The 922,746-nt window shown below is 55.8% G+C and carries 833 protein-coding genes, 19 tRNA genes, 9 rRNA genes, 1 other RNA gene, 6 pseudogenes, 2 riboswitches and 2 other annotated features (2 of these 872 running past the window's edge); of the genes and pseudogenes, 513 read left to right on the forward strand and 355 right to left on the reverse strand.

Going from position 1 to position 922,746, the window contains the following annotated elements; all coding sequences use genetic code 11:
- The 3 genes in view from rfaC to rfaD are tightly spaced (at most 3 nt apart) and all read right to left on the reverse strand, a layout consistent with a single transcriptional unit that may run on beyond the window.
- Positions 1 to 156: the 5' end (the start) of a lipopolysaccharide heptosyltransferase RfaC gene (gene rfaC / locus F0320_RS00515; protein ID WP_126330445.1), read on the reverse strand. Its footprint begins 828 nt before the window's first position; the window shows 156 of its 984 coding nt (coding positions 1-156); it begins with the start codon at positions 154 to 156; its stop codon lies beyond the left edge, outside the window.
- 3 nt (positions 157 to 159) lie between these two features.
- Positions 160 to 1,206, reverse strand: coding sequence for an ADP-heptose--LPS heptosyltransferase RfaF (gene rfaF, locus F0320_RS00520; protein ID WP_032661897.1), 1,047 nt, complete (start codon positions 1,204 to 1,206; stop codon positions 160 to 162).
- A gap of 2 nt (positions 1,207 to 1,208) precedes the next feature.
- A complete protein-coding gene (rfaD, locus tag F0320_RS00525; RefSeq protein WP_008502707.1) occupies positions 1,209 to 2,141 on the reverse strand; it encodes an ADP-glyceromanno-heptose 6-epimerase in 933 nt (310 codons plus the stop codon).
- A gap of 215 nt (positions 2,142 to 2,356) precedes the next feature.
- On the opposite strand from rfaD, the gene kbl reads away from it, so the two are divergent.
- Together kbl and tdh are read left to right on the forward strand one after the other, a co-directional pair.
- Positions 2,357 to 3,553, forward strand: coding sequence for a glycine C-acetyltransferase (gene kbl, locus F0320_RS00530; protein WP_048996487.1), 1,197 nt, complete (start codon positions 2,357 to 2,359; stop codon positions 3,551 to 3,553).
- A 9-nt stretch (positions 3,554 to 3,562) separates the two neighbouring features.
- A complete protein-coding gene (gene tdh, locus F0320_RS00535) occupies positions 3,563 to 4,591 on the forward strand; it encodes an L-threonine 3-dehydrogenase (RefSeq protein WP_126330447.1) in 1,029 nt (342 codons plus the stop codon).
- A 27-nt stretch (positions 4,592 to 4,618) separates the two neighbouring features.
- On the opposite strand, the gene F0320_RS00540 is transcribed toward tdh, so the two are convergent.
- Complete coding sequence (locus F0320_RS00540; protein WP_126330449.1) at positions 4,619 to 5,533, reverse strand: hypothetical protein; 915 nt, start codon at positions 5,531 to 5,533, stop codon at positions 4,619 to 4,621.
- A gap of 15 nt (positions 5,534 to 5,548) precedes the next feature.
- On the reverse strand, positions 5,549 to 6,754 hold the full coding sequence (locus F0320_RS00545) for a glycosyltransferase (RefSeq protein ID WP_126330451.1): 1,206 nt from the start codon (positions 6,752 to 6,754) through the stop codon (positions 5,549 to 5,551).
- Positions 6,755 to 6,959: 205 nt separating this feature from the next.
- Here F0320_RS00545 and F0320_RS00550 point away from each other — a divergent pair, with 205 nt between their 5' ends.
- The gene (locus F0320_RS00550) at positions 6,960 to 7,760 is read left to right on the forward strand and encodes a glycosyltransferase family 2 protein (RefSeq protein WP_126330453.1); all 801 of its coding nucleotides are present in this window, start codon (positions 6,960 to 6,962) and stop codon (positions 7,758 to 7,760) included.
- A 3-nt stretch (positions 7,761 to 7,763) separates the two neighbouring features.
- Here the strand turns inward: F0320_RS00550 and F0320_RS00555 are convergent, their stop codons facing one another.
- The 3 genes from F0320_RS00555 to gpmM are packed head-to-tail and all read right to left on the reverse strand — an operon-like array spanning position 7,764 to position 11,537.
- A complete protein-coding gene (locus F0320_RS00555; protein WP_126330454.1) occupies positions 7,764 to 8,696 on the reverse strand; it encodes a divergent polysaccharide deacetylase family protein in 933 nt (310 codons plus the stop codon).
- 3 nt (positions 8,697 to 8,699) lie between these two features.
- Positions 8,700 to 9,959, reverse strand: coding sequence for a murein hydrolase activator EnvC (gene envC / locus F0320_RS00560; protein WP_233443245.1), 1,260 nt, complete (start codon positions 9,957 to 9,959; stop codon positions 8,700 to 8,702).
- A gap of 33 nt (positions 9,960 to 9,992) precedes the next feature.
- Positions 9,993 to 11,537, reverse strand: coding sequence for a 2,3-bisphosphoglycerate-independent phosphoglycerate mutase (gpmM, locus tag F0320_RS00565; RefSeq protein WP_047646700.1), 1,545 nt, complete (start codon positions 11,535 to 11,537; stop codon positions 9,993 to 9,995).
- Between the two features lie 247 nt (positions 11,538 to 11,784).
- Between gpmM and F0320_RS00570 the strand changes: the two genes are divergently transcribed.
- The 5 genes from F0320_RS00570 (at position 11,785) to cysE (ending at position 14,894) form a co-directional block, all read left to right on the forward strand.
- Complete coding sequence (locus F0320_RS00570) at positions 11,785 to 12,216, forward strand: rhodanese-like domain-containing protein (RefSeq protein WP_023309913.1); 432 nt, start codon at positions 11,785 to 11,787, stop codon at positions 12,214 to 12,216.
- 11 nt (positions 12,217 to 12,227) lie between these two features.
- Complete coding sequence (gene grxC / locus F0320_RS00575; protein ID WP_023309914.1) at positions 12,228 to 12,479, forward strand: glutaredoxin 3; 252 nt, start codon at positions 12,228 to 12,230, stop codon at positions 12,477 to 12,479.
- Positions 12,480 to 12,511: 32 nt separating this feature from the next.
- A complete protein-coding gene (gene secB, locus F0320_RS00580; protein WP_003860835.1) occupies positions 12,512 to 12,979 on the forward strand; it encodes a protein-export chaperone SecB in 468 nt (155 codons plus the stop codon).
- Positions 12,979 to 13,998 (forward strand): NAD(P)H-dependent glycerol-3-phosphate dehydrogenase, encoded by a 1,020-nt coding sequence (gene gpsA / locus F0320_RS00585; protein ID WP_126330459.1) that lies wholly within the window; start codon positions 12,979 to 12,981, stop codon positions 13,996 to 13,998. Before secB ends, gpsA begins: the two co-directional genes overlap by 1 nt.
- A 74-nt stretch (positions 13,999 to 14,072) precedes the next feature.
- Entirely contained in the window at positions 14,073 to 14,894 is an 822-nt protein-coding gene (cysE, locus tag F0320_RS00590) for a serine O-acetyltransferase (RefSeq protein ID WP_008502718.1), read from the forward strand.
- Here the strand turns inward: cysE and trmL are convergent.
- From trmL to F0320_RS00635, 9 genes are all read right to left on the reverse strand, one after another.
- Positions 14,891 to 15,364 (reverse strand): tRNA (uridine(34)/cytosine(34)/5-carboxymethylaminomethyluridine(34)-2'-O)-methyltransferase TrmL, encoded by a 474-nt coding sequence (gene trmL, locus F0320_RS00595; protein ID WP_126330461.1) that lies wholly within the window; start codon positions 15,362 to 15,364, stop codon positions 14,891 to 14,893. The two genes, cysE and trmL, sit on opposite strands and share 4 nt — an antisense overlap.
- A 45-nt stretch (positions 15,365 to 15,409) precedes the next feature.
- Positions 15,410 to 16,750, reverse strand: a complete 1,341-nt coding sequence (locus F0320_RS00600; protein WP_126330463.1) for an MFS transporter — start codon at positions 16,748 to 16,750, stop codon at positions 15,410 to 15,412.
- Between the two features lie 182 nt (positions 16,751 to 16,932).
- Positions 16,933 to 18,120 (reverse strand): FMN-dependent L-lactate dehydrogenase LldD, encoded by a 1,188-nt coding sequence (gene lldD, locus F0320_RS00605; RefSeq protein ID WP_047651772.1) that lies wholly within the window; start codon positions 18,118 to 18,120, stop codon positions 16,933 to 16,935.
- Positions 18,117 to 18,890 (reverse strand): transcriptional regulator LldR, encoded by a 774-nt coding sequence (gene lldR, locus F0320_RS00610; protein WP_023294814.1) that lies wholly within the window; start codon positions 18,888 to 18,890, stop codon positions 18,117 to 18,119. The genes lldD and lldR overlap by 4 nt, the downstream gene beginning before the upstream one ends.
- Entirely contained in the window at positions 18,887 to 20,542 is a 1,656-nt protein-coding gene (gene lldP, locus F0320_RS00615) for an L-lactate permease (protein WP_032650757.1), read from the reverse strand. Before lldP ends, lldR begins: the two co-directional genes overlap by 4 nt.
- Before the next feature lie 272 nt (positions 20,543 to 20,814).
- Positions 20,815 to 21,177 (reverse strand): YibL family ribosome-associated protein, encoded by a 363-nt coding sequence (locus F0320_RS00620; protein WP_126330465.1) that lies wholly within the window; start codon positions 21,175 to 21,177, stop codon positions 20,815 to 20,817.
- A 58-nt stretch (positions 21,178 to 21,235) separates the two neighbouring features.
- Positions 21,236 to 21,826, reverse strand: a complete 591-nt coding sequence (mtlR, locus tag F0320_RS00625; protein WP_126330467.1) for a mannitol operon repressor MtlR — start codon at positions 21,824 to 21,826, stop codon at positions 21,236 to 21,238.
- Positions 21,823 to 22,971, reverse strand: a complete 1,149-nt coding sequence (gene mtlD / locus F0320_RS00630; protein WP_126330470.1) for a mannitol-1-phosphate 5-dehydrogenase — start codon at positions 22,969 to 22,971, stop codon at positions 21,823 to 21,825. The genes mtlR and mtlD overlap by 4 nt, the downstream gene beginning before the upstream one ends.
- A gap of 99 nt (positions 22,972 to 23,070) precedes the next feature.
- Entirely contained in the window at positions 23,071 to 24,978 is a 1,908-nt protein-coding gene (locus tag F0320_RS00635; RefSeq protein ID WP_126330472.1) for a PTS mannitol transporter subunit IICBA, read from the reverse strand.
- A gap of 659 nt (positions 24,979 to 25,637) precedes the next feature.
- Here F0320_RS00635 and F0320_RS00640 point away from each other — a divergent pair.
- The 6 genes from F0320_RS00640 (at position 25,638) to aldB (ending at position 32,789) form a co-directional block, all read left to right on the forward strand.
- Positions 25,638 to 25,994 (forward strand): DUF3302 domain-containing protein, encoded by a 357-nt coding sequence (locus F0320_RS00640; RefSeq protein ID WP_023334046.1) that lies wholly within the window; start codon positions 25,638 to 25,640, stop codon positions 25,992 to 25,994.
- A 2-nt stretch (positions 25,995 to 25,996) separates the two neighbouring features.
- The gene (locus F0320_RS00645) at positions 25,997 to 27,133 is read left to right on the forward strand and encodes an HlyD family secretion protein (RefSeq protein ID WP_149323940.1); all 1,137 of its coding nucleotides are present in this window, start codon (positions 25,997 to 25,999) and stop codon (positions 27,131 to 27,133) included.
- A 90-nt stretch (positions 27,134 to 27,223) separates the two neighbouring features.
- Entirely contained in the window at positions 27,224 to 27,832 is a 609-nt protein-coding gene (locus F0320_RS00650) for a glutathione S-transferase (protein WP_047651767.1), read from the forward strand.
- A gap of 103 nt (positions 27,833 to 27,935) precedes the next feature.
- On the forward strand, positions 27,936 to 29,321 hold the full coding sequence (selA, locus tag F0320_RS00655; RefSeq protein ID WP_149323941.1) for an L-seryl-tRNA(Sec) selenium transferase: 1,386 nt from the start codon (positions 27,936 to 27,938) through the stop codon (positions 29,319 to 29,321).
- On the forward strand, positions 29,318 to 31,165 hold the full coding sequence (gene selB, locus F0320_RS00660; RefSeq protein ID WP_149323942.1) for a selenocysteine-specific translation elongation factor: 1,848 nt from the start codon (positions 29,318 to 29,320) through the stop codon (positions 31,163 to 31,165). Before selA ends, selB begins: the two co-directional genes overlap by 4 nt.
- A gap of 85 nt (positions 31,166 to 31,250) precedes the next feature.
- Positions 31,251 to 32,789 carry an aldehyde dehydrogenase AldB gene (gene aldB, locus F0320_RS00665; protein ID WP_149323943.1) on the forward strand — a complete coding sequence of 513 codons (1,539 nt, stop codon included), beginning with the start codon at positions 31,251 to 31,253 and terminating at the stop codon, positions 32,787 to 32,789.
- Here the strand turns inward: aldB and F0320_RS00670 are convergent.
- A complete protein-coding gene (locus tag F0320_RS00670; protein ID WP_149323944.1) occupies positions 32,786 to 33,748 on the reverse strand; it encodes a LysR family transcriptional regulator in 963 nt (320 codons plus the stop codon). The two genes, aldB and F0320_RS00670, sit on opposite strands and share 4 nt — an antisense overlap.
- Before the next feature lie 120 nt (positions 33,749 to 33,868).
- Between F0320_RS00670 and F0320_RS00675 the strand changes: the two genes are divergently transcribed.
- Positions 33,869 to 34,609 (forward strand): MipA/OmpV family protein, encoded by a 741-nt coding sequence (locus tag F0320_RS00675; RefSeq protein ID WP_149323945.1) that lies wholly within the window; start codon positions 33,869 to 33,871, stop codon positions 34,607 to 34,609.
- Positions 34,610 to 34,992: 383 nt separating this feature from the next.
- Positions 34,993 to 35,448: a 4Fe-4S dicluster domain-containing protein gene (locus F0320_RS00680; RefSeq protein ID WP_149323946.1), complete on the forward strand. Its 456-nt coding sequence runs from the start codon at positions 34,993 to 34,995 to the stop codon at positions 35,446 to 35,448.
- Positions 35,449 to 35,452: 4 nt separating this feature from the next.
- Here F0320_RS00680 and avtA read toward each other — a convergent pair whose 3' ends face one another.
- Positions 35,453 to 36,709 carry a valine--pyruvate transaminase gene (gene avtA, locus F0320_RS00685; protein WP_149323947.1) on the reverse strand — a complete coding sequence of 419 codons (1,257 nt, stop codon included), beginning with the start codon at positions 36,707 to 36,709 and terminating at the stop codon, positions 35,453 to 35,455.
- 190 nt (positions 36,710 to 36,899) lie between these two features.
- Positions 36,900 to 38,930: an alpha-amylase gene (locus tag F0320_RS00690; RefSeq protein WP_126330490.1), complete on the reverse strand. Its 2,031-nt coding sequence runs from the start codon at positions 38,928 to 38,930 to the stop codon at positions 36,900 to 36,902.
- A 313-nt stretch (positions 38,931 to 39,243) separates the two neighbouring features.
- On the opposite strand from F0320_RS00690, the gene F0320_RS00695 reads away from it, so the two are divergent.
- Positions 39,244 to 40,068: a protein bax gene (locus F0320_RS00695; RefSeq protein WP_032661838.1), complete on the forward strand. Its 825-nt coding sequence runs from the start codon at positions 39,244 to 39,246 to the stop codon at positions 40,066 to 40,068.
- A gap of 39 nt (positions 40,069 to 40,107) precedes the next feature.
- On the opposite strand, the gene xylR is transcribed toward F0320_RS00695, so the two are convergent.
- The 4 genes from xylR to xylF form a co-directional block, all read right to left on the reverse strand.
- Positions 40,108 to 41,286 (reverse strand): D-xylose utilization transcriptional activator XylR, encoded by a 1,179-nt coding sequence (xylR, locus tag F0320_RS00700; protein ID WP_149323948.1) that lies wholly within the window; start codon positions 41,284 to 41,286, stop codon positions 40,108 to 40,110.
- A gap of 33 nt (positions 41,287 to 41,319) precedes the next feature.
- Complete coding sequence (xylH, locus tag F0320_RS00705) at positions 41,320 to 42,501, reverse strand: xylose ABC transporter permease XylH (RefSeq protein ID WP_126330494.1); 1,182 nt, start codon at positions 42,499 to 42,501, stop codon at positions 41,320 to 41,322.
- Positions 42,479 to 44,020 (reverse strand): xylose ABC transporter ATP-binding protein, encoded by a 1,542-nt coding sequence (locus F0320_RS00710; RefSeq protein WP_126330496.1) that lies wholly within the window; start codon positions 44,018 to 44,020, stop codon positions 42,479 to 42,481. The genes xylH and F0320_RS00710 overlap by 23 nt, the downstream gene beginning before the upstream one ends.
- 72 nt (positions 44,021 to 44,092) lie before the next feature.
- Positions 44,093 to 45,085 (reverse strand): D-xylose ABC transporter substrate-binding protein, encoded by a 993-nt coding sequence (xylF, locus tag F0320_RS00715; protein ID WP_032650791.1) that lies wholly within the window; start codon positions 45,083 to 45,085, stop codon positions 44,093 to 44,095.
- A 371-nt stretch (positions 45,086 to 45,456) separates the two neighbouring features.
- Between xylF and xylA the strand changes: the two genes are divergently transcribed.
- From xylA to F0320_RS00735, 4 genes are all read left to right on the forward strand, one after another.
- Complete coding sequence (gene xylA / locus F0320_RS00720; RefSeq protein WP_087823749.1) at positions 45,457 to 46,779, forward strand: xylose isomerase; 1,323 nt, start codon at positions 45,457 to 45,459, stop codon at positions 46,777 to 46,779.
- A 72-nt stretch (positions 46,780 to 46,851) separates the two neighbouring features.
- Positions 46,852 to 48,306, forward strand: coding sequence for a xylulokinase (gene xylB, locus F0320_RS00725; protein WP_126330498.1), 1,455 nt, complete (start codon positions 46,852 to 46,854; stop codon positions 48,304 to 48,306).
- A gap of 103 nt (positions 48,307 to 48,409) precedes the next feature.
- The gene (locus tag F0320_RS00730) at positions 48,410 to 48,949 is read left to right on the forward strand and encodes an isochorismatase family protein (protein WP_126330500.1); all 540 of its coding nucleotides are present in this window, start codon (positions 48,410 to 48,412) and stop codon (positions 48,947 to 48,949) included.
- Positions 48,949 to 49,869 carry a GlxA family transcriptional regulator gene (locus F0320_RS00735; RefSeq protein WP_126330502.1) on the forward strand — a complete coding sequence of 307 codons (921 nt, stop codon included), beginning with the start codon at positions 48,949 to 48,951 and terminating at the stop codon, positions 49,867 to 49,869. The genes F0320_RS00730 and F0320_RS00735 overlap by 1 nt, the downstream gene beginning before the upstream one ends.
- On the opposite strand, the gene F0320_RS00740 is transcribed toward F0320_RS00735, so the two are convergent.
- Positions 49,862 to 50,857, reverse strand: coding sequence for an acyltransferase (locus F0320_RS00740; RefSeq protein ID WP_126330504.1), 996 nt, complete (start codon positions 50,855 to 50,857; stop codon positions 49,862 to 49,864). The two genes, F0320_RS00735 and F0320_RS00740, sit on opposite strands and share 8 nt — an antisense overlap.
- Positions 50,858 to 51,040: 183 nt before the next feature.
- Here F0320_RS00740 and F0320_RS00745 point away from each other — a divergent pair, with 183 nt between their 5' ends.
- From F0320_RS00745 to glyS, 3 genes are all read left to right on the forward strand, one after another.
- Entirely contained in the window at positions 51,041 to 51,346 is a 306-nt protein-coding gene (locus F0320_RS00745; RefSeq protein WP_047651750.1) for a YsaB family lipoprotein, read from the forward strand.
- 161 nt (positions 51,347 to 51,507) lie between these two features.
- Positions 51,508 to 52,443, forward strand: a complete 936-nt coding sequence (glyQ, locus tag F0320_RS00750) for a glycine--tRNA ligase subunit alpha (protein WP_126330506.1) — start codon at positions 51,508 to 51,510, stop codon at positions 52,441 to 52,443.
- Positions 52,444 to 52,452: 9 nt separating this feature from the next.
- A complete protein-coding gene (gene glyS, locus F0320_RS00755) occupies positions 52,453 to 54,522 on the forward strand; it encodes a glycine--tRNA ligase subunit beta (RefSeq protein WP_126330509.1) in 2,070 nt (689 codons plus the stop codon).
- Between the two features lie 72 nt (positions 54,523 to 54,594).
- Here glyS and F0320_RS00760 read toward each other — a convergent pair whose 3' ends face one another.
- Both F0320_RS00760 and F0320_RS00765 read right to left on the reverse strand, forming a co-directional pair.
- A complete protein-coding gene (locus F0320_RS00760) occupies positions 54,595 to 55,059 on the reverse strand; it encodes a hypothetical protein (RefSeq protein WP_047651748.1) in 465 nt (154 codons plus the stop codon).
- Positions 55,037 to 55,345: a polymorphic toxin type 44 domain-containing protein gene (locus F0320_RS00765; protein WP_235211332.1), complete on the reverse strand. Its 309-nt coding sequence runs from the start codon at positions 55,343 to 55,345 to the stop codon at positions 55,037 to 55,039. The genes F0320_RS00760 and F0320_RS00765 overlap by 23 nt, the downstream gene beginning before the upstream one ends.
- Before the next feature lie 299 nt (positions 55,346 to 55,644).
- On the opposite strand from F0320_RS00765, the gene F0320_RS00770 reads away from it, so the two are divergent.
- Together F0320_RS00770 and F0320_RS00775 are read left to right on the forward strand one after the other, a co-directional pair.
- Positions 55,645 to 56,136 (forward strand): Hcp family type VI secretion system effector, encoded by a 492-nt coding sequence (locus F0320_RS00770; protein ID WP_126330511.1) that lies wholly within the window; start codon positions 55,645 to 55,647, stop codon positions 56,134 to 56,136.
- 242 nt (positions 56,137 to 56,378) lie between these two features.
- Positions 56,379 to 57,998 carry an ABC-F family ATP-binding cassette domain-containing protein gene (locus tag F0320_RS00775; RefSeq protein ID WP_126330513.1) on the forward strand — a complete coding sequence of 540 codons (1,620 nt, stop codon included), beginning with the start codon at positions 56,379 to 56,381 and terminating at the stop codon, positions 57,996 to 57,998.
- 39 nt (positions 57,999 to 58,037) lie between these two features.
- Here the strand turns inward: F0320_RS00775 and F0320_RS00780 are convergent, their stop codons facing one another.
- Entirely contained in the window at positions 58,038 to 58,325 is a 288-nt protein-coding gene (locus tag F0320_RS00780) for an HTH-type transcriptional regulator (RefSeq protein WP_029740975.1), read from the reverse strand.
- Between the two features lie 331 nt (positions 58,326 to 58,656).
- Between F0320_RS00780 and F0320_RS00785 the strand changes: the two genes are divergently transcribed.
- Together F0320_RS00785 and cspE are read left to right on the forward strand one after the other, a co-directional pair.
- On the forward strand, positions 58,657 to 59,367 hold the full coding sequence (locus F0320_RS00785; RefSeq protein WP_023309949.1) for a DUF3053 domain-containing protein: 711 nt from the start codon (positions 58,657 to 58,659) through the stop codon (positions 59,365 to 59,367).
- 247 nt (positions 59,368 to 59,614) lie between these two features.
- On the forward strand, positions 59,615 to 59,827 hold the full coding sequence (gene cspE, locus F0320_RS00790) for a transcription antiterminator/RNA stability regulator CspE (RefSeq protein WP_003860775.1): 213 nt from the start codon (positions 59,615 to 59,617) through the stop codon (positions 59,825 to 59,827).
- A 58-nt stretch (positions 59,828 to 59,885) separates the two neighbouring features.
- On the opposite strand, the gene ghrB is transcribed toward cspE, so the two are convergent.
- The 6 genes from ghrB to F0320_RS00820 form a co-directional block, all read right to left on the reverse strand.
- A complete protein-coding gene (ghrB, locus tag F0320_RS00795) occupies positions 59,886 to 60,860 on the reverse strand; it encodes a glyoxylate/hydroxypyruvate reductase GhrB (protein WP_126330515.1) in 975 nt (324 codons plus the stop codon).
- A 26-nt stretch (positions 60,861 to 60,886) separates the two neighbouring features.
- The gene (locus tag F0320_RS00800; RefSeq protein ID WP_126330517.1) at positions 60,887 to 62,167 is read right to left on the reverse strand and encodes an MFS transporter; all 1,281 of its coding nucleotides are present in this window, start codon (positions 62,165 to 62,167) and stop codon (positions 60,887 to 60,889) included.
- A gap of 117 nt (positions 62,168 to 62,284) precedes the next feature.
- A complete protein-coding gene (locus F0320_RS00805; protein WP_126330519.1) occupies positions 62,285 to 63,223 on the reverse strand; it encodes a sugar kinase in 939 nt (312 codons plus the stop codon).
- Between the two features lie 3 nt (positions 63,224 to 63,226).
- Positions 63,227 to 63,976 carry a sugar phosphate isomerase/epimerase family protein gene (locus F0320_RS00810; RefSeq protein WP_126330521.1) on the reverse strand — a complete coding sequence of 250 codons (750 nt, stop codon included), beginning with the start codon at positions 63,974 to 63,976 and terminating at the stop codon, positions 63,227 to 63,229.
- A 103-nt stretch (positions 63,977 to 64,079) separates the two neighbouring features.
- Positions 64,080 to 65,096: a LacI family DNA-binding transcriptional regulator gene (locus F0320_RS00815; protein ID WP_039261180.1), complete on the reverse strand. Its 1,017-nt coding sequence runs from the start codon at positions 65,094 to 65,096 to the stop codon at positions 64,080 to 64,082.
- Positions 65,097 to 65,276: 180 nt separating this feature from the next.
- Complete coding sequence (locus F0320_RS00820; RefSeq protein ID WP_126330523.1) at positions 65,277 to 65,939, reverse strand: OmpA family lipoprotein; 663 nt, start codon at positions 65,937 to 65,939, stop codon at positions 65,277 to 65,279.
- Between the two features lie 211 nt (positions 65,940 to 66,150).
- Here F0320_RS00820 and F0320_RS00825 point away from each other — a divergent pair, with 211 nt between their 5' ends.
- Positions 66,151 to 68,430, forward strand: coding sequence for a molybdopterin guanine dinucleotide-containing S/N-oxide reductase (locus F0320_RS00825; protein ID WP_233443246.1), 2,280 nt, complete (start codon positions 66,151 to 66,153; stop codon positions 68,428 to 68,430).
- Here the strand turns inward: F0320_RS00825 and F0320_RS00830 are convergent.
- Both F0320_RS00830 and tag read right to left on the reverse strand, forming a co-directional pair.
- Positions 68,393 to 68,839 (reverse strand): N-acetyltransferase, encoded by a 447-nt coding sequence (locus F0320_RS00830; RefSeq protein ID WP_126330527.1) that lies wholly within the window; start codon positions 68,837 to 68,839, stop codon positions 68,393 to 68,395. The genes F0320_RS00825 and F0320_RS00830 overlap by 38 nt on opposite strands.
- Positions 68,817 to 69,398, reverse strand: a complete 582-nt coding sequence (gene tag, locus F0320_RS00835; protein ID WP_126330529.1) for a DNA-3-methyladenine glycosylase I — start codon at positions 69,396 to 69,398, stop codon at positions 68,817 to 68,819. Before tag ends, F0320_RS00830 begins: the two co-directional genes overlap by 23 nt.
- 153 nt (positions 69,399 to 69,551) lie before the next feature.
- On the opposite strand from tag, the gene F0320_RS00840 reads away from it, so the two are divergent.
- The 9 genes from F0320_RS00840 (at position 69,552) to dppF (ending at position 80,118) form a co-directional block, all read left to right on the forward strand.
- Complete coding sequence (locus F0320_RS00840) at positions 69,552 to 70,250, forward strand: autotransporter domain-containing protein (RefSeq protein ID WP_126330531.1); 699 nt, start codon at positions 69,552 to 69,554, stop codon at positions 70,248 to 70,250.
- Positions 70,251 to 70,488: 238 nt separating this feature from the next.
- Positions 70,489 to 71,691 carry an L-lactate MFS transporter gene (locus tag F0320_RS00845; protein ID WP_033146995.1) on the forward strand — a complete coding sequence of 401 codons (1,203 nt, stop codon included), beginning with the start codon at positions 70,489 to 70,491 and terminating at the stop codon, positions 71,689 to 71,691.
- A 239-nt stretch (positions 71,692 to 71,930) separates the two neighbouring features.
- Positions 71,931 to 73,625: a kdo(2)-lipid A phosphoethanolamine 7''-transferase gene (gene eptB / locus F0320_RS00850; protein ID WP_126330537.1), complete on the forward strand. Its 1,695-nt coding sequence runs from the start codon at positions 71,931 to 71,933 to the stop codon at positions 73,623 to 73,625.
- A gap of 91 nt (positions 73,626 to 73,716) precedes the next feature.
- A tRNA-Pro gene (locus F0320_RS00855) sits at positions 73,717 to 73,793 on the forward strand.
- A 620-nt stretch (positions 73,794 to 74,413) separates the two neighbouring features.
- Positions 74,414 to 76,021, forward strand: coding sequence for a dipeptide ABC transporter periplasmic-binding protein DppA (gene dppA / locus F0320_RS00860; RefSeq protein ID WP_029742038.1), 1,608 nt, complete (start codon positions 74,414 to 74,416; stop codon positions 76,019 to 76,021).
- Positions 76,022 to 76,182: 161 nt separating this feature from the next.
- Positions 76,183 to 77,202: a dipeptide ABC transporter permease DppB gene (gene dppB, locus F0320_RS00865; protein ID WP_023334097.1), complete on the forward strand. Its 1,020-nt coding sequence runs from the start codon at positions 76,183 to 76,185 to the stop codon at positions 77,200 to 77,202.
- 9 nt (positions 77,203 to 77,211) lie between these two features.
- A complete protein-coding gene (gene dppC / locus F0320_RS00870) occupies positions 77,212 to 78,114 on the forward strand; it encodes a dipeptide ABC transporter permease DppC (RefSeq protein WP_047651724.1) in 903 nt (300 codons plus the stop codon).
- A 10-nt stretch (positions 78,115 to 78,124) separates the two neighbouring features.
- The gene (dppD, locus tag F0320_RS00875; protein WP_008502772.1) at positions 78,125 to 79,108 is read left to right on the forward strand and encodes a dipeptide ABC transporter ATP-binding protein; all 984 of its coding nucleotides are present in this window, start codon (positions 78,125 to 78,127) and stop codon (positions 79,106 to 79,108) included.
- A complete protein-coding gene (gene dppF / locus F0320_RS00880; RefSeq protein ID WP_126330539.1) occupies positions 79,105 to 80,118 on the forward strand; it encodes a dipeptide ABC transporter ATP-binding subunit DppF in 1,014 nt (337 codons plus the stop codon). The genes dppD and dppF overlap by 4 nt, the downstream gene beginning before the upstream one ends.
- Before the next feature lie 43 nt (positions 80,119 to 80,161).
- Here the strand turns inward: dppF and coaA are convergent, their stop codons facing one another.
- Positions 80,162 to 81,112, reverse strand: a complete 951-nt coding sequence (gene coaA / locus F0320_RS00885; protein WP_032668002.1) for a type I pantothenate kinase — start codon at positions 81,110 to 81,112, stop codon at positions 80,162 to 80,164.
- Positions 81,113 to 81,429: 317 nt separating this feature from the next.
- Between coaA and F0320_RS00890 the strand changes: the two genes are divergently transcribed.
- From F0320_RS00890 to rpoC, 13 genes are all read left to right on the forward strand, one after another.
- Positions 81,430 to 81,505: transfer RNA gene (locus F0320_RS00890), tRNA-Thr, on the forward strand.
- A gap of 8 nt (positions 81,506 to 81,513) precedes the next feature.
- A tRNA-Tyr gene (locus F0320_RS00895) sits at positions 81,514 to 81,598 on the forward strand.
- A 117-nt stretch (positions 81,599 to 81,715) separates the two neighbouring features.
- Positions 81,716 to 81,790, forward strand: a tRNA-Gly gene (locus F0320_RS00900).
- A gap of 6 nt (positions 81,791 to 81,796) precedes the next feature.
- Positions 81,797 to 81,872 (forward strand) — tRNA-Thr (locus F0320_RS00905).
- A gap of 118 nt (positions 81,873 to 81,990) precedes the next feature.
- On the forward strand, positions 81,991 to 83,175 hold the full coding sequence (gene tuf, locus F0320_RS00910; protein ID WP_023309456.1) for an elongation factor Tu: 1,185 nt from the start codon (positions 81,991 to 81,993) through the stop codon (positions 83,173 to 83,175).
- A gap of 228 nt (positions 83,176 to 83,403) precedes the next feature.
- Complete coding sequence (gene secE, locus F0320_RS00915) at positions 83,404 to 83,787, forward strand: preprotein translocase subunit SecE (RefSeq protein ID WP_014068449.1); 384 nt, start codon at positions 83,404 to 83,406, stop codon at positions 83,785 to 83,787.
- 1 nt (position 83,788) lies between these two features.
- Positions 83,789 to 84,334, forward strand: coding sequence for a transcription termination/antitermination protein NusG (nusG, locus tag F0320_RS00920; protein ID WP_002438628.1), 546 nt, complete (start codon positions 83,789 to 83,791; stop codon positions 84,332 to 84,334).
- 156 nt (positions 84,335 to 84,490) lie between these two features.
- Positions 84,491 to 84,919 (forward strand): 50S ribosomal protein L11, encoded by a 429-nt coding sequence (rplK, locus tag F0320_RS00925; protein WP_008503452.1) that lies wholly within the window; start codon positions 84,491 to 84,493, stop codon positions 84,917 to 84,919.
- A 3-nt stretch (positions 84,920 to 84,922) separates the two neighbouring features.
- Positions 84,923 to 85,627: a 50S ribosomal protein L1 gene (gene rplA / locus F0320_RS00930; RefSeq protein ID WP_006810530.1), complete on the forward strand. Its 705-nt coding sequence runs from the start codon at positions 84,923 to 84,925 to the stop codon at positions 85,625 to 85,627.
- Positions 85,628 to 85,918: 291 nt separating this feature from the next.
- Positions 85,919 to 86,416, forward strand: coding sequence for a 50S ribosomal protein L10 (rplJ, locus tag F0320_RS00935; RefSeq protein WP_001207203.1), 498 nt, complete (start codon positions 85,919 to 85,921; stop codon positions 86,414 to 86,416).
- Positions 86,417 to 86,482: 66 nt separating this feature from the next.
- On the forward strand, positions 86,483 to 86,848 hold the full coding sequence (gene rplL / locus F0320_RS00940) for a 50S ribosomal protein L7/L12 (RefSeq protein ID WP_002445276.1): 366 nt from the start codon (positions 86,483 to 86,485) through the stop codon (positions 86,846 to 86,848).
- A 319-nt stretch (positions 86,849 to 87,167) separates the two neighbouring features.
- Complete coding sequence (rpoB, locus tag F0320_RS00945) at positions 87,168 to 91,196, forward strand: DNA-directed RNA polymerase subunit beta (RefSeq protein WP_023334099.1); 4,029 nt, start codon at positions 87,168 to 87,170, stop codon at positions 91,194 to 91,196.
- Between the two features lie 76 nt (positions 91,197 to 91,272).
- The gene (gene rpoC, locus F0320_RS00950) at positions 91,273 to 95,496 is read left to right on the forward strand and encodes a DNA-directed RNA polymerase subunit beta' (RefSeq protein ID WP_029741888.1); all 4,224 of its coding nucleotides are present in this window, start codon (positions 91,273 to 91,275) and stop codon (positions 95,494 to 95,496) included.
- Between the two features lie 57 nt (positions 95,497 to 95,553).
- On the opposite strand, the gene F0320_RS00955 is transcribed toward rpoC, so the two are convergent.
- The 10 genes from F0320_RS00955 to F0320_RS01000 form a co-directional block, all read right to left on the reverse strand.
- On the reverse strand, positions 95,554 to 95,871 hold the full coding sequence (locus F0320_RS00955) for a PTS lactose/cellobiose transporter subunit IIA (RefSeq protein WP_008503455.1): 318 nt from the start codon (positions 95,869 to 95,871) through the stop codon (positions 95,554 to 95,556).
- On the reverse strand, positions 95,871 to 96,179 hold the full coding sequence (locus tag F0320_RS00960) for a PTS sugar transporter subunit IIB (protein WP_010425948.1): 309 nt from the start codon (positions 96,177 to 96,179) through the stop codon (positions 95,871 to 95,873). The genes F0320_RS00955 and F0320_RS00960 overlap by 1 nt, the downstream gene beginning before the upstream one ends.
- A 181-nt stretch (positions 96,180 to 96,360) precedes the next feature.
- Positions 96,361 to 97,902, reverse strand: coding sequence for a sensor domain-containing diguanylate cyclase (locus tag F0320_RS00965; RefSeq protein ID WP_126331229.1), 1,542 nt, complete (start codon positions 97,900 to 97,902; stop codon positions 96,361 to 96,363).
- A 337-nt stretch (positions 97,903 to 98,239) separates the two neighbouring features.
- Positions 98,240 to 99,367 (reverse strand): 2-iminoacetate synthase ThiH, encoded by a 1,128-nt coding sequence (gene thiH / locus F0320_RS00970; protein ID WP_126331231.1) that lies wholly within the window; start codon positions 99,365 to 99,367, stop codon positions 98,240 to 98,242.
- Positions 99,364 to 100,134, reverse strand: a complete 771-nt coding sequence (gene thiG / locus F0320_RS00975; protein WP_047059535.1) for a thiazole synthase — start codon at positions 100,132 to 100,134, stop codon at positions 99,364 to 99,366. The genes thiH and thiG overlap by 4 nt, the downstream gene beginning before the upstream one ends.
- Position 100,135: 1 nt before the next feature.
- Positions 100,136 to 100,336 (reverse strand): sulfur carrier protein ThiS, encoded by a 201-nt coding sequence (gene thiS, locus F0320_RS00980; RefSeq protein WP_032644502.1) that lies wholly within the window; start codon positions 100,334 to 100,336, stop codon positions 100,136 to 100,138.
- On the reverse strand, positions 100,320 to 101,075 hold the full coding sequence (gene thiF / locus F0320_RS00985; RefSeq protein ID WP_126331233.1) for a thiazole biosynthesis adenylyltransferase ThiF: 756 nt from the start codon (positions 101,073 to 101,075) through the stop codon (positions 100,320 to 100,322). Before thiF ends, thiS begins: the two co-directional genes overlap by 17 nt.
- Positions 101,062 to 101,703, reverse strand: a complete 642-nt coding sequence (thiE, locus tag F0320_RS00990; RefSeq protein WP_047651715.1) for a thiamine phosphate synthase — start codon at positions 101,701 to 101,703, stop codon at positions 101,062 to 101,064. Before thiE ends, thiF begins: the two co-directional genes overlap by 14 nt.
- Positions 101,703 to 103,598: a phosphomethylpyrimidine synthase ThiC gene (gene thiC / locus F0320_RS00995; protein WP_126331235.1), complete on the reverse strand. Its 1,896-nt coding sequence runs from the start codon at positions 103,596 to 103,598 to the stop codon at positions 101,703 to 101,705. Before thiC ends, thiE begins: the two co-directional genes overlap by 1 nt.
- A gap of 78 nt (positions 103,599 to 103,676) precedes the next feature.
- Positions 103,677 to 103,788, reverse strand: a riboswitch (TPP riboswitch).
- 54 nt (positions 103,789 to 103,842) lie between these two features.
- Entirely contained in the window at positions 103,843 to 104,340 is a 498-nt protein-coding gene (locus F0320_RS01000; protein ID WP_032662962.1) for an Rsd/AlgQ family anti-sigma factor, read from the reverse strand.
- Between the two features lie 95 nt (positions 104,341 to 104,435).
- Here F0320_RS01000 and nudC point away from each other — a divergent pair, with 95 nt between their 5' ends.
- From nudC to F0320_RS01030, 6 genes are all read left to right on the forward strand, one after another.
- Entirely contained in the window at positions 104,436 to 105,209 is a 774-nt protein-coding gene (gene nudC, locus F0320_RS01005) for an NAD(+) diphosphatase (RefSeq protein WP_126331237.1), read from the forward strand.
- 38 nt (positions 105,210 to 105,247) lie between these two features.
- Positions 105,248 to 106,312 carry a uroporphyrinogen decarboxylase gene (gene hemE / locus F0320_RS01010; RefSeq protein WP_024908252.1) on the forward strand — a complete coding sequence of 355 codons (1,065 nt, stop codon included), beginning with the start codon at positions 105,248 to 105,250 and terminating at the stop codon, positions 106,310 to 106,312.
- 9 nt (positions 106,313 to 106,321) lie between these two features.
- A complete protein-coding gene (gene nfi, locus F0320_RS01015; RefSeq protein ID WP_023309979.1) occupies positions 106,322 to 106,993 on the forward strand; it encodes a deoxyribonuclease V in 672 nt (223 codons plus the stop codon).
- A gap of 41 nt (positions 106,994 to 107,034) precedes the next feature.
- On the forward strand, positions 107,035 to 107,625 hold the full coding sequence (locus tag F0320_RS01020) for a YjaG family protein (RefSeq protein ID WP_023309980.1): 591 nt from the start codon (positions 107,035 to 107,037) through the stop codon (positions 107,623 to 107,625).
- Between the two features lie 186 nt (positions 107,626 to 107,811).
- A complete protein-coding gene (hupA, locus tag F0320_RS01025) occupies positions 107,812 to 108,084 on the forward strand; it encodes a nucleoid-associated protein HU-alpha (RefSeq protein WP_002445246.1) in 273 nt (90 codons plus the stop codon).
- An 11-nt stretch (positions 108,085 to 108,095) separates the two neighbouring features.
- A complete protein-coding gene (locus F0320_RS01030; protein ID WP_047651713.1) occupies positions 108,096 to 108,788 on the forward strand; it encodes a DUF1481 domain-containing protein in 693 nt (230 codons plus the stop codon).
- Positions 108,789 to 108,837: 49 nt separating this feature from the next.
- Here the strand turns inward: F0320_RS01030 and purD are convergent, their stop codons facing one another.
- Positions 108,838 to 110,130 carry a phosphoribosylamine--glycine ligase gene (purD, locus tag F0320_RS01035; RefSeq protein WP_126331239.1) on the reverse strand — a complete coding sequence of 431 codons (1,293 nt, stop codon included), beginning with the start codon at positions 110,128 to 110,130 and terminating at the stop codon, positions 108,838 to 108,840.
- 15 nt (positions 110,131 to 110,145) lie between these two features.
- The gene (gene purH, locus F0320_RS01040) at positions 110,146 to 111,735 is read right to left on the reverse strand and encodes a bifunctional phosphoribosylaminoimidazolecarboxamide formyltransferase/IMP cyclohydrolase (protein WP_029742045.1); all 1,590 of its coding nucleotides are present in this window, start codon (positions 111,733 to 111,735) and stop codon (positions 110,146 to 110,148) included.
- A 560-nt stretch (positions 111,736 to 112,295) separates the two neighbouring features.
- On the opposite strand from purH, the gene F0320_RS01045 reads away from it, so the two are divergent.
- The 8 genes from F0320_RS01045 (at position 112,296) to aceK (ending at position 123,388) form a co-directional block, all read left to right on the forward strand.
- Positions 112,296 to 113,835, forward strand: a 16S ribosomal RNA gene (locus F0320_RS01045).
- 84 nt (positions 113,836 to 113,919) lie between these two features.
- Positions 113,920 to 113,995 (forward strand) — tRNA-Glu (locus F0320_RS01050).
- 182 nt (positions 113,996 to 114,177) lie between these two features.
- A 23S ribosomal RNA gene (locus F0320_RS01055) occupies positions 114,178 to 117,083 on the forward strand.
- 68 nt (positions 117,084 to 117,151) lie between these two features.
- Positions 117,152 to 117,267: ribosomal RNA gene (rrf, locus tag F0320_RS01060) — 5S ribosomal RNA — on the forward strand.
- Together the 16S, 23S and 5S rRNA genes with 1 tRNA gene alongside form the textbook arrangement of a ribosomal RNA operon.
- A gap of 180 nt (positions 117,268 to 117,447) precedes the next feature.
- On the forward strand, positions 117,448 to 118,377 hold the full coding sequence (gene metA, locus F0320_RS01065; protein ID WP_047650890.1) for a homoserine O-acetyltransferase MetA: 930 nt from the start codon (positions 117,448 to 117,450) through the stop codon (positions 118,375 to 118,377).
- A gap of 270 nt (positions 118,378 to 118,647) precedes the next feature.
- The gene (gene aceB / locus F0320_RS01070) at positions 118,648 to 120,249 is read left to right on the forward strand and encodes a malate synthase A (protein ID WP_126331112.1); all 1,602 of its coding nucleotides are present in this window, start codon (positions 118,648 to 118,650) and stop codon (positions 120,247 to 120,249) included.
- A gap of 31 nt (positions 120,250 to 120,280) precedes the next feature.
- Positions 120,281 to 121,585 (forward strand): isocitrate lyase, encoded by a 1,305-nt coding sequence (gene aceA, locus F0320_RS01075; RefSeq protein ID WP_126331114.1) that lies wholly within the window; start codon positions 120,281 to 120,283, stop codon positions 121,583 to 121,585.
- Positions 121,586 to 121,636: 51 nt separating this feature from the next.
- Positions 121,637 to 123,388, forward strand: a complete 1,752-nt coding sequence (gene aceK / locus F0320_RS01080) for a bifunctional isocitrate dehydrogenase kinase/phosphatase (RefSeq protein ID WP_126331116.1) — start codon at positions 121,637 to 121,639, stop codon at positions 123,386 to 123,388.
- Between the two features lie 21 nt (positions 123,389 to 123,409).
- On the opposite strand, the gene iclR is transcribed toward aceK, so the two are convergent.
- Positions 123,410 to 124,240 (reverse strand): glyoxylate bypass operon transcriptional repressor IclR, encoded by an 831-nt coding sequence (iclR, locus tag F0320_RS01085; protein ID WP_126331118.1) that lies wholly within the window; start codon positions 124,238 to 124,240, stop codon positions 123,410 to 123,412.
- A gap of 193 nt (positions 124,241 to 124,433) precedes the next feature.
- Here iclR and metH point away from each other — a divergent pair, with 193 nt between their 5' ends.
- A complete protein-coding gene (gene metH / locus F0320_RS01090; protein WP_126331120.1) occupies positions 124,434 to 128,117 on the forward strand; it encodes a methionine synthase in 3,684 nt (1,227 codons plus the stop codon).
- 116 nt (positions 128,118 to 128,233) lie between these two features.
- Positions 128,234 to 129,865, forward strand: coding sequence for a Na/Pi cotransporter family protein (locus F0320_RS01095; RefSeq protein WP_126331122.1), 1,632 nt, complete (start codon positions 128,234 to 128,236; stop codon positions 129,863 to 129,865).
- Here the strand turns inward: F0320_RS01095 and F0320_RS01100 are convergent.
- Together F0320_RS01100 and F0320_RS01105 are read right to left on the reverse strand one after the other, a co-directional pair.
- Positions 129,862 to 130,149 (reverse strand): addiction module antidote protein, encoded by a 288-nt coding sequence (locus F0320_RS01100; protein WP_045355285.1) that lies wholly within the window; start codon positions 130,147 to 130,149, stop codon positions 129,862 to 129,864. The genes F0320_RS01095 and F0320_RS01100 overlap by 4 nt on opposite strands.
- A gap of 6 nt (positions 130,150 to 130,155) precedes the next feature.
- Positions 130,156 to 130,458: a type II toxin-antitoxin system RelE/ParE family toxin gene (locus F0320_RS01105; RefSeq protein ID WP_039264167.1), complete on the reverse strand. Its 303-nt coding sequence runs from the start codon at positions 130,456 to 130,458 to the stop codon at positions 130,156 to 130,158.
- 197 nt (positions 130,459 to 130,655) lie between these two features.
- Between F0320_RS01105 and rluF the strand changes: the two genes are divergently transcribed.
- Complete coding sequence (gene rluF, locus F0320_RS01110; protein ID WP_126331124.1) at positions 130,656 to 131,528, forward strand: 23S rRNA pseudouridine(2604) synthase RluF; 873 nt, start codon at positions 130,656 to 130,658, stop codon at positions 131,526 to 131,528.
- Here the strand turns inward: rluF and F0320_RS01115 are convergent, their stop codons facing one another.
- The 3 genes from F0320_RS01115 to lysC all read right to left on the reverse strand — a co-directional run bounded on the left by F0320_RS01115 (position 131,529) and on the right by lysC (position 134,239).
- The gene (locus F0320_RS01115) at positions 131,529 to 131,801 is read right to left on the reverse strand and encodes a DUF3811 domain-containing protein (protein ID WP_023309994.1); all 273 of its coding nucleotides are present in this window, start codon (positions 131,799 to 131,801) and stop codon (positions 131,529 to 131,531) included.
- 50 nt (positions 131,802 to 131,851) lie between these two features.
- Positions 131,852 to 132,796, reverse strand: coding sequence for a ketopantoate/pantoate/pantothenate transporter PanS (gene panS / locus F0320_RS01120; RefSeq protein ID WP_126331126.1), 945 nt, complete (start codon positions 132,794 to 132,796; stop codon positions 131,852 to 131,854).
- Between the two features lie 93 nt (positions 132,797 to 132,889).
- Positions 132,890 to 134,239 (reverse strand): lysine-sensitive aspartokinase 3, encoded by a 1,350-nt coding sequence (gene lysC / locus F0320_RS01125; protein WP_126331128.1) that lies wholly within the window; start codon positions 134,237 to 134,239, stop codon positions 132,890 to 132,892.
- Positions 134,240 to 134,613: 374 nt separating this feature from the next.
- On the opposite strand from lysC, the gene pgi reads away from it, so the two are divergent.
- From pgi to psiE, 6 genes are all read left to right on the forward strand, one after another.
- On the forward strand, positions 134,614 to 136,263 hold the full coding sequence (gene pgi, locus F0320_RS01130) for a glucose-6-phosphate isomerase (protein WP_048977787.1): 1,650 nt from the start codon (positions 134,614 to 134,616) through the stop codon (positions 136,261 to 136,263).
- Between the two features lie 367 nt (positions 136,264 to 136,630).
- Positions 136,631 to 136,873 carry an exopolysaccharide production protein YjbE gene (yjbE, locus tag F0320_RS01135; protein ID WP_008503423.1) on the forward strand — a complete coding sequence of 81 codons (243 nt, stop codon included), beginning with the start codon at positions 136,631 to 136,633 and terminating at the stop codon, positions 136,871 to 136,873.
- A 63-nt stretch (positions 136,874 to 136,936) separates the two neighbouring features.
- Entirely contained in the window at positions 136,937 to 137,575 is a 639-nt protein-coding gene (locus tag F0320_RS01140; RefSeq protein WP_047059420.1) for a YjbF family lipoprotein, read from the forward strand.
- Complete coding sequence (locus F0320_RS01145) at positions 137,572 to 138,309, forward strand: capsule biosynthesis GfcC D2 domain-containing protein (RefSeq protein ID WP_149323975.1); 738 nt, start codon at positions 137,572 to 137,574, stop codon at positions 138,307 to 138,309. The genes F0320_RS01140 and F0320_RS01145 overlap by 4 nt, the downstream gene beginning before the upstream one ends.
- Entirely contained in the window at positions 138,309 to 140,405 is a 2,097-nt protein-coding gene (locus F0320_RS01150; protein ID WP_047650902.1) for a YjbH domain-containing protein, read from the forward strand. The genes F0320_RS01145 and F0320_RS01150 overlap by 1 nt, the downstream gene beginning before the upstream one ends.
- 128 nt (positions 140,406 to 140,533) lie before the next feature.
- Positions 140,534 to 140,944, forward strand: coding sequence for a phosphate-starvation-inducible protein PsiE (psiE, locus tag F0320_RS01155; RefSeq protein ID WP_000202963.1), 411 nt, complete (start codon positions 140,534 to 140,536; stop codon positions 140,942 to 140,944).
- 97 nt (positions 140,945 to 141,041) lie between these two features.
- Here the strand turns inward: psiE and malG are convergent, their stop codons facing one another.
- The 3 genes from malG to malE all read right to left on the reverse strand — a co-directional run bounded on the left by malG (position 141,042) and on the right by malE (position 144,751).
- Positions 141,042 to 141,932 carry a maltose ABC transporter permease MalG gene (gene malG, locus F0320_RS01160; protein ID WP_014830272.1) on the reverse strand — a complete coding sequence of 297 codons (891 nt, stop codon included), beginning with the start codon at positions 141,930 to 141,932 and terminating at the stop codon, positions 141,042 to 141,044.
- A 14-nt stretch (positions 141,933 to 141,946) separates the two neighbouring features.
- Positions 141,947 to 143,491, reverse strand: coding sequence for a maltose ABC transporter permease MalF (gene malF / locus F0320_RS01165; RefSeq protein WP_126331132.1), 1,545 nt, complete (start codon positions 143,489 to 143,491; stop codon positions 141,947 to 141,949).
- A gap of 69 nt (positions 143,492 to 143,560) precedes the next feature.
- Entirely contained in the window at positions 143,561 to 144,751 is a 1,191-nt protein-coding gene (gene malE, locus F0320_RS01170) for a maltose/maltodextrin ABC transporter substrate-binding protein MalE (protein WP_033144384.1), read from the reverse strand.
- 370 nt (positions 144,752 to 145,121) lie between these two features.
- Here malE and malK point away from each other — a divergent pair, with 370 nt between their 5' ends.
- From malK to ubiA, 5 genes are all read left to right on the forward strand, one after another.
- The gene (malK, locus tag F0320_RS01175) at positions 145,122 to 146,231 is read left to right on the forward strand and encodes a maltose/maltodextrin ABC transporter ATP-binding protein MalK (RefSeq protein WP_023310005.1); all 1,110 of its coding nucleotides are present in this window, start codon (positions 145,122 to 145,124) and stop codon (positions 146,229 to 146,231) included.
- A 71-nt stretch (positions 146,232 to 146,302) separates the two neighbouring features.
- Positions 146,303 to 147,640 carry a maltoporin gene (locus tag F0320_RS01180; RefSeq protein ID WP_121426216.1) on the forward strand — a complete coding sequence of 446 codons (1,338 nt, stop codon included), beginning with the start codon at positions 146,303 to 146,305 and terminating at the stop codon, positions 147,638 to 147,640.
- Between the two features lie 113 nt (positions 147,641 to 147,753).
- Positions 147,754 to 148,707, forward strand: a complete 954-nt coding sequence (gene malM, locus F0320_RS01185; protein WP_126331134.1) for a maltose operon protein MalM — start codon at positions 147,754 to 147,756, stop codon at positions 148,705 to 148,707.
- 180 nt (positions 148,708 to 148,887) lie between these two features.
- The gene (gene ubiC / locus F0320_RS01190) at positions 148,888 to 149,385 is read left to right on the forward strand and encodes a chorismate lyase (protein ID WP_023334136.1); all 498 of its coding nucleotides are present in this window, start codon (positions 148,888 to 148,890) and stop codon (positions 149,383 to 149,385) included.
- A 12-nt stretch (positions 149,386 to 149,397) separates the two neighbouring features.
- Positions 149,398 to 150,267: a 4-hydroxybenzoate octaprenyltransferase gene (ubiA, locus tag F0320_RS01195; RefSeq protein ID WP_126331136.1), complete on the forward strand. Its 870-nt coding sequence runs from the start codon at positions 149,398 to 149,400 to the stop codon at positions 150,265 to 150,267.
- A gap of 87 nt (positions 150,268 to 150,354) precedes the next feature.
- Here ubiA and zntA read toward each other — a convergent pair whose 3' ends face one another.
- Both zntA and F0320_RS01205 read right to left on the reverse strand, forming a co-directional pair.
- Positions 150,355 to 152,526, reverse strand: a complete 2,172-nt coding sequence (gene zntA, locus F0320_RS01200; RefSeq protein WP_126331138.1) for a Zn(II)/Cd(II)/Pb(II) translocating P-type ATPase ZntA — start codon at positions 152,524 to 152,526, stop codon at positions 150,355 to 150,357.
- A 76-nt stretch (positions 152,527 to 152,602) separates the two neighbouring features.
- Complete coding sequence (locus F0320_RS01205) at positions 152,603 to 153,229, reverse strand: lysoplasmalogenase (protein WP_029741976.1); 627 nt, start codon at positions 153,227 to 153,229, stop codon at positions 152,603 to 152,605.
- Positions 153,230 to 153,358: 129 nt separating this feature from the next.
- Here F0320_RS01205 and F0320_RS01210 point away from each other — a divergent pair, with 129 nt between their 5' ends.
- Positions 153,359 to 153,715 (forward strand): DUF2500 domain-containing protein, encoded by a 357-nt coding sequence (locus F0320_RS01210; RefSeq protein ID WP_126331140.1) that lies wholly within the window; start codon positions 153,359 to 153,361, stop codon positions 153,713 to 153,715.
- Between the two features lie 60 nt (positions 153,716 to 153,775).
- On the opposite strand, the gene F0320_RS01215 is transcribed toward F0320_RS01210, so the two are convergent.
- Positions 153,776 to 154,057, reverse strand: coding sequence for a DUF1145 family protein (locus F0320_RS01215; protein ID WP_010436509.1), 282 nt, complete (start codon positions 154,055 to 154,057; stop codon positions 153,776 to 153,778).
- Complete coding sequence (gene rsmD, locus F0320_RS01220; RefSeq protein ID WP_104949671.1) at positions 154,041 to 154,643, reverse strand: 16S rRNA (guanine(966)-N(2))-methyltransferase; 603 nt, start codon at positions 154,641 to 154,643, stop codon at positions 154,041 to 154,043. The genes F0320_RS01215 and rsmD overlap by 17 nt, the downstream gene beginning before the upstream one ends.
- Before the next feature lie 127 nt (positions 154,644 to 154,770).
- Between rsmD and ftsY the strand changes: the two genes are divergently transcribed.
- The 6 genes from ftsY (at position 154,771) to livJ (ending at position 161,756) form a co-directional block, all read left to right on the forward strand.
- A complete protein-coding gene (gene ftsY / locus F0320_RS01225) occupies positions 154,771 to 156,231 on the forward strand; it encodes a signal recognition particle-docking protein FtsY (protein WP_126331142.1) in 1,461 nt (486 codons plus the stop codon).
- Positions 156,232 to 156,233: 2 nt separating this feature from the next.
- On the forward strand, positions 156,234 to 156,899 hold the full coding sequence (ftsE, locus tag F0320_RS01230; protein ID WP_047650913.1) for a cell division ATP-binding protein FtsE: 666 nt from the start codon (positions 156,234 to 156,236) through the stop codon (positions 156,897 to 156,899).
- On the forward strand, positions 156,892 to 157,947 hold the full coding sequence (gene ftsX / locus F0320_RS01235; RefSeq protein WP_126331144.1) for a permease-like cell division protein FtsX: 1,056 nt from the start codon (positions 156,892 to 156,894) through the stop codon (positions 157,945 to 157,947). Before ftsE ends, ftsX begins: the two co-directional genes overlap by 8 nt.
- Before the next feature lie 251 nt (positions 157,948 to 158,198).
- Entirely contained in the window at positions 158,199 to 159,056 is an 858-nt protein-coding gene (gene rpoH, locus F0320_RS01240; RefSeq protein ID WP_024906692.1) for an RNA polymerase sigma factor RpoH, read from the forward strand.
- Between the two features lie 136 nt (positions 159,057 to 159,192).
- Positions 159,193 to 160,458 carry a 4-aminobutyrate--2-oxoglutarate transaminase gene (locus F0320_RS01245; RefSeq protein WP_126331146.1) on the forward strand — a complete coding sequence of 422 codons (1,266 nt, stop codon included), beginning with the start codon at positions 159,193 to 159,195 and terminating at the stop codon, positions 160,456 to 160,458.
- A 197-nt stretch (positions 160,459 to 160,655) separates the two neighbouring features.
- Positions 160,656 to 161,756, forward strand: a complete 1,101-nt coding sequence (gene livJ, locus F0320_RS01250; RefSeq protein WP_148103336.1) for a branched chain amino acid ABC transporter substrate-binding protein LivJ — start codon at positions 160,656 to 160,658, stop codon at positions 161,754 to 161,756.
- 90 nt (positions 161,757 to 161,846) lie between these two features.
- Here the strand turns inward: livJ and panM are convergent, their stop codons facing one another.
- The gene (gene panM, locus F0320_RS01255; protein ID WP_126331148.1) at positions 161,847 to 162,236 is read right to left on the reverse strand and encodes an aspartate 1-decarboxylase autocleavage activator PanM; all 390 of its coding nucleotides are present in this window, start codon (positions 162,234 to 162,236) and stop codon (positions 161,847 to 161,849) included.
- A 424-nt stretch (positions 162,237 to 162,660) separates the two neighbouring features.
- Here panM and livK point away from each other — a divergent pair, with 424 nt between their 5' ends.
- The 10 genes from livK (at position 162,661) to ugpQ (ending at position 172,718) form a co-directional block, all read left to right on the forward strand.
- Positions 162,661 to 163,770 (forward strand): high-affinity branched-chain amino acid ABC transporter substrate-binding protein LivK, encoded by a 1,110-nt coding sequence (gene livK, locus F0320_RS01260; protein ID WP_047653117.1) that lies wholly within the window; start codon positions 162,661 to 162,663, stop codon positions 163,768 to 163,770.
- A gap of 46 nt (positions 163,771 to 163,816) precedes the next feature.
- Complete coding sequence (livH, locus tag F0320_RS01265; RefSeq protein ID WP_013099131.1) at positions 163,817 to 164,743, forward strand: high-affinity branched-chain amino acid ABC transporter permease LivH; 927 nt, start codon at positions 163,817 to 163,819, stop codon at positions 164,741 to 164,743.
- On the forward strand, positions 164,740 to 166,017 hold the full coding sequence (locus F0320_RS01270; protein ID WP_126331150.1) for a high-affinity branched-chain amino acid ABC transporter permease LivM: 1,278 nt from the start codon (positions 164,740 to 164,742) through the stop codon (positions 166,015 to 166,017). Before livH ends, F0320_RS01270 begins: the two co-directional genes overlap by 4 nt.
- Entirely contained in the window at positions 166,014 to 166,781 is a 768-nt protein-coding gene (gene livG / locus F0320_RS01275; protein WP_023310024.1) for a high-affinity branched-chain amino acid ABC transporter ATP-binding protein LivG, read from the forward strand. The genes F0320_RS01270 and livG overlap by 4 nt, the downstream gene beginning before the upstream one ends.
- 1 nt (position 166,782) lies before the next feature.
- On the forward strand, positions 166,783 to 167,496 hold the full coding sequence (gene livF / locus F0320_RS01280; RefSeq protein WP_008500102.1) for a high-affinity branched-chain amino acid ABC transporter ATP-binding protein LivF: 714 nt from the start codon (positions 166,783 to 166,785) through the stop codon (positions 167,494 to 167,496).
- 240 nt (positions 167,497 to 167,736) lie between these two features.
- A complete protein-coding gene (gene ugpB / locus F0320_RS01285; RefSeq protein ID WP_059445326.1) occupies positions 167,737 to 169,053 on the forward strand; it encodes a sn-glycerol-3-phosphate ABC transporter substrate-binding protein UgpB in 1,317 nt (438 codons plus the stop codon).
- 120 nt (positions 169,054 to 169,173) lie between these two features.
- Positions 169,174 to 170,061: a sn-glycerol-3-phosphate ABC transporter permease UgpA gene (ugpA, locus tag F0320_RS01290; RefSeq protein ID WP_126331152.1), complete on the forward strand. Its 888-nt coding sequence runs from the start codon at positions 169,174 to 169,176 to the stop codon at positions 170,059 to 170,061.
- The gene (ugpE, locus tag F0320_RS01295) at positions 170,058 to 170,903 is read left to right on the forward strand and encodes a sn-glycerol-3-phosphate ABC transporter permease UgpE (protein ID WP_013099125.1); all 846 of its coding nucleotides are present in this window, start codon (positions 170,058 to 170,060) and stop codon (positions 170,901 to 170,903) included. The genes ugpA and ugpE overlap by 4 nt, the downstream gene beginning before the upstream one ends.
- 1 nt (position 170,904) lies before the next feature.
- Positions 170,905 to 171,975 carry a sn-glycerol-3-phosphate import ATP-binding protein UgpC gene (locus tag F0320_RS01300; protein ID WP_126331154.1) on the forward strand — a complete coding sequence of 357 codons (1,071 nt, stop codon included), beginning with the start codon at positions 170,905 to 170,907 and terminating at the stop codon, positions 171,973 to 171,975.
- Positions 171,972 to 172,718 (forward strand): glycerophosphodiester phosphodiesterase, encoded by a 747-nt coding sequence (gene ugpQ / locus F0320_RS01305; protein WP_045888354.1) that lies wholly within the window; start codon positions 171,972 to 171,974, stop codon positions 172,716 to 172,718. The genes F0320_RS01300 and ugpQ overlap by 4 nt, the downstream gene beginning before the upstream one ends.
- Here ugpQ and F0320_RS01310 read toward each other — a convergent pair.
- Complete coding sequence (locus F0320_RS01310; RefSeq protein WP_032650582.1) at positions 172,702 to 173,079, reverse strand: DUF2756 family protein; 378 nt, start codon at positions 173,077 to 173,079, stop codon at positions 172,702 to 172,704. The two genes, ugpQ and F0320_RS01310, sit on opposite strands and share 17 nt — an antisense overlap.
- A 123-nt stretch (positions 173,080 to 173,202) precedes the next feature.
- Between F0320_RS01310 and ggt the strand changes: the two genes are divergently transcribed.
- Positions 173,203 to 174,948, forward strand: a complete 1,746-nt coding sequence (ggt, locus tag F0320_RS01315) for a gamma-glutamyltransferase (RefSeq protein WP_185807274.1) — start codon at positions 173,203 to 173,205, stop codon at positions 174,946 to 174,948.
- 91 nt (positions 174,949 to 175,039) lie between these two features.
- On the opposite strand, the gene yhhY is transcribed toward ggt, so the two are convergent.
- A complete protein-coding gene (yhhY, locus tag F0320_RS01320) occupies positions 175,040 to 175,528 on the reverse strand; it encodes an N-acetyltransferase (protein ID WP_126331156.1) in 489 nt (162 codons plus the stop codon).
- A 256-nt stretch (positions 175,529 to 175,784) separates the two neighbouring features.
- Here yhhY and F0320_RS01325 point away from each other — a divergent pair, with 256 nt between their 5' ends.
- The 5 genes from F0320_RS01325 to gntU all read left to right on the forward strand — a co-directional run bounded on the left by F0320_RS01325 (position 175,785) and on the right by gntU (position 180,735).
- A complete protein-coding gene (locus F0320_RS01325) occupies positions 175,785 to 176,822 on the forward strand; it encodes an oxidoreductase (RefSeq protein WP_126331158.1) in 1,038 nt (345 codons plus the stop codon).
- Positions 176,823 to 176,944: 122 nt separating this feature from the next.
- Positions 176,945 to 177,640 carry a pirin family protein gene (locus F0320_RS01330; RefSeq protein ID WP_003861565.1) on the forward strand — a complete coding sequence of 232 codons (696 nt, stop codon included), beginning with the start codon at positions 176,945 to 176,947 and terminating at the stop codon, positions 177,638 to 177,640.
- A 101-nt stretch (positions 177,641 to 177,741) separates the two neighbouring features.
- The gene (gntR, locus tag F0320_RS01335) at positions 177,742 to 178,737 is read left to right on the forward strand and encodes a gluconate operon transcriptional repressor GntR (protein ID WP_024906706.1); all 996 of its coding nucleotides are present in this window, start codon (positions 177,742 to 177,744) and stop codon (positions 178,735 to 178,737) included.
- Positions 178,738 to 178,863: 126 nt separating this feature from the next.
- Complete coding sequence (gene gntK, locus F0320_RS01340; protein WP_008503362.1) at positions 178,864 to 179,391, forward strand: gluconokinase; 528 nt, start codon at positions 178,864 to 178,866, stop codon at positions 179,389 to 179,391.
- Positions 179,392 to 179,394: 3 nt separating this feature from the next.
- The gene (gene gntU, locus F0320_RS01345; protein WP_010436459.1) at positions 179,395 to 180,735 is read left to right on the forward strand and encodes a gluconate transporter; all 1,341 of its coding nucleotides are present in this window, start codon (positions 179,395 to 179,397) and stop codon (positions 180,733 to 180,735) included.
- Positions 180,736 to 180,853: 118 nt separating this feature from the next.
- On the opposite strand, the gene plsB is transcribed toward gntU, so the two are convergent.
- Entirely contained in the window at positions 180,854 to 183,274 is a 2,421-nt protein-coding gene (plsB, locus tag F0320_RS01350) for a glycerol-3-phosphate 1-O-acyltransferase PlsB (protein ID WP_033144402.1), read from the reverse strand.
- A 154-nt stretch (positions 183,275 to 183,428) separates the two neighbouring features.
- On the opposite strand from plsB, the gene F0320_RS01355 reads away from it, so the two are divergent.
- The 4 genes from F0320_RS01355 (at position 183,429) to F0320_RS01370 (ending at position 186,245) form a co-directional block, all read left to right on the forward strand.
- Positions 183,429 to 183,797: a diacylglycerol kinase gene (locus F0320_RS01355; RefSeq protein WP_111964212.1), complete on the forward strand. Its 369-nt coding sequence runs from the start codon at positions 183,429 to 183,431 to the stop codon at positions 183,795 to 183,797.
- Positions 183,798 to 183,905: 108 nt separating this feature from the next.
- Complete coding sequence (gene lexA / locus F0320_RS01360) at positions 183,906 to 184,514, forward strand: transcriptional repressor LexA (RefSeq protein ID WP_023310039.1); 609 nt, start codon at positions 183,906 to 183,908, stop codon at positions 184,512 to 184,514.
- A gap of 63 nt (positions 184,515 to 184,577) precedes the next feature.
- Positions 184,578 to 185,915 carry an MATE family efflux transporter DinF gene (dinF, locus tag F0320_RS01365; protein ID WP_126331160.1) on the forward strand — a complete coding sequence of 446 codons (1,338 nt, stop codon included), beginning with the start codon at positions 184,578 to 184,580 and terminating at the stop codon, positions 185,913 to 185,915.
- 120 nt (positions 185,916 to 186,035) lie between these two features.
- A complete protein-coding gene (locus tag F0320_RS01370) occupies positions 186,036 to 186,245 on the forward strand; it encodes a CsbD family protein (RefSeq protein WP_014830284.1) in 210 nt (69 codons plus the stop codon).
- A gap of 69 nt (positions 186,246 to 186,314) precedes the next feature.
- On the opposite strand, the gene zur is transcribed toward F0320_RS01370, so the two are convergent.
- Positions 186,315 to 186,827: a zinc uptake transcriptional repressor Zur gene (gene zur, locus F0320_RS01375; RefSeq protein ID WP_008503369.1), complete on the reverse strand. Its 513-nt coding sequence runs from the start codon at positions 186,825 to 186,827 to the stop codon at positions 186,315 to 186,317.
- Positions 186,828 to 186,942: 115 nt separating this feature from the next.
- Here zur and F0320_RS01380 point away from each other — a divergent pair, with 115 nt between their 5' ends.
- The 4 genes from F0320_RS01380 to pspG all read left to right on the forward strand — a co-directional run bounded on the left by F0320_RS01380 (position 186,943) and on the right by pspG (position 190,371).
- A complete protein-coding gene (locus F0320_RS01380; RefSeq protein WP_063440737.1) occupies positions 186,943 to 187,431 on the forward strand; it encodes a cupin domain-containing protein in 489 nt (162 codons plus the stop codon).
- Positions 187,432 to 187,654: 223 nt separating this feature from the next.
- The gene (locus F0320_RS01385) at positions 187,655 to 188,914 is read left to right on the forward strand and encodes a conjugal transfer protein TraF (RefSeq protein ID WP_126331171.1); all 1,260 of its coding nucleotides are present in this window, start codon (positions 187,655 to 187,657) and stop codon (positions 188,912 to 188,914) included.
- A gap of 82 nt (positions 188,915 to 188,996) precedes the next feature.
- A complete protein-coding gene (dusA, locus tag F0320_RS01390) occupies positions 188,997 to 189,992 on the forward strand; it encodes a tRNA dihydrouridine(20/20a) synthase DusA (RefSeq protein ID WP_126331162.1) in 996 nt (331 codons plus the stop codon).
- Positions 189,993 to 190,128: 136 nt separating this feature from the next.
- Positions 190,129 to 190,371, forward strand: a complete 243-nt coding sequence (gene pspG, locus F0320_RS01395; protein WP_023310044.1) for an envelope stress response protein PspG — start codon at positions 190,129 to 190,131, stop codon at positions 190,369 to 190,371.
- A 184-nt stretch (positions 190,372 to 190,555) separates the two neighbouring features.
- Here the strand turns inward: pspG and F0320_RS01400 are convergent, their stop codons facing one another.
- Positions 190,556 to 191,539 carry a quinone oxidoreductase gene (locus F0320_RS01400; RefSeq protein ID WP_149323976.1) on the reverse strand — a complete coding sequence of 328 codons (984 nt, stop codon included), beginning with the start codon at positions 191,537 to 191,539 and terminating at the stop codon, positions 190,556 to 190,558.
- Between the two features lie 66 nt (positions 191,540 to 191,605).
- On the opposite strand from F0320_RS01400, the gene dnaB reads away from it, so the two are divergent.
- The 5 genes from dnaB (at position 191,606) to tyrB (ending at position 196,970) form a co-directional block, all read left to right on the forward strand.
- Positions 191,606 to 193,018, forward strand: a complete 1,413-nt coding sequence (gene dnaB, locus F0320_RS01405; protein ID WP_023310046.1) for a replicative DNA helicase — start codon at positions 191,606 to 191,608, stop codon at positions 193,016 to 193,018.
- Between the two features lie 16 nt (positions 193,019 to 193,034).
- A complete protein-coding gene (gene alr / locus F0320_RS01410) occupies positions 193,035 to 194,114 on the forward strand; it encodes an alanine racemase (protein ID WP_032662599.1) in 1,080 nt (359 codons plus the stop codon).
- Between the two features lie 22 nt (positions 194,115 to 194,136).
- Positions 194,137 to 194,694, forward strand: a complete 558-nt coding sequence (gene pnuC, locus F0320_RS01415) for a nicotinamide riboside transporter PnuC (protein ID WP_126331166.1) — start codon at positions 194,137 to 194,139, stop codon at positions 194,692 to 194,694.
- Positions 194,691 to 195,701 (forward strand): AAA family ATPase, encoded by a 1,011-nt coding sequence (locus tag F0320_RS01420; RefSeq protein ID WP_126331167.1) that lies wholly within the window; start codon positions 194,691 to 194,693, stop codon positions 195,699 to 195,701. The genes pnuC and F0320_RS01420 overlap by 4 nt, the downstream gene beginning before the upstream one ends.
- A 75-nt stretch (positions 195,702 to 195,776) precedes the next feature.
- Positions 195,777 to 196,970: an aromatic amino acid transaminase gene (tyrB, locus tag F0320_RS01425; protein ID WP_047653102.1), complete on the forward strand. Its 1,194-nt coding sequence runs from the start codon at positions 195,777 to 195,779 to the stop codon at positions 196,968 to 196,970.
- A gap of 83 nt (positions 196,971 to 197,053) precedes the next feature.
- Here the strand turns inward: tyrB and F0320_RS01430 are convergent, their stop codons facing one another.
- Entirely contained in the window at positions 197,054 to 198,196 is a 1,143-nt protein-coding gene (locus F0320_RS01430) for an IS481 family transposase (RefSeq protein WP_431605437.1), read from the reverse strand.
- A gap of 281 nt (positions 198,197 to 198,477) precedes the next feature.
- Between F0320_RS01430 and aphA the strand changes: the two genes are divergently transcribed.
- From aphA to F0320_RS01445, 3 genes are all read left to right on the forward strand, one after another.
- Entirely contained in the window at positions 198,478 to 199,191 is a 714-nt protein-coding gene (aphA, locus tag F0320_RS01435; RefSeq protein ID WP_032662578.1) for an acid phosphatase AphA, read from the forward strand.
- A 113-nt stretch (positions 199,192 to 199,304) separates the two neighbouring features.
- Positions 199,305 to 199,721, forward strand: coding sequence for a secondary thiamine-phosphate synthase enzyme YjbQ (locus tag F0320_RS01440; RefSeq protein ID WP_023310052.1), 417 nt, complete (start codon positions 199,305 to 199,307; stop codon positions 199,719 to 199,721).
- 2 nt (positions 199,722 to 199,723) lie between these two features.
- Positions 199,724 to 200,077, forward strand: coding sequence for an MmcQ/YjbR family DNA-binding protein (locus F0320_RS01445; RefSeq protein WP_023310053.1), 354 nt, complete (start codon positions 199,724 to 199,726; stop codon positions 200,075 to 200,077).
- Positions 200,078 to 200,080: 3 nt separating this feature from the next.
- Here the strand turns inward: F0320_RS01445 and uvrA are convergent, their stop codons facing one another.
- On the reverse strand, positions 200,081 to 202,903 hold the full coding sequence (gene uvrA, locus F0320_RS01450; RefSeq protein WP_126331174.1) for an excinuclease ABC subunit UvrA: 2,823 nt from the start codon (positions 202,901 to 202,903) through the stop codon (positions 200,081 to 200,083).
- 250 nt (positions 202,904 to 203,153) lie between these two features.
- Between uvrA and ssb1 the strand changes: the two genes are divergently transcribed.
- The gene (gene ssb1, locus F0320_RS01455) at positions 203,154 to 203,684 is read left to right on the forward strand and encodes a single-stranded DNA-binding protein SSB1 (protein ID WP_023310055.1); all 531 of its coding nucleotides are present in this window, start codon (positions 203,154 to 203,156) and stop codon (positions 203,682 to 203,684) included.
- A 62-nt stretch (positions 203,685 to 203,746) separates the two neighbouring features.
- On the opposite strand, the gene F0320_RS01460 is transcribed toward ssb1, so the two are convergent.
- Positions 203,747 to 204,028, reverse strand: a complete 282-nt coding sequence (locus F0320_RS01460; protein ID WP_126331176.1) for a YjcB family protein — start codon at positions 204,026 to 204,028, stop codon at positions 203,747 to 203,749.
- Positions 204,029 to 204,674: 646 nt separating this feature from the next.
- On the opposite strand from F0320_RS01460, the gene F0320_RS01465 reads away from it, so the two are divergent.
- The gene (locus tag F0320_RS01465; RefSeq protein WP_047653098.1) at positions 204,675 to 206,240 is read left to right on the forward strand and encodes an EAL domain-containing protein; all 1,566 of its coding nucleotides are present in this window, start codon (positions 204,675 to 204,677) and stop codon (positions 206,238 to 206,240) included.
- A gap of 6 nt (positions 206,241 to 206,246) precedes the next feature.
- Here F0320_RS01465 and soxS read toward each other — a convergent pair whose 3' ends face one another.
- Entirely contained in the window at positions 206,247 to 206,573 is a 327-nt protein-coding gene (gene soxS, locus F0320_RS01470) for a superoxide response transcriptional regulator SoxS (RefSeq protein WP_008503387.1), read from the reverse strand.
- Positions 206,574 to 206,671: 98 nt separating this feature from the next.
- Between soxS and soxR the strand changes: the two genes are divergently transcribed.
- From soxR to F0320_RS01490, 4 genes are all read left to right on the forward strand, one after another.
- Positions 206,672 to 207,130: a redox-sensitive transcriptional activator SoxR gene (gene soxR / locus F0320_RS01475; protein ID WP_023310057.1), complete on the forward strand. Its 459-nt coding sequence runs from the start codon at positions 206,672 to 206,674 to the stop codon at positions 207,128 to 207,130.
- Positions 207,131 to 207,397: 267 nt separating this feature from the next.
- Entirely contained in the window at positions 207,398 to 208,069 is a 672-nt protein-coding gene (locus tag F0320_RS01480; RefSeq protein ID WP_126331178.1) for a glutathione S-transferase family protein, read from the forward strand.
- Between the two features lie 294 nt (positions 208,070 to 208,363).
- Positions 208,364 to 209,713, forward strand: a complete 1,350-nt coding sequence (gene ghxP, locus F0320_RS01485) for a guanine/hypoxanthine transporter GhxP (protein ID WP_126331180.1) — start codon at positions 208,364 to 208,366, stop codon at positions 209,711 to 209,713.
- Between the two features lie 150 nt (positions 209,714 to 209,863).
- On the forward strand, positions 209,864 to 211,510 hold the full coding sequence (locus F0320_RS01490; protein ID WP_126331182.1) for a Na+/H+ antiporter: 1,647 nt from the start codon (positions 209,864 to 209,866) through the stop codon (positions 211,508 to 211,510).
- A gap of 47 nt (positions 211,511 to 211,557) precedes the next feature.
- Here F0320_RS01490 and F0320_RS01495 read toward each other — a convergent pair whose 3' ends face one another.
- Positions 211,558 to 212,445: a LysR family transcriptional regulator gene (locus tag F0320_RS01495; RefSeq protein WP_023310061.1), complete on the reverse strand. Its 888-nt coding sequence runs from the start codon at positions 212,443 to 212,445 to the stop codon at positions 211,558 to 211,560.
- A 102-nt stretch (positions 212,446 to 212,547) separates the two neighbouring features.
- Here F0320_RS01495 and F0320_RS01500 point away from each other — a divergent pair, with 102 nt between their 5' ends.
- On the forward strand, positions 212,548 to 212,958 hold the full coding sequence (locus tag F0320_RS01500) for a CidA/LrgA family protein (protein WP_047653094.1): 411 nt from the start codon (positions 212,548 to 212,550) through the stop codon (positions 212,956 to 212,958).
- Complete coding sequence (locus F0320_RS01505) at positions 212,951 to 213,640, forward strand: LrgB family protein (RefSeq protein ID WP_047653092.1); 690 nt, start codon at positions 212,951 to 212,953, stop codon at positions 213,638 to 213,640. Before F0320_RS01500 ends, F0320_RS01505 begins: the two co-directional genes overlap by 8 nt.
- A gap of 32 nt (positions 213,641 to 213,672) precedes the next feature.
- Here the strand turns inward: F0320_RS01505 and actP are convergent, their stop codons facing one another.
- The 3 genes from actP to acs form a co-directional block, all read right to left on the reverse strand.
- The gene (actP, locus tag F0320_RS01510; protein WP_023334186.1) at positions 213,673 to 215,322 is read right to left on the reverse strand and encodes a cation/acetate symporter ActP; all 1,650 of its coding nucleotides are present in this window, start codon (positions 215,320 to 215,322) and stop codon (positions 213,673 to 213,675) included.
- Positions 215,319 to 215,633 (reverse strand): DUF485 domain-containing protein, encoded by a 315-nt coding sequence (locus F0320_RS01515; protein WP_023310065.1) that lies wholly within the window; start codon positions 215,631 to 215,633, stop codon positions 215,319 to 215,321. Before F0320_RS01515 ends, actP begins: the two co-directional genes overlap by 4 nt.
- Before the next feature lie 78 nt (positions 215,634 to 215,711).
- Complete coding sequence (gene acs, locus F0320_RS01520) at positions 215,712 to 217,670, reverse strand: acetate--CoA ligase (RefSeq protein ID WP_149323986.1); 1,959 nt, start codon at positions 217,668 to 217,670, stop codon at positions 215,712 to 215,714.
- A gap of 423 nt (positions 217,671 to 218,093) precedes the next feature.
- On the opposite strand from acs, the gene gltP reads away from it, so the two are divergent.
- Positions 218,094 to 219,407: a glutamate/aspartate:proton symporter GltP gene (gltP, locus tag F0320_RS01525; RefSeq protein ID WP_126331186.1), complete on the forward strand. Its 1,314-nt coding sequence runs from the start codon at positions 218,094 to 218,096 to the stop codon at positions 219,405 to 219,407.
- Positions 219,408 to 219,459: 52 nt separating this feature from the next.
- Here the strand turns inward: gltP and F0320_RS01530 are convergent, their stop codons facing one another.
- The 3 genes from F0320_RS01530 to fdhF all read right to left on the reverse strand — a co-directional run bounded on the left by F0320_RS01530 (position 219,460) and on the right by fdhF (position 222,879).
- Positions 219,460 to 220,134 (reverse strand): tetratricopeptide repeat protein, encoded by a 675-nt coding sequence (locus F0320_RS01530; RefSeq protein ID WP_126331188.1) that lies wholly within the window; start codon positions 220,132 to 220,134, stop codon positions 219,460 to 219,462.
- Positions 220,135 to 220,255: 121 nt separating this feature from the next.
- On the reverse strand, positions 220,256 to 220,408 hold the full coding sequence (locus tag F0320_RS01535; protein ID WP_032644722.1) for a Hok/Gef family protein: 153 nt from the start codon (positions 220,406 to 220,408) through the stop codon (positions 220,256 to 220,258).
- Between the two features lie 323 nt (positions 220,409 to 220,731).
- Positions 220,732 to 222,879, reverse strand: coding sequence for a formate dehydrogenase subunit alpha (gene fdhF / locus F0320_RS01540; RefSeq protein ID WP_126331190.1), 2,148 nt, complete (start codon positions 222,877 to 222,879; stop codon positions 220,732 to 220,734).
- A gap of 256 nt (positions 222,880 to 223,135) precedes the next feature.
- Here fdhF and F0320_RS01545 point away from each other — a divergent pair, with 256 nt between their 5' ends.
- Positions 223,136 to 223,867: a response regulator gene (locus F0320_RS01545; protein WP_029740750.1), complete on the forward strand. Its 732-nt coding sequence runs from the start codon at positions 223,136 to 223,138 to the stop codon at positions 223,865 to 223,867.
- Here the strand turns inward: F0320_RS01545 and F0320_RS01550 are convergent.
- The 6 genes from F0320_RS01550 to F0320_RS01575 are packed head-to-tail and all read right to left on the reverse strand — an operon-like array spanning position 223,864 to position 229,961.
- A complete protein-coding gene (locus F0320_RS01550) occupies positions 223,864 to 224,868 on the reverse strand; it encodes a carbohydrate kinase family protein (protein WP_126331192.1) in 1,005 nt (334 codons plus the stop codon). The genes F0320_RS01545 and F0320_RS01550 overlap by 4 nt on opposite strands.
- Entirely contained in the window at positions 224,868 to 225,728 is an 861-nt protein-coding gene (locus tag F0320_RS01555; protein WP_047653085.1) for a ketose 1,6-bisphosphate aldolase, read from the reverse strand. Before F0320_RS01555 ends, F0320_RS01550 begins: the two co-directional genes overlap by 1 nt.
- Before the next feature lie 10 nt (positions 225,729 to 225,738).
- Positions 225,739 to 226,425: a D-lyxose/D-mannose family sugar isomerase gene (locus F0320_RS01560; protein ID WP_047653084.1), complete on the reverse strand. Its 687-nt coding sequence runs from the start codon at positions 226,423 to 226,425 to the stop codon at positions 225,739 to 225,741.
- 49 nt (positions 226,426 to 226,474) lie between these two features.
- Complete coding sequence (locus F0320_RS01565) at positions 226,475 to 227,416, reverse strand: ABC transporter substrate-binding protein (protein WP_021242935.1); 942 nt, start codon at positions 227,414 to 227,416, stop codon at positions 226,475 to 226,477.
- A gap of 32 nt (positions 227,417 to 227,448) precedes the next feature.
- Positions 227,449 to 228,444: an ABC transporter permease subunit gene (locus tag F0320_RS01570; RefSeq protein WP_126331194.1), complete on the reverse strand. Its 996-nt coding sequence runs from the start codon at positions 228,442 to 228,444 to the stop codon at positions 227,449 to 227,451.
- Positions 228,441 to 229,961, reverse strand: a complete 1,521-nt coding sequence (locus F0320_RS01575) for a sugar ABC transporter ATP-binding protein (protein WP_126331196.1) — start codon at positions 229,959 to 229,961, stop codon at positions 228,441 to 228,443. The genes F0320_RS01570 and F0320_RS01575 overlap by 4 nt, the downstream gene beginning before the upstream one ends.
- Before the next feature lie 169 nt (positions 229,962 to 230,130).
- Here F0320_RS01575 and F0320_RS01580 point away from each other — a divergent pair, with 169 nt between their 5' ends.
- Both F0320_RS01580 and yjdP read left to right on the forward strand, forming a co-directional pair.
- Positions 230,131 to 232,413, forward strand: coding sequence for an ATP-binding protein (locus tag F0320_RS01580; protein ID WP_126331198.1), 2,283 nt, complete (start codon positions 230,131 to 230,133; stop codon positions 232,411 to 232,413).
- Positions 232,414 to 232,482: 69 nt separating this feature from the next.
- On the forward strand, positions 232,483 to 232,806 hold the full coding sequence (gene yjdP, locus F0320_RS01585) for a DDRRRQL repeat protein YjdP (RefSeq protein WP_039262386.1): 324 nt from the start codon (positions 232,483 to 232,485) through the stop codon (positions 232,804 to 232,806).
- A gap of 40 nt (positions 232,807 to 232,846) precedes the next feature.
- Here yjdP and phnP read toward each other — a convergent pair whose 3' ends face one another.
- From phnP to F0320_RS01665, 16 genes are all read right to left on the reverse strand, one after another.
- Complete coding sequence (phnP, locus tag F0320_RS01590) at positions 232,847 to 233,605, reverse strand: phosphonate metabolism protein PhnP (RefSeq protein WP_126331200.1); 759 nt, start codon at positions 233,603 to 233,605, stop codon at positions 232,847 to 232,849.
- A gap of 9 nt (positions 233,606 to 233,614) precedes the next feature.
- A complete protein-coding gene (gene phnO / locus F0320_RS01595) occupies positions 233,615 to 234,049 on the reverse strand; it encodes an aminoalkylphosphonate N-acetyltransferase (protein ID WP_126331202.1) in 435 nt (144 codons plus the stop codon).
- Positions 234,042 to 234,593 (reverse strand): ribose 1,5-bisphosphokinase, encoded by a 552-nt coding sequence (gene phnN, locus F0320_RS01600; protein WP_126331204.1) that lies wholly within the window; start codon positions 234,591 to 234,593, stop codon positions 234,042 to 234,044. Before phnN ends, phnO begins: the two co-directional genes overlap by 8 nt.
- Positions 234,590 to 235,726, reverse strand: coding sequence for an alpha-D-ribose 1-methylphosphonate 5-triphosphate diphosphatase (gene phnM, locus F0320_RS01605; RefSeq protein WP_126331206.1), 1,137 nt, complete (start codon positions 235,724 to 235,726; stop codon positions 234,590 to 234,592). The genes phnN and phnM overlap by 4 nt, the downstream gene beginning before the upstream one ends.
- Positions 235,723 to 236,403 (reverse strand): phosphonate C-P lyase system protein PhnL, encoded by a 681-nt coding sequence (gene phnL, locus F0320_RS01610; protein ID WP_126331208.1) that lies wholly within the window; start codon positions 236,401 to 236,403, stop codon positions 235,723 to 235,725. Before phnL ends, phnM begins: the two co-directional genes overlap by 4 nt.
- A 9-nt stretch (positions 236,404 to 236,412) precedes the next feature.
- Positions 236,413 to 237,168 carry a phosphonate C-P lyase system protein PhnK gene (gene phnK / locus F0320_RS01615; RefSeq protein ID WP_008500057.1) on the reverse strand — a complete coding sequence of 252 codons (756 nt, stop codon included), beginning with the start codon at positions 237,166 to 237,168 and terminating at the stop codon, positions 236,413 to 236,415.
- The gene (phnJ, locus tag F0320_RS01620; protein WP_033144435.1) at positions 237,165 to 238,010 is read right to left on the reverse strand and encodes an alpha-D-ribose 1-methylphosphonate 5-phosphate C-P-lyase PhnJ; all 846 of its coding nucleotides are present in this window, start codon (positions 238,008 to 238,010) and stop codon (positions 237,165 to 237,167) included. The genes phnK and phnJ overlap by 4 nt, the downstream gene beginning before the upstream one ends.
- Entirely contained in the window at positions 238,003 to 239,067 is a 1,065-nt protein-coding gene (locus F0320_RS01625; protein ID WP_126331210.1) for a carbon-phosphorus lyase complex subunit PhnI, read from the reverse strand. The genes phnJ and F0320_RS01625 overlap by 8 nt, the downstream gene beginning before the upstream one ends.
- Positions 239,067 to 239,651, reverse strand: coding sequence for a phosphonate C-P lyase system protein PhnH (phnH, locus tag F0320_RS01630; protein WP_047653070.1), 585 nt, complete (start codon positions 239,649 to 239,651; stop codon positions 239,067 to 239,069). Before phnH ends, F0320_RS01625 begins: the two co-directional genes overlap by 1 nt.
- Entirely contained in the window at positions 239,648 to 240,100 is a 453-nt protein-coding gene (phnG, locus tag F0320_RS01635; protein ID WP_126331212.1) for a phosphonate C-P lyase system protein PhnG, read from the reverse strand. Before phnG ends, phnH begins: the two co-directional genes overlap by 4 nt.
- The gene (gene phnF, locus F0320_RS01640; RefSeq protein WP_126331214.1) at positions 240,101 to 240,826 is read right to left on the reverse strand and encodes a phosphonate metabolism transcriptional regulator PhnF; all 726 of its coding nucleotides are present in this window, start codon (positions 240,824 to 240,826) and stop codon (positions 240,101 to 240,103) included.
- 20 nt (positions 240,827 to 240,846) lie between these two features.
- The gene (gene phnE / locus F0320_RS01645; protein ID WP_023334213.1) at positions 240,847 to 241,626 is read right to left on the reverse strand and encodes a phosphonate ABC transporter, permease protein PhnE; all 780 of its coding nucleotides are present in this window, start codon (positions 241,624 to 241,626) and stop codon (positions 240,847 to 240,849) included.
- A gap of 52 nt (positions 241,627 to 241,678) precedes the next feature.
- On the reverse strand, positions 241,679 to 242,695 hold the full coding sequence (gene phnD / locus F0320_RS01650) for a phosphonate ABC transporter substrate-binding protein (protein WP_126331216.1): 1,017 nt from the start codon (positions 242,693 to 242,695) through the stop codon (positions 241,679 to 241,681).
- A gap of 24 nt (positions 242,696 to 242,719) precedes the next feature.
- A complete protein-coding gene (phnC, locus tag F0320_RS01655; protein WP_023334215.1) occupies positions 242,720 to 243,508 on the reverse strand; it encodes a phosphonate ABC transporter ATP-binding protein in 789 nt (262 codons plus the stop codon).
- A 136-nt stretch (positions 243,509 to 243,644) separates the two neighbouring features.
- On the reverse strand, positions 243,645 to 244,082 hold the full coding sequence (gene yjdN / locus F0320_RS01660; protein ID WP_047653066.1) for a VOC family metalloprotein YjdN: 438 nt from the start codon (positions 244,080 to 244,082) through the stop codon (positions 243,645 to 243,647).
- An 80-nt stretch (positions 244,083 to 244,162) separates the two neighbouring features.
- Positions 244,163 to 244,498 (reverse strand): zinc ribbon domain-containing protein YjdM, encoded by a 336-nt coding sequence (locus tag F0320_RS01665; RefSeq protein WP_126331218.1) that lies wholly within the window; start codon positions 244,496 to 244,498, stop codon positions 244,163 to 244,165.
- Positions 244,499 to 245,093: 595 nt separating this feature from the next.
- On the opposite strand from F0320_RS01665, the gene crfC reads away from it, so the two are divergent.
- Both crfC and F0320_RS01675 read left to right on the forward strand, forming a co-directional pair.
- Positions 245,094 to 247,448: a clamp-binding protein CrfC gene (gene crfC, locus F0320_RS01670; protein WP_126331220.1), complete on the forward strand. Its 2,355-nt coding sequence runs from the start codon at positions 245,094 to 245,096 to the stop codon at positions 247,446 to 247,448.
- Complete coding sequence (locus tag F0320_RS01675) at positions 247,445 to 248,320, forward strand: diguanylate cyclase regulator RdcB family protein (RefSeq protein WP_126331222.1); 876 nt, start codon at positions 247,445 to 247,447, stop codon at positions 248,318 to 248,320. Before crfC ends, F0320_RS01675 begins: the two co-directional genes overlap by 4 nt.
- Before the next feature lie 44 nt (positions 248,321 to 248,364).
- Here the strand turns inward: F0320_RS01675 and kdgT are convergent, their stop codons facing one another.
- Entirely contained in the window at positions 248,365 to 249,357 is a 993-nt protein-coding gene (gene kdgT, locus F0320_RS01680; protein ID WP_126331224.1) for a 2-keto-3-deoxygluconate transporter, read from the reverse strand.
- Positions 249,358 to 250,005: 648 nt separating this feature from the next.
- On the opposite strand from kdgT, the gene proP reads away from it, so the two are divergent.
- A complete protein-coding gene (gene proP / locus F0320_RS01685; protein ID WP_047653062.1) occupies positions 250,006 to 251,508 on the forward strand; it encodes a glycine betaine/L-proline transporter ProP in 1,503 nt (500 codons plus the stop codon).
- 33 nt (positions 251,509 to 251,541) lie between these two features.
- On the opposite strand, the gene F0320_RS01690 is transcribed toward proP, so the two are convergent.
- Positions 251,542 to 252,495, reverse strand: coding sequence for a nickel/cobalt transporter (locus tag F0320_RS01690; protein ID WP_126331226.1), 954 nt, complete (start codon positions 252,493 to 252,495; stop codon positions 251,542 to 251,544).
- Between the two features lie 496 nt (positions 252,496 to 252,991).
- Between F0320_RS01690 and F0320_RS01695 the strand changes: the two genes are divergently transcribed.
- The 3 genes from F0320_RS01695 (at position 252,992) to rrf (F0320_RS01705) (ending at position 257,820) form a co-directional block, all read left to right on the forward strand.
- Positions 252,992 to 254,531 (forward strand): 16S ribosomal RNA (locus F0320_RS01695).
- A 199-nt stretch (positions 254,532 to 254,730) separates the two neighbouring features.
- Positions 254,731 to 257,636, forward strand: a 23S ribosomal RNA gene (locus F0320_RS01700).
- Positions 257,637 to 257,704: 68 nt separating this feature from the next.
- Positions 257,705 to 257,820: ribosomal RNA gene (gene rrf, locus F0320_RS01705) — 5S ribosomal RNA — on the forward strand.
- Positions 257,821 to 258,046: 226 nt separating this feature from the next.
- Here rrf (F0320_RS01705) and F0320_RS01710 read toward each other — a convergent pair.
- Positions 258,047 to 258,122 (reverse strand) — tRNA-Phe (locus F0320_RS01710).
- A 169-nt stretch (positions 258,123 to 258,291) separates the two neighbouring features.
- Here F0320_RS01710 and F0320_RS01715 point away from each other — a divergent pair.
- Together F0320_RS01715 and F0320_RS01720 are read left to right on the forward strand one after the other, a co-directional pair.
- Positions 258,292 to 259,137: an AraC family transcriptional regulator gene (locus F0320_RS01715; RefSeq protein ID WP_048975178.1), complete on the forward strand. Its 846-nt coding sequence runs from the start codon at positions 258,292 to 258,294 to the stop codon at positions 259,135 to 259,137.
- Between the two features lie 36 nt (positions 259,138 to 259,173).
- Positions 259,174 to 259,764 (forward strand): LysE family translocator, encoded by a 591-nt coding sequence (locus tag F0320_RS01720; RefSeq protein WP_126328991.1) that lies wholly within the window; start codon positions 259,174 to 259,176, stop codon positions 259,762 to 259,764.
- Here F0320_RS01720 and F0320_RS01725 read toward each other — a convergent pair.
- The 5 genes from F0320_RS01725 to aspA form a co-directional block, all read right to left on the reverse strand.
- Complete coding sequence (locus F0320_RS01725; protein ID WP_032643754.1) at positions 259,761 to 260,336, reverse strand: transcriptional regulator; 576 nt, start codon at positions 260,334 to 260,336, stop codon at positions 259,761 to 259,763. The genes F0320_RS01720 and F0320_RS01725 overlap by 4 nt on opposite strands.
- A 49-nt stretch (positions 260,337 to 260,385) precedes the next feature.
- Positions 260,386 to 262,077, reverse strand: a complete 1,692-nt coding sequence (locus F0320_RS01730; RefSeq protein ID WP_126328990.1) for a protein-disulfide reductase DsbD — start codon at positions 262,075 to 262,077, stop codon at positions 260,386 to 260,388.
- Entirely contained in the window at positions 262,053 to 262,376 is a 324-nt protein-coding gene (gene cutA, locus F0320_RS01735; protein ID WP_014168278.1) for a divalent cation tolerance protein CutA, read from the reverse strand. The genes F0320_RS01730 and cutA overlap by 25 nt, the downstream gene beginning before the upstream one ends.
- 113 nt (positions 262,377 to 262,489) lie before the next feature.
- Positions 262,490 to 263,791, reverse strand: a complete 1,302-nt coding sequence (locus F0320_RS01740; RefSeq protein ID WP_126328989.1) for an anaerobic C4-dicarboxylate transporter — start codon at positions 263,789 to 263,791, stop codon at positions 262,490 to 262,492.
- A 115-nt stretch (positions 263,792 to 263,906) separates the two neighbouring features.
- Complete coding sequence (aspA, locus tag F0320_RS01745; RefSeq protein WP_003855923.1) at positions 263,907 to 265,343, reverse strand: aspartate ammonia-lyase; 1,437 nt, start codon at positions 265,341 to 265,343, stop codon at positions 263,907 to 263,909.
- Between the two features lie 335 nt (positions 265,344 to 265,678).
- On the opposite strand from aspA, the gene F0320_RS01750 reads away from it, so the two are divergent.
- Positions 265,679 to 266,143 carry an FxsA family protein gene (locus F0320_RS01750; protein WP_023616652.1) on the forward strand — a complete coding sequence of 155 codons (465 nt, stop codon included), beginning with the start codon at positions 265,679 to 265,681 and terminating at the stop codon, positions 266,141 to 266,143.
- A 24-nt stretch (positions 266,144 to 266,167) separates the two neighbouring features.
- On the opposite strand, the gene yjeH is transcribed toward F0320_RS01750, so the two are convergent.
- Positions 266,168 to 267,418 (reverse strand): L-methionine/branched-chain amino acid transporter, encoded by a 1,251-nt coding sequence (gene yjeH / locus F0320_RS01755; protein WP_126328988.1) that lies wholly within the window; start codon positions 267,416 to 267,418, stop codon positions 266,168 to 266,170.
- Positions 267,419 to 267,597: 179 nt separating this feature from the next.
- On the opposite strand from yjeH, the gene F0320_RS01760 reads away from it, so the two are divergent.
- The 3 genes from F0320_RS01760 to F0320_RS01770 all read left to right on the forward strand — a co-directional run bounded on the left by F0320_RS01760 (position 267,598) and on the right by F0320_RS01770 (position 270,054).
- On the forward strand, positions 267,598 to 267,891 hold the full coding sequence (locus F0320_RS01760; RefSeq protein ID WP_003855929.1) for a co-chaperone GroES: 294 nt from the start codon (positions 267,598 to 267,600) through the stop codon (positions 267,889 to 267,891).
- Positions 267,892 to 267,922: 31 nt separating this feature from the next.
- Positions 267,923 to 269,566: a chaperonin GroEL gene (groL, locus tag F0320_RS01765; RefSeq protein ID WP_014882201.1), complete on the forward strand. Its 1,644-nt coding sequence runs from the start codon at positions 267,923 to 267,925 to the stop codon at positions 269,564 to 269,566.
- Positions 269,567 to 269,700: 134 nt separating this feature from the next.
- Positions 269,701 to 270,054: a DUF4156 domain-containing protein gene (locus tag F0320_RS01770; RefSeq protein WP_023310115.1), complete on the forward strand. Its 354-nt coding sequence runs from the start codon at positions 269,701 to 269,703 to the stop codon at positions 270,052 to 270,054.
- A 47-nt stretch (positions 270,055 to 270,101) separates the two neighbouring features.
- Here the strand turns inward: F0320_RS01770 and epmB are convergent, their stop codons facing one another.
- Positions 270,102 to 271,130, reverse strand: coding sequence for an EF-P beta-lysylation protein EpmB (gene epmB / locus F0320_RS01775; protein WP_126328987.1), 1,029 nt, complete (start codon positions 271,128 to 271,130; stop codon positions 270,102 to 270,104).
- Positions 271,131 to 271,170: 40 nt separating this feature from the next.
- Between epmB and efp the strand changes: the two genes are divergently transcribed.
- From efp to ecnB, 3 genes are all read left to right on the forward strand, one after another.
- The gene (gene efp / locus F0320_RS01780) at positions 271,171 to 271,737 is read left to right on the forward strand and encodes an elongation factor P (protein WP_010427766.1); all 567 of its coding nucleotides are present in this window, start codon (positions 271,171 to 271,173) and stop codon (positions 271,735 to 271,737) included.
- Between the two features lie 58 nt (positions 271,738 to 271,795).
- The gene (locus tag F0320_RS01785; RefSeq protein WP_024907352.1) at positions 271,796 to 271,927 is read left to right on the forward strand and encodes an entericidin A/B family lipoprotein; all 132 of its coding nucleotides are present in this window, start codon (positions 271,796 to 271,798) and stop codon (positions 271,925 to 271,927) included.
- Between the two features lie 108 nt (positions 271,928 to 272,035).
- Complete coding sequence (ecnB, locus tag F0320_RS01790; protein ID WP_003025482.1) at positions 272,036 to 272,182, forward strand: lipoprotein toxin entericidin B; 147 nt, start codon at positions 272,036 to 272,038, stop codon at positions 272,180 to 272,182.
- Positions 272,183 to 272,218: 36 nt separating this feature from the next.
- On the opposite strand, the gene F0320_RS01795 is transcribed toward ecnB, so the two are convergent.
- A complete protein-coding gene (locus F0320_RS01795; protein WP_126328986.1) occupies positions 272,219 to 272,818 on the reverse strand; it encodes a helix-turn-helix transcriptional regulator in 600 nt (199 codons plus the stop codon).
- A gap of 261 nt (positions 272,819 to 273,079) precedes the next feature.
- Here F0320_RS01795 and sugE point away from each other — a divergent pair, with 261 nt between their 5' ends.
- Complete coding sequence (gene sugE, locus F0320_RS01800; protein WP_006178944.1) at positions 273,080 to 273,397, forward strand: quaternary ammonium compound efflux SMR transporter SugE; 318 nt, start codon at positions 273,080 to 273,082, stop codon at positions 273,395 to 273,397.
- Here the strand turns inward: sugE and F0320_RS01805 are convergent.
- Positions 273,394 to 273,924: a lipocalin family protein gene (locus F0320_RS01805; RefSeq protein ID WP_126328985.1), complete on the reverse strand. Its 531-nt coding sequence runs from the start codon at positions 273,922 to 273,924 to the stop codon at positions 273,394 to 273,396. The two genes, sugE and F0320_RS01805, sit on opposite strands and share 4 nt — an antisense overlap.
- Positions 273,925 to 274,029: 105 nt before the next feature.
- Entirely contained in the window at positions 274,030 to 275,175 is a 1,146-nt protein-coding gene (blaACT, locus tag F0320_RS01810; RefSeq protein WP_126328984.1) for an ACT family cephalosporin-hydrolyzing class C beta-lactamase, read from the reverse strand.
- A 132-nt stretch (positions 275,176 to 275,307) separates the two neighbouring features.
- Here blaACT and ampR point away from each other — a divergent pair, with 132 nt between their 5' ends.
- Positions 275,308 to 276,183 carry a LysR family transcriptional regulator AmpR gene (ampR, locus tag F0320_RS01815; protein WP_029739889.1) on the forward strand — a complete coding sequence of 292 codons (876 nt, stop codon included), beginning with the start codon at positions 275,308 to 275,310 and terminating at the stop codon, positions 276,181 to 276,183.
- A 30-nt stretch (positions 276,184 to 276,213) separates the two neighbouring features.
- Here the strand turns inward: ampR and frdD are convergent, their stop codons facing one another.
- Genes frdD through frdA form a run of 4 tightly spaced genes read right to left on the reverse strand, consistent with a single transcriptional unit; the run spans position 276,214 to position 279,507 of the window.
- Positions 276,214 to 276,573 (reverse strand): fumarate reductase subunit FrdD, encoded by a 360-nt coding sequence (gene frdD / locus F0320_RS01820; RefSeq protein WP_032662398.1) that lies wholly within the window; start codon positions 276,571 to 276,573, stop codon positions 276,214 to 276,216.
- 10 nt (positions 276,574 to 276,583) lie between these two features.
- On the reverse strand, positions 276,584 to 276,979 hold the full coding sequence (frdC, locus tag F0320_RS01825) for a fumarate reductase subunit FrdC (protein WP_032662400.1): 396 nt from the start codon (positions 276,977 to 276,979) through the stop codon (positions 276,584 to 276,586).
- 10 nt (positions 276,980 to 276,989) lie between these two features.
- Positions 276,990 to 277,724: a succinate dehydrogenase/fumarate reductase iron-sulfur subunit gene (locus tag F0320_RS01830; RefSeq protein WP_023310124.1), complete on the reverse strand. Its 735-nt coding sequence runs from the start codon at positions 277,722 to 277,724 to the stop codon at positions 276,990 to 276,992.
- The gene (frdA, locus tag F0320_RS01835) at positions 277,717 to 279,507 is read right to left on the reverse strand and encodes a fumarate reductase (quinol) flavoprotein subunit (protein ID WP_126328983.1); all 1,791 of its coding nucleotides are present in this window, start codon (positions 279,505 to 279,507) and stop codon (positions 277,717 to 277,719) included. The genes F0320_RS01830 and frdA overlap by 8 nt, the downstream gene beginning before the upstream one ends.
- Before the next feature lie 310 nt (positions 279,508 to 279,817).
- Here frdA and epmA point away from each other — a divergent pair, with 310 nt between their 5' ends.
- On the forward strand, positions 279,818 to 280,795 hold the full coding sequence (gene epmA / locus F0320_RS01840; RefSeq protein WP_024907345.1) for an elongation factor P--(R)-beta-lysine ligase: 978 nt from the start codon (positions 279,818 to 279,820) through the stop codon (positions 280,793 to 280,795).
- A 44-nt stretch (positions 280,796 to 280,839) separates the two neighbouring features.
- On the opposite strand, the gene mscM is transcribed toward epmA, so the two are convergent.
- The 3 genes from mscM to rsgA form a co-directional block, all read right to left on the reverse strand.
- Positions 280,840 to 284,163: a miniconductance mechanosensitive channel MscM gene (mscM, locus tag F0320_RS01845; RefSeq protein ID WP_126328982.1), complete on the reverse strand. Its 3,324-nt coding sequence runs from the start codon at positions 284,161 to 284,163 to the stop codon at positions 280,840 to 280,842.
- A 19-nt stretch (positions 284,164 to 284,182) separates the two neighbouring features.
- Positions 284,183 to 285,151: an archaetidylserine decarboxylase gene (asd, locus tag F0320_RS01850; protein WP_029739893.1), complete on the reverse strand. Its 969-nt coding sequence runs from the start codon at positions 285,149 to 285,151 to the stop codon at positions 284,183 to 284,185.
- A gap of 97 nt (positions 285,152 to 285,248) precedes the next feature.
- Positions 285,249 to 286,301 (reverse strand): small ribosomal subunit biogenesis GTPase RsgA, encoded by a 1,053-nt coding sequence (gene rsgA / locus F0320_RS01855; RefSeq protein WP_023334242.1) that lies wholly within the window; start codon positions 286,299 to 286,301, stop codon positions 285,249 to 285,251.
- 107 nt (positions 286,302 to 286,408) lie between these two features.
- Here rsgA and orn point away from each other — a divergent pair, with 107 nt between their 5' ends.
- The 4 genes from orn (at position 286,409) to F0320_RS01875 (ending at position 287,450) form a co-directional block, all read left to right on the forward strand.
- Positions 286,409 to 286,954 (forward strand): oligoribonuclease, encoded by a 546-nt coding sequence (gene orn / locus F0320_RS01860; RefSeq protein ID WP_023310130.1) that lies wholly within the window; start codon positions 286,409 to 286,411, stop codon positions 286,952 to 286,954.
- A 196-nt stretch (positions 286,955 to 287,150) separates the two neighbouring features.
- Positions 287,151 to 287,226: transfer RNA gene (locus F0320_RS01865), tRNA-Gly, on the forward strand.
- Between the two features lie 36 nt (positions 287,227 to 287,262).
- A tRNA-Gly gene (locus tag F0320_RS01870) sits at positions 287,263 to 287,338 on the forward strand.
- Between the two features lie 36 nt (positions 287,339 to 287,374).
- Positions 287,375 to 287,450 (forward strand) — tRNA-Gly (locus F0320_RS01875).
- Positions 287,451 to 287,720: 270 nt separating this feature from the next.
- On the opposite strand, the gene queG is transcribed toward F0320_RS01875, so the two are convergent.
- Entirely contained in the window at positions 287,721 to 288,860 is a 1,140-nt protein-coding gene (gene queG, locus F0320_RS01880; protein WP_126328981.1) for a tRNA epoxyqueuosine(34) reductase QueG, read from the reverse strand.
- Here queG and nnr point away from each other — a divergent pair.
- From nnr to rlmB, 14 genes are all read left to right on the forward strand, one after another.
- The gene (gene nnr, locus F0320_RS01885) at positions 288,859 to 290,382 is read left to right on the forward strand and encodes a bifunctional ADP-dependent NAD(P)H-hydrate dehydratase/NAD(P)H-hydrate epimerase (protein ID WP_126328980.1); all 1,524 of its coding nucleotides are present in this window, start codon (positions 288,859 to 288,861) and stop codon (positions 290,380 to 290,382) included. The two genes, queG and nnr, sit on opposite strands and share 2 nt — an antisense overlap.
- Positions 290,375 to 290,836, forward strand: coding sequence for a tRNA (adenosine(37)-N6)-threonylcarbamoyltransferase complex ATPase subunit type 1 TsaE (tsaE, locus tag F0320_RS01890; protein WP_013095283.1), 462 nt, complete (start codon positions 290,375 to 290,377; stop codon positions 290,834 to 290,836). Before nnr ends, tsaE begins: the two co-directional genes overlap by 8 nt.
- A gap of 16 nt (positions 290,837 to 290,852) precedes the next feature.
- Positions 290,853 to 292,184 (forward strand): N-acetylmuramoyl-L-alanine amidase AmiB, encoded by a 1,332-nt coding sequence (gene amiB / locus F0320_RS01895; RefSeq protein WP_126328979.1) that lies wholly within the window; start codon positions 290,853 to 290,855, stop codon positions 292,182 to 292,184.
- 9 nt (positions 292,185 to 292,193) lie between these two features.
- Positions 292,194 to 294,038 (forward strand): DNA mismatch repair endonuclease MutL, encoded by a 1,845-nt coding sequence (gene mutL / locus F0320_RS01900; protein WP_126328978.1) that lies wholly within the window; start codon positions 292,194 to 292,196, stop codon positions 294,036 to 294,038.
- Positions 294,031 to 294,981 (forward strand): tRNA (adenosine(37)-N6)-dimethylallyltransferase MiaA, encoded by a 951-nt coding sequence (miaA, locus tag F0320_RS01905; protein WP_032662417.1) that lies wholly within the window; start codon positions 294,031 to 294,033, stop codon positions 294,979 to 294,981. The genes mutL and miaA overlap by 8 nt, the downstream gene beginning before the upstream one ends.
- A gap of 85 nt (positions 294,982 to 295,066) precedes the next feature.
- Positions 295,067 to 295,378, forward strand: a complete 312-nt coding sequence (gene hfq / locus F0320_RS01910; RefSeq protein ID WP_008502919.1) for an RNA chaperone Hfq — start codon at positions 295,067 to 295,069, stop codon at positions 295,376 to 295,378.
- 74 nt (positions 295,379 to 295,452) lie between these two features.
- Positions 295,453 to 296,733: a ribosome rescue GTPase HflX gene (gene hflX, locus F0320_RS01915; protein ID WP_023310136.1), complete on the forward strand. Its 1,281-nt coding sequence runs from the start codon at positions 295,453 to 295,455 to the stop codon at positions 296,731 to 296,733.
- A gap of 56 nt (positions 296,734 to 296,789) precedes the next feature.
- A complete protein-coding gene (hflK, locus tag F0320_RS01920) occupies positions 296,790 to 298,049 on the forward strand; it encodes an FtsH protease activity modulator HflK (RefSeq protein ID WP_045402256.1) in 1,260 nt (419 codons plus the stop codon).
- Positions 298,050 to 298,051: 2 nt separating this feature from the next.
- Positions 298,052 to 299,056, forward strand: coding sequence for a protease modulator HflC (hflC, locus tag F0320_RS01925; RefSeq protein ID WP_023334250.1), 1,005 nt, complete (start codon positions 298,052 to 298,054; stop codon positions 299,054 to 299,056).
- A gap of 70 nt (positions 299,057 to 299,126) precedes the next feature.
- Positions 299,127 to 299,324: a DUF2065 domain-containing protein gene (locus tag F0320_RS01930; protein WP_003855996.1), complete on the forward strand. Its 198-nt coding sequence runs from the start codon at positions 299,127 to 299,129 to the stop codon at positions 299,322 to 299,324.
- A gap of 104 nt (positions 299,325 to 299,428) precedes the next feature.
- On the forward strand, positions 299,429 to 300,727 hold the full coding sequence (locus tag F0320_RS01935) for an adenylosuccinate synthase (protein ID WP_024907332.1): 1,299 nt from the start codon (positions 299,429 to 299,431) through the stop codon (positions 300,725 to 300,727).
- Between the two features lie 192 nt (positions 300,728 to 300,919).
- Positions 300,920 to 301,345 (forward strand): nitric oxide-sensing transcriptional repressor NsrR, encoded by a 426-nt coding sequence (nsrR, locus tag F0320_RS01940; RefSeq protein WP_023334253.1) that lies wholly within the window; start codon positions 300,920 to 300,922, stop codon positions 301,343 to 301,345.
- 38 nt (positions 301,346 to 301,383) lie between these two features.
- Complete coding sequence (gene rnr / locus F0320_RS01945) at positions 301,384 to 303,828, forward strand: ribonuclease R (protein ID WP_126328977.1); 2,445 nt, start codon at positions 301,384 to 301,386, stop codon at positions 303,826 to 303,828.
- Positions 303,829 to 303,893: 65 nt separating this feature from the next.
- Positions 303,894 to 304,628, forward strand: a complete 735-nt coding sequence (gene rlmB / locus F0320_RS01950) for a 23S rRNA (guanosine(2251)-2'-O)-methyltransferase RlmB (RefSeq protein ID WP_126328976.1) — start codon at positions 303,894 to 303,896, stop codon at positions 304,626 to 304,628.
- 78 nt (positions 304,629 to 304,706) lie between these two features.
- On the opposite strand, the gene F0320_RS01955 is transcribed toward rlmB, so the two are convergent.
- Entirely contained in the window at positions 304,707 to 305,981 is a 1,275-nt protein-coding gene (locus F0320_RS01955; RefSeq protein WP_126328975.1) for an MFS transporter, read from the reverse strand.
- A 193-nt stretch (positions 305,982 to 306,174) separates the two neighbouring features.
- Between F0320_RS01955 and F0320_RS01960 the strand changes: the two genes are divergently transcribed.
- Positions 306,175 to 307,797, forward strand: coding sequence for an isovaleryl-CoA dehydrogenase (locus tag F0320_RS01960; protein WP_047652024.1), 1,623 nt, complete (start codon positions 306,175 to 306,177; stop codon positions 307,795 to 307,797).
- Here F0320_RS01960 and F0320_RS01965 read toward each other — a convergent pair.
- From F0320_RS01965 to bsmA, 3 genes are all read right to left on the reverse strand, one after another.
- Complete coding sequence (locus tag F0320_RS01965) at positions 307,794 to 309,725, reverse strand: methyl-accepting chemotaxis protein (RefSeq protein ID WP_047652026.1); 1,932 nt, start codon at positions 309,723 to 309,725, stop codon at positions 307,794 to 307,796. The two genes, F0320_RS01960 and F0320_RS01965, sit on opposite strands and share 4 nt — an antisense overlap.
- 172 nt (positions 309,726 to 309,897) lie before the next feature.
- Positions 309,898 to 310,185, reverse strand: a complete 288-nt coding sequence (gene yjfN / locus F0320_RS01970) for a DUF1471 family protease activator YjfN (RefSeq protein WP_032665074.1) — start codon at positions 310,183 to 310,185, stop codon at positions 309,898 to 309,900.
- 136 nt (positions 310,186 to 310,321) lie between these two features.
- Entirely contained in the window at positions 310,322 to 310,651 is a 330-nt protein-coding gene (gene bsmA, locus F0320_RS01975; RefSeq protein WP_029740376.1) for a biofilm peroxide resistance protein BsmA, read from the reverse strand.
- Between the two features lie 137 nt (positions 310,652 to 310,788).
- On the opposite strand from bsmA, the gene yjfP reads away from it, so the two are divergent.
- Positions 310,789 to 311,511: an esterase gene (gene yjfP, locus F0320_RS01980; RefSeq protein ID WP_126328974.1), complete on the forward strand. Its 723-nt coding sequence runs from the start codon at positions 310,789 to 310,791 to the stop codon at positions 311,509 to 311,511.
- A 167-nt stretch (positions 311,512 to 311,678) separates the two neighbouring features.
- Here yjfP and yjfY read toward each other — a convergent pair whose 3' ends face one another.
- Complete coding sequence (yjfY, locus tag F0320_RS01985; RefSeq protein WP_047652039.1) at positions 311,679 to 311,954, reverse strand: DUF1471 family protein YjfY; 276 nt, start codon at positions 311,952 to 311,954, stop codon at positions 311,679 to 311,681.
- A gap of 342 nt (positions 311,955 to 312,296) precedes the next feature.
- Between yjfY and rpsF the strand changes: the two genes are divergently transcribed.
- From rpsF to rplI, 4 genes are read left to right on the forward strand one after another with little or no spacing between them, the layout of a single operon-like run.
- Positions 312,297 to 312,692 (forward strand): 30S ribosomal protein S6, encoded by a 396-nt coding sequence (gene rpsF, locus F0320_RS01990; protein WP_014068637.1) that lies wholly within the window; start codon positions 312,297 to 312,299, stop codon positions 312,690 to 312,692.
- A gap of 6 nt (positions 312,693 to 312,698) precedes the next feature.
- Positions 312,699 to 313,013, forward strand: coding sequence for a primosomal replication protein N (priB, locus tag F0320_RS01995; RefSeq protein WP_008502895.1), 315 nt, complete (start codon positions 312,699 to 312,701; stop codon positions 313,011 to 313,013).
- 4 nt (positions 313,014 to 313,017) lie between these two features.
- Positions 313,018 to 313,245, forward strand: coding sequence for a 30S ribosomal protein S18 (gene rpsR, locus F0320_RS02000; protein ID WP_000135199.1), 228 nt, complete (start codon positions 313,018 to 313,020; stop codon positions 313,243 to 313,245).
- Positions 313,246 to 313,286: 41 nt separating this feature from the next.
- Positions 313,287 to 313,736: a 50S ribosomal protein L9 gene (rplI, locus tag F0320_RS02005; RefSeq protein ID WP_024907318.1), complete on the forward strand. Its 450-nt coding sequence runs from the start codon at positions 313,287 to 313,289 to the stop codon at positions 313,734 to 313,736.
- A gap of 67 nt (positions 313,737 to 313,803) precedes the next feature.
- On the opposite strand, the gene F0320_RS02010 is transcribed toward rplI, so the two are convergent.
- A complete protein-coding gene (locus F0320_RS02010) occupies positions 313,804 to 314,448 on the reverse strand; it encodes an OapA family protein (protein ID WP_126328973.1) in 645 nt (214 codons plus the stop codon).
- 233 nt (positions 314,449 to 314,681) lie between these two features.
- On the opposite strand from F0320_RS02010, the gene fklB reads away from it, so the two are divergent.
- A complete protein-coding gene (gene fklB / locus F0320_RS02015; RefSeq protein WP_008502892.1) occupies positions 314,682 to 315,302 on the forward strand; it encodes an FKBP-type peptidyl-prolyl cis-trans isomerase in 621 nt (206 codons plus the stop codon).
- Between the two features lie 311 nt (positions 315,303 to 315,613).
- The gene (gene cycA / locus F0320_RS02020) at positions 315,614 to 317,023 is read left to right on the forward strand and encodes a D-serine/D-alanine/glycine transporter (protein ID WP_126328972.1); all 1,410 of its coding nucleotides are present in this window, start codon (positions 315,614 to 315,616) and stop codon (positions 317,021 to 317,023) included.
- A 38-nt stretch (positions 317,024 to 317,061) separates the two neighbouring features.
- On the opposite strand, the gene ytfE is transcribed toward cycA, so the two are convergent.
- On the reverse strand, positions 317,062 to 317,724 hold the full coding sequence (ytfE, locus tag F0320_RS02025) for an iron-sulfur cluster repair protein YtfE (protein ID WP_126328971.1): 663 nt from the start codon (positions 317,722 to 317,724) through the stop codon (positions 317,062 to 317,064).
- 244 nt (positions 317,725 to 317,968) lie between these two features.
- Here ytfE and F0320_RS02030 point away from each other — a divergent pair, with 244 nt between their 5' ends.
- The gene (locus F0320_RS02030; protein ID WP_126328970.1) at positions 317,969 to 319,618 is read left to right on the forward strand and encodes a methyl-accepting chemotaxis protein; all 1,650 of its coding nucleotides are present in this window, start codon (positions 317,969 to 317,971) and stop codon (positions 319,616 to 319,618) included.
- On the opposite strand, the gene F0320_RS02035 is transcribed toward F0320_RS02030, so the two are convergent.
- The 3 genes from F0320_RS02035 to F0320_RS02045 form a co-directional block, all read right to left on the reverse strand.
- Positions 319,615 to 320,580: a DMT family transporter gene (locus F0320_RS02035; protein ID WP_126328969.1), complete on the reverse strand. Its 966-nt coding sequence runs from the start codon at positions 320,578 to 320,580 to the stop codon at positions 319,615 to 319,617. The genes F0320_RS02030 and F0320_RS02035 overlap by 4 nt on opposite strands.
- Positions 320,581 to 320,655: 75 nt before the next feature.
- Positions 320,656 to 321,480 carry an AraC family transcriptional regulator gene (locus F0320_RS02040; RefSeq protein WP_126328968.1) on the reverse strand — a complete coding sequence of 275 codons (825 nt, stop codon included), beginning with the start codon at positions 321,478 to 321,480 and terminating at the stop codon, positions 320,656 to 320,658.
- Between the two features lie 48 nt (positions 321,481 to 321,528).
- Positions 321,529 to 322,572: a GlxA family transcriptional regulator gene (locus F0320_RS02045; protein ID WP_228011646.1), complete on the reverse strand. Its 1,044-nt coding sequence runs from the start codon at positions 322,570 to 322,572 to the stop codon at positions 321,529 to 321,531.
- 176 nt (positions 322,573 to 322,748) lie between these two features.
- On the opposite strand from F0320_RS02045, the gene F0320_RS02050 reads away from it, so the two are divergent.
- From F0320_RS02050 to F0320_RS02085, 8 genes are all read left to right on the forward strand, one after another.
- Complete coding sequence (locus tag F0320_RS02050; RefSeq protein WP_126328967.1) at positions 322,749 to 324,647, forward strand: beta-ketoacyl synthase; 1,899 nt, start codon at positions 322,749 to 322,751, stop codon at positions 324,645 to 324,647.
- 91 nt (positions 324,648 to 324,738) lie between these two features.
- Positions 324,739 to 325,149, forward strand: coding sequence for a hypothetical protein (locus F0320_RS02055; RefSeq protein ID WP_149323802.1), 411 nt, complete (start codon positions 324,739 to 324,741; stop codon positions 325,147 to 325,149).
- A 25-nt stretch (positions 325,150 to 325,174) separates the two neighbouring features.
- On the forward strand, positions 325,175 to 326,002 hold the full coding sequence (locus F0320_RS02060) for a hypothetical protein (RefSeq protein ID WP_047652054.1): 828 nt from the start codon (positions 325,175 to 325,177) through the stop codon (positions 326,000 to 326,002).
- A 43-nt stretch (positions 326,003 to 326,045) separates the two neighbouring features.
- Positions 326,046 to 333,785: a type I polyketide synthase gene (locus F0320_RS02065; protein ID WP_126328995.1), complete on the forward strand. Its 7,740-nt coding sequence runs from the start codon at positions 326,046 to 326,048 to the stop codon at positions 333,783 to 333,785.
- Complete coding sequence (locus tag F0320_RS02070) at positions 333,782 to 334,798, forward strand: arylesterase (protein ID WP_126328966.1); 1,017 nt, start codon at positions 333,782 to 333,784, stop codon at positions 334,796 to 334,798. The genes F0320_RS02065 and F0320_RS02070 overlap by 4 nt, the downstream gene beginning before the upstream one ends.
- Before the next feature lies 1 nt (position 334,799).
- Entirely contained in the window at positions 334,800 to 335,855 is a 1,056-nt protein-coding gene (locus F0320_RS02075) for a 2Fe-2S iron-sulfur cluster binding domain-containing protein (RefSeq protein WP_149323803.1), read from the forward strand.
- Positions 335,849 to 337,018, forward strand: coding sequence for an alkane 1-monooxygenase (locus tag F0320_RS02080; RefSeq protein WP_126328964.1), 1,170 nt, complete (start codon positions 335,849 to 335,851; stop codon positions 337,016 to 337,018). Before F0320_RS02075 ends, F0320_RS02080 begins: the two co-directional genes overlap by 7 nt.
- A complete protein-coding gene (locus tag F0320_RS02085; protein ID WP_126328963.1) occupies positions 337,011 to 337,958 on the forward strand; it encodes an alpha/beta fold hydrolase in 948 nt (315 codons plus the stop codon). The genes F0320_RS02080 and F0320_RS02085 overlap by 8 nt, the downstream gene beginning before the upstream one ends.
- Here the strand turns inward: F0320_RS02085 and F0320_RS02090 are convergent.
- Both F0320_RS02090 and F0320_RS02095 read right to left on the reverse strand, forming a co-directional pair.
- Positions 337,926 to 338,639, reverse strand: a complete 714-nt coding sequence (locus F0320_RS02090; protein ID WP_047652061.1) for a 4'-phosphopantetheinyl transferase family protein — start codon at positions 338,637 to 338,639, stop codon at positions 337,926 to 337,928. The genes F0320_RS02085 and F0320_RS02090 overlap by 33 nt on opposite strands.
- Before the next feature lie 96 nt (positions 338,640 to 338,735).
- Complete coding sequence (locus F0320_RS02095) at positions 338,736 to 339,584, reverse strand: SDR family oxidoreductase (protein WP_126328962.1); 849 nt, start codon at positions 339,582 to 339,584, stop codon at positions 338,736 to 338,738.
- 84 nt (positions 339,585 to 339,668) lie between these two features.
- Between F0320_RS02095 and F0320_RS02100 the strand changes: the two genes are divergently transcribed.
- Positions 339,669 to 340,055: a winged helix-turn-helix transcriptional regulator gene (locus F0320_RS02100; protein ID WP_047073290.1), complete on the forward strand. Its 387-nt coding sequence runs from the start codon at positions 339,669 to 339,671 to the stop codon at positions 340,053 to 340,055.
- Between the two features lie 86 nt (positions 340,056 to 340,141).
- Here F0320_RS02100 and F0320_RS02105 read toward each other — a convergent pair whose 3' ends face one another.
- Positions 340,142 to 342,085: a bifunctional 2',3'-cyclic-nucleotide 2'-phosphodiesterase/3'-nucleotidase gene (locus F0320_RS02105; protein ID WP_126328961.1), complete on the reverse strand. Its 1,944-nt coding sequence runs from the start codon at positions 342,083 to 342,085 to the stop codon at positions 340,142 to 340,144.
- A gap of 190 nt (positions 342,086 to 342,275) precedes the next feature.
- On the opposite strand from F0320_RS02105, the gene cysQ reads away from it, so the two are divergent.
- Positions 342,276 to 343,016 carry a 3'(2'),5'-bisphosphate nucleotidase CysQ gene (cysQ, locus tag F0320_RS02110; RefSeq protein ID WP_047652070.1) on the forward strand — a complete coding sequence of 247 codons (741 nt, stop codon included), beginning with the start codon at positions 342,276 to 342,278 and terminating at the stop codon, positions 343,014 to 343,016.
- Here cysQ and F0320_RS02115 read toward each other — a convergent pair.
- On the reverse strand, positions 343,010 to 343,567 hold the full coding sequence (locus F0320_RS02115) for a YtfJ family protein (protein WP_047652071.1): 558 nt from the start codon (positions 343,565 to 343,567) through the stop codon (positions 343,010 to 343,012). The genes cysQ and F0320_RS02115 overlap by 7 nt on opposite strands.
- A 324-nt stretch (positions 343,568 to 343,891) precedes the next feature.
- Here F0320_RS02115 and F0320_RS02120 point away from each other — a divergent pair, with 324 nt between their 5' ends.
- On the forward strand, positions 343,892 to 344,098 hold the full coding sequence (locus F0320_RS02120) for a DUF1107 domain-containing protein (protein ID WP_008501430.1): 207 nt from the start codon (positions 343,892 to 343,894) through the stop codon (positions 344,096 to 344,098).
- Between the two features lie 71 nt (positions 344,099 to 344,169).
- On the opposite strand, the gene F0320_RS02125 is transcribed toward F0320_RS02120, so the two are convergent.
- The 6 genes from F0320_RS02125 to F0320_RS02150 form a co-directional block, all read right to left on the reverse strand.
- Complete coding sequence (locus F0320_RS02125) at positions 344,170 to 345,507, reverse strand: hemolysin family protein (protein ID WP_023310162.1); 1,338 nt, start codon at positions 345,505 to 345,507, stop codon at positions 344,170 to 344,172.
- 194 nt (positions 345,508 to 345,701) lie between these two features.
- A complete protein-coding gene (locus F0320_RS02130; protein WP_126328960.1) occupies positions 345,702 to 347,249 on the reverse strand; it encodes an MFS transporter in 1,548 nt (515 codons plus the stop codon).
- Positions 347,250 to 347,328: 79 nt separating this feature from the next.
- Positions 347,329 to 348,351, reverse strand: a complete 1,023-nt coding sequence (locus F0320_RS02135; RefSeq protein ID WP_126328959.1) for a Gfo/Idh/MocA family protein — start codon at positions 348,349 to 348,351, stop codon at positions 347,329 to 347,331.
- A gap of 12 nt (positions 348,352 to 348,363) precedes the next feature.
- A complete protein-coding gene (locus F0320_RS02140; RefSeq protein ID WP_126328958.1) occupies positions 348,364 to 349,431 on the reverse strand; it encodes a Gfo/Idh/MocA family protein in 1,068 nt (355 codons plus the stop codon).
- Between the two features lie 11 nt (positions 349,432 to 349,442).
- The gene (locus tag F0320_RS02145) at positions 349,443 to 350,612 is read right to left on the reverse strand and encodes a Gfo/Idh/MocA family protein (RefSeq protein WP_126328957.1); all 1,170 of its coding nucleotides are present in this window, start codon (positions 350,610 to 350,612) and stop codon (positions 349,443 to 349,445) included.
- Positions 350,613 to 350,628: 16 nt separating this feature from the next.
- The gene (locus F0320_RS02150; RefSeq protein ID WP_126328956.1) at positions 350,629 to 351,780 is read right to left on the reverse strand and encodes a Gfo/Idh/MocA family protein; all 1,152 of its coding nucleotides are present in this window, start codon (positions 351,778 to 351,780) and stop codon (positions 350,629 to 350,631) included.
- A 192-nt stretch (positions 351,781 to 351,972) separates the two neighbouring features.
- Between F0320_RS02150 and F0320_RS02155 the strand changes: the two genes are divergently transcribed.
- A complete protein-coding gene (locus F0320_RS02155; RefSeq protein WP_126328955.1) occupies positions 351,973 to 353,031 on the forward strand; it encodes a LacI family DNA-binding transcriptional regulator in 1,059 nt (352 codons plus the stop codon).
- Here F0320_RS02155 and msrA read toward each other — a convergent pair whose 3' ends face one another.
- On the reverse strand, positions 353,032 to 353,673 hold the full coding sequence (gene msrA, locus F0320_RS02160; protein WP_126328954.1) for a peptide-methionine (S)-S-oxide reductase MsrA: 642 nt from the start codon (positions 353,671 to 353,673) through the stop codon (positions 353,032 to 353,034).
- 224 nt (positions 353,674 to 353,897) lie between these two features.
- On the opposite strand from msrA, the gene tamA reads away from it, so the two are divergent.
- The 3 genes from tamA to F0320_RS02175 are packed head-to-tail and all read left to right on the forward strand — an operon-like array spanning position 353,898 to position 359,751.
- Positions 353,898 to 355,631 carry an autotransporter assembly complex protein TamA gene (gene tamA, locus F0320_RS02165; protein ID WP_047652080.1) on the forward strand — a complete coding sequence of 578 codons (1,734 nt, stop codon included), beginning with the start codon at positions 353,898 to 353,900 and terminating at the stop codon, positions 355,629 to 355,631.
- A complete protein-coding gene (gene tamB, locus F0320_RS02170) occupies positions 355,628 to 359,404 on the forward strand; it encodes an autotransporter assembly complex protein TamB (protein WP_126328953.1) in 3,777 nt (1,258 codons plus the stop codon). The genes tamA and tamB overlap by 4 nt, the downstream gene beginning before the upstream one ends.
- Before the next feature lie 2 nt (positions 359,405 to 359,406).
- Positions 359,407 to 359,751 (forward strand): gamma-glutamylcyclotransferase family protein, encoded by a 345-nt coding sequence (locus F0320_RS02175; RefSeq protein WP_014830431.1) that lies wholly within the window; start codon positions 359,407 to 359,409, stop codon positions 359,749 to 359,751.
- 465 nt (positions 359,752 to 360,216) lie between these two features.
- Here F0320_RS02175 and ppa read toward each other — a convergent pair whose 3' ends face one another.
- Positions 360,217 to 360,747, reverse strand: a complete 531-nt coding sequence (gene ppa / locus F0320_RS02180; protein WP_010427397.1) for an inorganic diphosphatase — start codon at positions 360,745 to 360,747, stop codon at positions 360,217 to 360,219.
- Between the two features lie 309 nt (positions 360,748 to 361,056).
- Between ppa and ytfQ the strand changes: the two genes are divergently transcribed.
- The 5 genes from ytfQ to F0320_RS02205 all read left to right on the forward strand — a co-directional run bounded on the left by ytfQ (position 361,057) and on the right by F0320_RS02205 (position 367,270).
- On the forward strand, positions 361,057 to 362,013 hold the full coding sequence (gene ytfQ / locus F0320_RS02185; protein ID WP_014882271.1) for a galactofuranose ABC transporter substrate-binding protein YtfQ: 957 nt from the start codon (positions 361,057 to 361,059) through the stop codon (positions 362,011 to 362,013).
- Positions 362,014 to 362,078: 65 nt separating this feature from the next.
- The gene (ytfR, locus tag F0320_RS02190) at positions 362,079 to 363,581 is read left to right on the forward strand and encodes a galactofuranose ABC transporter, ATP-binding protein YtfR (protein WP_047652084.1); all 1,503 of its coding nucleotides are present in this window, start codon (positions 362,079 to 362,081) and stop codon (positions 363,579 to 363,581) included.
- Between the two features lie 10 nt (positions 363,582 to 363,591).
- Positions 363,592 to 364,617, forward strand: coding sequence for a galactofuranose ABC transporter, ATP-binding protein YtfT (gene ytfT / locus F0320_RS02195; protein ID WP_185807247.1), 1,026 nt, complete (start codon positions 363,592 to 363,594; stop codon positions 364,615 to 364,617).
- Positions 364,604 to 365,605, forward strand: a complete 1,002-nt coding sequence (yjfF, locus tag F0320_RS02200) for a galactofuranose ABC transporter, permease protein YjfF (RefSeq protein WP_023293434.1) — start codon at positions 364,604 to 364,606, stop codon at positions 365,603 to 365,605. Before ytfT ends, yjfF begins: the two co-directional genes overlap by 14 nt.
- 93 nt (positions 365,606 to 365,698) lie before the next feature.
- Entirely contained in the window at positions 365,699 to 367,270 is a 1,572-nt protein-coding gene (locus tag F0320_RS02205) for a methyl-accepting chemotaxis protein (protein WP_126328951.1), read from the forward strand.
- Here F0320_RS02205 and F0320_RS02210 read toward each other — a convergent pair.
- Positions 367,242 to 367,598: a helix-turn-helix domain-containing protein gene (locus F0320_RS02210; RefSeq protein WP_126328950.1), complete on the reverse strand. Its 357-nt coding sequence runs from the start codon at positions 367,596 to 367,598 to the stop codon at positions 367,242 to 367,244. The two genes, F0320_RS02205 and F0320_RS02210, sit on opposite strands and share 29 nt — an antisense overlap.
- 150 nt (positions 367,599 to 367,748) lie before the next feature.
- Complete coding sequence (gene fbp / locus F0320_RS02215) at positions 367,749 to 368,747, reverse strand: class 1 fructose-bisphosphatase (RefSeq protein WP_023310178.1); 999 nt, start codon at positions 368,745 to 368,747, stop codon at positions 367,749 to 367,751.
- Between the two features lie 197 nt (positions 368,748 to 368,944).
- Here fbp and mpl point away from each other — a divergent pair, with 197 nt between their 5' ends.
- The gene (gene mpl / locus F0320_RS02220; protein ID WP_126328949.1) at positions 368,945 to 370,321 is read left to right on the forward strand and encodes a UDP-N-acetylmuramate:L-alanyl-gamma-D-glutamyl-meso-diaminopimelate ligase; all 1,377 of its coding nucleotides are present in this window, start codon (positions 368,945 to 368,947) and stop codon (positions 370,319 to 370,321) included.
- A 76-nt stretch (positions 370,322 to 370,397) separates the two neighbouring features.
- Here the strand turns inward: mpl and yjgA are convergent, their stop codons facing one another.
- Positions 370,398 to 370,949, reverse strand: a complete 552-nt coding sequence (gene yjgA, locus F0320_RS02225; RefSeq protein WP_042713463.1) for a ribosome biogenesis factor YjgA — start codon at positions 370,947 to 370,949, stop codon at positions 370,398 to 370,400.
- A 95-nt stretch (positions 370,950 to 371,044) separates the two neighbouring features.
- Between yjgA and pmbA the strand changes: the two genes are divergently transcribed.
- From pmbA to F0320_RS02285, 12 genes are all read left to right on the forward strand, one after another.
- A complete protein-coding gene (gene pmbA, locus F0320_RS02230) occupies positions 371,045 to 372,397 on the forward strand; it encodes a metalloprotease PmbA (RefSeq protein WP_047652092.1) in 1,353 nt (450 codons plus the stop codon).
- 41 nt (positions 372,398 to 372,438) lie between these two features.
- Complete coding sequence (gene cybC, locus F0320_RS02235) at positions 372,439 to 372,825, forward strand: cytochrome b562 (protein ID WP_008501412.1); 387 nt, start codon at positions 372,439 to 372,441, stop codon at positions 372,823 to 372,825.
- 315 nt (positions 372,826 to 373,140) lie between these two features.
- On the forward strand, positions 373,141 to 373,479 hold the full coding sequence (locus F0320_RS02240; protein WP_126328948.1) for a glycine dehydrogenase: 339 nt from the start codon (positions 373,141 to 373,143) through the stop codon (positions 373,477 to 373,479).
- A gap of 10 nt (positions 373,480 to 373,489) precedes the next feature.
- Entirely contained in the window at positions 373,490 to 373,852 is a 363-nt protein-coding gene (locus F0320_RS02245; protein ID WP_023293430.1) for an SFCGS family glycine-rich protein, read from the forward strand.
- Positions 373,853 to 373,854: 2 nt separating this feature from the next.
- Positions 373,855 to 374,154, forward strand: a complete 300-nt coding sequence (locus tag F0320_RS02250) for a DUF4312 family protein (RefSeq protein WP_006810338.1) — start codon at positions 373,855 to 373,857, stop codon at positions 374,152 to 374,154.
- A gap of 22 nt (positions 374,155 to 374,176) precedes the next feature.
- Positions 374,177 to 374,953, forward strand: coding sequence for a DUF4311 domain-containing protein (locus F0320_RS02255; RefSeq protein ID WP_023310182.1), 777 nt, complete (start codon positions 374,177 to 374,179; stop codon positions 374,951 to 374,953).
- A gap of 13 nt (positions 374,954 to 374,966) precedes the next feature.
- Complete coding sequence (locus tag F0320_RS02260; protein WP_023310183.1) at positions 374,967 to 375,608, forward strand: DUF4310 family protein; 642 nt, start codon at positions 374,967 to 374,969, stop codon at positions 375,606 to 375,608.
- A 42-nt stretch (positions 375,609 to 375,650) separates the two neighbouring features.
- On the forward strand, positions 375,651 to 376,784 hold the full coding sequence (locus F0320_RS02265) for an amidohydrolase/deacetylase family metallohydrolase (protein ID WP_047652093.1): 1,134 nt from the start codon (positions 375,651 to 375,653) through the stop codon (positions 376,782 to 376,784).
- Entirely contained in the window at positions 376,768 to 377,886 is a 1,119-nt protein-coding gene (locus tag F0320_RS02270; protein WP_126328947.1) for a DgaE family pyridoxal phosphate-dependent ammonia lyase, read from the forward strand. Before F0320_RS02265 ends, F0320_RS02270 begins: the two co-directional genes overlap by 17 nt.
- Entirely contained in the window at positions 377,883 to 378,623 is a 741-nt protein-coding gene (gene dagF / locus F0320_RS02275) for a 2-dehydro-3-deoxy-phosphogluconate aldolase (RefSeq protein ID WP_126328946.1), read from the forward strand. The genes F0320_RS02270 and dagF overlap by 4 nt, the downstream gene beginning before the upstream one ends.
- A gap of 34 nt (positions 378,624 to 378,657) precedes the next feature.
- The gene (locus tag F0320_RS02280) at positions 378,658 to 379,794 is read left to right on the forward strand and encodes a lactonase family protein (protein WP_126328945.1); all 1,137 of its coding nucleotides are present in this window, start codon (positions 378,658 to 378,660) and stop codon (positions 379,792 to 379,794) included.
- 19 nt (positions 379,795 to 379,813) lie between these two features.
- Positions 379,814 to 381,724 (forward strand): BglG family transcription antiterminator, encoded by a 1,911-nt coding sequence (locus F0320_RS02285; protein ID WP_126328944.1) that lies wholly within the window; start codon positions 379,814 to 379,816, stop codon positions 381,722 to 381,724.
- Between the two features lie 32 nt (positions 381,725 to 381,756).
- Here F0320_RS02285 and nrdG read toward each other — a convergent pair whose 3' ends face one another.
- From nrdG to treR, 5 genes are all read right to left on the reverse strand, one after another.
- Positions 381,757 to 382,221 carry an anaerobic ribonucleoside-triphosphate reductase-activating protein gene (nrdG, locus tag F0320_RS02290; protein ID WP_126328943.1) on the reverse strand — a complete coding sequence of 155 codons (465 nt, stop codon included), beginning with the start codon at positions 382,219 to 382,221 and terminating at the stop codon, positions 381,757 to 381,759.
- 141 nt (positions 382,222 to 382,362) lie between these two features.
- A complete protein-coding gene (gene nrdD, locus F0320_RS02295) occupies positions 382,363 to 384,501 on the reverse strand; it encodes an anaerobic ribonucleoside-triphosphate reductase (RefSeq protein WP_032662478.1) in 2,139 nt (712 codons plus the stop codon).
- Between the two features lie 376 nt (positions 384,502 to 384,877).
- Positions 384,878 to 386,521, reverse strand: coding sequence for an alpha,alpha-phosphotrehalase (treC, locus tag F0320_RS02300; RefSeq protein WP_126328942.1), 1,644 nt, complete (start codon positions 386,519 to 386,521; stop codon positions 384,878 to 384,880).
- A 51-nt stretch (positions 386,522 to 386,572) separates the two neighbouring features.
- Complete coding sequence (gene treB, locus F0320_RS02305; protein ID WP_029739268.1) at positions 386,573 to 387,991, reverse strand: PTS trehalose transporter subunit IIBC; 1,419 nt, start codon at positions 387,989 to 387,991, stop codon at positions 386,573 to 386,575.
- A gap of 129 nt (positions 387,992 to 388,120) precedes the next feature.
- On the reverse strand, positions 388,121 to 389,068 hold the full coding sequence (treR, locus tag F0320_RS02310) for a trehalose operon repressor TreR (protein ID WP_126328941.1): 948 nt from the start codon (positions 389,066 to 389,068) through the stop codon (positions 388,121 to 388,123).
- Positions 389,069 to 389,455: 387 nt separating this feature from the next.
- Here treR and mgtA point away from each other — a divergent pair, with 387 nt between their 5' ends.
- Both mgtA and F0320_RS02320 read left to right on the forward strand, forming a co-directional pair.
- The gene (gene mgtA / locus F0320_RS02315; RefSeq protein WP_126328940.1) at positions 389,456 to 392,164 is read left to right on the forward strand and encodes a magnesium-translocating P-type ATPase; all 2,709 of its coding nucleotides are present in this window, start codon (positions 389,456 to 389,458) and stop codon (positions 392,162 to 392,164) included.
- 140 nt (positions 392,165 to 392,304) lie between these two features.
- Positions 392,305 to 394,689 carry a beta-N-acetylhexosaminidase gene (locus F0320_RS02320; RefSeq protein ID WP_126328939.1) on the forward strand — a complete coding sequence of 795 codons (2,385 nt, stop codon included), beginning with the start codon at positions 392,305 to 392,307 and terminating at the stop codon, positions 394,687 to 394,689.
- Between the two features lie 50 nt (positions 394,690 to 394,739).
- Here the strand turns inward: F0320_RS02320 and ridA are convergent, their stop codons facing one another.
- From ridA to F0320_RS02340, 4 genes are all read right to left on the reverse strand, one after another.
- The gene (ridA, locus tag F0320_RS02325; protein ID WP_008501391.1) at positions 394,740 to 395,126 is read right to left on the reverse strand and encodes a 2-iminobutanoate/2-iminopropanoate deaminase; all 387 of its coding nucleotides are present in this window, start codon (positions 395,124 to 395,126) and stop codon (positions 394,740 to 394,742) included.
- 73 nt (positions 395,127 to 395,199) lie between these two features.
- Positions 395,200 to 395,661 carry an aspartate carbamoyltransferase regulatory subunit gene (gene pyrI / locus F0320_RS02330; protein WP_023310197.1) on the reverse strand — a complete coding sequence of 154 codons (462 nt, stop codon included), beginning with the start codon at positions 395,659 to 395,661 and terminating at the stop codon, positions 395,200 to 395,202.
- Positions 395,662 to 395,673: 12 nt separating this feature from the next.
- Complete coding sequence (gene pyrB, locus F0320_RS02335) at positions 395,674 to 396,606, reverse strand: aspartate carbamoyltransferase (protein ID WP_023310198.1); 933 nt, start codon at positions 396,604 to 396,606, stop codon at positions 395,674 to 395,676.
- A gap of 34 nt (positions 396,607 to 396,640) precedes the next feature.
- Positions 396,641 to 396,745, reverse strand: a complete 105-nt coding sequence (locus tag F0320_RS02340) for a pyrBI operon leader peptide (protein WP_022646880.1) — start codon at positions 396,743 to 396,745, stop codon at positions 396,641 to 396,643.
- On the opposite strand from F0320_RS02340, the pseudogene F0320_RS02345 reads away from it, so the two are divergent.
- Positions 396,725 to 396,842: pseudogene (locus tag F0320_RS02345) on the forward strand (hypothetical protein). The gene F0320_RS02340 and the pseudogene F0320_RS02345 sit on opposite strands and share 21 nt — an antisense overlap.
- A gap of 3 nt (positions 396,843 to 396,845) precedes the next feature.
- Here F0320_RS02345 and F0320_RS02350 read toward each other — a convergent pair.
- The 5 genes from F0320_RS02350 to arcA (F0320_RS02370) all read right to left on the reverse strand — a co-directional run bounded on the left by F0320_RS02350 (position 396,846) and on the right by arcA (F0320_RS02370) (position 402,028).
- Positions 396,846 to 397,325: an arginine repressor gene (locus tag F0320_RS02350; protein ID WP_029739272.1), complete on the reverse strand. Its 480-nt coding sequence runs from the start codon at positions 397,323 to 397,325 to the stop codon at positions 396,846 to 396,848.
- An 80-nt stretch (positions 397,326 to 397,405) separates the two neighbouring features.
- Positions 397,406 to 398,809: a YfcC family protein gene (locus tag F0320_RS02355; protein ID WP_149323804.1), complete on the reverse strand. Its 1,404-nt coding sequence runs from the start codon at positions 398,807 to 398,809 to the stop codon at positions 397,406 to 397,408.
- 47 nt (positions 398,810 to 398,856) lie between these two features.
- On the reverse strand, positions 398,857 to 399,861 hold the full coding sequence (gene argF, locus F0320_RS02360) for an ornithine carbamoyltransferase (RefSeq protein WP_032647051.1): 1,005 nt from the start codon (positions 399,859 to 399,861) through the stop codon (positions 398,857 to 398,859).
- A 24-nt stretch (positions 399,862 to 399,885) separates the two neighbouring features.
- Positions 399,886 to 400,797, reverse strand: a complete 912-nt coding sequence (gene arcC, locus F0320_RS02365; RefSeq protein ID WP_126328938.1) for a carbamate kinase — start codon at positions 400,795 to 400,797, stop codon at positions 399,886 to 399,888.
- Positions 400,798 to 400,807: 10 nt separating this feature from the next.
- The gene (gene arcA, locus F0320_RS02370) at positions 400,808 to 402,028 is read right to left on the reverse strand and encodes an arginine deiminase (protein ID WP_149323805.1); all 1,221 of its coding nucleotides are present in this window, start codon (positions 402,026 to 402,028) and stop codon (positions 400,808 to 400,810) included.
- A gap of 675 nt (positions 402,029 to 402,703) precedes the next feature.
- On the opposite strand from arcA (F0320_RS02370), the gene F0320_RS02375 reads away from it, so the two are divergent.
- From F0320_RS02375 to F0320_RS02395, 5 genes are all read left to right on the forward strand, one after another.
- Positions 402,704 to 403,156 carry a YhcH/YjgK/YiaL family protein gene (locus F0320_RS02375; RefSeq protein WP_126328936.1) on the forward strand — a complete coding sequence of 151 codons (453 nt, stop codon included), beginning with the start codon at positions 402,704 to 402,706 and terminating at the stop codon, positions 403,154 to 403,156.
- Between the two features lie 203 nt (positions 403,157 to 403,359).
- The gene (gene yagE / locus F0320_RS02380; protein WP_126328935.1) at positions 403,360 to 404,268 is read left to right on the forward strand and encodes a 2-keto-3-deoxygluconate aldolase; all 909 of its coding nucleotides are present in this window, start codon (positions 403,360 to 403,362) and stop codon (positions 404,266 to 404,268) included.
- Between the two features lie 14 nt (positions 404,269 to 404,282).
- Positions 404,283 to 406,250, forward strand: coding sequence for a xylonate dehydratase YagF (gene yagF / locus F0320_RS02385; protein WP_126328934.1), 1,968 nt, complete (start codon positions 404,283 to 404,285; stop codon positions 406,248 to 406,250).
- Between the two features lie 226 nt (positions 406,251 to 406,476).
- Positions 406,477 to 407,859 carry an MFS transporter gene (locus F0320_RS02390; protein ID WP_126328933.1) on the forward strand — a complete coding sequence of 461 codons (1,383 nt, stop codon included), beginning with the start codon at positions 406,477 to 406,479 and terminating at the stop codon, positions 407,857 to 407,859.
- 11 nt (positions 407,860 to 407,870) lie between these two features.
- Positions 407,871 to 409,481, forward strand: coding sequence for a glycoside hydrolase family 43 protein (locus F0320_RS02395; RefSeq protein ID WP_126328932.1), 1,611 nt, complete (start codon positions 407,871 to 407,873; stop codon positions 409,479 to 409,481).
- 4 nt (positions 409,482 to 409,485) lie between these two features.
- On the opposite strand, the gene xynR is transcribed toward F0320_RS02395, so the two are convergent.
- From xynR to argL, 3 genes are all read right to left on the reverse strand, one after another.
- Positions 409,486 to 410,244: a DNA-binding transcriptional repressor XynR gene (gene xynR / locus F0320_RS02400; RefSeq protein ID WP_126328931.1), complete on the reverse strand. Its 759-nt coding sequence runs from the start codon at positions 410,242 to 410,244 to the stop codon at positions 409,486 to 409,488.
- Between the two features lie 126 nt (positions 410,245 to 410,370).
- Positions 410,371 to 411,375: an ornithine carbamoyltransferase gene (gene argF / locus F0320_RS02405; protein ID WP_126328930.1), complete on the reverse strand. Its 1,005-nt coding sequence runs from the start codon at positions 411,373 to 411,375 to the stop codon at positions 410,371 to 410,373.
- A complete protein-coding gene (argL, locus tag F0320_RS02410) occupies positions 411,345 to 411,440 on the reverse strand; it encodes a putative translational regulatory protein ArgL (RefSeq protein ID WP_214516355.1) in 96 nt (31 codons plus the stop codon). The genes argF (F0320_RS02405) and argL overlap by 31 nt, the downstream gene beginning before the upstream one ends.
- 99 nt (positions 411,441 to 411,539) lie before the next feature.
- Between argL and rraB the strand changes: the two genes are divergently transcribed.
- The 5 genes and pseudogenes from rraB to F0320_RS02435 form a co-directional block, all read left to right on the forward strand.
- A complete protein-coding gene (gene rraB, locus F0320_RS02415) occupies positions 411,540 to 411,965 on the forward strand; it encodes a ribonuclease E inhibitor RraB (RefSeq protein ID WP_029739283.1) in 426 nt (141 codons plus the stop codon).
- 46 nt (positions 411,966 to 412,011) lie between these two features.
- A complete protein-coding gene (miaE, locus tag F0320_RS02420; RefSeq protein WP_126328929.1) occupies positions 412,012 to 412,770 on the forward strand; it encodes a tRNA isopentenyl-2-thiomethyl-A-37 hydroxylase MiaE in 759 nt (252 codons plus the stop codon).
- 30 nt (positions 412,771 to 412,800) lie between these two features.
- The gene (locus F0320_RS02425; protein WP_126328928.1) at positions 412,801 to 413,523 is read left to right on the forward strand and encodes a topoisomerase II; all 723 of its coding nucleotides are present in this window, start codon (positions 412,801 to 412,803) and stop codon (positions 413,521 to 413,523) included.
- A gap of 106 nt (positions 413,524 to 413,629) precedes the next feature.
- Positions 413,630 to 413,714 (forward strand) — tRNA-Leu (locus F0320_RS02430).
- 151 nt (positions 413,715 to 413,865) lie between these two features.
- Positions 413,866 to 414,202: pseudogene (locus F0320_RS02435) on the forward strand (Arm DNA-binding domain-containing protein); the annotation flags it as partial.
- Between the two features lie 1,035 nt (positions 414,203 to 415,237).
- On the opposite strand, the gene F0320_RS02440 reads toward F0320_RS02435, so the two are convergent.
- Complete coding sequence (locus tag F0320_RS02440; protein ID WP_126328922.1) at positions 415,238 to 416,506, reverse strand: DNA cytosine methyltransferase; 1,269 nt, start codon at positions 416,504 to 416,506, stop codon at positions 415,238 to 415,240.
- Positions 416,499 to 417,530, reverse strand: coding sequence for a DpnII family type II restriction endonuclease (locus tag F0320_RS02445; protein WP_126328921.1), 1,032 nt, complete (start codon positions 417,528 to 417,530; stop codon positions 416,499 to 416,501). Before F0320_RS02445 ends, F0320_RS02440 begins: the two co-directional genes overlap by 8 nt.
- Before the next feature lie 357 nt (positions 417,531 to 417,887).
- Here F0320_RS02445 and F0320_RS02450 point away from each other — a divergent pair, with 357 nt between their 5' ends.
- From F0320_RS02450 to F0320_RS02465, 4 genes are all read left to right on the forward strand, one after another.
- Entirely contained in the window at positions 417,888 to 418,355 is a 468-nt protein-coding gene (locus F0320_RS02450; RefSeq protein WP_095455102.1) for a SymE family type I addiction module toxin, read from the forward strand.
- A 164-nt stretch (positions 418,356 to 418,519) separates the two neighbouring features.
- Positions 418,520 to 419,050 (forward strand): DUF2778 domain-containing protein, encoded by a 531-nt coding sequence (locus F0320_RS02455; RefSeq protein WP_023295850.1) that lies wholly within the window; start codon positions 418,520 to 418,522, stop codon positions 419,048 to 419,050.
- Positions 419,025 to 419,288 carry a hypothetical protein gene (locus tag F0320_RS02460; RefSeq protein WP_047173258.1) on the forward strand — a complete coding sequence of 88 codons (264 nt, stop codon included), beginning with the start codon at positions 419,025 to 419,027 and terminating at the stop codon, positions 419,286 to 419,288. The genes F0320_RS02455 and F0320_RS02460 overlap by 26 nt, the downstream gene beginning before the upstream one ends.
- 21 nt (positions 419,289 to 419,309) lie before the next feature.
- Positions 419,310 to 419,765, forward strand: a complete 456-nt coding sequence (locus tag F0320_RS02465; RefSeq protein ID WP_126328920.1) for a hypothetical protein — start codon at positions 419,310 to 419,312, stop codon at positions 419,763 to 419,765.
- Between the two features lie 10 nt (positions 419,766 to 419,775).
- Here the strand turns inward: F0320_RS02465 and F0320_RS02470 are convergent, their stop codons facing one another.
- Together F0320_RS02470 and trpS are read right to left on the reverse strand one after the other, a co-directional pair.
- Positions 419,776 to 420,036 (reverse strand): hypothetical protein, encoded by a 261-nt coding sequence (locus F0320_RS02470; RefSeq protein WP_233443229.1) that lies wholly within the window; start codon positions 420,034 to 420,036, stop codon positions 419,776 to 419,778.
- 594 nt (positions 420,037 to 420,630) lie between these two features.
- A complete protein-coding gene (gene trpS, locus F0320_RS02475) occupies positions 420,631 to 421,635 on the reverse strand; it encodes a tryptophan--tRNA ligase (RefSeq protein WP_126328918.1) in 1,005 nt (334 codons plus the stop codon).
- A gap of 199 nt (positions 421,636 to 421,834) precedes the next feature.
- Between trpS and fosA the strand changes: the two genes are divergently transcribed.
- Complete coding sequence (gene fosA, locus F0320_RS02480) at positions 421,835 to 422,260, forward strand: FosA/FosA2 family fosfomycin resistance glutathione transferase (RefSeq protein WP_047718350.1); 426 nt, start codon at positions 421,835 to 421,837, stop codon at positions 422,258 to 422,260.
- Here the strand turns inward: fosA and F0320_RS02485 are convergent.
- Positions 422,246 to 423,253, reverse strand: a complete 1,008-nt coding sequence (locus F0320_RS02485) for a LacI family DNA-binding transcriptional regulator (protein WP_126328917.1) — start codon at positions 423,251 to 423,253, stop codon at positions 422,246 to 422,248. The genes fosA and F0320_RS02485 overlap by 15 nt on opposite strands.
- Positions 423,254 to 423,438: 185 nt before the next feature.
- Between F0320_RS02485 and F0320_RS02490 the strand changes: the two genes are divergently transcribed.
- Positions 423,439 to 424,515 carry a cellulase family glycosylhydrolase gene (locus F0320_RS02490; protein WP_126328916.1) on the forward strand — a complete coding sequence of 359 codons (1,077 nt, stop codon included), beginning with the start codon at positions 423,439 to 423,441 and terminating at the stop codon, positions 424,513 to 424,515.
- Between the two features lie 62 nt (positions 424,516 to 424,577).
- Positions 424,578 to 425,972, forward strand: coding sequence for an MFS transporter (locus F0320_RS02495; protein WP_126328915.1), 1,395 nt, complete (start codon positions 424,578 to 424,580; stop codon positions 425,970 to 425,972).
- A 41-nt stretch (positions 425,973 to 426,013) separates the two neighbouring features.
- Here F0320_RS02495 and F0320_RS02500 read toward each other — a convergent pair whose 3' ends face one another.
- Positions 426,014 to 427,261, reverse strand: coding sequence for a hypothetical protein (locus tag F0320_RS02500; RefSeq protein ID WP_233443228.1), 1,248 nt, complete (start codon positions 427,259 to 427,261; stop codon positions 426,014 to 426,016).
- Between the two features lie 124 nt (positions 427,262 to 427,385).
- Entirely contained in the window at positions 427,386 to 427,781 is a 396-nt protein-coding gene (locus F0320_RS02505; RefSeq protein WP_047651662.1) for a VOC family protein, read from the reverse strand.
- Between the two features lie 88 nt (positions 427,782 to 427,869).
- On the opposite strand from F0320_RS02505, the gene F0320_RS02510 reads away from it, so the two are divergent.
- On the forward strand, positions 427,870 to 428,472 hold the full coding sequence (locus F0320_RS02510) for an ATP-dependent Clp protease proteolytic subunit (RefSeq protein WP_024909504.1): 603 nt from the start codon (positions 427,870 to 427,872) through the stop codon (positions 428,470 to 428,472).
- A 135-nt stretch (positions 428,473 to 428,607) separates the two neighbouring features.
- Positions 428,608 to 429,729: a cupin domain-containing protein gene (locus tag F0320_RS02515; RefSeq protein ID WP_047651661.1), complete on the forward strand. Its 1,122-nt coding sequence runs from the start codon at positions 428,608 to 428,610 to the stop codon at positions 429,727 to 429,729.
- Positions 429,730 to 429,767: 38 nt separating this feature from the next.
- Here F0320_RS02515 and F0320_RS02520 read toward each other — a convergent pair whose 3' ends face one another.
- Complete coding sequence (locus F0320_RS02520; RefSeq protein ID WP_042717348.1) at positions 429,768 to 429,953, reverse strand: hypothetical protein; 186 nt, start codon at positions 429,951 to 429,953, stop codon at positions 429,768 to 429,770.
- Positions 429,954 to 430,211: 258 nt separating this feature from the next.
- Between F0320_RS02520 and F0320_RS02525 the strand changes: the two genes are divergently transcribed.
- Positions 430,212 to 431,165 (forward strand): helix-turn-helix transcriptional regulator, encoded by a 954-nt coding sequence (locus F0320_RS02525; protein WP_126328914.1) that lies wholly within the window; start codon positions 430,212 to 430,214, stop codon positions 431,163 to 431,165.
- Positions 431,166 to 431,304: 139 nt separating this feature from the next.
- The gene (gene foxA, locus F0320_RS02530) at positions 431,305 to 433,395 is read left to right on the forward strand and encodes a ferrioxamine B receptor FoxA (protein ID WP_126328913.1); all 2,091 of its coding nucleotides are present in this window, start codon (positions 431,305 to 431,307) and stop codon (positions 433,393 to 433,395) included.
- A 98-nt stretch (positions 433,396 to 433,493) separates the two neighbouring features.
- Here foxA and F0320_RS02535 read toward each other — a convergent pair whose 3' ends face one another.
- Positions 433,494 to 434,909: a PLP-dependent aminotransferase family protein gene (locus F0320_RS02535; RefSeq protein ID WP_126328912.1), complete on the reverse strand. Its 1,416-nt coding sequence runs from the start codon at positions 434,907 to 434,909 to the stop codon at positions 433,494 to 433,496.
- A 176-nt stretch (positions 434,910 to 435,085) separates the two neighbouring features.
- Here F0320_RS02535 and F0320_RS02540 point away from each other — a divergent pair, with 176 nt between their 5' ends.
- Positions 435,086 to 435,247: a DUF1127 domain-containing protein gene (locus tag F0320_RS02540; RefSeq protein ID WP_047651656.1), complete on the forward strand. Its 162-nt coding sequence runs from the start codon at positions 435,086 to 435,088 to the stop codon at positions 435,245 to 435,247.
- Between the two features lie 41 nt (positions 435,248 to 435,288).
- Here F0320_RS02540 and F0320_RS02545 read toward each other — a convergent pair whose 3' ends face one another.
- Positions 435,289 to 436,677: a PLP-dependent aminotransferase family protein gene (locus tag F0320_RS02545; protein WP_126328911.1), complete on the reverse strand. Its 1,389-nt coding sequence runs from the start codon at positions 436,675 to 436,677 to the stop codon at positions 435,289 to 435,291.
- 102 nt (positions 436,678 to 436,779) lie between these two features.
- Here F0320_RS02545 and F0320_RS02550 point away from each other — a divergent pair, with 102 nt between their 5' ends.
- Entirely contained in the window at positions 436,780 to 437,259 is a 480-nt protein-coding gene (locus F0320_RS02550) for a carboxymuconolactone decarboxylase family protein (RefSeq protein WP_126328910.1), read from the forward strand.
- Here the strand turns inward: F0320_RS02550 and F0320_RS02555 are convergent.
- Positions 437,246 to 438,148, reverse strand: a complete 903-nt coding sequence (locus tag F0320_RS02555) for a LysR family transcriptional regulator (protein ID WP_126328909.1) — start codon at positions 438,146 to 438,148, stop codon at positions 437,246 to 437,248. The two genes, F0320_RS02550 and F0320_RS02555, sit on opposite strands and share 14 nt — an antisense overlap.
- A 100-nt stretch (positions 438,149 to 438,248) precedes the next feature.
- On the opposite strand from F0320_RS02555, the gene F0320_RS02560 reads away from it, so the two are divergent.
- From F0320_RS02560 to F0320_RS02585, 6 genes and pseudogenes are all read left to right on the forward strand, one after another.
- Positions 438,249 to 439,664, forward strand: a complete 1,416-nt coding sequence (locus F0320_RS02560) for an aldehyde dehydrogenase family protein (RefSeq protein ID WP_126328908.1) — start codon at positions 438,249 to 438,251, stop codon at positions 439,662 to 439,664.
- Positions 439,665 to 439,739: 75 nt separating this feature from the next.
- Complete coding sequence (locus F0320_RS02565; RefSeq protein WP_048976405.1) at positions 439,740 to 440,063, forward strand: antibiotic biosynthesis monooxygenase family protein; 324 nt, start codon at positions 439,740 to 439,742, stop codon at positions 440,061 to 440,063.
- Positions 440,064 to 440,104: 41 nt separating this feature from the next.
- Positions 440,105 to 440,667, forward strand: a pseudogene (locus F0320_RS02570) (ArsR/SmtB family transcription factor).
- A 147-nt stretch (positions 440,668 to 440,814) separates the two neighbouring features.
- Positions 440,815 to 441,285, forward strand: coding sequence for a MarR family winged helix-turn-helix transcriptional regulator (locus F0320_RS02575; RefSeq protein ID WP_047651649.1), 471 nt, complete (start codon positions 440,815 to 440,817; stop codon positions 441,283 to 441,285).
- A complete protein-coding gene (locus F0320_RS02580; RefSeq protein ID WP_126328907.1) occupies positions 441,282 to 442,349 on the forward strand; it encodes an HlyD family secretion protein in 1,068 nt (355 codons plus the stop codon). Before F0320_RS02575 ends, F0320_RS02580 begins: the two co-directional genes overlap by 4 nt.
- Positions 442,339 to 443,415: a DUF2955 domain-containing protein gene (locus tag F0320_RS02585; RefSeq protein WP_047651646.1), complete on the forward strand. Its 1,077-nt coding sequence runs from the start codon at positions 442,339 to 442,341 to the stop codon at positions 443,413 to 443,415. Before F0320_RS02580 ends, F0320_RS02585 begins: the two co-directional genes overlap by 11 nt.
- On the opposite strand, the gene F0320_RS02590 is transcribed toward F0320_RS02585, so the two are convergent.
- The 3 genes from F0320_RS02590 to F0320_RS02600 are packed head-to-tail and all read right to left on the reverse strand — an operon-like array spanning position 443,412 to position 446,131.
- A complete protein-coding gene (locus F0320_RS02590; protein WP_126328905.1) occupies positions 443,412 to 444,683 on the reverse strand; it encodes a DUF445 domain-containing protein in 1,272 nt (423 codons plus the stop codon). The genes F0320_RS02585 and F0320_RS02590 overlap by 4 nt on opposite strands.
- 3 nt (positions 444,684 to 444,686) lie before the next feature.
- Positions 444,687 to 445,340 (reverse strand): LysE family translocator, encoded by a 654-nt coding sequence (locus F0320_RS02595; RefSeq protein WP_126328904.1) that lies wholly within the window; start codon positions 445,338 to 445,340, stop codon positions 444,687 to 444,689.
- Between the two features lie 47 nt (positions 445,341 to 445,387).
- Entirely contained in the window at positions 445,388 to 446,131 is a 744-nt protein-coding gene (locus tag F0320_RS02600) for a helix-turn-helix transcriptional regulator (RefSeq protein ID WP_126328903.1), read from the reverse strand.
- A gap of 151 nt (positions 446,132 to 446,282) precedes the next feature.
- On the opposite strand from F0320_RS02600, the gene F0320_RS02605 reads away from it, so the two are divergent.
- Positions 446,283 to 447,653 (forward strand): NAD-dependent succinate-semialdehyde dehydrogenase, encoded by a 1,371-nt coding sequence (locus F0320_RS02605; RefSeq protein ID WP_126328902.1) that lies wholly within the window; start codon positions 446,283 to 446,285, stop codon positions 447,651 to 447,653.
- 54 nt (positions 447,654 to 447,707) lie between these two features.
- Here the strand turns inward: F0320_RS02605 and F0320_RS02610 are convergent, their stop codons facing one another.
- Positions 447,708 to 448,253 carry a YfaZ family outer membrane protein gene (locus F0320_RS02610; RefSeq protein ID WP_047651642.1) on the reverse strand — a complete coding sequence of 182 codons (546 nt, stop codon included), beginning with the start codon at positions 448,251 to 448,253 and terminating at the stop codon, positions 447,708 to 447,710.
- 411 nt (positions 448,254 to 448,664) lie between these two features.
- Here F0320_RS02610 and F0320_RS02615 point away from each other — a divergent pair, with 411 nt between their 5' ends.
- On the forward strand, positions 448,665 to 450,023 hold the full coding sequence (locus F0320_RS02615) for an esterase-like activity of phytase family protein (protein WP_126328901.1): 1,359 nt from the start codon (positions 448,665 to 448,667) through the stop codon (positions 450,021 to 450,023).
- Between the two features lie 62 nt (positions 450,024 to 450,085).
- Here F0320_RS02615 and yjiA read toward each other — a convergent pair whose 3' ends face one another.
- The 14 genes from yjiA to hpaG all read right to left on the reverse strand — a co-directional run bounded on the left by yjiA (position 450,086) and on the right by hpaG (position 464,958).
- Positions 450,086 to 451,039, reverse strand: coding sequence for a GTPase (yjiA, locus tag F0320_RS02620; protein WP_126328900.1), 954 nt, complete (start codon positions 451,037 to 451,039; stop codon positions 450,086 to 450,088).
- Positions 451,040 to 451,049: 10 nt separating this feature from the next.
- Positions 451,050 to 451,253: a YbdD/YjiX family protein gene (locus F0320_RS02625; RefSeq protein WP_003856610.1), complete on the reverse strand. Its 204-nt coding sequence runs from the start codon at positions 451,251 to 451,253 to the stop codon at positions 451,050 to 451,052.
- Positions 451,254 to 451,318: 65 nt separating this feature from the next.
- Complete coding sequence (locus tag F0320_RS02630) at positions 451,319 to 453,472, reverse strand: carbon starvation CstA family protein (protein WP_023334384.1); 2,154 nt, start codon at positions 453,470 to 453,472, stop codon at positions 451,319 to 451,321.
- Between the two features lie 191 nt (positions 453,473 to 453,663).
- Entirely contained in the window at positions 453,664 to 454,581 is a 918-nt protein-coding gene (locus F0320_RS02635) for a helix-turn-helix transcriptional regulator (protein ID WP_126328899.1), read from the reverse strand.
- A 178-nt stretch (positions 454,582 to 454,759) separates the two neighbouring features.
- Positions 454,760 to 455,272, reverse strand: a complete 513-nt coding sequence (locus tag F0320_RS02640) for a 4-hydroxyphenylacetate 3-monooxygenase reductase subunit (protein ID WP_126328898.1) — start codon at positions 455,270 to 455,272, stop codon at positions 454,760 to 454,762.
- A gap of 17 nt (positions 455,273 to 455,289) precedes the next feature.
- On the reverse strand, positions 455,290 to 456,852 hold the full coding sequence (hpaB, locus tag F0320_RS02645; RefSeq protein WP_047651637.1) for a 4-hydroxyphenylacetate 3-monooxygenase, oxygenase component: 1,563 nt from the start codon (positions 456,850 to 456,852) through the stop codon (positions 455,290 to 455,292).
- Positions 456,853 to 457,029: 177 nt separating this feature from the next.
- Entirely contained in the window at positions 457,030 to 457,962 is a 933-nt protein-coding gene (hpaA, locus tag F0320_RS02650; RefSeq protein ID WP_126328897.1) for a 4-hydroxyphenylacetate catabolism regulatory protein HpaA, read from the reverse strand.
- A complete protein-coding gene (gene hpaX, locus F0320_RS02655; RefSeq protein ID WP_047651635.1) occupies positions 457,934 to 459,286 on the reverse strand; it encodes a 4-hydroxyphenylacetate permease in 1,353 nt (450 codons plus the stop codon). The genes hpaA and hpaX overlap by 29 nt, the downstream gene beginning before the upstream one ends.
- A 21-nt stretch (positions 459,287 to 459,307) precedes the next feature.
- Positions 459,308 to 460,105 carry a 4-hydroxy-2-oxoheptanedioate aldolase gene (gene hpaI, locus F0320_RS02660; protein WP_126328896.1) on the reverse strand — a complete coding sequence of 266 codons (798 nt, stop codon included), beginning with the start codon at positions 460,103 to 460,105 and terminating at the stop codon, positions 459,308 to 459,310.
- Between the two features lie 10 nt (positions 460,106 to 460,115).
- Positions 460,116 to 460,919 (reverse strand): 2-oxo-hept-4-ene-1,7-dioate hydratase, encoded by an 804-nt coding sequence (gene hpaH / locus F0320_RS02665; RefSeq protein WP_039262280.1) that lies wholly within the window; start codon positions 460,917 to 460,919, stop codon positions 460,116 to 460,118.
- Between the two features lie 54 nt (positions 460,920 to 460,973).
- A complete protein-coding gene (locus F0320_RS02670; RefSeq protein WP_047651633.1) occupies positions 460,974 to 461,354 on the reverse strand; it encodes a 5-carboxymethyl-2-hydroxymuconate Delta-isomerase in 381 nt (126 codons plus the stop codon).
- 9 nt (positions 461,355 to 461,363) lie between these two features.
- On the reverse strand, positions 461,364 to 462,215 hold the full coding sequence (hpaD, locus tag F0320_RS02675; protein WP_126328895.1) for a 3,4-dihydroxyphenylacetate 2,3-dioxygenase: 852 nt from the start codon (positions 462,213 to 462,215) through the stop codon (positions 461,364 to 461,366).
- Positions 462,216 to 462,217: 2 nt separating this feature from the next.
- Positions 462,218 to 463,684, reverse strand: a complete 1,467-nt coding sequence (gene hpaE / locus F0320_RS02680) for a 5-carboxymethyl-2-hydroxymuconate semialdehyde dehydrogenase (RefSeq protein WP_126328894.1) — start codon at positions 463,682 to 463,684, stop codon at positions 462,218 to 462,220.
- A complete protein-coding gene (gene hpaG, locus F0320_RS02685) occupies positions 463,681 to 464,958 on the reverse strand; it encodes a 4-hydroxyphenylacetate degradation bifunctional isomerase/decarboxylase (protein WP_126328893.1) in 1,278 nt (425 codons plus the stop codon). The genes hpaE and hpaG overlap by 4 nt, the downstream gene beginning before the upstream one ends.
- 271 nt (positions 464,959 to 465,229) lie before the next feature.
- Between hpaG and hpaR the strand changes: the two genes are divergently transcribed.
- Together hpaR and tsr are read left to right on the forward strand one after the other, a co-directional pair.
- The gene (gene hpaR / locus F0320_RS02690) at positions 465,230 to 465,670 is read left to right on the forward strand and encodes a homoprotocatechuate degradation operon regulator HpaR (protein ID WP_023334396.1); all 441 of its coding nucleotides are present in this window, start codon (positions 465,230 to 465,232) and stop codon (positions 465,668 to 465,670) included.
- An 83-nt stretch (positions 465,671 to 465,753) separates the two neighbouring features.
- Positions 465,754 to 467,418, forward strand: coding sequence for a methyl-accepting chemotaxis protein (gene tsr, locus F0320_RS02695; protein WP_047651681.1), 1,665 nt, complete (start codon positions 465,754 to 465,756; stop codon positions 467,416 to 467,418).
- A 43-nt stretch (positions 467,419 to 467,461) separates the two neighbouring features.
- On the opposite strand, the gene F0320_RS02700 is transcribed toward tsr, so the two are convergent.
- The 10 genes from F0320_RS02700 to F0320_RS02745 all read right to left on the reverse strand — a co-directional run bounded on the left by F0320_RS02700 (position 467,462) and on the right by F0320_RS02745 (position 475,488).
- Entirely contained in the window at positions 467,462 to 467,977 is a 516-nt protein-coding gene (locus tag F0320_RS02700; RefSeq protein ID WP_126328892.1) for a GNAT family N-acetyltransferase, read from the reverse strand.
- On the reverse strand, positions 467,977 to 470,268 hold the full coding sequence (opgB, locus tag F0320_RS02705; RefSeq protein ID WP_126328891.1) for a phosphatidylglycerol--membrane-oligosaccharide glycerophosphotransferase: 2,292 nt from the start codon (positions 470,266 to 470,268) through the stop codon (positions 467,977 to 467,979). The genes F0320_RS02700 and opgB overlap by 1 nt, the downstream gene beginning before the upstream one ends.
- Before the next feature lie 270 nt (positions 470,269 to 470,538).
- Positions 470,539 to 471,021 (reverse strand): DUF2501 domain-containing protein, encoded by a 483-nt coding sequence (locus tag F0320_RS02710; protein WP_126328994.1) that lies wholly within the window; start codon positions 471,019 to 471,021, stop codon positions 470,539 to 470,541.
- 83 nt (positions 471,022 to 471,104) lie between these two features.
- A complete protein-coding gene (gene dnaC, locus F0320_RS02715; RefSeq protein WP_013095461.1) occupies positions 471,105 to 471,842 on the reverse strand; it encodes a DNA replication protein DnaC in 738 nt (245 codons plus the stop codon).
- The gene (dnaT, locus tag F0320_RS02720; protein ID WP_047651619.1) at positions 471,839 to 472,384 is read right to left on the reverse strand and encodes a primosomal protein DnaT; all 546 of its coding nucleotides are present in this window, start codon (positions 472,382 to 472,384) and stop codon (positions 471,839 to 471,841) included. The genes dnaC and dnaT overlap by 4 nt, the downstream gene beginning before the upstream one ends.
- A 148-nt stretch (positions 472,385 to 472,532) precedes the next feature.
- Positions 472,533 to 472,961: an organic hydroperoxide resistance protein gene (locus tag F0320_RS02725; RefSeq protein ID WP_023310299.1), complete on the reverse strand. Its 429-nt coding sequence runs from the start codon at positions 472,959 to 472,961 to the stop codon at positions 472,533 to 472,535.
- Between the two features lie 83 nt (positions 472,962 to 473,044).
- The gene (locus tag F0320_RS02730; protein ID WP_126328890.1) at positions 473,045 to 473,497 is read right to left on the reverse strand and encodes a MarR family winged helix-turn-helix transcriptional regulator; all 453 of its coding nucleotides are present in this window, start codon (positions 473,495 to 473,497) and stop codon (positions 473,045 to 473,047) included.
- 41 nt (positions 473,498 to 473,538) lie between these two features.
- Positions 473,539 to 474,180, reverse strand: coding sequence for a TetR family transcriptional regulator (locus tag F0320_RS02735; protein WP_023310301.1), 642 nt, complete (start codon positions 474,178 to 474,180; stop codon positions 473,539 to 473,541).
- Positions 474,181 to 474,247: 67 nt separating this feature from the next.
- A complete protein-coding gene (locus tag F0320_RS02740; RefSeq protein ID WP_023310302.1) occupies positions 474,248 to 474,721 on the reverse strand; it encodes a threonine/serine exporter in 474 nt (157 codons plus the stop codon).
- Positions 474,712 to 475,488, reverse strand: coding sequence for a threonine/serine ThrE exporter family protein (locus F0320_RS02745; RefSeq protein WP_023310303.1), 777 nt, complete (start codon positions 475,486 to 475,488; stop codon positions 474,712 to 474,714). The genes F0320_RS02740 and F0320_RS02745 overlap by 10 nt, the downstream gene beginning before the upstream one ends.
- A gap of 409 nt (positions 475,489 to 475,897) precedes the next feature.
- Here F0320_RS02745 and F0320_RS02750 point away from each other — a divergent pair, with 409 nt between their 5' ends.
- Positions 475,898 to 476,635 (forward strand): helix-turn-helix transcriptional regulator, encoded by a 738-nt coding sequence (locus F0320_RS02750; protein WP_047651618.1) that lies wholly within the window; start codon positions 475,898 to 475,900, stop codon positions 476,633 to 476,635.
- Positions 476,632 to 477,267, forward strand: coding sequence for a DNA-binding transcriptional activator BglJ (gene bglJ / locus F0320_RS02755; RefSeq protein ID WP_047651617.1), 636 nt, complete (start codon positions 476,632 to 476,634; stop codon positions 477,265 to 477,267). The genes F0320_RS02750 and bglJ overlap by 4 nt, the downstream gene beginning before the upstream one ends.
- 38 nt (positions 477,268 to 477,305) lie before the next feature.
- Here the strand turns inward: bglJ and F0320_RS02760 are convergent, their stop codons facing one another.
- Complete coding sequence (locus F0320_RS02760; RefSeq protein ID WP_008502085.1) at positions 477,306 to 477,764, reverse strand: YbaK/EbsC family protein; 459 nt, start codon at positions 477,762 to 477,764, stop codon at positions 477,306 to 477,308.
- Positions 477,765 to 478,092: 328 nt separating this feature from the next.
- Here F0320_RS02760 and F0320_RS02765 point away from each other — a divergent pair, with 328 nt between their 5' ends.
- Complete coding sequence (locus F0320_RS02765) at positions 478,093 to 479,439, forward strand: PTS sugar transporter subunit IIC (RefSeq protein WP_126328889.1); 1,347 nt, start codon at positions 478,093 to 478,095, stop codon at positions 479,437 to 479,439.
- Between the two features lie 88 nt (positions 479,440 to 479,527).
- Here the strand turns inward: F0320_RS02765 and fhuF are convergent, their stop codons facing one another.
- Both fhuF and F0320_RS02775 read right to left on the reverse strand, forming a co-directional pair.
- Positions 479,528 to 480,316 carry a siderophore-iron reductase FhuF gene (fhuF, locus tag F0320_RS02770; RefSeq protein ID WP_126328888.1) on the reverse strand — a complete coding sequence of 263 codons (789 nt, stop codon included), beginning with the start codon at positions 480,314 to 480,316 and terminating at the stop codon, positions 479,528 to 479,530.
- 95 nt (positions 480,317 to 480,411) lie between these two features.
- Positions 480,412 to 481,476, reverse strand: a complete 1,065-nt coding sequence (locus F0320_RS02775) for a GGDEF domain-containing protein (RefSeq protein ID WP_047651612.1) — start codon at positions 481,474 to 481,476, stop codon at positions 480,412 to 480,414.
- 215 nt (positions 481,477 to 481,691) lie between these two features.
- On the opposite strand from F0320_RS02775, the gene F0320_RS02780 reads away from it, so the two are divergent.
- Entirely contained in the window at positions 481,692 to 481,961 is a 270-nt protein-coding gene (locus F0320_RS02780; RefSeq protein ID WP_047651610.1) for a DUF1435 domain-containing protein, read from the forward strand.
- A 42-nt stretch (positions 481,962 to 482,003) separates the two neighbouring features.
- Here the strand turns inward: F0320_RS02780 and F0320_RS02785 are convergent.
- The 4 genes from F0320_RS02785 to rsmC all read right to left on the reverse strand — a co-directional run bounded on the left by F0320_RS02785 (position 482,004) and on the right by rsmC (position 483,525).
- Positions 482,004 to 482,089 (reverse strand) — tRNA-Leu (locus F0320_RS02785).
- A gap of 33 nt (positions 482,090 to 482,122) precedes the next feature.
- Positions 482,123 to 482,209 (reverse strand) — tRNA-Leu (locus tag F0320_RS02790).
- A gap of 28 nt (positions 482,210 to 482,237) precedes the next feature.
- Positions 482,238 to 482,324 (reverse strand) — tRNA-Leu (locus F0320_RS02795).
- Positions 482,325 to 482,496: 172 nt separating this feature from the next.
- The gene (gene rsmC / locus F0320_RS02800) at positions 482,497 to 483,525 is read right to left on the reverse strand and encodes a 16S rRNA (guanine(1207)-N(2))-methyltransferase RsmC (RefSeq protein WP_126328887.1); all 1,029 of its coding nucleotides are present in this window, start codon (positions 483,523 to 483,525) and stop codon (positions 482,497 to 482,499) included.
- A 102-nt stretch (positions 483,526 to 483,627) separates the two neighbouring features.
- On the opposite strand from rsmC, the gene F0320_RS02805 reads away from it, so the two are divergent.
- The 8 genes from F0320_RS02805 (at position 483,628) to F0320_RS02840 (ending at position 489,991) form a co-directional block, all read left to right on the forward strand.
- Positions 483,628 to 484,041, forward strand: coding sequence for a DNA polymerase III subunit psi (locus F0320_RS02805; RefSeq protein WP_029740017.1), 414 nt, complete (start codon positions 483,628 to 483,630; stop codon positions 484,039 to 484,041).
- A complete protein-coding gene (gene rimI, locus F0320_RS02810; RefSeq protein ID WP_047742882.1) occupies positions 484,010 to 484,453 on the forward strand; it encodes a ribosomal protein S18-alanine N-acetyltransferase in 444 nt (147 codons plus the stop codon). Before F0320_RS02805 ends, rimI begins: the two co-directional genes overlap by 32 nt.
- A gap of 20 nt (positions 484,454 to 484,473) precedes the next feature.
- A complete protein-coding gene (gene yjjG, locus F0320_RS02815; protein ID WP_023310313.1) occupies positions 484,474 to 485,151 on the forward strand; it encodes a pyrimidine 5'-nucleotidase in 678 nt (225 codons plus the stop codon).
- Between the two features lie 91 nt (positions 485,152 to 485,242).
- Positions 485,243 to 486,832: a peptide chain release factor 3 gene (prfC, locus tag F0320_RS02820; RefSeq protein ID WP_028015433.1), complete on the forward strand. Its 1,590-nt coding sequence runs from the start codon at positions 485,243 to 485,245 to the stop codon at positions 486,830 to 486,832.
- A 299-nt stretch (positions 486,833 to 487,131) separates the two neighbouring features.
- Positions 487,132 to 487,749 (forward strand): molecular chaperone OsmY, encoded by a 618-nt coding sequence (gene osmY, locus F0320_RS02825; RefSeq protein WP_047651608.1) that lies wholly within the window; start codon positions 487,132 to 487,134, stop codon positions 487,747 to 487,749.
- Positions 487,750 to 487,876: 127 nt separating this feature from the next.
- Positions 487,877 to 488,038 carry a DUF1328 domain-containing protein gene (locus F0320_RS02830; protein WP_003856556.1) on the forward strand — a complete coding sequence of 54 codons (162 nt, stop codon included), beginning with the start codon at positions 487,877 to 487,879 and terminating at the stop codon, positions 488,036 to 488,038.
- 121 nt (positions 488,039 to 488,159) lie between these two features.
- The gene (locus F0320_RS02835) at positions 488,160 to 489,212 is read left to right on the forward strand and encodes a patatin-like phospholipase family protein (RefSeq protein ID WP_126328886.1); all 1,053 of its coding nucleotides are present in this window, start codon (positions 488,160 to 488,162) and stop codon (positions 489,210 to 489,212) included.
- Positions 489,209 to 489,991 (forward strand): TatD family hydrolase, encoded by a 783-nt coding sequence (locus tag F0320_RS02840; protein WP_126328885.1) that lies wholly within the window; start codon positions 489,209 to 489,211, stop codon positions 489,989 to 489,991. Before F0320_RS02835 ends, F0320_RS02840 begins: the two co-directional genes overlap by 4 nt.
- On the opposite strand, the gene F0320_RS02845 is transcribed toward F0320_RS02840, so the two are convergent.
- Entirely contained in the window at positions 489,986 to 490,846 is an 861-nt protein-coding gene (locus tag F0320_RS02845; RefSeq protein WP_126328884.1) for a YjjW family glycine radical enzyme activase, read from the reverse strand. The two genes, F0320_RS02840 and F0320_RS02845, sit on opposite strands and share 6 nt — an antisense overlap.
- A complete protein-coding gene (locus tag F0320_RS02850) occupies positions 490,821 to 492,368 on the reverse strand; it encodes a YjjI family glycine radical enzyme (protein ID WP_126328883.1) in 1,548 nt (515 codons plus the stop codon). The genes F0320_RS02845 and F0320_RS02850 overlap by 26 nt, the downstream gene beginning before the upstream one ends.
- 262 nt (positions 492,369 to 492,630) lie before the next feature.
- Between F0320_RS02850 and deoC the strand changes: the two genes are divergently transcribed.
- The 4 genes from deoC to deoD all read left to right on the forward strand — a co-directional run bounded on the left by deoC (position 492,631) and on the right by deoD (position 496,875).
- Complete coding sequence (gene deoC / locus F0320_RS02855; RefSeq protein ID WP_221765984.1) at positions 492,631 to 493,410, forward strand: deoxyribose-phosphate aldolase; 780 nt, start codon at positions 492,631 to 492,633, stop codon at positions 493,408 to 493,410.
- Positions 493,411 to 493,463: 53 nt separating this feature from the next.
- A complete protein-coding gene (gene deoA, locus F0320_RS02860) occupies positions 493,464 to 494,786 on the forward strand; it encodes a thymidine phosphorylase (RefSeq protein ID WP_047651601.1) in 1,323 nt (440 codons plus the stop codon).
- A 53-nt stretch (positions 494,787 to 494,839) separates the two neighbouring features.
- A complete protein-coding gene (gene deoB, locus F0320_RS02865) occupies positions 494,840 to 496,063 on the forward strand; it encodes a phosphopentomutase (RefSeq protein ID WP_033144579.1) in 1,224 nt (407 codons plus the stop codon).
- Between the two features lie 89 nt (positions 496,064 to 496,152).
- Positions 496,153 to 496,875: a purine-nucleoside phosphorylase gene (deoD, locus tag F0320_RS02870; RefSeq protein WP_010427122.1), complete on the forward strand. Its 723-nt coding sequence runs from the start codon at positions 496,153 to 496,155 to the stop codon at positions 496,873 to 496,875.
- Between the two features lie 49 nt (positions 496,876 to 496,924).
- Here the strand turns inward: deoD and lplA are convergent, their stop codons facing one another.
- Both lplA and F0320_RS02880 read right to left on the reverse strand, forming a co-directional pair.
- On the reverse strand, positions 496,925 to 497,941 hold the full coding sequence (gene lplA, locus F0320_RS02875) for a lipoate--protein ligase LplA (RefSeq protein ID WP_048979041.1): 1,017 nt from the start codon (positions 497,939 to 497,941) through the stop codon (positions 496,925 to 496,927).
- A 39-nt stretch (positions 497,942 to 497,980) separates the two neighbouring features.
- Entirely contained in the window at positions 497,981 to 498,625 is a 645-nt protein-coding gene (locus tag F0320_RS02880; RefSeq protein ID WP_023310324.1) for a YtjB family periplasmic protein, read from the reverse strand.
- A 117-nt stretch (positions 498,626 to 498,742) separates the two neighbouring features.
- Between F0320_RS02880 and serB the strand changes: the two genes are divergently transcribed.
- Genes serB through nadR form a run of 3 tightly spaced genes read left to right on the forward strand, consistent with a single transcriptional unit; the run spans position 498,743 to position 502,378 of the window.
- Positions 498,743 to 499,711 carry a phosphoserine phosphatase gene (gene serB / locus F0320_RS02885; protein WP_025757501.1) on the forward strand — a complete coding sequence of 323 codons (969 nt, stop codon included), beginning with the start codon at positions 498,743 to 498,745 and terminating at the stop codon, positions 499,709 to 499,711.
- Positions 499,712 to 499,722: 11 nt separating this feature from the next.
- Positions 499,723 to 501,108, forward strand: coding sequence for a DNA repair protein RadA (radA, locus tag F0320_RS02890; RefSeq protein WP_014068810.1), 1,386 nt, complete (start codon positions 499,723 to 499,725; stop codon positions 501,106 to 501,108).
- A gap of 37 nt (positions 501,109 to 501,145) precedes the next feature.
- Entirely contained in the window at positions 501,146 to 502,378 is a 1,233-nt protein-coding gene (nadR, locus tag F0320_RS02895) for a multifunctional transcriptional regulator/nicotinamide-nucleotide adenylyltransferase/ribosylnicotinamide kinase NadR (protein WP_006810194.1), read from the forward strand.
- 42 nt (positions 502,379 to 502,420) lie between these two features.
- Here nadR and F0320_RS02900 read toward each other — a convergent pair whose 3' ends face one another.
- On the reverse strand, positions 502,421 to 503,422 hold the full coding sequence (locus tag F0320_RS02900; RefSeq protein WP_126328881.1) for a zinc-binding alcohol dehydrogenase family protein: 1,002 nt from the start codon (positions 503,420 to 503,422) through the stop codon (positions 502,421 to 502,423).
- Positions 503,423 to 503,530: 108 nt separating this feature from the next.
- Here F0320_RS02900 and F0320_RS02905 point away from each other — a divergent pair, with 108 nt between their 5' ends.
- Positions 503,531 to 504,430: a LysR family transcriptional regulator gene (locus tag F0320_RS02905; protein WP_126328880.1), complete on the forward strand. Its 900-nt coding sequence runs from the start codon at positions 503,531 to 503,533 to the stop codon at positions 504,428 to 504,430.
- 73 nt (positions 504,431 to 504,503) lie between these two features.
- On the opposite strand, the gene ettA is transcribed toward F0320_RS02905, so the two are convergent.
- Positions 504,504 to 506,171 carry an energy-dependent translational throttle protein EttA gene (ettA, locus tag F0320_RS02910; protein WP_006810191.1) on the reverse strand — a complete coding sequence of 556 codons (1,668 nt, stop codon included), beginning with the start codon at positions 506,169 to 506,171 and terminating at the stop codon, positions 504,504 to 504,506.
- Positions 506,172 to 506,398: 227 nt separating this feature from the next.
- Here ettA and sltY point away from each other — a divergent pair, with 227 nt between their 5' ends.
- Entirely contained in the window at positions 506,399 to 508,336 is a 1,938-nt protein-coding gene (sltY, locus tag F0320_RS02915) for a murein transglycosylase (protein ID WP_126328879.1), read from the forward strand.
- Positions 508,337 to 508,391: 55 nt separating this feature from the next.
- On the forward strand, positions 508,392 to 508,721 hold the full coding sequence (gene trpR / locus F0320_RS02920) for a trp operon repressor (RefSeq protein WP_024907404.1): 330 nt from the start codon (positions 508,392 to 508,394) through the stop codon (positions 508,719 to 508,721).
- Here trpR and yjjX read toward each other — a convergent pair.
- Positions 508,712 to 509,227, reverse strand: a complete 516-nt coding sequence (gene yjjX, locus F0320_RS02925) for an inosine/xanthosine triphosphatase (RefSeq protein ID WP_126328878.1) — start codon at positions 509,225 to 509,227, stop codon at positions 508,712 to 508,714. The two genes, trpR and yjjX, sit on opposite strands and share 10 nt — an antisense overlap.
- A gap of 50 nt (positions 509,228 to 509,277) precedes the next feature.
- Here yjjX and gpmB point away from each other — a divergent pair, with 50 nt between their 5' ends.
- Entirely contained in the window at positions 509,278 to 509,925 is a 648-nt protein-coding gene (gpmB, locus tag F0320_RS02930) for a 2,3-diphosphoglycerate-dependent phosphoglycerate mutase GpmB (protein WP_023310332.1), read from the forward strand.
- Here the strand turns inward: gpmB and robA are convergent.
- On the reverse strand, positions 509,922 to 510,791 hold the full coding sequence (gene robA, locus F0320_RS02935; RefSeq protein WP_126328877.1) for an MDR efflux pump AcrAB transcriptional activator RobA: 870 nt from the start codon (positions 510,789 to 510,791) through the stop codon (positions 509,922 to 509,924). The genes gpmB and robA overlap by 4 nt on opposite strands.
- 211 nt (positions 510,792 to 511,002) lie before the next feature.
- Here robA and creA point away from each other — a divergent pair, with 211 nt between their 5' ends.
- The gene (creA, locus tag F0320_RS02940) at positions 511,003 to 511,476 is read left to right on the forward strand and encodes a protein CreA (RefSeq protein WP_032660778.1); all 474 of its coding nucleotides are present in this window, start codon (positions 511,003 to 511,005) and stop codon (positions 511,474 to 511,476) included.
- A 46-nt stretch (positions 511,477 to 511,522) separates the two neighbouring features.
- On the opposite strand, the gene arcA (F0320_RS02945) is transcribed toward creA, so the two are convergent.
- A complete protein-coding gene (gene arcA / locus F0320_RS02945; protein WP_003856501.1) occupies positions 511,523 to 512,239 on the reverse strand; it encodes a two-component system response regulator ArcA in 717 nt (238 codons plus the stop codon).
- Between the two features lie 95 nt (positions 512,240 to 512,334).
- Between arcA (F0320_RS02945) and yjjY the strand changes: the two genes are divergently transcribed.
- The 7 genes from yjjY (at position 512,335) to F0320_RS02980 (ending at position 519,108) form a co-directional block, all read left to right on the forward strand.
- Positions 512,335 to 512,475, forward strand: a complete 141-nt coding sequence (gene yjjY, locus F0320_RS02950; protein WP_085928893.1) for a protein YjjY — start codon at positions 512,335 to 512,337, stop codon at positions 512,473 to 512,475.
- Between the two features lie 399 nt (positions 512,476 to 512,874).
- Positions 512,875 to 513,561, forward strand: a complete 687-nt coding sequence (locus F0320_RS02955) for a tRNA/rRNA methyltransferase (RefSeq protein ID WP_126328876.1) — start codon at positions 512,875 to 512,877, stop codon at positions 513,559 to 513,561.
- 211 nt (positions 513,562 to 513,772) lie between these two features.
- Positions 513,773 to 513,841, forward strand: a complete 69-nt coding sequence (gene thrL, locus F0320_RS02960) for a thr operon leader peptide (protein WP_015572623.1) — start codon at positions 513,773 to 513,775, stop codon at positions 513,839 to 513,841.
- Positions 513,780 to 513,896 (forward strand) — a sequence feature (Thr leader region). Its footprint overlaps the gene before it by 62 nt.
- 24 nt (positions 513,897 to 513,920) lie before the next feature.
- Positions 513,921 to 516,383 carry a bifunctional aspartate kinase/homoserine dehydrogenase I gene (thrA, locus tag F0320_RS02965; RefSeq protein WP_126328875.1) on the forward strand — a complete coding sequence of 821 codons (2,463 nt, stop codon included), beginning with the start codon at positions 513,921 to 513,923 and terminating at the stop codon, positions 516,381 to 516,383.
- A 1-nt stretch (position 516,384) separates the two neighbouring features.
- On the forward strand, positions 516,385 to 517,314 hold the full coding sequence (thrB, locus tag F0320_RS02970; RefSeq protein WP_023310337.1) for a homoserine kinase: 930 nt from the start codon (positions 516,385 to 516,387) through the stop codon (positions 517,312 to 517,314).
- A gap of 3 nt (positions 517,315 to 517,317) precedes the next feature.
- Positions 517,318 to 518,604, forward strand: a complete 1,287-nt coding sequence (thrC, locus tag F0320_RS02975) for a threonine synthase (RefSeq protein ID WP_126328874.1) — start codon at positions 517,318 to 517,320, stop codon at positions 518,602 to 518,604.
- A gap of 201 nt (positions 518,605 to 518,805) precedes the next feature.
- On the forward strand, positions 518,806 to 519,108 hold the full coding sequence (locus F0320_RS02980; RefSeq protein WP_047651581.1) for a DUF2502 domain-containing protein: 303 nt from the start codon (positions 518,806 to 518,808) through the stop codon (positions 519,106 to 519,108).
- Between the two features lie 32 nt (positions 519,109 to 519,140).
- Here the strand turns inward: F0320_RS02980 and yaaA are convergent, their stop codons facing one another.
- A complete protein-coding gene (gene yaaA / locus F0320_RS02985) occupies positions 519,141 to 519,914 on the reverse strand; it encodes a peroxide stress protein YaaA (protein ID WP_039260860.1) in 774 nt (257 codons plus the stop codon).
- A gap of 66 nt (positions 519,915 to 519,980) precedes the next feature.
- Positions 519,981 to 521,411: an alanine/glycine:cation symporter family protein gene (locus tag F0320_RS02990; protein ID WP_126328873.1), complete on the reverse strand. Its 1,431-nt coding sequence runs from the start codon at positions 521,409 to 521,411 to the stop codon at positions 519,981 to 519,983.
- A gap of 262 nt (positions 521,412 to 521,673) precedes the next feature.
- Between F0320_RS02990 and tal the strand changes: the two genes are divergently transcribed.
- From tal to F0320_RS03005, 3 genes are all read left to right on the forward strand, one after another.
- On the forward strand, positions 521,674 to 522,627 hold the full coding sequence (tal, locus tag F0320_RS02995; protein ID WP_023310342.1) for a transaldolase: 954 nt from the start codon (positions 521,674 to 521,676) through the stop codon (positions 522,625 to 522,627).
- 110 nt (positions 522,628 to 522,737) lie between these two features.
- Positions 522,738 to 523,325 carry a molybdopterin adenylyltransferase gene (mog, locus tag F0320_RS03000; protein WP_023310343.1) on the forward strand — a complete coding sequence of 196 codons (588 nt, stop codon included), beginning with the start codon at positions 522,738 to 522,740 and terminating at the stop codon, positions 523,323 to 523,325.
- Between the two features lie 122 nt (positions 523,326 to 523,447).
- Positions 523,448 to 524,770, forward strand: a complete 1,323-nt coding sequence (locus tag F0320_RS03005) for an MFS transporter (RefSeq protein WP_126328872.1) — start codon at positions 523,448 to 523,450, stop codon at positions 524,768 to 524,770.
- Here F0320_RS03005 and satP read toward each other — a convergent pair.
- Complete coding sequence (satP, locus tag F0320_RS03010; protein ID WP_023334461.1) at positions 524,747 to 525,313, reverse strand: acetate uptake transporter; 567 nt, start codon at positions 525,311 to 525,313, stop codon at positions 524,747 to 524,749. The two genes, F0320_RS03005 and satP, sit on opposite strands and share 24 nt — an antisense overlap.
- Positions 525,314 to 525,609: 296 nt before the next feature.
- On the opposite strand from satP, the gene dnaK reads away from it, so the two are divergent.
- The 4 genes from dnaK (at position 525,610) to nhaR (ending at position 531,062) form a co-directional block, all read left to right on the forward strand.
- Positions 525,610 to 527,523: a molecular chaperone DnaK gene (gene dnaK, locus F0320_RS03015; RefSeq protein ID WP_023310346.1), complete on the forward strand. Its 1,914-nt coding sequence runs from the start codon at positions 525,610 to 525,612 to the stop codon at positions 527,521 to 527,523.
- An 87-nt stretch (positions 527,524 to 527,610) separates the two neighbouring features.
- On the forward strand, positions 527,611 to 528,756 hold the full coding sequence (dnaJ, locus tag F0320_RS03020; RefSeq protein WP_023310347.1) for a molecular chaperone DnaJ: 1,146 nt from the start codon (positions 527,611 to 527,613) through the stop codon (positions 528,754 to 528,756).
- Between the two features lie 172 nt (positions 528,757 to 528,928).
- Positions 528,929 to 530,104, forward strand: coding sequence for a Na+/H+ antiporter NhaA (nhaA, locus tag F0320_RS03025; RefSeq protein ID WP_126328871.1), 1,176 nt, complete (start codon positions 528,929 to 528,931; stop codon positions 530,102 to 530,104).
- A gap of 58 nt (positions 530,105 to 530,162) precedes the next feature.
- Positions 530,163 to 531,062, forward strand: coding sequence for a transcriptional activator NhaR (gene nhaR / locus F0320_RS03030; protein WP_032660752.1), 900 nt, complete (start codon positions 530,163 to 530,165; stop codon positions 531,060 to 531,062).
- Between the two features lie 57 nt (positions 531,063 to 531,119).
- Here nhaR and rpsT read toward each other — a convergent pair whose 3' ends face one another.
- Positions 531,120 to 531,383: a 30S ribosomal protein S20 gene (gene rpsT, locus F0320_RS03035; RefSeq protein WP_003856458.1), complete on the reverse strand. Its 264-nt coding sequence runs from the start codon at positions 531,381 to 531,383 to the stop codon at positions 531,120 to 531,122.
- Between the two features lie 101 nt (positions 531,384 to 531,484).
- Between rpsT and F0320_RS03040 the strand changes: the two are divergent.
- From F0320_RS03040 to folA, 13 genes and pseudogenes are all read left to right on the forward strand, one after another.
- Positions 531,485 to 531,703 (forward strand): annotated as a pseudogene (locus F0320_RS03040) (DUF2575 domain-containing protein).
- A 7-nt stretch (positions 531,704 to 531,710) separates the two neighbouring features.
- Positions 531,711 to 532,637, forward strand: a complete 927-nt coding sequence (ribF, locus tag F0320_RS03045; RefSeq protein ID WP_047651575.1) for a bifunctional riboflavin kinase/FAD synthetase — start codon at positions 531,711 to 531,713, stop codon at positions 532,635 to 532,637.
- A gap of 45 nt (positions 532,638 to 532,682) precedes the next feature.
- The gene (ileS, locus tag F0320_RS03050) at positions 532,683 to 535,499 is read left to right on the forward strand and encodes an isoleucine--tRNA ligase (protein ID WP_126328870.1); all 2,817 of its coding nucleotides are present in this window, start codon (positions 532,683 to 532,685) and stop codon (positions 535,497 to 535,499) included.
- Positions 535,499 to 535,999 (forward strand): signal peptidase II, encoded by a 501-nt coding sequence (gene lspA / locus F0320_RS03055; RefSeq protein ID WP_008502034.1) that lies wholly within the window; start codon positions 535,499 to 535,501, stop codon positions 535,997 to 535,999. Before ileS ends, lspA begins: the two co-directional genes overlap by 1 nt.
- Positions 536,000 to 536,051: 52 nt before the next feature.
- On the forward strand, positions 536,052 to 536,501 hold the full coding sequence (gene fkpB / locus F0320_RS03060) for an FKBP-type peptidyl-prolyl cis-trans isomerase (RefSeq protein WP_003856450.1): 450 nt from the start codon (positions 536,052 to 536,054) through the stop codon (positions 536,499 to 536,501).
- 1 nt (position 536,502) lies between these two features.
- The gene (gene ispH / locus F0320_RS03065; RefSeq protein WP_045888142.1) at positions 536,503 to 537,453 is read left to right on the forward strand and encodes a 4-hydroxy-3-methylbut-2-enyl diphosphate reductase; all 951 of its coding nucleotides are present in this window, start codon (positions 536,503 to 536,505) and stop codon (positions 537,451 to 537,453) included.
- A 205-nt stretch (positions 537,454 to 537,658) separates the two neighbouring features.
- Positions 537,659 to 538,480, forward strand: coding sequence for a 4-hydroxy-tetrahydrodipicolinate reductase (gene dapB, locus F0320_RS03070; RefSeq protein WP_126328869.1), 822 nt, complete (start codon positions 537,659 to 537,661; stop codon positions 538,478 to 538,480).
- 454 nt (positions 538,481 to 538,934) lie between these two features.
- A complete protein-coding gene (gene carA, locus F0320_RS03075; RefSeq protein ID WP_010427050.1) occupies positions 538,935 to 540,083 on the forward strand; it encodes a glutamine-hydrolyzing carbamoyl-phosphate synthase small subunit in 1,149 nt (382 codons plus the stop codon).
- 18 nt (positions 540,084 to 540,101) lie between these two features.
- Positions 540,102 to 543,326: a carbamoyl-phosphate synthase large subunit gene (gene carB, locus F0320_RS03080; RefSeq protein ID WP_039260850.1), complete on the forward strand. Its 3,225-nt coding sequence runs from the start codon at positions 540,102 to 540,104 to the stop codon at positions 543,324 to 543,326.
- A 138-nt stretch (positions 543,327 to 543,464) separates the two neighbouring features.
- Positions 543,465 to 543,698, forward strand: a complete 234-nt coding sequence (locus tag F0320_RS03085; protein WP_149323806.1) for a YgdI/YgdR family lipoprotein — start codon at positions 543,465 to 543,467, stop codon at positions 543,696 to 543,698.
- A gap of 103 nt (positions 543,699 to 543,801) precedes the next feature.
- Positions 543,802 to 544,332: a glutathione-regulated potassium-efflux system oxidoreductase KefF gene (kefF, locus tag F0320_RS03090; RefSeq protein WP_126328868.1), complete on the forward strand. Its 531-nt coding sequence runs from the start codon at positions 543,802 to 543,804 to the stop codon at positions 544,330 to 544,332.
- Entirely contained in the window at positions 544,325 to 546,190 is a 1,866-nt protein-coding gene (gene kefC / locus F0320_RS03095) for a glutathione-regulated potassium-efflux system protein KefC (protein ID WP_126328867.1), read from the forward strand. The genes kefF and kefC overlap by 8 nt, the downstream gene beginning before the upstream one ends.
- 114 nt (positions 546,191 to 546,304) lie before the next feature.
- Entirely contained in the window at positions 546,305 to 546,784 is a 480-nt protein-coding gene (gene folA, locus F0320_RS03100; protein WP_008502023.1) for a type 3 dihydrofolate reductase, read from the forward strand.
- A gap of 39 nt (positions 546,785 to 546,823) precedes the next feature.
- Here folA and apaH read toward each other — a convergent pair whose 3' ends face one another.
- From apaH to lptD, 6 genes are read right to left on the reverse strand one after another with little or no spacing between them, the layout of a single operon-like run.
- Positions 546,824 to 547,672, reverse strand: a complete 849-nt coding sequence (gene apaH / locus F0320_RS03105) for a bis(5'-nucleosyl)-tetraphosphatase (symmetrical) ApaH (protein ID WP_126328866.1) — start codon at positions 547,670 to 547,672, stop codon at positions 546,824 to 546,826.
- A gap of 4 nt (positions 547,673 to 547,676) precedes the next feature.
- A complete protein-coding gene (gene apaG, locus F0320_RS03110; RefSeq protein WP_023310361.1) occupies positions 547,677 to 548,054 on the reverse strand; it encodes a Co2+/Mg2+ efflux protein ApaG in 378 nt (125 codons plus the stop codon).
- Positions 548,055 to 548,057: 3 nt separating this feature from the next.
- On the reverse strand, positions 548,058 to 548,879 hold the full coding sequence (gene rsmA, locus F0320_RS03115) for a 16S rRNA (adenine(1518)-N(6)/adenine(1519)-N(6))-dimethyltransferase RsmA (protein ID WP_023310362.1): 822 nt from the start codon (positions 548,877 to 548,879) through the stop codon (positions 548,058 to 548,060).
- Positions 548,876 to 549,862 (reverse strand): 4-hydroxythreonine-4-phosphate dehydrogenase PdxA, encoded by a 987-nt coding sequence (gene pdxA / locus F0320_RS03120; RefSeq protein WP_029740873.1) that lies wholly within the window; start codon positions 549,860 to 549,862, stop codon positions 548,876 to 548,878. The genes rsmA and pdxA overlap by 4 nt, the downstream gene beginning before the upstream one ends.
- Positions 549,862 to 551,148 (reverse strand): peptidylprolyl isomerase SurA, encoded by a 1,287-nt coding sequence (surA, locus tag F0320_RS03125; protein ID WP_126328865.1) that lies wholly within the window; start codon positions 551,146 to 551,148, stop codon positions 549,862 to 549,864. The genes pdxA and surA overlap by 1 nt, the downstream gene beginning before the upstream one ends.
- 53 nt (positions 551,149 to 551,201) lie before the next feature.
- Positions 551,202 to 553,547, reverse strand: a complete 2,346-nt coding sequence (gene lptD, locus F0320_RS03130; RefSeq protein WP_126328864.1) for an LPS assembly protein LptD — start codon at positions 553,545 to 553,547, stop codon at positions 551,202 to 551,204.
- A 239-nt stretch (positions 553,548 to 553,786) separates the two neighbouring features.
- Between lptD and djlA the strand changes: the two genes are divergently transcribed.
- Entirely contained in the window at positions 553,787 to 554,602 is an 816-nt protein-coding gene (djlA, locus tag F0320_RS03135; protein ID WP_023310366.1) for a co-chaperone DjlA, read from the forward strand.
- 29 nt (positions 554,603 to 554,631) lie between these two features.
- On the opposite strand, the gene rluA is transcribed toward djlA, so the two are convergent.
- From rluA to araB, 6 genes are all read right to left on the reverse strand, one after another.
- Entirely contained in the window at positions 554,632 to 555,291 is a 660-nt protein-coding gene (rluA, locus tag F0320_RS03140; RefSeq protein ID WP_126328863.1) for a bifunctional tRNA pseudouridine(32) synthase/23S rRNA pseudouridine(746) synthase RluA, read from the reverse strand.
- Between the two features lie 12 nt (positions 555,292 to 555,303).
- Entirely contained in the window at positions 555,304 to 558,210 is a 2,907-nt protein-coding gene (gene rapA, locus F0320_RS03145) for an RNA polymerase-associated protein RapA (protein WP_126328862.1), read from the reverse strand.
- Between the two features lie 128 nt (positions 558,211 to 558,338).
- Complete coding sequence (gene polB, locus F0320_RS03150) at positions 558,339 to 560,696, reverse strand: DNA polymerase II (RefSeq protein WP_126328861.1); 2,358 nt, start codon at positions 560,694 to 560,696, stop codon at positions 558,339 to 558,341.
- Between the two features lie 74 nt (positions 560,697 to 560,770).
- Entirely contained in the window at positions 560,771 to 561,466 is a 696-nt protein-coding gene (araD, locus tag F0320_RS03155) for an L-ribulose-5-phosphate 4-epimerase (RefSeq protein ID WP_039260840.1), read from the reverse strand.
- A gap of 47 nt (positions 561,467 to 561,513) precedes the next feature.
- A complete protein-coding gene (gene araA / locus F0320_RS03160) occupies positions 561,514 to 563,016 on the reverse strand; it encodes an L-arabinose isomerase (RefSeq protein WP_029740879.1) in 1,503 nt (500 codons plus the stop codon).
- Positions 563,017 to 563,026: 10 nt separating this feature from the next.
- Complete coding sequence (araB, locus tag F0320_RS03165; RefSeq protein ID WP_126328860.1) at positions 563,027 to 564,736, reverse strand: ribulokinase; 1,710 nt, start codon at positions 564,734 to 564,736, stop codon at positions 563,027 to 563,029.
- Between the two features lie 337 nt (positions 564,737 to 565,073).
- On the opposite strand from araB, the gene araC reads away from it, so the two are divergent.
- A complete protein-coding gene (gene araC / locus F0320_RS03170) occupies positions 565,074 to 565,919 on the forward strand; it encodes an arabinose operon transcriptional regulator AraC (RefSeq protein ID WP_023310373.1) in 846 nt (281 codons plus the stop codon).
- Positions 565,920 to 566,047: 128 nt separating this feature from the next.
- Positions 566,048 to 566,815 carry a DedA family protein gene (locus F0320_RS03175; RefSeq protein ID WP_023310374.1) on the forward strand — a complete coding sequence of 256 codons (768 nt, stop codon included), beginning with the start codon at positions 566,048 to 566,050 and terminating at the stop codon, positions 566,813 to 566,815.
- Between the two features lie 43 nt (positions 566,816 to 566,858).
- Here the strand turns inward: F0320_RS03175 and thiQ are convergent, their stop codons facing one another.
- From thiQ to sgrR, 4 genes are all read right to left on the reverse strand, one after another.
- The gene (gene thiQ / locus F0320_RS03180; RefSeq protein WP_126328859.1) at positions 566,859 to 567,560 is read right to left on the reverse strand and encodes a thiamine ABC transporter ATP-binding protein ThiQ; all 702 of its coding nucleotides are present in this window, start codon (positions 567,558 to 567,560) and stop codon (positions 566,859 to 566,861) included.
- Positions 567,544 to 569,154 (reverse strand): thiamine/thiamine pyrophosphate ABC transporter permease ThiP, encoded by a 1,611-nt coding sequence (gene thiP / locus F0320_RS03185; RefSeq protein WP_126328858.1) that lies wholly within the window; start codon positions 569,152 to 569,154, stop codon positions 567,544 to 567,546. Before thiP ends, thiQ begins: the two co-directional genes overlap by 17 nt.
- Positions 569,130 to 570,113, reverse strand: a complete 984-nt coding sequence (thiB, locus tag F0320_RS03190) for a thiamine ABC transporter substrate binding subunit (RefSeq protein ID WP_126328857.1) — start codon at positions 570,111 to 570,113, stop codon at positions 569,130 to 569,132. The genes thiP and thiB overlap by 25 nt, the downstream gene beginning before the upstream one ends.
- Before the next feature lie 31 nt (positions 570,114 to 570,144).
- Positions 570,145 to 570,245: riboswitch (TPP riboswitch) on the reverse strand.
- A 36-nt stretch (positions 570,246 to 570,281) separates the two neighbouring features.
- Positions 570,282 to 571,937: an HTH-type transcriptional regulator SgrR gene (sgrR, locus tag F0320_RS03195; RefSeq protein ID WP_126328856.1), complete on the reverse strand. Its 1,656-nt coding sequence runs from the start codon at positions 571,935 to 571,937 to the stop codon at positions 570,282 to 570,284.
- 88 nt (positions 571,938 to 572,025) lie between these two features.
- Here sgrR and sgrT point away from each other — a divergent pair, with 88 nt between their 5' ends.
- Together sgrT and F0320_RS03205 are read left to right on the forward strand one after the other, a co-directional pair.
- The gene (gene sgrT, locus F0320_RS03200; RefSeq protein WP_023310379.1) at positions 572,026 to 572,178 is read left to right on the forward strand and encodes a glucose uptake inhibitor SgrT; all 153 of its coding nucleotides are present in this window, start codon (positions 572,026 to 572,028) and stop codon (positions 572,176 to 572,178) included.
- Between the two features lie 119 nt (positions 572,179 to 572,297).
- Positions 572,298 to 573,476, forward strand: coding sequence for a sugar efflux transporter (locus F0320_RS03205; RefSeq protein WP_126328855.1), 1,179 nt, complete (start codon positions 572,298 to 572,300; stop codon positions 573,474 to 573,476).
- Between the two features lie 83 nt (positions 573,477 to 573,559).
- Here the strand turns inward: F0320_RS03205 and leuD are convergent, their stop codons facing one another.
- From leuD to leuL, 5 genes are all read right to left on the reverse strand, one after another.
- Positions 573,560 to 574,165, reverse strand: a complete 606-nt coding sequence (gene leuD / locus F0320_RS03210; RefSeq protein ID WP_047651543.1) for a 3-isopropylmalate dehydratase small subunit — start codon at positions 574,163 to 574,165, stop codon at positions 573,560 to 573,562.
- 10 nt (positions 574,166 to 574,175) lie between these two features.
- Complete coding sequence (leuC, locus tag F0320_RS03215) at positions 574,176 to 575,576, reverse strand: 3-isopropylmalate dehydratase large subunit (protein WP_126328854.1); 1,401 nt, start codon at positions 575,574 to 575,576, stop codon at positions 574,176 to 574,178.
- Positions 575,577 to 575,578: 2 nt separating this feature from the next.
- Positions 575,579 to 576,670 carry a 3-isopropylmalate dehydrogenase gene (gene leuB, locus F0320_RS03220; protein WP_047060144.1) on the reverse strand — a complete coding sequence of 364 codons (1,092 nt, stop codon included), beginning with the start codon at positions 576,668 to 576,670 and terminating at the stop codon, positions 575,579 to 575,581.
- Positions 576,670 to 578,241 carry a 2-isopropylmalate synthase gene (gene leuA / locus F0320_RS03225; protein ID WP_126328853.1) on the reverse strand — a complete coding sequence of 524 codons (1,572 nt, stop codon included), beginning with the start codon at positions 578,239 to 578,241 and terminating at the stop codon, positions 576,670 to 576,672. The genes leuB and leuA overlap by 1 nt, the downstream gene beginning before the upstream one ends.
- A 91-nt stretch (positions 578,242 to 578,332) precedes the next feature.
- Positions 578,333 to 578,419 (reverse strand): leu operon leader peptide, encoded by an 87-nt coding sequence (gene leuL / locus F0320_RS21755; RefSeq protein ID WP_071786497.1) that lies wholly within the window; start codon positions 578,417 to 578,419, stop codon positions 578,333 to 578,335.
- A gap of 605 nt (positions 578,420 to 579,024) precedes the next feature.
- On the opposite strand from leuL, the gene leuO reads away from it, so the two are divergent.
- From leuO to mutT, 23 genes are all read left to right on the forward strand, one after another.
- The gene (leuO, locus tag F0320_RS03230; protein WP_047651540.1) at positions 579,025 to 579,969 is read left to right on the forward strand and encodes a transcriptional regulator LeuO; all 945 of its coding nucleotides are present in this window, start codon (positions 579,025 to 579,027) and stop codon (positions 579,967 to 579,969) included.
- 380 nt (positions 579,970 to 580,349) lie between these two features.
- A complete protein-coding gene (ilvI, locus tag F0320_RS03235; RefSeq protein ID WP_047651539.1) occupies positions 580,350 to 582,074 on the forward strand; it encodes an acetolactate synthase 3 large subunit in 1,725 nt (574 codons plus the stop codon).
- 1 nt (position 582,075) lies between these two features.
- Positions 582,076 to 582,567 (forward strand): acetolactate synthase small subunit, encoded by a 492-nt coding sequence (ilvN, locus tag F0320_RS03240; RefSeq protein ID WP_023310389.1) that lies wholly within the window; start codon positions 582,076 to 582,078, stop codon positions 582,565 to 582,567.
- Between the two features lie 179 nt (positions 582,568 to 582,746).
- The gene (cra, locus tag F0320_RS03245; RefSeq protein ID WP_126328852.1) at positions 582,747 to 583,754 is read left to right on the forward strand and encodes a catabolite repressor/activator; all 1,008 of its coding nucleotides are present in this window, start codon (positions 582,747 to 582,749) and stop codon (positions 583,752 to 583,754) included.
- Between the two features lie 599 nt (positions 583,755 to 584,353).
- On the forward strand, positions 584,354 to 584,812 hold the full coding sequence (gene mraZ, locus F0320_RS03250; RefSeq protein WP_021240528.1) for a division/cell wall cluster transcriptional repressor MraZ: 459 nt from the start codon (positions 584,354 to 584,356) through the stop codon (positions 584,810 to 584,812).
- Between the two features lie 2 nt (positions 584,813 to 584,814).
- Positions 584,815 to 585,756, forward strand: a complete 942-nt coding sequence (gene rsmH, locus F0320_RS03255; protein ID WP_021240527.1) for a 16S rRNA (cytosine(1402)-N(4))-methyltransferase RsmH — start codon at positions 584,815 to 584,817, stop codon at positions 585,754 to 585,756.
- The gene (ftsL, locus tag F0320_RS03260; RefSeq protein ID WP_008501989.1) at positions 585,753 to 586,118 is read left to right on the forward strand and encodes a cell division protein FtsL; all 366 of its coding nucleotides are present in this window, start codon (positions 585,753 to 585,755) and stop codon (positions 586,116 to 586,118) included. Before rsmH ends, ftsL begins: the two co-directional genes overlap by 4 nt.
- 15 nt (positions 586,119 to 586,133) lie before the next feature.
- A complete protein-coding gene (locus tag F0320_RS03265) occupies positions 586,134 to 587,900 on the forward strand; it encodes a peptidoglycan glycosyltransferase FtsI (RefSeq protein WP_047651534.1) in 1,767 nt (588 codons plus the stop codon).
- Complete coding sequence (murE, locus tag F0320_RS03270) at positions 587,887 to 589,374, forward strand: UDP-N-acetylmuramoyl-L-alanyl-D-glutamate--2,6-diaminopimelate ligase (protein WP_048979011.1); 1,488 nt, start codon at positions 587,887 to 587,889, stop codon at positions 589,372 to 589,374. The genes F0320_RS03265 and murE overlap by 14 nt, the downstream gene beginning before the upstream one ends.
- Positions 589,371 to 590,729, forward strand: a complete 1,359-nt coding sequence (gene murF / locus F0320_RS03275) for a UDP-N-acetylmuramoyl-tripeptide--D-alanyl-D-alanine ligase (RefSeq protein WP_126328851.1) — start codon at positions 589,371 to 589,373, stop codon at positions 590,727 to 590,729. The genes murE and murF overlap by 4 nt, the downstream gene beginning before the upstream one ends.
- A complete protein-coding gene (mraY, locus tag F0320_RS03280; protein ID WP_008501985.1) occupies positions 590,723 to 591,805 on the forward strand; it encodes a phospho-N-acetylmuramoyl-pentapeptide-transferase in 1,083 nt (360 codons plus the stop codon). Before murF ends, mraY begins: the two co-directional genes overlap by 7 nt.
- Positions 591,806 to 591,807: 2 nt before the next feature.
- Positions 591,808 to 593,124 (forward strand): UDP-N-acetylmuramoyl-L-alanine--D-glutamate ligase, encoded by a 1,317-nt coding sequence (gene murD, locus F0320_RS03285; RefSeq protein WP_045355138.1) that lies wholly within the window; start codon positions 591,808 to 591,810, stop codon positions 593,122 to 593,124.
- Positions 593,124 to 594,368 (forward strand): cell division protein FtsW, encoded by a 1,245-nt coding sequence (gene ftsW / locus F0320_RS03290; protein ID WP_126328850.1) that lies wholly within the window; start codon positions 593,124 to 593,126, stop codon positions 594,366 to 594,368. Before murD ends, ftsW begins: the two co-directional genes overlap by 1 nt.
- Positions 594,365 to 595,429 carry an undecaprenyldiphospho-muramoylpentapeptide beta-N-acetylglucosaminyltransferase gene (gene murG / locus F0320_RS03295; RefSeq protein WP_039260813.1) on the forward strand — a complete coding sequence of 355 codons (1,065 nt, stop codon included), beginning with the start codon at positions 594,365 to 594,367 and terminating at the stop codon, positions 595,427 to 595,429. The genes ftsW and murG overlap by 4 nt, the downstream gene beginning before the upstream one ends.
- 56 nt (positions 595,430 to 595,485) lie before the next feature.
- Positions 595,486 to 596,961 (forward strand): UDP-N-acetylmuramate--L-alanine ligase, encoded by a 1,476-nt coding sequence (murC, locus tag F0320_RS03300; RefSeq protein ID WP_047651530.1) that lies wholly within the window; start codon positions 595,486 to 595,488, stop codon positions 596,959 to 596,961.
- The gene (locus tag F0320_RS03305) at positions 596,954 to 597,874 is read left to right on the forward strand and encodes a D-alanine--D-alanine ligase (RefSeq protein ID WP_126328849.1); all 921 of its coding nucleotides are present in this window, start codon (positions 596,954 to 596,956) and stop codon (positions 597,872 to 597,874) included. Before murC ends, F0320_RS03305 begins: the two co-directional genes overlap by 8 nt.
- Position 597,875: 1 nt before the next feature.
- The gene (gene ftsQ, locus F0320_RS03310; RefSeq protein WP_023334507.1) at positions 597,876 to 598,718 is read left to right on the forward strand and encodes a cell division protein FtsQ; all 843 of its coding nucleotides are present in this window, start codon (positions 597,876 to 597,878) and stop codon (positions 598,716 to 598,718) included.
- Positions 598,715 to 599,971 carry a cell division protein FtsA gene (gene ftsA / locus F0320_RS03315; protein ID WP_023334508.1) on the forward strand — a complete coding sequence of 419 codons (1,257 nt, stop codon included), beginning with the start codon at positions 598,715 to 598,717 and terminating at the stop codon, positions 599,969 to 599,971. Before ftsQ ends, ftsA begins: the two co-directional genes overlap by 4 nt.
- A gap of 63 nt (positions 599,972 to 600,034) precedes the next feature.
- Positions 600,035 to 601,186 carry a cell division protein FtsZ gene (gene ftsZ / locus F0320_RS03320; protein ID WP_008501978.1) on the forward strand — a complete coding sequence of 384 codons (1,152 nt, stop codon included), beginning with the start codon at positions 600,035 to 600,037 and terminating at the stop codon, positions 601,184 to 601,186.
- A 101-nt stretch (positions 601,187 to 601,287) separates the two neighbouring features.
- The gene (gene lpxC / locus F0320_RS03325) at positions 601,288 to 602,205 is read left to right on the forward strand and encodes a UDP-3-O-acyl-N-acetylglucosamine deacetylase (protein WP_008501977.1); all 918 of its coding nucleotides are present in this window, start codon (positions 601,288 to 601,290) and stop codon (positions 602,203 to 602,205) included.
- Between the two features lie 279 nt (positions 602,206 to 602,484).
- The gene (gene secM / locus F0320_RS03330) at positions 602,485 to 602,988 is read left to right on the forward strand and encodes a secA translation cis-regulator SecM (RefSeq protein ID WP_161785592.1); all 504 of its coding nucleotides are present in this window, start codon (positions 602,485 to 602,487) and stop codon (positions 602,986 to 602,988) included.
- A 58-nt stretch (positions 602,989 to 603,046) separates the two neighbouring features.
- Positions 603,047 to 605,752 (forward strand): preprotein translocase subunit SecA, encoded by a 2,706-nt coding sequence (gene secA / locus F0320_RS03335; protein ID WP_023310402.1) that lies wholly within the window; start codon positions 603,047 to 603,049, stop codon positions 605,750 to 605,752.
- Positions 605,753 to 605,809: 57 nt separating this feature from the next.
- A complete protein-coding gene (gene mutT / locus F0320_RS03340) occupies positions 605,810 to 606,202 on the forward strand; it encodes an 8-oxo-dGTP diphosphatase MutT (RefSeq protein WP_126328848.1) in 393 nt (130 codons plus the stop codon).
- A gap of 34 nt (positions 606,203 to 606,236) precedes the next feature.
- Here mutT and yacG read toward each other — a convergent pair whose 3' ends face one another.
- The 3 genes from yacG to coaE are packed head-to-tail and all read right to left on the reverse strand — an operon-like array spanning position 606,237 to position 607,804.
- On the reverse strand, positions 606,237 to 606,431 hold the full coding sequence (gene yacG, locus F0320_RS03345) for a DNA gyrase inhibitor YacG (RefSeq protein WP_045401034.1): 195 nt from the start codon (positions 606,429 to 606,431) through the stop codon (positions 606,237 to 606,239).
- 9 nt (positions 606,432 to 606,440) lie between these two features.
- Complete coding sequence (zapD, locus tag F0320_RS03350) at positions 606,441 to 607,184, reverse strand: cell division protein ZapD (protein WP_023310405.1); 744 nt, start codon at positions 607,182 to 607,184, stop codon at positions 606,441 to 606,443.
- Complete coding sequence (gene coaE, locus F0320_RS03355; RefSeq protein ID WP_047651523.1) at positions 607,184 to 607,804, reverse strand: dephospho-CoA kinase; 621 nt, start codon at positions 607,802 to 607,804, stop codon at positions 607,184 to 607,186. Before coaE ends, zapD begins: the two co-directional genes overlap by 1 nt.
- A gap of 228 nt (positions 607,805 to 608,032) precedes the next feature.
- Between coaE and F0320_RS03360 the strand changes: the two genes are divergently transcribed.
- Complete coding sequence (locus F0320_RS03360) at positions 608,033 to 609,076, forward strand: GMP reductase (protein WP_023310407.1); 1,044 nt, start codon at positions 608,033 to 608,035, stop codon at positions 609,074 to 609,076.
- A 43-nt stretch (positions 609,077 to 609,119) separates the two neighbouring features.
- Here F0320_RS03360 and hofC read toward each other — a convergent pair whose 3' ends face one another.
- The 4 genes from hofC to nadC form a co-directional block, all read right to left on the reverse strand.
- Positions 609,120 to 610,304: a protein transport protein HofC gene (gene hofC / locus F0320_RS03365; RefSeq protein WP_126328847.1), complete on the reverse strand. Its 1,185-nt coding sequence runs from the start codon at positions 610,302 to 610,304 to the stop codon at positions 609,120 to 609,122.
- A complete protein-coding gene (gene gspE / locus F0320_RS03370; protein ID WP_126328846.1) occupies positions 610,294 to 611,676 on the reverse strand; it encodes a type II secretion system protein GspE in 1,383 nt (460 codons plus the stop codon). The genes hofC and gspE overlap by 11 nt, the downstream gene beginning before the upstream one ends.
- 10 nt (positions 611,677 to 611,686) lie before the next feature.
- Entirely contained in the window at positions 611,687 to 612,124 is a 438-nt protein-coding gene (gene ppdD, locus F0320_RS03375; RefSeq protein ID WP_126328845.1) for a prepilin peptidase-dependent pilin, read from the reverse strand.
- Between the two features lie 174 nt (positions 612,125 to 612,298).
- Complete coding sequence (gene nadC / locus F0320_RS03380) at positions 612,299 to 613,192, reverse strand: carboxylating nicotinate-nucleotide diphosphorylase (RefSeq protein WP_038417651.1); 894 nt, start codon at positions 613,190 to 613,192, stop codon at positions 612,299 to 612,301.
- 87 nt (positions 613,193 to 613,279) lie between these two features.
- Between nadC and ampD the strand changes: the two genes are divergently transcribed.
- Together ampD and ampE are read left to right on the forward strand one after the other, a co-directional pair.
- Positions 613,280 to 613,831, forward strand: coding sequence for a 1,6-anhydro-N-acetylmuramyl-L-alanine amidase AmpD (ampD, locus tag F0320_RS03385; RefSeq protein ID WP_126328844.1), 552 nt, complete (start codon positions 613,280 to 613,282; stop codon positions 613,829 to 613,831).
- Between the two features lie 9 nt (positions 613,832 to 613,840).
- Positions 613,841 to 614,695, forward strand: coding sequence for a beta-lactamase regulator AmpE (gene ampE, locus F0320_RS03390; protein WP_047651515.1), 855 nt, complete (start codon positions 613,841 to 613,843; stop codon positions 614,693 to 614,695).
- 18 nt (positions 614,696 to 614,713) lie between these two features.
- On the opposite strand, the gene F0320_RS03395 is transcribed toward ampE, so the two are convergent.
- The 4 genes from F0320_RS03395 to F0320_RS03410 all read right to left on the reverse strand — a co-directional run bounded on the left by F0320_RS03395 (position 614,714) and on the right by F0320_RS03410 (position 618,881).
- Positions 614,714 to 615,664 (reverse strand): glycoside hydrolase family 43 protein, encoded by a 951-nt coding sequence (locus F0320_RS03395; protein ID WP_126328843.1) that lies wholly within the window; start codon positions 615,662 to 615,664, stop codon positions 614,714 to 614,716.
- Positions 615,665 to 615,674: 10 nt separating this feature from the next.
- Positions 615,675 to 617,072 carry a glycoside-pentoside-hexuronide (GPH):cation symporter gene (locus F0320_RS03400; protein WP_126328842.1) on the reverse strand — a complete coding sequence of 466 codons (1,398 nt, stop codon included), beginning with the start codon at positions 617,070 to 617,072 and terminating at the stop codon, positions 615,675 to 615,677.
- A gap of 164 nt (positions 617,073 to 617,236) precedes the next feature.
- Entirely contained in the window at positions 617,237 to 618,607 is a 1,371-nt protein-coding gene (gene aroP, locus F0320_RS03405; protein ID WP_126328841.1) for an aromatic amino acid transporter AroP, read from the reverse strand.
- 46 nt (positions 618,608 to 618,653) lie between these two features.
- A complete protein-coding gene (locus F0320_RS03410) occupies positions 618,654 to 618,881 on the reverse strand; it encodes a hypothetical protein (protein ID WP_126328840.1) in 228 nt (75 codons plus the stop codon).
- 263 nt (positions 618,882 to 619,144) lie between these two features.
- Here F0320_RS03410 and pdhR point away from each other — a divergent pair, with 263 nt between their 5' ends.
- From pdhR to lpdA, 4 genes are all read left to right on the forward strand, one after another.
- Positions 619,145 to 619,909 (forward strand): pyruvate dehydrogenase complex transcriptional repressor PdhR, encoded by a 765-nt coding sequence (pdhR, locus tag F0320_RS03415; RefSeq protein WP_126328839.1) that lies wholly within the window; start codon positions 619,145 to 619,147, stop codon positions 619,907 to 619,909.
- A gap of 123 nt (positions 619,910 to 620,032) precedes the next feature.
- Positions 620,033 to 622,696: a pyruvate dehydrogenase (acetyl-transferring), homodimeric type gene (gene aceE, locus F0320_RS03420; RefSeq protein WP_023310418.1), complete on the forward strand. Its 2,664-nt coding sequence runs from the start codon at positions 620,033 to 620,035 to the stop codon at positions 622,694 to 622,696.
- A 14-nt stretch (positions 622,697 to 622,710) separates the two neighbouring features.
- Complete coding sequence (gene aceF, locus F0320_RS03425; RefSeq protein WP_149323807.1) at positions 622,711 to 624,606, forward strand: pyruvate dehydrogenase complex dihydrolipoyllysine-residue acetyltransferase; 1,896 nt, start codon at positions 622,711 to 622,713, stop codon at positions 624,604 to 624,606.
- A 175-nt stretch (positions 624,607 to 624,781) separates the two neighbouring features.
- Positions 624,782 to 626,206 (forward strand): dihydrolipoyl dehydrogenase, encoded by a 1,425-nt coding sequence (gene lpdA / locus F0320_RS03430; RefSeq protein ID WP_003856313.1) that lies wholly within the window; start codon positions 624,782 to 624,784, stop codon positions 626,204 to 626,206.
- A 53-nt stretch (positions 626,207 to 626,259) separates the two neighbouring features.
- Here the strand turns inward: lpdA and F0320_RS03435 are convergent, their stop codons facing one another.
- A complete protein-coding gene (locus F0320_RS03435; RefSeq protein ID WP_047651672.1) occupies positions 626,260 to 627,051 on the reverse strand; it encodes a DUF2950 family protein in 792 nt (263 codons plus the stop codon).
- Positions 627,052 to 627,061: 10 nt separating this feature from the next.
- Entirely contained in the window at positions 627,062 to 628,618 is a 1,557-nt protein-coding gene (locus F0320_RS03440; protein ID WP_047651509.1) for a DUF3300 domain-containing protein, read from the reverse strand.
- Positions 628,619 to 629,017: 399 nt separating this feature from the next.
- Between F0320_RS03440 and acnB the strand changes: the two genes are divergently transcribed.
- Together acnB and yacL are read left to right on the forward strand one after the other, a co-directional pair.
- The gene (gene acnB, locus F0320_RS03445; RefSeq protein ID WP_047651508.1) at positions 629,018 to 631,615 is read left to right on the forward strand and encodes a bifunctional aconitate hydratase 2/2-methylisocitrate dehydratase; all 2,598 of its coding nucleotides are present in this window, start codon (positions 629,018 to 629,020) and stop codon (positions 631,613 to 631,615) included.
- 190 nt (positions 631,616 to 631,805) lie between these two features.
- Positions 631,806 to 632,168 carry a protein YacL gene (yacL, locus tag F0320_RS03450; RefSeq protein ID WP_023310423.1) on the forward strand — a complete coding sequence of 121 codons (363 nt, stop codon included), beginning with the start codon at positions 631,806 to 631,808 and terminating at the stop codon, positions 632,166 to 632,168.
- A 31-nt stretch (positions 632,169 to 632,199) separates the two neighbouring features.
- Here the strand turns inward: yacL and speD are convergent, their stop codons facing one another.
- The 3 genes from speD to F0320_RS03465 all read right to left on the reverse strand — a co-directional run bounded on the left by speD (position 632,200) and on the right by F0320_RS03465 (position 634,325).
- Complete coding sequence (gene speD / locus F0320_RS03455; RefSeq protein ID WP_032649781.1) at positions 632,200 to 632,994, reverse strand: adenosylmethionine decarboxylase; 795 nt, start codon at positions 632,992 to 632,994, stop codon at positions 632,200 to 632,202.
- Positions 632,995 to 633,864 (reverse strand): polyamine aminopropyltransferase, encoded by an 870-nt coding sequence (speE, locus tag F0320_RS03460; protein ID WP_023310424.1) that lies wholly within the window; start codon positions 633,862 to 633,864, stop codon positions 632,995 to 632,997.
- 113 nt (positions 633,865 to 633,977) lie between these two features.
- Entirely contained in the window at positions 633,978 to 634,325 is a 348-nt protein-coding gene (locus tag F0320_RS03465; RefSeq protein WP_014882582.1) for a YacC family pilotin-like protein, read from the reverse strand.
- Between the two features lie 145 nt (positions 634,326 to 634,470).
- Between F0320_RS03465 and cueO the strand changes: the two genes are divergently transcribed.
- On the forward strand, positions 634,471 to 636,039 hold the full coding sequence (gene cueO / locus F0320_RS03470) for a multicopper oxidase CueO (RefSeq protein ID WP_126328838.1): 1,569 nt from the start codon (positions 634,471 to 634,473) through the stop codon (positions 636,037 to 636,039).
- Positions 636,040 to 636,077: 38 nt separating this feature from the next.
- Here cueO and F0320_RS03475 read toward each other — a convergent pair whose 3' ends face one another.
- The gene (locus tag F0320_RS03475) at positions 636,078 to 638,468 is read right to left on the reverse strand and encodes a glucose/quinate/shikimate family membrane-bound PQQ-dependent dehydrogenase (RefSeq protein WP_047651506.1); all 2,391 of its coding nucleotides are present in this window, start codon (positions 638,466 to 638,468) and stop codon (positions 636,078 to 636,080) included.
- Positions 638,469 to 638,676: 208 nt separating this feature from the next.
- On the opposite strand from F0320_RS03475, the gene hpt reads away from it, so the two are divergent.
- Positions 638,677 to 639,213 (forward strand): hypoxanthine phosphoribosyltransferase, encoded by a 537-nt coding sequence (hpt, locus tag F0320_RS03480; protein WP_032644098.1) that lies wholly within the window; start codon positions 638,677 to 638,679, stop codon positions 639,211 to 639,213.
- 60 nt (positions 639,214 to 639,273) lie between these two features.
- On the opposite strand, the gene can is transcribed toward hpt, so the two are convergent.
- Positions 639,274 to 639,936, reverse strand: a complete 663-nt coding sequence (can, locus tag F0320_RS03485; RefSeq protein ID WP_008501947.1) for a carbonate dehydratase — start codon at positions 639,934 to 639,936, stop codon at positions 639,274 to 639,276.
- A gap of 107 nt (positions 639,937 to 640,043) precedes the next feature.
- On the opposite strand from can, the gene F0320_RS03490 reads away from it, so the two are divergent.
- The 4 genes from F0320_RS03490 to F0320_RS03505 all read left to right on the forward strand — a co-directional run bounded on the left by F0320_RS03490 (position 640,044) and on the right by F0320_RS03505 (position 643,592).
- The gene (locus tag F0320_RS03490) at positions 640,044 to 640,970 is read left to right on the forward strand and encodes an ABC transporter ATP-binding protein (protein ID WP_032660633.1); all 927 of its coding nucleotides are present in this window, start codon (positions 640,044 to 640,046) and stop codon (positions 640,968 to 640,970) included.
- Complete coding sequence (locus F0320_RS03495) at positions 640,967 to 641,737, forward strand: ABC transporter permease (protein ID WP_023310428.1); 771 nt, start codon at positions 640,967 to 640,969, stop codon at positions 641,735 to 641,737. The genes F0320_RS03490 and F0320_RS03495 overlap by 4 nt, the downstream gene beginning before the upstream one ends.
- Before the next feature lie 104 nt (positions 641,738 to 641,841).
- On the forward strand, positions 641,842 to 642,282 hold the full coding sequence (locus F0320_RS03500) for a PTS sugar transporter subunit IIA (RefSeq protein WP_047651505.1): 441 nt from the start codon (positions 641,842 to 641,844) through the stop codon (positions 642,280 to 642,282).
- 62 nt (positions 642,283 to 642,344) lie between these two features.
- Entirely contained in the window at positions 642,345 to 643,592 is a 1,248-nt protein-coding gene (locus F0320_RS03505; RefSeq protein ID WP_126328837.1) for a polysaccharide deacetylase family protein, read from the forward strand.
- Positions 643,593 to 643,595: 3 nt separating this feature from the next.
- Here the strand turns inward: F0320_RS03505 and panD are convergent, their stop codons facing one another.
- From panD to thpR, 9 genes are all read right to left on the reverse strand, one after another.
- Complete coding sequence (gene panD / locus F0320_RS03510; protein ID WP_006810068.1) at positions 643,596 to 643,976, reverse strand: aspartate 1-decarboxylase; 381 nt, start codon at positions 643,974 to 643,976, stop codon at positions 643,596 to 643,598.
- 33 nt (positions 643,977 to 644,009) lie between these two features.
- The gene (panC, locus tag F0320_RS03515) at positions 644,010 to 644,861 is read right to left on the reverse strand and encodes a pantoate--beta-alanine ligase (RefSeq protein ID WP_047651502.1); all 852 of its coding nucleotides are present in this window, start codon (positions 644,859 to 644,861) and stop codon (positions 644,010 to 644,012) included.
- An 11-nt stretch (positions 644,862 to 644,872) separates the two neighbouring features.
- Positions 644,873 to 645,664 (reverse strand): 3-methyl-2-oxobutanoate hydroxymethyltransferase, encoded by a 792-nt coding sequence (gene panB, locus F0320_RS03520; protein WP_126328836.1) that lies wholly within the window; start codon positions 645,662 to 645,664, stop codon positions 644,873 to 644,875.
- A 123-nt stretch (positions 645,665 to 645,787) separates the two neighbouring features.
- Complete coding sequence (gene folK / locus F0320_RS03525; protein ID WP_126328835.1) at positions 645,788 to 646,267, reverse strand: 2-amino-4-hydroxy-6-hydroxymethyldihydropteridine diphosphokinase; 480 nt, start codon at positions 646,265 to 646,267, stop codon at positions 645,788 to 645,790.
- Positions 646,264 to 647,661: a polynucleotide adenylyltransferase PcnB gene (gene pcnB / locus F0320_RS03530; protein ID WP_072162357.1), complete on the reverse strand. Its 1,398-nt coding sequence runs from the start codon at positions 647,659 to 647,661 to the stop codon at positions 646,264 to 646,266. The genes folK and pcnB overlap by 4 nt, the downstream gene beginning before the upstream one ends.
- 42 nt (positions 647,662 to 647,703) lie before the next feature.
- Positions 647,704 to 648,594, reverse strand: coding sequence for a tRNA glutamyl-Q(34) synthetase GluQRS (gluQRS, locus tag F0320_RS03535; RefSeq protein ID WP_126328834.1), 891 nt, complete (start codon positions 648,592 to 648,594; stop codon positions 647,704 to 647,706).
- Between the two features lie 59 nt (positions 648,595 to 648,653).
- The gene (gene dksA, locus F0320_RS03540) at positions 648,654 to 649,109 is read right to left on the reverse strand and encodes an RNA polymerase-binding protein DksA (RefSeq protein WP_001155232.1); all 456 of its coding nucleotides are present in this window, start codon (positions 649,107 to 649,109) and stop codon (positions 648,654 to 648,656) included.
- A 176-nt stretch (positions 649,110 to 649,285) separates the two neighbouring features.
- Positions 649,286 to 649,990, reverse strand: coding sequence for a DNA/RNA nuclease SfsA (gene sfsA / locus F0320_RS03545; protein ID WP_047646650.1), 705 nt, complete (start codon positions 649,988 to 649,990; stop codon positions 649,286 to 649,288).
- A complete protein-coding gene (thpR, locus tag F0320_RS03550; protein WP_126328833.1) occupies positions 649,980 to 650,534 on the reverse strand; it encodes an RNA 2',3'-cyclic phosphodiesterase in 555 nt (184 codons plus the stop codon). The genes sfsA and thpR overlap by 11 nt, the downstream gene beginning before the upstream one ends.
- 73 nt (positions 650,535 to 650,607) lie before the next feature.
- On the opposite strand from thpR, the gene hrpB reads away from it, so the two are divergent.
- The 6 genes from hrpB to fhuB all read left to right on the forward strand — a co-directional run bounded on the left by hrpB (position 650,608) and on the right by fhuB (position 661,920).
- The gene (hrpB, locus tag F0320_RS03555) at positions 650,608 to 653,037 is read left to right on the forward strand and encodes an ATP-dependent helicase HrpB (protein ID WP_126328832.1); all 2,430 of its coding nucleotides are present in this window, start codon (positions 650,608 to 650,610) and stop codon (positions 653,035 to 653,037) included.
- A 155-nt stretch (positions 653,038 to 653,192) separates the two neighbouring features.
- Positions 653,193 to 655,718 carry a bifunctional glycosyl transferase/transpeptidase gene (gene mrcB, locus F0320_RS03560; protein WP_126328831.1) on the forward strand — a complete coding sequence of 842 codons (2,526 nt, stop codon included), beginning with the start codon at positions 653,193 to 653,195 and terminating at the stop codon, positions 655,716 to 655,718.
- 235 nt (positions 655,719 to 655,953) lie between these two features.
- Positions 655,954 to 658,203 carry a ferrichrome porin FhuA gene (gene fhuA, locus F0320_RS03565; RefSeq protein WP_126328830.1) on the forward strand — a complete coding sequence of 750 codons (2,250 nt, stop codon included), beginning with the start codon at positions 655,954 to 655,956 and terminating at the stop codon, positions 658,201 to 658,203.
- Positions 658,204 to 658,253: 50 nt separating this feature from the next.
- Positions 658,254 to 659,051 carry a Fe3+-hydroxamate ABC transporter ATP-binding protein FhuC gene (gene fhuC / locus F0320_RS03570; RefSeq protein ID WP_126328829.1) on the forward strand — a complete coding sequence of 266 codons (798 nt, stop codon included), beginning with the start codon at positions 658,254 to 658,256 and terminating at the stop codon, positions 659,049 to 659,051.
- Positions 659,051 to 659,941 (forward strand): Fe(3+)-hydroxamate ABC transporter substrate-binding protein FhuD, encoded by an 891-nt coding sequence (fhuD, locus tag F0320_RS03575; protein ID WP_126328828.1) that lies wholly within the window; start codon positions 659,051 to 659,053, stop codon positions 659,939 to 659,941. Before fhuC ends, fhuD begins: the two co-directional genes overlap by 1 nt.
- Positions 659,938 to 661,920 carry a Fe(3+)-hydroxamate ABC transporter permease FhuB gene (fhuB, locus tag F0320_RS03580; RefSeq protein ID WP_126328827.1) on the forward strand — a complete coding sequence of 661 codons (1,983 nt, stop codon included), beginning with the start codon at positions 659,938 to 659,940 and terminating at the stop codon, positions 661,918 to 661,920. Before fhuD ends, fhuB begins: the two co-directional genes overlap by 4 nt.
- A 92-nt stretch (positions 661,921 to 662,012) precedes the next feature.
- Here the strand turns inward: fhuB and hemL are convergent, their stop codons facing one another.
- The gene (hemL, locus tag F0320_RS03585) at positions 662,013 to 663,293 is read right to left on the reverse strand and encodes a glutamate-1-semialdehyde 2,1-aminomutase (RefSeq protein WP_126328826.1); all 1,281 of its coding nucleotides are present in this window, start codon (positions 663,291 to 663,293) and stop codon (positions 662,013 to 662,015) included.
- Between the two features lie 177 nt (positions 663,294 to 663,470).
- On the opposite strand from hemL, the gene clcA reads away from it, so the two are divergent.
- A complete protein-coding gene (gene clcA / locus F0320_RS03590) occupies positions 663,471 to 664,871 on the forward strand; it encodes a H(+)/Cl(-) exchange transporter ClcA (RefSeq protein ID WP_126328825.1) in 1,401 nt (466 codons plus the stop codon).
- Positions 664,872 to 664,950: 79 nt separating this feature from the next.
- Positions 664,951 to 665,298, forward strand: coding sequence for an iron-sulfur cluster insertion protein ErpA (erpA, locus tag F0320_RS03595; protein WP_047651481.1), 348 nt, complete (start codon positions 664,951 to 664,953; stop codon positions 665,296 to 665,298).
- A 38-nt stretch (positions 665,299 to 665,336) separates the two neighbouring features.
- Here the strand turns inward: erpA and F0320_RS03600 are convergent, their stop codons facing one another.
- The 3 genes from F0320_RS03600 to mtnN are packed head-to-tail and all read right to left on the reverse strand — an operon-like array spanning position 665,337 to position 667,479.
- The gene (locus F0320_RS03600) at positions 665,337 to 665,960 is read right to left on the reverse strand and encodes a TRIC cation channel family protein (protein ID WP_023310447.1); all 624 of its coding nucleotides are present in this window, start codon (positions 665,958 to 665,960) and stop codon (positions 665,337 to 665,339) included.
- Between the two features lie 27 nt (positions 665,961 to 665,987).
- Positions 665,988 to 666,788, reverse strand: a complete 801-nt coding sequence (gene btuF / locus F0320_RS03605) for a vitamin B12 ABC transporter substrate-binding protein BtuF (RefSeq protein ID WP_126328824.1) — start codon at positions 666,786 to 666,788, stop codon at positions 665,988 to 665,990.
- A complete protein-coding gene (gene mtnN / locus F0320_RS03610; protein ID WP_014882620.1) occupies positions 666,781 to 667,479 on the reverse strand; it encodes a 5'-methylthioadenosine/S-adenosylhomocysteine nucleosidase in 699 nt (232 codons plus the stop codon). Before mtnN ends, btuF begins: the two co-directional genes overlap by 8 nt.
- 82 nt (positions 667,480 to 667,561) lie before the next feature.
- Here mtnN and dgt point away from each other — a divergent pair, with 82 nt between their 5' ends.
- The 3 genes from dgt to cdaR all read left to right on the forward strand — a co-directional run bounded on the left by dgt (position 667,562) and on the right by cdaR (position 671,948).
- Positions 667,562 to 669,076, forward strand: a complete 1,515-nt coding sequence (gene dgt, locus F0320_RS03615) for a dGTPase (protein ID WP_126328823.1) — start codon at positions 667,562 to 667,564, stop codon at positions 669,074 to 669,076.
- Between the two features lie 131 nt (positions 669,077 to 669,207).
- Positions 669,208 to 670,644, forward strand: coding sequence for a serine endoprotease DegP (degP, locus tag F0320_RS03620; protein ID WP_126328822.1), 1,437 nt, complete (start codon positions 669,208 to 669,210; stop codon positions 670,642 to 670,644).
- A 146-nt stretch (positions 670,645 to 670,790) separates the two neighbouring features.
- Complete coding sequence (gene cdaR, locus F0320_RS03625; RefSeq protein WP_126328821.1) at positions 670,791 to 671,948, forward strand: DNA-binding transcriptional regulator CdaR; 1,158 nt, start codon at positions 670,791 to 670,793, stop codon at positions 671,946 to 671,948.
- Positions 671,949 to 672,040: 92 nt separating this feature from the next.
- Here the strand turns inward: cdaR and F0320_RS03630 are convergent, their stop codons facing one another.
- The 4 genes from F0320_RS03630 to map all read right to left on the reverse strand — a co-directional run bounded on the left by F0320_RS03630 (position 672,041) and on the right by map (position 676,929).
- Positions 672,041 to 672,427: a DUF3461 family protein gene (locus tag F0320_RS03630; RefSeq protein ID WP_014168696.1), complete on the reverse strand. Its 387-nt coding sequence runs from the start codon at positions 672,425 to 672,427 to the stop codon at positions 672,041 to 672,043.
- A gap of 111 nt (positions 672,428 to 672,538) precedes the next feature.
- Complete coding sequence (gene dapD, locus F0320_RS03635) at positions 672,539 to 673,363, reverse strand: 2,3,4,5-tetrahydropyridine-2,6-dicarboxylate N-succinyltransferase (RefSeq protein WP_008501915.1); 825 nt, start codon at positions 673,361 to 673,363, stop codon at positions 672,539 to 672,541.
- A gap of 32 nt (positions 673,364 to 673,395) precedes the next feature.
- Positions 673,396 to 676,071: a bifunctional uridylyltransferase/uridylyl-removing protein GlnD gene (gene glnD, locus F0320_RS03640; RefSeq protein WP_029741204.1), complete on the reverse strand. Its 2,676-nt coding sequence runs from the start codon at positions 676,069 to 676,071 to the stop codon at positions 673,396 to 673,398.
- 63 nt (positions 676,072 to 676,134) lie between these two features.
- Complete coding sequence (gene map, locus F0320_RS03645) at positions 676,135 to 676,929, reverse strand: type I methionyl aminopeptidase (RefSeq protein WP_023310454.1); 795 nt, start codon at positions 676,927 to 676,929, stop codon at positions 676,135 to 676,137.
- Positions 676,930 to 677,250: 321 nt separating this feature from the next.
- On the opposite strand from map, the gene rpsB reads away from it, so the two are divergent.
- The 20 genes from rpsB to tilS all read left to right on the forward strand — a co-directional run bounded on the left by rpsB (position 677,251) and on the right by tilS (position 700,733).
- Positions 677,251 to 677,976 carry a 30S ribosomal protein S2 gene (gene rpsB / locus F0320_RS03650; protein WP_003856207.1) on the forward strand — a complete coding sequence of 242 codons (726 nt, stop codon included), beginning with the start codon at positions 677,251 to 677,253 and terminating at the stop codon, positions 677,974 to 677,976.
- Between the two features lie 117 nt (positions 677,977 to 678,093).
- Positions 678,094 to 678,945 carry a translation elongation factor Ts gene (gene tsf / locus F0320_RS03655; protein ID WP_014882627.1) on the forward strand — a complete coding sequence of 284 codons (852 nt, stop codon included), beginning with the start codon at positions 678,094 to 678,096 and terminating at the stop codon, positions 678,943 to 678,945.
- Between the two features lie 150 nt (positions 678,946 to 679,095).
- On the forward strand, positions 679,096 to 679,821 hold the full coding sequence (pyrH, locus tag F0320_RS03660) for a UMP kinase (RefSeq protein ID WP_008501910.1): 726 nt from the start codon (positions 679,096 to 679,098) through the stop codon (positions 679,819 to 679,821).
- 167 nt (positions 679,822 to 679,988) lie between these two features.
- On the forward strand, positions 679,989 to 680,546 hold the full coding sequence (gene frr / locus F0320_RS03665) for a ribosome recycling factor (protein ID WP_003856180.1): 558 nt from the start codon (positions 679,989 to 679,991) through the stop codon (positions 680,544 to 680,546).
- Positions 680,547 to 680,641: 95 nt separating this feature from the next.
- A complete protein-coding gene (gene ispC / locus F0320_RS03670) occupies positions 680,642 to 681,841 on the forward strand; it encodes a 1-deoxy-D-xylulose-5-phosphate reductoisomerase (RefSeq protein ID WP_126328820.1) in 1,200 nt (399 codons plus the stop codon).
- A gap of 186 nt (positions 681,842 to 682,027) precedes the next feature.
- Positions 682,028 to 682,786, forward strand: coding sequence for a (2E,6E)-farnesyl-diphosphate-specific ditrans,polycis-undecaprenyl-diphosphate synthase (gene ispU / locus F0320_RS03675; protein WP_047651476.1), 759 nt, complete (start codon positions 682,028 to 682,030; stop codon positions 682,784 to 682,786).
- Between the two features lie 12 nt (positions 682,787 to 682,798).
- Positions 682,799 to 683,656, forward strand: coding sequence for a phosphatidate cytidylyltransferase (gene cdsA / locus F0320_RS03680; protein ID WP_023310457.1), 858 nt, complete (start codon positions 682,799 to 682,801; stop codon positions 683,654 to 683,656).
- Between the two features lie 11 nt (positions 683,657 to 683,667).
- A complete protein-coding gene (gene rseP, locus F0320_RS03685; RefSeq protein ID WP_126328819.1) occupies positions 683,668 to 685,020 on the forward strand; it encodes a sigma E protease regulator RseP in 1,353 nt (450 codons plus the stop codon).
- A 29-nt stretch (positions 685,021 to 685,049) separates the two neighbouring features.
- A complete protein-coding gene (bamA, locus tag F0320_RS03690) occupies positions 685,050 to 687,467 on the forward strand; it encodes an outer membrane protein assembly factor BamA (RefSeq protein WP_047651473.1) in 2,418 nt (805 codons plus the stop codon).
- Positions 687,468 to 687,589: 122 nt separating this feature from the next.
- Positions 687,590 to 688,084: a molecular chaperone Skp gene (skp, locus tag F0320_RS03695; RefSeq protein WP_045907838.1), complete on the forward strand. Its 495-nt coding sequence runs from the start codon at positions 687,590 to 687,592 to the stop codon at positions 688,082 to 688,084.
- A 3-nt stretch (positions 688,085 to 688,087) separates the two neighbouring features.
- Entirely contained in the window at positions 688,088 to 689,113 is a 1,026-nt protein-coding gene (gene lpxD / locus F0320_RS03700; RefSeq protein ID WP_047651471.1) for a UDP-3-O-(3-hydroxymyristoyl)glucosamine N-acyltransferase, read from the forward strand.
- Between the two features lie 102 nt (positions 689,114 to 689,215).
- Entirely contained in the window at positions 689,216 to 689,671 is a 456-nt protein-coding gene (gene fabZ / locus F0320_RS03705; RefSeq protein ID WP_010426706.1) for a 3-hydroxyacyl-ACP dehydratase FabZ, read from the forward strand.
- Between the two features lie 3 nt (positions 689,672 to 689,674).
- Entirely contained in the window at positions 689,675 to 690,463 is a 789-nt protein-coding gene (gene lpxA / locus F0320_RS03710) for an acyl-ACP--UDP-N-acetylglucosamine O-acyltransferase (RefSeq protein WP_023310462.1), read from the forward strand.
- The gene (gene lpxB, locus F0320_RS03715; protein WP_149323808.1) at positions 690,463 to 691,611 is read left to right on the forward strand and encodes a lipid-A-disaccharide synthase; all 1,149 of its coding nucleotides are present in this window, start codon (positions 690,463 to 690,465) and stop codon (positions 691,609 to 691,611) included. The genes lpxA and lpxB overlap by 1 nt, the downstream gene beginning before the upstream one ends.
- Entirely contained in the window at positions 691,608 to 692,204 is a 597-nt protein-coding gene (gene rnhB, locus F0320_RS03720) for a ribonuclease HII (RefSeq protein WP_126328818.1), read from the forward strand. The genes lpxB and rnhB overlap by 4 nt, the downstream gene beginning before the upstream one ends.
- A gap of 38 nt (positions 692,205 to 692,242) precedes the next feature.
- A complete protein-coding gene (dnaE, locus tag F0320_RS03725; RefSeq protein ID WP_126328817.1) occupies positions 692,243 to 695,725 on the forward strand; it encodes a DNA polymerase III subunit alpha in 3,483 nt (1,160 codons plus the stop codon).
- 12 nt (positions 695,726 to 695,737) lie between these two features.
- The gene (gene accA / locus F0320_RS03730; protein WP_008501895.1) at positions 695,738 to 696,697 is read left to right on the forward strand and encodes an acetyl-CoA carboxylase carboxyl transferase subunit alpha; all 960 of its coding nucleotides are present in this window, start codon (positions 695,738 to 695,740) and stop codon (positions 696,695 to 696,697) included.
- A gap of 100 nt (positions 696,698 to 696,797) precedes the next feature.
- Positions 696,798 to 698,930: a lysine decarboxylase LdcC gene (locus F0320_RS03735; protein ID WP_126328816.1), complete on the forward strand. Its 2,133-nt coding sequence runs from the start codon at positions 696,798 to 696,800 to the stop codon at positions 698,928 to 698,930.
- A gap of 65 nt (positions 698,931 to 698,995) precedes the next feature.
- Entirely contained in the window at positions 698,996 to 699,385 is a 390-nt protein-coding gene (locus F0320_RS03740; RefSeq protein WP_029741193.1) for a VOC family protein, read from the forward strand.
- A 58-nt stretch (positions 699,386 to 699,443) separates the two neighbouring features.
- Positions 699,444 to 700,733 (forward strand): tRNA lysidine(34) synthetase TilS, encoded by a 1,290-nt coding sequence (gene tilS / locus F0320_RS03745; protein WP_126328815.1) that lies wholly within the window; start codon positions 699,444 to 699,446, stop codon positions 700,731 to 700,733.
- A 28-nt stretch (positions 700,734 to 700,761) separates the two neighbouring features.
- On the opposite strand, the gene rof is transcribed toward tilS, so the two are convergent.
- Positions 700,762 to 701,022, reverse strand: a complete 261-nt coding sequence (gene rof / locus F0320_RS03750; protein ID WP_008501890.1) for a Rho-binding antiterminator — start codon at positions 701,020 to 701,022, stop codon at positions 700,762 to 700,764.
- Positions 701,009 to 701,209, reverse strand: a complete 201-nt coding sequence (locus F0320_RS03755; protein ID WP_008501889.1) for a YaeP family protein — start codon at positions 701,207 to 701,209, stop codon at positions 701,009 to 701,011. Before F0320_RS03755 ends, rof begins: the two co-directional genes overlap by 14 nt.
- Positions 701,210 to 701,405: 196 nt before the next feature.
- Here F0320_RS03755 and F0320_RS03760 point away from each other — a divergent pair, with 196 nt between their 5' ends.
- The 3 genes from F0320_RS03760 to nlpE are packed head-to-tail and all read left to right on the forward strand — an operon-like array spanning position 701,406 to position 703,103.
- On the forward strand, positions 701,406 to 701,951 hold the full coding sequence (locus tag F0320_RS03760) for a YaeQ family protein (RefSeq protein ID WP_126328814.1): 546 nt from the start codon (positions 701,406 to 701,408) through the stop codon (positions 701,949 to 701,951).
- Positions 701,948 to 702,370 (forward strand): alternative ribosome rescue aminoacyl-tRNA hydrolase ArfB, encoded by a 423-nt coding sequence (arfB, locus tag F0320_RS03765; protein WP_126328992.1) that lies wholly within the window; start codon positions 701,948 to 701,950, stop codon positions 702,368 to 702,370. The genes F0320_RS03760 and arfB overlap by 4 nt, the downstream gene beginning before the upstream one ends.
- A gap of 34 nt (positions 702,371 to 702,404) precedes the next feature.
- Positions 702,405 to 703,103: an envelope stress response activation lipoprotein NlpE gene (gene nlpE / locus F0320_RS03770; protein ID WP_126328813.1), complete on the forward strand. Its 699-nt coding sequence runs from the start codon at positions 702,405 to 702,407 to the stop codon at positions 703,101 to 703,103.
- Between the two features lie 47 nt (positions 703,104 to 703,150).
- On the opposite strand, the gene proS is transcribed toward nlpE, so the two are convergent.
- From proS to metN, 6 genes are all read right to left on the reverse strand, one after another.
- Positions 703,151 to 704,869 carry a proline--tRNA ligase gene (gene proS, locus F0320_RS03775; RefSeq protein ID WP_126328812.1) on the reverse strand — a complete coding sequence of 573 codons (1,719 nt, stop codon included), beginning with the start codon at positions 704,867 to 704,869 and terminating at the stop codon, positions 703,151 to 703,153.
- Between the two features lie 111 nt (positions 704,870 to 704,980).
- On the reverse strand, positions 704,981 to 705,688 hold the full coding sequence (tsaA, locus tag F0320_RS03780) for a tRNA (N6-threonylcarbamoyladenosine(37)-N6)-methyltransferase TrmO (RefSeq protein WP_126328811.1): 708 nt from the start codon (positions 705,686 to 705,688) through the stop codon (positions 704,981 to 704,983).
- Entirely contained in the window at positions 705,685 to 706,089 is a 405-nt protein-coding gene (gene rcsF, locus F0320_RS03785) for an Rcs stress response system protein RcsF (RefSeq protein WP_008501883.1), read from the reverse strand. The genes tsaA and rcsF overlap by 4 nt, the downstream gene beginning before the upstream one ends.
- 106 nt (positions 706,090 to 706,195) lie before the next feature.
- On the reverse strand, positions 706,196 to 707,011 hold the full coding sequence (metQ, locus tag F0320_RS03790) for a methionine ABC transporter substrate-binding lipoprotein MetQ (RefSeq protein ID WP_014168729.1): 816 nt from the start codon (positions 707,009 to 707,011) through the stop codon (positions 706,196 to 706,198).
- A gap of 40 nt (positions 707,012 to 707,051) precedes the next feature.
- Complete coding sequence (locus F0320_RS03795) at positions 707,052 to 707,705, reverse strand: methionine ABC transporter permease MetI (protein ID WP_014168730.1); 654 nt, start codon at positions 707,703 to 707,705, stop codon at positions 707,052 to 707,054.
- On the reverse strand, positions 707,698 to 708,729 hold the full coding sequence (metN, locus tag F0320_RS03800) for a methionine ABC transporter ATP-binding protein MetN (protein WP_047651461.1): 1,032 nt from the start codon (positions 708,727 to 708,729) through the stop codon (positions 707,698 to 707,700). Before metN ends, F0320_RS03795 begins: the two co-directional genes overlap by 8 nt.
- 188 nt (positions 708,730 to 708,917) lie before the next feature.
- Between metN and gmhB the strand changes: the two genes are divergently transcribed.
- The 8 genes from gmhB to dkgB all read left to right on the forward strand — a co-directional run bounded on the left by gmhB (position 708,918) and on the right by dkgB (position 716,011).
- Positions 708,918 to 709,484, forward strand: coding sequence for a D-glycero-beta-D-manno-heptose 1,7-bisphosphate 7-phosphatase (gmhB, locus tag F0320_RS03805; RefSeq protein WP_008501879.1), 567 nt, complete (start codon positions 708,918 to 708,920; stop codon positions 709,482 to 709,484).
- 368 nt (positions 709,485 to 709,852) lie between these two features.
- A 16S ribosomal RNA gene (locus F0320_RS03810) occupies positions 709,853 to 711,392 on the forward strand.
- Positions 711,393 to 711,461: 69 nt separating this feature from the next.
- Positions 711,462 to 711,538 (forward strand) — tRNA-Ile (locus tag F0320_RS03815).
- 42 nt (positions 711,539 to 711,580) lie between these two features.
- Positions 711,581 to 711,656 (forward strand) — tRNA-Ala (locus tag F0320_RS03820).
- Positions 711,657 to 711,826: 170 nt separating this feature from the next.
- Positions 711,827 to 714,732 (forward strand): 23S ribosomal RNA (locus F0320_RS03825).
- Positions 714,733 to 714,799: 67 nt separating this feature from the next.
- Positions 714,800 to 714,915 (forward strand): 5S ribosomal RNA (gene rrf, locus F0320_RS03830).
- A 55-nt stretch (positions 714,916 to 714,970) separates the two neighbouring features.
- Positions 714,971 to 715,047 (forward strand) — tRNA-Asp (locus F0320_RS03835).
- Positions 715,048 to 715,207: 160 nt separating this feature from the next.
- The gene (gene dkgB, locus F0320_RS03840) at positions 715,208 to 716,011 is read left to right on the forward strand and encodes a 2,5-didehydrogluconate reductase DkgB (RefSeq protein WP_126329158.1); all 804 of its coding nucleotides are present in this window, start codon (positions 715,208 to 715,210) and stop codon (positions 716,009 to 716,011) included.
- A gap of 29 nt (positions 716,012 to 716,040) precedes the next feature.
- On the opposite strand, the gene yafC is transcribed toward dkgB, so the two are convergent.
- Positions 716,041 to 716,946 (reverse strand): DNA-binding transcriptional regulator YafC, encoded by a 906-nt coding sequence (gene yafC / locus F0320_RS03845; RefSeq protein WP_126329157.1) that lies wholly within the window; start codon positions 716,944 to 716,946, stop codon positions 716,041 to 716,043.
- Between the two features lie 104 nt (positions 716,947 to 717,050).
- Here yafC and F0320_RS03850 point away from each other — a divergent pair, with 104 nt between their 5' ends.
- From F0320_RS03850 to F0320_RS03860, 3 genes are all read left to right on the forward strand, one after another.
- Positions 717,051 to 718,226: an MFS transporter gene (locus F0320_RS03850; protein WP_126329156.1), complete on the forward strand. Its 1,176-nt coding sequence runs from the start codon at positions 717,051 to 717,053 to the stop codon at positions 718,224 to 718,226.
- 136 nt (positions 718,227 to 718,362) lie between these two features.
- Entirely contained in the window at positions 718,363 to 719,163 is an 801-nt protein-coding gene (locus tag F0320_RS03855; protein WP_047653284.1) for an endonuclease/exonuclease/phosphatase family protein, read from the forward strand.
- A gap of 75 nt (positions 719,164 to 719,238) precedes the next feature.
- Positions 719,239 to 720,012 carry a class I SAM-dependent methyltransferase gene (locus tag F0320_RS03860; protein ID WP_126329155.1) on the forward strand — a complete coding sequence of 258 codons (774 nt, stop codon included), beginning with the start codon at positions 719,239 to 719,241 and terminating at the stop codon, positions 720,010 to 720,012.
- A gap of 52 nt (positions 720,013 to 720,064) precedes the next feature.
- Here the strand turns inward: F0320_RS03860 and mltD are convergent, their stop codons facing one another.
- Positions 720,065 to 721,429, reverse strand: coding sequence for a murein transglycosylase D (mltD, locus tag F0320_RS03865; RefSeq protein WP_032661729.1), 1,365 nt, complete (start codon positions 721,427 to 721,429; stop codon positions 720,065 to 720,067).
- 68 nt (positions 721,430 to 721,497) lie between these two features.
- Positions 721,498 to 722,256 (reverse strand): hydroxyacylglutathione hydrolase, encoded by a 759-nt coding sequence (gloB, locus tag F0320_RS03870; RefSeq protein WP_126329154.1) that lies wholly within the window; start codon positions 722,254 to 722,256, stop codon positions 721,498 to 721,500.
- 32 nt (positions 722,257 to 722,288) lie between these two features.
- Between gloB and F0320_RS03875 the strand changes: the two genes are divergently transcribed.
- The gene (locus F0320_RS03875; protein WP_023310484.1) at positions 722,289 to 723,008 is read left to right on the forward strand and encodes a class I SAM-dependent methyltransferase; all 720 of its coding nucleotides are present in this window, start codon (positions 722,289 to 722,291) and stop codon (positions 723,006 to 723,008) included.
- Here the strand turns inward: F0320_RS03875 and rnhA are convergent.
- On the reverse strand, positions 723,005 to 723,472 hold the full coding sequence (gene rnhA / locus F0320_RS03880; RefSeq protein WP_023334599.1) for a ribonuclease HI: 468 nt from the start codon (positions 723,470 to 723,472) through the stop codon (positions 723,005 to 723,007). The genes F0320_RS03875 and rnhA overlap by 4 nt on opposite strands.
- Positions 723,473 to 723,536: 64 nt before the next feature.
- Between rnhA and dnaQ the strand changes: the two genes are divergently transcribed.
- The 9 genes from dnaQ (at position 723,537) to F0320_RS03925 (ending at position 732,630) form a co-directional block, all read left to right on the forward strand.
- On the forward strand, positions 723,537 to 724,268 hold the full coding sequence (dnaQ, locus tag F0320_RS03885) for a DNA polymerase III subunit epsilon (protein ID WP_200882540.1): 732 nt from the start codon (positions 723,537 to 723,539) through the stop codon (positions 724,266 to 724,268).
- Between the two features lie 131 nt (positions 724,269 to 724,399).
- Positions 724,400 to 724,476 (forward strand) — tRNA-Asp (locus F0320_RS03890).
- 379 nt (positions 724,477 to 724,855) lie between these two features.
- On the forward strand, positions 724,856 to 725,575 hold the full coding sequence (locus F0320_RS03895; protein WP_126329153.1) for a FadR/GntR family transcriptional regulator: 720 nt from the start codon (positions 724,856 to 724,858) through the stop codon (positions 725,573 to 725,575).
- Positions 725,572 to 726,585 carry an ABC transporter ATP-binding protein gene (locus F0320_RS03900; RefSeq protein ID WP_149323977.1) on the forward strand — a complete coding sequence of 338 codons (1,014 nt, stop codon included), beginning with the start codon at positions 725,572 to 725,574 and terminating at the stop codon, positions 726,583 to 726,585. The genes F0320_RS03895 and F0320_RS03900 overlap by 4 nt, the downstream gene beginning before the upstream one ends.
- A complete protein-coding gene (locus F0320_RS03905; protein WP_039263859.1) occupies positions 726,582 to 727,664 on the forward strand; it encodes an ABC transporter ATP-binding protein in 1,083 nt (360 codons plus the stop codon). The genes F0320_RS03900 and F0320_RS03905 overlap by 4 nt, the downstream gene beginning before the upstream one ends.
- Before the next feature lie 2 nt (positions 727,665 to 727,666).
- Entirely contained in the window at positions 727,667 to 729,181 is a 1,515-nt protein-coding gene (locus F0320_RS03910) for an ABC transporter substrate-binding protein (protein ID WP_185807249.1), read from the forward strand.
- Between the two features lie 18 nt (positions 729,182 to 729,199).
- Positions 729,200 to 730,141, forward strand: a complete 942-nt coding sequence (locus F0320_RS03915) for an ABC transporter permease (RefSeq protein ID WP_008500268.1) — start codon at positions 729,200 to 729,202, stop codon at positions 730,139 to 730,141.
- Positions 730,142 to 730,143: 2 nt separating this feature from the next.
- Positions 730,144 to 731,019 carry an ABC transporter permease gene (locus F0320_RS03920; protein ID WP_126329150.1) on the forward strand — a complete coding sequence of 292 codons (876 nt, stop codon included), beginning with the start codon at positions 730,144 to 730,146 and terminating at the stop codon, positions 731,017 to 731,019.
- Between the two features lie 9 nt (positions 731,020 to 731,028).
- Positions 731,029 to 732,630, forward strand: coding sequence for a gamma-glutamyltransferase family protein (locus F0320_RS03925; RefSeq protein WP_126329167.1), 1,602 nt, complete (start codon positions 731,029 to 731,031; stop codon positions 732,628 to 732,630).
- 39 nt (positions 732,631 to 732,669) lie between these two features.
- Here F0320_RS03925 and F0320_RS03930 read toward each other — a convergent pair whose 3' ends face one another.
- Together F0320_RS03930 and fadE are read right to left on the reverse strand one after the other, a co-directional pair.
- Positions 732,670 to 733,440 carry an amidohydrolase gene (locus F0320_RS03930; protein WP_126329149.1) on the reverse strand — a complete coding sequence of 257 codons (771 nt, stop codon included), beginning with the start codon at positions 733,438 to 733,440 and terminating at the stop codon, positions 732,670 to 732,672.
- A gap of 108 nt (positions 733,441 to 733,548) precedes the next feature.
- The gene (gene fadE / locus F0320_RS03935) at positions 733,549 to 735,993 is read right to left on the reverse strand and encodes an acyl-CoA dehydrogenase FadE (RefSeq protein WP_126329148.1); all 2,445 of its coding nucleotides are present in this window, start codon (positions 735,991 to 735,993) and stop codon (positions 733,549 to 733,551) included.
- A gap of 239 nt (positions 735,994 to 736,232) precedes the next feature.
- Between fadE and lpcA the strand changes: the two genes are divergently transcribed.
- Together lpcA and F0320_RS03945 are read left to right on the forward strand one after the other, a co-directional pair.
- Entirely contained in the window at positions 736,233 to 736,811 is a 579-nt protein-coding gene (gene lpcA, locus F0320_RS03940; RefSeq protein ID WP_010427884.1) for a D-sedoheptulose 7-phosphate isomerase, read from the forward strand.
- A 48-nt stretch (positions 736,812 to 736,859) separates the two neighbouring features.
- Complete coding sequence (locus F0320_RS03945; protein WP_023310496.1) at positions 736,860 to 737,627, forward strand: class II glutamine amidotransferase; 768 nt, start codon at positions 736,860 to 736,862, stop codon at positions 737,625 to 737,627.
- Here the strand turns inward: F0320_RS03945 and dpaA are convergent.
- A complete protein-coding gene (gene dpaA, locus F0320_RS03950; protein ID WP_023334609.1) occupies positions 737,598 to 738,338 on the reverse strand; it encodes a peptidoglycan meso-diaminopimelic acid protein amidase in 741 nt (246 codons plus the stop codon). The two genes, F0320_RS03945 and dpaA, sit on opposite strands and share 30 nt — an antisense overlap.
- 298 nt (positions 738,339 to 738,636) lie before the next feature.
- Between dpaA and F0320_RS03955 the strand changes: the two genes are divergently transcribed.
- From F0320_RS03955 to dinB, 8 genes are all read left to right on the forward strand, one after another.
- A complete protein-coding gene (locus tag F0320_RS03955) occupies positions 738,637 to 739,980 on the forward strand; it encodes a Na(+)-translocating NADH-quinone reductase subunit A (protein WP_047653268.1) in 1,344 nt (447 codons plus the stop codon).
- Between the two features lie 3 nt (positions 739,981 to 739,983).
- Positions 739,984 to 741,219: an NADH:ubiquinone reductase (Na(+)-transporting) subunit B gene (locus tag F0320_RS03960; protein WP_047653269.1), complete on the forward strand. Its 1,236-nt coding sequence runs from the start codon at positions 739,984 to 739,986 to the stop codon at positions 741,217 to 741,219.
- Positions 741,212 to 742,006 carry a Na(+)-translocating NADH-quinone reductase subunit C gene (locus tag F0320_RS03965; RefSeq protein ID WP_126329147.1) on the forward strand — a complete coding sequence of 265 codons (795 nt, stop codon included), beginning with the start codon at positions 741,212 to 741,214 and terminating at the stop codon, positions 742,004 to 742,006. The genes F0320_RS03960 and F0320_RS03965 overlap by 8 nt, the downstream gene beginning before the upstream one ends.
- Positions 741,999 to 742,637 (forward strand): NADH:ubiquinone reductase (Na(+)-transporting) subunit D, encoded by a 639-nt coding sequence (locus F0320_RS03970; RefSeq protein WP_014882676.1) that lies wholly within the window; start codon positions 741,999 to 742,001, stop codon positions 742,635 to 742,637. The genes F0320_RS03965 and F0320_RS03970 overlap by 8 nt, the downstream gene beginning before the upstream one ends.
- Before the next feature lie 6 nt (positions 742,638 to 742,643).
- Complete coding sequence (nqrE, locus tag F0320_RS03975) at positions 742,644 to 743,240, forward strand: NADH:ubiquinone reductase (Na(+)-transporting) subunit E (protein ID WP_008500255.1); 597 nt, start codon at positions 742,644 to 742,646, stop codon at positions 743,238 to 743,240.
- A 10-nt stretch (positions 743,241 to 743,250) separates the two neighbouring features.
- Positions 743,251 to 744,474: an NADH:ubiquinone reductase (Na(+)-transporting) subunit F gene (gene nqrF / locus F0320_RS03980; protein WP_126329146.1), complete on the forward strand. Its 1,224-nt coding sequence runs from the start codon at positions 743,251 to 743,253 to the stop codon at positions 744,472 to 744,474.
- Positions 744,474 to 744,677, forward strand: a complete 204-nt coding sequence (gene nqrM, locus F0320_RS03985; RefSeq protein ID WP_126329145.1) for a (Na+)-NQR maturation NqrM — start codon at positions 744,474 to 744,476, stop codon at positions 744,675 to 744,677. The genes nqrF and nqrM overlap by 1 nt, the downstream gene beginning before the upstream one ends.
- 108 nt (positions 744,678 to 744,785) lie before the next feature.
- Complete coding sequence (gene dinB, locus F0320_RS03990; RefSeq protein ID WP_047653272.1) at positions 744,786 to 745,844, forward strand: DNA polymerase IV; 1,059 nt, start codon at positions 744,786 to 744,788, stop codon at positions 745,842 to 745,844.
- Positions 745,845 to 745,918: 74 nt separating this feature from the next.
- Here the strand turns inward: dinB and pepD are convergent, their stop codons facing one another.
- Positions 745,919 to 747,376 (reverse strand): cytosol nonspecific dipeptidase, encoded by a 1,458-nt coding sequence (pepD, locus tag F0320_RS03995; protein ID WP_149323978.1) that lies wholly within the window; start codon positions 747,374 to 747,376, stop codon positions 745,919 to 745,921.
- A gap of 260 nt (positions 747,377 to 747,636) precedes the next feature.
- Here pepD and gpt point away from each other — a divergent pair, with 260 nt between their 5' ends.
- The 3 genes from gpt to crl all read left to right on the forward strand — a co-directional run bounded on the left by gpt (position 747,637) and on the right by crl (position 749,903).
- A complete protein-coding gene (gene gpt / locus F0320_RS04000) occupies positions 747,637 to 748,095 on the forward strand; it encodes a xanthine phosphoribosyltransferase (RefSeq protein ID WP_010427903.1) in 459 nt (152 codons plus the stop codon).
- A gap of 104 nt (positions 748,096 to 748,199) precedes the next feature.
- On the forward strand, positions 748,200 to 749,444 hold the full coding sequence (gene frsA, locus F0320_RS04005; protein WP_149323979.1) for an esterase FrsA: 1,245 nt from the start codon (positions 748,200 to 748,202) through the stop codon (positions 749,442 to 749,444).
- 57 nt (positions 749,445 to 749,501) lie between these two features.
- Positions 749,502 to 749,903 (forward strand): sigma factor-binding protein Crl, encoded by a 402-nt coding sequence (crl, locus tag F0320_RS04010; RefSeq protein ID WP_023310506.1) that lies wholly within the window; start codon positions 749,502 to 749,504, stop codon positions 749,901 to 749,903.
- 98 nt (positions 749,904 to 750,001) lie between these two features.
- On the opposite strand, the gene phoE is transcribed toward crl, so the two are convergent.
- Complete coding sequence (gene phoE, locus F0320_RS04015) at positions 750,002 to 751,054, reverse strand: phosphoporin PhoE (protein ID WP_047653275.1); 1,053 nt, start codon at positions 751,052 to 751,054, stop codon at positions 750,002 to 750,004.
- A gap of 305 nt (positions 751,055 to 751,359) precedes the next feature.
- On the opposite strand from phoE, the gene proB reads away from it, so the two are divergent.
- The 11 genes from proB to F0320_RS04070 all read left to right on the forward strand — a co-directional run bounded on the left by proB (position 751,360) and on the right by F0320_RS04070 (position 762,057).
- Positions 751,360 to 752,463: a glutamate 5-kinase gene (gene proB, locus F0320_RS04020; RefSeq protein WP_047653276.1), complete on the forward strand. Its 1,104-nt coding sequence runs from the start codon at positions 751,360 to 751,362 to the stop codon at positions 752,461 to 752,463.
- Between the two features lie 11 nt (positions 752,464 to 752,474).
- Positions 752,475 to 753,728: a glutamate-5-semialdehyde dehydrogenase gene (gene proA / locus F0320_RS04025; protein WP_047653277.1), complete on the forward strand. Its 1,254-nt coding sequence runs from the start codon at positions 752,475 to 752,477 to the stop codon at positions 753,726 to 753,728.
- A 111-nt stretch (positions 753,729 to 753,839) separates the two neighbouring features.
- Positions 753,840 to 753,915, forward strand: a tRNA-Thr gene (locus F0320_RS04030).
- 175 nt (positions 753,916 to 754,090) lie between these two features.
- The gene (locus F0320_RS04035; protein ID WP_001412614.1) at positions 754,091 to 755,305 is read left to right on the forward strand and encodes a tyrosine-type recombinase/integrase; all 1,215 of its coding nucleotides are present in this window, start codon (positions 754,091 to 754,093) and stop codon (positions 755,303 to 755,305) included.
- 148 nt (positions 755,306 to 755,453) lie between these two features.
- Positions 755,454 to 756,311 carry a DUF6387 family protein gene (locus tag F0320_RS04040; protein WP_001412615.1) on the forward strand — a complete coding sequence of 286 codons (858 nt, stop codon included), beginning with the start codon at positions 755,454 to 755,456 and terminating at the stop codon, positions 756,309 to 756,311.
- A gap of 90 nt (positions 756,312 to 756,401) precedes the next feature.
- Positions 756,402 to 756,608, forward strand: coding sequence for a helix-turn-helix transcriptional regulator (locus F0320_RS04045; protein WP_001075424.1), 207 nt, complete (start codon positions 756,402 to 756,404; stop codon positions 756,606 to 756,608).
- A 385-nt stretch (positions 756,609 to 756,993) separates the two neighbouring features.
- Positions 756,994 to 758,199 (forward strand): tyrosine-type recombinase/integrase, encoded by a 1,206-nt coding sequence (locus F0320_RS04050; RefSeq protein WP_012542762.1) that lies wholly within the window; start codon positions 756,994 to 756,996, stop codon positions 758,197 to 758,199.
- Between the two features lies 1 nt (position 758,200).
- Positions 758,201 to 759,514 (forward strand): site-specific integrase, encoded by a 1,314-nt coding sequence (locus tag F0320_RS04055; protein WP_041165405.1) that lies wholly within the window; start codon positions 758,201 to 758,203, stop codon positions 759,512 to 759,514.
- Positions 759,511 to 761,142 (forward strand): DNA-binding protein, encoded by a 1,632-nt coding sequence (locus tag F0320_RS04060; RefSeq protein WP_087793746.1) that lies wholly within the window; start codon positions 759,511 to 759,513, stop codon positions 761,140 to 761,142. The genes F0320_RS04055 and F0320_RS04060 overlap by 4 nt, the downstream gene beginning before the upstream one ends.
- Positions 761,143 to 761,547, forward strand: coding sequence for a hypothetical protein (locus F0320_RS04065; RefSeq protein WP_012542759.1), 405 nt, complete (start codon positions 761,143 to 761,145; stop codon positions 761,545 to 761,547).
- Between the two features lie 96 nt (positions 761,548 to 761,643).
- Entirely contained in the window at positions 761,644 to 762,057 is a 414-nt protein-coding gene (locus F0320_RS04070; protein WP_039021687.1) for a hypothetical protein, read from the forward strand.
- Positions 762,058 to 762,114: 57 nt separating this feature from the next.
- Here the strand turns inward: F0320_RS04070 and F0320_RS04075 are convergent, their stop codons facing one another.
- From F0320_RS04075 to F0320_RS04090, 4 genes are all read right to left on the reverse strand, one after another.
- Complete coding sequence (locus F0320_RS04075) at positions 762,115 to 762,780, reverse strand: hypothetical protein (protein WP_012542757.1); 666 nt, start codon at positions 762,778 to 762,780, stop codon at positions 762,115 to 762,117.
- A 305-nt stretch (positions 762,781 to 763,085) separates the two neighbouring features.
- Complete coding sequence (locus F0320_RS04080; RefSeq protein WP_149323980.1) at positions 763,086 to 764,363, reverse strand: relaxase/mobilization nuclease domain-containing protein; 1,278 nt, start codon at positions 764,361 to 764,363, stop codon at positions 763,086 to 763,088.
- Complete coding sequence (locus tag F0320_RS04085; protein ID WP_012542755.1) at positions 764,360 to 764,773, reverse strand: hypothetical protein; 414 nt, start codon at positions 764,771 to 764,773, stop codon at positions 764,360 to 764,362. The genes F0320_RS04080 and F0320_RS04085 overlap by 4 nt, the downstream gene beginning before the upstream one ends.
- Positions 764,774 to 764,974: 201 nt before the next feature.
- A complete protein-coding gene (locus tag F0320_RS04090; RefSeq protein ID WP_012542754.1) occupies positions 764,975 to 765,484 on the reverse strand; it encodes a hypothetical protein in 510 nt (169 codons plus the stop codon).
- 130 nt (positions 765,485 to 765,614) lie between these two features.
- Here F0320_RS04090 and F0320_RS04095 point away from each other — a divergent pair, with 130 nt between their 5' ends.
- The 6 genes from F0320_RS04095 to F0320_RS04120 all read left to right on the forward strand — a co-directional run bounded on the left by F0320_RS04095 (position 765,615) and on the right by F0320_RS04120 (position 771,815).
- Positions 765,615 to 766,184: a hypothetical protein gene (locus F0320_RS04095; protein ID WP_001610847.1), complete on the forward strand. Its 570-nt coding sequence runs from the start codon at positions 765,615 to 765,617 to the stop codon at positions 766,182 to 766,184.
- A gap of 608 nt (positions 766,185 to 766,792) precedes the next feature.
- Complete coding sequence (gene hxsD / locus F0320_RS04100) at positions 766,793 to 767,065, forward strand: His-Xaa-Ser system protein HxsD (protein WP_041165406.1); 273 nt, start codon at positions 766,793 to 766,795, stop codon at positions 767,063 to 767,065.
- Positions 767,065 to 768,453 (forward strand): His-Xaa-Ser system radical SAM maturase HxsB, encoded by a 1,389-nt coding sequence (hxsB, locus tag F0320_RS04105; protein WP_001610844.1) that lies wholly within the window; start codon positions 767,065 to 767,067, stop codon positions 768,451 to 768,453. Before hxsD ends, hxsB begins: the two co-directional genes overlap by 1 nt.
- Positions 768,446 to 769,558: a His-Xaa-Ser system radical SAM maturase HxsC gene (gene hxsC / locus F0320_RS04110; RefSeq protein WP_012542764.1), complete on the forward strand. Its 1,113-nt coding sequence runs from the start codon at positions 768,446 to 768,448 to the stop codon at positions 769,556 to 769,558. Before hxsB ends, hxsC begins: the two co-directional genes overlap by 8 nt.
- On the forward strand, positions 769,555 to 770,190 hold the full coding sequence (hxsA, locus tag F0320_RS04115) for a His-Xaa-Ser repeat protein HxsA (RefSeq protein ID WP_012542765.1): 636 nt from the start codon (positions 769,555 to 769,557) through the stop codon (positions 770,188 to 770,190). The genes hxsC and hxsA overlap by 4 nt, the downstream gene beginning before the upstream one ends.
- A 20-nt stretch (positions 770,191 to 770,210) precedes the next feature.
- Positions 770,211 to 771,815 (forward strand): TIGR04141 family sporadically distributed protein, encoded by a 1,605-nt coding sequence (locus F0320_RS04120; RefSeq protein WP_012542766.1) that lies wholly within the window; start codon positions 770,211 to 770,213, stop codon positions 771,813 to 771,815.
- A 3-nt stretch (positions 771,816 to 771,818) separates the two neighbouring features.
- Here F0320_RS04120 and F0320_RS04125 read toward each other — a convergent pair whose 3' ends face one another.
- The 4 genes from F0320_RS04125 to F0320_RS04140 all read right to left on the reverse strand — a co-directional run bounded on the left by F0320_RS04125 (position 771,819) and on the right by F0320_RS04140 (position 777,005).
- Positions 771,819 to 772,691 (reverse strand): plasmid partitioning protein RepB C-terminal domain-containing protein, encoded by an 873-nt coding sequence (locus F0320_RS04125; protein WP_149323981.1) that lies wholly within the window; start codon positions 772,689 to 772,691, stop codon positions 771,819 to 771,821.
- 8 nt (positions 772,692 to 772,699) lie between these two features.
- Complete coding sequence (locus tag F0320_RS04130) at positions 772,700 to 773,572, reverse strand: ParB N-terminal domain-containing protein (RefSeq protein WP_012542769.1); 873 nt, start codon at positions 773,570 to 773,572, stop codon at positions 772,700 to 772,702.
- On the reverse strand, positions 773,573 to 775,108 hold the full coding sequence (locus F0320_RS04135; RefSeq protein WP_126502384.1) for a recombinase family protein: 1,536 nt from the start codon (positions 775,106 to 775,108) through the stop codon (positions 773,573 to 773,575).
- Between the two features lie 761 nt (positions 775,109 to 775,869).
- A protein-coding gene (locus F0320_RS04140) for an IS3 family transposase (RefSeq protein ID WP_221765986.1) occupies positions 775,870 to 777,005 on the reverse strand; the annotation gives its coding sequence in 2 pieces (ribosomal slippage) (positions 775,870 to 776,759 and positions 776,759 to 777,005; 1,137 coding nt in all).
- Between the two features lie 222 nt (positions 777,006 to 777,227).
- On the opposite strand from F0320_RS04140, the gene F0320_RS21760 reads away from it, so the two are divergent.
- From F0320_RS21760 to F0320_RS21765, 8 genes and pseudogenes are all read left to right on the forward strand, one after another.
- Positions 777,228 to 777,596, forward strand: coding sequence for a thermonuclease family protein (locus F0320_RS21760; protein ID WP_072015497.1), 369 nt, complete (start codon positions 777,228 to 777,230; stop codon positions 777,594 to 777,596).
- Complete coding sequence (locus F0320_RS04145) at positions 777,517 to 777,759, forward strand: hypothetical protein (protein WP_047650387.1); 243 nt, start codon at positions 777,517 to 777,519, stop codon at positions 777,757 to 777,759. The genes F0320_RS21760 and F0320_RS04145 overlap by 80 nt, the downstream gene beginning before the upstream one ends.
- A gap of 211 nt (positions 777,760 to 777,970) precedes the next feature.
- The gene (locus F0320_RS04150) at positions 777,971 to 778,549 is read left to right on the forward strand and encodes a DUF4236 domain-containing protein (RefSeq protein ID WP_233443233.1); all 579 of its coding nucleotides are present in this window, start codon (positions 777,971 to 777,973) and stop codon (positions 778,547 to 778,549) included.
- Positions 778,527 to 778,832 (forward strand): annotated as a pseudogene (locus tag F0320_RS04155) (integrase core domain-containing protein); the annotation flags it as partial. The gene F0320_RS04150 and the pseudogene F0320_RS04155, both read left to right, overlap by 23 nt.
- A gap of 954 nt (positions 778,833 to 779,786) precedes the next feature.
- The gene (locus F0320_RS04160) at positions 779,787 to 780,059 is read left to right on the forward strand and encodes a hypothetical protein (protein ID WP_047650388.1); all 273 of its coding nucleotides are present in this window, start codon (positions 779,787 to 779,789) and stop codon (positions 780,057 to 780,059) included.
- A gap of 60 nt (positions 780,060 to 780,119) precedes the next feature.
- Positions 780,120 to 780,749 carry a helix-turn-helix domain-containing protein gene (locus F0320_RS04165; RefSeq protein ID WP_072015498.1) on the forward strand — a complete coding sequence of 210 codons (630 nt, stop codon included), beginning with the start codon at positions 780,120 to 780,122 and terminating at the stop codon, positions 780,747 to 780,749.
- A 310-nt stretch (positions 780,750 to 781,059) separates the two neighbouring features.
- The gene (locus F0320_RS04170; protein WP_126329137.1) at positions 781,060 to 781,326 is read left to right on the forward strand and encodes a hypothetical protein; all 267 of its coding nucleotides are present in this window, start codon (positions 781,060 to 781,062) and stop codon (positions 781,324 to 781,326) included.
- Positions 781,327 to 781,373: 47 nt separating this feature from the next.
- Positions 781,374 to 781,568: a DUF1187 family protein gene (locus F0320_RS21765; RefSeq protein ID WP_072015499.1), complete on the forward strand. Its 195-nt coding sequence runs from the start codon at positions 781,374 to 781,376 to the stop codon at positions 781,566 to 781,568.
- A 138-nt stretch (positions 781,569 to 781,706) separates the two neighbouring features.
- Here the strand turns inward: F0320_RS21765 and catA are convergent, their stop codons facing one another.
- The 7 genes from catA to F0320_RS04205 form a co-directional block, all read right to left on the reverse strand.
- The gene (gene catA, locus F0320_RS04175; protein ID WP_047650389.1) at positions 781,707 to 782,384 is read right to left on the reverse strand and encodes a type A chloramphenicol O-acetyltransferase; all 678 of its coding nucleotides are present in this window, start codon (positions 782,382 to 782,384) and stop codon (positions 781,707 to 781,709) included.
- 63 nt (positions 782,385 to 782,447) lie between these two features.
- Positions 782,448 to 784,379: a putative bifunctional diguanylate cyclase/phosphodiesterase gene (locus F0320_RS04180; RefSeq protein ID WP_047650390.1), complete on the reverse strand. Its 1,932-nt coding sequence runs from the start codon at positions 784,377 to 784,379 to the stop codon at positions 782,448 to 782,450.
- Positions 784,380 to 784,396: 17 nt separating this feature from the next.
- Entirely contained in the window at positions 784,397 to 784,891 is a 495-nt protein-coding gene (locus F0320_RS04185) for a molybdopterin-dependent oxidoreductase (protein ID WP_047650391.1), read from the reverse strand.
- Between the two features lie 405 nt (positions 784,892 to 785,296).
- Positions 785,297 to 785,863: a cytochrome b gene (locus F0320_RS04190; protein WP_047650392.1), complete on the reverse strand. Its 567-nt coding sequence runs from the start codon at positions 785,861 to 785,863 to the stop codon at positions 785,297 to 785,299.
- On the reverse strand, positions 785,860 to 786,933 hold the full coding sequence (locus tag F0320_RS04195; RefSeq protein WP_047650393.1) for a catalase family peroxidase: 1,074 nt from the start codon (positions 786,931 to 786,933) through the stop codon (positions 785,860 to 785,862). The genes F0320_RS04190 and F0320_RS04195 overlap by 4 nt, the downstream gene beginning before the upstream one ends.
- Positions 786,934 to 787,336: 403 nt before the next feature.
- Complete coding sequence (locus F0320_RS04200; protein WP_126329136.1) at positions 787,337 to 789,121, reverse strand: diguanylate cyclase; 1,785 nt, start codon at positions 789,119 to 789,121, stop codon at positions 787,337 to 787,339.
- A 120-nt stretch (positions 789,122 to 789,241) separates the two neighbouring features.
- On the reverse strand, positions 789,242 to 790,351 hold the full coding sequence (locus F0320_RS04205; protein ID WP_047650395.1) for an AI-2E family transporter: 1,110 nt from the start codon (positions 790,349 to 790,351) through the stop codon (positions 789,242 to 789,244).
- A 341-nt stretch (positions 790,352 to 790,692) separates the two neighbouring features.
- Here F0320_RS04205 and mmuP point away from each other — a divergent pair, with 341 nt between their 5' ends.
- From mmuP to tauD, 6 genes are all read left to right on the forward strand, one after another.
- Complete coding sequence (mmuP, locus tag F0320_RS04210; RefSeq protein ID WP_047650396.1) at positions 790,693 to 792,093, forward strand: S-methylmethionine permease; 1,401 nt, start codon at positions 790,693 to 790,695, stop codon at positions 792,091 to 792,093.
- On the forward strand, positions 792,080 to 793,012 hold the full coding sequence (mmuM, locus tag F0320_RS04215) for a homocysteine S-methyltransferase (protein WP_047650397.1): 933 nt from the start codon (positions 792,080 to 792,082) through the stop codon (positions 793,010 to 793,012). The genes mmuP and mmuM overlap by 14 nt, the downstream gene beginning before the upstream one ends.
- 177 nt (positions 793,013 to 793,189) lie before the next feature.
- Positions 793,190 to 794,152: a taurine ABC transporter substrate-binding protein gene (gene tauA, locus F0320_RS04220; RefSeq protein WP_023293188.1), complete on the forward strand. Its 963-nt coding sequence runs from the start codon at positions 793,190 to 793,192 to the stop codon at positions 794,150 to 794,152.
- Between the two features lie 10 nt (positions 794,153 to 794,162).
- A complete protein-coding gene (gene tauB, locus F0320_RS04225; protein WP_047650398.1) occupies positions 794,163 to 794,930 on the forward strand; it encodes a taurine ABC transporter ATP-binding subunit in 768 nt (255 codons plus the stop codon).
- Positions 794,927 to 795,754 carry a taurine ABC transporter permease TauC gene (tauC, locus tag F0320_RS04230; protein WP_126329135.1) on the forward strand — a complete coding sequence of 276 codons (828 nt, stop codon included), beginning with the start codon at positions 794,927 to 794,929 and terminating at the stop codon, positions 795,752 to 795,754. The genes tauB and tauC overlap by 4 nt, the downstream gene beginning before the upstream one ends.
- A complete protein-coding gene (tauD, locus tag F0320_RS04235; RefSeq protein WP_047650400.1) occupies positions 795,751 to 796,599 on the forward strand; it encodes a taurine dioxygenase in 849 nt (282 codons plus the stop codon). Before tauC ends, tauD begins: the two co-directional genes overlap by 4 nt.
- Positions 796,600 to 796,662: 63 nt before the next feature.
- Here tauD and F0320_RS04240 read toward each other — a convergent pair whose 3' ends face one another.
- Positions 796,663 to 798,363: a lysophospholipid acyltransferase family protein gene (locus F0320_RS04240; RefSeq protein ID WP_047650401.1), complete on the reverse strand. Its 1,701-nt coding sequence runs from the start codon at positions 798,361 to 798,363 to the stop codon at positions 796,663 to 796,665.
- A gap of 72 nt (positions 798,364 to 798,435) precedes the next feature.
- A complete protein-coding gene (gene hemB / locus F0320_RS04245; protein WP_028017695.1) occupies positions 798,436 to 799,410 on the reverse strand; it encodes a porphobilinogen synthase in 975 nt (324 codons plus the stop codon).
- A gap of 450 nt (positions 799,411 to 799,860) precedes the next feature.
- Here hemB and F0320_RS04250 point away from each other — a divergent pair, with 450 nt between their 5' ends.
- Together F0320_RS04250 and F0320_RS04255 are read left to right on the forward strand one after the other, a co-directional pair.
- Positions 799,861 to 802,635, forward strand: a complete 2,775-nt coding sequence (locus tag F0320_RS04250; protein WP_149323818.1) for an autotransporter outer membrane beta-barrel domain-containing protein — start codon at positions 799,861 to 799,863, stop codon at positions 802,633 to 802,635.
- 94 nt (positions 802,636 to 802,729) lie between these two features.
- Positions 802,730 to 803,353, forward strand: a complete 624-nt coding sequence (locus tag F0320_RS04255) for a helix-turn-helix domain-containing protein (protein ID WP_047650403.1) — start codon at positions 802,730 to 802,732, stop codon at positions 803,351 to 803,353.
- Between the two features lie 2 nt (positions 803,354 to 803,355).
- On the opposite strand, the gene ampH is transcribed toward F0320_RS04255, so the two are convergent.
- On the reverse strand, positions 803,356 to 804,516 hold the full coding sequence (gene ampH, locus F0320_RS04260) for a D-alanyl-D-alanine-carboxypeptidase/endopeptidase AmpH (RefSeq protein WP_047650404.1): 1,161 nt from the start codon (positions 804,514 to 804,516) through the stop codon (positions 803,356 to 803,358).
- A 204-nt stretch (positions 804,517 to 804,720) separates the two neighbouring features.
- Between ampH and F0320_RS04265 the strand changes: the two genes are divergently transcribed.
- The 3 genes from F0320_RS04265 (at position 804,721) to F0320_RS04275 (ending at position 807,702) form a co-directional block, all read left to right on the forward strand.
- Positions 804,721 to 805,254, forward strand: a complete 534-nt coding sequence (locus F0320_RS04265; protein WP_126329133.1) for an isochorismatase family protein — start codon at positions 804,721 to 804,723, stop codon at positions 805,252 to 805,254.
- A gap of 115 nt (positions 805,255 to 805,369) precedes the next feature.
- Positions 805,370 to 806,590 (forward strand): peptide antibiotic transporter SbmA, encoded by a 1,221-nt coding sequence (gene sbmA / locus F0320_RS04270; protein WP_126329132.1) that lies wholly within the window; start codon positions 805,370 to 805,372, stop codon positions 806,588 to 806,590.
- 14 nt (positions 806,591 to 806,604) lie between these two features.
- Entirely contained in the window at positions 806,605 to 807,702 is a 1,098-nt protein-coding gene (locus F0320_RS04275) for a DUF1615 domain-containing protein (RefSeq protein WP_126329131.1), read from the forward strand.
- On the opposite strand, the gene F0320_RS04280 is transcribed toward F0320_RS04275, so the two are convergent.
- Positions 807,699 to 807,995, reverse strand: coding sequence for a DUF2755 family protein (locus F0320_RS04280; protein WP_126329130.1), 297 nt, complete (start codon positions 807,993 to 807,995; stop codon positions 807,699 to 807,701). The two genes, F0320_RS04275 and F0320_RS04280, sit on opposite strands and share 4 nt — an antisense overlap.
- Positions 807,996 to 808,243: 248 nt before the next feature.
- On the opposite strand from F0320_RS04280, the gene F0320_RS04285 reads away from it, so the two are divergent.
- Positions 808,244 to 808,471: a DUF2754 domain-containing protein gene (locus F0320_RS04285; protein ID WP_023310528.1), complete on the forward strand. Its 228-nt coding sequence runs from the start codon at positions 808,244 to 808,246 to the stop codon at positions 808,469 to 808,471.
- On the opposite strand, the gene ddlA is transcribed toward F0320_RS04285, so the two are convergent.
- Positions 808,468 to 809,568, reverse strand: a complete 1,101-nt coding sequence (gene ddlA / locus F0320_RS04290) for a D-alanine--D-alanine ligase (RefSeq protein ID WP_126329129.1) — start codon at positions 809,566 to 809,568, stop codon at positions 808,468 to 808,470. The two genes, F0320_RS04285 and ddlA, sit on opposite strands and share 4 nt — an antisense overlap.
- A 103-nt stretch (positions 809,569 to 809,671) precedes the next feature.
- On the opposite strand from ddlA, the gene F0320_RS04295 reads away from it, so the two are divergent.
- From F0320_RS04295 to adrA, 6 genes are all read left to right on the forward strand, one after another.
- Entirely contained in the window at positions 809,672 to 810,355 is a 684-nt protein-coding gene (locus tag F0320_RS04295) for an extensin family protein (RefSeq protein WP_126329128.1), read from the forward strand.
- Between the two features lie 168 nt (positions 810,356 to 810,523).
- Positions 810,524 to 811,735 (forward strand): multidrug efflux MFS transporter, encoded by a 1,212-nt coding sequence (locus tag F0320_RS04300; RefSeq protein ID WP_126329127.1) that lies wholly within the window; start codon positions 810,524 to 810,526, stop codon positions 811,733 to 811,735.
- Positions 811,736 to 811,948: 213 nt separating this feature from the next.
- Positions 811,949 to 812,209: an anti-adapter protein IraP gene (gene iraP / locus F0320_RS04305; protein WP_023293178.1), complete on the forward strand. Its 261-nt coding sequence runs from the start codon at positions 811,949 to 811,951 to the stop codon at positions 812,207 to 812,209.
- 99 nt (positions 812,210 to 812,308) lie between these two features.
- Positions 812,309 to 813,724, forward strand: coding sequence for an alkaline phosphatase (gene phoA, locus F0320_RS04310; protein ID WP_126329126.1), 1,416 nt, complete (start codon positions 812,309 to 812,311; stop codon positions 813,722 to 813,724).
- A 90-nt stretch (positions 813,725 to 813,814) separates the two neighbouring features.
- Positions 813,815 to 814,135: a phosphate starvation-inducible protein PsiF gene (gene psiF, locus F0320_RS04315; RefSeq protein ID WP_047650411.1), complete on the forward strand. Its 321-nt coding sequence runs from the start codon at positions 813,815 to 813,817 to the stop codon at positions 814,133 to 814,135.
- Positions 814,136 to 814,237: 102 nt separating this feature from the next.
- A complete protein-coding gene (adrA, locus tag F0320_RS04320; protein WP_126329125.1) occupies positions 814,238 to 815,341 on the forward strand; it encodes a diguanylate cyclase AdrA in 1,104 nt (367 codons plus the stop codon).
- A 14-nt stretch (positions 815,342 to 815,355) separates the two neighbouring features.
- Here the strand turns inward: adrA and proC are convergent, their stop codons facing one another.
- Positions 815,356 to 816,165 (reverse strand): pyrroline-5-carboxylate reductase, encoded by an 810-nt coding sequence (proC, locus tag F0320_RS04325; RefSeq protein WP_024906789.1) that lies wholly within the window; start codon positions 816,163 to 816,165, stop codon positions 815,356 to 815,358.
- Positions 816,166 to 816,262: 97 nt separating this feature from the next.
- On the opposite strand from proC, the gene F0320_RS04330 reads away from it, so the two are divergent.
- From F0320_RS04330 to ppnP, 5 genes are all read left to right on the forward strand, one after another.
- Entirely contained in the window at positions 816,263 to 816,721 is a 459-nt protein-coding gene (locus F0320_RS04330; protein ID WP_010428006.1) for a YaiI/YqxD family protein, read from the forward strand.
- Between the two features lie 143 nt (positions 816,722 to 816,864).
- Positions 816,865 to 817,389, forward strand: coding sequence for a shikimate kinase AroL (aroL, locus tag F0320_RS04335; RefSeq protein WP_047650413.1), 525 nt, complete (start codon positions 816,865 to 816,867; stop codon positions 817,387 to 817,389).
- A gap of 44 nt (positions 817,390 to 817,433) precedes the next feature.
- Positions 817,434 to 817,625 (forward strand): protein YaiA, encoded by a 192-nt coding sequence (gene yaiA, locus F0320_RS04340; protein ID WP_032638425.1) that lies wholly within the window; start codon positions 817,434 to 817,436, stop codon positions 817,623 to 817,625.
- Positions 817,626 to 817,862: 237 nt separating this feature from the next.
- Positions 817,863 to 818,540 (forward strand): AroM family protein, encoded by a 678-nt coding sequence (locus tag F0320_RS04345; protein WP_008503271.1) that lies wholly within the window; start codon positions 817,863 to 817,865, stop codon positions 818,538 to 818,540.
- A 71-nt stretch (positions 818,541 to 818,611) separates the two neighbouring features.
- A complete protein-coding gene (gene ppnP / locus F0320_RS04350; protein ID WP_008503270.1) occupies positions 818,612 to 818,899 on the forward strand; it encodes a pyrimidine/purine nucleoside phosphorylase in 288 nt (95 codons plus the stop codon).
- A gap of 49 nt (positions 818,900 to 818,948) precedes the next feature.
- On the opposite strand, the gene rdgC is transcribed toward ppnP, so the two are convergent.
- Entirely contained in the window at positions 818,949 to 819,863 is a 915-nt protein-coding gene (gene rdgC, locus F0320_RS04355; protein ID WP_023310540.1) for a recombination-associated protein RdgC, read from the reverse strand.
- A 123-nt stretch (positions 819,864 to 819,986) separates the two neighbouring features.
- On the opposite strand from rdgC, the gene mak reads away from it, so the two are divergent.
- Entirely contained in the window at positions 819,987 to 820,892 is a 906-nt protein-coding gene (gene mak / locus F0320_RS04360) for a fructokinase (protein WP_126329123.1), read from the forward strand.
- A 75-nt stretch (positions 820,893 to 820,967) separates the two neighbouring features.
- Here mak and sbcC read toward each other — a convergent pair whose 3' ends face one another.
- Positions 820,968 to 824,099, reverse strand: coding sequence for an exonuclease subunit SbcC (sbcC, locus tag F0320_RS04365; protein ID WP_126329122.1), 3,132 nt, complete (start codon positions 824,097 to 824,099; stop codon positions 820,968 to 820,970).
- Positions 824,096 to 825,301 (reverse strand): exonuclease subunit SbcD, encoded by a 1,206-nt coding sequence (gene sbcD, locus F0320_RS04370; RefSeq protein ID WP_126329121.1) that lies wholly within the window; start codon positions 825,299 to 825,301, stop codon positions 824,096 to 824,098. The genes sbcC and sbcD overlap by 4 nt, the downstream gene beginning before the upstream one ends.
- A gap of 187 nt (positions 825,302 to 825,488) precedes the next feature.
- Here sbcD and phoB point away from each other — a divergent pair, with 187 nt between their 5' ends.
- From phoB to F0320_RS04405, 7 genes are all read left to right on the forward strand, one after another.
- A complete protein-coding gene (gene phoB, locus F0320_RS04375) occupies positions 825,489 to 826,178 on the forward strand; it encodes a phosphate response regulator transcription factor PhoB (RefSeq protein WP_008503265.1) in 690 nt (229 codons plus the stop codon).
- A gap of 21 nt (positions 826,179 to 826,199) precedes the next feature.
- On the forward strand, positions 826,200 to 827,495 hold the full coding sequence (gene phoR / locus F0320_RS04380; RefSeq protein WP_126329120.1) for a phosphate regulon sensor histidine kinase PhoR: 1,296 nt from the start codon (positions 826,200 to 826,202) through the stop codon (positions 827,493 to 827,495).
- Positions 827,496 to 827,904: 409 nt separating this feature from the next.
- Positions 827,905 to 829,224, forward strand: a complete 1,320-nt coding sequence (brnQ, locus tag F0320_RS04385) for a branched-chain amino acid transporter carrier protein BrnQ (RefSeq protein WP_023310545.1) — start codon at positions 827,905 to 827,907, stop codon at positions 829,222 to 829,224.
- A gap of 81 nt (positions 829,225 to 829,305) precedes the next feature.
- On the forward strand, positions 829,306 to 830,679 hold the full coding sequence (gene proY, locus F0320_RS04390; protein ID WP_008503261.1) for a proline-specific permease ProY: 1,374 nt from the start codon (positions 829,306 to 829,308) through the stop codon (positions 830,677 to 830,679).
- 140 nt (positions 830,680 to 830,819) lie between these two features.
- A complete protein-coding gene (gene malZ, locus F0320_RS04395; protein WP_126329119.1) occupies positions 830,820 to 832,637 on the forward strand; it encodes a maltodextrin glucosidase in 1,818 nt (605 codons plus the stop codon).
- 88 nt (positions 832,638 to 832,725) lie between these two features.
- Positions 832,726 to 835,341 (forward strand): DUF2339 domain-containing protein, encoded by a 2,616-nt coding sequence (locus F0320_RS04400; RefSeq protein ID WP_126329118.1) that lies wholly within the window; start codon positions 832,726 to 832,728, stop codon positions 835,339 to 835,341.
- Positions 835,338 to 836,723, forward strand: a complete 1,386-nt coding sequence (locus tag F0320_RS04405; RefSeq protein WP_126329117.1) for a DUF3999 family protein — start codon at positions 835,338 to 835,340, stop codon at positions 836,721 to 836,723. Before F0320_RS04400 ends, F0320_RS04405 begins: the two co-directional genes overlap by 4 nt.
- A 43-nt stretch (positions 836,724 to 836,766) precedes the next feature.
- On the opposite strand, the gene F0320_RS04410 is transcribed toward F0320_RS04405, so the two are convergent.
- Positions 836,767 to 837,369 (reverse strand): peroxiredoxin, encoded by a 603-nt coding sequence (locus tag F0320_RS04410; protein ID WP_014168840.1) that lies wholly within the window; start codon positions 837,367 to 837,369, stop codon positions 836,767 to 836,769.
- Between the two features lie 127 nt (positions 837,370 to 837,496).
- Positions 837,497 to 838,078, reverse strand: a complete 582-nt coding sequence (gene acpH, locus F0320_RS04415) for an ACP phosphodiesterase (protein WP_126329116.1) — start codon at positions 838,076 to 838,078, stop codon at positions 837,497 to 837,499.
- A gap of 92 nt (positions 838,079 to 838,170) precedes the next feature.
- Between acpH and queA the strand changes: the two genes are divergently transcribed.
- From queA to F0320_RS04450, 7 genes are all read left to right on the forward strand, one after another.
- Positions 838,171 to 839,241: a tRNA preQ1(34) S-adenosylmethionine ribosyltransferase-isomerase QueA gene (gene queA / locus F0320_RS04420; protein ID WP_126329115.1), complete on the forward strand. Its 1,071-nt coding sequence runs from the start codon at positions 838,171 to 838,173 to the stop codon at positions 839,239 to 839,241.
- A gap of 53 nt (positions 839,242 to 839,294) precedes the next feature.
- Complete coding sequence (gene tgt / locus F0320_RS04425; protein WP_003859110.1) at positions 839,295 to 840,422, forward strand: tRNA guanosine(34) transglycosylase Tgt; 1,128 nt, start codon at positions 839,295 to 839,297, stop codon at positions 840,420 to 840,422.
- Positions 840,423 to 840,444: 22 nt separating this feature from the next.
- Positions 840,445 to 840,777, forward strand: coding sequence for a preprotein translocase subunit YajC (gene yajC / locus F0320_RS04430; protein ID WP_003859109.1), 333 nt, complete (start codon positions 840,445 to 840,447; stop codon positions 840,775 to 840,777).
- A 27-nt stretch (positions 840,778 to 840,804) separates the two neighbouring features.
- Complete coding sequence (gene secD / locus F0320_RS04435; RefSeq protein WP_071787442.1) at positions 840,805 to 842,652, forward strand: protein translocase subunit SecD; 1,848 nt, start codon at positions 840,805 to 840,807, stop codon at positions 842,650 to 842,652.
- A gap of 10 nt (positions 842,653 to 842,662) precedes the next feature.
- A complete protein-coding gene (gene secF, locus F0320_RS04440) occupies positions 842,663 to 843,634 on the forward strand; it encodes a protein translocase subunit SecF (protein WP_023310552.1) in 972 nt (323 codons plus the stop codon).
- Positions 843,635 to 843,776: 142 nt separating this feature from the next.
- On the forward strand, positions 843,777 to 844,142 hold the full coding sequence (locus F0320_RS04445) for a VOC family protein (RefSeq protein WP_126329114.1): 366 nt from the start codon (positions 843,777 to 843,779) through the stop codon (positions 844,140 to 844,142).
- Between the two features lie 14 nt (positions 844,143 to 844,156).
- Positions 844,157 to 844,837, forward strand: a complete 681-nt coding sequence (locus tag F0320_RS04450) for a helix-turn-helix transcriptional regulator (protein ID WP_126329113.1) — start codon at positions 844,157 to 844,159, stop codon at positions 844,835 to 844,837.
- Between the two features lie 119 nt (positions 844,838 to 844,956).
- Here F0320_RS04450 and F0320_RS04455 read toward each other — a convergent pair whose 3' ends face one another.
- Positions 844,957 to 845,835 carry a nucleoside-specific channel-forming protein Tsx gene (locus F0320_RS04455; protein WP_047650659.1) on the reverse strand — a complete coding sequence of 293 codons (879 nt, stop codon included), beginning with the start codon at positions 845,833 to 845,835 and terminating at the stop codon, positions 844,957 to 844,959.
- A gap of 267 nt (positions 845,836 to 846,102) precedes the next feature.
- Positions 846,103 to 846,642 (reverse strand): DUF3251 domain-containing protein, encoded by a 540-nt coding sequence (locus F0320_RS04460; protein WP_047650660.1) that lies wholly within the window; start codon positions 846,640 to 846,642, stop codon positions 846,103 to 846,105.
- 152 nt (positions 846,643 to 846,794) lie between these two features.
- Between F0320_RS04460 and nrdR the strand changes: the two genes are divergently transcribed.
- The 5 genes from nrdR (at position 846,795) to thiL (ending at position 850,400) form a co-directional block, all read left to right on the forward strand.
- Positions 846,795 to 847,244, forward strand: coding sequence for a transcriptional regulator NrdR (gene nrdR / locus F0320_RS04465; protein WP_008503337.1), 450 nt, complete (start codon positions 846,795 to 846,797; stop codon positions 847,242 to 847,244).
- Positions 847,245 to 847,248: 4 nt separating this feature from the next.
- Complete coding sequence (ribD, locus tag F0320_RS04470; protein WP_126329112.1) at positions 847,249 to 848,352, forward strand: bifunctional diaminohydroxyphosphoribosylaminopyrimidine deaminase/5-amino-6-(5-phosphoribosylamino)uracil reductase RibD; 1,104 nt, start codon at positions 847,249 to 847,251, stop codon at positions 848,350 to 848,352.
- An 87-nt stretch (positions 848,353 to 848,439) separates the two neighbouring features.
- Positions 848,440 to 848,910 carry a 6,7-dimethyl-8-ribityllumazine synthase gene (ribH, locus tag F0320_RS04475; protein ID WP_006176874.1) on the forward strand — a complete coding sequence of 157 codons (471 nt, stop codon included), beginning with the start codon at positions 848,440 to 848,442 and terminating at the stop codon, positions 848,908 to 848,910.
- 21 nt (positions 848,911 to 848,931) lie between these two features.
- Positions 848,932 to 849,351 carry a transcription antitermination factor NusB gene (gene nusB, locus F0320_RS04480; RefSeq protein ID WP_006809908.1) on the forward strand — a complete coding sequence of 140 codons (420 nt, stop codon included), beginning with the start codon at positions 848,932 to 848,934 and terminating at the stop codon, positions 849,349 to 849,351.
- A 77-nt stretch (positions 849,352 to 849,428) separates the two neighbouring features.
- Positions 849,429 to 850,400 carry a thiamine-phosphate kinase gene (thiL, locus tag F0320_RS04485; protein WP_033144764.1) on the forward strand — a complete coding sequence of 324 codons (972 nt, stop codon included), beginning with the start codon at positions 849,429 to 849,431 and terminating at the stop codon, positions 850,398 to 850,400.
- A gap of 60 nt (positions 850,401 to 850,460) precedes the next feature.
- Here the strand turns inward: thiL and F0320_RS04490 are convergent, their stop codons facing one another.
- The 4 genes from F0320_RS04490 to xseB all read right to left on the reverse strand — a co-directional run bounded on the left by F0320_RS04490 (position 850,461) and on the right by xseB (position 854,529).
- Positions 850,461 to 851,435: an aldo/keto reductase gene (locus tag F0320_RS04490; protein ID WP_126329111.1), complete on the reverse strand. Its 975-nt coding sequence runs from the start codon at positions 851,433 to 851,435 to the stop codon at positions 850,461 to 850,463.
- A 64-nt stretch (positions 851,436 to 851,499) separates the two neighbouring features.
- Positions 851,500 to 853,362 carry a 1-deoxy-D-xylulose-5-phosphate synthase gene (dxs, locus tag F0320_RS04495; protein WP_126329110.1) on the reverse strand — a complete coding sequence of 621 codons (1,863 nt, stop codon included), beginning with the start codon at positions 853,360 to 853,362 and terminating at the stop codon, positions 851,500 to 851,502.
- Between the two features lie 24 nt (positions 853,363 to 853,386).
- Positions 853,387 to 854,286 (reverse strand): (2E,6E)-farnesyl diphosphate synthase, encoded by a 900-nt coding sequence (gene ispA / locus F0320_RS04500; protein WP_048978946.1) that lies wholly within the window; start codon positions 854,284 to 854,286, stop codon positions 853,387 to 853,389.
- The gene (gene xseB, locus F0320_RS04505; protein ID WP_008503331.1) at positions 854,287 to 854,529 is read right to left on the reverse strand and encodes an exodeoxyribonuclease VII small subunit; all 243 of its coding nucleotides are present in this window, start codon (positions 854,527 to 854,529) and stop codon (positions 854,287 to 854,289) included.
- 191 nt (positions 854,530 to 854,720) lie between these two features.
- Here xseB and thiI point away from each other — a divergent pair, with 191 nt between their 5' ends.
- Positions 854,721 to 856,169, forward strand: coding sequence for a tRNA uracil 4-sulfurtransferase ThiI (gene thiI, locus F0320_RS04510; protein WP_126329109.1), 1,449 nt, complete (start codon positions 854,721 to 854,723; stop codon positions 856,167 to 856,169).
- A 67-nt stretch (positions 856,170 to 856,236) separates the two neighbouring features.
- On the opposite strand, the gene yajL is transcribed toward thiI, so the two are convergent.
- Both yajL and panE read right to left on the reverse strand, forming a co-directional pair.
- The gene (yajL, locus tag F0320_RS04515; protein WP_023310563.1) at positions 856,237 to 856,827 is read right to left on the reverse strand and encodes a protein deglycase YajL; all 591 of its coding nucleotides are present in this window, start codon (positions 856,825 to 856,827) and stop codon (positions 856,237 to 856,239) included.
- Positions 856,790 to 857,701: a 2-dehydropantoate 2-reductase gene (panE, locus tag F0320_RS04520; RefSeq protein ID WP_126329108.1), complete on the reverse strand. Its 912-nt coding sequence runs from the start codon at positions 857,699 to 857,701 to the stop codon at positions 856,790 to 856,792. Before panE ends, yajL begins: the two co-directional genes overlap by 38 nt.
- Before the next feature lie 121 nt (positions 857,702 to 857,822).
- Between panE and F0320_RS04525 the strand changes: the two genes are divergently transcribed.
- Positions 857,823 to 858,314, forward strand: a complete 492-nt coding sequence (locus F0320_RS04525; protein WP_023334701.1) for a YajQ family cyclic di-GMP-binding protein — start codon at positions 857,823 to 857,825, stop codon at positions 858,312 to 858,314.
- A gap of 32 nt (positions 858,315 to 858,346) precedes the next feature.
- On the opposite strand, the gene F0320_RS04530 is transcribed toward F0320_RS04525, so the two are convergent.
- The 8 genes from F0320_RS04530 to F0320_RS04565 form a co-directional block, all read right to left on the reverse strand.
- Positions 858,347 to 859,708 carry an MFS transporter gene (locus F0320_RS04530; protein ID WP_126329107.1) on the reverse strand — a complete coding sequence of 454 codons (1,362 nt, stop codon included), beginning with the start codon at positions 859,706 to 859,708 and terminating at the stop codon, positions 858,347 to 858,349.
- Positions 859,709 to 859,857: 149 nt separating this feature from the next.
- Positions 859,858 to 860,745 carry a heme o synthase gene (gene cyoE / locus F0320_RS04535; protein WP_013095848.1) on the reverse strand — a complete coding sequence of 296 codons (888 nt, stop codon included), beginning with the start codon at positions 860,743 to 860,745 and terminating at the stop codon, positions 859,858 to 859,860.
- An 11-nt stretch (positions 860,746 to 860,756) separates the two neighbouring features.
- Positions 860,757 to 861,083: a cytochrome o ubiquinol oxidase subunit IV gene (locus tag F0320_RS04540; RefSeq protein ID WP_006176899.1), complete on the reverse strand. Its 327-nt coding sequence runs from the start codon at positions 861,081 to 861,083 to the stop codon at positions 860,757 to 860,759.
- On the reverse strand, positions 861,083 to 861,697 hold the full coding sequence (locus tag F0320_RS04545) for a cytochrome o ubiquinol oxidase subunit III (RefSeq protein WP_028017647.1): 615 nt from the start codon (positions 861,695 to 861,697) through the stop codon (positions 861,083 to 861,085). Before F0320_RS04545 ends, F0320_RS04540 begins: the two co-directional genes overlap by 1 nt.
- On the reverse strand, positions 861,687 to 863,678 hold the full coding sequence (cyoB, locus tag F0320_RS04550; RefSeq protein WP_126329106.1) for a cytochrome o ubiquinol oxidase subunit I: 1,992 nt from the start codon (positions 863,676 to 863,678) through the stop codon (positions 861,687 to 861,689). Before cyoB ends, F0320_RS04545 begins: the two co-directional genes overlap by 11 nt.
- 16 nt (positions 863,679 to 863,694) lie before the next feature.
- A complete protein-coding gene (gene cyoA, locus F0320_RS04555; protein ID WP_126329105.1) occupies positions 863,695 to 864,642 on the reverse strand; it encodes a cytochrome o ubiquinol oxidase subunit II in 948 nt (315 codons plus the stop codon).
- 478 nt (positions 864,643 to 865,120) lie between these two features.
- Positions 865,121 to 866,596: a muropeptide MFS transporter AmpG gene (gene ampG, locus F0320_RS04560; RefSeq protein WP_047650431.1), complete on the reverse strand. Its 1,476-nt coding sequence runs from the start codon at positions 866,594 to 866,596 to the stop codon at positions 865,121 to 865,123.
- Between the two features lie 46 nt (positions 866,597 to 866,642).
- Positions 866,643 to 867,221, reverse strand: coding sequence for a lipoprotein (locus F0320_RS04565; RefSeq protein WP_023310568.1), 579 nt, complete (start codon positions 867,219 to 867,221; stop codon positions 866,643 to 866,645).
- A 305-nt stretch (positions 867,222 to 867,526) separates the two neighbouring features.
- Here F0320_RS04565 and bolA point away from each other — a divergent pair, with 305 nt between their 5' ends.
- From bolA to F0320_RS04620, 11 genes are all read left to right on the forward strand, one after another.
- A complete protein-coding gene (bolA, locus tag F0320_RS04570) occupies positions 867,527 to 867,844 on the forward strand; it encodes a transcriptional regulator BolA (protein WP_021241655.1) in 318 nt (105 codons plus the stop codon).
- A 330-nt stretch (positions 867,845 to 868,174) separates the two neighbouring features.
- Positions 868,175 to 869,473: a trigger factor gene (gene tig, locus F0320_RS04575; RefSeq protein ID WP_023310569.1), complete on the forward strand. Its 1,299-nt coding sequence runs from the start codon at positions 868,175 to 868,177 to the stop codon at positions 869,471 to 869,473.
- Positions 869,474 to 869,733: 260 nt separating this feature from the next.
- Positions 869,734 to 870,357 (forward strand): ATP-dependent Clp endopeptidase proteolytic subunit ClpP, encoded by a 624-nt coding sequence (clpP, locus tag F0320_RS04580; RefSeq protein ID WP_010428105.1) that lies wholly within the window; start codon positions 869,734 to 869,736, stop codon positions 870,355 to 870,357.
- Positions 870,358 to 870,483: 126 nt separating this feature from the next.
- Positions 870,484 to 871,758 (forward strand): ATP-dependent protease ATP-binding subunit ClpX, encoded by a 1,275-nt coding sequence (clpX, locus tag F0320_RS04585; RefSeq protein ID WP_023310570.1) that lies wholly within the window; start codon positions 870,484 to 870,486, stop codon positions 871,756 to 871,758.
- 182 nt (positions 871,759 to 871,940) lie between these two features.
- Positions 871,941 to 874,295: an endopeptidase La gene (gene lon / locus F0320_RS04590; RefSeq protein WP_047650432.1), complete on the forward strand. Its 2,355-nt coding sequence runs from the start codon at positions 871,941 to 871,943 to the stop codon at positions 874,293 to 874,295.
- Positions 874,296 to 874,505: 210 nt separating this feature from the next.
- Positions 874,506 to 874,778 carry a nucleoid-associated protein HU-beta gene (gene hupB / locus F0320_RS04595; protein ID WP_002444653.1) on the forward strand — a complete coding sequence of 91 codons (273 nt, stop codon included), beginning with the start codon at positions 874,506 to 874,508 and terminating at the stop codon, positions 874,776 to 874,778.
- A gap of 212 nt (positions 874,779 to 874,990) precedes the next feature.
- Positions 874,991 to 876,862, forward strand: a complete 1,872-nt coding sequence (gene ppiD, locus F0320_RS04600) for a peptidylprolyl isomerase (RefSeq protein WP_126329104.1) — start codon at positions 874,991 to 874,993, stop codon at positions 876,860 to 876,862.
- Between the two features lie 147 nt (positions 876,863 to 877,009).
- Entirely contained in the window at positions 877,010 to 877,390 is a 381-nt protein-coding gene (locus F0320_RS04605) for a helix-hairpin-helix domain-containing protein (protein ID WP_126329103.1), read from the forward strand.
- Between the two features lie 99 nt (positions 877,391 to 877,489).
- Positions 877,490 to 877,888, forward strand: a complete 399-nt coding sequence (locus F0320_RS04610) for a YbgC/FadM family acyl-CoA thioesterase (protein WP_126329102.1) — start codon at positions 877,490 to 877,492, stop codon at positions 877,886 to 877,888.
- Positions 877,889 to 878,011: 123 nt separating this feature from the next.
- Positions 878,012 to 878,290, forward strand: a complete 279-nt coding sequence (locus F0320_RS04615) for a type II toxin-antitoxin system RelE/ParE family toxin (protein WP_126329101.1) — start codon at positions 878,012 to 878,014, stop codon at positions 878,288 to 878,290.
- Positions 878,277 to 878,606, forward strand: a complete 330-nt coding sequence (locus tag F0320_RS04620) for an addiction module antidote protein (protein WP_126329100.1) — start codon at positions 878,277 to 878,279, stop codon at positions 878,604 to 878,606. The genes F0320_RS04615 and F0320_RS04620 overlap by 14 nt, the downstream gene beginning before the upstream one ends.
- Positions 878,607 to 878,608: 2 nt before the next feature.
- On the opposite strand, the gene queC is transcribed toward F0320_RS04620, so the two are convergent.
- Together queC and F0320_RS04630 are read right to left on the reverse strand one after the other, a co-directional pair.
- Positions 878,609 to 879,304 (reverse strand): 7-cyano-7-deazaguanine synthase QueC, encoded by a 696-nt coding sequence (queC, locus tag F0320_RS04625; protein WP_023310577.1) that lies wholly within the window; start codon positions 879,302 to 879,304, stop codon positions 878,609 to 878,611.
- Between the two features lie 69 nt (positions 879,305 to 879,373).
- The gene (locus F0320_RS04630; RefSeq protein ID WP_149323817.1) at positions 879,374 to 881,071 is read right to left on the reverse strand and encodes an SgrR family transcriptional regulator; all 1,698 of its coding nucleotides are present in this window, start codon (positions 881,069 to 881,071) and stop codon (positions 879,374 to 879,376) included.
- A 101-nt stretch (positions 881,072 to 881,172) separates the two neighbouring features.
- Between F0320_RS04630 and cof the strand changes: the two genes are divergently transcribed.
- The gene (gene cof, locus F0320_RS04635) at positions 881,173 to 881,991 is read left to right on the forward strand and encodes an HMP-PP phosphatase (protein ID WP_047650438.1); all 819 of its coding nucleotides are present in this window, start codon (positions 881,173 to 881,175) and stop codon (positions 881,989 to 881,991) included.
- A 40-nt stretch (positions 881,992 to 882,031) separates the two neighbouring features.
- Here cof and F0320_RS04640 read toward each other — a convergent pair whose 3' ends face one another.
- Positions 882,032 to 883,081 carry a PLP-dependent cysteine synthase family protein gene (locus tag F0320_RS04640; RefSeq protein WP_221765985.1) on the reverse strand — a complete coding sequence of 350 codons (1,050 nt, stop codon included), beginning with the start codon at positions 883,079 to 883,081 and terminating at the stop codon, positions 882,032 to 882,034.
- 112 nt (positions 883,082 to 883,193) lie between these two features.
- On the opposite strand from F0320_RS04640, the gene F0320_RS04645 reads away from it, so the two are divergent.
- The 5 genes from F0320_RS04645 (at position 883,194) to amtB (ending at position 889,113) form a co-directional block, all read left to right on the forward strand.
- Positions 883,194 to 883,652 (forward strand): Lrp/AsnC family transcriptional regulator, encoded by a 459-nt coding sequence (locus tag F0320_RS04645; RefSeq protein ID WP_126329099.1) that lies wholly within the window; start codon positions 883,194 to 883,196, stop codon positions 883,650 to 883,652.
- Positions 883,653 to 883,682: 30 nt separating this feature from the next.
- Entirely contained in the window at positions 883,683 to 885,455 is a 1,773-nt protein-coding gene (locus F0320_RS04650) for a SmdA family multidrug ABC transporter permease/ATP-binding protein (RefSeq protein WP_149323816.1), read from the forward strand.
- 10 nt (positions 885,456 to 885,465) lie between these two features.
- Positions 885,466 to 887,229: a SmdB family multidrug efflux ABC transporter permease/ATP-binding protein gene (locus F0320_RS04655; protein ID WP_126329164.1), complete on the forward strand. Its 1,764-nt coding sequence runs from the start codon at positions 885,466 to 885,468 to the stop codon at positions 887,227 to 887,229.
- Positions 887,230 to 887,449: 220 nt separating this feature from the next.
- The gene (glnK, locus tag F0320_RS04660) at positions 887,450 to 887,788 is read left to right on the forward strand and encodes a P-II family nitrogen regulator (RefSeq protein ID WP_008503304.1); all 339 of its coding nucleotides are present in this window, start codon (positions 887,450 to 887,452) and stop codon (positions 887,786 to 887,788) included.
- Positions 887,789 to 887,823: 35 nt separating this feature from the next.
- The gene (gene amtB / locus F0320_RS04665) at positions 887,824 to 889,113 is read left to right on the forward strand and encodes an ammonium transporter AmtB (protein WP_023310584.1); all 1,290 of its coding nucleotides are present in this window, start codon (positions 887,824 to 887,826) and stop codon (positions 889,111 to 889,113) included.
- A gap of 95 nt (positions 889,114 to 889,208) precedes the next feature.
- On the opposite strand, the gene tesB is transcribed toward amtB, so the two are convergent.
- Positions 889,209 to 890,069 (reverse strand): acyl-CoA thioesterase II, encoded by an 861-nt coding sequence (gene tesB, locus F0320_RS04670; RefSeq protein ID WP_023310585.1) that lies wholly within the window; start codon positions 890,067 to 890,069, stop codon positions 889,209 to 889,211.
- Positions 890,070 to 890,269: 200 nt separating this feature from the next.
- Here tesB and F0320_RS04675 point away from each other — a divergent pair, with 200 nt between their 5' ends.
- Entirely contained in the window at positions 890,270 to 890,797 is a 528-nt protein-coding gene (locus tag F0320_RS04675) for a YbaY family lipoprotein (protein WP_149323815.1), read from the forward strand.
- A gap of 33 nt (positions 890,798 to 890,830) precedes the next feature.
- On the opposite strand, the pseudogene F0320_RS04680 reads toward F0320_RS04675, so the two are convergent.
- Positions 890,831 to 891,228, reverse strand: a pseudogene (locus F0320_RS04680) (MGMT family protein).
- Between the two features lie 84 nt (positions 891,229 to 891,312).
- Here F0320_RS04680 and ffs point away from each other — a divergent pair.
- The 3 genes from ffs (at position 891,313) to F0320_RS04695 (ending at position 892,133) form a co-directional block, all read left to right on the forward strand.
- Positions 891,313 to 891,409: signal recognition particle sRNA small type (gene ffs, locus F0320_RS04685), an RNA gene on the forward strand.
- 260 nt (positions 891,410 to 891,669) lie between these two features.
- The gene (locus F0320_RS04690) at positions 891,670 to 891,921 is read left to right on the forward strand and encodes a hypothetical protein (protein ID WP_126329096.1); all 252 of its coding nucleotides are present in this window, start codon (positions 891,670 to 891,672) and stop codon (positions 891,919 to 891,921) included.
- Positions 891,918 to 892,133 carry a hypothetical protein gene (locus F0320_RS04695; protein WP_023310588.1) on the forward strand — a complete coding sequence of 72 codons (216 nt, stop codon included), beginning with the start codon at positions 891,918 to 891,920 and terminating at the stop codon, positions 892,131 to 892,133. The genes F0320_RS04690 and F0320_RS04695 overlap by 4 nt, the downstream gene beginning before the upstream one ends.
- 81 nt (positions 892,134 to 892,214) lie before the next feature.
- Here F0320_RS04695 and F0320_RS04700 read toward each other — a convergent pair whose 3' ends face one another.
- The gene (locus F0320_RS04700; RefSeq protein ID WP_126329095.1) at positions 892,215 to 893,636 is read right to left on the reverse strand and encodes a PLP-dependent aminotransferase family protein; all 1,422 of its coding nucleotides are present in this window, start codon (positions 893,634 to 893,636) and stop codon (positions 892,215 to 892,217) included.
- An 86-nt stretch (positions 893,637 to 893,722) separates the two neighbouring features.
- Here F0320_RS04700 and F0320_RS04705 point away from each other — a divergent pair, with 86 nt between their 5' ends.
- From F0320_RS04705 to F0320_RS04715, 3 genes are all read left to right on the forward strand, one after another.
- Positions 893,723 to 894,334: a YczE/YyaS/YitT family protein gene (locus F0320_RS04705; protein ID WP_023310590.1), complete on the forward strand. Its 612-nt coding sequence runs from the start codon at positions 893,723 to 893,725 to the stop codon at positions 894,332 to 894,334.
- A gap of 77 nt (positions 894,335 to 894,411) precedes the next feature.
- Positions 894,412 to 895,482 carry a LacI family DNA-binding transcriptional regulator gene (locus tag F0320_RS04710; RefSeq protein ID WP_126329094.1) on the forward strand — a complete coding sequence of 357 codons (1,071 nt, stop codon included), beginning with the start codon at positions 894,412 to 894,414 and terminating at the stop codon, positions 895,480 to 895,482.
- A 102-nt stretch (positions 895,483 to 895,584) separates the two neighbouring features.
- Positions 895,585 to 898,674, forward strand: coding sequence for a beta-galactosidase (locus F0320_RS04715; RefSeq protein ID WP_149323814.1), 3,090 nt, complete (start codon positions 895,585 to 895,587; stop codon positions 898,672 to 898,674).
- 39 nt (positions 898,675 to 898,713) lie between these two features.
- Here the strand turns inward: F0320_RS04715 and F0320_RS04720 are convergent, their stop codons facing one another.
- Positions 898,714 to 899,523, reverse strand: a complete 810-nt coding sequence (locus F0320_RS04720) for a nickel/cobalt efflux protein RcnA (protein ID WP_126329092.1) — start codon at positions 899,521 to 899,523, stop codon at positions 898,714 to 898,716.
- Positions 899,524 to 899,656: 133 nt separating this feature from the next.
- Here F0320_RS04720 and F0320_RS04725 point away from each other — a divergent pair, with 133 nt between their 5' ends.
- On the forward strand, positions 899,657 to 899,929 hold the full coding sequence (locus F0320_RS04725; protein WP_023310594.1) for a metal-sensing transcriptional repressor: 273 nt from the start codon (positions 899,657 to 899,659) through the stop codon (positions 899,927 to 899,929).
- On the opposite strand, the gene F0320_RS04730 is transcribed toward F0320_RS04725, so the two are convergent.
- Entirely contained in the window at positions 899,922 to 901,487 is a 1,566-nt protein-coding gene (locus F0320_RS04730) for an EAL domain-containing protein (protein WP_047650449.1), read from the reverse strand. The genes F0320_RS04725 and F0320_RS04730 overlap by 8 nt on opposite strands.
- A 220-nt stretch (positions 901,488 to 901,707) precedes the next feature.
- Between F0320_RS04730 and F0320_RS04735 the strand changes: the two genes are divergently transcribed.
- Positions 901,708 to 901,968 carry a type B 50S ribosomal protein L31 gene (locus tag F0320_RS04735; protein WP_006176933.1) on the forward strand — a complete coding sequence of 87 codons (261 nt, stop codon included), beginning with the start codon at positions 901,708 to 901,710 and terminating at the stop codon, positions 901,966 to 901,968.
- A gap of 2 nt (positions 901,969 to 901,970) precedes the next feature.
- Complete coding sequence (gene ykgO, locus F0320_RS04740; protein WP_003859006.1) at positions 901,971 to 902,111, forward strand: type B 50S ribosomal protein L36; 141 nt, start codon at positions 901,971 to 901,973, stop codon at positions 902,109 to 902,111.
- Here the strand turns inward: ykgO and F0320_RS04745 are convergent.
- Complete coding sequence (locus F0320_RS04745) at positions 902,108 to 902,818, reverse strand: GNAT family N-acetyltransferase (protein ID WP_047650450.1); 711 nt, start codon at positions 902,816 to 902,818, stop codon at positions 902,108 to 902,110. The genes ykgO and F0320_RS04745 overlap by 4 nt on opposite strands.
- A 101-nt stretch (positions 902,819 to 902,919) precedes the next feature.
- Here F0320_RS04745 and F0320_RS04750 point away from each other — a divergent pair, with 101 nt between their 5' ends.
- On the forward strand, positions 902,920 to 904,380 hold the full coding sequence (locus tag F0320_RS04750; RefSeq protein WP_126329091.1) for a PLP-dependent aminotransferase family protein: 1,461 nt from the start codon (positions 902,920 to 902,922) through the stop codon (positions 904,378 to 904,380).
- On the opposite strand, the gene F0320_RS04755 is transcribed toward F0320_RS04750, so the two are convergent.
- From F0320_RS04755 to acrA, 6 genes are all read right to left on the reverse strand, one after another.
- On the reverse strand, positions 904,352 to 904,819 hold the full coding sequence (locus F0320_RS04755; RefSeq protein WP_023310598.1) for a YlaC family protein: 468 nt from the start codon (positions 904,817 to 904,819) through the stop codon (positions 904,352 to 904,354). The two genes, F0320_RS04750 and F0320_RS04755, sit on opposite strands and share 29 nt — an antisense overlap.
- A 117-nt stretch (positions 904,820 to 904,936) precedes the next feature.
- Complete coding sequence (gene maa / locus F0320_RS04760; protein WP_023310599.1) at positions 904,937 to 905,488, reverse strand: maltose O-acetyltransferase; 552 nt, start codon at positions 905,486 to 905,488, stop codon at positions 904,937 to 904,939.
- Positions 905,489 to 905,693: 205 nt separating this feature from the next.
- Positions 905,694 to 905,912 carry an HHA domain-containing protein gene (locus F0320_RS04765; protein ID WP_008499287.1) on the reverse strand — a complete coding sequence of 73 codons (219 nt, stop codon included), beginning with the start codon at positions 905,910 to 905,912 and terminating at the stop codon, positions 905,694 to 905,696.
- Positions 905,913 to 905,939: 27 nt separating this feature from the next.
- Positions 905,940 to 906,314 (reverse strand): Hha toxicity modulator TomB, encoded by a 375-nt coding sequence (gene tomB, locus F0320_RS04770; RefSeq protein WP_008499288.1) that lies wholly within the window; start codon positions 906,312 to 906,314, stop codon positions 905,940 to 905,942.
- A 511-nt stretch (positions 906,315 to 906,825) separates the two neighbouring features.
- Positions 906,826 to 909,972, reverse strand: a complete 3,147-nt coding sequence (gene acrB / locus F0320_RS04775; RefSeq protein ID WP_047650452.1) for a multidrug efflux RND transporter permease subunit AcrB — start codon at positions 909,970 to 909,972, stop codon at positions 906,826 to 906,828.
- Positions 909,973 to 909,994: 22 nt separating this feature from the next.
- Positions 909,995 to 911,188 carry a multidrug efflux RND transporter periplasmic adaptor subunit AcrA gene (gene acrA, locus F0320_RS04780; protein WP_029741963.1) on the reverse strand — a complete coding sequence of 398 codons (1,194 nt, stop codon included), beginning with the start codon at positions 911,186 to 911,188 and terminating at the stop codon, positions 909,995 to 909,997.
- Between the two features lie 141 nt (positions 911,189 to 911,329).
- Between acrA and acrR the strand changes: the two genes are divergently transcribed.
- Both acrR and mscK read left to right on the forward strand, forming a co-directional pair.
- Positions 911,330 to 911,983, forward strand: coding sequence for a multidrug efflux transporter transcriptional repressor AcrR (gene acrR / locus F0320_RS04785; RefSeq protein ID WP_023310602.1), 654 nt, complete (start codon positions 911,330 to 911,332; stop codon positions 911,981 to 911,983).
- Between the two features lie 113 nt (positions 911,984 to 912,096).
- Positions 912,097 to 915,444 (forward strand): mechanosensitive channel MscK, encoded by a 3,348-nt coding sequence (gene mscK / locus F0320_RS04790; protein ID WP_126329090.1) that lies wholly within the window; start codon positions 912,097 to 912,099, stop codon positions 915,442 to 915,444.
- 1 nt (position 915,445) lies between these two features.
- Here the strand turns inward: mscK and rsmS are convergent, their stop codons facing one another.
- Both rsmS and priC read right to left on the reverse strand, forming a co-directional pair.
- The gene (gene rsmS, locus F0320_RS04795; protein ID WP_047650454.1) at positions 915,446 to 915,634 is read right to left on the reverse strand and encodes a pleiotropic regulatory protein RsmS; all 189 of its coding nucleotides are present in this window, start codon (positions 915,632 to 915,634) and stop codon (positions 915,446 to 915,448) included.
- A gap of 14 nt (positions 915,635 to 915,648) precedes the next feature.
- A complete protein-coding gene (gene priC, locus F0320_RS04800; protein WP_126329089.1) occupies positions 915,649 to 916,176 on the reverse strand; it encodes a primosomal replication protein N'' in 528 nt (175 codons plus the stop codon).
- A gap of 50 nt (positions 916,177 to 916,226) precedes the next feature.
- Between priC and F0320_RS04805 the strand changes: the two genes are divergently transcribed.
- The 7 genes from F0320_RS04805 to adk form a co-directional block, all read left to right on the forward strand.
- Positions 916,227 to 916,604, forward strand: a complete 378-nt coding sequence (locus F0320_RS04805; RefSeq protein ID WP_029741960.1) for a DUF454 family protein — start codon at positions 916,227 to 916,229, stop codon at positions 916,602 to 916,604.
- A gap of 150 nt (positions 916,605 to 916,754) precedes the next feature.
- Positions 916,755 to 917,306, forward strand: coding sequence for an adenine phosphoribosyltransferase (apt, locus tag F0320_RS04810; protein WP_000127359.1), 552 nt, complete (start codon positions 916,755 to 916,757; stop codon positions 917,304 to 917,306).
- An 88-nt stretch (positions 917,307 to 917,394) separates the two neighbouring features.
- A complete protein-coding gene (dnaX, locus tag F0320_RS04815; RefSeq protein ID WP_126329088.1) occupies positions 917,395 to 919,323 on the forward strand; it encodes a DNA polymerase III subunit gamma/tau in 1,929 nt (642 codons plus the stop codon).
- Positions 918,653 to 918,717 (forward strand) — a sequence feature (DnaX frameshifting element). (Overlaps the previous gene by 65 nt.)
- Before the next feature lie 54 nt (positions 919,324 to 919,377).
- Complete coding sequence (locus tag F0320_RS04820) at positions 919,378 to 919,710, forward strand: YbaB/EbfC family nucleoid-associated protein (protein ID WP_003858972.1); 333 nt, start codon at positions 919,378 to 919,380, stop codon at positions 919,708 to 919,710.
- Positions 919,710 to 920,315 carry a recombination mediator RecR gene (gene recR, locus F0320_RS04825; protein ID WP_008499298.1) on the forward strand — a complete coding sequence of 202 codons (606 nt, stop codon included), beginning with the start codon at positions 919,710 to 919,712 and terminating at the stop codon, positions 920,313 to 920,315. Before F0320_RS04820 ends, recR begins: the two co-directional genes overlap by 1 nt.
- 110 nt (positions 920,316 to 920,425) lie before the next feature.
- The gene (gene htpG, locus F0320_RS04830) at positions 920,426 to 922,300 is read left to right on the forward strand and encodes a molecular chaperone HtpG (RefSeq protein ID WP_126329087.1); all 1,875 of its coding nucleotides are present in this window, start codon (positions 920,426 to 920,428) and stop codon (positions 922,298 to 922,300) included.
- Positions 922,301 to 922,494: 194 nt separating this feature from the next.
- A protein-coding gene (adk, locus tag F0320_RS04835) for an adenylate kinase (RefSeq protein ID WP_006809841.1) crosses the window boundary here: on the forward strand, positions 922,495 to 922,746 show its beginning. Its footprint extends 393 nt past the window's final position; only the first 252 of its 645 coding nucleotides appear in the window; it begins with the start codon at positions 922,495 to 922,497; its stop codon lies off the right edge, out of view.

The raw sequence follows: 922,746 nt of genomic DNA on the forward strand, positions 1-922,746 counted from the left end.
GTCAACCGCTTCATGCCAGGTGGGGATCTGCGCGAAGCCCTCTTCCACCACCCAGTCAAAACGAATGCCGGGAATGGCCCGCATGGCGTCCGTCAGTGACGGGAGCGTATGCAGAACATCGCCCATCGAAGAGGTTTTAACGATCAATACCCGCATTCGTTATCCTTCTTCGCTCAACAGCAGTTCGTTAAGCTCTTCGAGAACGCGCTCTGGCGTAATGTCGATCAGGCTCTGATGATAGCCTTCTGCGGCATCGCCCTTGCGCACTTTGTGGTAGCCGGTGATCAGGCGAATGACGCGCGCTTTATGAGAAAGCGGGGGCGTGAAGTCCGGGCTACTTGGGCCATACAGCGCCACCAGCGGGCGGTTGAGCGCTGCGGCGACGTGCATCAGGCCCGAATCGTTGCTGACCACAGCCTTACAGGCGGCAATCAGAATAACCGCCTGTTCAAGCTGCGTTTCTCCCGCCAGGTTGCGGCACCAGGCCTGCTGTTCATTACTGAGCGTCGCGAGAATTTCGTTGCCTGCCTCGTGGTCCTTTGCCGAACCGAACAGGACAATCTGGTAGCCTTCGTCAATCAGCTGTTTCGCCAGCTCCGCATAGTGATAGTGCGGCCAGCGTTTTGCCGGGCCGAACTCGGCGCCGGGGCAGAAACCTATCATCGGGCGTTCAGACGAAAGACCAAACGCGTTACAGGTCTGGGATTTTTCGCCGTCGTTAACCTGAAGCTGCGGCCAGAGCAGCGGCTGCGGCAGGTCTTTCGCACTGCGCATCACGCCTTTGTCGTAGGCCAGCGCCACATAGCGCTCCACCATCAGCGGCCAGGCCTCTTTATCCAACACCCGCGCGTCGTTCAGCAGGCCGTAGCGCATTTCGCCGCGCCAGCCGGTGCGATGTGGAATGCCCGCAAAAAAAGGCACCAGGGCGGATTTAAAGGAGTTTGGCAGGACATACGCCCGATCGTAGCGCTTCTCGCGCAGGCTATGGCCGAGCTTACGGCGTTCGCCGATTTCCAGCGCCCCGTGGCCAAGCGGCATCGGGATGGCTTCATTCACTTCCGGCATACGCGATAACAGCGGACGGCACCACGCGGGTGCCATCACGTCGATTATCGCCTGGGGATAACGCGCCTTGAGCGTGCGATAGAGACTTTGCGACATCATCATGTCGCCCACCCATGACGGGCCGATCACCAGAATCTTCATATTTATGCGTCGCGGTTCAGCCAGGCCATATATTCCGTTACGCCTTCGGCAACGGTCTTGAACGGCTTGTCGTAGCCTGCGGCGCGCAGGTTGGTGAGGTCAGCCTGGGTGAACGCCTGGTAACGGCCTTTCAGCTTATCAGGGAACGGGATGTACTCAATGCTGCCTTTTTTGTGATACGCCAGCGTTGCGTCAGCCACCGCCTGGAAGGACTCCGCGCGGCCGGTACCCAGGTTGAAGATGCCAGATACGCCGTTTTCCCAGAACCACAGGTTCACTGCGGCCACGTCGCCCACGTAGACGAAGTCACGCTTAAAGCCGTCGCTGCCTTCGAACAGTTTCGGGCTTTCGCCGTTATTCAGCTGGGTGTTCAGGTGGAACGCCACGCTCGCCATGCTGCCTTTGTGGCCTTCGCGCGGTCCGTAGACGTTGAAATAACGGAAGCCGACGATCTGCGAGTTCGCTTCTGGCAGCACCTGACGCACGTACTCGTCGAACAGGAATTTGGAGTAACCGTAGACGTTCAGCGGCTGCTCATACTCGCGGGACTCGATAAAGTCCGAGGTGCGGCCGCCGTAGGTTGCCGCGGAGGAGGCGTACAGGAACGGAATTTCACGCTCCAGGCAGTAGTGCAGGATCTCTTTGGAGTACTGATAGTTGTTGTCCATCATGTACTTACCGTCCCACTCGGTGGTGGAAGAGCACGCACCTTCGTGGAAGATGGCTTCGATCTCGCCGAACTCTTCGCCTGCCATAATCTGGATAAGGAAGTCTTCTTTATCCATGTAGTCAGCGATGTTCAGATCCACCAGGTTGACGAACTTGGTGCCGTCTTTCAGGTTGTCAACCACCAGGATGTCGGTGATGCCTTTGTCATTGAGAGCCTTAACAATATTGCTGCCGATAAAGCCCGCGCCGCCGGTAACGATGATCATAACTGTAACCTTTGAAGTGTGGAGCCCGGGGACAATCCCGGACGCTAATGTCTCTATCATATCATTAGTATGGCTGCCCTTCAGCCATTCACCTTCACAGCGCAGGGGTACGCGTGATTTATGCTGCAAAAACGACAAGAGATGACGTGTCATCTCGTCATGAACTATAGGTTTGGGTAATATGTCCCGAAATTTGCCGAGTCTGGAGAATTGCAATGCGTGGTGATTTTTACAAACAGTTAAACAGCGACCTCGACACCGCACGTGCGGAAGGGTTGTTCAAGGAAGAGCGTATTATCACGTCTGCCCAGCAGGCGGACATCACCGTTGCCGACGGCAGCCATGTGATCAACTTTTGTGCGAACAACTACTTAGGTCTTGCGAATCACCCTGAGCTGATTGCCGCTGCAAAAAACGGCATGGACACCCACGGTTTCGGCATGGCCTCCGTACGCTTTATCTGCGGTACGCAGGACAGCCACAAGCAGCTTGAGCAAAAGCTGGCGAGCTTCCTCGGAATGGAAGACGCGATTCTGTATTCCTCCTGCTTCGACGCCAACGGCGGTCTGTTTGAGACCCTGCTTGGCGCAGAAGATGCGATTATCTCCGACGCCCTGAACCACGCCTCCATCATCGACGGCGTACGCCTGTGTAAAGCGAAGCGTTTCCGCTACGCCAACAACGACATGGTCGAGCTGGAAGCCCGCCTGAAAGAGGCGCGTGAAGCTGGCGCTCGCCACGTGCTGATCGCCACCGACGGCGTGTTCTCCATGGACGGCGTGATCGCCAACCTGAAGGGCGTGTGCGACCTGGCGGATAAATACGACGCGCTGGTGATGGTCGATGACTCTCACGCGGTCGGTTTTGTCGGCGAAAACGGCCGCGGTTCCCACGAATACTGTGACGTGATGGGCCGCGTGGACATCATCACCGGTACGCTGGGCAAAGCGCTCGGCGGTGCGTCCGGCGGCTATACCGCCGCGCGTAAAGAGGTGGTCGAGTGGCTGCGCCAGCGCTCCCGTCCGTATCTGTTCTCCAACTCTCTGGCGCCGGCCATTGTTGCCGCCTCCATCAAGGTACTGGAGATGGTGGAGTCCGGCGCTGAGCTGCGCGATCGCCTGTGGTCCAACGCCCGTCTGTTCCGTGAAAAAATGAGCGCCGCAGGTTTCACCCTGGCCGGTGCTGACCACGCGATCATTCCGGTGATGCTGGGCGATGCGGTCGTCGCGCAGCAGTTTGCCCGCGAACTGCAGAAAGAAGGGATTTACGTCACCGGGTTCTTCTTCCCGGTGGTGCCAAAAGGTCAGGCGCGTATCCGCACCCAGATGTCTGCGGCGCATTCGCCTGAACAAATTGAACGTGCGGTGGAAGCCTTTACCCGCATCGGTAAACAGCTGGGCGTCATTGCCTGAGGACGTGTGATGAAAGCGTTATCCAAACTGAAAGCGGAAGAAGGGATTTGGATGACCGACGTGCCGGAGCCGGAAGTCGGTCATAACGATCTGCTGATCAAAATTCGTAAAACCGCCATCTGCGGTACTGACGTTCACATCTACAACTGGGACCAGTGGTCGCAGAAAACCATTCCGGTACCGATGGTTGTCGGTCACGAATATGTCGGTGAAGTGGTGGGTATCGGCCAGGAAGTGAAAGGCTTCCAGATGGGCGACCGCGTCTCCGGTGAAGGCCATATTACCTGCGGCCACTGCCGTAACTGCCGCGGCGGGCGTACGCACCTGTGCCGTAATACCATTGGCGTGGGCGTAAACCGTCCGGGCTGCTTCGCGGAATACCTGGTGATCCCGGCGTTTAACGCGTTCAAAATCCCGGACAATATCTCTGACGATCTGGCCTCCATCTTCGACCCGTTCGGTAACGCGGTGCACACGGCGCTCTCCTTCGACCTGGTCGGTGAAGACGTGCTGGTCTCCGGCGCGGGCCCAATCGGCATTATGGCGGCAGCCGTGGCGAAGCACGTGGGCGCGCGCAACGTTGTGATCACCGACGTGAACGAATATCGTCTGTCGCTGGCGCGCAAAATGGGCGTGACCCGCGCGGTGGATGTCTCGAAAGAGAGCCTGACCGAAGTGATGGAAGAGCTGGGCATGACCGAAGGTTTTGACGTGGGCCTGGAGATGTCCGGCGCGCCACCGGCGTTCCGCACCATGCTCGACACCATGAACCACGGTGGCCGTATCGCGATGCTGGGTATTCCGCCGTCAGACATGTCTATCGACTGGAACAAAGTCATCTTCAAGGGGCTGTTCATCAAGGGCATCTATGGCCGCGAGATGTTCGAGACCTGGTACAAGATGGCGGCGCTGATCCAGTCCGGTCTGGATCTGTCCCCGATTATTACTCACCGCTTCTCCATCGATGAGTTCCAGCAGGGCTTCGACGCGATGCGTTCCGGCCAGTCAGGGAAAGTGATCCTGAGCTGGGATAAGTAATCAAAAAGGGGCCTGAGGCCCCTTTTTTCATTGCTTCTTTTTCTCTTCGTCCGTCAGGTAGCGCACCTTGCGGGTGTAGTCCTGACCTTTGAACAGCAGTTTGTTATCCGACGATTCAAGATACTTCTGCCATTCGGAGAGAGGGAAACCGCCGTGCGCGCCAATCACCTCTTTCGGTACCACGGCTTCCTGACCGCCGATTTTTTTCGAGACCGGCCAGTTCATCCAGTCACCCAGGTTAACCGTTTTTAAATCCAGCATGTCCAGCAGCGCGGCGAGCGGCAGCTGATCGGTCGGCGGCTGCGTGTCGTCCATCAGCTCCCAGGTATCCTGGAACAGCGTCAGCCACAGCGGGCAGATACGGCGCCAGGTCTTTTTGGTTGCCGCAAGAAACGCGCCGTTAACGTGATCGACCAGATACGGGCGCACCGTCTCCTTGTAATACGCCGGCACTTTCTCCGCTGGCGCACCGTCCAGCTTGGCAATCATTTTGCCCTGACGGAAGCTGGAGTAGATGTGCATATCGGCCATGTTGATCTCGGGCATCTTGAGCAGGTTGAGATCGGAATCGATCATCAATACGCCTTCACCGCGCGCCTGCAGCGGGGCGTTAAGCTTCACCAGACGGCTGAGATAGATCTGCTTATAGCGGTAACTTTCCTCACGAACCGGAAGATTTAGCGTCACAACGCGGGTTTTCGGCGGCAGTACCCCAAAGGCGGATTCAGGCTGATCGCTGACGATGACGATTTCGCTCACCCCGGTGGCATAACGTTCCGCGAAGGTGGCAGAGAGTAATGCTTCTTCGACGAAATCTGCGCCGGTACACGGAATCACAATAGAATCCACCGCAGCAAGCGCGCCCGTCACGGGCAGAGAGCTGTAAGGAATGTTGTGTCGCCCGGTGATATGGCGATAGCGAGCATTAAGAAATTTAAACATAGTTATCTCGTTTGGTTAGTGCGCGCCAAGCACGGCTTCGACACCGCTGACATAGTTTTCGATAGCATAGGTATGACAGACGTTCTGGTATGCAGCCGCAGCCAGTCGAGCCCGCAGCTCCGCGTCTGCCCAGATATTGTCCAGATGCTGTGCAAGCTGTGAAACATCGCTCCAGGGGAAGAGCAGCCCTGTCGAATCATGGTCAATCAATTCCGCCGTGCCGGTCACCTGAGAGCCAATAACGGGGATATTGAGAAGCATCGCTTCCAGAACCACGCGCGGCAGCCCCTCGCTTTTGGAGGCCAGAATAAAGGCGTCAAACGTAGCGAGGTAATCAAATGGGGTATTCTGAAAACCGGTGAAGATGACGCGGGATTCAATTCCCAGCGCTCGGGCCTGTTCTGTTAAAGCGCGGCGTTCGGCACCTTCGCCGACCAGCACCATTTTCCATTTCGCCTCGGGATGCTTCTGGCTGAACTGTGCCAGCGCCGCCAGCGTGTGGTGATTGGCTTTGCGAGGGATTAACGACCCAATACTGCCGAACACAAACGTGTCGTCATCGATGTTCAGGCGCTGGCGCATCGCGCGTCGATCAGGTAAAGGCTGGTGGATGTCGATGGCATTATTGACCGTCGTACACAGTTCGGGCCTGACGCCATGCTGAAGCAACACGCGTTCAACGCCGTGCGAGACGGCGATGATTTTTGTGGCATGGGCATTAACCAGCTTTACCAGCGGCGGGGTCAAAACAGGCTCAATGCGGCAGTGCTGGATCAACCGCGCCTGCAGGTTCGCCGCCGCCAGATAGCCTTCCTCGTTTGAGCCCGGCTGGTTATTCATATAGAGCGTATCGAAACCGCCCTGCGTGAAAAGGGTCTCGATTTTGCTGACGTTAGGCCTGATGCGCCACATGATATCCACGTGACGCGTCAATGCCTTGCGGGCGCTGCGTGAGAAAAACAGCAGGCTACGTCCCGCTTCCTTCAACAATTTGGCCCAGACCGGCTGCGGACGTTGAGGGATCACGATGAGCGGGATGCCGATGCCGTTGAGCACCTGGCCAATCGTCTCACCTTCAGCACGACTATAATCACTGTAAAAACAACAGGTAATATCGAATTTATCGCGATTGATTCGCTTCAGGAGCTCAAGCATACTGTTGGTGCCTCCCCCCCATTCTTTACCCGTATCCAGGAGGAGAATTTTACTTTTGTGCGGCATGTCTGAATCCGTGTGCTACCCTTCACCTGACTGCATTATAAAGAATCTGTTGAAATAAAATAGATTTTTCTATTTTATTGCGCTTCAGGATTAGACAAAATTTCAAGCGTGCTTATTTTAAAAGTGTGAATCAGGACTTTAATCGTCTCTACTCATTTATATAGTATTAATAATATTAATTTAGGCTGCTATTGAGAGTGGGAAAATGTTTAAAATAACGGTCTGCTTATTAACGTTTAATTCTGAAAGATTATTGCACGATGTAATACCGCCTCTTTTGAAAATAGCGGATGAAATTGTCGTGGTCGATTCTGGCAGTACGGACAAAACACGATATATTTGTGAAAGCTTTGGACTGCTACCCGTCTATAAAAAATTTGGCTGGCATGGTGAGCAGATGAACTATGCCATATCCTTAGCCAGCCATGACTGGGTCCTGTGCATCGACAGCGACGAAATACTTGACCAGGAAACGGTGAATGCCGTTTTAACGTTAAAAGCAGGCGATGAGCCTGACCCCGGAATGGCATGGCGAATATGCCGCCACTGGTTTGTTCTGGGTGAAGAAGTCCGGACGATTTATCCTGTTTCATCTCCCGATTATCCTGTGCGTCTTTTTAACCGTAACCAGTCCCGGTTTAATAACAGACCGGTAGACGATCAGGTCGAAGGTTTTCTCCGTTGTGAACGTATTCCGGGTTATGTAAAACATGATACGTTTCCCACGCTGCATGAGCTTTTTAACAAATTAAATTGTTATACAACTCGCCTGGTTCAACATCAAAAAATACGGCCCTCTATTGGGCGCGGCGTAATCAGCGCCATAGGGGCTTTTTTCAAATGGTATCTGTTTAGCGGCGCCTGGCGTAAGGGCAAAGTGGGGGTGGCGACGGGACTGTATGCCACAGCCTATAGCTTTTTGAAGTATTTCAAATCCTGGTATCAGCATCAGAAAAAAAAAGAGCCCGTTGCTAACGAGCATACGGACTCTCAGATTGCGAAATAAGCGTCAGGCTTTCTTACCCCATCCCTGCCACTGCTGCTGGACGTAATTCACCAGCGTACTGTTACTGATGCTGTCTCCGATGACGGAGAAGAAGCGGGTTGCATAGACCGGTTCAAGCGGTTGCTTAGGTACACAGCGCTTCACGCCGCGGAACGGATTACGCGGCGCTGTCGGGACAGGCTGCGCAGAATTTGGTTTAGAGGTATCCACCTGCGGCTCGTTCAGCAGATCGCTCGGACGCACCAGCGAGATATCGGCAGGCAAGGTCGGCAGCATCTGCTGCAGGACGCGAACGGTAGACGGGTGCGGGTGACCGATGGCGATGGCTGAGCCATTGCGGCGGGCCAGCTGTACCGCGCGATTAAACTGCATGCGAATATCGGCTTCGTTCTGGGTATCATCCAGGAACACCTTGCGCTTAATCACCTTTACGCCCGTACCCTGAGCGGCACGCATCGCCTGGCTGTTGCCGATGGTCATGCTGTCGAGGAAGTAGAGGTTGTAACGCTCCAGCGCCTGCATCACTTTGAGCATCCCGTACAGGCTTGATGTCATCGCGCTGCCCATATGGTTGTTCAGCCCTACGGCATACGGCACTTTGTTATAGGCGTCGCGGATGATGCGCTCGATCTCCTCGCTGCTCATGTCCGGGCGCAGGGTGTCTTTTTCCAGCGGCTGCTTGCTGAGCGGGGCCATGGGCAGGTGGATCAGCACCTGATGACCGCTGTTATGGGCTTTGGTCGCCATTTCGCGCGCGTGGGGCGCATTTGGAAGGACGGCGACAGAGATGGCCGACGGCATCGCCAGCACCTGATTTTCATAGTGCGGACGATAACCGAAGTCATCAATCACGATAGCGAGTTTACCTGCGTATACCGGTGCAGCCAGCGCCAGCGCGCTGACGACGGAGAAAACCATTCGACGAAATTGAAGCAAAACTTATCTTCCCAACCACGGCTGTGGATTGACCGCCTGACCCTGGCGACGAATTTCGAAATAGAGTGACGGGCGGCCCTGACCGCCACTGCTGCCCACAAGGGCGATGGGTTGGCCTGCGCGCACCTGCGTGCCGACGCTGACCAGCGCGCTCTGGTTGTAGCCGTAAAGGCTCATATCACCTTTACCGTGTTCGACCACCACCACCAGTCCGTAACCCTGCAGCCAGTCGGCCAGAATCACGCGGCCATCGGCAATGGCTTTTACTTCGCTACCTTCAGACGCACCGATAACTATCCCTTTCCAACGTAGCTCACCCTGCAGCTGTTCGCCATAGCGATGCAGAATTGAACCGCGAACGGGCCAGAAAGCCTGACCGCGAGGAGAGCCCAAACCGCCGGTACGCGACATAAGGGAACGCTCGCTCTCGCTTGGCTTGTAGGTAGTCCCTTTGCGGGAGGCTTCCTGCTGCTTGTCGCGAACGGCCTGCGCCTCGCGAGCCTCTTTTTCGGCGCGCGCTTTCGCCGCCGCTTCCGCACGAGCGATGCTGTTACGCAGTTTTGATTCGTTGGCGCGCATTTCGCTGAGCTGACTCTGACCTTCCTGAATGGAGGATTCAAGGCCGGAAAGGGTTTTCTTACGCTCGTTGCGAGCCTGCTCAAGCTTCGCCTGCTGGGCCTGCTGATCGTAAAGCAGCGTTTGCTGCTGGCTCTGTTTCTCTTCCAGCTCGGCTTTTTGCGTGGAGACCTCTTCGCGCGTCTGCTTCAGCTGCGCGATCGTCTCCTGACGCGCCTGGTTGAGATAGCCAAAGTAGGCCTGCAGGCGCTGGCCGCGCTGGCTCTCTTCGCCGCTGAGGATCAGCTGGAGTCCGGTATGTTCACCCTGGCGGAATGCGGCATCAAGCTGTGCGGCAAGATTGCGCTCCTGCGCATCGCGCTGGCGCTCGAGTTTGGCAATCGACGCGTTCATCTCGTCGATCTGCTTGTTCAACAGAGCGAGGGTGTTTTGCGTTTCACGGAGTTTACGCGCGGCGGCGGAGATCGCCTCTTCCTGCTGCTTAAGCTGGGCGAGGAGGGCAGAGCGCTGCTGCTGCTGTTGGCGTACCGAACGCTCTTTGGCGGCGATATCGGCCTGAATGGATTTCAGCTGGTCGCGGTCATCCGCGTGGGCGGATGCGGCGCACAGCAATACGCCAGCGCTGAGTGCGCTGGCGTAAAACAGAGGTCTGACTGATAACCTAAGCGGCTTCACGACCCATGTGATTGAAAAAATCGCCTTTCCCCTCATGGGGAGCGATTATTCCACGATGAACAGCGGCTTACCAGTCATCTCTTCAGGGATCGGCATACCCATCAGCGACAGCATGGTTGGCGCGATGTCAGAAAGCTTGCCGCCTTCTACTGCTTTCAGTGATTTATCACCCACATAAATCAGCGGAACAGGCAGGTTGGTATGGGCCGTGTGGGCCTGGCCGGTCGCCGGGTCGCGCATCTGTTCAGCGTTACCGTGGTCAGCGGTAATCAGCAACTGGCCGCCGACGGATTCAACCGCTTTCGCAACCTGCTCAACGCAGTGGTCCAGCGCTTCAACCGCCTTCACTGCCGCTTCCATCACCCCGGTATGCCCAACCATGTCGCCGTTCGGGTAGTTACAGATGATGGTGTCGTACTTACCGCTCTCGATAGCCGCAACCAGTTTTTCAGTCAATTCTGCAGAGCTCATTTCTGGCTGCAGATCGTAGGTGGCCACTTTCGGGGAGTTGATCAGAATGCGGTCTTCGCCTTTGAACGGCTCTTCAACGCCGCCGTTAAAGAAGAAGGTCACGTGCGCGTATTTTTCAGTTTCGGAAATACGCAGCTGCGTTTTGTCGTTCTTCGCCATCCACTCGCCGAAGGTATTTGCCAGCGATGCCGGTGGGTAAGCGCAAGGCGCTTTGATGTCTGCGGCGTATTCAGTCAGCTGGATGAAATCGAGTTTCACCACTTTCTTACGGGCAAAACCGTCGAAGTCGCTGTTGACGAAAGCACGGGTAATTTCACGCGCGCGGTCAGCGCGGAAGTTCATGAAGATCAGCGCGTCGCCATCTTCCATGGCGGCGTCGGCCTGGCCTTCAGCGCGAATGACGGACGCTTTGACGAATTCGTCGTTTTCATCACGTGCATAGGCCGCTTCCAGCGCTTCAACGGCGGTCGCGAACTGGAACTCACCTTTTGCCAGGGTCATCAGGTCATAGGCCTGTTCAACGCGATCCCAGCGGTTGTCGCGGTCCATAGCGTAGTAACGGCCAATGATGGACGCTACGCGGCCTTTACCCAGCGCTGCGAATTTCTCTTCGAAGGCCTGCAGAGAGCCTTTTGCGCTGCGTGGTGGCGTATCGCGACCGTCCAGGAAGGCGTGCAGATAGATTTTTTCCGCACCGCGCTCGGCGGCCAGTTCAACCATCGCCATGATGTGATCTTCGTGGCTGTGAACGCCGCCCGCAGAGAGCAGGCCCATGATGTGTACGGCCTTGCCAGCGGCAACGGCTTTATCGACCGCGCCAGACAGCGTTGGGTTGGAGAAGAAGGTGCGTTCTTTGATTTCAACGTCCAGACGCGTCAGATCCTGATACACAATACGCCCGGCGCCCAGGTTTACGTGACCGACTTCGGAGTTGCCCATCTGGCGGTCCGGCAGGCCCACTTCCAGGCCAGACGCGTCAATCAGCGTATGCGGACGTTTCGCCCACAGGGCATCCATGACCGGGGTTTTGGCGTTGAAAATAGCGTTATCCTGGCTATCTTCACGGTAGCCATAGCCATCCAGAATCACCAGTACCATAGGTTTTTTAGAAACCGACATTGCGACAACCTCATGCTCAAGAGTCAAAATTTGCGTAATTTTACTACAGCTGAATCGATCAAATAGCCGCAGAAGATCAAAGAAAGCGCAGGGGCAAGATGTTCACCAGACCATTTTGAGGCATTTTTTTAGGTGGCATGCCGCAGAAAATGGATTAGGTTATGGTCGCTGGCTGTATTTGCCAGAACGCACAGGTATACTCCTGTCCTGGTTTTTTTTATCACTTAGTCGGGAGTAGTTACCCTCCATGCAAGAAATTATGCAATTCGTTAGCCGCCATCCGGTTCTGAGCATCGCGTGGATTGGCCTGCTGGCTGCTGTGCTGTTCACCACATTTAAGAGCCTGACGTCTAAAATTAAGGTTATCACCCGTGGTGAAGCGACACGTCTGATCAACAAAGAAGATGCCGTCGTGGTCGATCTGCGTCAGCGTGACGATTTCCGTAAAGGTCACATCGCGGGCGCAATCAACCTGTTGCCAGCTGAAATCAAAGCGAACAACGTCGGTGAGCTTGAGAAACACAAAGCCCAGCCGATTATCGTTGTCGATGCGACCGGCATGCAGGCACAGGAATCTGCCAGCGCGCTTCATAAAGCAGGCTTCGAAAATGTAACGGTGCTGAAAGAAGGTATTTCCGGCTGGAGCGGGGAAAATCTTCCTTTGGTACGCGGTAAATAAGGAGTTCAGTCATGGCCAATATTGAGATCTATACCAAAGCGACGTGCCCGTTCTGTCATCGTGCGAAAGCGCTGCTGAACAGCAAAGGCGTCACGTTTCAGGAACTGCCGATCGACGGTGACGCGATTAAACGCGAAGAGATGATCAAACGTAGTGGTCGCACGACGGTTCCGCAGATTTTTATTGATGCGCAGCACATTGGCGGCTGTGATGACTTGTATGCGCTCGACGCCCGTGGTGGACTCGATCCGCTGCTGAGCTAAGAGACTTTAGGACAATTAAAAAGGGTATTTCCATGTCAGAACAAAACAACACCGAGATGACTTTCCAGATCCAGCGTATCTACACCAAGGACGTCTCTTTCGAAGCGCCAAATGCGCCACATGTTTTCCAGAAAGACTGGCAGCCAGAGGTTAAACTTGATCTGGATACCGCATCTACCCAGCTGGCAGATGACGTGTATGAAGTCGTGCTGCGTGTGACCGTTACCGCGTCCCTGGGCGAAGAAACTGCATTCCTGTGTGAAGTTCAGCAGGGCGGTATCTTCTCTATCGGCGGTATCGAAGGCAACCAGATGGCGCATTGCCTGGGTGCGTACTGCCCGAACATTCTGTTCCCGTATGCGCGTGAATGCATCACCAGCCTGGTTTCTCGCGGTACATTCCCGCAACTGAACCTTGCGCCAGTTAACTTTGATGCGCTGTTCATGAACTATCTGCAGCAGCAAGCTGGCGAAGGTGCTGAACAACATCAGGATGCCTGATGAGCACTGTTAATGCGTCAATGACTGTGATCGGTGCCGGCTCATACGGCACCGCTCTTGCCATCACGTTGGCAAGAAATGGTCACGATGTGGTCCTCTGGGGCCACGATCCAAAACATATCGCAACGCTGCAACGCGACCGTTGTAACGTGGCGTTTCTTCCGGACGTTCCGTTCCCCGACTCCCTGCACCTTGAAAGCGACCTTGCGACCGCGCTGGCGGCCAGCCGCAACATTCTGATTGTGGTCCCGAGCCATGTATTTGGCGACGTGCTGCGTCAGATTAAGCCGCTGATGCGCCCGGATGCGCGCATTGTCTGGGCGACAAAAGGACTGGAAGCCGAAACCGGACGACTGCTGCAGGACGTCGCCCGCGAAGCGCTGGGTGATGCGATCCCGCTGGCGGTCATCTCCGGCCCGACCTTTGCCAAAGAGCTGGCCGCTGGCCTGCCGACGGCGATTTCGCTGGCCTCCACCGATCGGGCCTTCTCCGACGATCTTCAACAGCTGCTGCACTGCGGCAAGAGCTTCCGCGTCTACAGCAACCCCGATTTTATCGGCGTGCAGCTGGGGGGTGCGGTGAAGAACGTGATTGCGATTGGGGCAGGGATGTCAGACGGCATTGGTTTTGGTGCCAATGCGCGTACGGCGCTGATCACCCGAGGGCTGACCGAGATGTCCCGCCTGGGCGAAGCGCTGGGTGCCGATCCGGCCACCTTTATGGGGATGGCTGGCCTGGGCGATCTGGTGCTGACCTGTACCGACAACCAGTCTCGTAACCGCCGCTTTGGCATGATGCTCGGACAGGGCAGCGATGTTAAAAGCGCGCAGGAGAAGATTGGTCAGGTGGTTGAAGGCTACCGCAATACCAAGGAAGTCCGCGAGTTGGCGCACCGTTTCGGTGTCGAAATGCCAATAACCGAGGAAATTTATCAGGTATTGTATTGCGGAAAAAATGCGCGCGAGGCAGCATTGACCTTATTAGGTCGTGCGCGCAAGGACGAGCGCAGCAGTAACTAGTCGGAACCGTTGTCACCTGAATGACCCAGCCAGCGCAGAACTGGCTGGTCATTAACTATCGTCTGGAGTAAGCAATGCCGTGTGAAGAACTGGATATCGTCTGGAACAATATTAAAGCCGAAGCCCGGGCGCTGGCCGACTGCGAGCCTATGCTGGCCAGTTTCTACCACGCAACGCTACTTAAGCACGAAAACCTCGGCAGTGCGCTGAGCTATATGCTCGCCAACAAGCTGGCTTCCTCGATCATGCCCGCTATCGCTATTCGTGAAGTGGTGGAAGAGGCTTACGCTGCAGACCCGGAAATGATCGCCTCTGCCGCCTGCGATATTCAGGCCGTGCGCACGCGTGACCCGGCGGTCGATAAATATTCTACGCCGCTGCTGTACCTGAAAGGCTTCCACGCCCTGCAGGCTTACCGCATCGGCCACTGGCTGTGGAATGAAGGCCGCCGCGCGCTGGCGATCTTCCTGCAAAACCAGGTTTCCGTGACGTTCCAGGTCGATATTCACCCGGCTGCGAAAATTGGCCGCGGGATCATGCTCGACCACGCCACCGGGATTGTCGTCGGGGAAACGGCGGTCATTGAAGATGACGTCTCGATCCTGCAGTCGGTTACCCTGGGCGGTACCGGTAAAACCAGCGGCGATCGCCATCCGAAAATCCGTGAAGGGGTGATGATTGGCGCGGGTGCCAAAATCCTTGGCAATATCGAAGTCGGGCGCGGCGCGAAGATCGGCGCAGGCTCCGTGGTGCTCCAGCCCGTGCCGCCGCATACCACCGCCGCTGGCGTACCGGCGCGCATTGTCGGTAAACCAGACAGCGATAAGCCGTCCATGGACATGGATCAGCACTTCAACGGCATTCACCATACCTTCGAGTATGGCGACGGCATTTAACTTCTGAGAATGGCGCCCGGATATCCCAGCTGGCGCCAGGCTTCATACACCACCACCGACACCGCGTTCGACAGGTTCATGCTGCGGCTGTCCGGCATCATCGGAATACGGATTTTCTGCTCAGCGGGCAGGGCATCCAGGATCGTGGCCGGCAGGCCGCGGGTTTCCGGGCCAAACATCAGATAGTCACCATCCTGATAGCTTACGGCGCTGTGCGCTGGCGTGCCTTTGGTGGTCAGGGCGAACATGCGCTGCGGCTGCTCGGCTTCCAGAAACGCGGCGTAATCGTGATGGCGAATAACGGCGGTAAATTCATGGTAATCCAGCCCTGCGCGACGCAGGCGTTTGTCGTCCCACGTAAAGCCCATCGGCTCAATGATGTGCAGACGAAAACCGGTGTTGGCGCACAGGCGGATAATATTGCCGGTATTCGGCGGAATTTCTGGTTCGAATAAAACGATGCTAAGCATGCTGCCCCCTTAATTGCGGGGGCAGAATAGCAGAAAAGAGAGGAACTACGCGACGCCGGGTTCCTGCGAGCGGCTGTACAGCATTTTGTAGACGGTTGCCGCCGCGGCCACCAGAGCGGGCACGCTGAGGATCATTAAAATACTGTCTGCCTGCCACTGCATAGCGAGAAGCTGGGCGCTGGTCATGGTTCCCGCCACGCCGCCAAAGCGGCCGATCCCCTGCATCCAGGCGATGCCCGTCGCGCGGCACTCGGTAGGGTAAAAGGTGGCGGCCAGGGTTTGCATGCCCGATTGCGCGCCGTTCATCGCGATCCCCATCAGGAAAATCAGCCCGCCAAATAGAGCGATATGGTTATGCTCAATACCCAGTAAAAGAATAAGGCCCATTGTCAGCACGAAACCACATGCGACCACTTTATGCGCTTCCCAGCGGTCCATCATCCAGCCCGCGAGCAGAATGCCTGCGGTGCCGCCGAAGGTGAACAGTGAGGTGAGCCAGGCGGATTCCGCCAGAGCATAGCCCATCCCCTGCATCAGCGTTGGCATCCAGCTAAGCAGGACGTAGTAAATCACCAGCCCCATAAAATAGGTCACCCACAGCATCAGGGTGCCGGGCAGCCAGGGCATGGAAAAGAGCTGCGACACGCTCCCTTTTTTAGAGGCGAGCTTCTCCTCCGCCAGGAAGAAGCCCGTGACGCTATCCAGCGTGCTGCGGGCGAACCGGCTGGCGATACGGCGGACCTGCATGACGTCTTTCCCGCGCTGCACCAGAAACTTCACGGACTCCGGTAAAAACAGCGCCAGCAGCAGCGTTAAAATCAGCGGCGCAATCGCCCCGGTCAGCAGCACGCTTCGCCAGCCGTGGTGGGGGATAAGCCAGGAAGAGATCGCGCCGCCGCCCGCCGCGCCCAGAGGGAAGCCGCAGTACATGGTGTTAATAGCCATGGCGCGGCAGCGCTGGGGGGCAAACTCGGAGATCAGCGTGATGGCGTTAGGCATTGCGGCACCGAGGCCCAGGCCCGTCAGAAAGCGCCACAGCGTGAGCGTATTCAGACTTTGCGCCCAGGCCGTCCCTAGGCTCGCAAGGCCGAAGAACAGGCACGAAAAAACCAGCACGCGCTTGCGCCCCATCCGGTCCGATACCGGACCGGCAATCAGCGCGCCCAGCGATAGCCCCAGCAGCGCCGCGCTCAGCACCGGACCCAGATCCTGTTTGTGTATCCCCCATTCTGCCGACAGCGTAGGTGCGATGTAACCCATCGCCGCCGTATCAAAACCATCGATCGCCAGAACCAGAAAGCCCAGCACAATGAGCAGCCAGTGAAACCCTGAAAAGGGACTCTCATCGATCACCTGCTGAATATCCACCTTACCTGAATACGCCATACGCTCCCCTCCGATCTGATGTTGTTTTTGTGTTCTTGTATTTGCTTGTCTATACAATTGCGAACGGCAGGTGGATGTCAAATTTTCTTATCCAATATGTTATCTGGATGTTATTTTTGGCGTAAAAAAGCGCCCGAGGGGGAAATCGGGCGCGAGAAAAAGGTGTATTAACGGAGGAGAATTTAGGCCGCGTTTCCCTGAGCAAGTGGCGCCAGCGCCGCCGGTAATTTGCTTAACTCCTGCACCAGAGAATCCTTACTGATTTCGCTAATCGTTCTTGCACCTGTCAGCGTCATCGCCACCTTCATCTCTTTTTCGATCAGGTTGAGCAGATTCGCCACCCCTGCCTGGCCCGCCGTCGCCAGCGCATACAGATACGCGCGCCCCAGCAGCACGCTGTCGGCGCCCAGCGCAATCATACGCACCACGTCCAGCCCGTTGCGGATGCCGCTGTCGGCCAGGATCGCAATATCGCCTTTCACCGCATCGGCGATGGCCGGCAGGGCGCGTGCGGAGGAGAGCACCCCGTCAAGCTGGCGTCCGCCGTGGTTAGAGACCACAATCCCGTCTGCGCCAAAGCGGACCGCATCGCGGGCATCTTCCGGATCGAGGATCCCTTTGATTACCATCGGGCCGTCCCAGAATTCGCGGATCCACTCCAGGTCTTTCCACGAGATCGACGGATCGAAGTTGTTCGCCAGCCAGCCAATGTAATCCTCCAGTCCGGTCGGTTTACCGAGGTATGCCGAGATATTGCCCAGATCGTGCGGACGACCGTGCAGGCCGACATCCCAAGCCCACTGCGGGTGAGTAACCGCCTGCCAGTAGCGGCGGAGCGCAGCATTCGGGCCGCTCATGCCGGAGTGGGCATCACGATAGCGCGCGCCGGGCGTCGGCATATCGACGGTAAAGACCAGCGTGGAGCAACCCGCCGCTTTGGCGCGCTCGAGCGCGTTACGCATAAAGCCGCGATCGCGCAGGACGTACAGCTGGAACCACATCGGGCGCTTGATGGTCGGGGCGACCTCTTCAATCGGGCAGACGGACACGGTGGAAAGCGTAAACGGAATGCCTTTGGCATCCGCCGCGGCGGCAGCCTGCACTTCACCGCGGCGGGCATACATGCCGCATAAGCCTACAGGCGCGAGCGCCACGGGCATGGAAAGCGTTTCGTTGAACAGCTTTGTCTCAAGGCTCAGGTCAGACATATTCTTCAGCACGCGCTGGCGCAGAGCCACCTCCGACAGATCTTCCACGTTGCGGCGCAGGGTGTATTCGGCATACGCCCCGCCGTCGATATAGTGGAACAGGAACGGGGGCAAAATGCGCTGCGCCGCGGCGCGATAGTCACTGGCTGCTGAAATGATCATGCTTTGTTCTCCCTGGAAATATCACTGTCGCCAGGCAGACGGGTAATACGCGCCTGTCGGGCCTGGTCTTCATCGAATCGTTTAATGGTGGTGTGCACGAAACCGAGATGCGCCATCATCGCTTTGCGCGCGGCCTCGGCATCACCGGCCAGAATGGCGTTGAGCACCGCCTCGTGCTGTTCGGTCAGCTGGGCAAACACCGGCGGAACCAGATACATACGCTGGCGGCTCTGCTTCACGGAGGATTGCAGCAGGTCGAAGAACCCGCGCATGGTCTGAAGCAGCACCACGTTGTGCGACGCCTCGGCAATCGCCAGGTGAAAACGGACGTCCGCCTGGGAGGCGATATCCGGGTCGCTGCTTTGCGTGGCCTCAAAGCAGGCGATGAGTTTCTCTTTGTCGGCGTCGGTTGCCCGCATGGCCGCGTGCCAGGCGGTACTGGTTTCGATGGCGTGACGCGCTTCAAGGATGTCGAAGCTGTAGTCCGGGTCGTTCTCCATCAGCGTCTTCAGCGGCTGCACGATGTTTTGCTCGGACCAGTCGTCATGCTGCCAGCGCACAAAGGTGCCGCCGCCGCGACGGCTCACCAGCACGCCTTCGCTGACCAGCGTCGCCAGCGCCTCGCGCAGTGAATTGCGCGAAACGCCAAGCTGGGCGGCAAGCTGGCGTTCGGCGGGCAACTTCATGCCCGCTTCCAGCTGCTGTTCTTCAATCAGCGCCCGCACGCGAGAGGCAATCTCGTCGGACAGGCGTCTGGGCATCACTATCATGGGATCATCCAGGTTAAGACATAGGCCTGCAGGGTGGTGATCACCCCGACCATGCAGGTAAATATCAGGCTGTGTTTCACGGTAAAGCGGAACAGATCCGACTCTTTACCGACCAGTCCCACCGCCGCACAGGCAATGGCGATGGATTGTGGAGAGATCATTTTCCCGGTCACGCCGCCGGTGGTATTCGCGGCCACCAGCAGGACGTCCGACACGCCAATCTGCTGGGCAGCCGTGGCCTGCAGCGCGGCAAACAGGGCGTTAGACGAGGTATCGGAACCGGTCAGGAACACCCCCAGCCAGCCGAGGAACGGCGAGAAGAAGGTGAAGGCGTGGCTGGTATGGGCCAGCGCCAGCGCCAGCGTCGATGACAGGCCGGAGTAGTTCGAGATAAACGCGAACGCCAGCACCATGCCGATGGAGTAAATCGGCAGCATCAGCTCTTTAATGGTCGCCGCAAAGGTCTGCACCGCGGCCGCAGGCTTCATGCGCAGCCACACCACGGAAAGGATAGCGGCAAACAGGATGGCGGTACCGGTGGCGGAGAACCAGTCGAATTTATAGACCGCGGCATACGGCGTAGCGGCGTGCACCACCGGCGGCATACGAGCGACCATTTTGTCGAGGAACGGTACGGAGATGTTAATCACCATGTCGTACAGCGCGCCGCCCGGGGCGAACAGGGCTTTAAACGGCGGGATGCTCCACAGGGTGACCGTTGCGGTCAGGAACAGGAACGGCGACCAGGCGCGGATCACCTGTCCCGCGGTATAGCCCGTACGCGCCAGGGTTTGATCGACCTGCGAGGCGCCCATGTCGGCGAAGCGGAAGATACGCACCGGCTGCCAGCGTTTCAGGAACAGCGTCAGACAGACCAGCGACACCAGCGAGGAGATGATGTCCGGCAGCTCCGGGCCGAGGAAGTTCGAGCTGAGGTACTGGGCAATCGCGAACGAACCGCCCGCCACCATCACCGCAGGCCAGGTCTCCTTCACGCCGCGCCAGCCGTCCATAATCGCCATGATCCAGAACAGGACGATAATGGTCAGGAAGGGCAGCTGGCGGCCAACCATCTGGCCAATCTCGAAGCTGTCCAGCCCGGTGACCTGTCCGGCCACCAGAATTGGAATACCCATCGCGCCAAACGCAACCGGCGCGGTGTTCACAATCAGGCACAGGCCCGCGGCATAGAGCGGGTTAAAGCCCAGACCGACCAGCAGCGCGGCGGTGATCGCCACCGGTGCGCCAAAGCCTGCCGCGCCTTCCAGAAACGCCCCGAAGGAGAAGCCGACAATCAGCATCTGCAGGCGCTGGTCTGGAGTAATGGAGAGAATCGACGAGCGGATTATGTCGAACTGCCCGGTTTTCACCGAGATTTTATAGACAAAGACCGCCGCGATAATGATCCACGCAATCGGCCACAGGCCGTAGAAGAAACCGTAGACAACGGAGGCCAGCGCGCGATCGACCGGCATTTTGTAGAAGAACAGCGCCACCATCAGGGCGATGGCAACGGTATACGTCGCGGCGAGGTAGCCCTTCAGCTTGAGCTTAATCAGCGCAAAGAAGAAGAACAGGATCGGAAGCGATGCGATCAGGCTCGACAGCCAGATATTTCCGGCCGGGTCGTAGTTTTGTTGCCAGAGGCTCATGCAGGTCTCCTGGGGACCAGACAGCCTGCGCTGCGGGTGAGTCTCCGCTCAACTCTGCGTCACAGGTTGTGTAAAAGTGGTCCTGCCAATGTTGTATTGTAGGGTTAATGACAATGAATGGTTAACCAGATGTTATGAGCTAGCAATGGTTTTGTGAGCGGAAATAATGGAATTGTGAACCGGGGAAGGATTGGTTGCGCTATTGGTTGGACCAATTCACACGAAGGGGGAAAAGAGTAGGCCGGGTAAGCGCAGCGCCACCCGGCATGAAATCAGAACGCGGTCTTACAAAAACCCGTCATCTCTTTCAGGCCCATTTCGCGGCCAAGCTCGGTCATCGGGTGAACCACCACCAGACCACGGACGCTTTTCTTCAGCTTGCCCATGTCGGCCTGTTCTTTTTTGGTGATCGCGCGGCGGTGCGGCATGTTCATCAGCTTCAGCGCTTCTTTGCTCAGCTTCTGGCCCTTCACTTCGCGCAGGCGCTCGATTTCTGTTTCCAGCGTGGCGGCTTCTTTTTCCAGCTCGGCGTACTTCTCGGCGGAATCGACCAGTGACAGGCCAGCCATCTGGTGGCGGATCAGATCCAGGCGGTCGCTCAGGCGTTTAATTTCGTTCTTTTCGACTTCTTTCATGACAAATAACTCTGAAAACGGGGAATTTACAGGGAAGGATACACCAATGTGAGCAGGCTTACTTCTGAAACGCTTTTTTTAAGCTGATTCGGGAAATCAGCTCAGTCAGGGAGAGCACCATTGTGGAGCGGACAACCTGTTGATAACGCAGCTTTTGCATCGCGTAGAGCTCAGGGTCGCTGTTGTCAAAATGGGGAGCAGGGGGCAGCGCGCTGACGCAGTGCAGCTCGCCGAAGGGCCCCAGAATTTCATCATCGGTAAAAGTGTACTCGTTACCGTCATGATTGAGCTCTTCGCGCAGCGCCATTAACAGCTCCGCATCTTCATACTCTTGTCGGTTGAGCACGCCAAGACCATAAATCAGCTTCAGACGCACGGATAGATCGCCCAGCGGTCCGTCTCCGTCCAGTAACGGTTCTACAGCATACTTTACCGCGTAGTCGTCTTTGCGAAACACCTGAAGCACCAGGATATTCACCGCCTCGGTTAACAGCTCGACGGCGGCAATCAGGAAGCTTCGTACGGTTTTGCCAGCATTCAGACGCTCAAGCACACGATTTTCAAAGGCCTGGGTTTGTTCCATTATTGCCTGCATATCTGACAATCTATTATTTGGGCGCAGGTTAACCTGCGCCGCACTGTGCATCATTTGGTTGCGTTGTATGCGTTAACCGCCTCCACAACCACGTCGCTGTTGGCGTCCAGACCGGAAATCTGCGCCAGCGCAGCCTGCGCGCCTTTGTCATCAATCAGCTGAGCCAGTTCCTGCGCCTGTGGGTCCTGCTCGCTGCGGTAGTGCATCGCGGCGGCAATTCCTTTCACCAGGTTGGCGTGCGGCAGGCCGTATTCAAGCGTGCCCAGCAGCGGCTTAATCAGACGGTCGCCCGCGCTCAGTTTGCGCAGAGGCTGACGGCCCACGCGCTCAACGTCATCTTTCAGATACGGGTTTTCAAAGCGACCGAGGATTTTCTGGATGTATGCTGCGTGTTTCTCAGCATCAAAACCGTAGCGTTTGATCAGCACCGCGCCGCTCTCTTCCATTGCCCCTTTTACCACCGCGCGGATCTTCTCATCGAGGATCGCGTCACGAATGGTCTGATGACCGGCCAATTTTCCGAGGTACGCGGTTATAGCATGCCCGGTGTTCAGCGTGAAGAGCTTGCGTTCGACAAATGCCATCAGGTTATCGGTTAATTCCATTCCCGGAATGGTCGGCAGCGCGCCTTTAAACTGGGTTTTATCCACGATCCACTCGCTGAAGGTTTCCACGGTCACTTCCAGCGGATCGTTGGTGGCGGATTCAGAAGGTGGGACGATGCGGTCCACGGCGGAATCCACAAAACCCACGTGCGCTTCAACCCAGGCTTTGTCTTCGTCCGCTACAGCGTTAAGAACGTGGCCTTTCAGCTGCGTGGTGCCGCGCACCATGTTTTCACAGGCGATGATATTCAGCGGGGTGTCGATACCCTGCGCTTTACGTTTTGCCAGGCCTTTCGCGACCGCAGGGGCGATGCGCTCAAGCACAACCGGGCCCACGGCGGTGGTGACCAGATCGACGCTGGCGATCAGGTCGATAACGTCTTCGCCGATGCTGCTGACCGCGTTGACGCCGGATACCGTCTCAACCTGTTCGTTTTCGCCCACCACGTGTACCTGATAGCTATGACGCGCATTCAGGGCATCCAGGACCACCTGATTCACATCGGCGAATGTCAGCGTAATGCCCGCGTCTGCCAGCAGTTTACCGATAAAACCACGACCGATATTACCTGCGCCAAAATGTAATGCTTTCATAGTGTTAACCTTCATCAATGTTTTTACCCGAGAGGGCTGGGGTGAGGAACGTTTCCCCTCACCCTAGCCCTCTCCCCCATGGGGGAGAGGGAAGAGAACTTATTTGTTAAGAAGTGCCAGGACTTCTTCCACGCTGGTGGTGCTCGCCAGACGCGCAATGACAGACTCATCGTCCAGCGCGTTGGTCAGGCTGGTAATCACCTGAATGTGCTCGTTGTTGCGAGCGGCGATACCAATCACCAGACGGGCGATGTCATCTTCTTCTTCGCCGAAGCGCACGCCCTGCGGATACTGACAGAATACGACGCCGGTTTTCAGAACGCGATCTTTCGCTTCAACCGTACCGTGCGGCACCGCGATGGATTCGCCCAGGTAGGTTGGCGTCAGTTTTTCGCGTTCCAGCATCGCGTCAACGTATTCAGGCTGAACGTAGCCGCCTTTCACCAGCTGCTCACCGGCAAAGCGAATCGCTTCTTCTTTAGTTGCCGCGGTACGACCGAGGAAGATGTTTTCCGCACCCAGTTTGAACAGGTGGGCATTGCTCTCGTCAAAGCTGTCCTGCAGGCTTGAGCGCACTTTCACTTCATTGTCTTCGTGACGCTGCGCCGCAACCAGACGTTCGGTCAGGCTGGTGTACAGGCCGCTGTCGAGGAAGTTGGTCAGCGAGATGTGCTGCGCCTGCGGCACCTGGCGCATGGCGCGTTCGGTCAGGTCGCGGTGCGTGATAACCAGGTCAACGTCCGGCGGCAGGGTGTTAATGGCGCTGTTGGTGACGGAGATGTTGGTCAGGCCCGCATCCTGCACTTTCTTACGCAGCACGCCTGCACCCATTGCGCTGGAACCCATACCGGCATCACAGGCAACGATGATTTTACGCACGTGGCTCAGGTCGTTAGACACATCGCCAGCCGCCAGCGGGGTTGCGCCTTTGGATTCGGCTTTCATGTCGTGCATACGACGGGTCGCCGCTTCGATGTCATCATCTTCTTTCACTTTGCTGGTTTTCAGCAGGATAGAAGAGACCACGAAGGAGACGGCCATGGCTGCACAGATGGCCGCGATGTTCGCGAAGTACGCCCCTTTTGGCGTCATCGCCAGCACCGCCAGGATAGAACCCGGAGAGGCCGGAGACACCAGACCGCCGCCCAGCACGCTCAGGGTGAACACGCCGGTCATACCGCCAAGGATAACGGCCAGGATCAGACGTGGGTTCATCAGCACGTACGGGAAGTAAATTTCGTGGATACCGCCCAGGAAGTGGATGATTGCCGCACCGCCAGCAGACTGTTTAGCGCTGCCGCGACCAAAGAACATGTACGCCAGCAGTACGCCCATACCCGGACCCGGGTTGGCTTCAATCAGGAAGAAGATAGACTTGCCGAGATCGTGAGACTGCTGAATACCCAACGGCGAGAAGATGCCGTGGTTGATGGCGTTGTTGAGGAACAGGATTTTCGCCGGTTCTACGAAGATAGACGCCAGCGGCAGCATATCGTGCGCAACCATGAAGTTAACGCCTGCCGCCAGAATTTTGGACAGCACTTCAACCGCAGGGCCAATGCCGAGGAACGCCAGAATCGCGAGGATCATCCCGATGATGCCCGCAGAGAAGTTGTTCACCAGCATTTCGAAGCCGGATTTGATCTTACCATCAACCCAGACGTCGAATTTCTTAATCGCCCAGCCGCCCAGAGGACCGGCAATCATTGCACCGAGGAACATCGGCATATCCGCACCGACGATAACCCCCATGGTCGTGATGGCACCCACTACGCCACCACGGTCACCGCCCACCAGTCGACCACCGGTGAAACCGATGAGCAGCGGCAGGAGATAGGTAATCATTGGGCCAACAAGTTTCGCCAGCGTTTCGTTAGGCAACCACCCTGTCGGAATGAACAATGCAGTGATGATACCCCACGCGATAAACGCGCCGATATTTGGCATCACCATGTTGCTGAGGAAACGACCAAAGCTTTGAACTTTGATCTTGAAATCGGATGACATAAAACACCCCTTCTTCTGTTTACGCTTAGGCTTGCGGCCCGAGGTTTATTGTTAATGAGGCGGCAGAGGTAGCCGGGCCCTGTTCTGATGCTGTGAAATCTGGCACTGAATCGTTCAACTGTCCAGATGGCGAAAATTTATGTGACGTGTATCACGTAAATGTAGGGGGTGTGGACATTAATGAGGTGATCTGAATCACAAAATGTATGACTAAAAAAAATACGATGGTGAGAAAAACGACAAAAACCACCCTTTTCTGTGATAGGTGTCACGATTTGATTTTGTGGGTTTATTTCTGGATTGTGACTGATTTCACAAAATATTTTTATGCAGATTTCTCCGGCTGCGATCGGCGGCAAACTCTGCTTCGCGATTCAGCGCCAGGATGATATTGCACGACACGATAAGCTAAAAAACCACTTTTGATGTGTGGTATGGCGAAAAGTTAAAAGGTGGATTACGCTCATATTGTAAGGTTAAGTATATTATTATTCAGGATATATTTTGACACGCTTATAAACTTGCACGGAGATATTATAAAAACCGATACTCCCCGGCTCTGAAATAACCAGTATACCTTATGTATTTTAAAATAAATTAATTAGGTTGCGTACTGTTTTATTAATTCAATGAGTTGACGTTGTTTAAGTGAGGAGAATATGTTTCTCAACTATTTCGCGCTGGGCGTATTGATTTTTGTATTTCTGGTTCTCTTTTACGGAATCATCGCCATCCATGACATTCCTTATAATATGGCCAAAAAGCGAAACCATCCGCATGCCGATGCGATTCACACGGCAGGGTGGATTAGCCTGTTTACGCTCCATGCCATCTGGCCGTTCCTGTGGATATGGGCCACGCTGTACCGTGAAGATCGCGGCTGGGGGATGCAAAACCACATCACCAAGCCTGATGAGGTTCCGGGCATGGATGCGCTGGCCAAACGCGTGGCCGAATTAGAACAAAAGCTGGCCGCGGTACAGCCCGCTGCTGATAAAAACACGCTGGAGCGCTAATCATGGATCTGTTGATTATTTTGACCTACGTGGCATTTGCCTGGGCCATCTTTAAAATATTTCGTATTCCGGTAAACCAGTGGACGCTTGCCACCGCGACATTAGGCGGGGTATTTATTGTTGCCGGACTTATTCTGTTAATGAACTATAACCATCCGTACACCTTTACGGCGCAAAAGGCGGTTATTTCTATTCCGATTACGCCGCAGGTGACCGGTGTGGTCAGTGAAGTCACCGATAAAAATAACCAGCTTATTAAAAAAGGCGAAGTGTTATTTAAGCTGGATCCAGGCCGCTACCAGGCGCGCGTCGACAGACTCCAGGCCGACCTGGTGACCGCGACGCATAATATCGACAATCTGAAAGCGCAGCTTTCGGAAGCGGTCGCCAATACCACCCGCGTATCGGCTGAACGCGATCGTCTGTTTAAAGATTATCAGCGCTACCTGAAAGGCAGCCAGGCGAAGGTGAATCCGTTTTCTGAAAGCGATATCGACAACGCGCGCCAAAATTATCTCGCGCAGGATGCGATGGTGAAAGGCTCCGTTGCCGAACAGACGCAGATTCAAAGCCAACTGGACAGCATGGTGAACGGCGAGCAGTCGCAGATTGCCTCCTTACGCGCGCAGCTTGCCGAAGCGAAATACAACCTGGATCAGACCGTGGTCCGTGCGCCAAGCGATGGTTACATCACCCAGGTGCTGATCCGTCCGGGGACGTACGCCGCCGCGCTGCCGCTGCGTCCGGTGATGGTCTTTATTCCTGAACAGAAGCGTCAGATTGTGGCCCAGTTCCGTCAGAACTCGCTGCTGCGTCTGAAGCCAGGCGATGAAGCGGAAGTGGTGTTTAACGCGCTGCCGGGCCAGGTGTTCTCCGGTAAGCTCACCGCGATTCTGCCTGTGGTGCCGGGAGGAACCTATCAGGCGCAGGGCGCGCTGCAGTCTCTGACGGTCACACCGGGTACGGATGGCGTGCAGGCCATCATAGAGCTGAGTCCTGACACTGAAGTCGATGCGCTGCCGGACGGTATCTATGCCCAGGTGGCGGTCTACTCGGACCATTTCGCCCACGTCTCGGTGATGCGTAAAGTATTGCTGCGCATGACCAGCTGGATGCACTACCTCTATCTCGATCACTAATCCTTCCTGGGCAGGAATACGACACGCATACCTGCCCTTTTTTCATCGCTTGATCCATACTGACTTTTTTCCGGCATCAAGGATCAGGCAATGAAACTCATCGGTAGCTACACCAGTCCCTTCGTGCGAAAAATCTCGATTCTCCTGCTGGAGAAAGGGATTGAATTTGAATTCGTGAATGAACAGCCCTACAACGCTGAAAACGGCGTCGCGCAGTACAACCCGCTGGGGAAAGTCCCGGCGCTGGTGACGGACGAGGGCGAATACTGGTTCGATTCCCCGATTATTGCGGAGTATATCGAGCTGTTGGGCGTTGCCCCGGCAATGCTGCCGGCTGACCCAAAGGCGGCGCTGGCGATGAAGCAAATTGAAGCCCTGGCCGATGGCATTATGGATGCGGCGTTAACCTCCGTGCGTGAACAGGCAAGGCCCGCTGCCCAGCAGTCGGAAACGGAACTGTTACGCCAGCGGGAAAAAATCAGCCGCAGCCTGGACAGGTGCGAACAGCTTATCCGGGAAGGAAAGATTCAAACCGACAGCCTGAACCTGGGGACCATCGCCATCGCCTGCGCCATTGGCTATCTTAACTTCCGCCGCGTCTCCCCGGGCTGGTGCGTCGACCGTCCGCTGCTGGTGAAGCTTGCAGACACGCTGTTTAGCCGCGAGAGCTTTGCCCGTACCGAACCGCCAAAGGCTTGATGCGGGTTATAACACTTCGGCGTCGGAGGCGGTACAATCCCTCCACATGTTAACTCCCTCTCCCGTCGGGAGGGGGGAAGATATTTACTTGCCAGGCGCTTTCATGACTACTCATCATTCGCTGTACAGCCAGATCCCCGCTACCGACCGTCTCCTTCGCGAGCCCCGCATTCATGCTGCCGTTGAGCGTTTTGGCCATACCGCGACGGTGGAGATGTTACGCCTGCTTCAGGACGAAGCCCGATGCGCTATTCAGGCAGAAAACGCCTTGCCCGACTGGTGCGCAGCGTGGGAGCAGGAAGTTGAAAACCGGCTGGATGAGAAAGCGCAAAGCGCGTTACGCCCGGTGATTAACCTGACCGGTACCGTGCTGCATACCAACCTGGGACGCGCGCAGCAGGCGGATGAGGCTATCGCGGCGGTTGTGCAGGCCATGCGGGCGCCCGTGACGCTGGAGTACGATCTGGACGGCGCCGGACGCGGGCATCGTGACCGGGCGCTGGCGGATCTGCTGTGCCAGCTGACCGGTGCGGAAGATGCCTGCATTGTGAATAACAACGCCGCAGCGGTACTGCTGATGCTGGCGGCCACCGCCAGCGGCAAAGAGGTGGTGGTTTCCCGCGGCGAGCTGGTGGAGATTGGCGGGGCGTTTCGTATTCCGGACGTGATGCGCCAGGCTGGCTGCACGCTATATGAAGTGGGCACCACTAACCGCACCCATGCGAAAGATTATCGCGCGGCGGTGAATGAAAATACCGCCCTGCTGATGAAGGTCCACACCAGCAATTACCATATTGAAGGCTTCACCAAAACGGTTGAAGAGGGCGAGCTGGCGGCGATTGGCCGCGAACTGAATATTCCGGTGATTGCCGATCTCGGCAGCGGCTCGCTGGTGGATCTGAGCCTTTACGGGCTGCCGAAAGAGCCGATGCCGCAAGAGATGATTGCTGCGGGCGTCAGCCTGGTCAGCTTTTCCGGCGACAAGCTGCTGGGCGGGCCGCAGGCCGGGATTATCGTCGGCAAGCGCGAGCTGATTGCGAAGCTGCAGCAGCATCCGCTCAAGCGCGCCCTGCGAGCCGATAAAATGACGCTTGCCGCGCTGGACGCGACGCTGCGGCTCTATCTCCACCCGGAAAAACTGGCCGACCGCCTGCCTACGCTGCGTCTGTTAAACCGCGATGCCGCCTCGATTCGCGCCCAGGCCGAGTTACTGCTGCCGCGTATTGCCCCGCACTACCCCGATTTTGACGTTCGCATTGAACCCTGCCAGTCGCAGATTGGCAGCGGTTCGCTGCCGGTGGACAGGCTACCGAGTGAAGCGCTCACGTTCACCCCGCGTGACGGCCGCGGCAGCCACCTTGAAGCCCTGTCGTCGCGCTGGCGTGGCCTTCCCGCGCCGATTATCGGGCGGATTTACGATGGCCGAATGTGGCTGGATCTGCGCTGCCTTGAAGATGAAGAGCGATTTCTGGAGATGTTGTTGAAATGATTATTGCCACCGCCGGTCACGTCGACCATGGAAAAACCACGTTGCTGCAGGCGATTACCGGCATAAACGCCGACCGCCTGCCGGAAGAGAAAAAGCGCGGCATGACCATCGATCTGGGCTATGCCTATTGGCCCCAGCCTGATGGCCGCATACTGGGTTTTATAGATGTACCGGGGCATGAAAAGTTTCTGTCTAACATGCTGGCGGGCGTGGGCGGCATCGATCATGCCCTGCTGGTGGTGGCCTGCGATGACGGCGTGATGGCGCAAACCCGCGAGCACCTGGCGATTCTGCAGCTGACCGGCAACCCGCAGCTGACCGTGGCGCTGACCAAAGCCGATCGCGTGGATGACGCACGCGTCAGCGAGGTGCGCGAAGCGGTACAGGCGACCTTGCAGGAGTATGGTTTTGCCGATGCACCGCTTTTTGTCACCGTGGCGACAGAAGGGCGCGGTATCGATGAACTTCGCCACCACTTACAGCAGCTTTCGTCGCGTGACCACGCCAGTCATCACCGCTTCCGTCTGGCAATTGACCGGGCGTTTACCGTCAAAGGCGTGGGGCTGGTGGTGACCGGTACGGCGCTGAGCGGTGAAGTGAAAGTGGGGGATAGCCTGTGGCTGACGGGCGTTAACAAACCGATGCGCGTGCGCGGCCTGCATGCGCAAAATCAGCCCGCGGAGCGTGCTCATGCCGGGCAGCGGATCGCGCTGAACATTGCAGGGGATGCGGAAAAAGAGCAGCTTAACCGCGGCGACTGGCTGCTGGCCGATGCCCCACCTGAGCCGTCTGAACGCGTCATTGTCTCCCTGCAGACAAACGTGCCCCTGACCCAATGGCAGCCGCTGCATATTCACCACGCGGCCAGCCATATCACCGGGCGCGTGTCGCTGCTGGAAAACGACCTTGCCGAACTGGTATTCGATTCTCCGCTCTGGCTTGCAGACAACGATCGTCTGGTTCTGCGTGATATTTCCGCGCGGGAAACGCTGGCCGGGGCACGGGTGGTCGCGCTGAATCCACCGCGACGCGGCAAGCGTAAACCTGAATATCTGCAGTGGCTGGCAGCGTCGGCGCAGGCCAGCGATGATAACGCCGCGCTGCGGGTGCATCTCGATCGCGGTGCGGTGAGCCTGCGTGATTTTGCATGGGCACGCCAGCTGAGCGAGGAAGGGTTACGCCTGCTGGCCCAGCAGCCGGGCTTTATTCAGACTGGAAACAGTCTGCTAAACGCCCCGGTTGCTGCACACTGGCAGCGTAAAATACTGAACACGCTCGCAACGTACCATGAACAGCATCAGGATGAGCCTGGCCCGGGCCGTGAGCGTCTGCGGCGCATGGCGCTGCCGATGGAAGACGATGCGCTGGTGCTGCTGCTGATTGAAAACATGCGCGAAAGCGGGGCGATCAAAAGCCACCACGGCTGGCTGCATCTGCCGGATCACAAGGCCGGGTTCACCGAAGAGCAAGAAGCGGTATGGCAAAAAGTGGCCTCGCTGTTTGGCGATGAGCCGTGGTGGGTTCGCGATCTGGCCCGCGAAACGAATACCGACGAGCAGGTAATGCGTCAGGTATTGCGCCATGCGGCGCAGCAGGGGCTGATAGTCGCGATCGTGAAAGATCGTTATTACCGTAACGATCGCATTGTGGCTTTTGCGAACCTGATCCGCGAGCTGGATCAGGAGCGGGGCTCTACCTGTGCAGCCGATTTCCGCGACCGGCTGAACGTGGGCCGCAAGCTGGCGATTCAGATCCTGGAGTATTTCAACCGCATCGGCTTTACCCGCCGTCGCGGTAACGATCATTTATTGCGAGATTCGTTATTATTTCCTGAAACTCCGTGACCCCCGTCGTAAAGCCGTTACCGGTTGGCGAGAAAATCGCCAGCCGGAACTACCCTTGATGTACACCAACAGCAAGGAGACGGTCATGACAAACAATCCTCCCTCATCGCGTATCCAGCCCGGCGAGTATGGTTTTCCCCTCAAGCTGAAGCCCCGTTATGACAACTTTATTGGCGGCGACTGGGTGGCACCCGTCGACGGCGAATACTATTCCAACCTGACCCCCGTTACCGGCCAGCCGCTGTGCGAAATAGCCAGCTCAGGCAAGCGCGACATCGATCTGGCGCTGGATGCGGCGCACAAAGCGAAAGATAAATGGGGCCACACCTCCGTTCAGGATCGTGCGGCCATTTTGTTCAAAATCGCCGACCGGATGGAGCAGAATCTGGAGCTGCTGGCGACGGCGGAAACCTGGGATAACGGCAAGCCGATCCGGGAAACGATGGCGGCAGACGTGCCGCTGGCCATTGACCACTTCCGCTATTTTGCCTCCTGCATTCGCGCTCAGGAGGGCGGAATAAGCGAGGTAGACAGCGACACCGTGGCGTATCACTTCCACGAACCGCTGGGCGTCGTCGGGCAAATCATTCCGTGGAACTTCCCGCTGCTGATGGCGAGCTGGAAAATGGCGCCCGCGCTGGCCGCCGGCAACTGCATTGTGCTGAAACCGGCGCGTCTGACCCCGCTCTCGGTGCTGCTGCTGATGGAAATCGTTGGCGATCTTCTGCCGCCGGGCGTGATTAACGTGGTCAACGGCGCGGGCGGTGAGATAGGAGAATATCTGGCTACCTCGAAACGGATCGCTAAAGTGGCGTTTACCGGGTCGACGGAAGTGGGCCAGCAGATTATGCAGTACGCCACGCAGAACATCATTCCGGTTACCCTGGAGCTGGGCGGGAAATCCCCGAACATCTTCTTCGCGGACGTGATGGAGGAAGAGGATGTCTTCTTCGATAAAGCCCTGGAAGGGTTCGCGCTGTTTGCGTTTAACCAGGGCGAAGTCTGCACCTGCCCGAGCCGCGCGCTGGTGCAGGAGTCCATCTATGAGCGCTTTATGGAGCGGGCCATTCGCCGCGTAGAGTCTATCCGCAGCGGTAACCCGCTCGATAACGTCACGCAGATGGGGGCGCAGGTCTCGCATGGACAGCTGGAAACTATCCTCAACTACATCGATATCGGCAAGAAAGAGGGGGCGGATATTCTGACCGGCGGTCGCCGTAAGGTGCTCGGCGGGGATCTGCAGGAAGGGTATTACCTTGAGCCGACGATCCTGTTCGGTCAGAACAACATGCGCGTCTTCCAGGAGGAAATTTTCGGACCGGTACTGGCCGTGACCACCTTCAAAACGATGGAGGAGGCGCTGGAGATTGCCAACGACACGCCGTATGGCCTGGGTGCCGGCGTCTGGAGCCGTAACGGTAATCTGGCTTATAAAATGGGCAGAGGCATTCAGGCCGGGCGCGTATGGACCAACTGCTACCACGCCTATCCGGCGCACGCGGCATTTGGCGGTTATAAGCAATCGGGCATCGGGCGTGAAACCCACAAGATGATGCTGGAACATTATCAGCAGACGAAATGTTTGCTGGTCAGCTACTCCGATAAACCGCTGGGGCTGTTCTAATCGCCCTGCTCAGGCCGTCCATGGGCGGCCTGAGCTATTTGCTGGCGCAGGCAGTTCAGAACGCCATCCAGAACGTATTGCACGCGCCAGGGTTGGTATTCGCGTTTGCGGAAGATGGCCGTCAGATCGAGCCACCACTCTTCCTGATGCGGGAAGCAGGGGACCAGCATCCCTTGCGTTAATTCTCTTTTCAGACTCTCTTTTGGCGCAAAAACAATCCCAAGATTATTTCTTGCCAGCTCCAGGGCCGTCTGCGTATTGTCGCAAATATAATTACCGGTCACCCGGTAGTCATGCACGTTATCGCTGCCATGCACGCGGAAACGCCATATATTTGCATCATCGACCAGCATGGAATCAATGAGAATACAGGAGTGATTAATTAAATCTTCAGGTCCCTTTAAGGGATGCTTATTTAAATACTCAACGGTTGCAAATGCCGTAACGGAATATTTTGTTAACACGCTGGCAACCAGACTTTCGTCTTTCGGCTGCGCATAGGTAATTAAAATATCGCAGTCATCTGGAAACGAAACACCTTCAGCAAATTCATTGCGATCCAGATTGTACGTTTTCAGGGATATGCGGATGTCACCGATATCCTCGATTTTGTGGATCACATGCCGCGACAGATAGGTCACAATACCCGTAGGGGCGTAAATCGTGACCTTACCGCGTTTTTCATGCTTGTAATCAGCAATGAAATTAACAAGTTGCGTGTTTTTATCCAGCGTGGCGTTAACGTAGGGAAGTAACGCTTCACCGAACTGAGTAAGAGCCAGCTGGCGCGTGGTGCGTTCAAAAACCTTGAGTCCAACCCGCGTTTCAAAATCAGACAGATATTTGCTGACGTTGGCCTGCGCCATGCCCAGCAGGGCGGCGGCATCACCAATGCTGCGAGTTGCGGCGATGACGGATATGATTTTTAATTCGCGTGGCTTTAGCTGTAAATTACTCATCCTGCGCACCCATCTATATGATTTTATATATAATATTATATAAACCGCAGCGTTGCATTGGCAAATTTGTAACCATTATTATGCGCCTCGCTTGTTTGGCATTTTAATGGATTACATGTAATGACTATTAAATACAATTTACTCATCGCTGCCACGTTATTTGCAACATCATCAGCAATGGCCGGTGACTTTTCACTAGGAGCGGGGGCTGTATTTAATGAGTCTCCTTACAAAGGCTATAACGAAAATACGACCGCAGTACCGTTAATTAGTTACGAAGGCGATAGCTTTTATGTTCGCCAGACCACGGGCGGATGGATCCTGTGGAAAGACGCAAAAAATGAACTCAGCCTGACCGCATCGTGGATGCCGCTGCATTTCGATCCTGATGACAACGACGACCATCAGTTGAAAAAGCTTGATGAGCGTAAAGCTTCTGCCTTCCTCGGCGGCGCGTACTACCGCCACGAAAGCTGGGGTTCGCTGAAAATGGCGGTCTCGGGAGATGCCACGGATGAAAGCGGCGGTATGATCGGCGAGGTTTCTTACTTCCGTCCAATCAGGATGGAACGCCTGACCCTGACGCCCTCTGTCGGTATTTTCTATAGCGACGAAAGCTATAACGACTACTACTACGGTGTATCCGGCAGCGAGTCTCGCCGCTCCGGACTGGATGAATATACCGCCGGTGACAGCTGGACGCCATACGTTGGTCTGGCGGCTAAATATCAGTTAACCCAGAAGCTATACCTCAACGCCAGCGCGGTTTACACCGTTTTGCCTGACGACGTGAAGAACAGCCCGATGATCGATCGCGACGACAGCTTCGCGCTGATGACCGGCCTGACCTGGCGTTTCTGATGCGCTAAAGCCGGGTGGCGGCTTCGCCTTGCCCGGCCTACATGGACTGCCATCGCAGTTTTACGTAGGCCCGAGCAAGCGAAGCGCTGCCGGGCATATTTGAGAGCACCTATCTCCCGTTTCCCTTTCCGTCATGACTTCCTCATTAATATTCCTGATACGCTAATGCGATCTGCGCCATCAATAAAGGTGCGTATCATGATGTATCATTCTTAAAGAAATTTATACCGGGCACTCTCGCCCGGATTTGGCGACGGGCGCGAATTAAGCACGGATATCAGGAGTCGTTATGTTTTATCCGGCTTACATCCATTCTGATTCCGACGGTAGCGCCAGCGGCTATCTCAAAAGAACTGGATTTTAACGTGCGCGAGGCGTAACACATGAACCGATTTATCGTGGCGGATGCGGAAAAATGCATTGGGTGCCGCACCTGCGAAGTGGCCTGCGCGGTGTCGCATCAGGACATCGTCTCCGCAAATGCCTTTTCGCCCCGCCTTCGGGTGGTTAAGGGGGACGACTACACAACGGCAGTGGGTTGCCATCAGTGCGAGGACGCGCCGTGTGCTAACGTCTGTCCAACTCATGCCATCAGCCGTACGGCGGGAGCCTGGCTCGTTGAGCAGACGCGCTGCATTGGGTGCAAAAGCTGTATGGTGGCGTGTCCGTTAGGGGCGATGCAGGTGCGCCTGGAGGGAAATAGGGCGCAGGCGCTGAAATGTGATTTATGCCTGCATCGCGAAGGCGGACCGGCCTGCGTGGAGGCCTGTCCAACCCACGCGTTGCGCTGCGTTGATCCTGCCAGACTACGCGCCGAACGGCTGCATAATCTGGCGTAAGAACTTACTGACCGTCTTCGCGCCAGGCTTTTTCAATTTCTTCGGCGAGAATTTTAACACCCGCTTCGATTTTTTCCGGATCGGGCACGTAGTTCATGCGCATGCACTGGTGAGTATGCGGCCACGGCTTATCCAGCCCCGGGAAGAAATAATCGCCCGGTACCATCAGCACGCCGCGCTTTTTCAGGCGCTGGTAGAGCAGTTCGGTGGTGATAGGCAAATCCTTAAACCACAGCCACAGGAAAATTGCTCCTTCAGGTTTGTGAATCAGGCAGCGTTCTTCCGGCAAGTAGCGGCGAAGTATCGCAATCGTCTCCTGAACGCGCTGGTAATAGTATGGCTTGATCACGTCATTCGACAGACGCAGCAGGTCGTTGCGCTTAATCATTTCGCACATCATCGCCGGGCCAATGCCGCCCGGTGAAAGGCTGATAATGCCGTTCATATTGGTAATGGCGGTGATGATTTTCTCGTTGGCGATGATGATGCCGCAGCGGCTGCCCGGCAGACCCAGCTTAGAGAGGCTCATGCACAGGACAATGTTCGGGTTCCACAGCGGACGTGCTTCGCTGAAGATAATGCCCGGGAACGGCACGCCGTAGGCGTTATCGATCACCAGCGGAATACCGTGCTGATTCGCCAGCACATCCAGCTTCATCAGTTCGTCGTCGGTGATCACGTTGCCCGTTGGGTTAGTCGGGCGCGATACGCAGATCATGCCCGTCTCTTCACCAATATGCAGGTGTTCAAAATCGACGTGATATTTGAACTGGCCTTCCGGCAGCAGCTCGATGTTCGGGCGCGCGGAGACGAACAGATCCTCTTCCAGGCCGGAATCAGCGTAGCCGATATACTCCGGTGCCAGCGGGAACAGCACTTTTTTGGTGGTGCCGTCGGCGCGACGCCCTGCGAACAGGTTAAACAAGTAGAAAAACGCGCTCTGGCTGCCGTTTGTCAGTGCAATATTCTGTGGTTCGATATCCCAACCCAGCTCGTCACGCAGCATTTCGGCGAGGAGTGCCAGCAGTTCGGTTTTACCCTGCGGGCCGTCGTAATTGCAAAGCGCATCGGTTGCTTTGCCGCTTTCCAGCATCTGAGCGAGCAGCGTCTGGAAATAGGTATTCATCTCCGGGATTTGAGCCGGGTTTCCGCCGCCGAGCATGATTGCGCCCGGTGTGCGCAGCCCGTCGTTGAGATCCTCCATCAGGCGAGTAATGCCTGAATGGCGGGTAAATTTGTCGCCGAAAAGTGAAAACGTCATAGCAGGTGATCTGTCGAGCTTATTTTGAAAGTGGGTAACCATAACGCTAGCACCGTGCTGGTGCAAATCGGGTGATGTGGTCGGATTTGTTGTTTTGTATGGGGGAGTGGGATTTATGTAGTGAATAGTTCTGGTGGATTTTCCCTCAGCCCATCCCTCTCCCACAGGGAGAGGGAACTGGAGTGTGCCGTTATTGATTACCTGCCCATACCACCATCACCTTATCGCCATTGTGCTCGCGCACGAATCCATACCCCTCGTTCAGCGACAGCGTGGTTTGTTTGCCTTCACCAATCGCCGGGTGGCGGGCGCGGAACTGGCCCAGCGTTTGCCAGTGGGCGACGGTTAAGGCCTGCTTGCCCGTGACGTCCTGCCAGTTCATATCTGACCGGGTGCCCTGTAATGGGTCAGAACCCGTCGGACCGAACGGACGCTCGGATTCATCACCGTAATAGATTTGTACGCTGCCCGGAGCCAGCAGAAGCAGCTCCGCCGCGCGCTGGCCCCCTTCGCGGAACAGACGCGTATCGTGTGATGAGAGATAGCTCAGCACGTTGAAGCTTTGCAGCTTTTCCGCCATCTGCTGCCAGGTGAGATCCATATCGGCCAGACAATCCACCGCTTTTGCCGCCTGCTCCTGATAGTCAAAGTTGATCATCGCATCAAAACCGTGGCGGTAATAATCGCTTTGCATCACCCCGTGGCCCCAGGATTCTCCGGTCATCCAGAACGGTGCGTTGTCGAGCTTTTTGTCCGGGTTCGCCCCTTTCCAGGCGGCCAGCGCCTGGCTTGCCTGGTCTTTCAGCTGTTGCCAGGCCGCAAGCTCAACGTGTTTCGCCGTATCCACCCGGAAACCGTCGATGCCGTAGTCACGTACCCACTGGCTCAGCCAGTGGGTCAGATAATCGCGCGGGGTATATCCCGGGATGGCCTTCGCGTGGGTGTCGGGCTTGTGTTGGTAGAAGTTTGGCAATCCGGAAGGCGTCGTGGATTCCGTTTTCAGATCCGGCAGAAATGCCAGCGACATGGTCAAATCGTCGAAGCCGGGGTTGTCGTAATCGCCGATGTCCGTGCGGATCCACTTTTTGCCCCACCATTTCTCCCATGCGGCTTTGTCGCTAAAGTTGATGTAGTCGTTAAAGCTGTGCCAGCTTTGGCCTGCACCCGGCTTCCAGTCCGTCCAGCGTTCTCCCAGCGTCTTTTTCAGCTCATCACCCTGCAGATACAGCGAGCCAAACTGGTACTCCTGCATATCAGCAAGCGTCGCGTAGCCCGCGTGGTTCATGACGATATCGAACAGGATGCGAATGCCGCGCTTGTGCGCTTGGTCGACAAGATGGCGTAAATCATCTTCGGTGCCCATGTTGGCGTCGAGCTTCGTCCAGTCCTGGGTGTAGTAGCCGTGATAGGCGTAATGCGGGAAATCCCCTTTAGTGCCACCGCCTACCCAGCCGTGGCTCTGCTCAAGCGGGGAGCTTATCCAGAGCGCGTTCACTCCCAACTGCTGTAAATAATCGAGCTTGCCGGCAAGTCCTTTGAGATCCCCGCCGTGGAAGGTGCCAATCTCCTGCATACCGTCTTTATGACGACCGTAGCTGTTGTCGTTGCCCGGGTCACCATTCACATAACGGTCGGTCAGCACAAAATAGACGGTGGCGTTTTGCCAGCTAAACGGCGCTGGCTTGTCCGTTTCGGCGCGCTCAAGCAGCAGCAGGCCGTTACTGTTGGCGGCGGGCTGCAGGGTGATTTTTCCATTCTGCACCGTCGCCGTCTGTTTACTGTAGTAGTCGCGTACGACGGAGCCCTCCGGGAAGGTACTGCTGACGTCCAGCGTCAGCGGTTTGCCGTCCCACTTCGGACACTGGCGGATGACGTTTGCAACCGGCTGTTCTGCGACACTCTGAATCGTCAGCAGCAGGGTGGGCGTGCCGGAGCGGGTATCAATCCGCATCTGGTAGTCACCGTCGCGAAAAAGGCGCCACTGCGGCGGCGTGCCGTCACAGGGCTTGAGCGACAGCATCTCATTGAGTTTTATCGCGTCCGCAGGCTGCCAGCACGTCTTGTCAAAACTCAGCGTCAGAGGACGCGTACCCTTCGCAAGCTTTGCCTGGCTGGTGAAGACCCCGGCGCCTTTGGCACTAAATGCGCTAAACCCCGGTGATGACCAGTCGGCATGCGCCAGTGTGGGTAACATCAGAAAGGCTAATGCGGTACGTTTCATTCCTTTTTCCTGTCGCGGCATTTTTGACCAGTGTGCCATCAGGCGGGGAGCTGAAACTCATCCCCTGTCGCTTTCTGCCGGGAGGATGCGTGAGGATGAGTGATCTCGCGCAAAATTAGGCAGTTATCTGCGATAGCGCGCACATTTTTTCGGAAATGATGTTTTATGAGCAAGTTTCAGGTGACATAGTTTCGGAATTGGACTATTTCTATACGTGCTCTTGAAGTCTATTTTTGATATGATTTGAGATTCCGCTCTCAAATTTGTGAAAAAAATAAGGTGTTGGGATGATTACATCCGACCAGGAGACCTAATGATATCGACTCCCATTCGACGATATGGGGCTGCGATACTCATGTTACTCACCACGGCATTTTCGGGTGAGGTGCTTGCGAAGACGCACACGGATACAACGAGTAAGAAAGCCCACGTAATAAAGACGACAAGTAGTAAGGTTAGCAGTAAACAAGAGTATTCTCGCAATAGTGCAAAGAGTAGTTCACTTCCTGATTTGCGAAAATACCCTTCCGGAACACCAAGGAAAAAAGCGTTTCTCCGGACGGTAATGCCTTACATCACGAGTCAAAATGCCGCGATTACTGCGGATCGTAACTGGCTGATTTCCAAACAGTACGATAGCCGCTGGTCGCCGTCCGAGCGCGCGCGTCTGAAAGATATCACGAAGCGCTACAAGCTGAGCTGGAACGGTAACACCCGTCGTGTGCCGTGGAATGCTCTCCTTGAGCGTGTGGATATCATCCCGGGCAGCATGGTTGCGACCATGGCTGCTGCCGAAAGCGGCTGGGGTACTTCTAAGCTTGCGCGTAGCAACAACAACCTTTTCGGCATGAAATGTGTGAAAGGTCGTTGTAATAATGCCCCTGGCAAGGTGAAAGGCTATTCGCAGTTTGAATCTGTGAAGGATTCCGTCAGCGCCTACGTGGTGAATCTGAACACGCACCCGGCCTACTCATCGTTCCGTAAATCCCGCGCTCAGCTGCGTAAAGCGGACCAGGAAGTGACGGCCAGTACGATGATCCACAAGCTGAAAGGTTATTCGACAAAGGGACAGAGCTATAACAACTATCTGTTCGCCATGTACCAGGATAACCAGCGCTTAATCGCCGCCCATATGTAATCTCGAAAAAACGCCTTCCACTGGAAGGCGTTTTCTTTTCTATATCAACACCTCGCTGTGGCGATCCCGATACTCCTTCGGCGTGGTGTCATATTCCTTGCGAAACACGGAATAGAAATATTGCAGAGACGGGTAACCGCACATCTGCGAGATTTCGTTGATCGACAGCGACGTGGAAATGAGCAGGCTGCGTGCTTTCTCCAGCTTTTCAGCATGGATGACGGCATGAATGGTTTCGCCCACCTCTTCTTTAAAACGCTTCTCCAGATTCGAACGCGAAATGCCCACCGAATCCAGCACCTGATCGACCTTTATCCCTTTGCAGGCGTGGTTGCGAATGTAGTGCATGGCCTGAATAACGGCCGGGTCGCTTAAGGAGCGATAATCGGTTGAGCGACGTTCTACGACGCGGACAGGAGGCACGAGCAAGCGCTGAAGCGGCAGAGATTCTTTATCCAGCTGACGATGCAGCAGCTTCGCCGCCTGATAGCCCATCTGACGCGTGCCCTGAGCAACGGAGGAGAGCGCCACGCGAGACAGATAGCGGGTCAGTTCTTCATTATCAATGCCAATCACGCACAGCTTTTCGGGCACCGGAATGTGTAAATGTTCGCAGACCTGCAGCACGTGCCGCGCGCGGGCGTCCGTCACGGCGATAATACCGGTTTGCGGCGGCAGCGTTTGCAGCCAGTCCGCCAGGCGGTTTTGCGCGTGCTGCCAGTTTTCCGGCGCGGTCTCCAGCCCCTGGTACACCACGCCGCGATACTTCTCCTGTGCGACCAGCTGGCAAAACGCGTGTTCTCGCTCAACGGCCCAGCGCTTGCCGCTGGTGGTGGGTAAACCATAAAACGCGAAGCGGTGAACGCCTTTCTCTTTTAAATGGAGAAAGGCGGCCTCGACCAGGGCATGGTTATCGGTGGCAATATAATGAACCGGCGGATAGTGTTCGGGCGAATGATAGGAGCCACCGACGCCCACGATCGGAACGTCGACGTCGGTCAGCAGTTGCTCAATAACGGGGTCGTCATAGTCGGCGATGACGCCATCGCCCAGCCAGTCTTTGATGTTCTCCAGACGGGTGCGAAAATCTTCTTCAATAAAAATATCCCATTCAGATTGCGACGCCTGCAAATATTCACCCACGCCTTCCACCACCTGACGGTCGTAGGCCTTATTGGCATTGAATAACAACGTAATGCGGTGACGCTTTTCAAACATGGCTCACTTCCCAATTAAGTCACAATACGGTTATCAGGCCCGTCGCTTGGTGGCCGAGTCCATCCAGACTGCCAGTAAAAGAATGGCCCCCTTGACGATATACTGCCAAAACGTCGGGACGTCCATCATACTCATCCCGTTATCCAACGACGCCATGATAAATGCCCCCATGACCGCGCCCGCCACGCTCCCGATACCCCCTGCGAGGCTGGTGCCGCCAATGACGCAGGCGGCGATAGCATCCAGCTCGGCGATGTTACCGGCGGAGGGAGAACCGGCACCCAGACGCGAGCTGAGGATCAGCCCGGCGATAGCGACCATCAGGCCGTTAATGGCGAAAACCGCGAGTTTGGTGCGTTCGACGTTAATACCCGAGAGACGGGCAGCTTCAAGGTTGCCGCCAATGGCATAAATACGGCGGCCAAACGCGGTGCGCGTCGCCATAAACATGCCGCCCAGCAGTAAAAGCGCCAGCAGCAGGACGGGTGTCGGGACACCGCGATAGTCGTTTAAAAGCCAGATGGCGCCCAGCACAATGACCGCCGTGAGCGCCTGACGTCCCACCACTGAGGTTGAAGCAGGTGAAGCCAGCCCCAGCGACTGACGACGCATGCGTCCACGCCACTGCCACGCGACAAACGCCAGCAACCCCACCACACCGATCGTAAAGCCTACGCTATCTGAGAGGTAACTCTGGCCAATCTGCGACATGGCTGCACTGGTCGGGGAGACGGTGGTGCCGTTAGTGATGCCTATTAAGATCCCGCGGAAGGCCAGCATCCCCGCCAGGGTGACAATGAACGATGGCACCTTACGGTAGGCAACCCACCAGCCGTTCCAGGCCCCCAGAACCAGACCCAGCACCAGCGTGACCGCCACGGTTAGCGGCAGCGGCCAGCCGAGCCAGACGTCAAAAATTGCCGCGACGCCGCCGAGGAGCCCCATCATCGACCCGACCGACAGGTCGATCTCCGCGGAGATAATCACGAACACCATGCCCACGGCCAGAATGCCGGTGATAGCGGTCTGGCGGAGCAGGTTGGAGACGTTACGCGCGCTTAAGTACGAGCCATCGGTCATCCAGGTAAAGAACAGCATGATGACGATAATGGCCGCGATCATCACGAAAACCTGCAGGTTAAGCGCTTTTAGCCCCGCGAACGCACCGGGCGTCGGAACAGCGACTTTGATATCAGACGGATTGCTTTTCGACATGACGTTCGCTCCTTAAAGCGGCTTCCATCACCTGCTCCTGCGTCAGGTTCTGGTTAATCAGGTTGGCTTTCAGTTTTCCCTCATGCATGACCAGCACGCGGTCGCTCAGGCCGAGCACTTCGGGTAACTCAGACGAAATCACAATGACGGCAATCCCTTGCTGTACAAGCTGATTAATCAGTTTGTAGATTTCATATTTGGCACCGATATCAATCCCGCGCGTGGGCTCATCAAGGATTAATATGCGTGGATTGAGAAGCAGGCAGCGCGCCAGAATCGCCTTCTGCTGGTTTCCCCCGCTCAGGCGGCCTATCGCCAGCTCCGGCGAGGAGGTTTTGACCTTCAGCCGGGCAAGCGACTGGAGGATGCACTGCTGCTCGGCGGCGTCGTCCAGGCTGCTCAGCGCGCCGGAGAACCGATCGAGTGCCGCAAGCGTAATGTTTTTACCCACCGCCATTACCGGTACGATGCCGTCTTTCTTACGATCTTCCGGCACCATGGCAATACCGTGGGCAATCGCCTGCTGGCAGTTGTCGATTTTCACCGGCTGGCCGTCGATATAAATGGTGCCCTCCCAGCGCCCCGGCCACACGCCAAACAGACACTGTACGGCTTCGGTGCGCCCGGCACCGACGAGGCCAGCAATCCCAAGAATTTCACCGCTGTGAAGGGAAAACGAGACGTTATTGACGCGCTTGATGTGGCGGTTAACGGGGTGCCACGCGGTCAGATTTTCCACGCGCAGCACTTCATCGCCCTTAGCGTGAGGCTCATTCGGGTAGAGCGCCGTCAGCTCGCGGCCCACCATCATGGTGATGATGTCATCTTCACTCATGCCCGCCGCTTCACGCGTGCCGATGTGCTGCCCGTCGCGGATCACGCAGATGGTGTCCGAAATGGCTTTGACCTCGTTCAGCTTGTGCGAAATGTAGATACAGGCGATGCCGTGGTTTTGCAGATCGCGGATGATGTTGAGCAAAACCGCGGTTTCCTGTTCGGTAAGCGAGGCTGTAGGCTCATCAAGGATCAGCAGCCTGACCTGCTTATTGAGCGCTTTAGCGATTTCGACCAGCTGCTGTTGCCCGAGGCCCAGATCCCCCACGCGGGTATCCGGTGAAATGTTGAGGCTCACCTGCGCCAGCAGCTTTTCGCAGCGGAGCGTCATGGTGTCGTAATCCAGCACGCCGTGGCGGGAAATTTCGGCTCCGAGGAAAATGTTTTCCAGTACGGTGAGATGCTTCACCAGCGCCAGCTCCTGGTGAATGATGGCGATGCCTTTGCGCTCGGTATCGCGGATGTGTGTCGCCTGAATCACTTCGCCGGCAAAGATGATTTCGCCTTCGTAGCTGCCGTGTGGGTAGATCCCGCACAGTACTTTCATCAGCGTCGACTTGCCCGAGCCGTTCTCGCCGCACAGTGAAACCACTTCGCCGGGGTTCAACCGGAGGCTAACGTTATCGACGGCTTTCACCGTGCCGAAGCGCTTGGTGATGCTTTTCATTTCAAGTAAATAGGGCATAACCGCTCCACATAACCCGAGGGAAGAACAGTACAACGTGATGCGCCCCCGCAGAGCAGGGGCCGCGCCGGATTACAGTTCGCTCTTCTTGTGGAAACCGTCTTTAACCACGGTGGCGTCAATGTTCTCTTTATTGACTTCAATCGGCGTGAGCAGGCGAGCCGGAACGTCTTTCAGGCCGTTATTCAGCGTTGCGTCTGCCTTAGGTTGTTTGCCATTGCCCAGCTCCACGGCGATTTCCGCCGCCGTATTGGCCAACTGGGTAATCGGTTTGTAGACCGTCATGGTTTGGGTGCCTGCGATAATGCGTTTTACGCCAGCGAGATCGGCATCCTGTCCTGAAATGGCGACTTTTCCGGCCAGTCCCTGGGCGCTCAGAGCCTGGATAGCACCGCCTGCAGTGGCATCGTTGGAGGCCACAACCGCATCAATTTTGTTGTTGTTGGCCGTCAGCGCGTTTTCCATAATTTTCAGCGCGTTTTCTGGCAGCCAGCCGTCGGCCCACTGATCGCCTACCACTTTAATTTTCCCGTTGTCGATGTACGGCTTAAGGACTTTCATTTGACCTTCGCGGAACAGTTTGGCGTTGTTATCTACCGGAGAGCCGCCCATCAGGAAATAATTGCCCTGAGGCACTTTGTCGATCAGGCTTTGCGCCTGTAATTCCCCGACTTTTTCATTGTCGAATGAAATATAATAATCAATATCCGCATTATTAATCATGCGGTCATAGGCCAGGACTTTTATGCCTTCCTGTTTGGCTTCTTTCACCACGTTACTTAATACCTGGCCGTTATAGGGGATAATGACCAGAACATCGACGCCACGGTTGATCATATTCTCAATCTGCGACATTTGTGTTTCTTCGTTGCCGTTAGCCGACTGAACAAACACGCTGGCGCCGAGGGATTCTGCTTTTTTAACAAAAATATCGCGATCTTTTTGCCAGCGCTCCAGGCGCAGGTCGTCAATCGCCATACCAATTTTAACCTCTTTGGCATGCCCTGCAAAGCTTGCAAGGAGGAGCGTAGTGCAGAGCGTTAGAGTCAGGTTCTTTATCTTCATAATTATTAGGCCTTTTTGTAGGGGTATGTGTTGCTGAGATAAAAGAAACATTCACTGCTGAGACGCAGCAAATTTTTAACGCGGAAAGGCGGGCTGGCAATTACAGATTTTTATCTTCTCATTATGATATTTGGTTTATTTCTGAATTTATGACCGCGATCGGATTTTAAAATACGTAACGTCTTAATTACATTTGATTCTGGAATATGCGCCGAAAAATAGTTTGTCTGCGCATTATTTTGCGAGCCAGCGCACAGTTGTGCATTCTCTCAATAGCAGTGTGAAATAACGTAATTGAGCAACCCAAAATGTCTATTCACTATTACTCCTGTATCAACGACTCGCCGCATACCCTGATTATGGAGCTCAATATGCAAGCTTATTTCGACCAACTCGATCGTGTTCGTTACGAAGGCCCGAAAACGACCAATCCTTTAGCATTTCGTCACTACAACCCGGATGAGCTGGTGCTGGGTAAGCGCATGGAAGATCATCTGCGCTTTGCCGCCTGTTACTGGCATACCTTCTGCTGGAATGGCGCCGATATGTTCGGCGTGGGTTCCTTTGACCGCCCGTGGCAGCAGCCTGGTGAGGCTATCGAGCTGGCAAAGCGCAAAGCCGATGTGGCGTTTGAGTTCTTCCACAAGCTGAACGTGCCGTACTACTGCTTCCATGACGTCGACGTGTCGCCGGAAGGCGCGTCGCTGAAAGAGTATCTGAACAATTTTGCGCAGATGGTGGATGTACTGGCGGCAAAACAGCAGCAAAGCGGCGTGAAGCTGCTCTGGGGCACGGCAAACTGCTTCACCAACCCACGCTACGGCGCGGGTGCGGCCACCAATCCGGATCCGGAAGTGTTTAGCTGGGCGGCCACGCAGGTTGTGACGGCAATGAACGCTACGCATCAGTTGGGTGGCGAAAACTATGTCCTGTGGGGTGGCCGTGAAGGCTATGAAACCCTGCTCAACACCGACCTGCGCCAGGAGCGCGAGCAGATTGGCCGCTTTATGCAGATGGTTGTCGACCACAAGCACAAAATCGGCTTCCGCGGCACGCTGCTGATCGAGCCGAAACCGCAGGAACCAACCAAGCACCAGTATGACTACGACGTCGCGACCGTGTACGGCTTCCTGAAGCAGTTCGGCCTGGAAAAAGAGATTAAAGTTAACATTGAAGCCAACCACGCCACGCTGGCGGGCCACTCTTTCCACCACGAGATCGCGTCTGCAATTGCGCTGGGCATCTTCGGCTCTGTCGATGCGAACCGTGGCGACGCGCAGCTGGGCTGGGACACCGACCAGTTCCCGAACAGCGTGGAAGAGAATGCGCTGGTGATGTACGAGATCGTCAAAGCGGGCGGTTTCACCACCGGCGGCCTGAACTTTGACGCCAAGGTGCGTCGCCAGAGCACCGATAAATACGATCTGTTCTACGGCCACATTGGCGCGATGGACACCATGGCGCTGGCGCTGAAAGTGGCGGCTCGTATGATTGAAGACGGCGAGCTGGATAAACGCGTAGCGAAGCGTTACAGCGGCTGGAACAGTGAGCTGGGCCAGCAAATCTTGAAAGGTCAGTTATCGCTGGCGGAAATTGCGAAGTACGCTGAACAACAGCAGCTGGCGCCGCAGCACCAGAGCGGGCACCAGGAACTGCTGGAAAATCTCGTAAACCACTATCTGTTTGATAAGTGATTGAGCTGAAGATGCACGTAGGCCCGGTAAGCGTTAGCGCCACCGGGCATTTCTGTTAAAGGAGTCACCGTAATGTATATCGGGATCGATCTTGGCACATCGGGTGTGAAAGCCATCCTGTTGAGCGAGCAGGGCGACGTGTTAGCAACGCAGACGGAAACGCTGCAGGTTTCACGTCCGCATCCGCTGTGGTCGGAGCAGGATCCGGAGCAGTGGTGGCAGGCGACGGATCGCGCAATCAAAGCTTTAGGAGAGCAGCACAGCCTTCGTGACGTGAAAGCGCTGGGGATTGCCGGGCAAATGCACGGCGCTACGCTGCTCGATAACCAGCATCGCGTGCTGCGCCCTGCGATCCTCTGGAACGATGGCCGCTGTGCGGAAGAGTGCGCGCTTCTTGAGGAACGCGTGCCCAATTCCCGCGAGATTACCGGCAACCTGATGATGCCCGGCTTTACTGCGCCCAAATTGCTGTGGGTGCAGCGCCACGAACCGGAGATTTTCCGTCAGGTGGCGAAAGTCCTGCTGCCGAAAGACTATCTGCGTTTTCGCATGACGGGCGATTTTGCCAGCGACATGTCGGATGCCGCGGGCACCATGTGGCTCGACGTGGCGAAACGCGACTGGAGCGAGGCGATGCTGGATGCCTGCCATCTGACCCGGGAACATATGCCCGCGCTGTACGAAGGCTGTGAGGTGACAGGCACACTGCTGCCAGCCGTTGCGGAACGCTGGAATATGCCTGCCGTACCGGTGGTGGCCGGGGGCGGCGATAACGCGGCGGGCGCCGTGGGCGTTGGCATGGTTGAGGCGGGGCAGGCGATGCTCTCGCTGGGAACGTCCGGCGTCTATTTTGCCGTCAGCGACGGGTATCGCAGTAATCCTGAAAGCGCTGTGCACAGTTTCTGTCATGCCCTTCCCGGGAAATGGCATTTGATGTCGGTGATGCTCAGTGCGGCGTCCTGCCTGGATTGGGCGGCAAAACTCACCGGCATGGCCGACGTTCCGGCGCTCATTTCCGCGGCCCAGCAGGCGGATGACGCTGCGGGTACCGTCTGGTTTTTACCGTATCTTTCCGGCGAGCGTACGCCGCACAACAACCCGGAAGCGAAAGGGGTGTTCTTTGGCTTAACTCATCAACATGGCCCGGCAGAACTGGCGCGCGCGGTTCTGGAAGGCGTGGGCTATGCGCTGGCCGACGGGATGGACGTGGTGCACGACTGCGGCCTGAAGCCGACGAGCGTCACCCTGATTGGCGGCGGTGCGCGAAGCCCTTACTGGCGACAGATGCTGTCGGATATCAGCGGTTTGCAGCTGGATTTCCGCACCGGCGGGGATGTCGGGCCCGCGCTCGGTGCCGCGCGCCTGGCGCAGATAGCCATTCATCCGGAACAACCGCTTTCGCAACTGTTGCCGCAGCTTACGCTTGAACAGGCGCACGTACCTGACGCGGAGCGCCATGCGCGGTACGCGGAAAGGCGTAATGTGTTCCGCAAAATCTACCAGCAGCTGCTGCCGCTGATGTCGTAAATACGCTTGTCCGGGAGAGGCACGAGGATGTCCTTTTTTGGTCTGTGCGTGCCTTCATTTCCTTGCCAGTATGGTGTCACACCCACTGGCGAGGAGATTTATCATGTCACGTATTGCATTAATCAACATTGATACTCAGCAGTCATTTCATCACCGCAATTACTGGCAGGAAAGCGAGATCCCAGCCTTTCAGCAGGCGATGCTGGGGCTGATTGAAGGCTGCCAGACGCGCAATATTCCGGTCGTTGATATTTTTCACGTGGATGAAGACGGCCCCTTCACGCTGCAAAGCGGCTATGTCAAACCGATGGCCTTTTTGCGTCATCAGCCGGATGTGGTTTTTCAGAAACACGTCCATAATGCCTTCACGGATACCGGGCTTGACCGCTGGCTGCGCGAGCGTGATATCAACCAGCTGATTATCTGCGGCATTCGCACTGAACAATGCTGTGAAACCACCGCCCGGGTGGCATCCGATCTGGGTTATGCTGTGACCTTTGTTAGTGAGGCAACGCTGACGTTTCCCATGACGTACAAGGGGATAACCCTTAGCGCAGCGGAAATTCGCCATCGTACCGAGACGGTGCTGGCCGGGCGTTTTGCCGAGATTAAAACGGTAGCGGAGACGCTGGAGTCATTGTAATGCGCATCGACGTCTGGTTCGTGATGTTGCCCGGGGTGCTGTCATTAGACATGACCGGCCCGGCAGAGACCTTTGTGCTGGCAGGCGACGCGTTTCGCCTGCATTACATTGGCCCGCAGCCGGAGGTTCCGACGTCCATTGGCCTGACGATGAGCGGCATCCAGCCGCTGCCGGAGCGTCTCCCGGAAGGCAGCCTGCTGGTGCTGCCGGGTGTGAGCGACTCCCGCAGTCAGTTCTCAACGCCACAGGCGCAGCAGATCCAGCACTGGTTGATGCGCCTGCAGCCGCAGATCCAGCGCCAGGAAATCACCGTGATGTGCGTCTGTTCAGGGGCCTTACTGGCGGCTAAATCGGGCCTGTTGAACAACCGGCAGTGCACGACCCATCATGACGTTATTAGCCGTTTACGCACCGCGACCCCCACGGCGACGATTAAAGAAAACCGCATCTTTGTGCAGGATGAGAACATCTGGACCAGCGCGGGGATCACGTCAGGCATCGATCTGGCGCTGCATATGATTAACCGCCTGTGCGGCCCCGAAAAGGCGCTGAGTGTGGCGCGTGAGATGGTGGTCTGGTTCCGCCGTTCCGGTGACGATCCCCAGCTCTCTCCGTGGCTGCGCTACCGCAATCATCTTCATCCGGCGATCCATCGGGCGCAGGATGCGCTCACCGCCGAGCCGCAAAAAACGTGGAGCTTGCCTGACATTGCCGCACTGGCGCACGTCAGCCCGCGTCATCTCACCCGGCTTTTCCAGTCACATTTAGGGATTAGCGTTCGCGATTATCTGGAACAGCTGCGTCTGGCGGTGGCGGAGCAGTGGCTATTGCAGGGGCGCGGCGTTGAGCAGGCTTCACTGGCGGCGGGCTTTTCCTCCCCGCGCCAGTACCATCGCGCCCGGCAGCGCAGCGTTAACTGACGAAGCGGCGAACGTCTATTTTTTGCAGCAGCATCGACAGCAGCAGGCTGATCGCCAGCGTGGCGGCAAAAATCCAGACCATATCCAGCACCGGCCAGCTTTTTAGCTCAACGCCTCTCGTGCGCAGCGCGTGGATCACCAGCGCGTGAAAACCGTAAATCCCGAGAGAGTGCCGCGAGATAAGGCTCAGCACGGGCAGGGGACGCGCGTTCAGGGTATTTTTGGCGAGCGTGAGCAGCGAAACGGCACAGATAAAGACCATCGGCCCGCAATAGAGATACCAGGTATCGGCAAAATTGCCGCGCCACTGCAGCTCGTGCAGCGTCCCGCGTGAAATCACCGCCACCCCAGCGATAAACAGCGCCCCGCAGAGCCAGTTCAGACCGCGTTTTTGCGTGTCCATCATCCCGATGGCGCGCCCCAGCATGCCGTAAAGCACGTAGTAAAAAGTATCGCCATTGATATAAAGGTTCACCGGCAACCACTCAAATCCGTCGATTTTTTGCGAAACCGTATTCGGGTTGGCGATGATGCCAATCACCACCATCAGGGCCAGAAGCATTTTACCGCTGACGTGTTTTACCTGGATGAGCGGGGAGACCAGATAGATAACGATAATGGCGAAGAAGAACCACAGGTGGTAGAACACCGGTTTTTGCAGCACGTATTTCAGCGATAGCCCGGCGTTAATGGAGGTAAACAGCGTGATATAGAGCAGGGCAACGGCGCTGTAGAACCCCAGACAGGCCGCGATGCGGATGAAGTGCCGCGGCTGCGCGCTGCGTTCGCCAAAAAAGAGAAAGCCGGAAATCATAAAGAACAGCGGCACGCTGACGCGTGACGCAGAGTTGAGAATATTGGCGATATCCCAGTTAACGGGGCTGATGCTGTGGGCATTCGTGACGTACCAGGTCGTCGTGTGGATCATGACCACCATCAGGCACGCTATTCCTCGCAGGTTATCAATCCAGTTAATTTTTGACTGCATCAGTTCCTCGTATTCCCTGTAAATTGAGTGTGACTGCCATTGTCCAAAAGTCTTCGCTTGGAAAATTCTGAGTTTTATTCCGCAGGCTTGTAGGGAGGCCGCGAGATTCGCAGAATGCCGGACCGTAATCTATAAAAGCTTTGATACTAAAAATAACAGCCACTGACCAGGGCGGTAATAAAAATGATGATGAAGCGTGTGGCGTCACTCTTTCTGCTGGCGATCCTGGCGGGATGCAGCGCACCGCAAGAAGCACCTGTGCAGAAAGCGCAGCAGGGTAAAATGAGCCCGGAACGTTCACTGAATATGGAAGCGCTCTGTAAAGATCGGGCCGCTCGCCGCTATAACTCTGACGTACAGAAAATTGATGTCACCGGGTTTGAGCGTTTTCAGGGAAGCTATGAGCTGCGGGGGCATACGTCGCGCAAAGAGGGCTTTGTCTGCTCGTTTGATGCGGACGGTCAGTTTTTACACCTCTCCATGCGCTAGCCTGCTCGTATAATCAACAGCCAGACGCCGTCAGCGTTCTGGCCGGAAGGCTTATTTCCCCAATTTTCCCTAAACAACCCCGTTTCGTACTGTATATCTTGCAGCCAGCGGGTATACTGGTCCCTTCCATTTAAAACCACACGTATCCAGCACGAAATACTATGCAAAAGTTTGATACCAAGACCTTCCAGGGCCTGATCCTGACCTTACAGGATTACTGGGCTCGTCAGGGCTGTACCATTGTTCAACCTTTGGACATGGAAGTCGGCGCCGGCACTTCACACCCGATGACCAGCCTGCGCGCGTTGGGGCCTGAGCCAATGGCGACCGCGTATGTGCAGCCTTCCCGTCGTCCGACCGATGGTCGTTACGGTGAGAACCCGAACCGTCTGCAGCATTACTATCAGTTCCAGGTGGTGATTAAGCCATCACCCGACAACATTCAGGAACTGTACCTCGGGTCGCTGAAAGAGCTGGGTATGGATCCAACCATCCACGACATTCGCTTCGTGGAAGATAACTGGGAAAACCCAACGCTGGGTGCCTGGGGTCTGGGTTGGGAAGTGTGGCTGAACGGCATGGAAGTGACCCAGTTCACTTACTTCCAGCAGGTTGGCGGTCTGGAATGTAAGCCAATCACCGGTGAAATCACCTACGGTCTGGAACGTCTGGCGATGTACATTCAGGGCGTAGACAGCGTTTACGACCTGGTCTGGAGCGACGGCCCGCTGGGTAAAACCACCTACGGCGACGTGTTCCATCAGAACGAAGTGGAGCAATCCACCTATAACTTCGAATACGCGGACGTGGACTTCCTGTTCACCTGCTTCGAGCAGTATGAGAAAGAAGCGCAGCAGCTGCTGGCGCTGGAGACTCCGCTGCCGCTGCCTGCCTACGAGCGTATTCTGAAGGCCGCCCACAGCTTCAACCTGCTGGACGCCCGCAAAGCCATCTCCGTGACTGAACGTCAGCGCTACATTCTGCGTATTCGTACCCTGACCAAAGCCGTTGCAGAAGCTTACTATGCGTCCCGTGAAGCCCTTGGCTTCCCGATGTGCAACAAGTTGAAGTCAGAAGACATCAAAGAAAACGAATAAGAGGCGGCCATGTCTGAGAAAACTTTCCTGGTGGAAATCGGCACCGAAGAGCTGCCACCAAAAGCCCTGCGCAGCCTGGCTGAATCTTTCGCTGCGAACGTGACCGCCGAGTTGGATAACGCTGGCCTGGCACACGGTAAAATTGAGTGGTTTGCTGCACCGCGCCGTCTGGCGCTGAAAGTGGCTAACCTGGCGGCGTCTCAGCCGGATCGCGAAGTCGAAAAACGTGGCCCGGCGATTGCCCAGGCGTTTGACGCGGAAGGCAAGCCGAGCAAAGCGGCTGAAGGCTGGGCGCGCGGTTGCGGCATCACCGTCGATCAGGCCGAGCGTCTGACCACGGATAAAGGCGAATGGCTGCTGTATCGTGCGCACGTGAAAGGCGAAAGCGCGGAAGCGCTGCTGCCGGACATGATTGCCACGTCTCTGGCGAAGCTGCCGATTCCGAAGCTGATGCGCTGGGGCGCGTCCGACGTGCACTTCGTGCGTCCGGTTCACACCGTGACCCTGCTGCTGGGCGATACCGTTATCCCGGCGACCATTCTGGGCGTGGCGTCCGATCGCGTGATCCGCGGCCACCGCTTCATGGGTGAGCCTGAGTTCACCATCGACAATGCTGACCAGTACCCGCAGATCCTGCTGGAGCGCGGTAAGGTTATTGCCGACTATGAGCAGCGTAAAGCCAAAATCAAAGCGGACGCCGAAGAAGCGGCACGCCAGATTGGCGGTAACGCCGACCTGAGCGACAGCCTGCTGGAAGAAGTGACCTCTCTGGTGGAATGGCCGGTTGTGCTGACGGCAAAGTTCGAAGAGAAATTCCTCGCCGTTCCGGCTGAAGCGCTGGTGTACACCATGAAAGGTGACCAGAAGTACTTCCCGGTTTACGCCAACGACGGCAAGCTGCTGCCAAACTTCATCTTCGTGGCAAACATCGAATCGAAAGATCCGATCCAGATTATCTCCGGTAACGAGAAAGTCGTTCGTCCGCGTCTGGCGGATGCAGAGTTCTTCTTCAACACCGACCGTAAAAAGCGTCTGGAAGATAACCTGCCGCGCCTGCAGACCGTGCTGTTCCAGCAGCAGTTGGGGACGCTGCGCGACAAGACCGACCGCATTGCGGAGCTGTCCGGCTGGATTGCCCGTGAAATCGGTGCGGACGTCAACCACGCGACTCGCGCGGGCCTGCTGTCTAAATGCGACCTGATGACCAACATGGTGTTCGAATTTACCGACACCCAGGGCGTAATGGGCATGCACTACGCGCGTCACGATGGCGAAGCGGAAGATGTAGCCGTCGCCCTGAACGAGCAGTATCAGCCGCGCTTTGCGGGTGACGAACTGCCGTCTAACCCGGTTGCCTGCGCCGTGGCGATCGCCGATAAGATGGACACCCTGGCGGGTATCTTTGGTATCGGCCAGCATCCGAAAGGCGACAAAGACCCGTTTGCGCTGCGTCGTGCTGCGCTCGGCGTGTTGCGTATCATCGTTGAGAAGAACCTGAACCTCGATCTGCAGACCCTGACCGAAGAAGCGGTGCGTCTGTACGGCGACAAACTGACTAACGCGAAGGTTGTGGATGATGTGATCGACTTTATGCTCGGTCGTTTCCGCGCGTGGTATCAGGACGAAGGCTACACCGTTGACACCATTCAGGCGGTGCTGGCGCGTCGTCCGACCCGTCCGGCTGATTTCGATGCGCGTATGAAGGCGGTTTCCCACTTCCGTACGCTGGAAGCGGCATCTGCCCTGGCCGCGGCCAACAAGCGTGTATCCAACATTCTGGCGAAATCCGACGAGACGCTGAACGAGCGTGTGAACGCCGCGACCCTGAAAGAGCCGGAAGAGATCGCTCTGGCGATGCAGGTTGTGGTGCTGCGCGACAAGCTCGAGCCTTACTTCGCGGAAGGTCGCTACCAGGAAGCGCTGGTGGAGCTGGCCGAGCTGCGTGACGTGATCGACGCCTTCTTCGAGAAAGTGATGGTGAACGTAGAAGATAAAGAGCTGCGTATTAACCGTCTCTCTATGCTCGATAAACTGCGCGAGCTGTTCCTGCGCGTGGCGGATATTTCGCTGCTGCAGTAAGGTGCCCGTTGCCCGGCGGCGCTTCGCTTGCCCGGGCCTACAGGTGAGAAAAACCCGCTTCGGCGGGTTTTTTTATCGACTAAATTTTCCTTTATCCCACCCTTCTCCCCGCGCCGTGAGATCGATCGAAGGGGCAACCGCTATCCCGTCGGTATCATAGAAAAAAGCGGTGGTCGAAAAGTCGTATACCGTTCCATAAACCGTGAATGAGACATTATTGCCTATGCCATCGACTTTTGCGCTGGGGGTATTGGCTGTCAGCGTAGGGGCTATGCCTTGTTTTTCCAGCATGAATAGGGGATTGCCGTTTAATTTACCCGCTAAGAAATAGCGGTATACGTTTCCTGTGGTCATATTGGCTCCCGCGTATTCAGTGATATATAACCATGTACGCGGTGTGAGTTGACGAGCATTGTAGAGCTTATCTCGTACCGTTATGCGTTGCTCGTATTCAAAATAAAAATGACAGCCAATCATAACACCCATAATGATAGTGACGATCCAGTGTAGCGCCTTAAAGGTGATGCTGTTTAACATAGTCTATGCCTTGCTGTATCCAGAATTGATCTATCGGGTCATCGCCATAAGGGAGATGATTAGAATAAAAATGTCCCCAGCGCTTGGTATCGGATGTACCGGCTATTTCTTGAGCTACACCGCCTGCAATATGTAATATTTTTTCAGGTATGCAAGCGGCATAACCAACTGCACCATAGTGAAAATTACCAAAGTCAGCCCACAGCCTACTTTTTTGTTTGTAATCCCACGGACCTCTGTTTCGTACGCGTTGATAAAACCATAAATAGGTTAAGGGGGTTGCCATTCCCTGAACTTCTCCGCGTGCCCGAGCTAACCTGATATGTTCTTTCAATGCATTTAATCCCTGTGGAGGGTAAAGAGGAATACAAGCCATTGTAATAGCCCTTGCTTTTAATAGAGATTAAAAAATAGGGCTGTAATTTTTTACATGTAATGTTTAAGATCAAATTTCATTACGTTATATGCAATTTTTTTAACGAATGAATTAGGCTGTTTCATCATCTTTATTAATGACACAAAATGTATTAAATGAGTTTTGTTTTTTATATGTACTGTACTCTCACATCTCAGGGAGGAATGAAAATGGCAATACCAGCTTATCTTTGGCTTAAGGATGATGGCGGCAATGATATAAAAGGATCCGTTGATGTTCAAGATCGTGAGGGCAGTATAGAGATTTTATCATTTGGTCATGGTTTACTTGTTCCTACAGATAACAATACTGGGAAGATCACTGGGACTCGTTTACATTCACCTCTCACATTTGAAAAAGAGTTTGATTCATCCAGCCCATATTTTTATAAAGCTGTTGCAACTGGTCAGACGCTTAAGAGCGCTGAGTTCAAATGGTACAAAATAAACGATGCAGGCCAGGAGGTTGAATATTTCAATATATTTCTTGAAAATGTACGAGTTGTGAGTGTCAATCCCGTGATGCATAACTGCAAAGAACCTTCAATGAAAATTCATAATCATAATGAAGGCATACAATTACGTTATGAGAAAATCACATGGAAATATTGTGATGGGAATGTTCAGTTTGCGGATGCATGGAATGAACGTCAAACAGGTTAAATGAGTGTTTATTTCTTTTACTCGTAATCGGTATACAATCCTGGTCGATGCTTAACCCACATGTTTTGCATCGACCAAAATTTAACCTTGAAACCTTCAACACATTACCGCTATCCTTAACGCGTTAACTTTCTCGCGCTGGAGTGCCCCCCAAAAATGAACAAACACGACTGATGAATTTCGACCCTTGCTAAACGCCACCGCGTCTGCAGGGGATGTTTTGATTTCATTCAGGAGTGCTTATGGCTCATTTTGCGCAGTCCCCTTCTTTTATTTTGCATCAGGTCACCTGTCAGTTTCCGACGGGCGATACACTTTTTGGTCCGCTGAATCTCACGCTGGAACCCACCCTGTGCGCGCTGGTTGGCCGCAACGGCAGCGGGAAAACGCGTCTGCTGCGTCTGCTGGCGGGGCTGGACGAACCGGCTTCCGGTCATATTGAACGCTTTGGCTCGCATGCCTGGGTGGCGCAGCAGCACGTCATTTCGCCGCAGACGACGCTTGCTGAACTGCTCGGGTATGACGCTATTTTTGCGGCGCGTAAGCGCATCGACAGCGGCGATTACCAGCCTGACGATCTGGACACGCTCGACGGCCGCTGGGATGTGGCCGAGCGCCTGAGCGAGGCGTTTATCAATGCGAATCTCCCGCCGTTTGACCCGGAGAAACCTGCCGCTGAACTCAGCGGCGGCGAGCGCGTTCGCGCCCTGCTGTGCGGGGCGTTTACGGCTGAGGCGGATTTCATGCTGCTGGACGAACCCACTAACCATCTGGACCGACAGGGCCGGGCGTGGTTCTACGACCAGCTCAGTCGTTTTCAGGGCGGCGTGCTGGTGGCTTCCCATGACCGCGAGCTGCTGGAGCTGGTGCCGCGTATCCTTGAGCTGAGCGCCTCGGGTCTGCGCAGCTACGGCGGGAATTATGCGGATTATCAAACCCAGCGCGATGCCGAACAGCAGGCGGCCCGCGCGGCGCTGGAACATGCTGCAACCGAGCGCAAACGCACTCGGGCACGCATGCAAAAAGAGCATGATGACAGCCAGCGGCGTTCGGCAAAGACATTGCGGACCGTCGATACCCTGAATATCGCGTCGTTCGAGCGGGTCAAATATAAAGGCGCGGCAAAGGAGCGGATTGGCTCCTGGAAAAAACAGCACAGCGAGCAAAATGAAGCCCTGAACGCCGCGGTAAGCAAGGCGCGTGAACGCGTTGAAGAAGATAACCCGGTAATGTTCACCCTGCCGGGGAGTCAGATCCCGGACGGGAAGCAGGTACTGGTGCTGGAGGATCTGGTGCTGCCGCATGTGCCAGTTCCTCCACTCAACTGGCGGATGGACGGACCGATGCGCGTGGCGTTAAAGGGACCGAACGGCTGCGGAAAATCGACGCTGTTAAAAACCATCCTCGGCGAGATTGCTCCCCGTTCGGGTACCTGTAGGGTTTCAGTCAGCTGCGCTTATCTTGACCAACATCTTTCCCGGCTCGATCTTTCGCAGTCGGTCATGACGCATCTCAACCTGAGTCATACGCCTCTGGAAGAAGGGGTATTGCGAACCCGTCTGGCGCAGCTTCAACTAGGCGCCGACAAAGTTACGCTCCCGCTGGCGGAGCTCAGCGGCGGCGAGCGTCTTAAGGCCGCGCTGGCCTGCGTGCTGTGGCGCGCGGAGGCTACGCAGCTTTTGCTGCTGGATGAACCTACCAACCATCTGGATTTGGCCTCAGTCCAGGCCATTGAAGCGGCACTGGCCGGTTTCCCCGGCGCGCTGCTGGTGGTATCACACGACGAGGCTTTTTTAAGAGGTTTAACGTTAACGCATGAGTGGGTATGGGAAGAGGCGGGCTGGCGTTGCGAGAGCCTTTAAAACACAAGCCCCCGCAGAGGCGGGGGCATTCAATCTTCACTACGCTATCTGTTTGCTGAGTGCAGGGTTGGCCTGAATCAGGCGCATCAGCCTTAACTCGGTTGGGGTGGGTTTCTCACGTTTTGACTCCCACTCCTGCACCATAGCCACGCTGACACCCATCGCTCTGGCGAATTCTTCTGTTTTCAGTCCTGTCCCTTTGCGCAATTGCTCGTATTCTGTAAAGGGATTGGATTTTTGTTGCAGGGTAATCGCCTGCGGTACGTCTTTAAAAATGATCTGTTCCAGGCTGCTCAGCAGCTCAAACTCAGGATCTTTATATTCCATTGAGGACTCCTCTTAAATCTCACATCGTGATCAAGAACATCAGAGAGCCAGTTAAGAATAGTCCCTAATACGAACCCAGGATCGTCACGGGTGTGATTAATTGTGCGATAACGATCGCTTTACGCGATTCAGCGATATGGATAGTTATGCTAATTACCTGATTAGTCATATGTCGGCTTCGGCAGGTATTTTTTTGTAAATGGTAAGAAATAAATCGGCAATAGCCGTTTTGCATGAAAAGAGTATCTTGCAAGGCTGACCTGGACTATCCTTGTCAGCGTCGGGCACGCGTGTGCCGGTGTGCGCTTTTTTGGGTGAAAGGAGTAATAAAATGGCGACAGGAAAGTCCTGCTCTCGCTGGTTTGCGCCTATTGCGGCGTTGTTGATGGTTGTTAGCCTGAGTGGGTGTTTTGATAAAGAAGGCGATCAGCGCAAAGCGTTTATCGATTTTCTGCAGAATACAGTGATGCGCAGCGGCGAGCGGTTGCCGACGCTGACTGCGGATCAGAAAAAACAGTTTGGCCCCTTCGTGTCCGATTACGCCATTCTTTATGGTTATTCACAGCAGGTGAGCCAGGCGATGGATTCCGGTATCCGTCCGGTAGTGGATAGCGTGAACGCCATTCGCGTTCCGCAGGATTATATGACGCAGCGCGAACCGCTTCGCCAGTCCAACGGTGCGCTTGGCGTACTGAGCCAGCAGTTACAGAATGCGAAAATGCAGGCTGACGCATCACGTTCTGCGCTGAAGCAGGGCGACGATCTCAAACCTGTCTTCGACAAAGTGTATGAGAAAGTGGTGACGAAACCGTCTGAAGCGCTGCAACCGCTGATTCCGGCCGCGCAAATCTTCACGCAGCAGCTGGTTCAGGTGGGTGACTTTATCGCCCAGCAGGATACCCAGGTGAGCTTTGTTGCCAACGGCATTCAGTTCCCGACCTCGCAGCAGGCAAGCCAGTACAATACGCTGATTGGGCCGCTAGCCTCCCAGCATCAGGCCTTTAGCCAGGCCTGGAGTGCCGCAGTCACGGCCACAGAATAAACCGAAAAAACCCCGCTTCTGGCGGGGTTTTTTTATGCATATCGAAAATAACGCTTGTCATTCATCTACCACATCGGTATAACTATCCCCGTCGGTTTGTTACACAGACCTAAAGCAGTTTAGTAAAGCAGTCCAGATTGTTATCCATAGATACCCTTCGTAGTGACCCTTCCTTCATCGCTTAAAAATCTGTAACGCAATCCATCAAGCCGGAAGGCACAATATATTTGTTAATAAGGTAATTTCTATGTCTGCTAAAATGACTGGTCTGGTAAAATGGTTCAACGCTGATAAAGGTTTCGGCTTCATCACTCCTGACGATGGCTCTAAAGACGTGTTCGTACACTTCTCTGCTATCCAGAACGATGGCTACAAATCTCTGGACGAAGGTCAGAAAGTTTCCTTCACCATCGAAAGCGGCGCTAAAGGCCCAGCAGCTGGTAACGTTGTAAGCCTGTAAGCTTCCAACCCAGTAGCACAAAATTCAAAAACCCGCCTTCTGGCGGGTTTTTTCGTTTCTATCGTTGTACCTGCGGGTTCACGCAGTTTATCTCCACCTTTCCGCTTAGGGCGGCGATAAGGTTATCGACCGCAGTGGCCGCCATGTTGTAGCGCGTCTCATGGGTGGCTGAGCCGATGTGCGGCAGCGCAACCACGTTAGGCAGCGAAAGCAGCGGCGAATCCACCGGCAGCGGCTCCTGCTCAAACACGTCCAGACCTGCTGCATGGATCTCACCGTTTTGCAGGGCCTCAATCAGCGCCTTCTCATCCACCACCGGGCCGCGACCCGCGTTGATGAAAATGGCGGATTTCTTCATTTTTTCAAATGCGGATTTGCCAATCAGATGACGCGTTTCGTCCGTCAGCGGCAGAACCAGACAAACAAAATCGGCTTCCTGCAGCAGGGTATCCAGCTCGCAGTAACGGGCGTTGAAGCGTTCTTCGGCTTCACTGTGATGGCGACGCGCGTTATACAGAATCGGCATGTTAAAACCAAAATGCGCGCGCTGCGCCAGCGCCAGCCCGATACGACCCATACCGACAATGCCCAGCGTCTTGCCGTGAACGTCCACACCGAACCAGTCCGGACCAATGCTTTTTGTCCATTCGCCCGCTTTGACGCGCTCAGCCACTTCCACCACGCGACGGGCCGTGGTGAGCATCAGCGCCATCAGCGTATCGGCCACGGTTTCCGTCAGGGCATGTGGCGTATGCATCAGCAGGATCTTGCGGGCGTTCAGGGCATCCACATCGAAATTGTCGTAACCCACGGAAACGGTAGAGGTAGCACGAAGCTTCGGCATTTTCTCCAGCAGGGCGACATCCACTTTCTCGCTTGAACCCAGCAGGCCTTCAGCGCTGGCGAACGCTTCGGCGTGCTGCGCCACGGTTTCCGGGCTCAGGTTCTTCACCTGCGTGACGGTGAAGTGTTCTTCAAGACGTTTCTGCAGATCTTCCGGCAGTGCTTTGTACAAAATGACGGACGGCTTCATGCTAATCTCCGTTGATTTTTAAGGGTTCAGGCGTGGCGTGCGCCGATGGGGTGTTGTTGATTATTAGCAGGCTTAACAATCAGAGTAAGCCACACGGAGGCGAAAAGCGCCACCCCCATAAAGATGTACGATGCGGACGGACTGCCGGTGGCACCGTTCAGGTAGCCGACGAACCAGGAGCCGCAGAACGACCCCAGCGCACCCATACTGTTAATCAGGGCCATCGCGCCACCCGCAACGTTACGCGGCAGCATTTCCGGGATGATGGCAAAGAACGGACCATACGGGGCATACATGGCGGCACCGGCGACCACCAGCAGGGTATAAGAGGCCCAGAAGTGATTTGCACCCACGGCCCACGAGCCGATAAAGGCAAAAGCAGCGATCAGCAGCAGCGGCCAGACAAACAATTTTCGGTTCTGCAGCTTGTCCGATGCCCAGGAGACGACGATCATGGCGATGGTTGCCGCCAGATATGGTACGGATGACAGCCAGCCTACTTCGACCATGCCGAGGTTTTCGCCGCCGCTGCGGATAATCGACGGCAGCCACAGCACAAAGCCGTACACGCCAATGCTCCAGGTAAAGTACTGCGCGCAGAGCAGGATCACGTTGCGCGAGCGGAAGGCTTCACCGTAGTTGCGTACCGCCTTCAGACCTTGCTGTTCTTTATCCAGCTGTGCCTGCAGCGCCGCTTTTTCGTCTTCGGAAAGCCATTTCGCCTGGGCAGGTTTATCTTTCACCAGCACCCACCAGCAGAATGCCCAGATCACTGCCGGCACCCCTTCGATGATAAACATCTCGCGCCAGCCGAAGGACTGGATCAGGTAGCCAGACACCACCGACATCCACAGCACCGTGACCGGGTTACCGAGGATCAGGAAGGTATTCGCGCGCGAGCGTTCAGATTTGGTAAACCAGTTGCTGATGTAGATCAGCATCGCCGGCATGACCGCCGCCTCAACGACGCCGAGGATAAAGCGAATGGCAGCCAGGGCAGGAATATTGTTCACCACGCCGGTCAGTGACGCGCAGGCGCCCCACAGGATCAGACAGACGAAGATCAGCTTACGCACGCTGCGGCGTTCCGCATAAATCGCGCCGGGGATCTGGAAGAAGAAATAGCCAAGGAAGAAAAGGGCGCCCAGCAGAGAGGAGATACCTTTGGTGATGCCAAGGTCCTCTGTGATCCCCGCCGCGGACGCGAAGCTGAAGTTGGCACGGTCAAGGTACGCCAGGCTGTACGTGATAAACACGATTGGCATGATGTACCACCAGCGTTTTACTGCATTGGTCGAACTGTTCATAGGCTTGCCTCTGTTGTTGAGGTTGTTACCGCCGTTGTCTGTAGGGTACACGGTGGCTTAATTATTTGGTGTGGCTTGCTGCCCTCACCCTGGCCCTCTCTCACAGGGAGAGGGAAGTTAAACGCCGAGCTCTGCTCGCGTAGGTAATCCTTCGCTGTCGCCCTGCACCTGAATGGCCAGCGAGCCAATCTTGTTGCCCCGCGCCACGGCCTGCGACAGCGTTTTGCCTTCCAGCAGGGCGCTAATGACGCCCACGGCAAAACCATCGCCCGCGCCGACGGTGTCGACTACGTTCTCAACCTTGACCGCCGCGACCGCGCCCTGTTGGCCGTCGGCCGTCTTAAACCATGCACCATCGGCGCCGGTCTTCAGCACCACCGCTTTTACCCCTTTATTCAGGTAGAAATCGGCAATGCCTTCCGGCGTGCTTTCGCCGGTCAGAATCATCCCTTCTTTCAGGCCCGGCAGAACCCAGTCAGCCTGGAACGCCAGACGGTTCAGCTTCTCGACCATTTCCGCTTCGCTTTTCCACAGCACCGGGCGCAGGTTCGGATCGAAAGAGATCGTTTTTCCCTGGGCTTTCAGCGTGGCTGCCGCGTGATCCAGCAGTTCATACGAGCTGGCGGACAGCGCTGCCGCCACGCCGCTTAGGTGCAGATGGCGAGCGGAGGCGAAATAGTCGGCGTGGTAATCCGCCACTGAGAGGTGGCTTGCGGCCGATCCTTTGCGGAAATACTCCACGATGGGATCGGTTCCATTTTCGACCTTGGATTTAAGCTGAAAGCCGGTAGGGAAGCGTCCGTCGAGGGTGACGCCTGCGGAATCAATCCCCTCTTTTTTCAGCGAATCGAGAACGAAATGGCCAAAGCTGTCGTCCCCCACGCGGCTGACCCAGCCGACGTTCAGGCCAAGGCGCGCCAGGCCGGTCGCGACGTTTAGCTCTGCGCCTGCCACTCGTTTAATAAAGTGCTCTACCGCGCTCAGCTCGCCCGTTTCGGTGGCGACAAACATCGCCATGGCCTCGCCGATCGTGATGACATCCAGCGTCTTGTGCATGGTTTACTCCTCGCGCAGCAGGTTAACGTAATGGCGGGTAACGGCGGTTAAATCCGTCCCTTGCAGCGGGAACTCGATACCGCGCGGGGCATCGGCAGGCAGCTGGCCGAGCAGATCGAGCCAGCGCGCATCAGCGTGGTCCGGCGCCACGGCGCGGAAGTTATCTTTATGCGGCACGGCGGCTTTCACGTGGATATAGCTCACCGCAGGGGCAAGGTGACGGGCGGCCTCTTCGGGGGAGTCACCGACCCACAGCCAGTTGCCCATGTCGAAGGTCAGCGTGATGGGTAAAGCCATTTCCCGACAGGCGGCCTGGAAGCGCTGCATGGGCGCGAGCTGTCCGCAGTCGGTCTGATCGTTCTCCACGACCAGCGCCATGCCGCTTGCGTTCAGCAGGCTACGCAGGGTGTCGAGAGGCTGCACATCGCGGAAATGGCCCAGGGAAACCTTCAGCCACAGGGCGTTCAGGGTGCTGGCCTCCGAGAGATAGCGGGCCAGGTCCGGGTTGAGGGTGCCGTCGGGCATAAACAGGGCGGCGGGGGCGGAGTAGCACGCCAGCAGGCCCAGCAGCTCAATGGATTCGCCCAGCGCAGGCAGCGTCAGCAGCTCTTCGCTGCTGAACAGTTCCCGGCGGATCTCCACGCCGTCTGCCCCCGCGCCTGCAATAACGGGAAGCATTGCCCGCTGGCCGCCTGCCTGTCGCACCTGTTCCGCACCGTACGCGGCGGTGACCACCATAATTTTCCTGCCCATCTTCGGACTCCATCGCAACATATCAATACTATTACGCTAGATGGAACCGGTTCCAAAGAAAAGGTCAGGATGTCGAATTTATGATCGGTATCACAAGGGAAAATTAACGCGCAGTGGAGCCGCGAACGATCAGCTCTCCGGAGAAGACCTGCTCGCGAACGGCATCGCTGGTGCCTTCAATGCGACGAACCACTTGTTCAACAGCAGCATAGCCAATCTGCCAGGTGGGTTGTTTGAGTGTGGTGATGCCGACGCCAGCCAGCTCCGCCCACTCCAGTTCATCAAACCCCAGCAGACCGATATCGCTGCCCCAGTGCAGGCCAATGCGCTTGAGCGAGCGGGCGACCTGAAGCGTCAGCGCCCCGTTGGCGGAGATAACGGCTTTGCGCATACCGCGATGGCGCGTGTGGAACTGGCGCAGGGTGTTGTCGAGCTGGTCGGCTTCGTGAAGCGGCGTTTCGGCATTTTCGGCGATCACGCCGGGATATCGCTCCAGCGTGGCGCGAAATGCGCTAAGACGCTCGCGACGGGTGTTGACCATCCCTAGCGGTTCACTCAGAAACAGAATGGCCTCGAAGCCCTGTTCGATCAGATGTTCCGTGGCGGTCGTGGCGGCCTGGGTGTTATCCAGCCCGACCACATCGCAGGCAAATTCCGGGATTTTACGGTCGATGAGGACCATAGGCAGAGAGGACTGCTGCAGGCGGTTTAAACCCTCTTCCCGCATGCCCACCGCGTTCACCACGATCCCTTCGACCTGATAGCTGCGCAGCAGATCGAGGTAATGCAGCTCCTGGTCGACTTCGTTGTTGGTATTACAGACCAGGGGCGTGAAACCTTTCTCGCGACAGGCGGCTTCAATACCGCTGAGCACGTTAACGGAATAGGGGTTGGTGATATCGGCGATGATTAGCCCGATAAGGCGGGTGCGGCCACGTTTGAGCCCCCGCGCCATGAGGCTGGGACGGTAGTCGAGATCGGCAATGGCCTGTTCAATACGCGCCAGCAATGCGTCGGACAGCAGGTGTTTCTCGCCGTTAAGGTAGCGCGAAATGCTGGTTTTACCGGTTTTGGCGGCTTTCGCCACGTCGCTGATGGTGGCCCGGGCTGGTTTGCTCATCGCTGATTTCCCTGAATTTAGTGAGAATACCTTAACGGGAAAATCAGACGAATCAAGTAATTTGCCCGGTGGCGCTGCGCTTACCGGAGGGTGCGGTCTGATGCCCTCACCCCGCCCCTCTCCCACGGGAGAGGGTGCAACCACTAAAAACGGCAACGAGCGTTGCCGTTTTGCTTTTACCTACTGAATTGGGCTTAACGTAATCTCTACGCGGCGGTTCTGCGCTTTGCCTTCCGTCGTGCTGTTGCTGGCGATAGGGTTGGCAGGGCCCATGCCGCTGGTGCGGATACGGTTCGCTTCAACGCCCTGGGTAATCAGCGAGCTGGCCACGGAATCGGCGCGCTGCTGGGACAGACGCATGTTCAGATCCTGGCTGCCGGTGCTGTCGGTGTAGCCCATCACGTTCACGGCGGTCTTGTTGTACTCTTTCAGCACCATCGCCACGCCGGTAAGGGTGTTCGCACCTGCGGGTTTCAGCGTTGCGCTGCTGCTGTCGAAGGTCACGTTGTTCGGCATATTCAGGATGATGTTATCGCCGCTGCGCGTCACGCTCACGCCGGTTCCCTTCATTTTGTCGCGAAGCTTCGCTTCCTGCACGTCCATGTAATAGCCAACGCCGCCGCCCAGTGCCGCACCCGCCGCTGCGCCAATTAGCGCGCCTTTACCGCGGTCTTTCTTGGAGGAGGAGAGTGCCCCCACGCCTGCGCCGACCAGCGAGCCGATACCTGCGCCAATGCCGGATTTACCCGCTTCACGCTCACCGGTGTAAGGGTTAGTTGTGCAGCCAGAAACAGCTAGTGCACCGCTCACCAGAGCGGCAATAACGAGTACGCGTTTTTTCATCTTCTTTCCTTAATCCTTTTTATTCTTTGCCACGGCGAGCGTGGCAGTTGATTATGACGTCCAGATACGGAGAAAATTCCGGGTATAACTCTGAAATTTGTGACAAACCATAAACTGCCTCAACAAGAAGGCCGTAAACCTGCACGCAACCAGGAGCGCACGCTTGAGCACCTCAACGAAAACCATTCTGACCGCCGCCCACTGGGGGCCGATGCTGGTCGAAACCGATGGCGAAAATGTTCTGTCGTCCCGCGGGGCACTACCGACCCAACATCCCAACTCGTTACAGACCGTCGTTCGCGATCAGGTGCACAGCAAAACGCGCGTGCGCTGGCCGATGGTGCGTAAAGGTTTTTTGGCCTCGCCGGACAAGCCGCAGGGGATCCGCGGTCAGGATGAGTTTGTTCGCGTGAGCTGGGATGACGCGCTGGCGCTGATCCACGCCCAGCATAAGCGCATTCGCGACACTTACGGTCCGTCGTCCATTTTTGCCGGCTCCTACGGCTGGCGTTCTAACGGCGTGCTGCACAAGGCCTCGACGCTGCTGCAGCGCTACATGAGCCTGGCGGGAGGCTATACCGGCCATCTCGGGGATTACTCCACCGGCGCGGCGCAGGCGATCATGCCGTACGTCGTGGGAGGGAACGAAGTGTACCAGCAGCAGACCAGCTGGCCGCTGGTGCTGGCACATACCGACGTGGTGGTGCTCTGGAGCGCTAACCCCCTCAACACGCTGAAAATTGCCTGGAACGCCAGCGACGAGCAGGGCATCGGGTATTTCGACGCGCTGCGCAAAAGCGGCAAGCGCATCATCTGCATTGACCCTATGCGCTCTGAAACCATGGATTTCTTCGGCGACAGCGCCGAGTGGATTGCCCCGCATATGGGCACCGACGTGGCGATGATGCTGGGGATTGCCCATACGCTGGTAGAAAACGGCTGGCACGATGTTGAATTCCTGACGCGCTGTACCACCGGTTTCGATAAATTCGTCGACTACCTGACGGGCCAATCCGATGGGGTAGCAAAAACGGCAGAGTGGGCAGCAGAGATTTGTGGCGTTTCTGCTGATAAAATCCGCGAACTGGCGGCGTTGTTTCATAAAAATACCACGATGTTGATGTCCGGCTGGGGAATGCAGCGCCAGCAGTTTGGTGAGCAAAAACACTGGATGCTGGTGACCCTTGCCGCGATGCTTGGGCAGATCGGCACGCCGGGCGGCGGTTTTGGTCTCTCCTATCACTTCGCGAACGGCGGTAACCCGACGCGTAAAGCGGCGGTGCTGGCGTCTTTGCAAGGCTCGGTACAGGGCGGCGTGGATGCGGTAGATAAAATCCCGGTGGCGCGTATTGTTGAAGCCCTTGAAAATCCCGGCGGTTTTTATCAGCACAACGGCCTGGACCGCCACTTCCCGGACATTAAATTTGTCTGGTGGGCGGGCGGATCGAACTTCACGCACCATCAGGATACCAACCGCCTGATCCGCGCCTGGCAAAAGCCGGAGCTGGTGGTGATTTCCGAGTGCTTCTGGACCGGTTCGGCTAAGCATGCAGATATCGTGCTCCCGGCGACCACCTCGTTTGAGCGTAACGATCTCACCATGACCGGCGACTACAGCAACCAGCATATGGTCCCGATGAAGCGCGTTGTCGCCCCGCGAGACGAAGCACGTGATGATTTTGACGTGTTTGCTGAACTGAGCGAGCTCTGGGAAGCGGGCGGCCGCGAGCGTTTTACCGAAGGGAAAAGCGATCTGCAATGGCTGGAAACCTTCTACCAGATTGCCGGCCAGCGCGGCGCGGCGCAGGGCGTGACGCTTCCGCCATTTGCCGAGTTCTGGGAGGCGAACCAGATCGTCGAGATGCCGGAGAGCGAACAGAACGCGAAGTTTGTCCGTTTCGCCGATTTCCGCCGCGCCCCGGAGAACCACCCGCTGAAAACCGAGAGCGGAAAGATCGTGATCCACAGCGAGCGCATCGCCAGCTTTGGCTATGCCGACTGCCCGCCACACCCGATGTGGCTCGAGCCGGACGAGTGGCACGGCAACGCCCAGCCGGAACAGCTGCAGGTGTTGTCTGCGCATCCCGCGCACCGTTTGCACAGCCAGCTTAACTATACGTCCCTGCGCGAGCAGTATGCGGTCGCCGGGCGAGAGCCGATCACGCTGAATACCCTCGATGCGAAAGCGCGCGGGATTGCGGACGGCGACGTGGTGCGCGTCTGGAACTCGCGCGGGCAGGTGCTGGCAGGGGCGGTAGTGAGCGACGGAATTAAACCGGGCGTGATCTGCATTCATCAGGGCGCATGGCCCGACCTTGAGCCCGCCGAGGGAGGGATCTGTAAAAACGGGGCGGTTAACGTGCTGACCAAAGATCTCCCCAGCTCGAAGCTGGGGAATGGCTGCGCAGGGAACACGGCGCTGGCCTGGGTAGAAAAATATCAGGGACCCGAGCTTACCTTAACGGCGTTTGATCCGCCTGCCAGCTCATGATCCACGTCGGGTGCTGGGTATCATCCTGCCAGGCGCTGTCTTCAATGCGAAAGCCCTGAGCATGGTAGAAATTCACCGCCCGCACATTTTTCTGATATACCTCCAGCGTTAAATGCGGGAAGCGCTGTTGAACATGGTTCAGCAGCGCGCGCCCGATGCCTTTCCCGATGCATGATGGTGCGACAAACAGCGCGCCGACAAACTGAGACTGCATCACGCTGATAAATCCGTATGGCTCGCCATCCTGTTCCCAGACCCAGGTTTCCGCCGACGGCAGATAAACGTCCCGCACCATGGCCTCGTTCTCTTTCCAGTAATCCGGCTCGATAAACGGATGCGCTTCCGTGGTGCTTTCAAGCCACAGGCTCAAAAGCGGCGCGGTATTCTCACTTTGCCATTTGCGGATCATGATGGCCTCCCGGATGACAGAAGCAGCCGGTAACGTGGTCGTTGACCAGGCCACAGGCCTGCATAAAGGCGTAGCAGATGGTGGAGCCGACAAACTTAAAGCCGCGTTTTTTCAGGGCCTTCGAGAGCGCATCCGAGGCCGGGGTGGAGGCCGGGATTTCCGCGAGCGTAGCGGCCTGGGTGACCTGCGGATCGTTGTTCACAAACGTCCAGACAAAATCTGAGAATGATTCGCCGTTTTGTTCCATCGCCAGGTAAGCGCGTGCGTTACCGATGATGGCCTGGATCTTACCGCGATGACGGATGATGCCGGCGTCCTGCACCAGGCGTTCCACATCTTCATCGTTCATCGCGGCGACGGCGACAGGATCGAACTGATGGAAGGCGTTGCGGTAGTTTTCGCGTTTCTTCAGCACCGTAATCCATGACAACCCCGCCTGCTGGCCCTCCAGGCAGATCATCTCAAAGAGTTTTTTGCCATCCGTTTCCGGCACGCCCCATTCCCGATCGTGATAGTCGATATAAAGCTGATCCTGGCTCACCCAACCGCAACGTTCCATCCGTCATCTCCCTTATTGATACTGATTTCGCAAAATTTCATTCTGACTGGCTTGACGTGTTTACTATAAAGACAATAGTTAATACAAGGGCTATAAGCTCTTCCTGAATAACGACAAATATCGCCGAATTCGGCTCTCTCTGGGGTCGCGTTGATGATGATAAAAAAAATCAGTGGTCGCCATGCTGCTTCTGGCCTGGTGGGGATTTCTGCCTGCCTGTTTTTTTGTAATACAGCGTCTGCCTGGCAACAGGAATATATCGTTTCAGACGCCCAAAATAATACGGCGGAACGCTATACATGGGACGCGGATCACCAACCGCGTTATGAGGATATTTTGGCTGAGCGCATTCAGTCTTCACAAAATGCGCCGGGTCTTGCCCTGAATATACCGTCTGGCAGCGCGACGGAGGGGGCGATGAGCGTGGGCTGGAATTTTCCGGTTTCAGCGCGTATCACCACCGGCCCGGTAGTGGCGTGGCGCTACGACGGCACGGCTCCCATGATGATCAACGAGTTTGGTGATAGCGCGTCGACGCAGGCAATCATCGACCCGCTCTGGCATGCCAGCGTCAGCACGCTGGGGTGGCGCGTGAATACCCAGTATGGCGATCTCCGGCCATGGGCGCAGATTAGCTATAACCAGCAGTTTGGTGAAAACCAGTGGAAATCGCAGTTTGGCATGCCGCAAACGCCAGCCCCTGCCCAAAACGGTAGCTGGATGGACGTCACCGTGGGAACGGATATTCCCTTTAATACGCACGTGGCGGCCTATGCGTCGCTGGCTCAAGGGGAGCACTCCACCACCGGTGAGGAGTTTTTATACACCCTCGGCGTTAGCGCAAATTTCTAGAGTTGTTACTTTTTTAAACGTTACGATAACATCTCGAATACAACAACCACGGGCTATACAGCGATAGCAGGTACTAACACGCTGTCGCTTTATTCCCGGGCCAGGCCATTCATTCCCGATTCCAGGCATTTCATTCCGTTCCGCCTGCATTTCATGCCGTTTTACCCCAGGCGTTTTAAGGTTTTGTTTATCGTTGTCCTCAGCGAACTTCCTTAATTTCTCTTGCAGGACAACTGCCATGAACACATCAACTTATAACCGCACGCGCTGGCTCACGCTCTTTGGCACCATCGTCACCCAGTTTGCGCTGGGGTCGGTCTATACCTGGAGCCTGTTTAACAGCGCGCTTTCCGACAAACTCGGCGCGCCGGTCAGCCAGGTCGCGTTCTCCTTTGGTTTGCTGAGCCTGGGTCTGGCGATTTCGTCTTCGGTCGCGGGCAAGCTGCAGGAGCGTTTTGGCGTGAAGCGTGTGACCATGGCGTCCGGCATTCTGCTGGGATTGGGCTTTTTCCTGACGGCGCACTCCAGCAACCTGATGATGCTGTGGCTGAGCGCCGGCGTGCTGGTGGGTCTGGCCGATGGCGCAGGTTATCTGCTGACGCTGTCGAACTGCGTGAAGTGGTTCCCGGAGCGTAAAGGCTTAATCTCCGCGTTCGCCATCGGCTCTTATGGCCTGGGCAGCCTCGGGTTCAAATTTATCGACTCCCATCTGCTGGCGTCCGTTGGCCTCGAAAACACCTTTATGATCTGGGGCGCAATCGTGCTGGTGATGATTCTGTTCGGCGCCACGCTGATGACCGATGCGCCGCAGCAGGAGGTCAAATCCGTTAACGGCGTGGTGGAGAACGACTTCACTCTCGCGCAATCTATGCGTAAACCGCAGTACTGGATGCTGGCGGTGATGTTCCTGACGGCCTGCATGAGCGGTCTTTATGTCATTGGCGTGGCGAAGGATATCGCGCAGGGGATGGTGAAGCTGGATGCGGCTACGGCGGCGAATGCGGTGACGGTCATCTCCATAGCCAACCTCTCCGGTCGTCTGGTGCTCGGTATTCTGTCTGACAAAATTGCCCGCATCCGTGTGATTACGATTGGGCAGGTGGTTTCGCTGGTCGGTATGGCGGCGCTGTTGTTCGCTCCGCTGAATGAAGCCACCTTCTTTGCGGCGATTGCCTGCGTGGCCTTTAACTTCGGCGGCACCATTACCGTCTTCCCGTCACTGGTGAGCGAGTTCTTTGGCCTGAACAATCTGGCGAAAAACTACGGCGTTATCTATCTTGGCTTCGGGATCGGCAGCATCTGCGGCTCGCTGATTGCCTCCCTGTTCGGCGGGTTCTACGTGACCTTCTGCGTCATATTTGCCTTGCTGATTATCTCGCTGGCGCTCTCGACCACGATTCGCCAGCCGCAGCGCGAAGTATTCAAAGAAGCGCACGCGTAAGCTGTATGAAAGAGGCCTCTGTGGCCTCTTTTTTCTTTATGCGAGACGCTTCCCGTCTCGATATTTTGTAAAAATTTACACCGATCACACTCTCTGCTGCCACTTTTCTCTCCCGCTGTGGTCTACTTACCGCGCTTGTAGACGTTTCTCATAACGCTTCCTTACGCATTTACTTACTCTGTCCGCTTTCTCTTTGAGATTCGACGGGTCTTTATACCCCTTCCCCCAGGGTTGTTTGCATGAAATACATTAGGTCTCTTACCCAGCAAAGATTGTGTCTGATGCTGGCTGTCTATATCGGATTATTTCTGAATGGCGCGGTACTGTTCAGAAGAGTGGAAGGTTATTTTGAAAACCTTACCGTGAGTAATGGTATTTTTGCCGCCATTGAAGTGTTCGGCTCCGTCCTCGCTACCTTCTTCCTCTTACGCCTGCTGTCCCTTTTTGGCCGACGTACCTGGCAAATTTTGGCCTCGCTGGTGGTGATTATTTCCGCCGCCGCAAGCTATTACATGACCTTTATGAACGTGGTCATTGGTTACGGTATCGTTGCCTCGGTGATGACCACGGATATCGACCTCTCGAAAGAGGTGGTAGGGAAAGGCTTTATCGTCTGGACGGTTTTAGCCTGTCTGATCCCGCTGTTCTTTATCTGGAGCAATACCTGCCGCTATACGCTGTTACGCCAGCTGCGCACCCGTGGACAGCGGATCCGCAATATCGTCGTCGTCCTGCTGGCCGGTCTGCTGGTATGGGCGCCTATTCGCCTGATGGAGACGCAGCAAAAACGCCTCGAAAAAAGAACGGGCGTGGATATGCCAAGCTATGGCGGCGTGGTGGCAAACTCGTATTTGCCGTCTAACTGGCTGTCAGCGTTAGGTCTGTATGCCTGGGCGCAGGCGGACGAATCCAGTGATGTGAAATCGCTGATCAATCCAACGAAACAATTCACCTACCAGCCGCCAGCCGACGGGATTGATGATACGTACGTCGTCTTTGTCATCGGCGAAACGACGCGCTGGGATCATATGGGTATTCTCGGCTATAACCGGGATACCACGCCAAAGCTGGCGCAGGAGAAAAACCTGGTGGCTTACCGTGGCTATTCCTGCGATACCGCAACGAAGCTTTCGCTGCGCTGTATGTTTGTGCGTGAAGGCGGTGCAAGCGATAACCCGCAACGCACGCTGAAAGAGCAGAACGTGTTTGCCGTGCTGAAGCAGCTTGGATTTAGCTCAGACCTGTTCGCCATGCAAAGTGAGATGTGGTTCTACACCAATACTCTGGCAGATAACATAGCGTACCGTGAGCAGATTGGCGCCGAGCCGCGTAACCGCGGCAAAAACGTCGACGACATGCTGCTGCTGGAAGAGATGTCGCAATCCCTCAAGAACCATCCGCAGGGTAAGCATCTGGTTATTCTGCATACCAAAGGGTCGCATTACAGCTATTATCAGCGCTACACGCGTGATTTCGCGAAGTGGCAGCCTGAGTGCGTGGGCATTAATAAAGACTGCAGCAAGCAGGAGCTGATCAACGCCTACGATAACTCGGTGCTGTACGTGGATACCTTCCTGAGTCGGGTGATCGACCAGCTGCGCGATAAAAAAGCGATTGTGATTTACGCGGCAGACCACGGTGAATCCATCAACGAGAAAGAGCACCTGCACGGTACGCCGCGCAAGCTGGCACCGCCAGAGCAGTTCCGCGTGCCGATGATCATGTGGATGTCGGATAAGTATCTGGAAAATCCGGAGAAGGCGAAGATGTTTGCTCAGCTGAAAAAAGAGGCGGAGATGAAGGTGCCGCGTCGTCACGTTGAGCTTTACGACACCATTATGGGCTGTCTCGGCTATACCTCACCGAACGGTGGGATTAACGAAAACAACAACTGGTGTAAACTCCCTGATAACAGCGTAAAAGCCGCGCAGTAGCTGCTCTGGCGAGAATATCGCCAGTTGAATGGCTTTTTGAAAATAAGGGATTGACGGGGGCGCACCTCAGCAGTAAGATGCGCTCCGCATTCGGCGAGTAGCGCAGCTTGGTAGCGCAACTGGTTTGGGACCAGTGGGTCGGAGGTTCGAATCCTCTCTCGCCGACCACATTCTGAAAAGGGCTAATCGCAAGGTTAGCCCTTTTTGCATTATGATCTTATCCCGTCAGAGTATCCAAAACGCCCCTTAGGCCTGCTTCTCCCTGCCTGTTAACGATTTTGTGACATAATCCATTGTATTTTTTTATATATAGATTGATCTTTTTTCGCGTTGCTTATGGATAACCTCAGCATTTTTCGCTGTGCGTTTTAACGTTCGCGGTATTTAGTGCTCAGATAATCACCATTCCGCAAGAAAATTTACCCATTCTGAATAAAAGTTAATCACTGATTGTTGCGAAATATGAAGAGACTTGTGCTGCAAGATAGCGAGTAGCATAAATTTCCCTGCTGAAAACTGGCATACATAGTTTTTTTAATCTTTGTTTGCGGTTTCTCACACTCAGCGTAAATCCCCGTCACCTGTATTGACGTTTTCACATTCTGTTGACAGATTGTAGGGCATGAGGGGCATTTCAGGGACGATCTGCGCTGCAACTCAAACGCTCTTCTGAAAGGATTCTCCATCCCTTTAAAGCCTTCGGGCATCTCCGACCGGACCGGGTAAAAAATAAATAAAGGTCTGGCGGCGTAACACAACAAAGCAAAACATCACATTGGAGCAGAATAATGAGTATTTCCTTGAAGAAGTCAGGGATGCTGAAGCTTGGTCTGAGCCTGGTGGCTATGACCGTGGCAGCAAGCGTACAGGCAAAAACCCTGGTTTACTGTTCTGAAGGCTCGCCGGAAGGCTTTAACCCACAGCTCTTTACCTCTGGTACGACTTACGACGCAAGCTCTGTACCGATCTATAACCGTCTGGTTGAATTCAAAACCGGTACCACGGAAGTGATTCCGGGTCTGGCCGAGAAGTGGGACGTCAGCGAAGACGGTAAAACCTATACCTTCCACCTGCGCCAGGGCGTGAAGTGGCAGGACAGCAAAGAATTCAAACCAACGCGCGACTTTAACGCCGACGACGTTGTGTTCTCCTTTGACCGTCAGAAAAACGCTCAGAACCCGTACCATAAAGTGTCTGGCGGCAGCTATGAATACTTCGAAGGGATGGGTCTGCCAGACCTGATCGCTGAAGTGAAAAAAGTGGACGATAAAACGGTTCAGTTCGTGCTGACGCGTCCGGAAGCGCCATTCCTGGCTGACCTGGCCATGGACTTCGCTTCAATTCTGTCCAAAGAGTACGCGGACAACATGCTGAAAGCCGGTACGCCGGAAAAAGTCGACCTGAACCCAATCGGTACCGGTCCATTCCAGCTGCTGCAGTACCAGAAAGACTCCCGCATTCTGTATAAAGCGTTCGAAGGCTATTGGGGCACCAAGCCGAAAATTGACCGTCTGGTCTTCTCCATTACGCCTGATGCATCAGTGCGTTATGCAAAACTGCAGAAAAACGAATGCCAGGTGATGCCGTACCCGAACCCTGCTGATATCGCCCGCATGAAGCAGGACAAGAATATCAACCTGCTGGAGCAGGCTGGCCTGAACGTGGGCTATCTCTCCTTCAACACCGAGAAGAAACCGTTTGATGACGTGAAGGTGCGTCAGGCGCTGACCTACGCGGTGAACAAAGAAGCGATCATCAAGGCGGTTTACCAGGGCGCTGGCGTCGCTGCCAAAAACCTGATCCCACCAACCATGTGGGGCTATAACGACGACGTTAAAGACTACACCTACGATCCTGAGAAAGCGAAAGCGCTGCTGAAAGAAGCGGGCCAGGACAAAGGCTTTACCGTTGAGCTGTGGGCGATGCCGGTACAGCGTCCGTACAACCCGAACGCACGCCGTATGGCGGAAATGGTTCAGGCAGACTGGGCTAAGGTTGGCGTTCAGGCCAAGATTGTGACCTACGAGTGGGGCGAGTATCTGAAGCGCGCCAAAGCGGGTGAGCACCAGGCAGTCATGATGGGCTGGACCGGTGATAACGGGGATCCGGACAACTTCTTCGCCACCCTGTTCAGCTGCGCGGCGGCGAAAGACGGTTCTAACTACTCTCGCTGGTGCTACAAGCCGTTTGAAGACCTCATCCAGCCGGCGCGTGCGACCGACGATCACAACAAACGTATTGAACTGTACAAGCAGGCTCAGGTTGTTATGCACGATCAGGCTCCGGCGCTGATTGTTGCTCACTCCACCGTGTACGAGCCAGTGCGTAAAGAAGTGAAGGGCTACGTGGTTGATCCACTTGGCAAACACCACTTCGAAAACGTATCTGTTGAATAATAAGTAGGGTGTTCTCCCTCTCCCTCTGGGAGAGGGCAGGTGTGAGGGGCGTGCATGCATCCCCTCACCCTAACCTTCTCCCGCTCGGAGAGGGAATTTACATTTGTGAGCAATACAGACGTCACGCCACTGGTCGTGCGTCATCAGAGAGAATCCGGGTTATGTTGCAGTTCATCCTCCGACGTCTGGGACTTGTTATCCCCACGTTTATCGGTATCACCCTTCTCACTTTTGCCTTCGTCCATATGATCCCCGGCGACCCGGTAATGATTATGGCGGGCGAGCGTGGTATTTCCCCTGAGCGCCATGCACAGCTGCTGGCGGAACTCGGTCTCGATAAGCCGATGTGGCAGCAATATCTCCACTATATCTGGGGCGTATTGCACGGTGATTTAGGGATTTCGCTGAAAAGCCGTCTTCCGGTGTGGGACGAGTTCGTGCCGCGTTTTAAAGCGACGCTGGAGCTTGGCGTCTGCGCTATGATTTTCGCCACTGCGGTGGGTATTCCTGTCGGGGTACTGGCTGCCGTCAAGCGTGGCTCTATTTTTGACCACACCGCGGTGGGCCTGGCGCTGACCGGCTACTCCATGCCTATCTTCTGGTGGGGCATGATGCTGATCATGCTGGTATCGGTGCAGCTTAACCTGACACCGGTCTCTGGGCGCGTCAGTGATATGGTCTTCCTGGATGACTCCAACCCGCTCACCGGCTTTATGCTGATTGATACGGCTATCTGGGGCGAAGAGGGCAACTTCATTGATGCCGTGGCGCACATGATCCTGCCTGCCATGGTGCTGGGCACCATTCCTCTGGCGGTGATCGTGCGTATGACCCGCTCATCGATGCTGGAAGTGCTGGGTGAGGATTATATCCGCACCGCGCGCGCCAAGGGCCTGACGCGTATGCGCGTCATCATCGTGCATGCGCTGCGTAACGCCATGCTGCCGGTGGTGACCGTTATCGGCCTCCAGGTGGGGACGTTGCTGGCGGGGGCGATCCTGACCGAAACCATTTTCTCCTGGCCGGGTCTTGGACGCTGGCTGATTGACGCGCTGCAACGCCGTGACTATCCGGTTGTGCAGGGCGGTGTATTGCTGGTCGCGACGATGATTATCCTCGTCAACCTGCTGGTCGATTTGCTGTACGGCGTGGTGAACCCGCGTATTCGTCATAAGAAGTAAGGGACCATCATGTCACAAGTCACTCAAAATAAAGTGGTCGCTGCACCGGTTCCTATGACGCCGTTGCAGGAATTCTGGCACTACTTCAAGCGCAATAAAGGCGCGGTGGTAGGGCTAGTGTATGTCGTAATCATGATCCTGATTGCGGTGTTTGCGAACTTCCTCGCACCGTATAACCCGGCGGACCAGTTCCGCGATGCGCTGCTCGCGCCGCCTGCCTGGCAGGATGGCGGTAGCCTGACGCACCTGCTGGGTACCGATGACGTGGGCCGCGACGTGCTGTCGCGTCTTATGTACGGCGCGCGCCTGTCGCTGCTTGTCGGCTGCCTGGTGGTGGTGTTGTCTCTGATTATGGGGATCGTTCTCGGCCTGGTTGCCGGTTACTTCGGCGGCATCGTTGATAACATCATCATGCGTATCGTCGATATTATGCTGGCGCTGCCAAGTCTGCTGCTGGCGCTGGTGCTGGTAGCGATCTTCGGCCCGTCGATAGGCAATGCCGCGCTGGCGTTGACCTTCGTGGCGCTTCCTCACTACGTGCGTTTAACCCGTGCGGCGGTGCTGGTGGAAGTGAACCGCGACTACGTCACCGCTTCTCGCGTGGCGGGTGCCGGTGCGATGCGCCAGATGTTTGTCAATATCTTCCCGAACTGCCTTGCGCCGCTGATCGTTCAGGCGTCGCTCGGTTTCTCTAACGCCATTCTTGATATGGCCGCTCTTGGCTTCCTGGGCATGGGTGCGCAGCCGCCAACACCGGAGTGGGGCACCATGCTCTCCGACGTGTTGCAGTTCGCACAAAGCGCCTGGTGGGTTGTCACCTTCCCGGGTCTGGCAATCCTGCTGACGGTGCTGGCATTTAACCTGATGGGTGATGGCCTGCGTGATGCGCTTGATCCCAAACTGAAGCAGTAAGAGGCACGAGATGGCGTTATTAAATGTAGATAAATTATCGGTGCACTTCGGCGACGAGGGCACCCCGTTTCGCGCCGTGGACCGCATCAGCTACAGCGTAAATCAAGGCGAAGTGGTTGGCATTGTCGGGGAATCCGGCTCCGGTAAGTCGGTGAGCTCACTGGCGATCATGGGGCTGATAGATTACCCGGGCCGCGTGATGGCGGAAAACCTGCAGTTCAACGGTCAGGATCTGAAGCGCATTTCTGAAAAACAGCGCCGCCAGCTGGTGGGCGCTGAAGTGGCGATGATTTTCCAGGATCCCATGACCAGCCTGAACCCCTGCTACACCGTTGGTTTCCAGATTATGGAAGCGATTAAGGTGCATCAGGGCGGGAATAAGAAAACCCGTCGTCAGCGGGCGATCGACCTGCTGAACCAGGTGGGTATTCCTGACCCGGCATCACGCCTGGACGTTTACCCGCACCAGCTCTCCGGAGGGATGAGCCAGCGCGTGATGATCGCGATGGCGATTGCCTGTCGACCAAAACTGCTGATTGCAGATGAACCGACGACGGCGTTGGATGTGACCATCCAGGCGCAAATCATCGAACTGCTGCTGGAGCTGCAGCAGAAAGAGAATATGGCGCTGGTGCTGATTACGCACGATCTGGCGCTGGTGGCCGAAGCCGCCCACAAAATCATCGTGATGTATGCCGGCCAGGTGGTCGAGACCGGAAATTCACACGATATTTTCCGCGCGCCGCGTCACCCGTATACCCAGGCGCTGTTACGCGCGCTGCCGGAGTTTGCCCAGGACAAAGCGCGTCTGGCGTCGCTGCCGGGTGTGGTGCCGGGTAAATATGACCGTCCGCAGGGCTGTCTGCTCAATCCGCGCTGTCCGTATGCGACGGACAAATGCCGGGCAGAAGAGCCAGAGCTGAACCAGCTTGCTGACGGTCGTCAGTCGAAATGCCACTACCCACTCGATGATGCCGGGAGGCCAACACTATGAGTACGCAACAGGCCACCACGCAACAACCGCTGCTGCAGGCCATCGATCTGAAAAAATACTACCCGGTGAAGAAGGGGCTGTTTGCCCCTGAACGCCTGGTGAAAGCGCTGGACGGCGTTTCCTTTAACCTCGAACGCGGTAAAACGCTGGCGGTGGTAGGGGAGTCAGGCTGCGGCAAATCCACGCTGGGCCGTCTGCTGACGATGATTGAAGTGCCGACCGGCGGCGAACTCTACTATCAGGGGCAGGATCTGCTCAAGCACGATCCGCAGGCGCAGAAGCTGCGTCGCCAGAAAATCCAGATTGTGTTCCAGAACCCGTATGGTTCCTTGAACCCGCGTAAAAAAGTCGGGCAGATTCTGGAAGAGCCGCTGCTGATCAACAGTAATCTGAGCAAGGAGCAGCGCCGTGAAAAAGCGCTGGCGATGATGGCGAAGGTCGGCCTCAAAACCGAGCATTACGATCGCTATCCGCACATGTTCTCCGGCGGCCAGCGTCAGCGTATTGCTATTGCGCGCGGGCTGATGCTCGATCCGGACGTGGTGATTGCCGATGAGCCGGTCTCCGCGCTCGACGTATCCGTACGTGCGCAGGTGCTGAACCTTATGATGGATCTCCAGCAGGAGCTGGGGCTGTCTTACGTGTTCATCTCCCACGACCTGTCGGTTGTCGAGCACATTGCTGATGAAGTGATGGTGATGTACCTGGGACGCTGCGTGGAGAAGGGGACTAAAGACCAGATCTTTAATAACCCTCGTCACCCGTATACCCAGGCGCTGCTGTCTGCGACGCCGCGTCTGAACCCGGACGATCGTCGTGAGCGTATCAAGCTGACGGGTGAACTGCCAAGTCCGCTGAATCCGCCTCCGGGATGTGCATTCAACGCCCGCTGCAGCCGCCGCTTTGGCCCGTGCACCCAGCTCCAGCCGCAGCTGAAGGAGTATGGCGGCCAGCTGGTTGCCTGCTTTGCGGTCGATCAGGATGAAAATGGCGAGAAGCCACATCCATAACGAAAAAAACCGGCGCTAAGCCGGTTTTTTTATGTCTGCTTGATTATTTCCGCAGGCGAATCTGGTCGACGGCGTGCTTCTCGCTCTTGGTGAGGATCAGGCTTGCACGCTCGCGCGTCGGCAGGATGTTCTCTTTGAGGTTCACGTAGTTGATCTCGTTCCACAGCCCCGTGGCCACACCGATCGCTTCTTCTTCAGAAAGCTGGGCATAGTGGTGGAAATAGGAATCCGGATCGGTGAAGGCCCCTTCGCGGAACTTCAGGAAGCGGTTGATGTACCAGTTTTGCAGCAGGTCTTCCGGCGCATCGACATAAATAGAGAAATCAACAAAATCCGAGACGAATACGTGATGCGGGTCGTGAGGATAGTCCATCCCGCTTTGCAGTACGTTCAGACCTTCCAGAATCAGGATGTCCGGCTGGACCACGGTTTTATCCCCGCCCGGAATGCGATCGTAGATCAGGTGCGAATAGACTGGCGCAGTCACGTGCGGCACGCCGGATTTCAGGTCAGAGACAAACTTCACCAGACGATGCATATCATAAGAAAGCGGGAAACCCTTCTTCTTCATCAGTCCGCGTTCTTTTAACACCTCGTTCGGGTGCAGGAAGCCGTCGGTGGTGATCAGCTCCACGCTGCGGTGTTCCGGCCAGCGACTCAACAGCGCCTGCAGGACGCGCGCGGTGGTACTTTTACCCACGGCCACACTGCCTGCGATACTAATGATATAAGGAATGCGTTGACCGTTCGTCCCGAGAAACTGCTCCAGCACGGCCTGACGACGCAGGTTCGAGCTGATATAGAAGTTAAGCAAGCGAGAGAGGGGAAGATAAATTTCTGCCACCTCTTCCAGGGACAGATCTTCGTTTATCCCTTTTAACCGCGCGATTTCACCTTCCGTCAGCGTCATAGGGACGGAATCACGCAGGGCAGCCCACTGGCTGCGGTTAAAGTGAAGATAAGGCGTCATTAACGTTTGCTCTTTTTTGCTCATAAGCATGCTTCAGTGAGCCAGCATCACACTGCCGGATCATGGCTCATCACACAGTTAATTTTGGACAATGGGCAGGAGGTTAACACCAGATGACGGGAATAATAAGAAAAAAGATGGAAAGCGCTGCGTTACGCGGAAGCCGTCACGCTACGGTGAATACGGTGCAAATCACGATGACATGTTGAATATTTGACCTCAAATGACTACTTTTACAGCGCTTGATACGCTCTTCGCATAAAATGTGAGCGAAAGAACGTTTTATGCAAATTTTTAGTTGCATGACCGCGCAGGTATCCATAGAATGCGCGCTACTTGATGCCGACTTAGCTCAGTAGGTAGAGCAACTGACTTGTAATCAGTAGGTCACCAGTTCGATTCCGGTAGTCGGCACCATCAAGTCCGGTGGGGTTCCCGAGCGGCCAAAGGGAGCAGACTGTAAATCTGCCGTCACAGACTTCGAAGGTTCGAATCCTTCCCCCACCACCACTTTCTGGCAGCGTAAATGCCGCCGGAGCTGGTTGGAAAAATTAGCCAGCTCAAACTGAAAAAGAGAGAAATCTCTTTTTTTGTTACAGAAAGAACTGGGTAGCCGAGTTTCAGGATGCGGGCATCGTATAATGGCTATTACCTCAGCCTTCCAAGCTGATGATGCGGGTTCGATTCCCGCTGCCCGCTCCAATACGTGCTGATATGGCTCAGTTGGTAGAGCGCACCCTTGGTAAGGGTGAGGTCCCCAGTTCGACTCTGGGTATCAGCACCACTTCACTTCTCCTTCCCGTTTCTCTCTGTTTCAATTTTACTGTATTCAACAATTCAGGCATTTCGCCTGGTTGATGTGGTGATATCACCGATTTATCCGTGTCTTAGAGGGACAATCGATGTCTAAAGAAAAGTTTGAACGTACAAAACCGCACGTTAACGTCGGTACTATCGGCCACGTTGACCATGGTAAAACAACGCTGACCGCTGCAATCACTACCGTTCTGGCAAAAACCTACGGTGGTTCTGCTCGTGCATTCGACCAGATCGATAACGCACCAGAAGAAAAAGCTCGTGGTATCACCATCAACACCTCTCACGTTGAGTACGACACCCCGACTCGCCACTACGCACACGTAGACTGCCCAGGCCACGCCGACTATGTTAAAAACATGATCACCGGTGCTGCGCAGATGGACGGCGCGATCCTGGTTGTTGCTGCGACTGACGGCCCAATGCCTCAGACTCGTGAGCACATCCTGCTGGGTCGTCAGGTAGGCGTTCCTTTCATCATCGTGTTCCTGAACAAATGCGACATGGTTGATGACGAAGAGCTGCTGGAACTGGTAGAGATGGAAGTTCGTGAACTGCTGTCTCAGTACGATTTCCCGGGCGACGATACCCCAATCGTTCGTGGTTCTGCTCTGAAAGCGCTGGAAGGCGACGCAGAGTGGGAAGCGAAAATCATCGAACTGGCTGGCTTCCTGGATTCTTACATCCCAGAACCAGAGCGTGCGATTGACAAGCCATTCCTGCTGCCAATCGAAGACGTATTCTCCATCTCCGGTCGTGGTACCGTTGTTACCGGTCGTGTAGAGCGCGGTATCATCAAAGTTGGCGAAGAAGTTGAAATCGTTGGTATCAAAGAGACTGCTAAGTCTACCTGTACTGGCGTTGAAATGTTCCGCAAACTGCTGGACGAAGGCCGTGCTGGTGAGAACGTTGGTGTTCTGCTGCGTGGTATCAAACGTGAAGAAATCGAACGTGGTCAGGTTCTGGCGAAGCCAGGCTCAATCAAGCCACACACCAAGTTCGAATCTGAAGTGTACATCCTGTCCAAAGACGAAGGCGGCCGTCATACTCCGTTCTTCAAAGGCTACCGTCCACAGTTCTACTTCCGTACAACTGACGTGACCGGTACCATCGAACTGCCAGAAGGCGTTGAGATGGTAATGCCAGGCGACAACATCAAGATGGTTGTGACTCTGATCCACCCAATCGCGATGGATGACGGTCTGCGTTTCGCAATCCGTGAAGGCGGCCGTACCGTTGGCGCGGGCGTGGTTGCTAAAGTTCTCGGCTAATCGCTGATAACATTTGACGCAATGCGCATGAAAAGGGCATCATTTGATGCCCTTTTTGCACGCTTTCACATCAGAACCTGGCTCATCAGTGATTATTTTTGTCATAATCATTGCTGAGACAGGCTCTGCAGAGAGCGTATAATCCATAAAGGGATTAGCGTTTCGATTTGGCTCGCCTCGCAATCGCGGGGTGAAATTATTTGTAGAATTCTTCTGACAGGTTGGTTTATGAGTGCGAATACCGAAGCTCAAGGGAGCGGGCGCGGCCTGGAAGCGATGAAGTGGGTCGCTGTTGCCGTGCTGCTGATTGTGGCAATCGTTGGCAACTATCTTTATCGTGACATGATGCTGCCGCTCCGCGCGCTGGCAGTGGTGATTCTGATTGCTGCAGCGGGCGGTGTCGCGCTGTTGACGACTAAAGGTAAAGCAACCGTTGCTTTTGCACGTGAAGCGCGTACCGAAGTCCGCAAGGTCATTTGGCCGACTCGCCAGGAAACACTGCACACCACGCTGATCGTGGCAGCAGTAACTGCGGTAATGTCACTGATCCTGTGGGGACTGGATGGTATTCTGGTTCGCCTGGTTTCCTTTATTACTGGCCTGAGGTTCTAAGATGTCTGAAGCCCCTAAAAAGCGTTGGTACGTCGTTCAGGCGTTTTCCGGTTTTGAAGGCCGCGTAGCAACGTCGCTGCGTGAGCATATCAAATTACACAACATGGAAGAGTTATTTGGCGAAGTTATGGTTCCGACCGAAGAAGTGGTTGAGATCCGTGGCGGCCAACGTCGCAAAAGCGAGCGTAAATTCTTCCCGGGTTACGTGCTGGTTCAGATGGTGATGAACGACGCGAGCTGGCACCTGGTGCGCAGCGTACCGCGCGTGATGGGCTTTATCGGCGGCACGTCTGACCGTCCGGCGCCAATCAGCGACAAAGAAGTTGATGCGATTATGAACCGCCTGCAGCAGGTGGGTGATAAGCCGCGTCCGAAAACGCTGTTTGAACCGGGTGAAATGGTTCGTGTTAGCGACGGTCCGTTTGCTGACTTTAACGGTGTGGTTGAAGAAGTGGACTACGAGAAGTCCCGCCTGAAAGTTTCTGTTTCTATCTTCGGTCGTGCGACCCCGGTAGAACTGGACTTTGCGCAGGTCGAAAAAGCCTAAGCAGCGATCAAAAAAGCGGCGATTTAATCGTTGCACAGGGCGCGAGATTGGAATACAATTTCGCGCCTTTTGTTTTTATGGGCCCCGGCCCGTAAAACGAATTTTATTCACGGGGAGCCTCCCTGAGGCGCTATCACCCAATCAGAGGATTTTAGAATGGCTAAGAAAGTACAAGCCTACGTCAAGCTGCAGGTTGCAGCTGGTATGGCGAACCCAAGTCCACCAGTTGGTCCAGCTCTGGGTCAGCAGGGTGTGAACATCATGGAATTCTGTAAAGCGTTCAACGCCAAAACCGAATCCCTGGAAAAAGGTCTGCCAATCCCAGTCGTAATCACTGTTTACGCTGACCGTTCTTTCACTTTCGTTACCAAAACCCCTCCAGCAGCAGTTCTGCTGAAGAAAGCGGCTGGTATCAAGTCTGGTTCCGGTAAACCGAACAAAGACAAAGTGGGTAAAATTTCCCGCGCTCAGCTGCAGGAAATCGCGCAGACCAAAGCTGCCGACATGACTGGTGCCGACATTGAAGCGATGACTCGCTCAATCGAAGGTACTGCACGTTCCATGGGCCTGGTAGTGGAGGACTAAGAAATGGCTAAACTGACCAAGCGCATGTCCGTGATCCGTGACAAAGTTGATGCGACCAAACAGTACGACATCAACGAAGCTATCGCTCTGCTGAAAGAACTAGCAACTGCTAAGTTCGTTGAAAGCGTTGACGTTGCCGTTAACCTCGGCATCGACGCGCGTAAATCCGATCAGAACGTTCGTGGCGCAACTGTACTGCCACACGGTACTGGCCGTTCCGTTCGCGTAGCTGTATTTGCTCAGGGTGCAAACGCTGAAGCTGCTAAAGCTGCCGGCGCTGAACTGGTAGGTATGGAAGATCTGGCTGATCAGATCAAGAAAGGCGAAATGAACTTTGACGTTGTTATTGCTTCTCCAGATGCAATGCGCGTTGTTGGCCAGCTGGGCCAGGTTCTGGGTCCACGCGGCCTGATGCCTAACCCGAAAGTTGGTACTGTAACTCCTAACGTTGCTGAAGCGGTTAAGAACGCTAAAGCAGGTCAGGTTCGTTATCGTAACGACAAAAACGGCATCATCCACACCACCATCGGTAAAGTGGACTTTGACGCTGACAAACTGAAAGAAAACCTGGAAGCTCTGCTGGTTGCGCTGAAAAAAGCAAAACCAACTCAGGCGAAAGGCGTGTACATCAAGAAAGTTAGCATCTCCACCACCATGGGTGCAGGTGTTGCAGTTGACCAGGCTGGCCTGAGCGCTGCTGCAAACTAATGCCTTTACGTGGGCGGTGATTTTGTCTACAATCTTACCCCCACGTTTGCTAACGAAAGTTAGCGGCTAAAAGATTTGTTCGTTGGAGCCTGGCCTAATCCAGGCCTCCGTCGAAGACCGCAGGTGTTTCGCAAGAGACTTAATCCCCTGCGTAGACGGTGACAGAACGCTAAGATTATTTTTGGATACTCTGGCTTGTTTCTGCTCACCGTATTAAGACGCTCTTTCCGTTGGGGAGAGTGAAGTGAGTTCCGGAACATGAGTTCCGGCAAACATCCAGGAGCAAAGCTAATGGCTTTAAATCTTCAAGACAAACAAGCGATTGTTGCTGAAGTCAGCGAAGTAGCCAAAGGCGCGCTGTCTGCAGTAGTTGCGGATTCCCGTGGCGTTACTGTAGACAAAATGACTGAACTGCGTAAAGCAGGTCGTGAAGCTGGCGTATACATGCGTGTTGTTCGTAACACCCTGCTGCGTCGCGTAGTTGAAGGTACTCAGTTCGAGTGCCTGAAAGACACGTTTGTTGGTCCGACCCTGATTGCATACTCTATGGAACACCCGGGCGCTGCTGCTCGTCTGTTCAAAGAGTTCGCGAAAGCGAATGCAAAATTTGAGGTCAAAGCTGCAGCCTTTGAAGGTGAGTTGATCCCGGCATCGCAAATCGATCGCCTGGCAACCCTGCCGACCTACGAAGAAGCAATTGCACGCCTGATGGCAACCATGAAAGAAGCTTCGGCTGGCAAACTGGTTCGCACTCTGGCTGCTGTTCGCGATGCGAAAGAAGCTGCTTAATCGCAGTTATCTTTATAAAGCATTTGCTTACGTATAAACTTATTCTGATTTTCAGGAACAATTTAAATGTCTATCACTAAAGATCAAATCATTGAAGCAGTAGCAGCTATGTCCGTAATGGACGTTGTAGAGCTGGTTTCTGCAATGGAAGAAAAATTCGGTGTTTCTGCTGCTGCTGCTGTAGCTGTAGCTGCGGGCCCGGCTGAAGCTGCTGAAGAAAAAACTGAATTCGACGTAATTCTGAAAGCTGCTGGCGCTAACAAAGTTGCTGTTATCAAAGCAGTACGTGGCGCAACTGGCCTGGGTCTGAAAGAAGCTAAAGACCTGGTAGAATCTGCTCCAGCTGCGCTGAAAGAAGGCGTGAGCAAAGACGACGCAGAAGCACTGAAAAAATCTCTGGAAGAAGCTGGCGCTGAAGTTGAAGTTAAATAAGCCAACTTTTCTGGTTGCAGCCTGAGTAATTAGGCTGATGGCTGGTGACTTTTTAGTCACCAGCCTTTTTGCGCTGTAAGGCATCAGTAGCATTTCACACTGTTTGACTGCTGATTGTCCTGACAATGCATGTTTCTATCGACGACTTAATATATTGCGACAGGGTGCTCGCTCTGTGTAAATCGCGACGAAATGATTTAAGCGTGATAGCAACAGGTATTGCGGAAAGTATTCAATTTTCCGGTCCACAAAATGGTGTTGCACAAACTGTCCCTTCGTCGGACAGATGGGTCGACTTGTCAGCGAGCTGAGGAACCCTATGGTTTACTCCTATACCGAGAAAAAACGTATTCGTAAGGATTTTGGTAAACGTCCACAAGTTCTGGACATTCCATATCTCCTTTCTATCCAGCTTGACTCGTTCCAGAAGTTTATCGAGCAAGATCCTGAAGGGCAGTACGGTCTGGAAGCAGCCTTCCGCTCCGTGTTCCCGATTCAGAGCTACAGCGGTAACTCCGAGCTGCAGTACGTCAGCTACCGCCTTGGCGAACCGGTGTTTGACGTTCAGGAATGTCAGATCCGTGGCGTGACCTATTCCGCACCGCTGCGCGTAAAACTGCGTCTGGTGATCTACGAGCGCGAAGCGCCGGAAGGCACCGTTAAAGACATTAAAGAACAAGAAGTCTACATGGGTGAAATTCCACTCATGACGGACAACGGTACTTTCGTTATCAACGGTACTGAGCGTGTTATCGTTTCCCAGCTGCATCGTAGCCCGGGCGTCTTCTTCGACAGCGATAAAGGTAAAACACACTCTTCCGGTAAAGTACTGTATAACGCACGCATCATTCCTTACCGTGGTTCATGGCTGGACTTCGAGTTCGATCCGAAAGACAACCTGTTTGTCCGTATCGACCGTCGTCGTAAGCTGCCTGCAACCATCATTCTGCGTGCGCTGCAATACACCACTGAACAGATCCTGGACCTGTTCTTTGAGAAAGTGATCTTTGAAATCCGCGACAACAAGCTGCAGATGGAGCTGGTGCCGGAACGTCTGCGTGGTGAGACCGCGTCGTTCGACATCGAAGCCGACGGCAAAGTGTATGTGGAAAAAGGTCGCCGTATCACCGCGCGCCACATCCGCCAGCTGGAAAAAGATGATATCAAACTCATCGAAGTTCCGGTTGAGTACATTGCAGGAAAAGTAGCCGCGAAAGATTACGTTGACGAGTCAACGGGTGAGCTGATCTGCCCAGCGAACATGGAGCTGAGCCTGGATCTGCTGGCTAAGCTGAGCCAGTCTGGTCACAAACGTATCGAAACGCTGTTCACCAACGATCTGGACCACGGTGCGTATATCTCTGAGACTATTCGCGTCGACCCAACCACCGATCGTCTGAGCGCGCTGGTCGAAATCTACCGCATGATGCGTCCTGGTGAGCCCCCAACTCGCGAAGCGGCGGAAAGCCTGTTCGAGAACCTGTTCTTCTCCGAAGACCGCTACGATCTGTCCGCGGTTGGTCGTATGAAGTTCAACCGTTCTCTGCTGCGCGACGAAATCGAAGGTTCCGGTATCCTGAGCAAAGACGACATCATCGAAGTGATGAAGAAGCTCATCGATATCCGTAACGGTAAAGGCGAAGTGGACGATATCGACCACCTCGGCAACCGTCGTATCCGTTCCGTAGGCGAAATGGCGGAAAACCAATTCCGCGTTGGCCTGGTACGTGTAGAGCGTGCGGTGAAAGAGCGTCTGTCTCTGGGCGATCTGGATACCCTGATGCCTCAGGATATGATCAACGCCAAGCCGATTTCTGCAGCAGTGAAAGAGTTCTTCGGTTCAAGCCAGCTGTCTCAGTTCATGGACCAGAACAACCCGCTGTCTGAGATTACGCACAAACGTCGTATCTCTGCACTCGGCCCAGGCGGTCTGACCCGTGAACGCGCAGGCTTTGAAGTTCGAGACGTACACCCGACGCACTACGGTCGCGTATGTCCAATCGAAACGCCTGAAGGTCCAAACATCGGTCTGATCAACTCCCTGTCCGTGTACGCACAGACTAACGAATACGGTTTCCTCGAGACCCCGTACCGTAAAGTGACCGACGGTGTTGTAACCGACGAAATTCACTACCTGTCTGCTATCGAAGAAGGCAACTACGTTATCGCTCAGGCGAACTCCAACCTGGATGACGAAGGCCACTTTGTAGAAGATCTGGTTACCTGCCGTAGCAAAGGCGAATCCAGCTTGTTCAGCCGCGACCAGGTTGACTACATGGACGTATCCACCCAGCAGGTGGTATCCGTCGGTGCGTCCCTGATCCCGTTCCTGGAACACGATGACGCCAACCGTGCATTGATGGGTGCGAACATGCAACGTCAGGCCGTTCCAACTCTGCGCGCTGATAAGCCGCTGGTTGGTACCGGTATGGAACGTGCTGTTGCCGTTGACTCCGGTGTTACTGCGGTTGCTAAACGTGGCGGTACTGTTCAGTACGTCGATGCATCCCGTATCGTTATCAAAGTTAACGAAGACGAGATGTATCCGGGCGAAGCAGGTATCGACATTTATAACCTGACCAAATACACCCGTTCTAACCAGAACACCTGTATCAACCAGATGCCTTGTGTGTCTCTGGGTGAGCCAGTTGAGCGCGGCGACGTGCTGGCAGACGGCCCGTCCACCGACCTCGGTGAACTGGCGCTCGGTCAGAACATGCGCGTAGCGTTCATGCCGTGGAACGGTTACAACTTCGAAGACTCCATCCTCGTATCCGAGCGTGTGGTTCAGGAAGATCGTTTCACCACCATCCACATTCAGGAACTGGCGTGTGTGTCCCGTGACACCAAGCTGGGGCCAGAAGAGATCACCGCTGACATCCCTAACGTGGGTGAAGCTGCGCTCTCCAAACTGGATGAATCCGGTATCGTTTACATCGGTGCGGAAGTGACCGGTGGCGACATTCTGGTTGGTAAGGTTACGCCGAAAGGTGAAACCCAGCTGACGCCAGAAGAGAAACTGCTGCGTGCAATCTTCGGTGAGAAAGCGTCTGACGTTAAAGACTCTTCTCTGCGCGTACCAAACGGTGTTTCCGGTACGGTTATCGACGTTCAGGTCTTCACCCGTGACGGCGTTGAGAAAGATAAGCGTGCGCTGGAAATCGAAGAGATGCAGCTCAAACAGGCTAAGAAAGACCTGTCTGAAGAACTGCAGATCCTCGAAGCGGGTCTGTTCAGCCGTATCTATGCGGTGCTGGTTGCCGGTGGCGTTGAAGCTGAGAAGCTCGACAAACTGCCACGCGATCGCTGGCTGGAACTGGGCCTGACCGACGAAGAGAAACAAAATCAGCTGGAACAGCTGGCTGAGCAGTATGACGAACTGAAACACGAGTTCGAGAAAAAACTCGAAGCGAAACGCCGCAAAATCACTCAGGGCGACGATCTGGCACCAGGCGTGCTGAAGATTGTTAAGGTGTATCTGGCCGTTAAACGTCAGATCCAGCCTGGTGATAAGATGGCAGGTCGTCACGGTAACAAGGGTGTTATCTCTAAGATCAACCCGATCGAAGATATGCCGCACGATGCTAACGGTACGCCGGTAGATATCGTACTGAACCCACTGGGCGTACCGTCTCGTATGAACATCGGTCAGATCCTGGAAACTCACCTGGGTATGGCTGCGAAAGGTATCGGCGACAAGATTAACGCCATGCTGAAGCAGCAGGAAGAAGTCGCGAAACTGCGCGAATTCATCCAGCGTGCCTACGATCTGGGTACCGACGTGCGTCAGAAAGTCGACCTGAATACCTTCAGCGATGAAGAAGTGCTGCGTCTGGCTGAGAACCTGAAAAAAGGTATGCCAATCGCAACGCCGGTCTTCGATGGTGCGAAAGAAGCTGAAATTAAAGAGCTGCTGCAACTGGGTGGTCTGCCAACGTCTGGTCAGATTACGCTGTTTGACGGCCGTACCGGTGAACAGTTCGAGCGTCCGGTAACCGTAGGTTACATGTACATGCTGAAACTGAACCACCTGGTCGACGACAAGATGCACGCTCGTTCTACCGGTTCTTACAGCCTGGTTACTCAGCAGCCGCTGGGTGGTAAGGCACAGTTCGGTGGTCAGCGCTTCGGGGAGATGGAAGTGTGGGCGCTGGAAGCATACGGCGCGGCATACACCCTGCAGGAAATGCTCACCGTTAAGTCTGATGACGTGAACGGTCGTACCAAGATGTATAAAAACATCGTGGACGGCAACCATCAGATGGAGCCGGGCATGCCAGAATCCTTCAACGTACTGTTGAAAGAGATTCGTTCGCTGGGTATCAACATCGAACTGGAAGACGAGTAATTCTCGCTCAAACAGGTCACTGGTGCCGGGTTAACCCCCGGCACCAGATTGTGCTAACTCCGACGGGAGCAAATCCGTGAAAGATTTATTAAAGTTTCTGAAAGCGCAGACTAAAACCGAAGAGTTTGATGCGATCAAAATTGCTCTGGCTTCGCCAGACATGATCCGTTCATGGTCTTTCGGTGAAGTTAAAAAGCCGGAAACCATCAACTACCGTACGTTCAAACCTGAGCGTGACGGCCTTTTCTGTGCGCGTATTTTCGGGCCAGTAAAAGATTACGAGTGCCTGTGCGGTAAGTACAAGCGCCTGAAACACCGTGGTGTGATCTGTGAGAAGTGCGGCGTTGAAGTGACCCAGACCAAAGTGCGTCGTGAGCGCATGGGCCACATCGAGCTGGCGTCTCCGACCGCTCACATCTGGTTCCTGAAATCTCTGCCGTCCCGTATCGGTCTGCTGCTGGATATGCCGCTGCGCGATATCGAACGCGTTCTGTACTTCGAATCTTATGTGGTTATCGAAGGCGGGATGACGAACCTGGAACGTCATCAGATCCTGACTGAAGAGCAGTATCTGGACGCGCTGGAAGAGTTCGGTGACGAATTCGACGCGAAGATGGGTGCGGAAGCTATTCAGGCCCTGCTGAAGAGCATGGATCTGGAGCAAGAGTGCGAGCAGCTGCGTGAAGAGCTGAACGAAACCAACTCCGAAACCAAACGTAAAAAGCTGACCAAGCGTATCAAACTGCTGGAAGCGTTCGTTCAGTCTGGTAACAAACCAGAGTGGATGATCCTGACCGTTCTGCCGGTTCTGCCGCCAGATCTGCGTCCACTGGTTCCGCTGGATGGTGGTCGTTTCGCAACGTCCGATCTGAACGATCTATATCGTCGCGTTATCAACCGTAACAACCGTCTGAAACGTCTGCTGGATCTGGCTGCGCCGGACATCATCGTACGCAACGAAAAACGTATGCTGCAGGAAGCGGTAGATGCCCTGCTGGATAACGGTCGTCGCGGTCGTGCGATCACCGGTTCTAACAAACGTCCTCTGAAATCTTTGGCCGACATGATCAAAGGTAAGCAGGGTCGTTTCCGTCAGAACCTGCTCGGTAAGCGTGTTGACTACTCCGGTCGTTCTGTTATCACCGTAGGTCCATACCTGCGTCTGCATCAGTGCGGTCTGCCGAAGAAAATGGCACTGGAGCTGTTCAAACCGTTCATCTACGGCAAGCTGGAGCTGCGTGGCCTGGCCACCACCATCAAAGCCGCTAAGAAAATGGTTGAGCGTGAAGAAGCTGTCGTTTGGGATATCCTGGACGAAGTTATCCGCGAACACCCGGTACTGCTGAACCGTGCACCAACTCTGCACCGTTTGGGTATCCAGGCATTTGAGCCAGTTCTGATCGAAGGTAAAGCTATCCAGCTGCACCCGCTGGTTTGTGCGGCATATAACGCCGACTTCGATGGTGACCAGATGGCTGTTCACGTACCGCTGACGCTGGAAGCCCAGCTCGAAGCGCGTGCGCTGATGATGTCTACCAATAACATCCTGTCCCCAGCGAACGGTGAACCAATCATCGTTCCTTCCCAGGACGTTGTATTGGGTCTGTACTACATGACCCGTGACTGTGTTAACGCTAAAGGCGAAGGCATGGTGCTGACTGGCCCGAAAGAAGCTGAGCGTATTTATCGCGCTGGCCTGGCCTCTCTGCATGCGCGCGTTAAAGTGCGTATCACCGAATACGAAAAAGATGAAAACGGCGAATTCGTTGCGAAAACCAGCCTGAAAGACACGACCGTTGGCCGTGCCATTCTGTGGATGATCGTACCGAAAGGTCTGCCTTTCTCCATCGTTAACCAGGCGCTGGGCAAGAAAGCGATCTCCAAAATGCTGAACACCTGTTACCGCATTCTGGGTCTGAAGCCGACCGTTATCTTCGCTGACCAGACAATGTATACCGGCTTTGCTTATGCAGCGCGTTCAGGTGCATCTGTTGGTATCGATGATATGGTCATCCCAGAGAAGAAACACGAGATCATCTCTGAAGCGGAAGCCGAAGTTGCTGAGATCCAGGAGCAGTTCCAGTCTGGTCTGGTTACCGCGGGCGAACGCTATAACAAAGTTATCGATATCTGGGCCGCGGCGAACGATCGTGTATCCAAAGCGATGATGGATAACCTGCAGACCGAAACCGTGATTAACCGTGACGGCGTAGAAGAGCAGCAGGTTTCCTTCAACAGCATCTACATGATGGCCGACTCCGGTGCGCGTGGTTCCGCAGCACAGATTCGTCAGCTGGCAGGTATGCGTGGTCTGATGGCGAAGCCAGATGGCTCCATCATCGAAACGCCAATCACCGCGAACTTCCGTGAAGGTCTGAACGTACTCCAGTACTTCATCTCCACGCACGGTGCTCGTAAGGGTCTGGCGGATACCGCACTGAAAACTGCGAACTCCGGTTATCTGACGCGTCGTCTGGTTGACGTTGCGCAGGATCTGGTTGTGACCGAAGACGATTGTGGCACCCTCGAAGGTATCACCATGACCCCGGTTATCGAGGGCGGTGATGTTAAAGAGCCACTGCGCGATCGCGTTCTGGGTCGTGTTACCGCGGAAGACATTCTGAAGCCGGGTACTGCAGACATTCTGGTTCCACGCAACACGCTGCTGCACGAGCACTGGTGTGACCTGCTGGAAGCGAACTCTGTTGACTCCGTGAAAGTACGTTCCGTTGTATCCTGTGACACCGACTTTGGTGTATGTGCGCACTGCTATGGTCGTGACCTGGCGCGTGGCCACATCATCAACAAAGGTGAAGCAATCGGCGTTATCGCAGCACAGTCCATCGGTGAGCCGGGTACACAGCTGACGATGCGTACGTTCCACATCGGTGGTGCGGCATCTCGTGCGGCTGCTGAATCCAGCATCCAGGTGAAAAACAAAGGTAGCATCAAGCTCAGCAACGCGAAGTCTGTTGTTAACTCCGCAGGCAAGCTGGTTGTGACCTCTCGTAACACCGAGCTGAAGCTGATCGACGAATTCGGTCGTACCAAAGAGAGCTATAAAGTGCCTTACGGTGCGGTTATGGCGAAAGGTGATGGCGAGCAGGTTGCCGGCGGTGAAACCGTTGCAAACTGGGATCCACACACCATGCCGGTTATCACCGAAGTGAGTGGTTTCATCCGCTTCACTGACATGATCGACGGCCAGACCATTACTCGTCAGACCGACGAGCTGACCGGTCTGTCTTCTCTGGTGGTTCTGGATTCTGCTGAACGTACTACCGGTGGTAAAGATCTGCGTCCTGCACTGAAAATCGTTGATGCTCAGGGTAACGACGTTCTGATCCCTGGTACCGACATGCCTGCGCAGTACTTCCTGCCGGGTAAAGCGATCGTTCAGCTGGAAGATGGCATTCAGATCGGTGCGGGTGATGCTCTGGCGCGTATTCCTCAGGAATCCAGCGGTACCAAGGACATCACCGGTGGTCTGCCACGCGTTGCGGACCTGTTCGAAGCACGTCGTCCGAAAGAGCCTGCAATTCTGGCTGAAATCAGCGGTATCATCTCCTTCGGTAAAGAGACCAAAGGGAAACGCCGTCTGGTTATCACTCCAGTAGATGGCAGCGAACCGTACGAAGAGATGATTCCTAAGTGGCGTCAGCTCAACGTGTTCGAAGGTGAACGTGTAGAACGTGGTGACGTGGTTTCCGATGGTCCAGAAGCGCCGCACGACATTCTGCGTCTTCGTGGCGTACACGCGGTAACGCGTTACATCACCAACGAAGTGCAGGACGTTTACCGTCTGCAGGGCGTTAAGATTAACGATAAGCACATTGAAGTTATCGTTCGTCAGATGCTGCGTAAAGCAACCATCGAAAACGCAGGCAGCTCCGAGTTCCTGGAAGGCGAGCAGGTTGAATACTCACGCGTCAAGATTGCTAACCGCGATCTGGAAGCGAACGGCAAAATCGGTGCGACCTTCTCGCGCGATCTGCTGGGTATCACCAAAGCGTCTCTGGCAACCGAGTCCTTCATCTCTGCAGCATCGTTCCAGGAAACGACTCGTGTCCTGACCGAAGCCGCTGTTGCTGGTAAGCGTGATGAACTGCGCGGTCTGAAAGAGAACGTTATCGTGGGCCGTCTGATCCCGGCTGGTACCGGTTATGCGTACCATCAGGATCGTATGCGTCGTCGTGCTGCGGGCGAACTGCCAGCTGCACCGCAGGTGACTGCTGAAGATGCATCCGCGAGCCTGGCAGAACTGCTGAACGCAGGTCTGGGTGGTTCCGACAACGAGTAATCGTTGAGCCGCTAATAAAAAACCCGCCTCGGCGGGTTTTTTTACATCTGCATGTTTTCAATTCACCAGCGGGATCCGACGATAAAGCTCAATCATATCGCCCGCCAGATCCTGAATGACCATCGCGTTCATCAGGTGATCCTGAGAGTGGACGGTGATCAGGTTAACCGGAAGCTTCCCGGTCCCTTCGTCAAGACCGATAAGCTGCGTCTGTATGGTGTGCGCATGCTTCACATATTCGCGCGACTCTTCCATCGCTTTTTCAGCTTCGTCAAACTCCCCTTTACGCGCCATCTGCAACGCCGTCAGGGCTGCACTACGCGCCGCGCCTGCATTGACCAGCAGCTCCATAATCGTGGTTTCTAAGTCTTCCATTATGACTCCAGAAGTTTGAGTGCTTTTTCCAGTACGGCATCACCTTTCATCATGCCGTAATCCATCATGTCGATCACCGCGACCTTTTTACCCAACGGGTCGGCCTGCGCCTGGAGTTTAGCCTGCTCGTATTTAACCTGTGGCCCCAGCAATACGATGTCGGCCGTCGCGATGTTGTCTTTAAACTCCGCAACCGGAACGGCTTTAATAGTGACTTCAACCCCTTTTTTCTGCGCGGCGTCTTTCATACGTTGAACCAGCATGCTGGTTGACATTCCCGCTGCACAGCATAAAACGATGTTCTTCATAATCAGCCTCGATCTACATGTGTTTATTGATAATTATCCCGTGCAGACCGCTTCAACAACCGGTTTACCGCGATTGTGTGTCAGGCATCACAAAGAAACCGGCGATTTTCTGAAACCGGTTACAATTTTGCGTTGTCGGGTATCCGGCCCGTCGAAACGGGCAGGGGTGAAAGAGGGAGGATTAGCTGATGGACGTTCGGTTAATGCGGTTTTTGCCCTGCTGTTTGGCGCTGTAGAGGGCGTTATCAACGCTTCCGACAAGTTGTTCCAGCGGTTCAAAGTGCCACTCCCCAAGACCACCGCTGAACGTAACCCGCAGGTTTTCTTCCCGCCAGACGCGCTTTTCAACGGCGGTACGCCACGCTTCCAGCAATGAGAGCGCAGACGTCATCTGCTCAGCCTGGAAAATTACCGCGAACTCTTCTCCACCGTAGCGGTAAATCGAGACGTCATGTGGCTGCATGATCTGGATCCCTTCGCGGGCCACGTTGCGCAGAACGATATCACCGGTCAGGTGGCCCAGCGTGTCGTTAATCGATTTAAAGTTATCGATGTCCACCAGCGCCAGCGCGAAAGGCTGCTGGGCATTCAGCAGCTCCGCGATATTGCTATCGAACGCGCGGCGGTTTTTACAGCCCGTCAGCGCATCGTGAGTCGCCTGACGCACATAGGCCATCTCACGTTCTTTATTGGACTGGATAGTATGGCTCAGCATCGCTTCCAGGCGCGGCGCTTCGCTGACGTCGCCGGTTTTGATGGCATTGATAATGTGCATCAGCACGCTACGCGAGGCGTGGCGCAGGTATAAGCCGAAGAGGATGATGATGATGGCCGCCAGCGCAAATCCCCAGCCAACAATCGTTGTTTCGTGACGGGTGATATCGGTGAGCGTCTCGCCAGAGACCCGGTAGATGACAAACCAGTCCGGGTTGGTAAACGAGTAGTAGTAATACCAGACGTTGCTTTTCTTGTCGTAAAGGTGGCCTTCACCGCTGGTCATTTTGTCCATCAGCGCTTCGCTCACGTACTGTTTGAAGAGCGCGCCTGTATCCGGGTGAAGCACCACGGCGCCGTCGCGTTCGACGACGAAGAATTCCCCCTGAACGGGCGCCACCATCTGACGCAGGGTGTAGCCCATTGACGTCAAATCGAGGTGAAATGCGATCGTTCCCTTCAGTCTGCCTTCGGGAGAAATCAATGGCTTATAGAGCGTGACCGTCGGATGGCCAGTGAAGTAGTCCATGTAGGGGCGAGTATAGTGGCTGAAGATACTGGCTTCCGCCTGGGCGACAAACCACGGCCGCGTCCGGGGATCGAAGGTTTTACTTTTCTCCGTGGGGAGTACTTCCGGTACGCGGAGATAATGCCCCTGCGTGTCCGCCAGCGAGATGGAGGAGACGGTCGGCATCAGGTTCTGCAGATGCATCACCATCTGTAGCCCTTGCGTCGGGTTGACGTTGAGCGTCTCGTTTAGCCTGTCGTTACGCGAAAAGTACATCGCGGCACGGCCCAGGATATAGTCGTTTTCACGCAGGATCGACTCGGTGTAGTTCACCGCCAGGTTGTGCGTGAAATTGCTGTTTATCTTATGATAATCCTCAAGAAAATCCTTTCGTTGCGAAAGCGTCACCGCGATCGCGATCACCGCAAAACTGCAGAGGATCCCCGCGAAGCTGAGCATGATTGGCCGGGTAAAAGAGAGCTTTTTGCTGTGAAGTGCCATGAGCTGTACATCGTTCCTGATGGTGAATACTTTTCGTCTGCCGATATCCTCTCAGCATAGTCGCTGTCCTGCGGTTAGCGGTGAATTATACGGCACACGATTTCTGGCGGGATGATTTATCTTAAGAATCATTAAGAAAATACGTATTCAGCTTGCTGGCGGCCTTTTGTGCAATGAACCAGAGGCAGGGCGAAACGAGGAAGAAGCTTTTCGCCCTGGTCAGCATCCGTTGCTGACCGTGCAACAATAAAAAACCGGACGATCGCTGACAATCCTCCGGTTTTGCCTTTTCGTCGCGCCTCGACAATTTTTTAAGGTGTTGCAGTGCGTTTCAGCGTCACTGCGAGGCTCTTCCCAGCCAGCTGTCCCAGTCTTTCCAGACAGGCTGAAGACCCTGCGCCGTCAGCGCTGCGGCGACCGCTTCCGGACGTCGTCCGTCATGCGGCGCAAACTGCTCCAGCTCCGGACGATCGTCGGCGTAGCCGCCTGGCTGCGTTTTGGAAAACGCGCTGACGTTGTTAATCGCAAGCGGGATAACGCGATCGCGAAACGCCGGGGACTCACGCGTTGAGAGCGATAATTCAACCTCCGGGGCGAGCAGGCGAAACGCGCAGATGGTCTGCACCAGCTGGCGTTCATCCATCAGCGAAGCCGGTTCAATCCCGCCCGCGCAAGGTCTCAGGCGCGGGAAGGAGATGGAGTAACGGCTCTGCCAGTAGTGCTGCTGAAGCCACAGCAGATGTTCCGCCACCATATAGCAATCCACCCGCCAGCTGTCAGAGAGCCCGATCAGCGCCCCCAGACCGATTTTGTCGATGCCGGCACGACCCAACCTGTCCGGCGTTTCCAGGCGGAAAAAGAAATCCTGTTTCTTGCCCTTCAGGTGATGCCGGGCGTACGTCGCCTCGTGATAGGTTTCCTGGTAGACCATGACCCCGTCCAGCCCGAGGGTCTTGAGTTCCGCGTACTCCTCCTGCGCCAGAGGCTGCACTTCCATCTGCAACGATGCAAACTCACGGCGAATAGCCGGAAGATGCTGACGGAAATAGTCCATTCCCACCTTCCCCTGATGTTCGCCCGTGACCAGCAGAAGATGCTCAAAGCCCATTTCACGAATGGCCGCGCACTCGCGCGCAATCTCACCTTCATTGAGCGTTTTACGCCTGATGCGGTTGCTTATGGAGAAGCCGCAGTAGGTGCAGTCATTGGCGCACAGGTTTGAGAGGTAGAGCGGCACGTAGAAGCTCACCGTGTTGCCAAAGCGCTGGCGGGTAAGCCTCTGGGCGCGCTGCGCCATCGGTTCGAGGTACGCGCTGGCCGCCGGGGAGAGCAGGGCCATCAGATCCTCGCGGGTCAGATGGCGGGCATTGAGCGCACGCTCCACGTCAGTCGCCGTTTTGCTGTTGATGCGTAGGGCAATGTCGTCCCAGTTAAGCTGTCGCCAGCGCTCGGTAAACGTGCTCATGAGATCGCCTCCAGAAAACCGGTCAGCGGGCTGGTGGCCTGCGCCTGGAAACTGCGCGAGCCGGGGCCAGACTCCCTTGCCAGCAGGCCAGCCTCTACGGCCATGCGGAACGCACGCGCCATCATGACCGGATCGTCGGCCACCGCGATGGCCGTATTGACCAGCACCGCGTCAGCACCCATCTCCAGCGCCTGCGCGGCATGGCTGGGCACGCCAATGCCCGCATCAACCACCACAGGTACGGTAGCCTGCTCAATAATGATTTCCAGCATCGCGCGGGTTTCCAGCCCCTGGTTGGAGCCAATGGGGGCGCCCAGCGGCATGACGGCGGCGCAGCCGACCTCTTCCAGCCGTTTGCACAGGACAGGGTCGGCGCCGCAGTAAGGCAGGACGATAAACCCTTGCTGCACCAGCTTTTCAGCCGCTTTCAGCGTTTCGATGGGGTCGGGCAGCAGCCAGCGGGCGTCAGGATGAATTTCCAGCTTCAGCCAGCGGGTGCCGAGCGCCTCGCGGGCCAGCTGCGCGGCAAAAATCGCCTCTTCGGCCGTTTTGGCACCGGAGGTGTTGGGCAGCAGCGTCACGCCTGCCTCCAGTAAAGGCGCCAGAATGGCATCGCTGTGATGGCGCAGATCCACGCGCTTGAGCGCCAGCGTCACCAGCTGGCTGCCGCTTTCACGAATGGCATCCACCATCAGCTGCGGCGAGGCGAATTTTCCGGTACCGGTAAACAGATGCGAATCAAAAACCTTATCGGCAATACGTAACATCTCAGCCCCCTGCGATAACCTGAAACAGCAGGATCTGGTCGCCTTCATTGACCTGCTGATGTTCCCACTGCTCGCGCGGCAGGATCTGTTGATTGAGCGCCAGCGCCGTTCCCGGCTTGAGCTGACGCAGCTTGTCGAGCAGTGCGGCAACGGTAAGCCCGTCGTCGCATCTCATCGGCTCATCGTTAAACAGAATGCGCATCGCGGCCTCCGCATACCGGGCAGCGGCTGGCTCGGCGTAACGCCAGCTGGCGCCAGCCGCTGGAGCGGGCATCAAACAGCCGCAGCGTATTGCGTTCCGTTTCCATGCCGCTGAGCAGCTTGATGGCCTCCAGCGCCTGCATTGTGCCCATTACGCCGACCACCGGACCAAGAATGCCCGCGGTACGGCAGTTGCGCGTCGGCTCGGCATCGTCCGGCCACAGGCAGCGATAGCAGCCCTGCGACCACGGCGGGGTCAGGACCATCATCTGCCCGCCGAACCCCACCGCGCTGGCGGTGATAAGCGGCGTATGATTTGCCACGCAGGCGGCGTTGATCGCCTGGCGCGTCGCCATGTTGTCGGTACAGTCCAGCACCACGTCGGCAAGGGCAACTTCACGGCGTAGGCTTTCACCACTGAGCCGTTCCTGCAGGGCAATCAGCGCGATATCCGGGTTAAGCTGGTTCAGCCGCTGCCGGGTGATTTGCGCTTTCGGCTGGTTGATATCCTCGGTGGTAAAGAGGATTTGCCGCTGCAGGTTGCTGAGGTGAACCTCATCATCGTCGGCCAGCACCAGCGTGCCGACGCCCGCGCCTGCCAGATAGAGCGCGGCGGGCGCGCCTAATCCACCCAGACCGACAATCAGCACCCGGCTGGCGAGCAGTTTTTGCTGGCCGTCAATGGCGATATCCTCCAGCAGGATCTGACGGCTGTAGCGCATAAAGTCACGATCGTTCATCGCCCGCTCCTGCCAGCTTTAAAAGCTGTTCGGTGGCGGACCGCCAGTCTGCGGCCTGGCTGATGGCGCTGACGACGGCGATGCTGCCGACGCCGGTCTCCAGCACCGCCTGGGCACGTTCAAGGCTGATTCCGCCGATGGCGACGGTGGGGTAATCGGCAAGGCGTTTAACGTGACTCGCCAGCTGCGTCAGCCCCTGCGGTGCGGAGGGCATCTGCTTGGTTTGCGTCGGGAAGACGTGACCGAGCGCGATGTAAGACGGACGGGCCGCCAGGGCCACGTCGATCTCCATGTCATCGTGTGTTGAAACGCCAAGACGCAGTCCGGCTTCGCGGATAGCGCTCAGATCCGTTGTTTCCAGGTCCTCCTGACCCAGATGCACGCCGTACGCCCGGTGCTTAACGGCCAGCCGCCAGTAATCGTTGATAAACAGGCGGGCGTTATGCCGACGCCCCAGCTCAATGGCGGCAACCACATCGGCTTCCACCTCCTCATCGCGCTTATCCTTGATGCGCAGCTGAATTGTGCGAACGCCTGCCTCCAGCAGTCGCTCTATCCACGCCACGCTGTCCACCACCGGATAGAGCCCTAAACGGTAGGGGACGGGCGGGAAATCGGGCTGGTACATTACGCCTCCTCTTTTTTGAGGTAGATTTCGCCGCCTCTGGCGCGGAAGGTTTCGGACATGTCCGCCATCCCCACTTCAATGGTTTGCGCGGCGGCGTAGTCGCGCACCTCCTGGCTGATTTTCATCGAGCAGAATTTTGGCCCGCACATGGAGCAGAAGTGCGCGACTTTGCCCGATTCCTGCGGCAGGGTCTCGTCGTGATAGGCGCGGGCGGTGAACGGGTCCAGCGCCAGGTTGAACTGGTCTTCCCAGCGGAATTCAAAGCGCGCCTTCGACATGGCGTTATCGCGGATTTGCGCGCCCGGATGGCCTTTGGCCAGATCCGCCGCGTGGGCGGCAATTTTGTAGGTAATCAGCCCCTGCTTCACGTCCTCTTTGTTTGGCAGGCCGAGGTGCTCTTTCGGCGTCACGTAGCAGAGCATGGCGCAGCCGAACCAGCCGATCATCGCCGCCCCAATCCCTGACGTGAAGTGGTCATAGCCCGGCGCAATATCGGTGGTCAATGGCCCCAGGGTATAGAACGGCGCTTCGTGGCAGAGCTCCAGCTCCTCGGTCATGTTGCGGCGGATCATCTGCATCGGCACGTGTCCCGGACCTTCAATCATCACCTGCACGTCATACTCCCAGGCGATTTTGGTCAGTTCGCCCAGCGTGTGCAGTTCGGCAAACTGCGCTTCGTCGTTCGCGTCGCGAATAGAGCCCGGACGCAGGCCGTCGCCCAGCGACAGAGAGACATCATACGCGGCGCAAATTTCGCAGATCTCGCGGAAGTGTTCGTAGAGGAAGTTTTCCTGGTGATGGGACAGGCACCACTTCGCCATGATGGAACCGCCGCGCGAGACGATGCCGGTCAGACGCTTAGCCGTCATCGGCACGTAGCGCAGCAGCACGCCCGCGTGAATGGTGAAGTAGTCCACGCCCTGCTCGGCCTGCTCCAGCAGCGTGTCGCGGAACGCTTCCCAGGTAAGGTCTTCGGCGATGCCGTTGACCTTCTCCAGCGCCTGATAAATCGGGACGGTGCCAATCGGTACCGGGCTGTTACGCAGGATCCATTCGCGGGTTTCGTGAATATAACGGCCAGTGGAGAGATCCATTACCGTGTCCGCACCCCAGCGCGTGGACCAGACCAGCTTCTCCACCTCTTCTTCGATGGAGGAGGTGACGGCCGAGTTACCGATGTTAGCGTTGACCTTCACCAGGAAGTTGCGGCCGATAATCATCGGCTCGGATTCCGGGTGGTTGATGTTGGCAGGGATAATCGCGCGGCCTGCGGCCACTTCGTCACGCACAAACTCCGGCGTGATGTTCTCCGGCAGACGAGCGCCAAAGCCTTCACCCGGATGCTGATAGCGCAGCACTTCGCTACGGATGCGCTCGCGACCCATGTTTTCGCGGATGGCGATGAACTCCATTTCCGGCGTGACGATACCCCGGCGCGCGTAGTGCAACTGGGTCACGCATTTGCCCGCCTTAGCGCGTTTTGGCGTCAGCAGGCCGGTAAAGCGCAGCTCGTCCAGACCGTCGTCGGCCAGGCGCTCTTTGGTGTACGCAGAGCTGCGCACGCTCAGCTCTTCGCAGTCGTTACGCGCGTCAATCCAGGGCTGGCGCAGCTTCGCCAGACCCTGCTGGACGTTAATGGCAACATCAGGATCGCCGTACGGACCGGAGGTGTCATATACCGGCACGGCTTCGTTGTCTTCATACTGCGGGTTATCTTTGCTGCCGCCGACAAGCGTCGGGCTAAGCTGAATTTCGCGCATTGGGACGCGGATATCGGCCTGCGAGCCGGAAATATAGATGCGTTTCGAGTTCGGGAAAGCGGTGCCTTCCAGCGTGTCGATGAAGTGTTGGGCCTGTGCGCGCTGTTCGCGGCGGGTCAGTTTTGCAGTAGACATAGCTCATTCCAAAAGTGAAGGACATGGCTTGTCAGACGACGGATGAAGCAAGAGAGGATCGCCCGGGGACGATTCAACAGCAGTGTGACTCTTGTTCCCTTCGCAGGTATTAGCCTGATCAGGTTCCGCGGATCCCGAATTAACGGTCTCAGCCCGCGCTTTCAGGCGCTGGGCACTCCGACAAGAAAAATCCCCCTCGTGAGAGGGGCGAATGGTTGTAAATTACTCGTTAACGGTGAAGAACTCAAGCAGGGCGCGCGACGTTCTCTTCGTTACTGATGTTCAAATCATTATCCAGCACGAGGGCGATCAGCTTATCTTCCAGCGTGAATCGCTCTTCCAGCGCTTCACCGAGGTCGGATAGCGCCTGCTGAAACTCAAGGTAGTTATCGTGGTCGATAGCGTTCTCGAGCGCGGAATCATAGTAATCCATGATCTGCTGGGTGTTGGCTTCCAGAAGGGGATAGAGCTTGCTGGCTGCTAAATACGGCGTTGTCCCTTCCATTTCACGGATAATGCGTTCATAAATATTGAAATGGCCGTCGGACAGATAGTCGACCAGGCCCTGACAAAAATCATCCAGCGCTTTTTCATTCAGTCGCATAAACGATTCTTTGCCAGGCTTAATACCGACCAAATTGTAATAAGCCACGAGTAGATGCTTGCGCACATGTAGCCAGCGATCCACCAGTTTGTTACTTCCTCTAACGCGCTCAGTCAGGCTTTGCAGCTGGTTTAACATGGTCGACTCCGCAAAATGTAGGATTGAATCTGCTTATCCAGAATGTAACCACAATGCTAACAACATGTCAGTGAAGCGAAGGTAGTGCAATAGATATGGATCGTATTATTGAAAAATCAGATCTTGGTTGGTGGATCGTCAGTCACGAACAAAAATTATGGCTTCCTGCCGGAGAAATTCCCTACGGTGCAGCTGAGGCGTTCGATCTTGTTGGCCAGCCAGCGCTACAGATCGGCGAGTGGCAGGGTGAGCCGGTGTGGTTGATCCAACAACCCCGCCGCCAGGATATGGGATCGGTGCGCCAGGTGCTGGATCTGGACGTGGGGCTGTTCCAGCTGGCGGGGCGGGGCGTGCAGCTGGCCGAGTTTTACCGCTCGCATAAATACTGCGGCTACTGCGGTCATACCATGCGCCCGAGCAAAACCGAGTGGGCGATGCTCTGCAGCCACTGCCGCGAACGCTACTATCCGCAGATTGCGCCGTGCATTATCGTCGCTATCCGCCGGGAGGATTCCATCCTGCTGGCGCAGCATACCCGCCATCGCAACGGCATTTACACCGTGCTGGCCGGCTTCGTCGAGGTGGGCGAAACGCTGGAGCAGGCGGTGGCGCGAGAGGTGATGGAGGAGAGTGGGATCAAAGTGAAGAACCTGCGCTACGTTACCTCCCAGCCGTGGCCATTCCCGCAGTCGCTGATGACGGCATTTATGGCCGAATACGACAGCGGCGAGATCGTTATCGACCAGAAAGAGCTGCTGGACGCGAACTGGTATCGCTACGACGATTTACCGCTGTTACCTCCGCCGGGCACCGTGGCGCGTCGGCTGATAGAAGATACCGTGGCGATGTGTCGGGCCGAGTATGAGTAGTGTTACACTGAGGCCATGACGCTTAAGGAACTGCAAAAATGACCGAACTGAAGAACGATCGTTATCTGCGTGCGCTGCTGCGCCAGCCCGTTGATGTCACCCCGGTGTGGATGATGCGCCAGGCGGGACGCTATCTCCCAGAGTATAAAGCCACGCGCGCGCAGGCGGGCGATTTTATGTCGCTGTGCAAAAACGCCGAGCTGGCCTGTGAAGTGACGCTCCAGCCGCTGCGCCGCTTCCCGCTGGATGCGGCGATCCTCTTCTCGGATATTCTGACCATTCCTGATGCAATGGGCCTTGGCCTGTACTTCGAAACCGGTGAAGGCCCGCGTTTCACCTCCCCAATCAAAAGCAAAGCCGACGTGGATAAGCTGCCAATCCCCGATCCGGAAGGCGAGCTGGGCTACGTGATGAACGCCGTACGCACCATTCGCCGCGAGCTGAAAGGTGAAGTGCCGCTGATTGGCTTCTCCGGCAGCCCATGGACGCTGGCGACCTATATGGTTGAAGGAGGCAGCAGCAAAGCCTTCACCCTGATTAAAAAGATGATGTACGCCGAGCCGCTGGCCCTGCACGCGCTGCTCGACAAGCTGGCGAAGAGCGTCACCCTCTACCTGAACGCGCAGATTAAGGCGGGCGCGCAGTCGGTGATGATTTTCGATACCTGGGGCGGCGTGCTGACCGGGCGCGATTATCAGCAGTTCTCCCTGTACTACATGCACAAAATCGTTGATGGCCTGCTGCGTGAAAACGAAGGCCGCCGCGTGCCGGTGACGCTGTTCACCAAAGGCGGCGGCCAGTGGCTGGAAGCGATGGCGGCAACCGGCTGCGATGCGCTGGGCCTCGACTGGACCACCGATATCGCCGATGCCCGCCGCCGCGTGGGCGACAAAGTGGCGCTGCAGGGCAATATGGACCCGTCCATGCTCTATGCGCCGCCAGCCCGCATTGAAGAAGAAGTGTCGACTATACTGTCTGGTTTCGGCCAGGGTGAAGGCCACGTCTTTAACCTCGGCCACGGCATTCATCAGGATGTGCCGCCAGAACACGCAGGCGTATTTGTGGAGGCGGTGCATCGGCTTTCTGCCCAGTATCACAAGTAAGGAGTGATTATGGATCTCGCGTCGCTACGCGCTCAGCAAATCGAACTGGCCTCATCGGTGATCCGCGAGGATCGTCTGGATAAAGATCCTCCGCAGTACATTGGCGGAGCAGACGTCGGATTCGAGCAGGGTGGGGAAGTGACGCGAGCGGCGATGGTGGTACTGAAATATCCTTCGCTTGAGCTGGTGGAGTACAAGGTAGCGCGTATCGCGACCACCATGCCGTACATTCCGGGCTTTCTCTCCTTCCGCGAATATCCCGCGCTGCTGGCAGCGTGGGAGCAACTCTCGCAAAAACCTGACCTGCTGTTTGTCGATGGACACGGTATCTCACACCCGCGCCGTTTAGGCGTTGCCAGCCACTTTGGGCTGCTGGTGGATGTGCCGACCATTGGCGTCGCCAAGAAACGCCTGTGCGGCGCGTTTGAACCTCTTTCTGCCGAGCCGGGCGCGCTGGCGCCGCTTATCCATAAAGGCGAGCAGCTGGCGTGGGTCTGGCGCAGCAAGGCGCGCTGTAACCCGCTCTTTATCGCCACGGGGCACCGGGTGAGCATGGACAGCGCCCTGGCGTGGGTGCAGCGCTGCATGAAGGGCTACCGCTTGCCGGAGCCGACGCGCTGGGCAGACGCCGTGGCCTCTTCGCGTCCGGCTTTTGTTCGTTGGCAGGAAATTCAGCGATGATTCAGGTAAACTGCGCCTAATTTTCGATTCGAGAGATCATCATGCTACAAAACCCGATTCACCTGCGCCTTGAGAAACTTGAAAGCTGGCAGCACGTGACGTTTATGGCTTGCCTGTGCGAGCGCATGTATCCCAACTATGCCGCGTTCTGTAAGGAGACGGGCTTTGGTGATGGCCATATCTACCGCCGCATTCTGGATCTGATCTGGGAAACGCTGACGGTGAAAGACGCGAAGGTGAACTTCGACTCCCAGCTGGAAAAGCTGGAAGAGGCGATTCCGGCTGCGGATGATTTTGACCTGTACGGTGTCTATCCGGCGATTGATGCCTGCGTGGCGTTAAGCGAACTGCTTCACTCCCGTCTGAGCGGTGAAACGCTGGAGCACGCTATTGAAGTCAGTAAGGCGTCTATTACGACCGTCGCGATGCTGGAAATGACCCAGGAAGGTCGCGAGATGACCGACGAAGAGCTGCGTGCGAACCCGGCGGTTGAGCAAGAATGGGACATTCAGTGGGAAATTTTCCGCCTGCTGGCAGAGTGTGAAGAACGCGATATTGAGCTGATAAAAGGGCTGCGCGCGGACTTACGAGAGGCTGGTGAGAGCAATATTGGTATAATTTTTAACCAATGAGACAAGAAAACTTGAGATAACGCCCGTTTTGTCGCTCCTCGACTCTTCCCTTTCGCCCCTTGTCTGGTCTACATTTGGGGGGCGAAAAAAAGTGGCTATCGGTGCGTGTATGCAGGAGAGTGCTTTTTTGGCATTTTCGTCGCACTCGATGCTTAGCAAGCGATAAACACATTGAAAGGATAACTTATGAACAAGACTCAACTGATTGATGTAATTGCGGACAAGGCTGATCTGTCTAAAGTGCAGGCTAAAGCTGCTCTGGAATCTACCCTGGCTGCTATTACTGAGTCTCTGAAAGAAGGCGATGCTGTGCAACTGGTTGGTTTCGGTACCTTCAAAGTGAACCACCGCGCTGAGCGTACTGGCCGCAACCCGCAGACCGGTAAAGAAATCAAAATCGCCGCAGCTAACGTGCCGGCATTTGTTTCTGGTAAAGCACTGAAAGACGCTGTTAAGTAAGACGCGTGGCAGTGAACAGTTTTAGCGAAGGGGCGGCAACGCCCCTTTTGTCTTTCTGGCGTGGAACGCTCGCGCTGGCAGGCATGCTGCTGCTGTCAGCCTGCAGCCACGACACCTCCCTGCCACCGTTTACCGCCAGCGGCTACGCGGACAACCAGGGCGCGGTCAGGATCTGGCGCAAAGATTCCGGCGATGAAGTGCATCTGCTTTCTGCCTTCAGCCCGTGGCATAACGGCAATACGTCGACGGCGGAATACCGCTGGCAGGGAGATGACCTGTCGCTGATTGAACTGAACGTCTACAGCAAGACCCCCGAACACGTGAAAGTGCGTTTTGACGACCATGGCGAGCTAAGCTTTATGCAGCGCGAAGTCAGCGGTCAAAAACAGCAGCTTTCCAGCGATCAAATCGCTCTTTACCGTTATCGTGCCGAACAAATCCGCCAGACCAGCGATGCGCTTCGTCTGGGACGCGTTGTGCTGCGTCAGGGGCGCTGGCATGCCGATGGGACGGTGACAACCTGCGAAGGACAGACGGTCAAGCCTGAGCTTGAATCCTGGGCAACCGAACACATTCAACGCCGTCAGCGTCATTCATCAATGGAAGTGAGTGTGGCGTGGCTGGAAGCGCCGGAAGGCTCTCAGCTGCTGCTGGTGGCGAACGAAGACTTCTGCACCTGGCAGCCGACGGAAAAAAGTTTTTGATTTAAATCCCCTCTCCCTTGAGGGAGAGGGTTAGGGTGAGGGTGTGAAATTATTCTCCCTGCTCACGCGCAATTGCACGATAACCGATATCCTGACGGCTAAAGCTGCCGTTCCAGTGAATATCCGCCATCAGCGCGTAGGCGCGTTTCTGCGCTTCGGCCACGGTATGGCCCAGCGCGGTTGCACACAGCACGCGTCCGCCGTTGGTGAGGACGCGATCGTCTTCAGCCAGCTTCGTACCCGCATGGAACACCTTCGCACCTTCAATCTCTTCCAGCGGCAGGCCGTGGATTTCATCTCCGGTGTTGTAATTGCCCGGATAACCACCTGCAGCAATCACCACGCCCAGAGACGCACGCTCGTCCCACTCAGAGGTTTTCTCGTCGAGCTTGCCTTCGCAGGCTGCCAGACACAGTTCCACCAGATCGGATTTCATGCGCAGCATGATGGGCTGCGTTTCCGGATCGCCAAAGCGGCAGTTGAATTCGATGACCTTAGGGTTACCCTGCTTGTCGATCATCAGACCCGCATAGAGAAAACCAGTGTAGGTATTGCCTTCCGCCGCCATTCCTTTCACGGTCGGCCAAATGACGCGATCCATGGTGCGCTGGTGGACTTCGTCAGTCACTACCGGAGCGGGTGAATAAGCGCCCATACCGCCGGTATTCGGGCCGGTATCGCCATTGCCTACGCGCTTGTGGTCCTGGCTGGTGGCCATCGGCAGAACGTGCTCGCCGTCGACCATCACGATAAAGCTGGCCTCTTCACCGTCGAGGAACTCTTCGATCACGATGCGGTGGCCCGCATCGCCAAAGGCGTTGCCGGCCAGCATATCCTGGACCGCGGCTTCTGCTTCTTCGAGGGTCATCGCGACGATAACGCCTTTACCTGCGGCCAGACCGTCGGCCTTGATGACAATCGGCGCGCCTTTTTCACGCAGGTAGGCCAGGGCTGGCTCCACTTCGGTGAAGTTCTGATATTCCGCCGTCGGGATGTTATGACGCGCGAGGAAATCTTTGGTGAAGGCTTTGGAGCCTTCCAGCTGCGCGGCGCCTTCCGTAGGCCCGAAGATTGTCAGACCCGCCGCGCGGAACGCATCCACCACGCCAATCACCAGCGGCGCTTCCGGGCCCACAATCGTCAGATCGATTTTCTCGCTCTGGGCAAAGCTCAGCAGCGCAGGGATATCGGTCACGCTGATAGCCACGTTCTGCAGCGCGGGTTCCAGCGCGGTACCGGCGTTGCCCGGTGCTACGAAGACTGTTTTCACCAGCGGAGACTGCGCCGCTTTCCACGCCAGAGCGTGCTCGCGTCCGCCGTTACCAATCACTAATACTTTCATTTTCTGCTCCGGGAATTAATGGCGGAAGTGGCGCATGTCGGTGAAGATCATTGCGATGCCGTGTTCGTCGGCAGCGGCAATCACTTCGTCGTCGCGAATTGACCCGCCAGGCTGGATCACACAGGTGATGCCCACTGCAGCAGCTGCGTCGATACCGTCACGGAACGGGAAGAAGGCGTCAGAAGCCATGGCGGAGCCTTTTACTTCCAGACCTTCATCGCCTGCTTTAATACCCGCGATTTTCGCGGAGTAGACGCGGCTCATCTGGCCTGCGCCTATCCCGATGGTCATGTTCTCTTTGGCGTAGACGATGGCGTTGGATTTAACGAACTTCGCGACCTTCCAGCAGAACAGCGCATCACGCAGTTCCTGTTCGCTCGGCTGGCGTTTGGTTACCACGCGCAGGTCGGCCTCTGTCACCATACCCAGATCGCGGTCCTGAACCAGCAGACCGCCGTTCACGCGCTTGAAGTCCAGGCCCGGTACGCGCTCTGCCCACTGGCCGCAGACCAGCACGCGGACGTTCTGTTTTGCCGCGGTGATTTTCAGCGCTTCTTCAGATGCGGATGGCGCGATGATCACTTCAACGAACTGGCGGGAGATGATGGCCTGTGCGGTTTCAGCATCCAGCTCGCGGTTGAAGGCGATAATGCCGCCGAACGCAGAGGTTGGGTCGGTTTTGTATGCGCGATCGTAGGCATCCAGAATAGAGGTGCTCACGGCAACGCCGCATGGGTTCGCATGCTTAACGATAACGCAGGCCGGCTCGCTGAACTCTTTCACGCATTCCAGCGCGGCGTCGGTGTCGGCAATGTTGTTATAGGAGAGCGCTTTGCCCTGAACCTGCTGAGCGGTCGCAACAGAGGCTTCTTTTACCTCTTCTTCTATATAGAAAGCAGCCTGCTGGTGGCTGTTCTCACCGTAACGCATGTCCTGCTTCTTAATGAAGTTCAGGTTCAGGGTGCGCGGGAAGCGGCCGGAAGGATCTTTGCTTTCACCGTGGTAAGCCGGCACCAGGCTACCGAAGTAGTTGGCAATCATGCTGTCGTACGCCGCGGTGTGCTCGAAGGCTTTGATGGCGAGGTCGAAACGCGTTTCCAGAGTCAGTGACCCTTCGTTGGCGTCCATCTCGTTAATAATGGTGTTGTAATCGCTGCTCTTCACCACGATAGCCACATCTTTATGGTTCTTGGCTGCTGAGCGCACCATAGTTGGGCCGCCGATATCAATATTCTCTACGGCATCTTCCAGAGAACAGCCTTCGCGGGCTACGGTTTGGGCAAACGGGTAAAGGTTAACGACAACCATGTCGATTGGGGCGATGTCATGCTGTTCCATAATGGCGTCGTCCTGACCGCGACGGCCAAGGATACCGCCGTGCACTTTTGGATGCAGGGTTTTGACGCGTCCATCCATCATTTCCGGGAAACCGGTGTAATCGGACACTTCGGTTACCGGCAGACCTTTATCTGCTAACAGGCGAGCGGTACCGCCTGTAGAAAGCAGCTCCACACCGCGTGCGGAAAGTGCCTGAGCGAATTCGACGATACCGGCTTTATCAGAAACACTGAGCAGAGCGCGGCGGACTGGACGACGTTGTTGCATGGTAAATCCCCTGGATTTCACGATTACAGAGAGCGTTAGATGAATTTTCCTGCGAAAAACTCATCTAACACACCTGACGGGGCATCCTTATTAAGCGCGAGCATTTTAACGAAAACGTTTGCGCAACGCTCGCACATTTTCACTTTTTCGTATCATTGTGGATAAGTCTGTGTGTAAAAAGGTATAAGGCGGGGTTTTGCTGTGGAATGCAGCAGTCAGTCATTTTTCTGACATTTAGCGGTTGCGGCCTGCTGAGAACTCCCTATAATGCGCCTCCATCGACACGGCGGATGTGAATCACTTCACAAACAGCCCGGTCGGTTGAAGAGAAAAAATCCTGAAATAACGGGTTGACTCTGAAAGAGGAAAGCGTAATATACGCCACCTCGCAACGGTGAGCGAAAGCCGCGTTGCACTGCTCTTTAACAATTTATCAGACAATCTGTGTGGGCACTCAAAGTGACATGGATTCTTAATGTCTTCGGACGAAAAATGAATACCAAGTCTCTGAGTGAACATACGTAATTCATTACGAAGTTTAATTCACGAGCATCAAACTTAAATTGAAGAGTTTGATCATGGCTCAGATTGAACGCTGGCGGCAGGCCTAACACATGCAAGTCGAGCGGTAACACAGGGAGCTTGCTCCCGGGTGACGAGCGGCGGACGGGTGAGTAATGTCTGGGAAACTGCCTGATGGAGGGGGATAACTACTGGAAACGGTAGCTAATACCGCATAACGTCGCAAGACCAAAGAGGGGGACCTTCGGGCCTCTTGCCATCAGATGTGCCCAGATGGGATTAGCTAGTAGGTGGGGTAACGGCTCACCTAGGCGACGATCCCTAGCTGGTCTGAGAGGATGACCAGCCACACTGGAACTGAGACACGGTCCAGACTCCTACGGGAGGCAGCAGTGGGGAATATTGCACAATGGGCGCAAGCCTGATGCAGCCATGCCGCGTGTATGAAGAAGGCCTTCGGGTTGTAAAGTACTTTCAGCGGGGAGGAAGGCGATAAGGTTAATAACCTTGTCGATTGACGTTACCCGCAGAAGAAGCACCGGCTAACTCCGTGCCAGCAGCCGCGGTAATACGGAGGGTGCAAGCGTTAATCGGAATTACTGGGCGTAAAGCGCACGCAGGCGGTCTGTCAAGTCGGATGTGAAATCCCCGGGCTCAACCTGGGAACTGCATTCGAAACTGGCAGGCTAGAGTCTTGTAGAGGGGGGTAGAATTCCAGGTGTAGCGGTGAAATGCGTAGAGATCTGGAGGAATACCGGTGGCGAAGGCGGCCCCCTGGACAAAGACTGACGCTCAGGTGCGAAAGCGTGGGGAGCAAACAGGATTAGATACCCTGGTAGTCCACGCCGTAAACGATGTCGACTTGGAGGTTGTGCCCTTGAGGCGTGGCTTCCGGAGCTAACGCGTTAAGTCGACCGCCTGGGGAGTACGGCCGCAAGGTTAAAACTCAAATGAATTGACGGGGGCCCGCACAAGCGGTGGAGCATGTGGTTTAATTCGATGCAACGCGAAGAACCTTACCTACTCTTGACATCCAGAGAACTTAGCAGAGATGCTTTGGTGCCTTCGGGAACTCTGAGACAGGTGCTGCATGGCTGTCGTCAGCTCGTGTTGTGAAATGTTGGGTTAAGTCCCGCAACGAGCGCAACCCTTATCCTTTGTTGCCAGCGGTCCGGCCGGGAACTCAAAGGAGACTGCCAGTGATAAACTGGAGGAAGGTGGGGATGACGTCAAGTCATCATGGCCCTTACGAGTAGGGCTACACACGTGCTACAATGGCGCATACAAAGAGAAGCGACCTCGCGAGAGCAAGCGGACCTCATAAAGTGCGTCGTAGTCCGGATTGGAGTCTGCAACTCGACTCCATGAAGTCGGAATCGCTAGTAATCGTAGATCAGAATGCTACGGTGAATACGTTCCCGGGCCTTGTACACACCGCCCGTCACACCATGGGAGTGGGTTGCAAAAGAAGTAGGTAGCTTAACCTTCGGGAGGGCGCTTACCACTTTGTGATTCATGACTGGGGTGAAGTCGTAACAAGGTAACCGTAGGGGAACCTGCGGTTGGATCACCTCCTTACCTTAAAGAACCTGCCTTTGTAGTGCTCACACAGATTGTCTGATGAAAAGTAAATAGCAAGGCGTCTTGCGATTGAGACTTTACGTCCCCTTCGTCTAGAGGCCCAGGACACCGCCCTTTCACGGCGGTAACAGGGGTTCGAATCCCCTAGGGGACGCCACTTGCTGGTTCGTGAGTGAAAGTCACCTGCCGTCATATCTCAAAACTCATCTTCGGGTGACGTTTGAGATATTTGCTCTTTAAAAATCTGGATCAAGCTGAAAATTGAAACGACACATCTTAATGGTGTGTTCGAGTCTCTCAAATTTTCGCAATCAGAAGTGAAACATCTTCGGGTTGTGAGGTTAAGCGACTAAGCGTACACGGTGGATGCCCTGGCAGTCAGAGGCGATGAAGGACGTGCTAATCTGCGAAAAGCGCCGGCGAGGTGATATGAACCTTTGACCCGGCGATGTCCGAATGGGGAAACCCAGTGCAATTCGTTGCACTATCGTTAACTGAATACATAGGTTAACGAGGCGAACCGGGGGAACTGAAACATCTAAGTACCCCGAGGAAAAGAAATCAACCGAGATTCCCCCAGTAGCGGCGAGCGAACGGGGAGCAGCCCAGAGTCTGAATCAGCTTGTGTGTTAGTGGAAGCGTCTGGAAAGTCGCACGGTACAGGGTGACAGTCCCGTACACGAAAGCACACAGGCTGTGAACTCGAAGAGTAGGGCGGGACACGTGGTATCCTGTCTGAATATGGGGGGACCATCCTCCAAGGCTAAATACTCCTGACTGACCGATAGTGAACCAGTACCGTGAGGGAAAGGCGAAAAGAACCCCGGCGAGGGGAGTGAAAAAGAACCTGAAACCGTGTACGTACAAGCAGTGGGAGCACCTTCGTGGTGTGACTGCGTACCTTTTGTATAATGGGTCAGCGACTTATATTCTGTAGCAAGGTTAACCGTATAGGGGAGCCGAAGGGAAACCGAGTCTTAACTGGGCGTTAAGTTGCAGGGTATAGACCCGAAACCCGGTGATCTAGCCATGGGCAGGTTGAAGGTTGGGTAACACTAACTGGAGGACCGAACCGACTAATGTTGAAAAATTAGCGGATGACTTGTGGCTGGGGGTGAAAGGCCAATCAAACCGGGAGATAGCTGGTTCTCCCCGAAAGCTATTTAGGTAGCGCCTCGTGAACTCATCTTCGGGGGTAGAGCACTGTTTCGGCTAGGGGGCCATCCCGGCTTACCAACCCGATGCAAACTACGAATACCGAAGAATGTTATCACGGGAGACACACGGCGGGTGCTAACGTCCGTCGTGAAGAGGGAAACAACCCAGACCGCCAGCTAAGGTCCCAAAGTCATGGTTAAGTGGGAAACGATGTGGGAAGGCACAGACAGCCAGGATGTTGGCTTAGAAGCAGCCATCATTTAAAGAAAGCGTAATAGCTCACTGGTCGAGTCGGCCTGCGCGGAAGATGTAACGGGGCTAAACCATGCACCGAAGCTGCGGCAGCGACGCTTATGCGTTGTTGGGTAGGGGAGCGTTCTGTAAGCCGTTGAAGGTGGCCTGTGAGGGTTGCTGGAGGTATCAGAAGTGCGAATGCTGACATAAGTAACGATAAAGCGGGTGAAAAGCCCGCTCGCCGGAAGACCAAGGGTTCCTGTCCAACGTTAATCGGGGCAGGGTGAGTCGACCCCTAAGGCGAGGCCGAAAGGCGTAGTCGATGGGAAACAGGTTAATATTCCTGTACTTGGTGTTACTGCGAAGGGGGGACGGAGAAGGCTATGTTAGCCGGGCGACGGTTGTCCCGGTTTAAGCATGTAGGCGGAGGTTCCAGGTAAATCCGGTACCTTTTTAACGCTGAGGTGTGATGACGAGGCACTACGGTGCTGAAGTAACAAATGCCCTGCTTCCAGGAAAAGCCTCTAAGCATCAGGTAACACGAAATCGTACCCCAAACCGACACAGGTGGTCAGGTAGAGAATACCAAGGCGCTTGAGAGAACTCGGGTGAAGGAACTAGGCAAAATGGTGCCGTAACTTCGGGAGAAGGCACGCTGATATGTAGGTGAAGCCCCTGCGGGTGGAGCTGAAATCAGTCGAAGATACCAGCTGGCTGCAACTGTTTATTAAAAACACAGCACTGTGCAAACACGAAAGTGGACGTATACGGTGTGACGCCTGCCCGGTGCCGGAAGGTTAATTGATGGGGTTAGCGGTAACGCGAAGCTCTTGATCGAAGCCCCGGTAAACGGCGGCCGTAACTATAACGGTCCTAAGGTAGCGAAATTCCTTGTCGGGTAAGTTCCGACCTGCACGAATGGCGTAATGATGGCCAGGCTGTCTCCACCCGAGACTCAGTGAAATTGAACTCGCTGTGAAGATGCAGTGTACCCGCGGCAAGACGGAAAGACCCCGTGAACCTTTACTATAGCTTGACACTGAACACTGGTCCTTGATGTGTAGGATAGGTGGGAGGCTTTGAAGCGTGGACGCCAGTCTGCGTGGAGCCGCCCTTGAAATACCACCCTTTAATGGCTGGTGTTCTAACGTAGACCCGTAATCCGGGTTGCGGACAGTGTCTGGTGGGTAGTTTGACTGGGGCGGTCTCCTCCCAAAGAGTAACGGAGGAGCACGAAGGTTAGCTAATCCTGGTCGGACATCAGGAGGTTAGTGCAATGGCATAAGCTAGCTTGACTGCGAGAGTGACGGCTCGAGCAGGTGCGAAAGCAGGTCATAGTGATCCGGTGGTTCTGAATGGAAGGGCCATCGCTCAACGGATAAAAGGTACTCCGGGGATAACAGGCTGATACCGCCCAAGAGTTCATATCGACGGCGGTGTTTGGCACCTCGATGTCGGCTCATCACATCCTGGGGCTGAAGTAGGTCCCAAGGGTATGGCTGTTCGCCATTTAAAGTGGTACGCGAGCTGGGTTTAGAACGTCGTGAGACAGTTCGGTCCCTATCTGCCGTGGGCGCTGGAGAATTGAGGGGGGCTGCTCCTAGTACGAGAGGACCGGAGTGGACGCATCACTGGTGTTCGGGTTGTCATGCCAATGGCACTGCCCGGTAGCTAAATGCGGAAAAGATAAGTGCTGAAAGCATCTAAGCACGAAACTTGCCCCGAGATGAGTTCTCCCTGACCCTTTAAGGGTCCTGAAGGAACGTTAAAGACTATGACGTTGATAGGTCGGGTGTGTAAGCGCAGCGATGCGTTGAGCTAACCGATACTAATGAACCGTGAGGCTTAACCTTACAACGCCGAAGGTGTTTTGGCGAAGAGAGACACGATTTTCAGCCTGATACAGATTTAACAGAATTTGCCTGGCGGCTTTAGCGCGGTGGTCCCACCTGACCCCATGCCGAACTCAGAAGTGAAACGCCGTAGCGCCGATGGTAGTGTGGGGTCTCCCCATGTGAGAGTAGGGAACTGCCAGGCATCAATTAGAAGAACCCCGTACCGTAAGGTGCGGGGTTTTTTGCTTTTGTTTTTCTCCTCCCCCTGTTCCTGAAACTTTCTCACCTTGGACATGCAGACTCGACTTTCCAATCGTTTCTGGGTATCGTTAGCTGTCTGGATGTCTAAACGTTTATACGTATGCTGTGAGGATATAAAGTTATGCCGATTCGGGTGCAGGACGAGCTACCAGCCGTCAATTTCTTGCGTGAAGAAAACGTCTTCGTCATGACGGCTTCGCGTGCGACAGGTCAGGAAATTCGCCCGCTGAAGGTGCTTATTCTCAATCTGATGCCAAAAAAGATCGAAACAGAAAACCAGTTCCTGCGTCTTCTGTCGAACTCCCCGCTGCAGGTCGATATTCAGCTGCTGCGAATCGATGCCCGCGAGTCGCGTAACACGCCTGCTGAGCACCTGAATAACTTCTACTGCAACTTTGATGACATTCAGGGGGAAAACTTCGACGGGCTGATTGTGACCGGCGCGCCGCTCGGTCTGGTTGAATTTAACGATGTCGCCTACTGGCCGCAGATCAAACAGGTTCTGGAGTGGGCAAAAGATCACGTTACCTCCACATTGTTTGTCTGTTGGGCGGTACAAGCCGCGCTGAATATTCTTTATGGCATCCCCAAGCAAACCCGTACTGAAAAGCTCTCCGGCGTATACGAACACCACATTCTTCAACCGCATGCGTTGCTGACGCGCGGTTTCGATGACTCCTTCCTGGCCCCGCATTCTCGCTACGCCGATTTCCCTGCCCAGCTGATTCGTGATTACACCGATCTGGAGATCCTGGCCGAAACGGAAGACGGGGATGCTTACCTGTTTGCCAGCAAGGATAAGCGTATCGCCTTTGTGACCGGCCATCCTGAGTACGATCCGCATACCCTCGCGTCAGAGTATTTCCGTGATGTCGAAGCGGGTCTTAATCCGGATGTACCGTACAACTATTTCCCCAAAGACGATCCGCAAAACAAACCGAGAGCAACCTGGCGCAGCCACGGGAATTTGCTTTTCACTAACTGGCTCAACTATTACGTCTACCAGATCACGCCATACGATCTGCGCCACATGAATCCGACGCTGGAGTAATCTTCTGCCCTGAACGATCCTAAAGCGTTTCAGCTATTCAAATCAGGCACCTTCGGGTGCCTTTTTTATTTCCGAAATGTCACTCACCATTCGATAAAACTTTAATCTCAATAAAATCAATAAATTAACTGCAATTAACAATTAAAATGGAAATTGTTTTTGATTTTGGAAAAAATATAGATAGTCTTAATTCTGCTGAGCGAAAACTACCCAACGATCTTTCGTTCGCATCGGGGGCGGCATTTTGGATCTTTGATGAGGAGCAGAGTAATGACTCAACAGGCAACGACGGTCGATGAACTGGCCTTTACCCAGCCGTATGGCGAGCAAGAACAGCAGGTTTTGACGGCGGAAGCGGTAGAATTTCTGACTGAACTGGTGACCCGCTTTACGCCGCAGCGCAATAAGCTGCTGGCGGCACGTATTCATCAGCAGCAGGAAATTGACGATGGCAAGTTGCCTGGATTCATTTCGGAAACCGCTTCCATTCGACGTGGCGAGTGGAAAATCCGCGGCATCCCTGAAGATTTACAGGATCGTCGCGTTGAGATCACTGGTCCGGTAGAGCGCAAAATGGTGATCAACGCCATGAATGCCAACGTTAAGGTCTTCATGGCCGATTTTGAAGATTCACTGGCGCCAGACTGGAACAAAGTTATCGACGGGCAGATCAACCTGCGCGACGCCGTGAACGGCACCATCAGCTATACCAACGAAGCCGGCAAAATTTACCAGCTCAAACCGAACCCGGCGGTGCTGATCTGTCGCGTACGCGGTCTGCACCTGCCTGAAAAACATGTCACCTGGCGTGGGGAAGCCATTCCGGGCAGCCTGTTTGATTTCGCACTCTATTTCTTCCACAACTACAAAGCCCTCCTGGCTAAAGGCAGCGGTCCCTATTTCTATCTGCCAAAAACGCAGGCCTGGCAGGAAGCGGCCTGGTGGAGCGAGGTGTTCAGCTATGCGGAAGATCGTTTCAACCTGCCGCGCGGCACCATCAAAGCCACGCTGCTGATTGAAACGCTGCCTGCCGTGTTCCAGATGAATGAAATTCTGCACGCTCTGCGCGACCACATTGTCGGCCTGAACTGCGGACGCTGGGACTATATTTTCAGCTACATCAAAACCCTGAAAAATCACGGCGATCGCGTGCTGCCCGATCGCCAAGTGGTCACTATGGATAAACCATTCCTGAGTGCCTACTCGCGCCTGCTGATCAAAACCTGTCACAAGCGCGGCGCCTTTGCGATGGGCGGCATGGCGGCATTTATCCCGAGCAAAGACGCAGAGCGCAATAATCAGGTGCTCAACAAGGTGAAAGCCGACAAAGAGCTTGAAGCCCGTAACGGTCACGACGGCACGTGGATTGCCCATCCTGGCCTTGCCGATACGGCGATGGAGGTCTTCAACCGCGTTCTCGGCGACAACAAAAACCAGCTGTTTGTCACGCGCGAAGACGATGCCCCAACGGCTGAAGAACAGCTGCTGGCACCGTGCGCGGGCGAGCGTACGGAAGAGGGCATGCGTGCCAATATTCGCGTCGCGGTCCAGTACATCGAAGCGTGGATCTCCGGCAACGGCTGTGTGCCTATCTATGGACTGATGGAAGATGCCGCGACGGCGGAGATCTCACGTACCTCCATCTGGCAGTGGATCCACCATCAAAAAACGCTCAGCAACGGCAAGCCGGTGACCAAATCCCTGTTCCGCCAGATGCTGGCCGAAGAGATGCGGGTGATCCAGGACGAGCTGGGCGAACACCGCTTCAGCAGCGGACGTTTTGACGACGCCGCGCGCCTGATGGAGCAAATCACCACATCAGATGACTTAATCGACTTCCTGACCCTGCCGGGCTACCGCTTCCTGGCGTAACTCACCACATAACAATATGGAGCATCTGCACATGAAAACCCGTACCCAACAGATCGAAGAGTTGAAGAAAGAGTGGACACAACCTCGTTGGGAAGGCATCCGCCGTCCTTACAGCGCGGAGGAAGTGGTGAAATTACGCGGCTCGGTCAATCCGGAATGCACGCTGGCACAGAACGGTGCGGCGAAAATGTGGAAGCTGCTGCACGGTTGCTCTAAAAAGGGCTACATCAACAGCCTCGGTGCGCTGACCGGCGGTCAGGCGCTGCAGCAGGCGAAGGCGGGTATTGAAGCTATCTACCTCTCCGGCTGGCAGGTTGCGGCGGATGCTAACCTGGCGTCCAGCATGTACCCGGATCAGTCGCTCTATCCGGCGAACTCCGTGCCGTCGGTGGTGGATCGGATCAACAATACCTTCCGCCGAGCGGATCAGATCCAGTGGGCCGCCGGTATCGAACCTAACGATCCGCGCTTTATTGACTATTTCCTGCCGATCGTCGCGGATGCAGAAGCGGGCTTCGGCGGCGTGCTGAACGCCTTCGAGCTGATGAAATCGATGATTGAGGCCGGTGCAGCGGCCGTTCACTTCGAAGACCAGCTGGCGTCAGTGAAAAAATGCGGACACATGGGCGGTAAGGTGCTGGTTCCTACACAGGAAGCCGTACAGAAGCTGGTTGCCGCGCGTCTGGCTGCTGACGTGCTCGGCGTGCCGACGCTGGTGATTGCCCGTACTGATGCGGACGCGGCGGACCTGATCACCTCTGACTGCGACCCGTACGACAGCGAGTTCATCACCGGCGAGCGCACCAGTGAAGGCTTCTACCGCACCCATGCCGGCATTGAACAGGCGATCAGCCGCGGCCTGGCGTACGCGCCTTACGCGGACCTGGTCTGGTGTGAAACGTCTACGCCGGATCTGGCGCTGGCAAAACGCTTTGCCGACGCCATCCACGCGAAGTATCCGGGCAAACTGCTGGCCTATAACTGCTCGCCGTCATTCAACTGGCAGAAAAAGCTGGATGACAAAACGATCGCCAGCTTCCAGCAGCAGCTGTCCGACATGGGCTACAAATACCAGTTCATTACCCTGGCCGGTATCCACAGCATGTGGTTCAACATGTTCGACCTGGCGCACGCCTATGCGCAGGGTGAGGGCATGAAGCACTACGTTGAGAAGGTGCAGCAGCCGGAGTTTGCGGCGGGTAAAGACGGTTATACCTTCGTGTCTCACCAGCAGGAGGTGGGAACTGGCTACTTCGATAACGTGACGACCATCATTCAGGGCGGCACCTCCTCCGTCACCGCCTTAACGGGTTCAACGGAAGAAGCACAGTTCTAATCTTTTCCCCCTCTCCCCTCTCGGGGAGAGGGTTGGGGTGAGGGGGAATATATGTCGCGTGGCCTGGAATTGCTGATTGCCCAAACTATTTTGCAGGGCTTCGATGCCCAGTATGGTCGTTTTCTTGAAGTGACATCCGGCGCGCAGCAGCGCTTCGAACATGCAGACTGGCATGCGGTTCAGCAGGCCATGAAGCAGCGTATCCATCTCTATGACCACCACGTGGGTCTGGTGGTGGAGCAGCTGCGCTGTATTACCGACGGTAAAAGCCCGGACGCGGAATTTTTACTGCGCGTGAAGGAGCACTACACCCATTTGTTACCCGATTACCCGCGCTTCGAGATTGCGGAGAGCTTTTTCAACTCCGTCTATTGCCGGTTATTTGACCACCGCTCACTATCTCCTGAGCGGTTATTTATCTTCAGCTCCCAGCCAGAGCGACGCTTTCGAACCATTCCCCGTCCGCTGGCGAAAGATTTCTTTCCCGATCGCGGATGGGAAAAGCTCCTGCACCGCATGCTAACGGATCTGCCGCTGCGACTGCCCTGGGAGAATAAAACCCGGGATATCGGTTATATCCACGCGCATCTCAACGAAACCTTCGGCGCGGAGGTGCTCAGCCATAGCCATTTGCAGGTGGCCAACGAGCTTTTCTACCGCAATAAAGCCGCCTGGCTGGTGGGCAAACTGGTTACGCCGACCGCCATTGTGCCGTTTCTGCTGCCCATTCACCTTACCGACGACGGGGAACTGTTTGTCGATACCTGCCTGACCACCAGCGCCGAGGCCAGCATTGTGTTTGGCTTCGCCCGCTCCTATTTCATGGTATACGCTCCGCTGCCTGCCGCGCTGGTGGAGTGGCTGCGTGAGATCCTGCCGGGCAAAACCACCGCCGAGCTGTATATGGCGATTGGTTGCCAGAAGCACGCCAAAACGGAAAGCTACCGGGAGTACCTGCGCTATGTCACCGCCGCCGATGAGCAGTTTATCGAAGCGCCCGGCATTCGCGGTATGGTGATGCTGGTCTTTACGCTGCCGGGTTTTGACCGGGTATTTAAGGTGATTAAAGATAGATTCGCGCCGCAGAAAGAGATGACCGCCGCGCACGTTCGCGCCTGCTATCAGCTGGTTAAAGAGCACGACCGCGTCGGTCGCATGGCGGATACCCAGGAGTTCGAAAACTTTGTGCTGGATAAACAGCAGATCGACCCGGCACTCATGGCGCTGTTAATGCAGGAAGCACCCGCGAAAATCACCGATCTTGGCGATAAAATCGTGATTAGCCATCTCTACATCGAACGCCGCATGGTGCCGCTAAATATCTGGCTTGAGCAGTCCGAAGGTCAGGCACTACGGGATGCCATTGAAGAATACGGCAACGCGATTCGCCAGCTTGCCGCCGCCAATATTTTCCCGGGCGACATGCTGTTTAAAAACTTCGGCGTCACCCGTCACGGGCGGGTGGTATTCTACGATTACGATGAAATTTGCTACATGACCGAGGTGAACTTCCGCGATATACCACCGCCCCGCTACCCGGAAGATGAGCTGTCCGGCGAGCCGTGGTACAGCGTCTCGCCGGGCGATGTGTTTCCGGAGGAGTTTCGCCACTGGCTGTGCGCTGACCCGCGCATCGGGCCGCTATTCGAAGAAATGCATGAGGATCTGTTCCGCGCCAGCTACTGGCGCGGGCTGCAAACGCGGATCAAAAACGGGCATGTGGAAGATGTGTACGCTTACCGCCGTAAACAGCGGTTTTGCATCAGGTTTTCTCCCTCTCCCTGTGGGAGAGGGCCGGGGTGAGGGCATCAGGCCGCCTCAATCTTAACGAATCCCACCGTACGCCAGCGTCACCTCTTTCGCCGCCTTAATCACCAGCGCGCCCAGCTCGGTCACGCGGTCGTCGGTCATCCGCGAAATCGGCCCGGAGATGGAGATGGCGGCAAACGGCTCGCGGTGCTCGTCAAAAATGCAGGACGCGAGGCAGCGCAGGCCCAGGGCATGTTCTTCATCATCAAACGAATAGCCGCGCTTGCGGGTCAGGGCCAGATCTTCTTTCAGATGCACGGGCGATACCAGCGTGGCGTGGGTATAGGCGTGCAGCCCTTTACGGTGCAGCAGCCCCGTCACCTGCTCTTCGCTTAGCTGCGAGAGAAACGCTTTCCCCGCCCCGGAGGCATGCATCGGCAGCTTGCCGCCAATCGGTGCGGACATGCGCATCAGCTGCGTGCACTGCACCTGGTCGATGATAATCGCCTGGTGGTCGCTCTGGTCCAGCACCGCCAGGTTTACGGTCTCGCCGGACTCCTCCATCAGCTTGCGCAGAATCGGGTGCACAATCGCCAGCAGGTTGCGGCTCTGCAGGAAGCTGCTGCCGACTATAAACGCATGCGCGCCCACCGCCCAGTGCCCCAGCTCGCCGACCTGGCGGACAAAGCCCAGCTGCTGCATGGTGGTCAGCAGGCGGTGCGTCGTGGAGTTAGGCAGGCCAGCCTGCTGGGCCAGCTCCGTCAGGGCCACGCTGCCGTGCGACTCGGCTATCCACTCCAGCAGCTTCAAACCGCGCGTGAGCGATTGAACCTGTCCGCCCTGTTGTGTGGCGGCGGTGGTGGCAGCAGGTTTTCTGCCGCGTTTAGCGGGAACGGTCGCGACCATGACGATCTCCTTTTTCTGTATCGTGGAAATCATTTTCGTTTTATTTGGTGAATTTGCAACCGTTATCCTGACTGATCGGAGGAGTGATGGTGAACATGTCTCATGTTACCGCTGTGCGGCTTTTCCACCCTACGAGATTGTGCCAGTATGGAACGCAGCCTTTTGGCCTTGTTGAGCGTTGTCGGGAGCAAGTGTGAGCAGCAAAGTAGAGCAACTGCGTGCGCAGTTAAATGAACGAATTCTGGTGCTGGACGGCGGCATGGGCACCATGATCCAGGGGTATCGTCTGAGTGAAGACGATTTCCGCGGCGAACGTTTTGCCGACTGGCCCTGCGACCTGAAAGGGAACAACGACCTGCTGGTGCTCAGCAAGCCGTCCGTCATTAAGGATATCCACAACGCCTACTTCGAAGCGGGTGCGGATATCGTTGAAACCAACACCTTCAACTCGACAACCATCGCCATGGCGGATTACCAGATGGCATCCCTGTCGGCGGAAATCAACCTGGAAGCCGCGAAGCTGGCGCGCGCCTGCGCCGACGAGTGGACGGCCCGCACGCCGGACAAGCCTCGCTACGTTGCGGGGGTGCTTGGCCCGACGAACCGCACCGCGTCGATTTCACCGGACGTCAACGACCCGGCGTTTCGTAATATCACCTTCGATCAGCTGGTTGCGGCCTACCGGGAATCGACCAGAGCGCTGGTGGAAGGCGGTTCCGATCTGATCCTGATTGAAACCGTATTCGACACCCTCAACGCCAAGGCCGCGATTTACGCGGTGAAAGAGGAGTTCGAGGCGCTGGGCGTTGACCTGCCGATCATGATTTCCGGCACCATCACCGATGCCTCCGGCCGCACCCTGTCCGGTCAGACAACCGAAGCGTTTTATAACTCCCTGCGTCACGCCGAAGCGCTCTCCTTTGGCCTGAACTGCGCGCTGGGGCCTGATGAGCTGCGCCAGTACGTGCAGGAACTTTCCCGCATCGCGGAATGCTACGTCACCGCCCACCCGAACGCCGGTCTGCCGAACGCGTTCGGTGAATACGATCTCGATGCCGACACCATGGCGGCGCAAATCCGCGAGTGGGCCGAGTCTGGCTTCCTGAACATCGTTGGCGGCTGCTGCGGCACCACGCCGGAGCACATCGCGGCCATGAGCAACGCCGTCGCCGGTCTGCCGCCGCGCAAGCTGCCCGAGCTTCCGGTTGCCTGTCGTCTTTCCGGCCTGGAGCCGTTGACCATCGGCGACGACAGCCTGTTTGTGAACGTGGGTGAGCGTACTAACGTCACCGGTTCGGCAAAGTTCAAGCGCCTGATTAAAGAAGAGAAATACAGTGAAGCGCTGGACGTTGCCCGCCAGCAGGTGGAAAGCGGCGCGCAGATTATCGATATCAACATGGATGAGGGAATGCTCGACGCCGAAGCGGCGATGGTGCGTTTCCTCAACCTGATTGCCGGTGAGCCGGACATTGCCCGCGTGCCGATCATGATCGACTCGTCCAAATGGGAAGTCATCGAAAAAGGGCTGAAGTGCATCCAGGGTAAAGGCATCGTCAACTCTATCTCGATGAAAGAGGGCGTTGATATCTTTATCCACCACGCGAAGATGGTCCGCCGCTACGGTGCCGCCGTGGTGGTCATGGCCTTCGACGAAGTGGGCCAGGCGGATACCCGCAAGCGCAAAATTGAGATTTGCCGCCGCGCGTACAAGATTTTGACCGAAGAGGTGGGCTTCCCGCCGGAAGACATTATCTTTGACCCGAATATCTTCGCCGTCGCGACCGGGATTGAAGAGCACAACAACTACGCCCAGGACTTTATCGGGGCATGTGAGGACATCAAGCGCGAGCTGCCGCACGCGCTGATCTCCGGCGGCGTATCAAACGTGTCGTTCTCGTTCCGCGGTAACGAACCGGTGCGCGAAGCAATCCACGCCGTGTTTCTTTACTACGCCATCCGCAACGGCATGGACATGGGGATCGTTAACGCCGGACAGCTGGCGATTTACGACGACCTTCCTGCCGAGCTGCGCGACGCCGTAGAGGACGTGATCCTTAACCGCCGCGACGACGCGACCGAGCGCATGCTGGACCTGGCGGAGAAATACCGCGGCAGCAAATCGGATGAGGCGGCAAATGTTCAGCAGGCCGAGTGGCGTTCCTGGGACGTGAAAAAGCGTCTGGAATACTCGCTGGTCAAAGGCATCACCGAATTTATCGAGCTTGATACCGAAGAGGCGCGCCAGCAGGCAGCCCGCCCGATTGAGGTGATCGAAGGCCCGCTGATGGACGGCATGAACGTGGTCGGCGATCTGTTCGGCGAGGGCAAAATGTTCCTGCCGCAGGTGGTGAAATCCGCCCGCGTGATGAAGCAGGCGGTAGCGTATCTTGAGCCCTACATCGAAGCCAGCAAAGAGAAAGGCTCCAGCAACGGCAAGATGGTTATCGCCACCGTGAAGGGCGACGTGCACGACATCGGCAAGAATATCGTCGGCGTAGTGCTGCAGTGTAATAACTACGAAATTATCGACCTTGGCGTGATGGTCCCGGCGGACAAAATCCTCAAGACCGCGCGCGAGGTGAACGCCGACCTGATTGGCCTCTCCGGCCTGATTACGCCGTCGCTCGACGAAATGGTCAACGTGGCAAAAGAGATGGAGCGACAGGGCTTCACCATTCCGTTATTGATTGGCGGAGCGACCACCTCGAAAGCGCACACTGCGGTGAAAATCGAGCAGAACTACAGCGGGCCGACGGTCTACGTGCAGAACGCCTCGCGTACGGTGGGCGTGGTATCCGCGCTGCTCTCTGATACCCAGCGCGACGAGTTTGTTGAGCGCACCCGCAAAGAGTACGAAACCGTTCGCATCCAGCACGGGCGCAAGAAACCGCGCACCCCGCCTGTTTCACTCCAGGCTGCGCGCGATAACGATCTGGCGTTTGACTGGTCGAGCTATACGCCGCCGGTCGCGCATCGCCTGGGCGTTCAGGAGGTCAGCGCCAGCATCGAAACGCTGCGCAACTACATCGACTGGACGCCGTTCTTTATGACCTGGTCGCTGGCGGGTAAATATCCGCGCATCCTGGAAGATGAGGTGGTTGGCGAGGAGGCGAAGCGCCTGTTTAAAGACGCCAACGACATGCTCGACACGCTGAGCGCGGAGAAAACCCTCAACCCGCGCGGCGTGGTGGGCCTGTTTCCGGCCAACCGCGTGGGCGACGACGTTGAAATTTACCGCGATGAAACCCGCACCCACGTGCTGGCGGTCAGCCGCCATCTGCGCCAGCAAACGGAGAAAGTGGGCTTTGCCAACTACTGCCTGGCCGATTTCGTCGCGCCGAAGCTCTCCGGAAAAGCGGATTATATCGGCGCCTTTGCGGTAACCGGCGGTCTGGAAGAAGATGCGCTGGCGGACGCGTTCGAAGCGCAGCGCGATGATTACAATAAAATCATGGTGAAAGCGATTGCCGACCGCCTCGCGGAAGCCTTCGCCGAGTACCTGCACGAGCGCGTGCGTAAGGTGCACTGGGGCTACGCGGCGAACGAAAACCTCAGCAATGAGGATCTGATCCGCGAAAACTACCAGGGCATTCGCCCGGCGCCGGGCTATCCGGCCTGTCCGGAGCATACCGAAAAAGGCACCATCTGGAAGCTGCTGGACGTAGAAACCCATACTGGCATGAAGCTCACCGAGTCGTTCGCCATGTGGCCAGGGGCGTCCGTTTCCGGCTGGTACTTCAGCCATCCGGACAGCAAGTATTTCGCCGTGGCGCAGCTACAGCGGGATCAGATTGAAGATTACGCCCTGCGCAAAGGCATGAGCGTGTCTGAAGTGGAGCGCTGGCTGGCGCCAAATCTCGGCTACGACGCCGACTAAAATCACTTTTCCTTACAACAAACAGGGCGCTCATTGGGCGCCCTGTCTCTTTCTTACGTTTAAACCCTTATACTGAATCTAAGGAAAATGAATAACGATAAGGAGAAACCACTTCCGTGCTGACACTGTTACACCTGCTCTCTGCAGTCGCCCTGCTCGTATGGGGCACCCATATCGTCCGTACCGGCGTGATGCGCGTATTTGGCGCGCGCTTGCGTACCGTTCTCAGCAGCAGCGTTGAGAAGAAGCCGCTCGCCTTCTGCGCGGGCATTGGCGTAACGGCACTGGTTCAGAGCAGCAACGCCACAACCCTGCTTGTGACCTCCTTTGTGGCGCAGGATCTGGTGGCGCTGGCCCCGGCGCTGGTGATTGTGCTGGGAGCTGATGTGGGTACCGCGCTGATGGCGCGTGTCCTGACCTTCGATCTCTCCTGGCTGTCGCCGCTGCTGATTTTTATCGGCGTTATCTTCTTCCTCGGCCGCAAGCAGACGCGCGCCGGACAGCTCGGGCGCGTAGGGATTGGCCTGGGGCTGATCCTGCTGGCGCTGGAGCTGATTGTGCAGGCGGTCACGCCAATCACCGAGGCCAACGGCGTGCAGGTCATCTTCGCCTCCCTGACCGGGGACATCATGCTGGATGCTCTGATTGGCGCGGTGTTTGCCATCGTCAGCTACTCCAGCCTGGCCGCCGTGCTGCTGACGGCAACCTTAACCGCCACAGGGGCGATCTCCTTCCCGGTGGCGCTGTGTCTGGTGATCGGGGCCAACCTCGGCTCCGGCCTGCTGGCGATGCTCAATAACAGCGCGGCCAACGCCGCCGCCCGCCGCGTGGCCCTCGGCAGCCTGCTGTTTAAGCTGGTGGGCAGCCTGATCATCCTGCCCTTTATCCACCCGCTGGCGAACCTGATGGACAATCTCCCTCTGCCGAAGGCGGAGCTGGTGATCTACTTTCACGTGTTCTACAACCTGGTGCGCTGCCTGGCGATGGTGCCTTTTGCCGGGCCGATGGCCCGCTTCTGCGAACGTCTCATTCAGGACGAACCTGAGCTGGATGCGCGCCTGAAGCCGAAGCACCTGGATACGTCCGCGCTGGATACCCCGGCGCTGGCGCTGGCGAATGCCGCGCGCGAGACGCTGCGCATGGGTGACGCAATGGAAACCATGCTCGAAGGACTGCAAAAGGTGATGCACGGCGAGCCGCGTGAAGAGAAAGAACTGCGCAGACTGGCGGACGATATCAACGTGCTCTATACCGCCATCAAGCTTTATCTGGCGCGTATGCCGCAGGACGAGCTGGCGGAAGAGGAGTCCCGCCGCTGGGCGGAAATTATCGAGATGTCGCTTAACCTTGAGCAGGCCTCGGATATCGTTGAGCGTATGGGCAGCGAGATCGCCGACAAATCCCTGGCCGCGCGTCGTGCGTTCTCCGTTGAAGGCCTGAAGGAGTTGGAAGCGCTGCACGAACAGCTGGTCAGCAACCTCAAGCTGGCGATGCTGGTCTTCTTCTCCAGCGACGTCCCGAGCGCGCGCCGCCTGCGTCGCAACAAGCATCGTTTCCGTATTCTGAACCGCCGCTACTCGCACGCGCACGTTGAGCGTCTACACCAGCAGAACGTGCAGAGCATCGAAACCAGCTCCCTGCATCTGGGGCTGCTGGGGGATATGAAGCGTCTCAACTCGTTGTTCTGCGCGGTGGCGTACAGCGTGATGGAGCAGCCGGATGAAGACGACGAGCGGGACGAGTATTAATCTCCGGCGTGTTTGATTGTTAACCCAAGACCCAATGCTTTCATGACCGCCAGAGTGGTTTTAAGCGTTGGGTTTCCTTTATCACTGAACGATCGATATAGTTGCTCTCGTGATAGGCCAGTTTGCTGTGAAATGGTCGACATTCCTTTCGCGCGCGCGATGACGCCCAGCGCTTTAGCAATATACGCTGAGTCGCCCGTTTCTAAGGCATCAGCCATAAACACGGCGATTTCCTCATCATCCACCAGCGCGTTTGCTGGATCGTAGGATGTTAATTTATGCATGCTCATTCACTCCTGCCATTGGGATACATTGCTCAGCATTTTTGCCATAAGTATGTCTCTGGCCTGGCTGCTTTTGTCACCACCACACAACAGCACGATGATGCAATTGCCCTGGTCTTTAAAATAGATTCTGTAGCCCGGACCATAGTGGATCCTCAGCTCACTTATACCTTCCCCAACGGGTTTAATGTCGCCCGCTAAACCATTTGCCAACCGAAAGAGGCGGGAAGCGATAATGGTCTTCGCTCGCCGATCTTTTAAGTTTTGCTCCCAGCGTTGGAAGGATTCTGTCTGAACTATCTCCTTCATATTACTCCATGTGATTTATAAACTACAAATAGTTGTCTCTGGAGAGTAAAGCTAAAAGGAGTTAGCTCAAGGATAAATGGCCTGACGCTAAATCTTGAAAGCGTCTCGCAAACTAAAAAACCCGCTTCAGTTACCGTCAGCTAATCTTTTTTTTCGGCCCATACCTAAGGTATATTTCGCCCTTCACAGGAGAAACTATGCTGCCAACTCAATCAACCCGATTAAACAAATACATTAGCGAGAGCGGGATCTGCTCACGTCGCGAGGCTGACCGTTACATTGAACAAGGTAACGTGTTTCTTAACGGCAAACGCGCCACCATCGGCGACCAGGTGGTACCCGGCGATGTGGTTAAAGTGAATGGTCAGGTCATCGAACCGCGCGATGCTGAAGACCTGGTGTTTATCGCGTTGAACAAACCGGTTGGGATTGTCAGCACCACGGAAGACGGCGAGCGGGACAACATCGTTGATTTCGTGAACCACAGCAGCCGTATTTTCCCGATTGGCCGTCTGGATAAAGACTCTCAGGGGCTGATTTTCCTCACCAACCACGGCGATCTGGTTAATAAAATTCTGCGTGCCGGTAACGATCACGAGAAAGAGTACATTGTGACGGTGAATAAGCCGGTTACGGACGAATTTATTCGCGGCATGGGCGCCGGGGTGCCGATCCTCGGTACCGTCACGAAAAAGTGTAAGGTGAAGAAAGAAGCGCCGTTCGCGTTCCGCATTACGCTGGTGCAGGGCCTGAACCGCCAGATCCGCCGTATGTGCGAGCACTTCGGTTATGAAGTGACGAAGCTGGAACGCACGCGCATCATGAACGTCAGCCTGTCCGGCATCCCGCTGGGCGAGTGGCGCGATTTAACGGATGACGAGCTGATTGAACTCTTCAAGCTTATCGAGAACTCTTCGTCCGAAGCGAAGCCGAAGGCCAAAGCAAAACCGAAAACCCAGGCGATTAAGCGCCCGGTGGTGAAGGCGCCTCAGGCGGAAGATAAGGGGCGAGGCAAGCCGGTTAACGGAAAACGCTTTACCCAGCCGGGGCGCAAAAAGAAAGGGCGCTGATTAGCGCCTTCCACGGGTAGACGTTGTGGCCGACCAGGAAAAGGTCGCCTCTGCATCAGGTTTATAAGCCTGCTCTTTTTTCAGCTTGCGGGCTTTTTTCGCCGCGGCGTCACGCTGCGCCATCAGCTTATCGATGTACTCTTTTTTCACCTGATTGGTTTCGGCGTTGGTCAGCGTGCGGCCATGTGCGATACGGGCGCGGTCGAGAAGCGTTTTCAGTTCGCGCTGCTCGGCTTCCGTCATGTCTTTCTGGGTCAAACGTGGTGTAGCCATTGCTGAAGCCTCCTGATAGAGAGGCTTCAGTGTAAAGCAAGCCGCGTAAATTAACCCTGCTTCACCGCATCTTTTTTCGTTTGTTCATCAATCGGTTTGCCGGACCAGTAGCCCGCCAGTAGCGAGCCGGAGAGGTTATGCCAGACGGAGAACAGCGCGCCAGGCAGGGCCGCCAGCGGGGAGAAGTAAATTTTACCGAGTGCCGCCGCCAGGCCGGAGTTCTGCATGCCCACCTCGATTGCCAGCGTGCGGCAGGTCGATTCGTCAAAACCAAACAGCTTCCCGCCCCAGTAGCCGCCCAGCAGGCCAATAGTGTTATGCAGCACCACGGCGATGATCACGACAAAGCCCACGGAGGCAATGTGCGATGCGGAGCCCGCCACCACTGCGCTGATGATCGCCAGAATGCAGACCATCGAAAACGCAGGCAGGTACGGCTCAACGGCCTTCACCACGCGCGGGAAAAGATGGTGAATGACCAGCCCCAGCGCAATCGGGATCACCACAATCTGCAGAATGCTGAGCAGCATGCCCGTCACGTCCACCTGAATATGCGCATCCACGTACAGGCGGGTTAATAGCGGCGTGGCAATCACGCCCACCAGCGTGGAAACGGAGGAGATGGTGACGGAGAGCGCCACGTCGCCTTTCGCCAGGTAGATCATGACGTTGGACGCCGTGCCGCTAGCCACGCTGCCCACCAGAACCATCCCGGCGGAGAGATCGGGCGGCATCTTAAAGGCCATCGCCAGCAGCCACGCCGCAAGCGGCATCACCAGGTAATGCAGGAAAATCCCTGCTGCGACGGGAGCAGGGCGAGACAGCACGCGCTTGAAATCGTCGATTTTCAAATGCACGCCCATACCGAACATGATCAGCATCAGCAGCGTGGCGACCCACGGACCAATGCCTGTGAACGTGGCGGGGGTGTAATACGCGAGTACGGAGAGCAGCAGCGCCCATAACGGGAACAGCCGAGTAACGGCGGATAACATAGTGGATTCCTTGCAGTATTGTCGTGTTGTTTAGTTATGAAAAAGCCGGGTCTGTGCCCGGCTTATAGGTATTGTTTATCGTGCTAACGAATTTTATTCAAACAAATTCTGATGAAGTTTCTGCACGACCTGCTCGGCCTGATCGGCAGGCACCAGGAAGCAGAGGTTATAGCTGGATGCCCCGTAGCAGATCATGCGGATGCTGAACGGGTCGAGCACGCCGAACACCTCTTTACCCACGCCGCAGGCGCGCGACAGCTTGTTGCCGATGATGGCAACCAGCGCCAGGTCTTCTTCCACTTCCACGCGGCACAGCTCAGACAGCTCAATCAGCAGCGACTGCGTCAGCAGCGTGTCGCCGGTGGAGGTCGAGCCGGTGGTGTCCAGCGTTAGCGCAATGCTCACTTCAGAGGTGGTGATCAGATCCACCGAGATATTGTGGCGCGCCAGAATGCCAAACACTTCCGCCAGGAAACCGCGTGAATGCAGCATATTGTGGCTGTGGAGCGTCACCAGCGTCTGGCGACGGCGCAGGGCCAGGGCGCGGAAAAGCGGTGGGTTTTCGGTTTTCTTGCAAACCAGCGTCCCGCCCGCTTTCGGATCTTTACTGGAGCCGACGAAGACCGGAATATCGCTGCGTACGGCTGGCAAAAGCGTTGCCGGGTGCAGCACTTTTGCACCGAAGGTGGCCATTTCAGCCGCTTCTTCAAAGGCGATCACATCAATACGTTTAGCCGCAGAAACGACGCGCGGGTCGGTGGTGTAAATGCCCGGAACGTCAGTCCAGATATCCACGCGCGTGGCATGCAGGGCTTCGCCCAGCAGCGCGGCGGTGTAGTCGCTGCCGCCACGACCAAGCGTGGTGGTGCGGCCTTTCGCTTCACTGCCGATAAAGCCCTGGGTGACCACGATACCGTCTGCCAGGCGCGTTGCCAGCTGTTGATTGGTCAGCTCCGCCAGCGCCTCAACGTCCGGCTCGGCGCGGCCAAAGCGATCGCTGGTACGCATTACTTTACGCACGTCAAACCACTGCGCCTGAACGCTACGCTCGCGCATGATTTCAACAAACAGCAGGGTGGACATCAGCTCGCCGTGGCTGACCAGTTCGTCGGTCAGGGCGGTGGAGGTGGCCAGAGAGGCCGCTTCTGCCAGAGTGGTAATATTTTCCAGCAGACGTTCCACTTCCTCGCGGATGACGTTCGGGTTCTGCAGACGTTCAAGGATGTCGAACTGAATTTTGCGCAGTGCATCCAGCTTCACGAAACGTTCTGTCGCTTCCAGTCCTTCAGACAGAGAAACCAGCAGGTTCGTCACGCCGGCGGAGGCAGACAGCACCACCAGGCGGGTATTCGGATCGGCCAGCACCACATCGGCGCTGCGGTTCATGGCATCGTAATCGGCCACACTGGTGCCGCCAAATTTGGCGACCACAAAACTCGTCATAACAACCTCGTGTCAGGGAATGAATAAGCGACCATGGCACAAGAGTGAAACGAAAACAGGTGCAGGCGCAAAATACGGCCCTATAAATAAAATGCGGGGGAGGTCCTGTCAATGCTGGGATTATGCGGATTTTTTATGGGGGGGTACCCCTGAGAAACAGGACTTATAACAGCGCCAGATTTTATGCTCCGTTTTAGGGCTTTTTGACCGACATTTCGCCGCCCCGGGAGGGCGCTTCAGCAGCTATACTTTTCGGGTCTTTTCACCTGTGTTTGATGCAGGCCAGGGCAATGGCATAAAAACCATCACAATTTTTATTTGCAGGCGCTACAATCGACCGCAGTCACAATTCTCAAATCAGAAGAGTATTGCTAATGAAAAACATCAACCCAACGCAGACCGCTGCCTGGCAGGCACTCCAGAAACATTTTGATGAAATGAAAGACGTCACCATCGCGGATCTGTTCGCGAAGGATGCCGATCGTTTCTCTAAGTTCTCCGCGACCTTCGACGACCTGATGCTGGTGGATTTCTCCAAAAACCGCATTACCGAAGAGACGCTGGCAAAACTGCAGGATCTGGCGAAAGAAACCGAGCTTGCCGACGCCATCAAATCCATGTTCTCCGGCGAGAAGATCAACCGTACCGAAGACCGTGCCGTGCTGCACGTGGCCCTGCGTAACCGTAGCAATACGCCAATCATCGTTGACGGCAAAGACGTCATGCCGGAAGTGAACGCGGTGCTGGAAAAGATGAAAACCTTCTCCGAAGCGATCATCTCCGGTAGCTGGAAAGGCTACACCGGCAAAGCAATCACCGACGTGGTAAACATCGGTATCGGCGGTTCTGATCTCGGTCCGTTCATGGTGACCGAAGCGCTGCGTCCGTACAAAAACCACCTCAATATGCACTTTGTGTCTAACGTCGATGGTACCCACATCGCCGAAGTGCTGAAGAACGTGAACCCGGAAACCACCCTGTTCCTGGTTGCGTCCAAAACCTTCACCACTCAGGAAACCATGACCAACGCCCACAGCGCGCGCGACTGGTTCCTGAAAACCGCGGGCGACAACAAGCACGTGGCGAAACACTTCGCGGCGCTGTCTACTAACGGTAAAGCGGTCAGCGAGTTCGGCATTGATACCGCGAACATGTTCGAGTTCTGGGACTGGGTTGGCGGCCGCTACTCTCTGTGGTCTGCGATTGGCCTGTCCATCATCCTGTCCGTGGGCTTCGACAACTTCGTTGAGCTGCTCTCCGGCGCGCACGCGATGGATAAACACTTCTCCACGACCGCACCAGAGAAAAACCTGCCGGTGCTGCTGGCGCTGATCGGTATCTGGTACAACAACTTCTTCGGCGCTGAAACCGAAGCGATCCTGCCGTACGACCAGTACATGCACCGCTTCGCAGCCTACTTCCAGCAGGGCAACATGGAATCCAACGGTAAGTATGTTGACCGTAACGGCAACGCGGTGGATTACCAGACTGGCCCAATCATCTGGGGCGAGCCGGGCACCAACGGCCAGCATGCCTTCTACCAGCTGATCCACCAGGGCACCAAAATGGTACCGTGCGATTTCATCGCCCCGGCTATCACCCATAACCCGCTGTCCGACCACCATCCGAAGCTGCTGTCGAACTTCTTTGCGCAGACCGAAGCGCTGGCGTTCGGTAAATCCCGCGAAGTGGTTGAGCAGGAATACCGTGACCAGGGTAAAGATCCGGCAACCCTGGACCATGTGGTGCCGTTCAAAGTGTTCGAAGGCAACCGCCCAACCAACTCCATCCTGCTGCGCGAAATCACGCCGTTCAGCCTGGGCGCGCTGATCGCTCTTTACGAGCACAAAATCTTCACGCAGGGCGCCATCCTGAACATCTTCACTTTTGACCAGTGGGGCGTTGAGCTGGGCAAACAGCTGGCAAACCGTATTCTGCCAGAGCTGGGTGACGATAAAGCGATTGCCAGCCATGACAGCTCGACAAATGGTTTGATCAACCGTTATAAAGCATGGCGTGCGTAATTAAAACGTCATGAAAACGTGCCGGCTTAATGCCGGCATTTTTTTATCGGATAATTCCTGATGTCTGTTAGTTAACTCAAATTCTGAATCTGAGTTTAATCCGAAAAAGACGCTTAACCCGTTAATTGCTGCGGTTTATTTTAAGAAAATACGTAGTGGTACATTAATATGGATATATTATAAATTATTGATTTTTATCTATTATATATTTATGTTATTTGCGTTTAATTTCCATTTTAACCATTAGTCCGAAAACCCTCTCCCTATTTCCCCTTACGGCAAACCCAAGGCAGTAGTTGTGTATACTCGATTCCGCCTGAAATTCTTTTCGGGCAAATCTCCATTCATTCATTGAAGGGAAATTGTTATGAAGAAAGTACTGTATGGCATTTTTGCCATATCTGCGCTTGCGGCGACATCTGTCTATGCAGCTCCGGTTCAGGTCGGGGAAGCGGCAGGTTCGGCTGCGACGTCTGCGTCTGCGGGAAGTTCTACCGCAGCCAGCGCCAGCACCGTAAGTTCAGCCGTGGGTGTCGCGCTGGCGGCAACCGGTGGCGGTGATGGCTCCAATACCGGAACCACGACCACCACGACAACCAGCACCCAGTAATAGCGGGTGTTTTAATCATAACCACACTTCGGTGTGGTTATTTCGCCCCTTCGGAGAAGAGTCGTGAAGCGACCTGCAATCATTCTGATTTGCCTGCTGCTGCAGGCGTGCTCGGCCACCACTAAAGGGCTGGGAAACTCACTGTGGGAAAGCATGTTCGGCACACCGGGCGTGCATTTGACCGATGACGAACTTCAGAACATGCCCTATGCCAGTCAGTACATGCAGCTTAATGATGGCCCGCAGCTGTTTGTGGTGCTCGCTTTCGATGAAAACGGGCAGCAGAAATGGGTGACGCAGGATCAGGCCACCATCGTGACGCAGCATGGTCGTATCGTGAAAACCCTGTTGGGCGGCGACAACCTGCTGGAGGTGAATAATATTGCTGCCGATCCGCTGATCAAGCCAAACCAGATCGCCGATGGTGCAAGCTGGACGCGCACGATGGGCTGGACCGAGCACAAGCAGGTGCGTTACGCCACGGCACGCTCGACCTTCCGCTGGGACGGCACGGACAGCGTGAAAGTCGGCAGCGACGAAACGCAGGTTCGCGTGCTGGATGAAGAAGTCACCACCGACCAGGCCACCTGGCACAACCGCTTCTGGATCGACGAGGAAGGGCAGATCCGCCAGTCCCTGCAGTATCTCGGTGCCGGATTCTTCCCGGTGAAAACCACCCTGATCAAGGCGGCGAAATCATGAAAACGCTCATCCACGTTGCGCTTCTCGCCAGCCTTGCCGCGCCGCTGGCATGGTCCGCAGGGACGGTAAATGTCTACACGCCGGACAGTAAAAAACCCAAAACCTTAACCCACGCCGAGCATCTGCTCGATCTCGTCGGACAGCCAAGGCTCGCTAACAGCTGGTGGCCGGGGGCAGTGATCGCTGAACGGCAGAAGACCGCTGAAGCGGAACAACAGCACAAGGCGCTCCTTGCCAGGCTGACGGGGTTAGCGGAGCAGGAGGATGGCGACGACGCGGCGGCCATTAACAGCGTTCGCCAGCAGCTGCAGGCGCTGAAGGTGACGGGCCGTCAGAACGTGAACCTTGATCCCGATGAAGTGCGCGTCACGGAAAAGGGCAACCCCACGCTGGAAGGGGAGTATACGCTCTGGCTGCCGGAAAAGCCGACGACGGTGACCGTGATGGGGCTTATCAGCAGCCCGGGTAAAAAGCCCTTTACGCCCGGTCGCGACGTGGCGAGCTACCTCGACGAGCAGAGCCTGCTGAGCGGTGCCGATAACAGCTACGCCTGGGTGGTTTACCCTGACGGGCATACACAAAAAGCCCCCGTCGCTTACTGGAATAAACGGCATATCGAACCTATGCCGGACAGCATCATTTTTGTCGGTTTTGCCGACCATTTCTGGACGAAGGCGTATGACGGGCTTAACGCCGATATCCTTCACTCCCTGATTCAGCGGATACCGGAATAATGAAAAGAACCTATCTCTACAGCATGCTGGCGCTCTGCGTGAGTGCCGCGTGCCATGCAGAAACGTATCCGGCACCCATTGGCCCGTCTCAGTCAGACTTCGGCGGCGTCGGTTTGCTGCAAACGCCCACAGCGCGGATGGCGCGCGAAGGGGAAATTAGCCTTAACTACCGTGATAACGATCAGTATCGTTACTACTCGGCGTCGGTGCAGCTGTTCCCGTGGCTTGAAACCACGCTGCGTTACACCGACGTGCGTACGAAACAGTACAGCAGCGTTGATGCGTTCTCCGGCGACCAGACCTACAAAGATAAAGCCTTCGACGTCAAGCTGCGCCTGTGGGAAGAGAGCTACTGGATGCCGCAGGTGTCCGTGGGCGCCAAAGATATCGGTGGTACCGGTCTGTTTGATGCTGAATACATCGTGGCCAGTAAAGCCTGGGGGCCGTTCGACTTCTCGCTCGGCCTGGGATGGGGCTACCTGGGCACTGGCGGTAACGTGAAAAACCCGTTTTGCTCCTACAGCGACAAATACTGCTACCGCGATAACAGCTATAAGAAAGCGGGTTCTATCAACGGGGATCAGATGTTCCACGGTCCGGCATCGCTGTTTGGCGGCGTGGAGTATCAAACGCCCTGGCAGCCATTACGCCTGAAGCTGGAATATGAAGGGAATGACTACTCGCAGGACTTCGCCGGGAAGATTGAGCAGAAGAGCAAGTTTAACGTCGGCGCCATTTATCGCGTCACCGACTGGGCCGACGTTAACCTCAGCTACGAGCGCGGCAACACCGTGATGTTTGGCTTCACGCTGCGCACCAACTTTAACGATATGCGGCCACACTACAATGATAACGCGCGCCCTGCATACCAGCCGGAGCCGCAGGATGCGATTCTGCAGCACTCCGTGGTGGCAAACCAGCTGACGCTGCTGAAATACAATGCCGGCCTGGCGGATCCGAAAATTCAGGTGAAAGGCGATACGCTGTACGTGACCGGCGAGCAGGTGAAATACCGCGACTCGCGCGAAGGGATCGAACGCGCTAACCGGATCGTGATGAACGATCTGCCGGAGGGGATCCGCACGATCCGCGTGACGGAAAACCGCCTCAACCTGCCGCAGGTGACGACGGAAACGGACGTTGCCAGCCTTAAGCGCCACCTGGAGGGCGAACCGCTCGGGCATGAAACCGAGCTGGTGCAAAAACGCGTAGAGCCGATCGTACCGGAAACCACCGAGCAGGGCTGGTATATCGACAAATCGCGCTTCGATTTCCATATCGATCCGGTGCTGAACCAGTCCGTGGGCGGGCCGGAAAACTTCTACATGTATCAGCTGGGCGTCATGGCGACGGCGGATCTGTGGCTTACCGACCACCTGCTGACCACCGGTAGCCTGTTCGGCAACATCGCTAATAACTACGACAAGTTCAACTACACCAACCCGCCAAAAGACTCACAGCTGCCGCGCGTGCGTACTCGCGTGCGTGAATACGTGCAGAACGATGCTTACGTGAATAACCTGCAGGCCAACTACTTCCAGTACTTCGGCAACGGCTTCTACGGCCAGGTGTACGGCGGGTATCTGGAAACCATGTACGGCGGCGCGGGGGCGGAAGTGCTTTATCGTCCTGTCGACAGCAATTGGGCGTTCGGGGTTGATGCCAACTACGTCAAGCAGCGTGACTGGCGCAGCGCGCAGGACATGATGAAGTTCACCGACTACAGCGTCAAAACGGGCCATCTGACCGCCTACTGGACGCCGTCGTTCGCACCTGACGTGCTGGTGAAAGCCAGCGTCGGCCAGTACCTGGCGGGCGATAAGGGCGGTACGCTGGATATCTCTAAACACTTCGACAGCGGCGTCGTGGTGGGCGGCTACGCCACCATCACCAACGTTTCGCCGGACGAGTACGGGGAAGGGGACTTCACCAAAGGGGTCTACGTGTCGATTCCGCTGGATCTGTTCTCGTCAGGCCCAACCCGCAGCCGTGCGGCAGTGGGCTGGACGCCGCTGACGCGTGACGGGGGTCAACAGCTTGGACGTAAGTTCCAGCTGTATGATATGACGAGCGATAAGAACATTAACTTCCGCTGATGCCTCTCACCCTCTCCCCTAAGGGAGAGGGGAATCCTCTCCGTTGCGTCAAACATAAACAAAAAATATAGATCCCCGTCACATTTTTGCGTTATACAGGAACCTCGCCCTGGAGAATGAGGTGCTGTATGACATCCCTGACTCGCCCGCGCGTTGAGTTTATCTCAACTATCCTCCAGACCGTGCTGAACCTCGGTCTGTTGAGCCTTGGCCTGATACTGGTCGTCTTTTTGGGTAAAGAGACGGTGCATCTTGCGGATGTGCTGTTCGCCCCTGAACAAACCAGCAAATATGCGCTGGTGGAAGGCCTGGTGGTCTACTTTCTCTACTTTGAATTTATCGCCCTGATTGTGAAGTACTTTCAGTCCGGCTTTCACTTCCCGCTGCGTTATTTTGTCTACATTGGGATCACTGCGATAGTGCGGCTGATCATCGTCGATCATAAATCCCCGCTCGACGTGCTGATCTACTCGGCGGCGATCCTGCTGCTGGTGATCACCCTCTGGCTGTGTAATTCGAAGCGGCTGAAACGCGAATAAAAAAATGGCGGCCCGGAGGCCGCCTAACAACAGTCACAAGTTGGGTCAATACAATACGTCTAAAGTTGAGGGTTGCAGTGGCATAACAAAATGAAACTTAACCTTTCACACCGCCCGCCGTCAGGCCGTTGACCAGCCAGCGCTGTGCCAGCAGGAACACCACGGTAATCGGGATGGCAGAGAGTACGGCCGCCGCGGCAAAGTCGCCCCACAGGTAGTTTTGCGGGTTGAGGTATTGCTGCATACCTACGGCCAGGGTGTAGCTGTTCACATCACGCAGTAACAGTGAGGCAACCGGTACTTCGGTGATCGCAGCGATAAACGACAGAATAAACACCACCGCCAGGATAGGCACCGACAGCGGCAGCAGCACCAGGCGGAACGCCTGCCACGGGGTTGCGCCATCCAGTGCGGCCGCTTCTTCCAGCGAGCCGTCGATGGTTTCGAAATAGCCTTTAATGGTCCATACATGCAGTGCGATACCGCCAAGATAGGCGAAGATCACGCCGCCGTGGGTGTTCAGACCGATAAACGGTACGTACTGGCCCAGACGGTCAAACAGGGCGTACAGCGCCACCAGAGACAGCACGGCCGGGAACATCTGGAAAATCAGCATCCCTTTCAGCAGTGAGGCTTTGCCCGGGAACTTCATACGGGCGAAAGCGTACGCACAGGTCGTGGAGAGCGTCACGATGCCTATCGCGGTGATCCCGGCGATTTTCACCGAGTTCCACAGCCACAGCAGCACCGGGAACGGCGGCGGCGTGACGCGGCCATCCGCGTGTTCCACGCTGAAGCCCAGCGCGAGCTTCCAGTGTTCCCAGGAGATTTCGTCCGGGATCAGGCTCCCCGTCGCGAAGTTACCCGAACGCAGGGAGATGGCGATAACCATCAGCAGCGGGAACATGATCGCCGCGATGAAAATCAGCAGGCCTAAGTGCGTCGCCAGGAGGCGCAGTTTTTGAGATTTGGGTTGTACCATTGCCATGATCGATGCCCTCCTTAGTCAAATTTCATACGTGTGGCTTTCAGGTTCACAATCGCCAGAGCGCCAACCAGCAGGAAGATCAGGGTGGCAATCGCCGCCGCCAGACCGAAGTCCTGGCCGCCGCCGCCTTCGAAGGCGATACGGTAGGTGTAGCTCACGAGCAGGTCGGTATAGCCTGCTGGCGTCGTGGTGCCAAGGCGGTCCGGGCCGCCGTTGGTCAACAGCTGAATCAGCACGAAGTTGTTAAAGTTAAAGGCGAAGCTGGCAATCATCAGCGGCGTCAGCGGCTTAATGAGCAGCGGCAGCGTAATTTTAAAGAAGTTCTGGAACGGGCCCGCGCCGTCCATCGCCGAGGCTTCATACAGATCGTCCGGGATAGCCTTCAGCAGGCCCATGCAGAGGATCATCATGTACGGATAACCGAGCCAGGTGTTCACGATGATAATCATCGAGCGAGCGGTGGTCGGGTCGCTGAACCAGGCCGGTTTGATGCCGAACAGGGCGCTCAGCATCATGTTGATTTCACCGAAGCTCTGGTTAAACAGCCCTTTGAAAATCAGAATCGAGATAAACGACGGTACGGCATACGGCAGGATCAGCAGCACGCGGTAAATCGCTTTGCCTTTCAGGGATTCCCACTGGACCAGACAGGCCAGCACCATGCCCACGGCCACGGTCAGGATCACCGTCAGTACGGAGAAGACCACCGTCCAGACGAAGATGGCGAAGAACGGTTTCTGAATGCCTTCGTCGGTAAACACGCGGGTAAAGTTGTCCCAGCCGATGGTGACGGTATAGCCCGGGCTGAGCTTGTCATCACCCCATTTGCCGTCGGCAGTAACGGACTGATAGAAACCAATGTCGTTATTCGGACGATATTTCACGCCGCTCTGGTTGTTGGTCAGCGTGCCGTCGTCCGCCAGGGTATAGAGCGGCTGCGTGCCGGAGAACTGGCGCAGCGAGCTCATGGTCACTTTGCTTTCGTCTGGCAGCACGGCGGTGAGCTGGGTCAGCGCCTGACGGTTCTGGGTAATGACGCGCAGGCTGGCACGTTCACCCTCTGGCAGGGCCTGTGCCTCTTTTAAGGCCAGCTTCTGCTCGCCGCCAAATTTGAACGCGTCGGAGACATAGTATTTGCTGCTTGCTTCGTCAGTAAGCGCTAACCTCCACTCGTTCCCGGCAGGATACAGGCCGAAGTTAAAGGTCTTGCCTGCCTGATATGAGCGATCCAGCAGGACCTGCTGCGCGCGTTCCTGCGCAAGCTGGTTGGTGCTGCTGTAGTTGGTAAACGCAATGGCGATGGTACAAATCAGCGGGAACAGGACAAACAGCCCCATCCCGGCCACGCCGGGATAAACATAGCGCCAGGCATAGGCTTTACGATTAGCGAAAATATACAGGCCAGCAGAGCTCAAAATCAGCGTCATAATGGCAAACAGATATTCCCCTTGTACGTACATTAAAACAACAAGGTAACCCACCAGCAGACACAGCAGACCTATCGCTGACCACTTCAGCGCGTCGCTTTGCCACCAGCGTTTCTTTTTAATGACATCCATGGGGTTTTTCCTCTACAACGTTTGATCTTTTCTCCCTCTCCAGGGGGAGAGGGAGAGGGGACTACGGCATTACTTAGTAATACGACCCTGCGCATCTTTCAGCGCGGCATCGACAGTCTGACGACCGCTTGCAGCGTTGATAACCGCGGTGCGCGTGGCGTACCAGAACGCAGCCATCTGTGGGATGTTCGGCATGATTTCGCCTTTCTGGGCGTTATCCATGGTGGCCGCGATACGTGGGTCTTTCGCCAGCTGATCCTGGAAGGATTTCAGCGCGACGGCGCCCAGCGGTTTGTCCTTGTTCACTTCATCCAGACCCTGATCGGTCAGCAGGTAGTTTTCCAGGAACTCTTTCGCCAGCTCTTTGTTCGGGCTGGCGGCGTTGATGCCCGCGCTCAGCACGCCAACGAACGGTTTAGACGGCTTGCCTTTGAAGGTTGGCAGCAGCGTCACGCCGTAGTTGACTTTGCTCTTGTCGATGTTGGTCCAGGCCCACGGACCGTTGATGGTCATCGCGGTTTCGCCTTTGTTGAACGCCGCTTCCGCGATGGAGTAGTCGGTATCCGCGTTCATGTGTTTGTTCTTGATCAGATCCACCAGGAAGGTCAGACCCGCTTTCGCGCCAGCGTTGTCCACGCCCACGTCTTTAACGTCATATTTGCCGTTTTCAAACTTGAACGCGTAACCGCCGTCGGCAGCAATCAGCGGCCAGGTGAAGTACGGCTCTTGCAGGTTGAACATCAGCGCGGATTTACCTTTCGCCTTCAGCTCTTTATCCAGTTTCGGGATCTCTTCCCAGGTTTTCGGTGGGTTTGGTACCAGGTCTTTGTTGTAAATCAGAGACAGGGCTTCAACCGCGATAGGGTATGCGATCAGCTTGCCGTTATAGCGAACGGCGTCCCAGGTGAACGGGAACAGTTTGTCCTGGAAAGCTTTGTCCGGCGTCACTTCAGCCAGCAGGCCAGACTGCGCGTAACCCCCGAAACGGTCATGCGCCCAGAAGATGATGTCCGGGCCGTCGCCGGTTGCTGCAACCTGCGGGAACTTCTCTTCCAGTTTGTCCGGGTGTTCTACGGTCACTTTGATGCCGGTATCTTTCTCGAATTTTTTGCCCACTTCGGCCAGGCCGTTATAGCCTTTGTCGCCGTTAATCCAGATAACCAGTTTGCCTTCTTCAATTTTGGCGAGCGCCGGTGCGGAAACCATCATTGCTGCGAGGGCGGACAATGCGAAAACGCGTGCGCCAGTCTTGATATTCATAGCTGCCATCCTTTTTGGTGATGTCTCGTGGTATGACTTCAGTGGTTCAACGTGACTCAGTCTCCTTATTTGACATCCTCTTTCCATCCTCCCAACCCCTACGCCCCACCCCCCGTTTGTGTGATCTCCGTTGCATAAATTTAAGTTATGAGTGCTGGCGCACATAAAAACCCACCGAATTTTGCAGGCGGCTTCACGAATTTTGCCTCAGCCCGCCCACGGCGGTCGCAGAGCCTGCTCTCTCATCCTCCCGCCTCCTCCCCCATAAAAAAGGCGGGGGGTGGAGGATTCGGGAAAGTAATGGATACCCCATAGTGAACTTATCTTGAATATTTCTGTCGGTGACAGGTTGTAACGAAGGGAGAAGGGCATGGCGAGCGTACAGCTGCGTAATGTAACGAAAGCCTGGGGTGACGTTGTGGTGTCGAAAGACATCAATCTGGACATCAACGAAGGCGAATTCGTGGTGTTTGTTGGCCCATCAGGCTGTGGTAAATCTACTCTGCTGCGTATGATTGCCGGTCTTGAAACGATTACCAGCGGCGACCTGCTGATTGGTGATACCCGAATGAACGACATCCCGCCTGCCGAACGTGGCGTAGGCATGGTGTTCCAGTCTTATGCACTCTATCCACACCTTTCAGTTGCCGAAAATATGTCCTTTGGCCTGAAGCTGGCCGGCGCGAAGAAAGAGGTGATTAACCAGCGCGTGACGCAGGTGGCGGAGGTGTTACAGCTGGCGCATCTGCTGGAGCGTAAACCGAAAGCGCTTTCCGGCGGGCAGCGTCAGCGTGTGGCGATTGGCCGTACGCTGGTGGCCGAACCGCGCGTGTTCCTGCTCGATGAACCTCTCTCTAACCTGGATGCCGCCCTGCGCGTCCAGATGCGTATTGAAATTTCCCGTCTGCACAAGCGTCTTGGCCGCACGATGATTTACGTCACCCACGATCAGGTGGAAGCGATGACCCTCGCCGACAAAATCGTGGTGCTGGATGCCGGCCGCGTGGCGCAGGTGGGTAAACCGCTGGAGCTGTACCACTACCCGGCAGACCGCTTTGTTGCGGGCTTTATTGGCTCGCCAAAGATGAACTTCCTGCCCGTCAAAGTGACCGCGACAGCCATTGAACAGGTACAGGTGGAGCTGCCAAACCGCCAGCAGGTCTGGCTGCCGGTTGACAGCGCCAACGTACAGGTCGGGGCAAACATGTCCCTCGGTATTCGTCCTGAGCATCTGCTGCCGAGCCACATCGCTGATGTGACCCTGGAAGGTGACGTTCAGGTCGTCGAACAGCTTGGTCACGAAACACAGATTCATATCCAGATCCCCGCCATCCGTCAGAACCTGGTCTACCGCCAGAACGACGTGGTGTTGGTAGAAGAGGGTGCCACATTCGCTATCGGCTTGCCGCCAGAGCGTTGCCATCTGTTCCGTGAGGATGGCACTGCATGTCGTCGGTTGCACAAAGAGCCAGGCGTTTAAGCAATCCCAAAAGAAGACACGAAACCGACAGGTGAAGTGTTCAAAGAAAAGCAATGATCTCAGGAGATAGAATGATGATTACTCTGCGCAAACTTCCTCTGGCAGTTGCCGTCGCAGCGGGCGTAATGTCTGCTCAGGCACTGGCCGTGGATTTCCATGGTTATGCTCGTTCCGGTATCGGCTGGACGGGTAGTGGCGGCGAACAACAGTGCTTCCAGGCAACCGGTGCTCAAAGTAAATACCGTCTGGGTAACGAATGTGAAACCTATGCGGAACTGAAACTGGGCCAGGAAGTGTGGAAAGAAGGCGATAAGAGCTTCTACTTCGACACCAACGTCGCGTATTCCGTGGCGCAACAGAACGACTGGGAGGCCACTGACCCGGCGTTCCGTGAAGCCAACGTGCAGGGTAAAAACCTGATTGAGTGGCTGCCAGGTTCGACTATCTGGGCCGGTAAGCGCTTCTATCAGCGTCATGACGTCCACATGATCGACTTCTACTACTGGGATATTTCAGGTCCTGGTGCGGGTCTGGAAAACATCGACGTAGGTTTTGGTAAGCTCTCTCTGGCTGCAACCCGTTCTTCAGAAGCCGGCGGTTCTTCATCCTTCGCCAGCAACAGCGTTTATGACTACACCACTCGTACGGCGAACGATGTCTTTGACGTGCGTTTAGCCCAGATGGAAATTAACCCGGGCGGTACCCTGGAGCTGGGGGCTGATTACGGCCGTGCAAACCCACGTGATGATTATCACCTGATCGACGGCGCATCTAAAGATGGCTGGATGTTCACTGCTGAACACACGCAGAGCATGCTGAAAGGCTACAACAAATTTGTTCTGCAATATGCAACTGACTCTATGACCTCTCAGGGTAAAGGTCTGTCGCAAGGTTCGAACATTGGCACCACTGACGATATCAACTACGGCATCAACAACAACGGGCACCTGTGGCGCGTACTTGACCACGGTGCTATCTCCCTGGGCGATAGCTGGGACCTGATGTACGTCGGTATGTACCAGGATATCAACTGGGATAACAACAACGGTACGAAATGGTGGACCGTAGGCGTTCGTCCTATGTACAAATGGACGCCTATCATGAGCACTCTGCTTGAAGTGGGCTACGACAACGTCAAATCTCAGGAAACTGGCGAAACCAACAACCAGTATAAAATCACCCTGGCACAACAGTGGCAGGCTGGCGACAGCATCTGGTCACGTCCAGCAATCCGCGTCTTCGCCACCTATGCCAAGTGGGATGAGAAATGGGGTTATGCGCCTTCAGGTAAAAACTCCGTTGCGGGTTACACCCCAGGCATGGCCTATAGCGATACCACTGCGAAAAGCTTCAGCCGCGGCGACAACGACGAGTGGTCCTTCGGCGCCCAGATGGAAATCTGGTGGTAATCCCGTCTTAACCTGACGTAATGACCAAACTGAGGGGCGCAAGCCCCTCAATCCTTGGGACGGCGCGCTATTGCCTGGCTACCGCTGAACCTGTGCATTTTGAGGTGATAACAATGAAAATGAACAAAACTCTCCTTGCCCTTTGTTTAACCGCAGGGCTGCTGGCGAGCGCGCCTTCTGTAACGCTCGCTAACGTCAATTTCGTTCCACAAAACACAACATCCGCGCCAGCCATTCCGACAGCGGCATTGCAACAGCTGGTCTGGACCCCTGTCGATCAGTCTAAAACCCAGACCACCCAGCTTTCAACGGCTGGTCAGTCACTTAATGTTCCGGGTATTACCGGTCCGGTTGCTGCATATAGCGTACCCGCCAATATCGGTGAACTGGCCATTACGTTGACCAGTGAGGTTAACAAGCAGACGAGCGTATTTGCACCAAACGTGCTTATTCTCGATCAGAACATGACGCCATCTGCCTTTTTCCCTAGTGAATACTTTACATATCAGGAACCCGGCGTAATGAGCGCCGACCGTCTGGAAGGCGTCATGCGCCTTACGCCAGCGCTCGGCCAGCAAAAACTCTACGTGCTGGTCTTTACTACTGAGCAAGATCTTCAGAAGACCACCACGTTGCTCGATCCGGCTAAAGCCTACGCAAAAGGTACCGGTAACGCGATTCCTGATATTCCAGACCCGATTGCTCGTCACGTCACCGACGGAACGTTAAAGCTGAAGGTGAAAACGAACAGCGGTTCCAGCGTGCTGGTCGGCCCGCTGTTTGGCTCTTCCGGTTCCGGCCCTGTCACTGTAGGTAACACAGCTGCACCTGCCTATACCGCGCCAGCTGCCACGGCAGCCGCACCGGTAGCGGCCGCAGCGCCTGCCCCGGCGAAGAAAGCCGAGCCGGTACTGAACGACACCGAAGAGTACTTCAACAACGCCATTAAGCAGGCGGTGAAGCGCGGCGATGTCGATAAAGCGCTGAAACTGCTTGATGAAGCCGAACGTTTAGGTTCAACCACTGCCCGTTCCACCTTTATCAGCAGTGTAAAAGGCAAGGGGTAACCGTTTCCCCACAGTGCTGATTTGTTAGTAGTTTGGTGCGCCTGAGTGGGCGCACTTTTTTTCGTAGCCGCCAGGCTGTTGCGCCCATGTTGCGATCGTGATCGTTAAATAACGTTTGGCCCCCCTCAATCCGTGTTTCTGCGATACAATGCCATTACGTTATGTATCGGAGAGTCTGGCATGTCACACCCTGCGCTAACGCAACTGCGTGCGCTGCGCTATTTCGACCAAATACCTGCGCTTGATCCCCAGCAACTGGACTGGCTGTTGCTGGAAGATTCCATGACGAAACGTTTTGAGCAACAGGGTAAAACGGTCACGGTGACCCTGATTCAGGAAGGGTTTGTCTCTGGCGATGAGATCGCCAGCGAGCTGCCGCTGCTGCCGCAAGAGCCACGCTACTGGCTGCGCGAAATTTTACTCTGTGCTGATGGTGAGCCGTGGCTTGCCGGGCGGACGGTGGTGCCCGAGTCAACCCTTTCCGGGCCAGAGCTGGCGCTGCAACGTCTGGGGAAAACGCCGCTGGGGCGTTACCTTTTCACCTCGTCTGAGCTTACCCGGGATTTTATTGAGATTGGTCGTGATGCCGAACTCTGGGGGCGTCGTTCCCGCCTTCGCCTGAGCGGTAAACCGTTAATTCTGACGGAGCTTTTTTTACCGGCATCACCGTTGTACTAAGAGGAAGAAAAAATGGAGTGGAGCCTGACGCAGAATAAGCTGTTGGCGTATCACCGCTTAATGCGTACCGATAAACCCATTGGCGCGCTACTGCTGCTGTGGCCGACCCTGTGGGCGCTGTGGCTCGCCACGCCGGGCCTGCCGCCGCTGTGGATCCTGGCCGTGTTCGTTGCCGGCGTCTGGCTGATGCGCGCGGCGGGCTGCGTGGTCAACGACTATGCCGATCGTAAATTCGACGGTCATGTTAAGCGTACTGCCGGTCGTCCGTTACCCAGCGGGCAGGTCACCGGGAAAGAAGCCCGCGTGCTGTTCATTGTGCTGGTGCTGCTCTCTTTCCTGCTGGTGTTGACCCTAAACACCATGACCATTCTGCTTTCCGTTGCTGCGCTGGCGTTGGCCTGGGTGTATCCGTTTATGAAGCGCTATACCCACCTGCCTCAGGTGGTGCTGGGTGCGGCGTTTGGCTGGTCGATTCCGATGGCGTTTGCGGCGGTTAGTGAGTCCTTACCGCTCAGCTGCTGGCTGATGTTCCTGGCGAACATTCTCTGGGCGGTGGCGTATGACACGCAATACGCGATGGTCGACCGCGACGATGACCTGAAAATTGGCATCAAATCAACCGCCATCCTCTTTGGTCGTCAGGATAAGCTGATTATCGGTATCCTGCAGGTCGCGGTACTGGCGCTGATGGTCGCGATCGGTCGCCTGAACGGGCTGAACTGGGAGTTTTACTGGTCCGTGCTGGTGGCGGGACTGCTGTTTGCGTACCAGCAAAAGCTGATTGCGAAGCGTGAACGTGACGCCTGCTTTAAAGCGTTTATGAACAATAACTACGTCGGTCTGGTGCTGTTTTTAGGCCTGGCGATGAGCTATTTCTTATAAAAAAGTCGGGTGGCGGCTTCGCCTTACCCGACCTACGAGTTAGCAGGACATGTAGGCCCGGTAAGCGTTAGCGCCACCGGGCTTTTTTTACCGGCGACGCAGCAGCCGCAGCGCGTTCGCCGTCACCAGCACCGTTGCCCCGGTATCCGCCAGCACCGCCAGCCACAGTCCGGTCATGCCGAGCAGCGTCGTCACCAGGAAAATCCCTTTCAGCCCGAGCGCAATGCCGATGTTCTGACGAATGTTGGCCCGCGTCGCGCGCGCCAGGGCAATCGTCTGCGCCAGCCCGGTCAGGCGGTTGTGCGTCAATGCCGCGTCGGCCGTTTCCAGCGCCACGTCGGTACCGCTGCCCATCGCAATACCGATGGTGGAGGCTTTCATCGCCGGGGCATCGTTAATCCCATCACCGACCATCGCCAGCGGCGCGCGAGCGTTTAGCTCCGTTACCGCGCTGACCTTATCTGCAGGCAACAGTCCAGCTTTAAACTCCAGCCCCAGCTCACCGGCAATCGCTGCCGCCGCGCGAGGGTTATCACCGGTGAGTATAACGCCCTGCACGCCCAGCTTGTGCAGCGCCGCCACGGCTTCTTTGGCGTCATCGCGCAGGGTATCGCGCAGTGCCAGCATCCCCTTCGCGACGCCGTCCTGCATAACGGTCACGACGGTTTGTCCGGTCTGTTCTAACGCCTCAACCTCTGGACTGGAAGACTTGCCTGCCGCGACAATCAGCACCTTTTTACCGCCAACGGTGGCCTCAATCCCTGACCCGACCAGCACCCGCTGGGCGGTTGCCGGAGGGATGCTCAGCCCGCGCGACTGCGCTTCTTGCACAATCGCCTGCGCCAGCGGGTGAGTGGACCCCTGCTCAACGGCGGCGGCCAATGCAAGCAGCTCATTTTCACTGATTTCCTGCGGATACAAGCCGGTTACCTGCGGCTTGCCGACGGTTAACGTACCGGTTTTATCGAAGGCGATATGCTGAACCTGGCTCAGCTGTTCCAGCGCCGCGCCGCCCTTAATCAGCGCCCCGCGACGTGCAGCTGCCGCCAGACCTGAGGTAATCGCCGCCGGGGTGGAAATCACCAGCGCGCACGGGCAGCCGATCAGCAGCAGCGTCAGCCCTTTATAAATCCAGCCCTCCCACGGCGCGTCAAAGAACAGCGGCGGAACGACGGTGACCAGCAGGGCAACCAGCATGATGGCAGGGGTATAAATCCGGCTGAAGCGATCGATAAAGCGTTCGACCGGCGCGCGGCGCTCCTCTGCCTCTTCAATCAGCTTCAGGATACGGTCGATGGCGCTGTCGCCCGGCTCGGAAAGCACGGTGAGCTGCACCAGACGGTCGACGCTGGTGGCGCCAGCAGGCACTTTTTCACCCGCGGCGCGCTCTACCGGAATGGATTCCCCGGTCAGGGCGCTTTCATCAAAGCTCGCGGTGGCGGTAAGCAGCGCGCCGTCTGCAGGCAGACGCCCCCCTGCGGCCACCTCAATCACGTCGCCCGGGCGTAGCGTGTTAATGGCGACCGTTTCACGCGTGCCGTTTACCACGCGAGTGGCGGTTTCCGGCTTCAGCGCCATCAGCGCGCTGACCCCTTTACGCGCCCGGCTCGCCGCCCAGCCCTCAAGGCGTTCGCCGATTAAGAACAGCAGCAGTACCATCGCCGCTTCTGCCGTCGCGCCAATGAACAGCGCGCCGATCGCCGCCACGCTCATCAGCGTTTCGATGGCAAACCAGCTGCCGCTTTTCATCAGGCGCAGCGCCTGACGGGCAATCGGGAACAGGCCGACCAGCGTGGTGGCGATAAATGCCAGATTGCCGAACGGATGGTTAATCTGCTCCAGCCCCCAGCTCAGGGCCATCATGATGATGAGGGTAACGAGCGGCAGGTTTTCTTTCAGGGTGGAGGCTTTTTCAACGGGCGTCGTTTCGCTGCGCAGGGTATAGCCCGCCTTGCTGACGGCGGCTTCAACCTGTTTGCTGACGTCGGTATCGGCGCTAACCAGCAGCTTTTCGGTGGCGAACAGCACCTGAACGTGACTCACGCCCGGCACCTGCTTGACGGCGTTTTCCACCTTACGGGCGCAGGCCGCGCAGTCCATGCCGTTGACGACCCAGCTGTAGCGGTTGCCGCTTTCAGGAAGCGTTTGAGTTGGCGTTTCGCACGCGCCTTCGCAGCAGCAGTCGTCTTTTGACGGCACCGGGCTGAGCTTAAGTGCCGAGAATTGAGGAACTTTTTTAGGTATTTCTGGAGTCGACATGGCAGTCTCCGGCAATGATAATTTTCTCATTAACCGCAGCATACACTCTGGAGTCGACTCCAGAGTCAAGCGCTATTTAGATATACAGCGAACGCACAATCAGGAAATGCCCGGCAAAGTAACACGCGGATGCTATCGCGTTATCCGCCCGGAAGCGGCGGCGATAGTGGCTGCCCAGCCACACGACATTCCCGATCAGCAGCAGCGCGGCGCCGAAGAACGCGGACATCGCCGGAGCGGTCGGACGGAAGAACCACAGCTCGCCCGCCAGCCACACCATCACCAGCGTCATGGCGATAAACGTACAGACCGGCAAACGCATCTCTTCCAGTCGTGACCAGATCACCGCAATCAGCAGCGCGCCAATCACCAGCAGCACCAGCGGTAGCGGCCAGAAGAAGGAGAGCGTCATCTGGCTGGCAAAGTAGATGGTATACAGCAGATGGGAGAGGAAAAACGCCCCAACGGCGTACAGCAAGCGCTGGCGCGGCAGCAGGGTTAAGGCATCGCCAATCAGGGATGCACACAGCCCGGCGAGCACCAGATAGCTGACGGCGTTAAACATCGGCGCTTGCCAGGCCAGCAGCAGCAGGAGCAACAGCGTGACCGGTTTAAACAACCAGCGCTGCCAGGTGGGACCGCGGTACGACGCATCGACATAAAGCCATGCGGAAAAACAGACAGCGATAAATGACCAAAGCATATTAACTCCCTGTATCTGTTAAGTCTGAATAATCAGTTTCTGATCCAGTGTAGTGACGCGGGCGGGCGTTTGGCAATGGCGGGGGAGGCAAGGTATCCTGAATTCCGCAAAATCTGATGGGATTGTCGAATGAGCAAGATGCCGCTTTTTTTCATTATCGTGGTGGCGATTATCGTCATTGCCGCCTCGTTCCGTTTCGTGCAGCAGCGCCGCGAGAAGGCGGATAACGATGCCGCACCGCTGATGCAAAAGCGCGTGGTGGTGACCAACAAACGCGAGAAACCGCTCAACGATCGCCGCTCGCGCCAGCAGCAGGTGACGCCTGCGGGCATAGCAATGCGCTATGAGGCGAGCTTTAGGCCGGAAACGGGCGGCCTGGAGATGACCTTCCGCCTGGAGGCGCAGCAGTACCATCAGCTGACGGTGGGGGAGAAAGGAACGCTGAGCTTCAAAGGGACGCGGTTTGAAGGGTTCAGGACGGAATAATGCACGCACGGTCCCCTCTCCCTGTGGGAGAGGGTTAGAGTGAGGCCATCAGGCCGTACCTTACTTCTTCACCTGCGCCTTAAACTTCTTCATCCACACCAGCAGTTCAAACACGCCGAAAATAAATACGCGAAGCTGCTGCCAGCCCGTCATCTGCGGGCCGTCTTTCGGCAGGCCGTTTTTCAGCATCACCATCTGCAGGGCGTGCATGAACGATGTGAAAATCAGCGCGACGTTAACGAAAATGTTCATCGGGCGCGGGAACGGGTGCACCAGATTCAGAATCAGGAACGCCCAGACGCCCAGCATCAGCAAACGTCCCAGGTTAATCAGTACCGGCATCGGAGCCTCCTTGTGCCTGACGGTGATAAAGACGATAGGCCACCTGACCAGCGACCTTTTCGCGGTGCAAATCCCAGTGGGCGGGAACCGGCGGTAAACCGTTTTCCACTTCGCTTTCAACGTAAATTAGCGCGTCATCCGCCAGCCAGCCGTTTTGCTCCAGCAGGGATAACGTCTCTTCCAGCAGCCCCTTGCGGAACGGTGGATCGACAAACACCACGGTGTGCGGCGTGCCTTTCTGCGCAAGAAAACTCAGCGTGTTGGTGTTCACGACTTTGGCGTTGCTCGCTTTCAGCGTCGCCAGATTTTGCTGCAGCGTCTGTGCAACGCCGCGCTCCATCTCCAGCAGCGTGGCGCTGGCGGCATAGCGCGACAGCGCTTCCAGTCCGAGCGCGCCGCTTCCGGCGAAGCAGTCCAGGCAGTGGGCGTCTACCATTGACGGGGCCAGCCAGTTAAAAAGCGTCTCGCGCACGCGGTCGGTAGTAGGGCGTAAACCGGGGCTGTCCGGCACCGGTAATTTCCGGCCTCGCCACTGACCGCCGATAATACGAATTTGACCGGCCGGGGCGCGGTTGGGTTTCTTCATCTCAGGAAAGCTCTGTTAACAATTGGCCTGCGATTGCGGGCGGTGATGTCAATTAAGTAAAGTGTTAGACTATTTCATCATTTTTTTAGCTTCCATGTATATAGCGCCGCGAGGAGTGTAGTCGCAGATGGCAAAACAAAAAAAACGTGGCTTCTTTTCCTGGCTGGGCTTCGGTGAAAAAGAGCAAGAAACAGAACAGAAAACCGAAGAGCAACAAGCCGTTGAAGAGCAGTCGCAGCCTGAAACGCCTGTAGAAACCGCCGCGGTAGTCGATGCGGAAGAGACGGCGCACAGCAAAGAAGAGATTGAAACCTTTGCACAAGAGGTGGTTGAGGTCACGGAACAGGTTCAGGAGAGCGAGAAGCCAGAACCGGTTGTCGTAGAAGCCGCTATCGAAGCGCCACAGGCCGTTATCGAGCACGAAGAGCTGCCGCTGCCGGAAGAGGTGAAGGCCGAAGAGGCCTCTGCCGAAGAGTGGCAGGCGGAAGCGGAAACCGTTGAAATTGTTGAGGCGGTGGAAGAAGAAGCTGCACTCGAGCCAGAGCTGACCGACGAAGAGCTGGAAGCCCAGGCGCTGGCAGCACAAGCCGCGGAAGAAGCGGTCATCGTCGTGCCGGTGGAAGAGCAGGCCGAAGACGAGATCGTTCAGGAGCAGGAAAAACCGACCAAAGAAGGTTTCTTCGCGCGCCTGAAGCGCAGCCTGCTCAAAACCAAAGAAAACTTAGGTTCCGGATTTATCAGTCTGTTCCGCGGCAAGAAGATCGACGACGATCTCTTTGAAGAGCTGGAAGAACAGCTGCTGATTGCGGACGTCGGCGTGGAAACCACCCGTAAGATCATCGCCAACCTGACCGAAGGGGCGAGCCGTAAACAGCTGCGCGACGCTGAAGCGTTGTACGGTCTGCTGAAAGACGAGATGGGTGAAATTCTCGCAAAAGTTGACGAACCGCTTAATATTGAAGGCAAAACGCCATTTGTTATTCTGATGGTCGGCGTGAACGGCGTGGGTAAAACCACCACCATCGGCAAGCTGGCGCGTCAGTTCGAACAGCAGGGCAAATCGGTGATGCTGGCGGCGGGCGATACCTTCCGCGCGGCAGCGGTTGAGCAGCTGCAGGTCTGGGGCCAGCGCAACAACATTCCGGTGATTGCCCAGCATACCGGCGCTGACTCCGCGTCCGTGATCTTCGATGCCATCCAGGCGGCGAAGGCGCGCAACGTGGACGTGCTGATTGCCGATACCGCAGGGCGTTTGCAGAACAAATCGCACCTGATGGAAGAGTTGAAGAAAATCGTTCGCGTCATGAAGAAGCTGGACGAAGACGCACCGCATGAAATTATGCTGACCATTGATGCCAGCACCGGACAGAACGCCATCAGCCAGGCGAAGCTGTTCACTGAAGCGGTAGGACTGACGGGGATCGCGCTGACCAAGCTGGACGGCACCGCGAAAGGCGGGGTGATCTTCTCCGTGGCCGACCAGTTCGGCATTCCTATCCGCTACATCGGTGTGGGCGAGCGTATTGAGGATTTGCGTCCGTTTAAGGCGGACGACTTTATTGAGGCATTATTTGCCCGAGAGGACTAACAATGATTCGCTTTGAACACGTCAGCAAGGCCTATCTCGGTGGGAGACAAGCGCTGCAGGGGGTGACATTCCACCTGCAGCCGGGCGAGATGGCATTCCTGACCGGCCATTCCGGCGCGGGGAAAAGTACCCTGCTCAAGCTTATCTGTGGGATCGAGCGGCCAAGCGCCGGGAAAATCTTTTTCGGCGGCCATGAGATCAGCCGCCTGAAAAACCGCGAAGTGCCGTTCCTGCGTCGTCAGATCGGCATGATTTTCCAGGATCACCACCTGCTGATGGATCGCACCGTTTTCGATAACGTGGCCATTCCGCTGATTATTGCCGGCGCCAGCTATGACGATATCCGCCGTCGCGTCTCTGCGGCGCTGGATAAGGTCGGGCTGCTGGACAAAGCGAAGAACTTCCCGATCCAGCTCTCCGGCGGTGAACAGCAGCGCGTGGGCATCGCCCGCGCGGTGGTGAACAAGCCTGCCGTACTGCTGGCGGATGAACCGACCGGTAACCTGGACGATGCTCTGTCCGAAGGGATTTTGCGTCTGTTTGAGGAATTCAACCGCGTAGGGGTCACGGTATTGATGGCGACGCACGACATCGGGCTCATTTCCCGCCGTTCGTACCGCATGCTGTCCCTGAGCGACGGTCATTTGCACGGAGGCCACGGTGAATAAGCGTGATGCAATAAACCAGATTCGGCAGTTCGGAAACCGGTTTGACCGTTTCCGTAAGCCGCAGGGCGGTGGTGATGGCAATCGTAATGCGCCGAAGCGCCAGAAGGCCGCGCCAAAACCGGCCTCCCGTAAAACCAACGTGTTCAACGAGCAGGTGCGCTACGCTTTCCACGGCGCGCTGCAGGACCTGAAAAGCAAACCGCTGGCGACGTTCCTGACGGTGATGGTGATCGCCATCTCCCTGACGCTGCCAAGCGTCTGCTATATGGTCTATAAAAACGTCAACCAGGCGGCCTCACAGTATTATCCATCTCCGCAAATCACGGTCTATCTGGATAAAGCCCTCGACGATAACGCCGCCGCGCAGGTGGTTGGGCAAATCCAGGCCGAGCAGGGCGTGGAGAAGGTCAACTATCTCTCGCGTGAAGACGCCCTGGGCGAGTTCCGTAACTGGTCTGGTTTTGGCGGCGCGCTGGATATGCTTGAAGAGAACCCGCTGCCCGCCGTGGCGGTGGTGATCCCGAAGCTGGATTTCCAGGGGACCGATTCGCTTAACACCCTGCGCGATCGCATCACGCGCATTAAGGGCATTGATGAAGTGCGCATGGACGACAGCTGGTTTGCGCGTCTCTCAGCCCTGACCGGGCTGGTAGGACGCGTCGCGGCGATGATTGGCGTGCTGATGGTGGCGGCGGTCTTCCTCGTCATCGGCAACAGCGTGCGCCTGAGCATCTTTGCCCGTCGCGATACCATCAACGTGCAGAAACTGATTGGTGCGACGGATGGCTTCATCCTTCGACCGTTCCTTTACGGCGGCGCACTGCTCGGTTTTTCCGGTGCATTTCTTTCACTGATATTGTCAGAAATTTTGGTGCTGCGGCTCTCGTCTGCCGTCACTGAAGTGGCGCAGGTTTTCGGAACGAAGTTTGATATCAGTGGCTTAGGCTTCGATGAGTGCCTGTTACTGCTGCTGGTTTGCTCGATGATTGGGTGGGTGGCAGCCTGGCTGGCAACCGTTCAACATTTACGTCACTTTACTCCCGACTAATAAAAGCGTGATATAATCTTTCCCTGCACCGATAAGTTCGCTCTGCAGGGAAAGCGTCCCTGTTGTCGCTTCCCCTGTTATCATCTCCATGTCACAATTTGTGCGTAATTTATTCACCGTTGCACCTGGAACTTGTGGATAAAATCACTGTCTGATAAAAGAGTGAATGCTAATCTCGTTGCTCAAACGCTTTGGCATGGTTGTTGCCTGACGGGGACAACCTGGACCAGAAGAAACATTGAGAGGAATGAATGACCAAAGAAATGCAAACTTTAGCTTTAGCCCCTGTTGGTAACCTGGAATCTTACATCCGGGCTGCGAACACCTGGCCGATGTTAACGGCCGAGGAAGAAAAGGAGCTTGCTGAAAAGCTGCATTACCAGGGCGATCTGGAAGCAGCTAAGACGCTGATCCTGTCTCACCTGCGCTTTGTTGTTCACGTTGCTCGTAATTATGCGGGCTACGGCCTGCCGCAGGCGGACTTGATTCAGGAAGGTAACATCGGTCTGATGAAGGCTGTACGTCGCTTCAACCCGGAAGTGGGTGTGCGACTGGTCTCCTTCGCCGTACACTGGATCAAAGCAGAAATTCACGAATACGTGCTGCGCAACTGGCGTATCGTGAAGGTCGCCACGACAAAAGCGCAGCGTAAACTGTTCTTTAACCTGCGTAAAACCAAGCAGCGTCTGGGCTGGTTCAACCAGGATGAAGTGGAAATGGTGGCGCGCGAGCTGGGCGTAACCAGCAAAGACGTGCGTGAGATGGAATCCCGTATGGCCGCGCAGGACATGACCTTTGATATGTCCTCCGACGACGACGCATCTGACAGCCAGCCGATGGCCCCGGTTCTGTATCTGCAGGATAAAACCTCTAACTTTGCTGACGGCATCGAAGAGGACAACTGGGAAGATCAGGCCGCGAACAAGCTGACCCATGCGATGGAAGGCCTCGACGAACGTAGCCAGGATATTATCCGCGCCCGCTGGCTGGACGAAGACAACAAGTCCACGCTGCAGGAGCTGGCCGACCGCTACGGCGTTTCTGCGGAACGTGTCCGTCAGCTTGAAAAGAACGCCATGAAAAAACTTCGCGCCGCTATCGAAGCGTAATTTCCGCGAAGTACACCGAGAACCCCTGGATGAAAGTCTGGGGGTTTTGTTTTTTTAGCGCCCGCTCTGGCGAATTCTCTCCCCCTGGCAAACACTTACTGATGCGCTAAGCAGGCGACTTTCTCAGGGGGACAGGGTGAAAAATAACGAACTGAACGACCGGCGTTTACAGGCGACGCCGCGCGGCATCGGCGTGATGTGTAACTTCTATGCCGATAAAGCTGAAAACGCCACGGTGTGGGACGTGGAAGGCAACGAGTACATCGACTTCGCCGCCGGGATCGCGGTGCTGAATACCGGCCATCGCCATCCCAAAGTCATTTCCGCCATCGAAAAACAACTCCACGCCTTTACCCATACGGCGTACCAGATCGTGCCGTATGAAGGCTATGTGGCGCTTGCCGAGCGCATCAACCAGCGCGTGCCCGTTGACGGTCCGGCCAAAACCGCGTTCTTCTCCACGGGGGCTGAGGCGGTCGAAAACGCGGTCAAAATTGCCCGGGCGTACACCAAACGTCCTGGCCTTATCACCTTTGGCGGCGCGTTCCACGGCCGCACCTTTATGACCATGGCGCTGACCGGCAAAGTTGCGCCGTACAAGCTCGGCTTTGGCCCGTTCCCCGGTTCGGTTTATCACGCGCAGTATCCGAATGAACTGCACGGCGTCAGCACGGCGGAAGCGTTGAAAAGCCTGGAACGTATCTTTAAAGCGGATATCGCACCTGACCAGGTCGCGGCCATTATTCTCGAACCGGTTCAGGGAGAGGGCGGTTTCAACATTGCGCCAGCTGATTTTATGCAGGCGCTGCGCGCCCTGTGCGACACCCACGGTATTTTGCTGATTGCCGACGAGGTGCAAAGCGGCTTTGCCCGTACCGGCAAGCTGTTCTCGATGGAACACCACTGCGTGAAGCCCGATCTGATCACCATGGCGAAAAGCCTGGCGGGCGGGATGCCGCTCTCAGCGGTGTCGGGCCGGGCAGCGGTCATGGACGCTCCTGCACCGGGCGGGCTGGGCGGTACCTACGCCGGAAACCCGCTGGCGATTGCCGCGGCGCATGCCGTGCTCGACGTGATTGATGAAGAGGATCTCTGCACGCGCTCGGCGCATCTTGGCCATCACCTGGTGGAAGTGCTGAACAAAGCAAAGGAACACTGCCCGTATATCGCTGACATTCGCGCCCAGGGCTCGATGGTGGCGGTGGAGTTTAACGACCCGCAAACGGGCCAGCCTTCTCCGGAGTTTACCCGCCAGGTGCAGGAGCGCGCGCTGCAGGAAGGGCTGCTTCTTCTGAGCTGCGGCGTCTACGGCAACGTCATTCGTTTCCTGTATCCGCTGACGATCCCCGAAGCGCAGTTCCGTAAAGCGCTGGACATTATCTCCGCGTCGCTGACACGTTAAAGCCATATGCCCGGCGAAAATCCCTGCCGGGCCTATCATATATTCATTTCAAATTAGCTATTCCAAAATCATAAAAATCGGGTATGTTTTAGCAGAGTATGCTGAAAAAGCGCGGACAGCACACCTATAACTGACATAAAGCGCTGCACAACAACATCACAACAATCGTAATAACCATAATAATGGGGAATCTCAGGATGAACATGAAGGGTAAAGCGTTACTGGCAGGATGTATCGCGTTGGCATTCAGCACCATGGCACAGGCAGACATCAAGGTGGCTGTAGTTGGCGCGATGTCCGGTCCGGTAGCACAGTACGGCGACCAGGAGTTTACCGGCGCTGAACAGGCGGTTGCAGACATTAATGCTAAGGGCGGTATCAAGGGCGAAAAACTGCAGATCGTAAAATATGATGATGCCTGTGACCCGAAACAAGCGGTCGCGGTCGCGAACAAAGTGGTGAACGACGGGATCAAATACGTTATCGGTCACCTGTGCTCTTCCTCTACTCAGCCTGCGTCTGACATCTACGAAGACGAAGGTATTCTGATGATCACCCCGGCAGCGACCGCACCGGAGCTGACGTCGCGGGGTTATAAGCTCATCCTGCGCACCACCGGCCTGGACTCTGACCAGGGCCCAACCGCGGCGAAATACATCGTTGAAAAAGTGAAGCCGAAGCGCATTGCTATCGTTCATGACAAGCAGCAGTACGGTGAAGGTCTGGCGCGTTCAGTGCAGGACAACCTCAAGAAAGCCAATGCCGACGTGGTGTTCTTCGACGGGATCACCGCCGGTGAGAAAGACTTCTCCACCCTGGTGGCGCGTCTGAAGAAAGAGAATATTGATTTCGTTTACTACGGTGGCTACCATCCGGAAATGGGCCAGATCCTTCGCCAGGCGCGCGCTGCGGGCCTGAAAACCCAGTTTATGGGCCCGGAAGGCGTGGCGAACGTATCCCTGTCTAACATCGCGGGTGAATCAGCTGAAGGCCTGCTGGTGACCAAACCGAAGAACTACGACCAGGTCCCTGCGAACAAACCTATCGTAGATGCCATCAAGGCGAAGAAACAGGATCCAAGCGGCGCGTTCGTCTGGACCACCTACGCGGCGCTGCAGTCTCTGCAGGCGGGCCTGAACCAGTCGGCCGATCCGGCTGAGATTGCCACCTGGCTGAAAGCGAACACGGTCCAGACCGTCATGGGACCACTCTCCTGGGACGCGAAGGGAGACCTGAAGGGCTTCGAGTTCGGCGTGTTTGACTGGCATGCTAACGGCACGGCGACTGACGCAAAATAAAAGCAAAAAGGCAACGTAAGTTGCCTTTTTTAATGTTTTCACCCTCTCCCCGTGGGAGAGGGCCGGGGTGAGGGCATCAGGCCGCACTAATCAGCCCTGGCGCTTCTCCCACCCGCTCTCCTGCGCCATAAACCCTAACGCCTGCATAAACGCCGCCATCACGCCGCGGTCTTCCACGCCCACGTCAGCCATCCACCATGAGGTCACGCTCGGATTTTCGCGGATCACTTCTTCAATTAAATACTGTCCCACGCCGCGACGACGGGTGACGTCACGTACGCGCAGCGAGTCCAGCGCCCCTTCCGTACCGCTCAGAGTGACGCGAACCGCTGCCAGCAGGCGTTCGTTAAAACGCGCGGCGTAAATGCGGTGGGTCTCATCAACGCGCAGCGATGAAGGGGAATATTCCGGCCAGATCTTGCCCAGGTCGATATGATCCTGGTCGCTAAAGGTCACCAGACGCACGATAGTCAGTTTCATTAGCTACTTGTCCAAATCAAATTGAGTAGAGGCAGTGTACTCAATTTATTCACTCAGCGGCTTCCTCTTTTTATTCTCATTAACCAGGTGATTAGTTTTTTGGCAACGCGATGGGCAGTTTGAAAACACATGGATCGAAAAATAAGCAGAATTTTAACCTGAATGGTAGTGATTTATTCGGCGCTTTGTACCGTTATTTTATGCTGCAAACTGCACTTTTATTTGTTTATCTCTGCCTGATTTCAGAATATTATCTTTGCTTAATCGCCTGAAAAATAGAGATTTTAGTCTGGTTTTTGACAAAAAACTGCGCTAAACCATTAAAGGCACTGGTAAAAATAGCGTTGTTCATTAAAAGTACAGAATGCTTTTTAACCATAATAAAACAAAATATAAACACGACATCACGAATGGGGATTCAGAGATGAAAAGGAACGCGAAGACGTTAATCGCGGGGATGGTCGCACTGTCGATCTCGCATGCCGCCATGGCGGAGGACATTAAGGTTGCGGTAGTGGGCGCGATGTCCGGCCCTGTTGCCCAGTGGGGTGACATGGAGTTCAACGGCGCGCGCCAGGCCATCAAAGACATCAATGCTAAGGGCGGCATCAAAGGCGACAAGCTGGTAGGCGTGGAATATGACGACGCCTGCGATCCTAAACAGGCCGTCGCGGTCGCCAACAAAATCGTTAACGACGGTATTCAGTATGTGATCGGCCACCTGTGCTCATCCTCCACGCAGCCGGCGTCTGATATTTACGAAGACGAAGGCATTCTGATGATCACCCCGGGCGCAACTAACCCGGAGCTGACCCAGCGCGGCTACCAGCACATTATGCGTACCGCCGGTCTGGACTCCTCGCAGGGGCCAACCGCCGCCAAATACATTCTCGAGACCGTTAAGCCACAGCGCATTGCCATTATTCATGACAAACAGCAGTACGGCGAAGGCCTGGCGCGCTCCGTGCAGGACGGCCTGAAAAAAGGCGGCGCGAACATCGTCTTCTTCGACGGCATTACCGCCGGTGAGAAAGACTTCTCCGCGCTGATTGCTCGCCTGCAAAAAGAGAATATCGACTTCGTTTACTACGGTGGCTACTACCCGGAGATGGGCCAGATGCTGCGTCAGGCGCGCGCCACCGGTCTGAAGACCCAGTTTATGGGGCCAGAGGGCGTGGGCAATGCATCCCTGTCAAACATCGCGGGGGATTCTGCCGAAGGCATGCTGGTGACGATGCCAAAACGCTATGACCAGGATCCGGCCAACAAGGCTATCGTGGATGCGCTCAAGGCGCAGAAGAAAGATCCGAGTGGTCCGTACGTCTGGATCACCTACGCGGCCGTACAGTCTCTGGCCACCGCGCTGGAACGCTCCGGCAGCAAAGAACCGCTGGATCTGGTGAAAGATTTAAAAGCGCACGGGGCGAACACCGTGATTGGGCCGCTGAACTGGGATGAGAAAGGCGATCTGAAGGGATTTGAGTTTGGTGTCTTTAAGTGGCACGCCGACGGTTCATCCTCGGCCGCCAAATAATTATCCCACCGCCCGGCATGACGGGCGGGTATAAAAAGGTTTGCATATGTCCGAGCAGTTTCTCTATTTCCTGCAGCAGATGTTTAACGGCGTCACGCTGGGAAGCACCTACGCGCTGATTGCCATCGGCTATACGATGGTTTACGGCATTATCGGCATGATCAACTTCGCCCACGGCGAGGTGTACATGATCGGTAGCTACGTCTCCTTTATGATTATCGCCGCGCTGATGATGATGGGCATCGACAGCAGCTGGCTGCTGGTCGCCGCCGGGTTTGTCGGCGCGATTGTGATTGCCAGCGCCTACGGCTGGAGCATCGAGCGCGTGGCCTACCGGCCGGTGCGCAGCTCCAAGCGCCTGATTGCGCTGATCTCCGCGATCGGTATGTCCATTTTCCTGCAAAACTACGTCAGCCTGACCGAAGGCTCGCGCGACGTGGCGCTGCCAAGCCTGTTTAACGGCCAGTGGATCGTGGGGGCCAGCGAAAACTTCTCTGCCTCTATCACCACCATGCAGCTGGTTATCTGGGTCGTGACCTTTATTGCGATGCTCGCCCTGACGCTGTTCATCCGCTACTCGCGTATGGGACGCGCCTGCCGCGCGTGCGCAGAAGACCTGAAGATGGCGAGCCTGCTCGGCATTAACACCGACCGCGTGATTGCCCTGACCTTCGTCATTGGCGCAGCGATGGCGGCGGTGGCGGGCGTGCTGCTCGGCCAGTTCTACGGCGTGATCAACCCGTACATCGGCTTTATGGCCGGGATGAAAGCCTTCACCGCGGCGGTACTGGGCGGTATCGGCAGTATTCCGGGCGCGATGATTGGCGGCCTGATCCTGGGCGTGGCGGAAGCGCTCTCCTCGGCGTATCTGAGCACGGAATATAAAGATGTGGTGTCGTTTGCACTGCTGATTCTGGTTCTGCTGGTGATGCCTACCGGTATTCTGGGTCGTCCGGAGGTAGAGAAAGTATGAAACCGATGCATTTTGCAATGGCGCTGCTCTCTGCCGCCATGTTCTTCGTGCTGGCGGGCGTCTTTATGGGCGTCCAGTTAGGTCTGGACGGCACGAAGCTGGTGGTGGATACCGCCCCCGACATCCGCTGGCAGTGGGTGTTTATCGGCACGGCCGTGGTGTTTCTGTTCCAGCTGCTGCGTCCGCTGTTCCAGAAGACGCTGAAAAACGTCTCCGGACCGAAGTTCGTCCTGCCGGCAATCGACGGGTCTACCGTTAAGCAGAAGCTGTTCCTCGCGGCGCTGCTGGTGGCCGCCGTGGCGTGGCCGTTTGTGGTGTCTCGCGGCACCGTGGATATCGCCACTCTGACCATGATCTACGTGATTCTCGGCCTCGGTCTGAACGTGGTCGTGGGGCTCTCGGGCCTGCTGGTGCTGGGCTACGGCGGCTTCTACGCCATCGGAGCTTACACTTTCGCGCTGCTGAACCACTATTACGGTCTCGGCTTCTGGACCTGCCTGCCGCTGGCGGGGCTGGTTTCAGCCGCCGCAGGCTTTCTGCTCGGCTTCCCGGTGCTGCGCCTGCGCGGTGACTACCTGGCGATTGTGACCTTAGGCTTCGGTGAAATCGTCCGTATCCTGCTGCTGAACAACACCGAAGTGACCGGCGGCCCGAACGGCATCAGCCAGATCCCGAAACCGACCTTCTTCGGACTGGAATTTAGCCGTACCGCCCGCGAAGGCGGCTGGGATACCTTCAGCAACTTCTTCGGCGTGAAGTATGACCCGTCCGACCGCGTGATCTGGCTCTATCTGGTGGCGCTGCTGCTGGTGGTGATTACCCTGTTTGTGATCAACCGTCTGCTGCGCATGCCGCTGGGCCGCGCGTGGGAAGCGCTGCGTGAAGATGAGATCGCCTGCCGCTCTCTGGGCCTGAACCCGACCCGCATCAAGCTGACCGCGTTTACCATCAGCGCCGCATTTGCCGGTTTCGCCGGAACGCTGTTTGCCGCGCGTCAGGGCTTCGTTAGCCCGGAATCGTTCACCTTTGCCGAATCCGCCTTTGTGCTGGCGATTGTGGTGCTGGGCGGGATGGGCTCGCAGTTCGCCGTTATCCTCGCGGCTATCCTGCTGGTGGTCTCGCGCGAGCTGATGCGCGACTTTAACGAATACAGCATGCTGATGCTGGGTGGTTTGATGGTGCTGATGATGATCTGGCGTCCGCAGGGTCTGCTGCCGATGACCCGTCCACAGCTGAAGCTGAAACGCACTCAGGCGAAAGGAGAGCAGGCATGAGTCAGCCATTATTATCCGTTAACGGCTTGATGATGCGTTTTGGCGGCCTGCTGGCGGTCAACAACGTGAATCTGGATCTGCACAAGAAAGAGATTGTCTCCCTGATTGGCCCGAACGGCGCGGGGAAAACCACGGTCTTTAACTGTCTGACCGGCTTCTACAAGCCGACGGGCGGCACCATCATGCTGCGCGATCAGCACCTGGAAGGGCTGCCGGGCCAGCAGATCGCCCGCATGGGCGTGGTGCGTACCTTCCAGCACGTGCGTCTGTTCCGCGAGATGACGGTAATTGAGAACCTGCTGGTGGCCCAGCATCAGCAGTTGAAAACCGGGCTGTTCTCCGGCCTGCTGAAAACCCCGGCCTTCCGCCGCGCCCAGGATGAAGCGCTTGACCGCGCGGCGACCTGGCTCGACCGAATTGGCCTGCTGCAGCACGCCAACCGTCAGGCGAGCAACCTGGCCTACGGCGACCAGCGTCGCCTGGAGATCGTGCGCTGCATGGTGACGCAGCCGGAAATCCTGATGCTCGACGAACCGGCGGCAGGGCTCAACCCGAAAGAGACCAAAGAGCTGGACGAGCTGATCGCCGAGCTGCGCGACAGTCACGACACCACCATCCTGCTGATTGAGCACGACATGAAGCTGGTGATGGGCATTTCGGACCGTATCTACGTGGTAAACCAGGGCACACCGCTGGCAAACGGCACGCCGGAAGAGATCCGCAACAACCCGGACGTGATCCGCGCATACCTTGGTGAGGCATAAGATGGAAAAAGCGATGTTAACGTTCGACAAGGTCAACGCGCACTACGGCAAGATCCAGGCGCTGCACGACGTCAGCCTGCACATCAATCAGGGTGAAATCGTCACCCTGATTGGCGCCAACGGCGCGGGCAAAACCACGCTGCTCGGCACCCTGTGCGGCGACCCGCGCGCCACCAGCGGGCGGATTGTGTTCGATGGTAAAGACATTACCGACTGGCAGACCGCCAGAATCATGCGCGAGGCGGTGGCGATTGTTCCGGAAGGGCGCCGCGTCTTCTCCCGCATGACGGTGGAAGAGAACCTGGCGATGGGCGGGTTCTTCGCCCATCGCGATGAATACCAGACCCGCATCAAGTGGGTGTACGAACTCTTCCCGCGCCTGTGGGAGCGCCGCATTCAGCGTGCGGGCACCATGTCCGGCGGTGAACAGCAGATGCTGGCGATTGGCCGCGCGCTGATGAGCCAGCCGCGCCTGCTGCTGCTGGATGAACCGTCGCTCGGTCTGGCGCCGATCATCATCCAGCAGATATTCGACACTATCGAGCAGCTGCGCAAAGAGGGGATGACCATCTTCCTCGTTGAGCAGAACGCCAACCAGGCGCTGAAGCTCGCTGACCGTGGCTACGTGCTGGAGAACGGCCGCGTGGTGCTGGAGGATACCGGCGACGCGCTGCTGGCGAACGAAGCGGTGCGGAGCGCGTATTTGGGCGGATAGGTAAAAGCAAAAAGGCAACGCAAGTTGCCTTTTTTAATGTTTTCTCCCTCTCCCCGTGGGTGAGGGCACCAGACAGCACCCAAACCAACCTCCCCCTTCACACAACCATCATCCCCCTGACGCCTGGCTGTCACTTATCTGTAAACAAACAGTTATTTTTCTGTAATTCGAGCATGTCATGTTACCTCGCGAGCATAAAACGCGTGATATCGCGCATCCGGCACAATAAGAGAGATGACAATGACATCGTTACGACACACAGCTTTGGGTCTGGCACTGGGTCTGGCTTTTGCGACGAACGCAATGGCTGTCACCACCATTCCGTTCTGGCATTCCATGGAAGGGGAGTTGGGTAAAGAAGTTGACTCCCTGGCGCAGCGTTTCAACGACGCCCATCCGGATTACAAAATTGTGCCGGTGTACAAAGGCAATTACGAGCAGAGCCTGAGCGCGGGTATCGCCGCCTTCCGTACCGGCAACGCGCCTGCGCTGTTGCAGGTTTATGAAGTGGGTACCGCCACCATGATGGCTTCCAAAGCCATCAAGCCGGTCTATGAAGTGTTCAAAGAAGCGGGCATCAACTTCGATGAGTCGCAGTTCGTGCCGACCGTAGCGGGTTACTACACCGATTCCAAAACCGGCCACCTGCTGTCCCAGCCGTTTAACAGCTCCACGCCTGTGCTGTACTACAACAAAGACGCCTTCAAAAAAGCCGGTTTAGACCCGGAGCAGCCGCCAAAAACCTGGCAGGACCTGGCGGAGTACACCGCGAAGCTGAAAGCGGCGGGGATGAAGTGCGGCTACGCCAGCGGCTGGCAGGGCTGGATCCAGATTGAAAACTTCAGCGCCTGGCACGGCCTGCCGGTTGCGACCAAAAACAACGGCTTCGACGGTACCGACGCGGTGCTGGAGTTCAACAAGCCGGAACAGGTGAAGCACATCGCGCTGCTTGCCGATCTTAACAAGAAGGGCGACTTCAGCTACTTCGGACGTAAAGACGAATCCACCGAGAAATTCTACAACGGCGACTGCGCCATTACCACTGCCTCGTCCGGCTCGCTGGCGGATATCCGCCACTACGCCAAATTCAACTACGGCGTGGGCATGATGCCATACGACGCTGACGTGAAGGGTGCGCCGCAGAACGCCATCATCGGCGGGGCGAGCCTGTGGGTGATGCAGGGTAAAGACAAGGGCACCTACAAAGGCGTAGCCGAGTTCCTCGACTTCCTGGCCAAGCCTGAAAACGCCGCCGAATGGCACCAGAAGACCGGCTACCTGCCGATCACCAAAGCCGCGTACGACCTGACCCGCGAGCAGGGCTTCTACAGCAAGAACCCAGGGGCGGACATCGCGACGCGTCAGATGCTGAACAAGCCGCCGTTGCCGTTCACCAAAGGCCTGCGCCTGGGCAACATGCCGCAGATCCGCACCATCGTGGATGAAGAGCTGGAAAGCGTGTGGACCGGGAAGAAAACGCCACAGCAGGCGCTGGATTCTGCGGTAGAGCGCGGCAATCAACTGCTGCGCCGCTTTGAGCAGTCGACCAAATCGTAAAAAAATGCCCGGTGACGCGCAGCGTTCCGGGCTTACGGATTAATGCGGCCTGATGCCCTCACCCCAACCCTCTCCCACAGGGAGAGGGAGAAAACCGAAATCGCCAGGAACCAAATCTCAATGTCATCATCCCGTCCGGTGTTCCGTTCCCGCTGGCTTCCGTACCTGTTGGTCGCGCCGCAGCTGGTCATCACCGTTATCTTCTTTATCTGGCCTGCGGGCGAAGCGCTGTGGTACTCGGTACAAAGCGTCGACCCGTTCGGGCTTTCCAGCCAGTTTGTTGGTCTGGACAACTTTACCGCGCTGTTTCATGACAGCTACTACCTGGATTCCTTCTGGACGACGATGAAGTTCAGCGCGCTGGTCACCGTCAGCGGCCTTGTCGCCTCGCTGTTTTTCGCCGCGCTGGTGGACTACGTGGTGCGCGGCAGCCGTATTTATCAAACCCTGATGCTGCTGCCTTACGCCGTGGCTCCCGCTGTCGCCGCCGTGCTGTGGATCTTCCTGTTTAACCCGGGGCGCGGGTTGGTTACCCACTTCCTGGCAGAGTTCGGCTACGACTGGAACCATGCCCAGAACAGCGGTCAGGCGATGTTCCTGGTGGTGTTCGCCTCGGTGTGGAAGCAGATCAGCTACAACTTCCTGTTCTTCTTTGCCGCGCTGCAGTCCATTCCGCGCTCGCTGGTGGAAGCCGCGGCAATTGACGGCGCAGGGCCCATTCGTCGTTTCTTCAGGCTGTCGCTGCCGCTGATCGCCCCAGTGAGTTTCTTCCTGCTGGTGGTTAACCTCGTGTACGCCTTCTTCGATACCTTCCCGGTGATCGACGCGGCGACCGCAGGCGGCCCGGTGCAGGCGACCACGACGCTTATCTATAAGATCTATCGCGAAGGCTTTGCGGGGCTGGATCTCTCCGCCTCTGCCGCGCAGTCCGTCGTGCTGATGTTCCTCGTCATCATCCTCACGGTGGTGCAGTTCCGCTATGTTGAAAGTAAGGTGCGCTACCAATGATTGAGAACCGTCGCGGGCTGACGATTTTCAGCCATACCATGCTGATTTTAGGGATCATCGTCATCCTGTTTCCGCTGTACGTGGCGTTTGTCGCCGCCACGCTGGACACCAAAGCGGTGTTCGACACGCCGATGACGCTGATCCCAGGCACGCATCTTTTCGAGAACATGAAAACCATCTGGACCCAGGGCGTGGGCGCCAACAGCGCGCCGTTCTGGCTGATGATGCTCAACAGCTTCATCATGGCGTTCGGCATTACGGTCGGCAAAATCACGGTGTCGATGCTCTCGGCCTTCGCCATCGTCTGGTTCCGTTTTCCGCTGCGCAACCTGTTTTTCTGGATGATTTTTATCACCCTGATGCTGCCGGTTGAGGTGCGTATATTCCCGACGGTGGAGGTGATTGCCAACCTGAAGATGCTCGACAGCTACGCGGGCTTAACCCTGCCGCTGATGGCCTCGGCGACCGCCACCTTCCTGTTCCGCCAGTTCTTTATGACCCTGCCGGACGAGCTGATTGAAGCGGCGCGTATCGACGGCGCGTCGCCGATGCGCTTCTTCCGCGACATCGTGCTGCCGCTGTCGAAAACCAACCTTGCAGCGCTGTTTGTGATCACCTTTATCTACGGCTGGAACCAGTACCTGTGGCCGCTGCTGATTATTCAGGACGTTAACCTCGGCACCGCCGTGGCGGGCATCAAAGGCATGATCGCCACCGGCGAAGGCACCACCCTCTGGAACCAGGTGATGGCGGCGATGCTGCTCACCCTTATCCCACCCGTAGTTATTGTTTTAGCCATGCAGCGCGCGTTTGTCCGCGGCCTGGTCGATAGCGAGAAATAAGATGGCAGGTTTAAAACTTCAGGCAGTAACCAAAAGCTGGGACGGCAAAACCCAGGTGATTCAGCCGCTCACGCTCGACGTGGCGGACGGGGAATTCATCGTGATGGTCGGCCCGTCCGGCTGCGGCAAATCCACCCTGCTGCGCATGGTGGCGGGGCTGGAGCGCGTGACGTCGGGGGATATCTGGATTGACCGCCAGCGCGTCACCGAGATGGAGCCGAAAGACAGAGGCATTGCGATGGTGTTCCAGAACTACGCCCTCTATCCGCACATGAGCGTGGAAGAGAACATGGCCTGGGGGCTGAAAATCCGCGGCATGGGCAAAGGCCATATCGACGAGCGCGTAAAAGAAGCGGCGCGCATTCTGGAACTCGACGGCCTGCTGAAGCGCCGCCCGCGGGAGCTCTCCGGCGGCCAGCGCCAGCGCGTGGCGATGGGGCGCGCCATCGTGCGCGACCCGGCGGTATTCCTCTTCGACGAGCCGCTGTCTAACCTCGACGCCAAGCTGCGCGTGCAGATGCGTCTTGAGCTGCAGCAGCTGCACCGTCGTCTGAAAACAACCTCCCTGTACGTGACCCACGATCAGGTCGAAGCCATGACCCTCGCCCAGCGCGTGATGGTAATGAACAAAGGCATCGCCGAGCAGATTGGCACTCCGGTGGAAGTGTACGAGAAACCGGCCACCCGCTTTGTGGCGAGCTTTATCGGCAGCCCGGCAATGAACCTGCTGGAAGGGCGTATCAGCAGCGCGGGCACGCATTTTGAGCTGGAAAGCGGGATGGCGTTGCCGATCAACTGGTACTATCGTGGCTACGCCGGGCGTAAGATGACGCTCGGTATCCGCCCGGAACATATCGGTTTAGCCTCTCAGGCGGAAGGCGGCGTGCCGCTGGTGATGGACACGCTGGAGATGTTGGGTGCAGATAACCTGGCGCACGGGCGCTGGGGCGAACAAAAAATGGTGGTGCGCCTGGCACATCAGGAGCGCCCTAAAGCCGGCAGCACGCTGTGGCTGCACCTGCCGGAAAACCATCTGCACCTGTTTGACGGTGAAACAGGACAACGAGTATGAGCAACTGGCCTTATCCCCACGTCGTCGCCCACCGGGGCGGCGGTAAGCTGGCCCCGGAAAACACGCTGGCGGCGATTGACGTTGGCGCGCGCTACGGTCACACGATGATCGAGTTCGACGCCAAGCTGTCGAAAGATGGCGAAATTTTCCTGCTGCATGACGATAACCTCGAACGCACCAGCAACGGCTGGGGCGTGGCGGGCGAGCTGCCGTGGCGCGATCTGCTGAAGGTGGACGCCGGAAGCTGGTACAGCGGCGAGTTCAAAGGCGAACCGCTGCCGCTGCTGGCGGAAGTGGCAGACCGCTGTCGCCAGCACGGCATGATGGCCAATATCGAAATCAAACCGACCACCGGCACCGGGCCGCTGACGGGCAAAGTTATTGCCCTGGCCGCGCGCGAGCTGTGGGAAGGGATGACCGCACCGCTGCTGTCATCATTTGAAATCGATGCGCTGGAGGCCGCACAGGCGGCCGTGCCGGAGCTGCCGCGCGGGCTGCTGCTGGACGAGTGGCGCGAGGACTGGCGCGAGCTGACGACACGCTTAGCGTGTGTCTCTATCCATCTCAACCACAGGCTGCTGGATGAGGCGCGGGTGAAGATGCTGAAGGACGCGGGCCTGCATATTCTGGTCTACACGGTTAACAAACCCCAGCGCGCAGCCGAACTGCTGCGCTGGGGCGTGGACAGTATCTGTACCGATGCAATCGACCTGATCGGCCCGGACTTTAGTTCTGCGGATTAAGCATACTGCCATTCGACTGCGGCGGCAGCATGTGCTGCTGTCCGCTGCCTGACGACGTCATTCCCCCTAACATCCCGCCGTTTTTATTCGGCAGCGGCTGCTCGCGCACCTGACCCTGCTGAACGCGCTGGGTGTTGGCGTTCATCTGATTTTGCAGGCTTTGCTGCTGCATTTGGGTCTGCGTTTTAAGCTGCTGATTAAGCATCCCTTTCTGCTGCTGTTGCTGGCTCATCATCTCCGTCTGCATACGCTGCTGGCTCGGAATGACATAACCCTGCTGGTTCGGGTTGTTCATGGTGTTAAGCGGCTGTGCGAGCGCGGCAAACGGGATCAGCGCCGTAAGAATCAGTAAGCGTTTCATTGTCATTTCCTCCTTTTGAGGTCTCTCTTAAGTTTACCCTGATTTCACCATGACGATGATTTTTTAGGAGTTGTGAACCAGGCTTAAGCGGGGAATATGGATCCCTTCACCTGGAGAACAATAATGATGAAACCAACGTTTTTGCGCTGGGTCGCCATCGCCGCGCTGATGGCAGGCGGTACATTTAGCGTGGCGGCCAACCCGCCAGCGGCGCCTCCGGTCTCTTACGGCGTAGAGGAAGATGTTTTTCATCCCGTGCGGGCAACCCATGGCATGGTGGCGTCGGTGGATGCGCTGGCAACAAAAGTGGGCGTCGATATTCTCAGGCAGGGCGGTAACGCGGTGGATGCAGCGGTCGCCGTCGGCTATGCGCTGGCGGTAACGCATCCGCAGGCGGGGAACCTGGGCGGCGGCGGCTTTATGATGCTGCGTACAAAAGACGGCAAAACCACCGCCATCGATTTCCGCGAAATGGCGCCTTCTCAGGCGTCCCGCGATATGTTCCTCGACGATCAGGGTAACCCTGACAGCAAAAAATCCCTGACTTCGCACCTCGCCACCGGCACGCCGGGCACCGTTGCGGGCTTCTCGCTGGCGCTGGAAAAATACGGCACGATGCCGCTGAACAAGGTGGTGCAGCCTGCCATTAAACTGGCGCGGGACGGCTTTGTGGTGAACGATGCGCTGGCGGACGATCTTAAGACCTACGGCAGCGAAGTCATTCCCAATCATGAAAACAGCAAGGCCATCTTCTGGAAAGACGGCGAGCCGCTGAAGAAGGGCGATAAGCTGGTGCAGAAGAACCTCGCCAAAAGCCTGGAGCTGATTGCGGAGCACGGTCCCGACGCCTTCTACAAAGGGGCGATTGCCGACCAGATTGCCGAAGAGATGCAAAAGAATGGAGGGCTCATCACCAAAGCGGATCTGGCGGAATACAAGGCGGTGGAGCGCGAGCCGATTAGCGGCACCTATCGCGGATACGAGGTATTTTCCATGCCGCCTCCGTCCTCCGGTGGGATCCACATCGTGCAGATCCTCAACATTCTTGAAAACTTCGATATGCACAAGTTCGGCTTCGGCAGCGCGGACGCCATGCAGGTGATGGCGGAAGCGGAAAAACGCGCCTACGCCGACCGGTCGGAATATCTCGGCGATCCGGACTTCGTCAAGGTGCCGTGGCAGGCGCTGACCAACAAGGCGTATGCCAAATCCATTGCCGATCAGATTGACATCAACAAGGCCAAACCGTCGAGCGAGATCCGCCCCGGCAAGCTGGCGCCGTATGAAAGCAACCAGACCACCCACTTCTCGGTGGTGGATAAAGACGGTAACGCGGTGGCGGTGACGTACACGCTCAACACCACTTTCGGCACCGGGATTGTGGCGGGCAACAGCGGCATTCTGCTGAACAACGAGATGGATGACTTCTCTGCCAAGCCGGGCGTGCCGAACGTCTACGGGCTGGTGGGCGGCGATGCGAATGCCGTCGGGCCGAAGAAGCGTCCGCTATCGTCCATGTCGCCCACCATTGTCGTGAAAGACGGAAAAACCTGGCTGGTAACCGGGAGCCCTGGCGGCAGCCGTATTATCACTACCGTGCTGCAGATGGTTGTGAACAGCATCGACTTTGGGATGAACGTCGCCGAAGCGACCAACGCTCCGCGTTTCCATCACCAGTGGCTGCCGGACGAGCTGCGCGTGGAGAAGGGCTTTAGCCCGGACACCATCAAGCTGCTTGAACAGCGCGGGCAGAAGGTGGCGGTGAAGGAGGCGATGGGCAGCACCCAGAGCATTATGGTTGGGCCAGACGGGGCGCTGTTTGGCGCGTCGGATCCGCGGTCGGTGGATGATTTGACGGCGGGGTATTAACGTGTTGTTGCCGGGTGGCGGCTTCGCCTTACCCGGCCTACGTTTATTATTCCCTCTTCCAGTGGGAGAGGGTTAGGGTGAGGGCAACAAACTACTTCATTCGCGCCATATAGTACGCATCCACATACTCGCCGTTGCGCAGGGCAAATTTCCTGCCGGTCCCTTCGATTTCAAAACCAAATTTTCGGTAAAGCGCGAGAGCGGAAGGGTTATCGGCAAACACCGTTAATTCAATCCGTTCAATACGCAGCCAGTTGTCGCACAGGTTGATCATCTCGCGCATGAGCGCGCTCCCGACGCCGCTTCCTTGAGCGTGCGCCGCAACGCTGATACCGAACGTTGCTACATGGCTGCGTCGCGGGCTGGCTTCCACCTGAAGCATCAGATCGCCGACGATTTGTTCATCAATGCAGGCAACCAGACGTCTTTGCCCTGGTTTTGTAATCAGACGTTCTTGCCAGTACTCAAGGGATGGATGAGGTAGCTGTAGCGTGTCGTGATACACCCCGGGATGCATGTAGTTCTGGCGTAAGGCTTCGGCATCTTTCGGTTCCGCGTGGCGTATCACTATCTCACTCATTCCTTATTCCTCAGTCAGTTAAATGTCCCTTCCAACATCAATGACTTTAAAATTTGAGTCAACCGCTATTTTTTGCAAAAAGTATTGGACAAGTGCGAATGAGAATGATTATTATTGCTCTGCATTCAGGAAGACCGCTACGGGAACCTGAAAGCACGACATTGCTCACATTGCTTCCAGTATTACTTTAGCCAGCTTTTAGCTGGCTTTTTTTTTGTTATGGTTAGACTCAGTAACCTTCCAAAAGGACTGAGCCATGACACTACATTGCGCATTTATTGGATTTGGTAAAAGTACGACCCGCTACCACCTGCCGTATGTTCTCAACCGTAAAGGCAGCTGGCATGTGGCCCATATCTATCGCCGCCGCGCGAAGCCGGAAGAGCAATCCCCGCAGTATTCTCATATCCATTTCACCAGCGATCTTGATGAAGTGCTTAACGACCCGCAGGTCAAACTGGTTGTTGTCTGCACCCATGCCGACAGCCATTTTGACTATGCGAAACGCGCGCTGGAAGCGGGTAAAAACGTGCTGGTGGAAAAACCGTTCACCCCGACCATCGCCGAAGCAAAAGAGCTGTTCGCGCTGGCGAAAAGTAAAGGCCTGACCGTTACGCCGTATCAGAACCGTCGCTTTGACAGCTGCTTCCTGACGGCGAAAAAAGCGATTGAAAGCGGCAGGCTGGGCGACATTGTGGAAATCGAAAGCCACTTCGATTACTACCGTCCGGTAGCGGAAACCCAGCCCGGACTGCCGCAGGACGGCTCGTTCTACGGTCTGGGGGTGCACACCATGGACCAGATCATCTCCCTGTTTGGCCGACCGGATCATGTCGCATACGACATCCGCAGCCTGCGTAACAAAGCTAACCCGGACGACACCTTTGAAGCGCAGCTGTTCTACGGCGACCTGAAAGCCATCGTCAAAACCAGCCATCTGGTGAAAATCGACTATCCGAAATTTATCGTTCACGGCACCCGAGGCTCGTTCATTAAATACGGCATCGACCAGCAGGAGACCAGCCTGAAGGCCAACATCATGCCGGGCGAGCCGGGCTTTGCGGCGGACGATTCCGTGGGCGTGCTGGAGTACGTAAACGATGAGGGCGTGACGGTCAGGGAAGAGCTGAAACCGGAAATTGGCGATTATGGCCGCGTCTACGATGCGCTGTATGAAACCCTCACATCCGGCACGGCGAATTACGTCAAGGAATCTGACGTTCTGACCAACCTGGAAATCCTCGAGCGGGCCTTCGAGCAGGCTTCTCCTGCCACGATAACCCTCGCGAAATAAGCAAAAACGGCTCCTCTGCGCTTATTCATAATTTTTGAACAGAGGAGTCAATTTTCACCCTCTATGATCCCAGGCCGTTTGCGTCCACACTTACTCCATCGAAACGAACTGAGGGTGAAACAATGATCTACTTACGCAAAGCAAACGAACGTGGTCACGCGAATCATGGCTGGCTGGACTCATGGCATTCATTCTCGTTTGCCGACTACTACGACCCGAACTTCATGGGCTTCTCCGCACTGCGCGTGATTAACGACGACGTGATTGATGCAGGCCAGGGCTTCGGCACCCACCCGCACAAAGACATGGAAATCCTGACCTATGTGCTGGAAGGGGCGGTGGAACACCAGGACAGCATGGGCAACAAAGAGCAGGTTCCGGCGGGCGAGTTCCAGATTATGAGCGCGGGTACCGGGGTGCGTCACTCCGAGTACAACCCGAGCAAAACGGAAAAACTGCACCTGTATCAAATCTGGATCATTCCAGAAGAAACCGGCATCACGCCGCGCTACGAGCAGCGCCGCTTCGACGCGAAACAGGGCAAACAACTGGTGCTGTCCCCGGATGCGCGTGAAGGTTCCCTGAAGGTGCATCAGGATATGGAGCTGTACCGCTGGGCGCTGGCGAAAGACGAACAGTCTGTGCACCAGATTGCCGCCAACCGCCGCGTCTGGATCCAGGTGGTGAAAGGTGAAGTGTCCATCAACGGCACCAAAGCGACAACCGCCGATGGCCTGGCCGTCTGGGATGAGCAGGCGCTCTCCGTGCATGCCGACAGCGAAAGTGAAATTCTGCTGTTTGACCTGCCGCCGGTGTAATAAATCATAAATAAATGCCCATCCTTCCCTTTGACAGGGGAAGGATGGGCTTTGTCCGTGATAAACTGAGCAAATCTCTCACTTCAAGATTTCTCAGGACGATGAAAAAGAAACGCCCCGTACTTCAGGATGTCGCCGATCGCGTCGGTGTGACCAAAATGACGGTCAGCCGTTTTTTACGTAACCCGGAACAGGTTTCCGTGGCGTTACGTGGCAAGATTGCCGCTGCCCTTGATGAACTGGGTTATATCCCCAACCGCGCGCCAGATATTCTCTCCAATGCGACCAGCCGTGCGGTGGGCGTCCTGCTTCCTTCCCTGACCAACCAGGTTTTCGCCGAAGTTTTGCGCGGCATTGAAAGCGTCACCGATGCTTTTGGCTATCAGACCATGCTCGCCCACTACGGGTACAAGCCGGAACTGGAAGAGGAACGTCTTGAATCGATGCTTTCCTGGAACATTGACGGCCTGATTTTAACGGAACGTACCCACACTGCCCGCACGCTCAAAATGATTGAAGTGGCCGGTATCCCGGTGGTGGAGCTGATGGACAGCCAGTCGCCGTGCCTCGACATCGCCGTGGGGTTCGATAACTTCGAAGCGGCGCGCCAGATGACGGCGGCCATCATCGCCCGTGGGCATCGTCATATCGCCTATCTGGGTGCGCGTCTTGATGAACGTACTATCATCAAACAGAAGGGATACGAGCAGGCGATGCTCGACGCGAACTTAACCCCGTACAGCGTGATGGTGGAGCAGTCCTCCTCCTATACGTCGGGTATTGAGCTGATGCGTCAGGCGCGGCGCGAGTATCCGCAACTGGACGGTATTTTCTGTACCAACGATGACCTGGCGGTTGGCGCGGCGTTTGAGTGTCAGCGTCTGGGGCTGAAGATCCCTGATGATATGGCGATCGCCGGTTTCCACGGCCACGACATCGGCCAGGTGATGGAGCCGCGTCTGGCGAGCGTCCTGACCCCGCGTGAACGTATGGGCCGCATTGGCGCAGAACGCCTGCTGGCGCGCATTCGTGGTGAGGCAGTTACCCCGAAAATGTTAGATTTAGGTTTCACCTTGTCACCGGGTGGATCTATTTGAACTGACAAATTTGAAGTAGCTCACACTTATTCACTTCGCGCACGTTTGGATATTGCTTCTCTTTTGCCCCGGCAGGACAATGTTACCGATAACTGTTACCCGTAACAATTGACTGAGGGACACCCTTTGAGCACGACTAATCACGATCACCACGTCTACGTCCTGATGGGCGTTTCCGGTAGCGGGAAATCAGCCGTAGCCAGCGAAGTGGCGCATCAACTCCAGGCTGCGTTTCTTGATGGCGACTTCCTCCATCCGCGCAGCAACATCATGAAAATGGCCTCCGGCGAGCCGCTGAACGATGACGACCGCAAACCGTGGTTGCAGGCGCTGAATGACGCCGCGTTCGCGATGCAGCGCACCAACAAAGTCTCCCTGATCGTCTGCTCCGCGCTGAAAAAAACCTACCGCGACCTGCTGCGCGACGGCAACCCGAACCTCTCTTTCATCTACCTGAAAGGGGATTTCGAGGTGATTGAAAGCCGTCTGAAGGCGCGTAAAGGTCACTTCTTCAAAACCCAGATGCTGGTGACGCAGTTCGAAGCGCTGCAGGAGCCGGGTGAAGACGAGAAAGACGTCTTAGTGGTTGATATCGATCAGTCACTGGAGGGTGTTGTTGCCAGCACCATCGAGGTCATCAATAAAAGGCAGTAAGTTTTGAGTACATTAACGCTAGTTTTGACAGCAGTGGGTTCGGTATTGCTGCTGCTGTTTTTAGTGATGAAGGCGCGTATGCACGCTTTTGTTGCTTTGATGGTGGTCTCTATAGGTGCAGGTCTCTTTTCCGGTATGCCGCTCGACAAGATCGCCGCGACGATGGAAAAAGGGATGGGCGGCACGCTGGGCTTCCTGGCGATTGTGGTCGCGCTGGGCGCGATGTTTGGCAAGATTTTGCACGAGACGGGGGCGGTCGACCAGATTGCCGTCAAGATGCTGAAATCCTTCGGCCACAGCCGCGCGCACTACGCGATTGGTCTTGCGGGATTGATTTGCGCGCTGCCGCTGTTCTTCGAAGTGGCCGTTGTGCTGCTGATAAGCGTCGCGTTCTCCATGGCGCGCCATACCGGTACTAACCTCGTGAAGCTGGTCATTCCGCTGTTTGCGGGCGTGGCGGCGGCTGCAGCGTTTCTGCTGCCGGGGCCTGCGCCGATGCTGCTGGCATCCCAGATGCACGCCGACTTTGGCTGGATGATCCTGATTGGCCTGTGCGCGGCAATTCCGGGGATGATTATTGCCGGCCCGCTGTGGGGCAACTTCATCAGCCGTTACGTTGAGCTGCATATTCCGGATGACATCACCGAGCCGCACCTGGGAGAGGGCAAAATGCCGTCCTTCGGCTTCAGCCTGTCGCTGATCCTGCTGCCGCTGGTTCTCGTGGGTCTGAAAACCATCGCCGCGCGCTTTGTGCCGGTGGGTTCCAGCGCCTACGAGTGGTTTGAGTTTATCGGTCACCCGTTCACGGCGATCCTGGTGGCGTGTCTGGTGGCGATTTACGGCCTGGCAATGCGTCAGGGGATGCCAAAAGACCGGGTGATGGAGATCTGCGGTGCCGCGCTGCAGCCGGCGGGCATTATTCTCCTGGTGATCGGCGCCGGCGGCGTGTTCAAGCAGGTGCTGGTGGATTCCGGCGTGGGCCCGGCTCTGGGCGAAGCGCTGACCGGGATGGGCCTGCCGATTGCGGTCACCTGCTTCGTGCTCGCTGCGGCGGTACGTATCATCCAGGGTTCCGCCACCGTGGCGTGTTTAACCGCCGTGGGTCTGGTGATGCCGGTGATTGAACAGCTGAACTACTCCGGTGCGCAGATGGCCGCGCTGTCTATCTGTATCGCGGGCGGTTCGATTGTGGTCTCTCACGTTAACGACGCGGGCTTCTGGCTGTTCGGTAAATTTACCGGCGCCACCGAAGCGCAAACCCTGAAAACCTGGACGCTGATGGAAACCATCCTCGGCACGACGGGTGCGATTGTCGGGATGATTGCTTTCACACTGCTGAGCTGAATGCGGTGATTTAACAAGGCTCAAAAATAAGGCCCGGTAGCGTTAACGCTTACCGGGCCTTTATATTATGCAGAATGCCAGGCCGGGTCAGGTGAAACCACCACCCGGCTTTTTCACATCACTCGCCCTGCGTCGCACTCTCGATCGTCAAGCGAACGTCCGAGGTGATCAGTTCGGCCAGCATCTGGTACACCTTCAGGGTCTCTTCCGGCTCGGCATCGCCCGTATCGCTGATGTAGCCTTCGTCACGCAGCGTCAGGACCAGAGAGCTGAAGACCGCTTTGTCGAAGAACTCAGGGGCGTTAATGCCATGCAGAACGGACAGGCGCTGTGCCAGCGTCCGGCTCTCTTTCTCCAGCGTACCGCGGTTGATAGACGGGTTCGCACTCAGCAGCCAGAACGTAATGGCGTAGCGCTGCAGCGTTTCGCGCGCGCCGGCCGCCAGCAGTTGCAGGGTTCGGGAACGCGACGGATTGATGTGCAGCTCGTCATTTGAGACGGTGATCAGTCCCTGACGACGCAGCTCTTCCGTCAGTTTGTCCAGTTCGCCCGCCAGCTCGTCTTTGCTCCAGCGCAGGAACAGCTCCGCTTTCAGCATCGGATAGAGCGTCTCAACGTGACGCAATAGCTCCTGACGCGAAATACGGCGATGCTGGGTGATGATAGCCGCCATGAGCGACGGCAGCATCAGCATATGGGTGATGTTGTTGCGGTAGTAGGTCATCAGCACTGCCTGCTCGCGCGGCAGAATGATGATGTCGCCGATCGTGTCCTTTTCGACTTCAAACTTGTTCATCTGCAGCGCGTGATCGATAAGCTCACTGGCGGTAGCAGAAGGCACGGTTGAATCAACGGAATACGGCACGTTGCGCATCATGTCCAGATAGCAATCCAGCTGCTCCGTGAGCTGTTCGCGGGTCAGAGAACGCTGACGCGAAGCCAGAAGCGCCGTACAGCACAGGTTCATGGCGTTAGCCGCACCGGCGTTGTTAATGCGCACCATCAGCTCGGACGCGATGCCGTTGACCGTTGGCGTCAGCCAGGCCGGACGAATCGCTTCGATAGGATCGATGGATTCGCGCCACTCGGGAACGTGATGGTTCAGATACGTCATCAGCGGCATCGGTTCGCCGAAGTTCACGTAGCCCTGACCGAGATTGCGTAGCTTGCTCAAGCCGCGCAGCATCTGCGGCAGGCTCTCTTTCTCTTTGGTCGCACCGCGCAGCTCTTTGGCGTACGTGCCCACTTCCATCACGTGCTCATAGCCAATGTAGATTGGCACCAGCGTGATTGGACGGGTTCCTCCGCGCAGCATCGCCTGAATGGTCATCGACAGCGTGCCGGTCTTCGGATCGAGCAGGCGTCCGGTACGGGAACGACCGCCCTCCACGAAGTACTCAACGGAATAGCCGCGGCTGAACAGCTCGCCCAGATATTCGCGGAACACGGTGGAGTAGAGCTTGTTGCCCTTGAAGGTGCGACGGATAAAGAACGCGCCCAGGCGGCGGAAAATCGGACCTGCTGGCCAGAAATTCAGGTTGATACCGGCAGCAATATGCGGCGGTACCAGCCCCTGGTGATAGAGCACGTAGGAAAGAAGCAGGTAGTCCATGTGGCTGCGGTGGCAGGGAACATAGACAATCTCATGGCCATCGTGCGCCAGCTGGCGTACGCGCTCGGCGTTATGAACGTTGATGCCCTGATACAGGCGGTTCCAGGTAAAGCCGAGAATACGATCCGACAGGCGAATCATCTCGTAAGAGAAGTTCGCTGCAATCTCTTCCATCAGCGCAATGGCGTTCTGCTGGGCTTTCTCATGCGATATTTTCTTGCTGCGCGCTTCGTCTTCAACGGCGCGGGCAATCGCTTTGGAGGCCAGCAGCTTGTTGAACAGATCCTGACGCGCCGGGAGACGCGGCCCTACGGCAGCCAGGCGCTGGCGGGCGAAGTGCATACGCGCCACGCGCGCCAGTTTTTGCGCGATGATCTTGTCGGTACCGTGCTCGTCCGCCATTCGACGCAGCGAAACGGAAGGGGAGAAACGCACAAAGCTGTCGCGTCCCAGCCAGGAGACCGCGAAGAACTTCTGGATGCCGTTAAGCATGCGCAGCGGCGGGTTCTCTTCACCTTTTTCACGGCCCGGACGACGACCAAACATCACCGATACCGGCACCATCTGCACATCCAGATCGGGGTTGCTGCGGTGCAGGTCAAGATAGTCGTGGAACAGCTTGATGGACTCTTCTTTTGGCGTGTAGTAGGTAAACACGCGCGGTCCACCGTGAATGAAGACGTAGCGCGGCAGCAGCGTACCGTCAACTTCAAGCGGTTCAAGCGGGTCCGGTAAGTCATGCGCCAGACACTGGGCGCGAAGCGTCAGTAAGTCTGCCTTCGAGTTATAAGGCAAAACATACATAATAGGACGCGAGGTATCGAGCCCCAATTCCAGCGCGGGTTCTGCTGGGATAGACTTGCTTTTTACCAGGATGCTTAATGGTAAATTAAGTAATTTGTAGTAAATTCGTGGCCAGCCGGACATAAACGATGTAAAGCCTCTGGTTAATAATGCAATTGCGGCGCAAGGATAACAGAAAGCGCGCAAAATTTCTGTTGTTACCCGTCATACTTCAGGCTGTAGCGAAACGCGCTACAGTTCCTGTTACTGACGCTTTTTTTCATAAAAGGTTCTTTTAATGGCCAATAATACCACTGGGTTAACGCGTATCATCAAAGCTGCCGGCTATTCATGGAAAGGTTTCCGTGCCGCATGGGCCAACGAGGCCGCCTTTCGCCAGGAGGGCGTCGCCGCTATCATCGCGGTGATCGTCGCCTGTTTCCTTGATGTTGATGCTATTACCCGCGTACTTCTTATCGGTTCCGTACTTCTGGTGATGATAGTGGAAATTCTTAATAGCGCTATTGAGGCCGTTGTCGATCGCATTGGTTCAGATTTCCACGAGCTTTCTGGCCGCGCAAAAGACATGGGCTCTGCTGCCGTGTTGCTGGCGATTATCACTGCCGTTATCACCTGGGTCACGCTGCTTTGGTCACATTTCCGATGAGCCTCGAGGAATAATTAAGTCCCTGGTTTTTTGTGCAGTTTTTGGTTCCAAAATCGCCTTTGACTGTATATACTCACAGCATAACTGTATATACACCCAGGGGGCGGAATGAAAGCGTTAACGACCAGGCAGCAAGAGGTGTTTGATCTCATCCGGGATCATATCGGCCAGACGGGTATGCCACCGACGCGTGCGGAAATCGCGCAGCGTCTGGGTTTCCGTTCTCCAAATGCTGCCGAAGAACACCTGAAAGCGCTGGCGCGTAAAGGCGTGATTGAGATTGTTTCAGGCGCGTCACGCGGTATCCGCCTGCTGGTGGAAGAAGAGACGGGCATTCCGCTGATAGGCCGTGTTGCCGCCGGTGAGCCTTTACTGGCACAGCAGCATATTGAAGGCCACTACCAGGTCGATCCTGGCATGTTCAAACCGAGTGCTGATTTCCTGCTGCGCGTTAGCGGTATGTCGATGAAAGACATCGGTATTCTTGATGGCGATCTGCTTGCGGTGCACAAAACGCAAGATGTTCGTAACGGCCAGGTGGTTGTCGCGCGCATAGATGATGAAGTCACCGTAAAGCGTCTGAAAAAACAGGGGAACACCGTTCAGCTGCTGCCTGAAAACAACGAGTTCTCCCCGATTGTGGTCGATCTTCGCGAACATAACTTCTCTATCGAAGGACTGGCGGTTGGGGTCATTCGCAACGGTGAATGGCTGTAACCTCTTCCTGACAGGCTATGGCGCCGCTGTAGCCTGCTTCATTCCACACTTCCGGTATTTTTCATGTCACTGCTGACGGCATCAGATAAGGCATTGTGGCGTCTTGCTCTGCCGATGATTTTCTCCAATATCACCGTGCCCTTGCTGGGTCTGGTCGATACTGCCGTTATTGGTCATCTTGATTCGCCTGTTTATCTTGGCGGCGTGGCGATTGGCGCGACGGCAACCAGTTTCCTGTTTATGCTGCTGCTCTTTTTGCGCATGAGCACCACCGGGCTCACGGCACAGGCTTATGGTGCAAAAGATCCGCTGCGCCTGGCGCGCGCGCTGGTCCAGCCGCTGATTCTTGCGCTTGGTGCGGGAGCATTAATCATTGTATTGCGTGCGCCCCTGATCGACCTTGCGCTCCATGTTGTCGGCGGCAGCGAGGCGGTACTGGCTCAGGCGCGCCGTTTCCTTGAAATCCGCTGGCTCAGCGCGCCCGCCTCGCTGGCAAACCTGGTTCTGCTGGGTTGGCTACTGGGCGTGCAGTACGCCCGTGCGCCAGTGATTTTGCTGGTAGTAGGCAACCTTCTCAACATTGTGCTGGATGTCTGGCTGGTAATGGGCCTGCATATGAACGTGCGGGGCGCGGCGCTGGCGACGGCAATTGCCGAATATGGGACCTTTATCATTGGCTTGTGGATGGTCTGGCGCGTGCTGGTGATGCGCGGGATCTCCCTGGCGCTGCTCAAAACCGCATGGCGCGGCAATATCCGTAAGCTGCTGGCGCTTAACCGAGATATCATGCTGCGCTCGCTGCTGCTTCAGCTCTGCTTTGGCGCGCTGACGGTTTTCGGGGCCCGACTGGGCCCAGAAATTGTCGCGGTCAATGCGGTATTGATGACGCTGCTTACCTTTACCGCCTACGCGCTGGATGGCTTTGCCTATGCGGTAGAAGCGCATTCGGGCCAGGCGTACGGCGCGCGCGAAAGCGGGCAACTGCGGGACGTCTGGCGGGCAGCCTGCCGCCAGTCAGGGCTGGTGGCGCTGGCGTTCGGCCTGGTTTACGCCTGCTTTGGTGAGCAGATTGTTGCATTGCTGACGTCTATCCCTGCGCTACGCGAACTGGCGAGTCACTATCTCATCTGGCAAGTCATCTTACCGGTGGTCGGCGTCTGGTGTTATCTGCTGGACGGCATGTTTATTGGGGCGACGCGCGGAGCTGAAATGCGTAACAGCATGGCTGTTGCGGCCGTGGGGTTCGGCCTGACGCTGCTGACGCTTCCCTGGCTGGGTAATCACGGTTTGTGGCTGGCCCTGGCCGTTTTCCTCTCGCTGCGTGGGTTATCGCTGGCTTTTATCTGGCGGCGCCACTGGCAGAACAATACCTGGCTCCCCTCGCGGCACGATATATCGTAACGGTTAAAGATTCCGAATATGAAATCAACTGCCGAGTCCTTAACTACAATAATTATCACGTCCAGCAGAAAAGAACGTAACGGACGTTACGACCCGACGCTTAACTAAGAGGACACGATGATGAATAAAGACGAAATCGGCGGCAACTGGAAGCAGTTCAAAGGTAAAGCGAAAGAACAGTGGGGTAAGCTGACTGATGACGATATGACCGTCATTGAAGGTAAACGCGATCAGCTTGTCGGTAAAATCCAGGAGCGTTACGGCTACGCGAAAGACCAGGCGGAAAAAGAAGTGGGCGACTGGGAAAAACGCAACGACTACCGCTGGTAACCGGGCTATACCCGCAAGTACAAGGAAGTACACCCTGAGGGCGGCCATGAGCCGCCTTTTCTTTTGCCGTTAACGCGGTTTTTTCTTCACAAGAATAGAGTGGTCGTGCTGACACGCGTCCTGATGACGACAGGCTTCCACTTCCACGCAGGCAGAACACAGCCCGTGCGCTTCAATTACGTTATGACGCAGGGCAAAACCCATTTTTGCTGCCAGCGTATGCATAATATCTTCCACCCCTTCCGCAGCCTCTTCTTTCACCACGCCGCAGCGGTCACAGATAAACATCGCCGATGTGTGGGTGGGCTGATCGAACAGATGGCACAACACATAGCTGTTTGTGGACTCAACTTTATGCACGAATCCTTGTTCCAGCAGGAAATCCAGGGCGCGATACACGGTCGGTGGTTTCGCCTGCGGCTCGCTTTCGCGCAGCAGATCGAGCAGATCGTAGGCGCTGATGGCACCCTGCTGCAGGCTCATCAGACGTAGGACTTCAAGGCGCTGCGGAGTCAGGCGCACATTGCGTTGCGCACACAGCTTTTCGGCCTGCGCTAACAGCTCTTTTGTGGACTTATCCATTTAGCACCCCGGATGTTATAGGACGGAAAACCCTCACTTTATCATGTTCTGGTAAAAACGCCGAGATCCGCCAGTCTGTGCTATACCTGACCCATTACAAACCGGGAAATAAACAATGAAAAAACCTGACTGTATTCGGCACTGGCGCGACGTAGAAGGCGCGGATGATTCGACCTATCCCGACAGCGACGAGCTGTTTTCTATCGGTGCCCCGCTGGCGCGCAAGCTTGGGCTCGGGCGCATTGGTATCCATCACGAGCGTTTACCGCCCGGGCGCAGGACGTCCTATCCGCATGCGGAAAGCGATGAAGAAGAGTTCGTTTATGTGCTCGAAGGTCATCCAGAAGCGTGGATCAATGGCTATTTATGGAAACTTGAACCGGGCGACAGCGTGGGGTTTCCTGCCGGAACCGGTATTTGCCACACCTTTATCAACAACACGGACGAAGAGGTGCGGTTACTGGTCGTTGGCGAGGCCAACAAGAAGCACAACCGCATCTACTATCCTCTTAACCCCGTGTATGCCGCTACCCGTGAGGATCGCTGGGTAGACCACCCGCCCCAGTTTTTTGGACCGCATGATGGAAAACCTGGGAAAAAATAATTTCCTCTTCTATAAATATTGAGGGCCGTCACAAAATATAACAGGCCGTAAGGGAGTTTTACTTAGGGATAGAAATAGCGGGTCTTTTACTACTTATTCACAGCAATAGTTCGTTCCTGTTTGGGTGATAACAGACAGGGGTTATTTCATAACAGACTATAACGGGCATACTGTGAAAAAATATTTTAAATTTTCGGTGGTGAGTATCGCTGTTTCCTTGTTTATGGCAAATCAGGCGGGAGCAGCCAATACCTGGACAGAATCACGGAGTGACGCTATGGGTGGTACCGGCGTTGCGGCTGGGAGCTATGGTAGCGGGGCGTTAATCAACCCCGCGTTGCTGGCAAAGGCAAAACCGGACGATGATGTGACGGTCATTTTGCCGGCCGTTGGTGTCCAGGTGACGGATGAGGACAATCTTCAGGATGAGATTGATACCATCAACGACAAAATCAATCATTATAAGGATGTGGTTGATAACCTTACGCCAATTCAGGTCATCACCAATCCGTTAGGTTCCATTAATCAATTCCAGGGCGCGGCCAAAGATCTGGCCGATGAGCTGGACTATCTCAAGGGCAAAACCGCACGCGCGACGGCAGGCGCTGGGCTTGCCGTGAGTATTCCTAACGATGTGCTTTCCGTGGCCTTTATGGCGAAAGGGTACGCTCATGGCCGGGTGAGTTCGTCTATCGATCAGCAAGATATTGATTATCTGCGCGGTATTCAACGAAGCAATGTGGTGGCTGCCGGTGTTGCCCTGGACGCTGCGCTGAACGGCACGGATCAGATCACTAAAAACCTCAACTCAACGGCGTCTGGCCGTGCGGCGATTGTGTCCGACTACGGCGTTGCCGTTGCCCGTCAGTTTGACCTTGGCGGCGTCCCGGTTTCCGTAGGGGTTACGCCAAAGCTGCAAAAAACCTGGGTCTATAACTACACCACGTCAATCTACGATTACGACAGTAACAAGTGGAACGACAGCCGCTACCGCACGGACGACACGGGCTTTAACGTCGATGCCGGTATTGCGGCTGATTTCGGCGAGAACTGGACGGTCGGCGTGAGCGGCCAAAACCTGATGTCGCGCGACATCGACACCAAAGATATTCGTATCCGCAACGGCCGTACGGGGGAAGTGGTGAGCTATAAAGACACCTATCAGATCCGTCCGCTGGTAACCGCCGGTGCCGCCTGGCATAACGACCTGGTGACGCTGACCGCCGATGGCGATCTGACGGAAACCAAAGGCTTCAAGAGCGAAGATACGTCGCAGTACGTGGGCGTCGGTGCCGAGGTTACGCCGCTCAGCTGGCTGGCGGTGCGTGCGGGTTATCGCGCGGACGTGAAGGGTAACGACAGCAACGTCTTTACCGGTGGTGTCGGTTTCGCACCGTTCAGCACCGTTCATGTTGACCTGATGGGCCTGTACGGCGAGGACGAAACCTGGGGCGCCGGGGCTCAGCTGAGCATGACGTTCTAAAGTCCGCCGGAGGCGCTGCGCCTCCGGCTTTTCTTTGTGCTATAGTAGCGCCCCTTTTCCACCAGATGCTTAAAACTTCGCCATGTCGTCAGAATTACAGACCGCTTTCCCTGCACACCGTTTCTCCATTGCGCCGATGCTCGACTGGACGGACAGACACTGCCGCTACTTCCTGCGCCAGCTCTCCCGCCATACGCTGCTGTACACCGAAATGGTGACCACGGGCGCAATCATCCACGGGAAGGGAGACTACCTGGCCTATAGCGAAGAAGAGCATCCGGTTGCCCTGCAGCTGGGCGGCAGCGATCCGGCCGCGCTGGCGCAGTGCGCGAAGCTGGCAGAAGCGCGCGGCTACGACGAGATCAACCTTAACGTTGGCTGCCCGTCCGACCGCGTGCAAAACGGCATGTTTGGCGCCTGTCTGATGGGGAATGCGCAACTGGTGGCGGACTGTATCAAGGCGATGCGCGATGTGGTCTCCATTCCGGTCACGGTCAAAACCCGTATCGGCATTGACGACCAGGACAGCTACGAGTTCCTGTGCGACTTTATCAGCACGGTATCCGGGAAAGGCGAATGCGAGATGTTTATCATCCACGCGCGAAAAGCCTGGCTCTCCGGCCTCAGCCCGAAAGAGAACCGTGAGATCCCGCCGCTGGACTATCCGCGCGTGTATCAACTGAAGCGTGACTTCCCGCACCTGACGATGTCCATCAACGGTGGCATCAAGTCGCTGGAAGAGGCCAAAGCGCATCTGGAACATATGGATGGCGTGATGGTCGGGCGCGAGGCGTATCAGAACCCGGGCATTCTGGCGACGGTCGATCGCGAAATCTTTGGCATCGAAGGTGCGGACACCGATCCGGTTGCCGTCGTGCGTGCGATGTACCCTTACATTGAGCGCGAGTTGAGCAATGGCACGTATCTCGGCCATATCACACGCCATATGCTTGGCCTGTTCCAGGGTATTCCGGGCGCGCGCCAGTGGCGCCGCTACCTGAGCGAGAATGCGCATAAAGCCGGAGCCGATATTGAGGTGCTGGAACATGCGCTGCGACTGGTGGCAGACAAGCGATAACTTTCGCTAAAAGTTCGTCAAATTCACCACGCCCTGCGAACGTTCGCGGGGCGTTTTGCTTTAATAACAACAGGTTAATGCTGGCATGATTCTTGTAATGCTTACTGCATTACTCGGGAACTCGTGGGAGAGCACCATGCTGGAACTACTTTTTGTGATTGGCTTTTTTGTCATGCTGTTAGCGACAGGCGTTTCGCTGCTCGGCATTCTGGCGGCTATCGTGGTGGCGACGGTGGTCATGTTTATTGGCGGACTGTTTGCGCTGACGATCAAACTGCTGCCGTGGCTACTGCTGGCCATTGCGGTCGTGTGGGTGATTCGGGCGATAAAAGCGCCAAAAGTGCCCAGTTATCAGCGCAATAACCGCTTCCGTTACTAATGTATTGAGGGGTTCGTCACATACTTGTAACTTTTCCGGCGGCATGGCTTAGAACAGAATAGGATTTAGTTATCGAATCTGTCACTATGACTGCCGTTAAAGAATTCATCGAGCTGTACCCTACATACAGCCGAACTAAAAAAAGAAAGGGCTTCCCGCGGGAAGCCCAATTTCTTTTTGGGACTCAGGGAATCAACAAGCTCGACCCCTGCGTCGCCCGGCTCTCCAGCACTTCATGCGCGCGCTGCGCATCGGTCAGCGCGAATTTTTGCGCATCTGACACCTCCACTTTGATGACCCCGCTGGCGATCAGCGAGAACAGCTCGTTGCTGGCTTCCTCAAGTTCTTCCCGGTTGGTGATGTATCCTTGCAGGGAAGGGCGAGTCACATACAGCGAACCTTTCTGATTCAGAATACCGAGGTTAACGCCGGTTACCGCGCCTGACGAATTGCCGAAGCTGACCATCAGACCTCGGCGCTGCAGACAGTCCAGCGACGCTTCCCACGTGTCTTTCCCCACCGAGTCATACACCACGCGCACTTTTTTGCCGCTGGTGATCTCCTTCAGCCGCTCAACAATGCTTTCTTCACGATAGTTAATCACCTGCCAGGCGCCCGCCTGCAGCGCGCGCTGCGCTTTTTGTGCATTTCCGACGGTGCCGATCAGCTTCGCGCCCAGTGCCTTTGCCCACTGACAGGCGATGAGCCCGACGCCACCCGCTGCGGCATGGAACAGGAACTGCTCGTCGGGCTTAATTTCATAGGTTTTGCGCAGCAGGTAGTAAACCGTCAGACCTTTCAGGAACGAGGCCGCCGCCTGCTCAAAGGAGATAGCGTTAGGCAGCAGGGCGGCTTTATCCGCCGGAACGTTGTGAACGGAGCTGTAAGCGCCCAGCGCGGACTGCGCATACACCACGCGGTCGCCCTCTTTAATATGCTTAACCGCGCTGCCCACTTTGACGACGACACCGGCCGCCTCAGTGCCCAGGCCGCTCGGCATTGACGGCGGCGGGTAGAGACCGCCGCGAATATAGGTGTCGATGTAGTTTATGCCTATGGCTTTGTTTTCAACCTGCACTTCGTTTTCGCCAGGCGCGGTGGGGGTAAACTCCACCGCTTTGAGTACGTCTGGCCCACCGTGTTTCTGGAATTCAATGCGCGTTGCCATGCTCCCTCCGTAAGAAAAATATGGTAATCTTTCGACCCACTCTTTATCTCGGTAACTCCATTCACTATGGCAGGAAACAAACCCTTCAACAAACAGACTGAACCTCGCGAGCGTGATTTCCAGGTCGCAGGGTTAAAGGTCCCGCCGCACTCGATTGAAGCGGAACAGTCGGTGTTGGGCGGTTTAATGCTGGATAACGAACGCTGGGACGACGTCGCCGAGCGCGTCGTCGCGGAAGATTTCTACACCCGCCCGCACCGCCACATCTTTACTGAAATGGCGCGTCTGCAGGAATCGGGCAGCCCGATCGACCTGATCACGCTCGCGGAATCGCTGGAGCGTCTTGGTCAGCTCGACAGCTGCGGCGGGTTTGCCTATCTGGCGGAACTGTCAAAAAACACGCCTAGTGCGGCGAACATCAGCGCGTATGCCGATATCGTGCGCGAACGTGCCGTCGTCCGCGAGATGATCTCGGTGGCGAACGAGATCGCCGAGGCCGGTTTTGATCCGCAGGGGCGTACCAGTGAAGATCTGCTCGACCTTGCTGAATCCCGCGTCTTTAAAATCGCCGAAAGCCGCGCCAATAAAGACGAAGGTCCAAAAAACATCGCCGATGTGCTCGATGCCACCGTGGCCCGTATCGAACAGTTGTTCCAGCAGCCGCACGATGGCGTCACCGGTGTGAACACCGGCTATGACGATTTGAATAAGAAAACCGCTGGCCTGCAGCCGTCGGATTTGATTATCGTCGCCGCGCGTCCGTCGATGGGTAAAACTACTTTTGCGATGAACCTCGTCGAAAACGCGGCGATGTTGCAGGATAAGCCGGTGCTGATCTTCAGTCTTGAGATGCCCTCCGAGCAGATTATGATGCGTTCTCTGGCGTCGCTGTCGCGCGTGGATCAGACCCGCATTCGTACCGGCCAGCTCGATGATGAAGACTGGGCGCGCATCTCCGGCACTATGGGTATTCTGCTGGAAAAACGTAACATCTATATCGATGACTCCTCCGGCCTGACGCCGACGGAAGTGCGCTCCCGCGCGCGCCGTATTGCCCGTGAACACGGCGGCATCGGCCTCATCATGATCGACTACCTTCAGCTGATGCGCGTTCCGTCGCTTTCCGACAACCGTACGCTGGAAATCGCGGAGATTTCCCGCTCGCTCAAGGCGTTAGCCAAAGAGCTGCACGTACCGGTAGTCGCGCTGTCGCAGCTGAACCGCTCCCTGGAACAACGCGCCGACAAGCGCCCGGTCAACTCTGACCTGCGTGAGTCCGGCTCCATCGAGCAGGATGCCGACTTAATCATGTTCATCTACCGTGATGAGGTTTATCACGAGAACAGCGACCTGAAAGGGATCGCCGAAATTATTATTGGTAAACAACGTAACGGCCCAATCGGGACGGTGCGTCTGACCTTTAACGGACAGTGGTCGCGTTTCGACAACTATGCCGGTCCTCAATATGATGATGAGTAATTTCTAAGGAATTCAAATGCAAGCGGCAACTGTTGTTATTAACCGCCGCGCTCTGCGACACAACCTGCAACGTCTGCGTGAACTGGCGCCCGCCAGCAAGCTCGTTGCAGTCGTGAAAGCGAACGCTTACGGACACGGTCTTCTGGAGACCGCGCGAACGCTCCCCGATGCCGACGCCTTTGGCGTCGCCCGTCTTGAAGAAGCCCTCCGCCTGCGCGCGGGCGGCATTACCCAACCCATTCTGCTCCTCGAAGGCTTTTTCGAAGCCAGCGATCTGCCGACCATTGCTGACCAGCATCTGCATACCGCGGTACATAACGAAGAACAGCTCGCCGCACTCGAAACCGCCGAACTGAGCGAGCCGGTGACCGTCTGGATGAAGCTCGACACGGGCATGCACCGTCTGGGCGTGCGTCCGGAAAGCGCGGAAGCGTTTTATCAGCGTTTATGCCGGTGCAAAAACGTGCGCCAGCCGGTGAATATTGTCAGCCACTTCGCCCGCGCCGATGAGCCCGAGTGCGGTGCGACCGAGCGCCAGCTGGATATCTTTAACACCTTCTGCGAAGGCAAGCCGGGGATGCGCTCGATTGCGGCATCCGGCGGGATTCTGCTGTGGCCGCAGTCGCATTTCGACTGGGCGCGACCGGGCATCATTCTCTACGGCGTGTCGCCGCTGGAGAATAAGCCCTGGGGGCCGGACTTTGGCTTCCAGCCGGTCATGTCGCTGGTCTCTAACCTGATTGCCGTGCGTGACCATAAAGCGGGCGAGCCGGTGGGCTACGGCGGTACCTGGACCAGCGAGCGTGACACCCGTCTCGGCGTAGTGGCGATGGGCTATGGTGACGGCTATCCGCGCGCCGCGCCGTCGGGCACGCCGGTGCTGGTCAACGGTCGCGAGGTGAAGATTGTTGGCCGCGTGGCAATGGACATGATTTGTGTCGATCTGGGGCCTGAAGCCCAGGATAAGCCCGGTGACGATGTGGTGATGTGGGGCGAAGGGCTGCCCGTCGAACGTATTGCTGAAATTACGAAAGTGAGTGCTTACGAACTTATCACGCGCCTGACGTCAAGGGTGGCGATGAAGTACATCGACTAACATTTTATTCCAGGGAAGGATAATGTCCCCTTCAGAAATCGCTGCTTGTCTGGCCTATGCGCTCTCCGTCTGGCTGGCCGCCAGAAATAACATCCATACGTGGTGGATTGGCATCATAGGCAGCGGGCTTTATGCCTGGGTCTTTTATTCTGTGCAGCTTTATGCTGACGTTACGCTTCAATTCTTCTTCATTATCACGAGCATAACCGGTTGGATGCACTGGCTGAAAGGCAATAGCGGGGACGTATTGCCTGTCCGTCGTACCAGACCGGGGCATTTTTTTATTCTCCTGGCCTGTGCCATGAGCGTGGCGGCGGTGTACGGACTGATATTGCATCTCTACACCAACGCCTGGGCTCCCTGGCTGGACTCCATCATTTTGACATTCAGCGTTCTTGCTCAGTTTATGCTGATGGAACGACGTCTGGAAAACTGGTACGTTTGGATTGCCGTTAACACGCTGGCGGTACCACTGTATGCGATGAGGGACCTGCATCTGACCGCCGGGTTATATCTGCTGTTTTGGTTTAATGCATGGCATGGACTGTATCAGTGGCGTAAGGAGATCCGCGCGCAATGAAGCTGTATGCCAACGGTCTGGTGGTAGGCAAATTCGCACCATTACATGCGGGCCATGAAGCGCTTATCAATACGGCACTTGAGCAGTGCGAGACGGTCTGTATCATCAGCTATTCGTCGCCGGAAATACGCGGTTACGAACCTGAAAAGCGGCTTAACTGGTTAACAACGCGCTTCCCGCAATGTCGCCACCTCGTGCTTTCGCCGCAAGTGTTGGCTTCATATGGCCTTGCGCCACCGCCACCGAATGACGCTGATGACGATCTTCACCGGCATTATGTTGCAACGCTATGTGAGGACATTTTGCATTGTCAGCCAGAGGCGGTATTTACTGCCGAAGACTATGGAGACGGGTTTGCCACTGTCCTGAGCCAGCGTTTCGGACGACCGGTTGCGCACGTGCGTCTCCAGCGTCAACAGGGACCAGAGGCTCCATCGGGAACGCTCATCCGTTCTGATGTTCATCGTTATCGCAAGATGATGTCCCCTGAGGTGTATCGCAGCTTTGTTTTCCGTATCTGCTTATTAGGTGGAGAATCGACGGGCAAAAGCACGCTTGCAAAGGCACTAGCGCAAACGCTAAACGTTCCGTACGTTGCAGAGTATGGTCGTGAACACTGGGAAGAGAAAAACGGCATCCTTGATCTGGAGGATTTGCTGCATATTGCCCGCGAGCAAGTGCGTCGGGAAGAATTAGCCTGCGCGGCGCCTTATCTGGTCTGTGATACGTCACCTTTAACGACCCTGTTTTACGCGCTCGATCAGTTTGGCAGCGCGCCGCAGGCGTTAAAGGAGTTAGCCGAACGCGACTATTCTCTGGTCGTACTCTGCGGGGATGAATTTCCGTTTGTACAGGATGGCACCCGACAGGGGGAGGCGTTTCGCCACCGACAGCAAGCGTGGTATGAAGCGGAGCTGTCGGCACGAAATATTCCTTTTCTGCGCGTGCAGGGCTCACTGCCTGAGCGAATCGATTGCATTTGCCGATATATCGAGTGTCTGGCCTGATATCGCTCTCGACCTTCACCTGCTTCCGGTTTATTGTTGAAATCCCTGCCTCATCGAATTCCGGAGAACCATCGCGTGTTTCAGAAAGTTGACGCCTATGCCGGCGACCCTATCCTCTCCTTAATGGAGCGTTTCAAAGAAGATCCTCGCAGCGACAAAGTGAATCTCAGCATCGGTCTGTACTACAACGAGGATGGCATCATTCCTCAATTAAAAGCCGTTGCCGAAGCCGAAACGCGTCTGAACGCTGTTCCACACGGTGCTTCTCTTTATCTGCCGATGGAAGGCTTAAACGCCTACCGCAACACCATCGCACCGTTGCTGTTTGGTGCCGATCACGCGGTGCTCGCGCAAAAACGTGTGGCGACCATCCAGACGCTGGGCGGCTCGGGTGCGCTGAAAGTGGGCGCAGACTTCCTGAAAAAATATTTCCCGGATTCAGGCGTGTGGGTCAGCGACCCGACGTGGGAAAACCACGTTGCGATCTTCGAGGGCGCAGGTTTCAACGTGGCGACCTATCCGTGGTTCGACAGCGAAACGAACGGCGTGCGCGTCGAAGCGCTGCTGGAAAAACTGAACACCCTGCCGGCGCGCAGCATTGTGCTGCTGCATCCGTGCTGCCATAACCCGACCGGTGCGGATCTCACCAACGCCCAGTGGGATGCGGTGATTGAGGTACTGAAGGCCCGCGACCTGATTCCGTTCCTCGACATCGCCTACCAGGGCTTTGGCGCGGGTATGGAAGAAGATGCTTACGCTATCCGCGCCGTGGCCAGCGCCGGGCTGCCAGCGCTGGTCAGCAACTCCTTCTCTAAAATCTTCTCCCTGTACGGTGAACGCGTTGGCGGTCTGTCCGTGGTCTGTGAAGACGCCGAAGCGGCGGGTCGCGTGCTCGGCCAGCTGAAAGCGACGGTGCGCCGCATTTACTCCAGCCCGCCAAACTTTGGTGCGCAGGTGGTGGCGACGGTTCTCGGTGACGAACAGCTGAAAGCGTCCTGGCTTGCCGAAGTGGAAGCGATGCGTAAGCGCATCCTGTCCATGCGTCAGGAGCTGGTTAACGTGCTGAAAGAGGCCGTGCCGGGACATAACTTCGACTATCTGCTCAAGCAGCGCGGGATGTTCAGCTATACCGGTCTGAGCGCGGCGCAGGTCGACCGTCTGCGCGAAGAGTTCGGCGTCTACCTGATCGCCAGCGGCCGTATGTGCGTGGCGGGCCTTAATGCCAGCAACGTTCATCGCGTGGCGCAGGCGTTTGCTGCTGTAATGTAAGCACTTACCAACCATCCCTCTCCCTGTGGGTGTACAGTCCGGGGACATGGTAGACAGGTGTTCGGGGACATGGTGAACACTTTTTAACATCCTTTACCCATGGTGATCGACTTTTTCTTCAGGTCGATCACCCCCACTTTCGTGCTGTACCACCACACCTCATAGCTGCCGTCTTCCTGCATTTCCTTCAGCCCGACCCGTTCTCCCCTGAACGCCTTGCCTGCGCTCAGACTTACCCCTTTCACGCTCAGCTTTCCGCTGATATCCACTTTCCTTACCATCACGCCCTCGTCGTATTCCGGGGGCGTTGTGTTGCCGCTGTACTGCCGCGCTGACGGCTGATACCGCGAGCCCGGTACCGCCATATCCAGCGCCTCGTGCGGGCGTTCAAGGTTGTACACCGTCCGCCAGTGGTCGAAGGCACGCTGCAGTTCGCCCTCGTTCGCGAACCACTTCCCCTGCAGCACTTCCGCCTTCAGGCTGCGGTGAAAACGCTCCAGCTTGCCCTGCGTCTGCGGATGATAAGGCCGGGAATGGCCCACCCGGATACCGTGGCGCATCAGCCACAGCTCCAGCGCCGTCCAGGTACCGGTGGTGTCGCCCCACGGTGAGCCGTTGTCCATTGTCATCCGGTCCGGCAGGCCGTAACGTTCAAACACGCTGACCAGCTGCTGCTGCACGGTCTCGCGCCGTTCATCGGTACAGGGCGCCAGGCACAGGGAAAAACGGGAGTGGTCGTCCAGCAGGGTGAGCGGATGGCAGCGGCCGCCGCCAAAGGGAAAGTGGCCCTTAAAATCCATCTGCCAGAGGCGGTTCGGCGCGTCGTGTTCGAACCGTCCCGTGGCGGGTATGCCCGGTGAAGCGCCCGGCAGCAGACCATGGCGGGCCATCAGGCTATGGACGGTGCTGAAGGCGGGCATGCGGTGCCCCTGGTCTTCGAGCCAGCGCTTAATCTTGCGGGCTCCCCAGCGTTCATGGCGGTCATGGGCCATGCGCAGCAGGGCAGTGATGTCGTCAGATGAGCGGTTCGGGGAATGGTGGGGTATGCGGGGCCGGTCCTGAAGGCCGGACGGGCCTTCCTGAGCCCAGCGCTGAAGCCACTTGTAGCCGGTGGCAGGTGAAATGCCGAAGCGACGGCAGAGGGAACGGATGTTCGCCCCGTCCTGCGAGGCGAACAAAACAAACTCAGTACGTAATGACATGGTATCTCTCGCATCCCAGGGCATAAGCGACTCCATAAACGGGTTCTTATGCCTTAGTTGTAAGTGTCTACCATGTTCCCGAACAAGTGTTCACTATGTCCCCGGACCGTACAGTGGGAGAGGGGCGGGGTGAGGGCATCAGGCCGTACAAAGACGTTGCCCGGCATTCTGTGATCATCTTCTTTTTATTCAGCTTCATAAGCAAAAACTCCTTCCCTTCACCTCCCGCTGGGGTTATGGTCGGGTAGTTTTTTGACCATCCGCTCAAATTAAAACGATAACAAACTGAATATTCAGGGGAAAATATGCGCAAGATCACACTGGCGCTCAGCGCCGCCTGCTTATTGTTCTCGCTTAACAGCGCCGTCGTCGCGCGAGCTTCTGCCCCGACGCCGCTTTACACCGGCACCACCGCCGCCATTCTTGCCGAGCAGGCACCCATTCACTGGGTTTCCGTGGCCCAAATCGAAAACAGCCTGATTGGCCGCGCGCCAATGGCCGTGGGCTTTGACATTGACGATACCGTGCTGTTCTCAAGCCCCGGCTTCTGGCGCGGGAAGAAAACGTATTCACCCGACAGCGAAGCGTATCTGAAGAACCCGGAATTCTGGGAAAAAATGAATAACGGCTGGGACGAATTCAGCATCCCGAAAGAGGTTGCCCGTGCGCTTATTGCTATGCACGTGAAGCGTGGTGACAGCATCTACTTTGTTACCGGCCGCAGTCAGACCAAAACCGAAACCGTCTCTAAAACGCTGCAGGATGATTTCCAGATCCCGGCGACCAGCATGAACCCGGTCATTTTTGCCGGTGACAAAGAAGGGCAAAACACCAAAACCCAATGGCTGGAAAAGAAAAATATCAAAGTATTCTACGGTGATTCAGATAACGACATCACCGCCGCGCATGACGTGGGGGCCAGAGGGATCAGGGTATTGCGTGCCTCTAACTCGACCTATCGACCGCTGCCGATGGCCGGAAAGTTTGGCGAAGAGGTGATCGTCAACTCGGAGTATTAAGTATCCGGCAGCGGGTTTGACTCTTTTTTAATCAAATCTCGCTGCTGCGGGTTTTACCTTTCGTCTTCTTGCTGCACACTTAGAAAGATTCATCTTTCATCACGGAGCAGCACATGTGGTACCAACAGACCCTGACCTTAAGCGCTAAACCACGCGGATTTCACCTGGTGACGGATGAAGTCATCGGGCAACTCCGCGATCTGTCGCGGGTGAAAACGGGTTTGCTGCATCTGCTGCTTCAGCACACGTCAGCCTCTCTCACGCTGAATGAAAATTGCGATCCCACCGTCCGATCCGACATGGAGCACCATTTTCTGAAGAGCGTCCCGGACAACGCGCCTTACGAGCATGACTATGAGGGGGCGGACGATATGCCTTCCCATATTAAATCCTCCCTGCTGGGCGTGTCGTTGATGCTGCCGGTTCACAACGGCCGGCTGCTGTTGGGAACGTGGCAGGGGATCTGGCTGGGAGAGCATCGCATTCACGGTGGTTCGCGTAAAATTATCGCCACGCTACAAGGGGAATAAAGATGACAATTTCGGAGATACTACAGTACTGCATGAGCAAGCCCGGCGCGGAGCAGAGCGTCCACAGCGACTGGAAAGCCACGCAGATTAAGGTGGGTGATGTGCTGTTTGCGATGGTGAAAGAGGTGGAAGGCCGTCCGGCGGCGTCGCTGAAAACCAGCCCTGAACTGGCGGATTTGCTACGTCAACAGCATGATGACGTGAGGCCGAGCAAGCACCTCAATAAGGCGCACTGGAGCACCGTCTATCTGGATGGATCGATTCCTGGCTCGCAGATTTACTACCTGGTGGACGCGTCCTATCAGCAGGCGGTTGAGCTGCTGCCGGAAACCACCCGACAGCAACTCTCCGTGTGACAATTACAGCAACGGTTTAAGGAAGCGCGCGGTGTGCGAGGCTTCGCACTCTGCAACGGTCTCTGGCGTACCGGAGACGAGAATTTCACCGCCGCCGCTGCCGCCTTCCGGGCCGAGATCGACAATCCAGTCCGCGGTTTTAATGACGTCCAGGTTATGTTCGATGACCACGATAGTGTTGCCCTGGTCGCGCAGCTGATGCAGAACCTCGAGCAGCTGCTGGATATCGGCAAAGTGCAGGCCGGTGGTTGGCTCATCCAGGATGTACAGCGTCTGACCGGTGCCGCGTTTTGACAGTTCACGCGCCAGCTTCACACGCTGCGCTTCACCGCCGGACAGCGTGGTCGCCGACTGTCCCAGACGAATGTAGGTCAGGCCCACGTCCATCAGCGTCTGCAGCTTACGCGCCAGCGCAGGGACGGCATCAAAGAATTCGCGCGCCTCTTCGATGGTCATATCCAGCACTTCGTGGATGGTCTTGCCCTTGTACTTAATTTCCAGCGTTTCGCGGTTATAGCGCTTGCCTTTGCACTGGTCGCACGGCACGTAGATATCCGGCAGGAAGTGCATCTCAACCTTGATCACGCCGTCGCCCTGGCACGCTTCGCAGCGACCACCGCGAACGTTAAAGCTGAAACGTCCTGGCGTATAGCCGCGGGAGCGCGCTTCCGGCACGCCGGCGAACAGTTCACGTACGGGCGTAAAGACGCCGGTATAGGTTGCCGGGTTAGAGCGCGGGGTACGGCCAATCGGGCTCTGGTCGATGTCGATAACCTTATCGAAATGCTCCAGACCCTGGATGTCGCGGTACGGCGCAGGCTCGGCCAGCGTCGCGCCGTTCAGCGCCGTCTGCGCAATCGGGAACAGCGTATCGTTGATCAGCGTCGATTTACCGGAACCGGACACGCCGGTGATACAGGTAAACAGGCCAACCGGCAGCGTCAGGGTGACGTCTTTCAGGTTGTTGCCGCGCGCGCCGGTCAGCTTCAGCACTTTTTCCGGGTTCGCCGCCACGCGCTGTTTTGGTACCTCAATCTTGCGCTTGCCGCTCATGAACTGACCGGTCAGCGATTCGGGTACCGCCATGATGTCCTTCAGCGTCCCTTCAGCAACCACCTGCCCGCCGTGTACGCCAGCGCCTGGGCCAATGTCGATGACGTGGTCAGCGGCGCGAATGGCGTCTTCGTCGTGCTCGACCACAATCACCGTGTTGCCGAGATTGCGCAGGTGGACCAGCGTGCCGAGCAGGCGCTCGTTGTCGCGCTGGTGCAGGCCGATGGACGGCTCATCCAGCACGTACATCACGCCGACTAAGCCCGCGCCAATCTGGCTCGCCAGACGGATACGCTGGGCTTCACCGCCGGAGAGCGTTTCTGCCGAGCGGGAAAGCGTCAGGTAGTTCAGGCCGACGTTCACGAGGAATTTCAGGCGATCGCCAATCTCTTTCAGCACTTTTTCGGCGATTTTCGCGCGCTGGCCGGAGAGCTTCAGGTTGTTGAAGAAGTCCATCGCGTGGCCGATGCTCATGTCTGAGATGGTCGGCAGCGCCGTGTTTTCCACAAACACGTGGCGCGCTTCGCGACGCAGACGCGTGCCCTCACAGGTGGCGCAGGAGCGGTTGCTGATGAACTTCGCCAGCTCCTCGCGCACCGCGCTGGATTCGGTCTCTTTGTAGCGGCGCTCCATGTTGTGCAGCACCCCTTCGAACGGGTGGCGACGCACGGAGGTATCGCCGCGATCGTTCATATACTTGAACTCGATGTTCTCTTTGCCAGAGCCGAACAGGATCACTTTGTGCACGTTCGGGGTCAGGCTCGCCCACGGGGCTTCGACGTCGAACTTGTAGTGCTCCGCCAGCGACTTCAGCATCTGGAAGTAGTAGAAGTTACGTTTGTCCCAGCCGCGAATGGCGCCGCCCGCCAGGGACAGCTCCGGATTCTGGATCACGCGGTCCGGGTCGAAATACTGCTGCACGCCCAGGCCGTCACACGTCGGGCACGCGCCCGCCGGGTTGTTGAATGAGAACAGGCGCGGTTCCAGCTCGCGCATGCTGTAGCCGCAAATCGGGCAGGCGAAGTTGGCGGAGAAGAGCAGCTCTTCCGCTTTTGGGTCGTCCATATCGGAGACCACGGCCGTGCCGCCAGAGAGTTCCAGCGCCGTTTCAAACGATTCTGCGAGACGCGTGGCGAGATCGTCACGCACCTTAAAGCGGTCAATCACTACCTCGATGGTGTGCTTCTTCTGCAGTTCCAGCTTGGGCGGGTCGGACAGGTCACACACCTCGCCGTCGATACGGGCGCGGATATAGCCCTGGCTTGCCAGGTTTTCCAGCGTTTTGGTGTGTTCGCCCTTACGCTCTTTAATGATTGGCGCCAGCAGCATCAGGCGTTTGCCTTCCGGCTGCGACAGCACGTTATCCACCATCTGGCTCACGGTCTGTGCCGCCAGCGGGACGTCGTGGTCCGGGCAGCGCGGCTCGCCCACGCGGGCATACAGCAGACGCAGGTAGTCATGAATTTCGGTAATGGTACCGACCGTTGAACGCGGGTTATGCGAGGTGGACTTCTGCTCAATAGAGATAGCAGGAGACAACCCTTCAATGTGGTCGACATCCGGTTTTTCCATCAGCGACAGGAACTGACGCGCGTACGCAGAGAGCGATTCAACGTAACGACGCTGTCCTTCGGCATACAAAGTGTCGAAAGCCAGTGAGGATTTGCCAGACCCCGAAAGCCCGGTCACGACAATGAGTTTGTCGCGAGGGATTATGAGGTTGATATTCTTGAGATTGTGGGTGCGGGCGCCCCGAACTTCGATCTTATCCATTCACCTTTCCCGGTTGGAACACGGATTGCCTGATTTGTTTGAAGGACAAACGGCTGTCAGAAACGGCTAATTATGACACAATTTGACCTGTTTGAATATACAGTATTGGAATGCATTTTCTGATTGGCTGTGTAACAATGTGGAGTTGCGAGAGAACTCTGGAACGTGCTACGCAACTATCAAAGTGCAGCATGGAAATGGTACACTCGCGCGTTTACACTATTAAGAAACGTATTCAGGAGACACGAACATGGCCAGCAGAGGCGTAAACAAGGTGATTCTCGTCGGTAATCTGGGCCAGGACCCGGAAGTACGCTACATGCCGAGTGGTGGCGCAGTTGCCAACATTACGCTGGCTACTTCCGAATCCTGGCGTGATAAAGCGACCGGTGAGATGAAAGAGCAGACCGAATGGCACCGTGTAGTGCTGTTTGGCAAACTGGCAGAAGTGGCCGGTGAGTATCTGCGTAAAGGTTCTCAGGTCTATATCGAAGGCCAGCTGCGTACCCGCAAATGGACCGATCAGTCCGGCGCTGAGAAGTACACCACGGAAGTCGTGGTCAACGTGGGCGGCACCATGCAGATGCTGGGTGGACGTCAGGGCGGTGGCGCACCGGCAGGTGGCGGTCAGAGCCAGCAGCAGGGCGGTTGGGGTCAGCCTCAGCAGCCGCAGGGCGGCAACCAGTTCAGCGGCGGCGCGCAGTCTCGTCCGCAGCAGCAGTCTGCTCCGGCGCCGTCTAACGAACCGCCAATGGATTTCGACGACGACATTCCGTTCTGATTTCCGCGCGCTGAAAACAAAAAACCCAGACTAGCGTCTGGGTTTTTTTATTCCGGAAGGGATCAGGTAATCACCATCGGCCAGTCTGGCGGCGTGTGGCTCATCGCCTCAACCATCACCACTTTAATATTTTCCCAGACGGCGGCGATATCCAGCGGGGTGATGCCAAGCAGGCCCGTTGCAAACCAGCAGGCTGAGCCCAGCCCCAGCAGGGTGCTGATGACAGCAAGACCCGCATAGTCAGATTTACGAAACTGAATGTTCAGCGTGCTGGCTAAAAACATCAGTACCGCACTCAACAAAGGCCAGCGCAGGAGAACCATGCTGGTGGTAATGGTTGCCATAAAACCCATCCTCTATAAAACAGACGAACTGAATGAAACGGTGTTTCTCGTTACAAAATATGTGTGAACTATATCACATTTGTTGATTTATTCGCCAGTATCTGTGCGATCAAAAAAGAGGATTTTATTCCTCAGGAAAGGCGGTTGAGCAGGCAGACCCGGACTCGGCGCATGAGGAGGCAGACCCACTGCGTGCCGGAAACGCCCTTCGGGCAAGTGGGAGTAACTCAAATTCGGTTTTTATAAGTGGGGCCGTTATTCTCTGCCAATCCTGAAAATAGTGTGGCGAAGACTGATTATTTATAAATCAACGAACACAATATCTCAGAGCAAATAGCATAAAACGTCATGGTGAAGTTGTACTTTTTTCATGCTGTCAGACATTTGGCTTAATCAACGATCGTCTGTTGTGTTATCTTCCCGCCTGCCCCGGCGGGCTGGATAATTATTTTCCTTAATTGAAACGGAACGAATACTTACAGTTTAACTTACGGGAAAATATTATCGTCATAACGAAATTTAAGATTTTTAATACTAAAAGTCAGTTGCTAACTTCGCATGATTCATGCAACGTAATCACCTGTTTAACAAAGCATCCGGCCTTCATTACTACAGGCGTACAACATGCAGGGATATAGGGCGGGAAATGAATCGTAGCGCGCGGCGCAAAATGCTCAGGGTGGTAGGGATCATCATGGTAGTTATGCTGCCGGTGATGCTTGCGCTATGGTTTGCCCAGCTACGAGCTGTGTCTGAAACAAGCGCCCAGCTACGCACATTTGCTGAACTGGCTTTAGACAAAACAGAGCTGGTTATTCAACAGGTTGAGCTGGCCAGGGACGAGGCTGTAAAATATCAGGGCGAGCTTTGCACGCCGGGACACCGTCAATATATGCTGAACGTTGTTCGTGGCCGCCTGTTTGTCGCCGATTTAATTTACGCTGAAGGTCAGAATTTTCTTTGTTCGACCGTTTTTACACCGGATCACCCCTACGCCATTCCTGTCGCTAATTACACGCGTAAACCAGACGTCGCTATCTATTATTATCGCGATACCCCATTTTATACTGGCTATAAAATGACATATATGCAGCGCGGAAATTATGTGGTGGTCGTCAACCCGCTTTCATACAGCGAAGTTATGTCCGCGGATCATTCTCTCTCCTGGGGTGTGTACGACACGGTTACCAATGCTTTCTTTTCGGTCAGTCAGAAAGCCAATGTTTCTTTATTAAATTCGATGATTCGGGATAAGGAATCGGTATTTCAAAAAGATAACCGCTTTTATACGATCGTAACATCCCCCAAAAGACCAATTGCGGCCATTGTGTCGACATCGAATAAACGCTTTTATGAAACGCTTTATCACCAGGCGACGTTGACGCTACCGCTGGGCATGATCTGCAGCATTATTATTTTGCTGGTATGGTCCCGTACCCATCGTGAGCTCAATTCGCCGGGGCGCTTACTGCACCGGGCGCTGAACAAACGACAGCTTTGCGTCCACTATCAGCCGATTATTGATATCAAGAACAACCGGTGTGTAGGCGCGGAGGCATTGTTACGCTGGCCTGGTTTTAACGGGCAGGTGATGAGCCCGGCTGAATTTATTCCGCTGGCGGAAAATGAAGGTATGAGCGAGCGGATTACGGACTATGTCGTTGAGGAGGTGTTCAACGATCTGGGCCATTTCCTGGCCGAGCATCCGCATCTCTATATTTCGATTAACCTGTCGGCCACGGATTTCCACTCCTCGCGGCTGATCGCCATGATTTCAGACAAGGCCCGCCACTATGCCGTCCGTGCGCAGCAAATCAAAATAGAAGTGACGGAGCGCGGTTTTATCGATGTGCCAAAAACCACGCCGGTGATTCAGGCTTTCCGTCAGGCGGGTTACGAAGTCGCGATCGATGATTTCGGTACCGGTTACTCGAACCTGCACAACCTCTACTCGCTGAACGTGGATATTCTGAAAATCGATAAATCCTTTATCGATACCTTAACGACCAACAGTACCAGCCACCTGATCGCCGAGCATATTATCGAGATGGCGCAGAGCCTGCGGCTGAAAACCATTGCGGAAGGGGTAGAAACGGCAGAGCAGGTGAGCTGGCTGTTGAAGCGCGGCGTCCAGTTTTGTCAGGGATGGCACTTCGCGAAAGCGATGCCGCCCCAGGAATTTATGACCTGGCAGCAGCAGCCTTTGCACTGAGGGTGATTAATTCAACTGGTGGCGATAGTCGCTCGGCGTGCGGTCAAACTCGCGGCGAAACACGCGGGAAAAGGTTTGTTGCGACACATAGCCAAGATCCATCGCGATATCAAAAATGGGCCGCTGCGTTGAGCGTAGCGCCTGCGCCGCCAGCAGCAGTCTGCGCTGGCGAATATACTCACCCAGCGTCTGATGCATGACCGTGCGGAACATTCTCTGTAAATACCATTTCGAATAGCCCGACTTTTTAGCGACCACATCAATGTTCAACGGTTGGTCGATATGGTCATCAATCCATTCAATAAGCGTCTGAATAATCTGCTGATGCGACATAAGGTTGCCCCTCTGTAGATACAACTATCTCGGTTAATTCGTCGTTTTCTCTGCGGGGGAGTATAATTCCTCAAGTTAACTTGAGGTAAAGAGGTTTTATGGAAAAGAGATTGCCGCGAATTAAAGCGCTTTTAACTCCCGGTGAAGTGGCGAAGCGAAGCGGCGTTGCGGTATCGGCGCTCCACTTCTATGAAAGTAAAGGGTTAATCAAGAGCATCCGTAACGGGGGCAACCAGCGTCGCTATACCCGCGACGTGCTCCGCTACGTTGCGATTATCAAAATTGCGCAACGAATCGGAATTCCCCTGGCCACGATCGGCGAGGCGTTTGGCGTGCTGCCGGAGGGACATACGCTTAGCCCGAAAGAGTGGAAAGAACTGTCGTCCCAGTGGCGTGAAGAGCTGGACCGGCGTATACATACGCTGGTCGTCCTGCGTGACGAACTGGATGGTTGTATCGGCTGCGGCTGCCTGTCGCGTAGCGATTGTCCGTTGCGTAACCCCGGCGACAGGCTGGGCGAGCAGGGGACGGGGGCGCGGTTGCTGGAAGAGGATTAATAAAGAACTAAAGCGCCACATAAGGGCGCTTTAGTTTTTCCCGGTCTTTGTCTTTCACTCTATCCCGCTGGTTCACGGGAGGGTTTCCCCCGACGTCAGCACCCCTCAGTGTCGAGCTGGTTGGGGAGGTTCCGGATTGTGCTGACACTTTAATTCTATGCAAGACCCGTTTTTTCGCCAGCCTCACCAACCGTTTTTTAGACGAATTTTTTTCGCGGTGTTGTTCAATTTTCTATAGTTAAAAAGTATGAATAACAGGAGAAAGCCATGCTCACGGTACACCACCTTAACCAGTCGCGCTCGCACCGCGCGATCTGGGCGCTGGAAGAACTCGGCCTGCCTTATGAGATTGTCCACTACCAGCGCGAAAAGAACATGCTGGCGCCGGAGGCTCTCAAAAAGGTGCATCCGTTGGGCAAATCGCCGGTCATTGAAGATAACGGGTTGATCCTTGCGGAGTCGGGCGCCATCCTGGAATACCTGCAGGAAACGTACGATCCCGAGTCGCGCCTTAAGCCTTTAGATCCGGCGCATAAGGTGCAATACCGCTTCTGGCTGCATTACGCTGAAGGATCGCTGATGCCGCTGCTGTTAATGAAGCTGGTCTTCAACAGCCTCGGCAAGCCGCCGGTGCCGTTTGGTATCAGAACCCTGGGCAAAGCGCTGGGGCAGGGGGTGCAGAAAGCGTATCTCAACCGTCAGCTGGAGACCCATGCGCGCTTTATTGAGTCACATCTTGCCGAAAACAGCTGGTTTGCCGGGGATTCGCTCAGCATGGCCGATATTCAGATGAGCTTCCCGATCTTTGCCCTGCTGGCGCGCGGCGGTATCCCAAATCTGCCGCATATTCAGGCATGGAAGACAAAAGTTGAGAACAGCCCTGGCTGGCAAAGAACCCTGGAACAAGGGGGACCGTTATCTATCCCCGGCGAGGACTGAAATGTAAACAGATTGCGCATAAACGATAACGTTTGCGCATCCTCTGTTTATTTCTTCAGCGTCATAAGTGAATTTTAGCGAAAAACGATAAAGTTCAGTTGAAAAGGGCGGGGATTACGCTAGATAATCGTTTGCCTTAATTTGACCACCCGTTTGTAAGCGCGGAGCTAAACGTTTGCTTTTTTTGTGACGCCCTTTCGTCACAAACGCAACACAAGGATTTGAGGTTCAGCTGGCAGTGGCGTCTCCACCTCGCTTACGGACTTCCTAAAAAACTCTCAGGGGATGTTTTCTATGTCTACGCCATCTGCGCGTACTGGCGGTTCACTTGACGCCATGTTTAAAATTTCGGCCCGCGGCAGCACCGTGCGCCAGGAAATTGTTGCCGGTTTGACAACGTTTCTGGCGATGGTTTATTCCGTCATCGTTGTGCCGGGCATGCTGGGCAAAGCAGGCTTCCCGCCAGCGGCTGTCTTTGTGGCGACCTGCCTTGTGGCTGGCGTGGGCTCCATCGTGATGGGCCTGTGGGCGAACCTGCCGCTGGCGATTGGTTGCGCCATCTCCCTGACCGCGTTTACCGCGTTCAGCCTGGTGCTGGGTCAGCAGATCAGCGTACCGGTTGCGCTGGGCGCCGTGTTCCTGATGGGTGTGCTGTTTACCGTGATTTCAGCGACCGGCATCCGTAGCTGGATCTTGCGCAACCTGCCGCAGGGCGTGGCGCACGGTACCGGCATCGGTATCGGCCTGTTCCTGTTGCTGATCGCCGCCAACGGCGTTGGTCTGGTCATCAAGAACCCGCTGGACGGCCTGCCGGTTGCGCTGGGCCACTTCGCCAGCTTCCCGGTGATTATGTCGCTGATCGGCCTGGCGGTGATTATCGGTCTGGAAAAACTGAAGGTGCCTGGCGGCATTCTGCTGACCATTATCGGCGTTTCTATTGTCGGCCTGATTTTCGATCCAACCGTACACTTCTCCGGTATCTTCGCCATGCCGTCGCTGAGCGATGACAAAGGCAACTCCCTTATTGGCAGCCTGGATATCGTTGGCGCGCTGAACCCGGTGATCCTGCCAAGCGTGCTGGCGCTGGTCATGACCGCCGTGTTTGATGCGACCGGTACCATTCGTGCGGTGGCCGGTCAGGCGAACCTGCTGGATAAAGATGGTCAGATTATTGACGGCGGCAAAGCGCTGACCACCGACTCCCTGAGCAGCGTCTTCTCTGGTCTGGTGGGCGCGGCGCCTGCGGCGGTGTACATCGAGTCCGCAGCGGGTACGGCGGCAGGCGGTAAAACCGGCCTGACGGCGATCACCGTCGGCGTGCTGTTCATGCTGATCCTGTTCCTCTCTCCGCTCTCCTATCTGGTTCCGGCGTATGCGACCGCGCCAGCGCTGATGTACGTTGGCCTGCTGATGCTGAGCAATGTAGCGAAAATCGACTTTGCGGATTTCGTGGACGCGATGTCTGGCCTGATTACCGCGGTCTTTATCGTCCTGACCTGTAACATCGTGACCGGCATTATGATCGGCTTCGCGTCGCTGGTGATTGGTCGTCTGGTTTCCGGTGAATGGCGCAAGCTGAACGTCGGCACCGTGATTATCGCCGTTGCGCTGGTAGCGTTCTACGCGGGCGGCTGGGCAATCTAAGTTGTCCATTGATGCGAAAACGGGTGGCTCAGGCCGCCCGTTTTTATTTTCAGGACTCATCCTGTTGCCTTTTGCGTTACTCTGGGGAAGATAGAATAAAAGGCACGACGCCTTCCGGAGTACATAAGCAACACAGCAAACAGGGAACGCATGGAAATCTTCTTCACAATACTCATCATGACCCTTGTGGTCTCGTTATCCGGGGTGGTTACACGCGTACTGCCCTTTCAGGTCCCCCTGCCATTAATGCAAATTGCCATCGGCGCGCTGCTGGCGTGGCCGACGTTTGGCCTGCACGTGGAATTTGACCCCGAACTGTTCCTCGTGCTGTTTATCCCGCCGCTGCTGTTTGCCGATGGCTGGAAAACGCCCACGCGAGAATTCCTTGAGCACGGGCGCGAGATCTTTGGCCTGGCGCTGGCGCTGGTGGTGGTCACCGTCGTCGGGATTGGTTTTCTGATCTACTGGGCGGTACCGGGTATTCCATTAATACCGGCTTTTGCGCTGGCCGCCGTGCTGTCGCCAACCGATGCCGTGGCGCTGTCCGGCATTGTGGGTGAAGGCCGTATTCCGAAGAAAATCATGGGGATTTTACAGGGTGAGGCGCTGATGAACGACGCCTCCGGCCTGGTCGCCCTCAAGTTTGCCGTGGCCGTTGCGATGGGCACGATGGTCTTTACCATCGGCGGCGCAACCCTGGAATTCTTCAAGGTGGCGATTGGCGGTATTCTCGCAGGCTTCGTGGTGAGCTGGCTGTACGGCCGCTCATTGCGCTTCCTCAGCCGCTGGGGCGGCGATGAGCCCGCTACGCAGATCGTACTGCTGTTCCTGCTGCCGTTTGCCTCTTATCTGATTGCCGAACACATCGGCGTGTCGGGCATTCTGGCTGCGGTTGCGGCGGGGATGACCATCACCCGTTCCGGCGTAATGCGCCGCGCGCCGCTGGCGATGCGCCTGCGTGCCAACAGCACCTGGGCGATGCTGGAGTTTGTCTTTAACGGCATGGTGTTCCTGCTGTTGGGCCTGCAGCTGCCGGGCATTATGGAATCCTCGCTGGTGGCGGCCGAAGCCGATCCGAACGTTGAGGTCTGGATGCTGTTTACCGACATCGTGCTGATCTACCTGGCGCTGATGCTGGTGCGTTTCGGCTGGCTGTGGACGATGAAAAACTTCAGCGTGCGTTTCCTGAAGAAAAAGCCGATGGAGTTCGGCTCGTGGACAACGCGTGAGCTGCTGATCGCCTCTTTTGCGGGCGTACGCGGGGCGATCACCCTTGCCGGTGTACTCTCCATTCCGCTGCTGCTGCCCACGGGCGACGTCTTCCCGGCGCGCTACGAGCTGGTCTTCCTGGCGGCGGGCGTGATTCTGTTCTCCCTGTTTGTCGGCGTGATTATGCTGCCGATTTTGCTCCAGCATATTGATGCCGGTGATTCGACCCAGCAGCATAAAGAGGAGCGTATTGCCCGGGCGGCCACCGCCGAAGTGGCAATTGTCGCGATTCAGAAGATGGAAGAGCGTCTGGCCGCCGATGCGGAAGAGAACATCGACAATCAGCTGCTGACGGAGGTCAGTTCCCGCGTGATTGGTAACCTGCGCCGCCGCGCGGACGGGCGTAACGATGTGGAAAGCTCGCTGCAGGAGGAGAACCTGGAACGCCGCTTCCGTCTGGCAGCATTGCGCTCAGAGCGTGCCGAGCTGTACCATCTGCGCGCCACGCGCCAGATCAGCAACGAAACGCTGCAAAAGCTGCTGCACGATCTGGATCTGCTGGAAGCGCTGTTGATAGAGAATCAGTAGCGCTGTTTTTACGTGCTCAATCGCTTCCCTCTCCCTGTGGGAGAGGGTTAGGGTGAGGGCACCCAAAACCCCTCACAACACTGCAGCCACGCCTGCGCGCTCTGCGACAAATAGACCCCTTCACGCCAGATCATCCCCAGCTGCCAGTGCAGGTCGCTCTCCAGCGGGATCCAGCGCAGCGTGTTTTTATCCAGACGCTCGCAGATAGGCTGCGGCAGAATGGCAATCCCCACGCCGGCCTGCACCATCGCCGCCAGGAAATCCCACTGTCCGCTGCGCACCGCTATGCGCGGCTTGACGTTATGCTGGTTAAACAGCGTCATCAGCTGGCGGCTGAGAGCGAAGTCTTCGTTGTAGATCAGCAGAGGGTGCTCGCCGAGCAGTTCAGGTCTCACCGAGTCTAACTTCAGCCAGTCGCCGGAGCGGGGAACCAGCACGCACAGCGGGTGGCTAAAGAGCGGAAGCGTCGCCAGACCGCTCTCTTCCTCAACGGGAAGGGCGGTCATTGCCACGTCGAGCTCGCCGTTGGTGACGGCCTGCTGGACGGTTAACCCACCAAACTCCGAAATCTTCAGCTCAACGCCGGGATAACGCTGGCGAAACAGGCTAATCGGCCCGGCCATCATCATCCCCACCATTGGCGGAATGCCGAGGCGAAGGACACCTTTCTTCAGATGATTGATATCGCCCAGCTCCGCTTCCAGCTGGCGAAACTCCGCCAGAATCGCCAGCCCGCGTTCGAACACCACGCGTCCGGTGTCGGTCAGCAGCAGCTTGCGCCCGTCGCGGATCAGCAGGGTACAGTTCAGTTCATCTTCGAGGTTTTTCAGCATCTTGCTGATGGTGGGCTGGGTAACAAACAACTTCTCCGCTGCGCGGGTAAAACTTTGCTGACGAACCACTTCGACAAAATAGCGCAGCGTTCTTATGTCCATGATTATTCCTCGAAACTATACCTTTGATGATTTTAATTCATTTCAGTCCATACCGTGCGCTCTCTATACTGGCGCCTCATCGCATTTTTGAGGAAAACCCCCATGGCCGTGGCGTTAAGCCGTGTTACGCCTGCCGTTGTGCAACGACTCCAGGTCCCGGTGCAGGTACTGCTCTACGCGGGACTGTTTGTTTTCGCGGAATATCTTGTCGGCTGGCTGCATCTGCCGCTGCCTGCCAATCTTGTCGGGATGCTGCTGATGCTGACGCTTATTCTGTGCCGCGTGATCCCCCTTAACTGGGTACGCGCCGGGGCGCGCTGGCTGCTGGCAGAGATGCTGCTGTTCTTTGTTCCGGCGGTGGTGGCGGTGGTGAACTATGCGCAGCTGCTGATGGTGGACGGCTGGCGAATCTTTGCGGTTATCGCGCTGAGTACGCTGATGGTGCTGGGGACGACCGCCTGGGTGGTGGATAAAGTGTATCGCTTTGAAATCAGCAGGCACAAACATGACTAACTTTCAGGTAAGCGTCCTGTGCCTGATTGCGACGCTGGCGATCTACTTCGCCAACAAGCGGCTGTATCGCCGCTTTCACGCCCTGCCGCTGATGCCGCTGGTCTTCACGCCGATCCTGCTGGTGCTGATGCTGGTCTTCGGCCACATCTCCTGGCAGAACTACATTGGCGAATCCCACTGGCTGCTGTGGCTGCTCGGCCCGGCGACCATCGCTTTTGCCGTCCCCGTTTACGACAACCTGGCGATTATCAAACGCCACTGGATGTCGCTCAGCGCGGGCGTCATCACCGCCACGGTGGTCGCGGTGTGCAGCTCCGTCTGGCTGGCGCGGCTGTTTACGCTGCCCGATGAAATTCAGCGCAGCCTGGCGGTGCGTTCGGTAACCACGCCGTTTGCGCTGGCGGCCGCTAAACCGCTCGGCGGGCAGCCGGACCTGGTGGCGCTGTTTGTGGTGGTGACGGGCGTCTTTGGGATGGCCGTCGGCGATATGTTGTTCCTGCGCTTGTCGATCCGTGAAGGGATGGCGAAAGGCGCGGGGTTTGGCGCGGCTTCGCACGGGGCGGGCACGGCACGTTCGTATGAGCTGGGACAGCAGGAGGGCGTTGTCGCGAGCCTGGTGATGATGCTCTCAGGCGTAGTGATGGTGCTGATTGCGCCGCTGGTGGCGTGGGTGATGTTTTAAGCTCCCCGGCCAGAATGACCGGGGAGAAAGGTTTAGTGCGCGCGGCCCTGCTCAACGCCCAGGCCGGTTTGTGAACGGATAAACTGGGCGCGGAATTTCTCACGCTCCAGGTTACCCTCCGGCGAATTGTCGGTAGCCGAGAAGAACCAGATGCCGATAAACGCCACGGCGATCGAGAACAGCGCCGGGTATTCATACGGGAAAATAGCGCTTGCGTGACCGAGGATCTGCACCCAGATGGTCGGGCCCAGAATCATCAGGATCACCGCCGTCAGCAGCCCCAGCCAGCCGCCAATCATCGCGCCACGGGTGGTCAGTTTCGACCAGTACATGGAGAGCAGGATGATCGGGAAGTTACAGCTTGCCGCAATCGAGAAGGCCAGCCCCACCATAAAGGCGATGTTCTGCTTCTCAAACAGAATGCCTAACAGAATCGCCACGACGCCCAGCACCAGCACGGTGATTTTCGAGACCTTCAGCTCGTCGCGCTCGCTCGCGCCTTTGCGGATAACGTTGGCGTAGAGGTCATGCGAGACCGCCGACGCGCCGGCCAGCGTTAAACCCGCAACCACCGCAAGAATGGTGGCGAAGGCCACGGCGGAGATAAAGCCGAGGAAAAGGTTACCGCCCACCGCGTCAGCCAGGTGCACTGCCGCCATGTTGTTACCGCCAATCAGCGCGCCCGCCGCGTCTTTAAACGCCGGGTTCGCCCCCACCAGCATGATCGCGCCAAAGCCGATGATAAAGGTCAGGATGTAGAAGTAACCCATGAAACCGGTAGCGTAGAAGACGCTCTTGCGCGCTTCACGCGCGTCGCTCACGGTAAAGAAGCGCATCAAAATGTGCGGTAAACCTGCGGTACCGAACATCAGGCCGAGACCGAGCGAGAGCGCGGATATCGGGTCTTTCACCAGCCCGCCCGGGCTCATGATCGCTTCCCCTTTAGGGTGGACCGCCATGGCTTCGGTAAACAGGTTATTGAAGCTGAACCCGACGTGCTTCATCACCATAAAGGCCATAAAGCTGGCGCCGAACAGCAGCAGGACGGCTTTGATGATCTGCACCCAGGTGGTGGCGAGCATGCCGCCGAACAGGACGTACATCACCATCAGCACGCCCACCAGCACTACCGCGATGTGGTAGTTCAGGCCGAACAGCAGTTCGATCAATTTACCCGCGCCGACCATCTGCGCAATCAGGTACAGCGCCACCACCACCAGCGAACCGCAGGCGGAGAGGGTGCGAATCGGCCCCTGCTTCAGGCGATAGGAGGCCACGTCAGCGAAGGTATAGCGGCCCAGGTTACGCAGGCGCTCGGCAATCAGGAACAGGATGATCGGCCAGCCGACGAGGAAGCCGAGAGAGTAGATCAGGCCGTCATAGCCGGAGGTGTAGACCAGCGCGGAGATCCCGAGGAAAGAGGCGGCGGACATAAAGTCACCCGCAATCGCCAGCCCGTTCTGGAAGCCGGTAATGTTGCCGCCTGCGGTGTAGTAATCGTTACGGGAGCGCACGCGTTTCGACGCCCAGTAAGTTATGTACAGCGTCAGCAGGACGAAAATCAGGAACATCACAATGGCCTGCCAGTTGGTTGGCTGGCGCTGGACCTCGCCGGTAATGGCATCCGCCGCGTGGGCGGCAAAGGGAAGCGTGGCGGCGAGCGCCGTCAGAACTCTCTTCATGATGCTTTTACCTCTTGCAGTACCGCTTTATTAAGTCGATCGAATTCACCGTTTGCGCGCCAGACGTAGACGCCGGTCAGCAGGAATGAAATCACAATCACGCCAATGCCAATCGGAATACCGCGCGTCACGCTGGTCCCCTCGTGCAGCGGGGTGCCCAGCCAGTGCGGGGCAAAGGCGATCAGCAGAATAAAGCCGACGTAGATAACCAGCATGATGATGGAAAGGATGAAGGCAAACCGTTGCCGCTTATCGACGAGCTCCCTGTAGTGCGCACTATTCTCTATCTGCTGACAAATATCGTTATTCATCACAGAGTCTCCAGAAGTATTTGTAGGGGAGGTTTTATTGTTCCCTCTCCCTTGAGGGAGAGGGTTAGGGTAAGGGGGTTACGATGGCATCGCGATGGCCTGCTTCTCCTCGAGCAGTTTTTCCACCACGCCAGGGTCCGCGAGCGTTGAGGTATCACCGAGGTTGCTGGTGTCTCCAGCCGCGATTTTGCGCAAGATACGACGCATAATTTTGCCGGAACGGGTTTTCGGCAGCGAGTCGGTCCAGTGCAGCACGTCCGGCGTCGCCAGCGGGCCAATCTCTTTACGCACCCAGTTGCGCACTTCAGCGTAGAGCTCTGGCGACGGTTCTTCACCGTGGTTCAGAGTGACATAGGCGTAAATCGCCTGGCCTTTGATGTTATGCGGAATGCCCACAACCGCCGCTTCGGCAATCTTCGGATGCGACACCAGCGCCGATTCAATCTCAGCGGTGCCCAGACGGTGGCCGGAGACGTTTAGCACGTCGTCCACGCGCCCGGTTATCCAGTAATAGCCATCTTCGTCACGACGCGCGCCGTCGCCGCTGAAGTACATGTTTTTAAAGGTCGAGAAGTAGGTCTGCTCGAAGCGATCGTGATCGCCAAACAGGGTACGCGCCTGACCCGGCCAGGAGTCCGTGATCACCAGGTTGCCTTCGGTGGCGCCTTCCAGCGGGTTGCCTTCGTTATCCACCAGCGCAGGCTGCACGCCAAAGAACGGACGGGTTGCGGAACCGGCCTTCAGCTGCGTGGCGCCCGGCATTGGGGTGATCATGAAGCCGCCGGTTTCGGTCTGCCACCAGGTGTCCATTACCGGGCATTTCTCGTTGCCGATTTTCTTCCAGTACCACTCCCAGGCTTCCGGGTTGATTGGCTCGCCCACGGAACCGAGGATGCGCAATGAAGAGCGGTCGGTGCCTTCGATGGCTTTATCGCCTTCCGCCATTAAGGCGCGGATCGCCGTTGGCGCGGTGTAGAGAATGTTGACCTGGTGTTTGTCGACCACCTGGCACATCCGCGCCGGAGTCGGCCAGTTTGGTACGCCCTCAAACATCAGCGTAGTTGCGCCACAGGCCAGCGGGCCGTACAGCAGATAGCTATGTCCGGTAACCCAGCCCACGTCGGCGGTACACCAGTAGATGTCGCCCGGATGGTAGTCGAAGACGTATTTGAAGGTGGTGGCCGCATAGACCAGATAGCCGCCGGTGGTGTGCAGAACGCCTTTCGGCTTACCGGTCGAGCCGGAGGTGTAAAGAATGAACAGCGGATCTTCTGCGTTCATCTCTTCAGGCTGATGCTGGTCGCTCGCGTTCTCAATCAGGTCGCTCCACCACAGGTCGCGCCCCTCGGTCCAGTCGATTTTGCCGCCGGTACGCTTAAGGACGATAACGTTATTGACCGTTTTGACGTTCGGGTTTTTCAGCGCTTCGTCGACGTTTTTCTTGAGTGGGATACCGCGCCCGGCGCGCACGCCTTCATCGGCGGTGATCACCAGTTTTGAACTGGAATCGACAATACGGCCCGCAACCGCCTCTGGCGAGAACCCGCCAAAAATCACCGAGTGAATTGCGCCGATACGCGCGCAGGCCAGCATGGCCACCGCCGCTTCCGGCACCATCGGCATATAGATAGCGACCACGTCGCCTTTTTTGATGCCCTTTTCCAGCAGGACGTTGGCGAAGCGGCACACGTCGCGGTGCAGCTCTTTGTACGTAATATGTTTGCTTTGCGAGGCGTCATCGCCTTCCCAGATAATGGCCGTCTCATTCCCGCGCTCGGCGAGATGACGATCGAGGCAGTTCGCCGCCAGGTTCAGGGTGCCATCTTCATACCATTTAATGGAGACATTGCCGGGTGCAAAGGAGGTGTTCTTCACCTTCTGATAAGGTTTGATCCAGTCAAGGATATGGCCCTGCTCACCCCAGAAGGTGTCCGGGGCGGTGATAGATTGCTGATATTTCTCGTGGTACTGCTCCGGGGTGATCAGGCAACGGTCCGCAATGTTTGCGGGAATGTCATGTTTGTGTATTTGGCTCATGGCTTTTTTTCTCCTTGTAAGATGTTAATAATATGTCGCAAAAACGTTAATTGTAGGGGCTTTACAAGCTTTGTTTATTATTTGGGCTGCAGATCACGCATTGTTTGAAGAGTATGAAAATTGAGCGAATGAATCTTTGAAGGAAAATAATTTACGCTGACGATTATTCACATTTATGTTTAAAAAAGCGTTTTTATAACAAAAGGTTATTTATCAGAATTAGAACAAACTCCCGTCATCGTCGCTTTTGTGAGTGAAACGCGTCGTTCTTTAAGGCTTGCGCAACAGGTCGCGCAAATGATACTCATACGCCGCGTTAAAAAATCCCATAAACCAACGCAACACAATTCATACCCTTTCAGTATGTCTCCATATTCATGCAGTTTGAGTGAATAAGGCGCTTCATTGAGGAAGTCAGTTTCTATGAAAAACGTTAAAGTCAGCCTTGCCTGGCAGATCTTAATCGCCCTTGTGCTGGGCATCTTGCTGGGCAGTTACCTCCACTATCATAGCGACAGCCGCGAATGGCTGATTGCGAACCTGCTTTCACCGGCAGGGGATATCTTTATTCATCTGATCAAGATGATTGTAGTACCGATTGTGATCTCGACGCTGGTGGTCGGTATTGCGGGCGTCGGCGATGCGAAGCAGTTAGGCCGTATTGGCGCGAAAACCATTATCTATTTCGAAGTGATCACTACGGTTGCGATTATCCTCGGTATCACGCTGGCGAACGTGTTCCAGCCGGGTTCCGGGATCGATATGTCGCAGCTGGCAACGGTGGATATTTCGAAATACCAAAGCACGACCGCTGACGTGCAAAGCCATGCGCACGGCCTGATGGGCACTATCCTGTCGCTGGTGCCGACCAACATTGTGGCGTCAATGGCGAAGGGCGAGATGCTGCCTATCATCTTCTTCTCGGTGCTGTTCGGTCTGGGGCTCTCCTCCCTGCCGGCGACGCACCGTGAGCCGCTGGTGACCGTGTTCCGCTCTATCTCTGAAACCATGTTTAAAGTGACGCACATGGTGATGCGTTACGCGCCGGTAGGGGTGTTTGCGCTTATCGCCGTCACCGTGGCGAACTTCGGTTTTGCCTCCCTGTGGCCGCTGGCGAAGCTGGTGCTCCTGGTGCACTTCGCCATTCTGTTCTTCGCGCTGGTGGTGCTGGGGATCGTGGCGCGTCTGTGCGGGCTGAGCATCTGGATCCTGATTCGCATCCTGAAAGACGAGCTGATTCTGGCGTACTCCACGGCAAGTTCTGAGAGCGTGCTGCCTCGCATCATTGAGAAGATGGAAGCCTACGGCGCGCCAGCTTCTATTACCAGCTTCGTGGTACCGACCGGCTACTCCTTTAACCTGGACGGTTCGACGCTGTACCAGAGCATCGCCGCTATCTTTATTGCGCAGCTGTACGGTATTGACCTGTCGCTGTGGCAGGAGATCGTGCTGGTGCTGACGCTGATGGTGACGTCCAAAGGTATTGCAGGCGTTCCAGGCGTCTCCTTCGTGGTGCTGCTGGCGACGCTTGGCAGCGTCGGTATTCCGCTGGAAGGTCTGGCGTTTATCGCCGGTGTGGACCGTATCCTCGACATGGCGCGTACCGCGCTGAACGTGGTGGGGAATGCCCTGGCGGTGCTAGTTATCGCCAAGTGGGAACACAAATTCGATCGTAAAAAAGCGCTGGCGTATGAACGCGAGCTGCTGGGTCGTTTTGATAAGACTGCTGACCAGTAATGTAACGTTTTCTTCCCTCTCCCTTTGGGGAGAGGGTTAGGGTGAGGGGATTTTATTCCCCGCTCAACGCATCAAACTCTTCGCACCCCGTATCAAACCCTTCCGTACAGCTCAGGTTCAACCAGTACAGCGCTTTCTGTTTATTGGGCGTGATAAAGCCTTTCTCACCCTGCCTGAACAACATCCCTGCCCAGTACTCGGCGTAGCCCGTGCGTGAAAGTGCCGAGCTCCGCTTGAACCACGAGGCGGCCTGCACGTCGTCCTGGGCCACTTCAACGCCGTTGGCATAAATCAGCCCCAGCAGCATTTGCGCATCTACCGCTGAGTCGTTGTCGATATCTTCAGTCGCCGTTTGCAGCAGTTTGATGGCCTGGGGATAGTCGGTTGTACCAGCCTGAGTGTTGACCAGCACGCGCGCCAGCATGATCGCGCCGCGTTTGCTGCCCGCGATGGTTGCCTGCTGTGCCAGTGCCTTAGCTTGCGCATAATTTCCCTGGGTAAAGAGGATTTGCGAGAGCAGCCCCATGGCATCGACATCGCCGCCTTTAGCGGCTTTCTCGGCCCACAGCGCGGCCTGCTTGACGTCACCTGAGCTGAAGTACGTATCGGCAAGATAATACTGGGCGCGTGCATCGCCGGCTTCTGCCTGTTTCAGATACTGGCTGCCTATCTCATCCGCGCGGGCGAAGGACGTTAAAAACACTAACAACAGAAAAATGGCTTTCATGGACTCTTATCATCTGGGTACACGCCGCGCAGTATAATCGCGGTGGCGAAAGAAAAAAATGGGTGCATTAAGACCTCAGCATCCTGCAAGCCGGGCGGAACCGTGGTTCCGCCCGTAGAGGTTAGCCTGCGTTACAGGCTAATTTTGCCGCCACCTCCTGATGTTCACCCTTTATTGAAAACTCGCATAACTTACCTCGAGTAATAAAGGTAAAGATCACTATCGTCAGGCAAATAATAAAGACGATGCCTAACGCAGTTTTTAATGGCGTCATGCCTTTTACTCCTTGTCAAAAAAAGAATAAGAGGCTACTCTCAACTTGTTGGAGTTGAGGGAGAGTAGCCTCGGGTAAATGAAAATTTCCCGGGGCTTTCTACTTTCTGTCCCTCAACAATGCTCAAGACAGAAAGTCTTAAGCACCCGCCGCACATCTTATCCCTCTGAATTAAAATGCAAAGATGTAATTATTTTTCGCGAAAATTACATTATTTCTGCGAGCCGCTTTCCAGAACAATAATTAATATTGTTGATGAGTTAATCGGAAATAAAAAGGGAGTGAATATTTCACTCCCTTTATTCATCGATGAATTAACGGCTTCACCCCATTGCGCTTTCGCGCAACCGGGCTTTCAGCTTGTTATATTCGTCGATGACATACTGTTCCGCAGCGTGCTGGTCCGCAATCGGCTCCACGCGTACGGCGCAGTATTTATACTCCGGCGTTTTGGTTATCGGGCTTAAGTTCTCCGTGACCAGCTCGTTACAGGCGCCAATCCACCACTGGTAGGTCATATAGACCGCACCTTTGTTCGGACGATCGCTGACCTGCGCACGGGTAATGATCCGGCCTTTGCGCGAATTCACCCACACCAGCGCTTCGTCCTCAATGCCGAGGCGCTCTGCGTCGGCGGTGTTGATTTGCGCGTAGCCCGGTTCGTCCGCCAGCGCCGCCAGCGCGGCGCAGTTGCCCGTCATCGAACGGCAGGAGTAGTGGCCCACTTCACGCACGGTGGAGAGCACCATCGGATACTCGTCGGTGAGTTTATCGATCGGCGCGACCCAGTCGCAGGTGAAGAACTGCGCCAGCCCGTTCGGGGTGTCGAACTTCTCTTTAAAGAGGTATGACGTCCCCTGATCGGCTTCGGACTCATCGCGACACGGCCACTGGATATACCCAAGCTCACCCATTTTTTCATAGGTGGCGCCGTAGAAGTCAGGACACAGACTGCGCAACTCGTCCCAGATCTCCTGGGTGTTGTTGTAGTGCATCGGGTAGCCCATGCGGGTGGCGATTTCACTGATGATCTGCCAGTCCGTTTTCAGGTCCCACTTCGGCTCGACCGCCTTAAAGAAGCGCTGGAAGCCGCGGTCCGCCGCCGTGTAGACGCCTTCATGCTCGCCCCACGAGGTCGACGGTAAAATCACATCCGCCGCCGCCGCGGTTTTGGTCATGAAGATATCCTGGACAATCACCAGCTCCAGATCCTCAAACCCTTTGCGCACCGCAGAGAGCTCGGCGTCGGTCTGGAGCGGATCTTCACCCATGATGTAGGCCGCACGCACTTCGCCGTGCGCCGCGCGGTGCGGCAGCTCGCTGATGCGATATCCGGTGTGTTCTGGCAGGCTTTCCACGCCCCAGGCCTTCGCGAATTTCTCTCGGTTTTCCGGGAACTTCACGTACTGGTAGCCCGGGTAGGTGTCCGGCAGCGCGCCCATATCGCATGCGCCCTGAACGTTATTCTGACCACGTACCGGGTTGACGCCGACGTGCGCTTTACCCAGATTGCCGGTCAGCATCGCGAGACTCGTCAGAGAACGCACGGTTTCCACGCCCTGATAGAACTGGGTCACGCCCATTCCCCACAGGATGGCGGCGGTTTTCGCCCCCGCATACATCCGTGCCGCCTGGCGGATCTCCTGCGCGCTGACGCCGGTGATTGTTTCCACCGACTCTGGCGTATAGCCTTCGACAATTTTCCGATACTCTTCAAAACCTTCCGTACGGGTCGCGACAAACGCCTGGTCGTAAAGGTTCTCCTCAATAATGACGTGCCCCATTGCGTTCAGCAGCGCGATGTTCGAGCCGTTTTTCAACGCGATGTGCATATCCGCAATGCGCGCGGTTTCAATTTTGCGTGGATCGCAGACGATGATTTTCGCCCCATTCTGCTTAGCGCGAATAACGTGGTTCGCGACGATAGGGTGAGAATCTGCCGGGTTATAACCAAAGATGAAGACGAGATCGGTATTATCTATCTCGTTGATGGCATTACTCATTGCGCCGTTACCGACCGACTGGTGCAGACCTGCAACCGATGGGCCGTGTCAGACGCGAGCGCAGCAGTCGACGTTATTGGTACCAATAACGGCGCGCGCGAATTTTTGCATCACATAGTTGGTTTCATTTCCCGTCCCGCGGGAAGAGCCGGTAGTCTGGATGGCATCCGGGCCATACTTGGCCTTGATGGCGCTCAGGCGCGTGGCGACGTAATCCAGCGCCTCGCTCCAGGAGACGGCTTCCAGCTTGCCGCCGCGCTCGCGGCGGATCATAGGGGTTTTCAGGCGCGGGGTAAGGATTTGGGTATCGTTAATAAAATCCCAGCCGTAGTAACCTTTCAGGCACAGCGTGCCCTGGTTGGTTTTCCCCTGTGCGGCCTCCGCCCGGACGATTTTGCCGTTATCGACCACCAGGTGGATCTTGCAACCTGAGGCACAATAAGGGCAAACCGTGACGACTTTTTTCATCAGTCTGCTCCAGTTAATCGAATCATTCGCACCCACTATGCAGCTTCTATGCCATGTTTTTTGTATGGGTATGCCCTGACTTTACGGTCCCTTCGCGGTGAAAACCCTGACAAAAAGCAGCCAATCGTCAAAATTGACGTGTCGACAGGGCAGCGGATGTGACATGGGTTGAATTTCCGTCACTGAAAAAACCATTTGACTGGAGCCGACGGCAGAATGGTTCAGACTTAACATAATCCCCTGACGGAAGCATACGATGAAACCGGCGATCCTGGTGGTTGATGACGATACGGCAGTCTGCGAACTGCTTCAGGACGTGCTGAGCGAGCACGTCTTTAGCGTGCTTGTCTGCCATAACGGCCAGGATGCACTGCGGCAGGTACAGCAGGAGCCGAATATTGCGCTGGTGCTGCTGGATATGATGCTGCCGGATATCAACGGCTTGCAGGTTTTGCTGCAGTTGCAAAAGCAGCGCCCGGCGCTACCGGTGATCATGTTAACCGGGCTGGGCAGTGAGTCAGACGTGGTGGTGGGGCTGGAGATGGGGGCCGACGATTATATTGGCAAACCGTTCAACCCGCGCGTGGTGGTCGCCCGCGTAAAAGCGGTATTGCGGCGTACGGGCGTGCTGGCTGCGGAAGTTCCCGCAGCGCCCGTAGCGGGCATTGCTTTTAACGGATGGACGCTCGATACCACCCGCTGTGAGCTGAGCGATCCGCAGCGTAACCCTGTCCCCTTAACCCAGGGCGAGTACGGCCTGCTGCTGGCGCTTACGCAAAATGCCCGTCGGGTGCTGAGTCGTGACCGGCTGCTTGAGCTGACCCACAGCGAAAGCGCCGACGTGTTCGACCGCACGATTGACGTGTTGATCATGCGCCTGCGCCGGAAGATTGAGGCCAACCCGCATCAGCCTGCGCTCATCAAAACTATCCGCGGGCTGGGCTATGTGTTTGCTACCGATGTTTCCCATAGCGAGAAAGCAGCCTAAGTATTCTCTTTGATAAACAGCTGCAGCTCGGCCAGCGTTTTCGCGCCGTCAATCGCGTTGGCGGCCAGCAGGCTGGCCCGCGCGCAGGCGTGTGCCAGATAAATGCTCTCCGTGAGCGGGAGCGATTCGTGGCAGCTGTATAAAAACCCCGCGCAAAACGCATCGCCCGCACCGACGCTGCCGACAATCTCTTTCTGCTCCAGTAACCATGAGGGGATCCAGCGACCTTGCTCACCCGGCGCTTCGCCCCATGCGCCTTCCGGACAGTGGATCACCACCCGCTGACGCACGCCTGCCGCCAGCAGCTGCGTCGCGGCATCGGCGATATGGGCGATATTCAGCGCATCGTCGGCGTCGCGCATCTCCAGTCCGCTAAACTCCCCGGCTTCCAGCTCGTTAATCACCAGATAATCAAGGTGGCGTAGGGCAGGGAGCACCAGCGGCTGATAGCGCGGGTCGCCCTTTCGGGACACCAGATCGAGCGACGTTTCATACCCCTGGTCGCACATCTGCGCCAGCAGCCGCGCGCTGCGGGTACCAAACTCGTCATCGGGCATATCCAGGCTGTCGAGCAGCAGCAGGTAGCCGAGATGGAAGATCTTCATCGATCCGTCTAAGCGATCGAAGGCGGGAAGATCCAGCAGGCGGTTGGCGCCCGGCGAGTGGAAAAAGGTGCGCTGTCCGCTGGGATCGGTCATTACCTGCGACATGGAGGTCGGTGCAAAGGTGGTGCGCTGAACGCGCTGACGGTTGACGTGGTACTGGTCGAGCATCGCCAGAATGTAATCCCCGTCGCCGTCTTCGCCAATCAGCCCCACCGCCTGCAGCGGCAGGCCAACGTGCATTTTCGCCAGCGTCAGCAGCACGTTGAGCGGCGCGCCGCCGGTTGAGCGTTCGCTGTGGGTGATTTCCGCCAGCCAGCCGCGCTCCGGCCACTGCACGATCTGGTGGACGTGATCCACCAGCATGTTGCCTGCGGCAATGATCCCTTTACGTTCCATCAGGCTTTCCCCGCGCTGCCGAAGATGCGCATCTGTTCGGCGACCGTATCGGTAATCGCCTCTTCTATCCCCAGCAGCAGCTCGGCAAACTCATCGTAGAGCGGCTGGCGGTTCGCCATGCGCTGCTCAACGGCGGCGAGTGCGGCCTGCGACATGCCGGTATAGAAATTGATTTTATGTATGCCGAGCTCGATGGCGCGGCGGAAGTCGGCATCGCTAATCCCGGAGCCGCCGTGTAAAACCAGCGGCAGTCCCGTCTGCTGGCGAATGGCGTCCAGGCGTGGGAAATCGAGCTTTGGCTCGCCCTTGTATTTGCCGTGCGCGTTGCCGATGGCAACCGCCAGCGCGTCAATGCCGGTTGAATCGACAAATTCACGCGCCAGCTGCGGGTCGGTAAAGAACGCTTCATCCGCATGCCCGTACAGCGCGCCGCCTTCATCGCCACCGACCGCGCCCAGCTCCGCCTCCACCGACACGCCGACCGCGTGGCACATCTTCACCACCTCCCGCGTCTGGCGAATGTTCTCCTCATAGCTCAGCGTAGAGCCGTCGAACATCACCGAGCTGAACCCTAAGCGCAGGGCGCGCACCACCGCCTCGAAATGCAGGCCGTGGTCGAGATTGAGCACCACGGGAATATCGTGACGGGCGGCCTCGAACTTCACCGCTTCGACAAGCGAATCCAGAGACACGTACTTAAAGTGTACTTCGGCGATGTTGATGATAAACGGCGAGCGTTCCTGCTTCGCGGCGGCGAACAGCGCGCGCAGGAAGTGGGAGTCGAGCACGTTAAACGCGCCCAGCGCGTAGCGATGCGCCCTGGCGTGCTCCAGACCGTCGGCAAGAGAGATCAATGGCATCATTTACTCCTTATATCCGAAACAGGTTGTACTCGTTGCACAGCACCAGCAGCGCCGGTTCGTCTTCTTCGATGTTGTTATAGCGGGCAACGGGCTGCAAAAAGTGGTTATCGTGCTCGTCGTCGTTTACCGATGACACCTCCCCAACCAGCACGTCGCCGAAGCCGCGTTCGCCCCAGAAGCTGTGGTACAGAGTGGGTGTCAGACAGATGCTTTCCCCTGGCATGAGGCGCAGCTGGCTGCCGGGCGCGTGGGTCTGACGGCAGCCGTCGACGGTGACCGTCACGTCGGTGTTCTCCGTCTCTTCATGCGCCCCGGCATTCCATAACTCAATAATCAGATTCCCGCCGCCCCGGTTGATGATGTCTTCCCGCTTGCGCCAGTGAAAATGCATCGGCGTCACCTGGCCGTCGCGCACGTGCATAATTTTTTCGGCATAGCACTTTTCATAAGGCACGCCGTTGGGCGAGCCGTTGCGCAGGGTAAACAGCGTCAGGCCCTCAGCGGCAAAGCTGTTGCCGCCGAACGCCGTCACGTCCCAGCCGAGCTTGAGGTCGAACACTTCCTGCCATGCTGCCTGGTCAAGCTGCTGCCATTTTGTGGGCGGGAAGCTGGCAAACGGCGGGAGATGCACGTCGTGCATGGAAAAGAACTGTCGCGTGTGGCCGAGAATTTCATTGATGTCGGAGCGTTTCATGGGGACTCCTTGAAAACAGTTCCCTCTCCCTGCGGGAGAGGGAAAAGGATCATTTAACCGTCCAGCCCTTATACGTGCCGACGTTCTTTTTATCGATCATCGTCACCGGGATCAGCACGGGCGCTTTCGGCGCAGGTTTGCCCTGTAGAATGTCATAGCCGATCTCCACCGCTTTTGCCGCCATGACCTGCGGATCCTGCGCCGGGGTCGCGACAAACAGCGAGTTTTCCCGCTTCAGCGCTTCCTCGCCGTCCGGGCTGCCATCCACGCCGACGATAAAGAACTCGTTGCGCTGAGCCTGCTTCGCGGCCAGATCGGCGCCGATCGCGGTCGGATCGTTAATCGCAAACACGCCGTCGATCTTCGGATTGGCCGCCAGCAGGGAGGTCATGACTTCCAGACCGCCTTCACGACTGCCCTTGGCGTTCTGGTTATCCGACAGCACCTTGATATCCGGATGTTTTTTGAATTCCGTCTGACAGCCTTCCACGCGGTTTTGCACCGCAGAGACCGGCGGTCCGTTGATGATCACCACGTTGCCTTTGCCTTTCAGGCGATCGGTAATGTACTTACAGGCCATTTCGCCCGCCTGGGTGTTATCGGAGGTGATGGTGGCATCAGCGCCTTCCGCCGCCACGTCAACCGCAACGACCACGATCCCGGCGTCCTTCGCGCGCTTCACCGCCGGGCCGATCCCTTTGGAATCCGCAGCGTTGAGGATGATCATGTCCACCTTCGCGGCGATGAAGTTATCGATCTGCGCCACCTGCTGGCCCAGATCGTAACCGCTGGAGACCAGCGTCACCTTGACGTTATCGCCAGCCAGCTTGCGCGCTTCCAGCTCGGCACCTTTGGTGATCTGCACGAAGAACGGGTTGGCCAGGTCGCCCACCGTCACGCCGATGGACTTCAGATCTTTTGCCTGCGCAAACGGCGTTGCGGCAAGCAGTGCGCCAGCACAGAGCGCGGTCACTAACGGTTTCAAACGCATAGGGTTTTCCTCGAAGCTGTAGGGTTTTGTTGTTATGCACTTTGATGGTGTCGGGTACGGTATTTGTCGATCAGCACCGCTATGATGATCACCGCCCCTTTGATCACCAGCTGCCAGAAGTAGGAGACGCCCATCAGCGTCATGCCGTTGTTGAGGGTGGCGATGATCAGCGCGCCAACCAGCGTGCCGGTGATCGTGCCGATCCCGCCGACGAAGCTGGTGCCGCCGAGGATCACCGCCGCAATCGCATCCAGCTCGTAACCCGTGCCGAGGTTGCCGTTGGCGCTGTAGAGGCGCGAGGCGCTCATCACTCCGCCAAGCCCGGAGAGCAGGCCGCTCATGCCGTAGACAAACAGCAGCACCAGCCAGACCTTGATGCCGGTCAGTCGCGCCGCCTGCATGTTGCCGCCCACCGCATAGATATGTACGCCGAGCGTGGTGCGACGCAGGATGAACCAGCACACCGCAATCACCGCAAGGGCAATGACTACCAGCCACGGAATCGGACCGAGGTAGTTATTGCCGATCCACTCGAAGTTAATATTGGAGTTAATGACCGTCGTGCCGTCCGCCAGCAGATAGGCCGCGCCGCGCAGCGCCGTATAGGTGCCGAGCGTCACGATGAAGGGCGGCAGTCCGGCAAAGGCCACCAGCGCGCCGTTGAACAGCCCCAGCACCATGCCGAGCATTAGCGCAGCCGGAATGGAGAGCATGGCAAATTCAGGGATAAGCGAGACCACCATCGCCGCTACCGCCGTGGTGCCCAGAATCGAGCCCACGGAGAGGTCAATCCCGCCGGTTAAAATGATGAAGGTCATTCCCGCCGCCAGCACGATGTTGATCGACGCCTGACGGGTAATGTTGAGCAGGTTGCTCTCGGTGAAGAAGTTCGGGGCGATAAAGCCAAATACCGCCACTATCAGGATAAGAATCGGCAGGATGCCGACCGTTTGCATCAGATCGCTCATCAGCATTTTTTTGGCGGAGGCGGATTTCGCCACCTGCTGCGGATGGGTTGGAGTTGTCATGATTGCACCGCCTGATGATGAGTGTCGTTCACGCCGGTTGCCAGCGTCATAATGTTTTCCTGAGAGATGTCCCGCCCGTGGAGTTCACCCGCAATGCTGCCTTCCCGCATCACGTACACCCGGTCGCTCATGCCCACCACTTCCGGCAGCTCGCTGGAGATCATTAAAATCGCCACCCCTTTGCGCGCCATCTGGTTCATGATGCGGTAGATCTCGCTTTTCGCGCCGACGTCCACGCCGCGCGTGGGTTCGTCCAGAATCAGAATGCGTGGGCCAATCGCCACCCAGCGGGAGATGAGCAGCTTCTGCTGATTGCCGCCGGACAGCCCGCCCGCGCGCACCTGCGAATGGGGCACGCGGATGTTGAGCAGGGCGATGGCGTCATCGGAAATCGACTGGGCTTTTTTGCGGTTTAACATACCGAAGGTCGCGTCGCGCTCCAGCGTCGCCATGGTGATGTTCTCCTGCGCCGCCAGCTCCAGAAATAGCCCCTGCTCCTTGCGGTTCTCGGTGAGAAAACCGATGCCGTTTTCGATGGCCGCACGCGGAGAGTGGATCACCACCGGCTCACCGTCGACCTCAATCATGCCGCCGGTGGCCTTACGCACGCCGAAGATAAGCTGCGCCAGCTCGGAGCGTCCGGCCCCGACCAGGCCCGCCAGCCCGACGATTTCGCCGGAACGCACCTGCAGGCTGCACGGCTGTACTTTTTTACCGTCGGTGAGGTGGTGGACGTTGAGGCGCGGGCTGCCGAGAGGAATATCACGCTCCTTGTTGAACAGGTCGCTTAGCGGGCGGCCCACCATCATGCGCACCAGCTCGGAGGCATTTAGCTTGTCGCGCGTCAGGCTGCCGACGTACTGACCGTCGCGCAGAACGCTGACGCGGTCAGAGAGTTCATACACTTCCGCCATCCGGTGGCTGATATAGATGATTGCCATCCCTTCATCACGCAGGCGCAAAATCAGTTCAAACAGGCGATGCGTTTCCCGCGAGGAGAGGGCGGCGGTGGGTTCATCCATCACCAGAATGCGGCTGTTACGGTGCAGCGCGCGGGCGATCTCCACCTGCTGCTGCTCGGCGATGGTCAGCTTCATCACCAGGTCGGTGGCATTGAACTGTGCCCCGAGGCGGTCAATCACCGCCTGCGCCTGGGCGGCCATCTCTTTGCGCTGCACCATCCCACCGCGCGACAGCTCGCTGCCAAGAAAGATATTTTCGGCAACGGTCAGGTTGGGCGCGAGCTGCATCTCCTGATAAATCAGAGTGATGCCTGCGGCCAACGCATCTTTCGGCCCTTTAATGTGAAACGGCTGGCCGTCGATCAGGATCTCGCCGCTGGTGGCGGTATAGGCTCCCGCGAGGATTTTCATCAGCGTGCTTTTTCCCGCGCCGTTTTCACCCATCAGCGCGTGGATCTCTCCCGGAAAGACCGTCAAATCTACACCCTTGAGCGCGTGGAAACTGCCAAACGTTTTGGCAATGCTGCGCATCTCTAATACCGGGGTTCTGCTCATGGCGGATCTCCTGCGAATGCCGATATCTGCACTTCATCACAGGTGCGTAAATGCAAAATGTCAGAAGCTGTTCATATTTGTCATAGTTATGAAAAGCTAATCGCCATCACATTTTCCTTTTCCCTCTCCCGGTGGGTGAGGGCGCCAAACCGCACAGGAGCCCAAACCCATGCCATCACGCCGTCCGCCCTTTTTCGCCAGCGCCCGAGGCCGCCTGCTGATTTTTAATCTGCTGGTGGTCGCCGTGACGCTGATGGTGAGCGGCGTGGCGGTGCTCGGCTTTCGTCACGCCAGTCAAATCCAGGAGCAGGTTCAGCAGCAAACGCTGGATGACATGACCGGCAGCATGAACCTGGCCCGTGATACCGCCAACGTGGCGACGGCGGCGGTGCGGCTTTCGCAGGTCGTCGGGGCGCTGGAGTACAAAGGCGAAGCCGAGCGCCTGAAGCAGACGCAAATGGCGCTGCGCCGCTCGCTGGAACAGCTTGCGGATGCGCCGCTGGCGCAGCAGGAGCCGGCGCTGGTGGCGCGCATTATTCAACGAAGCAATGAGCTACAGCAGAGCGTGACGGAGATGCTTGAGCGCGGCCAGCGGCGCCATCTGGAGCGTAACGCGCTGCTGAGTTCGCTGTATCAAAGCCAGAGCTATCTGCGTCATCTTCAGGACATCAACCGCCGTTACGACAGCAACGTGCCGGATGCGCAGCAACTGATGGAGATGGACCGGCTGATCGCTGCCGCCATCGACACGCCTTCGCCGCGCGCGACCGTTCAGCAACTGGACGCCGTGGCCGCTGCGCTGCCCCGGAGTGCCGTGCAGCCGGTTGTGAAGGAAGTTCTGCCTGATTTTAATGCCGAGTTAGGCAAGCTCGCCCCGCTGTCGAAGCAGCTGGAAGAGAGCGATCTGGCGATAAGCTGGTATATGTTCCACATCAAGGCGCTGGTGGCGATCCTCAACAGCGACATTAATCAGTACGTCTGGCAGGTGGCGCAGGCCTCCCGGCTTCGTACGGCCCAGAGCCATCACGAGCTGCAGTCCATCAGCGTGTTTATCAGCTTCTTCGCCGTGCTGGCGCTGATCATTACCGGGTGCGCCTGCTGGTATATCTACCGCAATCTGGCCTCTAACCTGACGGCGATTTCCCGGGCGATGTCGCGCCTTGCTCACGGCGAACAGGATGTCTCCGTTCCCGCCCTCCAGCGGCGAGATGAGCTGGGCGAGCTGGCGCGCGCGTTTAACGTTTTTGCCCGTAATACCGCCTCGCTTGAGCACACCACGCGCCTGCTGAAAGAGAAAACCACGCAGATGGAGATCGACCGCGTTGAGCGTCAGGGGCTGGAAGAGGCGCTGCTGCACAGCCAGAAGATGAAGGCGGTCGGACAGCTGACCGGCGGGCTGGCGCATGATTTTAACAACCTGCTGGCGGTGATCATCGGCAGCCTTGAGCTCACCGACCCCGAATCAAAAGACGCGCCGCGCATTACCCGGGCGCTGAAGGCGGCCGAGCGCGGCGCCTTACTGACGCAGCGCCTGCTGGCGTTTTCCCGCAAGCAATCCCTGACGCCGCATGCGGTAGAGATGCTGCCGCTGCTGGAGAACCTCCGGGAACTGCTGCGACACTCCCTGCCTGCCACCCTGACCCTGGAGATTGAAGCGCAAACCCCGGCGTGGCCCGCTTGGATTGACGTTAGCCAGCTGGAAAACGCCATCATCAATCTGGTAATGAACGCGCGCGATGCGATGGAAGGGCAAAGCGGGGTGATTAAAATCCGGACCTGGAATCAGCGCGTCACCCGCAGCGACGGGCGCAGGCAGGATATGGTGGCGCTGGAGGTGATTGACCGCGGCAGCGGGATGTCGCAAGAGGTAAAATCCCGGGTCTTTGAACCGTTCTTCACCACCAAGCAGACCGGAAGCGGGAGCGGGTTAGGCCTGTCGATGGTCTACGGCTTTGTGCGCCAGTCCGGTGGCCGCGTGGAAATTGAAAGCGCGCCGGGGCAGGGAACGACCGTCCGGCTTCACCTCCCGCGCTCGGTGCTGCCTGCCGCGGTCGATGATGAAGCGTTGTCAGCCACCGCCTCCGTCGATAGCGAGCGGCTGGTCCTGGTGCTGGAAGATGAGGCGGATGTTCGGCAAACCCTGTGCGAGCAGCTGCATCAGCTCGGCTACCTGACGCTGGAAGCGGACAACGGCGAGCAGGCGCTGAACATGCTGGAGGCTTCACCGGATATTGGCATGTTTATCAGCGACCTGATGTTGCCCGGCAGCCTCAGCGGCGCCGAGGTGATTAACCATGTGCGCAGCCATTACCCGCTGCTTCCTGTACTGCTGATCAGCGGCCAGGATCTACGGCCCGCGCATAACCCGCAGCTGCCGGACGTTCAGCTACTGCGTAAGCCGTTTACGCGGGTGCAGCTGGCGCAGGCGCTGCGCAAGGTCATGGTAATTTGAGATTCCTCCGCTACCCCGGCTTCCCGCCGTTCATTATCGTAAGGCCAGTTCACCTGCGAGTCTGGCCTTATGAAACGTTACTCAACTGCTCTGTTATTCGGTCTGCTGTCACTCACCAGCCAACTGGCTCATGCCGATATTGTTGATGATGCTATTGGCAACATTCAGCAGGCGATCAACGATGCCTATAACCCCGGCAGCAGCCGCAGCAATGACGACGACGATCGTTATGACCGCAGCCGTCAAATCGACAGTCGACAGTACGACGATCGTCGCCGGCAGCTCGAAGACCGACGCCGCCGTCTGGACGAGCGCCAGCGACAGCTGGATGATGACAGACGTCGTCTGGAAGAGGATGAGCGGCGGTTAGAAGACGATTACGATCGAGGCTAAGTGCGGCCTGGTGCCCTCTCCCACGGGAGAGGGAGAAAACCTAATCCAGCACCAGCACCATCCCGTCATAGCCCGCTTCTATGCCCTGCGGCAGCGGGTTATCCATCATCCACACGTCAAACTGATGGCTGATATGCGTCAGGATCACCTGCGGGCAGCCAATCGCCTGGTTTAACGCAATCACGGTATTTAAGTCGCAATGGTTTCGCGGCGTTTCCTCGCGTGGCTCATGGCTGCAGTCGATAATCATCGCCTGCGGCTGGTTGTTGAGCAGGAACTTTACCGTTTTTTCCGGCAATCCGGCGGTGTCGGAAAGCCAGGCCACGCTGCTGTGGGCCGACTCCAGCAAATACCCGAAGGTCAGTTTCGAATGGTTGAGCGGCAGTGGCGTGACCCGCAGACCCTGAAGCTCAAACATCACAAACCGTTCGACCGTGTGGCTGAAATCCAGAATGCCGGGGTGTTTAAACAGGTCGTCGCACCCGGCGTCGTCCGGCGGACCGTAAACCGGAATCGTCGCCCCCACGCCCCAGCGCAGGGGGAACAGCCCCTGAACGTGATCCATATGGTAATGGGTGAGCAAAAACTGCTGGAAGCTGCCCGCCGGCCAGTCGTCCATCAGGTGCGAAATACCCGCGTCCAGCAGGGTCACCGCATCGTTGAATTTGACTACCGCGCTGCACGGGCGACGGCGATAGTTATCCTGCAGGCGCGCCCGGCGACACGCCGCGCAGTCGCAGCCAAAGACCGGCACCAGCTGGGCGCCACCCGTTCCCGTCAACGTGATGGTCAGACTCATAGCGCACCTCTACAGCGGTTTGGTGAATCGGAAATGGCTCTGCGTGTATCCTTCACGAACGTAAAAACGATGGGCGTCGGTGCGCTTCACGCTGGTGGAAAGTTCGGTCAGCTCCGCGCCGGCCTGTCGTGCCACCCCTTCCGCCCAGGCCAGCAGCTGACTGCCCACCTTTAACCCGCGCGCCTGCGGCATCACCACCAGCTCCTGGATCTCGCCGATCCAGCGCGCGTGATGGAGGTGAAACTGCAGGTGCAGGCCGATCATGCCGATGACCTGCCCGCCCAGTTCGGCAAGCTGATAGCGCATGTTGCGATCCTGCAGATTGGCAAGATAGCCCGCGTGAAACGCCTGATGGTCGAACTCTGCCTGCTTCAGTTCGCAGATCAGGGCATAGACAATCTGCGCATCGTCGGCGGTGGCGGGGCGAAGCTGGCAGTCAGGCATGCTGTTTCTCCTTCTGGCGGATAAGCGATAAAAAGGTATCGACTGACTGTGGCAAACTTCCGTCGTTATTGAGGATGTGGCAGTCCGACGGGGCATAGCGGGCCGCCCGCTCAAGCCGCTGATCGATCTCACGGGCTGATTCACGCCCCCGACTCTGCAACCGGCTGCGCAGAACGTCCGGCGAAACCTGCAGGCAGACCGGCAGCAGGGCCGCCTCATAGCGGGCGCGCGCTTGTGGCAGATGCGCGCGCGAGCCGTTAACCAGCACGTCGAAGCCCGCATGCAGCCACAGATCGGTCTCAATGCCGATCCCATAGTAATAACCGTTGGCATGCCAGCTCAGCGCCAGCAGGTTTTGCCCGGCGCGGATGAAAAACTCCTGCTCGCTCAGGGCGATATGATTTTCACTCCCGGCATTGGCCGCGCGGGTAATATAGCGGTGCGCGACCAGCAACTGCGGATGTTCCCGCTGCCGTAAGGCGGACAGCAGGCTGTCCTTACCGGAGCCGGAGGGCCCCATTAACCAGATGAGCCTTCCCATCAGAACACCCTTTTTCCCTGACGCCAGACGTGGTCGATATGAACATGCTCGCCCTTGCGGTGGGCGAGTACCAGATCCGCGCGTTTACCCTCGGCGATTTCCCCGCGATCCTGAAGATTAAGCGCCGAGGCCGGGTTTTTCGTCACCAGGCGAATCGCCTGCGGCAGCGTGAAGCTGTTGCTCTCGTCCTCGGCAACCCGGAACGCCGCATCCAGCAGGCTGGCGGGGTAGTAGTCGGACGAGAGAATATCCAGCAGGCCGAGGGAGGCGAGCCTGCTTGCCGCCACGTTACCGGAGTGCGAGCCGCCGCGCACGATGTTCGGTGCGCCCATCAGCACGTTCATGCCGTGCCCGCGGGAGGCTTCAGCCGCTTCAAACGTGGTGGGAAATTCGGCGATCACGCTGCCAAGCTGGTGGGATTCGCGCACGTGATCGTGCGTGGCATCGTCATGGCTGGCCAGGGCGATGTTGCGGTCCCGACACATTGCGGCAATCCTGAGACGGTTCGGCTGAGACCACTGCGCTGCAAGCGCCAGCTGTTCTTCTTCATAACGGGCCATCTCCGCATCGCTGAGAGAATATTTGCCCTGATAGTATTCGCGATACTTTTCAATGTTGGCGAACTGGCGCTGCCCCGGCGAGTGGTCCATCAGGGAGACCAGCGAGACCGGCTCGCGTCCGACCAGCTTTTCAAACAGCGGCAGGGTGGTGTGGTGCGGCAGCTCGCAGCGCAGGTGCAGACGGTGCTCGGCGCGGTTGAGGCCGCGTTTTTGCGTCTCCTCCACGGCGTTGATCATCTTCTCCAGATTCTCCAGGCGATCGCCACCGTCGCGCACGTCGCCAATCGCCACCGCGTCCAGCACGGTGGTAATGCCGCTGGCGACCATTAGCGCGTCGTGGCTGCTCATCGCCGAATGGGCGGGCCAGTCGACCTTCGGGCGCGGGGTGAAGAATTTGTCCAGATTATCGGTGTGCAGCTCAATCAGCCCCGGCAGCAGCCAGCCGCCCTCACCGTCCATTGCTTCAGGGGTACGGCTCTGGGTTTCGGCAAAGGCGCGAATAACGCCTTCATGGACTTCAACCGAGCCATCAACAACTTCATTTTCCAGCACCAGCCTGACGTTATTGATAATCATGCGTGGACCCCCATCGGGTGCAATCTGTCCGCCACGCGGCTGCGTACGGCGTCGTCGTGGAAGATCCCGACGATCGCCGCGCCGCGCGCTTTGGCCTGTTCGATCAGCCCCACCACGGCCGCGCTGTTTTTACCGTCGAGCGAGGCGGTGGGTTCATCCAGAAGTAAAATCGGATAGTCGACGATAAAACCGCGGGCGATATTGACGCGCTGCTGCTCGCCGCCGGAAAAGGTCGATGGGGCGAGGTGCCACAGGCGCTCCGGCACGTTGAGGCGCGTCAGCAGGCTGGCGGCTTTGGCGGCGCAGGCTTCGCGCGGCACGCCGAGATCCAGCAGCGGCTGCATCACCACGTCCAGGGCGGAGATCCGCGGGATCACACGCAGAAACTGGCTGACCCAGCCGATCGTCGTGCGGCGCACTTCCAGCACCTTACGCGCGGGGGCCTGCACCAGATCGACCCACTCATCGTTGTGGCGAATATGAATGTGGCCTTCGTCCGGCAGATAGTTGGCGTACAGGGAGCGCAGCAGGGTGGATTTTCCGCTGCCGGAATGGCCGTGCAGCACCACGCATTCGCCGCTGCTGACCTCTAACGAGGCATTTTGCAGCACCGGCAGGCGCACGCCGTTTTGCTGGTGGAGCACAAAGGTCTTACTTACGTTTTGTACGTGGATCATGTTGGCCTCTTAGTTCTGCAACACGGACGACACCAGAAGCTGGGTGTACGGATGGTGTGGATCGTCGAGCACGCGGTCGGTTAACCCACTTTCCACCACCTGGCCCTGCTTCATCACCAGCAGACGGTCCGCCAGCAGACGCGCGACGCCCAGATCGTGGGTGACAATCACCACCGCAAGGTTCAGCTCCACCACCAGACCGCGCAGCAGGTCGAGCAGGCGCGCCTGCACGGAGACGTCCAGCCCGCCGGTGGGTTCATCCATAAACACCAGCTTCGGATGGGTGACCAGGTTGCGCGCAATCTGCAGGCGCTGCTGCATCCCGCCGGAGAAGGTGGTGGGCAGGTCGTCGATGCGCGAGGCGGGGATTTCAACTTCCTCCAGCCAGTGCTGGGCGGTAGCGCGGATGTTGCCGTAGTGGCGCGCGCCGGTGGCCATAAGGCGTTCGCCGATGTTGCCCCCGGCGGAGACCTGACGGCGCAGGCCGTCCATCGGGTGCTGATGCACCACGCCCCACTCGGTGCGCAGCAGGCGGCGGCGTTCGGCCTCGCTCATGCCGTACAGCGAGGCGCCCTCATACAGAATGTCGCCGTTCTGCGGCGTCAGGCGCGCGGAGATGGACTTCAGCAGGGTGGTTTTGCCGGAGCCGGACTCGCCGACGATCCCCAGCACTTCGCCCGGCCACAGCTCGAACGACACGTCGCTGAAGCCTTTGCCCGGCGCATACAGGTGAGTCAGGTGATTAACCGAAAGCAGCGGTTTCATTGGCTGTTCGCCTCGCTCTGTTGGCGGCAGTAATCGGTGTCGGAGCAGACAAACATCCGTTTGCCCGTGTCGTCCAGCACCACTTCGTCCAGATAGCTGTGTTTGGAGCCGCAGATAGCGCACGGCTCGTCCCACTCCTGCACCGTAAACGGGTGATCGTCGAAATCCAGGCTTTCCACGCGGGTGTAAGGCGGGACGGCGTAGATGCGTTTTTCGCGCCCGGCGCCGAACAGCTGCAGGGCGGGCATCATGTCCATCTTCGGGTTATCGAATTTCGGAATTGGCGACGGGTCCATCACGTAGCGCCCGTTCACCTTCACCGGATAGGCGTAGGTGGTGGCGATATGGCCAAAGCGGGCGATGTCTTCATAGAGTTTGACCTGCATGACGCCGTACTCTTCCAGCGCGTGCATGGTGCGGGTTTCCGTTTCGCGCGGCTCGATAAAGCGCAGCGGCTCAGGGATCGGTACCTGGAAAATCAAAATCTGATCTTCAGTGAGCGGGGTTTCGGGGATGCGGTGTCGGGTCTGGATCAGCGTGGCGTCTTCGGTTTTTTCGGTGGTATTGACGCCGGTGACGCGCTGGAAGAAGCTGCGGATCGACACGGCGTTGGTGGTGTCGTCGGCGCCCTGATCGATGACCTTCAGCACGTCCGCCTCGCCGATCACGCTGGCGGTGATCTGTATACCGCCCGTGCCCCAGCCGTAGGGCATTGGCATTTCGCGGCCGCCGAACGGCACCTGATAGCCCGGGATCGCCACCGCTTTGAGGATGGCGCGGCGGATCATGCGTTTGGTTTGCTCATCCAGATAGGCAAAGTTGTAGCCGCTTAAGTTAGCCATTGGCGCGCTCCCGTTGCAGGCGTTTCAGTAGTTCCAGTTCGGCCTGGAAATCGACGTAGTGCGGCAGCTTGAGGTGCGAGACGAAGCCAGCGGCCTCAACGTTATCCGCGTGGGCCAGCACGAACTCCTCGTCCTGCGCCGGGCCTGCAATGTGCTCGCCGTAGTCCGGTGCCTGCAGGGCACGGTCAACCAGCGCCATGGCCATGGCCTTGCGCTCGCCCATGCCGAACACCAGCCCGTAGCCGCGGGTAAAGTGCGGGTCTTCATCTTCCGGAGCGACGAAACCGTTGACCATTTCACACTCGGTCATCAGCATTTCGCCGACGTTCACCGCAAAACCCAACTCTTCCGGTACGATCTCAACGTCGATGTAGCCGCTGCGAATTTCGGCGGCAAACGGGTGGTTGCGCCCGTAGCCGCGCTGGGTGGAGTAGGCCAGCGCCAGCAGATAGCCTTCGTCGCCGCGCATCAGCTGCTGCAGGCGGGACGAGCGCGAGCAGGGGTAAACCGGCGGCGTGCGGGTGATGTCATCCGGCTGCGCGCCAGAATCTTCTTCCGCCTTCGCCAGGCCCTGTTTTGCCAGCAGGCTGAAGACGTGCGGAGACGGTTCCTGTTCGGCGTCGGAAGTGCTGAGCTGCGGCGCTTCGCCGCTCGCCAGCAGGGTAAAATCCAGCAGGCGGTGGGTGTAGTCACAGGTGGGGCCAAGCAGCTGGCCGCCGGGGATGTCTTTATAAACCGCTGAAATGCGGCGTTCCAGGCGCATCTCCGCCGTATTCACCGGCTCGCTGACCGCCAGTCTGGCAAGCGTGGTGCGGTAGGCGCGCAGCAGAAAGATGGCTTCGACGCTGTCGCCGCTGGCCTGCTTCAGGGCCAGCGCCGCCAGCTCGCGGTCGGCGATGCCGCCCTCGGTCATCACGCGGTCAACGGCGAGGTTTAACTGCTGTTCAATCTGGGCGACGCTCAGCTCGGGATGCCGTTCATCGCCCCGTCGTCTGTGCGCCTGCAGCGCATGGGCGGCGGCGATGGCCTTCTCGCCCCCTTTCACGGCAACGTACATCAGCACACCTCCACGTGGGTGGTCCGCGGGATTGCCAGCAGGCGCTCGCCGCAGGTCAGGATCAGGTCAATGCCCAGCGGGAACGGGTGCGGGCGCTCGGTCAGCTCGTGAATGATGCACTCCGGCAGCTGCGGCGCGACCATGCGCTCGTCGGCGATGCCTGCCCCCGTGAGGCGCAGCATGCGGCCGCCGCTCAGGCTGGAGACCTGCAGGATCAGCGTGGCGCTGGTCTCCGGGGCGACGGCGCTGCCTTCGCTCAGGGCGTTCAATTGCTCATGGCTGATTTGCTCATCGGCCACGGCAAAAACCGCCTGCTGGGGCTGATCGACCAGCGGAGCGCTGGTGTGAAAACGCAGGTTCTGGCTGGCGATATCGTTCGACAGCGCGCCCGAGAGCCACACCGGAGTGTCGTTATCGGCAAGCGTCAGCAGCACGCTGGTGGTCGCCAGGTTCAGCGGCAGCCAGCCCTGAGAGAGCTGGTGCAGCGAGACGATCGCGCCCGGCTCGCTCATTGCCTTCAGCAGGCGACGAAAACTGTGTTGGGCATCCTGGACGGCCAGGGTAAAAGCAGGTTGAAGCGTCATGCGTTGTCTCCGCGAACGAGCGTAAAGAAGTCGACCCGGCTGGTATTCACTTCGGCCTGACGTGCGGCAATGCGCGCGGCTCGGTCGGCTTCCAGCGGGGCAATAAGGGTTTCCATTAACGACTGGAAATAGGGTTGTTCCTGTAAAAGCGCGTCGATCACCGCGCAGCGCTCGGCGTGCGCCTTATCGCGCCCCAGCACGTAGCTGTAGCCCAGCGTGCCGCTGTTCAGACGGATCGCGGCGCGGGTGAGGGTGGCGTCTCCGGCGAAGAAGCGCTCGCCGGTGCCGCCCATGCGCGCCTGGATCTGAACAAGGCCGATCTCCGGGGCGCGAAGGGTGTCGTAGTCTGGCGTCAGGCTGAGCGCGTTCATGCGGGCAACCAGCGCAGCAGGCTGGCTGTGGGCCAGCACGCGCATCCAGCGCTGTCGGGTGGCGGTATCGAAGTGCATTCAGTGCTCCATGGTGAATTCGATCATGTCGGCGCGGGTCAGGCTGACGGAGTATTCCGTCGCGTCGATCTCGCCGTCACGGTGGTTGAGGGTGCGCACGCAGAGCAGCGGGGCCATATTGGGGATTTCAAGCACCTTGCTCTCTTTCGCCTGCGCGCGACGGGCGCTGATGCGCGTCTGGGTGCGCTTGAGCGCAATGCCGGTCGCATCCTGAAGAAAATCATGCAGCGAGCCGCTGGAGAAATGCTGGAGCACGGGCCAGAGGGCGAGGTCCGCAAAGTAGTGGTCTATCTGGCATACCGCCACGCCGTTAACGCGACGCAGGGTGCGCAGGTGAATGACGTCGTCGCCTTCCTGAATACCCAGCGCGTCCGCCACGTGGCTGGAGGCCGGACGCAATACCGAGAGCATCTTTTCGCTGGTCGGGTGGCTGCCCTGATCCAGCAGGTTCTGACTAAAGCGCGCCTGGGCGTTCAGCGGATAGTCGAACGGGCGCATCAGCACCAGCACGCCCACGCCCTGACGGCGCTGGACCCAGCCGCGCTCGACCAGCTGGTCAATGGCGCGACGCAGGGTGTGGCGGTTCACTTCATAGCGGTCGGCAAGCTGCTGCTCGGCGGGCAGGTAGTCCCCGCAGCGGTAGTGCGTGCGCAGCTCCACTTCGAGCTTTGCCGCAATCTCCTGCCAGCGGGTGGGGTAACTGGTCGGATGTCTGGATAAGTGCATACAAAACAAAGCCTCGCTTCTCAGATGAAGTGCTTACGCAAACGTTGAGAGAGGAAATCCAGCAGGCTGACGGTGACGATGATGAGCACCATCAGGGCGCAGGTTTGCTGAAACTGGAAGCCGCGAATCGCTTCCCACAGGGTGACGCCAATCCCGCCTGCGCCCACCATGCCGACCACCGTCGCGGAGCGTACGTTGGACTCAAAACGGTACAGGGAGTAGGAGATGAGCAGCGGCATCACCTGAGGCAACACGCCGTACAGGATCTCTTCGATTTTGTTGGCGCCCGTGGCGCGGATGCCTTCCACCGGGCCGGGTTCAATGGCTTCAACCGCTTCGGAGAGCAGCTTGGAGAGCACGCCAGTGGTGTGGATGAACAGCGCCATCACGCCGGCGAACGGACCCAGGCCGACGGCGACCACGAACAGCATCGCAAAGACCATTTCATTGATGGCGCGACAGGCGTCCATCAGGCGACGCATCGGCTGGTATACCCACCACGGCACGATGTTTTCGGCGCTCATCAGGCCAAACGGAATGGAGAGAACGACGGCAAGGGCGGTGCCCCAGACGGCGATTTGCAGGGTGACCGCCATTTCGCTGAGATAGTCCTGCCACTGGCTGAAGTCCGGCGGGAAGAAGTCGGCGGCGAAGGTCGCCATGTTGCCCGCGTCTTTGAAGAGCAGCAGCGGATCCATTTCCGCGCCCTTCCAGGAGATAACCAGCACCGCCAGCAGGATGGCCCAGCTTATCAGCGAGAACCAGCTGCGCTTAGGCGGCGGGAGTGTGATGGTTTGCATGTTGGCTCCTTTGGGTTTAGTCCCCTCTCCCACAGGGAGAGGGAGAAAGGCACTACTGCACCGCTTTATTCACGCTCGTCATCGCACCGAGCGCGGCGGTCAGGCGGTCGAGGTCTTCCAGCTGCGCCTCAATTGCGGCCACTTTGCTGGTCTTCTCGTCGTCCTTCAGCCCTTTGTTGTCCTTCACGCCCTGCATCTCTTTAAACAGCGCCAGCTGGCGAATCGGGACCAGCTGCAGATCGCTTGACGGGCGGAACGGTGCCCAGCCCAGACGCGCCAGGACCGCTTTCTCTTCCGGCGTTTTGCCATAGGTCATGAAGAAGTCGTACACCTTGTCCTTGGTGCTCTCGGAGAGGTTTTTACGCCAGACGATCGGGTCGCCCGGAATCAGCGGCGATTTCCAGATAACCTTGATCTCTTTCAGCTTGTCCGGCGCTGAGGCTTTCAGCTTGTCGAGGTTTTCGGTGTTGTTGGTGGCAACGTCCACCTGCTTGTTGGCCACGGCCAGGGCGTTAGTTTCGTGGCTGGCGTTCACCGTGCGTTTGAAGTCGCTGGCGGAGGCGTTGTTTTTGGCGAAGACGTAGTAGCCAGGGACAAGGTAACCGGAGGTCGAGTTCGGGTCGCCGTTGCCAAAGGTCAGCTCTTTGCGTTTGGCGAGCAGGTCGTTGAGGTTGTTGATCGGGCTGTCTTTGTTGACGATCAGCACGCTCCAGTAGCCCGGGGAGCCATCAGCCGCGACGGTCTGGGCAAAGACCTGGCCGTTCGCGCGGTCCACCGCTTCCATGGCGGAGAGGTTGCCGTACCAGGCGATGTCCACTTTATTAAAGCGCATCCCCTGGATGATGCCCGCGTAGTCCGGGGCGAAGAAGGCGTTCACTTTGATCCCCAGTTTGGTTTCCATATCTTTCAGGAACGGTTCCCACTGAGGCTTCAGGTTTTGCTGTGATTCCGTCGAAATAATGCCGAAGTTCAGCGCTTTTTCCTGCTCTTGTGCATACGCCGGGCTTAACAGGGTGCTGAGGCTGAACATGCTGGTAAAGGCCAGCGCGGCAACGGCTTTGTAGCTCATGTACTTTCCTCGGATCGGGTTTAATTAAGCAGCCTGCGCGTTCTCTTCGACGCGGTTTATGCTGCGGTAGAGATGGTCAAAACGTTCGTTATCAAACTGATGGCTCGCGCCATCAAAGAACACGTGTCCCTGACGCAGGGCGACAATGCGTTCGCAGTAGCGCAGGGCGTAATCCACCTGATGCAGCGTGACCACCACGGTGATGCCGTCGTTCTGGTTAATGTCGCGCAGGGTTTCCATCACGATGCGGGCGGACTCCGGGTCCAGCGAGGCGATGGGTTCGTCAGCGAGAATAATTTGCGCTTTCTGCATCAGCGCACGCGCAATCGCCACGCGCTGCTGTTGTCCACCGGACAGGGTGGAGACGCGCTGGTGGGCAAAATGCGCCATGCCGACGCGGGTCAGCGCCTGCAAGGCTTCCTGCTTCTGCGAAGGGGAGAACCAGCGCAGACAGGTGCGCCAGAACGGGGTGCTGCCGAGCGCGCCAATCAGCACGTTCTCCAGCACAGTCAGGCGGTTCACCAGGTTGAACTGCTGGAAGATATAGCCCGTCTGGGCGCGGCTCTTGCGGATATCGCTGGCGAGACGGCCCGCGCGTTGCACGGTATTGCCCAGCAGCTCGACGTGGCTTTCCGGCGTTTTATCGCAGGTGATAAGGCCGCTTAAATGACGCAGAAGGGTGGATTTACCGGAACCGGATGGCCCCAGCAGCGCCACCATTTCGCCCTGCTGGACGGTCAGATCAACGGCATGCAGAGCCTTATTGTGATTGAAGGTCTTGCTCAGTTTCTCGACGCGGATGACGGTTTGCATGTGCTGGGCCTCACGATAAATGTGGCCTCATGCTGGCGCATCAATGTGACATTTGGGTTAAGTCTGGGTTGCGGGAGTTTGAAGAGTTGAGCGGAATTTGATGACAGGCGGAGGCAGACCGCCCACCGCCCGAAAATTAGTGCTGTTGCTTAACGACGTTAATCATCCACGGCACGCCGTATTTATCGGTGACTTTACCGAAACCGTGTGCCCAGAAGGTTTCCTGCCAGGCCATGTCGATATTCCCGCCCGCGGCGAGGTTGTCGAACCAGCGTTTGCCTTCATGGACGTCCTGGGTGTCGAGAACCAGGGTGAAGCCCGCGTACTGCGCGTTGCTGCCCGGCGGCATCCCGTCGCTCATCATGATATCGCTGCCCGCAATGCGGACGTTGGAGTGAGCGATAGCCGAATCCGGAAATTGCATGCCGGACGGACAGCCTTCATCGCTGTTATCGCTTTTTGGCATTTCGCCGAAGGTGATTTTATAGAGAAGCTCAGCGCCGACGGCTTGCTGGTAGAAAGAAGTGGCTTCTGCACAGTTGCCGGCGAAAGAGATGTAGGGACTTAACGGCATAATCTTTACCTCACGAAAGAAAAGCCCGTTAAGTGTAGTTCCCGAAAGCCCGGTAAGCGAAGCGCCACCGGGCGGGTAAATCAGTTCTTTTTCACGAACTCTGATTTCAGCTTCATCGGACCGAAGCCGTCAATTTTGCAGTCGATATTATGATCGCCTTCAACCAGACGGATATTCTTCACTTTGGTGCCGATCTTCAGCATGGAAGAACTGCCTTTCACTTTCAGATCTTTAATCACGGTTACGCTGTCGCCGTCCGCCAGCAGATTGCCATTTGCATCTTTTACGAGAAGTGCATCAGCATCGTGTGATGGTTCGGCATCATTCCATTCGTGAGCGCATTCAGGGCAGATGAACATGCCATTATCTTCATAGGTGTATTCAGAATTGCATTTTGGGCAGTGTGGGAGTGACATATCGGTATCCTCAAAAAGTGTAAACACGCTGGAAAGTGCCAGCTAAATAACGGCAGCGTGCCGAAAAAGGCGGCAAGTATAGCGCAAATCCACACGTTTGTCGGTGATATTGTGAATTAAAAAAATGCAAAAAGCGTATCAGGAGTGACACTTCCTGTCAGTCAGTTAAGCGAAGCTTACCTCATTAACACGGTGGGAAGAAATGACGCTAAATATATCGAATATTTTATTGCAGCAAATTGCTACGCTCCTTCATTTCGGATAAGGTGAAGCGACACATTGTTATTTATCTCCTGACTTCGCTGCCATCCATATCTTCTGGCAGGGGCGTATTACCTCTCTTTTTAGGTGGGTAAATAATGATGATATATCCTGAAGTTTCTTAAAATTGGGCTACGCTTTTTTCCTTTGGCCGTCAGGCCACAAGGGGAGCTATACACGCCATGCAAGGATAGCGAATTATTTCTGATTGTCATCAATCAGTTATATTTCGGCGAACATGTTTTCCACACGTGATCATATAAGCCTGAACAACATAATTAATACCAGTGGCTTAATAAAAGTAATAAATTTGCGTTAAGGAAAGGCTTTTATCATGCACACACAGACCATTTTTGAATTAAGCCAGGAAGCTGAGCGTTTGCTACAGCTCGCCCTGCAAAACCTCGATACCTTGAAATCAATGCCGACTGCGATGCTGGAGAGCACCGCGGCTGCTATTACGGGTGAAAAGAACAACGTTTTACCTTTGCATTTTAGTGCGCGCGGTGTCGAAGCGCAGCAGGCGATGCTGAATAATGAATTACGAAAAATAACCCGGCTGGAAATGGTCCTGGCTATTGTGGGCACCATGAAAGCGGGGAAATCGACCACCATTAATGCGATTGTGGGGACTGAAGTGTTGCCGAACCGCAATCGTCCGATGACGGCGCTTCCTACCCTAATTCGCCACACGCCGGGCCAGAAGGAGCCGGTGCTGCATTTCTCACATGCCTCGCCCATTGATGAATTGATCCAACTGCTCCAGAAAAAGCTATGCGATTACGATCGCGGGAAGCTGGCCCAGCATCTGGAAATTGATAAAGACATGAATACGCTGCTGGAGCGCATTGAAAAAGGAGAAGCGTTTGAGAAGCATCACCTGGGCGCGCAGCCGATATTTCATTGTCTGAAAAGCCTCAACGATCTGGTGAGACTTTCCCAGGCGTTAGGCGTGGCGTTTCCGTTCTCTGAATATGCGGCTATCGAACACATTCCGGTCATTGAAGTGGAGTTCGTGCATCTTGCGGGTCTGGATGCTCACCTCGGGCAGCTGACGCTGCTCGATACGCCCGGGCCGAATGAGGCGGGACAGCCGCATCTGCAAAAAATGCTCAGCGAGCAGTTGTCCCGCGCGTCGGCGGTGCTGGCCGTGATGGATTATACCCAGCTTAAATCCATTTCTGATGAAGAAGTCCGGCAGGCCATTTCCGCGGCGGGAAAATCCGTGCCGCTGTATGCCCTGGTCAATAAGTTCGATCAGAAAGATCGCAATAGCGATGATGAAGAGCAGATCCGGGCGATGATCTCCGGCACCTTAATGAAAGGCAATATTTCGCCTGGCCAGATCTACCCCGTTTCGTCCATGTGGGCCTATCTGGCGAACCGCGCTCGCTACGAGATGAGTACCCACGGACAACTGCCGGATCATCAGGAGCAACCCTGGGTGCAGGATTTTGCCGAAGCGGCGCTTGGGCGGCGCTGGCGTACGGCGGACCTGGACGATATCGACCATATTCGTCATGCTGCCGATTTGCTCTGGGAAGATTCGCTTTTCGAACAACCGATACGCAAGCTGATCTACGCCGCCTATGCCAATGCCTCGCTTTACGCGCTGCGTTCGGCCTCGCATAAGCTGCTCAACTACGCACAAAATGCCCGGGAGTACCTCGACTTCCGCTATCAGGGGCTGACGGTTGCCTTTGAGGCGCTGGAACTGAATATCGCACGTCTGGAAGAGGACATGGCGCATCTGCAGACGCGTCAGAGCGTGGTGAGCGATGAGGTGAAACATGAAGTTGAGGAGGCGCTAAACGCCACTGCGGACTTTATGGGAGCGCAAAAAACCGCGCTTAACCAGGCGATTGGCGAGGTGTTCAGCGCCCAGCATATTCTTGATTTGGCTGGCATCGATCGGCAGACCCCTCACGGTGAGGAGCCGCACGAGCTGAAGCAGCTGGTTCTGGACGATGAAGGGCAGGCGCAGATCGCGCTGAGTAAAATCCGCTCCTCCTGCGAACGGGTGATGCTGGATGCACAGACGAGAATCTGCCGGGAGCTGGCGTTACGCTTCGACCAGCTTGAATCTACGCTGGCGCGTTCCCTGAACGAAGCCATGCGCCCCATCGAAACGCGTATTAAAGAGCATCTGAGCCATGCGGGTTTTCGGGCGCGAATCAGTTTCCCGGCGTTTCAGGCTCACCAGCTTAACTTCAACACGCGGGCGCTGTTTAATGATGCGATAGCGCAGGATGACAGCCAGGCAGGCCCCTCATCAGGCGGGAGCAGCATGCGAGAAACGGTCGCTCGCTGGCTCAATAGCCCGGGCTGGGGCTGGGATGAGTATGTGGAAACGCGCACGCGATATGTTATCGATATTGCGCAGCTACATGACAAATTTAAGCAACATATTGAGCTGTTTTGTGAACAAATACGTAAAGCTTTGTCCGCGCAGGTCGATGTCTCTGTTACGGCAGGAATGGCGACGTTTTTTGCAGAATTTTCGTTGTGCCTGACCGGGTTACAGGAAAGCTTGCGTGATAGCCTCGCAGTGCGTCAACAGAATGAGCATTCAACCCGAGCGCTCTGCCAGCTGTTGAAGCAAAGCATTACGACTGCGACGTGGATACAGGAAGATACCCGACTGTTACGCGATGATATTCAAACTCTATTCGCGGCAGAGCAACCATGACAACACCACTACTGGACGGCCCCGGGCGAACGCTGGAGTGTATAAATCCAAAATTTATGGTCGATCTGGTGCAGGGCGTGGACGCGGCGCGTCATCCTCACCTGGGACCACAACAGCTTCAGTTTCGTGAGCGTTTGACTCAGGAAATCATGACGCATACCCGGCTACGCCCCTGGGCGATGGCGGGTATGCTCAATGAAAATGCAGCGCTGCGCCTGGGGCTGGCGGAAAAACTGGCCGGCATGCTTGACCCGGGTCATCTCGCGCTGACGCTGATGGCAGAGAAGCTGATTGCTTTGCGCCAGCAGACGCACCCGCGCGCCCAGCAGTCCCCCGGCCTGATGCAGCAGTACGCTGAACTCGCTTCTCATTTTACCCAACGCGCCGCCTATAAAGAGAAGGCGCTAACCCAGCGCGGGCTGACGGTGCAGGCGGGTGAGCATAGCGAGCAGATTTTTACCCGCTGGCGGGCCGGGCATTATGATGGCTGGTCGCTGGCCGGGCGCTGTTTTATCGTCCTGGAAGAGCTGCGCTGGGGGGCATTTGGTGACGCATGCCGCCTCGCGAATGAAGATGTGGCGGCAATGCTTAAGGATAACCTGCGCAGCATGGCGGCTAACTATCTGGCACAGGGCATCAGTGCGTCCCCCACGACCCGCCATTTCTATCACCAGTGGCTGACAACGCCGGCCTCTCCGGGTTTAATCGATCATAAAGACATGCTGGGCTGGCTGGGGGATTGGTGTCAGGCGGATCAACATCCGGTGAGCTGGTCAGTGACGCAAAACTGGCAGACCGTCGCGCTGGGCATGCCGAGGCTTTGTTCGGCAAAACGGCTGGTGGACGCGATGGTGGAAGAGATTTTTGGGTAAATCTTTCCCCCTCTCCCCATTGGGAGAGGGAACGGAGCGGTGTGTTAATGATTCATTCCTATCGGCTTCGGTTCTGGCAGGGTCTCTTGCATATTCCCGTAGCGTTTCGCATACAGCGCCGTGATGATGGGGACCAGAATCGCGGTGACGATCACGCTCGCGGCAACCAGCGCCGTCGCTGAAGCGGCGACCGGTTCGAAGGCAGGGTTAATTTGGGCAATAATCACCGGGTTTGCGACTGCAGCACCGGCGGCTGAAGAGGCGGCGACGCCGGCCGTGCCGTTTCCTCCTCCGATGACGCGATCGGCAATAATCAGCGGAATACCGGTGATGACGATCACGGCGATACCCAGCACAATGCCCAGCAGGCCGGTATCGAGAATGACCTTCAGGTTGATGGTGTTCCCCAGCGCGAAACCGAAGAACGGGATCAGCACCGGCGTGGCTTTGCTGAAGAAATCACGCAGATCGCGATCGAGATTGCCAAGGGCGAAACCGACCAGGAAGGGCAGGATCGCGCCGACAAAGTGGTGCGGTTCAAACGAGGCCAGGCCAGCAGACCCCAGGATCAGCATCGTCATAAGCGGGCCGGACTCCAGAGACATCAACACAAATGCGCCGGACTCTTCTTTCGTCCCGTACTGGTTCATCAGGCTGGCGTACAATCCGCCGTTGGTCATATCCATCGCCGAGACAATCGCCAGGACCGATAAACCCGCGAAGAACCCGGTCTGAATTCCATTCTCCGGAATGAACATCGCGCATATCATTGCCACCGCCCAGGCTACCGCTATTTTGGTTATCACCAGCGTGCCGGATTTCCGTAATACTGTCCCCGTTGCCCGCAAATTAATGGATGCGCCGATACAAAAAAACCAGACGGCAAGAATGGGAACCGTGCCTGTTATCATGCCTTTTGTGAAACCGCCAAAATAAGCTCCGGTATTGGGAGCAAGGGTATTCAGGATCGCGCCCAGTACCAGCGGAACCAGCATCATACCGCCGGGTATACGTTCTATCGTGGCTTTAATCTTCATAGACAAACCTCACATCGGATCCCGCAGTACGGGGGATAGGTGTTAAAAATTAGTCAATAAATTCAATTGATTGCTCGTATTGCTTGTGGTGTTTTTTCGAAAGCCCTGCAACAAAATTAAATGCGTGCTCTCAATTAACCTTTTCCTGAAACACGTAAAACGCTGAATTCGGATTTATGATGCGATCATTGGAATATTGATTCAATGAAAATAAAACATCGTTTTAGTTATCTTTATCACATATTCAATGTAAAAGCTGAGGCCGGTTCCTGTTGATGAAAATTTATGTAAACCTGATGTGAATTAACGTGGTTTATTTTTCTGTTACGAAAGAAATAATGACGTGCGGGAGGATGTTCTTCAGGTGGGGTAAGGAAGTACTTATTGGCACTCCCTGACAAAAATTTGCCTGAGTTGACGAGACGCGAAAATATGTGTGAAGTTGATCACAAATATAAACGCTGGTAGGGTAAAAAGGTCATTAACTGCCCAGGCAGGCGTCAACAGGTTCGGTTGTATCGACGTAAAACGTCAATGTAAGTAAACCTGCTACGCTTGAATAAGGCGATTCGCATGGAGCGGATCCCATGATTCACAGAACGCTAATTGAACTGTGAAACAGACAGGGCCGAGTCAACGAGGATAGCTATGCTGAGAAGGAAAAAGATTAAACCCATCACGCTTCGCGACGTCACCATTATTGATGACGCAAAGCTGCGTAAAGCCATTACCGCAGCCTCGCTCGGTAATGCGATGGAATGGTTCGATTTTGGTGTCTACGGCTTTGTGGCCTATGCGTTAGGTAAAGTGTTTTTCCCCGGGGCCGATCCCAGCCTGCAGATGATTGCCGCACTGGGTACGTTCTCCGTTCCCTTCCTGATTCGCCCGCTGGGCGGTCTGTTCTTCGGTATGCTCGGCGATAAATATGGTCGTCAGAAGATCCTGGCCATCACCATCGTCATTATGTCGATCAGTACATTCTGTATCGGCCTTATACCGTCTTACGCCACCATCGGCATTTGGGCACCCATTCTGCTGCTGATTTGTAAGATGGCGCAGGGCTTCTCCGTAGGCGGTGAATATACCGGTGCCTCGATCTTCGTTGCCGAGTATTCCCCGGACCGTAAGCGCGGATTTATGGGGAGCTGGCTGGACTTCGGCTCGATTGCCGGGTTTGTTATGGGCGCGGGCGTAGTCGTACTGATTTCAACCGTGGTAGGTGAAGATAACTTCCTCGACTGGGGCTGGCGTATCCCGTTCTTCCTGGCATTGCCGCTGGGGATAATTGGTCTTTACCTGCGTCATGCGCTGGAAGAGACGCCTGCTTTCCAGCAGCACGTCGATAAACTGGAACAGGGTGACCGCGAAGGGCTGCAGGATGGTCCGAAGGTGTCGTTTAAAGAGATTGCCACTAAGCACTGGCGCAGCCTGCTGACCTGTATTGGTCTGGTGATTTCGACCAACGTGACCTATTACATGCTGTTGACCTACATGCCCAGCTACCTGTCGCATAACCTGCACTACTCGGAAGATCACGGTGTGCTGATTATTATCGCCATCATGGTGGGTATGCTGTTTGTGCAGCCGATTATGGGCCTGTTGAGTGACCGTTTTGGTCGTCGACCGTTCATTATTCTGGGAAGCGTTGCGCTGTTTGCTCTGGCAATTCCGGCATTCATTCTGATTAACAGTGATGTGCTGGGGCTGATTTTTGCCGGTCTGCTGATGCTGGCGGTGATCCTTAACTGCTTTATCGGGGTGATGGCCTCAACGTTGCCCGCGATGTTCCCGACGCATATTCGCTACAGCGCGCTGGCCGCGGCCTTTAACATCTCGGTGCTGATTGCCGGTCTGACCCCGACGCTTGCCGCCTCGCTGGTCGAGAGCACGCAGAACCTGATGATGCCGGCTTATTACCTGATGGTGATTGCGGTGATTGGTTTGATTACCGGTCTTACCATGAAGGAGACGGCGAACCGTCCTCTGAAAGGTGCAACGCCTGCGGCGTCTGACATCCAGGAAGCGAAAGAGATCCTGCGCGAGCACTACGACAACGTAGAGCAGAAGATTGAGGATATTGACGCAGAGATTGAAGAGCTGCAGAAAAAACGCTCCCGACTGGTGGACCAGCATCCACGCATCAACGAGTAATAAAGAAACCCGCCAACGGCGGGTTTTCTTTTATTAGCATCCGGCAGCGATGTAGTCGCCATTGGCGCTGATGGGTATCACCGTCAGGAACAGTACCGTCGCAAACAGGATCAGGACTATCCCGCCGGCTAATTTGACTGCCGGTACGAGCCATCTTAATGAGGCGCTTTCTCCGAACCAGCTCACCGTGCGCTCGCGGGCATAACGTACTGCCAGTGAAAGCCCCACAATAGAGAGTGCGGTTCCTAAAGACATGGTCATGACCGCGGCCACTCCCCAAGTGACAATGCCCAGCGCATTCGAAAACATCAGAATCATGATCGCTCCGCTGCACGGACGTGCGCCGATCGCCAGAATGACACCCAGGCGCGTTTTCCAGTCGCCCCGCGTCAGGTCTGCCCCCACGCCGTGATGGCCGCAGCCACAGTGTTCATCGTGCTGATGAAGCGGCTTAATGGCGGAGATGGTCATCCTACGCGGGCGCAGGCTCTTCAGCGCCTGGTAAATAACAAACGCACCAAAAGCGCCAATAAGCACAGCGCTTATCTTCTCCACGTACCAGCGGCTGGTACTGATATCCCCTGAGGCGAGGTTAAACCCCACCGCCAGAATAAAGACAAACAGAATGGCGCTGACGCCCTGCATCAGGCTACCCAGGAAGGGGACGACCCGGGCGGCCAGCTCGCTTTCCTTATTGGTGGTCAGATAGGTCGTCACAATGAACTTTCCGTGCCCGGGTCCGATGGCGTGAAGGACACCATAAAGGAAAGCCCCCGTTAACAGCCATAATCCGCCGCTGTACTGGTGGTTATTAAGCTGCAGCAGATACATCACCAGATAGCGGTGCAGCGTAATTTGCGTGGCGAGACACCACTGGATAAAGGCGTTCCAGTGCGCATGCAGGGTAAAACCCGCAAAGAGGAGTGCCAGCAGCATCACCCCTGCTGTAGGGAGACGCCAGTCGCGGGCGAGGGGTTGTGTGGTCATGAGGGTGGGCCTGCACTGAGGAGAGTATTTGCCGCTAGTATAGTTGATCTTCCCGTTCAATTCGTAGGATCGCATCGCGATCCGCTCATGATTGTGGATAACTTTGTGCATAAAAGGGTATAAGGCGGGGTTTTGCTGTGGAATGCAGCAGTCAGTCATTTTTCTGTCATTTAGCGGTTGCGGCCTGCTGAGAACTCCCTATAATGCGCCTCCATCGACACGGCGGATGTGAATCACTTCACAAACAGCCCGGTCGGTTGAAGAGAAAAAACCCTGAAATAACGGGTTGACTCTGAAAGAGGAAAGCGTAATATACGCCACCTCGCAACGGTGAGCGAAAGCCGCGTTGCACTGCTCTTTAACAATTTATCAGACAATCTGTGTGGGCACTCAAAGTGACATGGATTCTTAACGTCCTCGGACGAAAAATGAATACCAAGTCTCTGAGTGAACATACGTAATTCATTACGAAGTTTAATTCACGAGCATCAAACTTAAATTGAAGAGTTTGATCATGGCTCAGATTGAACGCTGGCGGCAGGCCTAACACATGCAAGTCGAGCGGTAACACAGGGAGCTTGCTCCCGGGTGACGAGCGGCGGACGGGTGAGTAATGTCTGGGAAACTGCCTGATGGAGGGGGATAACTACTGGAAACGGTAGCTAATACCGCATAACGTCGCAAGACCAAAGAGGGGGACCTTCGGGCCTCTTGCCATCAGATGTGCCCAGATGGGATTAGCTAGTAGGTGGGGTAACGGCTCACCTAGGCGACGATCCCTAGCTGGTCTGAGAGGATGACCAGCCACACTGGAACTGAGACACGGTCCAGACTCCTACGGGAGGCAGCAGTGGGGAATATTGCACAATGGGCGCAAGCCTGATGCAGCCATGCCGCGTGTATGAAGAAGGCCTTCGGGTTGTAAAGTACTTTCAGCGGGGAGGAAGGCGATAAGGTTAATAACCTTGTCGATTGACGTTACCCGCAGAAGAAGCACCGGCTAACTCCGTGCCAGCAGCCGCGGTAATACGGAGGGTGCAAGCGTTAATCGGAATTACTGGGCGTAAAGCGCACGCAGGCGGTCTGTCAAGTCGGATGTGAAATCCCCGGGCTCAACCTGGGAACTGCATTCGAAACTGGCAGGCTAGAGTCTTGTAGAGGGGGGTAGAATTCCAGGTGTAGCGGTGAAATGCGTAGAGATCTGGAGGAATACCGGTGGCGAAGGCGGCCCCCTGGACAAAGACTGACGCTCAGGTGCGAAAGCGTGGGGAGCAAACAGGATTAGATACCCTGGTAGTCCACGCCGTAAACGATGTCGACTTGGAGGTTGTGCCCTTGAGGCGTGGCTTCCGGAGCTAACGCGTTAAGTCGACCGCCTGGGGAGTACGGCCGCAAGGTTAAAACTCAAATGAATTGACGGGGGCCCGCACAAGCGGTGGAGCATGTGGTTTAATTCGATGCAACGCGAAGAACCTTACCTACTCTTGACATCCAGAGAACTTAGCAGAGATGCTTTGGTGCCTTCGGGAACTCTGAGACAGGTGCTGCATGGCTGTCGTCAGCTCGTGTTGTGAAATGTTGGGTTAAGTCCCGCAACGAGCGCAACCCTTATCCTTTGTTGCCAGCGGTCCGGCCGGGAACTCAAAGGAGACTGCCAGTGATAAACTGGAGGAAGGTGGGGATGACGTCAAGTCATCATGGCCCTTACGAGTAGGGCTACACACGTGCTACAATGGCGCATACAAAGAGAAGCGACCTCGCGAGAGCAAGCGGACCTCATAAAGTGCGTCGTAGTCCGGATTGGAGTCTGCAACTCGACTCCATGAAGTCGGAATCGCTAGTAATCGTAGATCAGAATGCTACGGTGAATACGTTCCCGGGCCTTGTACACACCGCCCGTCACACCATGGGAGTGGGTTGCAAAAGAAGTAGGTAGCTTAACCTTCGGGAGGGCGCTTACCACTTTGTGATTCATGACTGGGGTGAAGTCGTAACAAGGTAACCGTAGGGGAACCTGCGGTTGGATCACCTCCTTACCTTAAAGAACCTGCCTTTGTAGTGTCCACACAGATTGTCTGATGAATGATAAACTTCTGAATGTACTTTTGAGTGCATTAAGAAGTTTTGCTCTTTAAAAATCTGGATCAAGCTGAAAATTGAAACGACACATCTTTAATGGTGTGTTCGAGTCTCTCAAATTTTCGCAATCAGAAGTGAAACATCTTCGGGTTGTGAGGTTAAGCGACTAAGCGTACACGGTGGATGCCCTGGCAGTCAGAGGCGATGAAGGACGTGCTAATCTGCGAAAAGCGCCGGCGAGGTGATATGAACCTTTGACCCGGCGATGTCCGAATGGGGAAACCCAGTGCAATTCGTTGCACTATCGTTAACTGAATACATAGGTTAACGAGGCGAACCGGGGGAACTGAAACATCTAAGTACCCCGAGGAAAAGAAATCAACCGAGATTCCCCCAGTAGCGGCGAGCGAACGGGGAGCAGCCCAGAGTCTGAATCAGCTTGTGTGTTAGTGGAAGCGTCTGGAAAGTCGCACGGTACAGGGTGACAGTCCCGTACACGAAAGCACACAGGCTGTGAACTCGAAGAGTAGGGCGGGACACGTGGTATCCTGTCTGAATATGGGGGGACCATCCTCCAAGGCTAAATACTCCTGACTGACCGATAGTGAACCAGTACCGTGAGGGAAAGGCGAAAAGAACCCCGGCGAGGGGAGTGAAAAAGAACCTGAAACCGTGTACGTACAAGCAGTGGGAGCACCTTCGTGGTGTGACTGCGTACCTTTTGTATAATGGGTCAGCGACTTATATTCTGTAGCAAGGTTAACCGTATAGGGGAGCCGAAGGGAAACCGAGTCTTAACTGGGCGTTAAGTTGCAGGGTATAGACCCGAAACCCGGTGATCTAGCCATGGGCAGGTTGAAGGTTGGGTAACACTAACTGGAGGACCGAACCGACTAATGTTGAAAAATTAGCGGATGACTTGTGGCTGGGGGTGAAAGGCCAATCAAACCGGGAGATAGCTGGTTCTCCCCGAAAGCTATTTAGGTAGCGCCTCGTGAACTCATCTTCGGGGGTAGAGCACTGTTTCGGCTAGGGGGCCATCCCGGCTTACCAACCCGATGCAAACTACGAATACCGAAGAATGTTATCACGGGAGACACACGGCGGGTGCTAACGTCCGTCGTGAAGAGGGAAACAACCCAGACCGCCAGCTAAGGTCCCAAAGTCATGGTTAAGTGGGAAACGATGTGGGAAGGCACAGACAGCCAGGATGTTGGCTTAGAAGCAGCCATCATTTAAAGAAAGCGTAATAGCTCACTGGTCGAGTCGGCCTGCGCGGAAGATGTAACGGGGCTAAACCATGCACCGAAGCTGCGGCAGCGACGCTTATGCGTTGTTGGGTAGGGGAGCGTTCTGTAAGCCGTTGAAGGTGGCCTGTGAGGGTTGCTGGAGGTATCAGAAGTGCGAATGCTGACATAAGTAACGATAAAGCGGGTGAAAAGCCCGCTCGCCGGAAGACCAAGGGTTCCTGTCCAACGTTAATCGGGGCAGGGTGAGTCGACCCCTAAGGCGAGGCCGAAAGGCGTAGTCGATGGGAAACAGGTTAATATTCCTGTACTTGGTGTTACTGCGAAGGGGGGACGGAGAAGGCTATGTTAGCCGGGCGACGGTTGTCCCGGTTTAAGCATGTAGGCGGAGGTTCCAGGTAAATCCGGTACCTTTTTAACGCTGAGGTGTGATGACGAGGCACTACGGTGCTGAAGTAACAAATGCCCTGCTTCCAGGAAAAGCCTCTAAGCATCAGGTAACACGAAATCGTACCCCAAACCGACACAGGTGGTCAGGTAGAGAATACCAAGGCGCTTGAGAGAACTCGGGTGAAGGAACTAGGCAAAATGGTGCCGTAACTTCGGGAGAAGGCACGCTGATATGTAGGTGAAGCCCCTGCGGGTGGAGCTGAAATCAGTCGAAGATACCAGCTGGCTGCAACTGTTTATTAAAAACACAGCACTGTGCAAACACGAAAGTGGACGTATACGGTGTGACGCCTGCCCGGTGCCGGAAGGTTAATTGATGGGGTTAGCGGTAACGCGAAGCTCTTGATCGAAGCCCCGGTAAACGGCGGCCGTAACTATAACGGTCCTAAGGTAGCGAAATTCCTTGTCGGGTAAGTTCCGACCTGCACGAATGGCGTAATGATGGCCAGGCTGTCTCCACCCGAGACTCAGTGAAATTGAACTCGCTGTGAAGATGCAGTGTACCCGCGGCAAGACGGAAAGACCCCGTGAACCTTTACTATAGCTTGACACTGAACACTGGTCCTTGATGTGTAGGATAGGTGGGAGGCTTTGAAGCGTGGACGCCAGTCTGCGTGGAGCCGCCCTTGAAATACCACCCTTTAATGGCTGGTGTTCTAACGTAGACCCGTAATCCGGGTTGCGGACAGTGTCTGGTGGGTAGTTTGACTGGGGCGGTCTCCTCCCAAAGAGTAACGGAGGAGCACGAAGGTTAGCTAATCCTGGTCGGACATCAGGAGGTTAGTGCAATGGCATAAGCTAGCTTGACTGCGAGAGTGACGGCTCGAGCAGGTGCGAAAGCAGGTCATAGTGATCCGGTGGTTCTGAATGGAAGGGCCATCGCTCAACGGATAAAAGGTACTCCGGGGATAACAGGCTGATACCGCCCAAGAGTTCATATCGACGGCGGTGTTTGGCACCTCGATGTCGGCTCATCACATCCTGGGGCTGAAGTAGGTCCCAAGGGTATGGCTGTTCGCCATTTAAAGTGGTACGCGAGCTGGGTTTAGAACGTCGTGAGACAGTTCGGTCCCTATCTGCCGTGGGCGCTGGAGAATTGAGGGGGGCTGCTCCTAGTACGAGAGGACCGGAGTGGACGCATCACTGGTGTTCGGGTTGTCATGCCAATGGCACTGCCCGGTAGCTAAATGCGGAAAAGATAAGTGCTGAAAGCATCTAAGCACGAAACTTGCCCCGAGATGAGTTCTCCCTGACTCCTTGAGAGTCCTGAAGGAACGTTAAAGACTATGACGTTGATAGGTCGGGTGTGTAAGCGCAGCGATACGTTGAGCTAACCGATACTAATGAACCGTGAGGCTTAACCTTACAACGCCGAAGATGTTTTGGCGAAGAGAGACACGATTTTCAGCCTGATACAGATTTAACAGAATTTGCCTGGCGGCTTTAGCGCGGTGGTCCCACCTGACCCCATGCCGAACTCAGAAGTGAAACGCCGTAGCGCCGATGGTAGTGTGGGGTCTCCCCATGTGAGAGTAGGGAACTGCCAGGCATCAATTAGAAGAACCCCGTACCGTAAGGTGCGGGGTTTTTTGCTTTGTGCGCGCAGAAAAGCCCGATGGCGCTGCGCTTGCGTTTTAGTAGGCCGGATAAGGCAAAGCCGCCATCCGGCAACGCAGACCGCACGATCCCACGACAAAGAGAAACAAGAATACAAAGAAGGGATTTATAAACGCAGAAAAGCAAAAACCCAGCCATAGGCTGGGTTCTTTGAATAGTGGTGCCCGGACTCGGAATCGAACCAAGGACACGGGGATTTTCAATCCCCTGCTCTACCGACTGAGCTATCCGGGCAACGGAGCGCATTAAACCGCAATCACGCCCGATCGTCAACATTATTTCGGGAAAAGCTGTTCAACTGCTTAAGTTTGCGGCAATCTGTCCGCTTTCGCCGTGAAAATGCACAAATCTTCCAGACAGAACCAGTGTCATACGGCAATGCTGATAGCAAGAGGAGGGCAGTATGGCAAATGACTGGCTTGAACTGCGTCAGCATGCAGATACGGGTATTGAGACGATTAAAGCGCATTTCGAAGGGCATGCCTTTGATCCGCACTGGCACGATAGCTATCTGGTAGGGATAACCCTCTCCGGCACGCAGCAGTTTCACTGCCGCCGTGAGCGTCATCGTAGCCAACCGGGCGACGCATTTCTCCTCGAGCCTGGTGAGATCCACGACGGTGATGCGCCTGTAGAGGGCGGCTTTACCTATTTGACCTTCTATCTTGATGAGCGCTGGCTTACCCGTGCGCTACAAGGACTTTACGAATCTACTCCTGGGAGTTATTCACTCCACTTTGCCCAAACGCTGACGCGGGAGCCGCAGCTGGTGCGCGCTATCGGTGAGACATTCTCCACCCTGCATAATGACGAGATGAAAATCGTTCAGCAGAGCACAATGGATAATCTGCTCTCCCGGATCACCGCCCACTGCCACTGGCGTAAGAAACTGCCGTCGCAGTTACAAAGCGCTGCCGTGGCGCACCGTGCGCGCGACTATCTCTTTGCTCATATCGGCGAGAACGTGGGGCTGTCAGATCTTGCGCGCGAGACGGGCACGGATCGCTTTACCCTGACGCGCTGTTTTAAGCGCGAGTTCAACCTGGCGCCACACGCATGGCTTATTCAGCTGCGTCTGGCAAAGGCCCGACAGCTGCTGGCGCGCGGTGACCAGCCCGTTGATGTGGCTGCCGCAGTGGGATTTGCCGATCAAAGCCATCTGGGACGTTGGTTTCAGCGTGCTTACCGTATCTCTCCCGCACACTACCGCCGGTTGTGCACAAACCTTCCAGACGTTTCCAAAAAATAACGGCACATTCATGGCTCTAATAAAAAGGAGCCACCCGTGAGTTTGATACCCTTTCTGTTGTTCGCATTTGTCGCCTCCATTACGCCGGGGCCGACCAATATTCTCGTGCTGACGAACAGCCAGCACTTTGGCGTAAAAAATACCGTACCTGCTATTCTGGGCGGGTGTATCGCAGCCAGTGCAATTGTGCTGGTATCAGGCGCGGGCGCGGGGGAAGTGCTGCGTCAGTACCCTCTGATACGTCAGATAATGAGCTGGACAGGCGTGCTGTGGCTAAGCTGGATGAGCTGGCAGCTGTTTCGCGCCCCGGCTGTCCGTCTCGCCGCTGAGAACCGTATCCGATTCACCGCTCGGGCGGCGGCGCTGCTGCAGATCGTGAACCCCAAAACCTGGATGATGGCGCTGGCCGTCGTCAGCCTGTTTGCCCCAACTGGCAACCATACATTGCGGGATATTGCGCTAATGTCGCTATGGTTTCTGCTGATCTCGATAGCCTGTTTGATGTGCTGGGCGTGGTTGGGTAAAGCGGTGAACCGAATATTTCGCACCACCGTGGCGATGGTGCGGTTTCAGCGCCTGATGGCGCTGTGTCTTCTCGTCTCTTCCTGGGCGGGCATTCTGGCTTAGGTCAGTGCTCCACCCATTCTGCATTGGGCAAAGCGTAGAATATCTTCCGCCAGGCGGTGCGCCGTATCCACATCGGCCTGGCTACGGTTCACCAGCATGCGGCTGAGGCAACCTTCCAGCACCAGTTCCATCTGCTTCGCCACCATCGCCGGGTCATCGACTTCCAGCGTGGTCAGCAATTCGTGGGTGAAGTCATGCGCCGCCCGTTTTTGCTGATCCGCCAGTTGATGGATAGGATGGCCTGGGTCGGGAAAATAAGTGCAGGCGGCAATGAACAGACAACCCGGATAGCGGTTGTTGCTGACGCATTCCGTCAGGGCGGTATAGCGCGCCAGCAGCTTTTGCTCCGCGGTCAGTTCTTCATTCAGCATCAGCTGTCTGCGCCAGATATCAACCTGCTGGCTGAGATAGCGCAGGGCATCATAGAGTAGCGCCTCTTTATCCGGCCAGAAGCGCTTAAGTTCATCCAGAGGATAATCGATACGGTCGGCTACCATCTCAAGCGTGGTGCTGGCGATCCCTTGAATCTCAAGTAATTGCAGGGCTTGTCCCAGTACGTCTTCACGTTGCACGGTTATCTCCTCCGCTATTCCCAACGGTTTGTCCCGTTTAAAGTGTTGTTTACGGTTGGCGATTGCGCAAATGCGCGCTAAATGCCGCTGCATCCATAAACCCAGTTACACGCTGCTCAGGCTGCTCATGGCCCTGTTGATTGAAGAACAGAATGGTTGGCAGCCCGAGCACGTTAAGTTGCTTCAGCAGAGCCTTATCCTGCGCATTATTGGCGGTCACGTTCGCCTGGAGCAAAACGGTCTCTTTCAGGGCGCTTTGCACCTGTGGATCGCTAAAAGTATATTTTTCAAACTCTTTGCAGGCGACACACCAGTCGGCATAGAGATCGAGCATCACCGGTTTGCCTTTCGCCTCAGCCAGGGCGCTGTTAAGTTCATCCACGTTTTTAATCTGGGTGAAGTTCAGATGCGCCTGGGTCTGACTCACCGGTGTGCCGAACGCCCAGTCCTGCAGAGGGCGTACGCTCACCAGCGCGGCAGCCAGCAGCAGGATTTGCACCAGGCGCATCCATGGCTTCTTCGCCCCCAGGCTGACGATAAACGCCCAGGCAAAGAACGCTACGCCGAGCATCGCCCACAGGCGCAGACCCCAGGCGCCGCCGATGATACGCTCAAGGAGGAACACCGGCAGCGCGAGGATGACAAAGCCAAATGCGGTTTTCACCGTCTCCATCCATGGGCCGCTCTTCGGCAGCAGTCGATTGCCGAAAACCGTGACCAGAATCAGCGGCAGGCCCATGCCCAGCGCGTAGAGGTACAGCGTACCCCCGCCGAGCCACATGTTTCCGCTCTGGGCGATATAGAGCAGGATGGCGCTCAGCGGCGCGGTGGTGCAGGGAGAGCATATAAGCCCGGTAATGGCACCCATCGCGAACACGCCGCCTGCGGAGCCGCCCTGCTGACGGTTGCTCATCATCGTTAAGCGCGTTTGCAGCGAGGAGGGCAGCTGTAGCGTGAACAGGCCAAACATTGACAGCGCCAACAGGATAAACACCGCTGACAGGCCAATGAGAACATAAGGGTGCTGGAGTGCTGCCTGGAACTGTAACCCGGCAGCGGCAACCACGAGGCCGAGCGCCGTGTAGGTTAGCGCCATTCCCTGCACGTATATAAAGGCCAGCAGCAGCGCGCGGGCGGTAGATAGACGCTGTTTGCCGCCCAGCACAATCCCGGAGATAAGCGGGTACATTGGCAACACGCACGGCGTAAAGGCAATGCCTATACCAATCAGTAACGCCCACAGCGCTGAGAACGGAAGGTCAGCGCTATCGTTGGTTTTCTCAACCGCAGGGACCGGCGTTACAGCAGCAGTCGCTTTCACTTCGCTAAGCGGCACGACTTTCGTTTCCGGCGGATAGCAGAAACCTGCATCCGCACATCCCTGATACGTCACCGTCAGCGTCGCGCCTTTATCGGCCTGATTCACCGTCACAGGCACGTTTAAGCGCTGGCGGTAGATTTCACTCTTGCCGTAGAACTCGTCCTCGTGCCACTCGCCAGCGGGCAACCGTAATGCGTCCACTTTTGCCTGGGCAGGAGTAATGCTCACCTGCTTGCGATAGAGGTAATAGCCCTCTTTCACCTGCCAGGTGAGCGTCAGATCGTGCTGGTTCTGCTGAAAATCGAAAACAAACGCCTGGTCGGCAGGAATAAAGTTCGAACGGCCGGGCGCGTCAAACAACCCGGCAAAAGCTGACGTGCTGCACAGCAGCAGGATCAGCGTAAGGAAGCGTTGAGCCATGAGAGATAGTCGTTATCGCCGTGGACCACTGGCAGCACCAGCAGTTCCGGAGTTTGGTAAGGATGATGAGATTTGAGGCAGTCCAGGAGAGCCTGCTGATTCGCCAGATTGGTTTTAAGCAACATCTGGACTTCGTACTCTTGCTCCAGCTTGCCTTCCCAGTAATACAGGGAAGTGGCACCGGGGAGGAGCGTCACGCAGGCAGCCAGTTTTTCGGCCAGCACTTTAGCGGCGAGATCCTGGGCAGAGGCTTCATCAGGGGCGGTACACAGTACGACAACAGCATCAGGCGTGTTCACAAGTCGACCTCCTCATCACGAAAGGCTTCACTATATCATGCAAGGCGGTTGGTCATTAATGAAACGGGCCGCAGAGCGGCCCGATTTTAACTATTTTTACAACCACTCACCGTTTACAGCACCACGCCGCCAATGATAAAGCCGAGGATCACGCAAAGTGAAATGGCGACCACGCCCGGGATCAGGAACGCGTGGTTAAACACATACTTACCGATACGGGTTGAGCCGGTGTCGTCCATCTCCACCGCCGCCAGCAGGGTTGGGTAGGTTGGCAGAACGAACAGGGCAGAAACCGCTGCGAAAGAGGCAATCGCCGTCAGTGGCGTCACGCCCAGCATCAGTGCCGCAGGCATCAGCGCTTTGGTGGTCGCCGCCTGGGAGTAAAGCAGGGTAGCGGCAAAAAACAGCACCACCGCCAGCAGCCACGGGTAGTTGTGGAGCAGATCGCCAGCGACGGTCTGAATGTCGCTGATGTGCGCTTTCACGAAGGTATCACCAAGCCAGGCTACCCCGAGGACGCACACGCAGGCGCTCATACCGGATTTAAAGGTGCTGGCGTTCAGCACTTCGCTGGTGTCAATTTTACAGGTGATGCTAATCAGCGTCGCGATAGTCAGCATAAACACCACAATCGCTTCGTTACGCGGCAGGACCGGGTTCTGGATCAGGCCCACGGTGTCGCTGATGGCGGTCGCGTAGAACATCACCGCGACAATACCGATCAGGAATAGCAGCACGGAACGTTTTGCGTGCGGCTTAAGTTCGAAGACCTGGCTGCCGCGCAGGCTCACTTCACCTTTGGCCAGACGCTCCTGATAAACCGGATCGTCTTTCAGTTCAGCGCCGAGGAAGTTGCACAGCACGGCGGTGATCATCACCGCGATCAGCGTCACCGGGATACAGATCGCCAGCAGCGTCAGGTAGCTCACGCCCATCGGCTCAAGAATACCGGCGAAGAAGACCACCGCAGCGGAAATCGGCGAGGCGGTAATCGCAATCTGGGACGCGACGACGGCAATAGAGAGCGGGCGAGACGGACGGATACCCTGCTCTTTCGCCACTTCGGTAATCACCGGCAGCGTAGAGAAGGCGGTGTGGCCCGTACCGGCGAGAATGGTCATAAACCAGGTCACCAGCGGGGCAAGGAAGGTAATGTACTTTGGATGGCGGCGCAGCATACGCTCCGCCAGGCTTACCAGGTAGTCCATACCGCCTGCCACCTGCATGGCGGCGATAGCGGCAATAACTGCCATGATGATTTCGATAACGTCAAACGGGATTGCGCCGGGTTTAATCTGAAAGATAAGGGTAAGAACGAGCACCCCGAAACCGCCGGCAAAACCGATGCCGATACCCCCGAGTCTTGCTCCCAAATAAATCGCCAACAAGACGATGACGAGTTCTGCTCCAAACATAAGGACCTGCCTTGCTTATTAACAAGTTGATATTGAATTGTTGTATTTAGGTAACGCCTAAAAAGAAAAAAGGCACGTCACAAGTGACGTGCCTTAAGAAGCCTAGCCAGAACGGTTACTGTTCGCTTTCATCGGTATATCGTTTCGCTTTATATGCCGGGTGCATCAGGTTCTGGGCCGAGAAGATATCGTCCAGCTCGGCTTCGGTCAACAGCCCGCGCTCCAGCACCACTTCACGTACGCTCTTACCGGTTTCGGCGCAAATCTTACCGACGATATCACCGTTGTGGTGACCGATGAACGGGTTGAGGTAGGTGACGATCCCGATGGAGTTGTAGACATAACCCTCACAGACTTCTTTATTCGCCGTGATGCCGTTAATGCATTTTTCCAGCAGGTTGTAGCAGGCGTTGGTCAGAATGTGGATAGATTCAAACATCGCCTGGCCAATCACCGGCTCCATCACGTTCAGCTGCAGCTGACCTGCTTCAGAGGCCATGGTCACGGTCGTATCGTTACCGATGACTTTGAAGCAAACCTGGTTCACCACTTCTGGCACCACCGGGTTCACCTTGGCTGGCATGATGGATGAACCGGCCTGCAGTTCTGGCAGGTTGATTTCATTCAGGCCAGCGCGCGGACCGGAAGAGAGCAGGCGCAGGTCGTTACAGATTTTGGACAGTTTCACCGCCAGACGTTTCAGGGCGCTGTGTACCATGACGTAGGCGCCGCAGTCGGAGGTGGCTTCAATCAGGTCTTCTGCAGGCACAACCGGCAGGTTAGAGACTTCAGCCAGCTTCTGTACCGCCAGCTGCTGATAGCCATCCGGGGTGTTCAAACGGGTACCGATGGCGGTGGCGCCCAGGTTCACTTCCAGCAGCAGCTCGGAGGTGCGCAGCAGGTTTTTGGTCTCTTCGTTCAGCAGTACGTTAAACGCGTGGAATTCCTGGCCGAGCGTCATCGGCACCGCGTCCTGCAGCTGGGTACGACCCATTTTCAGGATGTCCTGGAACTCAACCGCTTTACGCTGGAAGCCATCACCCAGCTGGTTGATCGCATCCACCAGTTTCACCACAGAGGCATACACCGCGATACGGAAGCCGGTAGGGTAGGCGTCGTTGGTAGACTGGCATTTGTTTACGTGGTCGTTCGGGTTCAGGTACTGGTATTCACCTTTCTGGTGACCCATCAGCTCCAGGCCAATGTTTGCCAGTACTTCGTTAGTATTCATATTGACGGAGGTGCCCGCGCCGCCCTGATAGACGTCAACCGGGAACTGGTCCATGCATTTGCCGTTGTTCAGCACTTCATCGCAGGCTGCGATAATCGCATTTGCCGCGCTTTTAGGAATGGTTTGCAGCTCTTTGTTAGCCAGTGCTGCGGCTTTCTTCACCATCACCATGCCACGGACAAACTCAGGGATGTCGCTGATTTTGCTGTTGCTGATGTAGAAGTTTTCAATCGCTCTCAGAGTGTGGACACCGTAGTAGGCATCCGCTGGAACTTCCCTGGTACCCAACAAGTCTTCTTCGATACGAATGTTGTTTAACATGTGAACCTTCTTTTCAAGCTGCCGATGGATTGTACTAAACACACAGTATTTATGTGGTTTTGAATATTTTCTGGCCGACGATTATTCCCTCAATCAGCCAGATGCTCGAGATCATATGCTGATGATAGCGAATTGCCGTAAGCTGGATCACTTATTATCGAGCCGATTCCATGATAATTATTAATCTGTGAAATGGGTCACCGCTTTATAATTTCCAAAAAAAATATCCGTGCAAACTGATTGAATTTTCGCTAACCGTCACCATCTCATATAAACGCGCGTCGCGAACACATTCAGACAGGGGCCCGATGGCCTCTGCCACACAGGAGATGCCAGTGCGCTGGATACCGTTTATTGCTTTCTTTCTCTATGTTTACATTGAGATTTCCATTTTCATCCAGGTTGCCCATGTGCTGGGCGTCCTGCTGACGCTGATTCTGGTGATTTTCACCTCCGTCATCGGCATGTCGCTGGTGCGTAATCAGGGTTTCAAAAATTTCCTGATAATGCAGCAGAAGATGGCCGCAGGGGAAAGCCCGGCGGAAGAGATGATCAAAAGCGTGTCGTTGATTATTGCGGGGCTGCTGCTGATCCTGCCGGGGTTCTTCACCGACTTCCTTGGCCTGCTGCTGCTTCTGCCGCCGGTGCAAAAACACCTGACCATGAAGCTGCTGCCGCATCTGCGCTTTAGCCGTATGCCGGGCGGCGGGTTCAGCACCGGGCCGGGCGATACCTTTGAAGGGGAGTATCAGCGTAAGGATGAACAGCACGATCGTTTAGACCATAAAGACGATCGGTGATTTTATTGCCCGGTGGCGCTTCGCTTACCGGGCTTCCGGTACCGCACTGCGCTTCGGCAAAAACACCCACAGCCCTGCCAGCATGACAATCGCGTACACACTTCTCCATCCCACCATCGCCAGCAGCAGCAGGCAAAGCACGCCCCCGACGACCGCCAGAGCTTTATAGCGACCTTTCAGCAAACGACATCCCGCCAGCATGCACAGCAGGTAGATCATGATGAAAATGCCGTTGGCGTAGACGATGAGCGCGTCCAGATTAATCTTCAGTGCGTAAATACACAGCGTGCTCACCACGCAGCAGCCCAGTACGGCATTCAGGGCATTCAACGGAAGCTGGCGTTTAGACAGGCGCGCGAGGCGATTCTCAGGTTTGTCGAGCGCCTGCGACCACACCAGCCGGGCAAAGCTCTGGATATAAATATTGAGGCTGGCAAAACAGGCCAGATAGCCGATGACGCAGGCGATCCATAGCGCCTTCACGCCGAACAGTTCCACCACGATACCCGGCAGCGATGCCGCGGCGGCGAGATCCGCTGCGAACGCGTGGAAGTGTAAGACCAGCACGGTACATGCCCAATAGACCGTACCTGCCAGCAGCAGGCCTATCATCAGCGCGCGGGGAAAATCGCGTTCAGGCTGCTTAAATTCAGAGGCCAGATGGGCAAAGGCTTCCAGACCCACAAAACACCAGAACATGACGGAGAGCGCGGCGAAAAGCTGGGAATGGTCGACGTCGGTCAGCGCCGGGAAGGGAATTTCCTTTATTGTGATATCGCCCGCCCACCAGATAGCGGCAACGAGCGCGACAATCAGCACCGCAACCAGCGTCTGCAGGTTGGCGCTGGAGCTGGCGCCGCGAGAGCCTACCCACCAGACGATCGCCAGCGTACCCAGTTCGGCCAGCAATAACTGCTCGTTGTGCCAGCCAAACAGCGCCTGACCAAAGCCGGTCGCAATATGCAACGCCGCAGGAAGGCCAACCGGAATGACGGAGAGAAACAGCCAGCCGGTAACACGCTGCAGCCGCGGGCCAAAGGCCAGTCCGACAAAGTGCGCCACGCCGCCCGCGCTGGGGAAATGCCGCCCCAGGATGGCAAATACAATGGCTATCGGGAAAACCAATACAATCAGCGCTGGCCACGCCCACAGGCTGTTATTTCCAGCCACCAGCGCCGCCAGTGCGGGTACGGCAAACACGCCCGTACCTAACAAGGAGGTTGAGAGCAGTCCGACGCCCTGCGCCAGCCCCAGCTCCTGCTTGAGTCCACTCATTCACATCGCCCTGCCAGTACCAAAAGAGAGGCGATGGTAACACTTTCGCAAATTTTTTTTTCGACTCCCCCTTGAAGGGGGAAAAAGCTATCCCCATCTCTCAGGGCACTAGTCGGAAAACCGCATGCGGGCCGGCGTCATCCATAACTGATAATGACTTTCTCAAAGGAGAGCTATCAATGAGTATTCGTCCGTTACATGATCGTGTGATCGTCAAACGTAAAGAAGTTGAAACCAAGTCTGCTGGCGGCATCGTTCTGACCGGTTCTGCAGCAGCCAAATCAACGCGTGGCGAAATCATCGCTGTCGGTAAGGGCCGCATCCTGGAAAACGGAACTGTGCAGCCACTGGACGTTAAAGTTGGTGACATCGTAATTTTCAACGATGGCTACGGCGTGAAATCCGAGAAGATCGACAATGAAGAAGTGTTGATCATGTCCGAGAGCGACATTCTGGCAATTGTTGAAGCGTAATTTACGCACGAGAATTTGAGGAAATAAGAACATGGCAGCTAAAGACGTAAAATTCGGTAACGACGCTCGTGTAAAAATGCTCCGCGGCGTAAACGTACTGGCAGATGCAGTTAAAGTGACTCTGGGCCCGAAAGGCCGCAACGTAGTGCTGGATAAATCCTTCGGCGCGCCAACCATCACCAAAGATGGTGTTTCTGTAGCACGTGAAATCGAGCTGGAAGACAAGTTCGAAAACATGGGCGCGCAGATGGTGAAAGAAGTTGCCTCTAAAGCGAATGACGCCGCAGGTGACGGTACCACCACCGCGACCGTACTGGCGCAGGCAATCATCACCGAAGGTCTGAAAGCCGTTGCTGCGGGCATGAACCCAATGGATCTGAAACGTGGTATCGACAAAGCTGTCGCCTCCGCTGTTGAAGAGCTGAAAGCGCTGTCCGTACCGTGCTCTGACTCTAAAGCCATTGCTCAGGTTGGTACTATCTCCGCTAACTCCGACGAAACCGTAGGTAAACTGATCGCTGAAGCGATGGACAAAGTCGGTAAAGAAGGCGTGATCACCGTTGAAGACGGTACCGGTCTGGAAGACGAACTGGACGTGGTTGAAGGGATGCAGTTCGACCGCGGTTACCTGTCCCCATACTTCATCAACAAGCCAGAGACTGGCGCTGTTGAGCTGGAAAGCCCGTTCATCCTGCTGGCTGACAAGAAAATCTCCAACATCCGCGAAATGCTGCCAGTACTGGAAGCCGTTGCGAAAGCAGGCAAGCCTCTGGTTATCATCGCTGAAGACGTTGAAGGCGAAGCGCTGGCGACCCTGGTGGTTAACACCATGCGCGGTATTGTGAAAGTGGCTGCGGTTAAAGCACCTGGCTTCGGCGATCGCCGTAAAGCGATGCTGCAGGATATCGCTACCCTGACCGGCGGTACCGTGATCTCTGAAGAGATCGGTATGGAGCTGGAAAAAGCGACCCTGGAAGACCTGGGCCAGGCGAAACGCGTTGTGATCAACAAAGACACCACCACCATCATCGACGGTGTGGGTGAAGAAGCTGCTATTCAGGGCCGCGTTGGTCAGATCCGTAAGCAGATCGAAGAAGCGACCTCCGATTACGACCGTGAAAAACTGCAGGAGCGCGTAGCGAAACTGGCTGGCGGCGTTGCGGTAATCAAAGTCGGTGCAGCGACTGAAGTTGAAATGAAAGAGAAAAAAGCACGCGTTGACGATGCCCTGCACGCGACCCGTGCTGCGGTAGAAGAAGGCGTGGTTGCTGGTGGTGGTGTTGCGCTGGTGCGTGTTGCCGCTAAACTGGCAGGCCTGACCGCACAGAACGAAGATCAGAACGTGGGTATCAAAGTTGCGCTGCGCGCAATGGAAGCCCCTCTGCGTCAGATCGTTTCTAACGCCGGTGAAGAGCCATCTGTGGTTGCGAACAACGTGAAAGCGGGCGAAGGTAACTACGGTTACAACGCGGCAACTGAAGAATACGGCAACATGATCGACTTCGGTATCCTGGATCCAACGAAAGTAACCCGTTCTGCTCTGCAGTACGCGGCATCTGTCGCTGGCCTGATGATCACCACCGAGTGCATGGTCACCGATATGCCTAAAGGCGATGCACCAGACTTAGGTGCTGCTGGCATGGGCGGAATGGGCGGTATGGGCGGCATGATGTAATCGTGCGCTCTACGTCGTAGAATGTGAAAAACCCCCGGGCAGAAATGCTCGGGGGTTTTTCTTTTGGTCATCTTTTAGGTATAAGATTTACACACGGACAACTACTGTCCAGCTTATTGAAAACGAGGAATAACATGCGCGTAAAAGTCTGTGCAGGGATTGTAGGGGCAGCATTGCTGCTGGCGGGTTGTAGCTCCAGCAATGAGCTGTCGGCAGCGGGCCAGGGCGTTCGCTTTGTGGAAGATAAGCCTGGCAGTGAATGCCAGCTGTTAGGCACGGCAACCGGTGAGCAAAGTAACTGGATGTCAGGTCAGCATGGCGAAGAAGGCGGCTCGATGCGCGGTGCGGCGAATGCCCTGCGTAACCAGGCTGCGGCAATGGGCGGTAACGTGATTTACGGCGTGAGCAGCCCAACGCAGAGTATGCTGTCCAGCTTCGTGCCGACCGCCAGCCAGATGAACGGCCAGGTCTACAAGTGCCCGAACTGATTGCCTTTTTCCCTCTCCCTGTGGGAGAGGGTTAGGGTGAGCGGAAACTAGCACTGCCGCAGCTGCAAATCCAGCGGCGTCTTGCTCGGCTCTCCGCCAATCTCGCGTGCCAGCTTCGGCACCATATAGCCTGAAACCAGCGTTAACAGTTCGCGCATAATCTGCCGGGCTTCTTCATCCGTCACCATGAAATGGGCCGCGCCCTGAACGCGATCCAGCACGTGCAGATAATAGGGCATCACGCCCGCATCAAACAGGGCATTGCTCAGGTCAGCCAGCACGCGGGCGCTGTCATTCACGCCGCGCAGCAGTACGCTCTGGTTCAGCAGCGTCACGCCCGCTTTACGCAGACGCGCCATCGCCGCGCGAAATTCATCGTCAATTTCATTCGCGTGGTTAATATGGTTCACCAGCAGCACCTGCAATCTTGACTGCTCCAGGCGTGACACCAGGCCGTCAGTGACACGTGCCGGAATGACAATCGGTAAACGGCTGTGAATACGCAGGCGCTTAACGTGCGGGATGGCTTCAAGCTGAGTCAACAGCCAGTCCAGCTCATGATCTTTTGCCATCAGCGGGTCACCGCCGGAAAAAATAATCTCATCCAGCTCCGGATGGGCGGCGATATAGTCCAGCGCGACCTGCCAGTTGCGTTTATTGCCCTGGTTTTCGGCATACGGGAAGTGCCGACGGAAGCAATAACGACAATTTACCGCGCAGCCGCCTTTTACCAGCAGCAGGGCGCGGTTGAGATACTTGTGCAGTAAACCCGGCACCACGCTGTTCTGCTCTTCCAGCGGGTCGGTGCTGTATCCCGGCGCGGTGACAAACTCATCCTGCAAAGTAAGCGTTTGTTTTAAAAGCGGATCGTCGGGGTTGCCTTTCTCCATTCGCGCCACAAACGCACGGGGAACGCGCAGGGCGAAAAGGCGCTTTGCCTCGCGGCCTGCAAGCAACTCTGGGTGCTTATCGAGGTCTAAAAGACGCAGCAATTCATCAGGACTGGTGATTACATCGGCAAGTTGCGATAACCAATCTTCTCTGGACGGGGTGTTTAGGGTTACAATATGCGCCATTTTGTGGCTTAGCTACCAGTTAACAAATTTAGAGGGCCTTATGGCAACGTACTATAGCAACGATTTTCGTGCTGGTCTTAAAATCATGATGGACGGCGAACCGTACGCGGTTGAAGCCAGCGAATTCGTTAAACCAGGTAAAGGCCAGGCATTCGCACGCGTTAAGCTGCGCCGTCTGCTGACCGGTACCCGTGTTGAGAAAACCTTCAAGTCTACTGACTCCGCTGAAGGCGCTGATGTTGTTGATATGAACCTGACCTATCTGTACAACGACGGTGAGTTCTATCATTTCATGAACAACTCCACTTTCGAACAGCTGTCTGCTGATGAGAAAGCGGTAGGTGATAGCGCTAAATGGCTGCTGGATCAGGCTGAGTGCATCGTGACCCTGTGGAACGGCCAGCCTATCGCTGTGACCCCACCAAACTTCGTTGAACTGGAAATCGTTGAAACCGATCCAGGTCTGAAAGGTGATACTGCAGGTACCGGCGGTAAACCAGCCAAACTGTCTACCGGCGCAGTGGTTAAAGTTCCACTGTTCGTACAGACTGGCGAAGTGATCAAAGTGGATACCCGCTCCGGCGAATACGTATCCCGCGTGAAGTAATTTACGTCATGATTGAAGGCGCAGCGCCCGCTGCGCCTGATTTTTGCAGGCAGGGATGATGAAACGTACCGTTAAAATTCTGCTTCTGTTAGCGCTTTCCAGTGCATTGCTTTCCGGCTGTAACACCACCCGTGGGATGGGACAAGATATCCAGGATCTCGGTCATATCATTTCTCACGCCGCCAGCTAAGTTCGTCTAATTTTCCTAAAAATGCTTCCTTTTCCGTCAACCGGCGGGATCTTGTCTATCCTTAAGTTGCTATACACAAAACAACTTTGGCTATAAAAGGAAGATATTATGGTTAAGAAAACAATTGCAGCGATCTTTTCAGTCCTGGTACTTTCTTCAGTGTTAACTGCCTGTAATACCACGCGTGGCGTCGGTCAGGATATTTCTGAAGGTGGTAGCGCAATCTCTGGTGCGGCAACCAAAGCTCAGCAGTAATTAACATACGGTACGAGACCAGCGGGTTTCGTACCGTCAGCTTTCTGATTCCTGCAGGGATAAGAACGGAGAAAAACGCGTATCCATATGCAATTTCATGCGGATATTGCGTTTATAGGTATACACCGTTTTGCCGTTGATACTCAGGTGAGCGGCAATTTTTTGATTGCTTGCCCCGTCCATCCACAATGTCAGCACTTTCTCTTCCTGTCGGGTCAGCAAGGGGGCGGCTGCCGTTGTCCTTTCAGCGCTGGCGCGCGAGTTTAATGCGTCGTTGATAGTCGTTGCCACTTTTTCGAGACTGGCGTTTTTCAACAGCGACGACCACACCGGGAACTGTCCGAGCCAGTCGGTCATGCCGCGGTCCTCTCCCGATTGCAGCAAAATAAACGGTAATCGTTCACTGGCGCTCAGCAACGACGAGAGCTGCTGAAAATGATGAATATCCTGCCTGAAGCCGTACAGGTCGGCGATAACCAGCGTGGGTTTCCATTGCAGAATGTGCTCCCTGGCAAGGAACAGATTATTTAGACCCGTCACAACGTAGTGTCCCGGGAACAAACCGGAATGATTGAGCCATGCTTCAAACCCCGTGCGGGTGAAGTGACAACGGTCAATCAAAAGAATTTTGAACATATTTTATTCGCAGTCGGCTAGTGGTTTGGCTTCCTGCCATCAGAAAGCACATCATCATAGAGAAGTCGGATGAGTGCTAAATGCCGGAACTACGCGCCATACTGCGGCTATTTCTTGCCTTAACGTGTTCAGCAAAAAATGATTGAAAAAAAATAGCACGCTAACCACAATATGGGGCGTAATCTCTGCCTTACGGGACGACCCGTAAGCATTCCTTTCACCGGGGACGGCCCCAGCTTGTATTAAGTTAAGGAGCCTGAAATGTCCTGGATCATTCTTTTTATTGCTGGCCTGCTCGAAGTGGTATGGGCAATTGGTCTCAAGTACACCCACGGATTTACCCGCCTGACGCCCAGCGTCATAACCGTCACCGCGATGATCGTGAGTATTGTTCTGTTATCCTGGGCGATGCGCTCGCTGCCTGTGGGAACAGCTTATGCCGTCTGGACGGGCATTGGTGCGGTGGGGGCCGCCATCACCGGCATTCTGCTGCTGGGAGAGTCAGCGAGTCTGGCGCGTATCGCCAGCCTCGCCTTGATTGTGGCCGGTATCATTGGGCTTAAGCTCAGCACCCATTAATGGGGCTGTTTTACCCAGATAAGTTTTGACACATCAAACCCTTGCCGGGTCGCGACGTCCAGCATCTGCTGTTTCATTTCTGACGAAATAGTTGGCGTGCGGGAAAGTATCCACAGATAGTCGCGATCCGGCCCGCAGACCAGCGCGTGACGGTACTCTCTGTCTAGCGCGATCACGTTATAGCCGCCATAAAACGGGCCGAAGAAAGAGACTTTGAGCGCGGCCCGTCGCGGGTCGCCCGTGAAGTACGCTTTCCCAATCGACTGCTGCCACATCTCCCGATCGGGATTAAAGCCCCGATTGATCACCTGAATACCGCCATCATCCATCGGGCTGTAATTCGCAGTGACCTTCTCTAAGCCCTGTTCAAACCGATGGTCGAGGCGCGCGATTTCATACCATGTTCCAAGGAAGCGTTGTGCATCAAAAGGCGTGACGACGGTAACGCCAGGAGGCGGGGTAGGGGAACTGCAGGCAACCACTAAAAACGCGGCTGTCACCGCGGCGATAACAGGCAGAATGCGCATAGGAGTTTCCTTACTGTTTTTTGTTAAGTGTAGATGACGGCAAGGAAAATGTGGTTTTTGTGCGGTGTGTTTCGCCGGGTAAGCGTAGCGCCACCCGGCAATGTTTTACTGCAGCGCGTCGAGGATACGGTATGCCGCCTCAACGCGGGCAGGGTTCGGATAGCTTTTATTCGCCAGCATCACAATGCCGAGCTGCTTTTCGGGAATAAATGCTACGTAGCTGCCAAACCCGCCGGTAGAACCTGTTTTATGGACCCAGGACGTGTTGACCGGGGGCGCCGGTGGATTCACTTCTCTCGCAGGCAGCGGTGCCAGTGCCACCTTATTGTCGCTACCTTCAACCACGGTTCTGGCATCGACCGGCCAGTTAAGCATTTCCCAGCCTAACCCCTGATACATGGCCCCCACGCGCCAGTAGCGAGACTGCGCCAGGGCAATGCCTTGCCTGAGTGACGTATCCTGAAGCGAGTCCGGCTTCATGTTGACCATCACCCAGCTTGCCATATCCTTCACGTTGGTTTTTACGCCATAGGCTTCAGCGTCCAGCATGCCTGGCGAAACGTGTACCGCTTTACCGTCGCGGTATCCCCAGGCGTAATGCGCCTCTTCCGCTTTTGGAACGTTAATCCAGGTATGGTCCAGCTTGAGCGGCTTAAAGACCCGCGTCGTTATGGCCTGTTCATAGCTCATGCCGGAAGGTTTGACTGCCAGCGCGCCAAAAAGGCCGATGCTGGCGTTGGCATAAAGACGCGTGGTGCCCGGCTTCCACTGCGGCTGCCAGTTTTGATAAAAGCGCAGCAGAGAGGCGTTATCCCTGACTTCATCCGGTACCTGCAACGGCAAACCTCCTGCGGTATAGGTTGCCAGATCCAGCATGCGGACCCCCTGCCACTGCCTGCCTGTCAGCTCAGGCCAGTATTTTGTCACCGGATCGCCCAGCGATATTTCACCGCGAGCAATGGCATCGCCGCCCAATACGCCAGTGAAGGTTTTACTTATAGAGCCCAGTTCGAACAAGGTTTGTGGAGTGACAGGTTTGTTCGCCGCAACATCGGCTTTACCGAAGGTAAAGTAGTGCGGCTGACCCTCATAAATCACCGCCACCGCCATACCCGGAATGGCCTGCGCTTTCATCAGCGGCGTAACGGTACGTTCCACCACCTCAGCCAGCTGTTTTTCTGACATCGGTGCAGCCAATACCGAGCAGGAGGTGCTGAGCAGCAGGGCGCAGCAAAGGGATTTAGTCATCATCAGTTATCTTCCGTAATAGCAGTTCAAGGGAGTGTCCGGGCCCGTCAGACCGCTGTAGTCTGTTGGATTTGACTATGGCTGACAAACGGTTAAATTTAGCATTAGCTGTTAATTTTTCTAACGGACGAGCTTATGACGCGCAGCTATCTCCCTCTTAATTCCCTGCGGGCGTTTGAAGCAGCCGCCAGGCACCTCAGTTTTACTCATGCCGCAATTGAGCTGAACGTCACCCATTCCGCGATTAGCCAGCACGTAAAGGCGCTGGAGCAGCACCTTAACTGCCAGCTGTTCGTTCGCGTTTCGCGAGGGCTGATGTTGACTACCGAAGGCGAGAATTTGCTGCCGGTGCTGAATGACTCGTTCGATCGTATCGCCGGAATGCTGGATCGGTTTGCCAGCCAGCGCGCTCAGGAGAAGCTCAAAATAGGCGTGGTAGGGACTTTTGCCACGGGTGTTTTATTCTCGCTGCTCGCGGATTTTCGCCGCTGCTATCCGCATATTGATCTTCAGCTTTCCACCCATAATAATCGCGTCGATCCGGCGGCTGAAGGGCTTGATTACACTATTCGCTACGGTGGCGGCGCGTGGCATGGAACCGATGCTGAATTTCTTTGCCCTGCGCCGCTGTCTCCGCTCTGTACGCCCGACATTGCCTCAGTTCTCAAAAGCCCGGCAGATATCCTGAAGTTTACCCTGCTGCGCTCCTACCGGCGTGACGAGTGGGCTGCGTGGATGCAGGCTGCGGGTGAACATCCTCCCTCACCGACGCACCGGGTGATGGTGTTTGATTCTTCCGTGACCATGCTGGAAGCCGCGCAGGCAGGCACAGGGATTGCCATTGCGCCTGTCGACATGTTTACCCATTTACTCAGCAGCGAGCGCATCGTGCAGCCCTTTGCAACGCAGATTGACCTCGGCAGCTACTGGCTGACAAGACTACAGTCACGGACAGAAACGCCCGCAATGCGTGAGTTTGCCCAGTGGCTGGTGGGGAAAATGCAGAAATAAAAAGGCCCGCCGGATGGCGGGCCTGAAGCGTCAGAGGGTGACCACGGCAATCAGCGTCACCACGGTCAGGATGGTCGCCAGACCGTAGAACACCCATTTCCCGCTCGGTACATGAATTTTCAGGTCATGCATCGCATGGTGAATACGGTGCAGGCCACACCACAGCGGCAGGACGATCATCAGGAAGATGAACACGCGGCCGATAAAGCTGCTCGCGAACGCCAGTACGCGCTCGTAGCTCAGCGCATCGCCCGGGAACAGCCCCAGCGGCAGCATAATGCCGACCAGCAGAATGATGACGGGGGCGATGATGGCACTCCACATGCCGCCTGCGCCAAACAGGCCCCAGAAGACCGGCTCGTCAGAACGTTTTGGATTTGGATTAATCACAGTAGTCTCCTTACCAGAACAGTGCGACAAACAGAATTACCACAGTGACCAGAATCGTCACTGCCCAGAGCCCTTTAATCACCGGCTCTGGCCCCATTTTCTCGTCTTTTATGATGATGTTCGCCGCTTTTGGTGCCAGCTCAAACCAAGTTTTGGTATGAAGCAGCGCGGCCGCGAGCACGATCAGGTTCAGAACAACAATGATCGGGTTTTGCAGGAAACCGACAAAACTGGCCCAGGCTTCCGGGCCATGCTTGAGGGCAAAAACGCCGTACATCAGCTCAAGGCTGAACCAGACCGCCGGTACCGCCGTGCCTTCACGCAGCATGTAGAAGCGATAAAACGGCAGGTTTTTCCACCAGGTGGACGGCACAGGCCGCACATAGGCTTTGCGTTTAGTCGTCATCATGCACTCCTTAGCGTGGTTTCAGGGTAGCGATAAGAAAGTCTTTCGAGCTTTCCACTTTACCCTGCTGAATTGCGGCGGCCGGGTCGACGTGCTTCGGACAAACTTCGGAGCAATAACCCACAAAGGTACAGCTCCAGACGCCGTTCTGGCTGTTAAGCTGCGCCATACGTTCTTTTTTACCGTGGTCGCGGCTGTCCTCGTTATAGCGGTGCGCCAGGGTAATGGCGGCTGGTCCGATGAACTCCTTGTTCAGGCCAAACTGTGGACAGGCGGCGTAGCACAGGCCGCAGTTGATGCAGCCGGAGAACTGATGGTATTTCGCCATTTGAGCCGGCGTCTGGGTATTTGGCCCCTGATCCGGCGTGCGTGGATTACCAATGATGTACGGCTTAATCGCTTCCAGGCTTTCGATAAAGTGGGTCATATCGACCACCAGATCGCGTTCAATCGGGAAGTTGCCCAGCGCTTCGACCTTAATGCCTTTGGTGTACTCGCGCAGGAAGGTCTTACAGGCCAGCTTCGGCACCTTGTTGACCATCATGCCGCAGGAGCCGCAGATTGCCATGCGGCAGGACCAGCGGTAGCTCAGGTCTGGCGCCAGGTTGTCTTTGATATAGCCGAGCGCATCCAGCAGGGAGGTTTGCTCGTCATAAGGCACTTCATAGAAAGCGCTGTGCGGTGCGGCGTCCACTTCCGGATTGTAGCGCACCACTTCAACCTTCATTTTTTGCATCTCAGCCATTCGCCTTCTCCTTCTTCTCGGCGGCTTCTGCTTCTGCACCGTACACACGTTTAGCCGGCGGCAGCGTGGTGATTTTCACGTCGCTGTAGTCCAGACGTGTGGTGCCATCTGCATCGCGCCAGGCGAGAGTGTGTTTCAGGAAATTGACGTCGTCACGTTCGGTACAGCCTTCGTCCAGACGCTGGTGGGCCCCACGCGACTCTTTACGCGCCAGCGCAGAGTGCGCCATACATTCCGCGACGTTCAGACCGTGGCCCAGCTCGATGGTGTAGAGCAGGTCGGTGTTGAATACGCTGGAGGTATCGGTGATGCGTACGCGCTTGAAGCGCTCCTGCAGTTCCGCCAGCTTGTCGACGGTTTTTTGCATCAGCTCTGGCGTACGGTAAATACCGCAGCCTTCTTCCATCGACAGGCCCATCTCATCGCGGATCTTAGACCAGTTCTCGTTACCCTCCTGGTTCACCAGGTCTTTCAGGCGTTTTTCAACGTCTGCGACCTGCGCATCCAGCGCGGCACCGTTGGCTTCGCCTGCGGTAGCCGCCCGTTCCATCGCGCGCTCGCCCGCCATGCGGCCAAAGACGACCAGCTCTGCCAGCGAGTTCGACCCCAGACGGTTAGCGCCGTGCAGACCGACAGAGGAACACTCGCCGACGGCGAACAGGCCTTTAATACGGGTTTCGCACTGCTGGTCGGTTTCGATCCCACCCATGGTGTAGTGCGCGGTTGGACGCACCGGAATCGGCTCTTTTACCGGGTCGACGCCCACGTAGGCTTTTGCCAGCTCGCAGATGAACGGCAGACGTTCCAGCAGTTTCTTCTCGCCCAGATGACGCAGGTCGAGGTGAACTACGTCGCCGCGCGGCGTGGAGATGGTGTTGCCTTTGCGCCACTCGTGCCAGAAGGCCTGAGAGACTTTGTCGCGCGGGCCGAGCTCCATGTATTTGTTCTTCGGCTCGCCGAGCGGGGTTTCCGGGCCCATGCCGTAATCCTGCAGATAGCGGTAGCCGTTTTTATTGACCAGAATACCGCCTTCACCGCGGCATCCTTCCGTCATCAGAATGCCGGAGCCCGGCAGACCGGTTGGGTGATACTGCACGAACTCCATATCGCGCAGCGGTACGCCGTGGCCGAGCGCCATGCCCATGCCGTCACCGGTGACGATGCCGCCGTTGGTGTTGTAGCGATAAACGCGACCCGCACCGCCCGTCGCCATCACTACGGCGTTGGCGCGGATCTGGACGAGCGTGCCTTCCATCATGTTCATCGCCACCAGGCCACGCGCCTGCCCGTCATCAACCAGAATGTCGAGGACGAAATGTTCATCGAAGCGCTGAATTTGTGGGAACTGGAGGGAGGTCTGGAACAGGGTGTGCAGCATGTGGAAGCCGGTTTTATCGGCGGCGAACCAGGTGCGTTCAATCTTCATACCGCCAAAGCGGCGAACGTTGACGCTGCCGTCCGGACGGCGGCTCCACGGACATCCCCACTGTTCAAGCTGGGTCATTTCCGTGGGACAATGATGCACAAAGTAGTCAACGACATCCTGTTCGCAAAGCCAGTCGCCCCCTGCAACCGTGTCGTGGAAATGGTATTCAAAGCTGTCATGATCCTGCGCAACGGCGGCGGACCCTCCTTCTGCTGCCACTGTGTGACTACGCATTGGATAGACTTTTGAAATCAATGCGATTTTAGCGTTGGGATTAGCTTGTGCTGCAGCAATCGCAGCACGTAATCCAGCCCCGCCAGCGCCTATTACGGCAAGATCGGCTTGAAAAGTTTGCACGACATTCCTCCAGATTTTTGTTATTTCGCAACGCGACAAACTAAAGGTAGTTCACCCGTCCAAAAGGACGATTGCGAAAGCGTTTCCACTGCTCCTTTATGGGTAAAACAGTATAACCGTGTAGATGTCAGGGAAATTTGACGTGTTCGATTTTTTTGCTGTTCTGTACGGCGATTTATCATGAAGATTGATGAAATACGTCACGAAAAAGTTCACCTAAATGAAATGCGCTTTTTTACTGCGCAAAATTTGTCTCTGCCCCTGCTAACGAGTAGACTTCGTGCCCTTGTCTGAAATCGGAGAACAACTCATGAGCGAAACGGCCACCTGGCAGCCGAGCGCATCCATCCCTAATCTGTTAAAACGCGCTGCAATTATGGCGGAGATCCGCCGTTTCTTTGCCGACCGCGGAGTCCTGGAGGTGGAAACGCCGTGCATGAGTCAGGCAACGGTAACGGATATTCATCTGGTGCCGTTTGAAACCCGTTTTGTTGGCCCCGGCCATTCTCAGGGCATGAATTTGTATCTGATGACCAGCCCGGAATACCACATGAAACGCCTGCTGGCGGCGGGATGCGGTCCGGTGTATCAGCTGTGCCGCAGCTTCCGTAATGAAGAGATGGGGCGTCATCACAACCCGGAATTCACTATGCTGGAGTGGTACCGCCCGCATTATGATATGTACCGCCTGATGAATGAGGTGGACGATCTGCTCCAGCAGGTGCTGGACTGCTCAGAAGCCGAAACGCTCTCCTATCAGCAGGCTTTCCAGCGCCATCTGGAAATCGATCCTCTGTCGGCTGACAAAACCCAGCTGCGCGAAGTGGCGGCAAAACTGGATTTGAGCAACGTGGCGGATACCGAAGAGGATCGCGACACGCTGCTGCAGCTGCTGTTTACCTTCGGTGTTGAACCGCAGATTGGCAAAGATCGTCCGACGTTTGTCTATCACTTCCCGGCAAGCCAGGCCTCACTGGCGCAGATCAGTACCGAAGATCATCGTGTCGCAGAGCGTTTTGAGGTCTATTACAAAGGCATCGAACTGGCGAACGGCTTCCACGAACTGACGGATGCCCGCGAGCAGCAGCAGCGCTTCGAGCAGGATAACCGCAAGCGCGCCGCGCGCGGTCTGCCGCAGCAGCCTATTGATGTTAATTTGCTTGAAGCATTAAAAGCAGGTCTGCCGGATTGCTCCGGCGTGGCGCTGGGTGTTGACCGTCTGGTGATGCTGGCCCTGGGGGCAGAGCAGCTTGGCGATGTGATTGCGTTTACCGTAGATCGCGCCTGACGGCAGTTTACCCTCTCCCATGGGAGAGGGTTGCACCGCTTATCTTACAAACTTCCCGCCGGACGCGTCCGCGCCGCTGACGTCAGCGTTCTTCCCGTTTTACGCCCGTCCAGGCTTTCCAGACGCATCTGGAACGGTGGGAACGGCATATCAATACCGTGTTCGCGGAAGCCCGCCAGAATCAGCTGGTGGATCTCATGGCGCAGCGGCATACGGTGTCCCATTTCGGCGGCGTAGATACGCAGCTCGAAAATCTGGATCCCCTGCTGTAAATCCACAAGGAATACTTCCGGCGCCGGGTTGTCGATTACCAGCGAGCAGCGCTCAGCGGCGGTGTAGAGGATCTGGGTGACCTCTTCGCTGTTGGCATCCGACGGCGCCGGTACCGTCAGCACCACACGGGTAACGGAGTCTGACAGCGACCAGTTGATGAACTGCTCGGTGATAAACGCCTTGTTTGGCACGATGATCTCTTTGCGATCCCAGTCGCTGATCGTCGTCGCACGGGTGTTGATCTTCGTGATGCTGCCGGTCAGATCGCGGATCGTTACGGTATCGCCAATACGGATCGGTTTTTCGAACAGAATGATCAGGCCAGAGATGAAGTTGGCGAAGATCTCCTGTAAGCCAAAACCTAACCCTACACCAAGGGCCGCCACCAGCCACTGCAGCTTCGACCACTCAATACCGATCATCGAGAAGCCAACCAGCCCGCCAAACAGCATGATCAAATATTTGGTAATGGTCGTAATCGCATAGCCTGTACCCGGCGTTAAATCCAGATGCTGCAGCAGCGCTAGCTCCAGCAGCGCCGGGAAGTTGCGCACCAGCTGCGTGGTGATAATCAGCACCAGAATGGCAATCAGCACCGCCCCTAAGGTAATCGGCTCCAGACTTTCAACGCCCTGCACCGTGGAGGTCACGTCCCACAGAGAGATGTTCTCCAGGAAGCCAAATGCGGAGTGGATCTCTGACCACAGGAAGATCACCGACAGGAGGGCTATGAGCATCAGGATGGAACGAACCAGGCGCAGGGACTGGGTGCTGATGGCATCCAGATCCAGTTCGACTTCGTCCGCTTCCGTTGTGCCTTCCGTACTGTTGACGTGGTTTGGCTCTTCCTCACCCCGCGCACGCTGGGCGAGGATCTCCGCCCGACGATGCTTGGCTCGGTCAAAGGCCAGACGGCGGCGCTGGATCAGCATCCAGCGGCGGATCACGTGGTACACCACCAGGAGCAGGAACCAGATTGCCACCGAGGTTTCAAGTCGCGCCAGCAGCGCCTTCGAGGTCGCCAGATAACCCACCGCGGCCGCCAGCATCGCAACCAACGGTGCGCTCAGCAGCAGGTTCCAGAGCAGCCGGTTGAACATGTTGTCGCCGCTGCCGGATTTATCGAGATAGAGCGGAATACCCGCGCGTTTCAGGCTGAGCGTAACGATGGCCAGCGCCCCGCATATCAGCATAAAGCAGAGGCGGCCCAGCGAGCCTGAGAATTCCCGGTCGTTGAGATTATCGAACATGATCAGCGCCATAATCAGCGGCACAATCAGCCCGATGCTCATCAGGTAGTAACGCATGGCGCGCGCAACGCGATTACGCGGCCAGCCAAAGTGGGCGATAAACAGGCCATTGGGGCGCGCGAAGGTGGCGCAAATCATGACCACCCACAGCAGCGGCACCGTGGCGGTGACGCCATCGCCAATTGCGACCGCGAGCGGATAGGGCCAGGCTTCCCGCAGACCATACCCCAGCGTCATCCACAGCACCGGCAGCGGGGAGGCGACAAGAATCGACCAGAATACGGTGCGCAACGTTAGCCAGAAGTGATCCTGGGTGACTTTCCCGACCCGGGAGCTGGAACGCTCCAGGAAGCGGGTGAAATGCCTGCGCGAGTAAATGCTGAAGCCCACCAGAATCAACGCCCCGAGCAGCGGGAAAATGGTCTCTTTGCTGGTAAACATCATCACGCTGGCCTGTCCCAGCTGGCTGACGGTGTCCAGCGAAATCAGGCGACGCAGATCCTGAACAATCTCAATCGGCCACGAGAAGGTCATCGGACGCACGTCAGACGTCCAGAAGAGATAACGGTGCGTCGCCTCGTTCACCTCTTTCAGCGCATCTTCCAGCTGGCTATTGGAGACTTTTAGCTTGGTCAGCTCCAGAATCAGCGTATCCCCGCCCTGGAGCAGGGAGTTCAGCAGTTCACGCTGGGTACGCAGCTGGGCTTCCAGAATGCGGTTTTGCTCGCTGGTCAGGGGCTGGCCGTCAGCCTGACGGATCTGGCGGATTTGCGGCTGCTTATTGAGAAGATCTTCAAAGTGCAGTCGCTGAACGCGCAGCTGGGCCATCTCGGTATCCAGCTGCTGCGGCTTCGGCATTTCCGGCAGGCGCGCGACCTGGGCGCGTAACGCTTCGCCCAGCAGGTTTGATGACCCGAGCCACTGGGACTGCTCGCGCAGGGTGTTTAACGCCTGACGCACCTGAAGGGTTTGATTGGTCGCCTGACGCTGCTGGGATGCAACCAGATCCATGCGCTGCGCCTGCTGGTTCAGCGCGGCAGAAAGCTCGCGGTTGACCCTGAATTGTTCGTTGATAGCGGCAGGCAGGTTTTCGCTGTTTTCAGCCAGCAGTTCGGTGCTTTCAAGGGCACGCTCGGCTTCGCGCTGACGCTGGCTGTTAAGCTGATTGCGCAGGGCCTGGAGATACGCATCCAGCTGCTCGCTCTGCTTCTGAGCGAGTTCAGAGCGCATCCGCGACAGCTCCTGACGGTTGTTGGCAGAAAGCTGCGCTAGCTCTAGCTCATCGACAAGGGCCTTCAGGCGAGCCGATTCTGCCTGCAGGCCCAGATTTTGGGCCTGAGCCTGCGGGGTGTTGCCGCTTTGCGTTCCCACGCGACGCTCAACTTCATTAAGCTGGCGGCGGGCGTCGGTTTGCTGTTGCGGAAGCTGGCTGAGCGAGTCGGCAATTTCACGCGCGCGCTCCTGTTCCTGCTGCGCCAGGCGGCTCTTTTCCAGAAGCTGGCTGCTGACCTGCAGGATCTCCTGGTTCAGAGCGTCCGAGGTCATGCCTGCGGGCACGTCGCGCGGTTCGTCACGCAAATTGTTGAGCTGCGCGCGCAGCGTCTGCGAGAGTTTGGGGAAGTTGTCGATAACCTGCTGATACTGCTGAGCGCGCTCAAGAGAGCCTTTCCGCTCCTCAAGCGCGTTCAGGGCAGCCTGGAGCGACTCGACGGTCCCTGGCTGAGCGGGTTTGGCCGCTTTTGCCTGCTCCAGTTCCTGGGTTATCTGTTTGGCGTCGGGGGCTGTCGCTGCGTACGCCCCCATGCTGAGGCACCAGGCCATCAGTAGAACGATAATCGGGCGCACGTCAGCGATCCTTCTGTTATTAGCCTTCGTCTTTTTTGTCGTCAACCAGCGGGCTGGCGTCGTGCTCGGCGTTGATCTCTTCCTGCGACAGCGGCGCTGGTTCTGCATCCGGCGTCACGAAAGTTTCGGTAGAGACCGCCAGCGGCTGGCCCAGTTTGGTGACCGACAGGCTTTCGAGCTGTTCAGCCAGCTTCACTTTGCCCGGCGCAAACAGGTTGATTACGGTAGAGCCCAGCTTGAAGCGACCCATCTCCTGACCTTTCAGCAGGGCCACCGAGCCTTCCGCTTCACCGGCAGGCCAGGTCCAGCGTTTGATCACGCCTTCGCGCGGTGGAGTGATGGTGCCCGCCCAGACGGTTTCGATGCTGCCTACGATGGTCGCACCCACCAGAATCTGCGCCATAGGGCCAAATTCAGTATCGAACAGACAGATGACGCGCTCGTTACGGGCAAACAGGTTCGGCACGTTCTGTGCGGTCAGGTGGTTTACGGAGAACAGATCGCCCGGGACGTAAATCATTTCGCGCAGGATACCGTTACACGGCATATGCACGCGATGGTAGTCGCGCGGTGAAAGATAGGTGGTGGCAAACGTACCGTTACGGAACAGATCCGCCATCAGGTAGTTACCCGCCAGCAGCGCTTCCAGACTGTAGTTATGACCCTTCGCCTGCAGGATTTTGTCGTCTTCGATGTTACCCAACTGGCTGATCACGCCGTCTGCCGGCATCACCAGGACGTTAGGGTCGGTGTTCAGCGGGCGCACTTCGTCACGCAGCGGGCGCACGAAGAACTCGTTGAAGGTGCGGTAGCTGGCGGTATCCGGCTTTTGCGCCTCTTTCATATCGACCTTGTAATATTTTACGAAAAGGTCGATGACCAGTTTGGTCAGCCAGCCCGCGCGTTTGCTTGCGCCCCAGCCCGCCAGGCGAGTGAGCCACAGTTTTGGCAGAATGTATTGAAGCGAAAGTTTAAATGCGTTTAACAAGGTAGCCTCCAGGCCATTGTTTTGTCGTTCCTGATCCGGCTTTGAACAGCCGGAACCTGAAAAAAGGGGACGATTTTAGCGATGCTTAGCTTAGTTGTCAGTTATCAGAATCAGAAAAGTTTTTACGCGTTTTTACGTCTTCCATGCTCTCAAGAATGCGGTGGTAATTCTCGAAGCGGGTTTCCGCGATCTCGCCTTTCTCAACCGCTTCACGGATAGCGCAGCCCGGGTCGTTATCGTGCTTACAGTCGCGGTATTTACAGGCGCCTAAATAATCATGGAATTCGACAAATCCGTTAAAGATTTGTTCCGGCTCAAGGTGCCACAAACCGAACTCACGCACCCCCGGAGAGTCGATCACGTCGCCGCCGTGCGGGAAATGATACAGACGCGAGGCGGTAGTGGTGTGCTGGCCCAGACCCGAGACGTTGGACACATCGTTAGTCAGGATCTCTTGCTGGAGGCCAAGCAGGTTGTTCAGCAGGCTCGATTTACCTACGCCGGACTGGCCCGCAAAAATGCTGATGCGGTCGGTCAGCGCCTCTTCCAGCGGTTTAAGGCCATCTTTGGTGTGGCTGGAGACCATCAGCACGCGGTAACCAATCTTGCGGTAGATATCCATCTGCTCATTCACGAAGGCCATGCCGTCGTCATCCAGCAGATCGATTTTATTCAACACGATAATCGGTTCAACCTGCAGCGTTTCGCAGGCGACGAGGTATCGGTCGATAATGTTGAGAGAAAGCTCGGGTAAAATCGCCGAAACAATGACGATCTGGTTAATATTGGCGGCAATAGGTTTGACCCCGTCGTAGAAATCAGGACGGGTTAACACGGACGTGCGCTCATGGACCGCTTCAACGATACCTTTTACCGTAACGCCTTCCGCCGCCTCTTTACCCGGACGCCAGACGACGCGATCGCCGGTTACCAGTGAACGGATAGTGCGACGGATATTGCAACGGTGAATATCACCGTCGGCGGATTCCACGTCAGCGTGCATACCGAAACGGCTGATGACTACGCCTTCTGTCGCTTCACCAAACAGGTTGTCGTCATAATCCGGCTTCTCCGAAGTGGTTTTAAGACGGCGCTGGTGGTTGGCGTTTACGCGGCGCTGCTGCCCTTTGGAGAGTTTATTTTTACTCAATCGCGCTGGCTCCTGGTCGCCCGTAAGGGGCAAAACCTCTATGATACACTCTAATTAATACTAGTTAACCTGCTACTGCCGGTTATGCGAGAAGGGTGGAAAATAACATGAGCGCGGATGAAAACAACCTGATTTGGATCGATCTCGAAATGACCGGGCTGGATCCCGAGCGCGATCGCATCATTGAAATTGCAACGCTGGTGACGGACGCTAACCTGAATATCCTGGCTGAAGGGCCAACGATTGCGGTGCATCAGTCCGACGACCAGCTGGCTTTGATGGATGAATGGAACGTGCGCACCCACACCGGCAGTGGCCTGGTGGAGCGCGTGAAGGCGAGCACATTCGGCGATCGCGAAGCGGAGCTGGCGACGCTTGAGTTCCTGAAACAGTGGGTTCCGGCAGGCAAATCGCCTATCTGTGGGAATAGTATCGGCCAGGATCGCCGTTTCCTGTTTAAGTACATGCCGGAGCTGGAGTCATATTTCCACTACCGCTATCTGGATGTCAGCACCCTGAAAGAGCTGGCGCGTCGCTGGAAGCCTGAAATCCTCGACGGCTTCAAAAAGCAGGGGACCCACCAGGCTATGGACGATATCCGTGAGTCCGTGGCGGAGCTTTCCTACTACCGCGAAAACTTTATCAAGCTGTGATTTTGCGATCCGGCGCCTTGCGTGGCCGGGTTTTTGTCGTTAAATTGTTCAGCTTGCCGATTAAATAAGCATTTGAACTTAATTTCGAAAAAATCGCTTTAAGGGGGGTTGCAGCTAAAAGGATTTCTCGTATAATGCGCCTCCCGTAACGACAGAGAATTACACGTTACGACAGCAACAAAAGCAGTGCAGATTTGCGGGAATAGCTCAGTTGGTAGAGCACGACCTTGCCAAGGTCGGGGTCGCGAGTTCGAGTCTCGTTTCCCGCTCCAAAATTTGAAAGTGCTTCTAAAGCACGGACCACCCAAGCGGGAATAGCTCAGTTGGTAGAGCACGACCTTGCCAAGGTCGGGGTCGCGAGTTCGAGTCTCGTTTCCCGCTCCAAAATTTGAAAGTGCTTCCAAAGCACGGACCACCCAAGCGGGAATAGCTCAGTTGGTAGAGCACGACCTTGCCAAGGTCGGGGTCGCGAGTTCGAGTCTCGTTTCCCGCTCCAAATTCTTCTTAATCTCTAAAATATCCACAGCGAAAAGCATCGTTGGGGACGTTTTCTATTGTCTCTGAAATACTCTTGTGAACAGAGTTATCCACAGAAACTGTGCTTAACCGAAACAGGGTTAAAGCTTAGCAGGGTGAATAATATCCTTTTAACTCTCTGTATTTATTGAATAAATTTTCATTTCAAAATGTTATTGAGATCACTTGACCTCTTCTCCAGACCAGATGGCGCTTGAGTTTGTAATTTTATTCACAGGCTGTGAATAGTTCAGGCATCCCGCGGAAGCCCTTTTTCAACCACCCTCACCAGACGCTGTTTCTTCGGTAACTGCACCTCGATCGCGCAGGCATTACGCTTCTCTATTTGCTGCGCAATCGCCCATTCTATATGTTCATCAAGAAGTGGGTGCTCACCTCTACGGCTTTCAAGCGCCCGGATATTCGCTTCATCCCACGGGGCATTGCCCAGCGCGACGGCGACATTACGCAGCCAACGCAGATGACCGATACGGCGAATGGCCGAACCTTCCGTCACTTTCAGGAACCAGGCTTCAGTCCAGGCAAATAAATCAATGAGCTGCGGCGCATGCAGCGCCTTACGCGGGCTGAAATCCTCTTCGTCCGTGAGCTGCGAATAGCGGTTCCACGGGCAGATCAATTGGCAGTCGTCGCAGCCGTAGATGCGGTTGCCGATAAGTGGTCGAAATTCCTCTGGAATGGCGCCTTCCAGTTCGATAGTGAGGTAGGAGATGCAGCGGCGCGCATCCACGGTGTAAGGCTCGACGATGGCACCCGTCGGGCAGATGGTCATGCAGGCCACGCAGCGTCCGCAGCCTTCCTCTACCGGGCCGTCTACCGGCAGCGGTAAATCAATCAGCAGTTCACCCAGGAAGAAGAACGATCCGGCGTCGCGGCTAAGGATAAGTGAGTGCTTACCTGTCCAGCCAAGCCCGGCTTTTTCGGCGATCGGGCGCTCAAGAATAGGCGCAGAATCGACAAAGGGTCTAAAATTCAGCGAAACACAGTGCTGCTGAATAGTTTCCCCGAGTTTTTTTAAACGGTTACGCAAGAGCTTATGGTAATCACGTCCCAGGGCGTACCGGCTGACGTAACCCAGAGAGGGATTTTTTAGCGTGCGCGCAAAGGCCGCGTTGGCGGGCAGATAGTTCATGCGCACGCTGATGACGCGTAATGTGCCCGGCAAAAGCTCGTGAGGACGGGCGCGCATCATGCCATGACGCGCCATCCATTCCATTTCGCCGTGGTATTGTTTATCCAGCCAGGCCTGCAGTTTCGGCTCGCTGGCGGAAAGGTCGGTATCGGTAATGCCCACCTTCTGGAAGCCAAGCTCAGCACCCCACTGTTTTATTTTTTGCGCTAATTCATTGAGATCGAGGGGCTGTGACATGACGGACCATACGGTGAATAAAAACCCCGCAAGTATACCACACTCCATCTGGCATGCGGATGACCTCCGGCGCGCCGAAAAAGAGGCCGCAGACAGCCTCGGGATTACCCTTTATGAACTGATGCTGCGCGCAGGTGAGGCGGCGTTTAACGTTGCCCGCAGCGCGTACCCTCAGGCCGCCCACTGGCTGGTTCTGTGCGGTCACGGCAATAACGGCGGCGACGGCTACGTCGTCGCCCGTCTTGCGGTTGCGGCAGGTATCCGCGTGACGTTGCTGGCCCTGGAGAGTGATAAACCGCTGCCGGAAGAGGCCAGCGCGGCGCGGGAGACGTGGCTTAACGCAGGCGGTGTGATTCATGCGCCTGATATTGTCTGGCCGGAAGAGGTGGATCTGATTGTTGATGGTCTGCTGGGTACCGGGCTACGCAGTGCGCCTTGTGAGAACATTGCCGCGCTGATTGAACACGCTAACAGACATTCCGCGCCGGTAGTTGCCCTGGATATTCCCTCAGGCCTAATCGCACAAACCGGCGCGACGCCGGGGGCGGTCATTCAGGCTGCACATACGGTGACCTTCATCGCCCTCAAGCCGGGGCTACTGACCGGTAAAGCGCGGGATGTGGTCGGCATGTTGCACCACCATGCACTGGGGCTGGAGAGCTGGCTGGCCGGGCAGGAAACGCACCTCGCGCGTTTTGATGCGTCGCAGCTTGCGGCGTGGCTCCCGCCGCGCCGGCCGACGTCCCATAAGGGCGATCACGGCAGGCTGGTGATTATTGGCGGCGATCATGGTACAGCAGGTGCGATTCGCATGACCGGCGAAGCGGCTCTGCGCTGCGGTGCCGGATTAGTGCGAGTACTCACTCGCATCGAGAATATTGCGCCGATCGTTACAGCCCGACCGGAGCTGATGGTGCACGAGCTAACGCCCCAGGCGCTTGAAGAGAGCCTTGAATGGGCGGATGTGGTGGTGATTGGCCCGGGTCTTGGGCAGCAGGTATGGGGTAAACAGGCCCTGCAAAAGGTCGAGAATTTTCGTAAACCGATGCTGTGGGATGCCGACGCGCTTAACCTTCTGGCAATAAACCCGGATAAGCGTCACAATCGCATTCTGACGCCACACCCCGGCGAAGCCGCGCGCCTGCTTAACTGCAGCGTGGCAGAAATTGAAAGCGATCGCTTACTTTCTGCTCAGCGTCTGGTAAAACGTTACGGAGGTGTTGCTGTTTTGAAAGGGGCAGGAACCGTTATCGCCAGTGACGAGACGCAGGGCATTATTGATGCCGGAAATGCGGGTATGGCGAGCGGCGGCATGGGCGATGTGCTTTCCGGCATCATTGGCGCATTGCTTGGACAGAAACTTCCCCTTTATGATGCAGCCTGCGCGGGCTGCGTTGCCCACGGTGTCGCGGCGGATAAACTGGCCGCGCGTTACGGTACACGCGGCATGCTGGCCACCGATCTTTTTTGCACGCTGCGGCGTGTTGTTAACCCGGATGTGATTGACGTAGAAAATGACTAATCGAGCGATTCCTTTACCTGATGAACAAGCCACTTTAGAACTCGGCAAGCGCGTGGCGCAGGCCTGTCAGGGGGCAACCGTCATTTATCTGTATGGTGATTTAGGTGCGGGTAAAACCACCTTCAGCCGGGGTTTTTTGCAGGCGTTAGGGCATAACGGGAATGTGAAAAGCCCAACCTACACGCTGGTTGAACCGTACACCCTTGAAAATCTCATGGTGTACCACTTCGATTTATACCGCCTTGCGGATCCTGAGGAGCTGGAATTTATGGGGATCCGTGATTATTTTGCCAACGACGCCATTTGCCTGGTGGAGTGGCCGCAACAAGGTGCGGGTGTGCTGCCTGACCCGGATGTCGAAATTCACTTAGATTACCAGGCACAAGGGCGTGAGGCACGCATCAGTGCTGTTTCCTCATCAGGCAGTTCCTTACTGGCGCGACTGGCCGGTTAAGCGTAGGGATGACGGGATGATAAATCGCGTTAAAGGTTGGTTGTTGGCTGCCACCGTGCTGCTGTGCGCGCAGGCCGGGGCGGCAAACCTCTCAGATATTCAGGTATCAAACGGCGAAAGCCAGGCCCGGATCACGTTCAGCTTTATGGGCGATCCTGAATATGCGTTTTCACAGCCAGACAGCCACAGCGTGGCGCTGGATATCAAACAAACAGGCGTGATCCAGGGGCTGCCGCTGCGGTTCAGCGGTAACAACCTGGTGAAAAGTATCCGTTCGGGAACGCCGCAGGATAGCCAGTCGTTACGTCTGGTGGTCGATTTGACCGAAAAGGGCAAAACGAAGGCGGTGAAGCAGCAAAACGGAGCGAACTATACGGTGGTGTTTACCATCAATGCCGACGCGCCGCCACCGCCGCCGGTCGTAGCGAAGCGCGTGGAAGAACCGGTATATACGCCGCGTCCTTCTGAACCAGCGCGTAATCCCTTTAAATCGCAGAACGATCGCATTACTGCGGCAACCAGCAGCAATACGGTGACACGTCCGGCAGCCAGCGCGCGACGCGCGACGGTCAGCGGTGACAAAGTGATTATCGCCATTGATGCGGGCCACGGCGGGGAAGATCCCGGGGCGATTGGTCCTGGCGGCACGCGAGAGAAAAACGTGACTATCGCTATCGCGCGTAAGCTGCGTTCGCTACTCAATGACGACCCGATGTTTAAAGGCGTGTTGACCCGCGACGGGGATTACTTTATCTCCGTAATGGGGCGCTCGGACGTGGCGCGTAAGCAAAACGCGAACTTCCTGGTCTCTATTCATGCGGACGCCGCACCGAATCGTAGCGCCACCGGCGCCTCGGTTTGGGTGCTGTCGAACCGCCGCGCCAACAGCGAAATGGCCAACTGGCTTGAAGAGCATGAGAAGCAGTCTGAACTGTTAGGCGGCGCGGGCGACGTGCTGGCGAACAGCCAGTCCGATCCGTACCTCAGCCAGGCGGTGCTGGATTTACAGTTCGGTCATTCTCAGCGCGTCGGGTATGATGTCGCCACTAACGTATTGAACCAGCTGCAAAGCGTTGGCGTGCTGCATAAGCGTCGTCCGGAACATGCCAGCCTCGGCGTTCTGCGCTCGCCGGATATCCCGTCCATCCTTGTGGAGACGGGCTTCATCAGCAACAACGGTGAAGAGCGTCTGTTGGGAAGCGACAGCTATCAGCAGCAAATTGCCGAAGCGATTTATAAGGGTTTACGCAACTATTTTGAGGCGCATCCTCTGCAGTCTGCGCCGCAGAGCGGCTCAGCACAGACGGCCAGCGCAGCGCTGCCGGGTGAGATGACCGCGACCAACTAAGGAGCATTCATGCCGATTCAGGTTCTACCGCCGCAGCTCGCGAACCAAATCGCCGCCGGTGAGGTGGTGGAACGCCCTGCGTCGGTGGTGAAGGAGCTGGTGGAAAACAGCCTTGATGCGGGCGCCACCCGCATCGATATTGATATCGAACGCGGTGGTGCGAAGCTTATCCGCATTCGCGACAACGGCTGTGGCATTAAAAAAGAGGAGCTGGCGCTGGCGCTGGCTCGTCACGCCACCAGTAAAATCGCCTCTCTGGACGATCTGGAAGCGATTATTAGCCTCGGTTTTCGCGGCGAAGCGCTGGCCAGTATCAGCTCCGTTTCGCGCTTAACGCTGACCTCTCGTACCGCTGAACAGCAGGAAGCCTGGCAGGCTTACGCCGAAGGGCGCGATATGGATGTGACGGTCAAACCCGCGGCGCACCCTGTCGGCACGACGCTGGAAGTCCTGGATCTATTCTACAACACCCCCGCCCGACGCAAGTTTATGCGTACCGAGAAGACCGAGTTCGGCCATATCGACGAGATTATCCGCCGTATTGCGCTGGCCCGTTTCGATGTCACCATTAATCTCAGCCATAACGGCAAGGTGATGCGCCAGTACCGTGCGGTGGCTGAAGGCGGACAGAAAGAGCGACGTTTAGGGGCTATCTGCGGGACGCCGTTTCTGGAACAGGCTCTGGCCATTGAGTGGCAGCACGGCGATCTCGCTTTACGCGGCTGGGTTGCCGATCCAAACGCGAGCAGTGCTGCGTTCTCTGAAATTCAGTATTGCTACGTGAACGGCCGCATGATGCGCGACCGTCTCATCAATCACGCGATTCGCCAGGCCTGCGAAGACAAACTCGGGGCCGATCAGCAGCCTGCTTTCGTCCTTTATCTGGAAATCGACCCTCATCAGGTGGATGTAAACGTTCATCCTGCCAAACATGAGGTGCGGTTCCACCAGTCGCGTCTGGTTCACGACTTTATTTATCAGGGCGTGGCCGCCGTATTGCAGCAGCAGGCAGCGCCAACGCTGCCGCTGGAAAACGACGCCCCTGCACCGCGTCCGCTGCCGGAAAACCGTGTGGCGGCGGGCCGCAACCATTTTGCTGAGCCTGCCGTCGCGCGTGAACCGGAAGCTCCGCGTTTCTCCCAGGCCGGGAGCGCACCGCGTCCAACGGGCGCGAACTATCCGAACGCCCAGCCGGGCTATCAGAAGCAGCAGGGCGCGTTGTACCGCAAGTTGCTGGAAACGCCAGCCGTGGAGCGTAAAGAGCACATTCCGCCCGCTCAGCCTTCTCTGGACGGGCACAGCCAGAGTTTTGGCCGGGTGCTGACGATTATCGCGCCCGATATTGCACTGCTTGAACGTGACGGCAAACTGATGCTTCTGGCCCTGCCGGTCGCCGAACGCTGGCTCAAGCAGGTGCAACTCACGCCAGGCGAAAATGCAGCCTGCGCGCAGCCGCTCTTAATTCCGGTTCGCCTGAAAATATCCTCTGATGAAACGAGGGTATTACAGCGCGCAGAGCCGCAGCTGGCGCAAATGGGTATTGAAACTGTGCTCGAACCACAACATGTGACAATTCGTGCAGTGCCTTTACCCTTACGCCAACAAAATTTACAAAACTTGATTCCTGAACTGATAGGCTACCTGGCGCAGCAAACATCGTTTGATGCCGCCAACACCGCGCAGTGGATCGCCCGCCATCTGGCAAGCGAACACGCGCCGTGGAGTATGGCGCAGGCCATTAGCGTGCTGGCGGAGGTGGAACGCCTCTGTCCGCATCTGGTGAAAACGCCGCCGGGTGGGTTATTACAACCTGTTGATTTACAAACGGCGATGAACGCCCTGAAACATGATTGACGCAAGTAAGGCGAGCCTGCCTAAGGCAATTTTTTTAATGGGCCCAACGGCCTCCGGCAAAACGGCGCTAGCCATTGAGTTGCGTAAAGTTTTGCCTGTAGAGTTGATTAGCGTCGACTCCGCCCTCATCTACCGGGGGATGGACATCGGCACGGCGAAGCCTGACGCAGAAGAGTTGCGTGCGGCACCGCACCGTTTGCTGGATATTCTCGACCCGGCTCAGGCGTACTCCGCAGCGGATTTCCGCCGGGATGCCTTAGCCGAGATGGCCGAGATAACGGCGGCGGGACGTATACCGCTGTTGGTTGGCGGAACCATGCTCTATTTCAAGGCGTTGCTGGAGGGGTTGTCACCTCTGCCATCCGCGGATCCGGAAGTAAGAGCGAAAATTGAGCAGCAGGCGGCAGAGCAGGGTTGGGACGTTTTGCATCAGCAACTGGCGGAGATTGACCCGGTTGCTGCAGCACGGATCCATCCAAATGATCCGCAAAGGCTTTCCCGGGCACTGGAAGTTTTTTTCATTTCGGGTAAAACTTTAACGGAACTGACGCAAACGTCAGGAGACGCTCTGCCGTATCAGGTGCATCAGTTCGCCATCGCCCCGGCGAGCCGTGAACTGCTCCATCAGCGAATTGAGCAGCGTTTTCATCAGATGTTAGCTTCAGATTTTGAAGCAGAAGTGCGGGCGCTATTTGCCCGTGGAGATTTGCATACGGACATGCCTTCCATTCGTTGTGTGGGATACCGCCAGATGTGGTCGTATCTTGAAGGTGAGATTTCATACGATGAAATGGTTTATAGAGGTGTTTGCGCCACGAGACAGTTAGCGAAGCGCCAGATCACCTGGTTGCGCGGTTGGGAGGGTGTTCACTGGTTAGACAGTGAAAAACCGCAACAGGCGTTAAACGAAGTGATTGAGGTTGTTGGTGATATCGCTCACTGAATGTGTACAATTGAGACGTATCGTGCGCAATTTTTCAGAATCGCAAGGTTCTAAGTACAAAACAAGCATATAAGGAAAAGATAGAATGGCTAAGGGGCAATCTTTACAAGATCCGTTCCTGAACGCATTGCGTCGGGAACGTGTTCCAGTTTCTATTTATTTGGTGAATGGTATTAAGCTGCAAGGTCAGATTGAGTCTTTCGATCAGTTTGTGATTCTGTTGAAAAACACGGTCAGTCAGATGGTCTACAAGCACGCTATTTCTACTGTTGTTCCGTCCCGTCCGGTATCTCATCACAGCAATAACGCTGGCGGCGGCACAGGTAGTAACTACCATCATGGCAGCAACGCGCAGGGTTCTTCAACGCCGGCGCAGGACAGCGACGAGACCGAATAAGGTTTCGCACTGTTATCCACACGGGGAGCCAGGGATCCTGCGTTCCCCGCTGATCTTTTTAGAGAGGTTTACGCTTGTTTGACCGTTATGATGCCGGTGAGCAGGCGGTGCTGGTACACATCTATTTTTCGCAAGACAAAGATATGGAAGACCTCCAGGAGTTTGAATCTCTGGTCTCTTCCGCCGGTGTCGAAGCAATGCAGGTGATTACCGGTAGCCGTAAAGCGCCGCACCCAAAGTATTTTGTTGGTGAAGGTAAAGCAGTCGAAATTGCGGATGCCGTAAAAGCAACCGGCGCGTCAGTCGTGTTGTTTGATCATGCGCTGTCTCCAGCCCAGGAGCGCAACCTGGAAGCCCTTTGCGAATGCCGTGTTATCGATCGCACGGGTTTGATTTTAGATATTTTTGCTCAGCGTGCACGTACCCACGAAGGGAAACTGCAGGTTGAGCTGGCGCAGCTGCGCCATCTGGCAACGCGTCTGGTGCGTGGCTGGACACACCTTGAAAGACAAAAAGGCGGGATTGGTTTGCGCGGCCCGGGTGAAACCCAGCTCGAAACCGACCGTCGTTTGCTGCGTGGCCGAATTACCCAGATCCTTTCACGTCTGGAACGTGTAGAGAAACAGCGCGAACAGGGGCGTCGGGCGCGAACCAAAGCCGATATCCCGACGGTGTCGCTGGTGGGCTATACCAACGCCGGTAAATCCACCCTGTTTAACCAGATAACCGAGGCCCAGGTGTATGCCGCAGACCAGCTGTTTGCGACCCTGGACCCTACGCTGCGCCGTATTGACGTTGCAGACGTGGGTGAAACGGTGCTGGCGGATACCGTAGGGTTTATCCGCCACCTGCCGCATGACCTGGTGGCGGCGTTTAAAGCCACCCTGCAGGAGACGCGACAGGCGACTCTGCTGCTGCACGTGATTGATGCGGCAGACGTGCGCGTGCAGGAGAACATCGACGCGGTGAACGTGGTGCTCGAAGAGATCGATGCCCACGAGATCCCCACGCTGTTGGTCATGAATAAGATCGATATGCTGGACGATTTCGAACCGCGTATCGACAGAGATGAAGAAAACAAACCGATTCGGGTCTGGCTTTCTGCCCAGACCGGTATTGGTGTGCCACTGCTTTTCCAGGCTTTGACAGAACGTCTTTCCGGTGAGGTAGCTCAGCACACGCTGCGACTGCCGCCACAGGAAGGCAGGCTGCGCAGCCGGTTTTATCAGCTTCAGGCGATAGAAAAAGAGTGGATGGAGGATGACGGCAGCGTGGGGATGCAGGTGCGTATGCCGATCGTTGACTGGCGTCGCCTCTGTAAACAAGAACCTGCGCTGGTCGACTATATCGTCTGATCAGAAAGGGGATGCCTGAATAATTCGCCCTTGCATAACAAATATGGAGCATATACATGGCGTGGAATCAGCCCGGTAATAACGGACAAGACCGCGACCCGTGGGGAAGCAGCAAACCTGGCGGCAACTCTGAGGGAAATGGCAATAAAGGTGGTCGCGAGCAGGGGCCGCCGGATCTGGATGATATCTTCCGCAAACTGAGCAAGAAGCTTGGTGGCCTTGGCGGAGGAAAAGGTTCTGGCTCGGGTGGCAATTCCACTCAGAGCTCGCGCCCGCCAATGGGTGGCCGCGTAGTGGGCATCGTGGCCGCTGCGGTAGTCATCATCTGGGCAGCCAGCGGGTTCTACACCATTAAAGAAGCAGAACGCGGCGTAGTCACCCGTTTCGGTAAGTTCAGCCATCTGGTTGAGCCGGGTCTGAACTGGAAGCCGACCTTCATTGATGACGTGACCGCGGTTAACGTGGAATCCGTCCGTGAACTGGCCGCCTCTGGCGTGATGCTGACCTCTGACGAAAACGTGGTGCGCGTTGAGATGAACGTGCAGTATCGCGTGACCGATCCTGAGCGTTATCTGTTTAGCGTGACCAGCGCCGATGACAGCCTGCGTCAGGCTACCGACAGCGCCCTGCGCGGTGTGATCGGTAAATACACCATGGACCGTATTCTGACCGAAGGTCGTACCGTTATTCGTAGCGATACCCAGCGCGAGCTGGAAGAGACCATTCGTCCGTACAACATGGGTATTACCCTGCTGGACGTCAACTTCCAGGCTGCGCGTCCGCCGGAAGAGGTGAAAGCCGCATTTGACGATGCGATTGCTGCCCGTGAAAACGAACAGCAGTACATCCGTGAAGCAGAAGCGTACACCAACGAAGTTCAGCCACGCGCTAACGGTCAGGCGCAGCGTATTCTGGAAGAAGCGCGCGCGTATAAGACCCAGACCATCCTGGAAGCACAGGGTGAAGTGGCTCGCTTCGCGAAGATCCTGCCGGAATATAAAGCGGCACCGGAAATTACCCGTGAGCGTCTCTATATCGAGACCATGGAAAAAGTGCTGAGCCACACCCGTAAAGTGTTGGTTAACGACAATAAAGGCGGAAACCTGATGGTTCTGCCGCTGGATCAGATGCTGAAAGGCGGTTCTGCACCAGCAGCGAAAGGCGACACCAGCGGAGCGAATAACCTGCTGCGTCTGCCGCCAGCCTCAACAGGCAGCGCCAGCACGAACACAACGCCTTCTTCGAACGATGGTGACATTATGGACCAACGCCGTGCTAACGCGCAGCGTAACGACTACCAGCGTCAGGGGGAATAAGGATGCGTAAGTCAGTTATTGCGATCATCGTCATCGTACTGGTCGCGCTTTATACCTCGATCTTTGTGGTGAAAGAAGGCGAGCGTGGGATTAAGTTCCAGTTCAGCAGCGTCGTGCGTGATGGCGACAAACGCCCGGTGATTTACGAACCGGGTCTGCACTTCAAGGTGCCTTTCATTCAGTCCGTGAAAACGCTTGATGCGCGTATCCAGACCATGGATAACCAGGCCGACCGTTTCGTGACCAAAGAGAAGAAAGACCTGATCGTTGATTCCTACATCAAATGGCGCATCAGCGATTTCAGCCGTTACTTCCTGGCAACGGGCGGCGGCGACGTTTCTCAGGCCGAAGTGCTGCTGAAACGTAAGTTCTCTGACCGCCTGCGTTCCGAGATTGGTCGTCTTGATGTGAAAGACATCGTGACCGACTCCCGTGGTCGTCTGACCCTGGAAGTACGCGATGCGCTGAACTCCGGTACAGCGGGCACGGAAGATGAAGTTTCAACGCCAGCAGCAGATGATGCGATTGCCAAAGCGGCTGAACGCGTTCAGGCGGAGACCAACGGTAAAGTGCCGGTGATCAACCCGAACAGTATGGCTGCGCTGGGTATCGAAGTCGTTGACGTGCGTATTAAGCAGATCAACCTGCCGGTGGAAGTGTCCGAGGCGATTTACAACCGTATGCGCGCCGAGCGTGAAGCGGTAGCCCGTCGTCACCGTTCACAGGGCCAGGAAGAGGCTGAGAAGCTGCGTGCCGCAGCGGACTACGAAGTCACCAAGACGCTGGCGGAATCTGAGCGCCAGGGCCGTATCCTGCGCGGTGAAGGCGATGCCGAAGCGGCGAAGCTGTTCGCGGATGCCTTCAGCCAGGATCCTGACTTCTACGCCTTTATCCGTAGCCTGCGCGCTTACGAGAATAGCTTCCAGAGCAACCAGGATGTGATGGTGCTCAGCCCGGACAGCGATTTCTTCCGTTATATGAAGACGCCGACTAACGCAACGCGATAAACTCAGGCCCGTTTGAGTATTCAAACCACCGCTCTCAACGGAGCGGTGGTTTTCTTTTATAGGAATAAAAATGAATTCAACGATCTGGCTCGCACTGGCCCTGGTCCTGGTGCTGGAAGGTCTTGGACCGATGCTTTATCCGCGCGCCTGGCGCCGAATGATCGCCACGATGAGCCAGCTGCCGGATAATATTTTACGTCGTTTTGGCGGCGGTCTTGTGGTTGCGGGCATCGTGATCTACTACATGTTGAGGAAAACGATTGGCTGATCAAAAAGTAGGCGCAATCGGCGTATTTTGAGGTCAAAAAGTGCTGTATATCTGAAAAAGCGATGGTAGAATCCATTTTTAAGCAAACGGTGATTTTGAAAAAAATGGGTAACAACGTCGTCGTACTGGGCACCCAATGGGGTGACGAAGGTAAAGGGAAGATTGTTGATCTTCTGACTGAACGGGCTAAATATGTTGTACGCTACCAGGGCGGTCACAACGCAGGCCATACTCTCGTAATCAACGGTGAAAAAACCGTCCTCCATCTTATTCCATCAGGCATTCTTCGTGATAACGTCACCAGCATCATCGGTAACGGCGTTGTGCTGTCTCCTGCTGCGCTGATGAAAGAGATGAAAGGTCTGGAAGACCGTGGTATCCCTGTTCGTGAGCGTCTGCTGCTCTCTGAAGCCTGCCCGCTGATCCTGGATTATCACGTGGCGCTGGACGTAGCGCGTGAGAAAGCGCGCGGCGCGAAAGCGATCGGCACCACCGGTCGTGGTATCGGCCCGGCTTACGAAGATAAAGTTGCACGTCGCGGTCTGCGCGTGGGCGACCTCTTCGACAAAGCAACCTTCGCTGAAAAACTGAAAGAAGTGATGGAATATCACAACTTCCAGCTGGTGAACTTCTACAAAGCTGACGCTGTTGACTACCAGAAAGTGCTGGATGACGTCATGGCGATCGCTGACATTCTGACCGGTATGGTTGTTGACGTGTCCGATCTGCTGGACCAGGCGCGCAAGCGTGGCGATTTCGTCATGTTCGAAGGTGCGCAGGGTACGCTGCTGGACATCGACCACGGTACCTATCCGTACGTAACGTCCTCTAACACCACTGCAGGTGGTGTGGCGACCGGCTCTGGCCTGGGTCCACGTTATGTGGATTACGTGCTGGGCATCATCAAAGCGTACTCCACTCGCGTGGGTGCGGGTCCATTCCCGACCGAACTGTTTGATGAAACCGGCGAGTTCCTGTGCAAGCAGGGTAACGAGTTTGGCGCGACCACCGGTCGTCGTCGTCGTACCGGCTGGCTGGATGCGGTTGCAGTGCGTCGTGCAGTGCAGATCAACTCCCTGTCTGGCTTCTGCCTGACCAAGCTGGACGTACTGGACGGCCTGAAAGAAGTGAAAATCTGCGTAGGCTACCGTATGCCAGATGGCCGCGAAGTGACCACCACTCCGCTGGCTGCTGACGACTGGGAAGGCATTGAGCCAATCTACGAAACCATGCCGGGCTGGTCTGAGACCACTTTCGGTGTGAAAGAGCGTAGCGGCCTGCCGCAGGCGGCGCTGGATTACATCAAGCGCATTGAAGAACTGACCGAAGTGCCGATCGATATTATTTCTACCGGCCCGGATCGTACTGAAACGATGATCCTGCGCGACCCGTTCGACGCATAATCTTCGTGACTGCTGGCCTGCGGGGAGACCCGTAGGCCGGATAAGCGTAGCGCCATCCGGCGACCGCTCCTGGATCTCCGCTTTTTCGCCCCGTCTGTCAAATAAATTAGCCGCTCACTATCTGGCTGGTTTATCATCATTAATGAATATCTCTGCGGTTTAACCGCGTTTTCCCTTTTTCCTGAGGTTGATGTGCAGTTAACAAGTTTCACCGATTACGGCTTACGTGCGCTGATTTACATGGCGTCGTTACCCGAGGGGAAGATGACCAGTATCTCTGAAGTGACAGAGGTCTACGGCGTATCCCGTAATCATATGGTCAAAATAATCAATCAACTTAGTCGTGCCGGATACGTTGCTGCCGTCCGCGGGAAGAATGGTGGGATCCGTCTCGGTAAACCGGCACAGAGTATTCGTGTTGGCGATGTGGTACGTGAACTGGAGCCGCTGTCTCTGGTGAACTGCAGCAGCGAGTTCTGCCACATCACGCCCGCTTGCCGCCTGAAAAAGGCGCTTTCAAAGGCCGTGCAAAGTTTTCTCATGGAACTGGATAACTACACGCTGGCCGATTTGGTTGAAGAGAATCAACCGCTTTATAAATTATTGCTGGTGGAATGAAGAAAATTTCCACCGGAGCTGACAACGGAGGAACCGACATGTCACATGATCCTTTCCAGGAACGCGAAGCCGAAAAATACGCGAATCCTATTCCCAGCCGCGAGTTCATCATTGAACACTTAACAAAACGCGAAAAACCCGCCAATCGTGAAGAAATTGCCGTTGAATTAAACATTGAAGGTGAAGAGCAAATTGAAGCCCTTCGCCGTCGCCTGCGCGCGATGGAGCGTGACGGGCAGCTGGTCTTTACCCGCCGCCAGTGCTACGCGCTGCCAGAACGCCTCGATCTGCTGAAAGGGACCGTCATTGGTCACCGCGATGGCTTCGGCTTCCTGCGCGTGGAAGGCCGTAAGGACGATCTGTATCTCTCATCTGAACAGATGAAAATGTGCATTCACGGCGACCAGATCCTGGCCCAGCCGCTGGGCGCGGACCGTAAAGGTCGCCGCGAAGCGCGCGTGGTACGCGTTCTGGTGCCAAAAACCAGCCAGATTGTTGGCCGCTACTTTACCGACGCGGGCGTGGGCTTCGTGGTGCCGGACGACAGCCGTCTGAGCTTCGATATTCTGATCCCACCTGAAGAGGTGATGGGCGCCCGCATGGGCTTTGTGGTGGTGGTGGAACTCACCCAGCGCCCAACCCGTCGCACTAAAGCGGTAGGTAAAATCGTCGAAGTACTTGGCGACAATATGGGCACTACCATGGCCGTTGATATGGCGCTGCGTACCCATGAAATTCCGTACATCTGGCCGAAAGCGGTTGAAGAGCAGATCGAAAGCCTGCGCGAAGAAGTTCCGGAAGAGTCCAAAGTGGGCCGCGTGGATCTGCGCTCCCTGCCGCTGGTCACTATCGACGGTGAAGACGCTCGCGACTTCGATGACGCCGTCTATTGCGAGAAAAAACGCGGCGGCGGCTGGCGCCTGTGGGTCGCTATTGCAGACGTAAGCTACTATGTTCGTCCGCACACCCCGCTGGATAACGAAGCCCGCAGCCGCGGTACGTCGGTCTACTTCCCGTCCCAGGTCGTGCCGATGCTGCCGGAAGTGCTGTCTAACGGCCTGTGCTCCCTGAACCCGCAGGTTGACCGCCTCTGTATGGTTTGCGAGATGACCATCTCCACCAAAGGGCGCTTAACCGGCTACAAGTTCTACGAAGCGGTGATGAGCTCGCACGCCCGTCTGACCTATACCAAGGTCTGGCATATGCTGCAGGGCGACCAGGATCTGCGCGAGCAGTACGCGCCGCTGGTCAAACATATCGAAGAGCTGCATAACCTCTACAAAACGCTGGATCAGGCGCGCGAAGAGCGCGGCGGGATCTCGTTTGAAAGTGAAGAAGCGAAATTCATTTTCAACGCCGAACGCCGCATTGAGCGTATCGAGCAGACCCAGCGTAACGATGCGCACAAGCTGATCGAAGAGTGTATGATTCTGGCGAACATCTCGGCGGCACGATTCGTAGAGAAAGCCAAAGAGCCTGCGCTGTTCCGTATTCACGATAAGCCGACCACGGAAGCCATTACGTCGTTCCGCTCCGTGCTGGCTGAACTGGGTCTGGAACTGCCCGGAGGCAACAAGCCAGAACCGCGCGATTACGCCGAGCTGCTTGAATCCATTAGCGACCGTCCTGACGCAGAAATGCTGCAGACGATGCTGCTGCGCTCTATGAAGCAGGCGATTTACGATCCGGAAAACCGCGGCCACTTCGGCCTGGCGCTGCAGTCTTACGCCCACTTTACGTCGCCGATCCGTCGTTATCCTGACCTCTCTCTGCACCGTGCGATCAAGTATCTGCTGGCGCAGGAGCAGGGCCATAAAGGGAACACCACCGAAACCGGCGGCTACCACTATTCGATGGAAGAGATGCTGCAGCTGGGTCAGCACTGCTCCATGGCCGAACGTCGTGCCGATGAAGCCACGCGCGACGTGGCGGACTGGCTGAAGTGTGACTTTATGCTCGATCAGGTCGGTAACGTTTTCAAAGGCGTGATTGCCAGCGTGACCGGCTTTGGTTTCTTCGTTCGTCTGGACGAGCTGTTCATCGACGGTCTGGTGCACGTCTCCAGCCTGGATAACGATTACTACCGCTTCGACCAGGTCGGCCAGCGCCTGATTGGCGAATCTGGCGGCCAGACCTACCGTCTGGGCGACCGTGTAGAAGTGAAGGTCGAAGCCGTGAATATGGACGACCGTAAGATCGACTTCAGCCTGATCTCCAGCGAGCGCGCCCCGCGTAACGTTGGTAAAACCGAGCGTGAAAGGGCGAAAAAAACCGGTAACGGTAAACCGGGCGGCGGTAAACGTCGTCAGGCGGGCAAGAAGGTAAACTTCGAGCCGGACAGCGCGTTCCGCGGCGAGAAGAAACAGAAGCCGAAGGCGGCGAAGAAAGAAGCCCGCTCAGCGAAAAAACCTTCCGCGAAAACGCAGAAAATCGCTGCCGCCACCAAAGCGAAGCGCGCGGCCAAGAAAAAGCAGGCGGAGTAAATTCTCCCCTCAACCTGACCCTCTCCCCAGCGGGGGAGGGGAAATACTTATTACGAGAACCATCAATGAGTGAAATGATTTACGGCATCCACGCGGTGCAGGCCCTTCTCGAGCGCGCACCGGAGCGTTTTCAGGAAGTGTTTATTCTGAAAGGGCGTGAAGATAAGCGTCTGATGCCGCTGATCCACGCGCTGGAAGCGCAGGGCGTGGTGATCCAGCTGGCGAACCGCCAGTTCCTGGATGAGAAAAGCGAAGGTGCGGTTCACCAGGGGATCATTGCCCGCGTGAAGCCGGGTCGTCAGTATCAGGAAAACGATCTGCCGGATCTGATTGCCGGGCTGGAGAATCCGTTCTTCCTGATCCTCGACGGCGTTACCGATCCGCACAACCTCGGCGCGTGCCTGCGCAGTGCGGATGCAGCGGGCGTGCATGCGGTTATCGTGCCGAAAGATCGCTCCGCGCAGCTGAACGCGACGGCGAAGAAGGTGGCCTGCGGCGCGGCGGAAAACGTTCCGCTGATCCGCGTGACTAACCTGGCGCGTACCATGCGTCTGCTGCAGGAAGAGAACGTCTGGATCGTCGGTACCGCCGGTGAAGCGGATCATACTCTATACCAGAGCAAAATGACCGGCCGTCTGGCGCTGGTGATGGGCGCAGAGGGCGAAGGCATGCGTCGTCTCACCCGCGAGCACTGTGACGAGCTGATCAGCATCCCGATGGCGGGCAGCGTGTCGTCCCTGAACGTTTCCGTTGCGACGGGCATCTGCCTGTTTGAAGCGGTGCGTCAGCGGGGAGCATAAACAGCAAGGCCGTCCACAGGACGGCCTTTTGTGTTTTCTCCCTCTTCCCGTGGGAGAGGGCACCAGACGGTGACAACCTCACTCTTCCAGCGACCGCAAATGGTCATCCTTCCTCAGCGTCATCAGCGCGAAAATACTTACTACCGCCGTCGCCATCACGTAATACGCCGGAATATCCAGGTTCCCCGTCTGCTTAATCAGCCCGGTAATAATCAGCCCTGCGCATCCCGAGAAGATCGCGTTCGACAACGAGTAGGCCAGCCCCAGCCCCGTATAGCGCACGCGCGTCGGGAACATCTCAGACAGCATCGCCGGGCCCGGCCCCGCCAGCATGCCCACCAGACCGCCCGCAATCAGTACCACACCAGCCTTCACCGCCAGCGTACTCGACTCCGCCTGCAGGATTTTCAGCAGCGGCAGGGCGAGGATCAGCAGCAGCGCGGTGGCGAGAATCATCACCGTGCGGCGCCCGATCCGGTCGCTCAGGATCCCCGACGGAATGATGGTCAGCGCAAAACCAACGTTCGAAATCACCGCTATCAACAGCGCCTGGTTGAACCCGGTGTGCAGCGCCGACTGAAGATAGGTCGGCATAATCACCAGGTAGGTATACCCCGCCGCAGACCAGACCATCACGCGGCCAATCCCCATTACGATGGCCCGGAGCGTGGCGGCAGTATCCGCCTGAGCGACAGCCGGTTTGTCCTGCTGCTGCACAAAGCTGGGCGTCTCCTCCATGCTGACGCGAAGCCACAGCGCAACGACGCCCATAGGCAGCGCCAGGAAGAACGGAATACGCCAGCCCCACTCATGCAGGGCTTCAGGCGTGAGGAGGGCGGAGAGTAGCGCCACGATGCCTGCGCCCGCTAACAGCCCCAGCGCCACGGTAAAGGACTGCCACGCGCCATAGAGCCCACGCTTGCCGCGCGGGGCGAATTCCGTCATCAGCGAGACCGCACCGCCGTACTCGCCGCCCGCGAACAGCCCCTGCAGGATGCGCAGCAGCGTAATAATGAGCGGCGCGGCAATCCCGATGCAGGCATAGACCGGCACAACGCCGATGGCGGCGGTAGCGAGCGTCATCAATACCAGCACAATGATGAGCGTCGGCTTACGGCCAATCCGGTCGCCGATGCGGCCAAACACCACCGCGCCCAGCGGACGGAAGAAAAAGGCGATGGCGAATGAGGCGTAGGTGAGGATCAGGCTGGTAAGCCCCGCTTCCCCTTCAAGCTGGAAGAAGTTCTTCGCAATGACGGTCGCCAGAAAACCGTAGACCGCAAACTCATACCACTCGATAAAGTTACCAATGGAGCCTGCAATTAATGCTCGCTTGTGCGCATCCGGTTGCATAACGATCCTCACTGAAAAGGGTAAGAATAAATTATTCAACAAAAGCGAGGTCATGAAATAGTTTATTCTTATGTTCTGTGAGCTATTTCACGAATGATATCAGCGGGATCGTGAACGTGTGACTCCCCTCCCATGCAGCGCGAGCGCGGTCTGTCCATACTTATCGTCATTGCCACTGAAGGAGGGAGACAGTATGCACTGGCAGACTCATACCGTTTTCAATCAACCTGCCCCACTTTCTAACAGCAACCTTTTTCTCTCGGACTGCGCCCTGCGTGACGCAGTCTCGCGTGAGGGTGCCGAATGGGATATCGAACTGCTCGCCAGCATCGGGCAGCAGTTAGGCACCGCAGAGTCGCTGGAGTTGGGCAGGCTGGCAAACGTCAACCCGCCCGAGCTGTTACGCTATGACGCCACCGGGGAGCGGCTGGATGACGTCCGCTTTCACCCTGCATGGCACCTGCTGATGCAGGGGCTTTGCGCCAACCGCGTGCATAACCTGGCGTGGGAAGAGGAGGCGCGTAAAGGGTCGTTTGTCGCGCGGGCCGCACGCTTTGTGCTTCATGCGCAGGTGGAGGCGGGCACGCTGTGCCCGGTCACCATGACGTTCGCCGCCACGCCGCTGCTGCAGCAGGCGCTTCCCAAAATATTTCACGACTGGCTGACGCCGCTGCTCAGCGATCGCTACGATCCTCATCTTGCTCCCGGTGCGCAAAAGCGCGGCCTGCTGATCGGCATGGGCATGACGGAAAAGCAGGGCGGCTCGGACGTGCTCAGCAATACCACCAAAGCGGAAAAATGCAGCGACGGCAGCTACAGGCTGGTGGGGCACAAATGGTTTTTCTCCGTCCCGCAAAGCGATGCGCATCTGGTGCTGGCCCAGGCGAAGGGCGGGCTGTCCTGCTTTTTTGTGCCGCGCTTTTTGCCTGACGGACAGCGCAACGCCGTCCGGCTGGAGCGCCTCAAGGACAAGCTCGGAAACCGCTCCAACGCCAGCAGCGAGGTGGAGTTTCTTGACGCCTCCGCCTGGCTACTGGGTGAAGAGGGCGAAGGGGTACGGCAGATCCTCAAAATGGGCGGTCTGACGCGCTTTGACTGCGCGCTGGGCAGCCACGGACTGATGCGTCGGGCGCTCTCGGTGGCGCTGTACCATGCCCATCAGCGTCAGACCTTCGGCAAAAATCTTATCGATCAGCCGCTCATGCGCGAAGTGCTAAGCCGGATGGCGCTGGTGCTGGAGGGGCACACGGCGCTGCTGTTCCGCCTGGCCCGCGCGTGGGATAAACGCGCGGATCCGCAGGAGGCCGCCTGGGCGCGGCTGTTTACCCCGGCGGCGAAATTTAGCGTCTGTAAAGCGGGCATCCCGTTTGTCGCTGAGGCGATGGAGGTGCTGGGTGGGATCGGTTATTGCGAAGAGAGCGAACTTCCCCGCCTGTACCGAGAGATGCCGGTGAACAGCATCTGGGAAGGGTCAGGAAATATCATGTGCCTGGACGTGCTGCGCGTGCTGGCGAAGCAGCCCGGCATTCACGATCTGCTTGCCGACGAGTTTGCGCAGGTGAAAGGGCAGGACAGACACTTCGACCGCAGCTGGCGACAGCTTCAGCAAAAACTGCGTAAACCGCAGGAGGCGCAGGGGCGGGAGATCGCGCAGCAGCTTTTCTTGCTGGGTGCCGGAAGCCAGATGCTGCGGCACGCGTCGCCCCCGGTGGCTCAGGCGTGGTGCCGCATGATGCTGGATACCCGTGGCGGCACGCTGATGAGCGAGCAGATACAAAGTGACCTGCTGCTGCGCGCCACGGGCAGAGTTGGCTAGCCTTTTAGCTGGAACAGGCTCACCAGCTGAGCCAGGTGTGAACCCTTCTCGCGCAGCGTTTGAGCGGTTTGCTCGCTGCGTGAGATGCGATCGGCATTGATATGCGAAGCTTCGCCTATATGGGTCATGGCGAGGTTCACCTGGCCGATACCGGCGGACTGCTCGCGTGAGGCATGGTTAATCTCGGTGACCAGCTGGCTGATGTTATCGATATGAATGATGATGTCATCCATCGCCAGGCGCGTCCGTTCAGACAGCGCATGTCCCTCACTCACTTTTCTGAGCGTATCGCCAATCAGCTGTTCAATCTCCTTCACCGCGTTAGCGCTGCGTCCCGCCAGCGCGCGAACTTCCTGCGCGACTACCGCAAACCCTTTGCCGTGCTCGCCTGCGCGGGCCGCTTCCACTGCCGCATTCAGCGCCAGAATATTGGTCTGGAAAGCGATGGATTCGATCACTCGCGTGATGTCTTCGATGCGTTTTGACGCTTCGCGAATATCGTCCATGGTCGATACCGCGTGGGTGACCGTCTCACCGCCCTGATGGACCGCGAGCGAGGTTTCACCCACCAGCTGCTGCGTTTGCTCCATGTTGGCGGCATTTTGCTGAACGGTGGCGGCCAGCTGCTCCATGCTGGCAGACGTCTCTTCCACGCTGCTGGCCTGCTTGTTGATCTGCTCTGAAATCTCGCCAGTGTCGGCGGCCAGCGCGTTGGTGCCCAAATGGATCTCGCCTGCGGCCTCACGGACCTGCAGGACAATTTTTTGCAGGCCGCCGCCGATGCCGTTGATCGCATCGATCAGCTGGCCAACTTCGTCCTGACGCGTAACCGGCAGGCTGGAACGGAGATCCCCTGCGGCATATTGACGGGCAAGATGGATCACATTGCGCAGCGGTCGAGTCAGCATGCGGCGAATAATGACCACGAACAGGCCAGCAAAAAGGATGGATAAGACCACGCCGGCCAGCAGGAAACGATCGCGCATGGCGTTGACGCTTGAGAGCAGCACCGATTTATCCACTTCGCCCACGATAGTCCAGTTCCAGCCTGGCAGCGGGGTATACGCCATTTTAAGCGTCCGGCCGTCGTCGCTTACGCGCTCCAGCGTGCCGGGTTTGTCACTCAGAAGCTGTTGCTGGGTCGCGCCGTCCCACTTCGGCAGCTGTCCCTCTTCGCTGGTATGGAACAGGTATTGCCCGCGCGTTTTGCCGTTGCTGCGATCCAGCACAAAGAAGTGACCGCTCTCGCCCAGGCGGCGGTTAAGGATTTTCTCGCGCATGACGTTCCAGGAGTGGGTGATGTCCACCCCGACAAAGACGATCGCAATGACCTGTCCTTCGGCGTTTTTAACCGGCTGGTACTGGGTGATGTAGCGTTTGCCAAACAGCAGCGCCAGGCCGCGGTAGACTTCACCTTTGTTGACGGCGGCAAAGGCCGGGCTGGCGTTATCCAGCACGGTTCCCATCGCCCGCTCGCCATTCTCTTTGCGCAGGGAGGTCGCTACGCGAACAAAGTCGTTTCCGCTGCGTACAAACAGCGTCGAAATGGCTCCCGTACGATTCAGGAACTCGTCCGAAAGCGTGTTATTTTCATGCAGCCCGGTGTCTCCGCCTTTCAGAAGCGGAACGCTAAGTCCGTTAATCGTCTGGGGTTGGGAAGTATCAATATTCAGGGGCTGCGGTAAAAAGGTGGTAAACAGCCGGGTATAGCTCTCCACTTCTTCACTCAGGCTGGTGTTAAACATCTGCACCATGTCGACCATGCCGGTGGACTGATTATGCAGGTCTTCGACCGCAAGGGCTTCAAGCTGCTGGCTGGCTTTTTGGCTGAGCAGAAAAGTGAATAGCAGAAACAGCGTGGCGACACTGACGCCCGTCAGCAGCGAGAGTTTCGACCCCAGGCCCGCACGGTGGAAAAAATTGATCATAAATTGCTCATCATTGAAAAGTTATGGTTCTTCAACGGCAGAGCGGGGATTACGTTTACTGTTTTAATGTAACAAAATGTTATTTAATTGTTCTTTATTGGTTTTATATAAGATAAAAAATTTGCAAAAACGAAAAGCCACTAAAAATAAGTGGCTTTTATCGGGAGGGAGTTTACACGTAGAGAATGGCCTGTACCCGCCAGCGGTCGATATGGTTATCTTCCTGCATCTGGATGATGCGATACCATGAAGCACCCTGCTCATCGGCCTTTAATGCCACGACACGTTCAACGTCTTGCGGGCTCCCCGAGATATTATTCACGGAGATCTGGCCAATTTCATTCAGGCCAGTCACACAATCAGCACTGGCGAATTCTGCTGACTGCGCGGTAGTGCTCAGCAGGCCTGCTGAGAGCAACAGTGAGGTCAAAGCAAGAGTTCGTTTCATCGTCAGCTCCATTTCACATATATCCGGTATCCGCCGGGCAATCCTTCGCTAATAAACTCCCTTCCATTGATGCGGGCGTGGAGTTTATTGTGGACAGGAAAATGTCTATGGACGCAAAGCAGTGTAAATCTCGTTCAAAGGAAAACCATTATTTACGGTACAAAATGGCCTGTGAATACCACTGTCCCGTTATGATGGTTTCGTCGATCATAATGATGACGTAATAATCTGCTTTGGCGGCGACGGCCTGTGCTTTTATTGCCGATTCTGCGTCATCCGGAGAACCGCGAACCAGCGCGGAGATGGTGCCCATTCGTTGTAATCCTTCCGTCTGATTACGACGAATCTCCTGTGGATGATCGGCGACTGGTGGAGCGGGTTGCGGCGTTCCCTGCAGCGCGCTACAGCCACTCAGCAGAAACACCAGCAATAAAGCAGCAAACCTGCGCATAACCATATCTCGTTTCCTGATAGCCATAGTGTAGTTGTCTGTGAATTTAGTTTTGGGGGAATGTTCCCGAAGTGTTATCTGGGACGTATATTTCGAATGAAAATGACGCGAAAGCGTAACCCAGTTCTCAACATTATGAATCATAGATTCGCACAGGGTCGACAATGATTGAAATTGAAATACGCCACCTCGGCGACCATGAAATTTTACACGCGATGCCGGCGGGTAAACGTGATAAACCGCTGCCAGTTGTGGTTTTTTATCATGGGTTTACCTCATCGAAGCTGGTTTACAGTTATTTTGCGGTAGCGCTGGCGCAGGCGGGTTTTCGCGTGGTGATGCCAGATGCACCCGACCACGGCGCACGCTTTACGGGTAATGAACAGGCGCGGCTGGGGCAGTTCTGGCAGATTCTGCACGGGAGTCTGACCGAGTTTGCCGGGCTGCGCGATGCGCTTTATGACGCAGGGCTGGTGGCCGACCATCGTCTGGCGGTAGCCGGGGCATCAATGGGCGGTATGACGGCGCTGGGGATTATGACGCATCATCCTGAAGTGAAGTCGGTCGCCTGCCTGATGGGCTCGGGCTACTTTACATCGCTGGCGAAGACCCTTTTTCCCCCTCAGGATTTAACGGAAATGACCGCGACGCTGGCAGAGTGGGAAGTGACCCGGGCATTGCCGCGCGTGGCCGATCGCCCGCTGCTGCTGTGGCACGGTGACGCGGATGATGTGGTCCCGCCCGAGGGAACCTTCCGTCTGCAGCAGGCGTTAATCAATGAAGGGCTGGACGGTAATCTGACCTGCCTGTGGGAACCGGGCGTCCGCCACCGCATTACGCCAACGGCGCTGGACGCCACGGTGGCGTTTTTCTGCCAGCATCTGTAAACGCGAAGGACTTTGACGCCCTTATCTTCCAGCATGTGGAGGATCTCAGGGGGCTCTTTTACCGGGAGTATTCCGGAGCTATTCACAAAAAAAAGCCCCCGGCAGGGGGCAACGTCAACTATGGCTATGTTCTCGTTGTTGGCTTTCCTGGTGCTAGCGTTAAAGCGTTATCGGTAAATATCTGCACTGGCGTGCATATTGCCGTTGCTGCCGGGCTCACGGGTTAACATCACGTGGTAATAGGTTGCGCCCTGCGCATCGGTTTCTTCATTAAGGGCCTGATCGGCTTCACTTTCCGTGGCGAAATTATGATTGATGTAAATGACGCCCAGGCTTTGCACATCATCCATGTTTCTGGCCTGTCGGCTGTCTATCTTGATGGCTGCCATTGCGTTTGCACTGAGCAAAAGCGCCGCCATCATGGCTAATGCGATTTTTTTCATGATATGCGCTCCACGACTACGTGCTGCGAGAGGGGGGGATGCTCCTTCTTTAATTCAGATGACCTCTGATTAAAGTGTAATCACTCATCCGGCGGGGATGCGTGACCATTTCTGATGCAGTTGTTCAAAAAAACAGCGCTTCCGGGTGTGACCAATTTTAAATCACCCACTTAGACCCGCTTCGCGCTTTGTGCGAATTATTTGTGCAATCAGCTTGAGTTTCCAGGGGCGCGCAAGTATTATGACGCGTCAATTTTTCAGCCGACCTTTAACACGTTCCTTGCCTCCCCGGGCCTCGGCTGACCCAGACAGGAGGCTGAATAATCCGTAAGGAGCAATTCGATGCGTCATTACGAAATCGTTTTTATGGTCCATCCTGACCAGAGCGAACAGGTTCCGGGTATGATCGAGCGTTACTCTGCTGCCATCACTGGTGCAGAAGGTACGATCCACCGTCTGGAAGACTGGGGCCGCCGTCAGCTGGCTTACCCGATCAACAAACTGCACAAAGCACACTACGTTCTGATGAACGTTGAAGCGCCGCAGGAAGTGATCGATGAGCTGGAAACTACCTTCCGCTTCAACGATGCCGTTATCCGCAGCATGGTTATGCGTACCAAAAACGCAGTTACCGAAGCATCTCCGATGGTTAAAGCGAAAGACGAGCGCCGTGAGCGTCGCGATGATTTCGCAAACGAAACCGCAGATGATTCTGATGCTGGGGATTCTGAAGAGTAATTTCTGATGACCAACCGTCTGGCGTTGTCCGGCATCGTATGCAGGGCTCCCCTTCGAAAGGTCAGTCCATCAGGAATTCCGCATTGCCAGTTCGTGCTTGAGCATCGTTCTGTGCAAGAGGAAGCCGGGTTTCACCGGCAGGCGTGGTGCCAAATGCCCGTTATTATTAGCGGACACGAAAACCAGGCCATTACTCACAGTTTAACGGTCGGTAGCGCAGTAATCGTTCAGGGGTTCATCTCTTGCCACAAGGCAAAGAACGGCCTGAGCAAAATGGTTCTGCATGCCGAGCAGATTGATTTGATAGATTCTGGAGACTAGCCATATGGCACGTTATTTCCGTCGTCGCAAGTTCTGCCGTTTCACCGCGGAAGGCGTTCAAGAGATCGACTATAAAGATATCGCAACGCTGAAAAACTACATCACCGAAAGCGGTAAGATTGTCCCAAGCCGTATCACCGGTACTCGTGCAAAATACCAGCGTCAGCTGGCTCGCGCTATCAAACGCGCTCGCTACCTGTCCCTGCTGCCGTACACTGATCGTCATCAGTAATCGGGCACGGTCCATTAATACGACTTTAAGAGGATAAGGTAATGCAAGTTATTCTGCTTGATAAAGTAGCAAACCTGGGCAGCCTGGGTGATCAGGTTAACGTTAAAGCGGGTTACGCACGTAACTTCCTGGTTCCACAGGGTAAAGCTGTTCCAGCTACCAAGAAAAACGTAGAGTTTTTCGAAGCACGTCGCGCTGAACTGGAAGCCAAACTGGCTGACGTTCTGGCGGCTGCTAACGCTCGCGCTGAAGCAATCAACGCACTGGGCACCGTTACCATCGCGTCTAAATCAGGCGACGAAGGTAAACTGTTCGGTTCCATCGGTACCCGCGATATCGCTGATGCAGTAACTGCTGCAGGCGTTAAAGTGGCTAAGAGCGAAGTTCGTCTGCCGAACGGCGTTCTGCGTACCACTGGTGAGCACGAAGTTGACTTCCAGGTTCACAGCGAAGTGTTCGCTAAACTGGTAGTTAACGTTGTAGCTGAGTAATTTTTTACTCTGCTCACGTTGAAACGCCGGCCTTGTGCCGGCGTTTTGCTTTTTACAGATCCAGGTCTTAACGCGCCCTGATAAAACTGCCGTCTGGCTGGCGGGTAAACAGCACCTGTTGTCCATTTCCCGTATCAATCGTTAACCCTGTCACCACCCCGCTGGCATTCTGGCGAATCTGTACCATCTGACCATTCTGCAGGTTACTGAGCGGTTTACCCGCACCTTCCACCTTCGCCATGGCATACACGTCGGTTGGCGGCAGATTGTGGTCGCGGAACAGCTGTGCCAGCGTTTTGCCCGGCTCTACGCGATAGGAACGCCACTGTTGCTCAATGCCGGTAGGCTGTTGCGTCTGAGGCTGAGACGGGGCGGCGGCTTGCTCCTGCGGCTGTTCATCCTGAATGGGTTCTGGCTCAACCGGCGCGACCTGACCCGGATCGTTAGACGGGGTCACAAGCTGCGTTTGCATCGGCTGTGCGTCAGGCTGCGGCCGCGTTTGCGACTGAATATCCAGCTGAGCATTGCGGGTGACGGGTGCGGTATCGACATCATCGCCCCCGGAAGGAAGCAGGAAGCCCACGATCACCATCAGCGCGCCAATGATGATCCCTCTGCGATGCAGAGGAGGCAGCGGGTCCATGATGCGAAAATTGTCCGGCGCCTGCCAGATTTTCGCCAGGGTAGGTTTCAGTTCAAATCGCCCGGGCATGGCACTCCTCCTGCTCCGCGTATTTTTTATCCTGTGCCCCGAAGTATAGTTTGCTAACTGCCTGAACGGCGTAGTAAACCCGACATCCGTGACATCAGTTCGGGATTAATCCTGGTTCTCTCTATTGTTTCTGTTTCGTCGCGGTTTGTCACCTTAACTTCAGACAAAGTTTTACCCATAAGGGCATGGCTGATATGCTGCCCGCTACTTTAAATGTGATGGAAGGAAAACCCATGACCACCCCGACTTTTGACACTATCGAAGCGCAGGCAAGTTACGGTATCGGCTTGCAGGTAGGACAGCAGCTGAGCGAATCCGGCCTGGAAGGTCTGTTACCTGAAGCGCTGGTGGCGGGTATCGCTGACGCGCTGGAAGGCAAACAGCCTGCCGTTCCGGTAGACGTTGTGCACCGTGCGCTGCGTGAAATCCACGAACGTGCTGACGCCGTGCGTCGTGCGCGCTTCGAAGAGATGGCAGCCGAAGGTGTGAAATATCTGGAAGAGAACCGTGAGCGTGAAGGCGTGAACAGCACCGAGTCTGGTCTGCAGTTCCGCGTGATCAATCAGGGCGACGGCGCAATCCCGGCGCGTACCGACCACGTTCGCGTGCATTACACCGGTAAACTGATCGACGGTACCGTGTTCGACAGCTCCGTGGCGCGCGGCGAACCGGCTGAGTTCCCGGTCAACGGCGTGATCGCAGGCTGGATCGAAGCTCTGACCCTGATGCCGGTCGGTTCCAAATGGGAGCTGACCATCCCGCATAACCTGGCCTACGGCGAGCGCGGCGCTGGCGCGTCCATTCCGCCATTCAGCACCCTGGTCTTTGAAGTCGAGCTGCTGGAAATTCTGTAATCGACTTTTCTTATTTCCTCTCCCCGGTTGGGGAGAGGAAAATAGTGTTAAAACCTATAGTTACGACGTAATCAATATTTTATCTTGCAAACGAAACTGTTGCGTGTATTTTTGTGAGCTGTTTCGCGCTGTATGAGTGATATGACACTCACTTTCAACATATTATTAACATAATATCTAAATCATAGTATTCATCCCGCCGATTCTTACCTAATATCGATAAACCCTTACAAAGGGACCGTCATTTTTTTGACGTTTTTAAAGGCCAGAAGAGCCTTAACAACACAGACAGGCATAAACAGGAAAATTACATGGTAGATCAGGTCAAAGTCGCCGATACAGAAGAGGCGACGTCTGAACAGTCGCTACGGCGCAATCTCACAAACCGTCATATTCAGCTCATTGCGATTGGGGGTGCCATCGGTACCGGGCTGTTTATGGGGTCAGGCAAAACCATCAGTCTCGCCGGGCCGTCGATCATCTTCGTTTATATGATCATCGGTTTTATGCTCTTCTTCGTGATGCGTGCAATGGGTGAATTGCTGCTCTCGAACCTCGAATACAAATCCTTTAGCGACTTCGCTTCTGACCTGCTCGGGCCATGGGCGGGCTATTTCACCGGCTGGACCTACTGGTTCTGCTGGGTCGTCACCGGTATGGCGGACGTCGTGGCGATTACCGCCTACGCGCAGTTCTGGTTCCCGGGGCTGTCGGACTGGGTCGCCTCGCTGGCGGTGATTGTTCTGCTGCTGAGCCTGAACCTCGCCACCGTTAAAATGTTCGGTGAGATGGAGTTCTGGTTCGCGATGATCAAAATCGTGGCGATTGTCGGGCTTATCGTCGTGGGTCTGGTGATGGTGCTCACCCACTTCCAGTCGCCAACGGGCGTTCAGGCGTCGTTTACCCATCTGTGGAATGACGGCGGGTGGTTCCCGAAAGGCATTAGCGGCTTCTTTGCCGGCTTCCAGATCGCGGTATTTGCGTTCGTGGGCATTGAGCTGGTGGGCACGACGGCAGCGGAGACCAAAGATCCCGAGAAGTCTCTCCCGCGCGCGATTAACTCTATTCCGCTGCGTATCATCATGTTCTACGTCTTCGCGCTGATCATCATTATGTCCGTGACGCCGTGGAGCTCCGTGGTGCCAACCAAGAGCCCGTTCGTTGAGCTGTTCGTGCTGGTAGGTCTGCCTGCTGCCGCGAGCCTGATTAACTTCGTGGTGCTGACCTCTGCTGCCTCGTCTGCCAACAGCGGCGTATTCTCCACCAGTCGTATGCTGTTTGGCCTGGCACAGGAAGGCGTGGCGCCGAGCGCGTTCGCCAAGCTGTCGAAGCGTGCGGTACCGGCAAAAGGGTTGACCTTCTCCTGCATGTGCCTGCTGGGCGGCGTGGTGATGCTCTACGTGAACCCAAGCGTGATTGGCGCGTTCACCATGATTACCACGGTCTCTGCGATCCTATTTATGTTCGTCTGGACCATCATCCTCTGTTCATACCTCGTGTACCGCAAGCAGCGTCCGCACCTGCATGAAAAATCGATCTACAAGATGCCGCTGGGCAAGCTGATGTGCTGGGTATGCATGGCGTTCTTCGTCTTCGTGCTGGTTCTGCTCACGCTGGAAGATGATACCCGTCAGGCACTCATCGTCACGCCGCTGTGGTTTATCGCGCTGGGGCTGGGCTGGGTGTTTATCGGTAAGAAACGTATGGCAGGCGTAAGGTAAAAGCAAAACGGCAACTTCGGTTGCCGTTTTTAGTTTTTCTATTCCCCAGCTAATGCCCGCGGGAACAGAACGTTGTTCTCAAGACTGATGTGTTCCATCAGGTCGTCAATCATCTCGTTAATGCCGTTGTACATCGCTTTCCACGTTGTGCACGCTTCTGGCGGCGGCGTGACGTTGTGGGTGGTGTGTTTGATCACTTCCAGCAGTTCACCCGCGTCATCGTGCTCGCTTTCCATCACGCTGATAGGCCCCATCGCCTGGCTTCCCATTCCCTGCTTAATCATCGGGAAGAGGATCTGCTCTTCTTTCATCATATGGCTGGAAAGCTCTTCGTGCAGCAGGGTCAGGTACTTCGCCAGACCGCGCGGTACGGAGGGTTTGTCGGCATGCACGCGCTCAACTTTGGTCGCCTGAAGGATCAGCTCCGGCAGCTGTTCACGGTGACGGTCATGATAACGCACGATGATATGGTCGATGATTTCCACGAGCGGGGCGGCTCGCCAGTTTTTGTCGACGGGCTGCTCGGCCAGCTGCGCCAGCTCTGCTTCAATCACTTCAACGTCCAGCTCCTTGCGTGAGGCCGCACGCGCCAGGGTTTGCTTACCGCCGCAGCAGTAATCCATATCGTATTTACGAAACAGCGCAGAAGCGCGAGGGATGGAAAGCGCCAGCTCGCCAAGGGGTTGGTCGCGAAAGGCCATAGCAGTTACCTCGTCATTAATAATATAAGATGTATATTAAATACATCTTTATGGCGGCGCTATAACCCTTTAGAGGGACGGGTAAAAATGAGATGCGGATCACAAAAAATTATCTGATTTAACTCTCTGAATGGGCTCAGGAAAGTGGTTTCGAAACTTTTTAAAGGTGGAGAAACAGTAAACAACCCGCCGCGCCTGCCGATATATCCACGTCAGACAAACCTGCATATAACAAAGGCAACGCATGTTTAAACGTATAAAAGTCATTACCCTCCTGATTTCGGTGCTGCTTGTGCTCGGCATCATGCAAGTGATTTCCGCGGGTATCTTTATCAACGCGCTGAATAACGATAAAGACAACTTCACCGTGTCGCAGCTCTCCAGCAAGAACGTGGCGGAGTTTACCGATGCGTGGATCAGCCTGAACCAGGCGCGCGTCACTCTGAACCGCGGCATGCTGCGTCTGCAAAGCAGCATGGCCTCTCAGATTAACGGTGGGCAGCTCAATGAGCTGGTGACCACGGCGAAAAATCTGCTGACTGAAGCGCAGGTTCATTACGATAAATACTATGCCATGCCAAATACGCCGGGCCTTGATGAGAACCTGACTAACCAACTCGAAGAGCAGTACCGCATTTACTCTGCAACGCTGACGCAAATGAACGTTCTGCTGAGCCAGGGCAACCTGGAAGATATGTTCAAGCAGAATGCTGAACAAAAGCAAAACGCGATGCAGACGGTTTATCGTGAATGGCGCGAAGCGCAGGCAACGCTTACCGATAAAGGCATCCAGGACAATGAAAGCGACTACAAGCGCATCCTGTGGATCCTTTCTGCGGTTATGCTGCTGGTGATTGTGGTGATTATTTCCAGCTGGGTAGCCATGCGCCGCGTGCTGCTGCTGCCTCTGGAAGAGGTGATTAACCATATTCGCGCCATTGCGGCGGGGGATTTAACCCAGCCGATTCAGGCTGAAGGTAAGAACGAAATGGCTATCCTGGCGCGCAACGTTCAGGAGATGCAGACCTCGCTGGCGAACACCGTGGGCGTGGTGCGTGAAGGTGCGGATACCATTTACACCGGTGCCGGTGAAATTTCTGCCGGCAGCAACGATCTCTCTTCCCGTACCGAGCAGCAGGCCGCGTCTCTGGAAGAGACGGCAGCCAGCATGGAACAGCTGACGGCAACCGTGAAGCAGAACGCCGATAATGCGCGTCAGGCTTCCCGTCTGGCGCTGGACGCCTCCTCGACGGCGAAGAAGGGCGGCAATGTGGTGGAAGGCGTGGTGCGTACAATGGACGAAATCGCGACCAGCTCCAGCAAAATTGCGCAAATTACTAACGTAATCGACGGTATTGCCTTCCAGACTAACATCCTGGCGCTGAACGCGGCGGTGGAAGCGGCGCGCGCGGGCGAGCAGGGCCGTGGATTTGCGGTAGTGGCGGGGGAAGTACGTACCCTCGCTCAGCGCAGCGCCCAGGCGGCGAAAGAGATCAAAGCGCTGATCGATGATTCCGGTGAACGCGTGAACGCGGGTTCCCAGCTGGTTAACGAAGCCGGGGAGACGATGGCAGAGATCGTTAATGCGGTCACCCGCGTCACCGACATCATGGGTGAAATTGCCTCGGCCTCTGACGAGCAGAGCCGCGGTATTGACCAGGTGGGCCAGGCGGTAGCCGAGATGGACCGCGTGACCCAGCAGAACGCCTCGCTGGTAGAGGAGTCCGCGGCGGCGGCGGCGGCGCTGGAAGATCAGGCCGCACGCCTGAACGAAGCGGTGGCGGTGTTCAAAATCACCCGCAACCAGGCGGTCAAAGCGGCACCGGTGAAAACCTACGTGCCAAAAGCGCAGCCTGCAGCGGCGGCGTCTGAAGGGAACTGGGAAACGTTCTAACCTTCTGAAGCCGGAACGACCTTTGGTTTTTCCGGCTTCGCCCTTACCGCCATCACCACCCCCACCACCAGCAGCGCGATCCCGCAGGCCGTGAATAGCGGCGGCACGCTCTGGCGCATCAGGAAGGTATAAAGCAGTCCGGCCAGGGTTTCGAAGACAATCAGCGGCCCTAAAATCACCGTCGGCAGCTTCTGGCTGGCAATGTTCCAGCACAGCGCGCCCACCCATGAGCACAGCACCGCAATCGCAACCATTAATCCAATAAACACCCACGGTCTTGGCCCGAAGGGCTGGGCGAAGTCTGGCTGTTGATGGCCTAACCAGATGCACGCGCCGGCATAGCCCACCAGTGAGACGGGCAGCGTGACCAGCGCCTGCGCCGTCGCCCACATCATCGGATGCTTGTCCGGGTTCTCCCGCAACCAGCGCGCGTTGCGCAGGGCATACCATGCCCAGCACGCCACGGAAATGAACGCCAGCACAATGCCAGAGCCATAACGCCACAGGTCAACATCCGCCTGCCCGTGACGCAGCTCGGCAATATTGACGCATACCAGCCCCACGGCGGTGCATACCAGCGCCGGCGCCATTTTTGACCACGCCAGTTTGCCATCGCGGTGGCTGTAGAGCAGGTTAGCAAAGACGGGGATGACGACCGGCAGCGTGCCGATAATCATGGTCGATACCGGCGCACCGGTACGCTGAATGGCACTCGCAAGGCAAACGTAGTAGATAAGATTGCCCATCATGGTCAGCGCCAGCGCGGTGCCCCAGTCCTGACGGCTGAGCTGACGCAAGCGCGCGCGACCCAGCCACGCCAGGGGCAGAGCAATCAGCCCGAGCGCCAGATAACGTCCGGTTGACTGCAGTATTGCCGGATACTCGGGCACGATCAGCGGGCCGACAAAAATCAGCCCCCACATCATCCCGGCCAGCAGGGCATACAACACTCCACTAATCATTTTTCCATCCACAGGTATTTACGCTGTATGCAGTGTAGGAGGGGAAAATGCGCGCGTATTGTATGAGATTGCGCATTAGCGCCGGGTGACCTGCTTCTGGTAGCGCACGGGCGTAATGCCGTATCGGCGGGTAAACGCGCGGGTTAAATGGGACTGGTCGGTCAGCCCGGTCGCGGCTGCCACTTCGGCGGCGGGCATGCCGTGGGTGAGGAACGCTTTGGCGCGCCAGAGGCGAATGGCCATCAGCATCTGATGCGGCGTAACGTGAAAATGGGCTTTGAACTGGCGCTGGAAATGGTACGGGCTGAGTGAAACGACGCTGGCCAGCTCGTCCAGCGTCAGGGCGTGCATGTAGTTGTCGTGCAGGTACTCGCGCACACGTTCGAAGCGGTGCGCGCCTTCCTGAATCACCGGCGCGTGATGGGCCAGCGGCTGGAAGGTCTCAATCAGATCCAGCAGTAATCCTTTTTGCGCAAGCGGATCGTCCGTGTGCCACATGCCGTAGATGAGCCTGCCGATTTGCTGCGAGCGCAGCGGGTCATGACGCGTGACATCGCTAAACCACCAGTGCCTGAGGCCGGTCACCTCTTCCAGCAGATCGGGTTCGATATAGACCATCCGGTAGCGCCAGCCGCCTTCGGTGGCGGATTCGCCGGTATGGATCTCGTCCGGATTCATGGTAACGACGGATTTTTCCGCGGCGAGATGCTGGGTACCGCGATAGCGAAAGCGTTCGGCACCGGTTTCAATCGTGCCGATCCCGAAGGCTTCATGGGTGTGAGGCTCAAAGGCGTAGTCAGAAATATGCGCGTGATAAAGCTCCAGGCCCGGCAGCTGCGCCAGATGGCGAAAGCGCGCGCTGTCTCTTTCATCATTAAACTGTTCCGGTACGCCTTGCACGTTGAGCCTCCTCGTGGTCATCTTTTCATTATCAGAGATGACCGGGGTTTATGCACTAAACATCTTTGCCCGGACGGTCTTACGGTAATCCCCCGGTGAAACCGTTGTTTTATGCTTAAACTGGCGATTAAAGTGCGCAATATCCTGATATCCCACCGCATTCGCAATCTCCTGAATGCTCAGATTGGTGGATTGCAGCATTGTCATGGCGGATTCAATTCTGGCGGTTAATAAATACTGCAGAGGGGATATGTCGGTGGCATTTTTAAAGCGGCGATTAAAGTTGCGCAAACTCATGCCAGCCATATCGGCAAGATTTTGCATGGATATATCCGAGGCGCAGTTGGCTTTTATCCAGATTTGAATTTGAACAATATCTTCATCCGGATGGGGTTTGTTTTCTTCACTGTAACACTGGCGATCAAACTGACTCCGAATTTCATGGAAAAAGGTCCGTTGGGTATGTGTGGCTACACGTTTCCCGTATATCGTTTCGATGAAATGGATGGTCAGATCTGAGAGGGCTTTGACGCTGGCGGCACAGTAAATATTATCGGCCTGCGTGAGAAAATGTTTGGTTTGTAATTTTACGTTGGGGTAGTCACGCGAGAACTGTTTGAAGTAGTGCCAGTGGGTGGTGGCGGGTTTCCCGTTGAGCAATCCCGATTCCGCCAGGAAACAGCAGCCCGTTCCGACGGCCGCGATGCGGGTCCCTCGCGCCGCCTGTTCGCTAAGCCATGCCAGGAGTTCAGGCTGTTGTCTGACCACTGCGCGAGGATTGCGCCACAGGGCAGGAAGATAGATAACGTCATAGTGCCTGTCTGCGGTCAGCGTGGTATCGGCGGTAATGCTGAAGCCACTGTGCGTCAGGATGGGCTCGCTGTTTATGCCAATGGTATTCACCTTCAGAATATTCTCCGGGCGACAGAGCCTGAATGAAGACGTCTCCGGTTTGTGCGTGCCTGCGTGGGATGTTGTTTTTTGCTCGGCTAAATAGCTACTGGCTGCGGCTTTCCACATTTCAATCGGAAGACTGAGACCGGAACTTAGCATGCGTTCACATAACACAAATCCTATTTGTGTATTTGTCATTTTTGATTAATACCTGTTTTGACTATTATTTTTGGTAGCTCATCGTTGTCCTGGCCAAAAAAGTCAGCATTTTGGCTGGATTTTCATATTAGCTTTTGTTGGTAATTTGTAAACTAATATCTGAAATTATCGCACTTACTTAACAAAATAAATCTACGACCACGAGAGGATCAATTATGGTGAAATTACCCGTAATAACGGCTTTTGGCGGCTATGGTCCAGCTGGTCGTAGTTCTTCACATCATGCATTTCGTCGAATGATTATTGAGTCATTATCGGAAGAGGAAAGGCAGGAGACGTTATTATCGTTAGCCATTCTGATGGGCGTGCTTAAATATGATGAAGGTGGGTATTGCGACATTTCCGGTAAAAGATTTACACCTGCTCAGGCCGCCGCGAGGATAAAAGACGAGGCGCTTGAGGGAACCCTTATCAGAAAAATTACGCGCGACTATTTTGATGTCGATGCTATCGCCAGCCATGCAAAATTGAATATGGTTTCAGGCGAAGAGGGATTCAGTTTTAATATATCTGCCAGACAATTACCTCAACCCTTACCGGCAGGATGGCAGGTTGAGGAATTAGCGGATCAGCGTGTCCGTATCACCGTTCAGGGAGAGATGGACTGTAAAATTGAGGCGTTGCTGCGCACGGAGGTGCAGGCTGCCGGGCTGTTGCCGCAGGGATTCCGCCCGGGCGACCATTACAATTCGCAGTTTCATCCGCGGGCGTTAAAAATGGCGATTGTCGGGGCGTCAGACGCCATCAACGCCCTGGGGATCCCGTGGCGAGAGATACAGGCCAAAATCACGCCGGATCAGCTCGGCGTCTATTCGGGCAATATCATGGGGCAGCTCGACGATTATGGCTTTGGCGGGATGCTGCAGTCGCGCCTGAAAGGCCATCGCGTCAGCGCCAAGCAATGCCCGCTGGGCCTGAACAGCATGTGCGCCGATTTCCTCAATGCCTATGTGCTGGGTAGCGTCGGTCATACCAGCGCCACGCTGGGGGCATGCGCCACGTTTCTGTATAACCTGAATGCGGCAGTCGAAGATATTAAAGCAGGGCGCATTCGCGTAGCCGTCGTTGGCAGCGCCGAAGCGCCGGTCACCTCAGAAGTGATTGAAGGCTTCGATGCCATGGGCGCCCTGGCAACGGAGAGCAAGCTTAAGCACATCGATGAAACGGAAACGGGCGACTGGCGCAACAGCAGCCGCCCGTTTGGCAACAGCTGCGGTTTTGTTATCGCGGAATCCAGCCAGTATGTCGTGTTAATGGACGACGAGCTGGCGCTGCAGCTTGGCGCAGAGATCCACGGTTCGGTGGGGAATGTCTTCATCAACGCTGACGGCTTTAAACGTTCTATTGCGTCGCCAGGGCCGGGGAATTACATCACCATGGCGAAAGCCGTAGCCTCTGCGGTATCGATGGCTGGGATGGAGACGGTGCAAAAGGGATCGTTTATTCAGGCGCACGGCTCAAGCACGCCGAAGAATTGCGTCTCCGAGGCGGATATTTTTGACCGCGTTGCGCAAGCCTTTTCGATTCGCGACTGGCCGGTGACGGCGGTGAAATCGTATCTCGGTCACTCTCTGGGCCCCGCCAGCGGCGACCAGCTCATCAGCTGCCTCGGCGTCTTCCGCTATGGTATTTTGCCGGGAATTAAAAGCGTGTCCCACATCGCGCCGCAGGTGAATAACGCGCGCTTAACCATTCCTCTTGAGGACTGCAAATTAGAGGAAGACCAGGGACAAATCGCCTTTATTAATTCAAAAGGCTTTGGCGGTAATAATGCCACGGGGGTGGTTTACTCGCCAAAGCTGACCCATCAATGGTTGCGCAAACGCTATGGGGACGCGGTGTATGTGGATTATCAGCAGCGTAACCGCCAGGTGCGGCGTCAGGCTAACGCGTACGACGAGGCGGCGTCGCAGGGTGAACTCAATGTCATTTATCTGTTCGGCCAGCAGGGGATAAATGAGGAAGATATTAAGATTGATATGAATGGCATCACCATTCCCGGATTTGAAAAACCGATAACGTACGCGACGGATAAAGAATACCCGGACTTTTAATCGTTATATCTGTTTTTATTATTAATAAATAAAGGTGCCTGTATTTCCTCAGGCGCCTTACCTTTGTGCAGCGCTAAACAGGAGAAAGAAAGTGTCTAATCTCAGTGCAATACTGATTGCCTTTGGCTGGAGCGGTATTGTCGTCGGCATAATGATGGGTGGATTAATGGGTATGTACGCCTTTAAGGGACCCTTTCGCGCCCCTAAAGGGCATGAAAATTATACTGATTTAAATCGCAGAATGTTAAGGCTGGCACATATTGCCTTTATTATGCTGCCATTAATATCCATGCTCTATGGCATGTGTATTGATGACCTCGCCGTGTCTTATATCTATAAATATTATGCCGTTATTTGCATGATGATACTTTCGGTGGGTATTCCGGTTCTCCTGATTGCGTCGTGTTTTTATCTGCCATTTAAATATGTGCAGGTAATACCGTTTAGCTGTGGAATGTATGCGTTAGTCGTAATGGCAATTGGCAGGGTTTCAGCCCTGTAAACTATCACCTACCTGAGAGATAAAAATGAAAACGTTACTGAATACCCGCCAGCTGGGTCGGGACGCTATTGTCGCGACCGTAGATAAGCACGTTTATACAGAAAACCGCGCATTTGCCAACAGGCTTATTGACCGGATTGAATCCCATCCGCTGATGCGCAGCCCTATTTTGGCAAAAATGAACAGCGGTGAAGTTGATATTCAACAGATGCGTGTATTCCACCTGGAGTTTTATCACGCGTTTGCGCAAGTCTTTACCGATGCCGTTATTGAAGCGTTAAGCGCGGCGAAACAGCTGGAAGCGCCGCTGGGCGCTCAGGCGAAAATGGCGGCCCGTTTTCTGCTGCAAATCAACCTGCTGGATGAGCTTGGCTTCCACCCTGGCGAAGACGCCGAAGGCAATTACAACGGTCAGCCCGCGCTGGCGCACTACGTCCAGTTCTTCACGACCATCCAGCAGCTGGGGATGACGGAGCACGAGGTGAAATCCTGGCTGCCGATGTCCAGCTCCCTGGCCTGCCGGGCGACCTTTGAAAACGCCTATGGCGACTATACCCAGCTGGTGGGGTTGCTGGCCGTGGCCGAGACCGTCTTCCACGACTTCGCCACGCCGTGGGCCAAAGGTGTTGATAAAGCAACGGATATTGACGTCACGCAGGGCTATCACAGCATCCATGTAGAAAGCGAAACGGGAGAGTCCATTGAAGATGGTCACTCCGAAGATGCCTGGATCCTGTTCTGCCAGGCGCTGACGGAAGACCGCTATGCCGAGATGGAACAGCGCGTCGATCTCTGGCTGAAGGTATGGAACGACTTCTGTAACGATCTGCTGGCTGGCCGCGCCGGAAAATAATCTTTTCACCCTCACTACATTTGAAAATATAGAGCGAATTATGATGCCGTCTCATCAGTTGTTTAACAGGGGATATCATTCCTTCAACCAGCTTTTGCCCGAACTTGCTGTTCAACAAACTACTCAGACGGCATTTGAATTCGTCCGCAGCGCCAGTGATATTCAGAGCCAAAGCTATGACCAGTTACACCAGCGCGCCGCGTCGCTTGCACACGCATTACTGCAATACGGGCAACGGGGCGACCGGGTAATATTGCTTTATCCGGATGGCGAAGATTTTATTGGCGCTTTTTTTGGATGCCTTTATGCCGGCAGGGTGGCAGTTCCCGTCCCGATGCCCGCAAAATCATCAGGAAGCGCGTGGGAGCGTTTTGCCGGAGTATTACGTAATGCGCAAACGGAATGTATTGTTACGACAGCAAAGGGAGCAGAAACGCTAGGCCAGCTATCACTTCCGTTATCCCCGCTTATTTTTACCTTCGACAAACCAGACACAGCTGCGCTCCCTGCGGGCTATCGTCTGCATCCTCTTGATCGCACGTTCTCCGGGGCATTTCACCCCGTTCCGGTAGCGGAAAACGATCTGGCTTTTTTACAGTACACCTCGGGTTCGACGGGCTCACCGAAGGGCGTGATGGTGACCCATGGCAACCTGTGGGCCAACTCGCATGCCATTCACCGCTTTTTCGGCCATCACAGCGAAAGCCGGGGCACGATCTGGCTGCCGCATTTTCATGATATGGGGCTGATTGGCGGGCTACTGCAGCCCGTGTTTGGCGCATTCCCCTGTCGGGTGATGTCGCCCATGATGTTAATGAAAAATCCCCTTAACTGGCTCAAACATATTTCTGACTATCAGGCGACGACCTCCGGCGGCCCTAATTTCGCCTACGATCTGTGCGTGCGCAAGATTGGCAGAGAGCAAGTTGAGGCATTAGATCTTTCTCGCTGGGATGTGGCTTTTTGCGGCGCAGAGCCGATTCGGCCCGCCACGCTACAGCAGTTTAGCGAACACTTTGCGCCCGCAGGGTTTCGGCCCGGCGCGTTCCTGCCCTGCTACGGCATGGCGGAAACCACGCTCATCGTCACCGGGATGGAGAAAGGACAAGGGCTCCGCGTTTCCGACGAGGCCGGTACGGTGAGCTGCGGGCAGGCTCTGCCGGATACCGAGGTGCGTATCGTCGATCCCGATCGCCATCAGCCGCTTGCTGATGGTGAGAGCGGGGAAATATGGCTGCGTGGTCCGAGCGTTGCCGCAGGATACTGGGACAATGACGCCGCCACACGCGAAACCTTCCAGGCGTCTCTGGCTGGCCATCCGCACCCGTGGCTGCGCAGCGGCGATATGGGTTTTCTCCAGTCCGGCCATTTGTACGTCACCGGACGACTCAAAGAGCTGCTGATTATCAACGGTCAGAACCACTACCCGACGGATATTGAAGAGACGATCCGCCAGGCCGATCCCGCGCTGGCGGAAGCGACGGTTTGCGTGTTTGCCAGTGAAGACGAGCGCCCGGTTGCGCTGCTTGAGCTGATGACGCGCCATAAAAACGATCTCGATATGGCGACGCTGGCACCGTCCGTGACCGCGGCGGTGGCGGAGCGGCACGGCATCACGCTGGATGAACTGCTCCTTGTCGGGCGAAGGGCAATTCCCCGCACCACCAGCGGGAAACTACAGCGCACCCGCGCGAAAGCGATGCACCAGCAGGGAACCCTGGAAGTAGCCTGGCGCAGCTGCCAGGACGCGTCGAAACCTGTTGAACTCGCGGGGGAAACCCCACCCGCGCTGGCGGCGCTGATAGCCGGGATAATCAGCAGCGCGATGAACACGACGATCGGCGAATCCCAGTGGGACGAGGCGTTTACCGGCTTTGGCATGAGCTCTCTGCAGGCGGTGGGCGTGATTGGCGAGCTTGAACAGCGGCTGGGCCGCGAGCTCTCTCCCGCGCTGATTTATGACTACCCCACCATCAATCGGCTGGCGGCCGCGCTGGGGCAACCCGCTGCGGCCCGGCCGGTCAGCTCAGCCGTCGCGGAGAGCGCCATTGCGGTGATTGGCATCGGCGTGGAGCTGCCGGGACATAGCGGCGTGGAGGCGCTGTGGTCGCTGCTGCAGCAGGGCCACAGCACGACCGGCGAGATCCCGGCGCACCGCTGGCGTACCTCGTCCCTTGACGGTTTTAACCGTAAAGGCAGTTTCTTCGACGAGGTCGACGCGTTCGACGCAGGCTACTTCGGCATCTCTCCCCGTGAGGCCGTCTATATCGATCCGCAGCATCGTCTGCTGTTAGAAACCGTTCAACAGGCGCTAACCGATGCCGGCCTTAAGGCGTCCTCCCTGCGCGGTAGCGATACGGCGGTCTTTGTTGGGATCAGCGCCAGCGACTACGCGCTGACCTGCGGCGATAACGTCTCGGCCTACAGCGGCTTAGGCAACGCGCACAGTATTGCGGCCAACCGAATTTCTTATCTTTATGATTTAAAAGGTCCAAGCGTCGCCGTCGACACGGCCTGTTCTTCCTCGCTGGTGGCGATAGAGGGGGCAATGCAGAGCCTGCGGGCCGGACGTTGCGCTCTGGCCATTGCCGGAGGCGTGAATCTGGCGCTGACGCCGCATTTGCAAAAAGTCTTCACCGAAGCCCAGATGCTGGCCCCCGACGGCCGGTGTAAAACCTTCGACGCCCGCGCGGATGGCTACGTTCGTGGCGAAGGCTGCGGCGTCGTGGTGCTTAAGCCGCTTTCGCAGGCGCTGGCGGATGGCGATCGGGTTTATGCCACGCTGGTGGCGAGCGCCGTGAATCAGGACGGCCGCAGCAACGGCATTACCGCGCCAAATGGCCCATCGCAGCAGGCGGTCATCCGGCAGGCGATGGCGGACGCGGGGTTGGACAGCGACAGCATTGACTATATCGAAGCGCACGGTACGGGAACGGCGCTTGGCGATCTGATTGAATATCAGGCGCTGGAAGCGGTGTTTGCGGACCGGAAAAAGACCGCACCTGTCCAGGTGGGTTCGATCAAAACCAACATTGGCCACCTTGAGGCGGCGGCGGGCGTGCTGGGTGTGGTGAAAACGTCTCTGATGCTGCACTTCCGGAAATACGTACCTCACCTCAATTTTCAGCAGAAAAACCCGCATATTGCGGCGATTAGCCGTCATGTTGAGGTGAGCGGCGCGCAGCCTGCCTCATGGCATGCCGATGGCGAAGCACGCTACGCGGGCGTAAGCAGCTTTGGTTTCGGCGGTACCAACGGTCATGTGATTTTGCGCAGCGCGCCAGCGGTGGAAAAACGCCAGGAGCCCGCTGCGCCGCACGGCCTGCTTCTGGTCGGTTCACATGATGAAGGGGCGTTTACCCTTCAGCGGGAGGCGGTCAAAAAAGGGTTATCGACGTGCCAGGAGAGCGATATCGCCACCTGGTGTCGGCTGGTGAACACCCGCTACGACGCGGCCCGCTATCGCGGCGTGGCGTATGGCGCGGATCGCTCCCAGTTGACGGAAAGCCTTGCGCAGCTCACCGCCTGCAAGGCGGGTAAAGCCCAGCCCCAGGTCTGGCTCTTCCCGGGGCAGGGCACCCAGCAAATCGGCATGGGTGCCGAGCTGTATCACCATCTGCCGCACTATCGCACCCAGTTTGACGCGCTGGCGACGACTATTCAGCAGCGCTATCAGATTGATATTACGCAGGCGCTGTTTGCCCGTGACGACAGCTGGCAGCGCTGCGCCAGAACCTGTCAGCTCTCATTATTTGCCTGTAGCTACGCGCTTGCTCAGAGCGTGATGCAGTTCGGCCCGCGTCCGGCTGCCGTAATGGGGCACAGCCTGGGAGAGTACTGCGCGGCGGTTATCGCTGGCTATCTCTCGCTGGACGACGGGCTGGCAATGGTTCATCAGCGCGCGCTGTTGATGTCAGCCCTGACGCAGGAAGGGGCGATGGCTGTCGTCTTCAGCGGCGAAGCCGACGTCCGTCAGATGATTTCCCCCTGGACGGGCGACATTGATATTGCCGCATTCAACACGCCGACATTGACCACCATCGCAGGCAGTCGGGCGGCGATTGACGCCTGCCTTCAGGCCATATCTTCAAAAGGCGGTCACGCCAGAAAAATTAAAACTGCCAGCGCATTTCACTCCTCGATGATGGATCCGATCCTCGGCGCCTGGCGCGAGTGGCTGGTCAACAACGTCACCTTCACCCGCGGGACGATCCCGTTTTACAGCAACCTGAACGGTGAGGCGTGCGACCGCACCGACGCCGACTACTGGACCCGGCAAATTCGCCAGCCCGTGAGTTTCCTTCAGGGCGTGCAAAACGTGCTGGCACAGGGTGAGTTCACCTTTATCGATCTGAGCGCGGACGGTTCGCTGGGCAAATTTGTGACCGCAACTGACCGCCGTCACCGGGTGCTGGCCGCAGGCGACCGGCGACATGAGTACAAATCACTGCTGACGCTGCTGGGTACGCTGTGGCAGCAAGGGCACGACATCAACTGGAGCGGGCTGTACCACGCGACCACGCGGGAGGCGCTAACCCTGCCCGCCATCCAGTTCTGCCGCAAACGTTACTGGCTGGCGGGTGAGACGCCAGCGCAGACCCCATCTGCAAAAGAGGACGCTATGTCAAATCAACACCATTTAGCCGCTGAAATAAAAGCGATTATTGCCGGTTTTCTTGAGGCGGATCCCGCCGCGCTTGACGACTCTCTGCCGTTCCTGGAAATGGGGGCGGACTCGCTGGTGCTGCTGGATGCCATCAATACCATTAAAGACCGCTATGGCGTAGCCATCCCGGTGCGGGCGCTGTTTGAAGAGCTCAATACGCTGGACGCGGTGATCGGTTATGTGGTGGAGCACGCGCAGCCGGCGGCGGCGGCGGCGGCTTCGCTCACCACCCCGGAAACCGCCGGCCTGGCGGCACAGCCTGTCGCGGCACCGCAGGGTACCAGCAGGCCGGTGCCTGATACGGTTCAGGATCTGATTGCCCGCCAGCTGGAGCTCATGTCCCAGCAGCTAAATTTGCTTAACGGCACGGCGCAGGCTCTCCCGATGCCAGCCGCACCCGCGACGCCGGACGTTATCGCGCCTGCGCCCGTCGTGGCCCCGACCGCACCGGTGAAGGCCAGCGCGCACAACAGCTGGTTTAAAAAAGAGACCAAAAAGGTCTCCCTCGGCGCTGAGCGCGACCAGCATCTGGCGCAACTCACCGAACGGTTTGTCGATAAAACGGGCGGGTCAAAACGCAATGCCCAGCAATACCGCGCCGTGCTCGCGGATAACCGGGCCTCTGCGGGCTTTCGTTTATCCACCAAAGAGATGCTTTACCCCTTAGTGGGAGAGCGCTCTCAGGGTTCGCGCATCTGGGATGTCGATGGCAACGAGTATATTGATTTTACGATGGGGTTTGGCGCTAACCTGCTGGGACATGCGCCGGACTGCGTGCAGCAGGCCGTTGCCGACCAGCTGGCGCGGGGCATGCAGATTGGTCCGCAAAGCGCCCTGGCGGGCGAGGTGGCAACGCTTATCAGCGAGCTGACCGGCCAGCAGCGCGTGGCATTTTGTAACTCCGGCTCCGAAGCGGTAATGAGCGCCGTGCGCCTGGCGCGAGCCGTGACCGGGAAAAATAAAGTCGCGCTGTTTAGCGGCTCGTATCATGGCGTGTTTGACGGCATTCTGGGGCGACAGCAGGGGGGAGAAACCCCCGAGCGCGCGACGCCGATTGCCGCAGGCACGCCGCCATCGCTGGTGGACGACCTGCTGGTGCTCAATTACGGCAGCGAAGAGAGCCTGGCGCTTATCGCCCGCTATGCCGCCGAGCTGGCGGTGGTGATCGTCGAACCGGTGCAGAGCCGTTATCCCGATCATCAGCCACGCGAATACCTGCATACCCTGCGTGAGCTGACGACAACCCACAACATTGCGCTGATGTTTGACGAGGTGATCACCGGTTTCCGTCTGGCGGCCGGTGGCGCGCAGGCCTATTACGGCGTTCAGGCGGATATCGCCTCCTACGGAAAGATTGTCGGCGGCGGTATGCCGATCGGCGTGATTGCAGGCTCTGCCCGCTTTATGGACAGTATCGACGGCGGATTCTGGCAGTATGGCGATGACTCCTGGCCGCAGGCTGAACTGATCTTCTTTGCCGGTACGTTCTCCAAGCATCCGCTGACCATGGCGGCAAGCAAAGCCGTGCTGGAGTACATCAAAACGCATCCGGCGCTATATGAAGACATCAACCAAAAAACCGCGCGTCTGGCGATGTCGCTAAATACCTGGTTCTCAGCGACCGGCACGCCGATTGAGATCGTCTCAGCCGGCAGCCTGTTCCGTTTCAAATTCAACGGTAACTACGACATCCTCTTCCACCACCTGATGCTGCGCGGCATTTTCATCTGGGAAGGGCGTAACTGTTTTGTCTCGGTCGCGCACGCGGATGAGGATATCGATCGGTTTATTGCGGCGGTGAAAGAGAGCGTTAACGCCATGCGCGTGGACGGCTTCTTTGGCGAGGCGGGATTGCGCCCCGACACGCGTTATGCCGTTGCAGACAGCCAGCAGCGTTTTCTGCAGCTGGCCGCGCAGGATGAAAGCGGGCTGTTGGCCGGGACGATCGGCGGCGTGATCGAAACGCCGCGCAATGTAGATGGCGACATCATGCGCGCCGCCTGGCAACTGCTGTGCGAGCGCCATGACGCGCTGCGTATGCAGTTCACCGACGCAGGTGACCTTCAGGTTGTCCAGGCGCCCATCGTCGATGTCTGCGAGGAAAACGCTGCGCCTGCCGCCTGTCTCGCTGAATTTGCTGCGCGTCCTTTTGATCTTACCGCCGCGCCGCTGGCTCGCCTGCTGCTGGTCCGCCACGAGGGGAAAACCACGCTCGCCATCTCGGCACATCATACGGTGGCGGACGGCTGGTCGTTTATGGTGATGCTGCGCGAGCTGCTGCATCTTTACGATGCCCTGGCGTCGGGTAAACGTCCTGACCTGGCGGCAGCGGCAAGCTATCTGCAGGCTATCCGCGCGCAGAACATCGTCAGCGAGGCTGAGCTACCTGCGCGTCTTGCGGCGCTTCCAGCGCGCCGGGTAACGCCGGAAGTTCTGAGCGTGCAAGATCCCTCCCTGACGTATCAGGGGCAGCGGCTGGTACAGCGCCTGTCGTATCCGGGCCTGACCGGGCAGCTTCGCAAAGCCTCCGCCGAGCTGCGGGTGACCCGCTTCGCGATGCTGAATGCGCTCTTTACCCTGACGCTTGAGAAGGCGTTCGGCCACTCGCCGGTGCCGGTCGGCGTGCCGGATGCCGGGCGGGACTTCGGGCAGGGGGACGCGCTTGTCGGGCAGTGCGTCAGGCTGTTGCCGCTATGTATCGACAGCGCTACCTGCGCGTCGGTATCCGGGGTCGCCAGGGCAATCCATGACGGTATCCTCGTGCAGCGCGGCGAGCCCGCACTGCCGTCACGCTGCTTCCACGGTCAGGATGCGCCGCTTCCTCTGCTGGCGACCTTTAACGTCGAGCCGCATGCTCCGCTGGCTGAGATGCGTCAGTGGGAGGCCAGCCTGTCGCTGCTCCCGATCGGCGCCGTCGAATTCCCGCTGATGGTTAACATTATCGAGACGAAAGAGGGGCTGTCCGTCGAGCTGGATTACCAGATGCGCTATTTCACCGAGGAACGAGCCCGCGCGCTACTGGAGCACTTCCTGAAGGCGATAACCGTGCTGGCCGAGCAGGGAGAAGAGGCTGTTGAAGCATTATTCTCGTCGTCAGAGGCGCTGGCCGCATCATGAAAAAGCTGACGATTTTCGTCCTCGCGGGCGCCGTGCTGGCGTTCGCCGTTAATCTGCTGATCGATGCCGGACTGTTTTACCGGGTGCAGGAGAGCGGCGGGGAACAGTGCCAAAAAATAACGGGCATTGAGGGCGCGGAGGATATCGCTCCCTTATCTGACGGTGGGGCGATAGCCAGTAGCCTCAACCGACACGGCAGCGCGCCCGGGGCGCTGTATTACCTCAACGGCAGCGACCGGCCGCGGCGATTGGCTGGCGACTATCCGGATGCCTTCTTCCCGCACGGCATCGATGTCTGGCAGCAGGAGGGCGAGACGTGGATCTACGTGGTGAACCACCGCCCGCAGGAGGACAGCATTGATGTGTTTCGCTTTAATCGCGCGCAGATGCGTCTTGAGTATCAGCCCGCCCTGTCGCGCGCTGTCGGCAACAACATCAATGATATCAGCGTCATTGATAAAACCCGCTGGCTGCTGACGCGGGACCACCGCTGGAAGGGCTTCGCGGGACGCCTGGAGGACTATCTGCGGCTGCCGCTGTCCAGCGTCCTGCTGGCAGACGGGGCGGGGCTGCATACCCTGATCGATGGCCTGCATTTTGCGAACGGCATTTACTACAACCGACCGCAGGGGCGTCTGTACGTGGCGGAAACCACCCGCGGCGCGGTGAGCAGCTGGGCGTGGCAACCGAACGAGGCTGCGCCCGTCCTGCTGGGGCGCGTCAGCGGTCTGCATGGCGTCGACAATATTCTGCCGGACGGGCAGGGAATGCTGGTGGCGGCGCACCCGCAGCTTCTGAAGCTGGCCGCCTATCAGAAAGATGCCCAGACGCGTTCACCGTCCATGGTGTGGCGGCTGACAACCGGCCCACAGGGAGAGAGCGCTCAGGCCAGTATGCTCTATCAGAGCCACGGCGAGGCGCTGGCGGCAATCAGCGTCGCCGCGCCGGTGGGTGGAAAGATGATGATGGGCAGCGTCTTTGACGACGGGCTGCTGCTGTGCGGGGAACAATAAGATGCTGAAGAGATGGTTTTCCCGACGCGGTCATTTTCACGGGACGCTTGAGGGACGGGAATTCCCCCTGACGTCCGGCCATACGCTCCTCGAAAGCGCGCTCAACGCCGGCGTTTCCCTGCCGTATAACTGCCAGGTCGGCTCGTGTAAATCCTGTCTTTGCCGGGTGACGAACGGCAAGGTGCGTTCGCTCGTCGACCTGAGCTATTTGCTCAGCCAGGAGGAGATTGCCGCCGGCCACGTGCTGGCATGCCAGTGCCTGCCGGAATCGGATTTAACGCTGGCCGCGGTCTCGACGTCCTGGACGCCAGCGCGAATTACGCAGGCTGTCGCGCTCTCATCAACGGTATGGCGCGTGACGCTGCTGGCGGAGCAGGCGTTGCCCTTTCAGCCAGGACAATACGTTCAAGTCGGTCTCGAAAAGGATAAGGATATCCGGAGCTTCTCCGTCAGCTGGCCGAGCCGGGGGCGAGAGATTGTTCTGGATATCACGCGCCGGGAAGAGGGGCGGCTATCCCCGCTGCTGTGTGATGAACAGGGCGCTGGCCGGAAGGTGTGGCTCTCAGACTGCCGGGGGCAGTTCGGCCAGAAGGATGACGGTAACGGTCCGCTGCTGGCCATCGCCAGCGGATCGGGGCTGGGAGCGACGCTGGGTCTGGTCCGCGCCGCGCTGGCGCGTCATCCCCACCGCGAGGTCATGCTGATCCACGCGGTTCGCAGACGGCAGGACAAATTTGACCTGCAAGAACTGCAGCGTCTGCGTCAGCACTACCCCGGTTTCCACTTTCTGCATGCGTTATCCCGGGAGCGTGAGGTTCAGGAGCGAGAGCTGGCTGGCCGTGTGACCTGCTGGCTTGACGACTGGCGCGCCCTCTATCCCCGCCGGACGGCGGTAGCCGAATGGCGCGTCGTGATTTGCGGTAATCCAGCGCTGGCGCAGGCGTGCCGGCAAAGGCTGCTCGCCGGAGGGGTAATGAGCCACTTGCTTGAAATGGACTGCTTCTCGCCGCCGGTCGGTGCACAAAACAGTCATAACAATAAGGAGCCCGTATGTTGAGTTATCTGAGATTTGCCCTTGTCCCCTGCGTTTTTTTACCGCTCACCGCGCTAACCACTCTGCTCGGCGGCGTGTGGATCGTCGTCTCCATACTCTGCGTGACGCTGAGCTATGTTCTCTTCGATAACGCAACCACGCACGACACCGCCGATCGCCACTACCGGCTTCCGGCGCTGCTGGAAATCATCCCGTATTTACAGCTCCCGGCCGCGCTGCTGGCGTTGTTCACTCTTGTCTGGCAGGCCGCTCCCGGCGATCTGCTCGGGTTTGGCGCATGGCTTTCCGCCCTCACGGGTCACAACATTATGGCGCTGCATAACCTTACCCTACCTGAGCTGCTGCTTGCGGCGGCCTCCACCGGCTATACCATGAGCACCAATACCGTGGTGGCTCATGAGCTTATCCACAAAACCCACAGTCTGATGGCGATGATGGTCGGGCGCTGGCTTCTGGCGCTGGTCGGCGATGCGCAGTTTTCGATTTCGCACGTCTATTCGCATCATCCTAACGTGGCGACCCCGGCGGACGGGGCGACGGCGCGTCGTGGGGAAAATGTGTATCGCTTCTTTATCCGTTCCTCTCTGTCGCAGTATGTTGAATCCTGGCAGGTTGAAGCACAGCGGCTGTCGCTTCAGAACCGGCGCGGCGCCATGCTGGTGAACCGGGTGATAAGTGGGGTGCTGATGAGCCTGCTGATCGTGGCGGCCTGCTTTACGGCGGCGGGCATCAGGGGCGCGCTGGCGTGCCTGGTGACCATGCTGGTGTCTAAATTCCTGTTTGAAACGGTGAATTACATCCAGCACTACGGTCTGGTCCGCCTTCCCGGCACGCGCGTGGAGCCGCGACACAGCTGGGATTGCAATAACCGGGCCTCGTCGGCCGGTCTGTTGAACCTGACGCGCCACTCCGATCATCACACCCATCCCCGCCGTGAATACTGGAATTTGCAGGCGCACAGCTATGCGGTGGGAATAGAGAAAGGGTATGTCGCCCATATTTTTTACGCGCTGATACCGCCACTGTGGTTTAAACGAATGGAAGCAAAACTCGCGTACTGGGACGAACACGTTGCCAGCGACGCAGAGCGTGCCCTGATCCGTCAGTCTGAATCATCCGCGGTTAATTCCACTGTTCCCTGTGTTTCTGGAGAATCCCATGAGTGAGCAATTTGATCGACTGATCGAGCAAGCCTACCAGCAGTATCGTGGACCCGCCTACCTGCGCTCGCCGATGGTTTCATGCGTGAAGGCCGGGATTCGCCTGATGGATTGGGTTGTGCCGGGGGCGACCGCCGACTGGCTGGGCAATCGGTTTTTTACGCCGCGTCGGGTGCCGACGCGTGCAAGCGATAAAGAGATGACGGCGCTGGCGAGCCGCATTGAATCCCTCCCTCTGAGCAATGGTAAACATGCGGTGGTGTACCGCTGGGGCAGCACGGGACCTTCCGTGCTATTAGCCCACGGCTGGGAGTCCAGGGCTTCCCACTTTGGCAGGCTTATCAAAGCGCTGGTCGAAAAAGGCTTTCAGGTCATCGGGTTTGACGCCCCTGCACATGGTAACGCGGCAGGTTGTCAGAGCAGCATCGTCGAGTTCATTGAAATCATTGAACAACTCGCGCAGCAGGATGGCGGTTTTGACGCGATTGTGGCGCACTCGTTTGGCGGGTTATCCGTCATCAATGCGGTAAAGGCGGGATTGCGGACCCGCGCGCTGGTTATCGTAGGTGCGCCGACGCACTTTAGCGGGCTGGTCACGAAATATGCCGCGATCCTGAACCTCCCGGGACGCCAGCAGCAGAGGCTGCGCCGGTATATTGAAGGGTATTTTGGTATTGGTGAGGCGGTCTGGCAGCGCTTTAACGCTTACGAGGGGCTGCAGCAGGTCGATCAGCCCGCCCTTGTTATTCACGACAGCAGTGATGACATCGTATTGCGGGTCGAAGCAGAATGCCTGGTCAACGCCTGGCCTGGCGCGAGGCTGGCAGAGACCCACGGCCAGGGGCATAATCCGCTGCGCCGTCCGGGGGAGGGCATCGACATGGTGATGACGTATCTTGCTCCCTTGCTGACGTCAGGCAATGAGCGTGATAACCCGGTTGCCTGATAGCTGATAATAGCCCTGGATCCGGCTGCCCTTTACGCGTTGGGGGGAAAGCGTCCGGTTCAGCTCCAGGGCGATCCCCTGCTGTTCAGGCGCAATGTGGCACACGCTGGCCGCCTCAAAATCGAGGGCGCGGCCAACGTCAGGATAGAGCGCTTTATAGAGACTCTCTTTCGCGGAAAAGGTCATTAATAGCGCGCTGGCCTCGTCGATCCGGCTGGCGGCAAGGCACTCCCGCTCCTGCGGTGTGGTAAACAGGTGCGCTGTCCGCTGGATCATCTCGGGTGCAAGAAATTCAATGTCGACGCCCGGCGTCAGGCCCGACGCCTCTGGCGCAACAACCGCCAGCGCCCATTCATGAGAATGTGACAGGCTGCCCCGCCAGCCGGAAGGCCACACCGGAGAACGGTCCGGCGCGCTGCCCGGCGTAGCGTCACAGCCGAAGGATCTGAGCACCCGTTGCGCGGCATAGCGTGCCGCAAGATATTCCGCCCTGCGTTTAACCACGGCGCTGTTGAGCGGGCCGGGAAAGGGGATGCCCCATTTATCAAAGAGCCCGTCATGGTAATCACGCGCGGTGAATGAGACCAGGCAGTAGCGCAGGGCGGGGAAAGGGTCGACGCTGCCCATCTCAACGGAGTGAATAAAAGGGGGAGCTGAATCCGTGTTTATCGCAGTAAACATTGCAGGGTATCGGTATCTGTCGGGGGAACAGAATGCCATATAAGTGCGGGCCGGGTAAGGGGAATGACCCGGCCGCAGGAAAAAACGCTCAGGCCGTTACAGAATGGCTTTAATGCTCTGCGCCAGCGGCGTCGTTGCGCGCCCGATCAGTTTGCTCAGCGTGTGGCTATCGTCAAAGAGTCCCCCTTTGGACGCGCCCACATCGGAGTCCGCCAGCATATCTGCCAGCCCGGCAGGCAGGCCGACGCTTTTCAGCGCGGCGGCAAAATCCGCTTCACTGAGATTCTGATAGGTTACCGGCTTCCCGCTCTGTTTGCTGAGTTCAGCCGCCAGTTCGCTCAGCGTCCAGCCGTGGTCGCCCGCCAGTTCATAGACTTTGCCCGCGTGGCCCTCTTCAACAATCACTTTGGCTGCCGCCGCGGCATAGTCTGCACGGGTGGCAGAGGCAATTTTGCCTTCGCCTGCCGCACCAATAAACACACCGTGTTCCAGCGCAGGCGGCGCGCTCGCCAGGTAATTTTCGGTATACCAGCCATTGCGCAGCAAGGCATAAGGAATGCCGGACGCCGCCAGCGCTTTTTCAGTGGCAACGTGTTCAACGTGCAGACCCAGCGGGGAGTTGTCCGCATGCAGCAGGCTGGTGTAGGCGATAAATTTCACGCCTGCCGTTTTGGCGGCGTTAATCACGTTCTGGTGCTGGGTCGCGCGCTGGCCGACTTCGCTGGAAGAGATCAGCAGCAGCTTATCCACGCCGCTCAGCGCGGTGGTGAATGCGGCTTCATCCGTGTAGTCCGCCTGACGAACCACAATTCCCTGCTGGCTTAAGGCCTGCGCTTTCGCCGGGTTACGTACGATGGCCACAATCTGGCTGGCCTGTACGGTTTTCAGCAATTGTTCGATAACGAGATGGCCAAGCTGGCCGGTAGCGCCGGTAATCGCGATCATGATGAATCTCCTTCGTGTTTGTCTGGTGTTGTGGCACACTAGCACCATAGCTAACTTTTAGTAAGTACGTACAAAAAGGTAAGTATGAAAACAACGATACCGACGCTCAGCGAACTCATGCGCGATGGCAATCTTTTCGCGGAACAGTGCCCTTCTCGCGAGGTGCTCAAACACGTGACCAGCCGCTGGGGCGTTCTCATTCTGCTGGCTCTGCGCCATGGAACGCATCGCTTTAGCGATCTGCGCCGTAAAATGGGCGGGGTGAGCGAAAAGATGCTGTCCCAGTCGCTCCAGGCGCTGGAGCAGGACGGGTTTGTCGATCGCGTGTCGTATCCGGTGGTGCCGCCGCACGTAGAGTATAGCCTGACGCCGATGGGGATTGAGGTCAGCGAGAAAGTCGCCGCGCTGGCGGACTGGATTGAGGTGAATACGCCGAAGGTGATGGCGAATCGGGACGATCGCGCGGCGTAAACGCCGGATATGTGCGGCCTGATGCCCTCTCCCACAGGGAGAGGGAACGAACACGAAAAACGGCAACGCATGTTGCCGTTTTGTTTTTACTTACTCAAATCCACCTGATAAATCGCGAATCCGATATCATCCGTCGCGACCTGCTTCATCGGATACTGGGCTTTATCCTTGATAAACGCGGCAGCCTTATCGGACGGCGACGTTTCAATGCGGATATCCAGTTTCGTATCGCTGTGGATCGGCGCGAGACGCCAGTTGTTGTCCACCGCCGGGTGAATTTCGCCCGCCTTCTTCGACTCCGCGCTGATCCACGCCGCCAGCACCGAACGGTTCTCGTCCGGCGAGGCAAAGGCGATGTGGCTATCCCCCGTACCAGCAAACTTACCGCCGTAGGCGCGGTAGTTATTGGTTACGACCAGGAAGGTGGCACTCGGGTCGATCGCCTTGCCGTTGAAGGTCAGGTTTTTGATGCGCTCCGCCTGCGGGTTGATCGCCTGACACTCGCCGTCATATTTCGCCGGCTGGGTGACGTCAATCTGGTAGTTCACGCCGTCGATCACGTCGAAGTTATAGGTACGGAAGCCGTCCCAGTTAATCAGCGACTGCGGCTTACTGCTGTGCGGGTCAATCTGGTTAAACTGTCCGGCAGAGCACTCCAGCCACTCTTTCACCTCCTGGCCCGTCGCTTTTACCACCACCAGCGTGTTCGGGTAGAGGTAGAGATCGGCGGCGTTACGGAAGGTCAGCTGGCCCTTTTCGACTTCAACATAGCTTGCCGGGTCATTCTTACGCCCGCCCACCTTGAATGGCGCAGCCGCTGACAGGACCGGCAGTTTTGCCAGATCCGGATCGCCCTGCACAAAGTGTTCGGCATAGGCTTTCTGCGCCATGTTGACGACCTGAACGGTCGGGTCATCCTGCACCAGCGCCAGGAAGCTGTACATGTTGTCGGCGGATTTGCCGATCGGCTTGCTGACGAATTCGCGCGTGGCGTCGTGATCGTGCTTCAGCACGTCGACCAGTTTTTTATCTTCCGCCGCCAGAGATTTTTTAGCCGCAGCGTCGTAAATCGGGCGCGCTTCGGCTTTTGACTGCGTCACCTTCCAGCTGCCGCCGTCGTTATTCAGCACCAGATCCACCACGCCAAGATGGTCACCCCACATGCCCGGCATCACCGACGGCACGCCGTTGAGCGTCCCTTTCTCAATGTCCGCGCCTTTTATGCTGGCGAAATCTTTGCCCGGGAAGACCGCGTGGGCGTGGCCGAACAGGATCGCGTCGACGCCCGGAACTTCACTCAGATAGTAAACGGAGTTTTCTGCCATGGCCTGATACGGATCGGCGGAGAGGCCCGAGTGGGCGACAACGACCACCAGATCGGCACCTTTTTCGCGCATTTCCGGCACGTATTTGCGCGCGGTTTCGGTGATGTCGTTAACGGTCACTTTACCGTCGAGGTTGGCCTTATCCCACGTCATGATCTGCGGCGGCACAAAGCCGATATAGCCGATTTTCAGCGTCTGTTTTTTACCGTCCTGGTCGACGACGTTTGTCTCTTTAATCAGGTAAGGGGTGAAGAGCGGCTTTTGCGTTTTAACGTCGATGATATTAGCGTTAACGTACGGGAATTTCGCACCGGCGAGGGCATCGTGCAGGTATGTCAGACCGTAGTTGAATTCGTGGTTGCCGAGGTTGCCGACGGTATAGTCCAGGGTGTTCATCGCTTTATAAACAGGATGGATCTCGCCTTTTTTCAGCCCCCGGGTCGCCATGTAGTCCCCAAGAGGGCTGCCCTGAATGAGATCGCCATTGTCGACCAGCACGCTGTTTTTCACTTCGCCACGCGCCGCATCGATCAGGCTTGCCGTGCGTACCAGACCGAATTTTTCCGTCGGGCTATCTTTGTAGTAATCGAAGTCCATCATGTTGCTGTGCAGATCGGTCGTTTCCAGAATACGCAGATCTACCGTCGCCGCCTGCACGCTCGCTGCAATCAGCGTCGCCAGAAGCGTTGCACTAAACTTAATCATCAGAGGAGTCCTTTTTTCGATGCAGACCACAAAAGAGTATGTATCTATAGCGTGTTGCTTACAGAAATGTGAATCCTGACAGAAAAAAGTAACCTGAAACCGGAATTGCTTCACAGATAGCGGAATTGTTCACATTACGATATAACTAAAACAAAGAGTTAACCTCACTGCGTTAACAAAGAGGTGGAAAATGCTAGATAAAATTTGTCAGCTCGCACGGGATGCGGGAGATGCCATCATGCAGGTATATGACGGCAGTAAACCTATGGAGGTGGTCAGCAAGGCCGACGACTCTCCGGTCACGGCGGCGGATATCGCGGCGCATAAGGTGATCCTGACAGGGTTACAGGCCTTAACGCCGGATATCCCCGTTCTGTCAGAAGAAGCGCCGCAAAGCTGGGACGAGCGCCAGCACTGGCAGCGCTACTGGCTGGTCGATCCGCTGGACGGGACAAAAGAGTTCATCAAGCGCAACGGTGAATTCACCGTCAATATCGCCCTGATTGAGAAGGGCAAAGCGGTGCTGGGCGTGGTCTACGCGCCGGTAATGAAGGTGATGTACAGCGCCGCAGAAGGGAAGGCGTGGAAGGAAGAGTGCGGCGTGCGCAAGCAGATTCAGGTGCGCGATGCGCGTCCACCGCTGGTGGTGATTAGCCGCTCGCACAGCGACAGCGAGCTGCAGGAGTATCTGCAGCAGCTGGGTGAACACCAGACCACCTCGATTGGCTCATCGCTAAAATTCTGCCTGGTGGCGGAAGGCCACGCGCAGCTCTACCCTCGCTTTGGGCCAACCAACGTCTGGGATACCGCGGCAGGTCATGCCGTTGCCGCGGCCGCCGGGGCGCATGTTCATGACTGGCAGGGCAAGCCGCTGGACTATACCCCGCGCGAATCCTTCCTCAACCCCGGCTTCCGCGTCTCTATTTACTGAGCCAGCAGCTTATGCAGCAGGTCGACAACCTGCTGCACCTCTTCCTGGGTTAACGCGCCGTCTTTCGCCCACTGAACGCGACCCTCTTTATCCAGCACGATAATCGCGGAGCTCTCTTCCTCCAGCTGCCAGGCCTTACGGGTTACGCCGTTGCTGTCGACGATAAACTGCGACCACGGGTAGAGCTTTTTATTGCTCTCAAGACTGGAGCGCACAAACATTCCGGAACCCGGAATGGCGTCATCGGTATTCACGATCGTAGTCGTCTGGTAGCGGTCGTGCGGGAATTTTGCGGCCTTGATCGCTTCCACCAGGCTGGCATTTTTCTCTTTTGCGGATGTACGACCGGCAATATGTTGTACAACTCTCACTTTGCCCGCGAGCTGCGCGCTATTCCAGGGTTTGTAGCTAAACTTATCATTGTCGAGAATCAATTCTCCCCGGTCAGCAATGCCGACTGGCGGTACACGTTGTCCTTTTTCAATGTTGTGAGCACAAGCCCACAGGGGCAGCAGCAGGCAGGCTGCTGCAAGGATATTACGTAGGGTCATGGCGTTTCCTTATTGTTTGCAGGTGATCCGACCACTTGGTCTTGCGCTTTTAATCATAAGTGCGATCAATGTGGTTTTCCCGCAATCCCGATGCCAGTTTGCGGGCGAACGCACATATCCATGAAAAAACGACGGCTTATACTGCGCCCGGTCACGTTTTGCAAAGATTATTCTGAATAATTGTAATCAAACGGTAAATAAACTTATGCACACTGGGTAACACCGTAGTTCTGGTCTATAGTCATTGGGCATTAAAATTTGCGCTCAGGACAGTCGGGCCGATTGTGGCACCGCAAGAGCGTATGATTCGCAGGAGATACAAGAATGAAAATTTTCCAACGCTACAACCCGCTTCAGGTGGCGAAGTACGTGAAGATCCTGTTCCGTGGACGGTTGTATATCAAGGATGTTGGCGCTTTTGAGTTTGATAAGGGCAAGATCCTTGTCCCAAAAGTGAAGGACAAACAGCACCTGTCTGTTATGTCCGAAGTCAACCGTCAGGTTATGCGTCTGCAGACTGAGATGGCTTAACCAACGTGCTATGCAGTAGTTAAAAAAAACGGCTCCCAATGGGAGCCGTTGATGTATGTGGAGCAGGGAGTTTACGCCGACACCTTCTCTTCCGCGTCCGGCAGCTTTGGCACCAGTACGGTCGGTTTGTTGTCGATGCGCGTCACCAGCAGCTGGTCGATGCGGTAGTTATCAATATCCACCACTTCAAACTTGTAGCCGGAGAACTTCACCGAGTCGGTACGTTTCGGGATCTTACGCAGCATAAACATCATAAAGCCGCCGATGGTCTCGTAGTTACCGGACTGCGGGAACTCGTCGATATCCAGCACGCGCATTACGTCTTCAATCGGTGTGCCGCCATCAATTAGCCATGAATTATCGTCACGCTGAACAATCTGCTCTTCCAGCCCCTGGCCAACCAGGTCGCCCATCAGCGTGGTCATCACGTCGTTCAGGGTGATAATGCCCACCACCAGCGCGTATTCGTTCATGATAACCGCGAAGTCTTCCCCGGCGGTTTTGAAACTTTCCAGCGCTTCTGAGAGCGTCAGGGTGTCCGGCACAATCAGGGTATTGCGGATCTGCACGCCGCTGTTGAGCGCCAGACTCTGGTTTGCCAGCACGCGGTTCAGCAGGTCTTTGGAGTCGACGTAACCGATGATGTGGTCAATATCTTCATTACAGACCAGGAACTTAGAGTGCGGATGCTGCGCCACTTTGTTCTTCAGGCTCTGCTCATCTTCATGTAAATCGAACCAGATAATGCTTTCACGGCCCGTCATGGAAGACGGCACGGTACGGGATTCCAGTTCGAATACGTTCTCAATCAGCTCGTGCTCCTGCTTGCGCAGCACCCCGGCCAGCGCGCCGGCTTCCACCACCGCATAAATGTCGTCAGAGGTGATGTCGTCTTTACGCACCATCGGCAGCTTAAAGATGCGGAAAATGACGTTCGCCAGACCGTTGAAGAACCACACCAGCGGACGAAACACGTACAGACAGAAGCGCATCGGGTTGATGATACGCAAAGCCACAGCTTCTGGCGCAATCATACCGATGCGTTTCGGGGTCAGGTCTGCAAAGAGGATGAACAGGCCGGTTACCAGCGAGAAGGAGAGGATAAAGCTCAGCTGCTCGGCCAGTTCAACGGACATGTACTTAACAAACAGGCTATAAAACGCCGGGGAAAACGCCGCATCACCCACGATACCGCCGAGAATGGCGACCGCGTTGAGGCCAATCTGCACCACGGTGAAGAACATCCCGGGGTTTTCCTGCATTTTCAGGATGCGGGTAGCATTGATGTTGCCTTCATCGGCAAGCAGCTTCAGTTTGATTTTACGGGACGCGGCCAGCGAGATCTCAGATATCGAGAAAAATGCGCTGACGGCAATCAGACAAAGTATTACTAAAATACTGTTTAACATAGTTTATCCGGCTTCTCGCCAGATCCTCAGAAGGGGAATTGATACCATTTGTGTGAAAACACATTGAACATCAGCTCGTAGCGTTGAGCTGATTATTTCAGCGGGTAGTATAGCGTAAAGAGATGTAAATCTGCCAGAGGTCACATTTTGGCATAAAACAGACCGGACAGCGTGGCGCTGTCCGGTACAGGGTGCTATTTCGCGGCGGATAAACGGGCCGTCCCCTCCGCGCGACGTGAGGCGCTTCCTCCCCACACCTGGTCATACTCATATCCCGTTAACTGCTTAATCACCACGCGGGTTCTGGCGTCGCAGTCGCGGTAATCACCACCCAGCTTACGGCGTGCTATCTCCTTCAGGAGCAGCTTGTGCGTCTCACGGGTGAGCTTGAACCTGTAGGTGGTAAAGAAGCTAACCGCCAGCAGGGCTGCCGTCGCGAAGATCATCAGGCCGATAATCGCCCCCAGCGCGCTTTCAGGCTGTGCGCCGTTACCCTTCACAAAGCCGGACTCCTGCAGCACCAGGCCTACGATCATGATGGCAATCGCCACGGTGCTCTTGCGGGTCAGGACCATCACACCGGCAAAAATGCCTTCACGGCGCTGCTGCGTTACCATCTCGTCAATATCCGGAATGAAGCTGTAGATATTCCACGGAATATAGTAGAGGCCAGAGCGGGCGGCACCGAGCAGGATAAAGACCGCTGAGAAGAGCAGCGTCGGCACCTGCGTTTTGGTGAGGTAGACCGTAAGCAGAAACGCCAGCACTATGAAGATACAGCCGTAGGAGAGTCGCAGGGCGGCAGACGGCGTGATGTTCAGCCGGTTCAACAGCAGCATAAATCCATAGGTACCCGGTACTGAGGCAAAGGCGGCAATACTCAGCCAGCCGGAAACCGCCGAGGCGTCCTGGCTCAGGCAATACACGACGTAATAGGTAAAGACCGAGCCGAATACGTCCATCGCCGTGAACGAAAAGATGTAAATAATGATATGCAGGCGAAACGTGCGGATACGGAAGGAGGAAAAGAGATCCAGCACCAGATATTTCAGGTGATTCAGTAGCCCGCCGATGCGCTGGTTGTCCACTTTAAAACTGGCTTCCTGCTGCACATCTTTCGCTTCCCAGGTGGTGTACCAGGTAATAAATACCGCAATGCAGAACACGCAGGAAAATATCAGCCCGGTGAGGGTATAGGTAAACGGATTATCTTTCCCCGTGAAATGCATAATCACGCCGGGAACGGAAACCGCAAGGAAACCGCCCAGCTGGGAGCAGATCATGCGCACGCCGGAGAGGCGGCTTCGCTCTTCATAGCGGTTTGTCATCTCCGCCGCCAGGGTCTCCCAGGGCACCAGCACCATCGCCGATAGCAGCTCAATAGAGAGGTAGGTGCCCAGGTAGTACCAGTAGCCCATGTCCGTCAGCCAAAGCAGGGAATACAAAAACATGAGCGGCGAACTGAGCAATAAAAAGAAGCGGCGACGACCAAATTTACGCCCGAGCCAGGTATTCCCGAAATTATCGGTGATATAGCCCATAATCGGGCTTAATAGCGCATCAATGACGCGGGCAATAGCGAATATAGACCCCGCTTCAATAACAGACAGCCCGCAATAGGTGGTGTAAAAAAAGAGCAGCCAGGTGCCGATAACGGCGAACGCCCCTCCGCCAAACAGATCGGTTACGCCGTAGCCAAGCGCCACGCCGTAACCCACTCTACGTTCAGTAGGTTTGACCATAATAATATCCAGTGTAGGGTAATGATTAACCTGTTTTTCAGGCCGTATTTTTATTCAAATCTGGACGACACATTACGTTCTACTTATTGAGTTCTATCCATTGTCTTAACTGAGATGAGCGATAAATAGCCTCCACAAGGGTGAGTGATTTTCCGGCTTCGCGGATGTCGGTGTAATTCGCATTTCCTGGATGGGAAATAGCATGATAAAAACGGCGGATCGCCTGCTCATGCCCCAGCCCCCAGTAGCTTTTGACCAGGCCGTCAGGGGTGTTATCGCTCGCCAGCCTCAGGCGCTCGCCGGGCGTGATGCGCCAGAGCACGTTGTCGCTGAGCAGCAGCGAGCCCCGTTCGCAGTGGATTTCAAACCAGAGGGGGGAGTCCGCGGTATTGCAGTTGCTGGCATAAAACAGGCCGCGCGCGCCGTTGGCAAAATGCAGCGTGGCCATCGCGCTGTCTTCTCCTTCGGTCACGTTCGCCAGCTCACCGCGGTCCATCACGCCTTTCACCCGCGTCACGCCGCCAGCGAACCACTGCATCAGGTCGAGAGTATGGATGGCCTGGTTGATCAGCAGGCTGCCGCCTTCCGTTGCCAGCCGCCCGCGCCACGGGCTTTCGGTATAGTACGCGCCCGAGCGCGACCACGTTAGCACCGCTTTGATGCTGAGCATTTTTCCCAGCTCGTCGTCCTCCAGCGCCTGGCGAATGCGCAGGCTGGTGGGGTTGAGCCGGTTCTGATAGCACACGCCGAGCAGACCCGGCGCCTGTTCGGCGGCGCGGGTGATGTCCACGAGTTCGCTGCTGTTCATGCCCACCGGTTTTTCGCAGAAAACATGCTTCCCGGCGGCGAGCGCCGCCAGGATCATGCTCTTATGCTCAAAATGCGGCGTGCAGATGTGGACCACGTCGATGGCATCATCCAGCAGCATTTCCCGGTAATCCTGATAAAAGCGACACTGATAGCCCATCGCCAGCTTTAGCCCTTTGACGCTGTCGATATCGACCAGCGCGCGTAGCGCGACGTTGGGCATCTGGCGCAACGCGTTCACATGGCAGCCGTGAATCGCTCCCGCACCGATTACTGCCGTGTTCAGGATCGTCATCGTCGCCTCCCGTTATTCCGTCGCGTTGGCCAGCATCTGGGCCTTCACGCAGAGCTCCGCCGCCTTGAAGGCGTGCGCCTGCGTCATGGCGTTTTCGGTTCGATGCAGGCAGTCGAGGATCATTTCGCCAAAGAACGGGAACCCGACCTGACCGGCAACCGGATAACGGAATTCCCCCTCTTTATTGACGAGATACACCACGTCCTGCTCGCCGCGGGTGAGATCGACATATTTGCGGATTTCGATATAGCCTTCGGTGCCGAGCAGCGTCAGGCGGCCGTCGCCCCACGTAGAAAGCCCGTCCGGCGTAAACCAGTCGCAGCGGAAATAACCGCTGGCGCCGTTTTCGCCCTTAATCATTGCGTCGCCGAAATCTTCAAATGCCGGATACTGCGGATGGTTGAAATTGCGTGCCTGGCCGGCGACCACGCATGCCTCACTGTTGCCCGTGTAGAAGAGAAATTGCTCGATCTGGTGGCTGCCGATATCGCACAGAATGCCGCCGAAAAATCGTCGATCGTAGAACCAGTCCGGGCGACCGGTTCCTTCCCGGTGCGGGCCTGTCCCCAATGTTTGCACGACGCGGCCAATGGCCCCCTGCTGCACCAGCTGTCCGGCAAACACCGCGCTCTCAACGTGCAGGCGTTCGCTGTAGTACACCGCATATTTCCGCCCGGTTTTCTCGACCATCGTTTTGGCATCGGCCAGCTGTTCAAGGGTGGTGAGCGGGGCTTTATCCGTGAAGTAGTCCTTGCCTGCGGCCATGGCTTTCAGCCCCAGCGCGCAGCGTTCGGACGGAATGGCCGCACTGGCCACCAGACGCACCTCGTCGTCGTTGAGTATCACCTCCAGCGACTCCGCCACTTTTGCCTGCGGGTACTGCTGGATAAATTTATCCACTTTGGCCGGATCGGGGTCGTATACCCATTTCAGGGTGGCCCCGGCTTCTATCAGGCCGTTACTCATCCCGTAGATATGGCCGTGGTCGAGCGCGGCGGCGGCAAAAATAAACTCTCCTTCCCTGACAACGGGCTGCGGTTTGCCCACCGGGGCGTAGTTCATTCCGTCATGCTTGTTCATGGTGTCACTCCTTAGTCCAGATCTTTGCCAAGGGGAATTGCGCCCACTTCGCTGAAGTTGGCGACGCTTGCGGATTTTTCATAAAAACGGGGAGCGAGGGCGTTCGTCCCGCCGGTGCGGTAAAACGGGTCATCGCGCTGAATCGGCAGCGAGACCACGCTGCGGGTAATGGCGGATTTATAGATCGCGGTAATCAGCTCCAGCGAGCGTTTGCCCTGCAGGCCATCCACTAACGGCGCGGTGCCGTGCTCAATGGCATAAAGCAGGTCGTTAATTTGCCCGGTATGCAGCGTCCACTCTAGCTTCGGCGTCTCCTGAAAAACGGCGTTGAGCTGCGCTTCTCGCTGCAGATCCCGATCTTCCTGCGGGAAGCCGTTATCGGCGCTGACGCTGGCAAAGGCCTGCCACGGCGCGGAGATACGCGCCTTATCGCCCTGAATGATAATTTTCTGATCTTCGCCGTGATGCACGACCGAGGCGGTAAGCTGCGCGATCGCGCCGCTGGGGTATTTGAAGATTGCGGCGCTGAGGTCTTCGACTTCAGCGTTGTCGTGCGCCACGTTGGTCATCATCGCCACCACCTCGGACGGGAAGCCGAGCATCCACTGAATGGCATCGATGTGGTGAACCGCGTGGTTAAGGGTGCAGCCGCCTCCCTCTTTTTCCCAGGTGCCGCGCCACCACAGGTCGTAGTAGCAATGTCCGCGCCACCAGAACGAATCCACCTGCGCGTGGCAGACTTTTCCTGCGAGGCCGGAATCGAGCGCGGCTTTCAGGCGCCAGAAGGCATCGGTAAAGCGGTTCTGTGCAATGATGGCGAGCGTTTTGCCGCTGGCCTGTTGCGCGGCGATCATCGCGTCGCACTCCTCCAGCGAGGCGGCCATCGGTTTTTCGCACAGCACGTGGCACCCCGCGTTCAGAGCATCAATGCCGATCTCCGCGTGGACGTAGGGCGGCGTGCAGACGTCGACGATGTCGATATCCGGCTCTGAGGCCAGCATCTGCTGGTGGCTGTCATAAACACGTGCTTCCTTCAGGCCGTAGCGCGCTTTTTTCTCGTGGGCTTTTTCCGGGTAGATATCAACCAGCGCGACGATCCGGCAGCGCTGGCCAAACTGCAAATAACCCTGAATATGGTTGTGCGAGATATTCCCTGTTCCCACGATAGCGACATTTAACATCGTTTCTTCTCCGGAGTTACCAAGTGCCAGACGCATCCAGCGTGACGCTGGCTGTCTCTTTTGCCACTGAGGTGCTGATGCGCTGTTGAAGCAGGCGCAGATACTGTTTCTCGTTGAGCGGGAGTTCGACCCAGTCGTCTGTCCAGGTGGAGAGGTGCATAGCGTTGGAGAGCGTCAGCCCGTGGATCCCTTCCAGACCCGGCGCAATGAGCGGCTCGCCGCGCAGGATGGCGGCACAGAAATTGGCGGTAATGACGTGGTGTTCGCTGCATTCCGGAGCGACGGGAAGCGTGACCTCCCAGCACTCAGGTTCACCAAAACCGTTTTGCCAGCGGGCGTTGAAGGCGGTTTCAGATTCACGCAGCCGCCAGTAGCGCAGCTTGCCCTCTTCGACAACGACTTTGCCGCGATCGCCGACGATTTCCAGCCGGTTGGTTCCCGGCGTTTCCGCCACGGTGGTGATAAACACGCCCGTCGCGCCGTTGGCATACTCCGCGTAGGCGGTGACCTCGTCTTCCACTTCGATTTCACGATGTTTACCGAACTGGCAGAACGCGCGCAGGCGGACGGGCATGCCGACCAGCCATTGCCAGAGATCGAGCTGGTGCGGGTCCTGGTTGAGCAGCACGCCGCCGCCTTCCCCTTTCCAGGTAGCGCGCCAGCCGCCGGAGTTGTAGTAGCTCTGCGAGCGATACCAGTTGGTGATGATCCAGTTGGAGCGGCGGATCTCGCCCAGCTCACCGCTGTCGATCAGATTTTTCACCTTCTGGTAGAGCGGGTTCGGGCGCTGGTTGAACATGATGCCGAACACCACATCGCACTCCCGGGCGCAGGCGTTCATCTCCTGTACCTGGGCGGTGTACACGCCCGCCGGTTTTTCACACAGGGTGTGGATGCCGTTGCGCATCGCCAGCATCGACAGGCGCGGATGCTCGTAGTGCGGCGTGGCGACAATCACCGCGTCGATAAGCCCGCTCTGGAGCATCTCCTGCGCGTCGCTGAATAATGGGAGGGTACCGACCAACTGGCGGATAGCAGGATGCTTTTCCGGTGCATTATCACAAACCGCGGCCAGGCAGGCGTCGCTGACCGTACCTGCCAGTAAATAACGCGCGTGGACCGTACCGATATTACCTATTCCAATAATGCCAAAACGTACCTTCTCCATGTCACACCTTAATTTCAGTTGAAATGAGTGATGACCGGAAAATAGGAAAGGGGAGCGGTAGCGACAATGTGTTTTTGTGAGAATACTCGCAAGGTGATTAAGTAATTTCCAGGTGTTCTGAAATTTGGTTTTAAAATCAAAGGACTGTTTCTGCAAATATTTGCAAAAACTGAATGAGAGCGAGGTCACACTATGCCGGGCAGGTTAAAAATGGAGGAAATTGCAGCCCTGACGGGCTATTCCGTCAGCACGGTTTCGCGGGTATTAAGCGGCAAGTCTTACACCAGCGATAAAGCCAGGGAGGCGATCGTTCGCACCGCGCGGGAGCTCGGTGTGCTGGAGTCTATGGCGAGCGGAAGACTGTTAATTAACGGTATCGCTGTTTTTGCACCGGAAAGAACCTTTCAGGGGCGCGGAGATATATTTTATCTGGAAGTAACGAAAGGGATTGCTGAAGCCTGCTCGCGGCATAATGTGTGGGTCACGTGCTGTGGTTTAGAAGAACAGCATGCCGATGTAAAAGTCTTTATGGAAAAGGCCAGTCATAAGAATATCAACGCGATAATTATTATTGGCACTGATGATTCCACCATATTTAAACTGGCGAGCACGCTGAATAAGCCCTGCGTGTTAATTAATTCCGTTGACCGGGATCGGATGCTGGATGCCGTGTCACCCGATCACCGGGCAATCGGCTTCACCGCCATGCAGTATCTTTTCGAGCAGGGGCATCGCCGGGTGCTCACGCTCACCTGTCTGCGGCGGGATACGCTGTACGCGCGTCTGGACGGCATCAAAGAGGCGTATCGCCATTTTCACGTGACCTTTGATCCTCAGCGCGATTTGCTCGTGACGGAATGGTTTACGGCAGACGAGGCCGAGCGGGCGCTGGATGCGTGGCTGATGACGCATGACAGCTCCCAGTGGCCAGAGGTAATTTTCCCGAACAGTACCAGCATGACGGAAGGAGTGATCAGGGCGTTAACGCGCCACGGGCTGCGCGTTCCGGAAGACATTTCGCTGATTACCACCGATTTTGCATGGAATTTAGCGCACCGTCTGGAAAAGCCGGTTACGGGCGTCACTGTGCCCTGCCGCGAGCTGGGGATTGAGGCCGTACATCTGCTGCAAACGCGGCTTAACCGACCGCAGGCGGCGGTCTTTAACCTGCTGCTGCAGGGCAAAGTAATGGATTACGGTTCGGTCAGCAATGCCACGCGCCACGCGGCACGCGTGGCGCTGGATCAATAATTACGCCAGCTGCGGCGGCAGGCAGACGCCGATGCCTCCGATACCGCAGTAGCCGTACGGGTTTTTATGCAGATACTGCTGGTGATCGTCCTCGGCATAGTAGAACGGTTTCGCCGTCGCGATTTCCGTGGTCACCGCGCGCGTATCGCCCGCTTCACGCATGGCCTGCTGGAAACGCTCGAGGCTGGCGCGCGCGGCGGCATCCTGCTCGGGCGTGAGCGGATAGATAGCCGAGCGGTACTGGGTGCCGTGGTCGTTGCCCTGACGCATGCCCTGCGCCGGGTCGTGATTCTCCCAGAAGACCTGCAGGAGCTGCTCGTAGCTGATGACTGCAGGGTCGTAGACCACGCGTACTGCTTCCGCATGCCCGGTTTCGCCGGAGCAAACTTCGCGATAGGTAGGATTCGGCGTGTAACCGCCCGTGTAGCCAGCCGCCGTGCTGTAAACGCCGGGCAGCTGCCAGAAGAGGCGCTCAACGCCCCAGAAACAGCCCATGGCGAACAGGGCGATTTCCATTCCCTCCGGCACGTTGGTCATGGAATGGTTATTGACGGCGTGTAAGGTCGCCACAGGCATAGGGGTGTTGCGTCCCGGTAATGCATCAGTTTGTGAAACCAGATGCTTTTTGTCGAATAAACTCACGATGGGGCCTCCCGGGGTGCGATGTTTCGGTTAAGGTTGTCACGAAGCGTTTAATTGAACACAATAAATGCGCTGAATGAGTCTAGATTTAATCATAAGAAATATTTGGGTGTTACACCCGTTTTCAACCCGTGATTTGGGTTTTTGGCTAACAGGCCGTATTTTGCCGCGGAGCGGCACTTCATTTGCTTCCAGGGTGGAAACAGGGATATTCAGGAGAAAACGTGACAAAAATCCGCCAGTTATGTTTAGTCAGTGTGTTGCTGACAAGCGGGATTGCCAGCGCGGCGAATGTCCGTTTGCAGGTTGAGGGGTTATCCGGGGCGCTACAAAAAAACGTGCGTGCGCAGTTGTCGACCATCCAGAGTGATGAGGTGACGCCGGACCGGCGTTTTCGCGCGCGCGTGGATGACGCCATCCGTGAAGGGCTGAAAGCGCTGGGGTATTACGAACCCACCATTGATTTTGATCTCCGTCCGCCTCCAGAGAAGGGGCGCCAGGTCCTTATTGCCCGCGTTTCGCCGGGTGAACCGGTACTGATTGGCGGCACCAACGTCATTCTGCGCGGCGGGGCGCGTACAGACCGGGATTACCTTGACCTGCTCGGCACGCGGCCGAAAATCGGTACCGTGCTTAACCACGGTGACTACGATCATTTCAAAAAAGAGCTGACGAGCGTTGCCCTGCGTAAGGGCTATTTCGACAGCCAGTTCAACAAAAGCCAGCTGGGCATTGCGCTGGATCGACATCAGGCCTTCTGGGATATCGACTACGACAGCGGAGAACGCTACCGCTTTGGCGACGTGACGTTTGAAGGTTCGCAAATCCGTGAAGAGTACCTGCAAAACCTCGTGCCGTTCAAAAAGGGGGATTACTACCAGTCCAGGGACCTGGCGGAACTGAACCGTCGTCTTTCCGCTACCGGCTGGTTTAACTCCGTGGTTGTCGCACCGGAATTTGATAAGTCTCGCAAAACGAAGGTGTTGCCGCTGCATGGCGTTGTCTCGCCGCGCACCGAGAACACCATTGAGACCGGTGTTGGCTACTCGACAGACGTCGGCCCGCGCGTGAAGGCCACCTGGAAAAAGCCGTGGATGAACTCCTACGGCCACAGCCTGACTACCAGCGCGAGTATCTCAGCTCCGGAACAGCAGCTGGATTTCAGCTACAAAATGCCGCTGCTGAAAAACCCGCTTGAGCAGTACTACCTGGTTCAGGGGGGCTTTAAGCGCACCGACCTGAACGATACCGAATCCGATTCCACCACGCTTGCCGTATCGCGTTTCTGGGATCTCTCCAGCGGCTGGCAGCGCGCCATTAACCTGCGCTGGAGCTTCGACCACTTTACCCAGGCTAACGTCACCAACACTACCATGCTGCTCTATCCGGGCGTGATGATCAGCCGTACCCGCTCCCGCGGTGGTCTGATGCCAACGTGGGGGGATTCCCAGCGTTACTCCATTGATTACTCCAACACCATGTGGGGTTCTGATGTGGACTTCACCGTCGTGCAGGCGCAAAACGTCTGGATCCGCACGCTTTACGACAAACATCGCTTTGTGATGCGCGGCAATCTCGGCTGGATTGAAACGGGAGACTTCGAGCGCGTACCGCCGGATCTGCGCTTCTTCGCCGGGGGCGACCGCAGTATTCGCGGATATAAATACAAATCGATCTCGCCTGAAAATGACAAAGGCCAGCTGACCGGTGCCTCGAAACTGGCCACCGGCTCGCTGGAGTACCAGTATAACGTCAGCGGAAAATGGTGGGGGGCGATGTTTGTGGATGGCGGTGAAGCCGTAAACGACATCCGCCGCAGCGATTTCAAAACCGGCGCGGGCGTGGGCGTACGCTGGCAGTCACCGGTCGGGCCGATCAAGCTCGATTTCGCCGTTCCGGTGGGTGACAAAGACGAACATGGTTTACAGTTTTACATCGGTCTGGGGCCTGAATTATGAGTTTATGGAAGAAGATAAGCCTCGGGGTGCTGATTTTTATCGTGCTGTTGCTCGGGACGGTAGCGTTTCTGGTAGGGACCACCACCGGCCTGCATCTGCTGTTTAACGCTGCGAACCGCTGGGTGCCGGGGCTGGAGATTGGTCAGGTAACGGGCGGCTGGCGCGACCTGCGTCTGAAGAACATCCGCTATGAGCAACCGGGCGTGGCGGTGAACGCCGGGGAATTCCACCTGGCGGTCAAGCTGGGCTGCCTGCGGGACAGCAAACTCTGCGTCAACGATCTGTCGCTTAAAGACGTCAACGTAGCGATAGATTCAAAAAAAATGCCGAAGTCTGCGCCTGTCGAGGAAGAGGACAGCGGCCCGCTGAATCTCTCCACGCCGTACCCGATCGCGCTTTATCGGGTGGCGCTCGATAACGTTAATATCAAAATCGACGACACCACCGTGTCCGTGATGGATTTCACCTCCGGCCTGCGCTGGCAGGAGAAAAACCTCACCCTGACGCCCACGTCGCTGCAGGGTTTACTGATCGCGCTGCCGAAGGTGGCCGACGTGGCGCAGGAAGAGATCGTCGAGCCGAAGATTCAGAACCCGCAGCCGGAAGAGAAGCCGCTGGGCGAAACGCTGAAAGATCTTTTCTCGAAGCCCGTTCTGCCGGAAATGACCGACGTTCATCTGCCGCTGAACCTCAACATCGAGGAGTTCAAAGGCGAGCAGCTGCGCCTGACCGGCGATACCGATCTGACGGTCTACACAATGCTGCTGAAAGTCAGCAGCATTGACGGCAACATGAAGCTCGACGCGCTGGATATTGACACCAGCCAGGGCTCGGTGAATGCGTCAGGGAATGCGCTGCTGCGCGATAACTGGCCGGTGGATATCACGCTTAACAGTGCCCTCAACATCGATCCGCTGAAAGGCGAAAAGGTGAAGATCAAAGTGGGCGGGGCGCTACGCGATAAGCTGGATGTCGGGGTGAATCTCTCCGGCCCGGTGGACATGGTCCTGCGCGCGCAAACGCAGCTGGCGGAAGCCGGGCTGCCGCTCAATATTGAAATTGTCAGCAAGCAGCTTTACTGGCCGTTCACCGGCGAAAAGCAGTTCCAGGCCGATGACCTGAAGCTGAAGCTGAGCGGCAAGATGACCGACTACGCGCTCTCGTTCCGCACCGCGGTGAAGGGACAGGGCGTGCCGCCCGCGAATATCACGCTGGATGCGAAGGGCAACGAACAGCAGGTCAACCTCGACAAGCTGACCGTCGCGGCGCTGGAAGGCAAAACCGAGCTGACCGCGCTGCTCGACTGGCAGCAGGCGATCAGCTGGCGCGGCGAGCTGAAGCTGACGGGCATTAACACCGCCAAAGAGGTGCCGGACTGGCCGTCGAAACTGGATGGCCTGATCAAAACCCGCGGCAGCCTGTACGGCGGTACGTGGCAGATGGACGTGCCGGAAATCAAGCTCACCGGGAACGTGAAGCAGAACAAGGTTAACGTTGAAGGTTCGCTGAAAGGCAACAGCTATCTGCAGTGGGTTATCCCGGGGCTGCACGTGGCGCTGGGCCGCAACACGGCGGATATCAAAGGCGAGCTGGGGGTGAAAGATCTGAATCTGGACGCCACCATCGACGCGCCGAATCTGGACAACGCCCTGCCGGGTCTGGGTGGCACTGCGAAAGGTCTCGTGAAAGTGCGCGGAACCGTGGATGCGCCGCAGCTGCTGGCGGATATCACCGCCAATAACCTGCGCTGGCAGGAGCTGAGCGTTGCCCGCGTCCGCGTGGAAGGGGATGTGAAATCCACCGATCAGATCGGCGGTAACCTGAACCTGCGCGTGGAGCGCATTTCTCAGCCGGACGTGAACATCAGCCTGGTCACCCTGGACGCCAAAGGGAACGAGAAGCAGCACGACCTACAGCTGCGCGTACAGGGCGAGCCGGTCTCCGGTCAGCTTCACCTCACCGGCAGCTTCGACCGCAAAGCAGAACGCTGGAAAGGTCTGCTTGATAACACCCGTTTCAATACGCCGGTCGGGCCGCTGGTGCTCTCGCGCGCTATTGCCCTGGACTACCGCAATGCCGAGCAGAAGATCAGCATTGGGCCACACTGCTGGACCAACCCGAATGCGGAGCTGTGCGTGCCGCAGACCATCGATGCGGGCGCGGAAGGGCGTGCGCAGATCAACCTCAACCGCTTCGATCTGGCGATGCTGAAGCCATTTATGCCGGACACGACTCAGGCCAGCGGCGTCTTTAGCGGAAAAGCCGATGTGGCCTGGGACACCACCAAAGAGGGGCTGCCGCAGGGCAGCGTCACGCTGTCCGGGCGTAACGTGAAGGTGACGCAGGAGGTCAATAACGCGTCGCTGCCGGTGGCGTTCGACACCCTGAACCTGAGTGCCGATCTGCATAACAATCGCGCACAGCTGGGGTGGACAATCCGCCTCACAAACAACGGCCAGCTGGACGGGCAGGTCCAGATTACCGATCCGCAGGGGCGGCGTAATCTGGGCGGCAACGTCAACATCCGTAACTTCAACCTGGCGATGGTGAACCCGATTTTCGCGCGCGGGGAAAAAGCCGAGGGGATGCTGAACGCTAACCTGCGCCTGGCCGGCAACGCGCAAAGCCCGCAGCTGTTCGGTCAGATGCGGCTCAGCGGCGTGGATATCGACGGCAACTTCATGCCGTTTGACATGCAGCCCAGCCAGATCGCGATGAACTTCAACGGCATGAGCTCGACGCTGAGCGGCTCGGTATTGACGCAGCAGGGGCAAATCAACCTCAGCGGCGACGCGGACTGGAGCCAGCTCGATAACTGGCGCGCCCGTATCGCCGCGAAGGGCAGTAAGGTGCGTATCACTGTACCGCCGATGGTGCGCCTGGACGTTTCGCCTGATGTGGTCTTTGAAGCCACGCCAAGCCTCTTCACGCTTGACGGACGCGTCGACGTGCCGTGGGCGCGCATCGTGGTTCACGACGTGCCGGAAAGCGCGGTCGGCGTTTCAAGTGATGAAGTGATGCTCAATGAAAATCTGAAACCTGTCGAGCAGAAGAGCGCGGGCATACCGATTAACAGTAACCTCATCGTGCACGTGGGGAATAACGTGCGGTTGAATGCGTTTGGGCTGAAGGCGAGGCTCACGGGCGACCTGAAAGTGGCGCAGGATAAACAAGGGCTTGGCCTGAACGGGCAGATCAATATTCCTGAAGGGCGTTTCCACGCCTATGGTCAGGACCTCATCGTCCGTAAAGGCGAGCTGCTTTTCTCCGGTCCACCGGATCAGCCTCTGCTGAACATCGAAGCGATTCGTAACCCGGAAGCGACGGAAAACAACGTTATTGCTGGCGTACGCGTCACCGGCTCCGCCGACGAGCCGAAGGCGGAGATCTTCTCTGACCCGGCGATGCCGCAGCAGGAAGCCCTCTCTTACCTGCTGCGTGGACAAGGTCTGGACAGCGGTCAGAGCGACAGTGCGGCGATGACCTCGATGTTAGTGGGTCTGGGGGTTGCACAAAGTGGGCAGGTTGTGGGTAAAATCGGCGAGACGTTCGGCGTAAGCAATCTGGCGCTGGACACCCAGGGCGTGGGTGACTCCTCGCAGGTGGTGGTCAGCGGGTATGTACTGCCGGGTCTGCAGGTAAAATATGGTGTGGGGATCTTTGACTCACTGGCAACTCTCACGTTACGCTATCGCCTGATGCCTAAGCTATATCTGGAAGCAGTGTCCGGCGTAGACCAGGCACTTGATCTGCTCTATCAGTTTGAGTTTTAGCAATGCGAATATTTGTCTACGGCAGTTTACGAACCAAGCAAGGCAACAGTCACTGGATGACCAATGCCTTGCTGCTGGGGAATTACAATATCGAGAACTACCAGTTGTACAGCCTGGGCCACTATCCAGGCGCGGTTCCGGGCGAAGGAACAGTACAGGGTGAAGTCTATCGTATTGATAACGCGACGCTTGCCGAACTTGATGCCTTGCGCACCAGGGGCGGTGAATACGCACGCCAGTTGATCCAGACGCCGTACGGAAGCGCGTGGATGTATGTCTACCAGCGTCCGGTCGAAGGGTTAACGCGGATTGTAAGCGGTAACTGGTTAGACAGAGACCAGTACTGAAAAAAACAACGCCACCGTGAGGTGGCGTTGTTTTTTTACGCTTTCAATTCTCTTCTGTATCCCTGCGTCGGGTTAAAAACAGAGGAACGAACAGCATGATGTATGGGGCAATAAGCCATAAAAAACACAAGGCGCGTGAACGGCCATAGTAGTTTATGCACCGCGTATTGCTTGATATGACGGGCAGGAAAAACAGTAAAAACAGCAGAATCGCATAATCGCTTCGATAAGGGATCCATAAGTAAAACAAAAACCAGGCAAGCTGGAATGTCAGGATGCAGAGATACTGCCATTTGCTGTCTTTGCCGTAACAGTCAAACGCCTTTATGTAGCCCATCTTTATGCTTTGAAGAAAGAAACTTAGCATGTATAACGCTCACGATCGCGACGGTCAGGAGTTTATGTGTTTTTTAAAGGCACAAAAAAGCCCCGACTCGCGGGGCTTTTTTTGATCGGCAGTAAGAATTACTTCTTAGCAGCGCGTTCGAAAGAGGCGATGATTTCTGCTTTCGCCGCTTCTGCGTTGTCCCAGCCGTCAACTTTAACCCACTTGCCTTTTTCGAGGTCTTTGTAGTGCTCGAAGAAGTGAGTGATCTGCGCTTTCAGCAGCTCTGGCAGGTCGTTCACATCTTTGATGTGATCGTATTCTTTGCTCAGCTTGGTGTGCGGTACCGCAACCAGCTTCGCATCTTCACCGGATTCGTCGGTCATTTTCAGCACGCCAACTGGACGGCAGCGAATGACGGAGCCTGGCTCCAGTGGGTATGGCGTTGGGACCAGCACGTCAACCGGGTCACCGTCCAGAGACAGGGTGTGGTTGATGTAACCGTAGTTGCACGGATAGAACATCGCGGTAGACATGAAACGGTCTACGAACAGGGCGCCGCTCTCTTTGTCCACTTCGTATTTGATCGGATCTGCGTTAGCCGGGATTTCGATAACTACGTAGATGTCTTCTGGCAGTTCTTTACCCGCTGGGACGTTGAGTAAGCTCATGTCGGTGTCCTTTAAAATGGATGGTAAACAAGTGGCAGGTATTATAGCCAACTCGCGCTGAATGTCTCCGCCTGTTTTCGCTTTCTCTCCCCGCTTTCTCCACTTTTCAGACCGATTCCATGACAGAAAAATCCATAAACTCAGCCACATTTTTCATGGTGAAATGAAAGCGATTACAAACTTGTGATTAACGTTTTATTCACTTTTCTGAAGTGTGATGTAACGCAATTCGTTACATATTTCATGGGCTATAGTCATTTCGCAGAACATCTTTTAACCAACAATAAACACCCCTACGAGGACGCTCATATGTGGAAGCGCTTACTTCTTGTCACAGCAGTTTCGGCAGCCATGTCGTCTATGGCGATGGCCGCTCCCTTAACCGTAGGTTTTTCGCAGGTCGGCTCTGAATCTGGCTGGCGAGCGGCAGAAACCAACGTTGCGAAAAGCGAGGCTCAGAAACGCGGCATTACCCTGAAAATCGCCGATGGTCAGCAAAAACAAGAGAATCAGATCAAAGCCGTGCGCTCCTTTATCGCCCAGGGCGTGGATGCCATCTTTATTGCACCCGTCGTGGCGACCGGCTGGGAACCCGTCCTGAAGGAAGCGAAAGACGCTGAGATCCCGGTCTTCCTGCTCGACCGTTCCATCGACGTCAAAGACAAATCCCTCTATATGACCACCGTGACCGCCAATAACGTGCTTGAAGGGCAATTGATTGGCGACTGGCTGGTGAAACAGGTCGACGGCAAGCCGTGTAACGTCGTTGAACTGCAGGGCACCGTCGGCGCGAGCGTGGCCATCGACCGTAAAAAAGGCTTTGCTGAGGCCATTGCTAAAGCGCCAAACATCAAGATTATCCGCTCTCAGTCCGGCGACTTTACGCGCAGTAAAGGTAAAGAGGTCATGGAGAGCTTTATTAAGGCTGAAAACAACGGCAAGAACATCTGCATGGTTTACGCCCACAACGATGACATGGTGATCGGTGCGATTCAGGCGATTAAAGAAGCGGGCCTGAAGCCGGGCAAAGATATTCTCACCGGTTCTATCGACGGCGTGCCGGACATCTACAAAGCGATGATCGACGGCGAAGCCAACGCCAGCGTGGAGCTGACGCCAAACATGGCGGGCCCGGCATTCGACGCGCTGGAGAAATTCAAGAAAGACGGCACGATGCCTGAGAAGGTGACGGTCACCAAGTCCACGCTCTACCTGCCTGACACGGCGAAAGAAGAGTTAGAGAAGAAGAAAAATATGGGCTACTGATCCTGTGAAATTGCCGGGTGGCGCTGCGCTTACCCGGCCTACGAGAACGTGCCGGGGACGTAAATATGAAAACTGAACAACACCAGGAAATCCTCCGCACAGAGGGCTTAAGCAAATTCTTCCCCGGCGTAAAGGCGCTGGATAACGTTGATTTCAGCCTGCGGCGCGGTGAGATCATGGCGCTGCTGGGCGAGAACGGCGCGGGAAAATCGACGCTGATTAAATCCCTCACCGGCGTTTATCACGCCGATCGCGGCACCATCTGGCTGGAAGGCAACGCCATTTCGCCAAAAAATACCGCCCATGCCCAGCAGCTGGGGATCGGGACTGTGTACCAGGAAGTGAACCTGCTGCCGAATATGTCGGTGGCGGATAACCTGTTTATTGGCCGTGAGCCACGCCGTTTTGGCCTGCTGCGCCGCAAAGAGATGGAGGCGAGGGCGACAAAGCTGATGGAATCGTACGGCTTCTCCCTCGACGTCCGCGAGCCGCTGAACCGCTTTTCCGTGGCGATGCAGCAGATCGTCGCCATCTGTCGCGCGATCGATCTCTCTGCAAAAGTGCTGATCCTCGACGAACCCACCGCCAGCCTCGATACCCAGGAAGTGGAGATGCTCTTTACCCTGATGCGCCAGCTGCGCGATCAGGGTGTCAGCCTGATCTTCGTTACCCACTTCCTCGATCAGGTATATGAGGTAAGCGATCGCATCACGGTGCTGCGCAACGGCAGCTTTGTCGGCTGCCGCGAAACCCGCGAGCTGCCGCAGATCGAACTGGTGAAAATGATGCTGGGGCGCGAGCTGGAAACCAACGCCCTTCAGCGCGCAGGGCGTACGCTGCTGAGCGAGAAACCGGTCGCCGCGTTCAGCGATTACGGCAAGAAAGGCGTGATCTCGCCGTTTAACCTTGAGGTACGGCCAGGCGAAATTGTCGGGCTGGCGGGCCTGTTAGGCTCCGGACGAACCGAAACCGCCGAGGTGATCTTCGGGATCAAACCGGCGGACAGCGGCAGCGCGCTGATCAAGGGTAAACCGCAAACCCTGCGATCGCCGCATCAGGCCTCCTGTCTCGGCGTCGGCTTCTGCCCGGAGGATCGGAAAACGGACGGTATTATTGCTGCGGCCTCGGTGCGGGAAAATATCATCCTGGCGCTGCAGGCCCAGCGCGGCTGGCTGCGTCCGATCCCCCGTAAAGAGCAGAACGCCATCGCCGAGCGCTTTATCCGTCAGTTGGGTATTCGTACCCCGAGCGCGGAACAGCCGATCGAGTTCCTCTCCGGCGGTAACCAGCAGAAGGTGCTGCTGTCACGCTGGCTGCTGACCAAACCCCAATTCCTGATCCTCGACGAACCGACCCGCGGCATTGACGTGGGGGCGCACGCCGAAATTATCCGGCTTATCGAAACTCTGTGCGCGGACGGTCTGGCGCTGCTGGTTATTTCGTCCGAGCTGGAGGAGCTGGTGGGCTATGCCGATCGCGTCATCATCATGCGCGATCGCAAACAGGTGGCAGAGATCCCGCTGGATAAGCTGTCCGTTCCGGCGATCATGAATGCCATCGCGGCATAAGGAGTAAATCGTGATGCCCCGTTCGCTTTCGCAAACCGGTGAGACAAAGCGCCGCTTCAGCTGGCCGACCGGCACGCCGCAAATCGCAGCGCTGCTGGTGGTTCTGCTGGTTGATAGCCTGGTCGCGCCGCATTTCTTCCAGATTATCGTGCAGGATGGGCGCTTGTTTGGCAGCCCGATTGACATTCTAAACCGTGCCGCGCCCGTGGCGCTGCTGGCCATCGGGATGACGCTGGTCATCGCCACCGGCGGGATTGACCTCTCCGTCGGCGCGGTGATGGCTATCGCCGGGGCCACGGCAGCCTCCATGACCGTGTCCGGACACAGCCTGCCGGTGGTCCTGCTTGCAGCCTTAGGCACCGGCGTGCTGGCCGGATTATGGAACGGCATTCTGGTGGCGGTGCTGAAAATTCAGCCCTTTGTCGCCACCCTTATCTTAATGGTGGCCGGGCGCGGCGTGGCGCAGCTGATTACCTCCGGACAGATTGTCACCTTTAACTCCCCGAGCCTGGCGTGGCTCGGAAGCGGCAACCTTCTGTTCTTCCCGACGCCGGTGATTATTGCCCTGGCCACGCTCGTTGTCTTCTGGCTTTTCACCCGCAAAACGGCGCTGGGCATGTTCATTGAAGCCGTCGGGATCAACATCCGCGCCGCGCGTAACGCCGGGGTCAACACCCGGCTGATGGTGATGCTGACCTACGTGCTGAGCGGCGTCTGCGCCGCCATCGCCGGGGTCATCGTCGCGGCGGATATTCGCGGGGCCGACGCCAACAACGCGGGGCTCTGGCTGGAGCTGGACGCAATCCTCGCGGTGGTGATCGGCGGCGGGTCGCTGATGGGCGGGCGCTTTAACCTGCTGCTTTCGGTGATTGGCGCGCTGATCATTCAGGGCATGAACACCGGGATCCTGCTCTCGGGGTTTCAGCCGGAACTCAACCAGGTGGTGAAAGCGGTGGTCGTGCTCTGCGTGCTGATCGTCCAGTCGCCGCGCTTTGTCAGCATCATTAAGGGGATCCGTGGCCATGATAAAACGTAATTTACCGTTGATGATCACGCTGGGCGTGTTTGTGCTGGGGTATCTCTACTGCCTCACCCAATTCCCGGGTTTTGCCTCGACGCGCGTGATTTGCAATATCCTGACCGATAACGCCTTTTTAGGCATCATCGCCGTCGGAATGACCTTTGTGATCCTCTCCGGCGGGATCGATCTCTCCGTTGGCTCGGTGATCGCGTTCACGGGCGTGTTCCTCGCGAAGGCGATCGGCTTCTGGGGGATCTCTCCGCTGGTGGCGTTTCCGCTGGTGCTGGCGATGGGCTGCGCGTTTGGCGCCTTTATGGGGCTGCTTATCGACGCGTTAAAAATCCCGGCGTTTATCATTACCCTCGCGGGAATGTTTTTCCTCCGTGGGGTGAGCTACCTGGTGTCGGAAGAGTCGATTCCGATTAACCATCCGGTGTACGACACGCTCTCCAGCCTGGCGTGGAAAATTCCCGGCGGCGGCCGCCTGAGCGCGATGGGGCTGCTGATGCTGGGCGTGGTGGTAATTGGCATCTTCCTCGCCCATCGTACCCGGTTTGGCAATCAGGTGTACGCCATCGGCGGTAACGCTACGTCGGCAAACCTGATGGGGATCTCCACCCGCAGCACCACCATCCGCATCTATATGCTCTCGACCGGCCTGGCGACGCTGGCGGGTATCGTCTTCTCGGTGTATACCCAGGCGGGCTATGCCCTTGCAGGCGTGGGCGTTGAGCTGGATGCGATAGCTTCTGTGGTCATCGGCGGCACGCTGCTCAGCGGCGGGGTCGGTACGGTGCTGGGGACGCTGTTCGGCGTGGCTATCCAGGGGCTAATACAAACCTATATCAACTTTGACGGCACGCTCAGCTCCTGGTGGACGAAGATCGCCATCGGCATTCTGCTGTTTATTTTTATTGCACTGCAGCGTGGGCTGACGGTGCTCTGGGAGAACCGTCAAAGCTCGCCTGTTACCCGCGTAAACACATCGGTAACAGAGCGATAACACGCTGAATTTGCTTAAAGTCTAAACATTTTCCGGTAGCGGCCGATACTCTTTTTTTATGCCCAGAAATATCTCGCTACCGGAAATAATATCATGCTGAAAACGCTATCGATTCGTACCGGCTTGCTCTCTTTACTGGCCGTTATGACCCTTCTGCTGCTGATTGTCAGCGGCATTGGCATTTATGCCCTCACACAGAGTTCTTCTTCACTGCAGCGCATTAATCACCTTCAGGGTGAGCAGATGGTGCAGCTTAATTCAGGCTATACGCTGATCCTGCGCGCGCGCAATGAGGCGGGCCAGGCCGTCCGCATGATGGAAATCGGCATGCTGGACGATGCGGCCAACGCGGTAAAAAACATCAATCAGGAAGTTGCCCTGGCTCAGAAAACGCTGAAAGGCGTGATCGACGGCGGCGTGGCTGACGAGCAGGGGCAACAGCTGCTCGATAAAGTGGCGGCCAGCCTGGCGACGTATAGCCAGCAGGGGATCAACCCGATGCTGAAAACCCTGAATGACCAGAGCGCGGACGAGTATTACGATCTGCTGGAGAAGACGCTGATTCCGGTGGCGAAGCAGTTTGATAACGATATGCAGGCGTTTCAGAAATGGAGCGAAGCGCGTGGTCAGGCGGAAGTGAGTGCCGTGCAGGCGAGTAAAACCCGCGTACTGATCCTGATTATCGTCGCCGCGCTGCTGACGGCGGGCATTATCGTGCTCGCGTGGCTGGTGCTGCGCCATATGCTGCTCAAGCCGCTCTCGGCATCGATCGCTCAGCTGGAGAACGTGGCAGCGGGAGATTTAACCCATACGCTGAATGCGCCCGCGAGCCAGGAGTTTAACCGCCTCAACGCGGTGATAGAGCAGATGCGACAGTCGCTGATGAGCTCGGTTATGCGAGTACGCGATGCCAGCTCGCAAATTGACACCGGCAGCCGCGAGCTGACCCTGGGAAACCGCGATCTTGCCGAGCGTACGGAATCCACCGCCACGTCGCTGGAGCAGACGGCGGCCAGCATGGAACAGATCACCGCGACGGTGAAGCTCAACGCCGATAACGCCGAGCAGGCGCACCAGCTGGCGAAGTCGGTGTCCGACACGGCCGATCACGGCAGCGAAATGGTCTGCTACGTGATTGAAAAAATGCGCGATATCTCGGGCAGCTCGGCGCGCATCGCCGACATCCTGAGCGTGATCGACGGTATTGCCTTCCAGACCAATATTCTGGCGCTTAACGCCTCCGTGGAAGCGGCGCGCGCGGGCGAGCAGGGGCGCGGGTTTGCCGTCGTCGCGGGCGAAGTGCGAAACCTTGCCAGCCGCAGCGCCGACGCGGCGAAAGAGATCCGATCGCTTATCAGCGATTCGCAGACCCACGTTAACGAGGGCAGCGAGCTGGCCCAGCAGGCCGGCGAAACGATGGACGAGATCGCAACCGAAGTGCTGCGCATGACGAAACTGATGCGCGAAATTGCGACCGCGTCCCAGGAGCAGAGCCGCGGTATTGAGCAGGTAAATATTGCGGTGAATCAGATGGACGAAACCGCGCAGCAGAATGCGGCGCTTGTGCAGCAATCCTCCGCCGCGACCCGCTCCCTTGAAGAGCAGTCGCGTCAGCTGATGGAAGCCATGTCATCATTCAAAGTGACGACTCAGGCCGCTGCATAATATTACTCAGCCCCGGTACGTTCTGTGCCGGGGTTTTATTTTTTTCGGAATTAACTGCCGCAATATTATCGTGAATTTCACCCACTAATATTTCCAGCGAACGGGTTAAGGCTAACGCTTTTTCCGTCGGTTCAAGATATAAACCTTTGCGGAAAAATAACGGTTCATCAAAGAGTTGATTAAAACGCTTTAAGGCCAGGCTCACCGCCGGACGTGACATCTCCAGACGCAAAGAGGCTTTTGCCATGCTGCCGCAGCGGACGATTTCAATAAATACAGGGATAAGATTTAAATCAATGCCGGTATTAGCACGGGAATAATTATTCATTGCGATTCTGCTCCACGAAATATCTGTCAAACTGTTATGGAAATAATGCAGGAGCAGTGGTGAATATTAAAGCATGTTTTTTATAAACACTTATACGGTAAAATATATAAATGACCAGGAGAGCCAGAACGGCTCCCCTGTAGAGAGGCATTACGCGTCCGGGTACTCACGGATAAAACGTTCAACGTCTTCAACCATGTGGTTGTTGCCGACGAAGAATGAACGGCGCTGGTGAAGGCTTTCCGGCACAATATCCAGAATACGCTCTTTACCGTCGCTCGCCTTGCCGCCCGCCTGTTCGGCGAGGAACGCCATCGGGTTGCACTCGTACAGCAGGCGCAGCTTCCCGTCCGGGTGGCTGGCGGTGCTTGGGTAGAGGTAGATACCGCCTTTCAGCAGGTTACGGTGGAAATCCGCGACCAGAGAGCCAATATAGCGGGACGTGTACGGGCGCTGGGTCGCTTTATCTTCTTCCTGGCAGAATTTAATGTACTTCTTCACGCCGTTCGGGAAGCGGATGTAGTTGCCTTCGTTGATGGAGTAGGTATTGCCCTTCTCCGGGAAGCGCATGCGTTCCTGGCTCAGGCAGAAAACGCCGAGTGAAGGATCGTACGTAAAGGCGTGAACCCCGCAGCCGGTGGTGTACACCAGCATGGTGGAGGAGCCATAAACGACGTAACCGGCAGCAACCTGGTTAATGCCCGGCTGCAGGAAATCTTCTTCGGTCACCGGCGTGCCAACTGGCGTGACGCGGCGGTAGATGGAGAAAATGGTACCGACAGAAACGTTAACGTCGATGTTTGAGGAACCGTCGAGCGGATCCATCAGAACAACGTATTTAGCGTGTTCACACCCTTCGAAAACAACAATTTCATCTTCTTCTTCGGAGGCGATACCCGCAACGATGTCGCGCGCGCGCAGTGCAGCTTTCAATTTTTCATTTGCGAACAGATCGAGCTTCTGTTGAACCTCGCCCTGAACGTTCTCGGCACCGCTGGCACCCAGGATATCGACCAGACCGGCCTTGTTGATATCGCGGTGGATGATCTTAGCGCCCAGCTTTATTGCCGACAGCAAAGCAGTGAGTTCACCGGTAGCATGAGAGAACTCGTGCTGCTTTTCGACAATAAATTCACCTAACGTTTTCATAACACTTTCCCTGCATCTTTGTGAGTAGAGCGATTGTATGTTCACTAAAACGACTAAAGCCCAACAATCTTAACAAACATTCAAATATTAGCGCAGAGGTGAATCGCGCCAGCAACATACGGATTTACCTGAAATGCGTTTCACAGCCGCTAACATGTGAGTAAAATGTGCGCCACATTGAAGAAGGATAGTGACGTATGCGCATTCATATATTGGGGATTTGTGGCACTTTCATGGGCGGACTGGCAATGCTGGCGCGCTCACTGGGCCATGAAGTAACAGGTTCGGACGCCAATGTGTATCCGCCGATGAGCACGCTTCTGGAGAAGCAGGGCATCTCGCTGATTCAGGGCTACGAGGCCAGCCAGCTGGATCCTGAACCGGATCTGGTGATCATTGGCAACGCCATGACCCGTGGTAACCCATGCGTTGAAGCGGTGCTGGAACGCAATATTCCGTTTATGTCTGGCCCACAGTGGCTGCATGATTTTGTGCTGCGCGACCGCTGGGTGGTTGCCGTTGCCGGTACCCACGGCAAAACCACCACCGCCGGAATGGCGACCTGGATCCTCGAAGCCTGCGGCTATAAGCCTGGCTTTGTCATTGGCGGCGTTCCGGGCAACTTCGACGTTTCTGCCCGTCTGGGTGACAGCCCGTTCTTTGTGATCGAAGCCGACGAATACGACTGTGCATTCTTCGACAAGCGTTCCAAGTTTGTGCATTACTGCCCGCGCACGCTGATCCTCAACAACCTGGAGTTCGATCATGCGGATATCTTTGACGACCTGAAAGCGATCCAGAAACAGTTCCACCACCTGGTGCGCATTGTTCCGGGCCAGGGGCGCATCATCCTGCCGGAGAACGACATCAACCTGAAGCAGACGATGGCGATGGGCTGCTGGAGCGAGCAGGAGCAGGTGGGCGAGCAGGGCCACTGGCAGGCGAAGAAACTCAACGCCGATGCCTCCGAGTGGGAAGTGCTGCTCGACGGTGAAAAAGTGGGTGAGGTGAAGTGGGGCCTGGTGGGCGAGCACAACATGCACAACGGCCTGATGGCTATTGCTGCGGCGCGTCACGTGGGCGTTTTGCCTGCGGATGCGGCCAATGCGCTGGGCTCGTTTATCAACGCCCGTCGCCGTCTGGAACTGCGCGGTGAAGCCCACGGCGTTACCGTATATGACGATTTCGCGCACCACCCAACGGCCATTCTGGCAACGCTTGCCGCCCTGCGCGGCAAGGTCGGCGGAACAGCCCGCATCCTGGCCGTGCTGGAACCGCGCTCGAACACCATGAAGATGGGCATCTGCAAAGATGACCTCGCGCCGTCGTTAGGACGTGCCGATGAGGTCTTCCTGCTGCAGCCGCAGCATATTCCTTGGCAGGTGGCCGAAGTGGCCGATGCCTGCATTCAGCCCGCGCACTGGAGCGCGGATGTGGATGCGCTCGCGGATATGGTGGTGAAAGCCGCTCAGCCTGGCGACCACATTCTGGTGATGAGCAACGGCGGTTTTGGTGGGATCCATCAGAAGCTGCTGGACGGTCTGGCGAAGAAAGCGGACGTGGCCGCGGAGTAAAAAAAGCCCGGTGACGCTTGCGCTTACCGGGCCTACGTTCTTTCCTCCCTCGCCCTTCCGGGGAGAGGGGAACGGATTACTCGTCGTTCTCAGACAGCTCGCGCAGATACTGGAAAATCAGGCGCGCGGACTTCGGCGGCTTATTCCCTTCTTTCTCTTTCTTCGCGTTGCGGATCAAGGAACGCAGCTGCTGGCGGTCGGCATCCGGCCACAGGTTCAGCACTTCCGGTACGGCATCATCACCCTGTTCAATCAGACGATCGCGGATCTGCTCCAGCTTGTGGAAAAACGCAACCTGCTGGTTGTGGCGGTTTTTCAGCTTGTCCAGCGCCTGGCGGATCGGATCGACGTCGCGCTGACGCAGCATTTTCCCGATAAGCTGAAGCTGGCGACGACGGCCTTCTTTTTTGATTTTCTGTGCCAGTTCAATGGCATCACGCAGATCCTGGTCGAGCGGGATCTTATCCAGCGCGTTTTTACCCAGTTCTACCATTTCCGCGCCAAGCTGTTTTAACTCTTCGGCGTCACGTTTAATTTCACTTTTACTGACCCAGATGATCTCATCATCTTCGTCTTCGATGTCATCACCGGGAACGTCGTCGAGCCAGTCTTCGGGCTGCTTAGTCATGTCAGGCTCCTTAAAAAAAGAGGCTAATGTTACCAGTTAAGACGCGCACTGAAAAACGGTTCTCTGTTAGACTTCAGTTAACTCTCTCTTACAGTATGGCATTTGCGATGAAAGTAACCTCACAAGTTGAAGCGCAGCGTAAGATTCTGGAAGAAGCCGTCTCCACCGCGCTGATGCTTGCTTCAGAAAAATCAGATGGCGCCGAAGTGGCGGTCAGCAAAACCACCGGCATTAGCGTGAGCACCCGCTATGGTGAAGTGGAGAATGTAGAATTCAACAGCGATGGCGCGCTTGGGATCACGGTGTATCACCAGAATCGCAAAGGCAGCGCGTCATCCACCGATCTCAGCCCGGATGCCATTGCCCGTACGGTGCAGGCGGCGCTGGATATCGCCCGTTATACCTCTCCGGATCCTTACGCAGGCGTGGCGGATAAAGACCTGCTGGCGTTTGACGCACCGGACCTCGATCTTTTCCACCCGGCGGAGGTTTCCCCGGACGAAGCCATTGAACTGGCCGCGCGCGCCGAGCAGGCTTCCCTGCAGGCCGACAAGCGCATCACCAATACCGAAGGCGGCAGCTTCAACAGCCATTACGGGATCAAAGTCTTCGGCAACAGCCACGGCATGCTGCAGGGCTACTGCTCCACCCGTCATTCGCTCTCCAGCTGCGTGATTGCCGAAGAGAACGGCGACATGGAGCGTGACTACGCCTACACCATTGGGCGCGCGCTGGGGGACTTGCAGTCTCCTGAATGGGTGGGTAAAGAGTGTGCCGAACGCACGCTGTCTCGCCTGTCGCCGCGTAAGCTCTCCACCATGAAGGCCCCGGTCATTTTTGCCAACGAAGTGGCGACCGGCCTGTTTGGACATCTGGTGGGCGCTATCGCGGGGGGCTCCGTTTACCGTAAATCGACCTTCCTGCTCGACTCGCTGGGCAAGCAGATCCTGCCGGAATGGCTCACCATCGAAGAGCATCCGCACCTGCTGAAAGGGCTGGCCTCCACGCCGTTCGACAGCGAAGGCGTGCGCACCGAGCGTCGTGACATCGTTAAAGACGGTATTCTGACCCAGTGGCTGCTGACCAACTACTCCGCGCGCAAGCTGGGGCTGAAAAGCACCGGACACGCTGGCGGCATCCACAACTGGCGCATTGCCGGACAGGGCCTGAACTTTGAGCAGATGCTGAAAGAGATGGGCACCGGTCTGGTGGTCACCGAGCTGATGGGCCAGGGCGTAAGCGGCATCACCGGAGACTACTCGCGCGGCGCGGCGGGCTTCTGGGTGGAAAACGGCGAAATCCAGTATCCGGTGAGCGAAATTACTATCGCTGGCAACCTGAAGGACATGTGGCGCAATATCGTTACGGTCGGTAACGATATTGAAACACGCAGCAATATACAGTGTGGTTCTGTACTTCTGCCGGAAATGAAAATCGCCGGTCAGTAATACCCGTAAAGGCGTTTTAATAATAAAAAAGGAAGTGAGCAATGCGTAAACATCTGTTAGCGATCGTCGCGGCTTCAACGCTGGTTCTTGGCTCTTCTGCGTTTGCTGCCGATCTTGAAGACGACATGGGCATCCTCGGTCAAAACCTGAAGGTGGTGCAGAAAACGGACAATGCGGCTGAAATGAAAGACGCGCTGACCAAAATGCGTGAAGCGGCGCTGGACGCGCAAAAAGCGACGCCTCCGAAGCTGGAAAGCAAAGCGGCAGACAGCGCAGAGATGAAAGACTACCGCCACGGCTTTGACGTGCTGGTCGGCCAGATCGACGGCGCGCTGAAGCTGGCTAACGAAGGCAAAGTGAAGGAAGCCCAGGCGGCGGCCGAGCAGTTTGTGACGACCCGTAACACGTATCACAAGAAATACCGTTAACCGATCGCGCATCTGACAAACAACCAGCGGGGGCCAGTGGCCCCCGTTTTTTTTGCGCGGTAATAAGTAAACCCTATCGCCATCACATTTTTGCGTCACCATGCCTGAACGTTTCGTTTCCCCGGCGCGCGTTTTGCCGCTGGAATACGTGATATTCATCACGCAAATACCGTGATTAATTCAGATTCACCGCATTTATGTGGCACAGATCACTGCTGCGGCTCGCCTTTCCACTTCGAAGTGGAAAACAACTCGCTACAAACAATTCCCCCCCAACGTTAGTTTTATTCCAGAGCCATTAACGGGGTAAGACCAGTGATTAACGGAGCGGTAATGAACGACGTTGGGGAACAGGCGGAGCAAACAGAACAGCTCGCGAACACCATGCTGCAGCAGGTTTATGCCCTGCTGGCCCGGAACAACATCATCCCCAATGCGGTACAGGAGCAGATGCTCACCTCCCACGTGCGCGCAATGGCGCACCGGTCCGTGACCGGCGAGCCGCTGCCGGAGGTTGAAGCAGAGCTGTTTGACGAAATTTCACCGGATTCAATGCGGCTCGCCCGTGAAGTGGTCGCGCAGTTTGGCAATCTTCCTGATGAAGAGGCCTGGCTGCTCTCCGTTCACTTTGAAGTCGCGAAAGACAACGTTTAAGGAGCAACACATGGAACAGATTACAGTCGTGATTGGCGATCGCCTGGGTAAAGGTCAGAAAGTGGCTGCCGGTGTGGAAAAAGCAGGTGGACGCGCGGTGGTCGTGCCGGGCATGGCGGCGGATATGAAGCTGGGCGACGTGATGAAAGCGGAAAATGCCACCTTCGGCATCTCCTTCTGCGGCAGCGGCGGCGCGGGCGCTATCACCGCCCAGACCAAATATGGCTACAAGGCCAAATACGGCATGCGTTCGGTGGAAGAGGGCGTGACCGCCATCAACGAAGGCTGCAACGTGCTGGGCTTCGGCTTTATGGATAAAGAAGAGCTGGGCGAGCGTCTGGTGCAGGCGTGGCAGAAGAAATACGGCGCATAAGCATGAAAGAACAGTTCACAACCACGGTGAGAGTAAAGGGAAAAGGCGACGCCAAAGCGCGCGCCTTTGCCGACGCGCTCAACCACGTTCAGGCCGCGGTGATGAAAGCCTCACCGCATATCTTACTGCGTATTGAGCCACAGGATGTGCAGGTCGTTCAGGCGCAAGAAGCGGTGCGAAAAGAAGCGTTTCTGTTCTTCTTTCTGCGCCGGGAAAGACGCACCTACAGCGTGGAGCTGGATGTGACCGTCAACGTGACCGCTATCAATCTTGACCAGGTGGATTTCGTCACGCAACGCTGATTATTCATAAAAGGGCAGACTGATGTTCTTAATTATATTAATAAAATCGCTCATCATTGGCGGCCTGGTTGGCGTCGGTGTCGGAGCCGGGGCTGCACGCATGTTTCATGCGCCTACCACTCAGGGTATGGGCGCGTTTCGTACGTTGGGGGAACTGAACTCCTGTGAAGGGGATCCGGCGTCCCACTTCTCCTTTGGGTTAGGTTTCTTCTTTAACGCTTGGGCCTCTTCCGTGGCCGCAGGTGCCTTCACACAGGACGTTGACCACCGCATCATCCCGAACTGGGGTGCTGCTGCACTGATGATCAAAAACCGTAACGTCGGCGAAACGCTGCACGACCCGCGCAAAATGGCGATTGCCTGCGGGGTGATTGGCATGCTCGTCGTCACCTTCCTGAACCTGACCGCCTCCTCCGTTCCGGCAGCGCTCCAGGTCACCGCGGTGAAGGTGCTGGTACCGGCGGCAAACCTGCTGGTAAACACCGTGATGCCGGTAATCTTCTGGCTGGCGGCCATCGACGCGGGTAAAAAATCGGGCTTCTGGGCCACCATCTTTGGCGGCGCGGCGCAGCTGATTATGGGGAACGCCGTACCGGGGCTGGTGCTGGGGATCCTGATCGGGAAAGGCGTCGAAGAGAGCGGCTGGAACCACGTCACCAAAGTGATGATGGCGGCGATCGTCCTGCTCTTCGTGCTGAGCGGCTTCTTCCGCGGCTTCGACATGAAGATGATCGAATCCTTCCATCTGACCGTGCCGAACTGGCTCGACATGATCCACAACTCGCTCAGCGGTAAATAACAGGAGCCTCTAAATGGAACAGAATAAAGGTTTTTGGTATGCCGACTGGTCGTTCCCGATCTTCGTTGGCCTGCTCTCCTCCGGCGTTTTCGCCGGGACGCACATGTACTACCTCTACGGCATCGGCGCGTTTAACGAAGTGGCCTTCGTAGCGATGCTGAAAGCGGGGATCGATACCGGCGTTTACGGCGCGGTGGCGGCGTTCGGCGCGAGCTTCCTGTTCGCCCGCATTATCGAAGGGTCGCTGGTGGGTATTCTCGACATCGGCGGCGCGATCCAGACCGGCGTGGGCCTCGGCGTTCCGGCGCTGCTGCTGGGCGCGGGCATCATGTTCCCGGTGACCAACTTCATTGCCGCGCTGATTACCGGTCTGGTGATTGGCCTGGCGATCGGCTACGTCATCATCCTGGCGCGTAAGTTCACCATTAACCAGAGCAACTCCACCTACGGTGCAGACGTGATGATGGGCGCGGGTAACGCCTCCGGCCGCTTCCTCGGGCCGTTGATTATCCTCAGCGCCATGACCGCCTCCATTCCTATCGGCGTCGGTTCCCTGCTGGGTGCGCTGGTGTTCTACATCTGGCAGAAGCCGATCACCGGTGGCGCCATTCTCGGCGCAATGCTGTTGGGCTGGCTGTTCCCGGTCGCCCTTTAATACCCGCGGGCGCTCAGGCGCCCGCCTTATCAGGAGATCCTCATGTTTGATTTACTCCTGCGCCGTGCGCGCCTTGCCGACGATACCCTGACCGATATCGCCATTCAGGACGGGAAGATCGCGGCGCTGGGCGACATTGACGCCCCCGCGCATAAAACGGTTGAGCTGAACGGCGACGTGTTCGTCAGCGCAGGCTGGATTGACTCCCACGTTCACTGCTACCCGAACTCCCCGATTTACCACGACGAGCCGGACAGCGTGGGTATTGCCACCGGCGTCACTTCCGTGGTGGACGCGGGCAGTACCGGTGCCGACGACGTGGACGATTTCTACGAAATCACCCGTAAAGCCTCCACCGAGGTGTTTGCCCTGCTGAACATCTCCCGCGTGGGGCTGATTGCCCAAAACGAACTGGCCAACATGGCGAATATTGACGCCGACGCGGTGAAGCAGGCGGTGAAGCGCCACCCTGATTTTATCGTCGGCCTGAAGGCGCGCATGAGCAGCAGCGTGGTCGGTGAAAACGGCATTACGCCGCTGGAGCGGGCGAAAGCCATTCAGAAAGAGAACGGCGACCTGCCGCTGATGGTGCACATCGGCAACAACCCGCCGAACCTCGACGAAATTGCCGAGCTGCTGAGCTCCGGCGATATCATCACCCACTGCTATAACGGCAAACCCAACCGCATTCTGACGCCCTCCGGCGAGCTGCGCGCCTCCATCACCTCCGCCCTGAAGCGCGGCGTGCGTCTGGACGTCGGCCACGGTACGGCGAGCTTCAGCTTTGAGGTGGCGAAACGCGCCATCGCGATGGGCATTCTGCCGCACACCATCAGCTCGGATATCTACTGCCGCAACCGCATTAACGGCCCGGTGGGCTCGCTGGCAAGCGTGATGTCGAAATTCCTCGCCATCGGCATGTCTTTGCCGCAGGTGATTGACTGCGTGACCGCCAACGCCGCCGACGGCCTGCGCCTTGCGCGCAAGGGCCGCATCCAGCCGGGTCTCGACGCGGATTTAACGCTGTTCACGATTAAACGCCAGCCGACGGTGCTGACGGATGCCGAAAACGACAGCCTGCAGGCTGAACACATTCTGGTGCCGCTTGCCGCGATCCGCGCGGGCAAGGGCTACATGACCGAACAAGGGAGCACGGAACATGCCTTCGATTTATGAGAAGTACAACTTAAAGCAGGTGATCAACACCTCTGGCCGCATGACGGCGCTCGGTGTCTCCACCCCGCGCCCGGAAGTGGTGCAGGCGGCGATGGACGGCATGAATCACTATTTCGAGATGAAGGATCTGGTCAACAAAACCGGGGAATACATCGCGAAGCTGCTGGATGTTGAAGGCGCGACGGTGGTCTCCTGCGCGTCGGCGGGTATAGCCCAGTCCGTGGCGGCGGTGCTGGTGAAAGACAGCGACTGGCTGCTGGAAAACCTGCACGTGACCCCGATTGAGAACAACGAAATCGTCCTGCCGAAAGGCCACAACGTGAACTTTGGCGCGCCGGTGGGCACCATGGTGGCGCTGGGCGGCGGCAAGCTGGTGGAAGCGGGCTACGCCAACGAATGCTCCGCCGATCAGCTGGCGGCGGCGATCGGCCCGCGCACAGCGGCGATCCTCTACATCAAATCTCACCACTGCGTGCAGAAAAGCATGCTCAGCGTCGAGCAGGCGGCAGTCGTCGCGCGCAAGCACGATCTCCCGCTGATCGTTGATGCGGCGGCGGAAGAAGATTTGCACGCGTATTACCGGTCCGGTGCCGATCTGGTGATCTACAGCGGCGCGAAGGCGATCGAAGGGCCAACCAGCGGGCTGGTGATCGGCAAAACCCAGTACGTTGAGTGGGTGAAGCGCCAGACGGCGGGCATTGGCCGCGCGATGAAGGTGGGTAAAGAGGGGATCCTCGGCCTGACCTGCGCCATCGAACATTATCTGACGGCAACCAAAGAGAGCGGGGCCGAGATGGTGGCGAAGATGACGCCGTTTATCGAGGCGCTCAACACCCTGAACGGCGTGACCGCGCGCGTGATCTGGGACAGCGCCGGACGCGATATTGCCCGCACCGAGATTAAGTTCGACGAAGCCACCACCGGCGTCGGCACGGGCGATCTGGTGGCGAAGCTCAAGCAGGGCGAATACGCCATTTACTTCCGTGGCTACAAGGCCAACGAAGGGATTATCGAGGCGGACGTGCGCAGCGTGAATGCTGACCAGCTGAACATCGTCTACCGCCGCATTAGCGAAGTATTAGGACAGGAGAAAAAAGCATGAAACTGACCCCCAACTTTTACCGTGACCGCGTCTGCCTGAACGTGCTGGCAGGATCGAAAGCCAACGCCAGCGCCATTTACGAGGCGGCGGAAGGTCACGTGCTGGTGGGCGTGCTCTCCAAAAATTACCCGGACGTGGCGAGCGCCGTTGCCGATATGCGTGAATATGCCGCGCTGATTGATAACGCGCTCTCCGTGGGCCTGGGTGCGGGCGACCCGAACCAGTCGGCAATGGTGAGCGAGATCTCCCGTCACGTGCAGCCACAGCACGTCAACCAGGTGTTCACCGGCGTGGCCACCAGCCGCGCGCTGCTGGGGCAGAATGAATCGGTGGTCAACGGTCTGGTCTCTCCGACCGGCACCGTGGGGATGGTTAAAATCTCCACCGGCCCGCTGAGCAGCGCAGCGCCGGACGGCATTGTACCGGTTGAAACCGCGATTGCCCTGCTGAAGGATTTCGGCGGCAGCTCCATCAAATACTTCCCGATGGGCGGCCTGAAGTGCCGTGACGAGTACAAAGCGGTGGCGGAAGCCTGCGCCCGTCACGACTTCTGGCTGGAGCCGACCGGAGGTATCGATCTGGAAAACTATGAGGAGATCCTGCAGATCGCCCTCGACGCGGGCGTGAGTAAAATCATCCCGCATATCTACAGCTCGATTATCGACAATGCCAGCGGCGATACGCGCCCGGAAGACGTGCGTACGCTGCTGGACATGACGAAGAAGCTGGTGAAGTAGAACAAAACCTTACCGCACACCTGAAGGAGCCACCATGCACACCCGTACCCTGCTTGTCGCTTCACTCTCATTGTTCGCCACCGCCGCTATCGCCCAGCCGCAGTACGCCTGGGTGGGCACCTACAACCCCAACGGTGAAGGGCTGTACCGCTTCACCGTTGACCCGCAAAGCGGCGCGCTGGCGAATAAAACGCTGGTGAGCAGGCTGCCGAACGCCGCGCAGCTGGCCGTCTCACGCGATGGCAAAACGCTCTATCTGGCAAGCGAAGTGGAGCAGGGCGTGGTGCAGGCGCTGCGGGTGGGGGATAACGGCGCGCTGAGCGAGCTGAATCAGGTCGCCTCCGGCGGCGCGGGACCGGTTTACCTGTCGCTGACGCCGAACGGTCAGCATCTGCTGGTGGCGAACTACGTCAGCGGATCTATCGCAGTGCTGCCCGTTAAGGCAGACGGCAGCTTGGGTGAGGCTACGGACACTCATCAGGATCAAGGCGAGCCGGGCGCGGCGAAGCCGGAAGCTGCCGTCGAGGGCAGTTTCGCGATCAGCGATCATAACGGCCCCCACGCGCACATGATCGCCGCCGATCCGAGCGGGAAATACGTATTTTCCACCGATCTGGGGCTGGATCGCCTCTACCAGTACCGTTTTGACGATCGAACAGGAAAGCTGACGCCGAACGATCCGCCGTTTATCAGCGCCTCCTCAAAAGGCGCCGGGCCGCGCCACTTTGTCTTTACGCCGAAGGGCAATGCCCTGTGGCTGATTAACGAAGAGGCGTCTACGCTCACCTATTATACCGTGAACGCCAACGGTACCCTGAAAGAGGGCAAAACGCTTTCAGCCCTGCCGGAAGGTTACAAAGGCACCAGCTTTGCTGCCGGGGTCGCATTAAGCGCCGACGGTAAACAGCTGTATGTGGCTAACCGTTTGCATAACAGCATTGGGCACTTTACCGTAACAGCGGAGGGTACGCTGATGCATCAGGACGACGTGTGGACGCGCGGCGACTACCCGCGCACCCTGACGCTCGATAAGCAGGGACGCTGGCTGTACGTCATGAACCAGCGCAGCGACAACATTACCCGTTTCCGCGTGGCGCAGGACGGAAAATTGAGCTTCGAGCCGGACTATACCCCGGTCGGCAGCCCATCCCAGATGGTCATTTCACCTTAAGCTGTAAGAGGACAACGACGTGCGATTCCCGAACCAACGTTTAGCGCAACTTTTCGATCTGTTGCAAAACGAGACGCTGCCGCAGGACGAGCTGGCGCAGCGGCTGTCGGTCTCCACGCGAACCGTCCGTGCAGATATCACCGCCCTGAACGCGCTGCTGGCAAGCCACGGCGCGCAGTTTATATTGAGCCGGGGCAACGGCTATCAGCTTAAAATTGATGATGCCCAGCGCTACCAGCAGCTGCAGGCCTCCCACCCGCGCGCGCTGCGTATTCCCCGGACCGGGCCGGAGCGCGTGCATTATCTGGTGGTGCGTTTTCTGACCTCGGCATTTTCTCTTAAGCTCGAGGATCTGGCGGACGAGTGGTTCGTCAGCCGCGCCACGCTGCAAAGCGACATGGCCGAAGTCCGCGAGTGGTTCCACCGCTATAACCTGACGCTGGAAACGCGTCCTCGCCACGGCATGAAGCTGTTTGGCAGCGAGATGTCGACCCGCGCCTGCCTGACCGATCTGCTCTGGGAGCTGGCGCAGCAGGACAGCCTGAACCCGCTGGTGACCGACGTGGCGCTGAATGCAGGCGTGGCGGAGCAGATGGTGCCGGTGCTGCACGACGCCTTGACGCGTCATCACATCCGCCTGACCGACGAAGGCGAGCTGTTCCTGCGCCTGTACTGCGCGGTGTCGGTGCGGCGCATCAGCGAGGGCTATCCGCTGCCGGAATTCCACGCAGAAGACGTGGAAGAGAACGTGCGCGAGGCGGCGAAGGATATCGCCGTCACTATTCAGCACCTGGCGGGCAAAGCGCTTTCACCTTCAGAGGAGAGCTGGCTGTGCGTGCACATTGCGGCGCGGCAGATCCAGGAGATCGCGCCCAGCGCGATTAATGCCGATGACGACGAAGCGCTGGTCAACTACATCCTGCGCTACATCAACACCCACTATAACTACAACCTGCTTAGCGACGTGCAGCTGCACGCGGACCTGCTCACGCACATCAAAACCATGATCACCCGCGTGCGGTATCAAATCATGATCCCCAATCCGCTGCTGGATAACATCAAGCAGCACTACCCGATGGCGTGGGATATGACCCTTGCGGCGGTGTCGAGCTGGGGAAAATACACGCCGTATGCGATCAGCGAAAACGAGATTGGTTTCCTGGTGCTGCATATCGGCGTCGGGCTGGAGCGCCATTACAACATCGGCTACCAGCGCCAGCCGCGGGTGCTGCTGGTATGCGACGCCGGGAATGCCATGGTCCGCATGATCGAGGCGGTGCTCCAGCGCAAGTACCCGCAGATTGAGGTGGTCCGCACGCTCACCCTGCGCGAGTACGAGCTGGCGGAAACGATTGGCGAAGACTTTGTGATCGCCACCGCCCGCGTCAGCGAAAAGTCCAAACCGGTGGTGACGATCGCCCCATTCCCGACCGACTATCAGTTAGAGCAGATCGGCAAGCTGGTGCTGGTGGACCGCACCCGCCCGTGGATGCTGGATAAATACTTCGACGCGGCCCATTTCCGCATTATCGACAAGCCGATCGATCAGCAGACGCTGTTCCGCGAGCTGTGTGAACAGCTTGAGGCCGAAGGCTTTGTTGGCGCGGAGTTCCTGGATTCGGTTGTTGAGCGTGAAGCCATCGTCAGCACCATGCTCGGCGACGGTATTGCGCTCCCGCACTCCCTCGGCCTTTTAGCGCAGAAAACCGTGGTCTATACCGTGCTCGCCCCGCACGGCGTTCAGTGGGGAGACGAAACCGCGCACGTCATCTTCCTGCTCGCCATCAGCAAAAGCGAGTACGAAGAGGCGATGGCGATTTACGATATCTTCGTCACTTTCCTTCGTGAACGGGCGATGTCGCGGCTCTGTAGCTGCAGTGACTTTGCCGAATTTAAGGCGGTGGCAATGGAGAGTTTGAGCCGGTTTTGAGGTATGGGCGGACGGATAACATCCGCCTTTGATCATCGCAGATGATGCACAACCTGGTTACTGCTGCCGCGCCAGATCAGCGCCGGGTCTTTTAAATCCTGTACGAATTTGCCATCGACCAGGACGTTGATCAGATCCACCACTTCCATTTGCTGCGCGTTCAGCTCATCCAGCCTGTAGCCTGTCCAGACCCAGATATCTTTTCCCGCACACTCTGCACGAATGCGCTTCACCAGTTTCAGGATCTCCGGCACGTTTTGCGGGTGTAGGGGGTCGCCGCCGGAGAGCGAGATCCCCTGGCGTTTGATGCGCGTGTCGTTAAGGTCGTTGACGATCCGGTCTTCCATTTCGGCGGTGAACGGCATGCCGGAATTCAGGCGCCATGTGCTTTTGTTGTAACAGCCGGGGCATTCGTGAACGCAGCCAGAGACGAACAGGGTGCAGCGGGTGCCGGGGCCGTTGACGATGTCGACGGGGTAGTATTGGTGATAATTCATAGCGTTAACCTGATGCCCTCACCCCGGCCCTCTCCCACGGGGAGAGGGAGAAAACCGGAGTCAGGCTTAGCAATGTGCTCGATCGGTTCCCTCTCCCTTGAGGGAGAGGGGTAGGGTGAGGGGGAGAACCCTGCGCAGAACTTACCCGATCTGCCCATTCCCCAAATGCTTCACGCGACGCTTCACCTCTTCCTGCTTGCCGGCGTTAAACGGACGCGCGTCCGGGCTGCCGAGATAGCCGCACACGCGACGGGTCACGGAGACGCGAGCCGCATCGTGGTTGCCGCATTTCGGGCAGGTAAAGCCTTTGCTCGTACACTCAAACTCACCGGTAAAGCCGCACTCGTAGCACTCGTCGATTGGCGTGTTGGTCCCGTAATACGGCACGTGCTGATAGCTGTAATCCCACACGTCTTCCAGCGCCTTCAGGTTGTGCTGAATGTTCGGGTACTCGCCGTAGCAGATGAAGCCGCCGCTGGCGATCGGTGGATACGCCGCTTCGAAGTCGATCTTGTCGTACGGATTCACCTTTTTCTCCACGTCGAGGTGGAAGCTGTTGGTGTAATACCCTTTGTCGGTCACGCCTTCCACGATCCCGAACTCGGCGGTGTCCAGACGGCAGAAGCGGTCGCACAGGTTCTCGCTCGGCGTGCTGTAGAGGCTAAAGCCGTAGCCGGTCTCCTCTTTCCACTGGTCAACCGCGTCGCGCAGGCGCTGAACGATGGCGATGCCTTTTTCGCGCAGGGCCTCGCTGTCGTACATATGCGTATCGCCAGCCAATGCGTTAATGGTTTCGTGAATACCGATATAGCCCAGCGAAATGGACGCGCGACCGTTTTTGAAGATCTCAGACACGTCATCGTCCGCTTTCAGACGCACGCCGCAGGCCCCTTCCATATAGAGGATCGGCGCGACGCGGGCTTTGACCCCTTCCAGGCGCGCGATGCGGGTCATCAGCGCCTTACGCGCCAGCTGCAGGCGCTCGTCCAGCAGCGTCCAGAATTCAGCTTCATTACCTTTCGCCTCCAGCGCGATGCGCGGCAGGTTGAGGCTGATCACGCCCAGGTTGTTACGCCCGTCGTGGATCTGCTCGCCGTTTTCATCTTCGTACACGCCGAGGAAGCTGCGGCAGCCCATTGGCGTTTTAAACGAACCGGTGACTTTGACGACCTGATCGTAGTTCAGGATGTCCGGATACATGCGCTTGCTTGCGCATTCCAGCGCCAGCTGTTTAATGTCGTAGTTCGGATCGCCAAACTTGTGGTTCAGGCCGTCGCGGATAGCGAATACCAGTTTCGGGAACACCGCCGTTTTGCGGTTCTTGCCGAGGCCGGAAATGCGGTTGCGCAGGATGGACTGCTGGATCAGGCGAGATTCCCAGCTGGTGCCCAGACCAAACCCGAAGGTCACAAACGGCGTCTGGCCGTTGGCGGTGTGCAGCGTGTTCACCTCATACTCCAGCGACTGGAAGGCGTCGTAGCACTCTTTCTCGGTGCGGGAGTGCGCGTAGCCGTCGGCGTCCGGGATCTGCCACTCTTCGGCCGTTTTACGATGCTTGTTGAAGCTTGCCGTCACGAACGGGGCCAGCACTTCATCAATGCGGTTAATCGTGGTGCCGCCATAAATATGGCTGGCGACCTGGGCGATAATCTGCGCGGTGACCGCGGTGGCCGTGGAGATTGATTTTGGCGGTTCAATCTCGGCGTTACCCATTTTAAAACCGTGGGTCAGCATGCCCTTCAGGTCGATTAGCATGCAGTTGAACATCGGGAAGAACGGCGAATAGTCGAGATCGTGGTAGTGAATTTCACCGCGCTCGTGCGCCGAGACCACGTCGCGCGGCAGCAGATGCTGACGGGCATAGTGTTTGGCGACGATACCGGCCAGCAGGTCGCGCTGGGTCGGGATCACTTTACTGTCTTTGTTGGCGTTTTCATTGAGCAGGGCGGAGTTGGTCTGCTCCACCAGGCCACGGATCTCCTGGTTCAGACGACCGCGCTTCTCACGCTGCACGTCACGATCGTGACGGTACTCAATGTAGGCGCGCGCCAGCTGCTTGTAAGGCCCCGCCATCAGCTGGTTCTCAACCGCGGTCTGGATCTCACTGATATCGACCTGGCTGCGTTCGTTCATCTGGCTGCTAACGACTTCTGCGACGGTGGCGCAGTAATCTGCGTCATCGACTCCCGCTGCTTTAGCTGCACGCAGAATGGCTTCCTGGATGCGCTCTGATTTAAACGGCACTTTACAGCCATCACGTTTCATCACATGCGGTGTCATGATCACTCCATTTTTTGAAAACAGGTTATCCACAGAGGTGGAGAAGTAATAACCGGGCATATTCCCCGCCGGGCCAAAGACTTCCCGCGTTCCCAGCTTGTGTTATCCACAATTCCGGCCAGCGTAAGCGCCGTCTTGTTGTTGGAATAGTAGACGATAAATACAAGATGTTGGGTCGGCGTGCATTTTAAGTGCTACATATAGTGATTTGCATCAAACATGTTTGCGATTTATTTGATGCAGAACAAAGTAAAAAGACGAGAGTACAAACGGCGGGCGCTTCAGCGATTGTAAAGGCGCGAGAGAAAAATCTGATTATTTACTCAACAAAAACAGTAAAGTAAGCCGGGTGCTGAGCCGCACCCGGCAGAGAGAGTTACTGCTGCAACCACCAGACCGCTTCAAACGGACGGAGCAACGTAATTTGCGGTGCCGGATAGTTACTCATTAGCACCTGCGACTTAGCGCTGAGGGCGTCTGCCTGCCATTCCTGAGGCGTATTACTCAGGTTCGCCGCCACCATCAGCGTCTGCCCCTGCCACTGACGACGGTAGCACCAAAGAGAAGGATGTTCCGGCAGGAGATCCTCATAATCCCCCCACGTCAGCACCGGCAGAGTTTTGCGCAGGCTAATCAGCGACTGGTAGGTATAGAACACCGAATCCGGGTCGTCCAGCGCCGCGCGGGCGTTCACCGTCTCGTAGTTATCGCAGACGCCAATCCACGGCTCGCCCTCGGTAAAGCCCGCATTGTGCGACGCGTCCCACTGCATTGGGGTGCGGCCATTATCGCGGGACTTACTCGCCAGAATCGTCAGCAATTCATCCGGTTCGCGGCCGTTGGCGCGCAGTTCGGCGAACATGTTCAGGCTCTCCACGTCGCGGTAATCGGTGATGCGGCTGAAGTGCGGGTTGGTCATCCCCAGCTCTTCGCCCTGATAGATATACGGCGTGCCCTGCATGCCGTGCAGCACCATGCCGAGCATCTTTGCGGCCTGAACGCGGTATTCTCCTTCGTCACCGAAGCGCGACACGATGCGCGGCTGATCGTGATTACACCAGAACAGCGCGTTCCAGGCTTTGTTGTGCATCCCCTGCTGCCAGTGGCGGAAGAGGGTTTTTAGCGCCACGAAGTCCGGCTTCGCCTTCGTCCACTTTACGCCGCCGGGGTAGTCCACCTTCAGATGATGGAAGTTAAAGGTCATCGACAGCTCGCTTCCGTCGAGCGACGCGTACTGCTGGCAGTTCTCCAGCGAGGTCGAGGACATCTCGCCCACCGTCATCAGGTTGCGCGGGGTGAAGATGTCCCGGCTCATCTCCTGCAGATATTCGTGAACGCGCGGCCCGTCTGTGTAATAGCGGCGACCGTCTCCGGTGTTGTCGTCCGGGAAATCCTGAACTTTCGAAATCAGGTTAATCACGTCGAGACGCAAGCCGTCCACGCCGCGATCGGCCCAGAACTCGCACACTTTTTTCAGCTCGGCGCGCACTTCAGGGTTTTCCCAGTTGAGGTCAGCCTGCTCCGGGGCGAACAGGTGCAGGTAATACTGCTCGCTCTCGGCGTGCCAGCGCCAGGCGTTACCGCCGAACTTGGAGCGCCAGTTGTTGGGAAGCTGCTCCGGCGTACCGTCGCGCCAGATGTAGAACTGGCGGTACGGGCTCTCTTTGTTCAGCGACTCGCGGAACCAGGCGTGCTGCGTGGAGGTGTGGTTAAACACCATGTCCAGCACGATGCGGATGCCGCGCTCGTGGGCCCTGGAAACCAGCTCGTCGAAATCATCCAGCGTGCCGTACGCCGGGTCGATGGCGGTGTAATTCGCCACGTCGTAGCCGTTATCCACCTGCGGTGAGATATAAAACGGCGTCAGCCAGATGGCGTCGATGCCGAGGGTTTTCAGGTAGTCCAGACGCTGCGTCACGCCGCGCAGATCGCCGGTGCCGCTGCCGGTGGTATCCTGGAAACTCTTTGGGTAAATCTGATAGATGACGCCGTTCTGCCACCAGTGAGGAAGGGTATTCATAATGCGTTCCTGCAAATGCGAAGGGGCGCAACTGCGCCCCGAAAGAAGAAGTTAAACAATCTGCAGCGAGCCCTGACGGAACTTACGCTGGTAAACCACGGTGGTGAGCGCCATAGGGACGATAATCGCGATGGCCATCGCCAGGGCAAACACCTGCCAGTAAGCCGGCTGGATGGAGAGAATGCCCGGCAGGCCGCCGACGCCAATCCCGTTCGCCATCACGCCGTTCAGACCACACACCAGGCCCGCCAGACCGGAACCGATCATCGCGCAGAGCATCGGGAAACGGTATTTCAGGTTGATACCGTACATCGCCGGTTCGGTGACGCCGAGGTAGGCGGAGATGGCCGCCGGAACGGAGATCTCGCGTTCGTTGTGCTTGCGGCTGACGATGATGATGCCGGTCACCGCGGACGCCTGAGCAATGTTAGACAGGGCGATAATCGGCCAGACCGGCGTGCCGCCGAGGCTCTGGATCATCTGCATATCAATGGCCAGCGTGGTCTGATGCACGCCGGTGATCACCAGCGGGGCGTACAGGAAGCCAAACAGCGCGGCACCGATTGGGGCGAAGCTGCCGGTCATCAGGTGACGCACCGCGAAGGCTACGCCGTCGCCAATCATGCGGCCAAACGGACCGATAAAGGCATGCGCCAGGAACACCGCCAGAATCAGCGAGCAGACCGGCACCACCACCAGATAGAGGTAATCCGGCACGATGCGCTTCAGTCGCGTTTCAATAAAGCCCAGCGCCAGCCCCGCCAGCAGGGCCGGAATGACCTGCGCCTGATAGCCCACTTTGGCGATGGTAAACAGGCCGAAGTTCCACACCTCAGGCACTTGCTGACCAAGTAAGTAAGCGTTCATTAACTGTGGAGAGACCAGCGTGACGCCCAGCACGATACCGAGAATCGGCGTGCCGCCCATCTTGCGCACCGCGGACCAGCAAATCCCGACCGGCAGATAGAAGAAGATCGCCTCGCCAATCAGCCACAGGAAATCGTAAACGGTTTTCAGCGCCGGATACATCTGCGCCAGCGTTTTGCCGTCGCTCATCGGCACATCGCCGATGACGTTACGGAAGCCTAAGATTAAGCCCCCGCTGATCAGCGCGGGCAGCAGCGGGAAGAAAATTTCCGCGAAGTGGGAAATCAGCTGCTCGTGCCACTTCATATTCTGGCGCGCGGCCTTCTTCGCCTGCTCTTTATCGGCGGAGGAGTGCCCGGTTGTCGCCAGCAGAGCCTGATAGTAATCGCCCACTTCGGTACCAATAACGACCTGGAACTGCCCGGCGTTGGTGAAGCAGCCTTTGACCATGGAAAGTTCTTCAATGGCTTTCGGGTTGGCTTTGGCCGGATCGTTCAGCACGAAGCGCAGGCGGGTAATGCAATGGCTGACGGTAGCGATGTTTTCGCGGCCGCCGACCAGGACGATCAGCCGATCGATATCTGCTTGTTTGACTTTACTCATCATGAAACCTCATGACAGATGGTGAGGGGGTGTAATGACCTGAGCGCAAGCCTACTCCTTCAGCGTGACGGCGAAAATGGGAACGTTCCCGAAATCAGGCGAAGATCACAATAATCTGTTTTAGAGGGGTTACGAAAGGTGAGCGGGAATGACGATCTGACGGGGCTCTGAACGCCCGTTTATCTGCTCGATCAGCTGCGCGGCGGCCTGTCTGCCGGACTCGGCGTAGCCCGGATCGACGGTGATGATCTCCGGGTGCAGGAACTTCATCAGCGGCGTGCTGCCGACGCTCGCCACCTGCAGGTTATCGATGCGCTGCTCCTGTAGATATTTGCTGGCACCCAGCGCCAGGGTATCCGTGGCGCACACCAGCGCCGTGGTCTGCGGCGTCAGTACGCTGGCGACCTGCTCGTAGCCCTGCTTCATGCCCAGCCCCGGCAGGGAGGCCACGGCGGAGAGATTGTGCTGTTTGCAAAAGGCCAGATACGCCTCGTGGCGGCGCTTGCCGGTGGTAACGTCCGCGTGCGGCACGCCCAGATAGCTGATGTGGCGATGGCCTTGCTCGTACAGACGCTGCATCAGGGTCACGATTGCCCCTTCATCGTCGTAGCAGACGGAGGCAAACCCGTGTGCATCGCGTGCCAGCAGAACCAGCGAAGGCTGCCAGGGTTTCAGCATCTCGTCCTTAATGCCGGTAAAACCGAACAGCACCACGCCATCAATGTTGCGCCGCTGGAGCATCCCCAGATGCTCTTCAACCAGCTGCACAGAGAACTGGCTCTCCATCATGATCGGATCATACCCCTGCTCGTAGAAGGCGGGCAGCATGGTCTGCACGGCGAGGTTTTCAGACAGAGAGTCCAGACGCGAGACAATGATGGCGACGACTTTGTCACTCTGCCCGCGCATGGCGCGCGCGGAGCGGGAAGGGGAAAAACCGTGCTGATTCATGACCGCCTCAACGCGCTCGCGGGTGCGTTCGCTGACGCCGCTTTCGTTGTTCAGCACGCGCGAGACGGTCGATTTCCCCACGCCGCTTAAACGCGCGATGTCTTTAATCGTAAGGCGGTTCTGCATGCTGTATTCCCTGTAACAACGACGATGTAGTGAATTGAGCCTAATGCTATAGCGCGATTTCGCTATGGGCAAAGTCTGGTTTACGTTCGGTTTATTTGCAGGGGGGTATAATACCGCCCGAATAGCCATATAGGGTACGCTTAAATCCTTATACTGCGCGGCGACACCCTACTTTTTACTTACCGGAGGCTTCATGGATCCCGATCCCACACCTCTCCTGAACGGGAGAATGCGTTCTTTCCGGTAAGCCAGCTTTTGCTGTCTCACCGGCGTGAGGCAGCAACGTCTTAAACGTTCCTGCTTGAAAAATAAAGTGCCTCTCAGGTACGGCTTTGCCACGCCTGAAGGAATTGCTGCGTCCGCCCTGGCGGATGCGGAGGAATGATTATGTTTAAAAATATCACCCGGCAGCTGCAGGCGCTGCTGAGCCGCCACCTGCCACAACGTCTTGTTCAGCGCGACCCGCTGCCCAATGCCAAAAACATGGCGGGGGCGGCGATCCCCGCGTCCCTGACCGAACGCTGCCTGAACGTGGCGGCGATGGATGAAAACGAAGTCTGGCGCGCGTTCGGCGGACACCCGGAAGGGCTAAACGCTACCGAAGTGGAAAAAATCCGCGCCGTGCACGGCGATAACCAGATCCCGGCGCAAAAGCCGTCTCCGTGGTGGGTGCACCTGTGGCTCTGCTACCGCAACCCGTTCAACCTGCTGCTGACCGTGCTCGGCCTCATCTCTTACGCGACGGAAGATCTGTTTGCCGCAGGCGTCATTGCCCTGATGGTCGGTATCTCCACGCTGCTGAACTTCATTCAGGAAGCCCGCTCCACCAAAGCGGCGGATGCCCTGAAGGCGATGGTCAGCAACACCGCGACCGTCTCCCGCGTGATTAACGATCTCGGCGAAAACGCCTGGGTGGAGCTGCCTATCGACCAGCTGGTGCCGGGCGATCTGGTCAAGCTGGCGGCGGGGGACATGATTCCGGCGGATTTACGCATCATCCAGGCACGCGATCTTTTCGTTGCGCAGGCCTCGCTGACCGGGGAATCCCTGCCCGTTGAAAAGGTAGCGCGCAGCCGCGACCCGCAGCAGATGAACCCGCTCGAGTGCGACACCCTGTGCTTTATGGGCACCACGGTGGTCAGCGGCACCGCGCAGGCGATTGTTACCGCCACCGGGGGCAACACCTGGTTTGGACAGCTTGCCGGGCGCGTCAGCGAGCAGGAGAGCGAGCCGAACGCCTTCCAGAGAGGCATTGGCCGCGTCAGCATGCTGCTGATCCGCTTTATGATGGTGATGACGCCGATCGTGCTGCTGATCAACGGCTACACCAAAGGCGACTGGTGGGAAGCGGCCCTGTTCGCGCTCTCCGTGGCCGTTGGCCTGACGCCGGAAATGCTGCCGATGATCGTCACCTCCACGCTGGCGCGCGGGGCGGTGAAGCTCTCTAAACAGAAAGTGATCGTCAAACACCTCGACGCCATTCAGAACTTTGGCGCGATGGACATCCTCTGCACCGATAAAACCGGCACCCTGACGCAGGACAAAATCGTGCTGGAGAACCACACCGATATCTCCGGCAAAACCAGCGAGCGCGTCCTGCACAGCGCGTGGCTGAACAGCCATTACCAGACCGGGCTGAAAAACCTGCTCGACGTCGCGGTGCTGGAAGGGGTGGACGAGGAATCCGCCCGCACGCTCTCCGGCCGCTGGCAGAAGGTAGATGAGATCCCGTTCGACTTTGAGCGCCGCCGTATGTCTGTGGTGGTGAGCGAGCAGACGGACGTGCACCAGCTGATCTGCAAAGGGGCGCTGCAGGAGATCCTCAACGTGTCGACGCAGGTTCGCTATAACGGCGACATCGTGCCGCTGGACGACACCATGCTGCGCCGCATCAAGCGCGTCACCGACAACCTGAACCGTCAGGGGCTGCGCGTCGTGGCGGTCGCGAGCAAGTCCCTGCCCGCGCGCGAGGGTGACTATCAGCGTATCGACGAATCCGATCTGATCCTCGAGGGTTACATCGCCTTCCTCGATCCGCCGAAAGAGACCACCGCACCGGCGCTGAAGGCGCTGAAGGCGAGCGGTATTACCGTGAAAATCCTTACCGGCGACAGCGAGCTGGTGGCGGCGAAAGTGTGCCATGAAGTGGGGCTGGACGCGGGCGACGTGGTGGTGGGGAGCGATATTGAACATCTCTCTGATGACGAGCTGGCGAAGCTTGTCCAGCGTACCACGCTGTTTGCCCGCCTGACGCCGATGCACAAAGAGCGCATCGTCACCCTGCTTAAGCGCGAAGGGCACGTGGTGGGCTTTATGGGCGACGGCATCAACGACGCGCCCGCGCTGCGTGCGGCGGATATCGGTATCTCCGTCGATGGCGCGGTGGATATCGCCCGCGAGGCGGCGGATATTATCCTGCTGGAAAAGAGCCTGATGGTGCTGGAGGAGGGCGTGATCGAAGGGCGCCGCACCTTCGCCAACATGCTCAAGTACATCAAAATGACCGCCAGCTCCAACTTCGGTAACGTCTTCAGCGTGCTGGTGGCGAGCGCGTTTCTGCCGTTCCTGCCGATGCTGCCGCTGCACCTGCTGATCCAGAACCTGATGTACGACGTGTCTCAGGTGGCGATCCCGTTTGATAACGTAGACGACGAGCAGATCCAGAAGCCGCAGCACTGGAACCCGGCGGATTTAGGGCGCTTTATGCTGTTCTTTGGCCCGATCAGCTCCATCTTCGATATCCTGACCTTCTGCCTGATGTGGTTTGTGTTCCACGCCAACACCCCGGAACACCAGACGCTGTTCCAGTCCGGCTGGTTCGTGGTAGGTCTGCTGTCGCAGACGCTGATTGTGCATATGATCCGCACCCGCCGCATTCCGTTCATCCAGAGCCGCGCCGCGTGGCCGCTGATTGTGATGACGGGGATTGTGATGGCATTGGGCATCGCGCTGCCGTTCTCCCCGCTGGCGAGCTACCTGCAGCTGCAGGCGCTGCCGCTGAGCTACTTCCCGTGGCTGGTGGCGATCCTCGCGGGCTATATGGTGCTGACCCAGATGGTGAAAGGATTCTATGCGCGTCGGTACGGGTGGCAGTAACGGCAGCGCCGCCGGGCAGCTAGCTTTCCTCCCAAATTCAACAACCTGTGATCTCCGTCGGCGCATTCGCTTGACGACAAATTGAGCGCATGTTAACAGAATGTTTTGCCTTTATTTGGCCCGTCAGATAAGGAACATTCATGTTACGGTACAGTCTCTTAACCGCCGGGCTGATGCTCGGCGCCTCTGCCTTTGCCGCCCCGGCAGGCGATCTCCCCCTGATGCCCTGGCCTGCGAAGGTTGAACGCCCGACGACCCAGGGCGCGCTGGTGCTCAGCAACAACGTATCCATTAGCGTCAGCGGGGACGATCTCGGTGACGCCGTCAACCGCCTGCGCCAGCGCATTGCCCTGCAAACCGGCTGGACGCTGCAGCCGCAGGCTGAAAAGCCAGACAAACCGACTATCCGCATTGCCATCGCTAAAAAGGTAAAACCGCAGCCGCTGCCGGACAGCGATGAAAGCTATAGGCTCACGGTAGACGCCAACGGCGTCGATATCTCCGCTAACACCCGCTTCGGCGCGCTGCGCGCCATGGAAACGCTGCTCCAGCTGATGCAGAACGGCGCGGAAAACACCTCGCTGCCGTGGGTCACCATTGAAGATTCGCCGCGCTTCCCGTGGCGTGGGCTGCTGCTCGACTCGGCGCGTCACTTTATCCCGCTGTCGGATATCAAACGTCAGATCGACGGCATGGCCGCGGCGAAGCTCAACGTCCTGCACTGGCACCTGACCGACGACCAGGGCTGGCGTTTCAGCTCGAAGCGCTATCCTAAGCTGACGCAGCTTGCCAGCGACGGGCTGTTCTACACGCCTGAACAGATGCGTGAGGTGGTGCGCTACGCCGCCGAGCGCGGTATCCGCGTGGTGCCGGAGATCGACATGCCGGGCCACGCCTCGGCGATTGCCGTAGCCTATCCGGAGCTGATGAGCGCCCCGGGGCCATACGCAATGGAGCGCCACTGGGGCGTGCTGAAGCCGGTGCTGGATCCCACAAAAGAGGCAACCTACGCCTTTGCTGACGCGATGGTTAGCGAACTGGCGGCGATCTTCCCCGATCCGTATCTGCATATCGGCGGTGACGAGGTGGATGACACCCAGTGGAAAGCGAACCCGGCCATTCAACAGTTTATGCGCGACAACAGGCTGGCGGACAGCCACGCGCTGCAGGCGTACTTCAACCGTAAACTGGAGACGATCCTTGAGAAGCATCACCGGCAGATGGTCGGCTGGGACGAGATCTACCATCCCGACCTGCCGAAAAGCATTCTGATCCAGTCCTGGCAGGGCCAGGACGCGCTGGGGCAGGTGGCGCAGAACGGCTACAAGGGCATTCTCTCCACCGGTTTCTATCTCGACCAGCCCCAGTCCACCGCCTATCACTACCGCAACGAAATTGTCCCGCAGGGTCTGAACGGCGTGGATGTGATTGCAGACACCGACAGCGTCCAGAGCTGGGCCTTTTCCATGCCGCGCCTGAAGGGCAAGCCGGTGGAGGGGAGCTTCACGCTGGTGAAAGGGGACGCAGGCTGGCGCGGATTTATTGATTTTGCCGGGAAATCGCGCCGCGCGGTGCAGGATATTGAATGGCGTGACGACAACCAGGTGACCTTCACCGTCGACACCTGGATGGGCGAGACGCGCCCGGTGGTCTCCGTCGATAACGACAAGCTCACCGGCTATTTCCTGGTGGGGAATACGCGTTACCCAATCAGCGGCACGCGTCTGGACGCGGTGCCGAAAGGCATTCCGCCCGTCGTGCCGGACGTGGCGAATCAGGCCAACCTGCTCGGCGGTGAAGCCGCGCTGTGGGCGGAAAACGTGGTGGCGCCGGTGCTGGATATCCGCCTGTGGCCGCGCACCTTTGCGGTGGCGGAGCGGCTGTGGTCCGCGCAGGACGTCAACGATGTCGACAACATGTACACCCGCCTGCAGGCGATGGACAGCTGGTCGACGGTGTCGGTCGGGCTGCAGCAGCATACCCAGCAGCAGGTGCAGTTCACGCGCCTTGCCGGTAATGCCGACACGCTGCCGCTGCAGATCCTCGCGCAGGCGGTAGAGCCCGCGCAGTATTACACCCGCCAGCACCTGAAGTTCCAGGCCGGAAACTACCATCAGTTCGAACCGCTCAACCGCTTCGCCGATGCGCTGAACGCCGAAAGCGCCACCGTGCGCCAGATGAACAAATGGGCGGACCGCCTGGTGAGCGATGCGGAAGACGCGGAAAGCGCCGACGCGCTGCGCCACGTTTTCAATCGGTGGCAGAACAACACCAGCGACGCGCTGGCGCTAAGCGAAAACAGCTATCAGCTGAAGGGGATGAAGCCAGTGATTCAGGAGGTGGATAAGCTGGCCTCCATTGGCCTGAGGCTGACGGATCTGGTGGCGCGCCAGGGCACGCTGGATGATAAAGAGATAGCCTCGATTCAGAGCGAGCTGGATAACGCGGCGAAGGTTCAGGACGAGGTGGTGATTGCGGCGGTCTATCCGCTGGAGACGCTGCTCAGGGCGACGAGGAATCAGTAGCAAGCAACAAAAAAGGCAGCCCGGGCTGCCTTTTTTATCGCCAAAGCGAATTAGCGACGTACCGCAATCGCTTCGATTTCAATTTTCACGTCTTTTGGCAGACGGGCCACTTCCACGCAGGAGCGCGCCGGGAAGGTGGCGTTGTGCTCGGTGAAGAACGCTTCGTAAGTGGCGTTAACGGTCGCGAAATCGTTCAGATCCTTCACGAAAACGGTGGTTTTCACGATATCGCCCACTTTCAGACCGGCAGATTCAACGATAGCCTGCACGTTTTCCAGCGACTGACGCGCCTGTGCCGCGACGTCTTCCGGCACCGCGCCGGTTTTTGGGTTCACCGGGATCTGACCGGAAGTGATGATCATGCTACCCAGATCAACGCCCTGAACGTAAGGGCCGATAGCCGCTGGTGCATTTTCCGTCGCGAGTACTTTGCTCATGTTTTCTCCAGAATTACAGCGTTAAGAATGTTCCCGGCCATTATAACAGCCGGGATTTCATTACCAACCTCAATTAGTTGGCCAGCACCACATAATGAGAAAACTCTTTTTCACAGTATTTGCATTTGAGCGCGATGTCATCGGCGCGTTTTTTCACTGCAAAACTGGAAGAAACCGGCTCAGCGTGACTGATGCAGTTGCTGTTCGGGCAGACCAGCACGCTTTCGATGCGATCCGGCAGGCTCGGGCGGGATTTACCGACAACTTCATACTCGTCGATGCGGTTGACGGTGGCGTCCGGCGCGTACAGCGACAGCTGGTTGACCTGCTCGTCGGTCAGGAAGGTGTTCTCGATTTTAATCAGGTCCTTGCGGCCCATCTCGCCCGACGGCAGGTTCAGGCCGATGGTGATGCGCTGGTCGGTTTCGGTCAGTTTGAACAGCGTCAGCAGCTTAAAGCCCACCTGCGCAGGGATGTGGTCAATCACGGTGCCGCGCTTGATGGCTTCAACCTGGAGTTTGTTATCGTGTGTCATGGTCGTTTCCCCTTACAGTGCCAATTCGCGATTCAGAACCAGTGCCAGTAACGCCTGGCGGGCGAAGATGCCGTTTCCGGCCTGCTGGAAGTACCAGGCGTGCGGCGTCTTGTCCACGTCTGTGGTGATCTCATCGATGCGCGGAAGCGGGTGCAGCACCTTCATGTTGTCGCGCGCGCCCTCAAGGTCGCTGGCGCGCAGCACGAACTGCGCCTTCACGTTGGCGTACTCGGACGGATCCAGACGCTCTTTCTGCACGCGGGTCATGTACAGAATATCCACGTGGCTCATCACCTCTTCGATGCTGGCGTGCAGGCTCCACTGAATGCCTTTCTCATCCAGCATGTCGAGAATGTATTGTGGCATCGCCAGCGCGTCAGGCGCGATGAAGAAGAAGCGGTTGCCGTTAAATTTCGCCAGCGCCTGGGTCAGGGAGTGGACGGTGCGGCCATACTTCAGGTCGCCAACCATGGCGATGTTCAGGTTCTCGAGCTTGCCCTGCGTCTCCTGAATGGTGAACAGATCCAGCAGGGTCTGCGTCGGATGCTGGTTGGCACCGTCACCGGCGTTCAGCACCGGAATGCCGCCGGAGAACTCGGTCGCCAGGCGCGCCGCGCCCTCCTGCGGATGACGCATCACAATCGCGTCGACGTAGGTGCTGATTACTGAAATGGTATCCGCCAGGGTTTCGCCTTTTTTACCCAGCGACGTGTTGCTGCTGTCCGAGAAGCCCACCACGCTCGCGCCCAGGCGGTGCATGGAGGTCTCAAAGGAGAGACGGGTGCGGGTCGAGGCTTCAAAGAAGCAGCTCGCAATCACCTTGTGCTTCAGCAGCTCCGGTTGCGGATTGGCCTTCAGTTTTGCCGCGGTTTCCAGAACCAGTTCCAGCTCTTCGCGGCTGAGGTCGTTTATGGAAATGATGTGTTTTTGATAAAGCGGATTCATGTTTATCTCCTGACGCCGGGCAAAAAAAAGCCCCTCAAATGAGGGGCTCTGGGAATAGATTTAGCAACGGGAAGAAAAACGGCAGGCCAGCGTCTGATTTCAGACGCGGTAAGACGTTATGTCGTACACGCTTGACCATGCTTCCTCCCGGCAAATTGTCGGGCATTATACGCAGCTCGCTTTTGGGATCAAGCGATTTAATGCACGCTTTACTCAATGCAAACGGTTCTTTATGAATATTAATGCGTTCTGAGTAAATAATTAATTTGCTTATGCACCAGCGCGGTGCGCTTCACGACCCGGGGAGCGACCCAGACGATACTGCTGCCAGCCACCACGCCTAAAATTTCCGGTAGCTGGTGATAATCCAGAATACGCGCCACCGCGCGGCCATATCCGGCGACGGTGTGCACAAGGATAAACTCGCTATTGTGCTCGACGCTGACCACCATTTCGGACACGGTACGCGCGGCGTCGGGGGCAGGGCGCAGCTGGGGATTCAGCGAATAAATCTTTAGCCCTTTGGCATTTCGAATTTTTATGACGCCGAGCAATTTAAGCAGACGTGAAACGGTGGACTGGCTGATGGTCTCAAAACCACGCTCCTGCAAATCCCGGCGGATCTCCTCCTGAGAGAGATAGCTCTTTTCTGCGATCAGGCGCTGGCAGACCGTCAGCTGTAGTTGCTCTTTGGGAGAGTACTCTTCGTAATCCATCATAGTTCCCATATCAGTTCCTGTAATAACCGGTGGCACGGCACCGATCCGTAGGCCGGATAAGCGCAGCGCCATCCGGCAAATCACAACAAGGCACCCAGACTTAACGCCACCATAATCACCACCGTTAAAATGCCCAGCAGCGGCGCCACCCATTTCAGATAACGCACGTAGGGCACGCGGGCGATAGCCAGCCCGCCCATCACGACGGCAGAAGTGGGCGTGAGGAGGTTAACGATGCCGGAGGCCGACTGGTAAGCCGTCACCACCAGGTCGCGGTTGACGTTAGCGAAATCGGCAAGCGGCGCCATGATCGGCATCGTCAGAACGGCCAGGCCGGATGAAGAAGGCACAAGAAACGACAGCACGACCTCCAGCCAGTACATCACGTTGATAAACGCTACCGTGGACAACCCGCTGACCAGCCCTTCCGCGCTGTGCAAAATGGTGTGGGTAATCATCCCCTTATCCATGATGACTACGATACCGCGCGCGATGCCGATAATCAGCGCGACGCCCAGCAAATCTCGCGCGCCGTTGATAAACGTCGACGTCAGCTCCTCTTCGCTCATGCGGGCAATCAGGCCGACGATAATCGCGCTGGCGAGAAACACCGCGGAGATCTCCGCCATCCACCAGCCCAGCACCGCCACGCCGTAGATCATCACCGCGAAGGCGAGGGCAAAAATCACCAGGATGATTTTGCGCACCGGGGTGAATTCCAGCGACTGTTCGCCCTTGTCGCCGAGGAAATGGGCGCGGTTCTCTTCCTGTTTGTCTGCGACGATCGACAGCGACGGATCCTGGCGCACCTTACGGGCGTAGCGCATCACCCACGCCACGCAGATGACCCAGCCGATGACCAGCAGCGCCACGCGCAGGGCGATGCCGTTAGTGAAAGGGATCCCGGCAGCGTTGGCGGCGATCACCGTGGCAAACGGGTTAATGGTAGAGCCGAGCGTGCCGATCCCCGCCCCGAGCAGCACGGTAGAGGCGGCGACAACCGGATCGAACCGGGCGGCCAGCATCACCGGCACCAGCAGGGTGTAGAACGGCAGCGACTCTTCGGCCATGCCGTAAATCGTGCCGCCCGCGGCAAACAGCGCCATCAGGATCGGGATCATCCACTCCTCGCGCCCGCGCAGCCGGGTGGTAACGCGCTCGATCCCGGCGTCAATCGCCCCGGTTTTGGTGACGATCCCGAGAAAACCGCCGATGATCAGGATAAACAGCGCGACGTCGATCGCCCCGGCCTGGCCGGAGACCGGATCGTACAGCCCGGCGATGGGCGCCATCAGGACGGAAACCAGCCCCTGCGGATGTGCCGCCACGTGCGCGTACGTTCCGGCAATCGGGACTTCTTTACCGAGGGTTTCGTTCATCGCCATCTGGTACTGACCGGCGGGGACGACCCAGCTCAGCGCCGCCACAACGGCAATCAGGAAAAAGAGAATGGTGTAAGCGGAGGGAAACTTAAACTTGCCCATGATGTTCTCCTTAAACCCGGCGCACCCCGCGGCGCGCCGGGCGGTGATTAGTCGCCGAGTGTCGCCACCATGACCGCTTTAATGGTGTGCATGCGGTTCTCTGCTTCGTCGAAAACGATGGAGTTCGGTGATTCGAAGACCTCTTCCGTCACCTCCAGCCCCTTCAGGCCGTACGCCATCTCTATCTCGCGGCCCACTTTGGTGTGCTCGTTGTGGAACGCCGGCAGGCAGTGCATGAACTTGACGTTCGGGTTGCCGGTGGCCTTCATGACGTCTGCATTAATCTGATACGGCTTCATCAGGCTGACGCGCTCGGCCCAGGCTTCCTTCGGCTCGCCCATGGAGACCCACACGTCGGTGTAGAGGAAATCGGTCCCCTGCACGCCTTCTTCCACGTCGTCGGTGAGCGTGATACGCGCGCCCGTCTCTTTGGCGATGGCGCGGCACTGTTCAACCAGCCCGGCTTCCGGCCAGAAGGATTTCGGCGCGACGAGGCGGATATCCATCCCCATCTTGGCCGCGCCGACCATCAGCGAGTTGCCCATGTTGTTGCGCGCGTCGCCGAGATAGGCAAAGCTCAGCTCCGGCAGGGTTTTGCCCGGCGCGTGCTCCAGCATGGTCATCAGGTCGGCGAGGATTTGCGTGGGGTGGAACTCGTCGGTCAGGCCGTTCCACACCGGCACGCCCGCGTACTCGCCCAGCTCTTCGACGATGGCCTGGCCGTAGCCGCGGTATTCGATGCCGTCATACATGCGGCCCAGCACGCGGGCGGTGTCCTTCATCGACTCTTTATGGCCGATCTGCGAGCCGCTTGGGCCGAGGTAGGTGACCTGCGCGCCTTGGTCGAACGCGCCCACTTCAAAGGCGCAGCGGGTGCGGGTGGAGGTTTTTTCAAAAATCAGGGCGATGTTTTTCCCGACCAGGGTTTGCTTTTCGCGCCCGGCTTTTTTAGCCGCCTTCAGCTCGATGGCGAGGTCGATCAGGTACTGGATCTCCGCCGGGGTGTAGTCCAGCAGTTTCAGGAAGTTGCGGTTTTTCAGGTTGATGGTCATGGGTAAATCCTTTTTAAATTTGAATTAGTTACGAATCAACGTGCCTTTCTCGCCCGCGAGGATCTCCGCGCCGTCGGCCAGCGCGCCGATCCCGGCCATGCCGTTGCAGGCTTCAACAAACTCGCGGCAGGCGGCCACTTTCGGCCCCATCGAGCCGGCGTCGAACTGCATGCCTCTGAGCAGCTCCGGCGTCACCTGCGCCAGCGGGCGCTGGGTCGATTTGCCCCAGTCGAGATACACCGCGTCGGCATCGGTCAGGATCAGCAGGGCGTCGGCCTCTATCTGGCGCGCCAGCAGGGCGGCGGAGAGGTCTTTGTCGATCACCGCCTCAATGCCGCGATAGCCATTGGCATTCTCAACCACCGGCACGCCGCCGCCGCCGTTGCAGATCACCAGGTGGTCGCGCTGGATCAGCGCCGTGATGGCGTCGCTCTCGACGATGCGCTTCGGCTGCGGTGACGGCACCACGCGGCGGAAGTAGCTGCCGTCGGCCTTAAACACCCAGCCTTTTTCCGCGGCCAGCGCTTTTGCCTGGGCTTCGCTGTAGACCGGGCCGATGTATTTGGTGGGGTTGCTGAAGGCCGGGTCGGCGACGTCCACTTCTACCTGCGTGAGCAGGACGCTCACCTCGCGCTGCGGAAGATTGTTTTTCAGCGCCTGCTGGAGCATGTAGCCGATCATTCCCTGGCTTTCGGCACCGAGAACGTCCAGCGGGTAGGGCGTGACTTTGTCATAGGCGCTGTTCTGCAGCGCCAGCAGCCCGACCTGCGGCCCGTTGCCGTGCACCAGCACCACACGCCACTGTTCTGTTAATCCGGCGATGGTGCGCGCGGCCTGCTCGATGTTCTGGCGCTGGATCTCCGCTTCCAGTGGCTCGCCGCGCTTGAGCAGCGCGTTGCCGCCGAGGGCCACAACCAGAGTGGGTTTTCGTTCCATGATGGCTCCTTTAAATTCCGTCGCGTTCCAGCGGGCAGCTCATGCAGCGCGCGCCGCCGCGCCCGCGTCCGAGTTCGTCGCCAGGAATGGGCAGCACGGTGATGCCTGCTTTGTCGTACTTCTCGTTGGTCCAGACGTTGCGCTCGTAGCCAATCACCACGCCGGGGCGGATGGTCAGCACGTTGTTGGCGTCGTTCCACTGCTCGCGTTCGGCTTCAAAGGCGTCGCCGCCGGTGGTGATCAGGCGCACCTGGCTAATGCCGAGCGCTTTCTCGATAGCGTGCAGCAGGTCGGTCTCCTGGGTGCGAAGCAGGCCGCCGCGTCCGTCCGGGGTGAGCGTCCAGCACTGGGCGTCCTTGCGCACCACTTCCGGGTAGACGGAGAAAGTGTCCACGTCGATGTGGGTCATGACGGTGTCGAGGTGCATGCAGGAGCGGTGTTTTGGCAGCTCAACGGCGATCACGCGCTCGGCCTGACAGTGCTTAAACAGGCTGTTGGCGAGAAACTCCACGCCCTGCGGCGTCGTGCGCTCGGACATGCCGATCAGTACCGCGCCGCGGCCAATGACTAATACATCACCGCCTTCTAAGGTGGCGTGGTCGTAATTAATATTTTCGTCGCCGAAATACTTAATAAAATCGCCGTCGGCAAACGCCGGGTGCCAGCGATATATTGCCCTCAGGTTATTGGTTTCACGCTGACGGGCCGGTTTCGCCATTGGGTTAATAGAGACGCCGTTATAAATCCAGCACGAGGTATCGCGGGTAAATAAATGGTTTGGCAGCGGCTTCATAATAAAATCATTCGCCGTGTGGGTATCCACCACCATATTTTTAATGGCCGCCGGAATTTCGCCGTAGGTTAATCCGCCGCTTAACCTGCGCGCCAGTTCGCGGTGCGGCATATCCGCCAGCCAGCCGCGCACGTCGCCGGCAAAGGTGGGGCCGAGGCGGTAGTCAGAGATTTGGGTATCCAGAAGCCAGGCTTTCGCTTCTGCAATATCAAGGGTTTGTGTCAGAAGGTCGGTCAACAGCAGGACTTCCACACCCTGCTCGCGTAGCGTGTTGGCGAAGATGTCATGCTCCTCACCTGCCCGCTCAACCGAGAGCACGTCATCGAAAAGCAGCTCCTGACAGTTTGATGGCGTTAAACGTTTCAGACTTAAATTTGGGCGGTGCAGCATAACGCTACGCAATTGACCAATTTCAGAACCGACGTAATGCTTTTCCATAATTATTCCTTTAACTGTTTTTCAGAATAAAAAGGGCATGCGCCATGTGATGTGTTTAATTTCATGGCGGCTAAGCTCAATTGATTTCGTGATTCATACTAGGCAGTTAAATAATCCGTATTGTGATATTGCTCACGCGAAACTGGATATTAAACGGTTTGTTTTCATTTGCATGATTCGCATCAGATAATGATTAATTTCATATTATTGAGAGGTGAATAGCTAAGCAGGATCAGGTGGCATTATTTGAGGTTGTTATTATTTTGTAGATTTTAATCTTTTGAAATGTGTTGTTATGTGGTTGATTTTAAATGATAAATATTATACATAAGAATGGCTATGCAATTAACGTAATTAACTATTTTTGACTTAAGGAAAATCAATAAATAATTATGGTTTTTTAGAGCAATTTATCAAAACAGTAAAGTGTGAGACGGCAACGGGTTTTGTTAATTAGAGAGCATGATCAAGAGGTTAGAACAGTCGGATGATAAGCGCTGATCGAGGTTATGCATAACCTCTGCATAAATGCCTGGGCAGGATTAACAGTGGGTTAACACCTTTCCCGATAAACATGCGCTCGCGCAAACCTCCTCGAAAAAGGGCTGGTATGGCAGTCTTAACTCTCGTATAACTGATAAAAATGAAACGTTGTTTTACATAGAGGGATTTCACATGATTATCGGCAACATCCACCATCTGCAGTCCTGGCTGCCTGACGCGCTGCGTCAGGCCATTGAGCACGTTAAAGCCCACGTCACCGACGCCACGCCGCTCGGGAAACACGACATCAACGGCAACAGCCTGTTTTATCTGGTCTCGGAAGACATGACCCAGCCGTTCGCCGAGCGCCGCGCCGAGTACCACGCGCGCTATCTGGATATTCAGATCGTAATGAAGGGCCAGGAAGGGATGACCTTCAGCACCCTGCCGCACGGCACGCCGGACACCGACTGGCTGGCGGACAAAGACATCGCGTTCCTGCCTGAAGGCGAGCAGGAGAAAACCGTGGTGTTGAGCGAGGGGGATTTTGTGGTGTTCTGGCCGGGTGAAGTGCATAAGCCGCTGTGTGCGGTGGGGGCGCCGGCGCAGGTGCGTAAGGTTGTGGTGAAGATGCTGATCGGCTAAGCGGGTTTACTCCCTCTCCCTGTGGGAGAGGGCAGGGGTGAGGGCACCAGACCGCACCCACGCAATATGTGATCCAGCTTAAAATTCCCGCACTCCCTCTTCATCTCTCATTTACCTGCGCTTTTCCTGCGTCATAGTATGATCGTTAATTTAATGAACGCTGTTCTATAATGTAGAACAAAATGATTCAGCAAGGAGATCTCATGCCGCAGTCCGCGTTGTTCACGGGAATCATTCCCCCTGTCTCCACCATCTTTACCGCCGACGGCCAGCTCGATAAGCCGGGCACCGCCGCGCTGATCGACGATCTCATCAAGGCAGGCGTTGACGGCCTGTTCTTCCTGGGCAGCGGCGGCGAGTTCTCCCAGCTTAGCGCCGAAGAGCGCAAAACCATTGCCCGCTTTGCTATCGATCACGTCGATCGTCGCGTGCCGGTCCTGATCGGCACCGGCGGCACCAACGCCCGGGAAACCATTGAACTGAGCCAGCACGCGCAGCAGGCGGGCGCGGACGGTATCGTGGTGATTAACCCCTACTACTGGAAAGTGTCGGAAGCGAACCTGATCCGCTATTTCGAGCAGGTGGCCGACAGCGTCACGCTGCCGGTGATGCTCTATAACTTCCCGGCGTTGACCGGGCAGGACTTGACTCCGGCGCTGGTCAAAACCCTGGCCGACTCGCGCAGCAACATTATCGGCATCAAAGACACCATCGACTCCGTCGCCCACCTGCGCAGCATGATCCATACCGTCAAAGCCGCTCATCCGCACTTCACGGTGCTCTGCGGCTACGACGATCACCTCTTTAATACCCTGCTGCTCGGCGGCGACGGGGCGATCTCGGCGAGCGGGAACTTTGCCCCACAGGTGTCGGTGAATCTTCTGAAAGCCTGGCGGGATAAAGACGTGGCGAAAGCGGCTGAGTATCATCAGACCCTGCTGCAAATACCGCAGATGTATCAGCTGGATACGCCGTTTGTGAACGTCATTAAAGAGGCGATTGTGCTCTGCGGCCGCCCGATTTCCACGCACGTGCTGCCGCCCGCCTCACCGCTGGACGAGCCGCGCAAGGCGCAGCTGAAAACCCTGCTGCAACAGCTCAAGCTCTGCTGAGCCGGACGATAACCATGACCATCGAGAACATTTTCACCCCGCAGGACGACGCGTTTTATGCGGTGATCACCCACGCGGCGGGGCCGCAGGGCGCGCTGCCGCTGACCCCGCAGATGCTGATGGAATCTCCTAGCGGCAACCTGTTCGGCATGACGCAGAACGCCGGGATGGGCTGGGACGCCAACAAGCTGACCGGCAAAGAGGTGCTGATTATCGGCACCCAAGGCGGCATCCGCGCCGGAGACGGACGCCCGGTCGCGCTCGGCTACCACACCGGCCACTGGGAGATCGGCATGCAGATGCAGGCGGCGGCGAAGGAGATCACCCGCAACGGCGGGATCCCGTTTGCGGCCTTCGTCAGCGATCCGTGCGACGGGCGCTCGCAGGGGACGCACGGCATGTTCGACTCCCTGCCGTACCGCAACGACGCGGCGATCGTGTTTCGCCGCCTGATCCGCTCCCTGCCGACGCGTCGGGCGGTGATCGGCGTGGCAACCTGCGATAAAGGGCTGCCCGCCACCATGATTGCGCTGGCTTCCATGCACGACCTGCCGACCATTCTGGTGCCGGGCGGGGCGACGCTGCCGCCAACCGTGGGGGAAGACGCGGGCAAGGTGCAGACCATCGGCGCTCGCTTCGCCAACCATGAACTCTCCCTGCAGGAGGCCGCCGAACTGGGCTGTCGCGCCTGCGCCTCGCCGGGCGGCGGGTGTCAGTTCCTCGGCACGGCGGGCACCTCGCAGGTGGTCGCGGAAGCGCTGGGCCTGGCGCTGCCGCACTCCGCGCTGGCTCCGTCCGGACAGGCGGTGTGGCTGGAGATCGCCCGCCAGTCGGCGCGCGCGGTGAGCGAGCTGGATAACCGCGGCATCACCACGCGCGATATCCTCACCGACAAAGCCATCGAAAACGCGATGGTGATCCACGCGGCGTTCGGCGGCTCCACCAATTTACTGCTGCACATTCCTGCCATCGCCCACGCGGCGGGCTGCACGATCCCGGACGTTGAACACTGGACGCGCGTTAACCGCAGGGTGCCGCGCCTGGTGAGCGTGCTGCCCAACGGCCCCGACTATCACCCGACCGTGCGTGCCTTCCTCGCGGGTGGCGTGCCGGAGGTGATGCTCCACCTGCGCGATCTCGGTCTGCTGCATCTGGACGCCATGACCGTAACCGGCCAGACGGTGGGCGAGAACCTCGACTGGTGGCAGGCATCCGAGCGTCGGGCACGTTTCCGCCAGTGCCTGCGCGAGCAGGACGGCGTGGATCCGGATGACGTGATCCTGCCGCCGGAGAAGGCAAAAGCGAAAGGGCTGACCTCGACGGTCTGCTTCCCGACGGGCAACATCGCGCCGGAAGGATCGGTGATCAAGGCCACGGCGATCGATCCGTCGGTGGTGGGCGAAGATGGCGTGTACCGCCACACCGGCCGGGCGCGGGTGTTTGTCTCGGAGGCGCAGGCAATCAAGGCCATCAAGCGGGAAGAGATTGCGCAGGGCGATATCATGGTGGTTATCGGCGGCGGGCCGTCCGGCACCGGCATGGAAGAGACCTATCAGCTCACCTCCGCGCTGAAGCATATCTCGTGGGGCAAGACGGTGTCGCTCATCACCGATGCGCGCTTCTCAGGCGTGTCTACGGGCGCCTGCTTCGGCCACGTGTCGCCGGAGGCTCTGGCGGGCGGGCCGATTGGCAAGCTGCGCGATAACGACATCATCGAGATTGCCGTGGATCGTCTGACGTTAACTGGCAGCGTGAACTTTATCGGCACGGCGGACAACCCGCTGACGCCGGAAGAGGGCGCGCGCGAACTGGCAGTCAGGCAGACGCACCCGGATCTGCACGCCCATGACTTTTTGCCGGACGATACCCGGCTGTGGGCGGCACTGCAGTCGGTGAGCGGCGGCACCTGGAAAGGCTGTATTTATGACACCGATAAAATTATTGAGGTAATTAACGCCGGTAAAAAAGCGCTCGGCATTTAATTATTTTCTGAGATAAAACCGTCTGCGGGAAATATTCCGTGGACGGCTTTGTCATTTCTGTTATTTAGCAATATAAACAATGATTTGAGATATATCGTTGGCGTCACAAAAGCAAAATAACGTAATTCAGAAATAAGATATGACCATTGCTGGTTAATTGAACAGCTCATTACACTCCATTAACACGATGTTGTAATTCAGCACACTACATAAGGGTGTAATTCTGATGACGCAATTAACCATGAAAGACAAAATTGGCTACGGGCTCGGTGACACCGCCTGCGGCTTCGTCTGGCAGGCCACGATGTTCCTGCTGGCCTACTTCTACACCGACGTCTTCGGCCTGTCGGCGGGCATTATGGGTACGCTGTTTTTGGTCTCCCGCGTGCTCGACGCCGTCACCGACCCGCTGATGGGGCTGCTGGTGGACCGCACCCGAACGCGGCACGGCCAGTTCCGCCCGTTCCTGCTGTGGGGCGCCATCCCGTTTGGCATCGTCTGCGTGCTGACCTTCTACACGCCGGACTTCTCCGCGCAGGGCAAGATCATCTACGCCTGCGTGACCTACATTCTCCTGACCCTGGTCTACACCTTCGTTAACGTCCCGTACTGCGCCATGCCGGGCGTCATCACCGCCGACCCGAAAGAGCGGCACGCCCTTCAGTCCTGGCGCTTCTTCCTGGCGGCGGCGGGCTCGCTCGCCATCAGCGGCATCGCGCTGCCGCTGGTGAGCATCATCGGTAAAGGGAACGAGCAGTTGGGCTATTTCGGCGCCATGTGCGTGCTGGGCCTGAGCGGCGTGGTGCTGCTCTACGTCTGCTTCTTTACCACCAAAGAGCGCTATACCTTTGAGGTGCAGCCGGGCTCGTCGGTGGCGAAAGATCTTAAGCTGCTGCTGGGCAACACCCAGTGGCGGATCATGTGCGCGTTCAAGATGATGGCGACCTGCTCCAACGTGGTGCGCGGCGGGGCGACGCTCTACTTCGTGAAATACGTGATGGATCACCCGGAGATGGCGACCCAGTTTTTACTTTACGGCAGCCTCGCTACCATGTTCGGCTCGCTCTGCTCTTCCCGCCTGCTGGGGCGCTTCGACCGCGTTACCGCCTTCAAGTGGATCATCGTCGCCTACTCGCTGATCAGCCTGCTGATTTTCGTCACCCCGGCCGAGCACATCGCCCTGATTTTCGCCCTCAACATTCTGTTCCTGTTCGTCTTCAACACCACCACGCCGCTGCAGTGGCTGATGGCCTCTGACGTGGTGGACTACGAGGAGAGCCGCAGCGGTCGCCGCCTCGACGGGCTGGTGTTCTCCACCTATTTGTTCAGCCTGAAGATTGGCCTGGCGATTGGCGGGGCGGTAGTGGGCTGGATCCTGGCGTACGTGAACTACTCCGCCAGCAGCAGCGTGCAGCCGGTGGAGGTGCTCACCACCATCAAAATTCTGTTCTGCGTGGTGCCGGTGGTGCTCTACGCGGGCATGTTCATCATGCTGTCGTTCTACAAGCTCACCGACGCCCGCGTGGAGGCCATCAGCCAGCAGCTGATCAAGCACCGCGCATCGCAGGGCGAGGCCGTTCCCGACGCCGCGACAGCCGCATCCCATTAACCGGAGGCACTATGCAAATCACTAACCCGATACTCACCGGCTTCAACCCGGACCCGTCCCTGTGCCGCCAGGGCGAGGACTACTACATCGCCACTTCGACCTTCGAGTGGTTCCCGGGCGTGCGCATCTACCACTCCCGCGACCTGAAAAACTGGTCGCTGGTCAGCACGCCGCTGGACCGCGTGTCGATGCTGGACATGAAGGGCAACCCGGACTCCGGCGGCATCTGGGCGCCGTGCCTGAGCTACGCCGACGGCAGGTTCTGGCTGCTCTACACCGACGTGAAGATTGTCGATTCGCCGTGGAAAAACGGCCGCAACTTCCTCGTCACCGCGCCGTCCATTGAGGGGCCGTGGAGCGAGCCGATCCCGATGGGCAACGGCGGGTTTGACCCGTCCCTGTTTCACGACGACGATGGCCGCAAATACTATATCTACCGCCCGTGGGGGCCGCGCCACCACAGCAATCCGCACAACACCATCGTGATGCAGGAGTTTGACCCGCAGACCGGCACCCTCTCGCCCGAGCGCAAAACGCTGTTTACCGGCACGCCGCTCTGCTACACCGAAGGCGCGCACCTGTATCGCCACGCGGGATGGTATTACCTGATGGTCGCCGAGGGCGGCACCAGCTACGAGCACGCCGTCGTGGTGCTGCGTTCCAAAAATATCGACGGGCCGTACGAGCTGCACCCGGACGTGACGATGATGACCAGCTGGCACCTGCCGGAGAACCCGCTGCAGAAGAGCGGCCACGGCTCGCTGCTGCAGATCCACACCGGGGAATGGTACATGGCCTACCTCACCAGCCGCCCGCTGCGCCTGCCCGGCGTGCCGCTGCTGGCCTCCTGCGGGCGCGGCTACTGTCCGCTGGGGCGCGAGACCGGCATCGCCCGCATTGAATGGCGCGACGGCTGGCCGTACGTGGAAGGCGGCAAGCACGCGCAGCTGATCGTGAAAGGCCCACAGGTGGCCGAGCATCCTGCATCCATTCCGGGCAACTGGCGGGAGGATTTTGACTCCAGTTCGCTCGACCCGGAACTGCAGACCCTGCGCATCCCGTTCGACGACACCCTCGGCTCGCTCACCGCGCGGCCGGGCTATTTACGGCTCTACGGCAACGACTCGCTCAACTCGACCTTCACCCAGTCAACGGTGGCGCGCCGCTGGCAGCACTTCGCCTTCCGGGCCGAGACGCGGATGCAGTTTTCGCCGGTCCACTTCCAGCAGAGCGCGGGGCTGACCTGCTACTACAACAGTAAAAACTGGAGCTACTGCTTTGTGGACTACGAGGAGGGGCAGGGCAGAACGATTAAGGTTATCCAGCTCGACCACAACGTGCCGTCATGGCCGCTGCACGAGCAGCCGATTCCGGTGCCGGAGAGCGCGGAGAGCGTCTGGCTGCGGGTGGACGTGGATACGCTGGTCTACCGCTACAGCTACTCGTTCGACGGCGAGACGTGGCACGCCGTGCCGGTCACCTATGAGGCGTGGAAGCTGTCGGACGACTACATCGGCGGGCGCGGCTTCTTTACCGGCGCGTTTGTGGGGCTGCACTGCGAGGATATCAGCGGCGACGGCTGCCACGCGGACTTCGACTACTTCACCTACGAGCCGATCTAACGGCTCAGGCCGGGTAGCCCAGCGCGCGTGATAGCTCGAGCCCGGCCTGCTGAAGCTGCTCGCGGAAATTAGCCAGCTCGGCGTCGTCCACGCGGGAGGTCAGCGTCGACAGGCTCAGGGCGGCGATGACGCGGGATTCATGGTTCCACACCGGCACCGCCACGCAGCGCACGCCCTGCTCGTTCTCTTCGCGGTCGATGGCGTAACCCTGCTCGCGGGTCTGCGTCAGGGCGGTCATTAACGCTTCGCGTGAGGCAAGGGTAGCGGGCGTAAAGGTCGTGTACTGATAACCCTCCAGCAGGGCGTTCAGCTCGGCCTCGCCCAGCCAGGCAATCAACACCTTGCCGATGGCGGTGGCGTGAACCGGCAGGCGGCGGCCGATGCGCGAATAGGCGATGGCCGCCAGCTTGCCTTCAATCTTCTCAATATAAACCCCTTCACGCCCGTCCAGGATCCCCAGATGGGTCGTCTGCCCGGTCCGCTGGGACAGCTCCGTCAGCCAGCCTTTCGCCTTCTGGCGAATATCGATGGAGCCCACGACGAAATGACCTCGCTCGACCAGCTTCATGCCGAGGCGATATTTGCCGTTCTCCGGGTTCTGATCGATATAGCCGTGAAGCTGCAGGGTTTTCAGCAGCGAGTGGAGGGTGCTCTTGCTCAGCCCCATCAGTTTGCTGATGTCGGTGATCTTAAGCTCGGTGGCCTGCTCGTTGAACAGGTCGAGGATCTGCAACGCACGTTCAACAGACTGAATAATCGGCATAATGCTGGCATGTCCACGCTGGAATTAAGGCGAAAACGTACCTTTTTCGGGGTGAAAAATCAATGAAATGGAGCCGGTGTTCTCCCTCTCCCCGTGGGAGAGGGCACCAGACCGCAGAGGAGTCAATCACTCCCCAAGCGTCGCCACCATCACCGCCTTAATCGTATGCATCCGGTTTTCCGCCTGGTCAAACACGATGCTCGCCGGCGACTCAAACACCTCGTCCGTCACTTCCATCCCGCCGTGCAGGTCGAACTCCTTCGCCATCTGCTTGCCGAGCGTGGTCTGGTCGTCATGGAACGCCGGCAGACAGTGCAGGAACTTCACGTCCGGGTTGCCGGTAAGCGCCATCATCTGCGCGTTCACCTGATACCCGCGCAGCAGCGCAATCCGCTCCGCCCACTTCTCTTTGGCTTCGCCCATCGACACCCACACGTCGGTATAGATAAAGTCCGCACCCTTCACGCCCGCCGCCACGTCTTCCGTCAGCGTGATTTTCCCGCCGTGCTTCTCCGCCAGCGCAGCGCACTCCGCCACCAGGCTCTCTTCCGGCCAGCAGGCTTTCGGGGCCACCAGGCGCAGGTCCAGCCCGGTCAGCGCCGCCGCTTCCAGCATCGAGTTGCCCATGTTGTTGCGCGCGTCGCCCGCGTAGACCAGCGTCATCTCGTTAAACGCCTTGCCCGGCAGGTGCTCCTGCATGGTCAGCAGGTCCGCCAGCAGCTGCGTCGGGTGGAACTCGTTGGTCAGCCCGTTCCACACCGGCACGCCCGCATATTGCGCCAGCGTTTCGACCACTTCCTGGCCGTGGCCGCGATACTGAATGCCGTCGTACATCCGCCCGAGCACCCGCGCGGTGTCCTTAATTGACTCTTTATGCCCAATCTGGCTGCCGCTCGGCCCTAAATAGGTAACGCGCGCGCCCTGGTCAAATGCGGCAACTTCGAAAGAGCAACGTGTACGGGTCGAGTCTTTTTCGAAGATGAGCGCGATGTTTTTACCGGTAAGCTTTTGTACTTCCTTGCCCTTTTTTTTATCGGCTTTGAGCTGTGCGGCAAGGGTCAGCAGAGAGGTGAACTGTGCAGGGGTAAAGTCGAGCAATTTCAGAAAGTGTTTCTTGTACAGATCAGACATTTTATCCTCACATGGCGAATGCCACTTATTGAATTAAAATTCACTTTATATGTGTAATTATTCATTTGCAACCCCGTTTCACAATTCTTTCCAACAAAGGTGGAGGCAAACCCGTCCGTGTGTGAAAATAGAAGTATCTGCCGCACTTTAAAGAGGATTGAGCCATGGCAAACCCGGAACACCTGGAAGAGCAACGCGAAGAGACGCGTCTGATTATTGAAGAACTGCTGGAAGACGGTAGCGATCCGGACGCGCTGTACACCATCGAGCACCATTTCTCTGCGGATGATTTCGACGCGCTGGAAAAACTGGCGGTAGAAGCCTTCAAGCTGGGCTACGAAGTGACCGAGCCGGAAGAGCTGGAAGTGGAAGAGGGCGACACCGTCATCTGCTGCGACATCCTGAGCGAAGGCGCGCTGAAGGCGGAGCTGATCGACGCGCAGGTCGAACAGCTGATGAACCTGGCCGAGAAGTTTGAAGTGGAATACGACGGCTGGGGAACCTACTTCGAAGATCCGAACGGTGAAGACGGCGAAGAAGGCGACGACGAAGATTACGTCGACGAAGACGACGATGGCGTGCGTCACTAAGCGTTTCAGGCGGTGGCGCGCGCCACCGCTTTTTCAAGGCAGAACCATGGATTACCCGCAGATACTCGCCCCCGTACTCAACTTCCTCCAGTGCCCGACCCCGCAAGCATGGATTGATAAAGCCCGCGACCCGGTGAACCTGTCGCTGCTGCTCACCGACCACATGGTATGCGAGCTCAAGGCCGCCCAGACCGCGCTGCTGCTGGTGCGTAAATACGTCGCCGACGAAAGCGGTGCCGACGCGCTGCTCGACTGGCTCAAGCCCTACGAACAGTTCACCTTCCGCGACGGCCCGGAGCCGGACTTCATCGCCCTGCACAGGCAGATTGGCAAAAGCGTGATGCCCAAAACCGACGATCCGTGGGGCCAGGCGCTTATCGACAGCATGGTGCTGCTGATTAAAGAGGAGCTGCACCACTTCTGGCAGGTGCGCGAGGCGATGCTGGCCCGCAACATTCCGTACGTCAAAATCACCGCCAGCCGCTACGCCAAAGGGATGCTGAAAGAAGTGCGCACCCACGAACCGCAGACGCTGATCGACAAGCTCATCTGCGGCGCCTACATCGAAGCCCGCTCCTGCGAACGCTTCGCCGCGCTGGCCCCGTTCCTCGACGACGACCTGCAGAAGTTCTATCTTTCGCTGCTGCGCTCGGAAGCGCGCCATTATCAGGACTACCTGACGCTTGCCCGGCAGGTGAGCGACGACGATATCTCACCGCGCATAAAGCTTTTTGGCGAAATTGAAGCCACACTTATCTCGACACCGGACCACGAGTTTCGCTTCCACAGCGGCGTGCCGGTGTAAACCGGCACAACTCAAGGATAAGGATGCGAGATGAATAAAACGTGGACCCGTACCGTGATGGTTGTTGTGGTGGCCGCCGCCGTGGCGTTCTGGGTGTTTTTCGACAGGCAGCGCGCGCCGGAACGGCAGATGGATTCCGCCCTTAACGCGATGCCCGCCTGGCAGGTGATTAAGGAGCAGGAGCCCGCGCTGCATCAGCGCATCCTCGACCAGATGGCCGCCCTGCAAAAAGCGGGCGAGCCGGAGCAGCAGATTATCGACACCATTCAGCCGCAGATCCTGCATTTGCAGATGACGCGCCTGCAAAACGCCCCGGACGCCAACGTGGTGAACTACATGACCATCAACATGGAGCAGACCGCCGCCATCCAGAAGGTGAGCAACGACGCCTGCTTCCGCTTCCTCTACCCGATGGTGAAGGGCGGCATCAACCCGATGCGCATGCTGGATAAAGATTTGATGGCGCGGCGCATGCAGGCCGACGCCGACATGATGCGCGCGGCCTACGGCAAAAATCGCCACACCGTGACCCCGGCCGAGCGCGAGGCGGCAGTCGAAGACGTGCGGCCGATTATGAAGGTGCTTGCCGATAAGTACGGCGAGGACATCCAGTTGCTGCAGATGCCGGAAAAGGCGGCGGGCAAAGAGAAGCTCTCCTGCGATATGGTGCAGGAGATGTGGGCGAAGGTGCTGGCGCTGCCGGAGCAGAAGGCGGCGGGTGTGATTCGGCTGGCGGTGTCTGAGCTGGAGTGACAAAGGGCGCTGGTTTTTTGGGCACTTAGCGCGGGTTTAGCGCGTCGTCGCTTGCATGGCGGCGCGCGACAGGTATAATCCACAACGTTTCCGCATCCCCTTCAGTGCCGAAGTGGCGAAATCGGTAGACGCAGTTGATTCAAAATCAACCGTAGAAATACGTGCCGGTTCGAGTCCGGCCTTCGGCACCATTAGTACTTCCAAGATCATCCGAGAAAGTCCATTAAACCCTTTAAGATCAACGCTTGCAGCGATTTTTACGTCCTGAGTTGTCCGTGATAGTCCGTAGAAATCCGGATATCATTGGGGGCATCTTAACTTCGATAAGAAATGTGCCCTCAGATGAAGCTCAACGCCAGACAGGTCGAGACTGCAAACCCAGAACATAAAACATACAAAATGTCGTATGGAAGGGGTTTCTATCTAAAGGTTTTGGCCAAAGGTCATTAAATAATGGCACATGAAATACAGACGTCCCTCAGAAAAAAGTGGATCATCTCACTTTTGGTGTTTGGTCTATTTTGACGCTTGCGCATGCAAGAACAAAGCGTAATGAAGCTAAAACTGATAGTCTAGGGCATTGACCCAAAAGCAGAATAGAAAGAAGCTGAGGTCGAGAATTTTTGGGCATGGATTTTTCGAAGCTATCACTCGTGAATGGTATGCCGGTAACAAGCGATGATGTGAAGATGTTTAAATACCTATATTCGGGCTATCCAGTTTGCGGCGATTTTACCGCTTTCGCAGAGGGGAGTGGTACTAAATATTCTTTTGGAGCAGATGAGTATGTTATTGGAAAATGAATTAATTATATTAAAATTCATCTGATTTATTTTTTATTTATTGTATTGTTGGGTTACAAAAAACATCGACATGACTGATAGTATGAGAAACTGCAGAATCCGGAGTTTGTTGCAATATAAAAATATTGTGACGGAATGAATACTAAAATCAATTATGCATAGTAGTAAAGTGAATGGAAGATATTCACCATTCAAAAGTTATTGATTGCTAATCCTCAAAAAATAATGAATGAACGGCATGGATATTTATCTAAAACTTCACTATCTTGGTTGAAATAAATAAAGTCCAAGTGGAGAATATTTATTATAATCAATGGGTTATTGATGAAATGGGTGTCATGGTAATGAGAGTATAAAAATGATAACTTGAAATTAAGTTTATTGTTTATTATTTGGATTTTATTTAGTTGGAGGTTTTTTGAGTCCGCCTTCACTCTAATCGAGGTGATAATTAACCTCTTTAACTGGGCTTTATATTTTATATCTACTCGAATAATCATGGATTATTATTTACAATGCATCATTAATATTTATTGTTTTGGTATTGAGTAAGGTTAATTCTTAATTAATAATAACTATCCAGTTGATAGCAGTAATAATAAAATAATCTGACTGGCATATATAAATTAACTGAAATTGATGGCGGTTCAGTATGTATAAATATTTAGATATTAGTAATGAATTACTATAGTGCATATAAATTTTTAACCTTGATTATTTTCCAGTGTAACACTTTCTTAATCAATCCGGAAATAAAAAGTAAAATAATCATGGCAAGATGACATCTTGAAACGTATATGTAAATTATACTATGATATTTTCAATGATCTTTTATGGTGAGAAGGCGTAAATCTACGCCTTCATTACAGAAATTTTTTCTTTTATTGTGCTGAAATTGGTATTATCTCATTTCATATTGCTCGTTTTGTTTCTATATTAATAATATTATTTTCAATAAAGTCGATAGCTACTGCTTTAATAACAGGTACTGATACACCATTCCCCATTTGCTTGTAGACTGCATTATCATCTTCAAGCAATAGATAGGACTCAGGATAACCTTGTATTCTAGCGCATTCTCTTGGCGTAATCCTTCGTAGTATATTATTATGATATATACCTAATCGATTACTATCAGAAGCCGTCAAAGTAATACTAATACTATCTGGATCTAAGAATTTGAAAACTTCAAAAGACATATTCCCACAAACCGGATTATATAAACCATCTTTTATCGATAAATAACCTTTTTGGATTAATGACTTTGTCACTTCATCAAAATCAATAGAAGAGTAAAAAGTCATTATTTGCTCTTTAGAAAGGCTCTTACCATCCTTGTGTGTCCCGAATATTTTTTTACGCCGGTTGGATATTAAAAGATTCATGAAATTAATTTCCTCAGGCGTACATTCACCTTTTATACCTAATTCCCATGAATGAAGTGATTTTCCACCTCTATAATCAATGAGGCGATATCCATGGATCTCATTAAGGTCCGGATGAGCCTTTCTAATCATGTTTTGGAATTTTTGGCTACATACGTATTTTTCATCGACGATCGGATCTAATATATCTTTGATATATTTTATGTTGTTAAATTCTTTGACTTTATTTTTAAAATCATGCGAATCTACAGCACCGAGATTAGTTCTTAATGACATTTTAGGTTGAGTATTAAGCACACCAAAAATGTAAATGCGAACTCTATTTTGTGGTACTGAAAAAGAACTACTATTGAGCAAAAGATAGTCAACGCCATATCCTAGTTCTTTTAACGTGTTTTCAATGACTTTATATGTATTACCTTTGTCATGACTAATTAAACCGCGCACGTTTTCTAATAAAAAAAACTTTGGTTTTTTTTCTTTTAATATTCTTGCAACATCAAAAAATAAAGTTCCTCTAGTATCTTCAAAACCTTTTCTCTGCCCAGCGTGAGAAAAGGCCTGGCAAGGAAAACCAGCCAGAAGAAAATCGAAATCTGGTAATGTACTGGCATCAACTTTGGTTATGTCACCATATGGATTTTCACCAAAATTTAATTGATAAGAGAGGCAGGCTTTTTTGTCAATCTCGCAGCTATAGACACATTCGTGTTTTATAGAAAGCTGATTCATGGCTTGTTCGAAGCCCAAGCGTATTCCGCCAGTTCCAGAAAAAAGGTCAATAAATTTAATCACTTAACACCTCTCTAACCCAATTGCATAGCAGTGATAATTCTTCATTAGAGAATGCAACAGTACAATCGCTATACTCACAAATTACGGAGACAGCAGATCTTCGCTGAAAATTCCCTGCACCATCAATTATATAGGCAATATGATATCCATTATTATGCATGTCTACCATTCTATTATGAGCGCTGGCTGCCTTACGTTCAATGGTGCTGTTGGTTGTAACTTGGAAGCTTATTTCAATTCCAATAATTTTGCTATCTTTTTTTATAACAATATCAAACGGACTTCTTATTTCACCAGAGTTTGTATGGAGAAGTATTTTTCCGTTACTTATTACAGAGTAATCTGAACCTAGGTTTTCTGAGATAAATGATTTAACGTATTTTTGTAACAGTTGTCCGCTGGTGTTAGCCTTTGCTCCCCCAGTAATTTTACTTACATAAATGTAACGCTGTTTGATATATTCATCTAAAACTTCTTTCACTCCCACTCGTGCAGCCATATCACATGCGCAAAGGTTAGCATGTTCAGCAGAGGAGCTAAATGCTCCGTACATCAAAATCATTATCATATCTTTATATATCGAAGTTAACGCATGTGGTGTTTGAAGACTTTCACCATCTAATTTAAGTTTAGTGTTATTTAGTCCCTTTACAGGTAGAGCCTCAAATCGATATTCAATTTCTTGAGTATCTAATGTAATAAACATTTTAAATTCATTTGATTCAGTATTTTTTTCGAAAATCGAGGCAAACTCACGTCCTAAGCGTTGAATAGGTTCTCCGCCATAATCCAGGATAACACAAAGATGTTTAAGAAAAAGATTAGCAGGCATGCCACTTGATTCAATAAGTGTGAACAATGTTTGTGGGTTGTTATCTTTATAAAGGGATAGTATAGATATGAAATCGTCTTGGCTCGCTAATAGTTGTGGAATTATACTTGTGCTAGATTGTTCATCTACAATGCTTTGTGGCCACCAATTTACTGCGTGCTGTCTTAATTCTTCAATGGTACGTTGATACATTTTCATTCTCCTTTTCTTCTTATTTTAACATTGTATAATAAAAAAATCATCTTTGTTTTAATTGTTAGGGTTAAGCATAACTTTTGTAAATAGCAAAAAATTATTTTTAATGTCAAATGTTTTTTATGGCTATAGTATTGAATGAAAGAAATAATTATTTTCTGAATCACCCTCTCATTTTTAATAAATTAATGGATAAGGTTGCTTTTGTTTTTATATTTAGTAGTATGATGGGTAATATAAATAAAACCTAACGAAAAAGGTTTTATGAAAGGGGAAGTAACTAGAGATTCGCGATATGAAGGTGCTGCAACACCCCCATACCGCTAACCACAACCAACTATAAGGGAGTTGAAAATGGCTGCGACGAATTTTAAGCCAGAGTTTACTGTTTGCAAAACAGAATCAGACGCTTTCACCGGCATGATTGAAAACCGCGAGCTGGTACGCAAAAACAGCGCCCGCCGTCTTCACGGCAACCAGCCCAACGCGGCGCCCGTCCACCCTCGCGCGGAAACGCCGCAGGATAGTGCCGCCTGCTGCGAACTGTATGCGCGCATAGACATGAAATACCTTCTTCTGGGCGGAGACTGGTTAACCCGCGCGGGCTTTATCAACGGCATGCCGGTTAAAATACGCGCTATGAAAGACTGCATTGTGATTACCCCACAGCATACAAGAGAATTATGGGGATGCCTGGAAGGTATGAGCGTGGTGAATATAAATAAGCAGAAAGTCGCCCAGTGGTTAAAAACGTTTCCGGGAGCGCTGAATGATACGGGAGATATACCTATGGTGAAGCGCGGAAATGGTCTGGCAGAATAATAATATCTAAAATCTCCCTTCATTTATCCTGTAAAAGGATAAGTTAATACGGACGTGAATATACATGTCCGTATTTTTTCTTCTTTAAATGAATTATCTAACTCCGCTGGTGCACCCAATAAATCGGATGTAACATTCTCCGCAAAGCGACAGGGAGGATTGCTATGCAGATTTGTCGGATGGATTACAACGATGTCTCAGCCGATGGAAGAAGGCTGAAACTACACGTTTATGGTGTTGGGACATTTCCCGTTTTTTCAGGGATTGAACCTGTAACCAATATTGCTGAGTGCGCCTTTATCAGGAATGCTGCATTACCAGTGGGTACGTACTGGATTGTTGATGCACCGGAAGGCAGTATTGCTAATCGGGTTGAGCGGTTTGTAAAAGACTTCAAGAACGGGACCGATCATTCTGAATGGTTCGGCTTGTTTAATGCTTCGACCATGGCTGATAACGTATTTGTGAATGGGGTCGACAGAGGTTCATTTAGACTTCATCCGTTGAGGCCCAATGGTGAGGGAGAGTCGTGGGGATGCATAACGTTCTATAATATCCCTGATTTTCAACTGGTCAGACAATCTTTGCTTGCACGTAAGAAGATTCGTGTTCCTGGTGGTAAAGGGTTGATGGCATATGGACGTATTGATGTGACAGGAAGGGCTGATTATGCTTCATGCAAAGTTAAAAAATAATTTCCTGATTGGTCTGGCATGCCTCATTGCTTCCTTCTTTATCGTCCTGTTTCCTCTGGGAGGCTTGCTCGATTACTTATCTCAAGCCAGCAATGATTTTTTAAATCGCACCGGTTTGGGGTTTGCTGATGGTGAAGCAGACCCATCATTCCTGTGGGTGTTGGGTGGGATGATGGTCGTCGTTACCGCGCTACTGATGATCATCATCCGAAAGATATGCAACCTGAGGCAAGGATGAGACATTTTATGGACATTTTCTATGACAATCCTTTTAAGCGTCCTCAAGTGGTGTGCGCTCACGGTTGCCACCGTTTTTATCCTCGGATGGTTGTTTGTATGGCTTGTGGCATCTGATTCTGATGAGCCGACCGTTTATACGGAAAACGATTTTTTCCACTACCGGATACTGACAGACAAGGATATTAAGAACGCCCCAAAAGTAACGGACGACTATTATTTTGAGGCGCATTCGGGCGATGGTTACGAACCTTCAAACAGTATCATTTTTAAAGGCGCTACCAGTGCTGAGCCGTTGCGCGCTTATCTCGAAACGTTAGGGTATGTGAAGGAAAAGCGTAGCCTGGAAGTGAAGGAGGTCTGGTCGAAACCCGAACGGTTAAACGCAGATTTTTTCTATCTGTACTTTAATACCGCTACGGGTGACATTGAACTGACCAAAGTGATAGGTAACGGGCATGTCATCCCATGCCCGTAGTAAGAAAAATTCACTCGTGCTTTATCTGCTCTTTCACAGCCTTAACCAATACTGCATGGAGTTCGCCAACGGTTAAATCGCGTATCACAGGTTCGGGAATGCCCCGTAGCCTGCGAATCAAGCGGCAGATACCAAAGTAATCTATGCCCTCGGTGCTAAAAAGAAACTCGTTTTCAGCGAGGGAAAAAGTTTTCTCATAGCCATCTTCTTCAGTGACAAGCGTAACGCCAAACGCTGCCTCGCAGTCTTCAATCAGGGCATCGCCATCCATGCCGCATATATCAAGATCGTCTTCGATTAGGGTGTTCTCAACAATAACGTATACGTTTATTAATAGACCGAGTTAACGCCTGGGCCTTATTGTTGAAGGTACAAAGAAAATCAAAACAATCCACGCAAACATCCCAATGATTTTTAGCGGCCAGGGTTCGAATACATAAAAGCACACAAGTGCGCCTATAACTAGTAGTGGTCCTCCTAATAATTCCAGTATTCCTTCTAAGATAGATAACTTATGAGGCAATACACTATTCAGTAAAACACAAGTAAGGTGTGTGCCTCCTAAAATAATGATTATAGCTAGAGTGCATTCTTTCCAGTTATCAGAAATACCTAAGCAAATGAGGCACAGTGCAATCACAAAAACACACAGTAACGTATTCAGCATGGAAATAATAAACTTGCTCATATCATTTTACGCCGCGCATTAAACATATAAAGAATCCATGAATATAGCATTCTTGGAAGAATGATAAACGACATTGGCTAATAATGGATTTAATACTTTATTGCGCCTCGTTTATTTCCGTAATAATCGAGTTAGCGGCTTCGTACTCTTCCCACGCACTCCACCGCTATTTCTACCTTAGCTAAACACCGGCACCCCCAGCCCAACCTTCACCTCCCTCAACGTCGCCTGCGTCACCCCCTGCGCCCGTTCCGTCCCGCGCTTCAGCATCGCCATCAGCTCCCCTTTATCCCGCATATACATCGCCCTGCGCTCCCGCATCGGCGCAATCAGCTCCTGCAGGCACGCCTCCAGCTCGTTCTTACACACCCGATCCCCCAGACCGCCCGCCTGATAGTGCGCCTTCATCGCCGCCACTTTCTCCTTGTCCGGATGAAACGCGTCGAGGTACGTAAACACCACGTTCCCCTCAATCTGCCCCGGGTCGCTCACCTTCAGGTGGTTCGGGTCGGTGTACATGGCGCTCACCGCACGGTGGATCGTCTCTTCGCTGGCCGAAAGGTGCAGCGTGTTACCGAGCGATTTCGACATCTTGGCGCTGCCGTCGATGCCGGGCAGGCGGCTGGTGTCGCTCAGCATCGCCTTGCAGTTGCGCAGCACCGGGGCGGGCAGCAGGTTGTTCATCTTGTGCACAATCTCGTTGGTCTGCTCAATCATCGGCAGCTGGTCGTCGCCGACGGGCACGCACTCGGCCTTGAACGCGGTGATGTCTGCCGCCTGGCTGATGGGGTAGGCCATAAACCCGACCGGCAGCGAGCGGGCGAAGCCCTTCTGTGCAATCTCGTTTTTCACCGTCGGGTTACGCTCCACGCGGGCGACGGTGACGATGTTCATATACAGCATCGTCAGCTCGGCGAGGGCGGGCAGGGCGGACTGCAGGCAGATCGTGGTCAGGTTCGGGTCGATGCCGGCGGCGAGGTAGTCAGCCAGCACTTCGGGGATGTTGTCGCGGATCTTCTGCGGGTTGCTACCGTTGTCGGTCAGCCCCTGCAGGTCGGCAATCAGCACAAACTGGTTGTGCGTCTGCTGCAGAGCAACGCGCTGGCGCAGCGATCCGACGAAGTGGCCAAGATGCAGCGGGCCGGTTGGGCGATCGCCAGTGAGGATGGTGGGTGCGTTCATAAAGACTCCTTAAAGTGCAGTTGCCGAAAGGGGTCTTAGAAATGTGAAAGCCGCCTTTCGGCGGCTATCTGAAAATGGGGAAAACAACTCCGTGCCGCCTTTAAGAAGGCAGCCACCAGCGGTTTACGGTGAGCACGGCGTGGTTTATGTTCATGCTTTTACCGTACCACGTCCGGCGCGAAAAACAAAAGGGCACGTCATGCTGCAATCTCTCAACCACCTGACCCTCGCGGTTAGCGACCTGCAAAAAAGCGTCACCTTCTGGCACGAGCTGCTGGGGCTGACCCTGCACGCCCGCTGGAATACCGGGGCCTATCTCACCTGCGGCGATCTGTGGGTCTGCCTGTCGTACGACGAGGCGCGCCAGTACGTGCCGCCGCAGGAGAGCGACTATACCCATTACGCGTTTACCGTCGCGGAAGAAGATTTTGAACCGTTCTCGCAAAGGCTGGAGCAGGCGGGCGTCACCGTCTGGAAGCAGAACAAAAGCGAGGGGGCGTCGTTCTATTTTCTCGACCCGGACGGGCACAAGCTGGAGCTGCACGTGGGCAGCCTCGCCGCGCGGCTGGCGGCGTGTCGCGAGAAGCCCTACGCGGGCATGGTGTTTACCTCAGACGAGGCTTGAGGCGCGTACCTTCAGCCTGCCCGCCAGCGTCACGTGCGTGGCGGCATCTTCCTGATTGCACAGGTACTCCACCGCCAGCCGTCCCAGCTCGCTGTAGGGCAGTTGGATACTGGTCAGCGGCGGGGTGAGCTGTTCGGAAATCTTCTGGTCGTCGTAGCCCGCCAGCAGCATGTCTTGCGGGATGCGCACGCCGTTCACCGCCAGCGCCTGATAGCAGCCTATCGCCAGCCAGTCGCTGGCGCAGAAGATGGCGTCCGGGCGCTCGGCCAGTTCCAGCAGCGAAGCCGTCGCGGTAAAGGACTCGCTGAACTGCCAGTTGGTCTGCCGCACCAGGCCATCGTCGCACGCGAGTCCGGCCTGCTGCAGCGCCGCCTGGTAGCCCGCCAGACGCTGGCGCGAGGCCTCCATCCAGCTCTCGCCGGTGATGTGGGCGATGCGCGTGGCCCCGCAGGCGATGAGGTGTTTAGTGACCTGGAAAGCGTTGGCGTAGTCATCCGGGATAAACGACGGCAGCAGCGGCGAGCCGGGGTCGCGCTGGTTGAGCAACACAAGCGGGATGCGGGTGCAGTCCTGGAAGGCCGTCATGTCCACCAGCGTGGTGACCGGAGACGCGAGAATAATCCCGATGCAGTTGCGCTTCTCCAGCTGGCGAATGATGTTTAGCGCCAGCTCGATGTCGTCGCCGTAGTCGTAGACGGTGAGCAGGGTCTCGTTGCGCCACGCCGCTTCCCGCGCCTGGCTGATGGCGTCGATAAACGGGTCGAAGCTCTGCATGGAGCTCACCAGCAGGGCGATCTCTTCCTGGTTGCGCGGGGCGTGAACGGCGGGGAGGCGGTCGTAGCCGAGCTCGGTGGCGACGCTAATCACCCGCTGGCGGGTGTCGTCGCTGAGCTTGATGTTGCGGGACTGGTTAAGCACCAGCGATACCGTCGCCTGCGACACCCCTGCCGCCCGCGCAATATCGTTCATCGTCACTTTCGTTTTTCGCTTCATCCTTCCTCTCCCTTTCGCGACTTCGCATCATACCCTAACCGCACGCTTTAGCGCCGTCGATCACGTTTCTCATTCATCGAAGCGTGAACTTTGTGAGGGGCATCGCTTTTCTCAACGCCGTGATTTGCGCATTTATCCTGCAACTAATATTTATTAGCTAAATATTATCAGTGAGAGGACGCGTAATGAAAGAGCGGTGGAGCAGGGAGCAGGCACAGGCGTGGTACGAGCAAAAGGGCTGGCTGTGCGGGTTTAACTATCTGCCGTCGACGGCGGTGAACTGGACCGATATCTGGCAGGAAGAGACCTTCGATGCCGAAACCATCGAGCGCGAGCTGGGCTGGGCGGCGGAGGCGGGCTATAACACCCTGCGCATCAACCTGCCGTTTATCGTCTGGGAGCACGACCGCGACGGGCTGATGGCGCGCATCGACCGCTTTTTGACGATGGCCGACGGTCATGGCTTCAGCACCATGCTGACCCTGATGGACGACTGCGGCTTCTCCGGCGACGAGCCGTACCTCGGCCCGCAAAAGCCGCCCGTGCCGGGCAAGCACAACAGCCAGGCGGCGGCGAGCCCGGGGCGCGACAGGGTGTGCGATCCCGACTGCTGGGCAGACATTGAGCGCTATATCCGCGACGTTGTCCGCCAGTTCCGCGAGGATAAGCGCGTGCTGCTGTGGGATCTCTATAACGAGCCGGGCAATCGCGGCATTTTCGCCTCCGGCACGCAGGAGGTGCAGTACGACGCGAAGCTGGAGACCTGCGCCCACGCGCTGATGAAGCTCGCATTCCAGTGGGTGCGTGAAGAAGACCCTACCCAGCCGCTCACCGTCTGCGCGTGGCGTCTGCCGCCGGAGGAGGAGGGCGAGACGTTCTTCCAGCATCCTCTGGACCAGACCGCGCTGGCGCTCTCGGACGTGGTGAGCTTCCACGCCTACACCCACACCGGCCGCATGACGGCGATTATCCAGCAGCTGCAAAAGCTCGGTCGCCCGCTATTCTGCACCGAATGGCTGGCGCGCCACGTGGGCAGCACCATCGAAGAGCAGCTTCCGCTGATGTACGCGGCGAAGGTCGCGCCGTACCAGTGGGGGCTGGTGCGCGGCAAAACCCAGACGTGGCTGCCGTGGCCGGTGGTGATGAAGGAGTCCACGGACTACTGCCGCCTCTGGTTCCACGACGTGTTCGAGGAGAACGGCATTCCGTTCTCGCGCCGTGAAATCGCATTAATGCAGCAGCTGCGCAAGATCGCCCCGTAAGTTAAGGGCTAATAATATCGACCCGGTGGACCACCGCCGGGCAACCAGGCAGGCATATAACAATGGCAACGACAATGAAAATACCGTCTCGCGAGCTGTGGTCCTATTTTGGCTATGGTCTAGGTCAGTGTTTTAGCTTTGGTTTAGTGGGTTCGTTTATTAACTATTTTTACACCGACGTGCTGGGGATCTCGGCGCTGGCGGCGAGCACCATCTTCCTGATTGCCCGCGCCTGGGATGCGGTTCACGATCCGCTTTTTGCCAGCATTATGGACACCATTAACAGCCGGTTCGGCAAGTTTCGCCACTTTTTGCTGATCGCCCCGCTGCTGATCACCGGCGTCACGCTGCTGTCGTTCTATAAAATCGAAGCGGACATGACCACCAAAATCCTCTACGCCGGGGTGACCTACATCCTGTGGGGGACGCTGTACGCCATCTCCGATATCCCGTTCTGGTCGATGTCGTCGGTGATGACCAACGACTCCGGGCAGCGCACCCGCGCGGTAACGGCGGCGATGCTCGGGGTGAACGCGGGGATCGCCTGCGCCAACATCTTCTTCCCGAAGCTGGCGGCCTACTTTGCCCAGTACAGCAATGACAAAGGCTACTTTATGGCGGCGCTGGTGATGATGCTGGTGGGCCTGCCGCTGATGCTCAACGGCTTTATGCAGATCAAAGAGCGCGTGCCGCCGAGCCCGGAAAAGGTGACCATTCGCGACACCTTCCACAATCTGCGCCAGAACAAGCCGCTGTTTATCGTCCTGCTGTCGTTCTTCTTCTGCGTGTTCCACAACGTGGCGGGCGGTCTCTATATCTATTTCTTTATCAACAACCTGGGCGACGGCAGCCTGCAGATGGCGATTGGCGTGATGGGGATCGTGGCGGCGGTGCTGTGCCTGGTCGCCCCGATGCTGACGCGGCAGATGCAGAAGCGGAAGCTGTTTATGATCCTCTGCGGGCTGGACGTGGCGGTGCGCGTGGTGATGTGGTTTGTCGGGTATCAGCAGGTGACGATGCTGTTTATTCTGCTCGGCCTGAGCACGCTGTTCGTGATGATGACCAACATCCTCACCTCGTCGATGATTGCCGACACCATCGAGTACGCTGAGTACCACACCCACAAGCGCTGCGCGGCGATCACCTTCTCCGGGCAGACCTTTACCGGCAAGATGTCGGTGGCGGTGGGCGGCGGGTTAATCGGCGTGTTTCTGACGATGATCGGCTACGTGCCGCAGGCGCAAATCCAGAGCGAGAGCGTCCTGTCGGGGCTGTTCTTCGGGATTTGTCTGCTGCCAGCGATAGGGTCGCTGATCCGAATGGGCTTTATGTCGCGCTTTACCTTTACCGAGGAGAAGCACGCGGAGATTTGTCGGCTGCTGGCGGCGCGCAGGTTGATTAGGGAAGGGGAGCGGGGTAGCGAAGAGCAGGGCCTTCGTCCTATGCAGGTAAATTAATGCTGCCAGACACCGGCCTGGCAGGTGTCTGGTCTCTTATATTACGATGCGTGTGGCGGTTTAATCTCCTTCAGGAGATCCAGAATGCTATTACTGCTTGTCGATTTTACTTTTTGATAAAATACAGGTTCGGAGATCGGTGAATCCCATTGATGGATCTGTTCTTTTTTGAATGGGATACATTTCATGGCTGTTCGCTTCAGCGCTTTAATACGGAGATCATAAGCCTCGAAATCATCCGCCGTTGTTTTCAGACTTGCCGATCTCGCTGCGTTAATCTGGTCTGGGCATATGAGTTGTATATTACCCAGTGAAAAGATATTTACCCCAGTGATAAAAAATCTTGACGGGATATCTTTATAGTAACGGGTGTTCCACGTTGCTCCGTCAAACATGGCGTGTGGATGCGTCTGTGTCTCGATGTAATACTGGTGAGTACGCCAGTCACTGATGCCTGAAAGATTGAGGGTCATGTTGATAATCAAGTTCGGAGTGGGTCTAAAGAAAATCGTCATCAGAAACACCAGGGCCGGAATGACAATCACTATTGTCGTTATCATCTGGATGATGTTTTTCTGTTCACTTACGAGGATCATCCCAGGGAAAATGCCGACCACGGCCAGGACCACTGACAGTCCGGTGAAAATGGCTAATTGCGCGAGCATGCTCGTTTCACTGTTAAAATCAAGCTGGTTGGTCACGAACAGAAGAGGGAGGACTTGAACACACGCAGGAATGAGCAATAACGCAGGTAACCCGAACTTAATCGGCCATGTTTTAAGGTATTTCTTTTCCAGCGTGTCATCAATTTTAACATACGCAGGGGTGAAAATTTGCCATCTCGACATACTCCATGTCGTTAACAGAAGCAGACCGATTGCCACTATTGTAACGCCAGGTCCGTTCCAGTTAAGAAAATAATAAACACTCATGCTACTGATAAACACGATGCAAATCATGATGCTATTTATCAGACTCACATTCGCGAGTCGTGAGGGTAAACCTTCATAATGCTTTAAGGATTGTTCATTCGATAAGAAGATTAAATACAGTAAGAAAGACGAAATAAATATAACGATACTGAAGCCGAACAGGGAAAGCAGAGTGAAACCAAATATAATGCCGAGGGCGCTAGTCACGCTCAGCGCATCATAAAGTATATCCAGCCGATCAATGTTAGCGAGATAGAACCATATGACGCTAAATGTACACCCTGTCACGAAAGTGGACGAGGTTATAATGGCAATGAAAAATTTACGGTTAATGATTTTTAGAAAATCGGCCTTCATCCTGGATGCCCCCTTTGTTTAGGGGCATCATAAGACGTGATAAGCCTTAATTTCCAGCCCCCAAAATATGTGATAAAAATCGAGGGCGTTTCCTTTCTGCGCTGTACAGAACAGTGACGATCGCTTAACCGGTGGACTCACCCACAAGCTCAATCCGGTTTCCGTCCGGATCTGCAATGACCGCTTCATAAAATCCATCTCCGGTCATGCGCGGTGCGCCGAGTAACGTACCCGCTGAGCGAGCCTGCTCCGCCATGCTGTCCACCGTTGCTTTGCTGCCCACATTTATGGCGATATGCGCCCAGCCGATAAACTCCGGGTGGGCAGGAGCATCCGGCAGATCCGGCAGCGTCATCAGCTCGATGGTCGGCCCGTTATCCAGCGTAATAAAGTGTGATTCGAAACCGGGACGATTTTTACTGACGTAGCGTTCGTTACTGCGGCCACCAAACACCGTTTCCCAGAACTGAACCTGCGCGTTCAGGCTGCGGGTCCAGAGTGCGACATGGGCAATATTCATAAGCTCTCTCATTATTTGTCTGTGAGGACTTTCACCGGTAAAACAGGCTACACTCTGGTTTTGAGCGCTACAAGCTGAGGACATAACAATGCACTACACACTGAAAGAAAGCGACAAGGAAAAAGCGGAAGGGTCAAACGGCGCGGGCGCTCTGCAGCAAAAACTGCTGGAGTCCCGTTCGATTGTGATCTCCGGTGAGATCAACCAGGAGCTGGCGCAGAAGGTCATCACCCAGATGATCCTGCTGCAAAGCGTCAGTAACGATCCGATCAAGCTGTACATCAACAGCCAGGGCGGCCACGTGGAAGCGGGCGATACCATCCACGACTTCATCAAGTTCATCCGCCCGGAAGTGCACGTCATCGGCACCGGCTGGGTGGCGAGCGCCGGGATCACCATCTTCCTGGCGGCGAAAAAAGAGCACCGCTACTCGCTGCCAAATACCCGCTTTATGATCCACCAGCCGCTGGGCGGCGTGCGCGGTCAGGCAACGGATATTGAGATCGAGGCGCGCGAGATCATCCGCATGCTGGATCGCGTGAACAAGCTGATCGCCGACGCGACCGGCCAGCCGCTGGAAAAAGTGAAAAAAGACACCGATCGCAACTTCTGGATGTCTCCGGCAGAAGCGCTGGACTACGGCATCGTGGGCAAACTGATTACCCATTATGACGAGCTGAAGCTGGATTAAGTTTTCGCGGCGTGTTTGAGTCGGGTGGCGGCTTCGCCTTACCCGACCTACACGCCCTCGTTTGACCCATGACAAGTTCCCCCTCCGCCTTCTTGCCTATAATCGCGCCTGTTTCCCCTCTCACTGGTGCTACCCATGGCGTATCAACTGAACCTGAACTGGCCGGAATTTCTTGAGAAATACTGGCAAAAACAACCCGTAGTGCTGAAAAATGCCTTCCCGAACTTTGTCGACCCGATTACCCCGGACGAGCTGGCAGGGCTGGCGATGGAGCCGGAAGTCGATAGCCGTCTGGTGAGCCATTTCAACGGCAAATGGCAGGCCAGCAACGGGCCGTTTGAGCACTTTGACGATCTGGGCGAAACCGGCTGGTCGCTGCTGGCGCAGGCGGTGAACCACTGGCATATGCCCGCGGCGGAGCTGGTGCGTCCGTTCCGCGTTCTGCCGGACTGGCGTCTGGATGACCTGATGATCTCCTTCTCCGTGCCGGGCGGCGGCGTGGGTCCGCATATCGACCAGTACGACGTGTTTATCATTCAGGGGATGGGCAGCCGCCGTTGGCGCGTGGGTGACAAGCTGCCGATGCGTCAGTTCTGCCCGCATCCGGCGCTGCTGCATGTCGATCCGTTTGATCCGATCATCGACGAAGATCTGGCCCCGGGCGATATCCTCTATATCCCGCCTGGATTCCCGCACGACGGCTTTACCCATGAGACGGCGCTCAACTACTCCGTCGGTTTCCGCGGGCCGAACGGTCGCGATCTGATCAGCAGCTTCGCCGATTACGCGCTGGAAAACGATCTAGGCGGCGAGCACTACAGCGATCCGGATCTGACCTGTCGCGAACACCCGGGCCGCGTGGAGCAGTACGAGCTCGATCGCATTCGTCAGATGATGATCGACATGATCGGCAAGCCTGATGATTTCACGAAGTGGTTCGGCAGCTTTGTTTCGACGCCGCGCCACGAGCTGGATATCGCCGCCGCCGAGCCGCCGTACGCGCCGGAAGAGGTGCTGGACGCGCTGCAGGGCGGCGAAACGTTGTCTCGCCTGAGCGGCCTGCGCGTGCTGAACGTTAACGGCAGCTTCTTCATCAACAGCGAACAGCTGGAGACGATAGACGCGAAGGCGGCGGATGCGCTGTGCCGCTACACCGAACTCGGCCAGGCTGAGCTGGGCGATGCGCTGAATAACCCGGCGTTTGTTGAGGAGCTCACCGGGCTGATTAACCAGGGGTACTGGTACTTCGACGAGTAGTGGAGGGCGGCGTTGAGTGAGGCTCAACGCCGCCTCGTTTAGACCAGCATATTACACGCCTTCCAGTAGTTCAGAAGTCGTTCGTCATCGCGCTCTTTTTCAGCTTTTATTTTCATCGCCTGCGCCAGATTTGCTCGCGACACTTCATGGCCTTTCTGGACGATGTCTAATACCGCTTCACCAAGAGCCAGTGAAATTTCTGTCCGATTATTGCGAATCGTCATAAATACCTCCTCGTTGGTTGCGTTAATTTAATTATGAAAGAGAAATAACCATCCGGTAATAATTCATCTCATTCTTAATTTTTTATTTCTCTCATTTTCAACGGGTACGAAAATGAAAAGGGGATATTTTCTTCCTTATGGGCAGTAATAATCTTTCGACTTATACGGGTGCATAATCCCGTTAAGCCCAGAGATTGCCGCCATCCCCTGTGAATGGTACTGTTTGACCTGTCCTTTTCCCCATGCAGGCGTGGCATTATGCTCCAGAGTGAAAATACATCAGCGAAACGCCTGTTTTTTGTTGAGGATTTTCAGCTATTCGGCGAGCGCTATGGCATCGACTATCGTTTTCCCCAGCTAAAAGATGCAGTCGCCACCCGCAGTCCCGTTCTCCAGGGGGACGTGGAAGAGATGACGCTCTCCTCGGGCGTTTCCCTGACCCACTCCGACGTTCGCGTGTTACAACCTTACGAAACGACCTCTCGCCACAGCAGCCCGCTCTATATGCTGGTCGTGCTGGAAGGGTGCGTCACGCTAACGCTCCGCGGTAACGAGTATGTCGTGCGGTCGGGTATGGCCTTCAGCGCCTGCCTCAGTGAAGAGCAGATTATGAGCGCGCGGCACGATGCGGACAGTACCCTGAAGACGCTCTCGTTTGGCGTGTACCCCAATGACGCCAGGCATGAAAGCCTGCTGGAAACATTGCTGCTGGAGTGGCAAAGCCGGAATGCGCCTGCCGTTGTCTGGCACGTTCCCGGATTCGTGCTCTCCGGCATTCAGCATGCACAGCAGCAGGGCGTATGCGCGTTATCACGCAGACTGCTGCTAGAGGGGCTGATGTATCAACTGCTTGGCCATGGCCTGAATCAGTACCAGCAACACCGTCCCTGTCGACCGGAGCATGCGCGTCTGGAACGCGTACGGTGCATGCTGGAACAGTCGCCTGAACAGAATCACTCCCTTGCCGAGCTAGCCGCCCTCGCGGCAATGAGCCAAAGCAGCCTGCGCAGCAAGTTCCGCCAGCGCTATGGCTGCACGCTGTTTGATTATCTCCGCGACTGTCGTCTCGCGCTGGCCCGGCGCTATCTGCTGGAAGGCTATAGCGTACAGCAGGCGGCGTGGATGTGCGGCTACCAGCATGCCACAAATTTCTCTACCGCATATCGTCGCCGCTACGGTATTTCGCCCGGTGAGGTACGTAAAACGCAGTAATGCACTTTTCCCTTTCCTGCTAACGCTTCCCGTGCGGTTTGTCATCGCGCATAGGTAACCTGGCGGCACGCATAGCCGTTTGCTCTCTCAAAAAGGTAATAATTCTTATTAACAATAAGAATTATCTCTGGAGAGAGTTATGTTTGCTAAAACGCGTCTGGCACTGCTGGTGGGATGGGTTACCGGAAGTGTCATTTTTCCTGCGCTGGCGCAGGATGCCCAAAAAACGGATACAGTGGTGGTGACGTCGCAAATGCAGTCTGCGGCCACTAAGCTTGAAACCCCTGATATCGAAACCCCGCAGTCGGTATCTATCGTCACGCGCGAGCAGTTCGAGGAGCAGGGCGCAACCAGCGTGCGTCAGGCGGTGAGCTACACGCCGGGGGTCTACAGTAATCAGATCGGTGCCTCAAACCGCTTCGACTATATCGTGCTGCGCGGCTTCTCCGACGGCAGCCTGGATAACATCTATCTCGATGGCCTGAAGATGATGGGAGACACCAACTCCCACAGCTCGCTGGTGATCGATCCTTGGTTCCTTGAGAGCGTAGAAGTTGTGCGCGGCCCGGCCTCCGTGCTGTACGGGCGCTCATCGCCGGGTGGGATTGTGGCTCTTACGTCCCGTAAACCGTCGTTCGATCCGGGCGGGGAGATCAAGCTGTTCGCCGGGAACAATAACCAGCGCGGGGCGATGTTCGACGTCACCGGTGCGGTTGACGATAACGACCGCGTGGCGGTGCGCCTCAGCGGGATGACCCGCTACGCCGATTCCCAATTCGATCCGCTGAAGGAAGAGCGTTACGCGCTGATGCCGAGCCTGACCTGGCGCATCACTGACAATACCCGTCTGGAACTGATGGCCTATCTGCACCGCGATCCGGAAGGCGGCAGCCACTCGGGCCTGCCGTATGAAGGGACTGTCGTACCGCACTACGGCAAGAAAATCTCCAACACCTTCTTTGAAGGCGAGGATGATTATGACAAATACGATCGTCGTGAAAACATGGTGGGCTACAACATTGAGCACATGTTTGACAGCGGCTGGTCGGTGCGTCAGAAGCTGCGCTATGCGCATACCAAAGTGGAATTGAACCAGGTTTATGCCGCAGGCTGGCTGAATGAAACCGAGCTTAACCGCGGCTATTCGGGATCCGACGAGAAGATGAATGCCATCACGCTGGATAACCAGATCGACGGCAGCTTTGACACCTGGGCGGTGAACCACCGCGTGCTGATCGGGATGGATTACCAGGATCGCACGAATAACGTGACGGGTTATTACGGCGGATTTCCGCCGATCGACGCCTTCAATCCGGTCTATGGCGCGAAGCCGGATTATATTACGCAGTACAGCCAGGAAAAGCACAAGCTGCGCCAGACGGGGTATTACCTGCAGGATCAGATGTCCCTGGATCGCTGGCGTCTGACGCTAGGCGGGCGTTACGACCGGGTCAGCGTGTCGAATATCGACAGCTTTAACCATACCCGCAGCGATCTGGATAAGCACAACGTCAGCAGTCGCGCGGCGCTGCTGTATCTGTTTGATAACGGCGTGGCACCCTACGTGAGCTACTCAACCGCCTTTACGCCGACCAGCTTTGCAGACGAGCAGGGCAATATCCTGGAGCCGATGAAGGGCAAGCAGTGGGAAGCCGGGGTGAAATATGAGCCTGAGGGGATGAACAGCCAGTTCAGCGCCTCGGTGTTCCGTATCAATCAGAAGAACATCGCCACCAAGGAGGAGCCAACCGATCCGTACCGTTCGATCGGCGAAATTGAGTCCGAAGGGGTTGAGCTGGAAGCGATTGGACAGTTGACGGACAGCCTGCGCATGCAGGCCGCGTATACCTATACCGACATTCGCTATAAGAAAAGTAGCCCGGAAGAGCAGGGAAAACGCGCGGTTTATGCCCCGCGTAACATGGCCAGCGCCTGGTTGAGCTACGACGTCAAAACGGGTCCGCTTGACGGCCTGACCGTGGGTTCGGGCGTACGCTATGTGAACGGCGTCACCAGCGATCGTCAGAACACCCATACGCTGCCGTCGTATACGCTGATTGATATGGTGGTGGGGTACGACCTGTCAAAGATTGGGCTGATGGGGGTCAGCGCGCAGCTGAACGTCAACAACCTGACGGACAAGCGGTACGTGGCGGCGTGTAACTCGCTTTCCTACTGCTACTTTGGCGCAGAACGCAGCATCTTGGGCAGCGTTTCGTGGAAGTTCTGAGCCGTTAGCCAGCGCCCGGTGGCGCTTCGCTTACCGGGCCTACGGGCGATAAGATGTAGGCCGGGTAAGGCGAAGCCGCCACCCGGCAAAAAACCGCACTACTCCTCCATCGCAATCACAATCGCTTCACCCATCTTCTTCAGCGCCTCGCGGTTTTTGTCCGTCGGCGGCAGCGCCACGTTGATCCGCAGGCAGTTGCGGTACTTCCCGGAGGCGGAAAACAGCGACCCGGCCGCGGCCTGAATCTTCAGCCGACACAGCTGCTTGCTGACGCAAACCATATCCACGTTTTCCGGCAGCTCAATCCACAGCAGGAAGCTGCCCTGCGGGCGCGTGACGCAAATCTCTGCCGGAAAATACTGCCGCACCCAGCAGGTATAGGTTTCCATATTCTGCTGATAAATCTGACGCATACGGCGCACGTGGCGATGGTAATGGCCGTCGCGAATAAACGCCGCCACCGCCATCTGCGTGCCCGGCACGTTAAACCCGCCGGCGGCGTATTTCATGTGCATCACCCGGTCGTAGTAGCGTCCTGGCACAATCCAGCCGACGCGCAGGCCCGGCGCCACGGTTTTGGTAAACGAGCTGCAGAGGATCACGCGTCCGTCGATATCCATCGAATGAATGGTGCGCGGGCGCGGATACTCCGCCGCCAGCTCGCCGTAAATATCATCCTCAACAATCACGATATCGTGCCGCTGGGCGAGGGCCAGCACCTGCTTTTTCCGCGCTTCCGGCATGATAAACCCGAGCGGGTTATTGCAGTTGGGCACCAGGATAACGGCCTTGATCGGCCACTGCTCCAGCGCCAGCTCTAACGCCTCGATGCTGATCCCGGTCTCGGGATCGGTAGGAATTTCAATCGCCTTGATGTCAAACCCGCGCAGCATCTGCATGGTGCCGTGAAACGACGGCGACTCCACCGCCACGATATCTCCCGGCTTGCACACCGAGAGCAGGGCAATCGACAGCGCGCCATGGCAGCCGTTGGTGATGACAATCTCGTTCGCTGCCACGGTCGAGCCGCCGTCCAGCATCAGGCGGGCGATCTGCTCGCGCAGCTCCAGGCGGCCGTCGAGCACGTCATAGCTCAGCATTTCGCCAGGGTTATGCTGCGCGATGCGGCTCATCTCGCGCCACAGGGGCTTCAGGCTCGGCTGGTTAATATCCGGCGAACCGCCGCCAAAGGAGATCATCTCTTTGTCGGCACGAGCGTCCAGCAGCATCATCACCTCATCCCACTGGGTAACGTCCACGGGGCGCTGCACCGGGCGCGTCATGGCCGGAACCGGCGGCTGGGCCTTGCGCTGTGAGACAAAATAGCCGGAGCGTGGCTGAGGGGTGATCAGCTGGAGATTTTCAAGGATCTGATAGGCCTGCTGTATGGTGCTGATGCTCACGCCGTGCTCCTGGCTCAGCGTGCGCACCGACGGCAGACGTTCGCCGCTGCGATACAGCCCTTGTTCAATGCGTTCTGCCAGAAGGTTGGCCAGATGTTGATAGCGCGTCATGCTGTATCCTTTGTTTTCACCATACAGATTGTAAAACCAGTACAGATTGCCGTAAAAATTGGCATGCAGATACTGTTTTAGCGGATCTGTATGTTAAACAAAAGGTGTTTTTGAGTCTGTATTGCACAGGTCGATTTCCAGGATGATAACCCCACTGGTACAGCGAGGAGAGCATCATGGAATTCTACGAAAATCGTTCAAAACGTCCGTTTGTCGTGTTTGTCTGGATCGGCAAAACGATCTGCAACTGGTATCGCATCAACCGCACCCGCCGCATCCTGAGCCGGATGAGCGACGAGCAGCTCAAGGACGTTGGGTTGTCGCGGAATGATGTATGAGCCACGTCATCGCCGGGCGAGCGCAGCGCACCCGGCGATGTTCAGCGCAACAGCGCAAGCGTCTGCCGCTTCGGCCTTTGCAGCAATTCCACCGCCTCTTCATACGACCGCACGTTGTTATAGCCCATCACCAGCCCGTAGCGTTTGCCCGACCCGCGATACCACTCCGAAAGCGCATTGACCTGCAGCTGCTGTTCCTGCCAGCAGCGGGCGATCTCCCGGTCACCGCTGCCTTTGGTCAGGAACGCCACGATATGCATCCCGCCGTCGTTTTGCTCGGTGAAAAACAGATCGCCATACACCTCGCGCAGGGCGGCAATCATCCAGTCGCGGCGGGTCTGATACAGCGCGCGCATCTTTTTCAGGTGACGGAAAAAATGCCCTTCGTTGAGAAACGCGGTGAGGATCTTTTGCGTCAGCACCGGCTGGCCGCTGGTGGTAATGTCCGCGCAGTCGGTAAAGGCCCCGACGCTGCTGGCGGGCATCACCACGTAGCCCATGCGCAGCGACGGCATGATGGTTTTACTGAAGGTGCCCATAAAAATCACCCGGTCGTGCTGGTCCAGGCTTTTCAGCGACGGCAGCACCTTGCGGGTGTAGTGAAACTCCCCGTCGTAATCGTCTTCGATAATCCACGCCTCGTTCTGGCTGGCCCAGTCGAGCAGCTGCTGCTTGCGCGGCAGCGAGAGGGTGACCGCCAGCGGGCTCTGGTGCGACGGGGTGACGATGGCAAAACGCGCATCGCGATGGTGACGGAGCAGGTATTCCGTGTCGATACCGCAGCGATCGACCGGTACCGTGTGCAGGCGCGGCACGATCCGCTTGAGCAACTGCTGGCCCATAAAATAGCCCGGATCTTCAAACACCACCTTGTCGCTGCGGCTGGCAAGCGTGTCGAGGATCAACCGCAGGCTGCCGCTGTAGCCGCTGGTGATCAGCACCTGCTCGGCGCTGCAGGAGAGCCCGCGCGAGATGTTGAGATAGCTGGCGATGGCCTGGCGCAGCGGATACCAGCCCAGCACCGGCGGGTTGAGCATCTCCTCCTGACGCATGGCGCGCGTCGCCTGACCTGCCAGCAGCAGCCATTTTTTATACGGAAAGCTGTCGAGGGCGGGGATGCCGGGGCGCAGAAACCCAGCTCGTTCCCGCTGGCTGATGAGCGATGCCGGGAGCGTGCCGGTGGGCTGTTCCGCGGAGACGTTCTGCGCGGGCAGCAGAAGATCCGGATTCACCCGCGTGCCGCGCGCGCCCTGGCTCACCAGATACCCTTCCCCCGTCAGAATGGCATACGCCGTTTCGACGGTTTTACGCGCCACCTTCAGCTCTTCCGCCAGCACGCGGATAGCGGGCACCCTGTCGCCCGGCTTCAGCACGCCGCGCGTGATGTTGTCGCGATAGCGGGAATAAATCTCGTGATAGCCCGGCTTCATGTCCTACCTCGTTTCACGCTTTTTGTGTCTTTTTACTATGTCATGAACGGCGTAGATTTGCCGCATCGCATGACATATGCCGCACAAAAAAGAGGAAAGACAATGAGCACTCGCGTTAACCACCATAAAGTCACACCCGTCCTCGCCAACGCGCTGTCCGCCCTGAGCATGGAGGTGGCAAAAACCTCCATCGACCCGGCGCTGAAGCACCTGATCGACATTCGCGTGTCGCAGCTGAACGGCTGCACCTTCTGTCTGGATATGCACTCGAAAGAGGCCAAAATCGCCGGCGAGCGCGAGCTGCGCCTGTACCATCTGGCGGCCTGGCGTGAGTCCCCCCTGTTCAGCGCCCGCGAGAAAGCCGCGCTGGCCTTCACCGAAGCGCTGACCCAGATTGGCGTTCACGGGGTTAGCGACGCGCTGTACCGCAGCGTGGCGGAACACTTCTCGGACGTGGAGATTTCAGAGCTGAACTTCGCTATCGTGGCGATCAACGCCTGGAACCGTCTGGGGATCACCTCCCGCATGGCGCCGGGCTCGCTGGACGCGGCTTATGGGCTAAACAAGGCTAACCTGGAATAATCCCGCGCTCGCGGATCGTTGCCACCAGCGCCCGTAGCCCTGGCGGAACGTGGCGATGGCCAGGGTAGTACAGGCGCAGTCCGGCAAAGGGCTGCGCCCAGTCGTTCAGGACGCTCACCAGTTCTCCACGCTCAAGCTCATCCCGGATATACAGTTCCGGCAAAAATCCCACCCCTAATCCCGCTTTTACCGCACGGATCGAGGCAAACAGATCGGACGTCGCAAAGCGCGGCGGCACGGCAAGGGCATACGTTTCACCCCGACGCGCCAGCTCCCAGCGGTAGATCCCACCGTGGGCCATGCGCATGCCGATCCCCTGATGCTGCAGCAGATCGTCCGGCGTTTGCGGAATACCGTGACGGGCAAAATAGTCCGGCGTGGCGGTGACCAGCTGGCGGATCTCCCCGGTCAGAGGCACGGCGATCATGTCCTGCGGCACGGACTCCTCAAGACGGATCCCCGCGTCGTAGCCTTCCGCGACGATGTCGATCATCCGCGCTTCGCTGACCGTCTCTACGCGCATCTTGGGATAGCGGATCATAAAGTCGATCAGCAGCTGGTCCAGAAACAGGGTACCGATATGGTTCGGCACGTTCAGACGCAGCGTGCCGGCGGGTTCCCCGGTGTCGCTGTGGATCTCTTCGCTGGCGAGACGGATCTCCTGCAGGGCCGGGCCGATACGCGCCACGTAGCGCTGTCCGGCGTCGGTGAGCGCCACGCTGCGGGTGGTGCGGTTAAAGAGTCGGGTATCAAGGCGGCTCTCCAGCCCGGCGATGGCGTTGCTTACCGCCGTGGCGGACATGCCCAGCTCCTGCGCCGCGCCGCGAAAGCTGCCGCGCCGCACGACGGCCATCACCACTTCCAGCTCTGTCAGACCTGAACGATGCATAGATTATCCTGAAAATCGAAACAACCCTTGCAGCATAGCGTGGATTATCGCAACGGAGAAGCCGTGACAGACTGTGCTCACATAGCCTGAGGAGGTTTATATGCACACCATCGAACAGATCTTTATTAACGGCGAATTTGTTACCCCGCACGGCACCGAGTGGTTTGATTTGTACAACCCGGCGACGGCGCAGGTCATCGGCCAGGTTCGTCTGGCGGATGAGGTTGACGCGGAGCGCGCTATTGCGGCGGCGAAAGCGGCGTTTCCGGCGTGGTCGCAGACCACAAAGCCGGAACGCATCGCGGCGCTAAAACGTATGCACACCGCCATAGCCGCACGCCACGACGATCTGCTTGAAGCGATCGTTGAAGAGTACGGCGCGCCCGCCTCGCGCTCGGCGTGGATGGCCAGCTATCCGGCGGAGGTGATTGCTCAGGCCATTGAGGCGCTGGAGGCGTTTGAATTCGTCATCCCCGCAGGCGCAGCGACGGTGCAGATGACGTCGCTTGGCGTGGCTGGACTTATCACGCCGTGGAACAGCGACGCGGGGTTTATCTGCGGCAAGCTGGCGGCCGCGCTGGCGGCGGGCTGTACGGCAGTTATCAAGCCGAGCGAAATGAGCGCCCTGCAAACACACATCATCACCGAAGCGCTGCGCGATGCAGCGCTGCCGCCGGGCGTGTTTAACATCGTCACCGGGCGCGGCGAAACCGTCGGTGAAACCATCAGCCGCCATCCGGATGTGGCAAAAATCTCGTTTACCGGCTCGACGAATACCGGCAAGGCGATCCTGCGCAACGCGGCGGAGAGCTTTAAGCGCGTTACCCTGGAGTTAGGCGGTAAATCGCCGACGATCGTGCTGGATGATGTGGATCTGGCGCAGGCGATCCCTCTGGTGATTCAGGCCGGATTTATGAACAGCGGGCAGGCGTGCGTGGCCGGAACGCGCATTCTGGTGCCGCAGGCGCGCAAGGCGGAGATCGAAACCGCGCTGGCGCAGGCCGTGGCGGTGGTGAAATCCGGCGATCCGCGCGATAGCGCGACGGACGTCGGCCCGATGGTCAGCGAGAAGCAGTGGCAGCGGGTGCAGGGCTATATCCGTAAAGGTCTCGAAGAGGGGGCGCGCCTGCTGGCGGGCGGCGAAGGGCGGCCGGAAGGCACGCAGGACGGCTGGTTTGTGCGCCCTACGCTGTTTGCCGATGTGAACAACCGGATGACGGTCGCCCGTGACGAGATTTTCGGCCCGGTGCTGTGCGTGATCCCTTATCGTGACGAGGCGGAGGCGATCGCCATTGCCAACGACACCGACTACGGCCTGAGCGCGATGGTGCTGGGCGGCGATGCGGACCGCGCGCGACGCGTGGCGCAGCAGATTGTTTCCGGTCGCGTGCTGGTGAACACGCTTGCCCATGAACCGAAAGCGCCGTTCGGCGGGTTCAAGCACTCCGGCGTGGGGCGCGAGATGGGCGAGTGGGGGATTCGGGCGTTTATGGAGCCGAGGTCGATTGTGGGCTAAAACTTCGCTCTTTACCGAAGCATTGTGCTTATCCATCCTGCATTCTCTCCTCAACATTACTACGGAGAGACCATCATGATTGCAGTCATTTTCGAAGCCAAAGCCGCGCCTGCCCATCAGGCGCGCTATCTGCAGCTCGCTGCCGAACTCAAACCTTTGCTGGCGGACATCGACGGCTTTATTGATATCGAACGGTTCCAGAGCCTGACGACCGACGGCAAAATCCTGTCGCTTTCCTGGTGGCGGGATGAAGAGGCCGTCCGCCGCTGGAAGCAGAACGTTTTCCATCAGGCAGCGCAGGCCGAAGGGCGGGAGTCGATTTTCGCGTACTACCGTATTCGGGTGGCGCAGCTGGTGCGGGAGTACAGTTCCGAAACCGGAGGGCTCGCGGATGTATGATGATAAGCTGGCCGCAGAGATCACCGAACCCTGGGCGACACATGTTAAAAACGAGCCTACCTCCTGAGAACGGCGCGGCGCTGGAACAGGCCATTGCCGCGGTAGCTGCCGCAATGGCCGATCCGTCGCGCGTAAAGATGCTGTGCGCGCTGATGGACGGGCGGGCGTGGACCGCCACCGAGCTGAGCGCGGCGGCAGACGTTGCGCCGTCGACCGCCAGTGGTCATCTCGCCCGGCTGGTGGAGGGGCAACTGATCGCCTGTCTTTCGCAGGGACGGCACCGCTATTATCGTCTGGCGGGGCACGACGTGGCGGAGCTGGTGGAGCAGATGATGGGGCTTTCCTGGAGCCGCATCACCCCGCCGGAAACTACCGCGCCGAAAGCCATGCGCGAGGCCCGAACCTGCTACGACCATCTTGCCGGAAGGCCTGCTGCGCCTGCCTGGACTGGAGCGAACGGCGGTTTCACCTTGGCGGTGAGGCGGGCGCGGCGCTGCTCGACCATCTTGAAAATAAAGGCTGGATCCAGCGGGTGGCGGGATACAGGGAGGTGGTGGTGACGGCTTCAGGTAGGGCTGCTGTTAAGAGACTTTTTAGCCGTTAAATTCGCTGCGGGCTGAAGCCCTCACTCCGCCCCTCTCCCACGGGAAGAGGGAGACGTCGTTTCGCAATTCCTGCTCTTTCGCCTCTCGTTTCTTGATAGTTACCCTGATAACTATTATCTTGCCTGCGTGTGACGAGAGGTTTCCCTATGAGCGAAGAAGAGCTGTTTAGCCGCAGGCCAATGGGCATGCGGATGGCGATGATCGTGCGCCAGTGGCGTGCGGTGATCGACGACGCCATTCTCGATACCGGGTTAACCCAGTCGAGCTGGACGGTGATGATGCAGCTTCATCAGCTCGGGGATAACGTCTCGATGAGTGAGCTGGCGGAGGTGCAGGGCATCGAACTGCCGCCGTTGATGCGCACCCTGACACAGCTGGAAAAGCAGGGATACCTGCTGCGCGCCGTATCGCCTTATGACAAGCGCATCCGGCTTCTGACGCTGACGCCTGAGGGAAAAGCCATATTAAAACGGCTCACTCAGGTGATTGAGACCTATCAGGCGCGCGTATCGCAAAACATCGCGCCCGAACATATCGACATTTTCAGCGCCACCCTGAATCAATTCGCCTGCAATTTGCGGACAATCCGCGAAGAAGATAACAAGACCGAAAAATAATGACCCCTGAACAAAAGTTTGCCCGCTGGGTAAGGGTGAGTATTGCCTCTTTCCTGCTGATGTTTGTCTACTTTATCGTCGCGGATATCTGGATCCCGCTGACGCCGGACTCCACCGTGATGCGCGTGGTGACGCCGGTTTCTCCGCGCGTCTCCGGCTACGTGGCGGCGGTACATGTCCACAACAACAGCCAGGTGAAGAAAGGCGATCTGCTGTTTGAGCTCGACGACACGCCGTTTCGCAATAAGGTGGAAGCGGCGCAAATCGCGCTCGAGCAGGCACGCCTCTCCAATGAACAGCTGGACGCGCAGATCGCCGCCGCGCAGGCCAGCCTGAAAACCGCCGTGCTGACCGCGCGTAACGACAAAGTGACCTTTGACCGCTACCAGAAGCTGAGCACGCTGCAGAACGTCTCGCAGGCCGATCTGGATAAGGTGCGCACGACCTGGCAGAGCAGCGAACAGTCCGTCAGCTCAATTCAGGCCAACATCCAGAACCTGCGCATCCAGCGCGGCGAGCGGGACGAGCACCGCAACGTGACGCTGCAAAAATACCGCAACGCGCTGGATGACGCGGAACTCAACCTTGGCTGGACGAAGGTTTACGCCCAGGCGGACGGCACGGTCAGCAACCTGCAGTTGAGCCCCGGCTTCTACGCTTCTTCCGGTTCCGCCGCGCTGGCGCTGGTGAACAACCAGACCGATATCGTGGCCGATTTTCGAGAAAAAAGCCTGCGCCATACCCATCAGGGCACCGATGCGGCCGTGGTGTTTGACGCCTTCCCGGGGCACGTTTTCCGCGCCCACGTGACCAGCAGCGACGCGGGGATACTGGCGGGTCAGGAGGCCGTTAACGGTCAACTGTCCGAGCCGGAAACCTCCAACCGCTGGGTGCGTGACGCCCAGCGCATGCGCATTCACGTGACGCTGGATGAGCCGCTGCCGAAGCATCTGCCGACCGGCGCGCGCGCTACCGTGCAGCTCTACAACAGCGAAGGGCCGTTTGCGCGCTTCTTCTCGGGGATGCAGATCCACCTGGTGAGCCTGCTTCACTATGTCTATTAGCACCCTGGCGCGGGTGTTTACCCCGCACGGCAACATCGTCTATACGGCAAACGACTTTCGCCAGACCCTGCGCATCGTCTTTGCCGGGATGATTGCGCTGAGCATCTCCAGCTTTTACAACACCAGCTACGGCGTGTTTTTTGTGGTCTATCCGATCATGCTGCTGTCGCTGGTACCGGTGTTTAACCGCCACGTGGCGAAGCAGTTTATCTTCAGCGCCGCGTTAAACTGTGTCGAAATGATCTTCATCATCGGCTATCTGTCGCAATGGCCGGTCATCATGACGCTGGTGGTGTTTGCCCTGTACGTGATGCGCTTTCGCTTTATGAGCAAAGGGCCGCTGTTCCTGTTTGGCTCAATGGGCGTGGTGTGCCAGAGCGTGATGCTCAACTTTATGAGCTACCCCACGACCAACTGGCACACGCTGCTGTTTTCCAACATCGAAGCGAGCGTGATGGCGGTGTGCCTGAGCGCGCTGATGAACTATCTCCTGCCGGACGTGGAGCCCCGCAGGCCGCCGCCGCTGATCGAGAAAGACGATGCCCGGGTGCGCCACGAGTCGCTGCTCTCCGGCACCGTCGCGACGCTGATATTCGTGGTGTTTCAGATTAGCGACCTAAGCGATTCGCTTTCGGCGCTAATGGCGGGGATTTTGATCCTGTTCCCCATGCACTATCGCGGTTCGGTGATGAGCTCGATCTGGCGCGTGGTCGGCGTGGTGCTGGGCTGTCTCTACATTCTGGTGGTGCAGCTGATCCTCTACGATCACAGCAGCCATATGCTGCTGATGATGCCGCTGATCGGCCTCGGGCTGGCGTTTGGCGCACGACTCCACGTGATGGAAAAGGTGGGGGCGGGCGTAGGGTTCTCCAGCATCACCACCATCGGCATTATGTTCGGGCAGAACATGCACCCGGACACTGACCTGGTGTTCAGCGATCTCTATCGCATCACCTCCGTCACCTTTTCGCTGGTGGCGACGCTGACGATGGTCTTTCTGGTGCACCTGATCCTCAACCGCTTCGAGGCGACGCGCTACGTCATCGCGCCGCCCAGGGCGGATTAATGCCCCAGCACGGCAGGCAGCTGCGAGAGTAAAAACAGAATCAGGCCAATCGTTCCGCCCACCAGCGTGCCGTTGACGCGGATGAACTGCAGATCTTTACCGATATTCAGCTCAATCTGGCGGGACATGTCTTTGGCATCCCAGCTTTTGACCGTGTCGCTGATGTGGCGGGTCAGGAACGCGGCGAAATCCGGCGCGAGGCGGTGCGCGGCCTGCTCCAGATGCTCGTTCAGCGAGGCCCGCAGGCTGGCGTCGTTAGACAGCGTTTCGCCAAACCACAGCCCGGCGTTGGCGATGCGCTGCTTCACGCGAGAATCTTCACTCTGCATATCCGCCTTCAGCCACTGGCGCAGGTCGGCCCACATCTCGCCCAGATAGCGGTTAAACGCCTCATCGTTTTTCAGGTAGTGCTTGATGTTGTCGGCTTTCGCCGCCATCTCCGGATCGTTTTTCAGGTTGTCGATAAGCTTCAGCGTGGCGCGGTCAAACGCCTGGCGGATCTGGTGCGTGCGGTCGTGGCTGATATCGTCCAGCAGCGCGTTCACCGCGTTCGACACCATCTCCGCGCTTTGATCGCCCAGCCACTCGGTGGGCAGCACCATCGCCTTGCGCGGATGCTCGGTCTTCAGCCAGTGGACAATCTGATCGGCAATAAAGTCCCTCGTGCTTTCCCGTTGAATCAGGGTAATCAGACGATTGATGATCGCATCCAGCAGCACCTGGTGGCGGTTGTTTTTGGTCATGCTCTCCAGCATCACGGCGCTGGTTTCGGTGAAGTCGACCTTGTCGATGGCCTTATGCACTGCCCGTTTGAGCAGGCGCTGAATGCGTCCGTCGTCGGTGAGTTCGAGAAAACCGCTCATTACCTGCATCAAGTGCAGCCCGACGCGCTGGGCGTTGTCCGGTTTGCTGAACCAGGCGCCGATCATCTGCGCAGGTTCATAGCGGCGGATCAAATCGACCAGCGACTGGGTATCCAGAAACTTCTCCTGCACAAACTGGCCGAGATTGTCGCCGATCCGGTCTTTATTGCGCGGGATAATCGCCGTATGGCGCGAGATAAACGGAATGGGCACCCGGCGGAAAAGCGCAACCACGGCAAACCAGTCTGCCAGCGCGCCGACCATCGCCGCCTCGGCAATGGCCTTTACGCCGCGCACCCAGAAGGTCTGCGGCAGGAACAGGGTGGTGATAAAGGCCGCGGCGGCAACCAGCAGCAGCGACAGCGCCAGCATCTTAGCGCGTTTGAGTTCAGCTATTTTTTCCATGGGTTAAGGATAGAGGCAAGCGGGGGGAAAGTGCAAAAACCGACACAGCACCCACCCGCCAAACCCCATCAGCACCACTCCCGCCGTGCGCTCAATCAGCCAGAGCGAACGGCTGAGCTTCTGTTGAACCACGGGCAGCCCCAACAGCGACACCAGCGCTAAATCCCACGCCAGCACCACCATCACCATCCAGATGCCGCAGGTCGCCTGCTCAAGCAGCGTGACGTCCGGCCCCAGCAAGGCCGTCATCAGCGCCAGATAGAACAGCGCGTTCTTCGGGTTTAACAGCGCCGAACCGAGCCCCAGCAGGATCTGCTTGCGCAGCGAAGGGCAGCGCTGGTGGGTTTCATTCAGCGCCAGCGCCTGCTGGCGGCTGCGAATCAGATGTGAGCCGATCCACAGCAGATACAGCGCCCCGCAAAGATCGATAAGCGTAAACAGCCACGTAAACTGGCGCAGCGCGCTCCAGCCGATAATCACCAGTAAGATATACAGCCCGTTGCCCGCGGCGATGCCGACGCACAATCCGGCGCTACCCCGCAGTCGGTAGCGCGCGGCGTAGCCCACCAGCAGGAAGAAATCCGGGCCCGGGCTTAACAGGGCGACAAAATGCGCCAGCGCCAGCGCGAGAAAAGCGGAAGGGAATAACAGTTCCATAGCAACCTCGGTTAATAATCCGAGGTCAGACTACAGCGCTGCAGAGCCTATTTATTGTCAGATATTGATCGGCCGGTGGCGTACTGGCGCGGCGTGGCGGCGGTATAGCTGACGAAGGTCTTATGAAAATGGCTCTGGTCGGCAAAGCCGCTCTGGTAGCCAACGTCGGCAATATCATCCCCGGCGCGCAGCCGCGCTTTGGCGAACTCCACGCGGGAGATGTTGAGAAAGCTGCCCGGCGTCAGGCCGGTGTCCTGCCGGAAGGTGCGAATCAGCGTCTCCTTGCGCAGCGAGAAGCGTTGAGCAAGCTCGTCGAGGGAAGGCGGGCAGGTGAGATCGGAAAGAAACGCCTGCTGAATCTTCTGGCTGGTTGCGCGAAGCGCGTCAGCGTTATCCGCGGCGCGGGGAAGGGCAGAAAGCAGCGTCTCCAGTGATGCCTGAGAAAGGGTCTCAACAACGTCCAGGTAATGGGCAAACAGGGTTGGGCTACGAATAACCTGTAGCGCCAGCGGAAGCCCGGTGTCGATGTAGAGCATATGGTAGCTGCGCGGTTGCCCGGCGACGGGGTTACAGCTGTGCGGCTCACAGGCCGGGATCACGATGAGGTCCCCAGGGTTAAGGATGTACTCTCTGTCATGACACACGCAGCAGGTTTGGCCCTCCATAATCGCGCCGATGGAAAGCTGAGGGTGACTGTGGCGTTTGTACGCCTGCGTACTCTGCCAGGTACTGCGCAGCTCAAGGCCTGAGGCGCGGTGAAATGTCTGACGGACGTGTCGGGTATCGGTCATGGGCGCTCCTTCTGAAGGTTTTTTATACCACGTCAGCGAACCGTCCGGCAGCGCTTCATTAAGAACCTTCCGGATATACCCAACTTTACGCCCACGGCCAGTCATGTTGACTACCCTTAATACCCTAAGCGGTAAAACAAGGAGATTCGACATGGCTTATCAGACAGTAAATCCTGCCACTAACCAGCTCATCAAAGAATACCCCTCACATACCGACGCGGATATCGAAGCGGCGCTCAGGGCGGCCGATGCGCTTTACCATTCGGAATGGGCGAAAGGCGACATCAGCCAGCGCCTGCCGGTGCTCCATAAGCTTGCCGATCTGATCGACGAGCGCACCGAGGATCTGGCTAAAATCGCCAGCCGGGAGATGGGGAAACTCATCGAACAGAGCCGCGGCGAGGTGAAGCTGTGCGCACAAATAGCCCGCTACTACGCCGATAACGCGAAGCGGTTCCTGGCCCCGGTGAAGTACGACTCGGAGCTTGGGGAAGCGTGGGTTGAGCATCACCCCATCGGCGTGCTGATGGCCGTCGAGCCGTGGAACTTCCCGTATTACCAGCTGATGCGCGTTCTGGCGCCGAACCTGGCGGCGGGTAACCCTGTCATCGCCAAGCATGCCAGCATCGTGCCTCACTGCGCCGAGACCTTCGCGCATCTGGTGCGCGAGGCGGGCGCGCCGGAAGGGGCGTGGACCAACCTGTTTATCTCGTCCGAGCAGGTGGCGAACATCATTGCCGACGATCGCGTGCAGGGCGCCGCATTAACCGGCTCCGAAAAGGCGGGCAGCGTGGTGGCCGCGCAGGCGGCGAAGCACATCAAGAAATCTACGCTGGAGCTGGGCGGTAACGACGTCTTCGTGGTGCTGGATGACGCAGACCTTGAGAAGGCCGTGAAAATTGGCGTTAACGCGCGGCTCAACAACGCCGGGCAGGTCTGCACCGCGGCGAAGCGCTTTATCCTGCATGAAAAGATTGCGGATGCCTTCCTGAGCAAATTCACCGAGGCATTTAAGCAGGTGAAGATTGGCGATCCGCTGGACGAAAGCACCACGCTGGGGCCTATGTCGTCTAAAGATGCTCTGGAAACGCTAACCAAACAGGTTAACGAGGCGGTGAAAAACGGTGCCACGCTGCACTATGGCGGCAAACCGGTTCAGCGCGACGGGAGCTTCTTCGAACCGACGATCCTGACGAATATCTCGCGCGATAACCCGGCGTACTTCGAGGAGTTCTTCGGCCCTGTGGCGCAGATGTACGTGGTGAAAAGCGACGACGAGGCGGTCGCGCTGGCGAACGACTCCCACTACGGCCTGGGCGGCGCGGTATTTAGTCAGAATATCGAGCGCGCGAAGAAAATGGCGTCACGGATTGAAACCGGGATGGTGTACATCAACTGGCTTACCGATACCGCGCCAGAGCTGCCGTTCGGCGGCGTGAAGCGGTCCGGCTACGGGCGCGAGCTGTCGGATCTGGGGATCAAAGAGTTTGTGAACCAGAAGCTGGTGGTGGTACACAAGTAATACCCGAGACAAAAAAACCTGCCATCTGGCAGGTTTTTTTGTTTGTTCGTCGGCTTAGAAGCTCACGCCGCCGCCCACGTATGCGCCGTCGATCAGCGTGTGGTTTGGACGACCGTCTTTGCCGTCAACGCTCACGTGGCGGTAACCCACTTTCAGCGTAACCGGTTTGATTGGGGTCCAGCTTACGCCGCCATTAGCTTCCACGTAGTTTTTCACGCTGTTGTTCAGGCCGTCTGGCGCAACGTAACCTTCACCGAAGACGTTGATGCTGTCGGTCAGTGCCACGTTCACGCCGCCGCCGATTGGGAACGCCACGCCGTTATCGCCTTTTTTCGGGCCGATGTAGATCGCTTTCGCACCTGCATTCAGCATGACCGGGCCCACTTCCAGGTTGTAGCCTGCGCCTACGCCGCCGGTCTGGGTGCCGTCATCGGTGTTTTTAAGCCAGTTACCTTCGGTGTAAAGACCGGAGGTCGATTTACCCATTTCCACATTCAGGTTGGTAAAGTTTTTACCCTGCTCAATGCTGCCACCCATCGCCAGTGCGGAGCCAGAGACAGCGGTCAGAGCGGAAAGGATGAGTACGTTAAGCTTTTTCATGAGTTTTTCCTCGTCATTAAATTAATCTGAGGGCACCTTAACAAGTGATGTTTATGACTGCAAATGTGATGCGTGTCGTGGTTTTATGCTGATTTTGTTAGTTATTTTGTTTTTATCTGTTGCTGAATTGTTTGTTTGGCGAACCGTCAATAGCAATTAAATTCGCGTTTAGTAAAAGTTTAAAGAGTTTGCTAAACGAGGTTTGAACGAGGGGAAAAAAGCCCTTTGAGATGAATTAATTAAGTTTCTAATAATTTCCAAAAATGTTTCAGTTGTCATAGATAAAGACGTAAGTTTACATTTCTGAAGAGGGATATACGTGCCGCTGCGTTGGTCAGAGTCCCTTCCATGTCATTTTTCTGACACGTTTATTCTTTACATTGTTGGCTTCACTAACTGGATGCTAACAATATGAAAAGAAAAATTATTCCTGTGCTAATCGGCTGTGCGCTCTCTTTCTCTGGCCTGGCGGCGCAGCCTACTGCTGAGCGCTATGTCGTCAGCTTCCCAGAAGGTTCCCACGTGAGCTATAGCGGCGCGTTTGCCAGCGCCTTTCCGAACGGACTCCCCGTGGGCATTGGCTCCGGCCTGCTGTTTACCGGCAAGCAGGGCGACGCCCTGACCTTTGCGACCGTGACCGATCGCGGTCCAAACGCTGATGCGCCAAAAATGGGTAAAAACGAAGCTAAAATATTTGTCACGCCAGATTTCGCGCCGCTGCTGATGACCATCCGCGTTCAGAACGGCAAAGCGGAGGCTGTTGATGCCCGCCCGCTGCATGATGATAAAGGCGAGATTAACGGTCTGCCGCTGCAAAGCGGCGTGATTGGTTCCACCAATGAAGTGGCGTTCAGCGACACCCTCAAGATCCTGAAGGGTGACAACCGTGGCCTGGACACAGAAGGCATCACCCCGGACGGCAAAGGCGGCTACTGGCTGTGCGACGAGTATGGCCCGTTCATGATTAACGTCGACAGCAAAGGGAAGATCCTGGCGATCCACGGGCCGCAGGCCGCGGAGGGGGAGAAATCCATCGCGGGCGGTCTGCCAAACATTATCAAATGGCGCCAGGCGAATCGGGGCTTTGAAGGCCTGACCCGCATGCCGGACGGGCGGATTATCGCCGCCGTGCAAAGCACGCTGGATATCGACGGTAAGAGCAAAAAGCAGGCGCTGTTTACCCGTCTGGTGAGCTTCGACCCGGCGACCGGCAAAACGGCGATGTACGGTTACCCCATCGACAGCGCGGCCTACAGCAAAAACAGCGACGCCAAAATCGGCGACATCGTGGCGCTCGATGACCAGCACATCCTGCTGATTGAGCAGGGAAGCGATAAAAACGACGGCATGCGTAACCTGATTTACAAGGTGGACCTCAGCAAGGCGAGCGACCTGACCGCCTTCGACAAGCCGGGCGAATACCCGGAGTTTGATGATGAGAAAACCCTGGCGCAGCGGGGCATAACGCTTGCTGCAAAAACGCAGGTTGTCGACCTGCGCGCGCTGGGCTGGCAGCAGGAGAAGGCCGAAGGGCTGGCGCTGATCGACAGCAAAACGCTTGCGGTGGCGAATGATAACGACTTTGGCGTGAAGGTGGCGATGCAAAACCCGGTCGAGGGCAAGAAGCTCAAAGATTATCGGGTGAACGCGGAAGGCAAGCTGACGCTGGATGATAAGCCGGTGGAAACCACGCTCAGCGTGAAGCCGCTGAAGAAGCCGGAGTCGGACAGCGAGCTGTGGATTGTGACGCTGCCGGAGGCGGTGAAATAATACCAGGGCTTACCCCTCACCCTAGCCCTCTCCCCATAGGGGAGAGGGGATGTTCGGTGCGGTTATTTCTTCAGCCCCGCAAACGCCGCCCGTATTTCTTCTTCCGGCAGCTGTATGCCGATAAACACCATCACGCTGTGCGGCGCTTCATCGCCCCACGGTCTATCCCAGTCTGCGCTGTACAGGCGCTGCACGCCCTGGAACAGCAGGCGGTTCGGCTCGCCGTCAATCCACAGCATCCCTTTGTAGCGCAGCAGCTTGTCGGCAAACGACAGCAGAAGGTTCTCCATGACGCGGGACACGTCGCTGATGTCCACCGGGTAGTCCAGCTCCACCACTATCGACGCCACGTCGTTTTGCTTGTCTCCCATAAAGTGGAAGCGCGGTTTCGCGGTAACGGTCTCCTCCAGCATAAAGCCGTTGGTGTTGAACAGCTGGGACAGATCGATGTCGCCATGCGTCACCGTGTAAACCGGCGCGCGGGAGTTGATGCGCGTCAGGCGCTCGCGCAGTTTTTCGCTTTCGCCCGCCACGTCGGTTTTGGTCAGCAGAATGCGGTCAGCGTAGCCCACCTGAGACTGGGCGATGGTGAACTGGTTCATCTGTTCGTCGGCGTGGACCGCATCCACCAGGGCAATCACGCCGTCCAGCAGGTAGCGCTGGCAGAGGATCTCGTGAGAGAAAAAGGTCTGAATAATCGGGCCGGGGTCGGCCATGCCGGTGCACTCGATCACCAGACGGTCGAAGTCGATCTCGCCACGGTCGCGGCTGTCGAGCAGGTCCAGCAGGGCGTCTTCTAATTCGTTAGAGCGGGTGCAGCAGATGCAGCCGTTGGTCAGGGTTTTGATCTGGGTGGCGCGATCGCCGATCAGCTGATCGTCTACGGAGACCTCGCCGAACTCGTTTTCGATGACGGCGATTTTGAAGCCGTGCTGTTCATTCAGGATGTGGCGCAGCAGGGTGGTTTTACCGGCGCCGAGGAAACCGGTCAGCAGGGTAACGGCAATCGGGGTCATGGTCTCTCCTTTAGCAGCAGCGGACGCCGCCTTCTCCACTTCCGCCGTAGCGCGCTTCCTGCCGCTCGCGGAAGAATTCGGTGTAAGTCATGTACGGCTTATCCGGATGGTTGGTCTTCATATGCTCAACGTAGTTGTCATAGTCCGGAATGCCAATCAGCATTTTCGCCGCCTGACCGAGGTATTTTTTGGCTTCGCCTAAGTTACCAAACATAAGGTGTCCTGATAAGAAAAAGCCCGGTGGCGCTACGCTTACCGGGCCTACGGTTACAGGCTGGATTAATGGTGTGAAGAGGTCTTCACGCCGCCTTCCGGCACCGGCACGTACGGGGTTTCTTTATCCGTACGGCCGTCGGCGTTGCGCACGTTCAGCCAGGTTTTGATGCCGTAGAAGATGATGCTGTACACCACCACCAGGAACAGAATGCTCAGACCCGCGTTGGTGTAGTTGTTCACCACGATATGGTTCATGTTGGCAATCTGCTGCGCGGTAAGATCCGCGCCGCCTGCGGCAATCTTCTCTTTGTACTGGTTAGCCATGAAGAAGAAGCCTTCCAGCTGCGGGTTGGCGCTGAACAGCTTCAGGCCAAGGGCCCAGGTGGTGCAGAGCAGCAGCCACAGCGCAGGAACAACGGTTACCCAGATGTATTTGGTGCGCTTCATCTTCACGAGGACCACGGTACCGAGCACCAGAGCAACGGCTGCGAGCATCTGGTTAGAGATACCGAACAGCGGCCACAGGCTCTTCACGCCGCCGAGCGGGTCGACAACGCCCTGATACAGCAGGTAGCCCCACAGGCCTACGCAGCCCGCCGTACCCAGAATGCCCGCTACCAGAGAGTCGGTTTTCTTCAGGAACGGCACGAAGTTACCGAGCAGGTCCTGCAGCATGAAGCGGCCCGCACGGGTACCGGCGTCCAGCGCGGTCAGGATGAACAGCGCTTCGAACAGAATACCGAAGTGGTACCAGAAGCCCATGTCCGCCCACGGCAGCACCTTGTGGAATACGTGTGCGATACCCACGGCCAGCGTCGGTGCACCACCGGCGCGGTTCAGCACGGACGGTTCGCCGATGTCCTTCGCCGTCTGCATAATCTGCTCTGGCGAAATCACAAAGCCCCAGGAGCTAACGGTCGCCGCCGCGTGTGCGCTGGCGTCCTTCAGCTGCGCCATAATCAGCGCCGCGTTGTCGCCGCCCATCTCGTGCAGGTTTGGCATGGTAATGCCGAGGCCCGCAGGCGGGGTGTTCATCGCGAAGTAGAGACCCGGTTCGATGATAGACGCCGCAACCAGCGCCATGATCGCCACGAAGGACTCCATCAGCATCGCGCCGTAGCCGATCAGACGCGCGTCTTTCTCGTTCGCCAGCAGCTTAGGCGTGGTACCGGAGGCAATCAGGGCGTGGAAGCCGGAGACCGCACCACAGGCGATGGTGATGAACAGGAACGGGAACAGGGCGCCTTTCCACAGCGGGCCGGTACCGTCGATGTACTGGGTTACCGCAGGCATTTTCAGATCCGGGTTAATGACCAGGATGCCGATCGCCAGACCGACGATAACGCCGATTTTCAGGAAGGTCGCGAGATAGTCACGCGGGGCCAGAATCAGCCAGACCGGCAGCAGCGCGGAGATAAACGCATAGCCAATCAGCGCGAAGGTAATGGTGGTGTCCTTGAAGGTCAGCGCCGGGCCCCAGTACGGGTCGTGCGCAATCACGCCGCCGAAGTAGATAGAGGCCACCAGCAGCACGATACCAATCACCGACACTTCACCTACGCGTCCCGGTCTCAGGAAGCGCATGTAGATACCCATGAACAGCGCAATCGGCACCGTTGAGCAGACGGTGAAGACACCCCACGGGCTTTCCGCCAGCGCTTTCACCACGATCAGGGCCAGCACCGCGAGGATGATGATCATAATCAGGAAGCAGCCGAACAGGGCGATAGTCCCCGGCACGCGGCCCATCTCTTCTTTGACCATCTCACCCAGAGACGCGCCGTTACGGCGAGAAGAGATAAACAGCACCATAAAGTCCTGCACCGCACCCGCCAGCACCACGCCTGCGAGCAGCCAGAGCGTACCCGGCAGGTAGCCCATCTGCGCGGCCAGTACCGGGCCGACCAGCGGGCCTGCGCCGGCGATAGCGGCAAAGTGGTGGCCAAACAGCACGTAGCGGTTGGTTGGCACGTAGTTCAGCCCGTCATTGTTAATGACCGCCGGGGTGGCGCGCGTCGGGTCGAGCTTCATGACCTTCTGCGCGATGTACAAGCTGTAGTAGCGATAAGCCACAAGGTAGACGGAAACGGACGCAACCACGATCCACAGGGCGCTTACGTGTTCGCCCCGGCGTAATGCGACAACCGCCAGACAAAAAGCGCCGAGGATCCCGAGTAAGGCCCAGGGCACGTGCTTCAGTAGTTTTTTAGTATCCATAGTAAGACCTGGTTTTTTATGTAAAGAAAAAAGGGTCAGGGTTCGTTGTGAGGAGGTATTGATTAATGCTGGAGCGATCGTGCCAGATCCTCGCGCGTGTAAAGGACGGTAAATGAATGAGTGGTTGAAAGTGCCGGGTGAGCGGTCAAAGGGGGCGACGAGCGGTTCCGGCTCGCCGCCAGGGGGCGAAATTATGTGATTGAGATCACTTGATTATTCGGGTTACGCTCCACGGCCAGATAGCTCTCCAGCGTTCCGATCAGTTTTTCCTTTAGCCATTTCGGTTCCAGAATCTGAATATGGGGAAGCCAGTAGAACAGCAGCGGCAGGATCTGGTTCTCGTGTGCCGCCTGGCAGCGCAGCGTGACGCCGCCCAGCTGCTCCTCCAGCAGCTCCTGTTCCGGCAGAAGATCGCGGCGCAGGAAGTAATGTGAAATATTATCTTTAATGAATATTTTCACCGCGAAAGTATCTTCGGACACCCAGGGATCAAGGCTTTTCTCCAGCAGCTTAAGGACATTTTCTTCGGGTGTGAAGGTCGTTTTCTGAATATCAAACCAGCTAATCTGGCTCAATGAGAAGGATTTCAGGCGGCTATTTTCGGTGGCTTGTAAATACCATATATTTTTTTTGTTAATGAGTTTATAGGGGTTAATCAGACGGGTTTTACCCTTATAAACGATCTGACAAACATTATGGTTTTTAATCGATTTCTCGATTTTCGTTAAATGACGGCGAATATCGCGTTCTAGCGTGTGTTCGGCTTCATTGCCAAGAATAAGAATATGGTTTTCGTCAACGCGCGTTTCAAGCTTCTGCCAGAATTCCGTATTTCTTTCAGGGAAAAAGCTGTCAGCATTCAGGAAGTTAGCAAGGGTATGATGTAAGCCTTGTCCGCCGGGCGATTGTGCGGAATGGATCAGCCGATATAGCCCGTTACCGGTATGTTCAACAATGGGAGAGAGGGCATTTAAATCCCGGTAGACGGTACGCTCGGTAATTTTAAATTTTTCCATTAGCGCACTGCGGTTTACCACACCGTTTAAATGTAGCTCAACCAGAATATCGACCAGACGTTCAGCCGAGCGGCTCCGCGTCGTTTTTGCCATAAGGTCATCCTGTATATTTAGGTATGCGCTGAATGATGCGGATGCACTGACAAAGGGTGCCAGTATTCAGTCACAGAAAATTTCTCTTATGGTTATATAACGGCGTGATTTAGCGGAAACCTTAGGAGTTTTTGTAGAAAGCGGCGCTGGCCGGAAAAAAGGCCAGCGCGAGGGGGGATCACACGGCGGCTTCTGCCTCCAGCATGACCGGGTGGAAACGGCGCCTGAAGTAGATCAGGCCGTGGCCCGCATCACTCAGGATGATGTTCTTAACTTCAACAAGGTAGACAAGATGCGTGCCGATGGTTTGCACCTGGCTAATCTCACCTTCCAGGCTGGCGAGCGCGCCTTTTAGCACCGGCTGCGCCAGCGGGCCTTTCTGCCAGCAGGAGAGGGCAAAGCGTTCTTCCATCGTCATACCGGTCATCCCGGCGAAATGGCGAGCCATGATCTCCTGCTCGTGGTTCAGCACGTTGACGCACAGCCTGCCGTTGCCCTGAAAGACCGGGTTCATGGCGCTGTTGGCGTTGATGCACACCATGACCGACGGCGGGGTGTCCGTCACCGAGCAGACGGCGGTGGCGGTGATACCGCAGCGGCCCGCCTCGCCCTCGGTGGTGACCACATTAACCGCAGCCGACAGGCTGCTCATCGCGTCGCGAAAACGCAGGCGTTGTTCATCTGAATGCATTGCAACCTCCCGCTGCGCTATTTCAGCAGCTTGTCGAGCATGTTGATATCGCTGTTGTTGTGCAGGTGCGGCACCGTCCAGCCGTGCTGGTCGTATTCGGACATGCAGCGGTCGACCATCGCCATCATTTTGTCCATGTTACCGGAGCTCTGCGCCTGGCGCAGACACTGCAGGCGGATCTCATCCTGGCTGCCGGAGTAGTTGATTTCGTACAGCTCGTGACGGCCGCCAAACTCGCTGCCGATGGCATCCCACATCAGCTTCAAAATCTTGATGCGTTCGACGTGATCCATGCCGTTGGAGCCGCGCACGTATTTCGCCAGATACTGGTCGATCTGCGGGTTGTTCAGATCCCGGGCGCTGGACGGCAGGTAGATCAGACCGGAGGTGACGTTACGCTCGATGATGTTCTTGATCTTGGCGTAGGCCATCGGCGCCATCACGCGGTAGGTTTGCAGCGCGGCGTGATCCGGCAGATACGCGCCGTTGACCCACGGGGTGGCTTCGGAACACATGGAGTCGCTCAGCGCCCAGAACATGTTACGCCAGGCCACCACTTCGCCGAGATCCGCCTGTACGCCGCGGAACTCCAGGGTGCCGGTGCACTCCAGGGATTTCTTCAGCAGGGCGGTGATGAAGTCGAGCTTCACCGCCAGGCGCACGCAGGCCTGCAGCGGGTACATACGGGCGAAACCGCCCTCCATCGTCCAGCGACGGCAGCGGTCGAAATCGCGGTAGATCAGCACGTTTTCCCACGGGATCAGCACGTGATCCATTACCAGGATCGCGTCGTTCTCGTCGAAGCGGCTGGAGAGCGGGTAGTCGTAAGGTGATCCGGTTGCGCCAGCCACCATCTCGTAAGAGGCGCGGGAGATCAGCTTCACGCCTTCGGCATCCATCGGCGCGACGAACATCAGCGCGAAGTCCGGGTTTTCGCCCATCACCTGCGCGGAGCCGAAGCCGATCATGTTGTAGTGGGTCAGGGCGGAGTTGGTGGCTACCACTTTCGCGCCGCTGACGATAATCCCGGCGTCGGTCTCTTTCTCCAGCTTGATGTAGACGTCTTTCACCTCGTCTGCCGGCTTGTGACGGTCGATCGGCGGGTTAACGATGGCGTGGTTAAAGTACAGGCCGGTTTCCTGAATGCGCGTGTACCAGTTACGGGCGTTCTGTTCGAACTGGCCGTAGAAGGCCGGGTTGGCGCCGAGCGCGCAGCCGAACGCGGCTTTGTAGTCCGGCGTGCGGCCCATCCAGCCGTAGCTCAGGCGCGACCACTCGGCGATGGCGTCGCGCTGCTGGCGCAGGTCGTCGGCACTTTTCGCCACGCGGAAAAACTTGTGGGTATAGCCGCCGCTGCCGGTGTCGGTGCCCCAGCAGAGCGCGTCCTGCATGTCAGGCTTGTGCAGCGCGTCGTACATCTGCGCGATGGAGGCCGCCGCGTTGCGAAACGCCGGATGGGTGGTGACGTCTTTGACGCGCTCGCCGTAGATATAAATCTCACGACCGTCCTGCAGGCTTTTTAAATACTCTTCGCCGGTTAACGGACGTTTGGCATCAGCGCGGAACTCTTCAGGCTTCATAGGGACCTCGTATCGGAATAGGGTTGTTAAATTTATGTTTTGTTTTTGTTGTTTAATTGAAGCCTGAGAGGGGCGTAACGTGAAGGGACGATTGGGACAACGGCGGGTACTTTTCGCGAGAGATCGCAGAGTGTGATTTCCCTCACCCTAACCCTCTCCCAAAGGGAGAGGGTACGGTTACTCCCTCTCCCTTTGGGAGAGGGCCGGGGTGAGGGGAACAGGCGATACCGGTACTTTCTGCGCCCGATACGCGCTCGGCGAACACCCCACTAAGCGGTTAAAAAACCGGGCAAAGTAGGCCGGATCCTTAAACCCCAGCTGCCAGGCAATGTCGCTGACCGCGCTGTCGGAGAAGAGCAGCAAGCGTCTGGCCTCCCGCAGCTGGCGGTCGAAGATCAGCCGCTTCGGCGGGCGGTTGGCGAAGCGGCGGCAGATATCGGTCAGGCGGGATTCGGTCAGGTGCAGCTCGCTGGCATATTCCGGCACCGTCCAGTGCTGGTGGTAGTGGACATCTATCAGCTGGGTAAAGCGCTGGAACAGCTTCAGCTCGCCGCGCATGCCGCCCGAAGCATGGTCGTCGAGCTTCGCGTTGCGCAGCAGCAGGGTAAACACCGCCTGCGCCAGCAGGACCAGAGTGTGCTCGCGCCCGGGCAGCTGTTCCGTGGATTCCCGGGCAATCAGCTGCCAGTAGTGCTTCAGCGCCGCCAGCTCGTCCGGCCTGTCGGAAAGCGAAAGGCAGATCCCCGGCAGGCCAAACGCTTCCCGCGTGCCGGGGTAGAGCACCTCCAGCAGCGGCCAGATCAGGTCCTCGCGCACCGTCAGCACGTGACCATCGCTGTCGGATTCGGTAATAAACGCGTGCGGCACCGACGGCGGCGTGAGGACGAACAGCGGGGCCTGCACCGAGTAGCGGTGATCGTCGAGCTGGAGCTCAATCTGCCCGGTATCAAGAAAGTGCATCTGAAAATACTGGTCGTGACGGTGCGCCTGCATGTCGCGGCCAAAAAAGGCCGCCATGCGCGCGAACGACTGGTAGTGCACATCGTCGGTGCCCAGACTTTCGTCGTACTCCTTGCTGATATCAATGTTGGCGATAGGGCTCTGGCACATGATCGTTCCTCTGTTGATCCCGCTGCGTCATCGGGATGCGCGTCAGCACCAGCGCGCCGACCACCAGCAGCCCGGCCACAAACCACAGCCCGGAGCTGAAGCTGCCGGTCGCGTCGCGCAGGATCCCAATCAGCAGCGGGCTGACGGCGGAGCCGACGTTGCCGATGGCGTTGATCACCGCCAGCGCCACCGCGCGGGACTGCAGGCTAATCACCCGATCCGGCGTGGTCCAGAATATCGCCATGGCGGTGAAGGATCCGGTTGAGGCCATAATGATGCCAAGCAGCTGGATCAGGCTGTGATCGGTGGCCGAGGCCAGCATCCATCCCGCCGCGGCGAACAGGTACGGCAGGATGGTGTGCTTTTTTCGCTCTTTCAGCCTGTCGGAGCGTCGGCTCCACCAGATCATCCCGAGAATGGTGCAAAACTGCGGGATCGCCGCCAGCAGGCCGATGACGATATTGCTGCTCCCCGTGTTGAAGCTCTGCAGGATCTGCGGCGTCCAGATGTTGATGGCGCTGAGCGTATTGGTCAGGCAGAAGTAGGCCAGCGTGTAGAGCAGCACCGCCGGGGTCAGCACTTCGCGCAGCGTCGAACGCGGCGTGACGGATTGGGCAATGGCGACCTCCTGCTCGCGGGCGATCATCGTTTTCAGCGCCTGCTTTTCGTCGTCGTCGAGCCAGGTGGCCTGATCCGGCGTGTCGTTGAGGTAAAACCAGGTCACCACGCCGAGCACCACCGACGGCAGACCTTCCAGCAGGAACAGCCACTGCCAGCCCTTCAGGTTCCACAGCCCGTCCATCGCCAGAATGTAGCCGGAGAGGATCGAGCCGAGCATCATGGTCACCGGCATGGCGATCATAAACAGCGCGTTGGCGCGGGCGCGGTGATACGCCGGGAACCACCAGGTGAGGTAGACCAGGATCCCCGGCAGGAAACCGGCTTCGGCAATGCCCACCAGCATGCGCAGAACGTAGAGGGTTTCAGGGCTGGTGGCGAACATGGTGCAGGTGGAGGCGATGCCCCACACCACCATGATCCCGGCGATCCAGCGGCGTGCGCCGATCTTCGCCAGCATGATGTTGCTCGGGATGCCGCACAGTACGTAGGTGACGTAAAACAGCGTCGCGGCCAGGCCAAACATGGTCGACGTAAGGCCCAGATCTTTGCCCATCGTCAGCCCGGCAAAGCCGATGTTGATGCGATCGAGAAACGAAAAGACAAACAGGATAAAGAGAAAGACGATCAGGCGTCGGAACAGCTTGTTAATGGCGCGATGTTCAATAGCTTTATTATCATGGGTTTGCAGGGTAGAGGTCGTCATGGTGCGCTCCAGATCTTACGTTTAGTAGACGGATTTATTGTTATTAACTGACGTAACCGGTTGTTCGATAAAGCGTGCCGCCAGCGCTTCGGCGCCGCGGGCGAGCAGGGTGGTGTCGACGCCGACGGCGACAAACAGCGCGCCAAGCTCGAGGTAGCGTTTTGCCAGCGGCTCGTTCGCCATCAGGATGCCGGGCGCTTTACCAGCGGCGCGTATCTGCGCGATCGCCTGCTCGATGGCGGCCTGTACCTCCGGATGCTGCGGATTGCCGGCAAAGCCCATGTCGGCGCTCAGATCCGCCGGGCCGATAAACACGCCGTCAACGCCTTCCACGTCGAGGATCTGCGGCAGGTTTTTCAGCGCCTCGCGGGTTTCGATCTGCACCAGCACGCACATGGCGTCGTTGGCCAGCTGCAGGTAATCCGGAATGCGGTTCCAGCGCGACGCGCGCGCCAGGGCGCTGCCGACGCCGCGAATGCCCGCGGGCGGGTAGCGGGTGGAACGTACCGCCAGCCGCGCTTCGTCGGCGTTTTGCACCATCGGCACCAGCAGGGTTTGCGCGCCCACGTCCAGCAGCTGTTTTATCTGCACCGGATCGTTCCACGACGGGCGCACCACCGGCTGGCTGGGATAAGGCGCGATGGCCTGTAATTGGGTTAACACGGTTTGCACATTATTCGGCGCGTGCTCGCCGTCGATCAGCAGCCAGTCGAAGCCTGCTCCGGCCAGCAGCTCGGCGCTGTAGCTGCTGGTGAGCCCCAGCCATAAACCGATTTGCGGACGGCCCGCCTTCAGCGCCGCTTTGAATGCGTTTTGCATGGTTGCCTCCTTACACAAAGCGGCAGCTGATGGAGCCCATGTTGCCGTAGTCAACGTGGAAGGTGTCGCCTCTGCTGGCGGGCACCGGGCGGGTAAAGGAGCCGCCGAGAATAATCTGGCCGGGCTCAAGCTGCACGTCGTACGGTGCCAGCTTGTTCGCCAGCCACGCCACGCCGTTCGCCGGGTGGTTAAGCACGCCTGCGGCAACGCCGGTCTCTTCGATCACGCCGTTGCGGTAGAGCAGGGCGGAGATCCAGCGCAGATCCAGCTCGTCGGGCTTAATCGGGCGACCGCCGAGGATCACCCCCGCGTTGGCAGCGTTATCGGAAATGGTATCGAACACCTTGCGCGGGCGCTGGGTCTCCGGGTCAACGTTGTGGCAGCGGGCGTCGATCAGCTCCAGCGCGGGGATCACGTAGTCCGTAGCGTTGTAGACGTCGAAGATCGTGCAGTTCGGGCCGCGCAGCGGTTTTGCCAGCACGAAGGCCAGCTCCACTTCGATGCGCGGAACGATGAAGCGATCGACGGGAATATCGCTGCCGTCGTGGAAGAACATGTCGTCCAGCAGCGCGCCGTAGTCCGGCTCGCTAATCTGCGAGCTGGCCTGCATCGCTTTGGAGGTCAGGCCGATCTTGTGGCCCTTCAGCACGCGGCCTTCGGCAATCTTCAGGCTGACCCATTCGCGCTGGACGGCGTAGGCGTCGTCGATGGTGATCGTCGGGTAGTCAAGGGAGATCTGGCGGATCTGCTCCCGGGATTGTTCCGCCTGATGCAGACGATGGGCGATCAGGGTATGGGTATGTTTGTCGAGCATGGCGATATCCTGTTTTATATTTTTCTCCCTCTCCCCCTGGGAGAAGGGACGGGATTACTTAAACAGCGCGTGCACGTTGTTTTGTTTGTAATTGAGCGTCGGATGCAGCTCGTCCAGCTCGAACGACAGCGCCAGATAGCGGCTAGCCATCAGCTCCGCAAAATGCGTTTTGATCAGCGCAAACAGCATTTCACCGACCTCTTCCCGGCTCTCCAGGCTGCGCCCGGAACCAATCTTCAGCGTCATATGCACAAAGGCGTAATCGTGCCTGCCGTCGGCCATCTGCCAGGTGTCCAGCCAGTGGGCGCGGCTGCGAATGCCGCCGATGGGGAATATGCCCGTGGCGGCGAGCGCCTCGTTCACTTTGGCAAACAGCCCCGGCAGGTCGGCCTGCTCGCGGATGTTGTCGGTACATTCAGCAATAAAGTGCGGCATGGTGGCTCCTTACGCGGGCAGGGGGAAAACGGCGTTAACCTGGCCGGTGCCGGAGCTGGCGAACAGCTCGGTGAGGAACTCCACCTTGCCGTCGTACTGGTCCCAGCCGAGCATCCCCAGCAGCATCACCGTGTCGTGCATGTTGCCCTCGCCGTAACAGTAGTCGGCGTACTCCGGCAGCATGCTGCAAAACTCTTTGAACTGCCCCTCGCGCCACAGCTTCACCACGCGCTCGTCCATCTGACGGTCGAACTCGCGGGTGTAGCTGTTCATCCCTTCCTCCGCGCGCTGGTCGTCGATAAAGCGGTGCGACAGCGAGCCGCTGGCGAGCACCGCCACGGTGCCGTCGTATTTCTCAATGGCGCTGACGATGGCCTCGCCCAGCCTGCGGCTGTCGGCGAAGTCGTGAACCGTGCAGAACGCCGAAATAGAGACCACCTTGAAGTGCTTATCCGCGTTCATGTAGCGCATCGGCACCAGCGTGCCGTACTCCAGCTTCAGGCTCGGGATGTTGTGCGCTTTGGCGCGTACGCCAAGCTTCACCGCCTCGTCGGCGATGAGCTGGCCGAGTTCCGGATTGCCGTCGTAGTCGTAGGTCATGTCGCGGATAAAGTGCGGCAGCTCGTTGCTGGTGTAGACGCCCGAAAAATGGTCCGCACAGTTGATGTGGTAGGCGCTGTTCACCAGCCAGTGGGTGTCGAAGACGATAATGGTATCGACGCCCAGCTCCCGGCAGCGCTTGCTAATCTCTTTATGCCCGTCGATGGCGCCCTGGCGGCAGCCGTGGTTTTTGCCCGGCAGCTCGGAGAGATACATTGACGGAACGTGGGTGATTTTTGCCGCTAACGCTAATTTACCCATGGTCAGATCCCCCACTTTGGAATCGGATGGTCGCCCATGGAGATGCAGACGTTCTTCATCTCCGCGAACACCTCGAAGCTATACTCGCCGCCCTCGCGGCCGGTGCCGGAGGCCTTCACGCCGCCAAACGGCTGGCGCAGGTCGCGCACGTTCTGGGTGTTCACAAACACCATGCCCGCTTCGATATTGCGCGCCAGGCGCAGTACCTTGCTGACGTCCTGGGTCCAGATGTATGACGCCAGGCCGTACTCCACGTCGTTCGCCAGGCGCAGGCCTTCCGCTTCGTCCTTAAACGGCAGCAGGCAGGCCACCGGCCCGAAGATCTCCTCCTGCGCCACGCGCATGCGGTTGTCGACGTCCGCCAGCACGGTCGGGCGCAGGAAGTTGCCGCCCTTCAGATGCGCAGGCAGGTCGGTCGGTTTGTCCGGGCCGCCCGCCAGCAGGGTCGCGCCCTCTTCAATGCCGAGGCGGATGTAGCCGGAGACTTTTTCCCAGTGCTGTTGGCTGATGAGCGCGCCAATCTGGGTGGTCGGATCGGTCGGGTCGCCCACGCGCAGGCGGTTGGCGCGCTCGGCAAAGCGCTTCACGAATTCCGGGTAGATGCTCTGCTGGATAAAGATGCGCGAGCCGGCGGTGCAGCGCTCGCCGTTGATGGAGAAGATGGTGAACAGGGCGGCGTCCAGCGCGCGCTCGATGTCGGCATCTTCAAAAATCAGCACCGGGGATTTGCCGCCCAGCTCCATGGAGTACTTCTTCAGCCCGGCGTTTTTCATGATGTTGCGCCCGGTGGCGGTGCCGCCGGTGAAGGAGACGGCGCGCACGTCGTGATGGCGCACCAGCGCGTCGCCCGCCGTTGCGCCGTAGCCCTGCACCACGTTGAGCACGCCCGCCGGAATACCCGCCTCCAGCGCCAGCTCGCCCAGACGGTCGGCGGTCAGCGGGGAGAGTTCAGACATCTTCAACACTGCGGTGTTTCCGAGTGCCAGGCACGGCGCAACCTTCCAGGTAGCGGTCATAAACGGCACGTTCCACGGCGACACCAGCGCGCAGACGCCCACCGGCTGCACCAGGGTATAGTTGAGCATCTTGTCGTCAACCGGATAGGTCTTGCCGTTCATCTGCTGGCACACCTCGGCGAAGAACTCGAAGTTGTGCGAGGCGCGCGGAATGAGCACGTTTTTGGTCTGGTGGATCGGCAGCCCGGTATCGGCGGTTTCCATCGCGGCGATCTCCGGGACGTTCTGGTCGATCAGATCCCCCAGACGGCGCATCAGGCGCGCGCGCTCCTTCATCGGCAGGTTAGCCCACTTTGGAAACGCCTCTTTGGCGGCGGCGACGGCCTGGTGAACTTCAGCTTCACCGCCGGAGGCGACTTCCGCTAATACCTCGCCGGAGGCCGGGTTGGTGGTGTGGAAGTACTCGCTTCCGGCGACGTTTTTACCGTTTATCCAGTGGTTAATCTTTTTCATTTTGCAGTCTCCTCGCTGACAATTCGGTTCACCAGGCGTCCCACACCTTCCACTTCCACCACCACCTCATCGCCCGGCACCACGTCGGACAGCCCCTTCGGCGTGCCGGTGGCGATCATGTCGCCCGGCTGCAGGGTCATAAAATCGCTCAGGTACGCAATCAGGTACGGGATGCTGAAGATCAGATCCGCCGTGGTCCCTTCCTGGCGCAGCTCGCCGTTGACGAAGGTGCGCAGGGTGAGGTTGTGCGGGTCGGGAATCGCCGCTTTCGGCACGATGTGGGGGGAAATGGGCGTCAGCCCGTCGCGGCTTTTCACCCTCAGGTTCGGGCGGTAGTAGTTTTCCAGGTAGTCGCGGATGGCGTAGTCGTTGCAGACCGTATAGCCCGCAACATAGTCCATCGCCTCGGCTTCGCTGACCTTGCGGGCGGTTTTACCGATGACCACCACCAGCTCCGCTTCGTAGTGCATGTATTCGATATTGTTCGGGCGCACCGACGTCTGGCCGTCGCCGTTGAAGGTGTTTGGCGCTTTGATAAATACCAGCGGCTCGGTCGGCGGCTTGAAGTCCAGCTCGCTGGCGTGGTCGGCATAGTTCAGACCGAGGGCAAACAGCGTGGCGTGCGGCGGCGTGCTGTGCGCAATAGTGACGCTACGCTCATCCACCACCGGGTTTTCCAGCGGCGGAAAGCCTTCTGCCAGAATGCGCACGCGATCGCCCGGGCGGATCTCAACGCGGCTTTGCGGGGTGCCGAGCAGGATCGCATCGCCGGGATTGAGGGTGGCGAACTCGCTCAGGGTGCTCAGCAGTTCGGCGGCGTTACGCTGAAGATCGGCCGTGCTCCAGTGGTCCGCTTCGCGGCCGTTGATCTCGGTGATGATCGTCAGGCTATCCACGTTATCAACGGCGACCAGCTCGCCGAGCGGGCAAAATCCGTCCCGGCATTTGGCCTTGATGGCCGGGCGGTAGAAGCTCTCTTCCGGCAGGCTCACCTCGTTGGCGAGCGCGTACCCTGCAATGTACGCCGCGGCGTCCTCCGCGCGCACCCTGCTGGCGGTTTTGCCCACCACCAGCGCCACCGTCGCGCCGCTCAGCACCGTTTCCCCGTGCGGGAAGGGAATCGGCTCGCCCGCGCGAATCACCGTGTTATGCGGTTTGATAAACCACACCGCCGTTTTCGGCGGCGTGTTGTAGGGCGCTTTTTCAAAGGCCTCACGCCAGGCTTCGCGCTGGCTTTGATGGTTGAGGGCGACGGCAAAAACGGTACCTTTCATTCATATACTCCTCACCCCGGTGGTCCGGGTTGTGATTTCATTAATATGTTAATGATCTGGTTTTATGCTTTTGCTGTTTATTTCGCAATCAGAAGTGAAAGATTTGTGATGGGAATAACAATAAATTTACATTTCGTGTTTTGTTTATATTTAAATCAAAGGCTTAATAAAATTGATGGGTTTCTGTTAGACTTTTTGACGGAAAACGTGTTGTTTATAAAAACATCTTTTAGTGATTGTTTACTTGTTAATGATGTTAAGGGGAAAGGCTATGCATGATTCATTAACCATCGCGCTGCTGCAGGCGCGGGAAGCGGCGATGTCGTACTTCCGCCCGATCGTGAAGCGCCATAACCTGACCGAGCAGCAGTGGCGCATTGTGCGCGTGCTGGCTGAACATCCGTCGATGGATTTTCACGATCTGGCGTTTCGCACCTGCATCCTGCGCCCGAGCCTGACGGGCATTCTGACGCGGATGGAGCGCGACGGCCTGGTGCTGCGCTTAAAGCCGGTGAACGACCAGCGCAAGCTGTACGTGTCGCTGACCAAAGAGGGGAATGCGCTGTATGAACACGCCCAGGCGCAGGTCGAAGAGGCGTATCAGCAGATCGAGGCGGAATACACGCCGGAGAAGATGAAACAGCTGACGGCGCTGCTGGAAGAGTTTATTGAACTCGGAAACCGGCATAACGCAGCGCGGGAAGAAGAGTAAAAACCACAAATTCCAGGATGATTTTCGTAAAGTTTTCACTTTCCAGGCCGAAAATTCTGTATCTGTCTGAGGAAAGAGAAAACATGTTAAACCGTATCAAGATTGTCACCAGCTTAATGCTGGTTTTAGCGATATTTGGCCTTTTACAACTCACGTCCGGTGGTCTTTTCTTTAATGCCCTTAAGAATGACAAAGAGAATTTCACCGTCCTGCAAACCATTCGCCAGCAACAATCCACGCTGAACGCCAGCTGGGTCGCGTTGCTGCAAACCCGTAATACCCTGAACCGTGCGGGTATCCGCTACATGATGGATCAGAGCAATATCGGCAGCGGCGCGACCGTTAACGATTTGATGCAAATCGCGTCTACGTCTCTGAAACAGGCGGAAAAAAACTGGGCTGCCTACGAAGCCCTGCCGCGCGATCCGCGTCAAAGCGATGCGGATGCCATGGAGATCAAGCGTAACTATGATATTTACCACGGCGCGCTGGCGGAGCTGATTCAGCTGCTGGGCGCGGGCAAAATCAACGCCTTCTTCGACCAGCCGACCCAGAGCTATCAGGACGGTTTTGAGAAGCAGTACGTGAGCTACCTGCAGCAGAACGACAAGCTGTATCAGACGGCGGTCGAAGACAGCAACAGCTCCTACAGCCAGGCTATCTGGGTGCTAATTAGCGTTCTGATTGCCGTGCTGGTGGTGATCGTGGCCGTCTGGCTCAACATCAAGCAGACGCTGATCTCTCCGCTGAATCGTCTGATCGACAACATTCGCCATATCGCCAGCGGCGACCTGGTGAAGCGTATTGAAGTTCAGGGCACCAACGAGATGGGTGAACTGGCCGACTCGCTGCGCCATATGCAGGGTGAGCTGGTGCGTACCGTTGGCGACGTGCGTAACGGCGCGAACGCTATCTACAGCGGCGCGAGCGAAATTGCGATGGGCAATAACGACCTCTCTTCCCGTACTGAACAGCAGGCCGCTTCCCTGGAAGAGACCGCTGCCAGCATGGAGCAGCTGACGGCGACCGTTAAGCAGAACGCCGAGAACGCCCGTCAGGCGAGCCATCTTGCGCTCAGCGCCTCTGAAACCGCGCAGAAAGGCGGCAAAGTGGTGGATAACGTGGTGCAGACTATGCGCGATATCGCGGGTAGTTCGCAGAAAATTGCCGACATTATCAGCGTGATCGACGGCATTGCCTTCCAGACCAACATTCTGGCACTGAACGCGGCGGTAGAAGCGGCGCGTGCGGGCGAGCAGGGTCGTGGTTTTGCGGTGGTGGCAGGTGAAGTGCGTAACCTGGCCCAGCGCAGCGCCCAGGCGGCTCGCGAGATTAAGAGCCTGATTGAAGACTCCGTGGGCCGCGTGGAAGTGGGCTCAACGCTGGTAGAAAGCGCCGGTGAAACCATGGGTGAAATCGTGAACGCGGTGACCCGCGTAACGGACATCATGGGTGAAATCGCCTCTGCGTCTGACGAGCAGAGCCGCGGTATCGACCAGGTGGGTCTGGCGGTCGCTGAGATGGATCGCGTGACCCAGCAGAACGCCTCGCTAGTTGAGGAATCTGCCGCAGCGGCCGCCGCACTGGAAGAGCAGGCGAGCCGTCTGACTCAGGCCGTGGCGGTGTTCCGCATTCAGCAGGAGCAGATGAAAGCGCGCGAGTTCGCTGCGGCTAAAGCGGTTTCCACGCCGGTGATGGCGCGTAAAACCGCGACGGCCGATTCAGGCGATAACTGGGAAACGTTCTAATCCTGCGCGTTGTGCCGGGTGGCGGCTACGCCACTCGGCAATATTACAGAGGCAGGCGCATGGCGCAGCGCGTTTCATACGCTAAGCCGTGCGCTGCTTCTTCTTCCCGTTTTTCACGCAGTTCAGGCGTGAGTTCAGTTACGTATTCAAACCCCAGCTTTGCATAGAACGGCGCGTTCCACGGTACGTCCCGGAACGTCGTCAACGTTAGCGACGCCAGCCCCAGCGTGCGGGCATGGTCAGCCGCACGGGCGATGAGCTGCCGGCCAATCCCCTTTCCCTGCCAGTCCAGATCAACCGAAAGTTCGACAATAAACAGCGACGAAGAGTGCGCTTCGGCAAGGATAAACCCGACGGGCTGATCGTTCGCCAGCGCCAGCCAGCTTAGCCCACGTTCGGCATACTCAAGGTGCTGCTCAGCGGAAATGACCTCGCCGTCGGCAAGCCAGGCGAGATCCGGACTTTCACGAAAGCGCTCGCCCGCCGCGCGTTCAATGGCGGGTAGGGCAGTAACGTCGCCGGGACGCGTGGGACGGACGGTGAGGTTAGGGTCGACCATTAGCCTGCGCGACTCACAATTTTGATTTCAACCATGCCGATCCCGAGCTCGCGCGGTGAGTGCCCAAGGATATTCCCCTCGTTCGTGGACTGCGGGTCCGGCGGCACGATCACCAGGGTATTGCTGCGCGAAGGATTCTCAAAATGCAGCGTCTGCGTGCTCACGTCGTTCCCGAGCGTCAGCGTCTGCTCCAGATCGCCCACGCGCACGGGGACGGGCTTGTTAGCGTTGGGGCCATACGCTCTGGCGGTGATCACCAGGTCGAACTGTTCCGGCAGGGGATGGGCGTACTCAATTTTTACCTCGTTGCCCAGCTGCGCGTTGGACCAGCGCCCCCACGACTCCGGACGCGAGATGCCGCTAAACTGCTTCACTTCCTCGGGCGCGCCGGCCACGTTAAAGATAAAGCTATCCGCTTTGTAGCGAATATCGTTATCGCTGATTTTCAGCATGTCGATGTTGTGCTGATAGCGCGCGGTATCAATCACCGTATCGTTGAACGCGGTTTTGCCTTTCCACTGCGCCTTATCCACGTGCTGCACGGTTTGCTCCCCGCCGAGCTGGCCCTGAGAGACGCACCAGTCGGTAGAAAGCGCCAGCGGCTGCGACCAGAGCTGGCCCATTTTGTAGCACCGGTCGACCCAGACGAAATTATCGCGTGGGGCAAAATCGGCCAGCTGATAGCGCAGCGGCGCGGAATATTCGCTTTCCGGCAGCGGCTCGACCCGCCCCTCCGACACGCGTACCAGCAGCGGCAGACGGAAGCTGCTGCCCGAGAAGGCAATCGTGTTTTTATCCCGATCGACGGTGAAGTCCTTCATCTCTTTCGGGAAGTTCCACAGGCGGATAATGTCTGGCTTCCAGGCGAGAATTTTATCCTTCATGTTGAGGAACACTTCCGACAGGGATTGCCCCGACAGCGTGCTGCGGCCAAGGCCAATAAAGTTGTCGCCGCCCAGAATGTCCAGCACGGTTGCGCCGTTATCCATGGAGTTGCGTTTGGTGGCAATTAGCTCCTGCTGCGGCTGGTCGCCGCGCAGGACGAAGAACAGGTTGCTGCGATCCTGCTTGTTGAGCCGATCCCAGGCGCTGTTTTTCATCGCCAGATGGTCAGACGAAACGACTATGACGGTGTTTTTAAACCAGGGCGAGGCTTTGATTTTCTCGACCAGCGCGGCAATGTGCTCCTGGCTGCAGGTCACGGCGCTGAAAGACTTGTTGCTTTTGCCGTCCACGTCATAGCTTTTGCGTTTACAGCTGCGCGAGACGAACCCGTCCGGATGGTGGGTATCCACCGTCAGCGCAAAAAGGGAGAAACGCTTGCCCGTGCGGGAAAGCTCCTCGAATTTCTTCCAGGTTTCGTCGAGTACCGTATCGTCATAGAAGCCCCAGTCGTTACGGTAGCTCGGATCGGCAACCGTCGTTTTTAACTCTTCTGAGCCATACAGGTGGTCAAAACCGTGGGATTTCAGGAACACGTCTTTTCCGGCAAAGCGCAGGTTTGCCCCCTGCACGAAATAGTTTTCGTAGCCGGAGTTTTTCAGGATATCGCCGAGGCAAATATTCTGCGGGAAGAACGTCGACATCGAGGCTGAGGCGTTACCTTCAAAAGGCGCGAACAGCGGGATACCGCACTGGGAGGCAACCATCCCGGCAATCGTGTAATCCGTACCGGGCAGCTGCATGGTGTGGCTGAAATCGAGCCCTTCGTTTTTCAGCGCGCCCAGGTCTGGCGTCAGGTTCGGGAAGGCATCGTTATCAAAGTACGTGCGCTCCAGGCTTTCACCGTAGATGTAGACCAGATTGAGCTTCGGGTTGGCGATTGTTTTCGACGGTTCTTTGTAGTAAGCCGCGAAATCCGGATCGCCATCGCGCGACTGGGATTTCACCAGCTCGGCGATCTGATGGAACGCCGGGCTGGCGTCGACGGAGGCCAGCGCCAGGAATAACGCCAGCAGGCTGTAGCCATGATGGTGCGGAAGATGGCGACGTCGACGCAGCACCCAGGCCAGCGCGCCAAAAATCGTCACCAGCGCGGCGATAAGGCCGAGCCCCGGAAGAATGTATTTGCCCACACCCGCGCCCGTCAGGCTGTTCGTCAGCGTGTAGAGCACCGCATCGTTAATACCGTCACCGGTAAAGTAGTCGCTGGCGTATAAGGTAATGTTTAAAATAATAAAAATGCCGAGCACCACCAGCGTGGCGATAAACCACCAGGTGTGACGGCCGGCTTTCCAGGCGTAAACGCCGACAGAAGCCAGAAAAAGGATAAGAGACATGAATTCTGACAACAGCATATCCTCATGACGCCAGGTGCTTCGCTGGCTAACTGTTTATTTTTTGGGTCATACAATGTAATTGCGATGTCGTTAAGCTGCAATTTTAGTGTCACGAAAGTGTGCTGTTGTTAGGATTTGGTTTATAAAATCGTTTTTATGAAGATGGACACATCCTGACAAACGGACGCTGAGACGGTGGCAGGTGGGAAAAAGGCTCGTTTAGCGCCGCGCTGCAAGACTATCGCATTAAACGCGGCGTGTTGTGGCAGAAAATGGGGTGGCTCAGGAGAGGAAATTAACGCCTTGTTTCAGCACCAGATCGCAGGCTTTGGTTTTCACCTGTTTTGCCAGAGAAGAGTTGCCGAGGGTGCTCAGATTCAGCTGCTGGCCGTTTTGCGCGTTAAGCAGGCCCTGAATGCCGTCCATATAGTTGGTGTCCGCTTTCTGCTCCTGGGTATCCAGACCCAGTTTACCCAGCACCTGATTTTTCACGTTTTGCGCGTCGGTCACTGAGGCCAGCTTTTGCTTCGCGCAATATTCCAGAATCCCCGCCGCGTTGTTCATCGTGCCCGCGCTAAGGCTCTGAGAGCTGTTGCCCAGCAGGCTGGTGAGGGAAGAGGCGGAGAGTCCACCCTGAGAGCTGCTGCTCTCTTTGGTCAGCTCATTTGCTGCGCTTGACAGGGACTCCTGCCAGGACGCCGCTTGCGCTATGCCGGTCACCAGCAGCGCGCCTAAAAAGGTGCTGATTAGAATCTGTTTTTTCATCATGGCTCTCTCAAAAAGGTCCGTTTTGGGCCGAAGGGGTTCCAGTATATACCTATGCCCTGGCGGCGATTCCTGGAACTGTCTTAATACTCTTTGCCGGTAACGCGGCTGCGGTAACTTTCCCAGTCGAAGATGACATAGAGACTGTTACCGAGCTTCATGCGGTCCATGACGCGTTCACCCAATAAGCGGGTCATCTCGTCGATATTGTGGTTCGTCAGCATGCCGGTGGGGCGTTTGGACGAGGAGCGGCGATCGACAATCTGGTTGATGATCACTTTTTCATAGCGGGATTCTGTCTGAACGCCAATCTCGTCGATGACCAGTAAATCGACATTGCTCAGATCGTTAAGCAGCTGTTCTTCGCTGGTTTCGCGGTTGCTGAAGGTGTCTTTCATCGCGGACATGATATCGGCCACGGTGATGATAAGAACCGATTTACCCCGCAGAAGCAGCTCGTTGCAGATAGCGGCTGCAAGGTGGTTTTTTCCGGTGCCCGGCTTGCCGCTAAAGATGAAGCTGGCGATATTGCCGTCGAATTCATCCACGTACTGACGGGCGGCGGCAAGGGCGTTCATCTGCCCGTTGGTCTCGATTTTATAATTATCGAACGAGCAGTTCTGGTGCAGGGGACGGATACCGGAACGGTTAAAGGTGCGCTGCATTTTCATCGCCCGGTTTTCCCGGGCGAGCGCGGCTGCGCGAATCTCACCTTGCTCTTTTTGCCACGCCAGCAGCTCTTCACCCGTGGTAAAGGCGGGCTTCACGTTGGCAGGCATCATTTTTTGCAGACGTTTCATCAGGTCGCCGACGTTCTTCATTTCGCACCTCGGAATCCGCTGGGGATCTGTTTATCCGGTTCTGAAAACGCGTTGATATCGCGTTTGGGCTGGCCGTTGTTGCCGGCGCGGGTAATTTGAAGATGGCGCGCGAGCTTTTGCTGCCACTGAATATGGGTGAAGACTTTACCTTCCGCCTGCCACCAGGCGGTAAACGCGGCGAGCTCTTCCGCGGTGGCCGGTTGGGTTAACGCAATGCCCCACAGCGCGGCCTGCCGCTGAAAATCCGCATCCGGCTGCCAGCCCGCGTACAGGGCAAATTTTCCCATCGGAACGGTCACCGGGACGTTAACCGGTTCTTCAAAGAACTGGTTGTCCAGCGTGATATCGCTCGCCGGGCGCGACAGTTGCGCTTCAATCTCCAGAAGCTGTGCCAGGCGTTCCGGCGTGATAGCGTAGAACGCCGGCGCGTTGTCGGCAAAAACCGCAACCGTGCCGCCTTCGGCATGGGTCAACACACCGCGTGGGTCGCGCATAAAGGCATCAATGCCAGCAATGCTGGTGGTCAGAATTCTGGAGGACATAACGCTTACTCTACTGATTACTACGGGCGTGATATGGGCTTATGGTAGCACAGAGAGAGGAAAGGGAAGGAGGGGATTTCCCCGGTGGCGCTGCGCTTACCGGGGCTACAGTCGTAGGCCTGATAAGCACAGCGCCATCAGATATTTATCACGCGATGATATTCAGGGTCACGTCGATGTTGCCGCGGGTCGCGTTAGAGTATGGGCAAACAATGTGCGCCGCATCGACCAGCTTTTTGGCTTCCGCGGGATCCATACCCTCAACGTGGATGTTCAGTTTTGCCTCGATACCAAAACCGGTTGGCAACGGACCAATACCCACTTCGCCTTCAATAAAGGCATCTTTTGGCAGGGTGAATTTGTCGCGTGCGGCCACGAACTTCATCGCGCCCAGGAAGCAGGCAGAGTAGCCCGCAGCAAACAGCTGCTCAGGGTTCGTTACTTCTCCGCCCATGCCGCCCATCTCTTTTGGCACGCCCAGTTTTACGTCCAGTACACCATCGGAAGAGGTCGCGCGGCCATCACGGCCACCGGTTGCTTTTGCTTTGGCGGTATAAACTACTTTTTCTAAAGACATGGCAGGTTCCTCATCTTGCTTTAATGTGTGCTATTAAATAGCGTACGATATATATGGATAATAATAACACGTAAAGTATAGCTTTACGCGCGGTGTAGCTGTTGTCGCAAAAGTTCGAGCTGCTGTTTGAGCGCCAGCAAGGTGTCGGTATCACACTGCGCTGCGCAACCCACCGCATGGGGAATACCCAATGCCTGCTGCTGCAGTTCACGTCCCGCTTCACTCAGGGTGACGGCGACCTGACGTTCGTCTTTGCGCGAGCGGTGACGGTTGATTAACCCGCCGCTTTCCAGCCGTTTTAACAGCGGCGTCAGGGTCGCAGAGTCCAGAAACAGGCGTTCGCCGATGTCCGACACCGTGACGTCATCCTGCTCCCACAGCACCAGCATCACCAGGTATTGCGGGTAAGTCAGGTTCAGCGGTGCCAGCAGTTGCCGGTACAGCTTATTAAGCGCCAGATTTGCCGAATAGAGGGCAAAGCAGAGCTGGTTATCCAGCTTGAGCACAGCGGTTGCGTCGTTCGTTTTCGCGTTCATGAGATGAATATAGATAGTGTGCGATTTAATTGCAAGCAATTTTATGGGCAGGTGTAGCGGAGCGCCACCTGAACGGCCATTTTGCGGTAGTGCTGGCGCTGAGCCTGTTCATCCGCCCCGTCTTCAAACAGCAGCGTAAAGGTGTAACTGTTGGCTACGTAGTGAAAGCTGAAGCTGCTTATCAGGCGGTGAAGATCGCGGGCGTCAACCGTCTGGCTGAAGAGCTGTTTTTCTTTGCCCCGGTGCAGGATGCCCTCCAGCAGGTCGAGCGCGCTACGGTTGACCTGGCGAAGATAGCTCGATTGCTGCATAAAGCGGCCGCGCTGCATGTTTTCCATGCAGATAATCCGGATGTAGTCCGGGTGGTCGGCATGATAGTCAAAGGTGGCTTCAACCAGGTTCACCAGCGCTTCGACGGGGGGCATTCCCGCCAGGCTTAGCGCTTTTTCACTGGCGCGAATCTGGGTGTAAACATGTTCCAGAACCAGGAGATAGAGATTCTCTTTATTCTTGAAATGGTAAACCACCATGCGTTTGGTGGTACCCGCTTTTTCCGCGATCTGCTCCATGCGGGCACCGTTCAATCCATACTCGGCAAAAAGCGCGATGGCGCTCTGAAAAATTTTCTCTTTCAGGCTGGATTCTTCGCTGTGCTCGGGGTGTTCGCTGCCAGGGTTAGCCACATCCTTTCCTTATTTTCACCAAACGGACCAGAAGGATTATCTCCATGGCAGCGAAATAACACAAATATCAAACGCGTGGGCGTTTGCGATACAGCCACAGTCCAGGGATCGACAGCCCAATAGAAAGCGCTCCGACGATGGACGACGCCTTAAGAAAGTTGCTCAGAAGGAGGATCATCTGCGGCTCGGTGTAGCCAAAATGACTGATTTTCACCGCAGAAATCATCGCTGTATACGCAGATATGCCCGGGAACATCGGGATCACTGCGGCGACGGTGAACACCTTGGGATGCGCCAGATACCAGCGCGACCACTGGATGCCTATACTGCCGACCAGCATGGAGGCCATAAATGTTGACCATTCGATGTTAAAACCCGCGGTCATCATCACCATTCGCGAACCATGACCAATCGCGCCCAGCAGCGCACACCACCGCAGAGCACGTTGCGGAACGTTAAATACCATCGCAAAGCCGACGGCAGGAATGGCGGCCAGAAGCATGTCCTGTGCCAGCGCCAGCAGAAAATCTATCACGCCCATCCGCGTAACCCCCAGAGCGTCATGGCCATCACTACGCCGATGCAGGTCGCCAGCGTCAGCAGGCTGGCAATAGCCCAGCGTGCCAGACCGGTATTGATGTGCCCTTTAAACATGTCAGCAACGGCGTTGATCAACGGAAAGCCCGGAACCAGCAGAAGCACGCTCGCGGCCATGGCAATCGTCGGGGTAGTGGCAAACTGCGGCAGGCGCAGCAGCAGGCCGGAAACCGTGGTGGCGACAAACGCGGTAATGCAGAAGTTAATTTGCGGATGCAGCTGTCTGTGCGTCAGCAGCTGGCGAACATACATAGCAATACTGCTGGCGAAAAAGGTGACGATCGCGCCGTCCCAGCCGCCTTTATTAAGCTTACAAAAGCAGGCGCACGACAGCCCTACCATCACCACGACAAGCCAGCGCGGATAACGTAATGGCTTAATTTGGCTGAACCGTTTTTCAATCTCCCGAAGATCGAGAAGCTTATGTTCAGCAAGGATGACGATGTGCTGCACTTCGGTCACTACGTGCATGTTAATGCCGCGGTCGTGGTTTTTGCGGGTGGAAGTCAGGCACTGACCGTCTTTGATCGTGGTCAGCACGATGGCGTTGGATGAAATAGCGCTTTCAACGCTATCCATACCCAGCGCCAGTCCCAGCCGGGTGGAAAGCTCCTCAACCAGCGCGCTTTCCGCGCCGTGCTGGAGCAGAAAAAGACCGCACTGAATACATAGCCGCGTGATAGCACGCTGCGTTGACCGATCTGCCTGCATGTATTGTCCTGAAGAAGGTGGAAAGTTGCCGGTTGGCCCATAGCGATTACTTTTAGCACAAAGTGCAGTGCCTCTTGCTGTGGGCCAGATCAAGGTTTATGCAAACAGTTGCTGCCCTTAAGTGCAGAAGGGGTTGGGATTAATTCATCATTTTAGTGAATTATTAATATTAAAGGATAAGTAATATATATTTAGTTATTCTAATTTTATATTGTAGTTATTTTAATGACACTGCAATTAAATTTAATTTCGCTTTGTGAGATATTACTGCTGTTTAGGCATTTCTTAAACTACGAATACATCTCATCTTCTGCTTGTATTAACCTGCTTTACACTCAGGGACGAAAATACTCATACGTTGATGCGTTTTAACGTTACTCATCAAATGAAGAATGGACACGGAGGGTCTATGTTGTCTTTGCACGGTAAGCATAGCGTTATCATTAGCCGGATACCGGTCATGCAAAACGGGTTAGGGGGCGTGATGACTCGCCATTTCCCCGACTTTGAATTGACCTATTGCAGCTCATTGCAGGAGTTAACACTGCTCCAGCTACGCCGCGCTGACGTCATCATTGCCGATATTACAGGCGAATACTGGAATCCTCGGGGCGCACTCGAAGAGTATTTCAGTTTATTGAATCAATACCGGAACATTCACTGGATCTTTTTAGTTTCGCGGCCACTTAACCCCGTTGCCGTTGAGTTACTTGTGCGCCCGGAAAGTACGTTGCTTTCTGATATGGAACCCATTGAAGGGCTGGTTAACGCGATTCGGGCAGGTAGCGAACGCGCAGAGCGGGTAAGCCAGACGTTGTTAACCATGGAACCTCAACGTCCGGAGGACGAAGACGAACAGGTTATCGCGCTCACGTACTCCGAACGCAAAGTATTGCGGCTGTTAGGTAAAGGATGGGGGATTAACCAAATCGCCACATTGCTTAAGAAGAGCAATAAAACTATCAGTGCGCAGAAAAACAGTGCGATGCGACGGCTGTCATTACGCAGTAATGCCGATATGTACGCCTGGATAAACAGTACACAGGGAATGCGAGAGCTGAGTTTGATGTCAGCCTATGGAGAGTTCGAGGAATGGAAAAAACCGATTCAACAAGACATATCGCCATCGTCGAAAATTGCACGATGAGTGCTGTTGGGCTACAGCATCTTTTTGCGATGCCCGGCCTGAATCATTATCAGCTGCATCTGTTTAGTGAATTTGACAGCTTTAAGAAAGCACTTCAGCACATCAATTTTTTCTCGCTGATCTATTCATATTCCGATGCGCGAGAAGAGCGTCGTAGCTGCCTGGCGCACCTGCGGGATTTTGCGTTTACGCATGGCCATATCCAGCGCATTATCCTGGTCGCTGATGAGATGGAAGCAAGATTAATTAGTCATCTTTCCCCGTCACGCCTTCACGGTGTGGTCAGCAAATCGCTGACGCTTGAGCGCCTGCAGAATGAACTCATGGTATTGCTGAGTGAAACCCTGCGCATCAATGACAATATGATGAATCACTGGTACCGGAGTCAAAGCAGAATGTTAAGCCCAACGGAACGGGCAATATTGCGTTATATGTCTTGCGGCTATTCCATTCCTCAAATCGCGGCACAGCTTGAACGCAATATTAAGACCATCCGGGCGCATAAGTTTAATGCGATGGTGAAGTTGGGGGTAAACTCTGACGTAGGGCTACTCGATGCGGCGGATATTATAACCCACCTTTCGGCAAGAGAACCGCGAAGTTCGGCACTCAGCAAGCCGACCTTTTTATAACCTGCCTGTTGCGCGCCAGACAGGATCTGGCGCATCAATCAGATGCAAACATCAACCCATTTTGCGGACGTCAGCTCTGCCATTCTGTCAGGTGAGATACGAACGGCACTATGAATTGCGCCTGCGGCGGGCAGGACTTCGGCGTACTGCTTTAATGAAATATCGCAGTAAACCGCGAGCGGGTTTTCCAGGCCGAACGGGCACACGCCGCCAACGGGGTGACCGGTGATGGTCACCACCTCATCACTGCTGAGCATGCGCGCTTTTGCACCAAATGTGTCTTTCAGCTTTTTGTTATCCAGGCGCGCATCGCCTTTCGCTACCACCAGAATCACCTCATTTTTCACCTTTAATGACAAGGTTTTGGCGATTTGTCCCGGTTCAACACGATGGGCGGCAGCAGCCAACGCAACGGTAGCGGTACTCTGGCTAAGTTCAATGACGTCTATATCCGGCGCGTTGTCGGCAAAAAACTGCTGTACAGACTGCAAACTCATTGTTTCCTCCTGACAAATATCCTGCGTAATCTGTCATAAGAATTTATGCTCTGTAAATATCTCTTCAGTAACAAATATCCCGAACGGCTGATTTCTGGATCCTCTTCACAATCACGGAAACCGGTTACAGTAACCGGTTGCAGAGCGTGATGCGTCGATTAATACTGAGTACGTAACGTCCCCTGTATCCAATAATAAGAGCAAATTATGAAACCATTCCGTCTGAGCAGTACCACTGGTCCACAAGCCAGCAAGGTTGTGAAGGTGATTTATGGAACAACGTGCGGCGCAAATGTGCCCGTAACAAACGTCTGACAGGAGATCTGCCATGTCTGCCAACCATGCTGCGTTTAACCTGATATTCCGTTTTGTTGAAAATTACGTGAGCCCGATTGCCGGGCGGATCTCTTCCCAGCGTCATGTCATGGCCATTCGTGATGGGTTCATCTCCGCGATGCCATTTATGATTGTGGGTTCATTTTTGTTAGTGTTCGCATACCCGCCGTTTTCGCCGGATACCACCTGGGGTTTCGCCCGGGCCTGGCTGGATATGGCGAAGCAGTTTGAAGGCCAGATCCTGACGCCGTTTGATATGACAATGGGCATTATGTCCATTTATATTTGTGCGGCCATTGCCTATAACCTTGGCAAACACTATGTCAAATCGCACCAGATAGACCCGTTTATGTGCGCCATGCTGTCGCTGATGGCGTTTCTGCTGGTCGCGGCGCCGAAAACCAAAGGCACGCTGCCAGTCGACAGCCTGGGTGGGACGGGCATTTTTACCGCGATTCTGGTGGCGATCTACTGCGTTGAGATGATGCGTTTCCTCAAGGCGCATAACATCGGTATTCGCCTGCCGGACCAGGTTCCTCCGATGATCAAAAACTCTTTTGATCTGCTGATTCCTGTGCTGGTGGTGGTGTTGACGCTCTATCCTCTGAGCCTGCTCATTCAGTCTCAGTTCGGCATGCTGATCCCGCAGGCCATTATGTCGGTCTTTAAACCTTTGGTTTCCGCAGCGGATTCCCTGCCTGCGATCCTGCTGGCCGTGTTGATTGGCCATCTGCTGTGGTTCGCCGGGATCCACGGAGCCGCCATCGTCTCCGGGATGCTGCAGATGTTCTGGCTGACTAACCTGGGCGCGAATCAGACCGCGCTGGCCGCCAGCCAGCCTCTGCCGCATATTTTTATGGAGGCGTTCTGGACGTTCTTTATCGTTATTGGCGGGTCGGGAGCCACGATGGGGCTGGTGATTTGCTATCTGCGTAGCCGTTCAGCGCATTTACGCTCTATCGGGCGTTTGAGCGTGGTACCCAGCTTCTTTAACATCAATGAGCCTGTCATTTTCGGTACGCCAATCGTGATGAACCCGGTGTTCTTTATTCCGTTCCTGCTGGCACCGATGGTAAATGCAGTGCTCGCCTGGGCGGCGATGACGTTTGATCTGATTGGCCGCGTCATCTCAGTGGTCCCGTGGACGGCACCGGCGCCGATAGGCGCAGCCTGGGCTCTGGGATGGGATTTCCGTGCGGCTATTCTGGTTGTGGTTCTGGCCTGCGTATCGGCAATCATCTACTTCCCGTTCTTCAAAGTGTACGAGAAACAGCTGCTGGAGCAGGAAGCGGAAGAAGCGCAGCGTAACGCGGAAGAGGACAATCAGCAGGTGGCATAGTTAAAAAACAAAACGGCAACTCAGGTTGCCGTTTTTAGGGTTTGTTCCTTCTCCCTATGAGAGGGTGAGGGCATCAGGCCGTGGCCGATTATTTCAGCGTGCAATCCCCGCACTGCTTAACGTCCGGCAGGCGGTAGCGCTGGCAGCAGGTGCGGCGAACCAGAAGCCCATCACGGAGCACGACGGTACGGAATAACGGGTTGTCGCGGCCATCGGAAAGCTGTTTTGCAAAGAAACAGGACTGACGCAGGGCATCAACGTTCTCATCACCAAGCAGAGGCTTCATTTCCGTTAAATACCAGTGGATTAAATAGCCCGTATTGCTCCAGATAAGCTTCGCGTTAATCTCTCCCGTCGCTTCAAGCGCTTCCACCACCGGGATCAGAGCCTGAGTGATAAGCCGCTCCATACGTTCCTGAGCCGTCAGGTGTTCAGCGTTCTGGTCTTCGTGCAGATCAATCCAGAAACAGGCTGCGCGCCCGGTTTCGTGAAACTCGACGTGGAAATTATCCGGCGAGAGTTCTAGCATGCTCTTCTGGGTTAACAGCGCCAGCATGAGGGGAGGTACCATCAACCCGATATACCACTGCGCCCAGAGAGAGAGCAGTGGTTTATTTTCCCGCGTAAGAGTGGGCTGATTGCGATAGATATGGTCGGAATAGGTGGCCAGCAGCGACTGCAGTTTTGTCGGTTGACGCCACTCTGAGAGCGTCATGGCGTGCTTCGGGTGCGCTTCATCAAGGCGGATAAAGTCCAGCAGGTGGGCGCGCGTCTCCGCAATCTTATCCCGTATGGCATCCGCAAGCGAAGCATTCCCGCTGGTGAGGGGCGCTCGCCAGAGGAGGGGTTCGACGATGTGTGCGGTATGCGTAGCCATAGTATAGATAGAAATCTAAATGATAATGATTGCCAATCCTAACTATTGCTCATACCAATGGCAAGACTTTTGTCCGGGCGACACCGCCGTGATGTTTATGCCGTCTGCAGCTCTTCACTCAACAGAATGTTATTGCGCCCCATATGCTTTGCTTCGTAGAGGGCTTTGTCCGCTTTTTCCAGCGCGCCTTCCACGTCTTCATCCTCGAAAATAGCAATACCAATGCTGATGGTAACGTTTGTCGCGACACTCTCGTTAAACAGATGCGGGATTTTCAAATCATAGACTTTCTGACGGATCCGCTCGGCCGTCTGGCGGGCATGTTCGAGAGAAATATTGGTCAGCAGCACCATAAACTCTTCCCCGCCAAAACGCGCCACAATATCGCGAGAACGCACGGCGTCGCGGATTGCCGCAGAGACGCGCTTCAGCGCCTGGTCGCCCATCATATGGCCATAATGATCGTTATAGGCTTTAAAGTGGTCGATATCCATCAGCAGAACAAAATGCTCGCCATTTTCTACCGTCGGCAGGTTCTCCAGACGGCTTTGCAGACCGCGACGATTATAGAGCCCGGTAAGCGGGTCCATCATGCTGAGATCGGTAAGAGTTTCTCGCTCTTCCAACAGGCGAGAGAGCAATTCCTGAGCGAAACGATCGTTACGCGTTTGCAAAATGTTATGAATAGCAATTGCCACCACAGGAAGTGCGAAAGAATAGGTCATTCTCAGCCATATATCGTGATCGCCTAGCCACAGGCAGACAATAAAAGTGGGCAATGAGTGCAGCGTAAATGCTTTGATATTACTGGCGAATGCCAGCGTTCCGATAAAAAGTACCGTTAATAGAGCGATTAACAAATACGTCGCGTGGTCGTGGGTAATTAAGGCGAATTTAGACTCAATTTGCCAGGCCCACAAAATACCGAAGATCCCTGAAACAACGGGAATATTGATCTTCCGCGCGCGCTTTCTCCAGTGCCAGACGAACAGGCCGGTGCTGATGGAGAAAATAGCAATAAGTGGGGCAGATAACAGGCGTACAGAATTGAGCGGATTTGTTACCGAGAACACTGCCGAAGTTGCGTTCAGAAATAAAAATAAACGTAACGACAATTGATATTTTCTGTGAACCAAAGACCGCCAGGATTGTGATGTCATAGTCGTGCGTTTTTATTAAAATTTAATTAAAACAAATAAGTAGGTGCTGTTTCGCAATAAAACATGCAAAAAACTCAAAGAGTAATTATCAGAAAATCTTTAGATGTTGTTAACAGGTGTGCAATTTATCACCTTAGGCAATTCCTGTCATTACGGGAAAGGTAAAGGTCGATGGATTTTGATTCATTCAGCTGACAAATGATAATCTGTGTCATATGATATTGGTTATCATTATCGTTGTGAGAGGGCAGATCATGTTGAACAGGGCGCTTGGCAGTGGTTGGGGGGTATTGCTACCGGGAGCCATTCTCGGCGGGTTGATGTTTGCCGATCTCTCCCTTGATACCTGGAAAGCGCTCATTGTGTCAGGCCTGTTAGTCACGTCAGGCATGATCTGGCATAAGCAGCTGCGCCACTTTGTTTTACTGCCATCATGCGTAGCACTGGTCAGCGGAATTCTGGTGATACTGATGAGTTTGAAATAACAGGGAAAAACAAGAGGAACTTCAGAAGGGATGTAAGATAATTGGTGCGAGGGGGGGGACTCGAACCCCCACATCCTAAGGACACTAACACCTGAAGCTAGCGCGTCTACCAATTCCGCCACCTTCGCACAGTCATCTTACTATTTTTGATATCGCCTCGTTGGTGCGAGGGGGGGGACTCGAACCCCCACATCCGTAAGGACACTAACACCTGAAGCTAGCGCGTCTACCAATTCCGCCACCTTCGCCCAGTGCGAGCAATATCATTGTGATTTATGGTGCGAGGGGGGGGACTCGAACCCCCACATCCGTAAGGACACTAACACCTGAAGCTAGCGCGTCTACCAATTCCGCCACCTTCGCATACCATCGATACTGTAAAAGTATCGTAACCACGGAGGCGCATTCTAGATGTTTTCAGCTTTACGTCAACAGAAAAGTGCGCGCTACGCCTTGATTGCTGCAAAAATGGCCGATGCAGGCGCCATGCGGAGCCGGATGGCGCTTGCGCTTATCCGGCCTGCAGGAATGGCGATTACTTTTTGGCCTGGCGCGTCATGACGGTACGGTAGACCTTAAAGCGGCCGGTCTGGGCGATCACTTCGTGGAAGCCGAAGGTTTCGTCCAGCACTTTCGGATACGCCAGGAAGGCGTTCGCGACAATACGCAGCTCACCGCCGCTGTTCAGGTGACGGACTGCGCCACGGATCAGCGTTTGTGCCGCTTCCAGGCTGGTTTCCATACCGTCGTGGAACGGCGGGTTAGAGATGATCATGTCGAAGCGACCGGTGATGTCGGAGAAGACGTTGCTGGCAATCACCTCGCCTTCAATCCCGTTTGCGGCAAGCGTTGCGCGGCTGGCTTCAACCGCCGGGGCGCTCACGTCACACAGGGTTAAGCGCACTTTGGGGGAATGGCTGGCAAGCACGGTAGAGAGCACGCCCGCGCCGCAGCCCACGTCCAGCACTTTGCCTTTGGTGTGCGGCGTCAGGGTGGAGAGCAGCAGCTTGCTGCCCGTATCCAGCGCGTCGCGGCTGAACACGCCCGGCAGGGTTTTGATGGTCAGGCCGTCAAGCTGGTACTCGTCCCAGTATGCCTGTGCATCAAACGTTGTCTGTTTTTCCAGACGGCCATGGTACAGACCACAGCGGCGTGCACTGTCGACTTTATTCAGCGGCGCGTAGCCTTCCAGCATCTGTTCAGCGCTACGCACGCCGCTGCGGTTCTCACCCACCACGAAAATATCGCAGCCGACCGGCAGCAGGGAGAGCAGGTTCATCAGCTGGAACTGGGCTTCCGGTTTATTCTTCGGCCAGTAGTAAATCAGCGTGTCGCAGTCAGCGATATCGCTCTGCTCCGCCACCAGGCTAAAGCGCGCGCGCTCGCCCATCTGGCGGCTCAGCACCTGCCAGTGATGGTAGTATTGGGTGTGGGCACGGCTTTCAGCACAGTCGAAACGCGCGGGCAGGTCATCCTGCATATCTCCGGCAAACAGAATACGGCTTTCTTCGAAATCATCACTGTGACGCAGCAAGACTTCACTTGCCGGGGTAAATGCAGACATGAATTGTTCCTCAATAAACTCAGGCGGGGATTATAGTAGGTAGATGGCGCACTTTCGACACATTTGCTATATTTGCGCGCCTGAGAGACAGGAGTTTTCCCTATGACATCCCGACGAGACTGGCAGTTGCAGCAGCTGGGCATTACCCAGTGGGCTTTGCGTCGCCCGACGGCGTTGCAGGGCGAAATCGCCATTTCCATCCCTGCACACGTACGCCTGGTGATGGTGGCGGAAGAACTGCCTGCCCTGAATGAACCCCTGATCGATGATGTCCTTCGCAGCCTGAAGATGACGGCCGACCAGGTTTTACAGCTGACGCCAGAGCGTGTCGCGATGCTGCCTCCTGATAGCCGCTGTAACAGCTGGCGTATCGGAGAGACAAACGAGATCCCCCTCCAGGGGAGCCAGATCTGCACGCCAGCGCTGGACGAACTGAAAGCCAACCCAAAAGCGCGCAGCGCGCTATGGCAACAAATCTGCGAATATGAACACGATTTCTTCCCTCACGACGCCTGACCTGACCACAGCGTTTGCGATTGAAACACGCGCCCACGCCTTTCCGTGGAGCGAAAAAACCTTCGCCAGCAATCAGGGCGAACGGTATCTGAACTTCCGTCTGGACGTTGACGGCACCATGGCCGCCTTCGCGATCACGCAGGTTGTTCTTGATGAAGCGACGCTGTTTAATATTGCGGTTGATCCTGCGTTCCAGCGCCGTGGGCTGGGAAGAGAACTGCTCGAGCATCTCATTCGTGAGCTCGAAACCCGTGACGTTTTCACCCTGTGGCTGGAGGTGCGCGCGTCTAATGTCGCCGCCATCGCGCTCTATGAAAGCTTAGGCTTTAACGAGGCGACAATCCGCCGTAACTACTACCCCACCGCAGAGGGACGTGAAGACGCCATCATAATGGCTCTGCCGATTGGATAATAAAAAATAAGGTTGTAACGATGAAATGGGACTGGATTTTCTTTGATGCCGACGAAACGCTGTTTACGTTCGATTCGTTCGGCGGCCTGCAGCGGATGTTTCTCGACTATAGCGTGACCTTCACCGCTGAAGATTTTCAGGACTATCAGGCGGTCAACAAGCCGCTGTGGGTGGATTACCAGAACGGTGCCATCACCGCGTTACAACTTCAGCACCAGCGCTTTGACGTCTGGGCGGAACGCTTAAAGGTCAGTCCGGGGACGCTGAACGATGCGTTCCTGAACGCGATGGCCGATATCTGCGCGCCGCTGCCGGGCGCGGTTTCCCTGCTGAATGCGTTGAAAGGCAAGGTGAAACTGGGGATCATCACCAACGGTTTTACCGCCCTGCAGCAGATCCGCCTCGAGCGCACCGGCCTGCGCGATCATTTCGACGCGCTGGTGATCTCGGAAGAGGTGGGTGTACCTAAACCGGATCCGCGTATTTTCGACTACGCGCTGGCGCAGGCGGGAAATCCCGACCGCGATCGCGTCCTGATGGTGGGTGATACGGCAGAGTCAGATATCCTGGGCGGCATGAAGTCAGGCCTGTCGACCGTCTGGCTCAACGCGCATGGCCGCGTGAAGCCTGAAGGCATCGAGCCGACCTGGACCGTGACGTCGTTGAACGAACTGGAGCAACTCCTGTGTAAACAATGATTGCCTGCCCCCCATTGATGGGTAAAATAGCCGCAATTTTGTATTCCATGATGCGTGGCGTGCTGCCGCGCTTATAAAAGAAGATTTAATTATGACGTTGTCTCCTTATCTGCAAGAGGTGGCCAAGCGCCGCACTTTTGCCATTATCTCTCACCCGGATGCCGGTAAAACGACCATCACTGAGAAGGTGTTGCTGTTCGGACAGGCGATCCAGACTGCGGGTACCGTTAAAGGCCGTGGCTCCAGCCAGCACGCAAAATCTGACTGGATGGAGATGGAAAAGCAGCGTGGTATTTCGATTACCACCTCCGTGATGCAGTTCCCGTATCACGACTGCCTGGTGAACCTGCTGGACACCCCGGGCCACGAAGACTTCTCCGAAGATACCTACCGTACCCTGACGGCGGTGGACTGCTGTCTGATGGTGATCGACGCCGCGAAAGGTGTAGAAGACAGGACCCGTAAGCTGATGGAAGTCACCCGTCTGCGCGATACGCCGATCCTCACCTTTATGAACAAACTCGACCGTGACATCCGCGATCCGATGGAGCTGATGGATGAAGTGGAAAACGAGCTGAAGATCGCCTGTGCGCCCATCACCTGGCCCATTGGCTGCGGCAAGCTGTTCAAAGGGGTGTATCACCTCTATAAAGACGAAACCTACCTGTATCAGACCGGTAAAGGCCACACCATTCAGGAAGTGCGCATTGTTAAAGGTCTGGACAACCCGGATCTGGACGCGGCGGTCGGGGAAGAGCTGGCCGCGCAGCTGCGCGACGAGTTGGAACTGGTCAAGGGCGCATCTCACGAATTCGACAAAGAGCTGTTCCTGAGCGGCGAAATCACACCGGTCTTCTTCGGTACCGCACTGGGTAACTTCGGCGTTGACCACATGCTCGACGGTCTGGTGGAGTGGGCGCCGCAGCCGATGCCGCGCAAAACCGACACCCGTGAAGTGGAAGCTAAAGAAGAGAAGTTCACCGGCTTCGTGTTTAAGATTCAGGCCAACATGGACCCGAAACACCGCGACCGCGTGGCCTTTATGCGCGTGGTGTCCGGTAAGTATGAAAAGGGCATGAAGCTGCGCCAGGTGCGTATCGGGAAAGACGTTGTCATCTCCGACGCGCTGACCTTTATGGCGGGTGACCGTTCGCACGTTGAAGAAGCCTATCCGGGCGACATCATCGGTCTGCACAACCACGGCACCATCCAGATCGGCGACACCTTCACACAGGGTGAAATGATGAAGTTCACCGGTATTCCGAACTTCGCGCCGGAACTGTTCCGCCGCATTCGCCTGCGCGATCCGCTTAAGCAGAAACAGTTGCTGAAAGGCTTGGTCCAGCTCTCCGAAGAGGGCGCCGTGCAGGTCTTCCGCCCGATTGCTAACAACGATCTGATCGTTGGTGCGGTCGGTGTGCTGCAGTTTGACGTGGTTGTCGCGCGTCTGAAGAGCGAGTACAACGTGGAAGCGATTTACGAGTCCGTGAACGTCGCGACCGCGCGCTGGGTTGAGTGTTCTGACGTGAAGAAATTCGAAGAATTTAAGCGTAAGAACGAAATTCAGCTGGCGCTGGATGGCGGCGATAACCTGACCTATATCGCGCCAACGATGGTGAACCTGAACCTGACGCAGGAACGTTACCCTGACGTTCAGTTCCGTAAAACCCGCGAGCACTAATCCCCTCTCAGAGCACGGCTCCCGCCGTGCTCTTCTTTAATTCCTGTCTTATTAATCCCTTGCGGAATGTTCTTAATTCAACGCAATTTCACGCTATTCGCGCGTTTTTTACCCAATTCTGAAAGCGGCTCTGTGAGAGTGATCTATATTTAACTCAGTGTTTAACACCGGGCGTGGATAAATTAACTGTTCAATGCATGACTTTAGGTTATCCATTTTGCCCGCGTGTTTATTCGCAATATATATAACTACTAAGGAAGTATGTAGCCCGAATAACGGGTCAACACAGGAATAGATCGATGAATATGACAAGACTGAAGATTTCGAAAACTCTGCTGGCTGTAACTCTGGGTAGCGTTCTGGTGAGCGGTTCCGCTCTGGCGGAAAGCAGCACCATGGATAAAGCACAGTCCACGGCCGATACCGCAGGGCAAAAAATCGATAGCTCTATGAATAAAGTCGGCAACTTCATGGACGACAGCTCAATCACAGCAAAAGTGAAAGCCGCACTGGTGGATGATGAAGCCATCAAAAGTACCGATATTTCCGTTAAGACCGACAAGAAAGTGGTCACGCTGAGCGGCTTCGTAGAAAGCCAGTCTCAGGCCGAACAGGCGGTGAAAGTCGCGAAAGGCGTTGAAGGCGTTGCGTCCGTCAGCGATAAGCTGCACGTACGTGACGGTAAAAACGCGTCGGTGAAAGGTTATGCCGGTGATGCAGCCACAACCAGCGAAATCAAAGCTAAACTTTTAGCAGATGACATCGTGCCGTCCCGTAAGGTGAAAGTGGAAACCACCGATGGTGTGGTTCAGCTTTCCGGTACGGTAGATTCGCAGGCGCAAAGTGAACGCGCCGAGTCCATCGCGAAAGCGATTGACGGTGTGAAAAGCGTTAAAAACGATCTGAAAACGAAGTAAATCTTGACCATTCGCCCGTTTGGCTAACACCTGCGGGCGATATAAGAACGACTCTGGAAAAACGCCGGTGAGTGACCTGAGCGCTCACGTTTAGCGGCCGACATTAACTATGGTAAAGGAGAAGCTTATGTTTCGTTGGGGCATTATATTTCTGGTTATCGCGTTAATTGCCGCCGCATTGGGCTTTGGTGGACTGGCAGGTACAGCGGCATGGGCAGCTAAAATTGTCTTCGTTGTGGGTATTATTCTGTTCCTGGTCAGCCTGTTTACGGGGCGTCGACGTCCATAGCAAACGCAATATTTCTTAAACAAAATAAAGCCAGTCACTGTGACTGGCTTTTTCTTATTTGCGTAACAGGGCGGGTGCGTTACTGTGGTGTTATAAAATAATCAAAAACAGGAAAGCAGAGGTGGGGCAACGAATTCCCGTTACGCTCGGCAATATTGCGCCGCTGACGTTAAAACCGTTCCGCGCAGGTCAACTCGCGCTGGTCTGCGAAGGTGGAGGACAGCGCGGCATTTTCACCGCCGGCGTGCTGGACGAATTTATGCGCGCGCAGTTCAACCCGTTTGACCTTTACTTCGGCACCTCTGCCGGGGCGCAGAACCTCTCTGCTTATGTTTGTAATCAACCTGGCTATGCGCGAAGGGTAATCATGCGCTACACCACGGCAAAAGAATTTTTTAATCCGGTGCGCTTTGTGCGCGGCGGCAACCTGATCGATCTTGACTGGCTGCTGGAGTCGACCTCCAGCCAGATGCCGCTGGCCATGGATATCGCTGCCCGTCTGTTTGATAGCGGCAAAGAGTTCTGGATGTGCGCCAGCCGGGGCGATGACTATTCGGCGGGCTATTTTTCTCCTCAGAAGGAGAACTGGCTGGACATCATCCGCGCCTCCAGCGCGATCCCCGGCTTTTATCGTACCGGTGCCCTGCTGGACGGCATTAGCTACCTGGACGGTGGGATCAGTGACGCGGTGCCGGTGCAGGAAGCCGCCCGGCGCGGGGCGAAAACCATTGTGGTGATCCGTACCGTGCCGTCGCAAATGTATTACACGCCGCAGTGGTTTAAACGGATGGAGCGCTGGCTGGGCGACAGCAGCCTACAGCCGCTGGTGAACATCGCGAAGCAGCATGAAACCACCTACGGCGCGATGCAGCGCTTCATTGAAAAACCGCCGGGTAAGCTGCGTATTTTTGAAATCTATCCGCCTAAGCCGCTGCTGAGCATGGCTCTGGGCAGCCGCGTCCCTGCGCTGCGCATGGATTACAAAACGGGGCGGCTGTGCGGGCGCTATTTCCTGGCGACGGTGGGGAAAATGCTGGCGGAGCAACCGCCGCTTCATCGCCATAAACGCATTATTTTGCCGCCTGCGATTGTCGCCAATGACGCTCTGACGACGCCGCTGGTGGATATTCCGCAGGCGAATGACGCTTTACTGGATAACGAGGATCTGGCGTGACGTACCGCTTTGTCGATACCCATTGTCACTTTGATTTCCCGCCTTTTACGGGAGATGAAGAGCAAAGCATTGCGAAAGCTGCCGAGGCAGGCGTTCAGGCCATCATTGTGCCGGCAGTGGAAGCGGCCTATTTTTCCCGGGTGCTGGATCTTTCCGCGCGGCACCCCGCGCTCTATGCCGCGCTTGGCCTGCATCCGATCGTGATTGAGCGGCATCTTGATGAGCACATTGAGAGGCTTGATGAGGTCGTGCAGACCGCAGGAGACAAACTTGTCGCCATCGGTGAGATCGGCCTCGATCTTTACCGTGAGGATCCGCAGTTTGAGCGCCAGCAGACGATCCTCGACGCGCAGCTCAGGCTGGCGAAGCGCCACGATCTACCGGTGATCCTCCACTCAAGACGCACGCACGATAAGCTGGCGATGCACCTGAAACGCATCGATCTGCCGCGCAGGGGCGTAGTGCACGGTTTCTCCGGCAGCCTGCAGCAGGCGCAGCGTTTTATTGAGCTGGGCTATAAAATCGGCGTCGGTGGCACCATTACCTATACGCGTGCCAGTAAAACTCGGGACGTAATGGCACATCTGCCGCTGTCGGCGCTTCTGCTGGAAACCGACGCGCCGGATATGCCGCTGAATGGTTTTCAGGGCCAGCCGAATCGCCCGGAACAGGCGGCGCGCGTGTTTACCACCCTGTGTGAACTGCGACAGGAGCCTGAAGAGGTGATTGCCGGTGCGCTGCTTGAAAACACCCGTTCGGTATTTGGCATCACGCTATAGGTAAAGCGCCGGACGAATCACCGTTATCTTCTGTTTTTCCAGCGCCCGCGCCAGGGGTTCAACGTCCTCGGGCGTGGCGCTGCGCCACGACGCCGCCTCACCGTAAACGCCATGCGCATGAAACGCGTTGATGCGCACCGGAACATTCCCAAGCCCGTGGATAAAGGTCGTTAGCGGTTTGAGGTGTTCCAGATAATCACACTGCTCCGGAATCACCAGCAGGCGGAGCTCCGTCAAACGGTGACGATCTGCCAGCCAGCGAATGCTCTGCTTGATCTGCGGGTTTTCGCGCCCGGTCAGGAAGCGGTGATGCGCGTTCCCCCACGCCTTCAGATCCAGCATCGCGCCATCCAGTACCGGCAGCAGCTTTTGCCAGCCGGTTTCGCTTAACAGACCGTTGCTGTCTACCAGGCAGGTGAGGTGGCGCAGGGCGGGATCGGCTTTGATCGCGGTGAACAGGGCAATCAAAAACGGCAATTGCGTTGTGGCTTCACCGCCGCTCACGGTGATCCCTTCGATAAACGGGGCGGATTTGCGGACCTGGGTGAGGATCTCTTCCACGCTGAAGCGGTGCGCCATAGGCGTTGCCTGCTGCTGGCACAATTGCAGACAGGTGTCGCACTGCTGGCAGTCACTCTCCTGCCACCAGACGCGTCCGGCCTGAATAGTCAGCGCGTCGTGCGGGCAGTGGGGCACGCAGTCCCCGCAGTCGTTGCAGCGGCCGATCGTCCACGGGTTGTGGCAGGTTTTACAGCGCAGGTTGCAGCCCTGCAGAAACAGGGCCAGGCGGCTGCCCGGCCCGTCCACGCAGGAAAAAGGAATAACCTGACTAACTAAAGCGCATCTGCTGTTCATGGCTTATCACGCGCGGCTGACGTTCCAGAATACGGGTATTGCGTGCGGCCTCTTCGCCCAGCCACGTGGTATTGGTGCGCGATCCGGCTTCCCGGTATTTCTCCAGATCCGATAGTCGCACCATATAACCGGTCACGCGGACCAGATCGTTACCCGCTACGTTGGCGGTAAATTCACGCATACCCGCCCTGAACGCGCCCAGGCAAAGCTGAACTACCGCCTGCGGGTTACGTTTTACCGTCTCATCCAGCGTCAGGATATCGCTTATCCCGGAAGAGTAGTGTTTGTGGTGAGGAGCTACCGCCAGCAAATGGCTGATGGGATCCGGCTCGTCGCCGTAGGGCAGACGCGCGCCCGGCGTGGTGCCCGAGTCGGAACTGATCCCCGACTGCGCATGGAGCATCGCGCGCTGCTTCCAGCCGTACTTTACCGGCGTGTTTTCGACAAACGCCGCAAGCTGTTCGCTGATGCGATAGCCCAGCGCGTTGGCCTGTGCATCCTTTCCGTAGCGTCCCGCTATTCCTGCTTTCTCACAGAGCGCGTTTACCGCTTCCGCCAGGCCGTACATGCCAAACATGGGCACAAACCGATCCGCATCAATCAGCCCCTCTTTTACCAGGAAGCTATTCTCAAAGAAGCCAGATTGCTCGTACAGGAAACCGCAGCGCGCATCGATGATGGCCATTTGCTGCTGGCAGTAGTGCGGGAGCGTGCGGGTGAAGAAGTCGTCAATGGATGCGCTGCGTTCAGCAATGGCTTTGAGGTTAAGGCGCACCAGGGTGCTGCCGCCGCCTGCAAGCGGCAGAGAGTTGTAACAGCTCACCACGCCGTAACGGCCTTTTGTGAAAATTTTATCATTCACTGGGCCATTAGAAATATGCGGTTTGCTGCATTCGCATATGTTTTTTGCCACCTCAAGCAGCAGGTCGTCCGGGGTGATCTCGGGATCGTAGATAAAGGTCAGGTTCGGTGCAACCTGCTTCAGCTCTGCATCGGCACGCAGAATGGCACGGGTAATGGGGCCGTCAGCAGGCCCGATGTTTGCGTGCATAAACGCATCCGGCAGCGTACGGTCGAGATAGCGCCAGAAACGTTTTACTCGGCTATCGATCTCTTCTTGTGTTAGAATTCTAACATATGGAGTTAATATCGCATCAAGCTGACCGAGATAGACCGGCATCGATGTGACGGAAGGAACATGATGGTAGAGGATGGTTAACAGCGAGAGGGCGTCGTCGAGATCTTTCGCGCCTTCCAGCTCCAGCCACGCTGAACCGTTAGCGAGAAATTTTGCGTAATCCGGCAGAACGTAACGGGGTTTGTAAGGCGCATGGCCTTCGAACATGTCGCAGATAAAACCTTCGTCCAGTGCGGCTCGTGCAGCCTCAGAAGGTGCCGGATAAGGCAGGTTGTTCTCCGCTTCCAGCGCCAGAAAATGACGTTTTTGTTCCGGGGTTAACGCCGGGCTTGTCACAATCTGCTGGCAACGTTGCTGCAGGGCGTCGGGGCTGGAGTGAGGCATATTCGCTTCCTTGAGTGTTCTGCGGATGATGACCGGATTGTAGAAAGCCAGCCTGTCGTGGCTTTTGATCCGACAGGGGGTATCGCTGCTTTAGTCGGCAATTTACGCGCTAAAGTTTGAAGAAGATCTCATTACAGTAATGCAAATTTGTACGCAGTTTTCATTAACTGTGATGAATGTCGAAGTGTGGATGCGGGTGAATGTTAGAATACTCACAGACCCGCAAGGTAAAATTTATACGGCACTGCCGTTGGAGAATGTTATGACCGATTTAACTGCAAGCAGCCTGCGCGCGTTGAAACTGATGGACCTGACCACCCTGAACGATGACGACACCAATGAGAAAGTCATCGCCCTGTGCCATCAGGCGAAAACGCCGGTGGGTAATACCGCAGCCGTTTGTATCTACCCGCGCTTTATCCCTATTGCCCGTAAGTCGCTGAAAGAGCAGGGTACGCCGGACGTGCGCATTGCAACCGTAACTAATTTCCCGCACGGCAACGACGATATCGAGATCGCGCTGGCTGAAACCCGCGCGGCGATTGCTTACGGCGCAGACGAAGTTGACGTGGTATTCCCGTACCGCGCGCTGATCGCCGGCAACGAGCAGGTCGGTTTTGACCTGGTGAAAGCCTGTAAAGACGCGTGTGCGGCGGCAAACGTGCTGCTGAAAGTGATCATCGAAACCGGCGAGCTGAAAGAAGAAGCGCTGATTCGTAAAGCATCTGAAATCTCCATCAAAGCCGGTGCGGATTTCATTAAAACCTCTACCGGTAAAGTGCCGGTGAATGCGACCCCGGAAAGCGCGCGCATCATGATGGAAGTGATCCGCGACATGGGCGTATCCAAAACCGTTGGTTTCAAACCCGCGGGCGGCGTGCGTACCGCCGAAGACGCGCAGCAGTTCCTGGCGATTGCCGATGAGCTGTTTGGCGCCGACTGGGCGGACTCCCGTCACTACCGCTTCGGCGCGTCCAGCCTGCTGGCTAGCCTGCTGAAAGCGCTGGGTCACGGCGACGGTAAGAGCGCAAGCAGCTACTAAGATTTGAATTGCCGGGTGAGCGTAGCGACCCCGGCCTACTTCGGGAGGTTACCGTGTTTCTCGCACAAGAAATTATTCGTAAAAAACGTGATGGTCATGCATTAAGCGACGAAGAGATCCGCTTCTTTATCAACGGCATTCGTGATAACACCGTCTCTGAAGGGCAGATTGCGGCTCTGGCGATGACCATTTTCTTCCACGATATGTCGATGCCTGAGCGCGTGTCGCTGACCATGGCGATGCGAGATTCAGGAACCGTTCTGGACTGGAAAAGCCTTAACCTTAACGGCCCGATTGTGGATAAACACTCCACCGGCGGCGTGGGCGATGTGACGTCTCTGATGCTCGGCCCGATGGTGGCAGCCTGCGGCGGTTATATCCCGATGATCTCCGGGCGCGGCCTGGGCCACACCGGCGGTACGCTCGACAAACTGGAAGCCATTCCGGGCTTCGATATCTTCCCGGACGACAACCGCTTCCGCGACATTATTAAAGACGTTGGTGTGGCGATTATCGGCCAGACCAGCTCTCTTGCTCCGGCAGACAAGCGTTTCTACGCGACCCGCGACATCACCGCAACCGTTGACTCCATCCCGCTGATCACCGCCTCTATCCTGGCGAAGAAACTGGCAGAAGGGCTGGACGCGCTGGTGATGGACGTGAAGGTGGGCAGCGGCGCGTTTATGCCGACGTATGAACTCTCAGAGGCACTGGCCGAAGCGATCGTGGGCGTATCCAACGGTGCGGGCGTGCGCACCACCGCGCTGCTCACCGACATGAACCAGGTGCTGGCATCCAGCGCCGGTAACGCCGTCGAAGTGCGTGAAGCCGTCCAGTTCCTGACCGGTGAATACCGCAACCCGCGTCTGTTCGACGTCACCATGGCGCTGTGCGTTGAGATGTTAATCTCCGGCAAGCTGGCCAAAGACGACGCAGAAGCCCGCGCGAAACTGCAGGCGGTGCTGGACAACGGCAAAGCGGCGGACATTTTCGGCCGCATGGTTGCAGCCCAGAAAGGCCCGACCGATTTCGTCGAAAACTACGCGAAATACCTGCCAACCGCGACGCTCAGCAAAGCGGTGTATGCCGATAGCGAAGGGTTTGTCTCTGCAATGGACACCCGTGCGCTGGGTATGGCGGTGGTCTCGATGGGCGGCGGCCGTCGTCAGGCATCGGACACCATTGATTACAGCGTCGGCTTTACCGATATGGCCCGTCTGGGCGACAGCGTTGACGGTCAACGTCCGCTGGCAGTGATCCACGCGAAAGACGAAGCCAGCTGGCAGGAAGCGGCTAAAGCGGTGAAAGCGGCTATTACGCTTGACGATAAAGCGCCGGAAACCACACCGACTGTCTATCGCCGTATCACCGAATAGCGGTATACTGATCTGATCGATAATTTTTGAAGCACTACGTACGGAGAACAATTATGAAACGTGCATTTATTATGGTGCTGGACTCATTCGGCATCGGCGCAACCGAAGATGCAGAACGTTTTGGTGACGTGGGTTCCGATACCATGGGCCATATCGCGGAAGCCTGTGCAAAAGGCGAAGCGGACAACGGTCGTAAAGGCCCTCTGACTCTACCTAACCTGACCCGCCTCGGGCTGGTGAAAGCGCATGAAGGTTCTACCGGCAAAATCGCAGCCGGTATGGACGGTAACGCGGAAGTCGTGGGAGCCTACGCCTGGGCTCACGAGCTCTCCTCCGGTAAAGACACCCCGTCTGGCCACTGGGAAATCGCCGGTGTGCCGGTGCTGTTCGACTGGGGTTACTTCTCCGACCACGAGAACAGCTTCCCGCAGGAGCTGCTCGATAAGCTGGTGAAGCGTGCCAACCTGCCGGGCTACCTCGGTAACTGCCACTCTTCCGGTACCGTGATTCTGGATCAGCTCGGCGAAGAGCACATGAAAACCGGCAAGCCGATTTTCTATACCTCTGCTGACTCCGTGTTCCAGATTGCCTGCCACGAAGAGACGTTTGGCCTGGACAAACTCTACGAGCTGTGCGAAATCGCCCGTGAAGAGCTGACCGAAGGCGGCTACAACATTGGTCGCGTGATCGCGCGTCCATTTATCGGCGACAAAGCGGGTAACTTCCAGCGTACCGGTAACCGTCACGACCTGGCCGTTGAGCCACCGGCGCCAACCGTGCTGCAGAAGCTGGTTGAAGAGAAAGACGGTCACGTGGTGTCCGTGGGTAAAATCGCGGATATCTACGCCAACTGCGGCATCACTAAAAAAGTGAAAGCCACCGGTCTGGATGCGCTGTTCGATGCCACCATCAAAGAGATGAAAGAAGCGGGCGACAAGACCATTGTCTTCACCAACTTCGTGGACTTCGACTCCTCCTGGGGCCACCGTCGCGACGTCGCAGGCTATGCGGCTGGTCTTGAGCTGTTCGACCGCCGTCTGCCGGAGCTGATGGAGCTGGTGGGCGAAGATGACATTCTGATCCTGACCGCGGACCACGGCTGTGACCCAACCTGGACCGGTACCGACCACACCCGTGAGCACATTCCGGTGCTGGTGTACGGCCCGAAAGTGAAGCCGGGCTCGCTCGGTCACCGTGAAACCTTCGCGGACATCGGCCAGACCCTGGCGAAATACTTTGGTACGTCTGACATGGAATATGGCAAGGCCATGTTCTGAATCATGTTGGGTGAGGTCTGATGCCCTCACCCCTGCCCTCTCCCACAGGAAGAGGGTGAAAAGAATAAACAATGTAAAAGGAACTGAAGATGGCAACTCCTCACATTAACGCAGAAATGGGTGATTTCGCTGACGTCGTATTGATGCCGGGCGACCCGCTGCGCGCGAAGCACATTGCAGAAACCTTCCTGGAAGACGTGCGTGAAGTGAACAACGTTCGCGGCATGCTGGGCTTCACCGGTACCTATAAAGGCCGCAAAATTTCCGTTATGGGCCACGGTATGGGTATCCCATCCTGCTCTATCTATACTAAAGAGCTGATCACCGACTTCGGCGTGAAGAAAATCATCCGCGTGGGCTCCTGCGGCGCGGTGCGTATGGACGTTAAGCTGCGCGACATCGTTATCGGTATGGGGGCCTGCACCGATTCCAAAGTTAACCGCATGCGTTTCAAAGACCATGACTTCGCGGCGATTGCTGACTTCGGCATGGTGCGTGACGCGGTTGACGCGGCAAAAGCGCTGGGCGTTGAAGCGCGCGTGGGTAACATCTTCTCTGCTGACCTGTTCTATGCTCCGGACGGCGGCGAGATGTTCGACGTGATGGAAAAATACGGCATCCTGGGCGTGGAAATGGAAGCGGCGGGTATTTACGGCGTGGCGGCTGAGTTTGGTGCGAAAGCGCTGACCATCTGCACCGTGTCTGACCACATCCGTACTCACGAGCAGACCACCGCTGCCGAGCGTCAGACCACGTTCAACGACATGATCAAAATCGCGCTGGAATCTGTTCTGCTGGGCGATAAAGAGTAATTCTGTCTCTTCCCTCCCTCTCCCTGTGGGAGAGGGCATCAGACCGCACCTAGCGCACGGCCTGTGCAATCCACGCCGACAGCTCCCGCAGCTCATTTTCCTGCTCCGGGAAATCTCCGATCAACGCGTCGCATTCCTGCTGCAGCATATCCGCCCTGTACAAACAGCCCTGCAAGCGTGCCGCCAGCGCCTCTAACGGTGCCGGGTTCAGGCTATCGGTAAACACCTGCGTGCGGGTGATATGGCCTTTCTCCACGTCAAAATGCAGCTCCACGCCGCCCCAGGTAAAACGCTCGTCCAGCAGATGGGAAAACGCAGGAGCCTGACCGAAGTTCCACTCCCAGCTGCTCTGGCGGGCAAAGGTTTCGGCGAAGTTGGGCAGGTCCGGGGTTTTGTCAGGGGAGATGACTTCTGCTTCCACGCGCTCGCCGTAATGTTCAAAGAACGCGTCACGGATGGCATCGCAAATCTGCTCGTGCGTAATTCCCGGCAGCAGTTCCACCAGATTTGCCACGCGACCGCGTACGGAGGTAATTCCTTTGGCCTGGAGCTTTTTCTTATCCGGATTCAGGTAGTTCGCCAGACGGCTCAGGTCAGCGTTCAGCAACAGGGTGCCGTGGTGGAAGCCGCGATCCATCGTTTCGCGATAGGCGGAGCCGGAGACCTTCCGGTCGCCCTCGGGGGTTTTCACCACCAGATCGTTTCGCCCGGACGCTTCCGCCGTCACGCCGAGTGAATTGAGCGCGTTGAGGACGATGGACGTTGAGATGGTTTTATCGTATTCCGGTTTGCCCGCCATAAAGGTAAAGCAGGTATTGCCCAGATCGTGAAACACCGCGCCGCCGCCGCTGCTGCGGCGCGCGAGACGGACGTTGTCCTCTTCCATGCGCCGCGTATTGCACTCTTTCCACGGGTTTTGCGCGCGGCCGATGACCACCGTATCGGCGTTACGCCAGAGAAACAGTACGCGCTGGGTGGCGGGCATCTGGCGGAAGATGCACTCTTCTACCGCGAGATTAAACCAGGGATCGTAAGAGTCAGAGATGAGCAGGCGTAACGTCGTCATGGCAAAGTTCCTTTTCCGAATCGTTCGCCTACTTTATCACTAATCTTTCTTCTCGCTCTCTTCGTCTTCGGGGACGGATTTGCTGGCGGTCAGCAGGAACGGGGATTGCTGCCAGCGCGAGCGCTTGCCGCGAAGCAGGGTGCGCGCCAGCACAACGCCGATGGCGAGCGAAAGCAGCAGCATCAGGCGCAGAATATTGGTGGTATTATCGACCTGTTTGGCTTCAGTAGGCAGGGTGTGGGTATCGAGGGTCAGGCGCAGATAGCCCAGCGGGCCATTCTTCCCCTGAATTGGTTCGACAATCTGCTGGTTAAAGTAGCCCCCGGCTTTTTTCCCGTCCAGCGCCAGCCTGTCGCGCACGTCGACGTGCTCGCCCGCGCGGGCAATCAGGTTGCCTTGCTCATCATAGACGCCGGCGTCAAGAATGCGGCTGTTCTCCGTGAGCAGGCGCAACACCTGGCCTATCCGCTTATCGTCCGGCGTTTCGGTACGCATGGACGGCGCGACGTTGAGCGTCACCTGGCGTGCCAGCGTGCGGGCCAGCTCTTCAAACTGCGGGTTGCGTTGCCGTTGATGGTTCTGGCTAAACCACGATGCCCCTTGCATCAGCACTACTAATAGTGCGAGACAGGAAAGGACAATCACGGCGCGATGGAGCCGGAATTTCAGTTTTGCGCGAGCCATATTCCACCTGCTGAAAATTTACGGCTTAATGTTGCCAGAAGTGATGGTTACAGGGTAGCCTCATGCGTTATTTTCCCTCTGCAACCTTCCGGCGCGAACGAAATTACAGGAGCTTTAATGCCGAACATTACCTGGTGTGACCTGCCAACGGATGTCTCTTTATGGCCAGGATTGCCGCTCTCTTTAAGTGGCGATGAGGTGATGCCTCTGGATTACCACGCCGGTCGTAGCGGCTGGCTCCTCTACGGACGCGGTCTGGACAAGCAACGCCTGACCCAGTATCAAAGCAAGCTGGGTGCGGCAATGGTCATCGTCGCCGCCTGGTGCGTGGAAGACTACCAGGTTATTCGCCTGGCGGGTTCCCTGACGCAGCGCGCAACGCGTCTGGCGCATGACGCGGGGCTGGACGTCGCGCCGCTGGGCAAAATTCCGCACCTGAAAACTCCGGGCCTGTTGGTAATGGACATGGACTCTACCGCCATTCAGATCGAGTGTATTGACGAGATTGCGAAGCTGGCGGGCAGCGGCGAGCTGGTGGCGGAAGTTACCGAGCGTGCGATGCGCGGCGAGCTGGACTTCACCGCCAGCCTGAGACAGCGCGTGGCGACCCTGAAAGGGGCCGATGCCAACATTCTGCGCCAGGTGCGCGACGTGCTGCCGCTGATGCCAGGGCTGACGCAGCTGGTGCTGAAGCTACAGTCCCTCGGCTGGAAAGTAGCGATCGCCTCCGGTGGGTTCACCTTCTTCGCGGATTATCTGCGGGAAAAACTGCATCTGACCACCGTGGTGGCCAACGAACTGGAGATCATGGACGGCAAGCTGACCGGACAGGTGATCGGCGATATCGTGGATGCCCAGTACAAAGCCAATACGCTGACGCGTCTCGCGGAAAAATATGAAATTCCGGTTGTCCAGACCGTCGCTATCGGGGATGGCGCGAACGACCTGCCGATGATCAAAGCCGCCGGGCTGGGTATTGCCTACCATGCCAAGCCAAAAGTGAATGAAAAGACGGAAGTCACTATCCGTCACGCTGACCTGATGGGGGTGTTCTGCATTCTCTCCGGCAGCCTTAATCAGAAATAACGAGGTAAACCGTGGCGAAAGCTCCAAAACGCGCATTTGTCTGTAATGAATGTGGTGCGGATTATCCGCGCTGGCAGGGGCAATGCAGCGCCTGTCATGCCTGGAACACCATCACCGAAGTGCGTGGTGTGGCGGCTTCGCCGAGCGTGGCCCGCAATGAACGCCTGAGCGGCTATGCCGGTAACGCGGGCGTGGCAAAGGTGCAAAAACTTTCGGACATCAGCCTCGAAGAGCTGCCGCGCTTCTCCACCGGGTTCAAAGAGTTTGACCGCGTGCTCGGCGGCGGCGTGGTGCCGGGAAGCGCGATCCTGATCGGCGGTAACCCGGGCGCGGGTAAATCGACCCTGCTGCTGCAAACGCTCTGCAAGCTCGCCGAACAGATGAAAACCCTGTACGTCACGGGCGAAGAGTCTCTGCAGCAGGTGGCGATGCGCGCTCACCGCCTCGGCCTGCCGACCGGCAACCTGAACATGCTCTCCGAAACCAGCATCGAGCAGATCTGCATGATTGCCGAAGAAGAGCAGCCGAAGCTGATGGTGATCGACTCCATTCAGGTGATGCACATGGCGGACATTCAGTCTTCGCCGGGCAGCGTCGCGCAGGTGCGTGAAACCGCGGCGTACCTGACGCGCTTTGCCAAAACGCGCGGCGTGGCGATTGTAATGGTCGGCCACGTGACCAAAGACGGCTCGCTGGCCGGGCCGAAGGTGCTTGAACACTGTATCGACTGCTCTGTGATGCTCGACGGCGACGCGGACTCCCGTTTCCGTACCCTGCGCAGCCATAAGAACCGCTTTGGTGCGGTGAACGAACTGGGCGTGTTTGCCATGACCGAACAGGGGCTGCGCGAAGTCAGCAACCCGTCGGCCATCTTCCTGAGCCGCGGCGATGAGATCACCTCCGGCAGCTCGGTGATGGTGCTATGGGAAGGGACGCGCCCGCTGCTTGTCGAAATTCAGGCGCTGGTGGACGTGTCGATGATGGGCAACCCGCGGCGCGTGGCGGTCGGTCTGGAACAGAACCGTCTGGCGATCCTGCTGGCGGTGCTGCACCGTCACGGCGGGCTGCAGATGGCGGATCAGGACGTCTTCGTTAACGTGGTCGGCGGCGTCAAAGTCACGGAGACCAGCGCAGACCTGGCGCTGCTGCTGGCGATGGTCTCCAGCCTGCGCGACAGACCGCTGCCGCAGGATCTGGTGGTCTTCGGCGAAGTGGGCCTCGCCGGGGAAATCCGTCCGGTACCCAGCGGCCAGGAGCGTATCTCCGAGGCGGCAAAACACGGTTTCCGCCGGGCGATCGTTCCCGCCGCCAACGTGCCGAAAAAGATCCCGGAAGGGATGCAGGTATTTGGCGTGAAAAAACTCGCTGATGCGTTAAATGTCTTTGACGACTTATAATTACGTAAATTTGATTTTGCAGGAGGCACCGTAATTTATGTCATCATTTGACTACATCAAGACCGCAATCCGCCAGAAGGGCTGCACGCTGCAGCAGGTGGCGGACGCCAGCGGCATGACCAAAGGCTACCTGAGCCAGCTGCTGAACGCCAAAATCAAAAGCCCCAGCGCGCAGAAGCTGGAAGCGCTGCACCGCTTTCTGGGGCTGGAGTTCCCGCGTATGCAAAAGAACATCGGCGTGGTGTTCGGCAAGTTTTACCCGCTGCATACCGGGCATATCTATCTGATCCAGCGCGCCTGTAGCCAGGTTGACGAGCTGCACATCATCATGGGCTACGACGAAACCCGCGATCGTCAGCTGTTTGAAGACAGCGCCATGTCGCAGCAGCCGACCGTGCCGGACCGCCTGCGCTGGCTGCTCCAGACCTTTAAGTACCAGAAAAATATTCGTATTCATGCCTTTAACGAAGAGGGTATGGAGCCGTATCCGCACGGCTGGGACGTGTGGAGCAACGGCATCAAAGCGTTTATGGAAGAGAAGGGCATTGCGCCTAACTGGATCTACACCTCTGAAGAGTCCGACGCGCCGCAGTTCCGCGAGCATCTGGGCATCGAGACGGTGCTGATCGACCCGAAACGCACCTTTATGAACATCAGCGGGGCGCAGATCCGCGAAAACCCGTTCCGCTACTGGGATTACATTCCGACCGAAGTGAAGCCGTTCTTCGTGCGTACCGTCGCCATCCTGGGCGGCGAGTCGAGCGGTAAATCAACGCTGGTCAACAAGCTGGCGAACATCTTCAACACCACCAGCGCGTGGGAGTACGGCCGCGATTACGTCTTCTCGCACCTTGGCGGCGACGAGATGGCGCTGCAGTATTCCGACTACGATAAAATCGCGCTCGGTCATGCCCAGTACATTGATTTTGCGGTCAAATACGCCAATAAAGTGGCGTTTATCGATACCGATTTCGTCACTACACAGGCGTTCTGCAAAAAGTACGAAGGGCGCGAGCACCCGTTCGTGCAGGCGCTGATTGACGAATACCGCTTTGACCTGGTGATCCTGCTGGAAAACAACACCCCGTGGGTGGCCGACGGCATGCGAAGCCTCGGCAGCTCCGTGGACAGGCGGGAATTCCAGTCCATGCTGGTGGAGATGCTCAACGAAAACAACGTTGAGTTTGTGCATGTGGAAGAGTCGGACTACGACTCCCGCTTCCTGCGCTGCGTCGAGCTGGTGAAGGAGATGATGGGGGAGCAGGGGTAAGCGTTAACCGCCCTCTCCCTGTGGGAGAGGGCATCAAACCACTCAGAACTCAATCACCACTTTCCCACGCATATGTCCCTCCAGCACTTTACGGTGCGCCTCGGTAATGCTTTCCACGCTCAGCCCGTGCAGCGTTTCGCTGAGCGAACTTTCCACCACGCCGTTATCCACCAGCTTTGCCACCTCATTGAGGATCTCACCCTGACGCGCCATATCCGCGGTCTGGTACATGCTGCGGGTGTACATAAATTCCCAGTGCAGGGCGGCGGATTTGGACTTCAGCTTGTCCTGGTTCAGCGGACGTTCATTCTCAACGATGGAACAGATATGCCCCTGAGGCGCAATCAGGTCGCTGACCGCATCCCAGTGCCCGTCGGTGTCGTTGAGGATGAAGATGTAATCCACAAAGGTGAGCCCGTGCTTCGCCAGCTCGCCTTTCAGGTCGCGGTAGTTGACGACAATATCAGCCCCGCGATCGCGACACCACCGGGCGGAATCTTCTCGCGAAGCGGTTGCGACGATCTTCACCTTGCTGTTGTGCTTCGCAAAGGGGATCGCCAGCGATCCCACGCCGCCCGCACCGCCGATGATCAGCAGCGTTTTGTCCGCCCCGGCATCCTGAATGTTCAGGCGTTCAAACAGACCTTCCCACGCGGTGAGCGCGGTCAACGGCAGTGCAGCGGCAGCCGCCCAGCCGAGGCTGGCAGGCTTGTGCCCGACAATGCGTGCATCAATCAGCTGGTGCGTGGTGTTGCTGCCCGGGCGAGTGATGTCGCCCGCGTACCAGACCTCGTCACCCGGCTTAAATCCGGTCACGCCAGCCCCCACCGCTTTGACGATCCCGCTTGCATCCCAGCCGAGCACTCGCGGATCTTTCAGCCCGCTTTTGGCAATGCCCGCGTGGACTTTGGTATCGACTGGGTTAACGGAGACGGCCTTCACCTCCACCAGCAGATCGTGCTCGCCGGGCTGCGGCATCGGCGGGGTGATTTCAATGAAGGTGGACGGATTTTCTGGGTTAACGGCGATAGCTTTCACAGACATGGTGTGCTCCTCAATGACATGCGTTTTGTTGAGGCTAGTCTATAAAGTGGCCAGCTGCGTGATAAGATGGACAATCAAGAACTCAGCGTTCGTACAGGATGAACAATCATGTTTAAACAGCTGCAGGATATGGCGCTGTTCGCGCTGGTGGCCGAGATGGGCAGCTTTACCGCGGCGGCGCAGAAGGCCGAACTGCCGAAATCCAGCGTTAGCCAGCGAATTAGCCAGCTGGAGCAGCTGGTGGGTATCCGCCTGCTAAACCGCACCACGCGCAGGATAAGCCTCACGTTTGCGGGCGAGCACTATCTGGTGCACTGTCGCGAGATGCTGGCGGCCAGCGAGCGGGCGGAGTACGCCATTCAGCGGCTGCGCGAAAACCCCAGCGGGCGGCTGCGGATCACCTGTCCGGCGGGAATTGGGGCGACGCTGCTGGCGCACATGAATGCCGAGTTTCAGCTTCGCTATCCTGACGTGTCACTGGATGTGTCGATCTCTGATGACGTGGTGGATCTGGTCGAGGCCGGTTTTGACGTGGCGCTGCGTACCGGCAAGCCGCAGGATTCCTCCCTGATTGGCCGGATGATCGGGCACTGCCCGCGTTACATGCTGGCGTCGCCGGACTATCTGGCGCGTCGGGAGCCGCTGACGCATCCCCGTCAGCTGGTGGAGCACCGCTGCATTACGCACCGGGCGTGGTCGGAGTGGCTTCTGCGAAGCGAGAGCGAGGATTACCGCTACCTGCCGGATAACGCGCACATGACCGATAATCTGGTCTACGCCCGCGAGTGTGCGATTGCCGGTGCGGGGATCACGCTCTTACCCGCATTTCTGCTGGAAGATAAAATTGAAAAAGGTGCGCTGGTTCAGGTGCTGCCGGAGTGGAATGTTGAAGGAAACGATCTGTGGCTGGCGTATCCAAGCCGCAAGCTGAATTCACCTGCACTGATGAGCTATATCGAGTTTGCGATGCAGTTTGGTGAGGTGAAGCGGTATTACGTGGGTGGGTGATTTTGTGCGGCCTGATGCGCTTACCCTGGCGGTACAAACATAAAAAACGGCAACCGAAGTTGCCGTTTTGCTTTTATTTCGCGATACGCTTGTACTTAATACGCTTCGGCTCCAGCGCGTCGGCGCCCAGCGTGCGTTTCTTGTACTCTTCGTATTCGGTGAAGTTACCTTCGAAGAACTCCACTTTCCCTTCGTCCTGGTAGTCCAGGATGTGGGTCGCGATACGGTCCAGGAACCAGCGGTCGTGCGAGATAACCATCGCACAGCCCGGGAACTCCAGCAGGGCGTTTTCCAGCGCGCGCAGGGTTTCGATATCCAGGTCGTTGGTTGGTTCATCGAGCAGCAGAACGTTACCGCCCACCTGCAGCAGCTTCGCCAGGTGCAGACGACCGCGCTCACCGCCGGACAGCTCGCCCACGCGTTTGCCCTGGTCGGTGCCTTTGAAGTTAAAGCGGCCAACATAGGCGCGGCTTGGCATCTCGGTGTTGCCGATACGCATGATATCCAGACCGCCGGAGACTTCTTCCCACACGGTTTTGCTGTTATCCATCGCGTCACGGAACTGGTCAACGGAGGCCAGCTTCACGGTTTCACCCAGGGTGATAGAGCCGCTGTCAGGCTGTTCCTGACCGGACATCATGCGGAACAGGGTCGATTTACCCGCGCCGTTCGGACCGATGATCCCGACGATAGCGCCTTTCGGTACGGAGAAGGTCAGGTCGTCGATCAGCAGGCGGTCACCGTAGGACTTACGCAGGTTGGTCACTTCAACCACTTTATCCCCCAGACGTGCTCCAGGTGGAATAAACAGTTCGTTGGTTTCGTTACGTTTCTGGTATTCGGTGTTGTTCAGCTCTTCGAAGCGTGCCAGACGGGCTTTGCCTTTAGACTGACGGCCTTTCGCGCCCTGACGAACCCACTCCAGCTCTTTCTCGATAGACTTACGACGCGCCGCTTCCTGAGAAGCTTCCTGCGCCAGACGCTGATCTTTCTGCTCCAGCCAGGAAGAGTAGTTGCCTTCCCACGGAATACCTTCACCGCGGTCCAGCTCCAGGATCCAGCCAGCGACGTTGTCGAGGAAGTAACGGTCGTGGGTAATCGCCACAACGGTGCCTTCGAAGTCGTGCAGGAAGCGCTCCAGCCACGCCACGGATTCTGCATCCAGGTGGTTAGTCGGTTCGTCGAGCAGCAGCATGTCTGGTTTTTCCAGCAGCAGGCGGCACAGCGCCACGCGACGGCGTTCACCGCCGGAGAGGTTCGCGATTTTCGCATCCCAGTCCGGCAGACGCAGGGCATCAGCCGCGCGCTCCAGCTGCACGTTCAGATTGTGACCGTCGTGCGCCTGGATGATCTCTTCATACTTGCCCTGTTGCGCGGCCAGCTTGTCGAAGTCCGCATCCGGCTCAGCGTATTTGGCATACACTTCGTCCAGACCTTTCAGCGCGTTAACCACTTCGGATACCGCTTCTTCAACGGATTCGCGAACGGTGTGTTCCGGGTTCAGCTGAGGTTCCTGCGGCAGGTAACCAATCTTGATGCCAGGCTGCGGACGGGCTTCACCTTCGATGTCTGTATCAATGCCGGCCATGATGCGCAGCAGGGTGGACTTACCGGCACCGTTGAGACCCAGAACACCGATTTTTGCGCCCGGGAAGAAGCTCAGCGAGATATTTTTAAGAATATGACGTTTCGGCGGGACAACTTTGCCGACACGATGCATGGTATAAACGAATTGAGCCACGTTGGACTTCGCCTCTTTTATCGTAATGAGAAGGAATTTCAGCCTCGAAGTGTAGCCTTTTTCACGCCCTAATCCCAGCCAGGAACGTCGGGAGTGTTAAAACGCGCAAGAAAGGTAAAAAAGTGTCCATGACGTGGCGCGTTGAAGGATGCCTGGTTAGCATAAGTTAATTAGACTTTGACGTGGCAAGACGCTGCAATTGACGAAAAAACAATGAGGAAGAGCTTGTGGAAAAAGCCAAACGGGTGGTCTGGCGTCTGCTGGCTGCCAGCGTATGCGTAATGGCGGTAAGCCAGGCGGTGCATGCCGATTCACTGGATGAACAACGTAACCGCTACGCCCAGATTAAACAGGCGTGGGACAACAAGCAGATGGATACCGTGCAGGCGCTGATGCCGACGCTAAAGGATTATCCGCTGTATCCGTATCTGGAGTATCGCCAGATCACGGACGACCTGATGAACCAGCCTACCGTCACCGTGAATAACTTCATTCAGGCGAACCCGACCCTGCCGCCAGCCCGAAATCTCCAGTCTCGTTTTGTGAATGAGCTGGCGCGTCGCGAAGACTGGCGCGGCCTGCTGGCGTTTAGCCCTGAAAAGCCGAACGCCACCGAAGCCCAGTGTAACTATTACTACGCAAAATGGGCGACCGGCCAGCAGGAAGAGGCCTGGGCCGGAGCGAAAGAGCTCTGGCTGACCGGAAAAAACCAGCCGAATGCCTGTGATTCCCTGTTTAGCGCGTGGCGTGCTTCCGGCAAGCAGGATCCGCTGTCCTACCTTGAGCGCATCCGTCTGGCGATGAAAGCCGGTAACACGCGTCTGGTGACCACGCTGGCGGGGCAGATGCCGTCTGATTACCAGACGATCTCCACGGCGGTTATCGGGCTTGCAAACGATCCGAACAGCGTGCTGAGCTTTGCCCGCAGTACGGGCGCGACCGATTTTACCCGCCAGATGGCGGCGGTGGCCTTTGCCAGCGTGGCGCGTGACGATGTGGAAAACGCGCGGCTGATGATCCCGCAGCTGGTGCAGGCGCAGCAGCTTAATGAGGAGCAAACCCAGGAGCTGCGCGACATTGTGGCGTGGCGACTGATGGGCACCGATGTGACCGATGAACAGGCGCGCTGGCGTGACGATGCCATTATGCGTTCGAACTCCACGTCGCTGGTGGAACGTCGCGTGCGCATGGCGCTGGGCACCGGCGATCGTCGTGGGCTGAATACCTGGCTCGCGCGGTTGCCGATGGAGGCCAAAGAGAAGGACGAATGGCGCTACTGGCAGGCCGATCTGCTGATGGAGCGCGGTCGTGATGATGAGGCCAAAGAGATCCTCCATTCGCTGATGCAGCAGCGCGGGTTTTACCCGATGGCTGCCGCGCAGCGTCTGGGGGAGGAATACACCTTCCGTATAGATAAAGCGCCTGCCAACGCGAACCCGGCGCTGACGCAGGGGCCAGAAATGGCGCGCGTGCGCGAGCTGATGTACTGGAATATGGATAACACCGCGCGCAGCGAGTGGGCGAATCTGGTGACCAGCCGCACCACCGACGAAAAAGCCCAGCTTGCCCGCTATGCGTTTGATAATCACTGGTGGGATCTCAGCGTGCAGGCGACAATTGCAGGCAAGCTTTGGGATCATCTGGAAGAGCGTTTCCCGCTGGCGTACAAAGATCTGTTTGAACGCTATACCAGCGGCAAAGATATCCCGCAAAGCTACGCGATGGCGATTGCCCGTCAGGAGAGCGCGTGGAACCCGAAAGTCCGCTCCCCGGTGGGCGCCAGCGGCCTGATGCAGATTATGCCGGGCACGGCGACGCACACGGTGAAGATGTTTAATATTCCGGGGTACAGCAGCCCGTCGCAGCTTCTCGATCCGGATACCAACATCAACATCGGTACCAGCTATCTCCAGTACGTGTATCAGCAGTTCGGCAATAACCGCATCTTCTCTTCGGCGGCGTATAACGCGGGTCCTGGGCGCGTGCGCACCTGGCTCGGCAACAGCGCCGGACGCATCGACGCCGTGGCGTTTGTGGAGAGCATCCCGTTCTCGGAAACGCGCGGCTACGTGAAGAACGTGCTGGCCTATGACGCCTACTATCGCTACTTCATGGGGCAGAAAGATACCCTGATGAGCGATGCCGAGTGGCAGAGACGTTACTGATCGGCGCGGGTTGTGTTATGCTGTACTCGCTAAAGAGTACAAGAGGCAGCATAACATGACCCAGCATTCCCCGTATTCCTCGGCAATGGCCGAACAACGTCATCAGGAGTGGCTTCGTTTTGTGGAGCTGCTTCGCCAGTCTTACGAGCAGGATCTGCATTTACCCCTGATGCAGCTGATGCTCACGCCGGACGAGCGTGAGGCGCTGGGCACCCGCGTGCGGATCATTGAAGAGTTGCTGCGCGGAGAGATGAGCCAGCGCGAGCTGAAAAATGAGCTCGGCGCGGGTATTGCAACGATCACCCGCGGCTCAAACAGCCTGAAGTCGGCCCCAGTTGAGCTGCGTCAGTGGCTCGAGTCAGTCTTATTAAGCGATCAACGATAAATCGCGTTATGGAACGGGCTTAACGCCAGGATCACCGCCTGATGATAAACGCCTGAACGCGTCAGCGCGCCTGCGGTAAAGACGCCAATCGCCCCTTCTTTACGGCCAATCTCATCAATGCCGGTGTACTGCGACATCACTGGCCCGAGCGCTTCACCCGCACGGACTTTTTCCAGAATGATCTCCGGCAGCGGCAGGGTGGCCGAACGCGCTTCACCGCGCTGCTCGCGGCTTTCGATGACAACCCAGCTAAAGGTTGCGCCTTCGTCGATGCCTGCTTCAATCGCTACCCAAAAGTCAGCATCCGGTGCGGCAGCCTTCGCGTTTGCCACGCGATTTCGTGCGCCAGCGCGCGTTTCCTCGCTGCCAAACGGCTGTTCAGGTACGCCGCTCTCGACGCCGATAGCCTCAATATGGCAGGATCCTTCGCCGAAAATCTCTTCAAAAGCCTTTAGAATTGCCTGAATTTTGGCAGGATTGGTGGTAGCAGAGACAACATGGTGCATAATTAAGCTCGATTCTAAAAAAACTCATCGCAGTATAACGGAAAAAAAGCATGTTACAGGTATACCTTGTTCGCCACGGTGAAACGCAGTGGAACGCCGAGCGACGTATTCAAGGCCAGTCAGACAGCCCTCTGACAGAGAAGGGTGTGCAGCAAGCGTGGCAGGTGGCAGAGCGTGCCAGAACGCTGGGCATTACCCACGTGATTACCAGCGATTTAGGTCGCACGCAGCAGACGGCGCGCATCATTGCAGATGCCTGCGGCTGCGATGTGATGCTTGAGCCGCGCCTGCGCGAGCTGGATATGGGCGTGCTGGAAAAACGCCATATCGATACGCTGACGGAAGCGGAGGAGGGCTGGCGCCGCACGCTGGTGAACGGTACCGAAGATGGCCGTATTCCTGAAGGCGAATCCATGCAGGAGCTTAGCGTACGCATGCACGCCGCGCTGGCGGAATGCCTGAAGCTTCCGGCTGGCAGCCGTCCGCTGCTGGTGAGTCACGGGATTGCGTTGGGTTGCCTGGTGAGCACCATTCTGGGGCTACCGGCTTACGCTGAGCGCCGTTTGCGTCTGCGCAACTGCTCGATTTCCCGGATTGATTATCAGGAAAGCGCGTGGCTGGCGTCGGGCTGGGTAGTGGAGATGGCAGGGGACATTTCGCATCTTGATGCCCCTGCGCTTGACGAACTGCAGCGTTAACGACGGATCGGAATCAAGAATTCCATACGCAGATTGATTGGACCTTCTTCCGGTTTGGCATCCTGCGCCGGATAGTAGCGCTCAATGTCCTGACCTTTACGGCGATTCAGATTCAGCATCGGCATGCAGGTTCCGTAAACGGTCAGGATAAACTCCTGAACCCCCGTTCCCAGCCCTTCATACGCGAACATCACGTATTCGCCACCTTCCAGCACGACAGGCTTTGATCCCTGAATGTAGCCATTGGCCATATCGGGCGTCAGCGCGGTGGTGTAGAACACCTCCTGCTCGTCGTCTTTTTCCTGGCTTGGGTGCGTTTCGTTGAGGCCGTACAGGATCGGCGGGATCGTCGGTGCGTGGCTCAGGAAATCGCGCCAGAACTGGACGCGCATCTGATGACGGAACTCTGAAATCTGCTCCAGGGAGCACGAATAGCTCTGCGTCGTGCCGATCAGATGGGTTTCCGGCAGTGTAACAATTTCATACTTCGGCATCGCGAATTCGCCCAGACGCAGCGGCGGACGCATGCCAAACGAGCTCCAGTCAGGCGAGCGGCGATAAAGCGCTGGCGTCAACGAGAACTGTTTTTTAAAGGCGCGGGTGAAGGTCTGCTGGGAATCGAAACGATATTGCAGGGCAATATCCAGAATCGGCCGCGCGGTCAGGCGCAGTGCCACAGCAGATTTTGATAAACGACGTGCGCGAATATAGGCCCCGATAGCATGACCGGTGACATCCTTGAACATCCTTTGCAAATGCCACTTGGAATAGCCTGCTTTAGCCGCCACATTATCCAGTGACAAAGGCTGGTCGAGATGACCTTCCAGCCAGGTGAGCAGGTCGCGAATAATTCCAGCCTGATCCATATACTATCCTCATCCTTAAAACAGCAGGTGCCTGATAACAGGTTAGCGGATAATAGCATTTTTTGATGTTTTAGCATTCAGTGTTTTTTTTGCGCATTCATGCTTTTTAGAGCACATTACAGGCAGATATATTCTAATCCTGTGATCTTGCTACATTTTTGTCTAAAGTGTTGAATAATTGCTCAGTGTAATTTTAAAGAATGGTAACAATATGAAATACAAGACTTTGATCTTCACCGCGTTGATGCTGATGGTTGGGCGTGTGGCGCAGGCAGAACAGATTGGCTCCGTCGATACCGTGTTCAAAATGTTCGGTCCGGACCACAAAATCGTGGTGGAGGCGTTTGACGATCCGGACGTGAAAAACGTCACCTGCTACGTCAGCCGCGCGAAAACGGGCGGTATCAAAGGCGGGCTGGGACTGGCGGAAGATACCTCCGATGCGGCGATTTCTTGCCAGCAGGTGGGGCCGGTTGAGTTGAGCGATAAAATTAAAAACGGCAAAGCGCAGGGCGACGTGGTATTCCAGAAGCGGACCTCGCTGGTGTTCAAAAAACTGCAGGTGGTGCGTTTCTATGATGCCAAACGCAACACCCTGGCGTACCTTGCCTACTCTGACAAAGTGGTGGAAGGCTCGCCGAAAAACGCGATCAGCGCGGTGCCGATTATGCCGTGGCGGGAATAAAAAAAACGGCGCAAATGCGCCGTTTTTTAATGCGTTAACTGCGGGATTACTCCTGCAGATCGCCGCAGAAACGGTACCCTTCGCCGTGGATCGTGGCGATGATTTCCGGCGTATCTGGCGTAGATTCGAAATGCTTACGAATACGGCGAATGGTCACGTCTACAGTACGGTCGTGCGGTTTCAGCTCACGGCCGGTCATTTTCTTCAGCAGCTCTGCACGGGACTGAATTTTGCCCGGGTTTTCGCAGAAGTGCAGCATCGCGCGGAATTCACTGCGCGGCAGTTTATACTGCTCACCGTTCGGGCTGATCAGCGAACGGCTATTGATATCAAGTTCCCAGCCGTTGAATTTGTAGCTGTCTACGCTACGACGCTCTTCGCTGACCGTACCCAGGTTCATGGTGCGGGACAGCAGGTTGCGTGCACGAATGGTTAACTCGCGAGGGTTGAACGGCTTGGTGATGTAGTCATCCGCACCGATTTCCAGGCCAAGAATTTTATCAACTTCGTTATCACGGCCCGTCAGGAACATTAACGCGACGTTCGCCTGCTCGCGCAGTTCGCGCGCCAGAAGAAGACCGTTTTTGCCCGGCAGGTTAATATCCATGATCACCAGGTTGATATCATTTTCAGAAAGGATCTGATGCATCTCTGCGCCATCGGTCGCTTCAAAGACATCGTAGCCTTCTGCTTCGAAAATGCTCTTTAACGTGTTGCGTGTTACCAACTCGTCTTCAACGATAAGAATGTGCGGGGTCTGCATGTTTGCTACCTAAATTGCCAACTAAATCGAAACAGGAAGTACAAAAGTCCCTGACCTGCCTGATGCATGTCGCAAATTAACATGATCGGCTTAACGTGACTAAAGTACGTAATTGCGTTCTTGATGCACTTTCCATCAACGTCAACAACATCATTAGCTTGGTCTTGGGTACTTTCCCTTTGGACCCGACAGTGTCAAAAACGGCTGTCATCCTAACCATTTTAACAGCAACATAACAGGCTAAGTGACACCAGACACCCAATAAAACTACGCTTCGTTGACATATATCAAGTTCAATTGTAGCACGTTAACAGTTTGATGAAATCATCGTAGCGGAATGCTAGCCTTTGTCACAATTTTTCAATAAACCAACTAGTTGCGGACATTGATTTATAAACGAAGCGAATCCAATCAGAATAGGGTATTCATGACGCCATTATCATTATAAAACATAGGGATAATAGTGTTCTGTTAACATTCTAACTGATTGTTCAGACAAGGAATAGTTTAGCGTTTTTAATTTGTTATGAAACGCTATTTCGGTGATTTGTGTTGCAATTTTGTAAATTCGCGATGCGTAATATGTTGAAGTGCATCACATTTTTGCCCGCTAACTGATTAAAAAGAGAGCATAAATGCATCTGTCGATTGTACTGGTCGCCCCAGCCAGAGCCGAAAATATAGGCGCTGCCGCGCGCGCCATGAAGACCATGGGATTTACCGATTTACGTATCGTGGACAGCACCGCGCACCTGGAGCCTGCGGCACGTTGGGTAGCGCACGGTTCGGGCGATATCCTCGATAATATAACCACTTACGCGACGCTTGCTGAGGCGCTGCACGACATCTCGTTTACCGTTGCGACCACCGCGCGCAGCCGTGCGAAGTTCCATTACTATGCCACCCCAGCGGAGCTGGTGCCGATGCTGAGCGAGAAAAGCCAGTGGCTGGAGAAGGCCGCGCTGGTGTTTGGTCGTGAAGATTCCGGATTAACCAACGAAGAGCTGGAGCTGGCGGACGTTCTTACCGGTGCGCCGATGGTCGCCGATTATCCTTCTCTCAATTTAGGCCAGGCGGTCATGGTCTACTGCTATCAATTAGCATCCTTAATACAAATTCCGCAGCCGTCTGTTACAGGCACCGATGAAAACCAACTGGCTGCACTTCGCGGGCGCGTAGAAAACCTGCTCATGCAGCTGGGTGTGGCTGACGATCAAAAAATGGTCGACTGGCTGCAGCAGCGTTTGGGGCGTCTTGAGCAGCGGGACACCGCCATGCTGCACCGTTTGCTGCACGATATTGAAAAAAAATTGGCCGAGTAAAATACTGCCATAAGTTTTTACTATGGCGAATAAGTCTGTCTGGATGGGTTGCATCTGGGGGAATCGGATGAAAATAATTCTGCACGCAGCGGGACGTGAGAGTCTTCCGAATTGTGATCAAATTAAAAATTCGTTGACTTAAGGTGCCCGATCCTTTAACCCTAAAAGAATACAGGACAGACAGATAATAATGACAGAGTACACAACATCCATGAAACGCATCAGCATCACCACCATTACTACAACCATCATCATTACCACAGGTAACGATGCGGGCTGACGCGTACAGGAAAAACAAAAAAAGCCCGCACCTGAACAGTGCGGGCTTTTTTTTCGGCTAAAGGAAACGAGGTAGAACCATGCGAGTGTTGAAGTTCGGCGGTACATCAGTGGCAAATGCAGAACGTTTTCTGCGTGTTGCCGATATCCTGGAAAGCAACGCCAGGCAGGGGCAGGTTGCTACCGTGCTCTCTGCCCCGGCAAAAATCACGAACCATCTGGTGGCGATGATTGAAAAAACCATCGGTGGCCAGGATGCACTCCCGAACATCAGCGACGCAGAGCGTATCTTCGCTGACTTACTGCAAGGGCTGGCAGAGGCGCTGCCTGGCTTCCCGCACGCTCAGCTGAAGTCCTTCGTTGAGCAGGAATTCGCGCAAATCAAACACGTCCTGCACGGCATCAGCCTTCTCGGCCAGTGCCCGGACAGCGTCAACGCAGCGCTGATCTGCCGTGGCGAAAAACTCTCTATCGCCATCATGGCCGGCGTGCTGGAAGCGCGCGGTCATAGCGTGACCGTGATCGATCCCGTTGAAAAACTGCTGGCGGTGGGCCACTACCTCGAATCCACCGTTGATATCGCCGAATCAACCCGCCGTATCGCCGCCAGCAAAATTCCGTCTGACCATATGATCCTGATGGCAGGCTTCACCGCCGGTAACGAAAAGGGTGAGCTGGTGGTGCTGGGCCGTAACGGCTCTGACTACTCCGCCGCCGTTCTGGCCGCCTGTTTACGCGCTGACTGTTGTGAAATCTGGACTGACGTCGACGGCGTCTATACCTGCGACCCGCGCCAGGTACCTGACGCCAGGCTGCTGAAGTCGATGTCGTACCAGGAAGCGATGGAGCTTTCCTACTTCGGCGCCAAAGTGCTTCACCCGCGTACCATCTCTCCGATTGCCCAGTTCCAGATCCCTTGCCTGATTAAAAACACCGGTAACCCGCAGGCGCCGGGTACGCTGATTGGCGCGAGTACCGATGAAGATGGTCTGCCGGTGAAAGGTATCTCCAACCTCAACAACATGGCGATGTTCAGCGTCTCCGGTCCGGGGATGAAGGGGATGGTCGGCATGGCGGCGCGCGTCTTTGCCGCTATGTCCCGCAACGGTATCTCAGTGGTGCTGATCACCCAGTCCTCTTCCGAATACAGCATCAGCTTCTGCGTGCCGCAGGCCGACTGCCTGCGCGCCCGCCGCGCGCTGGAGGAAGAGTTCTATCTGGAGCTGAAAGAAGAGCTGCTGGAGCCGCTCGCCATTCAGGAACGCCTGGCGATTATCTCCGTGGTCGGCGACGGTATGCGCACGCTGCGCGGTATCTCCGCCAAGTTCTTTGCCGCGCTGGCGCGCGCCAATATCAACATCGTGGCGATTGCCCAGGGCTCGTCAGAGCGTTCAATTTCTGTTGTCGTGGACAACGATGACGCTACCACCGGCGTACGCGTGGTTCACCAGATGTTGTTCAACACCGATCAGGTTATCGAGCTGTTCCTGATTGGCGTCGGCGGGGTGGGCGGCGCGCTGCTGGAGCAGGTGAAGCGTCAGCAGGAGTGGCTGAAGAAGAAACATATCGATCTGCGCGTCTGCGGAATTGCCAACTCCAGAGCGCTGCTGACTAACGTTCACGGACTGAACCTGGAAAACTGGCAGGCTGAGTTGAAAGAGGCAAAAGAGCCGTTCAACCTGGGCCGCCTGATCCGTCTGGTGAAAGAGTACCACCTGCTCAACCCGGTGATTGTCGACTGTACCTCGAACCAGGCGGTGGCCGACCAGTACGCCGACTTCCTGCGCGAAGGGTTCCACGTGGTGACGCCGAACAAAAAAGCCAACACTTCGTCGATGGATTACTATCACCAGCTGCGTCTGGCGGCGAGCAAGTCGCGCCGCAAGTTCCTGTACGACACCAACGTGGGCGCGGGCCTGCCGGTTATCGAGAACCTGCAGAACCTGCTGAACGCGGGCGATGAACTGCAGCGCTTCTCCGGCATTCTCTCCGGCTCGCTGTCGTTTATCTTCGGCAAGCTGGATGAAGGGATGAGCCTGTCGGACGCGACCCGCGCCGCGCGCGAGCTGGGCTATACCGAGCCGGATCCGCGTGACGATCTCTCCGGTATGGACGTGGCGCGTAAACTATTGATTCTGGCACGTGAAACGGGGCGTGAGCTTGAGCTTTCCGATATCGTGATTGAACCGGTCCTGCCGGCAGAATTTGACAGCAGCGGTGATGTCGCTGCCTTCATGGCAAATTTGCCGCAGCTTGACGATGCTTTTGCCGCGCGCGTTGCGAAAGCCCGTGATGAAGGTAAGGTATTGCGCTATGTTGGCAACATTGAAGAAGATGGCGTGTGCAGGGTGAAGATTGCCGAAGTGGATGGCAACGACCCGCTGTACAAAGTTAAAAACGGCGAAAATGCCCTCGCGTTTTACAGCCACTATTATCAGCCATTGCCGCTGGTGCTTCGCGGCTATGGCGCAGGGAACGATGTTACGGCGGCGGGTGTGTTTGCCGATCTGCTGCGTACCCTGTCATGGAAGTTAGGAGTTTAACATGGTCAAAGTTTATGCCCCGGCTTCCAGCGCGAATATGAGCGTCGGATTTGACGTGCTGGGCGCGGCGGTGACGCCGGTGGATGGTTCGCTGCTGGGCGATACTGTTACGGTGGAAGCGGCAGACAGCTTCAGCCTGAATAACGTGGGCCGCTTCGCCAGCAAACTGCCGTCCGACCCGCGCGAGAATATCGTCTATCAGTGCTGGGAACGCTTTTGTCAGGAGATCGGCAAAAACGTGCCGGTTGCCATGACGCTGGAAAAAAGTATGCCGATTGGCTCGGGTCTGGGTTCCAGCGCCTGTTCGGTGGTCGCCGCGCTGGTAGCAATGAACGAGCACTGCGGCAAGCCGCTGAACAACAACCGTCTGCTGGGCTTAATGGGCGAGCTGGAAGGGCGTATCTCCGGCAGCATTCACTATGACAACGTGGCGCCGTGCTTCCTCGGCGGCATGCAGCTGATGATTGAAGAAAATGGCATCATCAGCCAGCAGGTGCCAGGGTTTGATGAGTGGCTGTGGGTGCTGGCCTATCCGGGCATTAAGGTCTCTACCGCGGAAGCGCGTGCGATCCTGCCCGCGCAGTATCGTCGCCAGGACTGCATCGCCCACGGGCGTCATTTGGCGGGCTTTATACACGCCTGCTACACCCGTCAGCCGCAGCTGGCGGCGAAGCTGATGAAGGACGTCATTGCCGAGCCGTACCGCACGAAGCTGCTGCCCGGCTTTAATGAGGCGCGACAGGCGTCCATGGATATCGGCGCGCAGGCGTGCGGCATCTCCGGCTCCGGCCCGACGCTGTTCGCCCTGTGCGACAAGCCTGACACCGCGCAGCGCGTGGCGGACTGGCTCTCTAAACACTACCTGCAAAATCAGGAAGGCTTTGTTCATATTTGCCGTCTGGACACGGCTGGCGCACGAGTACTGGGATAATTAATGAAACTCTATAACCTTAAAGATCATAACGAGCAGGTCAGCTTCGCGCAGGCGGTAACTCAGGGGCTGGGCAAAAACCAGGGGCTGTTTTTCCCGCATGACCTGCCGGAATTCCAGCTGACCGAGATTGATGAGCTGCTGAAGCAGGAATTTGTCACCCGCAGCACCAAAATTCTGTCTGCGTTTATTGGCGACGAAATTCCGCAGGAGCTGCTGGAAGAGCGCGTGCGTGCGGCGTTCGCTTTCCCGGCGCCGGTGAAGCAGGTTGAGCCTGACGTTGGCTGCCTGGAGCTGTTCCACGGCCCGACACTGGCGTTTAAAGACTTCGGCGGCCGCTTTATGGCGCAGATGCTGACCCACATCAGCGGCGATAAACCGGTGACCATCCTGACCGCGACCTCCGGGGACACCGGTGCGGCGGTGGCGCACGCGTTCTACGGCCTGAAAAACGTCCGCGTGGTGATCCTCTATCCGAAAGGCAAAATCAGCCCGCTGCAGGAAAAACTGTTCTGTACGCTCGGCGGCAACATTGAAACCGTGGCGATCGACGGCGATTTCGATGCCTGCCAGGCGCTGGTCAAGCAGGCCTTCGACGACGAAGAGCTGAAGGTGGCTCTGGGTCTGAACTCTGCCAACTCAATCAACATCAGCCGTCTGCTGGCGCAGATCTGCTACTACTTCGAAGCGGTGGCGCAACTGCCGCAGGAAGCGCGCAACCAGCTAGTGATCTCCGTGCCAAGCGGTAACTTCGGTGACCTGACGGCGGGCCTGCTGGCGAAATCCCTGGGTCTGCCGGTGAAACGCTTTATCGCGGCGACCAACGCCAATGACACCGTGCCGCGCTTCCTGAAAGACGGGAAATGGGCGCCGAACGCCACGCAGGCGACGCTCTCCAACGCGATGGATGTGTCACAGCCGAACAACTGGCCGCGCGTGGAAGAGCTGTTCCGCCGTAAGATCTGGCGTCTGGGTGACCTGGGCTACGCCGCGGTGACGGATGAAACCACCAAAGCGACCATGCGCGAGCTGAAGGCGGTGGGGTATACCTCTGAACCGCACGCGGCGATTGCCTACCGCGCGCTGCGCGACCAGCTTAACCCGGGTGAATATGGCCTGTTCCTGGGCACCGCGCATCCGGCGAAGTTCAAAGAGAGCGTGGAAGATATTTTGGGCGAAACGCTGCCGCTGCCAAAAGAGCTGGCCGAGCGTGCCGACCTGCCGCTGCTGTCACATGAGCTACCCGCAGATTTTGCCGCGCTGCGTAAGCTGATGATGACCCGCGCGTGATTGTGTTGCCCGGTGGCGGCGACGCCGCCACCGGACTTTTTTTATGGAGAAATTAAGGAGGAAAATAGCAGGGAAAAAGCAGAAATTCCCAATAAATGCGGTCACTTAGCGTTTAGGATTGCAGAGAATAACATCCCCCGTTCCCCTCGCGTACTCTCCTTACATCGGCCTACGTTGGGCAAAGATAATAAGGAGTCACCGATGTCTACACTGAAACCTGCACTCATCGCGCTTTCTCTGATGCTGGTCGCTCCCATGGCGGTTCAGGCATCTGAAATTACCCTCGTACCTGCGGTAAAACTGCAGATTGGCGACCGGGATAACAACGGGCACTACTGGGACGGCGGCCGCTGGCGCGACCACGACTGGTGGAAGGCGCATTATGACTGGCGTGATAACCACTGGCGTCCACATGACGAGCATCGTAAACACGACGATCGTCACGATGACCATCACCACGATGACCACCGCGACGATCGCGGCCCGGACTGGAAACACCATTAATGCAAAACCCCGCCAGCTGGCGGGGTTTGTTTTTACTGCTCGTGGCGCTTAAACACCAGCTCGCCTTTCCCCGACGACGCCTCGTCAAAGAAATAGCCTTCGCTGTTAAATTTGGTCAACTGCTCCGGCTTTGTCAGGCGATTCTGGATGATGTAGCGGCTCATCAGGCCGCGCGCTTTCTTGGCGTAGAAGCTGATCACTTTAAACTTACCGTTCTTCTCGTCGAGGAATACCGGCTTGATGATTTCGGCATCCAGCTTTTTCGGCTTCACCGACTTGTAGTATTCATCGGATGCCAGGTTAATCACCACGTTATCGCCCTGGGCATGCAGCGCCGCGTTCAGTTTGTCGGTAATGATATCGCCCCAGAAATGGTACAGATCTTTGCCTTTGGCATTTTCCAGGCGAATCCCCATCTCCAGACGATACGGCTGCATCAGATCCAGCGGGCGCAGTACGCCGTAAAGACCCGACAGCATGCGCAGATGCTGCTGGGCAAAATCGAAATCGGCTTCGCTAAAATCTTCCGCCTGCAGGCCGGTATAGACATCACCTTTAAACGCCAGAATCGCCTGGCGAGCGTTCGCCGGGGTGAAATCCGGGTGCCACTCGTGAAAGCGGGTCGCGTTAAGATCGGCCAGCTTGTCGCTGATGCTCATCAGCGAGGCGATTTGCGGCGCAGAGAGCTTACGCGCTTCGCGGATCAGCTGTTGCGAGTAGTCCAGCAGTTCAGGCTGGGTATAGCGCTCGGTGGCGAGCGGGCTCTGGTAGTCGAGCGTTTTTGCAGGTGAAATCAGAATCAGCATATCCAGTCCTTGCAGGAAATTTAGAGCGACTTTAGCAAAAAATCGCCCTGAATTGATCGATAGCTGTTATTGCCGCGGCAAATCATCCCACGTGCCGGGGGCAAGCTGCGCCTTAACGTCGGGATAGCGGGCGGGATCAAATACCGGCGGAACGCCCAGTTTGCGCTGACGAAGGTAGTCTCTGGCAATCAGCGTAACCACGGGCGAGAGCAGCAGGATAGCGGTGAGGTTCGTGATCGCCATCAGCGCCATAATGATATCGGCCAGCTGCCAGACCAGCGGCATACTGAGGAAGGAGCCAGCGACGATCATCAGTATGACCGCGAGCCGCAGGGCTCCGATTGCGGTACGGGAGTCGAGCTTCAGGAAAATAAGGTTATTTTCGGCGTAGAGGTAATTCACCACAATCGAACTGAAGGCAAACAACATCAGGACGAGCGAGACAAATCCTGCTCCCCAACCGCCGGTCAGGTTCACCAGCGCCTGCTGGAGAAGCTGTATCCCGGCGGTACCAGAAGAATGCGGGACGGGGCCTGCCAGCAGCAAAATCATGGCGCTGGCGGAGCAGATGATAATGGTATCGGTAAAGACGCCAATCATCTGCACAATGCCTTGTGCGGCCGGGTGCGGCGGCCAGGAAGAGGCGGCAGCGGCCGCGTTGGGGGTTGACCCCATTCCGGCTTCATTGGAGAACATGCCCCGCTGAAAACCCGCCATCAGCGCCTGGCTAAAGGTGTAGCCCAGCGCCCCGGAGGTCACCTCGCGCCAGCCAAAAGCGCTTTTGACGATGGTCGCAATCACGCCCGGCACCTGGTCGATATGCAGTGCGGCGACGAACAGGCTCGCGGCAACCCAGAGCAGCGCCATAACGGGAACCAGCCACTGCATCAGGCGGGCAACGCCCCTGAGACCGGCTGAAATGGTGAGCAAAACGACGAGGGCTAAAGCAATACCGGCGACCCACTCCGGGCAGGAGAAGGCATAGAGCAGGGCATTGGCGACAGAATTTGCCTGGACGGTATTAAAAATAAGGCCGTACGCGAGCAGTAAAAAAAGCGAGAACAGAACGCCCATCCAGCGCATCCCTAAGCCACGCGCCATGTACCAGGCAGGACCGCCGCGAAACTGGCCGTTTTTATCTTTCTCTTTATACAGCTGGGCGAGCGAACTTTCGGCAAAGGAGGTGGCCATCCCGAGTAGCGCCGTCACCCACATCCAGAAGACCGCGCCAGGCCCACCGGCGCTGATGGCCAGCGCAACGCCCGCCAGATTTCCGCTGCCGAGGCGTGCCGCCAGGCTGGTACAGAGTGCCTGGAACGACGTTAATCCGCCCGGCTGGGGCGTAACGCTGTTTTTCAGACTTCTGCCAAACTTGCGGATATAACGAAACTGGATAAACCCACTGCGTAGAGTAAACCAAATCCCTGCTCCCATAAGCAGGTAAATCATTATCGAACCCCAGAGGACTTCGTTAATAAAGAAAAAGAAATCAGGCATTAACGTCCCTCTTGTTGATGCCAATGTGAATATGTAAGCGCTACCACTGATTGGGCATGCTGTTGCTTAGCAGCCTGTTAATCTTCCGAGTTTACCATACTCTACCTAAGCGCACTGTCTGCGGTTGCGCTACCCCTCCGTCGTGTTATCATCAGGGCAGACCGGTTACATCCCCCTAACAAGTAAACCTGTCATTTTTCCGCTGCAGGCATGCTGTCGGTAGCGTGAATTATCCAGGGCACGTTAAAAGAGAAACACTATCATGACGGATAAATTGACCTCCCTTCGTCAGTTCACCACTGTCGTAGCTGACACCGGAGATATCGCGGCAATGAAGCTGTACCAGCCGCAGGATGCCACAACTAACCCTTCTCTGATCCTTAACGCCGCACAGATCCCTGAGTATCGCAAACTGATTGACGACGCAGTGACCTGGGCGAAAGCACAGAGCAACGACCGCGCGCAGCAGGTTGTGGATGCCACCGACAAACTGGCAGTGAACATCGGTCTGGAAATCCTGAAGCTGGTTCCTGGCCGTATCTCTACCGAAGTGGACGCACGTCTCTCCTACGACACCGAAGCGTCTATCGCGAAAGCGAAACGTCTGATCAAAATGTACAACGACGCTGGCATCAGCAACGACCGTATCCTGATCAAACTGGCTTCTACCTGGCAGGGTATCCGCGCGGCAGAGCAGCTGGAAAAAGACGGTATCAACTGTAACCTGACCCTGCTGTTCTCCTTCGCGCAGGCGCGTGCATGTGCAGAAGCAGGCGTATACCTGATTTCTCCGTTCGTGGGCCGTATTCTGGACTGGTACAAAGCCAACACCGATAAGAAAGAGTACGCGCCGGCTGAAGATCCAGGCGTGGTTTCTGTTACTGAAATCTACGAATACTACAAACAGCACGGCTATGAGACCGTGGTTATGGGCGCAAGCTTCCGTAACGTCGGTGAAATCATCGAGCTGGCTGGCTGTGACCGCCTGACCATCGCCCCTGCGCTGCTGAAAGAGCTGGCAGAAAGCGAAGGTACCATCGAGCGTAAGCTGTCTTACACCGGTGAAGTGAAAGCACGCCCAGAGCGCATCACTGAATCCGAGTTCCTGTGGCAGCACAACCAGGATCCAATGGCTGTAGACAAACTGGCGGACGGTATCCGTAAGTTTGCTGTTGACCAGGGCAAACTGGAAAAAATGATCGGCGACCTGCTGTAATCATTCTGCGTGACCGGGTTCCCGGTCACGCGACTGCTTTCGTACCCTGTCTGAATCTCCTCTCTGCGTGTATCATTCCCTTTAATCAGTACTTTTTGAATGGAATGGATATGAATACCTTACGCATCGGCTTAGTGTCGATTTCTGACCGCGCCTCCAGCGGTGTTTACCAGGATAAAGGCATCCCCGCTCTGGAAGAGTGGCTTGGCAGCGCGCTGACCACCCCCTTTGACATTCAGACGCGCCTGATCCCTGACGAACAGCCGATCATCGAGCAGACGCTCTGCGAGCTGGTGGATGAGATGAGCTGCCACCTTGTTCTGACGACGGGCGGAACCGGCCCCGCGCGCCGCGACGTGACGCCGGACGCAACGCTGGCGATTGCCGATCGTGAAATGCCGGGCTTCGGTGAACAGATGCGCCAGATCAGCCTGCACTTTGTCCCGACCGCCATTTTGTCGCGGCAGGTTGGCGTGATCCGCAAACAGGCGTTAATACTTAATCTGCCGGGCCAGCCGAAATCAATTAAAGAGACGCTGGAAGGGCTGAAGGCGGAAGATGGCAGCGTCCTCGTTCACGGCATCTTTGCAAGTGTACCGTATTGTATACAGCTTCTTGACGGTCCGTATGTGGAAACCGATGAGAAAGTGGTAGCAGCTTTTCGTCCGAAAAACGCTCGTCGCGAAACAATCTCCTGAAATTAACCAATATGTGACATTAGCTGAAGCAGCGATAGCGTGGTAAAGCTTTTACGGTATAGTAATTTTTTCTTTACGATTGCTGTAAAAATAAATCCACAACACACGCATAATGGTTTGCTATGTCACATAACACCCGACCTCTGAATCGACAGGACTACAAAACTCTCACGCTCGCGGCCTTAGGCGGCGCGCTGGAGTTTTACGACTTTATCATCTTCGTCTTCTTCGCCGCCGTGGTGGGAGAGCTCTTCTTCCCGGCTGATATCCCGGAATGGCTGCGTCAGGTGCAAACCTTCGGCATTTTTGCCGCCGGGTATCTGGCGCGTCCGCTGGGCGGCATCATCATGGCCCACTTTGGCGATCTGGTCGGGCGCAAGAAGATGTTTACCCTTAGCATCCTGCTGATGGCCGTGCCGACGCTGGCTATTGGTCTGCTACCCACCTATGCCTCGATGGGCATTCTTGCTCCGTTGCTGCTGTTGCTGATGCGCGTTCTTCAGGGCGCGGCGATTGGCGGTGAAGTGCCGGGCGCGTGGGTGTTTGTCGCGGAGCATGTTCCGGCGCGCCGCATTGGTATCGCCTGCGGAACCTTAACGGCGGGACTGACGGTCGGGATCCTGCTCGGCTCGGTGGTCGCAACCATTGTGAATACCAGCATGACGCAGCAGGCCGTACACGACTGGGGCTGGCGTATTCCGTTCCTGCTGGGCGGGGCGTTTGGTCTGGTGGCGATGTACCTGCGCCGCTGGCTGCAGGAGACGCCAATTTTCCTCGAGATGCAGCAGCGCAAAGCGCTGGCGCAGGAGCTGCCGGTGAAGGCGGTCGTGGTTCGCCATAAAAAAGCGGTGGTGGTGTCGATGCTGCTCACCTGGCTGCTCTCGGCGGGCATTGTGGTGGTGATATTGATGTCCCCGGTGTGGCTGCAAAAGCAGTACGGCTTCGCCCCTGCCGTGACGCTACAGGCGAACAGTATCGCGACAATCATGCTCTGCTTTGGCTGTCTTGCCGCCGGGTTGGCGGCTGATCGTTTCGGCGCCAGCGTTACCTTTATCGTCGGCAGCCTGCTACTGGCCGCATCAAGCTGGGCGTTTTATCATCTGGCAGGCAGCCATCCTGAACAGCTGTTCCTGCTGTACGGCACGGTAGGGCTGTGCGTGGGCGTTGTCGGGGCCGTACCGTACGTGATGGTCCGCGCGTTCCCGCCGGAGGTACGCTTCACCGGGATCTCATTTTCCTACAACGTGTCGTATGCCATTTTCGGCGGGCTGACACCGATTGCGGTGACGGTGCTGATGGGCGTGTCGCCGATGGCGCCAGCCTGGTACGTACTCGCGCTTTCGTTGATAGGGTTGGGATTAGGGATTTGGCTGGGGCAGATGAAGGGATGTCGTGCCCGCGATGCGGACACGACAGAGGGATCAGTGTTTTTCACCAATCGGTAGAATGGTGCGGTCAAACTGCTCGTTCAGCACTTCACCCATTGCGAGGTAGATAGCGCTTGCGCCGCAAACCAGACCAATCCAGCCTGCAACATGAACGATGCCTTCGTTATCCACCAGGTGACCGATCGCCAGCAGGGCGAACAGCACGGTCAGGCTCAGGAAAACGAACTGCAGCATGCGGTTACCTTTCAGGGTACCGAAGAACATGAACAGGGTGAAGACGCCCCACAGGCCCAGGTAAACGCCCAGGAAGTGGGCGTTTGCCGCGTCTGCCATGCCCATTTTAGGCAGCAGCAGAATGGCAACCAGGGTCAGCCAGAAAGAACCGTAAGAGGTGAAGGCGGTTAAGCCGAAGGTATTGCCTTTCTTATATTCCAGCAGGCCCGCGAAGATTTGCGCGATACCGCCGTAAAAAATGCCCATCGCCAGGATGATGCCATCCATCGGGAACATCCCGATATTGTGCAGGTTCAGCAGGATAGTGGTCATGCCAAAACCCATCAGGCCCAGCGGAGCCGGATTAGCCAACTTAGTGTTGCCCATAAGTCCTCAAAAAAATCATCATTAATATGGTGAAATGGTTAAACCCGCGTCAATACTCCCTGACGGGGCGCGGCATCATAATGGGCGCTATCGATGGCGTCTATGATCTCATCAGGGTGAAATTAAAATTTTTTTTATGCTTGCCCCTTGATGGATGCCGTCGCGACCCCATCTTGTAGTCAACCGCAGTGTGTGGACCTGAAAAAAATCAAATCTGGGTAGTTGAAAAAGCACGTTCTGCCCTTATTACAGGTACACAACCACATGTTGACTGAATTTTTAGTGGAGACGTTTAGATGGGTAAAATTATTGGTATCGACCTGGGTACTACCAACTCTTGTGTAGCGATTATGGATGGCACTACTGCACGCGTGCTGGAGAACGCCGAGGGCGATCGCACCACGCCTTCTATCATTGCTTATACCCAGGATGGTGAAACTCTGGTTGGTCAGCCGGCTAAACGTCAGGCAGTGACAAACCCGCAAAACACCCTGTTTGCGATTAAACGCCTGATCGGCCGCCGCTTCCAGGACGAAGAAGTTCAGCGTGACGTTTCCATCATGCCTTACAAAATCATCGCGGCAGATAACGGCGATGCATGGCTTGATGTGAAAGGCACCAAAACTGCACCACCGCAGATTTCTGCTGAAGTGCTGAAAAAAATGAAGAAAACCGCTGAAGATTACCTGGGTGAGCCGGTAACTGAAGCTGTTATCACCGTTCCTGCATACTTCAACGATGCTCAGCGTCAGGCAACCAAAGATGCTGGTCGTATCGCAGGTCTGGAAGTAAAACGTATCATCAACGAACCAACCGCTGCTGCACTGGCTTACGGTCTGGATAAAGAAGTTGGCAACCGTACTATCGCGGTTTACGACCTGGGTGGTGGTACCTTCGATATCTCTATTATCGAAATCGACGAAGTTGACGGCGAAAAAACCTTTGAAGTTCTGGCAACCAACGGTGATACCCACCTGGGTGGTGAAGACTTCGATACCCGTCTGATCAACTACCTCGTTGACGAGTTCAAGAAAGATCAGGGCATTGACCTGCGTAACGACCCGCTGGCCATGCAGCGCCTGAAAGAAGCCGCTGAGAAAGCGAAGATCGAGCTGTCTTCCGCTCAGCAGACCGACGTGAACCTGCCGTACATTACTGCAGACGCGACCGGTCCTAAACACATGAACATCAAAGTGACCCGTGCGAAACTGGAAAGCCTGGTAGAAGACCTGGTGAACCGTTCAATCGAGCCGCTGAAAGTTGCCCTGCAGGACGCTGGCCTGTCCGTATCCGATATCCAGGACGTTATCCTGGTGGGTGGTCAGACGCGTATGCCAATGGTTCAGAAGAAAGTGGCTGAGTTCTTTGGTAAAGAGCCACGTAAAGACGTTAACCCGGACGAAGCGGTTGCAATCGGTGCTGCGGTTCAGGGTGGCGTACTGACCGGTGAAGTTAAAGACGTACTGCTGCTGGACGTTACCCCGCTGTCTCTGGGTATCGAAACCATGGGCGGTGTGATGACTGCGCTCATCAACAAAAACACCACCATCCCAACGAAACACAGCCAGGTGTTCTCTACCGCTGAAGACAACCAGTCTGCGGTAACCATCCATGTGATTCAGGGTGAGCGTAAGCGTGCGGCGGATAACAAATCTCTGGGTCAGTTCAACCTGGACGGTATTAACCCGGCACCGCGCGGCATGCCGCAGATCGAAGTCACCTTCGACATCGATGCTGACGGTATCCTGCACGTGTCTGCGAAAGACAAAAACAGCGGTAAAGAGCAGAAGATCACCATCAAGGCATCTTCTGGCCTGAACGAAGCGGAAATCGAAAAAATGGTTCGCGATGCCGAAGCTAACGCGGAATCCGACCGTAAGTTCGAAGAGCTGGTTCAGACCCGTAACCAGGGTGACCATCTGCTGCACAGCACCCGTAAGCAGGTTGAAGAAGCAGGCGATAAACTGCCAGCGGAAGACAAGACTGCTATCGAAGCTGCACTGAGTGCGCTGGAATCCTCACTGAAAGGTGAAGACAAAGCGGACATCGAAGCGAAGATGCAGGAACTGGCGCAGGCTTCTCAGAAGCTGATGGAAATCGCTCAGCAGCAGCACGCTCAACAGCAGGCGGGCGCTGACGCTTCAGCGAACAACGCGAAAGACGACGACGTTGTCGACGCTGAGTTCGAAGAAGTCAAAGATAAAAAATAATCGCCCTGATGCAGGGTAATTAATCGGCACGGGCGTAGGAGAACTCTCCACGCCCGTGCTCGCATGTTAAGGGGCTTAAAAAAACCAATGGCAAAGCAAGACTATTACGAGATTTTAGGCGTTCCGAAAACTGCGGAAGAGCGTGAAATCAAAAAGGCGTACAAGCGCCTGGCCATGAAATTCCACCCGGACCGTAACCAGGGTGACAAAGAGGCTGAAGCCAAATTTAAAGAGATCAAAGAAGCCTACGAAGTCCTGACCGATGCACAAAAACGTGCGGCCTATGACCAGTACGGTCACGCAGCCTTTGAACAGGGCGGCATGGGCGGCGGTGGATTCGGTGGCGGCGGCTTTGGCGGCGGCGCTGACTTCAGCGATATCTTTGGCGATGTATTTGGCGACATCTTCGGCGGCGGCCGTGGTCGTCAGCGCGCGGCGCGCGGCGCGGACCTGCGCTACAACATGGAGCTGACGCTGGAAGAGGCCGTTCGCGGTGTCACCAAAGAGATCCGTATTCCGACGCTGGAAGAGTGTGACGTTTGCCACGGCAGCGGCGCGAAAGCGGGCACACAGCCTCAGACCTGTCCAACCTGTCACGGCTCTGGTCAGGTACAGATGCGTCAGGGCTTCTTCGCGGTACAGCAGGCCTGTCCTCACTGTCACGGTCGCGGCACGCTGATTAAAGATCCGTGCACCAAATGCCACGGCCACGGTCGCGTTGAGAAAACCAAAACTCTGTCCGTTAAGATCCCGGCTGGCGTCGATACGGGCGACCGCATCCGTCTGGCGGGTGAGGGCGAAGCAGGCGAGCACGGCGCACCGGCGGGCGATCTGTACGTTCAGGTGCAGGTGAAACAGCACGCCATCTTCGAGCGTGAAGGTAATAATCTGTACTGCGAAGTGCCGATCAACTTCGCGATGGCGGCACTCGGTGGTGAAATCGAAGTGCCTACGCTGGACGGTCGCGTGAACCTGAAAGTACCGGGCGAAACCCAGACCGGCAAGCTGTTCCGCATGCGCGGGAAAGGCGTCAAATCCGTTCGCGGTGGCGCCCAGGGCGACCTGCTGTGCCGCGTCGTCGTCGAAACGCCGGTTGGCCTGAACGACAAGCAGAAACAGCTGCTGAAAGAACTGCAGGAGAGCTTTGGCGGCCCAACGGGTGAGAAAAACAGCCCGCGTTCCAAAAGCTTCTTCGATGGCGTCAAAAAATTCTTCGATGATTTGACCCGCTAATTCGTTAGCTGGTTTTCATCTTCTCAAAGCCCGGAAGCGATTCCGGGCTTTTTTATTTGCGCGTATAGCTCGGTTAAACTGAATCTATACTCAATATTAATCTGTTTTTGCCGAGTTATCTCGCTTGGTATTATGGTTTTATCGAGGTATTGTTGTAAAAGAGAGAGCTTAAATGAAATTACTACACCGTTTCTTTAGCAGTGAGGCGTCCGGTGGCGTGATCCTGATTATTGCCGCAGCGGCCGCGATGGTGCTGGCTAACCTTGGCATCACGCAGGATCTCTACCATGCATTTCTGGAAACGCCCGTTGAGCTGAAGGTCGGGGCGCTGGAAATTAACAAGAACATGCTGCTGTGGATCAACGATGCGCTAATGGCGGTGTTCTTCCTGCTGGTGGGGCTTGAGGTTAAGCGCGAGCTGGTTCTGGGCTCGCTTGCCAGCCGCCAGCGCGCGGCGTTTCCTGTGATCGCAGCCATCGGCGGAATGGTCGTTCCGGCGTTGCTCTTCCTTGCGTTCACCTGGCAGGATCCTGTTGCGCGTGACGGCTGGGCGATCCCGGCCGCGACGGATATCGCCTTTGCACTCGGTGTCTTAGCATTGCTCGGTAGCCGCGTGCCGGTGGCCCTGAAAATCTTCCTGATGGCGCTGGCGATCATCGATGACCTGGGTGCCATTGTGATTATCGCGCTGTTCTACACCAGCGATCTGTCGATCCTGTCCCTGAGCGTCGCCGCCGGGGCGATTGCGGTGCTGGCGCTGCTGAACATCTTCAATGTTCGCCGCATCGGTATCTATATCCTGGTGGGGATGGTGCTGTGGACGGCGGTGCTGAAATCCGGCGTGCACGCAACGCTGGCAGGCGTGATTGTGGGCTTCTTCGTGCCGCTTAAGCCGCAGGACGGCAAGTCACCTGCCAAACAGCTGGAGCATGTGCTACACCCGTGGGTTGCCTTTATGATCCTGCCGCTGTTTGCGTTTGCCAACGCGGGCGTTTCCCTCGGCGGCGTGACCCTGGACGGGCTGACGTCCGTGCTGCCGCTGGGCATTATTGCCGGGCTGTTTATCGGTAAGCCGTTGGGTATTAGCCTCTTCTGCTGGCTGGCGACGAAGCTGAAGCTGGCGTCATTGCCGCACGGCACAACCTTTGGTCAAATTATGGCCGTCGGCGTGCTGTGTGGAATCGGCTTTACGATGTCGATCTTTATCTCGACGCTGGCCTTTGGTGCGCATGCGCCTGAGCTTATCGTCTGGGCTAAACTCGGCATTCTCATCGGGTCATTACTGGCCGCGGTAATCGGTTATACCTTGTTGAAGGTGAAGCTGTCCGGACAGGCCGTCCGGGCATAACGGAACACCGGGAGGAGGCGTTCCTCCTCCCGATACACACTCAGGGAGAGAAGATGCGATGTCTCATTTAAATTACAACCATCTGTACTACTTCTGGCACGTCTACAAACAGGGCTCGGTAGTGGGGGCGGCAGAGGCGCTCTACCTGACGCCGCAAACCATCACCGGGCAAATCAAGGCCCTGGAAGAGCGTCTGCAGGGCAAGCTGTTCAAGCGTAAGGGACGTGGGATTGAACCCAGCGAACTGGGTGAGCTGGTTTTCCGCTATGCGGACAAAATGTTCACCCTGAGCCAGGAGATGCTGGATATCGTCAACTACCGCAAAGAGTCGAACCTGCTCTTTGACGTGGGCGTGGCGGATGCGCTGTCCAAGCGGCTGGTGAGCGGCGTGCTGGATGCGGCGGTAGTCGAAGACGAGCAAATCCACCTGCGCTGCTTTGAATCAACCCACGAGATGCTGCTGGAACAGCTGAGCCAGCACAAGCTGGACATGATTATCTCGGACTGCCCGATTGACTCCACCCAGCAGGAAGGGCTGTTCTCGGTGAAGATTGGCGAATGCGGCGTGAGCTTCTGGTGCATTAACCCGCCGCCGGAGAAACCGTTCCCCGCGTGCCTTGAAGAGCGCCGCCTGCTGGTACCGGGAAGGCGTTCCATGCTCGGACGCAAGCTGCTGAACTGGTTTAACTCGCAGGGGCTAAAGGTAGAAATCCTCGGTGAGTTCGACGATGCGGCGCTGATGAAAGCTTTTGGCGAAGCGCATAATGCGATCTTCGTTGCGCCGACGCTGTATGCGCACGATCTCTATTCGGACGACAAGATTACGGAGATAGGCAGAGTGGATAACGTGATGGAGGAGTACCACGCCATATTTGCCGAAAGAATGATTCAGCACCCGGCGGTGCAGCGAATCTGCAATCGTGACTACTCGGCGCTGTTTACGCCACCGGCAATCTGAAGGCATAAAAAAACCCGCGTTAAGCGGGTTCTTTAAACAAGCAACAACAAGTAGCGATTAAGCCAGTTTGTTGATCTGCGCGGTCAGGTTTGCTTTATGACGCGCTGCTTTGTTTTTGTGGATCAGACCTTTAGCAGCCTGACGATCCACGATTGGTTGCATTTCGTTAAATGCGTTCTGCGCTGCAGCTTTGTCGCCTGCTTCGATTGCTGCGTATACTTTCTTGATGAAAGTACGCATCATAGAGCGACGGCTTGCGTTGTGCTTACGAGCCTTTTCAGACTGAACGGCACGTTTCTTAGCTGATTTGATATTAGCCAAGTCCAACTCCCAAATATGTTCTATGTGGACAATTCAAAGGCCGAGGAATATGCCCTCTTTGCCTTCTTTTGTCAATGGATTTGTGCAAATAAGCGCCGTTAATTAGCGACGCTACGTTACGTAGTGATGGCGCAGGATTCTACCAGCTTGTCTTCCCTGAATACAGCCTTTCGGCATAAAAATCGCAGTTCAGGAGCAGATTTTTTCGCTGCGAAAGGTCAGCCTGATGAAATCATTACGGCTTTCTGTTTTGCGCGAACAATCGCCGGTTAACCTTAACCGCTGTACAAGGTATACTTTGGCGATTTTCACTGTTTTGAGCCAGACATGAAGCTGATACGCGGCATACATAATCTCAGCAGCGCGCCACACGGGTGCGTGCTGACTATTGGTAATTTCGACGGCGTGCATCGTGGTCATCAGGCGCTGTTGCAGGGATTGCGTAAAGAAGGGGAGGCCCGTGGCCTGCCCGTTGTAGTGATGATTTTCGAGCCGCAGCCGCTGGAGCTGTTCGCGGGCGATAAATCTCCCGCCCGACTCACTCGCCTGCGCGAGAAGTTGCGCTATCTGGCGGAGTCCGGCGTGGACTATGTATTGTGTTTACGTTTCGATCGTCGCTTTGCCGCGCTGACAGCACAAAACTTCGTCAGCGACCTGCTGGTTAAGCGTCTTGGCGTACAGTTTCTCGCCGTGGGTGATGATTTCCGCTTTGGCGCTGGTCGTCAGGGCGATTTCTTGCTATTACAGAAGGCTGGTCTGGAGTACGGATTTGACGTCACCAGCGCGATGACCTTCTGCGAAGGCGGCGTGCGCGTCAGCAGCACGGCGGTGCGTCAGGCGCTGGCTAATGATGACCTGGACACGGCTGAAACCCTGCTGGGGCATCCGTTCACTATCTCAGGCCGCGTGGTCCATGGCGATGCGCTGGGCCGCACGATAGGCTTCCCGACGGCGAATATACCGCTGCGTCGTCAGGTTTCCCCGGTTAAAGGGGTGTATGCGGTGGAAGTAGCAGGACTGGGCGATAAGCCGTTATACGGCGTCGCCAACATTGGCACGCGTCCGACCGTCGCCGGTGTGCGTCAACAGTTAGAAGTGCACCTGCTGGACGTTGTAATGGACCTCTATGGTCGCCATATAGATGTGATACTGCGGAAAAAAATACGCAACGAGCAGCGATTTGGTTCGCTGGATGAACTAAAAGCGCAAATTGCGCGAGATGAATTGACGGCCCGCGAGTTTTTTGGGCTTTGAACCCGGCTTAACTGCCTACGTGATAAATACGGAACCGAGAATCTGATGAGTGACTATAAATCAACCCTGAATTTGCCGGAAACAGGGTTCCCGATGCGCGGCGATCTCGCCAAGCGCGAACCGGGAATGCTGGCGCGTTGGACCGATGATGACCTGTACGGCATCATTCGTGCAGCCAAAAAAGGCAAAAAAACCTTCATTCTGCATGATGGCCCCCCATATGCGAATGGCAGCATTCATATTGGTCACTCGGTTAACAAGATTCTGAAAGACATTATCGTGAAGTCCAAAGGCCTCACGGGATATGACTCGCCTTACGTTCCGGGTTGGGACTGCCACGGTCTGCCAATCGAGCTGAAAGTGGAGCAAGAGTTTGGCAAACCGGGTGAGAAGTTCACCGCCGCCGAGTTCCGTGCGAAGTGCCGCGAATACGCAGCCACGCAGGTTGACGGTCAGCGCGCTGACTTCATCCGTCTGGGCGTGCTGGGCGACTGGTCGCACCCGTACCTGACCATGGACTTCAAAACCGAAGCCAACATCATCCGCGCGCTGGGTAAAATCATCGGTAACGGCCACCTGCACAAAGGCGCTAAGCCGGTGCACTGGTGCGTGGACTGCCGTTCTGCGCTGGCAGAAGCGGAAGTTGAGTATTACGACAAAACCTCTCCATCTATCGACGTGGCGTTCAACGCTGTCGATCAGGATGCGGTGAAGGCTAAATTTGGCGTCTCCTCGGTAAATGGCCCGATCTCTCTGGTGATCTGGACTACCACACCGTGGACCCTGCCAGCGAACCGTGCGATCTCCCTGTCCGGTGAGTTCGAATACGCGCTGGTGCAGATTGACGGTCAGGCGGTTATCCTGGCGAAAGATCTGGTTGAGAGCGTGCTGAAGCGCGCGCATATCAGCGACTACACCGTGCTGGGTACCGTGAAAGGTGATGCGCTGGAGCTGATGCGCTTCAAACACCCGTTCCTGGACTTCGATGTTCCGGCGATCCTGGGCGACCACGTGACGCTGGAAGCGGGTACCGGTGCGGTGCATACCGCCGGCGGCCACGGTCCTGACGACTACAACATCAGCCTGAAGTACGGTCTGGAAATCGCTAACCCGGTTGGCCCGGACGGATCTTATCTGCCTGGCACCTATCCGGCGCTGGACGGTATCAACGTCTTCAAAGCGAACGACATCATCGTCGACATGCTGCGCACCAGCGGCGCGCTGCTGCACGTTGAAAAAATGCAGCACAGCTATCCGTGCTGCTGGCGTCATAAAACGCCGATCATCTTCCGTGCGACCCCGCAGTGGTTCGTCAGCATGGATCAGAAAGGCCTGCGCGAGCAGTCTCTGAAAGAGATCAAAGGCGTGCAGTGGATCCCTGACTGGGGCCAGGCGCGTATTGAATCCATGGTGGCTAACCGTCCTGACTGGTGTATCTCCCGTCAGCGTACCTGGGGTGTGCCGATGTCTCTGTTCGTGCATAAAGAGACGCAGGAGCTGCACCCGAACACCCTGGAACTGATGGAAGAAGTGGCGAAGCGCGTCGAAGTTGACGGTATTCAGGCGTGGTGGGATCTCGACTCCCGCGACATCCTGGGCGCTGACGCAGACAACTACGAGAAAGTGCCGGATACCCTGGACGTGTGGTTCGACTCCGGGTCTACCCACTCCTCCGTGGTTGACGTGCGTCCGGAATTTGCCGGTCACGCTGCCGATATGTATCTGGAAGGGTCTGACCAACACCGCGGCTGGTTCATGTCATCTCTGATGATCTCCACCGCCATGAAGGGTAAAGCGCCTTACCGTCAGGTACTGACTCACGGCTTCACCGTGGATGGTCAGGGCCGTAAGATGTCCAAATCTATCGGTAACACCGTTTCTCCGCAGGATGTGATGAACAAGCTGGGCGCAGACATTCTGCGTCTGTGGGTGGCCTCTACCGATTACACCGGCGAAATGGCGGTGTCCGACGAGATCCTGAAGCGTGCTGCCGACAGCTATCGTCGTATCCGTAACACCGCGCGCTTCCTGCTGGCGAACCTGAACGGGTTCGATCCGGCAAAAGACATGGTGAAACCGGAAGAGATGGTGGTGCTGGATCGCTGGGCGGTAGGCTGCGCGAAAGCGGCGCAGGAAGATATCCTGAAAGCCTATGAGTCTTACGACTTCCACGAAGTGGTGCAGCGCCTGATGCGCTTCTGCTCCATCGAGATGGGCTCGTTCTACCTCGACATCATCAAAGACCGCCAGTACACCGCGAAAGCGGACAGCGTGGCGCGTCGTAGCTGCCAGACCGCGCTGTTCCACATCGCAGAAGCGCTGGTGCGCTGGATGGCGCCGATCATGTCCTTCACCGCGGATGAAATCTGGGGCTACCTGCCGGGCGACCGTGAGAAGTATGTGTTCACGGGCGAGTGGTACGAAGGTCTGTTCGATCTCTCCAGCACCGAAGCGATGAACGATGCCTTCTGGGACGAGCTGCTGAAAGTGCGTGGCGAAGTGAACAAGGTTATCGAGCAGGCGCGTGCAGACAAGAAAGTCGGCGGCTCTCTGGAAGCGGCAGTTACGCTGTATGCAGAACCGGAGCTGGCAGCGAAGCTGACGGCGCTGGGCGATGAATTACGATTTGTCCTGTTGACCTCCGGTGCGAAAGTTGCGGATTATGCCGATGCTTCTGCTGATGCTCAGCAGAGCGAACTGCTCAAAGGGCTGAAAGTCGCGCTGAGCAAAGCCGACGGTGATAAATGCCCGCGTTGCTGGCATTACACCACCGATGTTGGCCTGGTGGCGGAACACGCAGACATCTGCGGACGCTGTGTAAGCAACGTCGCCGGTGACGGCGAAAAACGTAAGTTTGCCTGATGAGTAAAACTCTCTGTTCAACAGGACTGCGCTGGCTGTGGCTGGTTGTGGTGGTGCTGATTATCGATCTGGGCAGCAAGTTCCTGATCCTCCAGAACTTTGCTCTGGGGGAGACGGTTCCGCTGTTCCCGTCGCTTAACCTGCACTACGCGCGTAACTACGGCGCAGCGTTTAGTTTCCTTGCCGACAGCGGTGGCTGGCAGCGCTGGTTCTTTGCGGGTATCGCTCTCGGTATCTGCGTGATCCTCGCGGTGCTGATGTACCGCTCGAAGGCGACGCAAAAGCTGAATAACATAGCTTACGCGCTGATCATTGGCGGCGCGCTGGGCAACCTGTTTGACCGCCTGTGGCACGGCTTTGTGGTCGATATGATCGACTTCTACGTCGGCGACTGGCACTTCGCGACCTTTAACCTCGCTGATAGCGCAATTTGCATCGGTGCGGCGTTAATCGTGCTGGAAGGCTTCTTGCCTAAACCGGCTGCGAAAGAGCAGGCGTAATACACTCGCCCGGTGGTGAAATGCCACCGGGCAAAACAAGCGAGCAATTTGCATGTCTAAATCCGTACAGAGCAACAGCGCGGTTCTCGTTCACTTCACGCTGAAGCTGGATGACGGCTCCACGGCCGAATCCACCCGCAATAACGGCAAACCAGCCCTGTTTCGCCTTGGCGATACCTCCCTGTCTGAAGGTCTTGAGCAGCAGCTTCTGGGCCTGAAAGAGGGTGAGAAAAAAGCCTTTTCGCTGGAGCCGGATGCCGCGTTTGGCGTGCCGAGTCCGGACCTGATCCAGTATTTCTCGCGCCGCGAGTTTATGGACGCGGGTGAACCGGAGATCGGCGCGATTATGCTCTTTACCGCTATGGACGGCAGCGAAATGCCTGGCGTGATCCGCGAAATCAACGGCGACTCTATTACCGTTGACTTCAACCATCCGCTTGCCGGGCGTACCGTTCATTTTGATGTTGAAGTGCTGGAAATCGATCCTGCACTGGAGGCCTGAAATGCAGATCCTGTTGGCTAACCCGCGCGGCTTCTGCGCCGGTGTAGACCGCGCTATCAGCATTGTTGAAAACGCGCTGGAGATTTACGGCGCGCCGATTTATGTGCGTCACGAAGTGGTGCATAACCGCTATGTGGTCGACAGCCTGCGCGAGCGCGGCGCCATCTTCATTGAGCAGATCAGTGAAGTGCCGGACGGCGCGATCCTGATTTTCTCCGCGCACGGGGTCTCCCAGGCGGTTCGTAACGAAGCGAAAAGCCGCGATCTGACCGTATTCGATGCCACCTGTCCGCTGGTGACAAAAGTGCATATGGAAGTGGCGCGCGCCAGCCGCCGCGGTGAAGAGTCTATTCTGATTGGCCATGCCGGTCATCCGGAAGTCGAAGGCACCATGGGCCAGTACAGCAACCCGGAAGGGGGAATGTATCTGGTTGAGTCGCCTGAAGATGTCTTTACGCTGAACGTGAAAAATGAAGCCCGTCTGTCGTTTATGACCCAGACGACGCTCTCCGTAGACGATACCTCAGACGTGATTGACGCGCTGCGCCAGCGCTTCCCGAAAATCGTCGGTCCGCGTAAGGATGATATCTGCTACGCGACCACTAACCGTCAGGAAGCGGTGCGCGCACTGGCTGAACAGGCGGATGTGGTGCTGGTAGTAGGCTCCAAAAACTCCTCTAACTCTAACCGTCTGGCCGAACTGGCGCAGCGTATGGGGAAAGCGGCGTTTCTGATCGACGACGCAACGGACATTCAGGAAGCGTGGGTCAAAAATGCGGCCTGTGTTGGCGTGACCGCCGGCGCTTCCGCGCCGGACATCCTGGTGCAGAACGTGATTACCCGCCTGCAGGAGCTGGGCGGCGGCGAAGCGGTGCCGCTGGAAGGACGTGAAGAGAACATCGTTTTCGAAGTCCCGAAAGAACTGCGCATCGACGCCCGCGAAGTCGAATAGTCCTTTTTCTGATGAAAGGCCAGCACCTCCTGTGCTGGCCTTTTTTTTACCCGTTACTTTATCGTGACGACAAAATCATGTCTTTTACTGATATTTAAGTCGGTTTCACGTTAAATTCTAATTATCGGTGTTTTCAGTTGGCAGTGCTTCTCAAGGCTGGTTAATCTGAAAACGGTTTACATCATTTTAACGTAAGAGAATAACTATGCATGATGCACAGATCCGTGTCGCCATTGCGGGCGCGGGTGGACGTATGGGCCGTCAACTGATTCAGGCGGCACTTCAGATGGATGGCGTCGCGCTTGGCGCGGCACTGGAGCGTGAAGGTTCGTCGCTTCTGGGAACCGATGCCGGTGAGCTGGCGGGCGCAGGCCGCACGGGCGTTACCGTGCAAAGCAGCCTGGAGGCGGTAAAAGATGACTTCGATGTCTTCATCGATTTTACCCGCCCGGAAGGGACGCTAACGCATCTGGCGTTTTGTCGTCAGCACGGCAAGGGAATGGTGATCGGCACCACCGGTTTTGACGATGCGGGCAAGCAGGCTATCCAGGATGCATCAAAAGAGATTGCGATTGTCTTCGCGGCGAACTTCAGCGTCGGCGTTAACGTCATGCTTAAGCTGCTGGAGAAGGCCGCGAAGGTGATGGGCAACTATACCGATATCGAGATCGTAGAAGCTCACCATCGTTACAAAGTTGATGCGCCATCAGGTACGGCGCTGGCGATGGGCGAAGCGATTGCTCATGCACTCGATAAAGATTTAAAAGAATGCGCGGTCTATGCCCGCGAAGGTTACACCGGCGAACGCGTGCCGGGCACCATTGGCTTTGCAACCGTGCGCGCGGGTGACATCGTCGGCGAACACACGGCGATGTTCGCCGATATTGGCGAACGTGTCGAAATTACGCATAAAGCCTCCAGCCGAATGACGTTCGCCAACGGCGCCGTACGTTCCGCTTTGTGGCTTAAAAACAAGAAAGACGGCCTTTTTGATATGCGAGATGTGCTTGATCTCAACAATTTGTAAGCATTATTACCCATCGTGATGTGGTTATTGCAGTCGTAATTGTTTGATTGCATAGGGCAATATTTTATTGCCCTTTTATTTTATCTGTTTCATGGTGGATTTTACTTTAAAGCCATAAATATCTATCTGTTGTTGCATTTTAACGTTACTGGAATGTAAATTTTGACCATTTGGTCCACTTTATTCTGCTCCAATGCGTTATTTTTTATTAAACCAGGCGCGCAAGCGTTTTCCACGGTGATTTACCTGATCTTTTTGTCGCTTAAGCCGCATTCCACTCGTCAGGCTTGCAAAAGAATAAGCAAAATATCCGTTTTAAGTTGACTTTTACCCATCAAATCTCCAGAATGCCGCCGTTTGCCAAAAATCCGCTGGCAACACATTTGCATTGATTCATGACACGGTTATGAATTAATATGCAGATAAAGTGAGTGAATATTCTCTGGAGGGTGTTTTGATTAAGTCAGCGCTATTGGTTCTGGAAGACGGAACCCAGTTTATCGGTCGGGCCATAGGGGCAACGGGTTCGGCGGTTGGGGAAGTCGTTTTCAATACTTCAATGACCGGTTATCAAGAAATCCTCACTGATCCTTCCTATTCTCGCCAAATCGTTACTCTTACTTATCCTCATATCGGCAATGTCGGCACCAATGCGGCTGACGAAGAATCCTCTCAGGTACATGCGCAAGGCCTGGTCATCCGCGACCTGCCGCTGATTGCCAGCAATTTCCGCAATACCGAAGACCTCTCTTCTTACCTGAAGCGCCATAACATTGTGGCGATTGCCGATATCGATACCCGTAAGTTAACGCGTCTGCTGCGCGAGAAGGGTGCACAGAACGGCTGCATCATCGCGGGGGATAACCTCGATGCGACGCTGGCGCTGGAAAAAGCGAAAGCCTTCCCGGGCCTGAACGGCATGGACCTGGCGAAAGAAGTGACTACCGCTGAAGCCTACAGCTGGACTCAGGGTAGCTGGACGCTGGAAGGCGACCTGCCGGAAGCGAAAAAAGAGAGCGAGCTGCCGTTCCACGTGGTGGCCTACGATTTCGGCGCCAAGCGCAACATCCTGCGCATGCTGGTTGACCGCGGCTGCCGCCTGACGGTGGTTCCGGCACAAACGTCTGCCGAAGACGTGCTGAAGATGAATCCGGACGGTATTTTCCTGTCCAACGGCCCTGGCGACCCGGCGCCGTGCGATTACGCCATCGCCGCCATCAAGTCCTTCCTGGAAACCGACATCCCGGTATTCGGCATCTGCCTCGGCCATCAGCTGCTGGCGCTGGCGAGCGGTGCGAACACCGTTAAGATGAAGTTCGGCCACCACGGTGGTAACCACCCGGTGAAAGACATCGATAACAACACGGTGATGATCACTGCGCAGAACCACGGCTTTGCCGTCGATGAAGCGTCTATGCCGGCTAACCTGCGCGTGACCCATAAGTCGCTGTTCGATGGCACCCTGCAGGGAATTCATCGCACCGATAAGCCAGCATTCAGCTTCCAGGGCCACCCGGAAGCCAGCCCGGGCCCACACGACGCCGCGCCGCTGTTCGATCACTTCATCGAACTTATCGAGCAATACCGTAAGACCGCTAAATAATCAGGAGCCGAGAAGACAATGCCAAAACGTACAGACATAAAAAGCATCCTGATCCTTGGCGCTGGCCCGATCGTCATCGGCCAGGCCTGCGAATTCGACTACTCCGGCGCGCAGGCGTGTAAAGCCCTGCGCGAAGAGGGTTACCGCGTTATCCTGGTGAACTCCAACCCGGCGACCATCATGACCGACCCGGAAATGGCTGATGCGACCTACATCGAGCCTATTCACTGGGAAGTGGTGCGTAAAATCATCGAGAAAGAGCGTCCGGACGCGGTGCTGCCAACCATGGGCGGCCAGACGGCGCTGAACTGTGCGCTGGAGCTGGAGCGTCAGGGCGTGCTGGAAGAGTTCGGCGTGACCATGATCGGTGCGACCGCCGACGCGATTGATAAAGCAGAAGACCGTCGCCGCTTCGACGTGGCGATGAAGAAAATCGGCCTCGACACCGCGCGTTCCGGTATCGCGCACAACATGGAAGAAGCGCTGGCCGTCGCGGCTGACGTGGGCTATCCGTGCATCATCCGTCCATCGTTCACCATGGGCGGCACCGGCGGCGGTATCGCCTATAACCGCGAAGAGTTCGAAGAGATTTGCGAACGCGGTCTGGATCTCTCCCCAACCAAAGAGCTGCTGATTGATGAATCGCTGATTGGCTGGAAAGAGTACGAGATGGAAGTGGTGCGTGATAAAAACGACAACTGCATCATCGTCTGCTCCATCGAAAACTTCGATGCGATGGGTATCCACACCGGTGACTCCATCACCGTTGCGCCAGCCCAGACCCTGACCGACAAAGAGTATCAAATCATGCGTAACGCCTCGATGGCGGTGCTGCGTGAAATCGGCGTGGAAACCGGCGGCTCTAACGTGCAGTTCTCCGTTAACCCGAAAACAGGCCGTCTGATTGTTATCGAAATGAACCCGCGCGTGTCCCGCTCCTCCGCGCTGGCTTCTAAAGCGACCGGCTTCCCGATTGCCAAAGTGGCGGCCAAGCTGGCGGTGGGTTACACCCTCGACGAGCTGATGAACGACATCACCGGTGGCCGCACCCCAGCGTCCTTCGAGCCGTCAATCGACTACGTTGTGACCAAAATTCCACGCTTCAACTTCGAGAAATTCGCAGGCGCGAACGACCGTCTGACCACCCAGATGAAATCTGTCGGTGAAGTCATGGCGATTGGCCGCACGCAGCAGGAATCCCTGCAGAAAGCGCTGCGCGGTCTGGAAGTGGGCGCGACCGGCTTTGACCCGAAAGTGAGCCTGGACGACCCGGAAGCGCTGACCAAAATCCGCCGCGAGCTGAAAGACGCGGGCGCAGAGCGTATCTGGTATATCGCCGATGCCTTCCGTGCGGGCCTGTCCGTCGACGGCGTGTTCAACCTGACCAACATCGACCGCTGGTTCCTGGTGCAGATTGAAGAGCTGGTGCGTCTGGAAGAGCAGGTTGCTGAACTGGGCATCAACGGCCTGGACGCTGACTTCCTGCGCGTGCTGAAGCGTAAAGGCTTCGCCGATGCGCGTCTGGCTAAGCTGGCGGGCGTGCGCGAAGCGGAAATCCGCAAGCTGCGCGATCAGTACGACCTGCACCCTGTCTACAAGCGCGTGGACACCTGTGCGGCGGAATTCTCGACCGACACCGCCTACATGTACTCCACCTATGAAGACGAGTGCGAAGCGAACCCGTCCGTCGACCGCGACAAGATTATGGTGCTGGGCGGCGGTCCAAACCGTATCGGCCAGGGCATCGAGTTCGACTACTGCTGCGTACACGCCTCGCTGGCGCTGCGCGAAGACGGTTACGAGACCATCATGGTCAACTGTAACCCGGAAACCGTCTCTACCGACTATGACACCTCTGACCGCCTCTACTTCGAGCCGGTTACCCTGGAAGACGTGCTGGAAATCGTGCGCATCGAGAAGCCAAAAGGCGTTATCGTGCAGTACGGCGGCCAGACCCCGCTGAAGCTGGCGCGCGCGCTGGAAGCAGCAGGCGTGCCGGTAATCGGCACCAGCCCGGACGCGATTGACCGTGCGGAAGACCGCGAGCGTTTCCAGCAGGCGGTTGACCGTCTGAAGCTGAAACAGCCGGCGAACGCCACCGTCACCGCCATTGAAATGGCCGTTGAGAAGGCAAAAGAGATTGGCTATCCGCTGGTGGTGCGTCCTTCGTACGTGCTGGGCGGCCGCGCGATGGAAATCGTGTATGACGAAGCCGACCTGCGTCGCTACTTCCAGACCGCGGTGAGCGTCTCCAACGATGCGCCAGTGCTGCTCGACCGCTTCCTCGACGACGCGGTGGAAGTGGACGTTGACGCCATCTGCGACGGCGAAATGGTGCTGATTGGCGGCATCATGGAGCACATCGAGCAGGCGGGCGTGCACTCCGGCGACTCCGCCTGTTCTCTGCCAGCCTACACGCTGAGCCAGGAGATTCAGGACGTGATGCGCCAGCAGGTGCAGAAGCTGGCCTTCGAGCTGCAGGTTCGCGGTCTGATGAACGTCCAGTTCGCGGTTAAAGACAACGAAGTCTATCTGATTGAAGTGAACCCGCGTGCGGCACGTACCGTACCGTTCGTCTCCAAAGCCACCGGCGTACCGCTGGCGAAAGTGGCGGCGCGCGTGATGGCGGGCCAGACGCTGGCGCAGCAGGGCGTGACCAAAGAGATCATTCCACCGTACTACTCGGTGAAAGAAGTGGTGCTGCCGTTCAACAAATTCCCGGGCGTTGACCCGCTGTTAGGGCCAGAAATGCGCTCTACCGGGGAAGTGATGGGCGTGGGCCGCACCTTCGCGGAAGCGTTCGCGAAGGCGCAGCTGGGCAGTAGCTCCACCATGAGAAAATCAGGCCGTGCGCTGCTCTCCGTTCGTGAAGGCGACAAAGAGCGCGTGGTTGACCTGGCCGCCAAGCTGCTGAAACAGGGCTTCGAGCTGGACGCGACCCACGGTACCGCGATTGTGCTGGGCGAAGCCGGCATCAACCCGCGTCTGGTGAACAAGGTGCATGAAGGGCGTCCGCACATTCAGGACCGTATCAAGAATGGCGAATACACCTACATCATCAACACCACCGCAGGCCGCCAGGCGATTGAAGACTCCAAGCTGATTCGCCGCAGCGCGCTGCAGTACAAAGTGCACTACGACACCACCCTGAACGGCGGTTTCGCAACGGCCATGGCGCTGAACGCGGATGCCACCGAGAAGGTGATTTCAGTTCAGGAAATGCACGCGCAGATTAGCAAGTAAGTAAAAATGCCCGGTGCCGTTCGGTTGCCGGGCATTCTCCCATCTTCAGAACCTTCTGGTTTTTCATCCGCATTCAGTCAGTTAGCCTAAAATGGTTAGGTCGATAACGAAATTCAACTGAGAGCAGGGGAAAACACCATGCAAAATAAATTACTGATCGCTTCCGTTCTGGCTGCCACGACAATGTTCACCGTTGCGGGCTGTTCGTCTAATCAGGCCGTAAAAACCCCCGATGGCAAAACCATTGTCACCGACGGCAAACCGCAGGTTGATGACGATACCGGTCTGGTGTCGTACAAAAACGCCGAAACCGGTCAAACCGAGCAGATTAACCGTGACCAGGTGAAATCTATGGGTGAGCTGGATAACTAATTCAGAATTCTGACGTAAGCCCGTCAATAATATTCACTATTAGCCTGTTGAATTACTGACTACACTCTTTTGTTAAAAGAAAGCAGTAACAACAGGCTAATCAATGATTCTGATAATTTATGCCCATCCTTATCCGCAGCATTCGCATGCGAATAAGCGGATGCTTGAGCAGGTAAGGACGCTTGATAACGTAGAGATACGTTCCCTCTATCAACTCTATCCCGATTTTAATATCGATATCGCCGCCGAACAGGAGGCGCTCTCCCGTGCCGATCTGATTATCTGGCAGCATCCGATGCAGTGGTACAGCACGCCCCCGCTACTGAAGCTGTGGATTGATAAAGTCTTCTCCCACGGCTGGGCGTATGGCCACAACGGCAATGCGCTAAAAGGAAAAAGCCTGATGTGGGCGGTCACCACCGGCGGTGGGGAAAGCCATTTTGATATCGGTTCCTTCCCGGGTTTTGACGTCCTGGCGCAGCCGCTGCAGGCGACTACGCTCTATTGCGGTCTGAACTGGCTCCCGCCGTTTGCGATGCACTGCACGTTTGTTTGCGATGATGAAACGCTGCAGGCGCAGGCTCGCCATTATAAACAACGCTTACTTGAGTGGCAGGAGGCGCACCATGGATAGCCATACGCTGATACAGGCGCTGATTTACCTCGGCGCGGCGGCGCTGATTGTGCCCGTTGCGGTACGCCTGGGGCTGGGCTCGGTGCTCGGCTACCTGATTGCGGGCTGCGTCATTGGGCCGTGGGGCTTTCGACTGGTCACGGATGCCGAGGCGATTCTCCATTTCGCTGAAATCGGCGTGGTGCTGATGCTGTTTGTGATTGGCCTGGAGCTCGACCCGCAGCGGCTGTGGAAGCTTCGCGCCTCGGTATTTGGCGGCGGGGCGCTGCAGATGGTGGCCTGCGGCCTGCTGCTGGGAGGGTTCTGCATCCTGTTGGGCATGGACTGGAAAGTGGCAGAGCTCATCGGCATGACGCTGGCGCTCTCCTCGACGGCGATTGCCATGCAGGCGATGAACGAGCGAAATCTGACGGTTTCACAGATGGGACGCAGCGCGTTCTCGGTGCTGCTGTTCCAGGACATTGCCGCTATCCCGCTGGTGGCGATGATCCCGCTGCTGGCGGCCAGCGGTTCCTCTACCACGCTGGGCGCTTTTGCGCTGTCGGCGCTGAAGGTGGCCGGCGCGCTGGCGCTGGTGGTGCTGCTTGGCCGCTACGTGACCCGCCCGCTGCTGCGGTTTGTCGCCCGTTCTGGCCTGCGCGAAGTGTTCAGCGCCGTGGCGCTGTTCCTGGTGTTTGGCTTCGGTCTGCTGCTGGAGGAGGCCGGGCTGTCGATGGCGATGGGGGCGTTCCTCGCAGGCGTTCTGCTGGCGAGCTCTGAGTACCGTCACGCGCTGGAAAGCGATATCGAGCCGTTCAAAGGATTGCTGCTGGGACTGTTTTTCATCGGCGTCGGGATGTCCGTCGATTTCGGCACGCTGGTGACGCATCCGCTGCGGATCGTCATCCTGCTCGTCGGCTTCCTGGTCATTAAAATGGTGACGCTGTGGCTGATTGCTCGCCCGTTGAACGTGCCGGGCAGGCAGCGCCGCTGGTTCGCCGTGCTGCTGGGGCAGGGGAGTGAATTTGCGTTCGTGGTCTTTGGCGCCGCGCAGATGGCAAACGTGCTCGATCCCGAGTGGGCGAAGGCGCTGACGCTGGCGGTGGCACTGTCGATGGCGGCGACGCCCGTGCTGCTGGTGGTGCTGACGCGCCTGGAAAAATCGGGCAGCGAGCAGGAGCGCGAGGCCGACGAGATCGACGAGGAGCAGCCGCGCGTCATCATCGCCGGATTTGGCCGCTACGGGCAGATCGTGGGGCGTTTACTGCTGTCGAGCGGGGTGAAAATGGTCATCCTCGATCACGACCCCGATCATGTCGATACCCTGCGTAAATTTGATATGAAGGTGTTCTACGGGGATGCGACCCGCGTCGATCTGCTGGAATCCGCCGGGGCGGCAAAAGCCGAGGTGTTGATTAACGCCATTGACGATCCGGAAACCAGCATGCAGATGGTGGAGCTGGTAAAAGAGCATTTCCCGGCGCTGACCATTATTTCCCGAGCGCGCGATGTGGACCACTACATCCGGCTGCGGCAGGCGGGCGTAGAGGCGCCGGAGCGTGAAACCTTCGAAGGCGCGCTGAAGTCTGGCCGCTTGGCGCTGGAAAACCTGGGGCTCGGCGCGTATGAGGCACGCGAACGCGCGGACCTGTTCCGCCGCTTTAATACCGAGATGGTTGAAGAGATGGCGGCGATGGCCGGCAGTACGGCCACCGAGCGTGCGGCGGTGTTCAAACGCACCAGCGCGATGCTGACGGAAATCATTAACGAGGACCGTAACCACCTGTCGCTGATCCAGCGCCATGGCTGGCAGGGCACGGAAGAGGGCAAGCATACCGGCGATCCGGCTGACGAGCCCGAGAGTAAACCTTCCGCGTGAAGTGGAGTTGCCAGCAATAATAAAAAATTTCTTTATCTTTACCCTGCCGCCAGTCGACGAAAGATTAAGCTTTCCGTATAGTGGCGGCAATTTTTTGCATCCGGGAAATTTTCAATGATCAGTCTGATTGCAGCGCTGGCGGTGGACCGCGTTATCGGTATGGAAAATGCCATGCCGTGGAACCTGCCTGCCGATCTCGCATGGTTTAAACGTACTACGTTAAACAAGCCGGTAGTGATGGGCCGCCTGACCTGGGAGTCGATTGGTCGTCCATTGCCGGGTCGTAAGAATATCGTTATCAGCAGCCAGCCGGGCACTGACGATCGCGTCGAATGGGTAAAATCAGTAGACGAGGCGATTGCTGCATGCGGCAATGCCGAAGAGATCATGGTGATTGGCGGTGGGCGCGTGTACGAGCAGTTCCTGCCAAAAGCGCAGAAGCTGTATCTGACCCACATTGATGCAGAAGTGGAAGGGGATACCCATTTCCCGGACTACGATCCGGACGAGTGGGAATCGGTATTCAGCGAATTCCACGACGCGGATGCACAGAACTCCCACAGCTACTGCTTCGAGATTCTGGAACGTCGTTAAGTGATTTTCCCTCTCCCGGCCGGGAGAGGGAATAGCGTATCAGGAGGCAACGGCCTCACTTTCTCCTAAGTTCAGCTGTCGGTTGGACGGCTGCACAAAGTAAGCTTTATCTTCCCAGCGTAAGCAGGTTAACTCTCCGCCCCAGCAGCATCCGGTATCCAGACCGTAAATCCCTTCCGGTGTGCCTTTTCCTTCCAGTGCAGCCCAGTGACCAAATACCACGCTGTACTCGCTGGTCACCGGTCCCGGAATGGCAAACCATGGTTTCAGCGGAGCGGGCGCGCTTTCCGGCGTCTCTTTGGAATACATGTCCAGCTGTCCGTTCGGGAAGCAGAAGCGCATGCGGGTGAACGCGTTGGTGATAAAGCGCAGACGGGCCAGACCGCTGAGATCCTCGCTCCAGTGGTTCGGCATATCGCCGTACATGGCATCAAGGAAGAAAGGATACGAGTCGCTCGCCAGCACCGCCTCGACGTCACGCGCGCAGGTTTTCGCCGTCTCAAGATCCCACTGCGGGGTGATCCCGGCATGCGCCATGACCAGCTTTTTCTCTTCGTCGATCTGCAGCAGGGGCTGACGGCGCAGCCAGTTAATCAGCTCGTCCGCGTCCGGCGCATCCAGCAGTGGGGTGAGGCGATCTTTAGATTTGTTGCGGCTGATCCCGGCGAAAACTGCCAGCAGATGCAGATCGTGATTGCCCAGCACCATGCGCACGCTATCGCCGAGTGATTTAACGAAGCGCAGAACCTCAAGGGAGCCGGGGCCACGCGCGACTAAATCGCCCGTCAGCCAGAGCGTGTCCTGTCCTGGCGTAAAGTCGACCTGTTTTAATAATGCGATCAGTTCATCGTAGCAACCGTGAACGTCGCCAATCAGATATGTAGACATTAGATTAATGAATGAGTGTGGTTACGGCGAGACGGAACACAGGAATGGCAACGCGGAAATCATTGCCATCGACGTCGACCATTTCATAATGGCCTTGCATGGTACCCATCGGCGTTTCAATCACCGCGCCGCTGGTGTACTGGTACTCTTCGCCAGGGGCGATGTGGGGCTGTTCACCAACCACACCTTCGCCCTGAACTTCGATTTCGCGGCCATTGCCGTTAGTGATAAGCCAGTAGCGCCCGCGCAGCTGCACGGGCATCCGCCCCAGATTGCGAATGGTCACGGTGTAAGCGAAAACAAAACGTTCTTCGTCGGGTGAGGACTGTGATTCAACATAGACGCTTTGTACATGGACACATACGCGGGGCGAATCAATCATGGCTTAACTCTCCTTCGGCGGCGCATTATCGCTGATGTAATTAGCCAGCTTGCAGTACTGCTCTACGGAAATGTTCTCCGCACGCATTGCCGGGTCGATCCCCAGCTCGGCTAACACCTCAACGGTAAACGAATTGCTCAGGCTGTTACGGATCGTTTTACGGCGCTGGTTAAAGGCTTCTGTGGTAATGCGGCTCAGCACGCGCAGATCTTTAACCGGATACGGTTTCGTCTTGTGCGGCACAAGGCGCACAACCGCTGAATCCACTTTCGGTGGTGGTGTGAACGCTGACGGCGGTACTTCGAGTACCGGGATCACGTTGCAGTAATACTGTGCCATCACGCTTAAACGACCATACGCTTTACTGTTCGGGCCTGCAACCAGACGGTTAACAACCTCTTTTTGCAACATGAAGTGCATGTCGGCAATGGCATCAGTATAGCTAAAGAGGTGGAACATGAGCGGCGTGGAGATGTTGTACGGCAGGTTGCCAAAGACGCGCAGCGGCTGGCCCATTTTTTCCGACAGTTCGCCAAAGTTCATTGTCATGGCGTCCTGCTGATAGATGGTCAGCTTCGGCCCGAGGAACGGGTGCGTTTGCAGGCGTGCGGCCAGATCGCGGTCCAGTTCGATGACGGTCAGCTCGTCGAGGCGTTCGCCTACCGGCTCGGTCAGCGCGGCAAGGCCCGGGCCGATTTCGACCATCGCCTGACCTTTTTGCGGATTAATAGCCGAGACAATGCTTTCGATCACGAACTGATCGTTAAGGAAGTTTTGCCCGAAACGTTTACGGGCTAAGTGGCCCTGATGGACTCGATTAGTCATTGAGTATTAACAATCATTTTGATGGCGAGATTAAGCGCCGTAATAAAACTGCCGACATCCGCTTTCCCCTGGCCTGCCAGATCCAGCGCAGTACCGTGGTCAACGGACGTTCGAATAAAGGGTAAACCGAGGGTGATATTCACCCCGCGGCCAAAGCCCTGGTATTTTAGCACGGGCAGGCCCTGATCGTGGTACATCGCGAGCACGGCGTCGGCATTATCCAGGTATTTCGGCTGGAAAAGGGTATCTGCAGGCAGCGGCCCGCTGAGGTTCATCCCCTTCGCCCGCATTTCGTTGAGTACCGGAATGATGGTGTCGATCTCTTCGGTGCCCATGTGCCCGCCTTCACCGGCGTGCGGATTCAGGCCGCAGACCAGCACGTGCGGCTGCGGGATCCCAAACTTTGTCTGCAGATCGTGATGCAAAATCCCGATGATCTCGCGCAGGAGTTCCGGGGTAATCGCATCAGGAATGGCTTTGATCGGCAGATGGGTAGTCACCAGCGCAACGCGCATTTCCTCCGTCGCCAGCATCATCACTACTTTCGGGCTGTGCGAGCGCTCTTCGAAGAACTCCGTATGCCCGGTAAAGGGTATACCCGCTTCGTTGATGACGCCTTTGTGGACGGGGCCGGTGATCAGGGCGGCAAATTCGCCCTTCAGGCAACCGTCGCAGGCGCGCGCCAGGGTTTCAACGACATAGTGGCCGTTTTCCGTGCTGAGCTGGCCCGGAATAACCGGCGTACGAAGGGGAACAGAAAGAAGGGTGAGCGTACCGGCTTGCTGCGGTGCAGGCTGTTGGCCTTCAACGTAAGGGATGAGCGTTAAAGGCAGACCGAGCAGCGTTGCCCGGTCTTGTAACAGTGTTGCATCGGCGCAGACAACCAGTTCTACCGGCCAGCTGCGCTGGGCGAGCTGGACAACGAGGTCAGGCCCAATCCCGGCGGGTTCGCCGGGCGTGATAACAACACGATGCTGTTTCATTAGTTGCTCAGAACTTTCACGTAAGCGCTGGCGCGTTGTTCCTGCATCCAGGTTGCTGCTTCTTCAGAGAACTTACGGTTAAACAGCATACGGTAGGCTCTGTCTTTCTGTGCCGCATCCGTTTTATCAACGTTACGGGTGTCCATCAGCTCGATCAGATGCCAGCCAAACGAAGAGTGGACCGGCGCGCTGATCTGGCCTTTGTTCAGCTTCATCAACGCGTCACGGAAGGCAGGATCGTAGATATCCGCAGCCGCCCAGCCCAGATCGCCGCCCTGGTTAGCAGAGCCTGGATCCTGAGAGAACTCTTTTGCTGCCTTCGCAAATGTGGTTTTGCCGCTCTTAATGTCTGCTGCGATCTGTTCCAGCTTCGCCCGCGCCTGATCGTCAGTCATGATCGGTGACGGTTTCAGAAGAATGTGGCGAGCGTGAACTTCGGTGACGGAGATATTTTGGCTCTGGCCGCGCAGATCGTTCACCTTCAGAATGTGGAAGCCCACGCCTGAACGGATAGGACCGACGATATCCCCTTTCTTCGCCGTGCTTAGCGCCTGGGCAAAGATAGATGGCAGCTCCTGAATGCGTCCCCAGCCCATCTGGCCGCCTTTCAGCGCCTGTTGGTCAGCGGAGTAGGTGATTGCCAGCTTGCCAAAGTCGCCGCCGTTACGCGCCTGTTCAACAATCGAACGCGCCTGGCTTTCGGCTTCCGCAGCCTGATCGGACGTTGGGTTCTCTGGCAGTGGGATCAGAATGTGGCTCAGGTTCAGCTCTGTGCTCGCATCGTTCTGGTTGCCCACCTGTTTTGCCAGCGCGTCCACTTCCTGAGGCAGGATCGTGACGCGGCGACGCACTTCATTGTTACGCACTTCCGAAATCAGCATCTCTTTACGGATCTGGTTACGGTAGGTGGCGTAGCTAATGCCGTCATAGGCCAGGCGGCTGCGCATCTGGTCTAAAGACATATTGTTCTGCTTCGCAATGTTAGCGATCGCCTGATCGAGCTGCTCGTCAGTGATCTTCACACCCATTTTCTGCCCCATCTGCAGAACGATCTGATCCATGATCAGACGCTCCAGGATCTGGTGGCGCAGCGTGGCGTCATCCGGAAGCTGTTGACCGGCTTCACCCGAATTGAGCTTCACCGATTTCATCAGACCGTCAACGTCACTTTCAAGCACGACGCCGTTGTTAACCACAGCAGCGACTTTATCAACAACCTGGGGGGCGGCGAAGCTGGTATTCGCAACCATAGCGACACCGAGCAGCAGCGTTTTCCAGTTCTTCATACTTTTTCCATTTCAATTAACCGCAAAGCGGATTACGTTGCAAATCAAGCACATTACAAGGCGCTACTGTACGGCAGAATATTCGAGCGCAGCATTTTCTGCGTACCCAGACCGTAGTTGGAACTCAGGCCGCGTAACTCGAAGTTAAAGCCAATCACGTTATCGTATTTGCTCTGATTGTTTTCCCAGCCGTTAAGCTTACGTTCGTAACCGAGACGCAGCGCGTAACAGCAGGAGTTATATTGCAGACCTACCATCTGGTCAGCAGCTTTATTGGCGTTGGTGTCAAAGTAGTACGCGCCTACGATTGACCAGCGGTCGGCGATTGGCCAGCTCGCTGCGCCACCCACCTGCGAAATACCATCTTTATACTGCTCGGCAGTACCATAGTTCGGTAGCGTCGCCTGAATATATTCCGGGCTGGCATAACGATAGGTCAACTGCAGCATACGATCTTCATCCCGGCGATACTCAATCGCCGCCGTACTGTTGGCGATATTGTCCAGACGGGTGTCATATTGCACGCCACCGCGAAGACCCCAACGATCGGTCATACGCCAGTAGGTATCACCAGCCCAAATCAGCGAACCTGTCTTGTTATCTTTCTCCCACTTAATATTGTCATCGCCCGTGCGAGACTCGGTGAAATAGTAGATTTGACCAACAGAAACGTTAAAACGTTCAACGGCAGCGTCATCATAAACGCGCGATGTGACCCCGGTCGTTAACTGGTTCGCTGACGCGATGCGGTCAAGACCACCGTAGGTACGGTCGCGGAATAGGCCGCTGTAGTCAGACTGCAGTAAAGAGGAGTCGTAGTTATTGATGTTGCTCTGGTCGCGATAAGGCACGTACAGATACTGCATACGTGGCTCCAGCGTCTGGGTATAGCCATCCGCCAGAAGTGCCATATTGCGTTCGAAGATCAGCTTTCCGTCCATCTTGAACTGCGGAAGCGTACGGTTTACGGATTCCTCAAGATGGGCGTTGTTGCTGGTATTGTAATCATCAATATTTTTTTGCTGATAGTGTGTCGCCATCAGCTTGGCTTCCGTGTTCAGGCTTGCCCAGTCATTCGACCATGGCAAGTTAATGACGGGCTCCAGGTGAACTCGGGTGGCTTCCGGCATATTGGAATTGGTGTTTACAAAATGCACCGCCTGACCATAAATACGGGTGTCGAACGGACCCACGTCATTCTGGTACCAGTTAACGTCCAGCTGAGGCTCGGCGCCATAGGTACTTGCCGTTTGGTTGGAGAATACCTGGAACTGTTTGTTGGTTACCGTCGCATCGAAGTTCTGAACCGCGTAACCCACGCTGAAGATCTGCGTGGCATAACCGTCGGTACTCGAACCGTATTTGGATGAGAAATCATTGAAGTAGTTCGGGTCACTGACTTTGGTGTAGTTGACGTTGAAACGCCAGACCTTGTCCATCACCCCGGAATGCTGCCAGAAATACATCCAGCGGTGCTTATCGCCTTCGGTTGGATGCTCGTCCTGGAAGACTTTATCCGACGGCAGATAATCCAGCTCCATCAGACCCGCACCGGCGTGGGTCAGATAGCGGAACTCGTTCTCCCACATAATGTTGCCGCGCTTGTGGATATAGTGCGGCGTGATCGTCGCATCCATGTTTGGCGCGATGTTCCAGTAATACGGCAGTTCGAACTCAAAGTAGTTCGACGTACTGTATTTGGCATTCGGGATCAGGAAACCGGAGCGACGTTTGTCACCGACGGGAAGCTGCAGATAAGGGCTGTAGAATATGGGAACAGGGCCCAGCTTAAAGCGGGCGTTCCAGATCTCTGCGACCTGTTCTTCGCGGTCATGGATAACCTCGCTCCCGACCACGCTCCAGGTATTGGAACCCGGCAGACATGACGTGAACGTACCGTTTTCCAGGATCGTATAGCGGTTTTCACCGCGCTGTTTCATGAGGTCTGCGTCACCGCGCCCCTGGCGACCCACCATCTGGTAATCACCTTTCCAGACGTTAGTATCTTTAGTATTCAGGTTTGACCAGGCTTTCGGACCTTTCAGGATGACCTGATTGTCGTCATAGTGCACATTACCCAGCGCATCCACCGTTCGTACCGGCTCGGCCGCACCTTCCGGCTGCTTCTGGTGCAACTGCACTTCGTCTGCCTGCAGGCGGCTATTGCCCTGGTTAATATCGACATTGCCCGTAAACGTGGCATTGTCAGGGTAAGTCCCTTTCGAACTGTCGGCAGTAATGGTTACCGGCAAGCTATTTGTATCGCCACTCACCAGTGGGCGATTATAACTTGGAACGCCAAGCATACACTGCGAGGCGAGATCGGCTGCCAGCCCCTGTTGACTGTACAGGGCGGAGCCAATCATTGTGGCCAGGAGGGTGGGGATACGTTTTTTCATACGTTGTATTTTATTGTTCCGTCATCAGTGGCTACGGCTTACAAACGCTCAGAGACTATCTTACTCATCTGCGCAGTACCAGCGTTAATCCTGCCCGTTTGCGTGCCAGAGTGTTAGGCTCGCTATCGAATGACGAGTATGATAAAGCAAATTATAGGCGATGTCCTTCAATTGACCGTGACTTGAACACAGTGATGATGACGTTGCGTCGGCCAGGAATATGACTATCCGGGGAGTATATGCAGTATTGGGGTAAAATAATCGGCGTTGCGTTCGCCATCATCATGGGTGCCGGGTTCTGGGGGATTGTGCTTGGGCTTATTATCGGCCATATGTTTGATAAGGCGCGCAGCCGCAAAATGGCCTGGTTTGCCAACCAGCGCGAGCGTCAGTCACTCTTTTTCTCCACCACCTTTGAGGTCATGGGGCACTTAACCAAATCCAAAGGGCGTGTCACAGAAGCCGATATTCAGATTGCCAGTGTTTTTATGGATCGCATGAACCTGCACGGCGACTCCCGTCTGGCAGCGCAAAATGCGTTTCGCATCGGCAAGTCGGATAATTATCCGCTTCGCGAAAAAATGCGTCAGTTCCGCAGCATCTGCTTTGGACGTTTTGATTTAATTCGGATGTTTCTGGAAATTCAAATCCAGGCGGCCTTCGCCGACGGCTCGCTTCACCCTAATGAACGTGACGTGCTGTACGTCATTGCGGAAGAACTGGGCATCTCCCGTATGCAATTCGACCAGTTCCTGCGCATGATGCAGGGCGGGGCGCAGTTTGGCGGCGGCTATCACCAGCAGTCGTCCGGCGGTGCCTGGCAGCAGGCGCAGCGTGGTCCGACGCTGGAGGACGCCTGCAACGTGCTTGGCGTTAAGCCCTCTGACGATCAGACCACGATTAAACGTGCCTATCGTAAGCTCATGAGCGAACACCATCCGGACAAACTGGTTGCGAAAGGCTTACCGCCAGAAATGATGGAGATGGCGAAGCAAAAAGCGCAGGAAATCCAGAAGGCGTACGAGCTCATTAAAGAGAAGAAAGGTTTCAAATAAAAAAAAGCCCGACGATGTCGGGCTTTTTTTTAGAAGTCCACCGGGGCTTTAAACGTCATCGCGTTACTGAAGGCAGGATGGGTGATGGTGAGCGTCTGAGCGTGCAGCTGCAGACGTGGCGCCAGGGCCAGCGCTTCAGGCGGCGCGTAAAAGCGGTCGCCCAGAATGGGATGACCCAGGGCGAGCATATGCACGCGCAGCTGGTGCGAACGTCCGGTAATCGGCTTAAGCAGGACGCGTGCGGTATTATCCGGCGCGTACTCCAGCACTTCGTACTCGGTCTGCGCGGCCTTGCCGGTTTCGTAACACACCTTCTGCTTAGGCCGGTTCGGCCAGTCGCAGATCAGCGGTAAATCCACCAACCCTTCCGCCTGCGCGGGGTGACCCCAGACGCGGGCGACATACTGCTTTTTCGGCTCGCGCTCGCGGAACTGGCGCTTTAACTCGCGTTCCGCCGCTTTGTTCAGCGCTACCACAATCACGCCGCTGGTGGCCATATCCAGGCGATGGACTGACTCCGCCTGCGGATAATCGCGCTGAATGCGCGTCATCACGCTGTCTTTGTGCTCGTCCAGACGCCCCGGCACGGACAACAGGCCGCTGGGCTTGTTGACTACCATAATGTGTTCATCCTGATACAGAATGACCAGCCAGGGATCCTGCGGCGGATTGTAAGGCTCCATCACCATCTTGCGCTCCGTTTACTGATGCGTCACAACGATAAGACGCAGGGCATCCAGACGCCAGCCAGCCTGATTCAGGCTTTCCAGCACCTGCTGACGGTTGCTTTCAATCGCCGCCAGCTCGTCGTCACGGATGTTCGGGTTGACGGCTTTTAACGCTTCCAGACGGGATAGCTCCGCAGACAGTTTGTCGTCTGCTTCGCTGCGCGCGGCGTCAATCAGCGCTCTGGCCGCTTTTTCAATCTGGGTTTCGCCCAGCTGCAGAATAGCGTGCACATCCTGCTGTACCGCGTTCACCAGCTTGCTGCCCGTATGGCGGTTTACCGCGCTCAGCTGTCGGTTGAAACTCTCGAATTCAACCTGTCCCGCCAGGTTAGTGCCGTTTTTGTCCAGCAGCAGGCGGACGGGCGTTGGCGGCAGGAAGCGGGTGAGCTGCAGCTGTTTCGGCGCCTGCGCTTCCACAACGTAGATCAGCTCCACCAGCAGGGTGCCCACCGGCAGCGCCTTGTTTTTCAGCAGGGAGATGGTGCTGCTGCCGGTATCGCCGGAGAGGATCAGGTCCAGGCCGTTACGGATCAGCGGGTGTTCCCAGGTGATGAACTGGGCGTCTTCGCGGGACAGCGCCACATCGCGCTCAAAGGTGATGGTGCAGCCATCTTCCGGCAGGCCGGGGAAATCTGGCACCAGCATGTGATCGGACGGGGTCAGGACAATCAGGTTCTCGCCGCGGTCGTCCTGGTTGATGCCGACGATATCGAACAGGTTCATGGAGAAGCTGATGAGACTGGTGTCATCATCCTGCTCTTCAATGCTCTCAGCCAGCGCCTGCGCTTTTTCACCGCCATTGGAATGGATCTCCAGCAGGCGATCGCGACCCTGCTCCAGCTGCGCTTTCAGCGCGTCGTGCTTCTCACGGCAGGACTTGATCAGCTCATCAAACCCTTCCGTGTTTTCCGGCGCGGCCAGGTAACCGATCAGATCGCCATGCACCTGGTCATAAATGGTGCGGCCCGTCGGACAGGTGTGCTCAAACGCGTCCAGACCTTCGTGGAACCAGCGTACCAGCACGGACTGCGCGGTTTTTTCCAGATACGGCACGTGGATCTGAATATCATGCGCCTGACCGATACGATCCAGACGGCCGATACGCTGCTCCAGCAGATCCGGGTTGAACGGCAGATCGAACATCACCAGGTTGCTGGCGAACTGGAAGTTACGGCCTTCAGAGCCGATTTCCGAGCACAGCAGAACCTGTGCGCCGCTGTCCTCTTCCCCGAACCACGCCGCGGCGCGGTCGCGTTCGACGATGGACATGCCTTCGTGGAACACGGCGGCGCGAATGCCTTCACGCTCGCGCAGAACCTGCTCCAGCTGCAGCGCGGTGGCCGCTTTAGCGCAGATCACCAGCACTTTCTGGGAGCGGTGAGCGGTCAGGTAGCCCATCAGCCACTCCACGCGCGGGTCGAAGTTCCACCAGGTGCCGGTATCGCCTTCAAATTCCTGGTAGATTTGTTCCGGATAAAGCATGTCGCGGGCGCGCTCTTCCTGGGTTTTGCGCGCACCCATAATGCCGGAGACTTTAATCGCCGTCTGATACTGCGTCGGCAGCGGCAGTTTAATCGTATGCAGCTCGCGTTTCGGGAAGCCTTTTACGCCGTTACGGGTGTTACGGAACAGCACGCGGCTGGTGCCGTGGCGATCCATCAGCATGTCGATCAGCTCTTTACGGGCGGATTCCGCGTTGTCGCTGTCGCTGTTCGCGGCCTGCAAAAGCGGCTCGATATCCTGCTCGCCAATAAGATCGCTCAGGGTGTTAAGTTCGTCATCAGAAAGACGCTTGCCCGCCAGCAGCATGGCGACGGCATCGGCGACCGGGCGGTAGTTACTTTGCTCTTCCACGAACTGCGCAAAGTCGTGGAAACGGTTTGGATCGAGCAGGCGCAGACGGGCGAAGTGGCTTTCCAGACCCAGCTGCTCCGGCGTTGCGGTCAGCAGCAGGACGCCAGGCACGCGCTCGGCAAGCTGCTCGATAGCCATGTATTCGCGGCTCGGCGCGTCTTCGCTCCAGACCAGGTGGTGCGCTTCGTCAACAACCATAATGTCCCACTCGGCATCGCACAGGTGCTCAAGACGCTGCTTGCTGCGGCGCACGAAGTCCAGGGAGCAAATGACCAGCTGTTCGGTTTCAAACGGGTTGTCGGCATCGTGCTGCGCTTCGGCATAGCGTTCATCGTCGAACAGAGAGAAGCGCAGGTTAAAGCGGCGCAGCATTTCAACCAGCCACTGGTGTTGCAGGGTTTCTGGCACCACAATCAGCACGCGTTCGGCAGCGCCGGAAAGCAGCTGTTGATGCAGGATCATGCCCGCTTCGATGGTTTTACCCAGGCCCACTTCATCTGCCAGCAGCACGCGCGGCGCGTGACGACGGCCCACGTCGTGGGCGATGTTCAGCTGGTGGGGGATCAGGCTGGTGCGCTGGCCGCGCAGGCCGCTCCACGGCATGCGGTACTGTTCACTCTGGAACTTACGCGCGCGATAGCGCAGGGAGAAGCGATCCATACGGTCGATTTGCCCGGCAAACAGGCGGTCCTGCGGCTTACTGAACACCAGCTTGCTGTCGAGCAGCACTTCACGCAGGACGACATTGGCTTCATCCGTATCAAGACGAGTACCAATGTAGGCGAGCAGTCCATTCTCTTCTTTTACGTCTTCAATCTTGAGCTGCCAGCCGTCATGGCTGGTCACGGTGTCACCCGGATTAAACATCACGCGGGTTACAGGGGAGTCATTGCGAGCGTACAGACGGTTTTCACCGGTGGCAGGGAAGAGGAGGGTAACCATACGCGTATCGATTGCTACGACGGTTCCTAATCCAAGTTCGCTTTCTGTATCGCTGATCCAGCGTTGACCAAGTGTAAAAGGCATAGTTGTTCGGCTCTAATCTTTAATTGCAGGCAATAGTTCGGCTACCGTCAAAAAAGACGGTCATCGAAAAATGGGTCCGGGAATGGAAAGGGCGCTATGGTACTGGATGGCAGCCATTTCGTCACGCGTCAAAATAGGCCAAGTTGCCCTGTCACTAGTGTAGCAAAATCATCGTCGATGAAGGGCAAAATTCCGTCGGCAACCGGCTGAAGCTGACGCGTCAGATAGTGTTCGTAATCCAGAGGAGAATGCTGATAATCCACGGGTTCCGGGCCGCTAGTGGTCCAGACGTATTTGATGGTTCCCCGGTTTTGATACTGCGGCGCGCGGCCACGGCGGACGTTTTCTTCATCCGCGAGACGTGCGGCGCGTACGTGCGGAGGAACGTTACGCTGGTACTCCGCCAGCGGGCGGCGCAGGCGCTTGCGGTATACCAGTTGCGCGTCAAGTTCGCCCGCCATCAGGCTGGCTATCGTCTCGCGCACGTAGTCCTGATACGGCTCATTGCGAAACACGCGCAGATAGAGCGTCTGCTGGAACTGCTGCGCCAGCGGCGTCCAGTCGGTACGCACCGTTTCCAGCCCTTTAAAAACCATCCGCTGCGCGTCGCCTTCCTGAATCAGCCCCGCGTAACGCTTCTTGCTGCCCTGATCGGTACCGCGAATGGTGGGCATTAAAAAACGGGCGAAATGGGTTTCAAATTCCAGCTCCAGCGCGCTGGTTAACCGCTCTTTCTGCAAATGTTCCTGCCACCAGTCGTTCACGAAGGCGACCAGCGATTTGCCGATTTGTGCGGCATCGTCTTCAGAGTACGGGCCCTTAAGCCACACAAATGTGGAGTCCGTGTCGCCGTAGATGACGTCATAGCCCCGGGACTCAATCAGCGCTTTGGTCTGGCGCATAATCTCGTGCCCACGCATGGTGATCGAGGAGGCCAGACGCGGGTCAAAGAAGCGGCAGGCGCTGGTGCCCAGCACGCCGTAAAAGGCATTCATGATGATTTTCAGCGCCTGTGATAGCGGCTTGTTGCCGTGGCGCTTGGCCTCGTCGCGCCCGTGCCAGATGTTTCCCACGATTTCAGGCAGACAGTTTTTTTCGCGCGAGAAGCGTGCGCCGAGGAAACCTTCCGTGCTGTGCACATCATCCGGCTGGGCCATGCCCTCAACCAGCCCGACGGGATCGATCAGGAAGGTTCGGATAATCGACGGGTAGAGGCTTTTGTAGTCCAGCACCAGAACGGAGTCATACAATCCTGGCCGGGAGTCCATCACATACCCGCCGGGACTTGCCTGCGGCGGCACGTCCCCGAGGTTGGGGGCGACGTATCCTGCCCGGTGCATCCGCGGAAAATAGAGGTGGCTAAAGGCCGCTACGGAGCCGCCGTGTCTGTCGACGGCCAGGCCGTTTACCGTCGCGCGCTCCAGCAGGAACGGCATAATCTCGGTTTTGTGGAAGATCTGCGTGACCAGCTCGCAGTCTTTCAGGTTATAGGTGGCGAGCGCGGGTTTGTCTTCGTTAAAGCGCCGGTCGATCTCGTCCATTCTGTCCCAGGGGTTGTCGATGGATTTGCCTTCGCCAAGCAGTTCCTGTGCGACCGCTTCGAGGGAGAATGAAGAGAAGTTCCAGAAGGCGGACTTAAGCGCCTCGATGCCGTCGATGATCAGGCGACCGTTAGCCTGCGCGAAGAAGACACCGTTCTTAAAACCGTGTTCGCGCCATTCCAGCTCGCTGTTTCCGCGCCCCAGCATCAGCGGGATGCGGTAGCGCTCGGCGTGTTTTTGCAGCACGCGCAGGTCAAACTGCACCACGTTCCAGCCGATCAGAACGTCGGGATCATAGTCTGCAAACCACTGGTTAAGCTTCTCCAGCAGCTGCGGGCGGCTGTTGACGTACTCAAGCCGGAAATCCAGCGTGGACGCATCGCCATTCGGCGGCCCGAGCATATAGACAACCCGATCGCCGCAGCCTTCCAGACCTATGCAGTACAGTTCGCCGTGGCGGGTGGTTTCGATATCCAGGGAGACCCACTTCAGCGGCGGGCGGTAGTGCGGATTCGGCTTCAGGCGCGCGTTAACGAGGCTGCCGCTATGATCGGTGCCGTCGACCCAGACGGGGGCGGTAATAAACCGCTCCATCAGAAAGCGTTCCGGTGGGCGAATATCCGCCTCGTAGAGCGTAACGCCCGCCTCGCGGAGCAGCTTTTCATAGCGCATCAGCTGACGATGGGCGCGACAGTAGAGGCCGTAAACCGGCTGACGGTGGAAATCTTTCAGCTCAAGCGGAGTGATGCGCCAGCCGTTTTCGCCGCGCAGTAGCTGTTTCACTTTTTCGACGTGCGCTTCAGGAATAAAAGCCACGGATTCCTGCGGGGGAAGCGTAACGTGCAGCGGACCGTTGTCCGTCGCCAGCCAGAACGCGACCTCGGTGCCCTGAGGGGTATCCCGCCAGTGTCGGGTCAGTAAAAAGCCTTCTTGCGCCTGCGCCACACCGTTATCCCAGAAAACAAAACCAGGCCTGATTATAGCCTGGTTAAGAATTTAATGCTGGGTTTATATACAGTTTACTGCCCGTAATAGGCCTTCGCGCCGTGCTTGCGCAGGTAATGCTTATCCAGCAGGGTTTGCTGCATATCCGGCAGCTGCGGCGCCAGCTGGCGACAGAAGATCCCCATATAGGCGACTTCTTCGAGCACGATCGCATTATGTACCGCGTCTTCCGCGTTTTTACCCCAGGCAAACGGGCCGTGGGAGTGCACCAGCACGCCGGGCATTTGCGCGGCGTCGATCCCTTGCTTTTCGAAGGTTTCGACAATCACGTTCCCCGTTTCCCACTCGTACTCCCCGTTAATCTCCGCGTCGGTCATCAGACGCGTGCAGGGAATGGTACCGTAGAAGTAGTCCGCGTGGGTGGTGCCGGTCGCCGGGATGGACTGGCCCGCCTGCGCCCAGATGGTGGCGTGGCGCGAATGGGTATGCACGATGCCGCCGATGGTCGGGAATGACCGGTACAGCAGGCGATGAGTCGGCGTATCGGAGGACGGTTTTTTCTTACCTTCAACCACTTCGCCAGTCTCGAGGCTGACAACGACCATATCGTCTGCGGTCATCACCGTGTAATCCACGCCGGAAGGCTTAATCACGAACACGCCTTTTTCGCGGTCAACGGCGCTGACGTTGCCCCAGGTCAGGGTGACCAGATTATGTTTCGGCAGCGCCAGGTTGGCTTCGAGCACCTGACGTTTGAGATCGTCTAACATTGTTGTCTCCCTGCCCGGTGAGCGTAGCGTCACCGGGCATTCCGTACTTAGCGTTTTGAACCGTAATAGACTTCGTTCCAGCGCAGCGCGTCTTTGAAGGCGGGCAGGCGGGTATCGTTATCAATCACGGTCAGCTCGATGTCGTGCAGCTCGGCGAACTGACGCATGTCACTCAGATCCAGCGCGTGGCTGAACACCGTGTGGTGCGCGCCGCCGGCCAGGATCCAAGCCTCAGAGGCGGTTGGCAGGTCAGGCTGTGCTTTCCACAGGGCGTTGGCGACCGGCAGTTTCGGCAGAGAATGTGGGGTTTCAACCGCATCGACGCAGTTCACCAGCAGGCGGAAACGATCGCCGAGGTCGATCAGGCTGGCGTTGATGGCCGGGCCAGTACGAGTGTTGAAGATCAGACGCGCCGGATCGGCTTTACCGCCGATGCCGAGATACTGCACGTCGAGGATCGGTTTCTCTTCGACGGCGATTGTCGGACACACTTCCAGCATGTGGGAGCCGAGCACCAGGTCGTTGCCGTTTTCGAAGTGATAGGTGTAGTCCTCCATAAAGGAGGTGCCGCCCTGCAGACCGGTCGACATCACCTTCATGATGCGAAGCAGAGCGGCAGTTTTCCAGTCGCCTTCGCCCGCAAAGCCGTAGCCCTGCTGCATCAGACGTTGTACCGCCAGACCCGGCAGCTGTTTCAGACCGTGGAGGTCTTCAAAGGTGGTGGTAAAAGCGTGGAAGCCGCCCTGTTCCAGGAAGCGCTTCATGCCCAGCTCGATGCGCGCTGCGTCCAGTACGTTCTGACGCTTGTCGCCGTTGATTTGTGCCGCAGGCGTCAGGCGGTAGCTGCTTTCGTACTCGTCCACCAGCGCGCTCACGTCGCCGTCGCTGATTTCATTGACCACCTGCACCAGGTCGCCCACGGCCCAGGTATTCACGGAGAAGCCGAACTTGATCTGCGCGGCAACTTTATCGCCATCGGTGACCGCCACTTCACGCATGTTGTCGCCGAAACGCACCACTTTCAGATGGCGGGTATCCTGTTTGGATACCGCCTGACGCATCCAGGAGCCGATACGCTGTTGCGCCTTGCCATCCTGCCAGTGGCCGGTGACCACCGCGTGCTGCTGACGCATACGCGCGCCGATGAAGCCGAACTCGCGGCCGCCGTGCGCGGTCTGGTTCAGGTTCATAAAGTCCATGTCGATACTGTCCCACGGCAGGGAGGCGTTGAACTGGGTATGGAACTGCAGCAGCGGTTTGTTGAGGATAGACAGGCCGTTGATCCACATTTTGGCCGGAGAGAAGGTGTGCAGCCACACCACCAGACCGGCGCATTTATCGTCGTAGTTGGCGTCGCGGCAGATGTGAGTGATTTCGTCCGGCGTGGTGCCCAGCGGTTTCAGCACCAGTTTGCACGGCAGTTTAGCTTCTGCGTTCAGCGCGTTAACAACGTGCTCCGCGTGTTTCGTCACCTGCTGCAGCGCTTCCGGTCCGTACAGATGCTGGCTGCCAATCACAAACCACACTTCATAGTTATTAAAAATGGTCATCATTGTGTCCTTAATGGGTCAGGGTTGCCGTAGTGTCCGCGGTGCTTTTGGCCGGGGCGGCGACAGGGAGATAGTGAAGTTCGGCGCTTTTTGCCCATTGCTGGTAGCGCTGATAAAGCTGTTCAAAGCGTTGTGCCTGCTGGGCGCGCGGCTGGAGCGTGTTTTCGACGGCGCTCGCCATATGCTGCTGCGCGGTCGGGATGTCCGCATGAACGCCCGCGGCCACGGCGGCGAAAATCGCCGCGCCCAGCGCGCAGCACTGATCGGAGGCCACAATCTGCAGCGGACGGTTCAGCACGTCGCAGCAGGCCTGCATGATCACCGGGTTTTTACGGGCGATACCGCCCAGCGCCATCACGTTGTTGACGTCGATACCCTGCCCGGTGAAGCACTCCATAATGGCGCGGGCACCGAAGGCCGTTGCGGCAATCAGGCCGCCGAACAGCGCAGGGGCGTCGGTAGCCAGGTTGAGATCCGCGATCACCCCTTTCAGGCGCTGGTTGGCAAACGGCGTGCGGCGGCCATTAAACCAGTCCAGCACCACCGGGAGGTGATCGAGAGACGGATTTTTTGCCCAGGCTTCGGTGAGCTGCGGCAGAAGCTGCTTTTTGCTGTCGGCTATCTGGGTTTTCAGTTCAGGATGTGCCGCCGCCAGCTGGTCCAGCGGCCAGCCCAGCACGCGACCAAACCAGGCGTAGATATCGCCAAACGCGGACTGACCCGCTTCAAGACCGATGAAGTCCGGCACCACGCTGCCGTCAACCTGGCCGCAGATGCCTTTCACCGCGCGGTCGCCGACGGTGGCTTTATCCGCCGTCAGGATGTCGCAGGTTGAGGTCCCGATGACTTTGACCAGCGTGTTTGGCTGTGCGCCCGCGCCCACGGCGCCCATATGGCAGTCAAAGGCACCGCCTGAGATCGCCACGTTCTGCGGCAGACCGAGGCGCGTCGCCCACTCTTCGCAGAGGGTGCCGACGGGAATATCGGCGGTAAAGGTGTCGGTAAACAGCGGGTATGTCAGGCTCTTGTTGAGGATCGGGTCGAGCTCATCGAAGAACGCGGCCGGAGGCAGACCGCCCCAGCTTTCGTGCCACAGGGATTTATGCCCGGCGCTGCAGCGGCCGCGGCGGATATCCTGCGGGCGGGTGGTGCCGGAGAGCAGGGCAGGCACCCAGTCGCACAGCTCAACCCATGACGCCGCAGCCTGCGCAACGGCTGCGTCGGCACGTGTGACGTGAAGGATCTTGGCCCAGAACCATTCGCTGGAATAAATCCCGCCGATGTAGCGGGAGTAGTCTGTCTTGCCCGGCTGGTGGCACAGGCGCGTAATGGCTTCGGCCTCTTCCACGGCGGTGTGGTCTTTCCACAGCACGAACATGGCGTTCGGGTTGTCGGCAAACTCCGGGCGCAGCGCCAGCACGCGGCCTTCGGCATCCACAGGGGCAGGCGTGGAGCCGGTGCTGTCGACGCCAATCCCGACAATCTCAGCCCGCTGGGCGTCAGTCAGTTCAGCCAGGACGGTTTTGATCGCCGCTTCCATCGACTCGATATAGTCACGCGGGTGGTGGCGGAACTGGTTGTTCGGCGCATCACAGTAGCGCCCCTCTTGCCAGCGCGGGTACCACTCAACGCTGGTTGCTATCTCCTGGCCGGACGTACAGTCCACTGCCAGCGCGCGAACCGAATCGCTGCCAAAATCGAGGCCAATCGCAATTGCCATGGTGTTGCTCCATCGAAAAAACAGGTATGGAAGAACATTAGAGACTGGGGAAAAAAGTCGTCAGGCAGGATCCGCTAATCTTATGGACTAAATTGCTGTTACAACGGAAAGTGTGACGCCGTGCAAATATTCAATGTGGACATTTCTGCCGCACTTATAGACACTTTTGTTACTGGTTATCCGCCTGCTCTGGCGGACAAATCAGGGGGAAAGGCTGAAACATGGCGGACGTAAAAGCGGCGTGATGCTTTTTGGATCTTTTCGCGGGCCATTTTAAAGCTGCTTTTAGTGATATGGACAATTGGTTTCCTTCAGGACCCTTGGGAGAACTGAATCTATGGCCGAAACGCAAAACGATCCCCTGCTGCCGGGATACTCGTTTAACGCGCACCTTGTGGCGGGACTGACCCCTATCGAGGCTGAGGGATACCTCGACTTTTACGTCGACCGACCGCTCGGCATGAAAGGGTATATCCTCAATCTGACCGTGCGAGGGGAAGGGATCATCAAGAACGGTGACCAGCAGTTTGTCTGCCGCCCCGGCGATATCCTGCTGTTCCCGCCGGGGGAGATCCACCACTATGGCCGTCATCCGGATGCCAAAGAGTGGTATCACCAGTGGGTCTATTTCCGTCCGCGCGCCTACTGGCAGGAGTGGCTTTCCTGGCCAGCTATTTTTGCGCACACCGGTTTTTATCGCCCGGATGAGGTTCATCTGGCGCAGTTTCGCGAGCTTTTTGCGCAGATTATCGAGGCGGGACAGGCCGGTGGGCGCTACGCCGAACTGCTGGCGATTAACCTGCTTGAACAGCTGCTGCTGCGACGGATGGAGGCGATTAACGAATCGCTTAACCCCCCGCTGGATAACCGCGTGCGCGACGCCTGCCAGTACATCAGCGACCACCTGGCCGATAGCCAGTTTGATATCGCCAGCGTTGCTCAGCACGTCTGCCTGTCGCCGTCGCGGCTGTCGCATCTGTTCCGCCAGCAGCTTGGCGTCAGCGTATTGAGCTGGCGCGAGGATCAGCGCATCAGCCAGGCAAAGCTGCTGCTCAGTACCACCCGGATGCCGATTGCCACCGTCGGGCGCAACGTGGGCTTTGAGGATCAGCTCTATTTCTCCCGGGTATTTAAAAAATGTACCGGGGCCAGCCCGAGCGAATTCCGCGCGGGATGTGAATAAACGGTAAAAAAAGATAAACAAACAGGTGAATGCAGAAAGCAACCTGTAAACTATTCAGACAATTGTTGCCTTGACGCGGTGCGGGGCGCTAAGCAGAATCGCTGATTCGTTTTCTGACCGGAATAGTTATGCAGGCATTGCTGGAACACTTTATTACCCAGTCCGTTATGTACTCGCTCATCGCCGTGGCGCTGGTGGCGTTTCTGGAATCGTTGGCGCTGGTTGGGCTGATCCTACCCGGCACCGTGATGATGGCCGGGCTTGGGGCGCTGATTGGCAGCGGCGAGGTTAATTTCTGGCAGGCGTGGCTGGCCGGGATTATCGGCTGCCTGCTCGGCGACTGGATCTCCTTCTGGCTGGGCTGGCGCTTTAAGAAGCCGCTGCACCGCTGGTCGTTCATGAAAAAGAACAAAGCCTTGCTGGATAAGACCGAGCATGCGCTGCATCAGCACAGCATGTTTACCATCCTCGTCGGCCGCTTTGTCGGGCCAACGCGTCCGCTGGTGCCGATGGTGGCGGGGATGCTGGATCTGCCCGTCGCGAAATTCGTGGTGCCGAACATTATCGGCTGCGTTTTCTGGCCTCCGTTCTACTTCCTGCCGGGGATCCTCGCGGGCGCAGCCATCGATATTCCTGACGGGATGCAAAGCGGCGAGTTTAAATGGCTGCTGCTGGGAACGGCCGTGCTGCTGTGGCTGGCGGCATGGCTCTGCTGGCGGCTGTGGCGCAGCGCGAAAGCCAGTGTCGATCGCCTGACGCGCTACCTTCCGCGTACTCGTCTGCTCTGGCTGGCGCCGCTGACGCTGGGCGTGGCAGTGGTAGCCCTTGTCGCGCTGATTCGTCATCCGCTGATGCCGGTGTACGGTGAGATTTTATTGAAAGTGGTGAGCCGTTAACGTGTTTGCCCTCTCCCGGTGGGAGAGGGCCAGGGTGAGGGCATCAGACCGCACGAATACCCAACAGTGAAGATGCCCCTGCCTTACCGCTCAGCAGTTCTTCTGTTTTTCCATCCCACAAAATACGCCCTTCGGCAATCACCACCGATCGCGGTGCGATGCGGGCAGCATCCTCAATACTGTGCGAAACCATCAGCATCGTCAGCCGCTGGCGCTGGCAGACGTCCTGCACCAGAGCGAGCATCTCCTGGCGCAGCGCGGGATCGAGCGCCGAGAACGGCTCATCCAGCAGCAGGATCGGCTGCTCGCGAACCAGGCATCGCGCCAGCGCCACGCGCTGACGCTGGCCGCCAGAAAGCTCGCCCGGCAGCCTGTCGATGAACTCGCTGATCCCCATCTGGGCGGCAATGATCTCCAGCTTCTGGCGCTGGGCATCGTTCAGCCTGAGTCCCGGATGCATTCCCAGCGCGATGTTTTGCCGCACCGTCAGGTGGGTAAACAGGTTGTTTTCCTGAAACAGCATCGAGACAGGACGTTTTGCGGGAGGTGCGTGGGTATAATCTTGATTTTCAATGACTATCGAGCCGCTTGCCGGCTGCAGAAAACCCGCAATCAGATTAAGCAGCGTGCTTTTTCCCGCGCCGCTTGGGCCAAGTACGGCGATCATCTCCCCCTGACGCGCGGAGAGCGTGAAGCGCATCGGCAGATGCTGATAAAGCCAGGTTACATCAGTCAGTTTTAACATCACGCCCCGGAAGTTTTTCGATAACGGTAAATAAGGCAAAGCACAGCAGCAGCAGTAACAGCGCGGTGACCGCGCCGTCCTGGCTGCGGTAAGAGCCGATTTGCTGATAGAGCCAGTATGGCAGCGTGCGGAAATCGTCATTGCCGAACAGCGCCACGACGCCAAAGTCTCCAATAGAGAGCACGCAGGCAAACGCCAGCGCCTGCGCCAGTGGACGTTTCAGCGCGCGCAGTTCGACCACCTTCAGCCGCTGCCAGCCCTGCATGCCCAGCGACTGGCACAGCAAACCGTAGCGGCTGTTGACGTCGCGCATCGGGTTTTCCAGCACTTTGAGCGCGTAAGGGATGGCCATTAAGGCGTTGGTAAAAATCACAATGCCGTCGGCGCTTTCCGGCAGGCCGACGGTGCTGTTGAACAGTAAAAAGAAGCCCGTCGCCAGCACGATGCCCGGCATTGCCAGAATCAGCATGCCCGTCAGCTCCAGCGCCTGTCCGGCCTTTTGGGCCTGCCGGGCATAGAGTTCACGGCTGCTCCACAGCAGCATCATGGTTAGCATGACGCACAGTAACCCTGCTGCGAGGGCGATACGCAGCGAGGTCCATGTCGCCTGCCAGAGGACGGGCTGTTGCAGGACGGACATGAGATTAAGGTTCAGTCCGTCAACGATAACGGCCATCAGCGGCGGCAGCAGAAGCAGGAGCGCCAGCGCGATCAGGATAAAATCGGTAACGCGGCTGTGCAGGCTGTCCTGCGGATCGCGCCAGCCGGTAATTTGATTACTGCCAGCGGGAATGGCTTTACTCAGCCGCTGGCTCAACAGCACCAGCGCCAGACAGCACGCCATCTGCACCATCGCCAGCAGCGCGGCGCGACCGGGATCGTAGTCGTAACTTAAGGCCTGGTAAATCGCCAGCTCAATAGTGATGGCCTGCGGCCCGCCGCCGAGCGACAGCACGGTGGCAAAGCTGGCAAAGCAGAGCATGAAGATTAACGCCGCGACGGGCGGGATCTGGCGGCGCAGCCACGGCCATTCGACAAAGCGGAAGAATGACCAGCCGCGCATGCCGAGCTGAGCCGCAATCTGACGCTGTTCGCCGGGAATGTTTTCCAGCGCCTGCAAGAAGAGGCGCGTTGCCATTGGCATATTGAAAAACACGTGCGCGAGCAGAATGCCCTGCAGTCCGTAAGGAGAGAATGACCATTCCAGACCAAGCTCGCCGAACAGCGAAGCCAGCCAGCCCTGACGACCGTAAACGCTGAGGATCCCAAATACCGCCACCAGCACGGGCAGGATCAGCGTCATGGCGCACAGGCGCAGCAGTGCCAGCCTGCCGGGAAAACGCCGCCGGTACAGGGCGCGCGCCAGGAAAATAGCCGGGAACACCGACAGCAGGGCTGAAAGCGACGCCTGCCAGAAGGAGAACCGGATAACGTGCCAGAGGTAGCTGTCGTGCCAGAGAGCGAGCAGGTCGCTCTCTGGCGCGTTGAACCACAGCGCAAGAAAAGCCCCCAGGCTGACCACCACCATCACTGTGGCGGCGAGCAGCCCGGGCAGTAACCAGCCGGGAATCAACGGCTGACGGCGCGTTGCCATTCACTTACCCATGCTGCACGCTGCGCGGCGACCTGCTGCGGCGTAAATTCCAGCGAGGTGTTTGGTTTGGTCAGCTGCTCGAAACCTGCGGGCAGGGTAACGTTCGTGACCGGATACATCCAGTTGCCTGCGGGAATCGCATTCTGGAACCCCGGTGAAACCATAAACTTCAGAAACTTCTCGGCCAGCTCCGGCTGCTTGCTGGCGGCGGTACGCGCGGCGACTTCCACCTGCAGATAGTGCCCTTCCGCAAAATCTGCGGCTGCATAGTTGTCTTTCTTCTCGGCGATAATATGGTAGGCCGGAGAGGTGGTGTAGCTCAGCACCAGGTCGCTTTCACCTTTGAGGAACAGGCCATAGGCTTCGCTCCAGCCCTTGGTGACAGTGACGGTTTTAGCGGCCAGCTTCTGCCACGCCTCCTGCGCTTTATCCCCGTAAACCTTTTGCATCCACAGCAGCAGGCCCAGGCCTGGCGTGCTGGTGCGCGGATCTTCATAAATCACGCGCCATTTCTGGTCACTCTCAACCAGCTCTTTCAGGCTCTTCGGCGGGTTTTTCAGCTTATTTTTGTCGTAAACAAAAGCAAAGTAGCCATAGTCGAACGGCACAAAGGTGTCGTTTTTCCAGCCGCCCGGCACGTTAACGGCATCTGCCGCGACGCCGCTTTTAGCAAACAGTTTGGTCTGCGAGGCGGCTTCCAGCAGGTTGTTATCCAGCCCGAGCACCACGTCGGCCTTGCTGTTTTTCCCTTCCATGCGCAGACGGTTGAGTAGCGATACGCCATCTTCCAGCGCCACGAACTTCAGTTCGCAGTTACAGTCCGCTTCAAAGGCTTTTTTAACCACCGGGCCAGGGCCCCAGTCGGCAGAGAAGGAGTCGTAGGTGTAGACCGTCAGGACGGGCTTCGCAAAAGCAGGCAGCGCAAACAGCGCCAGCAGGGGGAGAACTTTTTTTAACACTTTGCACCTCAAGGTTGAGTGGCAAAGGATTTTGAGCGACAGCCTCAAATCCCTTCGCCGGCGTTATCCGGATCAGGTTCGACGGGTATTATCTCAGCGCACATCTGTGATGCAGCACCCCGTTGAGAACGGCGCTATTGTAATGATTTGGTGAATATTACGAAAGCGTTATGGCTCCGGCGGCGCAAACCAGGCGGATTTAAAATCAAACCAGCCCAGGGTGTTCATCCGCAGGCCGCGCATGCTGCGCTGGCCCTGGATCATCAGCCAGTGGTGGATCAAGGGTACGATCGCCTGCTCGGCCAGAAGCTGCTGGCACCAGGCTGCAAGATTCATTTCGCCCGCGCGCCACAGGGCGGCATCCTGCTGCCAGTCACGGTCGATGCAGTGCTGGATCAGCGGGACTTCATACAGGTGTGAAAATAATGAAAAATCGAGCGGCAGGGTAAAGTTGGCGCTGTTGAGCCAGATATCACTGGCGATCTCCCCCTGATGCCATTCGTCATAGTCCACTTCCCTGACCTCTAACCTGACCCCCTCGGCTGCCAGCAGTCGGGTCATGATTCTGGCGATAAAACGATGCTCCACGTGTTCGCGGTAGTAGGTCAGGGTGATGGACTCCAGCCCAGCGGGTTTGTCGCAGTGCACCGGGCGGGCGTGGTGCCAGCGCGGAAGCAGGCCGTACGCCGGGAACCAGTATGTCTGGTACTGCTCTTCCGCATGGTAAATCAGATTAGAAGGGGACAAAACGTGGCTAACCCACCTGCGGACGGCCTGGTTTGCCCCACGGTGGGTGCGGCGGTCAAAGAGAAGATAGTAGCATCCCTCCTCCAGGCGACTCTCCACGGCTTTTTCTCCCGTGGTGGGGCCTTCCAGCGTTAGGCCGGCGCTCAGCTCTTCATTGAGATCCGGTAATACCCAGACGTTCACCTCGTCGATGAGCGCCCGATAGCCAAAGTATTCATCGAACGCGCGGATTTTCAGCTGGTTGCTGTTATTGCGGGAGACGGAGTAGGGCCCGGTGCCAATTGGCAGGCTGGCAAAATTGTTCAATGTTTCCCACTCGCCGGGCAAAATCATCGACGGCACGTAGCCCAGCAGCCAGGGAAGCCACTTATCCTGCTGCGACAGCTCGATATCCAGCGTCCAGGCCGTGGGCGAGTGGACGCGGGAGATATGCGAGTAGAGCGGGAGCTTGCGGACGCGTTCCAGAGAGGCGATGACGTCGAGCATTTCCAGCTCGCGGCCGTGGTGAAAGTGGATGCCGGGGCGTAAAAAGAAGCGCCAGTGGCGGGGTGAAAGCTGCTGCCAGTGGTGCGCGATATCCGCTTCCAGTTCCCCGTTTTCCTCATTTATGCGCGTCAGGCCGCTGAAGATTTGCCGGGCCATGTGGGTTTCTGAGCGGCGTAAGGCCGTGCCGGGCAATAGATTTTTCATCGGACGGTAGTAGAGCACCCGCAGAATGTGTCGGCCCTGACGAAAGCTGCGCCCGAGATGGGAAACCAGCATCTGGCGCACGGCGGCCTTGTCGCCCACCAGCTGTACCAGCTGATCGATGCGGTCCTGTTCGAGCAGATCTTCCGCGCGCTGCTGCTGCAGCGCCAGCCCGGTATAGAGGAAGGTCAGCCGCGAGCGTTTGCCGCGTCCTGCCTCCGCTTCCCAGCTTAACCAGCCCTGCTGCTGCATGGTGTTGAGCAGCGTGCGCATATGGCGGCGGGAACAGCTAAGCAGGTCAGCCAGCTCGTTGAGCGTGGTCTCCTGCGATTGCCCCTCGCAGCACTGCCAGAGGCGGATAAACTGTTGTTGCAGACGACCGGAAGGCATAAAAGGGGAACTCCTGACAAAAAACCAGCAATTTATTTATCCCTATATTAGGCCAATAATTCTCCCCGATGAAGCGAGGAGGTAAATTATGAAGAGGTCTACCGCACGTCAGTTTTATCAGCAGTACTTTTCAGCGACAAAAGGAGCGTCCTGGCTGGCCCGCCGGTGTGCAGAGCAACGGCTGAAAACGTTAGAAGAACTGATGCAGTGGGACGTTACAGCCCCGACCTCTTCCCGCTAACTCGCCTCGATCATGTGTGACTGAGTATTGGTGCTTATCACCCGCCAGCAAAATGTTTTTGCTGGCTTTTTTCGTTTACTATTCACCCAATTTCGATTCGCTTTCACAAGGACTTGCGCATGCTGTGGTTGATGACGATGGGGCGACGCCTGAACGGCGTGTATGCCGCTTTTATGCTGGTGGCCTTTATGATGGGCGTGGCGGGGGCGCTTCAGGCCCCGACGCTGAGCCTGTTTCTTAGCCGCGAGGTGGGGGCGCAGCCGTTTTGGGTCGGCCTGTTTTATACCGTCAACGCCATTGCCGGGATCCTGGTCAGCCTCGCGCTGGCGAAACGATCGGACAGCCAGGGCGATCGCCGCAGGCTGATCCTCTTTTGCTGCGCCATGGCCGTGGGCAACGCGCTGCTCTTTGCCTTCAACCGTCACTATCTGACGCTCATTACCTGCGGCGTGCTGCTGGCGTCGCTGGCGAATACCGCCATGCCGCAGCTGTTCGCGCTGGCCCGTGAATATGCGGATAACTCGGCGCGTGAAGTGGTGATGTTCAGCTCGGTGATGCGCGCCCAGCTTTCGCTGGCGTGGGTCATTGGCCCGCCGCTGGCCTTCATGCTGGCGTTGAACTACGGCTTTACCACCATGTTTTTCATCGCCGCCGGGATTTTTGTCATCAGCCTGGCGCTGATAGCCTTCGCGCTGCCGTCCGTGGCGCGCGTCGAACAGGCGACGGATAAACCTGTCACCGAGGTGAGCGGCTGGCAGGACAAAAACGTCCGCATGCTGTTTATTGCCTCCACGCTGATGTGGACCTGCAACACCATGTACATCATCGATATGCCGCTGTGGATCAGCAGCGATCTGGGCCTGCCGGACAAGCTTGCGGGGATCTTAATGGGAACTGCCGCCGGGCTGGAAATTCCGGCAATGATTCTGGCGGGTTACTACGTTAAGCGGTTTGGAAAGCGCAGGATGATGATCGTCGCCGTGGCGGCCGGGGTGCTGTTCTACGCGGGGCTGATCCTTTTCCATTCGCGGGAAGCGTTGCTGGCGCTGCAGCTGTTTAACGCCGTGTTTATTGGGATTGTTGCCGGGATCGGCATGCTCTGGTTTCAGGATCTTATGCCCGGCCGTGCCGGCTCGGCGACCACGCTTTTTACCAACAGCATTTCAACCGGGGTGATTCTGGCGGGCGTGATTCAGGGGGCGCTGGCGCAAAGCTATGGGCATGCATCCGTGTACTGGACGATCGCAGCGATCTCGGTCATCACGCTGGTATTGACGTGCCGGGTTAAAGACGTTTGATACTGGAAGCCGAAAAGCAATAAGAGGGCTGGAATGCAAAAATGTGCTGGAATCAGTGGCCCGCGCTTAGCGGGCCACTGCCTTTAGCCCATAAACGCAGGCTGTTTGTTCTCATACGCTGAGATAGCGTCTTCGTGCTGGAGAGTTAAACCAATGCTGTCCAGACCGTTCAGCATGCAGTGACGGCGGAAGGCATCAATGCTGAAGCTGTAGGTCTTATCCCCGGCTTTCACCACTTCTGCTTCCAGATCCACTTCAAACGAAATGCCCGGATTCGCCTTAACCAGCGCGAACAACTCATCGACCTGTTCATCGCTCAGCGTGACGGGCAGCAGCTGGTTGTTGAAGCTGTTACCGTAAAAAATATCCGCGAAGCTTGGGGCAATGACCACTTTAAAACCGTAGTCGGTGAGCGCCCACGGCGCGTGTTCACGGGATGAGCCGCAGCCAAAGTTTTCGCGTGCCAGCAAAATGGAGGCGCCTTTATATTCCGGGAAGTTCAGAACGAATTCCGGATTAGGCACTTCTCCCTTATCGTCCAGGAAACGCCAGTCGTTAAACAGATGTGCGCCGAAACCGGTGCGCGTCACTTTCTGCAGAAACTGTTTTGGAATAATAGCGTCAGTATCGACGTTAGCGGCGTCCAGCGGGACAACACGGCCCGTATGTTGGGTAAATTTCTCTGCCATGATTGTCTCCTTATTTCAGGCTGCGAATATCGGCGAAATGGCCGGTGACTGCCGCAGCGGCGGCCATTGCCGGGCTGACCAGATGGGTGCGCCCACCGCGGCCCTGACGGCCTTCAAAGTTACGATTGCTGGTAGAGGCGCAGCGCTCACCCGGATTCAGGCGATCGTTGTTCATGGCCAGACACATGGAGCAACCGGGCAGGCGCCACTCGAAGCCCGCTTCGATAAAGATCTTATCCAGACCTTCGGCTTCCGCCTGGGCTTTCACCGGGCCGGAGCCAGGAACCACCAGCGCCTGAACGCCAGGCGCCACTTTGCGGCCTTTGGCAATCTCGGCTGCGGCACGCAAATCTTCGATACGGGAGTTGGTGCAGGAACCGATAAAGACTTTATCAATGGTCACGTCGGTCAACGGCACGCCAGGCTTCAGACCCATGTAGGCCAGCGCTTTTTCCGCACTGGCGCGCTCGACCGGGTCGGCGAAGGAGGCCGGATCGGGAATCGCGTCATTGACGGAAATTACCTGGCCCGGGTTGGTGCCCCATGTCACCTGCGGCGCAATCTCTTCTGCCTGCAGCGTGACGACGGTGTCAAACGTCGCCCCATCGTCGGTTTTCAGGGTTTTCCAGTACGCTACCGCGTCGTCAAAATCCTGACCTTTCGGTGCGTGCAGACGACCCTTCACGTAGTTGAAGGTGGTTTCGTCCGGCGCGACCAGACCGGCTTTGGCACCCATCTCAATGGCCATGTTGCACAGGGTCATGCGCCCCTCCATGCTCAACGCCTGGATGGCTTCACCGCAGAATTCAACAACGTGACCGGTGCCGCCTGCGCTGCCGGTTTTACCGATAATCGCCAGCACGATATCTTTCGCGGTAATGCCAGGTGCAGCTTTACCCTTCACTTCAATCTTCATCGTTTTGGCGCGGCCCTGTTTCAGGGTCTGCGTCGCCAGCACATGCTCCACCTCGGAAGTGCCAATCCCGAACGCCAGAGCGCCAAACGCGCCGTGGGTTGCGGTATGGGAGTCGCCGCAGACGATGGTCATGCCCGGCAGGGTGATCCCTTGCTCAGGCCCCATCACGTGGACGATACCCTGATACGGATGGTTCAGATCGTACAGCTCAACGCCAAATTCGTTGCAGTTCTTAATCAGCTCCTGCATCTGGATACGCGCCATCTCACCCGAGGCATTAATGTCTTTGGTCTGGGTGGAAACGTTGTGATCCATCGTCGCGAAGGTTTTACCCGGCTGACGTACCGGGCGCTTGTGCGCGCGCAGGCCGTCAAATGCCTGAGGAGAGGTCACTTCGTGTACCAGATGACGGTCAATGTACAGCAGCGGGGTTTCGTTCGGTGCCTCGTAAACAACGTGCGCATCAAACAACTTTTCATATAACGTCTTAGCCATGATTACACCCCTTCAGCGACATAGCGGGCAATGATGTCGCCCATTTCATCGGTACTGACTGCCGCCGTGCCGCGTGCTAAATCACCGGTACGGACGCCTTCTTCTAACGCCCGGTTAATGGCGTTTTCAATTGCGGTTGCTGCCTCGCCTGCATCCAGGCTGTAGCGCAGCAGCAGGGCCAGGGAGAGGATCTGCGCAATCGGGTTGGCAATGTTTTTGCCCGCGATATCTGGCGCTGAACCGCCTGCCGGTTCGTACAGGCCAAAGCCTTCTTCGTTCAGGCTTGCGGAGGGCAGCATGCCCATCGAGCCGGTGATCATCGCGCATTCGTCAGAGAGAATATCGCCGAACAGGTTGGAGCACAGCAGCACGTCAAACTGGGACGGATCCTTAATCAGCTGCATGGTCGCGTTGTCGATGTACATGTGCGACAGCGCGACGTCCGGGTACTGCTTAGCGACTTCACTGACGATCTCGCGCCACAAAATGGAAGACTGCAGCACGTTCGCTTTATCAATGGAGGTTACTTTATGGCGGCGTTTGCGCGCCGACTCGAACGCGATGTGGGCGATACGTTCGATTTCGAAACGGTGATACACCTCGGTGTCGAACGCTTTCTCGTGTTGCCCGCTGCCTTCGCGTCCTTTAGGCTGACCGAAATAGATCCCGCCGGTCAGTTCACGCACGCAGAGAATGTCGAAACCGTTGGCGGCGATATCCGCACGCAGCGGGCAGAACTCTTCCAGACCCTGATACAGCTTCGCCGGACGCAGGTTGCTGAACAGCTTGAAATGTTTACGCAGCGGCAGCAGCGCGCCGCGCTCTGGCTGCTCTGCCGGCGGCAGGTGTTCCCACTTCGGGCCACCGACGGAACCAAACAGCACAGCATCGGCATTTTCGCAGCCTTCCACGGTCGCTTTCGGCAGTGGCGTACCGTGGTTATCAATCGCAATACCGCCCACATCGTAGTGGCTGGTGGTGATTTTCATCGCAAAACGCGCGCGAACGGCTTCCAGTACTTTCAGCGCCTGTGCCATCACTTCCGGACCAATACCGTCGCCCGGCAACACAGCAATATGGTAATTCTTCGACATTACACGGTTTCCTTGTTGTTCTCTTTATTCTGAGCTTTGCGTTGCAACTCTTTTTCGACTTCGGCGGCGCGCCAGATGTTGTTCAGAACATGCACCATCGCTTTCGCGGAAGATTCAACGATGTCGGTCGCCAGGCCCACGCCATGGAAGCGACGGCCGTTGTAATTGACCACGATATCCACCTGACCCAGTGCATCTTTGCCGTGGCCCTTGGCCGTCAGGTCATATTTCACCAGCTCAACGTCGTACTCGGTGACGCGGTTAATCGCCTGGTAGATGGCATCAACAGGGCCATTACCGTTAGCGGCCTCTGCTTTAATTTCATCGCCGCAGGCCAGTTTGACCGAGGCGGTGGCGATGTCGCTGGAGCCGGACTGCACGTTGAAGTAATCCAGACGGAAATGCTCCGGCTCTTCCTGCTGCTTGTTAATAAAGGCCAGTGCTTCCAGGTCATAGTCGAACACCTGGCCTTTTTTGTCGGCCAGCTTCAGGAACGCGTCGTACAGCTGATCCATGTTGTAATCGCTGTCCTTATAACCCATCTCTTCCATACGGTGTTTAACCGCGGCGCGACCGGAACGGGAGGTCAGGTTCAACTGCACCTGATTCAGTCCGATGGATTCCGGGGTCATGATTTCGTAGTTTTCACGATTCTTCAGGACGCCATCCTGGTGAATACCGGAGGAGTGCGCGAAGGCGCCGGTGCCGACAATCGCTTTGTTAGCCGGAATAGGCATGTTGCAAATCTGGCTGACGGTCTGGCTGGTGCGCCAGATTTCGTTGTGATTGATGCGGGTGTGCACGTCCATAATGTCTTTGCGCACTTTGATCGCCATGATCGCTTCTTCCAGCGAACAGTTGCCCGCGCGTTCGCCGATACCGTTCATCGCGCCTTCTACCTGACGTGCGCCAGCGTGGACGGCGGCAATCGCATTACCCACGGCCAGACCCAAATCATCGTGGGTGTGGACGGAGATAATTGATTTATCAATATTCGGCACGCGGTCATACAGGCCGGTGATGATGTTGGAGAACTCAAACGGCATGGTGTAGCCGACGGTGTCCGGGATGTTGATGGTTTTCGCGCCCGCGTTGATGGCGGCTTCTACAACGCGCGCCAGGTCTTCGATTGGCGTACGGCCCGCATCTTCACAGGAGAACTCAACGTCATCGGTATAGTTGCGTGCGCGCTTAACCATGTAGACCGCGCGCTCAATCACCTCATCCAGCGTGCTGCGCAGCTTGGTTGCGATGTGCATAGGCGAGGTGGCAATAAAGGTGTGGATACGGAACGCTTCGGCGACCTTCAGCGACTCGGCAGCGACGTCGATATCTTTCTCTACGCAGCGCGCCAGGGCACATACGCGGCTGTTTTTAATGGTGCGCGCAATGGTCTGTACGGATTCGAAATCACCCGGAGACGAGACCGGGAAACCGACCTCCATCACGTCGACACCCATACGTTCGAGAGCCAGCGCGATCTGCAGTTTCTCTTTTACACTCAGGCTTGCCTGTAATGCCTGTTCACCGTCACGTAAAGTAGTATCGAAAATAATGACTTGCTGGCTCATGGGTTAGGTCCTTGTCAGTCTTAGGGCGCCTTGCTACGAGCATAAAAAAACCCGCGCAGTGGCGCGGGTTTCTAGTCTTACTGGTGACGATTCAACGCTGAATTTCGCCCGCCAGTCTACCGCGCACAGTGGATGCGTTTAGTAGTAGTAGACCGGTGAAACGAATGGTGCGTGTCATGAATCGTGCTCCGTTAAATTCAATATGCTTTTAGTGGTACTGGATACGGCTGTTCATGTCAACCCCTGAGGATGAAAACGGGCCCGACAGACGAGATCAACAGGATATTCACTTTAGCTAATTGTGCTGGTTTTTGCTTTTTTGACCCGTCTAATTGTCTAATTTTGGACTTAATAAAAAATTGCAGAAACAAAAAAATATAATTGTTCAAACAAGCGTGAAACGGGGTGAAGAGAATTCTTTGTGCTTAAAGCGTTTTGAGATCATTAAGTTATAAATGCAGTGAATCTATTCCAGAATGCTGAAAAGCGGACGGGGGTAACAGGTTGTTAACTAACTGTTGGACGATAGCGATAATTGTTTAATAATACTTACGTCATCATTAACCTGATGGCAATTGTATATTTGTTTAGTTTATGGTTTCATTTGGCTCCTAAAGTCAAACATATCATTTTTGTTCATTAACTTTCGTTAATATAGAGTCTTTATATATTCCGAATTTTAAATCATTCTCTTTCGCTGATCGTATTTGCATGATAAATCATATTTTTCGAGATTATTACCGTACGTTGGCAAAGGGGTGTAGCGTGACAGTGGAGTCAGAAGTGCCAGAAAATAATATTAAACAACCTCAAGCTACTGATGGGATTAAACCGCAGTTACGCACGGTGGATCTGAATCTTCTGACGGTGTTTGATGCTGTCATGCAGGAACAGAATATCACCCGCGCTGCTCAAACCTTGGGGATGTCACAACCTGCCGTAAGTAATGCCGTTGCCAGGCTTAAGCTTATGTTTAACGACGAATTATTTGTTCGATACGGGAGAGGGATTCAGCCTACAGCGCGCGCATACCAGCTGTTTGGCTCTATTCGCCAGGCGTTGCAACTGGTTCAAAATGAGCTGCCGGGGTCGGGCTTTGAACCCTTAAGCAGCGAGCGCGTATTCCATCTTTGTGTCTGTAGTCCATTAGATAATTATTTAACGTCGATTATCTATAATAAAGTTGAAGAGATCGCACCAAATATCCATCTTGCTTTTAAATCATCCCTGAATCAAAACACGGAACATCAGTTACGCTATCAGGAGATAGAGTTCGTTCTGGGGTATGAAGAGTTCCGTCGTCCGGAATTTTCCTGCGTGCCGCTGTTTAAGGATGAAATGGTTCTGGTCGCCAGTAAAAAACACCCGCGCATGAATTCTCCGCTGCGAGAAAACGATGTTTATAACGAGCAGCATGCCGTTGTTGCGCTCGACAGATATGCTTCTTTTAGCCTGCCGTGGTATGACACTGCGGATAAACAGGCGAGCGTGGCTTATCAGGGGATGGCTATGGTCAGCGTATTAAACGTTGTCTCCCAAACGCATCTGGTGGCGATTGCACCGCGCTGGCTGGCAGAAGAGTTTTCTGAATCTTTAAATCTGCAAATTTTGCCTCTGCCGCTTAAGCTAAATAGCCGAACCTGTTATCTTTCCTGGCATGAAGCAGCGGGCCGGGATAAAGGACATCAGTGGATGGAAGAGTTGCTGGTTGGCATCTGCCGCCGGTAAACGCATCAGGATAAATCGCATCGATTTATGTGATTTATCCTGATTTTTTTTAGATAACTGATATTTTATTCTATTGTGCTTTTTTTCGGGTTGCTCTCTGGCGCGCAAAAATAGATGATTTTCTGCATTGTCGCGCTTTTCAGCGATGATTTATCACCCCATCCTCTATTCTCAGAGGAATTAACCATATCTTCTCTTAACGGCTGCTTTTTCTGCTTTACCCACCGTTTATCTCCCCAGGTTTGCTAATTGCCTGCCTCATAACGAGCGGTTAAGGTAAAGAACACTCTGCAAAATATAAGATTGGTTTATCCCAATCGTAAGACGGTGCGGAAATGAATTCGGCAGTCCGTCTATAACAAAATGCCTGGAGGCAAAGCATGGAGATGTTGTCTGGCGCGGAAATGGTCGTTCGGTCGCTGATCGATCAGGGCGTAAAGCAAGTGTTCGGCTACCCTGGCGGTGCGGTCCTCGATATTTATGATGCGCTGCATACGGTTGGGGGCATTGACCATGTTCTGGTACGTCACGAGCAGGCGGCGGTACACATGGCTGACGGCCTGGCACGTGCGACGGGTGAAGTGGGCGTGGTATTAGTCACGTCCGGCCCCGGCGCGACAAACGCCATTACCGGCATTGCGACGGCCTATATGGACTCTATCCCGCTGGTGATCCTCTCCGGGCAGGTGGCAACCTCGCTGATAGGCTACGATGCGTTTCAGGAGTGCGACATGGTCGGGATTTCGCGTCCCGTTGTGAAGCATAGCTTCCTGGTCAAGCAAACAGAAGACATTCCAGGCATACTGAAAAAAGCCTTCTGGCTGGCGGCGAGCGGACGCCCGGGACCGGTGGTGGTCGATCTGCCTAAAGATATCCTCAACCCGGCAAACAAGCTGCCTTATGTCTGGCCGGAAGCGGTCAGCATGCGCTCTTATAACCCCACAACGCAGGGGCATAAAGGTCAGATCAAGCGAGCGTTGCAAACGCTTCTGGCCGCCAAAAAACCGGTGGTCTATGTCGGTGGCGGGGCGATCAACTCTGCCTGTGAAGCCCAGCTTCGTGAACTGATTGAAAAGCTTAATCTTCCCGTTGCGTCGTCGCTGATGGGGCTGGGGGCGTTCCCTGCAACCCATCGTCAGGCGCTGGGGATGCTGGGTATGCACGGTACCTATGAAGCCAACATGACAATGCATCATTCCGATGTGATCTTTGCCGTCGGCGTGCGGTTTGACGATCGCACCACCAACAACTTGGCGAAGTATTGTCCGAACGCCACCGTGCTGCACATTGATATCGATCCAACGTCAATTTCAAAAACGGTGTCGGCTGATGTGCCGATCGTCGGTGATGCCCGGCAGGTTCTGGAGCAAATGCTGGATCTGCTGGCCCAGGAGAGTGCAACCCAGCCGCTGGATGAGATCCGCGACTGGTGGCAGCAGATTGAGCAGTGGCGCGCGCGTCAGTGCCTGAAATATGACACGCAAAGTGAAAACATTAAGCCGCAGGCGGTCATTGAAGCGGTGTGGCGACTGACGAAAGGTGAGGCGTACGTGACCTCAGACGTGGGGCAGCATCAGATGTTCGCCGCCCTGTATTACCCGTTTGATAAACCGCGACACTGGATCAACTCCGGTGGGTTAGGAACCATGGGCTTTGGTCTGCCTGCCGCGCTGGGCGTGAAGCTGGCGCTACCGAATGAAACCGTCGTCTGCGTGACGGGGGACGGCAGTATTCAGATGAACATTCAGGAGCTGTCTACCGCGCTGCAATATGAACTGCCGGTACTGGTGCTGAACCTGAATAACGGCTATCTCGGTATGGTCAAGCAGTGGCAGGATATGATCTACTCTGGCCGCCACTCCCAGTCCTACATGAAATCGCTGCCGGACTTTGTTCGTCTTGCTGAAGCTTACGGTCATGTAGGCATGCGGGTGACCGATCCGGCTGAGCTGGAAACGAAGCTCGCACAAGCGCTCGAGCACGTTAAAAACAACCGCCTCGTCTTTATGGATGTGATTGTTGATGGAACCGAGCACGTTTATCCGATGCATATTCGTGGTGGTGGTATGGATGAAATGTGGTTAAGCAAAACGGAGAGAACCTGATATGCGCCGGATATTATCTGTTTTACTGGAAAACGAGTCTGGCGCACTGTCGCGCGTCATTGGCCTTTTTGCGCAGCGCGGCTATAACATTGAAAGCCTGACCGTTGCCCCGACGGAAGACCCGACGCTGTCGCGCATGACGATCCAAACCGTCGGTGATGCCAAAGTGCTTGAGCAGATTGAGAAACAACTGCATAAGCTGGTCGACGTACTGCGCGTGAGCGAGTTGGGGCAGGGGGCCTACGTTGAACGTGAGGTCATGCTGGTGAAAATCCAGGCCAGTGGCTACGGGCGTGATGAAGTCAAACGCAATGCTGATATTTTCCGCGGACAAATTATCGACGTCACGCCTTCTCTTTATACGGTTCAGCTGGTTGGGACAAGCGACAAGCTGGATGCTTTCCTGGCGTCCGTGCGGGATGTCGCAAAAATTGTCGAGGTCGCGAGATCGGGTGTCGTGGGCCTGTCACGCGGTGAGAAAATCATGCGTTAGTTGTCAAAAAGGTTCGCCTCTTTCTGCCCGGTCACCAAAGCCGGGCTTTTTTTTGCGTAATCAGCCGACAACGCAGATAAAAGCGGTTGCCGCGAAGGCTTTTCTGCGTTTAGATGTTAAAAGATTTAACCATAACCTTGACAGGGCCATGGACTCTTTTCTTTTTTTAAGGGGCAATTGTGAAACTGGATGAAATCGCCCGGCTAGCCGGCGTGTCACGAACAACGGCCAGCTATGTGATTAACGGTAAAGCAAAGCAGTACCGTGTCAGCGACAAGACCGTTGAAAAAGTTATGGCGGTGGTTCGTGAGCATAACTACCATCCGAATGCTGTCGCAGCCGGCCTGCGTGCCGGGCGTACCCGCTCTATTGGTCTGGTGATCCCAGACCTGGAAAACACCAGCTATACCCGTATCGCCAACTATCTTGAACGTCAGGCGCGCCAGCGCGGCTATCAATTGCTGATTGCCTGCTCGGAAGACCAGCCCGACAACGAGATGCGCTGCATTGAGCATCTGCTCCAGCGCCAGGTGGATGCCATCATCGTATCGACCTCCTTGCCGCCAGAGCATCCGTTCTACCAGCGCTGGGCGAACGACTCGTTCCCAATCGTTGCGCTGGATCGCGCTCTCGATCGCGAGCATTTCACCAGCGTCGTGGGTGCGGATCAGGAAGATGCAGAAATGCTGGCCGCGGAGCTGAGAACGTTCCCCGCTGAAACAGTGCTGTATCTTGGCGCGTTGCCCGAGCTTTCCGTGAGCTTCCTGCGTGAGCAGGGATTCAGAACTGCCTGGAAAGACGATCCGCGCGAGGTTCACTACCTCTATGCCAACAGCTACGAACGTGAAGCCGCAGCGCAGCTGTTTGAGAAATGGCTGGAAACGCACCCGATGCCTCAGGCGCTGTTCACCACGTCATTTGCGCTGTTGCAGGGTGTCATGGATGTAACATTACGTCGTGAAGGTAAACTGCCCTCCGATCTGGCGATTGCCACGTTCGGGGATAACGAGCTGCTCGACTTCCTCCAGTGTCCGGTGCTGGCGGTAGCACAGCGTCACCGCGATGTGGCTGAACGCGTGCTGGAGATTGTGCTGGCAAGCCTGGATGAGCCGCGCAAACCGAAGCCGGGCCTGACGCGTATCAAACGTAATCTCTATCATCGCGGAATTTTAAGCCGCCAAAAATGAAATGACCGGGGCGGAGAAGTCTGCCCCATTTTGCTGCGATAAATCGTGCGGATAATTCCCGGAGAGAAATTAGGATAATTCTTGTGAGATCATAATCGCCTATTTTTCTTAATTCATTTTGTCTTTTAAATTGTCCTTTAAAGAACATCTCAGCGATTTTAAACAGCTATCTTTGTATTGTTTTGTTACAAACCCTATTCGGCCGATGAATAATCAGACGTTTTTCCTCCTCCTGTGCCAGCTTACGTGGCAACCGCCGCGCTTACCGGGTGCCAGAGTGAATCTGGCGCTGTTATCCCCTGAGAATCTGTCATAAAATGCTGCCCGCGTCGCAAACTGACACTTTATATTTATCTGCGATGATATTGAGTGAGCTTTAACGCTAGTGTGCATATTCGGTTTTTTTCTTACAAATATTCATAACGTTAATTTTGCCTCGCCAGTTGTGCAGTTATTAACCAGGACTGTTTATCTCTGTAAATAGAGGGCTTCCAAGTCCTTATAGGGAGAGTCCTGGCTTGACAAGCTTTTCCCTCGCTCCGTAAACTCCTTTAGGTGGGAATTTGTGGGTTAAAGTGGAGAGGAGGGGTGAGACTGGCATGTTCCGTGGAGCAACGTTAGTCAATCTCGACAGCAAAGGGCGATTATCGGTACCAACCCGATACCGCGACCAGCTGATTGAGAACGCTGCGGGTCAAATGGTTTGCACCATTGACATTAACTCCCCCTGCCTGCTGCTTTACCCCTTGCCTGAATGGGAAATTATTGAGCAAAAGCTGTCGCGACTGTCGAGCATGAACCCGCAGGAACGCCGCGTGCAGCGGCTGTTATTGGGACATGCCAGTGAATGTCAGATGGATAACGCAGGGCGATTACTGATTGCGCCTGTGTTGCGGCAACATGCCGGTCTGACCAAAGAAGTGATGCTGGTCGGGCAGTTCAACAAGTTTGAACTGTGGGATGAAACGACCTGGTATCAACAGGTCAAGGAAGATATCGACGCTGAGCAGTCTGATTCCGCGACATTATCGGAACGACTGCAGGACTTGTCTCTATAAATATGATGGAAAATTATAAACATAAAACGGTGTTACTGGACGAGGCCGTAAACGGTCTGAATATTCGTCCGGATGGCATCTACATTGATGGCACGTTTGGTCGCGGTGGTCACTCGCGTTTGATTCTCTCCCAGCTTGGAGAGGAAGGACGTCTGCTGGCAATCGATCGCGATCCGCAGGCTATTGCCGTTGCACAGACCATCAATGACCCACGCTTTTCCATCGTGCATGGACCTTTCTCTGCGCTCGCGGATTATGTTGCCGAGCGCGGCCTGACGGGCAAGATCGACGGGATTCTTCTCGATCTTGGCGTCTCTTCACCCCAACTTGATGATGCTGAACGTGGTTTCTCCTTTATGCGTGATGGTCCGCTGGACATGCGTATGGACCCGACGCGCGGTCAGTCTGCCGCTGAGTGGTTACAGACCGCTGACGAAGCCGATATTGCATGGGTCATCAAAACGTTTGGCGAGGAGCGCTTTGGCAAACGTATTGCGCGCGCCATCGTTGAGCGCAATCGTATTGAGCCCATGACCCGCACCAAAGAGTTGGCCGAAGTGATCGCGGCGGCGACGCCGGTGAAGGATAAGCACAAACATCCCGCGACCCGTACCTTCCAGGCGGTTCGCATCTGGGTAAACAGTGAACTGGAGGAAATAGAGCTGGCGCTAAAAAGCTCGCTCGACGTGCTGGCCCCGGGTGGGCGGTTATCCATCATCAGCTTCCATTCGCTGGAAGACCGTATTGTGAAACGCTTTATGCGTGAACAAAGCCGCGGTCCACAGGTGCCAGCGGGGCTGCCGATGACGGAAGAACAACTCAGGAAGCTGGGTGGCCGTCAGTTGCGAGCATTAGGCAAGTTGATGCCGGGCGAAGAAGAAGTGGCAGAGAATCCACGCGCCCGTAGTTCAGTGCTGCGTGTTGCAGAGAGGACGAACGCATGATCGGCAGAGTGACAGAGACCCTAAGCAAAGTTAAGGATTCGTTAGGAAGCAACGAGCGCCATGCCTTGCCTGGCGTGATCGGCGACGATCTTTTGCGGTTTGGGAAACTGCCACTCTGTCTGTTCATTTGCATCATTGTCACGGCAGTTACGGTGGTGACCACCGCCCACCATACACGTTTATTGACTGCGCAACGCGAGCAGATGGTACTGGAACGCGATGCGCTGGATATTGAATGGCGAAATCTGATCCTTGAAGAAAACGCGCTCGGCGATCACAGCCGGGTTGAACGGATCGCAACGGAAAAGCTGCAACTGCAGCATGTTGATCCTTCGCAGGAAAATATCGTAGTACAAAAATAAGGGAAAACGCGACGCATGAAAGCAGCGGCAAAAACGCTAAAACCAAAACGTCAGGAAGAACAGGCCAACTTTATCAGTTGGCGTTTTGCGTTGCTTTGCGGCTGCATTTTACTCGCTCTGGGTTTTCTGCTTGGACGCGTGGCCTGGCTACAAATCATCGCTCCTGACATGCTGGTACGCCAGGGTGACATGCGTTCCCTGCGCGTTCAGGAAGTGTCGACATCCCGCGGGATGATCACCGACCGCTCGGGTCGTCCGCTGGCGGTGAGCGTGCCGGTGAAGGCGATCTGGGCCGATCCGAAAGAACTGCATGATGCAGGCGGGATCACGCTTGATAACCGCTGGAAGGCGCTTGCGGATGCGTTGAAGATGCCGCTGGACCAGTTAGCTTCACGCGTGAATACCAACCCGAGAGGGCGATTTATCTATCTGGCGCGTCAGGTGAACCCTGACATGGCGGACTACATCAAAAAATTAAAGCTGCCGGGCATCCACCTGCGTGAAGAATCCCGTCGTTACTATCCCTCCGGCGAAGTGACTGCTCACCTCATTGGCTTTACTAACGTCGATAGCCAGGGGATTGAGGGCGTTGAAAAAAGCTTTGATAAATGGCTCACCGGCCAGCCCGGCGAGCGCATTGTGCGTAAAGACCGCTATGGTCGCGTAATCGAGGATATCTCCTCTACGGACAGCCAGGCCGCACACAACCTGGCGCTGAGTATTGATGAGCGGTTACAGGCGCTGGTTTACCGCGAGCTGAACAATGCCGTGGCTTTTAACAAAGCGGAATCGGGCAGTGCCGTGTTAGTCGACGTCAACACGGGTGAAGTGCTGGCGATGGCCAATAGCCCTTCATACAACCCTAACAATCTCACCGGTACGCAGAAGGATGTTATGCGTAACCGTACCATCACCGACGTATTCGAACCGGGTTCGACCGTTAAGCCGATGGTGGTCATGACTGCACTTCAGCGCGGTATCGTCAATGAAAACACCGTACTGAATACCATTCCATACCGAATTAACGGCCACGAAATCAAAGACGTGGCGCGCTACAGCGAATTGACCCTGACCGGGGTGTTACAGAAGTCGAGTAACGTCGGTGTTTCAAAGCTGGCGTTAGCGATGCCGTCCTCAGCGTTAGTAGAGACTTACTCACGTTTTGGGCTTGGAAAGGCGACCAATTTGGGGTTGGTCGGAGAACGCAGTGGCTTATATCCTCAAAAACAACGGTGGTCTGACATAGAGAGGGCCACCTTCTCTTTCGGCTACGGGCTAATGGTGACACCGTTACAGTTAGCGCGAGTCTACGCAACGATCGGCAGCTACGGCGTTTATCGTCCGCTGTCGATTACCAAAGTTGATCCACCGGTTCCCGGCGAGCGTATCTTCCCGGAATCAACCGTCCGTACTGTTGTTCATATGATGGAAAGCGTGGCGCTGCCCGGTGGCGGCGGCGTGAAGGCGGCAATCAAAGGTTATCGCATCGCCATCAAGACCGGTACGGCGAAAAAAGTAGGGCCGGACGGCCGCTATATCAACAAATACATTGCCTATACCGCAGGCGTTGCGCCTGCAAGCAATCCGCGTTTTGCGCTGGTGGTCGTGATAAACGATCCACAGGCGGGTAAATACTACGGCGGCGCCGTCTCCGCGCCTGTGTTCGGGGCTATCATGGGCGGCGTGTTACGCACCATGAACATTGAACCGGATGCGCTGGCGACGGGCGAAAAAAGTGAATTTGTAATTAATCAAGGCGAGGGTACAGGTGGCAGATCGTAATTTGCGCGACCTTCTCGCTCCGTGGGTGCCAAATGCACCGGAGCGAGCACTGCGAGAGATGGTACTGGACAGCCGCGTGGCTGCTTCTGGCGATCTTTTTGTGGCGGTGGTCGGTCATCAGGCGGACGGGCGTCGTTATATCCCGCAGGCGATTGCGCAAGGTGTGGCTGCCATTATTGCTGAGGCCAAAGATGAGGCAACCGACGGTGAGATCCGTGAAATGCACGGAGTGCCGGTTATCTATCTCAGCCAGTTAAACGAGCGTCTTTCCGCGCTGGCGGGACGTTTTTATCACGAACCTTCCGACCAGCTGCGCCTGGTTGGCGTCACGGGTACGAACGGTAAAACCACTACCACGCAGCTGATGGCGCAGTGGGCCCAGCTGCTGGGTGAAACCGGGGCGGTGATGGGTACCGTAGGTAACGGCCTGCTGGGCAAAGTGAGCCCGACGGAAAACACCACCGGCTCGGCGGTAGACGTACAGCATGTGCTTGCCGGTCTGGCAGGGCAGGGGGCAACCTTTGCTGCGATGGAAGTCTCTTCGCACGGTCTGGTTCAGCACCGCGTAGCGGCGCTGAAATTTGCTGCTTCCGTATTTACCAACCTGAGCCGCGATCATCTTGATTATCACGGTGATATGGAGCATTACGAAGCCGCGAAATGGCTGCTGTTCTCTACTCACCATTACGGACAAGCCATCATCAACGCCGACGACGAAGTGGGCCGCCGCTGGCTGGCGAAGCTGCCGGATGCGGTTGCGGTGTCGATGGAAGACCATATCAATCCGAACTGCCACGGCCGCTGGCTGAAGGCGGTTGAGGTGAATTATCACGACAGCGGGGCGACAATCCGCTTTGCCTCTTCCTGGGGTGAAGGTGAGATTGAAAGCCGCCTGATGGGCGCCTTTAACGTCAGCAACCTGCTGCTGGCGCTGGCAACGCTGCTGGCGCTGGGTTATCCGATGGCTGAACTGCTGAAAACCTCAGCGCGTCTGCAGCCGGTTTGCGGCCGCATGGAAGTGTTCAGCGCGCCGGGCAAACCGACCGTTGTGGTTGATTATGCCCACACGCCGGATGCGCTGGAAAAAGCGCTGGAAGCGGCGCGCCTGCACTGCGCCGGTAAGCTCTGGTGCGTGTTTGGCTGCGGCGGCGATCGCGATAAAGGCAAACGCCCGCTGATGGGGGCTATTGCTGAGCAGTTCGCAGATATTCCGGTTGTGACCGATGACAACCCGCGTACCGAAGAGCCGCGCGCCATCATTAATGACATTCTGGCGGGCATGCTGGACGCTGGACGCGCTCGCGTGGTGGAAGGCCGTGCGGAAGCCGTGACCAACACCATCATGCAGGCGCAGGAAAATGATGTTGTCCTGTTAGCGGGCAAAGGGCATGAAGATTATCAGATCGTTGGCAATCGCCGTCTGGACTACTCGGACCGCGTAACGGCAGCACGTCTGCTGGGAGTAGTGGCATGATTAGCATCACGTTAAGCCAGGCCGCTGCCATCCTGCAGGGCGACCTGCACGGGCAAGACCTGACCATTGATGCCGTAACGACGGACACCCGCAAAATCACCGCAGGCTGTCTGTTTGTGGCGCTGAAAGGCGAGCGTTTTGATGCGCATGATTTTGCAGAACAGGCCAAAGAGAACGGCGCTGGTGCGCTGCTCGTCAGTCGCAAGCTCGATATCGATCTGCCACAAATTGTGGTGAAAGATACGCGTCTCGCGTTCGGTGAGCTGGCCGCCTGGGTTCGTCAGCAGGTCCCTACTCGCGTTGTCGCCTTGACCGGTTCGTCAGGCAAGACGTCGGTGAAAGAGATGACGGCGTCGATCCTCAGCCAGTGCGGGAATACGCTTTATACCGCGGGCAACCTCAATAATGACATCGGCGTGCCGATGACATTACTCCGCCTGACCAAAGAACATGAATTTGCAGTGATCGAGTTAGGGGCGAATCACCAGGGCGAAATCGCCTGGACCGTGAGCCTGACTCGCCCGGAAGCCGCGCTGGTGAATAACCTCGCTGCGGCGCATCTGGAAGGCTTTGGCTCGCTGGAAGGCGTAGCGAAAGCCAAAGGTGAGATTTACACCGGTCTGCCGGATGACGGTATCGCCATCCTGAACGCCGACAACAACGACTGGCTGAACTGGCAAAGCATCATTGGTTCGCGTAAAACCTGGCGCTTCTCGCCGAATGCGGCCAACAGTGATTTTACCGCGACCAATATCCACGTGACGTCGCACGGCACGGAGTTCACCCTCACGACCCCAACGGGTGACGTTGATGTGCTGCTGCCGCTGCCGGGTCGCCATAATATCGCCAATGCGCTTGCGGCGGCGGCGCTGTCGACGGCGGTGGGCGCGTCGCATGAGGCGATTAAAACCGGGCTGGCGAACCTGAAAGCCGTGCCGGGGCGTCTGTTCCCGATTCAGCTTTCGGAAAACAAGCTGCTGCTGGATGACTCCTACAACGCGAATGTTGGCTCGATGACGGCGGCGGTGCAGGTGTTATCTGAAATGCCGGGCTATCGCATCATGGTGGTGGGCGATATGGCAGAGCTGGGCGACGAAAGCGAAGCCTGCCATACCCAGGTCGGTGAAGCGGCGAAAGCGGCAGGGCTGGACTGCGTGCTGAGCGCAGGAAAACTGAGCCAGGCGATTAGCCATGCCAGCGGCGTAGGCGAGCATTTTGCTGATAAAGCCGCGTTGATAGCGCGCCTTAAGGCGTTGATTACAGAAAAACAAATTGTGACTGTGTTAGTGAAAGGTTCACGTAGTGCCGCCATGGAAGAGGTTGTGCACGCATTACAGGAGAACGGGACATGTTAGTTTGGCTGGCCGAACATTTGGTCAAATATTATTCAGGCTTTAACGTCTTTTCGTATCTGACGTTTCGCGCCATCGTCAGCCTGCTGACTGCGCTGTTCATCTCGTTGTGGATGGGCCCGCGCATGATTGCCCGTCTGCAAAAACTCTCTTTCGGCCAGGTTGTGCGTAACGACGGTCCGGAATCGCACTTCAGCAAGCGCGGCACGCCGACCATGGGCGGGATCATGATCCTGACCGCCATCGTCGTTTCCGTGCTGCTGTGGGCGTATCCTTCCAACCCGTACGTCTGGTGCGTTCTGACGGTACTGGTGGGTTACGGGATCATCGGTTTTGTGGATGATTACCGCAAAGTCGTCCGCAAAGATACCAAAGGCCTGATCGCGCGCTGGAAATATTTCTGGATGTCGGTGATCGCGCTGGGCGTTGCCTTTGCGCTGTATCTGGCAGGCAAAGACACGCCTGCCACCGAGCTGGTCGTGCCGTTCTTTAAAGACGTGATGCCACAGCTGGGGCTGTTCTACATCCTGCTGGCCTACTTTGTGATTGTCGGTACCGGCAACGCCGTTAACCTGACCGACGGTCTGGATGGTCTGGCGATTATGCCAACCGTCTTTGTGGCCGCCGGTTTTGCTCTGGTGGCGTGGGCGACCGGTAACATGAACTTTGCGAACTACCTGCACATCCCTTATTTACGCCACGCGGGTGAGCTGGTGATCGTCTGTACGGCGATTGTCGGCGCGGGGCTGGGATTCCTGTGGTTCAACACCTATCCGGCGCAGGTCTTTATGGGTGACGTCGGTTCTCTGGCTTTGGGCGGTGCGCTCGGCATTATCGCCGTACTGCTGCGTCAGGAGTTCCTGCTGGTGATCATGGGCGGCGTGTTTGTGGTTGAAACCCTGTCGGTGATTTTGCAGGTCGGTTCCTTCAAGCTGCGCGGTCAGCGCATCTTCCGTATGGCGCCGATTCACCACCACTATGAACTGAAAGGCTGGCCGGAGCCGCGCGTGATTGTGCGCTTCTGGATTATTTCGCTGATGCTGGTGCTGATTGGCCTGGCAACGCTGAAGGTACGTTAATCATGGCAGATTACCAGGGCAAAAAAGTCGTTATCATCGGGCTGGGCCTCACGGGGCTCTCCTGCGTGGACTTTTTCCTCGCACGCGGCGTGACGCCACGCGTGATGGATACGCGTGTCTCTCCGCCGGGTCTGGACAAACTGCCGGAGCAGGTTGAACGCCACCTTGGTGGTCTGAATGATGACTGGCTGCTGGCAGCCGATCTGATTGTCGCAAGCCCGGGTATGGCGCTGGCGCACCCTTCGCTGAGCGCTGCCGCGGATGCGGGCGTTGAAATTGTCGGCGATATCGAGCTGTTCTGCCGCGAAGCGCAGGCGCCCGTTATCGCCATTACCGGCTCTAACGGTAAAAGCACCGTCACCACCCTGGTGGGTGAAATGGCGAAAGCGGCGGGAATGAACGTCGGCGTTGGCGGTAACATTGGTTTACCGGCGCTGATGCTGCTGGACAAAGGCTGCGAGCTGTATGTTCTCGAACTTTCCAGCTTCCAACTGGAAACCACCTCCAGCCTGCATGCTGCGGCTGCGACAATCCTTAACGTGACCGAAGATCATATGGACAGGTATCCATTTGGTCTGCAGCAGTACCGTGCCGCCAAGCTCCGCGTTTATGAAAATGCCAAAGTCTGCGTTGTTAACGCCGATGACGCGCTGACCATGCCGGTGCGTGGCGCAGACGATCGCTGTATTAGCTTCGGTATCACGATGGGGGATTACCACCTGAACCGTCAGCTGGGCGAAACCTGGCTGCGCGTGAAGGGTGAGAAAGTGCTGAACGTGAAAGAGATGAAGCTCTCTGGTCAGCACAACTATACCAATGCCCTGGCGGCGCTGGCGCTGGCGGATGCGGTAGGGCTGCCGCGCTCCTCCAGCCTGAAGGCGTTAACCACGTTTTCTGGTCTGGCGCACCGTTTCCAGCTGGCGCTGGAGCACAACGGCGTGCGCTGGATCAACGACTCCAAAGCGACCAACGTCGGAAGCACCGAGGCCGCGCTCAACGGTCTGCACGTTGACGGCACCCTGCACTTACTGCTGGGCGGAGACGGTAAATCAGCGGATTTCTCCTCCCTGAAGCCTTATCTCGCCGGAGATAACATCCGCCTGTACTGCTTCGGCCGTGACGGCAGCGAGCTGGCTGAACTGCGCCCTGAGGTTGCCGAGCAAACCGAAACCATGGAACAGGCGATGCGGTTGATTGCTCCTCGCGTGAAGCCAGGCGATATGGTGCTGCTCTCTCCGGCCTGTGCCAGCCTCGATCAATTCAAGAATTTCGAACAGCGTGGTGATGTCTTTACCCGCCTGGCGAAGGAGTTAGGCTAATGCGTTTATCTCTCCCTCGCCTGAAAATGCCGCGCATGCCAGGATTTGGGATCCTGGCATGGTTGTTTGCGGCGCTCAAAGGCTGGGTGATGGGCTCTCGTCAAAAAGATAACGACAGCCTTGTCATGTACGATCGCACGCTGTTCTGGCTCACGATGGGGCTGGCGGCGGTCGGCTTCATTATGGTGACGTCAGCCTCAATGCCTGTCGGGCAGCGTCTGGCGAACGATCCTTTCCTGTTTGCCAAGCGTGATGGTCTTTACATTATCCTGGCGTTCTGCCTGGCGCTGGTGACCTTGCGTCTGCCGATGGAGTTCTGGCAGCGGCACAGTACGGCGATGCTGATCGCCTCGATTATTATGCTGCTGATCGTACTGGTGGTGGGGAGCTCTGTTAACGGGGCATCACGCTGGATCGCCTTTGGCCCGCTGCGCATTCAGCCTGCGGAATTTACCAAGCTCTCCCTGTTCTGCTACCTGGCTAACTACCTGGTGCGTAAGGTAGATGAAGTGCGTAACAACCTGCGCGGCTTCTTAAAACCGATGGGCGTCATTCTGGTGCTGGCGGTATTACTGCTGGCGCAGCCTGACCTCGGTACCGTGGTGGTACTGTTTGTGACCACCCTGGCCATGCTGTTCCTGGCGGGCGCGAAGCTGTGGCAGTTCATCGCTATTATCGGGATGGGGATTTCGGCGGTTGTGCTGCTGATCCTCGCCGAGCCTTACCGTATTCGCCGTGTGACCTCGTTCTGGAACCCGTGGGAAGATCCCTTCGGCAGCGGCTATCAGCTGACGCAGTCGCTGATGGCCTTTGGTCGCGGTGAAGTCTGGGGGCAGGGGCTGGGTAACTCGGTACAGAAACTGGAGTATTTACCGGAAGCGCATACTGACTTCATCTTCTCCATTATTGCGGAAGAACTGGGTTATATCGGTGTGGTATTAGCGCTTTTAATGGTATTCTTCGTCGCTTTCCGCGCCATGTCCATCGGCCGGAAAGCGCTGGAGATCGATCACCGCTTCTCAGGATTCTTAGCCTGTTCTATTGGTATCTGGTTTAGCTTCCAGGCATTGGTTAACGTCGGGGCCGCAGCGGGTATGCTGCCGACCAAAGGTCTGACGTTGCCGTTGATCAGTTATGGTGGTTCGAGTCTGTTGATTATGTCGACGGCCATCATGTTTTTGTTGCGCATAGATTATGAGACGCGTCTGGAAAAAGCCCAGGCGTTTACACGAGGTTCACGATGAATCAACCGAAGCGGTTAATGGTGATGGCAGGCGGTACCGGCGGACACGTGTTCCCGGGACTGGCGGTTGCGCACCATTTAATGGATCAGGGCTGGCAGGTACGCTGGCTGGGAACCGCAGACCGCATGGAAGCCGACCTGGTGCCGAAGCACGGTATCGAGATCGACTTTATTCGTATTTCCGGCCTTCGGGGCAAAGGCCTCAAGGCAATGCTGCTGGCTCCGGTGCGTATTTTTAACGCCTGGCGTCAGGCACGCACCATCATGAAGCGCTTTAAGCCAGATGTGGTGCTGGGCATGGGTGGCTATGTTTCTGGTCCTGGCGGGCTGGCGGCGTGGTCGTTAGGCATTCCCGTTGTGCTGCATGAACAGAACGGTATTGCCGGTCTGACCAACAAGTGGCTGGCGAAAATCGCTACCAAAGTCATGCAGGCGTTTCCCGGTGCGTTCCCGAAAGCGGACGTGGTGGGGAACCCGGTGCGTGTGGATGTGCTGGCGCTCCCGCTGCCGGATGCTCGCCTGACGGGCCGTGAAGGGCCGGTTCGTGTACTGGTCGTCGGCGGTTCTCAGGGCGCACGCATTTTAAACCAGACGATGCCGCAGGTTGCCGCAAAGCTGGGGGATACCGTGACGATCTGGCACCAGAGCGGAAAAGGCGCTCAGCAGACCGTTGAGCAAGCTTACGCAGACGAAGGCCAGCCACAGCATAAAGTTACAGAGTTTATCGACGACATGGCGGCAGCCTATGCCTGGGCCGATGTCGTGGTCTGTCGTTCAGGCGCGCTGACGGTGAGCGAAATCGCAGCCGCGGGTCTGCCTGCCCTGTTTGTGCCGTTCCAGCACAAAGACAGACAGCAGTACTGGAATGCGCTGCCGCTTGAGAAAGCCGGTGCCGCGAAGATTTTTGAACAGCCACAATTCACCGCCGACGCGGTCGCCACCACCCTGGCGGGCTGGAACAGAGACGCACTGCTGGAGATGGCGCAACGCGCGCGCGCGGCCGCTATCCCTGATGCGACGGAACGGGTGGCAAAAGAAGTGAGCCTGGCAGCCCAGGCTTAACCCTCGCAGCGCGTGTTGCGCTGCACGAATTTTAAGTAGTCGATGGCGTTTAGAGAATGAATACACAACAACTGGCAAAACTGCGTTCAATCGTGCCCGAGATGCGTCGCGTCCGGCACATTCACTTTGTTGGCATCGGTGGTGCTGGCATGGGCGGTATTGCCGAAGTGTTAGCTAACGAAGGCTATCAGATCAGCGGGTCTGACCTGGCGCCAAACCCTGTTACGCAGCAGCTGGCGTCGCTTGGGGCGACTATCTATTTCAACCATCGTCCGGAAAACGTGCGCGATGCGAGCGTGGTGGTGGTCTCAAGCGCCATCTCCTCTGATAACCCGGAAATCGTTGCCGCGCACGAAGCGCGCATTCCGGTGATCCGCCGTGCAGAAATGCTGGCGGAACTGATGCGTTTCCGTCACGGCATCGCCATTGCCGGGACCCACGGTAAAACGACGACCACGGCGATGGTTTCCAGTATTTATGCGGAAGCGGGTCTCGACCCGACGTTCGTCAACGGCGGTCTGGTCAAAGCCGCGGGCGTACACGCGCGTCTGGGCCACAGCCGTTACCTGATTGCTGAAGCGGATGAGAGCGACGCATCGTTCCTGCACCTGCAGCCGATGGTGGCGATTGTCACTAACATCGAAGCTGACCATATGGATACCTACCAGGGTGACTTCGAGAACTTAAAGCAGACCTTCATCAACTTCCTGCACAACCTGCCGTTCTACGGGCGCGCGGTGATGTGCGTAGACGATCCGGTGATCCGCGAGCTGCTGCCGCGCGTGGGTCGTCAAATCACCACTTACGGCTTCAGCGAAGACGCTGACGTCCGCGTGGAAGAGTATAAACAGATTGGTGCGCAGGGGCATTTCACTCTGGCGCGTCAGGACAAAGAGCTGCTGCACGTCACGCTGAATGCGCCGGGGCGCCATAACGCCCTCAATGCCGCAGCGGCCGTGGCCGTCGCGACGGAAGAAGGCATTGATGATGATGCGATTCTGCGCGCGCTGGAAAGCTTCCAGGGCACCGGTCGTCGCTTCGACTTCCTCGGTGAATTCCCGCTGGACGCCGTGAACGGTAAAACCGGCACAGCGATGCTGGTGGACGACTACGGCCACCATCCGACCGAAGTGGACGCCACCATTAAAGCCGCGCGTGCAGGCTGGCCTGACAAAAATCTGGTGATGATCTTCCAGCCGCACCGCTTCACGCGTACTCGCGATCTGTATGACGATTTCGCCAGCGTCCTGTCACAGGTAGACACTCTGTTAATGCTAGATGTCTACGCCGCAGGCGAGACGCCGATTCCTGGCGCAGACAGTCGTTCTTTATGTCGCACCATCCGTGGGCGCGGGAAAGTTGACCCTATTCTGGTTTCTGACCCTGCACAGGTGGCGGAAATTCTGGCACCGGTCCTGACAGGTAACGATCTGATTCTGATTCAGGGCGCGGGAAATATCGGCAAAATCGCCCGTACCTTAGCTGAAATCAAACTGAAGCCGCAAACCCAGGAGGATGAGCATCATGGCTGATAAGATTGCTGTCCTGTCTGGCGGTACCTCCGCCGAGCGCGAGGTTTCCCTGAATTCCGGCGCGGCTGTGCTGGCGGGCCTGCGTGAAGGTGGCGTCAATGCGCACTTGGTCGACCCAAAAGAGGTCGACGTGACGCAATTAAAAGCCATGGGCTTCGATAAAGTCTTTATCGCTTTGCATGGTCGTGGCGGTGAAGACGGCACCCTGCAGGGGCTTCTGGATTTGATCGGCATGCCGTACACCGGCAGCGGCGTGATGGCCTCCGCTATATCTATGGATAAACTGCGCAGCAAGCTGCTGTGGCAGGGCGCGGGATTACCCGTTGCGCCATGGGTTGCGCTGACGCGTCGCGAATTTGAATTGGGCCTGCCGGATAGCGTTAATGCACGCATTGCTGAACTGGGCTTACCGGTTATTGTAAAGCCCAGCCGGGAAGGCTCCAGCGTGGGAATGTCCAAAGTCGACAAAGCTGAAGATCTTTCGTCCGCTTTAGCACTGGCATTTCAACATGATGAAGAAGTTCTGATTGAAAAATGGCTCAGCGGGCCGGAATTTACCGTGGCGATGCTTGGCGAAGAAATTTTACCGTCAATCCGTATCCAACCGGCCGGAACCTTCTATGATTATGAGGCGAAGTATCTCTCTGATGAGACGCAATATTTCTGCCCTTGTGGTCTTGAATCTGAGCGTGAAGCAGATTTACAGTCCCTGGTGCTTAAAGCCTGGCATGTTCTGGGTTGCCGTGGCTGGGGACGCATCGACGTAATGCAGGACAGTGACGGACAATTTTATCTGCTGGAAGCGAATACCTCTCCGGGAATGACCAGCCACAGCCTTGTGCCGATGGCCGCGCGTCAGGCGGGGATGAGTTTCTCGCAGTTAGTCGTACGCATTCTGGACCAGGCGGGCTGATATGTCTCAGGCTGCATTGAACACGCGCAACCGCGATGACGAGGACGAATACACCTCTTCACGCCGCAGTAATGGAACGCGTCTTGCAGGCATCATTTTCCTGCTCGGGGTGCTGTGCACCGTGTTTATCAGCGGCTGGATGGTCCTGGGCTGGATGGAAGATGCGCAGCGGTTGCCGCTCTCTAAGCTGGTGGTCACCGGTGAGCGTCACTACACGCGTAACGACGATATTCGCCAGTCAATTCTGGCGCTGGGCTCGCCTGGCACCTTTATGACGCAGGACGTCAATATTATCCAGAGTCAGATAGAACGTCTGCCATGGATAAAACAGGCGAGCGTAAGAAAGCAATGGCCTGATGAATTGAAGATTCATCTGGTTGAATATGTGCCCATTGCGCGTTGGAATGATCAGCACATGGTTGACGTCGACGGAAATTCCTTCAGCGTCCCGGCCGATCGTGTCAACAAGCAAAATTTGCCGATGTTGTATGGCCCTGAAGGCAGCGAAAACGAAGTGTTACAAGGTTTTCGTGAAATGGGTCAGGTGCTGGCGAAGGACAGATTTACGTTAAAAGATGCAGCCATGACGGCGCGCCGTTCCTGGCAGCTGACGTTAACGAACGGCATTAAGCTCAACCTGGGGCGCGGGGACACCATGAAGCGTCTGGCGCGTTTTGTCGAACTTTACCCGGTTTTACAGCAGCAGGCACAGACTGACGGCAAACGGATAAGCTACGTTGATTTGCGCTATGACTCAGGCGCAGCAGTCGGTTGGGTACCGGCTCCGGTCGAGGAACCTAATCAGCAACAGAATCAGGCACAGGTACAGGCAGAACAACAATGATCAAGGCGACGGACAGAAAACTGGTAGTTGGACTGGAGATTGGCACCGCGAAGGTTGCCGCTTTAGTAGGGGAAGTTCTGCCCGACGGTATGGTCAATATCATTGGCGTAGGCAGTTGCCCGTCCCGTGGTATGGATAAAGGTGGGGTAAACGATCTTGAATCGGTGGTCAAATGCGTTCAGCGCGCCATCGATCAGGCTGAACTGATGGCAGATTGCCAGATTTCTTCTGTCTATCTGGCCCTTTCTGGCAAGCACATTAGTTGCCAGAACGAAATCGGTATGGTGCCGATTTCCGAAGAAGAAGTGACGCAGGAAGACGTTGAAAACGTCGTGCACACCGCGAAATCCGTGCGTGTCCGCGACGAGCATCGCGTGCTGCATGTCATTCCGCAGGAATATGCGATTGACTACCAGGAAGGGATCAAGAACCCGGTCGGTCTTTCTGGCGTACGTATGCAGGCAAAAGTGCACCTGATCACATGTCACAACGATATGGCGAAGAACATTGTAAAAGCCGTTGAACGTTGTGGCCTGAAAGTTGACCAACTTATTTTCGCCGGTCTGGCGGCAAGTTATTCCGTACTGACCGAAGATGAACGTGAACTGGGTGTCTGTGTGGTCGATATTGGTGGTGGTACAATGGATATCGCCGTCTATACCGGCGGTGCGTTGCGCCACACGAAAGTGATCCCTTATGCCGGGAACGTTGTGACCAGCGATATTGCTTACGCTTTTGGTACGCCGCCGAGCGATGCAGAAGCGATTAAAGTGCGCCATGGCTGTGCGCTGGGGTCTATCGTTGGCAAAGATGAGAGCGTTGAAGTGCCGAGCGTCGGTGGTCGTCCACCGCGTAGCCTGCAGCGCCAGACGTTGGCAGAGGTGATTGAGCCGCGCTATACCGAGCTGCTCAACCTGGTCAACGAAGAGATTTTACAGTTACAGGAACAGCTTCGTCAGCAGGGCGTTAAGCATCATCTTGCGGCGGGGATTGTATTAACCGGCGGTGCAGCGCAAATTGAAGGTCTTGCGGCCTGTGCTCAGCGGGTGTTCCATACGCAGGTGCGTATTGGTGCGCCGCTGAATATCACCGGTTTAACGGATTATGCTCAGGAGCCGTATTATTCAACGGCTGTGGGCCTGCTTCACTACGGGAAGGAATCTCATCTCAGTGGTGAAGCAGAAGTGGAAAAACGCGTCTCAGTGGGGTCGTGGGTCAAACGACTGAACAACTGGTTGCGAAAAGAGTTTTAATTTTTTTAAGAGACCGGAGAGAATTAGCGGTCTCGGGCGACAGGCACAACGGAGAGAGAAATTATGTTTGAACCTATGGAACTGACCAACGACGCGGTGATTAAAGTCATCGGCGTCGGTGGCGGCGGCGGTAACGCCGTAGAGCATATGGTGCGTGAACGCATTGAAGGTGTTGAATTCTTCGCAGTTAACACCGATGCGCAGGCACTGCGTAAGACGGCTGTAGGCCAGACTATCCAGATCGGCGGTGGTATCACCAAAGGGCTGGGAGCAGGGGCTAACCCGGAAGTCGGTCGCAATGCGGCTGAAGAAGATCGTGAAGCGCTGCGCGCTGCGCTGGAAGGTGCGGACATGGTCTTCATCGCAGCAGGTATGGGTGGCGGTACGGGTACCGGTGCAGCACCTGTTGTGGCTGAAGTAGCTAAAGATTTAGGTATCCTGACCGTTGCTGTCGTGACCAAGCCTTTCAACTTTGAAGGCAAGAAGCGTATGGCGTTCGCGGAGCAGGGTATCACCGAGCTGTCCAAGCATGTGGACTCGCTGATCACCATCCCGAACGACAAACTGTTGAAAGTTCTGGGTCGCGGTATTTCCCTGCTGGACGCATTCGGTGCAGCAAACGACGTGCTGAAAGGCGCGGTCCAGGGTATCGCTGAACTGATTACCCGTCCTGGCCTGATGAACGTTGACTTTGCAGACGTTCGCACCGTGATGTCCGAAATGGGTTACGCGATGATGGGCTCTGGCGTGGCGAGCGGTGAAGACCGTGCTGAAGAAGCGGCTGAAATGGCTATCTCTTCTCCACTGCTGGAAGATATCGATCTGTCTGGTGCGCGCGGCGTGCTGGTCAACATTACCGCTGGCTTTGACCTGCGTCTGGATGAGTTCGAAACCGTGGGTAACACCATCCGTGCGTTCGCCTCTGACAACGCTACCGTGGTAATCGGTACTTCCCTTGACCCTGAAATGAACGACGAGCTGCGTGTGACCGTTGTTGCGACCGGTATCGGTATGGACAAGCGTCCTGAGATCACCTTAGTGACTAACAAGCAGACTCAGCAACCGGTAATGGATCGTTACCAGCAGCACGGTATGTCTCCTCTGACTCAGGAGCAGAAACCGGCCGCGAAAGTGGTGAACGACCCAACGCCGCAAACGGCGAAAGAGCCAGATTATCTGGATATCCCGGCGTTCCTGCGTAAGCAAGCTGACTAAGAATTGGCTGGAATTTGGGGATTTGCGCTCTTTGTGCTAAACTGGCCCACCGTTAGTGATATACACTCTCGGTTGGATAGTTAATTTGGCGAGATTATACGATGATCAAACAAAGGACACTTAAACGTATCGTTCAGGCGACGGGTGTCGGTTTACATACCGGCAAGAAAGTCACGCTGACGTTACGCCCTGCGCCGGCCAATACCGGGGTCATCTATCGTCGCACCGACTTGAATCCACCGGTAGATTTTCCGGCCGATGCCAAATCTGTGCGTGATACTATGCTCTGTACTTGTCTGGTGAACGAGCATGACGTGCGGATTTCTACCGTTGAGCACCTGAACGCCGCCCTGGCGGGGCTGGGTATCGACAACATTATTGTTGAAGTCGATGCGCCAGAAATCCCGATTATGGATGGCAGTGCTGCACCGTTCGTCTATCTATTGCTGGATGCCGGCATCGAAGAACTGAACTGCGCGAAGAAATTTGTACGCATCAAAGAGACCGTTCGCGTCGAAGATGGCGACAAATGGGCTGAATTCAAACCGTACAATGGTTTCTCGTTGGACTTTACCATCGACTTTAACCATCCAGCGATTGATTCCAGCACCCAACGCTATGCGATGAACTTCTCTGCCGATGCGTTTATGCGCCAGATCAGCCGAGCCCGTACGTTTGGCTTCATGCGTGATATCGAATATCTGCAGTCCCGCGGCCTGTGCCTGGGCGGCAGCTTCGATTGTGCCATCGTTGTTGACGATTATCGCGTACTGAACGAAGACGGCCTGCGTTTCGAAGATGAATTCGTTCGTCACAAAATGCTGGATGCTATCGGCGACCTGTTCATGTGTGGTCACAACATCATTGGTGCATTTACCGCGTTTAAATCCGGTCATGCACTGAACAACAAACTGTTGCAGGCCGTCCTGGCAAAACAGGAAGCCTGGGAATATGTGACCTTCGAAGACGAAGCTGAACTGCCGCTGGCTTTCAAAGCACCAAGCATGGTTCTGGCGTAACGGGTCATCCCGTTTCGTAAAAAACTCGACTGGTTAACCTGGTACTCTCTCCGACCAGGAAGACCAGTCGTTTTTATTTTTACCCTTCTTCGTTTGCCCCAGCGTTATCTCTCGTTTGTCTTACGCAGAAAATGTGCGCGTTAGCTGCATTCTTGACCGTTTTTCCCCGCGGCGGCACCTCATTCCTGCTGATGTATATTGGCTTTAGTGGTACTATCTGGGCGCTAAAAAGAATAACTGAACTCAGCCTCTGCGAGGCTGGCTTATTGGGTGGAGCAGGTGAGCGGAATACTGACGCGCTGGCGACAATTTGGCAGACGTTACTTCTGGCCGCATCTCTTATTAGGGATGGTCGCGGCGAGTTTCGGCTTGCCTGCGCTCAGCAACAGTGCCGAAGCGGCGACGCCCGCAAAAACCTCCACCACTAAACACGATTTCAACACGCGGGTTAACTTCACTAACCTCGCGTGGCTTGAAGCCAGTCGCCGCCCAAACTTCACCGTCGATTACTGGCACCAGCACGCTATCCGCACCGTTATCCGCCATCTGTCCTTTGCGATGGCACCGCAGGCCATGCCTGTTGCGGAAGAGGCCCTGCCGGTTCAGGCTCAGCATCTTGCCCTGCTGGACACGCTCAACGCGCTGCTCACGCAGGACAGCCAGCCGCCGGTTATGGTTCGTCAGACAGCGCAGCGTGCGTTTGTCTCGCCTGTTTCATTCTCTGTTTCAACCTGGATTAGCCAGGCTCACGGCATTCGTGCCGGGCCGCAACGCCTCAGCTAAATTAACTTTTTCAATACCTTAATTTATCTGCCCATAATGGGGCGTTTGAGAATTTATTATGCTAATCAAATTGTTAACTAAAGTTTTTGGTAGTCGTAACGATCGTACCCTGCGCCGTATGCGCAAAGCTGTTGCCGTCATCAACGGTATGGAACCGGCGATGGAGAAGCTCTCTGATGACGAGCTGAAAGCGAAAACGGCGGAATTCCGTGCGCGTCTGGAAAAAGGCGAAACCTTAGAAAGCCTGATCCCGGAAGCGTTTGCTGTCGTGCGCGAAGCGAGTAAGCGCGTATTCGGCATGCGTCACTTCGACGTTCAGCTGCTGGGTGGTATGGTGCTCAACGAGCGCTGCATCGCGGAAATGCGTACCGGTGAAGGTAAAACCCTGACCGCAACGCTGCCGGCTTACCTGAACGCGCTGACCGGTAAAGGCGTTCACGTCGTTACCGTCAACGACTATCTGGCGCAGCGTGACGCCGAAAACAACCGTCCACTGTTCGAATTCCTCGGTATGACCGTCGGCATCAACATGTCCGGCCTGCCTGCGCCAGCCAAGCGCGAAGCGTATAACGCGGACATCACCTACGGCACCAACAACGAATACGGCTTCGACTACCTGCGTGACAACATGGCGTTCAGCCCGGAAGAGCGCGTCCAGCGTAAGCTGCACTATGCGCTGGTGGATGAGGTTGACTCCATCCTGATCGATGAAGCGCGTACTCCGCTGATCATCTCCGGCCCGGCTGAAGACAGCTCCGAGATGTACCGTAAAGTGGACAAAATCATTCCACACCTGCTGCGCCAGGAGAAAGAGGACTCGGATACCTTCCAGGGTGAAGGTCACTTCTCCGTTGATGAAAAAGCGCGCCAGGTGAACCTGACCGAACGCGGTCTGGTGAAAATTGAAGAGCTGCTGGTCGCTGAAGGCATCATGGAAGAGGGCGAGTCCCTGTACTCCCCGAGCAACATCATGCTGATGCACCACGTGACCGCTGCACTGCGCGCCCACGCGCTGTTCACCCGCGACGTCGATTACATCGTTAAAGACGGCGAAGTGATCATCGTCGATGAACACACCGGCCGTACCATGCAGGGACGTCGCTGGTCTGACGGTCTGCACCAGGCTGTGGAAGCCAAAGAAGGTGTGGATATTCAGAATGAAAACCAGACGCTGGCGTCTATTACCTTCCAGAACTACTTCCGTCTGTACGAGAAGCTGGCGGGGATGACCGGTACTGCTGATACCGAAGCGTTTGAATTCAGCTCCATCTACAAGCTGGATACCGTGGTCGTTCCAACCAACCGTCCAATGATCCGTAAGGATATGCCGGACCTGGTGTACATGACCGAAGCGGAAAAAATTCAGGCAATCATCGAAGATATTCGCGACCGCACTGCCAACGGCCAGCCGGTTCTGGTGGGGACCATCTCCATCGAGAAATCCGAAGTGGTTTCTCACGAGCTGACGAAAGCGGGTATCAAACACAACGTTCTGAACGCCAAATTCCACGCTAAAGAAGCGGACATTGTTGCGCAGGCGGGTTATCCGGCGGCGGTGACCATCGCCACCAACATGGCAGGTCGTGGTACCGATATTATGCTGGGCGGTAGCTGGCAGGCTGAAGTGGCTGAGCTGGAAAACCCAACGCCAGAACAGATTGCGCAGATCAAAGCCGACTGGCAGGTTCGTCATGACGCCGTTTTGGCTTCCGGCGGTCTGCACATCATCGGTACCGAGCGTCATGAATCCCGTCGTATCGATAACCAGCTGCGTGGCCGTGCGGGTCGTCAGGGCGATGCCGGTTCATCCCGCTTCTACCTGTCTATGGAAGATGCGCTGATGCGTATTTTCGCCTCCGACCGCGTGTCCGGCATGATGCGTAAGCTGGGGATGAAACCAGGCGAAGCCATTGAGCACCCGTGGGTGACCAAAGCGATCGCTAACGCACAGCGTAAAGTGGAAAGCCGCAACTTTGATATTCGTAAGCAGCTGCTGGAATATGATGATGTGGCTAACGATCAGCGTCGTGCGATCTACACCCAGCGCAACGAACTGCTGGACGTGTCCGACGTAAGCGAAACCATCAACAGCATTCGTGAAGATGTGTTTAAAGCCACCATCGACGCGCATATTCCACCGCAGTCTCTGGAAGAGATGTGGGATATCGAAGGCCTGCAGGAACGTCTGAAAAATGACTTTGACCTCGATCTGCCAATCAAAGAGTGGCTGGATAAAGAGCCTGAGCTGCACGAAGAGACCCTTCGCGAACGTATCTTTGAAACCGCGCTGGACGTCTACAAGCGTAAGGAAGAGGTTGTTGGCGCTGAAATGATGCGTCACTTCGAAAAAGGCGTGATGCTGCAAACCCTGGACTCCCTGTGGAAAGAGCACCTGGCGGCGATGGACTACCTGCGTCAGGGTATTCACCTGCGTGGCTATGCGCAGAAAGATCCGAAGCAGGAATACAAGCGTGAATCCTTCTCCATGTTTGCATCTATGCTGGAGTCACTGAAATATGAAGTGATTAGCACCCTGAGCAAGGTTCAGGTGCGTATGCCGGAAGAGGTGGAAGCGATGGAGCAGCAGCGTCGTGAAGAAGCCGAGCGTCTGGCACAAATGCAGCAGCTGAGTCATCAGACCGACGACAGCGAAGCCGCAGCGGCGATCGCCGCACAGACCGGCGATCGTAAAGTGGGGCGTAACGATCCGTGCCCGTGTGGTTCCGGTAAAAAGTACAAGGCGTGCCACGGCCGTCTGAGCTAAGTTCATAAAAAAACAAAAAGGCGCAGATTTCTGCGCCTTTTTTATGGAAGTGACAATATGAAAATACTGCAAATTGCCGTCGGGATTATTCGCAACCCGCAAAACCAAATCTTTATCACCCAGCGCGCTGCCGACGCCCATATGGCGAACAAGTGGGAGTTTCCGGGCGGTAAAATCGAGTCAGGTGAAACGCCGGAAGAGGCGCTGGTTCGGGAACTTCAGGAAGAGGTGGGGATCACGCCGCTTGGCGCAACGCTATTTGATAAGCTTGAATACCAGTTTCCGGACAGGCACATCACGCTGTGGTTTTGGCTGGTGGAAAACTGGGAGGGTGAACCCTGGGGAAAAGAGGGACAGCCGGGTAGCTGGGTGGAACTTCAGGCAAGTGATGCCGAAAAATTCCCGCCAGCTAATGAGCCCGTGATCCTGCGGTTAGTCGCACAACCGTAGGCCTGCCAGACGAAGCGCCAGCAGGCTTTACAGATTACTGCTGGGTTTCACTCCAGTCGTCGCTGTCCGAGAGATCGCCTTTGCTCGGAATGCGTTTCTCTTCCGCCGCCCATTCGCCCAGGTCAATGAGCTGACAGCGCTTGCAGCAGAATGGGCGGAACGGACTCACTTCGCCCCAGACAACGGTTTTGCCACAGGTTGGGCAGCTTACGGTAGTGACATCAGACATCAGCACTCCTTAACAACAGGCCAGTTCAAAATCGAGACGTTCCGGCACGGTGCCATTTTCACTGTCCAGCGGCATAAAGCGAATCGCAAAGCGGCTCTTATGCCCGGAAATCTGCGGGTAAAGCTGTTCTCCAAGCGATAAATTCAGGCGCAGAAGATCGGCATCATCACCGTTATCCTGGAAGAAACCATTCAGGCTGGTTTGCTTGCGGAACGGCGCAGAGTTACGGATCAGATCGAGGATCAGCGACAGCGTCTGGTGCATTGGCTCCAGGCTCGCCAGCCAGCTGTTCACCTGTGCGTCACGCTGCGCCTGTGGCATATGTAGCCACATATGCAGGGTCGGCAGGTCGAAGCTGCAGCAGCCGCCAGGAATGCTCAGACGCTGGCGCACCAGGCCAATCAGGCGGTCTTCACGCAAAAACTGCCCGACGCGCGGCGCGGCCATCAGGACGGCACTGCTGCTTTTCAACTGCTGGCGGAGCGCGTCGATACGGCTCTGATCTACGCCGGGGACCTCTGTCCATGCCTGTAATTTACGCTGCTGGCGCTCCAGCTCTTTGAGTAATTCTGTGCGGACATCGCCGCGTTCAATCACATCCAGCAGATCGCCTACGTTGCGGAAGAAGTGCAACGCCGTGGCATGATCGTTAACAGGCAGATGTTGTGAAAGTTGTTGAATAAGAAATTCGATGCGCAGCCAGGTGCGCATTTTTTCGTTGAGCGGATGCTCAAAAAGGATGTGTGTCGACATTATGGTTTTTCCTGTGCAACGGCCTGCGCGGCGAACGTCAGATACTGCGCGTGCAGACGGGCAACATCCGATGCAATGGCATCTGGTGCGCCGTTATTATCAATAACATCATCCGCCACGGCAAGGCGCTGAGCGCGCGTAGCCTGAGCGGCAAGAATTTGTTCAGCATGCTCCCGCGAGACGCGATCGCGCGTCATGGTTCGCTGGATTTGCATTTCGGGTGCGACATCAATCACCAGCACACGATCGGCTTTCTTCTGCAGCTGATTTTCAACCAGTAGCGGAACCACCCACAGGACATAGGGCGAGCGGGCTGCGGCTATCTGACGCTGAGTTTCCTGGTGGATGATGGGGTGGAGCAGGGCATTAAGCCAGTCTTTTTCCGCAGAATCAGAAAAAATACATTCGCGAAGCTGACGGCGATTCAGTGTGCCATCGGCAGTGATGACTGCCTGACCAAAATGTTCTGCGATGGCCTTTAGCGCGGGTGTATTGGGCTCTACCACCTGGCGGGCAATGATATCGGCATCAATAATCGTGATACCCAAACGAGAGAACGCGTCCGCAACGGTACTTTTGCCACTACCGATGCCGCCGGTTAATGCGACGATATACCCCATTAATTCAAATCCTGGGAATTATTCATTATTAAAATCAGTTGGTTAAAACTATTTGGTGCGCTGGCAACTGTTTGGCTCTGTTTACCGGCTTTTTACCAGGTAAATTTATAGGATTGTAGCGTAAAAAAAGAGAATTTCGCAGTCTTGCGGAGCAGGTATTAGTGCGTATGATAACGTCACTGGAGTTGTGCTTTTAACATATTTGCCTCTAACCCCAGGAATCCGCACATGCGTATCGAAGAAGATCTGAAGTTAGGTTTCAAAGACGTTCTTATCCGCCCTAAACGCTCTACACTGAAAAGTCGCTCAGACGTTGAACTCGAACGTCAATTCACCTTTAAGCATTCCGGTCAGACCTGGTCTGGCGTGCCGATCATCGCTGCCAACATGGATACTGTGGGAACCTTTGAGATGGCAACCGCCCTGGCACAGTTCGACATTCTCACCGCCGTGCACAAACATTACAGCCCTGAAGAGTGGAATGCGTTTGTTGCGTCCGCCTCTGCTGACGTGGTGAAGCATGTGATGGTTTCTACCGGCACCTCCGATGCGGATTTCGAGAAGACCAAACAGATCCTGAACGCTAACCCGGCTCTCAACTTCGTTTGTATTGACGTGGCGAACGGTTACTCCGAGCACTTCGTGCAGTTCGTCAGCAAGGCGCGTGAAGCCTGGCCGACGAAAACCATCATCGCGGGCAACGTGGTGACCGGTGAAATGTGTGAAGAGCTGATCCTTTCCGGTGCAGATATCGTGAAAGTGGGTATTGGCCCGGGCTCCGTGTGCACGACCCGCGTCAAAACCGGCGTCGGTTATCCGCAGCTTTCCGCAGTCATTGAATGCGCCGATGCGGCGCACGGTCTGGGCGGCCAGATCATCAGCGATGGCGGCTGTACCATGCCGGGTGATGTTGCGAAAGCCTTCGGCGGCGGCGCCGACTTCGTGATGCTCGGCGGTATGCTGGCAGGCCACGAAGAGAGCGGTGGTACCGTTGTTGAAGAGAACGGCGAGAAATTTATGCTGTTCTACGGCATGAGTTCTGAATCCGCGATGACCCGTCACGTCGGTGGCGTGGCAAAATACCGTGCGGCAGAAGGCAAAACCGTGAAGCTACCTCTGCGCGGCCCGGTTGAATACACCGCGCGCGATATCCTCGGCGGCCTGCGCTCGGCCTGCACCTACGTTGGGGCATCCCGCCTGAAAGAACTGACGAAACGTACAACGTTTATTCGCGTTCAGGAGCAGGAAAACCGCGTATTCAATAGCCTTTAATGGCTTCTGCTGGCGCATCCCCGTGCGCCAGCACTGTTTAGCACTACCCCGCGCTCATCGCATCCCCCAGATGGAAAATCGGCAGGTACATTGCCACCACCAGCGTGCCGATGATGACCCCTGTCACAATCAGAAGCACCGGCTCGAGAAGTGCCGCCAGATTATCTGCCCGTTGAAAGGTCTGTTCCGTGTGATGCCGGGCGAGGTTTGCCAGCATGATGTCCAGCGCACCTGACATTTCACCGGTTCGTAAAAGCTGAATGCACAGCGGGGTAAAGATGGCCGCTTTCTGAAAGGATGACCAGACGGGGAGACCTTTTTCAATGTCCTCCCGAACGCTGTGGAGTATCCCCCGCCAGTAACAACTTTCAACGGTCTCCTCTGCGCTCTCCAGGCCCTGTAAAAAGGGGATACCGGCCTGTTGCGTGAGTGACAGCACGGTAAAGATGTGTCCCAGTTTTTGTCCTTTTGCCAGCGCGCCCATCACGGGCATGTGCATCAGCATGCGCTGCCAGCGAGGGTTCTGTCGCAGTGCCCAGGCGGCGGCTAAGGGCATTAATAACGCGACGAACAACGCGAGGGCATAGGACTGGATAAATGCGGCCATCCCCATGACCATTTGCGTCAGCATCGGGAGCGGCGTGTTAAACGTTTTGTAGATCGCGGCAAACTCGGGCAAGACCAGAATGACCATCGCCAGCACCACGAGTACGGCGATCGTCAGGACGATCGCCGGGTAGCGCAGGGCCTTTTTCACCTTCTCTCTAAGCTGCTGCTGCGCTTTTTGCTGCCGCGCGAGCTGGCGGCAGCACTCCTCCAGTTTCCCTGTGAGCTCACCGGTTTTCACCATTGAGACATGCAGCGGGCTAAACACCTCTGGCCACTTTTTTAGCGACTCAGAAAAGGGGGATCCCTCACTGAGCTCATCGGCAATGCTTTGCAGCAGCGCCTGCCACGGTTTTAACGGATGTTGCTCTGCCAGCATCTGCAGGCTGTGGGACAACGTCAGCCCCGCCTGCAAAAGCGTGGCGAGCTGGCGAAACATCTCGCAGCAGTGATGCGGCCGCCAGCGGTGCCGCTGAGCGCATCGGGTCAGCGCCAGAGGATGGAGATCGCTACGCATCAGCCTGGTGAAGGCGGCAGTGCGGTCTGTGGCCCAGAGTGTTCCGCTTTGGAATTCACCTTCTTTGGTGAGCGCTCGCCAGCGCCAGAGCTGATTAGCAGCCATCCGGCATTCCCAGCACGCGCACCAGCTCTTCGATCGTGGTCAGCCCTTGCTCGACGGCCATGCAGCCGTGCTCAAAAAGAGAAATCATTCCCGCCTGCCGGGCACTCGCCTCTATCACTTCGATTCCCGCCCCGCTGGCAATGGCCTGACGCAGAGCATTGTCGATCGCCAGTACTTCAAAAATGGCCACACGGCCATAAAAACCGTGATAACAGCGATCGCAGCCGGTGGGCTGCCAGCGTGGAAGCGGTCTGGACCATACGGCGCGCGGTAATTGAGCATGCTCGCTGGCTTCCCGGCGACAGTGCGGACACAAACGCCGGACCAGCCGCTGGGCAATCACCATCGACAGCGCGGAAGATATCATCCAGCGCGCGACGCCCATCTGCTCGAGGCGAATCAGGGTTTCCGTCGTCGAGTTGGTGTGCAGCGTTGACAGCACCAGATGACCGGTCTGGGCGGCATTAATGGCAATTTCTGCCGTTTCACCGTCACGGATTTCGCCGACCATAATGATGTCTGGATCCTGACGCAGCAGTGCCCTCAGCACGCTCTGGAATGTTAAACCCGCCCGGGGATTAATCTGCGTCTGGTTTAATCCCGCCAGAGGGATCTCAATGGGATCCTCCACGCTACAGATGTTGACGTCAGGGGTATTACGCGCCTGCAGCGCGCTATACAGCGTCACGGTTTTGCCGCTGCCGGTAGGGCCGGTGACCAGAATCAGCCCCTGCGGCTGGTGGAGAACCTCATTGAAACAGGCCAGTTGTTCTGCGCTCATACCAAGCGCTTTCGGCTCAAGAGCCTGCTGAACCTGATGCAGCAGACGCAGCACAATTTTCTCGCCACCGCTGCAGGGAAGCGTCGCGATCCGAAACGAGACCGGCGCGTTTGCCAGCTCAATCGTAAACTGACCGTCCTGAGGTAAACGACGTTCTGCAATATCCAGGTTACCCAGCACTTTTAAACGTGCGCTGAACAGGCTGGCCAGCGAGGCGGAAAGCGGAGGCTGGGGGCAAAGCACCCCGTCGATGCGTAAACGGATCTGGCACGCGTGCTCCATCGGTTCGATATGAATGTCGGAGGCGCGCTGGTTGATTGCCTGCTGCAGCGTGTGGTTGAGGATATCCACCGTCGAGTGTGTTTGCGAAACAACGGGCAGATGCGATTGTGACGTTAGCTGCCGGTGTTTTTCCATGCGCTCAGCGCTCCAGCACTCAATATCAATCCGTTTCTGGGTCGCGAAGCGCAGCGCCTCCATGAGTTCAGCCGCGGGGCTGCCCACGACGGCGATGCTAACCATGTCACTGTCGCTGGTGAGCAGCAGAGCGTGATGGCGCTGACAAAGCGCCACGAGTTGATCGGTATTCATTATCCGCTCCTCAGTTATTGTCGAAGCGAAAAACATCTTCGCAGGCCTGTTTCAGGGCGCTGTCCGCGCTGATGTTGCAGTCGCGCGTCCAGCCCGTCATACCGTTGCCGTCGTTCCACTGCGGCGTCATGACCACTTCCAGCCCGCTAAGACTCTCCTGTCCTGTTAAGGTCACGGTCCCTTTCGCCACGCTCATTCCTGAAACGTAGCGTGTCGTGGTGGGGGAAGGGATACCGTTACTGCCAGCGTCGCAGCTCTCCACGCCACCGTGATCCAGCGCGCAAAGCTCAATGGCCGTACGGTAGGGAACAAAGGTTTGCAGCATATCGGTCAGCGCCGCCTTGCGCAGGTAATTTTGATAGGCGGGAACGCCGATGGCGCTCAGAATCGCAATGATGCCAATGACTACCATCAGCTCAATGAGTGTGAAGCCTTGTTGTCTGTTCATATCTGCTCCTTGTGCAAAGTTGCGCTACTTTGTCAGCGGGAAAGTGCAGAAACGAGGGACAAAAAAAGGAACGGGAAGGGGGCTTCAGAGAATTTATTCAGTGTTGCAGGGAAGAACAGCGGATCTGCGAGCGGGGCTGAAATTCCCCTCTCTGGGTTAAGAGGGGAGAATGCGTTATTTGAAGCGCATTGAGAGGTCGAGGGCGCGAACGTGTTTGGTCAGCGCGCCGACGGAGATGTAATCCACGCCGGTTTCGGCGAATTCGCGGATCGTTTCGAAAGTGACGTTCCCGGACACTTCAAGCTGGGCCCGGCCGTTAGTCAGTTTTACCGCCTCGCGCATCTGCTCTGTTTCGAAGTTATCGAGCATGATGATATCGGCCCCGGCCTTAATCGCCTGCTCCAGCTCTTCCAGGCTTTCGACCTCTACTTCGACAGGCACGTCCGGGTGCAGCCAGAAGGCTTTCTCCACCGCCTGACGCACGGAGCCAGAGGCAATAATGTGGTTCTCTTTAATCAGGAAGGCGTCGGATAAGCCCAGACGATGGTTTGCGCCACCGCCGCACAGCACCGCATACTTCAGCGCGGTGCGCAGGCCCGGCAGCGTTTTGCGGGTATCCAGCAGCTGGGTGCGGGTACCGGCCAGCAGGTCAACGTAGCGACGCACTTCGCTGGCGACGCCGGAGAGCGTTTGTACAAAATTGAGCGCGGTACGTTCGCCGGTCAGCAAGACGCGGGAAGGACCGTCCAGTTCGAACAGCGGCTGGTTTGCCGTAATTGCATCGCCGTCTTCAACGTGCCAGATAATCTGCACATCATCACCCGCCAGCTGGGTAAAGACCTCTTCAACCCAACGCTTGCCGCAAAAAACGCCCTCTTCACGGGTGATAATGACCGCGTGCGAGCGCGTCTCTTTTGGCAACAATTGTGCGGTAATATCCTTATCCGCGTTAACGTCACCGCCCAGATCTTCTTTCAAAGCATGGGAGACGCTTGCCGGAATATCCATATTAATACGTTCCAGAAGCGCTTCACGTCGGTGGTCGGGGTTGTAGCGGCGAGGCGGCATGATAAAACTCCAAATTGGTAACGAATCATAATATTGAAACATGCTACTCTGAACCGAGTCATTGCACCATACAGAAGGAGTTCCAGCATGTTGTTAGAAAACGGATGGCTGGTGGATGCGCGGCGTGTGCCCTCGCCGCACCACGATTGCCGCCCGGAGGATGAAAAGCCCACACTGCTGGTGGTTCATAATATTAGTCTCCCGCCGGGTGAATTTGGCGGCCCGTGGATCGATGCGCTATTCACGGGAACGATTGATCCCGATGCTCATCCCTTTTTTGCTGAGATTGCACATCTGCGCGTATCGGCTCACTGCCTTATTCGTCGCGATGGTGAAGTGGTTCAGTATGTTCCCTTCGATAAGCGCGCCTGGCACGCCGGGGTGTCGATGTATCACGGGCGCGAACGGTGCAATGATTTTTCTATCGGGATTGAGCTGGAAGGCACGGATACGACGCCCTACACCGATTCACAGTATCAACAGCTGGCGGCTGTGACCCGCACGCTTATCGGACTCTACCCGGCTATCGCCGACAATATCACGGGACACAGTGATATCGCCCCGGAGAGAAAAACCGATCCCGGCCCGGCCTTTGACTGGTCCCGGTTTCGCGCCATGCTCACCGCGTCGTCAGAATAAGGAGATACCATGACGTTGTTTACCATGCTGCTGGTTATCATCGCTGAACGCCTGTTCAAGCTCGGCGAGCACTGGCATCTGGATCACCGGCTGGAGGTGTTATTCCGCCGTATCAAACATTTTTCCATGCTGCGCACGCTGCTGATGATGGCAGGGGTGATGGTCATTACGTTCCTGCTCCTGCGCTCGCTGTACGGACTCTTTTTCAACGTGCCGCTGCTGGTGGTGTGGATCCTGCTCGGCGTGCTGTGCATAGGCGCAGGCAAGGTGCGTTTGCACTATCACGCCTACCTGAAAGCCGCCTCCCGTGACGATGCTCATGCGCGCGGTGCCATGGCGAGCGAGCTGACGATGATCCACGGCGTGCCGCCGGACTGCGACGAGCGCGAATTCCTGCGCGAGCTGCAAAACGCGCTGCTGTGGATTAACTTCCGCTACTACCTTGCTCCGCTGTTCTGGTTCGTGGTGGGCGGTCCGTGGGGGCCGGTGCTGCTGATGGGGTATGCGTTTCTGCGCGCCTGGCAGACCTGGCTTGCCCGTTATCTGACGCCGCATGAACGTTTGCTGTCCGGCATCGATGCCATCCTGCACGTGCTCGACTGGCTCCCCGTGCGTCTGGTGGGCGTAGTGTACGCGTTAATTGGACACGGTGAAAAAGCGCTGCCCGCGTGGTTTGCATCGCTTGCCGACCGCCATACGTCTCAGTACCAGGTGTTAACGCGTCTGGCGCAGTTCTCGCTGGCGCGCGAGCCGCATACAGACAAGATTGAAACGCCGAAAGCCGCTGTCTCCATGGCGAAGAAAACGTCGTTTGTGGTGGTGGTGATCGTGGCGCTGCTGACTATCTACGGCACGCTGGTGTAGGCCAGCGCGCCGCAAAGGCTAAAGCGTATCCGCGGGCGGGATGCCGAAATCAGGCATCCCGCTTTCATTCCAGCGGACAAGCTTCAGTCGGGTATGGCGATTCGGATCGTACAGCGGGTCGCCCTCAATTTCGGTGTAATTCCGCGCGTGATACACCAGCACATCTTCCCCTTCCGGCGTTTGCGTAAAGCTGTTGTGGCCCGGGCCGTACTGGCGATTTTCATAGCTGGTAACGAATACCGGACGCGGGGATTTGTGCCAGTTTGCCGGGTTTTGCGGATCGGCGTTCAGGTCTATCCACAGTAGACCCATGCAGTAGTTCTCGTCGGTAGCGCTGGCGGAATAGCTGATAAAAAGCTTATCGCCGTGAACCAACACCGCCGGGCCTTCGTTGACCCAAAACCCGCGACGCTCCCAGTCATACTCCGGCTTGCTGAGCATCACCGGCTCGCCTTTCAGCGTCCACGGGTTCTCCATTTCACACAGATAAAGATTGGAGTTACCGGTGATGTCCGGCGCTTTTTGCGCCCACAGATACCAGCGTTTCCCCTGATGAACAAAGGTGGTAGCGTCCAGAGCGAAGGTATCGAAAGGCGTTTTGATTTGCCCTTTCTTCACCCACGTGCCGGTGAGCGGATCGCCGTCGGCACATTCAATGGCGAACATGCGGTGCTGGAACATTCCGAGCCCGTCGAGCGCCTGGGTGTGCGTCGCAGCAAAATAGATGTACCACTTCCCGTCGATGTGGTGCAGTTCCGGCGCCCAGATAAGCTGGCTCATCGGCCCGGTCTCGGGTTTGCGCCAGACCACCACTTCTTCGGCATGACGTAAACCTTCCAGCGACGCTGCGCGGCGGATCGCCAGCCTGTCGTACTCCGGCACGGAGGCGATAAAATAGTACTGCCCCTCGTGGCGTAAAATGTACGGATCGGCGCGTTGTTCAATAAACGGGTTTGGCCAGGTTTGCATTTGGCTTTCCTTATTTTGTCTCAGCGACTTTGAGTTCCTGATAATCATTCAGCTCGCGGTAGTTATTGCGACGCTTTTCCAGATCGGACTGGATCTGCTTCATGGTTTCGCGATCCACTTTCAGCAGGCGCACCACGCCCGCGGTAACTAAGTACCCAATGCCGGGAATGACGGTAAAGAGCAGCACGATCCCGTTAATGGCGTCCGCGCTCTGCGCTTTTGCGCCCGCGTCATAACCGTACCAGGAGAGCAGGAAGCCGACCATCGCCCCGGCAATCGCCAGCCCCAGCTTCAGGAAGAAGATGTTGCCGGAGAAGCTGATCCCCGTGATGCGCTTACCGGTCTTCCACTCGCCGTAGTCGTCCACGTCGGCCATCAGCGACCAGTGCAGAGGAGACGGGATCTGGTGCAGGATGTTCAGCAGGACGTAGAGCACCACGATGGTGACGGTGGCTTTCGGGTCGAAGAAATAAAAGGCGGTTGAGAAAATCGCCAGAACGATATTGGTCCAGAAGAAGACCTTGAGCTTGCACCAGCGGTCGGTCAGCACTTTTGCCAGCACGCTGCCGAGCATCATGCCGACCACGCCCAGGCTGATAAACAGCGTGGCGAAATGGGTGCTCTGGCCCATCACCCAGGTGACGTAATACATGGTGGCCGCCATGCGGATAAAGCCCGGGCAGACGTTGCAGAGCGTCAGGAGCAGAATGCGTACCCACTGGTCGTTCTTCCACACGTCTTTCAGATCGTTTTTCAGCTCGTCGTTGGTCTGTACCGCCGGACGCACGCGCTCGCGCACGGTGGCGAAGCAGAACAGGAACATGCAGGTGCCAATCAGCGCCAGAACGGTCATCGCCATCTGGTAGCCTTTGGCTTTGTTATCCCCGCCAAACCAGTCGGCCATCGGCAGCAGCGTTAATGAGAGCAGCAGCGTGGCGATACCGACCAGCACGAAGCGATACGACTGGCAGGCCACGCGTTCTTTTGGATCGTTGGTGATCACCCCGCCCAGCGAGCAGTAGGGAATGTTGATGGCCGTATAGGTCAAAGAGAGCAGGAAGTAGGTGACAAACGCATAGATAACTTTGCTGTTATAGCTCCACTCCGGCGTGGTGAACATCAGGATGCTAAACAGCGCGTAGGGGAAGGCGATCCACAGCAGCCATGGACGAAACCGGCCATATTTACTGCGGGTACGGTCAGCAATCGCGCCCATGATCGGGTCCGTTACGGCGTCAATCACGCGTACGGAAAGCAGCAGCACGCCGACCAGCGCAGGGGCGAGGCCAAAAATATCCGTATAAAAATAGTTAACAAACAGCATGATGGCGCCGAAGATGATGTTGCATCCCGCGTCGCCCATCCCATAGCCGATCTTTTCTTTTACTGACAGTGTGTTGTTATCCATCGACAGCTCTCCGGTTTACGGTATGGAGAGAATTATTTGCTGGCAAAGGAATATATGCGTTGCAGTATCAGGGCGGTGATATGGATAAATGCGCTGTGGGCGTGAAAGTGTGAGGGAGGTAACAACGCGCGGCACCCGCAAAAGCAGGCGCCGCGGAGAGAGGCTTAGTGTGCCTTCATGGCATTACGGCTTTTCTGACTGAAAAGATAGCCCACGCCAAGGATCGCAATCCAGACCGGGATCAGGTAGACGGAAATCGCCATTCCCGGCGTGATCAGCATGATCACCAGTACGGCCGCCATGAACACCAGGCACACCCAGTTGCCCAGCGGATAGAGCAGGGCAGGGAAGCGCGTGGTGACGCCCTGCTGCTGTTTTGCGCGGCGGAACTTCATGTGCGCCAGGCTGATCATCGCCCAGTTGATGACCAGGGCAGAGACCACCAGTGCCATCAGCAGGCCAAATGCCGATTCCGGTGCCATGTAGTTAATGAGTACGCACAGCGCGGTCACGACCGCCGAAACCAGAATGGTGTTTACCGGCACGCCGCGTTTATCGACGTTGAGCAGCGCTTTTGGCGCGTTCCCCTGCTGGGCCAGGCCGAACAGCATACGGCTGTTGCAGTATACGCAGCTGTTGTAAACAGAGAGCGCGGCGGTCAGCACCACGATGTTCAGGGCGTTCGCGACAAAGGTGTCGCCCAGCTCGTGGAAGATCAGCACAAACGGGCTGGTGTCGGCGGTCACGCGCGTCCACGGCAGCAGGGAGAGCAGCACGGCCAGCGAGCCCACATAGAAGATCAGAATGCGATAGATAACCTGGTTAGTGGCTTTTGGAATGCTTTGCTCCGGATTGTCGGCTTCAGCGGCGGTGATGCCTACCAGCTCCAGGCCGCCGAAGGAGAACATAATGATGGCCATCATCATCACCAGACCGGTCATACCGTGAGGCAGGAAGCCACCCTGTTCCCAGAGGTTGCGCACGGTTGCCTGCGGGCCGCCGTGGCCGCTGAACAGCAGCCAGCCGCCAAAGATAATCATCGCCACTACGGCAATCACCTTAATAATGGCAAACCAGAACTCCATTTCCCCGAATACTTTTACGTTGGTCAGGTTAATGGCGTTAATAATGACGAAGAAAGCCGCTGCGGAGGCCCAGGTTGGGATCTCGGGATACCAGAACTGAATGTATTTCCCGACCGCGGTAAGCTCGGCCATGGCAACCAGAACGTACAGCACCCAGTAGTTCCAGCCCGAGGCGAAACCGGCAAAGCTGCCCCAGTATTTATAGGCAAAGTGGCTGAAGGAGCCTGCGACCGGCTCTTCAACGACCATTTCACCCAGCTGGCGCATAATCAGAAAGGCAATAAAGCCGGCAATCGCGTAACCCAAAATAATGCCGGGACCGGCTGACTGGATAACGGATGCGCTGCCCAGAAACAGGCCGGTACCAATCGCACCGCCCAGTGCGATGAGCTGTATATGGCGGTTTTTAAGCCCGCGCTTTAGCTGATCGCCGTGCTGTTGAGCTTCCATTTGAAACCTCGTGTGTGGTTGTTATGTTCACGCTGTGCGTGTGTAATTATGAAAATCCATATTCTGTATTTATTTCTTTACGGTTAACGAGACCGAAAAAAGCGGGAATGACTTCCGTAAGCGCAAGAATAGTGGTAAGTGCCTGCGAATGCACCTGCTTTATAAAGGGGTGATGACGACTTGAATAAAAAGAAAGCATTTGTAAATCGGCCCGCTCATTCTTCCTCACCCAACCTATAGAATAGAAATGCGCCGTAAGTGGGCGAATTTTCATTATTTGCCTTGTTGAATCGCTTCAGATTGCAAAAACCCTCGTTTCATTATGGTTAAAACTCCCTCTTTGGGAGTAATCAACTCATTTGTGCAAAGTTACATTTCTGAAACGTTATTTCTGTAAGGTTGTTAAAATGTGCAGGGTTTACTGATTTCAATCAAAACCAATATGGACAGAAGGTGAATACTTTGTTACTTTAGCGATACGAAATAGAAATTGGTAAGACCAATTGACTCCGGGCAAAAAGGCGTAAGACAGGGAATATGGCCTACAGCAAAATTCGCCAACCAAAACTATCTGATGTGATTGAGCAGCAGCTGGAGTTTTTAATCCTCGAAGGGACTCTGCGCCCGGGTGAGAAACTTCCGCCAGAACGCGAGCTGGCAAAACAGTTCGACGTTTCACGTCCCTCTCTGCGTGAGGCGATTCAACGTCTCGAAGCAAAGGGCTTGCTGCTTCGTCGCCAGGGCGGCGGAACCTTTGTGCAAAACAGCCTGTGGCAGAGCTTCAGCGATCCGCTGGTAGAACTTCTCTCTGACCACCCAGAATCCCAGTTTGACCTGCTTGAGACCCGTCACGCGCTTGAAGGTATTGCGGCCTATTACGCCGCCCTTCGCAGCACTGATGAAGATCGCGTGCGTATCCGCGAACTGCATCAGGCCATTGAACGGGCACAGCAGTCCGGCGATTTAGACGCCGAGTCCAGCGCCGTCGTCCAGTATCAAATCGCCGTAACCGAAGCGGCCCACAACGTGGTGCTCCTCCATCTGCTACGCTGCATGGAGCCGATGCTGGCCCAGAACGTTCGTCAGAATTTTGAATTGTTGTATTCCCGTCGGGACATGCTCCCACTGGTAAGCAACCATCGCACCCGAGTATTCGAGGCGATAATGGCCGGGGAACCGGAGCAGGCGCGCGAAGCGTCGCACCGACATCTGGCTTTCATTGAGGAAATCTTGCTGGACCGCAGCCGTGAACAATCGCGTCGCGAACGTTCATTACGCCGCATACAGCAACGAAAGGATTAAGCGCCAGGTACTTTTAGAGCGCGGCAACTAAACGCAGAACCTGTCTTATTGTGTTCTTGCCCAAGAGCACAATGGGACAGGTTCCAGACAAATCAACGTATTAGATAGATAAGGAATACCCCCATGTCAGAACGTCTCCAAAATGACGTGGATCCGATCGAAACTCGCGACTGGCTACAGGCGATCGAATCGGTCATCCGTGAAGAAGGTGTTGAGCGCGCTCAGTATCTGATTGATCAGCTGCTTTCTGAAGCCCGCAAAGGCGGTGTGAAGGTTGCTTCAGGTGCAGGGGCTAGCAACTACGTAAACACGATTGCCGTCGAAGACGAACCGGAATACCCGGGCAATCTGGATCTGGAACGTCGTATCCGTTCTGCAATCCGCTGGAACGCCATCATGACCGTTCTGCGCGCATCCAAGAAAGACCTGGAACTGGGTGGCCACATGGCCTCCTTCCAGTCTTCTGCAACCGTTTACGAAGTGTGCTTCAACCACTTCTTCCGTGCAGCGAACGAGAAAGACGGCGGCGATCTGGTGTACTTCCAGGGCCACATCTCTCCGGGCATCTATGCACGTGCATTCCTGGAAGGTCGTCTGACTGAAGAGCAGATGAACAACTTCCGTCAGGAAGTACACGGTAAAGGTCTGTCTTCTTACCCGCACCCTAAACTGATGCCTGAATTCTGGCAGTTCCCGACCGTATCTATGGGTCTGGGCCCAATCGGTGCGATCTATCAGGCTAAATTCCTGAAATACCTGGAACACCGTGGTCTGAAAGACACCTCTGAGCAGACCGTTTACGCCTTCCTGGGCGACGGTGAAATGGATGAGCCAGAATCCAAAGGCGCGATCACCATCGCAACCCGTGAGAAGCTGGACAACCTGTGCTTCATCATCAACTGTAACCTGCAGCGTCTGGATGGTCCGGTAACCGGTAACGGCAAGATCATCAACGAACTGGAAGGCATCTTCGCAGGTGCTGGCTGGAACGTGATCAAGGTCATGTGGGGCGGTCGTTGGGATGAGCTGCTGCGTAAAGACACCAGCGGTAAACTAATCCAGCTGATGAACGAAACCGTTGACGGCGACTACCAGACCTTCAAATCCAAAGACGGTGCCTACGTTCGTGAGCACTTCTTCGGCAAATATCCTGAAACCGCAGCACTGGTTGCAGACTGGACTGATGAGCAGATCTGGGCTCTGAACCGCGGTGGTCACGATCCGAAGAAAGTCTACGCTGCACTGAAAAAAGCGCGCGAAACCAAAGGTAAAGCGACTGTAATCCTGGCCCATACCATCAAAGGTTACGGCATGGGTGATACCGCAGAAGGTAAAAACATCGCTCACCAGGTTAAGAAAATGAACATGGACGGCGTGCGTTATATCCGCGACCGTTTCAACGTTCCAGTGACCGATGAGCAGGTAGAAAACCTGTCTTACATCACCTTCCCGGAAGGTTCTGAAGAGCACAAGTACCTGCACGAACGTCGTCAGGCGCTGAAAGGCTACCTGCCAGCTCGTCAGCCTAACTTCACCGAGAAGCTGGAACTGCCGGCGCTGGAAGACTTCTCTCAGCTGCTGGAAGAGCAGAACAAAGAGATCTCTACCACTATCGCTTTCGTTCGTGCCCTGAACGTGATGCTGAAGAACAAGTCGATCAAAGATCGTCTGGTTCCAATCATCGCCGACGAAGCGCGTACTTTCGGTATGGAAGGTCTGTTCCGTCAGATCGGTATCTACAGCCCGAACGGCCAGCAGTACACCCCGCAGGACCGTGAGCAGGTTGCATACTACAAAGAAGACGAGAAAGGTCAGATCCTGCAGGAAGGTATCAACGAGCTGGGCGCAGGCGCATCCTGGCTGGCTGCTGCGACCTCTTACAGCACCAACAACCTGCCGATGATCCCGTTCTACATCTACTACTCCATGTTCGGGTTCCAGCGTATCGGTGACCTGTGCTGGCAGGCTGGCGACCAGCAGGCTCGCGGCTTCCTGGTAGGCGGTACGTCCGGTCGTACGACTCTGAACGGTGAAGGTCTGCAGCACGAAGATGGCCACAGCCACATTCAGTCTCTGACTATCCCTAACTGTATCTCTTACGACCCGTCTTACGCGTACGAAGTGGCAGTCATCATGCATGACGGTCTGCAGCGTATGTACGGTGAAGCGCAAGAGAACATTTACTACTACATCACCACCCTGAACGAAAACTACCACATGCCGGCAATGCCAGCAGGTGCCGAGGAAGGTATCCGTAAAGGTATCTACAAACTCGAAACCATCGAAGGTAGCAAAGGTAAAGTTCAGCTGCTGGGCTCCGGCTCTATCCTGCGTCACGTACGTGAAGCAGCGCAGATCCTGGCGAAAGACTACGGCGTAGGTTCCGACGTGTACTCTGTGACTTCCTTCACCGAACTGGCGCGTGATGGCCAGGATTGTGAGCGCTGGAACATGCTGCACCCACTGGAAACTCCACGCGTTCCGTACATCGCTCAGGTGATGAACGACGCGCCAGCGGTGGCGTCTACTGACTATATGAAACTGTTCGCTGAGCAGGTTCGTACTTACGTTCCAGCTGATGATTATCGCGTTCTGGGTACTGACGGCTTCGGTCGTTCTGACAGCCGCGAAAACCTGCGTCACCACTTCGAAGTTGATGCTTCTTACGTGGTTGTAGCAGCACTGGGCGAACTGGCTAAACGTGGCGAAATCGATAAGAAAGTGGTTGCGGACGCAATCACCAAATTCAACATCGATGCAGAAAAAGTTAACCCGCGTCTGGCGTAAGAGGTAAAAGAATAATGGCTATCGAAATCAATGTACCGGACATCGGGGCTGATGAAGTTGAAATCACCGAGATCCTGGTCAAAGTTGGCGACAAAGTTGAAGCTGAACAGTCGCTGATCACCGTAGAAGGCGACAAAGCCTCTATGGAAGTCCCGTCTCCTCAGGCTGGCATCGTTAAAGAGATCAAAGTCTCTGTTGGCGATAAAACCGAGACCGGCAAACTGATCATGATTTTCGATTCCGCCGACGGTGCAGCAGCTGCTGCACCTGCGCAGGAAGAGAAGAAAGCCGCTCCGGCCGCCGCTGCTCCAGCAGCTGCCGCGAGCGCGAAAGAAGTGAACGTGCCTGACATCGGCGGTGACGAAGTTGAAGTCACTGAAATCTTGGTGAAAGTGGGCGACACCGTTGCGGCTGAGCAGTCACTGATCACCGTAGAAGGCGATAAAGCCTCTATGGAAGTGCCGGCTCCGTTCGCGGGTACCGTTAAAGAGATCAAGATCAACACCGGCGACAAAGTGTCTACCGGCTCCCTGATCATGGTCTTTGAAGTGGCGGGTGCTGCACCTGCTGCCGCGCCTGCGCAGGCCGCTGCTCCGGCTCCGGCTGCTGCACCAGCAGCTGCTGGCGGCGCGAAAGACGTGAACGTACCGGACATCGGCGGTGACGAAGTTGAAGTGACCGAAGTGATGGTGAAAGTGGGCGACAAAGTTGCCGCTGAACAGTCACTGATCACCGTAGAAGGCGACAAGGCTTCTATGGAAGTGCCAGCGCCGTTCGCGGGTACCGTTAAAGAGATCAAGATCAGCACCGGCGACAAAGTGTCTACCGGCTCTCTGATCATGGTCTTCGAAGTGGAAGACGCTGCGCCTGCCGCAGCTCCGGCTGCCGCGGCTGCTCCAGCACCGGCAACTGCACCGGCTCAGGCTGCTAAACCAGCCGCTGCCCCTGCTGCTAAAGCAGAAAAATCTGAGTTCGCTGAAAACGACGCTTACGTCCACGCTACCCCGCTGATTCGTCGCCTGGCGCGCGAATTCGGTGTGAACCTGGCGAAAGTCAAAGGGACCGGCCGTAAGGGTCGTATCCTGCGCGAAGACGTTCAGACCTACGTGAAAGACGCGGTGAAACGCGCCGAAGCTGCACCTGCTGCAGCCGCCGGTGGCGGTATCCCGGGCATGCTGCCATGGCCGAAAGTGGACTTCAGCAAGTTCGGCGAAATCGAAGAAGTGGAGCTGGGCCGCATCCAGAAAATTTCTGGTGCTAACCTGAGCCGTAACTGGGTGATGATCCCGCACGTTACGCACTTCGACAAAACCGATATCACCGATCTGGAAGCGTTCCGTAAACAGCAGAACGCTGAAGCTGAGAAGCGCAAACTGGACGTGAAATTCACCCCAGTGGTCTTCATCATGAAAGCCGTTGCCGCTGCCCTTGAGCAGATGCCGCGCTTCAACAGCTCCCTGTCCGAAGACGGCCAGAAGCTGACGCTGAAGAAATACATCAACATCGGTGTTGCGGTTGATACGCCAAATGGTCTGGTTGTTCCGGTCTTCAAAGACGTGAACAAGAAGAGCATCACTGAGCTGTCCCGTGAACTGACCGTGATCTCCAAGAAAGCGCGTGATGGTAAGCTGACTGCTGGCGAAATGCAGGGCGGCTGCTTCACTATCTCCAGCATCGGCGGCCTGGGTACCACACACTTCGCGCCGATTGTGAACGCGCCGGAAGTGGCTATCCTCGGTGTGTCCAAGTCCGCGATGGAGCCGGTATGGAACGGCAAAGAGTTCGTGCCGCGTCTGATGATGCCAATCTCTCTGTCCTTCGACCACCGCGTGATCGACGGTGCTGATGGTGCGCGCTTCATCACCATCATCAACAACATGCTGAGCGACATTCGCCGCCTGGTGATGTAATCGAAAAGCCGGCCAGTCGGCCGGCTTTTTTCTGATAATCTCATGGTGTTTGTGAGGTTATTGGCGAAAGCGACAATTCGTGAGCCGTTTGTTGTTTCAAAATTGTTAACAATTTTGTAAACTGCGGGCGGATAGAACGACCCGGTGGACGACGGGTATAAATTAAGAGGTCATGATGAGCACAGAAATCAAAACTCAGGTCGTAGTACTTGGGGCAGGCCCGGCAGGTTACTCCGCAGCATTCCGTGCAGCGGATTTAGGTCTGGAAACCGTCATCGTAGAACGTTACAGCACCCTCGGCGGTGTTTGTCTGAACGTCGGCTGTATCCCTTCTAAAGCGCTGCTGCACGTAGCGAAAGTTATCGAAGAAGCCAAAGCGCTGGCTGAACACGGTATCGTCTTCGGCGAGCCGAAAACCGATATCGACAAAATTCGTACCTGGAAAGAGAAAGTTATCACTCAGCTGACCGGCGGTCTGGCGGGTATGGCCAAAGGCCGTAAAGTGAAAGTGGTAAACGGTCTGGGTAAATTCACCGGTGCGAACACCCTGGAAGTGGAAGGCGAAAACGGCAAAACCGTGATCAACTTTGACAACGCGATCATCGCGGCAGGCTCTCGCCCAATCGAACTGCCATTCATTCCGCATGAAGATCCACGCGTGTGGGATTCCACCGATGCGCTGGAGCTGAAAACCGTTCCTAAGCGTCTGCTGGTCATGGGCGGCGGTATCATCGGTCTGGAAATGGGTACCGTGTACCATGCGCTGGGCTCAGAGATCGACGTGGTTGAAATGTTCGACCAGGTTATCCCGGCTGCCGACAAAGACATCGTTAAAGTCTTCACCAAACGCATCAGCAAGAAATTCAACCTGATGCTGGAAACCAAAGTGACTGCCGTTGAAGCGAAAGAAGACGGTATTTACGTTTCCATGGAAGGCAAAAAAGCCCCATCCGAACCACAGCGTTACGACGCCGTGCTGGTGGCTATCGGTCGTGTGCCGAACGGTAAAAACCTCGACGCGGGCAAAGCTGGCGTGGAAGTGGACGACCGTGGCTTTATCCGCGTTGACAAACAGCTGCGCACTAACGTGCCGCACATCTTTGCTATCGGCGATATCGTCGGTCAGCCAATGCTGGCGCACAAAGGTGTTCACGAAGGTCACGTTGCCGCTGAAGTTATCGCCGGCATGAAGCACTACTTCGATCCGAAAGTCATTCCATCTATCGCGTACACCGAGCCAGAAGTGGCATGGGTGGGTCTGACCGAGAAAGAAGCGAAAGAGAAAGGCATCAGCTACGAAACCGCCACCTTCCCGTGGGCTGCTTCTGGCCGTGCTATCGCTTCCGACTGCGCTGACGGTATGACCAAACTGATCTTCGACAAAGAGACTCACCGCGTCATCGGTGGTGCGATTGTCGGTACCAACGGCGGCGAGCTGCTGGGTGAAATCGGTCTGGCTATCGAAATGGGCTGTGACGCTGAAGACATCGCGCTGACCATCCACGCTCACCCGACTCTGCACGAGTCCGTGGGCCTGGCGGCAGAAGTGTTTGAAGGCAGCATCACCGACCTGCCAAACGCGAAAGCGAAGAAGAAATAAGTTTCTTCAGATAAAAAAAAGCGGCCAATGGCCGCTTTTTTTATGCGCTGTGTTCAGGGGGCCACAGGCTGCCAGGTTTTATCAGGGCTATAGGCGGCTAGCGCCCGGGCTTTCTGCTCTGAATCGCTGCCGAGATCGGACTGGTACACCTTGTCGTCCTGGTTTATCACAAAGCTCATTACGCCCGTCTGACCGTAGCTAACCGGCCAGGCCACCATCGCGAAACCGTGATTATCCGGCAGGATGCGGAAGCGATAGCCGTGATAGCCGGTACCTGGCTCTTTCGGGCTAAATGCCGGGCCTAGCGGGCTGGGCGCTTCGCCGGGCGAGGCGGGCCAGTACAAACCGTCTTTTTTCCCTTTCGAGCTGACAATCTTCTGCGCGTATTTCTGGTTCATCGCAAAATAGCTTTGCTGAGCATCAACATAGGCATGTAAGGCTTCAATGGCGGCGAGTTCGTTACGCCCGATTTCACGGGTCAGGATCTCTTCAGCGCCTTCTTTGATGTCGAACTGCCAGCCTGCAGAGGTTTTGATCACCGGGATGGGAAGCTGCCAGCCGCTGTCTCCGACAACCAGATGCGCCGTATCTCCTTCGACAACCGTGGTATGGCGGACGTTCCAGTCGCGCAGGAAGCGATCGACAGCATCCGGATCAACACCTTCGGGGGGCAGAAAATCGCGCCAGTTCTCTCCTAGCAGGTTGGTCATCGCGCTCTCATTTTGCTCACTGATGGCTTTGGTCAGCGCATCGGTTGCCTGAGCGGGCGTGCTAAAGGACTGCTGCGCCATCACCGGGGCCGAAAGCATGAATAACACCATTCCGCTGAGTAGTTTACTTTTCATGTCGGTTCCCTTAGCGATGTCGAATTTCACGGCGTTCAGCACGTCCACCGGACGCCTGGCGCGGCTGCTGCTGGCGAGCAGCGAGCTGTCTGCTTTGCGCACCGCGCTGCTGTTGCGCCTGCCAGTTCGCCGAGCGGCTGTCGTTACCGCTCAGCGCATTGGCCCGCGGCTGGCTGTTTCGCTGCTGCAGAGTGCGTTGCTGCGCGGGCTGTGAAGCCCGCTTCTCTTGTCTCTGCGCGGTGGTCTGGCGGTTTTCTCGCTGCTGCGCGGTGCTCCGCTTCGCCGTCTGCGGTTTAGTGTCGTAGCCACGGTAGTTATTGCGCTGGGAAATCTGCTTCAGCTGTTCGCCTGAGGCCTGACGCTGCACGTCTTTCGTTCCGGTGCGCGCCGTTTGCGGGAAGGTTTTACCCGTGGACTTCTCCATCTGGCTTAGCGCTGCCTGGCGCTGGCTATCGCGGTTAACCGGTTTTTGCTGCGTTGAGCTGAGCCCTGTCGCCGCGTTGGTGGAGTGGAAGCGAGTGTTGAGCTGGTTAGTCGGATAGGGCACGCCTTCCCGATAGGCCGGGTTGTGCTGCCAGGTACGGTTAGCGTCCGTCAGGCGCTGTCCGCTGATTTTATTGAAGTTCTCAACGTTGATATTGATGTTGTTATCACCGTTGCGGTTATAGCCGCCGTGATTATCCCAGTCCCCATGGTGATGATCCCAGTCATCGTCATCATCCCAGTCGATGCTGCTGAAGATGGCATAGGTTGTGGCGACGCCCAGGCTGAAGCCTAAACCGTTTACGAAGCTGCTGCCAAACTGCTCCCCGGGTGTAGGCGGGAGATAGGTGGGCGGATAGGCGGTGTTTGGCCAGGTCCCGTAAACCGTATTGGGGTTATAGGTGGGGACGTAAACAACCTGCGGATCGGCAGATTCAATTTTGATTACCGTTGGGGCGGGCGCGACCGTCGTTGTTGTCGTTGCTTCAGTGGCGCTGGTTTTCGCTGGCGCCGGTTTTGTCACGGTGGTGACCGTCTGCTGAGGGGTGGATTGTAGAGCGCCGGTCTTCTGCGCCAGCGCGCGCAGGCGCTGAACGGAATCCATCACGTCTTTCGGCTGCGCGAGAAACGCATCACCCAGATTTTGTACCCACGGCGGGTTTTCACCTATCAGGGACATAAGCTGAGGAAACGCGACCAGCGATTTTACGCTGGGATCCCAGGGCTGGCTGGCAACGGCCTGAATCGCGGCGTCCCCTTCCATTTTAGGGTTGTCTTTGGACCACTGCGCCGCCTGGATCACGTTGGCCGGATAGGTCGACGCCATTAAAATTTGCGACAGCAGGGCATCCGGATAGAGCGCGATGGGAGCAACCCACTGATCGATTTGCGCGGCAGTATAGGCTGGCGCGACAACAGGTGCGGGCTGGGCTGCGGCAGGCGCAGGTGCAGCCGGTTGTTGTGCGACGGGGGTCGGCGCGGCGGGCTCCGTGGCGCGGCCTTTGACAAACATGACTCCCGAGGCGGCAAAAAGCCCGGCACTGCACAGAAGGACGAGCAGATGTGGCTTAAAGGGCAACTTCATAAAATGACTCCAACGAGACAAGCGCTGTGCCGTGAGGCGTTACGGTTGGCGTGAGTATTATTCACCCGTCTTTTACAGTTTTGACTTTTATTGGGAAGCGTCCGGGACGTCCGGATAAAGAGTGTGAGTATTTATTACACAATTATATCTGATGAAGAAAAAACTGAAGCGTCACGGTGCAGAAGATACCGCAAAAAGATGCCCTGAATCCCCGCTACACCATGCTTAACGATTCAGCAAATTTTTTAATGTTGCTTTTTTGTAAACGGATTAACACTGTGCAGAAATCCTGCTATGCTGCCCGACGCGGTATCGGGCATTTACCCTACAAACTGCTGTCTCACAGGAGCGTGAAGAGAACGCCCGCCGCATATGACAATGAGAGCGAGGAGAACCGTCGTGCTAGAAGAATACCGTAAGCACGTAGCAGAACGTGCCGCCGAGGGAATTGTACCCAAACCTTTAGATGCAACCCAAATGGCCGCGCTCGTCGAGCTGCTGAAGAACCCGCCTAAGGGCGAAGAAGAATTCCTGTTAGATCTGCTGATCAACCGCGTACCGCCTGGCGTAGATGAAGCTGCCTACGTAAAAGCCGGATTCCTTGCTGCTATCGCCAAAGGCGAAGCCACCTCCCCACTGGTTACTCCTGAAAAAGCCATTGAACTGCTCGGCACCATGCAGGGTGGTTACAACATTCATCCGCTGATTGACGCGCTGGATAACGACAAGCTGGCACCGATTGCCGCTAAAGCGCTCTCTTCCACGCTGCTGATGTTCGATAACTTCTACGATGTAGAAGAAAAAGCCAAAGCAGGCAACGTCTATGCGAAGCAGGTGATGCAGTCCTGGGCCGATGCCGAATGGTTCCTGAATCGTCCTGCGCTGGCTGAAAAAATCACCGTTACCGTCTTTAAAGTGACCGGTGAAACCAACACCGATGACCTCTCTCCGGCACCGGACGCGTGGTCTCGCCCGGATATCCCTCTGCACGCTCTGGCGATGCTGAAAAACGCCCGTGAAGGCATTGAGCCGGATCAGCCGGGCAGCGTTGGCCCGATCAAACAGATCGAAGCCCTGCAGAAAAAAGGGTTCCCGCTGGCCTACGTGGGTGACGTTGTGGGTACCGGTTCTTCCCGTAAGTCCGCAACCAACTCCGTGCTGTGGTTCATGGGCGACGACATTCCGCACGTGCCGAACAAGCGCGGCGGCGGCCTGTGCCTCGGCGGCAAAATTGCGCCAATCTTCTTCAACACCATGGAAGATGCGGGCGCCCTGCCGATCGAAGTGGACGTTTCTAACCTGAACATGGGCGACGTGATTGACGTTTACCCGTACAAAGGCGAAGTGCGCAACCACGAGACCAACGAGCTGCTGGCAAGCTTCGAGCTGAAAACCGACGTGCTGATCGACGAAGTGCGTGCCGGTGGCCGTATTCCGCTGATCATTGGTCGTGGTCTGACTACCAAAGCGCGTGAAGCGCTGGGTCTGCCGCACAGTGATGTATTCCGTCACGCGAAAGACGTTGCTGAAAGCAACCGCGGTTATTCTCTGGCACAGAAAATGGTGGGCCGCGCGTGCGGCGTCGCCGGTATTCGTCCTGGCGCGTACTGCGAGCCGAAGATGACCTCCGTGGGCTCTCAGGACACCACTGGCCCAATGACCCGTGACGAACTGAAAGACCTGGCGTGCCTGGGCTTCTCTTCTGATCTGGTGATGCAGTCCTTCTGCCACACGGCGGCCTATCCGAAGCCGGTTGACGTGACCACGCACCACACGCTGCCAGACTTCATCATGAACCGCGGCGGCGTTTCCCTGCGTCCAGGCGACGGCGTCATCCACTCCTGGCTGAACCGCATGCTGCTGCCGGATACCGTGGGTACCGGCGGTGACTCCCATACCCGTTTCCCAATCGGTATCTCTTTCCCGGCGGGCTCCGGTCTGGTGGCGTTTGCTGCTGCGACTGGCGTGATGCCGCTGGATATGCCGGAATCGGTGCTGGTGCGCTTCAAAGGTAAAATGCAGCCGGGTATCACCCTGCGCGACCTGGTTCACGCGATCCCGCTGTATGCGATTAAACAGGGCCTGCTGACCGTTGAGAAGAAAGGTAAGAAAAACATCTTCTCTGGCCGTATCCTGGAAATTGAAGGGCTGCCGGATCTGAAAGTGGAGCAGGCGTTCGAGCTGACCGATGCTTCCGCCGAGCGTTCTGCGGCGGGCTGTACCATCAAGCTGAACAAAGAGCCGATTATCGAGTATCTGACCTCCAACATCGTGCTGCTGAAGTGGATGATTGCAGAAGGCTACGGCGACCGTCGTACGCTGGAGCGTCGTATCCAGGGCATGGAAAAATGGCTGGCCGATCCGCAACTGCTGGAAGCCGATGCTGACGCAGAGTACGCGGCGGTGATCGACATCGATCTGGCGGATATCAAAGAGCCAATCCTGTGTGCACCGAACGATCCGGACGACGCGCGTCCGCTGTCTGAGGTTCAGGGCGAGAAGATCGACGAAGTGTTTATCGGATCCTGTATGACCAACATCGGTCACTTCCGTGCTGCCGGTAAGCTGCTGGATACCCACAAAGGCCAGCTGCCAACCCGTCTGTGGGTGGCGCCGCCAACCCGTATGGACGCGGCTCAGCTGACCGAAGAGGGCTACTACAGCGTGTTTGGTAAGAGCGGTGCGCGTATCGAAATCCCTGGCTGTTCCCTGTGCATGGGCAACCAGGCGCGCGTAGCCGACGGTGCGACGGTGGTTTCCACCTCTACCCGTAACTTCCCGAACCGTTTAGGTACCGGAGCGAACGTCTTCCTGGCCTCTGCGGAGCTGGCGGCGGTTGCGGCGTTGATTGGCAAACTGCCAACGCCGGAAGAGTACCAGACCTTTGTGGCTCAGGTAGATAAGACCGCGGTGGATACCTATCGCTATCTGAACTTCGACCAGCTCTCTCAGTACACCGAGAAGGCCGACGGGGTTATCTTCCAGACGGCGGTATAAACAGCAAAATCGTCTCTACGAGACGGTTTTGAGTGTTTGCACCCTCTCCCACGGGAGAGGGACGGGGTGAGGGCATCAGGCCGCAGGGTCTTGCTCTCACCTTTTTATTTTCATTCCTCCTACCTCTCCCGCTTTTTTTCTTCCTCGCTGCTGCGATAATTACCTTAATGGCTTTGCAGAGGAAAACACTATGGATTACGAATTTCTGCGCGACATCACCGGAGTGGTGAAAGTGCGTATGTCGATGGGCCACGAAGCCGTTGGACACTGGTTTAACGAAGAGGTGAAAGAAAATCTCGCACTTCTTGATGAGGTTGAACAGGCGGCAAATACGGTGAAAGGCAGTGAACGATCCTGGCAGCGCGCCGGGCATGAATATACGCTGTGGATGGACGGTGAAGAGGTCATGGTGCGTGCCAACCAGCTCGAGTTTTCAGGTGACGAGATGGAAGAGGGGATGAGCTACTACGACGAAGAAAGCCTGTCGATGTGCGGCGTAGAGGATTTCCTTCAGGTGGTAAATGCTTACCGCGACTTTATGAAACAGAAATAACAGCCCGGAGCATCCCTGCTCCGGCTTGCTCTTACACGGCCGGAATATTGCGGCCGTAGTAAATCTCGCGCATCTCTTTCCAGAGCAGGTCAGTAATCGCCTTACGCTCTTCTTCGCTCAAATCTTCCGGCTTCGTGTGGAACATATAGTGCTTGAGGTCAAATTCCTTAAGTAACATCTTGGTATGGAAGATATTTTCCTGATACACGTTCACGTCCATCATGTCGTACAGCGATTTCATGTCCTCGGACATGAAGTTCTGAATAGAGTTGATCTCGTGGTCGATGAAATGCTTCATGCCGTTGATATCACGGGTAAAACCGCGCACGCGATAGTCAATGGTGACGATGTCCGATTCCAGCTGGTGGATTAAATAGTTCAGCGCGTTTAGCGGGGAAATCACGCCGCAGGTCGACACTTCGATATCGGCACGGAACGTACACAGCCCGCCTTCCGGGTGACTCTCCGGGTAGGTGTGCACGCAGATATGGCTTTTATCCAGGTGGGCAACCACCACTTCCGGCAGCGGGCCCGGATGTTCCGTTTTGTCGATAAGCTTCGGGTCGACCGGCTCTTCGCTGACCAGAATGGTCACGCTGGCGCCCTGAGGTTCATAATCCTGTCGGGCGATGTTCAGGATGTTTGCGCCGATAATGGAACAGGTTTCTGACAGGATCTCGGTCAGACGGTTGGCGTTGTAGAGTTCGTCGATATAGGCGATGTACCCATCGCGTTCTTCCGCTGTTTTGGCATAGCAGATATCGTAAATACAAAAACTCAGGCTTTTCGTCAGGTTGTTAAAGCCATGCAGTTTAAGCTTTTTCAATTAGCTCACCCCCTTAGTGGATAATGCGTCTTGCAGGTACTGCGGCAGAGCAAACGCTGCGGTATGGATAGCCGGATTGTAGTATCGGCACTGAAGACCGGCCTGATGGAAGCGGGCCTGAATAATTTCGGTGGAGAGATGGCGTAATACGTCGTTATCCGTCGCCCATGCAAAGGTCATGATCCCACCGTAATACGTCGGAATAGCGGCCTGATAGAAGCTGACATCATCGAAATAGGTGCTTAGCTTACGATGGCTGTCGAGCGCTTCATCTTGCTGCAGGAAGCAGACGCCATTTTGTGCGACGAAGATCCCGCCCGGGTTCAGACAGCGCTTGCAGCCTTCGTAGAAGGAGGAGGTAAACAGCGACGCGCCGGGGCCGATAGGATCGGTGCAGTCGGAGATGATCACGTCAAAGGTCTGCGAGGTCTGGTTAACAAAGTTAACGCCGTCGTCAATCACCAGGCTAAAGCGGGGATCGTCATAGCTACCGGCATTGTGGTTGGGCAGATACTGGCGGCAGAAAGAGACGACACCCGCATCGATTTCCACCATGGTGATGGTTTCGATGGAACGATGGCGGGAAACTTCACGCAGCATTGCGCCGTCGCCACCGCCGATAATCAGGACATGCTTCGCGTGACCGTGCGCCAGCAGCGGGACGTGGGTCATCATCTCATGATAGATAAACTCGTCGCGCTCGGTGGTTTGCACAACACCGTCCAGCGCCATGACGCGGCCAAAGGCGGCATTTTCGAAGATGATCAGATCCTGGTGATCGGTTTTCTCATGATAGAGCACGTTATCAACGGCAAAGTACTGACCAAACTGGTCATGCAGTGTTTCATGCCACAACGTGTGGTCGGCCATAGCGAACTCCTCCTGTATTAACATCCGTTATGCTCACAAAAAATGAGCGAAACATGATAGCTAACTCTAACCGTGGTTGCACGGTCAGAGGTTCAACAGGGGCGTCGGGAAGGTTATTTCACGTAGGCGAGCAGGCTGAGCGAATCGCGAGCCAGCGCTTTGCATTTTTTGGCAGTGGGAATACCAATACCGCTTAAGTCACGGTAGCTGTCTTCACCGAGCGCCTTCATGTCGAAGCTGTCGTAGTTGCTGAGATCCCACTGGTTCTGCTGGGCAAAAAAGACCAGCGCGCGGCGAATTTGCCCGTTGGGTAAATTCTGGTAGCCACAATCATTTTTCAGGAATACAAAAACCGCCGTTAAATCGGCCATATCTTCCGCTTCATTTTCACTTAGCGCATAGCTGTTCGCACACATTGCCATCAGGCTACCGAACAAAATTGTCCTGAAAAACGTCTTCATTGCTTCTACCACTTCTTCACGGAAAATTAACGTTAGCATACTTGATGCCAGTGCGACGATCTTTATTATCGCCGCTTGACTTGACCTTCCGGTAAGGGGAGGGTTTATGCTCAAAAGATCGCCTGCTGGAAATAAGGAAATGAACATGCAACGTCGTGATTTTTTAAAATATTCCGCTGTGCTGGGGGCTGCCAGCGCATTACCACTCTGGAGCCGCGCGGTTTTTGCGGCCGACAGACCTGCCTTACCCATCCCTGACTTACTGACCGCTGACGCCCGCAGCCGTATCCAGCTTGTGGTTCAGGCCGGTAAAACAACATTCGGTGCGCACAACGCCACGACGTGGGGCTATAACGGTAATTTGCTCGGTCCGGCGCTTCAGCTACGTAAAGGGAAAGCGGTGACGGTGGATATCCACAACACGCTCGCTGAAGAGACGACGCTGCACTGGCACGGGCTGGAAGTGCCGGGCGAGGTGGACGGCGGGCCGCAGGGCATTATCAAAGCGGGCGGTACGCGCAGCGTCACCTTTACGCCCGAGCAGCGCGCGGCGACCTGCTGGTTCCATCCGCATCAGCATGGCAAAACGGGCCATCAGGTAGCGATGGGGCTGGCGGGGCTGGTGCTGATTGAAGACGACGAAAGCCGCCTGCTGCGCCTGCCGAAACAGTGGGGCATCGACGACGTACCGGTGATTGTGCAGGACAAGAAATTCAACGCTGAAGGGCAAATTGACTACCAGCTGGACGTGATGAGCGCGGCGGTAGGCTGGTTTGGCGACACGCTGCTGACCAACGGCGCCATTTATCCTCAGCATGCCGCGCCGAAAGGCTGGCTGCGCCTGCGCCTGCTCAACGGCTGTAACGCTCGCTCGCTCAATTTCGCCACTAGCGATAAGCGTCCGCTGTACGTGGTCGCCAGCGATGGCGGCCTGCTGCCGGAGCCGGTGAAGGTAAGCGAGCTACCGATGCTGATGGGCGAACGCTTTGAGGTGCTGGTGGATATCAGCGACGGCAAGCCGTTTGACCTCGTGACGCTGCCGGTGAGCCAGATGGGGATGGCGGTCGCACCGTTTAATAAGCCGCATCCGGTGCTTCGTATTCAGCCGCTGTTAGTGACCGCATCCGGCACGCTGCCTGATACGTTAACCACTCTGCCAGCCCTCCCGTCGCTTGAGGGGCTTACGCAGCGCAAGCTGCAGCTCGCCATGAACCCGATGCTCGATATGATGGGGATGCAGGCGCTGATGGCGAAATATGGCGATCAGGCGATGGCGGGGATGCACCACGGGCAGATGATGGGCCACATGAATATGGACCACGGCAAAATGGGCGGCATGGGGAACATGAATCACGGCGACCATGGCTTTGATTTCCACAACGCCAACATGATCAACGGCAAAGCGTTCGACATGAATACGCCGATGTTTGCTGCGACAAAAGGTCAGCTTGAGCGCTGGGTGATTTCGGGCGAAGGGGACATGATGCTGCATCCGTTCCATATCCACGGCACCCAGTTCCGTATTCTCACAGAGAACGGCAAAGCGCCGGATGCGCATCGCGCGGGCTGGAAAGATACGGTGAGAGTGGAAGGCGGTGTCAGCGAGGTGCTGGTGAAGTTTGACCACGATGCGCCGAAGGAGTTTGCCTATATGGCGCACTGTCATCTGCTGGAGCATGAAGATACGGGGATGATGCTCGGCTTTACCGTATAAAAAAAGCCGGGTGGCGTAGCCGCCACCCGGCTTTTCAGTTACTTACTTTCATCCGGCAGTGCATACGCGACAATATAGTCGCCCATCTTCGTGCCAAACGAACCGTGACCACCCGCAGAGATGACAACGTACTGCTTGCCATTCACTTCATAGGTCATCGGCGTGGCCTGTCCACCCGCTGGCAGACGGCCCTGCCACAGTTTTTCACCGTTGGTCATGTTGTACGCGCGCAGGTAGTTATCTGCGGTTGCCGCGATGAACAGCACGTTACCGGCGGTGGAGATTGGGCCACCCAGCATTGGCATACCCATATTGAACGGCACCGGAACAGGCATCGGGAACGGCATGCTGTCCTGTGGCGTACCAATACGTTTTTTCCATACGATCTGGTTAGTTTTCAGATCCAGACCGGAGATATAACCCCAGGCAGGCTGTTTACACGGCAGACCAAACGGCGACAGGAACGGGTTCAGGGTCACGCCGTAAGGAACGCCATACTGCGGCTGAATGCCGGCTTCGGTACCGCTGCCTTTTGCGTCTTTCGGCTGCTCCATTGGGTTGCCTGGACCGCGTGGGATCAGGCGGGAAACGAACGGCAGCGCCATCGGGTTGGCAATCGCCACCTGACGGTTAGGGTCAACGGAGATCCCGCCCCACTCGAACATCCCCAGGTTACCCGGGAAGACCAGCGTGCCCTGCTCAGACGGCGGCGTGAAGATGCCTTCATAGCGCAGCTGGTGGAACATCACGCGGCACACCAGCTGGTCAAACATGGTGGCGCCCCACATGTCCGCACCGCTGAGGTCTTTCTTCGGACGGAAGCTCAGGTCAGAGAACGGCTGGGTTTTGCTGACGTAATCGCCTTTCGCCGCGCCCTGCGGAACCGGTTTTTCCGGTGCAGGCACAACCAGCTTGCCGTTGCTGCGATCCAGCACGAAGATGTTGCCCGTCTTGGCCGGAGCGTAAATCACCGGAACGGTTTTGCCATCTACGGTAATGTCCGCCAGCGTCGGCTGGGACGGCATATCCATATCCCACAGATCGTGGTGAACGGTCTGGTAGCTCCATGCCAGCTTGCCGGTGGTCGCGTTCAGCGCCACGATAGCGCTCGCATAACGCTCCTGCTCCGGCGTGCGGTTACCGCCCCAGATATCTGGCGTGGTCACACCCATTGGCAGATAGACCAGGTCCAGCTTCGCGTCATACGCCGCTGGTGCCCAGGAGTTTGGCGAGTTAAAGGTAAAGGTGTGCTCGTCCGACGGGATCGCGTTTGGATCTTTCGCGCCCGGGTCGAAGGCCCACAGCAGTTTACCGGTGTTCACGTCGAAACCACGGATAACGCCGGAGGTTTCACGCGTGGAGAAGTTATCCGTTACCGAACCGGCAATCACGATGGTTTTATCGGTGATGATTGGCGGTGAGGTTGGCTCATACAGACCCGGCGTGGTGTCCGGCATGTTGGTCTGCAGGTTCAGGATGCCTTTGTTGGCAAAGGTTTCACACAGCTTGCCCGTTTCGGCATTGATGGCGAACAGACGGCCATCGTTCACCGGCAGCATGATGCGGCGAGGACAGTCAGCAATGACTTCCGGGCTCGCATTATCGGCGCGCGCTTCGTGGTAAGAGACGCCGCGGCAGGTGACATGCTGGAAGGACGGGTTGGAGTTCAGCTGCGGATCGAAGTGCCATTTCTCTTTACCGGTGGCCGCGTCGAGCGCGAACAGACGCTGGTGCGCCGTACACAGGTAGAGCATATTGCCGACTTTAATCGGCGTCACTTCGTTGGTCAGCTCGCCCGGATCGTTCGGCATCTTCAGGTCACCGGTACGGAATACCCAGGCTTCCTTCAGGTTTTTAACGTTGTCCGCGTTGATCTGCTTCAGCGGAGAGTAGCGTTGACCTTCCTGGTTACGACCATATGCAGGCCAGTCGCCGTCAGCGACCTGGGAGATAGCTGCCGCAGGCGTGGATTCTGCGTTCAGCGTACCGTTGATCTCCTGTGGGTCATTAAAACCGGCCCAGGTCAGAATACCGCCGGTAATCAGCAGGGCAACAACCAGGCCCGCCACCGCACCGCTGGACGGCACAATCAGGCGACGCCACACGAACGGCAGGATCAGCCAGATGCCGAAGAAGACCAGGATGTCGCTGCGCGGCGTCAGCGCCCAGAAGTCAAAGCCGACTTCCCAGACGCCCCAGATCATGGTGGCAAGAAGGAGGGCGGCATACAGCCACAGTGCAGATTGTTTTCTACGCAACAGCAGGACGGTTACGGCAACCATAACCAGACCTGCAATCGGGTAGTACCAGGAGCCGCCTAACGCGACCAGCCAGACGCCACCGATTAACAGATACAGCGCGCAGAAGGCTGCGAATGCGGCTGTTAATGTCACCAGTAGACGCGGCTGTTTAGAGTTTGTTTCAGCCATAGAAAGTGTACTCGTCAGTTTTTGTTAATAATTTGCTAGCAACTAATTATAGGTATTAACAAGTGTGATCGGAATCGCAATATTTGCTTTTTATAACTCATACGCCAGGCTTATCCATTTGCTGATATAATGAGTGGCTTGCGTATCAGTGCTGGATATTAACTCATCCGTATTGAGAGATTTTCATTAAAATCATTTGGTTAGTAATATGAAACATACTGTTGAAGTGATGATCCCGGAAGCCGAGATCAAAGCGCGTATCGCCGAACTGGGTCGTCAAATCACCGAACATTACAAGGACAGCGGCAGCGAAATGGTGCTGGTCGGTCTGTTGCGCGGCTCTTTCATGTTCATGGCAGACCTGTGCCGTGAAGTGCATGTGCCCCATGAGGTCGATTTTATGACCGCCTCCAGCTACGGCAGCGGCATGTCCACTACCCGTGATGTGAAAATCCTGAAAGATCTGGATGAAGATATTCGTGGCAAAGATGTGTTGATCGTTGAGGACATCATCGACTCCGGCAACACGCTGTCAAAAGTGCGCGAGATCCTGAGCCTGCGCGAGCCAAAATCTCTGGCGATTTGTACGCTGCTGGATAAACCTGAGCGTCGTGAAGTGCAGGTGCCGGTAGAGTTCGTGGGTTTCTCGATTCCTGACGAATTCGTCGTCGGTTACGGCATTGACTACGCGCAGCGCTATCGTCATCTGCCATATGTTGGGAAAGTGGTACTGCTGGACGAGTAATGGCGGGCTAATGCCTCATCCCGGCCCTCTCCCACAGGGAGAGGGAGAACATCCCCGGCTTTATTTATGGTTTACATGCTTAAGCTGAAGGTTGGCAATCCCCGAACGGTATCGCTGCTCCAGCGTTTCGCGGTTGGTGGCGGTCACTTCCAGATTGCGCAGCAGGCCATCGTGAATACCATACGCCCAGCCGTGGATAGAGACCTTCTGCCCGCGTTTCCACGCTGATTGCATGATCGTTGAGTGGCCCAGGTTATACACCTGCTCCATCACGTTGAGTTCGCAAAGGGTATCCATACGACGCTCCTGCGGCATTTCGCCCAGCAGTGAGCTATGTTTGAACCAGATATCGCGGATGTGCAGTAGCCAGTTATCAATGAGCCCCAGTTCCGTGTTTTCCACCGCCGCCTGCACGCCGCCGCAGCCATAATGGCCGCAAATGATGATGTGCTCGACTTGCAGAACGTCCACGGCATACTGAACAACAGAAAGACAGTTGAGATCGGTGTGAATCACGAGATTGGCGACATTACGGTGAACAAACAGTTCGCCGGGTTCAAGGCCGGTCAGGCGCTCCGCCGGTACGCGGCTGTCGGAACATCCAATCCAGAGAAAGCGTGGGTTCTGAGCCTGCGCGAGTTTTCCAAAAAATCCGGGGTCTTCCTCCACCAGCATTTTTGACCATAGTGCATTGTTGCTGATGAGTGTATCTATGTTGTTCATGGAGGTTAGCGACCTGTAACCGAGTAATTGCGTTGCGCTACTATAGGGTAACCCGACTTTTAATGAAACCACACAACGTGTGTCAGAACTGAAGGTAAGTGAATTTCATGGCAATTGCACTGGAGCTTGAACAGCTTAAAAAAACCTATCCGGGCGGCGTTCAGGCGCTGCGCGGAATAGATCTTAAAGTAGAGGCCGGTGATTTTTACGCGCTTCTGGGGCCGAACGGGGCGGGGAAATCGACCACCATTGGGATTATCAGCTCGCTGGTCAATAAAACGTCCGGCCGGGTGAGCGTCTTTGGGTACGACCTGCAAAAAGATGTGGTGAACGCCAAGCGCCAGCTGGGGCTGGTACCGCAGGAGTTCAACTTCAACCCGTTCGAGACGGTGCAGCAAATTGTTGTTAACCAGGCGGGCTATTACGGCGTTGAGCGTAAAGAGGCCCTGGAGCGTAGCGAAAAATACCTTAAGCAGCTCGATCTGTGGGAAAAGCGTAACGAACGCGCGCGCATGTTGTCCGGCGGGATGAAGCGCCGCCTGATGATTGCCCGCGCGCTGATGCACGAGCCAAAACTGCTGATCCTCGATGAGCCGACAGCGGGTGTCGATATCGAACTTCGTCGCTCCATGTGGGGCTTCCTGAAAGATCTCAACGACAAAGGCACCACCATTATTCTGACTACCCACTACCTTGAAGAGGCTGAAATGCTGTGCCGCAACATCGGCATCATTCAGAACGGCGAGCTGGTGGAAAACACCTCGATGAAGAATCTGCTCTCCAAGCTGAAATCCGAAACCTTCATTCTCGATCTGGCGGCGAAAAGCGCGCTGCCAAAACTTGAAGGTTACAACTATCGTCTGGTGGATACCTCGACGCTGGAAGTGGAAGTGCTGCGCGAGCAGGGGATTAACAGCGTGTTCTCGCAGCTGAGCGCGCAGGGGATTCAGGTTTTAAGTATGCGTAACAAAGCGAACCGACTGGAAGAGCTGTTTGTCTCTCTGGTACATGACAAACAAGGAGACAAGGCATGACGCATCTTTACTGGGTCGCGCTGAAAAGTATCTGGGCGAAAGAGATCAACCGCTTTATGCGTATCTGGGTGCAAACCCTGGTGCCGCCGGTCATCACGATGACGCTCTATTTCATCATCTTCGGTAACCTGATTGGCTCCCGGATTGGTGAAATGCACGGCTTTACCTATATGCAGTTTATCGTGCCGGGCCTGATCATGATGGCGGTGATCACTAACGCCTACGCCAACGTAGCGTCGTCGTTCTTCAGCGCCAAGTTCCAGCGCAATATTGAAGAGCTTCTGGTCGCGCCTGTGCCGACGCACGTCATCATCGCGGGCTACGTCGGCGGCGGCGTGGCACGCGGGCTGTGCGTGGGGATCCTGGTCACGGCGATTTCGCTGTTCTTCGTGCCGTTCCAGGTTCACTCGTGGCTGTTTGTCGCGCTGACGCTGCTCCTGACGGCGATCCTGTTCTCGCTGGCCGGTCTGCTGAACGCCGTGTTCGCCAAAACGTTTGACGATATCAGCCTGATCCCGACCTTCGTGCTGACGCCGCTGACCTATCTCGGCGGGGTGTTCTACTCCCTGACGCTGCTGCCACCGTTCTGGCAGGCGCTGTCGCACCTGAACCCGATTGTCTACATGATCAGCGGCTTCCGCTTTGGTTTCCTCGGCATCACCGATGTGCCGCTGTTTACCACGGTGGCGGTGCTGGTGGTGTTTATCATCGCCTTCTACCTGCTCTGCTGGTCGCTGATCCAGCGTGGACGCGGGCTGCGCAGCTAATCTTTTGCCCGGCGACGTTATGTTTGCCGGGCACTTTCTTTGACAGTTATCACCGTAAGCAAACCTTCACTCCGCTAAACTACTTGCCTGCTAAGGAGGGAGTTATGCTGGGATGGGTTATCACCTGCCACGATGAACAGGCGCAGGACATGCTGGATAAGCTTGAAGCCAGATTTGGCCCGCTGGTGCAATGCCGGGCGGTAAACTACTGGCGCGGGTTGAGCACCAACATGCTGAGCCGCATGATGTGCGATGCCCTGCATGAAACGGACACCGGTGATGGCGTGATTTTTCTTACCGATAAATCGGGCGCAGCGCCTTACCGCGCAGCCGCGTTGCTGAGCCATAAGCACGCGTGCTGTGAAGTGATCTCGGGTATTAACCTCTCCCTGCTGGCGTTAATGTATCCGCAGCGTGAAGCCTTAAGCAGCGCTGAGTTTCGCCAGGCCATCGTGGCGCAGGGCGTTCCGGGCGTCAGCAGTTTGTGGCATCAGCAGCAAAAAAATCCTCCTTTCGTCCTGCTCCACGATTTGTATAAGAATTAAACGTGGGTATTGATGTCTCATTTGTTACAATAGCGGCAGTTTTCCGCACCGATTAAGACACCATGCTACCGCGCACTCTTTTCTTGCTATTGATGCTCATTTCCGGCGTCAGCTCAGCCAGTTTACTCAGCCAGCAAACGCTGCCTGCCCAGTACATGCAAACCACCGAAGACGCGGCGATCTGGGCGCAGGTGGGGAACAGCGTGATCAACGTCGGTAACGTGCGCGCCGGGCAGATCCTGGCCGTTGTGCCCGCGGCGGCGGACTACTACGAATTTCGCTTCGGTTTTGGCACGGGGTTTATCGACAAGGGGCACCTCGAGCCGGTTCAGGGGAAACAGCGCGTCGAGGACAGCCTCGGGGATCTCAATAAGCCCCTGAGCAATCAGAACCTCATTACCTGGAAAGACACGCCGGTGTATAACGCGCCGTCGAGCGGCAGCGCGCCTTTCGGCACATTAAGCGCCAATCTGCGCTATCCGATACTGAATAAACTGAAAGACCGTCTGAATCAGACCTGGTTCCAGATCCGCATCGGCAATCGTCTGGCGTGGATCAGCAGCCTGGACGCGCAGGAAGATAACGGACTTCCAATTCTGACCTACCATCATATTTTGCGTGATGAAGAAAACACGCGCTTTCGACATACGTCCACAACGACCAGCGTACGTGCGTTCAACAACCAGATGGCATGGCTACGCGATCAGGGCTATACCACCCTGACGATGTACCAGCTTGAAGGGTACGTGCGTAACAAAATGAACCTGCCTGCAAAATCGGTGGTGATTACCTTTGACGACGGCCTGAAATCGGTCAGCCGCTATGCCTATCCTGTGCTGAAAGAGTACGGCTTCAAGGCTACCGCGTTTATTATCTCTTCCCGCATAAAAGGCCATCCGCAGAAGTGGGATCCTAAATCGCTGCAGTTTATGAGCGTGCAGGAGATTAAGGGAATTCAGGATGTGTTCGATATTCAGTCTCACACCCACTTCCTGCACCGCGTGGATGGGTATAAGCACCCGATTTTACTGAGCCGCAGCTATCACGTGATTTTGTTTGATTTTGAACGCTCGCGTCGCGCGCTGGCGCAGTTTAATCCACGCGTGCTCTATCTTTCCTATCCGTTTGGCGGCTACGACAATAAAGCGATAAAGGCGGCGAATGATGCCGGTTTCCATCTGGCGGTGACGACGGTGAAAGGGAAGGTGAAGCCGGGGGATAATCCGTTCTTACTGAAACGCCTGTACATCTTAAGAACGGATTCGCTGGAGACAATTTCGCGGCTGATCAGCAATCAGCCGCAGGGATAGTGCTTAAGCAACCTGAACCGGAATCGCCTTCGCGGTACGTTTCATGTCGTTGTCGCCTTCAAAGTAGGCAACTTTCGGCTGCCAGCGGCGTGCTTCTTCATCAGACATCATCACGAAGCTGGCGATAATCACAATATCGCCCACGTCCGCGCAGTGCGCTGCCGCGCCGTTAACGGAGATGATTTTAGACCCGCGCTCGGCGGCGATGGCGTAGGTTGAGAAACGTTTGCCGTTGTTAACGTTCCAGATATCAATCGCTTCGTTTTCAAGGATGCCCGCAGCATCAAGGAAATCCTGGTCGATGGCGCAGGAGCCTTCATAGTGCAGGTCGGCCTGGGTGACTTTCACACGGTGAAGCTTACCTTGCAGCATTTTGCGAATCATTACGTTTACCTTTCATCTTCCGGGTAGAGAAACCTACGCCAGTTCAACCACTTTGTTGTCGATTAGGCGGGCCTGACCAAGCCATGCCGCCACCAGAATGACCGCACGTTTGCTGGTCTGTGTAAGCTCCAGAAGCGTGTCGACATCGCGAATTTGAATATCATCAGCGCGGAAGCCTTTATCGTTCAGCGCCTGTTCAGCCAGAGCAATAATCTCTTCGGCAGTTAACTCTTTCGCCAGCAGCTGTTCTGCCATGGTGTTCATGACCTTGCTTAAGCCCGGCGCGATTTTACGCTGGTCCGCGGTCAGGTAGCCATTTCGCGAGCTGAGCGCCAGACCGTCTTTGGCGCGTACAATCGGTACGCCGACAATCTCGATATCGTAGCCCATATCCGCAACCATCTTGCGGATCAGCGCCAGCTGCTGGAAATCTTTCTCACCGAAGCAGGCTACGTCCGGCTGCACCAGGTTGAACAGCTTGCTGACGATGGTCGATACGCCGCGGAAATGACCCGGGCGGCTTGCGCCTTCCAGCATGGTAGAAATGCCCGGTACGTCAACGTAAGTGGCCTCATCGGTACCCTGAGGATAGACATCCGCCGGTGCCGGAGAGAAGACAATATCCGCATGGCGTTTTTTGAGCTTCTCGCAATCTTCCTGCAGGGTGCGCGGATAGCGTGCCAGATCGTCGGCGCGGTCAAACTGCATTGGGTTAACGAAGATACTGACCACCACGATATCTGCACGGGCTCTTGCTTCGTCAACCAGCTTCATATGGCCGTCATGCAGGTTGCCCATGGTCGGGACCAGTGCGATACGTTTACCTTCCTGACGCGCGCGACGGATATGCTGGCGCAGCAGCGGCAGGGTTTCAATGATTAGCACAACGAGACTCCTTAATGGAAACTGTGTTCTTCACCCGGGTAAACACCGGATTCAACGTCGGCAATATACTGCCTGACCGCAGCGCGCATGTCGCCCGCTTCGGTGAGGAAATTTTTGGCAAACTTAGGAATATGCCGGCCGGTGATGCCAAAGGCGTCGTGCATCACCAGGATCTGACCGTCGGTCACGTTGCCTGCGCCAATACCAATCACCGGAATCGACAGGGCTTCAGTAATACGCTTCGCCAGCTCAACCGGCACGCACTCCAGCACCAGCAGCTGAGCGCCTGCGGCTTCCAGCGCCAGGGCATCATCAAACAGCGTCTGGGCGGCGTCACCGCGGCCCTGCACTTTATAGCCACCAAAGATGTTGACGGACTGCGGTGTCAGGCCCAAATGGCCGCACACCGGCACGGCGCGCTCGGTGAGCATCTTCACCGTATCCACCAGCCAGGCACCGCCTTCAATTTTGACCATGTTAGCGCCAGCACGCATGACCGCTGCCGCGTTTTCGAATGCCTGCTCCGGCGTGGCGTAGGCCATAAACGGAAGATCGGAAAGCAGCAGGCAGGCTGGAGCCCCGCGGCGCACCGCACGCGTGTGGTAAGCGATATCCTCAACCGTGACCGGCAGGGTGGAATCATGTCCTTGTACCGTCATCCCTAACGAATCTCCGACCAGCATGACGTTGATACCCTCTTCGGCAAAGAGTTTGGCGAAGCTGTAGTCATACGCGGTGATGGTGGCGAAGCGTTTTTTTTCCTGTTTGCATTTCTGCAGTAAGGAGATGGTGGTTGGTTTCATACTGTTTCCTGATAGCCCAAAAGCGAATCTTTGCGCATTCTAACAGTAACATTCGGGGGAACAATGATTTTAGGTAACCGATTAGCCACAATTATTTTGAGGCTAATCGGCAGGGGAACCGGATCACCAGCGGGCGGGTCTTTCCGCGTTGAGGTTGTCCAGAATGGACTTAAGTGGGGTGCCATCCGGGAAGATGAGATCGGGGGCGACTTCAAACAGCGGCCAGAGCATAAACCCGCGATTTTTCATGTCGTAATGCGGAACGGTGAGACGTTCAGTGTGAATGGTCTCGTGACCAAACAGCATAATGTCGAGGTCCAGCGTGCGCGGTCCCCAGCGCTCGGCTTTGCGCACGCGGCCCTGCTGCAGTTCGATGCGCTGGGTGTTATCCAGCAGCGTTTCGGCATCAAGGGCAGTTTCCAGCACCGCGGCGGCATTGAGATAATCAGGCTGATCCTGCGGGCCCAGCGGCGGCGTGCGGTAGAAAGAGGAGACCGCCACGATCTTGCTTTGTGGGATCTCCCCAAGCGCCTGTAGGGCAGCGTTCACCTGCTCCAGCGGAGAGGCTAAATTGCTGCCGATGGCGATATACGCGAGGGTCATGCTGTCCCTTCACGACGCGGCGCGCGCTTGCGCGGGCGACGATGGCGGCGACGCGGTTCCGGCTCTTCATCCAGACCGGTGAGCATGTCTTTTTGCTCCGGCGGGGCGGAAACCTGGAATTCGGCCCACCACTGCGCCAGGCGCTGCAGCTCCTGGTTGCGTTCAATTTCAGCACGCAGCGACAGCAGATCGAAGGCGGCGCGGAATTTTGGATGCTCCATCAGCTTCCAGGCGCGTTTGCCCTGACGACGGGACATGCGCAGCTGAAGCTGCCAGATATCGCGCACCAGCGTGGTAATGCGTTTTGGAATAGCGAGCGTACGGCACCCTTCGTCCAGCACGTCGTTTGCGGCCAGCGCGAAGGCGTCATAGTAGGCAAGCCCGCTCTCCTGGGTAATTCGCTGGGCCGTTTCCAGCAGCGGATACCAGAACATCGCCGCAAACAGGAACGCCGGATTGACGCGCATGTCGTTGCGAATACGGGTATCGGTATTTTTCAGCACCTGCGCAATCATCCGCTCCATTGGGCTGTCACCGCTTTCGGTGAAGTAGCGGGTAATGGTCGGGAACAGGGGCTGGAACAGATTGTATTCGCGCAGCAGGTTGTAGGTTTCAAAGCCGTGGCCGGCCTGCAGCAGCTTCAGCGCCTCTTCGAACAGGCGGGCAGGCGGCACGTCGTTAATCAACGTCGCCAGGCGCGGAATCGGCTCAGCCGTTTCCGGGCTGATGCGCATATTGAGCTTGGCGGCGAAACGCACGGCGCGCAGCATACGCACGGGATCTTCGCGATAGCGCGTTTCCGGGGTGCCGATCAGGCGAATCAGACCTTCTTTGAGGTCCTGCATGCCGCCGACGTAATCGCGCACGGTGAAATCCGCCACGCTGTAATAAAGGCTGTTAATGGTGAAGTCGCGACGCTGGGCATCTTCTTCGATGGAGCCGAAGATATTGTCACGCAGCAGCATGCCGTTCTGGCCGCGCTGTGACGTGGTGCGATCGGATGCGCCCGCTTCGTGGTGGCCGCGGAAGGTCGCCACTTCGATAATTTCCGGCCCAAACATCACGTGAGCCAGACGGAAACGGCGGCCAACGAGACGGCAGTTGCGGAATAATTTGCGCACCTGTTCAGGCGTGGCGCTGGTCGTCACGTCGAAATCTTTTGGTTTTTTGCCCAGCAGTAAATCACGCACTCCACCGCCCACGAGGTAGGCCTCGTAGCCCGCTTTATTCAGACGATAGAGCACCTTGAGGGCATTTTCACTGATATCTTTGCGGGAAATAGTGTGCTGCTCACGCGGAATAACCGACATGTGTGGCTGTGCAATAGCATCGTTCGCCATGCTCTCTTCGCGGCTTAGCACTTTACGGCAAAAATTAGCGACTCGGGTAAAAATGGTACACCTCGTAGTGTGTTTTGTTATGAAAAAAGCGGCTAATCATAGCTCAGCGCAACGCATTTGAGAATGCTGGATTTTTGGCACTGCCGCGAGCGTCCAGTTGGCAACGGCCATTTTCAGCAGTTCGTCAATACGCAGATCCTGCCATTCGTTGGTTACATTCTGGTTGAGAAACCGCAGCGCGTCGATCAAAACAGGACGCGGATCGCCGTCTGGCAGGGCCGGGGCGTGGTTCTGCTTTGACAATTTAAAGCCCTGCGCATTAACCGCCAGCGGCAGATGAATGTAGTCCGGCGCCGTCCAGCCAAACTGGTGATACAACGATATTTGTCGCACGGTCGGTTCGACCAGATCCGCCCCGCGCACAATTTCCGTCACGCCCTGGAAACGATCGTCGACGACCACGGCCAGGTTGTAGGCGAAAAGGCCGTCACGACGGTGAATAATAAAATCCTCACGCGCCAGACGTTCATCGGCATGAATCTCACCGGAGAGGAGATCGTTAAAGCGCGTCACCGGGGAGCGCTGCTTGATGCGCACGGCGGCATTTTCCGGGGGAAGGTTGAGCGTGCAGCAATGGCCGTCATAGACCCCTCCCACGCTCTGGATACGCGCGCGGGTGCAGGTGCAGTTATAGGAAAGCCCCCGATCGCGAAGCCAGGCCAGACGTTCCCGATAGGCATCGTGACGTTTTGACTGCCAGAGAACCTCGTCATCCCAGTGAAGACCGTAATGTTCCAGCTGACGCAGAATAGTGTCTGCAGCACCGGGAACTTCACGCGGAGGGTCGATATCTTCAATGCGGACAAGCCATTTGCCCTGACGGGCGCGAGCCTGCAGGTAGCTGCCGAGCGCGGCAATTAATGAGCCGAAGTGTAATTCACCGGAAGGAGATGGCGCGAAGCGCCCAATATAGTGTGATTCAGACATATCAACAGTAACAAGGCGGGAGAGACTCCCGCCTTTAGAGTGTGTAAACAGCGCTGGTATTAACCGGCCATCTGTTTTTCGCGGATTTCGGCCAGCGTTTTACAGTCGATGCACAGATCGGCGGTTGGACGCGCTTCCAGGCGACGAATACCAATTTCAACACCGCAGGATTCGCAGTAGCCAAAATCTTCGTCTTCGACTTTTTTCAGCGTTTTCTCGATCTTTTTGATCAGTTTGCGTTCGCGGTCACGGTTACGCAGTTCGAGGCTGAACTCTTCTTCCTGAGCGGCACGGTCTACCGGATCCGGGAAGTTAGCAGCTTCATCCTGCATATGAGTAACGGTGCGATCGACTTCATCCCTGAGTTGATTACGCCATGCTTCAAGAATACGCTTGAAGTGCGACAGCTGGGCTTCGTTCATATACTCTTCGCCCGGCTTCTCTTGATACGGCTCCACCCCAGCGATGGCGAGAATACTCAGGGACGATGTTTTACGGTTTTGCCCTTCTTGCATGTTGCTTCTCCTTAACACGCACTATCGATCCCCGTGTTGGGGGAAAAATCAGGTCGCTATAAATAGCAGATGCTTTTCCGTATGGCAATTATCTAAACGTAACACTTGACAAGCCTGTGAGGAAAAGCGTATTTGCGCACGCGGCCAGAACACTTATTCGACAATCGTCTAATCCCTTATAAGACAATGGGAAGAGAGGATCTCAGAGTCATATTATCGGCAGAAAGTTCCGCTTTATAAGCGAAAACCTCTACCCCCTGCTTTTGTGCCTCATTCAACAATTGCGCGTATTTAGGATCAATATGGCGGGCAGGGGAGAAACGTTCAATGGCTGAATGCAACACCGCAAACAGCAATACGGCGCGTTTGCCCGCCGCCGCAACACTCATTAGCTCTCGCAGATGCTTCTGGCCACGTAGCGTTACCGCATCCGGGAAGTAGCCATTTTCCTGTTCCGCTAACGTCACTGATTTCACTTCAATATAGCACTCAGGCCTGTCTTCCGCCTGTAACATGAAGTCAATTCTGCTGCCTTCATCGCCATATTTCACTTCACTTTTATGCGTGCCATATCCCACCAGTTCGGGAATGGCGCCAAGGGTCAGCGCTTCCTTAACCAGCTGATTTGCGCGCAGGGTGTTAACGCAAATAAATGCCCCGTTTTGCGTTTCGGTCATTTCCCAGGTATGGGCATATTTGCGTTTACTATTTTCTGATGTGGAATACCAGACCCTGTCACCTGGCGTCGCACACCCCGTCATGGCGCCGGTATTGGGGCAGTGCAGGGTGAGCTGAACCCCTTCGGGGGTAATCACGTCGGCGAGGAAGCGTTTGTAGCGTTGGATAAGCGTGGCGTGCTGCAGGGGAGGACTAAACTTCATCGGAATTCCTTTCGGTGTTGCCCAGCGTCCAGCGCTGTAGCGGCGTATAGCGGGTGCGTCCCTGTGCAAAGACGGATTCATAAAGCGCGAATGCGTTGACCGGAAAGGCCCAGTGAAAACCCGGCGGCGGGATGGCAACGGCCTGACCGGCATCGCGCAGCAGCGTGATGTGCGGATGAAACGGCTGCGGGCTCTGATAACAGCCGCTGCGCGCCGCCTGCGCGCGCAGCATATTTGCCAGCTGCAATAATCCGCGCGGCGGCTGGCGCGTTCCCAGCCAGACCACGCGCGAACGCAGCCACTGACCCGCGTCGTCGAGTTGCAGCGTAAATTCCGGCTGGGCAATACGCCCGGCCATGGCGGCTAACGCCCGCTGTTTTTCGGTGCTGACGTCGCCCAAAAAGGCCAGCGTCAGGTGCAGGTTGGCCGCCGCGACAGGGCGGCCTGCTTCCGGCGGGAAGTTGTCGGCACGCCAGCGAACAATTTGACGCTGTATCGCGGTGGGCAATTCAATGGCAAAAAACAGCCGTTTCGACTCAGGCATACGGAGGACTCGGTAATGATATGCGCCGATGCTACAATGTACGCCGACTAATGTTAACCCTCTGGAGCTGTTAGTGTCCTCATTGCCGGTCGCCGTCATTCTTCCTGAGCTTCTCGCTGCCTTACGCCATTCCCCGCAGGTTTTGCTGAATGCCCCTACGGGCGCGGGCAAGTCCACCTGGCTGCCGCTGCAGATTCTGAAAGACGGAAATATCCGCGGGAAAATTATCCTGCTGGAGCCGCGCAGGCTGGCCGCGCGCAACGTGGCGCAACGTCTGGCGGAACTGCTGAATGAAAAACCGGGCGAAACGGTAGGTTACAGGATGCGTGCCGAGACCTGCGTTGGCCCAACCACGCGTCTTGAAGTGGTCACCGAGGGTATTCTCACCCGCATGCTGCAAAACGATCCGGAGCTGACCAGCGTCGGGCTGGTGATCCTCGATGAATTCCACGAGCGCAGCCTGCAGGCGGATCTGGCCCTCGCGCTGTTGCTGGACGTGCAGCAGGGGCTACGCGACGATCTCCGGCTGCTGATAATGTCGGCTACGCTGGACAACGAGCGGCTACGACAGGCATTACCCGATGCGCCAGTCATCAGCTCAGAAGGGCGGGCGTTTCCGGTTGAACGCCGCTATCAGCCGCTTCCCCCCCATCAGCGTTTTGACGAGGCCGTCGCCATTGCCACGGCTGAGCTGCTGCGCCAGGAAGCCGGTTCCCTGCTGCTGTTTTTGCCCGGCGTCGGTGAAATTCAGCGCGTGCAGGAGCAGCTTTCTACCCGCGTAGGCGGCGACGTGCTGCTTTGCCCGCTCTACGGCGCGTTGTCGCTACAGGATCAGCGTAAAGCGATTGTTCCTGCGCCGGCGGGGCAGCGCAAGGTGGTGCTGGCAACCAACATTGCTGAGACCAGTTTGACCATTGAAGGGATTCGCCTGGTGGTGGATAGCGCGCAGGAGAGGGTGGCAAGCTTTGACCCGCGCACCGGGCTGACTAAACTCCTGACGCAGCGCATCAGCCAGGCGTCGATGGTGCAGCGCGCGGGCCGCGCGGGGCGTCTTGAGCCGGGCATCTGCCTGCATTTGACCAGCGCGGAGCAGGCTGAACGCGCCGCACAGCAAAGCACGCCGGAAATTTTACAAAGCGATTTGTCTGGTCTGGTGATGGATCTGCTGCAGTGGGGCTGTCCGAACCCTGAGCAGCTCACCTGGCTTAATCCTCCTCCTGTCGTAAACCTCACCGCTGCGCGCACCCTGCTGACCCAGCTTGGCGCGCTGGAAGGCGAGCGTCTGACGGCGCGCGGCCAGAAAATGGCGGCGCTGGGCAACGATCCGCGTCTGGCCGCGATGCTGGTGGCCGCGCAAGGGGATGATGAAATTGCCACGGCGGCAAAACTGGCGGCTATTCTTGAGGAGCCGCCTCGCGGTGGCAGCAGCGATCTGGGGCAGGCGTTTTCGCGCACTCAGGGTAACTGGCAGCAGCGGGCGCAGCAGCTGAGCAAACGCCTGAATAGCCGGGGAGGAGCGCCTGACAGCGATAAGATTGCCTTCCTGCTGGCCCTGGCTTTCCCGGACAGGATCGCGCGTCGGCGCGGGCTGGACGGTCGCTACCAGCTGGCAAACGGCATGGGGGCGATGCTGGACAGCGATGATGCGCTGACGCGTCACGAGTGGCTGATCGCCCCGCTGTTGCTGCAAGGCAGCCATTCTCCGGATGCGCGTATCCTGCAGGCGATAGCCGTAGAGATTGACGCTCTGACGCGAGCCTGTCCGCAGCTGCTTCAGCAATCTGATACCGTGGAATGGGATGACGCCCAGGGCACGCTGAAGGCCTTTCGTCGTAGCCAGATTGGCAAGTTGACGCTTGGGACGAAGCCGCTGGCGAAGCCGTCGGAAGACGAGCTTCATCAGGCCATGCTGAACGGAATTCGGGAAAAAGGGCTGAGCGCCCTGAACTGGACGCCGGAAGCGGAGCAGTACCGCATTCGTCTGCACTGCGCCGCGAAGTGGCTACCGGAATACGGTTGGCCTGCGGTGGATGACGAGACGCTGCTCGCTACGCTTGAGCGCTGGCTACTGCCGCAAATGAGCGGCGTACACTCTCTGCGAGCCCTTAAGGCGCTTGATGTTAAGACCGCGTTACAGAATTTACTGGACTGGTCATCACGTCAACGTCTGGATAGTGAACTGCCAGGGCATTACACTGTGCCGACCGGAAGCCGGATTGCCATCCGTTATCATGAGGATAATCCGCCGGCGCTGGCGGTTCGGATGCAGGAGATGTTTGGTGAAGCCACCACGCCGTCCATTGCGGAAGGGCGTGTGCCGTTAGTGCTTGAGCTGCTGTCGCCTGCGCATCGTCCATTACAAATCACCCGAGATTTGGGGGCGTTCTGGGCGGGAAGCTACCGTGAAGTGCAGAAAGAGATGAAGGGGCGATATCCCAAACATGTCTGGCCGGACGATCCGGCGAATACGGCGCCGACGCGGCGAACGAAGAAATATTCGTAAGTTAGGTGGAAGAGGGGAGTGCGGCCTGATGCCCTCACCCCGACTCTCTCCCGCGGGGAGAGGGAGAAAACAAATTTTGAGAGATTTCTTCTTTCACAGACCTGTGAAAGAAAAGAAAATCTGGCCTTTGCGCCTGAAAGTTGCGGAGAAAAAGCATGGCGGGGAATGACCGCGAGCCAATAGGACGTAAGGGAAAACCAGCGCGTCCGGCGAAAGAAAAGGTAAGCCGTCGTCGCCTCAGAGATGAGGACTATGACGAAGACTATGAAGACGATTATGAGGATGAAGAACCGATGCCGCGTAATGGAAAAGGCAAAGGGCGTAAGCCTCGGGGCAAACGCGGCTGGTTCTGGCTGCTGCTGAAGCTGTTTATTGTTTTTGTTGTCCTGATGGCGATTTACGGCGTGTATCTGGATCAGAAGATCCGCAGCCGTATCGACGGTAAAGTCTGGCAGCTACCTGCGGCAGTGTATGGCCGTATGGTGAACCTTGAGCCAGATATGTCCATCACCAAAAACGAGATGGTCAAACTGCTGGAAGCCACCCAGTACCGTCAGGTGTCTAAAATGACCCGTCCTGGCGAATTTACCGTGCAGGCCAACAGCATTGAGATGATCCGTCGTCCGTTTGATTTCCCGGACAGCAAAGAGGGGCAGGTGCGCGCGCGTCTGACCTTTGACGGCGATCGTCTGGACACCATCGAGAACATGGATAACAACCGTCAGTTCGGTTTCTTCCGCCTCGATCCGCGTCTGATCACCATGCTTTCGTCAGCAAACGGCGAGCAGCGCCTGTTCGTGGCGCGTAACGGCTTCCCGGATCTGCTGGTGGATACCCTGCTGGCAACCGAAGACCGTCACTTCTACGAGCACGATGGCATCAGCCTCTACTCGATTGGTCGTGCGGTGCTGGCTAACCTCACTGCCGGTCGTACCGTGCAGGGAGCGAGTACGCTGACCCAGCAGCTGGTGAAGAACCTGTTCCTCTCCAGCGAACGTTCTTACTGGCGTAAAGCGAACGAAGCCTACATGGCCGTGCTGATGGATGCGCGCTACAGCAAGGATCGTATCCTTGAGCTGTACATGAACGAGGTGTACCTCGGTCAGAGCGGCGATAACGAAATCCGCGGCTTCCCGCTGGCGAGTCTGTACTACTTTGGCCGTCCGGTGGAAGAGCTGAGCCTGGACCAGCAGGCGCTGCTGGTGGGCATGGTGAAAGGGGCGTCCATTTATAACCCGTGGCGCAACCCGAAACTGGCGCTGGAGCGTCGTAACCTCGTTCTGCGTCTGTTGCAACAGCAGCAGGTGATTGACCAGGAGCTGTACGACATGCTGAGCGCGCGTCCGCTCGGCGTTCAGCCGCGCGGCGGCGTGATCTCCCCGCAGCCAGCGTTTATGCAGCTGGTGCGTCAGGAGCTGCAAAGCAAGCTCGGTGATAAGGTCAAAGATCTCTCCGGCGTGAAGATCTTCACCACCTTTGACTCCGTGGCGCAGGATGCGGCCGAAAAAGCGGCTGTGGAAGGCATTCCGGCGCTGAAGAAACAGCGTAAGCTCTCCGATCTTGAAACCGCGATGGTGGTGGTTGACCGTAACACCGGCGAAGTGCGCGCGATGGTGGGCGGGGCCGAGCCGCAGTTTGCAGGCTACAACCGTGCGATGCAGGCGCGTCGCTCAATCGGCTCTCTGGCAAAACCGGCAACCTACCTCACAGCCCTGAGCCAGCCAAATCAGTATCGCCTGAATACCTGGATTGCGGATGCGCCGATCTCCCTGCGCCAGCCTAACGGCCAGGTCTGGTCACCGCAGAACGATGATAAACAGTTCAGCGGCCAGGTCATGCTGGTGGATGCGTTGACCCGTTCCATGAACGTGCCAACGGTGAACCTGGGCATGTCGCTGGGACTGCCGGCGATTGTCGACACCTGGCAAAAACTGGGCGTGGCGAAAGATCAGCTGCACCCGGTGCCGGCGATGATCCTCGGCGCGCTTAACCTGACGCCAATCGAAGTGGCGCAGGCGTTCCAGACCATTGCCAGCGGGGGCAACCGCGCGCCGCTGTCTGCCCTGCGTTCGGTGATTGCTGAAGATGGCTCCGTGCTGTATCAGAGCTTCCCGCAGGCGGAGCGTGCCGTTCCTGCTCAGGCCGCCTATATGACGCTGTGGACGATGCAGCAGGTCGTGCAGCGCGGTACCGGCCGTCAGCTGGGCGCGAAGTATCCGGGTCTGCATCTGGCGGGTAAAACCGGGACCACCAACAACAACGTCGATACCTGGTTCGCCGGTATTGATGGCCGCGAAGTGGTGATCACCTGGGTAGGCCGCGACAACAACCAGCCGACCAAGCTGTACGGCGCGAGCGGGGCGATGTCGATTTACCAGCGCTATCTGGCAAATCAGTCTCCTGTGCCGCTGAATCTGGTTGCGCCGGAAGATATCGTCGATATGGGCGTGGACAGCTCCGGTAACTTCGTCTGCGGCGGCGGAATACGTACGCTGCCTGTCTGGACGGCAAACCCGGACTCGCTGTGCCAGCAAAGCCAGCCAGAACAGCCAACCGGTAACCCGTTTGACCAGTCTTCTCAACCACAGCAGCCGCAGCAGCAACAGCCGCAGCAGCAGAATGAGAAGAAAGATAGCGACGGTGTCGCGGGCTGGATTAAAGACATGTTCGGCGGTAACTAGCCTTTTAAAGCCCTCTTCCCCGGAAGGGGGCTTTTTTTACCCGTAGACCTCATTTCGTTAACCCTCGCTTTAACTCTGATTAACCCTTCGTTTTCTCTTGATGATTTCTTAAACCCTTAATTCTCATAGGGCCGCTTACTGCTTGCTATGCAACCAGCGTTTCGCATATTATTCTGGCGCTCATAATAATAATTCTCGTTTACGTTATCATTCACTTTCACATCAGAGATTCAACATGGCGCTTTCCAATACTGCTCAGCCAATGAACACGTCGCTGCGTAAGCTCGCGGTCGTCGTCGCCACAGCGGTTGCCGGCATGTCTGCTTATGCTCACGCGGCCGAAACCCCGAAAAAAGAAGAAACCATTACGGTAAACGCAGCTCCTGCGGCACAGGAAAGTGCCTGGGGGCCAGCTGCGACCATCGCCGCACGGCAATCCGCGACCGGAACCAAAACGGATACCCCCATTCAAAAGGTCCCGCAGTCTATTTCTGTCGTCACTGCCGAAGAGATGGCGCTGCATCAGCCGCGCTCGGTGAAAGAAGCCCTGAGCTACACGCCGGGCGTTGCGGTAGGCACGCGCGGCGCGTCTAACACCTATGATTATTTGATCATTCGCGGCTTCGCGGCCGATGGCCAGACGCAGAATAACTACCTCGACGGCATGAAAATGCAGGGGAACTTCTATAACGACGCGGTGATTGATCCTTACATGCTGGAGCGCGCCGAAATCATGCGCGGTCCGGTTTCCGTTCTGTACGGCAAAAGCAGCCCGGGCGGTTTGCTGAACATGGTCAGTAAGCGCCCAACAACCGAGCCGCTGAAAGAGATCCAGTTCAAAGTCGGCACGGATAGCCTGTTCCAGACCGGGTTTGACTTTAGCGATGCGATCGACGACGACGGCGTTTACTCTTATCGCTTAACGGGCGTTGCGCGTTCTAATAACGCTCAGCAGGAGCGTGCGGAAGAGCAGCGTTACGCCATCGCGCCATCGTTCTCCTGGCGTCCGGATGATAAAACTACCTTCACGTTCCTCTCCTACTTCCAGAACGAGCCTGAAACGGGCTACTACGGCTGGCTGCCAAAAGAGGGAACGGTTGAGCCGCTGCCGAACGGCGATCGTCTGCCGACGAACTTCAACGAAGGCGCGAAGAACAATACCTATTCCCGTAACCAGAAAATGGTGGGATACAGCTTCGACCACGAGTTCAACGATACCTTTACCGTGCGTCAGAACCTGCGCTTTGCCGAGAACAAAACCTCGCAAAACAGCGTATACGGTTATGGCGTTTGTACCGACCCGGCAAACAGCGGCAACAAACAGTGTGCCGCGTTAGCGCCATCGGACAAAGGCCATTATCTGGCGCGTAAATACGTTGTCGATAACGAAAAGCTGCAGAACTTTACCGTTGATACCCAGCTGCAGAGCAAATTCGCAACCGGCGAGGTGGACCACGTCCTGCTGACCGGCGTTGACTTTATGCGCATGCGGAATGATATCAACTCCTGGTTCGGTTACGACGACTCTGTTCCGCTGCTGGATCTCTACAATCCGGTGAATAGCGATTTTGATTTCGGCTCAAAAGATCCCGCGACCTCCGGTCCATATCAGATCCTCAACCGTCAGAAACAGACGGGGCTGTACGTTCAGGATCAGGCGCAGTGGGATAAAGTGCTGGTAACCCTGGGCGGCCGTTATGACTGGGCCGATCAGGAATCCTACAACCGCGTGACGAACACCACCTCCAAACGTGATGATACCCAGTTCACCTGGCGCGGTGGCGTTAACTATCTGTTTGATAACGGCGTAACCCCGTACTTTAGCTACAGCGAATCGTTTGAACCGGCATCGCAGACCGATGCTCAGGGCAAACTGTTCTCGCCGTCTAAAGGCAAACAGTACGAAGCGGGCGTGAAATACGTGCCGAACGATCGTCCGATCGTCGTCACCGGTGCGTTGTACCAGCTGACCAAAACCAACAACCTGATGGCGGACCCGGCGGGCTCCTTCTTCTCGGTTCAGGGCGGTGAAATCCGCGCGCGTGGCGTAGAACTGGAAGCGAAAGCGGCCCTGTCTGCGAGCGTTAACCTGGTGGGTTCTTATACCTATACCGACGCGGAATACACCACGGACACCACCTACAAAGGCAACACGCCTGCTCAGGTGCCAAAACACATGGCGTCGTTGTGGGGCGATTACACCCTGTTTGACGGTGCGCTGTCTGGCCTGACGCTGGGCACTGGGGTGCGTTACACCGGCTCTAGCTATGGCGATCCGGCGAACTCCTTCAAGGTGGGCAGCTACACCGTTGTCGATGCGCTGGTCAGATACGATCTGGCACGCGTTGGCATGGCTGGCTCAAACGTGGCGCTGCACGTGAACAACCTGTTCGATCGTGAGTACGTTGCCAGCTGCTTTAATACCTACGGCTGCTTCTGGGGTGCTGAACGTCAGGTTGTTGCCACCGCGACCTTCCGCTTCTAATCTCTCTTCGGGCACGGTTCGCCGTGCCCTTTTTATTTAAGTTGGCTGATATGCAGGATATTCAAACGCAACCCGACACCACCTTTACGCTCAACCTTCTCTCCTTTCGCGTACCCGGGCGCACGCTGCTGCATCCGCTCTCTCTGACGTTCCCTGCCGGTAAAGTGACGGGCCTGATTGGTCACAACGGTTCCGGTAAATCCACCCTGCTCAAGATGCTGGGGCGCCATCAGCCGCCTTCAGAAGGCGATATTCAGCTGGATGACCAACCGCTGGAGAGCTGGAGCAGTAAAGCCTTTGCCCGCAAAGTGGCCTATCTGCCGCAGCAGCTGCCGCAGGCGGAAGGGATGACGGTGCGTGAGCTGGTGGCGATTGGGCGTTATCCCTGGCACGGTGCGCTTGGTCGCTTCGGCGTCGCCGACAGAGAGAAAGTGGAAGAGGCGATTGCGCTGGTCGGGCTAAAACCGCTGGCGCACCGTCTGGTAGATAGCCTGTCCGGCGGTGAACGCCAGCGCGCGTGGATTGCGATGCTGGTGGCGCAGGACAGCCGCTGCCTGCTGCTGGATGAACCGACCTCTGCGCTGGATATCGCCCATCAGGTCGACGTCCTGGCGCTGGTGCATCGCTTGAGCCAGCAGCGTGGCCTGACGGTCATTGCGGTCCTGCACGACATCAACATGGCCGCGCGCTATTGTGACTACCTCGTCGCGCTGCGCGGGGGCGAGATGATTGCCCAGGGCACACCGGCAGAGCTGATGCGCAGCGAAACGCTGGAACATATTTACGGTATTCCGATGGGTATTCTGCCTCACCCTGCCGGGGCTGCACCGGTGAGCTTTGTCTACTGATGCCGAATAACACACGCATTAGCCGCCGTCGCCTGCTGACGGCGATGGCGCTCTCGCCGCTGCTGTTCAAAATGAATACGGCGCGTGCCGCTGCCGTCGATCCGCACCGTATTGTGGCTCTGGAGTGGCTGCCGGTCGAACTGATGATGGCGCTCGGCGTCACGCCCTATGGCGTGGCGGACATTCCTAACTATAACCTCTGGGTGAACGAGCCAAAGCTGCCGGACTCGGTAATCGACGTCGGCCTGCGAACGGAGCCAAACCTCGAATTGCTCACCCAGATGAAACCCTCGTTCCTGTTCTGGTCTGCGGGCTATGGCCCGTCAGAGGAGATCATGGCGCGCATTGCGCCCGGGCGCGGATTCGCTTTCAGCGACGGTAAAAAACCGCTGGCTGTGGCGAAAAACTCGATTAACGAGATGGCGCATTTCCTCAACCGCGAAGCGGAGGCCAAAAAGCATCTCGACGAATTTGATGCCCTGATTGACTCCCTGAAGCCGCGCTTTGCTCTCCGGGGCGATCGTCCGCTGCTCATGGTGACGCTGCTGGATGCCCGCCATATGCTGGTCTTCGGTAAAAACTGTCTGTTCCAGGAGGTGCTGGACAGCTTCGGCATTCGCAATGCCTGGGAAGGGGAGATGACCTTCTGGGGCAGTACCGCCGTGGGTATCGACCGCCTGGCGGCGTTTCGCGATGTGGACGTGCTCTGTTTCGACCACGGTAACGAACGCGACATGCAAACCCTGATGGCGACTCCGCTCTGGCAGGCGATGCCGTTTGTGCGCGAGAGGCGCTTCCAGCGCGTTCCGGCGGTCTGGTTCTACGGCGCGACGCTGTCGGCCATGCATTTTGCCCGCGTGCTGGATAACGCCCTGGGAGGTAAAGCATGAGTACGCGTATCGCCCGCTTCCCGGCGCTGCTGTTATCCCTGCTTTTTCTTGTTGCGCTGGTATTAACCGGATTCAACCTCTCCACGGCGTTACCGCGCGAGCAGTGGGGGGCCGCTCTGGCCTCGCCGGATATCGACAATATTCAGCAGATGCTGTTCCACTACAGCCTGCTGCCGCGTCTGGCGATCTCCCTTTTGGTCGGCGCCGGCTTAGGGCTGGTGGGCGTGCTGTTCCAGCAGGTGTTGCGTAACCCGCTGGCAGAGCCAACCACCCTCGGCGTCGCGACCGGCGCGCAGCTTGGGATCACCATCACCACGCTGTGGGCGCTGCCGGGAGCGTTAACCTCGCAGTTTGCGGCACTCGCGGGAGCGTGCGTGGTGGGTGCGCTGGTCTTTGGCGTGGCCTGGGGCAAGCGCCTTTCCCCGGTGACGCTTATTCTGGCCGGGCTGGTGGTGAGCCTGTACTGCGGGGCGATTAACCAACTGCTGGTGCTGTTCCATCACGATCGGCTGCAAAGCATGTTCCTGTGGAGTACCGGCACGCTCACCCAGACCGACTGGAGCGTTGTAGAGCACCTGTGGCCGCAGCTGGCTGGCGGCGTCTTGCTGACGCTGCTGCTCCTGCGCCCTCTGACGCTCATGGGGCTGGACGATGGCGTGGCGCGTAACCTGGGGCTGGCGCTGTCGCTGGCTCGTCTGGCGGCGCTGACGCTGGCGATTGTATTGAGTGCCCTGCTGGTCAACGCGGTTGGCATCATCGGGTTTATCGGCCTGTTTGCGCCGCTGCTGGCGAAAATGCTCGGGGCGCGTCGCCTGCTGGCGCGTCTGATGCTGGCGCCGCTGATTGGGGCGCTGATCCTCTGGCTTTCCGATCAGCTTATTCTCTGGCTGGCGCAGGTCTGGAGGGAAGTCTCCACCGGCTCTGTGACCGCGCTTATCGGGGCGCCGCTGCTGCTGTGGCTGCTCCCGCGCCTGCGCAGCATGAGCGCACCGGCGATGGACGCGGGCGATAAAGTTTACGCTGAACGTCGGTCGGTGCTGTGGTTTAGCCTTGCCGGTCTGGCGGTGCTGATGATCGCCTCGTTCGCGGCGCTCTCATTCGGACGCGATGCCTCGGGCTGGCACTGGGCAACGGGTGATTTACTCAATGAACTGGTGCAGTGGCGCTGGCCGCGTATCTTCGCTGCGCTGATCGCAGGGGTAATGCTGGCGGTGGCGGGGTGCATTATTCAGCGTCTGACCGGCAACCCGATGGCAAGCCCTGAAGTGCTCGGGATCAGCTCTGGCGCCGCCTTTGGCGTGGTGCTGATGCTGTTCTTTGTGCCAGAGAATGCGTTTGGCTGGCTGATGCCTGCCGGCAGTATCGGCGCGGCAGTCACGCTGATGATTATCCTGATAGCCGCCGGCCGCGGCGGATTTTCACCGCACCGCATGCTGCTGGCCGGGATGGCGCTCAGCACCGCATTTACCATGCTGCTGATGATGCTGCAGGCCAGCGGCGATCCGCGTATGGCGAAGATCCTGACCTGGATTTCCGGCTCAACGTACAACGCCACCGGCAGCCAGGTGGTTTGGTCCGGGATCGCAATGCTCGTGCTGCTGGCAATGGTGCCGCTGTGCCGCCGCTGGATGACCGTTCTGCCGCTCGGCAGTGAAACCGCGCGCGCGGTGGGAATGGCGCTGACGCCAGCGCGCGTGGCCCTGCTGCTGCTGGCGGCGTGCCTGACGGCTGTGGCAACCCTGACGATTGGACCGCTGAGTTTTGTCGGATTAATGGCGCCGCACATTGCCAGAATGATGGGATTCCGCCGGACGATGCCGCATATCGTCATGTCGGCCCTGACGGGCGGGGTGATGCTGGTGTTTGCGGATTGGTGCGGAAGAATGGTGCTGTTCCCGTATCAGATCCCGGCGGGTCTGCTGTCGACCTTTATCGGTGCGCCGTACTTTATTTATCTGTTGAGAAAGCAGAGTCGGTAATAAAAGTAAACGGCAATCTTTAGATTGCCGTTTTAGTGTTTGCACCCTCTCCCCGTGGGAGAGGGTGGGGTGAGGGCATCAAGCCGCACATCTTAGAGCTTCGCAAACACCTTACGCGCGGCGTCGATGGTGTTGTTGATATCATCTTCGCTGTGCGCCACCGACATAAAGCCCGCTTCGAACGCTGACGGCGCGAGGTACACGCCTTCTTCCAGCATCAGGTGGAAGAAGCGCTTGAAGCGCTCAACGTCGCACTTCACCACGTCCTGATAGCAGGTCACGGTTTTCGCATCGGTGAAGAAAATCCCGAACATGCCGCCCACGTGGTTAACCACCAGCGGAATACCGGCCTCTTCTGCGGCTTCCAGCAGACCGTTTGCCAGCTGCGTGGTCAGGTCGGTCAGGGTTTCGTGGATGCCCGGCTGAGCCACTTCGGTCAGGCAGGCAAAGCCCGCCGCCATGGCGATGGGGTTACCGGAGAGCGTGCCCGCCTGGTAAACCGGACCGGTTGGCGCCAGGGCTTCCATCACGTCCTTACGTCCACCGAATGCGCCGACAGGCATGCCGCCGCCGATGATTTTACCCAGACAGGTGAGGTCCGGCTCAACGCCGTAATATGACTGGGCACCCGCCAGCGCCACGCGGAAGCCGGTCATGACTTCATCGATGATCAGCAGCGCGCCGAACTCATCGCACAGGGCGCGCAGGCCCGGCAGGAAGTCAGGCTGCGGCGGGATACAATTCATGTTGCCGGCGACCGGCTCAACGATGATGCAGGCGATCTCCTGCGGATACTGCTCGAACGCCGCGCGAACGGTAGCAATATCGTTGTAGGTGCAGGTCAGGGTATGCTTCGCGAAATCTGCCGGTACGCCCGGGGAGTTCGGCTGGCCGAGCGTCAGCGCGCCGGAACCGGCTTTCACCAGCAGGCAGTCCGCATGACCGTGGTAACAGCCTTCAAACTTGATGATTTTATCGCGACCGGTAAAACCGCGCGCCAGGCGGATGGCGCTCATGGTCGCTTCGGTACCTGAGTTCACCATGCGCACCATGTCCATGGTAGGAACCAGTTCAGTCACCAGCTCGGCCATTTTCACTTCCATTTCGGTTGGCGCACCGAAGCTCAGGCCACGCTGGGCGGCTTCAATCACCGCGTTACGAATGGCCGGGTGGTTGTGTCCCAGCACCATCGGGCCCCAGGAACCCACATAATCGATATAGGCCTTGCCATCGACATCATACAGATACGCGCCGTCAGCACGTTCGATAAACAGCGGCGTACCGCCCACGCCGGTGAAGGCGCGCACAGGTGAGTTCACGCCACCCGGAATAAGCTCGCGGGCTGCACTGTAGAGGTTTTCAGACTTGCTCATGGCGTCGTTCCTGGTTCGAATAAAATGGTTAAGCCCACTATTCTAAGTGATTCGGGGAAGGTTATGAAATTTTTAGCCGGGCAATGCTTTAAGATTTGTTAAGTAATTTTCAGGAGACGGTAGGGTCGTCTCTGGTAAAATCCTTACGGGTTTTTGTATGACGAATAAGAACAGGACATGAAATCAGATTCTCCATCTTTTGAAGAACAACAGTTTACGCGGGCCCAGCACCGAATCAGCATTCGGCGACTGCTCAATCGCGATAAAACGCCGCTGGCGATCCTGCTGGCCGCTGCCGTGGTGGGCACTCTCGCGGGCCTGGTTGGCGTAGCGTTTGAAAAAGCGGTTAATGCCGTACTCAACTGGCGAGTGGGAACCGTGGCCGGTTTCGCCGACAGCCGATGGCTGGTCTGGGTTGCGGCGTTCGGGCTGTCCGCGCTGTTTGCCATGGTGGGATATTTTCTGGTGCGTAAATTCGCGCCGGAGGCGGGGGGATCGGGCATCCCGGAAATTGAAGGGGCCCTGGAGGAGCTGCGTCCGGTGCGCTGGTGGCGCGTCATCCCGGTGAAATTTATCGGCGGCATGGGTACGCTGGGCGCGGGGATGGTTCTTGGCCGGGAAGGGCCTACGGTTCAGCTGGGCGGGAACGTTGGCCGCATGGTGGGCGATCTGTTTCGGATGCGCAGCGCCGAAGCGCGCCATACGCTGCTGGCAACCGGTGCGGCGGCGGGGCTGTCGGCGGCCTTTAACGCGCCGCTGGCGGGCATTTTGTTTATCATCGAAGAGATGCGCGCGCAGTTTCGCTACAACCTGATCTCCGTTAAAGCGGTGTTTACCGGCGTCATTATGTCGAGCATCGTGTTTCGCCTCTTTAATGGCGAAGGGGCGGTCATTGAGGTGGGTAAACTGACCAACGCGCCGGTTAACACCCTGTGGCTTTACCTGATCCTCGGCATGATTTTTGGCGTGGTGGGGCCGCTGTTTAACACCTTTATCCTGCGCGCCCAGGATATGTTCCAGCGCATTCATGGCGGGAACACCACGAAATGGGTGCTGATGGGGGGTCTGCTGGGCGGCATGTGTGGCGTACTCGGGTTTATCGAGCCGAATGCTGCAGGCGGCGGGTTCGGGCTGATTCCCATTGCGGCGGCGGGGAATTTCAGCGTGGGTCTGCTGCTGTTTATGTTTATTTCACGCGTCATCACAACGGTGTTGTGTTTCTCCTCCGGTGCGCCCGGCGGGATTTTTGCCCCGATGCTGGCGCTGGGCACGCTGCTGGGGACTGCGTTTGGTATGGCGGCCGAAGTGGGCTTTCCCGCCTATCACCTTGAAGCCGGGACGTTTGCGGTGGCCGGAATGGGCGCGCTGCTGGCCGCGTCCCTGCGTGCGCCGTTGACTGGCATCGTGCTGGTGCTGGAGATGACGGACAATTACCAGCTCATTTTGCCAATGATCATTACCTGTCTCGGCGCGACACTATTAGCCCAGTTCCTGGGTGGAAAACCGCTATACTCCACCATCCTTGCGCGTACCCTGGCAAAACAAGAGGCGGAGCGGGCCGCCGCGCAGAATACTTGAATGAATTACCAGGGTATTAGATAATGACATAAAGAATTGGGTGAATTTTGCCCAATAGCAGTATTCATGGGAGCATAAGATGAGTGATGACGTAGTAGCTGTACCGCTCGAATTTACCGAAGCAGCAGCCAACAAAGTGAAAAACCTGATTGCCGACGAAGACAATCCGGATCTGAAACTGCGTGTTTATATTACCGGTGGCGGCTGCAGCGGCTTCCAGTATGGTTTTACCTTTGACGATCAGGTTAACGATGGCGATATGACTATCGAGAAACAGGGCGTCGCGCTGGTGGTTGACCCGATGAGCCTGCAATATCTGGTAGGCGGTTCGGTGGATTACACTGAAGGTCTGGAAGGTTCACGCTTTGTTGTGACTAACCCGAACGCAACCAGCACCTGCGGATGTGGTTCGTCGTTCAGCATCTGATGACCAAAAACGGTAACCTGGCGGTTACCGTTTTGCTTTTACCTTCCGTTATCATCCAGCGCAAACGTCGGTAGCTTCAGATGCCAGCGTATCGCCGCTAAACGTATCACCAGCGTGACCACCATCCCCAGCATCGCGGCATTTTCCAGCGGGAGGGCAAAGGTGTAGTACGCGGTAGCGTGAACGATCCCGCCCACAATGCAGGCCGTTGCGTAAATTTCAGTACGCAGGATCATCGGCACTTCACGCGCCAGAATGTCGCGTATGATCCCACCGCCCACGCCGGTTAATACGCCCATGCAGATTGCCACCATCGGACCGGTACCGGCATTAAACGCTTTATTGACGCCAATACCAACAAACACGGCCAGACCGACGGCATCCAGTACCGGCAATATCCACTTGGGTAAGCGGCGAGGCTGGCGAACCAGTACAATGGTTAACAGGCAGGTGACCATCGCGACCACCAGATCGGTAGGATCTTTCACCCAAAACACCGGGCCATTCGCCAGCGCCATATCGCGGATAGTTCCGCCGCCAACGGCGGTCACGACGCCCAGCACCAGCACGCCAAACGGATCCATGCGTAGTTTTCCAGCGAGCAGAACGCCGGAGATAGCAAAAACGGCTGTGCCAAGAATATCCAGCCAATAAACGAGCATCGTTAAATCCTCGAAAAGGGTCTTATGTTAGTGACTCTCTGCCAGCGCGGCACAGAGCTGTTTTGCGGCGAGGATAATACGCGGACCGGCGCGTTCAAACCAGTCGCTGTTGAGTGGGATCACCGGAATTTTTAGCTGCTTTTGCCAGAATTGTTCAATTTTAGGAATCTCGCTCGCATTTCCGACCACGATGATGGCCTGCGGCCGGCGCGCCAGGACCTGCTCGCGGCTCACCTGAGGCCACGGCACCCGGCTGGCGGCAAAGATGTTTTCACCGCCGCAGACTTCCAGCACCTGGTTTTGAATCGACCCTTTTCCGGTGGTGAACAGCGGCTGGCTGCCAAACTGCAGGAAGATGCGCTTTTTAGCAGGCGTATCGTATTGGGATTTCAGCGCAGCATAGTCACTGAGCATCTGTTTCGCCACAGCCTCGGCTTTTTTGGGGGTTGGGCTATAAGGGGCGAGAGAACGTAGCGCCTGAGCGACTTGTTCAATGCTGACGGCATCAATCCACATCACTTTTATGCCAAGCGAGGTGAGCTGGTTGACCTGCCGCTCGGCGTTGCCGCCGCGCCAGGCCAGCACGAGATCCGGTTTAAGCGCCACGATGCGCTCAAGGTTCATCCCCTGCCAGGTTGCCACCTGTTCAATACCCGCGGCTTGCGGTGGGTAATCCGAAAAGCTACTCACGCCAACGGGCGTGATCCCGGCGGCAAACGCCAGTTCCGTATTCGCGGGAGAGAGGGTAATCACGCGCGGTAACGCATAGAGCCACAGCGGTGCGAGAAGAAGCAGGGCGGCCAGCGCCCTGAAGGTATGTTTAGCCACGTGCCAGATTCTGCACCAGGCGTTCCACCATCACGGTGGACTGTTTTGCCGCAACGGTCAGGAACTCGTCGAAGCTGATGTGGGACTGCTGGTCAGCCACGTCAGAGATGGCGCGAACCACCACGAAGGGTACGCTGAAGTTATGGCAAACATGAGCGATCGCTGTCGCTTCCATCTCAACGGCAACCGCCTGAGGGAAGTTATGACGGATTTTCGCCAGCCCAACGGAGCCGTTGATGAAGGCATCACCGCTGACAATCAGACCGCGTACCGCGTTGAGGTTGAGTTCTGCGATGCAGGTCTCTGCCGCCGCAATCAGTTTGTCGTCAGCTTTAAAACCAGCAGGACAGCCCGGTAGCTGACCGTACTCGTAACCAAACGCGGTGACGTCGGCATCGTGGTAACGCGCTTCGTCGGAGACAACGATATCGCCCACTTTCAGCGTCGGCGCCAGGCCGCCCGCAGAGCCGGTATTCACGATCACGTCCGGCTTGCAGCGCTCAAGCAGCAGGGTTGCACCCAGCGCAGCAGCCACTTTACCGATGCCTGATTTCAGCAGAGCCACGTCAACACCGTTCAGCTGGCCGGTGTAGATCTCACAACCCCCCAGAGAGAGGGTCTGACGGTTCTCAATTTTGTCACGCAGCAGCGTAACTTCTTCTTCCATTGCACCAATAATGCCGATTTTCATAGATTTACTCGCGATGTGCCTTGTTAAGATGCATAGTCTATCATGCGGTTAAGGGGAAACGCATTCTCACGCGGGGGAGCACATGTCACCAATCGATTTTCGCACCAAAATTAACTGGCACCGACGTTTCCGTTCGCCGCAGGGCGACAAGAGCGAACATGAGATCCTGCGTATCTTCGAAAGCGATCGCGGGCGAATTATTAACTCGCCCGCCATCCGCCGTCTGCAGCAAAAAACTCAGGTGTTCCCGCTGGAGCGTAACGCCGCGGTGCGCACGCGCTTAACCCACTCCATGGAAGTGCAGCAGGTCGGGCGCTATATTGCCAAAGAGATTTTGAGCCGTCTCAAAGAGCAGCGTTTACTGGAAACCTATGGTCTGGACGAGCTGACGGGGCCCTTCGAGAGCATCGTTGAGATGGCCTGCCTGATGCACGACATCGGCAACCCGCCTTTCGGCCACTTTGGTGAGGCGGCTATCAATGACTGGTTTAAGCAGCGGCTTTTCCCTTCGGATGCGGTAAGCCAGCCCCTCAGCGATGACCGCTGCATCGTACGCGATTTACGCCTGCGTGAAGGTGAAGAGGGGCTGAACGATCTGCGCCGCAAGGTGCGCCAGGATTTATGTCATTTTGAGGGCAACGCGCAGGGGATCCGGCTGGTCCACTCCCTGATGCGTATGAACCTGACCTGGGCCCAGGTCGGCTGCATTCTGAAATACACGCGTCCCGCGTGGTGGATGGGGGATACGCCCGCGTCCCATAGCTATTTAATGAAAAAACCGGGCTATTACCTTTCTGAAGAGGCCTATATTGAGCGGTTACGTAAAGAACTTTCATTGACTGCAAATGGCCGCTTTCCATTGACCTGGATTATGGAAGCCGCCGATGATATTTCCTATTGCGTGGCCGATCTGGAAGATGCGGTTGAGAAAAGAATCTTCAGCGTCGAAGAGCTTTATCAGCATCTTTATACGGCCTGGGGCACCCATGAAAAAGGCTCGCTGTTTGCGCAGGTTGTCGAAAATGCCTGGGAGAAATCGCGCTCAAATACATTAAGCCGCAGTACTGAAGACCAGTTCTTTATGTATTTGCGGGTCAATACATTAAATAAACTGGTGCCGTATGCGGCGTCGCGTTTTATTGATAATTTGCCGCTTATTTTCAGCGGGGAATTCAACCACGCGCTGCTGGAAGATGACAGCAGTTTCAGCCAGCTCCTTGAGCTTTATAAACATGTGGCAATGCGGCATGTATTCAGCCACCCGGATGTCGAGCAGTTAGAGCTGCAGGGCTATCGGGTAATCAGTGGGTTACTGGAAATTTATTCCCCGTTGCTCCAGCTGTCCGTCGACGAATTCAGCGAACTGGTGGAACACGATCGCGTGCGCAGAATACCCATCGAATCGCGGCTTTATCAGAAACTTTCTACCCGGCATCGTCTGGCGTATGTCGAAGCGATTGGCAAGCTGGAACGCCACTCTCCCCAATGGCCGGTGATGGAATATTATTATCGCTGCCGTCTTATCCAGGACTATATCAGCGGCATGACGGATTTGTATGCCTGGGATGAATATCGCAAGCTGATGGCGGTGGAATAACGCCGGAGTTTTGTAAAGACGGCCAATAAATTTTTACCTTTTCCATAAGCTTATCGCCGGAACTAAGCGGTATAAAACGAATCTGAGTTACACAGCAATTTTGCGTTACCTGTAAATCGAGATTGAGAAACATGAAAAAAACCACATTAGCAATGAGTGCACTGGCTCTGAGTTTAGGTTTAGCGCTGTCTCCTGTGACTGCTACTGCAGCCGAGACCGCGTCGTCGGCAGCAACCGCGCAGCAGATGCCAAGCCTGGCACCGATGCTCGAAAAAGTGATGCCATCGGTGGTGAGTATTAACGTTGAGGGTAGCACGACCGTTAATACGCCGCGCATGCCGCGTAACTTCCAGCAGTTCTTCGGCGACAACTCGCCGTTCTGCCAGGACGGTTCGCCATTCCAGAGCTCTCCGTTTTGTCAGGGCGGTGGCGCAGGGGATGACAGCCAGGGCGGCGGCCAGCAGCAGAAATTCATGGCGCTTGGCTCGGGGGTAATTATTGATGCGGCGAAAGGCTACGTCGTCACTAACAACCACGTTGTCGATAACGCGAACAGTATTAAGGTTCAGCTGAGCGATGGCCGTAAGTTTGACGCCAAAGTGGTCGGCAAAGACCCGCGTTCTGACATTGCGCTGATCCAGATTCAGGATCCGAAAAACCTTACGGCGATTAAAATTGCCGACTCCGATGCGCTGCGCGTGGGCGACTATACCGTGGCGATCGGTAACCCGTTCGGTCTGGGTGAAACCGTGACCTCGGGTATCGTCTCTGCGCTGGGCCGTAGCGGCCTCAATGCCGAGAACTATGAGAACTTCATCCAGACGGATGCGGCGATCAACCGCGGTAACTCCGGCGGTGCGCTGGTGAACCTGAACGGTGAGCTGATCGGTATCAACACCGCGATCCTTGCGCCAGACGGCGGCAACATCGGTATCGGTTTTGCTATCCCGAGTAACATGGTGAAAAACCTGACCGCGCAGATGGTGCAGTATGGCCAGGTGAAACGCGGCGAGCTGGGTATCCTCGGTACGGAGCTGAACTCCGAACTGGCTAAGGCGATGAAGGTTGACGCCCAGCGCGGGGCATTCGTCAGCCAGGTGATGCCGAATTCATCTGCGGCGAAAGCGGGCATTAAAGCGGGGGATGTTATCACCTCCCTGAACGGTAAGCCGATCAGCAGCTTTGCCGCCCTGCGTGCCGAAGTGGGTTCGATGCCGATTGGCAGTAAAGTCACCCTCGGCCTGCTGCGCGACGGTAAGCCGGTTAACGTGAGCCTGGAGCTGCAGCAGAGCAGCCAGAATCAGGTGGATTCCAGCACCATCTTCAGCGGGATTGAAGGTGCCGAGATGAGCAATAAAGGCGCAGACAAAGGCGTGGTGGTGAACAACGTGAAAGCGAATTCACCGGCAGCCCGTATCGGCCTGAAAAAAGGCGATGTGATCATGGGCGCTAACCAGCAGCCGGTGAAAAACATCGCTGAACTGCGCAAAATTCTCGACAGCAAGCCTTCCGTGCTGGCGCTGAATATCCAGCGTGGTGATACCTCTCTTTATCTGCTGATGCAGTAATTCTCTGAAGCCCCTGTTCGCAGGGGCTTTCTCGTTTCTGTGATTCTTGCCACAACTCCATACTTCTCCCTCTCTCTTTGTGCATTCGCACAATGCAGCCGTCGCTGAACTTCCCTATGCTTGAGCTCTGCTCACGGGAGGGGTCTATGGCTGGCTGGCATCTTGATACCAAAATGGCGCAGGATATCGTGGCGCGCACCATGCGCATCATTGATACCAATATCAACGTAATGGATGCCCGCGGGCGCATTATTGGCAGCGGCGATCGCGAGCGTATTGGGGAATTGCACGAAGGCGCGCTGCTGGTGCTGTCTCAGGGGCGAGTCGTGGATATCGACGATGCGGTAGCGAAACACCTGCACGGCGTACGCCAGGGCATCAATTTACCGCTGCGCCTTGAAGGCGAAATTGTGGGGGTAATTGGCCTCACCGGCGAGCCCGAGTTACTGCGAAAATACGGTGAGCTGGTCTGTATGACGGCGGAGATGATGCTGGAGCAGTCGCGCCTGATGCACCTGCTTGCCCAGGACAGCCGCCTGCGTGAAGAGCTAGTGATGAACCTTATTCAGGCGGAAGAGCATACGCCTGCGCTCAGCGAATGGGCGCAGCGTCTGGGGATCGATCTCAACCAGCCGCGCGTGGTGGCGGTCATTGAGGTGGATAGCGGCCAGCTTGGCGTGGACAGCGCGATGGCCGAGCTGCAGCAGCTGCAAAATGCGCTGGCGACGCCGGAGCGCGATAACCTGGTGGCGATAGTCTCCCTGACGGAAATGGTGGTCCTCAAGCCGGCGCTCAATGCGTTCGGCCGCTGGGATGCCGACGATCATCGTCGTCGCGTGGAGCAGCTGATCTCCCGGATGGAGGAGAACGGTCAGCTGCGTTTTCGCGTTGCGCTGGGCAACTACTTTACCGGGCCGGGCAGTATCGCCCGCTCCTGGCGTACCGCGCGCACCACCATGATGGTGGGCAAGCAGCGGATGCCGGAGAGCCGCAGCTATTTCTATCAGGATCTGATGCTGCCGGTGCTGCTCGACAGCCTGCGCGGGGGCTGGCAGGCCAATGAGCTGGCGCGGCCATTAGCGCGTCTGAAAGCCATGGACAACAACGGCCTGCTGCGCCGGACGCTGCAGGCGTGGTTCCGCCATAACGTGCAGCCGCTGGCGACCTCAAAGGCGCTGTTTATTCACCGCAATACGCTTGAGTATCGGTTAAACCGGATTTCGGAGCTGACGGGGCTGGATCTGGGAAACTTTGACGACAGGCTGCTGCTGTATGTGGCGCTTCAGCTGGACGAGCAGAGATGACTGAGTGCGGTCTGGTGCCCTCACCCCATCCCTCTCCCACGGGGAGAGGGCGCAAACACTAAAAACGGCAATCAAGGATTGCCGCTTTGCTTTTATTTCCGCGTTAATTTCTCAAGATCCGCTTCAATTTCGCTGATCTTATTAGTTACAACGCTTTCAAGGTGACGCAGATCGTCAAGGATCTTACGCTTGAGATCGACCTCGGTGCGGTCGCGCTGGCAGATCTGATCGAGTTCATCGATCACATAGCGCAGGTTTGGGCTGATTTCCTGTACTTCTTTGTAGCCCTGTCCTACACCGTCAGCCACAACGGTCTTACGCTGGCGTGGATATTTAAACTTCACGCTTTTGGCGAAAAACTCTCCTTTGTCCTTGTGAAAATAGATTTTCAGAATATCGTTATTGGCTTCCTGACGGAGGCTGTAACGATCAATTTCATCAGGATTGGTAATGCCCAGACTTTTCAGATTATCGTACATAGCGGTACCCTTGATCTCAACATAACCTTTGAATAATTAACGAAAAAATCTATTTTCGCCACCCTCAGATATAAAAAAAGCGGGGTTGCCCCCGCTTTTTGTTATACCCGATTAATCGATGGTGCGCAGCAATTCGTTGATGCCCACTTTACCGCGCGTTTTCGCATCCACTTTCTTCACGATAACCGCACAGTACAGGCTGTATTTGCCATCTTTTGACGGCAGGTTGCCGGAAACCACCACGGAGCCCGCCGGAACGCGACCGTAGTGAACTTCACCGGTTTCACGGTCATAAATACGGGTGCTCTGACCGATGTAAACGCCCATGGAGATCACGGAACCTTCTTCCACGATCACGCCTTCAACTACTTCAGAGCGCGCGCCGATGAAGCAGTTGTCTTCGATGATGGTCGGGTTAGCCTGCAGTGGCTCCAGAACACCACCGATGCCCACGCCGCCGGACAGGTGAACGTTTTTACCGATCTGCGCGCAGGAACCGACGGTCGCCCAGGTGTCAACCATGGTGCCTTCGTCAACGTAGGCACCGATGTTCACGTAGGATGGCATCAGCACGGTGTTGCGTGCGATGAACGCACCCTGACGAACCGCCGCAGGCGGTACCACGCGGAAGCCTTCTTTCTGAAAACGCGCTTCGTCGTAGTCAGCGAATTTCATTGGCACTTTATCGAAGTAGCGGCTTTCTGCTCCGTCGATAACCTGGTTATCGTTGATACGGAAAGAGAGCAGCACGGCTTTCTTAAGCCATTGATGAGTGACCCACTGACCGTCGATTTTTTCTGCCACGCGCAGCGCGCCGGAATCCAGAAGGGAAATCACCTGGTTTACCGCTTCACGGGTCACGGTATCCACATTTGCCGGGGTAATCTCGGCGCGACGCTCAAAAGCGGACTCAATAACGTTCTGTAACTGCTGCATTGTTTACTCTTTCCATTTCACTAAAAAACATATCACCCTTTATCGTTTGGATTGAGGGCTGCTGTCAACCGTTGTTGCACTTCAAGCTGCAGGTCATTATTAAGGGCACGCCGGTCCGCTGTGGCGATTATAAATAAATCTTCTACTCGCTCGCCAATCGTTGTAATTCGGGCCCCGTGGAGCGAAATTCCCAGATCGGCAAAAACCTGGCCGACGCGGGCAAGCAGCCCTGGCTGGTCGAGCGCGATCAGCTCCAGGAACGATTTACGGTCGGTGTGGGTCGGCAGGAAGTTGACCTCGGTATCGACGGTAAAGTGGCGCAATTTCGCCGGCTGGCGACGCGGCTGCGGGGGCTGCCAGCTGCGCTGGGTAATCGCCTGTTCCAGACCAAAACGTATCCCTTCATGCCTGTCCGACGAGAGCGGGCTGCCGTCCGGCTCAAGCACGATAAAGGTATCCATCGCCATGCCGTCGCGGGTGGTGAAAATCTGCGCGTCGTGAACGCTCAGGTTACGCCTGTCCAGCTCGGCGCAGACCGCAGCAAACAGATAAGGTCGGTCCGGGCTCCAGATGAAAATCTCCGTCCCGCCTCGGGTGGCCTGCGGGCTCAGCAGGATCATCGGCTGGGACAGATCGTGCTTGAGCAGATGCCGCGCGTGCCACGCAAGCTGGTTTGGGCTATGGCGGACAAAATAGTTGGCGCGGCAGCGGGCCCAAATCTGATGCAGTGCCTCTTCATCAATGTTATCCATCCGCAGCAGCGCCAGCGCCTGCAGCTGGTGATGGCGCACGCGTTCGCGCATGTCCGGGGTGTTTTGCATCCCGCGACGCAGCTGTTTTTCGGTGGCGAAGTACAGCTCGCGCAGCAGGCTCTGCTTCCAGCTGTTCCACAGGGTCTCGTTGGTGGCGCAGATATCGGCCACCGTCAGGCAGACCAGATAGCGCAGACGGTTTTCCGTCTGAACCTCTTCCGCGAACTGCTTGATCACTTCCGGATCCTGAATGTCACGACGCTGCGCGGTAACCGACATCAGCAGGTGATGGCGCACCAGCCAGGCCACCAGCTGCGTTTCACGCGAGTTCAGGCCGTGCAGTTCGGCAAATTTCAGCACGTCCTGCGCGCCCAGCACCGAATGGTCACCGCCGCGACCTTTGGCGATATCGTGGAACAGGGCGGCAATCAGGATCAGTTCCGGATGGGTCAGGCGCGGCCACAGCTCCACGCACAGCGGGTGGCGGGAGCGCGTCTCTTCTTTCGCAAAGCTTTCCAGCTTGAGCATCACGCGGATCGTGTGTTCATCCACCGTGTAGGCGTGGAACAGATCGAACTGCATTTGCCCGACAATGTGCGACCACTGCGGCATATAGGCCCACAGCACGCTGTGGCGGTGCATTGGCAGCAGGCCGCGGCTGACAGCGCCCGGGTGGCGGAGCATGCTCAGGAACAGCGAACGCGCTTCCGGGATATAGCACAGCGGCTGCGTCAGATGACGGCGCGCATGGCGCAGATGGCGCAGGGTGGTGGAGTAGATGCCTGTGATGGTGCTGTTGCGCACCATGGTATAGAACATCCGCAGAATCGCTTCCGGCTCGCGGATGAACAGCGTTTCGTCGCGCAGGTCGATAAGCGTGCCGCGCAGCTGGAATTCGTCATCAATCGGGCGCGGTTTTTCGTCCGCCGTCAGGGCCAGAATGGCCTCGTCGAACAGCTGCAACAGCATCTGGTTCAGCTCGGTCACCCGGCGTGTGACGCGGAAGAAATCCTTCATCATGTGCTCAACCGGCTCGTTGCCTTCGCCCTGATAATTCAGACGCTGAGCCACGCTGAGCTGGCGGTCAAACAGCAGGCGGTTATCGTAGCGGGTGACTTCAAGATGCAGGGCAAACCGGATGCGCCACAGCAGGTGCAGGCACTCGTTTAGCTCGTTACGCTCGGCCTCGGTTAAAAAGCCGAAGCCGACCATCTCGTCCATCGAGGTGGCACCAAAATGGCGGCGGGCGACCCACTGCAGGGTGTGGATGTCGCGCAGGCCGCCGGGGCTGCTTTTAATATCGGGTTCAAGATTATAGCTGGTGCCGTGGTAGCGCTGGTGGCGCTGATTTTGCTCCTCGACCTTCGCGGCGAAGAACTTTTCTGACGGCCAGAAGCCATCGCTGAAGATGTGTTTTTGCAGCTCCAGGAACAGGGCGACGTCACCGATAAGCAGGCGGGTTTCAATCAGGTTGGTGGCGACGGTCAGGTCCGATAACCCTTCCAGCAGACACTCTTCCAGGGTACGCACGCTGTGGCCGACTTCCAGCTTTACGTCCCAGAGCAGCGTCAGCAGTTCGCCAATTTTTTGCGCCTGTTCGTCCGGCAGCTTTTTGCGGCTTAGGATCAGGAGATCGATATCGGAAAGTGGATGCAGCTCACCGCGGCCATAGCCCCCGACGGCAACCAGCGCAACGTCGCTGATTTGCCCAAACCCGTAATCGATCCACAGGCGCTGCAGGAGCTGGTCGATAAATTCGGTGCGCGCTTCAATGAGCTGCTCGGCCGACACGCCTGCGTCGAACGCGCTGCCCAGCCAGCGATGGAAAACATCCATATGGGCTTTAATATGTGCGCAGGTCAGCTCGTGCGACGGCCAGACGCCCGGGTTATCGGGCTGGTCGGGGAGGGTGGGAAGTGCTGTGTTAGCATACTGTTCGGGTAAAAGATTACTCATCGTGCGCCACCCATAAGAAAAAGCTATAGCCATTAAAAAAGCCGGCATTTGCCGGCTTTTTTATCATTCATCGTGCGTCAGTATCGCCGGGATGGTGTCATCCTTGCGCAACGTCATAATTTCGCAGCCGTTGTCTGTTACCACAATAGTATGCTCGTACTGCGCAGACAAGCTTCTGTCTTTGGTTTTCACCGTCCAGCCGTCTTTCATGGTACGGATGCGATAGTCACCCGCGTTGACCATCGGCTCAATGGTAAAGGTCATGCCTTTTTGCAGCACCACGCCGCCGTCATCTGCATCATAGTGCAGGACCTGCGGCTCTTCATGGAAGACGCGACCAATGCCGTGACCGCAGTACTCGCGCACCACGGAGAAACCTTCTGCTTCGACAAACTTCTGGATTGCCGCACCGATGGTGCGCAGGCGAATACCCGGCTTCACCATTTTCAGCGCCAGGTAGAGGCTCTCTTGCGTCACTTTGCACAGACGCTCGCCAAGAATAGTCGGCTTGCCAACGATGAACATTTTTGAGGTGTCACCGTGGTACTCGTCTTTAATGACGGTCACGTCGATGTTGACGATGTCGCCATCTTTCAGCAGTTTTTCATCGTCCGGGATGCCGTGGCACACCACTTCATTAATAGAGATGCAGACGGATTTCGGGAAACCGTGGTAGCCGAGGCAGGCGGAAACCGCGTGCTGCTCGTTCACGATATAGTCGTTACAGATACGGTCGAGTTCACCGGTGCTGACGCCCGGCTTCACGAACGGCTCGATCATTTCCAGCACTTCCGCGGCCAGACGACCGGCGACGCGCATCTTTTCAATTTCTTCAGGTGTCTTAATAGAGATAGCCATGTAATCTGTCCATCGGTGTCGATTTTTTCGACAATACTAGTCTAAGTGTCGTCAATGGTATCAGTCAGGCACGCTCCGTGCCAAATTGAGAATCATTAACAGCACACTCCGCCAACAACTGTTGGTTTCTGGTCGTGTTTTGTGGTATAAAGCGCGCCGGACTTCCGATCCATCTCAGATACACAGGCTGGACGGGAGCGACAAATCTCACTTTGTGTAACAACACACACGTATCGGCACATATTCCGGGGTGCCCTTCGGGGTCGGTAATATGGGATACGTGGAGGCATAACCCCAACTTTCAATATAGAGGTTTTAAACATGGCAACTGTTTCCATGCGCGACATGCTCAAGGCTGGTGTTCACTTTGGTCACCAGACCCGTTACTGGAACCCGAAAATGAAGCCTTTCATCTTCGGCGCACGTAACAAAGTTCACATCATCAACCTTGAGAAAACTGTACCAATGTTCAACGAAGCCCTGGCTGAGCTGAACAAGATCTCTTCCCGTAAAGGTAAGATTCTGTTCGTTGGTACTAAGCGCGCTGCAAGCGAAGCTGTGAAAGATGCTGCTAACAGCTGCGACCAGTTCTTCGTGAACCATCGCTGGTTGGGCGGCATGCTGACCAACTGGAAAACTGTTCGTCAGTCCATCAAACGCCTGAAAGATCTGGAAACCCAGTCTCAGGACGGTACTTTCGACAAGCTGACTAAGAAAGAAGCGCTGATGCGCACTCGTGAACTGGACAAGCTGGAAAACAGCCTGGGCGGTATCAAAGATATGGGCGGCCTGCCAGACGCGCTGTTCGTAATCGATGCAGACCACGAGCACATCGCAATCAAAGAAGCTAACAACCTGGGTATCCCGGTATTCGCTATCGTTGATACCAACTCCGATCCGGACGGTGTTGACTTCGTTATCCCGGGTAACGACGACGCAATCCGTGCTGTTAGCCTGTACCTGAGCGCTGTAGCTGCTACCGTTCGTGAAGGCCGTTCCCAGGATCTGGCTTCTCAGGCGGAAGAAAGCTTCGTAGAAGCTGAATAATAAGGTTTTACCCCTTATTAGTACCGTGTATGAATAGGGGCCCATTACCGGCCCCTTTTTTCAATTTACACTGTTTGGCCCCCGGCCGGGCAGTTCACATCTCCCGAGGATTTAAGAATGGCTGAAATTACCGCATCCCTGGTAAAAGAGCTGCGCGAGCGTACTGGCGCAGGCATGATGGATTGCAAAAAAGCGCTGACTGAAGCGAACGGCGACATCGAGCTGGCAATCGAAAACATGCGTAAATCCGGTGCGATCAAAGCAGCTAAAAAAGCAGGCAACGTTGCTGCTGACGGCGTGATCATCACTAAGATCGACGGCAACTACGGCATCATTCTGGAAGTTAACTGCCAGACTGACTTCGTTGCTAAAGATGGTGGTTTCCAGGCATTTGCTAACAAAGTTCTGGACGCAGCTGTTGCTGGTAAAATCACTGACGTTGAAGTTCTGAAAGCACAGTTCGAAGAAGAACGTGTTGCGCTGGTTGCTAAAATCGGTGAGAACATCAACATCCGTCGCGTATCTTCTCTGGAAGGCGACGTTCTGGGCTCTTACCAGCACGGTGCACGTATCGGTGTTCTGGTTGCGGCTAAAGGTGCAGACGAAGAGCTGGTTAAACAGCTGGCTATGCACATCGCTGCAAGCAAACCAGAATTCGTTAAGCCAGAAGACGTGTCTGCTGAAGTGGTAGAGAAAGAGTACCAGGTTCAGCTGGACATCGCGATGCAGTCTGGTAAGCCAAAAGAAATCGCAGAGAAAATGGTTGAAGGCCGCATGAAGAAATTCACCGGCGAAGTTTCTCTGACTGGCCAGCCATTCGTAATGGACCCAAGCAAGTCTGTTGCTCAGCTGCTGAAAGAGCACAACGCTGACGTAACTGGCTTCATCCGCTTCGAAGTGGGCGAAGGCATCGAGAAAGTTGAGACTGACTTCGCAGCAGAAGTTGCTGCAATGTCCAAGCAGTCTTAATGATTGAAAAGGAGCCGCCTGAGGGCGGCTTCTTTTTGTCACCCGTCACAGGAAATCAGACAGGCTCCAGTATCGCTGTGCTGATTTGCGGCATATCATGTCGCCAGAATTAACCCCCATCTTAATCGTTGACAGTCTCAGGAAAGAAACATGGCTACCAATGCAAAACCCGTGTACAAACGCATTCTGCTTAAGCTGAGTGGCGAAGCGCTGCAGGGATCGGAAGGCTTCGGTATTGACGCAAGCATCCTTGATCGCATGGCACAGGAAATCAAAGAACTGGTCGAACTGGGCATCCAGGTTGGCGTGGTCATTGGCGGTGGCAACCTTTTCCGTGGTGCTGGTCTGGCGAAAGCGGGGATGAACCGCGTTGTGGGCGACCACATGGGTATGCTGGCAACCGTGATGAATGGCCTGGCAATGCGTGACGCGCTGCATCGCGCTTATGTGAACGCCCGCCTGATGTCCGCGATTCCCCTGAATGGCGTATGCGATAATTACAGCTGGGCGGAAGCCATCAGCCTGCTGCGCAACAACCGCGTGGTGATCCTCTCCGCCGGTACGGGTAACCCGTTCTTTACGACCGATTCCGCTGCCTGCCTGCGCGGTATCGAGATCGAAGCCGATGTGGTGCTGAAAGCGACCAAAGTAGACGGCGTGTTTACTGCCGACCCGGCAAAAGATCCTTCTGCCACCATGTACGATCAGCTGAGCTACAGCGAAGTGCTGGATAAAGAGCTGAAAGTGATGGATCTTGCCGCCTTCACGCTGGCTCGCGACCACAAACTGCCGATCCGTGTCTTCAACATGAACAAACCTGGCGCACTGCGTCGCGTGGTCATGGGCGAAAAAGAAGGCACTTTGATCACGGAATAATTTCCGTTAACGATAAATACAGGTAAGATTCCGCTTTATTTTGTAGTGGTATCTTACCCGGGCGCGCCTTTGGCGTTGTCATGAATTAAACGCGACTATACTTAGCACACCTGTAGCGCTGTGCTGGCGGATAGTCTGCCTGAGACAAGTTTTCAAGGATTCGTAACGTGATTAACGACATCAGAAAAGATGCTGAAGTACGCATGGACAAATGCGTAGAAGCGTTCAAAAACCAAATCAGCAAAATCCGTACTGGCCGTGCGTCCCCGAGCCTGCTGGATGGCATCATTGTAGAATACTACGGTACGCCAACGCCTCTGCGTCAGCTGGCGAGCGTCACGGTAGAAGATACCCGTACGCTGAAAATCAACGTGTTCGACCGCTCTATGAGCCCGGCCGTTGAGAAAGCGATTATGGCCTCTGACCTCGGACTGAACCCAAGCTCTGCGGGCGCTGACATCCGCGTTCCACTGCCTCCGCTGACGGAAGAACGTCGTAAAGACCTGATCAAAGTGGTTCGTGGCGAAGCTGAGCAGGGTCGTGTATCCGTGCGTAACGTACGTCGCGACGCGAACGATAAAGTGAAAGCGCTGCTGAAAGAAAAAGAGATCAGCGAAGATGACGATCGTCGTTCTCAGGACGACATTCAGAAAATGACCGACGCGGCCATCAAGAAAATTGATGCGGCGCTGGCAGAAAAAGAAGCGGAACTGATGCAGTTCTGATTTCTGTCGTACACTGATAAACGCCGTTCAGAGGGACTTCGGGTCTTGCTGGCGGCGTTTTGCTTTTATCTGGTCTAACTTTTTTCGGGCATCTCATGAAGCATTTAACACTCCTCGGCTCAACCGGCTCTATCGGTTGCAGCACTCTCGACGTCGTTCGCCATAATCCTGAACTTTACACCGTGACAGCGCTGGTGGCCGGTAAGAATGTGCAGCGAATGGTCGAGCAGTGCCTGGAGTTTGCGCCCCGCTATGCGGTGATGGATGACGAAGAGAGCGCGCGTCTGCTGAAAGCACAGCTGCGTGAAAAGGGCAGTCGAACCGAGGTGCTGAGCGGCCAGCAGGCGGCCTGCGAGATGGTGGCGCTGGATGAGGTGGATCAGGTGATGGCGGCCATTGTCGGCGCGGCAGGGCTGCTGCCGACGCTTGCTGCGATTGATGCCGGTAAGGATGTTCTGCTAGCTAATAAAGAGTCGCTGGTCACCTGCGGACGCCTGTTCATGGAGGCGGTGAAGCAGCGTGGGGCGCGTCTTTTGCCGGTCGACAGCGAACACAACGCGATTTTTCAGAGTTTACCGCAACCTTTTCAACAGAACCTGGGGTACGCTGACCTGGAGCAGAATGGCGTGGTGTCTATCCTGCTTACCGGGTCTGGTGGCCCGTTCCGTGAAACGCCACTGTCTGAACTGCGTGCAATGACACCCGATCAGGCGTGCCGTCATCCGAACTGGTCGATGGGGCGTAAAATCTCCGTTGATTCTGCCACCATGATGAACAAAGGTCTGGAATACATTGAAGCACGCTGGCTGTTTAATGCGTCAGCGAAACAGATGGAAGTACTGATTCACCCGCAATCGGTGATTCACTCGATGGTGCGTTACCAGGATGGCAGCGTGCTGGCACAGCTGGGCGAGCCGGACATGCGTACGCCAATTGCCCATTCAATGGCGTGGCCAAATCGAGTGAAATCCGGCGTGAAGCCGCTTGATTTCTGCAAGCTAAGTTCCCTGACGTTCAGTGAACCAGACTATGACCGCTATCCTTGTCTGAAGCTTGCGATGAATGCCTTTGACCAGGGGCAGGCGGCGACGACGGCACTTAATGCAGCCAATGAAATTACCGTTGAGGCATTTCTGAATCAGCAAATTCGTTTCACCGATATCGCATCGCTTAATTTATCGGTACTGGACATGATGGATTTGCGCGAACCACAAAGCGTGGAAGAGGTGCTGGCGGTGGATGCAGCTGCGCGTAATATTGCACGCCAACAGGTGACACGTCTCGCAAGCTGGTGATAAAGCAAGCACTAGTCGTCGTGCTATTTGTTAGCGTTGGGCTTCAGTGATATAGTCTGCGCCACCTGATCGCAGGTATTTGACTTAATGTGGTCAGGTGAGCCGTGGTTTGACACGGCTTTTTTATGTATAGGCTTCAGTATTCCTGAGTACCGTTAAATCCTTTTCAGGGACAAAAAACGCGTTATGTTGTCTGCGAATCAACCAATAAGCGAAAATTTGCCAGCTCATGGCTGCCGTCATGTAGCAATCATTATGGATGGCAATGGCCGCTGGGCGAAAAGACAAGGGAAGATACGAGCCTTTGGGCATAAAGCGGGGGCGAAATCCGTTCGCCGCGCCGTTTCTTTTGCCGCCAACAACGGCATTGATGCGTTAACGCTCTATGCTTTTAGCAGTGAAAACTGGAATCGTCCTCTGCAGGAAGTGACTGCGTTGATGGAATTGTTTGTGTGGGCGCTAGACAGCGAAGTAAAAAGCCTGCACCGCCACAACGTCCGCCTGCGTATCATTGGCGATACCAGTCGTTTTAACTCACGTTTGCAGGAACGGATTCGTAAAGCAGAAGCGCTGACGGAGAACAATACCGGTCTGACGCTGAATATTGCGGCGAATTACGGCGGACGCTGGGATATTATCCAGGGCGTTCGGCATCTGGCCGAACAGGTTCAGGAAGGGCTGTTGAGACCCGACCAAATTGATGAAGAGGCGCTGAGCAAGCAAATCTGCATGAATGAACAGGCACCTGTGGATTTGGTAATTAGGACAGGGGGGGAACATCGCATAAGTAACTTTTTGATATGGCAAATTGCCTATGCCGAACTTTACTTTACGGATGTTCTTTGGCCCGATTTTGATGAACAAGACTTTGAAGGTGCGCTGCATGCCTTTGCCAATCGAGAGCGTCGTTTCGGCGGCACCGAGCCTGGTGGCGACAACGCCTGATGGGGGTAGCTTTTGCTGAAGTATCGCCTGATTTCCGCTTTTGTATTAATACCCATTGTCATTGCGGCGCTGTTTTTACTGCCCCCGGTGGGATTCGCTATTGTCACGCTGGTGGTGTGCATGCTCGCCGCGTGGGAATGGGGACAGTTTAGCGGCTTTACCTCGCGCACTCAGCGAGTATGGCTTGCGGTACTTTGTGGCTTTATCCTGGCCATAATGCTGTTTACGTTGCCTGAATATCACCATGATATTCACCAGCCCCTGGTTGCCGGTTCCTTGTGGATATCGTTGGCCTGGTGGGTTGCAGCGCTGCTGCTGGTTCTTTTTTATCCGGGGTCCGCGGCATTATGGCGTAATTCAAAAGTGCTGCGACTGATTTTTGGCTTGCTCACAATTATTCCTTTTTTCTGGGGTATGGTTGCGCTGCGGGCCTGGCACTACGACGAAAACCACTACAGCGGTGCGATCTGGCTGCTTTATGTGATGATTCTGGTCTGGGGGGCTGACTCCGGGGCCTATATGTTTGGTAAACTGTTTGGCAAACATAAGCTGGCACCGAAGGTTTCTCCGGGCAAAACCTGGCAAGGATTCATCGGCGGCCTGTTTACGGCAGCGATCATCTCCTGGGGCTACGGCGTCTGGGCGAATCTTGAAGTGGCACCGTCAATACTGCTGGTGTGCTCGATTTTTGCTGCGCTTGCCTCCGTGCTCGGTGATTTAACCGAAAGTATGTTTAAGCGTGAAGCAGGGATTAAGGACAGCGGACACCTGATTCCAGGGCATGGCGGTATACTGGATCGCATTGATAGCCTGACAGCGGCTGTTCCAGTGTTTGCGTGTTTGCTTTTACTGGTATTCGGGACGATTTAACGGAAGGTTTTATGCTGAGCATTCTCTGGAATCTGGCGGCGTTCATTGTTGCACTGGGTGTACTGATTACCGTGCATGAATTTGGCCATTTCTGGGTTGCTCGCCGCTGTGGCGTGCGCGTAGAGCGATTTTCCATCGGTTTTGGGAAATCACTCTGGACGCGTACCGACCGCCACGGCACGGAATTTGTCATCGCCCTTATCCCGCTGGGCGGCTACGTCAAAATGCTCGACGAACGCGTCGAGCCTGTCGCTCCTGAGCTGCGACACAGCGCATTCAACAATAAAACCGTTGGACAACGCGCTGCCATCATCGCTGCCGGACCGGTAGCCAACTTCATCTTTGCGATTTTTGCTTACTGGCTGGTGTTTATCATCGGCGTCCCTGGCGTACGTCCTGTGGTAGGTGAAATTGCCCCCAACTCCATCGCGGCGAGTGCGCAAATTACATCCGGGATGGAACTTAAAGCGATTGATGGCATCGAAACCCCTGATTGGGATGCCGTGCGACTGCAGCTGGTAGCCAAAATTGGCGATCCGCAGACCACCATCAGCGTATCGCCGTTTGGTTCAGATACGCGTCAGGACAAAATACTTGATTTACGTCACTGGCGTTTCGAGCCAGACAAAGAGGATCCCGTCGCTGCGCTGGGCATTCGTCCACGCGGCGCGCAGATCGAGCCGGTATTAGCCGAAGTACAGGCAAATTCGGCGGCGAGCAAAGCAGGTTTGCAAGCGGGCGACAGGATCGTTAAAGTCGATGGTCAGCCATTAACAGAGTGGATGACCTTTGTTACTCTGGTGCGCGATAATCCGGGAACGTCTCTCGCGCTGGAAGTTGAAAGGCAGGGCAGTCCGCTTTCGCTGACGCTGATCCCGGATACGAAGTCGGTCGGCAAAAAGGCAGAAGGGTTCGCAGGCGTTGTGCCGAAAGTGATCCCGCTGCCAGATGAGTACAAGACAATACGCCAGTATGGGCCGTTCAGCGCCATCCTTGAAGCCACGGATAAAACATGGCAACTGATGAAGCTGACGGTCAACATGTTGGGGAAATTGATAACCGGTGATGTGAAACTGAACAACCTCAGTGGGCCAATTTCGATTGCTCAGGGGGCTGGGATGTCAGCGGAATTCGGGGTGATTTACTATCTCATGTTCCTCGCGCTCATTAGCGTGAACCTTGGGATAATCAACCTGTTCCCGCTTCCCGTTTTAGACGGGGGTCATCTGCTGTTTTTAGCGATTGAAAAGCTAAAAGGCGGACCGGTATCCGAGCGAGTTCAAGACTTTAGTTATCGCATTGGCTCGATTTTGCTGGTGCTGTTAATGGGGCTTGCACTTTTCAATGATTTCTCTCGGTTGTAAGAGAGTGTTAGGAAGAACGCATAATAACGATGGCGATGAAAAAGTTGCTCATAGCGTCGCTGCTGTTTAGCAGCGCCACCGTATACGGTGCTGACGGGTTCGTAGTGAAAGATATTCATTTCGAAGGCCTCCAGCGTGTCGCCGTTGGTGCGGCCCTCCTCAGTATGCCTGTACGCCCCGGCGATACGGTCAATGATGATGATATCAGTAACACCATCCGTGCTCTGTTTGCCACTGGCAACTTCGAGGATGTCCGCGTCCTGCGCGATGGTGATACGCTGCTGGTGCAGGTAAAAGAACGTCCAACGATCGCCAGTATCACTTTCTCCGGCAACAAGTCGGTGAAAGATGACATGCTCAAGCAGAACCTTGAAGCATCGGGTGTTCGTGTGGGTGAATCCCTGGACCGTACAACCCTTTCAGACATTGAAAAAGGTCTGGAAGACTTCTATTACAGCGTCGGTAAATACAGCGCCAGCGTGAAAGCGGTTGTCACTCCGCTGCCACGTAACCGTGTTGACCTGAAGCTTGTCTTCCAGGAAGGTGTTTCTGCGAAGATCCAGCAGATCAACATTGTCGGCAACCACGCATTCAGCACCGACGAACTGATCTCCACCTTCCAGCTGCGCGATGAAGTGCCATGGTGGAACGTGGTAGGCGATCGCAAATACCAGAAACAGAAACTGGCGGGCGACCTTGAAACCCTGCGCAGTTACTATCTCGATCGTGGCTATGCGCGTTTCAACATCGACTCGACTCAGGTCAGTCTGACTCCGGACAAGAAAGGCATCTACATTACGGTTAACATCACTGAAGGCGAGCAATACAAGCTTTCTGGTGTTGAAGTGAGTGGTAACCTGGCGGGGCATTCTGCTGAAATCGAATCGCTGACCAAAATTCAGCCGGGCGACCTGTACAGCGGTTCCAAAGTAACCAAAATGGAAGACAGCATTAAGAAGCTGCTCGGCCGCTATGGTTATGCCTATCCGCGCGTACAGACTCAGCCGGAAATCAATGACGCGGATAAAACCGTTAAGCTGCACGTGAATGTTGATGCGGGCAACCGTTTCTACGTGCGTAAGATCCGCTTCGTTGGTAACGACACCTCCAAAGACTCCGTTCTGCGTCGCGAAATGCGTCAGATGGAAGGCGCATGGTTGGGTAGCGACCTCGTTGATCAGGGTAAAGAGCGTCTGAACCGTCTGGGCTATTTTGAAACGGTGGATACCGATACCCAGCGCGTACCGGGCAGCCCGGATCAGGTTGATGTTGTTTATAAAGTGAAAGAGCGTAACACCGGTAGCTTCAACTTCGGTGTGGGCTACGGTACTGAAAGCGGCGTAAGCTTCCAGGTCGGCGTGCAGCAGGATAACTGGCTGGGTACGGGCTACTCTGTCGGTATTAACGGCACCAAAAACGACTATCAGACCTACTCTGAGTTCTCTGTGACGAACCCGTACTTCACCGTAGACGGTGTGAGCCTGGGCGGTCGTATCTTCTATAACGACTTTAAAGCAGATGATGCGGATCTGTCTTCTTACACCAACAAGAGTTACGGTGTAGACGGTACGCTTGGCTTCCCGATTAACGAATACAACACCCTGCGTGCGGGCTTGGGTTATGTGCATAACGACCTGTCCAACATGCAACCGCAGGTGGCAATGTGGCGTTACCTGGACTCTATTGGCCAGTCGGCAAGTACGTCCAGTGATAACAACGGTTTCGCTGCGGATGACTTCACCTTTAACTACGGCTGGACCTATAACCGCCTTGACCGTGGTTACTTCCCAACGGAAGGTTCTCGCGTCAACCTGAACGGTAAAGTTACCGTGCCGGGTTCCGATAACGAGTTCTATAAGGTCACGCTGGATACTGCGTCCTACTTCCCAATCGATGACGATCACAAGTGGGTGGTTCTGGGTCGTACCCGTTGGGGCTATGGCGATGGTCTGGGCGGCAAAGAGATGCCGTTCTATGAAAACTTCTATGCGGGTGGTTCCAGCACCGTTCGTGGCTTCCAGTCCAATAACATTGGTCCGAAAGCGGTCTACTACGGCGGGAACGACAAAGACAACTGCGATAAGTCTTCCTCCTCCGAAGTCTGTAGCTCTGATGATGCGGTGGGCGGTAACGCGATGGCGGTGGCCAGTCTGGAGTTCATCACACCAACGCCGTTTATCAGTGATAAATACGCGAACTCTGTCCGTACGTCCTTCTTCTGGGATGCCGGTACGGTATGGGATACCAACTGGCAGAATACGGCCCAGATGCGTGCGGCAGGTGTTCCAGATTATAGCGATCCGAGCAATATTCGCATGTCTGCCGGTATCGCATTACAATGGATGTCACCGCTGGGGCCGTTGGTCTTCTCTTACGCCCAGCCGTTTAAGAAATATGATGGAGATAAGTCGGAGCAATTCCAGTTTAACATTGGTAAAACCTGGTAATAATCCGCAGCAAAGGAATGCGTTGGCAGTGTAGCGCTGACAACTGGCGATCGGTAAAACGGTCGCCTTGCCACGCAAAGAACGGTACCTTCTGGTGCCAATGGGATGGTAAGGAGTTAATTGTGAAAAAGTGGTTATTAGCTGCAGGTCTCGGTTTAGCGATGGCAACTTCTGCTCAGGCAGCAGACAAAATTGCAATCGTCAACATGGGTAATTTGTTCCAGCAGGTTGCACAGAAAACGGGTGTTTCTGCGACTCTGGAAAACGAATTCAAAGGCCGTGCAAGCGAACTGCAGGGTATGGAAAACGATCTTCAGTCCAAAATGCAGCGTCTGCAGCGTGATGGTTCTACCATGAAAGCAAGCGACCGCAGCAAGCTGGAAAAAGACGTAATGGCTCAGCGCCAGACGTTCTCCCAGAAAGCGCAGGCTTTCGAGCAGGATCGTCAGCGTCGTTCTAACGAAGAACGTGGCAAGCTGGTGACTCGCATTCAGACTGCTGTTAAAGCAGTGGCTGCCGATCAGAGCATCGATCTGGTTGTTGATGCGAACGCCGTCGCTTTCAACAGCAAAGATGTTAAAGACATCACTGCTGATGTTCTGAAACAGGTTAAATAAGTAATGCCTTCAATTCGACTGGCTGATTTAGCTCAGCAGTTGGATGCAGAATTACACGGTGATGGCGATATCGTCATCACCGCTGTTGCGTCCATGCAATCTGCTAAAGCTGGCACGATTACCTTCATGGTAAGCCCTAAGTACCGTGAGCAACTGGCTCAATGCCAGGCGTCAGCTGTTGTTCTGACGCAGGACGATCTTCCATTTGCCACTGTAAGCGCGCTGGTAGTGAAAAACCCCTACCTGACGTATGCACGCATGGCTCAAATTCTTGATACCACGCCGCAGCCGGCCCAGAACATTGCTGCCAGCGCAGCGATTGATCCGACGGCTAAGCTGGGTAACAACGTCGCCGTTGGCGCGAATGCGGTTATCGAATCCGGCGTTGTGCTGGGCGATAACGCCGTCATTGGCCCGGGCTGCTTCGTTGGGAAAAATACGAAAATCGGCGCCGGGACCCGTTTATGGGCGAACGTGTCCGTTTATCATGATGTTGAAATTGGCGAAAATTGCCTCGTCCAGTCCAGTACCGTCATTGGTTCTGATGGCTTTGGTTACGCTAACGATCGCGGTAACTGGGTTAAGATCCCGCAGCTTGGTCGCGTTATTATTGGCGATCGCGTAGAGATCGGCGCCTGTACCACCATTGACCGTGGTGCACTTGACGACACGATCATTGGCAATGGTGTTATCATCGATAACCAGTGCCAGATTGCGCATAACGTTGTGATTGGCGACAATACCGCGGTTGCGGGTGGCGTCATCATGGCAGGCAGCCTGAAAATTGGCCGTTATTGCATGATTGGCGGTGCGAGCGTGATTAATGGCCATATGGAAATATGCGACAAGGTCACCGTGACGGGAATGGGCATGGTAATGCGTCCTATCACTGAACCTGGCGTCTACTCCTCAGGCATTCCGCTACAACCCAACAAGGTATGGCGTAAAACAGCAGCTCTGGTGATGAACATTGATGATATGAGCAAACGCCTCAAGTCTCTTGAGCGTAAGATCGATCAACAAGATTAAGCGTCATCCGTTGAACGCTATTTTTCCCGGCCTGTCGGCTTTCTAATAAACCGGCAGGCCGTGTTATTATTGTTATCAGTATATTTTGACAGGAAGAGTATTTTGACTACTGACACTCATACTCTGCATATTGAAGAGATTTTAGAACTTCTGCCGCACCGCTACCCGTTTCTGCTGGTAGACCGTGTGCTGGATTTTGAAGAAGGTCGTTTTCTGCGCGCAGTGAAAAATGTTTCCGTGAACGAGCCGTTCTTCCAGGGGCACTTCCCTGGTAAGCCTATCTTCCCGGGTGTGTTGATTCTGGAAGCGATGGCTCAGGCTACCGGTATTCTGGCGTTTAAAAGCGTCGGCAAACTGGAGCCAGGTGAGCTGTATTACTTCGCGGGTATTGATGAAGCGCGCTTTAAGCGCCCTGTCGTGCCTGGTGATCAGATGATCATGGAAGTCACTTTTGAAAAAACGCGTCGTGGCCTGACTCGCTTCAAAGGCGTAGCGCTGGTTGACGGCAAAGTTGTTTGTGAAGCGACGATGATGTGTGCTCGTAGCCGGGAGTCCTGATACGTGATTGATAAATCCGCCTTTATTCATCCTACCGCTATTGTGGAAACCGGTGCCATCATTGGTGCTAACGTCCACATTGGCCCGTTTTGTATTGTTGGACCCCATGTCGAAATTGGTGAGGGTACAGTACTGAAATCTCACGTTGTCGTGAATGGTCACACGACCATTGGCTGCAATAACGAGATCTATCAGTTCGCTTCCATCGGCGAAGTTAACCAGGATCTGAAATATGCTGGTGAGTCGACCCGTCTGGAAATTGGCGATCGTAACCGTATTCGCGAAAGCGTCACCATTCATCGTGGAACAGTACAGGGTGGTGGGTTGACGAAGGTGGGCAGCGATAACCTGTTTATGGTTAATGCGCATATTGCGCACGACTGTACTGTGGGTGACCGCTGTATTCTTGCCAACAACGCAACGCTGGCGGGACACGTATCGGTTGATGACTTCGCAATTATTGGCGGCATGACCGCAGTCCATCAGTTCTGCATCATTGGTGCGCACGTGATGGTTGGCGGATGCTCCGGTGTGGCGCAGGACGTCCCACCGTATGTGATTGCGCAGGGCAACCATGCCACGCCGTTTGGCGTGAACATCGAAGGCCTCAAGCGTCGTGGTTTTAGCCGCGAAGCGATTACTGCTATCCGCAACGCGTACAAACTGCTGTACCGTAGCGGTAAAACGCTGGAAGAGGCGAAGCCGGAAATTGCCGAGCTGGCGAATAAGCACCCGGAAGTGAACGCGTTCATGGAATTCTTTGACCGTTCAACAAGGGGTCTGATTCGTTAATGGTCGACAGTCGTCCGCTTACGATAGCCCTGGTCGCCGGAGAAACCTCCGGCGATATTCTTGGTGCCGGTCTCATCCGCGCGCTTAAGGCCCGTGTACCCAATGCTCGCTTTGTCGGCGTTGCTGGCCCGCTGATGCAGGCCGAAGGCTGTGAAGCCTGGTATGAAATGGAAGAGCTGGCCGTGATGGGCATCGTTGAGGTGCTGGGGCGGCTACGCCGTTTACTGCACATCCGTGCCGATCTCACCCGTCGCTTTACCGAACTCAAACCCGATGTGTTTGTCGGTATCGATGCACCTGATTTCAACATTACCCTCGAAGGGAATCTGAAAAAGCAGGGCATTAAAACCATTCACTACGTCAGTCCGTCCGTCTGGGCGTGGCGACAGAAACGCGTTTTCAAAATCGGACGGTCCACCAACCTGGTGCTGGCTTTCCTGCCTTTCGAAAAAGCGTTTTACGACAGATTTAATGTTCCGTGCCGTTTTATCGGTCATACCATGGCGGATGCGATGCCATTGGATCCGGATAAAAACGCGGCGCGCGACGCGCTGGGCATCCCGCATGATGTGCACTGTCTGGCACTGCTGCCAGGCAGCCGTGGTGCAGAAGTGGAGATGCTGAGCGCCGATTTCCTCATAACAGCGCAAATTCTTCGCCAGACCTATCCGGATCTTGAAGTGGTTGTTCCGCTGGTGAATGCCAAACGCCGCGAGCAGTTTGAGCGCATCAAAACGGAAGTCGCCCCGGATCTTCACGTCCGTCTTCTGGACGGTAAAGGGCGGGAAGCGATGTATGCGAGCGATGCCGCGCTGCTGGCCTCCGGCACGGCGGCGCTGGAATGCATGCTGGCGAAATGTCCTATGGTGGTCGGTTATCGTATGAAGCCGTTCACTTTCTGGCTGGCAAAACGTCTGGTGAAAACGGATTATGTCTCCCTGCCAAACCTGCTTGCCGGGCGCGAGCTGGTGAAAGAGCTGCTGCAGGATGAGTGCCAGCCGCAGGCGCTTGCCGATGCACTGCTGCCGCTGCTCGCCAACGGCAAGACCAGCCACCAGATGCACGATACCTTCCGCGAACTGCATCAATTGATCCGCTGTAATGCTGATGAGCAAGCGGCTGATGCGGTGCTGGAGCTAGCAAAATGATGGAATTTGTTTATCCTCACACTCGCCTTGTGGCGGGCGTGGATGAAGTAGGTCGTGGTCCGTTAGTGGGGGCCGTGGTGACCGCTGCGGTGATCCTCGATCCGGCTCGGCCGATCGTCGGGCTGAACGACTCTAAAAAATTGTCTGAAAAGCGCCGTCTGGCGCTGTTTAGTGAGATTCAGGAGAAGGCGCTGGCCTGGAGCCTGGGGCGCGCTGAACCGCATGAAATAGACGAGCTGAATATTTTGCATGCCACGATGCTGGCGATGCAGCGAGCGGTAGCAGGCCTGAAAATTTCCCCGGAATATGTCCTGATTGACGGCAACCGCTGTCCGGCATTGCCCATGCCTTCAATGGCGGTCGTAAAAGGCGATAGCCGGGTCGCAGAAATTAGCGCAGCTTCTATTATTGCCAAAGTGACGCGCGACGCCGAAATGGCCGCGCTGGATCTCACTTACCCTCAGTATGGTTTCGCCCAGCATAAGGGGTATCCCACACCTTTCCATCTGGATAGGCTGGCTGAACATGGCGCAACCGAACACCATCGGCGCAGTTTTGGCCCGGTGAAACGCGCGCTGGGACGGGTGTCCTGAATCAATACGCAAGCAATTAAGTAACGCGGAATCTGAAGATGGCTGAACCACGTTTCGTACACCTGCGGGTGCATAGCGACTACTCCATGATCGATGGACTGGCGAAGACCGGGCCGCTGGTAAAAAAGGCGGCCTCCCTTGGCATGCCCGCGCTGGCGATCACCGATTTTACCAACCTGTGTGGCCTGGTGAAGTTCTACGGAACGGCGCACGGCGCGGGGATGAAGCCTATCGTCGGCGCAGATTTTCATGTACAGAGCGATCTCATCGGCGATGAAATGACGCAAATCTCCGTGTTGGCGATGAACAACACGGGCTATCAAAACCTCACTCTGCTTATCTCAAAAGCCTATCAGCGCGGATATGGTGCGCTGGGCCCGTGGATCGACAGGGACTGGCTGGCGGAGCTGAACGAAGGGCTGCTGCTGATCTCTGGCGGCCGCATGGGGGATGTCGGTAAATGCCTGCTGCGCGGCAATAGCGCGCTGGTGGATCAATGCGTCTCGTTTTATGAAGAGTATTTCCCGGATCGTTATTATCTGGAGTTGATCCGCACCGGTCGCCAGGACGAAGAGAGCTATCTGCATGCGGCGGTCGCACTTGCGGAAGAACGCGGTCTGCCCGTTGTCGCGACAAACGATGTGCGGTTCCTCGAGCCGGGAGATTTTGACGCTCACGAAATTCGCGTTGCGATCCACGATGGCTTCACGCTCGACGATCCGAAACGGCCGCGTAATTACTCCGCTCAACAGTACATGCGCAGCGAGGAGGAGATGTGTGACCTCTTCTCCGATATCCCCGAAGCGCTGGAAAACAGCGTGGAGATCGCCAGGCGCTGTAACGTTACCGTCCGCCTCGGCGAATATTTCCTGCCGCAGTTCCCGACGGGTGACATGACCACGGAAGATTTCCTGGTCGTGAAATCTAAAGAAGGTCTGGAAGAGCGTCTGGAATTCCTGTTCCCGGATGAGGCCGTTCGCAAAGAGAAGCGGCCGCCGTATGATGAACGCCTGGATATTGAACTCCAGGTTATCAACCAGATGGGCTTCCCGGGCTACTTCCTGATCGTAATGGAGTTTATCCAGTGGTCGAAGGATAACGGCGTACCGGTCGGACCGGGACGTGGCTCCGGTGCGGGCTCTCTGGTGGCGTATGCGCTGAAAATTACCGACCTCGATCCGCTGGAATTCGACCTGCTGTTCGAACGTTTCCTTAACCCGGAACGTGTTTCCATGCCCGACTTTGACGTCGACTTCTGCATGGAGAAACGCGACCAGGTGATCGAGCACGTCGCCGATATGTACGGCCGTGATGCGGTATCGCAGATTATTACCTTCGGTACGATGGCGGCGAAGGCGGTTATCCGCGACGTCGGCCGCGTGCTGGGCCACCCGTACGGGTTTGTCGATCGTATTTCTAAGCTGGTGCCGCCCGATCCGGGCATGACGCTGGCAAAAGCGTTTGAAGCCGAACCTCAGCTGCCGGAAATCTACGAAGCTGACGAAGAAGTGAAAGCGCTGATCGACATGGCGCGCAAGCTGGAAGGCGTGACGCGTAACGCCGGTAAGCACGCTGGGGGCGTGGTTATCGCCCCGACCAAAATTACCGATTTTGCGCCGCTCTACTGCGATGAAGCGGGTGAGCATCCGGTTACTCAGTTTGATAAGAACGACGTAGAATACGCCGGGCTGGTGAAGTTTGACTTCCTCGGCCTGCGTACGCTGACGATCATCGACTGGGCGCTGAAGATGATCAACCCGCGCCGGGAAAAGCAGGGCCTTGAGCCCATAGACATTGCCGCTATCCCGCTGGATGACAAGAAAAGTTTCGACATGCTGCAGCGCTCGGAGACGACAGCCGTCTTCCAGCTTGAATCCCGCGGCATGAAAGACCTGATTAAACGTCTGCAGCCCGACTGCTTCGAAGATATGATCGCGCTGGTCGCCCTGTTCCGTCCGGGCCCACTGCAGTCAGGGATGGTAGATAACTTTATCGACCGTAAGCACGGTCGCGAAGAGATTTCCTATCCGGACGTTCAGTGGCAGCATGAAAGCCTGAAGCCGGTGCTGGAGCCCACCTACGGCATCATCCTGTACCAGGAACAGGTTATGCAGATCGCCCAGGTGCTTTCCGGTTATACCCTGGGCGGCGCGGACATGCTGCGTCGTGCAATGGGTAAGAAAAAGCCGGAAGAGATGGCCAAGCAGCGCTCCATCTTTGAAGACGGGGCAAAGAAAAACGGCGTTGACGGCGAGCTGGCGATGAAAATCTTCGACCTGGTGGAGAAATTCGCCGGGTACGGATTTAACAAATCCCACTCTGCCGCCTATGCTTTGGTGTCGTATCAAACGCTGTGGCTGAAAGCGCACTATCCTGCTGAGTTTATGGCTGCGGTAATGACGGCCGATATGGACAACACCGAGAAGGTAGTTGGCCTGGTGGACGAGTGCTGGCGCATGGGGCTTAAGATCCTGCCGCCGGATATTAACTCAGGGCTCTACCACTTCCACGTCAATGACGACGGAGAGATCGTTTACGGGATCGGCGCGATCAAAGGCGTGGGCGAAGGCCCTATCGAGGCGATCATCGAAGCGCGTAACAACGGCGGGTACTTCCGCGAGCTGTTCGATCTTTGCGCCCGTACCGATACCAAAAAACTGAACCGTCGCGTGCTGGAAAAACTGATCATGTCCGGCGCGTTTGACAGGCTGGGGCCGCACCGCGCCGCGCTGATGAATTCCCTCGGCGACGCCCTGAAAGCGGCGGATCAGCACGCAAAAGCGGAAGCCATTGGTCAGGCGGATATGTTCGGGGTGCTGGCGGAAGAGCCAGAGCAGATCGAACAGTCTTATTCCAACTGCCAGCCGTGGCCAGAACAGGTGGTACTGGATGGGGAGCGTGAGACGTTAGGCTTGTACCTGACGGGACACCCGATCAACCAGTACATCAAAGAAATTGAGCGCTATGTCGGCGGCCACAGGCTTAAAGACATGCATCCGACAGAACGTGGTAAAATCACCACGGCTGCGGGGCTCGTGATTGCCGCAAGGGTTATGGTCACCAAGCGCGGCAATCGTATCGGCATCTGTACGCTGGATGACCGTTCCGGGCGTCTGGAGGTGATGTTGTTCACCGACGCGCTGGATAAATACCAGCAATTGCTGGAAAAAGACCGCATACTTATCGTCAGCGGACAGGTCAGCTTTGATGACTTCAGTGGGGGGCTTAAAATGACCGCCCGCGAAGTGATGGACATTGACGAAGCCCGGGAAAAATATGCTCGCGGGCTTGCTATCTCGCTGACGGACAGGCAAATTGATGACCAGCTTTTAAACCGACTCCGTCAGTCTCTGGAACCCCACCGCTCGGGGACAATTCCAGTACATCTCTACTATCAGAGGGCGGATGCACGTGCGCGGTTGCGCTTTGGTGCAACGTGGCGTGTCTCTCCGAGCGATCGTTTACTGAACGATCTCCGTGGCCTCATTGGTTCGGAGCAGGTGGAACTGGAGTTTGACTAATACAGGAATACTATGAGTCTGAATTTCCTTGATTTCGAACAGCCGATTGCTGAGCTGGAAGCGAAAATCGATTCTCTGACAGCGGTAAGCCGTCAGGATGAAAAACTGGATATTAACATCGACGAAGAAGTGCATCGTCTGCGCGAGAAAAGCGTAGAGCTGACGCGCAAAATCTTTGCCGATCTCGGCGCATGGCAGGTGGCCCAGCTGGCTCGCCATCCACAGCGTCCGTACACCCTGGATTATGTCCGCCTGGCGTTTGACGAATTTGACGAACTGGCAGGCGATCGCGCATACGCTGACGATAAAGCTATCGTTGGTGGTATCGCGCGTCTGGACGGACGCCCGGTGATGATCATTGGTCATCAGAAAGGTCGTGAAACCAAAGAGAAAATCCGTCGTAACTTCGGTATGCCAGCCCCAGAAGGCTACCGTAAAGCCCTGCGTCTGATGGAGATGGCTGAGCGTTTCAACATGCCAATCATCACCTTCATCGACACCCCAGGTGCATACCCTGGCGTGGGCGCGGAAGAGCGCGGTCAGTCTGAAGCCATCGCGCGCAACCTGCGCGAGATGTCTCGTCTGAAGGTGCCGGTCATCTGTACCGTTATCGGTGAGGGTGGTTCCGGCGGTGCGCTGGCGATCGGCGTGGGTGATAAAGTGAATATGCTGCAGTACAGCACCTATTCCGTTATCTCCCCGGAAGGCTGCGCGTCCATTCTGTGGAAGAGCGCTGACAAAGCGCCGCTGGCTGCAGAAGCAATGGGTATCATTGCGCCACGCCTGAAAGAGCTTAAGCTGATCGATTCCATCATCCCGGAACCGCTGGGTGGAGCGCATCGTAAGCCGGAAGTGATGGCGGCTTCTCTGAAAGCGCAGCTGCTGGCCGATCTGGCAGACCTGGACGTGCTGAGCAAAGAAGATCTGCTCAACCGCCGTTACCAGCGCCTGATGACCTACGGTTACGCGTAAGCTTCACAATTATCTGAAAAGCCGCACAATGTTGCGGCTTTTTTTATACCTGCGGTTTAGCCGGACTATGCTTAGCTAATGTTTTTAAAGGAGGAAGCCCATGAATATCATTGCCATTATGGGGCCACACGGCGTCTTTTATAAAGATGAGCCGATTAAGGAGCTTGAGCACGCCCTGCAGTCGCGCGGGTATCAGCTAATCTGGCCGCACAACAGCGCCGACCTGCTGAAGTTCATCGAGCATAATCCACGTATCTGCGGCGTGATCTTCGACTGGGATGAATATGACCTCGAACTGTGCAGCGATATCAACAAGCTGAACGAATATCTCCCGCTGTACGCGTTTATTAATACCCACTCAACCATGGACGTCAGCGCCAATGATATGCGTATGGCGCTGTGGTTCTTTGAATATTCCCTCGGCGTGGCGGAAGATATTGCGACCCGAATTCAGCAATACACGAATGAATATCTCGATAACATCACTCCGCCCTTTACCCGCGCGCTCTTTACCTACGTGAAGGAGGGGAAATATACCTTCTGTACGCCAGGCCATATGGCGGGGACGGCCTACCAAAAAAGCCCGGTGGGCTGCCTGTTCTATGATTTCTTCGGTGGCAACACGCTGAAAGCGGACGTGTCGATTTCAGTCACCGAACTAGGCTCTCTGCTGGATCACACCGGCCCGCATCTGGAAGCCGAAGAGTATATCGCCCGCACCTTTGGGGCCGAGCAGAGCTATATGGTGACCAACGGCACCTCGACCTCGAACAAAATCGTCGGGATGTACGCTGCGCCTGCGGGCAGCACCCTGCTGATTGACCGTAACTGCCATAAGTCGCTGGCTCACCTGCTGATGATGAGCGACGTCGTACCGCTCTGGCTGTCGCCCACGCGTAACGCGCTCGGTATTCTTGGCGGCATTCCGCGCCGGGAGTTCACCCACGAAGCCATTGAAAGCAAGGTCGCGGCAATTCCAGGCGCAAGCTGGCCTGTCCATGCGGTGATCACCAACTCCACCTACGACGGTCTGCTGTACAACACGAACTGGATCAAAAAGACGCTTGACGTGCCGTCGATCCACTTCGACTCCGCGTGGGTGCCGTACACCAATTTCCACCCGATTTACGCGGGGAAAAGCGGAATGAGCGGTGAACGCGTGCCGGGTAAAGTGTTCTTCGAAACGCAGTCGACGCATAAAATGCTGGCGGCGTTTTCCCAGGCTTCGCTTATTCACATCAAAGGCGAGTACGACGAAGACACATTCAACGAAGCCTTTATGATGCATACCACCACCTCACCGAGCTACCCGCTGGTGGCCTCCATTGAAACGGCCGCGGCGATGCTGCGCGGCAATCCGGGCAAACGTCTCATCAATCGTTCGGTGGAACGTGCGCTGCATTTCCGCAAAGAGGTTCAGCGGCTGAAAGATGAAGCCGACGGCTGGTTCTTTGATATCTGGCAGCCGGAAGAGATTGATGAAGCAGAATGCTGGCCCGTCTCGCCCGGCGAAGACTGGCATGGCTTCCGGGATGCCGATAGCGACCATATGTTCCTCGACCCGGTAAAAGTGACGATCCTGACGCCGGGTATGGATGAGCAGGGCATAATGAGCGAGGAAGGTATTCCGGCCGCGCTGGTCGCGAAATTCCTTGATGAACGTGGCGTGGTGGTGGAGAAAACCGGTCCCTATAACCTGCTGTTCCTGTTCAGCATTGGGATCGACAAAACCCGGGCGATGGGATTGCTGCGCGGGCTGATGGAGTTTAAGCGAGCCTACGATCTCAACCTGCGGGTGAAGAACATACTGCCGGATCTCTACGCGGAGGATCCTGACTTCTATCGTAATATGCGTATTCAGGATCTGGCCCAGGGGATCCACAGGCTGATCCGTCAGCACGATCTGCCGCGTCTGATGCTTCAGGCGTTCGATGTCTTACCCGAGATGAAATTTACCCCGCACAAGGCATGGCAGCGCCAGGTGAAAGGGGAGGTCGAAACCGTTGAGCTGGAAAACCTGGTCGGGCGCGTATCGGCCAACATGATCCTGCCTTACCCGCCGGGCGTTCCGCTCCTGATGCCGGGAGAGATGATTACCGAAGAGAGTCGGGCCGTGCTCGATTTCCTGCTAATGCTCTGTTCGGTAGGGCGCCACTATCCCGGTTTTGAGACGGATATCCACGGTGCGAAGCGCGACGAGAACGGCGTTTACTGGGTGCGAGTCCTAAAATAAGGGTGACCGCTTGCCAGGCGCGGGTTTTCGGTTGTAACGTTCAGGCATCATAAAAAGGAGAAGCTATGCTGGGTTTAAAACAGGTTCATCATATTGCGATCATTGCGACCGATTACGCGAAAAGTAAGGCCTTCTACTGCGACATCCTGGGCTTTACGCTCATGAGCGAGGCCTACCGCGAGGAGCGCGACTCCTGGAAGGGCGACCTGGCGTTAAACGGGCAGTATGTGATTGAACTGTTCTCTTTTCCTTTTCCGCCTGCGCGTCCGTCCCGGCCGGAAGCCTGTGGCCTGCGTCATCTTGCCTTCAGCGTCGATGACCTGGATAGCGCAGTTAAGCATCTGGAAGCGCACGGTGTGACGTGTGAAGCGATCCGCGTCGATCCGTTCACCGACAAGCGCTTTACCTTTTTCAACGATCCGGACGGCCTGCCGCTGGAGCTTTATCAGCAGTAATCTTCGTCCTGTGTGATAATGCCCGCTCAGTTCGGGCATTTTTTATGTGTAATTCCCTATGACCTTACCCGCTATCGCACAAGCCGTTTCACCGTACCGCCAGCTGCTGGTGGGGTTTAGCGGTGGCCTGGATTCCACCGTGTTGCTGCATCGCCTTAAGCTTTGGCGCGATCGGGAACCTGACGTCCAGCTACGGGCGATGCATATTCATCACGGATTAAGTCCTCACGCAGAGGAGTGGGTGGCGCACTGCGAAGCCTTGTGTGCAGCCTGGTCGATCCCGCTCATCGTTGAGCGCGTTATGCTTGCGGAGGAAGGACTGGGCATCGAGGCGCAGGCACGTAAAGCCCGCTATGCCGCGTTTGCCGGGGCATTACGTACTGGAGAAGCGCTGGTCACGGCCCAGCATCTGGACGATCAGTGCGAAACCTTTCTGCTGGCGCTTAAGCGGGGCAGCGGGCCGGCGGGGCTTTCTGCCATGCCGGCGCGTTCGGCATTTGCCGGCACAACGTTACTGCGCCCGCTGCTTGGCGAGACGCGTGCCTCACTGGAAGCCTGGGCGCGAGAGCATCAGCTGAGCTGGATCGAAGATGAGAGTAACCAGGATGACGGCTATGATCGTAACTTCCTGCGTCTGCGCGTCCTCCCGCTATTGAGCGAGCGCTGGCCGCATTTCGCCGACGCGACGGCAAGAAGCGCCATGCTGTGCGCCGAACAGGAATCGCTGCTGGACGAGCTGTTAAGTGACGAACTCGCTGAACTGATTTCAAAAGACGGAGCGCTGGCCATTGCACCGCTGACAGCGATGAGTCCGGTGCGTCGCGCCGCGCTGCTACGACGCTGGCTGGCCTCTCATGATGCTACGATGCCGTCGCGGACAATGCTGAGCCGTATCTGGGACGAAGTCGCTCTGGCGCGGGATGATGCTTCCCCGTGCGTCCAACTGAACGGGTTTGAGGTTAGACGCTATAAAGGGGAACTCTGGTGGATAAAATCCATGCCCTCGCTGACCAATGTCGTGCTCGACTGGCTTTCTCCTGACGCGCCCCTGATATTGCCCTGTGAGGCAGGACGCGTTTCTCTTCTTTCGTCTGGTCATGTGCGGCTGCCGAAGCCCGATGAACCGGTCACCGTGCGCTTTAAGGCTGGCGGCATGCTGCATATCGTCGGGCGCAACGGGGGCCGGAAGCTGAAGAAAATATGGCAGGAGTGTAACGTGCCGCCGTGGCTGCGCGACACCACGCCGCTGCTGTTCTACGGTGAAGCGCTGATTGCTGCTGCAGGGGTGTTCATCACGGAAGAGGGGTGGTCAGAAGAGGGGGCCCGTTTTGAGTGGCAGAAAGCGTAACGGGCAGCCAGGCTGCCCGTTAGTGTCATCAGGATTCGCTCACCACGACGGTGCCGATTTGCGGGTGGCTGAAGCTGGCTATTTTGTCCAGACGCAGCTCACGCGTCGCACCGGCGTCTTCCACTATCAGGTATTCCACATTTTTACGTGAAACCAGATCGCTGGCTTTCGCCTTCAACACTTCGCCATCTTTTAGCTCCAGCGTCAGTAATAAATGATGCTGGCAGGCGAGTTCGAGGTTGTCATAGTCATCACAATTGATGGGTTGATAAGTATCATTCATCGACATAATCGCTCACCAGTAAATTCGCCGCAGCATACGCTGCTTTTTCCCTGACCGACTCTGAAAGGCTCTCATCAGAGGCCACTTCATTAAGCACTTTCAATACACAGCCCAACGCGTCCGGGACATACCCCAGATCTCCGCTGGCGATTTCCGCATACCGTTTGCGAATTAACTCACAATAATTATTCACATCCCCTCCCGCCAGCGCACTGACTTACTGTGAGATATCATTAAGCCTACGAAGATAAACTCGGTTTAGCAAGGTGACTATACCATACTCATTTAAGCAATATCAGCGCCTTGATAGCGGTGTATTTATCACCCCAAAACAGCCTTTTGCCGTGGTTTTCGCTACAATGAGTGCCTGATTCGAATGGAGTTCTCTCATGGCGCTGAAAGCGACAATTTATAAAGCAGTGGTCAATGTGGCCGATCTGGATCGCAACCAGTTCCTCGACGCGTCGCTTACGCTGGCACGCCACCCCTCCGAAACCCAGGAGCGCATGATGCTGCGCCTGCTGGCATGGATTAAGTATGCCGACGAACGTCTGCAATTTACCCGTGGGTTAAGCGCAGAAGACGAGCCTGAAGCCTGGCTGCGCAACGATCATCTGGGTATCGATTTGTGGATAGAACTCGGCCTGCCGGACGAGCGCAGAATTAAGAAGGCCTGCACCCAGTCCGCTGAAGTGGCCTTATTCGCTTATAATCAGCGCGCTGCGGAGATTTGGTGGCAGCAAAACAAGAGCAAGTGCGGACAGTTTAAAAATCTCACGGTCTGGTATCTGGATGATGAGCAGCTGGCGCAGCTGAGCGAGTTCGCCAGCCGGACCATGGTTTTGCAGGCGACGATTCAGGATGGCGCCATCTGGCTCTCTGACTCTAAGAATAATCTGGAAATTCATTTAACAGCGTGGCAACCCGCGTCATGATCGTCTTGTCCCGAAACGTCAGCATTCCTGACAACGAGCTGGAGATCACCGCCATCCGTGCGCAGGGGGCTGGCGGGCAGCACGTCAACAAGGCGTCGACGGCTATCCATTTGCGTTTTGACATTCGGGCCTCAAGCCTGCCAGAGTCTTATAAAGAAAGCCTGCTTGCCGCCAGCCATCACCTGATCACCAGCGATGGCGTGATTGTGATCAAAGCCCAGGAGCACCGCAGCCAGGAGCTCAACCGGGAAGCGGCGATAGCCAGGCTGGTGGCGGTTATCAAAGAGTTAACGGCAGTACAAAAAAGCCGCCGGGCAACGCGGCCAACCCGCGCATCGAAAGAGCGTCGGTTGTCCTCGAAGGCCCAAAAATCCACAGTGAAAGCACTACGCGGTAAAGTTCGTCGCCCGACAGAGTGACGAAAGGGAACACACTTTTCATAAGGAATTCATTGTGAAAAAAGTATTATGGTCAGCGCTGGCAGCGAGTACGCTGTTTGCGCTTTTTGGGTGTAACAACCGCTCCGAAACGCAGGTTTTACAACCCACGCAAACGGAAGAATTAAAACCAATGCAGCAAAGCTGGCGCGGCGTATTGCCTTGCGCGGACTGCGAAGGCATTGAAACGTCGCTGTTCCTGCAAAAAGATGGCACCTGGGTGATGAATCAGCGCTATCAGGGTGCAAAAGAGCCTTCTTCTTTTGCAACTTATGGAACATGGGCGCGTACGGCGGAGAAGCTGGTCCTGACGGATACCACCGGTGAGAAAACCTTTTTCCGCGCTAAAGGCGAGGGGATGGAGATGCTTGACCGCGAAGGCAACCCGATTGAATCCCAATTCAACTTCACGCTGGCGCCGGTAAAAGCGGCTCTGCCTGCCACGCCGATGGCGATGCGGGGGATGTACTTCTATATGGCGGATGCGGCGATCTTTACCGACTGCGCAACCGGCAAGAAGGTTAGCGTGGCAAACAATGCGCAGCTTGAACGTGATTACGCTGTGGCGCGCGGTAATGACAGCAAGCCGATATTGCTGACGGTGGATGGTCACTTTACGCTGGAGCCAAACCCGGATAGCGGAGAGATGGTGAAAACGCTGGTGGCGGATAAAGACGCGAAATTTGTAGCGGGTAAAGACTGTAACAGTAAATAAGCCGACGCTGAGCCATTAAAAAACCCCGCCTGAGCGGGGTTTTTTGTTTAGCCTTTGATGGCTTTCACCAGGTAATCAAGAATGTCGCCGGTCTTGATCATCTGTTTTTCGCCGCTGCGACGGTATTTGTATTCAATCTCATCGCTGTCGAGGTTACGGTCGCCGATGACGACGGTGTGCGGAATACCGATCAGTTCCATATCGGCAAACATCACGCCCGGACGCTCTTTACGGTCATCCATCAGCACTTCGATACCCTGAGCGCGCAGCTCGGAATACAGCTTCTCGGCCAGTTCCTGCACGCGGTAAGACTTGTGCATGTTCATTGGCAGAATGGCCACCTGGAACGGCGCAATATTGTCCGGCCAGACGATGCCGCGTTCGTCGTAGTTCTGCTCAATCGCCGCAGCCACCACGCGCGTCACACCGATACCGTAGCAACCCATGGTCAGGATCTGGTTACGGCCATCTTCACCCTGAACAGCCGCGTTCAGCGCGCGAGAGTATTTATCACCCAGCTGGAAGATGTGACCGACTTCGATGCCGCGCTTAATCATCAGGGTACCCTGGCCGTCCGGGCTTGGATCGCCTGCAACCACGTTACGGATGTCAGCCACTTCCGGCGTCGCCACGTCGCGATCCCAGTTGATGCCGAAGTAGTGTTTACCGTCGATGTTCGCACCGGCGGAGAAGTCGCTCATTGCAGCAACCGTGCGGTCAATAACAACCGGCACCGGCAGATTGACGGGACCCAGTGAACCTGGACCCGCATTCACCACGGCGCGGATTTCCGCTTCCGTTGCGAACGTCAGCGGGCTGGCTACCTGCGGCAGCTTTTCGGCTTTTACTTCGTTCAGCTCATGATCGCCACGCACCAGCAGGGCAACCAGCGGGTAAGCGCTGCCTTCGGTGGATTTTACCAGCAGCGTTTTCACGGTTTTTTCGACAGGCAGATTGAATTGCTCAACCAGCTCGGCAATGGTTTTCGCGTTTGGCGTATCAACCAGCGTCATCTCTTGCGTTGCCGTGCCGCGTGGCTCTTTTGGTGCCAGCGCTTCTGCAAATTCGATGTTCGCCGCGTAGTCTGAAGAGTCAGAGAAGATCACATCGTCTTCACCGCTCTGCGCCAGTACCTGGAACTCATGGGAGGCGCTACCGCCGATGGAGCCGGTATCAGCCTGCACAGCGCGGAAATCCAGACCCATGCGGGAGAATATTTTGCTGTATGCCGCGTACATTGCGTCGTACGTCTCTTGCAGGGATTCCTGAGAGGTATGGAAAGAGTAGGCATCTTTCATCAGGAATTCGCGAGAGCGCATGACGCCGAAACGTGGGCGAACTTCGTCACGGAACTTGGTCTGGATCTGGAAGAAGTTCAGCGGCAGCTGTTTGTAAGAGCTCAGCTCGTTACGAATCAGGTCGGTAATGACTTCTTCATGCGTTGGGCCGAGAACGAACGGACGCTCGCCGCGATCGACGAAGCGCAGCAGTTCAGGACCATATTGCTCCCAACGGCCGCTCTCCTGCCACAGGTCAGCGGGCTGAACCACAGGCATGGACACCTCGATAGCACCGGCGTTGTTCATCTCTTCACGCACGATGTTTTCGACTTTTTTCAGGACGCGCACGCCGGTCGGCAGCCAGGTGTATAACCCGGAGGCCAGCTTGCGGATCATCCCGGCGCGCAGCATCAGCTGATGGCTGATCACTTCGGCGTCGGCAGGCGTCTCCTTCAGAGTGGAGAGCAGATATTGGCTAGTACGCATGTTGTTACGGTTCCATTTCGACGATTGGAACAGGCTGAAACACCAGCCTGACACAAAAAAGTGGTTTAGTTTACCAGTGTGGCAAAGATGCCAAAAGAGAGGAGAACAAAATTACCTGGGTTCAAGGGCAAACACTTCAAAACCTGCCCCGGTGACGCGCCAGCGAACGTTGAAATCAAGTAGCCAGACGGCGTACGTTTTTCCTTCTTCCTCTTCTTTACGGTAGGCCGGACGCGGGTCCTGTGCCAAAACTTCGGTGATGAAATCCCGTAAGCGAGGATAGCGTTTCTCCAGCTGACCGAGCTGCGCGGTTATCTCTGGCGTAAAATACACAGGCATATCCGCCTGCGGCGCGTCCTGAGCATAACTTGCACGCGCGTCCGGGAGCGCTTCGGCGAAGGGCAAATAGGGTTTTATGTCGATTACCGGCGTGCCGTCTACCAGGTCGAGGCTACCTAACTCAAGTATCACCCGATCTTTCTGGCAGCGTATGCCTTTCAGTTCAACCAGCGACATTCCAATCGGGTTTGGGCGGAAGGTCGAGCGCGTCGCAAACACGCCCATTCTCGCATTTCCGCCAAGACGAGGAGGGCGCACGGTAGGTCGCCAGCCGCCTTCCATCGTCTGGTGAAACACGAACACCACCCATAAATGGCTGAAAGTCTCGAGCCCGCGTACCGCATCGGCCTGATTGTAAGGCGCAATCAGGTGAAGCTCACCGCTTCCGCTGGTGACCAGACCGGGCTGGCGGGGGACGGCGAACTTCTCTTTATAAGGAGAGTGGATAACGCCTATCTGCTCGAACTGAAATGCACTCATTTCGCCGTGATGTTCAGCGCAGAACCGATGCAAACCGCCTGACGGTAGCAGCCCGGCGTGCCGCTGGTGACTTCGCAGCTGTGCAGCAGGACCGCGTTAGCTTTCATTTTTGCGGCATTAATCTGCATGCGTTTACGCGCTGTCGGAATATTCGGTGGTGAGTCCTGATTGGTCGCCTGGCAGGATTCGCCGCTCACTTCGCCCAGTTCACGGAACGGTTTACCGACGAGTTCGTCCGCTTTCGTGATAATGCGAACCGGCGCAGGGCGAACCACTTTCGGTTTCGCAGGCTCGGTCTTTGGCGGGGTTGCCGTGCTTTGAACAGGTTCAACGGGAGATCTGCTTAGCATAGAACAGCCGCTCAGCATGAGTGCTAAAAGACAGATCGGTAAAGCACGCATAATAGTTCCTCAATGGATAATCAAAACGTCAGATATTGAATCAGTTGACTGCACAAATGACAAGACGGGCATAAGCCCGTCCTGATGATATTACACTGAGGTGAGATTACCAGCCTTTAACAGCGCCGCCGTTAAACACTTTGTTGGCTTCCTGGTAAACTTCATCTGACTGATAGGCCTGAACGAATTTCTTCACGTTTTCCGCGTCCTTGTTGTCTTCGCGAGTCACGATCAGGTTAACGTACGGGGAGTCTTTATCTTCAACGAAGATACCGTCTTTGGCTGGCGTCAGGCCAATCTGGCTGGCGTAAGTGGTGTTGATAACGGCCAGAGCAATCTGCGCATCGTCCAGAGAACGTGGCAGCTGCGGTGCTTCCAGTTCAACAATTTTCAGATTTTTCGGGTTCTCGGTGACGTCCAGAACGGTTGGCAGCAGGCCAACACCGTCTTTCAGTTTGATCAGGCCCACTTTCTGCAGCAGCAGCAGGGAACGGCCAAGGTTAGTTGGGTCGTTAGGGACGGCAACCTGAGAGCCCGGCTGCAGTTCGTCCAGTGATTTAATTTTCTTAGAGTAACCGGCAATTGGATAAACGAAGGTGTTACCGACACCCACCAGTTTATAACCGCGATCTTTGATCTGCTGATCCAGATATGGCTTATGCTGGAAGGCGTTAGCGTCGATATCGCCTTTGCTCAGCGCTTCGTTCGGCAGAACGTAATCGTTAAAGGTTACCAGCTCCACGTCCAGGCCATATTTCTCTTTCGCCACTTTCTGAGCAACTTCCGCAACCTGCTGTTCTGCACCCACGATAACGCCCACTTTAATGTGGTTTGGATCTTTTTCGTCCTGACCGCAACCCACCAGTGCCAGAGAGCCGATCAGCGCGCCTACTGCTGCGAAGGTCTTTAATTTAAACGCCATGTTTTATCCTTAACTCGTAGAGTTTGTGTTGTGTGTAACGTTATTTGTGAGTAACGGTCCGGACGATGCGATCGCCGGAGAACTGGATTAAATAAACCAGAACAACCAGCAATACCAGTACGGTATTCATCACGGTCGCGTTATATCCAATATACCCGTACTGGTAACCAATCTGACCTAAACCGCCAGCGCCAACTGCGCCACCCATTGCGGAATAACCGACCAGCGTGATGAGCGTGATGGTTGCCGCGTTCACCAGGCCTGGCAGTGCTTCCGGGAGCAGAACTTTGCGGACGATCTGCATCGGCGTTGCGCCCATCGCGCGTGAGGCTTCGATCAAACCTGTTGGGATCTCCAGCAGGGCGTTTTCCACCATACGGGCGATAAACGGCGCAGCCCCCACGGTCAGCGGAACAATGGCCGCCTGCAGTCCGATAGACGTTCCGACGATCACGCGGGTAAACGGAATCATCCACACCAGCAGAATAATGAAGGGAATAGAACGGAAGATGTTCACCAGCGCGGAGAGCGTACGGTACAGTTTCGCGTTCTCAATGATTTGACCCGGACGCGTCACGTACAGCAATACGCCGACCGGCAGGCCAATCACAAAACCAAAGAAGCCAGAGACAAAGGTCATTGCCAGCGTTTCCCAAACGCCGCGAACCAGCAGCCACATCATCGGCTCAGACATAACCCAGTACCTCTACTTTTACGTGGTGTTCCTGCAGCCAGGCAATTGCGGCCTGGGTTTCTTCTTGTGTGCCGTGCATTTCTGTCAGCATGATGCCGAACTTCACGCCACCTGCGTAATCCATCTGCGCGCTGATGATGTTGTTGTTCACGTTAAAGCGACGCGCGGTTTCGGAAAGCAGGGGAGCGTCAACGGACTGACCGGTGAACTCCATACGCAGCATCGGGACGCTGTTTGCTTCGGGTTCGGTTTTCAAACGCTCCAGATAATCTTCCGGAATATCCAGATGCAGCGTGGACTGGATGAACTGCTGTGCCAGCGGCGTCTTCGGATGCGAGAACACTTCACTTACCGTGTCCTGCTCGATCAGTTCACCGTTGCTGATGACCGCCACGCAGTCGCAGATGCGTTTCACCACGTCCATCTCATGTGTAATAAGGAGGATCGTCAGGCCCAGGCGACGGTTAATGTCTTTCAGCAGTTCCAGAATCGAACGCGTGGTGGCCGGATCCAGTGCGCTGGTGGCTTCATCGCACAGCAGTACCTTAGGATTACTTGCCAGCGCGCGGGCAATGGCCACACGCTGCTTTTGCCCACCGGACAGATTTGCCGGGTAGCTATCATGCTTATCGCCCAGACCCACGAGGTCGAGCAGCTCGGTAACGCGACGCTTCACTTCTTCTTTCGGCGTGTTATCCAGCTCAAGCGGCAGGGCAACGTTGCCGAACACGGTGCGGGAAGCCAGCAGGTTAAAGTGCTGGAAGATCATGCCAATCTGACGACGCGCTTTGGTGAGTTCTTTCTCTGAGAGGGCGGTAAGTTCCTGGCCGCCAACTTCTACGCTGCCCTGGGTTGGGCGCTCAAGCAGGTTAACACAACGAATCAGCGTGCTTTTACCTGCACCTGATGCGCCAATGACGCCATAAATTTGACCAGCAGGAACATGCAGGCTGACGTTGTTCAGCGCCTGAATGGTTCGGTTCCCCTGCTGGAACACTTTGGTGATATTGGAAAGTTTAATCATTAGATTATTTTTATCGTATGTAAGTTAGCCGTGGCATTTTCTTCTGCCAGATACGGGTGATGACCGTAAACAAAACGGATGTTAAGGCATCCAGACGTCTAAATCAATCCAACTCTGTACGATGAGCACTTTATTGCGCTGCGATTCATGAGATACTAGTCGAACATGCCTTTTTCAGGAGCAAACCGGTGGCAAAATCAGTACCCGCAATTTTTCTCGATCGTGACGGCACTATTAATGTGGATCACGGTTATGTCCATGAGATTGATGAGTTCGAGTTTATCGAGGGCGTAATAGATGCCATGCGCCAGCTGAAAGAGATGGGTTATGCGCTGGTGGTTGTGACGAACCAGTCCGGTATTGCACGCGGTAAATTCACCGAAGCGCAGTTCGAGACGCTGACGGAATGGATGGACTGGTCGTTGGCCGACCGCGGTGTGGATCTCGACGGCATCTACTATTGTCCTCACCATCCGCAGGGAACCGTTGAAGCGTATCGTCAGACCTGTGACTGCCGTAAGCCGCATCCGGGGATGTTCATCTCTGCACAGGAGTTCCTGCACATCGATATGGCTGCTTCTTATATGGTGGGCGATAAACTGGAAGATATGCAGGCAGCAGCAGCAGCGGGTGTAGGGACCAAAATATTAGTTCGCACCGGTAAGCCAGTGACGCCAGAAGCAGAAAATGCAGCGGATTGGGTGATTAATAGTCTGGCCGATCTGCCAAAAGAGATTAAAAAGCACCAAAAATAGCTTTTTTGGCGAAAAGATGAGCGGTTGAAATAAAAATGCATTTTTCCGCTTGTCATTCCTCGGCGGCCCCCTATAATGCGCCTCCATCGACACGGCGGATGTGAATCACTTCACAAACAGCCCGGTCGGTTGAAGAGAAAAAATCCTGAAATAACGGGTTGACTCTGAAAGAGGAAAGCGTAATATACGCCACCTCGCAACGGTGAGCGAAAGCCGCGTTGCACTGCTCTTTAACAATTTATCAGACAATCTGTGTGGGCACTCAAAGTGACATGGATTCTTAACGTCCTCGGACGAAAAATGAATACCAAGTCTCTGAGTGAACATGCGTAATTCATTACGAAGTTTAATTCACGAGCATCAAACTTAAATTGAAGAGTTTGATCATGGCTCAGATTGAACGCTGGCGGCAGGCCTAACACATGCAAGTCGAGCGGTAACACAGGGAGCTTGCTCCCGGGTGACGAGCGGCGGACGGGTGAGTAATGTCTGGGAAACTGCCTGATGGAGGGGGATAACTACTGGAAACGGTAGCTAATACCGCATAACGTCGCAAGACCAAAGAGGGGGACCTTCGGGCCTCTTGCCATCAGATGTGCCCAGATGGGATTAGCTAGTAGGTGGGGTAACGGCTCACCTAGGCGACGATCCCTAGCTGGTCTGAGAGGATGACCAGCCACACTGGAACTGAGACACGGTCCAGACTCCTACGGGAGGCAGCAGTGGGGAATATTGCACAATGGGCGCAAGCCTGATGCAGCCATGCCGCGTGTATGAAGAAGGCCTTCGGGTTGTAAAGTACTTTCAGCGGGGAGGAAGGCGATAAGGTTAATAACCTTGTCGATTGACGTTACCCGCAGAAGAAGCACCGGCTAACTCCGTGCCAGCAGCCGCGGTAATACGGAGGGTGCAAGCGTTAATCGGAATTACTGGGCGTAAAGCGCACGCAGGCGGTCTGTCAAGTCGGATGTGAAATCCCCGGGCTCAACCTGGGAACTGCATTCGAAACTGGCAGGCTAGAGTCTTGTAGAGGGGGGTAGAATTCCAGGTGTAGCGGTGAAATGCGTAGAGATCTGGAGGAATACCGGTGGCGAAGGCGGCCCCCTGGACAAAGACTGACGCTCAGGTGCGAAAGCGTGGGGAGCAAACAGGATTAGATACCCTGGTAGTCCACGCCGTAAACGATGTCGACTTGGAGGTTGTGCCCTTGAGGCGTGGCTTCCGGAGCTAACGCGTTAAGTCGACCGCCTGGGGAGTACGGCCGCAAGGTTAAAACTCAAATGAATTGACGGGGGCCCGCACAAGCGGTGGAGCATGTGGTTTAATTCGATGCAACGCGAAGAACCTTACCTACTCTTGACATCCAGAGAACTTAGCAGAGATGCTTTGGTGCCTTCGGGAACTCTGAGACAGGTGCTGCATGGCTGTCGTCAGCTCGTGTTGTGAAATGTTGGGTTAAGTCCCGCAACGAGCGCAACCCTTATCCTTTGTTGCCAGCGGTCCGGCCGGGAACTCAAAGGAGACTGCCAGTGATAAACTGGAGGAAGGTGGGGATGACGTCAAGTCATCATGGCCCTTACGAGTAGGGCTACACACGTGCTACAATGGCGCATACAAAGAGAAGCGACCTCGCGAGAGCAAGCGGACCTCATAAAGTGCGTCGTAGTCCGGATTGGAGTCTGCAACTCGACTCCATGAAGTCGGAATCGCTAGTAATCGTAGATCAGAATGCTACGGTGAATACGTTCCCGGGCCTTGTACACACCGCCCGTCACACCATGGGAGTGGGTTGCAAAAGAAGTAGGTAGCTTAACCTTCGGGAGGGCGCTTACCACTTTGTGATTCATGACTGGGGTGAAGTCGTAACAAGGTAACCGTAGGGGAACCTGCGGTTGGATCACCTCCTTACCTTAAAGAACCTGCCTTTGTAGTGCTCACACAGATTGTCTGATGAAAAACAGCAGTAAAAATCTCTGCAGGCTTGTAGCTCAGGTGGTTAGAGCGCACCCCTGATAAGGGTGAGGTCGGTGGTTCAAGTCCACTCAGGCCTACCAGACTCCTTTTAAAGGATGAGCGGTACAGAGATTGCAAACGATGGGGCTATAGCTCAGCTGGGAGAGCGCCTGCTTTGCACGCAGGAGGTCTGCGGTTCGATCCCGCATAGCTCCACCATCTTTTACTGCGAACCCAAGAAAACTTCAGAGTGAACCTGAAAAGGTGCACTGCGAAGTTTTGCTCTTTAAAAATCTGGATCAAGCTGAAAATTGAAACGACACACATGTTATGTGTGTTCGAGTCTCTCAAATTTTCGCAATCAGAAGTGAAACATCTTCGGGTTGTGAGGTTAAGCGACTAAGCGTACACGGTGGATGCCCTGGCAGTCAGAGGCGATGAAGGACGTGCTAATCTGCGAAAAGCGCCGGCGAGGTGATATGAACCTTTGACCCGGCGATGTCCGAATGGGGAAACCCAGTGCAATTCGTTGCACTATCGTTAACTGAATACATAGGTTAACGAGGCGAACCGGGGGAACTGAAACATCTAAGTACCCCGAGGAAAAGAAATCAACCGAGATTCCCCCAGTAGCGGCGAGCGAACGGGGAGCAGCCCAGAGTCTGAATCAGCTTGTGTGTTAGTGGAAGCGTCTGGAAAGTCGCACGGTACAGGGTGACAGTCCCGTACACGAAAGCACACAGGCTGTGAACTCGAAGAGTAGGGCGGGACACGTGGTATCCTGTCTGAATATGGGGGGACCATCCTCCAAGGCTAAATACTCCTGACTGACCGATAGTGAACCAGTACCGTGAGGGAAAGGCGAAAAGAACCCCGGCGAGGGGAGTGAAAAAGAACCTGAAACCGTGTACGTACAAGCAGTGGGAGCACCTTCGTGGTGTGACTGCGTACCTTTTGTATAATGGGTCAGCGACTTATATTCTGTAGCAAGGTTAACCGTATAGGGGAGCCGAAGGGAAACCGAGTCTTAACTGGGCGTTAAGTTGCAGGGTATAGACCCGAAACCCGGTGATCTAGCCATGGGCAGGTTGAAGGTTGGGTAACACTAACTGGAGGACCGAACCGACTAATGTTGAAAAATTAGCGGATGACTTGTGGCTGGGGGTGAAAGGCCAATCAAACCGGGAGATAGCTGGTTCTCCCCGAAAGCTATTTAGGTAGCGCCTCGTGAACTCATCTTCGGGGGTAGAGCACTGTTTCGGCTAGGGGGCCATCCCGGCTTACCAACCCGATGCAAACTACGAATACCGAAGAATGTTATCACGGGAGACACACGGCGGGTGCTAACGTCCGTCGTGAAGAGGGAAACAACCCAGACCGCCAGCTAAGGTCCCAAAGTCATGGTTAAGTGGGAAACGATGTGGGAAGGCACAGACAGCCAGGATGTTGGCTTAGAAGCAGCCATCATTTAAAGAAAGCGTAATAGCTCACTGGTCGAGTCGGCCTGCGCGGAAGATGTAACGGGGCTAAACCATGCACCGAAGCTGCGGCAGCGACGCTTATGCGTTGTTGGGTAGGGGAGCGTTCTGTAAGCCGTTGAAGGTGGCCTGTGAGGGTTGCTGGAGGTATCAGAAGTGCGAATGCTGACATAAGTAACGATAAAGCGGGTGAAAAGCCCGCTCGCCGGAAGACCAAGGGTTCCTGTCCAACGTTAATCGGGGCAGGGTGAGTCGACCCCTAAGGCGAGGCCGAAAGGCGTAGTCGATGGGAAACAGGTTAATATTCCTGTACTTGGTGTTACTGCGAAGGGGGGACGGAGAAGGCTATGTTAGCCGGGCGACGGTTGTCCCGGTTTAAGCATGTAGGCGGAGGTTCCAGGTAAATCCGGTACCTTTTTAACGCTGAGGTGTGATGACGAGGCACTACGGTGCTGAAGTAACAAATGCCCTGCTTCCAGGAAAAGCCTCTAAGCATCAGGTAACACGAAATCGTACCCCAAACCGACACAGGTGGTCAGGTAGAGAATACCAAGGCGCTTGAGAGAACTCGGGTGAAGGAACTAGGCAAAATGGTGCCGTAACTTCGGGAGAAGGCACGCTGATATGTAGGTGAAGCCCCTGCGGGTGGAGCTGAAATCAGTCGAAGATACCAGCTGGCTGCAACTGTTTATTAAAAACACAGCACTGTGCAAACACGAAAGTGGACGTATACGGTGTGACGCCTGCCCGGTGCCGGAAGGTTAATTGATGGGGTTAGCGGTAACGCGAAGCTCTTGATCGAAGCCCCGGTAAACGGCGGCCGTAACTATAACGGTCCTAAGGTAGCGAAATTCCTTGTCGGGTAAGTTCCGACCTGCACGAATGGCGTAATGATGGCCAGGCTGTCTCCACCCGAGACTCAGTGAAATTGAACTCGCTGTGAAGATGCAGTGTACCCGCGGCAAGACGGAAAGACCCCGTGAACCTTTACTATAGCTTGACACTGAACACTGGTCCTTGATGTGTAGGATAGGTGGGAGGCTTTGAAGCGTGGACGCCAGTCTGCGTGGAGCCGCCCTTGAAATACCACCCTTTAATGGCTGGTGTTCTAACGTAGACCCGTAATCCGGGTTGCGGACAGTGTCTGGTGGGTAGTTTGACTGGGGCGGTCTCCTCCCAAAGAGTAACGGAGGAGCACGAAGGTTAGCTAATCCTGGTCGGACATCAGGAGGTTAGTGCAATGGCATAAGCTAGCTTGACTGCGAGAGTGACGGCTCGAGCAGGTGCGAAAGCAGGTCATAGTGATCCGGTGGTTCTGAATGGAAGGGCCATCGCTCAACGGATAAAAGGTACTCCGGGGATAACAGGCTGATACCGCCCAAGAGTTCATATCGACGGCGGTGTTTGGCACCTCGATGTCGGCTCATCACATCCTGGGGCTGAAGTAGGTCCCAAGGGTATGGCTGTTCGCCATTTAAAGTGGTACGCGAGCTGGGTTTAGAACGTCGTGAGACAGTTCGGTCCCTATCTGCCGTGGGCGCTGGAGAATTGAGGGGGGCTGCTCCTAGTACGAGAGGACCGGAGTGGACGCATCACTGGTGTTCGGGTTGTCATGCCAATGGCACTGCCCGGTAGCTAAATGCGGAAAAGATAAGTGCTGAAAGCATCTAAGCACGAAACTTGCCCCGAGATGAGTTCTCCCTGACCCTTTAAGGGTCCTGAAGGAACGTTGAAGACTACGACGTTGATAGGTCGGGTGTGTAAGCGCAGCGATGCGTTGAGCTAACCGATACTAATGAACCGTGAGGCTTAACCTTACAACGCCGAAGGTGTTTTGGCGAAGAGAGACACGATTTTCAGCCTGATACAGATTAACAGAATTTGCCTGGCGGCTTTAGCGCGGTGGTCCCACCTGACCCCATGCCGAACTCAGAAGTGAAACGCCGTAGCGCCGATGGTAGTGTGGGGTCTCCCCATGTGAGAGTAGGGAACTGCCAGGCATCAAATTAAGTAGTAAGCCGGTGCATAAATCCGGTGGTTACAGCAGTCTTCGGTGGAGCGGTAGTTCAGTCGGTTAGAATACCTGCCTGTCACGCAGGGGGTCGCGGGTTCGAGTCCCGTCCGTTCCGCCACTTATTAAAAGCCCTGAGCTCACGCTCAGGGCTTTTTTCTTATCTGACGTTTAATTATTGCGAAATTAGCAAAAATCCTCTGCGTTTTGCGATCTTTTTCTCTATAACAACGCCAGCGATAATCATCCTCAGTTTACGAACATAATGATTGAGGAATAGTATGACTCTCCCTGCATTTGGTCTGGGCACTTTCCGCCTGAAAGACGACGTTGTTATCGCATCGGTTAAAACCGCACTCGAACAGGGCTATCGTGCGGTTGATACGGCACAGATCTATGAAAATGAAGCTGCCGTTGGACAAGCTCTCGAAGAGAGCGGTGTACCGCGTAACGAACTGTTTATCACCACGAAAATCTGGATTGAGAATCTCAGCAAAGATAAGCTGATCCCTAGCCTGAAAGAGAGTCTGAAAAAGCTGCGTACTGACTACGTGGATCTGACGCTGATCCACTGGCCCTCACCGAACGATGCCGTTTCTGTGGAAGAATTCATGCAGACACTTCTGGAAGCGAAAGCTCAGGGCTTAACCCGCGAAATTGGGATCTCCAACTTCACCATCCCGCTGATGGAAAAAGCCATTGCTGCTGTTGGCGCAGAAAATATCGCGACCAACCAGATTGAGCTGTCTCCCTACCTGCAAAACCGCAAAGTCGTGGACTGGGCAAAACAGCACGGGATCCACATCACCTCCTATATGACGCTGGCCTACGGTAAAGCGCTGAAAGATGAAGTGATTACGCGTATCGCAGAGAAACATAACGCGACTGCCGCGCAGGTGATTCTGGCATGGGCAATGGGTGAAGGTTATGCCGTGATCCCATCATCAACTAAGCGTGAAAACCTGGCCAGCAACCTGTTAGCAGCGGATCTTCATCTGGATGCAGATGATAAAAAAGCGATCGCCGCACTTGAATGCAACGATCGCCTGGTCAGCCCGGAAGGTTTAGCTCCTGACTGGGATTAAGTTTGACCCACCCTCTGTAACCTGAACCCTCACGCAGCTCCTCCGGGAGCTGTTTTTATATGTTCACTCAGGAAGTCAATAAAGGCGCGAATGCGCGTGCTTACCGCTCTGTCACTGTAATACACCGCGCTAAAAGGCATTTCGACCGGCAGACGTTTATCGGCCATTAGCTCCACCAGTTCACCCCGGGCTATCTCCTTGTCAATCATATAGTCTGACAAGCAGGCGATACCATTTCCTTCAAGACACAGCTGCTTCAGCGTTTCCCCGCTGTTTGAGGATAATCCGCAGGTAATCTCATGAAGTTGACCATCATGACAGGCGACAGGCCAGGTGTTCAGCGACACCGGCTCCGTAAAGCCAAGGCACAGATGCTGCTTCAATTCTTCAACCGTCTCCGGTTTACCATGTTCGGCAATATACTCTGGTGATGCGATAATTTTGCGGTAGCTGGCAAACAGAGGGCGGGCACGCAAGCTTGAATCTGTCAGGGTTCCCGCCCGGATAGCCACATCCACTTTCCGCTCGATGAGGTTGATAAACGTCTCTGAGGAGACCAGCGAAAGCGTCATCTCAGGATAGCGTTCGCGGAAAGGTTTGATCAGCGGCATCAGAAAGTGAAGCACGACCGGCGTTGCCGCATCAATGCGCAGTAATCCACGCGGCGTACTGCGGGTCTCCATAATCTCCGTCTCCGCTGCGGCCATCTCCTGCAGTACCGACTGCACGCGGCGGAAGTAACGCTCTCCTTCTTCCGTCAGGCTCAGCTGCCGCGTCGTACGGTTGAGCAGACTCACTCCAAGCTTCATCTCCAGTTTTTTTACCGAACGGCTGATAGCCGAGTTAGCCTGTCCCAGCTGTTCGGCCGCGCGGCTAAAGCTGCCGCTTTCAACGACGGCGACAAAGATTGTCAGCTCTTCCGATGTTGCTTTCATTGTTGCACCACCTGCAAAATTCTATTGATATTTTGACCGTTTTTGTTATTTAAGCACTGGCGCATACTGCCTGTCATCTTAATCCTGATGATACGGAGTATTTTATGCCACTGGCGCTACTTGCCCTGACGATCAGTGCCTTTTCAATTGGCACGACCGAATTTGTTATCGTGGGCCTGGTTCCCACTATTGCTAACCAGCTTGCGATCTCGTTGCCCTCCGCTGGGTTGCTGGTGTCTATCTACGCCCTTGGCGTCGCCGTCGGTGCGCCAGTGCTGACGGCCCTGACCGGGCGTTTTCCGCGTAAGCAGCTGTTAGTCGCGCTGATGGTGCTGTTTACCGCCGGCAACGTTCTGGCCTGGCAGGCGCCGGACTACACCACGCTGGTGATTGCCCGTCTGTTAACCGGCCTTGCACACGGCGTGTTTTTCTCGATAGGTTCCACCATTGCGACCAGCCTGGTACCCAAAGAGAAAGCGGCTTCAGCGATTGCGATTATGTTTGGTGGGCTGACCGTCGCACTCGTTACGGGCGTACCGTTGGGAACGTTTATCGGACAACACTTCGGCTGGCGTGAAACGTTCCTTGCCGTCTCCTTACTGGGTGTAATCGCCCTGGTGGCCAGCCTGCTGCTGGTGCCGTCGAATATTCCTGGTCGGGCGAGCGCCAGCCTGCGCGATCAGCTGAAGGTACTCACGCATCCGCGTTTGCTGATCATCTATGCGGTTACGGCACTGGGTTATGGCGGCGTATTCACCGCTTTCACCTTCCTGGCGCCGATGATGCAGGACCTGGCGGGCTTCTCACCCAATGCCGTGAGCTGGATTTTGCTGGGATACGGTATTTCCGTTGCGATTGGCAATATCTGGGGCGGCAAGCTTGCGGATAAGCATGGCGCGGTACCAGCGCTGAAATTCATCTTCGCCGCCCTGGTGGTTCTGCTGATGATTTTCCAGTTCACGGCTTCGGTACAGTACGCCGCGCTGGTCACCGTGCTGGTCATGGGGATCTTCGCCTTTGGTAATGTGCCCGGGCTGCAGGTCTACGTTGTCCAGAAAGCCGAGCTTTATACGCCTAATGCGGTGGATGTGGCTTCCGGCCTGAATATTGCCGCTTTTAATATTGGCATCGCGCTGGGCTCCATCATTGGTGGGCAAACCGTCGAACACTTCGGATTAACCCAGACCCCGTGGATTGGTGCGGTGATTGTCCTGGTGGCCTTCCTGCTGATTGGCCTGAGTGGACGTCTCGATAAGCCAGCACGGGTGGCGCTGGGGTAACATCAGTAAGTGCTTGCTTACAAAACTGGAAAGCGGTTTCTCAGAAATTGCGTTGAAAGTATGACCTAAAGTCCCTATAACATTAGAACCAGTCCGTTTTCCGGGCTGGTTCATGTTACAGAGGCTGTTTCCAAAAGTGCGAAAGAATACCTATGCCATGCGTTATGTTGCCGGAATGCCCGCGGAGAGAATTATGCCTCCGGGGTCATTTGCGAGTATTAGCCAGGCATTACCCGCCGGGACGCCGTTAAGCAGCGATGATAAAATTCGGGTCCTGGTGTGGAATATCTTTAAACAGCAGCGCGCGGAGTGGTTATCCGTGCTGAAGAATTTCGGCAAAGATGCCCATCTGGTTCTGCTCCAGGAGGCACAAACCACCCCTGAACTGGTACGCTTTGCCACCACGAACTATCTTGCCGCCGATCAGGTGCCGGCATTTGTCCTGCCGCAACACCCCTCCGGTGTGATGACGCTTTCAGCAGCACATCCGGTCTATTGCTGTCCACTGCGCGAACGTGAACCGATCCTGCGTCTGGCAAAATCGGCGCTGGTGACGGTTTATCCGCTGCCGGACACCCGAATGCTGATGGTCGTGAATATCCATGCGGTAAATTTCAGTCTGGGCGTGGATGTCTACAGTAAGCAGTTACTTCCGATCGGCGATCAGATTGCCCATCACAGCGGGCCCATCATTATGGCCGGCGATTTCAATGCCTGGAGCCGTCCGCGCATGAATGCGCTGTATCGCTTTGCGCGCGAAATGTCGCTGCGTGAAGTTCGTTTTAGCGATGACCAGCGCAAAAAAGCCTTTGGTCGTCCTCTCGATTTTGTCTTCTATCGTGGTTTGAGCGTGCACGATGCCTCGGTTCTGGTGACGCGCGCTTCGGATCATAACCCTCTACTAGTTGAATTCAGTCCCGGCAAACCTGATAAATAATGGTGTGTCAGGTCTGCCGTGGGGCAGGCCTGCGCGGGTGCTGCCCTTTATTTTTCACTCACAAAGGACAGTACGATGACAACAACACGCTCCCATCATGACAACGTAGAAAAACAGTTTGGTTCTCAGGCAAGTGCCTATCTGAGCAGCGCCGTGCATGCTTCTGGCCGCGATCTGGTGCGTCTCGGTGAACGTCTGGCGGCGTTCCCGCAGGCGCACGTTCTGGATTTAGGCTGCGGGGCAGGGCATGCCAGCTTTACGGCTGCGCAGCAGGTCGCGCACGTTACCGCGTATGACTTATCCAGCCAGATGCTGGACGTCGTTGCCGGGGCGGCGAAAGTGAAGGGGCTGGACAACATCGATACGCGCCAGGGCTATGCCGAATCCTTACCGTTCGAAGATGCGTCGTTTGAAGTGGTAATCAGCCGTTATTCCGCGCATCACTGGCATGATGTCGGCCAGGCATTGCGCGAGGTCAAACGTGTTCTTAAGCCGGGCGGCACCTTCATCATTATGGATGTAATGTCTCCTGGACACCCGGTACGCAATATCTGGCTGCAGACGGTAGAAGCGCTGCGTGATACCTCGCACGTGCAAAACTACGCCAGCGGAGAGTGGTTGTCGCTTATCACTGAAGCGGGGCTGATCGCGCGTGCGTTGATTACCGATCGCTTACCGCTGGAGTTCAGCTCCTGGATCGCGCGTATGCGCACCCCGGAAGCATTGAGCCAGGCGATCAGGCTCTATCAGGAGAGTGCGTCCGCGGAGGTAAAGGCGTACTTTGAACTGCAGGAAGATGGATCGTTTACCAGCGATACCATCATGGCCGAAGCGCAAAAAGCGGAATAAACAAAAAAGGCACCGAGGGGAATCGGTGCCTTTTTATCTTTCGATCGTGTTATCAGGAGTCTGGCGTCGCGCTGTTCTTCACAAACAGCGTCAGCTGGTCGCCAGGTTTCAGATTGTCAGTATCATTGTTCCAGCGCATCACATCCTTGATGTTTACGCCGTGCCGTTTTGCGATACTGGACAGTGAATCGCCCTTGCGCACGCGATAGGTAATGCTATCGCTGTTGCTGGCGAGACGCTGTGCGCTGCTACCTGCACCCACCGTCAGAGTCTGACCCACTTTCAGGCCGGAGCTGCGCAGGTTATTCCACTGCTGCAGATCTTTCGCATTCACGCCAAGACGTGACGCAATGCCCGAAAGCGTATCACCTGAACGAACCTTATAGCTGCGGCTGTTAACTGATGATGCATCCGCGATCAGCGTTGACTGAACGGCGGCGATTTCACCAGAAGCTAAAGACTCACGTAACTGCTCAGCATGTTTCTGCGGAACCATTACATACTGCGGGCCACTTGCCCCCAGGGTTGAGCCTTTAACGCCAGCATTAAAGGTTTTCAATTTACTTACCGACATACCCGTCATATCAGCAACCTGTTGAATATCAACCGGATTACTGAGGCGAACACGCGCCAGTGCACGACTTTCGTCTGGTGTTGGCAGTTGTACACCGTAACGCTTGCTGTTCTTGAGAATATCGCTCAATGCCAGCATTTTCGGTACGTAAATCTTTGTTTCCTGTGGCAGTGAGAGCGACCAAAAATCGGTGGATTTACCCCGTGCTTTATTCGCTTTCATTGCCTTCAGTACACGACCTTCGCCACTATTATACGCTGCGACCGTTAACAGCCAGTCGCCGTCAAACATCTTGTTCAGACGTTGCATCATGTCGAGAGCGGCTGTCGTTGAAGCGACAACATCGCGACGCGCATCATAGTTGCGGGTCTGTTTCAGACCATAGTTTCGCCCGGTGCTCGGAATGATCTGCCAAATGCCTGCGGCATTGGCGCCAGACGTCGCGTGTGGGTCAAAAGCGCTCTCCACTATGGGTAGGAGTACCAGCTCCATAGGCATGTTACGTTTCTTAACTTGCCCGGCTATCCAGTACATATACGGCTCTGCCCGTAACGTTACATCGTGGAGATAGCTCTTATTACTTAAATACTTCTGTTTCTGTTCGCGAATCCGGGGATTTTCCGGAATTCCCATCTTTAGCTCGTCGCCAATAGAGGTCCACAAGTCTTGATCCTGCGCGTAAGATGTTCCATCGTCCATCCAGCGCGCCGAACTTGCAAACTTCCCTGCTTCCCCTTGACCAGCCGCAGAAAGGCTCTGTGCGTGCTGTTGTACGTTGCTGCCGTTTTGCGACTGGCAACCTACAAGCAGGACAGAGGCGAGTAATATCGCTTTTGCCTTCATGTGTGTGTCAATAGTTGCTTAAAAGACGAGCGATGATAACGGCGAAATTTTGAAAAGGCAACCCGCAATTATCTGAAGTTATCTTTCTTTGACCTTAACCATGCAAATCGTTGTTCTGGTTGTTGCAAATTTGTTTCTTGGTTAATTTTATTAATTAAATCAGTATCATCTGTGCGTAAAAATAAATTAATTTGGCGCTCATTTTTCAGAATTACGGGGAGTGTTTTTTGGTTTTTTGCACGTAACTCCTTCACTTTGTGATAATAATCCTGAATCGCTCGATCCTCGGGTAAGAGGCTCACGGAAAACTTCATATTTCCTAATGTATACTCATGGGCGCAACAAATAACGGTGTCATCGGGCAATGCGTTAATCTTCTGTAAAGACTGGTACATTTGAGCTGGTGTGCCTTCAAACAGTCTTCCGCAGCCTCCGGAGAACAGCGTATCGCCGCAAAAAAGATAAGGCTTACTGTAGAAACACAGATGTCCCAAAGTGTGACCCGGTGTAGCAAATACGGAAAACTCCCACTCGCGTATGAGGATATTTTCGCCTTCTTCGACTACTTGCGTGATCCCCTTATCTTGTGCCTCTGCCGGTCCGTAAACCACAAGATGCGGAAAATGAGCGCGCAGTTCAGGCACGCCGCCAGTGTGATCGTTATGATGATGCGTCAACAGAATGGCTTCTGGCTGCCAGCCGTTCTCTTTTATGGCGTGCAGTACAGGGGCGGATTCTCCGGGATCGACAATGACGCAGCGGCGACCGTCGTCAACCAAAACCCAGATGTAATTGTCCTGAAACGCTGGAATACTGATAAGATTCATACATTACCTCTTAGAGCGTGGCGGGCGTTTTGATGAAACCGGCAAGGATACCTCAGACTGTCGCAGCACCGGAACGTTGGGCGGAATTGCCCTGGGGTGAATACTATCGCGAAGCGTTAGAACAGCAGTTGAAGCCCTGGCTCGCGAAAATGTATGGCTTTCACCTGCTTAAGATTGGCAATCTCAGCGCGGAAATCAATACCGAAAGCTGCGCTATCTCGCATCAGGTTAACGTCTCTCTCGGCGGATCGCCGGTCCAGGTGAAAGCAGATCCGTTGCATCTGCCGTTTGCGGAAAAATCCGTCGATGCGTGTTTGCTCGCACATACGCTACCCTGGTGCAGCGATCCGCATCGACTGCTTCGCGAAGCCGATCGCGTACTGATCGATGACGGCTGGCTGGTACTTAGCGGATTCAATCCGCTAAGCCTGATGGGCCTGCGTAAGCTGGTACCGGTGCTACGCCGGACTCCACCTTACAACAGCAGAATGTTCACCATGATGCGTCAGCTCGACTGGCTTTCACTGCTGAACTTTGAAGTGCTTTGCTACGGCGGTTTTCAGGTGCTGCCCTGGGCGAGGCAGGGGGGCGTGGTACTGAGCACCCATCTCCCCGCATTGGGCTGTTTGCAGTTTATCGTTGCGCGTAAGCGAACCATTCCCCTTACGCTTAACCCCATGAAGCAGAGCAAGTCGAAAACGCCCATCCGCCAGACCGTCGGCGCCACGCGGCAGTACAAAAAAACCGATTAGACGTCGGGCTGATAGCCCGCATCTTCATGGGCGGGATTGGATGCCGCAGCACGCGCCAGTTCGTCGCAGCGTTCGTTTTCCGGATGGCCAGCGTGGCCTTTAACCCACTCCCACTTAATCTGGTGTTGGCCCAGCGCAGCATCAAGACGTTTCCAGAGATCGACGTTCTTGACCGGCTTCTTATCGGCAGTTTTCCAGCCGCGTTTTTTCCAGTTATGGATCCACTGGGTGATCCCCTGACGCACGTACTGACTGTCGGTGCTTAACACCACGTCACAATGTTCTTTTAACGCCTCCAGCGCCACGATGGCCGCCATCAACTCCATCCGGTTGTTGGTGGTCAGAAAATAGCCTTCGCTAAAGGTTTTTTCGTGCTGGCGATAGCGCATAATCGCGCCGTAGCCGCCGGGCCCTGGGTTACCGAGACAAGATCCATCGGTGAAAATTTCTACCTGTTTACGCATCTCTGGTAGACTTCCTGTATTCGAAACGTTCAGTTAAACGATAAGTCTGACATAAATGACCGCTATGAGCACTGCAATTACTCGCCAGATTGTCCTCGATACCGAAACCACCGGTATGAACCAAATCGGCGCGCACTACGAAGGGCATAAGATCATCGAGATCGGCGCCGTTGAAGTGGTGAACCGTCGTCTTACGGGGAACAACTTCCACGTCTACCTCAAACCCGACCGGCTGGTGGATCCGGAAGCGTTCGGCGTTCACGGGATTGCCGATGAGTTCTTGCTGGATAAGCCGACTTTTGCGGATGTCGCTGACGAGTTCCTGGAATATATCAGGGGCGCCGAGCTTGTCATCCATAACGCATCGTTCGATATCGGCTTTATGGACTATGAATTCAGCAAGCTTAATCGTGATATCCCGAAGACGAACACTTTCTGTAAGGTGACGGACAGCCTGGCGCTGGCAAGGAAGATGTTCCCCGGCAAGCGTAACAGCCTGGATGCACTCTGCTCGCGCTACGAGATAGACAATACCAAGCGAACGCTCCACGGGGCGTTGCTCGATGCCCAGATCCTGGCCGATGTCTATCTGACGATGACCGGCGGGCAGACGTCAATGAAGTTCAGTATGGAAAATGAATCCCAGCAGACGCAAGGCGAAGCGGGCATTCAGCGTGTTGTTCGTCAGGCCAGTCGGTTGCGGGTTATTTTAGCCAGTGACGAAGAGCTTCTTAACCACGAATCCCGGCTTGATCTGGTCCAGAAGAAGGGCGGCAGCTGTATGTGGCGCGCCTGAAAAACGCCTGAATGCCTGTAAAATCATCGTTTGGGCGATTTTTGCAGCAAACGATTCAAAACGTGAGAAAAAGCGTTGACGAGATCGGAGGCGCACCGTAATATGCGCCTCGTTCCCCAAACGGGAACAGTGGAGCGGTAGTTCAGTCGGTTAGAATACCTGCCTGTCACGCAGGGGGTCGCGGGTTCGAGTCCCGTCCGTTCCGCCACTATTCAGAAAGCCTGAATCAGAAATGATTCAGGCTTTCGTCGTTTCAGCCTTCAGTAATCTCATTCTTTCCTTTATCGTTAACAAAAAGTTAATGTACATAGTGCAATTTATTAACAATTGCACGGATATAGTGCATTATTTGCACTGTAATTGTGCATTTTTCCATCACTCATCTCTTCTCGCCTCATTCAGAATGTTTCTTTCTGTAAAAATAATTCACGCAGAATCATCTGGTTATCTCCTGCTTTCCAAAAACATTCCGAACCAATTAATTATTGGTTTGGTTATTGCTTAATCATTAGCACGATAAGCTTCATTCCATATCAATAACTTATCGTTAATAAAAATAAAGTCATGATGAAAGCGAGCGAACCAATATGGAAAAACCGTCACGGTTTCTGGCCAATTCCAGCACCGCGCTTGAGCAGTTGCGCGGGCTTATCAACCAGCATGAGTCAACACCAGGCATACCGCTGCCCACGGAACGTGAGCTGTCGGACACTCTCGGCGTAGGACGACGTGAAGTGCGTCGTGCGCTGGACGTGCTGGAAGAAGAAGGGCGCATCTGGCGTAAACAGGGCAAAGGGACCTTTATTGGCCCGGCTGCACCTGTTGAACCGCTGGCCCTTCAGGGATTGGTTCAGCAGACCAACCTTCTGGAAGTAATGGAAGCTCGTTTACAGCTCGAACCCGGCTTAGCCCGGCTTGCGGCACTGCGTGCCACCAGGGAAAACCTCGCGCTCATGCAGCGCATGCTGGAACGCATCGATAAGGTCAGTCCGGATGACCGCGATCTCAACGAACTCTGGGATAGCGCCTTTCACCGGGCGATTGCCGAGGCGGCGGGCAACCGTCTGATGCTCGGCCTGTTTGATGCCATTGATGCCGTGCGGCGTGAACCGGGCTGGCAGCATCTGCGCGAGCTGGCACGCACCCCCGAACGTGTCGACAGCTATAACGACCACCACCATAAGATCATGTCTGCGATTATCCATCGCCAGCCTAATGAAGCCGCGGTCGCCATGCGCGAACACCTGCTCAGCCTGCAAACCGCCCTGATTCAGGCGATCCACCTTGAGGACGACTTCACGCCATGACGACAATACCCTTTAAGGACGCCACGCCCGTATTGCGGCTGAATAATCTCAACGTCAGGTTTTCCGGCTCGCCGGTGAGCGTGCTTGACGGCATTTCTCTGACGGTCAAAGCGGGCGAAACGCTGGCGCTGGTGGGAGAGTCCGGCTGCGGGAAAAGTATCACCTCCCTGGCGCTGATGGGGTTACTGCCCGCCAGCGCGCAGATTGTCAGCGGTGAGATGCAGTTTCGCCGCCACGATCTGCGAAAGCTCTCGCCGCGGGAATATGCCGACCTGCGCGGCAGCGAGCTGGCGATGATTTTCCAGGAACCGATGACCTCGCTCAATCCGGCGTTTACGCTGGGCGATCAGCTTAGCGAAGCGGTTATGCGGCACCAGAACGTCTCGCGCGCAGAGGCGATGAAGGTCGCGCTGCAGATCCTCGAGAAGGTGCAGATCCCAGCGGCCGAGATGCGCCTGAAAGCGTATCCCCACCAGCTTTCCGGCGGCATGCGCCAGCGCGTGATGATTGCGATGGCGCTGATTAACCACCCCAAACTGCTGATTGCCGACGAGCCGACCACCGCGCTCGACGTCACCATCCAGGCGCAAATCCTCGCCTTGCTCAACGCCTTAAAAGAGGAAACCGGCACGGCGGTGCTGATGATCACCCACGATTTGGGCGTCGTGGCAGAAGTCGCCCAGCAGGTCGCGGTGATGTATGCCGGGCAGGTGGTGGAGCAGGGGAGCGTGGAGGCGATATTCGCCGATCCGCAGCACCCGTACACCATCGGCCTGATGGGCTCGATTCCTTCTCTTGGCGCACGCAAGGGCCAGCTCTCCACCATTCCCGGCGCGGTCCCGCTCCCGGAATCCATGCCTGAAGGCTGCCGTTTCGCGACGCGCTGCCCCTTTGCGCAGACGCGCTGCCATGCTGAAAAGCCGTCGCTCACCGCGCTCGGCGCGGGCCATCAGGTCGCCTGCTTCCGCGTGCCGCTCGAACAGCACATTGCCCTGGGAGAAATCGCATGACCACGCCCATTCTTGAAGCCCGTGACCTCAGCAAGCTTTTCCCCGGCCCCAAAAAACTCTTTACCCCGGCACGGTTTGTCACGGCGGTCGATCGCGTTTCGCTTGCCGTGATGCCGGGCGAAACGCTGGCGATTGTCGGCGAGTCCGGCTCCGGGAAATCTACGCTCGGTCGTCTGCTGCTGCGCCTGCTGGCCGCCAGCGAAGGGCGCGTGTTCTACCAGGGGGAGGAGATCACCGACGCCTCCGGTGCCCGCCTGAACCAGCTCCGGCGCGAGCTGCAGATTATCTTCCAGGATCCCTTCGCCTCGCTCAACCCGCGCATGACGGTGGAGCAGATCGTCGGTGAGCCGCTGTGGCTGCACCAGAACATGAAAAAAGCGGATCGTCAGTACCGCGTTGCCGAGCTGCTCAAAACCGTAGGCCTGCCTGCCGCCTGGGCCGGGCGTTATCCGCACGAGTTTTCCGGCGGGCAGCGCCAGCGTATCGGCATTGCGCGCGCGCTGGCCTCGGGACCGAAGCTGCTGCTGGGGGACGAGCCGGTATCCGCGCTGGATGTGTCCGTCCAGGCGCAGGTGGTTAACCTGCTGGAAAGCCTGAAGCACCAGTTGGGGCTGACTATGGTGATTGTCGCCCACGGCCTGGCGGTGATCCGCCATATGAGCGACCGCGTGGCGGTTATGTATCTCGGGCAAATCGTCGAGCTTGCCACCGTCGACGAGATTTTTGACGCGCCGCTGCACCCCTATACCCAGGCGCTGATCGCCTCGGCACCGCAGATGCAGCCGGGCGTCGAACGCGACGCGCCGCTGCTGCAGGGGGATCTGCCTAACCCGGCCAGCCCGCCGTCCGGCTGCCGTTTCCACACCCGCTGCCCGTACGTTACCGATGAATGCCGCCAGGTTGAGCCGATCAATCAGGTGCTCGACGGCGGACGTCAGGTTGCCTGTCATCGCTGGCAGGAGATCAACCGCGATCGCAGCGTTATTCAGATCGCACCGCCATCCGCCGCCTTTCTGCGCCGCCGCGCGCTGTTTGAACACGCGGCCACTCACTCGTCCCTTCCTTCAAGGAACTCATGATAATGACAATGCGTAATTCTCTTTTGACCGTACTGGGAAGTGTTATGTTACTTGGCACGGCGCTGCCCGCCCACTCTGAAAGCGTGCTGCGGATCGGCCTGGGCGCTGACCCGGACATGCTCGACCCGCATCTGGCGCGCACCTACTATGGCCGCTTCGTGTTTGCCTCCCTGTGCGACAGGCTGGTGGACGTGGATGAAAATCTGAAGGTCGTCCCCGGCCTGGCTAAAGACTGGGCGTGGAGTGACGACGGTAAAACCCTGACGCTCAATCTGCGCGAAGGCGTCACCTTCCACGACGGTGAGAAATTCGATGCCGCCGCGGCAAAATACAACCTCGACCGCGCCCTGACGTTAAAAGGCTCCCTGCGTAAAAGCGAGATCTCCTCCGTTGAATCGGTCGAGGTCACCGGCCCGATGCAGATTGCGCTGCACCTGAAAACGCCGGATGCGGCGCTGCTGATGCAGCTCACCGACCGCGCGGGCGCAATGATGGCCCCGGAGGCGGCGAAAAAGCCTGACTTTGCCGCCCACCCGGTCTGCTCCGGCCCGTACAAATTCGACAGCCGCGTGTCCCAGGACCGCATCGTGCTGACCCGCTTCGACAACTACTGGAACAAAGACGCCTACCACTTCGACAAAATCATCTATCTGCCGATCCCGGATGCCTCCGTGCGCCTCGCGAACCTGCGCGCGGGCGATCTCGACCTGACCGAAGGGATCGCCGCCAGCGACGTGAAAACGGTCGAAGCCGACAGCAAGCTGGCGCTGGCGAAGGTGACGGGCCTGGGCTATCAGGGCATCACCTTTAACATCAACAACGGCAAGGTGCCGGCGAACGATCCGTTCAAGGACGCCCGCGTGCGCGAGGCGTTTTCTCAGGCCATCGACCGCGATGCGTTAAACCAGGTGGTCTTTGAAGGGCTCTACACCCCGGCCAACCAGGCGTTTTCCCCGGTCAGCCCGTATCACGTGAATCTGCCGGTTCCGCCGCGTGACGTCGACAAGGCCAAAGCGCTGCTGAAAGCAGCAGGCGTTACCGCGCCGCTGACCGTCAACCTGCTGGTGCCGAACAACCCAACCTCACAGCAGGTGGGCCAGGTATTGCAGGCGATGGTGGCCGAGGCCGGATTTAACCTGAACCTGCAGATGACCGAATTCGCCACGCTGCTCGATCGCCAGCAGAGCGGCGACTATCAGCTGAGCTTCTCCGGCTGGTCGGGACGCCCGGATCCGGACGGCAGCATCTATGGCTTTATCAACAGCAAAGGCACGCTTAACGACGGCCGCTACAGCAACGCGCAGGTCGATGAGTGGCTGACCCAGGCGCGCCAGAGCACCGACCAGGCCGCACGCCAGCCGCTGTACGACAAGGTGGTGAAGCAGCTGCAAACCGACATGCCGATTGCCTACCTCTACTTCGAGCCGCGCATTTTCGGTCTGAACAAAAGCGTACAGGGCTTTAAGCCGTACCCGGACGGCATCGTGCGTCTGGTGGGTTTGACGCTGGCAAAATAAAGGTCCTGAGGAGAACCCATGCTGGAACTGATTTGCAAACGTCTGCTGCTGGCCGTCCCGACGCTATTGCTGGTGAGCATGATGGTGTTCGGGCTGCAAAAGCTGCTGCCCGGCGACCCGCTGATCGCCATGGCCGGGGAGGAGCGCGACCCGGCGGTCATCGCCCAGCTGCGCGCGGAGCTGAACCTCGATGCGCCCATTCCCGTGCAGTATTTCCACTGGCTGACGCGGGCGCTGCAGGGCGATCTGGGCGTCTCCTTACGCACGCACGAACCGGTGACGCAGCTGATCGCCAGCAAGCTGCCGGTCACGCTGGAGCTGTCCCTGCTGGCGATGATTATTGCGCTGGTGTTTGGCATCAGCATGGGGATCCTCGCGGCGGTGAACAAAAACAGCTGGGTCGATCACGGGGCGAACTTCGTGGCGATCTCGGGGATCTCGATCCCGCACTTCTGGCTGGGGATCCTGCTTATTCTGGTCTTTTCGGTGAACCTGCAGTGGCTGCCCGCATCCGGCTACGTCCCGTTCAGTGAAGATCCGCTCCAGAACCTGCGCACGCTGCTGCTGCCCGCGTCCGTGCTCGGAACCGGCCTTGCGGCAACGCTGATGCGCCACACCCGCGCCTCGATGATTGCCGTGCTGAAAGCGGATTATATCCGCACCGCGCGGGCGAAAGGGCTGCTGCCGAAGGCGGTGATCCTGAAGCACGCGTTTCGCAACGCGCTGGTGCCGGTCATCACCCTCACCACGCTGCTGTTCGGCGAGCTGCTGGGCGGCGCGGTGCTGACCGAGCAGGTCTTCACCATTCCGGGCTTCGGCAAGATGATCGTCGACTCGGTATTTAACCGTGACTACGCGGTGGTGCAGGGCGTGGTGCTGATCGTGGCGATCGGCTTCCTGATGCTCAACCTGCTGGCCGACGTACTCTACGTCCTTATCAACCCGAAAATGCGAGGTTAACCATGGCGGAACTGACGACGCAAACCGTTACGCCCGCGCTGCCGCGCGCGCAGAACCGGGTGCTGAAGAAATTCCTTGCCAACAAAAGCGCGGTCATTGGCGCGGCGGTGGTGGGGTTCTTTGTGCTGGTGGCGCTGCTGGCGCCGTGGATCGCCCCGTTCGATCCGGTCAAGGCTAACTTCCTGGCGGTGCGCAAAGCGCCGTCGGCGATGTACTGGTTCGGCACCGACGAACTGGGGCGCGACATTTTATCCCGCATTATCTGGGGGGCGCGCACCTCGCTGATGGCGGGCTGTATGTCGGTGGTGATTGCTGTGGTTATCGGCGTGCCGCTGGGGCTGGTGGCGGGCTACTTCCAGAAGATGTGGGACGGGGTGATCTCGCGGTTTATCGAGGCGCTGCTGGCCTGTCCGTTCCTGATCATGGCGATCGCGCTGGGGGCATTTTTGGGCCCGAGCCTGACCAACGCGATGATCGCCATCGGTCTTTCGGCGATGCCGATCTTCGCCCGCCTGACGCGCGGGCAGGTGATCGCCATTCGCAACGAAGAGTATATCGACGGCGCGCGGGCGATTGGCCTGCCGGATCGCTGGATCATCATTAAATACGTCCTGCCAAACGTGATGTCACCGATCCTGGTGCAGGCCACGCTGGCGATTGCCTCGGCGATTATCGCCGAAGCCAGCCTGTCGTTTTTAGGGCTGGGGCAGCAGCCGCCCAATCCGTCATGGGGCTCCATGCTCAACACCGCGAAAGGGTTTCTTGAGCAGGCGCCGTGGATGTCCGTTTTCCCCGGCGTGGCGATTTTCCTTGCCGTGCAGGGCTTTAATTTACTCGGCGACGGGCTGCGCGATGCGCTCGATCCGCGCCACGACTAAGGAGTCATGATGACCAAAGCGCTTGATTTTACGTCCGGTTACGCTTCACGCCGCCCGCCGATGATGGGCCATAACGCCGTCGCCACGTCGCAGCCGCTGGCGGCGCAGGCGGGAATGAAAATGCTGCAGCTGGGCGGCAACGCCGTGGATGCGGCCATTGCCACCGCGATGGCGCTGACGGTGGTTGAGCCGACCGGCAACGGGATCGGCAGCGACGCCTTTGCCATCGTCTGGGACGGTGAAAAGCTGCACGGTCTGAACGCGTCCGGTCGTTCGCCTGCCAGCTGGCATGCGGATCTGTTTGCCGGAAAAACCGCGGTGCCGGAAATCGGCTGGGACGCGGTGACCGTGCCGGGTGCGGTATCCGGCTGGGTCGCCCTGGCGGAACGCTTCGGTACGCTGCCGCTGACCACGCTGGCGCAGCCTGCCATCGACTATGCGCGCAACGGTTTTCCGGTTTCTCCGCTGATTGGCCATCTCTGGCAGCGCGGCTATAACAAGCTGAAAGATCAGCCGGGCTTCAGCGCCTGCTTCGCGCCGGAAGGCCGCGCCCCGCGCGTGGGGGAAATCTTCCGCAACCCGGCGCAGGCGAACTCGCTGGAGCTGATTGCCCGCACCAACGGTGAAGCCTTTTACCGCGGCGAGCTGGCGCAGAAAATCGCCGCCTTCGCCAAAGAGCACGGCGCGCACCTGACGGCTGAGGATCTGGCAAACCATCGCGTGGACTGGGTTGAGCTGCTGTCGCGCGACTTCGCGGGCGGTTCGGTGCAGGAGCTGCCGCCTAACGGCCAGGGGATCGCCACGCTGATTGCGCTCGGCATTCTGGAGCAGTGCGGCATTGAGAAGCATCATCCGGATTCCGTGCAGTCCCTGCACCTGTCAATTGAGGCGATGAAGCTGGCGCTGGCGGATCTCGACCGCTACGTGGCGGATGAAGACCATATGGCGTTCGCGGCGAAAGAGCTGCTGAGCGACCATTATCTGAAGTCGCGCGCGGCGCTTATCGACCACGATAAAGCCTCTGATTTTGTCTACGGTTCCCCTACGCAGAGCGGCACGGTCTACATCAGCACCGCCGACGCCAGCGGGATGATGGTTTCGTTTATTCAGTCCAACTATATGGGCTTCGGTTCAGGCATTGTGGTGCCGGATACCGGCATCAGCCTGCAAAACCGGGGCTGCGGGTTTGTGCTGGATCCTAATCACCCGAACGCGCTGGCGGGCAGCAAGCGACCGTTCCACACCATCATACCGGGCTTTGCGATGGACGGCAGCGGCCAGCCGCTGATGTCCTTTGGCGTGATGGGCGGCCCGATGCAGGCGCAGGGGCACATGCAGATGGCGCTGCGCATCATGCTGCACGGGCAAAACCCGCAGGCGGCAATCGATGCCCCGCGCTGGCGCGTGGTGCAGGGCAGGGAGGTGATCGTTGAATCGACCTTCGATCGCAATACCATCGCCGCGCTGCGCGAGCGGGGGCATCAGATCGTGGTGGAAGATCCGCTTCAGGATTACAACTTCGGCGGGGCGCAGGTGATTTATCGCCTGCCGGAAGGACACTACGTGGCCGCGACGGAAAGCCGCAAAGATGGGCAGGCGCTGGTGAGTTAATGTTTTATCCTCCCTCTCCCGTTGGGAGAGGGGAAAATTTCACCCAATGCTAAACGGATCTGCATCCTGCCAGGCCGGAAACTTCTCGCGATACTCCTGCAGCGCCGTCAACGACAGCTCGGCATCAATGCGCGTCGCCTGATGCGGCTCGGCGGTGGCAATGATCTCGCCCTGCGGATTCACCACCCGGCTGTCACCGCGGTAGTGATGCCCGTTGCCGTCGGTTCCCACGCGGTTACAGCCCACCACGTACGCCTGGTTCTCAATTGCGCGCGCTACCAGCAGCGACTGCCAGTGCAGAGAGCGCGGTGCAGGCCAGTTGGCAACATACAGCGCCAGGTCGTAATCGTTGCGGTTGCGCGACCACACCGGGAAGCGCAGGTCGTAGCAGACCAGCGGCAAAATACGCCAGCCACGCCACTCGAACACCACGCGCTCGTGACCCGCTTCATAGTGATGATGCTCATCCGCCATGCGGAACAGGTGGCGTTTATCGTAAAAATGCACGTTCCCTTCCGGCTCCACCAGCAGGAAGCGGTTCACCGGCCCGCGATCCGTTTGCAGGGCGGCGCTCCCGGCGATTAGCGCGTTGGTCTGCTGCGCTTTGGCATGCATCCAGGCGACCACCTCATCCTGCGGCATTGACTGTTGTGCCGCTTCCATAGCGAAGCCGGTGGTGAACATCTCCGGCAGGACAATTACATCGCGCCCGGTAATCTCTTCCAGTTGACGATCAAAGTGGCGCAGGTTGGCGGGGCCATCCATCCACACTAAAGGTTGCTGCAAAATCGAAATCTTCAAACCAGGCACGATACAGACTCCTCAAAAGACCGCTTTTTGACACTGTAGCACGTCATTACGAGAAAATGTGGCAATAAAAAACCCCGCGAGAGGCGGGGTTTGTACAAGCGAAACGCGTTACGCCGCTTCAGGTTTGCGATGCTTCTCCGGCAGCTTTACCGGCTGCGTCGCCAGCTCGTCCGGTTCGAAATCATCCACGTTAATGCTGCGCAGACGGCTCTCTTCGGCTTTCACCAGCAGAGCGGCTTCATCTTTATTGATAATGCCACCGGCCAACGCCTGTTTTGCCAGTTCGTCCAGACGGGTAAACGGCAGGTTTTTGCCCAGCTGTTTACAGATTTTCTGGTGAATCGGATCGGCAGCCATCACGTCCAGCAGCGCCTCTTCCAGCAGACCCACCGGGTTATGCGGCGTCGGCGTCAGATACTGACCGCGACCGATACGGGAGCGGGTTGCGCTCGGTACCTGCAGGATCTTCGCCACCTTGTGGTCCAGCTTGTCGGACGGCGCCAGATGGTGACGACCGGTCGGGAAGATCACCGCGCGCAGGGCGCCCGCCACAAAGCGGTTCGGGAAGTTCGCCAGCAGGTCGTCAATCGCCTGTTCAGCCTGATACATCGCATCCTGAACGCCCCAGTGCACCAGCGGCAGATCCGCTTCCTGACGGCCTTCATCGTCGTAGCGCTTCAGGACCGCAGAGGCCAGGAAGATCTGGCTCAGCACATCCCCCAGACGGGCTGAGATACGCTCGCGACGCTTCAGGCTGCCGCCCAGCACCGCCATGGAGACGTCAGACAGCAGAGCCAGGTTGGCGCTCAGACGGTTCAGATGCTGGTAATAACGTTTGGTCGCATCGCCGGTCGGCGTGGCGCTGGTAAGACCGCGCGTCAGGCCCAGCCAGAAGCTGCGCACCTTGTTGCTGCCCACATGACCGATATGTTTGAACAGCAGCTTATCGAAGGCATCCACGTCGTTGTTCTGCGCGGCAGCCATCTCTTCCAGCACGTACGGATGGCAGCGAATGGCGCCCTGACCGAAGATCATCATGCTGCGGGTCAGGATGTTTGCCCCTTCCACGGTGATGGCAATCGGTGCGCCCTGATAGCCGCGCGCCAGGAAGTTGCCTTCGCCGAGCATAATGCCTTTACCGCCTGCGATATCCATCGCGTCAATGATCGACTGCTGCGCGCGGTGGGTACAGTGGTACTTCACAATCGCGGACAGCACGGCCGGTTTTTCGCCGAGCATAATGCCGTAGGTAATCAGAGACGCCGCGGCATCCATCACGTAGGCATTGCCCGCGATACGCGCCAGCGGCTCTTCGATACCTTCCATCTTGCCGATGGAGATTTTGAACTGACGGCGGATGTGTGCGTACGCACCAATCCCCATCGCGACCGACTTCAGACCGCCGGTTGAGTTCGACGGCAGGGTAATGCCGCGGCCCACAGACAGACATTCCACCAGCATACGCCAGCCCTGACCGGCCATTTTCGGACCGCCGATGATGTAGTCAATCGGCACGAAGATATCCTGGCCGCGGGTCGGACCGTTCTGGAACGGCACGTTCAGCGGGAAGTGACGGCGACCAATTTCAACGCCTGGGGTAGAGGTTGGGATCAGCGCACAGGTAATGCCCAGATCTTCATCGCCGCCCAGCAGTTTTTCCGGGTCAGAGAGCTTAAAGGCCAGACCCAGCACGGTGGCGATAGGCGCCAGGGTGATATAACGCTTGTTCCAGGTCAGGCGCATGCCCAGCACCTGCTCGCCCTGCCACTCGCCCATGCAGACCACGCCGGTATCCGGGATTGCACCCGCATCGGAGCCCGCTTCCGGGCTGGTCAGCGCGAAGCAAGGGATTTCCTGACCGCGTGCCAGACGCGGCAGGTAGTGATCTTTCTGCTCTTCGGTACCGTAGTGCTGCAGCAGTTCGCCCGGGCCTAAGGAGTTAGGCACGCCAACGGTAATCGCCAGGATCCCGGAAACGCCCGCCAGCTTTTGCAGGACGCGAGCCTGAGCGTAAGCGGAGAACTCCAGACCGCCGTACTCTTTCTTGATGATCATCGCGAAGAAGCGATGTTCTTTCAGATACGCCCACAGCTCAGGCGGCAGGTCGGCCATTTCATGGGTGATGGCAAAGTCGTTTGCCATGCGGCACGCTTCTTCCACCGGGCCATCAATAAAGGCCTGCTCTTCAGCGGTCAGACGCGGCTGCGGGTAGTTGTGCAGCTTTTTCCAGTCAGGATTGCCCTGGAACAGATCGCCTTCCCACCAGGTGGTGCCCGCATCAATCGCTTCTTTCTCAGTGCGCGACATTGGCGGCATCACTTTGCGGAAGCCCTTGAACACCGGCGCAGAGATCATGGATTTACGCATCGGGGCCAGGTTAAATGGCAGAAGAATGATGGCGAGAGGGACTAAAAGCCAGATATTCCAGAGACCTGCGACGCCAAGCGCAGCCGTCCAGGCCAGAAGAATCAGGCTGCTCAGGAATAAACTTACGCGGTGATAGAACAACACACCGAGCAGAACAACGGTTGCGAGAATGCTCAAAATCATCATAAAGAAAAGCTCCCTTGCTTGTAGGAGGTCTGACCACTTGTGATGATATGGTTGTAGTTGATGTCATTTCCTTTAGCAATGTGTTTACAAAATAATTACAACCTGGTTCACATTGTTGGCGTTTTAGCCGGCACAAAAAATCAAAACGCCGGACGTTTCGCAAGGCTTTAGCTTCTCGCTTTTCCCGCTATCCGGTACACTCCACTGTGTTATTTCATCAATACTGAAGGATTATCCTCATGTACCAGGATCTTATTCGTAACGAACTGAACGAAGCGGCGGAAACGCTGGCGAACTTTCTGAAAGATGATGCCAATATTCACGCTATTCAGCGCGCAGCGGTCCTGCTGGCCGACAGCTTCAAAGCCGGCGGCAAAGTGCTTTCCTGCGGTAACGGCGGTTCCCACTGCGACGCTATGCACTTCGCAGAAGAGCTGACCGGACGCTATCGCGAAAACCGCCCGGGCTACCCGGCGATTGCGATTTCAGACGTGAGCCACATCTCCTGCGTAGGCAACGACTTCGGTTACGACCACATCTTCTCCCGCTACGTTGAAGCGGTAGGCCGTGAAGGCGACGTGCTGCTGGGGATTTCTACCTCCGGTAACTCCGGCAACGTGATCAAAGCGATCGCCGCCGCGCGTGAAAAAGGGATGAAAGTCATCACCCTGACCGGTAAAGATGGCGGTAAGATGGACGGTACGGCGGATGTCGAAATTCGCGTTCCGCACTTCGGTTATGCTGACCGTATTCAGGAAATTCACATCAAAGTGATCCACATCCTGATTCAACTGATCGAAAAAGAGATGGTTAAGTAAGACTTCGCTGGGGGGCTCCGGTGCCCCCCGCTGTTGTGGAGGTGTTGTATGTGCGAACTGCTCGGGATGAGCGCCAATGTGCCAACCGATATCTGCTTTAGCTTCACCGGGCTGGTTCAGCGCGGTGGAGGAACCGGGCCGCATAAAGACGGCTGGGGCATCACCTTCTACGAAGGCAAAGGGTGTCGCACGTTCAAAGATCCACAGCCCAGCTTTAACTCACCGATTGCCAAACTGGTGCAGGACTATCCCATCAAGTCCCGCTCGGTGATCGCCCACATCCGTCAGGCTAACCGTGGCGAAGTGGCGCTGGAAAATACCCATCCGTTTACCCGCGAGCTGTGGGGCCGTAACTGGACCTACGCGCACAACGGGCAGCTCACGGGCTATAAGTCGCTGGAAACGGGCAATTTCCGCCCGGTAGGCGAAACGGACAGCGAAAAAGCCTTCTGCTGGCTGCTGCACAAGCTGACGGAGCGCTATCCCCGCACGCCCGGCAACATGACTGCCGTGTTCAAATATATCGCGACGCTGGCATCTGAACTGCGTGAAAAAGGCGTGTTCAACATGCTGCTCTCTGACGGCCGCTATGTGATGGCGTTCTGCTCGACGAATTTGTTCTGGATCACCCGCCGTGCGCCGTTTGGCGTTGCGACGCTGCTCGATCAGGATGTGGAGATAGACTTTCAGAAGGAGACCACACCGAACGATGTGGTCACTGTTATCGCAACGCAGCCGCTGACGGGCAACGAAACCTGGCAAAAGATTATGCCAGGCGAGTGGGTGCTATTTTGTCTCGGGGACCGTGTAATTTGACGCCAGCTGCGGATGGACGACTTCGTGGCTCAGCGGTTTGCTGACCACGTAGCGGCCATCGACGATAGAGACCACAGGTGGCTTGTGGGTCTGCTCAAAGTAGTCGTAACCCGGCTTCAGCTGTTTCCAGAAATCCGCGTAGTATGAGTACTTGTGACGCGCCATGTTGGCGTCCGTCATGCGGAACGGATAGATGCTGACCTGTACGTTAGGCTGCCCAAAGACCAGCGCGCCCGTCACGAACTGGAAAATCTCATCAATGCCGGAGTCGGTCATCGCATAACAGCCGATAGACACGCAGGCACCGTGGATCATCAGATATTTACCTTCATAACCGTGTGCACGGTCATAGGCATTCGGGAAGCCGATGTTAATGGCTTTATAGAAGCGGCTGTCAGGCTTGAGCTGGCTGCGCTGAACGTTATAGAACCCTTCCGGACTTTTGAAATCGCCCTGACGCTGTTTTGGCCCCAGTCCGCCGGAATAGTTACAAATTTTGTAACTATCAAGCAGCTGATATGTCTCGCCCATTTTGACAAACAGATCGAGAGTGCGCTCTTCCTTGAAGATCTGAATATAAACCGGCGATCCCATTAACTGCTGTTTATATTCTTTGCTGATCGGCGTCGTTGAGCTATTACTGCTGAGCAGCCCGGCAAACGACATGCACGGCATCAGAAGCATCGCAATGAACAATGCGATTTTACGCATACTACTAGTTCCTTGATAAAACCATGACCAACTTGCCAGGACGGCAAAAGAGACCCGAAATCAGATTATTCTGTTAGGAGCGCTCACATTAGCACCGCTATAGATTTTCGCAAGAGCCGGGCGGTGAGTTTACAAATTAGTTTTACTTTATAAACCATCAAAATTGCGATGGCTCCAGGAACTTTGCGCATTAGGTCGCAATTTGGTGCGCGCGACGGCGGATTCCCTGCCCGCGGGAAGGGGAAAATGTTACACTTTGCGCCCACTGGATTGTTGTTCATGGAAACCTGCTAACCACATGTTTAAAATTAAAAAGGGACTTGATCTGCCGATTGCAGGCGTGCCAGCGCAGCACGTTTCGACAGGCGCAAGCGTCCGTCATGTCGCCATTTTGGGCGAAGACTACCTGGGTATGCGTCCTTCAATGCTGGTACAGGAGGGCGATCGCGTTATCAAAGGACAGCCGCTCTTTGAGGACAAAAAAAATCCCGGCGTGATGTTCACGGCCCCCGCGAGCGGCACCGTTGTGGCCATCAACCGCGGCGAGCGTCGCGTTCTGCAGTCGGTGGTTATCCGCATTGAGGGCGATGAAAAGCGTGAATTTGCCCATTACGACACCGCAGAACTCGCGTCGCTGAACCGTGATGCCGTTCAGGATCAGCTCCTGGCGTCCGGTTTATGGACCGCGCTTCGTACACGCCCCTTCAGCAAATCCCCTGTTCCGGGCACGGAACCGGCCGCGATTTTCGTCACGGCAATCGACACTAACCCGCTCAGCGTGGACCCGGAACCGGTTATCCTGGCGCAGCGAAAAGCCTTTGACGCTGGTCTGACCGTTTTAACCCGCCTCACGTCCGGAAAAGTGCACGTCTGCCAGGCCGGCGGCGGCAAGCTCGGCGGCCATCCGCAGGGGCAGGTCACGTTTAATGAGTTTGCTGGCCCGCATCCGGCGGGGCTGGTCGGGACACACATCCATTTCCTTGAGCCAGTAAGCCTGACGAAACAGGTTTGGCATCTTAACTATCAGGACGTCATCGCCATCGGTAAGCTCTTTACTACGGGCGAACTCTGCGCTGAACGGATAATCGCCATCGGCGGACCTCAGGCCGCAAACCCGCGCCTGGTGAAGACGCTGCTGGGCGCTGACATCAACGAACTGCTGGTGGGGGAAACGAAAGAGGGCGAAAACCGCCTGATTTCCGGATCGGTCCTCAGCGGCCGCCATGCTGTCAATGCGCACGCGTACCTGGGACGCTTCCATTTGCAGGTCAGCATTGTGCAGGAAGGGCGTGAGAAAGAGCTGTTTGGCTGGGTTCTGCCAGGCGCAGAAAAATACTCCGTCACCCGCACCACGTTGGGCCACTTCCTGCGTAACAAGCTGTTTAGCTTCTCAACCAGTACGCACGGCGGCGAGCGTGCCATGGTCCCGATTGGCAACTACGAGCGCGTCATGCCGCTGGATATTCTGCCTACCGTGCTGTTGCGCGATCTCCTTGCCGGCGATACCGACGGCGCGCAGGCGCTGGGCTGTCTGGAGCTGGACGAAGAAGATCTGGCGCTCTGTACCTATGTCTGTCCGGGCAAATATGAATATGGACCGGTATTGCGCGAGGTGTTAACCCGCATTGAGCAGGAAGGATAACCGATGGGCTTAAAACACCTCTTTGAAAAAATTGAGCCGCACTTTACCGAAGGGAAGCTCAAAAAGTACTACCCGTTATATGAAGCAACGACGACCATTTTCTACACGCCTGGGCTGGTGACGAAAGGGGCGGCGCACGTTCGCGACGCTATCGATCTGAAACGCATGATGATCCTTGTGTGGTTTGCGGTGTTCCCCGCGATGTTCTGGGGCATGTACAACGTCGGCCTGCAGACCATTCCGGCGCTGCACCACATGTACGATGCACAGCAATTGGCACAGGTGATCCAGTCCGACTGGCACTACCGTCTGGCCCAGTCGTTAGGGGTGAGCTTCGCTGCGGACGCGGGCTGGCTGAGCATGATGACGCTGGGCGCGGTCTTCTTCCTGCCGATTTACATCACGGTATTTATCGTGGGCGGCTTCTGGGAAGTGCTGTTTGCCATCATCCGTAAACATGAGATCAACGAAGGCTTCTTCGTGACCTCGATTCTTTTTGCTCTGATTGTTCCACCCACACTGCCGCTCTGGCAGGCGGCGCTGGGCATCAGCTTCGGCGTGGTGATTGCCAAAGAGATCTTCGGTGGGACCGGGCGTAACTTCCTTAATCCTGCGCTGGCGGGGCGTGCGTTCCTGTTCTTTGCTTATCCGGCGCAAATCTCGGGCGACCTGGTCTGGACGGCGGCAGACGGTTTTTCCGGCGCAACGCCGCTTTCACAGTGGGCGGCACACGGCGGCGAAACGCTGGTCAACAACGCTACAGGTCAGCCTGTCACCTGGTTTGATGCCTTTATTGGCAACATTCCGGGCTCCATCGGGGAAGTCTCTACGCTGATGATTTTGCTTGGCGGGGCGATCATTCTTTTCGGTCGCGTGGCCTCCTGGCGGATCGTTGCGGGCGTGATGATCGGCATGGTGCTGACCGCCACCCTGTTCAACGTTATCGGTTCGACCACCAATCCGATGTTCTCCATGCCGTGGTACTGGCATCTGGTGCTGGGTGGCTTCGCGTTCGGCATGATGTTCATGGCGACGGACCCCGTCTCTGCCTCGTTTACAGACAAAGGTAAATGGAGCTATGGCGTGCTCATTGGCGCGATGTGTGTCCTGATCCGCGTGGTCAACCCGGCGTATCCGGAAGGGATGATGTTGGCCATTCTGTTTGCCAACCTGTTTGCGCCACTCTTCGATTACCTGGTGGTGCGGGCCAACATTAAGCGGAGGAAGGCGCGTGGCTGAGGTTAAAAATAACGACAGCATCAGCAAAACGCTGCTGGTGGTGCTGGTGCTCTGTCTGGTCTGTTCTATTGTTGTGGCCGGCTCTGCCGTGGGGTTAAAACCCCTGCAGCAGGAGCAACGTGCGCTGGATAAACAGCGCAACATCCTGGCCGTCGCCGGGCTGATGCAGGAAGGAATGAGCGCAGACGACGTTTCGGCCGTCTTTGCCGAACGTATTTCGGCGCGTCTGGTGGATTTAAAAACAGGTGAACTGCTGGATAAAGACCCGGCAACATTCAACCAGGCGCTGGCGCTGAAAGATCCACAGATGAGCCTGACGCTGGAGGCAGCGCAAGATCCCGCCGGGATTAAGCGTCGCAGCAACCTTGCCGAAATCTATCTGGTTCGCGACCCCCAAAAACGTATTCAGGAAGTGGTACTGCCTGTTTACGGCAACGGCCTGTGGTCAATGATGTATGCCTTTGTGGCCCTTGATACCGATGGCCGCACGGTAAAAGGCATTACGTATTACGACCAGGGCGAAACGCCGGGGCTGGGTGGCGAAGTTGAAAACCCTAACTGGCGGGCACAGTTTGTCGGCAAGAAAGTGCTCGACGATAACGGCCTGCCTGCGCTGAAGGTGATGAAAGGGGCGGCACGTCCCGGTGACGACTACGCCGTCGACGGGCTTTCCGGCGCCACGCTCACCTCAAAAGGCGTGCAGCACAGTTTTGATTTCTGGATGGGCGAGCTGGGCTTTGGTCCTTTCCTGAAAAACGTACGTGAAGGAGCGCTGAACAATGGCTGATACCGGTGAACTGAAAGAAGTTAAAAAGGTGCTCATTGGCCCACTGTTAGCCAATAACCCGATCACGCTCCAGGTGCTGGGTGTCTGTTCTGCTCTGGCGGTGACGACCAAGCTGGAAACGGCGGTAGTGATGACGCTGGCGGTCACGCTGGTCACGGCGTTCTCCAGCATGTTTATCTCGATGATCCGCCACCATATCCCCAACAGCGTGAGGATCATCGTACAGATGGCGATCATCGCCTCGCTGGTGATCGTGGTCGATCAGCTGCTACGCGCCTTTGCCTATGAAACCTCCAAACAGCTCTCGGTGTTTGTCGGGCTGATTATCACCAACTGTATCGTCATGGGGCGTGCGGAAGCCTACGCCATGAAAATGCCACCGCTGGCGAGCTTTATGGACGGCATCGGCAACGGCCTGGGCTACGGCGTGATCCTGCTGACCGTGGGATTCCTGCGTGAGCTGATTGGCAGCGGCAAGCTGTTTGGCATCACGGTGCTGGACACGGTGCAGAACGGCGGCTGGTATCTGCCAAACGGCCTGTTCCTGCTGGCCCCTAGCGCATTTTTCATTATCGGTTTGTTGATCTGGCTGATTCGTACGCTGAAGCCAGAACAGCAGGAAAAGGAGTAACCGACGATGGCTCATTACCTGAGTTTGTTTGTGCGGGCGGTGTTTGTTGAAAACATGGCGCTCGCGTTTTTCCTCGGCATGTGTACGTTCCTTGCGGTTTCCAAAAAAGTGTCGACGGCCTTTGGTCTCGGTATCGCGGTTACCGTGGTGCTCGGCTTATCTGTACCGATCAACAATCTGGTGTACAACTTTGTGCTGCGGGACGGCGCGCTGGTGGAAGGGGTTGATCTCAGCTTCCTGAACTTCATCACCTTTATCGGGGTGATCGCGGCGCTGGTGCAAATCCTCGAGATGATCCTCGATAAGTATTTCCCGTCGCTGTACAACGCGCTGGGGATCTTCCTGCCGCTGATCGCGGTGAACTGCGCCATCTTTGGCGGCGTCTCGTTTATGGTTCAGCGTGATTACAACTTCAGCGAATCCGTGGTGTACGGTTTTGGCTCCGGCATCGGCTGGATGCTGGCGATTGTCACCATGGCGGGGATCCGCGAGAAAATGAAATATGCCAACGTGCCTGCGGGGCTGCGTGGCTTGGGGATCACCTTTATCACCACCGGGCTGATGGCGCTGGGCTTTATGTCCTTCTCCGGTGTGCAGCTATAAGGGCAAACAGATGGAAATTATCCTTGGCGTGGTGATGTTCACGCTGATTGTACTGGTGCTGTCAGGGCTTATTCTGGCGGCGCGCGCGAAGCTGGTGAATTCCGGCGACGTGGTGATTGATATTAACGACGAGCCGCAGAATCAGATCCGCACGCCGGCCGGAGACAAGCTGCTCAACACGCTCTCCGGTAACGGCATTTTTGTCTCCTCAGCCTGCGGCGGCGGCGGCTCCTGCGGGCAGTGCCGCGTGACGGTAAAAGAGGGCGGTGGCGATATTCTGCCAACCGAGCTGGCGCATATCACAAAGCGTGAGGCAAAAGAGGGCTGTCGTCTGGCCTGCCAGGTCGCGGTGCGCCAGAACATGAAGATTGAGCTGCCGGAAGAGATCTTCGGCGTCAAAAAATGGGAGTGCGAGGTTATTTCTAATGATAACAAAGCCACCTTTATAAAAGAGCTGAAGCTGCGGGTGCCGGAAGGCGAGCATGTCCCGTTCCGCGCCGGAGGATACATTCAGATTGAGTGCCCGGAGCACGCTGTGGCCTATGCGGACTTTGACGTGCCGCATGAGTACCGCGCCGACTGGGACAAATTCAATCTCTTCCGCTTTGTCTCGGAGGTGAAAGAGCCGACGCTGCGCGCCTACTCGATGGCCAACTACCCGGAAGAGAAGGGCATCATCATGCTCAACGTGCGTATCGCCACGCCGCCACCGAATGTGCCGGATGCACCGCCGGGCGTCATGTCGTCATACATCTGGTCCCTGAAGCCTGGGGATAAGGTGACCATCTCCGGCCCGTTCGGGGAGTTCTTCGCGAAAGATACCGACGCGGAAATGGTGTTTATCGGCGGCGGTGCCGGTATGGCCCCGATGCGCTCGCACATCTTTGACCAGCTCAAGCGGCTGGGTAGCCAGCGTAAGATCAGCTTCTGGTACGGGGCGCGCTCGCTGCGCGAGATGTTCTATGAAGATGAGTTCGAACAGCTGGCGCGTGAAAACCCGAACTTCACCTTCCATGTGGCGCTTTCCGATCCGCAGTCGGAAGATAACTGGACGGGTTATACGGGGTTCATCCACAACGTGCTGTATGAAAACTACCTCAAGCAGCACCCGGCGCCTGAGGACTGCGAGTTCTATATGTGTGGTCCGCCGATGATGAACGCCGCCGTGATTAAGATGCTGAAAGATCTCGGCGTCGAAGATGAGAACATCTTGCTCGATGACTTTGGAGGCTGATGATGCTGACGTTTCTGGCAACCTTTGTGGTGTTTGTGCTTGTCATCTTCGGCATGTCGTTAGGCTGGATCGTTAAGCGGAAAAGCATTCAGGGCAGCTGCGGCGGTATTTCCTCTATTGGGATGGAAAAGGTCTGCGACTGTCCGGAGCCGTGCGATGCGCGGAAAAAAAGAATGGCCCGCGAGCAGAAGCGCATTATTTAAGTTTTTGTTGGCCGGGTAAGGCAAAGCCGCCACCCGGCATTCTTACATCTGCTTCTCAATCCTCATTTGTTTACTGTATACTTATCCAGTGATGAGTGAGGGCTTACTATGCGCAAAATAATCCATGTCGATATGGACTGCTTTTTTGCCGCAGTGGAGATGCGTGACAACCCGGCGCTGCGGGATATTCCCATCGCCATTGGCGGCAGCCGCGTTCAGCGTGGTGTCATCAGCACCGCCAACTATCCTGCGCGCAAATTTGGCGTGCGCAGCGCGATGCCAACGGCGATGGCCTTAAAGCTTTGCCCTCATCTCACACTTCTGCCCGGCAGGTTTGAAGCCTATAAAGAGGCTTCCCTCCATATTCGGGAAATCTTCTCCCGCTATACCTCTCTGATAGAGCCGCTGTCGCTGGACGAAGCCTATCTGGATGTGACCGACAGCGTGCACTGCCACGGCTCCGCGACGCTGATGGCTAAGGAGATCCGTCAGACGATTTTCAACGAGCTGAATCTGACGGCATCGGCGGGTGTGGCGCCCGTTAAATTCCTTGCCAAAATCGCCTCCGATTTAAATAAGCCCAACGGTCAGTACGTCATTACGCCGGAAGAGGTGCCCACATTTTTAAAAACGCTGCCGCTTGGCAAAATCCCTGGGGTTGGGAAAGTCTCCGCCGCAAAGCTGGAAAGCATGGGGTTACGCACCTGCGAAGACGTGCAGCGAAGCGATCTCGCGATGCTGCTTAAGCGGTTCGGGAAGTTTGGCCGCGTGCTGTGGGAGCGCAGCCAGGGGATTGACGATCGCGATGTGAACAGCGAGCGGCTGCGGAAATCCGTCGGCGTTGAGCGCACACTTATTGAAGATATTCATGACTGGTCCGAGTGCGAATCTATTATCACGGAACAGCTCTACCCGGAACTGGAGCGACGCTTAAGCAAGGTGAAGCCGGACCTGCTCATCGCCCGTCAGGGCATCAAGCTCAAATTCAACGACTTCCAGCAGACCACGCAGGAACACGTCTGGCCGCGTCTGAATAAAGACGATCTTATCGCGACGGCGAAAAAGGCATGGGAAGAACGCCGGGGCGGGCGAGGGGTGAGGCTGGTGGGGTTGCACGTCACGCTGCTGGATCCGCAGCTAGAGCGCCAGCTGCTTCTGGGATTGTAAAAAAGCCCGGTGGCGCTACGCTTACCGGGCCTTCGTTTTACCCTTTCCCTGTGGGAGACGGCTGGATGAGGGCGTTACTTCGCAGGAATCGCTTTCAGCAGTTCAGTCAGCAGCGTCCAGTAGTGACCGACGCTTTCGATATGAACCTGCTCATCCGGGGAGTGCGGGCCGGTAATGGTTGGCCCGATGGACACCATATCCATGTCTGGATACGGCTTCTTGAACAGACCACATTCCAGACCGGCGTGGATCACCTGAATGTTCGGGGTGCTGTTGAACAGACGCTGATAGGTTTCACGCACCAGCGCCATCACCGGAGAACTCGCATCCGGCTGCCATCCCGGGTAGCTGCCTTTGGCAGACGTTTTGGCGCCCGCCAGCGTGCCCAGAGATTCCAGCATGCTCACCACGTACTCTTTACCGCTGTCGATCAGCGAGCGGATCAGGCAGATGATTTCCGCACTGTCGTCGCTCATGCTCACCACGCCCACGTTCAGTGAGGTTTCCACCACGCCTTTCGCCACGTCAGAGTTGCGGATCACGCCGTTTGGCGTCGCGTTCAGCAGCTGAACGAAGGTGTCACGAGACTGCGCGGTCAGGGCGGTTTTATCCGTGGTCACGGATTCCAGCACTACGGTCAGGTTTTTCTCTTTCGCCGACAGTTCGTTTTTCAGGATATCCAGGTATACGGTGGAGAGTTTTTTCAGCTCGTCCGCTTTTGCCGCGGGAACCGCTACGGTGGCGAACGCTTCGCGTGGGATCGCATTGCGCAGGGTACCGCCGTTGAAGTCGACCAGACGCAGATCCAGCTCGGCCGCATGGCCTGCCAGGAAGCGCGCCAGCAGCTTGTTGGCGTTACCCAGGCCCAGATGAATATCACCGCCGGAGTGGCCGCCTTTCAGCCCTTTCAGCGTCAGCTTGAAGGTCTGGAAACCGGCAGGAATCGCTTCGCGCGACAGCGGCAGGGTAGAGATGAAATCAATTCCGCCCGCGCAGCCCATGTAGATCTCACCTTCTTCTTCAGAGTCGGTGTTGATCAGGATGTCCGCCTGCAGCCAGTTCGCCTGCAGACCAAACGCGCCGTCCATGCCTGCTTCTTCGGTCATGGTCAGCAGCACTTCCAGCGGACCGTGCTCAACGCTGTCGTCGGCCAGCACGGCCAGCGCAGAGGCCATACCGATGCCGTTATCCGCGCCCAGCGTGGTGCCGCGCGCTTTCACCCAGTCGCCGTCGATGTACGGTTGAATCGGGTCTTTGGTGAAGTCGTGAACGGTGTCGTTGTTCTTCTGTGGCACCATGTCCAGGTGCGCCTGCAGCACAACCGGTTTGCGGTTTTCCATACCTGCGGTAGCCGGTTTGCGGATCAGAATGTTGCCAACCTGGTCACGTTCAGTATGCAGACCTTTTTCCTTCGCCCAGCCCATAATATGTTCGGCAAGCTGTTCTTCATGGTAGGAAGGGTGTGGAATGGAGCAGATTTTCGCAAAAATATCCCACAGCGGCTGCGGAGATAATTGAGACAGTTCAGACACGATAAGTCTCCTTGTCGAGGCGCTGCAAACAGGGTTGCAGGTCACAGGGTTAGCAGGTTAATAGTTACCACAAGTCAGGCTTGCGAGATGAAACTGAGAATACCACTTTCTCTGCTGGCTGGTAGCATAAAGCATGTAAAAACTCAGGCAGAGGGCGCTAAACACTGGTTTTTAGTGCGTCAGATCTCTATAATCTCGCGCAACCTATTTCCCCCTCGAACACTTTTTAAGCCGTATAAAAACAGGCTGGGACACTTCACATGAGCGAAAAATACGTCGTCACCTGGGACATGTTGCAGATTCACGCACGCAAACTGGCTGCGCGTCTGATGCCTTCCGAACAGTGGAAAGGCATTATTGCCGTCAGCCGTGGCGGTCTGGTACCGGGGGCGCTGCTGGCACGTGAGCTGGGTATTCGTCATGTCGATACCGTTTGCATCTCCAGCTATGACCATGACAACCAGCGCGAGCTGACCGTGCTGAAACGTGCTGAAGGCGACGGTGAAGGTTTCATCGTTATCGACGATCTGGTGGACACCGGCGGTACAGCGGTCGCTATCCGCGAAATGTATCCGAAAGCCCATTTCGTCACTATCTTCGCGAAGCCTGCTGGCCGCCCGCTGGTTGACGATTACGTGATTGATATCCCGCAGGACACCTGGATTGAACAGCCATGGGATATGGGCGTGGTCTTCGTACCGCCTATTTCAGGCCGTTAATACCAGTACGTAACTTTACACGCCCGACTATGTCGGGCGTTGTTCTTTTTGGCCTGCCACGCGTTACAATAGTCTTCATATGACGTATTCATGGAGGCAACGCAATGACGCAGGCGAATCTCACCGAGACTCTCTTCAAACCCCGTTTCAAACACCCTGAAACGTCGACGCTGGTGCGTCGCTTTAATCCGGGTACCCAGCCTGCCGTCCAGTCCGCGTTAGACGGTAAAAACGTGCCTCACTGGTATCGCATGATTAACCGTCTGATGTGGATCTGGCGCGGCATTGACCCTCGTGAAATCCTCGACGTGCAGGCGCGTATCGTGATGAGTGAAGCCGAGCGTACCGACAGCGAACTCTACGACACGGTGGTGGGCTACCGCGGTGGCAACTGGATCTACGAGTGGTCGAAACAGGCGATGGTCTGGCAGCAAAAAGCCAGCCAGGAAGAGGATGCTACGCTCAGCGGCAAGCACTGGCTGCACGCCGCTAACCTTTACGGGATTGCTGCCTACCCGCATTTAAAAGGGGATGAACTGGCGGAGCAGGCTCAGGCTCTGGCGAACCGTGCTTATGAAGAAGCGGCGCAGCGTTTGCCGGGCCAAATGCGCGAGCTTGAGTTCAGCATTCATGGTGGCGCACCCGTCACCGGGTTCCTGCATATGCCTGAAGGCGACGGTCCGTTCCCGACCGTGCTGATGTGCGGCGGGCTGGATTCGCTGCAAATTGATTATTACAGCCTGTATGAGCGTTACTTCGCACCAAAAGGGATCGCGATGCTGACGCTTGATATGCCTTCAATTGGTTTTTCATCTAAATGGAAACTGACTCAGGATTCCAGCCTGCTGCACCAGCATGCGCTCAAAGCGCTGGAAAACATTCCATGGGTTGACCACACCCGCGTGGCGGCTTTCGGCTTCCGTTTTGGCGCGAACGTCGCGGTGCGTCTGGCTTATCTTGAATCTTCTCGTCTGAAAGCCGTCGCCTGCCTCGGCCCGGTCGTTCACGCTCTGCTTAGCGATCCTGCACGTCAGGGGAGCGTACCTGAAATGTACCTTGATGTGCTGGCCAGCCGTCTTGGCATGCATGATGCATCAGACGAAGCGCTGCGCGTTGAGCTCAATCGCTACTCGTTAAAAACGCAGGGCTTGCTGGGACGTCGATGCCCAACGCCGATGCTGTCGGGGTTCTGGAAAAACGATCCGTTCAGTCCGGAAGAAGAGTCGCGCTTAATCACGTCGTCATCTGCGGATGGCAAACTGCTTGAAGTGCCGTTCAGCCCGGTCTATCAGAATTTCGATAAAGCACTGAAAGAGATTACGCGCTGGATCGCTCAGAGATTGTGTTAATAGATTGCTAAATTTTGCTGGTTTGGTAAAACAGTGGCTTCACAAAAGGAGATCGCAATGACGTTACCGAGTGGACACCCGAAAAGTAGACTGATTAAGAAGTTTATGGCTCTCGGCCCGTATATTCGAGAAGAGCAGTGTGAAGAGAATCGCTTTTTTTTCGACTGCCTGGCTGTATGCGTCAACGTGAAGCCTGCACCCGAAAAACGTGAATTCTGGGGCTGGTGGATGGAAATGGAAGCAGAGGAAAAACGCTTTACGTATAGCTACCAGTTTGGCCTGTTTAATAAAGACGGCAACTGGCAGGCCACCACGATTAAAGATCAGGAAGTGATTGACCGCCTGGAATATACGCTAAAAGAGTTTCACGATAAGGCACGCGCACTGCTGGCTACCCTGGATCTCAAGTTCGAACCCGCGGATGACTTTTCCAGCGAAGCGGTGAAGCTGACTGCCTGATAGTCTTCCCCCCTCTCCCTGTGGGAGAGGGGGGAAGACCGCATGAATCCCCGACAATAAAAAAACCGGCATCAAGCCGGTTTTTTTATTTCGCATCATCAGAACTGGTAGGTCATACCCAGTGCAACGATGTCATCGCTGCTCACGCCCAGTTTATTTTTGTCGTCAATCTGGTTGATTTTATAATCAACAAACGCGGACATATTTTTGTTGAAGTAATAGGTCGCGCCAACGTCAATATATTTCACCAGATCTTCGTCGCCAATACCTTCGATATCTTTACCTTTAGACTGAACATAGCCCAGGGACGGGCGCAGACCGAAGTCGAACTGATATTGTGCGACCACTTCAAAGTTCTGCGCTTTATTAGCAAACCCGCCGGAAATTGGCGTCATATTGCGGGTTTCAGAATACATTGCAGCCAGATAAATATCGTTTGCATCATATTTCAGACCGGTTGCCCAGGCTTCGGCTTTCTGCCCCTGGCCACGCGCCAGCAGGTTCTGAGCATTGGTGCGGTCAGAGTTGGTGTAGGCGCCGCTGACGGCGAAATCGCTGCCGCCGAAGTCATAGGTCAGAGAGGTACCAAAACCGTCACCGTTCTGTTTTTTAGCGTCACGGTTTTCGTTTTTGCCCTGGTACTGCAGCGTCATGTCCAGACCGTCAACCGCGCCGAAGAAGTCGGTATTACGGTAGGTGGCCAGGCCGGTAGCACGCTTGGTCATGAAGTTATCGGTCTGCGCGGAAGAGTCGCCGCCGAACTCAGGGAACATATCGGTCCATGCTTCGACGTCATACAGGGCACCCAGGTTACGGCCGTAATCCAGTGAGCCAAAGTTTTTCAGCTTCAGACCCGCAAACGCCAGACGCGTTTTCTGAGTAGAGTCGCTCTCGGCTTTGTTACCTGCAAATTCAGATTCCCAACGGCCATAGCCCGTCAGCTGATCGTTAATCTGAGTTTCGCCTTTAAAACCGAAACGAACGTAGGTCTGATCGCCATCTTTGGTGGCATCATCACTGATGTAGTGCATGGCTTTTACTTTGCCGTACACGTCCAGTTTATTACCATCTTTATTATAAACTTCAGCTGCGTGAACGGATGCAGAAGCCACTACGCCCATAACCATTAATGCCAGAGTGCTCTTTTTCATTTTCGATCCTGTCTTATAAACGCGCTAAAAAAATTCGCTGGACGATAAGCTCATGCTTAAGTCCCGTGAAAAAACAGGAAGGGTTTTATCGTTCTGGAATGAAACTTTTATGACAAACTAAGAATAATTTTAAAAAACTGTGATTTATTATTTCGGTAATAAAAGCGTCAAAATTTCCCGCTACGCTTCCTGATCCCGCGCAACAAAGTGTTTCGCGATGTGCTAAGGCAGTTGGCAACGGGGCTGACTCCTGTTAAAACGTTCGTTCGACATTACTTTCCCTTATCGTTGAACGGCAGAGAATCATGAGTGACAGCCAGACGCTGGTGGTAAAACTCGGTACCAGTGTTTTAACAGGCGGATCGCGCCGCCTAAATCGCGCCCACATTGTTGAGCTTGTACGTCAGTGCGCTCAGCTACATGCCGCAGGGCATCGTATTGTGATTGTGACCTCCGGGGCGATTGCCGCCGGGCGTGAACACCTGGGTTACCCCGAACTCCCCGCGACGATCGCTTCCAAGCAGCTGCTGGCCGCCGTGGGCCAAAGCCGACTCATTCAACTCTGGGAACAGCTATTCTCCATCTATGGTATTCACGTCGGGCAAATGCTGCTGACGCGTGCGGATATGGAAGACAGAGAGCGCTTCTTGAACGCCCGCGATACCCTGCGCGCGCTGCTGGACAACAATATTGTTCCGGTCATTAACGAGAACGATGCCGTTGCTACCGCTGAAATCAAAGTGGGTGATAACGATAACCTCTCTGCGCTGGCCGCGATTCTGGCGGGTGCCGATAAATTACTGCTTCTGACCGATCAGCAGGGGCTTTTCACCGCCGATCCGCGCTCCAACCCGGAAGCCGAGCTGATTAGCGACGTTCACGGTATCGACGATGCGCTGCGCGCCATCGCCGGTGACAGCGTTTCAGGCCTCGGAACGGGCGGTATGGGGACCAAGCTGCAGGCCGCTGACGTAGCGTGCCGCGCCGGTATCGACACCATCATTGCAGCGGGCAGCCGCCCCGGCGTGATTGGCGACGTGATGGAAGGCATCTCCGTCGGCACCCGCTTCCACGCCCAGGAATCCCCGCTCGAAAACCGCAAGCGCTGGATATTTGGCGCGCCTCCTGCTGGCGAACTCGTCGTCGATGCAGGGGCAACCGCCGCGATTCTGGAACGAGGAAGTTCATTACTTCCTAAAGGAATTAAAAGCGTGACAGGCAACTTCTCCCGTGGTGAAGTGATCCGTATCCGTAACCTCGAAGGCCGCGACATCGCCCACGGCGTAAGCCGTTATAACAGCGATGCCCTGCGCCGCATCGCGGGTCACCACTCGCAGCAGATCGACGCCATTCTGGGCTATGAATATGGTCCGGTTGCCGTGCATCGCGATGACATGATTATTCGTTAAGGAGCCTGAACATGCTGGAACAAATGGGCGCTGCCGCGAAGGCTGCCTCTTACAAACTGGCGCTCCTTTCCAGCCGCGAGAAAAACCGCGTGCTGGAAAAAATCGCTGATTATCTGGAATCACAGTCACAGGAGATTTTGCTCGCCAACGAGCAGGATCTGCTGGAAGCGCGTCGTAACGGTTTGAGCGAAGCGATGCTCGACCGTCTGGCGCTGACGCCAGCACGCCTGAAAGGCATCGCCGACGATGTGCGTCAGGTCTGCAATCTGGCCGACCCGGTAGGGCAGGTGATCGACGGCGGGCTGCTCGACAGCGGTTTACGCCTGGAGCGCCGCCGCGTGCCGCTCGGCGTTATCGGTGTGATTTATGAAGCCCGTCCAAACGTGACGGTGGATGTCGCCTCCCTGTGCCTGAAAACCGGTAACGCCGCCATCCTGCGCGGTGGGAAAGAGACATGGCGCACCAACGCCGCGACGGTGAAAGTCATTCAGCAGGCGCTGGAAGAGTGTGGATTACCGGCGGGTGCCGTACAGGCGATCGAGAGCCCAGACCGCGCGCTGGTCAACGAAATGCTGCGCATGGACAAATACATCGACATGCTGATCCCACGCGGTGGCGCGGGCCTGCACAAGCTGTGCCGCGAGCAGTCGACGATTCCGGTGATCACTGGCGGTATCGGCGTGTGCCATATCGTTGTCGACGACAGCGCTGAGATTGAACCGGCGCTGAAGATTATCGTGAATGCGAAAACCCAGCGTCCAAGCACTTGTAACACCGTGGAAACGCTGCTGGTTCATCAGGGTATTGCGAACACCTTCCTGCCGGCTCTGAGCAAACAGATGGCAGAAAGCGGCGTGACGCTGCATGCTGACGCTAGTGCGCTCGCACTGCTTCAGGAAGGCCCGGCTAACGTTGTTCCCGTAAAAGCGGAGCAGTACGACGACGAGTTCCTGTCACTGGATCTGAACGTGAAAATCGTTACCGATCTCGACGACGCCATTGCGCACATTCGTGAACACGGGACGCAGCATTCTGACGCGATTCTGACGCGCACCCTGCGCAATGCGGATCGCTTCGTGAACGAAGTGGATTCATCTGCGGTGTATGTGAATGCCTCCACCCGCTTCACCGACGGCGGCCAGTTCGGCCTCGGCGCAGAGGTGGCGGTCAGCACGCAGAAACTGCACGCGCGCGGCCCGATGGGGCTGGAGGCGCTGACCACGTACAAGTGGATCGGCTTCGGTGACGATACGATTCGTGCGTAAATAATCACGGGTGATGCAAAAATAGCCGTTTGATTCAAAAGGGCATTGACGCATCACCCGGATAGATCTAACCTTTTGCCCCGTGGTTACGCTCGTAACCGGCCTCTCAGGGCCGATATAGCTCAGTTGGTAGAGCAGCGCATTCGTAATGCGAAGGTCGTAGGTTCGACTCCTATTATCGGCACCATCCTACCTATTTTAACGTCTCCCTAAGTCTACTCAAACACCCTTTAAATCCTTATAATACGCCGTTTCACGGCCCTTGTTGTCTCTGCTCGTCTACTCACGTTCACGAAAATCTACGGTGAGTTGGGGGCATCGGTGGGGGCATGTTGTATTCGGTCTAAAGGAGATGCCCCCAAATGAAGCTCAATGCCAGACAGGTCGAGACTGCCAAGCCTAAAGATAAACCCTATAAGTTAGCAGATGGTGGGGGCATGTATCTGGAGGTGTTCCCTAACGGCACCAAAAGCTGGCGCATGAAATACCGTATCGCAGGTAAAGAAAAACGTGTGGTGTTTGGTGTTTACCCGACCATTACCTTAGCGGATGCCAGAAGCAAAAGAGATGATGCTAAAAAGCTGCTGGTTAATGGCGTTGATCCGAGTGCGTTTAAGAAAGAAAGCAAACTAGCCCAAATCGAAGAAGTAAAAAACACCTTTCAGCAAATTGCGCTCGAATGGCACAACATGAAAGTGAAGAAATGGTCTGCGGGATATGCCTCTGACATTCTTGAAGCCTTCAACAAAGATGTCTTCCCGTTCATCGGTCAACGTCCTGTTGCAGACATCAAGCCGTTGGAATTGCTTAACGTGCTCAAAAAGATGGAAGAGCGAGGTGCGACTGAGAAAGCTAAGAAAGTACGTCAGCGGTGTGGTGAAGTGTTTCGCTACGCCATAGTTACAGGCAGAGCCGAGTATAACCCCGCACCAGATCTCACCAGTGCTATGCAGGGGCATGAGTCTAAACATTATCCATTCCTGACCATTGAGGAGCTTCCAGCCTTTTTTAAAGCCCTTGCTGGCTACTCTGGTAGTGAGTTGGTAGTGTTAGCCGCCCGACTAATGATCATCACTGGTGTTCGAACGGGTGAATTACGTGGTGCGTTATGGTCTGAAATTTATACTGATAAAGGGTTATGGGAAATTTCTGCCGAACGCATGAAAATGCGGCGTCCTCATATTGTTCCGTTATCCGTGCAGGCATTGGAAATTATTGAAAAAATCAGGGCAATGACTGGTAATTTTCATCTAATGTTCCCCGGTCGTAATGATCCAAGTAAAACAATGAGCGAAGCCAGTATCAATCAGGTGTTTAAGCGAATTGGCTATACCGGCCGCGTTACGGGGCATGGATTCCGTCATACCATGAGCACCGTTCTTCATGAACAAGGCTACAACACCGCATGGATTGAAACCCAGCTTGCGCATCTTGATAAGAATGCTATCCGTGGTACCTATAACCATGCGCAATATCTTGATGGCAGACGTGAGATGCTGCAATGGTATGCTGACTATATGGATAGCCTTGAGAATGGTGGCAATGTGATGCATGGGACGTTTAATCGACGTGCATAGAGGAAGCTGATGCTGAACTAAGGGCTATGTCTCGGTAGAGCGTAGCTCTTTTTTATGACTGCATTTTTTATAATTATTGCTTCTGGTCGCTCAGATGAGTTCAACTATCCATTTCTGAATGGAATAACAAAGGCACCAAATGGCAATCATGAGAAACTGGTCAACGGAACACACCAAAGAAGTTAAAAAATGGTTGGATATCAATACCTATCGAGGATTTGAAGATCTGACTCTCATACAGCTTTACCATGAGCTGCTTGCAAGGACACTGTTCTTTAAGCCTTATCATGAGGAATTCGAAGCGAAAGCCGTGAACCTCTATATTGACCGAATTTTCAGCGGAAAACCGTTTCTTATTACAGAGCAACATCTCGGATACCTCACGAGAGAGGACACCCTTTACCAACCCCCACATTTCTTTTTGACCACGACAGAACGGCTGGCTCAGCTCAGCATCGTTGGATTACGGAATTCATTATTTTTCTGGGATGGAAGTGATGAGTACTCGGTTAACCGTGAATTTCTCGATAGCCCTGTATCCGAAGCTCTCCCTAAGCTGTTCAGAGATACTGTCATGGTCGAAATAGACCTTGCGAATGGAACTGATGAGGAAATAGCTGAATCTTTGAAAGCCGCGCTACCTCAATGGCGTAAAGTACGGGGCATTGAAGCCGATACATCTGATTCGATCAGGTTTGGCTATGGAACCATCAAGAAAATCATCAACTACAGACTCATACCCATGATTGACATCCTTGTATGGTCTACTCTGCACAAGGTTCGCATATCAGAAGATCGACTTTCACGCCTCCTTTACACCGACGATGATGATGAAGAACAGACCCGCCTCAATCACCAAATTCGGGACACAGACAGACCACTGGCGATAAAAGCAGCCAGTATACCTTTCATCCGTCAGTTCCATCTGTTCATCAACAAAAACAGTCATCTCAAAAACATCAGAGTTTCAGACGTGATGAAAATCGCGGATTCTGATAAAGACTGATATCCAGACCCTTGGCGATCTGAAGGTCGCTCTTTTTGCTGGTGATTCAATCGTATATTCATTTCCGTCAACATAGATGAGGGAAATACCATGAATCAGCCATGCACACGTCTTATCCGCCTGTCAGAAGTGATGAATAAAACCGGATTTGGTAAGGCTTGGATTTATCGTCTTATCAGCCAAAATCGGTTTCCACAGCCTGTAAAGATCGGTATTCGTGCTATTGCTTTTATCGAAAGCGAAATCGATGAATGGATTCAATTAACTATAGAGAATTCAAGAAAGCATGTTGCTTAAGAGGAATGTTGCTACATCGATCTTTTAACTTTTAATAATATTAAGAAAGTAAATTTATAGGCCTTATAAGTTCACTGACTGAGTTTCAAAAAAAACGAGGTTTTGTAAAGTTTAAATCTAAAAAATTACTATATTTAACGGAATTCTTTACCTTTTTTCTGGCAGAGCTTTTGCTATAAGGTTTAGAGATGGTTTTCTTAATATCGGGTATGGATACTTTCTACTAGCCGTACCTGTTTCTTTCACGTGAAAGAAAATTTTTTAAATATTTAAATTCATTATAAATAAAGCCATATATAACAAAAAAATTTGCAAAATTTAAATTGATAAAATAAATATAAGCCGTAGTGATTACTAAATGTAAAGTTTTTGGAGGGTTATTATAATGTCATATCAAATAAAAAAATTTGTGATGAGCAATGGCGAACGAGGATGTTTGGTTCTCGATAAAGAAACACAGTTGCCTGTTTATTATCAAAATCTCTATCTTACAACCAATGTCAGGAATAGAAGTGCGACCGCATCAACGATGGAGATAGTTGCAACAAACTTACTAATACTAAGCAATTTCCTCAAAAGCAGGAAAATAAATATAATTGATAGGATTGAAATTAAGGAGTTCCTAAGTGTAGCAGAAGTGGATGACCTGATCCGTTATGCAAGGCAGAGATTTGATAAGCAAAAGATTACAAATGTAAGATTAATAAAAGGGTATCAGATTGCAAGAAGAACTTTCGGCTATAGAATTCATGTTTTTTCGAGCTATCTTAATTGGCTGTGCGGTTTACTTCATTCTATTAAGGGAATTCATGCTAGATATGAAGTCGAGAGTTTCATAGAAAGTATTAGAGCACATCTCCCGCTAAATAAATCTCTTAGCATGAATGACAGAAAAGATAAATCACTGAGCAAAGAAGAGATAAAAAAACTGTTTGAGTTATTAGAAATTGAAGGAAGCCAAAATCCTTTTCAGAAGGATGTTCAAGTGAGAAACAGACTCATTTTTACCTTACTATTGAATTGTGGTTTAAGAGCAGGAGAGCTATTAAATCTAAAAGTTAATGATTTAAATCCTAGGGATTACACACTAAGTATTTTCAGAAGACATGATTGCATTGAAGATCGAAGGCTGAATCAACCTTTAGTCAAAACTGGTGAAAGGGAAATTCCATTGTCGGACGAGTTAGCATTGGAGATTTTGGATTACATAAATAACTATAGAAATAAATACACCAAAAAGAAGAAGCATAACTTCCTGTTTGTTACACACAGTTCATGTAAAACAGTTGGAGAACCTTTGTCTGTTTCAGCATATGAAAAGATAATTTCGACTATTAAAAAATCAAGCCCGGAATTAAAGAATTTATCAGGTCATAAATTGAGACATTCTTGGAACTATTTCTATTCAAGTGAAATTGATGATTCGAATTTAGATATCAGCCGAAAATCAGGTTTAAGGTGCTATCTCATGGGGTGGTCAAAAGATTCAAAGATGTCAGAAAATTATAACTTCAAACACATATCAATGAAAGAAAAGGAAGTTATTGGAAGAGTTTATGACTCTTTGAGGAAAATAACTAAAGGGGAATGAAATGAAAACAAGCACTTTAAAAAAAGAGAATGTAGTTTTTGCAATGATGAAGGGGTATGGGTTCAGGATTTCAGATAATAAATGGAAATTAGATATAAATAATTGTGTTTGCCCACATAAGGTTGCCGATAAAATGCCAGAGTCGATGCGTGTTGGTTATCTTAATACCTTGGCATATTTTTCGTCTGAATATAGTGCAGGCTACATAAAGAATATAAATCACATCTTTAGCCAATGGCTAAGATTGATGGATCTTGAAATGATTAATTCCAAAGCGGTTTATCAATTTAATGTTAGCTTAGGCCCTGAGAAAAACTATAAGCTAAATTCAATAAAGAATTTTCTTAGTAAATGGAAAAAACTCGGTTATGAAGGAGTTGATAACTCAGCTCTAAGAATGCTGGAAAAAATAACCATTAAACCTAATTTAACAGGGGAAGCCGTTAAACGAAGAGATCCGAATAGTGGACCACTAACGGAAGAAGAGCTGAAAATCATACTTGAAAGTATCAGGAAATTGTTGAAAGAAGATAAAATCCCTCTGTTTATGTATTGCTACGTTATTCTATTAGCAACAACGGGAAGGAGGCCATCACAGCTAACTTCGTTGAAAGCGAAAGATCTCATCAGAACGGAAGAGGGTTGTTTTCTAAATATACCGAAAGTAAAACAAAGGAAGAACTTCAGAAGTGAGTTCAGCATGATGAGAATCGACGATAGCCTGTATGAGGAACTTATAACCTTGATTGACCTGAACCAGAAACATATCGAAGATAGGGTCAAGAGGAATATTAGTCATTTAAAAAATGAATTACCTATACTCATGGACATTAAACAATATGTATTAATTGATACTGGACAAAGTTTAGATACCATCATGACAACTGATTTTTTACATATGAAGAATTCTTTTATCTCAAACAGACTAAATAATTTGACTACTAAATTCAACATTGGCTCATCAAGTAATAACGGCCCTATACGGATTAATGCAAGACGATTTAGGTATACCCTGGGAACTCGTTTAGCAAAGGAAGGTGCATCAGTTGAAGTAATAGCTAAAGCATTAGACCATAAATCTATAAACTCATCAGGGATATACGTAAAAAATTGTCCAGACAATGTTCATGATATAGACAAGATGCTTAATCCTTTTTTTGAACCGCTATCAAAGATATTTCTTGGAGAAGAACAGTCAAAAAACAAGAAGCTCTTTACTGAATATATTTTAAATTCGTTCGGATTTTTTAATGATAAAAATGACCAAATTGAATGTTTCACTTGTAAAAACTTTAGAGCCTGGAGTTCCCAATGACCAATATCATACTATTCGAGCCAGCCAATGCTAATAATCCGAGTTTAAATGTTGATGAATTTATTGAATTTTGTAAGAGTAATATTTTCAACTCGAAGTTAGCGATTTCATGGAAAAGCAATGTATGGAAGAGATATTATAGATTCAATAAATTTGACATGAATAATAATCGAAATAGCAAAGATAGATTAGATGGTAGTTTCATTGATTTCGCTAAAGCTTATATGTTTCATATTCACTCGTTTAACAGGTCAAAGTCAAACCAAAATACTTTGTCAATGTTGAAAATCATTGAGTTTGTTTTATTGAAATTATACGGAGAAGCTAATATTATTAAGTGCAATAATATCATATTTGATGAATGTGCAAGGTTAGCATCTGCCAAATATTCAAAAGTACAAGCAGTTGGAATTGGTAAAGAACTTGAGAAACTATGTTCATTCTTAACAGGAAACAGAATGACGACTTCATCATACTTTTTCTGGGTAAATCCGTTAAGACATAAAATAACTCAGAGCTGGAAAGGTTATGAACCTTCACTCGAAGGACACTCAAAACTACCAGACATAAAATCCGTAATAGCTATTGCTGAGATTTTCTCAAAAGATGAAAGCCAATTGTCTACAAGGGACATTTTCACTACTTCTGTTCTTGCACTACTCATGTGTGCTCCAGGAAGAATTTCAGAAATTTTAAGTCTTCCAGCGGATTGTGAGATTATTGAAAAAGATGACAAAGGCATTGAACGATATGGTTTAAGATTTTTTTCAGCAAAGGGTTATGCTGGGGATATCAAATGGATTCCTACAGTAATGGTCCCTATAGCTCAAAAGGCGATAGCCCGATTAAAAAAACTGTCCAGCAATGCAAGGTTTGCCTCAAGGACAATGGAAGGCCAAGGCACTGATCCATCCAAATTTGCACTCGTTACCACAAAGCCTCAGAATTTTCCTTGGTATGATGAAGAAAAAAGAATTAAATATTCAAATGCTTTATGTCTTTTATTTGACAGGCAACTGTGTCAGAAGACAAGAAAAGATTTTACATCTTTTTTCAAACCCACGGCTGAGTTTTTTAGGATGGATATTAATGCTTTTGCAAGTATTAAAGGCACAACAAACCTGTTCAAAAGACACGGCTATATCAATGAGGATGGTATTCCATATTCTATTAGAACTCATCAATTAAGGCATCTGCTGAATACTTTTTCTCAAATTAATGGCATGGATGAGTTCAGCATCGCTCGATGGTCTGGAAGAAAGTTGGTCTCACAAAATGTTTCCTATGATCACCGATCACACTTACAAATGACTAAGCTCATAAGAGAAAAAACGACAATCGAGGCAAGTAATAGGCATAGAAAAAAAGAAATAGCTATCATGGATATAACTGATTTCGATTCATTGAATGATGGAGCTGTGCTCGTTACTAAGCACGGTTACTGCAAGCACTCATATGCTTTTGACATATGTGGTTATTATCCAATACAAGACTCTGGAAAGGATGATGACCGACTATTGGTAATTCATAATAAAATTATTGAAAAAACGTATCATGATAAAAATGATGGGAATGTCAATGCTGAAAAATGGTATGAGTTTCAAAATAAAATTATAAAAGGAGAGTAAATGGCTAAACATATTACTGGTTATGATGAAAAAAGCATAATAAATGTTATAAATAACTGGAATAAAGATGAGAAGCTAACCTGGGATGCTTTATGCGACAAGTTAGTAAAGATCATTGGTAAGAGACCTTCAAGACAATCTTTAAGTAGTCATGTCAAGGTTTCGGATTGTTTTAATTCAAAAAAGAAGATTCTCAAGCTTGGTATTAAAAAAACATGTTCTATTAAACCTGCCAATTTAGAAATCGCTTGTCAGAGAATAAAAAGGCTCGAAACTGAAAACGAAGCTTTGATAGCATTAAATAACAGATATTTAGAGCAGTTCAAGATATGGCTTTATAATTCTCATTTGAAGCAAATAACTGTTGAAGAGCTTAATAGACCCTTACCTGTAAAAGATATTTAAATATAATTTGATAGGTTTTAACTATTGACATCATTAATAATTATGATATTTCTTTAATTGTCAGGAAGACAAAAATAAATTGCAAGGATGCATATTATGAAAAAAATAAATATTAATCTCATGGAAAGGTATCTTCTTCTGCTTGATCGATTCGTTGATAAACTTACGGAATCAGGCTTTGAAGAACAGGAAATTATAGAGCAATCATATCTGTTTTGTGCCGGGTTTTACATTAAATACCAGCCTGAAATAGAAAAGCTAACTTTTTCAAACAGGGAGGTCGTTTTAACCTTTCTGCTACTTTCATATTATAGTCATATAAATAAACTGGATGATAATTTGATCAACAAAGAGCGTATGAAGCATGTATGTTCTTCATTGATTAACTTTATAGTCAGTAATGGTAGCCGAACAGAGAAAGTCTATGCTAATGAGAAAAAGAAATATGAGGCTTCGACCCTAAAAAGAGGATTATCCATCAAAGAGAAGAAAAGAAAATATGGATTGTGATTATTTTAAAAGCCCGTAGTAGGAATCTACGGGCTAACTCTTTGTTGCTTATAATTTTTAGCTTTTTACTAAATCGATAAGATTTCTGAGTTCATGATCAAACCTCTCGCTTCTTCTTTTAATCCATTTAATACAAACGAAACTTCCGATCCTTGAGAGGAAATATGTAAACCACATATACTTGTGCTCATCCCACACATATCCGTCTTTGAATCCTACGAGCAATGAACAAAATGCAATGAATGAAGCCATGCAGAGCAAAGTGAAGAGAATATAAAACCACTTCGGAACAGGCATTGCTCTGAAGAAAGATGTCGTCGAAGCATTATGAAATAGCATTGTCAGAAAAGCGGGGATAATAATGGTTTTCCTTTTTAAGTTTACATCGTTTTCACCTGTGTTCTTATTAATAATTAGGGCATTATTATGAACATAACATGAGCTATTTTTACCATACTGACGAAGCTCGTATTTATGGATAGTGTGTGAACTTCTGAACGGGATACCGTAGTCGGGAATCTGCCTCTCATCCCCAGCGTTGCTTTTTACCCAGATCTGGTTATTGCCTGGGTTTGAATCAATGACAGTGCCAGAGAAAGTCTCAACAAACGTGTAAGTTTCACCAAAAAGTTCAAACCTGGGGGCCGTAATCTCTGCTTTCCGACGATCAGAAAGACTAACGTTGACTTCTTCATTGCGGTGTTTCGTGGTGGAGATACTCATACAAGTTCCTTTGTGTTAGATGTGAAATTCATATTCGATGTATGAAGAAATCAGGGACTACAGATGAGATGGTATCTGCCATTTCAAAACCTGCATGTTAGTTGACTACGTAAATAGGCTAGTTAAATCAGTCTGTTATATTTTTTGGTGTGAAATCACATTTTGACTGGGTTTACAGGAAAGGCAAATCACTTGTACCGATCGATTAAAGATTAATGATAGATATTGACTATCAATACTAGAATATCGATCGGTATAAACGATCGATTGATTGGCCTGTATCTATCAAAAAAGGCTTGCCAGCCCTACATTGAAAGCGAAGCTCTTCTGGATTGAGGTGCTGATACAATAAGATTTTTTTTGGGGAGAGGCGTTATCTCTATCACTCTCACGTCAGTGATGGTTTTGTATTTTAGAGGGCGTTTAAGGGTTGGGATTTTGAGGTTTTTGAAGATGGTAATAATGGTATTGAGATAGGGGATGGTTTCTAACCATCTGAACATTGAAACCATATAGCTTTGCTTAGAGGCTTCTTTTACCGCTTCGGTTGCAAACGCTTCTTGAGCACCAGCACCTGCTTCTAAGTGAAGCTGCTTTACAGAAGCGTTAGTGTATTCGTCCTGACCAGCACGGTTATGGTTATCATGGATAAGCGCTTCTATGGGGCTGTTAACGGCTGCTGTTGTGATTTCAGGAGCGTCAGGAGTCATGAACATACAAGGCGTTTCACTGACAGATGCTCTCAGTTTAAACAGGAAAGCATTATCGCGTTCCGGCTGATAATCGAGTTTGTCCTGTAAAGCTGTCCAGGAATAGCTTTTGCCAAGCTGAGATGCTTTGAAAGCAATCCCGTTGTATTCGAATGAGAAGCCGTTCATGCGTCCAGTAGAAGCGATGTTCGGGATTGCTCTGATGTTTTGTGCGTTAAGCTGATGCACAAACTCAGTGGTTGACGGTTTATCGGCAAGGAATACTTCCAGAGCGTTCTGGATGATGGTTTTAGGGCATAGCTCACCAGTCCTTTTCTCCATCATCGCTTCATTACGTGATTTTTTGCGTTTCGGTTCAGGTGAGGGCGAAGCTGTGGATGGTGATACTAAGAATTCCAGACCCTTACCCTTGGTTCTGGTCAGTGAATAGTCGAGTTCTAGCTGCTGGATGATGCGGGTGCTGATGAGATTTTCATTTTTTCCAAGGTAGAGCTTCCCCGAACTGAGTTCGATGCGACTGGCGATGATATGGATGTGCTGACCGGCCTTATCGTCATGAAGTATATAAGCTCGTAGATGCGTCTCAGAGAAGCCCATACGCTTCATGTAGTCATCTGCGACCTCAACCCATTGTTCAGTAGTTAGATGCTCACCCGCAGGAAGACGCAAAGAATTATGCCATACGGGTTTACTGACATCAGAACGTAGAAGCTTCGTTGTGTTGAACTCTGCACTTAACGCTTCTGCGAAGCTTTCTATGACATTGCCGCCGATCACATATGGAGCTGATTTATGGTGCGAAGCGGGTTTTAATAAATAAGAAATTAGCCCGTTAAAGGTTTTTCCTCTTTTGATTTTTTGCATCCCTTTCATTCATTTCTTTCTCCCCATAGATCTGCACCAACAAGATTTATGCGAAGCTCAGAGATCTGGCGCTTCACTGCGAATAGTTCTGTTTGCGTCAGAGAGCTTCCCTGGCTTTTGTTATCCAGATGAGCGACAAGTTTGTTCAGCTTCTGCGAAATCTCACCAAGGATTTTCCAGGCTTCAATATTGATAGCTGGAACGACAGCAGGAAGTTTATTAAGTAAAGATAAGCGAAGCCACTCGCCTTTACGATGACGGCCACGTCTCTCATTGAGAAGCGTTAGCTCTTCATCATTTAATCTGACACTGACGCAATGAGAACGAAGCTGGTTGTGTGAGAGCTTCGCTTCGTTAACGCTTCTATTACGGGAATGCATACTCACAACGATCTTATTAAAAGTATTATTCTCGACCATATGAACTCCTTTTCATATAACATATAATTAAATAAATTAAGCATATTCCTTATGCTTAATTTATTTATATGATAGAAGCGAATAATGTCAATGTATTGTCTTGATTTTGCTTTTAATTTTTTTCAACCGAAGGGCGGAAAAAACAAGGGGAACTCGAAGAAGCAGCGTAGCGCTTCGATGAGTTAGCCCTTGCTTTTATTTTTATGAAATCTTAGGTGATTTAGGAACTATTGAAGGATCGTTGTTAACAGAAGCATCTTTTTTTATTCTATAATCTTCTTTCATACCAGAGAATAGATCTCTTAACATTAACTTTCTTTCTTCTAATAATGAAAGCATTATATCTTTTTCTGCATTTGAAATTTCATTTAACAATGTAGTGTCATCAATATCATATTCAAGTTTAGGTTTGTTTTGTGTTACTATGTATTGACGCCAATTTGATGGTAAATCAAGTGTAAGTCGAGGGATTTTACTTTCGTTAAATACTTTATTGTTTTTTTCTAAGCATTTATTTTTAGCTTCTGTAAGGGAAATAAAGATATCTGATTTATCTGATCCTTCTGTGTCTATAACTACATAAACAGTAATAAAGTCTTTTGGGCATATACTTAATTCATTTTTGTTTAAAGAATCGAATGCTTTCTTCGGGACGGGATAGAATAAATAAGGAACACATATCGATAGTATTTTATATCTGTGCTGTGCCATAACTCACCTCGATCAACGGAATGAAATCTGATTATAGCCAAGTTAAATAAATAGAACAACCTTTTTAAAATTGACAAAAAAATATATTAGATTATAAAAATATAAAATAATAATAAATAGAGGTAAAAATATGTTCAATGAATTGGATTTTAATAAAATACTAATATCTTCTGAGCGTCGTATATATTTTAATGGATTCGAACATGCCTTTTTTTCTTACGATGATGTAAAACCTATCCCTGAAAGTTTTGATAATATGTACTTAATTACTAAGATGAATTTATTAAGAGCACAAGCAAAATCAAACTTTATATATTATGAATTATATGATAATAATGTAATTCACACTGAACTATTTCAAAATAATAAACTTAATAAAAATGATTTATCTATTGATGTATTCACTGACAAATATATAAAACGATTTTTACATGTAATAGAAATGAGTAATGATTTTGACAACAATGATTGGGAACCATATATTAAATTTTTATCAAACATGGAATTAAAAAAATCATTTTATGCATTACAATACACCATACTTTCAATGCCTGTTACTTCGCATATACCACAATATTTGGTTGAAAAGTACCTGAATAAATTATCTGAAGAACGAGATATGCATAAAAACAACAACATAAAATATTTGGAACAATATATTTTAAATCTCTTGGATCTAAAATATATATGCATTCATTGATAGAATCTCCAATGAAGTATTTCATAGGTATACCGATCCTTAGGGGAATCGATAGATATTCCTGTATGTCGATAAGATGAGCTATACGAAAAAGTACTGCTGCATCATTCGCTTATAGCTTATGCTTGCGTTGATAAGAATTGCGCCCATACTTGTCCTCTCATAAGAAGTAAGATGTTCATACACACCCCCAACAGCTCATCATCTCTCTAAGTTGCTCAACGTATTGAAAGCGAGTGTAGGCTTCCCTGACATCAATGGTGTCAACGCTACTGGCACACGCTTCTTCGATTAAGTCAGTACAGAATTCTTGCGCATTGTGATTACTGTAGGGATACATCTCATACTATGAGCCACCAACAACTCTTTGAAACCCCCGCGTTTTAACATCATGTTAGCTTCTTAGCTGTTTGCCGGTTCAAGCGGCATATGATAATTAGAAAACATTATTGGTTATCATAGGATAAGCAACATCATTTATCAGAGTCGCCATTCAGATGCAAACATCCTGTAACATATTAATTAAATGGTGTATCCTCATTTCTATAGGAAAAATCCGCTTTAAAGCGGTTGCTGATTGTGATTATTAGCTTTGTGAGGCAATGGCAATGTGCGAAAGGATGTTAAAAAAAGATGTTTATACTGAATGGGTTATACGCAATAGCCTGTACTGGATGACTTCGCTTACTCAGTGGAAGCTTTGTGAAGATATATCCTCTTGGACAATCTCTTTTGAAAACGATAGTCCCGAATGCCTCTATGAATTCGAGAGGCTGCTGAATGATTACACTTTGCGAGAAAAACTACAGCATAAAACAGGGGCGTTGAGAGATTCTATTGTCCATAAAGTGCTTCGCAGTGTCGATGAAAGGCTTTCGTGATGGAATTGATGCCATTCAATTTTGACAGATTGCCTAATGGACAGGTGTTTATAAGCAACCTCGCTGGTTTTCATCACTTCATTGATGAGCAAGAGCTGCTTGATCTTTCTGATGAGCAAATCAGTGCGGAACAATCAAACGCACTTGAAAGCAAGCTGTTCATAACCAACGAAAGCTCATCAGCTATTGCTCCCTATGCTTTAAGTTCTGCTTTTGCAAAACGATTGATGAATGAACTGGCGATCAGGCCAATTTTCATGATTGTGCCCACATTACGTTGCGACCATACCTGCAAGTATTGTCAGGTCAGTAGAGCTTCCGTGAACGCCTCTGGTTATGATCTAGATCCCGCTCTCATCCCTGATATCATTTCTACTATCAAAAAACTATCAACTCCACCTTACAAGATAGAGATACAGGGTGGAGAGCCACTCTTGCGGTTCGATTTAATTCAGTCTATCTATGAGCAATGTGCTGAAACGCTGGGAAGCACCGATTTTGAGATGGTGGTAGCATCAAGCCTGTCTGTCTTGAATGAGGATATGCTTGAATGGTCGAGAGACAGGAACATAACGTTCTCTGTTTCGCTTGATGGTGAGGAAGTTGTTCACAACAGTAATCGAATTCTTGGTCATGGGCTTGCTTACAGTAGAACAGTGTCAGGGGTAGAGGCTATCAAACGGTCTTTAGGCGCTGGTCGCGTTGCAACGGTTACTACAGTTACTAAAGATCTCATTAGGCACCCTGAATCAATTGTCCAGGCTCACTTGTCTCTTGGCCTCAAGGATATGTTTATCCGACCTGTTAGTCCCTATGGGTTTGCACAAAAAGCATCGTTCACATTTTCTATGGAGGAATACTTCAGTTTCTATGCCTCGTTGATAGATGAAATCCTTAAGATGAATAATGAAGGGATAAGGGTTGTGGAACATTCGGCCTCCATTCATCTGAAAAGGATCTTCAATCCCGGCTTTAGTGGTTATGCGGATTTAAAGTCGCCAAGCGGGGTCGTGCTTAACAGTATTCTTTTCAATTATGACGGTCGAGTATATGGTAGCGATGAGAGCCGTATGTTGCAGAAGGTGAACCCTGAAACGGAGTTCAGTGCGGGTGAGGTTAAAACGCTATCATTTTCTAAGAGTCCTTACTATAACGCAGTGTTGAGTTCATCGTTCAATTTTGCTCTGCCAGGTTGTGATACATGTGCATATCAACCATTTTGCGGTGCAGATCCATGCCAGAACATAAGTGTACAGGGTGAGCCTGTTGGTGATAGGAGTCGTTCAACGTTTTGTCAGTATCACAAGGGGATGTTCAGGTATCTGATGAACTGCATCTCAGAAGGTGGTCCGAAGGCTGAGATGCTAAAAGGATGGGCATATGTCTGAGGTTATTAGGAACGATATCTTTCATTTTGCTTCAAAAAAGAATGTGCCCACGGGGTTCTATCGGTTATGCAAACAAAAACCAATGAACCCTTTATTCTTTTTGCCCAATTTACTGGTAGTTGCTGAAGGCAATAATGATGCCATTCAACCATACTTTGATTTCTCTGTTATTAGCACTGAATTATATGAGTCAATTGAAGATGGAGATATTGGGATAATCAACAATGGCAATATGATACGCGTAATTCTGTCCCGCAGAGCCAATCATAATACTGTCTTAGTAACGGAACGCTGCAATAACTTATGTCTGTTTTGTTCGCAGCCACCAAAGAAATCAAATGATGACTGGCTACTTACCCAATCAGCTCTTGCTATAGCTTCATTTGGTTTGGATGGAGTTGTTGGGGTCAGCGGTGGAGAACCTTTGCTGTATGGAGATGATTTCCTTCACTTCATTGATTTTATCATCGAGAATTCACCAGATACTGCTTTGCATGTTTTAACAAACGGACGCAAATTTGCTGATATCAACTTTACTCAGGAAATGGCAAAGCGAAGCAAAAAGATCAAAATCACCTTTGGTATCCCGCTCTACTCATCAAGACCACTTGTGCATGATCATCTGGTAGGGAGTGATGGCGCATTTAATGAAACGGTTAAGGGGGTAATCAATGCAGGAAACTCAGGGATTAATATCGAACTTAGAGTTATTCCGACACTGGCTAACTATACAGAATTGGATGATATTGTAGACTTCGTTGGCCGAGTGTTCTCCAACATTAATCAGATTTCCCTTATGGGGCTGGAATCTATCGGTTGGGCACGAAAGAACTGGTCAACAATCTTCATTGAGCACAGCAGTTATAGTGAGAAAATAACCTCCGCCATAGACGCTGCACACAGGTCAGGCATACCTCTAACAATTTTTAATTATCCTTTGTGTCATCTTCCTGAAAGAGCTTGGGAGCTTGCTGCTCAGTCGATCTCTGATTGGAAAAATTACTATCCGAAAGAATGTGATGAATGCACTCAGAAGTCTTCCTGTGCTGGTTATTTCAGTTCCTCAACAGGCCGTTTTCATCAACCACCGAGACCAATTTTATGAAAAAATTTAATTTTGCTGCTCTACTTCCGGGATTTTTAGCACTCAATAATTCTGTATGGGCAAGTGATTCATCTACCGGAGCAAGTGATTTGCCTGGTATGACTCTTAATGAACATGATTTAGTGATCGCACCACTTAACACCGAAGTTCCATTCTACATTGCAGGGCATCGCAGTCATAGCTCCCATCGGAGCCATAGTTCTCACCGTTCATCATCAGGTGGCGGGTACTATGGTGGCAGCACTCCTTATTATCCAAAAACATACAGCTCACCAAGTTCATCTGGGTCTTCAAGTTCAGGAACAAGTTCCTCATCGTCCTCTTCCTCTGTGCGTTCGCTTCGTTCTAACGACAATATTAACTCTACTACTACGAATTCAGTTGGAACTACAGAAGCTAACCGTGCAAGTAATGAGCTTACTTCTGGTACAGAGAAGCGTAAGCGCTTAATCATGCGGGTTCAATTCGCTTTGCTGGACAACGGTTATTACAACGGGAATATTGACGGCATAATGGGGCCCTCCACAAGGCAGTCTATAAAAAATTACCGAATTGCGAAGGGACTACCAACGCCTGCAACTGAAACACTGGATACTCAATTATTGAACTCGTTAAATATTCTGGCCCGCTAAAGATTTCAGGATGGAATGAAATGAAGATTAAACTCTCAATATATAAAGCAAAAAGATTCAATGATGATATTGAAAAAGTTTTGAATTTGGAGAGAGTGAGAAATCCGATTGAGTTCAACATAGATGAGGCTAGGGTGTATTTGTATGCAAAACAATTCTTAGATCCCAAGCCTCCTGAGTGGACAACTTTATTTACAAGCCAAAAGCCAGAATTGGATCATAATTTCTTCGGGAAAAATAGTAGCACTGGTGCAGTCTTGGTTGTTGAAATGAATAACTCAAGATATCTAATTCCTTTCGGGACAGGGCATCACTTAATTAATGATAATAGTATTGTCAAAGGTTTTGGTCTTAAAACTACACTTAATTGTATTGAACATAACAAAATTCGTAGTTTGGATAAAGGCAGCCATAATGAAACAAATCTATTAACTCGTAGTCAAAGTAGTAAAGAGGTTGATATTTTTAACCTTAAAATTGATTCCGAGATGGATATACTTACCACTCTGACAGGGACTTCCACTGAAGATGTTTTAGGTAATAAAATAACGGGTAAAGATGCATTTGTAATTATGCCTGATATTGACCTGAAATCCATCCCGGAGTTGTTAAATAAAATAGACTCCATTTATTCGCAGCCTCTCCCTGAAGAGTTTGAATGGGTTAATAATATAAAAGAGGCAGATGAAGCAGAAGTTGAGATACTTGATTCAATTCTGGTCGATTTAATAAAAGCAAAAGATTTTAATGACATATGGCTGGGTGAACCTGAAATTGTAGATTGGGAGAATCAGATAGGCTATTGTTTTGAGAAGCGGCAAAGAAGCATGATTTATGAAAGTTTGTCGGTTAGTCATATTTGTGAGTATTTTGAAAGTAAAAAGATTGAAATTACTTTAAATGATCTCAAAGGAAGCAGTTTGCATGTTTTAGATGCAGATTATCAGTCTTTAAAAAAATGGTCTCTTTATAGATGTCTGTATGCTGAGATAAAGGAAGGTGATCAAAACTATATCCTGAGAGATTCAATTTGGTACGTGGCTGATAGAAAGTTTGTTTCCACCATTGATAATGAAATTAAACGAATTAAGCTGTATGAGGAAGCCGACAAATTCCCGATTTATTCTTATAAAAGAGAAGAGCAATACAATAAAGAAACTTGTCTTGCTGATCAAAGCTTTACTCATATGGATCAAAAGTTCATATATCATGGTGGTGGGCGAAGTAAAATTGAATTTTGCGATATTATTAGAGGTGCAACTGATTTTATTCATGTGAAATATTATAGCGGTGCGCAAAGCATGAGCCATCTATTTTCACAAGGATTTATAAGCTCTGAACTTTTCATAAGCGATTCTGAATTTCGATTAAAGCTTAATGAAAAATTGCCAGCGCATATAAAATTAGCTGACCATACATTAAGGCCAGAGGCTCAGAAATACAAAATAGTTTTCGCGATTGCCACAAGTAAAAACCTCCCAGATGACTTGCCTTTGTTTTCTAAGATAAATTTGAAGAATTTTAATAAAACTATTTCTAATTTCGGATACGAAGTTAGGATCTGCAAGATAGATGTAGACCCCACAATTTATAAAAAGAAAATTTGTAAACCCCAAAAAAAATAAGATTCAATTTAATTTATCAATGTCAGAGATTTTAGTCAGTTCATTAAGGTATTCATTTTTGTTCCTAAGGAGCCAGTGAAATATTTTAGGGTTCTCAAGAAGTTTTTTAATGTGAGAAATGAGAATTGTCAGTTTCAAGCTATTTGAGCCATAACTCTCTTGTATTGATTGCGTGTCAAAATGAACCTGAGCCATTTCTTTCTCAAGTCGTTCAATAGCTTTTCTATTACCAGTTTTTGTATCTATATTATTTTTAGTTTTGTCAATTAACAACTCAGGGGAGGAACTATGATATAGAGACTCAGCAAAAAGTTTTGAGTAATTATCAAACCTTATCATTAAATTAGCACATTCTATTTGTCTGAAAGGAACCATTCTTTTTAAAACTCTAAAAGTATTTATGGGAATATCTTTATCATTAAATAAATCAACTACTTGAGGGCATATCCCTTTCAATACGGACATGTTGGTTTTTAGAGAATCTATACTTATATTTAATGATGTACATAACATTTCTTCAGGCACTCCCACTCTTACAGCTTCTTTCAGCATTCTCTGTATTTGTATAATTGTTATACGGTTAACTTTTTTGTTCGGTGTATAAGTGTCATATGTAGTTGAAATTAGGCAGTTTGCTTTATCTTCCCCAATATCTTTTAGTGCTTCGACTCTAAGGTGTCCATCGATTATTTTAGCAGTTTTATCACTTTGATCGATGTAAATTAATATCGGTTCAACAAGTCCCAACGCTGATATGGTGCTTTTGATCTGGGAATATTTTTTACTATTTTTGAAGTTAGTAGGCAGCTTTTTAGTATGAACAAGATCAGATAATTTGAAAGTGATTGTTTTTTCACTAAAGCAATATTTAATCATTTTGCACCTCAATTGGTCGTGTTTTTAACTATAATATTTACTACTTCATTTAGGCTTTCTTCATCTAATATCCGTAAAAACTCTTCATCATTGACAAGTTCTTTAAAGATTTGATTTGCTATCAACAAATTCATCTCAACGTATTCTGCTTTGTTTTTAATCTTTCTGTGCTGAGAAATGTTATCTTGATAGATTTTTTTTAATTCATCTGTAGTCATTTTTTTCTTTTTCTTTGTTATCCCAAAGTTATTATTTAGGTATCCTTTCAAGCCTTCATCTCGTGAGTCAAGTATCTCACGTATTTTTCCTACATCTTTGTGTTTTATTAGACCTTTATCAAATGCTTTAATTAACAATTCCTGACCACCTTCAAAATCGACTCTTGCAATCTCAACAGCAAGCGAGATAGGTATGCTTCCTGATTCTACAGCGGATAATAATTTATTTTCACCTTTACTGATAAGCATTGTCAGACTTGTTATCCAGTGTAATGATAATCCAGTCGAGTTAGATATTTCCTTATTGGTTAATCCTTGCTCTGTCATTTCCTTTATACGTTGGAACTGTTCACCAGCACGAGGAACTACTCTTGCCATATTTTCAACCAGACTCATTATGTAGGCTTTGTTTTCATCTATATCAAGTACGATTGCTGGTGTTAATTCTTCTCCTAGAGCTGTCAATGATTCGAGCCTTCCTTGACCACAAATTAAAGCGAATTGATACTTTTTGTCCACGATTCGACGTACGGTTATTGGCTTTCTCAGTCCACTTGCGTCGATACTTTCAGTAATTTCCGAATGTCGAAGTTTATTTCGTGAACGTGGGATGACTACTTTTATGTCGGATATCTTAATCATGTGGATTTGATCATCTTTCATTTAAGCTACTTCCTTTTTATTGGTCGAAAGCATTTTAAAAAATATGTTGATATCGTCGAATCGATACATCTCAAAGAGAAGGCTGTTATTTTCTTTTAGGTTTAATTCATTTTCAAATGAATCAATAGAAGGGAGGATATAGTAATCAAGGGGGACGCTATTAAGGCTATTCATCCTTACAATTATGTTGATGTCAGAATTAATGCTTCTGTCTAATCTCACAATCCATCTGCATTTATCTGTAGAGGTTTTTCTACAGCGTGCAAGTATTATGGTAAAGGTTAAGCTTTTATTGATCGTAATGAGTTTATTTTCAGATATTGTTACTTCACTATTTGTAATTTCCTTGCATATTGTCTTAATAGTGTCGGCATGTCTAACCCTTAAGGCTGAGTTTATTTCTATAAATCGATAATCTCTTTCTGGTGTGTAATTGATGAGTTTATAGGCATTCAAAAGCCCACCAAAACGACTTGCTACGACACTACTCGACGGACCATTATCATCTTCATCGATAATAAAACCTGAAATTTTACCATGTTTAATGAGAACTTTTTTCAAAAAATTAAGTATTTCTTCATTGGTCATTTTTTTTGAACGATTGTCAATGATTTCTTTAGCTAATCTAAATTTCTCTGGTGAAATTATAGGCTTGAAAAATGAATCATATTCGATCCATTCTTCTTGTGGATTCTGAATTCTTTGGGCGTTCAATTTCTGTGAAGTACGATTATAAGTGTATCTCCCTGTGTAGCGAATATTAATTAGAATTGAATGTATTCTGCTCCTGTTCCATTCTGTTTTATCACTATATGTATACCCCTCTCTGTTTAGTTTTGTTGCGATAAGATATTCATTTAATCCATCAAAAATAAACATATTAAATATCTTTTTTACCAGCTTTATTTCTTTTTTTGTACCAGGGGTAAGAACTACTCGGTCAGTTTGCAGGCTCTTTCTTTCACCAGGACAAAGTATCATTTTTGGTCTATTGTTATTATCAATTAACTTTCTTCTTAATCCATATCCTGGTATTCCTCCCTGATAGTATCCCCTTTTAACAAGGTTTACGTGTCCCGCAAAAACTTTTACTGAAAGATTCCTACTGAAAGCACCAGCAGCATATCTAAGAGCAGGAAGTGTAAGCATTTGGATTTCAGGCGATTCATCTGGTAAGTTCTCAGCACAATAAATAATCCTAACCCCATGATATTTTAGTAGATAACTATAATGCCCTGCCTCATCATTATCTTGCCATCGACCAAACCGACTGACATCATAAACAAGAACAGCTTCTATTTTTACTCTTCCTGTAACGACATCTTCTATTAGTCTGTTGAAGTTTTTTCTACCTGAAGCGGAGACTCCGCTTTTACCTTCATCATCATAAGTTTCTACAATCACCATATTGTGATCTTCTGCATATTTTTTTAGATAAAGAGCCTGATTGTCGATTGAGAATTGTTGATGGTCTGTGGACATCCTCAGATACTGAGCGACTCTAATTTTATGATTTTTCTGACTTTCATCACCCATTACACTTTCTCCGACCAGTCAAAAGCGAACAAACCCCCCAACAAAATTGATCATTTTTTAAGCGATTTCAACCTCTTTATCCCTTTTGAAGCTATAAGGTTCTTACCTTCATTAAATCATCAAGGTAATGGCAAAAAGCTTTTGCAGGGGATTTTGAGTGCTCGCTTTTGAGTTGCCAGAAAACTATTGAAGTATCTTGCCTCGGCAATCAGAGGACATACGTACATAGAGTGATATCGCAAGAAGAATCTATAGGACTTGAAGAGCGCTGGCGTATTTCATCTTCTTTGAAGTGTAGAGGTATAGCTATAGCTTGAAGTGCTTCAATTCTAAACGGACCAGATGCTTCTACTAAATGGCATACCATTAGCTACAAGCTCGCCCAAAACCAGATTCGGGATGATAGGGGCATTGGTGCATATGTTATGCGTGTTTTTGAGCTTCGGTGATAGTGGGGGCATTATTGGGGGCATGTGATTATTCGAAATGTGAAATATTCATCTTTATCAGTAGTTTGTGAGTTTGGTTCCATTCCTATTATCGGCACCATTTAAATCAAGTATTTACAAATACACCTCTTAAGCAAAACTCTCTGATTTTCGTCTCGCGTACTTGTTTAGCATCCTATAGCTTCTCATTTCCTTTCGGTCTCTTGAACGCTACCTACTGCTTCTCCCTATGATGACCGTTCCAACCCGTCTCGATCTGAGTTGCCCGTGGGGGAATTGGACTGACCCCACGCCCGTAGACAAATTCTGTCCTCACGATGAGGCCTGTTCGAAGGCCTCCGGACTGAGGCCGCCGAGGTGACTGTGGCGCCGGGCCCGGTTGTAGAACACTTCAATGTAATCGAAGATATCGGCCCGGGCCAGATCCCGGGTTTTATAGATGCGTTTTCTGATCCGCTCTTTTTTCAGCGAACTGAAGAACGATTCGGCCACCGCATTATCCCAGCAGTTGCCACGCCTGCTCATGCTCGGGGCCAGGTTATTAGCCCGGCAGAAGCGCTGCCAGTCGTCACTGCCGTACTGGCTGCCCTGGTCTGAGTGCACGATGACCTCGCCGTCCGGTTTTCGCCGCCAGACGGCCATCATCAGCGCGTCGAGTGCCAGTTCGCGTGAGAGAGTGGGCTTCATCGACCAGCCGACCACATTACGGGCGAAGAGATCGATAACCACCGCCAGATACAGCCAGCCCTGCCAGGTGCGGATATAAGTAATATCTGTGACCCAGACCTGATTGGCCCGGACAACAGTAAACTGCCGCTGCACGCGATTAGGGGCAACCACTGAAGGCCGGCCGGCGATACGACGCGGCGCTTTATAGCCGCGTACGGCTTTGATCCGGTTTTGTTGCATAATACGACCCACCCGGTTTTTGCCGCAGGTTTCCCCGATTTCGTTCAGGTCGCCATGAACCCGCCGGTAACCGTATACGCCTCCGCTCAGTGAATATGAGTCGCGGATAAGCATCAGCAGACGCTGGTTATCTTTATCACGCACCGAGACCGGGTTGTGCAGCCACGCATAGAACCCGGCCCGGGCGACATTCAGTACCCGACACATCGTCATCACACCCCATACAGTGCGGTGTTCATTGATAAAGCGGTACTTCAGTCGGGCTCCCTTGCAAAGTACCGCGCGGCCTTTTTCAGGATATCCCGTTCTTCTTCGGTGCGTTTTAGCTGCGCCCGGAGTTTCAGGATCTCGCTTTTGGCTTCCAGTAAATCCCGGGCATGCTGTTCGCTGTTATCAGGTTTGATAGCCCGTAGCCACTTGTAGAGGCTGTGTGCAGAAACGCCCAGACGGTCGGATACTTCGGCAACGGAATAACCGCGTTCTGTTATCTGACGGACGGCTTCTTCCTTAAATTCAGGTGTAAATCGTGGTGTGCCCATACGCTCCTCCTATGCTCAAACTATAGGGCAGGATCGTCTACCGGGGCGGGGTCAGTCCAAACTATAGGGCAGGATCGTCTACCGGGGCGGGGTCAGTCCAAGCAGCGTAATAGTTGAGGTAAGTAGAGCCCTAAAGGCTCTGCTGTTGCCATAGCATTTTCACCTATGCAGTGATTTGCTTCAGTATCTATTGCATACGACAAACCAGATCGCTATGGGCGCATGCTGGGCCTTGTCATAAACAGCGACGATAAACAGATTAACTGCGAAATAATCCGCGCTGGTGCAGCCTGGGTTTATCTGAAGTACAACATTGATTCCGAGCTTCCTTCAATCGAGCAGGAAGCTCGGCAGAACAGCGTGGACTATGGCAACAGGCGAACATCGTCGCGACGTGGGAATTACGACACCATAAAAAATGGCGCGAAGCAGAGCGTCATCGATGATGAAAAGCGCAAAAAGATTTTTTACTTTGCGAGTTACATAATGAAATTCAGAGGACAAAAGGCGAATGACCTACATCAAAAAAACTACGTCCAACGGGCGCAATATGCAGCGTGTTTGTTATGTCACCGGCCACGGTCTGACTAACCAACGTTTTGAAAGTTTCCGCGCATTTTGGGAGTCCGAAAAACTCGAAGGTGATCATATCGGTGTGCGTACAAAACTTTTTCAAGATGCCGAACAGGCCAATTACCAGGGGTACAGCATTCGCATGGTTTATAAGGCTGACGACGAGGCAGGGCTAAAGTGATCAAACGAATGGCCACAATCGTGGCCGTTTTAAAATAGTTCCTGTCTTTGGTGTGTATCACAGGTACATTTGGTGTGTCTGTTAGGCAAATATAGTAATCAGCCAAACGACGAACACGCAGCTATACGGCGTTAGGCAGGCGGCGCGCTCGCGCACCTTCAGAAAGCAAATGAGAGCATAAAAAATGGGACTACGTTTCCGGCAGCCATTCATGCTGTTCCCTGGCGTGCGCTTGAATATTGGAAAACATGGATTTAGCGCGTCATTCGGCGCGCCGGGAGCAACCGTAAACGTCGGCAAACGCGGAAAACGGGCGACCGTCGGCATTCCAGGGAGTGGTATTTCTTTCACTCAAGATCTGTATAAGTTCGGCAACCAGCAACAGCATCATCGCCAAAACTTGCGCTATATTGACCCGCAGGCGACGAATTATTACGTGCCTGACGAAGGCGACCACATGATCCGAAGTGCCGCCGTCGAGCGTCTGACTAGTGAAGGCCTGAAGCCGCTGCGTGATCTAATCATAACGGCCAACGCGCAACAGAAGGAGATCCGCGCTGACCTGTTAGAGGCCCGTCAGGAGAAAATACGACAAACTGACTTGCTGCAACGTAAAAAAACTAGCCTGTTTCGTCGATTCTACAAAAAGAGTATTGCCGCGCTGGAAGAAAGCCTTCCGGTAGTTCGAGCCGAGGTGGAACGCCTGGAAGAGTGGGAAGAGAACACAAAGATTAGAATCGAGTTCGACGCGGGCGAGCACTGCGCGTATGTTTACCTGCCGCGCACTTGATCAATGGGCCTTTTAGCATGGTGTGGAACTACCGCTTATCCAGCCAGGTAAGCCAACGCCGAACGGATTTATTTAGAGTTTTAACGGACGCTTTCGCGATGAGTGTCTGAATGAACACTGGTTCAGCGATATTCTTCATGCCCGGAAAACGATTAATGACTGGCGGCTGGATTATAACGAGTGCCGTCCCCATTAATCGCTGGACTACCAGACGCCAGCTGAATTGGCAACGGACTGGCGAAACAAGAAATATGAAGAAAAACCAACCGACATTACTAACTGAAGGTTGTATCTAATCCTGGGGGCAGGTCACCCTGATAAGGTGTGAACTTTCTGGCAGTCTCATTCTTAATTTTTACTTCAAAGGTAACAAAGAAGGGGATCATGTCCGTAGATATTCTTCTGCCTCGTTACCATGGTCAGATCCTGTTACCGATAGCCGGTCCGCGCTGCGTATGACCGACACGTCGGGTGGCCCAAACAGCACGGTGAACGTCGACGGCACCATACTGAGGATCAATCATGTGCGGATGTTTAGGTGGGGGCTGTGGGGAAGCAGAAGGACGCAGTCAGGCTGGGAAGGGGAACGGTTTCTGGAACACCAGCAGGCGTATTTTACGCATGCCGGAAACGGTATCTCAGCCCGGCAAAATGGGCGCAGAACGTTATTCGTTTTGGCCGTATGTCAGAATTTTTTCACCGGAAAGCTTTCCGGATGAAGTTATGACTCAGCGAGGGGGGCATTCCCTGTTAATTTTTACAGCAGAACTGGGAACGTCAAAATCATCTCAATCACGAAGCCAGGCATTTTTTTATCTCACTGAATGCGAGTGGTTTGCTTTGTACCCGAGAATTTACATAAGTTAGGATTCATTGTGACCTCGTGAATTGTGGTAATGAACCAACTTTTTATTTTAAACGAATTAAAATATAAAAAATAAATCCATGCCCATAATAATGATTGGTCAGCGTCTGCTATTGCTATGCTTTCATTAAGTAAAGCCAAAAGATAAAATTCTTTTATGCTGTTATTATGTGACTAATGCAAAAAAGTGACAATTCTGTATGTCTATAAATTAGGGATTAATAAAAATATTTGTATTTCAATTGCTTATATATTTAAGGGGTGCTTACCATAGATCCCAATTTGGACTCGATAATAATTTGAGTTTCTGCGCCTTAAGGCTATGCTTAAGAGCATTATCTGATATCGTATAAAAGGTTCAACGGGAGATTTATGCAAACCGTGATTAACTTAAAAACGGAAAAACAGACGCTTATTGTCCTCCACTCCTTTGAGGAGTTTAAAAAATGGTATTTGCGTTTTTTTGATCTGAGTATCTTTGCCGAAGGTGAAGTGAGTGCCCTTCTGAATGAGGGGAAACCTGAGCATTATCCCTGTATACCCCTGATCCTTGATAAAAATATGAATCTTATATTTTTTGATGCAACGTCTGTAAACTGCTGGTGCGAACAGTTGAAGTCCATCACCTTAAAACATAAGCATTAAGTTGATAAATGCAAAACCTGTGCTATATATTATACTTACTGGCTTGTTTTGGTTGCAACTATGAAAAAAAAATCAACCCGCACTGATACCCATTATCTTAAAGTGATAATGGAAAAAATTGAACCATTTTTGAATTATGAGAATTATGGTGCAAATACTCGGTTTACTATTAATGAAAAACATAATGAAAAATGTTATTTCATTAAAAGCGGTGCGGTTTCGTTGTATCGGTATCCTGACGGAGTATTACTGGAAATTTTTGATGCGCCAACACTAAGAGGTTACATACCACTCATTAAAGACAGTGAAACAGAATATGTCATCAAACTATTATTAACATCCGAGGTTGCGATCGTTTCCAAAGAAGCATTGTTTAATTTATTATCGACTCAAAATTTATGGGAAGAGTTCGCACGTTATCAAATGGCGCTTATTTCATCTGTATCAGAAGTCATTTACAGACTATCGACGCCTAATAGTTATGATTCAATCCGCCATCAGTTGATTGAATTGATGGCAAAGCCGAGTGAAATTAGGGAGCTCATTACGGCTGAGAACTATATCCGCTGTAAAACCCGCATGTCCCGAAGCAGTATAATGCGTATATTATCAGATCTTAAAACAGGTGGTTATATTACGATTGAAAGAGGGATTCTACGTGGAGTGCATAATCTCCCGCTAAAATATTAAGAAAATCGTCACGGAATCAGAGATAATAATTATTTCAGGCGTGGCAGGAAAAACGTACAACAGGATGTTTATTTTGCGTAGAGTTTATATTATCTCTGATAATCAATATTTTGCACTGGGTATTGCTGGTCTTTTTTATAAGGTAGATGCAAACATCATTCACCCGCAAGATATATTTGATAAAAACAATTTCTTGAAGAATGGATTCGTATGAACAGATCTTCACTCTTTACGGAAAAGAACAACACAGGTCTCACTCAATTACAATTATAATGTTCATTCCACATTAACTTCTGCGGCTCAGAGAAGTATGGAATTAATTTCAAAGGGTGTTGAAACTTATGTCACCTGGATTAAGGCCAGCAGTAAAGATGCTAAAGTAGTCCAAAGACATTACCGTGCTGTCAAAAAGTCTGCAGGCATTGAGAGCGTAAGCGTTCATAATTTATTTCTTACAGAATATATCGCTGTAAGTCATATGTTGATGGTCTGGCTTTCAGGTTGGACTGAGCTAAATATATTTCGGAACCTGAAACAACAAAAGATTGTTAATGCTGGATTGGTTGACTCAGTATAAGTTTCAGTAATTAATATTATCTATATAGAAGCATTGAGAAAGGAAAAATGTATCTAATCACAGGATTAATACACAAGGCAGGGGGGGCGCCTGTCTCATGGAAACATTACTCGTGCCATAAGCTTACACTGGAGCAGTGTGTAAAAATGCTATCGAGGCCAAAGGCGGCGGGTAAAAGCTATGGATATCCGGTTACGATTACTGATTACCACTGCAAAAAAATGGTGGAAAATGATCGGTAAAATACCCCTGAAAGAAACAGAGGGCTGACAGGAGAGGAGCTTTGTCTACTAGCTTGACGAGCGGAAGGATGAGTTACAGAAAAGCATCACCCTGATACTCTATAACTTAAGATAAAGAGCATGCTCATTTTTTGCGCATTAGCCATTACATTCCTTCGATAGCGCCGGCAAACCATCACACATCACCTGCAACTCATTAAACATCCTTGCCACATGGAAACCATCGCACACCGAATGATGGACCTGCACCGCGAGAGGCAACAGCACTTTTCCATCCTGTTCGTAGTATTTACCAAACGTGAACATTGGGGAAAAGAAGTTCTTCATATGCGCAATATTCATCGTAAAGTTCGTAAACGTTACCCACGGAATAGACGAGACGAAAAAGACGTTTTCGCGGGTCTCTTCCTTAGGCCAGTATGAAAGGTTATTGCCATAGCGCGCCGTATCTTCTGCATACGTGTTCTGGAAGTGATGAATATTGCCGTCGAAGTGGCTCCACAATGACGAAAAGGTCTCCGTTTCTGGGTGGAAGATGGTGTAGCTGGGATGAACTTCATTCCATATGACAAGCTCATCGTCCTTCATGACCATACGGAACTCAGGATGCCGGTTCATGATTTTAGACAGGAGAAAAATGATCGTAGGGTAAAACTTCCAGCCCACCTCTTTGATATGTTTTCGCAGCGCGGTGATGTCGATCAGAACCGTTTGGTTAATTGTACACTCAGCAAATGACTGGAAGACTTCAAAATGCTCTTTCCTTGCCCAACGAGATAAATCAACAGGCGTATAGTCCGGGGCTGTTTTTTTCATATTATAACCTTTGATTATCAATCACCTGAAGGGTTTTGGGCCAGAAACAACCGCGCAACCATTTCAACCGTACCTAATCTTCCTGTCAATCTCAGCCTGTGGTTTTCCGAACAGGTATCCCTGAACGAGATCGCAGCCAAGCGCCTGAAGACGTTCAAGCTGCGCTTCGGTTTCAACGCCTTCTGCAATGACTCTCATATTGAGGCTCTTCGCCATGCCGGTAATCAATTTAACGATATTAAGGGCATCATCCTGCGTGGATATTGGGTTCACAAAGGATTTATCGATTTTAATTTTATCAAAATTCAGTTCACTCAGTCTTGATAGCGACGAATAGCCCGTTCCGAAATCATCGATAGAAATTTTTACACCGAGCGTTCTGAGCTTTTTGAGAATAGTGATCGGCGTATTGCTGTCACTGAAGAGCGAAGACTCCGTAACCTCTAATTCAAGACGGTTTGCCGGAAGTCCTGTCTCCTTCAGGATGGACTGTACCATCGCCGTAAAGGATTTCGTGCCCAGCTGAACGGGTGAGACGTTCACAGAGATCCTGGCCGGAACCGCCCATGAGACCGCTTCCCGGCAGGCAAGCTCAAGCACATTTTTGCCAATCTGATTGATCATCCCCGTTTTTTCAGCGACAGAGATAAAGTAATCAGGTGACAGTATCCCCTTCACCGGATGTATCCAGCGAATCAGCGCTTCGTAGCCGTAAATTTCATTGCTGAATGAATCGACAATAGGCTGATAATAAACAACGAACTCATGGTTATCGATCGCCAGTGCCATATCATGTTCAAGGGTTCTACTTTCCTGCAGCTTTTGCAGCATCCACTGACGGAAGACTTTTATCTGCTGTGAACCCTCTTTTTTGGCTTCGTAGAGCGCCAGATCGGCAAATTTATAAAGATAATCAGAGCGCCGTTCATTATCCGATAACACGATACCCACACAGGTGGCGATTTTTATCAGCTGGTTATTAATCGTATAGGGCTGGCTGATATGCTCGCTTATCTCTTTGGCGCGCGAAACGGCTGCTGTTTCGGTGAGGCCGCTGGAAAGCAGAGCGAATTCGTCTCCGCCCAAACGGTAAAATGTATCAGTGGCGCTGCTCATTGAGGTGAGGCGTCTGGATACCTGGTTCAACAGCAAATCTCCGGCATCATGGCCATAGGTATCGTTGACCTCTTTGAATCGGTCTAAATCAAATAGCATTACCGTGACAGGGGTGTGGTTTTTATCGGCCTGAAGAGTAATTTTGTTGAGATCGTCCCAGAAGAAAAGGCGGTTTTTCATGCCGGTGAGGGAGTCATGATAAACATCATACTCCAGCTTCGAGTTCTGAATTTGCAGTTTTTCTTTTGATATTTGAAGTTCGTCGGCAAGGCTTTTAACCTGCATGTGTGCTTTGAGAATGTTTTTATTCTGGTAGATCATTAAGAAACCCAGAATAAAGCTTAAAATCACAAGGAGTAATGAAAGTACGGAATAAATATAGTACAGGATCTGTATTTTATGGTTGGATTCATTAACCGTGTTAATATCTTTCGTCAATGCCGTTGCAGAAAGCTGACTTAGCGGCGCATCGAGATCATGCATATTTGTCAGATATGCCTGTAACTCCGGATGGCTCATTTTTTCAAGATGGCTATCCAGATAGGTCAGTATTTTCTCTAAGCGTATAGCGAGTTCCTGATGCGCTTTATCGCTGTCAATATAGCGGCCTAAATCTCCCCCCTTCATTAAATCGCTCTGGCTTAGCATAATTTCGAGACGCATGCGGACCTGGTCTATCGTAACGTCATCAGTATCGGTTGCGTATAGACCAAGCCATGATTCAAAACGGTAATACTCTGATACCAGTTGTGCCACGGACCAGGACTCAGTGTATTGAGTCAGTTTTTGCAATTCCTGCTGTCGATCGTAAACAAGAAATGCAATATATCCTGTCGTGATAAAAAGAGAAAAAATGATACCAACCAGTATCCTGTTCATTATGTTCTCCTGAACGGCTACTCAATCTTCATTTTGCTAACCTGCCATGCTGATCGCGAGTAATAAATCTGATTATTCAACTCAGGAAGACTGTCATAGGGGTAAACAATGAAAGATGGCCCTTTGTCTCGGATGCGCATATATTCGCCATTGACCTTTAAAGCAAGTATGGCGTTGTATTTTTTGAAATCACTGAGAGGGATCACGGTAGAGTAATCATTGAGCGCAATAACATTAACGTTAGTCCCCTTCGCACCCACATAATCCATGAGTTTGTTCATGGGGACACCCTCAAACTTTGTACGTCCATTATACCAGGGGGATGTCGTCTCGAAACTCACCACACCCAGTTTTTCAAGGCTGGCGAGATCAAACACTGCTTTTCCATTTTCATTGGTATTTTCTATATTACCGTAAATCGTTAAAATGGGTTTACCAACTGGTTTTGGCAGTTCGCCAGCCCAGGTTACACTTTGTACCAGACAGCATAACAGCAGTAGGGTTAATCGCATTTTGGCCTCCACCTTTTTAACAGAAGTATAAGAATTATAATTTAGATATCACACGAGTTGATATATTTTGTTGGGGAGTAAGGGTTTTTATCGTTTTTATTGATGTAAACACAGTTTAATCAATGGGTTATGCGTTGTGGGTGACAGGGTTTTTGATACTCGAGCGACGCTTAACTTTTTGATAAAAGCTAAAATTGCGGGCATGAATGCTCTTCTGTTTAAAAAATAATCGCTTTAATTGATTGATATTAACTTCGACGACAATTTTGGGGGGCCCGTGGCTTTTTGGGGGCGCGAATCTGGAGACTAAATACGCGCCCCGGGGTGTACGCTGTTTCAGGATCACGATGATAAGCGAGGACACTAACATTCCGATTGAGCGTGTCCCATAGCGCTTGCCTTACTTCATGTCCTCCTGGATCCCCCTTTCGCCATGCTGGCAAACACTGCGTCCCGGTAGATCCACGCATGGACGAGTGCGGCAGAGAGATGGACCAGCACCACAGCAAAAAGCAACTTTGCCAGAAGGCTATGGGCATCGTGACACCAGGCATACAGCACTGGACTGGTGGGGACAATCGCCGGCAGGTTGACGCCATCAAACATTACGATTGGCAGGCCCGCTGCCGACAGTTGCGCCCACCCCAGCAGCGGCATTGCCAGCATTAACCCATACAGTATCCAGTGTGATGCCTTTGCTGCAAGCACCTGCCAGATGGGCAAATCGGCAGGAAGTGGCGGCGTCCGGCTAAGAAGCCGGTTGACCAGACGCACCAGTGCCAGCAGTAAAATGGCGATACCCAGCGGCCGGTGCAGGTCGATTAACCAAATCCGGTGATGTAACGACGTCATCATCGCGGTACCGATGAAAAGCATGGCCAGGATCATCACCGCCATCAGCCAGTGCAGGCTTCGCGCCAGGGTATTGAAATGCTGCGGCGCGTGCTCTCGCATGTCTTTATTCGAGCTCATTTTACCTCCTGCTTTTGCACGGCTTCGGTGGCCTTGCCGTAGCCGATTTCCCGCTCACGGCGGCTGAAAGAGTGGGAGTAGGCCGCGGAGCGGGCGTTTAAGATGGGATCATCAGACACCGCAACGCCTGCAGGAACAATCGAAGGGTCAAAGTTAACGTCGCGGCACGCGCCTGTGGATTGTGTTTCGACGCGCGTCACTTCCAGCGTGCCGGCTACCACCTTTTTGCGATCGTCCGGCCATGGCTGGGAAGGGTCATCCACCGGATCGCCCGGCTGTGCGAGCTGCAATACCATATCCCAGTAGATTGGTTTCTGTGCCAGTCTCTGGCTGATACCTTCGAAAAGGAAGTCATGATCGACTTTCTGCCGTACCGTCTCATCCAAAGGCATAAACAGATCGTGCGGGCGCATCATCCAGCGTACCGGCTGTTTATGGCCTTGAGCATCGACAAGGTAGAAAGCATTAATGCTGTTAAACGTCGCACCGGAAAAGCTACCGGGAGCCGGGGTTTGTGCCGCCCACGCGAGGTATTTCTTTGCCTCGGGATACGCTTTTAAAAATGCCGCAAGGCGCTGCGGATCCGGCTTGCCGGTAGACCCATCTACCGCGAGCGCTTTTGGCATGGCGAGAAATCCTTCAGGATCCCGTGTTGCGAAGAATGGCACGTTGTTCATTGCCATACGCCATTGTTGTTTGTCATCCGTTTTAAGCAACAGCGCCATGCTCAGCGTTTTCGTCGAGGTATCCGCGGCATGTGGGTTACCGGTGCCAATAGAGAATCGTCCTACAACGGGGGTTTTTGATTGGGAAAAGAGGCGTGCGGTTGATAAAGACGTTGCTGCACCGTCTGGCGTGAACGTACCCGCAAAACAGATGCCTTTCCCGTGCGCACGACGAAAGCCGGCTGGAAACGGTTTCGGTGTTTCTGACACTAACGACTGACTGACGGTACGAGATCCGAACCAACCCGCAGTCCACGCCAATACGGATGCTAATACCCCAGCGATGACAGCAATCGACGCCAGCGCTCCCCAGGTTTTTTGGGATTTGAAATCCAGCTTATACATAGACGTTTTTCCATAGCAGAAATGTAATACCCGTTAGGCCCAATAATGAAAGCGAAACATTCATAATTCAGAGATAATAGAGAAGACGATTAGGTGTAAATAATCGTAGTGGCACTTATGTTGAGAACGGAAATATTCGTGTTAAGTATTTTTTCGAGCCGGTCACGATTATTTTCGAGTATATAAGCCAGGCAGGCAAAAAAAAGAATATCACGAAAAGTTTATACTTTGCGCCTGTGGGGGGAAGGTTTAAGCTCAGCGCTTAGCTGGCTGTTCGTGCCGTGGAAGCATGGAAGCGACTCGGGGTAAATATCTGTTCCCCCTTCAGAGGTATTGCCGGCATATCTGGCCAGTGAGTGCCTTCGCCGGCAGTAATCAGAGCCATAATCGATCTGTTGACCGGCTAAACCGCCTCCAGCATCCCAAAACTCACAATCCGCGCGCGTCCCAGCTCTTTTGCCCGGTATAGCGCCACATCCGCGGCGCGCAGCAGGTTGTCGGTCTGGGCATGTTGAGGGTAGCTGGCAATGCCAATCGACACATCAACCGGCCCAATCTCGGTCAGTCCGTAGCGAAGCGACAGCTCATGTACGCCGGTGTAAATCTTCTGCGCACAGGCATACGCGCCTGCTTCATCGGCACCAGAAAGCAGCACCAAAAACTCCTCGCCCCCGTAGCGGAACGCCAGTCCGTTGTCATGTGCGACCCGCTGAACGATTGACGCCACGCTTTTAATTACCTGATCGCCCGCTTCATGGCCGAATCGGTCATTGATGCTCTTGAAGTGATCGATGTCTATCATCATGCAGCTTAACGGTTCGCCGGTGCGTAACGCCTGTGCCGTTTGGGTTTGCAGGGTATCTTCCAGATGATGACGGTTACGCAGTCCGGTGAGCGGGTCGAACAAGGCTTTTTCCAGCAACGCGTCGCGCAGACGCTGGTTGGCCAGCGCCAGCCCAAGCGCTTCGGCCATCAGTTCCAGATAGGCGCGGGAAGGGGCGTTGTCCGCCGTAATATTCTGGAAGGAGAGCAGGCCAATGGCCTCGCCCTGGGCGATAAGCGGCACGCACAGGGAACTTTCCGCCTGGGAGGACGGCAGATGGTAGCAGGCGACATCCGGCTCACCGTTTACCGGCGGGTGGCTCTGCCCGCGGCGCACGGCCCAGCACTCGTCCGGATGGAAGCTTATCTCTTCACCAACCGGTGAAAGCCATTGCGCGACGCAGCGCATCTGCCACGGCTCCCGGTCAAGGACGTAGAGTCGGCCCGCGATCCCCGGCGCGATATTGGGGGCAAACAGCTCCGCCACGTTAATCACATCGTTAAAGTTTTCACACCCCTGCAGCCGCTGGGTCATGCGCGCCAGCAGCTCGCGGATGGCCCAGTCGGCATCGCGCTCTTTCTCCAGACGCTGTCGCGCCAGGCCGTTTTCGCGGAAGATGCGGATGGCCTGGGCCATATCGCCAATCTCATCAATCTGCTGGAAATTGGGCGTTTCAACCGCGTAATCCTGGGATGCCAGACGGTGCACCACGTCGCTCAGGCGCACCACGGGGCGCAGCACGCGGCGCTTCAATATAAAGCCGAGAACAAACAGGAACAGCAGGGCGGTCAGGCCGACCATCAGCTCAGAGGCCGTACGCAGCGCTTTCGATTTTTTTGTCGCGTCCTGAACGGAGGCGATGACGCGTTTGTCGAGTATCTGGCGGAAGTGATCGAGCTGGCTCTGCGCGCGCTCCAGCTCCAGCTCATAGGGCGCGCCGTAGAGCAGCGCAACGGCCTTAGCATCTTCTCCCTGCGCCGCGCTCGTTAGTGCCGTCTGCTGCTCGTCCTGCAGTTCATCGACAATCTTTATTCCTTCATGCAGCAGGGCCAGTTCTTCATCCGATGCGCCATTATCCTGCAACTTTTCCAGCCGAAGCTCGATGCTCTTCAGGCTGTTTTCTGCCTGGTTATATTCCCTGAGAACCTGTGGATCTTTTTTAATGACGTACAGCCGTGCTAAATCAGACTGCGCCCAGATATCGATTTCAATATCTTCCGTGAGCTGATCGAACATCTGCCGTTGTTCAACGGCCTGACGCTCGAGGGTATCAGCACTGGACGCCATCAGCATGATGATGCCGGAGGCGATGGTCAGGCAGACCGTGGCACCATAGGCCCAGTTGGTTATCGTCGCGATTCGCACCAGATGATCCTTTTACGACATGAGTAGGATGGCGTTCTTTCAAATTATAGAAAACGTCTGATTTAAGGCGAAAAAAAAGGCGGCACAGCGCCGCCTGGTGTGGTGTATATCGTCACATCCTCACAATTCTGGAGGATTTTTTCCTTCTTCGATGAAGTCGGGGTCCAGCTCTTCGGCATTACCTTCGTGATCGCGCCCAGAGAAGAGGTTCCAGCAGGCGATAAACAGCGCGGCAATGAGCGGCCCGATCACAAAGCCGTTAATGCCGTACAGCTCCATGCCGCCGAGGGTGGAGATCAGAATCAGGTAGTCCGGCATTTTTGTGTCTTTCCCCACCAGCAGCGGGCGCAGAATATTGTCCACCAGCCCGACGATAATTACGAAGAAGCCGACAATAAACAGCCCTTGCCAAAGCTGATGGGTGGCGAACAGGAATATTGCGGCGGGCACCCAGATAATCGCCGAGCCGATGGCGGGCACCAGCGAGAGGAAGGCCATCAATGCGCCCCAGAGCACGCTGCCATCAATGCCTGCAATGGCAAACGCAATCCCGCCGAGCGTGCCCTGCACCACCGCGACCACCGCCGTGCCTTTTACCGTCGCCCGAGAAACGCCGACGAATTTGGCGAACAGGTGCTGTTTAGCGAAATCAGACAGCGGCAGGGAATCAAGGATCTGGCGCACCAGATAGGGGCCGTCTTTCAGCAGGAAGAACAGCAGATACAGCATGATGCCGAAGCTAATCGCAAAGCCAAACGTCCCCTTGCCAATCAGGAACGCGCTGCCGGCAAGATATTGCCCGCCCTGCAGGGCGACATCAGAGAGTTTTTTCTGGATCTGCGCCGCGTTGGTCAGGTTATGATCCGCCAGGAAGCCGCTGGCCCAGTCAGGCAGATGGTTAAAGATGCTCGCCACCACTTCCGGGAACTGGGTGTTGTTCTCCTGGAGCTTCGTATACACCACGTTCAGCTCAATGGCGAGCGAGGAGAGGATCACCATCAACGGAATAAAGACGATCAGGCAGATAATGCCAATGGTCAACAGCGAGGCAAGCCCGTTGCGATCCCCCAGCGCTGCGCGCAGCCTGTTTTTTACCGGGTTGAAGATGACGGTCAGAATGGCAGCCCAGAGTATCGCGGAGAAGTAGGGCGACAGCACGTCGAAGAAGGCCCAGGTCACGAGGGCAAGAATAAAGATAAAGAAACCTTTGGTCAGTCCGTTAAAGCGCATCAGTCAATCCTGGTTACTAAGAAACTGTGTCGACTATAGAACTGATTGTGAGAATTACCAACTTTGCGTCAGGGGGCGGGCAGTGTAGCGGTATGAATCCGCTCTTCACGGATACCACTTTCGACTGACCGAAGATCGCCGCTTCCCGCACCATGCTGTAAGTATCTGCTTGCGGAGGTGCTTATGGCCTGGCGTCCGATTCTCTATGTGATCCTCACAACCCACCCCAGACTCAGCGCGAGGCGTGCCCGTTTGCGTCTTGTCATCTAGCTTTTTATTAACAATCGCGGTATAACACACCTTCTTTGGATGTTTAGATGTCCATACGTATAGAAGGTAATATGCAAAAACAACAAGAAAATGGGCAGCTTAAGCGCACCATGAAAACACGCCACCTGATTATGCTCTCGCTGGGCGGCGTGATTGGGACAGGGTTATTCTTCAATACCGGCTACATCATTTCAACGACCGGGGCGGCAGGGACGCTGCTGGCGTACCTGATAGGCGCGCTGGTGGTCTGGCTGGTGATGCAGTGTCTGGGCGAACTTTCCGTGGCGATGCCGGAAACCGGCGCGTTCCACGTCTATGCCGCCCGCTATCTTGGCCCGGCGACGGGCTACACCGTGGCGTGGCTCTACTGGCTCACCTGGACGGTGGCGCTCGGCTCGAGCTTTACCGCCGCCGGGTTCTGCATGCAGTACTGGTTCCCGCAGGTGCCCGTCTGGGCCTGGTGCGTGGTCTTCTGCGTGGTGATTTTTGGCCTGAACGTCATCTCGACGCGCTTCTTTGCTGAAGGCGAATTCTGGTTCTCCCTGGTCAAAGTCATTACCATCATCGCCTTTATTATCCTTGGCGGGGCGGCGGTCTTTGGCTTTATCCCGATGCAGGACGGTTCCCCCGCGCCGGGCTTAAGCAATATCACTGCCGAAGGCTGGTTCCCGCACGGCGGCCTGCCGATCCTGATGACCATGGTGGCGGTGAACTTTGCCTTTTCCGGGACAGAACTCATCGGCATCGCAGCGGGCGAAACGGAAAATCCGCACAAGGTGATTCCGGTTGCGATCCGCACCACCATCGCGCGCCTGATTATCTTCTTTATCGGCACCGTGTTTGTGCTGGCGGCGCTGATCCCGATGCAGCAGGCGGGCGTGGAAAAGAGCCCGTTCGTGCTGGTGTTTGAAAAGGTCGGGATTCCTTACGCGGCAGACATCGTTAACTTCGTGATCCTGACGGCGATCCTCTCGGCGGCGAACTCGGGCCTGTACGCTTCCGGGCGCATGTTGTGGTCGCTGTCGAACGAGAAAACGCTGCCGCGCTGCTTTGCCCGCGTGAACAAAAACGGCGTGCCGCTGACGGCGCTCTCGGTCTCTATGCTCGGCGGCGTGCTGGCGCTGTTCTCCAGCGTCGTGGCCCCGGACACGGTGTTTGTCGCGCTCTCGGCGATTTCTGGCTTTGCGGTGGTGGCGGTCTGGATCAGCATCTGCGCGTCGCACTTCGTTTTCCGCCGCCGTCATCTGCAGTCCGGGCAGCCGCTCTCTGCGCTGCAGTATCGCGCGCCGTGGTATCCGCTGGTGCCGGTGCTCGGTTTTATCCTCTGCGTGGTGGCCTGTGTCGGCCTGTGGTTTGACCCGAGCCAGCGCATTGCCCTTTATTGCGGGCTTCCGTTTGTCGCCCTGTGTTATGGTGCGTACTACCTGACCCGAAATATGACATCGCAGGAGCCTGAACATGTCGCAGAATAACCCGCTTATCGCCATCCTTGAAAAACAGCCGTTTGTGGTGCTGGATGGCGCGATGGCAACGGAGCTGGAAGCGCGCGGCTGTAACCTTGCAGACAGCCTATGGTCTGCCAAAGTGCTGGTTGAAAACCCGGATCTTATCCGCGAAGTGCATCTCGACTACTATCGAGCGGGCGCGCAGGTGGCGATCACCGCCAGCTATCAGGCCACGCCTGCGGGGTTTGCGGCGCGAGGTCTGGACGAGGCGCAGTCCCGCGCGCTGATTGGTAAAAGCGTGGAGCTGGCGCGTAAGGCGCGCGAAGCGTATCTGGCTGAAAATCCGCACGCGGGTACGCTGCTGGTAGCGGGCTCCGTTGGGCCTTACGGCGCCTATCTGGCGGATGGCTCAGAGTATCGCGGCGACTATGTGCGCAGTGCGGAAGAATTCACCACCTTCCATCGTCCTCGAGTGGAAGCGCTGCTGGATGCGGGCGCTGACCTGCTGGCCTGCGAAACCCTACCATCCTTTGAGGAGATTAAGGCGCTGGCGGCGTTGCTGTCTGAATATCCCCGCGCCCGGGCGTGGTTCTCGTTCACCTTACGCGACAGCGAGCACCTGAGCGACGGTACGCCGCTGCGCGAGGTGGTCAGCGTGCTGGCAAGCTCTCCGCAGATCGTCGCGCAGGGCATTAACTGCATCGCACTGGAAAACACTACGGCGGCGCTGAAGCATCTGCAAAGCCTGACGTCGCTGCCGCTGGTGGTCTACCCGAACTCGGGCGAGCACTATGACGCGGTAACTAAAACCTGGCACCACCACGGCGAAGCGTGCGAGACGCTGGCGGGGTATCTGCCCCAGTGGCTGGACGCCGGAGCGAAGCTGATTGGCGGCTGCTGTCGCACCACGCCGAAGGATATTGCTGAGCTTACCGCGAAGCGCTGATGCCCTCACCCTGACCCTCTCCCACGGGAGAGGGAAAAAAAACAACCGCACAAAACCAACTATCCTTTCCCGCTTTTTATCTAAAAACGAATCGTTATGAGCGATTCATTTTTATTCCTTTATCAAAATTCCCGCGCCGGAAATACTGCCCTCATAACAACAAGGGGAGCAGGCACTATGGCAATTTCATCGCGAATCACACTTCTCGGCGCACTGGCGCTGTGGGCATTTCAGGCGCAGGCGGTGGACGTCACCGTCGCGTATCAAACCTCTGCGGAACCGGCGAAAGTCGCGCAGGCGGACAACACTTTTGCCAAAGAGAGCGGTGCGAAAGTCGACTGGCGTAAGTTCGACAGCGGCGCCTCCGTGGTGCGTGCGTTAGCCTCCGGCGACGTGCAGATCGGCAATATCGGATCCAGTCCGCTGGCGGTTGCGGCCAGCCAGCAGGTGCCGATTGAGGTTTTCCTGCTCGCCTCGCAACTCGGTAACTCTGAAGCGCTGGTGGTGAAGAAGAACATAACCAAACCTGAGGATCTGATCGGCAAACGCATTGCCGTGCCGTTTATCTCCACCACCCACTACAGCCTGCTGGCGGCGCTCAAACACTGGGGCATCAAGCCGGGTCAGGTACAAATTATCAACCTGCAGCCGCCGGCGATTATCGCCGCCTGGCAGCGCGGGGATATTGACGGGGCCTACGTCTGGGCACCGGCCGTGAACGAGCTGGAAAAAGACGGCACCGTGCTGACCGACTCTGAAAAAGTGGGCCAGTGGGGGGCGCCAACCCTCGACGTGTGGGTCGTGCGTAAAGACTTCGCTGAGAAGCATCCAGAGGTGGTGAAAGCCTTCGCCAAAAGCGCGATTGACGCCCAGCAGCCGTACATCTCTAACCCGGATGAATGGCTGAAGCAGCCCGCCAACCTGGAAAAACTCTCTCGCCTGAGCGGCGTGCCGGAAGCGGACGTGCCGGGGCTGGTGAAAGGCAATACCTATCTGACGCCCGCGCAGCAGGTGCAGCAGCTGACCGGGCCGGTGAACAAAGCGATTGTGGATACCGCCACCTTCCTGAAAGAGCAGGGCAAAGTGCCTGCGGTGGCAGCGGATTACAGCCAGTACGTGACCGATCGTTTTGTGAAATAAGGAGTCCGCCATGCTGAATATTACGAACCTGTACGCCGATTACGGCGGTAAGCCCGCGCTGGAGGAGATCAACCTGACGCTGGACAGCGGTGAGCTGCTGGTGGTGCTGGGCCCGTCCGGGTGCGGAAAAACCACGCTGCTGAATCTGATCGCCGGGTTTGTCCCTTATCAGCATGGCACCATCCAACTGGAAGGCAAAAAGGTGGAAGGCCCGGGCGCCGAGCGCGGCGTGGTCTTCCAGAATGAAGGGCTTCTCCCCTGGCGCAACGTGCAGGAAAACGTGGCGTTTGGGCTGCAGCTTGCGGGCATCAACCGCGAAAAGCGGCTGGAAACGGCACGGGCGATGCTGAAAAAAGTGGGGCTGGAAGGGGCGGAAAAACGCTTAATCTGGCAGCTTTCCGGCGGCCAGCGGCAGCGCGTAGGTATTGCCCGCGCGCTGGCAGCTAATCCGCAGCTGTTGCTGCTGGACGAGCCGTTCGGGGCGCTGGATGCCTTCACCCGCGAGCAGATGCAAACCCTGCTGCTGCGCCTGTGGCACGAGACGGGCAAGCAGGTGCTGTTGATTACCCACGATATCGAAGAGGCGGTGTTTATGGCGACGGAGCTGGTGCTGCTCTCGCCGGGGCCGGGCCGCGTGCTTGAGCGTTTGCCGCTGGATTTCGCCCGCCGCTACGTCGCGGGAGAACCCGTGCGCAGCATTAAATCCGATCCGCTGTTTATCGAACAGCGTGAATACGTTTTAAGCCGCGTGTTTGAACAACGGGAGGCCTTCTCATGAGCATCGTCTTCAGTGAAAAAACGCGCCGCACGCGTCTGGCGCTGCGCTGGCCTTTCTCGCGCCAAATCACGTTGAGCGTCGGTACGCTGCTGGTGCTGCTGGCGGTGTGGTGGGCGGTTGCTGCCCAGCAGTGGATCAGCCCGCTGTTTCTGCCCCCGCCGGGCCAGGTGCTGGCCAAACTCATTACCATCGCCGGGCCGCAGGGCTTTATGGATGCCACGCTCTGGCAGCATCTTGGGGCAAGTCTGGCGCGTATTCTGGTGGCGCTTCTGGCTGCCGTCATCATCGGCATTCCCGTGGGTATTGCGATGGGGCTGAGCCCGACGGTGCGAGGCATCCTCGATCCGCTGATCGAGCTTTACCGCCCGGTGCCGCCGCTGGCCTGGCTGCCGCTGGTGGTTATCTGGTTCGGCATAGGTGAAACGCCCAAAGTTTTACTCATCTATCTGGCGATCTTTGCGCCGGTTGCAATGTCAACGCTGGAAGGCGTGAAGAGCGCCCAGCAGGTGCGGATCCGGGCGGCGCAGTCGCTGGGGGCCAGCCGCACGCAGGTGCTGCTGTTCGTGATTTTACCGGGCGCGCTGCCGGAAATTTTAACCGGGCTGCGCATCGGCCTCGGCGTGGGCTGGTCCACGCTGGTGGCGGCAGAGCTGATTGCGGCCACGCGCGGCCTTGGGTTTATGGTGCAGTCGGCGGGAGAGTTCCTGGCGACTGACGTGGTGCTGGCAGGGATCGCGGCGATCGCCGCGATCGCCTTCGGATTAGAACTGGGGCTGCGCGCGTTACAGCGCCGCCTGACGCCCTGGCATGGAGAAATACAATGAGTGAACGTCTGACCATTACCCCGCTGGGGCCATACATTGGCGCACAGGTATCGGGCCTGGATGTGACCCGTCCGCTGAGCGATAACCAGTTCGAGCAGCTGTACCACGCGGTGCTGCGTCATCAGGTCGTTTTCCTGCGCGAGCAGGCGATCACCCCGCAGCAGCAGCGCGCGCTGGCCCTGCGCTTTGGCGATCTGCATATCCACCCCGTCTATCCGCATGCGGAAGGTGTGGAGGAGATTATCGTTCTGGACACCCACAACGATAACCCGCCGGATAACGACAACTGGCATACCGACGTGACCTTTATCGAGACGCCGCCCGCCGGGGCGATTCTGGCGGCGAAGCTGCTGCCGGATACGGGGGGCGATACGCTGTGGGCCAGCGGGATTGCGGCGTATGAGGCGCTCTCCGCGCCGCTCCGGACGCTGCTGAGCGGGCTGCGGGCGGAGCACGACTTCAAAAAATCATTCCAGGAATACAAGTATCGCAAAAGCGAAGAGGAGCATCAGCGCTGGCAGGAGGCGGTTGCGAAACATCCTCCGCTGCTGCACCCGGTGGTGCGGACCCATCCGGTCACCGGCAAGCAGGCGCTGTTCGTGAACGAAGGGTTCATCACGCGCATTGTGGACGTGTCCGAGAAAGAGAGTGATGCGCTGCTGGGATTCCTGTTCGCGCATATTACCAAGCCGGAGTTTCAGGTGCGCTGGCGCTGGCAGGAGAATGACCTGGCGATATGGGATAACCGCGTGACGCAGCATTATGCCAATGCGGACTATCTGCCGCAGCGCCGGATTATGCAGCGGGCGACGATTTTGGGCGATAAGCCGTTTTACCGCCCATGATCCTGTAGTACCCGTAGGCCGGGTGGCGGCTACGCCTTACCCGGCCTACAAAAAACTGCACACTTAAAGGTGCGCCTCAATATACCGCTGGTAGCGGTTCGCCTTCAGGTAACACAAATCCACCAGCACCAGCCCATCAACGCAGTTGTTAAACGCCGGGTCGCTGCCGAAATCAATAAACTGCACGCCGCCGGGCTCGCAAAGCTCGGAATATTGCTTGTAGAGCGGCGGAATGCCGCAGCCCAGATTGCCGAGCAGGGATTTCAGCTTTGTCAGGTCGTCTACGTAATCCACGCCGCCAAACTGCGCCAGCACGTCCGGCAGGGACGCGGGATACGGCTGGCGCGAGGCGGCTAGCGGATGCGTCGCCGGGAACCACAGACGGTAAAAGGCCACTAGCAGATCCCGCGCGGCTGGCGGTAACCCCCCGGAAATTGAGACCGGGCCAAACAGGTAACGATAGTTCGGATAACGCGCCAGGTAAGCCCCAATGCCGGACCATAAATAGTCCAGGCCGCGGCGTCCCCAGTAGCGCGGCTGAATAAAGCTGCGCCCCAGCTCAATGCCGTGCTCCAGCACGTCCTGCATTTTGTCGTCGTAGTGGAACAGGCTATAGCTGTACAACCCTTCCAGACCGCGACGTTCAACCTGTCTGGCGGTCGGCATAAAGCGATACGCGCCGACGATCTCCAGATCCTCATCATCCCACAGGATCAGGTGCAGATAATCATCGTCGTAGCAGTCGGTGTCCCGGCGCTTGCCGCTCCCTTCCTCCACCGCGCGAAAGGCAATCTCGCGCAGGCGGCCCAGCTCGCGCAGTAGCGGGGCGTCTTCCTGACCGTTGCGCTGCCAAAGATAGATGGTTTTACCGTCGCTGGTATTGCCCAGACATTCGGCCTGCGCCAGCGCGCGTTTCAGGGTGGCCCGGTCTTCCGGACGGGCAATCGCGCACTGGGTTTTAAAGACGCCGGGCACTCCCTTGCCAAGACGCATCACGTGCTGACGGCACTGCTCGGCCATCTCACGCGACGAAAGGGTGGCGCTGTGCCAGTGATGCCACGCAATCTGCTGGCCGATTTTAATCGGCAGCTGGCTGTGGCGGCGGCGGAACATCTGCTGCATCAATAACAGCATCGACAGCGTCGGGGAGACCAGCGTACTGGCATAAAAGAGCAGGCTGTTATGCGCCTGAATATGCACCGGCAGCAGCGGGGCGCGCAGCTTGCTGGCGAGTTTGATAAAGCCGGAGTGCCATTTTTTATCGCGAATGCCTTTACGCGTGGGGCGGGAAACTTCTCCGGCCGGGAAGAAGATCAGCACGCCTGCGTTTTGCAGATGCTGTTCCATCTGAACCAGGGACGATTTCGCCGTCCTGCCGCCCATATTGTCCACCGGAATAAACAGCGAGCTGAGGGGCTCAAGGTGAGTCAGCATCCGGTTGGTCACGACTTTAACATCGCGACGCACGCGGGAGACGGCGTACATCAGCGCCAGCCCGTCCAGCGTACCCGTCGGGTGGTTGGCAATAATGACCAGCGGGCCATGTTCGGGGATTTGTTCGAGATCGCGGGCGGAAACGGTGCAGAGAATATCAAGGTGTTCCAGAACTTGCTCCACCATATCCAGCCCTTTCAGGTGGCGGTGGGCTGCGGCAAATTGCTGAAATTCGTCTTCGTAAAACAGTCTTTTTAACAGACTTTTTTGCCAGGGTGCAGGCCTCGCCTGAGGCCAAAGATCGTCGAGAACGCTATCGAGGCTAAACATGGTTACTCCTCCTGCCGTCTTGCGAAGACAGTAGAAGGAGCAGATGTCGGTTGTATTGCAGTTTGGTGAAGATTAGCGGAGGATTTTTTTCTCAGCCAGATCCAGCGCGAAGTAGCTGAAGATCAGATCCGCGCCTGCGCGTTTGATGGCGCCGAGGCTTTCGAGGACCACTTTCTCTTCGTCAATCGCACCGGCTAGCGCGGCGAATTTGATCATTGCGTACTCGCCGCTGACCTGGTAAGCGCCCAATGGCAGCTCGGTGCGCTCGCGAATGTCGCGCAGGATATCAAGATACGCACCAGCCGGTTTCACCATCAGGCAGTCTGCACCCTGGGCTTCATCAAGCAGGGATTCACGAATCGCTTCCCGACGGTTAAGCGGGTTCATCTGATAGGTTTTACGATCGCCCTTCAGCGCTGTGCCCGCAGCTTCACGGAACGGGCCGTAGAAGGAGGAGGCAAATTTGGTGGAGTAAGACATGATGGCGGTGTCGGTAAAGCCCGCCGCGTCCAGCGCCTGACGGATCGCCTGAACCTGTCCGTCCATTGCGGCAGAGGGCGCGATGAAGTCCGCACCCGCAGCGGCAGCCACAACCGCCTGCTTGCCGAGGTTAAGCAGGGTAGCATCGTTATCCACGCCGTGATCGCACAGCACGCCGCAGTGGCCGTGAGAGGTGTATTCGCAGAAGCAGGTATCTGACATTACCACCATTTCCGGCACGGTCTCTTTGCAGATGCGGGACATGCGGGCGACGAGGCCATCTTCTTTCCACGCGTCGCTGCCGGTGGCATCGGTATGGTGAGAGATGCCGAAGGTCATCACCGAGCGGATCCCCGCGTTGGCGATACGTTCGATCTCACGCGCCAGATATTTCTCCGGAATGCGCATTACGCCCGGCATGGCTTCGATGGCTTTGTAGTCATCGATCTCTTCTTCGACAAAAATCGGCAACACCAGATCGTTTAAGGTCAGGGTTGTCTCTTCAAACATAGCGCGCAGTGCAGGTGACTTGCGCAGGCGGCGGGGACGTGCAATTAAATCGGTCATGGAATGCCTGATGTTTGTGGAACAAAGAAGGCTAGTGTACCGCAAAGTGAAGCCAGGTGTTTTACTAAAGTGGGCATTTTGTTTTTGCGAAATGCGGCAGATCGGGTTTCATATCATCAGTATATAATACCGTTCAGGATATTATTGAAAGGAGGTGAGATATTCGTGTTGTTTCTATATTAATGGGTATGCATCATTAAAAATGATTTATTATTTGTTATTATATGTTTTGCATTGGTGTACCTGTATTTTAACTTTTTGTTTTTATAATATTAATCTCGAGTGACCCATGCGTTTGTCGCTTTTGAAGTGTTATTAGTCTGAATACGGACTTAATGGAAACATTCATTGAACCTTTTTCAAATGAAACTGCATAATTCCCTCCGCAATTAGATGTTGCAAATTCAATGATGGACAAACTTGCTTACGTCCCTGAGGAGGGATGACCCAATGCAAACATGGAAAAAGAAACTCGTTGTATCTCAACTTGCATTAGCCTGCACACTGGCTATCGCTTCTCAGGCCAATGCGAAGGATATTTCCGGTACGACCTATAATACATTCGGATACGATAATACCGCTTCCACTCCCTGGTATTATGGCTATGCCGATTGGGATTACTCAGACGCGACACACGACGGTGATATTTATCCGGTGATTAATAAAAGCACCGTGAATGGCGTTATTTCAACATACTATCTGGATGATGGCATCAATGGCCGGGCAAATGCGTTAAGTATTTCCAACAGTACTATTAATGGCATGATTACCTCGGAGTGTATGACTTCCTCGTGTGCGGACGGTCTGGATACCGATGGCACCAACCATTCTCAATACGATCGTTTTAGCCTGACCGTTGATAATTCCACCATTAACGATACCTATGAGCATTATGCGTATGACGTCGTGAATGGGGAAAATACGGAAAGACACTATCTGGACACGTATAATCTGGGTAATGCGATTACCCTGGATGTGGAGTCCGATATTGTTATCCAGAATAATTCCCACATTGCCGGTATTACCCTGACGCAGGGGTATCAGGAACTGGATAACACTCCTTACGACGGTATTGAAGGCGTAGCCAACAGCAGCAAAGTATTTACAGACACGCTGGTGGTGAAAGACTCCGTTCTGACCTCAGGCGCATACAGCGATCTGGGGACCAGTGGGTTCTACGGTCAAACCGCGAAGCCTGGCGACTACGGTGAAACGAATGCCACGGCAGCGGATGATGCGGCGCTGATCGTTGCTGCTAGCGCGTCTGATAACGCGATGCAGACCACTGCCACGTTCGATCACTCCACCGTTACTGGCGATATTCTTTTCTCCAGCACCTTCGACAACAACTTCTATCCGAACGGCGATCCGGCAACCGATACCACCGACGATGGCATCTATAACCCAACCACCAACGGCTGGGATGGCACCGATAAGCTGGATGTAACTCTCACCAACGGCAGCAAATGGGTCGGCGCAGCGCAGTCCAGCGTCGAGGCTATCGGCACTGCGCAAATGTATGGCCAGGGCTACAGCAACGTAGACTGGAGCACTCTATCCCCTAACAGCATTTGGCCGGACTCCACCTATGACAGCAACGGACACGTTACGGGTGAAGCGGTATATCAGAGCGGGCTGTTTAACATCGCGCTGGATAACGGCTCAGAGTGGGATACCCGCAAGCTTTCTAATATCGACACGCTGACGGTAAACAACCAGTCTCAGGTTAACGTTGAAGACTCTGGTCTGCTGGCGGACTCCATCACCCTGACTAATGCTTCATCAATGAATATTGGGGACAGCGGTGGCGTGGCGACCGACCATCTGTATCTCGACAGCTATAGCCGTGCGGCACTGACGGAAGAAACGGCCGAACTGTATGCCAACACCATCACCGTGGATAACGGTGCTGAGCTGGCGCTGGGGCTGGGTCAGGTTGATACGCATAATCTGGAACTGACCGATGGCGGGGTGCTTAACGTTGCCAGCCGTGATTACGTCCTGAACAGCGATCTGAACAACGCACGCTATATCACTAACGATAAGTACAATGCCGACTACGACTACGGTGTTGTGGCGATGAACTCAGATGGCCATCTGTCAGTAAACGGTGACGTGGCAGGTAACTACCAGGTACGCATCGACGATGCGACCGGTGCAGGTTCCGTTGCTGATTACAAAAACAAAGAGATTATTCGCGTCTATGACAATAACTCGGATACCACTGCCAGCTTTACTGCCGCAAACAAAGCGGATTTAGGTGCTTACACCTATCAGGCACAGCAGCAGGGTGATGCCGTTGTCCTTCAGCAGAAAGAGTTGACCGACTCTGCGAATATGGCGCTGAGCATCCCATCAGCCAATACCAATATCTGGAATCTGCAGCAGGATTCCGTTGGCACGCGTCTGACCAACAGCCGTCACGGTCTGGCGGATAACGGCGGGGCGTGGGTGAGCTACTTCGGCGGCAACTTCGACGGTGACAATGGCGTTATCAGCTACGACCAGGACTTGAGCGGTATTATGGTGGGTCTGGATACCCAGATTGACGGTAATAATGCGAAGTGGATCGTCGGTGGGGCGGCAGGTTTCGCGAAAGGTGATATCAGCGATCGTACCGGTCAGGTCGATCAGGATAGTCAGACGGCGATGATCTACGCGTCTGCGAAGTTCATGAACGATCTGTTCCTCGACAGCTCCCTGAGCTACACCCGCTTCAACAGCGATCTCTCCGCTAACATGAGCAACGGTCAGTATGTTGACGGCAATACCACTAATGATGCTGTTGGTTTTGGGCTGAAGCTGGGCTATGACTGGAAACCAAACCTCTCTGGCTACGTTACGCCATATGCAGCCGTATCTGGCCTGTTCCAGTCTGGTGATGATTATCGTCTGAGCAATGACATGCGCATGGATGGGCAATCTTACGATAGCCTGCGTTATGAACTCGGTGTTGATACGGGTTACACCTTCAACTACGGCGGCGAACAGGCCCTGACGCCTTACTTCAAACTGGCCTACGTCTATGACGATGCCGATAACAATGCCGATATTAACGGTGACAGCATTGATAACGGCGTGAAAGGTTCCGCTGTTCGCGTTGGGCTGGGCACCCAGTTCAGCTTCACGAAGAACTTCAGCGCTTACACGGATGCCACTTATCTGGGCGGCGGTGACGTTGACCAGAACTGGGGCGCAAATCTGGGTGTGAAATATACCTGGTAATGAATAAAAGCGGGGGAGTAGTTATCTCCCCCACTTTTTATAGAAGTAATAAAAATAATATTGAACCGACAAATACGGATGTCTTGAGGTCTGCATGAACGTTAATGCGAAACCGCTTTCTGAATTACGCCGGCTCGAACAGTATTTAACAGCGGCCAGTACCCCTTTTACATGTGCGCCCCAGCAATTAATTACGTCAGGCGAATGGAATGAGCCTTGTACGATCGTATTACAAACCGGTGTTATTGAGGTTTATCGTTCTTCTGATGAGCTTTTGGTAGGGATTGCGACAGCCCCTTTTATTTTCGGTCTGTCTACGGTGATGATTAATCACTCTCAGGAATACAGGGTGATGGCTAAAACGGTCTGTACCGGTTTTTATTTGCCCACGGAAACCACCCGTCAGCTCATCCAGCAGTATTCACTCTGGAAAGAGGCCTTCTGCTGGTTATCCTGGATAAATTACATTCTTGAGAAACGCGATAAGCAGCTGGTTGGAAATAACTCCTATCACCAGATCCGCTCGATGCTGTTGAATATGGCGGAATGGGATGAAACGCTGCGTTCAAAAATCGGTGTGATGAATCATATTCAACAAAGCACACGAATTTCACGTTCCGTTGTTGCCGAAGTTCTTGCCGCTCTGAGGCAAGGAAACTATATCAATATGAGCCGGGGCAAGCTGGTCAGCATTAACCGCTTGCCCACGGAATATTAAATTTAGTTAGATGCGGTGAGCACCTGGGCCTTATTGGCGCTCAGTTCTGCCACCAGGTTATTAATCCCGTCACTCATATTGACGAAACGCGTATGCGGGGAGCGGGTGACCACCACAAACGCGCCGACGTTTGACTGCGGGATCATGGCCATATAGGTGATGAATCCGCCGCCGCCGCCGGTTTTCTGAATAATACCCGGACGGCCATTTTTCGGCGCCATATAGACCCAGCCCAGGCCGAGCGCATCGGCTTTACCCGGCACGTCCATCCCGATGACGCGGTGCAGTTGAGTACGCTGATAAATCAGGGTCTGCATGCGATCGGCCTGGCTGGTGCGAGCGTAGAAATCTGAGGAGAGGAACTGCTGCATCCAGCGCATCATGTCGCCAGGCGTGGAATAGACCCCGCCGCTGCCCACGGCCGCGAGCGTGTTATTGCAGGGGCTGGCGCCTTTCTCCGCCACCATCAGGCGACGGCACTGATCCGGGGATGGGGTAAAGGTAGTGTCTTTCATACCCAGCGGACGGGTTATCTGCTCTTCAAACAGCTGCGTGTAGGGTTTGCCAGCCGCCGTTGAAAGGGCGTCCGCCAGCAGGTCAAAGGCCAGGTTTGAATAAGAGGCCTGCGAACCCGGAGCCGCCTTCAGCGTGGCGGTACTCAGGTAGCTCCAGCGCTGTTCGCGCGTAGGCCAGACAAATACGTCACGGTGCGCTGCCCCGCCTGGCTGCTCACGCGGCAGGGCGCTGGTGTGAGTGGCAAGATTCACAAGCCGAATCGGCGTACCCTGCCAGGTTGGAACCCGGGCGCCTGGAGGCGCGTATTTGCTGAGCGGGTCGTCGAGTTTCACCACGCCCTGGTCGAGCAGTTTCACCAGCATTTCGCTGGTCATCAGCTTGGTTAAGGACGCGATGCGGATAACGGAATCCAGCTGCGGGTGAACGTTATTTCCTGGTCGCGTTTCGCCAAAGCTGCGGAACACACGCTGGTTGCCGTCGATGACGACCATCGCCATCCCGGTCGCGCCGCTGCCGTAATAGATAAGGTTCGCGTAGCGATCGGCAATATCTGAAGCTAAAACGGGCGCCGTCAGCGGTTGGGCTGCCTGGGCGGTAGAAAAGCTCACCGCACACAGCGCGGCAAAAGAGAGCAGACAACGTTTCAACGAAAAGCATCCATGAAGTGTATGAGGAAAGTAATGGGTATTTATACTACTAAACGGTACCGCGCAATGCCCCGAATTGCATAACGATAGCGAGAAAAACGTAACCATGGGTAAATATGAACAATTTACTGACGAGCCATCTCCCATTTTGTGACATCGGGCTTATGATAGGCACCAGTGTCACTCAATCTTACGGAGAACGGTATGTCTGAGAAGCGTGTGGTTATGGTTGTCGATATGCAGAACGGGGTATTTGAAACCCCTCGTCATCAGCGCGAAAAGTGTGTCTCTCTGATCAACCAGCTTACGCAGGCAGCCGACAAGGTGATTTTTATTCAGCATACCGAGGCCGGGGGGCTGGAAGAGGGAAGTGAAGGCTTTGCGTTACTGCCTGAACTCCATCAGCCTGCTGACGCGCTTTACGTCACAAAAACCGCCTGTGATGCCTTCTATAACACCGCGCTTGAGGCGCTGCTGCGTGAGCAGGGCATTCGCGAGTTTGTCATCTGCGGCTGCGCCACCGATTACTGCGTTGACGCGACGATAAAGAACGGCGTCAGCCGGGGTTATCACATCACCGTGGCGGAAGATGCCCATACCACATCCAACCGCCCGGCTGCTGAAGCACAGATCCTGATTAACCATCACAACGACGTCTGGCGTAACTTCATCGCGCCGGCGAATCCTCTCGCGGTGAAATGCACCGAAACAATTCTCGAAAACTGGAAAGCGAACTAATAATCAACCCTCGGGTCTGACCTTTTTGCCTGAGTCGGGAGGCTGGCCTGGGCACGTTTTTCGTGTGGTAACGTGTTGTGCACAGCAACAGCCATAACAACAAGAAGGAAGCATTATGTTTAAGTCTTTTTTCCCAAAGCCGGGGCCTTTTTTCCTGTCGGCATTTATTTGGGCACTCATCGCCGTCATTTTCTGGCAGGCGGGCGGCGGCGCATGGCTGATGCGCATCACGGGGGCAACGGGCGAGGTGCCGATTAGCGCGGCGCGCTTCTGGTCGCTCAGCTACCTGCTGTTTTACGCCTACTACATGGTATGCGTGGGGCTATTTGCCCTGTTCTGGTTTATGTATTCTCCGCACCGCTGGCAGTACTGGTCAATTCTTGGCACATCGCTGATTATCTTTGTCACCTGGTTTCTCGTGGAGGTGGGCGTGGCGGTTAACGCCTGGTATGCGCCGTTCTACGATCTGATCCAGACCGCGCTGAGCTCGCCGCATAAGGTGACCATCAACCAGTTCTACCATGAAGTTGGGATCTTCCTCGGTATCGCCTTGATTGCGGTGATCATCGGCGTGATGAACAACTTCTTCGTCAGCCACTACGTTTTCCGCTGGCGTACCGCGATGAACGAACATTACATGGCGCACTGGCAGCACCTGCGCCATATCGAAGGCGCCGCGCAGCGTGTGCAGGAAGACACCATGCGTTTTGCCTCCACCCTTGAAGACATGGGCGTAAGCTTTATCAACGCCATCATGACGCTGATCGCCTTCCTGCCCGTGCTGGTAACGCTCTCTGCGCATGTGCCGGATCTGCCGATTGTTGGTCATCTTCCGTATGGTCTGGTGATTGCCGCGATCGTCTGGTCGCTGATGGGTACGGGCCTGTTGGCGGTGGTGGGGATCAAACTGCCGGGTCTGGAGTTTAAAAATCAACGCGTGGAAGCCGCTTACCGTAAAGAGCTGGTTTACGGTGAAGATGATGCCAACCGCGCCTCGCCGCCTACCGTCCGCGAGCTGTTTGGCGCCGTACGTCGTAACTACTTCCGACTCTACTTCCACTATATGTATTTCAACATCGCGCGTATCTTATATCTTCAGGTGGATAACGTTTTCGGTTTGTTCCTGCTGTTCCCGTCGATTGTTGCGGGTACGATTACGCTCGGTCTGATGACGCAGATCACCAACGTTTTCGGTCAGGTTCGCGGGTCGTTCCAGTACCTGATCAGCTCCTGGACCACCCTGGTAGAACTGATGTCTATCTATAAACGTTTACGCAGCTTTGAAAGTGAGCTGGACGATCGTGACCTGCAGGAAGTCACCAACACATTTAGCTAATACAGGAAGTTGCTATGTCTTTTGCCGTACCGCGCGCGTTACCGTTGTCCTTGCTGGCCGCTTTTGTGCTGGCAGGCTGTGCCGAAAAAGGGGCTGCTCCGCTCAAAAAGGGGGAGAAGCCCGTCGATGTGGCGAGCGTTGTGCGGCAGAAAATGCCCGCCAGCGTAAAGGATCGCAATGCGTGGGCAGATGCGCTGGCAAAAACCTTTGAAAGCCAAAAGATTGCGCCGACCGAGGAGAACATCTGCTCGGTGCTGGCGGTGGCGCAGCAGGAGTCGATGTACCAGTCAGACCCGGTTGTGCCGGGGCTGAATAAAATCGCCTGGAAAGAGATCGACCGCCGCGCGGAGTCCATGCATATCCCGGTGTTCCTGGTGCATACCGCGCTTAAAATCACCTCGCCGAACGGCAAAACCTACAGCGAACGGCTGGACGCGGTGAAAACCGAAAAACAGCTTAGCGCCATCTTTGATGATTTCATCAGTATGGTCCCGATGGGGCAGAAGCTGTTTGGCTCACTGAACCCGGTCCACACCGGTGGCCCGATGCAGGTGAGCATTGCGTTCGCGGAGAAGCATACCGACGGCTACCCGTGGAAAATCGACGGTACGGTGCGTCAGGAGGTCTTCTCCCTGCGCGGCGGACTGTGGTTCGGCACGTATCATCTGCTGAACTATCCGGCGAACTACAATGAGCCGCTGTACCGCTTTGCCGACTTTAACGCGGGCTGGTATGCCAGCCGTAATGCGGCATTCCAGAGTGCGGTCAGCCGCGCAAGCGGCGTTAAGCTGGCGCTGGACGGCGATCTCATCGCTTACGGCAGCAGCGAGGCGGGAAGCACCGAGCGGGCGATACGGAAATTATCGACAGCGCTTGATATGAGCAACAGCGACATTCGCCGTCAGCTTGAGAAAGGCGACAGCCTGGCCTTTGAGAAAACGGATCTGTACAGGAAGGTGTTTACGCTTGCGGAGCAGAAAAGCGGGAAAACGTTACCGAGGGCTATCCTGCCGGGCATTCAGCTGGAGAGCCCGAAGATCACGCGTAACCTGACCACTGCATGGTTCGCAAAACGCGTGGACGATCGCCGGGCGCGCTGTATGGGGCTTTAACGACGGCGTAAGCGCAGCACTAAGGCCACAACGCCCAGAATCATACATCCCGCGAGGAAGGGGATCAGGCCGAACAGGGTACTGACGCCAAAGCCAATCTCAACTCGCGGGCGTCCGTTATCCTGCACCTGCATCAGGTGTTCATAAACGCCTGGCGCATGGACCAGCATATTAAGCAGCTGGGAACCAGCCCAGAAGCAGAACAGGACAAACAGGGCATAAGCGATATTACCCGCCGTGGAGGTTTTTGGTTTGCCGCCAAAAATCGGTTTCGACAATGTAAAGTCAGCCATATGACCTCCCGAAATATCACTCTGATTTAATACGCGTCTTACAGGGTGAGTTTGACAGGTCATCGTATTTGTCAATATCAGAATCATGGTAATTTACGCGCCGGAATCCTCCTGGATTGTCGATTTCTGCAGCACATCACAATTTCATTACTTAAGTGAAATTGCGTCGCGTTTCAGAATTTCCGCATCTGCCACAGACCTGGCCGTAAAACTGTGAGAGGATGTCTTTTTTTCCTGCCGGAGTTGTTATGAAGCTCACGTCCAAACTACGCCGTGACTGGCACTACTATGCCTTTGCTATCGGGCTGATCTTTATTCTTAACGGTGTCGTGGGCCTGTTGGGGTTTGAAGCAAAAGGCTGGCAAACGTATGCCGTTGGGCTGGTGACCTGGGTAATCAGTTTCTGGCTGGCGGGGCTGATTATCCGCCGTCGTCCTGAAGAGACGACAGCGGATGAGGCGAAGAGCGCCGATTAACCGTTTACGGAACTTTTAAGCGCGCTGTCGGCGGCGTGACGTTCCAGCGCCAGTTCGATCAGGCGGGTGATCAATTCCGGGTAGCTCAGGCCGCTCGCCTGCCACAGCTTCGGATACATGCTGATGTTGGTGAACCCCGGCAGCGTGTTGATTTCATTGATCACCACGTCGTTTTCCGGCGTCAGGAACACGTCCACGCGCGCCATGCCGCAGCAGCCGAGCGTCTGATAGGCGCTAATGGCGATCGCGCGGATCTTATCGTTAACCGCCGGATCGAGATCCGCAGGAACGACAACCTGCGCGCCTTTGTCATCAATGTATTTGGTGTCGTACGAGTAGAAATCGCTGTTTAAGACCACTTCGCCGCAGGTGCTCGCCTGTGGAAAATCGTTGCCCAGCACGGCGCACTCAATTTCACGGCCTTTGATGCCCTGCTCAACCACCACTTTATGGTCGAACTCAAACGCCAGACGGACGGCCTGCGTGAACTCAGCTTCGCTGGTGACTTTGCTGACGCCCACGGAGGAGCCCTGGTTTGCAGGCTTCACAAACAGCGGCAGACCCAGCTCTTCGCTTATTTGCGCGAAGCTGTGTTTGTCGCGGTTGGCGCGGGTGAGGGTCACGAACGGCGCAATATTCAGCCCGGCATCGCGCAGCAGGCGTTTGGTGACGTCTTTGTCCATGCACGCAGCAGAGCCGAGAACATCCGAGCCGACGAACGGCAGGTTGGCCATGCGCAGCATCCCCTGCAGGGAACCATCTTCGCCCAGGGTGCCGTGAACGATAGGGAAGACAACGTCGATCTGGGCGAGAGCCTGTGCGTTTCCGGCGTCGATAAGCTGCCCCTTCACGACGCCGGGTACGGTGGCGACGCTCACTTCCGAAGGATTAAGGGCGATGTGCGCCGGATCGTGAGCATTCAGCAGATACTGGCTGGCATCGTTAACGTGCCACTGGCCCTGTTTATCAATGCCCAGCAGCACCACGTCGAAACGGCTTTTATCGATCGCATCAACGATATTTTTGGCCGATTGCAATGACACTTCGTGCTCCGCTGATTTTCCCCCAAAGACAATACCTACGCGCTGCTTAGCCATCTCACTCTCTTCCAGTCTGACGAAAAGCCAATAACATACCACGATGCCCGGCGGGTTTCGCGGCCTTCTGCCATAATGTTTTGGGGAATCTTGAGGGGGGAGAGTGAAAGGAAAAACGCTGCTGACCGTTTTCATCATTGTGGCCGTTGCAACGGTGGGTTACCGCTGGTTGCCGCCTTACTACAACCCTTTCATACCGCTGACGCTTGACGACCCGCCGGGCCGAATCACCCAGTATAAGCTTCGGCGCTTAACTCCCGAGGCGTGCGAGAGCCTGCTGTCGCAGGCTAACCAAAGAGATCTCATCCACACCCAGCCGGTGGCGGACAGCGGCGGCGCGTGTCCGCTTAACAACGTCGTGCGCGTGCGTGACTTCGGTCCGGTCGGCCTGAACGGGAGCTTTCTTGCCAGCTGTCCGCTGGCGCTCAGCTCTGCGCTGTTTATCAGCCAGCAGGCCCGACCGCTGACAAAGCGCTATACGGGCAGCGACCTTGCGCGTATCGACCACCTCGGCAGCTTTGCCTGCCGCAATATTTACCACCGCCCTGACGCGCGACGCAGTGAACATGCCACGGCGGAGGCGCTGGATATCGCCGCTTTTAGGCTGGCGAACGGGGAGCGCGTCACGGTGCTGAACGGCTGGAAGGCGGCAACAACGCAGCCATGGCTGAAGGCCATGCTGGCGGCAAGCTGCGGCTACTACGGAAACGGCCTCGGGCCGGAGTATAACGCGGCGCATGCCAACCATTTTCATCTGGGAATGCGCGGTTTCGGACTCTGTCGGTGAAGCATAATATTCCGCCAGAAAATGGATGAATTGTGACTTATTTCACAAATATGATGACTGGGAAGATAAAACACCAAAGTCAGTTGGGCCGCATCTCTGGTGCGACGTTAGTACGCGTAACTTGCTAATCTGTCGGCGAATTCGCCTAAAAATGAAGACTATTTCTTTATGGAATCCTGGAAAGTTAATCTCATCTCGGTCTGGTTCGGCTGCTTCTTTACCGGGCTGGCGATCAGCCAGATCCTGCCGTTCCTGCCGCTGTACGTCTCGCAGCTGGGGGTGACCTCGCATGAAGCGCTCTCCATGTGGTCCGGCCTGACGTTCAGCGTCACGTTTCTGGTCTCCGCCATTGTGTCACCGATGTGGGGCAGCCTGGCGGATCGGAAAGGCCGAAAACTGATGCTGCTGCGCGCCTCGCTCGGGATGGCGATTGCCATTCTGCTGCAGGCCTTCGCCACCAACGTCTGGCAGCTGTTTTTCCTGCGCGCGGTGATGGGGCTGACGTCCGGGTACATTCCGAATGCCATGGCGCTGGTCGCCTCTCAGGTGCCACGCGAGCGTAGCGGCTGGGCGCTGAGTACGCTCTCCACGGCACAGATCAGCGGCGTCGTCGGCGGTCCGCTGCTGGGCGGTTTTCTGGCGGACCACGTCGGGCTGCGCGCGGTATTTATTATCACCGCGATCCTGCTGGTGGTCAGTTTTCTGGTCACGCTCTTTCTTATCAAAGAGGGAGGCCGCCCGGTTATCAGTAAATCTGAACGCCTGAGCGGCAAGGCCGTTTTTGCCTCGCTGCCCTATCCGGGACTGATGATCAGCCTGTTTGTGACCACTATGGTTATCCAGCTTTGTAACGGTTCGGTCGGTCCGATTCTGGCGCTGTTTATCAAGTCGATGGAGCCGGAAAGTACAAATATTGCTTTTCTGAGCGGCATGATTGCCGCCGTGCCGGGCGTATCCGCCCTGATTTCCGCACCGCGTCTGGGAAAACTGGGTGACAGGATCGGCACGGCGCGCATCCTGATGGCGACGCTGATATTTGCGGTCGTGCTCTTCTTCGCGATGTCGTTTGTCACCTCTCCGCTTCAGCTTGGCATATTGCGATTTCTGCTCGGGTTTGCCGATGGCGCCATGTTGCCTGCGGTACAGACCCTGCTGGTTAAATATTCCAGCGACCAGGTGACGGGGCGTATTTTTGGATATAACCAGTCATTTATGTATCTGGGGAATGTTGCCGGTCCGCTTATTGGGGCATCCGTTTCCGCGATGGCCGGTTTTCGTTGGGTATTTGCGGCTACGGCGATTGTCGTTTTAATCAATATTATCCAGCTGGCTATTGCGCTGCGTCGCCGCAGACAAATGGCGGAAGCGAAATCGTCGTGATAATCGTTTCGTTGATGTATTATATATTCTTATGGTAGCCGCATTTTTATATAACAAAATGCGGCGTTTTTTTATAGAAAAACGTTTCGCTCGCCGCGGCGATCTTCTATTTTCATTCCTGCATCACTTTTGCATACCATAATAAATTTCTTCTCTTTGCATTATGGATTCAGAATGCTAACTTCAGACAAAACTGAAAAAGGAACTGGCACGATGAAAAATCTCATTGCTGAATTGCTGGTCAAGCTGGCACAAAAGGAAGAGGAGTCAAAAGAGCTGGTGGCTCAGGTCGAAGCGCTTGAAATTGTGGTCACCGCGCTGCTGCGACAAATGGCGAAAACCGATCAGCAGGCGTTGATTGAGAGCGTGGAAGGCGCGCTGGAGAGCGTCAGGCCTGAATCGCAGGTTCCGGTTGAGGATGCGGAGATGCTCCACCAGTACGTAAAGAAGCTGTTAAGGCATCCGCGCAGCTAAACCGTCACAGGACGTAACGACGTGTCATAGAATTGTCATGCAGGATGCCTATAGTCGCTCTGTTTTTATTTTTATGTATTTGTACATGGAGAAAATAAATTGAAACAGAGCGCACTTTTCATCGCATTACTTCCCCTGTTAATTACCCCTGCCATTTATGCCGATACTGCCCAAACCAGCGTGCTGGATAATCGCGCGGCAAAAGGGGATATCACCCAGCCTGGCGGCGCACGCCGTTTATCAGAAGATCAAACTGCCGCTATTCGCGCTTCGCTGAATGATAAGCCGGCGAAAAATATTATTCTGCTTATTGGCGATGGAATGGGGGATTCCGAAATCACGGCGGCGCGAAATTATGCCGAGGGTGCGGGCGGCTTTTTTAAAGGTATCGACGCATTACCGTTGACCGGACAATATACCCATTACGCGCTGGATAAAAAAACCGGTAAACCGGATTACGTCACGGACTCCGCGGCCTCTGCTACGGCGTGGTCCACCGGCGTGAAAACCTATAATGGCGCGCTGGGTGTGGATATACACGAAAAAGATCACCAAACCCTTCTGGAGATGGCAAAAGCGGCGGGCCTGGCGACCGGCAACGTCTCTACCGCTGAACTTCAGGATGCAACGCCCGCGGCGCTGGTGGCGCACGTGACCTCGCGTAAATGCTACGGTCCGTCAGTGACCAGCGAAAAATGTCCGACGAACGCGCTGGAAAAAGGCGGCAAAGGCTCAATTACGGAACAGCTGCTGAACGCGCGTCCTGACGTGACCCTGGGCGGCGGCGCGAAAACCTTCGCAGAAACCGCGACGGCGGGCGAATGGCAGGGTAAAACGCTGCGCGAGCAGGCGCAGGCCCGCGGCTATCAGCTGGTGAGTGATGCGAATTCGCTTGCAGCCATCACCGAGGCGAACCAGGACAAGCCGCTGCTGGGGCTATTCTCTGACGGCAACATGCCCGTGCGCTGGGAAGGACCAAAAGCCTCGTATCACGGCAATATCGATAAGCCTGCCGTAACCTGTACGCCTAACCCGAAACGCACGGACAGCGTACCGGCGCTGGCGGCGATGACCGATAAAGCCATCTCTCTGCTGAGCAAGAGCGAAAAAGGATTCTTCCTGCAGGTAGAAGGCGCGTCGATCGATAAGCAGGATCATGCGGCGAACCCGTGCGGCCAGATTGGCGAAACCGTCGATCTGGACGAAGCGGTGCAGAAGGCGCTTGAGTTTGCGAAAAAAGACGGTAACACCCTGGTGATCGTCACCGCGGACCATGCGCACGCCAGCCAGATCATCCCGACAGATACCAAAGCCCCGGGCCTGACGCAGGCGCTGAACACCAAAGATGGCGCCGTTATGGTGTTGAGCTACGGCAACTCTGAGGAAGAGTCCATGGAGCACACGGGCACCCAGCTGCGTATTGCCGCCTACGGCCCGCACGCGGCAAATGTGGTAGGCCTGACCGATCAAACGGATCTGTTCTACACCATGAAGGCGGCGCTGGGTCTGAAATGATAAAAATCCCGGCGGAAATCACATCTGCCGGGTGGTTTTTTTCCTGTCACGAACCAGACTTACAGGGAATGTTCACAAAAGGATGGTGCAATGAAAACAACATTACTGGTTACTCTGCTCTCCGGCCTGTTCCTGGTCGCATCGGCGAACGCGGAAGAGAAAACGCTAACGCCGCAACAACAGCGTATGACCACCTGTAATCAACAGGCGACGTCGCAGAGTCTGAAGGGAGATGCTCGCAAGACCTACATGAGCGACTGCCTTAAAAACGGCGCCGCGAAACCGGGTGAAAAAAGCCTGACGCCGCAGCAGCAAAAAATGCGCGAGTGTAATGCGAAAGCGACCGAGCAGTCCCTTAAAGGTGACGACCGCAGCAAGTTCATGAGCGCGTGCCTGAAGAAAAAAGTGTAGTTCAAACGGGTGAGCGGCTCCGGCGGCTCACCCGAAATTTCATACTTTCCCCGCATACCCCCTCTCTATAATTTGGGAAAATGTTTCAGAATATTCCCAAAAATGATGAATGATGAAACGTATTACAACAAAAAGCGCATTCGGGAAGAGTGGAATTTAACCCTTTCTCAGGATGACCCTCACCGCGCCGGCATTCAGTTTGCCCGGCGAGTCCGGCTGGCGCGCGCCGTCGGGCTGGCGGCGATGTTTTTCCCCGTTGCGGGGATGTTGGTAACCCATTTTTTACCCGGTGGCTGGTGGCTTTTACTGGTGGGCTGGTCGTTCGTCTGGCCCCATTTTGCCTGGCAGCTGTCCTGCCGCGCCGCTTCACCTCATCAGCAGGAAATTTTCAATCTTAAAATCGATGCCATTATTGCCGGGCTGTGGATCGGCGTGATGGGGATGAATGCGTTACCCACGGCAGCGCTGGTGATGATGGTAGGGATGAATATGATGGGTTCCGGCGGCTGTCGTCTGTTCATCCCGGGGATTGCGTTGACGCTGCTCTCCGCGCTGGTGACCCTACCTCTCGTCGGGAAGGTGGTCGTCTTCAACCCCGACCCCGTAGAGTGGATCCTGACGCTGCCCGTACTTATGCTTTATCCCATGCTGTTTGCCTGGCTCAGCCACCGCACCGCCGTCAGGCTTGCGGAGCACAAGCGGCGGCTGGAAATGATGAGCACCCGCGACGGCATGACCGGGGTCTTTAACCGTCGCCACTGGGAAATGCTGCTGCGAAATGAATTTGAGCATTGTCGGCGCGACCACAGCACCGCCACGATATTGCTGATTGATATAGACCACTTTAAAAACATCAACGACACCTGGGGGCACGACGTGGGCGACGAGGCGATCGTTGCCATTACGCGTCAGCTCCAGCGGTCGGTACGGTCAGGCGATGCGATCGGCCGGTTTGGCGGAGATGAGTTTGCGGTGATCATGTCGCAGACCGCGGCGGAAAGCGCCATCGCCGTGATGTCGCGGCTGCATGAGCGGCTGGAAAAACTGACGTTACCGTGTGCGCCAAAAGAAGCGCTGCGCATCAGCGTAGGCGTTGCCCCCTGGGGGCCGCAGTTTGGACATTATCGGGAATGGCTGAAGGCGGCCGACGTCGCGCTGTACAGGGCGAAAAATGCCGGGCGCGGCCGCACCGAAGTGGCCGCCTGACGCCCGGTCAGAAATCAGGATTTACTCAGCTTCTCTGATTTTTCCATGCATTTTGCCATTGCCTCAATGACTGCCGAGCGGAACCCGCGCTCTTCCAGCACCCGCACCGCTTCGATGGTGGTACCCCCCGGGGAGCAGACCATATCTTTCAGTTCACCCGGATGTTTGCCGGTTTCCAGCACCATTTTGGCGGAGCCCATGACGGCCTGCGCGGCGAACTTATACGCCTGCGCGCGCGGCATTCCGCCAAGCACGGCGGCGTCGGCCATCGCTTCTAAAAACATGAAGACATACGCAGGTGCAGAACCGCTGACGCCGACCACCGGATGGATCATCGATTCGGCAATCACTTCTGCTTCACCGAAGCAGCGGAAAATGTTCAATACATCGGCCACTTCTTCCGTGGTCACCAGCGCGTTAGGCGTAACGGAGGTCATGCCGGCGTTGACCAGCGAGGGGGTATTGGGCATCGCGCGGACGATTTTGCGGTCGTGGCCCAGCGCGCGCGCCAGCTGATCGAGCGTGACGCCTGCGGCAATCGACACGACCAGCGTCTCTTTGTTCAGGCTGGAGGTGATGTCGCTCAGCACTTTGATCATGATGTTTGGCTTGACGGCGCCAAAGACGATATCGGCGACCTGGGCGACTTCCTGCGCGCTTTCGGCGGCGTTGATCCCGTATTGATCGCGCAACGCGGCGACCTTATCCGGTGACGGGGTATAGACCCAAATCTGACCCGGCAGCACCTGTCCGCTGGCGATCAGACCGCCCAGGATGGCTTTGCCCATGTTACCGCAGCCGATAAACCCGATTTTCTTGTCCATCACGATTCTCCGTCATTATGCGTTGTTTTCTCTGATTGATAGCTTAACAACGAAATGCAGGCGACAATAGTCGACAGAGTCATTATGGGGAGACAATATGGCGATTTGGGTTGATGCGGACGCGTGTCCGAATGTGATTAAAGAGATTTTGTTTCGCGCCGCCGAGCGCGTTCAGATGCCGCTGACGCTGGTGGCGAACCAGAATATTCGCGTACCGCCTTCACGGTTTATCCGCTCTTTGCGCGTGCCGGCCGGGTTCGACGTGGCGGATAACGAAATTGTTCGCCTGTGCAGCGCGGAGGATTTGGTGATCACGGCGGATATCCCGCTAGCCGCAGAAGTGCTGGAGAAAGGGGCGGCGGCGCTCAATCCGCGCGGGGAGCGTTACTCGCCTTCGACCATTCGGGAAAAGCTGACGATGCGCGATTTTATGGATACGATGCGGGCCAGCGGCGTGCAGACCGGTGGACCGGACAGCCTCTCCCAGCGCGATCGCCAGCAGTTCGCTGCCGAGCTGGATAAATGGCTGCTGGAAGTGAAGCGCCGCACAGCGTAATGATAATTATTGTCAATTTGTGGTACAGTGTGGCCTCCACAGGGTTGTCATCCCGTACCGCTTTGCAGTAAAGTAATCGCAACATCTTCTGCAATTATTTCTTTACACTCTTCAGCCATCCGGCATCAAGGGGAACACCTGGCATGACCCAACCCATCTTTTTAGTTGGCCCCCGCGGCTGTGGGAAAACCACCGTTGGCCTGGAGCTGGCACGCGTGTGTCATCGCCAGTTTGTTGATACCGACCACTGGCTGCAAACCGAGGCCGGAAAAACCATCGCCGAGATCGTTGAGCAAGAGGGGTGGGAGAGCTTTCGCGCGCGCGAAACGGCCGCGCTGAAGGCGGTCACTATCCCGTCTGCCGTGATCGCGACCGGCGGTGGCATCGTTCTGGCGGAGTGCAATCGTCACTTTATGCGCGAAAAGGGGATTGTGATTTATCTCAGCGCGCCGGTGTCGGCTCTGGTAGGGCGGCTGGAAGCCTTTCCAGAAGAGGGGCAACGCCCCGCGCTGACCTCCAGGCCGCTCAGCGAAGAGGTGAGCGAAGTGCTGGCCGAACGCGATGCGTTATACCGCGAAGCGGCTCACCACGTGGTGGATGCGTCCGCCTCTCCCGAAGAGGTTGTGATTCAGATTATTACCGCCCTGCGTTTGGCTTGTGCCAGCTAACCGGCGTCTATACTTATAGCTCAGACATAAAAAAAGGATGAGCTATGCCAACCAGACCTCCCTATCCGCGTGAAGCGCGCATTGTTACCGTTGAAAAAGGCCAGACGGGTCATACCGTGACCTGGTATCAACTGCGCGCCGATCACCCCAAGCCGGACTCGCTGATCAGTGAACACGAGACTGAACAGGAAGCGCTGGACGCGAAACGGCGCTACGAAGATCCCGATAAAACCTGACCGTTTTCCTAAACGCTCCAATATCGTGCCTGAATCACACTTTTTACTCATCGGGAAAGTTAAGCAGGAGTTAATATTTAGTTATTACAAGTAACTCCGGTATCGGCAGGCGATCTTTACATTTCGATGTCGGGATCACCTGCTACGCTTGGTGCTGTTTTGTTGAAAAAATGAACTGTGCAGCGTAGTGAGCCTGTACCTGTATGCACGATGTTGGAGTAATGGAAGGCGATCAAGATGAAGGCAACGTTGGCGATCCTCACCATTGGTGTGGTCCCTGTAAGCGAAGTGTTACCGCTCTTAACCGAGCATGTATCTGAACAACAGATAACGCATCTGAGCCTGCTGGGGAAGATGAGTCGGGAAGAGGTCATGGAAGACTACGCTGTCGAGGCGGGGGAGGATCCCCTGGCGACGTTATTAAGTGACGGTAAACTGGCGCACGTTTCGCGTCAGAAAATCGAGCGCTCGCTGCAGGGAGTGATAGAAGTGCTCGATAATCAAGGTTATGACGTTATTTTGCTGATGAGTACCGCGCCCATTAAGGGCCTCACGGCGCGTAATGCGATTTTGCTGGAGCCGATGCGCATCATTCCACCGCTGGTGGCCTCCATCGTGGATGGTCATCAGGTGGGGGTGATTGTGCCCATTGAGGAGCTTATGGATAACCAGGAAGCAAAGTGGCACGTGCTGGAAAAAGTGCCCTTATATGCGCTGGCAAATCCGTTCTGGGACAGTGAGGCCAAGCTGATTGCTGCCGGGAAGGAACTGCTTGAGAGAGGGGCAGATGTCTTGATCCTCGACTGCCTCGGTTTCCATCAGCATCATCGTGATCTGCTGCAAAAAGCGCTGGATGTCCCCGTGCTGTTATCCAACGTTCTGATGGCTCGCCTGGCCTCGGAACTCCTCATGTAATGATTTTGCGTGACAGGTGATGAGCATGGCCCCTATAGTGAATTTTTATCTAAAAATATAAGGGCCAGTTCATGCTTCAAAGTAACGAATACTTTTCCGGTAAAGTGAAATCCATTGGTTTTACCAGCAGCAGCACTGGCCGCGCCAGTGTCGGCGTTATGGCGGAAGGCGAATACACCTTTGGTACGGCGGAAGCTGAAGAAATGACGGTCGTCAGCGGTGCGCTGAACGTCTTACTGCCGGGTGAAACGGAATGGAAAGTTTACGCTGCCGGGCAAGTTTTCAACGTCCCTGGCCACAGCGAATTTCATTTGCAGGTCGCTGAACCTACCTCTTATCTGTGCCGCTACCTGAAATAAAAAATTAAGCCGGGTGGCGCGAACGCTTACCCGGCCTGCGTTTTGCCTGTTATCTCTGCGCTTCGCCGCCGAGACCTTCCACCAGATTCTGAATCAACGCGGCCAGCTCGCCGGTCATCAGGATGAAGTCGGCGTCAAAGCGCTGGGCGTAATCTTCCCTGTCGATATCTTCGTTCTGATCGCGCAGCTCGTCGCAGAACTTCAGACGCTTCACTGAACCGTCGTCGCACATCACGAACTGAATGCGCTGCTGCCAGTCGAGCGCCAGTTTAGTGACCACTTTACCCGCTTCGATGTGGACGGCGATCTCGTCGCTCACCAGATCCTGCTTCTTCGCGCGGATCACGCCGCCATCTTCCAGCAGGGCTTTCAGCTCGGCTTCATCAAGGATCTGGAAGCCCTGAGCCGCAGCGCCGCTGCGTACCCATTCGGTCAGCGTCAGCTCGATCGGCGTTTCCAGCGCCAGCGGAACGACCGGTAAAGATCCGATGCTTTTACGCAGCAGGGCCAGCGTGTCTTCTGCTTTCTTGGCGCTGGCGCAGTCCACCATGATCAGCCCGTTAACGGTGTCGATCCACATCATGGTCTGGCTGAAGCGGCTGAAGGCGCGCGGCAGCAGGGAGTGCAACACTTCGTCCTTCAGCGAATCTTTTTCGGTCTTTTTCAGCTTGCGGCCCTGTTCGGCTTCCAGCTTGAAAATTTTCGCTTCGAGCGCCTGCTTAACCACCGGCGTCGGCAGGATTTTCTCTTCTTTACGGGCGCAGACGATGATTTGACCCGTGCTGCTGGCGTGGGTCAGTGCATCGCTTTGTGAACCCATTGGCGGCACCCAGCCGGTTTTCGCCATATCCTGGCTACCGCAAGGGGAAAAGGTATAAGCGGCTAACTGTTTTTCCATCTCTTCTGCACGCAGCGAAACGTCGCGGCTGAGACGGTAAACCATCAAATTTTTGAACCACAGCATGATAATTTCCACGGCCTTGTCGTTAAATCAGCGGGCATGATAACGAATTGTCGCATCGCTTGCATTGCTAATCGGGAAGCGTGCTTCTACTCTGTTGATAATCAAAATAATGAGGAGAGTCTTGTGCGTATTGGGATCGATTTGGGCGGCACCAAAACAGAAGTCATCGCGCTGAGCGAACAGGGGGAGCAGCTGTTTCGCCACCGTCTGCCGACGCCGCGCGATGATTATCACCAGACTATCGAGACGATTGCCAGCCTGGTTGAGATGGCCGAGCAGGCGACAGGGCAAACCGGCAGCGTCGGGATGGGGATCCCGGGGTCGATCTCGCCGTATACCGGGGTGGTTAAAAATGCTAACTCCACCTGGCTCAACGGTCAGCCGTTTGATAAAGATTTAAGCGCGCGCCTGAACCGGGAAGTGCGCCTGGCTAACGACGCCAACTGCCTGGCGGTCTCTGAGGCCATCGACGGCGCGGCGGCCGGTGCCCAGACCGTGTTTGCCGTGATCGTCGGTACCGGCTGCGGCGCGGGCGTGGCGTTCGGCGGGCGCGCCCATATCGGCGGTAACGGCACCGCGGGCGAGTGGGGACACAACCCGCTGCCGTGGATGGATGAAGATGAGCTTAAATACCGCGCTGAGGTGCCGTGCTACTGCGGAAAGCAGGGCTGTATTGAGACGTTTATCTCCGGCACCGGCTTTGCGACCGACTACCATCGCCTGAGCGGCCAGCCGCTCAGGGGCAACGAGATTATGCGTCTGGTCGAAGAACAGGATCCGGTGGCGGAGCTGGCCCTTAGCCGCTACGAAATGCGGCTTGCGAAATCCCTGGCCCACGTGGTGAATATTCTCGATCCGGACGTGATTGTGCTCGGCGGCGGCATGAGCAACGTCGACCGACTGTACGCCACGGTACCGAACCTGGTGAAACAGTGGGTCTTCGGCGGCGAGTGTGAAACCCCAATCCGCAAAGCTGCCCACGGTGACTCCAGCGGCGTGCGCGGCGCGGCGTGGCTGTGGCCGGAATAAAAGCAAATAATGTTTATTCCCTCTCCCTGCGGGAGAGGGCCAGGGTGAGGGCACCAGACCGCACCCTACTCCCATTCATTCCACCGCAAACACCTTATCCAGCCTGCTGTATCCTAGCCCGTTAATCTTCTTCACCTTGATCTGAACCGGAATACGCTCTTTCATTGCCTCAACGTGGCTGATCACGCCGATGGTTTTCCCGGTGGCGTTCAGCGCGTCGAGCGCATCCAGCGCGGTATCCAGCGTTTCACTGTCGAGCGTGCCGAACCCTTCATCCAGGAAAAGGGAATCGATCCGCGTTTTATGACTCACCAGATCGGAAAGGGCCAGCGCCAGCGCCAGGCTGACCAGGAAGCTCTCACCGCCGGAGAGCGTGCGGGTATCGCGAACCGCATCCGCCTGCCAGGTATCGACCACTTCCAGCTCCAGCGCGTCGCTGGCCTTGCGCTGCAGCAGATAACGCCCGTGCAGGCGGTTAAGCTGCTGGTTAGCAAGCCAGACGAGATTGTCCAGCGTCAGCCCCTGCGCGAACTTACGGAACTTGTCGCCGGTGCTGGAGCCGATCAGCGCGTTCAGATAACCCCAGTCGTCCGCCTCGCGCGCGGCCTCTTCAATTTGCTGCATCAACGCCAGCTGGTGCTGACGGTTATCGCTGTCCTGCTTAAGCTGCTGGCGGATCTCCCCCTGATGCGTGGTGTTCTCGCGAAGCCGTTGCGCCAGCTGCTGCAGCTGGCTTTGCAGCTCAGGTGCATCGGCGTTGAGCCCTTCCGGCCGCAGCGCCAGATGAGCTTGCAGCTGCTGGTTAGCCTGGCCGGAGAGGGCCGCGGCCTGCTGTATCTGGCTTTCCAGCGACTGCTTCAGCTGTTCGAGGTGGCGAATAGCGTCGTCATCCAGCAGCGCGGCAAGGAACGCGTCCCGATCGGTAAAGCAGCTCGCTGAGAGCGCCGCGGTGAACTGCGTCTGCGACTGCTGCAGGCGCTCTTGCTCCAGCTTTTCCTGCTGCTGCTGCGCGCTGAGCTGGCTTTGTAGCGACACGCATTCGTCGTGCACGTCGCGCCAGCCGTCCGGAATGGCCGGTTCGGCCTCTTCGCCGTTTGTTTCCGGAAGCGTGTCGAGCAGCGGCTTGAGAGCGTTTATGCGTTCCAGAAGCACGCCGTGCTGCGTTTGTTTCTCCTGCCACTGCGCGAATTCCGCTTCGCGGGCGTGCAGCCAGGCGGCTTCATTACCGTCTTCAGGTACGTTAAGCGATAGCGAGAGCAGGGTGTGCTCCAGCGCCTGACGCGCGGCCGTCAGCTGCTGCTGATACTGTCGCTCCTGCACTTCCTGCTCGTTTAGCTGGTTTTGCAGGGTCAGACGCTGGCTGAGCTGATAGAGCTGGCGCTCGTACTGTTCCTGCTCGTTCATCCATGGCGTGATATCTTCCTGAATATTCAAAGCAATGTTCAGGGAAGCGCAGGCCTCCATCCACTCTTTAGTGAGCGCTTGCTCTTCCTGAGAGAGCGTCTGCGCTTCGTCAGTCTCGCGCTGGATCTGCTGCGTCAGGGCATTAACCTGTCCCAGTACCAGCAGGCCTTCCTCTTTAAGCGCGGCGACCTCTTTTTCCAGGGCATCACGGCGGCGCTGGTTATCCGTCAGCTCAAGAGACTGGTATTGCGCAACGGCGGGGTGCTCGCTGGAACCGCACAGCGGACAGGGTTTGCCTGCCTCAAGCCGGGAACGATAGCTTTCCAGATCTTTAATCGTCGCTTCACGTTCGCACAGGGCTTTAAGGTCCAGATAGTGCTGGTGTTTCTCTTTGTACTGCTGGCGGCGCAGCGTCAGCGTTTCATTGAGTTTATTTTGATCGGCCTGGGCCTTCTGCACGCTTTCACCGCTCTGGCGCAGGCGCTTTTGCAGCGGCTGATAGCGGGCATGCAGCGACGTTAGCCGCTGGCGCAGCGTGCGTGACCGGGACTGCTGCTCCATGGCCGCGCTGACCTCATCCGCCGTCAGCGTCAGCGCATATTCCGGCATCGCAGCCAGCCTGTTGCGTAATTCGCTCATCCGCGCAGCAAGCGCGGCTAACTGCATTTTGTCGCGGTTAAGCTGCGAGAGTTGGGCACGCCAGCCGGCAATCTCCTGCCCCAGCAGGCGAAAGCGTTCGTGCTCCGCCAGCCACTGCGCCAGCGCCGTCAGTTCGGTCTGAAGCTGCTCATGATTCCGCTGGGCGGTATGACGGATCCGCGCGCGCAGTGCGGTTTTGGCTTGTAAGCGAGTATTTACTTCGATAATTCGCTGCTGGGTTTGCGTCAGACGTGCGGTTTGCTCCTGCTGGTGCTCCCAAAGCGGTCGAAGCTGGGCGGCGGGGAGAGCGAGCTGGAGCTTTGCCAGCTCTGGCGCAGCGTTCGTCAGCGACTGTTGCGCCTGCTGCTGCATCGCGGTGACGCGCTGTTGCTCGCGTACAAGCTCATCATGGCGCGTAAGCCACTGAAAATCTTTCTGTTGGCTTTGCTGCTGAACCAGCAGGGTTTTCTCTTCGTCAGTAAGCGCCCGCAAACTTTGCTGCAACTGCTGCTGTTGCTCTTCGCTCAACAGCACGACGCCCGCCGCCTGCGCCTCGCACTTTTCAAGCACGCTGCGGGCGGCTTTGTGTTTTTCAAACACCATGGCGGAAATCTGGCCGTAGATCTCGGTGCCGGTCAGCTCTTCCAGCAGTTCAGCGCGATCGCTCGGCTTGGCATTAAGGAAGGCGGCAAACTGCCCCTGCGAGAGCAGCATGGAGCGGGTGAAGCGGCCATAGTCCAGCCCGGTGAGCGCGGCGGTTTGCTCCAGTTTATCCGTCACTTTGTCGGCCAGGATTTTGCCATCTTCGCAGCGCGCCAACTCAACGCGCGGCGCCTGCAGGTTCCCGTCAGGCTGGTTGCGCGCGCGGTTCTGGCTCCAGAATGCGCGATAGGCGGTGCCTTTTACCTCGAACTCCACTTCCGCCAGGCACTCGGCGGTGTCGCGCGTCATCAGGTCGTTTTGCGCCTGGGAGACCTTCTGCAGGCGTGGGGTTTCGTGATAAAGCGCCAGGCAGATGGCGTCGAGCAGGGTGGTTTTACCTGCCCCGGTCGCGCCGGTAATGGCAAACAACCCGTTGCTGGCAAACGGCTCCGCGGTAAAGTCAATTTTCCACTCACCCTTGAGGGAGTTGAGATTTTTCAGACGCAGGCTCAGAATTTTCATGCGTTTTCTTCCTCATCATTGAGCGCATGCAGGGTATGGCTGAACAGTTCGCTGAGCCTTTCGCGCTTCGCGTCGTCAATTTCCTCCTGCGAGAGCCTGCGTTCAAACACCTCTTCAACCCGAAGCTCACTGAGCGTTTCGCGTTGAGCGCTTAACAGAATTTTCTCGCGCTGCTCGCGGCTGCGGCGCACCAGTAAAACTTCGACGGGCAAATCTTCCGTCAGCGCCTGTATTTTACGCTGCATATCGTGCAGATAGTCGTCGGTGGTGATTTCAATATCCAGCCAGACCGGCGGGTTAAGCGCTGCCCCGCGCCACTGCTTAAGCTGGGCGGTAATGGCGTCAAGATCGCCCTTCAGCACCGCCAGCGGCTGGGTGACCGGTACTTCCAGCGTCTCGACGGCGTGAAGTTTTCCGTCGGAGAAGCTCACCAGATGGACGGACTTGGCCTTGCCGGTTTCATCGAAACTAAGCGAAATTGGCGAGCCGCAGTAGCGGATGTGCTCGCTGCCGCCGACGATCTGCGCCCGGTGAATGTGTCCGAGCGCAATGTAGTCGGCTGGCGGGAAGTTCTGCGCCGGAAAGGCGTCCAGCGTGCCGATATAGATCTCACGTACGGCGTCACTTTTACTTGCCCCGACGGTGGTGAGATGCCCGGTCGCAATCACCGGAATCGGCTGGTCGCCGCGCAGGGCGCAGGCATCGGCGTGCTGCTGGTGATAATAGTCGGTGATGGCCTGCAGGAGATGCTGCTGCTTTTCCGCGCCCGACAGCCCCGCCTGGCTTTGCACGATGTCGCGCGGTCGTAAAAAGGGAATGGGGCACAGCACCGCCCCCGGCGTGCCGTCGCGTTTTTTCAGGATCTGCGGGGCGTGCCCGGCGCTGGCGACCACAGTGGTATTGAGAAATGCCAGGATGTCGCGGGATTCATTGAGCGTCGCGACGGAATCATGGTTGCCGGCGACAATCACCAGATGACAGCCGGTTTGCTGCAAATTCACCACGAAGCGGTTGTACAGTTCACGCGCATAGCTGGGGGGCGAGCCGGTATCAAAGATGTCACCCGCCACAATAATCGCGTCCACCTCGTGCGTCCGGGCCGTTTCCAGCAGCCAGTTCAGGAACGCTTCATGTTCAGCCGCACGGCTTTTGCTGTAAAAATTTTGACCCAGATGCCAGTCCGAGGTGTGAAGTATGCGCATAGCTGATCCGTGGCAAAAAAGAGAAAGCAGGATTATAAACGTTCAGAGACGGGAAAATAACCGCTGTAATAAAACAACGGTTTGCCCGTTATCGTGGTACTGTTTTTCATAAATCTGTCATAAATCTGACGCATAATGGCGCCGAATTACAAACTTGTAACGTAAATAAGATAAGACAGGGCAAAGTATGGCGAGACGTATTCTGGTCGTAGAAGATGAAGCTCCAATTCGTGAAATGGTGTGCTTCGTGCTCGAGCAAAACGGCTTCCAGCCGGTTGAAGCGGAAGATTATGACAGCGCAGTGAACCAGCTGAATGAACCCTGGCCCGATCTGATTCTGCTGGACTGGATGTTGCCCGGCGGCTCCGGACTGCAGTTTATCAAACACCTGAAGCGTGAGGCGCTGACCCGCGACATCCCGGTTGTGATGCTCACGGCGCGCGGAGAAGAAGAGGATCGCGTGCGCGGTCTGGAGACCGGCGCGGACGATTACATTACTAAACCGTTCTCCCCAAAAGAGCTGGTTGCCCGCATTAAAGCCGTGATGCGCCGTATTTCGCCGATGGCGGTGGAAGAGGTGATAGAGATGCAGGGGCTGAGCCTTGATCCCACCTCACACCGCGTGATGACCGGTGAAAATCCCCTCGACATGGGGCCTACCGAATTTAAACTACTGCACTTCTTTATGACCCACCCGGAACGCGTGTACAGCCGCGAGCAGTTGCTGAATAACGTCTGGGGAACTAACGTGTATGTCGAAGACCGGACGGTTGACGTACATATTCGCCGCCTGCGAAAAGCGCTGGAACTGAGCGGCCACGATCGCATGGTGCAGACGGTCCGCGGCACGGGTTATCGTTTTTCTACCCGTTTCTGAACAATGACAGGAGTGTGACGCGTGCTGGAACGTCTGTCATGGAAAAGGCTCGTCTTTGAACTGATCTTATGCTGTATTCCGGCCTTCATTCTGGGGGCCTTTCTTGGACACCTGCCGTGGTTTCTGCTGGCGTCGGTCACCGGGCTGCTGATCTGGCATTTCTGGAACCTGCTGCGCCTCTCCTGGTGGCTGTGGGTTGACCGAAGTATGACGCCGCCGCCGGGAAGCGGCAGCTGGGAGCCGCTGCTGTACGGTCTGCATCAGATGCAGATGCGTAATAAAAAGCGCCGCCGCGAGCTGGGGAGCCTGATTAAGCGTTTTCGCAGCGGCGCAGAGTCGCTGCCGGATGCCGTGATTCTGACGACCGAAGAAGGGACCATCTTCTGGTGTAACGGCCTGGCGCAACAGCTGCTGGGCCTGCGCTGGCCCGACGACAATGGCCAGAATATCCTCAACCTTCTGCGCTATCCCGAGTTCACGCTGTATCTGAAAAAGCGTGATTTTACCCGTCCGCACAATCTGAAGCTCAATAATGGTCGCCATCTGGAAATCCGCGTGATGCCCTACAGCGATAAGCAGTGGCTGATGGTGGCGCGCGATGTCACCCAGATGTACCAGTTGGAAGGGGCGCGTCGCAACTTCTTCGCCAACGTCAGCCACGAACTGCGAACCCCGCTAACCGTGCTTCAGGGCTACCTGGAGATGATGCAGGAGCAAACGCTTGAAGGCGCGCCGCGTGAAAAAGCGCTGCACACCATGCGCGAGCAAACGCACCGGATGGAAGGGCTGGTGAAGCAGCTGCTGACGCTCTCGAAGATTGAAGCGGCGCCAACGCTTGCGCTAAATGACACTATTGATGTCCCGATGATGCTGCGGGTCGTGGAGCGTGAAGCGCAGACGTTAAGCCACAAAAAGCATCACCTGACTTTTGAAGTCGACAACACGCTGAAGGTATTAGGCAGCGAAGATGAGCTGCGCAGCGCCATTTCCAACCTGGTGTATAACGCGGTGAATCATACGCCGGAGGGGACGGATATCGTGGTGCGCTGGCAGCATACCCAAACTGGGGCTGAGTTTAGCGTGGAAGACAACGGGCCGGGGATTGCGCCTGAGCATATTCCGCGTCTGACCGAGCGCTTTTACCGTGTGGATAAGGCGCGATCCCGGCAAACAGGCGGAAGCGGCCTGGGGCTGGCAATTGTGAAACACGCGGTCAATCACCATGAAAGCCGTCTCGATATTCAGAGTACGCTGGGTAAAGGAACCCGCTTCAGCTTCGTTATCCCGGAACGATTAATTGCCAAAAAGATCGCCTGACGGCAGGCGTGTCATTTTACCTTTCCACGGGTCAGCGTCTGCTGGCCCGTTTGCTTTGCAGCCAGGCGAAACGCGGATGAATTATATACGGCTGACGGTTTTTTGTTCGCATGATTAGCCATGGGTTTTTCTTATAAATAGCGTATTGTTCTGAGTCGTATTTTCATGCTGGCATATTGTTCTGGTTTTACGATCCCACCTTGCCTTTAAACGTTATAAGCGTTTAAATTGCGCCCCAGATACTGTCAGACCGACTGTATTTGCGTGGTAAATCGAAAAACTATTCTTCTCCACGCCAGGACGGGAGCATTTCCCGCTGAAATTGAGCAAATTTTCGGCTGTATCGTCCCGTCAGGGATATCGAAAATCTCAATGTTTTCAACACCACATCCACAGGCAGTAAGGTTTTATGACCCATCACTTAAAATCGCGTGACATCATCGCGCTGGGCTTTATGACATTTGCGCTGTTCGTTGGCGCAGGCAACATCATTTTCCCTCCAATGGTTGGCCTACAGGCGGGTGAACACGTCTGGACCGCCGCGTTTGGTTTCCTGATTACTGCCGTGGGTCTGCCGGTTCTGACCGTCGTCGCGCTCGCGAAAGTCGGCGGCGGTGTGGATAGCCTCAGCACCCCGATTGGCAAAGTGGCGGGCGTTCTGCTGGCAACCGTCTGCTATCTGGCCGTGGGGCCGCTGTTTGCCACCCCGCGTACCGCGACCGTTTCCTTCGAAGTGGGGATTGCTCCCCTGACCGGTGACGGTGCGATGCCGCTGTTCATCTACAGTCTGATCTACTTCGCGATCGTGATTCTGGTTTCCCTCTATCCGGGCAAGCTGCTGGATACCGTGGGTAACTTCCTGGCTCCGCTGAAAATTGTGGCGCTGATTGTCCTGGCGGTTGCGGCCATCGTCTGGCCAGCGGGCCCGATTAGCGACGCGATGGACGCCTATAAAAACGCCGCGTTCTCTAACGGCTTTGTGAACGGCTACCTGACGATGGATACGCTGGGCGCGATGGTGTTTGGTATCGTTATCGTTAACGCCGCGCGTTCCCGCGGTGTGACCGAAGCGCGTCTGCTGACCCGCTACACCATCTGGGCTGGCCTGATGGCCGGCGTGGGGCTGACGCTGCTGTATCTGGCGCTGTTCCGTCTGGGGTCCGATAGCGCCATGCTGGTTGAGCAGAACGCCAACGGTGCGGCTATCCTGCACGCCTACGTTCAGCACACCTTCGGCGGTGCGGGCAGTATGCTGCTGGCAGCGCTCATCTTCCTGGCCTGTCTGGTCACCGCGGTTGGCCTGACCTGCGCCTGCGCAGAGTTCTTTGCGCAGTATCTGCCGCTTTCTTACCGCACCCTGGTGTTTATCCTCGGTATCTTCTCCATGGCAGTGTCCAACCTCGGTCTGAGCCACCTGATTCAGGTCTCTATTCCGGTGCTGACGGCAATTTACCCGCCGTGTATCGTGCTGGTGGTGCTGAGCTTTACTCGCCCGTGGTGGAACAACTCTTCACGAATTATTGCGCCAGCCATGTTTATCAGCCTGATTTTTGGTATCCTTGACGGGATTAAAGCATCAGCTTTCGCGCACATACTGCCGGCATGGACACAGCGTCTGCCGCTGTCCGAGCAGGGTCTGGCCTGGTTGATGCCTACCGTTGTTGCACTGGTTCTGGCGATTATCTGGGACCGTGCTGCAGGGCGTCAGGTCGCATCGAACGCTCATTAATCAACGGCAACAAACTGTTTAACCACGGGGCTTAAGGCCCCGTGGTTTTTTGTTTTTTTCGTGTTGAATGGCAAGATTTAAATGGAAAGCACTAACAAACTTAAACGTGGATTGAGCACGCGCCACATCCGCTTTATGGCGCTGGGCTCGGCTATCGGCACCGGTCTTTTTTATGGCTCGGCAGATGCCATCAAAATGGCCGGTCCCAGCGTTTTGCTGGCGTACATCATCGGCGGCGTGGCGGCGTATATCATCATGCGCGCCCTCGGCGAAATGTCGGTTCACAACCCGTCCGCCAGCTCTTTCTCCCGCTATGCGCAGGAAAACCTCGGCCCGCTGGCCGGGTTTATCACCGGCTGGACCTACTGCTTCGAAATCCTGATTGTGGCGATTGCCGACGTGACGGCGTTTGGCATCTATATGGGCGTCTGGTTCCCGGCGGTACCGCACTGGATTTGGGTCCTGAGCGTGGTGCTAATAATCTGTGCCGTCAACCTGATGAGCGTGAAGGTGTTTGGCGAGCTGGAGTTCTGGTTCTCCTTCTTCAAGGTCGCCACCATCATCATCATGATTGTGGCCGGTTTCGGCATCATCATCTGGGGAATCGGTAACGGCGGGCAGCCGACCGGGATCCATAACCTCTGGAGCAACGGTGGCTTCTTCAGCAACGGCTGGCTCGGGATGGTGATGTCGCTGCAGATGGTGATGTTCGCCTACGGCGGCATCGAGATTATCGGTATTACCGCCGGGGAAGCGAAAGATCCGGAGAAATCCATTCCGCGCGCCATCAACTCTGTGCCGATGCGTATTCTGGTGTTCTACGTGGGTACGCTTTTCGTGATTATGTCTATCTACCCGTGGAATCAGGTCGGCACCAACGGTAGCCCGTTTGTTCTGACCTTCCAGCATATGGGGATTGCCTTTGCGGCCAGCATTCTGAACTTTGTGGTGCTCACCGCGTCGCTTTCCGCGATCAATAGTGACGTCTTTGGCGTGGGCCGTATGCTGCACGGCATGGCGGAGCAGGGCAGTGCGCCGAAGGTGTTTGCCAAAACCTCACGCCGCGGCACGCCGTGGGTAACCGTTGTGGTGATGACCGTAGCGCTGCTGTTCTCGGTTTACCTGAACTACATCATGCCGGAGAACGTCTTCCTGGTGATCGCATCGCTGGCGACCTTCGCGACGGTGTGGGTGTGGATTATGATCCTGCTGTCGCAGATTGCGTTCCGCCGCCGTCTGTCGCCGGATGAGGCGAAAGCGCTGAAGTTCAAAGTACCTGGCGGGGTGGCAACCACCGTCGTCGGGCTGATATTCCTGGTGTTTATCATTGGCCTGATTGGCTACCATCCGGATACCCGCATTTCCCTGTACGTGGGCTGCGCGTGGATCGTCCTGCTGCTGGTGGGCTGGGTGTTTAAATGCCGCCGTGACCGTCAGCTGGCGGAAGCGCAGTAATATTTTTATTCCCTCTCCCTGTGGGAGAGGGGATTTTTGCCTCATCCTCCTTTCTCCTCCCCCAATAATCCCGAACGTGATGAGCTATCCTTAACCACCCTGTGGCAAGGTGACGTCAATTTCATCAGAGGGGATTCGTGATGTTAAACGCCTGGCACCTTCCGGTTGCCCCATTTGTTAAGCAAAACAAAGACAACCTTGTGATTACGCTCTGGCTGGCGGGGGAAAATCAGCCTGAACGCGTGACGCTCCGCGCCGAAATAGATAACGAAGAGACCGGGTTGAAAATGCACAAGCTGCGCAGCCAGCCGCAGCCTGGGATCACGGCGTGGCGGGCGAATATCGACCTGAGCAGCGGGCAGCCGCGCCGCCGTTATAGCTTTAAGCTTTTGTGGAATAACCGCCAGCTGTGGTTTACCCCGCAGGGGTTTAGCCGTTTCCCGCCTGCACGGCTGGAGCAGTTTGCGGTCGATTACCCGGATAGCGGCCCGCAGTGGGTTAACGATCAGGTGTTTTACCAGATTTTCCCGGACCGTTTTGCGCGCAGCGAAAAACGCACTGCCGACCAGGATAAGATCTATCACCACCATGCGGCGGGCCACGACATTATCCTGAAAGCGTGGGATGAGCCGTTAACCGCACAGGCGGGCGGCTCGACGTTTTACGGCGGCGATCTCGACGGCATCAGCGAAAAGCTACCGTACCTGAAAAAGCTCGGCGTGACGGCGCTGTACCTCAACCCGGTGTTTAAAGCCCCGAGCGTGCACAAATACGATACAGAGGATTATCGCCACGTTGACGAACAGTTTGGCGGTGACGAGGCGCTGCTGCGCCTGCGCAAGAACACCCAAAACGAAAGCATGCGCCTGATTCTGGACGGCGTGTTCAACCACAGCGGAGATTCGCACGCCTGGTTTGACCGCCATAACCAGTCGATGGGCGGGGCATGTCATAACCCGGAGTCGCCGCAGCGCGACTGGTACAGCTTTAACGAGGAGGGCCGCGCGCTGGACTGGCTGGGTTACGCCAGCCTGCCGAAGCTGGATTTCCAGTCGCCAACGCTCGTGAATGAAATCTACGGCGGTGAAGACAGCATCGTCCGTCACTGGCTAAAGGCGCCGTGGAATATGGACGGCTGGCGGCTGGACGTGGTGCATATGCTCGGCGAAGCGGGCGGGGCGCGGAATAACCTTCAGCACGTCGCCGGGATTACGCGTTCGGCGAAAGTGGCCCAGCCGGAGGCGTTCGTCTTTGGCGAGCACTTCGGCGACGCGCGCCAGTGGCTGCAGAACGATGCGGAAGATGCGGCGATGAACTATCGCGGCTTTACCTTCCCGCTGTGGGGATTCCTCGCTAACACCGATATTTCCTACGACCCGAATCATATCGACGCTGAAACCTGCATGGCGTGGATGGAGAACTATCGCGCCGGCCTGTCCCATCAGCAGCAGCTGCGGATGTTCAACCAGCTCGATAGCCACGATACCGCCCGCTTTAAATCCCTGCTCGGCAAGGATGTGGCGCGTCTGCCGCTGGCGGTGACCTGGCTCTTCACCTGGCCGGGCGTGCCGTGCATCTATTATGGTGACGAAGTGGGGCTGGACGGCAACAACGATCCGTTCTGCCGCAAAACCTTCCCGTGGGAGCCAGAGAAGCAGGACAAGGTGCTGTTCAGCCTGTATCAGCGGCTGGCGAGGCTGCGTAAGCAGAGTCTCGCCCTGCGCTACGGCGGCTGCCAGGTGGTATACGGCCACGATAACGTGGTGGTGTTTGCTCGCGTCTATAACCAGCAGCGCGTGCTGGTGGCGATCAACCGGGGCGAGGCCTGCGAAGTGGTGCTGGATGATTCACCGCTGCTGAAGGTGGCGGCGTGGAAGAATAAAGAGGGCAAGGCGACGATACAGGACGGCGTGCTGGCGCTGCCTGCGGTATCCGCGACGATCTGGTTCGGCAGCTAAGACCTGCTAATGTTTACACCTTTTAAGATGGCGTAAATGCAACTATTTGTGTCAATCTTAACAGATCGTTTACGGTGAAGGTGGAAACATGGACGAGCTTTACATCCTTGGCTGTTTGTTCCTGGTATTTGCGCTGGTGGTTGCGCCCGTGCTTGCGGTTATTGGCTTTAATCGAAGTACGGCGGCGCGACAGGAGATCGCCCTGCTGCGACAGCGCATTGAGGCGCTTGAGCAGCGCGGCGTGCCTGAAAGCGCGCCGGAGCCGATGCAGCCTACCGCGCCAGTGGCTGTGACCGCGCCGGCGGTAGAGGACGCTCCCGCGCCTGTCGACCCCTGGCGTTCCGATACTCCCGCAGCCGGGGCAGAACCCGCCCCGGCCCCGGCGCCTGCGGCAAAACAGCCTTCTGCCTTTGGCGGCATGCTGACGTCGCTGGTGCGCTGGTTTATGCAGGGTAATCCGCTGGCGAAGCTGGGCATCCTGCTGCTCTTCCTTGGTCTTTCATTCCTGCTGCGCTATACCGTCGAACATTCCCTGTTCCCGCTTGAGCTGCGCCTCGTGGCAACGGCGCTGTTTGCCATCGTTCTGCTGGCGGTGGGGTGGCGGCTGCGGCACAGGCAGCGCGTCTATGCGCTGATCCTCCAGGGCGGGGCGACCGGCGTGCTCTACCTGACGGTGTTTGGCGCGTTTCGGCTCTGGCAAATGCTGCCGATGACGCTGGCCTTTGCGCTGCTGGTGGTGATATGCGCGGCGAGCGTCGGGCTGGCGGTGCTGCAGAAGGCGCTGAGCCTTGCCATGCTGGCGAGCCTCGGCGGGTATCTTGCGCCGCTGCTGTTGTCTACCGGGGGCGGCAGCTTTGTCGCGCTGTTCTCTTTCTATCTCCTGCTTTCCATCGGCATTCTCGTTATCAGTATCTGGCAGCACTGGCGCGAGCTGAATCTGCTCGGGCTGCTGTTTACGTTCGGCGTGGGCGGCCTGTGGGGGCTGAGTGACTACCAGCCTGAAGATTATTGGGTCTGCCAGCTGTTCCTGATTGCCAATACGCTGATATTCGGCGTCCTGAGCGTGGCGCTGTCGCTGCGGGCGCAGGAGAAAGGGAAGCAAATTATTGACGGCGTGCTGCTGTTTGCCCCGCCGCTGGTTGGTTTTGGAATGCAGTACGGCATGACCCGGCACTGGGAATATGGCCCGGCCCTGAGTGCGCTGGGATACGGCGCATTTTATCTTACCCTCGCGTTCCTCGCGCTACGTCGCTATCCCTCCCTCGGACGACCGCTGGTCATGGCGGCGCTGGCCATCGGCGGCGGGTTCGCGACGCTCGCCATTCCGCTGGCGCTGTCGGCGCGCTGGACGGCGATGGCCTGGGCGCTGGAAGGGCTGGGTATCCTCTGGCTGGGCGTGCAGCAGAACCAGCGTCGCATGAGCTATAGCGGGACGGCGCTGCTGGTGCTGGCGCTCGGCAGCGCGCTGTGGGCGCAAACGAATGGCGTTACGTCCCTGAGCCTGCTCCTTATCTTCGCCATCCTTAGCCTTTGCTGGCTGGCTGCGGCCTGGCTGTGGCGGACTCTCTATCTGCCGGTCAGCTGGGCGCTGCTGGCAGGCGGGCTGCTGTTCTGGCTCGTAGCGCTATTGGGCGCGTCGCGGATGGTGCTGAAGCACGAATTGCCGATTCTCGCAGGCGTGCTGGCGCTGACGGCGGCGTCGGCCTGGGGCTGGCGGCAGGCGGCTGCTCGTCTGGCGTGGCGGGAGCTGGATGTCAGTAAATGGCTGCTGTGGCCGGTTATGCTGCTGATGGTGGGGTATCAGCTCTGGCACCAGCAGATCGTTGCCGCCGGCTGGTCAAATCTCGCCTGGTGCGTTGCGCTTCCTGCCGCGCTGATGCTGCTGCGGCGCGACGGTGAAAGACTCCTGCCGCGCATCGCGATGGGGCTGCATCTGTCGCTGTTCTGGATGATTTTGCTGGCGCTGGCCGCCGAGCTTTACTGGTTTGCCCGGTCGTTGCCGTGGGGCATGGCGGCCTGGGGCAGCGGAGTAGCGATGGCCGCAGGCGGCGGGGTGATTATGGCGCTTTCTGCAGCCGTACGGCGTCGCGTTTGGCCGTTCCGGGAGTGGCCTGCGCTCTACGCCTGCCTGGCGCCGATCCCTGCCGTCGTGGCGCTGCTGATATTGCTGGTGGTGACCAATTTCCAGGACGGCGTGGTCTATCGTCAGACCTGGCTGCCGTTGGTAAACCCGCTTGAGGAAGGCGCGGCGTTCGCGCTGCTGGGGCTGGTGGTCTTTTATCGGGCGGTAGATCGCTACTATCCGGCATGGCTTGCGCAAGCGCGTCCGTGGCCCGCCGTCGCGATTATGGCGTTTGGCTTCTGGTGGCTAAACGGTGCGCTGATGCGCGCCCTGGCCTGGTACGGCGACGTAGCCTGGAATATGGCATCGCTGTGGGATTCGCGGCTTATCCAGACCAGTTTTGCCCTGTTCTGGATGCTGAGCGCGCTGGTGGTCATGATCCATGCCACCCGTCGGGCTTCCCGGCAGGAGTGGCTCTGCGGTGCCGCGCTGCTGGGTGTGGTGATGGCTAAACTGATGCTGGTGGACAGCGCGGGCGGAGGCGGTTTGTCGCGCGCGGTGGCGTTTATCGGCGTGGCGATACTGGTTCTGATCGTGGGGTATTTCTCACCGCTACCGCCCAAAACAGGAGATGAAAAATGAAATGGATGAAAGCGGTAGCCTGTACCGCGCTGCTGGCGCTTTCCGGCCCGGCGTTTTGCGACGAGGGACAAACGGAATCGCCCCGGGACTATGCTTATGGTCGTTCGCTCGATACGTCGGTTCCTTCCCAGTGGTATCGGGTGCTGCTGCTGCTCGCCGTCTATGAGCAGAGCTCGTCGCCGGATCTGCATGATGTCCGCGTCTTTAACCAGTCGGGCGAGCCGGTTCCCTTCAGCCTGGTCAGCGCGACGCGTCCGCAGGCGCCAGCGCAATCCACCGTGCTGCGCCTCTTCCCGCTGGACGCCTCGCCGCTTGCGGCTTCGCAAGGATCCGGTGACAGCGATAAGATCCTGCTCCGTTCCCGAAACGGCGTTGAGATTGTGCTGGAGGGGCAAAAAGCCGCCGCAGCCGGGCAACATTATCTGCTGACCTTGCCGGAAAAGGCGACGGGCGAGATCGCTATATCCCAGCTGCAGCTGCTCTGGAATACCCCGCAGATGCCGTGGCAGGGAACGGCATCGCTCTATTACAGCGAGGATCTTAAGCGCTGGTATACCCTGCGCGAGGATATGCCCTTGCTGGACGTCGTCAGCGGTCAGGATCGTCTTAAGCTCGATCGGATCGATACCGATACGGTTTTATCTCCCGATGCGAATCGCTATCTCATGGTGGTGCTGAATGCGCAGAGCCAGGGGATAACCTTGACCGGCGTTAACGCAATCAGCGCACCTGCCCAGGCGGCCCCGGAAGCTATCGTTCTTGAGGGCGAAGGGGAACAGCTATCGACAAGCGAAGCGCAGTGGCACTGGGCGCGACCGCAGCCGCTGAGTGCTGTCAGCATTTCACTGAACGGCGATGGCGTCCTTCCCGTGGAGATAGCGTGGCGGAGTACGGAGAAAGACGCATGGCACCCCCTGAAGAAAGAGGTCCTTTACCGTCTTGAGGGAAAAACGTCGCCACCGGTTTCGCTTCACGGGGGGCTGGTGCAGGCCGTGAAAATCACGACGCTGAATGCGCGTCTGCCGGAATACCTGCCGAGCGTCACGGGCCATCGCGATCGCTATGACCTGGTGTTCAACGCGCAGGGGAAAGCGCCCTACGTGCTCGCCTGGGGCAATGGAGCGGCTAAGCAGGCCAGCGTGGAGCCCGATATGCTGATCCCGGCCGACCTGCGCAAGACCTATGATATGGCGAACCTGCCGCAGGCCGACATTCAGGATAATGTCGCATTAGGCGGCGAGGAGCGTCTGACCGCTACCTCTGCGGCCGAGCGGGAGAGCAGGATGAACACCCTGCTGGTATGGGGCGTGCTGATTGCGGGAGTGATTCTGCTGGCGGGCATGGCCTGGCGCATCTGGCGGGAGACGCAGCGTAAGGCATAAAAAAAGGCCCGCATAAGCGGGCCTTTTTCGTAAACCGTGCCGATTACAGGCTGGATACGTTCTCAGACAGGTATTTAGCCACGCCGTCTGGAGACGCGTTCATGCCTTCTTTACCTTTTTCCCACTGAGCCGGGCACACTTCGCCGTGCTCTTCGTGGAACTGCAGCGCGTCAACCATGCGCAGCATTTCGTCGATGTTACGACCCAGCGGCAGATCGTTCACAACCTGGTGACGAACGATGCCGTTTGCGTCGATCAGGAAGGAACCACGCAGCGCAACGCCAGCGTCCGGATGTTCGATACCGTAAGCCTGCTGGATTTCGCGTTTGATGTCCGCAACCATTGCGTATTTCACCGCACCGATGCCGCCTTTGTCGACAGGGGTGTTACGCCATGCGTTGTGTACAAATTCAGAGTCGAAGGAGACGCCAACAACTTCCACGCCACGCTTCTGGAATTCTTCATAACGTTTGTCGAATGCGATCAGCTCAGACGGGCAAACGAAAGTGAAGTCCATTGGCCAGAAGAACAGAACGGTCGCTTTACCGTTGGTGTGCTGTTTGAAGTTGAAGTTTTCAACGATTTCACCGTTGCCCAGAACTGCTGCAGCTGTAAAATCCGGAGCCGGACGAGTTACCAGAACCATATGATTCTCCTGTAGATACTAAGGTTATTTGGAACGCAACGCGAGCCAGTATAGAGAGTGTGCATGGATAAGACAAAGAGGTGGTGACAATCGTTCCGCCAGCTTTTACCTATCAATGTGAATTCTGTTACAGCTGTTTGTTTTTCGCCTGCGCCATCATGCGCGGGTAAAACTGCCAGAAACGCGCTTCCAGCGCATCGTAATGTTCATCCAGGTCATACCAGGAGTCGCGCAGCGCATCCAGCCGCGGACGACGGCTCGCCATCCCGTTCAACACGCTCTGGATGAAGTCCATTTCGCGATAGCGCTCCAGCCAGCGTTCCGACCACAGATAGTTATTCAGATTCACAAAGCGCGGCGGCGAGTCGGGCAGAATGATCGACACCTGCTGGTGGGCATAGCGCACAAACGCCGGCAAGGGCATCTCCGGCGACAGCTGTTCCCAGTGGCGCGACAGAAAGTGGTCCCACATCACGTCGAGCGTGATCGGCGCAACGCGGCGCGTTTCAGGGCGAAACCACGCTTTGGCTTCCGTCACTTCCGGCAGCTTGTCGGTCAGCACGTCGATGCGGCGGTGCATAAAAATCCCGTCGACAACCTCAGGGGAGTAGTCCTCAGCCGGGTTGCCGCGTACGAAATCGGCCAGCAAATTGCCGGACAGGGAGCTGTTAGCGAGGTGAGCGAGATGCAGGTGAGCGAGAAAATTCATGCGTTTTATTTGTCCGGGGGCGGCTAGTTGTTGCAGCAAAAGGGTGTGAGCACTAGACTATGCCGCCTGTTTTTAAGTCACGAGTATACGTCATGCGCGTCGCCGATTTCTCCTTTGAACTACCTGAATCCCTGATTGCTCACTATCCCATGCCTGAGCGCAGCAGCTGTCGCTTACTGTCACTGGATGGGCCAACGGGCGAGCTGACGCACGGTACTTTCACCGATTTGCTCGACAAGCTCAACCCTGGCGATCTGCTGGTCTTTAACAATACCCGCGTGATCCCGGCGCGCCTGTTTGGCCGTAAGGCCAGCGGCGGCAAGATTGAAGTGCTGGTCGAACGTATGCTCGATGATAAACGTATTCTGGCACATATTCGCGCTTCCAAGGCGCCGAAGCCGGGCGCTGAACTGCTGCTGGGCGATGATGAGAGCATCAAAGCGACCATGACCGCGCGCCACGATGCGTTGTTTGAGGTGGCGTTCGATGACGAGCGCACGGTGCTCGATATCCTGAACGCCATCGGCCACATGCCGCTGCCGCCGTATATTGAGCGTCCGGATGAAGAGGCCGACCGCGAGCTGTACCAGACCGTCTACAGCCAGAAGCCTGGCGCCGTCGCGGCACCAACCGCGGGCCTGCATTTTGATGAGCCGCTGCTGGAGAAACTGCGCGCGAAGGGCGTGGAGATGGCGTTCGTGACGCTACACGTCGGCGCGGGGACCTTCCAGCCGGTGCGCGTGGACAGCATTGAAGATCACATCATGCACTCTGAGTATGCCGAAGTGCCTCAGGACGTGGTGGACGCGGTGCTGGCGGCGAAAGCGCGCGGTAGCCGCGTCGTGGCGGTCGGTACAACGTCCGTGCGCTCACTCGAGAGCGCCGCACAGGCAGCGAAGAACGATCTTATCGAGCCGTTCTTCGGCGATACGCAGATCTTTATCTACCCGGGCTATCAGTACAAAGTGATTGACGCGCTGGTGACCAACTTCCATCTGCCTGAATCAACGCTGATTATGCTGGTGTCGGCATTTGCCGGTTACCAGCATACGATGGCGGCCTACAAGTCTGCGGTAGAACAAAAATATCGCTTTTTTAGCTACGGGGACGCGATGTTTATCACGTACAATCCGCTGGCTTTGAATGAGCGTGTCGGGGAATAAGTCCGCGGCACCGTTTTACAACGTTGGACTGTTTTTCTGACGTCGGAGAAAAAATGAAATTTGAACTCGATACCACCGATGGCCGCGCGCGTCGCGGTCGCCTGGTGTTTGATCGCGGCGTGGTGGAAACCCCCGCGTTTATGCCTGTGGGCACGTACGGCACCGTAAAAGGGATGACGCCGGAAGAAGTAGAAGCCACTGGCGCACAGATTATCCTCGGCAACACCTTCCACCTGTGGCTGCGTCCGGGTCAGGAGATCATGAAGCTCCACGGCGATCTTCACGATTTCATGCAGTGGAAAGGTCCGATTCTGACCGACTCCGGCGGCTTCCAGGTCTTCAGCCTGGGCGATATCCGCAAGATCACCGAGCAGGGCGTACACTTCCGTAACCCGATTAACGGCGATCCTATTTTCCTCGATCCCGAAAAATCGATGGAGATTCAGTACGATCTCGGCTCTGACATCGTGATGATCTTCGACGAATGTACGCCGTACCCGGCTGACTGGGACTACGCAAAACGCTCCATGGAGATGTCTCTGCGCTGGGCGAAGCGTAGCCGTGACCGTTTTGACTCCCTGCAGAACAAAAATGCGCTGTTCGGCATTATCCAGGGCAGCGTTTACGAAGATTTACGCGATATCTCTGTTAAAGGTCTGGTAGAGATAGGTTTTGATGGCTACGCTGTCGGCGGTTTGGCTGTGGGTGAGCCGAAGGAAGACATGCACCGTATTCTGGAACATGTCTGCCCGCAAATCCCGGCGGATAAACCACGATACCTGATGGGCGTGGGTAAACCAGAAGATCTGGTTGAAGGCGTACGCCGCGGCATTGATATGTTCGACTGCGTCATGCCAACCCGCAACGCGCGTAACGGCCATTTGTTCGTTACCGATGGCGTGGTGAAAATCCGTAACGCGAAGCATAAGAGTGACACCAGCCCGCTCGATTCCGAGTGCGATTGCTATACCTGTCGCAATTATTCTCGCGCGTATCTGCATCATCTCGATCGTTGCAACGAGATTTTGGGCGCGCGTCTCAATACCATTCATAATCTTCGTTATTATCAGCGCTTAATGGCTGGTTTACGTAAGGCTATCGAAGAGGGTAAATTAGAGAGCTTCGTGACCGATTTCTACCAACGTCAGGGGCGGGATGTTCCACCGTTGAACGTTGATTAATTTTAATAATGAGGGAATTTGAATGAGCTTTTTTATTTCTGATGCGGTAGCGGCAACAGGTGCTCCAGCGCAGGGCAGCCCGATGTCTCTGATTCTGATGCTGGTTGTGTTCGGTCTGATCTTCTACTTCATGATCCTGCGTCCACAGCAGAAGCGCACCAAAGAGCACAAAAACCTGATGAACTCCATTGCGAAAGGCGATGAAGTACTGACTAACGGTGGTCTGGTGGGTCGCGTAACCAAAGTGGCTGAAAACGGCTACATTGCTATCGCCCTGAACGACACCACTGAAGTGGTCATCAAACGTGACTTCGTAGCTGCCGTTCTGCCGAAAGGCACCATGAAGGCGCTGTAATCCCAACTTTTCCCAAAGGGAACTGCCGTGTTAAACCGTTATCCTTTGTGGAAGTACATCATGCTGGTCGTCGTGATTCTCGTCGGCCTGCTGTACGCGCTTCCCAACCTGTATGGTGAGGATCCGGCTGTTCAAATCACTGGCGCGCGCGGTGTCGCCGCCAGTGAGCAAACGCTGATCCAGGTCCAGAAAACGTTACAAGAAGAAAAAATTACCGCTAAGTCTGTGGCTCTGGAAGAGGGTGCAATTCTTGCTCGCTTCGACACCACCGACACGCAGCTCCGCGCTCGCGAAGCGCTGATGGGCGTGCTGGGTGACAAATACGTCGTGGCGCTTAACCTTGCCCCTGCAACCCCGCGTTGGCTGGCTGCGATGAACGCAGAGCCAATGAAACTCGGCCTTGACCTGCGTGGCGGCGTTCACTTCCTGATGGAAGTGGATATGGATACCGCGCTCGGCAAGCTGCAGGAACAGAATATCGACAGCCTGCGCAGCGATCTGCGTGATAAAGGCATCGCTTACACCACCGTGCGTAAAGAAGATAACTACGGCATGAGCATCACGTTCCGCGACAGTGCGGCGCGCGATCAGGCTGTAGATTACCTGACCCAACGTCACCGTGACCTGGTGATCACCTCTCAGGGCAGCAACCAGCTGCGCGCGGTGATGACCGATGCGCGCCTGAAAGAAGCGCGTGAATATGCCGTTCAGCAGAACATCAACATTCTGCGTAACCGTGTAAACCAGCTTGGTGTGGCTGAGCCGCTGGTACAGCGTCAGGGTGCTGACCGTATCGTGGTTGAACTGCCGGGTATCCAGGATACCGCGCGTGCGAAAGAGATTCTGGGTGCGACCGCAACGCTGGAATTCCGTCTGGTGAACTCCAACGTCGATCAGTCCGCTGCTGCCGCAGGGCGTATTCCGGGTGACTCCGAAGTGAAACAGACCCGCGAAGGTCAGCCAGTTGTGCTGTACAAACGCGTGATTCTGACCGGTGACCACATCACCGACTCCACGTCGAGCCAGGACGAATACAACCAGCCGCAGGTTAACATCTCGCTGGATAGCGCGGGTGGTAACATCATGTCTAACTTCACCAAGGACAACATCGGTAAACCGATGGCAACCCTGTTCGTGGAGTACAAAGACAGCGGTAAGAAAGATGCGAACGGTCGTGCGGTGCTGGTGAAAGAGGAAGAGGTGATTAACATCGCCAATATCCAGTCTCGTCTGGGTAACAGCTTCCGTATCACCGGTATCAACAACCCGAACGAAGCGCGTCAGCTCTCTCTGCTGCTGCGTGCCGGTGCGCTGATTGCGCCAATTCAGATTGTTGAAGAACGTACCATTGGTCCAACTCTGGGTATGCAAAACATCCAGCAGGGTCTGGAAGCGTGTCTGGCCGGTCTGGTGGTTTCTATCCTCTTCATGATCTTCTTCTATAAGAAGTTTGGTCTGATTGCGACCTCCGCGCTGATCGCCAACCTGGTGCTGATCATCGGCATTATGTCCCTGCTGCCGGGGGCGACGCTGACCATGCCGGGCATTGCGGGTATCGTTCTGACTCTTGCGGTGGCGGTCGACGCCAACGTACTGATTAACGAACGTATCAAAGAAGAGTTGAGCAACGGTCGCTCTGTTCAGCAGGCGATTGACGAAGGCTATAAAGGCGCGTTCAGCTCCATCTTCGATGCGAACGTAACAACACTGATTAAGGTTCTTATCCTGTATGCAGTGGGTACTGGCGCGATCAAAGGCTTTGCGATTACAACCGGTATCGGTGTCGCAACGTCAATGTTTACCGCTATTGTCGGCACCCGTGCCATCGTGAACCTGCTGTACGGCGGCAAGCGCGTCAAAAAGCTGTCTATCTGAGGAGTGCGTTGTGGCACAGGAATATACTGTTGAACAATTGAACCACGGCCGTAAAGTCTGGGACTTTATGCGCTGGGACTACTGGGCCTTCGGCATTTCAGGTTTCCTGCTGATTCTGTCCATCGGCATTATGAGCGTGAAAGGCTTTAACTGGGGTCTGGATTTCACCGGCGGTACGGTCATCGAGATCTCCCTGGAAAAACCGGTCGATATGGACCAGATGCGTTTGTCTCTGCAGAAAGCGGGCTTTGAAGAGCCGCTGCTGCAGAACTTCGGCAGCAGCCGCGACATCATGGTGCGCATGCCACCGGTGCACGATGCCAACGGCAGCCAGGAGCTGGGCAGTAAGGTTGTTAGCGTGATTAACGAAACAACCAGCCAGAACGCGGCGGTTAAGCGTATTGAGTTCGTCGGCCCAAGCGTGGGTGCTGATCTGGCGCAGACCGGTGCGATGGCGCTGCTGGTGGCGCTGATCTCCATTCTGGTATACGTCGGTTTCCGCTTTGAGTGGCGACTGGCGGCCGGTGTGGTTATCGCTCTGGCGCACGACGTGGTAATCACTATGGGCATACTGTCGCTGTTCCACATTGAGATTGACCTGACGATTGTGGCATCCCTGATGTCCGTTATCGGTTACTCACTGAACGACAGTATCGTGGTATCTGACCGTATCCGTGAAAACTTCCGTAAGATCCGTCGCGGTACGCCGTACGAAATCTTTAACGTGTCGTTGACCCAGACGCTGCACCGTACCTTGATCACATCCGGTACCACCCTGATGGTGATCCTGATGCTGTTCCTCTTCGGTGGTCCGGTACTGGAAGGCTTCTCGCTGACCATGCTGATCGGTGTCACCATCGGTACGGCGTCGTCTATCTACGTCGCGTCCGCTCTGGCACTGAAACTTGGCATGAAGCGCGAGCACCTGCTCCAGCAGAAGGTCGAGAAAGAAGGGGCGGATCAGCCGTCCATTCTGCCGTAAGGCGACGTTTAGCGCGTTATCGAAATCCCGGTCTGTTGACCGGGATTTTTTTTATCTGCTCCTGACAAACATTCCTGACACTATGCTGTCAGGAGCCCTGTCGTAGACTCCTTCTGAACCCTAATAACAGGCAGGAGGATGTATGAAAAGCGTCATTAACTGGTTTGAAATTCCGGTCGCGGATATGGATCGCGCTATCAAATTTTATGAGTCGGTGATGCAGCTCGCGCTGCGTCGCGAGAAAATGGACTGCGCGGAGCTGGCCGTTTTCCCGCATGAGGATCCGGGTACCGGCGGGGCGCTGGCAAAATTTGACGGCGTTACACCGTCTTTGCAGGGCGCTATTATTTACCTGCATACTGACAATCTGGCGGCCACGCTCGATCGCATCGCCTCTGCGGGCGGCGAGTGCGTGTTTGGCCCGCTGGAACTGCCGCATGGCATTGGCACTATCGCATTGTTTACCGACAGCGAGGGTAACCGCGTCGGCCTCCATCAACCTGCCTGAGAGCGGACTAAGATATGACCCGACGCGCTGACCGTTTGTTTCAGATTGTGCAGATCCTGCGGGGCAGGCGTCTGACAACGGCAGCGCATCTGGCGGAACGGCTTGGCGTATCCGAGCGCACGGTCTACCGCGATATCCGCGACCTGTCGCTTTCCGGCGTGCCGGTGGAAGGTGAGGCGGGGAGCGGATATCGGCTGATGTCGGGTTTTGACCTGCCGCCGCTGATGCTGACGAATAGGGAGTCCGAGGCGCTGATCGTCGCGATTCGCCTGCTCAAAACCTGGGGAGGTGAATCGCTGTCGCGCGAGCTGGAGTCGGCTCAGGAGAAGGTGCTGGCTATCCTGCCCGAGGAGAGTCGTCGAAAGGCGGAGCAGACGCGGATCTACGCCCCGGATTTTTGCATGCAAAGCCACTCCCGCAGCGATTTTGACAGGATCCATCAGGCGATTTCCGCCCAGCGCGTGCTGGCGCTGCATTACCGTGATGAAGCCGGACAGCTCTCGAAGCGCGAGGTGCAGCCGCTGGGCTTGTTCTTCTGGGGAGAGCGCTGGCTGCTGGCTGCGTGGTGCGAACGGCGCGATGACTATCGCTGTTTCCGGCTCGACCGATGCCTCAATATTTTGCAGACGGAGAGGCGGTTTAGCGAAAGTGCGGACAGGTCTCTGGCAGATTTTTTGCGCAAGGTTAAGCAGTAAAAAGCCGGGCGGCGAGGTAAAAGCAAAACGGCAACGTGTGTTGCCGTTTTGTGTGTTTACGCCCTCTCCCACGGGAGAGGGGCGGGGTGAGGGCATCAGCCCGCACAATCCCGCACTGATTAGAAGTTGTAACCTACAACCAGGTAACCACCCCAACCGGTTGAACGGACGTTTTCTTTCATCCAGTTCAGATCGGCATCGTCGTTCCACTGTCCACCGTTGTGCCAGTAACGCGCCACAACAGAATAGTGCCAGTGATCGTAGTTCAGCGCCAGGATGTGGCTGGAGGCGATGGAGTCGTTGGTACGCTGCTTAATACCGTTCTCTGCGTAACCGCTCTTATCGCCCAGCTCTGAACCCCAGTCGAAGTTGGTGAAGCCGATGTAGCTCAGGTTACCGCCCCACAGCTGGGTGATTGGCACAAAGTATTTCACTTTGAAACGATAGCCATCCCATTCGTTCTGGTTTTCAGCACCGTAGTTCTGCCACTGGTATTTCGCGTACACGTTCAGGGACAGGCTCATTGGCAGTCCGGTATCAACGTCGGTACCCAGACCCATGTACCAGGTGCTCTGACGACCGGACGCGTTGCGGCCCATGTCGTAGATATAGTTGTTCGCGAAGTACCACTCTTTGAACGGACCGAAGCTCAGGTCGGTGCCGGTCAGCTTGTCGATGGAGAAGCGTGGTTCGATCTCCATGAACAGCGGAGAACCGTGGTTCCAGATACCTTTTGCCTGCGTGTTACCGCCGAAGAAGACCGGAGCATCCATATAGCCGTAGAAATCAAACCAGTCTTTCTTGGCGAATGCTTCGTATTCCAGGTAGGTATCGTTGCGGATCTGTGGTCCGAAACGGGTGTGGTAGCTGCCGACAACGTTAACGCTCTGGTGCCACCAGTCGGAGAGGTATTGTGGTTTATCGTTTTCCGCTGCGTTAACAGTGAAAGAGGAGGACAGTGCCAGCACGGCGCCAGCTGCGAGTAATGTTTTTTTCATAATCATGCCACTGATTGAAATTCCCTTTCGGGAGTGAAAAATGCGCGAATTGCGTTTCTAAATATTTCGTGTTTCTGCGGTGCCTATTATAGGAATCCCTGCTCACAAAAATATGTGTTGTTTCACATATCTCTCACACGCGTAATCGATTGCGTTCACGTTTGCGTACTTTAAACGGGCGGGATTGTAGCGGCAATCATTTATGTTGCCAATCCATACGAAATGTAAATGTTAGCGGAGTGACATTTCACTCCGCTAAAAGGAGGGTTACTGCGCGGCGGGCTGGATATCGTGAATGCGGATGAAACCTAACTGTTCCGGAGTCAGTCCGTTAAGCTGCAGCGGAATATCAACATCGCTCGGAGCCAGCACGCTGGCTGGTGCGGTGAATAGCTGACTGTTAACATTCACCTCCTGGTAATTCTCCGTGGTGCCCTGGATCTGGCCCCACTCGACGGTGCCGCTGAAGGCTGGAAGCGGATCGTTGGACTCGCCCTGAATGCGTAATGTTGCGCGAGTACCATTTGCATTCGCCGCCACATTCACCAGAGACATTTTCAGCGTGCCAATCTGACTGTTGAGCCGCGCAGGCGTATTCGCACCCGGCAGGAGATAAACCCCGCTGCTGGATTTGGCGTTCAGCGCGTTTTGCTGGGTGATCTTCACCGTTTCTTTGTTCAGTTTGTCCATCGCCGTATTGAGCGTATTCACGCTCTGTTTCATCTGACGGACTTCGGTTTGCTGTGCACAGGCGCTAAGGGTGAAGAGGCTCCCCACCAGCAAAATTTTAAGGTAACGTCTTGTCATTGCGTTTATTTCCTTGAAATAACGGATCGCCTTAATGGTAGCCAGCATCATCGTGTCAGACATAGATCCTTTGTCTCAAAAAGCTCTTCCTTTGTTGTCAGGCCAGATCAGGGTAAAATGAAAATTAGTTAACCACATAACAGGGATACCGTATGCATTGCCCATTCTGCTCCGCTGTGGATACCAAAGTCATCGACTCTCGTCTTGTGGGCGAAGGGTCATCCGTACGCCGTCGTCGGCAGTGTCTGGTGTGCAACGAGCGTTTCACGACCTTTGAGGTTGCAGAGCTGGTAATGCCGCGCGTGGTGAAAAGCAACGACGTGCGCGAGCCGTTTAACGAAGAGAAACTGCGCAGCGGGATGCTGAAGGCCCTGGAAAAACGTCCCGTCAGCGCGGATGACGTTGAGATGGCGTTAAACCACATAAAATCTTATCTTCGTGGTTTGGGTGAGCGTGAAGTGCCGAGCAAAATGATCGGCAACCTGGTGATGGAGCAGTTGAAAAAGCTCGATAAGGTCGCCTATATCCGCTTCGCCTCGGTCTACCGCAGCTTCGAAGACATCAAAGAGTTTGGCGAAGAGATCGCCCGCTTACAGGATTAAGCTCATGCAGGATGAGATTTACATGGCGAGAGCCATGAAGCTGGCGCAGCGCGGTCGTTTTACTACCCATCCCAACCCGAACGTCGGGTGCGTTATCGTTAAAGATGGCGAGATCGTGGGCGAAGGTTTCCATTACCGCGCGGGCGAGCCCCATGCTGAGGTTCATGCCCTGCGCATGGCGGGAGAAAAGGCTCGCGGGGCTACGGCCTACGTCACGCTTGAGCCGTGCAGCCATCACGGCCGTACGCCGCCGTGCTGCGAAGCGCTGATCGCGGCGGGCGTGTCGCGCGTGATCGCCTCGATGCAGGACCCAAATCCGCAGGTGGCCGGACGCGGTCTGTACCGCCTGCAGCAGGAAGGCATTGACGTCAGCCATGGGCTGATGATGCAGGACGCGGAAGCGATCAACAAAGGCTTTCTGAAGCGCATGCGCACGGGGTTCCCGTATATTCAGCTCAAGCTGGGCGCCTCGCTGGACGGCCGTACGGCGATGGCAAACGGCGAAAGCCAGTGGGTAACCTCACCACAGGCAAGGCGCGATGTGCAACGTCTGCGCGCACAAAGCCATGCTATCCTCACCAGCAGTGAAACCGTTCTGGCTGACGATCCGGCCATGACCGTGCGCTGGGACGAACTGAATGCCGATACCCAGGCGCTGTACCCGCAGGAGAACCTGCGCCAGCCGCTGCGTATTATCATTGATAGCCAGAACCGCGTGACGCCGGAGCACCGCATCGTCCAGCAGCCGGGTGAAACCTGGATTGCCCGCACTAAAGAAGATACGCGCGAATGGCCGGAAGGCGTGCGCAGCATTATGGTGCCGGAGCATAACGGTCATCTGGATTTGGTGGTGCTGATGATGCTGCTCGGCAAGCAGCAGGTGAACAGCATCTGGGTTGAAGCGGGGCCAACGCTCGCCGGTGCGCTCTTGCAGGCCGGGCTGGTGGATGAACTGCTTGTTTACGTTGCGCCTAAACTCTTAGGTCACGACGCGCGCGGCCTGTTTGTGCTGCCCGGCCTTGAAAAACTGGCCGACGCACCGCAACTCAAATTTAACGAGATTCGTCCGGTAGGTCCGGATGTCTGCCTCCACTTAACGACAGCGTAATTGCTCCTGAAATAGGGAAGCAGTGCGCAAAGTATTATGATAAAATCCGCCCCCCTGCGGGGCCAAATGAACCCGTAAAGGAAGAGTATGAACATTATTGAAGCTGCTGTAGCTACCCCGGACGCTCGCGTCGCCATCACCATTGCGCGTTTCAACAACTTCATCAACGACAGCCTGCTGGAAGGTGCGATTGACGCCCTGAAACGTATCGGCCAGGTTAAAGATGACAACATTACCGTTGTTTGGGTTCCAGGCGCTTACGAACTGCCACTGGCGGCGGGCGCGCTGGCGAAAACCGGTAAATACGACGCGGTGATTGCGCTGGGTACCGTTATTCGTGGCGGCACTGCGCACTTCGAATACGTTGCGGGCGGTGCAAGCAACGGTCTGGCACACGTTGCGCAGGATGCTGAAATTCCTGTCGCGTTCGGCGTGCTGACCACCGAAAGTATTGAACAAGCCATCGAACGTGCTGGCACCAAAGCCGGTAACAAAGGTGCAGAAGCTGCACTGACCGCGCTTGAAATGATCAATGTATTGAAAGCCATCAAGGCCTGATTTTTTTGTAAGGGGAATTCCGTGAAACCTGCTGCTCGTCGCCGCGCCCGTGAATGTGCCGTCCAGGCACTTTACTCCTGGCAGTTGTCCCAGAACGACATCGCTGATGTTGAATACCAGTTCCTGTCAGAACAGGACGTGAAAGACGTTGACGTTCTGTACTTCCGCGAACTGCTGTCGGGAGTGGCGACTAATAGCGCGTATCTCGATGGCCTGATGAAGCCATACCTGTCCCGTCTGCTCGAAGAGCTGGGCCAGGTGGAAAAAGCAGTGTTGCGTATCGCGCTGTTTGAGCTGTCTAAACGTGATGATGTGCCGTATAAAGTGGCCATCAACGAAGCGATCGAACTGGCGAAAACCTTCGGCGCTGAAGACAGCCACAAGTTTGTAAACGGCGTACTTGATAAAGCAGCACCTGCGATCCGTCCCCACAAAAAGTGATCCGCAAACCGGAGTCCTGCATTGCCTGACGGGCAGTGTGGCTCCGGTTTTTTCTTTTATTTGCTGAGGCATAACGTATGGCATGCGGCGAATTCTCCCTGATTGCCCGTTATTTCGACCGTGTCAGAACCTCTCGTCTTGATGTTGAAACCGGCATTGGCGATGACTGTGCACTTCTCAATATTCCCGAAAAACAGACGCTGGCAATCAGCACCGACACCCTGGTGTGCGGCCGTCATTTCTTACCGGATATCGATCCTGCCGATCTGGCGTATAAGGCCCTGGCGGTTAACGTCAGCGATCTGGCGGCGATGGGGGCCGATCCCGCGTGGCTGACGCTGGCTCTGACCCTGCCAGAGGTGGATGAAGCCTGGCTGGAAGCCTTTAGCGATGCGCTGTTTGAGCAGCTTAGCTATTACGATATGCAGCTGATTGGCGGCGACACAACTGCCGGTCCGCTGTCGATGACGCTGGCGATCCACGGCTACGTGCCGCTCGGCCGCGCGCTGAAGCGCTCGGGCGCAAAACCGGGCGACTGGATCTACGTGACCGGTACGCCGGGCGACAGCGCGGCAGGGCTGGCGATTCTGCAGAACCGTTTAACGGTTGAAGATGCTGACGACGCGGCGTATCTGGTGAAACGCCATCTGCGGCCAACGCCGCGTATTTTGCACGGCCAGGCGCTGCGCGAACGGGCAAGCTCGGCTATCGATCTCTCTGACGGGCTGATCTCAGACCTCGGGCATATCCTGAAGGCCAGCGGCGTCGGCGCGCGCGTTGACCTGGATCTCTTCCCGCTGTCTGAGCAACTGCTTCGCCATGTAGAGCCTGAGCAGGCGCTGCGCTGGGCGCTGTCCGGTGGTGAAGACTACGAGCTGTGCTTCACGGTGCCTGAGCTCAACCGCGGAACGCTGGACGTGGCGTTAGCGCATCTCGGCGCGAAGTTTACCTGCATCGGTCAGATCATGCCGGAGAGCGAAGGGCTGAAGTTTGTGAAAGACGGTGCGCCGGTTACGCTGGACTGGAAAGGGTACGATCACTTCGCGTGAGTTTGTGCGATCTGTATTGCCGGGTGGCGGCTCCGCCTTACCCGGCCTACAAAAGATGGCCTACTTAAACCCCACCACCGGATGCGGCTGATACGGCGTCTCCAGCTCGGCAACCTGTTCCGGCGTCAGCGTGATATCCACCGCATTCAGCAGCTCATCCAGCTGTTCTTCCCGCGACGTTCCAATAATCGGCGCCGCGACCCCGCGCTTGCCCAGCAGCCACGCCAGCGCTACCTGTGCGCGGGTGGCACCGGTATCGTCGGCGATCCCGGCTAAACGTTCGGCAATTAGCGCATCGCTGGCTTCTGTACCGCCATAGAGATTCTTTCCCACTTCATCCGATACGAGGCGAGCCGTGGTTTCACCCCACGGACGGGTCAGGCGACCGCGCGCCAGCGGGCTCCACGGGATCACCGCCACGCCCTCCTGATGGCACAGCGGCAGCATCTCGCGTTCTTCTTCACGATAGATCAGATTGTAGTGATCCTGCATAGTGACAAAGCGCGTCCAGCCGTGCTGCGCCTGAAGATCCAGCGCCTGGGCAAACTGCGACGCGTGCATAGAAGACGCGCCGATGTAGCGTGTTTTACCGGCTCTGACCACGTCGTTCAGCGCTTCGAGCGTCTCCTCGACTGGCGTGTTGTAATCCCAGCGGTGAATTTGCAGCAGGTCGACGTAATCCATGTTCAAGCGTTTGAGGCTGTCATCAATGGAGCGCAGGATCTGCGCGCGAGAAAGGCCCTCAGCCAGGTCGCCTACCGGATAGTACACCTTAGTGGCGACGACGATGTCATCACGACGGGCAAAGTCGCGCAGGGCGCGGCCGACAATCTCCTCGCTGCTGCCGTCGGAGTAGCTGTTGGCGGTGTCAAAGAAGTTAATGCCGCCCTCGATGGCGCGTTTGATAATCGGACGGCTGCTCTCTTCCGGCAGCGTCCAGGCGTGGTTTCCCCGATCGGGCTCGCCAAAGGTCATGCATCCCAGACAAAGTCGGGAAACCTTAAGGTCCGTTTTTCCTAACGTAGTGTATTGCACGGTTCCGCTCCTGCTGTTTAAACACCAGGTTTAAGCATAGCAGGAGCGGAAAAGGGGGGAGGGGTCAGTCCAGCCAGGTACGGATTTTGGCTTCGATACCGGCGGCGTCCAGGCCTATCGCCGCACGGGCTTCGTCCTGAGTACCTTGCGGAATGAAACGATCCGGCAGGCCGAGGTTCAGCACCGGCACGGCTTTACGATTTGCCATCAGCACCTCATTCACGCCGCTGCCCGCGCCGCCCATGATGGCGTTTTCTTCCAGCGTGACCAGAACGTCATGCGTCTCAGCCATACTCAGGATCAGAGAGTCGTCGAGCGGCTTCACAAAGCGCATGTCCACCAGAGTGGCATTCAGCGCTTCAGCCGCTTTAGCCGCCTCTGGCATCAGCGTGCCGAAGTTCAGAATCGCCACTTTCTCACCGCGACGCTTAACTACTCCTTTACCCAGAGGCAGTTTTTCCAGCGGCTGCAGCTCAACGCCCACCGCATTGCCGCGCGGGTAGCGAACGGCGCTTGGGCCATCCTGATAGTGATAGCCGGTAAACAGCATCTGACGACATTCGTTCTCGTCGCTTGGCGTCATGACAACCATATCCGGAATACAGCGCAGGAAGGAGAGATCAAACGCGCCCTGGTGCGTCTGGCCGTCGGCACCGACGATGCCCGCACGATCGATAGCAAACAGTACCGGCAGCTTCTGAATCGCCACGTCATGGATCACCTGATCGTAGGCGCGCTGCAGGAAGGTGGAATAGATAGCGACAACGGGCTTGTAGCCACCAATAGCCAGGCCCGCAGCAAACGTCACCGCATGCTGCTCGGCAATGGCGACGTCGAAATACTGGTCAGGGTATTTTCTGGAGAACTCCACCATGCCAGAGCCTTCACGCATGGCCGGGGTGATCGCCATCAGCTTGTTGTCTTTGGCTGCGGTTTCGCACAGCCAGTCGCCAAAGATTTTTGAATAGCTCGGCATGCCGCCGCTGCTTTTTGGCAGACAGCCGCTGGACGGGTCAAATTTCGGTACCGCGTGGAAGGTGATCGGATCTTTTTCCGCCGGTTCGTAACCGCGCCCTTTTTTAGTCATGATATGCAGGAACTGCGGGCCTTTCAGGTCGCGCATGTTCTTGAGCGTGGTCACCAGGCCCAGCACGTCGTGACCGTCAACCGGGCCAATATAGTTAAAGCCCAGCTCTTCAAACAGGGTGCCCGGCACCACCATGCCTTTAATGTGTTCTTCGGTACGCTTGAGCAGCTCTTTAATCGGCGGTACGCCGGAGAAGACTTTCTTGCCGCCTTCGCGCAGCGAGGAGTAAAGCTTGCCGGAGAGCAGCTGGGCCAGATGGTTGTTCAGCGCGCCGACGTTCTCGGAGATCGACATTTCGTTATCGTTGAGGATAACCAGCATGTCCGGCTTGATGTCGCCCGCGTGGTTCATGGCTTCGAAGGCCATCCCTGCGGTGATGGCGCCGTCGCCAATCACGCAGACGGTGCGGCGCTGCTTGTTCTCTTTTTCGGCGGCAACAGCAATCCCGATGCCCGCAGAAATGGAGGTGGAGGAGTGGCCGACGCTCAGCACGTCGTACTCGCTCTCACCGCGCCACGGGAACGGGTGCAGGCCGCCTTTCTGACGAATGGTGCCAATTTTATCGCGACGTCCGGTCAGAATTTTGTGCGGATAAGCCTGGTGGCCCACGTCCCAGATGAGCTGATCGAACGGCGTGTTATAGACGTAGTGCAGCGCCACGGTCAGCTCTACCGTGCCAAGCCCGGAGGCGAAATGGCCGCTGGAGCGGCTTACGCTGTCGAGCAGGTAGCGACGCAGCTCGTCGCACAGCTTCGGCAGGCTCTCTTTCGGCAGCAGACGTAACTCCTGGGTGGAGTCAACTAACGCCAGTGTCGGGTATTTGGCAATATCAAAACTCATCAAAGGCTCATCGAGATATATAGTTTATTTATCACGCTGGATTATATAGTCCGCTAGCGCTTCCAGTGCCGAGGTATCCAGCGATTGCGCGGCCAGTTCATTTAGGGACTGGCGGGCATCGTCAATCAGATCCCGGGCTTTACGTTGGGCTTGCTCAAGACCCAGCAGGGCGGGGTAGGTACTTTTGCCAAGCTGCTGGTCCGCACCCTGACGTTTACCCAATGTTGCAGTATCGCCCACCACATCCAGAATGTCATCCTGAACCTGGAATGCCAGACCGATACTTTCTGCGTATCTGTCCAGAATCGGCAGGGCTTTGCGCCCTTGTTCACCCGCGCTCAGCGCGCCCAGGCGAACGGCTGAACGAATCAACGCCCCGGTTTTATGGCGGTGAATACGCTCCAGCTGTTCCAGATTAACCTGACGTCCTTCCGCTTCCAGATCCAGCGCCTGTCCCCCGCACATGCCGGCCACGCCGCTGGCCATTGCCAGTTCGGAGATCATCGCCAGGCGGTCGCGGTCAGCCACTTCAGCCATCGGCGCGTCGCTCAGAATCGAGAACGCCAGCGTTTGCAGGGCATCACCCGCCAGAATGGCATTCGCCTCGCCAAACTTGATATGGCAGGTGGGTTGACCCCGACGCAAATCGTCGTCGTCCATGGCCGGGAGATCGTCGTGGATCAGCGAGTAGGCGTGGATGCACTCCACGGCGGCTGCCGGGGCGTCCAGCGTGTTATCGCTGATGCCAAACATATTGCCTGTGGCGTACACCAGGAACGGGCGCAGGCGCTTTCCACCCAAGAGTGCGCCATAGTGCATGGCTTCAACCAGAGGAGTGTTCTGAAAAGGCTGTGGCGCAATAAAACGGCGCAGGGCGTCGTTGGCGCGTACGACACGCGCCTGAAGCTCGTTGGAAAAATCCATTTACTCGGCGTCCGGTGTGAAAGGCGTGGTTTTCGCGTCTTCGCTGTCGGAAAGCAGGATCTGCACGCGCTGCTCGGCCTGCTGCAGTTTGACCTGCCCCTGGCGCGCCAGCTGCACGCCACGCTCGAATTCGTTGAGCGCCTCTTCCAGCGGGAGATCGCCGCTCTCAAGACGGGTAACGATTTGCTCCAGTTCACTCAGCGCAGTTTCGAAACTGGCCGGTGCGTCGTTCTTCTTCGGCATAGTGAATTGACTCTTATATTCTCAGCCCCGACATGGTAACGGACTCAGGGCAATTATCAAATAACGCGCAATGTGCACAGGAGCGGCGCGATGGTGGTATACTTGCGCGCCTGGATGCAGCCACGGGTGTGGGCTGCTGTACTCTTTTCCATTACAAGCCTTAATACGCTTGCCTAAGAAACATTGCCGCCATGAAGTTTATCATTAAATTGTTCCCTGAAATCACCATCAAAAGCCAATCTGTGCGTTTGCGCTTTATTAAAATTCTCACCGGGAACATTCGTAACGTATTAAAGCACTACGACGAAACCCTCGCCGTGGTGCGCCACTGGGATCACGTTGAAGTGCGCGCCAAAGACGAAAATAAACGTCAGGATATTCGCGACGCGCTGACCCGTATTCCGGGGATCCACCATATCCTGGAAGTGGAAGATGTTCCGTTCAGCGATATGCACGACATCTTCGAGAAAGCGCTGGTCCAGTACCGCGATCAGATCGAAGGCAAAACCTTCTGCGTGCGCGTGAAGCGTCGCGGCAAGCACGAGTTCAGCTCTATTGAAGTGGAACGTTACGTCGGCGGCGGTTTGAACCAGCACGTTGAAACGGCTCGCGTTCGTCTGACCAACCCGGACGTGACCGTGAACCTGGAGATCGAAAACGATCGCCTGCTGCTGGTGAAAGGGCGCTATGAAGGTATCGGCGGCTTCCCGATCGGCACCCAGGAAGACGTCCTGTCCCTCATCTCCGGCGGCTTCGACTCCGGCGTCTCCAGCTATATGCTGATGCGTCGCGGCTGCCGTGTGCACTACTGCTTCTTCAACCTGGGCGGTGCGGCGCACGAGATCGGCGTTCGTCAGGTGGCGCATTACCTGTGGAACCGCTTCGGCAGCTCTCACCGCGTGCGTTTCGTGGCGATCAACTTCGAACCTGTGGTCGGCGAAATCCTCGAAAAAGTGGACGACGGCCAGATGGGCGTGGTGCTGAAACGCATGATGGTGCGTGCGGCGTCCAAAGTGGCCGAGCGCTATGGCGTGCAGGCGCTGGTCACCGGTGAAGCGCTGGGCCAGGTTTCCAGCCAGACGCTGACCAACCTGCGTTTGATCGACATCGTGTCTGATACGCTGATCCTGCGTCCGCTGATCTCCCACGATAAAGAGCACATCATCGATCTGGCGCGCGAAATCGGCACCGAAGATTTTGCCCGCACCATGCCGGAATACTGCGGCGTGATCTCAAAAAGCCCAACGGTGAAGGCGGTGAAGGCGAAGATCGAAGCGGAAGAAGAGAACTTCGATTTCAGCATTCTGGAAAAAGTGGTGGAGGAAGCGTCCAACATCGACATCCGCGAGATTGCCCAGCAGACCGAGCAGGAAGTCGTTGAAGTTGAAACCGTGAGCGGTTTCGGCGCTAACGATGCGATTCTGGATATCCGCTCCATTGACGAGCAGGATGACAAGCCGCTGCAGGTTGAAGGCGTCGAAGTGGTTTCTCTGCCGTTCTATAAGCTGAGCACCAAGTTTGGCGATCTCGACCAGAGCAAAACCTATCTGCTGTGGTGCGAGCGCGGGGTGATGAGTCGCCTGCAGGCGCTGTACCTGCGCGAGCAGGGCTTTGCGAACGTGAAGGTGTATCGCCCGTAGTTTTTTGCCGGGGAGTGCGGCCTGATGCCCTCACCCCGTCCCTCTCCCAAAGGGAGAGGGAGAACACCTATTCGTAATAATTATAAATCCCCGCCGGCATCACCAGCGATGACGCTACTTCGTACGCTTTTTCGCGCCCGACCAGCAGGTCAATAATCTTTAAGCCAAAATCAATCGCGGTACCTGGCCCCTGGCTGGTCAGCAGGTTGACGCGCGGATCCCAGACGACGCGTTTATCCACCCAGTGCTCTTCCGGGATTGTATCCTTAAGCCCCGGGAAACCGGTCATGTTGCCGATGGGGAAGATATCGTGCGGAATCAGAACCGTTCCGGCGGCGGCACAGATTGCCGCGACGATGCGGCCGGATAAATGAAACTGACGCACGGTCTCGACCAGCAGCGGGCTGTCGCGAAAACATTCCGCGCCTTTTAAGCCGCCGGGCAGCACGATGATGTCGTAATCGCCGTCAGCCACCTGAACGAGGGGGGCATCCGCGAGGATCTTCACCCCGCGCGAGCAGGTGATTGCCAGATTGCCGTCGCTGGCGACGCTGGCGGTGGTAACTTTAATGCCGCCGCGCACCATCAAATCAATGGTGGTGACCGCTTCCATCTCTTCGCTACCAGGGGCGAGGCAGATCAGGGCTGACGCGCTCATATTCACTCTCCTTACGTTTAACCAGGTCATACAAACGGGCGTTTTCCGGCACCGCGATGCCGTGCGCGCGGGCGCGTTTTAGCAAATAGCCGGTGATGTAGTCGATCTCCGTGTGGCGTAATGCCCGAACATCCTGCAACATTGAGGAGATGTTTTCTGCCGTGCTTTCAATGACCTGCTCGACATAACAGCGTAAATCGTCGGCCGAGGTATGCAGGCCTTCCCGCTCAACGACCGCCGCGACTTCCGCACACAGTATGGCAACGTCCTGCGGATGATTTTTCAGCTCCCCGTTCGGGCAGTTCCACAGCGCCGTCAGCGGGTTGATCACGCAGTTTACCGCCAGCTTGCGCCACAGCTGAGGGCGGATGTTGTTGTGCCAGGCCACGTCCGGCAGCACCTTCTGCAGCACATCGGCAAGATAGCTGTAATCACCATCCTGCGTTCTGGCGGGACCGATATGCGTCACTCCGCTGGCGACATGCACGATGATGTTGCCGTCGCGACGCGCAGCGTGCGTGGTCGTCGCCATCAGCAGGGGCTGCTGGACGTTTTTCAGCTCATCAAGCGTCCCCATGCCGTTATGCAGCAGCAGTATGGGGGAAGTGGGGGGGAGCTGCGCGGCCAGTGTCTTTACCGCGTCTGAGACCTGCCAGGCTTTGAGCGTCACCAGTAAAAGATCGCTTTGCGCCAGGAAATCAGGATCGTTCGCGGTGAGGGATTCGTTAAAGATGCTTCCGTCTTCACCAATCAGGTTTACACTGCAATAGGGCTGGGGCACGCGCAGCCAGCCCTGAACCTCATGTCCGTGCTTGCACAGCGCGGTCAGCCACAGCTGACCAAGCGCTCCGCATCCGAGCACCGTAATTTTCATTGTTCCTCCTCACCTGCAACTGCGCCAGGTGTTACAGCTTAATTATACAGCTAAGCTTCTGTTGAGTTATGCCTCGTAGCGGGTATTATGCAACGCAACAAAAGTGAAGGGAGAAGAAAAGATGCCATCTTTCGATATTGTTTCCGAAGTTGATATCCAGGAAGTTCGCAACGGCGTTGAGAACGCAACCCGCGAAGTTGAGTCACGTTTCGATTTTCGCGGCGTTGAGGCGTCGTTTGAGCTGAACGACGCAAATAAGACCATTAAGGTGCTGAGCGAGTCTGATTTCCAGGTAAATCAGCTGCTCGACATTCTGCGCGCCAAGCTGTTAAAGCGCGGTATCGAAGGGACGTCTCTGGACGTGCCGGAAGAGTTTGTGCACAGCGGTAAAAACTGGTTTGTTGAAGCCAAGCTGAAGCAGGGCATCGAGAGCGCGGTGCAGAAGAAGATCGTTAAGCTCATTAAAGACAGCAAGCTGAAGGTGCAGGCGCAGATCCAGGGCGAAGAAATTCGCGTGACCGGTAAGTCCCGCGATGACCTCCAGTCCGTAATGGCGCTGGTGCGCGGCGGCGATCTGGGGCAACCGTTCCAGTTTAAAAACTTCCGCGATTAATATAAAAAGCCCGGTTTAACCGGGCTTTTTTTTCACGCTTTGAGCGCCTGCTCGACCTCGAAGCGGTTGGTCATTTTACTGTCTATTTTGACGTAAGCGCTGCGCTCTTCCGGAACGATGAGCACCTCTGTCACACCCTCTTTGGCTTCCAGACGCTGTTTCAGCCTATCGCTAATCTCAACATCATCCGGGATTTCTACCCGCAGGCTACTCACGTAGCGCGGCTCTTTCATGGTGCTGGCGACCAGCAGCCAGACCGTCGCCAGTAGCGCACCGGCGAGAAACACGGTTTGTGAATCAAACAGGCCGTCCACCCAACCGCCGAGCGAGCCGCCGATCGCCACGCCGAGAAACTGGCTGGTGGAGTAGATGCCCATCGCGGTGCCTTTATACCCGGCGGGGGACTCTTTACTGATCAGCGACGGGAGCAGCGCTTCCATCAGGTTAAAGGCCAGGAAGAACAGCTGTACGCCGGCAATCAGCTCCCAGAAGTGCGGGCCGGCACCCCAGAGCACAATTTCGGCAATCAGCAGGACCGCCACGCAGCCCACGAAGACGCGCTTCATTTTGCGCTTCACTTCGGCGTAGATGATGAACGGCACGACGGAAACAAACGAAATCAGCATCGTGACCAGATAGATTTTCCAGTGCTCAGCCGCCGGGAAACCCGCTGCGGCCAGCTGGCCGGGCAGGGCGACAAAGGTGGACATCAGAAGGATGTGCAGGCACATAATGCCAAAATTCAGCTTAAGCAGGCGCGGCTCGACAATCACTTCGCTGAAGCAGCCTTTTACCATCCCCGATTCACGGTTCAGAACGTGGTTTTTGCTGTCCGGCACGACCCACAGGGTTAAGGCAATACCGATGGTCGCCAGCACGGCAATCATCCAGAACAGGGCGTGCAGACCCAGCGTGTGCGTAATGATGGGGCCCAGCACCATTGCAATCGCAAAGGTCACGCCAAAGCTCACGCCGATGAACGCCATCGCTTTGGTGCGGTTCTGCTCGCGGGTTAAGTCGGACAGCAGCGCCATCACCGCGGCGGCAATCGCGCCGGAACCCTGCAGGGCGCGGCCGAGAATAATCCCCCAGATGGAGTGGGAGAGGGCGGCAATCACGCTTCCGAGCACAAAGACCAGCAGCCCGCCGACGATCAGCGGCTTTCGGCCCACCCGGTCAGAGAGCAGGCCAAAGGGGATCTGGAAAACCGCCTGCGCCAGACCGTAGATGCCGATTGCGAGGCCAATGAGCGCCTCGCTGGCCCCCTGCAGCGCCATACCGTACGTGGTCAGAACAGGCAGGACCATAAACATGCCAAGCATCCGTAGCGAGAAGACAGTCCCTAAGCCCCAGGTCGCGCGAAGCTCGCCTGGCGTCATTTTATAATCGTTCATTACCACCTCAGTTCAAAAGCAGGCCATAGTGTAGTGCGGGGAAGGGGCGGGGTAAATAAAGGGTTATTTAACAAATATTACATGCGTTATTAGTAGATTCAGTGAATAAAAAAGGGTGCCGAAGCACCCCTTTATTGACCTGTTTTGGCTTACCAGACGTAAGTCAGCAGGTTGTGTGAATCTGGCACCATGAAGTCCACGGACATCATCACGGACAGCGAGGTGATGGCCACAATCGAGAACACAAACAGTTTGCGCGCCCAGACCTTGTCATCTTCCACTTTGTAACCGCGCAGCGCCATACCGAGCCACCAGACGCTCACCGCAGCCGCTACCGCCAGATATTTATATCCAGCGTAACCACCCAGAGAGAGCATCAGCGTTGCCACGGCAAAGGCGATGATGTACAGCGTGATGTGGTTCTTGGCAACGGAAATGCCTTTCACGACCGGCAGAACCGGGATGTTCGCTGCCTGATAATCCTTAAAGCGGAAAATCGCGATGGCATAGGAGTGCGGCATCTGCCACAGGCTAAAGATAGCCAGCAGGATCAGCGCACCGCTGTCGAACTCGTTCGTGACCGCGCAGTAGCCAATCACCGGCGGCGCAGCGCCGGAGAGAGAACCAATCAGCGTGCCGTAGACGGAGTGGCGTTTCATATACAGGCTATAGACGCCCACATACACCACGAACCCCATCACCCCCAGCCAGCAGGCCAGCGGGTTAGCACCAAACCACAGCAGCATAAAGCCAGCAATACCCAGCAAGGTGGCGTACACCAGCGAGACGGAAGGGGCGATCAGGCCTTTCACCAGCACCCGATTTTTGGTCCTTTCCATCTTCTTGTCGATATCCATGTCGATGTAGTTGTTAAATACACAACCGGACGCAACAACCAGTGACACACCGACCAGCGTGTAGATAAAGAGGGTGTAATCAATGCTGCCCTTAGAGGCCAGCAGGAACCCTCCGATCACGGAGATCAGGTTGCCAAAGATGATGCCTGGTTTCGTTACTTGCAGGTATTGCTTAAACATACTCGCCGCTCTTAGTGAACCATCATGTTGTAGTTGAGGTTCCACATAATCCAGATGGAACCGACTACCAGGATAGCGATGATAATCACGGTAAAGATAAAGGCGGTCATATTCCAGCCTTCATCGGACTTGGTGTTCATGTGCAGGAAGCAAACCAGATGCACCAGAATCTGAATCACCGCGGTCACCAGGATTGCACCCAGGATAACCGGCTTAGACGCAGAACCGCTCATCACCATCCAGAACGGGATCACCGTCAGGATGATCGACAGGATGAAACCTGTCATGTAGGTTTTTACGCTGCCGTGGGAAGCGCCATGATCGTTTGAATGACTCATTACATCGCCCCCATCAGATAGACAACAGAGAACACACAGATCCACACCACGTCCAGGAAGTGCCAGAACAGGCTCAGGCACATGATACGGGTACGGTTAGTGCTGGTCAGGCCGCGACGGGATACCTGGAACATCAGTACCGCCATCCAGATCAGTCCAGAGGTCACGTGCAGACCGTGAGTGCCGACCAGCGCGAAGAACGCGGACAGGAAGCCACTGCGATCCGGGCCGAAGCCTTCCATGATCAGGTGATGGAATTCATAGATTTCCATCCCGATAAATCCAGCACCAAACAGCCAAGTCAACGCCAGCCAGGAGACAACCTGGCTCTTGTTGTTTTTGTACATGGCGATAGCCGCCATGCCGTAGGTGATGGAGCTGAATAACAGCAGTGCGGTTTCAACCAGAACGAACGGCAGTTCAAAGATGTCCTTGCCGGTCGGGCCGCCCGCCGTGCCGTTCACCAGAACGGCGTAGGTCGCGAACAGACAGCAGAACAGAATGCAGTCGCTCATCAGGTAGATCCAGAAACCGAAGACTTTAGTCGGTCCTGTATCGTGGTGCGCATGCTCATGCGCGTGGGCAGTTGAGTGCGCCAGAGTATCAGTTGCCATTTTTCAGCCCCGCTTTAGAAATCTCGTCGAAATGCTGATTTTCCAGCTTCTCAACTTCACGGACTGGTACGAAGTAGTCCACGTCCTCGTCAAAGCTCTTCACAATCCAGCTGATTACGATGCCGGCGAAGCCAACAATCGCCATCCACCAGATGTGCCAGATCATTGCGAAACCAAATACCGTTGCGAAGGCGGCAATCACAATGCCCGCACCGCTGTTTTTCGGCATGTGGATCTCTTCGTAATGAGCAGGTTGCTTGTACGCTTCACCTTTTTCTTTCATTTCCCAGAATGCGTCGCGTTCATGAACCTGCGGCACGATGGCAAAGTTATAGAAAGGCGGTGGAGAAGAGGTTGCCCACTCCAGCGTACGGCCACCCCATGGGTCACCGGTCAGGTCACGGTTCTGGTCGCGGTCGCGAATAGACACGTAGAACTGAATCAGCTGAGACGCGATACCACAGGCAATCAGCACCGCACCGCCCGCTGCAACCATCAGCATTGGGTGGAACTGCGGATCGATCTGCTGGCTCAGACGACGGGTCATACCCATGAAGCCCAGCACGTACAGCGGCATAAATGCTACGAAGAAGCCGATGATCCAGAACCAGAATGCGCGCTTACCCCATTTTTCGTTCAGCGTGAAGCCGAACGCTTTTGGCCACCAGTAGGTTACGCCAGCGAAGCAGCCGAAGACCACGCCACCAATGATAACGTTATGGAAGTGCGCAATCAGGAACAGGCTGTTGTGCAGAACGAAGTCAGCACCTGGTACCGCCAGCAGTACGCCGGTCATCCCACCTACGGAGAAGGTCACGATGAAGCCGATGGTCCACAGCATCGCTGAGTGGAACACGATACGGCCCTGGTACATGGTGAACAGCCAGTTGAAGATCTTCACCCCGGTAGGGATGGCGATAATCATGGTGGTAATACCGAAGAAGGCGTTTACGTTCGCGCCCGCACCCATGGTGAAGAAGTGGTGCAGCCAAACGATGAACGACAGGACGGTAATACACACGGTTGCCCACACCAGAGAGGTGTAACCAAACAGACGTTTACGCGAGAAGGTTGCCGCGATTTCGGAGAACACACCGAACACAGGCAGAACCAGAATGTACACTTCCGGGTGACCCCAGGCCCAAATCAGGTTGATGTACATCATCATGTTGCCACCCATATCATTCGTGAAGAAATGGGTGCCCAGGTAACGGTCCAGGGTCAGCAGCGCGATGGTGACGGTCAGAATTGGGAAGGAGGCAATAATCAGGATGTTGGCGCACAGAGATGCCCAGGTAAATACCGGCATCTTGAACATGGTCATGCCTGGGGCACGCATCTTGATAATGGTCACGAAGAAGTTAATACCGGTCAGGGTAGTACCGACACCGGAGAGCTGAAGCGCCCAAATCCAGTAGTCGACGCCCACGCCCGGACTGTACTCAATTCCTGACAGCGGCGGGTAGGCCAGCCAGCCGGTCTGCGCGAATTCGCCCACACCCAGTGACAGGTTAACCAGGATAACGCCGACAACCGTGAACCAGAAGCTCAGGTTGTTCAGGAACGGGAACGCCACGTCGCGCGCGCCGATTTGCAGCGGAACGACCACGTTCATCAGACCGATAACCAGCGGCATCGCCACGAAGAAGATCATGATAACGCCGTGGGCGGTAAAGATCTGATCGTAGTGGTGCGGTGGCAGGAAGCCGGCTTCACCCGCAGAAGCGAGTGCCTGCTGGCTACGCATCATGATCGCATCCGCAAAGCCACGAATTAACATGACGATACCGACGATGCAGTACATGATACCGAGTTTTTTGTGGTCAACCGAAGTCAGCCACTCGTTCCACAGGTAGCTCCACTTACCGAAGTAAGTGATCAGGGCCAGTAAGGCCGCGCCACCAATGATAATTGCAGCCACCGTAACCACGATAATCGGTTCATGGTAGGGCACTGCATCCAGTGTCAATTTTCCGAACATTTTCTTCCTCGGCCCCTTAGTGAGCGGTTTCCGCGTGGCTCATGTCCATGCCTTCCATACCTTCGTGCGCGCTGTGCTCGCCTTCAGGCTGGGTCATGTCCATGCTCTTGCCGTGATCCATAAATTTGCCAATAACGTCTTTGAACAAATCTGGTTTCACATTAGAGAAGTACTCCACCTTGTTGTATTCGCTTGGTGCAGCCACTTTTTCGAACGCCGCCATGTCAGACATGGTGTTTGGAGACTGCTTCGCTTTTTCAACCCACTGGTCGAAAGCGGCACGGTCTGGCGTCGCAATAGCTTTGAACTTCATACCTGAGAAGCCCGGGCCGCTATAGCTGGCGGAGATACCATCATAGGTGCCTGCTTCATTCGCGATCAGATGCAGGTTGGTCTGCATACCGGCCATCGCGTAAATCTGGCTACCCAGACGTGGGATGAAGAAGGAGTTCATTACGGAGTTGGAGGTCACTTTGAACTGAACCGGAGTGTTCGCCGGGAAGGCGATTTCATTCACGGTAGCAATACCCTGCTCTGGATAGATGAAGAACCATTTCCAGTCCATGGAGACCACTTCAATGGTAATAGGTTTCTCATCATGAACCAGCGGTTTGCTTGGCTCAAGTGCGTGAGTGGTTTTCCAGGTCAGTACGGCAAGGAACAGGATGATCAGAATAGGTACCGTCCAGACCACAGCTTCCACTTTATTGGAGTGTGACCAGTTAGGGCTATACTTCGCATCTTTATTGCTCGCACGATACTTCCAGGCGAAACCAACAGCCATCAAAATGGCAGGAATAACCACAATCAACATCAGGCCAAAAGCCGTCAATATCAGTGAACGTTGTTCCAGTCCAATCTGTCCTTTGGGGTCTAGTAGTGCAGAATCGCAGCCACTGAGTAATACAGTACCCACGAATAATGACAACCATCCCAAACTTTTATTGTATTTCCCGAGTCTCATTTAACGACCTCAATTCCACGGAGTCTGGTGGCGTTTAAAGTGTGCGGGCATTTTACGGGAAGGTTACATTACTGTAAACATCATTAGGCCTGTGTCAGGAAGGTGTTACCGGGTTCTGCCGCACGTGTCACAAGTGTTGCAAATTATGTCGCTTTTTATGACCGAAGCCGCATGTCATGGGCTTTATAACGAAAGGACCCCCAAGCATACCTTAAAAGGGGCAATTGGTATAACCATTGTTGAAAATAAACAAAAAATTAACAATTAATTATCAATAAAAAGACATCTGAAAAACGAAAAATCAAACTCTCGGATGCTGAATCGTTTAATGAAAAATAGCGTTTTGGAATGGGAGCCAATAATTTCCAAATCCTATCCCGCACAAAACAACAAATATTTTTTTTAGCGGTTGGTGGCTATTTCGCCGTTATAATTGCGGTTAGTGATTACAACGGGAAATAACCTTTCGCTTTTTTCTTCAGGTCAGCTGGATTTTACGCAACGCCATGAAATCAAGCAGACCTCCGGTCAGGATCCCGGCGATAGCAAGCAGGGCGCCTGCGTCCAGCAGAAGTGCTTCGAAAGGGAGTACCAGAGAGGTGCTGGCATTGATAATAAGCACCACAAGCCAGAGCGCCAGAGCAGTGCAGCCCGCCATTAACAGACGTAGCGCAAAACGGTAGGCGCGGCGATATTCGGTGCGCGGCATAAAATGTTCTGTCCGCTGGGTATATTCCAGCGTCTGACGGCAGACCAGCAGCAATAAAATTCCCGGCACTGCAGCCACGACCGAGAAGAGATAAAATGTTGGCCAGCCGTGGGCTTCGACGAACCAGCCGGCAATCGGGCCAACGTACACGCGGCCAACGGCGGAGAGCGCCGAGAGCAGCGCGAACTGGGTAGCGGAAAACGACTTGTTGCACAGGGTCATCAGCAGGGCGACAAACGCCGCGGTGCCCATGCCGCCACAGAGGTTTTCGAAGAACACCGCCGCGGCCATGCTGATCGTATGTTTGTCGGTAATCGACAGCAGCCAGTAGCCTGCGTTAGAGGCGCCCTGAAGGATGCCGAAAATCAGCAGCGCGCGGAACAGCGTCAGGCGCTGCATCAGCACGCCGCCATAAAGCGCGCCGACAATGGTCGCAAACAGCCCCAGCGTTTTATTCACCACACCCACTTCACCGGCATCAAAACCGACACCCCTGATCAGGAAGGTGGTGGTGAGGCTCATGGCAAATGCGTCGCCCAGCTTATAAAGAACGATAAGCAGCAGGATCAGCCAGGCGTTGTTGCGGCCAAAGAAGTCTCGGAGCGGTTCGGCGACGGCCTGCTCCAGCGAGCGGGGAACCGGGATGATGTCACTCGGTTCGGGCGCGAACAGCGTCGCGATAATGCAGGGGATCAGCAGGGCGGCCATCAGCCAGTACATGCCCTGCCAGCCGAGGTAACGATCTGCCAGCCACAGCGCCAGCCCGCCGGAGACCAGCATCCCGAGGCGATAGCCCAGCACGCTGATTGCCGCGCCGGCGCCGCGCTCTTCCGCAGGTAGCACGTCCGTCTTCCAGGCATCGAACACGATATCCTGAGAGGCGGAACAGAAGGCAATCACCACCGCAAGCGCCGCCATCCAGCGAAGCTGGGTGGTGGGTTCAAGAAATCCCATCGCCGCGATGGCCAGCAGCAGCAGGATCTGCGTCATTACTAACCAGCCGCGTCGACGCCCGAGGAAAGGCGGCGTGTAGCGATCCATGACCGGAGACCACAGGAACTTAAAGACATAGGCCTGGCCGACAAGCGAGAAGAAACCAATGGTTTTAAGATCGATGTTCTCAACCGTCATCCACGCCTGAAGCGTGCCGGAAGTGAGCGCGAGGGGTAAACCCGAGGCGAAGCCGAGGATCAGCAGAATCGCTGATTTCGGTTGCTGGAAAATGCGTAAGTAATGGCTGGACATGTTCTTATAAAACTGACCCGGTGATACACCGGGTCAGAGAGCGGGATTAACGCGCGTTCTGCTTGATGAAGTCGTGAATGCTGGTGTCCTGCGCCATATCGGCGATGGTGTCGGTCAGCACGCTGTTCACGGCGTTAGCAATGTTCTGGTTAGAAGCCTGGAAGGCACCTTCAACAGAGTAGCTGGCGCGGTAGTTTTTGGTCATCTTGTTGCCATTCTTCGCGGTGGCAATGATGGCGATATCCGCTTTGGTCGCGATGTTGTAGCGCACGTTGCCCTGAGACACGTCAGCGTACAGGTTGTTCACGATGATTTGCAGATCGACCGCGCCGCTTGGGCCAATCATGTAGCCGCGAGCGGTCATCTGTTTCTCCAGCACTTCCTGGAGCAGGAAGCGCAGGTCGCGGGAGGCGGTGAGGGTAACCTGCTGGTTATCGCGGGTCACTTTTGCCAGCGCCTGGTCCTGACGCTGATCGGCACCGTTAATGCTCACGGTGACGCCCATCAGGCTTGGGTCCTGCTGAGGCAGGGTGATTTTTGGTGAGACATCAATGGTGGTAGGCGGAGTAGCACAGCCTGCCAGCATAAAAAGGGCTACCAACGGAAAGAAGAGTTTTTTTAACATTTTCGGGTTCTCAACGAATCGTAAGCATATAAAGAGAAAAATTGCCGCCATCATAACATCGCCAACGGCGAGGGGAAGTGGTCAACGCATGTAAATTCATCGCCTTGTCCGAAAACTGACCAGTTCACCGTTTTTCCCAATCCGTGTATGACAAAAGGTATGAGTCTCACAGTGAACTTCATTCGTTTGAATGAGAAAATCAGACGAAAGCTAAATATTTGTTGTCAAGGTGTAATGGAAACGGTAAAAGCGGCTAACATTTAAAGGGATGGGTGACATCCTGGCGTTGTCGGAGGAGTAATTTCATGATGATACGTGAGCATATAGAAGATAAATTAAGGGCAGCGTTCAACCCTGTGTTCCTCGAAGTCGTCGACGAAAGCTATCGTCATAACGTGCCGGCAGGTTCTGAAAGCCACTTTAAAGTGGTTCTGGTTAGCGATCGCTTCACGGGAGAACGTTTCCTGAATCGACACCGCTTGATCTACAGCACCTTGACGGAAGAACTCTCCACGACCGTGCATGCGCTGGCACTGCATACCTACACCATTAAGGAATGGGAAGGCCTGCAGGATACGGTCTTCGCATCACCGCCCTGTCGCGGAGCAGGCACTATCGCCTGATAAATCGGATTTGCAACGGCTGGAGCTTTTCCAGTATGTTGCTTACAGATTTCCTCAAAACGGCCTCCGGGCCGTTTTGTTTTGTTTGAGTTTTGAGCGGATGGTGCGATTTTAAGGCTAAAAATAGCCTTAAAGTGTGAAAAAAGCCGCAGCAACATGCCCCAACCGTTCTCGACTCACCTAAGTGATGCCGCTATAATGCCGCGTCTTATTGAATGTCTTCGGGATGATTCTGGCGACAGGGAATGTGAATCTGCACTAAGAGAGCATCCCGGTATAACAGACAGATTCAGAGTTGACCGAGCACTGTGATTTTTTTGAGGTAACAAGATGCAAGTTTCAGTTGAAACCACTCAAGGCCTTGGCCGCCGTGTAACGATTACTATCGCTGCTGACAGCATCGAAACTGCTGTGAAAAGCGAGCTGGTCAACGTAGCAAAAAAAGTACGTATTGACGGCTTCCGCAAGGGCAAAGTACCAATGAATGTTGTTGCTCAGCGTTATGGCGCTTCCGTGCGTCAGGATGTGCTGGGTGAACTGATGAGCCGCAACTTTATCGATGCGATCATCAAAGAAAAAATCAATCCAGCCGGCGCGCCGAACTACGTTCCAGGCGAATACAAACTGGGCGAAGACTTCACCTACTCCGTAGAGTTCGAAGTGTACCCGGAAGTTGAGCTGAAAGGTCTGGAATCTATCGAAGTTGAAAAACCAGTTGTTTCCGTGACTGACGAAGACGTTGACGGCATGCTGGATACCCTGCGCAAGCAGCAGGCGAACTGGAAAGAGAAAGAAGGCGCTGTTGACGCTGAAGACCGTGTCACCATCGACTTCACCGGTTCTGTAGACGGCGAAGAGTTCGAAGGCGGTAAAGCGTCTGACTTCGTACTGGCGATGGGCCAGGGTCGTATGATCCCAGGCTTTGAAGACGGTATCAAAGGCCACAAGGCTGGCGAAGAGTTCACCATCGACGTGACCTTCCCGGAAGAATACCACGCTGAAAACCTGAAAGGGAAAGCAGCGAAGTTCGCTATCAACCTGAAGAAAGTTGAAGAGCGCGAACTGCCAGAACTGACTGAAGAATTCATCAAGCGTTTCGGCGTGGAAGATGGTTCCGTAGCGGGTCTGCGTACCGAAGTGCGTAAGAACATGGAACGTGAACTGAACGGCGCGGTGCGTAACCGTGTGAAATCTCAGGCGATCGAAGGTCTGGTGAAAGCCAACGAAATCGACGTTCCAGCTGCCCTGATCGACAGCGAAATCGACGTTCTGCGCCGTCAGGCTGCACAGCGTTTCGGTGGCAACCAGCAGCAAGCGATGGAACTGCCACGCGAGCTGTTCGAAGAGCAAGCGAAACGCCGCGTTGTTGTTGGCCTGCTGCTGGGCGAAGTGATTCGTACCCACGAGCTGAAAGCTGACGAAGAGCGTGTGAAGGGCCTGATCGAAGAGATGGCTTCTGCATATGAAGATCCATCAGAAGTTATCGAGTTCTACGGTAAGAACAAAGAGCTGATGGACAACATGCGCAACGTTGCCCTGGAAGAGCAGGCTGTTGAAGCGGTACTGGCGAAAGCGAAAGTGACCGAAAAAGCGACCTCTTTCAACGAGCTGATGAACCAGCAGGCGTAATTTCGCCCCAACGGTTTAAAGTTTGAACAGAAAACCCGTTGCCTTGCGGCAGCGGGTTTTTTTTATCGCAGCGATAGCCCAGGAAGAGTGCTAAAACGCCCTTTCGGTGTTAGCGTAACAACAAAAGGTTGTTATGCTTGAAATAGGGCACTGTGAACCCCATAAGTACGTAATCATGATGAATGAGACTGGCTGATAATCCGTCCGTAAGGTTACAATCAGTACAGCAGGTGTTTTCAATTTTGATCCAGGAGACGGAAATGTCATACAGTGGCGAACGAGATAACTTTGCACCCCATATGGCTCTGGTGCCAATGGTTATTGAACAGACCTCACGTGGTGAGCGTTCTTTTGATATCTATTCCCGTCTGCTCAAGGAACGCGTTATCTTTCTGACCGGCCAGGTGGAAGACCACATGGCTAACCTGATCGTGGCGCAGATGCTGTTTCTGGAAGCGGAAAACCCGGAAAAAGACATTTACCTGTACATTAACTCCCCGGGTGGCGTGATTACAGCAGGTATGTCCATTTATGACACCATGCAATTCATCAAGCCTGATGTAAGCACTATCTGTATGGGTCAGGCTGCATCTATGGGCGCGTTCCTGTTAACAGCAGGGGCGAAAGGTAAGCGTTTCTGCTTGCCAAATTCCCGCGTGATGATTCACCAGCCGCTGGGCGGTTACCAGGGGCAGGCGACGGATATCGAAATCCACGCCCGCGAAATTCTGAAAGTAAAAGCGCGCATGAATGAACTTATGGCGCAGCATACGGGTCAACCACTCGAGCAGATCGAGCGCGATACCGAGCGCGATCGCTTCCTCTCTGCTCCAGAGGCAGTTGAGTACGGCTTAGTCGACTCCGTGTTGACCCATCGTAATTGATGCCCGCGACGCGAGTGTGCCGCTATACTAAGGTAGGGCGGCACGCTGCTGATTGCAGCTTGCGTCTTAGAATGGCATTTGCGTCGTCATGTGCGGCACAAAGAACTTAAAAAGAGGTTTGGACTCATGACAGATAAACGCAAAGATGGTTCGGGCAAACTGCTGTACTGCTCTTTTTGCGGCAAAAGCCAGCATGAAGTGCGTAAACTGATTGCCGGGCCGTCCGTGTATATCTGCGACGAATGTGTCGATTTATGTAACGACATCATTCGCGAAGAGATTAAAGAAGTCGCACCGCACCGTGAGCGCAGCGCGCTGCCAACGCCGCATGAAATTCGTCATCACCTTGACGACTACGTCATCGGACAGGAGCAGGCCAAGAAAGTGCTAGCGGTAGCGGTCTATAACCACTACAAACGTCTGCGTAACGGCGACACCAGCAATGGCGTAGAACTGGGTAAAAGTAACATTCTGCTGATCGGCCCAACCGGTTCCGGTAAAACGCTGCTGGCTGAAACCCTGGCGCGTCTGCTTGATGTTCCGTTCACGATGGCGGATGCCACCACCCTGACCGAGGCCGGTTATGTGGGTGAGGACGTCGAAAACATCATCCAGAAACTGCTGCAGAAGTGCGATTACGACGTACAGAAAGCGCAGCGCGGGATTGTGTACATCGATGAGATCGACAAGATCTCCCGTAAATCAGACAACCCGTCCATTACCCGTGACGTATCGGGTGAAGGCGTACAGCAGGCGCTGCTGAAACTGATTGAAGGTACGGTTGCCGCCGTTCCGCCACAGGGTGGTCGTAAACATCCGCAGCAGGAGTTCCTGCAGGTTGATACCTCCAAGATCCTGTTCATCTGTGGCGGTGCGTTTGCTGGTCTGGACAAAGTCATCTCCCACCGTGTTGAAACCGGCTCCGGCATTGGTTTTGGCGCAACGGTGAAATCGACGTCCGAAAAACCAAACGAAGGCGAACTGCTGTCTCAGGTTGAACCGGAAGATCTGATCAAATTCGGTCTGATCCCTGAATTCATCGGCCGTCTGCCGGTTGTGGCAACGCTGAATGAGCTGAGCGAAGACGCGCTGATCCAGATCCTGAAAGAGCCGAAAAATGCGCTGACCAAGCAGTACCAGGCGCTGTTCAATCTGGAAGGCGTTGATCTGGAATTCCGCGACGAAGCGCTGGATGCGATTGCCAAGAAAGCGATGGTTCGTAAAACCGGTGCCCGTGGTCTGCGTTCAATTGTTGAAGCGGCACTGCTCGACACCATGTACGATCTCCCATCAATGGAAGACGTTGAGAAAGTGGTGATTGACGAGTCCGTCATTAGCGGTCAAACCAAACCGCTGCTGATTTACGGCAAACCGGAAGCGCAGCAGGCATCTGGCGAATAATTAACCAAATCATACAAGCAGTTAATCAAAAAGGGGGGATTTTATCTCCCCTTTACTTTTTCCGTATTCATAGCGTTGAATGTGTGGGAAACATCCCCATATACTGGATACATGTTAATGGTTATGTGAAGCACAGTGACATGACCAGCTTACCTGGCGGACACTAACTAAGAGAGAGCTCTATGAATCCTGAGCGTTCTGAACGCATTGAAATCCCCGTATTGCCGTTGCGCGATGTGGTGGTTTATCCGCACATGGTCATACCCTTATTTGTAGGGCGGGAAAAATCTATCCGTTGCCTCGAAGCCGCCATGGATCATGATAAAAAAATCATGCTGGTGGCGCAGAAAGAAGCATCAACGGATGAGCCGGGTGTAAACGATCTTTTCACCGTCGGGACCGTGGCCTCTATTTTGCAGATGCTGAAGCTGCCTGACGGCACCGTGAAGGTGCTGGTAGAAGGCCTGCAGCGTGCGCGTATTACCACTCTGTCAGACGACGGCGAACACTTCTCTGCAAAGGCAGAGTACCTTGATTCGCCTGAGCTTGATGAGCGCGAGCAGGAAGTGCTGGTGCGCACCGCGATTAGCCAGTTTGAAGGCTATATCAAGCTGAACAAGAAAATTCCACCAGAAGTGCTGACGTCGCTGAACAGCATCGACGATCCTGCGCGTCTGGCGGACACCATCGCTGCACATATGCCGCTGAAGCTGGCTGACAAACAGTCCGTGCTGGAAATGTCCGACGTTAACGAACGTCTGGAATACCTGATGGCGATGATGGAGTCTGAAATCGATCTGCTGCAGGTTGAGAAGCGCATTCGCAACCGCGTCAAAAAGCAGATGGAGAAATCTCAGCGTGAGTACTATCTGAATGAGCAAATGAAGGCCATTCAGAAAGAACTGGGCGAGATGGACGACGCGCCGGACGAAAACGAAGCGCTGAAGCGTAAGATCGACGCGGCGAAGATGCCGAAAGAGGCGAAAGAGAAGGCCGAAGCAGAACTGCAGAAGCTGAAAATGATGTCTCCAATGTCGGCTGAAGCGACCGTTGTACGCGGCTACATTGAGTGGATGGTGCAGGTTCCGTGGAACGCCCGCAGCAAGGTCAAAAAAGACCTGCGTCAGGCGCAGGAAATCCTGGATACCGATCACTACGGCCTGGAACGCGTGAAAGACCGCATTCTTGAGTACCTCGCGGTACAAAGCCGTGTAAACAAAATCAAGGGCCCAATTCTGTGCCTGGTAGGACCGCCGGGGGTAGGTAAAACCTCTCTGGGCCAGTCCATCGCCAAAGCGACCGGACGTAAATATATCCGTATGGCGCTGGGTGGCGTACGCGATGAAGCGGAAATCCGCGGTCACCGCCGTACCTACATCGGTTCTATGCCGGGTAAACTGATCCAGAAGATGGCGAAAGTGGGGGTTAAAAACCCGCTGTTCCTGCTCGATGAAATCGACAAGATGTCGTCGGACATGCGTGGCGACCCTGCGTCTGCGCTGCTGGAAGTGCTTGATCCAGAACAAAACGTGGCGTTCAGCGATCACTACCTGGAAGTGGACTACGACCTGAGCGACGTGATGTTCGTGGCGACCTCCAACTCCATGAACATTCCGGCCCCGCTGCTGGACCGTATGGAAGTGATCCGTCTCTCCGGCTATACCGAAGATGAGAAGCTGAACATCGCTAAGCAGCACCTGCTGCCGAAACAGATTGAGCGTAACGCGCTGAAAGCCAACGAACTGACCGTCGAGGACAGCGCGATTATCGGCATCATCCGCTATTACACCCGTGAAGCGGGCGTGCGTAGCCTCGAGCGTGAAATCTCGAAACTGTGCCGTAAAGCGGTGAAACAGCTGCTGCTGGATAAGAGCCTGAAACACATTGTGATTAACGGCGACAATCTGCATGCCTATCTCGGCGTCCAGCGCTTCGACTACGGTCGTGCGGACAACGAAAACCGCGTTGGTCAGGTGACCGGCCTAGCATGGACGGAAGTGGGCGGCGATCTGCTGACCATCGAAACCGCCTGTGTGCCGGGCAAAGGCAAGCTGACCTACACCGGCTCGCTGGGTGAAGTGATGCAGGAATCCATCCAGGCGGCGCTGACCGTGGTGCGCGCGCGTGCGGAGAAACTGGGTATCAACTCTGATTTCTACGAAAAACGCGACATCCACGTGCACGTTCCGGAAGGGGCGACGCCGAAAGATGGTCCAAGCGCGGGTATTGCCATGTGTACCGCTCTGGTTTCCTGCCTGACAGGTAACCCGGTGCGTGCCGATGTGGCAATGACCGGTGAAATTACGCTGCGTGGTCAGGTTCTGCCGATTGGGGGTTTAAAAGAAAAACTGCTGGCGGCACACCGTGGTGGGATCAAAACCGTATTGATCCCTTACGAAAACAAACGCGATCTGGAAGAGATTCCGGACAACGTGATTGCCGACCTGCAGATCCATCCTGTGAAGCGAATTGAGGAAGTTCTCAGTCTCGCACTGCAGAATGAACCCTCCGGAATGCAGGTTGTAACCGCAAAATAGTGACCTCGCGCAAAGAGCGTCAATAAAAACAAGGCTGGTAAGTCATTTCGCACTTGCCAGCCTTTTTTTGTATAGCTAATTTAGATTGCTGATTAGGTCCGTCATCAACAACGGGTGTTGTAAGGTCATGGCAGGCCTGATATAACTGCTGCGCGGTCGCGTTGTGAAGGATTCAGGCGCGATATAAATTATAAAGAGAGGAAGAGAACAGTGAATAAATCTCAACTGATTGACAAAATTGCTGCGGGTGCTGATATTTCTAAAGCTGCAGCTGGACGTGCGTTAGATGCCTTAATTGCTTCTGTTACTGAATCTCTGCAGGCTGGGGACGACGTTGCACTGGTAGGTTTCGGTACTTTTGCTGTTAAAGAGCGTGCTGCCCGTACTGGCCGCAACCCTCAGACCGGTAAAGAGATCACCATTGCTGCTGCTAAAGTGCCGGGTTTCCGTGCAGGTAAAGCGCTGAAAGACGCAGTAAACTGATTGCTTTCCCGTTTCAGGGAAGCCGGAAAGTACAAGGGCGCATCATTTGATGTGCCTTTTTTGTTTGTCCAGACCTGATTTGTGCGAGTTTATGCGAGTTGTGGGCTGACAATCGCCCCGTTTTCTTGTCACAATACGCCTTCACGCGCGACGGGCAGGATTTTCCGTCAGCGTCAGGTAACCAGTCACCTACAGCGGAGTGTTGTTACACCATGATGGACAGCTTACGCACGGCTGCTAACAGTCTCGTGCTCAAGATTATTTTCGGTATCATTATCGTGTCGTTCATATTGACCGGCGTGAGCAGTTACCTTATTGGCGGTGGCGCAAACTACGCCGCAAAAGTGAATGGCCAGGAAATCAGCCGTGGTCAGTTCGAGAATGCTTTTGCCGGTGAACGTAACCGTATGCAGCAACAGCTGGGCGACCAATTCTCTGAACTGGCGGCGAACGAAGGGTACATGAAGACCCTGCGCCAACAGACACTGAACCGTCTTATCGACGAAGCGCTGCTCGATCAGTATGCCAAAAAACTGGGCCTTGGCATCAGCGATGAGCAGGTGAAAAAAGCCATCTTCTCCACGCAAGCCTTCCAGTCTAACGGTAAATTCGACAACGCGCGTTACAACAGCATCGTCAATCAGATGGGGATGACGGCCGATCAGTACGCTCAGGCGCTGCGTAACCAGCTGACCACCCAGCAGCTCATCAATGCCGTCGTGGGCACCGATTTCATGCTCAAAGGTGAAACGGACGAACTGGCCGCGCTGGTGGCACAGCAGCGTGTTGTTCGCGAAGCGACCATTGATGTGAACGCCCTGGCGGCGAAACAGCAGGTAAGCGATGCTGACGTTAACGCTTACTACGAGCAGAACAAGAATTCCTTTGTTTCTCCAGAGCAGTTCCGCGTGAGCTACATCAAGCTGGATGCCGCCGCGCTGCAGGAAACCGCGTCTGATGCTGAAATCCAGTCTTACTACGATCAGCATCAGGATCAGTTCACTCAGCCGCAGCGTAACCGCTACAGCGTAATTCAGACGAAAACCGAGGCTGATGCTAAAGCGGCGCTGGATGAGCTGAACAAAGGCGCTGATTTCGCGACCCTTGCGAAAGCGAAATCCACCGACATTATCTCTGCGAAAAACGGCGGTGATATGGGCTGGCTGGAAGATGCGACCACGCCTGACGAGCTGAAAAATGCCGGTCTGAAAGAGAAAGGCCAGCTTTCTGGCGTCATTAAGTCTTCCGTTGGTTTCCTGGTCGTGCGCCTGGACGACATCACCGCGGCGAAAACCAAGCCGCTGGCTGACGTTCGCGATAATATCGCGGCGAAAGTGAAACAGGAAAAAGCGCTGGATGCCTACTACGCGCTGCAGCAGAAGGTGAGCGATGCCGCCAGCAACGACAACGAATCTCTGGCAGGTGCAGAGCAGGCGGCCGGCGTGAAGGCGGTTGAGACGGGCTGGTTTGGTCGCGACAACCTGCCGGAAGAGTTGAACTTCAAACCGGTTTCCGATGCCATCTTCAACGGTGGTCTGGTGGGCGAGAACGGCACGCCGGGCAGTAACTCTGACATCATTACCGTCGACGGCGATCGTGCTTTTGTGCTGCGCGTCAGCGAGCATAAGCCAGAAGCGGTCAAACCGCTGGCGGAAGTGAAGGATCAGGTTGTCGCTCAGGTTAAGCACAACAAAGCGGAACAGCAGGCGAAACTGGATGCTGAGAAGATTCTGTCCGATCTGAAAGCGGGTAAAGAAGACGAGCTGAAAGCGGCTGGCCTGAGCTTCGGTGAAGCGAAAACGCTGAGCCGTACCGGCCAGGACCCAATCAGCCAAGCCGCGTTTGGTCTGACGCTGCCTGCGAAGGACAAGCCAAGCTTCGGCACTACCACCGATGCTCAGGGTAACGTCGTTCTGCTGGCGCTGGATGAAGTAAAAGCCGGCACCCTGCCAGAAGCGCAGAAGAAAGCGATGGTTCAGGGAATTACCCAGAACAATGCCCAGATTGCCTTCGAAGCCATGATGAGTAACCTGCGTAAAGAAGCCAAAATCAAGCTGGGTGATGTCATGACTCAGCAGCAGTAATTACGTGTCTGCTCGCAGATTTTCGTAACGCTCTGCAAAAACTAAAGGCCGCTTTCGCGGCCTTTTCCATTTCTGCAATCTGCTGTTTGTGCCGGTTTTAACTGGCGGCTATCGTGACCTGGCTGTCAACAAACAAGGAGATACAGCATGAAATGTGGAATCAAAGCACTATTAATTACGCTGGCTATTGCCACCACCGGGATGAGTGCGGGTGCGATGGCGTCGGCCCCCGCCGCCAAAACACAAGCTACGCAGAGCAAGTCCGACGCGGCAGCGCCGGCGCAAGCGCAAACCAAAGCGACAGACGCCGGTAAAAATGCGGATGATGACGGTACGCGGGTCAGTATCAATTCGGCCTCAGCGGAAGATCTCGCCCGCGCGATGAATGGCGTGGGCCTGAAAAAAGCGCAGGCCATCGTTAGTTACCGCGAAGAGTATGGTCCTTTCAAAACGGTCGACGATCTCAAGCAGGTGCCGGGCATGGGTAGCGCGCTGGTTGAGCGCAACCTCTCACACCTGACGTTGTAATTACGCAATTTCTTGCACTGCGGCAAAATTTTGCCAGGATAAAGAGGTCATACCAGTTATGACCTCTCTTCCTACAATAACAGTAAAGGCTATTGCGCTATGCAGACAAAAATCAAAGTACGCGGTTTTCATCTCGACGTTTATCAGCATGTGAACAATGCTCGCTATCTTGAGTTTCTTGAAGAAGCGCGCTGGGACGGGCTGGAAAATAGCGAAAGCTTTCAGTGGCTGACCGAGCACAACATCGCGTTTGTGGTCGTCAATATCAACATCAACTACCGCCGTCCGGCCGTGCTGGGTGATGTGCTCACGGTCACCAGCCAGGTGCAACAGATCAATGGCAAAAGTGGGGTCTTAAGCCAGGTGGTGACGCTCGATCCAGAAGGGCAGATGGTGGCTGATGCGCTGATCACCTTTGTCTGTATCGATCTGAAAACGCAGAAAGCGCTGCCGCTGGAAGGGGAATTGCGGGAAAAGCTGGAGTTGATGATCGCATAGAAAGTTTGTCTTTTATAAAAGATAAAAGGATTTTTCAGGGATAGAATAATGGACAGGGACTACGTTATTGAACGCTACCGGACCCGTGACGGGAAAGTACCGTTTGAGGAGTAGGTTGCCAGAATGAATCGAAAGGATCCGGACATGGTTTTCCGGATCCTTATGCGGATTAACCGTGCGATAAAACGTAATTTTGGCGATTACAGGTATCTCAGGGAAGGTGTTTGGGAGATGCGAGTCGACAGTGGCCTCGGCTACAGGATCTATTTTTCAGTAGAGAATCGGCAGGTTTTATTGTTACTGATCGGTGGTGACAAAAAGAGCCAAAAAGCAGATATCAAACTGGCAATAGATTACTGGAAAGATCATCAAACAAAAGGATATTCCAATGAGTGCCGCTGAACGAAAATATTCGAGCTCCGTTAGCCACCATGATGCTGTTGTGAAAATGCTGCGAGAGAATCCTTCCTACGCTCAGCGTTATCTGCAAACAGCCCTGGAAGAGATCTATGAAGACCAGGGGATCCCCGCCTATCTCATTGCACTCCGTCAGGTCATTGAAGCGCGAGGCGGTATTGGAGAAATTTCTGCCAAAGCAGGTCTGTCCCGTCAGCAGCTATACCGAACCCTATCAGACAACGGCAACCCAACGCTGACAACGTTGATGAAAGTCACCCGTGCTGCCGGTGTGAAACTGTTCGACAGCACGGTCAAGTAGCCCTATTTAAGTCCGGTTTTTTTCTGCATCGCGGCCATCACGCCGGATTTATCGGCAAGATAGTGGTTTAGCCCGTTAGCGCGCAGATTACAGGCCGCACACTGGCCGCAACCGTCGCCTTTGATACCGTTATAGCAGGTGAGCGTTTCGCTGCGAACCAGGTCCAGCTTGCCCCAGTAGTCCGCCAGCGCCCAGGTTTCGGCTTTATCCAGCCACATGAGCGGAGTTTCAAAGCGCGTCTCTTTCGCCATCCCCAGATTGACGGCGTGGTTTAACGCTTTTACGAACTCATCACGACAGTCCGGGTAGCCGGAGAAGTCGGTCTCGCACACGCCCGTGATCACCGCTTCGGCTTTTACCTGGTAGGCGTAGATCGCCGTCAGGGTCAGGAAGAGGATATTACGGCCCGGCACGAAGGTATTTGGAATGCCGCTGGCATCGGGTTCGTAGTCTGGTACAGGAATACTGTCGCGGGTGAGGCTGCTCACGGCCAGTTCATTTAACAGCGTAACGTCCAGCACCTTGTGCGCGCGTGCGCCCAGTTTCAGGGCTAATTCACGAGCAACGTCGATTTCAGCGCGATGACGCTGACCATAATCGAAAGTGACACAGTGAACTTCATCGTACTGATGAAGGGCCTGGACCAGGCAGGTAGTTGAGTCTTGTCCTCCGCTGAACACGACGACGGCACGTTTCATAAATCATCTCGACTGTTACGGTAAAAACGTTATGTTACCGTCTGACCACGACGGCGACCAGCATCTTCACTATTTGGGCGCGGGCAGCCAGGCTTCGGTAAAGTCAAACCAGCCGCGGGTATTGAGGCGTATACCATTCACGCCAGGCGGAGCACTGATTTGGTATTGATAATTAAAGAGTGGCGTCAGCACCGCACTCTCCATTAGCCGGTTAAAGATGGCTTGCAGTCCCGCGTGTCTATCCCGAGCCTGGGCCTGAGTCTGTACCGCATCCAGCGTCGCTTGCAGATGAGCGTAAGCCGGAGCGCTAAGAACGTGCGGCCAGAGGGCATCGCAGCGCAGCCACTGTTCAAGCGTATATTCCGGCGCTTCGCCAATCAGCCTGTCACCCATCATGATGTCTGCATCGGCAAGCTCCAGGCACCCGTCCCACGTCTTGGCGTCGTGAAAGATGACGGTCAGTTCGCACCCCTGTAGCGCCAGGTATGCCTTCAACTGGCTGGCCATGGTGTGAAGCTCAACAGGGAGATGGTAAACCAGCGTCAACGCTTCAGGGAGGGTGACGTCCGATAAATCAGGCCATTCGGGGATGGTCCACCCGGGAAGCAGTTCCTGGGTGGGCGTGATAAGCCCTTCGTTTAGCGGAAGTGTGTGGAGAAGCCTGGAGAGATGAATGATATTGATAAGCCGTTTTGCCTGGATCTCACTCAGGCGCGCGCTCTGTTTTAGCGTGAGGTAACAGAACCCCAGGCTGGTGCTGCTGCTTACCAGCCGCAGACTTTCCAGCTCGTCAGCCTCGCCGATCGCGATTTGCACCGGGTGGCGACAGCTGGTACCCAGCCTGTAATCAAAAAGCTGGGGGGTGATCCAGTATTCGATGGCTTTGAGCAGCGGATGGCTCAGGTGATACTCCTCATGGCTTTCCAGACGAACCAGGTCGGACTCAAAGGCAGCCAGCCGAAACGGGCCACTGCCAACCGCAGGATGGTCGGGATGCGCCAGACGGCTACAGTAGGTTGCCAGCCTGTGCGGCAGCCAGTAGTCAGGTTGGTGCAGCGTAAACGTCAGACACTGTGGATGCGTTGTTTCAATACATAAGACGCTCTGAAACAGAGTGCGCAGGGCGGGAAGCGTCAATAGCGCTGTTAGACTTCGCTGGAGTTGCGCCGTTTCTATTTTATCGCCGTTATGCCAGTGCAGGGTGGAGCGAATGTAGAAATGCCAGCGCAGGCCGTCATCAGAGACATCCCAGTGATGCGCCAGATCGCCCGTGGGTTCACTGCTGTTACCGTTAAAACGCGTCAGGCCTGAGAAGACCTGTCCCGCCAGATGCTGCTCTGCCCGGCCCGGTAAAAACCCCGGCTGAAGCGGCTCCAGGGAGCGATAGTAGGGGATGCGCAGCGTCGGCGTGTCGTTTTGCCACTGCCCGCCCAAAAAAGGATGCAGCAATGACCGCAGCGCTTCAGGGGCAAGCTGTGCCAGTTCCAGCGCGTTATGCTGCTGCCCGCTTTTCAGCGCCTCTTCCATCATCGCATTGCGCAGCGACTCCGGGGCGACATGGAACGTTAGCTCACCGCGCTTACCGCGGCCAGACTGCGCGCGCCAGCTGAGCCAGCCCGCCTCCTGGGCCTGGCGCAGCAGGGTTCGGACATGCCGCTCGCTACAAAAACAGCGGGCGGCTAGCTCGCTGATGGTGACCTGTTGCGTTGCACCCTGAGAAGGCTGCCAGAGGCGGTGATACTGGTTGAGTCGATTGAGCTGGCGCATAAGAAACCCGGAACAATAATTTTCATCTATTCACTATTACTTCCGTATATCTCACACGATACTGTTGCACAAGTTAACCGCATCACATTTCGGGAGTAATCATGGCTCGGCTCGCTGCATTTGATATGGACGGTACGCTGTTAATGCCGGATCACCGTTTAGGGGAAAAAACCCTGAACACGCTGAAGCGCCTGCGCGAGCGTGATGTCACCCTGACGTTTGCCACTGGCCGCCATGTGCTGGAGATGCGCCATTTGCTGGGCGCGTTTTCCCTCGACGCTTTTCTGATCACCGGCAACGGGACGCGAATTCACTCCGTAGAAGGGGATGTGCTGTACCGGCAGGATCTCAACCCGGAAGTCGCGGATATCGTGCTGCACAGCACCTGGGACACGCAGGCCAGTATCCACGTTTTTAACGATCGGGGCTGGTTTACCGGACGTGAAATTCCTGAACTGCTGCACGCGCATGTATACAGCGGTTTCAAATATCAGCTTATCGATCTTCGACGGATCCCCGCCCATGCGGTAACCAAGATCTGCTTCTGCGGCGATCATGACGATCTGTGCCGCTTAAGGATTCAGCTGAATGAGGCGCTGGGCGACCGGGCGCATCTGACCTTCTCGGCGGTGGATTGTCTGGAAGTGCTGCCGGTGGGCTGTAACAAAGGCTCTGCTCTGGCGGTGCTGAGCGACCACCTGGGCTTAACGCTGCAGGAGTGTATGGCGTTTGGTGACGCCATGAACGACCGCGAAATGCTGGGTAGCGTAGGTCGCGGTCTGATCATGGGGAATGCGATGGCGCAGCTGAAAGCAGAACTTCCCCATCTGCCGGTTATTGGCCACTGCCGCAATGAAGCAGTGTCCCATTTTTTGACGCATTGGCTGGACAACAACAATCTCCCGTATTCCCCCGAATAGTGAGACCCTTCCAGCAAGCCAGACTTCGGTCTGGCTTTTTTTATTTCACCAGGTCTGCAATCTGCGCTTTCCACGGGGCGATATCGCCGATGTTGGCCTGCACCCACTCCGCGTTGTAGTAGGTATCGAGATAACGCTCGCCGCTGTCGCACAGCAGCGTGACGATGGAACCGGTGCGCCCCTCTTCGCGCATACGGGCGGCAAGCTGCAGTGCGCCCCACATATTTGTGCCCGTTGATGCACCCACTTTGCGGCCCAGCTGCGTTTCCAGCCAGTGCGCCGTTGCCACGCTTGCGGCATCCGGCACGCGCATCATCTCATCCACGACGTCGGGGATAAAAGAGGGCTCCACGCGCGGACGTCCAATCCCTTCAATTTTACTGCCCACCGGGCTGCGCAGAGCGGCATCGCGATTTTGCCAGTACTCGAGGAACACGGAGTTCTGCGGGTCAACCACCATCAGCTGGGTATCGTAGCCCTGACAGCGAATGTAGCGTCCAATCGTGGCTGACGTGCCGCCGGTACCGGCGCTCATGACGATATAGGACGGAACCGGATGCGGTTCGTGGGTCATCTGGCGGAAAATGCTGTCGGCAATGTTGTTATTGCCGCGCCAGTCCGTTGCGCGCTCGGCGAAGGTGAACTGGTCCATATAGTGGCCGTTCAGCTCGCGGGCCAGCATTTCGGAGGCGGCGTAGATTTCGCAGGCGCTTTCCACAAAGTGGCAGCGTCCGCCGTAAAATTCGATCTGTTCGATTTTGCGTTTTGCGGTGCAGGACGGCATCACCGCGATAAACGGCAGGCCCAGCAGGCGGGCGAAATAGGCTTCGGACACCGCCGTTGAACCGGATGAAGATTCAATAATAGTGGTGCCTTCTTTAATCCAGCCGTTACATAAACCGTATAAAAACAGCGAGCGCGCCAGGCGATGCTTCAGGCTACCGGTGGGATGGGTGCTTTCATCTTTCAGATAGAGCTGAATGCCGTCAAATCCCGGCAGGGAAAGGCGAATCAGGTGCGTATCCGCCGAGCGCTGATAGTCGGCATTGATTTCGCTGATCGCATGTTTAACCCAGGTGCTATTCATCATCGTTATCCGTTTGTCATTTTGTGCCTAGGATAGCGAAAAGCACAGAAAAAATTGTTGCTATCTGGCCTTTAAAATAGAATGAAGAGAGAAAAATTTTCTCTGTGAGGTGGGTATGCTAGATAAAATTGACCGCAAGCTCCTTTCATTGCTGCAAAATGACTGTACCCTCTCTTTGCAGGCGCTGGCAGATGCCGTTAATCTGACCACCACTCCATGCTGGAAGCGCCTTAAGAAGCTGGAAGATGACGGCATTCTTGTGGGGCGCGTCGCGTTGTTAGATCCCGAAAAACTGGGGCTTGGGTTGACGGCATTTGTGCTGATAAAAACCCAGCATCACAGCAGCGAGTGGTATTGCCGCTTCGTTACTCAGGTGTCTGAGATGCCCGAGGTGCTCGGTTTCTGGCGTATGGCCGGAGAGTATGATTACCTGATGCGCGTCCAGGTGGCCGACATGAAGCGCTATGATGATTTCTACAAGCGGCTGGTGAACAGCGTACCGGGTTTGTCGGACGTCACCTCAAGCTTCGCCATGGAACAGATTAAATACACCACAGCATTACCCATTGAATAACTTCGTAAAATACCTTCAGGAACAAACCGCGTGCGATTATTTGCCCAATTAAGCTGGTACTTTCGTCGGGAGTGGCAACGCTACCTCGGTGCAGTCACCCTGCTTATTATTATTGCCATCCTGCAGCTGATCCCGCCGAAAGTGGTGGGGTACGTCGTGGATGGCGTCACCGAACAGCATTACACCACCGCACGGGTGTTGATGTGGGTCGGCACGCTGGTGCTGACGGCCGTCATTGTTTATCTGCTGCGCTACGTCTGGCGCGTGCTGCTGTTTGGTGCGTCCTATCAGCTGGCCGTTGAGCTGCGTGAAGATTTTTACCGCCAGCTGAGCCGACAGCATCCCGAATTTTATCTGCGTCATCGCACCGGGGATCTCATCGCCCGCGCGACAAACGACGTCGATCGCGTGGTCTTTGCCGCCGGGGAAGGGGTGCTGACGCTGGTGGACTCGCTGGTGATGGGATGTGCGGTGCTGATCGTGATGTCCACGCAGATCAGCTGGCAGCTGACCCTGCTCGCCCTGCTGCCGATGCCGATCATGGCGCTGGCGATCAATCGCTATGGGGAACAGCTGCACGAGCGCTTCAAGCTGGCGCAGGCGGCGTTTTCGTCTCTGAACGATCGCACCCAGGAGAGCATGACCAGCATCCGCATGATCAAAGCGTTTGGCCTGGAAGACCGGCAGTCTGCGCTGTTTGCCGCCGATGCGGCAGACACCGGGGCGAAAAACATGCGCGTCGCGCGCATTGATGCGCGATTTGATCCGACGATTTATATCGCAATCGGCATGGCAAATATGCTGGCCATTGGTGGCGGAAGCTGGATGGTGGTGCACGGCACGCTTACCCTGGGGCAATTGACCAGCTTTGCGATGTATCTGGGGCTGATGATCTGGCCGATGCTGGCGCTGGCCTGGATGTTTAATATCGTGGAGCGCGGCAGCGCCGCCTACAGCCGCATTCGCGCCATGCTGGCCGAAGCGCCGGTGGTCATCGACGGTAGCGAGGCCGTACCGGAAGGACGCGGCGTCATGACCGTCGACGTCCGCAAGTTTGTCTATCCGCATACGGAGCATCCGGTGCTGGAGAACGTCAGCTTTACCCTGCAGCCAGGGCAAATGCTGGGCATCTGCGGCCCGACGGGATCCGGCAAAAGTACCGTGCTCTCTTTGCTTCAGCGGCACTTTGACGTCACCGAGGGCGATATCCGCTTCCACGATATTCCGCTCACCAGGCTGCTGCTGGACGAGTGGCGTGGCCGCCTGGCGGTCGTCAGCCAGACGCCGTTTTTATTTTCGGACACCGTGGCGAACAACATCGCCCTGGGACGCCCCGGGGCGACGCAGGACGAGATTGAACATGTGGCGCGTCTGGCCAGCGTACATGATGATATTTTGCGTCTGCCGCAGGGGTACGAAACGGAAGTCGGGGAACGTGGCGTCATGCTGTCCGGGGGACAAAAACAGCGCATCTCCATTGCCCGCGCGCTGCTGCTGAATGCTGAAATTCTGATCCTGGATGATGCACTTTCCGCCGTGGACGGCCGTACCGAGCATCAGATCCTGCATAACCTGCGCCAGTGGGGAGACGGACGCACGGTGATTATCAGCGCCCACCGTTTGTCGGCGCTCACTGAAGCCAGCGAAATTGTGGTCTTACAGCACGGGCACATTGCCCAGCGCGGGCAGCATGAAATGCTTGCCGAGCAGCCGGGCTGGTATCGCGATATGTACCGCTATCAACAGCTTGAGGCGGCGCTGGACGGTGCGCCGGAGCAGGATGAGGAGGCCGCCAGTGCGTAAGCTTGGAACGATGTGGCCGACGCTCAAACGTCTGCTGGCCTACGGCTCGCCGTGGCGTAAACCGCTCTCCGTGGCCGTGCTTTTACTCTGGATTGCGGCGATTGCTGAAGTGAGCGGTCCGCTGCTCATCAGCTATTTTATCGACAACATGGTCGCCAAAAGCTACCTTCCGCTGGGGCTGGTGGCGGGCTTAGGCGTGGCCTACGTTGGCCTGCAGCTGGCGGCGGCTGGGCTGCACTATGCTCAGTCTCTGCTGTTTAACCGCGCAGCCGTGGGCGTCGTTCAGCAGCTGCGTACGGATGTGATGGACGCGGCGCTTCGCCAGCCGCTCAGCGAGTTTGATATCCAGCCGGTCGGGCAGGTGATTTCGCGCGTGACCAACGATACCGAGGTGATCCGCGATCTGTACGTTACCGTGGTTGCGACGGTGTTACGCAGCGCGGCGCTGATTGGCGCGATGCTGGTGGCGATGTTCAGCCTCGACTGGCGCATGGCGCTGGTGGCGATCACCATCTTCCCGGCGGTGCTGATTGTCATGGTCATTTACCAGCGCTACAGCACGCCAATCGTGCGTCGGGTCCGCGCTTATCTGGCCGACATCAACGATGGCTTCAACGAAGTGATCAACGGCATGAGCGTCATCCAGCAGTTCCGCCAGCAGGCGCGCTTTGGCGAACGCATGGGTGAAGCCAGCCGTTCGCACTACATGGCGCGTATGCAGACGCTGCGGCTTGATGGTTTCCTGCTGCGTCCGCTGCTGAGCCTTTTCTCGGCGCTGGTGCTTTGCGGGCTGCTGATGCTCTTTGGGCTGAGCTCAAACGGTACGATTGAAGTGGGCGTGCTGTACGCCTTTATCAGCTATCTCGGGCGTCTTAACGAGCCGTTGATCGAGCTTACCACCCAGCAATCGATGCTGCAGCAGGCGGTGGTCGCCGGTGAGCGCGTCTTTGAGCTGATGGACAGGCCGCGCCAGGCCTACGGCAATGACGAGCGGCCTCTGCAAAGCGGGACTATCGCCTTTGATAACGTCTCGTTTGCCTATCGCGAAGACCGGCTTGTGCTGCAGGACATCACGCTTGACGTTCCGTCGCGCGGTTTCGTGGCCCTGGTGGGGCATACCGGCAGCGGTAAGAGCACGCTTGCCAGCCTGTTGATGGGCTATTACCCGGTCACGCACGGCGAAATCCGCCTCGACGGGCGCCCGCTCGCGTCTCTCAGCCACACCGTGTTGCGTAAAGGCGTCGCGATGGTGCAGCAGGATCCGGTCGTGCTTGCCGATACCTTCTACGCCAACGTGACCCTGGGGCGAGACTACTCGCAGGAGCAGGTCTGGGACGTGCTGGAAAAAGTGCAGCTGGCAGAGCTGGCGCGCGGGTTTAGCGATGGGATCAATACCAAACTGGGCGAGCAGGGGAACAATCTCTCCGTCGGGCAAAAGCAGCTCCTGGCGCTGGCGCGGGTGCTGATTGAAACGCCGCAGATTCTGATTCTGGATGAAGCCACGGCCAGTATTGACTCCGGTACCGAGCAGGCCATCCAGCAGGCGCTGGCCGCGGTACGCGACCATACGACGCTGGTAGTGATTGCCCACCGTCTTTCCACCATCGTTGATGCCGATACCATTCTGGTGCTACACCGCGGACAGGCCGTTGAACGCGGTACGCACCGTGAACTGCTGGAAGCAAAAGGTCGCTACTGGCAGATGTACCAGCTGCAGCTGGCGGGCGAAGAGCTGGCGGCCAGCGTGCGTGATGAAGAGTCGCTTAGCGCCTGATGCACCAAAATGAGGCGACGCGCTAACAGTCATTCCTGTTGGTGCAAAACTGAAACGCACCCTGCACCGGCATGGTGCGTTTTTTTTCGCTTGTTTGTTTATTACGGCTGCGTAATGCTCTGTGCGCCGCCGTTCCCCCTCGTTTTCATTTCTGGCACACCCCTTGCAATACCTTCTGCGTAAGCTGCGGCCATTACCGAATTCTGACTGGAGGGGATCTATGAAGCTGGTTACGGTTGTAATCAAACCATTCAAACTCGAAGACGTGCGTGAAGCGTTGTCTTCAATGGGTATTCAGGGACTGACTGTCACCGAAGTGAAAGGCTTTGGTCGTCAGAAGGGTCATGCCGAGCTTTATCGCGGGGCGGAATACAGCGTTAACTTTCTGCCAAAAGTAAAAATTGATGTCGCGATTGCTGACGATCAGCTTGATGAAGTCATTGATGTCATTAGCAAAGCGGCCTATACCGGCAAAATTGGCGACGGCAAAATTTTCGTTGCCGAACTGCAGCGCGTCATTCGCATCCGTACCGGCGAATCTGACGAAGCGGCTCTGTAAGTAACTCCTGGCACACAGTGATAGGGATCGAGAAAATGAAGATAGCAACACTCAAAACGGGTCTGGGTTCGCTGGCGCTGCTGCCGGGCCTGGCGCTGGCTGCTACCCCAGCGGTGGTCGACAAAGCCGATAACGCCTTTATGATGATCAGCACCGCGCTGGTGCTGTTCATGTCAATTCCGGGCATTGCGCTGTTCTACGGCGGCCTGATCCGTGGCAAAAACGTTCTCTCCATGCTGACGCAGGTTGCCGTGACGTTCGCACTGGTCTGCGTGCTGTGGGTGGTTTACGGTTACTCGCTGGCGTTCGGTACGGGCAACGCGTTCTTTGGTAACTTCGACTGGGTGATGCTGAAAAATATTGAGCTGACCGCGCTGATGGGCAGTTTCTATCAGTACATCCACGTTGCGTTCCAGGGCTCCTTCGCCTGTATTACCGTCGGGCTGATTGTGGGCGCGCTCGCCGAGCGTATCCGTTTCTCTGCCGTGCTGATCTTCGTGGTGGTCTGGATGACGCTCTCCTATGTGCCGATTGCGCACATGGTCTGGGGTGGCGGTCTGCTGGCAACGCACGGCGCGCTGGACTTCGCGGGCGGTACCGTTGTTCACATCAACGCCGCGGTAGCGGGCCTGGTGGGCGCCTACCTGATTGGCAAACGCGTGGGCTTCGGTAAAGAAGCGTTCAAACCGCACAACCTGCCGATGGTATTTACCGGTACGGCTATCCTCTACTTTGGCTGGTTTGGCTTCAACGCCGGCTCGGCAAGTGCAGCAAACGAAATCGCCGCGCTGGCCTTCGTGAACACCGTTGTGGCAACTGCGGGTGCAATCCTCTCCTGGGTGTTTGGCGAGTGGGCGGTACGCGGTAAACCGTCACTGCTGGGTGCCTGTTCGGGTGCCATTGCCGGCCTGGTTGGCATTACGCCAGCGTGTGGTTATGTCGGCGTGGGTGGCGCGCTGCTGGTCGGTCTGGTTTCCGGTCTGGCGGGTCTGTGGGGCGTGACCGCATTGAAACGTGTGCTGCGCGTTGACGACCCATGCGATGTGTTTGGCGTGCACGGCGTGTGCGGCATCGTGGGTTGTATCATGACCGGTATCTTTGCCGCGAAATCGCTCGGTGGCGTGGGCTACGCAGAAGGCGTGACCATGGTTCATCAGGTGCTGGTGCAGCTGGAAAGTATCGCTATCACCGTTGTCTGGTCTGCCGTAGTCGCTTTCATTGGCTATAAGCTGGCGGATATGACGGTGGGTCTGCGCGTACCGGAAGAGCAGGAGCGCGAAGGTCTGGACGTCAACAGCCACGGCGAGAATGCGTATAACGCATAATAAACAGCAAAACGGCAACTTCGGTTGCCGTTTTTAATGTTTGTTCCCTCTCCTCGCGGGAGATAGTCAGGGTGAGGGCATCAGGCCGTACACAATCACCCGCGATTACGCATCACCCCTTCCTGCACCGTAGACGCGACCAGCACGCCGTCCTGAGTATAAAACTCCCCACGCACAAACCCGCGCGCGCTTGACGCTGACGTACTCTCCACGCTGTAAAGCAGCCACTCATTCATGTTGAACGGACGGTGGAACCACATTGAGTGATCGATTGTCGCGACCTGCATACCTTTTTCCAGGAAACCTACCCCGTGCGGCTGCAGCGCCACCGGCAGGAAGTTGAAATCTGACGCATAGCCGAGCAGATACTGATGCACGCGGAAATCTTCCGGCACGGTCCCGTTGGCACGGATCCAGACCTGGCGTTTCGGCTCGGCGGTATGGCCTTTCATCGGATTGTGGAATTCAACCGGGCGGATCTCCAGCGGCTTATCACAGAGAAACTTCTCTTTGACCTGTGGCGGAAGCAGATGCGCCAGCGCGCGGGCAATGTCCGTCTCTGATTTTAAAGAGTCGGGTGATGGAGCCGGGGGCATCACTTTTTGATGCTCGTAGCCTGGTTCCGGCGCCTGGAAAGAGGCGGTCATGTAAAAGATCGGCTTGCCGCTCTGAATGGCCGCGACGCGGCGTGCGCTAAAGCTGTTGCCGTCTCGCAGAACTTCAACGTCATACACAATCGGTTTTGCGCTATCGCCAGGGCGTAAGAAGTAGCTGTGGAAAGAATGCACCAGACGGTCTGCCGGGACAGTCTCCTTTGCTGCGTACAGAGCCTGTCCGACGACTTGCCCCCCGAAAACCTGACGTAAGCCGAGATCCTCGCTCTGTCCGCGAAAGAGTCCTTCCTCAATTTTTTCCAGATTCAGTAATGTCAGCAGATTGTTCAGTGCCTGACTCATAGTTGTCCTCAATAAACGCCGTAGCGAAAGATAGGCAGAGTATAACGCAGAAATGAAAGTGGTCCGATGGGTAGAATAATCTGAATATCGTGACGTTTTCAGGCATAAATCGGTGATCTGTGCCACACTTGAATACGTTATGTGATTGAAACGACATCGGATGGGATCGATCCCGCTGGTGCATTGATAAGGAGACTTCAATGAAACTCGTGCCTATGCTAAGTGGTGTAGCGATTGCGGTGGCGTTGTCCGCCTGTGCCGGTAAGAGCGCCCAGGTGCCGGTACCAGCTGCAGACCCGAACGGGATTAATACCCTTTCGCAGCAATCCATTCAGCAGCCTAACGTTTCCGGTACCATCTGGATTAAACAGAGAGTTGCGTTGCCGCCAGATGCGGTATTAACCGTAACACTGTCGGATGCTTCTCTGGCTGACGCGCCGTCGAAAGTTGTGGCCCAGCGTGCCGTTCGTACTGAAGGCAAGCAGGCGCCGTTTAGCTTCGTGTTGCCGTATAACCCGTCGGACGTGCAGCCTAACGCCCGCATCCTGCTGAGTGCTGCGGTAACGATTAACGGTAAGCTGGTCTTTATCACCGATACGGTCCAGGAAGCGATCAACAACGGTGGTACCAAAATTGATCTGAACCTGGTGCCGGTGCAGCAGACCGAAGTACCGATCGCACCGCAGACCAATCAGCCGTCCCTGCCAACCCCACCGACTCAGATGTAATGTCTGCATTGCCCCTCTCCTCCAGGAGAGGGGTCAATACACCCAGCGAAACTTCTGCAAGTCGATCTGACCCGACCCCGACACCTGTACTCCCTCTGCAAGTAACGCCTGACGCTGACGCTGGAGATCCGGTCCGGTGAGCGAAATGGCACCATGACGATTCACCACCCGATGCCAGGGCAGCGTACTGCCTTCCGGCAGTCGTTTCAGGACGCCTCCAACCTGCCGTGCCGCGCGCGGGGAACCGGCCAGACGCGCGACATCACCATAGGTGGTGACATAGCCTTCCGGGATTGAGGCCACGATTTGCCATACACGCTGTGGAAAGGAGTCGTGTTCGTCCATACCTTTACCTGTGGGGAGTTTATGGAAAGCTATGGTAAACGAAGATCTTCATGATTGCTGCGCCTGTTTGCGCAAGAAACCAGCATCCGGTTGCTGGTCGCTTGCAATTGGGTCTTAGCACAGGGATAATGCGCCAGCGCGTTGGTTATCAACGCTCTCAATGGGGGCTCTGTTGGTTCTCCCGCAACGCTACTCTGTTCACCAGGTCAGGTCCGGAAGGAAGCAGCCAGGGCAGACGACGTGTGTGCCGGGATGTAGCTGGCAGGGCCCCCACCCATTTGTGGCCTCATAAGATTCTTCAGCTTCACCTCTCCCTTGCATCATTACTCCACAATAAAACTACGTCTATATCGTGTAATATATATTTCATTGGACTGAAATATTATTGTCATAAACCTGTAATAATAGACTGTCATTTTATAATCGGACGGTTATTTTCTTCCTTAACTCAAAAAAATATATATCTGGATAATATTGTTAACTTCGTGTATTAAATAAAGTACTTATTCCGAAGGGAAGTGACAAACATGGCTACAGCGGTATTAAACGTTAAGATTGATGACGCGCTAAAAGAAAGGCTTCGCCACTATGCGGAAAGCAATAACGAGAATTTAAGCGTGACGACAGAGAAACTGCTGCTGCTGGCATTCGAAGCAGTAGAAGAGGCGGGAGTATCGGAAGAGGATATTGATAATCAGCATACGGAAGAAGAGAGTGTTTCTCCTTTTACTCCTAAAGAAATCAAGGCTCTACGTAAACTTCTGAAGAAGAGAAAATGAAACAACAACTGTCAACCGCCAGTGACTACAACGAGGCCTGCGATCTGTTGCGTTCAGGCTACGTGAAGCATGTACGTCTTGGCTGGAATGTTGGAAGCGATGAGTTCTTTCGTATTGCGTCTGACTGGTGTGATACCGGTGCAAAAATAAAGAAAGACGGTGATAACTTCGTTATTTCACTAAAAGGCTTTCCTATTCCTCCTCAGCATTAATTCTCAACCAGTGAAAACTGCTGACTGCATATGTTACAGTCAGCAGTTTTTATTTTATGATCTGCTTCAAATATTTTAATATTAGATCACGCTGCGTTTTAACGATGGCACGTTTTTATTCAGGGCGAGCCATAACGGTTTGATCCTCAGCAATGCCTGCTCAAGCTCTGTCGATTCCAGCGAGAAGGGCATACGTAAATAGCGGTCAAACGCCCCCGATAAACCAAATCGCGTGCCGGTCCCCAGGTTGATCCCCAGAATTTCAGCCCGCGCAGCAAGCTGTGTCGCCAGCATGCCCGGAAGCTCTATCCAGTAAGAGAGCCCGCCTTCCGCCTCGTGGAATTTCCACTCCGGGAAATGTTCGCGCAGCAGGTCACCACAGCGATCGCGCCGTTCCGCCAGCATCTTCCGACGTGCGGGCAGAAACGTCTCGCTGTTATTAATGAGCCACTGCATTGCCAGCTGTTCGAGCAGCGGCGAGCCTAAATCCAGGGTATCCCGCGTCTGGGCAAGCGTGGCGATGATGCGCGATGAGGCACGGATCCAGCCGAGACGCAGCCCGCCCCAGAAGCTTTTACCGGCAGAGCCTAAGGTGATGACGGTGGCCTGCGGGTTAAAGGCAGCCAGCGGCGGCGGGGGAGGCGCATCAAACCAGAGATCCACCATCGTTTCATCCACCACCAGCGCCGTGCGGGTTTGGGCTGCAATATCCGTGATGGCCTGACGGGTGGCGATATCCATACAGCGCCCGGTCGGATTATGAAAATCAGGCATCAGGTACGCCAGGCGCGGCGCCGTCTGGGCAAGCGTTGCGGCAAAGCCATCCGTATCCCAGCCGGTTTCCGGCAGCGACACTCCTACGGGCCGACACTGCGCCCCCTGAATGGCGGCAATCGCCAGCGGATAGGTGGGATGATCGACCACGACGCGGTCCCCCGGTCCGGTCATCATTCGCAGTACCAGCGCAAAGCCGCTGACGGCGCCATTGACCACCATCACTTCGTCTGCGCGGGTGGGAAGACCCCGCGCGGTATAGCGCGCAGCGATGGCCTCCCGCAGCGTCGGTAGCCCTAGCTGATCGTAGCCCGTTAGCGAGAGATGCGGGGTAATGGCCGTGAGCGCATGGGTATAAGCCTGATGGATCTCCGGCCCGGCATTGAGGGCGGCAGTGGAGAGATCCAGTGCGGCGCTCGCCGCGGAAAGAGTAGGAACGGCGCGCGTGTCCGGGAGAATGACCCGTGACCCGCTGCCGTGGCGGCTTTCAAGATATCCTTCTTCACGCAGGTGGGCGAGCGCGCTGCTGACGGTGGTACGGCTCACTTCCAGCGCCGCGGCCAGCTCACGCTCGCCCGGCAGCCGCGTATTCAGTGCCAGCCGTCCATCAAGGATTAATAGACGCAGCGCGTCGGCCAGCTGCCGCCAGAGCGGGGTGCGGGATGAGGCTTGCTGCCAGTGGCCTAAAAGGCGTACCAGCGACTGGCTTCCGAAGCGGCGTGATGACATATGCAGTCCACTATTTGAAAACTGGACATTAATCATAGTGCCATTTTAGGTCAGGATGAAAGCCTGGTTCACTGGAGAAGATAAAAATGGTACGTCGTCTGCTACAACTTTATGTCGGTTTAGGACTGTATGGCCTTTCCACCGCGATGTTCATTCGTTCCGATTTGGGTGTCGATCCCTGGGATGTGTTTCACCTCGGGGTGGGGATGCAGCTGGGGATGACTATCGGGACAGTGATCATTGTGACCGGCGCTGCGGTGCTGCTGCTGTGGATCCCGCTGCGCCAGATGCCGGGCCTCGGCACGATCAGCAACGTGATTTGTATCGGTCTGGCGGCGGACGCCAGCATGGCGCTTATCCCGGAGCTGGATTCGTTACCCGTTCGAATTGCTTTCCTGGTATCGGGCATTGTGATGAACGCGATTGCGACCAGCATGTATATCGGGGCCGGTTTCGGACCAGGCCCGCGCGATGGCCTGATGACCGGGATTCACGCCCGGCTGGGATGGTCCATTCGCAGCGTGCGCACCTCAATTGAGGTGTCCGTCCTGCTGATTGGGTGCGTGCTTGGCGGCACGTTTGGGGTGGGAACCGTACTCTATGCTCTGACCATTGGCCCGCTTATCCAGCTCTGTCTGCCCTGGTTCCGCCAGAAGCCGCGCATTGCGGAAATCCCCCAGCCGGAGCGGGTTGTTTAATTTTGCGAAGCGCTCACATGTTTTAACGGCGTCGCTGTGCCAGAATAGGCGCTTCGAAAATCGCGATGCCAGAAAGCATGAAAGCAATCACTCTCTATGATGTCGCCCTCCTTGCGGGGGTTTCTTACCAGACCGTTTCGCGCGTCATTAACGATGCGGAACATGTGTCTGCCCGCACGCGAGAAAAGGTGCAGCAGGCGATGGCGGAGCTGCACTACGTTCCTAACCTACGGGCACAGCAGCTGGCGGGTAAACGCACCCGTTCGCTGGGCCTCATCACGACTGACCTGGCCCTGCACGCGCCTTCACAAATTGTATCGGCGGTCAAATCGCGTGCGGCGGAACAGGGGGCGAGCGTCCTGATTTCCATGGTGGAGCAGCCCCTGCAGTGTCAGACGGCGCTTCAGGCGCTGCTGGCACAGCGGGTGGACGCGCTGCTGGTGAACGTGCCGCTTGACGATCCGCACGCCGAAGAGCTTGGGGCGCTGGCGTCGCCCGTCCCGGTGCTGTTCCTCGATGTGGCGCCCTCAGCGCGGGTAAACAGCCTCGTGTTTAACGCGGAGCAGGGGGCGCGTCTGGGCGTTGAGCATCTGCTGTCGCTGGAGCATCGGAATATTGCCCTGCTGAGCGGGCCGGAAAGCTCGGTCTCTGCGCGGGCGCGCCTGGCTGGGTGGAAAGCGACGCTGGCGCAGGCGGGTCTTAACGCGACGGCTGTGGCCTACGGTGACTGGAGCGCGGCCAGCGGTTACGAGAAGGGACACGTGCTGCTGTCGGGTGCGGCATTACCGGACGCGATTCTGGTGGCGAACGATCAGATGGCGCTCGGGGTGATGCGCGCCTGCGCGGAAAAAGGGATCGCGATCCCTGGTCAGCTTTCGGTGGTGGGGTTTGACGATACGGCCGACAGCGCCTGGTTTTCCCCGCCGCTGACGACCATTCGTCAGGCGTTTCGCGAGGCGGGCGAACGCAGCGTTGAGTGGCTGCTGGCGTCTTCCGGGGGCGAAGCGTGCCGGCAGGTTCAGCTGCCGGTGACGCTGGTTACCCGTCATTCCAGCGCGCGCCGCAACCTGAAGCAGGCCGAGCGCGAGGATCTGGCGCAGCAGCTCAGAAGCCTGGCACTGCTTGCCGAGCAGATTGCCCGCAAATAAAACTTTGTGATCGGACTCGCTACCCCGCGATTGAACGCTTTACCGTTGCCGGGAGCCAGGGCATGTTAACTAAAATTGTGAGCGCTTCGCAAAGAGGTTACTATGTCCACCACTTCACCGCTGACCCTCAGCGCCATTCTGGCCCGTCGGGACTGGGAAAATCCTGGCGTCACCCAGTGGAACCGTCTGGCCGCACACGCGCCGTTACACAGCTGGCGCAATGAGCCCTCTGCCAGAGAGGACGCCGGATCCACCAGCAGGCACGTTCTCAACGGGCTATGGCAGTTTAGCTACTTTACCGCGCCGGAGCAGGTTCCTCAGGCATGGGTAACCGAAGATTGTGCAGATGCCGTTGCGATGCCCGTGCCGTCTAACTGGCAGATGCAGGGGTTCGACACGCCCATTTATACCAATGTCACCTATCCCATTCCCGTTAATCCGCCTTTTGTGCCGCAGGAAAACTCTACCGGTTGTTACTCGCTCACATTTGAGGTGGATGACGCCTGGCTCCGGAGCGGGCAGACCCGCATCATCTTCGACGGCGTGAACTCGGCGTTCCATTTCTGGTGCAACGGTCAGTGGATGGGCTATTCCCAGGACAGCCGATTGCCCGCCGAATTTGACCTCTCGGCGGCCTTGCGCCCCGGGCAGAACCGCCTGGCGGTCATGGTATTGCGCTGGTGCGACGGCAGCTATCTGGAAGATCAGGACATGTGGCGCATGAGCGGCATCTTCCGTGATGTGACGCTGCTGCATAAACCCGAGACGCAGATTGCCGACTATCACGTAGTGACGGACCTGAATGCGGAGCTGGACCGCGCGGTGCTGAAGGTTGATGTCGCGCTGGCAGGCGCCGGCTTTGCGGACTGCGAGGTGGTCATGACCCTGTGGCGCAGGGGTGAAAAATGCGCCAGCGTTTCCCGGCGTCCGGGGTCAGCCATCGTCGACGAGCGCGGCAGCTGGGCAGAGCGCTTAACGGCGTCGATCCCCGTTGACCAGCCCGCGCTCTGGAGCGCTGAAACGCCAGAACTGTACCGCCTGACGATTGCGCTTCTTGACCCGCAGGGTGAGCTGCTGGAGATTGAGGCGTGCGACGTGGGCTTCCGCCGCGTTGAGATCGGCAATGGCCTGCTGAAGCTTAACGGTAAACCGCTGCTAGTCCGCGGGGTTAACCGGCACGAGCATCATCCGGAAAACGGCCAGGTGATGGATGAAGCGACCATGCGCCGCGATATTGAAATCATGAAGCAGCACAACTTCAACGCCGTGCGCTGCTCGCACTACCCGAACCATCCCCTGTGGTACCGGCTTTGCGACCGCTACGGGCTGTACGTCGTTGACGAAGCCAATATCGAAACGCACGGCATGGTGCCGATGAGCCGCCTTGCTGACGATCCGCGCTGGTTGCCCGCCATGAGCGAGCGCGTGACCCGCATGGTGCAGCGCGATCGTAATCATCCCTCGGTTATCATCTGGTCTCTGGGCAATGAGTCAGGCCACGGCGCGAATCACGATGCGCTGTACCGCTGGCTGAAAACCACGGATCCGACGCGTCCGGTACAGTATGAAGGCGGCGGCGCGAACACGGCGGCGACCGATATTGTCTGTCCGATGTACGCCCGGGTCGATTGGGATCAGCCTTTCCCGGCAGTGCCTAAATGGTCAATCAAGAAATGGATCGGCATGCCGGACGAAACGCGCCCGCTGATCCTCTGTGAATATGCCCACGCGATGGGAAATAGCTTTGGCGGGTTTGCGAAATACTGGGAAGCGTTTCGCAGCCATCCTCGCCTGCAGGGCGGGTTTGTCTGGGACTGGGTCGATCAGGCCCTGACGAAACGGGACGAAAAGGGCAATACGTTCTGGGCCTACGGCGGAGACTTCGGCGATAAGCCGAACGATCGGCAGTTCTGTCTTAACGGGCTGGTGTTCCCCGATCGCTCGCCGCACCCGGCGCTGTACGAGGCGCAGCGCGCCCAGCAGTTCTTTACCTTTACGCGAGTCAGCACCTCTCCGCTGGTGATTGAGGTGCAAAGCGGCTACCTGTTCCGCCATACCGATAACGAAGTGCTGAACTGGACGGTTGTCCGGGACGGGGACGTGCTGGCCGCGGGCGAGATGACGCTCTCGATGGCGCCTGAAGGCACCCAGCGTCTGGAGATTGACCTGCCGGAGCTGAAAGCCGGGCCGGGTGAGGTCTGGCTTAACCTTGAAGTACGCCAGCCGCGGGCAACGCCGTGGTCTCCGGCTGACCATCGCTGCGCGTGGGAGCAGTGGCCGCTTCCGGCTCCCCTCTTTATTGCTCCCCCAGCCCCGGCGGGCGAGCCTCCGGTGTTAACGCAAAACGATCGCATCCTGGAGATCTCCCATCGTCAACAGCGCTGGCAATTCGATCGCGCAACCGGAAATCTGACTCAATGGTGGCGAAATGGCGTTGAAACGCTGCTTTCACCTCTGACGGACAACGTCAGCCGCGCGCCGCTGGACAACGACATTGGCGTGAGTGAAGCGACGAAGATCGATCCGAACGCCTGGGTTGAACGCTGGAAAGCGGCGGGCATGTACGATCTCACCTCGCGCGTTCTGCACTGTCAGGCAGAGCAGCATGCGGGTGAAGTGATGGTCACAACCCAGCACGTCCTTGAGTATCTCGGCAAAGCCCTGTTCATGAGCCGTAAAGTCTGGCGGGTGGACGATCGGGGAGTTCTGCATGGCGATATTCAGATTGATGTTGCGTCTGATATCCCGGAGCCTGCGCGCATTGGTCTGAGCGTTCATCTTGCCGAAACGCCGGAAAACGTTCACTGGCTGGGGCTGGGGCCGCATGAAAACTATCCGGACAGAAAGCTGGCTGCACGGCAGGGGCGCTGGACATTACCTCTCGAGGCCATGCACACGCCGTATATCTTCCCGACGGAAAATGGGTTGCGCTGTGATACGCGGGAACTTGTGGTGGGAACGCATCAGCTGAACGGCCGGTTCCACTTCTCGGTGAGCCGCTACGGTCAGCAGCAGCTGCGTGAGACAACCCATCATCATCTGCTGCGGGAAGAGCCGGGATGCTGGCTTAACCTCGATGCGTTCCATATGGGCGTGGGCGGCGACGACTCCTGGAGTCCCAGCGTTTCACCGGAATTCATTCTGCAGACACGTCAGCTTCGCTATACCTTCAGCTGGCAGCAGAACCCTTAACTAATCATGAAGTTGCGGCCACAGAGCGTGGCCGCACGCTTACTCCAGAATGCCGTTCAGGCCATGCAGGCTCATGTAAATTCCGACTACGGTAATCAGAGCAGCGGAGATCCACGGCGCTTTACGGGAGAATTCGCTAAACCCGGGCCAGCGTTTTGTCGCATGTTTGAGGCTTAAGGCGGCAATCGCGCCGGAAGCGACCAGCGTTAACGCCAGACCAATACTGAAGCTGAACACCAGCGTTGCGCCGAGGGCAAAATGCTTCAGCTGCAGGCAGATCAGCAGCACGGTGATTGACGCCGGGCAGGGGATAAGCCCGCCGGTGAGGCCAAACATCACGATCTGTCCGGTGGTGACGTTTTGACCGCTGAAGCGGCGGTTAATATCCTGCGCGTGAGCGCGCTGGTGAGCGTCCTGCCACTCTTCTTCAACCAGCGGGTGTTCGTGGTGGTGATGATCATGATGGTGGTCATGGTCATGGTCATGGTGGTGATGACGATCGTGTGGCTGACTCTCTTTCCAGGTTCGCCACGCCATCCACAGGGCGATCGCAACGATCAGCACCCCGGAGAACAGCTGGAACCAGGGTTCGGACGTGTGCGCATCCCAGCCCCGACCAAACCATAGTCCCGCCATCGCAACGAGCCAGACCACCGCCGTATGGGAGAGCGTGGCCGCCAGGCCGAGCAGTACCGCCTGTTTCAGCGTGCCGCGGATGGCCACAATAAAGGCGGCCATCATTGTTTTTGAATGGCCCGGTTCCAGGCCATGCAGTGCACCGAGCAGGATAGCGCTGGGAACAAACAGCCAGGCGTTGCCATGCTGAAGGAGTGAAGCAAAATCGGTCATGGGAAATTCCGGAGTGGAAAGCGTGCGGAGATACTACTCCCCCCCAGTAGTTTAATACTACCCCCAGTAGAAAAATACTCAGGGGGAGTAGAGCGTGATATGCTTTAAAAGCCTAAAAACAAGGGATACAGAGATGTCACATACCGTTCGCGACAAGAAAATGTTACTGACTCGCCTGAAGAAAATTCAGGGGCAGAGCACCGCGCTGGAGAAAATGCTCAACAGCGATCACGAATGCGCCGAGGTGTTACAGCAGCTGGCGGCGATCCGCGGGGCGGTCAATGGCATGATGATGCAGGTGATCGAAGGGCATTTAACCGATCATGTGGTGAAAGAGCCTGAAGAAGCGCAGCGTGAAGCCGATCTTGGCGTGGTGTTGCGGGTGATGAAATCCTATCTCAAGTAGTGTGCGTTCCGAGGTTATTTTCTGCCCAAAGAATAAATTCCGTCTTTGGCAGCGCTTTACTGTAAAACCACCCCTGACCGTACTGCACGCCGTGGCGGTGTAGCCAGGCGAGCTGCCCTGCGGTTTCAACGCCCTCCGCCACCATCGCCAGCTTCAGCGACTTCGCTATTTCAATGATGTGCGGCGTCACGTTTTTATACTCCAGCGCATCCACGAACGATTTATCAATTTTTAGCGTGTCGACGTCCAGATCCTGCAGATAGCTCAGGCTGGAATAGCCCGTGCCAAAATCATCAATATAAACAGGGTGGCCCGAACGACGAAATGCGGCGATAGCCGGTGCGCTAATTTTGGGATCGGCAAAGCCACGCTCGGTGAGCTCAAGGGCGATCTGTCGGGGATGGATTTGCCACTTGTTCAGGAGCTGACTCAGCAGAGGCGGCAGGATGCCGGAGGTTAAATCGGCAGGGGCGAGGTTAATGGAGATATGCTGATCCGGATGACGCTGCAGCCAGTGTCCCATATCTTCAAACACCTTTTCGATGACTAACTGCGTCAGCTGCGAAATAAGCCCCGTTTGCTCGGCAAGGGGGACAAAAATATCCGGCGAGAGGCTACTTCCGTCCGGCTGGGGCCAGCGCGTCAGCGCCTCAGCGCCCACAATTTTTCCGCTACAGAGCGCCACGATGGGCTGATAGTGAACCACAAAATCCCGGCTGTGAATGGCGTCAAGCAGGCGATTGCGCGGCGACTGGATACGCCGCAGGATCCGCAGGACAAACAGTGCGGCGAGCAGGCTTATCAACATGCCGAACGGTAACCAGAAAAGAAGCTGCCGGTGCCAGGTTTCAGCGAGCGGTTTGAGCGTTGCCCATGCGACGACGGTAAACCCAAGCTCAGGTACAGACTTCATGACGTACATTGAACCGTTGTACTGCACGCTTTTCACACCCTGCTCCTGAACCATGTCGCGGATGTGAGAGTCGAGCTTGCTGCTGCTGGCGAATATGCGGTGCGTTGCGCTTCCTACCAGAGCGGCATCAATCGCAATCTCGCCGAAAGGGATCACGTCCACCAGCGAGGCAGGATCGACCATCACAAGGTAGTTGCCTTTTCCCAGCACCGTCATGTAGCGGTTAAACCCAAGATCGTTTTGCGTGGTCAGCCACGCGCTGTAACCATCTTCGGTAATGCGCATTGGAGGAGGGAAAGGGGACGCATGACTGGTTTGCTCCAGGGAGGAGCAGAGCGGTCGAAGGTTGTCGATATAAATCACTTCCTGGACATATCGCCACGAGAAAGCGACCCGGCGCATTTCCCGCAATTGCAAGGGGCTACACGGCACACCCTCAAAGGCCTGCAGGTGATCGAGCGCTTCTTTTGCCTGATCCACAACCCTGTCGGTGCGTACCAGCACGCGGGAAGCATAGTTATCCAGCGCATCGGCAAATTTATCTTCCGCCTGGCGGTGGGCCAGCCAGATGCTCAGGCAAATGGGGACCAGCACGGAAAAGATAAGTACGCCAGTCACCAGACTGACCAGATGTCGGGTTTTCATGCTGTCGTGTCCTTCCTCGTACACCCGTTCCTGGGCATTGAGTACCCTGCCTGAAGAGAAAGATTTTACCGCGAAATGATATAGTTATAGCACGTGGTTGGCATGGTTTTCATTTTATCTCAGGCAAATGAGAAAATATCGCCAGGCGAGAGGGGGTTGTTTTTTCTAACTGGCCTGGATATTATTTTGTTATGTTATAACAAAACATAAAGGATTTACGATGAAACCCAATATCCACCCAGCCTATCGCACCGTGGTTTTCCACGACACCAGTGCCAATGAATACTTTAAAGTAGGCTCAACCATTAAAACCGACCGCGAAATTGAACTCGACGGTGAGACGTATCCGTACATCACCATCGAGGTTTCTTCAAAATCGCACCCGTTTTATACCGGTAAGCAGAAAACGTTCTCCACGGACGGCAGCGCAGCACGCTTCCGCAAGCGTTTTGGCGGTTTTCTCAATGCGAAGCGGGGCTAACCATGCAGGTACTTAACTCATTACGCAGTGCAAAGCAGCGTCACCCGGATTGCCAGATAGTCAAACGAAAGGGACGCTTGTACGTGATTTGCAAATCCAATCCGCGCTTTAAGGCGGTTCAGGGACGTAAAAAAAGACGCTAAACGCGCGTTTCTCGCCAGCTTTCCAGGGATCTAATCTGTTTGCCATCGGCAGTAAAATTGTCGGTGGCAAGCCAGCTTTCAAAGGCGCTCGCCAGCGCAGGCCACTCTTTGTCGAGAATCGAAAACCAGTCGGTATCCCGGTTACGGCCTTTTATAACCAGCGCCTGACGAAAGCGACCTTCAAACTGAAAGCCCAGACGCAGCGCCGCTTTGCGGGAAGGCTCGTTCAGGCTATTGCACTTCCACTCATAACGCCGGTAGCCCAGGGTATCGAACACATACCGCATCAGCAGATACTGCGCTTCTGTCGACCCTGGCGTGCGGCTTAAAAGCGGTGAGAAGTGAACGTGCCCCACCTCCACGACCCCGTTTTTGGGATCGATCCGCATCAGGGACAGCGTCCCGACAGGGGACTGGGTCCGGTTATCGATAACGGTAAAGTGGATGGGGTCGGATAATTCACTTACGCTCGCCACCCATTCGGCAAACTCCTCTGCGGTGGCATCGGGTTCACGCAGCAGCCACGTCCAGCTGCGGGTATCCTCGGCCAGGGAATAGGCGGAGAACAACGCGTGGGCATGCTCCACGCGCAGCGGTTCAAGCCGACAATAGTGACCATGAAGGACCACCCGGGACGGGTGCGGACGAGGCTGCCAGTCGATAAGGGCTTCGCCTACGGGCTGTCCAAACGCATTGAATGTATTCATCTTTATTTCCATGACGTTGAAAAGATCTCCAGATTAGTGAATTGCTGGTTCCTTAAAAAGAACCACCAGGCTATGTTTTTCTGGTACCAAAAGGAGGGAAGATGAATATACCGGGTGATGAGCTTTACGCTTTGCTCCATGCTGCGCTGAAAAAGCGTGGGCAGGAGACGCTTCAGCGCGCGCTCTATCTTGCTTTGCGGGAGGCCATACTGGGCGGAAGGCTTCGGTCCGGCAGCCAGCTGCCCGGTTCGCGAACGCTGGCGCAGCAGATCTCGGTTTCCCGAAATACCGTCAATGCGGCGCTGGACCAGCTCACGCTCGAAGGCTATTTGCTGCGTAACCGTCAGGGTACGCGGGTGGGGCAATTCGCTCATCGTACGATTGCCCGGACATTGCCGGATCCTGACGTCAGGCTGACAAAACGGGTCGCCTTGCTGCCCGCCCCCGTGCCGCGCGACACCCCGGTGATGGCGTTTACGCCGGGAACGCCTGCCATTAACTATTTCCCCTTGCCGCTGTGGCGGCGATTGTACGATCGCGTCCTGCGCGAGGAGGGAAGTGCCCTGTTAGGCTATGGCGACCCGGCCGGCGAGCCGTCGCTGCGGGCCGCGATTGCCCGGCATCTCGCCCTGTCCCGCGGTATCGACTGCGACGCCAGCCAGATTGTGATAACCGAAGGAGCGCTTGAGGGCGTCAACCTCTGCACGATGCTGTTAAGCGAACCTGGCGATGTCGCCTGGGTGGAAAACCCCGGTTATAGCGGGGCAAAGAGTGCGTTTGTTAAAACTGGCCTGGCAATGACGGGAATACCGGTTGATGACGAGGGAATGTGCTGGGAAGGGCTGGATGCGCCTGCGCCCTCAATGATTTTTACCTCACCTTCGCATCAGTTCCCTTACGGGAGCGTGCTCAGCGCGCGGCGGCGGTTGGCGCTGCTGGAGCTGGCACGGCAGCACAACGCGTGGATCATTGAAGACGATTACGACAGCGAGTTCCGCTATGCCGGTGAGCCCGTACCGGCGATGCTGGGAATGGTCGCTAACGCGCCCGTTGTCTATCTGGGAACCTTCAGTAAAACGCTGTTTCCGTCGCTCAGAGTGGGGTTCATGGTGTTACCGCCAGCGCTGGCGAAAGCTGCGCATCCGGCCATCGGCTCGCTGCTGCGCGGGGGGCATCGTGCGGAGCAGCGTACCCTGGCGCGGTTTATTGAGGAGGGGCACTATGCCCGTCATTTGGCTTCCATGCGTCGTCTTTATCGTAAGCGTTACCGACAGCTGCGGGAAGTGCTGGGCGCAGAGCTTAATACGCCGCACCGTATTCTCGCTGGCGAAGGCGGGATGCATCTGACGCTGGCAATAGACGGTATTGACGATCAGAGAATGGTGGAGCAGGCGAGGGCATTTCAGCTGGCACCCGCTGCACTGAGCGGGTACTACCTGGAGGCGAAGCAGGGGCAAACCGGTCTGGTTTTAGGTTACGGCAATACCCCTGCTTCTCAGTTTGCGCCGGGGATCCGACGTCTGCAGACGTTAATTACGCAGCAGCAGGGCGGGAAAGGGTAAAGACATCATAGAAAGAGAGCTGACCTTTGGTGGAGACCATTTTCTGCAGCTTCTCTTTTTGCCCGGCTTCTACCGCCGGTGAATGCATGATGTTTTCGATCAGCTCCTCTGGCACGTAACGCGTGTTGTACCATTCGCCGTTATAGCAGACCCGAAAATCGAGCACGTCGATATCTTCGTAACGGTAGCGCGGATTCACGTCGAAAAAGAAAAAGGCGTTAAAGACGACAAACAGTACAACCAGCAGCCAGACGGAGTCCACCAGCGTTTCGGACTTCAGCATCACAATAAGCGTCGCCAGCCAGGCGGCATACATGGCGACAAACAGCCCGGGATGTTTGCGAATAAAGCTAATGCTAAAGCGCGGGCGATTATCGCGCTTTTCGCGGAGGTTAAGATCGTCGATGGTGGCGGTAAGCAGGCGCTGTATCTCGGTCATTTTTTGCCTTCATGAGAGTTGACAATACAGGGTGTCTGCCAATTTTAGGGGAGCCATCAGGCTGAAAAAAGTAACAGTCTGTCGCTAAAAGACTATAACAGTTGACTCCCCGCAACCTCACAGCGTTTTGATGATTTTTGCCGGATTGCCACCAACGACGACGTTAGCCGGGACGTCTTTCGTCACGACGGCGCCGGAGGCCACGACCACATTATCACCAATGGTGACGCCAGGGTTAATGACAGCCCGGCCGCCAATCCAGACGTTATTGCCAATATTGACGGGTTTTCCAAACTCCACGCCGCTGTTTCGTTCTTCCGCGTCCAGGGGATGGGTAGCCGTATAAATATGAACACCCGGCGCGAGCATGCAGTTATCGCCAATATGAACAGGGCAGACATCCAGCATCACGCAGTCGAAGTTAGCGTAAAAGTTTTTGCCCAGATAAATGTTATATCCATAGTCGCAGCGGAAGCTCGGCTCAATATAAGCGCCTGCGCTTTGTCCCAGAAGTTCCGCCAGAATGTTCTGGCGTTCTGTTTTTTCATCAGGCGCGGTGTGGTTATAGCGGTAAACCAGATGGCGGGCCCGCAGTCGGTCAGCCCGTAACGTCTCATCGCCGGGGCGGTAATGTTCACCGGCAATCATTTTCTGTTTTTCTAAGCTCATTGGAAACCTCTCTGGATGTGATTACCGAAGGGTAATCGGACCTGGCCAGAAGGGGAACGTTCCCGAAAAGCCGATGTGACTGACGTCACAACATTGCTGCTGATGAACACGTTTTACACGGAGACCTGGCCTGGGCACAGGGAGCATAACGGGATAGGTAAATACTCAGAACGAGGCGTAGAACTCTACAGACACCCTTCAAAGATTAACGGACAAATTTCCATACAGAAGTAGGGATTTTGTCATACAGCTTATTCATTGTCAGCTCAGCAAGACGATGGTCAGCGGCTGAATAAAATACCGCCAGTTCATTATCAGAAAGCTCGTATTTATTCTTTTCGATGACGCGCTCAAGCGTGTCAATTGACTGACAACGTCGTAAGCGCATCAAATAATCGATCTTTGTGAGTGGTTTATCAGACATAAATTCACCTTAGTAATTGTAATAATTTTAACAGGAAAGACTAACCGGGTTAGCTCTGCTCACGTTGACGAAACAGCGGAATAGCCGATTTCCCGATTTACGCCATTTTTGCAAATCCTGAGCGTTAATGCCGTAACTGCTGAACAACATAAAGGTGTCGTCCAGGTATTCATCAATTTGCTCAATGAGCTTATTATCTTCATTGTACTTAATTTTATAATTAAGTGCGAAGGTTGCGATATGCTCTATCAGCTCGTTCAACTGTAAATTGATGGCAGACGTTGGATCGTTTACCCAGCCATGGTTACTTTCATCAAGATTGGCGAGGCAGTCATGGTACAAGGATTCGCAGAGAAATTTCAACTGCGCGATATCATGCCTTTTTGGCGAGTACTCGTCCATAGCGCATCCCCTTCTGAGTGATTTCTTACTCACCGAACATCATTGTCGGGATGGATACAACTGACTTAGCTACATGAGTGCTGTGTTCCTGATAACCTAACTATAAGCCACTCCTTCCTGGATTTCACCGCGCTATTACGAAAAATTACAAATAAAAACCGCAGGCTGGGAGCGTGTACGCAAATGGTCACCCTGGACTCAACGTTTTTATCCAAATTAACGACGGGGTTTTATCCCTTCCTTACGTTTCATCGGCTTAGCAAAAATGATGAGAAAAGTTCAGATTCAGACTTATCTATGTACGAACTTCTTATTAGGAATATTCCTAATACCTTAGGCGGGGAAATGAAATTAAAAAAATCCTGAATTCACCGATTAAGTTATCAGTTAATTATGATATGTCTATTTAAGATGACAGAAAATAAATAGAACCACAATAAGCGTAATTTATGATTTTTTCTGAAAAAGAAAAAGGCCGCTAATGCGGCCTTTTTAACATGTGGAACCGGTATCAGTGAGGTTCTACCGAATGACTGTGTTCAACATCTTCATTCTTGCGGCTAAAGCGGCGGCGAACCACCACGAAGAACACCGGTACGAAGAAGATAGCCAGTACGGTCGCGGTAACCATACCGCCCATCACGCCTGTACCTACCGCGTTCTGCGCGCCGGAGCCCGCACCGGAGCTGATAACCAGCGGCAGTACGCCGAGGATGAACGCCAGCGACGTCATCAGGATTGGGCGCAGACGCATACGAACCGCTTCAAGCGTCGCCTCAATAAGACCTTTACCTTCTTTCTCCATCAGATCTTTGGCGAATTCAACGATAAGTATCGCGTTCTTCGCCGACAAGCCAATGGTTGTCAGCAGGCCTACCTGGAAGTAAACGTCGTTGGTCAGTCCACGGAACGTTGCCGCAAGCAGCGCACCGATAACCCCGAGTGGAACCACCAGCATAACGGAGAACGGAATCGACCAGCTCTCGTACAGCGCCGCCAGACACAGGAAGACCACTATCAGTGAAATGGCGTACAGAGCAGGGGCCTGGTTACCGGACAGACGTTCCTGATAGGACATACCGGTCCAGTCATAGCCGATACCCGAAGGCAGTTTGCTTGCCAGTTCTTCCATCAGGTTCATGGCTTCACCGGTGCTTCGGCCCGGTGCGGCCTGACCCAGAATTTCCATCGATGGCAGACCGTTATAGCGTTCCAGACGCGGCGAACCGTATTCCCAGCGTGAGGTTGAGAACGCCGAGAACGGAACCATCTGACCATTGCTGCCGCGCACGAACCAGTTGTTGATATCGTTAGGCAACATACGGTACTGCGCCTCTGACATCACGTACACTTTCTTCACACGACCGCGGTCGATGAAGTCGTTAACGTAGCTACCGCCCCAGGCTGCGCCCAGCGTGGTATTGATGTCACTGATGGATACGCCCAGCGCCTGGGCTTTCTCCTGGTCGATATCGATCTTGTACTGCGGCGTATCTTCCAGGCCGTTTGGACGCACGCCGACCAGGAGGTCAGGATGTTTAGCGACTTCACCAAACAGCTGGTTACGCGCCTGCGTCAGCTTCTCGTGACCCAGGCCACCCTGGTCAATCAGCTGGAAGTCGAAACCGGTCGCGGTACCCAGTTCAACAATCGCTGGCAGGTTAAAGGCGAAGACCATCGCATCTTTAATCTGCGAGAAGGTGCCCATTGCACGGCCGGTGATGGCTTCAACCTTGTTCTTTTCGCCCGGACGTTCAGACCAGTCTTTCAGAGAAACGAAGGCAATACCGGTGTTCTGACCACGACCCGCAAAGCCAAAGCCGTTAACCGCAAATACGGACTCAACGTTGTCTTTCTCTTTGGTGAGATAGTAGTCCGTCACTTCATCCAGCACTTTCTGAGTACGCTCTTGCGAAGCACCCGCCGGAAGCTGTGCCATCGTCAGGAACACGCCCTGGTCTTCATCTGGCAGGAACGAGCTTGGCAGACGAACGAACAGGAAGGCCATGCCCACCACGATGATGATATAGAGCAGCAGGTAACGACCGGTGCTGCGCAGGATGTTGCCCACGCTGTCGGTGTAGTGATGCGTGCTCTTATCGAACATGCGGTTAAACCAGCCGAAGAACCCTTTGTGCTCGCCGTGACCGCCTTTCTGAATAGGCTTCAGCATGGTGGCACACAGGGCAGGGGTCAGGATCAACGCGACCAGCACCGACAGCGCCATCGCGGAAACGATGGTAATGGAGAACTGGCGGTAAATCGCACCGGTGGAGCCCCCGAAGAAGGCCATCGGGATAAATACCGCAGACAGCACCATCGCGATACCGACCAGCGCGCCCTGGATCTGACCCATTGATTTACGGGTCGCTTCCTTCGGCGGCAGACCTTCCTCCGCCATGACACGCTCGACGTTCTCGACCACGACGATGGCGTCATCAACCAGCAGGCCGATGGCGAGCACCATCCCGAACATTGTCAGGGTGTTTATCGAGTAGCCAAATATCGACAGGATCGCAAAGGTCCCGAGCAATACCACCGGCACGGCAATCGTTGGGATAAGCGTCGCGCGGAAGTTTTGCAGGAACAGGTACATGACCAGGAAGACGAGGATGATCGCCTCAACCAGCGTCTTAACCACTTCGTGAATCGAAATTTTAACGAACGGCGTGGTGTCGTACGGGTAAACGATTTTCAGACCTGACGGGAAGTAAGGTTCCATCTTCTTCAGCTCTGCGCGGATCGCCGTGGCGGTGTCCAGGGCGTTCGCGCCTGTCGCCAGTTTGATACCCAGACCGGAAGCCGGTTTACCGTTAAACTTCGCGATGATGTCGTAGTTCTCACCGCCCAGCTCAACTTTCGCCACGTCGCGCAGGCGAACCTGCGAACCGTCCTGATTCACTTTCAGCAGAATTTTGCTGAACTCATCGGCAGAGGTCAGACGGGTCTGCGCGATGATCGAGGCGTTAAGCTGCTGGCCTTTCACCGGCGGCGTACCGCCTAACTGACCGGCCGCTACCTGGGCGTTCTGCGCTTTAATTGCGCTGATCACGTCAACCGGGGTTAGCTGGAAATTGTTCAGCTTGTTCGGATCCATCCAGATACGCATCGCGTATTGGGAACCGAACAGCTGCACGTCACCCACACCGGAAGTACGGCTGATGGCGTCCTTCATGTTGGCGCCCACGTAGTCGGAAATATCCTCCTGCGTCATGGTGCCGTTGGTGTTGATAACGCCGACAACCATCAGGAAGCTACTGGACGATTTCTCGACGCTCACACCCTGCTGTTGTACTTCCTGCGGCAGCAAAGGCATTGCCAGCTGCAGTTTGTTCTGCACCTGAACCTGCGCGATGTCAGCATCCGTACCTGACTGGAAGGTCAGGGTGATCTGCACCGTACCGGTGGAGTCACTGTTTGAGGACATGTACATCAGGTTATCGATACCGTTCATGTTCTGTTCGATAACCTGGGTGACGGTGTCCTGCACCGTTTTCGCATCAGCCCCCGGGTAGGTTGCGGAAATTGTCACCGCCGGTGGCGCAATCGTTGGATATTGCGCGACAGGCAGCTTCAGGATCGCAAGTCCCCCGGCCAGCATGATGATTATGGCGATCACCCACGCAAATATGGGGCGATCGATAAAGAAATTAGGCATGTCTTAACGGCTCCTGTTTAAGTTAAGACTTGGTTTGTTCTGACTGGCCAGCGGCCGAAGCTTGTTGTTTATCGTCAGATTTCACTTCCTGTGCTTTAACCTGCGCGCCAGGACGAACTTTTTGCAAACCAGTAACAATCACGCGATCGCCATCTTTCAGACCTTCCGTCACCAGCCATTTATCGCCAATCGCCTGGGTGGCGGTGATATTGCGCGTTTCGACTTTGTCATCAGCCCCAACAACCAGCGCGCTCGCATCGCCGCGTGGCGTACGGGTCACGCCCTGCTGTGGAACCAGAAGTGCGGTTGGATTCGTTCCTTCTTCCAGACGCGCGCGAACGAACATACCTGGCAGCAGATTTTTGTCAGGGTTCGGGAAAATCGCACGTAAGGTTATGGAACCGGTGGTCTGATCGACCGTCACGTCAGAGAATTCCAGGGTACCTTCCTGCGGGAACTTAATACCGTCGTTGGTAATCAGCTCCACTTTGGCTTTGCCGTTTTCCTGTTTCAGGGTGCCGTTTGCCAGCTCCTGTTTCAGGCGCAGGAAATCGTTGCTGGACTGCGTCACGTCAACGTAGATCGGATCAAGCTGCTGCACGGTTGCCAGCGCATTGGTCTGACCGTTCTGCACCAGCGCCCCTTCCGTGACGGAAGACTTACCAATACGACCGCTGATAGGGGAGGTCACTTTGGTATAGGCCAGGTTAATGCGCGCGGTTTCGACGGCCGCTTTGGCTGCCACCACGGCCGCGTTAGCCTGCTGTGCATCTGCCAGGGCGGTATCGTAATCCTGTTGGCTGATGTACTTGGTACCGAGCAGCTTTTGGTAGCGGTTCAACGTCAGCTGAGCAATTTTGGCCGCGGCCTGTGCTTTCGCCAGGTCACCTTTCGCACTTTCATAAGAGGCCTGATAGGTTGCTGGATCAATCTGATACAGAGACTCACCGGCTTTCACATCACCACCTTCGGTGAAGTTACGCTTCAGGATAATGCCGCTGACCTGAGGACGCACTTCCGCAATGCGGTAAGCATTGGTACGGCCTGGTAATTCGGTGGTGATTTGTAGAGGTTCAGATTTGAGCGTCACGACGCCTACTTCTGGCGCCTGCTGAGCTCCTTGTTGAGCTGGTTTGTCGTCACATCCTGTTAGCGCTAAGCTGCCTGAGAGCATCAGAACGACCGCCAGAGGCGTTAACCCTCTGTTTTTGTTCATATGTAAACCTCGAGTGTCCGATTTCAAATTGATCAAGGGTCCTGAGTCTAAAAACCCATTGCTGCGTTTATATTATCGTCATGCTATGGTACATACATTCACAAATGTATGTAAATCTGACTCCTGTAAATTCACCCACCTATGGCACGAAAAACTAAACAACAAGCGCTGGAAACCCGACAACACATTCTGGATGTGGCAATACGTTTGTTCTCGCAGCAGGGTGTTTCATCCACCTCGCTGGCGCAGATTGCTCAGGCTGCCGGTGTGACGCGAGGAGCGATTTACTGGCATTTTAAAGATAAGTCAGATCTGTTCAGTGAAATCTGGGAGCTTTCAGAGTCCAGCATTAGCGATCTCGAGAGTGAGTATCGGGCAAAATTCCCTGACGATCCACTCTCAGTATTGAGAGAAATATTAGTATATATCCTTGAAGCAACGGTAGTTGAAGAACGTCGCAGATTAATGATGGAGATTATTTTTCATAAATGCGAGTTCGTGGGCGAGATGGCGGTGGTGCAGCAGGCGCAACGCAGCCTTAGCCTGGAGAGCTATGATCGTATTGAACAGAATCTGAACCTGTGTATGCAGGCAAAATTATTACCGGCCAATCTCTTGACCCGACGGGCGGCAATCCTGATGCGCAGCTACATTTCAGGTCTGATGGAAAACTGGCTTTTCGCGCCGCAATCCTTTGACCTTAAAGAGGAAGCCCGCAGCTACGTGGCGATTTTACTGGAAATGCTACAGCTCTGCCCCACGCTGCGCAGCGACGCGCCTTCGCTAACGGCCTGATCCCTTTCCAGGATTTATCTCAGAGGATAACGTTCACGCTATTCTGCTTTCAGCGAGCGTGATATTCTTCACGCCGGACTATTTTCGGTCATCTTCTGACATCATTCACAACTATGCTGCCCATCAATCGCTCGCAACATCCTGTTTTTGCATTGCTCTTTGCGATGCTGTTTTTCTTCGCCACGGCGCCGCTGACTTGGGCCCGCGCCGATAACAGCAATGATATTCCCTCGCGCGGCGATGTTCAGTCGCAGCTCGACACGCTGAACAAACAAAAAGATCTCTCTCCTCAGGAGAAACTCGTCCAGCAGGATCTGACGGAAACGCTGGAAACGCTGGATAAAATTGAACGCATCAAAGCAGAAACCGTCCAGCTTCGTCAGAAGGTGGCGCAGGCGCCTGAAAACATGCGTAAGGCCACCGACGCGCTGAATGCCCTCAGCGATGTGGATAACGACGACGAGACGCGCAAGACGCTCTCGACGCTCTCCTTACGCCAGCTGGAGTCCCGCGTCGCGCAACTGCTCGACGATCTGCAAACCGCGCAGTCGGATCTCGCAACCTATAACAGCCAGCTTGTCTCGCTGCAGACCCAGCCCGAGCGCGTGCAAAACGCGATGTACGCCGCGTCTCAGCAGCTGCAGCAAATCCGCAACCGTCTGAACGGCACGACGGTCGGCGAAGGCACGCTGCGCCCGACGCAGCAAACCCTGCTGCTGGTTCAGCAGACCTTGCTCAATGCGCAAATCGAACAGCAGCGTAAAAGCCTTGAAGGGAACACGGTGCTGCAGGACACGCTGCAGAAACAGCGTGATTACGTGACGGCGAATATTAATCGCCTCGAACACCAGCTTCAGCTGCTGCAGGAAGCGGTTAACAGCAAACGCCTGACGTTAACGGAAAAAACCGCCCAGGAGGCCGTATCGCCGGACGAAACCGCCCGCATTCAGGCGAATCCGCTGGTGAAACAGGAGCTCGAGGCCAACCACCAGCTGAGCCAGCGCCTGATACTGGCGACGGAAAACGGCAACTCGCTGGTTCAGCAAAATATCAAAGTGAAGAACTGGCTGGATCGCGCGCTGCAGGCTGAACGCAACATCAAAGAGCAGATTGCGGTCCTGAAGGGCAGCCTCCTGCTGTCGCGTATTCTCTACCAGCAGCAGCAGACGCTCCCGTCCGCCGATGAGCTGGAAGACATGACCAACCGCATCGCGGATTTACGTCTGGAACAGTTTGACGTCAACCAGCAGCGCGATGCCCTTTTCCAGAGCGATACCTTTGTCGCCAAAATTGAAGAGGGGCATTCCAGCGACGTGAACCCGGAAGTGCACGACGCGCTGCTCCAGGTCGTCGATATGCGTCGCGAGCTGCTGGACCAGCTCAACAAACAGCTGGGCAACCAGCTGATGATGGCCATTAACCTGCAAATCAACCAGCAGCAGCTGGTGAGCGTCTCGAAAAGTCTGCAGGAGATCCTGACCCAGCAGATTTTCTGGGTGAACAGCAACAAACCGATGGACTGGGACTGGGTCAAATCCTTCCCGGAGACGTTGAAAACACAGATTAAGAGCATGAAGATCACCGTAAACTGGGAGAAAGCCTGGCCTGCGGTAATGATTGCTTTCCTGGCCGGTTTACCGTTGCTGTTGATTGCCGGCCTGATCCGCTGGCGTCTGGGCTGGCTGAAAAAATATCAGGAGAAGCTGGCGTCCGAAGTGGGGCAGTTGCGCAACGATAGCCAGCTCCACACGCCAAAAGCGATTCTCATCGATCTCATCCGCGCCCTGCCGGTGTGCCTGATTATTCTGGCTGTGGGGCTGATTCTGCTCACCATGCAGCTCAACGTCAGCGATCTGCTGTGGGCGTTCAGTAAAAAACTGGCGCTGTTCTGGCTGGTGTTTGGCGTGTGCTGGAAGGTGCTGGAAAAAGACGGCGTGGCGGTGCGCCATTTCAACATGCCTGCACAGCTGACCAGCCACTGGCGTCGTCAGATCGTGCGCATCAGCCTGGCGCTCCTGCCGCTGCACTTCTGGTCGGTTGTCTCTGAGCTTTCTCCGCTGCACCTGATGGATGACGTGCTGGGCCAGCTGGTCATCCTGCTGAACCTGCTGCTGATTGCGATCCTGATGTGGCCGATGTGCCGCGACAGCTGGCGTGATAAAGAGTCCCACAATATTCGTCTGGCCACCGTGACGGTGCTGGCGATCATTCCGCTGGCGCTGATGGTGCTGACGGCAACGGGCTACTTCTATACCACGCTGCGCCTTTCCGGGCGCTGGATTGAAACGGTCTATCTGGTGATCGTCTGGAATCTGCTCTATCAGACCGTGCTGCGCGGCTTAAGCGTCGCGGCCCGCCGCATTGCCTATCGCCGTGCCATCGCGCGTCGTCAGCATCAGGTGAAAGAGGGGGCCGAGGGCGCGGAGCCGCAGGAAGAGCCGACCATCGCCCTGGATCAGGTTAACCAGCAGACGCTGCGTATCACCATGCTTGTGATGATCGCCCTGTTTGCGGTGGTGTTCTGGGCTATCTGGTCCGATCTTATTACCGTTTTCGCCTATCTCGACAGTATTACCCTCTGGCAATACAACGGTACCGAAGCGGGCGCGGCGGTCATGAAAAGCGTGACCATGGGCAGCCTGCTGTTTGCGCTGGTGTCGTCGGTGGTAGCCTGGGCGCTGATCCGCAACCTGCCAGGCCTGCTCGAAGTGCTGCTCCTGTCACGTCTGAATCTTCGCCAGGGAGCGTCCTACGCCATTACCACGATCCTCAACTACGTGATCATTATTGTTGGGGCGATGACGGTCTTTGGCTCGCTTGGCGTCTCGTGGGATAAACTGCAGTGGCTGGCGGCGGCCCTCTCGGTCGGTCTTGGTTTTGGCCTGCAGGAGATCTTCGGTAACTTCGTATCCGGCCTGATCATCCTGTTCGAACGTCCGGTACGAATCGGCGATACCGTCACCATCGGCACCTTCTCCGGTACGGTCAGCAAGATCCGTATTCGCGCCACTACCATCACCGACTTCGATCGCAAAGAGGTGATCATCCCGAACAAAGCGTTCGTGACCGAGCGTCTGATCAACTGGTCGCTCTCCGATACGGTGACGCGCGTGGTGATCCGCCTGGGCGTTGCCTATGGATCGGATCTGGAGAAGGTGAAAGAGGTGCTGCTGAAGGCGGCGTCAGAACATCCGAAAGTGATGCATGATCCGGCCCCGGCGGTCTTCTTCACCACCTTTGGGCCGAGCACGCTGGATCACGAGCTGCGTTTATACGTGCGCGAGCTGCGTGACCGCAGCTACACGGTGGATGAACTCAACCGTTCTATCGATCGCCTGTGCCGTGAAAACGATATTAATATCGCCTTCAACCAGCTCGAGGTTCACCTGCGTAACGAGAAAGGTGATGAGCATACGGAAGTGAAGCGCGACATTAAGGGTGACGATCCGACTCCGGCGTAATCTATTTTTTTCCCTCTCCCTGTGGGAGAGGGTTAGGGTGAGGGCAACAGGCCTTCACCTTTGCTTCAAAATCCCGCCGCACGATGTCCAGAGCTTTAAGCACAGTTTCGGCGGGGATCTCATGATTCTCCAGCAGCATAATCAAATCGACGGCCAGCTTGACCTCATCGGGTGCATTTTCCAGTGACATGGGCGTGGCTCCTGTTAACGGGTCAAACGTTCAATGACGCGCTCAATCTCATCCAGCGCCTGACGGCAGCGGACGATACGTCCTTCCAGCGCGCTAATCTCGCGCATCAATAGCTGCTGCTCTTCCAGCGTTTCACTGTTGTTCAGCCGCGTCTCGCGCTCGCGCTTCATCTCAAACAGCCTACGTTCAAACTCCTGGTTCTCCAGCCGCTTGCGCTGCCATTTACCGAGCTCCGGCGAGGCGCTGTCCCAGGCGCGCAGGGGCCAGGCGGCGATTTCGCGATGCAGAGCGGTGATTTGCTCTGTGAGATGCTCTGCGAGCCACGACACCTGTTCCTGCTGTTCACTCTCAACCGCATGGCGAAGCTCGTCGAGGTTGGTCTGCGCTTCCGCCAGATAATCCTGAATGACGGTGCTGCGGGTACGAAAAAGCTGCCGGTCAAAGCGCGGTTTCAGCGTGGCGTGCCCCATCAGCGGTGTAGCCTGCTCCCGCAGAGCAATGAGCTGATTTTGCAGCCTCTCAAGAAGCAGTGCTGTTTTCAAGGCGCTCTCCAGTGGTAAAGTAGCCGTTCAGTTTGATAACGATTCGCATTATGAAGCGTACTATTTTAATCATCATTGGCTGGCTCGCGGTAGTGCTTGGCACGCTGGGCGTGTTTTTACCCTTGCTGCCGACCACCCCGTTTATCCTGCTTGCGGCCTGGTGCTTCGCCCGCTCGTCGCCGCGTTTTCACCACTGGCTGCTCTATCGCTCGTGGTTTGGCGGCTATCTGCGGCACTGGCAAAAACACCGGGCCATGCCGCCCGGCGCGAAGCCGCGCGCGATCGCGGTGATCCTTATCACCTTCGCTATTTCATTATGGCTGGTGAAAATGATGTGGGTACGCATTCTGCTGCTGGCGATCCTCTCCTGCCTGCTTATCTTCATGTGGCGGATCCCCGTGGTTGATGAAAAGCAACAAAAGCACTGAAGCCTTATCATGGCTGTTGCAATTATTGCGCACAGCCAGTAAATTCGACCGTTTTCGAGCACAGGTGCGCCTGGTCAAAGGTTAAACAATTGTTGCCTTGGCCGACTCGTTGCGCGCTGTGAGTAACACTGTTTCATTTAGGCAAAACCGATGACCGCAACTGCACAGCAGCTTGAATATCTGAAAAACAGCATCAAAAGTATCCAGGACTATCCAAAGCCTGGCATTCTTTTCCGTGATGTCACCAGCTTGCTGGAAGACCCGAAAGCGTACGCGCTCAGCATTGAACTGCTGGTCGAGCGTTATAAAAACGCCGGGATCACCAAAGTAGTAGGTACCGAAGCCCGTGGCTTCCTGTTTGGCGCACCGGTTGCGCTGGCAATGGGCGTGGGTTTTGTGCCGGTGCGTAAGCCGCGCAAGCTGCCGCGTGAAACCATTGCTGAGAGCTATGAGCTGGAGTACGGCACCGATCAGCTGGAGATCCACGTTGACGCGATCAAGCCTGGCGACAAGGTGCTGGTGGTGGACGATCTGCTGGCAACCGGCGGCACCATTGAAGCGACCGTGAAGCTGATCCGTCGTCTGGGTGGGGAAGTGACCGACGCGGCCTTCATCATCAACCTGTTCGATCTCGGCGGTGAACAGCGCCTGGAAAAACAGGGTATTACCAGCTACAGCCTGGTGCCTTTCCCGGGCCATTAATCCCGGTTTTCACAACCTCGCTCAATGGGTGAGGTTGTGATAGCATTCCCCTCCATAAATTCACCTTCCAGCGTTGCAGAGCCTGCCCATGAGTTATCAGGTGTTAGCCCGTAAATGGCGACCACAAACCTTTGCTGACGTTGTCGGTCAGGAACATGTGCTGACGGCCCTGGCGAACGGCTTGTCGCTAGGTCGCATCCATCACGCCTATCTTTTTTCCGGCACCCGCGGCGTCGGTAAGACCTCTATTGCCCGTTTGCTGGCAAAAGGTCTTAACTGCGAAACCGGGATCACCGCCACGCCGTGCGGCGTGTGTGATAACTGCCGGGAGATCGAGCAGGGGCGTTTTGTCGATCTGATCGAGATCGACGCCGCCTCGCGCACCAAAGTGGAAGATACCCGCGATCTGCTCGATAACGTGCAGTACGCCCCGGCGCGCGGCCGCTTCAAGGTCTACCTGATCGATGAAGTGCACATGCTGTCGCGCCACAGCTTTAACGCCCTGCTGAAGACGCTGGAAGAGCCGCCCGCGCACGTGAAGTTCCTGCTGGCGACTACCGATCCGCAAAAGCTGCCGGTCACGATTTTGTCACGCTGCCTGCAGTTCCACCTGAAGGCGCTGGACGTTGAACAGATCCGCGCTCAGCTTGAACACATTCTTGATGAAGAGAAGATTGTCCACGAACCGCGCGCCCTGCAGCTGCTGGCCCGCGCGGCGGACGGTAGCCTGCGTGATGCGCTCAGCCTGACCGACCAGGCGATTGCCAGCGGCGACGGCAAGCTCTCCACCGAGGCGGTCAGCACCATGCTCGGCACGCTGGATGACGATCAGGCGCTGTCGCTTATCGAAGCGATGATTGCCGCCAACGGCGAACGCGTGATGTCGCAGGTGAATGCCGCCGCTGCCCGGGGTATTGAATGGGAAGGGCTGCTGGTCGAGATGCTCAGCCTGCTGCACCGCGTGGCGATGCTGCAGCTTTCTCCGTCCGCCATCGGTGCGGATATGGCCGCTATTGAACAGCGGATGCGTGAGCTTGCCCGCACCGTGCCGCCTGCCGACGTGCAGCTGTACTACCAGACGCTGCTGATTGGCCGCAAAGAGTTACCGTTCGCGCCGGATCCGCGGATGGGCGTTGAAATGACGCTGCTGCGCGCGCTGGCGTTCCACCCGCGTATGCCGTTGCCGGAGCCGGAAGTGCCGCGGCAGTCTTTCGCGCCGGTCGCCCCTACGGCGGTGATGTCGCCGCAGCAGGTGCCACCGCAGCCGACACCGCCGCCGCAGCAAAACGTGCCGCTGTCGGATGCCACCAGTTCGGTGCTTGCCGCACGCAGCCAGCTGCAGCGTGCCCAGGGAGTAACCAAACCAAAAAAGAGTGAACCGGCAGCGCCTGCAAGAGCGCGGCCGGTGAACAACGCCGCGCTTGAACGACTGGCCTCGGTAACGGAGCGCGTGCAGTCGCGTCCTGCACCGTCCGCGCTCGAGCAGAAAGCCCCGGTGAAAGAAGAGGCTTACCGCTGGAAGGCAACCACCATCACCGAAGAGGTGAAGGAAGTGGTCGCCACGCCGAAAGCGCTGAAAAAGGCGCTGGAGCATGAGAAAACGCCGGAGCTTTCCGCGAAGCTTGCTGAAGAGTCCATTGCGCGCGACGCCTGGGCCGCCGAGGTCAGCAAACTCCAACTGCCGAAGCTGGTTGAGCAGGTCGCGCTGAATGCCTGGAAAGAGCAGGACGGCAATCAGGTGCGTTTGCACCTGCGTCCGGGTCAGCGGCACCTCAATTCTTCTGGCGCGCAAAAGGCGCTGGCGGAGGCGCTCACCGCATTACAGGGCTCGCCGGTTGAATTGACTATCATTGAAGATGATAATCCGGCAGTGAAAACGCCGCTCGAGTGGCGCCAGGCTATTTATGAAGAAAAGCTCGCGCAGGCGCGCGAGGCGATTATTGCGGATAACAACATTCAGACCCTGCGCCGGTTCTTCGACGCCGATCTGGATGAAGAGAGTATTCGCCCCATTTGATCGTGAGTCTGACTTACGGTTGTAATCCTTAAACGTGAAAGAAGAGAGAAGCCTATGTTTGGTGGAAAAGGCGGTCTGGGTGGCCTGATGAAGCAGGCTCAGCAGATGCAGGAAAAAATGCAGAAGATGCAGGAAGAGATCGCTCAGCTGGAAGTCACGGGTGAGTCTGGTGCCGGTCTGGTCAAAGTGACCATCAACGGTGCGCACAACTGCCGTCGCGTGGAAATCGACCCGAGCCTGCTCGAAGACGACAAAGAGATGCTGGAAGATCTGGTTGCAGCCGCGTTTAACGATGCCGCTCGCCGTATCGACGAAACTCAGAAAGAGAAAATGGCCTCTGTTTCCAGCGGTATGCAGCTGCCGCCTGGCTTCAAGATGCCATTCTGATGCAAACCAGTCCGCTGCTCACGCAGTTAATGGAAGCACTGCGCTGCCTGCCGGGCGTTGGCCCGAAGTCGGCGCAGCGCATGGCGTTTACGCTATTGCAGCGCGACCGCAGCGGCGGGATGCGCCTGGCGCAGGCTTTAACCCGCGCCATGTCAGAAATTGGTCACTGTGCGGATTGCCGTACTTTTACCGAGCAGGACGTGTGTAACATCTGTACGAACCCGCGTCGTCAGGAGAACGGTCAGATTTGCGTGGTGGAGAGTCCGGCGGACATCTACGCCATCGAACAAACCGGGCAGTTTTCCGGCCGCTACTTCGTGCTGATGGGGCATCTCTCCCCGCTGGACGGTATTGGCCCGGATGATATCGGTCTTGACCGCCTTGAACAGCGTCTTGAGTCCGAAACCATCAAAGAGGTGATCCTCGCCACCAACCCAACGGTGGAAGGGGAAGCAACCGCCAACTACATCGCCGAACTGTGCTCGCAGTACGGCGTTGACGCCAGCCGCATCGCCCACGGCGTGCCGGTGGGCGGCGAGCTGGAGATGGTCGACGGCACCACGCTGTCGCACTCTCTGGCCGGGCGTCACAAGATTATTTTCTGACCAAACGGAGGCTGCGCGCGCGGCCTCCGCTTGAAAATTTCCCCCCTTATCCCCATCTCTCACTCAACGTTTTACAACCCCATTAAATGGCATTGTTGAGGTCGACATAGATGAAAGGACAAGAAACCCGTGGTTTCCAGTCAGAAGTAAAACAGCTTCTGCACCTGATGATCCATTCCCTGTATTCCAACAAAGAAATTTTCCTGCGTGAGCTGATTTCCAACGCCTCGGACGCGGCGGACAAGCTGCGCTTCCGCGCGCTGTCCAACCCGGACCTGTACGAAGGAGACGGCGAGCTGCGCGTGCGCGTCTCGTTTAATAAAGAGAACCGCACCCTGACCATCGCCGATAACGGCATCGGGATGAACCGCGACGAGGTGATCGACCACCTCGGTACCATCGCCAAATCCGGCACTAAGGCGTTCCTGGAGTCCATGGGCTCTGACCAGGCGAAAGACAGCCAGCTCATCGGCCAGTTCGGCGTCGGTTTCTACTCGGCGTTCATCGTGGCCGACAAAGTCACCGTGCGCACCCGCGCGGCGGGCGACAGCGCCGAGAACGGCGTGCTGTGGGAATCCAAAGGGGAAGGTGAATACACCGTTGATGACATCACCAAGACGGATCGCGGCACCGAAATCACCCTGCACCTGCGTGAAGGGGAAGATGATTTCCTGAACGACTGGCGCGTGCGCTCCATCATCAGCAAATATTCCGATCACATCGCCCTGCCGGTAGAGATTGAAAAACAGGAAGAGAAAGACGGTGAAACCGTGGTCTCCTGGGAGAAGATCAACAAGGCGCAGGCGCTGTGGACGCGCAATAAGTCTGAAATTAAAGACGACGAATACAACGAGTTCTATAAGCATATCGCCCACGACTTTACCGACCCGCTTACCTGGAGCCACAACCGCGTGGAAGGTAAGCAGGAGTACACCAGCCTGCTGTACATTCCGGCACAGGCGCCGTGGGACATGTGGAACCGCGATCACAAGCACGGCCTGAAGCTGTACGTGCAGCGCGTCTTCATCATGGACGACGCCGAGCAGTTCATGCCGAACTACCTGCGCTTCGTGCGTGGTCTGATAGATTCCAACGATCTGCCGCTGAACGTCTCCCGTGAAATTCTGCAGGACAGCACCGTCACCCGTAACCTGCGCAACGCCCTGACCAAACGTGCGCTGCAGATGCTGGAAAAACTGGCGAAAGACGATGCGGAAAAATATCAGACCTTCTGGAAACAGTTCGGCCTGGTGCTGAAAGAAGGCCCGGCAGAAGACACCGCGAACGTTGAAACGATCGCCAAACTGCTGCGCTTCGCCTCTACGCATACCGACTCATCCGCGCAGACCGTGTCGCTGGAAGAGTACGTCTCCCGCATGAAAGAAGGGCAGGAGAAGATCTACTACATCACCGCCGACAGCTACGCGGCGGCGAAGAGCAGCCCGCACCTGGAGCTGCTGCGTAAGAAAGGCATCGAAGTGCTGCTGCTCTCTGACCGCATCGACGAGTGGATGATGAACTACCTGACCGAGTTCGACGGTAAGGCGTTCCAGTCCGTAGCCAAAGCCGACGAGTCCATCGACAAGCTGGCGGATGAAGTTGACGAAAGCGCGAAAGAAGCCGAGAAGGCGCTGGAGCCGTTCGTTGAGCGCGTGAAAACCCTGCTGGGCGAGCGCGTGAAAGAGGTGCGCTTCACGCACCGTCTGACCGACACCCCGGCGATTGTCACCACCGATGCGGACGAAATGAGCACCCAGATGGCGAAACTGTTCGCTGCGGCGGGCCAGGCGGTACCGGAAGTGAAATATATCTTTGAGCTTAATCCGGATCATCCTCTGGTGAAACGCGCGGCGGATACCCAGGACGACGCCCGATTTGCCGAGTGGGTTGAACTGCTGCTGGATCAGTCCCTGCTGGCCGAGCGCGGCACGCTGGAAGATCCTAACCTCTTCATTAAACGTGTGAATGCGCTGCTGCTGGCGTAATTGACCACGCCTCCCCTGGTCTTCTCCCTCTCCCGTGGGAGAGGGCCGGGGTGAGGGCTCCAGACCGCACTAACCCAAATAATCTCCCTCCGTTAACCGTTTCAGCCTTCCCGCCTTCCTTGAGCGATGTCCGTTCTGGTGGTATTGTTTAGCGCTTTTGAAAAATTGAAACGACTTTTGAGGGGATTTTCGCAATGCGTATTATTCTGCTTGGCGCTCCGGGCGCGGGTAAAGGAACTCAGGCTCAGTTCATCATGGAGAAATACGGTATTCCGCAAATCTCCACCGGTGACATGCTGCGCGCCGCTGTAAAATCTGGCTCCGAGCTGGGTAAACAAGCGAAAGACATCATGGACGCAGGCAAGCTGGTGACCGACGAGCTGGTGATTGCTCTGGTCAAAGAGCGCATTGCGCAGGAAGACTGCCGTAACGGTTTCCTGCTGGAC

This window comes from Enterobacter dykesii (assembly GCF_008364625.2).
Lineage (GTDB): Bacteria > Pseudomonadota > Gammaproteobacteria > Enterobacterales > Enterobacteriaceae > Enterobacter > Enterobacter dykesii.

Bases quoted from the DNA above. Each gene is read 5' to 3' on its own strand.
- leuA (WP_126328853.1), bottom strand. From the start codon at position 578,241: ATGAGCCAGCAAGTCATTATTTTCGATACTACTTTACGTGACGGTGAA.
- dpaA (WP_023334609.1), bottom strand. From the start codon at position 738,338: ATGCGTAAAATCGCATTGTTCATTGCGATGCTTCTGATGCCGTGCATG.
- F0320_RS03860 (WP_126329155.1), top strand. From the start codon at position 719,239: ATGACAACAACACGCTCCCATCATGACAACGTAGAAAAACAGTTTGGT.
- phoB (WP_008503265.1), top strand. From the start codon at position 825,489: ATGGCGAGACGTATTCTGGTCGTAGAAGATGAAGCTCCAATTCGTGAA.
- cybC (WP_008501412.1), top strand. From the start codon at position 372,439: ATGCGTAAACATCTGTTAGCGATCGTCGCGGCTTCAACGCTGGTTCTT.
- xseB (WP_008503331.1), bottom strand. From the start codon at position 854,529: ATGCCGAAGAAGAACGACGCACCGGCCAGTTTCGAAACTGCGCTGAGT.
- F0320_RS04540 (WP_006176899.1), bottom strand. From the start codon at position 861,083: ATGAGTCATTCAAACGATCATGGCGCTTCCCACGGCAGCGTAAAAACC.
- tsf (WP_014882627.1), top strand. From the start codon at position 678,094: ATGGCTGAAATTACCGCATCCCTGGTAAAAGAGCTGCGCGAGCGTACT.
- lon (WP_047650432.1), top strand. From the start codon at position 871,941: ATGAATCCTGAGCGTTCTGAACGCATTGAAATCCCCGTATTGCCGTTG.
- F0320_RS02130 (WP_126328960.1), bottom strand. From the start codon at position 347,249: ATGGTCAAACCTACTGAACGTAGAGTGGGTTACGGCGTGGCGCTTGGC.
- dgt (WP_126328823.1), top strand. From the start codon at position 667,562: ATGTCACCAATCGATTTTCGCACCAAAATTAACTGGCACCGACGTTTC.
- soxR (WP_023310057.1), top strand. From the start codon at position 206,672: ATGGAAAAGAGATTGCCGCGAATTAAAGCGCTTTTAACTCCCGGTGAA.
- thiL (WP_033144764.1), top strand. From the start codon at position 849,429: ATGGCATGCGGCGAATTCTCCCTGATTGCCCGTTATTTCGACCGTGTC.
- aceB (WP_126331112.1), top strand. From the start codon at position 118,648: ATGACTCAACAGGCAACGACGGTCGATGAACTGGCCTTTACCCAGCCG.
- arcA (WP_003856501.1), bottom strand. From the start codon at position 512,239: ATGCAGACCCCGCACATTCTTATCGTTGAAGACGAGTTGGTAACACGC.
- F0320_RS02270 (WP_126328947.1), top strand. From the start codon at position 376,768: ATGCCTTCGATTTATGAGAAGTACAACTTAAAGCAGGTGATCAACACC.
- cyoA (WP_126329105.1), bottom strand. From the start codon at position 864,642: ATGAGACTCGGGAAATACAATAAAAGTTTGGGATGGTTGTCATTATTC.
- mtlR (WP_126330467.1), bottom strand. From the start codon at position 21,826: ATGATGCACAGTGCGGCGCAGGTTAACCTGCGCCCAAATAATAGATTG.
- nqrF (WP_126329146.1), top strand. From the start codon at position 743,251: ATGGAAATTATCCTTGGCGTGGTGATGTTCACGCTGATTGTACTGGTG.
- F0320_RS00810 (WP_126330521.1), bottom strand. From the start codon at position 63,976: ATGGGCAGGAAAATTATGGTGGTCACCGCCGCGTACGGTGCGGAACAG.
- F0320_RS04330 (WP_010428006.1), top strand. From the start codon at position 816,263: ATGGCGATTTGGGTTGATGCGGACGCGTGTCCGAATGTGATTAAAGAG.
- F0320_RS02640 (WP_126328898.1), bottom strand. From the start codon at position 455,272: ATGCATTCAGATGAACAACGCCTGCGTTTTCGCGACGCGATGAGCAGC.
- tesB (WP_023310585.1), bottom strand. From the start codon at position 890,069: ATGAGTCAGGCACTGAACAATCTGCTGACATTACTGAATCTGGAAAAA.
- aceE (WP_023310418.1), top strand. From the start codon at position 620,033: ATGTCAGAACGTCTCCAAAATGACGTGGATCCGATCGAAACTCGCGAC.
- tauA (WP_023293188.1), top strand. From the start codon at position 793,190: ATGGCAATTTCATCGCGAATCACACTTCTCGGCGCACTGGCGCTGTGG.
- F0320_RS01145 (WP_149323975.1), top strand. From the start codon at position 137,572: ATGAAAACGCTCATCCACGTTGCGCTTCTCGCCAGCCTTGCCGCGCCG.
- F0320_RS02540 (WP_047651656.1), top strand. From the start codon at position 435,086: ATGGAATTCTACGAAAATCGTTCAAAACGTCCGTTTGTCGTGTTTGTC.
- rraB (WP_029739283.1), top strand. From the start codon at position 411,540: ATGGCAAACCCGGAACACCTGGAAGAGCAACGCGAAGAGACGCGTCTG.
- queG (WP_126328981.1), bottom strand. From the start codon at position 288,860: ATGTCACAGCCCCTCGATCTCAATGAATTAGCGCAAAAAATAAAACAG.
- sgrT (WP_023310379.1), top strand. From the start codon at position 572,026: ATGAAGAGGTCTACCGCACGTCAGTTTTATCAGCAGTACTTTTCAGCG.
- F0320_RS03920 (WP_126329150.1), top strand. From the start codon at position 730,144: ATGGCGGAACTGACGACGCAAACCGTTACGCCCGCGCTGCCGCGCGCG.
- tsaA (WP_126328811.1), bottom strand. From the start codon at position 705,688: ATGAGTGCATTTCAGTTCGAGCAGATAGGCGTTATCCACTCTCCTTAT.
- F0320_RS01325 (WP_126331158.1), top strand. From the start codon at position 175,785: ATGACACTACATTGCGCATTTATTGGATTTGGTAAAAGTACGACCCGC.
- F0320_RS00770 (WP_126330511.1), top strand. From the start codon at position 55,645: ATGGCAATACCAGCTTATCTTTGGCTTAAGGATGATGGCGGCAATGAT.
- blaACT (WP_126328984.1), bottom strand. From the start codon at position 275,175: ATGATGACTAAATCCCTTTGCTGCGCCCTGCTGCTCAGCACCTCCTGC.
- F0320_RS01430 (WP_431605437.1), bottom strand. From the start codon at position 198,196: ATGCCCTGGGATGCGAGAGATACCATGTCATTACGTACTGAGTTTGTT.
- F0320_RS00645 (WP_149323940.1), top strand. From the start codon at position 25,997: ATGGATCTGTTGATTATTTTGACCTACGTGGCATTTGCCTGGGCCATC.
- nadC (WP_038417651.1), bottom strand. From the start codon at position 613,192: ATGCCGCCTCGCCGCTACAACCCCGACCACCGACGTGAAGCGCTTCTG.
- catA (WP_047650389.1), bottom strand. From the start codon at position 782,384: ATGAAAAAAACAGCCCCGGACTATACGCCTGTTGATTTATCTCGTTGG.
- ampR (WP_029739889.1), top strand. From the start codon at position 275,308: ATGACGCGCAGCTATCTCCCTCTTAATTCCCTGCGGGCGTTTGAAGCA.
- F0320_RS21760 (WP_072015497.1), top strand. From the start codon at position 777,228: ATGCTGGGCCTTGTCATAAACAGCGACGATAAACAGATTAACTGCGAA.
- F0320_RS03465 (WP_014882582.1), bottom strand. From the start codon at position 634,325: ATGAAGACGTTTTTCAGGACAATTTTGTTCGGTAGCCTGATGGCAATG.
- argF (WP_126328930.1), bottom strand. From the start codon at position 411,375: ATGTCTGATCTGTACAAGAAACACTTTCTGAAATTGCTCGACTTTACC.
- F0320_RS04170 (WP_126329137.1), top strand. From the start codon at position 781,060: ATGGAATTAATTTCAAAGGGTGTTGAAACTTATGTCACCTGGATTAAG.
- phnF (WP_126331214.1), bottom strand. From the start codon at position 240,826: ATGCACTTATCCAGACATCCGACCAGTTACCCCACCCGCTGGCAGGAG.
- F0320_RS03910 (WP_185807249.1), top strand. From the start codon at position 727,667: ATGACAATGCGTAATTCTCTTTTGACCGTACTGGGAAGTGTTATGTTA.
- ftsY (WP_126331142.1), top strand. From the start codon at position 154,771: ATGGCAAAACAAAAAAAACGTGGCTTCTTTTCCTGGCTGGGCTTCGGT.
- F0320_RS03265 (WP_047651534.1), top strand. From the start codon at position 586,134: ATGAAAGCAGCGGCAAAAACGCTAAAACCAAAACGTCAGGAAGAACAG.
- fosA (WP_047718350.1), top strand. From the start codon at position 421,835: ATGCTGCAATCTCTCAACCACCTGACCCTCGCGGTTAGCGACCTGCAA.
- F0320_RS03395 (WP_126328843.1), bottom strand. From the start codon at position 615,664: ATGCAAACCTGGCCAAACCCGTTTATTGAACAACGCGCCGATCCGTAC.
- F0320_RS04630 (WP_149323817.1), bottom strand. From the start codon at position 881,071: ATGCGCCAGCTCAATCGACTCAACCAGTATCACCGCCTCTGGCAGCCT.
- F0320_RS00780 (WP_029740975.1), bottom strand. From the start codon at position 58,325: ATGGAATATAAAGATCCTGAGTTTGAGCTGCTGAGCAGCCTGGAACAG.
- aldB (WP_149323943.1), top strand. From the start codon at position 31,251: ATGACAAACAATCCTCCCTCATCGCGTATCCAGCCCGGCGAGTATGGT.
- F0320_RS01785 (WP_024907352.1), top strand. From the start codon at position 271,796: ATGAAACGTACCGTTAAAATTCTGCTTCTGTTAGCGCTTTCCAGTGCA.
- F0320_RS04060 (WP_087793746.1), top strand. From the start codon at position 759,511: ATGACCAATATCATACTATTCGAGCCAGCCAATGCTAATAATCCGAGT.
- F0320_RS02340 (WP_022646880.1), bottom strand. From the start codon at position 396,745: ATGGTCAAGCGTGTACGACATAACGTCTTACCGCGTCTGAAATCAGAC.
- F0320_RS01465 (WP_047653098.1), top strand. From the start codon at position 204,675: ATGAATCGTAGCGCGCGGCGCAAAATGCTCAGGGTGGTAGGGATCATC.
- mtlD (WP_126330470.1), bottom strand. From the start codon at position 22,971: ATGAAAGCATTACATTTTGGCGCAGGTAATATCGGTCGTGGTTTTATC.
- frsA (WP_149323979.1), top strand. From the start codon at position 748,200: ATGACGCAGGCGAATCTCACCGAGACTCTCTTCAAACCCCGTTTCAAA.
- deoD (WP_010427122.1), top strand. From the start codon at position 496,153: ATGGCAACTCCTCACATTAACGCAGAAATGGGTGATTTCGCTGACGTC.
- F0320_RS04190 (WP_047650392.1), bottom strand. From the start codon at position 785,863: ATGAGCTCGAATAAAGACATGCGAGAGCACGCGCCGCAGCATTTCAAT.
- pyrI (WP_023310197.1), bottom strand. From the start codon at position 395,661: ATGACACACGATAACAAACTCCAGGTTGAAGCCATCAAGCGCGGCACC.
- F0320_RS01500 (WP_047653094.1), top strand. From the start codon at position 212,548: ATGGCCGTGGCGTTAAGCCGTGTTACGCCTGCCGTTGTGCAACGACTC.
- lpxB (WP_149323808.1), top strand. From the start codon at position 690,463: ATGGTCGACAGTCGTCCGCTTACGATAGCCCTGGTCGCCGGAGAAACC.
- F0320_RS02045 (WP_228011646.1), bottom strand. From the start codon at position 322,572: ATGACAAATACACAAATAGGATTTGTGTTATGTGAACGCATGCTAAGT.
- epmB (WP_126328987.1), bottom strand. From the start codon at position 271,130: ATGGCGCATATTGTAACCCTAAACACCCCGTCCAGAGAAGATTGGTTA.
- hpaE (WP_126328894.1), bottom strand. From the start codon at position 463,684: ATGAAAAAGATTAACCACTGGATAAACGGTAAAAACGTCGCCGGAAGC.
- dnaT (WP_047651619.1), bottom strand. From the start codon at position 472,384: ATGTCCTCCAGAATTCTGACCACCAGCATTGCTGGCATTGATGCCTTT.
- cysE (WP_008502718.1), top strand. From the start codon at position 14,073: ATGCCGTGTGAAGAACTGGATATCGTCTGGAACAATATTAAAGCCGAA.
- hfq (WP_008502919.1), top strand. From the start codon at position 295,067: ATGGCTAAGGGGCAATCTTTACAAGATCCGTTCCTGAACGCATTGCGT.
- F0320_RS01330 (WP_003861565.1), top strand. From the start codon at position 176,945: ATGATCTACTTACGCAAAGCAAACGAACGTGGTCACGCGAATCATGGC.
- clpX (WP_023310570.1), top strand. From the start codon at position 870,484: ATGACAGATAAACGCAAAGATGGTTCGGGCAAACTGCTGTACTGCTCT.
- F0320_RS04605 (WP_126329103.1), top strand. From the start codon at position 877,010: ATGAAATGTGGAATCAAAGCACTATTAATTACGCTGGCTATTGCCACC.
- F0320_RS04165 (WP_072015498.1), top strand. From the start codon at position 780,120: ATGAAAAAAAAATCAACCCGCACTGATACCCATTATCTTAAAGTGATA.
- hflK (WP_045402256.1), top strand. From the start codon at position 296,790: ATGGCGTGGAATCAGCCCGGTAATAACGGACAAGACCGCGACCCGTGG.
- phnM (WP_126331206.1), bottom strand. From the start codon at position 235,726: ATGATTATCAATAACGTCAGGCTGGTGCTGGAAAATGAAGTTGTTGAT.
- yacL (WP_023310423.1), top strand. From the start codon at position 631,806: ATGGATTACGAATTTCTGCGCGACATCACCGGAGTGGTGAAAGTGCGT.
- yjfF (WP_023293434.1), top strand. From the start codon at position 364,604: ATGATAAAACGTAATTTACCGTTGATGATCACGCTGGGCGTGTTTGTG.
- eptB (WP_126330537.1), top strand. From the start codon at position 71,931: ATGAAATACATTAGGTCTCTTACCCAGCAAAGATTGTGTCTGATGCTG.
- F0320_RS04735 (WP_006176933.1), top strand. From the start codon at position 901,708: ATGAAACCCAATATCCACCCAGCCTATCGCACCGTGGTTTTCCACGAC.
- F0320_RS03435 (WP_047651672.1), bottom strand. From the start codon at position 627,051: ATGAAAAGTAAACTACTCAGCGGAATGGTGTTATTCATGCTTTCGGCC.
- F0320_RS00550 (WP_126330453.1), top strand. From the start codon at position 6,960: ATGTTTAAAATAACGGTCTGCTTATTAACGTTTAATTCTGAAAGATTA.
- nhaA (WP_126328871.1), top strand. From the start codon at position 528,929: ATGAAATTACTACACCGTTTCTTTAGCAGTGAGGCGTCCGGTGGCGTG.
- F0320_RS02595 (WP_126328904.1), bottom strand. From the start codon at position 445,340: ATGGAACTGTTATTCCCTTCCGCTTTTCTCGCGCTGGCGCTGGCGCAT.
- bolA (WP_021241655.1), top strand. From the start codon at position 867,527: ATGATGATACGTGAGCATATAGAAGATAAATTAAGGGCAGCGTTCAAC.
- prfC (WP_028015433.1), top strand. From the start codon at position 485,243: ATGACGTTGTCTCCTTATCTGCAAGAGGTGGCCAAGCGCCGCACTTTT.
- F0320_RS01795 (WP_126328986.1), bottom strand. From the start codon at position 272,818: ATGTTCAAAATTCTTTTGATTGACCGTTGTCACTTCACCCGCACGGGG.
- recR (WP_008499298.1), top strand. From the start codon at position 919,710: ATGCAAACCAGTCCGCTGCTCACGCAGTTAATGGAAGCACTGCGCTGC.
- F0320_RS02630 (WP_023334384.1), bottom strand. From the start codon at position 453,472: ATGGATACTAAAAAACTACTGAAGCACGTGCCCTGGGCCTTACTCGGG.
- F0320_RS00960 (WP_010425948.1), bottom strand. From the start codon at position 96,179: ATGAAGAACATCGTTTTATGCTGTGCAGCGGGAATGTCAACCAGCATG.
- iclR (WP_126331118.1), bottom strand. From the start codon at position 124,240: ATGGTCGCGACCGTTCCCGCTAAACGCGGCAGAAAACCTGCTGCCACC.
- thiF (WP_126331233.1), bottom strand. From the start codon at position 101,075: ATGAACGATCGTGACTTTATGCGCTACAGCCGTCAGATCCTGCTGGAG.
- F0320_RS02615 (WP_126328901.1), top strand. From the start codon at position 448,665: ATGAAAAGAAAAATTATTCCTGTGCTAATCGGCTGTGCGCTCTCTTTC.
- F0320_RS04075 (WP_012542757.1), bottom strand. From the start codon at position 762,780: ATGAGTATCTCCACCACGAAACACCGCAATGAAGAAGTCAACGTTAGT.
- gspE (WP_126328846.1), bottom strand. From the start codon at position 611,676: ATGAATACCGATCAACTCGTGGCGCTTTGTCAGCGCCATCACGCTCTG.
- F0320_RS04145 (WP_047650387.1), top strand. From the start codon at position 777,517: ATGACCTACATCAAAAAAACTACGTCCAACGGGCGCAATATGCAGCGT.
- ubiC (WP_023334136.1), top strand. From the start codon at position 148,888: ATGTCACACCCTGCGCTAACGCAACTGCGTGCGCTGCGCTATTTCGAC.
- rapA (WP_126328862.1), bottom strand. From the start codon at position 558,210: ATGCCTTTTACACTTGGTCAACGCTGGATCAGCGATACAGAAAGCGAA.
- lysC (WP_126331128.1), bottom strand. From the start codon at position 134,239: ATGACGAGTTTTGTGGTCGCCAAATTTGGCGGCACCAGTGTGGCCGAT.
- fklB (WP_008502892.1), top strand. From the start codon at position 314,682: ATGACCACCCCGACTTTTGACACTATCGAAGCGCAGGCAAGTTACGGT.
- dnaB (WP_023310046.1), top strand. From the start codon at position 191,606: ATGGCAGGAAACAAACCCTTCAACAAACAGACTGAACCTCGCGAGCGT.
- tauB (WP_047650398.1), top strand. From the start codon at position 794,163: ATGCTGAATATTACGAACCTGTACGCCGATTACGGCGGTAAGCCCGCG.
- F0320_RS00670 (WP_149323944.1), bottom strand. From the start codon at position 33,748: ATGAGTAATTTACAGCTAAAGCCACGCGAATTAAAAATCATATCCGTC.
- ribH (WP_006176874.1), top strand. From the start codon at position 848,440: ATGAACATTATTGAAGCTGCTGTAGCTACCCCGGACGCTCGCGTCGCC.
- F0320_RS02565 (WP_048976405.1), top strand. From the start codon at position 439,740: ATGATTGCAGTCATTTTCGAAGCCAAAGCCGCGCCTGCCCATCAGGCG.
- F0320_RS04265 (WP_126329133.1), top strand. From the start codon at position 804,721: ATGTCTGAGAAGCGTGTGGTTATGGTTGTCGATATGCAGAACGGGGTA.
- nnr (WP_126328980.1), top strand. From the start codon at position 288,859: ATGACGGACCATACGGTGAATAAAAACCCCGCAAGTATACCACACTCC.
- F0320_RS04400 (WP_126329118.1), top strand. From the start codon at position 832,726: ATGGACGAGCTTTACATCCTTGGCTGTTTGTTCCTGGTATTTGCGCTG.
- F0320_RS01505 (WP_047653092.1), top strand. From the start codon at position 212,951: ATGACTAACTTTCAGGTAAGCGTCCTGTGCCTGATTGCGACGCTGGCG.
- fhuB (WP_126328827.1), top strand. From the start codon at position 659,938: ATGAGTACGCGTATCGCCCGCTTCCCGGCGCTGCTGTTATCCCTGCTT.
- rplK (WP_008503452.1), top strand. From the start codon at position 84,491: ATGGCTAAGAAAGTACAAGCCTACGTCAAGCTGCAGGTTGCAGCTGGT.
- F0320_RS02725 (WP_023310299.1), bottom strand. From the start codon at position 472,961: ATGTCTTTAGAAAAAGTAGTTTATACCGCCAAAGCAAAAGCAACCGGT.
- xylF (WP_032650791.1), bottom strand. From the start codon at position 45,085: ATGAAGATAAAGAACCTGACTCTAACGCTCTGCACTACGCTCCTCCTT.
- rcsF (WP_008501883.1), bottom strand. From the start codon at position 706,089: ATGCGTGCTTTACCGATCTGTCTTTTAGCACTCATGCTGAGCGGCTGT.
- hpaI (WP_126328896.1), bottom strand. From the start codon at position 460,105: ATGCAAAACGCATTCAAAGCGGCGCTGAAGGCGGGCCGTCCGCAAATC.
- plsB (WP_033144402.1), bottom strand. From the start codon at position 183,274: ATGTCCGGCTGGCCACGAATTTACTACAAATTACTTAATTTACCATTA.
- acrB (WP_047650452.1), bottom strand. From the start codon at position 909,972: ATGCCTAATTTCTTTATCGATCGCCCCATATTTGCGTGGGTGATCGCC.
- F0320_RS02505 (WP_047651662.1), bottom strand. From the start codon at position 427,781: ATGAATATTGCCCATGTCGCACTCTGGACCCGCAGCCTGAACGCGCAG.
- lpcA (WP_010427884.1), top strand. From the start codon at position 736,233: ATGTACCAGGATCTTATTCGTAACGAACTGAACGAAGCGGCGGAAACG.
- bamA (WP_047651473.1), top strand. From the start codon at position 685,050: ATGGCGATGAAAAAGTTGCTCATAGCGTCGCTGCTGTTTAGCAGCGCC.
- F0320_RS04545 (WP_028017647.1), bottom strand. From the start codon at position 861,697: ATGGCAACTGATACTCTGGCGCACTCAACTGCCCACGCGCATGAGCAT.
- panS (WP_126331126.1), bottom strand. From the start codon at position 132,796: ATGTTATCCGCCGTTACTCGGCTGTTCCCGTTATGGGCGCTGCTGCTC.
- dnaQ (WP_200882540.1), top strand. From the start codon at position 723,537: ATGAGCACTGCAATTACTCGCCAGATTGTCCTCGATACCGAAACCACC.
- F0320_RS01420 (WP_126331167.1), top strand. From the start codon at position 194,691: ATGAAGCTGTATGCCAACGGTCTGGTGGTAGGCAAATTCGCACCATTA.
- F0320_RS02845 (WP_126328884.1), bottom strand. From the start codon at position 490,846: ATGAACAGCAGATGCGCTTTAGTTAGTCAGGTTATTCCTTTTTCCTGC.
- F0320_RS04725 (WP_023310594.1), top strand. From the start codon at position 899,657: ATGTCACATACCGTTCGCGACAAGAAAATGTTACTGACTCGCCTGAAG.
- murG (WP_039260813.1), top strand. From the start codon at position 594,365: ATGAATCAACCGAAGCGGTTAATGGTGATGGCAGGCGGTACCGGCGGA.
- amtB (WP_023310584.1), top strand. From the start codon at position 887,824: ATGAAGATAGCAACACTCAAAACGGGTCTGGGTTCGCTGGCGCTGCTG.
- aceF (WP_149323807.1), top strand. From the start codon at position 622,711: ATGGCTATCGAAATCAATGTACCGGACATCGGGGCTGATGAAGTTGAA.
- sbmA (WP_126329132.1), top strand. From the start codon at position 805,370: ATGTTTAAGTCTTTTTTCCCAAAGCCGGGGCCTTTTTTCCTGTCGGCA.
- F0320_RS02350 (WP_029739272.1), bottom strand. From the start codon at position 397,325: ATGATGGATTACGAAGAGTACTCTCCCAAAGAGCAACTACAGCTGACG.
- F0320_RS03955 (WP_047653268.1), top strand. From the start codon at position 738,637: ATGTTTAAAATTAAAAAGGGACTTGATCTGCCGATTGCAGGCGTGCCA.
- F0320_RS02450 (WP_095455102.1), top strand. From the start codon at position 417,888: ATGGCTGCGACGAATTTTAAGCCAGAGTTTACTGTTTGCAAAACAGAA.
- F0320_RS01310 (WP_032650582.1), bottom strand. From the start codon at position 173,079: ATGAAACGCTTACTGATTCTTACGGCGCTGATCCCGTTTGCCGCGCTC.
- rluF (WP_126331124.1), top strand. From the start codon at position 130,656: ATGCTGCCAACTCAATCAACCCGATTAAACAAATACATTAGCGAGAGC.
- F0320_RS01515 (WP_023310065.1), bottom strand. From the start codon at position 215,633: ATGAATAACGATATTTGTCAGCAGATAGAGAATAGTGCGCACTACAGG.
- panB (WP_126328836.1), bottom strand. From the start codon at position 645,664: ATGAAACCAACCACCATCTCCTTACTGCAGAAATGCAAACAGGAAAAA.
- F0320_RS02205 (WP_126328951.1), top strand. From the start codon at position 365,699: ATGCTGAAAACGCTATCGATTCGTACCGGCTTGCTCTCTTTACTGGCC.
- F0320_RS01805 (WP_126328985.1), bottom strand. From the start codon at position 273,924: ATGCGCATTCTGCCTGTTATCGCCGCGGTGACAGCCGCGTTTTTAGTG.
- amiB (WP_126328979.1), top strand. From the start codon at position 290,853: ATGATAAATCGCGTTAAAGGTTGGTTGTTGGCTGCCACCGTGCTGCTG.
- malG (WP_014830272.1), bottom strand. From the start codon at position 141,932: ATGGCAATGGTACAACCCAAATCTCAAAAACTGCGCCTCCTGGCGACG.
- rplI (WP_024907318.1), top strand. From the start codon at position 313,287: ATGCAAGTTATTCTGCTTGATAAAGTAGCAAACCTGGGCAGCCTGGGT.
- avtA (WP_149323947.1), bottom strand. From the start codon at position 36,709: ATGACGTTTTCACTTTTCGGCGACAAATTTACCCGCCATTCAGGCATT.
- F0320_RS02105 (WP_126328961.1), bottom strand. From the start codon at position 342,085: ATGATTAAGTTTAGTGCAACGCTTCTGGCGACGCTGATTGCAGCGAGC.
- rplL (WP_002445276.1), top strand. From the start codon at position 86,483: ATGTCTATCACTAAAGATCAAATCATTGAAGCAGTAGCAGCTATGTCC.
- dusA (WP_126331162.1), top strand. From the start codon at position 188,997: ATGTCGTCAGAATTACAGACCGCTTTCCCTGCACACCGTTTCTCCATT.
- F0320_RS04080 (WP_149323980.1), bottom strand. From the start codon at position 764,363: ATGAAAGGGATGCAAAAAATCAAAAGAGGAAAAACCTTTAACGGGCTA.
- tauD (WP_047650400.1), top strand. From the start codon at position 795,751: ATGAGTGAACGTCTGACCATTACCCCGCTGGGGCCATACATTGGCGCA.
- F0320_RS01760 (WP_003855929.1), top strand. From the start codon at position 267,598: ATGAGTATTCGTCCGTTACATGATCGTGTGATCGTCAAACGTAAAGAA.
- F0320_RS04410 (WP_014168840.1), bottom strand. From the start codon at position 837,369: ATGGTTCTGGTAACTCGTCCGGCTCCGGATTTTACAGCTGCAGCAGTT.
- mmuP (WP_047650396.1), top strand. From the start codon at position 790,693: ATGCAAAAACAACAAGAAAATGGGCAGCTTAAGCGCACCATGAAAACA.
- F0320_RS03850 (WP_126329156.1), top strand. From the start codon at position 717,051: ATGCCACTGGCGCTACTTGCCCTGACGATCAGTGCCTTTTCAATTGGC.
- thiE (WP_047651715.1), bottom strand. From the start codon at position 101,703: ATGTACCAGCCCGATTTCCCGCCCGTCCCCTACCGTTTAGGGCTCTAT.
- F0320_RS21765 (WP_072015499.1), top strand. From the start codon at position 781,374: ATGTATCTAATCACAGGATTAATACACAAGGCAGGGGGGGCGCCTGTC.
- erpA (WP_047651481.1), top strand. From the start codon at position 664,951: ATGAGTGATGACGTAGTAGCTGTACCGCTCGAATTTACCGAAGCAGCA.
- F0320_RS02560 (WP_126328908.1), top strand. From the start codon at position 438,249: ATGCACACCATCGAACAGATCTTTATTAACGGCGAATTTGTTACCCCG.
- rfaF (WP_032661897.1), bottom strand. From the start codon at position 1,206: ATGAAGATTCTGGTGATCGGCCCGTCATGGGTGGGCGACATGATGATG.
- F0320_RS04130 (WP_012542769.1), bottom strand. From the start codon at position 773,572: ATGAAAGATGATCAAATCCACATGATTAAGATATCCGACATAAAAGTA.
- F0320_RS01370 (WP_014830284.1), top strand. From the start codon at position 186,036: ATGAATAAAGACGAAATCGGCGGCAACTGGAAGCAGTTCAAAGGTAAA.
- deoC (WP_221765984.1), top strand. From the start codon at position 492,631: ATGACCGATTTAACTGCAAGCAGCCTGCGCGCGTTGAAACTGATGGAC.
- F0320_RS04345 (WP_008503271.1), top strand. From the start codon at position 817,863: ATGAAGGCAACGTTGGCGATCCTCACCATTGGTGTGGTCCCTGTAAGC.
- F0320_RS02700 (WP_126328892.1), bottom strand. From the start codon at position 467,977: ATGGTCGACCCTAACCTCACCGTCCGTCCCACGCGTCCCGGCGACGTT.
- F0320_RS00620 (WP_126330465.1), bottom strand. From the start codon at position 21,177: ATGAAAGAAGTCGAAAAGAACGAAATTAAACGCCTGAGCGACCGCCTG.
- epmA (WP_024907345.1), top strand. From the start codon at position 279,818: ATGAGCGAAACGGCCACCTGGCAGCCGAGCGCATCCATCCCTAATCTG.
- map (WP_023310454.1), bottom strand. From the start codon at position 676,929: ATGGCTATCTCTATTAAGACACCTGAAGAAATTGAAAAGATGCGCGTC.
- yjjG (WP_023310313.1), top strand. From the start codon at position 484,474: ATGAAATGGGACTGGATTTTCTTTGATGCCGACGAAACGCTGTTTACG.
- metA (WP_047650890.1), top strand. From the start codon at position 117,448: ATGCCGATTCGGGTGCAGGACGAGCTACCAGCCGTCAATTTCTTGCGT.
- argF (WP_032647051.1), bottom strand. From the start codon at position 399,861: ATGACCATCAACCTGAAAAACCGCAACTTCCTGAAACTGCTGGACTAC.
- F0320_RS04745 (WP_047650450.1), bottom strand. From the start codon at position 902,818: ATGAATACATTCAATGCGTTTGGACAGCCCGTAGGCGAAGCCCTTATC.
- F0320_RS01575 (WP_126331196.1), bottom strand. From the start codon at position 229,961: ATGAGCAGAACCCCGGTATTAGAGATGCGCAGCATTGCCAAAACGTTT.
- F0320_RS02010 (WP_126328973.1), bottom strand. From the start codon at position 314,448: ATGCCCGGGCGATTTGAACTGAAACCTACCCTGGCGAAAATCTGGCAG.
- thrA (WP_126328875.1), top strand. From the start codon at position 513,921: ATGCGAGTGTTGAAGTTCGGCGGTACATCAGTGGCAAATGCAGAACGT.
- F0320_RS00965 (WP_126331229.1), bottom strand. From the start codon at position 97,902: ATGGCACTTCACAGCAAAAAGCTCTCTTTTACCCGGCCAATCATGCTC.
- F0320_RS04710 (WP_126329094.1), top strand. From the start codon at position 894,412: ATGAAAGCAATCACTCTCTATGATGTCGCCCTCCTTGCGGGGGTTTCT.
- purH (WP_029742045.1), bottom strand. From the start codon at position 111,735: ATGCAACAACGTCGTCCAGTCCGCCGCGCTCTGCTCAGTGTTTCTGAT.
- cycA (WP_126328972.1), top strand. From the start codon at position 315,614: ATGGTAGATCAGGTCAAAGTCGCCGATACAGAAGAGGCGACGTCTGAA.
- F0320_RS01560 (WP_047653084.1), bottom strand. From the start codon at position 226,425: ATGAAACGCTCCGACATCAATGAAATTCTCGGCCACACGCGACAGTTC.
- rluA (WP_126328863.1), bottom strand. From the start codon at position 555,291: ATGGTGATGGAGCCTTACAATCCGCCGCAGGATCCCTGGCTGGTCATT.
- ggt (WP_185807274.1), top strand. From the start codon at position 173,203: ATGATGAAACCAACGTTTTTGCGCTGGGTCGCCATCGCCGCGCTGATG.
- pyrH (WP_008501910.1), top strand. From the start codon at position 679,096: ATGGCTACCAATGCAAAACCCGTGTACAAACGCATTCTGCTTAAGCTG.
- F0320_RS04045 (WP_001075424.1), top strand. From the start codon at position 756,402: ATGAATCAGCCATGCACACGTCTTATCCGCCTGTCAGAAGTGATGAAT.
- F0320_RS02955 (WP_126328876.1), top strand. From the start codon at position 512,875: ATGCATCTGTCGATTGTACTGGTCGCCCCAGCCAGAGCCGAAAATATA.
- fbp (WP_023310178.1), bottom strand. From the start codon at position 368,747: ATGAAAACGTTAGGTGAATTTATTGTCGAAAAGCAGCACGAGTTCTCT.
- yjfP (WP_126328974.1), top strand. From the start codon at position 310,789: ATGATTGAAATTGAAATACGCCACCTCGGCGACCATGAAATTTTACAC.
- ytfE (WP_126328971.1), bottom strand. From the start codon at position 317,724: ATGGCCTTTCGCGACCAACCCCTTGGCGAGCTGGCGCTTTCCATCCCT.
- hpaA (WP_126328897.1), bottom strand. From the start codon at position 457,962: ATGTGCCAGAGCCCTATCGCCAACATTGATATCAGCAAGGAGTACGAC.
- F0320_RS04205 (WP_047650395.1), bottom strand. From the start codon at position 790,351: ATGCGCTTTAACGGACTGACCAAAGGTTTCTTTATCTTTATTCTTGCC.
- dppD (WP_008502772.1), top strand. From the start codon at position 78,125: ATGGCGTTATTAAATGTAGATAAATTATCGGTGCACTTCGGCGACGAG.
- F0320_RS02395 (WP_126328932.1), top strand. From the start codon at position 407,871: ATGCAAATCACTAACCCGATACTCACCGGCTTCAACCCGGACCCGTCC.
- trpR (WP_024907404.1), top strand. From the start codon at position 508,392: ATGACCCAGCATTCCCCGTATTCCTCGGCAATGGCCGAACAACGTCAT.
- F0320_RS02590 (WP_126328905.1), bottom strand. From the start codon at position 444,683: ATGGAAAAAATAGCTGAACTCAAACGCGCTAAGATGCTGGCGCTGTCG.
- bsmA (WP_029740376.1), bottom strand. From the start codon at position 310,651: ATGGCTATCAGGAAACGAGATATGGTTATGCGCAGGTTTGCTGCTTTA.
- F0320_RS01730 (WP_126328990.1), bottom strand. From the start codon at position 262,077: ATGGCTCAACGCTTCCTTACGCTGATCCTGCTGCTGTGCAGCACGTCA.
- dnaK (WP_023310346.1), top strand. From the start codon at position 525,610: ATGGGTAAAATTATTGGTATCGACCTGGGTACTACCAACTCTTGTGTA.
- arcC (WP_126328938.1), bottom strand. From the start codon at position 400,797: ATGGAACGAAAACCCACTCTGGTTGTGGCCCTCGGCGGCAACGCGCTG.
- arcA (WP_149323805.1), bottom strand. From the start codon at position 402,028: ATGGAAAAGCATTACGTCGGTTCTGAAATTGGTCAATTGCGTAGCGTT.
- acrR (WP_023310602.1), top strand. From the start codon at position 911,330: ATGGCACGAAAAACTAAACAACAAGCGCTGGAAACCCGACAACACATT.
- F0320_RS03085 (WP_149323806.1), top strand. From the start codon at position 543,465: ATGCAAAATAAATTACTGATCGCTTCCGTTCTGGCTGCCACGACAATG.
- pspG (WP_023310044.1), top strand. From the start codon at position 190,129: ATGCTGGAACTACTTTTTGTGATTGGCTTTTTTGTCATGCTGTTAGCG.
- folK (WP_126328835.1), bottom strand. From the start codon at position 646,267: ATGACCCTCGCGTATATCGCCATCGGCAGCAATTTAGCCTCTCCGCTG.
- aroL (WP_047650413.1), top strand. From the start codon at position 816,865: ATGACCCAACCCATCTTTTTAGTTGGCCCCCGCGGCTGTGGGAAAACC.
- aspA (WP_003855923.1), bottom strand. From the start codon at position 265,343: ATGTTAAACAACATTCGTATCGAAGAAGACTTGTTGGGTACCAGGGAA.
- surA (WP_126328865.1), bottom strand. From the start codon at position 551,148: ATGAAGAACTGGAAAACGCTGCTGCTCGGTGTCGCTATGGTTGCGAAT.
- yhhY (WP_126331156.1), bottom strand. From the start codon at position 175,528: ATGAGTGAGATAGTGATACGCCACGCGGAACCGAAAGATGCCGAAGCC.
- robA (WP_126328877.1), bottom strand. From the start codon at position 510,791: ATGGATCAGGCTGGAATTATTCGCGACCTGCTCACCTGGCTGGAAGGT.
- hemB (WP_028017695.1), bottom strand. From the start codon at position 799,410: ATGACCGATTTAATTGCACGTCCCCGCCGCCTGCGCAAGTCACCTGCA.
- thrC (WP_126328874.1), top strand. From the start codon at position 517,318: ATGAAACTCTATAACCTTAAAGATCATAACGAGCAGGTCAGCTTCGCG.
- F0320_RS02425 (WP_126328928.1), top strand. From the start codon at position 412,801: ATGAATAAAACGTGGACCCGTACCGTGATGGTTGTTGTGGTGGCCGCC.
- proC (WP_024906789.1), bottom strand. From the start codon at position 816,165: ATGGACAAGAAAATCGGGTTTATCGGCTGCGGTAACATGGGCAAAGCC.
- xylA (WP_087823749.1), top strand. From the start codon at position 45,457: ATGCAAGCTTATTTCGACCAACTCGATCGTGTTCGTTACGAAGGCCCG.
- yafC (WP_126329157.1), bottom strand. From the start codon at position 716,946: ATGAAAGCAACATCGGAAGAGCTGACAATCTTTGTCGCCGTCGTTGAA.
- htpG (WP_126329087.1), top strand. From the start codon at position 920,426: ATGAAAGGACAAGAAACCCGTGGTTTCCAGTCAGAAGTAAAACAGCTT.
- nfi (WP_023309979.1), top strand. From the start codon at position 106,322: ATGGATCTCGCGTCGCTACGCGCTCAGCAAATCGAACTGGCCTCATCG.
- F0320_RS04050 (WP_012542762.1), top strand. From the start codon at position 756,994: ATGTCATATCAAATAAAAAAATTTGTGATGAGCAATGGCGAACGAGGA.
- cyoB (WP_126329106.1), bottom strand. From the start codon at position 863,678: ATGTTCGGAAAATTGACACTGGATGCAGTGCCCTACCATGAACCGATT.
- F0320_RS02265 (WP_047652093.1), top strand. From the start codon at position 375,651: ATGTTTGATTTACTCCTGCGCCGTGCGCGCCTTGCCGACGATACCCTG.
- hflC (WP_023334250.1), top strand. From the start codon at position 298,052: ATGCGTAAGTCAGTTATTGCGATCATCGTCATCGTACTGGTCGCGCTT.
- psiE (WP_000202963.1), top strand. From the start codon at position 140,534: ATGACATCCCTGACTCGCCCGCGCGTTGAGTTTATCTCAACTATCCTC.
- arfB (WP_126328992.1), top strand. From the start codon at position 701,948: ATGATCGTCTTGTCCCGAAACGTCAGCATTCCTGACAACGAGCTGGAG.
- xylB (WP_126330498.1), top strand. From the start codon at position 46,852: ATGTATATCGGGATCGATCTTGGCACATCGGGTGTGAAAGCCATCCTG.
- hemL (WP_126328826.1), bottom strand. From the start codon at position 663,293: ATGAGCAAGTCTGAAAACCTCTACAGTGCAGCCCGCGAGCTTATTCCG.
- F0320_RS01935 (WP_024907332.1), top strand. From the start codon at position 299,429: ATGGGTAACAACGTCGTCGTACTGGGCACCCAATGGGGTGACGAAGGT.
- F0320_RS01440 (WP_023310052.1), top strand. From the start codon at position 199,305: ATGTGGTACCAACAGACCCTGACCTTAAGCGCTAAACCACGCGGATTT.
- dnaC (WP_013095461.1), bottom strand. From the start codon at position 471,842: ATGAAGAACGTCGGCGACCTGATGAAACGTCTGCAAAAAATGATGCCT.
- aroP (WP_126328841.1), bottom strand. From the start codon at position 618,607: ATGGAAGCTCAACAGCACGGCGATCAGCTAAAGCGCGGGCTTAAAAAC.
- proB (WP_047653276.1), top strand. From the start codon at position 751,360: ATGAGTGACAGCCAGACGCTGGTGGTAAAACTCGGTACCAGTGTTTTA.
- F0320_RS03925 (WP_126329167.1), top strand. From the start codon at position 731,029: ATGACCAAAGCGCTTGATTTTACGTCCGGTTACGCTTCACGCCGCCCG.
- F0320_RS03175 (WP_023310374.1), top strand. From the start codon at position 566,048: ATGCAGGCATTGCTGGAACACTTTATTACCCAGTCCGTTATGTACTCG.
- ytfR (WP_047652084.1), top strand. From the start codon at position 362,079: ATGAAAACTGAACAACACCAGGAAATCCTCCGCACAGAGGGCTTAAGC.
- F0320_RS02090 (WP_047652061.1), bottom strand. From the start codon at position 338,639: ATGTTTACTGCGATAAACACGGATTCAGCTCCCCCTTTTATTCACTCC.
- glnK (WP_008503304.1), top strand. From the start codon at position 887,450: ATGAAGCTGGTTACGGTTGTAATCAAACCATTCAAACTCGAAGACGTG.
- F0320_RS02990 (WP_126328873.1), bottom strand. From the start codon at position 521,411: ATGCCTGATTTCTTTTTCTTTATTAACGAAGTCCTCTGGGGTTCGATA.
- F0320_RS04645 (WP_126329099.1), top strand. From the start codon at position 883,194: ATGCTAGATAAAATTGACCGCAAGCTCCTTTCATTGCTGCAAAATGAC.
- grxC (WP_023309914.1), top strand. From the start codon at position 12,228: ATGGCCAATATTGAGATCTATACCAAAGCGACGTGCCCGTTCTGTCAT.
- F0320_RS02585 (WP_047651646.1), top strand. From the start codon at position 442,339: ATGTCTATTAGCACCCTGGCGCGGGTGTTTACCCCGCACGGCAACATC.
- coaA (WP_032668002.1), bottom strand. From the start codon at position 81,112: ATGAGCAAAAAAGAGCAAACGTTAATGACGCCTTATCTTCACTTTAAC.
- nhaR (WP_032660752.1), top strand. From the start codon at position 530,163: ATGTCTCATTTAAATTACAACCATCTGTACTACTTCTGGCACGTCTAC.
- F0320_RS04730 (WP_047650449.1), bottom strand. From the start codon at position 901,487: ATGAAAACCCGACATCTGGTCAGTCTGGTGACTGGCGTACTTATCTTT.
- F0320_RS02280 (WP_126328945.1), top strand. From the start codon at position 378,658: ATGCACACCCGTACCCTGCTTGTCGCTTCACTCTCATTGTTCGCCACC.
- F0320_RS04160 (WP_047650388.1), top strand. From the start codon at position 779,787: ATGCAAACCGTGATTAACTTAAAAACGGAAAAACAGACGCTTATTGTC.
- xylR (WP_149323948.1), bottom strand. From the start codon at position 41,286: ATGTTTGAAAAGCGTCACCGCATTACGTTGTTATTCAATGCCAATAAG.
- tilS (WP_126328815.1), top strand. From the start codon at position 699,444: ATGACCTTACCCGCTATCGCACAAGCCGTTTCACCGTACCGCCAGCTG.
- murF (WP_126328851.1), top strand. From the start codon at position 589,371: ATGATTAGCATCACGTTAAGCCAGGCCGCTGCCATCCTGCAGGGCGAC.
- F0320_RS00830 (WP_126330527.1), bottom strand. From the start codon at position 68,839: ATGATCCGCAAATGGCAAAGTGAGAATACCGCGCCGCTTTTGAGCCTG.
- rlmB (WP_126328976.1), top strand. From the start codon at position 303,894: ATGAGTGAAATGATTTACGGCATCCACGCGGTGCAGGCCCTTCTCGAG.
- F0320_RS01380 (WP_063440737.1), top strand. From the start codon at position 186,943: ATGAAAAAACCTGACTGTATTCGGCACTGGCGCGACGTAGAAGGCGCG.
- F0320_RS04620 (WP_126329100.1), top strand. From the start codon at position 878,277: ATGAGTGCCGCTGAACGAAAATATTCGAGCTCCGTTAGCCACCATGAT.
- tdh (WP_126330447.1), top strand. From the start codon at position 3,563: ATGAAAGCGTTATCCAAACTGAAAGCGGAAGAAGGGATTTGGATGACC.
- F0320_RS01115 (WP_023309994.1), bottom strand. From the start codon at position 131,801: ATGGCTACACCACGTTTGACCCAGAAAGACATGACGGAAGCCGAGCAG.
- gpmB (WP_023310332.1), top strand. From the start codon at position 509,278: ATGTTACAGGTATACCTTGTTCGCCACGGTGAAACGCAGTGGAACGCC.
- cdaR (WP_126328821.1), top strand. From the start codon at position 670,791: ATGGCTGGCTGGCATCTTGATACCAAAATGGCGCAGGATATCGTGGCG.
- tsr (WP_047651681.1), top strand. From the start codon at position 465,754: ATGTTAAACCGTATCAAGATTGTCACCAGCTTAATGCTGGTTTTAGCG.
- selA (WP_149323941.1), top strand. From the start codon at position 27,936: ATGACTACTCATCATTCGCTGTACAGCCAGATCCCCGCTACCGACCGT.
- F0320_RS00600 (WP_126330463.1), bottom strand. From the start codon at position 16,750: ATGGCGTATTCAGGTAAGGTGGATATTCAGCAGGTGATCGATGAGAGT.
- ampE (WP_047651515.1), top strand. From the start codon at position 613,841: ATGACGTTGTTTACCATGCTGCTGGTTATCATCGCTGAACGCCTGTTC.
- F0320_RS02065 (WP_126328995.1), top strand. From the start codon at position 326,046: ATGCCGTCTCATCAGTTGTTTAACAGGGGATATCATTCCTTCAACCAG.
- F0320_RS02155 (WP_126328955.1), top strand. From the start codon at position 351,973: ATGCCGGGCAGGTTAAAAATGGAGGAAATTGCAGCCCTGACGGGCTAT.
- glyS (WP_126330509.1), top strand. From the start codon at position 52,453: ATGTCTGAGAAAACTTTCCTGGTGGAAATCGGCACCGAAGAGCTGCCA.
- F0320_RS03740 (WP_029741193.1), top strand. From the start codon at position 698,996: ATGCTGGGTTTAAAACAGGTTCATCATATTGCGATCATTGCGACCGAT.
- F0320_RS02120 (WP_008501430.1), top strand. From the start codon at position 343,892: ATGAAAATTTTCCAACGCTACAACCCGCTTCAGGTGGCGAAGTACGTG.
- mraZ (WP_021240528.1), top strand. From the start codon at position 584,354: ATGTTCCGTGGAGCAACGTTAGTCAATCTCGACAGCAAAGGGCGATTA.
- ppiD (WP_126329104.1), top strand. From the start codon at position 874,991: ATGATGGACAGCTTACGCACGGCTGCTAACAGTCTCGTGCTCAAGATT.
- hxsD (WP_041165406.1), top strand. From the start codon at position 766,793: ATGTGCGAAAGGATGTTAAAAAAAGATGTTTATACTGAATGGGTTATA.
- F0320_RS01385 (WP_126331171.1), top strand. From the start codon at position 187,655: ATGGCAAATCAGGCGGGAGCAGCCAATACCTGGACAGAATCACGGAGT.
- F0320_RS02390 (WP_126328933.1), top strand. From the start codon at position 406,477: ATGACGCAATTAACCATGAAAGACAAAATTGGCTACGGGCTCGGTGAC.
- F0320_RS03630 (WP_014168696.1), bottom strand. From the start codon at position 672,427: ATGTACGATAATCTGAAAAGTCTGGGCATTACCAATCCTGATGAAATT.
- osmY (WP_047651608.1), top strand. From the start codon at position 487,132: ATGAATATGACAAGACTGAAGATTTCGAAAACTCTGCTGGCTGTAACT.
- malZ (WP_126329119.1), top strand. From the start codon at position 830,820: ATGTTAAACGCCTGGCACCTTCCGGTTGCCCCATTTGTTAAGCAAAAC.
- F0320_RS02775 (WP_047651612.1), bottom strand. From the start codon at position 481,476: ATGACATCACAATCCTGGCGGTCTTTGGTTCACAGAAAATATCAATTG.
- nqrM (WP_126329145.1), top strand. From the start codon at position 744,474: ATGATGCTGACGTTTCTGGCAACCTTTGTGGTGTTTGTGCTTGTCATC.
- actP (WP_023334186.1), bottom strand. From the start codon at position 215,322: ATGAAGAGAGTTCTGACGGCGCTCGCCGCCACGCTTCCCTTTGCCGCC.
- acrA (WP_029741963.1), bottom strand. From the start codon at position 911,188: ATGAACAAAAACAGAGGGTTAACGCCTCTGGCGGTCGTTCTGATGCTC.
- F0320_RS02035 (WP_126328969.1), bottom strand. From the start codon at position 320,580: ATGATTAGTGGAGTGTTGTATGCCCTGCTGGCCGGGATGATGTGGGGG.
- rdgC (WP_023310540.1), bottom strand. From the start codon at position 819,863: ATGCTGTGGTTCAAAAATTTGATGGTTTACCGTCTCAGCCGCGACGTT.
- F0320_RS02545 (WP_126328911.1), bottom strand. From the start codon at position 436,677: ATGAAGCCGGGCTATCACGAGATTTATTCCCGCTATCGCGACAACATC.
- treR (WP_126328941.1), bottom strand. From the start codon at position 389,068: ATGCAGAACCGCCTTACGATTAAAGACATCGCGCGTTTAAGCGGCGTG.
- cspE (WP_003860775.1), top strand. From the start codon at position 59,615: ATGTCTGCTAAAATGACTGGTCTGGTAAAATGGTTCAACGCTGATAAA.
- F0320_RS02465 (WP_126328920.1), top strand. From the start codon at position 419,310: ATGACAATCCTTTTAAGCGTCCTCAAGTGGTGTGCGCTCACGGTTGCC.
- F0320_RS03600 (WP_023310447.1), bottom strand. From the start codon at position 665,960: ATGCTCGTTTATTGGCTGGATATTCTTGGCACAGCCGTTTTTGCTATC.
- F0320_RS02610 (WP_047651642.1), bottom strand. From the start codon at position 448,253: ATGAAAAAGCTTAACGTACTCATCCTTTCCGCTCTGACCGCTGTCTCT.
- ppa (WP_010427397.1), bottom strand. From the start codon at position 360,747: ATGAGCTTACTCAACGTCCCAGCGGGTAAAGAACTGCCAGAAGACATC.
- F0320_RS01930 (WP_003855996.1), top strand. From the start codon at position 299,127: ATGAATTCAACGATCTGGCTCGCACTGGCCCTGGTCCTGGTGCTGGAA.
- ispH (WP_045888142.1), top strand. From the start codon at position 536,503: ATGCAGATCCTGTTGGCTAACCCGCGCGGCTTCTGCGCCGGTGTAGAC.
- F0320_RS03205 (WP_126328855.1), top strand. From the start codon at position 572,298: ATGCTGTGGTTGATGACGATGGGGCGACGCCTGAACGGCGTGTATGCC.
- F0320_RS01715 (WP_048975178.1), top strand. From the start codon at position 258,292: ATGGCAAATGACTGGCTTGAACTGCGTCAGCATGCAGATACGGGTATT.
- F0320_RS04720 (WP_126329092.1), bottom strand. From the start codon at position 899,523: ATGACCGATTTTGCTTCACTCCTTCAGCATGGCAACGCCTGGCTGTTT.
- ribD (WP_126329112.1), top strand. From the start codon at position 847,249: ATGCAGGATGAGATTTACATGGCGAGAGCCATGAAGCTGGCGCAGCGC.
- leuL (WP_071786497.1), bottom strand. From the start codon at position 578,419: ATGACACGCACCATTCGTTTCACCGGTCTACTACTACTAAACGCATCC.
- queA (WP_126329115.1), top strand. From the start codon at position 838,171: ATGCGCGTCGCCGATTTCTCCTTTGAACTACCTGAATCCCTGATTGCT.
- lpxC (WP_008501977.1), top strand. From the start codon at position 601,288: ATGATCAAACAAAGGACACTTAAACGTATCGTTCAGGCGACGGGTGTC.
- yjfY (WP_047652039.1), bottom strand. From the start codon at position 311,954: ATGAAAAAAATCGCATTAGCCATGATGGCGGCGCTTTTGCTCAGTGCA.
- mraY (WP_008501985.1), top strand. From the start codon at position 590,723: ATGTTAGTTTGGCTGGCCGAACATTTGGTCAAATATTATTCAGGCTTT.
- phnE (WP_023334213.1), bottom strand. From the start codon at position 241,626: ATGCAAACCATCACACTCCCGCCGCCTAAGCGCAGCTGGTTCTCGCTG.
- rsmD (WP_104949671.1), bottom strand. From the start codon at position 154,643: ATGAAGAAACCCAACCGCGCCCCGGCCGGTCAAATTCGTATTATCGGC.
- F0320_RS00745 (WP_047651750.1), top strand. From the start codon at position 51,041: ATGATGATGAAGCGTGTGGCGTCACTCTTTCTGCTGGCGATCCTGGCG.
- aceK (WP_126331116.1), top strand. From the start codon at position 121,637: ATGTCGCGTGGCCTGGAATTGCTGATTGCCCAAACTATTTTGCAGGGC.
- F0320_RS01740 (WP_126328989.1), bottom strand. From the start codon at position 263,791: ATGTTTGGAGCAGAACTCGTCATCGTCTTGTTGGCGATTTATTTGGGA.
- F0320_RS02780 (WP_047651610.1), top strand. From the start codon at position 481,692: ATGATATTGGTTATCATTATCGTTGTGAGAGGGCAGATCATGTTGAAC.
- F0320_RS02905 (WP_126328880.1), top strand. From the start codon at position 503,531: ATGTTTAAACAGCTGCAGGATATGGCGCTGTTCGCGCTGGTGGCCGAG.
- pdhR (WP_126328839.1), top strand. From the start codon at position 619,145: ATGGCCTACAGCAAAATTCGCCAACCAAAACTATCTGATGTGATTGAG.
- ftsA (WP_023334508.1), top strand. From the start codon at position 598,715: ATGATCAAGGCGACGGACAGAAAACTGGTAGTTGGACTGGAGATTGGC.
- F0320_RS01675 (WP_126331222.1), top strand. From the start codon at position 247,445: ATGACAACACCACTACTGGACGGCCCCGGGCGAACGCTGGAGTGTATA.
- F0320_RS04195 (WP_047650393.1), bottom strand. From the start codon at position 786,933: ATGTATAAGCTGGATTTCAAATCCCAAAAAACCTGGGGAGCGCTGGCG.
- thiG (WP_047059535.1), bottom strand. From the start codon at position 100,134: ATGTTACGTATTGCCGATAAGGTTTTTGATTCGCATCTGTTTACCGGT.
- hupA (WP_002445246.1), top strand. From the start codon at position 107,812: ATGAACAAGACTCAACTGATTGATGTAATTGCGGACAAGGCTGATCTG.
- F0320_RS04035 (WP_001412614.1), top strand. From the start codon at position 754,091: ATGAAGCTCAATGCCAGACAGGTCGAGACTGCCAAGCCTAAAGATAAA.
- F0320_RS02805 (WP_029740017.1), top strand. From the start codon at position 483,628: ATGACATCCCGACGAGACTGGCAGTTGCAGCAGCTGGGCATTACCCAG.
- F0320_RS02500 (WP_233443228.1), bottom strand. From the start codon at position 427,261: ATGAAGGCCGATTTTCTAAAAATCATTAACCGTAAATTTTTCATTGCC.
- rnr (WP_126328977.1), top strand. From the start codon at position 301,384: ATGTCACATGATCCTTTCCAGGAACGCGAAGCCGAAAAATACGCGAAT.
- F0320_RS01445 (WP_023310053.1), top strand. From the start codon at position 199,724: ATGACAATTTCGGAGATACTACAGTACTGCATGAGCAAGCCCGGCGCG.
- leuB (WP_047060144.1), bottom strand. From the start codon at position 576,670: ATGTCGAAGAATTACCATATTGCTGTGTTGCCGGGCGACGGTATTGGT.
- proP (WP_047653062.1), top strand. From the start codon at position 250,006: ATGCTGAGAAGGAAAAAGATTAAACCCATCACGCTTCGCGACGTCACC.
- F0320_RS00570 (WP_023309913.1), top strand. From the start codon at position 11,785: ATGCAAGAAATTATGCAATTCGTTAGCCGCCATCCGGTTCTGAGCATC.
- leuD (WP_047651543.1), bottom strand. From the start codon at position 574,165: ATGGCAGAGAAATTTACCCAACATACGGGCCGTGTTGTCCCGCTGGAC.
- sugE (WP_006178944.1), top strand. From the start codon at position 273,080: ATGTCCTGGATCATTCTTTTTATTGCTGGCCTGCTCGAAGTGGTATGG.
- F0320_RS04240 (WP_047650401.1), bottom strand. From the start codon at position 798,363: ATGTTTAGCCTCGATAGCGTTCTCGACGATCTTTGGCCTCAGGCGAGG.
- F0320_RS00740 (WP_126330504.1), bottom strand. From the start codon at position 50,857: ATGCAGTCAAAAATTAACTGGATTGATAACCTGCGAGGAATAGCGTGC.
- F0320_RS00640 (WP_023334046.1), top strand. From the start codon at position 25,638: ATGTTTCTCAACTATTTCGCGCTGGGCGTATTGATTTTTGTATTTCTG.
- fhuF (WP_126328888.1), bottom strand. From the start codon at position 480,316: ATGGCTACGCATACCGCACACATCGTCGAACCCCTCCTCTGGCGAGCG.
- livH (WP_013099131.1), top strand. From the start codon at position 163,817: ATGTCCGAGCAGTTTCTCTATTTCCTGCAGCAGATGTTTAACGGCGTC.
- F0320_RS03475 (WP_047651506.1), bottom strand. From the start codon at position 638,468: ATGGCTGAAACAAACTCTAAACAGCCGCGTCTACTGGTGACATTAACA.
- F0320_RS03900 (WP_149323977.1), top strand. From the start codon at position 725,572: ATGACGACAATACCCTTTAAGGACGCCACGCCCGTATTGCGGCTGAAT.
- F0320_RS02355 (WP_149323804.1), bottom strand. From the start codon at position 398,809: ATGGGCAAGTTTAAGTTTCCCTCCGCTTACACCATTCTCTTTTTCCTG.
- ddlA (WP_126329129.1), bottom strand. From the start codon at position 809,568: ATGGCTAAGCAGCGCGTAGGTATTGTCTTTGGGGGAAAATCAGCGGAG.
- rpoB (WP_023334099.1), top strand. From the start codon at position 87,168: ATGGTTTACTCCTATACCGAGAAAAAACGTATTCGTAAGGATTTTGGT.
- yacG (WP_045401034.1), bottom strand. From the start codon at position 606,431: ATGTCTGATGTCACTACCGTAAGCTGCCCAACCTGTGGCAAAACCGTT.
- F0320_RS03760 (WP_126328814.1), top strand. From the start codon at position 701,406: ATGGCGCTGAAAGCGACAATTTATAAAGCAGTGGTCAATGTGGCCGAT.
- F0320_RS01555 (WP_047653085.1), bottom strand. From the start codon at position 225,728: ATGCCATTGATCTCTCTTGCCGACGGTCTGGAGCACGCCAGGGCGCAT.
- araD (WP_039260840.1), bottom strand. From the start codon at position 561,466: ATGTTAGACGATCTCAAACGTCAGGTGCTCGAAGCCAACCTGGCGCTG.
- F0320_RS04450 (WP_126329113.1), top strand. From the start codon at position 844,157: ATGACCCGACGCGCTGACCGTTTGTTTCAGATTGTGCAGATCCTGCGG.
- miaE (WP_126328929.1), top strand. From the start codon at position 412,012: ATGGATTACCCGCAGATACTCGCCCCCGTACTCAACTTCCTCCAGTGC.
- trmL (WP_126330461.1), bottom strand. From the start codon at position 15,364: ATGCTTAGCATCGTTTTATTCGAACCAGAAATTCCGCCGAATACCGGC.
- rpsR (WP_000135199.1), top strand. From the start codon at position 313,018: ATGGCACGTTATTTCCGTCGTCGCAAGTTCTGCCGTTTCACCGCGGAA.
- ilvI (WP_047651539.1), top strand. From the start codon at position 580,350: ATGGAGATGTTGTCTGGCGCGGAAATGGTCGTTCGGTCGCTGATCGAT.
- rof (WP_008501890.1), bottom strand. From the start codon at position 701,022: ATGTCGATGAATGATACTTATCAACCCATCAATTGTGATGACTATGAC.
- F0320_RS04565 (WP_023310568.1), bottom strand. From the start codon at position 867,221: ATGTTAAAAAAACTCTTCTTTCCGTTGGTAGCCCTTTTTATGCTGGCA.
- dapD (WP_008501915.1), bottom strand. From the start codon at position 673,363: ATGCAGCAGTTACAGAACGTTATTGAGTCCGCTTTTGAGCGTCGCGCC.
- acpH (WP_126329116.1), bottom strand. From the start codon at position 838,078: ATGAATTTTCTCGCTCACCTGCATCTCGCTCACCTCGCTAACAGCTCC.
- thiP (WP_126328858.1), bottom strand. From the start codon at position 569,154: ATGGCAACGCGCCGTCAGCCGTTGATTCCCGGCTGGTTACTGCCCGGG.
- rpsF (WP_014068637.1), top strand. From the start codon at position 312,297: ATGCGTCATTACGAAATCGTTTTTATGGTCCATCCTGACCAGAGCGAA.
- F0320_RS02210 (WP_126328950.1), bottom strand. From the start codon at position 367,598: ATGAATAATTATTCCCGTGCTAATACCGGCATTGATTTAAATCTTATC.
- F0320_RS02555 (WP_126328909.1), bottom strand. From the start codon at position 438,148: ATGCATCGTTCAGGTCTGACAGAGCTGGAAGTGGTGATGGCCGTCGTG.
- F0320_RS04250 (WP_149323818.1), top strand. From the start codon at position 799,861: ATGCAAACATGGAAAAAGAAACTCGTTGTATCTCAACTTGCATTAGCC.
- F0320_RS04615 (WP_126329101.1), top strand. From the start codon at position 878,012: ATGAATCGAAAGGATCCGGACATGGTTTTCCGGATCCTTATGCGGATT.
- F0320_RS03410 (WP_126328840.1), bottom strand. From the start codon at position 618,881: ATGAAAATTCGCCCACTTACGGCGCATTTCTATTCTATAGGTTGGGTG.
- fhuC (WP_126328829.1), top strand. From the start codon at position 658,254: ATGCAGGATATTCAAACGCAACCCGACACCACCTTTACGCTCAACCTT.
- hpaD (WP_126328895.1), bottom strand. From the start codon at position 462,215: ATGGGTAAATTAGCGTTAGCGGCAAAAATCACCCACGTTCCGTCAATG.
- pgi (WP_048977787.1), top strand. From the start codon at position 134,614: ATGAAAAACATCAACCCAACGCAGACCGCTGCCTGGCAGGCACTCCAG.
- rnhB (WP_126328818.1), top strand. From the start codon at position 691,608: ATGATGGAATTTGTTTATCCTCACACTCGCCTTGTGGCGGGCGTGGAT.
- F0320_RS02080 (WP_126328964.1), top strand. From the start codon at position 335,849: ATGTTGAGTTATCTGAGATTTGCCCTTGTCCCCTGCGTTTTTTTACCG.
- F0320_RS00710 (WP_126330496.1), bottom strand. From the start codon at position 44,020: ATGCCCTATTTACTTGAAATGAAAAGCATCACCAAGCGCTTCGGCACG.
- F0320_RS04095 (WP_001610847.1), top strand. From the start codon at position 765,615: ATGTTCAATGAATTGGATTTTAATAAAATACTAATATCTTCTGAGCGT.
- thrB (WP_023310337.1), top strand. From the start codon at position 516,385: ATGGTCAAAGTTTATGCCCCGGCTTCCAGCGCGAATATGAGCGTCGGA.
- F0320_RS02100 (WP_047073290.1), top strand. From the start codon at position 339,669: ATGAAAACAACGATACCGACGCTCAGCGAACTCATGCGCGATGGCAAT.
- F0320_RS02175 (WP_014830431.1), top strand. From the start codon at position 359,407: ATGCGAATATTTGTCTACGGCAGTTTACGAACCAAGCAAGGCAACAGT.
- F0320_RS00825 (WP_233443246.1), top strand. From the start codon at position 66,151: ATGCTGGTCGAAACCGATGGCGAAAATGTTCTGTCGTCCCGCGGGGCA.
- ubiA (WP_126331136.1), top strand. From the start codon at position 149,398: ATGGAGTGGAGCCTGACGCAGAATAAGCTGTTGGCGTATCACCGCTTA.
- F0320_RS03945 (WP_023310496.1), top strand. From the start codon at position 736,860: ATGTGCGAACTGCTCGGGATGAGCGCCAATGTGCCAACCGATATCTGC.
- gluQRS (WP_126328834.1), bottom strand. From the start codon at position 648,594: ATGTCTGAATCACACTATATTGGGCGCTTCGCGCCATCTCCTTCCGGT.
- F0320_RS04055 (WP_041165405.1), top strand. From the start codon at position 758,201: ATGAAAACAAGCACTTTAAAAAAAGAGAATGTAGTTTTTGCAATGATG.
- orn (WP_023310130.1), top strand. From the start codon at position 286,409: ATGAGCGCGGATGAAAACAACCTGATTTGGATCGATCTCGAAATGACC.
- F0320_RS03960 (WP_047653269.1), top strand. From the start codon at position 739,984: ATGGGCTTAAAACACCTCTTTGAAAAAATTGAGCCGCACTTTACCGAA.
- apt (WP_000127359.1), top strand. From the start codon at position 916,755: ATGACCGCAACTGCACAGCAGCTTGAATATCTGAAAAACAGCATCAAA.
- F0320_RS02605 (WP_126328902.1), top strand. From the start codon at position 446,283: ATGGCTTATCAGACAGTAAATCCTGCCACTAACCAGCTCATCAAAGAA.
- F0320_RS00695 (WP_032661838.1), top strand. From the start codon at position 39,244: ATGATATCGACTCCCATTCGACGATATGGGGCTGCGATACTCATGTTA.
- F0320_RS02085 (WP_126328963.1), top strand. From the start codon at position 337,011: ATGAGTGAGCAATTTGATCGACTGATCGAGCAAGCCTACCAGCAGTAT.
- F0320_RS04070 (WP_039021687.1), top strand. From the start codon at position 761,644: ATGAAAAAAATAAATATTAATCTCATGGAAAGGTATCTTCTTCTGCTT.
- glyQ (WP_126330506.1), top strand. From the start codon at position 51,508: ATGCAAAAGTTTGATACCAAGACCTTCCAGGGCCTGATCCTGACCTTA.
- ftsQ (WP_023334507.1), top strand. From the start codon at position 597,876: ATGTCTCAGGCTGCATTGAACACGCGCAACCGCGATGACGAGGACGAA.
- F0320_RS02750 (WP_047651618.1), top strand. From the start codon at position 475,898: ATGTTGTCTTTGCACGGTAAGCATAGCGTTATCATTAGCCGGATACCG.
- phnJ (WP_033144435.1), bottom strand. From the start codon at position 238,010: ATGGCTAACTTAAGCGGCTACAACTTTGCCTATCTGGATGAGCAAACC.
- soxS (WP_008503387.1), bottom strand. From the start codon at position 206,573: ATGTCGCATCAGCAGATTATTCAGACGCTTATTGAATGGATTGATGAC.
- malF (WP_126331132.1), bottom strand. From the start codon at position 143,491: ATGGATGTCATTAAAAAGAAACGCTGGTGGCAAAGCGACGCGCTGAAG.
- F0320_RS00805 (WP_126330519.1), bottom strand. From the start codon at position 63,223: ATGCACAAGACGCTGGATGTCATCACGATCGGCGAGGCCATGGCGATG.
- F0320_RS04040 (WP_001412615.1), top strand. From the start codon at position 755,454: ATGAGAAACTGGTCAACGGAACACACCAAAGAAGTTAAAAAATGGTTG.
- hxsB (WP_001610844.1), top strand. From the start codon at position 767,065: ATGGAATTGATGCCATTCAATTTTGACAGATTGCCTAATGGACAGGTG.
- F0320_RS01565 (WP_021242935.1), bottom strand. From the start codon at position 227,416: ATGCGTTTGAAACCGTTAGTGACCGCGCTCTGTGCTGGCGCACTGCTT.
- F0320_RS01460 (WP_126331176.1), bottom strand. From the start codon at position 204,028: ATGGCAACCATTACCACCAGCATGGTTCTCCTGCGCTGGCCTTTGTTG.
- F0320_RS02135 (WP_126328959.1), bottom strand. From the start codon at position 348,351: ATGACGATCCTGAACACGGCAGTAATCGGTGCGGGAGCGATTCACGGC.
- F0320_RS03875 (WP_023310484.1), top strand. From the start codon at position 722,289: ATGAAACCGGCAAGGATACCTCAGACTGTCGCAGCACCGGAACGTTGG.
- F0320_RS04675 (WP_149323815.1), top strand. From the start codon at position 890,270: ATGAAACTCGTGCCTATGCTAAGTGGTGTAGCGATTGCGGTGGCGTTG.
- F0320_RS02850 (WP_126328883.1), bottom strand. From the start codon at position 492,368: ATGCCTCACTCCAGCCCCGACGCCCTGCAGCAACGTTGCCAGCAGATT.
- F0320_RS02470 (WP_233443229.1), bottom strand. From the start codon at position 420,036: ATGGATGGCGATGCCCTGATTGAAGACTGCGAGGCAGCGTTTGGCGTT.
- nrdR (WP_008503337.1), top strand. From the start codon at position 846,795: ATGCATTGCCCATTCTGCTCCGCTGTGGATACCAAAGTCATCGACTCT.
- F0320_RS00730 (WP_126330500.1), top strand. From the start codon at position 48,410: ATGTCACGTATTGCATTAATCAACATTGATACTCAGCAGTCATTTCAT.
- ftsW (WP_126328850.1), top strand. From the start codon at position 593,124: ATGCGTTTATCTCTCCCTCGCCTGAAAATGCCGCGCATGCCAGGATTT.
- F0320_RS01690 (WP_126331226.1), bottom strand. From the start codon at position 252,495: ATGACCACACAACCCCTCGCCCGCGACTGGCGTCTCCCTACAGCAGGG.
- F0320_RS02980 (WP_047651581.1), top strand. From the start codon at position 518,806: ATGTCTACACTGAAACCTGCACTCATCGCGCTTTCTCTGATGCTGGTC.
- F0320_RS03735 (WP_126328816.1), top strand. From the start codon at position 696,798: ATGAATATCATTGCCATTATGGGGCCACACGGCGTCTTTTATAAAGAT.
- F0320_RS02765 (WP_126328889.1), top strand. From the start codon at position 478,093: ATGTCTGCCAACCATGCTGCGTTTAACCTGATATTCCGTTTTGTTGAA.
- apaH (WP_126328866.1), bottom strand. From the start codon at position 547,672: ATGTCTACATATCTGATTGGCGACGTTCACGGTTGCTACGATGAACTG.
- phnD (WP_126331216.1), bottom strand. From the start codon at position 242,695: ATGAGCTACAAAGCCGTTGCCGCGCTGGCCTTTACCAGCATGTTCAGC.
- ytfQ (WP_014882271.1), top strand. From the start codon at position 361,057: ATGTGGAAGCGCTTACTTCTTGTCACAGCAGTTTCGGCAGCCATGTCG.
- thiI (WP_126329109.1), top strand. From the start codon at position 854,721: ATGAAGTTTATCATTAAATTGTTCCCTGAAATCACCATCAAAAGCCAA.
- mutT (WP_126328848.1), top strand. From the start codon at position 605,810: ATGAAAATACTGCAAATTGCCGTCGGGATTATTCGCAACCCGCAAAAC.
- F0320_RS04300 (WP_126329127.1), top strand. From the start codon at position 810,524: ATGGAATCCTGGAAAGTTAATCTCATCTCGGTCTGGTTCGGCTGCTTC.
- F0320_RS01965 (WP_047652026.1), bottom strand. From the start codon at position 309,725: ATGATCAATTTTTTCCACCGTGCGGGCCTGGGGTCGAAACTCTCGCTG.
- phnG (WP_126331212.1), bottom strand. From the start codon at position 240,100: ATGCACTTCGATACCGCCACCCGACAGCGCTGGATGCGCGTGCTGGCC.
- F0320_RS03490 (WP_032660633.1), top strand. From the start codon at position 640,044: ATGGCAATTGCACTGGAGCTTGAACAGCTTAAAAAAACCTATCCGGGC.
- F0320_RS01490 (WP_126331182.1), top strand. From the start codon at position 209,864: ATGGAAATCTTCTTCACAATACTCATCATGACCCTTGTGGTCTCGTTA.
- thpR (WP_126328833.1), bottom strand. From the start codon at position 650,534: ATGCCTGAGTCGAAACGGCTGTTTTTTGCCATTGAATTGCCCACCGCG.
- F0320_RS02730 (WP_126328890.1), bottom strand. From the start codon at position 473,497: ATGAACGCGAAAACGAACGACGCAACCGCTGTGCTCAAGCTGGATAAC.
- F0320_RS01355 (WP_111964212.1), top strand. From the start codon at position 183,429: ATGGCCAATAATACCACTGGGTTAACGCGTATCATCAAAGCTGCCGGC.
- lpdA (WP_003856313.1), top strand. From the start codon at position 624,782: ATGAGCACAGAAATCAAAACTCAGGTCGTAGTACTTGGGGCAGGCCCG.
- aceA (WP_126331114.1), top strand. From the start codon at position 120,281: ATGAAAACCCGTACCCAACAGATCGAAGAGTTGAAGAAAGAGTGGACA.
- F0320_RS02375 (WP_126328936.1), top strand. From the start codon at position 402,704: ATGATTATCGGCAACATCCACCATCTGCAGTCCTGGCTGCCTGACGCG.
- deoB (WP_033144579.1), top strand. From the start codon at position 494,840: ATGAAACGTGCATTTATTATGGTGCTGGACTCATTCGGCATCGGCGCA.
- F0320_RS04255 (WP_047650403.1), top strand. From the start codon at position 802,730: ATGAACGTTAATGCGAAACCGCTTTCTGAATTACGCCGGCTCGAACAG.
- tuf (WP_023309456.1), top strand. From the start codon at position 81,991: ATGTCTAAAGAAAAGTTTGAACGTACAAAACCGCACGTTAACGTCGGT.
- yjfN (WP_032665074.1), bottom strand. From the start codon at position 310,185: ATGGAGCTGACGATGAAACGAACTCTTGCTTTGACCTCACTGTTGCTC.
- lplA (WP_048979041.1), bottom strand. From the start codon at position 497,941: ATGACGACGTTACGCCTGCTCATCTCTGACTCTTACGATCCCTGGTTT.
- F0320_RS02740 (WP_023310302.1), bottom strand. From the start codon at position 474,721: ATGGGCGTGATAGATTTTCTGCTGGCGCTGGCACAGGACATGCTTCTG.
- acs (WP_149323986.1), bottom strand. From the start codon at position 217,670: ATGAGCCAAATACACAAACATGACATTCCCGCAAACATTGCGGACCGT.
- kefC (WP_126328867.1), top strand. From the start codon at position 544,325: ATGGATAGCCATACGCTGATACAGGCGCTGATTTACCTCGGCGCGGCG.
- araB (WP_126328860.1), bottom strand. From the start codon at position 564,736: ATGGCAATTGCGATTGGCCTCGATTTTGGCAGCGATTCGGTTCGCGCG.
- F0320_RS01400 (WP_149323976.1), bottom strand. From the start codon at position 191,539: ATGGCAACGCGCATTGAATTCCAGAAACACGGTGGGCCAGACGTACTC.
- araC (WP_023310373.1), top strand. From the start codon at position 565,074: ATGGCCGAAACGCAAAACGATCCCCTGCTGCCGGGATACTCGTTTAAC.
- sbcD (WP_126329121.1), bottom strand. From the start codon at position 825,301: ATGCGCATACTTCACACCTCGGACTGGCATCTGGGTCAAAATTTTTAC.
- crl (WP_023310506.1), top strand. From the start codon at position 749,502: ATGACGTTACCGAGTGGACACCCGAAAAGTAGACTGATTAAGAAGTTT.
- F0320_RS02460 (WP_047173258.1), top strand. From the start codon at position 419,025: ATGCTTCATGCAAAGTTAAAAAATAATTTCCTGATTGGTCTGGCATGC.
- F0320_RS01100 (WP_045355285.1), bottom strand. From the start codon at position 130,149: ATGCATAAATTAACATCCTACGATCCAGCAAACGCGCTGGTGGATGAT.
- hpaX (WP_047651635.1), bottom strand. From the start codon at position 459,286: ATGACGACCTCTACCCTGCAAACCCATGATAATAAAGCTATTGAACAT.
- F0320_RS04125 (WP_149323981.1), bottom strand. From the start codon at position 772,691: ATGATTAAATATTGCTTTAGTGAAAAAACAATCACTTTCAAATTATCT.
- zapD (WP_023310405.1), bottom strand. From the start codon at position 607,184: ATGTCGACACACATCCTTTTTGAGCATCCGCTCAACGAAAAAATGCGC.
- crfC (WP_126331220.1), top strand. From the start codon at position 245,094: ATGCACACACAGACCATTTTTGAATTAAGCCAGGAAGCTGAGCGTTTG.
- F0320_RS00650 (WP_047651767.1), top strand. From the start codon at position 27,224: ATGAAACTCATCGGTAGCTACACCAGTCCCTTCGTGCGAAAAATCTCG.
- djlA (WP_023310366.1), top strand. From the start codon at position 553,787: ATGCAGTATTGGGGTAAAATAATCGGCGTTGCGTTCGCCATCATCATG.
- F0320_RS03440 (WP_047651509.1), bottom strand. From the start codon at position 628,618: ATGAAGTTGCCCTTTAAGCCACATCTGCTCGTCCTTCTGTGCAGTGCC.
- nudC (WP_126331237.1), top strand. From the start codon at position 104,436: ATGGATCGTATTATTGAAAAATCAGATCTTGGTTGGTGGATCGTCAGT.
- rpoH (WP_024906692.1), top strand. From the start codon at position 158,199: ATGACCAAAGAAATGCAAACTTTAGCTTTAGCCCCTGTTGGTAACCTG.
- F0320_RS01020 (WP_023309980.1), top strand. From the start codon at position 107,035: ATGCTACAAAACCCGATTCACCTGCGCCTTGAGAAACTTGAAAGCTGG.
- dksA (WP_001155232.1), bottom strand. From the start codon at position 649,109: ATGCAAGAAGGGCAAAACCGTAAAACATCGTCCCTGAGTATTCTCGCC.
- pdxA (WP_029740873.1), bottom strand. From the start codon at position 549,862: ATGAAACAGCATCGTGTTGTTATCACGCCCGGCGAACCCGCCGGGATT.
- trpS (WP_126328918.1), bottom strand. From the start codon at position 421,635: ATGAACGCACCCACCATCCTCACTGGCGATCGCCCAACCGGCCCGCTG.
- yaaA (WP_039260860.1), bottom strand. From the start codon at position 519,914: ATGCTGATTCTGATTTCACCTGCAAAAACGCTCGACTACCAGAGCCCG.
- F0320_RS02320 (WP_126328939.1), top strand. From the start codon at position 392,305: ATGTTACGGTACAGTCTCTTAACCGCCGGGCTGATGCTCGGCGCCTCT.
- rsmS (WP_047650454.1), bottom strand. From the start codon at position 915,634: ATGTCACTGGAAAATGCACCCGATGAGGTCAAGCTGGCCGTCGATTTG.
- tgt (WP_003859110.1), top strand. From the start codon at position 839,295: ATGAAATTTGAACTCGATACCACCGATGGCCGCGCGCGTCGCGGTCGC.
- degP (WP_126328822.1), top strand. From the start codon at position 669,208: ATGAAAAAAACCACATTAGCAATGAGTGCACTGGCTCTGAGTTTAGGT.
- livK (WP_047653117.1), top strand. From the start codon at position 162,661: ATGAAAAGGAACGCGAAGACGTTAATCGCGGGGATGGTCGCACTGTCG.
- carB (WP_039260850.1), top strand. From the start codon at position 540,102: ATGCCAAAACGTACAGACATAAAAAGCATCCTGATCCTTGGCGCTGGC.
- mscK (WP_126329090.1), top strand. From the start codon at position 912,097: ATGCTGCCCATCAATCGCTCGCAACATCCTGTTTTTGCATTGCTCTTT.
- satP (WP_023334461.1), bottom strand. From the start codon at position 525,313: ATGGGCAACACTAAGTTGGCTAATCCGGCTCCGCTGGGCCTGATGGGT.
- yjiA (WP_126328900.1), bottom strand. From the start codon at position 451,039: ATGACCCCGATTGCCGTTACCCTGCTGACCGGTTTCCTCGGCGCCGGT.
- F0320_RS01830 (WP_023310124.1), bottom strand. From the start codon at position 277,724: ATGGCTGAGATGCAAAAAATGAAGGTTGAAGTGGTGCGCTACAATCCG.
- fadE (WP_126329148.1), bottom strand. From the start codon at position 735,993: ATGATGATTTTGAGCATTCTCGCAACCGTTGTTCTGCTCGGTGTGTTG.
- F0320_RS01210 (WP_126331140.1), top strand. From the start codon at position 153,359: ATGAGCAAGATGCCGCTTTTTTTCATTATCGTGGTGGCGATTATCGTC.
- rsmA (WP_023310362.1), bottom strand. From the start codon at position 548,879: ATGACTAATCGAGTCCATCAGGGCCACTTAGCCCGTAAACGTTTCGGG.
- frdC (WP_032662400.1), bottom strand. From the start codon at position 276,979: ATGACGACTAAACGCAAAGCCTATGTGCGGCCTGTGCCGTCCACCTGG.
- F0320_RS02060 (WP_047652054.1), top strand. From the start codon at position 325,175: ATGAAAACGTTACTGAATACCCGCCAGCTGGGTCGGGACGCTATTGTC.
- mpl (WP_126328949.1), top strand. From the start codon at position 368,945: ATGCGCATTCATATATTGGGGATTTGTGGCACTTTCATGGGCGGACTG.
- F0320_RS02900 (WP_126328881.1), bottom strand. From the start codon at position 503,422: ATGTCTGTGAAAGCTATCGCCGTTAACCCAGAAAATCCGTCCACCTTC.
- panE (WP_126329108.1), bottom strand. From the start codon at position 857,701: ATGAAAATTACGGTGCTCGGATGCGGAGCGCTTGGTCAGCTGTGGCTG.
- alr (WP_032662599.1), top strand. From the start codon at position 193,035: ATGCAAGCGGCAACTGTTGTTATTAACCGCCGCGCTCTGCGACACAAC.
- F0320_RS03500 (WP_047651505.1), top strand. From the start codon at position 641,842: ATGCTGGGATGGGTTATCACCTGCCACGATGAACAGGCGCAGGACATG.
- hemE (WP_024908252.1), top strand. From the start codon at position 105,248: ATGACCGAACTGAAGAACGATCGTTATCTGCGTGCGCTGCTGCGCCAG.
- selB (WP_149323942.1), top strand. From the start codon at position 29,318: ATGATTATTGCCACCGCCGGTCACGTCGACCATGGAAAAACCACGTTG.
- F0320_RS04530 (WP_126329107.1), bottom strand. From the start codon at position 859,708: ATGAACGATTATAAAATGACGCCAGGCGAGCTTCGCGCGACCTGGGGC.
- hxsC (WP_012542764.1), top strand. From the start codon at position 768,446: ATGTCTGAGGTTATTAGGAACGATATCTTTCATTTTGCTTCAAAAAAG.
- F0320_RS02030 (WP_126328970.1), top strand. From the start codon at position 317,969: ATGTTTAAACGTATAAAAGTCATTACCCTCCTGATTTCGGTGCTGCTT.
- hpaB (WP_047651637.1), bottom strand. From the start codon at position 456,852: ATGAAGCCTGAAGAGTTCCGCGCTGATGCCAAACGTCCGTTAACCGGC.
- F0320_RS01215 (WP_010436509.1), bottom strand. From the start codon at position 154,057: ATGCCGGTACTGATTAACCTGGGACGTTTGCTGATGCTGGGCGTCTGG.
- dnaX (WP_126329088.1), top strand. From the start codon at position 917,395: ATGAGTTATCAGGTGTTAGCCCGTAAATGGCGACCACAAACCTTTGCT.
- F0320_RS01300 (WP_126331154.1), top strand. From the start codon at position 170,905: ATGGCAGGTTTAAAACTTCAGGCAGTAACCAAAAGCTGGGACGGCAAA.
- tauC (WP_126329135.1), top strand. From the start codon at position 794,927: ATGAGCATCGTCTTCAGTGAAAAAACGCGCCGCACGCGTCTGGCGCTG.
- foxA (WP_126328913.1), top strand. From the start codon at position 431,305: ATGTTTGCTAAAACGCGTCTGGCACTGCTGGTGGGATGGGTTACCGGA.
- yaiA (WP_032638425.1), top strand. From the start codon at position 817,434: ATGCCAACCAGACCTCCCTATCCGCGTGAAGCGCGCATTGTTACCGTT.
- uvrA (WP_126331174.1), bottom strand. From the start codon at position 202,903: ATGGATAAGATCGAAGTTCGGGGCGCCCGCACCCACAATCTCAAGAAT.
- malM (WP_126331134.1), top strand. From the start codon at position 147,754: ATGAAAATGAACAAAACTCTCCTTGCCCTTTGTTTAACCGCAGGGCTG.
- rnhA (WP_023334599.1), bottom strand. From the start codon at position 723,472: ATGCGTAAACAGGTAGAAATTTTCACCGATGGATCTTGTCTCGGTAAC.
- F0320_RS01955 (WP_126328975.1), bottom strand. From the start codon at position 305,981: ATGCAACCGGATGCGCACAAGCGAGCATTAATTGCAGGCTCCATTGGT.
- dppF (WP_126330539.1), top strand. From the start codon at position 79,105: ATGAGTACGCAACAGGCCACCACGCAACAACCGCTGCTGCAGGCCATC.
- F0320_RS02515 (WP_047651661.1), top strand. From the start codon at position 428,608: ATGGCGTATCAACTGAACCTGAACTGGCCGGAATTTCTTGAGAAATAC.
- dppC (WP_047651724.1), top strand. From the start codon at position 77,212: ATGTCACAAGTCACTCAAAATAAAGTGGTCGCTGCACCGGTTCCTATG.
- yagF (WP_126328934.1), top strand. From the start codon at position 404,283: ATGACCATCGAGAACATTTTCACCCCGCAGGACGACGCGTTTTATGCG.
- efp (WP_010427766.1), top strand. From the start codon at position 271,171: ATGGCAACGTACTATAGCAACGATTTTCGTGCTGGTCTTAAAATCATG.
- cueO (WP_126328838.1), top strand. From the start codon at position 634,471: ATGCAACGTCGTGATTTTTTAAAATATTCCGCTGTGCTGGGGGCTGCC.
- dppA (WP_029742038.1), top strand. From the start codon at position 74,414: ATGAGTATTTCCTTGAAGAAGTCAGGGATGCTGAAGCTTGGTCTGAGC.
- F0320_RS04065 (WP_012542759.1), top strand. From the start codon at position 761,143: ATGGCTAAACATATTACTGGTTATGATGAAAAAAGCATAATAAATGTT.
- livG (WP_023310024.1), top strand. From the start codon at position 166,014: ATGAGTCAGCCATTATTATCCGTTAACGGCTTGATGATGCGTTTTGGC.
- ssb1 (WP_023310055.1), top strand. From the start codon at position 203,154: ATGGCCAGCAGAGGCGTAAACAAGGTGATTCTCGTCGGTAATCTGGGC.
- rplJ (WP_001207203.1), top strand. From the start codon at position 85,919: ATGGCTTTAAATCTTCAAGACAAACAAGCGATTGTTGCTGAAGTCAGC.
- F0320_RS02150 (WP_126328956.1), bottom strand. From the start codon at position 351,780: ATGGAGAAGGTACGTTTTGGCATTATTGGAATAGGTAATATCGGTACG.
- tag (WP_126330529.1), bottom strand. From the start codon at position 69,398: ATGGAACGTTGCGGTTGGGTGAGCCAGGATCAGCTTTATATCGACTAT.
- F0320_RS00955 (WP_008503455.1), bottom strand. From the start codon at position 95,871: ATGGAAGACTTAGAAACCACGATTATGGAGCTGCTGGTCAATGCAGGC.
- hpt (WP_032644098.1), top strand. From the start codon at position 638,677: ATGAAACATACTGTTGAAGTGATGATCCCGGAAGCCGAGATCAAAGCG.
- zntA (WP_126331138.1), bottom strand. From the start codon at position 152,526: ATGTCGACTCCAGAAATACCTAAAAAAGTTCCTCAATTCTCGGCACTT.
- purD (WP_126331239.1), bottom strand. From the start codon at position 110,130: ATGAAAGTATTAGTGATTGGTAACGGCGGACGCGAGCACGCTCTGGCG.
- phnK (WP_008500057.1), bottom strand. From the start codon at position 237,168: ATGAAACCGCTGCTTTCGGTTAATCACCTGACTCACCTGTATGCGCCG.
- lldR (WP_023294814.1), bottom strand. From the start codon at position 18,890: ATGATAGTGATGCCCAGACGCCTGTCCGACGAGATTGCCTCTCGCGTG.
- miaA (WP_032662417.1), top strand. From the start codon at position 294,031: ATGATTGACGCAAGTAAGGCGAGCCTGCCTAAGGCAATTTTTTTAATG.
- gpmM (WP_047646700.1), bottom strand. From the start codon at position 11,537: ATGTCGGTTTCTAAAAAACCTATGGTACTGGTGATTCTGGATGGCTAT.
- F0320_RS00675 (WP_149323945.1), top strand. From the start codon at position 33,869: ATGACTATTAAATACAATTTACTCATCGCTGCCACGTTATTTGCAACA.
- groL (WP_014882201.1), top strand. From the start codon at position 267,923: ATGGCAGCTAAAGACGTAAAATTCGGTAACGACGCTCGTGTAAAAATG.
- F0320_RS00800 (WP_126330517.1), bottom strand. From the start codon at position 62,167: ATGAACAGTTCGACCAATGCAGTAAAACGCTGGTGGTACATCATGCCA.
- F0320_RS00735 (WP_126330502.1), top strand. From the start codon at position 48,949: ATGCGCATCGACGTCTGGTTCGTGATGTTGCCCGGGGTGCTGTCATTA.
- F0320_RS04280 (WP_126329130.1), bottom strand. From the start codon at position 807,995: ATGGCTGACTTTACATTGTCGAAACCGATTTTTGGCGGCAAACCAAAA.
- F0320_RS00680 (WP_149323946.1), top strand. From the start codon at position 34,993: ATGAACCGATTTATCGTGGCGGATGCGGAAAAATGCATTGGGTGCCGC.
- malE (WP_033144384.1), bottom strand. From the start codon at position 144,751: ATGAATATCAAGACTGGCGCACGCGTTTTCGCATTGTCCGCCCTCGCA.
- F0320_RS02600 (WP_126328903.1), bottom strand. From the start codon at position 446,131: ATGACCGATACCCGACACGTCCGTCAGACATTTCACCGCGCCTCAGGC.
- yjdN (WP_047653066.1), bottom strand. From the start codon at position 244,082: ATGCCGTTAAGTCCCTACATCTCTTTCGCCGGCAACTGTGCAGAAGCC.
- F0320_RS03970 (WP_014882676.1), top strand. From the start codon at position 741,999: ATGGCTGATACCGGTGAACTGAAAGAAGTTAAAAAGGTGCTCATTGGC.
- yajC (WP_003859109.1), top strand. From the start codon at position 840,445: ATGAGCTTTTTTATTTCTGATGCGGTAGCGGCAACAGGTGCTCCAGCG.
- ecnB (WP_003025482.1), top strand. From the start codon at position 272,036: ATGGTTAAGAAAACAATTGCAGCGATCTTTTCAGTCCTGGTACTTTCT.
- mgtA (WP_126328940.1), top strand. From the start codon at position 389,456: ATGTTTAAAAATATCACCCGGCAGCTGCAGGCGCTGCTGAGCCGCCAC.
- F0320_RS01580 (WP_126331198.1), top strand. From the start codon at position 230,131: ATGCCATCACGCCGTCCGCCCTTTTTCGCCAGCGCCCGAGGCCGCCTG.
- F0320_RS04705 (WP_023310590.1), top strand. From the start codon at position 893,723: ATGGTACGTCGTCTGCTACAACTTTATGTCGGTTTAGGACTGTATGGC.
- yajL (WP_023310563.1), bottom strand. From the start codon at position 856,827: ATGAGCGCGTCAGCCCTGATCTGCCTCGCCCCTGGTAGCGAAGAGATG.
- glnD (WP_029741204.1), bottom strand. From the start codon at position 676,071: ATGAGTAATCTTTTACCCGAACAGTATGCTAACACAGCACTTCCCACC.
- murD (WP_045355138.1), top strand. From the start codon at position 591,808: ATGGCAGATTACCAGGGCAAAAAAGTCGTTATCATCGGGCTGGGCCTC.
- adrA (WP_126329125.1), top strand. From the start codon at position 814,238: ATGATGAATGATGAAACGTATTACAACAAAAAGCGCATTCGGGAAGAG.
- secE (WP_014068449.1), top strand. From the start codon at position 83,404: ATGAGTGCGAATACCGAAGCTCAAGGGAGCGGGCGCGGCCTGGAAGCG.
- F0320_RS00785 (WP_023309949.1), top strand. From the start codon at position 58,657: ATGGCGACAGGAAAGTCCTGCTCTCGCTGGTTTGCGCCTATTGCGGCG.
- ispU (WP_047651476.1), top strand. From the start codon at position 682,028: ATGTTGTCTGCGAATCAACCAATAAGCGAAAATTTGCCAGCTCATGGC.
- hpaH (WP_039262280.1), bottom strand. From the start codon at position 460,919: ATGCTCGACAAACATACCCATACCCTGATCGCCCATCGTCTGCATCAG.
- ampD (WP_126328844.1), top strand. From the start codon at position 613,280: ATGTTGTTAGAAAACGGATGGCTGGTGGATGCGCGGCGTGTGCCCTCG.
- yjjX (WP_126328878.1), bottom strand. From the start codon at position 509,227: ATGCACCATGTTGTCTCTGCTACCACCAATCCTGCCAAAATTCAGGCA.
- ftsE (WP_047650913.1), top strand. From the start codon at position 156,234: ATGATTCGCTTTGAACACGTCAGCAAGGCCTATCTCGGTGGGAGACAA.
- psiF (WP_047650411.1), top strand. From the start codon at position 813,815: ATGAAAACAACATTACTGGTTACTCTGCTCTCCGGCCTGTTCCTGGTC.
- F0320_RS03005 (WP_126328872.1), top strand. From the start codon at position 523,448: ATGTCACATAACACCCGACCTCTGAATCGACAGGACTACAAAACTCTC.
- ispA (WP_048978946.1), bottom strand. From the start codon at position 854,286: ATGGATTTTTCCAACGAGCTTCAGGCGCGTGTCGTACGCGCCAACGAC.
- xynR (WP_126328931.1), bottom strand. From the start codon at position 410,244: ATGCCGATTATTCAGTCTGTTGAACGTGCGTTGCAGATCCTCGACCTG.
- maa (WP_023310599.1), bottom strand. From the start codon at position 905,488: ATGAGCTTAGAAAAACAGAAAATGATTGCCGGTGAACATTACCGCCCC.
- F0320_RS04120 (WP_012542766.1), top strand. From the start codon at position 770,211: ATGAAGATTAAACTCTCAATATATAAAGCAAAAAGATTCAATGATGAT.
- gpt (WP_010427903.1), top strand. From the start codon at position 747,637: ATGAGCGAAAAATACGTCGTCACCTGGGACATGTTGCAGATTCACGCA.
- F0320_RS00840 (WP_126330531.1), top strand. From the start codon at position 69,552: ATGATGATAAAAAAAATCAGTGGTCGCCATGCTGCTTCTGGCCTGGTG.
- ppnP (WP_008503270.1), top strand. From the start codon at position 818,612: ATGCTTCAAAGTAACGAATACTTTTCCGGTAAAGTGAAATCCATTGGT.
- F0320_RS03895 (WP_126329153.1), top strand. From the start codon at position 724,856: ATGGAAAAACCGTCACGGTTTCTGGCCAATTCCAGCACCGCGCTTGAG.
- nadR (WP_006810194.1), top strand. From the start codon at position 501,146: ATGTCATCATTTGACTACATCAAGACCGCAATCCGCCAGAAGGGCTGC.
- F0320_RS02575 (WP_047651649.1), top strand. From the start codon at position 440,815: ATGAGCGAAGAAGAGCTGTTTAGCCGCAGGCCAATGGGCATGCGGATG.
- F0320_RS03505 (WP_126328837.1), top strand. From the start codon at position 642,345: ATGCTACCGCGCACTCTTTTCTTGCTATTGATGCTCATTTCCGGCGTC.
- dxs (WP_126329110.1), bottom strand. From the start codon at position 853,362: ATGAGTTTTGATATTGCCAAATACCCGACACTGGCGTTAGTTGACTCC.
- F0320_RS02445 (WP_126328921.1), bottom strand. From the start codon at position 417,530: ATGTATCAACGTACCATTGAAGAATTAAGACAGCACGCAGTAAATTGG.
- F0320_RS02250 (WP_006810338.1), top strand. From the start codon at position 373,855: ATGAAAGAACAGTTCACAACCACGGTGAGAGTAAAGGGAAAAGGCGAC.
- yjbE (WP_008503423.1), top strand. From the start codon at position 136,631: ATGAAGAAAGTACTGTATGGCATTTTTGCCATATCTGCGCTTGCGGCG.
- ampG (WP_047650431.1), bottom strand. From the start codon at position 866,596: ATGTCCAGCCATTACTTACGCATTTTCCAGCAACCGAAATCAGCGATT.
- F0320_RS03795 (WP_014168730.1), bottom strand. From the start codon at position 707,705: ATGTCTGAGCCGATGATGTGGCTGCTGGTTCGCGGCGTTTGGGAAACG.
- F0320_RS03305 (WP_126328849.1), top strand. From the start codon at position 596,954: ATGGCTGATAAGATTGCTGTCCTGTCTGGCGGTACCTCCGCCGAGCGC.
- metQ (WP_014168729.1), bottom strand. From the start codon at position 707,011: ATGGCGTTTAAATTAAAGACCTTCGCAGCAGTAGGCGCGCTGATCGGC.
- rpsB (WP_003856207.1), top strand. From the start codon at position 677,251: ATGGCAACTGTTTCCATGCGCGACATGCTCAAGGCTGGTGTTCACTTT.
- F0320_RS00635 (WP_126330472.1), bottom strand. From the start codon at position 24,978: ATGTCATCCGATTTCAAGATCAAAGTTCAAAGCTTTGGTCGTTTCCTC.
- sfsA (WP_047646650.1), bottom strand. From the start codon at position 649,990: ATGAAGTTTAGTCCTCCCCTGCAGCACGCCACGCTTATCCAACGCTAC.
- bglJ (WP_047651617.1), top strand. From the start codon at position 476,632: ATGAGTGCTGTTGGGCTACAGCATCTTTTTGCGATGCCCGGCCTGAAT.
- F0320_RS04715 (WP_149323814.1), top strand. From the start codon at position 895,585: ATGTCCACCACTTCACCGCTGACCCTCAGCGCCATTCTGGCCCGTCGG.
- F0320_RS04285 (WP_023310528.1), top strand. From the start codon at position 808,244: ATGAAGCTCACGTCCAAACTACGCCGTGACTGGCACTACTATGCCTTT.
- cysQ (WP_047652070.1), top strand. From the start codon at position 342,276: ATGCTAGATAAAATTTGTCAGCTCGCACGGGATGCGGGAGATGCCATC.
- yagE (WP_126328935.1), top strand. From the start codon at position 403,360: ATGCCGCAGTCCGCGTTGTTCACGGGAATCATTCCCCCTGTCTCCACC.
- ridA (WP_008501391.1), bottom strand. From the start codon at position 395,126: ATGAGCAAAGTACTCGCGACGGAAAATGCACCAGCGGCTATCGGCCCT.
- F0320_RS04695 (WP_023310588.1), top strand. From the start codon at position 891,918: ATGAAACAACAACTGTCAACCGCCAGTGACTACAACGAGGCCTGCGAT.
- phnL (WP_126331208.1), bottom strand. From the start codon at position 236,403: ATGATCCACGTACAAAACGTAAGTAAGACCTTTGTGCTCCACCAGCAA.
- kefF (WP_126328868.1), top strand. From the start codon at position 543,802: ATGATTCTGATAATTTATGCCCATCCTTATCCGCAGCATTCGCATGCG.
- ftsZ (WP_008501978.1), top strand. From the start codon at position 600,035: ATGTTTGAACCTATGGAACTGACCAACGACGCGGTGATTAAAGTCATC.
- F0320_RS02255 (WP_023310182.1), top strand. From the start codon at position 374,177: ATGTTCTTAATTATATTAATAAAATCGCTCATCATTGGCGGCCTGGTT.
- gpsA (WP_126330459.1), top strand. From the start codon at position 12,979: ATGAGCACTGTTAATGCGTCAATGACTGTGATCGGTGCCGGCTCATAC.
- fhuD (WP_126328828.1), top strand. From the start codon at position 659,051: ATGCCGAATAACACACGCATTAGCCGCCGTCGCCTGCTGACGGCGATG.
- yjgA (WP_042713463.1), bottom strand. From the start codon at position 370,949: ATGACTAAGCAGCCCGAAGACTGGCTCGACGACGTTCCCGGTGATGAC.
- F0320_RS02490 (WP_126328916.1), top strand. From the start codon at position 423,439: ATGAAAGAGCGGTGGAGCAGGGAGCAGGCACAGGCGTGGTACGAGCAA.
- F0320_RS02455 (WP_023295850.1), top strand. From the start codon at position 418,520: ATGCAGATTTGTCGGATGGATTACAACGATGTCTCAGCCGATGGAAGA.
- ugpE (WP_013099125.1), top strand. From the start codon at position 170,058: ATGATTGAGAACCGTCGCGGGCTGACGATTTTCAGCCATACCATGCTG.
- F0320_RS02050 (WP_126328967.1), top strand. From the start codon at position 322,749: ATGGTGAAATTACCCGTAATAACGGCTTTTGGCGGCTATGGTCCAGCT.
- F0320_RS01625 (WP_126331210.1), bottom strand. From the start codon at position 239,067: ATGTACGTTGCCGTGAAAGGGGGCGAGAAGGCCATCGCCGCCGCCCAT.
- F0320_RS04405 (WP_126329117.1), top strand. From the start codon at position 835,338: ATGAAATGGATGAAAGCGGTAGCCTGTACCGCGCTGCTGGCGCTTTCC.
- tomB (WP_008499288.1), bottom strand. From the start codon at position 906,314: ATGGACGAGTACTCGCCAAAAAGGCATGATATCGCGCAGTTGAAATTT.
- secB (WP_003860835.1), top strand. From the start codon at position 12,512: ATGTCAGAACAAAACAACACCGAGATGACTTTCCAGATCCAGCGTATC.
- tig (WP_023310569.1), top strand. From the start codon at position 868,175: ATGCAAGTTTCAGTTGAAACCACTCAAGGCCTTGGCCGCCGTGTAACG.
- ghxP (WP_126331180.1), top strand. From the start codon at position 208,364: ATGTCTACGCCATCTGCGCGTACTGGCGGTTCACTTGACGCCATGTTT.
- yjdP (WP_039262386.1), top strand. From the start codon at position 232,483: ATGAAACGTTACTCAACTGCTCTGTTATTCGGTCTGCTGTCACTCACC.
- pyrB (WP_023310198.1), bottom strand. From the start codon at position 396,606: ATGAATCCGCTTTATCAAAAACACATCATTTCCATAAACGACCTCAGC.
- F0320_RS01150 (WP_047650902.1), top strand. From the start codon at position 138,309: ATGAAAAGAACCTATCTCTACAGCATGCTGGCGCTCTGCGTGAGTGCC.
- F0320_RS02095 (WP_126328962.1), bottom strand. From the start codon at position 339,584: ATGATCGCGATTACCGGCGCTACCGGCCAGCTTGGCCATCTCGTTATC.
- F0320_RS03915 (WP_008500268.1), top strand. From the start codon at position 729,200: ATGCTGGAACTGATTTGCAAACGTCTGCTGCTGGCCGTCCCGACGCTA.
- phnO (WP_126331202.1), bottom strand. From the start codon at position 234,049: ATGCCTGACTGCCAGCTTCGCCCCGCCACCGCCGACGATGCGCAGATT.
- F0320_RS02260 (WP_023310183.1), top strand. From the start codon at position 374,967: ATGGAACAGAATAAAGGTTTTTGGTATGCCGACTGGTCGTTCCCGATC.
- zur (WP_008503369.1), bottom strand. From the start codon at position 186,827: ATGGATAAGTCCACAAAAGAGCTGTTAGCGCAGGCCGAAAAGCTGTGT.
- F0320_RS04455 (WP_047650659.1), bottom strand. From the start codon at position 845,835: ATGAAAAAAACATTACTCGCAGCTGGCGCCGTGCTGGCACTGTCCTCC.
- nrdD (WP_032662478.1), bottom strand. From the start codon at position 384,501: ATGACACCGCATGTGATGAAACGTGATGGCTGTAAAGTGCCGTTTAAA.
- sgrR (WP_126328856.1), bottom strand. From the start codon at position 571,937: ATGCCTTCCGGTCGTCTGCAACAACAGTTTATCCGCCTCTGGCAGTGC.
- F0320_RS00775 (WP_126330513.1), top strand. From the start codon at position 56,379: ATGGCTCATTTTGCGCAGTCCCCTTCTTTTATTTTGCATCAGGTCACC.
- F0320_RS02140 (WP_126328958.1), bottom strand. From the start codon at position 349,431: ATGAACAAGCATGACGGAATGAACTACGCCCCGGTGGGCAAACCGCAG.
- F0320_RS01960 (WP_047652024.1), top strand. From the start codon at position 306,175: ATGCACTGGCAGACTCATACCGTTTTCAATCAACCTGCCCCACTTTCT.
- F0320_RS04655 (WP_126329164.1), top strand. From the start codon at position 885,466: ATGTGGCCGACGCTCAAACGTCTGCTGGCCTACGGCTCGCCGTGGCGT.
- tamB (WP_126328953.1), top strand. From the start codon at position 355,628: ATGAGTTTATGGAAGAAGATAAGCCTCGGGGTGCTGATTTTTATCGTG.
- F0320_RS03905 (WP_039263859.1), top strand. From the start codon at position 726,582: ATGACCACGCCCATTCTTGAAGCCCGTGACCTCAGCAAGCTTTTCCCC.
- argL (WP_214516355.1), bottom strand. From the start codon at position 411,440: ATGAATAATTACACATATAAAGTGAATTTTAATTCAATAAGTGGCATT.
- pnuC (WP_126331166.1), top strand. From the start codon at position 194,137: ATGTCCCCTTCAGAAATCGCTGCTTGTCTGGCCTATGCGCTCTCCGTC.
- F0320_RS02510 (WP_024909504.1), top strand. From the start codon at position 427,870: ATGCACTACACACTGAAAGAAAGCGACAAGGAAAAAGCGGAAGGGTCA.
- F0320_RS02485 (WP_126328917.1), bottom strand. From the start codon at position 423,253: ATGAAGCGAAAAACGAAAGTGACGATGAACGATATTGCGCGGGCGGCA.
- lexA (WP_023310039.1), top strand. From the start codon at position 183,906: ATGAAAGCGTTAACGACCAGGCAGCAAGAGGTGTTTGATCTCATCCGG.
- nusG (WP_002438628.1), top strand. From the start codon at position 83,789: ATGTCTGAAGCCCCTAAAAAGCGTTGGTACGTCGTTCAGGCGTTTTCC.
- F0320_RS04180 (WP_047650390.1), bottom strand. From the start codon at position 784,379: ATGAACAGGATACTGGTTGGTATCATTTTTTCTCTTTTTATCACGACA.
- dnaJ (WP_023310347.1), top strand. From the start codon at position 527,611: ATGGCAAAGCAAGACTATTACGAGATTTTAGGCGTTCCGAAAACTGCG.
- F0320_RS02625 (WP_003856610.1), bottom strand. From the start codon at position 451,253: ATGTTTGGTAACTTAGGCGAAGCCAAAAAATACCTCGGTCAGGCGGCG.
- dkgB (WP_126329158.1), top strand. From the start codon at position 715,208: ATGACTCTCCCTGCATTTGGTCTGGGCACTTTCCGCCTGAAAGACGAC.
- murC (WP_047651530.1), top strand. From the start codon at position 595,486: ATGAATACACAACAACTGGCAAAACTGCGTTCAATCGTGCCCGAGATG.
- F0320_RS04445 (WP_126329114.1), top strand. From the start codon at position 843,777: ATGAAAAGCGTCATTAACTGGTTTGAAATTCCGGTCGCGGATATGGAT.
- hpaG (WP_126328893.1), bottom strand. From the start codon at position 464,958: ATGAAAGGTACCGTTTTTGCCGTCGCCCTCAACCATCAAAGCCAGCGC.
- ftsL (WP_008501989.1), top strand. From the start codon at position 585,753: ATGATCGGCAGAGTGACAGAGACCCTAAGCAAAGTTAAGGATTCGTTA.
- F0320_RS04765 (WP_008499287.1), bottom strand. From the start codon at position 905,912: ATGTCTGATAAACCACTCACAAAGATCGATTATTTGATGCGCTTACGA.
- metN (WP_047651461.1), bottom strand. From the start codon at position 708,729: ATGATTAAACTTTCCAATATCACCAAAGTGTTCCAGCAGGGGAACCGA.
- dnaE (WP_126328817.1), top strand. From the start codon at position 692,243: ATGGCTGAACCACGTTTCGTACACCTGCGGGTGCATAGCGACTACTCC.
- F0320_RS01530 (WP_126331188.1), bottom strand. From the start codon at position 220,134: ATGAAAGCCATTTTTCTGTTGTTAGTGTTTTTAACGTCCTTCGCCCGC.
- nrdG (WP_126328943.1), bottom strand. From the start codon at position 382,221: ATGAATTATCACCAATACTACCCCGTCGACATCGTCAACGGCCCCGGC.
- mrcB (WP_126328831.1), top strand. From the start codon at position 653,193: ATGGCGGGGAATGACCGCGAGCCAATAGGACGTAAGGGAAAACCAGCG.
- treB (WP_029739268.1), bottom strand. From the start codon at position 387,991: ATGAGTAAAGTCAAACAAGCAGATATCGATCGGCTGATCGTCCTGGTC.
- thiS (WP_032644502.1), bottom strand. From the start codon at position 100,336: ATGCGCATTCTGTTTAACGATGAGCCGATGAGATGCGACGACGGGCTT.
- F0320_RS01180 (WP_121426216.1), top strand. From the start codon at position 146,303: ATGATGATTACTCTGCGCAAACTTCCTCTGGCAGTTGCCGTCGCAGCG.
- proS (WP_126328812.1), bottom strand. From the start codon at position 704,869: ATGCGTACTAGCCAATATCTGCTCTCCACTCTGAAGGAGACGCCTGCC.
- rfaD (WP_008502707.1), bottom strand. From the start codon at position 2,141: ATGATCATCGTTACCGGCGGCGCGGGCTTTATCGGCAGCAATATTGTT.
- F0320_RS01665 (WP_126331218.1), bottom strand. From the start codon at position 244,498: ATGTCACTCCCACACTGCCCAAAATGCAATTCTGAATACACCTATGAA.
- panM (WP_126331148.1), bottom strand. From the start codon at position 162,236: ATGAAACTGACTATCGTGCGTCTGGTGACCTTTAGCGACCAGGATCAT.
- dinF (WP_126331160.1), top strand. From the start codon at position 184,578: ATGTCACTGCTGACGGCATCAGATAAGGCATTGTGGCGTCTTGCTCTG.
- F0320_RS04690 (WP_126329096.1), top strand. From the start codon at position 891,670: ATGGCTACAGCGGTATTAAACGTTAAGATTGATGACGCGCTAAAAGAA.
- ispC (WP_126328820.1), top strand. From the start codon at position 680,642: ATGAAGCATTTAACACTCCTCGGCTCAACCGGCTCTATCGGTTGCAGC.
- nqrE (WP_008500255.1), top strand. From the start codon at position 742,644: ATGGCTCATTACCTGAGTTTGTTTGTGCGGGCGGTGTTTGTTGAAAAC.
- F0320_RS00540 (WP_126330449.1), bottom strand. From the start codon at position 5,533: ATGTTTAAATTTCTTAATGCTCGCTATCGCCATATCACCGGGCGACAC.
- phnP (WP_126331200.1), bottom strand. From the start codon at position 233,605: ATGAGTCTGACCATCACGTTGACGGGAACGGGTGGCGCCCAGCTGGTG.
- F0320_RS04275 (WP_126329131.1), top strand. From the start codon at position 806,605: ATGTCTTTTGCCGTACCGCGCGCGTTACCGTTGTCCTTGCTGGCCGCT.
- iraP (WP_023293178.1), top strand. From the start codon at position 811,949: ATGAAAAATCTCATTGCTGAATTGCTGGTCAAGCTGGCACAAAAGGAA.
- F0320_RS01105 (WP_039264167.1), bottom strand. From the start codon at position 130,458: ATGAAGGAGATAGTTCAGACAGAATCCTTCCAACGCTGGGAGCAAAAC.
- clcA (WP_126328825.1), top strand. From the start codon at position 663,471: ATGAAATCAGATTCTCCATCTTTTGAAGAACAACAGTTTACGCGGGCC.
- treC (WP_126328942.1), bottom strand. From the start codon at position 386,521: ATGAATACCCTTCCTCACTGGTGGCAGAACGGCGTCATCTATCAGATT.
- F0320_RS01205 (WP_029741976.1), bottom strand. From the start codon at position 153,229: ATGCTTTGGTCATTTATCGCTGTCTGTTTTTCCGCATGGCTTTATGTC.
- proY (WP_008503261.1), top strand. From the start codon at position 829,306: ATGGAAAGCACTAACAAACTTAAACGTGGATTGAGCACGCGCCACATC.
- serB (WP_025757501.1), top strand. From the start codon at position 498,743: ATGCCGAACATTACCTGGTGTGACCTGCCAACGGATGTCTCTTTATGG.
- F0320_RS00690 (WP_126330490.1), bottom strand. From the start codon at position 38,930: ATGAAACGTACCGCATTAGCCTTTCTGATGTTACCCACACTGGCGCAT.
- lspA (WP_008502034.1), top strand. From the start codon at position 535,499: ATGAGTAAAACTCTCTGTTCAACAGGACTGCGCTGGCTGTGGCTGGTT.
- F0320_RS02070 (WP_126328966.1), top strand. From the start codon at position 333,782: ATGAAAAAGCTGACGATTTTCGTCCTCGCGGGCGCCGTGCTGGCGTTC.
- apaG (WP_023310361.1), bottom strand. From the start codon at position 548,054: ATGATTGATTCGCCCCGCGTATGTGTCCATGTACAAAGCGTCTATGTT.
- F0320_RS01495 (WP_023310061.1), bottom strand. From the start codon at position 212,445: ATGGACATAAGAACGCTGCGCTATTTTGTCGAAGTGGTTCGTCAGCAA.
- F0320_RS02830 (WP_003856556.1), top strand. From the start codon at position 487,877: ATGTTTCGTTGGGGCATTATATTTCTGGTTATCGCGTTAATTGCCGCC.
- aphA (WP_032662578.1), top strand. From the start codon at position 198,478: ATGCGCAAGATCACACTGGCGCTCAGCGCCGCCTGCTTATTGTTCTCG.
- panD (WP_006810068.1), bottom strand. From the start codon at position 643,976: ATGATTCGCAAAATGCTGCAAGGTAAGCTTCACCGTGTGAAAGTCACC.
- secA (WP_023310402.1), top strand. From the start codon at position 603,047: ATGCTAATCAAATTGTTAACTAAAGTTTTTGGTAGTCGTAACGATCGT.
- F0320_RS04750 (WP_126329091.1), top strand. From the start codon at position 902,920: ATGAATATACCGGGTGATGAGCTTTACGCTTTGCTCCATGCTGCGCTG.
- F0320_RS01480 (WP_126331178.1), top strand. From the start codon at position 207,398: ATGCTCACGGTACACCACCTTAACCAGTCGCGCTCGCACCGCGCGATC.
- F0320_RS04525 (WP_023334701.1), top strand. From the start codon at position 857,823: ATGCCATCTTTCGATATTGTTTCCGAAGTTGATATCCAGGAAGTTCGC.
- dagF (WP_126328946.1), top strand. From the start codon at position 377,883: ATGAAACTGACCCCCAACTTTTACCGTGACCGCGTCTGCCTGAACGTG.
- F0320_RS00845 (WP_033146995.1), top strand. From the start codon at position 70,489: ATGAACACATCAACTTATAACCGCACGCGCTGGCTCACGCTCTTTGGC.
- rsmC (WP_126328887.1), bottom strand. From the start codon at position 483,525: ATGTCTGCATTTACCCCGGCAAGTGAAGTCTTGCTGCGTCACAGTGAT.
- F0320_RS02245 (WP_023293430.1), top strand. From the start codon at position 373,490: ATGGAACAGATTACAGTCGTGATTGGCGATCGCCTGGGTAAAGGTCAG.
- F0320_RS04185 (WP_047650391.1), bottom strand. From the start codon at position 784,891: ATGCGATTAACCCTACTGCTGTTATGCTGTCTGGTACAAAGTGTAACC.
- gloB (WP_126329154.1), bottom strand. From the start codon at position 722,256: ATGAATCTTATCAGTATTCCAGCGTTTCAGGACAATTACATCTGGGTT.
- coaE (WP_047651523.1), bottom strand. From the start codon at position 607,804: ATGGGGTATATCGTCGCATTAACCGGCGGCATCGGTAGTGGCAAAAGT.
- ileS (WP_126328870.1), top strand. From the start codon at position 532,683: ATGAGTGACTATAAATCAACCCTGAATTTGCCGGAAACAGGGTTCCCG.
- gltP (WP_126331186.1), top strand. From the start codon at position 218,094: ATGAAAAACGTTAAAGTCAGCCTTGCCTGGCAGATCTTAATCGCCCTT.
- ugpA (WP_126331152.1), top strand. From the start codon at position 169,174: ATGTCATCATCCCGTCCGGTGTTCCGTTCCCGCTGGCTTCCGTACCTG.
- F0320_RS02495 (WP_126328915.1), top strand. From the start codon at position 424,578: ATGGCAACGACAATGAAAATACCGTCTCGCGAGCTGTGGTCCTATTTT.
- F0320_RS01545 (WP_029740750.1), top strand. From the start codon at position 223,136: ATGAAACCGGCGATCCTGGTGGTTGATGACGATACGGCAGTCTGCGAA.
- F0320_RS02880 (WP_023310324.1), bottom strand. From the start codon at position 498,625: ATGGCTCGCGCAAAACTGAAATTCCGGCTCCATCGCGCCGTGATTGTC.
- F0320_RS04700 (WP_126329095.1), bottom strand. From the start codon at position 893,636: ATGTCATCACGCCGCTTCGGAAGCCAGTCGCTGGTACGCCTTTTAGGC.
- phoE (WP_047653275.1), bottom strand. From the start codon at position 751,054: ATGAAAAAGAGCACTCTGGCATTAATGGTTATGGGCGTAGTGGCTTCT.
- mmuM (WP_047650397.1), top strand. From the start codon at position 792,080: ATGTCGCAGAATAACCCGCTTATCGCCATCCTTGAAAAACAGCCGTTT.
- folA (WP_008502023.1), top strand. From the start codon at position 546,305: ATGATCAGTCTGATTGCAGCGCTGGCGGTGGACCGCGTTATCGGTATG.
- F0320_RS04135 (WP_126502384.1), bottom strand. From the start codon at position 775,108: ATGGGTGATGAAAGTCAGAAAAATCATAAAATTAGAGTCGCTCAGTAT.
- ppdD (WP_126328845.1), bottom strand. From the start codon at position 612,124: ATGAACAGACAACAAGGCTTCACACTCATTGAGCTGATGGTAGTCATT.
- phnH (WP_047653070.1), bottom strand. From the start codon at position 239,651: ATGACGCTTCAACCTGCTTTTACCCTGGCCGTCCAGGATGCCCAACAC.
- F0320_RS02535 (WP_126328912.1), bottom strand. From the start codon at position 434,909: ATGACGCGCTATCAACATCTGGCCAACCTTCTGGCAGAACGCATTGAA.
- F0320_RS00760 (WP_047651748.1), bottom strand. From the start codon at position 55,059: ATGTTAAACAGCATCACCTTTAAGGCGCTACACTGGATCGTCACTATC.
- F0320_RS02635 (WP_126328899.1), bottom strand. From the start codon at position 454,581: ATGGCAAAAACGACGCGGAGCCGCTCGGCTGAACGTCTGGTCGATATT.
- F0320_RS02525 (WP_126328914.1), top strand. From the start codon at position 430,212: ATGCTCCAGAGTGAAAATACATCAGCGAAACGCCTGTTTTTTGTTGAG.
- F0320_RS02115 (WP_047652071.1), bottom strand. From the start codon at position 343,567: ATGACCCTACGTAATATCCTTGCAGCAGCCTGCCTGCTGCTGCCCCTG.
- F0320_RS04150 (WP_233443233.1), top strand. From the start codon at position 777,971: ATGCTGTTCCCTGGCGTGCGCTTGAATATTGGAAAACATGGATTTAGC.
- ribF (WP_047651575.1), top strand. From the start codon at position 531,711: ATGAAGCTGATACGCGGCATACATAATCTCAGCAGCGCGCCACACGGG.
- brnQ (WP_023310545.1), top strand. From the start codon at position 827,905: ATGACCCATCACTTAAAATCGCGTGACATCATCGCGCTGGGCTTTATG.
- creA (WP_032660778.1), top strand. From the start codon at position 511,003: ATGAAATACAAGACTTTGATCTTCACCGCGTTGATGCTGATGGTTGGG.
- livF (WP_008500102.1), top strand. From the start codon at position 166,783: ATGGAAAAAGCGATGTTAACGTTCGACAAGGTCAACGCGCACTACGGC.
- F0320_RS00815 (WP_039261180.1), bottom strand. From the start codon at position 65,096: ATGAGCAAACCAGCCCGGGCCACCATCAGCGACGTGGCGAAAGCCGCC.
- livJ (WP_148103336.1), top strand. From the start codon at position 160,656: ATGAACATGAAGGGTAAAGCGTTACTGGCAGGATGTATCGCGTTGGCA.
- mutL (WP_126328978.1), top strand. From the start codon at position 292,194: ATGCCGATTCAGGTTCTACCGCCGCAGCTCGCGAACCAAATCGCCGCC.
- rsmH (WP_021240527.1), top strand. From the start codon at position 584,815: ATGATGGAAAATTATAAACATAAAACGGTGTTACTGGACGAGGCCGTA.
- lldP (WP_032650757.1), bottom strand. From the start codon at position 20,542: ATGAGCCTCTGGCAACAAAACTACGACCCGGCCGGAAATATCTGGCTG.
- rimI (WP_047742882.1), top strand. From the start codon at position 484,010: ATGAACACGATTTCTTCCCTCACGACGCCTGACCTGACCACAGCGTTT.
- accA (WP_008501895.1), top strand. From the start codon at position 695,738: ATGAGTCTGAATTTCCTTGATTTCGAACAGCCGATTGCTGAGCTGGAA.
- rplA (WP_006810530.1), top strand. From the start codon at position 84,923: ATGGCTAAACTGACCAAGCGCATGTCCGTGATCCGTGACAAAGTTGAT.
- F0320_RS02670 (WP_047651633.1), bottom strand. From the start codon at position 461,354: ATGCCGCACTTTATTGCTGAATGTACCGACAACATCCGCGAGCAGGCC.
- F0320_RS02745 (WP_023310303.1), bottom strand. From the start codon at position 475,488: ATGCAGGCAGATCGGTCAACGCAGCGTGCTATCACGCGGCTATGTATT.
- sbcC (WP_126329122.1), bottom strand. From the start codon at position 824,099: ATGAAAATTCTGAGCCTGCGTCTGAAAAATCTCAACTCCCTCAAGGGT.
- thiH (WP_126331231.1), bottom strand. From the start codon at position 99,367: ATGAGCACGTTTACCGAGCGCTGGCGACAGCTTAACTGGGACGACATT.
- F0320_RS02145 (WP_126328957.1), bottom strand. From the start codon at position 350,612: ATGTTAAATGTCGCTATCGTGGGAACAGGGAATATCTCGCACAACCAT.
- mtnN (WP_014882620.1), bottom strand. From the start codon at position 667,479: ATGAAAATCGGCATTATTGGTGCAATGGAAGAAGAAGTTACGCTGCTG.
- F0320_RS02760 (WP_008502085.1), bottom strand. From the start codon at position 477,764: ATGAGTTTGCAGTCTGTACAGCAGTTTTTTGCCGACAACGCGCCGGAT.
- can (WP_008501947.1), bottom strand. From the start codon at position 639,936: ATGAACAACATAGATACACTCATCAGCAACAATGCACTATGGTCAAAA.
- F0320_RS03360 (WP_023310407.1), top strand. From the start codon at position 608,033: ATGCGTATCGAAGAAGATCTGAAGTTAGGTTTCAAAGACGTTCTTATC.
- F0320_RS02520 (WP_042717348.1), bottom strand. From the start codon at position 429,953: ATGACGATTCGCAATAATCGGACAGAAATTTCACTGGCTCTTGGTGAA.
- gntR (WP_024906706.1), top strand. From the start codon at position 177,742: ATGAAAAAGAAACGCCCCGTACTTCAGGATGTCGCCGATCGCGTCGGT.
- F0320_RS01550 (WP_126331192.1), bottom strand. From the start codon at position 224,868: ATGGAACGTAAAGGGATCATTGCCGCAGGCAACATGCTGGTGGATCAC.
- thiC (WP_126331235.1), bottom strand. From the start codon at position 103,598: ATGTCTACTGCAAAACTGACCCGCCGCGAACAGCGCGCACAGGCCCAA.
- proA (WP_047653277.1), top strand. From the start codon at position 752,475: ATGCTGGAACAAATGGGCGCTGCCGCGAAGGCTGCCTCTTACAAACTG.
- F0320_RS03400 (WP_126328842.1), bottom strand. From the start codon at position 617,072: ATGGATAACAACACACTGTCAGTAAAAGAAAAGATCGGCTATGGGATG.
- araA (WP_029740879.1), bottom strand. From the start codon at position 563,016: ATGACCATTTTTAATAACTATGAAGTGTGGTTTGTGATTGGCAGCCAG.
- priB (WP_008502895.1), top strand. From the start codon at position 312,699: ATGACCAACCGTCTGGCGTTGTCCGGCATCGTATGCAGGGCTCCCCTT.
- cof (WP_047650438.1), top strand. From the start codon at position 881,173: ATGGCTCGGCTCGCTGCATTTGATATGGACGGTACGCTGTTAATGCCG.
- tal (WP_023310342.1), top strand. From the start codon at position 521,674: ATGACGGATAAATTGACCTCCCTTCGTCAGTTCACCACTGTCGTAGCT.
- F0320_RS01270 (WP_126331150.1), top strand. From the start codon at position 164,740: ATGAAACCGATGCATTTTGCAATGGCGCTGCTCTCTGCCGCCATGTTC.
- clpP (WP_010428105.1), top strand. From the start codon at position 869,734: ATGTCATACAGTGGCGAACGAGATAACTTTGCACCCCATATGGCTCTG.
- hofC (WP_126328847.1), bottom strand. From the start codon at position 610,304: ATGGCTGCTAATCAGCTCTGGCGCTGGCGAGCGCTCACCAAAGAAGGT.
- F0320_RS01570 (WP_126331194.1), bottom strand. From the start codon at position 228,444: ATGACAACTCCAACCCATCCGCAGCAGGTGGCGAAATCCGCCTCCGCC.
- malK (WP_023310005.1), top strand. From the start codon at position 145,122: ATGGCGAGCGTACAGCTGCGTAATGTAACGAAAGCCTGGGGTGACGTT.
- cyoE (WP_013095848.1), bottom strand. From the start codon at position 860,745: ATGTTTAAGCAATACCTGCAAGTAACGAAACCAGGCATCATCTTTGGC.
- F0320_RS01000 (WP_032662962.1), bottom strand. From the start codon at position 104,340: ATGTTAAACCAGCTGCAAAGCCTGACTGAGCGCGTTAGAGGAAGTAAC.
- F0320_RS03495 (WP_023310428.1), top strand. From the start codon at position 640,967: ATGACGCATCTTTACTGGGTCGCGCTGAAAAGTATCTGGGCGAAAGAG.
- hxsA (WP_012542765.1), top strand. From the start codon at position 769,555: ATGAAAAAATTTAATTTTGCTGCTCTACTTCCGGGATTTTTAGCACTC.
- F0320_RS04805 (WP_029741960.1), top strand. From the start codon at position 916,227: ATGAAGCGTACTATTTTAATCATCATTGGCTGGCTCGCGGTAGTGCTT.
- F0320_RS01535 (WP_032644722.1), bottom strand. From the start codon at position 220,408: ATGACGCCATTAAAAACTGCGTTAGGCATCGTCTTTATTATTTGCCTG.
- F0320_RS00765 (WP_235211332.1), bottom strand. From the start codon at position 55,345: ATGGCAACCCCCTTAACCTATTTATGGTTTTATCAACGCGTACGAAAC.
- F0320_RS04755 (WP_023310598.1), bottom strand. From the start codon at position 904,819: ATGACCGAGATACAGCGCCTGCTTACCGCCACCATCGACGATCTTAAC.
- ghrB (WP_126330515.1), bottom strand. From the start codon at position 60,860: ATGAAGCCGTCCGTCATTTTGTACAAAGCACTGCCGGAAGATCTGCAG.
- dinB (WP_047653272.1), top strand. From the start codon at position 744,786: ATGCGCAAAATAATCCATGTCGATATGGACTGCTTTTTTGCCGCAGTG.
- kbl (WP_048996487.1), top strand. From the start codon at position 2,357: ATGCGTGGTGATTTTTACAAACAGTTAAACAGCGACCTCGACACCGCA.
- mog (WP_023310343.1), top strand. From the start codon at position 522,738: ATGAATACCTTACGCATCGGCTTAGTGTCGATTTCTGACCGCGCCTCC.
- yjeH (WP_126328988.1), bottom strand. From the start codon at position 267,418: ATGAGTGGACTCAAGCAGGAGCTGGGGCTGGCGCAGGGCGTCGGACTG.
- leuC (WP_126328854.1), bottom strand. From the start codon at position 575,576: ATGGCTAAGACGTTATATGAAAAGTTGTTTGATGCGCACGTTGTTTAC.
- F0320_RS02550 (WP_126328910.1), top strand. From the start codon at position 436,780: ATGAGCACTCGCGTTAACCACCATAAAGTCACACCCGTCCTCGCCAAC.
- F0320_RS04460 (WP_047650660.1), bottom strand. From the start codon at position 846,642: ATGACAAGACGTTACCTTAAAATTTTGCTGGTGGGGAGCCTCTTCACC.
- tsaE (WP_013095283.1), top strand. From the start codon at position 290,375: ATGACTAATCGAGCGATTCCTTTACCTGATGAACAAGCCACTTTAGAA.
- xylH (WP_126330494.1), bottom strand. From the start codon at position 42,501: ATGTCGAAAAGCAATCCGTCTGATATCAAAGTCGCTGTTCCGACGCCC.
- F0320_RS04085 (WP_012542755.1), bottom strand. From the start codon at position 764,773: ATGGTCGAGAATAATACTTTTAATAAGATCGTTGTGAGTATGCATTCC.
- rseP (WP_126328819.1), top strand. From the start codon at position 683,668: ATGCTGAGCATTCTCTGGAATCTGGCGGCGTTCATTGTTGCACTGGGT.
- dapB (WP_126328869.1), top strand. From the start codon at position 537,659: ATGCATGATGCACAGATCCGTGTCGCCATTGCGGGCGCGGGTGGACGT.
- F0320_RS02075 (WP_149323803.1), top strand. From the start codon at position 334,800: ATGCTGAAGAGATGGTTTTCCCGACGCGGTCATTTTCACGGGACGCTT.
- fhuA (WP_126328830.1), top strand. From the start codon at position 655,954: ATGGCGCTTTCCAATACTGCTCAGCCAATGAACACGTCGCTGCGTAAG.
- F0320_RS04090 (WP_012542754.1), bottom strand. From the start codon at position 765,484: ATGGCACAGCACAGATATAAAATACTATCGATATGTGTTCCTTATTTA.
- dppB (WP_023334097.1), top strand. From the start codon at position 76,183: ATGTTGCAGTTCATCCTCCGACGTCTGGGACTTGTTATCCCCACGTTT.
- ykgO (WP_003859006.1), top strand. From the start codon at position 901,971: ATGCAGGTACTTAACTCATTACGCAGTGCAAAGCAGCGTCACCCGGAT.
- pmbA (WP_047652092.1), top strand. From the start codon at position 371,045: ATGGCATTTGCGATGAAAGTAACCTCACAAGTTGAAGCGCAGCGTAAG.
- phnC (WP_023334215.1), bottom strand. From the start codon at position 243,508: ATGCAAACCGTCATCCGCGTCGAGAAACTGAGCAAGACCTTCAATCAC.
- ilvN (WP_023310389.1), top strand. From the start codon at position 582,076: ATGCGCCGGATATTATCTGTTTTACTGGAAAACGAGTCTGGCGCACTG.
- F0320_RS00820 (WP_126330523.1), bottom strand. From the start codon at position 65,939: ATGAAAAAACGCGTACTCGTTATTGCCGCTCTGGTGAGCGGTGCACTA.
- F0320_RS01770 (WP_023310115.1), top strand. From the start codon at position 269,701: ATGCGCGTAAAAGTCTGTGCAGGGATTGTAGGGGCAGCATTGCTGCTG.
- F0320_RS02710 (WP_126328994.1), bottom strand. From the start codon at position 471,021: ATGAAAAAACAGATTCTAATCAGCACCTTTTTAGGCGCGCTGCTGGTG.
- F0320_RS04820 (WP_003858972.1), top strand. From the start codon at position 919,378: ATGTTTGGTGGAAAAGGCGGTCTGGGTGGCCTGATGAAGCAGGCTCAG.
- ugpQ (WP_045888354.1), top strand. From the start codon at position 171,972: ATGAGCAACTGGCCTTATCCCCACGTCGTCGCCCACCGGGGCGGCGGT.
- lldD (WP_047651772.1), bottom strand. From the start codon at position 18,120: ATGATCATTTCAGCAGCCAGTGACTATCGCGCCGCGGCGCAGCGCATT.
- F0320_RS04640 (WP_221765985.1), bottom strand. From the start codon at position 883,081: ATGATGAATAGCACCTGGGTTAAACATGCGATCAGCGAAATCAATGCC.
- F0320_RS02125 (WP_023310162.1), bottom strand. From the start codon at position 345,507: ATGTTAAACAGTATTTTAGTAATACTTTGTCTGATTGCCGTCAGCGCA.
- lptD (WP_126328864.1), bottom strand. From the start codon at position 553,547: ATGAAAAAACGTATCCCCACCCTCCTGGCCACAATGATTGGCTCCGCC.
- ugpB (WP_059445326.1), top strand. From the start codon at position 167,737: ATGACATCGTTACGACACACAGCTTTGGGTCTGGCACTGGGTCTGGCT.
- kdgT (WP_126331224.1), bottom strand. From the start codon at position 249,357: ATGAAGATTAAAGCCACGATAGAACGTATACCCGGCGGTATGATGCTG.
- thiQ (WP_126328859.1), bottom strand. From the start codon at position 567,560: ATGTTAAAACTGACTGATGTAACCTGGCTTTATCAGCATCTGCCGATG.
- hpaR (WP_023334396.1), top strand. From the start codon at position 465,230: ATGCATGATTCATTAACCATCGCGCTGCTGCAGGCGCGGGAAGCGGCG.
- queC (WP_023310577.1), bottom strand. From the start codon at position 879,304: ATGAAACGTGCCGTCGTCGTGTTCAGCGGAGGACAAGACTCAACTACC.
- speE (WP_023310424.1), bottom strand. From the start codon at position 633,864: ATGGCCGACCACACGTTGTGGCATGAAACACTGCATGACCAGTTTGGT.
- F0320_RS00545 (WP_126330451.1), bottom strand. From the start codon at position 6,754: ATGCCGCACAAAAGTAAAATTCTCCTCCTGGATACGGGTAAAGAATGG.
- lpxD (WP_047651471.1), top strand. From the start codon at position 688,088: ATGCCTTCAATTCGACTGGCTGATTTAGCTCAGCAGTTGGATGCAGAA.
- F0320_RS04610 (WP_126329102.1), top strand. From the start codon at position 877,490: ATGCAGACAAAAATCAAAGTACGCGGTTTTCATCTCGACGTTTATCAG.
- fkpB (WP_003856450.1), top strand. From the start codon at position 536,052: ATGTCTAAATCCGTACAGAGCAACAGCGCGGTTCTCGTTCACTTCACG.
- mltD (WP_032661729.1), bottom strand. From the start codon at position 721,429: ATGAAGGCAAAAGCGATATTACTCGCCTCTGTCCTGCTTGTAGGTTGC.